The sequence below is a fragment of the Lactobacillus amylolyticus genome, assembly GCF_003999355.1.
GTDB classification, from domain to species: domain Bacteria; phylum Bacillota; class Bacilli; order Lactobacillales; family Lactobacillaceae; genus Lactobacillus; species Lactobacillus amylolyticus.
On record NZ_CP031835.1, the window covers coordinates 402,198 to 1,324,943 of the forward strand.

837 protein-coding genes, 41 tRNA genes, 6 rRNA genes, 2 other RNA genes, 71 pseudogenes, 2 CRISPR repeat arrays, 2 riboswitches and 7 other annotated features (2 of these 968 running past the window's edge) are annotated in these 922,746 nt (G+C 38.4%); of the genes and pseudogenes, 381 read left to right on the forward strand and 576 right to left on the reverse strand.

Features of this window, described 5'->3' with window-relative positions:
- Both D0Z64_RS02105 and D0Z64_RS02110 read left to right on the forward strand, forming a co-directional pair.
- Window positions 1-804, forward strand: partial view of an ATP-binding protein gene (locus D0Z64_RS02105; RefSeq protein WP_127345559.1) — the 3' portion only. Its footprint begins 1,686 nt before the window's first position; only the last 804 of its 2,490 coding nucleotides appear in the window; the start codon falls outside the window, past its left edge; its stop codon occupies window positions 802-804.
- Window positions 797-1,774 carry a 3'-5' exoribonuclease YhaM family protein gene (locus D0Z64_RS02110; RefSeq protein ID WP_080881221.1) on the forward strand — a complete coding sequence of 326 codons (978 nt, stop codon included), beginning with the start codon at window positions 797-799 and terminating at the stop codon, window positions 1,772-1,774. Before D0Z64_RS02105 ends, D0Z64_RS02110 begins: the two co-directional genes overlap by 8 nt.
- Before the next feature lie 62 nt (window positions 1,775-1,836).
- Here the strand turns inward: D0Z64_RS02110 and D0Z64_RS02115 are convergent, their stop codons facing one another.
- The 3 genes from D0Z64_RS02115 to D0Z64_RS02125 all read right to left on the reverse strand — a co-directional run bounded on the left by D0Z64_RS02115 (window position 1,837) and on the right by D0Z64_RS02125 (window position 3,643).
- Window positions 1,837-2,745: a peptidylprolyl isomerase PrsA gene (locus D0Z64_RS02115; protein WP_080881222.1), complete on the reverse strand. Its 909-nt coding sequence runs from the start codon at window positions 2,743-2,745 to the stop codon at window positions 1,837-1,839.
- Between the two features lie 112 nt (window positions 2,746-2,857).
- A complete protein-coding gene (locus tag D0Z64_RS02120; RefSeq protein ID WP_006351636.1) occupies window positions 2,858-3,202 on the reverse strand; it encodes a hypothetical protein in 345 nt (114 codons plus the stop codon).
- Window positions 3,203-3,211: 9 nt separating this feature from the next.
- Window positions 3,212-3,643, reverse strand: a complete 432-nt coding sequence (locus D0Z64_RS02125) for an HIT family protein (RefSeq protein ID WP_006351635.1) — start codon at window positions 3,641-3,643, stop codon at window positions 3,212-3,214.
- An 86-nt stretch (window positions 3,644-3,729) separates the two neighbouring features.
- Between D0Z64_RS02125 and D0Z64_RS02130 the strand changes: the two genes are divergently transcribed.
- The 33 genes and pseudogenes from D0Z64_RS02130 to D0Z64_RS02290 all read left to right on the forward strand — a co-directional run bounded on the left by D0Z64_RS02130 (window position 3,730) and on the right by D0Z64_RS02290 (window position 38,854).
- A complete protein-coding gene (locus D0Z64_RS02130; RefSeq protein ID WP_080881223.1) occupies window positions 3,730-4,470 on the forward strand; it encodes an ABC transporter ATP-binding protein in 741 nt (246 codons plus the stop codon).
- Window positions 4,463-5,683: an ABC transporter permease gene (locus D0Z64_RS02135; RefSeq protein ID WP_080881224.1), complete on the forward strand. Its 1,221-nt coding sequence runs from the start codon at window positions 4,463-4,465 to the stop codon at window positions 5,681-5,683. The genes D0Z64_RS02130 and D0Z64_RS02135 overlap by 8 nt, the downstream gene beginning before the upstream one ends.
- Window positions 5,684-5,690: 7 nt before the next feature.
- Entirely contained in the window at window positions 5,691-6,347 is a 657-nt protein-coding gene (trmB, locus tag D0Z64_RS02140; protein WP_080881225.1) for a tRNA (guanosine(46)-N7)-methyltransferase TrmB, read from the forward strand.
- Window positions 6,348-6,400: 53 nt separating this feature from the next.
- Complete coding sequence (locus D0Z64_RS02145; RefSeq protein WP_040456926.1) at window positions 6,401-6,721, forward strand: thioredoxin family protein; 321 nt, start codon at window positions 6,401-6,403, stop codon at window positions 6,719-6,721.
- Window positions 6,722-6,739: 18 nt separating this feature from the next.
- Window positions 6,740-7,384 (forward strand): YtpR family tRNA-binding protein, encoded by a 645-nt coding sequence (gene ytpR / locus D0Z64_RS02150; protein WP_006351630.1) that lies wholly within the window; start codon window positions 6,740-6,742, stop codon window positions 7,382-7,384.
- A 68-nt stretch (window positions 7,385-7,452) separates the two neighbouring features.
- Window positions 7,453-8,034 (forward strand): annotated as a pseudogene (locus D0Z64_RS08670) (C69 family dipeptidase).
- A 25-nt stretch (window positions 8,035-8,059) separates the two neighbouring features.
- A complete protein-coding gene (locus D0Z64_RS08675) occupies window positions 8,060-8,560 on the forward strand; it encodes a C69 family dipeptidase (protein WP_250638379.1) in 501 nt (166 codons plus the stop codon).
- Between the two features lie 173 nt (window positions 8,561-8,733).
- Complete coding sequence (gene murC, locus D0Z64_RS02160; protein WP_080881226.1) at window positions 8,734-10,047, forward strand: UDP-N-acetylmuramate--L-alanine ligase; 1,314 nt, start codon at window positions 8,734-8,736, stop codon at window positions 10,045-10,047.
- Between the two features lie 320 nt (window positions 10,048-10,367).
- Window positions 10,368-11,450 (forward strand): annotated as a pseudogene (purH, locus tag D0Z64_RS02165) (bifunctional phosphoribosylaminoimidazolecarboxamide formyltransferase/IMP cyclohydrolase); the annotation flags it as partial.
- Between the two features lie 12 nt (window positions 11,451-11,462).
- The gene (gene purD / locus D0Z64_RS02170) at window positions 11,463-12,722 is read left to right on the forward strand and encodes a phosphoribosylamine--glycine ligase (RefSeq protein WP_127345560.1); all 1,260 of its coding nucleotides are present in this window, start codon (window positions 11,463-11,465) and stop codon (window positions 12,720-12,722) included.
- 310 nt (window positions 12,723-13,032) lie between these two features.
- Entirely contained in the window at window positions 13,033-13,788 is a 756-nt protein-coding gene (gene cas6, locus D0Z64_RS02175) for a CRISPR-associated endoribonuclease Cas6 (protein WP_080881228.1), read from the forward strand.
- A gap of 17 nt (window positions 13,789-13,805) precedes the next feature.
- Window positions 13,806-15,560, forward strand: coding sequence for a type I-B CRISPR-associated protein Cas8b1/Cst1 (gene cas8a1 / locus D0Z64_RS02180; protein WP_080881229.1), 1,755 nt, complete (start codon window positions 13,806-13,808; stop codon window positions 15,558-15,560).
- An 18-nt stretch (window positions 15,561-15,578) separates the two neighbouring features.
- Window positions 15,579-16,481: a type I-B CRISPR-associated protein Cas7/Cst2/DevR gene (gene cas7i / locus D0Z64_RS02185; protein WP_080881230.1), complete on the forward strand. Its 903-nt coding sequence runs from the start codon at window positions 15,579-15,581 to the stop codon at window positions 16,479-16,481.
- The gene (gene cas5b / locus D0Z64_RS02190) at window positions 16,468-17,181 is read left to right on the forward strand and encodes a type I-B CRISPR-associated protein Cas5b (protein ID WP_080881231.1); all 714 of its coding nucleotides are present in this window, start codon (window positions 16,468-16,470) and stop codon (window positions 17,179-17,181) included. The genes cas7i and cas5b overlap by 14 nt, the downstream gene beginning before the upstream one ends.
- Window positions 17,182-17,541: 360 nt before the next feature.
- On the forward strand, window positions 17,542-19,971 hold the full coding sequence (cas3, locus tag D0Z64_RS02195) for a CRISPR-associated helicase Cas3' (RefSeq protein WP_127345561.1): 2,430 nt from the start codon (window positions 17,542-17,544) through the stop codon (window positions 19,969-19,971).
- Between the two features lie 15 nt (window positions 19,972-19,986).
- Complete coding sequence (cas4, locus tag D0Z64_RS02200; RefSeq protein WP_080881233.1) at window positions 19,987-20,478, forward strand: CRISPR-associated protein Cas4; 492 nt, start codon at window positions 19,987-19,989, stop codon at window positions 20,476-20,478.
- 9 nt (window positions 20,479-20,487) lie between these two features.
- Window positions 20,488-21,477: a type I-B CRISPR-associated endonuclease Cas1b gene (cas1b, locus tag D0Z64_RS02205; RefSeq protein ID WP_080881234.1), complete on the forward strand. Its 990-nt coding sequence runs from the start codon at window positions 20,488-20,490 to the stop codon at window positions 21,475-21,477.
- A gap of 5 nt (window positions 21,478-21,482) precedes the next feature.
- Window positions 21,483-21,764 carry a CRISPR-associated endonuclease Cas2 gene (gene cas2 / locus D0Z64_RS02210; protein WP_023192833.1) on the forward strand — a complete coding sequence of 94 codons (282 nt, stop codon included), beginning with the start codon at window positions 21,483-21,485 and terminating at the stop codon, window positions 21,762-21,764.
- Window positions 21,765-21,947: 183 nt separating this feature from the next.
- A CRISPR array of direct repeats spans window positions 21,948-23,298; the repeat unit is 30 nt; unit sequence GTTTTTATTTAACTTAAGAGAAATGTAAAG.
- A gap of 220 nt (window positions 23,299-23,518) precedes the next feature.
- Complete coding sequence (gene polA / locus D0Z64_RS02215) at window positions 23,519-26,182, forward strand: DNA polymerase I (RefSeq protein WP_080881235.1); 2,664 nt, start codon at window positions 23,519-23,521, stop codon at window positions 26,180-26,182.
- A gap of 9 nt (window positions 26,183-26,191) precedes the next feature.
- Complete coding sequence (mutM, locus tag D0Z64_RS02220; RefSeq protein WP_080881236.1) at window positions 26,192-27,022, forward strand: DNA-formamidopyrimidine glycosylase; 831 nt, start codon at window positions 26,192-26,194, stop codon at window positions 27,020-27,022.
- Window positions 27,019-27,621: a dephospho-CoA kinase gene (coaE, locus tag D0Z64_RS02225; RefSeq protein ID WP_006351605.1), complete on the forward strand. Its 603-nt coding sequence runs from the start codon at window positions 27,019-27,021 to the stop codon at window positions 27,619-27,621. Before mutM ends, coaE begins: the two co-directional genes overlap by 4 nt.
- Before the next feature lie 2 nt (window positions 27,622-27,623).
- Window positions 27,624-28,094, forward strand: coding sequence for a transcriptional regulator NrdR (gene nrdR / locus D0Z64_RS02230; RefSeq protein ID WP_080881237.1), 471 nt, complete (start codon window positions 27,624-27,626; stop codon window positions 28,092-28,094).
- Window positions 28,094-29,437: a DnaD domain protein gene (locus D0Z64_RS02235; protein ID WP_006351603.1), complete on the forward strand. Its 1,344-nt coding sequence runs from the start codon at window positions 28,094-28,096 to the stop codon at window positions 29,435-29,437. Before nrdR ends, D0Z64_RS02235 begins: the two co-directional genes overlap by 1 nt.
- A 10-nt stretch (window positions 29,438-29,447) precedes the next feature.
- A complete protein-coding gene (gene dnaI / locus D0Z64_RS02240) occupies window positions 29,448-30,347 on the forward strand; it encodes a primosomal protein DnaI (protein WP_006351602.1) in 900 nt (299 codons plus the stop codon).
- A gap of 280 nt (window positions 30,348-30,627) precedes the next feature.
- Entirely contained in the window at window positions 30,628-32,562 is a 1,935-nt protein-coding gene (thrS, locus tag D0Z64_RS02245) for a threonine--tRNA ligase (protein WP_080881238.1), read from the forward strand.
- Between the two features lie 91 nt (window positions 32,563-32,653).
- A complete protein-coding gene (locus tag D0Z64_RS02250; RefSeq protein WP_080881239.1) occupies window positions 32,654-33,025 on the forward strand; it encodes an ACT domain-containing protein in 372 nt (123 codons plus the stop codon).
- Window positions 33,026-33,031: 6 nt separating this feature from the next.
- Window positions 33,032-34,282 (forward strand): DUF389 domain-containing protein, encoded by a 1,251-nt coding sequence (locus tag D0Z64_RS02255; protein ID WP_080881240.1) that lies wholly within the window; start codon window positions 33,032-33,034, stop codon window positions 34,280-34,282.
- A gap of 96 nt (window positions 34,283-34,378) precedes the next feature.
- The gene (locus D0Z64_RS08480) at window positions 34,379-34,525 is read left to right on the forward strand and encodes a hypothetical protein (protein ID WP_236943527.1); all 147 of its coding nucleotides are present in this window, start codon (window positions 34,379-34,381) and stop codon (window positions 34,523-34,525) included.
- Window positions 34,526-34,678: 153 nt separating this feature from the next.
- A pseudogene (locus D0Z64_RS08485) lies at window positions 34,679-34,831 on the forward strand (aryl-sulfate sulfotransferase N-terminal domain-containing protein); the annotation flags it as partial.
- Between the two features lie 6 nt (window positions 34,832-34,837).
- Window positions 34,838-35,167 (forward strand): aryl-sulfate sulfotransferase, encoded by a 330-nt coding sequence (locus D0Z64_RS08490; RefSeq protein ID WP_236943534.1) that lies wholly within the window; start codon window positions 34,838-34,840, stop codon window positions 35,165-35,167.
- Window positions 35,168-35,264: 97 nt separating this feature from the next.
- Window positions 35,265-36,002 (forward strand): annotated as a pseudogene (locus D0Z64_RS02270) (IS982 family transposase); the annotation flags it as partial.
- Window positions 36,003-36,744: 742 nt separating this feature from the next.
- A complete protein-coding gene (locus D0Z64_RS02280; RefSeq protein WP_080881242.1) occupies window positions 36,745-37,293 on the forward strand; it encodes an NADPH-dependent FMN reductase in 549 nt (182 codons plus the stop codon).
- Window positions 37,294-37,651: 358 nt separating this feature from the next.
- Window positions 37,652-38,854, forward strand: coding sequence for an IS110 family transposase (locus D0Z64_RS02290; RefSeq protein WP_080881115.1), 1,203 nt, complete (start codon window positions 37,652-37,654; stop codon window positions 38,852-38,854).
- A 140-nt stretch (window positions 38,855-38,994) separates the two neighbouring features.
- Here the strand turns inward: D0Z64_RS02290 and D0Z64_RS02295 are convergent, their stop codons facing one another.
- On the reverse strand, window positions 38,995-40,272 hold the full coding sequence (locus D0Z64_RS02295; RefSeq protein ID WP_127345563.1) for an ISL3 family transposase: 1,278 nt from the start codon (window positions 40,270-40,272) through the stop codon (window positions 38,995-38,997).
- 140 nt (window positions 40,273-40,412) lie between these two features.
- On the opposite strand from D0Z64_RS02295, the pseudogene D0Z64_RS02300 reads away from it, so the two are divergent.
- The 15 genes and pseudogenes from D0Z64_RS02300 to D0Z64_RS02365 form a co-directional block, all read left to right on the forward strand.
- Window positions 40,413-40,850: pseudogene (locus D0Z64_RS02300) on the forward strand (IS982 family transposase); the annotation flags it as partial.
- A gap of 13 nt (window positions 40,851-40,863) precedes the next feature.
- Window positions 40,864-41,349, forward strand: coding sequence for an aryl-sulfate sulfotransferase (locus D0Z64_RS08680; protein WP_250638380.1), 486 nt, complete (start codon window positions 40,864-40,866; stop codon window positions 41,347-41,349).
- A gap of 29 nt (window positions 41,350-41,378) precedes the next feature.
- Window positions 41,379-41,804, forward strand: a pseudogene (locus tag D0Z64_RS08685) (aryl-sulfate sulfotransferase); the annotation flags it as partial.
- A 53-nt stretch (window positions 41,805-41,857) separates the two neighbouring features.
- Window positions 41,858-41,968 (forward strand) — a sequence feature (ribosomal protein L20 leader region).
- Window positions 41,969-41,993: 25 nt separating this feature from the next.
- A complete protein-coding gene (gene infC / locus D0Z64_RS02310) occupies window positions 41,994-42,527 on the forward strand; it encodes a translation initiation factor IF-3 (RefSeq protein ID WP_080881244.1) in 534 nt (177 codons plus the stop codon).
- Between the two features lie 20 nt (window positions 42,528-42,547).
- The gene (gene rpmI / locus D0Z64_RS02315; protein WP_006351599.1) at window positions 42,548-42,748 is read left to right on the forward strand and encodes a 50S ribosomal protein L35; all 201 of its coding nucleotides are present in this window, start codon (window positions 42,548-42,550) and stop codon (window positions 42,746-42,748) included.
- A gap of 43 nt (window positions 42,749-42,791) precedes the next feature.
- Window positions 42,792-43,148 (forward strand): 50S ribosomal protein L20, encoded by a 357-nt coding sequence (gene rplT, locus D0Z64_RS02320; RefSeq protein ID WP_080881245.1) that lies wholly within the window; start codon window positions 42,792-42,794, stop codon window positions 43,146-43,148.
- 111 nt (window positions 43,149-43,259) lie between these two features.
- Window positions 43,260-43,784 (forward strand): YqeG family HAD IIIA-type phosphatase, encoded by a 525-nt coding sequence (locus tag D0Z64_RS02325; RefSeq protein ID WP_040456909.1) that lies wholly within the window; start codon window positions 43,260-43,262, stop codon window positions 43,782-43,784.
- On the forward strand, window positions 43,777-44,886 hold the full coding sequence (yqeH, locus tag D0Z64_RS02330; protein WP_006351596.1) for a ribosome biogenesis GTPase YqeH: 1,110 nt from the start codon (window positions 43,777-43,779) through the stop codon (window positions 44,884-44,886). Before D0Z64_RS02325 ends, yqeH begins: the two co-directional genes overlap by 8 nt.
- 11 nt (window positions 44,887-44,897) lie before the next feature.
- On the forward strand, window positions 44,898-45,536 hold the full coding sequence (locus tag D0Z64_RS02335; RefSeq protein ID WP_080881246.1) for a nicotinate-nucleotide adenylyltransferase: 639 nt from the start codon (window positions 44,898-44,900) through the stop codon (window positions 45,534-45,536).
- Window positions 45,529-46,125 (forward strand): bis(5'-nucleosyl)-tetraphosphatase (symmetrical) YqeK, encoded by a 597-nt coding sequence (gene yqeK / locus D0Z64_RS02340; protein ID WP_006351594.1) that lies wholly within the window; start codon window positions 45,529-45,531, stop codon window positions 46,123-46,125. Before D0Z64_RS02335 ends, yqeK begins: the two co-directional genes overlap by 8 nt.
- Window positions 46,126-46,139: 14 nt before the next feature.
- On the forward strand, window positions 46,140-46,487 hold the full coding sequence (rsfS, locus tag D0Z64_RS02345) for a ribosome silencing factor (protein ID WP_006351593.1): 348 nt from the start codon (window positions 46,140-46,142) through the stop codon (window positions 46,485-46,487).
- A gap of 4 nt (window positions 46,488-46,491) precedes the next feature.
- Window positions 46,492-47,640: a nucleotidyltransferase gene (locus D0Z64_RS02350; protein WP_080881247.1), complete on the forward strand. Its 1,149-nt coding sequence runs from the start codon at window positions 46,492-46,494 to the stop codon at window positions 47,638-47,640.
- A gap of 1 nt (window position 47,641) precedes the next feature.
- A complete protein-coding gene (locus D0Z64_RS02355; protein ID WP_006351591.1) occupies window positions 47,642-48,196 on the forward strand; it encodes a YceD family protein in 555 nt (184 codons plus the stop codon).
- Between the two features lie 148 nt (window positions 48,197-48,344).
- Window positions 48,345-49,061, forward strand: a complete 717-nt coding sequence (locus D0Z64_RS02360) for a response regulator transcription factor (protein ID WP_040456953.1) — start codon at window positions 48,345-48,347, stop codon at window positions 49,059-49,061.
- Window positions 49,039-50,640 (forward strand): HAMP domain-containing sensor histidine kinase, encoded by a 1,602-nt coding sequence (locus D0Z64_RS02365; protein ID WP_006351589.1) that lies wholly within the window; start codon window positions 49,039-49,041, stop codon window positions 50,638-50,640. Before D0Z64_RS02360 ends, D0Z64_RS02365 begins: the two co-directional genes overlap by 23 nt.
- Before the next feature lie 47 nt (window positions 50,641-50,687).
- Here D0Z64_RS02365 and yidC read toward each other — a convergent pair whose 3' ends face one another.
- Together yidC and D0Z64_RS02375 are read right to left on the reverse strand one after the other, a co-directional pair.
- Entirely contained in the window at window positions 50,688-51,653 is a 966-nt protein-coding gene (gene yidC / locus D0Z64_RS02370) for a membrane protein insertase YidC (RefSeq protein WP_006351588.1), read from the reverse strand.
- A 31-nt stretch (window positions 51,654-51,684) separates the two neighbouring features.
- Window positions 51,685-51,960: an acylphosphatase gene (locus D0Z64_RS02375; RefSeq protein ID WP_006351587.1), complete on the reverse strand. Its 276-nt coding sequence runs from the start codon at window positions 51,958-51,960 to the stop codon at window positions 51,685-51,687.
- A gap of 98 nt (window positions 51,961-52,058) precedes the next feature.
- On the opposite strand from D0Z64_RS02375, the gene D0Z64_RS02380 reads away from it, so the two are divergent.
- The 6 genes from D0Z64_RS02380 to D0Z64_RS02405 all read left to right on the forward strand — a co-directional run bounded on the left by D0Z64_RS02380 (window position 52,059) and on the right by D0Z64_RS02405 (window position 58,543).
- The gene (locus D0Z64_RS02380; protein ID WP_080881248.1) at window positions 52,059-52,823 is read left to right on the forward strand and encodes a TrmH family RNA methyltransferase; all 765 of its coding nucleotides are present in this window, start codon (window positions 52,059-52,061) and stop codon (window positions 52,821-52,823) included.
- A gap of 86 nt (window positions 52,824-52,909) precedes the next feature.
- Window positions 52,910-53,269: a winged helix-turn-helix transcriptional regulator gene (locus D0Z64_RS02385; RefSeq protein ID WP_006351585.1), complete on the forward strand. Its 360-nt coding sequence runs from the start codon at window positions 52,910-52,912 to the stop codon at window positions 53,267-53,269.
- Between the two features lie 38 nt (window positions 53,270-53,307).
- Window positions 53,308-53,517: a binding site (T-box leader), on the forward strand.
- A gap of 37 nt (window positions 53,518-53,554) precedes the next feature.
- Complete coding sequence (gene pheS / locus D0Z64_RS02390; RefSeq protein ID WP_080881249.1) at window positions 53,555-54,604, forward strand: phenylalanine--tRNA ligase subunit alpha; 1,050 nt, start codon at window positions 53,555-53,557, stop codon at window positions 54,602-54,604.
- A complete protein-coding gene (pheT, locus tag D0Z64_RS02395; protein WP_080881250.1) occupies window positions 54,604-57,018 on the forward strand; it encodes a phenylalanine--tRNA ligase subunit beta in 2,415 nt (804 codons plus the stop codon). The genes pheS and pheT overlap by 1 nt, the downstream gene beginning before the upstream one ends.
- Window positions 57,019-57,100: 82 nt before the next feature.
- The gene (gene greA / locus D0Z64_RS02400; RefSeq protein WP_006351582.1) at window positions 57,101-57,577 is read left to right on the forward strand and encodes a transcription elongation factor GreA; all 477 of its coding nucleotides are present in this window, start codon (window positions 57,101-57,103) and stop codon (window positions 57,575-57,577) included.
- Window positions 57,578-57,631: 54 nt separating this feature from the next.
- Window positions 57,632-58,543 (forward strand): L-lactate dehydrogenase, encoded by a 912-nt coding sequence (locus tag D0Z64_RS02405; protein WP_006351581.1) that lies wholly within the window; start codon window positions 57,632-57,634, stop codon window positions 58,541-58,543.
- A gap of 66 nt (window positions 58,544-58,609) precedes the next feature.
- On the opposite strand, the gene D0Z64_RS02410 is transcribed toward D0Z64_RS02405, so the two are convergent.
- Together D0Z64_RS02410 and D0Z64_RS02415 are read right to left on the reverse strand one after the other, a co-directional pair.
- Window positions 58,610-59,533, reverse strand: a complete 924-nt coding sequence (locus tag D0Z64_RS02410) for an N-acetylglucosamine kinase (RefSeq protein WP_080881251.1) — start codon at window positions 59,531-59,533, stop codon at window positions 58,610-58,612.
- A 65-nt stretch (window positions 59,534-59,598) separates the two neighbouring features.
- Window positions 59,599-62,163 (reverse strand): YfhO family protein, encoded by a 2,565-nt coding sequence (locus D0Z64_RS02415; protein WP_006351579.1) that lies wholly within the window; start codon window positions 62,161-62,163, stop codon window positions 59,599-59,601.
- A gap of 89 nt (window positions 62,164-62,252) precedes the next feature.
- On the opposite strand from D0Z64_RS02415, the gene D0Z64_RS02420 reads away from it, so the two are divergent.
- The 13 genes from D0Z64_RS02420 to D0Z64_RS02480 all read left to right on the forward strand — a co-directional run bounded on the left by D0Z64_RS02420 (window position 62,253) and on the right by D0Z64_RS02480 (window position 73,729).
- Window positions 62,253-64,343, forward strand: coding sequence for a peptidoglycan D,D-transpeptidase FtsI family protein (locus tag D0Z64_RS02420; RefSeq protein ID WP_080881252.1), 2,091 nt, complete (start codon window positions 62,253-62,255; stop codon window positions 64,341-64,343).
- A 74-nt stretch (window positions 64,344-64,417) separates the two neighbouring features.
- Window positions 64,418-64,567 carry a 50S ribosomal protein L33 gene (gene rpmG / locus D0Z64_RS02425; RefSeq protein WP_006351577.1) on the forward strand — a complete coding sequence of 50 codons (150 nt, stop codon included), beginning with the start codon at window positions 64,418-64,420 and terminating at the stop codon, window positions 64,565-64,567.
- Between the two features lie 57 nt (window positions 64,568-64,624).
- Window positions 64,625-65,182, forward strand: coding sequence for a 5-formyltetrahydrofolate cyclo-ligase (locus D0Z64_RS02430; RefSeq protein ID WP_006351576.1), 558 nt, complete (start codon window positions 64,625-64,627; stop codon window positions 65,180-65,182).
- Between the two features lie 21 nt (window positions 65,183-65,203).
- Window positions 65,204-65,884: a rhomboid family intramembrane serine protease gene (locus tag D0Z64_RS02435; RefSeq protein WP_080881253.1), complete on the forward strand. Its 681-nt coding sequence runs from the start codon at window positions 65,204-65,206 to the stop codon at window positions 65,882-65,884.
- A gap of 2 nt (window positions 65,885-65,886) precedes the next feature.
- The gene (locus tag D0Z64_RS02440) at window positions 65,887-66,108 is read left to right on the forward strand and encodes a YqgQ family protein (RefSeq protein ID WP_080881890.1); all 222 of its coding nucleotides are present in this window, start codon (window positions 65,887-65,889) and stop codon (window positions 66,106-66,108) included.
- A 66-nt stretch (window positions 66,109-66,174) separates the two neighbouring features.
- Window positions 66,175-66,576 carry a rhodanese-like domain-containing protein gene (locus D0Z64_RS02445; protein WP_006351573.1) on the forward strand — a complete coding sequence of 134 codons (402 nt, stop codon included), beginning with the start codon at window positions 66,175-66,177 and terminating at the stop codon, window positions 66,574-66,576.
- A 54-nt stretch (window positions 66,577-66,630) separates the two neighbouring features.
- Entirely contained in the window at window positions 66,631-67,551 is a 921-nt protein-coding gene (gene miaA, locus D0Z64_RS02450) for a tRNA (adenosine(37)-N6)-dimethylallyltransferase MiaA (protein ID WP_040456897.1), read from the forward strand.
- A complete protein-coding gene (locus D0Z64_RS02455; protein ID WP_080881254.1) occupies window positions 67,544-68,791 on the forward strand; it encodes a methionine gamma-lyase family protein in 1,248 nt (415 codons plus the stop codon). Before miaA ends, D0Z64_RS02455 begins: the two co-directional genes overlap by 8 nt.
- Before the next feature lie 207 nt (window positions 68,792-68,998).
- Window positions 68,999-70,336, forward strand: a complete 1,338-nt coding sequence (locus D0Z64_RS02460) for a glutamine synthetase family protein (RefSeq protein ID WP_006351570.1) — start codon at window positions 68,999-69,001, stop codon at window positions 70,334-70,336.
- Window positions 70,337-70,618: 282 nt separating this feature from the next.
- Window positions 70,619-70,756, forward strand: coding sequence for a helix-turn-helix domain-containing protein (locus D0Z64_RS08495; protein WP_236943528.1), 138 nt, complete (start codon window positions 70,619-70,621; stop codon window positions 70,754-70,756).
- A 771-nt stretch (window positions 70,757-71,527) separates the two neighbouring features.
- Window positions 71,528-72,247, forward strand: coding sequence for a hypothetical protein (locus D0Z64_RS02470; protein WP_080881255.1), 720 nt, complete (start codon window positions 71,528-71,530; stop codon window positions 72,245-72,247).
- 129 nt (window positions 72,248-72,376) lie between these two features.
- Window positions 72,377-73,195: a Cof-type HAD-IIB family hydrolase gene (locus D0Z64_RS02475; protein WP_080881256.1), complete on the forward strand. Its 819-nt coding sequence runs from the start codon at window positions 72,377-72,379 to the stop codon at window positions 73,193-73,195.
- A gap of 81 nt (window positions 73,196-73,276) precedes the next feature.
- On the forward strand, window positions 73,277-73,729 hold the full coding sequence (locus D0Z64_RS02480) for a hypothetical protein (protein WP_006351563.1): 453 nt from the start codon (window positions 73,277-73,279) through the stop codon (window positions 73,727-73,729).
- A 100-nt stretch (window positions 73,730-73,829) separates the two neighbouring features.
- Here the strand turns inward: D0Z64_RS02480 and galE are convergent, their stop codons facing one another.
- The gene (gene galE, locus D0Z64_RS02485) at window positions 73,830-74,822 is read right to left on the reverse strand and encodes a UDP-glucose 4-epimerase GalE (RefSeq protein ID WP_080881257.1); all 993 of its coding nucleotides are present in this window, start codon (window positions 74,820-74,822) and stop codon (window positions 73,830-73,832) included.
- A 157-nt stretch (window positions 74,823-74,979) separates the two neighbouring features.
- On the opposite strand from galE, the gene D0Z64_RS02490 reads away from it, so the two are divergent.
- The 6 genes from D0Z64_RS02490 (at window position 74,980) to D0Z64_RS02515 (ending at window position 81,422) form a co-directional block, all read left to right on the forward strand.
- A complete protein-coding gene (locus tag D0Z64_RS02490) occupies window positions 74,980-75,978 on the forward strand; it encodes a LacI family DNA-binding transcriptional regulator (RefSeq protein WP_080881258.1) in 999 nt (332 codons plus the stop codon).
- A 115-nt stretch (window positions 75,979-76,093) separates the two neighbouring features.
- Window positions 76,094-77,263 (forward strand): galactokinase, encoded by a 1,170-nt coding sequence (locus D0Z64_RS02495; RefSeq protein WP_080881259.1) that lies wholly within the window; start codon window positions 76,094-76,096, stop codon window positions 77,261-77,263.
- 20 nt (window positions 77,264-77,283) lie between these two features.
- Entirely contained in the window at window positions 77,284-78,750 is a 1,467-nt protein-coding gene (locus tag D0Z64_RS02500) for a UDP-glucose--hexose-1-phosphate uridylyltransferase (protein ID WP_080881260.1), read from the forward strand.
- Between the two features lies 1 nt (window position 78,751).
- Window positions 78,752-79,738: an aldose epimerase family protein gene (locus tag D0Z64_RS02505; RefSeq protein ID WP_080881261.1), complete on the forward strand. Its 987-nt coding sequence runs from the start codon at window positions 78,752-78,754 to the stop codon at window positions 79,736-79,738.
- Between the two features lie 88 nt (window positions 79,739-79,826).
- Entirely contained in the window at window positions 79,827-81,008 is a 1,182-nt protein-coding gene (locus D0Z64_RS02510) for an MFS transporter (protein WP_006351557.1), read from the forward strand.
- 12 nt (window positions 81,009-81,020) lie between these two features.
- Entirely contained in the window at window positions 81,021-81,422 is a 402-nt protein-coding gene (locus tag D0Z64_RS02515) for an OsmC family protein (RefSeq protein ID WP_080881262.1), read from the forward strand.
- 27 nt (window positions 81,423-81,449) lie between these two features.
- Here D0Z64_RS02515 and D0Z64_RS02520 read toward each other — a convergent pair.
- The 3 genes and pseudogenes from D0Z64_RS02520 to pyrF all read right to left on the reverse strand — a co-directional run bounded on the left by D0Z64_RS02520 (window position 81,450) and on the right by pyrF (window position 84,137).
- Window positions 81,450-82,656: pseudogene (locus D0Z64_RS02520) on the reverse strand (ClC family H(+)/Cl(-) exchange transporter).
- Window positions 82,657-82,801: 145 nt separating this feature from the next.
- The gene (gene pyrE, locus D0Z64_RS02525; RefSeq protein WP_080881263.1) at window positions 82,802-83,428 is read right to left on the reverse strand and encodes an orotate phosphoribosyltransferase; all 627 of its coding nucleotides are present in this window, start codon (window positions 83,426-83,428) and stop codon (window positions 82,802-82,804) included.
- A gap of 1 nt (window position 83,429) precedes the next feature.
- The gene (gene pyrF / locus D0Z64_RS02530) at window positions 83,430-84,137 is read right to left on the reverse strand and encodes an orotidine-5'-phosphate decarboxylase (protein WP_006351552.1); all 708 of its coding nucleotides are present in this window, start codon (window positions 84,135-84,137) and stop codon (window positions 83,430-83,432) included.
- A gap of 264 nt (window positions 84,138-84,401) precedes the next feature.
- Here pyrF and D0Z64_RS02535 point away from each other — a divergent pair, with 264 nt between their 5' ends.
- From D0Z64_RS02535 to carB, 6 genes are all read left to right on the forward strand, one after another.
- Window positions 84,402-85,325: a dihydroorotate dehydrogenase gene (locus tag D0Z64_RS02535; protein WP_127345564.1), complete on the forward strand. Its 924-nt coding sequence runs from the start codon at window positions 84,402-84,404 to the stop codon at window positions 85,323-85,325.
- A gap of 188 nt (window positions 85,326-85,513) precedes the next feature.
- Entirely contained in the window at window positions 85,514-86,056 is a 543-nt protein-coding gene (gene pyrR / locus D0Z64_RS02540; protein WP_080881265.1) for a bifunctional pyr operon transcriptional regulator/uracil phosphoribosyltransferase PyrR, read from the forward strand.
- Between the two features lie 134 nt (window positions 86,057-86,190).
- The gene (locus tag D0Z64_RS02545; RefSeq protein ID WP_080881266.1) at window positions 86,191-87,147 is read left to right on the forward strand and encodes an aspartate carbamoyltransferase catalytic subunit; all 957 of its coding nucleotides are present in this window, start codon (window positions 86,191-86,193) and stop codon (window positions 87,145-87,147) included.
- A complete protein-coding gene (locus tag D0Z64_RS02550) occupies window positions 87,148-88,428 on the forward strand; it encodes a dihydroorotase (protein ID WP_080881267.1) in 1,281 nt (426 codons plus the stop codon). It begins immediately after the preceding gene.
- Complete coding sequence (locus tag D0Z64_RS02555) at window positions 88,421-89,512, forward strand: carbamoyl phosphate synthase small subunit (RefSeq protein WP_080881268.1); 1,092 nt, start codon at window positions 88,421-88,423, stop codon at window positions 89,510-89,512. Before D0Z64_RS02550 ends, D0Z64_RS02555 begins: the two co-directional genes overlap by 8 nt.
- Window positions 89,505-92,687 (forward strand): carbamoyl-phosphate synthase large subunit, encoded by a 3,183-nt coding sequence (gene carB / locus D0Z64_RS02560; protein ID WP_080881269.1) that lies wholly within the window; start codon window positions 89,505-89,507, stop codon window positions 92,685-92,687. Before D0Z64_RS02555 ends, carB begins: the two co-directional genes overlap by 8 nt.
- A gap of 89 nt (window positions 92,688-92,776) precedes the next feature.
- Here the strand turns inward: carB and D0Z64_RS02565 are convergent, their stop codons facing one another.
- Window positions 92,777-95,158, reverse strand: coding sequence for a Xaa-Pro dipeptidyl-peptidase (locus D0Z64_RS02565; protein WP_080881270.1), 2,382 nt, complete (start codon window positions 95,156-95,158; stop codon window positions 92,777-92,779).
- A 45-nt stretch (window positions 95,159-95,203) separates the two neighbouring features.
- Entirely contained in the window at window positions 95,204-95,566 is a 363-nt protein-coding gene (locus D0Z64_RS02570) for an arsenate reductase family protein (RefSeq protein ID WP_006351544.1), read from the reverse strand.
- A 121-nt stretch (window positions 95,567-95,687) separates the two neighbouring features.
- Between D0Z64_RS02570 and D0Z64_RS02575 the strand changes: the two genes are divergently transcribed.
- The 19 genes from D0Z64_RS02575 to recN all read left to right on the forward strand — a co-directional run bounded on the left by D0Z64_RS02575 (window position 95,688) and on the right by recN (window position 109,484).
- Window positions 95,688-95,761 (forward strand) — tRNA-Arg (locus tag D0Z64_RS02575).
- A 222-nt stretch (window positions 95,762-95,983) separates the two neighbouring features.
- Entirely contained in the window at window positions 95,984-96,772 is a 789-nt protein-coding gene (locus D0Z64_RS02580) for a glycosyltransferase family protein (protein ID WP_127345565.1), read from the forward strand.
- An 18-nt stretch (window positions 96,773-96,790) separates the two neighbouring features.
- Entirely contained in the window at window positions 96,791-97,225 is a 435-nt protein-coding gene (locus D0Z64_RS02585; RefSeq protein ID WP_164742117.1) for a glycosyltransferase, read from the forward strand.
- A gap of 118 nt (window positions 97,226-97,343) precedes the next feature.
- Window positions 97,344-97,946: an ECF transporter S component gene (locus D0Z64_RS02590; protein ID WP_006351540.1), complete on the forward strand. Its 603-nt coding sequence runs from the start codon at window positions 97,344-97,346 to the stop codon at window positions 97,944-97,946.
- A gap of 57 nt (window positions 97,947-98,003) precedes the next feature.
- A complete protein-coding gene (locus D0Z64_RS02595; RefSeq protein ID WP_006351539.1) occupies window positions 98,004-98,183 on the forward strand; it encodes a 2-hydroxymuconate tautomerase in 180 nt (59 codons plus the stop codon).
- Window positions 98,184-98,307: 124 nt separating this feature from the next.
- Window positions 98,308-99,645: a DUF2325 domain-containing protein gene (locus D0Z64_RS02600; RefSeq protein WP_080881274.1), complete on the forward strand. Its 1,338-nt coding sequence runs from the start codon at window positions 98,308-98,310 to the stop codon at window positions 99,643-99,645.
- A 113-nt stretch (window positions 99,646-99,758) separates the two neighbouring features.
- Window positions 99,759-100,163: a YitT family protein gene (locus D0Z64_RS02605; RefSeq protein WP_080881275.1), complete on the forward strand. Its 405-nt coding sequence runs from the start codon at window positions 99,759-99,761 to the stop codon at window positions 100,161-100,163.
- Window positions 100,164-100,224: 61 nt separating this feature from the next.
- Window positions 100,225-100,302 (forward strand) — a sequence feature (ribosomal protein L21 leader region).
- 14 nt (window positions 100,303-100,316) lie between these two features.
- Entirely contained in the window at window positions 100,317-100,628 is a 312-nt protein-coding gene (gene rplU / locus D0Z64_RS02610) for a 50S ribosomal protein L21 (protein ID WP_006351536.1), read from the forward strand.
- 20 nt (window positions 100,629-100,648) lie between these two features.
- Window positions 100,649-100,939: a 50S ribosomal protein L27 gene (gene rpmA, locus D0Z64_RS02615; protein WP_006351535.1), complete on the forward strand. Its 291-nt coding sequence runs from the start codon at window positions 100,649-100,651 to the stop codon at window positions 100,937-100,939.
- An 88-nt stretch (window positions 100,940-101,027) separates the two neighbouring features.
- Complete coding sequence (locus tag D0Z64_RS02620) at window positions 101,028-102,140, forward strand: aminopeptidase P family protein (protein ID WP_080881276.1); 1,113 nt, start codon at window positions 101,028-101,030, stop codon at window positions 102,138-102,140.
- Window positions 102,141-102,200: 60 nt separating this feature from the next.
- Window positions 102,201-102,770 (forward strand): elongation factor P, encoded by a 570-nt coding sequence (gene efp / locus D0Z64_RS02625; RefSeq protein ID WP_006351533.1) that lies wholly within the window; start codon window positions 102,201-102,203, stop codon window positions 102,768-102,770.
- 18 nt (window positions 102,771-102,788) lie between these two features.
- A complete protein-coding gene (locus tag D0Z64_RS02630) occupies window positions 102,789-103,226 on the forward strand; it encodes an Asp23/Gls24 family envelope stress response protein (protein ID WP_006351532.1) in 438 nt (145 codons plus the stop codon).
- Window positions 103,227-103,622 carry a transcription antitermination factor NusB gene (gene nusB, locus D0Z64_RS02635; RefSeq protein WP_006351531.1) on the forward strand — a complete coding sequence of 132 codons (396 nt, stop codon included), beginning with the start codon at window positions 103,227-103,229 and terminating at the stop codon, window positions 103,620-103,622. It begins immediately after the preceding gene.
- 50 nt (window positions 103,623-103,672) lie between these two features.
- The gene (locus D0Z64_RS02640) at window positions 103,673-104,524 is read left to right on the forward strand and encodes a bifunctional methylenetetrahydrofolate dehydrogenase/methenyltetrahydrofolate cyclohydrolase (protein ID WP_006351530.1); all 852 of its coding nucleotides are present in this window, start codon (window positions 103,673-103,675) and stop codon (window positions 104,522-104,524) included.
- On the forward strand, window positions 104,511-105,869 hold the full coding sequence (gene xseA, locus D0Z64_RS02645) for an exodeoxyribonuclease VII large subunit (RefSeq protein WP_127345567.1): 1,359 nt from the start codon (window positions 104,511-104,513) through the stop codon (window positions 105,867-105,869). Before D0Z64_RS02640 ends, xseA begins: the two co-directional genes overlap by 14 nt.
- A complete protein-coding gene (locus D0Z64_RS02650) occupies window positions 105,859-106,101 on the forward strand; it encodes an exodeoxyribonuclease VII small subunit (protein ID WP_006351528.1) in 243 nt (80 codons plus the stop codon). The genes xseA and D0Z64_RS02650 overlap by 11 nt, the downstream gene beginning before the upstream one ends.
- Window positions 106,102-106,103: 2 nt before the next feature.
- The gene (locus tag D0Z64_RS02655) at window positions 106,104-106,973 is read left to right on the forward strand and encodes a polyprenyl synthetase family protein (RefSeq protein ID WP_006351527.1); all 870 of its coding nucleotides are present in this window, start codon (window positions 106,104-106,106) and stop codon (window positions 106,971-106,973) included.
- Window positions 106,974-107,786 (forward strand): TlyA family RNA methyltransferase, encoded by an 813-nt coding sequence (locus D0Z64_RS02660; protein ID WP_080881277.1) that lies wholly within the window; start codon window positions 106,974-106,976, stop codon window positions 107,784-107,786.
- A 9-nt stretch (window positions 107,787-107,795) separates the two neighbouring features.
- Window positions 107,796-109,484, forward strand: coding sequence for a DNA repair protein RecN (gene recN / locus D0Z64_RS02665; protein WP_080881278.1), 1,689 nt, complete (start codon window positions 107,796-107,798; stop codon window positions 109,482-109,484).
- Window positions 109,485-109,512: 28 nt separating this feature from the next.
- Here recN and D0Z64_RS02670 read toward each other — a convergent pair whose 3' ends face one another.
- Entirely contained in the window at window positions 109,513-109,809 is a 297-nt protein-coding gene (locus tag D0Z64_RS02670; protein WP_080881891.1) for a hypothetical protein, read from the reverse strand.
- A 172-nt stretch (window positions 109,810-109,981) separates the two neighbouring features.
- Between D0Z64_RS02670 and gmk the strand changes: the two genes are divergently transcribed.
- The 11 genes from gmk to D0Z64_RS02725 are packed head-to-tail and all read left to right on the forward strand — an operon-like array spanning window position 109,982 to window position 120,791.
- The gene (gene gmk / locus D0Z64_RS02675; RefSeq protein WP_080881279.1) at window positions 109,982-110,596 is read left to right on the forward strand and encodes a guanylate kinase; all 615 of its coding nucleotides are present in this window, start codon (window positions 109,982-109,984) and stop codon (window positions 110,594-110,596) included.
- Between the two features lie 2 nt (window positions 110,597-110,598).
- Window positions 110,599-110,823, forward strand: coding sequence for a DNA-directed RNA polymerase subunit omega (gene rpoZ / locus D0Z64_RS02680; RefSeq protein WP_006351522.1), 225 nt, complete (start codon window positions 110,599-110,601; stop codon window positions 110,821-110,823).
- 51 nt (window positions 110,824-110,874) lie between these two features.
- Window positions 110,875-113,271, forward strand: coding sequence for a primosomal protein N' (gene priA / locus D0Z64_RS02685; RefSeq protein WP_080881280.1), 2,397 nt, complete (start codon window positions 110,875-110,877; stop codon window positions 113,269-113,271).
- Window positions 113,272-113,282: 11 nt separating this feature from the next.
- Window positions 113,283-114,227: a methionyl-tRNA formyltransferase gene (fmt, locus tag D0Z64_RS02690; RefSeq protein WP_080881281.1), complete on the forward strand. Its 945-nt coding sequence runs from the start codon at window positions 113,283-113,285 to the stop codon at window positions 114,225-114,227.
- Complete coding sequence (rsmB, locus tag D0Z64_RS02695) at window positions 114,196-115,539, forward strand: 16S rRNA (cytosine(967)-C(5))-methyltransferase RsmB (protein ID WP_127345568.1); 1,344 nt, start codon at window positions 114,196-114,198, stop codon at window positions 115,537-115,539. Before fmt ends, rsmB begins: the two co-directional genes overlap by 32 nt.
- A 3-nt stretch (window positions 115,540-115,542) precedes the next feature.
- Complete coding sequence (locus D0Z64_RS02700; protein WP_006351518.1) at window positions 115,543-116,292, forward strand: Stp1/IreP family PP2C-type Ser/Thr phosphatase; 750 nt, start codon at window positions 115,543-115,545, stop codon at window positions 116,290-116,292.
- Window positions 116,289-118,274 (forward strand): Stk1 family PASTA domain-containing Ser/Thr kinase, encoded by a 1,986-nt coding sequence (pknB, locus tag D0Z64_RS02705; RefSeq protein ID WP_127345569.1) that lies wholly within the window; start codon window positions 116,289-116,291, stop codon window positions 118,272-118,274. The genes D0Z64_RS02700 and pknB overlap by 4 nt, the downstream gene beginning before the upstream one ends.
- Window positions 118,271-119,167, forward strand: a complete 897-nt coding sequence (gene rsgA, locus D0Z64_RS02710; protein WP_080881284.1) for a ribosome small subunit-dependent GTPase A — start codon at window positions 118,271-118,273, stop codon at window positions 119,165-119,167. The genes pknB and rsgA overlap by 4 nt, the downstream gene beginning before the upstream one ends.
- A gap of 11 nt (window positions 119,168-119,178) precedes the next feature.
- Window positions 119,179-119,829 (forward strand): ribulose-phosphate 3-epimerase, encoded by a 651-nt coding sequence (rpe, locus tag D0Z64_RS02715; protein WP_040456941.1) that lies wholly within the window; start codon window positions 119,179-119,181, stop codon window positions 119,827-119,829.
- Window positions 119,826-120,527 carry a thiamine diphosphokinase gene (locus D0Z64_RS02720; protein ID WP_080881285.1) on the forward strand — a complete coding sequence of 234 codons (702 nt, stop codon included), beginning with the start codon at window positions 119,826-119,828 and terminating at the stop codon, window positions 120,525-120,527. Before rpe ends, D0Z64_RS02720 begins: the two co-directional genes overlap by 4 nt.
- A gap of 48 nt (window positions 120,528-120,575) precedes the next feature.
- Window positions 120,576-120,791, forward strand: a complete 216-nt coding sequence (locus tag D0Z64_RS02725; protein ID WP_236943530.1) for a hypothetical protein — start codon at window positions 120,576-120,578, stop codon at window positions 120,789-120,791.
- A gap of 187 nt (window positions 120,792-120,978) precedes the next feature.
- Here the strand turns inward: D0Z64_RS02725 and rpmB are convergent, their stop codons facing one another.
- Window positions 120,979-121,164 (reverse strand): 50S ribosomal protein L28, encoded by a 186-nt coding sequence (rpmB, locus tag D0Z64_RS02730; RefSeq protein ID WP_006351512.1) that lies wholly within the window; start codon window positions 121,162-121,164, stop codon window positions 120,979-120,981.
- Between the two features lie 170 nt (window positions 121,165-121,334).
- On the opposite strand from rpmB, the gene D0Z64_RS02735 reads away from it, so the two are divergent.
- The 24 genes and pseudogenes from D0Z64_RS02735 to D0Z64_RS02850 all read left to right on the forward strand — a co-directional run bounded on the left by D0Z64_RS02735 (window position 121,335) and on the right by D0Z64_RS02850 (window position 146,291).
- Window positions 121,335-121,697: an Asp23/Gls24 family envelope stress response protein gene (locus D0Z64_RS02735; RefSeq protein WP_080881286.1), complete on the forward strand. Its 363-nt coding sequence runs from the start codon at window positions 121,335-121,337 to the stop codon at window positions 121,695-121,697.
- 21 nt (window positions 121,698-121,718) lie between these two features.
- Window positions 121,719-123,377, forward strand: coding sequence for a DAK2 domain-containing protein (locus D0Z64_RS02740; RefSeq protein WP_080881287.1), 1,659 nt, complete (start codon window positions 121,719-121,721; stop codon window positions 123,375-123,377).
- Window positions 123,378-123,382: 5 nt separating this feature from the next.
- Window positions 123,383-125,422, forward strand: coding sequence for an ATP-dependent DNA helicase RecG (gene recG / locus D0Z64_RS02745; protein WP_006351509.1), 2,040 nt, complete (start codon window positions 123,383-123,385; stop codon window positions 125,420-125,422).
- An 18-nt stretch (window positions 125,423-125,440) separates the two neighbouring features.
- Window positions 125,441-126,442 carry a phosphate acyltransferase PlsX gene (gene plsX / locus D0Z64_RS02750; RefSeq protein ID WP_006351508.1) on the forward strand — a complete coding sequence of 334 codons (1,002 nt, stop codon included), beginning with the start codon at window positions 125,441-125,443 and terminating at the stop codon, window positions 126,440-126,442.
- Window positions 126,443-126,481: 39 nt separating this feature from the next.
- Complete coding sequence (acpP, locus tag D0Z64_RS02755) at window positions 126,482-126,724, forward strand: acyl carrier protein (protein ID WP_040456874.1); 243 nt, start codon at window positions 126,482-126,484, stop codon at window positions 126,722-126,724.
- A 135-nt stretch (window positions 126,725-126,859) separates the two neighbouring features.
- Window positions 126,860-127,894: an ABC transporter ATP-binding protein gene (locus tag D0Z64_RS02760; RefSeq protein ID WP_127345570.1), complete on the forward strand. Its 1,035-nt coding sequence runs from the start codon at window positions 126,860-126,862 to the stop codon at window positions 127,892-127,894.
- Between the two features lie 3 nt (window positions 127,895-127,897).
- Complete coding sequence (locus D0Z64_RS02765; protein ID WP_080881291.1) at window positions 127,898-128,863, forward strand: ATP-binding cassette domain-containing protein; 966 nt, start codon at window positions 127,898-127,900, stop codon at window positions 128,861-128,863.
- A 3-nt stretch (window positions 128,864-128,866) separates the two neighbouring features.
- On the forward strand, window positions 128,867-129,826 hold the full coding sequence (gene opp4B, locus D0Z64_RS02770; protein ID WP_080881292.1) for an oligopeptide ABC transporter permease: 960 nt from the start codon (window positions 128,867-128,869) through the stop codon (window positions 129,824-129,826).
- Window positions 129,827-129,838: 12 nt separating this feature from the next.
- Window positions 129,839-130,756 carry an ABC transporter permease gene (locus D0Z64_RS02775; RefSeq protein WP_080881293.1) on the forward strand — a complete coding sequence of 306 codons (918 nt, stop codon included), beginning with the start codon at window positions 129,839-129,841 and terminating at the stop codon, window positions 130,754-130,756.
- 112 nt (window positions 130,757-130,868) lie between these two features.
- Window positions 130,869-132,626, forward strand: a complete 1,758-nt coding sequence (locus D0Z64_RS02780; protein ID WP_080881294.1) for an oligopeptide ABC transporter substrate-binding protein — start codon at window positions 130,869-130,871, stop codon at window positions 132,624-132,626.
- Between the two features lie 130 nt (window positions 132,627-132,756).
- Complete coding sequence (gene rnc, locus D0Z64_RS02785) at window positions 132,757-133,440, forward strand: ribonuclease III (protein WP_006351501.1); 684 nt, start codon at window positions 132,757-132,759, stop codon at window positions 133,438-133,440.
- Between the two features lie 12 nt (window positions 133,441-133,452).
- Window positions 133,453-137,019: a chromosome segregation protein SMC gene (smc, locus tag D0Z64_RS02790; protein ID WP_127345571.1), complete on the forward strand. Its 3,567-nt coding sequence runs from the start codon at window positions 133,453-133,455 to the stop codon at window positions 137,017-137,019.
- Window positions 137,019-138,230 (forward strand): signal recognition particle-docking protein FtsY, encoded by a 1,212-nt coding sequence (ftsY, locus tag D0Z64_RS02795; protein WP_127345572.1) that lies wholly within the window; start codon window positions 137,019-137,021, stop codon window positions 138,228-138,230. The genes smc and ftsY overlap by 1 nt, the downstream gene beginning before the upstream one ends.
- Window positions 138,231-138,274: 44 nt before the next feature.
- Window positions 138,275-139,699, forward strand: a complete 1,425-nt coding sequence (locus D0Z64_RS02800) for a C69 family dipeptidase (protein ID WP_127345573.1) — start codon at window positions 138,275-138,277, stop codon at window positions 139,697-139,699.
- 105 nt (window positions 139,700-139,804) lie between these two features.
- The gene (ylxM, locus tag D0Z64_RS02805) at window positions 139,805-140,146 is read left to right on the forward strand and encodes a YlxM family DNA-binding protein (protein ID WP_080881298.1); all 342 of its coding nucleotides are present in this window, start codon (window positions 139,805-139,807) and stop codon (window positions 140,144-140,146) included.
- Between the two features lie 4 nt (window positions 140,147-140,150).
- Window positions 140,151-141,581, forward strand: a complete 1,431-nt coding sequence (gene ffh / locus D0Z64_RS02810; protein WP_127345574.1) for a signal recognition particle protein — start codon at window positions 140,151-140,153, stop codon at window positions 141,579-141,581.
- 87 nt (window positions 141,582-141,668) lie between these two features.
- Window positions 141,669-141,941: a 30S ribosomal protein S16 gene (gene rpsP / locus D0Z64_RS02815; RefSeq protein WP_127345575.1), complete on the forward strand. Its 273-nt coding sequence runs from the start codon at window positions 141,669-141,671 to the stop codon at window positions 141,939-141,941.
- 76 nt (window positions 141,942-142,017) lie between these two features.
- A complete protein-coding gene (gene rimM / locus D0Z64_RS02820; RefSeq protein WP_127345576.1) occupies window positions 142,018-142,533 on the forward strand; it encodes a ribosome maturation factor RimM in 516 nt (171 codons plus the stop codon).
- Window positions 142,523-143,242, forward strand: coding sequence for a tRNA (guanosine(37)-N1)-methyltransferase TrmD (gene trmD, locus D0Z64_RS02825; RefSeq protein ID WP_080881300.1), 720 nt, complete (start codon window positions 142,523-142,525; stop codon window positions 143,240-143,242). Before rimM ends, trmD begins: the two co-directional genes overlap by 11 nt.
- Window positions 143,243-143,353: 111 nt before the next feature.
- Window positions 143,354-143,701, forward strand: coding sequence for a 50S ribosomal protein L19 (gene rplS, locus D0Z64_RS02830; RefSeq protein ID WP_006351492.1), 348 nt, complete (start codon window positions 143,354-143,356; stop codon window positions 143,699-143,701).
- Window positions 143,702-143,954: 253 nt separating this feature from the next.
- Entirely contained in the window at window positions 143,955-144,371 is a 417-nt protein-coding gene (locus D0Z64_RS02835; protein WP_080881301.1) for a bis(5'-nucleosyl)-tetraphosphatase, read from the forward strand.
- 82 nt (window positions 144,372-144,453) lie between these two features.
- Complete coding sequence (locus D0Z64_RS02840; protein ID WP_006351490.1) at window positions 144,454-144,873, forward strand: bis(5'-nucleosyl)-tetraphosphatase; 420 nt, start codon at window positions 144,454-144,456, stop codon at window positions 144,871-144,873.
- 37 nt (window positions 144,874-144,910) lie between these two features.
- Window positions 144,911-145,493 (forward strand): annotated as a pseudogene (locus D0Z64_RS02845) (uracil-DNA glycosylase).
- Window positions 145,494-146,291, forward strand: coding sequence for an SGNH/GDSL hydrolase family protein (locus D0Z64_RS02850; RefSeq protein ID WP_080881302.1), 798 nt, complete (start codon window positions 145,494-145,496; stop codon window positions 146,289-146,291).
- Window positions 146,292-146,329: 38 nt separating this feature from the next.
- Here the strand turns inward: D0Z64_RS02850 and lexA are convergent, their stop codons facing one another.
- Window positions 146,330-146,953 carry a transcriptional repressor LexA gene (gene lexA, locus D0Z64_RS02855; RefSeq protein ID WP_006351487.1) on the reverse strand — a complete coding sequence of 208 codons (624 nt, stop codon included), beginning with the start codon at window positions 146,951-146,953 and terminating at the stop codon, window positions 146,330-146,332.
- Between the two features lie 145 nt (window positions 146,954-147,098).
- Here lexA and D0Z64_RS02860 point away from each other — a divergent pair, with 145 nt between their 5' ends.
- The 7 genes from D0Z64_RS02860 (at window position 147,099) to D0Z64_RS02890 (ending at window position 155,078) form a co-directional block, all read left to right on the forward strand.
- Window positions 147,099-147,347, forward strand: coding sequence for a DUF896 domain-containing protein (locus D0Z64_RS02860; RefSeq protein WP_006351486.1), 249 nt, complete (start codon window positions 147,099-147,101; stop codon window positions 147,345-147,347).
- 70 nt (window positions 147,348-147,417) lie between these two features.
- Complete coding sequence (locus tag D0Z64_RS02865) at window positions 147,418-147,639, forward strand: YneF family protein (RefSeq protein WP_080881303.1); 222 nt, start codon at window positions 147,418-147,420, stop codon at window positions 147,637-147,639.
- Window positions 147,640-147,720: 81 nt separating this feature from the next.
- On the forward strand, window positions 147,721-149,484 hold the full coding sequence (locus D0Z64_RS02870; RefSeq protein ID WP_127345577.1) for an ABC transporter ATP-binding protein: 1,764 nt from the start codon (window positions 147,721-147,723) through the stop codon (window positions 149,482-149,484).
- Window positions 149,477-151,276 (forward strand): ABC transporter ATP-binding protein, encoded by a 1,800-nt coding sequence (locus tag D0Z64_RS02875; RefSeq protein WP_080881305.1) that lies wholly within the window; start codon window positions 149,477-149,479, stop codon window positions 151,274-151,276. Before D0Z64_RS02870 ends, D0Z64_RS02875 begins: the two co-directional genes overlap by 8 nt.
- Window positions 151,277-151,286: 10 nt before the next feature.
- The gene (locus D0Z64_RS02880; RefSeq protein ID WP_080881306.1) at window positions 151,287-153,227 is read left to right on the forward strand and encodes a M13 family metallopeptidase; all 1,941 of its coding nucleotides are present in this window, start codon (window positions 151,287-151,289) and stop codon (window positions 153,225-153,227) included.
- A gap of 87 nt (window positions 153,228-153,314) precedes the next feature.
- A complete protein-coding gene (locus tag D0Z64_RS02885; RefSeq protein ID WP_080881307.1) occupies window positions 153,315-154,493 on the forward strand; it encodes an SAM-dependent methyltransferase in 1,179 nt (392 codons plus the stop codon).
- A 144-nt stretch (window positions 154,494-154,637) separates the two neighbouring features.
- The gene (locus D0Z64_RS02890) at window positions 154,638-155,078 is read left to right on the forward strand and encodes a hypothetical protein (protein ID WP_080881308.1); all 441 of its coding nucleotides are present in this window, start codon (window positions 154,638-154,640) and stop codon (window positions 155,076-155,078) included.
- Between the two features lie 35 nt (window positions 155,079-155,113).
- Here the strand turns inward: D0Z64_RS02890 and D0Z64_RS08500 are convergent, their stop codons facing one another.
- Window positions 155,114-155,251, reverse strand: coding sequence for a DUF805 domain-containing protein (locus D0Z64_RS08500; RefSeq protein ID WP_418287741.1), 138 nt, complete (start codon window positions 155,249-155,251; stop codon window positions 155,114-155,116).
- A gap of 536 nt (window positions 155,252-155,787) precedes the next feature.
- Here D0Z64_RS08500 and D0Z64_RS02900 point away from each other — a divergent pair.
- From D0Z64_RS02900 to D0Z64_RS02915, 4 genes and pseudogenes are all read left to right on the forward strand, one after another.
- Window positions 155,788-156,531, forward strand: coding sequence for a DUF4097 family beta strand repeat-containing protein (locus D0Z64_RS02900; RefSeq protein WP_080881310.1), 744 nt, complete (start codon window positions 155,788-155,790; stop codon window positions 156,529-156,531).
- Window positions 156,532-156,681: 150 nt separating this feature from the next.
- On the forward strand, window positions 156,682-157,005 hold the full coding sequence (locus D0Z64_RS02905; RefSeq protein WP_040456866.1) for a hypothetical protein: 324 nt from the start codon (window positions 156,682-156,684) through the stop codon (window positions 157,003-157,005).
- Between the two features lie 22 nt (window positions 157,006-157,027).
- Window positions 157,028-157,797 (forward strand): annotated as a pseudogene (locus D0Z64_RS02910) (nucleoside phosphorylase).
- A gap of 151 nt (window positions 157,798-157,948) precedes the next feature.
- On the forward strand, window positions 157,949-158,341 hold the full coding sequence (locus D0Z64_RS02915; protein WP_080881311.1) for a hypothetical protein: 393 nt from the start codon (window positions 157,949-157,951) through the stop codon (window positions 158,339-158,341).
- Here D0Z64_RS02915 and D0Z64_RS02920 read toward each other — a convergent pair.
- Window positions 158,326-158,940 carry a lysophospholipid acyltransferase family protein gene (locus tag D0Z64_RS02920; protein WP_080881312.1) on the reverse strand — a complete coding sequence of 205 codons (615 nt, stop codon included), beginning with the start codon at window positions 158,938-158,940 and terminating at the stop codon, window positions 158,326-158,328. The genes D0Z64_RS02915 and D0Z64_RS02920 overlap by 16 nt on opposite strands.
- Window positions 158,941-159,001: 61 nt before the next feature.
- Here D0Z64_RS02920 and D0Z64_RS02925 point away from each other — a divergent pair, with 61 nt between their 5' ends.
- The 3 genes from D0Z64_RS02925 to tsf all read left to right on the forward strand — a co-directional run bounded on the left by D0Z64_RS02925 (window position 159,002) and on the right by tsf (window position 162,032).
- The gene (locus D0Z64_RS02925) at window positions 159,002-160,033 is read left to right on the forward strand and encodes a GIY-YIG nuclease family protein (RefSeq protein ID WP_080881313.1); all 1,032 of its coding nucleotides are present in this window, start codon (window positions 159,002-159,004) and stop codon (window positions 160,031-160,033) included.
- A 158-nt stretch (window positions 160,034-160,191) separates the two neighbouring features.
- Entirely contained in the window at window positions 160,192-160,968 is a 777-nt protein-coding gene (gene rpsB, locus D0Z64_RS02930) for a 30S ribosomal protein S2 (protein ID WP_080881314.1), read from the forward strand.
- Window positions 160,969-161,006: 38 nt separating this feature from the next.
- Window positions 161,007-162,032 carry a translation elongation factor Ts gene (tsf, locus tag D0Z64_RS02935; RefSeq protein WP_080881315.1) on the forward strand — a complete coding sequence of 342 codons (1,026 nt, stop codon included), beginning with the start codon at window positions 161,007-161,009 and terminating at the stop codon, window positions 162,030-162,032.
- Between the two features lie 156 nt (window positions 162,033-162,188).
- On the opposite strand, the gene D0Z64_RS02940 is transcribed toward tsf, so the two are convergent.
- On the reverse strand, window positions 162,189-163,550 hold the full coding sequence (locus tag D0Z64_RS02940) for an IS4 family transposase (RefSeq protein WP_080881316.1): 1,362 nt from the start codon (window positions 163,548-163,550) through the stop codon (window positions 162,189-162,191).
- A 283-nt stretch (window positions 163,551-163,833) separates the two neighbouring features.
- Here D0Z64_RS02940 and pyrH point away from each other — a divergent pair, with 283 nt between their 5' ends.
- The 30 genes from pyrH to D0Z64_RS08305 all read left to right on the forward strand — a co-directional run bounded on the left by pyrH (window position 163,834) and on the right by D0Z64_RS08305 (window position 197,104).
- Window positions 163,834-164,562, forward strand: coding sequence for a UMP kinase (gene pyrH / locus D0Z64_RS02945; RefSeq protein WP_080881317.1), 729 nt, complete (start codon window positions 163,834-163,836; stop codon window positions 164,560-164,562).
- Complete coding sequence (gene frr, locus D0Z64_RS02950) at window positions 164,562-165,119, forward strand: ribosome recycling factor (protein ID WP_080881318.1); 558 nt, start codon at window positions 164,562-164,564, stop codon at window positions 165,117-165,119. The genes pyrH and frr overlap by 1 nt, the downstream gene beginning before the upstream one ends.
- 3 nt (window positions 165,120-165,122) lie before the next feature.
- Window positions 165,123-165,857, forward strand: a complete 735-nt coding sequence (locus D0Z64_RS02955) for an isoprenyl transferase (RefSeq protein ID WP_080881319.1) — start codon at window positions 165,123-165,125, stop codon at window positions 165,855-165,857.
- A gap of 2 nt (window positions 165,858-165,859) precedes the next feature.
- A complete protein-coding gene (locus tag D0Z64_RS02960) occupies window positions 165,860-166,657 on the forward strand; it encodes a phosphatidate cytidylyltransferase (RefSeq protein ID WP_080881320.1) in 798 nt (265 codons plus the stop codon).
- Window positions 166,658-166,667: 10 nt separating this feature from the next.
- Window positions 166,668-167,924, forward strand: a complete 1,257-nt coding sequence (gene rseP, locus D0Z64_RS02965; RefSeq protein ID WP_080881321.1) for an RIP metalloprotease RseP — start codon at window positions 166,668-166,670, stop codon at window positions 167,922-167,924.
- A 32-nt stretch (window positions 167,925-167,956) separates the two neighbouring features.
- Window positions 167,957-169,657: a proline--tRNA ligase gene (locus D0Z64_RS02970; RefSeq protein WP_080881322.1), complete on the forward strand. Its 1,701-nt coding sequence runs from the start codon at window positions 167,957-167,959 to the stop codon at window positions 169,655-169,657.
- A 6-nt stretch (window positions 169,658-169,663) separates the two neighbouring features.
- A complete protein-coding gene (locus D0Z64_RS02975; protein WP_127345578.1) occupies window positions 169,664-173,971 on the forward strand; it encodes a PolC-type DNA polymerase III in 4,308 nt (1,435 codons plus the stop codon).
- Between the two features lie 113 nt (window positions 173,972-174,084).
- Window positions 174,085-174,564 carry a ribosome maturation factor RimP gene (gene rimP / locus D0Z64_RS02980; protein ID WP_080881323.1) on the forward strand — a complete coding sequence of 160 codons (480 nt, stop codon included), beginning with the start codon at window positions 174,085-174,087 and terminating at the stop codon, window positions 174,562-174,564.
- 18 nt (window positions 174,565-174,582) lie between these two features.
- Window positions 174,583-175,788: a transcription termination factor NusA gene (nusA, locus tag D0Z64_RS02985; protein WP_080881324.1), complete on the forward strand. Its 1,206-nt coding sequence runs from the start codon at window positions 174,583-174,585 to the stop codon at window positions 175,786-175,788.
- A gap of 15 nt (window positions 175,789-175,803) precedes the next feature.
- Window positions 175,804-176,100, forward strand: a complete 297-nt coding sequence (gene rnpM / locus D0Z64_RS02990; protein WP_127345579.1) for an RNase P modulator RnpM — start codon at window positions 175,804-175,806, stop codon at window positions 176,098-176,100.
- 2 nt (window positions 176,101-176,102) lie between these two features.
- Window positions 176,103-176,414, forward strand: a complete 312-nt coding sequence (locus tag D0Z64_RS02995) for a L7Ae/L30e/S12e/Gadd45 family ribosomal protein (RefSeq protein ID WP_006352563.1) — start codon at window positions 176,103-176,105, stop codon at window positions 176,412-176,414.
- Window positions 176,415-176,418: 4 nt separating this feature from the next.
- A complete protein-coding gene (infB, locus tag D0Z64_RS03000) occupies window positions 176,419-179,082 on the forward strand; it encodes a translation initiation factor IF-2 (RefSeq protein ID WP_080881325.1) in 2,664 nt (887 codons plus the stop codon).
- Window positions 179,083-179,099: 17 nt separating this feature from the next.
- Window positions 179,100-179,462 carry a ribosome-binding factor A gene (locus D0Z64_RS03005; RefSeq protein ID WP_080881326.1) on the forward strand — a complete coding sequence of 121 codons (363 nt, stop codon included), beginning with the start codon at window positions 179,100-179,102 and terminating at the stop codon, window positions 179,460-179,462.
- A 47-nt stretch (window positions 179,463-179,509) separates the two neighbouring features.
- Complete coding sequence (gene truB, locus D0Z64_RS03010; protein WP_006352455.1) at window positions 179,510-180,403, forward strand: tRNA pseudouridine(55) synthase TruB; 894 nt, start codon at window positions 179,510-179,512, stop codon at window positions 180,401-180,403.
- 15 nt (window positions 180,404-180,418) lie between these two features.
- Entirely contained in the window at window positions 180,419-181,360 is a 942-nt protein-coding gene (gene ribF, locus D0Z64_RS03015; protein ID WP_080881327.1) for a riboflavin biosynthesis protein RibF, read from the forward strand.
- Window positions 181,361-181,599: 239 nt separating this feature from the next.
- Window positions 181,600-183,126, forward strand: a complete 1,527-nt coding sequence (gene abc-f, locus D0Z64_RS03020; RefSeq protein ID WP_080881328.1) for a ribosomal protection-like ABC-F family protein — start codon at window positions 181,600-181,602, stop codon at window positions 183,124-183,126.
- 98 nt (window positions 183,127-183,224) lie between these two features.
- Window positions 183,225-184,271: a heat-inducible transcriptional repressor HrcA gene (gene hrcA / locus D0Z64_RS03025; RefSeq protein WP_080881329.1), complete on the forward strand. Its 1,047-nt coding sequence runs from the start codon at window positions 183,225-183,227 to the stop codon at window positions 184,269-184,271.
- Window positions 184,272-184,290: 19 nt separating this feature from the next.
- Window positions 184,291-184,872, forward strand: a complete 582-nt coding sequence (gene grpE / locus D0Z64_RS03030; RefSeq protein ID WP_080881330.1) for a nucleotide exchange factor GrpE — start codon at window positions 184,291-184,293, stop codon at window positions 184,870-184,872.
- A gap of 18 nt (window positions 184,873-184,890) precedes the next feature.
- Entirely contained in the window at window positions 184,891-186,753 is a 1,863-nt protein-coding gene (dnaK, locus tag D0Z64_RS03035; RefSeq protein WP_080881331.1) for a molecular chaperone DnaK, read from the forward strand.
- Between the two features lie 84 nt (window positions 186,754-186,837).
- A complete protein-coding gene (gene dnaJ / locus D0Z64_RS03040; protein WP_080881332.1) occupies window positions 186,838-187,992 on the forward strand; it encodes a molecular chaperone DnaJ in 1,155 nt (384 codons plus the stop codon).
- Window positions 187,993-188,111: 119 nt separating this feature from the next.
- Entirely contained in the window at window positions 188,112-189,950 is a 1,839-nt protein-coding gene (gene lepA / locus D0Z64_RS03045) for a translation elongation factor 4 (protein ID WP_080881333.1), read from the forward strand.
- Between the two features lie 2 nt (window positions 189,951-189,952).
- Window positions 189,953-190,642: a class A sortase gene (locus D0Z64_RS03050; RefSeq protein WP_080881334.1), complete on the forward strand. Its 690-nt coding sequence runs from the start codon at window positions 189,953-189,955 to the stop codon at window positions 190,640-190,642.
- Window positions 190,642-192,912, forward strand: a complete 2,271-nt coding sequence (gene recJ / locus D0Z64_RS03055) for a single-stranded-DNA-specific exonuclease RecJ (protein WP_080881335.1) — start codon at window positions 190,642-190,644, stop codon at window positions 192,910-192,912. The genes D0Z64_RS03050 and recJ overlap by 1 nt, the downstream gene beginning before the upstream one ends.
- Before the next feature lie 100 nt (window positions 192,913-193,012).
- Window positions 193,013-193,540: an adenine phosphoribosyltransferase gene (locus D0Z64_RS03060; protein WP_006352427.1), complete on the forward strand. Its 528-nt coding sequence runs from the start codon at window positions 193,013-193,015 to the stop codon at window positions 193,538-193,540.
- 141 nt (window positions 193,541-193,681) lie between these two features.
- The gene (yjeM, locus tag D0Z64_RS03065; protein WP_080881336.1) at window positions 193,682-195,175 is read left to right on the forward strand and encodes a glutamate/gamma-aminobutyrate family transporter YjeM; all 1,494 of its coding nucleotides are present in this window, start codon (window positions 193,682-193,684) and stop codon (window positions 195,173-195,175) included.
- 82 nt (window positions 195,176-195,257) lie between these two features.
- Window positions 195,258-195,401 carry a hypothetical protein gene (locus D0Z64_RS08300; protein WP_155860187.1) on the forward strand — a complete coding sequence of 48 codons (144 nt, stop codon included), beginning with the start codon at window positions 195,258-195,260 and terminating at the stop codon, window positions 195,399-195,401.
- A gap of 6 nt (window positions 195,402-195,407) precedes the next feature.
- Window positions 195,408-195,767 carry a hypothetical protein gene (locus D0Z64_RS03070; protein ID WP_080881337.1) on the forward strand — a complete coding sequence of 120 codons (360 nt, stop codon included), beginning with the start codon at window positions 195,408-195,410 and terminating at the stop codon, window positions 195,765-195,767.
- A gap of 157 nt (window positions 195,768-195,924) precedes the next feature.
- Window positions 195,925-196,458, forward strand: coding sequence for a hypothetical protein (locus D0Z64_RS03075; RefSeq protein WP_080881338.1), 534 nt, complete (start codon window positions 195,925-195,927; stop codon window positions 196,456-196,458).
- A gap of 49 nt (window positions 196,459-196,507) precedes the next feature.
- Window positions 196,508-196,945, forward strand: coding sequence for a hypothetical protein (locus D0Z64_RS03080; RefSeq protein ID WP_080881339.1), 438 nt, complete (start codon window positions 196,508-196,510; stop codon window positions 196,943-196,945).
- 15 nt (window positions 196,946-196,960) lie between these two features.
- Window positions 196,961-197,104 carry a hypothetical protein gene (locus tag D0Z64_RS08305; RefSeq protein ID WP_155860188.1) on the forward strand — a complete coding sequence of 48 codons (144 nt, stop codon included), beginning with the start codon at window positions 196,961-196,963 and terminating at the stop codon, window positions 197,102-197,104.
- Between the two features lie 157 nt (window positions 197,105-197,261).
- Here D0Z64_RS08305 and cls read toward each other — a convergent pair whose 3' ends face one another.
- Both cls and D0Z64_RS03090 read right to left on the reverse strand, forming a co-directional pair.
- Entirely contained in the window at window positions 197,262-198,746 is a 1,485-nt protein-coding gene (cls, locus tag D0Z64_RS03085; RefSeq protein WP_080881340.1) for a cardiolipin synthase, read from the reverse strand.
- Window positions 198,747-198,847: 101 nt separating this feature from the next.
- Window positions 198,848-201,124, reverse strand: a complete 2,277-nt coding sequence (locus D0Z64_RS03090; protein WP_127345580.1) for an HAD-IC family P-type ATPase — start codon at window positions 201,122-201,124, stop codon at window positions 198,848-198,850.
- Window positions 201,125-201,249: 125 nt separating this feature from the next.
- On the opposite strand from D0Z64_RS03090, the gene D0Z64_RS03095 reads away from it, so the two are divergent.
- Window positions 201,250-202,095: a LysR family transcriptional regulator gene (locus D0Z64_RS03095; RefSeq protein ID WP_080881342.1), complete on the forward strand. Its 846-nt coding sequence runs from the start codon at window positions 201,250-201,252 to the stop codon at window positions 202,093-202,095.
- A 62-nt stretch (window positions 202,096-202,157) separates the two neighbouring features.
- Here the strand turns inward: D0Z64_RS03095 and eno are convergent, their stop codons facing one another.
- Window positions 202,158-203,444: a phosphopyruvate hydratase gene (gene eno / locus D0Z64_RS03100; RefSeq protein WP_080881343.1), complete on the reverse strand. Its 1,287-nt coding sequence runs from the start codon at window positions 203,442-203,444 to the stop codon at window positions 202,158-202,160.
- Between the two features lie 235 nt (window positions 203,445-203,679).
- Here eno and D0Z64_RS03105 point away from each other — a divergent pair, with 235 nt between their 5' ends.
- On the forward strand, window positions 203,680-204,516 hold the full coding sequence (locus D0Z64_RS03105) for a DegV family protein (RefSeq protein WP_080881344.1): 837 nt from the start codon (window positions 203,680-203,682) through the stop codon (window positions 204,514-204,516).
- Between the two features lie 62 nt (window positions 204,517-204,578).
- Here the strand turns inward: D0Z64_RS03105 and D0Z64_RS03110 are convergent, their stop codons facing one another.
- From D0Z64_RS03110 to D0Z64_RS03120, 3 genes and pseudogenes are all read right to left on the reverse strand, one after another.
- Window positions 204,579-205,154, reverse strand: a complete 576-nt coding sequence (locus D0Z64_RS03110) for a phosphatase PAP2 family protein (protein WP_006352315.1) — start codon at window positions 205,152-205,154, stop codon at window positions 204,579-204,581.
- Window positions 205,155-205,250: 96 nt separating this feature from the next.
- Window positions 205,251-206,078, reverse strand: a pseudogene (locus tag D0Z64_RS03115) (linear amide C-N hydrolase).
- Window positions 206,079-206,249: 171 nt separating this feature from the next.
- Window positions 206,250-206,342, reverse strand: a tRNA-Ser gene (locus tag D0Z64_RS03120).
- Window positions 206,343-206,559: 217 nt separating this feature from the next.
- Here D0Z64_RS03120 and D0Z64_RS03125 point away from each other — a divergent pair.
- From D0Z64_RS03125 to D0Z64_RS03190, 14 genes and pseudogenes are all read left to right on the forward strand, one after another.
- The gene (locus tag D0Z64_RS03125) at window positions 206,560-207,951 is read left to right on the forward strand and encodes an amino acid permease (protein ID WP_080881892.1); all 1,392 of its coding nucleotides are present in this window, start codon (window positions 206,560-206,562) and stop codon (window positions 207,949-207,951) included.
- A 69-nt stretch (window positions 207,952-208,020) separates the two neighbouring features.
- Complete coding sequence (locus D0Z64_RS03130; RefSeq protein WP_080881345.1) at window positions 208,021-208,980, forward strand: thymidylate synthase; 960 nt, start codon at window positions 208,021-208,023, stop codon at window positions 208,978-208,980.
- A 9-nt stretch (window positions 208,981-208,989) separates the two neighbouring features.
- Window positions 208,990-209,493: a dihydrofolate reductase gene (locus tag D0Z64_RS03135; protein ID WP_006352319.1), complete on the forward strand. Its 504-nt coding sequence runs from the start codon at window positions 208,990-208,992 to the stop codon at window positions 209,491-209,493.
- Window positions 209,494-209,657: 164 nt separating this feature from the next.
- A pseudogene (locus tag D0Z64_RS03140) lies at window positions 209,658-211,280 on the forward strand (HAD-IC family P-type ATPase); the annotation flags it as partial.
- A gap of 53 nt (window positions 211,281-211,333) precedes the next feature.
- Window positions 211,334-211,575, forward strand: a binding site (T-box leader).
- A gap of 43 nt (window positions 211,576-211,618) precedes the next feature.
- On the forward strand, window positions 211,619-212,473 hold the full coding sequence (locus D0Z64_RS03145; protein WP_127345581.1) for a MetQ/NlpA family ABC transporter substrate-binding protein: 855 nt from the start codon (window positions 211,619-211,621) through the stop codon (window positions 212,471-212,473).
- A 12-nt stretch (window positions 212,474-212,485) separates the two neighbouring features.
- A complete protein-coding gene (locus tag D0Z64_RS03150; RefSeq protein WP_080881347.1) occupies window positions 212,486-213,547 on the forward strand; it encodes a methionine ABC transporter ATP-binding protein in 1,062 nt (353 codons plus the stop codon).
- Window positions 213,540-214,241 carry a methionine ABC transporter permease gene (locus D0Z64_RS03155; RefSeq protein ID WP_080881348.1) on the forward strand — a complete coding sequence of 234 codons (702 nt, stop codon included), beginning with the start codon at window positions 213,540-213,542 and terminating at the stop codon, window positions 214,239-214,241. The genes D0Z64_RS03150 and D0Z64_RS03155 overlap by 8 nt, the downstream gene beginning before the upstream one ends.
- 132 nt (window positions 214,242-214,373) lie before the next feature.
- A complete protein-coding gene (locus tag D0Z64_RS03160; RefSeq protein WP_127345582.1) occupies window positions 214,374-215,777 on the forward strand; it encodes a class II fumarate hydratase in 1,404 nt (467 codons plus the stop codon).
- Window positions 215,778-215,785: 8 nt separating this feature from the next.
- On the forward strand, window positions 215,786-217,177 hold the full coding sequence (locus D0Z64_RS03165; protein ID WP_080881350.1) for a flavocytochrome c: 1,392 nt from the start codon (window positions 215,786-215,788) through the stop codon (window positions 217,175-217,177).
- 364 nt (window positions 217,178-217,541) lie between these two features.
- Complete coding sequence (locus D0Z64_RS03170) at window positions 217,542-217,853, forward strand: YSIRK-type signal peptide-containing protein (RefSeq protein ID WP_080881351.1); 312 nt, start codon at window positions 217,542-217,544, stop codon at window positions 217,851-217,853.
- Between the two features lie 46 nt (window positions 217,854-217,899).
- Window positions 217,900-218,190, forward strand: coding sequence for a pectate lyase-like adhesive domain-containing protein (locus tag D0Z64_RS03175; RefSeq protein WP_080881352.1), 291 nt, complete (start codon window positions 217,900-217,902; stop codon window positions 218,188-218,190).
- A gap of 24 nt (window positions 218,191-218,214) precedes the next feature.
- The gene (locus D0Z64_RS03180) at window positions 218,215-218,655 is read left to right on the forward strand and encodes a hypothetical protein (protein WP_127345583.1); all 441 of its coding nucleotides are present in this window, start codon (window positions 218,215-218,217) and stop codon (window positions 218,653-218,655) included.
- A 313-nt stretch (window positions 218,656-218,968) separates the two neighbouring features.
- Window positions 218,969-219,898, forward strand: a complete 930-nt coding sequence (locus D0Z64_RS03185) for an L-lactate dehydrogenase (protein WP_040457293.1) — start codon at window positions 218,969-218,971, stop codon at window positions 219,896-219,898.
- A gap of 5 nt (window positions 219,899-219,903) precedes the next feature.
- The gene (locus tag D0Z64_RS03190; protein ID WP_080881354.1) at window positions 219,904-220,698 is read left to right on the forward strand and encodes an alpha/beta fold hydrolase; all 795 of its coding nucleotides are present in this window, start codon (window positions 219,904-219,906) and stop codon (window positions 220,696-220,698) included.
- Window positions 220,699-220,776: 78 nt separating this feature from the next.
- Here D0Z64_RS03190 and D0Z64_RS03195 read toward each other — a convergent pair whose 3' ends face one another.
- The 4 genes from D0Z64_RS03195 to D0Z64_RS08310 form a co-directional block, all read right to left on the reverse strand.
- Window positions 220,777-222,195, reverse strand: a complete 1,419-nt coding sequence (locus D0Z64_RS03195) for an LPXTG cell wall anchor domain-containing protein (protein ID WP_127345584.1) — start codon at window positions 222,193-222,195, stop codon at window positions 220,777-220,779.
- Window positions 222,195-222,470, reverse strand: coding sequence for a hypothetical protein (locus D0Z64_RS03200; protein WP_127345585.1), 276 nt, complete (start codon window positions 222,468-222,470; stop codon window positions 222,195-222,197). Before D0Z64_RS03200 ends, D0Z64_RS03195 begins: the two co-directional genes overlap by 1 nt.
- Before the next feature lie 130 nt (window positions 222,471-222,600).
- The gene (locus D0Z64_RS03205) at window positions 222,601-223,038 is read right to left on the reverse strand and encodes a hypothetical protein (RefSeq protein ID WP_006352335.1); all 438 of its coding nucleotides are present in this window, start codon (window positions 223,036-223,038) and stop codon (window positions 222,601-222,603) included.
- On the reverse strand, window positions 223,035-223,193 hold the full coding sequence (locus D0Z64_RS08310; protein WP_164742118.1) for a hypothetical protein: 159 nt from the start codon (window positions 223,191-223,193) through the stop codon (window positions 223,035-223,037). The genes D0Z64_RS03205 and D0Z64_RS08310 overlap by 4 nt, the downstream gene beginning before the upstream one ends.
- A 247-nt stretch (window positions 223,194-223,440) precedes the next feature.
- Here D0Z64_RS08310 and D0Z64_RS03210 point away from each other — a divergent pair, with 247 nt between their 5' ends.
- A complete protein-coding gene (locus tag D0Z64_RS03210) occupies window positions 223,441-224,805 on the forward strand; it encodes a threonine/serine exporter family protein (RefSeq protein ID WP_080881357.1) in 1,365 nt (454 codons plus the stop codon).
- Window positions 224,806-225,017: 212 nt separating this feature from the next.
- Here the strand turns inward: D0Z64_RS03210 and D0Z64_RS03215 are convergent, their stop codons facing one another.
- Window positions 225,018-225,524 carry an aminoacyl-tRNA deacylase gene (locus D0Z64_RS03215; protein ID WP_006352342.1) on the reverse strand — a complete coding sequence of 169 codons (507 nt, stop codon included), beginning with the start codon at window positions 225,522-225,524 and terminating at the stop codon, window positions 225,018-225,020.
- A gap of 64 nt (window positions 225,525-225,588) precedes the next feature.
- Here D0Z64_RS03215 and prmA point away from each other — a divergent pair, with 64 nt between their 5' ends.
- The 14 genes from prmA (at window position 225,589) to D0Z64_RS03275 (ending at window position 239,144) form a co-directional block, all read left to right on the forward strand.
- On the forward strand, window positions 225,589-226,533 hold the full coding sequence (gene prmA, locus D0Z64_RS03220) for a 50S ribosomal protein L11 methyltransferase (protein ID WP_080881358.1): 945 nt from the start codon (window positions 225,589-225,591) through the stop codon (window positions 226,531-226,533).
- Window positions 226,534-226,582: 49 nt separating this feature from the next.
- Entirely contained in the window at window positions 226,583-226,945 is a 363-nt protein-coding gene (locus D0Z64_RS03225) for a hypothetical protein (RefSeq protein ID WP_006352344.1), read from the forward strand.
- Window positions 226,946-226,961: 16 nt separating this feature from the next.
- The gene (locus D0Z64_RS03230) at window positions 226,962-229,211 is read left to right on the forward strand and encodes a RelA/SpoT family protein (protein ID WP_127345586.1); all 2,250 of its coding nucleotides are present in this window, start codon (window positions 226,962-226,964) and stop codon (window positions 229,209-229,211) included.
- A complete protein-coding gene (gene dtd, locus D0Z64_RS03235; protein WP_080881360.1) occupies window positions 229,212-229,649 on the forward strand; it encodes a D-aminoacyl-tRNA deacylase in 438 nt (145 codons plus the stop codon).
- A gap of 220 nt (window positions 229,650-229,869) precedes the next feature.
- On the forward strand, window positions 229,870-230,052 hold the full coding sequence (locus D0Z64_RS08315) for a PD-(D/E)XK nuclease family transposase (protein WP_006352347.1): 183 nt from the start codon (window positions 229,870-229,872) through the stop codon (window positions 230,050-230,052).
- 3 nt (window positions 230,053-230,055) lie between these two features.
- The gene (locus D0Z64_RS03240; protein ID WP_127345587.1) at window positions 230,056-230,484 is read left to right on the forward strand and encodes a hypothetical protein; all 429 of its coding nucleotides are present in this window, start codon (window positions 230,056-230,058) and stop codon (window positions 230,482-230,484) included.
- An 18-nt stretch (window positions 230,485-230,502) separates the two neighbouring features.
- The gene (locus tag D0Z64_RS08320; protein ID WP_155860190.1) at window positions 230,503-230,676 is read left to right on the forward strand and encodes a hypothetical protein; all 174 of its coding nucleotides are present in this window, start codon (window positions 230,503-230,505) and stop codon (window positions 230,674-230,676) included.
- Between the two features lie 283 nt (window positions 230,677-230,959).
- A complete protein-coding gene (gene hisS, locus D0Z64_RS03245; RefSeq protein ID WP_127345588.1) occupies window positions 230,960-232,246 on the forward strand; it encodes a histidine--tRNA ligase in 1,287 nt (428 codons plus the stop codon).
- A gap of 3 nt (window positions 232,247-232,249) precedes the next feature.
- Window positions 232,250-234,106 carry an aspartate--tRNA ligase gene (gene aspS / locus D0Z64_RS03250; RefSeq protein WP_164742119.1) on the forward strand — a complete coding sequence of 619 codons (1,857 nt, stop codon included), beginning with the start codon at window positions 232,250-232,252 and terminating at the stop codon, window positions 234,104-234,106.
- 230 nt (window positions 234,107-234,336) lie between these two features.
- Entirely contained in the window at window positions 234,337-235,434 is a 1,098-nt protein-coding gene (locus D0Z64_RS03255; protein WP_133286299.1) for a GH25 family lysozyme, read from the forward strand.
- Between the two features lie 150 nt (window positions 235,435-235,584).
- A complete protein-coding gene (locus tag D0Z64_RS03260; RefSeq protein ID WP_164742120.1) occupies window positions 235,585-236,139 on the forward strand; it encodes a metal-dependent hydrolase in 555 nt (184 codons plus the stop codon).
- Between the two features lie 129 nt (window positions 236,140-236,268).
- Entirely contained in the window at window positions 236,269-237,489 is a 1,221-nt protein-coding gene (locus tag D0Z64_RS03265; RefSeq protein WP_127345591.1) for an SLAP domain-containing protein, read from the forward strand.
- A 167-nt stretch (window positions 237,490-237,656) separates the two neighbouring features.
- On the forward strand, window positions 237,657-238,190 hold the full coding sequence (msrA, locus tag D0Z64_RS03270) for a peptide-methionine (S)-S-oxide reductase MsrA (RefSeq protein ID WP_127345592.1): 534 nt from the start codon (window positions 237,657-237,659) through the stop codon (window positions 238,188-238,190).
- Between the two features lie 75 nt (window positions 238,191-238,265).
- The gene (locus tag D0Z64_RS03275) at window positions 238,266-239,144 is read left to right on the forward strand and encodes a YitT family protein (RefSeq protein WP_127345593.1); all 879 of its coding nucleotides are present in this window, start codon (window positions 238,266-238,268) and stop codon (window positions 239,142-239,144) included.
- A gap of 41 nt (window positions 239,145-239,185) precedes the next feature.
- On the opposite strand, the gene D0Z64_RS03280 is transcribed toward D0Z64_RS03275, so the two are convergent.
- The 3 genes from D0Z64_RS03280 to D0Z64_RS03290 all read right to left on the reverse strand — a co-directional run bounded on the left by D0Z64_RS03280 (window position 239,186) and on the right by D0Z64_RS03290 (window position 240,918).
- The gene (locus tag D0Z64_RS03280) at window positions 239,186-239,482 is read right to left on the reverse strand and encodes a hypothetical protein (RefSeq protein ID WP_127345594.1); all 297 of its coding nucleotides are present in this window, start codon (window positions 239,480-239,482) and stop codon (window positions 239,186-239,188) included.
- A 62-nt stretch (window positions 239,483-239,544) separates the two neighbouring features.
- Window positions 239,545-239,751 carry a hypothetical protein gene (locus D0Z64_RS03285; protein ID WP_127345595.1) on the reverse strand — a complete coding sequence of 69 codons (207 nt, stop codon included), beginning with the start codon at window positions 239,749-239,751 and terminating at the stop codon, window positions 239,545-239,547.
- Window positions 239,752-240,087: 336 nt separating this feature from the next.
- Entirely contained in the window at window positions 240,088-240,918 is an 831-nt protein-coding gene (locus tag D0Z64_RS03290) for a pyruvate, water dikinase regulatory protein (protein WP_127345596.1), read from the reverse strand.
- Window positions 240,919-241,115: 197 nt separating this feature from the next.
- Here D0Z64_RS03290 and rpsU point away from each other — a divergent pair, with 197 nt between their 5' ends.
- The 10 genes from rpsU to rpoD all read left to right on the forward strand — a co-directional run bounded on the left by rpsU (window position 241,116) and on the right by rpoD (window position 251,213).
- Window positions 241,116-241,292, forward strand: a complete 177-nt coding sequence (gene rpsU / locus D0Z64_RS03295; RefSeq protein WP_002880182.1) for a 30S ribosomal protein S21 — start codon at window positions 241,116-241,118, stop codon at window positions 241,290-241,292.
- A 119-nt stretch (window positions 241,293-241,411) separates the two neighbouring features.
- Window positions 241,412-241,855 (forward strand): GatB/YqeY domain-containing protein, encoded by a 444-nt coding sequence (locus tag D0Z64_RS03300; protein ID WP_080881367.1) that lies wholly within the window; start codon window positions 241,412-241,414, stop codon window positions 241,853-241,855.
- 19 nt (window positions 241,856-241,874) lie between these two features.
- Window positions 241,875-242,834 (forward strand): PhoH family protein, encoded by a 960-nt coding sequence (locus D0Z64_RS03305; protein WP_006351200.1) that lies wholly within the window; start codon window positions 241,875-241,877, stop codon window positions 242,832-242,834.
- 1 nt (window position 242,835) lies between these two features.
- Window positions 242,836-243,360 (forward strand): rRNA maturation RNase YbeY, encoded by a 525-nt coding sequence (ybeY, locus tag D0Z64_RS03310; RefSeq protein ID WP_080881368.1) that lies wholly within the window; start codon window positions 242,836-242,838, stop codon window positions 243,358-243,360.
- A complete protein-coding gene (gene era, locus D0Z64_RS03315) occupies window positions 243,360-244,268 on the forward strand; it encodes a GTPase Era (protein ID WP_006351198.1) in 909 nt (302 codons plus the stop codon). The genes ybeY and era overlap by 1 nt, the downstream gene beginning before the upstream one ends.
- Window positions 244,268-245,035 carry a DNA repair protein RecO gene (gene recO, locus D0Z64_RS03320; protein ID WP_127345597.1) on the forward strand — a complete coding sequence of 256 codons (768 nt, stop codon included), beginning with the start codon at window positions 244,268-244,270 and terminating at the stop codon, window positions 245,033-245,035. Before era ends, recO begins: the two co-directional genes overlap by 1 nt.
- Window positions 245,036-245,279: 244 nt before the next feature.
- Window positions 245,280-246,197: a glycine--tRNA ligase subunit alpha gene (gene glyQ, locus D0Z64_RS03325; RefSeq protein ID WP_040456556.1), complete on the forward strand. Its 918-nt coding sequence runs from the start codon at window positions 245,280-245,282 to the stop codon at window positions 246,195-246,197.
- The gene (glyS, locus tag D0Z64_RS03330; RefSeq protein ID WP_080881893.1) at window positions 246,190-248,259 is read left to right on the forward strand and encodes a glycine--tRNA ligase subunit beta; all 2,070 of its coding nucleotides are present in this window, start codon (window positions 246,190-246,192) and stop codon (window positions 248,257-248,259) included. Before glyQ ends, glyS begins: the two co-directional genes overlap by 8 nt.
- Window positions 248,260-248,280: 21 nt before the next feature.
- Window positions 248,281-250,089, forward strand: a complete 1,809-nt coding sequence (gene dnaG, locus D0Z64_RS03335) for a DNA primase (RefSeq protein WP_127345598.1) — start codon at window positions 248,281-248,283, stop codon at window positions 250,087-250,089.
- A 53-nt stretch (window positions 250,090-250,142) separates the two neighbouring features.
- Window positions 250,143-251,213 carry an RNA polymerase sigma factor RpoD gene (gene rpoD / locus D0Z64_RS03340; protein WP_050776625.1) on the forward strand — a complete coding sequence of 357 codons (1,071 nt, stop codon included), beginning with the start codon at window positions 250,143-250,145 and terminating at the stop codon, window positions 251,211-251,213.
- Window positions 251,214-251,285: 72 nt separating this feature from the next.
- Here the strand turns inward: rpoD and D0Z64_RS03345 are convergent, their stop codons facing one another.
- Window positions 251,286-251,948, reverse strand: coding sequence for a M23 family metallopeptidase (locus D0Z64_RS03345; protein ID WP_127345600.1), 663 nt, complete (start codon window positions 251,946-251,948; stop codon window positions 251,286-251,288).
- A complete protein-coding gene (locus D0Z64_RS03350; protein ID WP_127345601.1) occupies window positions 251,948-252,388 on the reverse strand; it encodes an 8-oxo-dGTP diphosphatase in 441 nt (146 codons plus the stop codon). The genes D0Z64_RS03345 and D0Z64_RS03350 overlap by 1 nt, the downstream gene beginning before the upstream one ends.
- 141 nt (window positions 252,389-252,529) lie before the next feature.
- Here D0Z64_RS03350 and D0Z64_RS03355 point away from each other — a divergent pair, with 141 nt between their 5' ends.
- The 9 genes from D0Z64_RS03355 to D0Z64_RS03395 all read left to right on the forward strand — a co-directional run bounded on the left by D0Z64_RS03355 (window position 252,530) and on the right by D0Z64_RS03395 (window position 260,020).
- The gene (locus D0Z64_RS03355) at window positions 252,530-253,213 is read left to right on the forward strand and encodes a tRNA (adenine(22)-N(1))-methyltransferase (RefSeq protein WP_006351189.1); all 684 of its coding nucleotides are present in this window, start codon (window positions 252,530-252,532) and stop codon (window positions 253,211-253,213) included.
- Complete coding sequence (locus tag D0Z64_RS03360; RefSeq protein WP_006351188.1) at window positions 253,206-254,003, forward strand: Nif3-like dinuclear metal center hexameric protein; 798 nt, start codon at window positions 253,206-253,208, stop codon at window positions 254,001-254,003. The genes D0Z64_RS03355 and D0Z64_RS03360 overlap by 8 nt, the downstream gene beginning before the upstream one ends.
- A 12-nt stretch (window positions 254,004-254,015) precedes the next feature.
- On the forward strand, window positions 254,016-255,257 hold the full coding sequence (pepT, locus tag D0Z64_RS03365; RefSeq protein WP_127345602.1) for a peptidase T: 1,242 nt from the start codon (window positions 254,016-254,018) through the stop codon (window positions 255,255-255,257).
- 305 nt (window positions 255,258-255,562) lie between these two features.
- Entirely contained in the window at window positions 255,563-255,946 is a 384-nt protein-coding gene (locus tag D0Z64_RS03370; protein WP_006351185.1) for a GntR family transcriptional regulator, read from the forward strand.
- On the forward strand, window positions 255,924-256,628 hold the full coding sequence (locus tag D0Z64_RS03375) for an ABC transporter ATP-binding protein (RefSeq protein ID WP_080881377.1): 705 nt from the start codon (window positions 255,924-255,926) through the stop codon (window positions 256,626-256,628). Before D0Z64_RS03370 ends, D0Z64_RS03375 begins: the two co-directional genes overlap by 23 nt.
- A 2-nt stretch (window positions 256,629-256,630) precedes the next feature.
- A complete protein-coding gene (locus D0Z64_RS03380) occupies window positions 256,631-257,479 on the forward strand; it encodes a hypothetical protein (RefSeq protein WP_127345603.1) in 849 nt (282 codons plus the stop codon).
- 18 nt (window positions 257,480-257,497) lie between these two features.
- On the forward strand, window positions 257,498-258,007 hold the full coding sequence (locus tag D0Z64_RS03385; RefSeq protein WP_006351182.1) for a hypothetical protein: 510 nt from the start codon (window positions 257,498-257,500) through the stop codon (window positions 258,005-258,007).
- A gap of 2 nt (window positions 258,008-258,009) precedes the next feature.
- Window positions 258,010-258,291 carry a hypothetical protein gene (locus D0Z64_RS03390; RefSeq protein WP_080881379.1) on the forward strand — a complete coding sequence of 94 codons (282 nt, stop codon included), beginning with the start codon at window positions 258,010-258,012 and terminating at the stop codon, window positions 258,289-258,291.
- A 127-nt stretch (window positions 258,292-258,418) separates the two neighbouring features.
- A complete protein-coding gene (locus D0Z64_RS03395; protein ID WP_080881380.1) occupies window positions 258,419-260,020 on the forward strand; it encodes an Nramp family divalent metal transporter in 1,602 nt (533 codons plus the stop codon).
- 44 nt (window positions 260,021-260,064) lie between these two features.
- On the opposite strand, the gene D0Z64_RS03400 is transcribed toward D0Z64_RS03395, so the two are convergent.
- Window positions 260,065-260,253: an LBP_cg2779 family protein gene (locus D0Z64_RS03400; RefSeq protein ID WP_006351179.1), complete on the reverse strand. Its 189-nt coding sequence runs from the start codon at window positions 260,251-260,253 to the stop codon at window positions 260,065-260,067.
- 60 nt (window positions 260,254-260,313) lie between these two features.
- Window positions 260,314-260,892 carry a signal peptidase I gene (gene lepB / locus D0Z64_RS03405; protein ID WP_006351178.1) on the reverse strand — a complete coding sequence of 193 codons (579 nt, stop codon included), beginning with the start codon at window positions 260,890-260,892 and terminating at the stop codon, window positions 260,314-260,316.
- Window positions 260,893-260,976: 84 nt separating this feature from the next.
- On the opposite strand from lepB (D0Z64_RS03405), the gene D0Z64_RS03410 reads away from it, so the two are divergent.
- From D0Z64_RS03410 to D0Z64_RS03425, 4 genes and pseudogenes are all read left to right on the forward strand, one after another.
- Window positions 260,977-261,723 carry an SAM-dependent methyltransferase gene (locus D0Z64_RS03410; protein ID WP_127345604.1) on the forward strand — a complete coding sequence of 249 codons (747 nt, stop codon included), beginning with the start codon at window positions 260,977-260,979 and terminating at the stop codon, window positions 261,721-261,723.
- A gap of 59 nt (window positions 261,724-261,782) precedes the next feature.
- Window positions 261,783-262,688 carry a hypothetical protein gene (locus tag D0Z64_RS03415; protein ID WP_241244179.1) on the forward strand — a complete coding sequence of 302 codons (906 nt, stop codon included), beginning with the start codon at window positions 261,783-261,785 and terminating at the stop codon, window positions 262,686-262,688.
- A complete protein-coding gene (locus tag D0Z64_RS03420) occupies window positions 262,681-264,072 on the forward strand; it encodes an RsmB/NOP family class I SAM-dependent RNA methyltransferase (RefSeq protein WP_127345606.1) in 1,392 nt (463 codons plus the stop codon). The genes D0Z64_RS03415 and D0Z64_RS03420 overlap by 8 nt, the downstream gene beginning before the upstream one ends.
- 4 nt (window positions 264,073-264,076) lie before the next feature.
- Window positions 264,077-264,780 (forward strand): annotated as a pseudogene (locus D0Z64_RS03425) (HAD-IIB family hydrolase).
- Between the two features lie 47 nt (window positions 264,781-264,827).
- Here D0Z64_RS03425 and fni read toward each other — a convergent pair.
- Genes fni through mvk form a run of 4 tightly spaced genes read right to left on the reverse strand, consistent with a single transcriptional unit; the run spans window position 264,828 to window position 268,859 of the window.
- A complete protein-coding gene (fni, locus tag D0Z64_RS03430; protein ID WP_127345607.1) occupies window positions 264,828-265,844 on the reverse strand; it encodes a type 2 isopentenyl-diphosphate Delta-isomerase in 1,017 nt (338 codons plus the stop codon).
- Window positions 265,845-265,855: 11 nt separating this feature from the next.
- Window positions 265,856-266,938 carry a phosphomevalonate kinase gene (locus tag D0Z64_RS03435; protein WP_006351172.1) on the reverse strand — a complete coding sequence of 361 codons (1,083 nt, stop codon included), beginning with the start codon at window positions 266,936-266,938 and terminating at the stop codon, window positions 265,856-265,858.
- A gap of 43 nt (window positions 266,939-266,981) precedes the next feature.
- On the reverse strand, window positions 266,982-267,944 hold the full coding sequence (gene mvaD / locus D0Z64_RS03440) for a diphosphomevalonate decarboxylase (RefSeq protein ID WP_127345608.1): 963 nt from the start codon (window positions 267,942-267,944) through the stop codon (window positions 266,982-266,984).
- A 3-nt stretch (window positions 267,945-267,947) separates the two neighbouring features.
- The gene (gene mvk, locus D0Z64_RS03445) at window positions 267,948-268,859 is read right to left on the reverse strand and encodes a mevalonate kinase (RefSeq protein ID WP_006351170.1); all 912 of its coding nucleotides are present in this window, start codon (window positions 268,857-268,859) and stop codon (window positions 267,948-267,950) included.
- Window positions 268,860-268,940: 81 nt separating this feature from the next.
- On the opposite strand from mvk, the gene D0Z64_RS03450 reads away from it, so the two are divergent.
- The 7 genes from D0Z64_RS03450 to nth all read left to right on the forward strand — a co-directional run bounded on the left by D0Z64_RS03450 (window position 268,941) and on the right by nth (window position 282,035).
- Complete coding sequence (locus tag D0Z64_RS03450) at window positions 268,941-272,426, forward strand: PD-(D/E)XK nuclease family protein (protein WP_127345609.1); 3,486 nt, start codon at window positions 268,941-268,943, stop codon at window positions 272,424-272,426.
- Window positions 272,423-276,025 carry a helicase-exonuclease AddAB subunit AddA gene (addA, locus tag D0Z64_RS03455; RefSeq protein ID WP_164742121.1) on the forward strand — a complete coding sequence of 1,201 codons (3,603 nt, stop codon included), beginning with the start codon at window positions 272,423-272,425 and terminating at the stop codon, window positions 276,023-276,025. The genes D0Z64_RS03450 and addA overlap by 4 nt, the downstream gene beginning before the upstream one ends.
- Before the next feature lie 36 nt (window positions 276,026-276,061).
- A complete protein-coding gene (locus tag D0Z64_RS03460; protein ID WP_127345611.1) occupies window positions 276,062-278,860 on the forward strand; it encodes a helicase C-terminal domain-containing protein in 2,799 nt (932 codons plus the stop codon).
- Window positions 278,841-279,338, forward strand: a complete 498-nt coding sequence (locus D0Z64_RS03465; protein WP_127345612.1) for a hypothetical protein — start codon at window positions 278,841-278,843, stop codon at window positions 279,336-279,338. Before D0Z64_RS03460 ends, D0Z64_RS03465 begins: the two co-directional genes overlap by 20 nt.
- A gap of 50 nt (window positions 279,339-279,388) precedes the next feature.
- The gene (gene asnS / locus D0Z64_RS03470) at window positions 279,389-280,687 is read left to right on the forward strand and encodes an asparagine--tRNA ligase (protein WP_006351165.1); all 1,299 of its coding nucleotides are present in this window, start codon (window positions 279,389-279,391) and stop codon (window positions 280,685-280,687) included.
- Between the two features lie 70 nt (window positions 280,688-280,757).
- Window positions 280,758-281,402: a DnaD domain protein gene (locus D0Z64_RS03475; RefSeq protein ID WP_006351164.1), complete on the forward strand. Its 645-nt coding sequence runs from the start codon at window positions 280,758-280,760 to the stop codon at window positions 281,400-281,402.
- A complete protein-coding gene (gene nth / locus D0Z64_RS03480; protein ID WP_127345613.1) occupies window positions 281,403-282,035 on the forward strand; it encodes an endonuclease III in 633 nt (210 codons plus the stop codon).
- Between the two features lie 43 nt (window positions 282,036-282,078).
- Here nth and D0Z64_RS03485 read toward each other — a convergent pair whose 3' ends face one another.
- On the reverse strand, window positions 282,079-284,397 hold the full coding sequence (locus D0Z64_RS03485; protein ID WP_127345614.1) for a PBP1A family penicillin-binding protein: 2,319 nt from the start codon (window positions 284,395-284,397) through the stop codon (window positions 282,079-282,081).
- On the reverse strand, window positions 284,387-285,019 hold the full coding sequence (gene recU / locus D0Z64_RS03490; RefSeq protein ID WP_127345615.1) for a Holliday junction resolvase RecU: 633 nt from the start codon (window positions 285,017-285,019) through the stop codon (window positions 284,387-284,389). Before recU ends, D0Z64_RS03485 begins: the two co-directional genes overlap by 11 nt.
- A 69-nt stretch (window positions 285,020-285,088) precedes the next feature.
- Between recU and D0Z64_RS03495 the strand changes: the two genes are divergently transcribed.
- The 6 genes from D0Z64_RS03495 to D0Z64_RS03520 all read left to right on the forward strand — a co-directional run bounded on the left by D0Z64_RS03495 (window position 285,089) and on the right by D0Z64_RS03520 (window position 289,358).
- Window positions 285,089-285,658: a DUF1273 domain-containing protein gene (locus D0Z64_RS03495; protein ID WP_006351160.1), complete on the forward strand. Its 570-nt coding sequence runs from the start codon at window positions 285,089-285,091 to the stop codon at window positions 285,656-285,658.
- Between the two features lie 90 nt (window positions 285,659-285,748).
- Complete coding sequence (locus D0Z64_RS03500) at window positions 285,749-286,162, forward strand: cell division regulator GpsB (protein ID WP_006351159.1); 414 nt, start codon at window positions 285,749-285,751, stop codon at window positions 286,160-286,162.
- 43 nt (window positions 286,163-286,205) lie between these two features.
- Window positions 286,206-286,568, forward strand: an RNA gene (gene rnpB / locus D0Z64_RS03505) — RNase P RNA component class B.
- 75 nt (window positions 286,569-286,643) lie between these two features.
- Complete coding sequence (locus tag D0Z64_RS03510) at window positions 286,644-287,777, forward strand: THUMP domain-containing class I SAM-dependent RNA methyltransferase (protein ID WP_127345616.1); 1,134 nt, start codon at window positions 286,644-286,646, stop codon at window positions 287,775-287,777.
- Window positions 287,764-288,996, forward strand: a complete 1,233-nt coding sequence (locus tag D0Z64_RS03515; RefSeq protein ID WP_127345617.1) for a metallophosphoesterase — start codon at window positions 287,764-287,766, stop codon at window positions 288,994-288,996. The genes D0Z64_RS03510 and D0Z64_RS03515 overlap by 14 nt, the downstream gene beginning before the upstream one ends.
- Before the next feature lie 17 nt (window positions 288,997-289,013).
- A complete protein-coding gene (locus D0Z64_RS03520) occupies window positions 289,014-289,358 on the forward strand; it encodes an acyltransferase (RefSeq protein ID WP_127345618.1) in 345 nt (114 codons plus the stop codon).
- Between the two features lie 17 nt (window positions 289,359-289,375).
- On the opposite strand, the gene D0Z64_RS03525 is transcribed toward D0Z64_RS03520, so the two are convergent.
- A complete protein-coding gene (locus tag D0Z64_RS03525; RefSeq protein WP_127345619.1) occupies window positions 289,376-290,299 on the reverse strand; it encodes a DegV family protein in 924 nt (307 codons plus the stop codon).
- A gap of 186 nt (window positions 290,300-290,485) precedes the next feature.
- Here D0Z64_RS03525 and D0Z64_RS03530 point away from each other — a divergent pair, with 186 nt between their 5' ends.
- The 5 genes from D0Z64_RS03530 to D0Z64_RS03550 are packed head-to-tail and all read left to right on the forward strand — an operon-like array spanning window position 290,486 to window position 297,786.
- Window positions 290,486-292,162, forward strand: coding sequence for a formate--tetrahydrofolate ligase (locus D0Z64_RS03530; RefSeq protein WP_006351800.1), 1,677 nt, complete (start codon window positions 290,486-290,488; stop codon window positions 292,160-292,162).
- An 8-nt stretch (window positions 292,163-292,170) separates the two neighbouring features.
- On the forward strand, window positions 292,171-292,635 hold the full coding sequence (gene lspA, locus D0Z64_RS03535) for a signal peptidase II (protein WP_006351799.1): 465 nt from the start codon (window positions 292,171-292,173) through the stop codon (window positions 292,633-292,635).
- Window positions 292,628-293,536 (forward strand): RluA family pseudouridine synthase, encoded by a 909-nt coding sequence (locus D0Z64_RS03540; protein WP_127345620.1) that lies wholly within the window; start codon window positions 292,628-292,630, stop codon window positions 293,534-293,536. The genes lspA and D0Z64_RS03540 overlap by 8 nt, the downstream gene beginning before the upstream one ends.
- 4 nt (window positions 293,537-293,540) lie before the next feature.
- Window positions 293,541-294,596 carry a carbamoyl phosphate synthase small subunit gene (locus D0Z64_RS03545; RefSeq protein ID WP_080881398.1) on the forward strand — a complete coding sequence of 352 codons (1,056 nt, stop codon included), beginning with the start codon at window positions 293,541-293,543 and terminating at the stop codon, window positions 294,594-294,596.
- Window positions 294,597-294,600: 4 nt separating this feature from the next.
- Window positions 294,601-297,786 carry a carbamoyl phosphate synthase large subunit gene (locus D0Z64_RS03550; RefSeq protein WP_127345621.1) on the forward strand — a complete coding sequence of 1,062 codons (3,186 nt, stop codon included), beginning with the start codon at window positions 294,601-294,603 and terminating at the stop codon, window positions 297,784-297,786.
- 57 nt (window positions 297,787-297,843) lie between these two features.
- On the opposite strand, the gene D0Z64_RS03555 is transcribed toward D0Z64_RS03550, so the two are convergent.
- Entirely contained in the window at window positions 297,844-299,535 is a 1,692-nt protein-coding gene (locus D0Z64_RS03555) for an Rqc2 family fibronectin-binding protein (RefSeq protein WP_127345622.1), read from the reverse strand.
- A gap of 341 nt (window positions 299,536-299,876) precedes the next feature.
- Here D0Z64_RS03555 and D0Z64_RS03560 point away from each other — a divergent pair, with 341 nt between their 5' ends.
- Both D0Z64_RS03560 and D0Z64_RS03565 read left to right on the forward strand, forming a co-directional pair.
- Window positions 299,877-300,293, forward strand: a complete 417-nt coding sequence (locus tag D0Z64_RS03560) for a MarR family winged helix-turn-helix transcriptional regulator (protein ID WP_127345623.1) — start codon at window positions 299,877-299,879, stop codon at window positions 300,291-300,293.
- 69 nt (window positions 300,294-300,362) lie between these two features.
- Window positions 300,363-301,241, forward strand: a complete 879-nt coding sequence (locus D0Z64_RS03565) for a DegV family protein (protein ID WP_127345624.1) — start codon at window positions 300,363-300,365, stop codon at window positions 301,239-301,241.
- 53 nt (window positions 301,242-301,294) lie between these two features.
- Here D0Z64_RS03565 and add read toward each other — a convergent pair whose 3' ends face one another.
- On the reverse strand, window positions 301,295-302,302 hold the full coding sequence (add, locus tag D0Z64_RS03570) for an adenosine deaminase (protein WP_127345625.1): 1,008 nt from the start codon (window positions 302,300-302,302) through the stop codon (window positions 301,295-301,297).
- A gap of 152 nt (window positions 302,303-302,454) precedes the next feature.
- A complete protein-coding gene (xerS, locus tag D0Z64_RS03575) occupies window positions 302,455-303,528 on the reverse strand; it encodes a tyrosine recombinase XerS (RefSeq protein ID WP_080881404.1) in 1,074 nt (357 codons plus the stop codon).
- A 1,343-nt stretch (window positions 303,529-304,871) separates the two neighbouring features.
- Between xerS and D0Z64_RS03585 the strand changes: the two genes are divergently transcribed.
- Window positions 304,872-305,237: a helix-turn-helix domain-containing protein gene (locus tag D0Z64_RS03585; RefSeq protein WP_127345626.1), complete on the forward strand. Its 366-nt coding sequence runs from the start codon at window positions 304,872-304,874 to the stop codon at window positions 305,235-305,237.
- Between the two features lie 59 nt (window positions 305,238-305,296).
- Here D0Z64_RS03585 and D0Z64_RS03590 read toward each other — a convergent pair whose 3' ends face one another.
- The 5 genes from D0Z64_RS03590 to parE form a co-directional block, all read right to left on the reverse strand.
- Window positions 305,297-305,881 carry a peptidylprolyl isomerase gene (locus D0Z64_RS03590; protein ID WP_127345627.1) on the reverse strand — a complete coding sequence of 195 codons (585 nt, stop codon included), beginning with the start codon at window positions 305,879-305,881 and terminating at the stop codon, window positions 305,297-305,299.
- Between the two features lie 79 nt (window positions 305,882-305,960).
- Window positions 305,961-306,896, reverse strand: a complete 936-nt coding sequence (locus D0Z64_RS03595; RefSeq protein ID WP_127345628.1) for a manganese-dependent inorganic pyrophosphatase — start codon at window positions 306,894-306,896, stop codon at window positions 305,961-305,963.
- Window positions 306,897-306,923: 27 nt separating this feature from the next.
- On the reverse strand, window positions 306,924-307,871 hold the full coding sequence (locus D0Z64_RS03600; RefSeq protein ID WP_127345629.1) for a LysR family transcriptional regulator: 948 nt from the start codon (window positions 307,869-307,871) through the stop codon (window positions 306,924-306,926).
- A 125-nt stretch (window positions 307,872-307,996) separates the two neighbouring features.
- Window positions 307,997-310,471, reverse strand: a complete 2,475-nt coding sequence (gene parC / locus D0Z64_RS03605) for a DNA topoisomerase IV subunit A (protein WP_127345630.1) — start codon at window positions 310,469-310,471, stop codon at window positions 307,997-307,999.
- Between the two features lie 16 nt (window positions 310,472-310,487).
- Complete coding sequence (parE, locus tag D0Z64_RS03610) at window positions 310,488-312,434, reverse strand: DNA topoisomerase IV subunit B (protein WP_127345631.1); 1,947 nt, start codon at window positions 312,432-312,434, stop codon at window positions 310,488-310,490.
- Window positions 312,435-312,532: 98 nt separating this feature from the next.
- Between parE and plsY the strand changes: the two genes are divergently transcribed.
- Entirely contained in the window at window positions 312,533-313,165 is a 633-nt protein-coding gene (plsY, locus tag D0Z64_RS03615; protein ID WP_127345632.1) for a glycerol-3-phosphate 1-O-acyltransferase PlsY, read from the forward strand.
- Between the two features lie 85 nt (window positions 313,166-313,250).
- Here the strand turns inward: plsY and D0Z64_RS03620 are convergent, their stop codons facing one another.
- The 16 genes from D0Z64_RS03620 to D0Z64_RS03690 form a co-directional block, all read right to left on the reverse strand.
- Entirely contained in the window at window positions 313,251-313,865 is a 615-nt protein-coding gene (locus tag D0Z64_RS03620) for a LysR substrate-binding domain-containing protein (protein WP_006352518.1), read from the reverse strand.
- Between the two features lie 50 nt (window positions 313,866-313,915).
- Complete coding sequence (locus tag D0Z64_RS03625; RefSeq protein ID WP_040457350.1) at window positions 313,916-314,812, reverse strand: aldose 1-epimerase family protein; 897 nt, start codon at window positions 314,810-314,812, stop codon at window positions 313,916-313,918.
- Window positions 314,813-314,956: 144 nt separating this feature from the next.
- Window positions 314,957-316,333 (reverse strand): ATP-dependent protease ATPase subunit HslU, encoded by a 1,377-nt coding sequence (gene hslU, locus D0Z64_RS03630; RefSeq protein ID WP_006352520.1) that lies wholly within the window; start codon window positions 316,331-316,333, stop codon window positions 314,957-314,959.
- 9 nt (window positions 316,334-316,342) lie between these two features.
- Entirely contained in the window at window positions 316,343-316,867 is a 525-nt protein-coding gene (gene hslV, locus D0Z64_RS03635) for an HslVU peptidase proteolytic subunit (RefSeq protein ID WP_006352521.1), read from the reverse strand.
- Entirely contained in the window at window positions 316,864-317,787 is a 924-nt protein-coding gene (gene xerC, locus D0Z64_RS03640) for a tyrosine recombinase XerC (RefSeq protein WP_006352522.1), read from the reverse strand. Before xerC ends, hslV begins: the two co-directional genes overlap by 4 nt.
- Complete coding sequence (gene trmFO / locus D0Z64_RS03645) at window positions 317,787-319,103, reverse strand: methylenetetrahydrofolate--tRNA-(uracil(54)-C(5))-methyltransferase (FADH(2)-oxidizing) TrmFO (RefSeq protein WP_127345633.1); 1,317 nt, start codon at window positions 319,101-319,103, stop codon at window positions 317,787-317,789. Before trmFO ends, xerC begins: the two co-directional genes overlap by 1 nt.
- Before the next feature lie 87 nt (window positions 319,104-319,190).
- Complete coding sequence (topA, locus tag D0Z64_RS03650) at window positions 319,191-321,299, reverse strand: type I DNA topoisomerase (RefSeq protein WP_080881414.1); 2,109 nt, start codon at window positions 321,297-321,299, stop codon at window positions 319,191-319,193.
- Window positions 321,300-321,334: 35 nt separating this feature from the next.
- A complete protein-coding gene (dprA, locus tag D0Z64_RS03655; RefSeq protein WP_127345634.1) occupies window positions 321,335-322,213 on the reverse strand; it encodes a DNA-processing protein DprA in 879 nt (292 codons plus the stop codon).
- A gap of 76 nt (window positions 322,214-322,289) precedes the next feature.
- Complete coding sequence (locus tag D0Z64_RS03660) at window positions 322,290-323,045, reverse strand: ribonuclease HII (RefSeq protein WP_127345635.1); 756 nt, start codon at window positions 323,043-323,045, stop codon at window positions 322,290-322,292.
- Complete coding sequence (gene ylqF / locus D0Z64_RS03665; protein WP_006352527.1) at window positions 323,042-323,881, reverse strand: ribosome biogenesis GTPase YlqF; 840 nt, start codon at window positions 323,879-323,881, stop codon at window positions 323,042-323,044. The genes D0Z64_RS03660 and ylqF overlap by 4 nt, the downstream gene beginning before the upstream one ends.
- A 34-nt stretch (window positions 323,882-323,915) precedes the next feature.
- Complete coding sequence (locus D0Z64_RS08505; RefSeq protein ID WP_241244159.1) at window positions 323,916-324,077, reverse strand: hypothetical protein; 162 nt, start codon at window positions 324,075-324,077, stop codon at window positions 323,916-323,918.
- Window positions 324,078-324,098: 21 nt separating this feature from the next.
- Window positions 324,099-324,440 carry a hypothetical protein gene (locus tag D0Z64_RS03670; RefSeq protein WP_241244163.1) on the reverse strand — a complete coding sequence of 114 codons (342 nt, stop codon included), beginning with the start codon at window positions 324,438-324,440 and terminating at the stop codon, window positions 324,099-324,101.
- 5 nt (window positions 324,441-324,445) lie between these two features.
- On the reverse strand, window positions 324,446-324,682 hold the full coding sequence (locus D0Z64_RS03675; protein ID WP_127345636.1) for a hypothetical protein: 237 nt from the start codon (window positions 324,680-324,682) through the stop codon (window positions 324,446-324,448).
- A 171-nt stretch (window positions 324,683-324,853) separates the two neighbouring features.
- On the reverse strand, window positions 324,854-325,051 hold the full coding sequence (locus tag D0Z64_RS08510) for a hypothetical protein (protein WP_241244165.1): 198 nt from the start codon (window positions 325,049-325,051) through the stop codon (window positions 324,854-324,856).
- A gap of 123 nt (window positions 325,052-325,174) precedes the next feature.
- Complete coding sequence (locus D0Z64_RS03685; RefSeq protein WP_127345637.1) at window positions 325,175-325,405, reverse strand: YozE family protein; 231 nt, start codon at window positions 325,403-325,405, stop codon at window positions 325,175-325,177.
- Between the two features lie 2 nt (window positions 325,406-325,407).
- On the reverse strand, window positions 325,408-326,259 hold the full coding sequence (locus D0Z64_RS03690) for a DegV family protein (RefSeq protein ID WP_127345638.1): 852 nt from the start codon (window positions 326,257-326,259) through the stop codon (window positions 325,408-325,410).
- Between the two features lie 119 nt (window positions 326,260-326,378).
- Between D0Z64_RS03690 and trhA the strand changes: the two genes are divergently transcribed.
- Complete coding sequence (gene trhA / locus D0Z64_RS03695) at window positions 326,379-327,044, forward strand: PAQR family membrane homeostasis protein TrhA (RefSeq protein WP_127345639.1); 666 nt, start codon at window positions 326,379-326,381, stop codon at window positions 327,042-327,044.
- A 39-nt stretch (window positions 327,045-327,083) separates the two neighbouring features.
- Here trhA and D0Z64_RS03700 read toward each other — a convergent pair whose 3' ends face one another.
- Window positions 327,084-328,280 (reverse strand): CCA tRNA nucleotidyltransferase, encoded by a 1,197-nt coding sequence (locus D0Z64_RS03700; protein WP_127345640.1) that lies wholly within the window; start codon window positions 328,278-328,280, stop codon window positions 327,084-327,086.
- 83 nt (window positions 328,281-328,363) lie between these two features.
- On the opposite strand from D0Z64_RS03700, the gene D0Z64_RS03705 reads away from it, so the two are divergent.
- Entirely contained in the window at window positions 328,364-329,251 is an 888-nt protein-coding gene (locus D0Z64_RS03705) for a YitT family protein (RefSeq protein ID WP_127345641.1), read from the forward strand.
- A 24-nt stretch (window positions 329,252-329,275) separates the two neighbouring features.
- Here the strand turns inward: D0Z64_RS03705 and D0Z64_RS03710 are convergent, their stop codons facing one another.
- The 16 genes from D0Z64_RS03710 to D0Z64_RS03785 form a co-directional block, all read right to left on the reverse strand.
- The gene (locus D0Z64_RS03710) at window positions 329,276-330,529 is read right to left on the reverse strand and encodes a tetratricopeptide repeat protein (RefSeq protein ID WP_040457357.1); all 1,254 of its coding nucleotides are present in this window, start codon (window positions 330,527-330,529) and stop codon (window positions 329,276-329,278) included.
- Between the two features lie 91 nt (window positions 330,530-330,620).
- Complete coding sequence (locus tag D0Z64_RS03715) at window positions 330,621-330,896, reverse strand: HU family DNA-binding protein (RefSeq protein ID WP_040457365.1); 276 nt, start codon at window positions 330,894-330,896, stop codon at window positions 330,621-330,623.
- A 142-nt stretch (window positions 330,897-331,038) separates the two neighbouring features.
- Window positions 331,039-332,349 carry a ribosome biogenesis GTPase Der gene (gene der, locus D0Z64_RS03720; protein WP_127345642.1) on the reverse strand — a complete coding sequence of 437 codons (1,311 nt, stop codon included), beginning with the start codon at window positions 332,347-332,349 and terminating at the stop codon, window positions 331,039-331,041.
- A gap of 61 nt (window positions 332,350-332,410) precedes the next feature.
- Complete coding sequence (gene rpsA, locus D0Z64_RS03725) at window positions 332,411-333,616, reverse strand: 30S ribosomal protein S1 (protein WP_127345643.1); 1,206 nt, start codon at window positions 333,614-333,616, stop codon at window positions 332,411-332,413.
- Window positions 333,617-333,669: 53 nt separating this feature from the next.
- Window positions 333,670-334,359, reverse strand: a complete 690-nt coding sequence (cmk, locus tag D0Z64_RS03730; protein ID WP_127345644.1) for a (d)CMP kinase — start codon at window positions 334,357-334,359, stop codon at window positions 333,670-333,672.
- A 49-nt stretch (window positions 334,360-334,408) separates the two neighbouring features.
- Window positions 334,409-334,897, reverse strand: a complete 489-nt coding sequence (locus D0Z64_RS03735) for an SAG1386/EF1546 family surface-associated protein (RefSeq protein ID WP_127345645.1) — start codon at window positions 334,895-334,897, stop codon at window positions 334,409-334,411.
- 102 nt (window positions 334,898-334,999) lie between these two features.
- Window positions 335,000-335,680 (reverse strand): ECF transporter S component, encoded by a 681-nt coding sequence (locus D0Z64_RS03740; RefSeq protein ID WP_080881427.1) that lies wholly within the window; start codon window positions 335,678-335,680, stop codon window positions 335,000-335,002.
- 86 nt (window positions 335,681-335,766) lie between these two features.
- A riboswitch (FMN riboswitch) is annotated at window positions 335,767-335,881 on the reverse strand.
- A 28-nt stretch (window positions 335,882-335,909) separates the two neighbouring features.
- A complete protein-coding gene (locus D0Z64_RS03745) occupies window positions 335,910-336,629 on the reverse strand; it encodes a pseudouridine synthase (RefSeq protein ID WP_127345646.1) in 720 nt (239 codons plus the stop codon).
- Window positions 336,630-337,211 carry an SMC-Scp complex subunit ScpB gene (gene scpB / locus D0Z64_RS03750; RefSeq protein ID WP_127345647.1) on the reverse strand — a complete coding sequence of 194 codons (582 nt, stop codon included), beginning with the start codon at window positions 337,209-337,211 and terminating at the stop codon, window positions 336,630-336,632.
- A gap of 1 nt (window position 337,212) precedes the next feature.
- A complete protein-coding gene (locus tag D0Z64_RS03755) occupies window positions 337,213-337,944 on the reverse strand; it encodes a segregation and condensation protein A (protein ID WP_080881430.1) in 732 nt (243 codons plus the stop codon).
- Entirely contained in the window at window positions 337,937-338,290 is a 354-nt protein-coding gene (locus D0Z64_RS03760) for a hypothetical protein (protein ID WP_006352546.1), read from the reverse strand. The genes D0Z64_RS03755 and D0Z64_RS03760 overlap by 8 nt, the downstream gene beginning before the upstream one ends.
- A gap of 8 nt (window positions 338,291-338,298) precedes the next feature.
- On the reverse strand, window positions 338,299-339,198 hold the full coding sequence (gene xerD / locus D0Z64_RS03765; RefSeq protein WP_127345648.1) for a site-specific tyrosine recombinase XerD: 900 nt from the start codon (window positions 339,196-339,198) through the stop codon (window positions 338,299-338,301).
- Complete coding sequence (locus tag D0Z64_RS03770) at window positions 339,191-340,075, reverse strand: CvfB family protein (protein ID WP_006352548.1); 885 nt, start codon at window positions 340,073-340,075, stop codon at window positions 339,191-339,193. The genes xerD and D0Z64_RS03770 overlap by 8 nt, the downstream gene beginning before the upstream one ends.
- Before the next feature lie 115 nt (window positions 340,076-340,190).
- Window positions 340,191-341,960: a pyruvate kinase gene (pyk, locus tag D0Z64_RS03775; protein ID WP_006352549.1), complete on the reverse strand. Its 1,770-nt coding sequence runs from the start codon at window positions 341,958-341,960 to the stop codon at window positions 340,191-340,193.
- A gap of 29 nt (window positions 341,961-341,989) precedes the next feature.
- A complete protein-coding gene (gene pfkA, locus D0Z64_RS03780) occupies window positions 341,990-342,952 on the reverse strand; it encodes a 6-phosphofructokinase (protein WP_006352550.1) in 963 nt (320 codons plus the stop codon).
- 159 nt (window positions 342,953-343,111) lie between these two features.
- Window positions 343,112-346,234 (reverse strand): DNA polymerase III subunit alpha, encoded by a 3,123-nt coding sequence (locus tag D0Z64_RS03785; protein ID WP_127345649.1) that lies wholly within the window; start codon window positions 346,232-346,234, stop codon window positions 343,112-343,114.
- Between the two features lie 110 nt (window positions 346,235-346,344).
- On the opposite strand from D0Z64_RS03785, the gene D0Z64_RS03790 reads away from it, so the two are divergent.
- Window positions 346,345-346,551 carry a YjzD family protein gene (locus D0Z64_RS03790; protein ID WP_040457360.1) on the forward strand — a complete coding sequence of 69 codons (207 nt, stop codon included), beginning with the start codon at window positions 346,345-346,347 and terminating at the stop codon, window positions 346,549-346,551.
- Window positions 346,552-346,594: 43 nt separating this feature from the next.
- Here D0Z64_RS03790 and D0Z64_RS03795 read toward each other — a convergent pair whose 3' ends face one another.
- From D0Z64_RS03795 to uvrC, 8 genes are all read right to left on the reverse strand, one after another.
- Complete coding sequence (locus D0Z64_RS03795) at window positions 346,595-348,151, reverse strand: bifunctional metallophosphatase/5'-nucleotidase (protein WP_080881433.1); 1,557 nt, start codon at window positions 348,149-348,151, stop codon at window positions 346,595-346,597.
- Between the two features lie 56 nt (window positions 348,152-348,207).
- Complete coding sequence (gene rpmF, locus D0Z64_RS03800) at window positions 348,208-348,399, reverse strand: 50S ribosomal protein L32 (protein WP_006352554.1); 192 nt, start codon at window positions 348,397-348,399, stop codon at window positions 348,208-348,210.
- Between the two features lie 109 nt (window positions 348,400-348,508).
- Window positions 348,509-348,733, reverse strand: a complete 225-nt coding sequence (locus tag D0Z64_RS03805; RefSeq protein WP_006352555.1) for a lipopolysaccharide assembly protein LapA domain-containing protein — start codon at window positions 348,731-348,733, stop codon at window positions 348,509-348,511.
- Window positions 348,734-348,737: 4 nt separating this feature from the next.
- Window positions 348,738-349,532: an SDR family NAD(P)-dependent oxidoreductase gene (locus D0Z64_RS03810; RefSeq protein ID WP_080881434.1), complete on the reverse strand. Its 795-nt coding sequence runs from the start codon at window positions 349,530-349,532 to the stop codon at window positions 348,738-348,740.
- A 1-nt stretch (window position 349,533) separates the two neighbouring features.
- Window positions 349,534-350,469: a ribonuclease Z gene (gene rnz, locus D0Z64_RS03815; RefSeq protein WP_080881435.1), complete on the reverse strand. Its 936-nt coding sequence runs from the start codon at window positions 350,467-350,469 to the stop codon at window positions 349,534-349,536.
- 16 nt (window positions 350,470-350,485) lie between these two features.
- Window positions 350,486-352,402, reverse strand: a complete 1,917-nt coding sequence (locus tag D0Z64_RS03820; protein WP_080881436.1) for an acyltransferase family protein — start codon at window positions 352,400-352,402, stop codon at window positions 350,486-350,488.
- Between the two features lie 26 nt (window positions 352,403-352,428).
- Window positions 352,429-353,739: a GTPase ObgE gene (gene obgE, locus D0Z64_RS03825; protein ID WP_127345650.1), complete on the reverse strand. Its 1,311-nt coding sequence runs from the start codon at window positions 353,737-353,739 to the stop codon at window positions 352,429-352,431.
- Between the two features lie 75 nt (window positions 353,740-353,814).
- Window positions 353,815-355,617, reverse strand: a complete 1,803-nt coding sequence (gene uvrC / locus D0Z64_RS03830) for an excinuclease ABC subunit UvrC (RefSeq protein WP_080881438.1) — start codon at window positions 355,615-355,617, stop codon at window positions 353,815-353,817.
- A gap of 144 nt (window positions 355,618-355,761) precedes the next feature.
- Here uvrC and D0Z64_RS03835 point away from each other — a divergent pair.
- Window positions 355,762-356,372, forward strand: a pseudogene (locus D0Z64_RS03835) (DedA family protein).
- Between the two features lie 16 nt (window positions 356,373-356,388).
- On the forward strand, window positions 356,389-357,774 hold the full coding sequence (locus tag D0Z64_RS03840; RefSeq protein ID WP_080881439.1) for an APC family permease: 1,386 nt from the start codon (window positions 356,389-356,391) through the stop codon (window positions 357,772-357,774).
- Window positions 357,775-357,835: 61 nt separating this feature from the next.
- Here D0Z64_RS03840 and D0Z64_RS03845 read toward each other — a convergent pair.
- The 5 genes and pseudogenes from D0Z64_RS03845 to D0Z64_RS03865 form a co-directional block, all read right to left on the reverse strand.
- Window positions 357,836-358,414, reverse strand: a pseudogene (locus D0Z64_RS03845) (NAD(P)-dependent oxidoreductase); the annotation flags it as partial.
- Window positions 358,415-358,423: 9 nt separating this feature from the next.
- Window positions 358,424-359,254: a sugar-phosphatase gene (gene yidA, locus D0Z64_RS03850; protein ID WP_080881441.1), complete on the reverse strand. Its 831-nt coding sequence runs from the start codon at window positions 359,252-359,254 to the stop codon at window positions 358,424-358,426.
- Between the two features lie 48 nt (window positions 359,255-359,302).
- A pseudogene (locus D0Z64_RS03855) lies at window positions 359,303-360,047 on the reverse strand (aldo/keto reductase family protein).
- A gap of 140 nt (window positions 360,048-360,187) precedes the next feature.
- A complete protein-coding gene (gene coaBC, locus D0Z64_RS03860; RefSeq protein WP_080881442.1) occupies window positions 360,188-361,378 on the reverse strand; it encodes a bifunctional phosphopantothenoylcysteine decarboxylase/phosphopantothenate--cysteine ligase CoaBC in 1,191 nt (396 codons plus the stop codon).
- Window positions 361,379-361,403: 25 nt separating this feature from the next.
- A complete protein-coding gene (locus D0Z64_RS03865) occupies window positions 361,404-361,889 on the reverse strand; it encodes a nitroreductase family protein (protein WP_080881443.1) in 486 nt (161 codons plus the stop codon).
- A 214-nt stretch (window positions 361,890-362,103) separates the two neighbouring features.
- Between D0Z64_RS03865 and D0Z64_RS03870 the strand changes: the two are divergent.
- The 4 genes and pseudogenes from D0Z64_RS03870 (at window position 362,104) to D0Z64_RS03885 (ending at window position 365,798) form a co-directional block, all read left to right on the forward strand.
- A pseudogene (locus D0Z64_RS03870) lies at window positions 362,104-362,818 on the forward strand (GntR family transcriptional regulator).
- 17 nt (window positions 362,819-362,835) lie between these two features.
- The gene (locus D0Z64_RS03875) at window positions 362,836-363,246 is read left to right on the forward strand and encodes a DUF3284 domain-containing protein (RefSeq protein ID WP_080881445.1); all 411 of its coding nucleotides are present in this window, start codon (window positions 362,836-362,838) and stop codon (window positions 363,244-363,246) included.
- A gap of 63 nt (window positions 363,247-363,309) precedes the next feature.
- A complete protein-coding gene (locus D0Z64_RS03880; RefSeq protein ID WP_080881446.1) occupies window positions 363,310-364,758 on the forward strand; it encodes a 6-phospho-beta-glucosidase in 1,449 nt (482 codons plus the stop codon).
- Window positions 364,759-364,862: 104 nt separating this feature from the next.
- Entirely contained in the window at window positions 364,863-365,798 is a 936-nt protein-coding gene (locus tag D0Z64_RS03885; RefSeq protein WP_080881447.1) for a nucleoside hydrolase, read from the forward strand.
- 36 nt (window positions 365,799-365,834) lie between these two features.
- Here the strand turns inward: D0Z64_RS03885 and D0Z64_RS08515 are convergent.
- Window positions 365,835-366,357 (reverse strand): annotated as a pseudogene (locus tag D0Z64_RS08515) (SA1002 family membrane protein).
- 189 nt (window positions 366,358-366,546) lie between these two features.
- Here D0Z64_RS08515 and D0Z64_RS08325 point away from each other — a divergent pair.
- Entirely contained in the window at window positions 366,547-366,693 is a 147-nt protein-coding gene (locus tag D0Z64_RS08325) for an SPJ_0845 family protein (protein WP_164476934.1), read from the forward strand.
- 31 nt (window positions 366,694-366,724) lie between these two features.
- On the opposite strand, the gene D0Z64_RS03895 is transcribed toward D0Z64_RS08325, so the two are convergent.
- The gene (locus D0Z64_RS03895) at window positions 366,725-368,347 is read right to left on the reverse strand and encodes an ABC-F family ATP-binding cassette domain-containing protein (RefSeq protein ID WP_080881448.1); all 1,623 of its coding nucleotides are present in this window, start codon (window positions 368,345-368,347) and stop codon (window positions 366,725-366,727) included.
- A 189-nt stretch (window positions 368,348-368,536) separates the two neighbouring features.
- Here D0Z64_RS03895 and D0Z64_RS03900 point away from each other — a divergent pair.
- A pseudogene (locus tag D0Z64_RS03900) lies at window positions 368,537-369,411 on the forward strand (DUF308 domain-containing protein); the annotation flags it as partial.
- 36 nt (window positions 369,412-369,447) lie between these two features.
- Here D0Z64_RS03900 and yihA read toward each other — a convergent pair.
- The 7 genes and pseudogenes from yihA to rpsO all read right to left on the reverse strand — a co-directional run bounded on the left by yihA (window position 369,448) and on the right by rpsO (window position 377,393).
- Window positions 369,448-370,038, reverse strand: coding sequence for a ribosome biogenesis GTP-binding protein YihA/YsxC (gene yihA / locus D0Z64_RS03905; RefSeq protein ID WP_006351458.1), 591 nt, complete (start codon window positions 370,036-370,038; stop codon window positions 369,448-369,450).
- Window positions 370,028-371,296: pseudogene (clpX, locus tag D0Z64_RS03910) on the reverse strand (ATP-dependent Clp protease ATP-binding subunit ClpX). The gene yihA and the pseudogene clpX overlap by 11 nt, the downstream one beginning before the upstream one ends.
- Before the next feature lie 131 nt (window positions 371,297-371,427).
- Window positions 371,428-372,747, reverse strand: coding sequence for a trigger factor (tig, locus tag D0Z64_RS03915; RefSeq protein WP_080881451.1), 1,320 nt, complete (start codon window positions 372,745-372,747; stop codon window positions 371,428-371,430).
- A 144-nt stretch (window positions 372,748-372,891) separates the two neighbouring features.
- Window positions 372,892-374,082: an elongation factor Tu gene (gene tuf / locus D0Z64_RS03920; RefSeq protein ID WP_080881452.1), complete on the reverse strand. Its 1,191-nt coding sequence runs from the start codon at window positions 374,080-374,082 to the stop codon at window positions 372,892-372,894.
- A gap of 185 nt (window positions 374,083-374,267) precedes the next feature.
- On the reverse strand, window positions 374,268-375,101 hold the full coding sequence (locus D0Z64_RS03925; RefSeq protein WP_006351454.1) for a hypothetical protein: 834 nt from the start codon (window positions 375,099-375,101) through the stop codon (window positions 374,268-374,270).
- Entirely contained in the window at window positions 375,101-376,954 is a 1,854-nt protein-coding gene (locus D0Z64_RS03930) for a ribonuclease J (protein ID WP_127345652.1), read from the reverse strand. The genes D0Z64_RS03925 and D0Z64_RS03930 overlap by 1 nt, the downstream gene beginning before the upstream one ends.
- Window positions 376,955-377,123: 169 nt before the next feature.
- Window positions 377,124-377,393 (reverse strand): 30S ribosomal protein S15, encoded by a 270-nt coding sequence (gene rpsO, locus D0Z64_RS03935; RefSeq protein ID WP_006351452.1) that lies wholly within the window; start codon window positions 377,391-377,393, stop codon window positions 377,124-377,126.
- A 204-nt stretch (window positions 377,394-377,597) separates the two neighbouring features.
- Here rpsO and rpsT point away from each other — a divergent pair, with 204 nt between their 5' ends.
- The gene (gene rpsT, locus D0Z64_RS03940) at window positions 377,598-377,849 is read left to right on the forward strand and encodes a 30S ribosomal protein S20 (protein ID WP_006351451.1); all 252 of its coding nucleotides are present in this window, start codon (window positions 377,598-377,600) and stop codon (window positions 377,847-377,849) included.
- 54 nt (window positions 377,850-377,903) lie between these two features.
- Here rpsT and holA read toward each other — a convergent pair whose 3' ends face one another.
- The 9 genes from holA to typA form a co-directional block, all read right to left on the reverse strand.
- Window positions 377,904-378,890 carry a DNA polymerase III subunit delta gene (gene holA / locus D0Z64_RS03945; RefSeq protein ID WP_127345653.1) on the reverse strand — a complete coding sequence of 329 codons (987 nt, stop codon included), beginning with the start codon at window positions 378,888-378,890 and terminating at the stop codon, window positions 377,904-377,906.
- On the reverse strand, window positions 378,887-381,169 hold the full coding sequence (locus D0Z64_RS03950; protein WP_080881454.1) for a DNA internalization-related competence protein ComEC/Rec2: 2,283 nt from the start codon (window positions 381,167-381,169) through the stop codon (window positions 378,887-378,889). The genes holA and D0Z64_RS03950 overlap by 4 nt, the downstream gene beginning before the upstream one ends.
- Window positions 381,138-381,827, reverse strand: coding sequence for a ComEA family DNA-binding protein (locus tag D0Z64_RS03955; protein ID WP_006351448.1), 690 nt, complete (start codon window positions 381,825-381,827; stop codon window positions 381,138-381,140). The genes D0Z64_RS03950 and D0Z64_RS03955 overlap by 32 nt, the downstream gene beginning before the upstream one ends.
- A gap of 70 nt (window positions 381,828-381,897) precedes the next feature.
- A complete protein-coding gene (locus D0Z64_RS03960) occupies window positions 381,898-382,944 on the reverse strand; it encodes a SepM family pheromone-processing serine protease (RefSeq protein ID WP_080881455.1) in 1,047 nt (348 codons plus the stop codon).
- 4 nt (window positions 382,945-382,948) lie between these two features.
- Window positions 382,949-383,428 carry a pantetheine-phosphate adenylyltransferase gene (coaD, locus tag D0Z64_RS03965; RefSeq protein WP_006351446.1) on the reverse strand — a complete coding sequence of 160 codons (480 nt, stop codon included), beginning with the start codon at window positions 383,426-383,428 and terminating at the stop codon, window positions 382,949-382,951.
- 3 nt (window positions 383,429-383,431) lie between these two features.
- A complete protein-coding gene (rsmD, locus tag D0Z64_RS03970; RefSeq protein ID WP_006351445.1) occupies window positions 383,432-383,980 on the reverse strand; it encodes a 16S rRNA (guanine(966)-N(2))-methyltransferase RsmD in 549 nt (182 codons plus the stop codon).
- On the reverse strand, window positions 383,977-384,312 hold the full coding sequence (locus tag D0Z64_RS03975) for a YlbG family protein (protein ID WP_006351444.1): 336 nt from the start codon (window positions 384,310-384,312) through the stop codon (window positions 383,977-383,979). The genes rsmD and D0Z64_RS03975 overlap by 4 nt, the downstream gene beginning before the upstream one ends.
- Window positions 384,309-385,493: an FtsW/RodA/SpoVE family cell cycle protein gene (locus D0Z64_RS03980; RefSeq protein WP_040456838.1), complete on the reverse strand. Its 1,185-nt coding sequence runs from the start codon at window positions 385,491-385,493 to the stop codon at window positions 384,309-384,311. The genes D0Z64_RS03975 and D0Z64_RS03980 overlap by 4 nt, the downstream gene beginning before the upstream one ends.
- Window positions 385,494-385,589: 96 nt before the next feature.
- Entirely contained in the window at window positions 385,590-387,431 is a 1,842-nt protein-coding gene (gene typA / locus D0Z64_RS03985) for a translational GTPase TypA (protein WP_080881456.1), read from the reverse strand.
- A gap of 249 nt (window positions 387,432-387,680) precedes the next feature.
- Between typA and def the strand changes: the two genes are divergently transcribed.
- The 5 genes from def (at window position 387,681) to D0Z64_RS08715 (ending at window position 391,517) form a co-directional block, all read left to right on the forward strand.
- Complete coding sequence (gene def, locus D0Z64_RS03990) at window positions 387,681-388,235, forward strand: peptide deformylase (protein WP_040456835.1); 555 nt, start codon at window positions 387,681-387,683, stop codon at window positions 388,233-388,235.
- Between the two features lie 379 nt (window positions 388,236-388,614).
- Window positions 388,615-388,836, forward strand: coding sequence for a DNA-dependent RNA polymerase subunit epsilon (locus D0Z64_RS03995; RefSeq protein ID WP_006351440.1), 222 nt, complete (start codon window positions 388,615-388,617; stop codon window positions 388,834-388,836).
- Between the two features lie 5 nt (window positions 388,837-388,841).
- Complete coding sequence (gene rnjA, locus D0Z64_RS04000) at window positions 388,842-390,521, forward strand: ribonuclease J1 (protein ID WP_080881457.1); 1,680 nt, start codon at window positions 388,842-388,844, stop codon at window positions 390,519-390,521.
- 248 nt (window positions 390,522-390,769) lie between these two features.
- Window positions 390,770-391,171 carry a diacylglycerol/lipid kinase family protein gene (locus D0Z64_RS08710; protein WP_320051440.1) on the forward strand — a complete coding sequence of 134 codons (402 nt, stop codon included), beginning with the start codon at window positions 390,770-390,772 and terminating at the stop codon, window positions 391,169-391,171.
- Between the two features lie 85 nt (window positions 391,172-391,256).
- On the forward strand, window positions 391,257-391,517 hold the full coding sequence (locus tag D0Z64_RS08715) for a diacylglycerol kinase family protein (RefSeq protein WP_320051441.1): 261 nt from the start codon (window positions 391,257-391,259) through the stop codon (window positions 391,515-391,517).
- A gap of 31 nt (window positions 391,518-391,548) precedes the next feature.
- Here the strand turns inward: D0Z64_RS08715 and D0Z64_RS04010 are convergent, their stop codons facing one another.
- From D0Z64_RS04010 to D0Z64_RS04150, 29 genes are all read right to left on the reverse strand, one after another.
- Window positions 391,549-391,926: a DUF1828 domain-containing protein gene (locus D0Z64_RS04010; RefSeq protein ID WP_006351436.1), complete on the reverse strand. Its 378-nt coding sequence runs from the start codon at window positions 391,924-391,926 to the stop codon at window positions 391,549-391,551.
- A gap of 32 nt (window positions 391,927-391,958) precedes the next feature.
- On the reverse strand, window positions 391,959-392,573 hold the full coding sequence (locus D0Z64_RS04015) for a hypothetical protein (protein WP_080881458.1): 615 nt from the start codon (window positions 392,571-392,573) through the stop codon (window positions 391,959-391,961).
- 113 nt (window positions 392,574-392,686) lie between these two features.
- Window positions 392,687-395,041, reverse strand: a complete 2,355-nt coding sequence (recD2, locus tag D0Z64_RS04020) for an SF1B family DNA helicase RecD2 (RefSeq protein WP_080881459.1) — start codon at window positions 395,039-395,041, stop codon at window positions 392,687-392,689.
- Window position 395,042: 1 nt separating this feature from the next.
- Window positions 395,043-395,681, reverse strand: coding sequence for a tetratricopeptide repeat protein (locus tag D0Z64_RS04025; RefSeq protein ID WP_080881460.1), 639 nt, complete (start codon window positions 395,679-395,681; stop codon window positions 395,043-395,045).
- 1 nt (window position 395,682) lies between these two features.
- Window positions 395,683-396,342 carry a histidine phosphatase family protein gene (locus D0Z64_RS04030; protein WP_127345655.1) on the reverse strand — a complete coding sequence of 220 codons (660 nt, stop codon included), beginning with the start codon at window positions 396,340-396,342 and terminating at the stop codon, window positions 395,683-395,685.
- Between the two features lie 47 nt (window positions 396,343-396,389).
- A complete protein-coding gene (locus tag D0Z64_RS04035; RefSeq protein WP_080881462.1) occupies window positions 396,390-397,217 on the reverse strand; it encodes a Cof-type HAD-IIB family hydrolase in 828 nt (275 codons plus the stop codon).
- A gap of 115 nt (window positions 397,218-397,332) precedes the next feature.
- Window positions 397,333-398,460, reverse strand: coding sequence for a tRNA 2-thiouridine(34) synthase MnmA (gene mnmA, locus D0Z64_RS04040; RefSeq protein WP_127345656.1), 1,128 nt, complete (start codon window positions 398,458-398,460; stop codon window positions 397,333-397,335).
- A 6-nt stretch (window positions 398,461-398,466) separates the two neighbouring features.
- Window positions 398,467-398,808, reverse strand: a complete 342-nt coding sequence (locus D0Z64_RS04045) for a DUF1831 domain-containing protein (protein WP_127345657.1) — start codon at window positions 398,806-398,808, stop codon at window positions 398,467-398,469.
- A 48-nt stretch (window positions 398,809-398,856) separates the two neighbouring features.
- Entirely contained in the window at window positions 398,857-400,014 is a 1,158-nt protein-coding gene (locus D0Z64_RS04050) for a cysteine desulfurase family protein (protein ID WP_080881463.1), read from the reverse strand.
- On the reverse strand, window positions 400,015-400,710 hold the full coding sequence (locus tag D0Z64_RS04055) for a 5'-methylthioadenosine/adenosylhomocysteine nucleosidase (protein WP_006351427.1): 696 nt from the start codon (window positions 400,708-400,710) through the stop codon (window positions 400,015-400,017).
- Between the two features lie 18 nt (window positions 400,711-400,728).
- Window positions 400,729-401,049, reverse strand: a complete 321-nt coding sequence (locus tag D0Z64_RS04060) for a hypothetical protein (protein WP_080881464.1) — start codon at window positions 401,047-401,049, stop codon at window positions 400,729-400,731.
- Window positions 401,042-401,617: an NUDIX hydrolase gene (locus tag D0Z64_RS04065; RefSeq protein ID WP_006351425.1), complete on the reverse strand. Its 576-nt coding sequence runs from the start codon at window positions 401,615-401,617 to the stop codon at window positions 401,042-401,044. Before D0Z64_RS04065 ends, D0Z64_RS04060 begins: the two co-directional genes overlap by 8 nt.
- Before the next feature lie 21 nt (window positions 401,618-401,638).
- The gene (locus tag D0Z64_RS04070) at window positions 401,639-401,845 is read right to left on the reverse strand and encodes a cold-shock protein (protein WP_006351424.1); all 207 of its coding nucleotides are present in this window, start codon (window positions 401,843-401,845) and stop codon (window positions 401,639-401,641) included.
- Complete coding sequence (ileS, locus tag D0Z64_RS04075; protein ID WP_080881465.1) at window positions 401,845-404,628, reverse strand: isoleucine--tRNA ligase; 2,784 nt, start codon at window positions 404,626-404,628, stop codon at window positions 401,845-401,847. The genes D0Z64_RS04070 and ileS overlap by 1 nt, the downstream gene beginning before the upstream one ends.
- 216 nt (window positions 404,629-404,844) lie before the next feature.
- A complete protein-coding gene (locus D0Z64_RS04080) occupies window positions 404,845-405,594 on the reverse strand; it encodes a DivIVA domain-containing protein (protein ID WP_164742135.1) in 750 nt (249 codons plus the stop codon).
- Between the two features lie 14 nt (window positions 405,595-405,608).
- Window positions 405,609-406,409 (reverse strand): YlmH family RNA-binding protein, encoded by an 801-nt coding sequence (locus tag D0Z64_RS04085; protein WP_040456825.1) that lies wholly within the window; start codon window positions 406,407-406,409, stop codon window positions 405,609-405,611.
- A gap of 10 nt (window positions 406,410-406,419) precedes the next feature.
- A complete protein-coding gene (locus D0Z64_RS04090) occupies window positions 406,420-406,701 on the reverse strand; it encodes a YggT family protein (protein WP_006351420.1) in 282 nt (93 codons plus the stop codon).
- A 3-nt stretch (window positions 406,702-406,704) separates the two neighbouring features.
- Entirely contained in the window at window positions 406,705-407,145 is a 441-nt protein-coding gene (locus D0Z64_RS04095) for a cell division protein SepF (protein ID WP_080881467.1), read from the reverse strand.
- A 15-nt stretch (window positions 407,146-407,160) separates the two neighbouring features.
- A complete protein-coding gene (ftsZ, locus tag D0Z64_RS04100) occupies window positions 407,161-408,492 on the reverse strand; it encodes a cell division protein FtsZ (RefSeq protein WP_080881468.1) in 1,332 nt (443 codons plus the stop codon).
- Window positions 408,493-408,506: 14 nt separating this feature from the next.
- Complete coding sequence (ftsA, locus tag D0Z64_RS04105; RefSeq protein WP_127345658.1) at window positions 408,507-409,856, reverse strand: cell division protein FtsA; 1,350 nt, start codon at window positions 409,854-409,856, stop codon at window positions 408,507-408,509.
- Window positions 409,857-409,918: 62 nt separating this feature from the next.
- The gene (locus D0Z64_RS04110) at window positions 409,919-410,773 is read right to left on the reverse strand and encodes a cell division protein FtsQ/DivIB (protein WP_080881470.1); all 855 of its coding nucleotides are present in this window, start codon (window positions 410,771-410,773) and stop codon (window positions 409,919-409,921) included.
- 16 nt (window positions 410,774-410,789) lie between these two features.
- Window positions 410,790-411,896 (reverse strand): undecaprenyldiphospho-muramoylpentapeptide beta-N-acetylglucosaminyltransferase, encoded by a 1,107-nt coding sequence (gene murG, locus D0Z64_RS04115; protein ID WP_080881471.1) that lies wholly within the window; start codon window positions 411,894-411,896, stop codon window positions 410,790-410,792.
- Window position 411,897: 1 nt separating this feature from the next.
- Entirely contained in the window at window positions 411,898-413,277 is a 1,380-nt protein-coding gene (gene murD / locus D0Z64_RS04120) for a UDP-N-acetylmuramoyl-L-alanine--D-glutamate ligase (RefSeq protein ID WP_080881472.1), read from the reverse strand.
- 8 nt (window positions 413,278-413,285) lie between these two features.
- Entirely contained in the window at window positions 413,286-414,245 is a 960-nt protein-coding gene (mraY, locus tag D0Z64_RS04125; protein ID WP_006351413.1) for a phospho-N-acetylmuramoyl-pentapeptide-transferase, read from the reverse strand.
- A 4-nt stretch (window positions 414,246-414,249) separates the two neighbouring features.
- On the reverse strand, window positions 414,250-416,421 hold the full coding sequence (locus tag D0Z64_RS04130; RefSeq protein ID WP_080881473.1) for a penicillin-binding protein: 2,172 nt from the start codon (window positions 416,419-416,421) through the stop codon (window positions 414,250-414,252).
- Window positions 416,421-416,783 (reverse strand): cell division protein FtsL, encoded by a 363-nt coding sequence (gene ftsL, locus D0Z64_RS04135; protein ID WP_040456819.1) that lies wholly within the window; start codon window positions 416,781-416,783, stop codon window positions 416,421-416,423. The genes D0Z64_RS04130 and ftsL overlap by 1 nt, the downstream gene beginning before the upstream one ends.
- A 13-nt stretch (window positions 416,784-416,796) precedes the next feature.
- A complete protein-coding gene (gene rsmH / locus D0Z64_RS04140; RefSeq protein ID WP_080881894.1) occupies window positions 416,797-417,744 on the reverse strand; it encodes a 16S rRNA (cytosine(1402)-N(4))-methyltransferase RsmH in 948 nt (315 codons plus the stop codon).
- A gap of 1 nt (window position 417,745) precedes the next feature.
- Entirely contained in the window at window positions 417,746-418,177 is a 432-nt protein-coding gene (mraZ, locus tag D0Z64_RS04145) for a division/cell wall cluster transcriptional repressor MraZ (protein WP_006351409.1), read from the reverse strand.
- Window positions 418,178-418,357: 180 nt separating this feature from the next.
- Window positions 418,358-418,687, reverse strand: coding sequence for a DUF3397 domain-containing protein (locus tag D0Z64_RS04150; RefSeq protein ID WP_006351408.1), 330 nt, complete (start codon window positions 418,685-418,687; stop codon window positions 418,358-418,360).
- Between the two features lie 92 nt (window positions 418,688-418,779).
- Here D0Z64_RS04150 and D0Z64_RS04155 point away from each other — a divergent pair, with 92 nt between their 5' ends.
- Window positions 418,780-418,905: a DUF4044 domain-containing protein gene (locus D0Z64_RS04155; RefSeq protein WP_006351407.1), complete on the forward strand. Its 126-nt coding sequence runs from the start codon at window positions 418,780-418,782 to the stop codon at window positions 418,903-418,905.
- A 46-nt stretch (window positions 418,906-418,951) separates the two neighbouring features.
- On the opposite strand, the gene mreD is transcribed toward D0Z64_RS04155, so the two are convergent.
- The 11 genes and pseudogenes from mreD to ezrA all read right to left on the reverse strand — a co-directional run bounded on the left by mreD (window position 418,952) and on the right by ezrA (window position 431,946).
- On the reverse strand, window positions 418,952-419,491 hold the full coding sequence (gene mreD, locus D0Z64_RS04160) for a rod shape-determining protein MreD (RefSeq protein ID WP_006351406.1): 540 nt from the start codon (window positions 419,489-419,491) through the stop codon (window positions 418,952-418,954).
- Complete coding sequence (gene mreC, locus D0Z64_RS04165; RefSeq protein WP_127345659.1) at window positions 419,491-420,342, reverse strand: rod shape-determining protein MreC; 852 nt, start codon at window positions 420,340-420,342, stop codon at window positions 419,491-419,493. Before mreC ends, mreD begins: the two co-directional genes overlap by 1 nt.
- A 49-nt stretch (window positions 420,343-420,391) precedes the next feature.
- Window positions 420,392-421,396: a rod shape-determining protein gene (locus D0Z64_RS04170; RefSeq protein WP_080881475.1), complete on the reverse strand. Its 1,005-nt coding sequence runs from the start codon at window positions 421,394-421,396 to the stop codon at window positions 420,392-420,394.
- 94 nt (window positions 421,397-421,490) lie between these two features.
- Window positions 421,491-422,114: a JAB domain-containing protein gene (locus D0Z64_RS04175; RefSeq protein ID WP_006351403.1), complete on the reverse strand. Its 624-nt coding sequence runs from the start codon at window positions 422,112-422,114 to the stop codon at window positions 421,491-421,493.
- 31 nt (window positions 422,115-422,145) lie between these two features.
- Entirely contained in the window at window positions 422,146-422,826 is a 681-nt protein-coding gene (locus D0Z64_RS04180) for an HAD family hydrolase (protein WP_006351402.1), read from the reverse strand.
- The gene (locus D0Z64_RS04185) at window positions 422,807-424,084 is read right to left on the reverse strand and encodes a bifunctional folylpolyglutamate synthase/dihydrofolate synthase (RefSeq protein WP_080881476.1); all 1,278 of its coding nucleotides are present in this window, start codon (window positions 424,082-424,084) and stop codon (window positions 422,807-422,809) included. The genes D0Z64_RS04180 and D0Z64_RS04185 overlap by 20 nt, the downstream gene beginning before the upstream one ends.
- Window position 424,085: 1 nt before the next feature.
- Complete coding sequence (locus tag D0Z64_RS04190; RefSeq protein ID WP_127345660.1) at window positions 424,086-426,725, reverse strand: valine--tRNA ligase; 2,640 nt, start codon at window positions 426,723-426,725, stop codon at window positions 424,086-424,088.
- A 280-nt stretch (window positions 426,726-427,005) separates the two neighbouring features.
- Window positions 427,006-427,715: pseudogene (locus D0Z64_RS04195) on the reverse strand (pseudouridine synthase).
- Between the two features lie 49 nt (window positions 427,716-427,764).
- A complete protein-coding gene (thiI, locus tag D0Z64_RS04200) occupies window positions 427,765-428,982 on the reverse strand; it encodes a tRNA uracil 4-sulfurtransferase ThiI (protein ID WP_040456843.1) in 1,218 nt (405 codons plus the stop codon).
- Window positions 428,983-428,984: 2 nt separating this feature from the next.
- Entirely contained in the window at window positions 428,985-430,145 is a 1,161-nt protein-coding gene (locus D0Z64_RS04205; RefSeq protein WP_006351396.1) for a cysteine desulfurase family protein, read from the reverse strand.
- Between the two features lie 85 nt (window positions 430,146-430,230).
- On the reverse strand, window positions 430,231-431,946 hold the full coding sequence (gene ezrA, locus D0Z64_RS04210; protein ID WP_080881478.1) for a septation ring formation regulator EzrA: 1,716 nt from the start codon (window positions 431,944-431,946) through the stop codon (window positions 430,231-430,233).
- A 282-nt stretch (window positions 431,947-432,228) separates the two neighbouring features.
- Here ezrA and rpsD point away from each other — a divergent pair, with 282 nt between their 5' ends.
- The 5 genes from rpsD (at window position 432,229) to D0Z64_RS04235 (ending at window position 435,820) form a co-directional block, all read left to right on the forward strand.
- Window positions 432,229-432,840, forward strand: coding sequence for a 30S ribosomal protein S4 (gene rpsD / locus D0Z64_RS04215; RefSeq protein ID WP_006351394.1), 612 nt, complete (start codon window positions 432,229-432,231; stop codon window positions 432,838-432,840).
- Window positions 432,841-432,920: 80 nt separating this feature from the next.
- Window positions 432,921-433,394, forward strand: coding sequence for a YueI family protein (locus D0Z64_RS04220; RefSeq protein ID WP_040456809.1), 474 nt, complete (start codon window positions 432,921-432,923; stop codon window positions 433,392-433,394).
- The gene (locus tag D0Z64_RS04225) at window positions 433,394-434,710 is read left to right on the forward strand and encodes a replication-associated recombination protein A (RefSeq protein WP_006351392.1); all 1,317 of its coding nucleotides are present in this window, start codon (window positions 433,394-433,396) and stop codon (window positions 434,708-434,710) included. The genes D0Z64_RS04220 and D0Z64_RS04225 overlap by 1 nt, the downstream gene beginning before the upstream one ends.
- Before the next feature lie 313 nt (window positions 434,711-435,023).
- Window positions 435,024-435,302, forward strand: a complete 279-nt coding sequence (locus tag D0Z64_RS04230; protein ID WP_080881479.1) for a hypothetical protein — start codon at window positions 435,024-435,026, stop codon at window positions 435,300-435,302.
- Window positions 435,303-435,352: 50 nt separating this feature from the next.
- Window positions 435,353-435,820, forward strand: coding sequence for a universal stress protein (locus D0Z64_RS04235; RefSeq protein WP_080881480.1), 468 nt, complete (start codon window positions 435,353-435,355; stop codon window positions 435,818-435,820).
- 56 nt (window positions 435,821-435,876) lie between these two features.
- Here D0Z64_RS04235 and D0Z64_RS04240 read toward each other — a convergent pair whose 3' ends face one another.
- The 18 genes from D0Z64_RS04240 to D0Z64_RS04325 all read right to left on the reverse strand — a co-directional run bounded on the left by D0Z64_RS04240 (window position 435,877) and on the right by D0Z64_RS04325 (window position 449,838).
- Entirely contained in the window at window positions 435,877-437,070 is a 1,194-nt protein-coding gene (locus D0Z64_RS04240; protein WP_080881481.1) for an FtsW/RodA/SpoVE family cell cycle protein, read from the reverse strand.
- 21 nt (window positions 437,071-437,091) lie between these two features.
- Entirely contained in the window at window positions 437,092-437,319 is a 228-nt protein-coding gene (locus D0Z64_RS04245) for a DUF2969 domain-containing protein (RefSeq protein ID WP_006351758.1), read from the reverse strand.
- Between the two features lie 8 nt (window positions 437,320-437,327).
- A complete protein-coding gene (yidD, locus tag D0Z64_RS04250) occupies window positions 437,328-437,630 on the reverse strand; it encodes a membrane protein insertion efficiency factor YidD (RefSeq protein WP_040457036.1) in 303 nt (100 codons plus the stop codon).
- Between the two features lies 1 nt (window position 437,631).
- On the reverse strand, window positions 437,632-438,621 hold the full coding sequence (gene mreB / locus D0Z64_RS04255; RefSeq protein ID WP_080881482.1) for a rod shape-determining protein: 990 nt from the start codon (window positions 438,619-438,621) through the stop codon (window positions 437,632-437,634).
- Between the two features lie 81 nt (window positions 438,622-438,702).
- Window positions 438,703-438,933: a DUF1146 family protein gene (locus D0Z64_RS04260; RefSeq protein ID WP_080881483.1), complete on the reverse strand. Its 231-nt coding sequence runs from the start codon at window positions 438,931-438,933 to the stop codon at window positions 438,703-438,705.
- Between the two features lie 55 nt (window positions 438,934-438,988).
- Window positions 438,989-439,426, reverse strand: a complete 438-nt coding sequence (locus D0Z64_RS04265; protein ID WP_080881484.1) for a F0F1 ATP synthase subunit epsilon — start codon at window positions 439,424-439,426, stop codon at window positions 438,989-438,991.
- Between the two features lie 11 nt (window positions 439,427-439,437).
- Window positions 439,438-440,877 carry a F0F1 ATP synthase subunit beta gene (gene atpD / locus D0Z64_RS04270; RefSeq protein ID WP_080881485.1) on the reverse strand — a complete coding sequence of 480 codons (1,440 nt, stop codon included), beginning with the start codon at window positions 440,875-440,877 and terminating at the stop codon, window positions 439,438-439,440.
- A 22-nt stretch (window positions 440,878-440,899) separates the two neighbouring features.
- Window positions 440,900-441,862, reverse strand: a complete 963-nt coding sequence (locus D0Z64_RS04275) for a F0F1 ATP synthase subunit gamma (RefSeq protein WP_080881486.1) — start codon at window positions 441,860-441,862, stop codon at window positions 440,900-440,902.
- A 10-nt stretch (window positions 441,863-441,872) separates the two neighbouring features.
- Window positions 441,873-443,384, reverse strand: coding sequence for a F0F1 ATP synthase subunit alpha (gene atpA / locus D0Z64_RS04280; RefSeq protein ID WP_080881487.1), 1,512 nt, complete (start codon window positions 443,382-443,384; stop codon window positions 441,873-441,875).
- Between the two features lie 14 nt (window positions 443,385-443,398).
- Window positions 443,399-443,947: an ATP synthase F1 subunit delta gene (atpH, locus tag D0Z64_RS04285; protein ID WP_080881488.1), complete on the reverse strand. Its 549-nt coding sequence runs from the start codon at window positions 443,945-443,947 to the stop codon at window positions 443,399-443,401.
- Complete coding sequence (atpF, locus tag D0Z64_RS04290) at window positions 443,947-444,453, reverse strand: F0F1 ATP synthase subunit B (protein WP_080881489.1); 507 nt, start codon at window positions 444,451-444,453, stop codon at window positions 443,947-443,949. Before atpF ends, atpH begins: the two co-directional genes overlap by 1 nt.
- Window positions 444,454-444,502: 49 nt before the next feature.
- Window positions 444,503-444,727: a F0F1 ATP synthase subunit C gene (gene atpE, locus D0Z64_RS04295; protein ID WP_080881490.1), complete on the reverse strand. Its 225-nt coding sequence runs from the start codon at window positions 444,725-444,727 to the stop codon at window positions 444,503-444,505.
- Window positions 444,728-444,745: 18 nt separating this feature from the next.
- Window positions 444,746-445,459: a F0F1 ATP synthase subunit A gene (gene atpB, locus D0Z64_RS04300; protein WP_006351769.1), complete on the reverse strand. Its 714-nt coding sequence runs from the start codon at window positions 445,457-445,459 to the stop codon at window positions 444,746-444,748.
- A gap of 122 nt (window positions 445,460-445,581) precedes the next feature.
- Complete coding sequence (upp, locus tag D0Z64_RS04305) at window positions 445,582-446,211, reverse strand: uracil phosphoribosyltransferase (RefSeq protein WP_006351770.1); 630 nt, start codon at window positions 446,209-446,211, stop codon at window positions 445,582-445,584.
- 85 nt (window positions 446,212-446,296) lie between these two features.
- Window positions 446,297-447,298 carry an L-threonylcarbamoyladenylate synthase gene (locus tag D0Z64_RS04310; protein WP_080881492.1) on the reverse strand — a complete coding sequence of 334 codons (1,002 nt, stop codon included), beginning with the start codon at window positions 447,296-447,298 and terminating at the stop codon, window positions 446,297-446,299.
- Complete coding sequence (gene prmC / locus D0Z64_RS04315) at window positions 447,298-448,140, reverse strand: peptide chain release factor N(5)-glutamine methyltransferase (protein ID WP_006351772.1); 843 nt, start codon at window positions 448,138-448,140, stop codon at window positions 447,298-447,300. The genes D0Z64_RS04310 and prmC overlap by 1 nt, the downstream gene beginning before the upstream one ends.
- A complete protein-coding gene (prfA, locus tag D0Z64_RS04320) occupies window positions 448,133-449,221 on the reverse strand; it encodes a peptide chain release factor 1 (RefSeq protein ID WP_080881493.1) in 1,089 nt (362 codons plus the stop codon). Before prfA ends, prmC begins: the two co-directional genes overlap by 8 nt.
- Window positions 449,222-449,235: 14 nt before the next feature.
- Window positions 449,236-449,838 (reverse strand): thymidine kinase, encoded by a 603-nt coding sequence (locus tag D0Z64_RS04325; RefSeq protein ID WP_006351774.1) that lies wholly within the window; start codon window positions 449,836-449,838, stop codon window positions 449,236-449,238.
- A gap of 141 nt (window positions 449,839-449,979) precedes the next feature.
- Here D0Z64_RS04325 and D0Z64_RS04330 point away from each other — a divergent pair, with 141 nt between their 5' ends.
- On the forward strand, window positions 449,980-451,332 hold the full coding sequence (locus D0Z64_RS04330) for a Mur ligase family protein (RefSeq protein WP_006351775.1): 1,353 nt from the start codon (window positions 449,980-449,982) through the stop codon (window positions 451,330-451,332).
- Window positions 451,333-451,441: 109 nt separating this feature from the next.
- Here the strand turns inward: D0Z64_RS04330 and D0Z64_RS04335 are convergent.
- A tRNA-Gln gene (locus tag D0Z64_RS04335) sits at window positions 451,442-451,514 on the reverse strand.
- 7 nt (window positions 451,515-451,521) lie between these two features.
- Window positions 451,522-451,593, reverse strand: a tRNA-Glu gene (locus D0Z64_RS04340).
- An 86-nt stretch (window positions 451,594-451,679) separates the two neighbouring features.
- On the opposite strand from D0Z64_RS04340, the gene D0Z64_RS04345 reads away from it, so the two are divergent.
- On the forward strand, window positions 451,680-452,690 hold the full coding sequence (locus D0Z64_RS04345) for a serine hydrolase domain-containing protein (protein WP_080881494.1): 1,011 nt from the start codon (window positions 451,680-451,682) through the stop codon (window positions 452,688-452,690).
- Window positions 452,691-452,766: 76 nt separating this feature from the next.
- Here the strand turns inward: D0Z64_RS04345 and D0Z64_RS04350 are convergent.
- From D0Z64_RS04350 to D0Z64_RS04360, 3 genes and pseudogenes are all read right to left on the reverse strand, one after another.
- A pseudogene (locus D0Z64_RS04350) lies at window positions 452,767-454,100 on the reverse strand (MFS transporter).
- A gap of 180 nt (window positions 454,101-454,280) precedes the next feature.
- Window positions 454,281-455,618 carry a glucose-6-phosphate isomerase gene (locus D0Z64_RS04355; RefSeq protein ID WP_006351778.1) on the reverse strand — a complete coding sequence of 446 codons (1,338 nt, stop codon included), beginning with the start codon at window positions 455,616-455,618 and terminating at the stop codon, window positions 454,281-454,283.
- 42 nt (window positions 455,619-455,660) lie between these two features.
- Entirely contained in the window at window positions 455,661-456,314 is a 654-nt protein-coding gene (locus tag D0Z64_RS04360) for a VanZ family protein (RefSeq protein WP_080881496.1), read from the reverse strand.
- 149 nt (window positions 456,315-456,463) lie between these two features.
- Between D0Z64_RS04360 and D0Z64_RS04365 the strand changes: the two genes are divergently transcribed.
- A complete protein-coding gene (locus tag D0Z64_RS04365; protein WP_080881497.1) occupies window positions 456,464-458,647 on the forward strand; it encodes an LTA synthase family protein in 2,184 nt (727 codons plus the stop codon).
- 23 nt (window positions 458,648-458,670) lie between these two features.
- On the opposite strand, the gene D0Z64_RS04370 is transcribed toward D0Z64_RS04365, so the two are convergent.
- The 6 genes from D0Z64_RS04370 to D0Z64_RS04395 all read right to left on the reverse strand — a co-directional run bounded on the left by D0Z64_RS04370 (window position 458,671) and on the right by D0Z64_RS04395 (window position 464,684).
- A complete protein-coding gene (locus tag D0Z64_RS04370) occupies window positions 458,671-460,131 on the reverse strand; it encodes a sensor histidine kinase (protein ID WP_080881498.1) in 1,461 nt (486 codons plus the stop codon).
- Window positions 460,131-460,847 (reverse strand): response regulator transcription factor, encoded by a 717-nt coding sequence (locus tag D0Z64_RS04375; protein WP_080881499.1) that lies wholly within the window; start codon window positions 460,845-460,847, stop codon window positions 460,131-460,133. Before D0Z64_RS04375 ends, D0Z64_RS04370 begins: the two co-directional genes overlap by 1 nt.
- A gap of 2 nt (window positions 460,848-460,849) precedes the next feature.
- Window positions 460,850-461,239 carry an SdpI family protein gene (locus D0Z64_RS04380; protein WP_040457047.1) on the reverse strand — a complete coding sequence of 130 codons (390 nt, stop codon included), beginning with the start codon at window positions 461,237-461,239 and terminating at the stop codon, window positions 460,850-460,852.
- Between the two features lie 31 nt (window positions 461,240-461,270).
- Window positions 461,271-462,236 carry a mannose-6-phosphate isomerase, class I gene (gene manA, locus D0Z64_RS04385; RefSeq protein WP_080881500.1) on the reverse strand — a complete coding sequence of 322 codons (966 nt, stop codon included), beginning with the start codon at window positions 462,234-462,236 and terminating at the stop codon, window positions 461,271-461,273.
- A 218-nt stretch (window positions 462,237-462,454) separates the two neighbouring features.
- Window positions 462,455-463,606, reverse strand: a complete 1,152-nt coding sequence (locus D0Z64_RS04390) for a site-specific integrase (RefSeq protein WP_127345661.1) — start codon at window positions 463,604-463,606, stop codon at window positions 462,455-462,457.
- A gap of 253 nt (window positions 463,607-463,859) precedes the next feature.
- On the reverse strand, window positions 463,860-464,684 hold the full coding sequence (locus D0Z64_RS04395; protein ID WP_127345662.1) for a helix-turn-helix domain-containing protein: 825 nt from the start codon (window positions 464,682-464,684) through the stop codon (window positions 463,860-463,862).
- 143 nt (window positions 464,685-464,827) lie between these two features.
- On the opposite strand from D0Z64_RS04395, the gene D0Z64_RS04400 reads away from it, so the two are divergent.
- The 6 genes from D0Z64_RS04400 to D0Z64_RS04425 all read left to right on the forward strand — a co-directional run bounded on the left by D0Z64_RS04400 (window position 464,828) and on the right by D0Z64_RS04425 (window position 467,938).
- Window positions 464,828-465,013 carry a helix-turn-helix domain-containing protein gene (locus D0Z64_RS04400; protein ID WP_080881503.1) on the forward strand — a complete coding sequence of 62 codons (186 nt, stop codon included), beginning with the start codon at window positions 464,828-464,830 and terminating at the stop codon, window positions 465,011-465,013.
- A complete protein-coding gene (locus tag D0Z64_RS04405) occupies window positions 465,014-465,427 on the forward strand; it encodes a hypothetical protein (protein WP_127345663.1) in 414 nt (137 codons plus the stop codon). It begins immediately after the preceding gene.
- 250 nt (window positions 465,428-465,677) lie between these two features.
- The gene (locus D0Z64_RS04410) at window positions 465,678-466,106 is read left to right on the forward strand and encodes a hypothetical protein (protein ID WP_080881505.1); all 429 of its coding nucleotides are present in this window, start codon (window positions 465,678-465,680) and stop codon (window positions 466,104-466,106) included.
- A 35-nt stretch (window positions 466,107-466,141) separates the two neighbouring features.
- Complete coding sequence (locus D0Z64_RS04415) at window positions 466,142-466,465, forward strand: DNA-binding protein (protein WP_127345664.1); 324 nt, start codon at window positions 466,142-466,144, stop codon at window positions 466,463-466,465.
- Between the two features lie 133 nt (window positions 466,466-466,598).
- Entirely contained in the window at window positions 466,599-467,315 is a 717-nt protein-coding gene (locus D0Z64_RS04420) for a helix-turn-helix domain-containing protein (protein ID WP_127345665.1), read from the forward strand.
- A gap of 86 nt (window positions 467,316-467,401) precedes the next feature.
- Complete coding sequence (locus D0Z64_RS04425) at window positions 467,402-467,938, forward strand: hypothetical protein (protein ID WP_127345666.1); 537 nt, start codon at window positions 467,402-467,404, stop codon at window positions 467,936-467,938.
- A gap of 175 nt (window positions 467,939-468,113) precedes the next feature.
- On the opposite strand, the gene D0Z64_RS04430 is transcribed toward D0Z64_RS04425, so the two are convergent.
- The 15 genes and pseudogenes from D0Z64_RS04430 to D0Z64_RS04500 form a co-directional block, all read right to left on the reverse strand.
- Window positions 468,114-468,497: a hypothetical protein gene (locus D0Z64_RS04430; protein WP_127345667.1), complete on the reverse strand. Its 384-nt coding sequence runs from the start codon at window positions 468,495-468,497 to the stop codon at window positions 468,114-468,116.
- 525 nt (window positions 468,498-469,022) lie between these two features.
- The gene (locus D0Z64_RS04435) at window positions 469,023-469,496 is read right to left on the reverse strand and encodes an ArpU family phage packaging/lysis transcriptional regulator (RefSeq protein ID WP_127345668.1); all 474 of its coding nucleotides are present in this window, start codon (window positions 469,494-469,496) and stop codon (window positions 469,023-469,025) included.
- Between the two features lie 816 nt (window positions 469,497-470,312).
- Window positions 470,313-470,680, reverse strand: a transfer-messenger RNA (tmRNA) gene (gene ssrA, locus D0Z64_RS04440).
- A 60-nt stretch (window positions 470,681-470,740) separates the two neighbouring features.
- Window positions 470,741-471,925, reverse strand: a complete 1,185-nt coding sequence (locus D0Z64_RS04445; RefSeq protein WP_040457050.1) for an acetate/propionate family kinase — start codon at window positions 471,923-471,925, stop codon at window positions 470,741-470,743.
- 37 nt (window positions 471,926-471,962) lie between these two features.
- The gene (locus tag D0Z64_RS04450) at window positions 471,963-472,967 is read right to left on the reverse strand and encodes a class I SAM-dependent methyltransferase (protein ID WP_080881512.1); all 1,005 of its coding nucleotides are present in this window, start codon (window positions 472,965-472,967) and stop codon (window positions 471,963-471,965) included.
- A gap of 171 nt (window positions 472,968-473,138) precedes the next feature.
- The gene (gene comGF, locus D0Z64_RS04455) at window positions 473,139-473,627 is read right to left on the reverse strand and encodes a competence type IV pilus minor pilin ComGF (RefSeq protein ID WP_080881513.1); all 489 of its coding nucleotides are present in this window, start codon (window positions 473,625-473,627) and stop codon (window positions 473,139-473,141) included.
- Between the two features lie 3 nt (window positions 473,628-473,630).
- Window positions 473,631-473,843: a type IV pilus modification PilV family protein gene (locus D0Z64_RS04460; RefSeq protein ID WP_006351788.1), complete on the reverse strand. Its 213-nt coding sequence runs from the start codon at window positions 473,841-473,843 to the stop codon at window positions 473,631-473,633.
- Window positions 473,830-474,273: a prepilin-type N-terminal cleavage/methylation domain-containing protein gene (locus D0Z64_RS04465; RefSeq protein WP_164742122.1), complete on the reverse strand. Its 444-nt coding sequence runs from the start codon at window positions 474,271-474,273 to the stop codon at window positions 473,830-473,832. The genes D0Z64_RS04460 and D0Z64_RS04465 overlap by 14 nt, the downstream gene beginning before the upstream one ends.
- Window positions 474,245-474,595 (reverse strand): competence type IV pilus major pilin ComGC, encoded by a 351-nt coding sequence (comGC, locus tag D0Z64_RS04470; RefSeq protein ID WP_080881515.1) that lies wholly within the window; start codon window positions 474,593-474,595, stop codon window positions 474,245-474,247. The genes D0Z64_RS04465 and comGC overlap by 29 nt, the downstream gene beginning before the upstream one ends.
- A 2-nt stretch (window positions 474,596-474,597) precedes the next feature.
- Window positions 474,598-475,257 (reverse strand): annotated as a pseudogene (locus tag D0Z64_RS04475) (type II secretion system F family protein); the annotation flags it as partial.
- A gap of 134 nt (window positions 475,258-475,391) precedes the next feature.
- Window positions 475,392-476,753 (reverse strand): IS4 family transposase, encoded by a 1,362-nt coding sequence (locus tag D0Z64_RS04480; RefSeq protein ID WP_080881954.1) that lies wholly within the window; start codon window positions 476,751-476,753, stop codon window positions 475,392-475,394.
- Between the two features lie 152 nt (window positions 476,754-476,905).
- Window positions 476,906-477,268 (reverse strand): annotated as a pseudogene (locus D0Z64_RS04485) (type II secretion system F family protein); the annotation flags it as partial.
- Window positions 477,234-478,211 carry a competence type IV pilus ATPase ComGA gene (comGA, locus tag D0Z64_RS04490; RefSeq protein WP_080881516.1) on the reverse strand — a complete coding sequence of 326 codons (978 nt, stop codon included), beginning with the start codon at window positions 478,209-478,211 and terminating at the stop codon, window positions 477,234-477,236. The pseudogene D0Z64_RS04485 and the gene comGA, both read right to left, overlap by 35 nt.
- 117 nt (window positions 478,212-478,328) lie before the next feature.
- Window positions 478,329-479,060 carry a YebC/PmpR family DNA-binding transcriptional regulator gene (locus tag D0Z64_RS04495; RefSeq protein ID WP_006352230.1) on the reverse strand — a complete coding sequence of 244 codons (732 nt, stop codon included), beginning with the start codon at window positions 479,058-479,060 and terminating at the stop codon, window positions 478,329-478,331.
- Between the two features lie 91 nt (window positions 479,061-479,151).
- Window positions 479,152-479,664 (reverse strand): VanZ family protein, encoded by a 513-nt coding sequence (locus tag D0Z64_RS04500; protein WP_080881517.1) that lies wholly within the window; start codon window positions 479,662-479,664, stop codon window positions 479,152-479,154.
- Between the two features lie 192 nt (window positions 479,665-479,856).
- On the opposite strand from D0Z64_RS04500, the gene D0Z64_RS04505 reads away from it, so the two are divergent.
- The 5 genes from D0Z64_RS04505 to D0Z64_RS04520 all read left to right on the forward strand — a co-directional run bounded on the left by D0Z64_RS04505 (window position 479,857) and on the right by D0Z64_RS04520 (window position 483,475).
- Window positions 479,857-480,117 carry a hypothetical protein gene (locus tag D0Z64_RS04505; protein WP_080881518.1) on the forward strand — a complete coding sequence of 87 codons (261 nt, stop codon included), beginning with the start codon at window positions 479,857-479,859 and terminating at the stop codon, window positions 480,115-480,117.
- A gap of 86 nt (window positions 480,118-480,203) precedes the next feature.
- On the forward strand, window positions 480,204-480,377 hold the full coding sequence (locus tag D0Z64_RS08330; RefSeq protein ID WP_155860196.1) for a hypothetical protein: 174 nt from the start codon (window positions 480,204-480,206) through the stop codon (window positions 480,375-480,377).
- Window positions 480,378-480,546: 169 nt separating this feature from the next.
- Window positions 480,547-480,744 carry a hypothetical protein gene (locus tag D0Z64_RS04510; RefSeq protein ID WP_080881519.1) on the forward strand — a complete coding sequence of 66 codons (198 nt, stop codon included), beginning with the start codon at window positions 480,547-480,549 and terminating at the stop codon, window positions 480,742-480,744.
- A 169-nt stretch (window positions 480,745-480,913) separates the two neighbouring features.
- Entirely contained in the window at window positions 480,914-482,557 is a 1,644-nt protein-coding gene (locus tag D0Z64_RS04515; RefSeq protein WP_006352236.1) for an APC family permease, read from the forward strand.
- A 102-nt stretch (window positions 482,558-482,659) separates the two neighbouring features.
- Window positions 482,660-483,475 carry a Cof-type HAD-IIB family hydrolase gene (locus D0Z64_RS04520; RefSeq protein ID WP_080881520.1) on the forward strand — a complete coding sequence of 272 codons (816 nt, stop codon included), beginning with the start codon at window positions 482,660-482,662 and terminating at the stop codon, window positions 483,473-483,475.
- Window positions 483,476-483,513: 38 nt separating this feature from the next.
- Here D0Z64_RS04520 and D0Z64_RS04525 read toward each other — a convergent pair whose 3' ends face one another.
- The 4 genes and pseudogenes from D0Z64_RS04525 to D0Z64_RS08785 form a co-directional block, all read right to left on the reverse strand.
- Window positions 483,514-484,524, reverse strand: coding sequence for an asparaginase (locus tag D0Z64_RS04525; RefSeq protein WP_080881521.1), 1,011 nt, complete (start codon window positions 484,522-484,524; stop codon window positions 483,514-483,516).
- Window positions 484,525-484,540: 16 nt separating this feature from the next.
- A complete protein-coding gene (locus D0Z64_RS04530; RefSeq protein ID WP_236943497.1) occupies window positions 484,541-484,714 on the reverse strand; it encodes a hypothetical protein in 174 nt (57 codons plus the stop codon).
- A 224-nt stretch (window positions 484,715-484,938) separates the two neighbouring features.
- Window positions 484,939-485,259: pseudogene (locus tag D0Z64_RS04535) on the reverse strand (nuclear transport factor 2 family protein).
- A 153-nt stretch (window positions 485,260-485,412) separates the two neighbouring features.
- Window positions 485,413-486,147: pseudogene (locus tag D0Z64_RS08785) on the reverse strand (LysR family transcriptional regulator).
- 116 nt (window positions 486,148-486,263) lie between these two features.
- Between D0Z64_RS08785 and D0Z64_RS04545 the strand changes: the two are divergent.
- Complete coding sequence (locus tag D0Z64_RS04545) at window positions 486,264-487,412, forward strand: glycerate kinase family protein (RefSeq protein ID WP_080881523.1); 1,149 nt, start codon at window positions 486,264-486,266, stop codon at window positions 487,410-487,412.
- Between the two features lie 21 nt (window positions 487,413-487,433).
- Here D0Z64_RS04545 and D0Z64_RS04550 read toward each other — a convergent pair whose 3' ends face one another.
- The 16 genes from D0Z64_RS04550 to murB all read right to left on the reverse strand — a co-directional run bounded on the left by D0Z64_RS04550 (window position 487,434) and on the right by murB (window position 505,249).
- Window positions 487,434-487,892 carry a low molecular weight protein-tyrosine-phosphatase gene (locus D0Z64_RS04550; RefSeq protein ID WP_080881524.1) on the reverse strand — a complete coding sequence of 153 codons (459 nt, stop codon included), beginning with the start codon at window positions 487,890-487,892 and terminating at the stop codon, window positions 487,434-487,436.
- Window positions 487,885-488,607 (reverse strand): hypothetical protein, encoded by a 723-nt coding sequence (locus D0Z64_RS04555; protein ID WP_080881525.1) that lies wholly within the window; start codon window positions 488,605-488,607, stop codon window positions 487,885-487,887. Before D0Z64_RS04555 ends, D0Z64_RS04550 begins: the two co-directional genes overlap by 8 nt.
- Before the next feature lie 16 nt (window positions 488,608-488,623).
- The gene (locus tag D0Z64_RS04560) at window positions 488,624-489,439 is read right to left on the reverse strand and encodes a Cof-type HAD-IIB family hydrolase (protein ID WP_080881526.1); all 816 of its coding nucleotides are present in this window, start codon (window positions 489,437-489,439) and stop codon (window positions 488,624-488,626) included.
- Between the two features lie 124 nt (window positions 489,440-489,563).
- Window positions 489,564-490,736, reverse strand: coding sequence for a mannitol-1-phosphate 5-dehydrogenase (locus D0Z64_RS04565; RefSeq protein ID WP_080881527.1), 1,173 nt, complete (start codon window positions 490,734-490,736; stop codon window positions 489,564-489,566).
- 2 nt (window positions 490,737-490,738) lie between these two features.
- A complete protein-coding gene (locus D0Z64_RS04570; protein WP_080881528.1) occupies window positions 490,739-491,185 on the reverse strand; it encodes a PTS sugar transporter subunit IIA in 447 nt (148 codons plus the stop codon).
- 15 nt (window positions 491,186-491,200) lie between these two features.
- The gene (locus D0Z64_RS04575) at window positions 491,201-492,985 is read right to left on the reverse strand and encodes a PTS mannitol transporter subunit IICBA (protein ID WP_080881529.1); all 1,785 of its coding nucleotides are present in this window, start codon (window positions 492,983-492,985) and stop codon (window positions 491,201-491,203) included.
- 126 nt (window positions 492,986-493,111) lie between these two features.
- Window positions 493,112-495,175: an HTH domain-containing protein gene (locus tag D0Z64_RS04580; RefSeq protein WP_080881530.1), complete on the reverse strand. Its 2,064-nt coding sequence runs from the start codon at window positions 495,173-495,175 to the stop codon at window positions 493,112-493,114.
- Between the two features lie 108 nt (window positions 495,176-495,283).
- Window positions 495,284-497,095 (reverse strand): glutamine--fructose-6-phosphate transaminase (isomerizing), encoded by a 1,812-nt coding sequence (gene glmS / locus D0Z64_RS04585; protein WP_080881531.1) that lies wholly within the window; start codon window positions 497,093-497,095, stop codon window positions 495,284-495,286.
- Between the two features lie 184 nt (window positions 497,096-497,279).
- A complete protein-coding gene (gene glmM, locus D0Z64_RS04590; protein ID WP_006352166.1) occupies window positions 497,280-498,632 on the reverse strand; it encodes a phosphoglucosamine mutase in 1,353 nt (450 codons plus the stop codon).
- 26 nt (window positions 498,633-498,658) lie between these two features.
- Window positions 498,659-499,630 (reverse strand): CdaR family protein, encoded by a 972-nt coding sequence (locus D0Z64_RS04595; RefSeq protein ID WP_127345669.1) that lies wholly within the window; start codon window positions 499,628-499,630, stop codon window positions 498,659-498,661.
- Window positions 499,627-500,472 (reverse strand): diadenylate cyclase CdaA, encoded by an 846-nt coding sequence (gene cdaA / locus D0Z64_RS04600; protein ID WP_006352168.1) that lies wholly within the window; start codon window positions 500,470-500,472, stop codon window positions 499,627-499,629. Before cdaA ends, D0Z64_RS04595 begins: the two co-directional genes overlap by 4 nt.
- 40 nt (window positions 500,473-500,512) lie before the next feature.
- On the reverse strand, window positions 500,513-501,586 hold the full coding sequence (locus tag D0Z64_RS04605; protein ID WP_080881533.1) for an ABC transporter substrate-binding protein: 1,074 nt from the start codon (window positions 501,584-501,586) through the stop codon (window positions 500,513-500,515).
- Window positions 501,583-502,395, reverse strand: a complete 813-nt coding sequence (locus D0Z64_RS04610) for an ABC transporter permease (protein WP_080881534.1) — start codon at window positions 502,393-502,395, stop codon at window positions 501,583-501,585. The genes D0Z64_RS04605 and D0Z64_RS04610 overlap by 4 nt, the downstream gene beginning before the upstream one ends.
- A complete protein-coding gene (locus tag D0Z64_RS04615; protein ID WP_080881535.1) occupies window positions 502,392-503,210 on the reverse strand; it encodes an ABC transporter permease in 819 nt (272 codons plus the stop codon). Before D0Z64_RS04615 ends, D0Z64_RS04610 begins: the two co-directional genes overlap by 4 nt.
- On the reverse strand, window positions 503,203-504,303 hold the full coding sequence (locus D0Z64_RS04620) for an ABC transporter ATP-binding protein (RefSeq protein WP_080881536.1): 1,101 nt from the start codon (window positions 504,301-504,303) through the stop codon (window positions 503,203-503,205). Before D0Z64_RS04620 ends, D0Z64_RS04615 begins: the two co-directional genes overlap by 8 nt.
- A 52-nt stretch (window positions 504,304-504,355) precedes the next feature.
- Window positions 504,356-505,249: a UDP-N-acetylmuramate dehydrogenase gene (gene murB / locus D0Z64_RS04625; protein ID WP_080881537.1), complete on the reverse strand. Its 894-nt coding sequence runs from the start codon at window positions 505,247-505,249 to the stop codon at window positions 504,356-504,358.
- Window positions 505,250-505,344: 95 nt separating this feature from the next.
- On the opposite strand from murB, the gene D0Z64_RS04630 reads away from it, so the two are divergent.
- The gene (locus D0Z64_RS04630; protein ID WP_006352174.1) at window positions 505,345-505,878 is read left to right on the forward strand and encodes a 3'-5' exonuclease; all 534 of its coding nucleotides are present in this window, start codon (window positions 505,345-505,347) and stop codon (window positions 505,876-505,878) included.
- Between the two features lie 32 nt (window positions 505,879-505,910).
- Here D0Z64_RS04630 and tsaE read toward each other — a convergent pair whose 3' ends face one another.
- The 3 genes from tsaE to D0Z64_RS04645 are packed head-to-tail and all read right to left on the reverse strand — an operon-like array spanning window position 505,911 to window position 508,089.
- Entirely contained in the window at window positions 505,911-506,387 is a 477-nt protein-coding gene (gene tsaE / locus D0Z64_RS04635; RefSeq protein ID WP_080881538.1) for a tRNA (adenosine(37)-N6)-threonylcarbamoyltransferase complex ATPase subunit type 1 TsaE, read from the reverse strand.
- 1 nt (window position 506,388) lies between these two features.
- Window positions 506,389-507,375 (reverse strand): phosphate acetyltransferase, encoded by a 987-nt coding sequence (gene pta / locus D0Z64_RS04640; RefSeq protein WP_080881539.1) that lies wholly within the window; start codon window positions 507,373-507,375, stop codon window positions 506,389-506,391.
- A gap of 18 nt (window positions 507,376-507,393) precedes the next feature.
- Window positions 507,394-508,089, reverse strand: a complete 696-nt coding sequence (locus D0Z64_RS04645; protein ID WP_080881540.1) for a uracil-DNA glycosylase — start codon at window positions 508,087-508,089, stop codon at window positions 507,394-507,396.
- 69 nt (window positions 508,090-508,158) lie between these two features.
- On the opposite strand from D0Z64_RS04645, the gene D0Z64_RS04650 reads away from it, so the two are divergent.
- Together D0Z64_RS04650 and D0Z64_RS04655 are read left to right on the forward strand one after the other, a co-directional pair.
- Entirely contained in the window at window positions 508,159-509,022 is an 864-nt protein-coding gene (locus D0Z64_RS04650; RefSeq protein WP_080881541.1) for a Cof-type HAD-IIB family hydrolase, read from the forward strand.
- Between the two features lie 11 nt (window positions 509,023-509,033).
- Entirely contained in the window at window positions 509,034-509,552 is a 519-nt protein-coding gene (locus D0Z64_RS04655; RefSeq protein WP_080881542.1) for an LURP-one-related/scramblase family protein, read from the forward strand.
- On the opposite strand, the pseudogene D0Z64_RS04660 reads toward D0Z64_RS04655, so the two are convergent.
- From D0Z64_RS04660 to D0Z64_RS04680, 5 genes and pseudogenes are all read right to left on the reverse strand, one after another.
- A pseudogene (locus tag D0Z64_RS04660) lies at window positions 509,549-510,068 on the reverse strand (GNAT family N-acetyltransferase). The gene D0Z64_RS04655 and the pseudogene D0Z64_RS04660 overlap by 4 nt on opposite strands.
- Window positions 510,069-510,472: 404 nt before the next feature.
- Window positions 510,473-511,228: a triose-phosphate isomerase gene (gene tpiA, locus D0Z64_RS04665; RefSeq protein WP_080881543.1), complete on the reverse strand. Its 756-nt coding sequence runs from the start codon at window positions 511,226-511,228 to the stop codon at window positions 510,473-510,475.
- A 17-nt stretch (window positions 511,229-511,245) separates the two neighbouring features.
- A complete protein-coding gene (locus tag D0Z64_RS04670; RefSeq protein WP_080881544.1) occupies window positions 511,246-512,457 on the reverse strand; it encodes a phosphoglycerate kinase in 1,212 nt (403 codons plus the stop codon).
- 110 nt (window positions 512,458-512,567) lie between these two features.
- Window positions 512,568-513,584: a type I glyceraldehyde-3-phosphate dehydrogenase gene (gene gap, locus D0Z64_RS04675; protein WP_006352183.1), complete on the reverse strand. Its 1,017-nt coding sequence runs from the start codon at window positions 513,582-513,584 to the stop codon at window positions 512,568-512,570.
- Window positions 513,585-513,639: 55 nt separating this feature from the next.
- A complete protein-coding gene (locus tag D0Z64_RS04680) occupies window positions 513,640-514,671 on the reverse strand; it encodes a sugar-binding transcriptional regulator (RefSeq protein ID WP_080881545.1) in 1,032 nt (343 codons plus the stop codon).
- A gap of 250 nt (window positions 514,672-514,921) precedes the next feature.
- Here D0Z64_RS04680 and D0Z64_RS04685 point away from each other — a divergent pair.
- A tRNA-Arg gene (locus D0Z64_RS04685) sits at window positions 514,922-514,993 on the forward strand.
- Window positions 514,994-515,044: 51 nt separating this feature from the next.
- Here D0Z64_RS04685 and D0Z64_RS04690 read toward each other — a convergent pair.
- The 5 genes and pseudogenes from D0Z64_RS04690 to D0Z64_RS04705 form a co-directional block, all read right to left on the reverse strand.
- Window positions 515,045-515,974, reverse strand: a complete 930-nt coding sequence (locus tag D0Z64_RS04690; protein WP_006352185.1) for a glycosyltransferase family 2 protein — start codon at window positions 515,972-515,974, stop codon at window positions 515,045-515,047.
- A complete protein-coding gene (locus tag D0Z64_RS04695; RefSeq protein WP_080881546.1) occupies window positions 515,974-516,204 on the reverse strand; it encodes a hypothetical protein in 231 nt (76 codons plus the stop codon). Before D0Z64_RS04695 ends, D0Z64_RS04690 begins: the two co-directional genes overlap by 1 nt.
- Window positions 516,205-516,229: 25 nt before the next feature.
- A complete protein-coding gene (locus tag D0Z64_RS08335; protein WP_155860197.1) occupies window positions 516,230-516,391 on the reverse strand; it encodes a hypothetical protein in 162 nt (53 codons plus the stop codon).
- A gap of 404 nt (window positions 516,392-516,795) precedes the next feature.
- Window positions 516,796-517,144, reverse strand: a pseudogene (locus D0Z64_RS08530) (GtrA family protein).
- A 264-nt stretch (window positions 517,145-517,408) separates the two neighbouring features.
- A pseudogene (locus D0Z64_RS04705) lies at window positions 517,409-517,629 on the reverse strand (hypothetical protein); the annotation flags it as partial.
- 188 nt (window positions 517,630-517,817) lie between these two features.
- On the opposite strand from D0Z64_RS04705, the gene D0Z64_RS04710 reads away from it, so the two are divergent.
- Window positions 517,818-519,257, forward strand: a complete 1,440-nt coding sequence (locus D0Z64_RS04710; RefSeq protein ID WP_080881548.1) for an APC family permease — start codon at window positions 517,818-517,820, stop codon at window positions 519,255-519,257.
- 94 nt (window positions 519,258-519,351) lie between these two features.
- Complete coding sequence (locus tag D0Z64_RS04715) at window positions 519,352-519,798, forward strand: Fur family transcriptional regulator (RefSeq protein ID WP_241244166.1); 447 nt, start codon at window positions 519,352-519,354, stop codon at window positions 519,796-519,798.
- 32 nt (window positions 519,799-519,830) lie between these two features.
- On the opposite strand, the gene D0Z64_RS04720 is transcribed toward D0Z64_RS04715, so the two are convergent.
- On the reverse strand, window positions 519,831-521,426 hold the full coding sequence (locus D0Z64_RS04720; protein WP_080881550.1) for a GW dipeptide domain-containing protein: 1,596 nt from the start codon (window positions 521,424-521,426) through the stop codon (window positions 519,831-519,833).
- 165 nt (window positions 521,427-521,591) lie between these two features.
- Between D0Z64_RS04720 and clpP the strand changes: the two genes are divergently transcribed.
- The gene (gene clpP, locus D0Z64_RS04725) at window positions 521,592-522,179 is read left to right on the forward strand and encodes an ATP-dependent Clp endopeptidase proteolytic subunit ClpP (RefSeq protein ID WP_006351847.1); all 588 of its coding nucleotides are present in this window, start codon (window positions 521,592-521,594) and stop codon (window positions 522,177-522,179) included.
- 51 nt (window positions 522,180-522,230) lie between these two features.
- Here clpP and whiA read toward each other — a convergent pair whose 3' ends face one another.
- The 16 genes from whiA to D0Z64_RS04805 all read right to left on the reverse strand — a co-directional run bounded on the left by whiA (window position 522,231) and on the right by D0Z64_RS04805 (window position 542,891).
- Window positions 522,231-523,166 carry a DNA-binding protein WhiA gene (gene whiA / locus D0Z64_RS04730; protein WP_080881896.1) on the reverse strand — a complete coding sequence of 312 codons (936 nt, stop codon included), beginning with the start codon at window positions 523,164-523,166 and terminating at the stop codon, window positions 522,231-522,233.
- Window positions 523,159-524,202, reverse strand: coding sequence for a gluconeogenesis factor YvcK family protein (locus D0Z64_RS04735; protein WP_080881551.1), 1,044 nt, complete (start codon window positions 524,200-524,202; stop codon window positions 523,159-523,161). Before D0Z64_RS04735 ends, whiA begins: the two co-directional genes overlap by 8 nt.
- Before the next feature lie 9 nt (window positions 524,203-524,211).
- A complete protein-coding gene (rapZ, locus tag D0Z64_RS04740; protein WP_006351850.1) occupies window positions 524,212-525,087 on the reverse strand; it encodes an RNase adapter RapZ in 876 nt (291 codons plus the stop codon).
- Window positions 525,088-525,189: 102 nt separating this feature from the next.
- Complete coding sequence (locus D0Z64_RS04745; RefSeq protein WP_080881552.1) at window positions 525,190-525,729, reverse strand: HdeD family acid-resistance protein; 540 nt, start codon at window positions 525,727-525,729, stop codon at window positions 525,190-525,192.
- Window positions 525,730-525,791: 62 nt separating this feature from the next.
- Window positions 525,792-528,647, reverse strand: coding sequence for an excinuclease ABC subunit UvrA (uvrA, locus tag D0Z64_RS04750; RefSeq protein ID WP_080881553.1), 2,856 nt, complete (start codon window positions 528,645-528,647; stop codon window positions 525,792-525,794).
- Window positions 528,637-530,682: an excinuclease ABC subunit UvrB gene (gene uvrB / locus D0Z64_RS04755; RefSeq protein WP_127345671.1), complete on the reverse strand. Its 2,046-nt coding sequence runs from the start codon at window positions 530,680-530,682 to the stop codon at window positions 528,637-528,639. Before uvrB ends, uvrA begins: the two co-directional genes overlap by 11 nt.
- Before the next feature lie 104 nt (window positions 530,683-530,786).
- Entirely contained in the window at window positions 530,787-532,511 is a 1,725-nt protein-coding gene (locus tag D0Z64_RS04760; RefSeq protein WP_006351854.1) for a phospho-sugar mutase, read from the reverse strand.
- 98 nt (window positions 532,512-532,609) lie between these two features.
- Window positions 532,610-533,536: a thioredoxin-disulfide reductase gene (gene trxB, locus D0Z64_RS04765; protein WP_006351855.1), complete on the reverse strand. Its 927-nt coding sequence runs from the start codon at window positions 533,534-533,536 to the stop codon at window positions 532,610-532,612.
- 133 nt (window positions 533,537-533,669) lie between these two features.
- Entirely contained in the window at window positions 533,670-534,689 is a 1,020-nt protein-coding gene (locus D0Z64_RS04770) for an NAD(P)H-dependent glycerol-3-phosphate dehydrogenase (RefSeq protein WP_006352625.1), read from the reverse strand.
- A 32-nt stretch (window positions 534,690-534,721) separates the two neighbouring features.
- Window positions 534,722-535,558, reverse strand: coding sequence for a prolipoprotein diacylglyceryl transferase (lgt, locus tag D0Z64_RS04775; RefSeq protein ID WP_127345672.1), 837 nt, complete (start codon window positions 535,556-535,558; stop codon window positions 534,722-534,724).
- Window positions 535,555-536,520: an HPr(Ser) kinase/phosphatase gene (hprK, locus tag D0Z64_RS04780; RefSeq protein WP_127345673.1), complete on the reverse strand. Its 966-nt coding sequence runs from the start codon at window positions 536,518-536,520 to the stop codon at window positions 535,555-535,557. The genes lgt and hprK overlap by 4 nt, the downstream gene beginning before the upstream one ends.
- Before the next feature lie 29 nt (window positions 536,521-536,549).
- A protein-coding gene (prfB, locus tag D0Z64_RS04785; protein WP_127345674.1) for a peptide chain release factor 2 occupies window positions 536,550-537,666 on the reverse strand; the annotation gives its coding sequence in 2 pieces (ribosomal slippage) (window positions 536,550-537,593 and window positions 537,595-537,666; 1,116 coding nt in all).
- Between the two features lie 52 nt (window positions 537,667-537,718).
- Window positions 537,719-540,124 (reverse strand): preprotein translocase subunit SecA, encoded by a 2,406-nt coding sequence (gene secA / locus D0Z64_RS04790; RefSeq protein WP_006352629.1) that lies wholly within the window; start codon window positions 540,122-540,124, stop codon window positions 537,719-537,721.
- A gap of 149 nt (window positions 540,125-540,273) precedes the next feature.
- On the reverse strand, window positions 540,274-540,819 hold the full coding sequence (gene hpf, locus D0Z64_RS04795) for a ribosome hibernation-promoting factor, HPF/YfiA family (protein ID WP_080881562.1): 546 nt from the start codon (window positions 540,817-540,819) through the stop codon (window positions 540,274-540,276).
- Between the two features lie 93 nt (window positions 540,820-540,912).
- The gene (locus D0Z64_RS04800) at window positions 540,913-541,608 is read right to left on the reverse strand and encodes a ComF family protein (protein WP_127345675.1); all 696 of its coding nucleotides are present in this window, start codon (window positions 541,606-541,608) and stop codon (window positions 540,913-540,915) included.
- Complete coding sequence (locus D0Z64_RS04805; RefSeq protein ID WP_127345676.1) at window positions 541,605-542,891, reverse strand: DEAD/DEAH box helicase; 1,287 nt, start codon at window positions 542,889-542,891, stop codon at window positions 541,605-541,607. Before D0Z64_RS04805 ends, D0Z64_RS04800 begins: the two co-directional genes overlap by 4 nt.
- Window positions 542,892-542,935: 44 nt before the next feature.
- Between D0Z64_RS04805 and D0Z64_RS04810 the strand changes: the two genes are divergently transcribed.
- Complete coding sequence (locus D0Z64_RS04810) at window positions 542,936-543,598, forward strand: YigZ family protein (RefSeq protein ID WP_127345677.1); 663 nt, start codon at window positions 542,936-542,938, stop codon at window positions 543,596-543,598.
- Between the two features lie 40 nt (window positions 543,599-543,638).
- Here D0Z64_RS04810 and D0Z64_RS04815 read toward each other — a convergent pair whose 3' ends face one another.
- The 14 genes from D0Z64_RS04815 to D0Z64_RS04880 form a co-directional block, all read right to left on the reverse strand.
- Window positions 543,639-544,823 (reverse strand): MraY family glycosyltransferase, encoded by a 1,185-nt coding sequence (locus D0Z64_RS04815; RefSeq protein WP_127345678.1) that lies wholly within the window; start codon window positions 544,821-544,823, stop codon window positions 543,639-543,641.
- 105 nt (window positions 544,824-544,928) lie between these two features.
- Window positions 544,929-546,563 (reverse strand): ribonuclease Y, encoded by a 1,635-nt coding sequence (rny, locus tag D0Z64_RS04820; RefSeq protein WP_406565670.1) that lies wholly within the window; start codon window positions 546,561-546,563, stop codon window positions 544,929-544,931.
- Between the two features lie 121 nt (window positions 546,564-546,684).
- Window positions 546,685-547,797 carry a recombinase RecA gene (recA, locus tag D0Z64_RS04825; protein ID WP_006352636.1) on the reverse strand — a complete coding sequence of 371 codons (1,113 nt, stop codon included), beginning with the start codon at window positions 547,795-547,797 and terminating at the stop codon, window positions 546,685-546,687.
- A 192-nt stretch (window positions 547,798-547,989) separates the two neighbouring features.
- Entirely contained in the window at window positions 547,990-548,568 is a 579-nt protein-coding gene (gene pgsA, locus D0Z64_RS04830; protein ID WP_127345679.1) for a CDP-diacylglycerol--glycerol-3-phosphate 3-phosphatidyltransferase, read from the reverse strand.
- A gap of 33 nt (window positions 548,569-548,601) precedes the next feature.
- On the reverse strand, window positions 548,602-549,669 hold the full coding sequence (locus D0Z64_RS04835; RefSeq protein WP_127345680.1) for a helix-turn-helix domain-containing protein: 1,068 nt from the start codon (window positions 549,667-549,669) through the stop codon (window positions 548,602-548,604).
- Window positions 549,670-549,742: 73 nt separating this feature from the next.
- The gene (ymfI, locus tag D0Z64_RS04840; RefSeq protein ID WP_006352639.1) at window positions 549,743-550,471 is read right to left on the reverse strand and encodes an elongation factor P 5-aminopentanone reductase; all 729 of its coding nucleotides are present in this window, start codon (window positions 550,469-550,471) and stop codon (window positions 549,743-549,745) included.
- Window positions 550,468-551,718, reverse strand: coding sequence for a M16 family metallopeptidase (locus tag D0Z64_RS04845; RefSeq protein WP_127345681.1), 1,251 nt, complete (start codon window positions 551,716-551,718; stop codon window positions 550,468-550,470). The genes ymfI and D0Z64_RS04845 overlap by 4 nt, the downstream gene beginning before the upstream one ends.
- Window positions 551,715-552,929 (reverse strand): M16 family metallopeptidase, encoded by a 1,215-nt coding sequence (locus D0Z64_RS04850; RefSeq protein ID WP_164742124.1) that lies wholly within the window; start codon window positions 552,927-552,929, stop codon window positions 551,715-551,717. Before D0Z64_RS04850 ends, D0Z64_RS04845 begins: the two co-directional genes overlap by 4 nt.
- On the reverse strand, window positions 552,916-555,411 hold the full coding sequence (locus D0Z64_RS04855; protein WP_127345683.1) for a DNA translocase FtsK: 2,496 nt from the start codon (window positions 555,409-555,411) through the stop codon (window positions 552,916-552,918). The genes D0Z64_RS04850 and D0Z64_RS04855 overlap by 14 nt, the downstream gene beginning before the upstream one ends.
- A gap of 16 nt (window positions 555,412-555,427) precedes the next feature.
- Window positions 555,428-555,820 carry a DUF1149 family protein gene (locus D0Z64_RS04860; protein ID WP_080881575.1) on the reverse strand — a complete coding sequence of 131 codons (393 nt, stop codon included), beginning with the start codon at window positions 555,818-555,820 and terminating at the stop codon, window positions 555,428-555,430.
- Window positions 555,821-555,822: 2 nt separating this feature from the next.
- The gene (locus tag D0Z64_RS04865; RefSeq protein WP_006352645.1) at window positions 555,823-556,383 is read right to left on the reverse strand and encodes a tRNA (cytidine(34)-2'-O)-methyltransferase; all 561 of its coding nucleotides are present in this window, start codon (window positions 556,381-556,383) and stop codon (window positions 555,823-555,825) included.
- Window positions 556,384-556,431: 48 nt separating this feature from the next.
- Complete coding sequence (locus D0Z64_RS04870) at window positions 556,432-557,646, reverse strand: AI-2E family transporter (protein ID WP_080881576.1); 1,215 nt, start codon at window positions 557,644-557,646, stop codon at window positions 556,432-556,434.
- Between the two features lie 12 nt (window positions 557,647-557,658).
- Window positions 557,659-558,039 carry a PTS glucitol/sorbitol transporter subunit IIA gene (locus D0Z64_RS04875; RefSeq protein ID WP_006352647.1) on the reverse strand — a complete coding sequence of 127 codons (381 nt, stop codon included), beginning with the start codon at window positions 558,037-558,039 and terminating at the stop codon, window positions 557,659-557,661.
- Between the two features lie 68 nt (window positions 558,040-558,107).
- Window positions 558,108-560,867 carry a cation-translocating P-type ATPase gene (locus D0Z64_RS04880; RefSeq protein ID WP_127345684.1) on the reverse strand — a complete coding sequence of 920 codons (2,760 nt, stop codon included), beginning with the start codon at window positions 560,865-560,867 and terminating at the stop codon, window positions 558,108-558,110.
- A gap of 148 nt (window positions 560,868-561,015) precedes the next feature.
- On the opposite strand from D0Z64_RS04880, the gene D0Z64_RS04885 reads away from it, so the two are divergent.
- Both D0Z64_RS04885 and D0Z64_RS04890 read left to right on the forward strand, forming a co-directional pair.
- Window positions 561,016-562,047, forward strand: coding sequence for a lactonase family protein (locus D0Z64_RS04885; protein WP_127345685.1), 1,032 nt, complete (start codon window positions 561,016-561,018; stop codon window positions 562,045-562,047).
- Window positions 562,048-562,139: 92 nt separating this feature from the next.
- Window positions 562,140-562,829, forward strand: coding sequence for a TVP38/TMEM64 family protein (locus D0Z64_RS04890; protein WP_127345686.1), 690 nt, complete (start codon window positions 562,140-562,142; stop codon window positions 562,827-562,829).
- Window positions 562,830-562,864: 35 nt separating this feature from the next.
- Here D0Z64_RS04890 and D0Z64_RS04895 read toward each other — a convergent pair whose 3' ends face one another.
- From D0Z64_RS04895 to D0Z64_RS04915, 5 genes are all read right to left on the reverse strand, one after another.
- Entirely contained in the window at window positions 562,865-565,153 is a 2,289-nt protein-coding gene (locus D0Z64_RS04895) for a glycoside hydrolase family 31 protein (RefSeq protein WP_127345687.1), read from the reverse strand.
- Between the two features lie 123 nt (window positions 565,154-565,276).
- Window positions 565,277-567,052, reverse strand: a complete 1,776-nt coding sequence (locus D0Z64_RS04900; protein ID WP_127345688.1) for an oleate hydratase — start codon at window positions 567,050-567,052, stop codon at window positions 565,277-565,279.
- Window positions 567,053-567,193: 141 nt separating this feature from the next.
- Window positions 567,194-568,078, reverse strand: a complete 885-nt coding sequence (locus D0Z64_RS04905; protein ID WP_127345689.1) for an RluA family pseudouridine synthase — start codon at window positions 568,076-568,078, stop codon at window positions 567,194-567,196.
- Window positions 568,071-568,868, reverse strand: coding sequence for an NAD kinase (locus D0Z64_RS04910; RefSeq protein WP_080881584.1), 798 nt, complete (start codon window positions 568,866-568,868; stop codon window positions 568,071-568,073). Before D0Z64_RS04910 ends, D0Z64_RS04905 begins: the two co-directional genes overlap by 8 nt.
- Window positions 568,865-569,497 carry a GTP pyrophosphokinase gene (locus D0Z64_RS04915; RefSeq protein WP_006352655.1) on the reverse strand — a complete coding sequence of 211 codons (633 nt, stop codon included), beginning with the start codon at window positions 569,495-569,497 and terminating at the stop codon, window positions 568,865-568,867. The genes D0Z64_RS04910 and D0Z64_RS04915 overlap by 4 nt, the downstream gene beginning before the upstream one ends.
- Window positions 569,498-569,572: 75 nt before the next feature.
- Here D0Z64_RS04915 and D0Z64_RS04920 point away from each other — a divergent pair, with 75 nt between their 5' ends.
- Both D0Z64_RS04920 and D0Z64_RS04925 read left to right on the forward strand, forming a co-directional pair.
- A complete protein-coding gene (locus tag D0Z64_RS04920; protein ID WP_006352656.1) occupies window positions 569,573-570,193 on the forward strand; it encodes a CYTH domain-containing protein in 621 nt (206 codons plus the stop codon).
- 88 nt (window positions 570,194-570,281) lie between these two features.
- Window positions 570,282-570,911, forward strand: a complete 630-nt coding sequence (locus D0Z64_RS04925; protein WP_127345690.1) for a DsbA family protein — start codon at window positions 570,282-570,284, stop codon at window positions 570,909-570,911.
- Here D0Z64_RS04925 and D0Z64_RS04930 read toward each other — a convergent pair.
- The 6 genes from D0Z64_RS04930 to D0Z64_RS04955 form a co-directional block, all read right to left on the reverse strand.
- Window positions 570,908-571,768, reverse strand: a complete 861-nt coding sequence (locus D0Z64_RS04930) for a competence protein CoiA family protein (protein WP_127345691.1) — start codon at window positions 571,766-571,768, stop codon at window positions 570,908-570,910. The two genes, D0Z64_RS04925 and D0Z64_RS04930, sit on opposite strands and share 4 nt — an antisense overlap.
- Window positions 571,769-571,847: 79 nt before the next feature.
- A complete protein-coding gene (locus D0Z64_RS04935; RefSeq protein ID WP_006352659.1) occupies window positions 571,848-572,585 on the reverse strand; it encodes an adaptor protein MecA in 738 nt (245 codons plus the stop codon).
- 99 nt (window positions 572,586-572,684) lie between these two features.
- Entirely contained in the window at window positions 572,685-573,083 is a 399-nt protein-coding gene (gene spxA / locus D0Z64_RS04940; protein ID WP_040457408.1) for a transcriptional regulator SpxA, read from the reverse strand.
- Between the two features lie 249 nt (window positions 573,084-573,332).
- Window positions 573,333-575,066, reverse strand: coding sequence for a phosphoenolpyruvate--protein phosphotransferase (ptsP, locus tag D0Z64_RS04945; RefSeq protein ID WP_127345692.1), 1,734 nt, complete (start codon window positions 575,064-575,066; stop codon window positions 573,333-573,335).
- Window positions 575,066-575,332 carry a phosphocarrier protein HPr gene (locus tag D0Z64_RS04950; protein ID WP_127345693.1) on the reverse strand — a complete coding sequence of 89 codons (267 nt, stop codon included), beginning with the start codon at window positions 575,330-575,332 and terminating at the stop codon, window positions 575,066-575,068. Before D0Z64_RS04950 ends, ptsP begins: the two co-directional genes overlap by 1 nt.
- A 113-nt stretch (window positions 575,333-575,445) precedes the next feature.
- Window positions 575,446-575,628, reverse strand: a complete 183-nt coding sequence (locus D0Z64_RS04955; protein ID WP_006352663.1) for a hypothetical protein — start codon at window positions 575,626-575,628, stop codon at window positions 575,446-575,448.
- A 224-nt stretch (window positions 575,629-575,852) separates the two neighbouring features.
- On the opposite strand from D0Z64_RS04955, the gene D0Z64_RS04960 reads away from it, so the two are divergent.
- The 3 genes from D0Z64_RS04960 (at window position 575,853) to D0Z64_RS04970 (ending at window position 580,285) form a co-directional block, all read left to right on the forward strand.
- The gene (locus D0Z64_RS04960) at window positions 575,853-578,066 is read left to right on the forward strand and encodes an ATP-dependent Clp protease ATP-binding subunit (protein WP_127345694.1); all 2,214 of its coding nucleotides are present in this window, start codon (window positions 575,853-575,855) and stop codon (window positions 578,064-578,066) included.
- Window positions 578,067-578,229: 163 nt separating this feature from the next.
- Window positions 578,230-579,939 (forward strand): IS1182 family transposase, encoded by a 1,710-nt coding sequence (locus tag D0Z64_RS04965; RefSeq protein WP_127345695.1) that lies wholly within the window; start codon window positions 578,230-578,232, stop codon window positions 579,937-579,939.
- 64 nt (window positions 579,940-580,003) lie between these two features.
- On the forward strand, window positions 580,004-580,285 hold the full coding sequence (locus tag D0Z64_RS04970; RefSeq protein ID WP_080881590.1) for a DUF1827 family protein: 282 nt from the start codon (window positions 580,004-580,006) through the stop codon (window positions 580,283-580,285).
- Between the two features lie 41 nt (window positions 580,286-580,326).
- On the opposite strand, the gene D0Z64_RS04975 is transcribed toward D0Z64_RS04970, so the two are convergent.
- Window positions 580,327-581,898, reverse strand: a complete 1,572-nt coding sequence (locus D0Z64_RS04975; RefSeq protein ID WP_127345696.1) for a peptide chain release factor 3 — start codon at window positions 581,896-581,898, stop codon at window positions 580,327-580,329.
- Window positions 581,898-582,770, reverse strand: coding sequence for a hemolysin family protein (locus D0Z64_RS04980; RefSeq protein WP_127345697.1), 873 nt, complete (start codon window positions 582,768-582,770; stop codon window positions 581,898-581,900). The genes D0Z64_RS04975 and D0Z64_RS04980 overlap by 1 nt, the downstream gene beginning before the upstream one ends.
- Before the next feature lie 102 nt (window positions 582,771-582,872).
- On the opposite strand from D0Z64_RS04980, the gene D0Z64_RS04985 reads away from it, so the two are divergent.
- Window positions 582,873-583,334, forward strand: a complete 462-nt coding sequence (locus tag D0Z64_RS04985) for a hypothetical protein (protein ID WP_127345698.1) — start codon at window positions 582,873-582,875, stop codon at window positions 583,332-583,334.
- A gap of 37 nt (window positions 583,335-583,371) precedes the next feature.
- On the opposite strand, the gene D0Z64_RS04990 is transcribed toward D0Z64_RS04985, so the two are convergent.
- Together D0Z64_RS04990 and recX are read right to left on the reverse strand one after the other, a co-directional pair.
- A complete protein-coding gene (locus D0Z64_RS04990) occupies window positions 583,372-583,848 on the reverse strand; it encodes a hypothetical protein (RefSeq protein ID WP_080881593.1) in 477 nt (158 codons plus the stop codon).
- 9 nt (window positions 583,849-583,857) lie between these two features.
- Complete coding sequence (gene recX, locus D0Z64_RS04995) at window positions 583,858-584,673, reverse strand: recombination regulator RecX (RefSeq protein WP_040457413.1); 816 nt, start codon at window positions 584,671-584,673, stop codon at window positions 583,858-583,860.
- A gap of 134 nt (window positions 584,674-584,807) precedes the next feature.
- On the opposite strand from recX, the gene rlmD (D0Z64_RS05000) reads away from it, so the two are divergent.
- The gene (gene rlmD / locus D0Z64_RS05000; protein ID WP_006352671.1) at window positions 584,808-586,193 is read left to right on the forward strand and encodes a 23S rRNA (uracil(1939)-C(5))-methyltransferase RlmD; all 1,386 of its coding nucleotides are present in this window, start codon (window positions 584,808-584,810) and stop codon (window positions 586,191-586,193) included.
- Window positions 586,194-586,574: 381 nt separating this feature from the next.
- On the opposite strand, the gene D0Z64_RS05005 is transcribed toward rlmD (D0Z64_RS05000), so the two are convergent.
- The gene (locus D0Z64_RS05005) at window positions 586,575-587,525 is read right to left on the reverse strand and encodes an alpha/beta hydrolase (RefSeq protein WP_040457415.1); all 951 of its coding nucleotides are present in this window, start codon (window positions 587,523-587,525) and stop codon (window positions 586,575-586,577) included.
- A gap of 72 nt (window positions 587,526-587,597) precedes the next feature.
- On the opposite strand from D0Z64_RS05005, the gene D0Z64_RS05010 reads away from it, so the two are divergent.
- Window positions 587,598-587,882 carry a hypothetical protein gene (locus D0Z64_RS05010; protein ID WP_127345699.1) on the forward strand — a complete coding sequence of 95 codons (285 nt, stop codon included), beginning with the start codon at window positions 587,598-587,600 and terminating at the stop codon, window positions 587,880-587,882.
- Between the two features lie 111 nt (window positions 587,883-587,993).
- Window positions 587,994-589,360: pseudogene (yjeM, locus tag D0Z64_RS05015) on the forward strand (glutamate/gamma-aminobutyrate family transporter YjeM).
- A gap of 55 nt (window positions 589,361-589,415) precedes the next feature.
- Here yjeM (D0Z64_RS05015) and D0Z64_RS05020 read toward each other — a convergent pair.
- The 6 genes from D0Z64_RS05020 to map form a co-directional block, all read right to left on the reverse strand.
- On the reverse strand, window positions 589,416-590,579 hold the full coding sequence (locus D0Z64_RS05020) for a hydroxymethylglutaryl-CoA synthase (RefSeq protein WP_006352676.1): 1,164 nt from the start codon (window positions 590,577-590,579) through the stop codon (window positions 589,416-589,418).
- Window positions 590,580-590,584: 5 nt separating this feature from the next.
- Window positions 590,585-591,793, reverse strand: a complete 1,209-nt coding sequence (locus tag D0Z64_RS05025) for a hydroxymethylglutaryl-CoA reductase, degradative (RefSeq protein WP_127345700.1) — start codon at window positions 591,791-591,793, stop codon at window positions 590,585-590,587.
- Window positions 591,793-592,953, reverse strand: coding sequence for a thiolase family protein (locus D0Z64_RS05030; protein WP_127345701.1), 1,161 nt, complete (start codon window positions 592,951-592,953; stop codon window positions 591,793-591,795). The genes D0Z64_RS05025 and D0Z64_RS05030 overlap by 1 nt, the downstream gene beginning before the upstream one ends.
- A 106-nt stretch (window positions 592,954-593,059) precedes the next feature.
- The gene (gene galU / locus D0Z64_RS05035) at window positions 593,060-593,953 is read right to left on the reverse strand and encodes a UTP--glucose-1-phosphate uridylyltransferase GalU (RefSeq protein ID WP_127345702.1); all 894 of its coding nucleotides are present in this window, start codon (window positions 593,951-593,953) and stop codon (window positions 593,060-593,062) included.
- 16 nt (window positions 593,954-593,969) lie between these two features.
- On the reverse strand, window positions 593,970-594,887 hold the full coding sequence (locus D0Z64_RS05040) for a YihY/virulence factor BrkB family protein (RefSeq protein ID WP_127345703.1): 918 nt from the start codon (window positions 594,885-594,887) through the stop codon (window positions 593,970-593,972).
- Window positions 594,888-594,896: 9 nt separating this feature from the next.
- Window positions 594,897-595,724, reverse strand: coding sequence for a type I methionyl aminopeptidase (gene map / locus D0Z64_RS05045; protein ID WP_006352681.1), 828 nt, complete (start codon window positions 595,722-595,724; stop codon window positions 594,897-594,899).
- A gap of 134 nt (window positions 595,725-595,858) precedes the next feature.
- Here map and D0Z64_RS05050 point away from each other — a divergent pair, with 134 nt between their 5' ends.
- The gene (locus D0Z64_RS05050; RefSeq protein ID WP_040457417.1) at window positions 595,859-596,305 is read left to right on the forward strand and encodes a flavodoxin; all 447 of its coding nucleotides are present in this window, start codon (window positions 595,859-595,861) and stop codon (window positions 596,303-596,305) included.
- 4 nt (window positions 596,306-596,309) lie between these two features.
- A complete protein-coding gene (locus D0Z64_RS05055; protein WP_127345833.1) occupies window positions 596,310-596,843 on the forward strand; it encodes a GtrA family protein in 534 nt (177 codons plus the stop codon).
- Window positions 596,844-596,864: 21 nt separating this feature from the next.
- Here D0Z64_RS05055 and wecB read toward each other — a convergent pair whose 3' ends face one another.
- The 6 genes from wecB to D0Z64_RS05080 all read right to left on the reverse strand — a co-directional run bounded on the left by wecB (window position 596,865) and on the right by D0Z64_RS05080 (window position 601,604).
- Window positions 596,865-598,007, reverse strand: coding sequence for a non-hydrolyzing UDP-N-acetylglucosamine 2-epimerase (gene wecB, locus D0Z64_RS05060; RefSeq protein WP_006352684.1), 1,143 nt, complete (start codon window positions 598,005-598,007; stop codon window positions 596,865-596,867).
- Between the two features lie 15 nt (window positions 598,008-598,022).
- On the reverse strand, window positions 598,023-598,199 hold the full coding sequence (locus tag D0Z64_RS08340) for a hypothetical protein (protein ID WP_006352685.1): 177 nt from the start codon (window positions 598,197-598,199) through the stop codon (window positions 598,023-598,025).
- A 33-nt stretch (window positions 598,200-598,232) separates the two neighbouring features.
- Window positions 598,233-598,306: transfer RNA gene (locus tag D0Z64_RS05065), tRNA-Arg, on the reverse strand.
- Between the two features lie 51 nt (window positions 598,307-598,357).
- Window positions 598,358-599,686, reverse strand: a complete 1,329-nt coding sequence (locus D0Z64_RS05070; protein ID WP_127345704.1) for a PTS sugar transporter subunit IIC — start codon at window positions 599,684-599,686, stop codon at window positions 598,358-598,360.
- The gene (locus D0Z64_RS05075; RefSeq protein ID WP_127345705.1) at window positions 599,683-600,897 is read right to left on the reverse strand and encodes a DEAD/DEAH box helicase; all 1,215 of its coding nucleotides are present in this window, start codon (window positions 600,895-600,897) and stop codon (window positions 599,683-599,685) included. The genes D0Z64_RS05070 and D0Z64_RS05075 overlap by 4 nt, the downstream gene beginning before the upstream one ends.
- Window positions 600,897-601,604 (reverse strand): GH25 family lysozyme, encoded by a 708-nt coding sequence (locus D0Z64_RS05080; protein WP_006352688.1) that lies wholly within the window; start codon window positions 601,602-601,604, stop codon window positions 600,897-600,899. The genes D0Z64_RS05075 and D0Z64_RS05080 overlap by 1 nt, the downstream gene beginning before the upstream one ends.
- Window positions 601,605-601,719: 115 nt before the next feature.
- Between D0Z64_RS05080 and D0Z64_RS05085 the strand changes: the two genes are divergently transcribed.
- Window positions 601,720-603,042 (forward strand): APC family permease, encoded by a 1,323-nt coding sequence (locus D0Z64_RS05085; protein WP_127345706.1) that lies wholly within the window; start codon window positions 601,720-601,722, stop codon window positions 603,040-603,042.
- A gap of 56 nt (window positions 603,043-603,098) precedes the next feature.
- Here D0Z64_RS05085 and hpt (D0Z64_RS05090) read toward each other — a convergent pair whose 3' ends face one another.
- From hpt (D0Z64_RS05090) to D0Z64_RS05140, 11 genes and pseudogenes are all read right to left on the reverse strand, one after another.
- Window positions 603,099-603,659 carry a hypoxanthine phosphoribosyltransferase gene (gene hpt, locus D0Z64_RS05090; protein ID WP_006352691.1) on the reverse strand — a complete coding sequence of 187 codons (561 nt, stop codon included), beginning with the start codon at window positions 603,657-603,659 and terminating at the stop codon, window positions 603,099-603,101.
- Window positions 603,660-603,780: 121 nt separating this feature from the next.
- Complete coding sequence (locus D0Z64_RS05095; RefSeq protein WP_080881604.1) at window positions 603,781-605,121, reverse strand: hemolysin family protein; 1,341 nt, start codon at window positions 605,119-605,121, stop codon at window positions 603,781-603,783.
- A gap of 72 nt (window positions 605,122-605,193) precedes the next feature.
- Window positions 605,194-605,857, reverse strand: a pseudogene (locus D0Z64_RS05100) (nitroreductase).
- Window positions 605,858-605,914: 57 nt separating this feature from the next.
- Window positions 605,915-606,184: a hypothetical protein gene (locus D0Z64_RS05105; RefSeq protein WP_006352695.1), complete on the reverse strand. Its 270-nt coding sequence runs from the start codon at window positions 606,182-606,184 to the stop codon at window positions 605,915-605,917.
- A 4-nt stretch (window positions 606,185-606,188) separates the two neighbouring features.
- A complete protein-coding gene (locus D0Z64_RS05110; protein ID WP_080881605.1) occupies window positions 606,189-607,034 on the reverse strand; it encodes a patatin-like phospholipase family protein in 846 nt (281 codons plus the stop codon).
- A 143-nt stretch (window positions 607,035-607,177) separates the two neighbouring features.
- A complete protein-coding gene (locus tag D0Z64_RS05115; RefSeq protein ID WP_006352697.1) occupies window positions 607,178-607,666 on the reverse strand; it encodes a PTS sugar transporter subunit IIA in 489 nt (162 codons plus the stop codon).
- An 18-nt stretch (window positions 607,667-607,684) separates the two neighbouring features.
- Window positions 607,685-608,173: a hypothetical protein gene (locus tag D0Z64_RS05120; RefSeq protein WP_040457419.1), complete on the reverse strand. Its 489-nt coding sequence runs from the start codon at window positions 608,171-608,173 to the stop codon at window positions 607,685-607,687.
- A 54-nt stretch (window positions 608,174-608,227) separates the two neighbouring features.
- Window positions 608,228-608,956: a MurR/RpiR family transcriptional regulator gene (locus D0Z64_RS05125; protein WP_241244167.1), complete on the reverse strand. Its 729-nt coding sequence runs from the start codon at window positions 608,954-608,956 to the stop codon at window positions 608,228-608,230.
- Window positions 608,957-609,023: 67 nt separating this feature from the next.
- On the reverse strand, window positions 609,024-610,904 hold the full coding sequence (locus tag D0Z64_RS05130) for an alpha-glucoside-specific PTS transporter subunit IIBC (RefSeq protein ID WP_006352700.1): 1,881 nt from the start codon (window positions 610,902-610,904) through the stop codon (window positions 609,024-609,026).
- Between the two features lie 20 nt (window positions 610,905-610,924).
- Entirely contained in the window at window positions 610,925-612,265 is a 1,341-nt protein-coding gene (locus D0Z64_RS05135; protein WP_080881608.1) for a family 4 glycosyl hydrolase, read from the reverse strand.
- A gap of 430 nt (window positions 612,266-612,695) precedes the next feature.
- Window positions 612,696-615,092, reverse strand: a complete 2,397-nt coding sequence (locus D0Z64_RS05140; RefSeq protein ID WP_080881609.1) for a phosphoketolase family protein — start codon at window positions 615,090-615,092, stop codon at window positions 612,696-612,698.
- A 551-nt stretch (window positions 615,093-615,643) separates the two neighbouring features.
- Here D0Z64_RS05140 and D0Z64_RS08790 point away from each other — a divergent pair.
- The 3 genes from D0Z64_RS08790 (at window position 615,644) to D0Z64_RS05150 (ending at window position 616,219) form a co-directional block, all read left to right on the forward strand.
- Window positions 615,644-615,847, forward strand: coding sequence for a sugar phosphate isomerase family (locus D0Z64_RS08790; RefSeq protein ID WP_406565671.1), 204 nt, complete (start codon window positions 615,644-615,646; stop codon window positions 615,845-615,847).
- A gap of 68 nt (window positions 615,848-615,915) precedes the next feature.
- Complete coding sequence (locus tag D0Z64_RS08795) at window positions 615,916-616,065, forward strand: hypothetical protein (RefSeq protein WP_406565672.1); 150 nt, start codon at window positions 615,916-615,918, stop codon at window positions 616,063-616,065.
- Window positions 616,058-616,219, forward strand: coding sequence for a hypothetical protein (locus D0Z64_RS05150; protein ID WP_236943501.1), 162 nt, complete (start codon window positions 616,058-616,060; stop codon window positions 616,217-616,219). The genes D0Z64_RS08795 and D0Z64_RS05150 overlap by 8 nt, the downstream gene beginning before the upstream one ends.
- 142 nt (window positions 616,220-616,361) lie before the next feature.
- Here the strand turns inward: D0Z64_RS05150 and D0Z64_RS05155 are convergent, their stop codons facing one another.
- From D0Z64_RS05155 to D0Z64_RS05175, 5 genes are all read right to left on the reverse strand, one after another.
- A complete protein-coding gene (locus D0Z64_RS05155; RefSeq protein WP_080881610.1) occupies window positions 616,362-617,087 on the reverse strand; it encodes a GntR family transcriptional regulator in 726 nt (241 codons plus the stop codon).
- Complete coding sequence (locus tag D0Z64_RS05160; protein WP_080881611.1) at window positions 617,088-618,011, reverse strand: nucleoside hydrolase; 924 nt, start codon at window positions 618,009-618,011, stop codon at window positions 617,088-617,090. It lies immediately after the preceding gene.
- Between the two features lie 120 nt (window positions 618,012-618,131).
- Window positions 618,132-618,827, reverse strand: a complete 696-nt coding sequence (rpiA, locus tag D0Z64_RS05165; protein WP_080881612.1) for a ribose-5-phosphate isomerase RpiA — start codon at window positions 618,825-618,827, stop codon at window positions 618,132-618,134.
- 1 nt (window position 618,828) lies between these two features.
- Entirely contained in the window at window positions 618,829-619,749 is a 921-nt protein-coding gene (rbsK, locus tag D0Z64_RS05170; protein ID WP_080881613.1) for a ribokinase, read from the reverse strand.
- Between the two features lie 96 nt (window positions 619,750-619,845).
- On the reverse strand, window positions 619,846-620,649 hold the full coding sequence (locus tag D0Z64_RS05175) for a DUF4931 domain-containing protein (protein WP_080881614.1): 804 nt from the start codon (window positions 620,647-620,649) through the stop codon (window positions 619,846-619,848).
- Between the two features lie 174 nt (window positions 620,650-620,823).
- Between D0Z64_RS05175 and D0Z64_RS05180 the strand changes: the two genes are divergently transcribed.
- On the forward strand, window positions 620,824-622,119 hold the full coding sequence (locus tag D0Z64_RS05180; protein ID WP_006352710.1) for an extracellular solute-binding protein: 1,296 nt from the start codon (window positions 620,824-620,826) through the stop codon (window positions 622,117-622,119).
- Window positions 622,120-622,168: 49 nt separating this feature from the next.
- On the opposite strand, the gene D0Z64_RS05185 is transcribed toward D0Z64_RS05180, so the two are convergent.
- The 5 genes from D0Z64_RS05185 to D0Z64_RS05205 form a co-directional block, all read right to left on the reverse strand.
- Window positions 622,169-623,092, reverse strand: coding sequence for an Mbeg1-like protein (locus D0Z64_RS05185; protein ID WP_080881615.1), 924 nt, complete (start codon window positions 623,090-623,092; stop codon window positions 622,169-622,171).
- A gap of 83 nt (window positions 623,093-623,175) precedes the next feature.
- Window positions 623,176-623,835, reverse strand: a complete 660-nt coding sequence (locus D0Z64_RS05190; RefSeq protein ID WP_006352712.1) for an amino acid ABC transporter permease — start codon at window positions 623,833-623,835, stop codon at window positions 623,176-623,178.
- A gap of 17 nt (window positions 623,836-623,852) precedes the next feature.
- Window positions 623,853-624,494, reverse strand: coding sequence for an amino acid ABC transporter permease (locus D0Z64_RS05195; protein ID WP_080881616.1), 642 nt, complete (start codon window positions 624,492-624,494; stop codon window positions 623,853-623,855).
- Window positions 624,494-625,309 carry a transporter substrate-binding domain-containing protein gene (locus D0Z64_RS05200; protein WP_080881617.1) on the reverse strand — a complete coding sequence of 272 codons (816 nt, stop codon included), beginning with the start codon at window positions 625,307-625,309 and terminating at the stop codon, window positions 624,494-624,496. Before D0Z64_RS05200 ends, D0Z64_RS05195 begins: the two co-directional genes overlap by 1 nt.
- Before the next feature lie 11 nt (window positions 625,310-625,320).
- Window positions 625,321-626,061 carry an amino acid ABC transporter ATP-binding protein gene (locus D0Z64_RS05205; RefSeq protein WP_006352715.1) on the reverse strand — a complete coding sequence of 247 codons (741 nt, stop codon included), beginning with the start codon at window positions 626,059-626,061 and terminating at the stop codon, window positions 625,321-625,323.
- Window positions 626,062-626,318: 257 nt separating this feature from the next.
- Here D0Z64_RS05205 and udk point away from each other — a divergent pair, with 257 nt between their 5' ends.
- Window positions 626,319-626,954: a uridine kinase gene (gene udk / locus D0Z64_RS05210; protein ID WP_080881618.1), complete on the forward strand. Its 636-nt coding sequence runs from the start codon at window positions 626,319-626,321 to the stop codon at window positions 626,952-626,954.
- A gap of 21 nt (window positions 626,955-626,975) precedes the next feature.
- On the opposite strand, the pseudogene D0Z64_RS08535 reads toward udk, so the two are convergent.
- From D0Z64_RS08535 to phnD, 4 genes and pseudogenes are all read right to left on the reverse strand, one after another.
- Window positions 626,976-627,407 (reverse strand): annotated as a pseudogene (locus tag D0Z64_RS08535) (MFS transporter); the annotation flags it as partial.
- A 76-nt stretch (window positions 627,408-627,483) separates the two neighbouring features.
- The gene (locus D0Z64_RS05220) at window positions 627,484-628,062 is read right to left on the reverse strand and encodes an ECF transporter S component (protein ID WP_080881619.1); all 579 of its coding nucleotides are present in this window, start codon (window positions 628,060-628,062) and stop codon (window positions 627,484-627,486) included.
- Window positions 628,063-628,114: 52 nt separating this feature from the next.
- A riboswitch (TPP riboswitch) is annotated at window positions 628,115-628,205 on the reverse strand.
- A 34-nt stretch (window positions 628,206-628,239) separates the two neighbouring features.
- Window positions 628,240-629,203, reverse strand: a pseudogene (locus D0Z64_RS05225) (ATP-binding cassette domain-containing protein); the annotation flags it as partial.
- Between the two features lie 101 nt (window positions 629,204-629,304).
- Window positions 629,305-630,234, reverse strand: coding sequence for a phosphate/phosphite/phosphonate ABC transporter substrate-binding protein (phnD, locus tag D0Z64_RS05230; protein WP_080881620.1), 930 nt, complete (start codon window positions 630,232-630,234; stop codon window positions 629,305-629,307).
- A gap of 213 nt (window positions 630,235-630,447) precedes the next feature.
- Here phnD and D0Z64_RS05235 point away from each other — a divergent pair, with 213 nt between their 5' ends.
- The 3 genes from D0Z64_RS05235 to D0Z64_RS05245 all read left to right on the forward strand — a co-directional run bounded on the left by D0Z64_RS05235 (window position 630,448) and on the right by D0Z64_RS05245 (window position 633,773).
- Window positions 630,448-631,650, forward strand: a complete 1,203-nt coding sequence (locus D0Z64_RS05235; RefSeq protein WP_080881621.1) for an MFS transporter — start codon at window positions 630,448-630,450, stop codon at window positions 631,648-631,650.
- Between the two features lie 236 nt (window positions 631,651-631,886).
- Window positions 631,887-632,414: a bifunctional pyr operon transcriptional regulator/uracil phosphoribosyltransferase PyrR gene (gene pyrR, locus D0Z64_RS05240; protein ID WP_006352721.1), complete on the forward strand. Its 528-nt coding sequence runs from the start codon at window positions 631,887-631,889 to the stop codon at window positions 632,412-632,414.
- A 24-nt stretch (window positions 632,415-632,438) separates the two neighbouring features.
- Complete coding sequence (locus tag D0Z64_RS05245) at window positions 632,439-633,773, forward strand: uracil-xanthine permease family protein (protein WP_080881622.1); 1,335 nt, start codon at window positions 632,439-632,441, stop codon at window positions 633,771-633,773.
- 67 nt (window positions 633,774-633,840) lie between these two features.
- On the opposite strand, the gene D0Z64_RS08725 is transcribed toward D0Z64_RS05245, so the two are convergent.
- The 6 genes and pseudogenes from D0Z64_RS08725 to hpt (D0Z64_RS05270) all read right to left on the reverse strand — a co-directional run bounded on the left by D0Z64_RS08725 (window position 633,841) and on the right by hpt (D0Z64_RS05270) (window position 638,467).
- Window positions 633,841-634,107 (reverse strand): DUF3955 domain-containing protein, encoded by a 267-nt coding sequence (locus D0Z64_RS08725; RefSeq protein WP_320051444.1) that lies wholly within the window; start codon window positions 634,105-634,107, stop codon window positions 633,841-633,843.
- 57 nt (window positions 634,108-634,164) lie between these two features.
- Window positions 634,165-634,236: pseudogene (locus D0Z64_RS08730) on the reverse strand (helix-turn-helix domain-containing protein); the annotation flags it as partial.
- A gap of 178 nt (window positions 634,237-634,414) precedes the next feature.
- Complete coding sequence (locus D0Z64_RS05255) at window positions 634,415-634,807, reverse strand: GNAT family N-acetyltransferase (protein ID WP_080881623.1); 393 nt, start codon at window positions 634,805-634,807, stop codon at window positions 634,415-634,417.
- 11 nt (window positions 634,808-634,818) lie between these two features.
- Window positions 634,819-636,270: an MFS transporter gene (locus D0Z64_RS05260; RefSeq protein WP_080881624.1), complete on the reverse strand. Its 1,452-nt coding sequence runs from the start codon at window positions 636,268-636,270 to the stop codon at window positions 634,819-634,821.
- 98 nt (window positions 636,271-636,368) lie between these two features.
- Window positions 636,369-637,838 carry an MFS transporter gene (locus D0Z64_RS05265; protein WP_080881625.1) on the reverse strand — a complete coding sequence of 490 codons (1,470 nt, stop codon included), beginning with the start codon at window positions 637,836-637,838 and terminating at the stop codon, window positions 636,369-636,371.
- Between the two features lie 92 nt (window positions 637,839-637,930).
- Window positions 637,931-638,467, reverse strand: a complete 537-nt coding sequence (gene hpt, locus D0Z64_RS05270; RefSeq protein WP_080881626.1) for a hypoxanthine phosphoribosyltransferase — start codon at window positions 638,465-638,467, stop codon at window positions 637,931-637,933.
- Between the two features lie 147 nt (window positions 638,468-638,614).
- Here hpt (D0Z64_RS05270) and D0Z64_RS08800 point away from each other — a divergent pair.
- A pseudogene (locus tag D0Z64_RS08800) lies at window positions 638,615-640,059 on the forward strand (DNA polymerase); the annotation flags it as partial.
- A pseudogene (locus D0Z64_RS08350) lies at window positions 640,054-640,362 on the forward strand (DNA modification methylase); the annotation flags it as partial. The pseudogenes D0Z64_RS08800 and D0Z64_RS08350, both read left to right, overlap by 6 nt.
- Before the next feature lie 530 nt (window positions 640,363-640,892).
- Here the strand turns inward: D0Z64_RS08350 and D0Z64_RS05285 are convergent.
- Complete coding sequence (locus D0Z64_RS05285) at window positions 640,893-642,170, reverse strand: MFS transporter (RefSeq protein WP_056985402.1); 1,278 nt, start codon at window positions 642,168-642,170, stop codon at window positions 640,893-640,895.
- A gap of 101 nt (window positions 642,171-642,271) precedes the next feature.
- Here D0Z64_RS05285 and D0Z64_RS05290 point away from each other — a divergent pair, with 101 nt between their 5' ends.
- The 5 genes and pseudogenes from D0Z64_RS05290 to D0Z64_RS05310 form a co-directional block, all read left to right on the forward strand.
- Window positions 642,272-643,129 carry a helix-turn-helix domain-containing protein gene (locus D0Z64_RS05290; RefSeq protein WP_080881627.1) on the forward strand — a complete coding sequence of 286 codons (858 nt, stop codon included), beginning with the start codon at window positions 642,272-642,274 and terminating at the stop codon, window positions 643,127-643,129.
- A gap of 611 nt (window positions 643,130-643,740) precedes the next feature.
- Window positions 643,741-644,363: pseudogene (locus D0Z64_RS05295) on the forward strand (DNA-methyltransferase); the annotation flags it as partial.
- Window positions 644,364-644,429: 66 nt separating this feature from the next.
- Window positions 644,430-644,822, forward strand: a complete 393-nt coding sequence (locus D0Z64_RS05300; protein WP_236943502.1) for a hypothetical protein — start codon at window positions 644,430-644,432, stop codon at window positions 644,820-644,822.
- 2 nt (window positions 644,823-644,824) lie between these two features.
- A complete protein-coding gene (locus D0Z64_RS05305; protein ID WP_006352732.1) occupies window positions 644,825-645,031 on the forward strand; it encodes a DUF5049 domain-containing protein in 207 nt (68 codons plus the stop codon).
- Between the two features lie 67 nt (window positions 645,032-645,098).
- Window positions 645,099-645,374 (forward strand): annotated as a pseudogene (locus D0Z64_RS05310) (terminase large subunit); the annotation flags it as partial.
- Here the strand turns inward: D0Z64_RS05310 and D0Z64_RS05315 are convergent.
- Window positions 645,361-645,516 (reverse strand): annotated as a pseudogene (locus tag D0Z64_RS05315) (NAD(P)H-binding protein); the annotation flags it as partial. The pseudogenes D0Z64_RS05310 and D0Z64_RS05315 overlap by 14 nt on opposite strands.
- Before the next feature lie 321 nt (window positions 645,517-645,837).
- Between D0Z64_RS05315 and D0Z64_RS05320 the strand changes: the two are divergent.
- On the forward strand, window positions 645,838-647,016 hold the full coding sequence (locus D0Z64_RS05320; protein ID WP_127345709.1) for an ammonium transporter: 1,179 nt from the start codon (window positions 645,838-645,840) through the stop codon (window positions 647,014-647,016).
- Between the two features lie 62 nt (window positions 647,017-647,078).
- Here D0Z64_RS05320 and D0Z64_RS08540 read toward each other — a convergent pair.
- Window positions 647,079-647,390: pseudogene (locus tag D0Z64_RS08540) on the reverse strand (FAD-dependent oxidoreductase); the annotation flags it as partial.
- Between D0Z64_RS08540 and D0Z64_RS05330 the strand changes: the two are divergent.
- Together D0Z64_RS05330 and brnQ are read left to right on the forward strand one after the other, a co-directional pair.
- Window positions 647,385-647,870, forward strand: a pseudogene (locus D0Z64_RS05330) (DUF2325 domain-containing protein); the annotation flags it as partial. The pseudogenes D0Z64_RS08540 and D0Z64_RS05330 sit on opposite strands and share 6 nt — an antisense overlap.
- A 68-nt stretch (window positions 647,871-647,938) precedes the next feature.
- Window positions 647,939-648,189, forward strand: a binding site (T-box leader).
- An 83-nt stretch (window positions 648,190-648,272) separates the two neighbouring features.
- A complete protein-coding gene (gene brnQ, locus D0Z64_RS05335) occupies window positions 648,273-649,652 on the forward strand; it encodes a branched-chain amino acid transport system II carrier protein (protein ID WP_080881629.1) in 1,380 nt (459 codons plus the stop codon).
- 499 nt (window positions 649,653-650,151) lie between these two features.
- Here the strand turns inward: brnQ and D0Z64_RS05340 are convergent.
- Window positions 650,152-650,340, reverse strand: a pseudogene (locus D0Z64_RS05340) (transposase); the annotation flags it as partial.
- 335 nt (window positions 650,341-650,675) lie between these two features.
- Between D0Z64_RS05340 and D0Z64_RS05345 the strand changes: the two are divergent.
- Window positions 650,676-650,876, forward strand: a complete 201-nt coding sequence (locus tag D0Z64_RS05345; protein ID WP_006352739.1) for a cold-shock protein — start codon at window positions 650,676-650,678, stop codon at window positions 650,874-650,876.
- A 94-nt stretch (window positions 650,877-650,970) separates the two neighbouring features.
- Here D0Z64_RS05345 and D0Z64_RS08870 read toward each other — a convergent pair.
- Window positions 650,971-651,111 (reverse strand): annotated as a pseudogene (locus D0Z64_RS08870) (ISL3 family transposase); the annotation flags it as partial.
- Between the two features lie 18 nt (window positions 651,112-651,129).
- Here D0Z64_RS08870 and D0Z64_RS08690 point away from each other — a divergent pair.
- A pseudogene (locus D0Z64_RS08690) lies at window positions 651,130-651,303 on the forward strand (recombinase); the annotation flags it as partial.
- Between the two features lie 23 nt (window positions 651,304-651,326).
- Here D0Z64_RS08690 and D0Z64_RS05360 read toward each other — a convergent pair.
- The 9 genes and pseudogenes from D0Z64_RS05360 to D0Z64_RS05400 form a co-directional block, all read right to left on the reverse strand.
- Window positions 651,327-651,965, reverse strand: a pseudogene (locus D0Z64_RS05360) (aspartate/glutamate racemase family protein).
- Between the two features lie 3 nt (window positions 651,966-651,968).
- Window positions 651,969-652,556, reverse strand: a complete 588-nt coding sequence (locus D0Z64_RS05365; protein ID WP_080881631.1) for a uracil-DNA glycosylase family protein — start codon at window positions 652,554-652,556, stop codon at window positions 651,969-651,971.
- 81 nt (window positions 652,557-652,637) lie between these two features.
- On the reverse strand, window positions 652,638-653,273 hold the full coding sequence (locus tag D0Z64_RS05370; RefSeq protein ID WP_040457430.1) for a Crp/Fnr family transcriptional regulator: 636 nt from the start codon (window positions 653,271-653,273) through the stop codon (window positions 652,638-652,640).
- Window positions 653,274-653,292: 19 nt separating this feature from the next.
- On the reverse strand, window positions 653,293-653,838 hold the full coding sequence (locus D0Z64_RS05375) for a DNA-binding protein (RefSeq protein ID WP_080881632.1): 546 nt from the start codon (window positions 653,836-653,838) through the stop codon (window positions 653,293-653,295).
- Window positions 653,838-654,068: a heavy-metal-associated domain-containing protein gene (locus tag D0Z64_RS05380; protein WP_004897838.1), complete on the reverse strand. Its 231-nt coding sequence runs from the start codon at window positions 654,066-654,068 to the stop codon at window positions 653,838-653,840. Before D0Z64_RS05380 ends, D0Z64_RS05375 begins: the two co-directional genes overlap by 1 nt.
- A 33-nt stretch (window positions 654,069-654,101) precedes the next feature.
- Window positions 654,102-655,994 carry a heavy metal translocating P-type ATPase gene (locus tag D0Z64_RS05385; protein WP_080881633.1) on the reverse strand — a complete coding sequence of 631 codons (1,893 nt, stop codon included), beginning with the start codon at window positions 655,992-655,994 and terminating at the stop codon, window positions 654,102-654,104.
- Window positions 655,995-656,217: 223 nt separating this feature from the next.
- Window positions 656,218-656,775, reverse strand: a pseudogene (locus D0Z64_RS08545) (hypothetical protein).
- Window positions 656,776-657,112: 337 nt separating this feature from the next.
- Complete coding sequence (gene rlmD, locus D0Z64_RS05395; RefSeq protein WP_080881634.1) at window positions 657,113-658,465, reverse strand: 23S rRNA (uracil(1939)-C(5))-methyltransferase RlmD; 1,353 nt, start codon at window positions 658,463-658,465, stop codon at window positions 657,113-657,115.
- Between the two features lie 46 nt (window positions 658,466-658,511).
- Window positions 658,512-659,000: a P-loop NTPase family protein gene (locus D0Z64_RS05400; RefSeq protein ID WP_241244168.1), complete on the reverse strand. Its 489-nt coding sequence runs from the start codon at window positions 658,998-659,000 to the stop codon at window positions 658,512-658,514.
- Window positions 659,001-659,357: 357 nt separating this feature from the next.
- Here D0Z64_RS05400 and nhaC point away from each other — a divergent pair, with 357 nt between their 5' ends.
- Both nhaC and D0Z64_RS05410 read left to right on the forward strand, forming a co-directional pair.
- Window positions 659,358-660,734, forward strand: coding sequence for a Na+/H+ antiporter NhaC (nhaC, locus tag D0Z64_RS05405; RefSeq protein ID WP_127345712.1), 1,377 nt, complete (start codon window positions 659,358-659,360; stop codon window positions 660,732-660,734).
- An 87-nt stretch (window positions 660,735-660,821) separates the two neighbouring features.
- Window positions 660,822-661,535 (forward strand): Bax inhibitor-1/YccA family protein, encoded by a 714-nt coding sequence (locus D0Z64_RS05410; protein WP_127345713.1) that lies wholly within the window; start codon window positions 660,822-660,824, stop codon window positions 661,533-661,535.
- A gap of 62 nt (window positions 661,536-661,597) precedes the next feature.
- Here the strand turns inward: D0Z64_RS05410 and D0Z64_RS05415 are convergent, their stop codons facing one another.
- The 18 genes from D0Z64_RS05415 to D0Z64_RS05500 all read right to left on the reverse strand — a co-directional run bounded on the left by D0Z64_RS05415 (window position 661,598) and on the right by D0Z64_RS05500 (window position 683,199).
- Window positions 661,598-662,518, reverse strand: coding sequence for a diacylglycerol kinase family lipid kinase (locus D0Z64_RS05415; protein ID WP_127345714.1), 921 nt, complete (start codon window positions 662,516-662,518; stop codon window positions 661,598-661,600).
- 28 nt (window positions 662,519-662,546) lie between these two features.
- A complete protein-coding gene (gene gatB / locus D0Z64_RS05420; RefSeq protein ID WP_006352754.1) occupies window positions 662,547-663,977 on the reverse strand; it encodes an Asp-tRNA(Asn)/Glu-tRNA(Gln) amidotransferase subunit GatB in 1,431 nt (476 codons plus the stop codon).
- Window positions 663,978-663,981: 4 nt separating this feature from the next.
- A complete protein-coding gene (gene gatA, locus D0Z64_RS05425; RefSeq protein ID WP_080881640.1) occupies window positions 663,982-665,421 on the reverse strand; it encodes an Asp-tRNA(Asn)/Glu-tRNA(Gln) amidotransferase subunit GatA in 1,440 nt (479 codons plus the stop codon).
- Window positions 665,421-665,729, reverse strand: a complete 309-nt coding sequence (gene gatC / locus D0Z64_RS05430) for an Asp-tRNA(Asn)/Glu-tRNA(Gln) amidotransferase subunit GatC (protein ID WP_006352756.1) — start codon at window positions 665,727-665,729, stop codon at window positions 665,421-665,423. Before gatC ends, gatA begins: the two co-directional genes overlap by 1 nt.
- Before the next feature lie 11 nt (window positions 665,730-665,740).
- Entirely contained in the window at window positions 665,741-666,880 is a 1,140-nt protein-coding gene (locus D0Z64_RS05435; RefSeq protein WP_127345715.1) for a CamS family sex pheromone protein, read from the reverse strand.
- A 14-nt stretch (window positions 666,881-666,894) separates the two neighbouring features.
- A complete protein-coding gene (ligA, locus tag D0Z64_RS05440; RefSeq protein ID WP_127345716.1) occupies window positions 666,895-668,904 on the reverse strand; it encodes an NAD-dependent DNA ligase LigA in 2,010 nt (669 codons plus the stop codon).
- Between the two features lie 38 nt (window positions 668,905-668,942).
- The gene (pcrA, locus tag D0Z64_RS05445; protein ID WP_127345717.1) at window positions 668,943-671,192 is read right to left on the reverse strand and encodes a DNA helicase PcrA; all 2,250 of its coding nucleotides are present in this window, start codon (window positions 671,190-671,192) and stop codon (window positions 668,943-668,945) included.
- A 102-nt stretch (window positions 671,193-671,294) separates the two neighbouring features.
- On the reverse strand, window positions 671,295-671,945 hold the full coding sequence (locus tag D0Z64_RS05450; protein ID WP_080881644.1) for a glycoside hydrolase family 73 protein: 651 nt from the start codon (window positions 671,943-671,945) through the stop codon (window positions 671,295-671,297).
- Between the two features lie 120 nt (window positions 671,946-672,065).
- A tRNA-Leu gene (locus D0Z64_RS05455) sits at window positions 672,066-672,153 on the reverse strand.
- Window positions 672,154-672,211: 58 nt separating this feature from the next.
- The gene (locus D0Z64_RS05460; protein ID WP_006352761.1) at window positions 672,212-672,664 is read right to left on the reverse strand and encodes a SprT family protein; all 453 of its coding nucleotides are present in this window, start codon (window positions 672,662-672,664) and stop codon (window positions 672,212-672,214) included.
- Window positions 672,664-673,365, reverse strand: a complete 702-nt coding sequence (locus tag D0Z64_RS05465; RefSeq protein WP_006352762.1) for a glycosyltransferase family 32 protein — start codon at window positions 673,363-673,365, stop codon at window positions 672,664-672,666. Before D0Z64_RS05465 ends, D0Z64_RS05460 begins: the two co-directional genes overlap by 1 nt.
- A 2-nt stretch (window positions 673,366-673,367) precedes the next feature.
- Window positions 673,368-674,798 (reverse strand): oligosaccharide flippase family protein, encoded by a 1,431-nt coding sequence (locus D0Z64_RS05470; protein WP_080881645.1) that lies wholly within the window; start codon window positions 674,796-674,798, stop codon window positions 673,368-673,370.
- A gap of 10 nt (window positions 674,799-674,808) precedes the next feature.
- Window positions 674,809-675,957 (reverse strand): CDP-glycerol glycerophosphotransferase family protein, encoded by a 1,149-nt coding sequence (locus D0Z64_RS05475; RefSeq protein WP_080881646.1) that lies wholly within the window; start codon window positions 675,955-675,957, stop codon window positions 674,809-674,811.
- 174 nt (window positions 675,958-676,131) lie between these two features.
- On the reverse strand, window positions 676,132-678,798 hold the full coding sequence (locus D0Z64_RS05480) for a calcium-translocating P-type ATPase, PMCA-type (protein WP_080881647.1): 2,667 nt from the start codon (window positions 678,796-678,798) through the stop codon (window positions 676,132-676,134).
- 190 nt (window positions 678,799-678,988) lie between these two features.
- Window positions 678,989-679,819 carry an ammonia-dependent NAD(+) synthetase gene (gene nadE / locus D0Z64_RS05485; RefSeq protein ID WP_006352767.1) on the reverse strand — a complete coding sequence of 277 codons (831 nt, stop codon included), beginning with the start codon at window positions 679,817-679,819 and terminating at the stop codon, window positions 678,989-678,991.
- Window positions 679,816-681,294 carry a nicotinate phosphoribosyltransferase gene (locus D0Z64_RS05490; RefSeq protein WP_080881649.1) on the reverse strand — a complete coding sequence of 493 codons (1,479 nt, stop codon included), beginning with the start codon at window positions 681,292-681,294 and terminating at the stop codon, window positions 679,816-679,818. Before D0Z64_RS05490 ends, nadE begins: the two co-directional genes overlap by 4 nt.
- 69 nt (window positions 681,295-681,363) lie before the next feature.
- Window positions 681,364-682,464 carry a glycosyltransferase gene (locus D0Z64_RS05495; RefSeq protein ID WP_127345718.1) on the reverse strand — a complete coding sequence of 367 codons (1,101 nt, stop codon included), beginning with the start codon at window positions 682,462-682,464 and terminating at the stop codon, window positions 681,364-681,366.
- A gap of 3 nt (window positions 682,465-682,467) precedes the next feature.
- Window positions 682,468-683,199 (reverse strand): WecB/TagA/CpsF family glycosyltransferase, encoded by a 732-nt coding sequence (locus tag D0Z64_RS05500; protein WP_127345719.1) that lies wholly within the window; start codon window positions 683,197-683,199, stop codon window positions 682,468-682,470.
- Between the two features lie 123 nt (window positions 683,200-683,322).
- On the opposite strand from D0Z64_RS05500, the gene tagD reads away from it, so the two are divergent.
- On the forward strand, window positions 683,323-683,709 hold the full coding sequence (gene tagD / locus D0Z64_RS05505) for a glycerol-3-phosphate cytidylyltransferase (RefSeq protein WP_127345720.1): 387 nt from the start codon (window positions 683,323-683,325) through the stop codon (window positions 683,707-683,709).
- Window positions 683,710-683,751: 42 nt separating this feature from the next.
- Here tagD and D0Z64_RS05510 read toward each other — a convergent pair whose 3' ends face one another.
- The 15 genes and pseudogenes from D0Z64_RS05510 to D0Z64_RS05590 all read right to left on the reverse strand — a co-directional run.
- On the reverse strand, window positions 683,752-684,450 hold the full coding sequence (locus D0Z64_RS05510; RefSeq protein WP_127345721.1) for a GntR family transcriptional regulator: 699 nt from the start codon (window positions 684,448-684,450) through the stop codon (window positions 683,752-683,754).
- A gap of 80 nt (window positions 684,451-684,530) precedes the next feature.
- Window positions 684,531-685,646, reverse strand: coding sequence for a hypothetical protein (locus D0Z64_RS05515; protein ID WP_127345722.1), 1,116 nt, complete (start codon window positions 685,644-685,646; stop codon window positions 684,531-684,533).
- Between the two features lie 45 nt (window positions 685,647-685,691).
- Window positions 685,692-687,249: pseudogene (locus tag D0Z64_RS05520) on the reverse strand (peptide ABC transporter substrate-binding protein).
- Between the two features lie 163 nt (window positions 687,250-687,412).
- A tRNA-Gln gene (locus tag D0Z64_RS05525) sits at window positions 687,413-687,484 on the reverse strand.
- A gap of 53 nt (window positions 687,485-687,537) precedes the next feature.
- Window positions 687,538-687,619, reverse strand: a tRNA-Tyr gene (locus D0Z64_RS05530).
- Window positions 687,620-687,675: 56 nt separating this feature from the next.
- Window positions 687,676-687,810, reverse strand: a pseudogene (locus tag D0Z64_RS05535) (pyridoxal phosphate-dependent aminotransferase); the annotation flags it as partial.
- Between the two features lie 417 nt (window positions 687,811-688,227).
- Window positions 688,228-688,299 (reverse strand) — tRNA-Gln (locus tag D0Z64_RS05540).
- A 111-nt stretch (window positions 688,300-688,410) separates the two neighbouring features.
- Complete coding sequence (locus D0Z64_RS05545; RefSeq protein ID WP_080881655.1) at window positions 688,411-689,100, reverse strand: glycerophosphodiester phosphodiesterase family protein; 690 nt, start codon at window positions 689,098-689,100, stop codon at window positions 688,411-688,413.
- 4 nt (window positions 689,101-689,104) lie between these two features.
- A complete protein-coding gene (locus tag D0Z64_RS05550; protein WP_006352777.1) occupies window positions 689,105-689,764 on the reverse strand; it encodes a putative quinol monooxygenase in 660 nt (219 codons plus the stop codon).
- 472 nt (window positions 689,765-690,236) lie between these two features.
- The gene (locus D0Z64_RS05560; RefSeq protein WP_040457436.1) at window positions 690,237-690,812 is read right to left on the reverse strand and encodes a histidine phosphatase family protein; all 576 of its coding nucleotides are present in this window, start codon (window positions 690,810-690,812) and stop codon (window positions 690,237-690,239) included.
- 67 nt (window positions 690,813-690,879) lie between these two features.
- On the reverse strand, window positions 690,880-691,740 hold the full coding sequence (locus D0Z64_RS05565; RefSeq protein WP_006352780.1) for an SEC10/PgrA surface exclusion domain-containing protein: 861 nt from the start codon (window positions 691,738-691,740) through the stop codon (window positions 690,880-690,882).
- 154 nt (window positions 691,741-691,894) lie between these two features.
- On the reverse strand, window positions 691,895-692,539 hold the full coding sequence (locus D0Z64_RS05570) for a nitroreductase family protein (RefSeq protein WP_080881658.1): 645 nt from the start codon (window positions 692,537-692,539) through the stop codon (window positions 691,895-691,897).
- A 124-nt stretch (window positions 692,540-692,663) separates the two neighbouring features.
- Window positions 692,664-693,278, reverse strand: a complete 615-nt coding sequence (gene apf / locus D0Z64_RS05575) for an aggregation-promoting factor (protein ID WP_040457440.1) — start codon at window positions 693,276-693,278, stop codon at window positions 692,664-692,666.
- Between the two features lie 562 nt (window positions 693,279-693,840).
- A complete protein-coding gene (locus D0Z64_RS05585; RefSeq protein ID WP_080881659.1) occupies window positions 693,841-694,101 on the reverse strand; it encodes a DUF1828 domain-containing protein in 261 nt (86 codons plus the stop codon).
- Between the two features lie 314 nt (window positions 694,102-694,415).
- Window positions 694,416-694,661: pseudogene (locus D0Z64_RS05590) on the reverse strand (DMT family transporter); the annotation flags it as partial.
- Window positions 694,662-694,886: 225 nt separating this feature from the next.
- On the opposite strand from D0Z64_RS05590, the gene psiE reads away from it, so the two are divergent.
- Window positions 694,887-695,297, forward strand: coding sequence for a phosphate-starvation-inducible protein PsiE (psiE, locus tag D0Z64_RS05595; RefSeq protein WP_080881660.1), 411 nt, complete (start codon window positions 694,887-694,889; stop codon window positions 695,295-695,297).
- 35 nt (window positions 695,298-695,332) lie between these two features.
- Here psiE and D0Z64_RS05600 read toward each other — a convergent pair whose 3' ends face one another.
- From D0Z64_RS05600 to apf (D0Z64_RS05635), 9 genes are all read right to left on the reverse strand, one after another.
- The gene (locus D0Z64_RS05600; protein ID WP_080881661.1) at window positions 695,333-696,202 is read right to left on the reverse strand and encodes an ABC transporter ATP-binding protein; all 870 of its coding nucleotides are present in this window, start codon (window positions 696,200-696,202) and stop codon (window positions 695,333-695,335) included.
- A gap of 10 nt (window positions 696,203-696,212) precedes the next feature.
- Complete coding sequence (locus D0Z64_RS05605) at window positions 696,213-697,448, reverse strand: tellurium resistance protein TerC (protein ID WP_127345725.1); 1,236 nt, start codon at window positions 697,446-697,448, stop codon at window positions 696,213-696,215.
- Window positions 697,445-698,557: an ABC transporter permease gene (locus tag D0Z64_RS05610; RefSeq protein ID WP_080881663.1), complete on the reverse strand. Its 1,113-nt coding sequence runs from the start codon at window positions 698,555-698,557 to the stop codon at window positions 697,445-697,447. Before D0Z64_RS05610 ends, D0Z64_RS05605 begins: the two co-directional genes overlap by 4 nt.
- A gap of 153 nt (window positions 698,558-698,710) precedes the next feature.
- The gene (locus D0Z64_RS05615) at window positions 698,711-699,055 is read right to left on the reverse strand and encodes an LPXTG cell wall anchor domain-containing protein (RefSeq protein ID WP_164742126.1); all 345 of its coding nucleotides are present in this window, start codon (window positions 699,053-699,055) and stop codon (window positions 698,711-698,713) included.
- The gene (locus D0Z64_RS08360) at window positions 699,027-699,257 is read right to left on the reverse strand and encodes a hypothetical protein (protein WP_164742127.1); all 231 of its coding nucleotides are present in this window, start codon (window positions 699,255-699,257) and stop codon (window positions 699,027-699,029) included. The genes D0Z64_RS05615 and D0Z64_RS08360 overlap by 29 nt, the downstream gene beginning before the upstream one ends.
- Window positions 699,251-700,126: a hypothetical protein gene (locus D0Z64_RS05620; protein WP_080881665.1), complete on the reverse strand. Its 876-nt coding sequence runs from the start codon at window positions 700,124-700,126 to the stop codon at window positions 699,251-699,253. The genes D0Z64_RS08360 and D0Z64_RS05620 overlap by 7 nt, the downstream gene beginning before the upstream one ends.
- Window positions 700,127-700,132: 6 nt before the next feature.
- Window positions 700,133-700,861, reverse strand: coding sequence for a YSIRK-type signal peptide-containing protein (locus D0Z64_RS05625; RefSeq protein WP_080881666.1), 729 nt, complete (start codon window positions 700,859-700,861; stop codon window positions 700,133-700,135).
- A gap of 263 nt (window positions 700,862-701,124) precedes the next feature.
- Window positions 701,125-702,840 (reverse strand): glycoside hydrolase family 3 protein, encoded by a 1,716-nt coding sequence (locus D0Z64_RS05630; protein WP_080881667.1) that lies wholly within the window; start codon window positions 702,838-702,840, stop codon window positions 701,125-701,127.
- A 516-nt stretch (window positions 702,841-703,356) separates the two neighbouring features.
- The gene (apf, locus tag D0Z64_RS05635; RefSeq protein WP_080881668.1) at window positions 703,357-703,977 is read right to left on the reverse strand and encodes an aggregation-promoting factor; all 621 of its coding nucleotides are present in this window, start codon (window positions 703,975-703,977) and stop codon (window positions 703,357-703,359) included.
- A gap of 578 nt (window positions 703,978-704,555) precedes the next feature.
- Here apf (D0Z64_RS05635) and D0Z64_RS05645 point away from each other — a divergent pair.
- A pseudogene (locus tag D0Z64_RS05645) lies at window positions 704,556-705,885 on the forward strand (IS3 family transposase).
- 178 nt (window positions 705,886-706,063) lie between these two features.
- Here D0Z64_RS05645 and D0Z64_RS05650 read toward each other — a convergent pair.
- From D0Z64_RS05650 to D0Z64_RS05690, 9 genes and pseudogenes are all read right to left on the reverse strand, one after another.
- Window positions 706,064-706,237, reverse strand: coding sequence for a zinc-ribbon domain-containing protein (locus D0Z64_RS05650; protein WP_006351752.1), 174 nt, complete (start codon window positions 706,235-706,237; stop codon window positions 706,064-706,066).
- Window positions 706,238-706,590: 353 nt separating this feature from the next.
- On the reverse strand, window positions 706,591-706,767 hold the full coding sequence (locus D0Z64_RS08805) for an ATP-binding cassette domain-containing protein (protein ID WP_406565682.1): 177 nt from the start codon (window positions 706,765-706,767) through the stop codon (window positions 706,591-706,593).
- 26 nt (window positions 706,768-706,793) lie between these two features.
- Window positions 706,794-707,198 (reverse strand): adenine-specific methyltransferase EcoRI family protein, encoded by a 405-nt coding sequence (locus D0Z64_RS05660; protein ID WP_080881669.1) that lies wholly within the window; start codon window positions 707,196-707,198, stop codon window positions 706,794-706,796.
- Between the two features lie 274 nt (window positions 707,199-707,472).
- Window positions 707,473-707,545 (reverse strand) — tRNA-Thr (locus tag D0Z64_RS05665).
- Window positions 707,546-707,596: 51 nt separating this feature from the next.
- A pseudogene (locus tag D0Z64_RS05670) lies at window positions 707,597-708,290 on the reverse strand (putative ABC transporter permease).
- A 44-nt stretch (window positions 708,291-708,334) separates the two neighbouring features.
- A complete protein-coding gene (locus D0Z64_RS05675) occupies window positions 708,335-709,093 on the reverse strand; it encodes an NADPH-dependent oxidoreductase (RefSeq protein ID WP_080881670.1) in 759 nt (252 codons plus the stop codon).
- Window positions 709,094-709,300: 207 nt separating this feature from the next.
- On the reverse strand, window positions 709,301-711,532 hold the full coding sequence (locus D0Z64_RS05680; RefSeq protein WP_080881672.1) for a DEAD/DEAH box helicase: 2,232 nt from the start codon (window positions 711,530-711,532) through the stop codon (window positions 709,301-709,303).
- 11 nt (window positions 711,533-711,543) lie between these two features.
- A complete protein-coding gene (locus tag D0Z64_RS05685; protein WP_080881673.1) occupies window positions 711,544-712,875 on the reverse strand; it encodes an ATP-binding protein in 1,332 nt (443 codons plus the stop codon).
- A 14-nt stretch (window positions 712,876-712,889) separates the two neighbouring features.
- Window positions 712,890-714,716, reverse strand: coding sequence for a TerB N-terminal domain-containing protein (locus tag D0Z64_RS05690; protein WP_080881674.1), 1,827 nt, complete (start codon window positions 714,714-714,716; stop codon window positions 712,890-712,892).
- Window positions 714,717-714,867: 151 nt separating this feature from the next.
- Here D0Z64_RS05690 and D0Z64_RS05695 point away from each other — a divergent pair, with 151 nt between their 5' ends.
- Window positions 714,868-716,526: a phosphoenolpyruvate carboxykinase (ATP) gene (locus tag D0Z64_RS05695; RefSeq protein WP_080881675.1), complete on the forward strand. Its 1,659-nt coding sequence runs from the start codon at window positions 714,868-714,870 to the stop codon at window positions 716,524-716,526.
- Window positions 716,527-716,616: 90 nt separating this feature from the next.
- Here the strand turns inward: D0Z64_RS05695 and D0Z64_RS05700 are convergent.
- A pseudogene (locus D0Z64_RS05700) lies at window positions 716,617-717,339 on the reverse strand (carboxymuconolactone decarboxylase family protein).
- Window positions 717,340-717,473: 134 nt separating this feature from the next.
- Between D0Z64_RS05700 and D0Z64_RS05705 the strand changes: the two are divergent.
- Window positions 717,474-718,332: pseudogene (locus D0Z64_RS05705) on the forward strand (IS982 family transposase).
- Window positions 718,333-718,518: 186 nt separating this feature from the next.
- Here the strand turns inward: D0Z64_RS05705 and adhE are convergent.
- Window positions 718,519-721,143: a bifunctional acetaldehyde-CoA/alcohol dehydrogenase gene (adhE, locus tag D0Z64_RS05710; RefSeq protein ID WP_127345728.1), complete on the reverse strand. Its 2,625-nt coding sequence runs from the start codon at window positions 721,141-721,143 to the stop codon at window positions 718,519-718,521.
- Window positions 721,144-721,437: 294 nt separating this feature from the next.
- Here adhE and D0Z64_RS05715 point away from each other — a divergent pair, with 294 nt between their 5' ends.
- Together D0Z64_RS05715 and D0Z64_RS05720 are read left to right on the forward strand one after the other, a co-directional pair.
- Window positions 721,438-722,811, forward strand: a complete 1,374-nt coding sequence (locus D0Z64_RS05715) for an amino acid permease (protein WP_127345729.1) — start codon at window positions 721,438-721,440, stop codon at window positions 722,809-722,811.
- A gap of 92 nt (window positions 722,812-722,903) precedes the next feature.
- Window positions 722,904-723,332, forward strand: a pseudogene (locus tag D0Z64_RS05720) (transposase); the annotation flags it as partial.
- An 85-nt stretch (window positions 723,333-723,417) separates the two neighbouring features.
- Here D0Z64_RS05720 and D0Z64_RS05725 read toward each other — a convergent pair.
- The 51 genes from D0Z64_RS05725 to D0Z64_RS05975 all read right to left on the reverse strand — a co-directional run bounded on the left by D0Z64_RS05725 (window position 723,418) and on the right by D0Z64_RS05975 (window position 753,717).
- Window positions 723,418-724,368 (reverse strand): ROK family protein, encoded by a 951-nt coding sequence (locus D0Z64_RS05725; protein WP_127345730.1) that lies wholly within the window; start codon window positions 724,366-724,368, stop codon window positions 723,418-723,420.
- A gap of 98 nt (window positions 724,369-724,466) precedes the next feature.
- Complete coding sequence (locus D0Z64_RS05730; protein WP_006351858.1) at window positions 724,467-724,835, reverse strand: DUF956 family protein; 369 nt, start codon at window positions 724,833-724,835, stop codon at window positions 724,467-724,469.
- Between the two features lie 6 nt (window positions 724,836-724,841).
- The gene (locus tag D0Z64_RS05735) at window positions 724,842-725,762 is read right to left on the reverse strand and encodes a PTS system mannose/fructose/sorbose family transporter subunit IID (protein ID WP_127345731.1); all 921 of its coding nucleotides are present in this window, start codon (window positions 725,760-725,762) and stop codon (window positions 724,842-724,844) included.
- A 27-nt stretch (window positions 725,763-725,789) separates the two neighbouring features.
- On the reverse strand, window positions 725,790-726,602 hold the full coding sequence (locus tag D0Z64_RS05740) for a PTS mannose/fructose/sorbose transporter subunit IIC (RefSeq protein WP_127345732.1): 813 nt from the start codon (window positions 726,600-726,602) through the stop codon (window positions 725,790-725,792).
- An 18-nt stretch (window positions 726,603-726,620) separates the two neighbouring features.
- Window positions 726,621-727,631: a PTS sugar transporter subunit IIB gene (locus tag D0Z64_RS05745; protein ID WP_127345733.1), complete on the reverse strand. Its 1,011-nt coding sequence runs from the start codon at window positions 727,629-727,631 to the stop codon at window positions 726,621-726,623.
- A 186-nt stretch (window positions 727,632-727,817) separates the two neighbouring features.
- A tRNA-Asn gene (locus D0Z64_RS05750) sits at window positions 727,818-727,890 on the reverse strand.
- 13 nt (window positions 727,891-727,903) lie between these two features.
- Window positions 727,904-728,020 (reverse strand): 5S ribosomal RNA (gene rrf, locus D0Z64_RS05755).
- Between the two features lie 59 nt (window positions 728,021-728,079).
- Window positions 728,080-730,978 (reverse strand): 23S ribosomal RNA (locus D0Z64_RS05760).
- A gap of 201 nt (window positions 730,979-731,179) precedes the next feature.
- Window positions 731,180-732,743, reverse strand: a 16S ribosomal RNA gene (locus tag D0Z64_RS05765).
- Together the 16S, 23S and 5S rRNA genes with 1 tRNA gene alongside form the textbook arrangement of a ribosomal RNA operon.
- Window positions 732,744-733,191: 448 nt before the next feature.
- On the reverse strand, window positions 733,192-733,728 hold the full coding sequence (locus D0Z64_RS05770; RefSeq protein WP_080881682.1) for a hypothetical protein: 537 nt from the start codon (window positions 733,726-733,728) through the stop codon (window positions 733,192-733,194).
- 106 nt (window positions 733,729-733,834) lie between these two features.
- The gene (gene smpB, locus D0Z64_RS05775; RefSeq protein ID WP_080881683.1) at window positions 733,835-734,290 is read right to left on the reverse strand and encodes an SsrA-binding protein SmpB; all 456 of its coding nucleotides are present in this window, start codon (window positions 734,288-734,290) and stop codon (window positions 733,835-733,837) included.
- A gap of 12 nt (window positions 734,291-734,302) precedes the next feature.
- Window positions 734,303-736,627 (reverse strand): ribonuclease R, encoded by a 2,325-nt coding sequence (gene rnr / locus D0Z64_RS05780; protein ID WP_127345734.1) that lies wholly within the window; start codon window positions 736,625-736,627, stop codon window positions 734,303-734,305.
- A gap of 67 nt (window positions 736,628-736,694) precedes the next feature.
- Entirely contained in the window at window positions 736,695-736,928 is a 234-nt protein-coding gene (gene secG, locus D0Z64_RS05785; RefSeq protein WP_006352581.1) for a preprotein translocase subunit SecG, read from the reverse strand.
- A 52-nt stretch (window positions 736,929-736,980) separates the two neighbouring features.
- A complete protein-coding gene (locus D0Z64_RS05790) occupies window positions 736,981-739,059 on the reverse strand; it encodes an LTA synthase family protein (protein WP_127345735.1) in 2,079 nt (692 codons plus the stop codon).
- An 80-nt stretch (window positions 739,060-739,139) separates the two neighbouring features.
- Entirely contained in the window at window positions 739,140-740,165 is a 1,026-nt protein-coding gene (locus D0Z64_RS05795) for a lysylphosphatidylglycerol synthase transmembrane domain-containing protein (RefSeq protein WP_127345736.1), read from the reverse strand.
- Window positions 740,166-741,209 carry a glycosyltransferase family 4 protein gene (locus D0Z64_RS05800; RefSeq protein ID WP_006352578.1) on the reverse strand — a complete coding sequence of 348 codons (1,044 nt, stop codon included), beginning with the start codon at window positions 741,207-741,209 and terminating at the stop codon, window positions 740,166-740,168.
- Window positions 741,202-742,374 carry a glycosyltransferase family 4 protein gene (locus D0Z64_RS05805; protein WP_080881687.1) on the reverse strand — a complete coding sequence of 391 codons (1,173 nt, stop codon included), beginning with the start codon at window positions 742,372-742,374 and terminating at the stop codon, window positions 741,202-741,204. Before D0Z64_RS05805 ends, D0Z64_RS05800 begins: the two co-directional genes overlap by 8 nt.
- A 119-nt stretch (window positions 742,375-742,493) precedes the next feature.
- Window positions 742,494-742,578 (reverse strand) — tRNA-Leu (locus tag D0Z64_RS05810).
- A gap of 37 nt (window positions 742,579-742,615) precedes the next feature.
- Window positions 742,616-742,686: transfer RNA gene (locus D0Z64_RS05815), tRNA-Cys, on the reverse strand.
- A 20-nt stretch (window positions 742,687-742,706) separates the two neighbouring features.
- A tRNA-Gln gene (locus D0Z64_RS05820) sits at window positions 742,707-742,778 on the reverse strand.
- Window positions 742,779-742,785: 7 nt separating this feature from the next.
- Window positions 742,786-742,858, reverse strand: a tRNA-His gene (locus D0Z64_RS05825).
- A 13-nt stretch (window positions 742,859-742,871) separates the two neighbouring features.
- Window positions 742,872-742,942: transfer RNA gene (locus tag D0Z64_RS05830), tRNA-Trp, on the reverse strand.
- 5 nt (window positions 742,943-742,947) lie between these two features.
- A tRNA-Tyr gene (locus tag D0Z64_RS05835) sits at window positions 742,948-743,029 on the reverse strand.
- Window positions 743,030-743,036: 7 nt separating this feature from the next.
- Window positions 743,037-743,109 (reverse strand) — tRNA-Phe (locus D0Z64_RS05840).
- Window positions 743,110-743,115: 6 nt separating this feature from the next.
- Window positions 743,116-743,189: transfer RNA gene (locus tag D0Z64_RS05845), tRNA-Asp, on the reverse strand.
- Window positions 743,190-743,192: 3 nt separating this feature from the next.
- Window positions 743,193-743,266: transfer RNA gene (locus D0Z64_RS05850), tRNA-Met, on the reverse strand.
- A gap of 6 nt (window positions 743,267-743,272) precedes the next feature.
- A tRNA-Ser gene (locus D0Z64_RS05855) sits at window positions 743,273-743,361 on the reverse strand.
- A 32-nt stretch (window positions 743,362-743,393) separates the two neighbouring features.
- Window positions 743,394-743,465: transfer RNA gene (locus D0Z64_RS05860), tRNA-Glu, on the reverse strand.
- A gap of 176 nt (window positions 743,466-743,641) precedes the next feature.
- Window positions 743,642-744,127 carry a YoaK family protein gene (locus tag D0Z64_RS05865; RefSeq protein ID WP_335621973.1) on the reverse strand — a complete coding sequence of 162 codons (486 nt, stop codon included), beginning with the start codon at window positions 744,125-744,127 and terminating at the stop codon, window positions 743,642-743,644.
- A gap of 191 nt (window positions 744,128-744,318) precedes the next feature.
- A tRNA-Ser gene (locus D0Z64_RS05870) sits at window positions 744,319-744,407 on the reverse strand.
- Window positions 744,408-744,409: 2 nt separating this feature from the next.
- Window positions 744,410-744,484: transfer RNA gene (locus tag D0Z64_RS05875), tRNA-Ile, on the reverse strand.
- Window positions 744,485-744,488: 4 nt separating this feature from the next.
- Window positions 744,489-744,559: transfer RNA gene (locus D0Z64_RS05880), tRNA-Gly, on the reverse strand.
- Window positions 744,560-744,582: 23 nt separating this feature from the next.
- A tRNA-Phe gene (locus D0Z64_RS05885) sits at window positions 744,583-744,655 on the reverse strand.
- Between the two features lie 6 nt (window positions 744,656-744,661).
- Window positions 744,662-744,735: transfer RNA gene (locus D0Z64_RS05890), tRNA-Asp, on the reverse strand.
- Window positions 744,736-744,738: 3 nt separating this feature from the next.
- Window positions 744,739-744,812 (reverse strand) — tRNA-Met (locus D0Z64_RS05895).
- Window positions 744,813-744,825: 13 nt separating this feature from the next.
- A tRNA-Ile gene (locus D0Z64_RS05900) sits at window positions 744,826-744,899 on the reverse strand.
- Between the two features lie 12 nt (window positions 744,900-744,911).
- A tRNA-Met gene (locus tag D0Z64_RS05905) sits at window positions 744,912-744,985 on the reverse strand.
- Between the two features lie 28 nt (window positions 744,986-745,013).
- Window positions 745,014-745,087: transfer RNA gene (locus D0Z64_RS05910), tRNA-Pro, on the reverse strand.
- A gap of 6 nt (window positions 745,088-745,093) precedes the next feature.
- Window positions 745,094-745,167: transfer RNA gene (locus D0Z64_RS05915), tRNA-Arg, on the reverse strand.
- 8 nt (window positions 745,168-745,175) lie between these two features.
- Window positions 745,176-745,261, reverse strand: a tRNA-Leu gene (locus D0Z64_RS05920).
- Window positions 745,262-745,270: 9 nt separating this feature from the next.
- Window positions 745,271-745,342 (reverse strand) — tRNA-Gly (locus D0Z64_RS05925).
- An 11-nt stretch (window positions 745,343-745,353) separates the two neighbouring features.
- Window positions 745,354-745,426, reverse strand: a tRNA-Thr gene (locus D0Z64_RS05930).
- Window positions 745,427-745,451: 25 nt separating this feature from the next.
- Window positions 745,452-745,533: transfer RNA gene (locus D0Z64_RS05935), tRNA-Leu, on the reverse strand.
- Between the two features lie 13 nt (window positions 745,534-745,546).
- A tRNA-Lys gene (locus tag D0Z64_RS05940) sits at window positions 745,547-745,619 on the reverse strand.
- 2 nt (window positions 745,620-745,621) lie between these two features.
- Window positions 745,622-745,694 (reverse strand) — tRNA-Val (locus tag D0Z64_RS05945).
- A gap of 4 nt (window positions 745,695-745,698) precedes the next feature.
- A 5S ribosomal RNA gene (rrf, locus tag D0Z64_RS05950) occupies window positions 745,699-745,815 on the reverse strand.
- 59 nt (window positions 745,816-745,874) lie between these two features.
- Window positions 745,875-748,773 (reverse strand): 23S ribosomal RNA (locus tag D0Z64_RS05955).
- 201 nt (window positions 748,774-748,974) lie between these two features.
- Window positions 748,975-750,538 (reverse strand): 16S ribosomal RNA (locus tag D0Z64_RS05960).
- A 497-nt stretch (window positions 750,539-751,035) separates the two neighbouring features.
- Window positions 751,036-752,343, reverse strand: a complete 1,308-nt coding sequence (gene serS / locus D0Z64_RS05965) for a serine--tRNA ligase (RefSeq protein WP_127345737.1) — start codon at window positions 752,341-752,343, stop codon at window positions 751,036-751,038.
- Between the two features lie 220 nt (window positions 752,344-752,563).
- On the reverse strand, window positions 752,564-753,112 hold the full coding sequence (locus D0Z64_RS05970; protein WP_164742128.1) for a GNAT family N-acetyltransferase: 549 nt from the start codon (window positions 753,110-753,112) through the stop codon (window positions 752,564-752,566).
- Window positions 753,112-753,717: a TVP38/TMEM64 family protein gene (locus D0Z64_RS05975; RefSeq protein WP_320051445.1), complete on the reverse strand. Its 606-nt coding sequence runs from the start codon at window positions 753,715-753,717 to the stop codon at window positions 753,112-753,114. The genes D0Z64_RS05970 and D0Z64_RS05975 overlap by 1 nt, the downstream gene beginning before the upstream one ends.
- Window positions 753,718-753,877: 160 nt before the next feature.
- On the opposite strand from D0Z64_RS05975, the gene D0Z64_RS05980 reads away from it, so the two are divergent.
- The 3 genes from D0Z64_RS05980 to D0Z64_RS05990 all read left to right on the forward strand — a co-directional run bounded on the left by D0Z64_RS05980 (window position 753,878) and on the right by D0Z64_RS05990 (window position 756,767).
- The gene (locus D0Z64_RS05980) at window positions 753,878-754,672 is read left to right on the forward strand and encodes an alpha/beta hydrolase (protein ID WP_006352155.1); all 795 of its coding nucleotides are present in this window, start codon (window positions 753,878-753,880) and stop codon (window positions 754,670-754,672) included.
- Window positions 754,673-754,700: 28 nt separating this feature from the next.
- Window positions 754,701-755,177 (forward strand): hypothetical protein, encoded by a 477-nt coding sequence (locus D0Z64_RS05985; RefSeq protein WP_127345739.1) that lies wholly within the window; start codon window positions 754,701-754,703, stop codon window positions 755,175-755,177.
- A gap of 207 nt (window positions 755,178-755,384) precedes the next feature.
- A complete protein-coding gene (locus D0Z64_RS05990; RefSeq protein ID WP_127345740.1) occupies window positions 755,385-756,767 on the forward strand; it encodes an NAD-dependent succinate-semialdehyde dehydrogenase in 1,383 nt (460 codons plus the stop codon).
- Between the two features lie 52 nt (window positions 756,768-756,819).
- Here D0Z64_RS05990 and D0Z64_RS05995 read toward each other — a convergent pair whose 3' ends face one another.
- The 20 genes and pseudogenes from D0Z64_RS05995 to pnuC form a co-directional block, all read right to left on the reverse strand.
- Window positions 756,820-757,869 (reverse strand): zinc ribbon domain-containing protein, encoded by a 1,050-nt coding sequence (locus D0Z64_RS05995; protein ID WP_127345741.1) that lies wholly within the window; start codon window positions 757,867-757,869, stop codon window positions 756,820-756,822.
- A gap of 108 nt (window positions 757,870-757,977) precedes the next feature.
- On the reverse strand, window positions 757,978-761,478 hold the full coding sequence (locus D0Z64_RS06000; protein ID WP_127345742.1) for an MMPL family transporter: 3,501 nt from the start codon (window positions 761,476-761,478) through the stop codon (window positions 757,978-757,980).
- Window positions 761,479-761,501: 23 nt separating this feature from the next.
- On the reverse strand, window positions 761,502-762,062 hold the full coding sequence (locus D0Z64_RS06005; protein WP_127345743.1) for a TetR/AcrR family transcriptional regulator: 561 nt from the start codon (window positions 762,060-762,062) through the stop codon (window positions 761,502-761,504).
- 134 nt (window positions 762,063-762,196) lie between these two features.
- Complete coding sequence (locus D0Z64_RS06010; protein ID WP_127345744.1) at window positions 762,197-763,141, reverse strand: serine hydrolase; 945 nt, start codon at window positions 763,139-763,141, stop codon at window positions 762,197-762,199.
- Window positions 763,142-763,155: 14 nt separating this feature from the next.
- A complete protein-coding gene (locus D0Z64_RS06015) occupies window positions 763,156-764,073 on the reverse strand; it encodes a magnesium transporter CorA family protein (RefSeq protein ID WP_127345836.1) in 918 nt (305 codons plus the stop codon).
- Between the two features lie 119 nt (window positions 764,074-764,192).
- Window positions 764,193-765,488 (reverse strand): extracellular solute-binding protein, encoded by a 1,296-nt coding sequence (locus D0Z64_RS06020; RefSeq protein ID WP_127345745.1) that lies wholly within the window; start codon window positions 765,486-765,488, stop codon window positions 764,193-764,195.
- 52 nt (window positions 765,489-765,540) lie between these two features.
- Window positions 765,541-766,842 (reverse strand): MBL fold metallo-hydrolase, encoded by a 1,302-nt coding sequence (locus D0Z64_RS06025; protein ID WP_080881700.1) that lies wholly within the window; start codon window positions 766,840-766,842, stop codon window positions 765,541-765,543.
- Window positions 766,826-767,650, reverse strand: a complete 825-nt coding sequence (locus D0Z64_RS06030) for a carbohydrate ABC transporter permease (protein ID WP_080881701.1) — start codon at window positions 767,648-767,650, stop codon at window positions 766,826-766,828. The genes D0Z64_RS06025 and D0Z64_RS06030 overlap by 17 nt, the downstream gene beginning before the upstream one ends.
- Before the next feature lie 3 nt (window positions 767,651-767,653).
- On the reverse strand, window positions 767,654-768,520 hold the full coding sequence (locus D0Z64_RS06035) for a carbohydrate ABC transporter permease (protein WP_080881702.1): 867 nt from the start codon (window positions 768,518-768,520) through the stop codon (window positions 767,654-767,656).
- Window positions 768,520-769,605, reverse strand: a complete 1,086-nt coding sequence (locus D0Z64_RS06040) for an ABC transporter ATP-binding protein (RefSeq protein ID WP_080881703.1) — start codon at window positions 769,603-769,605, stop codon at window positions 768,520-768,522. The genes D0Z64_RS06035 and D0Z64_RS06040 overlap by 1 nt, the downstream gene beginning before the upstream one ends.
- Before the next feature lie 333 nt (window positions 769,606-769,938).
- Window positions 769,939-771,366, reverse strand: a complete 1,428-nt coding sequence (locus tag D0Z64_RS06045; RefSeq protein ID WP_080881704.1) for a C69 family dipeptidase — start codon at window positions 771,364-771,366, stop codon at window positions 769,939-769,941.
- Window positions 771,367-771,411: 45 nt separating this feature from the next.
- Window positions 771,412-772,269, reverse strand: coding sequence for a DNA/RNA non-specific endonuclease (locus D0Z64_RS06050; protein ID WP_006352038.1), 858 nt, complete (start codon window positions 772,267-772,269; stop codon window positions 771,412-771,414).
- Between the two features lie 9 nt (window positions 772,270-772,278).
- Window positions 772,279-773,235, reverse strand: a complete 957-nt coding sequence (locus D0Z64_RS06055; protein ID WP_080881705.1) for an exonuclease domain-containing protein — start codon at window positions 773,233-773,235, stop codon at window positions 772,279-772,281.
- A gap of 6 nt (window positions 773,236-773,241) precedes the next feature.
- Window positions 773,242-774,057, reverse strand: a complete 816-nt coding sequence (locus tag D0Z64_RS06060; protein WP_080881706.1) for an SIR2 family NAD-dependent protein deacylase — start codon at window positions 774,055-774,057, stop codon at window positions 773,242-773,244.
- Window positions 774,057-774,245 (reverse strand): annotated as a pseudogene (locus tag D0Z64_RS06065) (YetF domain-containing protein); the annotation flags it as partial. The pseudogene D0Z64_RS06065 and the gene D0Z64_RS06060, both read right to left, overlap by 1 nt.
- Window positions 774,238-774,468 (reverse strand): annotated as a pseudogene (locus tag D0Z64_RS08555) (DUF3290 family protein); the annotation flags it as partial. The pseudogenes D0Z64_RS06065 and D0Z64_RS08555, both read right to left, overlap by 8 nt.
- A gap of 2 nt (window positions 774,469-774,470) precedes the next feature.
- Window positions 774,471-775,739, reverse strand: a complete 1,269-nt coding sequence (gene pepT / locus D0Z64_RS06075) for a peptidase T (protein ID WP_080881901.1) — start codon at window positions 775,737-775,739, stop codon at window positions 774,471-774,473.
- Window positions 775,740-775,873: 134 nt separating this feature from the next.
- On the reverse strand, window positions 775,874-776,356 hold the full coding sequence (locus tag D0Z64_RS06080) for a hypothetical protein (RefSeq protein WP_080881709.1): 483 nt from the start codon (window positions 776,354-776,356) through the stop codon (window positions 775,874-775,876).
- A gap of 62 nt (window positions 776,357-776,418) precedes the next feature.
- On the reverse strand, window positions 776,419-776,568 hold the full coding sequence (locus tag D0Z64_RS06085) for a YSIRK-type signal peptide-containing protein (RefSeq protein ID WP_080881710.1): 150 nt from the start codon (window positions 776,566-776,568) through the stop codon (window positions 776,419-776,421).
- Between the two features lie 292 nt (window positions 776,569-776,860).
- Complete coding sequence (gene pnuC, locus D0Z64_RS06090; RefSeq protein WP_080881711.1) at window positions 776,861-777,604, reverse strand: nicotinamide riboside transporter PnuC; 744 nt, start codon at window positions 777,602-777,604, stop codon at window positions 776,861-776,863.
- A 250-nt stretch (window positions 777,605-777,854) separates the two neighbouring features.
- Between pnuC and D0Z64_RS06095 the strand changes: the two genes are divergently transcribed.
- Window positions 777,855-778,109: a hypothetical protein gene (locus tag D0Z64_RS06095; protein ID WP_080881712.1), complete on the forward strand. Its 255-nt coding sequence runs from the start codon at window positions 777,855-777,857 to the stop codon at window positions 778,107-778,109.
- A 34-nt stretch (window positions 778,110-778,143) separates the two neighbouring features.
- Here D0Z64_RS06095 and D0Z64_RS06100 read toward each other — a convergent pair whose 3' ends face one another.
- On the reverse strand, window positions 778,144-778,881 hold the full coding sequence (locus D0Z64_RS06100) for a PAS domain-containing protein (protein WP_080881713.1): 738 nt from the start codon (window positions 778,879-778,881) through the stop codon (window positions 778,144-778,146).
- A gap of 53 nt (window positions 778,882-778,934) precedes the next feature.
- Window positions 778,935-779,476, reverse strand: a pseudogene (locus tag D0Z64_RS06105) (ABC transporter ATP-binding protein); the annotation flags it as partial.
- A 271-nt stretch (window positions 779,477-779,747) separates the two neighbouring features.
- Here D0Z64_RS06105 and D0Z64_RS06110 point away from each other — a divergent pair.
- From D0Z64_RS06110 to D0Z64_RS06120, 3 genes and pseudogenes are all read left to right on the forward strand, one after another.
- Window positions 779,748-780,845 carry a hypothetical protein gene (locus tag D0Z64_RS06110; RefSeq protein WP_080881714.1) on the forward strand — a complete coding sequence of 366 codons (1,098 nt, stop codon included), beginning with the start codon at window positions 779,748-779,750 and terminating at the stop codon, window positions 780,843-780,845.
- A 43-nt stretch (window positions 780,846-780,888) separates the two neighbouring features.
- Complete coding sequence (locus D0Z64_RS06115) at window positions 780,889-781,806, forward strand: prolyl aminopeptidase (RefSeq protein ID WP_080881715.1); 918 nt, start codon at window positions 780,889-780,891, stop codon at window positions 781,804-781,806.
- Between the two features lie 83 nt (window positions 781,807-781,889).
- A pseudogene (locus tag D0Z64_RS06120) lies at window positions 781,890-782,240 on the forward strand (response regulator transcription factor); the annotation flags it as partial.
- Between the two features lie 77 nt (window positions 782,241-782,317).
- On the opposite strand, the gene D0Z64_RS06125 reads toward D0Z64_RS06120, so the two are convergent.
- Window positions 782,318-782,569: a hypothetical protein gene (locus tag D0Z64_RS06125; RefSeq protein ID WP_236943509.1), complete on the reverse strand. Its 252-nt coding sequence runs from the start codon at window positions 782,567-782,569 to the stop codon at window positions 782,318-782,320.
- 18 nt (window positions 782,570-782,587) lie between these two features.
- On the opposite strand from D0Z64_RS06125, the gene D0Z64_RS06130 reads away from it, so the two are divergent.
- Window positions 782,588-782,779, forward strand: a complete 192-nt coding sequence (locus D0Z64_RS06130) for a hypothetical protein (RefSeq protein ID WP_006352020.1) — start codon at window positions 782,588-782,590, stop codon at window positions 782,777-782,779.
- A 49-nt stretch (window positions 782,780-782,828) separates the two neighbouring features.
- Here the strand turns inward: D0Z64_RS06130 and efp (D0Z64_RS06135) are convergent, their stop codons facing one another.
- Both efp (D0Z64_RS06135) and coaA read right to left on the reverse strand, forming a co-directional pair.
- Complete coding sequence (gene efp / locus D0Z64_RS06135) at window positions 782,829-783,407, reverse strand: elongation factor P (RefSeq protein WP_006352019.1); 579 nt, start codon at window positions 783,405-783,407, stop codon at window positions 782,829-782,831.
- A gap of 120 nt (window positions 783,408-783,527) precedes the next feature.
- On the reverse strand, window positions 783,528-784,442 hold the full coding sequence (gene coaA, locus D0Z64_RS06140; protein ID WP_080881716.1) for a type I pantothenate kinase: 915 nt from the start codon (window positions 784,440-784,442) through the stop codon (window positions 783,528-783,530).
- A gap of 54 nt (window positions 784,443-784,496) precedes the next feature.
- Between coaA and D0Z64_RS06145 the strand changes: the two genes are divergently transcribed.
- The gene (locus D0Z64_RS06145; RefSeq protein ID WP_006352017.1) at window positions 784,497-785,051 is read left to right on the forward strand and encodes an SGNH/GDSL hydrolase family protein; all 555 of its coding nucleotides are present in this window, start codon (window positions 784,497-784,499) and stop codon (window positions 785,049-785,051) included.
- Here the strand turns inward: D0Z64_RS06145 and D0Z64_RS06150 are convergent.
- The 4 genes and pseudogenes from D0Z64_RS06150 to helD all read right to left on the reverse strand — a co-directional run bounded on the left by D0Z64_RS06150 (window position 785,048) and on the right by helD (window position 788,686).
- Complete coding sequence (locus D0Z64_RS06150) at window positions 785,048-785,497, reverse strand: GNAT family N-acetyltransferase (protein ID WP_080881717.1); 450 nt, start codon at window positions 785,495-785,497, stop codon at window positions 785,048-785,050. The genes D0Z64_RS06145 and D0Z64_RS06150 overlap by 4 nt on opposite strands.
- 1 nt (window position 785,498) lies before the next feature.
- Window positions 785,499-785,750, reverse strand: a pseudogene (locus D0Z64_RS06155) (transporter substrate-binding domain-containing protein); the annotation flags it as partial.
- Window positions 785,749-785,934: pseudogene (locus D0Z64_RS06160) on the reverse strand (ABC transporter permease subunit); the annotation flags it as partial. The pseudogenes D0Z64_RS06160 and D0Z64_RS06155, both read right to left, overlap by 2 nt.
- 158 nt (window positions 785,935-786,092) lie before the next feature.
- Window positions 786,093-786,334, reverse strand: a binding site (T-box leader).
- Between the two features lie 45 nt (window positions 786,335-786,379).
- On the reverse strand, window positions 786,380-788,686 hold the full coding sequence (helD, locus tag D0Z64_RS06165) for an RNA polymerase recycling motor HelD (protein WP_406565673.1): 2,307 nt from the start codon (window positions 788,684-788,686) through the stop codon (window positions 786,380-786,382).
- 145 nt (window positions 788,687-788,831) lie between these two features.
- Here helD and D0Z64_RS06170 point away from each other — a divergent pair, with 145 nt between their 5' ends.
- Window positions 788,832-789,527 carry a matrixin family metalloprotease gene (locus tag D0Z64_RS06170; protein WP_080881720.1) on the forward strand — a complete coding sequence of 232 codons (696 nt, stop codon included), beginning with the start codon at window positions 788,832-788,834 and terminating at the stop codon, window positions 789,525-789,527.
- Between the two features lie 69 nt (window positions 789,528-789,596).
- Entirely contained in the window at window positions 789,597-790,247 is a 651-nt protein-coding gene (locus tag D0Z64_RS06175; RefSeq protein ID WP_080881721.1) for a histidine phosphatase family protein, read from the forward strand.
- Window positions 790,248-790,291: 44 nt separating this feature from the next.
- On the opposite strand, the gene D0Z64_RS06180 is transcribed toward D0Z64_RS06175, so the two are convergent.
- Window positions 790,292-790,975 carry an FtsX-like permease family protein gene (locus D0Z64_RS06180; RefSeq protein ID WP_406565674.1) on the reverse strand — a complete coding sequence of 228 codons (684 nt, stop codon included), beginning with the start codon at window positions 790,973-790,975 and terminating at the stop codon, window positions 790,292-790,294.
- Window positions 790,902-791,117: pseudogene (locus D0Z64_RS06185) on the reverse strand (ATP-binding cassette domain-containing protein); the annotation flags it as partial. The gene D0Z64_RS06180 and the pseudogene D0Z64_RS06185, both read right to left, overlap by 74 nt.
- A gap of 63 nt (window positions 791,118-791,180) precedes the next feature.
- Here D0Z64_RS06185 and D0Z64_RS06190 point away from each other — a divergent pair.
- Window positions 791,181-791,789 (forward strand): DUF4145 domain-containing protein, encoded by a 609-nt coding sequence (locus tag D0Z64_RS06190; protein ID WP_080881724.1) that lies wholly within the window; start codon window positions 791,181-791,183, stop codon window positions 791,787-791,789.
- Window positions 791,790-791,814: 25 nt separating this feature from the next.
- On the opposite strand, the gene D0Z64_RS06195 is transcribed toward D0Z64_RS06190, so the two are convergent.
- From D0Z64_RS06195 to D0Z64_RS06230, 9 genes are all read right to left on the reverse strand, one after another.
- Window positions 791,815-793,080 carry a TcaA 3rd/4th domain-containing protein gene (locus D0Z64_RS06195; RefSeq protein ID WP_080881902.1) on the reverse strand — a complete coding sequence of 422 codons (1,266 nt, stop codon included), beginning with the start codon at window positions 793,078-793,080 and terminating at the stop codon, window positions 791,815-791,817.
- Window positions 793,081-793,245: 165 nt separating this feature from the next.
- A complete protein-coding gene (locus D0Z64_RS06200) occupies window positions 793,246-793,869 on the reverse strand; it encodes a hypothetical protein (protein WP_127345746.1) in 624 nt (207 codons plus the stop codon).
- Between the two features lie 163 nt (window positions 793,870-794,032).
- Window positions 794,033-794,914, reverse strand: coding sequence for a UTP--glucose-1-phosphate uridylyltransferase GalU (gene galU, locus D0Z64_RS06205; RefSeq protein WP_127345747.1), 882 nt, complete (start codon window positions 794,912-794,914; stop codon window positions 794,033-794,035).
- 174 nt (window positions 794,915-795,088) lie between these two features.
- Window positions 795,089-795,187 (reverse strand): hypothetical protein, encoded by a 99-nt coding sequence (locus D0Z64_RS08810; RefSeq protein WP_406565683.1) that lies wholly within the window; start codon window positions 795,185-795,187, stop codon window positions 795,089-795,091.
- Window positions 795,188-795,195: 8 nt separating this feature from the next.
- Window positions 795,196-798,400: direct repeats of the CRISPR family, unit length 36 nt; unit sequence GATCTAAACCTTATTGATCTAACAATCATCTAAAAC.
- Between the two features lie 32 nt (window positions 798,401-798,432).
- Window positions 798,433-799,101 (reverse strand): type II-A CRISPR-associated protein Csn2, encoded by a 669-nt coding sequence (csn2, locus tag D0Z64_RS06210; RefSeq protein ID WP_127345748.1) that lies wholly within the window; start codon window positions 799,099-799,101, stop codon window positions 798,433-798,435.
- Window positions 799,098-799,403 carry a CRISPR-associated endonuclease Cas2 gene (cas2, locus tag D0Z64_RS06215; RefSeq protein WP_080881728.1) on the reverse strand — a complete coding sequence of 102 codons (306 nt, stop codon included), beginning with the start codon at window positions 799,401-799,403 and terminating at the stop codon, window positions 799,098-799,100. Before cas2 (D0Z64_RS06215) ends, csn2 begins: the two co-directional genes overlap by 4 nt.
- Window positions 799,381-800,289, reverse strand: coding sequence for a type II CRISPR-associated endonuclease Cas1 (gene cas1, locus D0Z64_RS06220; protein WP_127345749.1), 909 nt, complete (start codon window positions 800,287-800,289; stop codon window positions 799,381-799,383). The genes cas2 (D0Z64_RS06215) and cas1 overlap by 23 nt, the downstream gene beginning before the upstream one ends.
- Window positions 800,290-800,497: 208 nt before the next feature.
- A complete protein-coding gene (gene cas9 / locus D0Z64_RS06225) occupies window positions 800,498-804,661 on the reverse strand; it encodes a type II CRISPR RNA-guided endonuclease Cas9 (RefSeq protein WP_127345750.1) in 4,164 nt (1,387 codons plus the stop codon).
- 131 nt (window positions 804,662-804,792) lie between these two features.
- Complete coding sequence (locus D0Z64_RS06230; RefSeq protein ID WP_080881731.1) at window positions 804,793-806,016, reverse strand: ATP-binding protein; 1,224 nt, start codon at window positions 806,014-806,016, stop codon at window positions 804,793-804,795.
- 72 nt (window positions 806,017-806,088) lie between these two features.
- Here D0Z64_RS06230 and D0Z64_RS06235 point away from each other — a divergent pair.
- Window positions 806,089-807,256: pseudogene (locus D0Z64_RS06235) on the forward strand (IS256 family transposase).
- Window positions 807,257-807,419: 163 nt separating this feature from the next.
- Here the strand turns inward: D0Z64_RS06235 and D0Z64_RS06240 are convergent.
- The 13 genes from D0Z64_RS06240 to D0Z64_RS06300 are packed head-to-tail and all read right to left on the reverse strand — an operon-like array spanning window position 807,420 to window position 820,317.
- On the reverse strand, window positions 807,420-808,883 hold the full coding sequence (locus tag D0Z64_RS06240) for a flippase (RefSeq protein WP_127345752.1): 1,464 nt from the start codon (window positions 808,881-808,883) through the stop codon (window positions 807,420-807,422).
- Window positions 808,884-808,899: 16 nt separating this feature from the next.
- Window positions 808,900-809,907: a glycosyltransferase family 2 protein gene (locus D0Z64_RS06245; RefSeq protein WP_127345753.1), complete on the reverse strand. Its 1,008-nt coding sequence runs from the start codon at window positions 809,905-809,907 to the stop codon at window positions 808,900-808,902.
- Complete coding sequence (gene glf, locus D0Z64_RS06250) at window positions 809,894-810,997, reverse strand: UDP-galactopyranose mutase (protein ID WP_127345754.1); 1,104 nt, start codon at window positions 810,995-810,997, stop codon at window positions 809,894-809,896. Before glf ends, D0Z64_RS06245 begins: the two co-directional genes overlap by 14 nt.
- Before the next feature lie 38 nt (window positions 810,998-811,035).
- Window positions 811,036-812,028 carry a glycosyltransferase family 2 protein gene (locus tag D0Z64_RS06255; protein WP_127345755.1) on the reverse strand — a complete coding sequence of 331 codons (993 nt, stop codon included), beginning with the start codon at window positions 812,026-812,028 and terminating at the stop codon, window positions 811,036-811,038.
- 1 nt (window position 812,029) lies between these two features.
- A complete protein-coding gene (locus D0Z64_RS06260; protein ID WP_127345756.1) occupies window positions 812,030-813,151 on the reverse strand; it encodes a glycosyltransferase in 1,122 nt (373 codons plus the stop codon).
- Window positions 813,144-814,409 carry a hypothetical protein gene (locus D0Z64_RS06265; RefSeq protein ID WP_127345757.1) on the reverse strand — a complete coding sequence of 422 codons (1,266 nt, stop codon included), beginning with the start codon at window positions 814,407-814,409 and terminating at the stop codon, window positions 813,144-813,146. The genes D0Z64_RS06260 and D0Z64_RS06265 overlap by 8 nt, the downstream gene beginning before the upstream one ends.
- A gap of 9 nt (window positions 814,410-814,418) precedes the next feature.
- Entirely contained in the window at window positions 814,419-815,300 is an 882-nt protein-coding gene (locus D0Z64_RS06270; protein ID WP_241244173.1) for a glycosyltransferase family 2 protein, read from the reverse strand.
- 18 nt (window positions 815,301-815,318) lie between these two features.
- The gene (locus D0Z64_RS06275; RefSeq protein WP_127345837.1) at window positions 815,319-816,092 is read right to left on the reverse strand and encodes a DUF4422 domain-containing protein; all 774 of its coding nucleotides are present in this window, start codon (window positions 816,090-816,092) and stop codon (window positions 815,319-815,321) included.
- A 24-nt stretch (window positions 816,093-816,116) separates the two neighbouring features.
- Window positions 816,117-816,770 carry a sugar transferase gene (locus tag D0Z64_RS06280; RefSeq protein WP_241244175.1) on the reverse strand — a complete coding sequence of 218 codons (654 nt, stop codon included), beginning with the start codon at window positions 816,768-816,770 and terminating at the stop codon, window positions 816,117-816,119.
- Between the two features lie 48 nt (window positions 816,771-816,818).
- The gene (locus D0Z64_RS06285; protein ID WP_127345758.1) at window positions 816,819-817,589 is read right to left on the reverse strand and encodes a tyrosine-protein phosphatase; all 771 of its coding nucleotides are present in this window, start codon (window positions 817,587-817,589) and stop codon (window positions 816,819-816,821) included.
- Complete coding sequence (locus tag D0Z64_RS06290; RefSeq protein ID WP_127345759.1) at window positions 817,589-818,365, reverse strand: CpsD/CapB family tyrosine-protein kinase; 777 nt, start codon at window positions 818,363-818,365, stop codon at window positions 817,589-817,591. Before D0Z64_RS06290 ends, D0Z64_RS06285 begins: the two co-directional genes overlap by 1 nt.
- Window positions 818,366-818,380: 15 nt before the next feature.
- Window positions 818,381-819,244, reverse strand: coding sequence for a YveK family protein (locus tag D0Z64_RS06295; RefSeq protein WP_127345760.1), 864 nt, complete (start codon window positions 819,242-819,244; stop codon window positions 818,381-818,383).
- 11 nt (window positions 819,245-819,255) lie between these two features.
- Window positions 819,256-820,317 carry an LCP family protein gene (locus D0Z64_RS06300; RefSeq protein ID WP_127345761.1) on the reverse strand — a complete coding sequence of 354 codons (1,062 nt, stop codon included), beginning with the start codon at window positions 820,315-820,317 and terminating at the stop codon, window positions 819,256-819,258.
- Window positions 820,318-820,509: 192 nt separating this feature from the next.
- Between D0Z64_RS06300 and hflX the strand changes: the two genes are divergently transcribed.
- Together hflX and D0Z64_RS06310 are read left to right on the forward strand one after the other, a co-directional pair.
- On the forward strand, window positions 820,510-821,775 hold the full coding sequence (gene hflX, locus D0Z64_RS06305; protein ID WP_080881757.1) for a GTPase HflX: 1,266 nt from the start codon (window positions 820,510-820,512) through the stop codon (window positions 821,773-821,775).
- A gap of 73 nt (window positions 821,776-821,848) precedes the next feature.
- Window positions 821,849-822,244: a hypothetical protein gene (locus tag D0Z64_RS06310; RefSeq protein WP_080881758.1), complete on the forward strand. Its 396-nt coding sequence runs from the start codon at window positions 821,849-821,851 to the stop codon at window positions 822,242-822,244.
- A 49-nt stretch (window positions 822,245-822,293) separates the two neighbouring features.
- Here the strand turns inward: D0Z64_RS06310 and D0Z64_RS06315 are convergent, their stop codons facing one another.
- The 4 genes from D0Z64_RS06315 to D0Z64_RS06330 form a co-directional block, all read right to left on the reverse strand.
- Window positions 822,294-823,118 carry a C40 family peptidase gene (locus D0Z64_RS06315; RefSeq protein WP_080881759.1) on the reverse strand — a complete coding sequence of 275 codons (825 nt, stop codon included), beginning with the start codon at window positions 823,116-823,118 and terminating at the stop codon, window positions 822,294-822,296.
- An 83-nt stretch (window positions 823,119-823,201) separates the two neighbouring features.
- Entirely contained in the window at window positions 823,202-823,423 is a 222-nt protein-coding gene (locus tag D0Z64_RS06320) for a C40 family peptidase (RefSeq protein WP_241244178.1), read from the reverse strand.
- Window positions 823,424-823,711: 288 nt separating this feature from the next.
- Window positions 823,712-824,191, reverse strand: a complete 480-nt coding sequence (locus tag D0Z64_RS06325; protein WP_080881760.1) for a C40 family peptidase — start codon at window positions 824,189-824,191, stop codon at window positions 823,712-823,714.
- A gap of 162 nt (window positions 824,192-824,353) precedes the next feature.
- Entirely contained in the window at window positions 824,354-824,902 is a 549-nt protein-coding gene (locus tag D0Z64_RS06330) for a guanylate kinase (RefSeq protein WP_080881761.1), read from the reverse strand.
- A gap of 109 nt (window positions 824,903-825,011) precedes the next feature.
- Here D0Z64_RS06330 and D0Z64_RS06335 point away from each other — a divergent pair, with 109 nt between their 5' ends.
- Both D0Z64_RS06335 and D0Z64_RS06340 read left to right on the forward strand, forming a co-directional pair.
- Window positions 825,012-825,317, forward strand: coding sequence for a DUF2187 family protein (locus D0Z64_RS06335; RefSeq protein WP_080881762.1), 306 nt, complete (start codon window positions 825,012-825,014; stop codon window positions 825,315-825,317).
- Window positions 825,318-825,404: 87 nt separating this feature from the next.
- Complete coding sequence (locus D0Z64_RS06340) at window positions 825,405-826,913, forward strand: O-antigen ligase family protein (protein WP_127345763.1); 1,509 nt, start codon at window positions 825,405-825,407, stop codon at window positions 826,911-826,913.
- A gap of 21 nt (window positions 826,914-826,934) precedes the next feature.
- Here D0Z64_RS06340 and D0Z64_RS06345 read toward each other — a convergent pair whose 3' ends face one another.
- Window positions 826,935-827,558, reverse strand: coding sequence for an LVIS_2131 family protein (locus D0Z64_RS06345; RefSeq protein WP_127345764.1), 624 nt, complete (start codon window positions 827,556-827,558; stop codon window positions 826,935-826,937).
- A 248-nt stretch (window positions 827,559-827,806) separates the two neighbouring features.
- On the opposite strand from D0Z64_RS06345, the gene D0Z64_RS08405 reads away from it, so the two are divergent.
- Entirely contained in the window at window positions 827,807-828,064 is a 258-nt protein-coding gene (locus D0Z64_RS08405; RefSeq protein ID WP_206517293.1) for a hypothetical protein, read from the forward strand.
- Between the two features lie 232 nt (window positions 828,065-828,296).
- Here D0Z64_RS08405 and D0Z64_RS06355 read toward each other — a convergent pair.
- From D0Z64_RS06355 to D0Z64_RS06395, 10 genes and pseudogenes are all read right to left on the reverse strand, one after another.
- Window positions 828,297-829,583: pseudogene (locus tag D0Z64_RS06355) on the reverse strand (RNA-guided endonuclease InsQ/TnpB family protein).
- 23 nt (window positions 829,584-829,606) lie between these two features.
- Window positions 829,607-830,017 carry an IS200/IS605 family transposase gene (gene tnpA, locus D0Z64_RS06360; RefSeq protein WP_127345765.1) on the reverse strand — a complete coding sequence of 137 codons (411 nt, stop codon included), beginning with the start codon at window positions 830,015-830,017 and terminating at the stop codon, window positions 829,607-829,609.
- Window positions 830,018-830,244: 227 nt separating this feature from the next.
- A complete protein-coding gene (locus tag D0Z64_RS06365; protein WP_127345766.1) occupies window positions 830,245-830,769 on the reverse strand; it encodes a hypothetical protein in 525 nt (174 codons plus the stop codon).
- A 345-nt stretch (window positions 830,770-831,114) separates the two neighbouring features.
- Complete coding sequence (locus tag D0Z64_RS06370) at window positions 831,115-831,585, reverse strand: threonine/serine exporter family protein (protein WP_127345767.1); 471 nt, start codon at window positions 831,583-831,585, stop codon at window positions 831,115-831,117.
- 2 nt (window positions 831,586-831,587) lie between these two features.
- Window positions 831,588-832,361 (reverse strand): threonine/serine exporter family protein, encoded by a 774-nt coding sequence (locus D0Z64_RS06375; protein ID WP_127345768.1) that lies wholly within the window; start codon window positions 832,359-832,361, stop codon window positions 831,588-831,590.
- A 9-nt stretch (window positions 832,362-832,370) separates the two neighbouring features.
- Complete coding sequence (locus D0Z64_RS06380; protein WP_127345769.1) at window positions 832,371-833,909, reverse strand: ABC-F family ATP-binding cassette domain-containing protein; 1,539 nt, start codon at window positions 833,907-833,909, stop codon at window positions 832,371-832,373.
- Window positions 833,910-834,278 carry a hypothetical protein gene (locus D0Z64_RS06385; RefSeq protein WP_080881771.1) on the reverse strand — a complete coding sequence of 123 codons (369 nt, stop codon included), beginning with the start codon at window positions 834,276-834,278 and terminating at the stop codon, window positions 833,910-833,912.
- A 112-nt stretch (window positions 834,279-834,390) separates the two neighbouring features.
- Window positions 834,391-834,561, reverse strand: coding sequence for a hypothetical protein (locus D0Z64_RS08365; RefSeq protein WP_006352816.1), 171 nt, complete (start codon window positions 834,559-834,561; stop codon window positions 834,391-834,393).
- Window positions 834,562-834,723: 162 nt separating this feature from the next.
- The gene (locus D0Z64_RS06390) at window positions 834,724-835,413 is read right to left on the reverse strand and encodes a DUF554 domain-containing protein (RefSeq protein ID WP_080881772.1); all 690 of its coding nucleotides are present in this window, start codon (window positions 835,411-835,413) and stop codon (window positions 834,724-834,726) included.
- Between the two features lie 93 nt (window positions 835,414-835,506).
- A pseudogene (locus D0Z64_RS06395) lies at window positions 835,507-836,670 on the reverse strand (LCP family glycopolymer transferase); the annotation flags it as partial.
- A 164-nt stretch (window positions 836,671-836,834) separates the two neighbouring features.
- Between D0Z64_RS06395 and pepF the strand changes: the two are divergent.
- Window positions 836,835-838,631: an oligoendopeptidase F gene (pepF, locus tag D0Z64_RS06400; RefSeq protein WP_127345771.1), complete on the forward strand. Its 1,797-nt coding sequence runs from the start codon at window positions 836,835-836,837 to the stop codon at window positions 838,629-838,631.
- A 163-nt stretch (window positions 838,632-838,794) separates the two neighbouring features.
- The gene (locus tag D0Z64_RS06405; RefSeq protein WP_127345772.1) at window positions 838,795-839,361 is read left to right on the forward strand and encodes a hypothetical protein; all 567 of its coding nucleotides are present in this window, start codon (window positions 838,795-838,797) and stop codon (window positions 839,359-839,361) included.
- Between the two features lie 39 nt (window positions 839,362-839,400).
- On the opposite strand, the gene D0Z64_RS06410 is transcribed toward D0Z64_RS06405, so the two are convergent.
- The 19 genes and pseudogenes from D0Z64_RS06410 to rsmG all read right to left on the reverse strand — a co-directional run bounded on the left by D0Z64_RS06410 (window position 839,401) and on the right by rsmG (window position 858,771).
- Complete coding sequence (locus D0Z64_RS06410; RefSeq protein WP_080881777.1) at window positions 839,401-840,198, reverse strand: metal ABC transporter permease; 798 nt, start codon at window positions 840,196-840,198, stop codon at window positions 839,401-839,403.
- A complete protein-coding gene (locus D0Z64_RS06415; RefSeq protein ID WP_080881778.1) occupies window positions 840,198-840,845 on the reverse strand; it encodes a metal ABC transporter ATP-binding protein in 648 nt (215 codons plus the stop codon). The genes D0Z64_RS06410 and D0Z64_RS06415 overlap by 1 nt, the downstream gene beginning before the upstream one ends.
- A gap of 243 nt (window positions 840,846-841,088) precedes the next feature.
- Window positions 841,089-843,071 carry a PTS fructose transporter subunit IIABC gene (locus D0Z64_RS06420; protein WP_127345773.1) on the reverse strand — a complete coding sequence of 661 codons (1,983 nt, stop codon included), beginning with the start codon at window positions 843,069-843,071 and terminating at the stop codon, window positions 841,089-841,091.
- 21 nt (window positions 843,072-843,092) lie between these two features.
- Complete coding sequence (gene pfkB / locus D0Z64_RS06425; RefSeq protein ID WP_006352383.1) at window positions 843,093-844,007, reverse strand: 1-phosphofructokinase; 915 nt, start codon at window positions 844,005-844,007, stop codon at window positions 843,093-843,095.
- Window positions 844,008-844,762: pseudogene (locus D0Z64_RS06430) on the reverse strand (DeoR/GlpR family DNA-binding transcription regulator).
- Window positions 844,763-844,933: 171 nt separating this feature from the next.
- On the reverse strand, window positions 844,934-845,173 hold the full coding sequence (locus tag D0Z64_RS06435; RefSeq protein ID WP_127345774.1) for a bacteriocin immunity protein: 240 nt from the start codon (window positions 845,171-845,173) through the stop codon (window positions 844,934-844,936).
- 8 nt (window positions 845,174-845,181) lie between these two features.
- Window positions 845,182-845,931 carry an aspartate/glutamate racemase family protein gene (locus tag D0Z64_RS06440; RefSeq protein WP_127345775.1) on the reverse strand — a complete coding sequence of 250 codons (750 nt, stop codon included), beginning with the start codon at window positions 845,929-845,931 and terminating at the stop codon, window positions 845,182-845,184.
- A 16-nt stretch (window positions 845,932-845,947) separates the two neighbouring features.
- The gene (locus D0Z64_RS06445; protein ID WP_080881782.1) at window positions 845,948-847,519 is read right to left on the reverse strand and encodes a UDP-N-acetylmuramoyl-L-alanyl-D-glutamate--2,6-diaminopimelate ligase; all 1,572 of its coding nucleotides are present in this window, start codon (window positions 847,517-847,519) and stop codon (window positions 845,948-845,950) included.
- Between the two features lie 52 nt (window positions 847,520-847,571).
- Window positions 847,572-848,726: a sensor histidine kinase gene (locus D0Z64_RS06450; protein WP_127345776.1), complete on the reverse strand. Its 1,155-nt coding sequence runs from the start codon at window positions 848,724-848,726 to the stop codon at window positions 847,572-847,574.
- A gap of 3 nt (window positions 848,727-848,729) precedes the next feature.
- A complete protein-coding gene (locus D0Z64_RS06455) occupies window positions 848,730-849,416 on the reverse strand; it encodes a response regulator transcription factor (RefSeq protein WP_080881784.1) in 687 nt (228 codons plus the stop codon).
- A gap of 177 nt (window positions 849,417-849,593) precedes the next feature.
- On the reverse strand, window positions 849,594-851,435 hold the full coding sequence (locus tag D0Z64_RS06460) for an ABC transporter ATP-binding protein (RefSeq protein WP_127345839.1): 1,842 nt from the start codon (window positions 851,433-851,435) through the stop codon (window positions 849,594-849,596).
- A 39-nt stretch (window positions 851,436-851,474) separates the two neighbouring features.
- Window positions 851,475-853,199 (reverse strand): ABC transporter ATP-binding protein, encoded by a 1,725-nt coding sequence (locus D0Z64_RS06465; protein WP_127345777.1) that lies wholly within the window; start codon window positions 853,197-853,199, stop codon window positions 851,475-851,477.
- Between the two features lie 126 nt (window positions 853,200-853,325).
- Window positions 853,326-854,114, reverse strand: a complete 789-nt coding sequence (locus D0Z64_RS06470; protein ID WP_127345778.1) for a DUF1129 family protein — start codon at window positions 854,112-854,114, stop codon at window positions 853,326-853,328.
- Window positions 854,115-854,122: 8 nt separating this feature from the next.
- The gene (gene ychF / locus D0Z64_RS06475) at window positions 854,123-855,223 is read right to left on the reverse strand and encodes a redox-regulated ATPase YchF (protein ID WP_080881787.1); all 1,101 of its coding nucleotides are present in this window, start codon (window positions 855,221-855,223) and stop codon (window positions 854,123-854,125) included.
- Between the two features lie 70 nt (window positions 855,224-855,293).
- Window positions 855,294-855,554, reverse strand: coding sequence for a DUF951 domain-containing protein (locus tag D0Z64_RS06480; RefSeq protein ID WP_127345779.1), 261 nt, complete (start codon window positions 855,552-855,554; stop codon window positions 855,294-855,296).
- Complete coding sequence (locus tag D0Z64_RS06485) at window positions 855,547-856,431, reverse strand: ParB/RepB/Spo0J family partition protein (RefSeq protein WP_006352394.1); 885 nt, start codon at window positions 856,429-856,431, stop codon at window positions 855,547-855,549. Before D0Z64_RS06485 ends, D0Z64_RS06480 begins: the two co-directional genes overlap by 8 nt.
- Complete coding sequence (locus tag D0Z64_RS06490; RefSeq protein WP_127345780.1) at window positions 856,409-857,188, reverse strand: ParA family protein; 780 nt, start codon at window positions 857,186-857,188, stop codon at window positions 856,409-856,411. Before D0Z64_RS06490 ends, D0Z64_RS06485 begins: the two co-directional genes overlap by 23 nt.
- Before the next feature lie 13 nt (window positions 857,189-857,201).
- Entirely contained in the window at window positions 857,202-858,035 is an 834-nt protein-coding gene (noc, locus tag D0Z64_RS06495; protein ID WP_127345781.1) for a nucleoid occlusion protein, read from the reverse strand.
- A 13-nt stretch (window positions 858,036-858,048) separates the two neighbouring features.
- Window positions 858,049-858,771 carry a 16S rRNA (guanine(527)-N(7))-methyltransferase RsmG gene (gene rsmG, locus D0Z64_RS06500; protein ID WP_127345782.1) on the reverse strand — a complete coding sequence of 241 codons (723 nt, stop codon included), beginning with the start codon at window positions 858,769-858,771 and terminating at the stop codon, window positions 858,049-858,051.
- A gap of 163 nt (window positions 858,772-858,934) precedes the next feature.
- Between rsmG and D0Z64_RS06505 the strand changes: the two genes are divergently transcribed.
- Entirely contained in the window at window positions 858,935-859,471 is a 537-nt protein-coding gene (locus tag D0Z64_RS06505) for a CvpA family protein (protein WP_127345783.1), read from the forward strand.
- Window positions 859,472-859,533: 62 nt separating this feature from the next.
- Here D0Z64_RS06505 and D0Z64_RS06510 read toward each other — a convergent pair whose 3' ends face one another.
- The 7 genes from D0Z64_RS06510 to D0Z64_RS06540 form a co-directional block, all read right to left on the reverse strand.
- A complete protein-coding gene (locus D0Z64_RS06510) occupies window positions 859,534-860,472 on the reverse strand; it encodes an FAD:protein FMN transferase (RefSeq protein ID WP_406565675.1) in 939 nt (312 codons plus the stop codon).
- A 9-nt stretch (window positions 860,473-860,481) separates the two neighbouring features.
- The gene (locus D0Z64_RS06515) at window positions 860,482-861,270 is read right to left on the reverse strand and encodes a tyrosine-protein phosphatase (RefSeq protein ID WP_164742130.1); all 789 of its coding nucleotides are present in this window, start codon (window positions 861,268-861,270) and stop codon (window positions 860,482-860,484) included.
- On the reverse strand, window positions 861,267-862,994 hold the full coding sequence (locus tag D0Z64_RS06520; RefSeq protein WP_127345785.1) for an IS1182 family transposase: 1,728 nt from the start codon (window positions 862,992-862,994) through the stop codon (window positions 861,267-861,269). The genes D0Z64_RS06515 and D0Z64_RS06520 overlap by 4 nt, the downstream gene beginning before the upstream one ends.
- Window positions 862,995-863,169: 175 nt before the next feature.
- Entirely contained in the window at window positions 863,170-863,718 is a 549-nt protein-coding gene (locus D0Z64_RS06525; RefSeq protein ID WP_127345786.1) for an NADPH-dependent FMN reductase, read from the reverse strand.
- 11 nt (window positions 863,719-863,729) lie between these two features.
- A complete protein-coding gene (locus D0Z64_RS06530; protein WP_127345787.1) occupies window positions 863,730-864,269 on the reverse strand; it encodes an NADPH-dependent FMN reductase in 540 nt (179 codons plus the stop codon).
- Between the two features lie 138 nt (window positions 864,270-864,407).
- The gene (locus D0Z64_RS06535; RefSeq protein ID WP_127345788.1) at window positions 864,408-865,034 is read right to left on the reverse strand and encodes a TetR/AcrR family transcriptional regulator; all 627 of its coding nucleotides are present in this window, start codon (window positions 865,032-865,034) and stop codon (window positions 864,408-864,410) included.
- 126 nt (window positions 865,035-865,160) lie between these two features.
- Entirely contained in the window at window positions 865,161-865,391 is a 231-nt protein-coding gene (locus D0Z64_RS06540) for a hypothetical protein (protein ID WP_006352404.1), read from the reverse strand.
- 82 nt (window positions 865,392-865,473) lie between these two features.
- Here D0Z64_RS06540 and D0Z64_RS06545 point away from each other — a divergent pair, with 82 nt between their 5' ends.
- The 4 genes from D0Z64_RS06545 to pulA all read left to right on the forward strand — a co-directional run bounded on the left by D0Z64_RS06545 (window position 865,474) and on the right by pulA (window position 871,369).
- Window positions 865,474-866,886 carry a C69 family dipeptidase gene (locus tag D0Z64_RS06545; protein WP_127345789.1) on the forward strand — a complete coding sequence of 471 codons (1,413 nt, stop codon included), beginning with the start codon at window positions 865,474-865,476 and terminating at the stop codon, window positions 866,884-866,886.
- Window positions 866,887-866,898: 12 nt separating this feature from the next.
- Window positions 866,899-867,126: a hypothetical protein gene (locus tag D0Z64_RS06550; protein WP_127345790.1), complete on the forward strand. Its 228-nt coding sequence runs from the start codon at window positions 866,899-866,901 to the stop codon at window positions 867,124-867,126.
- Window positions 867,127-867,289: 163 nt separating this feature from the next.
- The gene (locus tag D0Z64_RS06555) at window positions 867,290-867,541 is read left to right on the forward strand and encodes a hypothetical protein (RefSeq protein WP_127345791.1); all 252 of its coding nucleotides are present in this window, start codon (window positions 867,290-867,292) and stop codon (window positions 867,539-867,541) included.
- A 246-nt stretch (window positions 867,542-867,787) separates the two neighbouring features.
- Window positions 867,788-871,369, forward strand: coding sequence for a type I pullulanase (pulA, locus tag D0Z64_RS06560; RefSeq protein WP_127345792.1), 3,582 nt, complete (start codon window positions 867,788-867,790; stop codon window positions 871,367-871,369).
- Window positions 871,370-871,581: 212 nt separating this feature from the next.
- Here the strand turns inward: pulA and D0Z64_RS08875 are convergent.
- The 7 genes and pseudogenes from D0Z64_RS08875 to D0Z64_RS06585 form a co-directional block, all read right to left on the reverse strand.
- A pseudogene (locus D0Z64_RS08875) lies at window positions 871,582-871,792 on the reverse strand (transposase); the annotation flags it as partial.
- A gap of 43 nt (window positions 871,793-871,835) precedes the next feature.
- Window positions 871,836-871,997, reverse strand: a pseudogene (locus D0Z64_RS08880) (IS1182-like element IS1182 family transposase); the annotation flags it as partial.
- 166 nt (window positions 871,998-872,163) lie between these two features.
- Window positions 872,164-872,367, reverse strand: coding sequence for a hypothetical protein (locus tag D0Z64_RS08565; RefSeq protein WP_236943515.1), 204 nt, complete (start codon window positions 872,365-872,367; stop codon window positions 872,164-872,166).
- 243 nt (window positions 872,368-872,610) lie between these two features.
- On the reverse strand, window positions 872,611-873,285 hold the full coding sequence (locus tag D0Z64_RS06570; RefSeq protein WP_006352411.1) for an ABC transporter ATP-binding protein: 675 nt from the start codon (window positions 873,283-873,285) through the stop codon (window positions 872,611-872,613).
- Between the two features lie 2 nt (window positions 873,286-873,287).
- Complete coding sequence (locus tag D0Z64_RS06575; protein WP_127345793.1) at window positions 873,288-874,349, reverse strand: ABC transporter permease; 1,062 nt, start codon at window positions 874,347-874,349, stop codon at window positions 873,288-873,290.
- Window positions 874,349-874,879: a TetR/AcrR family transcriptional regulator gene (locus tag D0Z64_RS06580; protein ID WP_127345794.1), complete on the reverse strand. Its 531-nt coding sequence runs from the start codon at window positions 874,877-874,879 to the stop codon at window positions 874,349-874,351. The genes D0Z64_RS06575 and D0Z64_RS06580 overlap by 1 nt, the downstream gene beginning before the upstream one ends.
- 106 nt (window positions 874,880-874,985) lie before the next feature.
- Window positions 874,986-875,588, reverse strand: a complete 603-nt coding sequence (locus D0Z64_RS06585) for a histidine phosphatase family protein (RefSeq protein ID WP_006352414.1) — start codon at window positions 875,586-875,588, stop codon at window positions 874,986-874,988.
- 153 nt (window positions 875,589-875,741) lie between these two features.
- Between D0Z64_RS06585 and D0Z64_RS06590 the strand changes: the two genes are divergently transcribed.
- Complete coding sequence (locus D0Z64_RS06590) at window positions 875,742-876,485, forward strand: alpha/beta hydrolase (RefSeq protein ID WP_040457310.1); 744 nt, start codon at window positions 875,742-875,744, stop codon at window positions 876,483-876,485.
- Here D0Z64_RS06590 and yaaA read toward each other — a convergent pair.
- Window positions 876,482-877,243 (reverse strand): peroxide stress protein YaaA, encoded by a 762-nt coding sequence (yaaA, locus tag D0Z64_RS06595; protein WP_127345795.1) that lies wholly within the window; start codon window positions 877,241-877,243, stop codon window positions 876,482-876,484. The genes D0Z64_RS06590 and yaaA overlap by 4 nt on opposite strands.
- A gap of 61 nt (window positions 877,244-877,304) precedes the next feature.
- Between yaaA and D0Z64_RS06600 the strand changes: the two genes are divergently transcribed.
- Entirely contained in the window at window positions 877,305-877,952 is a 648-nt protein-coding gene (locus tag D0Z64_RS06600; RefSeq protein WP_127345796.1) for a hypothetical protein, read from the forward strand.
- A 23-nt stretch (window positions 877,953-877,975) separates the two neighbouring features.
- Here the strand turns inward: D0Z64_RS06600 and D0Z64_RS06605 are convergent, their stop codons facing one another.
- The gene (locus tag D0Z64_RS06605; RefSeq protein ID WP_127345797.1) at window positions 877,976-878,779 is read right to left on the reverse strand and encodes a DUF4931 domain-containing protein; all 804 of its coding nucleotides are present in this window, start codon (window positions 878,777-878,779) and stop codon (window positions 877,976-877,978) included.
- A 151-nt stretch (window positions 878,780-878,930) separates the two neighbouring features.
- On the opposite strand from D0Z64_RS06605, the gene D0Z64_RS06610 reads away from it, so the two are divergent.
- The gene (locus tag D0Z64_RS06610; protein ID WP_127345798.1) at window positions 878,931-880,139 is read left to right on the forward strand and encodes a L,D-transpeptidase family protein; all 1,209 of its coding nucleotides are present in this window, start codon (window positions 878,931-878,933) and stop codon (window positions 880,137-880,139) included.
- Between the two features lie 48 nt (window positions 880,140-880,187).
- On the opposite strand, the gene D0Z64_RS06615 is transcribed toward D0Z64_RS06610, so the two are convergent.
- Both D0Z64_RS06615 and D0Z64_RS06620 read right to left on the reverse strand, forming a co-directional pair.
- Window positions 880,188-881,681, reverse strand: coding sequence for a peptide MFS transporter (locus D0Z64_RS06615; RefSeq protein WP_006351678.1), 1,494 nt, complete (start codon window positions 881,679-881,681; stop codon window positions 880,188-880,190).
- A gap of 130 nt (window positions 881,682-881,811) precedes the next feature.
- The gene (locus D0Z64_RS06620) at window positions 881,812-884,343 is read right to left on the reverse strand and encodes a M1 family metallopeptidase (RefSeq protein WP_127345799.1); all 2,532 of its coding nucleotides are present in this window, start codon (window positions 884,341-884,343) and stop codon (window positions 881,812-881,814) included.
- Window positions 884,344-884,538: 195 nt separating this feature from the next.
- Between D0Z64_RS06620 and D0Z64_RS06625 the strand changes: the two genes are divergently transcribed.
- Window positions 884,539-884,910, forward strand: a complete 372-nt coding sequence (locus tag D0Z64_RS06625; protein ID WP_127345800.1) for an aggregation-promoting factor C-terminal-like domain-containing protein — start codon at window positions 884,539-884,541, stop codon at window positions 884,908-884,910.
- Between the two features lie 82 nt (window positions 884,911-884,992).
- Here the strand turns inward: D0Z64_RS06625 and D0Z64_RS06630 are convergent, their stop codons facing one another.
- Window positions 884,993-885,943 carry a cytochrome C5 gene (locus tag D0Z64_RS06630; protein ID WP_164742131.1) on the reverse strand — a complete coding sequence of 317 codons (951 nt, stop codon included), beginning with the start codon at window positions 885,941-885,943 and terminating at the stop codon, window positions 884,993-884,995.
- A 173-nt stretch (window positions 885,944-886,116) separates the two neighbouring features.
- On the opposite strand from D0Z64_RS06630, the gene D0Z64_RS06635 reads away from it, so the two are divergent.
- A complete protein-coding gene (locus D0Z64_RS06635; protein ID WP_127345802.1) occupies window positions 886,117-887,352 on the forward strand; it encodes an MFS transporter in 1,236 nt (411 codons plus the stop codon).
- Between the two features lie 32 nt (window positions 887,353-887,384).
- Here the strand turns inward: D0Z64_RS06635 and D0Z64_RS06640 are convergent, their stop codons facing one another.
- The 13 genes and pseudogenes from D0Z64_RS06640 to D0Z64_RS06705 form a co-directional block, all read right to left on the reverse strand.
- Window positions 887,385-887,897, reverse strand: coding sequence for an O-acetyl-ADP-ribose deacetylase (locus D0Z64_RS06640; protein WP_006351673.1), 513 nt, complete (start codon window positions 887,895-887,897; stop codon window positions 887,385-887,387).
- 40 nt (window positions 887,898-887,937) lie between these two features.
- Window positions 887,938-888,307 (reverse strand): annotated as a pseudogene (locus D0Z64_RS08695) (phosphoglycerate mutase family protein).
- A gap of 97 nt (window positions 888,308-888,404) precedes the next feature.
- A pseudogene (locus D0Z64_RS08815) lies at window positions 888,405-888,602 on the reverse strand (HAD hydrolase family protein); the annotation flags it as partial.
- A 22-nt stretch (window positions 888,603-888,624) separates the two neighbouring features.
- Window positions 888,625-888,798, reverse strand: coding sequence for an HAD hydrolase family protein (locus tag D0Z64_RS08820; protein WP_392391082.1), 174 nt, complete (start codon window positions 888,796-888,798; stop codon window positions 888,625-888,627).
- A 68-nt stretch (window positions 888,799-888,866) separates the two neighbouring features.
- Entirely contained in the window at window positions 888,867-889,724 is an 858-nt protein-coding gene (locus D0Z64_RS06665) for a sugar ABC transporter permease (RefSeq protein WP_006351668.1), read from the reverse strand.
- A 5-nt stretch (window positions 889,725-889,729) separates the two neighbouring features.
- Window positions 889,730-891,088 (reverse strand): carbohydrate ABC transporter permease, encoded by a 1,359-nt coding sequence (locus D0Z64_RS06670; RefSeq protein ID WP_127345804.1) that lies wholly within the window; start codon window positions 891,086-891,088, stop codon window positions 889,730-889,732.
- A 73-nt stretch (window positions 891,089-891,161) separates the two neighbouring features.
- Entirely contained in the window at window positions 891,162-892,385 is a 1,224-nt protein-coding gene (locus tag D0Z64_RS06675; RefSeq protein WP_127345805.1) for an extracellular solute-binding protein, read from the reverse strand.
- 103 nt (window positions 892,386-892,488) lie between these two features.
- Complete coding sequence (locus tag D0Z64_RS06680) at window positions 892,489-893,595, reverse strand: ABC transporter ATP-binding protein (protein ID WP_080881814.1); 1,107 nt, start codon at window positions 893,593-893,595, stop codon at window positions 892,489-892,491.
- Between the two features lie 9 nt (window positions 893,596-893,604).
- Entirely contained in the window at window positions 893,605-894,276 is a 672-nt protein-coding gene (gene pgmB, locus D0Z64_RS06685) for a beta-phosphoglucomutase (protein ID WP_080881815.1), read from the reverse strand.
- On the reverse strand, window positions 894,261-896,531 hold the full coding sequence (locus D0Z64_RS06690) for a glycoside hydrolase family 65 protein (RefSeq protein WP_127345806.1): 2,271 nt from the start codon (window positions 896,529-896,531) through the stop codon (window positions 894,261-894,263). The genes pgmB and D0Z64_RS06690 overlap by 16 nt, the downstream gene beginning before the upstream one ends.
- 149 nt (window positions 896,532-896,680) lie before the next feature.
- Entirely contained in the window at window positions 896,681-898,405 is a 1,725-nt protein-coding gene (locus D0Z64_RS06695; RefSeq protein ID WP_080881817.1) for a glycoside hydrolase family 13 protein, read from the reverse strand.
- A gap of 3 nt (window positions 898,406-898,408) precedes the next feature.
- Window positions 898,409-900,076: a glycoside hydrolase family 13 protein gene (locus D0Z64_RS06700; protein ID WP_080881818.1), complete on the reverse strand. Its 1,668-nt coding sequence runs from the start codon at window positions 900,074-900,076 to the stop codon at window positions 898,409-898,411.
- Between the two features lie 108 nt (window positions 900,077-900,184).
- Window positions 900,185-900,853, reverse strand: a pseudogene (locus tag D0Z64_RS06705) (LacI family DNA-binding transcriptional regulator); the annotation flags it as partial.
- Window positions 900,854-901,016: 163 nt separating this feature from the next.
- Between D0Z64_RS06705 and D0Z64_RS06710 the strand changes: the two are divergent.
- Window positions 901,017-902,378 carry an IS4 family transposase gene (locus D0Z64_RS06710; RefSeq protein ID WP_080881954.1) on the forward strand — a complete coding sequence of 454 codons (1,362 nt, stop codon included), beginning with the start codon at window positions 901,017-901,019 and terminating at the stop codon, window positions 902,376-902,378.
- Between the two features lie 132 nt (window positions 902,379-902,510).
- On the opposite strand, the pseudogene D0Z64_RS06715 reads toward D0Z64_RS06710, so the two are convergent.
- From D0Z64_RS06715 to glpK, 4 genes and pseudogenes are all read right to left on the reverse strand, one after another.
- Window positions 902,511-902,801: pseudogene (locus D0Z64_RS06715) on the reverse strand (LacI family DNA-binding transcriptional regulator); the annotation flags it as partial.
- A 12-nt stretch (window positions 902,802-902,813) separates the two neighbouring features.
- Window positions 902,814-903,587, reverse strand: coding sequence for a tyrosine-protein phosphatase (locus tag D0Z64_RS06720; RefSeq protein WP_127345807.1), 774 nt, complete (start codon window positions 903,585-903,587; stop codon window positions 902,814-902,816).
- A 174-nt stretch (window positions 903,588-903,761) separates the two neighbouring features.
- A complete protein-coding gene (locus D0Z64_RS06725) occupies window positions 903,762-905,345 on the reverse strand; it encodes an ATP-binding cassette domain-containing protein (protein WP_080881820.1) in 1,584 nt (527 codons plus the stop codon).
- 119 nt (window positions 905,346-905,464) lie between these two features.
- Window positions 905,465-906,976, reverse strand: a complete 1,512-nt coding sequence (gene glpK, locus D0Z64_RS06730; RefSeq protein WP_080881821.1) for a glycerol kinase GlpK — start codon at window positions 906,974-906,976, stop codon at window positions 905,465-905,467.
- Between the two features lie 134 nt (window positions 906,977-907,110).
- Here glpK and thiD point away from each other — a divergent pair, with 134 nt between their 5' ends.
- Entirely contained in the window at window positions 907,111-907,923 is an 813-nt protein-coding gene (gene thiD, locus D0Z64_RS06735) for a bifunctional hydroxymethylpyrimidine kinase/phosphomethylpyrimidine kinase (RefSeq protein WP_006352214.1), read from the forward strand.
- Window positions 907,924-907,997: 74 nt separating this feature from the next.
- Complete coding sequence (locus D0Z64_RS06740) at window positions 907,998-908,681, forward strand: type 1 glutamine amidotransferase (protein ID WP_040457257.1); 684 nt, start codon at window positions 907,998-908,000, stop codon at window positions 908,679-908,681.
- Between the two features lie 10 nt (window positions 908,682-908,691).
- Here the strand turns inward: D0Z64_RS06740 and D0Z64_RS06745 are convergent.
- The 5 genes and pseudogenes from D0Z64_RS06745 to D0Z64_RS06765 form a co-directional block, all read right to left on the reverse strand.
- Window positions 908,692-909,410 (reverse strand): annotated as a pseudogene (locus D0Z64_RS06745) (EamA family transporter).
- Window positions 909,411-909,422: 12 nt separating this feature from the next.
- Window positions 909,423-910,343, reverse strand: a complete 921-nt coding sequence (locus D0Z64_RS06750) for a DMT family transporter (protein ID WP_080881822.1) — start codon at window positions 910,341-910,343, stop codon at window positions 909,423-909,425.
- A 106-nt stretch (window positions 910,344-910,449) separates the two neighbouring features.
- Entirely contained in the window at window positions 910,450-910,818 is a 369-nt protein-coding gene (locus D0Z64_RS06755; protein ID WP_040457254.1) for a hypothetical protein, read from the reverse strand.
- A gap of 187 nt (window positions 910,819-911,005) precedes the next feature.
- Window positions 911,006-912,301 carry an adenylosuccinate lyase gene (gene purB, locus D0Z64_RS06760; protein ID WP_080881823.1) on the reverse strand — a complete coding sequence of 432 codons (1,296 nt, stop codon included), beginning with the start codon at window positions 912,299-912,301 and terminating at the stop codon, window positions 911,006-911,008.
- Window positions 912,302-912,304: 3 nt separating this feature from the next.
- Entirely contained in the window at window positions 912,305-913,594 is a 1,290-nt protein-coding gene (locus tag D0Z64_RS06765; protein ID WP_080881824.1) for an adenylosuccinate synthase, read from the reverse strand.
- A 200-nt stretch (window positions 913,595-913,794) separates the two neighbouring features.
- Between D0Z64_RS06765 and D0Z64_RS06770 the strand changes: the two genes are divergently transcribed.
- The 4 genes from D0Z64_RS06770 to asnA all read left to right on the forward strand — a co-directional run bounded on the left by D0Z64_RS06770 (window position 913,795) and on the right by asnA (window position 916,525).
- Window positions 913,795-914,787, forward strand: coding sequence for a GMP reductase (locus tag D0Z64_RS06770; RefSeq protein ID WP_080881825.1), 993 nt, complete (start codon window positions 913,795-913,797; stop codon window positions 914,785-914,787).
- Between the two features lie 200 nt (window positions 914,788-914,987).
- Window positions 914,988-915,061: transfer RNA gene (locus tag D0Z64_RS06775), tRNA-Arg, on the forward strand.
- 6 nt (window positions 915,062-915,067) lie between these two features.
- A tRNA-Pro gene (locus tag D0Z64_RS06780) sits at window positions 915,068-915,141 on the forward strand.
- Window positions 915,142-915,208: 67 nt separating this feature from the next.
- Window positions 915,209-915,454: a binding site (T-box leader), on the forward strand.
- Between the two features lie 60 nt (window positions 915,455-915,514).
- A complete protein-coding gene (gene asnA, locus D0Z64_RS06785; protein ID WP_080881826.1) occupies window positions 915,515-916,525 on the forward strand; it encodes an aspartate--ammonia ligase in 1,011 nt (336 codons plus the stop codon).
- Between the two features lie 65 nt (window positions 916,526-916,590).
- Here the strand turns inward: asnA and D0Z64_RS06790 are convergent, their stop codons facing one another.
- The 6 genes from D0Z64_RS06790 to D0Z64_RS06815 all read right to left on the reverse strand — a co-directional run.
- Complete coding sequence (locus tag D0Z64_RS06790) at window positions 916,591-917,991, reverse strand: APC family permease (RefSeq protein ID WP_080881827.1); 1,401 nt, start codon at window positions 917,989-917,991, stop codon at window positions 916,591-916,593.
- Window positions 917,992-918,005: 14 nt separating this feature from the next.
- Entirely contained in the window at window positions 918,006-918,734 is a 729-nt protein-coding gene (locus D0Z64_RS06795; protein ID WP_006352201.1) for a gamma-glutamyl-gamma-aminobutyrate hydrolase family protein, read from the reverse strand.
- Between the two features lie 135 nt (window positions 918,735-918,869).
- Window positions 918,870-920,252, reverse strand: a complete 1,383-nt coding sequence (locus tag D0Z64_RS06800) for an amino acid permease (RefSeq protein WP_080881828.1) — start codon at window positions 920,250-920,252, stop codon at window positions 918,870-918,872.
- A gap of 38 nt (window positions 920,253-920,290) precedes the next feature.
- Window positions 920,291-921,703 carry an APC family permease gene (locus D0Z64_RS06805; RefSeq protein WP_080881829.1) on the reverse strand — a complete coding sequence of 471 codons (1,413 nt, stop codon included), beginning with the start codon at window positions 921,701-921,703 and terminating at the stop codon, window positions 920,291-920,293.
- 114 nt (window positions 921,704-921,817) lie between these two features.
- Window positions 921,818-922,456, reverse strand: a complete 639-nt coding sequence (gene lepB, locus D0Z64_RS06810) for a signal peptidase I (protein ID WP_040457251.1) — start codon at window positions 922,454-922,456, stop codon at window positions 921,818-921,820.
- A gap of 123 nt (window positions 922,457-922,579) precedes the next feature.
- On the reverse strand, window positions 922,580-922,746 hold the 3' portion of the coding sequence (locus tag D0Z64_RS06815; RefSeq protein ID WP_080881830.1) for an ATP-dependent Clp protease ATP-binding subunit. The gene runs 1,936 nt beyond the window's last position; 167 of the gene's 2,103 nt are visible here — the last part of the coding sequence; its start codon lies beyond the right edge, outside the window; the stop codon is at window positions 922,580-922,582.

Consider the following 922,746-nt stretch of genomic DNA (forward strand, 5'->3'; position numbering starts at 1 on the left):
CTAAAAGCAATTTTAGCCAAAGATAATGTCAACAAAATGTCTGAGTATGACGAACGTTATCAAGCTTCACTTAATCAAGTTAAATTGCAGACGCAGATTTCGACTTTGCAGGAAAAGCTGACTGCTCATTTGAATGAATTAAAGCAGGTTGATCGGAATAAGTTGGAAAGCAGGCTTTTGGCTATTCAAAAAGAAATTTCTGATCAGGAAAAAATAGTTGCAGAAAAGCAGCAAAAGGCTGCAGAAACAAAAGTGCAATTGTCCAATTTGGCCGATTCAACTGCTGTCTTTTCTGCAAAGCAAAACTTAGCAAATTCTGAAACTGACTTTTTAAACAGCAGCAAAGAATATTTAGCTAACCTGCTGGCTGCTAAATGGATTGATCGCAGTTTAGATATTGCTTCAAATGAACGTTTTCCTAAGATGCTCGTTAGTGCAAAAGAATATTTGAACTTGCTAACAGGTGGCCGCTATACCGATTTAACGTTAGACAAGAAGATAACCGTTACGCGTTTTGATGGCAAGAAGCGTGAGGTAAAATACTTGTCAAGAGCTACTGCAGAACAACTATACTTTGCATTGAAGCTAGCTTTTGTTGAGCAAGTTAAAGATCAGATTAATTTGCCGATTTTAATCGATGATTCTTTTGTTAACTTTGATGATCGCAGAATTGGATATATTGAAAAATTGCTCAAAAAGATTAGTGAAAATAATCAAGTGCTGATTTTTACGGCACAAGATAAGCTTGCTCAAAAATTATCTGCCAAGCCGTTAACTTTTAGAAAGGATAGAGCAGATGCTTAAAAGATTGCTAGATTATAACGATGGTGAGGAACTAGACTTAATCGTAATGATCAAAAATTCCCAACTTCGTCATACAAAAAAGGATAAGTTGTATTTAGTACTAGAATTTGGTGATGGCTCTGGTGAAGTTCGTGGAAACTATTGGGATGCAGATCAACGAGACGCAGAAATGTTCGCTAGCGGTACCATTGTTGAATTAAACGGTAAAAGAGAAGAGTATCAAGGACGACCACAAATTAAGATTTACTCTTTGAGAACCGTAGGCCCAGAAGAGGGATATGATCTAGAGCAATTCGTCAAATCAGCCCCAGAGAAAGTGGCTGACATGCGAGAAGAAATCAATCAGTATGTTTTTGCAATTCTAAATCCTACTTGGAATAGGATCGTCCGCTATTTGCTTAAAAAGTGGGACAAGCGCTTCTTTGAATTTCCTGCAGGCAAGAGCAACCATCATGCTGTTCGCGGCGGGTTAGCTTTTCATACTTTGTCGATGCTGCGGGATGCCAAAAGCATTGCAGACAATTACCCGCAGGTTAATCGTTCGCTGCTTTATGCTGGCTGTATTCTTCATGATATGGGGAAAGTGCTTGAACTAAGTGGTCCAGCTGCTACGCAATATACTGCGGAAGGAAATTTGGTTGGACACTTGGTTTTAATTGATGAACAAATTATGTTGGCTGCGCAAGCACTTAAGTTGGATTTGGAGTCAGAGGATTTGCTCTTGCTTCGGCATGTGGTACTTTCACACCATGGCAAGTTTGAGTATGGTTCGCCAAAACTGCCTCAGATTCTTGAAGCAGAACTTCTTCATCGGATCGATGATCTTGATGCAGCTGTTTATGCGATTACTAATTCTTTGCAGCATACCAAGCCGGGCACATTTACTGAGCCGTTATTGAGTCAAGATGGTAAGAAATATTATCGGCCTAAAGATGATGCAGCTTTAGATAAAGCGCCACGTTTAGAATAAAAAGACGAAATAGAAAAAGCACTGGAAAAATCCAGTGCTTTTTCTGTTAGTCAACAACTTTATTAGTTGCTGCTTGAGCTTGAAGTAGTTGATACGTATGATGATAATACGTTCTTAAGGTCGTTGTCCTTGATAGAAACATTAGCTCTCTTTAAAACAGTGGCAATAACTCCTCTCATAATAGTTTGGTCTTGAGCCATTGAAGCGTAAATTAAGTTATCAATTGTCTTCTTGTGTTCAGCAAAAGTACCTTTTGATGGGTGCTTGATCATCTTGATTACGTGGTAACCAGATTGTGACTTAACTGGAGTTGAAGTTACTTCACCAGTCTTAAGCTTGAAAGCAGCAGTCTTGAATGATGGATCTAAAGTAGTGTCAGTTGAGTCAAATGCAGGGAGTTTACCAGCGTTATTCTTAGTAGCAGTATCAAGTGAGTACTTCTTAGCTAAGCTTGCAAAGCTCTTGCCGGCCTTTAATTCCTTGATGATCTTTTGTGCAGTTGATTTCTTAGATACCAAAATGTGTTGAACAGTTACTTTAGGTTGGTAAGTCTTCCAAGCCTTCTTTTCTTGAGCCTTAGTTACTTTCTTGATGTCCTTTAAGGCAGCTTCAGAAAGCAAGTTGGTCTTCAAGTTTTGCTTAAAGCTTGAAGGGGTCATACCGTTTTGTTGCAAAACAGCACTGAATTGTGAGCCGTATTGCTTCTTGTAGTTGTTGTATTGCTTGTTAACTTCTGATGAAGATACCTTGCTGCCGTATTGTTCGTTCAATGCACGGTAGATAATCATGTTAGCCAAAGTTGATTGACCAGATTGTGATTTCTTCATTTCATCGTAGTATTGTTGTTGGGTAATTTTACCCCCCTTATAGGAAGCAACAGTACTGCTTGAACCGTTTGAACAAGCAGCCATTGACAATGCAACACCTAATGCAGCTAGAACTGCAGCTGTTTTCTTAACGTAATTCTTCATAAAAATAAAATCTCCACATTCTTAGTAATATAAGTAACTAACCATTAATATAACATAAATTTCCGATCATTTATTTTAAAATGGCAAAATTCATAGAAAAATCAAACTTTCTTTAATCTTTCTTTGAATCCTTTTCCGAATCTTCAAATTTATTTTGGATTCTTTGGGTCGTGTTTTCCATCCGGCTGATGGTATTGGCGGTATGGTTTTGATAATCTTCAACATCAGTAGCGATCCCGTCGATTGCCTTTTTGGCAGCTGGTAAACTAGCATTTAATTCTTGACTAGCTTTTTTTGCTTTGGCAATGCTATGACTTAATGCAGTCGCGTCGGTCTTGAGAGCTGCCACGTTTTCTTTAAGTGGCTTACCTAAGCGATCCCCGTTTTTATCTTTAAAAAGAGACAAAACCAAACCGGCTGAGACACCAAAAATCAGTCCTAAACCAAAATGTTTCATTTTTTCTCCTTAAAATTGTTCCTTAATTTTTTCAGCAATTTCGTTGTATTTAGCTTCATCATACTTGTCAGCGTTGTTGCGTGTCATCAATTTCAGACCGTCGCCTTCAAAGCGGGGAATAAAGTGAATGTGTGAGTGCATAACGACTTGGTTGGCAGCCTTACCATTATTAGTAGTAATATTCATGGCTGTAACATTTGGAAAAGCCTTCTTGATTGCGTTTGCAATTTCAGGAATATATTGCAAATATTGTTGTGCATCTTCTTTAGTGTAGTCAAAGAGGTTGACAATGTGCTTTTTTGGCACCATCAAAGTATGACCAGGATTTACTTGAGAAAGATCAAGAAATGCCTTAACATCATCGTTTTCAAAAACGGTGTAGCTTGGCACTTCACCACGAATAATTTTACAGAATAAGCAATCTTCAACTAATTTTTCCATATTAAAACCTCGCGTTCTAATTTTAGTTTCTTATATTATTCATGCTATCATATTAATGATACTAACAGTAAAGAAAGAACGAAAAAATGACATTAAAAATAGAACATTTAACAGGGGGCTATACTGGAGTTCCTGTTATTAAAGATATTAATTTAGAAATTAAACCAGGTGAGGCTTTAGGCTTAATTGGGTTAAACGGTGCCGGTAAATCAACGACTATTAAACATATTTTGGGTTTGCTGCGACCACAAAAAGGCAGCATTGTCCTGAATGATATTAATTTAACCCAGCAGCCAACCAAGTTTAAGCGACAAGTTGCTTATATTCCTGAAACGCCGGTTTTGTACCCGGAATTAACGCTTAAGGAACATTTAGAATTAACTATGCTCAGTTATAACTTAGATGAAGAAAAGGCTTGGAAGAGAGCACATGAGCTTTTAAAGATGTTCAGACTTGATGACAAGCTTGACTGGCTGCCAATTCATTTTTCAAAAGGGATGCGACAAAAAGTAATGATCGTTTCTGCTTTTTTGGCAAATGCAAGCTTATTAGTGATCGATGAACCCTTCACTGGCCTTGATCCATTAGCTGTTGCCAACCTGATTGATTTAATTAAACAAGCGATCGCTGATGGCAAAATGGTATTAATGACGACGCACGTTTTAGCTGATGCGCAGCAAGCGATCTCAAATTATGCTGTGCTAAACAATGGTACGATTGAAGTAATTGGTTCTTTAACCGATATTCGTCAGCATTATGGTTTGAAGCCGGATGATCCATTTGACAAGCTTTACCAAACATTGAATCAGGTGGATCGTCATGAATAAAATTGCAAAACAAAGACTAAGCGAGAACCTTAAACAATCAGTGAAATATCTGACTTTGGTTTTCAACGATTTCTTCATTTTGGCATTGATTTTTCTCTTTGGGGCATTGATGTTTTGGTATGCCCAAAGTATGAAAACGATGCCGGCCAATCTTTGGTTTTATAAGCCGCTAGTTGGATTTATTATGTGGCTGCCATTATTGACTGGAAAATTGGTTACTTTAATTAAAAAAGCAGACATGCAGTTTTTGTTCACGCAAGATGAGCAGATGGATGACTACTTAAAACCAATGTTTCAGTACAGCTTGGTTCTGCCATATATTTTGATTATTTTGCTTGCCGGAATTTTATTTCCGTTTGCAACGATTAAAGCAGGGATAAACGGCTACAGCTATCTCGTGTTAGTTTTATCAATGTTATCAATTAAGGCAACTGAATTAGAAATTGCCAAAAGAAATTTATATTTTGGTCGCAGAATTAATGTTACAGTTCAAAATATTTCTGCTTTGATCTTGGCAGTTATTGCCACGTATTTACCAATATTAATATTGGCCGTAGTTGTGGTATTAAATATCTGTTTAACTCCTAATTTTCAACCTGTTTTCGGTAAAAAGATGAATGTTAAAACGGTTTTTGATTGGCGTTATGCTGTTGAAAGCGAAAAGGCTAGAAAAGACAGAGTCTATGCAATTTTTAGCATGTTTACCGATGTTGAAGAAAAACAGGTAACAATTCGAAGACGAAAGTATTTAGATTTTCTTCTGCCAAAATCACTTGCTAAAGAAAATCCCAACAGTTTTTTATACCGCAGATCATTGCTCAGAAATCCAGATTATTTGAATTTATTAGTAAGAATGACATTTTTTGCGATTTTAGTATCTTGGCTTGTGCAAGATTGGCGTTGGGCTCTGGGCTTGTCAGCCTTAGTAGTCTTTTTGACAGTTTACCAATTAATGCCACTGGCAACAGAATTTGATTCCAACATCATGTATCGCGTTTATCCGATTCAACGTGGGGGAAGAGGCAAGGACTTGATCAAAGCGATCAATACGGCATTATTATTGCAATGGCTTCTAATTTCAATCTTTTGGTTGATTGTTTTGCCAATTAATCTACATTTAGCTGAAGCAATTGTTGTATTATTAGTCTTTGTTTTATTAGTGACAATTGTTTATTTGCCACAAAAAGTAAAGCATCTAGATCAAAGAAGATAGGGAAAATATGAGATTAAGAAATAAACCTTGGGCAATTAAGCTCGTTAACGAACATCCAGAAAGCGTCTTGCAAAATCCAGATCCAGAAAAGAAAATTGACTGGGCAGCTCGCTTTGGCAATGACCATCCAATTGAGATTGAAGTGGGGTCTGGCAAGGGTCACTTTATTACGACCCTTGCTGAAAAACATCCTGAGAAAAACTATGTTGCGTTAGAATTGCAAACAACAGCTGCGGGCATTATTTTGCGGACCAAGCTTGAAAAGGGTTTGGATAATCTGCAGATTTTGCGCGGGGATGCAGCAAATATTGATCTGTTTTTTGCAGAGAACACAACAGACGTGATTTACTTGAATTTCAGTGATCCATGGCCAAAGACGCGCCATGAAAAGCGGAGATTGACTTATAAGAGCTTTTTAGCAAAATATAAACAAGTGCTGAAAACCGATGGGCAAATTCAATTCAAGACAGATAATGCTGGCTTATTTGCATATTCTGTTCAAAGCATGAATAATTTTGGAATGCATTTTGATTTTGTTTCCGTTGATTTGCACCACGAGAAGCCCGAAATTTTAGAAAAGAACATTGAAACTGAATATGAGCATAAGTTTGCTGCCAAAGGCAATCCAATTTATGCATTATGGGCAAATTTCTTGTCAGAATAGATCTCTTTAAGTAAAATACTTATAAATAGTAAGTTGACTGATGAGGTATGAAAATGGAAGAAATTAAAGAATTGAATCAAACAAAATTAGATGAGATTACTAAATCTGGTAGAGTAGTTTTAGAATTTTCAGCAACTTGGTGCCCAGATTGCCGCTTCTTGGATCCATTTTTACCAGAAATTGAAGAAGATTTTTCAGATAGCAAATTTTACAAGATTGACCGCGATGGCTCAATTGATGTCGCAAAAAAATTAAATATTATGGGAATTCCTTCATTTGTTGTCTACCAAGATGGACAAGAAATTGGTAGACTAGTAAACAAGGACCGTAAAACAAAACAGCAAGTTGAAGATTTCTTGCGGTCACTTGACTAAATAAAGGAGATTTAATAAATGATCACCAGTATTAACAAAGAAGCTTATCCAAATACTTTGATCGTTATCTTGGGTCAAGACAACGGCAGAAGTGAATTTGAAGAAAAAGATGACGTAACCCGTGTTAAGGATAAAGACGGCAATGTTATCGGTTTTAACTTCTTCAATGTTGATAAGTTAATTGATTATGATAAGTTGCCAAACGGCAAGGTTGAATTAAATGACGATGAACTTGCAGCCTTGAACAAGAAGCTTGCTGAAGCTGGCTTTGATGAAAAATTAGCATATGGCAAACCAACTTTGGTTTATGGTTATGTTAAGACTTGTGAAAAGCACCCAGATTCAGACCACCTTCATGTAACAACAGTTGATGTCGGTGGTGAAGAATATCAAATCGTTTGTGGTGCGCCTAACATTGCACAAGGTCAAAAAGTTGTTGTTGCCCTTCCAGGTACTTTAATGCCAAATGGTGCACAAATTTGGCCAGGTGAACTTCGCGGCGTTGATTCATACGGTATGATTTGCTCAGCTAGAGAGCTTGGCTTGCCACATGCTCCACAAAAGCGTGGCATCATGGTTGTTCCAGACGATTTCCAAGTTGGTGCAGCATTTGAACCAACTAAATGCGATGAATTGATCGCTAGCGGTAAGATCACTTTATAGTTTTATAGCAAATAAGCATCAGATTTTTATCTGGTGCATTTTTTGTATCAATATTAGGAGAAAAACAAATGCCATGTACAACAATTTTAGCCGGTAAAAAGGCTACGGCAGATGGTTCAACCTTAGTCGCAAGAAATGAAGACTTTGGTCACGCTTTTAACCCGAAGCGTTTTATCGTTGTAACGCCAGATAAGTAGCTAAAAAACTATCAATCAGTAACAACTAAATGCAAGGTTGACTTGCCAGAAAATCCATTGCGTTATACTGCCATGCCAGAACTTGAAGAAACAATTAAGAAGACTGGCTGGTGGGGTGAAGCAGGAATCAACGCAGCTAATGTAGCGATATCGGCAACTGAGACCAGTACCACCAATTCTTGCATTTTGGGAATTGACCCCATGAATAAAAAGGGCATTGGCGAGGAAGACTTTGTCACCATCGTCTTGCCTTATATTCATTCTGCTCGTGAAGGCGTGCAATTATTGGGTAAATATTTAGAAAAGTATGGTACTTATGAATCAAACGGTGTCGCCTTTTCTGATAGTGATGAGGTTTGGTATATGGAAACAATTGGCGGTCATCACTGGGCTGCCAAAAGAGTACCAGATGATTGTTATGTAGCTGCTCCGAACTGGTTTAATATTACTTAGTTTTGATTTTAAAAGCGACGATACAATGGCCTCAGCTGACTTGGAAGAAATGATCCAAAACTATCATCTTGACCTTGATCAAACTGGCAATCCTTATAACTTGCGGCATATTTTTGGCAGTCATGCCGATTCAGACTACGAATATAACATCCCTTGTCGGTGGTATATTCAAAAACTTTTCAATCCAAGTGAGGAAAAGAAGCCAAATGATCCTGAAATGCCATTTGCAAAAAAGCCAGAATACTTGCTGACGATTGAAGACTTTAAATATGCTTTGTCGTCACGGCATCAAAACACGGTTTATGCTCCTTATGGCAAAGAAGGAACTGAGCAGGATCACCAAGCATTTCGGCCAATTGGTTTCCAACGCAATCAAGAATTATCAATTTTGCAACTCAGAAATGATGTTCCTAAAGATATTGCCGGAGTTCAATGGTTGGCTTTAGGACCAAACGCTTTTAATGGCATCGCGCCATACTACGTAAATATTCTCGATACTCCAGCCGTATACCGAACAAATTGCTAAGCAAAGCTATGATGCGGCAATGAAATGTTTTGGCTCTTGCATTGAAAATGGGGCACTTCAAATTAAATTGAATTATTAATTAATAAGATAGTCGTCAGATGACGACTATTTTTTCTAAAAATGGTAAAATTAATAGCGAATATTTGAACAATTAATTTTGGAGAAGACAAAATATGTTAGATAAAGCAAAACAAATTTGGTTCATTGGTATTAAGGGTACAGGGATGGCATCCCTTGCCTTGGTTTTACATGATTTGGGCTATCAAGTTGCCGGCAGCGACATTGAAAAATATACTTTTACCCAAGTGCCACTTGAAAAGGCTGGCATTGAAGTAAAGAACTTTGACCCAAGCAATATCAAGAGCAATGATGAGCAAGTAATTGTTAAAGGCAATGCGTTTAAAGAAAACAACCCAGAAGTTAAAGCTTGTCTTGATAAAAATGTTAAGTGGCAATCTTACCCAGATACAGTTGAAGAAATTGTCCAAATGCATACGAGTATCGGTGTATCAGGTACTCACGGCAAGACTTCGACTACTAGTTTGTTGTCACATGTTTTAGGCGAAGTTGCTCCAACCTCATACTTAATTGGGGATGGTCGCGGCAAAGGCGTTGCTGATTCACGTTTCTTCGTTTATGAAGCTGACGAATACCGTCGTCACTTCTTGGCATATCATCCAGATTATCAAATTATGACCAATATCGACTTTGATCACCCTGATTACTTCAAGGATCAAGCCGATTATACCAGCGCTTTCCAATCAGCCGCTGATCAAACTAAAAAGGCTCTCTTTGTATGGGGCGATGATAAGCGTCTGCAAAGCTTAAAGACCTCGATTCCAAAATATACATATGGCTTCAGTGATAGTGATGATTTCCAAGCAGTTAATGTTGAAAAATCAACTACTGGTTCTAAATTTAACGTGCTTGCACATGGTGAAGATCTTGGACAATTTGAAATTCACTTGTTTGGTGACCACAGCATTTTGAACTCAACTGCTGTTATTGCCGTTGCTTATACTGAAAAGGTCCCAATGGAAGATATTAAGAAGGGCTTGTTGACCTTCAAGGGTGCCAAGAGAAGATTCAGTGAAAAGGACTTTAATGATATTGCCGTCATTGATGACTATGCTCACCACCCAACAGAAATGCGGGCAACTATCCAAGCTGCTCGTCAAAAGTTCCCAGACAAGAAGTTAGTTGTTGTCTTCCAACCACATACTTTCTCAAGAACTAAGAAATACAAAAAGGACTTTGAAGAAATCTTACGTGGTGTAGATAAGGCTTATGTAACCCCAATCTATGCCTCAGCTCGTGAAAAGAACGGGGATATTTCAAGTGAAGATTTGGTTGCTAAGATTCCAGGTTCAGAAGTAATTGATTTAAACAATATCGCTGATTTAACTAAGAATAGAAATTCAGTGATTGTCTTCATGGGTGCTGGTGATATTCCTAAATATGAAGATGCTTTTGAAAAGTTGCTTTAATTGAAAGATAATATCAAACGGACTGCCCTTTTAAATAAAGAGCAGTTTTTTGATAATGGAATCATAAGCAAGATATGAAAAATATAGGTGAATTTGGCAAGAATTGTCCTTACATTGTTAGTCTTTTTAAAAGTGTAATTATAAAATAAAAAAATTATTTTTTAAGATATGGTCCTACTTAGATGAGCAGTATATTATGATATTGTTTATAAAAGTAGGGCTTTTTGTATATTTTAGTAATCAATAGCAAATTAGATTTGAGGAAAATATAAATGCTGTTTAATCAATTACAAAATGAAACTAATTTGACTAATTCAGAGAAAGAAATTGCGGAAAATGGTAACACCACGCTTGAAACAAGAGCAAAACTAGCAGCTAAGGTGTTTAGAGCAACTGCTGCTTATGACGCCATTATCGCAGATTACTTAACCAAGCAAGTTGGCCTTTAAGACCCTGAAAAGTTGACTTTGACTTATGATCTGAAAGAAAAGATGCGCTACGGTGAAAACTCCCACCAAAAAGCATGGCTTTACGAAGATGCAATTCCAAAGAGCTTCTCAGTTTTGCAAGCACACCAATTGCACGGCAAGAAGCTTTCTTACAACAATATCAAGGATGCCGACGAAGCACTGCGCTGCATTCGTGAATTCCAAGATGAACCAACTGTTGTTGCAATGAAGCACATGAACCCATGTGGCATCGGCCGCGGTGACTGTCTTGAAGAAGCTTGGGACCGTGCGTATGAAGCCGATTCAGTTTCAATTTTTGGTGGGGTGATCGCTTTAAAAAGAAAAGTTGATTTGGCTACTGCCGAAAAGATGCACAAGATTTTCTTAGAAATCATTATTGCACCAGGCTTTGACGACGATGCACTTGCAGTTTTGGAAAAGAAAAAGAATGTCAGATTGCTTGAATTAGACTTCGATAAGGAAAATGAGCCGACTCGCCCAGAAGTAGTATCCGTTATGGGTGGTATTTTGCAGCAAGAACAAGATACTTTAGTTGAAAATACTGACGACTGGAAGGTTGTAACTAAGGCTCAACCTACTGAAGCACAACTTAAGACCATGATGTTTGCCTTGAAAGCAGTAAAACATACTAAATCTAATGCGATTGTGGTTGCTAACGATAAAAGAACTCTTGGCGTAGGTGCTGGTCAACCTAACAGAATCGATTCCGCTAAGATTGCGATTAAACATGCTGGGGATGCCATTGATGACCGCGCAGTCCTTGCGTCAGACGCCTTCTTCCCATTCAATGATTGTGTGGAATATGCGGCAAAGCATGGCATTAAGGCGATCGTTCAACCTGGTGGCTCCATTCGCGACAAAGACTCAATCGAGATGGCAGACAAGTACGGCGTTGCAATGGTATTTACAGGTTACCGTCACTGTAGACGCTAATTGGTGAAAACGATGAAAGATGATTTAGTTTTACTAGTTGTTGGTTCAGGTGGACGCGAGTTTGCAGTAGCGAAGAAGTTAAAAGAGAGTCGGCATGTGAAGACTGTGTATTGCGCGCCGGGTAATGTGGGGATGCAGACGATCGGTGTTAAAACCGTGCCAATTGAAGAAACTGATCTTGATGGTCTGCTGGATTTTGCCAAAAGTAAGCATGTTGATTGGACTTTTGTTGGACCAGAAAATGTCCTTTGTGCTGGCATTACCGATAAATTTGAAAAGGCAGGACAAAAGATTTTTGGTCCTAACCAAAGAGCAGCCCAACTAGAAGGCTCAAAGGATTACGCTCTGCGCTTTATGAACAAATATGATGTTCCAACTGCTCGCCATGAAACTTTCACCAGCGCTGAAACCTGTATTGCCGGGTTAAAGGATTTTGCATATCCGGTGGTGATCAAGGAAGATGGTTTGGCTGGTGGTAAAGGCGTAACTATTACTCAAAATGAGGCTGCTGCTCAAGAAACGATTAAGGAAATGTTTGCTGGTGGTCAAACTGCTGTGGTCCTTGAAGAATGTCTAGTTGGTCCCGAATATTCAATGTTTGTGGTTGTTTCTGAAGATCAGTTCACCATTTTGCCAATGGCGCAAGATCATAAGCGAGTTGGCGATGGCGACAAGGGTCCAAACACTGGTGGCATGGGATCATATTCTCCTTTGCCACAGCTGAAAAAAGAAGATCGGCAAAAAATAATTGACGAGATCGTGAAACCCACGATGAATGGTTTAGTTCAAGGCAATTATCATTATTGCGGTGTTTTGTACATCGGCTTAATGTTAACTGAGGATGGTCCGAAGGTTATTGAATATAACGTGCGCTTGGGCGATCCTGAAACGCAAGTTGTCTTGCCTCGTGTTAAAAACGACTTTGCGCAAGTGATCGACGCAGCGGTAAATCATGAAAAGCTGCCTGAAATTGAAGAAACTGATCGTTCAGTGTTAGGCGTAGTTGTCTGCAGCAAAGGCTATCCAACGCATCCGGCACCTAATGTGAAGATCGGCAAGTTGCCTCACGGCACTAATACTTATATCGATTATGCCAACGTGAAAGGTGATTTGGATAATCTGACAGGTGATGGCGGTCGCCTGTTTATGGTGATTTCGGAAGCCGACAATTTAGTCCAGGCGCAAGATAATGTCTATTCATATTTGAGCAAGCTTGATTTGCCAGATTGCTTCTATCGCCACGATATTGGTAATCGTGCTTTGAGAGATTAGATGTGTGAAGAAAGTCCCGGTTGGAGCTTTTTTAGTTTGGAGTTGAATCTTGAAAAAAGCATTCAAATTTTTAAATGGTATAATAGCTATGACTTATTATTTATCCCAATGGAAATGTAAAGTGTAACTATAGCATTTTTATTTTATTTAACTTATGAGAATAGTTGTGTTGAATGTTGACCTCCTTAAGTTTTTAAGCTTATGGAGATCATATTTTTTGTTCTTTTAAAAATCTAACCTTGTAATTATAGAAAAGGACGATAGACTAAATGTGTAATAAAAAAATAATTACAAATGAAAGGAGCTAAAAATGAGATTTGGCATACCGATTCATCTTCTTCCCAAAAATTCGGAAGAAAAGGAAATCAAAATAAATATCGATTACGATGCCTATATTTTGTCTTTAATTAAAACTGGACTTTCAACTGAAAATCCGGCTTTGTTTAAAGAGCTTTTTGGAAAGCCTACACAAAAGAATTACTCAACTAGTGTATTTTTCCCGAATGCTACTTTTACTAAAGACAACATTGTTTTAGATAAGAATGGAGAAATGAAATTATATTTTTCAACTGCTAATACAAATTTAGCAATTAATTTCTATAATTCGTTTGTTTATTTAGATCATTTAGATGCGGAAAAACTACCCTTTGGACACAGTTATCTGGCTGATGTAAAGAAACTTTACACTGTAGAACTACCTAAAATCACCAAAGACAGAGTTATTCTTAAAACAATGTCTCCAATCGTGATTCGAAATGATGAAGGAAGATTTATCTCGTGTCCTAATGATTCGACTGAAGAAGGACTTGCTGAGTTTAACGATGCTCTACGCAGAAATACCTTCAACAAACTAAGGTATAATGAGTCGCTAGCTTCAACAGTCAAGGGACTGAAATTTAAGCCAATAAAGATGCGAAAAACAGTGCGTAAATCATTTGGCTTGAATATTGAATGTACTAAAGGAATTTTTGAACTAGAAGGTAATTCTACATTATTAAATTTTATTCAAGAGTCTGGCCTAGGCGAAAAGACAGGGACTTTTTCTGGGATGATTAGTTTAGCTTAGAGATAGGCGGTGATAATATGGGTGAAACAAGCACTGTGACTATTGATTTTAGAATAAATAGTTGGCTAGAAAATGCTGGTATAGTTGGTTTAACTAGAATCTTAAAAGCTAATCCAAGGTATCGAAGAAGTTATAAAGAAAAAGAAAATACTTTAGAAGTAGATCCTAAAGTATTCGATAATTTTTCTGACTTGTATTTTAATTTCTTCATCAAAAATTATGGTCAAGCAACCAGATACTGGAGAATTGTCAGTGAAGAAAACTTCCTGAAGTCTCTTAAAGAGAATGGCTTTAAAGACTTTGACAATAAAAAATTAAAAGAACTAACTGATTGGTTTGATAACGTTTTAAAGTACTCAGTTAATTCAGCTAGTTACAAAAAGGTCATTAAATTTATTAATAGTGATTATGATATTAAAGCAGAAGTTAAAGACTGTAATAAAAAAATTCGAACGCTAAATAAAAAGAATTTCTTAACTAAAAGCCCTGAAGAAGCTAAGGAAATATTACAGGAATTAATAAATCAATTGTTAAAAGCAATTGAATACTTTAGTACAGATCAGGCTAGAAAATATTTTCCGGCTAAAACACTGAGCTATACAGTAATTAATAAAGCTTGGAATGGTGTGTCTTTTCTTAATCCTCAAGCTAAAAATCTTGATTTCTATGATGACTATCAAAACTATTTTGTAGCACCAGTTCAGAAATATTTGCAAGAAGATCATTCTAAAGACAAATATATATGTTCAACCTGTGGTCGTCCAATAAAGAGGTTGGAATATTCATACGGTTTTTTGAATGATATGGGTTATGACTTAAACAGAAAAACAAGTAATGCTTGGAACTTCAAAAATGACCTGTATATTTGTCCAGTATGTCAATTCTTGTATTCGTTAGTACCAGCAGGATTTACCTATATGGCTAGTCAAGGAATCTTCATTAACGAAAATTCATCGATTAGAAATTTGCAAGGTAAGAATGATGCTACTTTTAACAGCATGATGAGAGATATTAGAAGTAATACTCAAACTAGTCCATATAGAGCTTTTTCAGCCGCTTTTAGGGATGCTGAAGCTAGCGGTCAAAATGCTGCTTTAGCTAATATTCAATTAATTACATACAATAATGATCATTATAATTTTCAAATTATTCCGATCGTTGCATCTAAAGTACTAATAAAAGCTGTTGAAAAGAAATATACAGTAAAACAAACTGGTGAAGTAAAGAGCTATTTGGCTAATTTATATAATGCCGGAATTAGTAACTTTAGAGGTGCAGGGTATTACAGTATTTTGGACAATGTATTGAACTGTTTATTTAACAATACTAACTTGTTTAGCATTATCCAAGAATTGGAATTGTTAAAAGTTGGAAATACAGCAGGCTGCTATTACAATACTTTTCAAATCATGACAGTGATTCGAATGAATGGTTGGTTCCTAAATGAATTACATAAATATAGAAGGAGTGAAAATGCTATGAAAGTGGAAGAGGATAAATTAACAAAAGCCCGTGGTTGCGGCATGCACGTAAGAATGGGGTATGACAATGAAAACAAAGCTAAAACCTTAGCTTACAAGATGCTTGAAGCAATTCGTGCTAATAGTACTGATAGATTTATGGAACTCTTACTTAATGCATATCTGTATTTAGATAAGACAGTACCTAAGATTTTTATTGAAACTCAATCTAATACTGAAGTATTTAAAGAATATGCTTTTGCATTTATTGCAGGTTTAATTGGTAGTAGTAATGCTGAACAAGATAAGTAGTTAATGGAGGATATAAAGATGACACAAGATAAAATGGGCTTAACAGCAACTATTGTTTTTCAAGCTTCAAGTGCTAACTATGGTGAAAGTTTGGGTAATGTAGCATCCCTTAAGAAAATTACTCGTGGAGATGGTCAACAATATTCTTACATTTCACGTCAAGCTATTCGTTATGATATTGTGCAACAACTCGGTGAGAAAGAAGCAAATTTGGAAGCCGAAGGTAGTGGCGACAAGAAGGTAATTCAATTTGCTAAAGACGCTTCTATTAAGGACTTCCCTGAAATTGATTTCTTTGGTTATATGAAAACCAAAAAGGACAATAACTCATCTATTAGATCTGCCAAGGTACGTCTTTCAAATGCTATCAGTCAAGAGCCATATGAAGGCGATACTGATTTCTTAACTAATATGTCATTAGCTCAAAGAATTCGTAAAGCTACAGGCGACAATAAGATTCGTAACAGTATTGCCCAATCCGAAATTCAACAATCATACTATGTGTACACACTAACAGTTGATTTGGATCAAATTGGTGTTGATGACAATGACGGCACCAATTTAAATGCAAATGAAAAGAATCGCCGTGTTGCTAAATTACTAGATGCAATTCAATACTTGTATCGTGATATTAGAGGCCGCAGGGAAGATTTAAAGCCATTGTTTTCTATAGGCGGAGTATATGATATCAAGAATCCAATTTTTGAGAATGCCGTCAAAGTAAGAAATTCTAATATTGATATTGAATCAATTCAAAGTATTTTAGATGATCCAAGAGTTAAAGAAAACACTAGTGTCGGCTTTGTAGATGGTGCATTTAACAACAGCCAAGAAATTAAAGATAAATTGGATGCAGTAACAGTAGCTAAGTTTATGACTGATTTAAAGAAAAAGGTTGCTGATTATTATGAAGGTAATTAGAGTTAAATTGCATCAAGAAACTGCTAATTATCGCGTCCCAGCTAGTCATGGGTTTCGTGAGAGTTATCCATTACCTCCCATTTCAACGGTAATTGGTATGGTTCACTACTTGTGTGATTTCCATGAGTATCATCCAATGAAAGTCAGTGTTCAAGGCTCATATATATCTACTACTAGTGATTTCTTTACACGATATGAATTCAAAAATGGTTTGAAATTTGATCCTGGTAGGCATCAGTTAAATGCTGAAGGATATGGGATTAGTAGAGGAATCGGACATGTTCAATTATTGTATGATGTCAATCTAATATTGCATATTAAACCTGATGATGAGAATGAACTGGAAGATATATACAATGCTCTAAAATATCCACGTGAGTTTCCAAATCTAGGTCGACGAGAAGATTTGGTAAATTTTGAAGAAGTAAAAATCGTTGATGTAGAAAAAAAGGATGAAGACTTAACTGTAAATCATGGTGCGTATATACCAGTTGAAATGTCTGAAAATATCGGTCTTGAAAATGAAGGTATTGGATATAAAGGAACGCATTATTACTTAAATAAGGACTATAAACTGGTAACGATAAAAAAAGGTCAGACACAACGTCGATGGAATAAAGTTGAAGTTATATATGCTTCTGGGTTTACGGTTTATAAGAGTTACGTTGATGAAGATAATAATGTAGTGTTCTTAGTTTAAAATCTGTCGATGTCCAATAAGCAGTTTTTACCAGTAGATCGACAGATGTGATAAAGCCTTATGTAATAGTTTTTCTAGAGATTCCAATTAATTTAGACTCAAAATGATGATATGTTTTGGGAGGTCGATAGAAATCATATTACAAAGCATTGATGTATAAGACTTGGCAAGTGGAACAGTTTTTATCTAACTTAAGAGAAATGTAAATGCAACGAGCCATGCAGGAGTCGAACCTGTTAATCGGGTTTTTATCTAACTTAAGAGGAATGTAAATCGCTCTCTAATAGGGGGTTGTACATATCCTTTATTTAACTTACGAGAATATACGATATTAACCATAAAGATAGAAAGTGTGAAAGGATGAATGAATATTTAGCTAAATCTTTAGATCAATCTGAAGGAAATCATTGTGAGACGATCGTTGAACATACTAATAATTTGTTAAAGCAATATAGTTTATTAAAGCAAGCTTATCCAGATATATTTCAAAATTTTTGGCTTAGTCAAGATCGATTTAACGATATGACAAAACAGGTAGATATTCGTAGTAAAGACGATTGGCGGCTTTTAGAAATTGCTTGTAGCTATCACGACTTAGGAAAAATGAACCTACGCTTTCAGAAAAAGGTAAAAGCAGGGCAGAGCTTTTGTAAAGGTGAAATTCCGCATGCATTGTTAAGTATTACGATGCTTCCAATTGATGAATTACAGAAGCATTATACTAAAGATCAAATCATAGCATTAATTTTTGCAATAAAGTGGCACCATGAACGTAATTTCTCTGAAATAGACGAGAAGCATTATGAGGATGAAATAGAAGCTTTAAAGAAAGAGTTTGCTAGTTTTGATTATTCAAAATTAAGTTTTCCAATTTCCCCTCAAAAGCCAGCAAAAGTAGATAGTAAGTATTTAACTGGTAATTTAAGTCATAGATTGTCCCCTAATTATGAGCCTAAAATTTATGATGAATTTGTAATACTAAAAGGTTTGCTTAATCGTATTGATTATGCTGCTTCTGGACATTATGAAATAGAGTCGAAATCACGTGTATGTTTGAGTCAAAATATACTTCAAGAATGGCATAAGAAAAATCCAGTCGCTGATTGGAATGAACTGCAAAAATATACATATGATCATAGAAATGAAAGTATCGTTGTAGTCGGTCAGACCGGACTAGGTAAAACTGAGTCAGCGCTCAGATGGCTTGATAATTCTAAGTCATTCTTTGTATTGCCTCTGAAAAGTGCGATCAATTCTATCTATGATCGAATTTCTAGAATTGTTTTTCAAAATAAAAGTCATGAAAATTTGGCACTTCTTCATTCGGATATGATGGCTAAGGCATTATCAGAAAAATTTGATGATGAAGATAATTTTGAAGAATTCGTAAATGAAGAACGGAGTTGGTCTAAGCAACTATCTGTTGCTACCTTGGATCAAATTTTTAATTTTGTTTATCACTATAAAAATTATGAACCTAAACTTGCTACTCTTGCTTATGCAAAGGTGGTAATTGATGAGATTCAAATGTATTCTCCAGATCTTTTAGGATATTTGATTTACGGGTTAGGTGAAATCCAAAAATTTGGCGGCAAATTCGAGATCATGACAGCAACATTACCTCCATTTTTGATAGATTTGTTGGAAAGCAATGGTTTGGAATTTAAGCAAGCACCACACCCATTCTTAGATCCTAAAGTGAATCATCGGCATAAGGTTAAAGTTTTGCACAAACAAATTAATTCGGATGACATAATTAATTTAGATCGTCATCAAAAGACACTTGTAGTATGTAATACCGTTAAATCTGCTACGGAACTATATTCTGAACTAAAGCAAAAAGGGGTCTTAGATGTTCATTTAATTCATAGTAGATTTATTCGAAAAGATCGAAATGAAAGAGAAAAAGAGATACTTGAATTTGGACAAAAAGAAAATCATAGTTCTGGAATTTGGATAGGTACACAAGTCGTTGAAGCATCATTAGATATAGACTTTGACATGTTAATTACAGAACTTTCTGAATTGTGTGGCCTTTTTCAGAGAATGGGAAGATGCTATAGAAAGCGTAACTATGAAGGTAAGGAACCAAATGTTTATGTTTTCGATGGTGGAGATAAGCTAACAAGTGGAATTCATAAAAGCAAGCAGGAATATGACGATAAAAGATATCATTCTGTTGTAGATTATCATCTGTTTGAAATATCTAAGAGAGCTTTAGCTCAAGTTGACGGATATTTAACTGAATCAGATAAATTAAAGCTAATTGATGAGAATTACACTACTGACAAGCTATTAGATGAAAATTGTCAGCTTATTGATAAGGTCAACGATTGTATTGATTATTTAAATGATTTGACTTTTTTAGATAACCTCAAGACAAAAGAAGAAGTTGTAAACACTTTTAGAAATATCAACACAATAGATATTATTCCTGAACAAGTATTTCTAGAAAATGAAGATAAACTCGAGGCAGCTGCTAAAGCACTAAATAATTATATAAGAAGAGAAGATTTTCTTGATCAAACGGAGTACAAAAAGCAGCATCAGATCCTTGTAAAAGAAAAGATTAAAGCAAGAGAGGTAATTAATAATTATTTAGTTGGTATACCCCTATATATAATTAGTAAGGTCTCAAAACAAGATAGATGGATAAAAGATAAAGCATTAAATGAAGTCGGATATAACATCTTACCAGCAGATTTCAATTATGATTCTATGACTGGCCTATCTTATAACGATAGTAAGAATAAAAATGCTGAGATTGACGATGATGATAATATCTTCTAGTTTGGAGAATATAAAATGCGAGTTACTGGTAATATGGTTAACTATTTCTTTGTTTGTAAAAGAAAGCTTTGGCTTTTTCAACATCAAATAAGATTTGAACAAACTAGTGAACGTGTTCAATTAGGGAGCCTATTAGATAGAACTAGTTATCAAGGGCATGGTACACATCATTTAATGATTGATAATTTGATCAATATTGACATGGTTGAAAATTGGCAACTGATTCATGAAGTTAAAAGAAGCGATGCAATCGAACCAGCAGCTATTTGGCAGTTGAAATACTATATTTATTATTTAAGGAAGAAAGGAGTAAATATCTCTAAAGGATTACTAGATTATCCTCGTCTTAAGAAATGTGTAAAGGTTGATTATACGGATGAAGATGAGAAGCAGATGGAGAAGTATATCTCAGAAATTGAACAAATTTGTGAACAAGTAACACCACCTAAGCCTCAATTTAAGCCAATTTGTAAATCATGTGCATTTTATGAGTATTGTTTTTCTTAGGTGATTACGATGGAAGATTATTATTTATTTTCTTCAGGAGAATTAGAACGTAAAGATAATACGGTTAGATTAACAAGGTCAGATGGTAAGTATAAAGATTTAAAGATTGAAGTTACTAGAGATATTTATTTGTTTGGCGAGGTTTCTACTAATACTAAGTGCTTAAATTATCTTGCTCAAATGAAAATACCGGTTCATTTTTTTAATTACTATGGTTTTTATACTGGATCATTTTATCCAAAAGAACAGAATGTTTCTGGTACACTTTTAATTCAACAGGTACAGGCTTATACAGATCCTAAAAGAAGATTATATTATGCTAAAAAATTTGTCTTAGGAGCTGCTAAAAATCTATTAAGAAACCTAAAATATTATCAAAGAAGAGGGAGAAATTTAGATGATAGCATAAAAGAAATTACATCATTAATTCGACAAATAGATCAAGTGCATGATGTTGAAGAACTAATGGGGATCGAAGGTACTATTCATAGGAGATACTATGCATCATGGCAAAGTGTTTTTATTCCCGATGTAGATTTTTCAAAAAGGGTAAGAAGACCGCCTGATAATATGGTAAATACACTTATTTCATTTTTGAATGGATTAATGTATACAACGTGTTTGTCAGAGATTTATGTAACCCAGCTTAATCCGGCTATTAGTTATCTACATAGTCCAATGGATAGAAGATTTTCATTATGTCTTGATATATCTGAAATTTTTAAGCCAATGATAGTTGATAGATTAATTTTCTCACTGATAAATAAAAATATGATTAGTGAGGGAGACTTTAATAAGGAATCAAATTATTGTTACTTATCTGAAAAATCCAAACGGGTAATCGTTAGTGAATACGACAAATATATGAAACAAAAAGTTAGATATAAAACCTTGCATAGGGATGTTTCCTATAGACATTTAATCCGATTAGAATGCTATAAATTAGTAAGATCGTTGGTTGAAGGAGAAACCTATGAGCCTTATGTTATGGGATGGTAATAGATATGTATGTGATTCTGGTTTACGATATCGTAATGGATAAACAAGGTGCTAAAGTAAGTAGACATGTTTTCAAAATATGTAAAAAGTATTTAACTCATGTTCAAAATTCAGTATTCGAAGGTGAACTAACCAAGTCCCAGCTTGAAAGCTTGAAGAATGAGTTGGATAGATGGATTCGACAGAACGTTGATTCAGTGATTATATTCAAAAATAGAAATAAAGATTGGCTTGATAAAGAATTTATGGGTCAGGATTTAACTGATTTAACGTCGGATATATTCTAAAGAAGAATCTGTCGATGTAAGATACGAAGAAAATTCTGGGAGATCGACAGATTTGCAAAATGCCGGTACAATGATATTTGTGCGATTTGTCTAATGATTTTAGTGATTTTTGGATGCGTTTTTGGTTAGGTCGACAGATAGGCCGTTGAATCTATTGATACAGTAGGACTGGTAGTTGCAACTGTTTTTATTTAACTTAAGAGAAATGTAAAGTGAACAGATCGAACTCAACAATGCGCTGAGAGATGCAGTTTTTATTTAACTTAAGAGAAATGTAAAGGTCGTTGTGATTTCAGCAGAGCGTACGAAAGCAAAAGTTTTTATTTAACTTAAGAGAAATGTAAAGAGCGACGTAACTGTTGTAATGGACGTTGCACATCCGTTTTTATTTAACTTAAGAGAAATGTAAAGGAATTGATAGAACTCCACATGCTATTCCAATTCTTGTTTTTATTTAACTTAAGAGAAATGTAAAGGTTGCCAATGCGACTACGATCATGCTAATAATAATGGTTTTTATTTAACTTAAGAGAAATGTAAAGAAAAGCTTTTGATGTTGTTCATAACAAAAATGGCTTAGGTTTTTATTTAACTTAAGAGAAATGTAAAGTGAATAAACTAGCTTAACAATGCGCTTGCGATACGCGTTTTTATTTAACTTAAGAGAAATGTAAAGTTCATTGTGACCAACAAGACTGATGGTGAAATGATTTGTTTTTATTTAACTTAAGAGAAATGTAAAGCATAAGTAATGATGTTCACGTAGCCATTTGAATAAGTTTTTATTTAACTTAAGAGAAATGTAAAGCAGGATCTAATGAACCAAGTGTTTAACACCATGCAGGTTTTTATTTAACTTAAGAGAAATGTAAAGACGCAAAACACTACACCAGCTGAGGGAGGCAACAAGTTTTTATTTAACTTAAGAGAAATGTAAAGACAAATGCCGAGTGGCTTGATGATGTAGAGGATGAGTTTTTATTTAACTTAAGAGAAATGTAAAGACTATCAGTCTGTGGTCAATGAAAATAAAGAATTGCGTTTTTATTTAACTTAAGAGAAATGTAAAGACAGGAATGCCTAGCGCTTTAGCCTTGGCGACTGCGGTTTTTATTTAACTTAAGAGAAATGTAAAGTGGGATTGGAACGTTGTTCAAGACAACAACGATCCGGTTTTTATTTAACCTAAGAGAAATGTAAAGAAACTTCGTCCCCTGCCACTCAAAAGCCTTATTGTCGTTTTTATTTAACTTAAGAGAAATGTAAAGACAAACTGGAATACATAGTTGCTCCCAGCCAAGCGGTTTTTATTTAACTTAAGAGAAATGTAAAGAAGTAAATAGCTTATTTGAAGTTACCAACTTGTTAGCGTTTTTATTTAACTTAAGAGAAATGTAAAGGAAACTACTGAGTTGCCATCGCCAGGCCCCCAATCAGTTTTTATTTAATTTAAGAGAAATGTGAATTTTTGAAAGTTTAATCTAAAAGTTTTAATAGTTGGTAGGTCTTTATTTAATCTAAGGGAAATGTAAATAAAGCCGAATTTTACACCAACTTTACTAAATATGCTGATTTTATCTAACTTAAGAGGAAAATAATTGTGTGATTAAAGTCAATTAAATATAAAACATAAAGATTTATATTTAATTTACGGGAAGGAAACTACAATCAAACATCCTACTAAAATCCTACCAATTAAACTGGTAAAATAGATAAGTAAGTATAGGGAACAATTTTTATAAAAGGGGAATAAAATGGCAGATAAAAAATTACTTCTAATCGATGGTAACTCTGTAGCTTTCAGAGCCTTTTACGCTCTTTATCGTCAACTAGAATCTTTCAAGAGTCCAGACGGCCTGCACACTAATGCCATTTATGCTTTTAAGAATATGCTTGATGTCCTTTTGAAGGACGTTGAGCCAACTCATATTTTGGTAGCTTTTGATGCAGGAAAAGTCACTTTTAGAACAAAAATGTATGGTGAATACAAAGGTGGACGTGCGAAAACTCCAGAAGAGTTGCTCGAACAAATGCCTTACATTCAAGAAATGCTGCATGACTTGGGGATTAAAACTTATGAATTGAAGAATTATGAAGCAGATGACATCATTGGTACTTTTGCTGCGAAGGGTGAAAAGAATGGTTTCACAACAACCGTTGTAACTGGTGACCGCGACTTAACTCAACTTGCTTCGCATTCCACTACTGTTGAAGTGACAAAATTCGGTGTTTCTCAACTTGAAGCCTACACACCTGAACATATGAAGGAAGTTAACGGCGTCACTCCAACTGAATTCATTGATATGAAGGCTTTGATGGGGGATAATTCCGATAATTACCCTGGTGTAACTAAAGTTGGTCCTAAGACTGCATCACGTTTGATTCAAAAATACGGTTCCGTTGAAGGGATTTACGATCATATCGACGAAATGAAGAAGTCCAAGCTGAAAGAAAACTTGATCAACGATAAGGACAAAGCATTTTTAGCTAAAAAGTTAGCAACTATTGACCGTGATTCACCGGTAACTCTGGATATTGATGATATAAAACGTCAGCCAGTTGATTATGAAAAGCTGCGTCAATTCTATGAAAAGATGAACTTCCGTAAGTTCTTAGCTGACCTAAATGCTTCAGGTGCCGGTCAAGATGGTGCCGAAGTTGAAAAAGTAGAATACACTGTTTTAAACGATGACAACGTTAAAGATGTTAAAGCCACTGAAAAAGACACTGTTGAATTTTATCTAGAAATGCTCGGCGCTAATTACCACTTAGCAGATTTTGTCGGCTTTAGCTTGAAGATCAACGACAAGATTTATGTTTCAAGAGACGTGGACTTGCTTGAAGAAGACAATATCAAGCACATCTTAGAAGATGAAAAGATCAAGAAGAACGTCTTTGACTTAAAGAGATCCATGGTTGGGGCCCATCGTTTAGGCATTCATACGCACGGCCTTGATTATGATATGCTTTTAGCCTCATATCTAGTTAATAATGAAAACAACTCTAATGATCTTGGTGAAATTGCCCATCTTTATGGGGATTATTCCGTTAAGACTGACCTTGAAGTCTACGGCAAAGGTAAGAGTGAACACATCCCTGATGACGATGATGAATTATTCAACCACTTAGCTTCTAAGGTCAACGCCATTGAATCACTCAAGAAGACTTTGCTTGAAAAGCTTAAAGACCACGAACAAGATGCCTTGTTTGATACGATCGAAATCCCAACCGCGCGCGTTTTAGCCAGAATGGAAATGAACGGGATGAAGGTCGAAGCAAGTACTTTAATTCAACTGCAAAATGAATTTGCCGTTAAATTGAAAGAACTCGAAGACAAGATTTATGGCCAAGCCGGTGAAAAGTTCAACTTGAACTCACCAAAGCAATTAGGTCACATTTTGTTTGAAAAGCTTGGTTTGCCAGTCATCAAGAAGACCAAGACTGGTTATTCAACTGCAGTTGAAGTACTTGATCAATTGAAGACGCAAAGCCCAATCGTTAGCGAAATTTTGGACTATCGTCAAATTGCCAAGATTCAATCTACCTATGTAAAGGGTCTGCTTGACGTCATTCAACCAGATGGCCGCGTGCACACACGTTACTTGCAGACTTTGACTGCAACTGGTCGACTTTCTAGTGTGGATCCTAACTTGCAAAACATCCCTACCCGCACCGAAGAAGGAAAGCAAATCAGAAAGGCCTTCGTGCCAAGTGAACCAGACGGCTACATCTTCTCTTGCGACTATTCACAAGTTGAGCTTCGTGTCTTGGCCCATGTTTCTGGTGATCAAAACATGCAAGAAGCCTTCAAGACCGGGTATGACATCCACTCACACACCGCGATGAAGATCTTCCACTTGGATTCACCTGATCAGGTAACGCCACTGATGCGTCGTCATGCCAAGGCAGTTAATTTCGGAATTGTTTATGGAATTTCCGATTACGGCCTTTCAAAGAATTTAGGTATTTCAAGAAAACGAGCTAAGGAATTTATTGATAATTACTTTGAACAGTATCCACAGATTCGTGACTACATGGATAAAGCAGTTCAAGAAGCACGTGAAAAAGGCTATGCTGAAACCATCATGCACCGCCGTCGCTATTTGCCTGATATCCATGCTAAGAACTTCAATGTCAGAAGTTTTGCGGAAAGAACAGCAATTAATTCACCAATTCAAGGTTCAGCTGCAGATATCATCAAGATTGCGATGATTAATATGCAAAAGAAGCTTGAAGAAATGCACTTGAAGACCAAGATGGTGTTACAGGTTCACGATGAATTGATTTTTGATGTTCCTAAAGATGAATTAGAGACAGTGAAGAAAATCGTGCCAGAAGTTATGCAATCTGCCGTCAGACTTGATGTGCCACTAATTGCTGACTCTGGTTGGGGTCATAACTGGTACGATGCAAAGTAGGTGATTTAATTGCCAGAAATGCCGGAAGTTGAAACAGTTAGACGAACTTTGATTCCTTTAGTTAAAGGAAAAACGATCAAAAAAGTGACCCTTTGGTATCCCAAAATAGTCGCTACCGATCACCAACAGTTTATTGATGAGCTGCCAGGCAAAAAGATTTTAGATATTGATCGTTATGCCAAATATCTTTTGATCAGATTGAGTGATAATTTGACGATTGTATCGCATCTGCGTATGGAAGGAAAATATCATTTAACTACGCCTGATGCGCCTAACGATAAGCATGACCACGTGCAATTTGAATTTACAGATGGCACGGCGCTTCGCTACAACGACGTCCGCAAATTTGGCCGCATGCAGCTGATTTTAACGGGGACAGAACGGCAAACGACAGGAATTGGCAAATTAGGGTATGAGCCTAATTCTAAAGAATTTACGGAAGCCTATTTTATTGCCAAGTTAAAGCGCAAGCATAAAAATATAAAAAATACTTTGCTTGATCAATCAATCGTTGCTGGTTTAGGCAATATTTATGTTGATGAAGTTTTATGGCAGAGCAAAATTCACCCGCTAAGCATTGCTTCAAAAATTCCAGAAGATAAAGTAAAAGAACTGCACACGAAAATCAATCATGAAATTTCCATTGCTATTAAAATGCGCGGGACTACAGTCCATACTTATCTGGATGCTAACGGTAATGCAGGCGGATTTCAAAAAATGCTGCAGGTTTATGGTCATGTCGGCGAGGCTTGCCCAAACTGCGGCAATAAATTTGAAAAAATCAAAGTTAATGGCCGTGGAACCACATTTTGTCCACATTGTCAGGTGAACTATCAATGACTTTAGTTTTAGGTTTAACCGGTGGAATTGCGACAGGTAAAAGCACCGCGGATAATTTCTTTAAAAAACATCATATTCCAATCGTTGATTCCGATAAAATTGCACATCATATTTATGATCCAGGCAAACAGGGATATAACGAAGTTGTGACAGAGTTCTCGTCTGCAATTCTGGATTCAGACAAAAAGATTAATCGCAAAAGGCTCGGAGAAATTGTTTTTCATAATCCGCAAAAAATGCAGCGGTTGGATGAAATAACACATCCCCTGATTTATCAAGAAGTAGTAAATAAGCTAAACAAGTATCGCGAACAGGCAGAAAAGATTGTCGTTTTTGATGCGCCTTTACTATATGAAACAGGGGGCCAAAGGTTGTGTGACTTCGTATTAGTGATTAGTTTGCCTGAAAGTTTACAGCTAAAGCGATTGATGGAACGCAATAATTTAACTGAAAGTCAAGCGCAAGCCAGAATTGACAGTCAAATGCCATTAGCAAAAAAGATTGCCAAGGCGGACTTTGTAGTGGATAATACTGGTACAATAGATGAATTAGAAGAGAAATTAAAAGAAATCTTATTGAAAGTTGAAGCAGAGGGATAATTATGGAATGTCCAAATTGTCATCATAATTCTTCACGTGTGATTGACTCGCGCCCAAGTGATGAAAATCGTGCAATTAGACGTCGGCGCGAGTGTGAAAATTGCGGTTTTCGTTTTACTACTTTTGAGAGAGTTGAAACCGCACCATTATTAGTTATCAAGAATGATGGTACCCGTGAGCCATTTAACCGGGAAAAGATTTTGCATGGTGTAATGGCTGCAGGACAAAAACGTCCGATTTCCAGTGAACAATTCGAACACTTGACGGACGATGTTGAAAATAAAATCAGAAAGCAAGGCGTAAGCGAAATTTCATCCAAGAAGATTGGACAGTTCGTGATGGATGATTTGGCTAATATTGACGATGTTGCATACATTCGTTTTGCCTCTATTTACCGTGAATTTAAAGATATGTCTAGTTTCATGAAAACAATGGAAGACATGATGGCCAAACGAGAGAAGGATAATAATTAATGTTTGAGACAGCTGATCCCAAGCAGCCCTTTTATGTGCTGAATCAAATTGATCTTTTTCCAGATGATGAGCAAATTCTGATTAAACTTTATCAGCCCTTGGTTGGTTCGACAGCAATTGCTTTATATCAAACCTTAATTCAAAATTTTAATCCATATTCCATTTTGTCAGATGCTCAGGGAATCTATTCTCTACAAGAGCAGCTGGACTGCAATTTAAAGTTGCTTTTCCGCTCTTTGCACAAGTTGGAAGCTGTCGGATTAGTTCAGACTTACTTAGTTGATAATGTTGTTAATCAGGTTTTGGCCTTTAAATTGTTAAAAGTTCCTAGCTCACAAGAATTTTTTTCTACGCAGCTATTGGCTAGTCTGCTGAAAGAAAAGGTTGGCAACACGGCTTTTCACAGTTTAAGTCATTATTTTGCCAAGAAAACCAGAAGTCGACAAAAAAAAGTCAAAAATGCTCGCGATATTTCGGCTTCATTTATTGAAGTCTTTCATCTGCCGGGGGATGAAGCAATTAATCCGTCAACAGAAGTAATCCAAGCAGCTCAAGAAAATACGGCACCAAAGGTAAAAACCGCAGAAGTTAATCAAAACGATCATGTTGACTGGGGCTTTATGAAAGATCAATTTGCCCGTTACAGCATTCCAAGTTCTGAAATTGATCATAAGAAGGCGCAGATCTTGGGCGTAATGCAGACCTATGGCTTAGACGAACAAGAATTTATTGATGAAAGTCTGCCTAGTTTGCACGGTCAACAGGAATTGGACTTGCGGAAAATAGAGAATTTGATCGCCGAAAATTACCGCAGCTCCCATACCCGTAAACAGGTTAATCATGAATTAACACAGGATAGCAATCAGGCAAGACCAGTCAAAGTATCAACTGATAAGCAAAAACTGCTGCAAGACGCAACTCAGATGTCACCGGCTGAATTTTTGTATCAAATTAAAGCTGATAAGGGCGGTTTTGCAAGTCCAGGCGAAAAACGGACTCTGAATGTTTTGCGCAGCCAATATGGCCTGCCAAGCGATTTGATCAACGTTTTGGTCTATGCCTGCTTAACTTACGATTCAATGGTATCGCCCAATTTGGCATATCGGATTGCCAATGATTGGCTGCAGCATGGTATTGCATCGGCACCGCAGGCGTTGCAATATCTGGAGAAAAGACAGGAAAAGCGGAGCAAAAAGCCGCAACGCTATGGCTATAATCAACCTAAGCACGTTGAAAAGGGAACTGATTGGAGCAAGAAAAAAGCCAAGACAGATTCCAATGTCAATTCAGAAGATTTAAAGAATTTCTTCAAGAACTTAGAAGATCAGAATGGATCAAAGTAGGTGAGTAATAATGCAACCGATTGGTGATGTGATCAATAAAATCGTGAAAAAACGCAATTTGGGCGATCAAGGTGAGTTGCAAACAGAGATTCTGCATAATCCTGCAGTACGAGATTTTTTAATTAAAAATAAGAATAAAATTGATAAAAACATGGTCAAAACTTCCATGCCGAATTTATTCGAATTTTATTCACAGCTGCAGGATCCCAATAAGGTGATGGCGGGTTATGAGCCCGAACTCTTCTTAAATGGCAAGGTGATCGACGTTCGCTACCGGCCAACTGCTGAAAAAATTGAAGCAGATATGGAAAAAAACACCAAAGCGCATTTGCAGCTAATCGACTTGCCTGAACGGTTGCATGATGTCCGTCTGAGTGAGATTGAGATTGACAAGGGACGAAAAGAAGCTCTAACTCAGATTGGTGAGTTCTTGAAAAAATATAGCAAGAATCCTCATCAGCAAGGCCTGTATCTCTCTGGCGATTTTGGCCGAGGAAAGACCTATATTTTGGCTGGACTAGCAAATCAAGTTGCCCAAAGCGGCAAAAACGTAATCTTTTTGCATGTACCGACTTTTATTGCAGGCTTATCAAGTCACTTTGAAGATAATAGTTTGCAAGCTGAGATTAAACGCGTTGCGGAATGCGATCTTTTGATTTTAGATGATATTGGAGCAGAAACATTAAGTCCATGGTCTAGAGATGATGTTTTAGGCGTAATTTTGCAGGCAAGAATGGACAATGTTTTGCCTACTTTCTTCTCTTCTAATCTTGATATGGAGGCTTTAGAAGAGCATTTTGCCGAAACAAAAAATAGTTTAGATAAGGTTAAAGCTGCGAGAATTATGCAGCGGATTCGCTTTTTGGCTAGAGAAGTTATTGTTTCTGGTCCAAATCGCAGAAAAATTTAAAATTAGGACTTGATTAGAAAATGGGAGCGCGTATAATATCAGTTAATGAAAGAGATATGACGACTTTCGTCTCAGAGAGAAGAACCTAGTTCTGGAAGTTCTTCATTAGAAAGTCGTCCCGACTCTTTCGCTCCCAAAATACAATAAAATGGGTGAGCTCCTTTATCAGTTCATACGAGAGGCTAGACGTACGCTAGTCTGAATTTTGGGTGGAACCACGCTAATTAACGTCCCAGTGCTGTATGGCACTGGGGCTTTTTTATTTTTCTGGAGGAAAATAATGAGTTTTTCAATTACTTTGCCAGATGGCTCAAAGAAAGATTTTGATGAAAACTTGTCAATCGCTGATTTAGCACATAAGATTGCTACTTCACTTGGAAAAGCTGCTGTAGCAGGTAAGGTTAATGGTCAAATTGAACCACTTGACTACGAACTTGATAGTGATGCTGAAGTTGCAATCATCACTGATAAGGATGAAGAAGGCCTAGATGTTTTGCGTGCTACTGCCGCATTTCTTTTTGAAGCAGTTGCTAAGGCTAAATATCCAAAGCTTCACTTAGGTGAACATGTTACCGATGAAGGTGGCTTCTATGTTGATACTGACAAGGATGACCAAATTAAGATTGGTGAATTGCCAGAACTTGAAAAAGCTATGGAAAAGGCTATTAAGAACGGTGAAAAGATTGAACACGTTCGCGTAAGCAAGTCAGATCTTGAAGATGAATATAAAGACGATCCATACAAGAGTGCACTTCTTGCTAAGATTGACGATGATGTTGTTGATGCATACAAGCTTGGCGACTTTGTTGACTTTGGCTTTGACGCACTTCTTCCAAACACTGGCAAGATCAAGCACTTCAAGCTTTTGTCAGTAGCTGGTGCTTACTGGGGGGGCAAATCTTCAAACCCAATGCTTCAAAGAATATTTGGTACTGCCTTCTTCAAGGAAGCTGACTTAAAGGCTGATCTTAAGCGTCGTCAAGAAATCAAGGAACGTGACCACAGAACTATTGGTCGTGACCTTGACCTCTTCTTCGTTGATCCAAAGGTTGGTGCAGGTCTTCCTTACTGGATGCCAAAGGGGGCTACCATTCGTCGTGTCGTTGAACGTTACATCATCGACCGTGAAGTAGCTGACGGTTACCAACACGTATATACTCCAGTTTTGATGAACCTTGATGCTTATAAGACTTCAGGTCACTGGGCACACTACCGTGACGATATGTTCCCACCAATGGACATGGGTGATGGCGAAATGCTTGAACTTCGTCCAATGAACTGTCCTTCACATATTCAAATCTTTAAGCACCACATTCGTTCATACCGTGACTTGCCACTTCGTGTTGCTGAACTTGGTATGATGCACAGATATGAAAAGTCCGGTGCTTTGTCAGGTCTTCAACGTGTACGTGAAATGACTTTGAACGATGGTCACACCTTTGTTGCCTTGGATCAAGTTCAAGATGAATTTGCTAAGATTTTGAAGTTGATCATGGATGTTTACAAAGACTTTGACATTACTGACTACTACTTCAGACTTTCATACCGTGATCCAAAGAACACTCAAAAGTACTTTGCCAACGATGAAATGTGGGAAAGAAGTCAAAAGATGCTTAAAGGTGCTATGGATGACCTTGGCCTTGACTATGTTGAAGCTGAAGGTGAAGCTGCCTTCTACGGTCCAAAGCTTGATATTCAAACTAAGACTGCTTTAGGTAATGATGAAACCATGTCAACTATTCAACTTGACTTCATGCTTCCAGATCGTTTCGGTTTGACTTATGTTGGTAAAGATGGTGAAGAACACCGTCCAGTTATGATTCACCGTGGTATCGTAGGTACTATGGAAAGATTCATCGCTTACTTGACTGAAATTTACAAGGGTGCCTTCCCAACTTGGCTTGCACCAATTCAAGCTGAAATCATTCCAGTTAACAATGACGCTCACGGCGAATATGCTGAAAAGGTTCGTCAAGAACTTGCTAAGCGCGGCTTCAGAGCAGAAGTTGACAACCGTAATGAAAAGCTTGGCTACAAGATTCGTGAATCACAAACCCAAAAGGTACCATACACTTTGGTATTAGGTGATGAAGAAATGAAGTCAAATAGCGTAAACGTTCGTCGTTATGGTACTGATGAAGAAATCTCAAAGAGTCTTGACGAATTCATTAACGAAATTGATGCTGACGTCAAGTCATACTCACGTAAAAACTAATTAAAGATTTAGATAAGTAAAGGGAACGTATGCATTGGGTATACGTTCCCTTTTGTGTTTTAATAGAAAAATATGATAAAGGAGAGTATATATGAAATTAACTATTAAGCAGTTGCCGTATCAATTAACAGTTTGTCAATTAAGTGATATTAAAAATTTAAATTTAAAAAATGATTTTTATTTTTTTGCCAAGACTGATGAAGAATTATCTTTAGTCTGCGAAACTAAAAATGCTCCAAGCAAAACGATTAATCGGGAAGATGGTTGGCGTGCATTCAAAATAGAAGGACAATTAGATTTTTCATTAATTGGAATTTTAGCTAAAATTGCGCAATTATTAGCTAATAATGGTATTTCTATTTTTGCTGTATCAACTTTTAATACTGATTATATTTTAGTTAAAGATAATAATTTTGATTCCGCTATAAAAATTTTGTCAGAAAATAATTATGAGATTAAATAAGAAAAAATGAGTAGAAAAAACTATTTAAGCCCACAATTTCTTACCAAAATTAGTGAAGATGGTACTTTAAATATAGAAAGTTTAATTATTTTAACTTGTGCGATCTTTATTGCCAGTATTGGGTTAAACGTAAATTCAACGGCAACAATTATTGGGGCGATGCTCATTTCACCTTTAATGGGCCCACTTTTGGCAATTGGTACAGGACTAGCGCTTTATAACACAAATATTTTGCGTAAAGGTGCTATCTCACTGTTAGCAGAAATCGTTATTAGTTTAATTGCATCGACGATTTATTTTCATTTTTTTCCGTTGACTTATGCTAGCCAGAAAATTATTGCCCGTACTTCACCTACTATTTGGGATGTAATGATTGCTTTCTTTGGTGGCAGTGCTGGAATTATCGTTGCTCGTAAAAAAGGTGTAAACAATATTGTTCCTGGTGTAGCAATTGCTACAGCTTTGATGCCACCACTTTGTACAGTGGGATATTCGATTGCAGCGGGCAATCTTAAGTACTTTTTGGGGTCAGGTTATCTATTTTTAATTAACTGCGTATTCATCACCTTAACAGCATTTTTGGGTGTAAAGATTATAAAGTGGCTAAGTCATTCTGCGGGTCAGCCTGGACTTAGTTTCTTTCGCAAAACAACTTTAAAAGAAACTGGAATAGTCTTAGTAGTAATTATCTTGATTATTTCAAGTGTTCTTTCTGCTGGTCACATGGTAAACAAGACTTTAGTCGATCAAAATGTGCAAAATCTAGTTGCTCATGAATTGGGCGATGTTGATCTAATTAAAGAAAATGTTGATTCGCAAGAGAAAACTATTAATTTGACTGTTTCTGGTAAAAAGATTAACGCTAAAAAAATTCAAGCTGCTAAAGCTAATTTGGCAGAATATAATTTAAAAGGATACTCACTTAATATTGTTCAAGTGGCGCAAGTAAATCCTAACGCGGAGAACCAATTAGATAGACAAGTAAATAATATTCTTAATCAGCGTCAATGTGAGCAAGAACAGACGAATGAAGAAAGACAGCAAGAACAAGAAAAGCATAATCAAGAAATTGAAAAATTGTCTCCTGCAATTTCTTCTGTTACAGCAGTTAGTGATAATAAGAATAAGCAAATTACTTTGATTGAGTTAAAGAAAAACATTTCTGCTAAAAAGAAGAAGGCATTAGTAAAGCAAATTAAAGAAAAATATCCAAATATTAATTTAGTGGAGTTTGTGCAAGAAAGCGAGAAAGAATAAGCGTTAATTATTTCTTAAGTCATTTCTCTGTTAATATTTTGTAATATACGAATATTAGAATAAACTTGATAGGTTTATTTTAAAGGAAAAATTTTGGTGAAAAGTAATAAAATTTTACTTGCACTCGCAATGGGCTCGTTAATGCTGACGATGCCTGTTGTGATGTTGCATGAACAATCGAAAACAGTTTTAGCACAGAAGAAAAATAGCAATGCAAAAAAGACTAAGTTAAGTGATAGTTAAATTATTAAAAATTTAGGTATTAAGAAAGTAGTAAATTCAAGTAATGATGCCTTAACTGCCAAATATGCGGGTATTGTACGGAGTCAACAATATTCTTGGGAAAATCCATATATTAAGGTTAATCCTTATGAAAATTCGCCATTAACAGCACTAATGATTTTTCATACAGATCAACCTACCAAGATTAGTTACCGGGTAATTGGAAAAAGTGCCAACACTACCATTAAAAATGAAGTGAAGGGTTATCAAACCAATCACTAAGTACCAATCGTAGGTTTGTATGCTGGTTACGATAATTCTGTTGAAGTAACGATGACGGATGAATCTGGAAATCAACAGACTAAGACTTTTAAAATTAAAACGGCTAATTTACCTAAATGGATTAGAAGCTTTCCAATTAAAGTCACTGTCAAAGATAAGGCTAAGATGAATTTAGGTTCAAATGAGTTGACCGTTTTAAATATAACTACTAAACAAACTTTTGCTGTCGATGGTGATGGCGAAGTACGTTGGTACTATTTGCACTGGAATGAGCATATTTTTGAACAGTTGAATAATGGTCATATTTTATTATTCAATAAGATCAAATCTGGCGATGAAAAATACAATATGTTACGCGTGGTGCTAGTTAAATCATTTTAGTTAATAAAAAAGTCCAATTGGACTAGACTCAAGTTGTAGTATCAAAAAGAAAAGAGTCTGATCTGATTGAACTGCCTTAAGCTTAAGCGTTTTTAGTCAACGGCGAAACATCAACCAGGTAAAAGTTACGGAAAGTTTAATCTTGGCTTTGCTTATCTGGCAGGCCAAGACTGGAATCGAATCACAAAGAAGGTTCTGCGAATGCTTCGGCTGTCTATCGCATTCGCGTTTTAACCGCCGTTCTCGACAGCTGCTCCAGTTGATTTATCAGATACGCCAAAAAATGAATCAAAAAGTTGATTTAAGCGGACAATTCTTGATTATTGACAGTTTTCCCGTTCCAGTTTGTCAGCCGGTTCGCAATTATCGCGTAAGGATTTTTCGCGGTTCTGCGAATATTGGCTATAAGGCAGCCAAAAAGATCTACTATTATGGTTTCAAAGTTCATGCGATTGTCAGCGACAACGGCTATGTTCTTGATTATGCCGTAACCCGCGCCTCAGTCCATGATGCCAAGGAAACGGTGGAACTAATGAAAAATACTCATCCAGCCAATCGCTATCTGCTTGGCGATGAGGACTATTTAGGCAAACGATTGCATGATCAATTAAAGCAAATGGGCTATGAACTGTGGACGCCATATCGGAAAAACATGGCTTGCGCCAAAAAGCACGATGATCGTCAATTGATGGCTATTCGCAGAACAATTGAAAGCGACTTTTCACTTCTAACTTCTTACAACGCCGAGAACAATCGAGCGCGCAGTTTAACTGGCTTTCAAGCACGATTAGAAATTGCTATTCTGACTTATAATCTAGCTTATTGTCTAGAATGATTTAACTAGCACCACGCGTATTCTATATCAAAAAGTTGCCGCAGATCTTAAACGACGGATTCTAGATGGTGACTATGAAGTAGGCGGCTTAATTCCAAGTTAAGGGGAACTTGAACGTTACTATCAAGTCAGCAAGATTACCATTAGCGATTCGGCGCGAACGTAAGGGGTAGGATGGTCACCAGCGGCTAGTTGAATTTTCTATTGCGACTTATCAAATGGATGTTGTCCCGTATCAAATAAATCATGACGTTTTATAAATTGAACCGATACGCGGTCTGATATGCGCTGATGCACTGTGGTGGTCAGCGCATTTTTATCAGGTCGGAAGTTCAGGCGGATGCTATGCAGATAACAGTGGCCGAATATGTTGGGTGAAGTCTGGGGCCTTGCCGTTAATGCTGGGGCAATGGCCTTATTTCAGCGGGATCTTAAAAGGTGTGTTCAGACATTTAGAGATAGGCGAGGGATAAAAATAACGTAAATTCCGATTAGACGTGTATTGAAAATAAAGAAAGGGTCATCGGAATCATTGATACTCCGATGATCTTTTCTGTCGATAATTAGACATAGACTAAAATATTTTTCTGGAGCGTAAGTCTTGATTTAACAACGTTTTTTGGCGATTGAACAAGTGATTTTGAAAATTGATAGGCTAAAATGGTTGCGCTTTTTCAGCAACTTGATATACTTATTATTAGTAAGTGTAACGAGGGAATTAGTTTTGAAAGGATTGTTTGATATGACAAAATATGGTGTAATTGTAGGTTCTATTCGTAAAAATTCTTATTCTAAAGGGGTCGCTGAAGCCATCGTTGCTGGGTTACCAGACGACGCTGAAGTAACGTACTTAAATATCGCTAAGTTGCCACTATATAACCAAGACTACGATGCGGATTCACCCGTAGAATATACAGAATTTCGTCAGGCCGTTGCGGCTCAAGATGCGTTCATCTTTGTCACACCTGAACATAACCGTAGCATCCCAGCAGCCTTGAAGAATGCTTTGGACGTTGCTTCACGTCCATGGGGTCAAAGTGTTTGGGGCGGCAAGCCTGCTTTGGTTGCTTCCCAATCGATCTCTGGTATCTCTGGCGTCTTAGCACACCATGTTTTACGTCAATCCTTGGTCTTCTTAGACATGCCAACGATGCAACAACCAGAATTGTACATCGGTAATATTGATAAGTTGGCTGATGAAAATGGTCATATCACAAATGAAGGCACCCAATCATTCTTAGCTGGTGCTGGTAAGCAATTCAGCGAATTTGCAGCGAAGTTTATTGGCTAAATAAGTCGTTAAATGGTAGATTGTAAAATTAATCCGAACGCTGTTCGGACAAAAAAAGATCAGCTTCCTTTAAAATGGTGTTTACCACAAACCCATCTTTTAGGGCTCTTTGTCAAACACCCTAAAGTATAAAGGTAGATAGAAACATGACGATGTTTTTATCTACCTTTTTTCTTATACTTAGATTGAGGTTGAGGTCGACAACAGAATGGAATATTAAATTCGACTGTCAAACGGGCCCATAAATGTTTATTTTCAATCAAACTAGATTAAGGGTGTGGATCTCAGAGATCGTATAATCAAGAAATGGAGCTGAAAATAAATATTTGCCTCAATTGATTTAAAACGGGGTGATTAGGTGAATATTATTGGTATTGATGTTAGTCAAGGTGAAAGTCATGCCACTTTGATAACAAAAGAAGCGGAAGAAATAGCTTTTAAATTTAAGCATAATAAGAGCGGTTTCCAAATATTAAATTCTTATATTAAACCCGGTACAATAATAATATTTGAAACTACAGGTGTTTATTCGGCTCAGCTTACTACTTATTTAAAAAATAAAAAGGTCAAATTTTATGAGCTAAATCCCCTAGAAGCAAAATTAAGAATGGCTTCTTTGAGAAGAAATAAAACTGACAAGAATGATTCATTTAAATTAGCTTTATTGGGTAAAACTCAATTAGCGGAAATAAAGAATCACTGTAATAAACAATCTAATTCGTTGTATGAATCTTTACGGATTTTATCTTTGAGATATAAGCAGTTAATTAAATGTAGAACCAGAATACTTAATTTCCTTCGTTCTAGCTTAGAGCTTACTTTCCCAGAACTAAATCAGATTTTTAAAAATGCTTATGCAGTTTTAGCCCTTCAAGTATTTAGAATGTATTGTCATCCTGACTTTTTGGTAGGATTAACTCTTAAAGAAATGACCACTAGAGTTTACCAATCTGTTAGCAGGCGAATACATAAAGATGTAATTCAAAGTTATTGTGCTCAAGTTTGGTTAGCAGCTAAAGATTCTTATCCTGCTGTTCCAGCAAATTCTTTAGAAATTGAAATTATTTCAGAATATTGCGATGAGATAGAAAGCTACAATAAAGAAATAGCCTATATTCAAAACAAGTTAATCAAGACGGCTGTTGGCTTGGATGATTTCAAAGTTATTTCCAGTATTCCCGGAGCCGGTCAATTAAATAGCGCTCTATTATTAGGCTTTACTGGTGATATTGCTCGCTTTGATAATTATAAACAACTCAATGCTTTCCTAGGTTTGGATTTAAATAGATATCAGTCTGGTAAATACATTAAAGGCGATACAATTAATCGTAGAGGTAGTAGTCAAGGCAGAGCTGTTGAAACAGACATGATTCGAAGTATGTTAAGAAATCAAGGCAAAATTCAAAATCATTTAATTGATTACTATTACAAATTAAAAAAGCCGCCTTTCAATAAGCATGACAAGGTAGCTTTAATAGCATGCGCCAATCATTTGAATCGCACTATTATAAATTTGGTCCACACACATCAACTTTATAATTATTCTAAGGCGATTAATTAATAGATGTTTAGCACATAATAAGTGAAAAAACTGCCAAAAGACTAGTCTTTTGGGGCTATGTTTAGTATACTCTTTTTTTCTCTGTAGTAATGCTTGACATTCTATAAGAATTCCTGTTGATGAAGAGTAAAGTTTAAGGATTAAGCAATTAATAAATTGCTTGATCCTTTTTCTTTGACTTTGTTTTCTTCCAGTCTGATTCTTGTTAAGAGATTAATAAAATCAGAATAACCAAAGGTAGTTCGTTCAATTTGTTTTATCTTACGGTTGAAGCCTTCAAGACAGCCATTGGAATAAGATAAACTTGCACCATTTAAAACAGCTTTTAGATTATGTCTGAAGGTCAAAAGGGTTTTATGCATTAAAGCTCCGACCCTTTCTTTAGAATAAATAATTTCTTTCATTGATTTGGTATCGTGTTTATCAAGTGCTGTAAAGAAGTCCTGCAATAAATTATAGGAATTGTCTAAAACATCATTGCAACTGATACCTTCCATTACGATTTGTTCCTGAGTAAGTGAGTCTTTATAGTGCCAATTGTATCTCGGGTGGATCTTTTCTAAGTCATCAAATTTCTTAAGATACAATTTCCAAGGTGATTTGAGCAGACTATATTCTCTTGTACCCTTATCAAATTTCTTCATAGTAGCGACCCTTAATGAATTTAAAGACCTGGTGAGCATCTGCACCATGTGGAAACGATCGATAATGATTTGAGCATTAGGAAAACAAGCTCTAACGATATCCTGATAATAGAAATTAAGGTCCATAGTTACAGTTTTGACGTTGGCTCGTGCCTTAAGCGTAAATCTGCCGAAGTATTTCAATAGATTCTTCTTAAATCTGTTTCTAAGAATTTGAATTACTTCATGTGTTTCTCCATTTAAACAGATAAAGTGCAGCTTTCTATCTACGCCCTTGAATTCGTCAAAAGCAAGATGCTCAGGCAAATAATCATACCCGTCAATAAAACGATGAGAACAAGAAGCCAGCACTCGTTGAACTGTGTTAACTGAAGTATTGTGCTCACGGGCAATACTAGTCATTGAACGATCTTCGGTTAAGGCACTGAGGATCTTTAGCTTTGAAGTATTAGAAATACTGCAGTATTTATTTACAAGGCTACTTTGGGCCATTGATCTTTTACTGCAAGCACGGCATTTAACTCTCTGTTTGAACAATCTAATTACGACAGGCGTACTTGCATTGGCAGTAATGTAGCGAATATTTGTCTTAAGATGACCGTTGTGAATAATATCAACAGAGCCGCAGAAGGGGCAAGCTGGTTTAATGAGCTCAGCTTCATAAACTTTATATTTCGAACCAGCTTCGGGAATTTTATAAAAATAATCTTTAAAAATAATGTTGTTGTCTTCAATATCAAGAACAAATTTAATATAATCATTTAAAGAGGACATAGTTATACCTTTGTTTATACAAATAAAATGTTTGTTGGAACGAATTTTTTATTGTAAAGAGGACTATGTCCTCCTTTTTTAATGCAATAGAAAATCCTGTTAACAGCTTATCATAGAGATAAGATATCAACAGGAAAAATTATAGAGCCAAAAAAGTCTACTATTATGGGTTCAAGGTTCACGCAATAGTGAGCGATGATGGCTATCTGCTTGATTACGCAGTCACTAAAGCATCGGTGCATGATGCTAAAGAAACAGTAGAATTGATGAATAATACCCATCCTACTAATCATTATCTTTTAGGCGATGAAGGTTATTTAGGTAAGGATTTAGCCGCTAAACTAAAACACATGGGCTATGTGCTTTGGACACCGTATCGTAAAAATATGCAAGGTGCTAAAAAACATAACAATCATCAACTAATGGCGGTCAGACGGACAATTGAGAGTGATTTTGCTTTGCTTAGTTATTACAATGCCGAAAATAATCGCGCTAGAAGTCTAGCGGGTTTTCAAGAACGCCTAGAGGTTGCAGTGTTAGCTTATAATATGGCATATTGTCTAGAACGATTTAACTAGCACCACGCGTAATATGTTAGTTGAAACCGACTATTTGGGACGCGTATATCGTCAATTTAGTTTTGATAAGACTTTAGGTGGTAGCTATGCCAGATCTGCTGGCTTATCATTAGTTCACCATGACGTGGCAGAAGTGCCTAATGGTAATTGGCTATTAACTATTGATGATGGTAGCAAGTATGTAGAAGACACAATTGCTGAGCTTAATCCTAATACTGGTAAGATCGTTAAAGTAATTGATTTTAAGAAAATTTTTCCAGAATCAATGTACAAAAAGAGTAAGATCAAGGCTAACGATAACACCAGTAGTGGATTAGGACTAATGGATTGGCTCCATATTAATACAATTGATTATGATGCGAAAACAGGCAACATTTTGCTATCTGCACGTAATCAAGATATTATTTGGTCAATGAACTATCAAACTAAGAAAATTAATTGGATTTTTACTAACAAGCCAACTAAAGATGGCCTAGTTCATTCCATAAGTATCTCTTAAAACCAAGCAAGGGAACAAAATACCCAGGTGGTCAACATGGAGTTTACTTATTAAAAGAAACGGGAAGCAAATTAGATATTCTGCTTTATGATAATAATATTGCTGTAACTAATGGTGATAAGAAGCAAAGTGGCAAGTTCTCTGCTGCTACAGAATATCAAATCGATACGAAGAAAAAGACGATCAAACAAGTTTGGAGCTACGGTAAGAATTTGGGTAAACAAAACTTTACCGAAGTTATTGGTTATGCGCAACGCTTGAAGAATGGCAACGCTTTAATCAATTTTGGCTTTAAAAACAAGGGTAAAGAGAGTAACATAATTGAAGTTGATGCACATGGAAATCAAGTATTCAATTTGACAATTACTAATAATGCTAAGGACATGACTTATGTATATCTGGCATATAGAATGCAATTCTATCCTGATAACTATGTTTTTGATGTAACTAAATAATTGCACATCATGTATTGACGCGAGCAGTTTAAACGCGTATAATACACCTAGTTGAGAACAAGAAGAAGCTCCCGCTTCTCGCCTAAGTTAATAAACCTCTGGGCTGATCGATAATTTCTGTTGATTAAAGGTGGGTGTTACTTATCCCGCCTTTTTCTTGTCCTCAAATTAATACGGAGGTGAAGAATCATACCAAGGGATTTAATCTTAAACGATCGAATTCGTGCACGCGAGGTTCGTTTAATCGATGCAAATGGTAAACAATTAGGCGTTGTTTCAAAGAGTGAAGCCATGCGTCAAGCTAGTGACGCTGGACTTGATTTAGCTTTGATTTCGCCCAATGCTAAGCCACCAGTTGCTCGAATCATGGATTATGGTAAGTACCGTTTCCAACAACAAAAGAAGTTGAAGGAATCTCGTAAGAATTCCAAGACGGTTAGTGTCAAGGAAATTCGTTTAAGTCCAACAATTGAAGGAAACGACTTTGATACTAAGTTGAAGCATGCTAAAAAGTTCCTTACTAAAGAAGGAGCCAAGGTTCGTGTTTCTATTCGTTTCAGAGGTCGAGCAATCACTCACAAGGAATTAGGTCAACAAGTACTTGAAAAGATGGCTGAAGCTACTTCAGATATTGCAACAGTTATCAGCAGACCTAAAATGGAAGGTCGTTCAATGTTCTTGATGCTTGCACCTAAGAGTGAAAAAGACAAAAAGAATAACTAATTAATTGGAGGAATTTAACAATGCCAAAAATGAAAACACACCGCGCTTCTGCTAAGCGTTTTAAGAGAACTGCTAATGGTGGTTTAAAGCGTCATCACGCATTTACTGGTCACCGTTTCCACGGTAAGACTAAGAAGCAACGTCGTCATTTGAGAAAAGCTGCTATGGTTTCACGCAGTGATATGAAGCGCATCAAACAGATGCTTTCCCAAATGCGTTAATTATTATTTAAGTACGATATAACGATATTAGGAGGAATTTCTGATGCCAAGAGTTAAAGGTGGAACTGTAACACGTAAACGTCGTAAGAAGATTATGAAGCTTGCCAAGGGTTACCGTGGCGCAAAGCATATGCAATTTAAGGCTGCAAGCACTCAATTGTTTGTTTCCTACAAGTACGCATTCCGTGACCGTAGAAAGCGTAAGAGCGAATACAGAAAGTTATGGATCGCTCGTATTAACGCAGCTGCAAGACAAAACGATATTTCATATTCTAAGTTAATGCACGGCTTGAAGTTGGCCGGTGTTGACATGAACCGTAAGATGCTTGCTGACATTGCTTACAACGATGCTGAAACTTTTGCTAAGTTAGCAAATACTGCTAAAAAAGCTTTAAACTAAAAGAGTTAAAGAAAGCTGGGAATTTCCCAGTTTTTTTTATACCTAAATTTATCAAATCGGGTCCTTTTCTGATAATATTAGAATAGTACATTAATGAAGGGAATTTAGATAATGTTATTTCGCCCGAAATACACAATTGATACAATTTATCATTTAAAAACAGAAAAACTTCAAGCTATGGGAATCAAGGCGGTTTTCTCAGATTTGGATAATACGCTTTTAGCTTGGAACAAATTTGAAACTGCCAAAGAAATGGATAAGTTAAATCAACGCTTGCAAAAAGCTCGCATCAAGCTGGTTGTCATTTCAAATAATAATGCCGAAAGAGTAGGCAAAGTTTTAAATCCATATCACATTGCCTTTGTTGCCAAATCTAAAAAGCCATTGCCTTTTGCAATTAGCAAAGAGAGAGAAGAATTAGGTTTAAATAAAAAGCAAGTCATGATGGTCGGTGACCAATTAATCACCGATATGCAGGCTGGCAATTTGGCCGGTGTCCAAACAGTATTAGTCAAGCCACTGGTTGAAACTGACAAGTGGAATACGCGAATCAATCGCTTTTTCGAAAAAATTATTTTCTTCTTTTTAGCCTTGTCACATCGCGTAACCTTTAAGGAGACATTGAAAAATGGATGATGAAATTATTTGTATTGGTTGTGGTGCTGTTTTGCAATCAGACGACCCAAAAAAGGCCGGCTATTTGCCAGCTGCCGCTTTAAAGAAGGCGGAAGCAGGAGAAACGGACAACGTTTATTGTCAACGCTGTTTTCGTTTGCGTCATTATAATGAAATCATGCCTGTTGATCTGAATAATGATGATTTCTTGGCGTTGCTGAATTCACTGGCAACTAAGAAGGCTTTAGTAGTGAATGTAGTTGATTTGTTTGACTTTTCTAACTCATTGCTAGCCTCGCTTAAACGTTTTGTCGGCGATAACGAATTTATCCTAGTCGGTAATAAGTTTGATCTTTTTCCTTTAAATTCTCGTCAAAGTCGAATTAAAGACTGGATGCGTCAAGAAGCAAATCGCATGGGATTGTATCCCTCAAAAATCTTTTTAATTTCAGCTGCTCGCCAAAAGAACTTGGATGAGCTGATTGAGTATTTAGATCAAGCTTCACAAGACCGTGATATTTACTTTGTTGGAATGACCAATGTCGGCAAGTCAACTTTAATTAATGCCATTATTGATAAAATGGGCGATATAAAGGACGTAATTACTACGTCTCGTTTTCCAGGAACTACGCTTGATCGCATTGAAATTCCACTTGAAAATGGCCACCACCTGATTGATACGCCGGGAATTATGAGTACGAATCAGTTGGCCACTCGTCTTAACGCTGCCGATCTTGAAGTAGTCTCACCTAAAAAACCGATTAAACCTGCTACCTTTCAGTTGCTGCCTGGAAATACCATCTTTTTGGGTGGTTTAGGCCGAATCGACTATCTTAAAGGTCAATCTACCAGCTTTACGGTTTATGCTGCACGAGGCGTTAAACTGCATCGTACTAAGACTGCAAATGCGGATGATTTTTATCAAAAACATGTGGGCGAGTTATTGACTCCGCCAACCGGTGAAAATTATTTGCCGGCGCTCAAAGGACAGGAGTATCACACTGATTACAAGAGTGATTTGCTCTTTGGTGGTGTCGGTTTCGTTACTGTTCCAAAAGACTGTGTTGTGAAGACCTATACACCTGATAAAATAGGATTAGGTATTCGTAGAGCTTTAATTTAGAGGTTTTAATCATGGCAAATGCGAAATGTGTTGAAAAAAAGCCTGTCACAAAAGTAGAATCTAAAATAGATGAAGATAAGCGTGGCCGTCAAATTGGAATAATGGGCGGAACATTCGATCCTGTTCATATTGCTCACTTAGTTGCAGCTGAGCAGGCAATGACGAAGTTGCGCCTTGATGAGGTTTGGTTTATTCCGGACAATATCCCGCCGCATAAAAATGCGCCGCTGACTTCTGCAAAGGATCGGGCTACTATGCTTGAATTGGCAACGCGAGACAATCCAAAGTTTCGAGTAAAACTGTTGGAATTGTTCCGCGGCGGCGTATCTTATGCGATTGATACGATGCGCTATCTTAAGGAAAAAGCACCGCAGAATAATTACTACTTAATTATGGGCAGTGATCAAGTTAACAGTTTCCACACCTGGAAAGAAGCGCCAGAATTGGTAAAATTGGTTACGCTAGTAGGTATTCGTCGTCCAGGCTATCCGCAAGATCCGCAGTATCCAATGATTTGGGTTGATGCACCAGACATTCGTTTGTCTTCGACTGCAATTCGTCGTTCAGTTGCTACTGGTACTTCAATTCGGTATTTGGTACCGGAAAGCGTTCGGCAATATATTGAAGAAAAGGGGCTTTACCGTGACTGATTTGTTTTTTAAGAAAACCTATTCACCGCTTTCTAGTGATGAAATAATTGCTAAAGAAAAATCAAATATGGATAATAAACGCTTCCAGCACTGTGTTAGAGTAAGCGAGACTTCACGCAAATTAGCTAAATTAAATGATTATGATGAGGATAAGGCTGCTCTGGCAGGATTTGTTCATGACTATGCCAAGCAAGTGCCAGTTGAAGAGTATCGCAAAGTAATCAAAAATGAAGGCTTTGATCAAGATTTGCTTAACTGGAATCGTGCAATTTGGCATGGGATTGTCGGAACATATTTTATCAAGCGTGATTTAAAGATTACTGATCCTGAAATTTTAAAAGCTGTTTGGCGCCATACTACTGCTGATAAGGAAATGACTACTTTGGACAAGATTGTCTTTATGGCTGATTTTATTGAACCAGGTCGTGATTTTCCCGGAGTAGAAGAGGCACGCAAAATAACTTATGCCAATTTAGATGCAGGTGTTGGTTATCAATTGGCACATACGCTAGAATTTTTGATTGAACAAAGAAATAAAATTTATCCCCGCAGCTTAGAAGCTTATAACGTGTGGAGTGTTAACAAATAAATAAGGAGAAAGATTTGAAGAATACTGAAGTTTTAGATTTTGTTTTAAAAGCAATTAGTGACCGTCATGGGGAAGATACTGAGGCTTACGATATGCGCGGCATTAGTATTTTATCCGACTTTTTTGTTGTTACCAGTGCCGGCTCAAACAGACAATTGCATGCGATTGCTAACTCAATTGTCGATGAAGCTCACGAAAATAATTACACTGACTATCGAATTGAAGGTACTAGAGATTCAAATTGGCTTTTGCTTGATTTAGGTGACGTTGTAGTCAATATCTTTACTAGAGAAGCTCGTGAATTTTATAACCTTGAAAAACTATGGGCAGATGGTAAAAAGTTAGAGATAAAGGAAGACTAAATTCATGAGTGTAGTTGGGATCATTGCTGAATATAATCCTTTTCATAGCGGTCACGAATTTTTGCTCAATCAGGCACGTTTGGTGGCTGGTAAAGATCCAATTATTGTTTTGATGTCAGGCAATTACGTTCAGCGTGGCGAAATGGCAATTATGAATAAATGGTCGCGTGCTAGAACCGCCCTGCAGTCAGGTGCAGATCTGGTTTTTGAAATGCCTTTTTCCACTTCGGTTGAACCAGCTGATCTTTTTGCTTTGGGCAGCATCGAAGCTTTAGCAAAATTAGGGGTCAAGACATTAGTTTTCGGTGTAGAAGATGCCAACTTGAATTTTGCCTATCTGGGTTCAAAAATTGCTGAAATTCCACCAAATTCGATGAATTTTAAGGATTATAGTCAAACCTATTCTACGCAATATAATCAAATGGTTGCTCGTGAAGTAGGCTACGAGGTTAATGCTCCAAACGCAATTCTTGGGTTAGCTTATGCCGTTGCCAATCATAATTTGGACTCTCCAATGCAGCTGCATCCAATTAATCGGATTGGGGTTAATCACGATGATATTTTGCAAAGAAATGGCGTTGTTCAAAGCGCAAGTGCGATTCGCAACTTGCTTCTGCACGATGAGGATAAAAGTCAGTTAAAGACTTGGCTGCCCAAGGCAGAAGCAATTGAACTTGCTAAACAGAAAGTATATCCAAACTGGAACTTAATGTTTCCATTTTTAAAATATCGCATCGAATCATCTTCTATTTCTGAATTGCAAAGTATTTATCAGATGAGTGAAGGCCTAGAATACAAGATGAAGGCAGAAATTCATCTGGCTAGGGAATTTACTGAATTTTTGCGGCGAATAAAATCTAAGCGCTATACATATTCTCGCTTGCGTCGTCTGTGTCTATATACGCTTTTGAATGTAACGCAAGATGATATGATTGATAGCTTTAATGATGAAAGCTTGACCCTTTTGGGATTCAGCAAGCTAGGACGGCGCTACTTAAAGAATATTCGCAAAGAAAATTTGAATATTGTATCCAAAGTTGATAAACGCAATTCTAAAAATGGCTCACTCAAACTGCAGGTGCGAGTGGATCGGTTATTTGAACAAATAATGCATGTTGATCAGAACTTTGGTCAACGTCCAATCGAGGTATAAAATGCTCTCAATTAATTTTTCAAAAGTTAAAAACAATGCTGCGCCAATGGTTCATATCGAGTGTGAAGTTGAAGTTCGTCCAGAATTTTTGAAGCGCAGTCAAAAACTCTTGTATCAAGCAAAAAATATCAAAGTCAGTGGCGACTTGTTTTATGATGAGCCATACGTCACTGGAAATTTTAAAGTCAGTGCGGATTTAGTGGTTCCATCTAGCAGAAGTCTAGCACCTGTAGATGATCATGAAGAGTTTTCTTTTACAGAGAACTACAGCCAAGATAAGCCAACTAAGGATGAGCTGGATGAAAATCCGGATCCAATTGTCACGATAAACAATGATACGATCGACTTGCAAACTGCTGTCGAAGATAATATTTTGTTAAATATTCCTACCACTATTTTAACAGAGAAAGAAAAAGACGAGCACATTTATCCAGAGGGCAAGGGTTGGGAAGTTGTTTCCGAAAAGGCCTTTGATGAAGGGAAAAAGAATCAAATTAATCCTGCTTTTGCAAAATTAAAGGGCTTATTTGATGATCAAAATAAAAATAAGAAATAAATATTTGTTAGAGTAATCAATTATTTTTTAAGATTGGTTGCTTTTTTTTCTTGTTTTTGGATGTTTTTTAAAGTATCCTTTAATTATGAAACCTTTATTAACAGTTTTGTTAAGTAAAGTTAATTATGGACAGGAACTGAGTAAAATCATGGCAAAAATTCTGATTATTGAAGATGAAAAAAATTTAGCTCGTTTTGTACAATTGGAATTACAACACGAGAACTATGAAACAGTCGTTGAAAATAATGGTCGTAAAGGCTTGGATCGAGCTTTAAATGAAAATTTTGACGCTATTCTGCTCGACTTAATGTTGCCGGATTTAAACGGCTTGGAAATAGCACGTCGGGTTCGTCAATCTAAGACTACGCCTATTATTATGATGACTGCTAGAGATTCAGTTATCGACCGTGTTTCTGGCTTGGACCACGGTGCAGACGATTATATTGTTAAACCATTCGCAATTGAGGAATTATTAGCTCGATTACGTGCTGTTTTACGCCGTGTAAAGATTGAGAAAGAAGCTCAAAACGTAACTGTAGCCAAGCAGCAAACTGTAAAATTTAAAGATTTAACAATTGAAACAGCCAACAGAATTGTTCACCGCGGCGATGGCAAGGCAATTGATCTTACAAAACGTGAATACAACTTGTTAATGACTTTGATTCACAACAAGAACAATGTTGTTAGTCGTGACGAACTTCTTAATAAGATTTGGGGTCCAGAATCAAATATTGAAACCAACGTTGTTGAAGTATACGTTCGTTACTTGCGTAACAAGATTGATGTCCCAGGTCGCCCTTCTTACATTAAAACTGTGCGTGGCACGGGTTATATGGTAAGAGATGAAGATGATGACAAAGAATAAGAAGAGAAATAAGAAAATAAAAGAGACCCAACACTCATCGCTTATTGTTAGATGGGTAAGTATCGTTTCATTGACGATCATGGTCTCTTTTCTTATTTTTTCAATGGTAATTTATTCGACTGTCAACCAGCAGTCTATGAAGCAGCAGGAATCAGTTTCCAACAGAGTGGTTGCCACTTTGAACTCATCGCTGGTTTCTATTCCGAAAGAACTGCAGATTTCAAATGTTATTCCCGCACTTTCACCCAGCACGCAAAGAATTTTAAACGGTGGACCAACGATTAATCATGATTCTTCCTCAAATTCTAGTGCTTTCAGTGATGCACTGATTTCTTCGATTTCCAATCCAGATATTAGTGTTGCTGTGTACAATCTTCATAATGAAGTTGTCTTCGCAAATGGTGAAGATACGCCGAAATTGCACAAATTTAAGGGCAGCTCCTGGCAAAAAGTTATACGAAGAAACAATAAGTCAACCTTAATTACTTCTCAAAAAATTGTCTCTACTAAGACTGGTAAAGTAACAGGCTATATTGTTGTTTCGAACAAAATGACTTATTATAATCACTTAATGAACAATTTGCTGCACCGTATGATTATTATTTCATTAGTGGCAATTGTCTTGTTTAGTGGGATTGCTTTCTTCATTGTGCGCGATGTTGTTAAGCCGATTAAAGAAATGGTTGGTGTTGCACAAAAAGTTAATGATGATCCAAACAGTGATGTCAGAATAAAAGACTTGAATCGAAATGATGAACTGGAAGATTTGGTTAAATCATTCAATAAAATGCTTGACCGAATGCAGCGCTATATTGATCAACAAAAGCAGTTTGTCAGTGATGTTTCGCATGAATTGCGGACTCCGGTTGCCGTTATTGAGGGACATTTGAATATGTTGGAGCGTTGGGGAAAAGATGATCCGGAAATTCTGGATGAATCTATCAAAGCATCCCTGCAAGAGGCAGATCGAATGAAGCATTTGATTCAGGAAATGCTTGATTTGACAAGGGCTGAACAAATCGATGTTCAATATCCTAATGCTTATACAAACGTAAATGAGGTCCTAAGTCGTGTAGTTGATGATTTGGCTCTAGTCCACCAGGACTTTAATTTGCAGCTGGATGTAGACGATTTGCCTGCAAATACGTATATTCAAATGTATCACGGCCATTTAGAACAAATTTTGGTTATTTTGATTGATAATGGCATAAAATATTCAACCGATCGCAAGCAGATTAATGTTTCGGCCGGTGTAACTCAGAATAATGTTCGAATTGTTGTTCAGGACTTCGGTGAAGGAATTTCAAAGGATGATCAAAGCAAGATCTTTAACCGCTTCTATCGAGTTGATAAGGCTAGAACGCGTGAAAAGGGTGGCAATGGCTTAGGTCTTACGATCGCTCAGAAGCTTGTAGAAAGCTATAATGGCAAGATTAGCGTTGAATCAGTCGAAGGTCAAGGAAGTCAATTTAAGATCGCCTTTCCAATTCTAACTCCACAAAAATTAGACAAGCTTAAAAAGATTGAAGCGGAAAAAGAAAAGACTGAAGAGCCAAAAAAGCCGGAAGGAATCTTATAAAAAAAGACAGGATTTTAAATCCTGTCTTTTTTCGTATTCAATGATCTTTATTTACGTTTTTGTTGTTTGCCTTGATTGCGTTTACGCAAATCCTGATGCAATTCTCTTGTTTCGCTAGAAGCATCTGTTGCAGCACCATTAAAGAGATCATCAATGTCCTTCTTAGTAACGACGGTTTGAATAGGATGATCTTTAATTTCAGCTGCAACGCGTTTCTTTTCGCGTGGCGTAATAACAAATGTTACCAGTATCTGTTGAATAATTGTTACAAAGTTGCCAGCTGCCCAGTACAAAGCCAAAGCACCAGAGAAGGATAAACTGAAGAACAAGGTCATAATTGGGTTCATGAACATCATAGACTGCATTGTCTTCTTTTGTTCCTTAGGGATGCCGATTAATGAAATGTAGCCTTGAATAACTGCAAAAACAGTCGCAATAATTGCTAAAACAAGAGACTTGCTGTTCAAGGAAATTCCAAAGAATGAAGCTTCTCTCAAAACTGATGAATAAGCAACGGCTGAGTAAATTCCCATCATGATTGGCATTTGAATCAATAATGGCAGACAGCCGATTCCACCAGTTAAAGAAACGTTATTCTTTTGGTATAATTCACGCTGCCATTTGGATAACTGCATTTGCTGCTCAGGAGTCATCGGCTTGTGTTTCATGCCTTCTTGAATCAGCTTCATTTGTGGCTGCAAGCGAGCCATCTTTTCTTGCTGGGTGACGCTCTTCTTTTGTTGGACTAGCATTAATGGCAAAAGGATTGTTCTTACGACTAAGGTAATAATGACAATGGCCCAGCCTGCGCCATTCGCACCTTTGATTGCATTAGCCGTTTTAAGCATTACGTTTTGCAGTGGAATTCCAATCCATGTGTAGACCCAGCCATAAATTCCACCATGTGGCGGAATGCCTTTTTGCGGGTTCCCGCCAGAGGAACAGCCGGTGACGATCACGGCTACTAATAAGACCAAAACTAAGAGACCTAAATATTTACGATATTTTTTCATTCAATTCACCTGATTTGTTTTCTTTCTGACCTTAATATAATACATGAAAGTCATGCATCTTTTCCACGCCCGGCAGCTCTTCTGCCTGAATATTTTCGATTTTGGCAAAAGGTGAGATATGTTTGGGCAAATTTTGAATAAATGAATTGACTGTTTGCTTGTCAGCTTGCAGAATGATCGTGACAGTGGAATCAGCATTATTTTTAACAGTCCCATTGATTCCTAAGCTTTGAGCATAGTTTAGAACACTCCAGCGAAAGCCTACGCCTTGAACGAGACCGGAGACAACTAATTTCCAAGTTTCCATATGATAATATCCCCTTTATAAAATCAACTATCTTTAATTCTAACATGTTAATTTTAATAAATGTCATTTAAAATAGGGAGATAGAAAAGAGGACAAACATGAAACAAATCAGTTCAGTAAACAATAAGCTTGTCAAAGAATTAGAAAAACTCAATAAAAAGAAATATCGTGAAGAAACCGGTCTTTACTTAATTGAAGGCTTCCATTTGTTTGAAGAAGCATTAAAGGCCAACCGCAAATTTATTTATCTGCTTGGTACCGATGAAGCACTAAATAGGGCGGAAGAAGCTGGGGTTAGTTTAGACGCTAAAAACGTTATCTTGATTAATAAAGCAATTGCGCGGCATTTGAGTTCAACCAAGAATTCGCAAGAAATTTTCGCTGTGTTAAAAATTGCTCAACCAAAAGATTTCTCTTTTAATTATGGCAAATGGGTTTTGCTTGATAATTTAGCTGATCCTGGCAATGTGGGTACGATTATTAGAACTGCAGATGCGGCTGGCTTTAATGGGGTTGTTTTGTCACCAGAGAGTGTTGATTTATATAATCCTAAAACTCAGCGCGCAATGCAGGGAAGTCAATTTCATATCGATATCATCATTAAAGATTTGACTGATGTCATTACCCAATTGGAGGCTAGCGATATTCCAGTTTATGCCAGCATGCTGGATAAAACTGCAAAAAAATTGCCTGATTTTGAAAAAGTAGCACAACTTGGTCTAGTTATTGGCAACGAGGCTCATGGAGTAAGTGATTTTATTGCCAACTTAAGCGATACTAAACTGTATATTCCAATTTTTGGTCAAGCCGAATCACTCAATGCGGCCGTTGCTGCCGGTATTATGATTTATCATTTTGCGTAAGACACTTTGCTTGTTTTTAGTAAGTAGCTTATTTATAATAAAATCAAAGCTAAAAATAACAATTATATTTGCAGGAGGTATTACTTATGGCTCAAGGAGTAAAAGAAAAGAGCATCAAAGATTGTGGCTGTAAAAACCCCGCTGATTACGAATTATGCCAGCATTTTATCCATGCTTTTGAAATTATTGGCAAAAAGTGGAATGGCTTGATTATTAGTTCACTATGCGACACAAAAATGATGCGTTTTAAGGATTTGGCTCGTTGCGTAACTGCTTGTTCAGACAGAATTTTGGTTGAAAGACTCAAGGAGCTTGAAAAGGATGGCATCGTTAAAAGAACTGTCGATAAGGACACTGGTATTATTTCTTATGGCTTAACAGCTAAGGGAGAAGCTTTGAAGCCAGTGTTTGATTCAGTTCACACTTGGGCAGATAAATGGACTTAAAGGCTTGCAAATTAAAACTTAATGAATTATCCTAATAATTAATTACTGAGAACAAGACTAGTAGCAATAAGAACTTGATTAGAGAGGCCTTTTTATTAGCTGAAAGAAAGGCTGAAGTTTAAGTTGTGAATTTCATCTTGCGAGTAGGATCTAATCAATTCCGGTATTTCACCGTTATCGAAAGCAAAAGTGTAGGCATAATCTTCTATGTCTAAACTAGGGTGGTACCGCGAAGCTTCGTCCCTTTTGAGGGATGAAGCTTTTTTATTCGAAAGGAAAAATTAAATGGACTTATTTGATAAGTTAAAAGAGCTCCGTGAAAAGGGACTCGAGGAAATCAAAAAAGCCTCTGATGAAAAGAAGCTTGATGAAGTACGGGTGCAATTGGTTGGCCGTAAGGGTGAATTGACCAAAATTTTACACTCATTAAGAGAAGTGGCGCCAGAAGATCGGCGCGAAGTTGGTCAAAGAGTAAATGAACTGCGTGATTTGTTCAACAAGCAATTAGATGATTCGAAGAAGTCTCTTTTAGCAGCATTTATTGCTAAAAAGATGGAAGATGAACGCGTAGACGTTACCCTTCCAGGCAGAAGAAGCCATGTGGGGTCAAAGCACCCAATCAACATTATTTTGGATGATCTTGAAAAATATTTCATCGGAATGGGCTACACCGTTGTTCAAGGTCCAGAAATTGAAACTGACCACTACTGTTTTGAAATGATGAATTTGCCAAAAGATCACCCAGCTCGTGACATGCAAGCTACTTTCTATATTGATGACGAAAACTTGCTTCGGTCACAGACTTCGGGTGACCAAGCCCGTGTCCTTGAAAAGCATGATTTTTCAAAGGGTCCGTTAAAGATGGTAGGACCTGGTAAGGTTTACCGTCGTGACGATGACGACGCAATGCACTCACACCAATTCATGCAAATGGAAGGTTTGGTTGTTGATAAGCATGTCACTATGAGTGACTTAAAGGGCACGCTTGAAATGATCGCTAAGCATGTCTTTGGTCAGGATCGTGAAACTCGTCTTCGCCCAAGCTACTTTCCATTCACTGAACCTTCAGTTGAGATGGATGTTTCTTGCTTCAATTGTAATGGTAAGGGATGCCCAATTTGTAAATATACTGGTTGGATTGAAGTTCTAGGTGCTGGTATGGTTCAACCTAACGTTTTGGAAAATGCTGGCGTTGATTCAACTGTTTATGGTGGTTTTGCCTTTGGTGTTGGTCTTGATCGTTTTGCTATTTTGAAATACGGCATTGATGATATTCGTGATTTCTACACCAATGATAAACGTTTCTTGGAACAATTCCGTAAGGAGGAAGACTAATGCTAGTTTCATACAATTGGTTACAAGATTTTCTTAATTTAGATCAAGATCCAAAGGATTTAGCAGAAAAAATTACTAGAACAGGCGTTGAAATTGCTTCTGTTAATCACCCTCAAGAAGGCCTGAAAAAGATCGTTGTTGGTCACGTTTTAGATTGTAAGGCTGTTGAAGGCACCCACCTTCATTTAACTCACGTTGATGTCGGTGAAGATGAGCCATTGCAAATCGTTTGTGGTGCTCCAAACGTTTCCGCAGGTGAAAATGTAATTGTTGCTCTTCATGGCGCCAGAATTGCTGGCAATGAAAAGATCAAGAAGGGCAAAATCCGGGGCATGGAAAGCTACGGAATGCTCTGTGCTTTGCAAGAAATTGGCTTCAGTGACAGCACTGTTCCTGAGAAATACGTTAACGGTATTTATGTCTTCCCTGAAGATGCTGAAGTTAAGCCAGGCGATGATGTTTATCAAGCACTTGGCATGGACGACTACATTTTAGACTTTGATATTACGCCTAATCGTGCTGATACTTTATCAATGGAAGGTGCAGCCTACGAAGTTGGGGCAATTGTCAATGAAAAGCCTCAAATTGAAAATGTCGTGTTAAAAGAAGATGGCCCAGATTGGACATCAGAATTGGATGCTGAAGTTGACGAAAAGCTTGCCCCTAAGTATTACTTAAGAAAAGTTTCTGGCGTTAAAATTGGCGATTCACCATTATGGATGCAAAGACGTCTTTGGAATGCCGGCATTCGTCCAATCAACAATGTCGTTGATGTTACTAATTACGTTATGCTTTTGACTGGTCAACCAATGCATGCTTATGATGCTAAGACATTCAAGAGTGGCAAATTGGTTGTCAGAAAAGCCGAAAAGGGAGAAAAGCTGACTTTGCTCAATGACAAAGAGATTGAACTTGATCCAAACGATATTATTATTACCGACGGTGACAAACCAGTTATGATGGCTGGCGTCATGGGCGGCAAGAATTCAGAAGTAGAAAATGATACTACTGATGTTATTTTGGAATCAGCCGTCTTTGATGGAACTTTGGTTCGAAAAGCAGCTCTTCGTCATGCTAACAGAACTGAAGCTTCAAGTCGTTTTGAAAAGGGCATCAACTGGGATAATACCCAAAAAGCAATCGACATAGCAGCTCTTCTTCTTAGAAATGATGCTAGCGCAACTGTTAACGCTGGTGAAATCAAAGCTACTGACCAAACAAGAAAGCCGGCAGTAGTCAAGACCACTGTTTCTTATATTAATAATGTTCTTGGTACTGAATTATCAAGCGATGAAATGGTTAAAATTCTTGATCGTCTTTGCTTTGAAACTCAAGTTGATGGTGATCAATTAACTGTCACTGTTCCTAATAGAAGATGGGATATTGCTATTCCAGCTGATTTGGTTGAAGAAGTTGGCCGAATTTATGGTTATGATAATTTGAAGTCAACGCAACCTTTATTAGCTGAAACACATGGTGGATATTCTGAGGCCGAAACTAAGTTGCGTCGCGCAAAGAAAGTGGTTGAAGGTCAAGGCTTGATGGAAGCTATTTCTTACTCTTTGACTTCACCAGAAAAAGCAGTTCGCTTCACTATGAATCCTAAGCCATTAGCTGAAGTCGAAATGCCATTAAACTCAGCTCGTTCAGCAATGAGACAAAACCTGATGACTGGTTTGGTAGATGCTGCTAGCTACAACTTTGCTCGTAAGGAAAATGACTTGCACTTCTTTGAACAAGGTCGTGTTTATGATCATGACAATGATACTTTCAATGAACATGAACACCTTGCAACTTTGTATTCTGGCAGTATTTTTGAAGACAACTGGCAACACAAGAATGAAAAGGTTGATTTCTTCTATGTAAAGGGTCAATTAGAGGACTTGTTTGAAGCAATTGGCCTTGATGAAAACAAGATTGAGTACAAGGCTGCAGAAATTAACGGCATGCACCCAACCAGAACGGCTGCAATTTACCTTGATGGTCAATATATTGGGATGATCGGTATGATTGCTCATGCTGTAACGATGGCTGATAAGGCTTTAAGAGGTAGCGAACTTTATGGCTATGAATTAGACCTTGATGCCATTGATGCAACTTTAAATAAGGGCATGACTTCTAAGCCAGCACCTAAGTTCCCAGCAATTGAACGTGATCTTTCAATTTTGGTCAAGAAGGATGTAACCAATAGCGAAATTGAAAATGTCATTCTTGCTAATGCCGGCAAGTACTTGAAGAACCTTAAAGTAATTGATGTTTATGAAGGAAGTCATATTGAGCCAGGCAAGAAGAGTTTAGCTTACAATTTGACATTCTTAAATGAACACGATACTTTGACAGATGAAGTTGTTACTAAGGCAATGAACAAGATTACCGAAGCTTTAATGAATGACCTTGAAGTTAAGATACGTTAAAGGTTGACTTTATGGGGATAAATTAATATCATTGATCAATGCATAAAAGATTTATTTCGTCAAAATAAGGAGTATATGTTCAATGGCAGAAAAATCATTTCCAATGACTGCTGAAGGTAAAGAAAAGCTTGAAGCAGAATTAAGAGACTTAAAATTAGTAAAACGTCCAGAAGTTATTAAAAGAATAAAGGTTGCTCGTTCTTACGGTGACTTGTCTGAAAACTCAGAATATGATGCCGCAAAAGATGAGCAAAGTCACGTAGAAGACAGAATTGCACAAGTAGAAGAAATGCTTAAATATGCACAAGTTGTTGATGCAGATTCTGTTGATCCTAATGAAGTAGCTGTTGGTAAGACTGTTACTTATACTGAAGTTGGTGAAGACGATCCTGAAACCTACACTATCGTAGGTAGTGATGAATCAGATCCACTTAACGGCAAGATCTCTAACGATTCACCAATTGCCCAAGCTTTAATTGGCAAGAAGAAGGGCGAAACAGTATCAATTACCACTCCTGGTGGTAAATTTGACGTTGTTATTAACAAAGTTGAAGCTTAATGAAAAGGAATCAGGAGTGAAGCCTGGTCCCTTTTTGCTAGAAAGGTTTTTAAAATGAGAAAAATTGGAATTATCGGAATGGGTCACGTTGGTGCTACTGTAGCTTATACTCTTTTTACCCATGGAATTGCTGATGAATTAATTTTAATCGACAAAAATGAAAAGAAGGCTTCAGCTGAATATAATGACTTGCATGATACTTTGGCACGCAACAACTATTATGTTGATGTCAAAATGCAAGATTGGGATGGCTTGAAGGATGCCGAAATTATTGTTACCTCTTTTGGTGATATTGATGCTTCCGTTAAGACTGGCGATCGTTTTGGCGAATTTAACTTGAACGCAGCCAATGCCAAAGAAGTTGGTGAGAAGATTAAGAAGACCGGCTTCAAAGGTATTATTATTAATATTTCAAATCCTTGTGATGCCGTTTCTCAAATCTTGCAAGAAACCACTGGCTTGAAGAAGAATAGAGTATTTGGTACAGGTACTTTTCTTGATACTGCCAGAATGCAAAGAATTGTTGGTGAAAAGTTGGGGCAAGATCCAAAAAATGTTGAAGGCTTCGTTTTGGGCGAACATGGTTCCTCACAATTTACTGCTTGGTCAACGGTCCGTGTAAACAATAAGATTGCTTCGCAATTATTCAGCGAAGAAGATCAAGATAAGATCAGTGCCCAATCAAATAAGAACTCATTCAAAGTTGCTTTTGGCAAGGGCTATACTTCATATGCGATTGCAACTTGTGCAGTTAGATTGGTTCAAGCAGTCTTCTCAGATGCTAGATTGTTTGCACCAGTTTCAACTTATGACCCAGAATTCAAGACTTATATTGGCTACCCTGCAATTATTGGTCGTGATGGGATCGAAGAATTAATTCAATTGAAGCTTACTGATGAAGAACATACCAAATTAACCGAATCTGCCAACAAGATTAAGGAACATTTGGCAAGCCTTAAGAAATAATAATTTTGAATAAAAGAAAACGGCTAGGACAAACGTCCTAACCGTTTTCTTATTGATTTCTGTTGATTATCTGTCTTCGTGGTTGGTGAAGTAACGGTAATCCTTACTCTTGTCGAAGATAACGCCACGAGCATTTTCACCGTTTGAAACTGAGAAGGTTGCGTCAGGATACTTGGTCTTGACTTCATCTTCAATCAAACCACGCATCATTTCGTTCTTAGCTAAAACTGAACCGGTTAAAGCAATTTTCATTGGCTTTGGATCTTCATAACGATCAAGACCGATGATAATATCGCGAGCTAATAAATGAGCCTGATCCTTAATAACCCTGGTTGCATCTTTGTCACCACTGTCAGCAAGCTTAGCAACGTGGACAGCCATGCTGGCTACTTCAGGGTTAGACATCCGGTAGAATTTAGCGTTGCAATCGTCCATATGTTCAACACCGAATAATTTAGTGAACATTGGAATTAAAGCGTTGTCTTCACGTTTATCCCAGCTGAGAAGGGCTGACTTCATAGCTGCAACTGCGATTGCATAACCGGATCCTTCGTCACCTAAAATATTGCCGTAACCGCCGACAGAGATCAAGTGACCATCTTGCAAACCGTTGAATACTGAACCGGTACCGGCAATAACCACGGCACCATCATCACCTTCAAGTCCATTGTAGAGGGCTAAAAGTGAGTCAGTGATTGCACGAGTTGGCAAGTTGTTGATCTTTGATGAAATTGTTGCTGCGACTTCTGGAGCGTTGCCAACAACTGATAAACCAGCAATTCCGGCTAAAACGCGCATGCAGTCGCCATCAATCTTGTTCATTAAATCATTAACAACATCGGCGATATTGTTAATACCACCTTCGTAGTCAGCGTTAATTTGGCCTGGGCCGCCTTCTGCACGGCCAAGTTCTTTACCATCCATGTCATAAGCGATAGCTGTAGAGTGGGTACCACCAGCGTCTACACCAATTTGGTATTTGAGAGCCATAATTCACTCTTCTTTCTATTTAAAATGTTAACGCATTCATTTTATTACAAAAGGTAAAGGTTAGTCTAGTGGAAAAACAATTTTAAGCAAATTAATGCCAAAATACTCAATAAAATTCCAACTAAAAGCAGCCATGGCACATAGATAAATGTCAGATGATGCTTGCCTTTATTTAATTCAACCTGCATGAAGGCACTAGCAAATTGACTGCTTTTTAGTCGTTCGCCGTTGTCAAAAACAAGCCAATTTTTGCTTGCAGGAATTGTTGTTAACAGTCTTTGCTTTTTCGTGCTGGTGAAAGTTGAAGTTGTTAGCTTTAAACCATTTTGATAAACGCTTGGTGCGTTCAGCTTCAATTTTTTGATAGCATTATTTAGCTTTGTAGTGTTCAATTCGAATAGTTTAATTTGACTCAGATCCAAATCCATTTGATTCATGACCATCGTTACAATTAATTTCGTTCCTTTTTGATTGTGAGCCAAACTAATGAGGTGGCTTTGCTCATCACGAACAGTTAAATCAACTTCTTGATTATTCACGTAAAGCGACATTTGCGTGTTGTCTAAACCTGAAGGCAGCTGCAGATAATAAGCGTCATTATTTTTAAGCGGAATGCTGAAAGTGATCTTGCTCTGTTTTGCATTCTTTTTCTTAGTATATTGCCGTGAAATTTTGGAATAGACTGAGCCGCTTAATGTAGGCTTAGGGAATGGAATCTGTTGGAAGAAAATTGTCTTCTTGCCAATGATATTTTGAAGGAGTTTTTGTTGATTGTAGGCAGGTTCATCACCGTTGAAAGTCAGCTTTTGGTTATTCACTGGCGCCATGAATATGAGGGGCAGTGCGGTTGAATTTTTTGACACCAGTAGCTGCTTGAACTCTTTTTTAACGGCATAAGAATCAATATCAATCCGATGATTGTCATTGTCAAAAGCCATTTTGGCTTGTGAAGAAACATGGTCGCTAGCATAGTTGGGTTGGATGTAATACTTAATGCCAAAGATATCGTCGGTAATCAAACTGCCGCCGTTATTGGTGTAAGAATTGCTGTTATGCAAAAAGCCCAAGTTTGCCAATAATTTTAAGACCCGTTGATCTGTGACGGAGTTGAAGCTGGACAGTCCATTGTAATTAGCTGTAAAAGGATCCTCATCTGAACGAGAGAAGGTTTTCTCAGTTCGATAGAGGGTCGGATCAATTTTTTGCAAATAAGAACTTGCTTGCAATGAATTTTGCGCAAATTTTTGATAAGCGGAATTTTTTTGAAAGGAAAGATTATTCAGTGACAAAATTAGACTTGCAATGGCTTCAATTCCGACGACAGCTGCAAAAAAAGGCTTATCAAGATGGTGTTGTGCAAAGATAAAGAAAAAGAATAGCAAGCCCAGCACGATAAAGGTCGTTGATGTGATCAGATTGGTCTGGGTAAAGAAGGTAAAGCTGTTTTGTGCAAAGTACCAATAACTCACTAAGGAAATGGCGATTACGCCAACGGTAATTCGCTGCCACAATTTAGGATTTTGTTCAGTGTGCAAATAAGCTAATGCCAAATTCAAGCAGAAGAAGATCAGTACAAAGCTGAAGCGACCGGGATACCAAACTGGAAACTGTCCGAGATGCCAGAATAAGACCAATGGCGTAAATGATAATGAGAGCAGCAGGAAGAGCAGCAGCAATCCGTTAGCAAGCTTCTTTTTCCAGCTGAACCGGCGACTCAAAAAGTAGAGGATAGTTGCTAACAAAAAGGGCATGGTATAGAAAAGATTAGGCATGCCGCTTTCCATTTCATGAAAGCTGTAGCTGCCGTCAGCTAATTTTCCAAGTTCTAAAACGGGGTTGAATTGCCAGGAGAAGGTCCAATTTACCTTGGTTGAAGCTTTGTTTGCGAGCAGCTCAAAGAAGCTGGGAAACAGGACAAAAGCTGCTAAGAACGAAGCGACAATGCTTCGTGTGAGATATGTCCAAAAACGTGATAGTCTTTCTGATTTTTTTAACCAAAAGATCTGGGTAAGCAAATAGAGCAGGCCAAAGAATAGCGTCATCACGCCTGTGTAAAAGTTGGTGAACCATAATAAAAAGGTGATTAGAACCAAATGGTTTTTTCCCCCACGCAATACGTGATCAATACTTGCAATTAATAGTGGCAAAAGAATTACTGAATCCAGCCACATCAAGTTGAAGTAGTTGGCGACCATGTAGCCTGATAGCGCATATGCCCAGCTTGCCGCTAAGCTGTAAAAGAAACCGATGCCTTTTTCGCGATGCCAATAATAAAATGAGGCAAGTCCGCTGGCACCGAATTTTAAACTAATGATAGTTAAAATTGCAATTGGCAATTGGCTTTTAGGAAAAAGAAACAGCACAAGGTTGAAAGGGCTAAGCAGGTAATAGGCATCTGTCGCGATCATCGAACCGCCAAGCCCATTTTGAAAACTGTATATCAGTTTAGTGGGATGCGTGAATAAATTGCTGCGCAAAAAGGCAAGCAAATCGACATATTGTTGTCCAAGATCAACTGTTAAAACGTTATAATGATTAACAGCGAAATAAATAAATAAGGTTAGACAGGGAACAATAAAACTGAAAAAGTATCCTGCAGATTTATGATTTATAAATTTTTTGAATGACATTTTAAAATTTATCTAAGCTCCATTAGAATATTAGAATTACAGCGAACTTTTTGTTAAAATAATTGCAGTTTTAGTAAGGGACGATCAACGTGGATTATTTTAGAAAAAATAGTGGGACAGGCTCTAAAAAACAAGCCTCAACCCCAACCAGAATGAAAATCATTCTTGGGATTATTTTTATCCTTTTTGCGCTTTTGATTGGTCAATTAGCCTATTTGCAATTGGCTTATGGATCGCGCTTTAAGTCTGAAGTAGCTCAGAATGACTCAACTGTTGTTTCCAACCAGGTGCCTCGTGGAGTTATGTATGACTCCAAAGGCCGAGTATTGGTAGGTAATAAAGCAAATAACGCGATTACCTATACCAAGGGTGCATCAACTTCTTCCAAGCAGATCTATCAGATTTCCACTGCCTTGAGTGCTTACATCAGCATTACTGATGAAAAGCCAACGCAAGAGCAATTGGCTGAATATTATCTTGCGGATACTGCTAATTCTACTAAAATCGAAGCAAAATTGCCAAAATCTGAAAAAGGCAACAATGTATCCTCAACAGAACTTACCCAGAATTTGATTAAAGAAGTTAAAAAAGAAAAGATCAAATTTACCAAACGGCAAAAAACAGCAGCTTTGATCTTTAACAAGATCTCTGGTGCCTACACTTTATCAACCATTTATATTAAGAATAAGGGCTTAACTGATAAGGAATTGGCCCAAGTGGGTGAACACCTTTCAGATTTGCCTGGTGTTGGTATCGGAACCGACTGGGAACGTTCATATCCAAACGGCTCATCAATTCAAAGTATTATTGGTTCTGTTTCTACCGAAAAATCCGGATTGCCAAGTGACAACTTGCAGTACTACTTGGCGCAAGGTTACTCACGTAACGACCGGGTAGGTACTTCATATCTTGAAAAAGAATATGAACCTTTGTTAAAAGGAACCAAGTCTCAAATTGAAGTTGAAACTAAAAGTAATGGCGGTATTCAGCAAACCAAGACGGTTTATAAAGGTCAAGCCGGAGCAAGCTTGATGCTGTCGATTGATGCCAAGTATCAGAAGCAAGTTCAAGCAGCCTTGAAGACGGTTTATGCTTCCGCACTTTCAGCTGGAGCTGCTAAATATTCTTCTGGTGCTTATGCAGTAGCGATGAATCCAAAAACTGGGGCACTTCTTGCAATTACTGGATTAAGCCATAACGTAAAAACAAACAAAGTTACTGATAATGCCCTTGGCGTAATCAACCAGTCCTTCGTTATGGGTTCTGCTGTTAAGGGTGCGACGGTTGCCGGCGGCTTGCTTAATAATGTAATTACGCCAACAAGCAATACCCTTTCTGATACGCCAATTTATTTGCCAGGATCACCTGTGAAGAAATCCGTTTATCCTGTTGGTACTTTCAGCTCCTTGGATGCTGAAACTGCTCTGGAAGTTTCAAGTAACATTTACATGATGCACTTGGCACTTAAGTGGGTAAAGGCAAAATATGTACCTAAGACTTATATTTCAATGCCGAATGATGCCTTCAATGTTTTGCGGAGGAACTTTGCAATGTTTGGCTTAGGCCAAAAGACCGGTGTTGACCTTCCTGGCGAAGTTTCCGGAATTGAAGGTCAGAGTTTTGACAGTCAGGGCAGAATCCTTTCAGGTTCACTTCTTGACTTGGCCTATGGTAACTATGATGCATATACGCCAATTCAAATGGTGCAATATGTATCAACGATTGCCAATGGTGGCTACCGGATGCAGCCATATATCGTTCAAGGAATTGGTAAAACCAGTTCCAATGGTAAGAAGATCTATATCAACTACAACAAGAAGCCGGTTGTCCAACAGCAAATTCCTTGGAGCAAGGCGGAGCTGAACATCATTCAAACTGGTTTCTACAGAGTTGTTCATGGTACCAATGCCTGGGGTACTGCTCACCCATTGAAGAATGTTAAGCCTTCAATTTCTGGTAAGACTGGTACTGCTCAGACCTTCTACTACGACCCTGATCATCCAAACAAGAAGAATCAACCAGAATTGATTAATGCTACTTTTGTTGGTTATGCACCATCGAAGAATCCTAAACTTGCGATTGCGGTTATTTTCCCAGGACTTGATCCAAACATGGAAGGAACTTACACTTTGCAAGTTGCCAAAGCAATGGTTAAAGACTACTTCGCTGCAAACAAATAAAAAGTACTGGTCAAAGTGGCTAAAAAATGCTATTCTAATACAGTCAGAATAAAAAATTGTAGGTGGTGAAAGAAATGGCAGATAACATCATTTTGGAATGCACCGAATGTGGCGATAGAAGTTACTTATCTAAGAAGAACAAGCGTAAGCATCCGGAACGTTTATCCTTAAAGAAGTATTGCCCAGTTGAAAGACGAGTAACACTTCACCGTGAAACTAAGTAATTAAACCAAAATAGCAGGTTATTTACCTGCTATTTTTTGTTATCACCGGGGAGTAGAATGAAAAAAGAAGAATTAAGAGAAGAGCAAAAACAAATTTTAACCGAGTTTGCAACGAACCCGAAGAAAAAAGAAGAAGATCAAAGGATTTTTAAGAATTTAAGCCAGGTTGATTTAATTCATCAAGCGCAAACGATTGGAATTACGGCTTCCTTGCCAATAGAAATTGATACTTCTAAGATTATTGCCCACTTGTGGGATCTGGGTAAGGATGTGTATTTGGCCAAGGTAGTCCCTGGTCCAGAGCACAAAATGAATTTTGTTCATTATACTTATCGTAGCCCATTAAAAAAGTCAGCCTTCGGAGTAGAAGAGGTTTCTGATCCAGATGCTGAAATCAACAATGAGTTGGATTTAATTCTCGTGCCTGGTTTAGCATTTGCTGAGGATAGCAAGCAACGTTTGGGCTTTGGCGGCGGTTATTATGACCGTTTTATCGCAAGCCATTCAGAAGTAAGAACAATTGCTTTAGCAAATTCTAAAATGCTCTTTAAGACAGCGACCTGGCCAATTGAGGATCACGATCTTCCTGTAGAAAAAATTATTACTGCTGATTAAAAATTTAGAAAAGAGGATATTATGGTAAGAAAACGACAAATTCCACCAGCTTTTTGTACCTTTGTTTTGGTATTTATTTGTATTGCGATGTTTTTAGTCGAAACTTTTATGGGTGGCTCAGAAAACACCGCGACCTTGGTTAAATTAGGTGCAATGAACAATTATGCCGTAGTAGCAGGTCATCAATGGTGGCGTCTTATTACAGCTCAGTTCTTGCATATTGGCATCTGGCACTTGGTTTCCAATATTGTCATGATTTACTACATGGGCTTGATTATTGAACCAATGCTGGGTCATTGGCGCTTCTTGTTGATCTACTTGCTGTCTGGTGTTGGCGGCAATTTGTTAAGCCTAGCTTTTGGTTCCGATAAAAGCATCGGCGCTGGTGCCTCAACTGCTTTGTTCGGTTTATTTGGTGCCGTTATTGCTTTGGGTATTCGTCACCGTGCTAATCCAGCAGTAGCTTATGTTGGTCGTCAAGCATTAGTATTGGCTGTTTTGAACTTGATTATTGATATTTTCTTGCCAAACATTGATATTTACGGTCATATCGGTGGCTTGATTTCTGGATTTTTACTGGCAATGATGAGCGGAGATCGTTTAGGCAAAGGCTACAATACCAAGTTGCGGGTTATCGCTGCAGCTATTGCTATCATTTATATTATATTAACAGTTAGACAAGGAATGGTGATTTCTTTCTGATGATGAAAAACTTATACGATGTTCAACAGCTGCTTGAAAAATATGGCGTTTTGGTCCATGTTGGCAAGCGAATTTGGGATATTGAACTGATGGCCATTGAATTAGATAATATTTACCATACGAATTTGCTGGATCAGCACGACTATCTAATTGCTAAAATGATTCTGCAGCGTGAACATGAATATGAAGAACGCAAAGAGCGAGATGCAAAAGGCAAAAAGTGATAGCAAAGCAAGCGCTTTAGCGTTATTATGAAATATATAAGATTTTTTAGAGGGACGATTTAACTGATGTCGAATTTTTTAATTATTTTAGATGTTATTTTAATCGCAATCATTTTAGTCTTTGTAATTGTTTGGGCTTGGAACAAGTTTCAAGCTAAGAGCATCGGTGGCGAGTTAAATAATGATGAATTTAAGGCCGGGATGCGTAAGGCACAGATTGTTGATTTAAGAGAAAAAGCAGCCTTTAAGCGGAAGCATATTGATGGTGCGCGCAACTTGCCTTATACCATGCTTAAGTATCAATATGAAGAACTTCGTCCTGATTTACCGGTATATTTGTATTCAGATTCATTGTCGATCACTTTGCGTGCCGCTAGATTATTAAAGAAAAAGAAGTTTTCATCAATTCACTGGCTTAAAGATGGCTTTGAACAATGGGATGGCAGAACCAAGAGTTCAAAATATTAATTCAAAAGACTTGAGATAGTGATTCTCAAGCCTTTTTTGCTATTAGGAGAAAATATGAAAAAGGTATTGGCGATCGTTGGTCCAACCGCAATTGGCAAAACAGATCTGGCAATTAAATTGGCTAAAAAATTGAACGCTCAAATCGTCTCTGGCGATTCAATGCAGATATATCAAGAAGTCGCAATTGGTACGGCCAAAGCAACAGAAGATGAACAAGCAGCAGTTAAACACTATTTGGTCGATACTCGTTCCGTTTTTGAAGATTATTCGGTTAAAGATTTTGTTGATCAGGCAACCGCAGCTATTGACGAAATTGCTGCTCAGCATTGTTTACCAATGGTCGTTGGCGGCACAGGTTTTTATGTCAACGCGTTGCTGAATAAGATGCAGCTGGGTGAAAAAACAGCGGAAGAAAGCAGCGTAACTAAAAAGTGGGAAGATTATTTAGCTCGCAATGGTCCGGAAAAGCTGTGGCAGCTGCTGGAGCAAAAAGATCCAGTGGCCGCAGCCAAAATTCCGGTGGCAAATGCCAGACGCACTTTGCGTGCCTTAACGGTTATCGAGCGAACGGGCAAGAAGTTTTCAGAACAACAGACTAGTATTCCGCCGCGATATGACTATTTGATCATTGGCTTAAATTCTAATCGCAGCGAAATTTACGCGCGCATCAACCACCGTGTAGATAAAATGCTGGATGCTGGGATTTTGGATGAAGCTAAATTTATTTATGAGCATCGGGATAAGGAATATCAAGTATTGCAGGCCATTGCTTATAAGGAGTTTTTCCCGTATTTTGAGCATAAGCAAACGCTTGAAGAATGCATTGACCAGTTGAAGACTTCATCACGGCGCTACGCTAAGCGGCAGCTGACGTATTTTAGAAATAAATTGCCTGTTCAGTGGTTCGATCCTTTAAACGATCCCGATTGTGATAAGAAGATTTTAAAAAAAGTGGAGGAATGGTTAAATGTTTGATCTACCAGAAAAATTGCAAAAATTAGTGAATGAAGTTGACAAACAAATTACGCCTAAGCTGGCAGAAATTGATGAGCAAATTGTTTATAACCAGGCCAAGGTGCTTAAAGCTTTTCAGGATCAAGAAGTAGCAGAGGCTGATTTAAACGGGACTACGGGTTACGGCGATGATGATACCGGCAGAGACAAGCTGGATCGAATCTATGCCGAAGTATTTCAAACTGAAGACGCTGTTGTCCGTCCGCAATTTGTTTCCGGTACTCATACTTTGTTTACAGCATTGAATGGAAACTTGAATGCCGGTGAAACGCTGACTTATTTGACCGGGATGCCTTACGATACCATGCAGGAAGTAATTGGTTTAACGCCAAAAAAGCGGGGCACTTTAATGGAACGTGGGGTCAAGTTTTCCTACGTTCCGCTTACTTCGGAAGGTCTGATTGATTATGAGCAAGCAGAAAAAATTTTAACGCGCGATCAGCCTAAAATCGTCGCTATTCAGCGTTCACGTGGCTACGCTACAAGAAAGACCTTCACTGTTGCCCAAATTAAAGAAATGATTGCTTTCGTCAAAAAGGTATCACCAAAGAGTTTGATTTTCATCGATAACTGCTATGGCGAGTTTTCTGAAAAGCATGAACCAACGGAATATGGTGCTGATTTCATGGCTGGTTCTTTGATTAAAAATGCTGGTGGTGGCCTCGCAAAAACAGGTGGCTATATTGTCGGCAAAAAGGATTTGATTGCCAATACCAAAATCGCATTGACTGCACCAGGCTGCACGGATGAAGGAGCTACGCTCGATAATTTGCATGACTTTTATGAAGGCTTCTTTATTTCACCTAATGTCACTGGTATGGCGGAGAAAGGCATGATTTTCGCAGCTGCTTTGTTTGAAAAAATGGGGATGGAGGTTACGCCAAAATGGAATGAAACCCGCAGCGACGTAATTGAAACCATTATTTTTGGTGATCCAAAGAAGATGCAGCAATTCGTTCAGGAGGTTCAGAAGAATTCACCTGTCGATTCTTTTGTAAAACCGGAAGCTTACCACATGCCAGGTTATGAAGACAAAGTTATTATGGCAGCCGGCAATTTCATTTCTGGTTCAACAATTGAGTTTTCTGCCGATGGTCCGGTCCGTCCGCCTTATGCCGTATATATGCAAGGCGGTCTAACCTATGCCCATGATAAAATTGCGGTCATCAATGCTGTTAAAGATACTTTCTTTAATAATTAATGAGAGTCAGCGAAGCCGATGAGACTAACATTTAGTTAGTCTCATTTTTATTTTATTAAGCTTTTATAAAGATCCAAATTTTCTATTAGACCAATTTGACATTTCAAAATTGGTCTGCTATTCTTTTATACAGTTCTAATACGAGAAAAGGAATCGATAATAGGACTGTACAAATTGATAGTTTTTTATATTTTTTAGGTGGAAAAAATGAGTAAAACAGTTACTGCAGATGATATTAGAAAAAGCGTAAAGGAAAACAACGTTCACTTTTTGAGATTATCCTTTACTGATATTAACGGTACTTTAAAGGCTGTTGAAGTGCCAATCAGCCAACTGGACGAAGTCTTAACTAACAATATTCGTTTTGATGGTTCTTCAATTGACGGTTTCGTAAGAATTGAAGAAAGCGACATGGTTTTGTACCCAGACTTTTCAAGCTGGATGGTATTGCCATGGACTGATAAAACTGGCAGCAAGATTGGTCGTTTAACTTGCTCAGTTCACAAGACTAATGGTGAACCATTTGAAGGTGACCCAAGAAACAACTTAAAGCGTGTTCTTAAGCAAATGCACGAAATGGGCTTCTCAGACTTCGATATTGGTTTTGAAGCTGAATTCCACTTGTTTAAGTTAGGTGAAGATGGCAACTGGACTACTCAAGTTCCAGATCATGCTTCATACTTTGATATGACTTCAAGCGATGAAGGTGCTGAATGCCGTCGTGATATTGTTGAAACTTTGGAAAGCATTGGCTTTGAAGTTGAAGCTGCTCACCACGAAGTAGGTGCTGGTCAACAAGAAATCGACTTCAGATTCGATGATGCTTTAACTACTGCTGACCGTGTTCAAACCTTCAAGATGGTTGTAAGACAAGTTGCTAGAAAGCACGGTTTGTTCGCAACCTTCATGGCTAAGCCAATTGAAGGTGAAGCTGGTAACGGAATGCACACCAACATGTCACTCTTTAAAGATGGCAAGAATGCATTCTACTCCAAGGATGGCGAATACCACCTTTCAAACACTGCTTTATACTTCTTGAATGGTATTTTGGAACATGCTCGCGCAATCACTGCTGTTGCCAACCCAACTGTTAACTCATACAAGAGATTGATTCCTGGTTTTGAGGCTCCTGTTTACATTTCATGGGCTACTAAGAACCGTTCACCACTTGTTCGTATTCCAGATGCTGAAGAAATCAACACCCGTTTGGAAATGCGTTCAGCTGACCCAACTGCTAACCCATATCTTCTTCTTGCAGCTTGCCTTACTGCTGGTTTGCAAGGAATCAAGGAACAAAAGATGCCAATGAAGCCTGTAACTTCTAACGTCTTTGAAATGACTGAAGAAGAAAGAGCTAAGCATGGTATCAAGCCATTACCATCAACTTTGCACAATGCTATTAAGGCATTCAAGGCTGATAAGTTGATAGAAGATGCCTTAGGTGAACACTTAACTAAGAGCTTCATTGAATCTAAAGAACTTGAATGGTCAAAATACACTCAATCTGTTTCTGATTGGGAAAGAAACCGTTACATGGGTTACTAATTCTTAATTAATAGAAGAAAAACTTACTTATATATTCTCTAGATTAAAGTCGTCCTTTGTGGACGGCTTTTTCTTTAATAAAAACAACAGTGCAAATGGTCAAGCTACTGGCAAGACTTACTACAAGATTGCAGGTAAGAACCTTTGGATTCCAGCAAGCAAATTGAACTTAAGATAATAATTCTTGAATGAAAAAAGAGTTGTACATGAAGTGAGTGTGCAACTCTATCTTTATACATAAATCCGCTATAATAATCTTGATTAGATTTTGAAGGATAATTTATGACAATTGGGCAAACTTTAAAAACTTACCGCCTGCACGCTGGTATGACACAAAAAGAGATGGCCGGAGAAATCGTAACGCAATTATTTTATTCAAAAGTAGAAATGATAAGCGTGGCATCGACGCCGACCTATTAATTAAGCTGCTCACTGCCCATCATTTTGATGTAGTTGGTTTCTTCAGCCGTCTCAGCAATCAAAGCAAAAATCAATACAATTCCTATTATGAGATTGAAGCAGAAATTACTTTTGCTAAAAATACTAAAAACCTTGCCAAGTTAAAGAAAATTGAAACCAAATTAAATCAAAAAGATAATGATTTACCATCCTGGCTTAAATTTAGATCAGAATTAGCCTACGCCTGGGTAACTCATTCTAATGACCATATTTCTACCGAATTGAAGGCAAAAGTAAAGTCACTAATTGTCGGCAAAGACTGGGACCGAAAACATCCGGCGTCAGATCCCTTCACGCTGCAATTTGTTTCTTGGATTGCCGTAAATTTCTTGATTGCTGCTACCATGAGAAGGCGGATGAATCTTACATGCGGCTCCCAATTAAGTTTTTAAGAGAATTGCCAGTCACTCCAGAGATTGGTTTTAGCGATTTGCTAGCAACATATTATGAATCGTTATTTAAGCATGATGATGAAACGAAAGAAAAATGAAATAATTCATATTTTGAAGAAGGGCAATTATTACCCGTTAATTAAGGACACAGTAGCTTAAAGAGGCATCGACCGAAAAAAGTCGATGCTTTTTATGCAAATATGAATATTTTAGGACTTTATACAGAAAAGAACATATTATTAATCTGAAACTTCGAATAGGGAAAAGAAATAGAGATAGATATGAGAATAGCACAACAATTAAAGAGACCAGAATTTTCCTTGGTCTGACGCAAGCTGAAATGATTGATAATATCATGACAACTTCTTTTTATTCTAGGGTTGAGCATGAAAAGCATGATATTACAATCAATGATCTACTAGATATTTTAAATGATCATCACGTGTCTTTATACGATTTCTTCTCAGGGATAACCAAATTAAGAACCGAAGATCAAATTATTCAAGATCAGCTGACATTGGCTTTTTATGAAGAAAAAGTTGATGAATTAAAAGCGTTAAAGCCGAAAAATCTTCCTTATCAAGAAACAATTGAAGCAGCTTATTCCGAAAAGGATGCGGCCAGTCTGATAGCAATTTTGAATGACCCGAACTTTACAAATCAAAAGTACAGGCAGGTGATTTCACTACTCCTAACAGATTTGGGCGATACCCAATATCGTATTTCCAAATATGATCAGCGCAAACCCAAACATACTATTTTTCAGCTAGGAAAATGGGATCAAGATTCGCTCTGGATCTTCTTCATGTCGATGTCCCTCTATTCCTTTCAAGAATTGGCAGAGCTGATTAACTCAATTTTTAACGATTATAATTATCAAAAAGAAAGGAACGAATATTCACTCTCTTTGCTTGCCAATATCGAAGCCAGGTATGCGCGGTTTTGTTACCAGGATAATCAGCGTGACGAATTCGAAAAAGCACTCAATTATTTGACCCGATTGTCTGATTCAAAGCTGATTTTGCTGCAAAAATTAACGGTCAAGTATTATCAAGCTTGACTGGAGCATCAATCTGAAAAAGCAGAACAAATTAAATATCTTCTGGAAATCTCTGGTTACCAGTTAAATTCATTTTGACCCAAAATAGGCTATAATAAGTTGTTAACTATTTTGAGATTGGGGTAAATTATGGGACTACCATTTAAAGCAATTGCTGTCGATATGGATGGCACCTTTTTAAATGAAAAACACGACTTTGACCATGAGAAATTTCGCGAAATTTTGACTGAACTGCATCAGCGTCAAGTTAAGTTTATTATTTCATCTGGAAGACCATATGTCCGCTTGCGCAAAGACTTCGCCGACTTTTATTCAGAATTGTCTTTTGTGACTTCTAATGGCGCGCGTTTAATCGAGAATGATCAGGAAGTGGCTCTTCAGCAATTGGCAAGAAAAGATGCAATCGGTGTGATTGATTTTGTTAATCAAAGATATGCTGATGCAACCACTTTGGTTTTCCATACCAAACAATCCTACATTAACAGGGATGCCCCCAAGAATGTAAAAGAATTCTTGGAATACTTTGCCGGCTGCTCCTGCATTGAAGTTTCAGATTGGTCTGTCTTGCCGGAAAATGGTATTTTGGAAGTAACTTTCCATGTGCCTGATAGCAGTATTGCTAAAGAAATTGAAGCTGCGTATAACCAAGAATTTGGGCAAAAGATTTCCGCCTTTGCTTCAGCTAAAAACGCGGTCGATGTTAATGCTTACGGCGTCAATAAAGGTGAGGGCCTGAAACTGCTGCTTGAAAAGATGGACTTAACCGGCGATTATTTAATGGCCTTTGGCGATGGCGGCAATGACGTTGAAATGCTGCAGTTTGCCAAATATTCCTACGCGATGAAAAATGGCAGTCAGGAAGCAAAAGACGCGGCTAAATATTTGGCTCCAGCTAATACCGAAGATGGCGTTTTTAAGGTGATTAAAAATTATCTCAGCAATAATTAGAAAAGGCAGTGGCTTTTGAAGTCACTGCTTTTTGTATTACAATTATATTAGCTAAATTTATTAAGAGACGAGGAAATAATAATGGCAGACGAAATTACTGTTAACTTTGAAGCACGCAATCCAAGCGGAATCAAATTATTGAGCCGTTTGTACAACGAACACCTGGTTTTAAATGATATCGGCGTGCGGCTTGACGATCAATTGACTAAGGGTGAAGAAATTACTGTTCCTAACCAAGAAGATATGAAGAATTTGGATGATGTTTTTAAGAAAAATGTTGAAATTTTCACTGAAATTGGGGAAAAGTACGAAAATACTAAGAAATTCGCCAACAACTTTTCTGGCAGTACCAAGGAATTTGCTGAAAAGCTGATGATTGAATTGGCCGACTTTAATGATGGTGTAGCTGACATCGCTGATACTGAAGGCGGCATGGCAGCTTATGATGATGACAAGCTTAATGATTGGATCAATAAGATAATGGGCGAAATTGTCGAAACCAACGAGGCTTTCAGTAAATTAACCCAAGAATAACTTTAGAATAAAAAAGGCGTCTGGCAGTTGCCAGGCGCTTTTTTCGTGAGAATTTAATTTAGATTTTTTAAACAAAATAATTTAACTTCAGAAATATTTTTTACTTGTCTTCGTAACCCTTTGGGTGACTCTTATGCCAATTCCAAGCAGTTCTGATGACGTCATCGACGTTTTCATGTTTTGGTGACCAGCCCAAAATAGTTCTTGCTTTGGTTGAATCGGCAACCAAGCTGTCTGGATCGCCGCCGCGACGTGGACCCATTGTGTAAGGAATGTCGATGCCGGTAACTTTTTTAGCAGATTCCAAAATTTCAAGGTTGGAATAGCCATGAGCAGTACCCAAATTAAAGACATCTGACTTGTTGGTCTTCATTAAGTGCTTAAGAGCCAAAATGTGAGCATCGATTAAGTCTTCAACCTGAACGTAGTCACGGACGTTGGTGCCGTCCTTGGTGTTGTAATCATCACCAAAGATAGTGAACTTGCCATCGCCTGAAATTGCACTCTTTAAAATATTTGGAATAAGGTGAGTTTCTGGGGCGTGGTCTTCACCGATCGTTCCATCTTCAGCTGCACCAGCAACGTTGAAGTAACGAAGGGCAGTGTACTTAATACCGTCAGCTTTATCAGCCCAAGCCATGATCTTCTCCATCATCATCTTGGTTTCGCCATATGGGTTGATTGGATCAAGCGGCGTATCTTCAGTGATAGGCAGCTTCTTAGGAACCCCATAAGTTGCAGCACTGGATGAGAAAATCAAATATTTGGTACCAGCATCGTTCATTGCCCTTAATAGTGAAATCATGCCAGTAACATTGTTGTCGTAATACTTAAGCGGCTTTTTAACTGATTCTGGAACAAGTGAGTAAGCAGCAAAGTGCATGACAGCATCAATTTTTTCATCACGTAAGATCTTGTTTACCAAAAAGGTATCTTCAATATCGCCTTGATAAAACTTGGCCTTTGGGTCAACAGCTTTTCTGTGGCCGGTGTATAAGGCATCAAGGACAACCACATCGTTGCCTTCAGCAACCAACTTCTTAACGGCGTGCGAGCCAATATAGCCTGCACCACCAATAACTAAAACACGCATAGTTTTGCTCCTTTTTTCAATTCAAAAATCGATTATAGTATATCACATGTTTAGCCAAAAAATAAACACATTTACTATTTTAGTAAAATATTTACCATTTGGCGCTTTTCTTTGTATAATAGGATTATCGAAGATTTTCTAAAAAAGAGTGATTTTTATGGCAACAACAATTAAAGCAATCGCTGCTAAAGCAGGCTATTCTCAAGCAACGGTCTCGCGTCTCTTAAATAATGACCAAACTTTATCAGTCACCGCTGAGACGAAAAATAAAATCCTAAAAGTTGCAAATGAGCTGGGATATTGGCAGCAAGAAAAGAAAACGCCGATCAAACTGCCACTTGCTTTGCTTTATCGGGTTAACGGCGCTGAACACATTCAAGATGAATATTTTGCTTATTTGAAAAAGGCACTTGAGAATGTAATTAAAGAGAGAAAGCTGGAGCTGACAACCTTTACCAGCATCAAGGGTTTAATTGCAAAAGCTGATTTGTATCAAGGCTTTCTTGGCGTAGGGACGGCTGAAATTACGGAAAAGGACTTGCAAAATCTGCACCAAGTTTTGGCAAATGGCGTGTTCATTGATATTAATCCTGCTCCGCAATTATTTGATTCCGTACAGCCTAATTTAGGGCTTGCCGTTGAAGATGCACTTGATCGTTTAACTCAAAAAGGCTACCAGAGAATTGCTTTTATTGGGGCTGAAAGTTTTAACTTAGATGGAGCTTCACAAAGGGATATTCGTGAAATCAGATTTCGTGAGACGGCGCGCTTGAAGAATATTAAAGAAGCAAAAGTTTTTGCGCAAGGAATCGTTAGCGTCAAAAATGGCTATCGGTTGTGTCAGAAAATGCTGCAGGAATGCAAGGATAATTTGCCAGAGGCACTGATTGTTTCGTCAGATACTTTGAGCGTTGGAGTATTGCAGGCTTTGAATGAAGCAGATGTTAAAGTACCCCAAGATATTGCGATCATTAGTATTAACAATAACGATGTCAGTCAATACATGTCGCCGCCGTTAACTACTTATAACATTGATCAAACAGAAATGGGCAAATTGGCATTGGATATGCTTTTAGGCAGAATTCGTGATCCGCATCGCCCTAATTTGCACCTAGAGATGAATACCAATTTGATTGTTAGAAAAAGCTTTTCTTAGAAGAGTGAGCAAAAGCTCTTTTTTATTTTAGCCAGTAAAAATATTTACTAATTTAGTAATAAACTTTATACTAAATTTATGAAAACGATTGCAAAAATAAAATGAGGTATCAAAAATGAACAAAGAAGAATTACTAAAAGCTTATCAAGAAAAATTTGGTGAAAAAGGACAAGACATCTTTTTCTCACCAGGTAGAATCAATGTGATCGGCGAACACACCGATTACAATGGCGGTCACGTCTTTCCAGCTGCGATCAGTTTAGGAATCTATGGCGTCTATGGCCCACGCAAGGACAATAAAGTTGCCCTTTATTCAGGCAATGTCCATGGACCAGTAGTTGAATTTGACCTTGATGATGAAACGGTTGAAAAAGACGATTGCTTTTGGGCAAACTACTTTAAAGGGATGCTGACATACCTGCGCCAACGAAAAGATGGCGCAAAAATCAATCATGGTTTTAATCTTTATGTTAAAGCTAATTTGCCATCTGGTTCGGGTCTTTCATCTTCAGCTGCGATTGAAATGCTGATGGGAATCATTCTTAAAGAAGAATTCGACTTAGATATTGGCCGCATTGCTTTAGCCAAATTGGGTCAAAAGACTGAAAACGAATTTGTTGGTTTGAACTCAGGAATTATGGATCAATTTGCCTGCATTATGGGCAAAAAAGACAGTGCTATTTTCCTTGATTGCAACACCATGGAATATGAATATAAGCCACTTAAATTGGACGATTATGAAATCATTATTATGTCCACTAACAAACAGCATACTTTAGCTTCTTCCGCTTATAATGATCGGGTTGCTGAATGTCATGGCGCTTTGGAAAAGCTGCAAACCAAGTTGAAGATTAAGGCTTTGGGCGAACTGGATGATCACACCTTTGATGAATACAGCTACCTGATTAATGATGAGACTGAGTTGAAACGTGCCCGTCATGCTGTCAGTGAAAACGGCAGAACTTTAAGAGCTACCAAGGCCATGGAAGACAATGACTTGGCTAAGCTTGGTCGTTTGATCAATGCTTCTCACATTTCGCTTCATTACGACTACGAAGTAACTGGTAGAGAACTTGATACTTTAGCAGAAACAGCTTGGAAGCAACCTGGCGTACTTGGCGCAAGAATGATCGGTGGCGGCTTTGGCGGCTCTGCAATTGCAATTGTCAAGAAAGACCAAGCCGATGCCTTTAAGAAGAATGTTGGCAAAGTTTACCGCGACCGGATTGGCTATGATGCTAGTTTCTACGATGCAGAAATTGTTGACGGTACTAAAAAGATTTAAGTAAGAAAAGGACAAAGAATATGAAAGTTATTGAAAAATTTGCAGATGAAGTAATAGCTGCAGGTAGTTTTGAGCCACTTGATCGTGTTTATCTAATTAATAAAATCCGGGCTTTGGTTGGCGATCATGAAGAAGATGCAAGCGGCAGCTTGCCAGCCGCAAAACAATTGGTTGACTTAGCCGTTAGAAATAAGAAGATTGCCGATGATCAAACTTCACGGGAAGTTTTAAACGATCAGCTCTATGATTTAATGACACCTGTTCCTTCAAGAGTAAATTATCTTTTCTGGCAAAAAATGCAGGAATCGTCAAAAGAGGCAACTTCCTGGTTCTATGACTTATGCGTCAGAAACAATTACGTAAAAAAAGAGGCTATTGCCAAAAATGTTGTCTTTGACGGAACTGGCAAAAATGGCCACGAATTAGAAATTACGATTAATTTGTCCAAGCCTGAAAAAGATCCAAAGGCCATTGCAGCCGCCGCTCATGACACAGGCAAGAAGTATCCAAAATGTGCGCTTTGTCTTGAAAACGAAGGCTACTTAGGTGGCTACGGCAAGAATGCTCGTTCCAATTTGCGCATTATTCGCATGACGATCGCGGGCAAGCCATGGGGCTTTCAATATTCGCCATACGCTTATTTCAATGAGCACTGCATTTTTCTTGATCAAAAGCATGAACCAATGAAGATTAATGAACAAACTTTGATTAATCTGGTAGATATTGAAAAGCAGCTTCCAGAATATTTCGTTGGTTCAAATGCTGACCTGCCGATTGTGGGCGGTTCAATGCTGGCCCATGAGCACTATCAAGGCGGAAGACATGTCTTTCCAATGATGAAGGCAGCAATTAAGCAAAAAGTTGAATTTGCTTCTTATCCCGATGTTGATGCTGGTATTGTCGATTGGCCGATGAGCGATTTGCGACTCAGTAGCGAAAATATTTCCGCATTAATTAATCTGGGTACGCAAATTATTAAAATTTGGGATCATTATGACGATGAAAAGCGCCAAATAAAAGCTTTCGTTGGTAAAACTCCGCACCATACAGTAACGCCGATCATGCACCGAGAAGGAGAAAAATTCGTACTTGATCTCGTTTTGCGGGACAACAATACAACTGATAAATATCCATTAGGAATTTTTCACCCACATCAAGATCTCTGGCATATTAAGAAAGAAAATATTGGTTTGATCGAAGTAATGGGGCGTGCAATTTTGCCAGGGCGGCTAAAGGCAGAGCTGGAAGAGGTTAAGAAGTATTGGCTTGGCGAGAGCAATGACATGGCAGAGAGTCATTTAGCATGGGCCAAGGCAATTAAAGAAGAGCACAAGATTGATGCTGGAAATGTCGACCAAGTAATGCAACAAGCCGTAGTGGATGTCTTTGAACGGGTTTTGCAAGATGCCGGAGTCTTTAAGAATGATGAAGATGGCGAGCAAGGCTGGGAATTGTTCATTAACGCATTAAAAGAGGATATTGATTAAAATGAAAACAAGCTTTAATAAATATGGCGTTTTGGCAGGTCATGATTTGTGCGAAATCACCTTAAGCAATGATCATAATATGAGCGTTAAAATTTTGAATTATGGCGCAACCTTGGAAAAGGTTTTGCTAAACGGTGAAGATATGATCTTATCGCTAGCTAAGCCAGAAGATTATTCAAAGGAACGCAACTTTTTAGGCGGTACGGTTGGCAGAATCTGTGGTCGTGTTCGTTTAGGCCAATGGCGACATGGTCAACAAATTTGGCAATTGCCGGTAAATGATGGCAAAAATCATATCCATGGTGGACATGGAACTGATATGGAAGTATGGCATTTTAAGCTGAGTGCTACGGAGCAAAGTGCTAGAGCAGATCTAACTTATTTTGATCCTGATGGGCATAACGGCTTTTGTGGCAATTTGAGGCTGCATGTCGTCTATGAACTCGATAATGAAAATAATTTACGCTATGAAATCAATTGCGTCAGTGATCAATTGACGATTTTCAATCCAGCCAATCATACATACTTTAATTTAAGTGAAAGTGCCAAAGAGCTTAACCTGCAAATGAATGCCGATTATTATTTGCCGGTCGGTGCTGATGGTTTGCCAACAAGCGGAATGGCAAAAGTTGCAGGAACTGCGTTTGATTTTACCAAAGGTAAAAGGGTCAAAGAGGCCTTAGACTCTGATGATGAGCAAATCAAGCTGCGTAACGGCCTCGATCATCCGTTTATTTTGAATGGCAATCAGCCGGCTGTTGTTTTACGCGGACAAAAGCATACGATGACAATGACGACCAATGCGCCGGCTGTTGTGATTTATACGGCAAACCACTTTAATCATCAAGGCCTAACTGCTGCCTATGGAGCTTATGATGGCATCACTTTTGAAGCACAATGTCCACCTGCATCAGGTACCGACTTAAGCGAAATTACGCTTTTGCCGTTTGAACATTACCAAAGAAAAATTTGCTGGAATTTTGAGTAATGCAAAAAATAGTTTGAATCGCTTGATTCAAACTATTTTTTCTTTCGTGCTAAAATTGAATTAGTTCGGAGATAAAGAGGCACTTATTTTGACGCAGAAAAAATCAATTTATACTAAAGATGTCATTTTAGTCATGGCAGCTTCGTTCTTTTTCATGTTTGGCACGATGTTTATCAATCCGTTAATCAATGGCTATGCCAAAGATTTGGGTGCTAATTCTGCTTTTGCAGGTCTAATCGTTGGCATTATGAGTATTGCAGCGATGTTTTTGCGACCAATTGCGGGAAATTTAACTGATCATTTTTCTAAATATCGCTTATCGCTAATCGGCGGCATTTTGATTTTCATTGGGATTGTGGGCTACATTCTAACGCCAGCAAGTCAATGGCTGCTTTTGTTTCGTTTAATCAATGGGACCGGCTACGTTCTTTGCACCGTTTGCATGACAACCTGGCTGGCTTTTCTGGTTCCAAGAGAGCATGTCGGTGAAGCGATGGGCTTTTATGGCCTAATGAATGCGTTAGCGATGGCATTAGCACCAGCTATTTCGATCAATCTTTATCAAAAAATCGGTTATCGTGAGGCCATCATTATTGCGGCTGTTTCAGCATTATTAATGATCATTGCGATTCAGTTCGTGGGTGATCATGCTTTGCCAAGAAAAAAGACTAAGCCCCAGACGCAGAAAAAGCATGGCTTTAAAATTATTGAGATGAATGCTTTGCCAGTCGCAATTCTAACTACTTTATTTGCCTTGCCATATTTTTCAACGCAGGCGGACATTGTAACTTATGTCGAGCAAAAACACTTAAACGTAGCAGTGGGATCCTACTTCCTAATTTATGCCGTAGTTTTGTTGGTCATCAGAATCAGTTTAAAAAATCTCTTTGATACCGTTCGTTTTGGCATTTGGTTTTGGATCAGTACAATTGCGACCGTGCTTTATTTGCTTTTATTAACAGTCATGGACAACAACTGGCAAATGGCACTAGCTGCTGCAGGAATGGCAGTTGGCTATGGCGTCATCTATTCAGTGCTTCAGGCCACAGCGCTTTTGCTGGCACCGATCAGCGAACAGGGGCTGGCTAGTTCGACATTTTATCTCGGCCTCGATATCGGCATGGCTTTTGGTCCGATTTTGAGTGGAATAGTTGACAGTCTTTTACCAATTACCTGGTTTTATCCAGTAGAGTTGATCATTATTCCATTGGCAATTCTGATTTACGCTTTTTATCATCAACGTTTGAACAAGGCGATTGAACAACATTAAAAGGAGACAACAATGAGCAAATACCAAGTTAATACGCGTGTAGGCGAGCAAGAATGGCAATTGATCAATCAGGCTCGCAATTATAAATTTATTTGTGATACGGTTAAGAAAAACGCAGGTCCTAATCCTGTGGAATATTTAACAGGTGCGGTTAATTCTTGCATTGCCATGTCAGCTGCGATGATTATCAAGTCCCATAAACTGGATGTAAAAGATTTTCAAGTTAAAACTACGACCGTTACAGAGGACTTAGGCCATGGCAAAAGTGATGTTGCAGCCATGAAAATTAGAATTTCATTTGAAAGCTCAATGAGCAATGAAGAAAAAGAAAAGTTTCTTGATCACGTATTGCATGTTTCAACAGTTTACCAAACTGTTCAAAAAGAAGTGATGATGGACGTCAAATTGTCATAAAAAAAGCTGAGCTTTTGCTCAGCTTTTTTATTTTTGCTTAAAATTCATTTGAATGCGCAAGGCTTCGTAGATCGGCCGACCGCCTAATAAATCAAGAACGTAATAAGCGATAAAGACCGTGATCACCATCGGCAAGACCTGATGCGCCATTGAAATGATGATATGTGGATAATAAGTGCTGGTAATGATCCCATTGTGAATTAACAGATTAGTAAAAATTACTCCTAATAATGCACCCAGAACCAGAATTGGCATGAAAATTCCGCCAGGTACGGAGGAGCCATAAGACAGCATTGAGAAGACAAAGCGAACCAAGAAAATGACAATCGGCACCAAAATAAAAGTTAAGGAACCAGTCGAAAATTTGGCTTCAAATTCTTGATTGAACAAGCTAGTGATCAAAACATGCGAGCCGCCAAGCAGACGTGCATTCCAAAGCCCAATTGGAATAATGAGCAGAAGTGGAATGATGTTTTGATATTTTCTAGGGATGAACTCGATTTTGGCAAAAAGCGGTCTTAATGACAAAATAACGAATTGGTATACATATGCTAGAAATCCAAGCACGATACCAATTAAGGGCAAGGTCCAATATGCGTTTAAAGGCAAGTTGCCATGAACGGGTAAAAATAAACAAGGTTTAGTTCCAAAGAAAAGCAGGGTAACCAAATCAGCAGAGAAGCTTGCAATTAATGCGGAAATGACATTGACCGCTTTAAATTTGAAGGTAATTTCTTCCACTAAGAAGAAAACACCGGCTAGCGGTGCACTAAAAGCAGCAGACAAACCAGCAGCAACGCCGCTTTGCTGAAGACGGCGTTTTTCTTTCAAATCAGATTGAAAAACTGCTTCAGCATAGCCCTGACCAACCTTTGCACCCATTTCGATACATGGGTCTTCGCGCCCAAGCATTAAACCGGGACAGATTGCAAGCAAACCGCCAATAAATTTGCGCCATAGAATTGACCACCATGGCATTTCGTTTTCATTTAAGAAAACGGCTTCGATTTGCGGTACGCCAGAACCAACGAGGTTGCCGATATATGGTCCAATAATTTCGCCAAGAACAAAACTGATTAGCAGCATCAGCAAAATGTAGGGCAAAAGCAAAACATTATTGGCAGCCATTTGGGGATAAATGTGATCTAATAGTGCCATCGTTTGATCGATAATCCAGCGAAAGATGCTGACAATTAATCCGGTCGTAACGCCGACGCACAATCCCCCGCGCCATGATGTTGCTTAACTCTGGATTGAGTGGTTTGTGTAAAATTTCTTGCGCTTTTTAACCATGTCTTACACTTTCTAAATTTGATATAGTTATATCCTAGCATTTTTGCATAAAAAAAAGACAGGGCCGCCCCTGTCCTTTTACACTTCTAATTCTTCCAATGCCATGGATCTTCATGCCAATGGCGCAAAACTTCGTATTGATCAGCACTGATATGACCGGATTCCTTTTCTTTTTTAAGCAGTTCAGGATAAGAAAGAAGTGGTGCGTATTTTACATTTGCTTTGGCAAAATTTTCTTTTGCGTCAGGCAGATAGTAGGTAAAAATTGAAGAAACGCCGCAAACTTGACCGCCATCTTTTTGCGTTGCCTGAACAGCATTGAGAACTGAGCCACCAGTTGTAATCAAGTCATCAATTAAGACAATTTGATCGTCTTTGCTAAAACGACCCTCGATTTGACGACCTTTGCCGTGATCTTTTGGCTTTGGACGAACGTAAATCATTGGCAAATGCAATTTTTCGGCAACTAATGCGGCGTGAGGAATACCTGCAGTTGCTACGCCGCCAATAATGGTTGCTTCTGGAAATTCTTTTTTAATCAAGGTTGCTAAGTCGCTTGCAATCATGTCTCTTAGATCTGGATAGGAGATCGTCAAGCGCAAGTCGGTATAAATTGGCGAGTGCATGCCACTTGCATAGGTAAAAGGCTTATCAGGCGAAATGGTAATAATTTTATTTGCAATTAAGGCAGAAATAATTTGATCTTGATGCATTTTAATTAAACTCCTTTTTAATAGCTTCATAGGCAGCTTGTGGATCACTAGCTAAGGTAATCGGTCGTCCGACTACGATTGCGCTTGAACCGAATTTTCTTGCTTCTTGCGGGGTAGCGGTTCTTGCTTGATCATCGCTGCCGCTGGTTTTTGGTCTGATTCCTGGCGTGACGAAGAGAAAATTCCCTGTAATTTTTTGATGCAGTTCCTTAACTTCAAGCGGTGAACAAATGATGCCATCTGCACCAGCTTTCTGAGCCATGCTTGCTAGTGAGAGCACTTGTTCATTCATTGGCAGTGCACAGTGCTGTTCATTTGTTAAAACTTGGTCTGAAATCGAGGTCAATTCTGTCACGGCAAGCAGTTTCGGTACGCTTCGTCCAGCTGGCGTCCCTTCTATTAAGCCATCTTTGGCAGCCTTGATCATTTGACTGCCACCTAAAGCATGAACGGTAGTATATTCAATTCCTAAATGAGCTAATTGTTTAGCGGCACTATAGACGGTATTGGGAATATCGTGCAGTTTAAGATCAAGAAAAATGTGATAGCCTTTGTCAGCTAGTTCTTTTACAATTGCTGGTCCTTCATGATAAAACAACTCCATTCCAACTTTGATCGTAGTATCTTGCGGCTTGCCTAAGGAAGCAAGCAAGCTGTCAAGTTTAGTTTTGCTGTCAACGTCAAGAGCAACGAATACTGGTTTTGCCATTTTTCCTCCACATAGAAAAAAGCCTATACTGGCACAGAGAAAATGCACAAGTATAGACTTGTTCTAGGTAAATTTAAGTCATTTTGTTAACTTGCGGTCTCTCTGTACCGTTTAAAGTTTGCTTGAAGTGAGTTTACCACCTAGCAAAATAAAAAACAACCGAAAATTTAATTTGAAAAAATAAAAAATCCGTGTAGAATTTTTCTTCGAAAAGTTATCAGAAATAAAAGAATGACAGTGAGCATTCATTTTTGGAGGAAAAATATGACGAATATTCATGTTTCTTTGCCAGGTCTAGCCTTAAAAAATCCATTGATGCCAGCAAGCGGAACTTTCGGTTTTGGGGATGTTCCTGTTGCTAAAAAATTTGATTTGAATGAGTTAGGGGCAATGATTATTAAAACTACTACTCCTAAGGCAACTACTGGCAATCCGCAGCCGCAAATTGCCGTTTTGGATGATGGGGTGCTTAATTCAGTCGGCCTTACCAATCCTGGCGTTGATGCGGTAATTAGCGATAAATTAACTAAATTCAGGCAAAAATATCCTGCTTTGCCAATTATGGCCAGTGTTGGCGGTGACGACGAAGCTGGCTACGTCGAAGTTGCACAAAAATTGGCATCTTCTAAGTTGGTTAATGCTTTGGAAATAAATGTTTCCTGTCCTAACGTTGCTCGCGGCGGAATGAGCTTTGGCGTGCATCCCGATGTAATTGAAGAGTTGACGAGAAAAATCAAAGATGCAGTCGATCTGCCAATTTATGTTAAATTAACGCCAAATGTTACGGATGTTGTTGAAATTGCAAAGGCAGCTGAAGCAGGTGGGGCTGATGGACTTTCAATGATTAATACTTTGCTGGGGATGCATATTGATATCAAGACGCGCAAGCCAGTTCTGGGTCATAATATGGGCGGCTTTTCAGGTCACGCAATCAAGCCAATTGCCGTTCGTATGATAGCGCAAGTTCATCAAGCCACCAATTTGCCGATTATCGGAATGGGCGGTATCGAGTCAGCAGAAGATGTCGTTGAATTTATTCTAGCCGGCGCCAGTGCAGTTGCAGTGGGTACGGCGCATTTCCATGATGCTCTAGCTTGTCCGCATATTGCGCAAGCATTGCCAGATTTGCTTAAAAAATTGCATGTTGACGATATCAATGATTTAGTAGGCCAAGTTGAGTTTAATTAAAGAAAATTATAAAAATAATTGACAAAATGTGCTGGTACAAGTATATTTAAGTCAATCAATGTCCTTTTAAATTAGTCCCGTGAGGCTAGTAAAGTGGCGCGTTTAAAGTTGAATGCAACTTTATCAGTGAAGCTCCTAGTCTAACTAGATTAGGAGCTTTTTTCATGGGCATTTTCAGGGAGGAAAATATGACCAAAAAGATTTGGGATGAACTCGCAATCAAGCGTGCTTTAACAAGAATTACTTATGAAATAATTGAGCGCAATAAAGGAACCGAGGATTTAGTTCTTGTCGGAATTAAAACGCGGGGCATTTATTTGGCACAAAGGATTCATGATCGCATTCAAAAGCTTGAAGGAGTAGATGTTCCTGTTGGTCAGCTTGATATTACTTTATATCGTGATGATCGGCATGATGCTTCTCTTAAGCAGGATCCGGTAGTTAATTCTGATCAAGTTGGCGTTCAAACCAACGATAAGCATGTTGTCTTGATTGATGATGTCATTTATACCGGACGCACGATCCGGGCTGCGATGGATGCTTTGATGGCGAAAGGTCGTCCTAGTTCAATTGCAGTCGCAGTTTTGGTTGACCGTGGTCATCGCGAGCTGCCGATTAGAGCGGATTTTGTCGGTAAAAATATTCCAACTTCTGAAGATGAACAAGTTGCCGTTCACGTTAAGGAAATTGATCAAAATGATGAAGTAGTCTTAAAAGCACTACCTAAATAATCTTAATTTAAAGTAATCAACCATTTAATTGACTCCAGAGAGGGCCAGAACGGTTGTGTCTTTTTAGCACACCGAAAAACTGTAGCCTGGAGTCAATTGACTTCGGGCTTTTTTGTTTTGGTAAAGGTGGAAAAATGGAAAATTTAAATCTTGTTAGTTTAAAGAATTTTGTCAGTGTTGAAAATCTTAAACAAGAAGAAGTTACCAGTTTAATTAAACGGGCTGAATATTTTAAGCAGGGTGGAGCGGTTCCTAATTTAACCAATCCAGTTTACGTAACGAACATGTTTTTTGAGGATTCAAGTCGGACGCATACCAGTTTTGAGATGGCTGAAAGAAAGCTGGGATTGACGGTTATTCCTTTTGATCCAGCTCACTCATCAGTTAATAAAGGTGAAACTCTATATGATACTTCATTAATTATGAATGCTTTGGGTGTCAACTTAGAAGTCATTCGGCACTCGCAAAACGAATACTATGAAGATTTGATTCATCCAAAATCCTATCAACATTTGAACATCGGCGTTGTTAACGCAGGTGACGGCAGCGGTCAGCACCCATCTCAATGCATGCTTGATATGATGACGATTCATGAACATTTCGGCCATATTAAAGGACTTAAGGTTGCTATCGTCGGTGATATCACTAATTCTAGAGTTGCCAAAAGCAATATGGAACTTTTGACCAGACTTGGTGCCAAGGTTTACTTCTCAGGCCCAGATTACTGGTATGACCACGCTTATGACAAGTATGGTGAATTCAAGACAATCGATGAATTGGTCCCTGAAATGGACGTCATGATGTTGCTTAGAGTACAACATGAACGCCACGCTGGTGATCCAAACGAAAAGACTTTCAGTGCAGAAAGCTATCATGAAAAGTATGGCATCAATCAAAAGCGTTATGACGAATTGAAACCAGACACAATCATCATGCACCCAGGTCCAATCAACCATGGTGTTGAGCTTGATGGCAAATTAGTTGAAGCGCCTAAGTGCATGTTCTTCAGACAAATGCAAAATGGCGTCTTCATGAGAATGGCAATGCTTGAAGCGGTAATTCGCGGCCGCAAGTTAGGAGGACTCGAATAAATGACGACAGTAATCAAGAACGGAACGGTTTATCAAAATGGCCGTTTGCTTCAAGCAGATGTTTTAATTGAAAAAAACAAAGTTAAAGCAATCGGGCAAGATTTAACCGGTGACCATGTAATCGATGCTTCAGGCAAACTAGTGAGTCCAGGTCTCGTTGATGTTCACGTTCATTACCGTGATCCTGGTCAAACCTATAAAGAAGATATTCATACCGGTAGTTTAGCTGCTGCTCATGGCGGTTTTACTACTGTGGGGGCCATGCCAAACGTTACACCGGTTCCTAACACTCCCGATCTGATCAAAAAGATGATCGCCGAAAATAAGAAAAAAGGCGTTGTGCATATTTTGCAGTATGCACCGGTCACGGTTGATCAAACCAGTGACGAAATTCCGGACTACTCTGCCTTAAAACAAGCTGGTGCTTTTGCCTTAAGCAATGACGGTCATGGCATTCAAAGCGCGCAGACAATGTATCTGGCAATGCAGAAGGCTAAAGAAAACAATTTGATCATCGCAAGTCACTGCCAAGATAATGCTTTATATCAAAAGGGCGTCATTAATGAAGGCGAAAAAGCCAAAGAATTGAATTTGCCGCCAATTACGGAATTGGCTGAAACTACGCAAATTGCGCGTGATTTGCTTTTAGCACAAAAAACAGGCTGCCACTATCACATCTGCCACGTTTCAACAGCAACTAGCGTTGAGTTGGTTCGCATTGCCAAAGCACGCGGAATCAATGTTACTTGTGAAGTTGCACCGCACTACTTGCTGTTAACGGACAGCGATATTCCAAGCGACAACCCATACTTTAAGATGAATCCGCCATTACGATCCAAAGAGGATCAAGCAGCCTTAGTAGGTGGTCTGCTGGATGGTACGATTGATTTTATTGCCACTGATCATGCCCCACATGCTAAAAGCGAAAAAGAAGGTAGCTTCCGCAACGCTGCTTTTGGTATCACCGGCAGCGAAACAGCATTTTCAACTTTATACACTAAGTACGTTAAGACGGGCATTATTAAATTGGGAAAATTGCTAAGTTTAATGAGCGATGTGCCAGCTGATAAATTTGGTCTCAAGAATTGTGGTCATTTGGAGGCTGGAGCTGAAGCTGATATTGCAATTTTTGACTTAAAGCATGAAGCAGAAATCAAGGAAGAAGATTACTTGTCCAAAGGCGTCAATTCACCATTTACCGGCGAAAAAGTCTATGGTCAAACAGTCATGACAATCGTCAGCGGTAAGGTAGTTTACGAGCGGGGTGAAGAAAATGAGTAAGAAATACTTAATTTTAGAAGATGGCTCAATTTATGAAGGCGAAAGTTTCGGTGCTAATACAGAGACAGTCGGTGAAGTTGTTTTCACAACTGGGATGACCGGCTATCAAGAAGCAATTACCGATCAATCATATGCTGATCAAATTTTGGTATTTACTAATCCATTGATCGGCAACTACGGTATTACTTTAGCCGACTATGAGTCACTTGAACCTGGCATTAAAGGCGTAATCTGTCACCAAGTTGCGCGGCATCCTACCAACTGGAGAATGCAAACAACTTTGCCGAAGTTCTTGGAGCATTTGAATATTCCAGGCATTCAAGGAATTGATACGCGGGAATTGGTTAAAAAGCTGCGGGTCCACGGAACTTTGCGCGGCAAGATCGCCACTTCTAAAAATGATACTGAAAAAATTGCAGCAGACTTAAAGCAAAAGCAGGTTACCAAAGGCGTTATCAGTCGGGTTTCAACCAAAACGCCATATCCTGTTCCCGGTTCTAAGCGCAATATTGTGGTAATTGATTTTGGAATCAAGCACAGTATTTTAAGAGAATTGGCTAAGCGCGACTGCAACTGTATCGTCTTACCGTATACGGCAACGGCTAAGCAGGTTTTAGGTCTTCATCCAGATGGCGTGCTTTTATCTAACGGTCCTGGTGACCCAGAAGAAATGATTGAGGCCACTAAGATGGTTCGGAAAGTAGAAAAGCATGTTCCACTGATGGGAATTTGTATGGGTCACCAAGTATTTGCCTTGGCTAACGGTGCTAAAACATACAAGATGAAATTCGGCCACCGTGGTTTTAACCATCCGGTAAGAGAAATTGCAACAGGCAATATTGGTTTTACTTCGCAAAACCATGGTTATGCAGTAGCCGCTGATTCAGTTGATAAAGACAATTTGATGATTACCCACGTTGAAGTAAACGATGGAACAGTTGAGGGATTGCGTCACAAGAAATATCCTGCATTTTCAGTTCAATTCCACCCAGACGCCACGCCTGGTCCTCACGATGAAGATTCATTGTTTGATGACTTTATGTCAATGATTGATCAAAGAAAGGAAGAAAAGCGTCATGCCTAAGAGAAAAGATATTCATAAAATTATGGTGATCGGTTCTGGTCCAATCATTATTGGTCAAGCCGCTGAATTTGACTATTCAGGTACTCAGGCATGTTTAGCCTTGCGTGAAGAAGGTTATGAAGTAGTTTTGGTAAACTCTAATCCAGCTACAATCATGACTGATACAACCATTGCCGATAAAGTTTATATCGAACCACTGACAGTTGAATCTGTTTCTAGAATTATTCGCCAAGAATATCCAGATGCAATTTTGCCAACTCTTGGTGGCCAAGTTGGATTAAACATGGCTTTGGCTCTTTCAAAAACTGGCATCTTGGATGAGTTGCATATTGAACTTTTGGGAACAAAGCTTGATTCAATTGAACAAGCCGAAGATCGTGAAAAGTTCAAGGAATTGTGTAAGAGTTTAGGCGAACCAGTTCCACCATCATTGACTGTTCACCATGTTCAAGAAGCTTTGGATTTTGCCGATAAGATCGGTTATCCGATTATCGTTCGTCCAGCCTTTACGATGGGTGGTACCGGTGGTGGTATCTGTAAGAATAGAGAAGAATTGGCTCGTATTTGTAAAAATGGGTTGGAACTTTCACCAGTTACTGAATGTTTGATTGAACAATCAATTGCTGGTTATAAAGAAGTCGAGTTCGAAGTAATGCGCGACAGTCACGATAATGCAATGATTGTCTGCTGTATGGAAAACTTTGATCCGGTTGGTATTCACACGGGGGATTCAATTGTCTTCTCACCGTCACAAACTTTATCTGATAAGGAATACCAAATGCTCAGAGACTGTTCATTGCGTTTAATCAGAGCGCTTAAGATCGAGGGTGGCTGCAACGTTCAGCTTGCCTTGGATCCTAACAGTTTCAATTACGACGTAATTGAAGTTAACCCAAGAGTTTCTCGTTCTTCAGCCTTGGCTTCAAAGGCAACTGGTTATCCAATTGCTAAGATGGCAGCTAAGATCGCTGTTGGGATGACTTTGGATGAAATCAAGAATCCAGTTACGGGTACTACTTATGCAGAATTTGAACCAGCTTTGGACTATGTTGTCTGCAAGATTCCACGCTGGCCATTTGATAAATTCCCAAAGGCAGATCGTGTATTGGGTACGCAAATGAAGGCCACTGGAGAAGTAATGGCTATCGGTCGTACTGCTGAAGAAGCCTTTCAAAAGGCAGTCAGATCGCTTGAAATTGATGAAAAAGACTTGTATTCACCTGAAGCACATGCTGCAAGCGATGATCAGCTGGAAACCAAGCTGGTTAAGGCGCAAGATAATCGACTTTTCTACTTGGCTGAAGCATTCAGAAGAGGCTACAGTCTTGAAGATGTTCACGAACTAACTAAGATCAACTTCTACTTCTTGGATATCGTTAGGCATATGGTCGAGATGGAAAAGACCTTGGAACATCATGAAGATGATGTTGAAGTTTTGAGAACCGCTAAGAAGTATGGCTTTTCTGATCAGACAATTGCCAATTTATGGGATGAAGATGTCGATGATGTCAGAAATTTGCGGAAAGAAAATGGCATTATTCCGGTTTATAAGATGGTTGATACCTGTGCTGCCGAATTTGAATCAAAAACGCCATATTTCTACTCAACTTATGATGGTGAAAATGAAAGTCATAAGACAGGCAAAAAGTCAGTTTTGGTTATTGGTTCTGGCCCAATCAGAATTGGTCAGGGTGTTGAATTTGATTACGCCACTGTTCACTGTGTTAAGGCTTTGCAAAAGATGGGCTATGAAGCAATTGTTATTAACTCTAACCCCGAAACGGTTTCTACTGACTTCTCAATTTCTGATAAGCTTTACTTTGAACCATTAACTCTTGAAGATGTATTGAACGTTTGCGACTTGGAAAAGCCAGGAGGCGTAATTGTTCAATTCGGTGGTCAAACTTCAATAAACTTGGCTGCCGGTCTTGAAAAACACGGCATTAAGATTTTGGGTACCAAGGTTAAAGATGTTAACCGTGCTGAAGACCGTGAATTGTTCGATGAAATCATTAAGGATCTTCATTTGAATCAACCAAAAGGCCTTACTGCAACAACGCATGAAGGCGTACTTGAAGCAGCAGATCGCTTAGGCTACCCAGTTTTGGTTCGTCCATCCTATGTTTTAGGTGGGAAGGCAATGGAAATTGTCTACAGCAAGGACGAACTTGAAGAATACTTGCATGACCACGTTGATATCGCAGCCGACCACCCAATTTTGGTTGACGATTATCTTGATGGTCGCGAATGTGATGTTGATGCCATCTGTGACGGCAAGACGGTTCTTTTGCCAGGAATTATGGAACATATTGAACATGCCGGCGTTCACTCAGGTGACTCAATGGCCGTTTACCCACCACAAACCTTTACTGATGAAGTGAAAGAAAAGATTACCGATGTCACTAGAAAGTTGGCTTTGAAACTCAACTGTATCGGTATTATGAATATTCAGTTTATCGTCCGTGACGGTCAAGTTTATGTCATCGAAGTTAACCCAAGAGCTTCAAGAACGGTACCATTCTTAAGCAAGATTACGGGGATTGAAATGGCCCAAGTTGCTTCACGCGTAATTATGGGTGAAAATTTGACCGAGCAAGGCTATAAAGATGGTTTGGCACCGGAGCCTGAAATGATCAGTGTTAAGGCCCCAGTCTTCAGCTTCAGCAAATTAGCCGATATTGATTCTTACCTTGGACCTGAAATGAAATCTACTGGTGAAGTTATGGGCTCTGACCATACCTTTGCGAAAGCTTTGTTCAAGGCCTTTGCAGGAGCTAAAATGAAATTGCCTGAATATGGCAACGTGCTTTTAACCATTGAAGATCGTGACAAACAAGCTATTTTGCCTATTGCTAAGAGATTTGCTCGAATCGGCTATAGAATTTTCGCAACCAAAGGTACGGCAGAATTCTTACGTGACAAAGGTTTGCATGTGGAATTAGTTTCTAAGGTTCATGAAAATGGCGATAACAACATTTTGAGCGAACTCAAGCAAGAGAAGATTGATTTGGTGATCAACACGATGGGCCATGATTTGGAAAAGAATTCTGATGGTTTCATCATTCGGCAAACTGCAATTCAACAAAACATTCCATTGCTGACGGCATTAGATACTGCTGATGCGCTTTTGACAGCACTTGAAAATCGTTCATTTGCGACTGAAAGTTTGGATTAATAATTAAATATTTGAAATAAAAAAAGTGTTAGTTTATGACTAACACTTTTTGCTTTTATTCTAAAAGAAACCCAAAGAGAAAATTCTAGTTATTTCTGATAAAACTTAATCTCAGTACCGGCCAAATCAACCGTATAAGTTTCTTCTTCAAGTGGTCGCTTGGTCATTCCTTCGTCTGTAGAGTAAATGATCAAAGCAACTTTGGCGCCAATCGGAAGTTGGTAATAAGTTGGCTGCAGCTTGAAATCAAGGTCAACAAATTGACCAGCTTCAATCTTCCTTGGCTTCTTCATATCCTTGTAATTTTGCAAGTTCATATGAGCTTTGGTAATCAATTTAGCATGCGTTAATTTATCAGGAACAAATTCTTGCAGCGTATCTGTACCAAAGCGGTAGCCGAGTTCTTGTCCACCACGCATTAAGAACTTTGGCGTAGGAGTCAAACGTTTGCGATCGCCAAGTTCAACAAGAGCTACTGAAAGCTGCCCTTTAGGCAATGAGCCACTCACTCTGATTTTAACTTCTGGTCGACCAACGATTGTTACTGGATGGATAAATTCATCTGTCACAAAACGCAGGCTGCGTTTAGCCCATTTTTCATCACCACAAATAAATTTGTATTGCCATTCGCTTTCTGAAATTTTAGCTTCTTTGAAGTCTTTACCGCCCACATCGACAAAACTCTTCTTCTCTTTGCCATTGCCGTTTTTATGAAGCTCACCATCATCAGTTGGGTAGTAGGTAGCTGCTTGACCAATTTCATTAGACCAGTCATCTTCTTCATGCCAGGTATCTGCATGAAGATTGTCCTGAATCATGACCGTTGACCATTGCTTGTAGGCATTGTTTTCGATGCCAAGAAGCTCATGACAGAACCAAAGGTTCATTAGGTCGGTAAAATCGATCGAAACGAAATTGTTCATATTGTAGTGCGGACCTTGATGCAAGAACAAGTGGTGTTTCATTGGCATCTTTTTAACCAGTTGCCAAATCTTGTAAACATTCTTTGGCTTAACGTTCCAGTCATTTAAGCCATGGACGCTGATCCATGAACATTTAATGCCATCAGCGTTGTGGCGGTAGTTTCTAGCTTCCCAGAAGTCTGAGTATTGACCAGTAGTGCGATCTTCACGACTCAGCAAATGCTTTTGCATTGCGTCATATTTTGGCTTGATCTTTAAATATGAACCGGCATCCCACAAATTTGATTGACATGTTTCTGCCAACAAGTCCAAATCTTCGCCTTGGCAAGCTTCAGGAGCGATTACTAAACCATGTTCACGATAATAATCATACCAGGATGAAATCGCAGCTTCGGAAACAACAGTCTTAAGACCAGCAACACCAGTAGTAGCAACAGCAATTTGCAAAGTACCAAGGTAAGAGCGGCCAGTCATTCCGATATTGCCATTGCACCAGGAAGCCTTGATTTCATGCTTTTTAGTGCGATCAGTATAGGCGATGCGGTCGCCATGCAGCCATTCAATTACTTCTTTAGCTGATTCAGTTTCTTCAGGAGCACCAGTAATACGCAAGCCATCGCTGCCGCGCGTGCCGATTCCACCAGCAAAGACACTGGCAAATCCGCGTGCCAGCAAGTATTCGTTCAGTGGGTAAGAAGACTTGTGAACGGCTTCTTCGGTTGCCACATGATCTTCACTGCCAGGCTTGTTTGCTTCAACTGTTGGAGTTGCTTCATATTTAGGATCTTGCCATTCAGTTGCATCAGACAAGTTTTCGTCGACATTGTGATTGCGTTTTTCATTTTCAATAATGCCGCCAAAATATGGACTAGCAGTGTATAAAGCTGGTACTTTCAAACCGCCGTTTGACTCGTTGGGACGAAAGATTGTTACTTGAATCAAATCGCTTTTGCCATCGCGGTCAGTATCAAGATCAGTTTCAACATAGACAACTTCACGGATAACTTTGTCAGTATTAAAGACAGGAAGTGATTTGCCATTGAAGTACATGAACTTGTTTTGTCCCCAGAATTGGGTGAAGTAGCCTCGTCCAGCCATCACATCGATAAGGAGCTGACCGTTTTTGGCACGGGTATTAAGCAAACGATAAAAAGCAGTCACCAACTTGGAAATAGAATCGATATCTTGAACGATAGGCAAGGCTTGCTTTTGCATAAAACCGGTCGGATCGGACAATTGGTAGTCGTAATGAACGTGGTATCCTAGCAGCTGCAAAGCGACATTGTAGAATTGATTGGTGCCGATTTCTTCAGGCTTTTGCTTTAAAAAGTCAGCGAAAGTCTGCGTTTCGGAGACTGCGAATTCATTTAGCTTTGCTTCTTTGGCCTCGTCGCTTTTTGCTTCAGCAATGCTCATCTTAACTAATTTGGCAAGCAGATCGCTGAAGGACCAGTTTTGAAAATTCTTGGGCAAAAAGTTGATCGCCGTTAATTCTTTGACTTGTTCTTCATATTGCGTTTGAACGTAAGCATATTGATTATATTTCATAAGAAAACTCCTTTAATTGTGGTGAAATTTGTTATGTCTAGTTTACTATTTTTGAAGCCAAGTTTCCTTGTAAATATCTTCTTTAAAGCCACAAGTTAAGTGCTTTTCATCAACAACTAGAGGACGCTTGATTAATTTGCCGTCGTTTGCCATCAATTCGGCGGCTTGAGCGATGGTCATCGTTGGAATTTTTTCTTTTAGATTTTGAGCACGGTAATGTTGACCGCTGGTGTTGAAAAAGTAGCGTAAGCCGCGATTTTGGTAGGCAGTCAGCCATTTTATCAGGTCTTCTTTTTTAGGCGGGACAGCAACCAGGTCTTGAAATTCATACTTAATGTGATGGTCGTCAAACCATTTTTGTGCTTTTCTTGATGTTGAACAACGTTTATAGCCGTAAAATTTGATCATTTTGAGAATCCTCCTTAATTCTATTTTAGAATGAACTGATAATTTTTAAAATAAGGCTTGAATTTTAAAGCAGATTTCCATATAATAGTTTGTGTTCTGTTGAGGACATACAAACATACATGGTCTGGTAGCTCAGCTGGATAGAGCAACAGTCTTCTAAACTGTGGGTCGTGGGTTCGAATCTCACCCAGATCATTAATATAGCAACGCTGAGAGGCGTTGCTTTTTTTGTCTCTAGGGAAAACATATGCATTATTTCATTTCAACACGAGAAGATTATAATACGTCAGCAATTGAACTGGCACAGGTAAAGAGGATGCAGATCTTTGATGCCCTTGACGTGCCTTGCAAAATTGTCGAGTTGCAAAAAATGACTTTATTCAGGAATATCGAAATAAACTGAAAACAAGTGGCAGAGTGATCAATATTTTTCAGTATTTTCAACAGCTGCCCGATACTCAACAAGTAAATACTGAAAAAGCCCTTGACCAGATTTTTAATCAGCCTGGTTTAATCAGAAAAGAAAATAACGCTTATCTGAACGAACGCGCGGTTATTCAAGCTCACCTTTATGGCTCGCGGATCTATTACGTCGATCATCTGGATCAATATGGCTTCACAGTTAAACGGGAATTCTATCGCTATAATCACTTGGATTATACTGAATTCTTTGATGATAAGGCTCAGCTTAAAATGCGCGAATTCGTGGATCAAAATAACAATCCGCTTATCCGTGAATATTTCTGTCAAAGCAACCAGAACAAGCCGATGCTCACGCTGATTGAAATGAAAAAGGGCTTTAAAACAGTGCGGTTTGAAAAGGAAGCTTCCTTTCAGGCCTATTTCCTTGACTGCTTAGCAGAAAGGAATGCGCAAGCAGTCTTCTACTGCGATCGCTGTACGCAGGTTCTGCCCGCTTTTGAAAAAATGAAGCACATCGTTCCCAGCTACGTCATTTTCCATTCAGCTTTAACCCCCTCAGGCTACTTGAATGATCAAGTATATTCAGTATTTAAACCGGTGACCGAGCTAGCAAAAGCAGGCAAAATTCGCGGCTTAATTTCTTCAACCAAACGTGAGTCTAAAGATGCAGCGGAAGTATTGCAGGTTTCGCATTCATATGATATCCCTGTTACCTTTACCTCTAGCGAAGACAAAATTCCATTTTCTTCTCGCACACCAGGGAAAATTATTGCCGTAGCTTGAATTGATGTCATTAAGCAATTGAGCCATCTGATTCAAGCCGTGATAGATCTGCATATCAAATATCCGCAAATTGCTTTATCGATCTACGGCAACAATACGGATGAAGCGGAAAATAAACGCTTAACAACTTTAGTCGCAGAAAATCACGCAGCTTCTTATATTAACTTTTGCGGCTTTGCACAAAATTTGGATCAAGTATATAACTCAGCCCAGCTAGAAGTGTTAACCAGTAAAAATGAGGGCTTTGCCATGGCACTTCTTGAAGCACAGGCTCACGGCTGTCCTGCCGTTTCTTATGATATTAATTATGGCCCAGCCGAAATAATCGAAGATGGTATTAGCGGAAAGCTGGTTCCGATGAATAATCAGGTTGTTAAAGCAAAACATCAAGGCTCTGCTGACCAACCCAAATTTGATGACGCAATATTCTGCTTGTGCCTATCAGTCGGCTAAGCGCTTTGATTTTTCGCACTTGAAGGCTAAATGGTTCAACTTTTTGAAAGAAGAAGGGCTTTGCTAAAAATTATTTTTTAGGTAAAATAAGTAATTATTTAACAAGGAAAAGGGACAGATGAGAAAAACAGAAACAACGCGTTTAACAATCACCGCTATTTTTGTTGCCATTTTATTATTGCAAACTTTGGTACCAAATATTGGCTATATCCGACTTTTACCGGCTCTGCCGACAATTACGACGATCCCATTGACTGTAGCCTTATACAGCTGCCTAATGGGATCAAAAGCAGGAGTTGGCTTCGGTATTTTCTGGGGCTTGACTCGCTTGTTTGTTGCTTACACGCAACCAGGCGATATGGTAAGTCTTATACTCTTTCAAAATCCGATAATTTCACTGGTACCAAGCATAATTGCCGGTTGGCTTCCCGGTTTAATCGTCAAACTGATGAAGGGCGAAAAAATAAGCTTCCTGGTTGCCGGAGTGACTGCTTCTTTGACCAATACCTTTTTGGTAATTGGCCTAAGCAGCCTGCTTTTTATGAATCATGCTGCTAGTTTGATGAAGTATCTCGGCAATACCAGCAACAGTCAATCGCTTTTTTTAGTGCTAGTTGCAGCTTTGGGAATGAATGGAATCGTTGAAGCCAGCTTTACCGGTTTGCTTACCCCGGTGATTGGCTTACCGCTTGAGAAAGTTTTCCGCAAATATAAGCTTTAAACGTGGTATATTTTTATTTGAATATTACTTATCAAAATTAAATAAAGGAGGAAAACAATGCCATTTGTACATATTGAATTAATTAAGGGCAGAACCGACGAGCAATTGACTAATTTGATGAAGGACGTAACCGAAGCCGTCCATAAAGATACCGGTGCACCGAAGGAACATATTCATGTGATTATCGATGAATTAGGCAAACATTCTTATGGCAATAACGGCGAATGGCGTGCTTAAACGATTTGACTTCTAGCGATCCTAGAAGTCTTTTTTTATTGGTATTGATAAGCAAATAAATTTTAATTATTAAAAGTAAGCAGGATATAATAAAATAGTTCAAGTAAGAAAGCAGGTGAAGAATTTGTTAGATTATCGCAATCATCTTAAGCGAATTCTGCAAAAAACAAGTGGAGATGACCAAAGTCTAAAAAATGGCTTAACTGCAATCAAAGCTATTATTCAAATGGCAGATGATGGTCAAGAGTCGACTCCTATCAAAACAAAAAAGCCGAGCATTTCAGATCAAAATGAGCAAAATAAGGATATAAAACGTTTATTAACGGGAATCACACAGCTGATTAAGACACCTGGCGATCCTGCCGCTAAAAAGCAAGCACTGACGGCTCTGCATAAATTAACTTTTGTTCCTGGAGTGGGCAAAAATTTTGGCACTGAAATTGGAGCATTGGATCAAGCTATTCAGCATTCGATTCAAACAGAAGAAGCAGTCAATGCCAAAGTTTTTGAAGAGGCAATGAAACCAAAAGAAAAGCCGAAGCGCGATTATCGCAAAGGACAACGCTACACCGTTATTCGGCTGGTATCGGGAGCAGATTTGATCAATGATAATGGTCAAACCGTTTATACGGTTAAAGAATCTCAGGTACATCCGCTTAATTTGAAGACCGGCGATATCGTTGAGGCACTGGAAGATAAAACCAATCCCAACTATGAAGCTGAAATACTGCGCGTTGTTGGTTTTCAAAAACTGCGCAAACGTGATTATGATCAGATCGAGGACTTTAAGTATGCGGTCGTTCAGGGTCGGCAAGGACACCTGGCAATTTCCCGCAATATTCATGGTGAGAAGCTGAGAATTCGAGGCAAAGAAGTCGTAATTCCCGTAGATTCAAGCTATTATCAGGGCGACAATATTTCTCTTGAAGATGGTTCAATTGTTGATTTGGCCTGGTATGCGGGGGATGTCCGCTTGAAGAAGAATCCCGCAGATGCAGTTCAGATCAGATGGATTTATCAAGTAGATCAGCCTGAACATTCAGCTCCTGCTAAAAAGGAGAAAAAGAAGAGCAGCAATAGCGAACAAGTTGCCAAGCTGGACTTGGATCTGCACTACCAGCGAGTAGGGATTGCAGTTGGCGACAATCAAAATGAAGCTATTTTGGACAGTATCGTTTCGCGCTATAATGGGATTCCGATTCCAATTGATGCCTTTGAAGGAAAGAAAAAAGTTATCGAAAATCAGATAAAGGATTTAGATATCGTAATTTTGGTTACGGCATTTGCGGCTCATGATTCTACTTGGAATATTCGTGAATTTGCCAGCAAATATGGCGTCAAGTTTGCTGTCAGCTCCAGCAAGGGATATCAGTCTTTTGAACGTGCGCTTTATCGAGCCGCTAATGGTCTTCCAGCCTACGAGGGAAACCAAACAATTGAATATAAAGAAAAAGATAAATAATTTCTTATATTTGGGTAATTTTCTTGTCATAATCATGCTTTTTTATGTAAAATTATATTACTAACTAAAAGAAAGGATGCCTGTATGACAAAAAATTAACTAATCACAAGTGGATGCGTTGGGTAGTTTTCCTAATCGGATTGGAAATTGTTGCGATCTCGATTAACTTTTTCTATGTCCCAATTAACGTTGCAGCTGGTGGTACGACTGTTTTTCCAATGATCTTTAAAAAATACTTCTATATCGACCCAGCAATTGGCTTGCTTGCGGTTGATATGATCGTTATTTTCATGAATATTTTCGTTGATGGCTGGAATACCTTCTTAGCTGCATTTTCTCAAGTAGTTACAGTAGTGATGATGAATTACACCGAAACTGGTTTTGACAAAAAATACCAGGTACGGGTAATGAGTAATGACCATCTTGAAGAAATTCGCGATCTGCTGCAAAAAGAATACCAGGGTCTGACGATTTACAATGTTGTCGGTGGCTACAGCGAAGACCGCTGGGCTTTTTAATTTTTTATTGCAGAATAAACAGTCTGGTAGTAGAATATAGTAGTTGTATTTGTGGAGACCTCCACATCTGCAACCGCACGTCTTGGGTTAGAAGTTCTTGAAGACAAGACACCTAAGTTCGGCGAGTCTAAGTATTTTTTTGGAGGTGTACAAATGTACGCAATTATTAAGACCGGTGGTAAGCAATACAAAGTTGCTGAAGGCGATAGTGTATTTGTAGAAAAGCTTGATGCAGAAGAAGGTAAGGAAGTTACCTTTGACGAAGTTATTCTTGTTGCTGATGGCAAGGATGTTAAAGTTGGTGCTCCATTAGTTAAGGGTGCTAAGGTTACTGCTAAAGTTGAAAAGCAAGGTAAGGAAAAGAAAGTTGTAACTTTCAAGTACAAGCCAAAGAAGCACTCACACAGCAAGTACGGTCACCGTCAACCTTACACTAAGGTTACTGTTGAAAAGATTGAAGCTTAATTTTCAGAGGTGAAAAGATAATGAATATTTTAGGTTTGAAATTATTTGCCCACCACAAGGGTGGCGGTTCTACTGCCAACGGTCGTAACTCTGCTGGTCGTCGTTTAGGCGCTAAGGTCGGCGATGGTCAAGAAATCCACGCAGGTTCAATTATTTACCGTCAACGTGGTACTAAGATTCACCCAGGCAAGAACGTAGGTCAAGGTGGAGACGACACTTTATTTGCATTAGTAAACGGTGTTGTTAAATTTGAACGTCTTGGCAAGTTCAAGAAGCAAGTTTCAGTTATTCCAGCTGAAGAAGCTAAGTAATTTAGTAAAAAACGAAGGCGAGAAGCAACCTGCTTCGCGTCTTTTTTGTATAATAAACTAAATCAACTAGCGAAAAGAGGAAATACACATGGATAAACAAGAAGAATTATTAAGCTTGCTCAATCAAAGAATTAGTAAAGTAACTGATTTGATAAAAGAAAAAGATGCTGATGCGATGATTATCATCAATCAAGCAAATTATCGCTACTTAACCAATTTTACCGGTGAAGAAGCAGAATTGATTTTGGGTAAGGATGGCTCACGCATTCTTCTGTCTGATTCGCGTTTTGCAGATCAAATTAAAGCACAAGCTCCTGGACAAATGGATGTCATTATGCAGCAATCCAGTGATGTTGCCGGCGAATTGACGAAAGCATTGAAGAAAACTAATTACCGTAAAGTATTAGTTGAAGCTGACGTCATGACTGCTGCTGTTTTTGATCAGCTAAAACGACAAAATCCGGATATTTCCTTTGAATTCTCAGAACAACTTGTTGAACGAGTTCGCAACGTTAAAGATGAATTAGAGATTGCAACTTTGCGTAAAGCAATTGAAATCTCAATGACTAGTTTTAAACAAATTTTGCCGTTAATTAAGCCTGGCGTTACCGAAAGATCCGTTGCCGCAAAACTCGATTATTACTTTAAAGAAAATGGCGGCGATGGTCCTGACTTTGATACGATCGTTGCTTCAGGTGTTCGATCTGCTTGGGCTCACGGCGTTGCAAGCGATAAAAAGATGGAAAATGGCGATATGATCGTGATTGACTTTGGCAGTTTCTACAATGGCTATGCTGCTGACATTACACGGACAGTCTGCTTGGGCAAAGTTGATCCCGAATTAGAAAAAATCTATCAAATCGTTCATGAAGCTCAAAGAAGAGGAATCGAAGCTGCAACTGTTGGTCACACTGGTCGCGATGTTGATAGAGCAGCACGTGACTATATTACTGAGCAAGGTTATGGTCAATACTTTGGACATGGGATTGGTCACGGAATTGGGCTAGAAATTCATGAATTGTGTCAACCTGCTTTGCCTTTCGGCAAGCAAAAGTTGGTCAACAACATGGTTCATACGGTTGAACCAGGAATTTATTTGCCTGAAAAAGGCGGCGTTAGAATCGAAGATGACATTTTGATTAATGGTCAAAATCCAGAAACTTTATCCAACTTGCCAAAAGATGAGCTCCTTTCTCTTTAAAAAGATAGCCAAATCGCTTGCAAATTGGTAACATATATATGTAGAAATGAGGGAATTATTATGACAATGATATCAGTTAACGAATTCAAGAACGGTTTAACTATCCAATATAATAATGATTTATGGAGAATCGTTGAATTCCAACACGTAAAACCAGGTAAAGGTAGTGCTTTCGTTCGTTCAAAGCTTAAGAGCTTGAGAACCGGCGCTGTTCAGGAATATACTTTCCGTTCAACTGCTAAGGTTGAAACAGCCGATATTCAAACCAAGTCTATGCAATATTTGTACAATGATGGCTCAAGCTATGTATTTATGGATACTACTACTTATGATCAATTAGCCATTCCAAACGAACAAATTCAAGATGAAAGCAAGTACTTGCTTGAAAACATGACTGTTAACGTAATTATGCACGATGGTGAAACTTTAGGTATTCAATTGCCTAACACCGTTGATTTGAAGGTTGCTAAGACTGAACCTAACATCAAGGGTGATACTTCATCAGGTGGTGGTAAACCAGCTACTATGGAAACTGGTTTGGTAGTTAACGTTCCATTCTTTATTAACGAAGGCGACGTTTTGACTATCAACACTGCTGATGGTACTTACGTATCACGTGCTAACAAGTAGTTTTTTTGAGGTAAGAAAATGGCAGATAGTTCAAAAATTCTCTTAAGTGGCGAAGAAAATGGTGAGCAAATTAAGATTGATCCTAGTGTACTTGAAGTCATTTTAGGAATTGCTGCTGAAAAAGTTGATGGCATTGTAGGCATGCGTGGCAACTTGAAATCAGGCATTAAGCATGTTTTAGGCCGTGAAGACCGCGGAAAAGGCGTCAGCGTTAGCGTTGATCAAGCTGGCAAGTTGAGTGCAGATGTTTATGTTTACCTTGAGGCCGGCGTAAATGTTCCTTCAGTTGCCATCAAATTACAAAAGAATTTGAAGCAACAATTGATCCAAATGACGGATTTGGAACTTAAAGAGATCAATATTCACGTTGTTGGTCTGGTATTCCCAGAAGATGACGAAAATAAGGCTCCTGAGAACACAACGACCGAACTGTTTCCGGAGGACAATCAAGAGTAAATGAATCAACATGAAAGTCGTAAGGTTGCAATGCAAGCAATCTTTTTGGCCAACCAAGATCCTGAGTTGACCACAGCAGAAGTTGAAGTAAAAACCGTGGAAATGCTTGATCTTGAGCAGCTTTCTGCCTATTCAAAAACTTTAATTGAAGGCGTAATGTTAAAGCGCGATGAATTAAAAGAAGCAATTGCTGCACACCTGAAAAAGGGCTGGCGGATTGAGCGTGTTAATCCAATTACTATTGCAATTCTTGAAATCGCTTTGTACGAAATCAAAGATAGCGCCGAGATTGAGCCAAAAGCAGCAGTGAATGAAGCATTGAATTTGTGTGATGATTTCACCGATCCAGATGCAAAACCATTCATTAATGGTATTTTGGCTAACTTCGTCAAATAATATCAATAGCCGGCTTATGCCGGCTATTTTTATAGAAAAGGAATGACTTTATGGGACAAATTCTTGACGGCAAAGCATTTGCAAACTTAAAGGCAGATAAACTTAAAGAAAAGGTTAAGAAATTAAAAGCTGACGGAATTCAGCCTCTTTTTTGCGTGATTAATATTGGGGACGATTCAGCCAGCAAAATCTACGTCCGCACTAAAAAGCGGCGCGCTAAAAAGATTGGTATTGAGCAAAAAATATATCAGTTGCCTGCAAATGAGCAAGAATCTGATGTCATAAAGTTAATTGACCAGTTAAATGTGGATCCGAAAGTTAATGGCATCATGGTTCAATTGCCAGTGCCTGATCAGATTGATGAGAATCACCTGCTTAGCAGAATTGATCCAGAAAAGGACGTTGATGGCTTAACGCCGGCTAGTGCAGGCCGCTTGTGGCAGGGAACGCACTTTGTAGAACCAGCTACGGCTGCTGGAATTATTGGCCTACTCGAGCACTATCAGATTGATTTAGATGGTAAAAATATGGTGATAATCGGCCGGTCTAACATTGTTGGCAAGCCGCTAGCTGCTCTAGCACTTGAAAAAAATGCTACTGTGTCTCTGCTTCATCACCACACGCAAAACTTAAAGGAATACACGCAAAAAGCAGATATCATTGTCTCAGCGGCAGGCCAGGCTAATCTGATTACTGCCGATATGATTAAACCTGGTGCAGTTGTCATCGATGTTGGCATTAATCACGTCAATGGTCACTTGGTAGGCGATGTTGCTTTTGATGAAGTAAAAGACAAAGCAAGCTGGATTACTCCGGTACCAGGTGGCGTAGGGCCGCTAACTGTAGAATATTTAATGGAACAAGTCGTTAAATTGACAAGGAGAGCAAATGGCAGACAATAAATATCTAACTGTCACGGATCTGAATTACTATATTACGCAAAAGTTTAAGAATGATCCTTATTTGCATAAAGTTTTTTTACAAGGGGAATTATCTAACTTTCGTTATCGCCGCAATTCGCACCAGTATTTTTCATTAAAAGATGAAAAATCCAAGATCAATGTGGTCATGTTTCGTTCCTACTTCGATAAGGTTAAATTTAAACCGGAAGAGGGAATGAAAGTTTATGTTACTGGATATGTAAGTGTTTATGGACCGCAGGGTTCTTATCAATTTTATGCCGAGTCAATGGGGCCAGCTGGTCTGGGCGCTTTATACGAGCAGCTAAAGCAACTCCAAGCAAAATTGGCAAAAGAAGGTTTATTCAATCCAGAGCATAAAAAGCAGTTGCCCCATTTTCCGGATAAAATTGCGGTTGTAACCAGTGCTTCGGGTGCTGTTATCCATGATATTATGGTCACGGCAAATCGGCGCTTCCCTCATGCCGAGATTGATTTATTCCCAGCTCAAGTGCAAGGCGATACGGCGGCTGATTCATTGGTTGTTGCTATGCAACAGATTTTGCAGCATGCCGATGATTATGATGTCATGATTATTGGTCGTGGTGGTGGTTCGCTTGAAGATTTGTGGCCTTTTAATGAAGAAAAAGTCGTTAGACAGGTTTATGCAATGCCGATGCCGGTTATTTCTTCTGTAGGGCATGAGACCGATACAACTTTGTGTGATCTTGTAGCCGATGTGAGAGCCGCAACGCCAACTGCTGCTGCGGAGTATGCAACGCCTAATTTAACTGATGAAATTGCCAATATTCATCAATTGCAGGGTAGACTTTTAGCTAGCGTTCAAGCAATTATCCGAGAAAAAAGAGATATTTTGCAACGCATCAATAATTCTGTAATCATGCGTGAGCCAACGCGTTTATATGATCAGCAAATTCAAACTGTTGATATGCTAAAGCAGCGCTTGGCAAACAGTATGAATAATAAGCTGGAACGTGCTCGGCAGCAATTTAATTTAGCCGCACAAAGATTACAGTCCAATAGCCCTGATAAGCAAATCATTCAAATGCAGCAGCAACGTATTTTTTTGGCTAAACGGTTGATTGACAATATGAAGAAGCAGCTTTTATTAAAACGCGATGCTTTCAAGCAAACGGTGCAGCAATTAAATGATTACAGTCCATTGAAGACGCTGGAACGGGGTTTTACTTATACAACAAATGAAAGTGGTCAAACCGTTAGTTCTGTTGATCAAATTCGAAACAATGATCATTTAAAATTGCACTTTAAAGATGGAATAGCGGAAGCAATCGTGACAGCGATTAGAGGAGATAAAGATGGCAACTAAAAAGAATAATTTTGAAGAACAATTAAATAGCTTACAAGAGATTGTTACCAATCTGGAAAATGGCAATGTACCTTTGGATGATGCATTAAAGCAATTCCAAGAAGGGGTCAAAATCAGCCGTGATCTTGATAAAAAGTTAACGCAGGCTGAAGAAACTGTTGCTAAATTAATTGATAGCGACGGCACGGAACATAAATTGGATCCAACAAACGCATCAGCACCCGAGGAATAAAAATGACAGCTTTTAAATATTTTCAAAAACAATGGACTCCGGTAATTAATGAATATTTGAACAAGCATTTAGCCAATGAAGTCGATGATCAAAAAATCAGTCAAATTATGGCCTACTCTGTAATGGCAGGCGGCAAGCGTCTTAGACCACTGCTTTTTTTAGCAACTCTTAATACATTGGGAAAAGAAATTACAGAGGATGAAATTCGAATTGCTTGTGGTATTGAGCTAATTCATACATATTCTTTAATTCATGACGATTTGCCAGCAATGGATAACGATGATTATCGTCGCGGCAAATTAACCAGCCATAAAAAATGGGGCGAAGCAGAGTCAATTTTAGCTGGCGATGCCTTGCTGCCAATGGGGATTCAATGGATTGCTGAAGGCAGCAAATCGGCTGAACTGGTTCAGATCATTACGCAGGCGGTTGGCCCTAATGGAATGGTTGGCGGACAATATTTGGATATTGATTCAACTAATAACCAATCTGTTGCTGGCGATGCTAAGTTTATTAATCGCATGGAATGGCTAAAGACTGGCTGTCTAATCGAAGCCAGCGTTAAAATGGCGGCTGTTTTGGTTGGTGCCAGTCAAATTGAAGAAGTTAAATTGGTTGATTTTGCCAAAGTATTTGGCCGCTCTTACCAAATTTATGATGATTTGGTTGATGTTGTTGAAAGTAGTCAAGAAGCTGGAAAAGCAACGCATAAGGATCAAGAAAAAGGTAAGAATAATACTTTGACCCTTTTGGGCATCGATAAGAGTCGCAAAGAATTGACTGATTTGATCAAGCAAGCTAAAGACGATTTAAATGGATTAAATGGTGAAGTATTAGCAGGTTTTTTGGATCTGTATCAAAAGGTGCTTTAAATGGCAAAAAAAAGAGCAGATGTTTTATTAGCAGAACAAGGAATTTTTCATTCACGCAGTCAAGCACAACGTGCAATTATGGCTGGCTTGGTTTTTGACCACAATCATCAACGAATTGATAAAAGCGGAACCAAGTTTTCTGATGGTGAAAAATTTTATGTCAAAGATGATGGCAAAAAATACGTATCAAGAGGCGGTTTTAAGCTGGAAAAAGCTTTAAAGGTTTTTAATATTGACTTGCAAGACAAAATTTGCTTGGATATTGGTGCCTCTACTGGCGGTTTTACGGATGTTGCACTGCAAAATGGGGCTAAGATGGTCTATGCCTTAGATGTTGGCTACAATCAACTGGCTTGGCAGCTGCGTGATGATCCTCGAGTAGTAGTAATGGAAAAGCAAAACTTCCGCTACAGCAAACCCGTTGATTTTGATCAAGGATTGCCAGATTTTGCAATGACAGATGTTTCCTTCATTTCATTAGATTTAATCATGCCACCGATGTATCAAATTTTAAAAGATAATTGTGATGCCGTGTGCCTGATTAAGCCGCAGTTTGAAGCCGGCCCAGAGAATGTGGGAAAACATGGCATAGTTCATGATCACGAAGTTCATCGGCAAGTAATTCAGCATACCATGGACGAAGCGATGAAGATTGGCTTCAATGTTTTAGGAGTTGACTATTCGCCTATTAAAGGTGGAAAGGGCAATATTGAATTTTTAATTCATTTGCAGAAACAGTTGGAGAACGGTGGACAAAATCTTTGGTCAGGTACACCAGCAGAGTTGGTTGAACGTGCTGTAAACGAATTATAGAGGTAGTTTATGTTAGTTGAACTTGATATTAAAAACTTTGCAATTATAAAAGCTTTGAAAGTTCGCTTTCAAGAACATATGACTGTTTTGATTGGAGAAACAGGAGCCGGGAAATCAATCTTAATTGATGCAGTTTCACTTTTAATGGGTGGCCGCGGTCAAAAAGAAATGATTCGTACGGGCGAAAAAAAGGCTGTTGTTACTGGCTTATTTGAATTAGATGATCAAAAAGAAAAAATAGCCGCTTTATGCGATCAGTATGGTTTGCCGCATGATGATGATCAATTGGTAATTAGTCGAGAATTGGCAGCTAAGGGTCGCAATGTAGTCAGAATCAACGGTCAATTAACGACCATCAATGTTTTACGCGAAATCGGCAACTATTTAGTTGATATTCATGGTCAAAATGATCAGCAAATTTTGATGGATCAAGATCGTCAGATTGATCTTGTCGATAATTATGCTTCTAAGGAATTTCATGAAAAATTAGCACAGTATCAAACTAATTTTCATGAATGGCAAAAATTGAGCGGTCAGTTGCGGCATTTGCGGCAGGATGCACAAGAACTAGCCCAGAAGCAAGATATATTGCAGTTCCAGCATGATGAGCTCGAAGCAGCTAATCTGGAAGATCCGAAAGAAGATGAGAAGCTCGAAGAAGAATTCAATGAGTTGAATAATTATCAAAAGATCGCTGACACGGCCAATTACTTCATGCAGCTTTATGATGATGACGAACATGGAATTGCTACGCTGTTAGGGGATGCGCAAAACGCGGCAACTGATTTAACAGAATTTGGCAATAAGTTTAAGGATTTTGCCAAAACGGTTGATGATGGCGTTTATGCCTTAAATGATGCGCGCAGCGAACTATCAAATTTAATGGATGCCATGGACTTTGATGAGGAAAGATTCCAATATGTTACTAACCGCTTGGATACTTTAAATTCACTTAAGAAAAAATATGGTCCTACTTTGGCTGATGTTTTCAAATTCTATCAAAAAGTTGACCAAGAGTTGGGTCAATTTGAAACGGGTGGTCTGGATGAGGAAAAGCTTCAAAATAAGGTCACTGCAATTGAAGAAAAGCTGAGTCAGCAGGCACGTGAAATGCATCAAATGCGTGAAAAAGTTGCACAAAATTTGGAAGCTAAAATCAAACAGGAACTAGCTGACTTATACATGGAAAAGGCTCGGTTTTCTGTCAATTTTGATGAAACCAATACTTTTACAGCTAAAGGAACGGATGATGTAGTTTTCTTAATTGCGCCAAATCCAGGTGAAGATCTGATGCCATTGGTTAAAATCGTTTCTGGCGGTGAACAATCAAGATTGATTTTGGCTCTAAAAGCTATTTTTAGTCAGGTTGAGCCAGTTGGCACGATGATCTTTGATGAAATCGATACAGGGGTTTCCGGTCGAGTATCAGCTGCTATTGGACGCAAAATGCATTCAATTGGTCAGAAAAAACAGGTTATTGCTATTACACACTCACCCCAAGTTGCTGCTGCCGGCGATCAACGCTATCTTGTAGCTAAACAGGTAAAGGATGGTGCTACCTTTACTCAAGTTGGTCCATTAACTAAAGAAGAAACCATCACTGCCATTGCACAAATGATGGCGGGCAGTGATGTAACCGATGCGGCTAAGCAAAATGCTGTTGATTTGATGAAATCATTTAAAGAAGATAAAAAATAGGAGTTTGGAGAGAATCCAAATTCCTTTTTTATGTTAAATCAACTCGAAAAATATCATCTAGGTCAACAATTTTGAGGATCTTATTATCACTGCAGAGAAAGACAAAACGACCAGCTGAAAGGCGACGACTAATCTGTCCGATATCGGTATGACCATCATAATAGGTAATCATGACAAATGCATGATGCAGAATAGCATAGCTGAGATAAGCCAAAATTTTGCCGGCGATTTGTCCGTCAATGCTCATGCGATCAAAGTCGTATTCAAATAAGTAATGGTAAGCTCGTTTAATTGGGCTCTTTATTTTAGCAACTAAGTTATTCATATTTTTCACTCTATCTAAAAACCCGAACTGCTGTTTGCATAAGTGATTATACAAACACTTGTTTCCAAAAACAAGCGTTTGGGTAAAAATAATTTGCTGGAAAGGAATACTTGAAAATAAGAGCTTCTTAGTGCAAAATAAACTTAGTAAGTTTTGCAAAAGGGAGTTTGGCATGGCACAAAAAGGTTTATTACTTGTTCTTTCTGGACCTTCTGGAGTAGGCAAAGGGACTGTTAAAAATGCAATTGTTAAAAATAAAGTATTTCCATTTGAATATTCCGTTTCAATGACTACTCGTAAGCCTCGCCCCGGCGAAGTTGATGGTAAAGACTATTTCTTTGTGAGTGAGCAGCGTTTTCAAGAAGCTATTAACCAAGGCGAACTTCTGGAATATAATGAATACGTTGGACATTATTATGGAACGCCTGTTGGTCCTGTAAAGAAAATGCTGGCAGAAGGCAAAGATGTTTTAATAGAAACCGATGTAAATGGTGCTCGCACGGTTCGTGAAAAGATGCCGGACGGTGTTTTCATCTTTCTGACGCCACCGGATTTGCATACTTTGCATCTGCGCCTAGAGCATCGTGGTACAGAATCTGAAGATGTAATTATGGGTCGAATTCGTGAGGCTCGAAAAGAAATTTTAGTCATGCAAGATTACGATTATGCTGTTGTCAATGATACGGTTGCTAATGCTGTTGATCACATCAAGGCAATCGTGGATGCAGAACACGTTAGTGTTAAGCGAGTAATTGATAACTACCGTAAAATGGTCGAGGAGGAATAATCATGAGAATTACATACCCATCAATTGATAAGTTGCTTTCACGCGTTGATTCACGCTACTCTTTATCAGTTTTGGCTGCAAAGAGAGCACATGAACTTGAAGCTGGTGATCCACCAACATTAAAGAGTTTTAAATGTGATAAGGCAGTTGGTAAGGCACTTGAGGAAATCGTAGCTGGCAAGGTTACAGTTGATCCTGCTCATGCAGAAGTAAACCTTGAAGATTAATTAATTGACCTCCATCTCAAGATGGGGGTCTTTTTTTTGTAAGGTGATAGAATGATAGCCCAAGTAATTGTAGATATAGCTGCAAAGCAGACAGATCACATTTTTGAATATCATGTACCAGATCAGCTAAAAGATGTTGAAATTGGTTCTCGCGTGTTTGTACCCTTTGGGCCCCGCAAGTTGCAAGGCTTTGTTGTGGGCTTAAGTGAAAAAAGCGAGTATCAAGGCGAATTGAAGGATCTGCTTCTTGTTGTAGATGAGATGCCGCCATTGACGCCAGAACTTGTTTCTTTATCAGCGGCATTGGCTAATAAAGTCTTTTCGTATCGAATTACTATTTTAAAAGCAATGCTGCCGAGAGTAATGCGGGCTAATTACCGCAAACTTTTGACGCCAATTTCTGCTGACGCAAAAAAACTGCCGCTCTTTCAAGGCGATCCAGTTGATTTAAACGAGATGACAGATGTTAAACAGATTGCTTTAGCGCGTAATTTATTGCGGAATAATGAAGCAAAAATTGAATATGTAGTTGAAAATAGGGCAAAGAAAAAGACGGAGAATCAGTATTCTTTAACTTTAGCAGCTGCAGAATACCAAAAGATTTACGATTCTTTGCGCTCAAACGCTGTTAATCAGAGAAAACTAATTCAAGATTTGCTTCAACATGCAGAAGATTATCCCAAAAAGCAGTCTGTTTTAGAAAAGAAATTAACGATTTCAACAGCAACGCTTAACGCAGCAGTAAAAAAGGGCTGGCTTAAGAAAAGCAGCGTTGAAGTTTATCGTAATCCATTGGCTGGTTTTGATGAAAAAAGCAGCAAAAAAATCATTTTAAACGATGAACAGGAAAATGCTTTAGCGCAAATTTATTCCTCGATTGATAAAAAAGAGGCCAAAAAATTTTTGCTTGAAGGTATTACTGGTAGCGGGAAAACCGAAGTTTATTTGTATGCTATCAGTAAGGCTTTAGCAAAAGGCAGAAACGCATTGATGCTGGTGCCGGAAATTTCTTTGACCCCGCAGATGGTGCGGCAGGTTAAAACGCGTTTTGGCGAAAAAATTGCCGTTTTGCATAGTGGTTTATCTAATGGTGAATTTTATGATGAATGGCGCAAAATTCGGCGTGGTGAAGTAAGAGTCGTTGTTGGTGCCAGAAGTGCCGTTTTTGCACCTTTGAAAAATATCGGTTTGATCGTAATTGATGAAGAGCATGAGACTACTTATAAACAAGAGGATAAAAATCCGCGCTATCAAGCTAGAGATGTGGCTATTTATCGCAGTCAGTTCAATAATTGTCCTTTAGTTTTGGGTAGTGCGACACCATCTCTATATAGTCGTGCTCGAGCACAAAAAGGCGTCTATCAATTGCTTAGACTGACTAAAAGAGCAAATCAAAAGAAACTGCCAGAAGTTAATTTAATTGATCTAAAGCATGTTGAATTTGCTGGAGGACAGTTTGACTTATCGGTTGAATTAGTAGACGCGATAAAAAAGAAATTAGAAAACAAAGAGCAAATTATTCTTATGCTTAACAGGCGTGGTTTTGCCAATTTCATGCTTTGCCGAGAATGTGGTTATGTCATGAAATGTCCTAATTGTGATTTATCTTTGACTATGCATAAAGATACCGGTATGATGCAGTGCCACTACTGCGGCTATACGGAAAAAATTCCGCAACGTTGCCCCAACTGTCAAAGTTCACAAATTCGTTTTTTAGGAACAGGCACACAAAAAGTTCAGGAAGAATTGACAGAATTGTTGCCAGGTGCGCGAATTTTGCGAATGGATGTTGATACCACTAGACGCAAGGGTAGTTATAAGCGTATTTTGGATGCCTTTGGCGATCATGAAGCTGATATTTTGTTGGGAACACAGATGATTGCAAAGGGACTGGATTTTCCAAATGTTACTCTTGTTGGCGTCATCAATGCTGATACAGGGCTTTGGCTGCCGGACTATAATGCTTCGGAAAGGACGTTTGAATTATTGACGCAAGTAGCGGGGCGTGCTGGTCGAGCAGAGAAAAGAGGAGAAGTAATTATTCAGACCTATAATCCGGATCATTATGCAATCAAGCTTGCACAAACTCAGGACTATGAACGTTTTTATACTTATGAAATGCGCATGCGTCATGCTGGAAATTATCCGCCATATTTCTATACCGTTTTAATTTCAGTAGCTTCAAAAAAGGAGCAAAATGCGGCTAGAGAAGCTTTTAATATAAAACGTCAATTGCAAGGACGACTTCATCCAGAAACAATTATCTTGGGACCAACACCAAGCGCAATTTCTCGTCTAAAAAATCAATATTATTATCAAATACTGGTAAAATATAAAAAAGAAACAGAACTTAATGCGATATTGCACCATATTCAGGATTCCGCACAAGAAGTTAAAAAGTATGGTTTGAATGTATATATTGATAACGAACCAGAACGAATTATTTAAGGAGGATGCAAATGCAGTCAATTATTTTCATGGGCACACCCCAATTTTCAGTTCCTGTGTTAGAAGGGTTAATTAATAAAGGCTATGAGATTAAAGCGGTAGTGACTCAACCTGATAAGAAGGTAGGCCGTAAGCAAAAGATTACTAAGACACCAGCCAAAATTGCCGCTGAAGCTCACGATATTCCTGTTTATCAACCAATTAAGCTTTCCGGCTCACCAGAGATGGCAGAATTAATTGGCATGCATGCTGACTTCATCGTAACGGCTGCTTATGGTCAGTTTTTACCAACGAAATTTTTGAATTCTGTAAAGATTGCGGCTGTTAACGTTCATGGCTCTTTATTGCCAAAATATCGCGGTGGTGCACCAATTCAATATGCGCTATTAAATGGCGATAAAGAAACAGGCATTACAATCATGGAAATGGTTAAAAAGATGGATGCCGGCGATATATATGCGCAAAAGGCTCTTAAGATTGAACCTGATGATAATGCGGGTACTGTTTTTGAAAAATTATCCTATTTAGGACGCGATTTATTGCTGGAAACTTTGCCAAAAATTGCTGATGGTACGGTAGTAAAGACGCCACAAGATCCTGAAAAAGTAGTTTTTTCACCGAATATTAAGAAAGAGCAAGAAAAAATTACTACCGAAATGTCAGCTTCAGAGGCCAACAACCTTATTCGTGCCCTTAATCCAGATCCTGGTGCTTATTTGATGGTCAAAGGAAAAAGATTAAAGGTCTGGAAGTCTGAAGTAGCAGAAGATTCCAGCAGTTTAGAAGCAGGCTGCGTTGTTGACAATAAAAAGCGGTTTGCACTTAGTTTCGCTGATAATTCCGTTTTGAATTTATTGGAATTGCAGCCAGCTGGCAAGAAGAAAATGGAAGTTAAGAATTTCTTGAACGGTCAAGGAAAGAAGTATGCTCCGGGAGAAAAAATTGTCGACGACTAAGAGTGCACGTGCTATCGCATTAGAAACTTTAATTCGAGTTTTAGAGAATGGTTCGTATTCAAATATTAGTTTGAACAATAATTTAAAACACAGCAATCTGTCTGTGGCTGATCAGAATCTTGCAACTAAGATAGTTTATGGAACAATTCAATATAAAATCTATCTTGAATATCAGCTTCATGATTTGATTAAAAGCAAAATTACAGAAAAATATTTAAAACCTTTGCTTTTAATGTCGGCATACCAAATTCTTTTTTTGGATAAAGTGCCAAATCGTGCAGTTCTGGATGAAGCTAATAAGTTGGCGAAGCAATTTGGCAAAAAGCATTCATCCGGTTTTCGTCTAGTCAACGGAATTTTGCGTTCTCTGACACGTCGCGGACCGATTCTTCCTGATAAAAACGACCTGGTTAATTATTTGAGCGTTAAGGAGAGTTTCCCTCGCTGGCTTGTTAAATATTTTATTTCACTCTGGGGAGAAGCACGAACAGAGAAAATTCTAGCAAGCTATAATGAAACGGCTAAAAATAGCGTTCGCTTATCTATTCTGCAAGATGAAGAAAAAACTGTAGCTGCTTTAAAACAGGCAGGCTATGAACCAACGCCTTCTAAATTAGCAGCTAATGTTGCAATTCTGGTTCGTGGTGGAATTGCATCTTCTTCTTTGTTCAAACAAGGAAAGTTGACCATCCAGGATGAAGCAGCTAGTCTTGTAGTAGACGCATTTGATTTTAAGGGCAATGAGAAAGTTTTGGATGCTTGCAGCGCTCCAGGAGGAAAAACAGTACAGATTGCGGAACACCTTCAAACGGGCGAAGTGACTGCCTTAGATATCCATGATAAAAAATTGCGCTTAGTGCAGCAGAATACTAAAAGAATGAATGTTGCCGATAAAGTAAAAACTGTGGCAATTGACGCACGAAAGGCTGATGATTACTTTTCTAAGCAGCAATTTGCTAAAATATTAGTAGATGCACCCTGTTCAGGTTTAGGGTTATTGCGCCGCAAACCTGAGATTAGGTATACTAAGAGTAAAAATGATTTATTTAGTTTAGCCAAAATTCAGTTGGCGATTCTTAATCATGTAAGTTGTCTTCTTGAGAATGACGGAGAGCTGATTTATTCAACCTGCACGATTTCTAAAGAAGAAGATGAGGATGTAATACGCAAGTTCTTGGCAGCGCATCCTGATTTTGCGTTACAGCCTTTTAAGTTAGAAAAAATTAGTAGTAAAACAGGAATGCTGAAAATTCTGCCTGATGAATATGGCAGTGATGGTTTCTTTATTGCTAAGTTAAAATTACGAGGTTAGATTTTGATTCAGACAGCTTATGCTTCAAGTATTGGTAGAATACGAAAAAGCAATCAAGATTTTGTACGAGTTTTTAAGAATAAAAGTGATATTACTTTAGCGATCGTTTGCGATGGCATGGGTGGTCATCAAGGTGGGGATGTAGCCTCGACGATGGCCGTTAGTCATTTGGGACATAATTTTCAGATGACTGATTTTACTACGCCCGCAATCGCCCATAAATGGCTTGAAGTTCAATTAAATTCAGAAAATGAAACGATTTTAAAGACCGCTGAGCGTTTTCCAGATTTAAATGGGATGGGTACTACTATTGTTTTGGCTTTTGCGTTTGCTGATAGTGCTTTAATCGCTCACTTGGGTGATTCACGGGCATACAGCTATGCTGATGGCAAGTTTATTCAATTGACCGAAGATCATTCCTTGGTCAACGAACTCGTTAAAATGGGTCAAATTACGAAGGAACAAGCTAAGCATCATCCGCAAAAGAATATTATTACTCAGGCTTTAGGCGTATCCAGCACGATTGATCCAGAATTTGACACGATTGAGCTGAATGAAAACGACACAATTTTGCTTTGCACGGATGGCTTGACCAATTCGTTGAGTGACCCTCAAATTCAGCAAATTTTGGCTACTAGGGATCTTTCTCTTAAAGATCGCTGCAATAAATTAGTCAATGAAGCAAATCGATTAGGCGGTGGTGACAATATCACTGTCTGTCTGGTTTGCAACAAGGAGGATGATAGCAAATGATCGATAAAGGTTATTTGCTAGGTGAACGTTACCGGATCATCGATACTCTTGGCGAAGGCGGAATGGCTAATGTATATTTAGCCAAAGATATTATTTTGCAACGCAAGGTCGCCGTTAAAGTTTTGCGTTTGGATTTGCAAAAAGAACCACAAACTGAAGCACGTTTTCAACGTGAAGCTTTAGCCACTAGTGAATTAAGCCATCCAAATATTGTATCTGTTCTCGATGTTGGCAATGATCAGGGTTTGCCATACATGGTCATGGAATATGTCGACGGCCCTGATTTAAAAGAATACATTCAAAAAAATTCCCCGCTGGATCTGCATGAAGTTATTAGAATCATGGATCAGATTTTGAGTGCAGTTGCTTTGGCTCACAAGCATAATATCATTCACCGTGATTTAAAGCCGCAAAATATCTTGATGGATAAACGCGGCAACGTGAAAATCGCAGACTTCGGAATTGCTGTAGCTTTGAATCAAAGTTCAGTTACTCAAACCAATTCGGTGATGGGATCAGTTCATTACACGTCTCCAGAGCAAACGCGCGGTGGATGGGTTACCAAGCAGTCAGATATTTATTCCTTAGGAATTATTTTATATGAATTAATTACCGGACATGTGCCGTTTAATGGTGATATGCCGGTTGCGGTGGCGTTAAAGCATGCACAAGAACCGATTCCATCAATCAGAAAAAAGAATCCCGCTGTGCCGCAAGCCTTAGAAAATGTTGTCTTGAAAGCAACTGCAAAAGATCCACGCGACCGTTATGCATCTGCTCAAGAAATGAAAGCTGATCTTGATACAAGTTTAGACTTCAGTCGTAAAGACGAACCAATCTTTGTCCCTAATCATGGGATGAGCGATGATGAAACGATTATCCTTCCTGGCTTTAAGCCTCAAATTGATAAACAGCAGGATGAGGATAAAAAGACCGATGACCAAAAGCAAAAGGCAGAAACAAAACCTGGCTTTTTGCAAACGGTCAAAAAACACAAATGGTGGTTTATTTTTATTGGAATCGCCTCCTTTTTAATTATTTTTATCATGATTTTTGCACTTAGTGGCAAGAATGCTCAACAAAAAATTTATGTGCCTGATGTGACAAATGTCGCTGAAGGCAAAGCAAAAATCAAAATTGAAAATGCTGGCCTACGCGTTGGAACAGTGAAGAGACAACATTCTGACAGCATTGATGCTGGTAAAGTGATTGAAACAACTCCATCAGCAGGTGATTCAGTTGCTAAAGGCAAGAGCATCGACTTAATTGTTTCTAGTGGTGCAGGGATGGTCAAAGTACCTAATGTTGTAAATATGGATTACGACAGGGCTGCACAAAAACTAGAAAAATTGGGCTTTGATGTGATTCGAGAAAATCAATACTCTTCTGACGTAGACAGTGGCAATGTGATTTCACAGAGTGTTGCTGCAGGAGTTCAAGTAAAGCCAAAACAAACAACAATTACTTTATTTGTTTCTCAAGGAAAACTGCAAAAGCCGAAGAGCACGATGATTACGCTTAAGAATTTAAAGAACTATTCATTAACAAGTGCTCAGGATTATGCAAAGGATAATGGTCTTACCCTGCAAATAAATGAAGAATACTCCGATACTATTGATAAGGGCATGGTTATTTCTACGCAACCTGCTGCTGGAACTAAGGTGGAACGAGGTTCAACAGTCACAATCAAAGTATCAAAGGGTGCCAAAGAAAGTGAAGAAAAGACTGTAAATATTACTAAGAACTTCACGGTTGACTATGTTGCTCCGCAATCAAGCGATAGCAAAAGTCAAGAAAGCGAAGGCAACCATGTCCAGATTTATATTAAAGATGATGATCATTCGCTAGGCAATATTTATCGTGATCTTTACATTAAACATGATATGAGCTTTTCAATACCATTCTCACTTAAAGATGGTTCAGGCCAATTAAAAGTAATTCGGGATGGTAAAACAATTTTGAACGAAAAGGTAACTAAATGACACGATTAGCTAAAGGAACTGTAATTGGGCTAATTGCCGGTTATTACGACGTTGAAACAGATGAGGGCCTTATTAGAACACGTGCTCGTGGCGTTTTTCGTCAAAAAAAGCAAAAGCCCGCAGTAGGCGATCACGTTGAAATTCAAATAGATGATCAAGGTACCAGCTATTTGGTGAAAATTTTTCCAAGAATGAATCGAATTGGTCGCCCTGCAGTTGCCAATGTTAGTCACGTCTTGCTGGTTATTTCTGCTGTTCAACCAGATTTTTCCTTGCAGCTTTTAGATCGTTTTCTGACATTTTTTGCATGGCAAAAAGTTGCGGTTACGATCTATTTGTCAAAGGCCGATTTATTAAAAAATAGTGCAAAATTAGATCAAATTAAACTGGATTTAGCTTATTATCAAAAGATAGGCTATCCTGTCTATTTTGATGCGGAAACTTTGGCGAAAGAATTAAATCAAAAAATTGGCAAAGATCAAATTTGGACTTTGGCCGGTCAGTCCGGTGCAGGTAAGTCGACGCTGCTTAACAAATTAAAAAAGGATGCCAATCAAGAGACAGGCCAAATTTCGATGGTTTTAAATCGCGGAAAACATACGACAAGAAAAGTACAATTGTTTAAGCTGGGCAAAGGCTTTTTAGCTGATACGCCTGGTTTTTCGTCAATTGATTTAACGCCTATTAAGTTGGATCAACTAAAAAACTATTTTTTGGAATTTAAGAAGGCTAGTGCTCATTGCAAATTCAGAGGTTGTCTGCACTTAAAAGAGCCAAAATGCGAAGTTAAACGTCTGTTGGCCGAAAGTGAGATCATTCAAAGCCGTTATGACGATTATTTGGCAATGAGAAATGAAATTGAAGAAGGAAGAATACCAGAGTATTTGAAGTAATGGGAGATAAGATGTTGATTGCACCGTCAATTCTGAATGCAAATAATTTAACGCTAAAAGATGAGATCAAAAGAGCGACGAATGCAGGGATTACCCGTTTTCATATTGATATCATGGATGGTCATTTTGTCCCGAATCTGTCTTTTGGCCCGCAATTAGTTAGTGATTTTAAAACTGAATTTCCGATTACTGAAGCTGAAATTCACTTGATGAGTAATAACCCAAAGGTCTTGATTCCAGCTTTCGTAAAGGCCGGTGCAGATCTGCTTGAGTTTCATTATGAAGCAATGCAGCCAAATGAAGTGAAGTATTGGCTGGATTATCTCAAATCAAATGGGGTTAAAGCTGGTTTAGTTTTAAATCCTGATACGCCAATTCCAGTTGTAGAACAATTTAAGAATCAAATTGATCAGCTTTTGTTAATGACGGTTCATCCTGGCTTTGGCGGACAGAAGTTTTTGGAAAATTCAGCTTCCCGTATTAAAGAGGCAAGAGAATTGGTGGGCAAGGACATTGCAATTGAAGTCGATGGTGGCATTAATCAGCAAACTGCTAGAATTGCCAAGGACGCTGGTGCCAATGTCTTTGTAGCGGGCTCTTATCTTTTTGAAAAAGGTGATATTGCCAGTCAGATTGCCAAATTAACGCAAAGTCTATCATGAGAGCATACGCACTTTTAGGTGGCCCTGAAAATGTATGGCCTGCTGATATTCAAAAGCGATTAAATAAAGAAAAAAAGGTAGGCTCTTTGCTCATCGGTGTTGATCGGGGCAGTTTACTGCTGGAAGAGATGGGATTGGTTCCAGATTTGGCAATCGGTGATTTTGACTCTTTAAGACCCGAAGAATTATCAAAAATTGAAACAAACGTACATGATATTCGCTATTCAAATCCTATAAAAGATTGGACAGATTCGGAATTGATGATCAGGGCGGCTTTTATTGATTATCACGTCGATCAGTTGACAATTTTAGGAGCAACGGGAGGCCGCATTGATCATTTCTTGGTCAATTTATTTATGCTGCTCAACCCAGCAGTCAGGTGTTATGCTGAAAAAATTTCTCTAGTTGATTGTCAGAACAAAATTATCTTTCTGGATCATGGTCAGCATCTTGTTCAGCAGCAAGGTGAGTACCCATATTTTGGCGTCGCTTGTTTAGAAAAAACAGAAAATTTGAATATTTTGGATGCCCGCTATGAATTGCATGGATTTTCGACAGCATATCCCCGCATTTTTGCCTCAAACGAATTTAAAAAAGGAAACAATCGGTTTCACCTGAATTTATCTTCTGGAATGGCTGCAGTAATTTTTTCAAAAGATATTAATCGATTTCATAACATTTATGACGAGAACGTGTAAAATATAGCTAACTACTATTTTCTAATTCAAGAAAGTATTATTTAGGTTATGAAATACAATGATTTTGAAAAGCAAGTAGCAAGTTTTGAAAATGACCGTTACGAAGCTCGTCTTGACCGTGCAAAGAGAAATGTTGAAGATTACATGCACAAGAATCGTGTTCACATTTTCGATAAAAAGAAAAAGAAGGATGTTGCAGCAGTGCACGGTAGTGCAAGAGGGGTTGTTTTCCAGGATTTGGGATTACCAATCAAATTAAGTTAAATGATCAATGCCTATGCTTACACTCCACTTGATGAAAGAATGGCTAATGAAATTCCTGATGATGACAAGCATCACAATATTGCTCGTTAATGAAAAAAGAGATGCATAAAAATGCATCTCTTTTTAATTTGCTTCAAAATAAAAAATAAGCTTATCAGATCACTGATCCAATAGGCTTGAATGGTTATTAGGCACGAGTTACTTTACCAGACTTCAAAGTCTTAGTTGAAACCCAAACGCGCTTTGGTTTACCGTCAACAAGAATACGAACTCTTTGAAGGTTTGGCTTCCATGCACGACGAGCTGATCTCTTTGAGTGGGAACGTTTGTTACCAAAAGTAGTCTTCTTACCTGTTACAAAATCTTTTGCCATTTGCTAAACCTCCTTTAGCTGTGTTTTCATACTTAAATAAGATAGCATATTGTGAGCGTCAATTCAACTCCAAAAGTATTTTTTAATAAATTGATTTACTAAGCGTTTAACGTTTTACTATGATAAAATAAATACGTATATTAAGACAATAATAAAGATGGGGGAAGAAAATGGCTGTTAAGATCAAAACAAAAGATGGTTTGATTGATATTTCAAACGGAGTGATTGCAACTGTTGTTGGTAGTGCAGCTACCTCTAATTACGGTGTTGTAGGAATGGCTTCAAAGAACGCCATTCGTGACGGCTTTGACGGTATTCTTAATCGGGCTAACTATAAACGCGGTGTTGTTGTCAAGTCAGAAGATAATGAAATCACCGTTGATGTTTACATTATTGTTGGCTATGGCTTGAAGATTTCAGAAGTTAGTCGCAATGTTCAAGATAGTGTTAAATATAATTTGAAGAATCAACTTGGTTTTGACACTAAAGCAGTTAATGTCATCGTGCAAAGCGTTAAGGTACTTGACGAGTAACGCAAGCGGAGGTTATGAATTTTGGTTTTAAAAGAAATAGATAGTACACAATTTAGAGATATGGTTCGCGTGGCCACTCATCGAATGGGTAAAAATGCGGAATTTGTTAACTCATTGAACGTATTCCCAGTTCCAGATGGTGACACGGGTACCAACATGAATTTGACTATTGCAAGTGGAGCAAAAGCTGTCAGCGAAAATCCAAGTACCAATGTTAGTGATTTAACCGAAAGCTTAGCCAAAGGGATGCTGATGGGAGCTCGTGGCAATAGTGGAGTTATTATTTCACAACTATTTAGAGGCTTCTATAAAGCTACTCAAGGCATGAAAACCCTTAATGCGCAAGAATTATCCAATGCTTTCACCAATGGTGTTACAACCGCTTATAAAGCAGTTATGAAGCCAGTAGAAGGTACTATTTTGACAGTTGCTCGCGTAGCAGCAGAAGAAGGTGCCACTAAGGCTAACGATACCGATGATGTTGAAGAAGTAATGAAGGCAGTTGTAGAAGGTGCTAAAAAGGCACTAAAGACTACCCCAGATTTGCTTCCAATTTTGAAACAAGTTGGCGTTGTCGATTCAGGTGGTCAAGGGTTGCTCTTTATTTATGAAGGATTCCTTGAAGGAATTTTGGGCGAAAACTTTGCCGACCAATATCAACCAGATGCAGGTGAAATGGACGAAATGATTAATGCCATGCACCATCAATCTGTTCAAAGTCAATTGGCTACGCAAGATATCAAGAATGGCTATTGTACAGAAATCATGGTTGATTTAACTGCTGATGTTCCTAATAAGAAGCCATTTAACTTAGACGAATTCAGAAAGCATTTATCAGGTATTGGTGATTCCTTACTGGCTGTTTCTGATGGTGACGTTGCCAAGGTTCACGTTCATACTGAACATCCAGGTGAAGTTTTCCAATATGGAAGTCAATTCGGTCAACTCGGCAAAATCAAGATTGATAACATGAGAATTCAACATGAAACCATTGTTGAAGGCGATGAAGATAAGCAAGAAAGCGTAGACTTTGCTGTTATTGCCGTAGCTTCTGGTAATGGTATTCGCAAGCTCTTTGAAAGTGAAGGCGTTAACCGGATTATCTCTGGTGGACAAACAATGAATCCATCAACAGCTGATATTATCGATGCCATTAAGAAATCCGGCGCTAAGAAAGCAATCGTTCTGCCAAACAACGGCAATATTATTATGGCTGCTAAGCAAGCTGCAGAAGTTAGCGATATTCCAGTTGGCATTGTTCCAACTAAAACGATTTCACAAGGTTTAACTGCCATGCTTTCATTTGATCCTGATGCTTCAGTTGATGATAATGTTGAAGCAATGACTGAAGATTTGGATACAGTTGTTTCCGGTGAAGTAACCCAAGCAAACCGTGATACTACTATTAATGGTGTAGAAATTCATAAGAATGATTACTTAGGTATCGTTGATGGCGACATTAAGATCGATAATGCCGATTTAATCAAGGCAACTACTGAAACGGTCGAAAAGATGCTTGATGACGACACTGAAATTATCACAATTATGTACGGTCGTGATGCTAACAAGGAACAAGCTGAAAAAGTAGTATCAGCTTTGAAGGCCGAACATGATGATCTTGAATTTGAAATTCACGATGGTGGTCAACCAGTTTATAATTTCTTGATTTCAGCTGAATAATTAATATGAATGAAAATGCATTATTTGCTCCAGTAACAGATATAAAGGGTGTTGGAACAAAGACTGCAGCAAATTTAGGGAGCTTAGGTATCTATAGCATTTATGATTTGCTATTTTACTTTCCTTTTCGCTATGACGAATTGCAGACTTTACCGCTTGATCAAATCATGGATGGTCAGAAGGTATTGTTAAAAGGAATTGTAGCAACTGAGCCTTTTTTGACCCGCTTTGGCTACAAAAAGAGCCGTCTAAGCTTCAAATTAAGGATTGACCATGATATTGTCATGGTCAATTTTTTTAACCAGCCATGGCTTAAAAACAAGGTCGAGATTGGCAAAGAAGTTGCTGTATATGGCAAATATAATGTTGCTCGGCAGTCTTTATCAGCTTTCAAGTTTGTTGCTGAAAAGGAAAATGATAGTGGAATGGCGCCGATTTATCCTGTTAACAAGCATGTTAAGCAGAAAAAATTGGTAGGACTGATTAATTTTGCAATTGATAATTATCTTGATCAGGTTAAAGATATCATACCTGCAAAAGTAAGAGAAAAATATCGCTTGCTAACCGATCAAGAAATTATCAGTAAAATGCACCATCCTAAGAATGGTAATGAGGCACAACTTGCTAAACGTAGTGCAATTTTCCGTGAATTCTTTATTTTTCAGATGCAGCTGGCACTTTTGACCAGCCAAAGCAACGAACATAATACCGGTGAAGCCAAGAAGTATGATTTAAAGGCAATTGCCAAGTTAACGGCTTCCTTACCATTTGAGTTGTCGGCTGATCAAAAGCAGGCAGTGAATGAAATCTATGCTGATCTGTTTCAAAAACGTCAGATGCGGCGTCTTTTGCAAGGGGATGTTGGCTCAGGCAAAACGGTCGTCGCTGTTTATGCTATTTTTGCCGCAATTACGGCTGGTTATCAGGCAGCATTGATGGTACCGACTGAAATTTTAGCAACGCAGCACTTTAATAAAATCGATCAGCTGCTCAGACCATTAGGCGTAAGAGTTGCACTTTTAACGGGCAACACTAAAACATTGGAGCGACGTGAAATTTACCGTGAACTGACTGATGGCACAATTAACGTTGTCATTGGTACTCACGCCTTAATTCAGAAAAACGTCATTTTTAAGAATTTAGGGTTAGTCATTATCGATGAACAGCACCGCTTTGGCGTTGGGCAGCGGCAAGCTTTGATTAACAAAGGCGAATGTCCTGATATTTTGGCAATGACGGCAACGCCAATTCCGCGCACGCTTGCTCTAACTGTTTATGGGGAAATGTCCGTTTCCGAAATACGTCACTTGCCAGCTGGGCGGAAACCAATAATCTCTAGTTGGCAAACAAGCAGTCAAATGGATAGCGTTTATCGCTTGATGCGCGAGCAATTAGCGGCCGGTTTTCAAATTTATGCAGTAACGCCGCTGATCTCTGAATCTGAGACCTTGGATTTAAAAAATGCTGAAGAATTGCACCAAAAGCTCAGTCATGATTTTCCAGATCAAAACGTCGTCTTACTGCATGGTCAGATGCCAGGACCGAAAAAAGATGAAATTATGGCTGACTTTGCTGCGGGTGAAATTGATATTCTTGTTACAACTAGTGTCATTGAAGTTGGTGTCGATGTGGCTAATGCCAATATGATGGTAATTTATAATGCCGATCGTTTCGGCTTAAGTCAGCTTCACCAATTAAGAGGCCGAATTGGCCGTGGTCAGACGCAGAGCTATTGCGTTTTTGTGGCAGATCCAAAGACTGATTCTGGCAAAGCTAGAATGAAAATCATTGCTTCAACTAATGATGGCTTTAAACTAGCTGAAGAAGACCTTAAAATGCGCGGCGAAGGAGATCTGTTTGGCAAGGCTCAATCTGGTTTGCCGGAATTTAGAGTCGGCAATGTTGTTAATAACTACCAAACTTTAGTCGTCGCGCAAAAAGAAGCTAAAGCGCTAGTTCAAGCAGATCCAAAATTGACGGCCGCGGATCATCAAACATTAAAAGAAATTTTGCATTATAAAGACTTAGAACAAAATCGAGTTTAGGAAAGACGTGATTAATTAATGAAGAGAATCGCAATCGATGCTATGGGCGGCGAGAATGCGCCTAAGGCGATTATTGATGCCATTATTAAAGTTATACCTGAAATGCCTGATACTAAATTTATTTTATTTGGTGATAAGGAAAAGATTCGGCAGACTCTGCCAGCTGATCAAATTAATGATCAATTAGAAGTTGTGCCGACTAGTCAAATGATTAACGATGAAGATGAACCAGTTAAGGCCATCCGTACCAAAAAAGACTCTTCAATGGTTGTTGCTGCTAGATATGTTAAAGAAGGAAAAGCTGATGCATTGTTCTCAATGGGCAACACTGGTGCGCTTTTAGCTTGCGGCATCTTTATCATTGGCCGAATTAAAGGTATTGCTCGTCCAGGTCTTATGCCAACCTTGCCAGTACAAAATTCTGATAAGGGCTATAACTTAATCGATGTTGGTGCCAATGCCCAAACTAAGCCTGAATATATTTTGCAATGGGCTGAAATGGCAGCTTTTTATGCTGAAAAAATTCGCGGCATTGTACATCCTCGCGTTGCTTTGCTCAATAATGGTGCTGAAAGCGATAAGGGCGATAGCGTCCACCAAGAGGCCTATAAGTTGCTGCAGGATAGTGATTTGAACTTCATTGGCAATATTGAAGGCAACGAATTAATGACCGGCAAGACGGACGTTGCCGCGATGGACGGCTTTTCCGGCAATATTGCTTTAAAGAGTATTGAAGGCATGGCAAGCGTTCTGCTTCATTCATTAAAGGATAGTTTGCTAAATAATGGCTTAGTCACTAAGCTCGGTGCTTTAATGATTAAAAATGCCGTTTATGATTTAAAGAATAAATATGATACGGCGCGCTACGGTGGAGCAGTTTTGATGGGCGTAAACGCTCCAGTAGTCAAAACGCATGGTCGGTCAAATGAGCGTCCCATCTATTATACTTTGAAGCAAATTGGTAAGATATTAGATGAAAATTTAATTGGCGAAATTAAAGAAAAGTTTAGTCAAAAATAATTGTAAAAAATAAGCAAAAAATTAGAAAGCGTGTTAAAAATGACAGAAGAAGAAATTTTTAATAAGATTAAAGACTTAATTACCGACAATTTTGAAATTGATCCGGCTAAGATCACGAAAAATACTAGTTTTACTGAAGATTTAGACGCCGACTCAATTGATTTGGTTGAATTTATCTTACAGCTTGAAGATGAATTTGGCTCTGAAATTCCTGATGAAGATGCAGAAAAAATTAAAACTGTGGGTGACGCTGTAGCCTACATAAAAGCGCATCAAGCTTAATATTTTGAAAATATTTTTTGAAAAAAGGCCGTTCTGGATTTGCATCAGAATGGCTTTGCGTTTATAATTAAAAAATAAATCAAAGAATTTAAGTACCTTTTAATAAAAGTACCGATTGAGATGGAGGAATGACCTTTGGAGAAGCAGAGCGATCTCTTATTAGATATTCAGCACCTGCACACGGCATACCGTCTGCAAGGTAAGTTTTATGATGCGGCTGACGATATCAACTTAACTTTAAAACGTAATGAAATTTTGGCCATTGTTGGTGAATCAGGCTGCGGTAAAAGCACAATTGCTTCAAGTATTATTGGCTTGTATGACCATAAGAATACACGAGTAACCGGGGACATTCTTTATAATGAATTAAACTTGGTTGGCTTGAACGAGCAGCTTTTTAATAAAATTCGTGGTGACAAGATCGGTATTATCTTCCAGGACCCATTAGCCAGTTTGAATCCGTTAATGCGTGTTGGTGACCAAGTTGCTGAAACTCTTTACTACCATACTGATATGGATCAAAAAGCTCGTCATGCACGGGTTATTGAATTGTTTAATCAAGTAGGAATGCCAAAACCTGAAGAAATGTACACAATGTACCCACATGAATTATCAGGTGGTTTGCGTCAGCGTGTAGTTATTGCAATGGCAATTGCATGTAAGCCAGAAATCATTATTGCAGATGAACCAACTACTGCTTTGGATGTTACTATTCAGGCTCAAATTTTGGATCTACTAGAAAAGATTCAAAAACAATCACAATCAGGCATTATCTTGATTACGCACGACTTGGGTGTTGTTGCTGAAACTGCTGATGAAGTTGCAGTTATGTATGCTGGTCAAATCGTTGAAAAATCCGATGTTAAGACAATTTTTGAACATCCACTTCATCCATATACGCGTTCACTCTTGAACTCAATTCCGCAATCAGATGATGATCGTGCTGATTTACATGTTATTCATGGTATTGTTCCTTCATTAAAGGACATGCCAAGAACTGGTGACCGGTTTGCTTCAAGAATTCCTTGGATTCCTGCAAGTGCTCATGAAAAGAATCCAGAAGTTCATGAAGTAGAACCAGGGCACTGGGTAAGATGTACCTGCTGGAAGACATTCCACTTCGAAGATGAAGATGCTAAAGATCAAGAAAAGACAGTAAGCGGGGAGTAATCTATGTCAAAAGAAATTATTCAAATTAAGGATTTAAAAGTTCACTACCCAGTTCGGTCGGGGTTCTGGAATCGGATTACCGATTATGTAAGAGCCGTTGATGGCATTAACTTAACCATTAATGAAGGTGAAACTTACGGCTTGATTGGTGAATCAGGTTCAGGCAAATCGACGACTGGTAAAGCAATTGTTGGGGTTGAAAAAGTTACGGCTGGTTCAATTATTTACAAAGGTAAAGACATTACCAAAGCTTCCAACCGTCGCCGGCTTAACTATAACAAGGATGTCCAAATGATCTTCCAGGATTCAATGTCAAGTTTGAACCCAAGAAAGAGAATTGAAGACATAATTGCTGAGCCGATCAGAAACTTTGAAAACTTAACAACTGATCAAGAACGTGACCGTGTTCAGGAACTGCTTGATATCGTAGGAATGCCTGGTGATGCGATTTATAAATATCCACACGAATTCTCTGGTGGTCAGCGGCAAAGAATCGGCGTTGCCCGTGCCGTTGCTACGAATCCGAAGTTGATTGTTGCCGACGAGCCAACCTCTGCGCTTGACTTGTCAGTTCAAGCTCAGGTTTTGAACTTCATGAAGCACATTCAACAACAATATGACATTGCTTATTTGTTTATTTCTCACGACTTAGGTGTTATTCGCCATATGTCCGAAAACATTGCGATCATGAACCGTGGTCGTTTGGTTGAAGTCGGTGCTAAACAAGACATTTATAATAATCCAGTTCACATTTACACCAAGCGGTTATTAGCAGCTATTCCTAGAGTAGATGTTGAACACCGTGAAGAACACAAGAAACACCGTTTGGCCGTTGAAGCTGAATATCAAAACGACCAGAAGAAATGGTATGACAAAGATGGACGGGTATTCCCATTACAAAAGGTTTCCCCAACGCACTACGTTGCTTTGCCTGCCTCAGAAGTTGCTAATTTGAAGGAGAGTAATTAAAAAATGTGGAAGACAGTTTTAAGACGTTTATTGATCATGATCCCCCAACTGATTGTTTTGAGTATTATCGTTTTCGCATTGGCTAAGATGATGCCTGGGGATCCTTTCACTGGTTTGATTAATCCAAACACTGACCCAAAGGAAATTATTCGTTTAAAGCGTGAAGCCGGTTTGTATGATCCATTATGGGTTCAATACGGCAGATGGGTTAACAATTTGTTCCACGGTAACCTTGGGACGAGTTACATTCAGCAAGTTCCTGTAACTTCTTTAATTGCTGACCGTGCCGTTAATACTTTTTGGCTTTCATTATTAACAGTTATCCTGACTTACCTTATTGCCGTACCAATGGGTATTGCCGCTGGTCGTTACGAAGGCAAATGGAAAGATACAGTTATTTCAGCCTTTAACTACATTACTTTTGCCATCCCAGGCTTCGTAATTTATATTTTAGGTTTATGGCTGTTTGGTTATATTCTTGGCTGGTTCCCAATTTCAGGCTCAGTTTCCGGGAGTGCCTCGGGTTTCTGGGGCGTTTTAGGAAGTCGAATTTATCACATGATTTTACCAGCGGTTTTGGTTGCCATTATTTCAACGACTGGTATTGTTCAGTATTTGAAGATCGGAATTAGTGACAACAAAGTTGAGGATTATGTTAAAACTGCCCGTGCTAAAGGTGTTCCTGAAAAAGTCGTCTTCAACAAGCACATTTTAAGAAACTCATTATTGCCAATCGCTGCCTTTTTTGGTAACACCATTACTGGACTTCTGAGTGGATCTGTTATTATTGAAACGATCTTCAGTTATCCTGGTATGGGACAACTGTTTATGAACTCAGTCCAACAACGTGACTATACGACGTTAACTGCCTTAATTTTGATTTATGGTATTTTAACTTTGGTTGGTAACTTGTTGTCCGATATCATCATGAGTATTGTTGACCCTAGAATTAGAGTTCAGTAGAGGAGGAGAAAAATGGCTAAAAATAAATCTTTAAAAGATAAAAAGCAAAAAAAGCCTCAAAAAGAGACTCCTCCATCTGGTTTTAAGATCATTTGGCAGGAAATTTGGCGGATTCCTTCTGCCAGAATCGCATTCTTTATTGTTGTTGCTTGTTTGTTGTTCACTTTTGTTGGTTCATTATTCTTAAACAAGAGTCAAATTACTGCAACTGACATTATGTCTTCTTACGATAGCTGGGGCGTTGATGGTCACATCTTCGGTGCTGACCAAGGTGGACGTGATATTTTCAAACTGCTTATCATGGGTGGTCGTAACTCAATCATGATTGGTGTATCAGTTACCATCATTTCTTTGATTGTTGGTTTGTTTATCGGTTTACTGTCAGGTTATTATGGCGGTGTGATTGATAATATTGTCATGAGAATTGTTGATTTCATTCAGATCATGCCAGATTTCCCAATTTTAATTGTTTTGGCTAGTGTTATTCCTAACTACAACGCCTTTACTTTAGTAGCCATGATTTCAATCTTTGGTTGGACCGGAGAAGCTAGATACTACAGAAGCTTTGTCTTGTCTCAAAGAGAGAGAGATTACGTTCTGGCTTCCAAGACATCGGGATCAAGCGATTGGAAAATTATGTATCGTGAAATCTTGCCCAATATTAGTTCTATGGTGATCATTGATGCTGTTTTAGGGGTTGCTGGTAACATTGGTATTGAAACCGGACTTTCCTTCATCGGTTACGGTTTGCCGACAACAACACCATCACTTGGTACTCTGATTGGTTTTGCTAACGACCCAGTTAACGTAACTACGCGTCCATGGCTTTGGCTGCCAGCCGCTATCTTCTTGCTAGTAATCTCATTAAGTATTAACTATGTTGGTGTTGCTTTACGTAAAGCTGCTGATGCTCGTCAAAGAGAAAACTAATCAAAGAATTAATTAAAAAATCAAAAAAATATTTTAATTTTAGCTTAACATTTTGTTCATTTCATGCTACTATTTAATCATCAACTTGATCCAAATATGGAGGTTATATCAAATGAGAATTATGAAATTTTTAGGCTCAATCGGTTTGGTAGCCAGTGCTGCTTTAGCATTATCTGCTTGTGGCAACAAGAGCAATAATGCAAGTAACCAAAATGCTGCTAAAGTAAAGTTTCCAGAAGCTGTACCAACTAAAGCAAAGAAGAACGGTGGTACATTAAAAGTAGCTATTGAAACTGATACTCCATTTAAGGGTATCTTTGAAGACGCTTTATCAACTGATGCAGTTGACTCAACAGTTGCTCAGTACGGTGATGAATCTTTGTTCCACGCAGACAAGAACTATAACATCGATAATAAAGGTGCATGTACTTTCAAGATTAACTATAAAGCTAAGACTATCACTATTAAAATTAAAAAAGGTGTTAAATGGTCCGATGGTAAGAATGTTGTAGCTAAGGATATTGAATATCCATACGAAATCTTGGCTTCACCACAGAGTGGGACACAACGTTACACTTCTGACCTTGCTGACATTAAAGGTATGGCAGCTTTCCATGCTGGCAAGGCTAAGACTATTTCTGGTATTGAAATGCCTAATGGTGCAAATGGTAATACTGTAATTATTCACTTTTACCAAATGCACCCAGGTATGAACATGATTGGTACCGGTTACTTCTGGATGGAAGCTGATCCATATCACTACTTAAAGAATGTTCCGATGAGCAAGCTTGAATCTTCAGATCAAGTACGTAAGAGTCCTTTGTTCTTTGGCCCATACAAGATTTCTAAGATTGTTCGTGGTCAATCTGTAACTTGGGTTCCAAACAAGTACTACTGGAAGGGTAAGCCACACATCAGCAAGATTGTCGAATCAGTTATTTCAACTGACTCTGCTGCTCAAGCTATTAAATCACACAAGTTTGATATCATCGATGTTCCAAATACTCAATGGTCACAAGTTAAGAATACCAAGGGTTACCACTTTATTGCTACTATTCCTTTGTCATACGACTACCTTGCCTTCAAGGTTGGTAAATGGGACAAGAAGGCTGGCAAGTGTGTCATGAACAAGAACTCCAAGATGAATAACAAGGCTTTGCGTCAAGCTATTGCTTATGCAATGAACATTGACCAAGTTGAAAAGAAGTACACCAATGGCTTGACCTTCAGAGTTAATACTTTGATTCCTAAATCATTTGGTAAATACTACGACGGCAGTATTAAAGGTTACAACTACAACTTGAAGAAAGCTAACCAACTTCTTGACAAGGCTGGTTACAAGAAGAAGGGCACTTACCGTGTACAACCTAACGGCAAGCCATTGACTATTTACTTAGCAGCTATGAGTGGTTCTTCAGAACAAGAAGCTATCACTCAAAACTACATTCAACAATGGAAGAAGATTGGTTTGAATGTAAAGCTTACTACTGGTCGTTTGATTGAATTTAACTCATTCTACGACAAGATTGAAAACGATGCCCCAGGTGTTGATATGTTCTTAGGTGCCTGGTCATTATCTGCTGAACTATCTCAAGCTGACCTCTACGGTGAGCGTGCTCCATTTAACTTCAGTCGTTTCGTAACTAAGCGTAATACCCAACTTATTAACGAAATAGATAGCGCTAAAGCTTTCAATGATAACTACCGTCGTAAGGTATTGTACGAATGGCAAAAGTACATGTTCAATGAAGCTTACGTTGTACCAACTACTAACTCCTACTCAATTACTGCTGTTAATAGTAAACTTACTGGTCTCTCAGAAAAGAATGGTACTACTCTTGGCTGGAACGATGTTGCCTTCGTTAAATAAGCAAGTTTTTAAAAAAGTATTTTGCAATACTTTGCAAAATACTTTTTTTATAGCCTGGACTTTGATCCAGGCTATTTTTGTCTCTTCTTAAAACTGGTATAATCAATTAGTATGAAAGGGCACAAAAATCATGGTTAGCACAAAATTTCTTAAACAATTAAATGAAAAATATGGTATTAAATTTCACAATGAAAAGTTATTAGAAGAAGCATTTACCCATTCTTCTTACGCTAATGAACATCCAGAAGGCGTTCGGGATTATGAAAAGCTAGAGTTTTTAGGGGATGCGGTTCTTGAATTAGCCGTTTCAGATTATCTTTACCGTCATTACCCAAATTTAAATGAAGGTGAATTAACCAGAATGAGATCCAATATCGTGCGAACGGAAGGATTCTCAGAATTTGCGATCGAATGTGGTTTTCAAGATGAAATCAACTTGGGCAAAGGTGAAGAAAAGGCAGGAGCCCGTCATCGTAAAACCTTGCTTGAAGATGTCTTTGAGGCTTTCAACGGTGCACTTTATCTTGACCAAGGGATGAAGGCTGTTACGCATTTCCTTCATTTGACGGTTTATCCTTTAATCGATAAAGGTGAATTCGATGCATCACGTGACTACAAGACTGATTTGCAGGAATTATTGCAAAAAGATGGTCCAGTAAATATCGAATACGTTACTTTGAGTGAAAGTCAATTGCCATCGCATTTTGTTGTTGAATTAAAAATCAATGATCATGTTCAATCTCAAGGTGAGGGACATAATAAGAAGGCAGCTGAACAGCAGGCTGCCAAAAAAGCTTTGGATGAACTTGAATAGGAGGTAGAGGGCGTGCCATTAACAGAATTAGTTATTGATGGTTTTAAATCCTTTGCAGAAAAAACAACTATTCATTTCGGTAGTGGAATTACAGGAATTGTAGGTCCAAACGGTTCCGGTAAGAGCAATATTACTGAAGCAATTAGATGGGCGATGGGAGAATCTCGCGCAAAGACGCTTCGTGGGGACAACATGAAGGATGTTATCTTTGCAGGAAGCGAGTTTCGCAAGCCATTAAACAGTGCAGAAGTAACACTTGTTTTTGACAACAAGAATAGACAGTTAAACTTTGAGAGCGACAAAGTTTCAGTAACAAGAAGGATTTTGCGTTCTGGCGATAGCCAATATTTAATTAATAATCAAAGCGTTCGTTTAAAAGATGTGCGTGAACTGTTCCTGGATTCAGGTATTTCACAAAATAGTTTGGCAATTATTTCTCAGGGACGAGTAGATCAAATCCTAAATTCGCGTCCTGAAGATCGGCGAGATATTTTTGAAGAAGCTGCCGGCGTGCTTCATTTTAAGAAGCAAAAAGAGATCGCTAATGCACAGCTAGATAAGACTAATCAAAACTTGGTTAGAATTAATGATTTGGTCAAAGAACTTGAACAGAGAATTGAACCTTTGCATGAACAGAGCTCACTTGCAAAAGAATACAAGTTTCAAAAGGCAGGTTTGGATTCGAAATTAAAGACATTGCTTGCTTTTGAAGTTCAAGATTTGAATCAGCAGAAGCAAAAAATCAAGCAGGCGGCCGACAAGAATCAAGTGCTTTTAACCAAGCTTGATACTGAAGTAAAAGAATCTCAAGCAGCAGTAATGCAAAAGCGCAATGAATATAAGCAATTGCAAGATAAGCGCGATCAAATTCAAAAAAAGCTGCTCGACTTTACCAAACAAGCGTCTGATTTAAATACTAATTTGCAGGTTGCAGAGCAATCAAAGCAATTCAATGAAGCTACTAAAAATGAATATCAAAATCAGATTGCAGATCTAAAAAAGTCAATTGCTGCTTTACAAATGGATTTGACTAATTTAGGACAAGAATCCAAAAAGATTCATCTTGAGCGGGAAAAACTTCAGCAGCAAAGAGATCAATTAGTTAAGAGACTAAAAGAAGATCCTAATCAGTTAAATAAGCAACTGGAAGATCAGCGTAATAACTATATTGATCTGCTGCAAGAACAAACTTCAGTTAACAATCAACTTGTTTATTTAAAGACCGAGCTTCAGCGTGACAATGACGACAGCAGTTACAATAATAACAACATCGAAGGTCAATTGAAAAAGGCACAAGATGAGCTTGAGCGTTTAAGAATTGAGGGGCAAAAACTGACTAAAAAGCGCCAACAGACTAAGAATCGTCTGGAGCAGCTAACGACTAACGCTCACGATTTAGAGAATCGGCAAGATGCTTTACGACAGATTGTGGCTAGTGAACGCAATGAACTGCAGAAAGTAAATGCCCGCAAAGAAGCCTTAAGCAATATTCAAAAACGGCATGAAGGCTATTACTATGGCGTGCGTAATGTGCTGAATCATTTGTCCCAATATCCTGGCGTAGTGGGGGCAATTGGAGAATTAATTTCGTTTCCAACAGAACTTGAAGCAGCAATGACCACCGCTCTGGGTGGTGGAGTCCAGGACTTGGTTACTGAATCTCGCAGCCGGGCCAAAGATGCAATTAATACTTTAAAGAAAAATCATGCAGGCCGGGCAACCTTTCTTCCTTTGGATGGCTTAAGACAGTATCATATTCCTGCTTCCACTGTTACAACTCTAAAATCATTCTCTGGCTTTAAGGGGATTGCCAGCGATTTAGTTACTAGTAATAGTAAAGTTGCTCTTTCACCGGCAATCAATTACTTATTAGGCAGCGTAATTATTGTTGATACGATCGAATCGGCATTAGCAATTTCCAATCGAATTGGACGTTATAGAGTAGTCACTCTTGATGGAGATGTTATTTCTCCAGGTGGTTCAATGACAGGTGGGGTTAAAAACCAGCGCAATAATTCACCATTGCAGACAACTGCCGAGATTAATGCTTTAACTAATAAATTGCAGCAGTTGCAGAAAAATTTTGACTCTGATCAGGCAGATTTAAATAAATTGCTAGAACAAACAGAGCAATCTAATGATGAATTGAAGACGATTCAGAGTGAATACCAACAGATAAACCAAGAGTTAAACGAAGTCGCTTTAAGTTTTCAAAATCAGGAAAAAGAAGTTAAACGTTTAAATGATGCTAATGAGCTTTTTGTTTCAAGAGTGCGCGAACGGGATGCACGAATTAAAGAAATTAAAGATAAAATTGCAATCGCTAAACAGAAGCAGGCTGATTTAGCAAAAGAGGCCAAAGATGAAAAAGCAAAAATGGCCGAAATTCAGGATCGAATCAAAAACTTTACGGCATTAAATGAAAAAGTTCAAAGTCAGTTAAATCAACTGGATCCACAAATTGCGGTTTATTCAAATAAATTGGAAAATTTGCAAAGTCAGTATAAAGAAAAGAGCCTCGATTTAAAACAAAAGCAAGAGCAGTTAACGTCGATTAGTGAAAAATTGCATTCACTAATTGAAAATCGAAAGCTTTCTAGTCAAAAGAAAATTCAGCTTCAAAAAGAACAAGAAGAAATTGCTGCTAAACGTGATCACTTGCAGGCGGAATTAAACGACTTGGCTGCCAAATTGGGTCAATTTGATGCTCAGATTGACCAGCTTGATCAAGTGGCTAGTCGAAACTATGATTTGCGTAAAGATGCGGCAACTGAACAAAAAGATTTTTCTGTCAAAATTGCTAAGCTGAATTCTTTGATGAATCAAAAATTGGACACGTTGAATGAAGAATACTCACTGACTTATGAAGCGGCAATTGCTCAGGCAAAAGGTGAAAATACTGAGCAAAACCGTGCGCAACTTAAGCGTGATGTTAAATTGCACCAAATGGCGCTTGACGATATTGGACCGGTTAATTTGGATTCGATCGAAGAATATGAGAACGTTAAGAAGCGGTACGATTTTTTGAATGAACAGCAAGAGGACCTATTGTCAGCTCGTTCAGATTTGGAACAATCAATGACAGAACTGGATCAAGAAGTTCAATCACGATTCAATGATACCTTCAACAAGATTTCAACGAGTTTTACCAAGATTTTCCCAATTGTCTTTGGTGGAGGAAATGCACGCTTAGTATTAACTGAACCTGATAATTTGCTTGAAACAGGTATTGAAATTATTGCTCAGCCACCTGGTAAAAAGCTGCAACGCTTAAGTCTGCTTTCTGGTGGTGAACGGGCATTGACGGCCATTACCTTGCTCTTTTCCATGCTGCAGGTAAATCCAGTACCGTTCTGTGTCCTGGATGAAGTTGAAGCTGCTTTAGACGATGCCAATGTCGCTCGTTTTGCTCAATTTTTGCAAAAATACGATATGCATACGCAGTTTATTGTCATCACCCACCGTCGTGGTACAATGCAGCAGGCAGATCAATTATTCGGAGTAGTGATGCAAGAACTTGGTGTTTCCAAAGTCGTTTCTGTATCATTAAAAGATATCAAAGATGAGGTGAAAGAATAGTGGGCTTATTTGATAAGATAAAGAAATCTCTTTTTGGCAAAAAAGAGGATGAAGGAGAAAAGCAAGAGCAAAAACCAGAAAAAAAGGATGAAACTCAAGAAGCCGAACAAGCAACTGAACTTTCTGATACTAACCCTGAAGTAAAGTCAGTTGAAGAAGCTGAAGAAAAATTTGAGCATCCAAAAGAACCAGAACAAGAAGAAGCTGCAACTGAACCGAAACAAGCTGAGTCTGAGACTGAACCAGAAGTTGAGGAAGAAAAAGATGAACTGGAAAAGACGCAGCAGGAATTGTATGAAAAAGGGTTAGCGAAGACCAATCAAGGTTTTGGCGCAAAACTGAATGCTTTTTTTGCAAAATTTAGAACGGTTGATGAAGATTTCTTCGATGATTTGGAAGACCTGCTCATTGAATCAGATGCTGGCTACGAGACAGCTGAAGAACTGACTGATGAATTGCGTGATGAGGCCAAGCTGCAAAAGGCAAAGACGCGTGACCAGCTGAAAGAGGTTATTGTTCAAAAATTAGTAGAACTTTATGATCAAAACGGCAATGCTGATGATGAAAAACTCAACTATAATCCAGATCATAAGCCAAATATTTATCTATTTGTTGGCGTAAACGGTGCCGGTAAAACTACAACGATCGGTAAATTGGCTAAAAGATTCAAGGATCAAGGCAAGAAGGTTATTTTGGCTGCTGCTGATACTTTTAGAGCTGGTGCGGTTGAACAGCTCGAAGAATGGGGCAGACGCGTTGATGTGCCAGTAGTGACTGGTGCAGAAAAAGCTGATCCGGCCTCTGTAGTCTACGATGCAACTAAGCAGGCAATCGATGGGCAAGCAGATTATTTGTTGGTTGATACTGCTGGTCGTTTGCAAAACAAGAAAAACTTGATGAGCGAGCTAGAAAAGATTCAACGAACGATTAAGAAGCTGGCTCCAGAACAACCTACTGAAACTTTGCTTGTCTTAGATGGCTCAACGGGACAAAATGCATTGCTTCAAGCAAAGGATTTTGATAAAACAACCAAGCTTACAGGCCTTGTTTTGACTAAACTAGATGGTTCATCAAAAGGCGGTGTCGTTTTGGCAATCAGAAACGAAATGAAGCTGCCGGTTAAGTTAGTAGGCTTGGGTGAAAAGCCAGAAGATTTAGCTGATTTTGATGCGGCTAATTATGCAATTGGTCTTTTCCATGGCCTTGTATAGTGTTAAAGTTAAAGAATAAACTATTATATTAAGGAGAATTGATTATGAGAGAACCTAGTGCATGTACTACCATTCTTGTTGGTAAAAAAGCCTCTGTTGATGGCACTACCATGATTGCTCGTAACGATGATACTTTTATACCAATTACGCCACAAAAGTTTATCATTGAACCTGCAGCTCATGGAGAAAAGGGCCGTCACATTAAGTCATGGCTTAATAAATTTGAAATGGATTTGCCAGAAGATGCTCAACGTGTGCCAGCTGTACCCAACGTTGATTACAAGCACCGTGGCTATTACGATGAATCTGGTATTAACCAAGAAAACGTATGTATGTCATGTACTGAATCAACTTATGGCAATGAAAGAACTTTAGCATTTGATCCACTTGTTAAGGATGGTTTGGATGAAGATTGTATGCAAACTTCAGTATTGCCATACATTTATTCAGCTAGAGATGGTGTTAAATATTTAGGCAGCTTAATTGCAAAATATGGCTCACCTGCCGGCAACTCTGTTTTATTCAGTGATAAAGATGAAATCTGGTACATGGAAATTGTTACTGGTCACCACTGGGTAGCTCAAAGAATTCCTGATGACTGCTATGCTGCTACTGGCAACAGAGTTGCAATTGAACAAGTTAACTTCGACGATCCAGACAATTTCATGTGGAGTGAAGGCATTCAAGAATTTGTTGAAGAGCATCATTTAAATGTTGATCATGAAGGTTGGAATTTCCGCCATATCTTCGGTACATATACTGAACAAGACCGTCACTACAACACCAGCCGTCAATGGTACATTCAAAAATTGTTCAACCCATCAATTGAACAAGATCCGCAAGATCCAGATCTGCCATTTATCCGTAAGGCAGAAAAGAAGATTACTCGTGAAGATATTCAATTCGCACTTGGTTCACACTACCAAGACACACCTTATGATCCATTTGGCAAGGGTACTGATGAAGAAAAGCACCGTTACCGTCCAATTGGTTTGAACAGAACTCAAAACGCTCATATTTTGCAAATTAGAAGCGATGTTCCAGAAGATCGTGCCGCAATTATGTGGTTATGTATTGGTGGACCAACATTCACTCCATTTGTTCCATTCTTTGCCAACATGAGTGATACTGATCCCTCATACAACAACACTTCTATGGATTACAACATGAACGATGCATGGTGGTACTACAAGTCATTGGCTGCACTTGTTGAAAGTCATTACCCACAATTTGTTCAACTTGACACTGATTACTTAACTGAACTTAACCGTTACTACAGAGGTCGCGTTGAAGAAATTATCAAGGGTGCTGAAGGCAAGTCTGGTGAAGAATTGACTGAATACCTTACTAAAGCTAACCAAGCTACTGTTGCTCACACTAAGAAGGACAGCGAAAAGCTTTGGGGTCAAATGATGATTCAATCAATCAACATGTCTAAGCTTACTTTCCACATGGATGAAAACTTATAAGCATTAATTGCTTTTATCTATAAAGAGAACCGGATTTAACCGGTTCTCTTTTCTTTTAATTCTAAAAGGGCTGCTTTTTTGCTATACTATTAGACGGTGAATCATATGGATGAACTCACAAAGAATGAAAAATTAGGCGATTTATATGCCTATTACGGCCCGTTATTAACAGCCGGGCAGCAAAGTTATTTTGAAGATTATTACTATAATGACCTATCTCTAGGTGAAATTGCAGATAATCACGGTGTTTCAAGACAAGCTGTATATGATAATTTGCGTCGCTCAAGCAAAGCTCTTGAAAATTATGAGGCAAAACTTCATATGCAAAAAGACTACAATCAAATTGAAGACGTCATTGCTGATGCTTTATTTGCAATCGATAATGATCATAATTCGACCGCTAAGAAAGAATTAACTAATTTATTAAATCAAATGAGGGGAGAATAACCCAATGGCTTTTGAAAATTTAAGCGAAAGAATTCAAAAAGCATTAAAGAACCTGACGGGCAAAGGCAAAATTTCAGAAGAAGACATTAACAAAGCCAGCCGTGAAATTCGACTTGCTTTGCTTGAAGCCGATGTAAACTTCAAAGTTGTCAAAGACTTTATCAAGAAAATTAAGAAAGAAGCCCTTGGCAAAGAAGTTCAAGAAAGTCTTAACCCTGGCCAACAAGTAATCAAAATCGTTAATGAAGAATTAACCAAAATGATGGGGGAAACAGCTGTTGGCCTCAATAAGTCAAAGCATATCCCAACAATTATTATGATGGTTGGTCTGCAAGGTACTGGTAAGACTACTACCGTTGGCAAGTTAGCCTATCATTTGCAAAAAACAGAAAAGGCACGTCCATTGTTAATTGCTGGCGATATTTATCGTCCAGCCGCAGTCGACCAGTTGAAGCAAATCGGTGACCAATTGAAGGTGCCAGTATATAGCGAGGCTGATGAAAAAGATGTCGCTAAGATTGTTCAAGATGGTTTGGCAGAGGCTGATAAAAACAAGAACGACTATGTCATCATCGATACGGCCGGTCGTCTTGAAATTGATGAGCCATTAATGGAAGAGCTTGAACGAATTAAGAAAGTCGCACAGCCTGACAATATTTTGCTGGTTGTAGATGCAATGACCGGTCAGGCCGCAACTGATGTTGCTAAAGGCTTCGATGAACGTCTTGATGTGACCGGCATTATCTTGACTAAACTTGATGGCGATACCCGTGGTGGTGCTGCACTTTCAATTCGTGCCGTAACAGGCAAGCCAATTATTTACACTGGACAAGGTGAAAAGTTAACTGATTTGGAAGACTTCCACCCGGACCGGATGGCTTCAAGAATTTTGGGCATGGGCGATATGCTGACGCTGATTGAAAAAGCACAGCAGGATTATGACCAAAAAGAGGCCGAAAAAGTAGCCATGAAGATGAAGGAAAACACCTTCGACTTTAATGACTTCATTGATCAACTGGAACAGGTGCAAAAAATGGGACCTCTTGACCAAATCATGAAGATGATTCCGGGTATGGCCAACAATCCGCAACTAAAGAATTTAAGCATTGATGATAAGCAAATTGCCCATACCAAAGCAATTGTTTATTCAATGACAGAAGAGGAACGGGAAGACCCAGACATTTTAAATCCAAGTCGTCGCCGCAGAATTGCTGCCGGATCAGGTCGACCAGTAGTTGAAGTCAACCGAATGATCAAACAATTTAAACAAGCACGGGACATGATGTCTAAGATTACTAAAGGCAACATGAAGGGCTTAAGCAACTTGCCAGGCATGAATTCACCGATGGCCAAGATGGCTATGAGAAAGATGAATAAGAGCTTTAAGAAGAACAAACGCAAGCGGATGAAGAAGATGAAGAGATTTCATTCTTAAAAAATTAACTGTTAAGTAAAAACCCTTTACACCACTTCTTTTTAATGGTATATTATTAATCGTTAAGTTTTAGGAGGAAATTAATTTATGTCAGTTAAAATTCGTATGCACCGCATGGGTGCCAAGAGAAAGCCATTTTACAGAATCGTTGTTGCCGACTCACGTATGCCACGTGATGGTCGTTTCATCGAAGAAGTAGGTTACTACAACCCAGTTTCAACTCCAAAGGAATTGAAGCTTGACGAAGACAGGATTTTTGCTTGGCTTCAAAAAGGTGCTCAACCTTCAGATACTGTAAGATCACTTCTTTCAGGTGCAGGTCTTATGCAAAAGTTGCACGATGCAAAGTACAACAAGTAATTAAATAATTACTTAAAAGAAAGTTTGGAGCTGCGTGCTTCAAACTTTTTTTATACTTGGTTTTTGGAGAAAAAGTATGCAATTTTATAACGTAGCAAAAATTTTAACGACTCATGGCTTAGATGGTGAAGTCAAAGTAGCACTAATTACAGATTTTCCTGAGCAACGTTTTAGTTCGGGCTCAAAATTAGCTCTAAAGGATGATCATGAGCGGAAATTGACCGTGAAAAGTGGTCGTCCATTCAAACAATTTTGGCTGGTAAAATTTAATGAAATAACTGACATTGATCAAGCGGAAAGATTACGCGGAAAAATACTGGTTGTTAGTGAAGAAAATCAGCAGGAACTTCCTGAAGGAGTCTATTATTACCGCGATATTTTAAATTGCGATGTGATTGATAATCAAAACGGCGAATTCTTAGGCAAGATCGTAGATATTCAATCACCTGGGGCTAACGATGTTTGGCTGGTACAGGAAGATAGCGGCAACGAATACTGGATTCCTTATATTAAAGACGTTGTGAAAAAGGTAGATGTTGACCAAAAGAAGGTTTATGTAGAGCTGATGGAAGGTTTACACGATGAAGATTAATGTATTAACGCTGTTTCCTGATATGTTTACTCCTTTGCAAACTTCAATGCTGGGCAGAGGATTAGAGGACAAAAAGTGGAACCTAAATTTAGTTAACTTTCGCGATTTTACGACTGACGTTCACCACCATGTAGACGATACGCCATATGGCGGTGGAGCAGGGATGGTTTTACAAATCATGCCAATTAAAAAGGCACTCAATTCTTTGTCTTCGACGGGTAAAATTATTATCACGGCGCCGCAAGGGAAAACTTTTAATGAAAAAATGGCCCAAGAATGGGCCAAAGAAGATGAATTAACCTTTATTTGCGGGCACTATGAAGGCTTTGATCAAAGAGTGTATGATTTAGCTGATGAGATAGTCTCAATTGGTGACTATGTTTTAACTGGTGGCGAATTGCCGACGATGAGCATGATTGATGCCACCGTGCGTCTTATTCCCGGAATTTTGGGCAATGCTGCTTCTCCGGTTGAGGAGAGTTTTTCTCATGGCTTGTTAGAGTATCCGCAGTATACGCGTCCCGCTGATTATGAGGGGCAAAAGGTGCCAGATGTATTAATGAGCGGAAATCATCAAAAAATTGATGAGTGGCGTCATTATCAAGCTTTAAAGGCGACATATCTTCATCGGCCTGACATGCTTGAAGGAAGAAAATTTACAAGCGAAGAAAAGAAAATGCTTGCTCAAATTAAGGCGGAACTTGATTAAGCTGGCCTAATCTGTTAAACTAATGATCGTGACAAATGTCACTAAATAAGTTATGGGTATTCCGCTGGGCGCGAGGCGTGATATGAATGCCGAAGAAGGAGAAAATATATTATGGATCCATTAATTGCAGAATTAACTAAAGAACAAATTCGTGACGATATTCCTGAATTCCGTGCAGGTGACACTGTTCGTGTTCACGTACGTGTTGTTGAAGGTACTCACGAACGTATTCAGTTATTTGAAGGTGTTGTAATTAAGAAGAAGGGTACTGGTATCGGTGCAACTTACACTGTTCGTAAGATTGCTTCAGGTGTTGGTGTTGAACGTACCTTCCCAGTAAACGACCCACGTGTTGCAAAACTTGAAGTTGTTCGTCATGGTCGTGTACGTCGTGCTAAGCTTTACTACTTACGTGACCGTAAAGGTAAGGCAGCAAGAATTGCTGAAGCTCGTCGTTAATTACAATCAAAGAAGCAGTTCCAAACGGAACTGCTTTTTTATTTCGAAAATTGTTTGACACCAAGGCAATCAATTGATATATTAAAATTACTAAAAAGAAAAATGAGATCTTTTAGATCTTGTTTTTGATCGTGTCAAACTAGGTAGAGGTAGACTAGTTAACAACGCGATAATCACTATTTTGCTTTGCAAGATAGTGATTTTTTTATATTTATTGGTATAATAGGCCCATCGCAATGAGGGGGAATAATTTATGATTCATGAGCACTCAGCTGGCAGCGTTATATACCGCCTGGAAGAGCAAGAACCAAAGTTTTTAATCGTTGAAAACGTCTTGCATCATACTTGGGGATTTCCTAAGGGCCATTTGGAACCTGGGGAAACAGAAGAAGATGCGGCAAAACGTGAAGTTGCTGAAGAAGTTGGCTTGCATCCGAAGTTTGATTTTGATTTTCGACGTGAAATCGAATATGAAACCGAAGAAAATACGATTAAAAAAGTTGGCTTCTTTCTGAGTGAGTTTGTTTCCGCACAGAAAGTAGTTGATCAAAAAGAAGAGATTCTCAATTCAAAGTGGGTAAGCTTATCTGAATCAAAAAAATATTTACCTGCTGAACGTCATTTATACGAAATATTGGTTGAAGCAATTTCTTATCTAAAAAATAAATGAAATTATTAAGTGGTTTTGACGCATGTTGGAATCACTTTTGTTTTATAATGAATTCATATTAGACAAGGAGGACTGATAATCAATGCTGAAGGAACATTCTGCTGGAGCGGTAATTTACCGCAAGCATGAGGGCGAATTGCAATTTTTAATTGTTCAAAGTATTAAAAATGATAATTGGGGCTTTCCTAAAGGACATTTGGAAGGCGATGAAACGCCGAAACAAGCAGCAAAACGCGAAGTTCATGAAGAAGTTAATTTGAAGCCAAAGTTTGATTTTAATTTTGTGCAAAAAATTCAATACCAAATGTTCAATAAGCATTGGAAAGAGGTTACCTTCTATTTAGCAAAATACTTGCAAGATCAAACGGTCAAAATTCAAACAGAAGAAATTAAAAATTACCTGTGGGTCAATTTAACAGATGCAGAAAAATATCTGGTTGAGCATGGCAAAATGGGCGTTTTGAGAAAGGCTGTCTCTTATCTGAAAGATGAATTATCCTGAAAGTTTAAAACAGCTGGTTAAGTAGCGTTCAAAAGACCTGCGACTAGAAGGACTTAATGCGGGTGCAGGTTCTAAACATCCGGCTTTGATGATTGTAGGTGAAGCACCAGGCCATGAAGAACTCGCTTCACAAATTCCGTTTCATGGGGATTCCCGCAAGGAATTGATGAAATCTATTGCCTCAATCGGATTAAAGCGCGAGGATGTTTATATTACGAGTGTCGTTCGAAGCTGCCCTTATGCGGTTAAAAAAGTTTTTAGCAAACGAGAAAACAAGGAAGTAGTGAAATATCCCAACCGCAAACCTACTAAAAAAGAAGTTTTGGCTCATGCTCCTTTTTCAGACTATGAGATCAAAGAAATTGAACCAACTTTGATTGTAGCGGTAGGCAATACAGCTTTAGAGCGCCTGCTTGGCCCTGGTCATAGGATCTCTGAAGAACATGGCAAAATAATAAAAAATACGCCGATATTGCAGCTAAATGATGCTAAAGATGCTTATGTTTGGTCAAAAAAGCGGTATACAATTTTTCCGCAGTGTTTTTTATAATCGTAAGTTGACTGAGCAAATAGCTAGAGACTGGCTGGCAGTTATGCCGTTTTTAAGGAAAGGAGATTAAATGAGCAACGAAACCTTTTTAATTTCGATTAAGCAAAACAATGATTTATCTACTCCTGCTGTCTGGGAATTAAGAGAGAGCATTGAAAAGCATCCCTTGAGTCAGCGCAAATATATCGAGTTGGCTGCTCTGCCTGGCAACAGCCGCAAATACAGCGTTAACAATGTGAAGACCATTAAAGGACCTCTTTTTGATAAACAAGTTCTGTTTCTGGGTTCATCTGTGACGTTAGGCTATGGAGCATTAGGAGAATCATTTGTTGATTATCTTTGGAAAAGGGATGGGATTCAGGCAGTGAAAGATGCCGAAAATGGTACGACTTTATGTGGCAATACAGATCCTAACAGCAGCGATTATGATCCAGATTCATATATTAATCGCTTCTACACCAACTTCTTAGCGGCTAATAGACCAGACGCGTTCGTTTTGCAATTGTCGACCAATGATGCGACAAAGGATAAGCCTTTAGGACAAATTGTCGAGAATGAGAATTTTGATACTAAGACTATTACTGGCGCACTAGAATTTATCATTGCTAATGCACAGAAAAAATGGCATTGTCCGTTACTGCTTTATACCAATCCTCCCTTTGATAATCCGCTTTATCAAAAAATGGTCGATCGTGCTTTAACTCTGCAGAAGAAATATCATTTTGAACTGTTAGATTTGTATCATGATCCTGCTTTTCAAAAACAAGATGCGCTTTATAAGGCTGATCCGATTCACCCTACGCGGGCAGGTTATCAACTAAAATGGCTGCCAAAATTTGAAGAAAGACTTACCAAAATGTTGGCATAAAAAAGACTAGGAACTAACTTCCTAGTCTCTTGCTTTATTTAATCAATATTGCTACGGTAAAGGCCAACAACCTTGCCTAAAATGCTGACCTTAGATAAGATAATCGGTGCCATTGTATCATTTTCCGGTTGCAAACGGTAATGGCCTTTTTCTTTGTAAAAGCGCTTAACCGTTGCTTCGTTATCTTCTGTCATGGCGACTACAATTTCACCATTAGAAGCAGAAGATTGCTTTCTGACAATTACATTATCACCATTTAAAATTCCCGCGTTGATCATACTCTCACCATGAACCTTAAGCATGAACAGATCGCCGGCGTCTGCCTTTAAATCAGGTGGAAGTGGGAAATAATCATCAATATCTTCAACTGCTAAAATTGGCTGCCCTGCAGTAACAACACCGACAACCGGTATTTCTTTAGGCTTAATGCCTAGTTCTTCGCGTCCTTTTTTCGTAATTTCGATTGCACGGGGCTTAGTTGCATCTTTAATTAAAAGTCCTTTGCGTTCAAGCCGTGATAAATGGCCGTGAACCGTTGAAGTTGAAGATAAATTAACTGCTGAGCAGATTTCACGAACAGTTGGCGGAAAACCGCGATCCTCAACGGTATCGTAGATGTATTGCAAAATTTCGAGTTGTTTTGATTCGTGGTTGTTAGTCATAATGTAACCCCATTTGTGTCTAATATTCTTTAAGTATTAGTTTAGCAAAAAACAAAACGATATACAAACGAACGTTCTTAAATTTATTACTTTTTTTATCTGCACAAATACGGTAAACTATCATTATATATAGAGGTGTTAAATCATGGACAAAGATGAAATTAAAAAGGTAACAGACCGAATCAACGAGCTTTATCACAAGAAAGAAAATGAAGGTCTGACACCTGAAGAAGAAGCTGAAAGAAAAGAACTTCACAAAAAGTTTTTAGCCAATTTTAGAGCTGGTTTCAAACAACAATTGGAAGATACTGTTATTATAGATAAAGATGGTAATGAAGTAACTTCTGAACGTGCAAAACGTGCCCAAAGAAAAAAGGGCTTGAGAAAAGATTAAATTAGGCTTTAAAAAAGTCTTATTTTTTTGTAAGATATATTCTGTTAGTTAATTGGAGGGTTTTTAAATTATGAATTTAGGTTTAGCAATTGTTTTAATTATTGTTGCTCTTGGTATCGGATTAATTGGTGGCTTTTACGGTGCTAGAGCTTATATGAAGAAGTATTTCCAAGATAATCCTCCAATCAATGAAGATATGATCGTTGCAATGATGTCACAAATGGGACAAAAGCCTTCTACTAAAAAGGTTAAAAAAGTGATGAATATGATGAAGCATCAACAACGTAAATAATATATATCTTTATAGAAGAAGTTTACAAAAGACGAAGGATTACCTTTGTCTTTTTCTTTTTGTTTAAGAAAGGGTGAAATAATGGGAGTTTTTAAGAAATTGGGCTGGTTCTTCAAAAAGGAGAAGAAACGATACATTTTAGGGATCATTTTTCTAGCCTTGACTTCTTTTGCCAACTTGGTTCCGCCAAGAGTTTTAGGTTTGATGGCCGATCAGCTGGATAAAGGTCATATTACTTGGAAACAATATGGCGTCCTGGTTTTAGCAGTTTTGGCCGGGGCCGTTGTCTTGTACTTGCTGCGGTATTTCTGGCGCAAGCAAATTTGGGGTGGTGCCGCAGAACTGGAACGGCAAATGCGCTCAAGACTGTTTCGCCATTTTATGATCATGGACAGAACATTTTACCAACGTCACCGAATTGGTGATTTGATGGCCCACGCGACCAACGACGTATCTGCGATCCAAAACGTTGCCGGCGATGGCGTTTTGACTTTGGTTGATTCACTGATGATGGGCTTGTCGACGATGATTGCCATGATTATTTTCGTTGACTTTCGTTTGACGATTGTAGCTATGCTGCCACTGCCGTTCTTGGCCTGGGGTGCGCAAAAATTAGGTCAGCATTTGCATGCGGCTTTCGATCAGTCTCAGGCTGCCTTTTCAAAATTAAATAATAAAACTCAGGAGTCAGTCACCGGGATTAAGGTTTTGAAAACGTTCAATCAAGGTAAAGAGGATACGGCTGCTTTTGATAAAATGGTCGATCAAACTATTAAAATCAATCGCAGAGTCTTTATTTGGGATTCGCTGTTTGATCCATTAGGTACGATAATTATCGGTTTAACATATACAATCACGATCATTTATGGCGGGTTGCTTGTTAAAAACAAAATTTTGTCAGTAGGGCAACTAGTTTCATTTATTGCCTACATCAGCAATATGGTCTGGCCGATGTTTGCGATCGGCTACTTGTTCAACATTCTTGAACGGGGAAGCGCAAGCTATGATCGTGTTGAAAAATTGCTAAAAGAAAAGCCGCTCATTACCGACCAAAAGGCCGATGATTCATTGACGGCAGAAGATATCCATGGTGATTTGCAATATGACGTTAGATCTTTTGCTTATCCTGATGAAAAAGATGTCGAAGTTTTACATAATATCAAGTTTACGCTGAAAACCGGTCAAACTTTGGGACTGGTTGGCCGCGTTGGTTCCGGCAAGACGACGATTATTCAATTGCTGTTGCGTGAATTCGATAATTATGATGGCAAAATTACGCTTAATGGTCACGATATTCGTGAGATTCCGCTCAACGTTCTGCTCAGACAGATTTCTTACGTACCGCAAAATAACTATCTCTTTTCTACCAGTATTCAAAACAATATTGCTTTTGCAGAAAAGAATGCCGAAGACAATCAAATTATTGAAGCAGCAAAAAAGAGCGACCTGCATAACGACATTTTGCAAATGCCGCGTTCTTACAACACTTTAGTTGGTGAAAACGGCGTGTCGCTCTCTGGTGGACAAAAACAGAGAATGTCGATCGCGCGGGCACTTTTAAAGCAGAGCCAGATTTTGATCATGGATGACGCCTTGTCAGCGGTTGATGCCAAAACTGAAACAGAGATTTTGCATGCATTGCGCAAGGAGCGTAACGGCAAGACAACTTTAATTGCAGCTCACCGTTTGACTTCAGTCATGAACGCAGATCTTATTTTGGTCTTAAAAGATGGAAAGATTGTTGAACGCGGAACCCATGACCAGTTGCTGGCTAATAACGGCTGGTATGCTGAGATGTGGCGCAGACAGGAATTAGAAGAGAAAGTGGGTGAAAAGCATGAATAATGAAGATGAGTTCAAATCAGTCTGGTCAGAAGCCATCCCAGTCAAAGAACAGATCGTTATTTTTAAACGTTTAATGAAATTCGTTATGATTTTCAAACGGGAAATGCTGGTAGCTGTTATCGGTGCGTTTTTGGTTAGTGTCATCAATATGGCGTTGCCATTTGGTCTGCAATACTTTTTGGATCACTTTTTGTTAAAACAAACTGAAACCGTGCAAATTATTTTATTTGCGGGATTCTTGTATGCTTTAGGTTCATTATTAAAAGCGTTTTTGCAGTTTGCTTATGAATTTTGTTTTTCTTTAGGTTCTGAAAAGTCGCTGGAACAAATTCGGAAGGTACTTTATCGCAAGCTTCATAGTTTGGGGATGCGTTACTTTGATCAAACGCCAGCAGGCTCAATTGTTTCGCGGGTTACCAATGATACGATGACTTTGAGCAACTTCTTGACGGTGCTGTCAAGCGTCGTGATTTCCTTCTTCTCAGTTGTTTCAGCTTTAGTGGCCATGTTTTTAACCAATAAAACCGCTGGCTTCTTAATGTTGGCGTTCTTGCCGATTTTGCTGTTGATTATTTGGCTTTATGCTTATCAAAGTTCCAAACTTTACCGCAATTATCGTGAACGATTGAGCCGCATCAACACGAACCTGAATGAATCGCTTGAAGGCGTATCTTTGATTCAGCAGTTTAAGCAAGAAAAAAGAATGACAAATGAGTTCGAGGATGAAAATGGCGGCTTGATGAATACCCGTTTCAACATGATCCGGATGAATTCACTGCTTTTGTCACCTCTGACTTCCATGCTTTATTCATTAGCTTTGGCTGTATCATTAATGTACTTTGGCTTTCCGCTTCACGATACCTTCGTGCCAGCCGGTGTTGTTTACGCTTTTTCACAATATATTTCACAATTCTTTAACCCTATTTCAACCATGATGGATCAAATGACGCTGTTCCAGGATGGGATTGTTGCGGGTAAAAGAATTTTCAGAATCCTTGATGATACGCAATATGAACCACAGCAGCAGACTCAGGAAGGTTTAACAATTGCAAAAGGAAAAATTGAATTCAAGCACGTTTCATTCTCTTATGATGGCAAAAACGAGATTTTGCATGATATTACCTTTACCGTCAATCCCGGAGAAACGCTTGGAATCGTCGGTCATACGGGTTCAGGCAAAAGTTCCATCATCAATGTTATGATGCGCTTTTATGAATTTTATAAGGGACAAATTTTAATCGACGGCGTGGATATTAAAAAATATCCTAAAGAAGAGCTGCGCAAAAAGCTTGGACTTGTTTTGCAAGAACCATTTATGTTCTATGGCGATATCAATTCTAATATTCGCTTGTACAATCAAAAGATCACAGATGAACAAATCAAAGAGGCTGCTAAGGCTGTTCAAGCCGACCGTTTTATTGAAAAAATGCCGGGCAAGTATCATGCTAAGGTTATTGAAGGCGGCTCTGAATTAAGTCAAGGCGAGCGGCAACTGATTTCATTTGCTCGTACTTTGGTCACCGATCCAAAAGTTTTGGTTTTAGACGAAGCGACAGCTAACGTTGATACTGAAACGGAAACAATGATTCAGGAAGGACTTAAGCGTCTGCGTAAAGGCAGAACTACTTTGGCTATTGCTCACCGTTTGTCGACGATTGCAGATGCCGATCAAATTATTGTTTTGGATAAAGGTCGTATCATTGAAAAAGGTACGCATGAAGAACTGTTAGCCAAAAAGGGCTACTACTACAATTTGTACAATTTGCAAAATGGTGCGCATAGGGAAAAATAGGAGGTTTTGAATGAAAACTATTGCAAAAATACGTGGCGGTGTCGGTGATTTGACTAAGCCCGACATTTCAGCTCGTCCGCAAGACAATCTATATTTGGCGGTAAATTCTAAGTGGCAAAAAGATGCCAAGATTCCAGCCGACCGAACTGAAATTGGTGTTAACACTGATATCGATATGAAGATCGAAAAGAAATTGATGCATGATTTTGATCAAATTGCCTCTGGAAAAGAAAAAATGCCAGACGTTAAGGATTTTGACAAAGCAATTAAGCTGTATCAGATTGCCAAGAACTTTAAGAAACGCGATCAAGACGGGGCAGAACCAATTAAGACTGATTTAAACAAACTAATTGCACTTAAAGATTTTGCTGAGTTTAACAAAGAAGCAGTCAAAATTGACGAATTTGCTGGATTGCCATTTGGCTTTGACGTGGAAGCCGATATGAAAAACACCAAGGTTCATGTTTTGGAATTTGGTGGTCCAGGCACTTTTTTACCAGACACAACAAGCTATCAACAAGATGATGCCAAAAAGCTTTTGGAAATTTTGAAGAAGCAAACCATCAAACTGTTGACAATGGCCGGAGTTGATGAGGCAAAAGCTGAAAATTATGTCGATCAGGCTTTAAAATTCGATGCTAAACTTGCCAAAGTTGTTAAATCTACTGAAGAGTGGGCGGATTATCCAGCTGCATATAATCCATATTCAATGTCCGACTTTTTGGCTAAGTTAAAATCATTTGATATGAAGGGATTTTTGGAAGAACTTATCCCTCAGCTGCCAGATCGTGTAATTGTTTTAGAGCCAAGATTTTTAGATCATGCAGAAGAATTGATCAATGCTGATAATTTTGAAGAGATTAAAGGCTGGATGATCACCAAGTTTATCAATGGTGCGGCTGGTTCACTTTCACAAGAATTTCGTGAAGCGGCATTTCCGTTTAGTCAAGCCTTGAGTGGACAAGGAGAATTGACACCGCAAGATCGTCATGCTTATTACACGGCTAATGGAAGCTTTGATGAAGTTATCGGTATTTACTACGGCAAGAAGTATTTTGGTGAAAAAGCCAAGGCTGATGTTACCGATATGATTCACCGGATGATCAAAGTTTATGAAGAGCGAATTCAAGATAACGATTGGCTGTCTGATGAAACTAAGAAGAAAGCTATCGTCAAGCTTCGTGCATTGGTTTTTAAGATTGGCTATCCGGATAAGATTGAAAAAATTTATGATTTGCTGCAAGTTGATCCCCAAAAGAGCCTTTATGAAAATGAAAAGGCAATGGGAAAAACGCTTGAAAAGTACAGTTTAAGCAAATTAACTGAACCGGTTGATCGTTCCGTATGGCTAATGCCAGGTAACTTGAACAACGCTTGTTACGACCCACAAAGAAACGATATTACATTCCCAGCCGCAATTTTGCAGAAGCCGTTTTATGACTTGCACCAGTCCCGTAGTCAAAATTATGGTGGGATCGGTGCAACGATTGCTCATGAAATTTCTCATGCTTTTGACAACAATGGGGCAAAATTCGATGAGTTCGGCAATATGAAGAATTGGTGGACTGACGCAGATTTCAAGGAATTCAATAAACGGACTCAGGCAGCAATTGACATTTATGACGGCTTGCAATATGGCCCTGCTAAGCTAAACGGAAAGCAAATCGTTTCAGAAAATATTGCTGATTTAGGTGGCCTTACTTGCGCAATCCAAGCTAATAAGGCAGAAGGCGGCAACATGAAGGAACTATTTGAGAATTACGCTCGTTCTTGGGCACAAAAGCAGCGTCCTGAAGCAATCAAGACCGAAATTGCGACCGACGTTCATGCACCGCAACCTACCAGAGTGAATATTCCTTCACAATGTCAGGATGAATTTTATGAAGCTTTCGATGTTAAGAAAACTGATGGAATGTGGCTTGATCCGGATAAACGCGTAACGATTTGGTAAGCCATACTAAGAAACTCATGTCAATCATGAGTTTCTTTTTATTTAGTGTTAAAATAACCCTAAGGTTTATTTATGGAGGGAACTTAATTGTTAGAAAAAACTTTTTACAAGATGATGCTCAGTAAATCCTTCCCGTTCCCAGTTAAAGTCACTTATTGGGATGGTAAGAGTGAAGTATACGGCAATGGCACACCAGAAATTGAGATTGTCTTTAATGAAAAAATTCCAATTTCAGCAATTACCAAAAACGCTTCACTTGCGTTAGGTGAAGGCTACATGGACAAGAAGATCGAAATTCATGGTGACATCCAAAAGTTGATCATGGGTGCTTATGAAAGTGCCGATTCATTCATGCGTTCTTCAAAATTCCGCAAGTTTATTCCAAAAACAAAGCATACGGAAAAGCAAAGTGAAGAGGATGTTCAAAGCCACTATGACATTGGTAATGACTTCTACAAGTTATGGCTTGATCCAACCATGACTTATTCATGTGCTTACTTTGAAGATGGCAATACTGACGATCTTGAAAAAGCACAAATTGCAAAAGTTCACCATATTTTGAACAAGCTTCATCCGGAAAAGGGCAAGACCTTGCTTGATATTGGTTGTGGCTGGGGTACTTTGATGCTCACAGCGGCTAAAGAATATGGCTTGAAGGTAACCGGTGTTACTTTGAGTGAAGAACAATATAAGCTGGTTCAAAAACGTATTTATGATGATGGCTTAGAAGATGTTGCTGAAGTCAAACTCGAAGACTACCGTGAATTAGGTGATCAAAAGTGGGATTATATCACTTCAGTAGGGATGTTCGAACACGTAGGTTCAGAAAACTTACCTGAATACTTTGCCGACGTATACAAGCACTTGAACCGAGATGGTGTTGCGCTGATTCACGGAATCACCCGTCAACAAGGTGGTGTCACCAACGCTTGGATTAACAAGTACATCTTCCCAGGTGGTTATATTCCAGGTTTGCAAGAGATTGTCGGCGACATTGTTGGCAGTGGTTTGCAAATTGCTGATATGGAAACTCTTCGTCGTCACTACCAAAGAACTTTGGAAATTTGGGACAAGAACTTCAATAATGCTCGTGAACAAATTCAAGATAAGATGGGCGAAAGATTTACTCGGATGTGGGACATGTATTTGAATGCTTGTGCTGCTTCATTTGAATCAGGCAATATTGATGTTATTCAGTATTTGTTGACTAAGGGCCCATCTGGTAAGAACTTGCCAATGACTAGAAATTACATGCTTGAAAAATAGTATTTTGATTAAAATGAAAAAACGTTGAATGCAATATTCAACGTTTTTTGTTGCTTGCTTATTATTTTTCTATGTTGGTTGTATAATTGGAAGATAATTAGGCAAAGAGCGATAAACGAGTTTTGAAAAAATAAAGGAGATCTAATGTTAAAAGACCAACGTAAATTTGATGAACTAGGACAAAAATTATTTATGAAGGGTGTCTTGCAAGATTTTGAACAAAAACACGGTCCAATCAAAGGAAGAATGATGGTTACGGAGGGCAAGATTCCACCAGAAATGTTGACTAAGCTTCAACCAGAATTAGTTAAAAATCCTAACTGGATCGTTGTGGAAGGCAGCTTCGACTTCTCTAATTATATGATTGGAATGGTAATTGGCTTGAATCCAGTTCAGTCATTGGCAAATGGCTGGTTGATCCCTCAGTTGAATCATTCCGGAGTTAAACTAAGTCAAAATTGGCAGGAATTCTTTATGGAAAAAGTAATGGACAAGATTGATGATAATGGTCATATTGATTTGCCAATTTATAGTTGGATTTCAGACAAGAGCGGTCTTACTTTAACTGATAAAGAAGATAAATAAAAAACGAAAGAGCTTAAATATGCTCTTTCGTTTTTTTATTCAGTATATAAATATGATCCCCATCTTACTGGTTCTTCAACTGTTGGCAAGATTAAAAAGTATAAAATGAACAGCCAACCAAGCGGAATAAGATCAAGCCAAAGCCACCAGCCTGAATGATTAGTTTCATGCAATCTTCTTACTGCAGATCCAAGTAAACCTAAATTTACCCAAATTCCAATAAAAAAAGAATAATCAAAATCAAGAAAAGCAAAGCACTTGACGAACTGAATGAATAGCCATTGTTAAAGCTGCTGAAAGGAGCGACAGTAAAGATCGCGATGATCGTTAAGATAATGTCTAGAATTGCAGTTGCCGCATAGCTGACCCAAAATTCTTTACGTGTTCTGCGTGCGCTCCAATTAAAAGGATTTAAAAACAGATTTGTAAGGATTTGTGATACTGCGGGAGTAGGATGCTGCTCTCTGATTCTTGATATGGTTTTTCGTAATAATTTGCCATTTTTTACTCTCTTTTTTTATTTACTTAGCATTATAGAATAAAACTTATGATAAAATACGAAATTTAAAATAAATTTTGTAGCAAATATGTTTATTTTTTGTCTTTAAATTATAAAGGAAAATGTGTTGAAAATTAAAATAATGGGAGTAAAATTAAAATAAAATAAAAGTAGCCTATTATTTGTTTAAGAATGTAGGAGTGAAGCCTTATGTTTTTCACAAAAGCTAAAAAGGATGACGACGATATCAAAACTATCGACCAAGTGCTGTCTAATGATAGTTTTGACGCCTTAAGAGTCGATTTTAAAAGCTTAAATTTGGAAGTAAAAGCAGGTAATAAATTTGAAATTAAATATCATGGATCAGAATATAAAAAGCCGGAAATTGACGAAGATGACGGCGTAATGAACGTTAAGGAACCTGACGTCCGTGACAAAGAAATTAAGCGTTGGGAGAAGGCCTTTTTCAAAATTGAAGTTCATAGCAGTCATGATGGGGAGGTAACCATTACTTTGCCCCAGGAAACTGAATTGGAGCAGTTTGACCTGCACATGATGAGTGGAAATGTGCGCATGAGACAATTTGCAATCAATGATCTGCAAGTGGAGTCGATGAGCGGTAATTTGGATGGAAAAACTTTGAAACTGGGAACAATCGATATTTCTGTTACTTCCGGCAATATCAACCTTGATGAGGTCAGAGCAAAAGCTGGTGAAATTAGCCTAACCAGTGGCGATTTTAGACTAGAAAACAGCCGAGTATCTGACAAGTTGGAAGTGTCAACGGTTTCCGGCGATAACTTAGTTAAAAACATTCAAGTAGGACGCTGTCATCTGTCCACTGTTTCAGGCAATAACCGTATTTTCGGCAAAAAGTCTAAAGAAGCTGAGATTAGCGGCAATGCCAGTTTGCTAAAAATGGCGACAGTCTCAGGTGATAATACGGTAGAATAGAAACTAAAGCTAGAAAGAATTATTTAATGTTAACTTTGGTTTCTATTCAAGGAGGGCACTGGTTTTTACCGGTTCTGATTTTAATTTTTTGACTATTTTTTGAATCAGTATGCTGCCAAAAAAGAATTAACGTCCTTAAGAAAAATAATAATGCTGGTTCAAGCAGTGCTTTTCCTAGCGATTGTCGTTTTAATTTGGATAATTTACTGCAAAGGCAGGACAAGCCTGACAACTGCAATTTTTGTTACTGCTATCATTGCGTTAGGGATGTTTAATAGTTGCCTTTTTGAACTAAAACAGCTTTTAGGAGCAAAATATTTTGGAATAAAAATAGCCTTTGACATCCTGATCATGCTTATCATTGCCGGCGTTATTTTGACCTGGTGGAATTTCAGCCTAGTATCATGGATTATCGCTATTCTTTTGTTAGCAGTAACTGTCTTGATCGATTACGCTTGTCAAAAAAGCAGATAGTTTTTAAAAAAGGAGTGAGCTTATGTCAGAGGAACCTTTTATTTTAGACTTTGATGCTAATCTGCATGCGGTACTTGAACCGGATCGTGATCAACTGCCATATCACTTTCATTCAAGACTGCTGTATGCTTTTGTTCCTAAAAAAATATTGATCGTTTTCTTGATGAAGTGCCTCATAAAGTACTTGGAACTTTTGACACCATTTCTTTTCAACCGTCAATTTATGAAATCAATCTTAATGGTCAACTGCTGACCCTGTGTCAAGCTCCTTTAGGAGCGCCCGCTGCTACGCAGCTGCTTGATTGGCTGATTTCATATGGTGTTAAGCAAGCTCTCGCTTTTGGCAATGCCGGTGCACTAGTTGATTTGCCTGAAAACGCTTTGCTTATTCCAACTCGCGCAATTCGCGACGAAGGCACGTCTTTCCATTATGCTGCGACTGGCAATATAATTAATCTGCAGCTGGATTTTATTAAAAAGATTGAAAAAGGCGTGCACAAGCTGAATTTTAAATTTGATGAGATTACTACTTGGACTACTGATGGTTTTTTCAGAGAAACGCCTAAGAAAGTAGCTCAGTTTAAGCAGTTAGGTGCGGCTACAGTCGAAATGGAATGTTCAGCTCTAGCAGCATGTGCGGAGTTTAGAAAGGTGGACTTTGCCCAATTGCTTTTTACAGCTGACTTTTTAGCTAAGATTGATGATTATGACGAACGCAATTGGGGCGATCAATCGCATAATTTAGGCCTAGAAATTGGTTCCAGAGTCCTAGCGATGATTGCAGAAAAATAAAAGACTGGCATTAGCTTTAAATTTTTGATAGATTTTTGATAGAATAGTTTAGTAACATTTTAATAAAAGCGCGTATAAGTGAATCAGCACGTCCATTAATTTGGACGTGCTGTTTTTGCATCTAAGGAGGAATTTTTTAATGTAGTTTTACATGAAGTTACCAAGAAATTTAACTGAGAAAGCAATTTTTATGGCGATCGTTTCGCTCATTTCAGTGAACATTCTCGGGCCGGTTATTTCAATGATGGAAATCGGCTTTAACTTCAAAAACTACATCTTAATTTTGCATATTTTGCCATTTATTTGGCTGGCAGTTATTGCTTCTGTTTTGATTGCTGAAAAGCCTGCTGCCTTCTTGAAGAATCAGCTGGTTGATAAAGATGACAGTTTTAGTTCTCAAATCATGGTTAAGGTTATTTTTGACGTTTTGATCATTTCATTTTTAATGACAATTGTTGGTTCATGGATTGGCAATGACCACATCAGCATGTATCCGATCGTTAATTTGCCGAAAATCTGGCCACGGAATTATTTAGCAACATAATGGAAATCAGGATTTTGTTCTTTGTCTAGCTTATTCCAAGCATCCTGCATGATCTGATCATATTTGGCTTCATTTTCATGAGTCATCTTAGTTCTGCGATCGATGTAGATTGGATCGCCAAAGCAGATTTCCATCGGTTTTCTCTTAAGCACACCCTTAAAAGTAAGCGGACCTTGATAGACGACAGGTACCAATGGCTTTTTAGAAAGCTTGGCAATTACTAATGCACCGCTCTTAAGTTCTGAAGAATGTCTTGTTCCTGATGGAAAAATGATTAATGAAAGTTTGCCTGCTTTTAATCCCTTAACCGGAATTTTGAGGACTGATGGTCCGGGATGTTTACGGTCTACAGGAAAAGCATGTGCGTGATTTAAGATAAAACGCAGGACAGGGTTTTTAAACAGTTCAATTTTGGCCATAAACATAAATTCCATAGGACTGGCTGCTAGTGCGAACATGATTGGCTCCCACCAAGTGCGGTGCGGCGCAACCAAAATGTAGTTGCCACTTGGAATCCGTTCTTTATGATGAACATGCAGGTGACCATTCAATACCCAAACGATGAAACGAACAATGAGTCTAACGAAACGATAAAACATAAATTTCCTCCAATTTGTTGTAAGATATTATAGCAAGAAAAAGCGAGAGGTTAAAATTTTTATGGTAAAACTTGGCAAAAACGAACGCATCGACTATATGTACAGTGAAAATTTAAGAATTGTTCAGGATAAAACGGCTTTTAGCTTTTCATCGGATACGCTTTTTCTAGCTTATTGGGCTAAAAATGCAATATATGATAGATATAAAGTCGCAGACTTATGTTCTGGCAATTGCGCGGCAACGATGTATATGGCCTATTTTAATCGGGCAAAATATGATGCAATCGAGATTCAGGATGAAGCATATTCACAGGCTGTTCGCTCGATTGAACTGAATAAAATGGAAAACAGAATTACCGTTCACAAAGATAATGTATTGAATGCGCCTAAATTTTTACGCAAAGATTCTTATGATGTTGTCACCGTCAATCCGCCATATTTTAAGGTGCCAAAAGGACATGAAGTTAATCCTGATCGCAAAAAGGCAATTGCCCGCCATGAGATTTTGATCAATCTGGAACAAATTATTGAAGTTGCAAGCGGTCTTCTGAAAATGAAGGGCAAGATGTTCATGGTGCACAGACCAGAGCGTCTGGGTGAAATCTGCTATTACTGCATGAAGCATGATATGAGTGTTAAAATGGTACAGCCTTTTGTCTCTCATCGCGGAGAAGATGCAAACCTGATCATCGTTGAAGCAGTTAAGCACACGGCAACAGACGGAACTGTGATTAAAGATGCGATTGAAGTTCATGATCAAAATGGAGAGTATAAGCCAGCCTTGCAGAGAATATTGCTAGAAACAAAAGAAAATCGCGAAAAGCATGATAATGCAGGCAAGTATTTCTTTTATGTTTTAAAATGCAATGATGGCAGTTTTTATGGTGGTTTTACCAATGACTTGGCTCATCGTCTAAAAATGCATAATAGTGGCAAAGGCGCAAAGTATACAAAGTCACGCCGGCCAGTTAAAATTATTTATCATGAGCAATTTGATGATAAGCGTTTAGCTTTGAAAAGAGAGCATTGGTTTAAGCATCATACGAGAAACTGGAAAGAACAGTTTTTAAAAGAGCATAATGTTAAATATTAACCTTGCATTGACGCTAAAACTTTAGTATGATGTTCAAGTATGCTGTGTTGGCATGCATAAAACACATCAAGAGCGATCGATATTATGGTGCCCAGAGGTAGTGGTCGAATATCGAATTGAACGCTTGAGAGGATTAAAACCACAGGAGGAATTATAATATGTCAGTTGTTACAATGAAGCAATTGCTTGAAGCTGGTGTCCACTTCGGTCACCAAACTCGTCGTTGGAACCCAAAGATGGCTCCTTACATTTTCACTCAAAGAAATGGTATCTATATCATTGACTTGCAAAAGACTATCAAGATGTTAGACGATGCCTACAACTTTGTTAAGAGCGTAGCTCAAGAAGGCGGCGTATTCTTATTCGTAGGTACTAAGAAGCAAGCTCAAGATTCGATTGCTGAAGAAGCAACCCGTTGTGGTCAATACTACGTTAACCAGCGTTGGTTAGGTGGTACTTTAACTAACTGGACTACTATTCAAAGCCGTGTTAAGAGATTAAAGCAATTGAAGGAAATGTCACAAGACGGTACCTTTGATGTACTTCCAAAGAAGGAAGCTGCACTTTTGACTAAGGAAATGAACAAGCTTGAAAGATTCTTAGGTGGTATCGAAGATATGCCAAGAATCCCAGATGTATTGTTCGTAGTAGATCCTAAGAAGGAAAAGATCGCTGTTCACGAAGCTAACATTTTGGGTATCCCAGTTGTAGCTATGGTTGACACCAACACTGATCCAACTCCAATTGATGTAATCATTCCGTCAAATGACGACGCTATTCGTGCTATCCGTTTGATCGTCGGTGCAATGGCAGATGCTATTGTTGAAGGTCAACAAGGCCAAGACGACGACAAGGACTCCGTTGAAGTAGGCTTCAAGGAAGACGCTGACGGTAAAGACGAAGTCGTTGGTGCTGAAGAACACAAAGAAGACTAGTTTTTACTGTTATTAGTTCTATTTAGGAGGACTTTTCAATGGCACAAATTACTGCAAAGCAAGTTAAAGAATTACGTGAACGTACCGGTGCCGGCGTTATGGACGCCAAGAAAGCATTGGTAGAAGTTGACGGTGACATGGACAGGGCAATTGAATACCTTCATGACAAGGGCATGGCTAAGGCTGAAAAGAAGGCTGACCGTGTTGCTGCTGAAGGGTTGACTGGTATTTATGTTGCTGGCAATGTAGCAGCTTTGACCGAGATTAACTCAGAAACTGACTTCGTTTCTCAAAACGCTAAGTTTGTTAACTTGGTAAAAGATGTTACTAAGACAATTGCAGAAGGTGATCCTGCAAATGTTGAAGAAGCTTATAACTTAAAGATGGCTGATGGCAAGACTTTGTCACAAGCATTTGTAGATGCTACTGCTACTATTGGTGAAAAGATTGTTTTACGTCGTTTTGCCTTAGAAAAAAAGAATGATGACCAAGAATTTGGTACTTACCAACACAACGGTGGCCAAATCGGTGTTATCACTGTTTTGGAAGGCGCAGATGCTGCTACTGCTAAGCACTTGGCTATGCACATCGCTGCTATGAATCCTAAGGTTATTTCACCAGATGAATTAGATGATGATTTCATTACTGAACAATTAGCCTTGATGAACCACAAGATTGATCAAGACAATGAAAGTCGTGCTTTAGTTCATAAGAAGCCATTGCCACATCTTGTTTATGGTTCAGAAAAGCAATTAACTGATGATGTTTTAGCTAAGGCTAAGGAAGACATCAAGGCTGAACTTAAAGAAGAAGGCAAGCCAGAAAAGATTTGGGACAGAATCATTCCTGGTAAGATGCAACGCTTTATTGATGACAATACTCAAGTTGATAAGCAATTCGCAGTTTTGTCACAAGATTACATCATGGACGACAGCAAGACTGTTGGCGAATTCTTGAAGGATAAGGGTGCTAAGTTAGTTGCCTTTACTCGTTACGAAGTCGGCGAAGGTATCGAAAAGAAACAAGAAGACTTTGCTGAAGAAGTTCGCGAACAAATGAAGTAATAAAATACAAAAGGGAGGACGATGTCAATGTCATTAAGTTAAGACATTGACAAAGCTGATGATACTTTTTAAGACATTTATCGAATTGTTTTATTCGTTAAATGTCTTTTTTGATAGCACAAATAAGCCATCATAAGATAGCCATTTCGGATTAGTTTAAGCTGCTAAACGATAAGGGAAGCCAATCACTAATTTAGCTCTTAAATTTCGCTTATCCTTTCTTCCCGGTCTGATCGGAGTTAAATAAAATGCCATATCCAGCAATAATTGCGTGAAGGCTTTATCTGAATTATCGCTTATACCAAAATACCGTCGCCAAACACAGCAGGCCATTTTAAAGTCTATTCGATATTGATATTTTCCCTGAGAATAAGGTTTTGAGCTAGAAGCAGCTGATAAACTCACGGCGTTATACATTGCAAAGTGAGCGTATATTTCCATGTAAACAAACTGATCTTTTTTAGAATGAAACTGCACTCCGCTTAAATCATATTTAAGCTCTCTAAAAGACGTTTCTATTCCCCAGCGAAGATGATAGATCTCTTTCATTCTGGCTAAAGGAAATTCGTCACGGTCCAAGTTAGTGATAAGAACTTCCCACTCATCAGCTGAACCTGGCGGATTAATTCTAAACTTGCAAACCCGGAACTTAACTTTGCATAGGCCTTCGAAATCCCAGCGCCAGTCTTTGGTATTTTTTGAACGGATAGCTTTATAGTGATGTTTTTTGTGTAGAATCAGGTGCAGAAATTTTTCCCTGTCTTTATGAGTAACGTAATAATGATGTGACGAGGTTACTCTGCAAGACAGGTCAATATCATATTCTTGTTCTGACATACCAGCAATTTCTTTAATAGCGCCATATCCAGCTTTAGTTCTGATCACATAGTGACAATGCTTTAGCCGATTGCAGTTTTCAATTAGATTAAAGCTGCTGTAGCCACGATCCATTAGAACTATAAAATCTTTTTCTCGTTGCGCTAAGTTTTTTAACATTGCAAGAGCCGCGTCACGTTCATTCATTTTTTGTCGCGGCTGAAAAACTAAATCCAAATATAACTTGTTTAACACATCATAGAGAGCATTTACATGAATCTGACAATATCTTCGACCATCTTTGCCTTGAAAAATATTTTCCGACTTAGGATTAAAGGGCTGATCAAAATCGGAACCATCAAGCGCTACAACCAAATACTTATCATCCAGTAATTGCAATGCATCGCTTGCCTGACTAGGCTTAGCCATAATTTCTTTAATACACTCGGGCTTTAATTTAGCCTTTTGTTGTTCGAAAGCTGAGACTGTCATTCTAGAATTCACATCGGGAAAAGCATGAAAAATTTCCGAGTTTAAGCTGCCCGCTCCCATGTTGAGAATCAGTTTAATCAAATCAGTCGGATTAAGCTTGCGACAGCGGGTAAAAGCCTGATCTGAAACAGAAAAATCATGAATGTTGGCAGCGATTTTATTGATAATACTATCCATCAGTTTTAAAATATTTGAGTGAAGGGATTTCATGAGAGACGCAACCTTTCTATGAAAGACCGAACAATATGACGAAAGTGAGCAGAAGGGCAAATAAACTCTGCTCACTTTTTATTTTAAAAAGAAAAAGAACCGAATCAAAATGATTCGGTTCATAAAGCTAAACTTTCGTCAATGCCTTAACTTAATGACATTGAGGACGATGTCCTCTTTTTTTTGCAAAAAATTCCTAAAATTAATTTTTGTAGGCTTCACATACTCTACAATCGTACCATTATATATGGTAGAATAATTAGAGCTATTATAGGAGGTTAATATGAGTCAAGTAAAATATAAACGCATCATTTTAAAAATTTCTGGCGAAGCTTTAGCTGGAGACGAAGGTACAGGTATTAATCCTACTGTTATTGCCCATTTGGCAAAGGAAATCAAATCAGTTCACGATTTAGGCGTTGAAATTGGTATCGTCTGTGGTGGCGGTAACATGTGGCGTGGTGAAACTGGTGCCAAATTAGGTATGGAAAGAGCACAGGCAGACTACATGGGTATGCTTGCAACTATTATGAATGGTTTGGCATTGCAAGATGGTTTGGAACATGTTGGTGTCCCTACTAGATTGCAAACTTCAATCGAAATGAGACAAATTGCTGAACCTTACATCAGAAGAAGGGCTATGCGTCACCTTGAAAAAGGCAGAGTAGTTATCTTTGGTGGTGGTACAGGTAACCCATACTTCTCAACTGATACTACTGCCGCTCTGCGTGCTGCTGAAATTGGTGCAGATGTTATCTTAATGGCCAAAAATGGCGTTGACGGTGTTTACACTGCCGATCCAAAACTTGATCCTAAAGCCAAGAAGTATTCAGAACTTACACAACTTGATGTAATCGCAAAGAACTTAAAGGTTATGGATAGAACTGCAAGTTCATTGTCAATGGATACCAATATCCCATTAGTAGTCTTCAATGTAAACACACCAGGCAATATTAAGAAGGTTGTCTTAGGCGAAAACATTGGTACCCTTATTGAAGGTGGTAAGAAATAATGAATAACGAAACAATTCAAAAAGCAAAAGAAAACATGGAAAAGTCAATTAAGGTTTTCCGCAAAAACTTAGCTTCAATCCGTGCAGGTGTTGCAAACGCAAGTATTTTAGATGGTATTCAAGTTGAATATTATGGTGCACCAACACCATTAAAACAAATTTCCAGTGTAAGTATTCCAGAACCACGTGTTCTTTTAATTACGCCATACGATATTAATAGTCTAGACGATATTGAACATGCTTTGCTTGCTTCAAATCTTGGCTTAAACCCAGCAAATGACGGTAAAGTAATCCGTTTGGTCATTCCACAACTTACTGGTGAGAGAAGACAAGAAATTGCCAAAGAAGTTGGCAAGGAAGCTGAAGAAGCTAAAATTGCGGTTAGAAATGTTCGTCGTGACGCCATGAATTCATTGAAGCGTCAATTAAAAGATGACGAAATCACTGAAGATGAACAACGCAATCTTGAAAAAGAAGTTCAAAAAGTAACTGACGATTCCATTAAAGAAATTGATAAAATCGCTGATGATAAGCGTAAGGAGATTACTCAAGGCTAATCAATGAGTAAAAAGAAAAATCAGTTGAATCATCTTGCCATTATTATGGATGGTAACGGCCGCTGGGCTAAAAAGCGTCATCAGCCAAGAGTCTTTGGTCACCGTGAGGGTATGGACAATGTTGAACGAATTACTTTAGCTGCTGATAAGCTAGGTATTAAAGTTTTAACTCTGTATGCTTTTTCTACGGAAAACTGGGCTCGTCCCAAAGAAGAAGTGGCTTATTTGATGAATTTGCCAGTCCGCTTTTTCGATAAATACATGCCAACTTTGATGGAAAACAACGTTAAAGTCAACATTATGGGCTATTTAGATGAATTGCCGCCGAAGACATACGACATCGTTCAAAGATCAATGGCTGAGACAGCCAATAATACTGGCCTTGTTTTGAATTTTGCCTTTAATTACGGCTCTAGACGTGAAATTACTTCAGTAATGAAGGAGTTGGGCGGATTAATTGAGGCTGGTGCTCTATCAAGTGAAGATATTACGGAAGATCTGATTTCTAAGCACTTGATGACCGCTCGGTTTGGTCCTTACAGTGATCCAGACCTGCTTATTAGAACATCAGGTGAGCAAAGAATTTCAAACTTTTTGCTTTGGCAGATTGCTTATTCTGAACTTGCTTTTAGTCCGAAAGCATGGCCTGACTTTAATGAAGATGATTTAAAAATGTTTGTAGAGAATTACCAAACGCGTAATCGGCGCTTTGGTAAAGTGGATGAATCGGATAGTTAAAAATGAAACAACGTACAATCACGGCGGTAGTCGCCTTAATTTTATTTATTCCAATCGTAATCCTTGGCGGATTATGGATGGACTGGTTAACTGTAATTTTTGCAGCTGTAGGTATCAGTGAAATCTTCTTGATGAAGAAGCAAATTTTAGTGTCAGTTGATTTTGTATTGGCATTATTGGCAACACTAACTTGGACCGTACCTGATGCATTCTTTAAAGGAATGCCATTCCATTGGTCAAAATTTGGTGTTTATTTTGCTTTAATCATGTTAATGCTTGTCTGGACGGTTTTGTCAAAGAACAAAACTACTTTTGATGATGTAGGTGTCTACACGATTGCGTCACTCTATATCGGAACAGGCTTCCATTACATGGCAGCAATTAGAAGTGATACAAATGGTTTGGCATTGCTATGCTACGTCTTTGTAGTCGTTTGGAGTACTGATATTGGTGCCTACATGATTGGCCGCAAGATTGGTAAACATAAGTTATGGCCTGTTATTAGTCCTAATAAGACTTGGGAAGGTTCTATTGGGGCAGCTATTTGTGCTTTGATTTGTTCTGCCATTTATGTTGCACTTGTAAATGTTGGTCAACCTGAATTATCAATGATTGGTTTAGCATTTATTCTTTCAATTGTTGGTCAAATGGGTGATCTGGTTGAATCAGCCTATAAACGTTTTTATGGTGTAAAAGATTCAGGCAAGATTTTGCCTGGACATGGTGGTATCTTAGACAGATTCGATAGCATGCTTTTTGTTTTACCAGTTATGGCTGCTGTATTAGGTATTGTACACTAGGAGATAGCTATTGAAAGGTATACTAATCTTTATAGTAGTCTTTGGTTTGCTCGTATTCGTTCATGAATTCGGGCATTTTATCGTTGCCAAGAAGAGCGGAATTCTGGTTAGAGAATTTTCAATCGGAATGGGACCAAAACTCTTTCAAATAAGAAGAAATCCAACTACATATACTATACGTTGGTTGCCTCTTGGCGGTTATGTACGCTTGGCAAATTCTGATGACGAAAGCAAACTTGATCCAGGTATGACTGTTGTTCTGAAACTGAATGATCAAAATGAAGTTGTTAGGATTGATGCCTCAGAATCGGAACTGCCAATTGAAGGGATCCCAGTTCAAGTAACTAAAGCTGATTTAGTTGATGCGCTCGAAATCAGTGGTTACGAAAATGGTGACGAAGATAAGACAGTAACTTATCATGTTAATCATGATGCTACTATTATTGACAAAAATAAGACTGAATTGGTAATCGCACCGCGCGATACGCAATTTGGGCAAGCTAATGTTTGGCAAAAATTAGCTACTAATATTGCTGGTCCTTTGATGAATATTTTACTTGGCTTTGTTGTATTTTTAATTTGGACTTTTACAATTCCAGGACCAGCAACTACGACGGTAGCAAAAACAACTGCTAATTCACCAGCTCGCATTGCAAAAATTCAAGCTGGTGATAAGATTCTTGCTATTAATAGTCAAAAGATGAACAGCTTTGCTGATGTATCTCAAGCGATTAGCGAAAGCAAGGGTCAAACTTTAGCCATTAAAATAGAAAGAAATGGTAAAGTAGAAACGGTAAAAGTTAAACCAGAAACAAAAACCGTCCAAAAACAAAAGGTTTATCAGATCGGAATTGAAGCAAAAAGCGATGAAAGCTTTACTGCTAAATTAGCACGGGGTTGGAATACTGCAATATCAACAACCGGACTAATCTTTCAAGCCGTTGGCAACCTCTTCCAACACTTCAGTTTGAATAAATTATCTGGTCCTGTAGGAATTTATTCTGAGACTTCACAAGTTTCACAAATGGGCTTTACTTACGTTTTGGCCTTTTTAGGAATGATCTCAATTAACTTGGGGATCGTTAACTTAATTCCAATTCCTGGTCTTGATGGTGGAAAAGTTTTGCTTAACTTAATTGAATTAGTTCGTGGCAAGTCAATTTCAGAAGAACATGAAGCTGTTGTCGAATTAATTGGTTTTGGTTTATTGTTACTACTGATCATTGCAGTAACTGGTAATGATATTTACCGTTACTTCATAAAATAATTGAAAATTTAGAATTTACTTAGGAGATAAGAATGCGTCAATCAAAATTCTTCATGCCAACTTTGAAGGAAGCTCCAGCAGATGCTGTAGCTGAAAGTCACAAGTTAATGCTTAGAGGTGGATATATTCGTCAGGTTACAGCCGGTGTATATTCATACTTGCCATTAGGCTTCCGTGTTTTGCGTAAAGCAGAAAATATTATGGAAGACGAAATGGAAAAGATTAATGTGCCTGAAATGATGATGCCTCACTTTTTGCCAGCAACTTTATGGCAAGAATCTGGTCGTTATAAGAAATACGGTGCGGAAATGTTTAAGCTTAAGGACCGTCACGGCCGTGAAAGTTTGCTGGGACCAACTCATGAAGAAACTTTCACTGAAATTATTGCTAAGAATTTAAAGAGTTACAAGCAAATGCCAATTGCTCTTTACCAAATTCAAACTAAGTTCCGTGATGAAAACCGTCCTCGTTTTGGCCTTCTTCGTGGTAGAGAATTTGTGATGCTTGATGCATACAGTTTTGCTGCAACTCGTGAACAACTTGATGAGCAATTTGACGACGAAAAGAGAGCATTCGAAAATGTCTATCGTCGTTGTGGTGTAACTGTTCACCCCGTAATTGCTGATTCAGGAACAATGGGTGGTAAGAACTCAACTGAATTCCAAGCTCCAGCTGCTATTGGTGAAGATACGATTGCTACTAATGAAAGTGGTACGTATGCTGCTAACCTTGAAATGGCTAAGAGTATTGATACTTTCAAGCAAGATCCTGAAGATGCAAAAGAATTAACCAAGGTTTCAACTCCAGGATGCGACACAATTGAAAAGCTTGCTAAGTTTCTTGATGTGCCAAAGACTAGAATCGTTAAAGGCATCCTTTATATCGCAGATGATCAAAAAGTTTTAGTCTTGATTCGTGGCGATAAGCAAATCAATGAAGTAAAATTGAGACATTTGCTTGATGCTGACGAAATGCGCGAAGCTACTGCCAGTGAGTTGAAAGAAATTACTGGTAGTGAAAAGGGTGGCGTTGGACCGGTCAATGCAGATTGGGCTGACAAGATCGTTGCAGATGATACAGTTAAGAACTTGTACAACGTTGTTGTTGGTGCTGGCGAAACTGATTATCAATTTGAAAATGCAAACTTGGATCGCGACTTTAAGGTTGATGAATTTGCTGACATTAGAACTGCAAATGAAGGCGAACCAGATCCAGTTGATCATGAACCACTTAAGTTCACTACTTCAATTGAAGTAGGACATATTTTCAAGTTGGGTACTTACTACACTAAAACTATGGGTGCAGATTTCTTAGACAATAATGGTAAAGCCAAGCCAGTTATCATGGGTTCATACGGAATCGGTGTAACTAGAATGCTTTCAGCTGTAGTTGAACAACACTTAACTAACCATGGTGGTATTGCATGGCCTAAGGAAATTGCTCCATTCAGCATTCACTTGATTCAAATGAAGATGAATAATTATGAGCAAACTCAATTAGCTGAAAAACTTGAAAAAGAACTTTCAGCTAAGTATGATGTGTTGTATGACGATCGTAAGGAACGTCCAGGCGTTAAATTTAACGATGCTGATTTAGTTGGTGCCCCAGTGAGAGTCACAATTGGTCGTAAGGCTGCTGATGGTATCGTTGAAGTAAAACGTCCAAACGATGACAAAGCTACTGAAATTTCAGTAGATCAATTAAATGACTATTTAACTAAAGAGTTAGGATAATTTTTCGTGGCTGATAAAAACGATTTATTCTTAAAACTTTTAAAACAAATCAAATTTCCTGATAAGTTTGAAGACAATGATCTTCTGCAAAAGGGAAAGATTGAGAACGTGGATGTATACGCTAAAGAACATAAGTGGGATATCCACGTTCTTTTTGATACGCCATTAAAGTTTGAAACATATGATGCCTTAAATAAAGCTGTTACGGCAAGCTTTAAGGATTTTGTAAATGTAAGATTATTTGTTAGAACTGAAGATGGTTCTGACCAATATTTGCCCGACTACTGGCATTATGCGGTTCATAATTCAAATGTGCTCAAGCAAGTTGCGCGTGAATTTTTAGCTTCTCAAAAGCCAAGAAAGGCTGATGGTCGCTGGATTATTCCGCTTGATAATAAAGTGATCGACGCCTTAATTGAGCAGCAGGCTCTGGATGATTTAGCCGAAGAATTTAGAAATTATGGCTTTTTCAACTTGAAGTTTGTAACCGAGGTTGATGAAAAGAACTCAGAGAACAACTTGCAAAGCTTGCAAGAATTGCAACAAGAGCATGAAAAGAGCATGCAGAAGCAATATGATGAAACTCCTGAAAAGCCTAAGCCTCAACCAAAACAATACGCGACTAAGCGTAGAAGCTACGGCAATAAAAAGATTGTTGCAGATGCTGAAATCACCCAAATCAAAGAAGTTGAAGATGGTACAAGAAATGTTGTTATCGAAGGTAAAATTTTCAATGTTGAGGCCCGTGAATTAAAGTCAGGTTCAGTTGTCTTTACTGGTGAAATTACCGATTATACTGATTCAATCATGTTTAAGAAGTTTGCTTCTCAAAAGGAAGAGATTGAAAGCTTATCAGCAATTAAACCAGGAACCTGGGCAAAGATGCAGGGCTCAGCTGCAGATGATCAGTGGGAACACGATGTTGTTTTCAATATCTACAATTTTGAGACTGTTGAACACGTTGGTCGTACTGAAAAATACGAGGGCGATCAAAAGCGGGTTGAATTACACTTGCATACGAATATGAGCCAACTGGACGCAACCAGCACGCCAACTGATTTTATTAAAACGGCTAAGAAGTTTGGGCAAAAGGCGATCGCTATCACTGATCATGGTGACGTACAATCCTTCCCAGAAGCTTATCACACTGGTGCTAGTGAAAAAATCAAGATTTTGTATGGTGTCGAAGCGAATATGATCGATGACCATGCGCTTCTTGTATTAAATCCTGCCGATATGACTTACGAAGATCGTGAATTTGTCATCTTCGATGTCGAAACTACAGGCCTTTCTTCTGTTTACGATACAATCATCGAAATCGGTGCCGTTAAAATGAAGAATGGCAAAGTGCTCGAGCGTTTTGATAAATTTATCAATCCCCACCATCCTTTAAGTGATCAAACCATTAATTTAACATCAATCACTGATGAAATGGTCGGTGCAGCTGATGATGAAGATGTAGTTATTAGGCAGTTTAAGGACTTTTATGGCGATATGCCGCTTTGTGGGCATAATGTTCAATTTGACGTAGGCTTTGTTAATGCTGCCTTAAGAAGAGCCGGTCTTGAAGAAATCAAGCAACCAGTAGTTGATACTCTTGAAGTTTCCCGTCTTTTACACCCAGAACAAACGCGGCATACATTGGATTCATTGGTTAAAAAGTATGATGTCGTTTTGGAACACCACCACCGTGCCAACCAAGATGCCGAAGCTACGGGCTATTTAATGTACAAGTTGCTCGATGCTTTCAAGAAAAAATTCGGTGAAGATAATTTAGGCAAGCTGAATGATTTTGCCAAGCATGGTGAAACCTTCAAGCGTGCTCGGCCTATGCATATGACAATTTTGGCAAAGAATCAAGCTGGATTGAAGAATATGTATAAACTGGTTTCAATTGCCAACACGAAGGACTTTTACCGTGAGCCTCGGACGCCTAAATCTGCTTTGCGCAAATACCATGAGGGTCTGCTATATGGTTCAGGCTGCTGGCGCGGCGATGTCTTTATTGCGATGATGCAAAAGGGCTATGATACCGCTCGTGAAAAGGCCAAGTTCTATGATTATCTTGAATTGCAGCCACCGGCAACTTATTCGCAATTGATTGCTGACGGTTTAATTAAAGACAAAGACGAATTAGAAGAAATTCTGACTAATATTTATAAGTTGGGCAAGGAACTAAAGAAACCGGTTGTTGCGGATAGTGATGCCCATTATGTTGATCCGCATGAAAAAATCTATCGAACCATTTTAATTTCAGCGCAGCGAAGCAATCCAAACCGTAATAAACCGCAGCCTGATTTGCATTTTTACTCGACGCAGGAAATGCTAGATGCCTTTGCGTTTTTGGGTGAAGATGCGGCTAAAGAAATTGTTATTGACAACACCAACAAGATTGCAGATGAATTAGAAGAAATTGCGCCAATCAAGGATGGCCTGTATCCACCTCATATTGATAATGCCGACCAGGAAATGAAGGATTTGACCTACAATAAGGCTTATGAGCTTTATGGCAAACCGCTGCCAAAAATTGTTAAGGACCGAATCGATCTGGAACTTAATTCCATTATTTCAAACGGATACGCGGTTATTTACTTAATTTCACAGCGTTTGGTAGCCAAATCAAATAAGGATGGATACTTGGTAGGTTCCCGTGGTTCCGTTGGTTCAAGTCTGGTTGCGACAATGTCAGGAATTACGGAAGTTAATCCTTTGGCTCCGCACTATCGCTGTCCAAAATGCAAGTATTCACACTTCTATACTAATGGGGAATATGGTTCTGGTTTTGACTTGCCGGATAAAAATTGTCCTAAGTGTGGTACTCCACTTGTTAAGGACGGACAAGATATTCCATTTGCCACATTCTTAGGCTTCCACGGTGATAAAGTACCAGATATCGATTTAAACTTCTCTGGTGACTATCAACCAGTTGCCCATAACTTTATTCGAGTAATGTTTGGCCCTGACAATTCTTACAGAGCTGGAACGATCGCTACGGTTGCTGATAAAACTGCATACGGCTACGCCAAGCACTTTGACGAAGAACGCGATTTGAAGCTGAGAAATGCTGAACTTGATCGTCTGGCAACTGGCGTTTCTGGAGTTAAGCGGACAACAGGTCAGCACCCAGCCGGAATCGTTGTTGTTCCAAATAACATGGATATTTATGACTTCACGCCAGTGCAGTATCCGGCTGATGATGTAAATGCAGCTTGGCTGACAACCCACTTCGACTTCCACTCAATTCACGATAATATTTTGAAATTCGATATTCTGGGCCACGATGACCCAACCATGATCAGAATGCTGCAGGATTTGTCCGGAATTGATCCATTGACTATTCCGCCAGATGATCCTGGGGTTATGTCATTGTTCTCTAGTCCTAAGATTTTGGGTGTTACTCCAGAACAGATCCAATCGCAAACCGGTACTTTAGGTATTCCGGAATTCGGGACACGATTTGTAAGAGGAATGCTTGAAGAAACCAAGCCAACTACTTTTGCGGAATTGTTGCAGATTTCAGGTTTGTCTCACGGGACTGACGTATGGCTAGGCAATGCCGAAGATTTGATTAACAATGGCACTTGCAAGCTGAAAGATGTTATTGGTTGTCGTGACAACATTATGATGGACTTGATTCACTGGGGTGTAAAACCAGAAGTAGCCTTTTCAACTATGGAGTCTGTTCGTCACGGTAAAGGAATTAGCGATGAGAATATGGCTGTTCTTAAGAAAAACAAGAATATTCCTGACTGGTACATTCCTTCTTGTTTAAAGATCAAGTACATGTTCCCAAAGGCGCACGCAACTGCTTATGTTTTAATGGCCTTGCGGATTGCCTGGTTTAAGGTTTACTATCCAGAAATTTACTACACGGCCTACTTCTCAGTTAGAGCAGACCTATTTGACTTAGTAGCAATGAGTCATGGCAAAAATACGGTTAAAGCCGCAATGAAGACAATTCAAGATAAGGGAATGGATGCTTCTGCAAAAGATAAGAGTCTGTTAACTGTTCTCGAAATTGCTAATGAATGTTTGGAACGCGGAATAAAGATTAAGATGGTTGACGTTGATAAATCAGAGGCCATGAACTTCAAGATTCTTGACAAGCATACTATTTTGGCACCATTCAACGCGGTACCTGGCTTAGGGGATAACGCAGCTAAGCAAATCGTAGCAGCTCGTGCTGAACAAAAATTCTTATCAAAAGAAGATTTAGCTAAACGAGGCAAGGTTTCTCAGACGATTATGGATTACTTTGAAGACAATGGCGTTTTGGAAGGGATGCCAGATCAGAACCAATTGTCCTTGTTCTAATATCTTTTCATTTTGAAAAAAGTCGCTAAATATGGTATACTTCTAATTGAAGTTCGGATATGTAAATTCGAGTGAGCAGTAATGCTCACTCTTTTTATTACGGAGGATAGTTTTTGTCTAAGATTACAGATCTTATTCGCTCAGAAATTGAACCTATCATTGATCAACGTGGTGATGAGTTCGTTGATATTGAATATGTGAAAGAAAAGGGTCAGAATTACCTCAGAATTTATGTTGATAAAGATCAGCTAGGTGGCATCGATATCAACGAAATTGCTTATCTAAGTGAACTGGTTTCTGAAAAGCTTGACAGCTTGGATCCAGATCCGCTTCCTGATCCTTATGTTTTGGAACTGTCCTCACCTGGCGCTGAACGTCCAATCAAGTCTGCGAAAGACTGGACTAAAGCAAGGGGTGAATATGTTCACGTTGGTCTTTACCAAAAGATTGACGGAAAGAAGATTTACGAAGGTACGCTCAAATCCTACAGTGATGAGGAAATCGAGCTGGAAATTAAAATTAAAACCAGAAGAAAAACTTTAAATATTCCCCGTAAGTTGATTGCAAATATCCGTTTTGCAATTGAATTCTAGAAAGGCTGATTAAAACTTATGTCTAAAGAAATGCTAGAAGCGTTTGCCACACTTGAAGAAAAGAAAGGTATCAAGCAAGAAGTTATTGTTGATGCTATTAAGGCCGCTTTGGTAGCTGCATATAAAAAGAATTACAATCAAGCACAAAACGTTGAAGTTGATTTTGACGAAAGAAAGGGCAACTTCAAAGTTATGGCAGTTAAAACTGTTGTCGATGATGATCAACTTCAAGATGATCGACTTGAAGTATCTTTATCAGATGCATTAGCTATCAACCGTGCCTATGAAGTCGGTGATGAAATTCGCTTTGAAGTAACGCCTAAGAACTTTGGCAGAATTGCTGCTCAAACCGCTAAGCAAGTTATCATGCAAAGACTTCGCGAGGCTGAAAGAAATCATATTGTTGACGAATATTCTCAATATGAAGATGAATTGATCACTGGTACTGTTGAAAGACGTGACAACCGTTTTGTTTATGTCAAAATTGGCAATGTTGAAGCAGTTATGCCTCGTAGTGATCAAATGCCTAATGAAACCTACAACCCACAAGACAAGATTAGAGTGCTTGTAACTCGTGTAGGTTCTGATTCTAAAGGCGCTCAAATCGTTGTTTCAAGAACTGCTCCTGACCTGGTAAAGCGTTTATTTGAACAAGAAGTTCCAGAAATTTATGATGGAACTGTTGAAATTGTTTCAATTGCGCGTGAAGCTGGAGACAGAACTAAGATTGCTGTTAAATCAAGTGATCCTAACATTGATCCCGTTGGTACTTGTGTTGGTCAACGTGGTGCCCGTGTTCAAAACGTTGTTAACGAACTTGGCGGTGAAAACATCGACATTGTTAGGTATGAAGATGATCCATCAGATTACATTGCTAATGCCTTGAGTCCAGCAGAAGTTATTGCGGTTCAATTTGGTGATGATGATGAAGAAAAGAGTGCTTTGGTTATTGTTCCTGACTATCAATTGTCATTGGCAATCGGTAAGAAGGGCCAAAGCGTTCGTTTAGCAGCACGCTTAACTGGCTACAAGATCAATATTCGTCCTGAATCAGAAGTTGAATTTGTTGACGAAGACAAAGATGAAAATTCTGATACAAACGATAACGATAATGCCAATAATACTGCAGCTAAGAATGAAGAAGCAAGTTCAGATTCTGCTGAAGAAGCAATAAGTGATGAAGCAGAAGATGCTGCTGACGACACATACGATACTAAAGAATAAGGATTGGTGATTTTTTTGAAAAAAAGAAAAATTCCAATGCGGAAGGATCTGCTGACAAACACAATGCAGCCTAAAAAGGAATTAGTCCGCGTTGTTATTGATAAAGAAAAGAATATTTCTGTCGATCCAACTGGTAAAAAGCCAGGTCGTGGTGCATATGTTTCACTTGATCCAGAAAAAATTGAAGCAGCTAAAGAAAAGGGCGTTCTAGAACGCAGTCTTGGTACAAAGGTACCAGCTGAATTCTACGATGAGCTTTATTCTTATGTTGACCACCAAAAGGCAAGAAAAGAATTATTTGGTGATAAATAATTTTGCAAAATAAAGAAAAAGCTTTAAATCTTTTAGGATTAGCAATGCGTGCCGGAAAAATAGTTTCGGGAACTGAAACCGTAATTGCTGATTTACGAAAGAATAAAATCAACGTAATAGTTTTAGCTAGTGATTTGCATGAAAATTCAGTTGAAAAGGTTACGCGTGCAGCTAAAAAAGCCAATGTGAAAATAATCGACTTATTTTCTGCGGCAGAATTAGAGCATGCAATTGGCAAGAAGAGAAAAGTTCTTGGCCTAACCGATGCTGGTTTTTATAAAGCACTGACTAAACAGATTAATGAAGGAGTGTGATTGGATGGCTAAAAAAAGAATTTACGAAGTCGCAAAAGAATTAGACATCGATAGCAAAGTTGTGGTCCAAAAAGCAAAGGAACTTGGCTTTGATGTTACAAACCATATGTCATCGCTAGAGGATGCACAAGTTAAGCAATTAAAGGGTAGTTTCCAAAACTCCGCTCCAGCTAAGAAAGCAGAAAAACAAACGAAGAAGAGCAACAAGATTAAAATTTCAGTATCTTCAATTCGTAAGAACGAAAAGAAGTCTGAAGGTAAGCATAATGCGGACAACAATAGACACAATAATCGGCGCAATCATAATAACAAGAATAATAATCGTCGCCGCAATAATGAGCAACATGCTGAAAATGCTCAAAAGCAAACTGCACGTCCAAAGGCTGTAGCTCGTGACTTGCTGAAGCAATTTAAGCAGAAGCAACGTGCCGAAGAAAGCAGCTTAAATAAAGAAATCCAAAAAACTAAAAAAGAATATCACGAACAATTGAATAATCCTAAGAAAGAACAAAATAAGAAAGAAACTCCAAAGTCAGAAAAGCAAGAAAAGAAGACTCAAAATAAGCAAAAAGCTGAACCAAAAACCATTGGTCCAAAGATTTTGAAGCCATCTCCAGCTCGCTTTAAGAAGAATAATTCTTCCGAAAACAGAGAAAATGCTTCTGAAAGAAGAAGCAAGCCAATGCCAAAAGTTGCATTGACTGAAACTTCAAATGAAGAACACAGAAATGATAATGGTCATGGCCGTAACATGGGTAAGCCTGGTCATAAAGGCAAGAATCAATTCTTCAATAATTACAGCGATCACTCTGACCGTCAAGAAAGAAAACATCGCAAGAATAAGAAGCGTCAACATGTAGAACAAAAGAAGGTACCTACTAAGCGTAAGGAAAAGCCATTACCAGAAGTACTTGTTTACGATGAAGGCATGAATGCGCAAGACTTAGGTAAGCTTCTCCACCGTGAACCAGCTGAAATCGTTAAGAAATTGTTCATGCTTGGTATTATGGCCAACCAGAACCAATCCTTGGATAAGGATACGATTGAGCTTTTGGCTGCAGAATACAATATTGATGCCAAAGAAAAAGTTCATGAAGATATTTCTGATATTGACAAGCTTTACGATAAGCAAATGGAAGCAACTAAGAAGTCAAAGAACTTAGTTAAGCGTCCACCAGTAATTACTATCATGGGTCACGTTGACCATGGTAAAACTACTTTGCTTGACCGTTTGCGTCATACTCATGTTTCTGCTCACGAAGCTGGTGGTATTACTCAGAAGATCGGTGCTTATCAAGTTCGTCTTGATGACCGTTTAATCACTTTCTTGGATACTCCAGGACACGCAGCCTTCTCTAACATGCGTGCACGTGGTGCTGAAATTACTGATATCGTTGTTTTGGTTGTTGCTGCCGATGACGGGGTAATGCCACAGACCATTGAAGCGATCGACCACGCTAAGAGTGCCAATGTTCCAATTATTGTTGCTATTAACAAGATGGATGTTCCAGGTGCCAACCCACAACACGTAACTGAACAATTGATGAAGTATGGTTTAATTCCAGAAGATTACGGTGGTGACACAATCTTCGTTGATATTTCAGCTAAGACTGGTCAAAACGTTGATGACTTGCTTCAAATGATTTTGCTTCAATCAGATGTGATGGAACTTAAGGCTGATCCAAAGCAAAAGGCAATCGGGACTGTTATTGAAGCTCGTTTGGACCGTGGACGCGGTCCAGTTGCCGACATTCTTGTTCAAGAAGGTACGCTTCATGTTGGTGATCCAATCGTTGTTGGTAACACCTTTGGTCGTGTAAGAACAATGACTAATGATCGTGGTCGCCAAGTTAAGAAGGCAACTCCATCTATGCCTGTTGAAATTACTGGCTTGAACGATGTACCTGAATCCGCTGATAAGATGGTTGTCTTCGATGATGAAAAGACTGCTCGTCAAGTTGGTGAAGAAAGAGCTCAACAAGCTTTGCAAAAGCAACGGGAAAATGTTACTCACGTTACTCTTGACAACCTCTTCGATACGATGAAGAAGGAGAACATGAAGGAAGTTGACATCGTTCTTAAGGCCGATGCTCAAGGTTCAGTAGAAGCATTGCAACAATCCTTTGAAAAGATTAACGTTGAAGGCGTAAGAGTAAATGTCATTCACTCAGGCGTAGGAGCCATTAATGAATCTGATGTAACTTTAGCCAGTGCTTCAAATGCCTTTATCATTGGTTTCAACGTTCGTTCAACTCCAACGGCAAAATCACAAGCTGATACTGATGGCGTTGACATTCGCTTGTACAGTGTAATTTACAAGGCAATTGATGACGTAACTGCCGCTATGAAGGGTATGCTTGAACCAACTTACGAAGAAAAGGTCATTGGTAACCTTACTGTTCGTGAAACTTGGAAAGTTTCTAAAGTTGGTACAATTGCTGGTTCCTTCGTTGATAAGGGTGTTGTCAAGAATGATTCAAAGATTAGAGTTATTCGTGATGGCATTGTTAAGTATGATGGTGAAATTGCTTCACTTAAGCGTTACAAAGATGACGCCAAGGAAGTTAAGCAAGGAAACGATTGTGGTTTAACAATCAAGGACTACAACGATATTAAAGTCGGCGACGAATTCGAAGTTTACGAAATGCAACAAGTTGAACCTAAGTAATTTTTAGGGAGGACAAAATGAAACATAGAATTGGTCGAGTTGAAGGAGAAATACTTCGCGAACTAACTAAGATCTTGCAAAAGAACATTCGTGATCCCCGTCTTAGTGAAGTTACAATCACTGCGGTTGAGTGTACGAATGATTTATCATATGCAACTGTCTACTACAGCCTTTTGACTGAAGATCCAGAAAAAGAGCAAGAAGTTGCTGAAGGCTTAGAGAAAGCTAAGGGCATGATGCGTCATTTACTTGGACAAGTACTGACTGTCTACAAAGTGCCTGAACTTATCTTTAAACGTGATAATTCAGTCAAATACGGTTCAAAGATTGACCGTTTGATTGCTGAAGTTAAAAAGCAAGATGCTGAGCGGAACAAATAATAAAGAAGCGCCGTTAGGCGCTTTTTTTTCTTGGAAAAGGGTAAACAATGTTAAACGGAATTTTAGTAATCGATAAAGATCAGGGGATGACCAGTGCCGATGTTGTCTATCATTTGCGCAAGGCCCTGCACATTAAAAAGATCGGTCATGCGGGAACTTTAGATCCAGAAGTAACCGGCGTTTTGCCAATTGCCATTGGACAGGCCACCAAGTTGATCGAGTTGATGCATACCAGACCAAAAACTTATCAAGGAACAGGCCTGTTTGGCTACTGTACTGATTCATATGATACCGATGGTAAGATTTTGCAAGAAAAGAAGTTGGAAAGACCATTTAGCAAAGAGCAAATTCAAGCTGCAATGAATAGCTTTTTAGGTGAAATCGAGCAAGTGCCACCAATTTATTCAGCTGTCAAAGTTAACGGTAAACACTTATATGAATATGCTCGCGAAGGCATAGAAGTTGAAAGACCGAAAAGAACCGTTAAGATAGACAGATATCAATTGCTGAATCAGCCGCTGTTTGATCAAGAAAAAGGCCAGGAAAGCTTCGATTTTGAAGTCAAATGCAGCAAAGGCACTTATGTCAGAAGCTTGGTTAATGATTTAGGCGCAAAATTAGAGGAACCAGCTGTTATGACTTATCTTAGAAGGACAGGCAGTTCTGGTTTTGATCTCAGTCAGGCGGTAAAATTATCTAAGATTGAGTCCGACCCCGAAAACGCAAGCAAGCTGATTCAGCCGATTGACGCCTTTTTTAAAGATTACGAGACAATTGACTTATCTTTTGGCAAATGGCTTAAAGTCAAAAATGGGGCAACAATTGAATTAAAGACTGATGCAAAAAAAGTGGCTTTACGCTACAATGGAAAAGTTAAGGCAATATATCAACAAACTACGCATGGTTATCGACCTGATTTAATGTTATTGGCAAATGAATAAAAGTAGGAGGCCATCTTGAAAGTTGTAAATTTAACTTATCCGGTAGAAGACAAGATTGCTAAAAGTAAAATCGTGCTTGCGCTGGGCTTTTTTGATGGCGTGCATTTAGGACATCAGCATCTGATTAACGTTGCTAAAAATATTGCGGAAGAAAAACACTTGCCATTAGCGGTAATGACTTTTGACCGTCATCCGGTGGAAGTGTATGCTGATGATCATGCTTTTCAATACATCGATACCGTTGATGAAAAAGCAGAAAAGATGGCCAAGTTAGGTGTTGACTACTTTTTAGTCATGAAATTTACGAAGCAATTTTCTCAAATTTCAGGACAAGACTTTGTCGATCATGTATTGGTAGCGTTAAATGCTGAAACGGTTGTTGCCGGTTTTGATTATACTTATGGTCCTAAAGACGTTGCTAATATGGATAATTTGCCTGTTTTTGCTAAAAAGCGCTTTGAAATCGTAAAGGTGCCAAAACAAACTTTTGATGGCAAAAAGATCGGCTCAACTGAAATCCGCAAGGCCATTAATGAAGGCAAAATGGAATTGGCCTATGATCTATTGGGTCACCATTACGTGATGAGTGGAATTATTGGTCATGGTAAACGCAATGGTCATAAGTTGGGCTTTCCAACTGCAAATTTAGTCTGGCAGAATAAAAAGGCAATTCCCAAAATTGGAGTTTATGCTACCAGAACAAAAGTTAACGGACAATGGTACGAATCAATGACGAGTGTTGGCTATAATGTGACAATCGGACAAGAAAAGCGCATCTATATTGAATCGAATATTTTTGACTTTGATGAAGATGTGTATGGCAAACCGATGGAAATCAAATGGTATAAATACACTCGGGGTGAAATCAAATTCGATAGTTTGGCCGCTTTGAAGGAGCAGCTCAAGAAGGATCAAACCGAAATTAAAGCTTATTTTGCAAATCATCTTGATAAATAATTGATAAGTTGGTATATTTAACACATCAATTGAAATTTAATTTTAGAAAGAAGGATCGCCGTTGCGTCTTTAATCTTGCAATCAAAGCATAGTTGAATTTAATTCTTTTAATTAAGGAGATACTATGCACTTTTGGCAAGGTTAAACGTAGACGGGATGCTTCTTTATTTTATACGAAAAGAATGAGAGAGTCTATGCTTGCTGGAGGTGCAGACTCTCTTTTTGCGTGAGATGATTTGATGAGCACAATAAAGATTACAAAACTTTCTTTTAGATATGAAGATTCCAGTGACAATATTTTTAATGACTTAAATTTGAATTTGGATAGCAGTTGGAAATTAGGTTTAGTAGGTCGAAATGGGAGAGGCAAGACTACTTTTTTGAATTTGCTGAGAGGTAAACTGAAAGGTTTAGGTCAGATTCAAAGCAAGCTCAGTTTTTCATATTTTCCTGTTGAAATAAATAATCCTGACAATATTACTTTGTATGAATTACAAGATCAAGCCTCTTTTGAACAGTGGGAACTTGAACGTGAATTAAAATTGATGGATGCTGATCCCAATCTGCTTTGGCAACCTTTTGATACTTTAAGCGGTGGTGAACAGACCAAGGTATTACTCGCTTTGTCATTTACTAATAAGGATGCTTTTCCATTGATCGATGAGCCAACTGATCATTTGGATGAGGATAGCCGCGAGTATGTTGCCCAATATCTTAAGAAGCATGATAAGGGTTATATCGTTGTTAGCCACGACCGTGATTTCTTGAATCAGGTGACCGACCATATCTTGGCTATTGAAAATACCGAAATTCATTTATATCAGGGTAATTATGCTGCTTATGAGGATACGAAAAATAAGCGCGATGAATTTAACCGTGAAAAGAATGCCAAGCTGAAAGGCGAAATCAAATCTTTAAATAATAAGAGCGTTCAGTTTAATAATTGGTCAGATAGTATCGAAGCCCAAAAGTACTGTGGAATGAAAACACAACACATTCTTAATAGAAGAACAAGACTGAACAAAGGAGCAATTGGTCATGCTGCAGAAAAAATGATGCGTAAAGCTAAAAATGTTGAGCACCGAATGGACAAAGCACTTAATGAGAAAAAAGGCCTCATGACCAACATCGAAGATGTGCCAGACTTAACAATGAATTTTTATCCGAATTATCATAAAACTTTGTTAGAAACGCAGCATCTAAATTTAGAAATCCAAGGAAAGAAGCTTTTCCAGGATTTAAACTTGGTAGTCCAAAATCATTGTGTAGTTTCGCTTGAAGGCAAAAATGGCTCAGGTAAATCAACGTTTTTAAAACTGCTACTGGGACAGGCAAGGGACGTCAGTTATCAAGGCAAGTTTGAGCTTACAAACGGCCTATCGATTTCGTATTTGCCACAGGATTTTACTGAGTATACTGGGGCTTTGAAAGAATTTGCGAATAAGCAAAAAATTTCTTATGAAGAGCTGCTAAATAATCTCAAGAAGATGGGTTTTCCAAGAGAAAGTTTTTCTACCAAGATTGAAGAGATGAGCATGGGTCAGCAAAAGCGTGTTGCGATAGCTAAATCATTAGTTGAACCAGCTGACTTATATTTATGGGATGAACCGGCAAATTATCTTGACGTTTTTAATCAGGATCAATTGATTAAACTGCTTAAGGAAAATAAGCCAGCTATGCTATTGGTTGAACACGACCAGTACTTTATTCAGCAGGTGACAAGACGTCGGATTCATCTTAAAACTTTAACTTATAAAAAAGTCTAAAGAAAATTAGCACTCGTGTTGCAATACTGCTAGTTTTTAGTATAATATAATTTGTTAGCACCTGAGAGATACGAGTGCTAAAAGTGAGGGCGATGTTTATGTTGACCGAGCGTCAAGAATTAATACTAAAAACAATCATTCAGGACTTCACGCGTACTAACGAACCTGTCGGTTCAAAAACCGTGATGACACAGCTACCAATCAAAGTATCAAGTGCCACGATTAGAAACGAAATGGCAGTACTGGAAGCCCAAGACTTAATTGAAAAAACGCACTCTTCCAGCGGCCGGATTCCTTCTAGCGATGGTTATCGTTATTATCTTGATAATTTGGTTGAACCGTTGCAGCTTTCTGAATCAGTTTACAATCAAATAGTTGATCAATTAGATCGACCATTTCATCAAGTCAATGAAATTATGCAGGAAGCAGCAAAAATCCTTTCAGATCTGACCAATTACACTGCTTTTGCAGAAGGACCGGAAAGTTACGATGTAACGATTACGGGCTTTAGAATAGTGCCTCTTTCTAATCGCCAAATTATGGCGATCTTGGTCACCAGCGATGGCAATGTACAAAATCAGATTTATGCTTTACCGCACAATGTTCATGGCGATGAAATTGAAAAAGCAGTCAGAATGATCAATGATCAGCTAGTTGGCAAAAGATTGGAAGAAGTAACGCCAAGCTTGCTGAAGGCTTTGTCTTCAAAGAGCGTTGGTGGTGAGCATGCCGGCGAACTATTATCATTAGTTGAAGATGTGATCAAAGATGCAGCCAGCGAGCAAATGTATGTCGATGGCCGAATTAATCTTTTGAATAATGCTTCTGAAAATGATGTTAAAGATTTGCGTTCGCTATATGAATTAGTTGATCACAATGATCTGATCTCTGAATTATTAAATTGCAGTCCAGAAAAGGACAGCAAATATCCGGTTCAAGTAAGACTGGGTTCAGAACTTCCAAATGAATTGATTAAAAATTATAGTTTGTTGACTGCAGAATACAGCGTTGGTGATCACGGCAAAGGCACAATCGCTTTGCTGGGACCAACCAATATGCCATATTCACAAATGATCGGTTTGCTTGAATACTTTAGAAACGAGCTAGCCAAAAAATTGCTCGATTATTATGGAAAATTTCAATAGACAATAAAGGAGGTTAGCCGTGAGTAAAGAAGAATTTCCAAGTGAAAAGAACTTGGATAAGGATAAAGAAGTTCCTAAAAAAGCTAAGCCTGAAGATAAGAAGAAAAAGGGCGAAGCAAAGAAGGCCTATGATAATGTTAAAAAGCTAGAAGCTGAAATTGCTGCCTTGAAAGAAAAGAATAAGGAACTTGAAGATAAATACCTGCGTAGCGTAGCTGAGATTCAAAATGCTCAAAACCGCTATTCAAAGGAAAGAGCTCAACTTATCAAGTATGAATCACAAAGCTTGGCAAAAGATGTTTTGCCAGCCATGGACAATTTGGAAAGAGCATTAAGCGTAAAAGCTGACGATGATGCTTCTAAGCAACTCCAAAAGGGTGTTCAAATGACTTTGGATTCACTTGTAAAAGCCATGAAATCCCATGGCATCGTTGAGATCGATGCTGAAGGCGTAGAATTTGATCCGACATTGCATCAAGCTGTTCAAACAGTTGTTGCTAAAGATGATGATCAAAAGGGCCATGTTGTTCAGGTTTTACAAAAAGGATATCAATATAAAGACCGTACACTTAGACCAGCAATGGTTGTAGTTGCACAATAGAAGAGAGGGATTTAACTTATGTCAAAAGTTATTGGTATTGACTTAGGTACTACCAACTCAGCAGTTGCAGTACTTGAAGGTAAAGAACCAAAAATTATCACTAATCCAGAAGGTAATCGTACTACTCCTTCTGTAGTTGCATTTAAGAATGGCGATATTCAAGTTGGTGACGTTGCAAAGCGTCAAGCAATTACCAACCCAAACACTATTGTTTCAATTAAGCGTCACATGGGTGAAGCTGATTACAAAGTTAAGGTTGGCGACAAGGAATACACTCCACAAGAAATCTCAGCCTTTATTTTGCAATACATCAAGAAGTTCTCAGAAGACTACTTGGGTGAAAAAGTAACAGACGCTGTTATTACTGTTCCTGCTTACTTTAACGATGCACAACGTCAAGCTACTAAGGATGCTGGTAAGATCGCTGGCTTGAACGTTAAGAGAATTATCAACGAACCAACTGCTTCAGCTTTAGCCTTTGGCCTTAACAAAGACCAAGATGAAAAAGTTTTGGTTTACGACCTTGGTGGTGGTACTTTCGATGTTTCCATCCTTCAATTAGGTGACGGTGTCTTCCAAGTATTGTCAACTAACGGTGATACTCACCTTGGTGGTGATGACTTTGATAAAGCCATCATGGATTGGTTGATCCAAAACTTTAAGGATGAAAATGGCGTTGACTTGTCTAAGGATAAGATGGCAATGCAACGTTTAAAGGATGCCGCAGAAAAGGCTAAGAAGGACTTGTCAGGCGTATCATCAACTCACATTTCTCTTCCATTCATTTCTGCCGGTGAATCAGGTCCACTTCACCTTGAAACTGATTTAACTCGTGCTAAGTTTGATGAATTGACTGATGACTTGGTACAAAAGACCAAGATCCCATTTGACAACGCTTTAAAGGATGCCGGCTTGACTGTAAATGACATCGACAAGGTTATCTTAAACGGTGGTTCAACTCGTATTCCAGCCGTTCAAAAAGCTGTTAAGGAATGGTCTGGCAAGGAACCTGACCACTCAATCAACCCTGACGAAGCTGTTGCTTTGGGTGCAGCTATTCAAGGTGGTGTTATCTCAGGTGACGTTAAGGACATCGTTTTGCTTGATGTTACTCCATTGTCACTTGGTATTGAAACCATGGGTGGCGTCTTTACTAAGTTAATTGATAGAAACACTACTATTCCAACTTCAAAGAGTCAAATCTTCTCAACTGCAGCAGATAACCAACAAGCCGTAGATATTCACGTACTTCAAGGTGAACGTCCAATGGCAGCAGATGACAAGACGCTTGGCCGCTTTGAATTAACTGACATTCCACCTGCACCACGTGGTGTTCCTCAAATTCAAGTTACCTTCGATATCGACAAGAACGGTATCGTAAATGTATCTGCTAAGGATATGGGTACTGGTAAGGAACAAAAGATTACCATTAAGAGTTCATCCGGTTTGTCTGAAGAAGAAATCAAGAAGATGCAAAAGGATGCTGAAGAACACGCTGAGGAAGATAAGAAGCGTAAGGAAGAAGCAGACCTTAGAAATGAAGTTGATCAATTGATCTTCACTACTGACAAGACTTTGAAAGAAACTAAAGGCAAGTTGTCAGACAGCGACCGCAAACCAGTTGAAGATGCACTTGAAGCATTGAAGAAGGCTCAAAAGGACAACAACTTAGATGAAATGAAAGAAAAGAAAGATGCTTTGTCTAAGGCTGCCCAAGATTTAGCCGTTAAGCTTTACCAACAAAATGGTGGAGCTCAAGGTGCTCAAGGTCAAGCAGGGCCACAAGCAGGTCCTCAAGGCCCACAAGGTGGCAATCCAAATGGTGGCAACAATGGCGGTGCTCAAGATGGTAGTTTCCACAAAGTAGACCCAAATAAGTAAAAGGGTTTATAATTTAAATAGCCTATTAGGAAAAGAACTGCTTAAGGGTAGTTCTTTTCTTTTCAATAGTGAGGAGTTTAAATTTTGGCACAAGAAGATTACTACAAAGTTCTCGGTGTTGATCGAAATGCCAGTGAACAGGAAATTAATAAAGCATATCGTAGATTAGCCAAAAAGTATCACCCAGACCTAAACCATGAACCAGGCGCTGAAGAAAAGTATAAGCAGGTCAATGAAGCCTATGAAGTTTTGCATGATAAGCAAAAGCGGGCACAATATGATCAATTTGGTTCTGCTGGCGTTAACGGTCAAGGTGGCTTTGGCGGTGGCACTCAAGGTGCTTATAGTGGCCATGGCTTCGGTGGCTTTAGCGACTTCGAAGATATCTTTAACGATGTCTTCGGTGGTGGTGCTGGCCAGCGTCAACAAGTAGATCCAACTGCACCGCAACGTGGTGAAGATTTGAATTACACTTTAACCATTGACTTTATGGATGCCATTAATGGTAAAAAGACGCAAGTTTCATACAATCGCAGCGAAACTTGTCAAGCCTGTCATGGTACTGGTGCTGAAAAAGGAACCCATCCAATTATCTGTGATAAATGTCATGGTACTGGCTATATGACTATTACTCAGAGATCAGTTTTTGGAATGTTGCAACGACAAACTGTTTGTGACAAGTGTCAAGGCAAGGGTGTTATTATTGAACATCCATGCAAGACCTGTCATGGTAAAGGAACAGTTGAAGCAAAGAATACTCTTGAAGTTGATATTCCAGCTGGCATTGATAATGGTCAGCAATTGCGCTATGAAGGTCAGGGTGAAGCTGGCAAGAACGGCGGCCCTTACGGTGACTTGTACATTAGCTACCGGATTAAGCCTTCTAAGGACTTTGAAAGACGTGGCAATACAATTTACACAACCGTTCCAATCTCCTTTGCGCAAGCAACTTTAGGCGACGAAATCAAAATTAAGACCGTGCATGGTGAAAAGAATTTAAAGATTCCAGCTGGAACACAGCCAAACCAAAAGTTTACCCTTCGCGGTGAAGGCGTGCCTTACATTCGTGGCGGTGGCAATGGTGATCAAGTCACTACTGTGGAAGTTAAGATTCCAAAGAAAGTTAATGAAGCTCAAAAACAAGCTTTGGTTGACTTTGTTAAGGCTAGTGGCGAATCAATCACTCCGCAAGGCAAGGGATTCTTTGAACGACTTAAAGACAAGCTGAACGGTGATTAAAAAGAATATAATCAAAGAAATACTCATTCTTGCGAATGAGTATTTTTTTGATGCAGAAGTTTTATCTACACTGCTAGCTTTGCTATAATAAGTAAGATAGTAAAGGGTGAACACGTTTTATGGATTTAGAAAAATTAAAAGACTACCAAAAACATATTCGAAATTTCGCAATTGTAGCTCATATTGACCACGGTAAGTCTACAATTGCCGATAGAATTCTTGAATTAACAGATACAGTAAGTGAAAGACAACTCAAGAATCAGATGCTGGATGATATGCCGCTTGAACGTCAACGCGGTATTACTATTAAAATGAACTCAGTTGAAGTCAAGTACCATGCTGAAGATGACGAAGACTACATTTTCCACCTGATCGATACACCAGGGCACGTGGACTTTTCTTATGAAGTCTCACGTTCTTTGGCTGCCTGTGAAGGGGCATTAATGGTCGTTGATGCTTCACAGGGTGTGCAAGCTCAGACTTTGGCCAACACTTATTTAGCTATCGATGATGATTTAGCCATTTTGCCTGTAATCAATAAAATCGATTTGCCTTCTGCTGACATTCCTAAGACTAAGGAAGAAATCCAAGAGATGCTCGGTCTGGATGCTTCAGAAGCTGCTGAAGTTTCTGGTAAAACCGGACAAGGCATCAAGGACATGCTTGAAAAAGTAGTAAAAGATATTCCAGCTCCATCTGGTGATATTACTGCACCGCTTAAGGCCTTGATTTTTGACTCTAAATACGATGACTATCGCGGCGTTGTCATGTCAGTCAAAATCGAAGATGGTGCGGTCAAGCCTGGTGACAAGATTCAGATTATGAATACAGGCAAGGAATACGAAGTTACCGAAGTTGGTGTTTCAAGTCCACATCCTATTAAAAAAGACATTTTGATTGCTGGGGATGTAGGCTACATTACTGCCAATATTAAATCGGTTCGTGAAACTCGTGTGGGTGATACTATCACTCAAGCGGATAATCCTACTGCAGAACCACTTCCGGGCTACCGGCAAATTCCACCAATGGTTTATTCTGGTATGTATCCAGTAGATAACCGTGACTATGAAGATTTAAAAGAAGCTCTGCAAAAGCTGCAGTTAAATGATGCAGCACTCGAATTTGAGCCTGAAACTTCTACGGCTTTAGGCTTTGGTTTTCGTTGCGGATTCTTAGGTCTGTTACACATGGACGTTATTCAGGAACGATTAGAACAAGAGTTCGACTTAGATCTGATCATGACCGCACCATCAGTTGACTATCATGCAATTATGAATGATGGTTCAACCAAGGTTATTGATAACCCATCAGATTTGCCAGATGCTGGTGAATACAAAGAAGTGCAAGAACCTTATGTTAAGGCTGAAATAATGGTACCAAACGACTTTGTTGGTCCAGTCATGGAACTTTGCCAAAGAAAACGTGGCGAATTTGTCACCATGGATTATCTTGACAAGTACAGAGTCAATGTCATCTACAACATGCCATTAGCCGAAATCATTTTTGACTTCTTTGACGATTTAAAGTCATCTACTAAAGGCTATGCTTCACTTGATTACGAAATTACGGGCTACCGTTCAACTGATCTGGTTAAGATTGATATTTTACTTAATAAAGAGCCAATTGATGCCCTTAGCTTTATCGCTCACAGATCAGAGGCTCAAGATCGTGCACGGCAAATGACTTCAATGCTTAAGAAATTAATTCCAAGACAAAACTTTGAAGTCGATATTCAAGGTGCGATCGGTGCTAAGATTATTTCACGGGCTACGATTAAGCCATACCGTAAGGACGTTACCTGGAAGATTCACACCGGTGACCCAGATAGACGTGCTAAGCTGCTAGAAAAGCAGAAGCGTGGTAAGAAGAGAATGAAGGCTGTAGGTAAAGTAGAGGTACCGCAAGATGCCTTCATGGCAGTCCTGAAGATGAATGACGATGATATAAAAGAAAAGTAAACATGGCAGATAAAAAGAAAAAACGAAATGTTAGAGTCATTGTTACGCGAGTGATTGCGATCATCTTGCTGCTGGTTGGTTTGGTTTTAATTTTTAATAAACAAATCCGCAACGTCATGATCAGCCAAAATCAAAACAAGGCAATGACTTCGTTAACTAGCAAAAAAGTTGCTCAAAATGAAAAAAAGAAGGGCATGTTTGATTTCAAAAAGGTTAAAGAAGTCAGCTTTGGCCAGGTAGTAAAATCAAGCGCAAAAAGCGGTGCTCATGTTATTGGTGCTCTTGCAATTCCTGATGTTAAAATGCATCTTCCCATTTGCTTGGGAATATCTGACGCGGCAATGACCACCGGTGGCGGAACCATGCGAGCCGATCAAGTCATGGGTAAAGGGAATTATCCGCTTGCTGGTCACTATATGACCGCAAAGGGGATTCTCTTTTCACCGCTTGAGGATGTCAAAAAGGGTGAACTTGTATATTTAACCAATATGAAAAAGGTTTATGTGTACAAGATTTACATGAAGAAAAAGGTAAATTCGTATGCTGTCTATATGGTTAATAACACTAAGAAAGCGATTGTCACTTTGATCACCTGTGCTGATGGTGGCGTTAACCGTTGGGCAGTTCGCGGCAGTTTAGTGAAAACAGAGACAGCAAGCAAGAGTAATCTAAAGGTGTTTAACTTAAAATAATGAAATGGAATAAACGACAAGCCGAAGCGCTTGATCCAGCTTTAATTGAGAAGTATCAACTTAGTCCGATTGCGGCTAAGTTGTTTTCTTTGCGGAAAATAAATACGGATGACAAACTGAACTTTTGGTTTAACGCTACAGAAAATGACCTGGCTGATCCTTCTTTAATGCATGACATGGACAAAGCTGTTGACCGCATTAATCAAGCAATTGATAATGGCGAAAAAATCACGATTTATGGCGATTATGATGCCGATGGCATTACAGCGACGACCATTATGACGGATGCCTTGGGGATTTTAGGAGCCGATGTGCACTATTTTATTCCCGACCGCTTTAAAGATGGCTATGGACCGAATATGGAACGCTATCATGATATTGTTGCTGATGGTACTAAGTTGATCATTACAGTCGATAACGGCGTTACCGGGGTAGATGAGGTCCAATATGCTCAACAGCATGACGTTGATGTCATTTTAACTGATCACCATACTTTTCAAGAAAATGTGCCCAAACCTTATGCTCTGGTTCATTGCAATTATCCCGGACAAAAGTATCCCTTTGATGACTACTGCGGTGCTGGTGTTGCTTATACCATCTGCCGCAAGCTGATGGAAGATCCAATGCCGGAATTGCTTGATTTAGTAATGATTGGAACCATTGGTGACATGGTTAAAGTGACGGGTGAAGGGCATGTCATCGTCAAGCGCGGGTTAGAAATACTGAACCAAACCGAGCGTCCGGGCTTAAGGGCTTTAATTAAAAATGCTGGTTTGACTATGGGCAGTATTAACGAAACCGATGTTGGCTTCAATATTGCTCCGCGTCTGAATGCCGTCGGCCGTTTAGCCAATGCCAATATGGCGGTTGAACTTTTGCTAAGTGATGATGAGGCCGAGGCAAAAAAGCTAGCTGACAAGGTTGAAGAGCTGAATGATGAGCGCAAGGAATTAACCGCGGAAGTTTATCACCGCTGCATGAGCCAGATTAAGGAAAACAGTTGGCAAAAGCAGAATACGCTGGTTTTATATGATCCTGAATTTCATGAAGGCGTACTTGGTTTAGTAGCAAACAAGATCGTTGAAAAAACTCATAAGCCAACCATTGTTTTGACTAAAAATAAAACAGGCGAAATCAAGGGATCTGGCCGTTCTATTCCTGGCTTTAATCTCTTTGATGCGTTAAATCCATTAAAAGATTCATTATTGACGAAATTTGGTGGGCATGATTTTGCCTGTGGTCTTTCTTTAACGGAAGATAAAATAAATCTGCTTCGGGATAAATTCGAAAAGGACTTTCACGTTGAAGGCACTTTGGAAGAAAAAGACTATGACTTTGAACTGCCATTAAAGAATTTGACACCTCAAACAATGGCTGAAATAAATCAAGTGGGGCCATTTGGCACAGGCGATCCCAATCCTATTTTTAGTATTGATGCGCCACAGATTACTCATTTCTTCAAGATGGGCAAGGAGAAAAATCACGTTAAGTTTACCGCTGAAAAGGGTGGCGGCAAGCTAGACATCGTTGGTTTCAACAAGGAATTTTTGAATAATAATCTCTTGCCATTTATTTCGGAAGTCTTTTTCCAACTTGCAGTCAATACTTACCGCAATCGCGTGCAATTGCAGGGAATCATGGAAGGAATTCAGTTCGCTTCGCCAAAATTGGCGGTGCCAGCGCCTGTAATTGATCTTAGAACGGAAAATTATGTCATGGGCTTTGCCGATCGGTATTTGCTCTTTGATGAGAAAAACGTCAATTACGCTCAAAATAGTTTAGGCATCCAACCAAATAAGATTAGTTTGGTTAAAGACTATCAAACTGATGGCGAGGTAGCGGTTTTACTTGATACCCCGCACAGTCAAGCGGAGTTAAATCAGGCTTTAGCCAATAATTATCAGCAGTTGTATTTGCGCTTCCTGCTTGATCAATTGCCAGTCGAAAATTTGCCCAACAAAGGCTATTTTGCTAAAGTTCTTAAGTATATTTATGCCCATCCAAGCCTGAAACTGGAGGATTATCGTTCAGTAGCGCCGTTTCTTGGTCTGGATTATGACAGCGTACTGTTTATTTTGCGGGTATTCTTTGAATTAGGATTTGTAAGTTTGGATCAGGGTCGACTTGTAGGGACGAGCACCCCTGAGAAAAAGCCGCTTTCCACTTCAAAGTATTTGATGGCGACAAAATCGCAAATTGATTTCGTACAACAGTTGCGCAATATGCCTAGTCAGCAATTAATTACGTATATTAAGAATTTCATGAAATAAATTGTTTAGTTTTTAATGCTTTATTAGCCGATGTTTGGTAAAATGTAAAGGTCAAAAGTGTTTATAGCCAAACACACGGATTTTTGGAGGTTTTTCTTCTATGGCAGTTGATTTTAGTAAATATATTGCAAATATTCCTGATTTTCCAAACAAGGGCATTATTTTCCGCGATATTACGCCTATCTTGCAAGACGGCAAATTATATCGCGCTGCAACTCATGAGCTTGCTGAATACGCAAAGAAACGTGGTGCTGATGTCATTGTTGGCCCAGAAGCTAGAGGATTCATCGTTGGTTGTCCTGTAGCCACTGAATTGGGAATTGGCTTTGTGCCTGCACGTAAGCCGCACAAGTTGCCAAGAGAAACTGAAAGTGCTTCTTATGATTTGGAATACGGTTCAAATGTTTTGGAAATGCACAAGGATGCAATTAAACCAGGTCAAAAAGTAGTTATCTGCGATGACTTAATGGCTACTGCTGGTACCTTGCATGCTACTAAGGAATTGGTCGAAAACCTTGGCGGTAAAGTTGTGGGAGCTGCTTTCTACATTGAATTGGTTGATTTAAAGGGTCGCGAAAAGTTCCCAGATACTAATATTTACTCACTTGTTCAATATCATGGCTCATAATTAAAAAGTTTAAAACGAAGGTATTAGGTTGCAGGAATGCAGCTTAATGCTTTTTTCTTTTTCAAGTCTCTCTTTGAGTTCTCTGCTAGAAAAGTGCATAATAGGAATGTTTGATTATGAAAGAGGGATTTTTAGTAGTTTATGGATAATAGTAATTCGACCAATATTAAACTAGGCAGTTTAGTCCTGATGATTTTTTCTGCCATTTTTGGCTTTTCAAACTCCATCAGTGCCTTCTATCAGATGGGGTACGCAAGTATCATTTGGTACGTCGTGACGGCGATTTTGTTCTTCTTGCCTTCAGCTCTGATTTTCGCTGAATATGGGGCAAGTTTTAAGGGCATCAAAGGCGGTATTTATTCTTGGCTTGAAGGTTCAACTAATGAAAAAGTTGCCTTTGTCGGTACTTTTATTTGGCTGGCAGCTTGGGTTATCTGGTTGGTATCTTCAACTCAATTCTTTTTAGTATCTGTTTCAACCGCGGTCTGGGGTCATGATACGACTCAAAGCTGGAATTTCTTGAATCTGAATTCAACACAGCTCTTAGGTATCCTTGAAGTTGTTTTCTTGGTAATCGTCACTTTTTGTGCGGCTAAAGGAATTGACAAGATTAAAGTAGTTTCCAACATCGGCGGCTTCTTTACTTTGGCTATTGCCATCGGCTTTACGGTTGTTTCATTGCTGGTCTTTTTGCTTAATAAAGGACATCTGGCTCAACCAATAACCGCACAAAATTTGGTTCATTCACCAAACTCAGCTTTCCAGTCGCCAATTGCAGTTGTTTCATTCATCGTTTATGCCTTGTTTGCTTACGGCGGTCTAGAAACAACTTCTGGTGTCATTGATTCGGTTGACAAGCCTGAAAAAACTTATCCCAAGGGCTTGATCATTGCCATGGTTATCATGACCTTTCTTTACGTCTTCAACATCTTGATGTGTGGGGTTGCGGTCAACTGGAAAGCACAACTTGGCGGTAAAGAAGTTGATTTGGCTAATGTTGAATATATTCTGATCAATAATTTGGGTATCGTGCTGGGGCACAGCCTGGGTTTATCCAATTCGGTTTCGGCTACAATTGGTTCAGTCTTTTCACACTGTGCCGGTTGGGCTGACGTTTTGTCCGGCATTTCAGCAGCTTTTTTGATGGTTTACTCACCAATCAAGTCATTCATTGAAGGCTGTGATAATCGACTTTTGCCACGCAAATTGGTAAAGCTTAACAAGCACAATATGCCAGAGCGCTCAATGTGGCTGCAAGCGGTCATTGTTTCAGTTATCATCCTGTTCATTTCATTTGGTGGCAATGCAGCGGGCAAGTTCTACACGATTTTAATGGATATGATGAATGTTTCCTCATCTGCGCCATACTTGTTCTTGATTGCAGCTTATCCATTCTTTAAAGAAAAGAAAAACTTGGATCGACCATTTGTCTTTATTGAAGGCAAGAAAAAGGTCTGGGCTACTACCATCGTTGTTTGGTTAGTGGTTGCAATTGGGATTATCTTCACTTGTATCGAGCCATTATTTCGCGGTGACTACCAAACTTCCTTCTGGACTGCAATTGGTCCAGTAGCCTTTGGTGTGATTGCATATCTTTACTACACAATATGTGAACATAAGGAAAATCAGCTTTAAAATGATTAGTGCTTTTCTTTTTACAAGAAAAGTGCTTTTTTTATACAATTAAATGCGCAAGAAAGTTAAAGGAGATGAAAAGATGCAGTTATTTGGTCAAATCTATTTAGATGAAAATGAACTTTTAGTCGGTCACTTGTCCTTGACCAAACCAGCGCGTTTTCATCTTTTCTCTTATGGCAAACATCATCAGACTGATTTCCAAGAGCTTTTTTCGTTTATTTAAAAATTGATGAATGATCAAAGCCATGACTATCTATATTTTGCCAGTCGTTTTTATGAAATGCCGATCCTGGTTTTGGATCAAAAGCGCAGAGAGCAAACACAAGAGCAGCTGTTGCAGCTTTTTAGTATGAGAAGAGCATTGCTGACTTCGCTGGATTCACCTTTTAACATAATGAAAAAATATCCTGGCTTATGGAGCAAGCATGAGACGCAAATGCTATCAACTTGGCAGCATAATCCTCATTTTTTGGATATTCGGACGCTTGATGGTCGAATCGATCATGGCGAATTGACCAGATTGGAACGCTACTGGCTTGAAATGGGCTTGCCTATTAATAATCCGCGACAAAGCGCATTACGCAGTTAAGGCAAAGGCTGTTGAATTTGGCCACTTTATCTGAAACGACACGCTTCCAACAATCGCGGAAACAATCGAAGCAATTTTGTACCGCGACCATTACATTCAAGATCGGCCTTCTGCCCAGTTTTATCTGCCTGTTTTGAAAAGCAATTGAGGTCAGAAATTGCTGCAATTTTACGGTCGTTATCAAGGAATTAATCTAACGCAAGTGGGCAGTTTGAAGCATGTTCATCAAGATTTGAAAAATTATCGGCCGCCATTGCTTCAAAATCCAGATGGGACTTTTTTGGCTTTGCTCCCAAGTGAAAATGGTCTGCATGGCATTACGGTTAATCCAGCACTTTATGAGGGAACTAGGAACTGGAAGAATGCGGCTGCTTTTGCGAGAACGGATTATAGCAAAAAGATTTACAAGGTTGAAACTCCCATGCTTTTTCAAAAGACCTTGCTCAAAATGAAGGTCTTTGACGCTCATGCTGCTAAAATCGTCAAGCAGATGATTGCCAATGTTGAGAAAAATGGCAAAAATACCCCAGAAAGCTTAGCCGACTATCGTTTGCTGTACGCATTAAAAGGAGCAGGCGAAACCAGTTTTGATAATCATCTAAAGCAGCCGAACAATATCTTGGCGATGTATTTGACAGTACAATTGCAGATCCTTGAATTGGTCGAAGAATTGCAGGAGAGAGGAATTTAATATCTATTCGGTTAATTCATTAATTCTGTATTTAAACCTCCCTGAGGGAATGTCGGAGACTGAATTAGATCGATTGCTAGCAAAGACTGATTTCAAAGTGACTGATCGCGGCCGTGATTTTTATGCTAAAAGTGCCAACAAACATCTTTATTATTCAGAAGAAAATGGCATTCAAGCAGCGGGAGACGGCGTTAATCACTATGATGGTCCAAACGTCTTTACGGATCAGCGGCGGCCGACTATTGTGGAAACCGTGCTGGATGAATTGTTGCTGGAAGCTCATGGCAAGCTGCAACAGATTACCGATGCAGCAATTAAGGAAAAACTCGAACAGCACATGCAAAGTCTTAAGAAAACGGAATGGATGCAGCCTGTTTTGAGTTCACCTTTAAAAGAAATCTTTGCCACTGATCTTAAAACCAAGCGTTTGGCAGAACCGGCTTTGCGTGGTTTTTACGTCAAAAGCGGAACTGAGAAATGGCACTGAAGTCGAACGAATTTATTGATCTATTATACAAATCGTGGCAATGGGGATGCCCGTCTTTCTGAACTTGCTGATGAGATCAATTTGCGTGAGCGTTATCAGACAAACAAGAAGAATGTTTATCGAGAAAAAAGTATTTTTATCAAAATCGAATTTTCCTAATTATCGACGATTTAAGAAAAATTGCAATTAATGAACTAAAAGAAAGGCTGGATTTGAATTCATATGCAGATTTGGTTCGCCAACTGTTAAATACCTGGAAAAATAAAGACTAAGTACAAATTTTGTACTTAGTCTTTTCTATTGCAATATTCGATTTTTATAAAATTGGTGAAAGCAATCTTGAGAAGTATTGTTTGAACTTGCGCCAAGCTGATTGCTGATTGAAGTATTCGTTCGTCATCAAAGTTGATTTCTTCAAATCTTCTTCAAAAATTGCTTTTAGTTTAGCAGATAATTCAGGTGAGTAGTTAAAACTGTTAACTTCGAAGTTCAAGCTGTAGCTTCTGAAATCTTGGTTAGCCGAACCAACTGAAGAAATATTAGAATCAGACACCATTGTTTTGGCATGAATAAAACCATTATCGTACTTGTAAACTTTAACGCCGTTCTCAGTTAAGTACTTAGCGTAATATTCCGTTGCTCGATAAACAAATGTGTGATCGGCCATGCAAGGAACCATAATGCGAACATCTATACCGCTTTTGGCAGCAATGATCAAAGATTCAAGCATTGGTGCTTCAGGAATAAGGTAAGGCGTTTGGATATAAACGTAGTCAAGGGAACTAGCAATAATTTCTTGGTAGGAGCGCCGGATAGCTGCATTTTCAGAATCAGGACCGGAAGAAACGATTTGCATCGGTACTTGCTCGTCATTATCTGCTGTTTGAATTTTAAAATCTTTCAGCCAGCCCAGATTATATTTCGGCAAGCGTGTTTTACGGCAGGAAGTATTCCAATCCATTGCAAAGCGAATTTCCATAAGATCAGCCGCTTGTCCGACAACGCGCAAGTGAGTATCGCGCCAATGACCAAACTTTTGCGAGCGGTCAACGTATTGATCACCAATATTGAAACCGCCGATATAGCCAATTCGGTGGTCGATCACGACCACTTTGCGGTGCAGGTGATAATTCATTCTTGGTGTTATGAACCAATATTTACTGGAAGTAGAAATAAAAGGTTGTGCTTGTCCACCTAAATCGCGCAATTTGTTGAAAAAAGAAGGCTTGGTGCCGCGTGAACCACTGGCATCGTAAATCACCCGCACTTTAACTCCACGCTTCTGTGCCTCTTCTAAAGCGGCTAAGACGCTATTGCCTAAATGATCATCATAAAAAGTATAAAATTCGACATCGATCATTTCTTTAGCCTGGTTGATATTTTCAACCAGATTATCAAACAAGGTGGGACCGTCGGTAAAAACTTCAACTTGATTATTGTAGGTTAAAATTGCGTCATCGTTATTAAGATTAAGTTCTACCAGTCGGCGAGCACGTGGCTTACGGTCTTTTTCTGGCAGCAGGTCATGTTTGCGCAGCTCATCACGTTGTTTGCTTAAAAATTGGTCACGAATCTTTTTCTGCTCATCTTGAATAGCAAAGATTTTATCGTGTGACAAATGTCTTCCCAAAAAGAGATAGAGGATAAAACCAATGTAGGGAAAGACTGATAAAACAAGCAGCCATGCCCAGGTTGAAGCAATATTTCTCCGACTGCGGAAAACTGTCCAAATTGCAAAAGCAATGTTGATTAGCCACAAGACTTCAATTATTCGTCTGATTACATCCCAAGTCCAAATCATTCTGATACCAAACTTCCTTTTAAAAGATTATTAAACTAATTTTATCAAAAATATCAAAAAAAGCCATTGAGTATATCAACTCAATGACTTTTGGGTATAAATTATTTGTTTTCCATAATTGGCTTGTATAAGAGGTCAATGACAACGGCTACGATCAGGGCAACCACAATAGTAATCAATAGGTTTTGAATCGAAATTTTGGTCATTGCTAAACCAAACAAGGCCAAGATGAAAGTTAAGAGCACATCGCAAATTTGAACGATTCCGACCAATTTAGATGGGTAATCCTGCCAGAAGTACTTCTTGGTTCTGGTGATTAAAACAATCAGCATCGCGCTTAGTACCAAGTAAACATAAACCATGGTTGAAATGGTGCCGTGACTCCAGCCATGCATGGTCAGATAGGAGACAAAGGCAATGCCCAGAACAGTCCAACCGGCAGCCAGCGAGAAGGCGATTTTGGCTAAACGGCCCATGTCCCAGTTTTCTGGCTCATAAGTAATGTGAGTCCGGTCGGTACCAATCATCATCGTTACCATGTTGTTCATGACAGTGTAGATAACCATGGCATTTAAGGCTAATGGGATGTAGTTGAAGAAGAGGTAGCCAAAGGTCATGATCATCGTCAATTCAGCAGTTCTGGCTAATTTAGTTAAAGACCACGTAGTCATTCTTTGGTAAACGCGGTGACCAGCGTCCAAAATTTTAACGATTGAAGTTAAACCATCGTCAAGAAGCACCATCTTGCTGGAACGTTTAGCAACGTCGGCAGCGTTAGAAACAGCAATCCCGACTTCAGCTTGCTTCAATGCAGGTGAGTCATTAACGCCGTCACCGGTCATACCGATGATGTAGCCTTTCTTTTGGAAAAACTTGACCATTTTCAGTTTATCTTCTGGCAAAACATCAGCAATCCCGGCCAAATGTTCAACATCGGTTTCTTCATTGAAGTCATGAATAGAGATGACATTACCAGCTAAATCAACTTCTTTGGCAACGGCAGCCGCTGTTCTTTGGTTGTCACCAGTCAACATAATTGTACGAATGCCGCGCTTTTTGAGTTCTTGCAGGGCCTGTTTTGAATCGTGGCGAACTTTGTCTTTCAAAATAAAGACGCCGGCTAATTTATCATCAATTAAGAGAGCAACTGAACGACCGGCTTCGAAGTCAACGTCTTTTATAACATTTTCAGCATTTTGATCGATTAGTGACAATTGCTTGAAGGATCCCAGTTTAATGTTATGACCATTGATTTCGGCCATTGAGTAACCGGTATTGGAGGTAAATGGAGTAAAGTCTTCTGCTTCTTCTACCTTAAGGCCCTTGCTTAAAATAAATTCGTTCAGGGCAGCGTCGATGATGCTTTGATTTCTTTGATTAGTTGCGGCAGCAGTTAGTTCTAAGAGCTGGCTATCGTCAAGATCGCTAAAATTCTTCCAGCTGGCAACAGCTGTCTTGTTTTCAGTGATCGTTCCCGTTTTATCAAGCAAAAGCAAATTCAAGTTGGCAGCATCCTGAATACCAGTCAAATCAGCTGTCAAGACGCCTTCTTTGCTCAAACGGGTTGCTTCAAAAGAGTTGGATAAAGCAAAGGTAGATGGCATGGCAACTGGGATAGATGCGATGAACATCATTGCCAAAAAGGCTAGTTTATCATTAATGAAGCCAATGACCGTTCCGCCTTTGATGAAGTAGGCGATAACGATAATAGCAGTTAAAACGCCATCGAGAAGGCAGAGATAATAGATGATCTTAGTCAGCAGCTGCTGCAAGTGACCAGGAGCCGCAGAATTGTTGATCAGGTTGATCGTCTTGCCTGAGCGTGAATTTTTGCCAGTCGCGGTAACTAGGGCAAGCCCGTGGCCTTCCATGACTGTTGTGCCGGCATAGGCGGTTTCATTGATCTTCTTTTTGACTGCTTCGGATTCACCGGTAATCGAAGATTCATCAAATGACATTTGTCCTTCAAGAATTTTGACATCGGCAGAAACGACATCCCCGCGTTGCAGTGAGATCAAATCGCCAACAACTAATTGCTTGGAACTAATTTTGATCCACTTGCCATCGCGTTCAACGGCAACCGTTGGCGTTAATTTATGTGAAATGCTGTCCAACACTTTTCTGGATTGCTTCTTTTTCGAAGCACCATTCCAAGCAGCAAACAGTAGCGTTCCTAAAACAAAGAGTGCTTGGACGCGTTTGCCTAAAGCAAACTCCAAAATTAAGGCACCTTCAAGAATCCATGCGGAAAGATTCCAGAGTTTACTGGCAAATTCTTTCCAGAAATTGTATTTAGGTTCAGGCACTTCATTCAATCCATCTCTTTTAAGTCGTTTTTCGGCTTCAGCCTGGCTTAGGCCATGAATGTTTTCAGCCATTGAATTTCTCCCTCCAGATTAAATCTACCTATTAAGTTAGCACAGATGTTGCTTTGAATAAAATATCGTCTTAAGATAAGAGATATCTAAAAATTTAATATCTGCTTTGGAGGTACTTTAAAATTATGAATTTGAAACAATTACGCTATTTTTTGGCAGTTGCCGAAGAAAAACAGATTACGGCGGCTGCTAAGCGTCTTTTTATCGCACAACCGCCTTTATCTTACCAGTTAAAGCAGCTGGAAAAGGAGTTGGGCGTCGCACTTTTTACCAGAACAGCCTATGGCATTGAACTGACTGATGCGGGTAAGGAACTGCAAAACTATGCTGAAAGAATTCTAACTTTAGCGCAAACTGCAAAAGATCAGGTCAATAAAACGGCTAAAGGGGAGTTGGGTACTATCAAAATTGGTTCTGCTTCTTCGTCCGTTGGTGAATTGCCTTCAGATAAGTTTAAACAATTAACGCGATTTTATCCTGATATTTCTTTTGACGTCTATGAAAAAAATACTTTTGGCGTTTTGGATGAATTGCGCAGTGGCACGATTGACTTAGGGATTGTGCGGACGCCGTTTAACCGTAATGGCATTCAGAGTAAGACTTTGACTAATGAAAGAATGACCTTGGTAACAACAGAGCAAAAATTATTAGAAAAGCAGACAGTTAATCTGAAGGAACTTAGCAAACAACCGCTGATCATTTATCGCCGCTTTGAAAATATTTTTAATGAAAGTTTTGCTCATCAGGGCCTTAAGCCTTATTATGCTGTAAAATGCGATGACTCAAGAACAGCAATTTTGTGGGCTCAGCAGGAGATGGGAGCAGCACTTGTTCCAGAATCGATTGCTAATTTATACGCGCCAAAACAATTCGTTTTGGTAAAGCATGCAAGTTGGGAAACTCATTTGCAACTGGTTTGGCTAAAAGAAAAAGTTTCGCCTTTGATGAAACGGATCATTGACATTTTTTAGGGCAAAAAAAGAGGCTTGCGATTGCAAGTCTCTTTTTCTTATTATCTCAAACTAATGATAATTTAGTCCTTGTCAACGTCGTCTGGGAAGAATGCCAAACGTTCGCCTTCACCGAGTTCTTCTTCGATTTCAAGTAAACGATTGTACTTTTCAACACGTTCTGAACGAGCTGGAGCACCAGTCTTCAATTGACCACCGTTTACAGCAACGGCTAAGTCAGCGATGAAGGTGTCACCAGTTTCACCTGAACGGTGAGAAATCATAGTGTTGTAACCATTCTTACGTGAAAGACGTACAGTTTCAAGAGTTTCAGTTACAGTACCGATTTGGTTCAACTTGATCAATGAAGCGTTACCAGCACCTTCGTGAATAGCCTTGTTCAAAAGCTTAGGGTTAGTACAAATGAAGTCGTCAAGAACGATTTGGATACGGTCTTTGTGGCTCTTAGTGAACTTAACCATACCGTCAATATCGTTTTCGTCGTATGGGTCTTCCATAGAAATTAATTCTGGGAATTCGTCAAGCAACTTGTCGTAGTAGTTTGCCAATTCTTCATCGTCAAGAACCTTGCCTTCAAGGTGGTACTTGTGATCATCCTTGTTGTAGAAGTATGAAGCAGCACAGTCACATGCAATAGCGATGTCTTCACCTGGCTTGTAACCAGCCTTGATGATTGATTCGTGCAAAGCCTTCAAAGCTTCTTCTGAGTTCTTCATGTTAGGAGCGAAACCACCTTCGTCACCTAAGCCAGTTTCGTAACCCATGTCTTCCAAAACCTTCTTCAAGGTGTGGTAAGTGTTAACGATCTTTTCGAAACCGTCACGGAATGAAGTCTTGTTAACTGGAGTGATCATGAATTCTTGGATGTCGATACCGTTGTCAGCATGTTCACCACCGTTGATAACATTGTGGAAAGTTTGTGGCATTTCAAGATCAATACCGCCAAGGTAACGGTACAAAGGTTGACCTGCATCCTTAGCTGCAGCACAAGCAGTAGCCATAGATACACCCAAGATAGCGTTGGCACCGAGACGACCCTTGTTTGGAGTACCGTCTAAGTCGATCATAGTCTTGTCGATCTTTGGTTGATCGTATGGGTCCATACCCTTTAATGCATCGTTGATTTCAGTGTTAACGTTGTTAACTGCCTTTGAAACACCTTTACCACCAAGACGTGAACCACCGTCACGTAATTCAACGGCTTCGTTTTCACCAGTTGAAGCACCAGATGGAACTTCAGCCTTACCTACGACACCGTTTGAAAGGGTAACGTGAACTTCAACAGTTGGGTTACCACGTGAGTCAAAAATTTCAAGTGCATGAACATTTTCAATGACTGATTTTAACATCAAAAAAACCTCCTAAAAATATCTGGTGTGATACCGGTTTAAAAGTATCATCGCCACCTGAAGAGCTATTTGCTCTTCGTCCACACCTCAAATTTTAGCTTAACTTTGTGATTGTGTAAACATATGAAAGCGCTTTACATTTTAATTTTTCCTAAAGGGAGATTAAATCTTTTTAAGCTTTACGATATAATTAAAAATATAGAAGAAAAAGATATTTACGAGGAAAAAACAAAATATGAGTGAAATTAGATTAATCATCGATTCTAGCTCAAATGACTTAACGGATTCAAAACGCAATTTAATTGTGGTGCCGTTGACTATTTCATTTGGCGGAAAAGACTATTTAGATAATGAAGACTTGGATATGCAAGACTACTTGCAAAAAATGGATGAAAACAATGTCGCTGGCAAAACTTCATGTCCTAGCATTAAAGAATGGCTTGAAGCTTTAGAAGGTAGTGAAAAAGCAATCATTGTTACCATGACCAGTCAGTTGAGCGGCACTTATTCTTCTGCTTTGCAGGCAAAAGACATGTACTTGGAAAAAAATCCCAAGAGTGAAATTATTGTCGTTGATACGCGTAGTGCCGGACCAGAAATGGAAATTGTTTTGCAGGGAATCGAAAAAATCCTTAAAAACAATGTTCGCTGGGTAGATGTCGATGCGGCCATTGCCAAAATGCGGACGCAGACACACCTATTGTTTGCTTTGCAGTCGCTGCACAACTTGTCTTTGAATGGACGGGTTTCTCCAGCCTTAGCAAAAGTTGCCAAAATGCTTCATATTAAGTTGATTGGAACTGCCAGCAAGGAAGGCAAGCTTGAACCATTGGCAAAATTGCGTGGCATGAAGCGGGTCAACTTGGAAATGGTCAAGGAAATGAAAAAGCTGAATTATCAAGGCGGACAAGTCATCATCGACTACTGTCAAAATGAAGACGAGGCAGAAAAATTGAAAGACGAGATTTTGGCCGCATTTCCGGATGCAGACATTACTTTGAGACCAATGCACGGACTGTGCAGCTTTTATGCTGAAAAGGGCGGCTTGATGGTCGGCTTTAATGAAAAATAAAATTACTAACAAAAAAGGATTAGCAATTTGTTTGCTAATCCTTTTTTGTTTTTTCTAGATATTTAAATAATGGCAAAAATCTGTTGAGCAATTCCAAAGCAAAAGACCGCCAGGCTAGTTGCTCCTAAAATATCGGAAGGGTAGTGCGCTTTTAAACTCAACCGAGAGATGACGACCATCACCCAAATCCCCAATAAAATCAGGGCAAATCCTAAACCAAAATCTTTGCCAAACAGCTGCAGCAAAATCAACACCATGGTTGTTGCTCCAAGCACGTGCCCGCTTGGAAAGCTGTAGCCATCATCCAAATCGGATGCCATAATTGGTCGCCGACGCTTGATGGAATGCTTTAACAAAATTCCGAGCAAATCAGTAATGCCAAGGGTACCTAAAACCCAAAGGGCAGTTGTATAGTGATTTTCGTTAATTAAAGCGCTGGCCAATAGGACAGCCCAGACCACCATTAATTTTGGATCGTTCAAAAACGCAATGATCTGCCATTTAAAACCATCTCGCTGCTTCACTAATTTGTGGTGAAGCCAGTGGTCAAAAAGATTGAAGCGTCGTGAGGTTTTAATATTGAAAATTAATATCAGCAAGATAAGTGCTGATACCAATGAAACAATAATTTTATCCATTCTTTCTTTTCGTTCCCTAATTTAAGCAAAATTCATTCAACTGTTATTCTAACAGGAATTTAAAATAAGTCGCGGAATTTGAATAAAACTTAAGAATTAATTTTCCTCATCGAAGACAATTTTATCGTTGATTGGGTAAGTGATTAACTTATCGCTATCCAAGTTTTCTTTGTGCAGATCAACCTTGGTGATGCGCTTGTTGTTGTAGCTGGTGTAGTAGAAGGCACCGGTATCCAAGTTGGTATCATCTGAATAAATAGTGTATTCAAATTGGTTTGGTGCTACTTCATCCAAGCCTTTTTGTTGTTCAACAGAATGCAAAATATGGAAGTAGGTATCAACATTTTCTTCTTCGCTGTTATGTTTAGGAGCGTTGAATTTATTGAAGGCTACTCTGACGAAGCGAGATTCTGAGTCCATGCCGCCTGGCAAGTTGTGTGAGCTAAGACCACGGCTGTAGCCATTGAAGTTGACTTCTTTTGAAAAAGTATTGACTGGCATAGCTGGTGAAAGACTAGCGTAATTGTCAAGGTTGGTCAGTTGCTTAAGGAATTGTGGGTTGTTGGTCAAAAGCTTTTTAGCTTCATCAACGCTGGCACATTGACCTAAAACCCATGGAATAAATTCAAATGGGGTAACGTTGTCTTTTCCTTCTTGAACATCAAAGGCTTTGAAGTTGTCAGGATAGTTCAGGCCGGCCATGCCCAAGCCTTTTTCATTGGCGGCGTCGAAGTAGAGTGGATATTCATCAGCTACTAAGGCGATTCCGATTAAGGCATAATGCTGCTTCATATCAGGCATTTTGCGGTATTTGAAATTGTAATTGCGTGGGGTAATTACAACTTCTTGACCAAATGAAATTTCAAGGTCGAGGTTGCGACCAAATTAGTGATCCTTAGGACTAAAAACGATTGATGTGCACATATGCTATATCTCTTTTCATGTACACTAAATCATTATAATTTCTAATAATAGTGAAAGTTTACCTTTTTGGATATAGGGAATCAAGACGTGCAGCCAGATTTATGGAATTTTAAGAAATTTCTTTCTAACGCAAAAATGACCATCCCTTGTGGGACGGTCATTTCACTTAATTGGAGGAGAGTACAGGATTTGAACCTGCGCGCCAGGGATAAACCTGGTTCGCCGGATTTCGAGTCCGGTGCATTACCACTCTGCCAACTCTCCAAAACAAAATTATTATAGCAATCTTTTCAAAATAGGTAAAATAAAATCCTAAAATAATTGCTTATAAATATTTACCAATCAATATAGAAGAAAAAATTGTGATTGCCATATATAAAACAATGTCATAAAATTAAAACGAAATGAGAGATTGGAGCGTGTGTTCCAACCCCTTTTGGTATATTCACTTCTGTTGAATTAGAGAATAACGGTGAAAATTATGACTCATGAAAAGCATAATGCTCCCCAGCTGAAAAGAACTATGTCTGCGGGACAAATGGAAATGATCTCTCTTGGCGGTGCCATCGGGGTTGGTTTGTTTATGGGGTCAAGCTCAACGATTAAATGGACTGGGCCTTCGGTTTTGCTGGCTTACATGTTTGTCGGCCTCATTTTGTACATCGTCATGCGTGCTCTGGGTGAAATGCTGTACGTCAATCCCGGTACTGGCTCCTTTGCCGATTATGCAACCGAATACGTGCATCCCTTGGCCGGCTATCTAGCGGAATGGGCGAATGTCTTCGAATATATCGTGGTTGGCATGTCCGAAGTCGTTGCCGCGACTGAATATTTGAAATACTGGTGGCCACACATCAGCGTTCTGTGGTCAGGCATTATCATCATTGCTTTTTTGCTTTTAGCCAACCTGGCATCCGCCAAAGCCTATGCCTCACTTGAATTTTGGTTTGCCATGATCAAAGTCATCACCATTATTTTGATGATCATCCTCGGCTTTATCGTTATCTTCTTCGGTGTGGGCAACAGCGGTCATCCAACTGGCTTTTCCAACTTGTGGGCTCACGGTGGCTTCTTTACCGGCGGAGTGAAAGGCTTCTTCTTCTCCATGTCGATCATTGTCGGTTCATATGAAGGAATCGAATTGCTCGGAATTTCTGCAGGGGAAGTAGCCAACCCGAAAGAAGCGATTGCTAAAAGCGTTAAATCAGTACTTCTAAGAATTTTGATTTTCTACGTTGGTGCGATTTTCGTAATTGTCACTATCTATCCATGGAATAAGTTGGATTCGCTGGGTTCACCGTTTGTTACGACCTTTGCTAAGGTGGGCATTACAGCAGCAGCCAGCATCATCAATTTCGTTGTTTTAACCGCGGCGTTGTCAGGAGCCAATTCCGGCATCTATTCATCGAGTCGGATGCTGTTCAAGCTTTCGCATGACGGGGATGCGCCAAAGATGTTCAAGCATATTTCCAAGAGAATCGTGCCTGACCGTGCAATCATGGGTATCTCAACTGGAATTTTCGTCGGTTTTATCCTCAACGTGATTGCTTCTAACTTTAATCACTCCGCGTCCGATCTGTTCGTGGTTGTCTTCAGTTCCTCAGTTCTGCCGGGAATGATCCCATGGTTCGTGATTTTGCTGGCGGAATTGCGTTTTCGGAAAAACAATCCGGATATTCTTAAAAAGCATCCCTTTAAGCTGCCGCTTTATCCATTCTCTAATTATTTTGCCTTTGTCATGCTTTTGGTAATCGTCATTTTCATGTTCATTAATCCTGACACTAGAATTTCGGTTATCGTTGGCGCCTTGGTTTTGATTGCGGCTACGATTGCCTATTTAGTTCGCCATAATAGAAAAACCACAAAATATTGAGTTTATCTTTGTAAAAAATCATATATATGGTAGTCTAAACATGATTGTTTTTTTAAAAGGGGAATAAAAATGGCAATTTTGGAACAACCATATTTGGATCTGCTACAAAAAATCATGACAGAAGGCCATGATAAGAGTGACCGGACTGGTACCGGCACCAAGAGTCTTTTTGGTGCACAAATGCGTTTTGATCTCTCAAAGGGCTTTCCTTTATTAACAACCAAGAGAGTTCCTTTTGGCCTGATTAAAAGCGAGCTTTTGTGGTTCTTAAGAGGAGACACCAACATTCGCTTCTTGCTGCAGCATAAAAACCATATTTGGGATGAATGGGCCTTTAAGAACTGGGTTAACTCAGATGAATATCAAGGTCCTGATATGGCTGATTTTGGTTTGCGCTGCCAGAGCGATCCTGACTTCAACAAGATTTATCAAGAAGAGATGAAAAGATTCGATCAGCGCATCCTCGATGACGAAGATTTTGCCAAAAAATACGGCAACTTGGGCGACGTTTACGGTGCACAATGGCGTCACTGGGAGAAGCGCGATGGCAATGGCTTTATCGATCAAATTCATAATGTCATTGAACAAATTAAGCATACGCCGGATTCACGCCGCATGATTGTAACGGCATGGAATCCAGAAGACGTGCCAAACAGTGCGCTTCCACCTTGCCACGTAATGTTTCAATTTTATATTGCTGACGGCAAGTTGAGCGTGCAGCTTTATCAACGAAGCGGCGACATGTTTTTAGGCGTTCCGTTCAACATTGCCAGCTATTCGCTGCTTTTGAATATGATTGCCCGCGAAACTGGCTTAGAGGTCGGCGAATTCATTCATACTTTGGGGGATGCGCATATTTACCGCAACCACTTCAAGCAAGTTGAAGAATTGCTAAGCAGAAAGCCTTATGATTCGCCGCAATTGTGGCTCAATCCTGACAAAAAGAAGATCGAAGATTTCGAGATGTCTGATATCAAGGTCTTAGACTACAAGCACCACGGCACCATTAAGGCGCCAGTCGCAGTATAGAGGTAAATTATGATTACGTTTGTATGGGCTGAAGATGAGCAGCATGGCATCGGCTATCAAGGACATTTGCCTTGGCATCTGCCGGCTGACATGAAGCATTTTAAAGAAAAAACACTGGGTCATCCCGTTTTAATGGGAAGAAAGACTTTTGCCAGCTTGCCGCACCTATTGCCTAAAAGGCAGCATTTGGTGTTAACGCATAATATCGATTTTCAAAAAAAGTACGTGGACAATCCGCAAGTTTCAGTCTTCTTGAATGAGCAAGACCTATTAAAATATCTGGCTGCTCATCAGGCAGATGATATTAAAGCCATCGGTGGCGTCTCAATTTTTAAACTGCTGGAGAAACAGGTCGATGTGCTTGAAAAAACTGTCATTCATCACAGGTTTGAGGTTGATACCTACATGCCCGAGATCGATTATTCAGACTTTAAAATTATTAAAAAAGAGCAGCATGAGCCAGATGAACGCAACAAGTTTGCCTATGATTTTCTGACTTATAAAAGAAAGTAAAGAATCCTGCATTTTTGCAGGATTCTTTTAGTATAAGTTATAATATATGCATAGATTTTTAGGTGAGGGAAAATTTATGGACGAAAAGCAAACTAGTTTAAATGGTCTGACGCACGAAGAGGTCAAGCAGCGCGTCCAGTCTGGCAAAGTCAACAGGGCGGTGGACGATCAGATTGGCTCTTTCCGCAACCGTGCTTGCCCGCCAGCAGGTCATGCTGCACGATATGAAGAGCATCGAAGCTTTGGCGCATGTCAATGTCCTTTGCGTCGATAAAACCGGGACCATTACCGAGCCGAAGATGGGCGTTGAAAAAGCCATCGTTTCAAAGGCCAGTCCTGCATTGAGTTAAGACTAGCTCCACCAAGAGATTGCTGATTTTGCCAAAAACATGCCCGCAGATAATTCCACGATGAAGGCTATCCATGACTTTTTCAAAATGGCGTGTGCGAGGCGACGCAAATTGTTCCCTTCACCTCAGTTAACAAGTTTTCGGCTGTAGTTTTTGATAGTAAAACTTTAATTATTGGCGCGCCGGAAATGGTACTGCGCGATCAGTTCGCCGAATACAAAGATGAATTTGAAAACTTTGCCAATGAAGGCTACCGGGTTTTGATCGTAGCGGAATATCCAAAAGTCTTGAGCGAGGACAATTCTGCCCTAACTGAAGCGGTGACGCCTTTGGGCTATATTCTACTGACCAATCCGATTAGAAAAGAAGCCAAATCCACCTTCCAGTATTTTGCCAAGCAGGGCGTGGATATCAAGGTTATTTCCGGTGACAACCCAATCACGGTAGCCCGCGTCGCTAATCAAGCCGAAATTAGCGGGGCAGATAAATATCTTGACGCGCAGACGATTCAAGAAGGCGGCTATGAGGAAGTGGTTAAAAACTACAATGTCTTTGGCCGTGTTAAACCTGCGCAAAAGCGAAAATTCGTTGAGGCACTGCAAAAGCAGGGCAATACTGTTGCCATGACGGGTGATGGGGTCAACGATATTTTGGCAATGAAAAAAGCTGATTGTTCCATTGCCATGGCTTCAGGCAATTCCGCTGCGGTTCAAGCTTCGCAAGTGGTTCTGCTGGATTCAAATTTTGCCAGAATGCCAGAAGTGGTCAATGAAGGACGCCGCGTGGTCAACAATGTCCAGCGTTCAGCCAGTCTGTTTTTGGTTAAAAATATTTTCTCATTTCTGATGGCAATTTTTGCTTTGGTCATGACCATCAACTATCCGCTTCAGCCTTCACAAATTACGATGATTTCCGCTTTTACGATCGGTCTGCCTTCATTCCTGCTTGCACTTGAAGAAAATGAGCAGCGCATCCGCGGCAAATTCATTCCCAATCTGCTGGCAAAAGCCTTTTCAGGTGGTCTAACCGATTGGCTGGCCGTAGGCATTTTGGTAATTGCCGGTTCCTTCATCAATTTAGATCATGATCAAGTAGGGACCACGGCAACTATGCTGCTGATATTGGTCGGCATCATGGTTATGTATCACATTTCCGCACCATTGAAAAAAATTCCGAGCAGCCGTCATGGCAGTCTCAATCATCGGCGTGATTTTATCCATCATTTTCTTGCATGGCTTGTTCTCATTAACCATACTGCGGACAAGATCAATCTTTGTTTTGCTCGTTTTGTTCTTTGCTGCGGTCACGGTCTTTAGATGGATGTCGCATATTTCAGATGGGATTGCCGAAGTGCTGGTCGTGTTTGATCAAAAAGGCAAAAACATGACTTTTGCTGACCTGCACGAAGCTTATCAGCGTGGCAGAAAAAATAATTAAAAAATTATTTGACAATCTGAAAATCAGATGATAGATTATTAACAACGAATTAAAAAAACATCTTGAAAAGCAGAGTAGCTATCGTTTTTATTGTTAAAGAGAACTGACAGTTGGTGAGAGTCAGTCAATAAGGCATAGTGAACATGGGCTTGGAATGATGATTATCAGTGATATTTAGCTGATAACGGGTTTGCATCCGTTAACATTGCAAGCTGTTTCTTGACAGCTAATGAGGTTTATCCGCGTGAGCGGGTAGACGAATTAAAGGTGGTAAAACGAAGCACTCGTCCTTTTCAATGGGATGAGTGCTTTTTTCATTGCCAAAAGGGGGAATACAAATGAGAAGAAGACGCAGAAATACGATTGTTTGGTCAATTATTGTCCTGGTAATTTTAGTAGCCGGCTGGTTTAGTTTTGGACCAGGCCTCAACTTCGGAAGCAATAATTCCAAAGTTGTTACCGTCGGGGTTGTCGGCGAAAGCAAAGGTGATGAAGCAATTTGGAAGAGCATTGCTAAGACCGCCAAAGAAAAATATGGCATTACGATTAAAACCAAGAACTTTACTGACTACAACCAGCCAAACAAAGCTTTGAAGTCAGGCGATATTGACTTGAATGCCTTTCAGCACTACGCATTTTTGAAGTCTTGGAATAAGTCAAATGGCGGCGGCATTGTAGCAATCGGTAGAACCTACATTGCTCCAATTCGTCTTTACTCAAAGAAGTACAAGAAGCTGAGTGATTTGCCTGATGGTGCCACAATTGCTATTCCAAATGACGCAACTAATGAATCAAGAGCGCTCTTCGTATTAAAGAATGCCGGTTTGATTAAATTGCGTTCTGGCAAGACTTTGGTAACTGTAGCCGATATCACTGACAATCCTAACAACTACAAGATTAAGGAAGTAGCTGCCGAACAAACCGGCCGTGTTCTTTCTTCGGTAGACGCAGCCGTTGTCAACAACGACTATGCTAGCGCGGCTGGTTTGACTGATAAGCAAGCAATCTATATCGAACCAATCAACAAGGATTCTAAGCAATGGATCAACATCATCTGCTGCAAGAAGGGTCAACAGAACAAGAAGATTTACCAAGAAGTTGTTAAGGCTTACCAAACCGCAGAAACTAAGAAGTTAATCAAGAAGTACTACGGCAACACTGAAATTGCAGCTTGGGACGTTAAGTTGAAGTAGGAGGACAGACGAATGGGCATTATTGAATTAGAACATATTAATGTAGATTTTCCGCAAAAAAAGGGTAAAACCGTTCGGGCAGTTCATGACGTCAGTCTGAATGTCGAAAAGGGCGATATCTACGGCATCGTCGGTTTCTCCGGTGCTGGTAAATCAACCTTAGTGAGAACGATCAATTTATTGCAAAAACCAACGGCTGGGAACATTAAGGTCGATGGCAAGGACTTCATTAAGGATGGCAAGCAGGTTATTTCCAACAAGGATTTGCAACTGGCTCGCAGAAAGATCGGCATGATCTTCCAGAATTTCAACCTATTAAATGAAACAACTGTCCTTGAAAATGTCGCTTTTGCTTTGAAACACTCTAAGCTGTCCGATGAAGAATTAGAGAAAAAATCCCTTGAATTGCTTGATTTGGTTGACTTAAAGGACAAGGCCAACTTCTATCCGGTTGAGCTTTCCGGTGGTCAGCAGCAGCGTGTCGCCATCGCCCGTGCTTTGGCCAATGAACCTGACATTTTGATTTCTGATGAAGCAACGAGTGCTTTGGACCCGCAAAATACGCAGCAAATTTTGGACTTGTTGAAGAGGTTGAACAAGAAATTGGGCTTGACGGTTATTTTGATCACGCACGAAATGGATGCCGTTAAGAAAATCGCTACCAAGGTTGCTGTCATGGAGAATGGTCAAGTAATTGAAAATGGCAATTTGAAGCAAGTCTTCTTGCACCCAAAGAAGGAGCTTACCAAACGCTTTGTTGGTGGTTCACTTGAAGCCATTTCAACTTTGTCTTCACTTAGCTTAGGCAAGCTTGGGCCTGATGAAGCAGTTTACCAACTGGTCTACAGCGTTGCCAACGTTACCAAATCGATTATCGTTGAACTTTATCGCGAAACCGGCGCAGAAGCTTCTATGCTTTACGGCAACGTGGAATTATTGAATGATGAGCCAATCGGAACCTTGGTTGTTTCAGTAAAAGGCGATCCAGAAAAGCAGAAGCAAGCTAGAGAATTCTTGGAGAAGCAAGACGTAACTTTGACAAGATTGGATGAAAAGGGGAATTTATATGATTAATTGGATAGCAAAAGTTTTACCAAATGTCTACCAACTTGGCTGGGTCGGAGACGCCGGCTGGGGTACCAGTATTTTTCAAACTTTGTTTATGACCTTCTGGTCAGCCATTTTTGGCGGAATCCTCGGAATTATCTTTGGCGTTCTGCTCGTTTTAACCAAAGAAGACGGCATCCATCCCAACAGGTTCTGGTACAACGTCTGTGACAAGATCGTTTCCATCTTCAGAGCCATTCCGTTCATTATTTTATTGGCCTTTATCGCTCCGGTGACGCAAAAAATCGTTGGTACGCAAATCGGAATGAAGGCAGCTTTGGTACCATTGACTTTAGGTGTTTTTCCATTCTACGCCCGTCAAGTGCAAGTTGCTTTGGAAAGTGTCGACTCAGGCAAGATTGAGGCTGCGCAAAGTTTGGGCGCAACCACCCGTGATATCATCTTCGATGTCTACTTGCGTGAATCTCGTTCTGAATTGATCCGCGTTTCTACCGTAACTGTCATTTCGCTAATCGGCTTGACTGCAATGGCTGGTGCCATCGGTGCCGGCGGTTTGGGTAATACCGCTATTTCATACGGTTATAACCGTTTCAACAATGATGTAACTTGGGTAGCCACTATTTTTGTTATCATCTTGATCTTTATCGTTCAAGTGGTCGGCGACTTCTTCGCTAAGAAATTAAATCATCAAAATCGCTAATAAGTTAATTTAGCAGCAGTTGAGTAAAAACTGCTGCTTTTTTATTGCAAAAAGAATGGAAATTAAAGCCCTTTACAGGTACTATAACAATGAAGATAAATTCTTATTTATTGCATAGTAAGGAGACTCAATATGACTGAAGAAAATTATCGTATTGAAAGTGACACAATTGGCCCAGTAAAGATTCCTAAAGATGCTTTGTGGGGCCCACAAACAGAACGCAGCCGCAACAATTTCCCTAGTGGCGAGTTAATGCCATTGGCAATTATCCGTGCATTCTTGCACTTGAAGAAGGCAGCTGCTGAATCCAACGTTGAAGTTGGGGATGAAACTCAAGAAAAGGGTGCTGCTATCGAGGACGCAATTGATCATCTTTTAGCATTAAGCGATGAAGATTTGCGCAAGGACTTCCCATTGCACGTGCTCCAAACCGGATCAGGAACGCAAAGCAACATGAACGTTAACGAAGTCGTTGCCAATTTAGCTAATAAATTGCATCCAGGCTTGGGCATTTTGCCAAATGATGACGTTAACCGTGGCCAATCTTCCAACGATACTTATCCAACAGTCATGAATATCGTAGCCATCGAGGCACTTGATCAATTGGAGCCTGCGATTCAGCACTTAATTGATGAATTGGTCGTTAAGGAAAAGAAGTACTGGAAGACGGTTAAAATTGGCCGGACTCACTTGCAAGATGCTACGCCTTTAACTTTTGGCCAAGAGCTTTCCGGCTACATTTCAGCTTTAAAGCATGATTTGTCCTACATCCAAAGCTTGAAGCCTACCTTATATGAATTGGCAATTGGTGGTACCGCTGTTGGTACTGGCCTTAATGCTGCACCAGGGATGACTGAAAAGATTGCGGGCAAATTATCTGAAGTTTATGGTCATAAGTTTATCGTGGAAACGAACAAATTCTGGGGTCTAGCTCACCACTCCGGCTTGAACGTGGTTCATGGTGCCCTTAAGACATTAGCTTCTGACATGTTCAAGATTGCCCAAGATATTAGAATGCTCGCTTCTGGTCCGCGGGCTGGCTATGGCGAGCTCAATATTCCGGCTAATGAACCCGGCTCATCGATTATGCCGGGCAAGGTAAATCCAACTCAGGCTGAAGCAGTGACGATGGCTTGTGCCAAAGTATTCGGCAACGATACCACCATTACTTTCGCATCTTCTCAAGGAAACTTTGAATTGAATGTCTTTAAGACGGTGATGATCGCTAGCTTCCTTGACTCATGCAATATTTTAACGGGTGTTATTACCGGCTTTGCCGACAGAATGATTCATGGCTTGACTGTCAACAAAGACAGAATGAACGAATTGCTTGATAATTCACTCATGACGGTTACCGCGCTTTCACCACATATTGGCTACCATGCAGCCGCTAAAATTGCGCAAGCAGCTCAAAGAGAAGGTACGACTTTGCGTGAGGCTGCGCTTAAGAGCGGCAAGGTTACGGAAGAACAATATGATAAATGGATGGACTACATGCAAATGACGAATGTCGACAAGCATGAACCGGAAGAATAGGTTAGAAAATGGACAAATATATTTTTACTCCCAATCAAACAAGTGAATTAGCAGATGAATATGATGCTGTTATCGTAGGTGCGGGCGGTACCGGCTTAACCGCGGCTTTGCAGGCACACGAATTAGGTCTTAAGGTTGCCGTCCTTGAAAAAAATAAGGGCTTGGGCGGCAACACCAACCGGGCTTCTAGCGGGATGAATGCCGCAGAAAGTTTGGTTCAATTGCAGCATGGCATTATCGATAATAAGGAAGACTTTTATCGGGAAACCTTAAAAGGCGGCGGTCTGCTCAATGACCGCGACATGCTGCGCTACTTCGTGGATCATGCTGCTATTGCTATTTCTTGGTTGAAAGAACACGGTATTGATTTGTCAGATTTAACCATTACCGGTGGGATGAGCAAAAAACGGGCTCACCGGCCAGCTTCGATGGCTCCGGTTGGCGGCTATCTGGTAACCGGCTTGCTTAAGCAATGCGAACAAGAACAGATTCCTGTTTTTAACCAAACTAAGGTAGAAAAATTGCTCAAAGAAGATGGCAAGATCACGGGCGTGGAAGCTGCAACTGCTGAAGGCAAGAAGACGATTCACGCTAAGGCAGTATTGCTTGCTTCCGGCGGCTTCGGTGCTTCAAAAGGAATCATCAAGAAATATCGGCCAGATTTGGCAGGCTACAAGACCACCAACCAACCTGGCGCAACAGGTGATGGTTTGAAATTGGCTGAAGCTATTGGTGCCCAACTCATACAGATGAACTTCATACAGGTTCACCCAACCGCGCAGACTGATCATGATCATACTTTCTTGATTGGTGAAGGTGTCCGCGGCGAAGGTGCGATTTTGGTTAACAAGGCGGGCAAGCGTTTTGTCAATGAATTGAATACCCGTAAGATTGTGTCAAATGCCATTACTGGTCTTAATGAAGACGGAGCCTACTTGATTTTGGATCAAGGAATTCGCGATCACTTCAAGGCAATTGAATTCTATGATTCAGTAGGCCTGGTTGAACATGGAGCCAGCTTGAAGGAATTAGCTGAAAAGATTGGCGTTAATGCTGAGAACCTAGCAGAAACTATCGCTCAATGGAATAAGGCAGTAGCTGACCAAGAAGACAGTGAATACGGCAGAACAACCGGGATGGAACGCGGCATTGAAAAAGCGCCATACTTTGCTATTCACATTCATCCAGCTATTCACTATACGATGGGCGGCATTCATATCACGCCTGAGACTGAAGTCTTGGACGGTAACGGCAATGTGATCCCAGGCTTGTACGCTGCTGGCGAAGTATCCGGCGGCCTGCACGGCAATAACCGGATCGGCGGCAACTCGATTGCGGAAACGGTGATTTTTGGTCGGCAAGCGGGGATGCAGATTGCGAAGAAAATCAAAGATAAGTAAGAACTAACAGAATAAAAACAAAAAGAAGTGTTATCAGAAATGGTAGTGCTTCTTTTCTTTATTTACAGATTATCGTGCATTTGCAATATGAAAGTATATATGAGGGATGCCTATAATAAAATAGCCCAAAAAATATTAAATTTTTTAAAATTAATTTTTTTGCAAAATCTTTAAAAGCTTGCTAGATAAGGCATGGATTCGGATTAATAACAAAGGCCTAGAATTTGATAATGGGCCAAAAAGCAAGTTACAAATTAAAAAACAGATGTTATATTTATCAGTGTAAACAAACAATTGAAGTTTTGTAGAGATTAATTTCAATTGCGAAAACAGAGTATCTTAATAAGAGAGAGGTTGTAGACGTATGTCAAAGAATAATTTTAAGGAACGGGTTCGGAAGATGGAACCTAAGCAAGAACGTTTCTCTATTCGTAAATTTACAGTAGGTGCTGCATCAGTTTTGATCGGTTTCACCTTCTTTATGAATGGTGGACAGAAGGCTCAAGCTGCCGAACAAAATGCTTCTTCTGACAATACCAATCAAGAAAGTGAAAAAGCTGCTAGCGATGAGTTCAGTAGCGAAACTGTACAAGCAATAAGTGATCAACAATCACAAAACAAAGTTAACGGCATTAGTGATTCAATTGATCAATTGAAAGCAACTGGTATCAACTAAGTCACTTACTGCAGCTACTTCTGCTAATACTTTGGCAGCAAGTGCTGTGAAGGCTGCAACAACCACTTCAACTGCAACTCAAACTTCAAATGTTAGTGATTGGGCTGGATTTGTTAGTGCTTTGGAAGATGTTAACGTTGGTACTATTAATGTAACTAGTGACATTACTGTTACTGGTAACTTGGGTGGTCAATCACTTGGTTATAACGGTTGCCTTACTTTAAGTGATAAGAATATCGCTCGTACTGTTACGATTAATGGTAACGGCAACACCATTGACTTCGGGCACTACTCGTTAATGTTTGAAGATGCTAACCAAAAGAATGGATCAGCTTGAAACATTACCTTTGAAGATGTAAAGATGAAGGGTGTTTCTAAGGACGGCACAGGTTCAACAAGTACAACTGAAGCTGGTACATTTGGTTTAATCAGTTTTGCTGACGTAGATTCTGATAACCAAAAGAACGATGTAGTTACCTTTAATGGTGTGACTGCTGATGCTTCAGGCCGTCCAGTAATTTCCGACGCCAAAAACATTATTGCTGCTGGTTTAAGTCAAAAGTTGGGCGAATATTATACTCTTAACTTTGAAGGTACTAACGTCATCACTGACGCTGGTGCAACTTCATATCCATCAGGCAGACAAGACAGTGGTAACGCTGTAGAAGCAGGTTACATTAACTTCTTGAATGGTACTGACACTACTATTAACATGACTCAAACTAGTGATGGTACTCAAAACTACACTGAAGCTGCACAACCAGTTTTACCAACAAATTCAAACGATGATCAAAATGATTAAAACAAGCAAAATGATAATGACAATACCGAAACTGTAGCCCCTCACGCAGCATCTGCTAAAGCTGGCAAGAGCGCAGCAGGATTTCAGCATGATTGCTCGGACTTGCAAGTGACAGAAAACGTAATTAAAATAATTAGTAAGTTTTCAAAATTCCTATATTTTTAGCTCAAAACGGCGCGATGTAAATCGCGCTGTTTTTTTGTTCCTAAAATAAAAAACTATTTAGCCTTAATCTAGCAATAATGTAAGCGCTTGTAGTATAATAAAAATGTAGGTATTGGAAAGATATTATTTTTTAATGAGAGAACAAATTATGACTAGAAAAGTATTGCTTGTTGGTGACGGTGCCGTTGGTTCAACTTTTGCTAACGACTTATTGCAAAACTGTGATGTTAAAGAATTGATTATCTGCGATGTTGCTAAACAACGTCCAGTAGGTGACTCAATGGACCTTGAAGACATTACGCCATTCATGGGTCAAACTGACATCCACCCAGGTGAATACAGCGATGCTAAAGATGCAGATGTTTGTGTTATCACCGCCGGTGTTCCAAGAAAGCCAGGCGAGACTCGTCTTGACCTTGTTGCCAAAAACGTCAAGATCTTGAAGAGTATCGTTAAGCCAGTTGTTGACTCAGGCTTCCACGGCATCTTCGTTGTTTCCGCTAACCCAGTTGATATCTTGACTACTTTGACGCAGAAATTGTCAGGCTTCCCTAAGAACAAGGTTATCGGCACCGGTTCCTCACTTGATTCAATGAGATTGAGAGTTGAATTGGCTAAGAAGGTTGGCGTTCCTGTTGCAAAAGTAAACTCAATGGTTCTTGGTGAACACGGCGACACTTCTTTTGAAAACTTTGACGAATCAACTATTAATGGCAAGCCACTTAAGTCATATGATGAACTTAGCGATGATGTATTGGCACAAGTTGAAACCGACATTCGCAAGAAGGGCGGCAAGATCATTGCCAACAAAGGTGCAACCTTCTATGGTGTTGCAATGATGCTTACTCAAATTGTGTCAGCTATCCTGGATAACCGTTCAATTGTTTTGCCACTTTCAGCACCTGTAAAAGGCAAGTATGGCATTAACCATGAACTTTACTTAGGTACTCCAGCAGCAATTGACGGCTCCGGCATTAGCTACGTCATCGAGACGGAATTGTCAGATGATGAAAAGAAGAAGATGCTTAACTCAGCTGACAAGATGCAAGAAGTTTTAAACACTGTTGATTTGGACTAAGGTAAATGAGATTTGTTACAACTGATCATGTAGCTTTGCATTATAGTGATACAGGCGAAAAGGACAAGAAGGTCATTTTAGGGATTCCCGGCATTGGCGGGACGAGCCAGTTCTGGCATAAAATGATCTCGCTTTTTAATCCCATATATAGGATCATTTTGCTTGATCCGCGCAACCAGGGGCAATCAGAGCGGACAGACAAGGGTCAACGCATTGCGCGGCACGCCGCAGATGTTGAAGAATTGTTGGCATCTTTGAACCTGCATGATGTCATTGGCATCGGCAATTCAATGGGTGCGGCCAACTTGTGGTCCTATTTGGATCTTTACGGCAAAGGCAGACTTTGCGCGATGGTTGATCTGGATCAATCGCCTAAGATGATTGCCGATATTGATTGGCAGTATGGGTTTAGAGATCTGTCGTGGATGAATTATCCCGACTATCTGAAACGGCCTTTTGGCAAAGCCTTCTATGCTCATATTGCTGACGAAATGTTTGAGGCGGCAAAAGAAGAGCAAGAGGTTTTCCCTTATGATGCAAGAGACAATTATAAATGCCTAATTGATCATGCTGAACAGGATTGGCGCGATATTTTGAAAGAAATGCCTGTACCAATGCTGGTTTTGGCAGGGAAGAATTCACCATTCTTTGACTATCACTTCACGGACGCCGTTAAGGAGATTAATCCGGACATTGAAACTGAAGTCATTGATAACTGTGGTCACTTGATTCAGGCGGAACAGCCGGAAGCAATGCATGACGCGGTGATGCGTTTCCTGCATAAGAAGAAATTGGTTTAAAAATCAAAGTACAAAAAAGCTCACTAGAAATTCATCTAGTGGGCTTTTTGTATAGCTATAGTTTAATGATGTTAATGATTAATTTTTACGATTGCGCGTACCTGCCAATCCAATCAGACCAGCAAGTGATACAAATGCCAAACCGATCAGTGCAAGCTTGTTTTGTTTAGCGCCGGTTTGTGGCAATTCTTCAGCCTTGGTAAAAGAATTATTGCTGTTTGCTGAAGTATTGGTAATATTAGAAGAAATATTCTTTTCATTATTGTGCTTGCTGCTTAAGACAATTGTCGTTGCTTTAGGTCTAGTTGTTGTAGTTGTTGCAGCAGTCTTAGTAGACTTAGTTTGCTTTGCATTTTCAGATTCACCATGAGGAGCAACGTCTTGATCATTTGAAGCAGCTGGAGCTGAAGTCTTCGGTGTAGGTACCTGTGATGGTTGATTTGGCTGTTGTTGTGAAGGTTGTGGTGGAGTAGATGGCTGATCATCAGGTTCATTTGTAGGTTGACTAGTTGGATTTGAACCTTGATCAGTTGGCTTATTTGGTGCAGCTGCCTTCTTCTTGAAAGTAACCGTTACAACCTGATCTGCAGAAGATGGATCAACGCTAATGGCCTTGACTTGCTTCGTACCGTCGGCAAGCGTTGTTAATTCATCGGTTCCATCGCTGAGAAGAGCTGAAATTAAATCATAGCCATCTTCACTAGCGATGATTTGAGCGGCAAAGCTGCCTGATTCAGGCGTCCAAGTGTAGTCACCAGTTGAACCGGCAGGTATAGTGCCATTGAAGGTCAATTCAGCGCTCGTAGATTGGCGACTCGCTTCGTTAGTTGGATTACCGTTTTCATCTTCAAAAAAGTAGTTGATGGTTTCAGTGACTTTCTTAGTAGTAGTTTCAGGCTCAGTTGGTTCACTGGATTTTTGCTTAAAGTAAACTACTAATTCCATTGGAGCCGTATCTGAACTTGCTTTGGTTTGATCAAGCTTGCCATATGCGTAGCTGGAAAGCTTATCAATGTCTTCATCCTTGTCTGGTGAAAGGGCAGTTTCACTGCCATCTTTGTTAACAGAAACAAACTTGTCCAGGTCGTACTTGCCGAGCAATGAACTCAAATAAGTATCAGCATCAGTACTGAATTTGATGTCGGTACCAGTTGGCTGTTGGAAGTAGAAGTCATTTACTGGCGTAATTTCCGTAATGTTGTTTGGATCAGTGTCATCCTTGAAGGTCAGGTGTGCAGTGACCAGGTAGCTAACTTGACCGTCGTTTAAAGCAGTGCCGCTGTTGTAGTACAAAACGCCAATGCCAGCCCCCCAGCTAAGCGCGCCGCTGGCAACTTCTTGATTGGTTTCATTGTTAACAACTGAATCATAAGCGATGCCCGTGTTTTGCAATGAATCCCAAAGAGTTTTGTTGTCAGTAACCGCACTATAGCCAGGTTGACCGTATGGGCCATAATTGCCACCAGTTGCAGCTAGCTGCCCAATCTTCATTTGCATTAGTAATGTCCTGGCAGAGTGAAGCCATCATGACTGACAACTAAGAAGGTCAGGCCGCCTTTGAGCAAAACGTTGTGGTTTGGAATGACGATGTAGTAGCTTGCCAAGTATGAAGGAGTATCAGGACGGTTAGGATCAGTCCAGTTATCGTTGATTGTACGAGTAACTTGAACGTTGCCTGGATCTGGCTTATTGCCGGTTTGTGTTTTAGTAAATGCATAAACACCGCTGACGCCGTTAACGCTGTTGGTTACCACTTGGTTTTGTGGAGCCACGACTTGATTTTTAATTGCGTTGATAAGATCTTGTTCTGAAGTCCAGCCATAGTTCCAATAGTGGTTGTTTGGAACTTTGATGGTAACAATGAAGTCATAGCCAGTCTTGTCTAATTGGGCGGTTAAGAATTCACTGTTGAACCAGTTGAGCAGTTAAGTCGCTGCTGTAGGTTGAATCACCAATTTTTACATCATTTGGAATAGTTGTCGTGAGGTCTTGACCGTCTTCGTCTTTATCTGAAGTAGCTTGGTAGACGAGGGCAGAGTTAGCGCCTGCCTTATCAGTTGCATTGGCCCATTGCAAGTCAAGGTTGACGTTAACGGGAGTACCGAAGTCATGCAAATTACTGTTAAAGGTAATGCGATAGCCACTTGAACCGTTTTGGGTAATTTTACCGATATTTTTATTTTGGTAAGTCAGATCGACATCGTTAGACAAGATAGGATCAAGACTCTTGTATTGAGTTTGACCTAAGTTGACATTCAAGTCTTCATGGCTGGAAGCATCATTGGTCTTATCTGTGTCGGAAGCAGAAACATTATTGACTTGGTATGTGTCGGAAGTCAATTCTTTGGCTTCTGTGCTGCTTGCTTCTTCAGATTGAACAGCTGGTTGATTTTGCTGATCAGTGGTTTGGCCATTTGATTGGTCATCTGCTGATTGAGCAGCAGATTGGTCAACTGCTTGACTTTGAGAAGAACCTGCTTGTTCAGATTGATCATCTAAAAATATTTAGCTTGTAAATATATTATTTAATTTCAAAATGCAAAATGCTAAAGATGCTTGATAAATAGACTTTATGGAGAGTAAACACTAGGCAATAACAATAAGCAATGTTATTTTAAAATCTATATGTAGCCGTATTAAATAACAATTGCTTATCACTTGAAAACAAAATAAATATTTTTATCTTAATATGGTAGAATTGTAAAAGCTAACTAATTAGATAGAAGTTGATTCAGAGGCATTATGAACGAAGAAAAGGAAAGAGAAAAAGTAAGCAAACGAAAGTTATCACATCACCATCACATGCGAGTTCGCTGGGAAGAATTTTTCAAAAGTGATGACGACACCTTGGCTCGTGACGCAACCTTAGTTGAAAAAGGCTCACTGGTTGGCCGGGTTGGTATCATGATGCTGGGATGCGGTACTGGTGCCTGGCGTGTCCGCGATTCGATGGATACCATTGCACGAACGCTCGGAATTACCTGTTCGGCCGATATTGGTTTGGTCTCAATTGAGTACACCTGCTTTGATGTGGATAATCAATCATATTCACAAACCTTGTCCTTGCCGGCAACTAGCGTGAACATGACCAAGCTAAACCAAATGGAAAAATTCGTCCGGCAGTTCAGAGCCGGTCACGGTCACTGGACTCTTGGGCAAATCAAAACCCGTTTGAATGAAATTAACCAATATAAGAGTACCTATCCAACCTGGATTTCAGGTCTAGCTGCCGGTTTAGCCTGTGGCGGCTTCATCTTTTTACTAGGTGGAGGATCGCCTGAAGTGATCTGTGCTTTTTGCGGCGCGGGGATGGGCAACTATGTCAGAAGCGAGATGGGTAAGCGAAAAATTACGCTCGTTGCCAAAATTGCCGTTGGCGTTGCCATTGCCTGCCTCTTTTACTGGATTGCATTCTCGCTTTTGCGACTTTTCTTCCATATTAATTACGATCATGCATATGGCTATATTGGTTCAATGCTCTTCGTTATTCCCGGTTTCCCATTTATTACGTCAGGACTGGACATGTCAAAACTGGACATGAGGTCTGGCCTTGAGCGAATGACCTATGCCGTCTTGATAATTTTGATTGCGACCATGGCCGGATGGGGGATGGCGATGATCTTGCAGCTTAAGCCAGGGAACATGCCAGATCTTAACTTGAGTATTCCTGTTTTAACCGGTCTGCGACTAATCGCCAGCATGTGCGGAGTCTTCGGCTTCTCAATTATGTTTAATTCCAAATCGTCAATGGCACTGACCGCTGCATTTATCGGAGCTATCGCTAATACCACTAGATTAAGCCTTGTCGATTACGCACATTTTCCAGCAGCCCTAGCTGCCTTCATCGGTGCGCTAATTGCAGGACTCTTAGCCAGCATCGTTAGAAATAAGGTTGGTTTCCCACGAATTGCCTTAACCGTTCCTTCAATCGTTATTATGGTTCCAGGACTTTACATGTATCGGGGAATCTTCAATTTTGGGATCACCAATATCAATATCGGTGCCTTCTGGCTTGTTGAAGCATTGATGATCGTTGCTGCTTTGCCACTAGGCCTTCTTGGAGCACGTATTTTAACGGATAAGAAATGGCGCCATGTAGACCTGTAAGTTGCTAATAAGCTACTCGAAAAAGTCCGAGATAACGAAGAAAAAAAGAGATTGGAAATCAATTCCAACCTCTTTTTCTTTCTATTAAATTTGTCTTATTTAACGAATGCTGTTCGCATTACTAATACAACTGCGACCATGGCAACTGCAAAGCCGGCCAAACCTAATAAAATATTCATTCTAATCATCTTCTCCTATGTTTTCTAAACGCTTTATTCTTTCAGATCGGTTACTTTAGCATGGCAAAAAGCTGCTAAATCCTTAGGATTAAGCCAAACGCTGCGACCAACTTCACCACTGGAAACAGCCACTTCTTCTTCGTCATTCATGGAATCATCTAAAAAGATTGGCAGGTGATGGTTGAAGTAGATGCCGATTGGGGTATTGGCGCCATGAACGTAGCCGGTTGTTTTTTGCAATTTCTTTAGTGGCAGCATTTCGCACTTCTTATTGCCAGAAATCTTAGCCAATTTTTTCATTGATAAGTGTTCAGTCACTGGAACAACGCCGACCAATGGACCAGTTTTATTTCCTTCACATACCAGAGTCTTGTAGACTAGATGTTCTTTGTCTTTTAAAATAGATGTGTCCATTTGAGCAACGCCGCCGCTATCTTCATGAGTGGCGAATGAAGCTTGACTATATTTAATTTTATTTTGGTCTAAAATCTTTTCGACCAAAGTCTTTTCAAGTTTATCTTTTTTCTTTTTCTTTGACATGATCTTTCCTCCGAAAATTATGATAGCATTGACAAGAAAAATTCTAAAGGAGCAAGTACTATTAATGAAGCTATTAGTTATTAAAATTGAAACCAGTCACGAAGTAGAAGATGCATTAACTATTTATGCCCAAGATAATTTAAATGCCTTAGGAACAGAAGCCAGAAAACGCAGTGATTTTGAACAAGCAGGCTGGCTGCATGATTCAACCGTCGTTGAGATGGACGACATCAAGGATTTGCCTAAGGATATGCAATTTATGGCTTACTTTGATGAAGAAGCAGATAAGGATGCTTTAGTGAAAAAGTTCAACGATAAATTGCAGGAATTGAAAGGATACGGCCTGAATATCGGGGATGGCAAGATCTCAACCAGCTATATTGCTGATCAAGACTGGAATACAGCTTGGCAAAAGTACTACCACGTTATTGATTTTTCACGTCACCTGGCAATTGTACCTGAATGGGAAGACTACAAGCCTGCTTTTAAAGATCAGCAACTGATCAAGCTGGATCCAGGTTTGGCTTTTGGTACAGGCAATCACAAGACGACTCAACTTGCCATGATGGGACTTGAGCGGGCAATGATCAAGCCTATGAGCGTGGTTGATGTCGGTACTGGTTCCGGTATTTTGGCAATTGCTGCTTCCAAACTTGGTGCCACTGACGTTATGGCTACTGATATTTCAGATGAATCAATGACTGCCGCTAAGCAAAACTTTGCTTTGAATGATTTAAATAATATTCGCGTGCAAAAGACCAGCTTACTTGCCAACGTTGACGGCAAATTTGATATCATTGTTGCCAATATTTTGGCTGAAATTTTGCTTGATCTGATTCCGCAAATGGATGCGCACTTGAATCAAGGCGGCCAAATCATCTTTTCTGGAATTGATTATTTGCAATTGCCTAAGATTAAAAAGGCACTGGATGACAACAACTTCAAGATTGATCTTACGATGCGTCAAGAAAGATGGATTGGGCTTTCTATTACTAGAAAAGATCAATAATCGTGCTAGAATATACTAAATTAAACTTTTGTGAGAGGAAAAATCTCTAATGCAAAAAATCTGGTCCAAGTTTCAAACAATACCGCTGATTAAGCGCCTTAATAACTATCCATTTATGCCAGTCATTTGGTGGTCCTTATTAGTAGCAATCGTGCCTTATATTTTGAGTTTATTAAAAATTCCGATTGTGCTGCGTGAGGGAATTGTTTTTTTAATCATTAACAGCGTCATCTGTTACTTCCTGGGGAAGCTGATTAAGAAAAGATCCTTGTCGCGTTGGTGGCTGCTTTGCTTACCGATTGTTTTTGATTTAGCCATGATTCCCAGATTTGCCAAATATAATTACGTTTTTGGCGTGATTTATTTGATTTTTGAGGTTTTTGGTTTAATTAGTGACCGAATCTATCGTTAGAAGGGAATGAAGATCGATGTCAAAATACGTTGAAATGACTCATGATCAGGTAATTGATGCCTGCAAAAAATATATGAACGATGAGCAAATTGCTTTTGTCGAAAAAGCTTACGAATTTGCCAATAAAGCTCATGCTGGTCAAAAGCGAGCTTCAGGTCAACCGTATATCATGCACCCAACGCAAGTTGCTGGTACTTTGGCAGCATTGGGTCTTGATCCGGATACGATTGCCGCAGGATTTTTGCATGATACTGTCGAAGACACTCCCGTAACTAACGATGACATTAAAAAAGAGTTTGGCGAAGATGTTGCCTTTATCGTTGATGGAGTAACCAAGCTGAACAAGTATCAATACAAGTCTCACCAAGAATTTTTAGCTGAAAATCACCGGAAGATGCTGATTGCTATGGCTAAGGATTTGCGGGTCATCATGGTCAAATTAGCCGATCGACTTCACAATATGCATACTTTGCAGCATTTGCGTCCTGATAAGCAACGCCGGATTGCCTCAGAAACGATGGATATTTATGCACCACTTGCTGACCGTCTTGGTATCGGAACGATCAAGTGGGAATTGGAAGATATGTCCTTCCACTATTTGAATCCGGAAGCCTATTACCGAATCGTTAACTTAATGGCTGTTAAGCGGAGCGAACGGGAAAAGTATATTTCTGATGCGATCTCAGTTTTGAAAAAGACGCTGGACAACTTAGGCATCAAGTACGAAATTTATGGTCGACCAAAGCATATTTACTCTATCTATAAGAAGATGGTCAATAAGCATAAGGATTTTGATGAAATCTACGATTTATTGGCAGTTAGAGTAATCGTTAAAACAGTACGTGATTGTTATGCCGTTTTAGGGGCAGTTCATACGGAATGGAAGCCAATGCCAGGACGGTTTAAGGATTATATTGCCGTTCCAAAGGTCAATGGTTACCAATCTTTGCACACGACTATTATTGGGCCTGGCGGGCGGCCACTTGAGATTCAGATCAGAACTCAACAAATGCATGAAGTTGCTGAATACGGTGTTGCGGCTCACTGGGCATACAAACGCGGCAACTTTAGTGGTGTTCAAGAAACGTCCTCTGGCGATAAGCTTGACATGTTTCGCGAAATTTTGGAATTAAAAGACGAAACCAAAGATGCCGATGAATTCATGAAGAGCGTGAAGAGCGATATTTTCTCTGATCGCGTTTATGTTTTCACACCAAAAGGAGAAGTATATGAATTGCCTAAAGGTTCAGTTACTTTGGACTTTGCTTATGCAATTCACACCCAAGTTGGTAGTCATGCAGTCGGTGCTAAAGTAAACAACAAGCTGGTGCCGCTAGATTATAAGCTTAAAAATGGTGACGTGATTGACATTATGACGCAATCCAACGCGGCTCCTTCACGCGACTGGGTTGATATGGTTAAAACTTCACGTGCTCGCAACAAGATTCGTCGCTACTTCAGATCACAGGATCGTGAAAACAGCGTTGAACATGGTAAGCAGGAAGTTGCTGATTTATTGCGAGAAAATGGTTTGAATGCCAAAGAATTCATGGATAAAGAGCATATTGAGAAGATTCTCGATCACTTTAACTACCATGATGCTGACGAGCTTTTTGCTGCAATTGGCTTTGGCGATCAGTCAGCAATGGGCGTTTACAACCGTTTGACCGAAGACATCAGACGAAAAGACCAACAAGAAAAGCAGAAGAAGCGGGAAGAGGCCATTCTTAACGCGGGTCAGCAGTCAGTTGATAATACGCAAAAGGCGAAAAAGAAGAACGGCAACTCTTCGGTCATGAAAATCAAGCACAAGAATGGCGTCATGATTCAAGGCGTCAGCGATTTGATGCTTCATTTGGCTAAATGCTGCAACCCTGTTCCTGGGGATAAAATTATCGGTTATGTTACTAAAGGCCGCGGAGTAACTATTCACAGAAGCGACTGCCGGAACATAACCAAAGAGGCTCAGCAGCAAGGGCGGTTAATCGACGTTGAATGGGAGAATGTTGAAGAAAATTCTGCTCAAGCATTTAATGCCAATATTGAAGTCTTTGGCTACAATCGCGGTAACTTGCTAAGCGATGTCGTTAACAAATTGAATTCATTGACTAAAAACATCAACAATATTTCTGGTAAGGTCAATGATGAAAATATCGCTCATATTTATGTCACTGTTTCTGTTTCCAACAGTGAGCAATTGAATGATATTTTGAGCAAACTGCGTGATATTCCAGATGTATATGAAACAAAGAGGTCAGATAATTAGATGCGTGTTGTAATCCAAAGAGTCAATCATGCTCAAGTTGATATAGCTGGCAAGACAGTTGGCAAAATTCAAAAAGGTTTTCTTTTATTAGTTGGCTTAAGAAACGGTGATGAATTGCCCGTTGTCAAAAAAGCCGCTGACAAAATTGCCAAAATGAGAATTTTTGAGGATGAGAATGGCAAAACCAACTTATCTTTGAAAGATGTTGGCGGAGAAATCTTGAGCGTCAGCCAGTTTACTTTGTTAGCTAATACCAAAAAGGGCAATCGTCCAAGCTTTGTTGATGCAATGCGTCCGCCAAAGTCTAAGGAATTGTGGGAAGATTTTAACAAAGAACTAGAAAATGATGGCTTTCATGTTGAAACCGGCGAATTTGGAGCAGACATGCAAGTTAGTTTAGAAAATGATGGTCCTTTTACCATTGTTCTTGATCTTTAATAATTGACGAATAAAAATCAGTTCATTAATTTGAACTGATTTTTTATTTTTCGGTAAAATCCCGTTTTTTACGAATATATAAGTGGGGAGAAAATTCCTTACATTGATAAGAAAGTTGAACCATATGCAAGAACAAAAATGGTTTGGGTTTACCGAGGATAAGGTATTTGGCTGGGTGATGTAAAACAAAGCGTTTTGCAAATATCTTCTGCAGATTATTTTGCCAGAGATAAAGATTGAAAGTATTGACTGGCTTGAGAAGCAGAAAGAACTTAATGACTATCATCGCAAGCAAAAAGGCGTTAGGTTGGATATTTTAGTTAAAGACGAGGATCAGCGACTATATGATGTTGAGATGCAGATTGCGAATAATCATGACATTGGCTCGAGAATGCGATACTAAAAATTGAATAGTGAATACAGTTTAGGCAAAGGAAAGACTTATCATGATTTGAAAGAAGCATACATCATTTTCTTATGTCCTTTTGATCCTGAAGGAGATGGCCTTTTAAAATATTTGGCCCATACTTATTTGAACCAAAATCGGGCAAAAAGGTTGAACGACGGAGCGCAAAAAGTTATTATTAATTCAAAAAGTTCATTTAAAGGGGTTAGTCCAGATTTGCAAGGACTAGCTAGGTTAATGAACGATGAGCTGGTAAAGCTAAATCGTCATTTTGATTATGCTAAAAATAAAATCAAAGAAATAAATCGAGATCCGGAAAAGAGGTCGATTATTATGGAATACGAGACAAAGATGCTCGAACGCGAACGGGATGCAGAAGAAGCGGGTATGAAGCGTGGTATGCAGCGAGACATTGAACGTGGCATGTAGCAAGGTATTGAACAAGGTATGGGCAAGGGCTTAAATCAAGGCCTTACCCAGGGCATAGTCGAAGCAATCAAAAATGACATAAAAAGCTACCGTAAGTTTGGTATTTCAGATGAGCAAATTTTAGAAGAATTGATTACCAACTTTGCCGACCAGATTCCTGTCGAAAAATTAAAACGATTGATGAAAGATTAAACTAAATCGCTTACATTGATTGACTTTAAGACCTAAAAACAATAAACTAAAAAGGAATTATCGATGACAAAGATTGAGGATTAGCATGATCTATTTAAGAGACTGTTCGTATTGGTGCGAGAACAGATAGATCTTAATCTGTGACCCTTTTAGCAGATAATGGTTCGTTTCGCGAGCGTTAACCGCAGCAAGCAAAAGGTGGTACCGTGCTAATCTGAAGCGCCCATGATTAAATTCAAGGACGCTTTTTATTTTTTTGTCAAATATAAAAAAGGATGATTAAATGAGAGTTCAAAGACCAAAAGGTACAGTCGATATTTTGCCTGGCACCTCGGATTCATGGGAAAAGGTAGAACAGACTGCAAGCAACTTCTTCAAACGCGCAAATTATCGAGAAATTAGAACTCCAATGTTCGAAAACTATGAAGTATTTGCACGTTCAAGTGGTGAAAGTTCTGATATTGTTGAAAAGGAAATGTACGATTTCGACGACAAGGGTGGACGTCATATTGCCCTTCGTCCTGAAGGTACAGCTGGCGTGGTTCGTGCTTATGTTGAAAATAAGCTTTATGGACCGGAAATCGTTAAGCCATTTAATGTTTTCTACATTGATCCAACTTTTAGATATGAGAGACCACAAGCTGGTCGTCAACGTGAATTCCATCAAATTGGTGTTGAAAGCTTTGGTTCAAGCAGTCCACTTGCTGATGTTGAGACAATTATGATGGGTCATGATTTGTTAGCTGAATTAGGTGTTAAAAATTACGAATTACATATCAATTCTTTAGGTAATGCAGCTGTTCGTAAAGCATACCATGACGCCCTGGTTGACTACTTCACACCACTAAAAGATCAACTTTCTGAAGATTCACAAAGACGTTTAAGCATGAATCCACTTAGAATTTTGGACTCAAAGGCTGAAGAAGATCAAAAATTCTTGCCAGATGCACCGAAAATTCGTGAATTTCTCGATGATGATGCCAAGAAGAATTTTGAAACTATCACTAATACGCTTACCCAATTAGGAATTGACTATGTAATCGATGATGATCTGGTTCGCGGACTTGATTACTACACTGGCGTTATTTTCGAATTTATGGTTGCTGACAAGAAATTATGGGAATCAGCAACTACCATTCTCGGTGGTGGACGCTATGATCACCTTGTTGAAGAATTCGGCGGTCCTGCAACTCCTGCTGTTGGTTTTGGTATCGGTGAAGAAAGACTGATGCTTGTTTTGAAAGAACAAAATCCTGCTTTGTTTGAGGATAATGGCATTGATTTCTTTATTACCAATATTGGTGAAGGTACTGAAATGAAAACGATCGAAATTGCACGCTTACTTAGAAAGCAAGGCTTCAAGACTCAATATGATGTAGATCAAAAGAAATTGAAGCAACAATTTAGAAAAGCCGATCGTGTTCATGCCAAATACGTTATTACCTTAGGTGCTAAGGAGCTTGAAAATGGTACCTTAAACATCAAACGTTTGGCTGACGGAAAGACGATTGATCTTAGTCTTGATGATTTAAATGATATGCAAACTGTAATGGAAAAATTGAAGGACTAAAAAATGGAACATATGGACAAAAGAACAGATTATTGTGGCAATATTACGACCAAATATGAAGGCCAAGAAGTAACTTTGTATGGTTGGGTACAACGCGTACGTAACCTTGGGAATTTGGTATTTATTGACTTGCGTGACCGTGAAGGCATCGTGCAAATCGTTGTTAACAAGGATTCCGGTAAGGAATTGATGGATATTGCTGACAGCTTGGGCAATGAATATTGTATTGAAGTTAAGGGCAAAGTTGTAAAGCGTTCTGACGTCAACCCTGATATGAAGACCGGTGAAGTTGAAGTTTACGCAACTGAAATCGATATTTTGAACAAATCAAAGGTTCCACCATTTGAAATCAAAGATGATATCAATGCTGCCGAACAAACTCGTTTGAAGTACCGTTATCTTGATCTTCGTCGTCCAACTTTGCAAAGAGCAATTATTTTGCGTGCCAAGATTTTGAAGGCGGTTCATGAATTCTTTGACGAGAATGGCTTCATCGACATTGAAACCCCAATCTTGGGTAAGTCATCCCCAGAGGGTGCTCGTGACTACTTGGTACCTTCAAGAATTTACCCAGGTTCTTTCTACGCTTTGCCACAATCACCACAATTGTTCAAACAACTTTTGATGGGTGCCGGCTTCGACAAGTATTACCAGCTTGCACGTTGTTTTCGTGACGAAGACTTGCGTGGTGACCGTCAACCAGAATTTACGCAAATTGATATGGAAACTTCCTTTCTTGATGAAAAGGGTGTTGAAGACTATACTGAAGGCCTTTTGAAGAAAGTAATGAAGGATGTTATGGGTATCGACCTTAAGACTCCTATTAAGAGAATTACTTGGACTGAATCAATGAACAAATATGGTTGTGACAAGCCAGATACTCGTTACGAAATGTTCATCCACGATTTGAGTCCAATCTTTAAGGATTCAGACTTCAAAGTCTTCTCTGGTGCAATTGCTGATGGCGGCTATGTAAAGGGTCTTGCCGTTAAGAATGGTGCTAAGGCATATTCACGTAAGAAGATTGATGAAAAAGCTGACTACATCAAGCGTTACCACGCAAAAGGTCTTGCTTGGGTTAAATATGAAGATGGTGAATTTTCAGGTCCTGTAGCTCGTTTCTTGACTGATGAAAACAAAGAAGCTTTGAAGAAAGAATTCGGTCTTGAAGGCGGAGAATTGGTTGTCTTTGTTGCTGACAAGTGGAAGGTATGTTGTGATGCCTTGAACCACTTACGTCGCGAATTTGCTCATGAAACTGACATTATTCCTAAAGGCGTGTTTGACTTTGTTTGGGTTGTTGACTGGCCATTGTTTGAATACGATGAAGGTCTTGGCCGCTGGATCGCAGCTCACCACCCATTCACTATGCCAGATGATGAAGGAATTAAATTATTAGATACTGACCCACACAAGGCCCACGCTCGTTCATACGATATTGTTATGAATGGTGACGAAATGGGTGGTGGATCAATCCGTATTCACAAGCGTTCAATCCAAGAAAAGATGTTTAAGGCTTTGGGCTTCACTAAGAAGAGAGCTTACGAACAATTTGGCTACTTGATGGATGCTTTGGACATGGGCTTCCCACCTCACGCAGGTTTGGCTATTGGTTTGGATCGTTTCGCTATGATGCTTGCTCAAAAGGACAACATTCGTGACGTTACCGCATTCCCTAAGAATGCATCAGCATCAGAACCAATGATGCACGCTCCAGCTCCTGTTACTGATCAACAGCTTGAGGACATCGGTATTCAAGTTGATCCATCATTTGAAAAGAGCGTTAAGGAAACTGAAGCTCGTCTTGAAAAGATGGCTCAAGAAGACGCTGATCAAAATTCTACTTGGGATGAAGATTAGTTTTAACCTTAAAAGAATGCAAAGAAACAGCTTAAAATGGCTGTTTCTTTTTTTATTTATTACAAAAGTCCTAAGATTTGTTATCGTATTGTAAATTCTTTCTACTACAAATCTGTTATTATGGTTAGCGTGATAGGTATGAATAAGTACTGAATTTAAGTTTTAAAAATGAGGGAATTTAATTGTAACAGAGTAGTAAAAAGATTTTAAGCATTTTAACTTGCGCAAGCATGTTAGTTACTGCAAGCGTAACAATTACAAACAATAGTTTTTCAGCAAAGCAAACGCAAACCGTTAAGGCAGCGACAGTTGCTCCACGTTCATATGGTGTGGACGTTTCTGCTTATCAATCATCAAGTGTCTCAAGCAGTGCAAAGTTTGCTATTGTTAAAGTAAGTGAAGGTACCAGTTACCGTAACCCAAAAGCTAAGGCACAAATTGCTTCAGCTAAGGCTAATGGTATGATGCCAATGGCATATCACTTTGCTTTGTTTGGTGCTAATTCTACTCAAGCCGTTGCAGAAGCAAAATACGCCGTTGCTAGTGCAAAGGCCTATGGTTTAACTTCTGGTTCATACATTGCTTGTGACTGGGAAACTGGTGATGGCAATAATGTAAATGGTGGCAAATCAGCAAGTGCCAAAGCAATTATCGCATTCATGAAACAAATCAAGGCAAGCGGCTACAAGCCATTGCTTTACTCAGGCGCTTCATTATTAAACAATAACATCAATACTAGTGCAGTTACTGCTGCATTTCCAAATTCACTTTGGGTATCATCTTACGCAACGATGGGTAGAATTGATACCCCTAACTTTAATTACTTCCCATCAATGAATGGTGTTATTATTTGGCAATTTACTGATAATTGGCGTGGTTTGAACATTGACGGTAACATTTCACTTTTACCATTGACTACTTCAAGTTCAAGCACAGCAGCTTCAAGCCAGGCTCCATCAGCAGGCAGCGTAACCGCTAAGAAGACGGTTATGACCAAGTCTAAGATTTACAACAGCGAAGGCGTCTTCACAGGCAGATATGCTACTACTTACAAGACCTACAACATATACGGTGGTGCTGTCATGATTAATTACACCAGTTACTATCGTGTCGGCAGCAATTCTTACATTAAGTTGGCTAACATTGATGGTGTAAAGCGGGTATTGAAGAGTTCAACTACGATCTTTAATAATAAAGGCGTTACAACTTCAACTTCACCAGTAGCTAGTGGTACAACTGTTGTAACTTATGGTGGTCAAAGAACAATTAACGGTGTGAAAGCTTATAGAGTAAACAAGAACCGTTACATGGCCGCTAGTGCTTTTTAAGACAAATGATTTTAAAAATAAGAGGAAAGTAGCTTGATTGAGCTACTTTTTCTTTTGTGCCCAATGATATAAGCATAATTATGTAAAGTATAAAAATGATATGGCTTTGTATGCTACAATGAGAACAGCTGTTTTGAAGAGGTGAAAGAAGTGTTAACTCGTTCCCATAGAATTTTTAGTATTGCCCTCATCGAATTCGGCCTGGCTGCAACCAACAATTTGCAGATAAATCCTGGATCATCATTTATCATGCTACTGGGAACTGGAGTCGGTGCTTCCTTGCCAGATATTGATGAATATAATAGTTCGGTGAGTCGCAAGTCTATCATCAATTTCAGTCTTTTTTTGCGGCACAGGGGAATCACTCATTCACTGATTGGCTTCCTGATTTTTAGTGGCGGAATCTATTTTTTGATGAGTCTATTAATGCCGATCAAATTTACCTCATGGAATTTGCCAGATTATTGGAGCAGCTTATGGCTGGGACTAACGATCGGTTACTTTTTGCATTTATTGGAAGATAGTTTTAGCAAGCGGGGCGTAAATTGGTTGACGCCTTTTAGAAAAAAGTGCCATGGGCCAAAACTTCACTATAAAGTTGGTGGTCCTTTTGAAAAATTAATTGTTTTTATTGCAATAATTTTAATTATTATTTTAACGATTTACTGGCTTTGGCTCTTATCTTTGCCAGACCTCAAAGTGTAGCGCTTGCAATGTTCAAAGCCTTTATTTTGTTTAACTGAATGTCATGCTAATTTAGGGTTGTAAAATACAAATCATGATAGAATGTAAATTGAAAATAAAAGAATAAAAATAGAAGATCGGGGTAATTAGATGCAAAGTAAGAAAAAGATTTTGGCGGTACTCGCATGTGGGACTGCTTTGGCGACCGGATTTGTTTTAAACAATGATCACGTTTTGCCAACGGTAGTTAAAGTTAAAGCTTCAACTACTAGCGTTGCCGCAAGATCATATGGTGTAGATGTTTCAAGTTACCAAAGCAGTGATGTAAGCAGTTTGGCAAAAGCTGGAGGCCAATTTGCCATTGTAAAGGTTTCTGAAGGAACAAGCTATCAAAACCCAAACGGTGCAAGCCAAATCAATAGTGCAATTGCTAACAATATGTTGCCAATGGCTTATCATTTTGCTACTTTCAGTTCTAATTCTTCAGCCGCAGCTGCTGAAGGTAAGTACGCTGTCTCTGTAGCTAAATCAATGGGTTTGCCATCAGGTGCTTATCTTGCTTGTGACTATGAAACAGGGGATGGCAACGTCGTTACTGGTTCAGCAAGCGCAAATGCAACTGCAATTTTGGCATTTATGGACCAAGTAGAAGCTGCAGGTTACCAACCTTTGCTTTATTCTTCAGCTTCAATTTTGAACAACAACATTAGTACAAGTTCTGTATTAGCCAAATATCCTAATTCACTGTGGGTAGCTTCATATGCTACGATGGGCCGAATTGATACAGCTGACTTCAATTACTTCCCATCCATGGACGGAGTCATTATTTGGCAATTCACTGATAATTGGCGCGGTCTGAGTGTTGACGGCAATATCTCATTGTTGCCTTTAACGATGAACTCCAGCTCTACTGCTACAAGCAGCGCTAGCTCACAAGCTGCTACTACCAATATTAATCAGCAGGCTTCAGCTAGTGTTTCAAGAAGTACATCAACTACCAGGACTGTCAAAACCACTAAGACGGTTATGCACCGTGCAGCTGTTTATGATTCAACTGGCAAGCGTTCAGGCAGCTATGTTTACCCAACTTATAGCAAAGTAACAGTTCTTGGTGGTATTGTTCGGATTAATGGTCGCAACTTCTATAAGATTGGCAGCAACCAACACCTTGTTGCCAGCAACATTGATGGTACACGCAAGACGTTAAGTCATAATGCTTACGTATATACCAGCAAGGGCACACGCGTTTACGTTCCAACTCTTAAGAAGGGAACTAGTCTAACTGTTTATGGTGCGAAAGTTAAATTAAACGGTAAGTACTACTACAGAATTAATGTCGCTCGCTACATTAAAGCAGGCAATGTCGGATAAATATAATAAAGATAAAAATAAAGCTTCAGGTTTGGACCGTAATTAAAGCAGAAAGAAGCAGCGCATTTATCAAACATTTGCAGCTTTAAGGCTTAGATGGTCGATTAGTTCACCTGAAGCCTGATCTGCATGGTGCACAAGTTATCAAGTAGGAAAGGAACATCTATATGGCAGATAAAAAATTAGATACAGCAATCTTTTCAGGGGGATGCTTCTGGTGCATGGTAGAGCCATTTGATACTTTGCCCGGGATTGAAAAAGTAGTCAGTGGCTACACTGGCGGTCATGTGGCTAATCCAACTTATGAAGAAGTTTGTACCGGTAAAACAGGTCATACTGAAGCTGTCAAAATCACTTTCGATCCAGAGAAATTTCCTTATCGAAAATTGGTTGACCTTTATTGGCAAGTTGCGGATCCAACTGATGCAATGGGCCAGTTTCAAGACCGCGGTGATCAGTATCGTCCAGTAATTTACTATAATTCTGAAGAACAAAAGAAAATTGCTGAAGAATCCAAGAAAGAGTTAGCCGAAAGTGGTATTTTCGACAAACCAATTGTGACGCAGATCTTGAAAGCATCTGCCTTTTATCCAGCAGAGGAATATCACCAAGATTTTTATAAGAAGAATCCAGAACGATATGCTCTGGAAGAATCCGCAGGAAGGGCAGCTTATCAAGCACGGTTCAAAAATAAACATTAGAGTTGGTTCAATCAAGTATTTTTGTTAAACTTATCTATGTATTGTTTTTTATGAAATCTAAGGACTAATAAATAGATGGACCAACTTGATAGGTTTAATCGAAGATATAATTTCTTCTCTAAATTGTCAGCAGCCTTGTTTTATTCAATAGCTGTTGCGATTGCCCTGAATTTTTTCTGGACGCCGGGGCATATGTACTCATCCGGAATTACCGGTTTTGCTCAGCTGATTAACTCAGTGAGTGAACGCTTTTTCCCGTTCACGATTTCGACGTCTTTGATGTATTTTGTTTTGAATGTACCATTATTCATTTTAGGTTGGACTAAGATCGGACATAAATTTACTTTCTTTACGATTATTGCTGTTGTTTTAGGCTCAATCATGATGAGAGTAATTCAACCTTTGGAAGTTCAGTGGGATCCACTTCTTTGTGCGATTTTCGGGGGTACGATTAACGGGATTGGTACAGGCTTTGCGCTGAAGAACGGTATTTCTACCGGTGGTTTGGATATTATCGGAATAGTTTTTCGAATGAAGACGGGAACTAGCTATGGCAAGTTTAATATTCTCGTAAATTTAGTAATCATTGCGGCAGCTGGTTTTGTATTCGGCTGGACCAGAGCTTTGTATTCTGCTTTGACTATCTTTATCAATGGACGAGTAATCGATGCGATTTACACGCAGCATAAGAAGATGCAGGTGATAATCATCACGGAGCATCCGCAAAGTATTATTGACGGTATTCAAAATAAAATGCACCGTGGTATTACTATTATCCACGATGCTGAAGGTGCGTACAGCCATACTGAAAAGACAGTGTTGATTACGATTATTGACCGTTATGACATGTATGATATTCGTCAAATTATTGAACATGCTGATCCGTATGCTTTCGTAAGTGTCAGTGAAGTAGAAAAGGTATATGGCAGATTCAAGGAACAGGAAATAGTTTAAACAAAATTAAAAGGAAGCGAGATAATTCGCTTCCTTTTTTGTTAAAAAAGATTAGTCATGTATTCATTAACGGCGGCTTGCTGCATTTCATCCCAACTAGTGAAGTGAGAGTTGTTTTTAACAAAGTCATTCAGATGATCTTTTTTTAGATCAGCAATTTGATTGAAATCCTTTATCTTTAGGCCTTGCATGAAAAAGCTAAAACTGGCAAAGTCAGTATACTTTTGCATAAAAGCAGGAGAGAAAAGGTCTTGATAAGAGACCTCTTTTTGAGGACTTTCTGCTGCTAATGCTTGCAATTTTTGTTTTAATGCATTTTTTTCTTGTTCGTCGTTCATCTTAATCCTTCTTTCAAATAGTTTGATTATAGCATGAAAAAAGCCGCGCTCAGGCGACTTGTTTATTTATTTAAATTCTTTTCGATCATAGCTACCGGATTCATCCAGGTACCTACATTGCGGTACCAGTTATTGCAAGGGTAGCCATGCTTGTTAATGTATTTGTGAGTGGTTTTGGTCAAACCAGGGTCCCAACCGTCATGGAAGTAGCTTAATGGATTGAGGCAGCGAGCATAGTCGGTAATGCCAAAAACTTGCGAATTATACATTAGTTTAACGCCATTTTTAGCGAGGCTGGCAAAAGGATAGCCCCAGGTATATTTACTGTTATTAGTGGTATTTGCGCTGCTTGTGGTTTCAGCTTTGACTTGTGCAGCAGGTGCACTAAAAGAAACGGCAGAAAAAGCTGCCGCAACTACAGAAATAAATAGTACTTTTTTAATCTCATTAAAAACGAATGGTTCAAAATATTTGAACCGAAATTCTTATCTCCCTTATTTAATTTAAATCTATTTTAGCGAAGAAATATAACAAAGCCGTTACTAACAAATTAAATGTAAGAAAAAAGGACATGAAAATGTCCTTTTAGAAGCAATTATTTAACTTTAATCTTCAATACCAAGGTGATCCATAATTAAAGCAGCTGTTTCTTCAATTGAACGGTGAGCAACATTAATCACGTAGCAACCCAACTTCTTGTACAGCTTTTGCGCTGATTCAAGCTCTTTGTTGATTGAATCCATGTTAGAATATGAAGTATCTGGGTTCAAACCATAAGAAATCATTCTTTGACGGCGAATTTCATTCAAAACGGAAGGATCATTTGTTAATCCGATGATCTTCTTTGGATTAATTTCGTAGATTTCTTTAGGAATATGCGTTTCAGGTACAAGAGGCAAGTTAGCAACCTTTAAGTTCTTGTTGTAAGCTAAGTACAGTGATAATGGTGTCTTGGAAGTTCTTGAAACACCAAGCAAAACTACATCAGCTTCTAGGAAGCCCTTAGGATCTTTACCATCGTCGTACATAACAGCAAATTCCATTGCGGAAATACGATCAAAGTATTTAGCATTCAGTTTGTGCTGAGCACCGGTTTGCTCAACTGGACGCATACCAGTGGTTTGGGCCAAGGCTTCAACGACTGGAGACAAAATATCTACGCTTTGAATTTTATGTTCGCGAGCAAAGCGAATTACTGTCAATTGCATGTCATCTTTAACTAGACTATAGATAAGAACTAAGTTTGGATATTTTTCAATTTCTTTAAAAGTATCTTCAAGTTTCTTCTTATCAGTAATAAATGGGTAACGCCGGTAATTGATTTTTGCATCTGGGAATTGTGCAGCAGCAGCTGTTGCGTTGTTAAAAGCAGTATCGCCAGCCGCATCGGAAATAATAATAATATTTACTTCTATTTTCTTATCTTTTTCTGGCATTCTTTGCACCTCTTTCTGACTAAATTATACCGAACATCGCCATGAAATGAAATCGCTTAACCCGTTTTAAGATGGCTTTTTAAATAAATTACAAAAATATCAAAAAATTAACGGATACTATTGACCGAAAAATATCGTTTGCTATAATTTAATTAAACGTATGGCGCAACGCCAAGAAATGGAAGGGGGGATCACACATGGCTAAGACAATCGTTCATGAAAACGAGTCTATTGATGATGCTCTTCGTCGTTTCAAGCGTTCCGTCTCAAGAAGTGGTACCTTACAAGAATACCGCAAGCGCGAATTCTATGAAAAACCAAGTGTACGTAGAAAGCTTAAGTCTGAAGCTGCACGTAAGCGTAGACATTATTAATAAATAAGAAAAAGATCTGGTTTTGCCAGATCTTTTTTCTATCTGCATTTTATGCAGAAAAAAATAGGCAAGTTTGTTATAATTTTGGTGTAGGTTTATTTGAGAAAGAGGGAACTACATTGAGTTTATCTGACAAAATCATGGCTGATATGAAACAAGCTATGAAGGATAAAGATAAAGTGAAGTTAAACACAGTGCGGATGATCAAATCTGCATTAATGAATGAAAAGATTAAGTTAGGTCACGAATTAAACGCTGACGAAGAATTAACAGTACTTAACCGCGAAAAGAAGCAAAGAGAAGAATCTATTGCTGAATTCGCAAAGGCTAAGAGAGACGATTTAGTCGAGGAAACCAAGAAGGAACTTGCTGTGGTTGAAGGTTACATGCCAAAGCAATTATCCAAGGATGAATTAGATAAAATCGTTAAAGAAACAATTGAAGAAGTTGGTGCTAAAGGCAAATCTGACTTTGGCAAGGTTATGAAAGCTGTTATGCCTAAAGTTAAGGGACGCGCTGACGGTAAACAAACTTCAGCTTTAGTTCGCGATCATCTTAATTAATAAAGAGGGAGCGGGTCTTTTGGCTCAAACAAGTTTTATTCCTGAAAAACCAGAAAATATTCAAAATTTAGTTGGCATTAACGATGGTAATTTGAAGTTGCTATCTGAAGGCTATGATGTATCCGTCACAGATACCGGTAATGAAATTGTCATTGACGGTAGCAATGAAGATGGCATCAAAAAAGTCCTAGCTGTTTTAAAAGCATTAGACAATGTTGTGAATACCGGTGTTAACATTGGTGCGCCCGACGTTGTTAGTACAATGAAAATGGCAGACAAAGGTACAACGGAATACTTTGCTGATCTGTATAAAAAGATTTTAATTCGGGATGCTAAAGGTCGCCCGATTAGAGTTAAAAATATGGGGCAAAAGCGTTACGTTGAAGCCATTCAAAAAAGTGATGTCGTTTTCGGAATCGGACCGGCCGGAACAGGTAAAACCTTCTTAGCCGTTGTTTGTGCAATCGCTGCTTTTAAAAAGGGTGAAGTATCGCGAATTGTTTTAACCAGACCTGCTGTTGAAGCAGGTGAATCACTCGGATTTTTGCCAGGAGATTTAAAAGAAAAAGTAGATCCATATTTAAGACCAATATATGATTCCCTTTATGCGATTTTGGGTACTAATACTACCGATCGGTTGATGGAGAGAGGAACAATCGAAGTCGCACCGCTTGCGTATATGCGTGGCCGGACCTTGGATGATGCCTTCGTAATTTTGGACGAAGCCCAAAATACAACCGATTCCCAAATGAAGATGTTTTTAACTCGGCTTGGCTTTAATTCAAGAATGATCGTCAATGGTGACATGACTCAGGTTGATTTACCTGGTCGCCAACATAGTGGATTAATTGATGCTCAGCATATTTTGAAGGGAATTGATCAAATCAAATTTATTAATTTCTCCGCAAATGATGTTGTTCGTCACCCAGTTGTTACCAAAATTATTAATGCTTACGAAAAAAAGGACGCAAAACGCTAAAATGGATCCAATTGAGATTACCTATAATGATGAAGTCGGTTTTTTAAACGATGATAAGAGATATTGGAAAGACTGGATAGAAAAATTATTGTTGCTTACTAAAACTAAAATTGGCAAAAAAAACAACTTAGAGATGAGTATTAACTTTGTCAATGAGGATCGCAGTCACGAAATCAATCTGAAATATCGCGATAAGGATCGTCCAACTGATGTGATTTCTTTTGCTATCGAAGATGGCGAAGATGATCTGGATATGGCCGCTTTTGCTGATGATCCAGATTTTCAAGAAGATATCGGTGATCTCTTTATGTGTCCTAGTGTCATTAAGCGCCATAGTGTTGAGTATGGTACGGGCTTTGACCGGGAATTTGGTTATACTGTTGTCCACGGCTTTTTGCATCTAAATGGTTATGACCACATTAAACCTGAAGAGGCAAAAGAAATGTTTGGCATTCAAGGCAAAGTTTTAGAAGAATATGGTTTGCCTTTATATCCTGATCAGTTAGATGTTGGCAGAGGAAAGTAATGAAAAAAGAAACAAAGTTTAAATCTGGTTTTGTTGCAATTGTTGGTCGTCCTAATGTGGGCAAATCAACTTTAATGAATCGGTTGGTCGGTGAAAAGGTTGCGATTACGTCAAATAAACCACAAACTACGCGCAATCGAATTTCCGGAATTTATACAAGTGATGACATGCAGGTTGTCTTTGTTGATACACCAGGAATATTTAAGCCGCATTCTAAACTAGACGAATATATGGACAAAGCCAGCTATTCAAGTTTGAATGACGTTGACTTAGTAATGTTTATGGTTGAACCAGATGAAGCAGGAAAAGATGACAAGTTTGTTGCTGACTTGCTCCAAAAAGTAAAAGTACCTGTTTTTCTGATTATTAACAAAGTTGATGAAATTCATCCTGATAAGCTTTTGCCAATTATTGATTCTTATCGCAAATTAGGCGATTTTGCAGAATTTCTACCGGTTTCTGCAACTGAAGGTATTGGCATTCCAGACTTATTAACTGCCCTAAATAAATACCTTCCTGAAGGTCCGCAATATTATGGCTCGGACCAAATTACTGATCGACCTGAATATTTTGTTGTCGCAGAGTTAATTCGTGAGCAAATTTTACAACTAACTGCTCAAGAAGTCCCTCATGCTACCGCTGTGGCAGTGGACCGAATGAATCAGCGCATTAAAGGAAAATTGCAAATCGAAGCAACGATTTATGTCGAACGTGATGGTCAAAAAGGCATTATCATTGGCAAAGGCGGAAAGATGCTAAAACAAATTGGTATTAATTCGCGTAGAGCAATTGAAAACTTGCTTGGTGAAAAAGTAAACCTTCGCCTTTGGGTAAAAGTCCAACATAATTGGCGTTCAGATCCAAGTTTCTTGAAACTAATTGGATATGACAAAAAGGAATTAAATTAATGACGCGTGAACTTAAAGAAGTTCAAGGGATCATTTTTAAAAGGCAAAAATATAAAGAAGCAGATTTGCTGGCGAAAATCATAACTAAAGAAGATGGCATAATTACCTTAGTTGTACGCGGAGCCTTACGGCCAAAATCGCAGTTGAATGCGGCGACATTGAACTTTTCATATGGTCGTTATGTCATTTATACCAATGGTCGTGGTTTAAGCAATCTGCGTACCTATAAAGAAGTAAAGCAGTATGATGGTTTATATAATGATTTAACCAAAAATGCTTATGCTTCTTTTATTTTGGATTTAATTGATCATGCCTTTGTAGAATATCAGCCTTTAGGCAAATACTATGAGCTTGCGAAGTTTGCCCTTGAACGAATAAATGAAAATACTGATCCAGAGATGATAACGCAAATTGTGCAGATGCAGATGCTGAAAGCATATGGAGTGGAACCAGAATTAAGGCATTGTCTAATTTGTGGTAAGGAAACAGGTATTTTTGATTATTCGATCAAATTGGGTGGCGTGATTTGCAGCGATCATTTTGCAACTGAAAATAGCAGATTGCATCTAAAGCCTAAAGAGACAGCCATTTTGCGGACGATAGGTTTATTACCATTTGAAAGGCTAGGCTCAATCAAACTATCTTCCGATACAAAAAAGGCTACTAGAAAAGCAATTGATCGAATTTATAGAGGGACAATTGACTTGAATTTAAAAACTAAGAAATTTCTTGATGAATTAAAACTGTTTAACCCTTCAAATAACTAGTTTTACTTGCTTTCATGTGGTAAAATCAACTATGTATTTGATGAAGATGAGGGATTTAGAAAAGTACTAGTTTTAGCGAATGTCGTATGGTGGAAGGACATCTAGGAAAAGGCGCCTCTAGTCAAATTAATTAAGAGCAGGAAGAATACTTCCTGAATTAGGGTGGAACCGCGATAATATTCGTCCCTATGCAAAATTTTGCATAGGCTTTTTTTATGGCCTAGCGCAGGAAGGAAATGGAAAAATGGCAGATAAGAAATTAAATATTCAAAATATGATCTTTAAGCTGGAACAATTCTGGTCTTCAAAAGGTTGTATGATTATGCCTTCATATGACGTTGAAAAAGGTGCAGGTACGATGAGTCCTTACACTTTTCTTCGTGCTGTTAGTCCAGAACCATGGGCAGCATGTTATGTAGAACCTTCAAGAAGACCTGCAGATGGTCGTTATGGTGAAAACCCAAACCGTTTATTCCAACACCACCAGTTCCAGGTAGTTATTAAACCAGCTCCAAAGGATATTCAACAATACTATTTGGACTCTTTGAAAGTTTTAGGAATTGATCCACTGGAACACGATATTCGTTTCGTTGAAGACAACTGGGCTAACCCATCAATGGGTTGTGCCGGTGTTGGTTGGGAAGTTTGGCTTGACGGCATGGAAGTTAGTCAGTTTACTTATTTCCAAGTTGTCGGTGAACTTGATGTCAAACCAACTATGAGTGAAATTACATACGGTGTTGAAAGATTGGCTTCATACATTCAAGATGTAAATTCAGTATTTGATCTTGAATGGGGCAATGGCGTGCTTTATCGTGATATCTTTAAGCAACCTGAATATGAACACTCAAAATATGCTTTTGAAGAATCAAACCAAGAACAATTGCTTAAATTCTTTGATATTTACGAAGCAACTGCTAAACGTCTTCTTGATCAAAACTTGGTTCACCCTGCATATGATTACATTTTGAAATGTTCACACACCTTCAATTTGCTGGATGCACGTGGTGCCGTTTCAGTAACTGAACGTGCTGGCTACTTATCCAGAATCAGAAACTTAGCTCACGAAGTAGCAGTTAAGTTTGTTGAAGAACGTGAAAAGCGTGGCTTCCCACTTCTCAAGAATGCACAAGACAAGAAGGCAGGCGTTGAAAATGGCTAAAGATTATTTATTTGAAATTGGTACTGAAGAAATGCCAGCTCACGTTGTTTCTCGCAGTGTGAAGCAATTGGCTGACAGAACCAAGAAATTTTTAAAAGAAAATGGCTTAAAATTCAAAGATATCAAGACTTATTCAACTCCTCGTCGTTTAACAATTTTGGTTGAAGACTTGGCCGAAAAGCAAGACGATATCGATGAAGTTAAAAAAGGCCCTGCAAAGAAGATTGCACAAGATGCAGACGGCAACTGGACCAAGGCTGCTCAAGGTTTTGCTCGCGGTCAAGGCATAACTACTGATGATATTTACTTTGAAGAACTTAAAGGAACTGAATATGCTTATGTTCATGTTCAAAAAGAGGGTAAAAAAGCAAGCGATATCTTGCTTGGCATGAGCGATATCATCAAGGACATGACCTTCCCAACCAAGATGCGCTGGGATTCAAATGACTTTGAATTTGTTCGTCCAATCCACTGGCTCGTTTCTCTTTATGACAGTGATGTCATTCCAGTTAAGATTTTGGATATTACCGCAGGCCGTAAAACCGAGGGCCATCGTTTCTTAGGTGACTCAGTTGTTTTGGCCAATGCTGATGATTATGTTGAAGCATTGAAAGACCAATTTGTGATTGTCGATGCTAAAGAACGTAAAGACATGATTGTCAACCAAATGAATGATTTGGTTAAGAAAAACAACTGGAAGGTTAAAGAAGATAAGAACTTGCTTGAAGAAGTTACCAACTTGGTAGAATATCCAACTGTTTTTGTTGGTAGCTTTGATGAAAAATATTTGAATATTCCAGATGAAGTTTTAATTACTTCAATGAAGGATAATCAACGTTATTTTGAAGTCTATGATCAAAACGGCAAGCTGATCAATCACTTTATTGCTGTCAGAAATGGTAATAAGGATTACTTGGATAATGTTATTTCAGGTAATGAAAAGGTTTTGGTTGCACGTTTGGATGACGCTCAATTCTTCTATGACGAAGACCGCAAGTATCCATTAAGTCATTTCGTTGATAAGATGAAGAATGTTTCCTTCCACGACAAGATTGGTTCAATGGCTGAAAAGATGAAGCGTGTTCGCTTAATCGGTGATTATCTTGCCAAGCGTTGGAATTTAGATGAAAACGTAGTTAAGGACTTTGATAGAGCTTCAGAACTTTACAAATTTGACCTTGTTACCCAAATGGTTGGTGAATTTGCTGAACTTCAAGGTGTAATGGGAATGCACTACGCTCGTTTAGCAGGCGAAAATGAAGAAGTAGCTGTTGCTATTAAAGAACACTACATGCCAACTACTGCTGAAGGCGAACTTCCAGAAACTACTGTTGGTTCATTATTGTCTGTTGCTGATAAGATTGATACCATTCTTACTTTCTTTGGCGCAGGTATGATTCCAAGTTCTTCAAACGACCCATATGCACTGCGTCGTAATGCTTACGGAATTGTAAGAATTTTATTGAATCAAAAATGGTCATTGCCATTTAACCAAGTTTTGCCTGAAATTGTAGAATTGGTAGATGGTAAGACACCAGCTAAATTGCCAAAGACCAATGAAGAAGACGAACAAATTGCGCTCTTCATTCGTGACAGAATTAAGCAATACTTGCAAAAGAACAACTTTAAGTATGATGTTATCGATGCTGTTCTTGCTTCAAGTCAACAAGATCCAAGCGAAATCTTATCAGCTGCCAAGGTACTTGGCTTACACCACGATGATGCCGAATTTAAGCCAGTTGTTGAAAGCTTGACTAGAATTGACAATATTTTGAAGAAGGCTAAGTTCAATAACAAACAAGCCGAAGTTGATGAAAACTTGTTCGAGGATGCTAGTGAAAATGAATTATTTGCAGGTATTCAAAACTTGCAAGAAATTCAAAACTTGGCTGATTTGTACCAAGGTTTCGTTCAATTGCAGCCAGTAATTGATCGTTACTTCGATACTAATATGATTATGGCTAAAGACAAAAAAGTTAGGAACAATCGTTTAGCTCAACTTAGTCAAGTTAGTGTCTTAGCAGATCGTTTGGGTGACTTAAGCAAATTAGTTATCAAATAATAAAAGAATAGGTGATTCTCAATGGCTGGTCGAATTCCAGAAGATTTTATTAATGAAGTTCGAAACAACGTAAATATTGTTGATGTCATCAGCCAATATGTTTCGCTTGAAAAGAAAGGCAAAGACTATATTGGTCTTTGCCCTTTTCATCAAGAAAAAACACCTTCGTTCACGGTTAATGAAGAAAAGCAATTTTTTAAATGTTTTGGCTGTGGTAAGGTCGGAAACGTATTTAAATTCTTGATGTATAAGGATAATCTCACTTTTCCAGAGAGCGTAGAACAAGTCGCCAATTTTGCTCACATTCCAATGCCGAGCAGCTATGGTCAAACACCGGTACAAATGAGTCCGTTGCTGAAAATTCATCAGGATGCTACCAGCTTTTATCATCATGTCTTGCTGACTACGCAGGCTGGTGAGCGGGGGATGAAATACGCCCGTGAGCGTGAGCTTTCTGAAGAATTGTTGGATCATTTTCAAATTGGTTATGCTCCAAATTCTGAGAATGTCCTGCTAACTTATTTGCGAGGCAAAGGCTATAGCGACGATAATTTGGCAAAAAGTGGCTTGTTTATCCAAAGCAAAGATGGCCGTTTGTTTGATCGTTTCCGTGATCGTTTAATGTTTCCATTAGGCGATGAAAGTGGTAAGGTTATTGGCTTTTCTGGTCGACGAATTTCTCAGGACAAAACTGAAGCCAAATATATGAACAGTCCTGAAACTGAAATCTTCACTAAGTCAAAGGCACTTTTTCATTTCTCAGAGGCCAAAAAGGCGGCTCGGCGTGAAGGGCACCTTGTCTTATATGAAGGCTATATGGACGTAATTTCAGCATATAAAGCAGGCGTTCATTCTGGAATTGCTTCTATGGGGACAAGTTTGACTGATCAGCAAGTTTATATGCTAAAAAGAACTTCACGCAATATTATCGTTAATTATGATGGTGATGATCCTGGCGTTCATGCTGAAGAACGTGCAGCAAAAATGTTCCAACAAGCTGGCGGCTTTAATTTGGGGATTGTCGTTCTACCGGAAAAACTCGATCCTGACGAATATGTCAAAAAATACGGGGCAGAAAAGTATTTGGAAGAAGTCAAAGGTGCATTGTCTCCGACCGACTTTTTCTTAAAACGCTTAGCGAAAAAGTATAACTTAAAAAATGACCGAGAACGAATTACATTCTTAAGTGAAGCCGTTAAGCAGATTGCTCAGTTAAGCAATCCAGTTGAGCAGGATTTATACATTGATAAGCTTGCTAAGCAGCAGGGCGTTTCAAAAGATTCACTGAAGATTAACTTAATGCGCGAACGCCGCCGTTTGTTTCGCGCGAATCGCAATAAAGGACGCTATCAACCAAATAATAGGAAAGAAACTACTAATCCTGTAGAATTTGAAGATAATCAAGATACGGTACAACCAAAATATGACTCAGCACAGACGCGGTTGCTTTATCTATTTATGCATTCTGAACAAGCACGAGATTATATTTTGGAGCAGCATTTTCTGTTTCCTGATCAAGATTATGCGCAAATCGCAGAATTATGGCTAAAATTTATTCAAACTCATGAAGAAACCACAATTAATAGTTTCTTAGATTTTATTCCTGAGCAACTTCAAGGTATAATAGTAAATGCTGAAATGAGAGAGATGCCCCAAGATTTTTCTGGTCGTGAAATCGATGAGATCATTAGTTCACTTAAAAAGCGCGATATCAATTCACAACTGAATAAGTTAAAAAATAAAATTGAGGATGCCGAACGTCGAAATGACAATCAAGAAATCTTGAATTTGACGCAAAAGATTTTGCAATTAAAGAGAATCAAGGGCTAATAGAGGAGGCTTTTTTAGTGGCAGAACAAACAAACAAACTACCTTTAGATAAGATGGTTAAAAAAGTCGTTAAAGATGTTAAGAAGAGCAAGGAAATCATAGAGCAAGACTTTACTGACCGTTTAATTGAGCCTTATAACTTACAAGGCAAGGCTGTTGATCAACTTGTCCAAGAGTTCGAAGATAATGGGATCAGTATTGTTGATAAGAATGGTGATCCATCTAAATTAGCTTTAAAGAAGCAAAAAGATATTGAAAAGAAAGAATTAGAGGATATGTCAGCTCCTTCCAGCGTTCGAATGAATGACCCTGTTCGGATGTATTTGAAGGAAATCGGTCGTGTTCCACTTCTTAATGCTGATAAAGAAATTGCTTTGGCCAAAAGAATTGAAAATGGCGATGAAGAAGCTAAGCAAGAATTGGCTGAAGCTAACTTACGTTTGGTTGTTTCGATAGCTAAACGTTATGTTGGTCGTGGAATGTCCTTCCTAGATTTAATTCAAGAGGGTAACATGGGTCTTATGAAGGCCGTAGATAAATTTGACTACCGTTTAGGATTCAAGTTCTCAACTTATGCTACTTGGTGGATCAGACAGGCCATTACTCGTGCGATTGCCGACCAAGCTAGAACTATCAGAATTCCGGTTCACATGGTTGAAACAATCAATAAATTGATTAGAATTCAACGTCAATTGCTGCAAGACTTGGGTCGTGAACCAACTCCAGAAGAAATTGGTGCCGAAATGGATATGCCAACTAACAAGGTTCGTGATATTCTAAAAATTGCTCAAGAACCTGTATCTTTGGAAACGCCAATTGGTGAAGAAGACGATTCACACTTAGGTGACTTTATTGAAGATAAGGAAGCTACTAGTCCTGAACAACATGCTTCTTACGAAATGTTGAAGGAACAATTGGAGGAAACGCTTGATACATTGACTGATCGTGAGGAAAACGTTTTGCGTTTACGGTTTGGTCTAGATGATGGTCGTACTCGTACTTTAGAAGAAGTAGGTAGAGTCTTTGGCGTTACTCGTGAACGGATTCGTCAGATTGAAGCTAAAGCATTGCGCAAACTGCGTCACCCAAGTCGCTCAAACCAATTAAAGGATTTCTTGGACTAAGATAGTTTAGAAATAATAAGAAAATAAAAGCATCATAACTATTGCCGTTAAGGCATAGCTATGATGCTTTTTTTATTGATAATGTTTGCCCGCTTTAGCTAAATCATCGTTAATAATCTTCATTGGATTTAGCCAAGTGCCATTATTTTTCCACCAATTGCCACATGGATCTCCATGTTTATCAATATAATGTTTATCAGTCTTAGTAATTCCTAAGTGAATATGCGATCCGGTAAGTTTGCCGATTTTTTGTCCTAATTTAACATGCTGACCTTTTTTGACGTAAATATCGTAGTTATTTAAGAAACCTTCCTGATAAATTTCTACATATCCATCTTTACTGATGATCCAAACGTAAAGTCCCATCCCTGCACGATAATGAACGCGGTGAACAGTACCCGCATGTACCGCAAGAACAGCCTTATGTCCTACTTCAGAAAAACCAAAATCATAACCATCATGAAAATAGCTTTTTGGACTTGTTCGTCTTAAGACATCGGTTTCACCATATTTTTGTCCACTCTTAAATTTGATTTTCTTTTTATATAAACGTTTAAAGGGATAACCCCAGGTTGGGACATATTTTTTCTTTTTCTTGGTTACACTTTTTTTCCTAACTTGACTAGTATGATGGACTGGATTAAAGAAACTATTTGACCGCCACAGGGGCTGCGCAGCAAAAATAACGATTGCAATAATTCCAATTGCTAGCAAAATGCGCGAGATCTTTTTCATTAGAACAATTCATCTCGTTTTCCGTCAAGAATGTGTTCACTGATTTCAGAATCGAAGTAAACAGGTAAATCACGATCAAAATTATAAGCTAATTTGTGTTGCATCAATTCTTGCTTTGTCATCCATTTTAAGCTTCCTTCATTAGAAGCTTTTACTGTCCCTGAAAATTGATCACAAATATAGAAGAATACTAAATAACGGTGATCGTCATGATCGTAGAATTGCTTTACGCCAACCATTTTTGGATTTTTAATTGTTAAACCCGTTTCTTCTTTTAATTCTCGGACGACAGAATCATGAAAAGATTCATGGCTTTCAACATGACCGCCAGGAAAGGTGAGGCCTGGCCACACGCGATCATTGCGATCTAAAACTAATATTTTGTCTTTATTTTTAACCATACACATGTTGGTTAAAGTAACAGGTTCTGTTCTACTCATAATTACCCGCTTTCTGAATTAATTGTAACAAAAGCGCTTGGCAAATTTTAGCATTATTCTTATTTTTCTTATTAAAAGTGAGGCCGTGAAAATGGTATAATTTGCATAAAACAAATAAAAATTAATTAAATTAGAGGAATTATGAATTTACGTCTAAAAAGCTTAGCGAACATGGTTGATCCTGGAAGCCGAGTGGCTGATATTGGGACGGATCATGCTTATTTACCAATTGAATTAGTTAAAACTGGAAAAATTAACTATGCCATTGCCAGTGACATTGGACAAGGACCAATAAAAAATGCCCAAGAGGATATTAGGAAAGCCGGTTTTGAAAATCAGATTGAAACTAGGCTGGGTAATGGGTTGGATACTGTTTCAGCAGCTGATCAAATTGATACAGTGGTAATTGCCGGGATGGGTGGCAAACTCATGACGGAGATATTAAATACTGCTTGGTTGCGCAGTTTGAAGTTTCCAACATTGGTTCTTGAAGCTAATATTGGTGAACCTGAAGTCAGAGGCTGGATTATGATTCACGGCTATCAAATTGTCCAAGAACGGCTAATAGCGGAAGCTGGTCATACTTATGAATTGATTAAAGCAAAAAAAATTAATCAAATTGTGCCATTAACCGAAAAAGAATTATTATTTGGTCCATTGATTTTAAAGGCGAAAGAACCAATTTTTAAGCAAAAATGGCAAAGACAATTATCATATTATCAGCAACTGCTGGTCAGTTTAAATAAAGCTAAAAACAAAAATGTTGAACGAATTAATCATATTAATCATTTAACTGAGTTAATTAAAGAGGAATTAAATGACTAAAGTTAAAGATATCGTTGCCCGCTTACGTCAAGATTTTCCCGAAGAGATAGCTAGTCAGGGTGATCCCGTCGGAATGCAGATTGGATCAATGGAGGCTCCTGTAACCAAAGTTATGACTACCTTAGATGTCCGGCCACAAGTGGTTGAAGAAGCGGTTGATAAGGGCGTTGATTTTATCGTCAGTCACCATCCAGTAATGTTTAGGCCAGCAAGAAATTTGGATTTTGCAGACCCTCAGAATGCAATGTATGGCAATATTATCAAGAACGGTATTACCGTTTATTCAATTCATACCAACTCCGATAAGGCGCAAGACGGATCTGCCGATTGGCAAGCTGAAGAACTCGGTTTAAAAAATCTCGAACCATTTGCGCCTGATGAAGACGGAATCGCAATTGGACGTAAAGGTGAACTCCCTAAAGAAATGACAGCTAAGGAATTTGCTTATTATGTAAAGGAAAAAATGAATATCAAAATGGCTCGACTCATTACTGCTAGTGATGATAAAAAGGTGAAAACCGTAGCCTTTATTTGTGGTGATGGCGGCAAATTTTGGCACCGTGCTGTTGATGAAGGCTTAGATGCCTTTATTACTGGGGATGTTTATTACCACGTTGGTCATGATATGATCTCTTCTGGTTTAACCGTAGTAGACCCAGGACATTACACCGAAAAACTGTTTAAATACAAGGTCTATGATCGTTTGAAAAAATGGAATCAAGAGAACAACTGGCAGGTTGGCGTTGAACTTTCTGAAGTATCAACCAACCCGTTTGAAGATTTATTTTAAAAGGAGATAATTATGGAATATCCAAACTTGCTGCCCAGATTTTTAAAATATGTTAAGGTCAATTCACGTTCTGACGAACATGCTGATCGTTTTCCATCAACTGAAAGAGAAGAGAACTTTCAAAAGAATGTTGTGATGAAAGACCTTGAAAAATTAGGTTTAAGCGATATTCATTACAACCAGAAGGCTGGCTGCGTGATTGCAGAAATCCCATCAAATGTTGATTATGATGTGCCTGTTATGGGATTTTTAGCACACTGTGATACTGCTGATTTTGAATCGGAAAATGTCAAACCACAGATTCATGAAAACTATGATGGCGAAAGCAAAATTCAATTAGGCGATTCTGAATTTTACCTTGATCCAGAAGTCTTTCCAAATTTGAAGAAATACAAAGGACAAACAATTATTACTGCTTCAGGTGATACTTTGCTTGGTGGGGATGACAAATGTGGAATTTCTGAATTAATGACCTTCGCCGAATATTTAATGAACCATCCTGAAATTAAACACGGTAAGATTCGTTTGGCCTTCACACCGGATGAAGAAATCGGTACTGGAGCAGAACATTTTGATGTAAAGGACTTTGGAGCTGATTTTGCTTTCACGGTCGATGGTGAAGCACCGGGCAAACTTGATTGGGGCACATTCTCAGCTGCACAATTTAGTTTGGATATTCAAGGCGTTAACGTTCACCCAGCTGTAGCTAAGGGCCAGATGATCAATTCGGTTCAAGTAGCAATTGATTTTCATAACCAGCTTCCTGAACATGATCGTCCTGAAAACACCGAAGGCAGAGAAGGCTTTTATCACTTATTAGATTTAAAGGGCACTGTTGATAATGCGCATATGGATTACATCATCCGTGACTTTGAACGTGAAGGCCTTGAAAAGCGCAAGAATTTAGTCAAAGAAATCGTTAAAAAGATGAACGATGAATTTGGCACAGAACGCATCAAGCTAAAGATGAATGATCAGTATTACAATATGGCCGATGAGTTGAAAAAACATATGGATATCGTAGATTTGGCTCGTGATGCATACAAGGCCGAAGGATTGGAAATTAACGAAGATCCAGTACGTGGCGGTACAGATGGTTCACAGTTAACTTATATGGGTCTGCCATGTCCAAATATTTTTGCAGGCGAAGAAAACATGCATGGTCGATATGAATACACTGTCTTGGAGTCAATGTACAAGACAGTCGATGTTATGCTGAAAATGGCTGAATTAAATGCTGAACGTGCAAAATAATGAAACATTTTTAGTAAAAAAGCAGCTTTTGCAAGCAATATTGCTTGTCAGCTAAGAAGACTATTATGTCAGGCTAAAACAGCTGATTTAAGTTTGCTTAAAAGTTATGCACTGAAATTGTAATAGTAAAATAAACCACCAACAAATACTTTAATAGCAGTGTTTGCTGGTGGCTTTTATTTTTGGATTGTAAAAAATCACACTCGTGGAACATTTGGCTAAGCTTAAGGACTTGCAAAGACAAAATATTTTTTGTACTATAATAGTGTGATAGATATATAATACAGTAAGCAAGAGGTGAGAATATGGAATTTAAGGATAACATCCCAATTTACTTACAAATTGAACAGTATTTGTACCGCCAAATTGCAATGGGAAAACTTAAAGCCGGCGAAAAAATTCCATCAGTGCGAAAACTGGCCGTTGAGTTAACTGTCAATGTTAATACGGTTCAACGCGCTTTGCAGCAAATGAATGATCAAGGCATTCTTTATACGAAACGTGGTGAAGGAAATTTCGTCACGGAAGATACGGATTTATTGAAACAGACTAAGCAGTCACTGATAGATGGTCAGTTAGAGCAATTCGTGCAAAACATGATGCGTTTAGGACTTAAAAAAGAGGAATTAGTACCAGCATTAAGTAAGTACTTGGAGGGGAATAAAAATGAAAGACCTACTAACAATTAAGGATTTAAGTTATAAAAAGAATCAAAAGTTAATTTTGCGAGATGTTAATTTAAGTTTAAAACCTGGAAAAATTGTGGCCCTGCTAGGAGAAAATGGGGCAGGCAAAACTACTTTGATGCGAATTATTGCCGGCGTAGCCAAGAATTATAAGGGAAGTGTTACCTTAAAAGACACTAATGATGTGGCAAAAAGAAAGTCTTTTTTGTCATTTACCGATGGCCTGACTGGTTTCTCAGAATCAACCAAAATTGGCGATGTCGTAAACTTCTACGTTAATATCTTTAATGATTTTGATGAGAACGAATTTGATGAACTACGCAAATTTATGAAATTGGATCCTGATATGAAGTTAAGTCAATTATCGCGCGGGATGCGAGAGAAACTTATTATTGCTTTAAATTTTGCCAGGCAAGCAGACTTATATCTTTTGGATGAACCATTCGCAGGGATTGACCCAATGGCTCGTAAGCGAATTATCAACTCGATTATTCTTTGGAAGAGCGAACAGTCAACTATTTTAATTTCGGATCACTTTGTAGATCAAATTGCTGCCTTGCTTGATGAAGTTGTCGTAATCAAGAATAATACCGTTTTTGCTCATAAAACGGCTGATGAGATTCGTGAAGAACATAAGAGTATTGAGGGATACTATGAAGGTTTATACGAAGGCGAGGATGAGTAATTATGACTAAGTTTTGGACTTTATTCAGAGAATTATTTAAACAAAAGAGCAAGCCAGCCTATATAGTATTTTTAATTCAAGTTGCAGTGGCTTTAGTAACTTTGTTTATTACGGCAACTACGACGCCTAACTTTAAAAGTGCACAAATGTTTGGCAACAAAATTCCTTGGCTTCCAGCTTGGATTTTAATGTATATTGTGATTTTTCTGATGTACAGTTTCATAGCCGACTTTGCTTACTTGCTTTTAACTGCTTGGAAAAATGAAAAGATTAACTGCAGTCAAACTTGGCGTTTGGTGCCAATGAGTTATGGTAAGATCTATCTCTGCAACACTTTGAGTTCATTTTGTAGTTTCATTTACTTAGTTATTATGCAATCAATTGTTGGTTTAATTGGCTGTTTGATTGCTTATGCCTCAAGTAATGGAATTAGAAAAGCAATTGCTTATGCTCTGCATCAGGAGGCCGTTGTTGATCATTGGGCTGACGTTAATATTGGTGATTTCTTAGTCTTAATTTTATTCATGATTTTGCTGGGTCTTTTCTGGTATGTCATTATTTCATTCTTGCATTTCACTAGTCGCGCCATCGTCGACTTTTTGCCAATGATGTCAAACAAATTTATTGTTTTCGTCATTAGAGCAATCGTATTGATTGTCATCGTTTACTCGGTGATCTGGGCAATGAACATGTTCGGTGAAATTTACAGCAATCCATGGTTCTTCAAAGATAGTTCATTTGCATCCAGCTTTATGCCAGAGACTATTGAATTGTTGATTTTTGATCTGATCTTTGGTGCTGCCAACTATGCCTTGATTGATAAATTCGTTGAAGCAAAGCAAAATAATTAGAAAAGTAGGGGGATAGATATGACTACTTTTAAACAAGCTTGCACGGAGTTGTTCCATCGCAGAAACCGATATGTAAAATTCTTTTTGTCTGTGCAAGCTTTAGTTGTGATTTTTTACTCACTTTTCATTATCGTCTCTCATAACAAATACAGCCTACTGGGATATGAGCATTTCACAGGCTGGCTGATCCCATACGCCATTGTCATTCAAACAACAATGATCTTTGATCTTGTCTTTTTAGGATGGGTTATCTTCAAAAATGAAAAATGGCAATTCAGTCAAACTTGGCGGCTAATTCCAATTTCTGATAGCAAATTGTTTTTAGCTAATATTACTAGCACTCTTTTGAACTGTATCGTGATTTTTATTTCACAAATTTTAGTACTTTCTTTACTTAATGGTGCCACGTCATTTGTCACTTCCAATAGTTTCTCAACACAGAATTTTTGGAAGGGCGTAACAGCTTTTTGGATTAACAGCGGTGACCCAAAAGGATTGGAGATGTGTCTCAATCTGGTGGCGTGTTAATTATGACTTTTATTTCTTTCGTTAATTTTTCTTCTCAAACTATCGCTGATGTTTTGCCATCACATAATAAAAAACTAATTCGCTGGCTATCTACGGTAATTATAGTTGTCGCCGGAGTATACTTAGCAAATTTAATTAATGGTGTAATTAATGCATATTGGGAAAGAGCAGAAAGACGTTTTATGGCAGTCCCAAGTCAAATGACTGAGGCTAATACTATTTATTTAAACGTGATTCAATTTATATATCCATTTGTCATCATGCTTTTTGCTGCATTGTTTTAGGAGTCCGGCTTTATAACAAATATGTTGAGTCTAAAGCTAACAATAATTAACGGATAGATCATTTTCTTTTCACAAAGAGAATGATCTTTTTTATATGAAAAGTCTACAATAGAATACAGAAACATTTATTTGTTCTAGGAAGGTCTTATTAACGAAGCAAAAAGGAAAACATTATTTAATTAGATATGCGAATGGAAAATCACTGTCAGAAATTAATGGCACTATTGAAATTCCCAAAAAGCGTACCTTTTGGCGCATGCTGTGGGCCTATACCGGCCCTGGTGCACTTGTGGCTGTTGGCTATATGGATCCGGGTAATTGGGCAACTTCAATTACCGGCGGTCAAAGTTTTCAATATATTCTAATGTCGACGATTCTAATTTCAAGTTTGATGGCCATGCTTCTTCAATACATGGCTGCCAAATTAGGAATCGTTACGCAAATGGATTTGGCACAGGCAATTCGACTGCGTACAGGAAAAGCTCTCGGCATCGTCTTATGGCTAATGACTGAATTGGCAATTATGGCAACTGACATTGCTGAAGTTATTGGTGCCGCGATTGCGCTAAATCTTTTATTTGATATTCCTTTGGTACCGGCTGTTTTTATTACGGTACTTGATGTCTTATTGTTGCTGCTATTAGCTAGAATTGGCTTTAGAAAAATCGAAGCAGTTGTTTCCTGTTTGATCTTGGTTATTTTGCTCGTTTTTGTATATGAGGTTTTGCTGTCAAATCCTGATTGGAGCAAGGCATTTGTCGGTTTAGTTCCAAGCGCAAAAATTATTCAAACGCATCCCGTAGTCGGCGGTATTTCGCCCTTAACTGGAACGCTAGGGATTATTGGTGCAACTGTTATGCCGCATAATCTGTATCTTCACTCTGCGATTTCACAGACGAGAAAAATTAATCACCATAATTTGCAGCTCATTCGCGATGCCGTAAAATATACAGCTCTGGATTCAAATATCCAATTATCCTTGGCTTTTTTAGTAAATGCCTTACTTCTCATTATGGGAGCTGCTGTCTTCAAGAGTGGAGCTGTTCGCGATTCTTCATTCTTTGGTCTTTATCAGGCTTTGGACAATGCCAAAATGCTGAGCGATCCGTTGCTGGTTCATGTTGCACGAACTGGTATCCTTTCGACGCTGTTCGCCGTTGCTCTCTTGGCTTCTGGACAGAATTCAACTATCACCGGTACACTTACAGGACAGGTCATTATGGAAGGCTATATTCACTTAAAAATGCCACTCTGGGCAAGAAGATTAGTCACCCGTCTGTTATCAGTTATTCCGGTGCTCCTATGTGTTTCATTTACAATGAATGATTCCGTAATGCAACAACACTTTGCATTAAATATGCTGATGGAAAATTCACAGGTTTTCTTAGCCTTCGCGTTACCATTCTCAGTTTTACCACTGCTGATAATGACTAATAATAAAGCTGAAATGGGCGAGTTTAAAAATAAGCCCTTATGGCATTATCTTGGTTGGGCTTGTGCACTAGTTTTAACTTTCTTAAATTTATACAATTTACCAAGTCAATTTGTCAATTTTAAATTTGCTTCCAAAGAAGTGTCAACGATTATTGCTTACTTTGTAATTGTTGTGATCGCTGCATTGCTGTTATGGACCTGTATTGAAATTTATATTGGTGATCGTAAAGTAAAAATTCATCACTCTGGCTTTGATGCAAAAGAGAAGGAATTAAAAGAAGAAGGACAAAAATAGACAAAAAAAGTTTCCAAGGCATTTGCCTTGGGAACTTTTTTTACTTAAGCATTAGCTGACATGTAATCATATAACTGGTTGACTTCTTCATCGGTAAATTCGCCATCGCCGGTCTTCATTGCATGAACTTTCTCAACTGAAAGGTGACTAGCAAAAGCCAAATCAGTATCATTTACATGATGCTTAACTTGGTAATCAATAATTGCATCAGATAATTCTTCTTGTTCGTTCATAATGAATCTCCTTACAGTTCAATTTTAACATAAAGTGAAAGATCACATTGAATAATGTTTTTAGAAAATTTTCAACTGATTAAGTGGCCAATATCTCAGTTTAACTTTGCCAACGATTGCACTGCGCTTTACAAAGCCAAAATAGCGTGAATCTTTAGAAACATTTCGATGATCACCCATGACAAAATAGCAGTTTTTAGGAACTCGTTTTTTCAAAGTAAAGTTATTTGTATAAAGCGTGCCATTCTTATTAGCGGCTTTCTTTAGACTATTATTTAAATACGCTTCAGAAACCTGTTTACCATTAATATAGAGCTTATCATTTTTGCTGGTAACCATATCTCCGGGGAGGCCAATTATCCGCTTAATATATAAAGCGTTTTTTTCGTCCGGAGCTTTTAAAATGACAATATCATTCCGCTTCAATGTAAAATGTCTAACCGCGATCACTCGATCATTACTTTCAAATGTTGGCTGCATTGATGGTCCCGAAACAGTTTCATTAGACAGAACGAAACTAAAAATCAGATAATAAATGCCTATCAAAACAGCCATCATGATAATAATTTCAAGAACAAAGCGTCCTAAACTTTCATTGTCATTGCTATTTTGTTTAAGATCTTTAGCATTTTTTGCCATTTAATCTCTCCTTTTATATACTCTTACTATTATAACTGATTTAAATATGATTGAATGGTAAAATCATTATTAAGGAATTCGATCATGACAAAGTATTTAGAAAAATTAAACCACTTAGACAGGCAATTAAATAGTCCGATGGTTCACCAACAGGTAGAAGAGGTTAATCAAATTATTGTCACTGTCTCTGCGAAAAAGATATTGGCTCAGGCTCCTCAAAAATTAGGATTAGAACCTGATGAATTTGAAAATATTTTAGATTCCGTGGGAGAAGTAAAACGCGAGCAATTGACTGTAATCAACCATTTATTAAATGGACTGCGGCAATATTTATCGCTGCAATATGGGATATGGAGTTTGCCTAATCTGAAAACTGCCCATTTGATAAAAGAAAAATTGCACGCCAAAACGGCACTGGAAATTATGGCTGGCAATGCTTATTGGTCAAAAGCATTAAACAGTGTAGGTGTTAAAACCACTGCTACGGATAATTTGGAATGGGCAAAGACCTCAAATACTGGCAGCCAAATTTTTGAAAAGGTTGAAGATTTGGACGCTGTCCGCGCAATTAAAAAATATCCCAAAACAGATGTGATTATTTGTTCCTGGTCGCCTAATTTTGGTCAAAGCGATTTAGCGGTAGTAAAGACCTGGAAAAACTGCAGCGATGCTCATTTGCTTTTTATTGGCGAAAAAGATGGAGCAACTAATTCACCAGAATTTTGGCAAAAGATGAATTTTATTAACGATCAGAATTTGAAAACAATAAATCGTTCATTTGTCAGCTATGATTTTATTGATGAAAAAATATACGAGATAAAAAGAATATGAATTGGGAAAAAATATCATTTATTTTAATCGTTTTTCTAACCTTTTTGGGAGCAGGCTTTATGTTGTCCAATGTTCAATCTCGTGAAGCAGATCAGTTGCTTGAAGCTCACGGGCTGGATAATAATACGCGCTATTTTTACACGAACAAAAATGAAAAAATAAGTGCTTTTCTAAAGTACCTCAAAAAGAAATATCCTAAAGAGCATATTCAACTTCATTTGGATAATCGAATTGATAAGCAGCAAATTTTGGTTTGGTCAAATCATTCTTTGCGGTCTTTACCAACGCAAAGTGGATGCTACTTTCAGGCTGATGACTTTGAAGGTCAAGTCTCTTTCGCAGTTTTGGGTCCAGATACCAAGAAAAATGTGATTGAGCGACAAGGTAATCGCTATATTCTCTATCATAAACGCTATTATTCAGTAATTGGCGAGCTTAAGAATTATCATCAAAGTCAGCAAACGCAATATTATTTAACAACTGGCGTTAATCAGCCAACAGCTAATGCAAACTTAAAGAATTATCGTATTGTCATTGATGCAGCGCATTTATCGGCTGTTAAAAAGATTGCTAAACAGTATAATGGAAAAATTACAATGCCCACTTTTGTTAAAAAGCACCAATTATATCGCTTCTCAGTTATCAGAGAAATCATTTTGATTATTTTGCTATGGCTGGTGGCAATGGGTGCCAATTTGTTAATTGCATTAATGCAGCGCAAGCAGGTAAAACTAACACATTTGAAAGGCAGTCTGTATAAAAACTGGCTGGTTAATCACGGACTGCGGCTCATTTTAATTGAAAGTTTGCTAGCAATTGTTGCCTATATTCTGCTTCGATATTTAGGCTTCTTTAGCAAAGTAAATCACTTGATTCTACTTTTGTTCTTAAATTGGCTGGCTGCAATTTTTGCATATGTAGTCACTTGGTTATTCTTGCATTGGAAGGAGCATCATCATGCTTAACTTACCTGATTCATTTATTGAAAAATATCAAAAACTGCTAGGAAAAGAAAAGGCAGCTGCTCTCTTTGAAAGTATGAATCAAGAAACGAAGAAGGCTTACCGAATTAATTCGTTGAAAGCTCATCAAAAAGTTTCTTATTCAAATGCACAGGCAGTTCCTTTTATTCCCAATGCTTATTATGGTGAAGTCAAAGGTGAAGACCCCGAATGGGTAAGTGGGACAGTTTATTCTCAGGATCCAGCAGCAATGTTTCCTGCTTATTTAGCACAAATCGAGCCGGGACAAAAAGTCTTGGATTTGTGTGCTGCACCTGGCGGGAAAACAACGGCATTAGGTGAAGCATTGCAAAATGCCGGTTTATTGGTCGCAAATGAAATCTCCAGCGTTAGAGTAAAAGCATTACGTGAAAATCTTGAACGTTGGGGCATTAGCAATGCTTTAATCACAAATGATGATTCTTTTGCTTTGGCTAAAGTTTTTCCTGAATTTTTTGACGTTATTTTAGTGGATGCACCATGCAGCGGGGAGGGGATGTTTCGTAAAAATCCAGATGCAGTTTCTTATTGGTCACCTGACTATGTTTTAACTTGCCAAAAAAAACAACAAGAAATTCTGACCGAAGCGGTTAAAACGCTTAGACCAGGAGGTAAACTAGTTTATTCAACTTGTACTTTTTCACCTGAAGAAGATGAAGAAATCGTTGCTTGGTTAGTAAAGACCTTTCAAATGACGATTGAACCAACGCAGGTTGAATCAGAAAAAATAAGTCACGGACAAGCCAGATTTGTTGATGACAATTTACCGGAGCTCGATCGTACTCTTCGGTTTTGGCCACAAGATGACCTAGGTGAAGGACAGTTTGTTGCAGTTTTGCGTATGCCTGGTGAGAGTTCACCAATTGATTCAAAAAAAGAAAAGAAAAAGAAGAAGAAAAAACGTTCCGCTATTTTAAACAAAGATGAACGCGACTGGGTTGAAAAGGTCCTCAGCAATTTTAACCTGCCAGACTTTTTAACTGATTGGCCATCGAAGGCTCTCGTCAGTCATGATCATGTGTTCATTCCAGCTTATAAGCAGAGTACTAAAGGACTCAAGGTTATCAATAATGGCGTTGAATTAGGTTTACTGAAAAAAAAACGGTTTGAGCCGGGTCATCAGCTAGCTGAAGTATTGGCACAAGTTGACCAAACACAGGTTGTCGAACTGCAAAGCAATGAAGAATACCGGAAATATTTGCATGGTGAGACACTACGCGTAAAGTCAGAATTGCGTGGCTTCGTATTAGTTGCCTATCATGACTTTATTTTTAGTTTTGGTAAAATTACGGGAAATGGCGTGCTAAAGAATTTTTATCCTAAAGGCTTAAGAACAATGAAAGGTTAATAAGATGATTAAACTAATTGCAACCGACATGGATGGAACATGGCTTAATGATCATCAGGATTATGATCGTGAACTATATCAAATAAGACTGCTGATGACTTGTATTATGTTGCTGAAAATGGAGCATTAGTAGTTAAAGGCAGACAAGTTCTGCATGTTGAATCATTGAGCGATCAAGAAGTTCAGAAAATGTTCAAAATAGCTAGCAGTTACTCTTATCCTGTTGTTGTAGCTGGCTTAGCGAGTGCATATATTCGTGAACAGGACGGTACAAAATATTACAACGAAATGAAGAAATATTTTGAAAAATTGACCGTTGTAAAATCTTTATCTGAAATCAAAGATAAGATTTTCAAAATTTCTTTAACTGTTCCAGTAGATGTGATGCCTGAATTATTGGCTAAATTGGTTAAAAAATATCCTGAACTTACGATTGTTTCTGGAGCTGCAGATTCAATTGATATGCAACAAAAAGGCATGAATAAGGCAAAAGGGTTAGAGTATTTAGCGCAGCGATTAGGAATAAAGCCAAATGAGATGATTGCTTTTGGCGACAGTGGCAATGATGTAGGGATGCTTGAATACGTTGGTCATAGCTACGTTACTAGATATGCTTTGCCTGAAGCAAAAAGAGCTTCTGATCAAATTATTGGTTCAAATAATGAGAGCGCAGTTCAAAAAGAAATTTTGAAGTTATTGCAAAATTAAAAAGAGTGCTAGTCAATAGCACTCTTTTTGTAATATCAAATTTTATGTTAAATTATTTGATCAATTTGATTTTTTAAAGGTAAATCATAATAGCGTTTGAGGGAAGACAAGGAATTTACATCATTTTTGCCAAATACCGCTAGCAAGATGGCTAATTCCTTTTTCCATTCTTGTATTTCTTCAATTAAGCCCTCTGTATCATGCTGCATTAACTGTTGCAAAAAGGTATTGGCAATGCCAACTAATTTTCCTCCTAAAGCAAGTCCCTTTAAAACATCCAGAGGATTGCGTACACCGCCAGAAACAAAAAAATCCAATTGCATTTTTTCCGCAATTAAGCTGGTAATAACGGTTGGCAATCCTAAAGATGACAAATAGGACAGATTGTATTGATTACGGCTATTTTCGATTTGGGCAAAATTTGTACCACCCATTCCACCAATATCGAAAAGATCAAAACCAACATCTTTTAATTTTTTCAAGGAAGCTTGATCAAAGCCAAACCCAACCTCCTTAATGATAATTGGAACGGTAACTGCTTGTCTAATTTCAAGCATATTATTTAGCCAGCAAAAGTCGCGTTCGCCTTCAGGCATTGCTGCTTCCTGGACTACATTCAAATGAATCTGCAAAGCGTCAGCTTGCAATTCTTGAACGATTTTCGCAGCGTCCGATGCTGGGGTGAGGGGATTGACATTGGCAAATAAAAGACCATCTGGATCCTGCTCACGTGCAACCGTAAAGCTGGACAATTGCTCATTTTCTTTAACCAAGATACTGGCTGACCCTAGAGCCAAAGCAATATTTTCTTTTGCAGCAACGCTGCCTAATTGCCGATTTATTTTTTTGGATTTCTCAGAACCACCTGTCATTGCTTCAATGAAAAAGGGGGCAGAAACTTCTTTGCCCAAGAAACTGGTTCTAATTGAAGCTTGATCAACTTTGCTTTCTGGTAAAGTTGGACGAAGCAGGTGCATTTGATCAAAACTATTTTCTTTTTGTTTATTAAAAAACATCTGGGCCAATGCCAGATGTTCTTCTTTTCTTTCAGATCTTTTTGACATATTAACCTCAATTAATGAGAAAGAATAATGTTGTGAACATGGAAATTCAATGGCAAAATGCCATTCTTGCGCCATTCATTTTCTAAGGCATCAACGTCGCTGCTTTTATCGGTGATAACAATACCGCAATCGCCATTGCCTGCGCCTGAAGTCTTAGCCGCACTACCATATTTTTCTGCAATATTAATCAATTTCGTCAATCTAGGAATTTCAATTGCAATATGGTTAACGTGTGCGAAGTGCTGCAAAATTGCACGATTAACCCGAATTTGCTGCTTGATTAAATCAATATTGTTTTCTTCAAAGCCTTGAACCATTTTCAAAACACATTCTCTTGAGGCTTGCAAAAACTTTTTATATTCAGCAGGGGCATCCATTTTTTTTGCATTGGTTTCATCAACCAAACGTGATGTCGAAGCTGGCTTCTGACTCCAGCCAATCATCAATTTCATCCCTTCAGGAGGGGTTAAGAGTTCAATTTTAAGTCCTGGCCAAGCTTCTTTTACCACTTTAGATAAAGATTTATGGGCTAATTCATTCTTCAGCCACTTTTTATCAAAAGTTTGGTAAGCTAACCAGCCACCATAAACACTAGCAGCAATGTCACCGGCAGAGCCGTTGCCTTGAACAGAGTAGTGGGAAATAGCTGATAGTTTGTAAACCAGTTCATTATTAAGTTTAACGCCATAGAAACGCAAAATAGCTTTCACAGTGGCAACCGTAATGGCTGCACTTGAACCTAAGCCATACTTCTTACCATCTGCAGAATCAAGATCGGAATTAACGTGCAGGTCATAAACATTCATCTTGATATTTTGCTCTAGACAATAACGCTCAGTAAAGGAAATTGCAGATAAGATGTATTCAAAAGGATTGTCTCGATTGTCAATGACCATTCTCGAGCCTTGACGAATCCAATGAATTGAATCTTGAGAATACTGTTTAGAGTGAATTAAACCGGTACCTGTTTTACTTTTAGAAATGCTTACACGTACAAACTGATTGACAGCTACTAAAAGAGCAGGGCAGTCTTGTTCCAATACGGCATATTCACCAGCTATATACAATTTTCCAGGTGCTTTTTCTGTTATCAAAGAAGTTAATCCTCTAATCTATTTCTATCTAATCTCAGGCAGTTCAATCTAAAATTGAAACTCCTGGACCAAAACTTGCATTAATTATCTTAACATTACTAAATTCCGACAAAAAGAGTTTTTTTATTTCTTTTATATTTTTTAAAGGTGTAATAATTTTAACATTTGGTCCCGCATCGATTGTGTAGTAGCATTCAATCCCTTGCTGGCGCAATTCTTCAACTAATTTAATTGCTTTGATCGTGTTAGGTTCAAAATAAGTAAATTCTGGTTGAGCAGTCAAATTAACGGCATGCATCTCATTCGCATTTAATTCTGCCAGCGAACCTAATTTAGTAAAATCATTATTTTTAATAGCAGCGATCATATCATTTAATTCTGCATCATTACGGGCAAGCCATGGCTGAAAAAAGGGTGAATTCTGTGCGGCTTGCATGCCTTTAGTAGAAGATAATTTTTTAGGTTTTTGATCAAGCTCAACCGCTAGAAGATGCAGATCCATCGCTGGTTTTTCGTCTAAAGGATATGCATAAGAGCTTTTGTCATCATGACCTTTTTGCCAAATCGCAAAGCCACCGTAGATTGACCGACTTGCCGAACCTGAACCTATTCGGGCGAGGCGAGATAACATTTTGCGATCAACATCTAAGTCATAATATGCGCAAAAACTAGCAGCTAGAGCCGCAAAAGCAGAACTAGAAGAGGCTAATCCAGCGGCAGTAGGAACATGGTTAATAGATGAAACTTTTAGCGCATCATACGGCAGCCCAAAACGATCTTGAAGTTTGTGAAGATACTGGAACACTCTTTGAGCCGACTGATCAGATTGTTTTTGATTGTTTAAATAAAATTCGTTTTGCTGACCGGTCTCAAGACTGGTTTCTGAATAAAAAGCATCTAGTGTCATTGATAGACTAGACATAAGAGGCAAACGCAATTCCGCGTTCTTTTTGCCCCAATATTTGATAAGTGCAATATTTGTATGTGCACGGGCAGTTTTTTTCATAATCTAAATTTCCTCAACCCAATAGTGATCAATCAAATCTTTGCTTGCTTGCGCAATTTTTTCGGCAGTTTCTGAATTAAGACACAAAGCAATAACAATTCCGCCTAGACCTCCACCGGAAAGTTTAAATCCTAGACATCCTTTTTGATGTGCAATTTGGTTAAGCTGATCTATTCTGTCAGTAGACAGGCCCAATGATGATAAAATCGTTTGTGCTTCATCAAAGATTTTGCCCACTTGTTCTTGATTTTGTTTTATCCAAGCCTTTTTGGTTTGGTCAGCTAGTACGCCCAAACGTTCAATGCCTTTATTTGCTTGGATAGAATTTTCCATTTCTTGGCGCACTTTAGTAACGGCTTCTTTGGTATTTCCTAATTGTCCTGTGTCCATAATCAGCAAAGTAGAATTTAACTTTGCCGTTAGTTTTTTAGGACCGGCTTGTTTGTTGAAGAAAACCAGATAATCTGAATGAACAGTAGCCGCATCAAGTCCCGAAGCCTTGCCGTGGTTGATCATTTCAGCATGATTGGTGATAGCCATAATCTCGTTTTCCGTCATTTGCAAATTGAAAAACTGGTTCATAGCTTTAGTTGTGCCCAGGGCAACGGTAGCGCTGGATCCTAAACCACGTTCCATTGGAATCTCACCAGTGTAAGTGATTTTTAATTTTGCATCGGGTTGACCAGCTTTTTTTAAAATCGTTTTTACTACATACTTGAGACCGTTATATTCATCCGGCGCTTCAAAATAGGGACCATGGTAGCGAGCTGTGTCCATCCACATTTGCGAACCATCTTCGACAGTTGTGCGAATATTCAATGCTTTGATTGGAAGTGCCAGTGCGTCATAGCCGTAAACGACCGAGTGTTCACCAATTAAAATAACTTTTCCATGTGCTAAATAAGAGCTTTTCATTATCTTCTTAGTCTCCAAGTTTGATTTTTAATGAAGAAAATATTTCCTATGCTAAAATAATAAGCAAGGAGTTGCGAACAAATGATCAAAATTTTAACAGGTCGTCAAACCGATCCATTACAAGAAAAAATTCTGGAAGAAGCAATTAACAATTATCAAAAGCATCCAGAATATGAAACTTTCATCATCGTTCCTAATCATATCAAGTTTACCACAGAAGTTAAGGCGATTAACAAACTTGCAGCAAGTCAGCATAAAACTGAAACTACAGTTAAAAACTTGCAAGTTTTATCATTTTCACGTCTTGCTTGGTACTTTTTAAAAGATGCTGAAGTTGGTCTGCCAACTCAACTTGATGATGCTGCAGCAGCTATGCTTTTAAGCAAAATCATTCAGGACAAGCAAAATGACTTAATGCTTATTAAAGAAGACAAGCCAAATTCAGGAACGGTAAAACAACTTTACGATACTATTTTACAGGTTCACGATGGAAATCTCGACTTAGATGATTTTAGTGACGAAAATTTAAATGAAGAAACACGTAAAAAACTGCATGATTTAAGAATTATCTATGATGCTTTTATTGAAAAGACAGCTGGAAGATTTTCAACCAAAAACGAAGTGCAGTTGCAGCTGAATCAAGTTTTAGCTAAGAATCAAAATTTAAAGACAGCTAGCTTTTACTTTACTGATTTCTCACATTTTTCTTTACAGGAACAACTGACAATCAAATTGCTCTTCAGAAAAGCTAAAAACGTTTCTTTAGCCTTCAAAACTCAACTCGGAGATATTAATCCCAAGGCTGAAGAAGGCGATTATGATTATGTCATTCAGCAAACGATTCATAAGCTTGTATCTTTTTTGGATGAAAGAAGAATCTCTTATCAAACAGAGGCTTATCCGCTTCAACCTAAGCAAAGCGGCCGCGAGCTTTTGAATGGCATTTGGACACAAACTATTCCAGCAAATGATGAATTAAAACAGGTTCAGCTTGTGCGTGCGGATTCACGTTATGCAGAAGCCTACTTTGTTGCGCGTACGATTTACCAGCAAGTTGCATTAAATAATTATCGTTATCGCGATTTTTTGATTTTGGCACCAAATCTTCATGAATATGAAACTTATTTAACGCCTATTCTACGGCAAAATCAGATTCCTTATTTTGATGACTTGCAGCAAGAGATGAAATATCATCCGCTTGTGGTTTTAATTGAAAATTTAGCTAAACTAGATGAGCGTCTTTCTACGCAAAACATTTTGACCATTCTGAAAACAAGACTTTTAATTCCTTCCTGGTATCAAGATGAAGCTAGCTATTTGCACGATGTTGATGAACTAGAAAACTTCGTTTTGGCTCATGGGATAAATTATGATCTTTGGAAAAAGAGCTTTTCGGATTTTGTCAAGGCTGAGGTAATTCGCCTGGATAAGCAACCTGAAGAGATCGGTCGAATTGATAAATTGCGCAGCTATATTATTGATAAAGTTACGCAGCTGTTTACTGATTTAAATGCAGAAAATAATAAAGAGGGCAGTCGAAAGGCAATTACTATTTTCTTCAATTTCTTAGCTGACAACGGCGCAATTTCACAGTTGGAAAAGTGGCGTTCTGAGGCAAATGATAAAGGCGATTTGCAACAAGCAGAGCAACCAGAGCAATTGTGGAGTTTGCTTATGCAGCTTTTGCGCGATTATCTTTTAATTAGCCCTGATCATTTTGATCAGGACGAATTTTTTAAGATGCTGATCAGCGGCTTTAAAGAGGCCAACTTTTCACAAATTCCATCAACTTTGGATGCTGTGAATATTTCTGAAATCGGAATGGTTCAAAACAATGGCTATAAGCAGGTTTTTATTATTGGTGCTACCAGCGGCAACCTGCCAAAAATTCAAAAAACACCAGGATTTTTGAGTTCGGAGAACTTAGCGCAAATGGCCGCCGATTTTGATGAGGATTCATACCTGGAAGATCGCCAGGATTTAAACAATTTGGATCAAGATTATCAGTTTGGTCTAGCTCTTGCTTTAGCCGAAGACCGCGTATATCTTTCTTATCCGGTATTGAATGCTGCCAATGAGGAATTGAAGCCATCGCTTTTTTATGAGCGTTTAAAGCAAGATAATGCCCCAGAAATGAGCCAGCATGATCTGCCAGATAATCTGCAGGAATTGCTGTCATTTATTACTAATCCCGATGCTAGTTTGGGATATTTGACATATCTAAAATCAATTTCAAATAGTAAAGCCATTGAGCAACTATTGGATTTGGCAAAGCAAAAGCTTCCACAAAAAACAAATGCCGTTTTGAAGGCAAGCATTTACGATAATCAGCCTGTCAATATTGGAGAAGGACTAGCACAAGAATTATATGGACAAAATTTGAATGCCTCTGTATCACAGTTAGAGACATTTTATGAAAATTCATATGAATATTTCTTAAACTACGGTTTACGTTTGCGGAAACGGTTTGAAAATGAACTTGACGTTATTCAAGCCGGAAATTATTTCCATGAAACTTTTGACAGATTAGTAAAAGAATTGAATCGTAAAAAACTCGATTTAGGCAATATTGATCAGTCTGAACTGGAAAAATTATTAAATGAAGCTCGTCTTCAGATGCAGCAAGAAGGACAATATGCTCAGCTAATGAATGATCCTTTTAACAAGTACTTATTTACTTGCTTGGATCGAACTACTTCAAAAGTTGCAAGAAACTGGCGCAAGTCCCTCATTCAAACACCATTAAGGGCAAAATATTCTGAACTTAGTTTTGGATTAGGAGAAAAAGTTAACGGTTTATCCTTGCCACTCTCTGATTTGTCAGGGCAGCATAAAGCTCAATTGCGCGGAAAAATGGATCGAGTAGATTTAGCTCCTGTCAGTGGTAAAAATCAGGTTCTAGCTCAAATAATTGATTACAAATCATCTGCTAAAAAATTTGATCTTAGTCTTTTCTACAGTGGTATTAGTTTGCAGATGGTGTCATACCTAGATGTTTTAAGCAAGAACCAGCAATTTTTTGCTGGTGAAGAAAAGCTCTCCCTTTTAGGTGCTTTTTATCAGACAGCGACCCAGCAGCTAGAACGACTAAACAGTTCAAATCTGATCGGCAGTGATTTGACAATTAAAACTAATGCTTTAGACAGCAAGCCTAAGTTAATGTATACCGGATTAATTTCAAATGATCCCGAAATCTTGACGGAGGCACAACCACTTTTGTCAAAGAGCCAACCAGTTTCTGAGCTTTATACTGATTTAAGAATTAAAAGAAATGGCGACTTTCATTTGCCTGCTAACCGCAACTTTAGCAAAGAAGAAATCAATTTGCTCTTACAGTATGATGAATACTTAATTAAGCAGGCATCCCAACAGATTCTATCTGGAAAAATAAAACTAAATCCATATAAATATGGAAAAAGCAGCAATGCTTTAACTTACTCTGATTATCGTGATATTTTCTTCTTTGATGCCATGTTGCGACAAAACCAGTATCACGAAATTACTAAAATCGACAAAAAAGACTTATTGAGCAAGATTAGAGAAACACTAGGAAAGGATGCAGGTTGATGCTTTTTACTAAAGAACAGCAACAAGCTATTGATGATCGTGGCAAGGATATTTTGGTATCCGCTTCTGCAGGTTCAGGAAAAACCACGGTTTTGGTTCAACGGGTATTAGATGAAATTTTAAGTGGTACTGATGTTGATCAGTTGCTGATTGTTACTTTTACCAAAGCCGCTGCTGAAGAGATGAAGGAACGAATCAAAAATGCATTGACGCAGGCCTTGCAATCTAGCAATCAAAAAAGATACTTGCGTCGCCAATTGAATAAAATCGATACGGCCAATATTTCAACCATCGATGCTTTTTGTTTGGAAGTAATTCATCGTTTTTATTATGTTATCAATCTTGATCCCAGCTTCAGCATCTTAACTGATGAAACACAGGCAGCTTTGCTTAGAGAACGAGCTCTAAAAGATATTGAAAGCAGTTTTTTGACAGCAGAAGACAATCAAGATTTCATTGATTTCTACAATAATTTTGCTGGTGATCGGGATGTAGAAGCTGCGCATGATCTTTTGCTCGATCTGTATAACTTTGCAATGACCAAACCCAATTATATTGATTGGTTGAGGAGTTTGCCTGATTCTTATGCAATTGAAGACTGCATTGTTAAAAGTGATTTATGGCAAGAGCAAATCAAACCTTACCTGCAAGAAAACATCAAAGATTTGGTCGAAAAAATTGAGCGAATTCTGACGGATCCGGCTATGCAAAGTAAGGAATTGCAAAAAGTAAATCAAAACTTCAGTTTATTCCTTCAAAAAGTCAAGCTCTTCTCAAAGGGACTAAACGATGATTTAGACTATAACGAATTAAGAGAACGACTGCGCAGCTGCATTTTTGAATTAAAACCACGAAAATCAAGCAAATGGGATGAAGATTTGCAAGAATTTTATCAAACCACGCAGGATTTGAAGGCAGAAGCAAAAAATCAAATTTTTGATATTTTTACAGCTTTCTTTGCGAGCGATGAAGATGAACAAATTAAAGTTATGCATCACGGCCAGAAAATCATGAAAACGATCGTCAAGGCAGAAGAGGCTTTGATTAAGCATTTTGGTGAGCTTAAGGCAGCTGAGAACTTGCTTGATTATAGTGATATGGAACAGTTTGCATATCAAATTCTTTCTTCAGACACTTCCAATGCTTCTTTGGCACGCGATTTTTATCGTGACAAGTTTAAAGAAATTTTAGTTGATGAATATCAGGACATTAACCCGCTGCAGGAAAACATAATTCAGACTATTAAAGACAAGGATAAAAACACTGTCTTCATGGTAGGGGATGTAAAGCAGTCCATTTACGGTTTTAGACAGGCTGAACCTAGTCTGTTTTTAAAAAAATATCACGATTTTGGTCAAAAAAGTGATTCTTCACAAGAGCGAATTTTGTTGTCCGATAATTTCCGTTCGACAAGACCTGTCACCAAAATAGTCAATCATTTATTTAAACCGCTTTTAAGTCGAAATTTTGGCGGAATTGACTACAAATCTGAAGGCCAGTTGGTATTTGGGGCCAATTATTATCCAGCTCATTTGGATCAAGCCAGCGAAGTAATTTTTCATGAAAAGAGCAGTGCTAATAGCGATGATGATCAAGACATTGATTTTTCAGAAATTCAGATGGTAATTAACCGGATTAAACATTTTGAAAAAGAAAAACTGCAAGTCTTCGATTCACATATGGGAAAATTGCGACCTTTCCGCTATAGCGATATCGCTATTTTAACCAGAAGTCGTAGTGATAATCTGCAAATCATGCAGGAATTTGTTAAAAATGATCTGCCACTTTTTGTAACTGACGCCCAAAACTATTTCCAAACTTTTGAACTAACGATTATGATGAATTATCTCAAAATAATCGACAATCCGGACCAGGATATTCCCTTGGTAACAGTTTTGCGTTCCCCTTTGTTTGGTTTTGATGAAAAAGATTTAGCAAAAATCAGAATCAAAAACAAGCAGACCAGTTTTTACAGTGCACTTTTAGCTTATGTTGCAAGTAATGATTCATTAAGCCAGCGAATTAAAGACTTCTTAAATAAATTGGATAGTTTGCGTGATTTTGCTGCAACGCACCGAATTTCAGAATTGATCTGGAGTATTTATGAGCGAACCAATCTATTGGAAATTATGACGGCTCTGCCTAATGGACAACAGCGTCGAGTAAATTTGGAAGCTTTGTATGAGCGAGCTAATTCTTATGAAAGTTCCGGTTTCAAAGGTCTGTATCAATTTATTAACTTTATTAACCGCATGCGCCGCTCACAAAAAGACTTGGCACAACCACTTCTTACTAAGGAAGCTGGTAATGCAGTAAGATTAATGACAATTCATGGCTCGAAGGGACTAGAATTTCCGATTGTTTTTTATGTTGGAATGGAACACCATTATCAGATGCGTGATTTAACTCGCAATTATGTTATTACTGGAAGTTCTTTGGGATTAACAATCAAAGAAAGCAAATATTGTCTGGACTCATTGGTTAAAGCAATCGATAACGTCAATAAAAAAAAGCAGCTCCTTGAAGAAGAGGCTAGAATTCTTTATGTTGCTTTGACGCGGGCTAAGCAAAAACTAGTTATGGTAGGAGATATTGCCAATTTTGATAAAAAAGTACAGAGCTGGAAAAATAAACTTAATCTCAAGGATAAATTGTCATTAGCTGATAAGCTTTCATCAAATAGTGCTCTTAGCTTCATTGGACCAGCGCTTGCTTTTGATCGTCATATTGCACAAAAAATGAACGATATCAGTCCTGCAATTGATCAGACTGAGGATCTGATTTATATCAAATACGATGATCAATTGAAGCCAGTTCCAAATGAACAAGAAGACAAAACTAATAATGACGAATATGATTTATTAAATGAGACAACCAAAAAACTGTTTAATTTTACTTATCCTTTCAATGATGCCAGCAAAACGACAGCATATCAAGCTGTTTCCGAAATTAAGAAAGCATTCAACGATCCACTTGATACTGATTTGGAGAATAGTCATCTAATTGCATCTACCAATCGCTATTTGCAGCCGATCGATGATAAGCCTAATTTCCTTTTTGAGACTAAATTTACAGGAGCTGAAATAGGTACTGCAACTCACCTTATTCTGCAGTATTATGATTACTGTGATCGCCAGGAGGGTCAGCTGGCTGATGAAATTAAAACTTTAATCACCCAGAAAAAACTCAATCCGGATATTGTACCAAGTATTCATCAGGACCAAATTAATTGGTTTGTAAACAGTGATTTTGCTCAAGAATTTTGGAAACATCCCGATCGACTAAAACGAGAAGTAGATTTTTCAAGCTTATTGTCCGCTAAAACATTATTTAAGGATTTTTCCGATCCGAATGCCAAAATACTGGTTCACGGTACTATTGACGGTTATTATGAAGATCACGATGGCATTATTCTATTTGACTATAAAACTGACCACGTTGATCAGACGCATCTTGAACGGGCTATTGCAGCAATTAAAGCAAAGTATGCAGGGCAATTAAGACTATATGAAAAAGCGCTGACAGAATTCAGCGGTAAAAATGTTAAGAGTAAGTATTTAATTTTGTTAGATGCTAAAAAAGTTGTAAAAGTAGATTAAAATAAAACTGAATTACACAATGAAAGGAGGGCAAAGATGGCTAATATCTTCGCAAAAGATACTTTTGCGGTAGTAGATTTGGAGACAACAGGAACGCAGAGAGAAAATAATAATCATATCATTCAGTTTGGCTGTGCGATTATTAAAAATATGAAAGTCGTTAAGACTTACTCCTTTATGATCAATCCCCATCGCGAAATTCCTTTATCAGTTCAGAATTTAACGCGGATTCATAATGAAGACGTCGAAAAGGCTCCCGACTTTTCACACTATGCCGAGAAAATTATTGCTATATTGGAGGATACAGTTTTTGTTGCTCATAACGTTAATTTCGATCTGCCTTTTTTGAATTACGAGTTAATGCAGCATGGATATCCAGCCTTAACCAATAAAGCAATTGATACTGTTGAACTTGCAAAAATAGCTTTTCCAACTTTACCATCATACAAGCTAAGTGATTTAACTTCGCGTTTAGCTATTAAGCATTTGAACCCACATAAGGCTGACTCAGATGCATATGGAACAGCGATCTTATTAATTGATATCATTCACCGCTTGGAAAAACTGCCACAGGCTACCTTAAATACTTTAGGTTCTTTATCGTCTGGGTTGGTTAGAGACACATCATGGGTCTTGAATAAAATTGCTGACTACTATCGCAAGCAAAAACGACCACTTGCCAAAGAATTTATTCAAGTCAGAAATATAATTTTACAAAAACAGACTGACCCATCTGAACGTTTTGCAGGTGAAAATAATAAGTTCCCTCAGGACAATAAAACTAAGAAAGAAATGTTCAAGGGAAAACTGAATTATCGCAAAGCACAGGTGGATTTAATCAATCACTTGCATCAATTTATTAAAGATCCTAATGAACGAGCAATGATGGTAGAAGCACCTAATGGCACGGGAAAGACATTTTCGTATCTTTTCAGTTACGCATATGAATTATATTCAGGCAGAAAATTAGTAATTGCTGCACCTACAAAAGTATTGCAGGATCAAATTATTGATCGTGAAATTCCGCAAATGCTTGAAATCACCAAATTGGATTTGAAAGCGGAAGTAGTAAAATCGAGCAGTCATTATATTGATTTGGATGGCTTTGTACAGAGTTTATTTAAAGGAACTCCTAATAAGCCTACCTTAGTGTTGCAAATGCAAATTCTAGTTTGGCTTACCGAAACCAAAACTGGGGATTTGGATGAGCTGCAATTGACTAATTATAACGCTCCTTTATTTACACAGATTTCTCATCCAGGGGATGCTAGAGTTGGCAGTCGTTTTGCTGAAGTAGATTTTTGGAATTTGGCCCGCAAGCGGCAAGAAGAGGCGGATATTTTAGTAACTAACCATGCTTATTTGGCCAATCATTACATGGACACAATTTGGGGGCAGAATCCATATTTAGTAATTGATGAGGCTCACCGCTTTAAAGAAAATGCTATCTCCTCACGAAATGATTCTTTGCAGTTTGAATCTTTATGGGGCGTTTTAAGTCACTTGCGCAATTTGCTTTATTACGCGGAGGACAGTGTACAAAATCAGTTTTCTGAAGACGTTGAATTAAACTTTTTGTTGAAAAAACTTGATCCTGAGATTTTAGAGTTAATTTATCAAATTAATGATTTACAAAAAGCACTCTACGAACAAAAGGATTTGGCAATCAGTCAATCTTTGCTTCCAAACGGAAATTTGCAGCTAAGTTTTCAAGGCAAGACTTTGTTTCCTGATGATGGAGCTTTTCGGTCTCAACTTCCAGCCTTCCAGCAAAAGCTTGAACAGGTCAGACAAGGAACCAATCAGATTTTGTTTCAGCTTTATCAAGAACAAACAAGCTTGCTTGCTAACGAAGAAAGTCTTTTAAGTGAAATAACTGAGCAAATTGATCGATTGGATTACTACAGCGAAAAAAGCTATCAGCTTGCTGATTTGATCAATAATAAGAATAATTTGCAAGAAGAGGGCTTTATCCTGGTTGCCACTAACCCAGAAGATCCATTAAGTTCCAATTTGCAGTGGTTAATGCTGGATGCAGATAAAGAATTAAAGCAAATTTACAATCGTTTTGATCATCTGCTTTTTGTCAGTGCTACTTTGACTGTTGATCATGACTTTTCTTATGCAATTGGACAGTTATCAGTTGAAAAACTGATGCCAATTACTTATATTGGGAAAAGCACCTTTAATTTAAATAAACATTTAGAAGTTTTAGCAGTTAAAGACATGCCAAAGCCGAATAGTGAAGAATATGAAAAAGCAATTGAAGAAATTATTACGTCTGATTTGCTTCAAAAGAATCACGTTCTAATTTTAATGACGAATTTGGACACCATCCGTGAGACTTTTTCTAAAATCATCAACAATCCGAAACTAAAGGACTTTGAAATCTTAGCTCAAGGCATAACCGGTTCAAATAATCGAATTGCTAAACGTTTTAGTATTGCTAAAAAGGCAATTATTATTGGTGCGGACAGTTTTTGGGAAGGAATAGACTTTCATGACTGTGGCGTTGATCTCGTCATTGCTACAAAATTGCCATTTGAATCTCCTGATCAGCCTGAAGTTCGCTTAAGACAAAAACGCTTAGAGGATCTTGGAGTTAATGTCTTTGAAGAAGACAGCTTGCCGCGTGCGATTGTTCGCTTGCGACAAGGAATTGGGAGATTAATACGTGGTGAAAAAGATCATGGTCAGTTCGTAATTTTAGATTCACGACTATGGACTGAAAACTACGGTCAAGAATTTATTAAGGCAATTCCAGTCAAAACTGAGCAAATTACAAGAAAAGAATTGAAGACAAAGTTAGATAATTATGATCAGAGACGACACTAGACAAACAATTAAGTTTATTATTTGGGTTATTGTAATCGCAATTTTGTTATATATTGCCAGCATTTTCGTATTTTTCAGAGCGGGCAGTATTGGCAGAGACAATGATCGACAGATTGCTCAAATTGCTAGACAAAAAGCGGCAATAACTAACGTACAGACTTACTATCATTTAGATCGTGGCGTTAGCAGCTATGCTTTAAAAGGAACTGATAGCAAAGGGAAGACTTACTATTTTGTTTATTTGCCTAAAACCAAGAAGGCTTATCTTTACCAAGCAAGCAAAGGTACCAGTCAAAGCAAAATCAAAAGTACTTTCACTGCTGCACATAAAGGAGCTACAATTAAAGGCATTAATTTAGGCTGGTATCAAAATAATCCAGTTTGGGAAGTTGCCTATCAAAATAGCAAAGGCAATCTCGGCTACACGCTTTATGATTTTAAGACAGGAAAAGCAATAAACGAAGTCGATAATCTGTAAGTTTATGGTATGATATAACAGAAAAAGATAAAAAGGTGGATAGGAATTTTATGACAGAATTGATTTCAATTAAAGATTGTTCTAAACATGTTGATGAAGAAGTCAAAATGCATGTTTGGTTAACAGACAAACGCTCAAGTGGTAAGATCATCTTCTTGCAATTGCGTGATGGTACCGCATTTTTCCAAGGTGTTGTTCGTAATAATGATGTTTCTGATGAAGTTTTTGAAGCAGCTAAAACTTTACGTCAAGAAGCAAGTTTTTATATTACAGGAACAGTTCACAAAGATGAACGTTCACACTTTGGTTTCGAAATTCAAATTTCAGATTTGAAGATTGTAAGCAACAATGAAGGTTACCCAATTGGTAACAAGGAACATGGTATTGACTTTTTGCTTGATCACCGTCATTTATGGTTAAGATCAAAGAAGCCATTTGCAATTATGCAAATTAGAAATACTATGTTCAAGGCTACTGTTGACTTCTTTGAAAAAGAAGGTTTCATCAAGTTTGATGCACCTATTTTCATGCATTCAGCTCCAGAAGGTACTACTCAATTATTCCACGTTAATTACTTTGATCATGACGCTTACTTGTCACAATCAGGTCAACTTTATGGTGAAGCTGGTGCCATGGCTTATGGTAAAATCTTTACTTTTGGGCCAACATTTAGAGCAGAAGAATCAAAGGGTCGTCGTCACATGACTGAATTTTGGATGATGGAACCTGAAATGGCTTGGATGCACCAAGATGAATCATTAGACCTCCAAGAAAGATACTTGGCTTATATGGTTAAGCAAGTTTTGGACAACAATGAATACGAACTTCGCATTTTAGGTCGTGATCCTGAAAAACTTCGTCCAACCACCGAAGGCAATTTTGTACGTCTTCCATATGATGATGCAGTTAAAATGCTTCAAGACGCTGGACGAGACTTTAAGTGGGGCGATGACTTTGGTGCTCCAGATGAAGGTTACATTTCTGAACAATACGATCGTCCAGTCTTTATTGTCAACTATCCAACCTCAATTAAGCCATTCTACATGAAGAAAAATCCAGAAAATCCAAAGGAATACTTATGTGCTGATGTAATTGCACCTGAAGGCTACGGTGAAATCTTTGGTGGTTCTGAGCGTGAAGGAAACTACGAAATTTTAAAGCAACAAATTGAAGATGCTGGACTTAATCTTGAAGACTATCAATGGTATCTTGATTTACGTAAATTCGGCGGTGTTCCTCACTCAGGCTTTGGTATGGGCTTTGAAAGAACAATTGCTTGGGTTTGTCACCTTGATCACATTCGTGAAGCAATTCCATTTCCAAGATTGATCAATAGAATGCAACCATAAAAAACAAATAATAATTTAAAAAGTTGGACTAATATTAATTAGTTCAACTTTTTTTAAAGGGGGAATTTTTATGCATTTTAATGATTACCGAAACTTAGGTTTTACTACTTTACCTAACGGCTTAATCGCATATTATCCGCAACTTCATATTTCTGATGCAGAATTACTGCTAATAATTCAATTGGAAGCCTTTGCTCAACATGGCGAACAATTTCCATCAAATGAAAAAATAGCGGCCAATACAAATCTCTCAGTTAGTGAAGTAGCCAACCTAATTCAACAATTGATTGACCAAAATTATTTGGCAATTGAACAAACTACGGATTCTCAAAACAGGATAGCGGACAATTATAGTCTAAAACCCTTATATGATAAATTGGATGAATATCTTAACGAGCATGTTTTGGTAAAAGATCAACGTCAACAAAATAGTACTAAGATCAGTGATAGTTTGGAAAATAATCCGTTAAATCGAATCGCACGTCAGTTTGAAATTGAATTTGGTCGATATCTTAGTCCGATTGAGCGTGAAGAAATTGCTTCTTGGTTGAATGTTGATCATTATTCGCCTGAGATCATCAATTTAGCTCTTAGAGAGGCTGTTTTATCACAAGCGTATAGTTTGAAGTACGTTGATCGAATCCTCTTAAATTGGCAAAGACACAATTTAAAAACAAGTTCAGAAGTTAAACAATTTTTGCAAAGGAATCGTTAAATGAGAGAAAAGTTATTAAGCGATCAGGAAGCCCTAGCTGTTTTAAAAAGAATTGACAGTTTATACCCGGGCGCAAAAAGCGAATTGCAATGGGATAGTAAATTTCATTTGCTATGTGCCGTTTTAATGAGTGCACAGACGACTGATAAGATGGTAAATCGTGTTATGCCACAATTTAGTGAAGATTTTCCAACACCGCAAGCACTAGTAAAGGCTCCAATCGCAAAAATTGAACACGATATTAAGAAGATTGGATTATATCATTCAAAAGCTAAACATTTAAAGGCGACAGCGCAAATTTTGGTTGATAAATATGATAGTCAAATTCCGGCTGATAAAAAGAAATTGATGCAATTGCCGGGAGTAGGAGAGAAAACTGCCAATGTCGTTCTAGCCGAAGGATTCGGAGTTCCGGCAATTGCGGTTGATACGCACGTTTCGAGAATATCGAAAAAATTTCATATTGTTCCTGCAAAGGCTACCCCGCATGAAGTTGAAAAAAGATTGGAAGAGCTTTTGCCAAAAGAAGAATGGATTCATACTCATCACGCGATGATTCGTTTTGGCAGATATACAATGCCGGCTCGTGCAAAAAATCCTGATCCATATTCTTATTTACCACCAGAAAAATAGAGCAAAGAAAAACAAGTTTGGAAAAACCAAACTTGTTTTTTGTTTAACGATTATCTCGATCGTTGTTATTATTGTTATCTGTATTTTTTTCTTTCTTTCGACTCGATTGGGAACTCGAACTAGAAGATGCTGAGCTTGAATTATTCTGTGATGAACGTTCAGTACTGCTTGACTGAGTTGTACTGCCATTTTCAGAACTGCTGCTTTGCTGGCTTTGACTGTCTTGAGCATTTGATGAAGACTGTTCATTCGTGTTCGATTCTTCATCTTCTTCGTCATAACTTGAAGAGTTATCAGTTACTCCAGCAGGAGCATGACCCTTAACAAATAATTGCCATTCACCTGACTGCCCGGCAGAAGCAACTTCAGGTGGATTAGAGTTTTTAACAATTTTAACCCTAATAACTGATGAAGGCTTTACCCAATCAGTATTGGCCTTATTCTGCATCAGATATTTCATCATGCTCTTATAAATCAATTGAGCCGATTGCTGACCTGCACCTGAAATAGTTCCGTCCTTTAAATTGTCATAGCCTGTCCAAACACCCATGACGTAACTCTTAGTATAACCAATAAACCAAGAATCCTTTGGTGTTGACGAGTAACTAGGGTACTTAGCGAGTTCAGCATCAGAATACTTAACAGTACCAGTTTTACCAGCCTGGTAGAGACCTGAAATTTTTGCGGATGTACCTGTTCCTTTCTTAATAACACCTTTAAGCATATCGGTAATCATATAAGCAGTTGAACGCTTCATAACCCGTACACCGCTTGAATCATAATTTCTGGTTAAACCATCTGGAGTTTCAATCTTAGATACAAATTGTGGTTTATGATAAATACCTTCAGTAGCAAAGGCGCTGTAAGCTCCAGCCATTTGCAAACTAGAGGCGTTAGCACCGATCGCAACTGACAGACCTGAACTTGCTGGGACATTAATGCCCATTCTCTTCGCAAAGACAGATGCACGCTTCACACCAACTTTAGCCAATGTTTTAACAGCCGGCACGTTACGTGATTGTTCCAAAGCATACCGCATTGTCATTGCACCCATATACTTATTATCCCAGTCATAAAGCTGAATATTAGTACCAGGATATACGTACTTGGTATCTTCCAAAATTTTTGCAGTTGACCAATTCAAATATTCAATAGCAGGAGCATAATCCAAAACCGGCTTAATCGAAGAACCAGTTGATCTTCCTGTTTGAACGGCACGGTCAAGTCCTAATTGAACTGATGGCAAATGGCGACCACCTAGAATTGCGATAACGTGACCATTTGTTGGATCAACGACAGTGGCACCAATTTGCATTGCGTTGTTGGTAAATGGAATTGAACCATTGTTGGCTAATTCATACAATTTGTTCTGTGCTTTTTGATTGATGTTAACTGTAATCTTTAAGTTATCGTTATAAGGATCAAAGCCCTTTTTCTTAACTTCAGAAATAACTTCCTTAATATATGGATCATCAATCTTGCGTAACTTAGATTCGCTGCTTGATTTATGCTTTACCAAGCCCTTAGTTATGCTTTCATTAACGGCTTTCGTATATTGCGATTTGGTAATTTTATTGTTATTAAGCATAGCCTTTAACACAATATCGCGCCGATACTTGGCCTTGGCAGGATAGAGGTACGGATCATAAGCAACTGGAGCGTTAGGCATTCCAGCTATTAAAGCAATTTGGGCTAAATCAAGTTGACTAAGCGACTTGTTGTAATAGTAATTTGCCGCGGTGCCCATTCCATAATTACCGTAATTCATGTATACCTTATTAATATAGAATTCCAGAATTTGATCTTTGCTGAACTCGCGTTGAACTTTCATCGCAAGCCATGCTTCTTGAGCCTTACGCTTTAAAGTTCTTTGCGAAGCTGCAGTTGAAAAGACGGTCAATTTTACTAATTGCTGAGTAATCGTAGAACCACCTGCCGCAATACTATTGCTTTTTGCATTAGTTATCATTGAGCCGATAATTCTGACTGGATCAATTCCAAGCTTATCTGAGTAAAATCGCTTATCTTCGACAGAAACAACAGCATCTTTTAGTTGTTGCGGAATCTTACTGTTTTTAACATAAATTCTTTTTTCTGAACCAAGAGATAGCAAAAATTTACCATCTGTTGTATAAAGACTTGAAGTACCGCCGCTTTGCAACTGGTCTTGACTAATATTTGGAGCATCTTTTGCATAATATGCAAATAATCCAATACCGGATACAACTACCAATAAGATCAACAAGAAAATCCATTTGATAATTTGTACCCATATGCGGTTGTTTTTCCGCTTCTTATTGTTAGCTCTGCGAGATTCTCGTGACGCGTTTGCGCGGCTAGAGTCATTACTTCTACTTGTCATTGTTCACTTTCCTAACTGAAATAAAATGATCAACAGCCATTAGGTATGGTAGAGTAGGACGAAAGCCAGATTTGATTTCAATTGAATGATCTTCAATTTCTTTTAAAGTCATTGAGCTCTTATCTTTGGTCCGCCACGCTTTAATGACGAAACTAGCAGGCGTAACAAAATAGCGCTGCAAGCTTGTGAATCCAATAATTGTAAAGCAAATTCCATCTTGTTTCAAACATTTAGCTAAATGAAAAATTTGGTGTTCATGGAAGTTTTTCAAAGGGAAATTGGTCTTATTTCTTGTTTCTTTTGCTTCAAAATCAAGGTAATATCCTTGATATACACCATTATAGTCAGTAGTTGAGGCTTGTCTAAAATAAGCTTCACGAATTACGGCCTTTGACCGTTTCGGGTAATCTACCTTGACAATTTGAATAGGAGTAGGCTTTTTATGAATTACTGCAATTTCTTCTTCAAGGTAGTACTTATTCGATTCATTGATTTGCTGTTCCAGCGTCATCCCACGATCAGAAAAATTTACACCTTTTTTATGATGGTAGGCACGCCTTAATTTTGGTTTATTTGCTGGTTTTCTAAAAGCGGCCATGCTACCGCTAGGATATTTGACCATTGACTTCACTCCTGTTAGCATTATAGCAATAAAGAGATGGTTTTTGAATAAAAGGAAGCTTCTTGTATTATGCAACGTTTGTGGGTAACTGGATATCGCAGTTATGAATTAAATGTTTTTGGTGATAAGGACCCAAAAATTACGGTAATTAAATATGCTTTAAGCAATTACTTCAAAGCAAGATTAGATGACGGAGAATTAGATTGGATCATTACTGGTGCTAATCTTGGTGTTGAGCAATGGGCAGCACAGGCCGGAATCGAACTTAGAAAGGATTATCCAGTAAGAGTTTCGATCATGACGCCATATGAGGAGTTTGCAAACCGCTGGAACGAAAACAATCAAGCTGCTTTTTTAAATTTGAAAAACCAAGTTGATTTTTTTGCATCAACTTCTAATACTCCCTATCAAAGGCCCATGCAACTGCGAAACTATCAAAATTTTATGTTGCGTCACACTGATCGGGCTTTAATGATTTATGATGAAGAACATCCAGGAAAACCAAAATACGATTTTAATAGTATAAGAAGGTATCAAAAAGATCATGAATATCAACTTGATTTAATTGATTTTTATGATTTGCAAGATGCAGCTGAGGAATATCAGGAGAATCACGAAAGCAATAATTTTAGTCAATAAAGTTTAAAGTTTTACTAAAGTGCGTTTAGTTATTTAATGCTTTCTTGCTTTTTGCTAAAATAAAAGAGAATGAAAGGGAGTTGTCAGTCGATGGCAAATTTAAACGATATCAAATTATCATCAGAAGATATTTTAAAGAAACAATTTAGAAATAAAGTAAAAGGCTATGATCCAGATGAAGTTGATGCTTATCTTGATCAAATCATCTCAGATTACGAAACTTTTTCTTCTATTATTGAAGATTTATACGGACAAATCGGTAAGTTGCAACGCGAATTGATGGAAGCAAAAGAAACACAAAAGCATGTTCAAACCTCTGTTGCTGTTACTGAGCCTGAAGATGTCAGAACATACACACCAACCAATCATCGCAGCAATACCAGCTTTGAAGAAATTGATACGCAAGGTGAGATCTCAACGAATATGGCTATCATTCAAAGAATTTCTACCCTAGAACGCAAAGTTTACAATTTGGAACAACGAGTATACGGATTACAAAAGTAAACTTGCAAAAATAGTATATTTTGTTATAATGAGTAATAATGTGAATTTTGAGCAGTCGCGGTTAGCTTTATGCTAGCTGAGGAAAGTCCACGCACGCACGAGCTGCGATGCTCGTAGTGATCGTATTCAGCCTAATAAGCTGGAGGATTTTTAATCACGGCGGAAAAAATGCTAAATCTTCGGACATGCATAAGTATCCTGAAAAGTGCCACAGTGACGAAGCAAAATCGGAAACGATTTTGGTGGAACGAGGTAAACCCTGCGAGCGTGTAACCCAAATTTGGTGGGGGCGTCTCGATCTAAGAAATTGAACTAAAGGTCGGATTATTGCTTAAAGCAATAAAGATAGATGGCTGCTGAAGGTAATCTCGCCAAGGATTGCTGGAACAGAACGTGGCTTATAGAAATTCACATGGCAGAGTTGAGCTTCTTTTTGGGGTTCAACTCTTTTTTTAATCAAAAAGAAACGAAAGAGCATTGTATGAAAGAATATCAACTTTATGCAACAATGGGTGCTGGTTTTGAAAGTGTTGTTGCTAAAGAACTAAATAATTTAGGTTATCAAACGCAAACTGAAAATGGACGCGTTTTTTTCAAGGGAACGCAAGCTGATATTGTCAAAACCAATCTGTGGCTTCGTTCAGCAGACAGAATCAAAATTCTGCTTAAAGAATTTAAAGCTTTAGATTTTGACACTTTGTATAACGAAGTCTACGACTATGACTGGGCAGAGTTATTACCAGTTGATGCTAAATTTCCGGTCCAAGGAAGGGCAGTTAAATCTAAGCTTCATTCAGAGCCGGACGTTCAGTCAATTGTAAAAAAAGCAATTGTTGATAAAATGACGTCTGAATATCATCGTCGTGGTTTTCTTCCCGAAAGTGGCAACGAATATCCGCTAGATGTTCATATTTATAAGAATAAGGCACGAATTTCATTAGATACAACTGGTGCTAGTTTATTTAAACGCGGCTATCGAATTGAACATGGTGGTGCACCTTTGAAGGAAAACTTCGCTGCAGGCTTGCTTCTTTTAACGCCATATAATGGAACTCATCCATTGATTGATCCAATGACCGGTTCTGGAACTCTGGCAATTGAAGCAGCTTTAATTGCCAAGAATGTAGCTCCTGGCACTTGGCGTAAATTCGCTTTTGATGGCTTTGACTGGTTTGATCCACAATTGCATAAAGATGCAGTTGAAGAAGCAAAAAGTCAAGTAAAAGAGTTAGAGGCACCAATTTGGGCTAGCGATATCGACCAATCTATTTTGGAAGTTGCAAAGCTTAATGCTCACAATGCAGGAGTATTGCAAGATATTCGCTTTAAGCAGGTAGCAGTCAAAGATTTTGCGACTGATTTAGAGAACGGAATTATTATTGCAAACCCTCCTTATGGTAAAAGATTGAAAGATCGTAAATCAGCTGAAGTTTTATATCAGCAGATGGGTGAGATTTTTAAACCTTTATCCAGCTTCAGTCAATATTATTTGACAGCAGATCCTAACTTTGAAAAATGCTTCGGCAAGAAAGCAACGAGGAAGCGTAAGTTGTTCAACGGTAACTTAAGAGTAGATTTCTATCAATACTGGGCTGATAAAAATGATCACAAATGATCTCAAAACAGAAATTTGGGTAATCTCTGATACACATTTAATCGCTGATGTTTTGCATGATAATGGTCAAGCCTTTTCCAGAATGCAAAAGACAAGCCAAGGAAAAGATTTATATTATCAAGAAACAGTGCTTAAGTCTTTTGTCAAAATGGCTAACGAAAAGCAGCCTGCGGCAATCGTCGTTACTGGCGACATTACATTTAATGGCGAAAGAACTTCTGCTGAAAGGTTTGCTCAAATTTTCAAAGGATTAACTAAAACAAAATTATTAGTTGTACCTGGCAATCATGATATTTTTGATGGCTGGGCAAGAGAATTCCGTGGCAAAAAGCAATTTTATGCAGGTCAAATCAGTCCGATGTTTTGGAAGTCTATTTTTGATAAAAGCTATCGGGCCTCTGAAGATGAAGATAGCAATTCTTTAGCTTATAGCGTCCAGCTTAATCCTAATTACTTGCTTGTTTTGGCTGATTCAAACTATTATGGCAAAGAAGAAACGACAACTGCGCCTTTTACAAAGGGTGCTATCAATAAAAATGAATTGAAATGGTTGGAAAAGCAATTTAAGAAGGCTTCCCAGCAGCATTTGCGGCCAATTTTATTCATGCATCACAATTTGTATGCTCATAATCCTGTAGTCAACCAAAATTATGTTTTGGATAATGCTGCAGAAGTTAGAAGATTGTGCGCTCGCTATAATGTTAAGTTGGCTTTTTCCGGTCATATTCATGCTCAAAATATCTTGGGACCGCAAGAAATGACACCAACTACAGAAGTAGTTACTTCGAGTTTTTGCTCAACCGATCAAGGATATGGCGTAGTTCGTCTTCACCAAAAACACATTACTTATGTTCGAAAATCATTTGATATGCGCAAATATCTTGATGATCATGAGAGTCAGAACTACACATTGATGCATTTTCATGATTATCTAAAAAACCTTCAGCTTGGTACTTTAGCAGCAAATTTGATGCAAACCGACTTGAAGAAGAACAGGGATTCACTGGATCTTATTCGTAAAATGGGACGTTTGTTTGCAGAAATGAATTATAATTTTTACACTGGTCAGAATCACTTAAAGAACAATCAATTAGCTAAAATTCATGCTTCTGAAGCTTATAAAACTTTAATCAATGAACATCCTGAATATGAGCTGTATCTCAAGACGCTGTATGATACTTCTAGTCATAGCAATTTACAGGTAAAAATTCGCTATTAATGTAATGAGGGATCTAAGTGAAAAAACATTTTATTCAACTTGGAAGAATCGGGTTAATTTATTATTGCTGGTTATTTATCATTCTATTTATAGGCTTGGTTTTTGCCTATGAAGGCACAGAAAAGGTTAATTGGATTTCAATTATTATTACGGTTGTTTTCTTTTTAATCTTGGGCTATATCTTATGTAATTCCTATTATGAAAAAGATTTGCTTAAATTGCCTTACCGTTCAAAAATAAAACAACCAATTTCAGTGATTACGGTTTGGACTTGGAAAGCTATGCGAATTGAAAAAATCAAAGTAAACAAAATGCAAATAATTTATCTTTTTAGAATTGAGCGAAAGAAAAAGCGAGGCTAAACACCTCGCTTTTTTAATTAATCTTGAACTTCTTTTGAATTGATCTCAGCAATCGGCTTGCCGTTTTCATCAAAATAACTATCAACATCGCGACACCAAATTAACGCCATTGTGTGTTGACCAACATGGACTCCAACTACTGGACCAATAATTGCTGTATTAAATTTAATTTCTGGAAATTTTTCACGGTAGTCAGCAAGCCATTCTTTTTCCCGCACTGGATCAAGCGAATCAAAGACAGTGCACTGAATTGGATATGGCATTTCAGACGTTAATTTTGCAAAATCATTTTGAACATGTTTATAAGCACGTTTGTATTGTCTTTCCTTAGCAATTGCTGAGATCTTGCCTTCGCCTTGAACGTCCATTGATAAAATAGGTTTAATATGCAGAAGAGTTCCCATAAAACTGGTTGCGTTTGATAAACGTCCCGTTCTCTTCAAGTGATTCAAATCATCAACCATGAAGCGGATATCCATTGTTTTACGCAAGTCTTCAAGATCATGCATTATCAGATCAGGACTTGCACCGGCTTGCACCAATTTTCCAGCTAATAAAGCAGCATCAGCTTCACCAGCACAAGTAATTTTTGGATCAAACAAATGAATCTTGATTCTTTTTTCTTCTTTGGCAATATTGACTAAAGAACTATAAAAACTAGATAAGCCGCTTGAAATAGGAATAATAAAAACATCCGTATAGCCCTCATCAACATAACGATCCAAATATTTTTGAACCTCACCGGTTGAGGGTTGAGAGGTAGTTGGTAACGTTTCAGCATGTTCAAGTTTTTGATAAAACTCCTCATAGCCGATATCAATTAAGTCCTTATAAGTTTTATCACCCCAAATAATTGGGATAGGAATGACATCAATGTGGTATTTTTCTTGATCCTCTTTTGATAAATATGCGGAACTATCTGTTAAGACAGCAATTTTCATAATTGGTCCCTCCATTAATTTTCTCTGTATCTATTTTAATGTATTAAGACTTAATACATTAAAATTTTGGTATAATTAAATTATAATTTTTTAGAAATAAGGGGACTAAATTCTAAAACGCTAAATCAATTTCAACAATTTCAAAAATAATCAAATCGAATATATTAGAAAAAGAGGTCTGCAAATATGAAATCAGATATTCAAATTGCACAAAATTCTCACGCATTAGATATTACAGAAATTTCCAAGAAGGTTGGTTTAACAGAAAGCGATTTGGAACTTTATGGTCACGATAAAGCAAAAATAAACTGGACTGCAATTAATCGCAACAAGAAAAACGGTCATCTGGGCAAATTGATCTTGGTTACTTCTATTTCACCAACTCCAGCTGGTGAAGGGAAGTCAACAATCACAATTGGATTAGGTGATGCCATCAATAATCAGCTCCATAAAAAAACGATGATTACCTTAAGAGAACCATCAATGGGGCCTGTTTTTGGACTAAAGGGTGGTGCTACCGGTGGTGGAATGGCCCAAATCATTCCGATGGAAGATATTAATCTTCATTTTACTGGCGACATGCATGCTTTAACCAGTGCAATCGATACTTTAGCAGCTCTAGTTGACAACTATATTTATCAAGACAACAGTTTAAATATTGATCCCGAAAAGATCCTGATCAAACGCGGTTTAGATGTTAATGATCGTGCTTTGCGGAAAGTAACTGTAGGACAAGGGTCAAAATTTAATGGAATTGAACATACTGCAAGTTTTGCAATTACTGTTGCCAATGAATTGATGGCTATTCTTTGTCTAGCAAATGATATTGATGATTTAAAGGCAAGAATTGGTGATATTCTCGTCGCTTATACAACAGATGACAAGCCAGTTTATGTTAAAGATTTAGGCTTCCATGGCGCTATCGCTGCTCTTTTATCTAATGCATTAAAGCCAAACTTAGTTCAAACAATCGAACATACTCCGGCCTTAGTTCATGGCGGACCTTTTGCTAATATTGCTCACGGGGCTAATTCAGTTATGGCTACCAACCTTGCGTTGCACCTTAGTGATTACACGCTTACTGAAGCTGGCTTTGGCAGTGATTTGGGCGGTCAAAAATTTATGGACTTTGTTTCCAAGCACTTGGACAAGAAACCTGATGCAAGTGTCGTCGTTGCAACTGTTCGTGCATTAAAATACCAGGCCGAAGGCTCAACAGACAATTTGGGCCAAGAAAACTTGGAAGCATTGAGAAAAGGATTCAAAAACTTGGAACGTCATATGAACAACATGCGTAGTTATAACGTTCCGGTAATTGTTTTAATTAATCGTTTCGATACAGATACACAGGTCGAACTGGATTTGCTGAAGCAATTAATTCAAGAACAAGGCATTCAAGCGGAAGTTGTTAATTATCATGATGTTGGTTCAAAGGGTGGCATTGAAGCCGCTCAAGCCGTAGTTGATCTTGCAAACTCTGGCAAGGCAGATTTAAAGACAACTTATAATGACAATGATGACGTCAAAACAAAAATTAAAAAGGTTGCCCAAAAAATTTATCATGCCAGCCAAGTAGAATACAGTGAAAAGGCTGAAAAAGAGATTAGTCACCTCAAACAATTAGGTAAAGAAAAACTACCTGTAATTATTGCCAAAACACAGTATTCATTTACTGATAATAAGAAGTTGTTAGGCGCACCTGAAGATTTCACCCTTCATGTGAAGGGAATCAGTCTTAAAAATGGTGCAAGATTTATCGTTGTCACCACTGGACACGTTCTTGATATGCCAGGCTTGCCAAAACATCCGGCAGCTCTTGACATTGACGTTGACAATAACGGAAAAATTAGTGGGTTATTCTAAAAAAATTTATGCAGTTTCTATATTTACTTATTTCATTATTTATCGTTCTTGCCGATCAAGGCTTAAAGTTTTATATTGCAACCAACTTTCATTTAGGTGAAGTTCAACAAGTTATTCCGGGGATCTTATCCTTTACATATTTACAAAACAATGGAGCAGCCTGGAATGTTCTTCCTGGTCAAATGTGGCTGTTCTATGCAATAAGTATTGTTACTATTGGCGTTTGTTTATACTTTTTATTTAACAAAAAATATAAAAATACTTGGTTTGATGCTGGCATTGCATTAGTTCTTGGCGGGATTATTGGTAATTTTATCGATCGTTTGCATTTGAAATACGTAGTTGATATGCTGCAACTGGATTTTATTCATTTCAATATCTTTAATATTGCTGATTCTGCAATCACAGTAGGTGTGATCTTAATTTTCATTTACTTAGTATTTTTTGACGAAAAAGAAAATAAGCATGACTAAAAAATACGAATTAACTGTAGAGAACGAAAAAGGCCGGCTAGACAAATACCTAGCAGATAAAATTGATGATCTTTCTCGTACTAGAGTGAAAGAATTAATTGATGACGGTTTGATTCTCGTCAACCAGAAAGTTGAAAAAGCTTCATATAAAGTAAAAGATGGCGATGCAATTGAAGTAACTGTGCCAGCGGTTAAGCCGCTAGACGTTATTCCTGAAAATATCCCACTTGATATTATTTATGAAGATAATGATGTGATTGTTGTCAATAAACCTCAAGGAATGGTGGTCCATCCAGCCGCTGGACATCCCGATCATACATTAGTCAATGCTTTGCTTTATCATACAAAGGATCTGGCTTCTAGTCCTGAAGGTTTTAGACCTGGGATTGTTCACCGAATTGATAAAGATACTTCTGGCTTATTGATGATTGCAAAAAATAGCCAAGCCCGTGAATCTTTAGAAGACCAATTGGCTCATAAGACTAATAAACGTTTATACCTGGCAATAGTCCATGGCAATTTTGCAGAAGAAGAAGGTACCATCGATGCTCCAATTGCGCGCAATCCTCATGATCGCAAAAAGATGGGAGTTGTCGCCGGTGGTAAGCATGCGGTAACTCATTTTAAAGTAATTGAACAATTTAAAGGTTATAGCTTAATCCAATGCAAGCTAGAAACTGGCCGTACTCATCAAATCAGAGTTCATTTATCCTACATAGGTCATCCAGTTGCTGGTGATCCTTTATATGGATCACGAAAGACTTTGAAGGGAAATGGGCAGTTTTTGCATGCACAAGTTCTTGGCTTTAAGCATCCCAAAACAGGAAAATGGCTTGAATTTAAAGTAGATCCGCCTAAAATATTTCAAGAAACCTTAAATAAACTTAGAAGAAACAAGTGATTTAATGAAACGCTACTTAATTCTAGAAGATGGCAGTTCATTCTCAGGTGAGGGGATTGGTGCTAACATCATTTCAACTGGTGAATTAGCAATTCAAACTGCCAATTTTGGTTATCAGGAAGCTTTGACTGATCCGACTAATGCCGGAAAAATTTTGGTCTTTACTTCACCAATGATTGGAAATAGCGGAATCAATGCAATCGACTATGAAAGTATTGACCCCACTGTTAAAGGAATTATCGCTAACGATGTAGCATTGAATATTTCCGATAGCGAAAATTTCCAAGATCTAGATTTATTTTTAAAAGAAAAAAATATTCCGGCAATTTTTAATGTTGATACTCGCGCCTTGGTTCACCGTTTAATGCGTGAAGAAACAATTAAGGCTTCTATCATGGATACAGATGATGAGCATGCTTTTGATCAAATTAAAGCCTTGGTTTTGCCCAAAAACAAATCAGCTTCTGTTTCGACAAAAAATGCTTATGCAGCACCCAATGTTGGAAAGACGGTTGCAGTTTTAGACTTAGGATTAAAGCACTCGATGTTGCGTGAATTATCTTTAAGACAAGTAAATGTAACTGTATTGCCATACAATGCAACTCCGGTTGATATTGAAAATCTGAGACCAGATGGCATTATTATTTCCAACGGTCCTGGTCAGCCGGACGAAATTTTAAAAGCAATAAAACCTGCACTAGACCATTTCTACCAAAAATGTCCGATTCTTGGTATTGGTCTGGGCTTTTTGGCTTTAAGCGATTATTTAAAGCTGGAATTGGTTAACTTGCCACAAGAGTTTGATGGTATCAATTATCCCGTAATTGAACAGAATTCAAACACAATTTGGCAAACGGCCATGGATATAAATCAGTTAGTTTTGCCTGATAGTGTTCAGCTAAATATGAATCAAGAATTTTTTGATCTTCATACTGAACTGTTAGCTGGATTTACAATGGAAAAAGAAAAGGTCATTGCAACTGCCTTTAATCCAGAAGGAGCACCAGGCAGTTTAGATGCAATTGAAATTTTTGACCATTTTTTAAAAATGATGGAGTAAAAATATGCCTTTAGAGAATGATTTGGATAAAGTTTTAATCATTGGTTCAGGTCCAACTTTAATTGGCAGTGTTGCCGAAATGGACCTGCTAGCCTGCGACGCAATTAATGCTCTAGTTGAAGAGGGAATTCAAGTAGTTTTGGTAAATCCTAATCCAGCGACAGTTTCAACTGATAGAAGAGAAGGCGTGACAGTTTACCTAGAACCTATGACGCTAGATTTCCTTAAACGAATCTTGCGGATGGAAGAACCTGACGCAATCATGACCGCCTATGGCTCAACTACTGGTTTGAAGGTCGCAAATAAATTAATTCAAGATGGTATTTTGCAACAAATGCATATTAAATTGCTGACCTTAAATCCAAGAACTCTTTCGTTAGGCAATCAGCAAAAAAGAACGGAACTGCTAAACAAATTAAAAATTAACGTCAATCAATCCTGGCAACTGGCTAATTTATCGACTGATGATCTTTTATCTCATATCGATCAAATTAAAGAAACTGTTTCATTTCCAGTTTTAGTTACAAAATATCATCGATATGTACATAACGAACACTTAGGCTTCAAGACTTTAGATGATTTAATTAATTACTTCAAAAAAGAAAGCCAAAGCGAAACTTTTTCTTGGAAGCACTATCGTTTAACCGAAGACTTGTCTACCTGGGAAGAGGTTATTGTCAATGTCATTCGCGACCGTGACGGTAACATTGTCTTCAGTAATTTCGCTGGATCAATTGAACCAGTTGGTATTAATTCAGGTGATTCGGCTGTTGTCATGCCTGTTTTAACTTTAAATAATGATCAGATTCAGGAACTGCGCAGCACGAGTAAAAAGATTGCAGACAATCTTAACTTATTGGGAATTATGAGCATCCATTTTGCAATTCGCCATCATGGTACTCAAATTGAATATAAAGTCCTAACCATTAAGCCTCGTTTAACAAGAAGTGCTGTTTGGATTCAAAGAGCTGGCTTATATAGTGTTGGTTACATCGTAGCCAAGGTAGCGATTGGCTACAATTTGAATGAAATAACTGACCCTGTTTCTGGCTTAAATGCTTCAATTGAGCCAACTTTAGATGCACTCTCCGTAAAAATGCCATATTGGTCACTGTCAGAATCTGGTTATAACCATTATCTTTTAGGCAATCGGATGCAAGCCAGTGGCGAAGCAATGGGAATTGGGCAAAACTTTGAAGCTGCTTTTTTAAAGGCAATTTCTTCTACAATTGATATTGATTTAGCCTGGAAAACGTTTATTCATGAATATCGAAAAGATGAACAGACAATTTTGCAGGATTTATTGCATCCTGATGAGTTGCATTTGATCAGACTTTTAGCAGCCATTGCAAAGGGCATGTCTTATAGTGATCTGCAAGATATCGTATACCTGCATCCCGTTTATTACCAAAAATTGCAAAACATTATTTTGATTGCGCAAAAAGTTCACGATGCAGAAAAACTAAACGTCGATCTTTTAATCGAAGCAAAAAGACGAGGATTTTCAAATCACTTATTAGCACTTTTGCGCAATACAAAAATAGATGAAATAGAGCAGAAATTGCAGCAATTCAATCTTAAACCAGCTTATCTTCAGATTGATGGCTCAGCTGGTATCTACAAACCAAATATTCAAAGCTATTACAGCGCCTATGATGTTCAAAACGAAGTACAACCATTATCTTCTAAGAAGAAAGTTTTAATCATTGGCATGCTGCCATTGCAGGTTTCAGTAACTAGTGAATTTGACTATATGCTTTCACATGCTACTGAGACTTTACATAATATTGGTTATGAAACCGTTCTGCTATCTAACAATGATGAATCAATAGCTGAGCGCTTTAAGAACGTTGACCGTATTTATTTTGATCCAATCACTGTCGAGAATATTGTAAAAGTGGCCCACAAAGAGGGAATTAAAGATGTTTTATTGCAATTTTCTGGTAAGAAAGTTAGTTCTTTAAGTCAAAAACTGATCGAAAGCGGTTTGAATATCCTTGGTCGCTCAAACGGAAATCTATATGATAAAATTAAGAATCTTTTGCTAAAACCAGTTACTGGACTTAAAAGAGTGCCATCTTTGACTACTCATGACCAGAAAGAAGTTGTCAAATTCGTAAATAACTACGGCTTCCCAATTTTGATCGGAGGATTCAGTAAAGAAATCAAGCAAAAATCAGCTGTTGTTTACGATGTTCCTGCTGTTAAAAAGTATCTAGATGAAAATCAGTTAGATCAAATTACTGTTTCAAGGTTTATCGAAGGCAATAAATATGAAGTAACTGCAATCTCTGATGGCCAACAAACTACTATTCCTGGAATAATTGAACATTTGGAACAAACAGGATCACATGCCTCAGATTCAATCGCCGTTTTTAAAGCACAAAACTTAAAAACGGATGGTCAAATAAGGCTAGCACATTATTCGATTAACTTAATTAATCAGTTATCAACTAGGGGAATTTATAACTTACACTTCCTAATGGTGAATGGTGAATTATACTTATTGCAAATTAAGCCTTATGCTGGTCACAATGTTGCTTTCTTGTCCAAGTCACTAGGTAAGGATTTAGCTGCTTGTGCTACTCAAGTAATCGCTGGTAAGAATTTGGCTGATCTTGGCTATCACGAAGAATTATGGACGACTAATGATTTTATTCATGTAAAGATGCCTGTCTTTTCTTACATCAATTACAACAGCGATAATACTTTTGATTCAAAAATGAAGTCATCTGGCTCAGTTATGGGACGAGATACTCAGCTTGCCAAAGCACTGTATAAGGGATATGAAGCCAGTGATTTACATATTCCAAGTTATGGAACGATCTTCATCTCTGTTCGTGACGAAGATAAGGAAAGAGTAACCAGTTTAGCCCGTCGATTTGATCGACTTGGGTTTAAACTGGTGGCCACTGAAGGTACTGCAACAATGTTTGCGGAAGCGGGAATCACTACTGGGATTGTTGACAAGGTACACAAGAATCCCAAGAATTTGCTTGATAAAATTCGGCAACATAAAATTGTAATGGTCGTTAATGTTACTAATTTATCTGATGCCGCCAGTGCTGATGCAATTAGAATCAGGGATCAAGCTTTATACACTCACATCCCAGTTTTTTCAAGCATAGAAACAGCCGAATTAATTTTAGATGTTCTAGAATCTTTGGCTTTAACTACTCAACCAATTTAACAAATAAAAAAAGACATTCGGCTTTTTCCGAATGTCTTTTTTTATATTTAAATTTCATTAATCAATTCTCTTGGACATAACGCTTTTTTCTTTAGGGGTAACTTCAATCGAATTTTGCCCTGTGTAGATTACAAATCCTGGTTTCGCACCATTTGGCTTTTTAACCCGCTTGTCTTGAACATAATCCACTTGAACATGGGCAGAAAGCTTTCCTTTTGAAAAGAAGGCGGCAATTTCGGCTGCTTCTTTAATATCTTCAGGAGTAGGTTGATCATCACGAAGAATAACGTGAGAGCCTGGCATATTTTTAACATGGAACCAATAATCATTCTTATTTGCTTTCTTTAAAGTCAACCAATCGTTTTGATAATTATTCTTTCCAACAAAAACGGTTTTACCTGATGAAAGTTTGAATTTGTTTAAATTACTTTCAGTAATCTTTTTACGGCGAACATGTTTCTGTGGTTTGCGAATATAACCCTGATTTTGTAATTCTTCATTGATCTGATCAATATCCTGAGGATCAGCATTATCAATAGCTGTTTGAATTGAATCAAAATAGGCCAAATTAGCTTGTGCAATCTTTATTTGTTCATGCACGTGTTTAATTGAATCTCGCAGTTTCTTATATCTGGTGAAATACTTTTGTGCATTTCGTGCTGGAGAAAGGGCCGGATCCAATTTTACCTTTAACGGGCGATTATTATCATAATAATTTGGCAAATCTACTTCCGTCATTCCAGGTTTAACCTGATACAAATTTGCATTTAAAATTTCACCACGAATACGATAGCCTTCTGAATTTTCAGCTAAATCAAGATGTTTTTGCAATTTTGCAATTTTCTTAGTTAATTTTTTCTGCTCGTTTTTAACAACTCGTTCAACCTTTGCAGCTCGCTGTTTAACCCAATCTCGATTTGCTTGATATTCATAAAACTCATCAAGTGCATGGTTCAAATCTGGATCACTGCTTTCTTTTTCCAGATCCAAATGATAGGGAAGGTAAGGAAATATCTTTCGTTTATTTCTCGGAGTTTTAAGAACAAAAGCCTTTGGATGATTAAATTGTTCGAAAAAAGTTTGAAAAGAAGCAAATGAAAATTCATCTTCAAGATAGCCCTCTAGTTCCATCCGATCATCACGATCTAGACCATCCATTTTTCTAACAAAATCACTAGGAAGAGGATTTTGCCTTTTTAGTTCTTCAAATTCTTTTTCCGTTAAATTTAAACCATTTATTCCTGGTTTTAACGGTGGCAATTCATATTTTGCTCTTGGGAGAAGTATTCTTGCACGATTTTCATCAGGATTAATTCTCTTTAGCAAATCAATAATTTTTCCGCTTTCTTGATCATAAAAAATTACGTTGCTGTGTCGGCCCATTAATTCGACAGATAAAACAAGTTGTACTTGATCGCCAAGTTCATTTCGATTGCTGAAATGGAAGTTTACAATTCGATCCAACCCAATTTGTTCAATCGATTTTAAAACTGACCCTTCCAAATATTTGCGCAGCACCATTACAAACGTTGGTGCCTTATCTGGATTGGCAATAGTCTGTTTGGTCAAATACATTCTTGGATATTGAGCATTTGCCGAAATCAGCAACTGTTGATTTTTTCTTTCTTTTCGAAATACTAGGACCAAGTCTTGATCAAATGGTTGATAAATTTTGGATAACCGTCCACTCACTAGAGTAGGGGTCAAAGTAGTTAATAGGCTATGAATAAATAAACCATCAAAAGCCATCTGGTATCACCTCTAAACATAAACACGTTATCTATTATATCAATTATTTTCTTATTGCTTAAGTAACTTGATTCTAGTAATTTCGCTAATCTTAAAATAGTGTACTTCTGGTTATATAATAATATTTTTAGAATTTCACAAAGACTTATTTGTGAAAAATGGTATACTATAGTTATAAAAGAGTAATATTAGTTTTAGCTAATGCATAAGTCAAAGCCAATATATTATGTTTCACATAGTAAATATCCTAGATGGGTCAGTATAAAGTTTCACAACATTAGTGTTGGTTTCTGACTACATATCTCTGGGATTTACTCACAAACTTTGGAGAAGAGTAGTATATGGATGTTTTATTTTTTAATTCCATCGCGGAGCACGTCAAAAAAGAAATAAATCACAAATGCAAGTTAAGTCTTTCACAAACAAGAATATTGCTATTTTTCGATGGAAATAATAATCAGACTTTACCGATGGAAAAATTGGCAAAAGGTCTCTCAATTTCTTTGTCTACTTTAAGCAGACAGCTTCAGCAAAAGAAAACACAAGATTATATTGAGATAACCAGATCAGATAAAGATTCAAGTAAAATAGTTTGCCTAAGTGAAGTGGGGCTAAGTAAAGTTGCCGAATTAAAAAAGGCACTTAGTGAGATCGAAAAAGATCTATTTTCAAAAATTGATACAAATGAGTTAACTAAATTTACTCAAGAACTAAAAAATCTAAGCATGGGATATGACGACTTCTCAGAAATGGCATAGGTATTCGAACTTGAGCTCAATTTATGCTATAATTCATCTATAAATTCTTATAGATGAAAGGGTTATATAATGAAGATTGCATTAGTGACCGATAGCACCAGCGTATTAACTAAAGAAGAAGTTAAAGAAAATAATGTGATCGTAATGCCAATTCCTGTTATTATTGGCGACAAGGAATATTTGGAAGACATTAACATCACTGCAGAGCAACTATTTGAATCTCAAAGACAAGGTGCTGCTTTTCCTAAGACTTCACAGCCAAGCATGGGTAAGATGATTGAACTTTACAATAAGCTCCATGCAGAAGGCTATGAGGCCATTATTGATATTACTTTATCGGGCGGGATTTCTGGATATAATGAGACATTGCAAAACATCGCTCGCAATAATCCTGAATATCATTTATATCCTTATGATTCAAAGATAACTGTGCGTTTGCAAGGATACTTAGTTCTTGCAGCTGCTAGGATGATCAAAAACGGCTTAACACCTGAACAGATTATTAAGCATCTTGATGAAATTAGAGCAACAATTGATGAATTGTTTGTCGTAGATAATTTAAAGAATTTAAGTCGTGGTGGTCGTTTAAGTAATGCGAGTGCATTTATCGGTACAATGCTTAATATTAAGCCGCTGTTAACTTTTAAAGATGGTAAAATCGTTGCGTTTGATAAAATTCGTTCTATGAAGCGTGCAGTCAGCAAGATTGAAAGTATTGCGTTAGAACGAACTAGTAAGCTTGATTATAAAGATAAATTACGTTTGTTTGTCTTTCATTCTAACGATGCCAAGCAGGCCGCAGGAATTAAAGACTTTATTTCTGAAAATTTCCCTGGTTTGCCTATTGATGTTGCAGAATTCAGTCCTGTTATTGCTACTCACTTAGGTGAAAAATCAATCGCTATTGCTTGGATGATTGATATTGATAAAATCGATTTAACTAAATAAAAAGCAAAAAAGAACTAGTAGTAAAAAGATACTACTTGTTCTTCTTTTTTTATTTAACCTAAAAGAGCAGTCAAACGTTGTTTTTCTTTTGGACTGGCAAATGAAGCTTGGATTGAATTCTTCATCATTTCTTTTTCTTCACTTGCTAAAAGACCTGTTTTTACTTCAAGACGTCGATACTCAGTTGGTAAATTAGTATGAGAAACTGTCATATTATCAGTATTCAAAGTTACATGAACACCTTCATGGAGCAATTCTCTAACTGGATATTTAGTCAGGCGATCAAAAACTTTAGTATTTAAATTGGAAGTAGCGCAGCATTCAAGAGTTATCTTATCCTTTGCCAATTTATTTACTAGATTCTGATCTTCAATACATCTAATTCCATGTCCAATTCTTTTAGCTCCTAATGCCAGGGCTTCACGAATGGAATTAGGCCCCATTGCTTCCCCTGCATGAATAGTGTAGGGAACACCAAGTTCTTTTGCCTTGGCAAAAAGTTTACTATATTTGTGAATAGCAAATTCGGGGGTTTCTGCGCCGGCTAGGTCAATTCCAACAACATGAGTAATCGGCATCAATTTATGAGCCAACTCAACAGTTTCAAAGTTTTCTTTTTCATTACCACGCAGCCGCATACAGCAAAGAATAAAGTTAGCATGCAAGGCTGGTTTGCCATCACGCAAAACCGCTTGCCAATTAAGAAAGTTTTTATAACCAATCTCACAGGCCCTAATAGCTTCCTCCTGCGTCAATTCTTTTTGCGTGTGTAATTGTGGGGCAAAGCGCATTTCTACATAGATACAGCCTTGTTTGCGCAAATCACGCAACAATTCATAAACAATCAATTCTAAATCTGTTTTTGTTTGCATTAATTTTAATGGAAAGGCGAATTTTTCTAAATATTCATTTAAGTTATGGCAATTATCTGAAACAGATAATTTCTGATGCAATTTATCATCACTTATTAACGGAAAATGATGCAGTTTGCTTAATTTCTTAACGGTATTAAAAGGTACTGAACCATCCAAATGTAAGTGCAGATCAATTAAATCTTCCATAAATATCTCCTTAATCAAATTAATTTATCAAACAAGTGAAGATTAAATTGTTAATATTCTAGCACTTAAAAGTCAGATTGTTTAATATAAAAGCAGATTTTTTAGATTAATTAATGATATTATATATAAGAATACATTTTTTGTACGTGTTTTTAGTACTTATGCTGATCAAGATCAGGTATTTCATTAAGAGCTGCACGTTGCTTTTCTTGATTAACATGCGTATATAAATCCGTTGCCGAAGTACTTTTTTGACCCAATTGTTGCGCTACTAAAACTTGATCCTTAGTTACTTCATACAATTCTGAAGCTAAAGTGTGGCGTAATTTATGTGGAGTAAGTGGGTGACCGAATGCTGCCGAATATTTATTGACCATTTTTTCAATTGCATTGCTTGTAATACGACGTGTTTGATCATGCCAACGAGTTAGAAAGAATGCAGTTTGTGTTTTATCGGCCAAATACCGCTGCTGACGGATCTTTTTATATTCAATCAGATAGTTGACCGTCCATTCAGCAATCGGCACACTGTCCCTCTGACCGCCTTTACGCGTTACATCTAAAACTGCATCTTTTAAATTAAGATCTTTTAAATTGACATTAGCACATTCAGACACACGAATTCCCGTTCCCAGAATTAGGGCAATAATTGCAAGATCTCGCTGCTTATTCTTTTTGAAAGCTGGTAGAGCCTGTTTATTACAATGTTGCTCATAATTTTTTGCAATAAAATCAAGAAATTCATATTTTAAATTGCCAGTATACATATGAGATTCTAAAATATGAGCACGATAATTAAGCGTTTTTGTGCTGTTTAAAGAATCTATTTTGAGCATTACATTACGTTCAAAATATGGTTGGCCATGATTATTGTCAGCCGTAATTGTCAAAAATTTGAATAGGGAACGTAAAGCATTAATTGAACGATTAACTGTTGTTGGCGAATTGAGGTGTCCCTGTTGATTCTTAGAATGGCGTAAATAATCAATATATAGCATGATATCGTTACGTCGTAAATGGGCGAGGGTAGAAGTGGAAACTTGACGATTGTTATCAGCCTTCGAAATTCCTTCTTTTCTTAGCCATTCGAAAAAACGTCTAATTTCAGTTAAATATTGATAACTCGTAGCTAGAGAGTGATTGGTTCCTAGATTATATTGCTTTACATAATCTGGCATTTTATTTAATTCAAGTTGAATTAAGGCTAAATATTTTTTTGTTTCCATGCCATGTCTACCTCTAATTATGATTTTCATTATACAACTGCTTAAATTATAGCAATTTTAGGGCACTTTTGCAAACACATGTTCTTTAATGTCATAGAAAAACTCCCCTAGCCAAAATAAAGAGCGGGGAGCAATAAAAGATTAAAGAAGACAGCACAACATTGATATATCAAGCTTATTTGTTGCTGCAAATATTGATTCAAATTAATTATTGATTCAGCAAAACAAAAATAGAAATTCTTTTTAAATAAATTCACTAAATAATTCAGTAATAAGATAAATATCAAACCGTATTTAATTGAGAGTATGAGATCTACCTATCATTAAAATTATAGTTTTAATGATAGCTTAGCAAAAAAACTGAACTCATAAACTTTATTCTTACTTTTGGACTAAAATAGATGAACTTAATAAAACAAACTAATGATCATTTTGGATTTTAAACGTCTCAGAATCTCTCTCAGCATTAATTATGATAAGTAGAAATTTCAACAAGATTACCATCTGGATTTCTAACATATACAGACATCATTTTTCCTTTAAAACCATGCTTAACAACTGGACCTAATTCTATTTGAATATTATTTGTTTCAAAATTCTTTATAGTCTAGTCTCTTGAACATTATTTGAGCTCTCTAAACAAAAATCAAAACTACCAGTCGATAGATGCTTCGCCACAATTGCATTACTTCATTAGTTGACTTTCTTAAGCGAAGAAGTGAATGACCACCACACATCATCGTCACAAAATCTTGGTTGCTTCGCTGATTTACTATTTTTAATCCAATAATTCGATGATAGAATCTTTTGCTTTGTCCAGATTATTTACTGTGATAACAAAATGATCCATATTTAGTATCTTCATTTAGTCTACCTCCAATTTTGAGAATTTACTTTACATAATATATATTATACGAAGTGATTATTCAACTCTTATCCATTACTCTATTATCGTTTTTCACTATTAATTAACATTAAACTTCATTAAATTCAAAATTATTTACTAACTAATGACCAATAAACGGCGTTTGCTTGACAAAACAATAAATATTATGTTTCTATGTTACTTGTAGTAAATATTATATAAATTTCTTGTTTTTTGTATAATATTTTAGGGATTTATCAATTTATTTGCTGAAATTCTTAAAGAATTCATATTTTATTCAAATTATTGTTTTATCATAATTTAATGAGATGATGTTTTTATAAGAATTTTTCAAGTATTTATTGTTAATATAGTGTAATTTAATAATATTAAAATAATCTATTTCATTTTATTACGTTTTTATGGTCTATAGCTAATAGCTATAGTTTTATAAGTAATTGAAAGGGTCGAGTGCTTCATGAGTATTAATCTAGGGGATGAAATTTCACGTCGTAGACGCGATCAAAAATTGACTCAAGAAGATTTAGCCGAGTTAAGTGGTCTCTCTGTCAACTTTATTTCTCGTTTGGAAAGAACAAAAAATCAAAATATCAGTATTCAAAAGTTAGATTCTATTGCATGTGCATTGAACACTACTACACCTGATATTATTAATAATGCTTATCGTCTTAAAAAGGTAAAGGCGGATGAAAACCAAGATAACACTCCTGCTTTTATCCAAAAAGTCACTAATGAATTGCGTAAGTTGCCAAAGAATCAGGCTGAACATGTCAGCAAATCTTTCATTGGTTTACTAAAGGAAATCAACAGTAGTAACAACTAATAAAATACACGCTTCTGAATTGAAATTTTTAACTCGTTTCAATTCAGAAGCGTGTATTTTTATTCATTAATATTAATACTATTAATTACCACTGCTTCAAGTGGTTTGTCAGCTTTATCTTTTTTCGCTTTGGCAATTTTATCAACAACATCCATCCCATCAATTACTTGACCAAAAACAGTATGTCTTCCATCTAGCCAAGGGGTACCACCCTGTTTATAAGCATGAATTATTTCTTTAGGATAGCCAGCTGGTTCCATTTCGCGAATATACCGCTTAGGCATGTTTTTATTTTGAACAATAAAGAATTGACTTCCGTTTGTATTTGGACCTGAATTAGCCATTGAAAGTGCTCCGCGTAAATTGAATAGTTGATCAGTAAACTCATCTTCGAACGGATGACCCCAGATGCTTTCACCGCCTGTACCATTTCCTTCTGGATCACCACCCTGAATCATAAAGTCACTAATTACTCGATGAAAAGTAGTTCCATCATAATAGCCCTTTTTAGCTAAACGAGTGAAATTTTCAACAGTCATTGGTGCTAATTTATCGAATAATTGAATTGTAATTTGACCATGCTTGGTATCTATTGTAGCTTTTGGCCCTTTGTAATTCTTTAAATCAAGTTGAGGATATGTCATTTTCTTTTTCCTTTGCTTTTAACAAAAAATGGTCAAGTTTTTCAACTCGGCCATTTTTATTTTCTCTTTAATAATGAAATTAGCCTTCAAAAGCTTTTGTTAATGGTGGTACAACTTGCTTCTTACGAGAAACAACGCCTGGTAATTTAACCTCTGAATCACTTAACTTCTTACCAAATGCTTTTTCAAACAAAGCCTTAGTTTCATCAGAACCTACAACCAAAGCTTCTGAATCTGAATCAAGAATGTTAGTAATCAAAAGCATGAACATATCATAATTGTTATCGCTAGCTGATGCACTCATAGCTTTTAAAAATGCTTCTTTACGTTCCAAAGCTTCTGGCAAATCAACAACATTAATTTGAGCAATACGAACGTTCTTGCCATTTAAGCTGAAACTCTTAGCATCTAAATCAATCAATTCTTCTTCTGATTTATCAGAAATATTAGTACCAGCTTTAAGCATGGCCAAACCATATTCTTGATAATCCACGCCAGCGATTTTAGCCAAGGCTTCAACTGCCTTCTTGTCATAATCGGTTGTAGTTGGTGACTTCAAAAGCAAAGTATCTGAAATAATTGCTGAAAGCATCAATCCCGCTAATTTTTCAGGAATTTCAATACCCTTTTCATTGAATATCTTCCAAACAATAGTTGAAGTACAACCCATTGGTTCTGCACGGTAGTATAAAGGATCAGCCGTGTTGAAGTTCATAATTCTGTGGTGATCAACAACATGAGTAACCTTAACTTTATCAATGTCAGAAACACTTTGTTGAGGCTCGTTATGGTCAACAAGCATAACTGCTTTAACTTCATCTGCAGCCTTAGTAATAACACGTGGTGCTTTAAAACCAAATTTCTTTAAAGCATAAGCAGTTTCGTCATTAGGCTCACCTAAAGCAACAGCTTCAGTATTGTAACCCAATTTATTTTGTAAATATGAAAATGCAATTGCAGTGCCAATTGCATCAGTATCTGGATTTTGGTGACCAAAAACTAATTCTTTTTCCATTAAAAATTCCTCTCTTTTTTCTAGCGTCTACTCTAGTCTACTAGAATAATCCTTTTTATCCAAGAATTTCTTCCATTCTTCTAACAAGTTTTTTATTCTTGGAATTTCTACCTTTCCTTTGCGATATACCATCGCAATCTCAAAATCCTTATCATCTTTCACATAAACCGGAGTAAGATTAATATCTTTCTTATGTGCTAAATAATATGATTTGCTAATGTAAGTATCATACTCGGTAGTTTGTGCGGTTTCAATCAAGTACTTTGCCTTTGAAAAAGTCAAAGAAACAATCGGCTTGTTCTTATCGCCGAAATAGTCTTTCATTAATTGCGTTAAGTAAGAACCTTCAGGGTAAGAAACCCATTTTCTTCTAGTAAATCTAGAAATTGAATATGCTTGCTTAGCTTCGACTGTATCTTTATGCGTCAAAATCATTAAACGATCTTTGAACAATTCCATATGATCATATTGATGCTGCAAATTGATTTCGTCCCGCTTAGTATTATCCGGCAAGTACATGATCGCCAAATCGATCGTGTTGTTATCCAGTCTGCGCCATAATTCTTGACGATTATAAGTAAGAATATTCAATTGGATTCTTGGATAATTTTTATTAAATTCAACAACAAATTGTCTGAAAATTTCAATATCAATTGTATCTAAGACACCCACTGAAATACTACCTTTATCAGCTTGAGTAAATTCTTGAATATCATCGACTACAGAATTTATTGTATCTAGTAATTCAACTGCGGCTGACTGCATTTCCTTACCAGCTTCAGTAAGGTAAAGCTTCTTCCCCATTTGTCCAAATAAAGGCGCACCAATTGCATGCTCTAACTTTTTAATTTGTTGAGTCAATGCTGGCTGTGTAATACCAAGTATTTGTGCAGCTTGGGTATAATTCATTGTATCAATTAATTGTAAAAAATATCGAAGTGACTTTGCTGAAAGTATTGTATCTGTTTTTGGCATTTTGATTAGCTTCCTTTCTTGATAAAACAATAATCTTTACCCTATACCTAGATACATTGTCTACCCAAAAATACGGAGTGTCAAAACATTTTTCTTAACACTCCGTAAGCGATTTTATTATTTATTTAGAATAGATCAGAAACCTGTTTGTTTTCGTTGCTCAAAGGTGCCCCTAATTCAAGGCTTACAGGAGTTCCATCTACAGTTGGATCAACTACAAATGAACCATTAGAATATCTATCCCCTAATGGAAATTTATTTGTATTAATATCCATATGCCGGTCACTTGACGTTGTCATCTTTAGAACGTGATTTTGACCATAGGCAGCTATTGCAGCTATTCTATGTGGTTTAGTCTTCAATTCTCTTAGAACCATTACCCCACGTTTAGCTCTAGATACTTTATTAACTAAGCTTAACTTAAACTGCTTAAAGGCTCCACGTTGGGTAATTAAACCGACTTTGATCAAATCAGCAAATTCTGGTTGTACCAAGACGTAGCCTACTACATAATCATCATCTTTTAAGTTAACCGACTTTACACCCAAAGCTTTACCACCAAATTCAGATATTTCGGAAACATCATATTTAACAGCATATGCACGATGAGTAAATAAAGTTATCTCTCCGCTGTTTGTTTTAATTAAATCAATCCGAATCATCTTACTATCTTCAGATTTCATCTTCATTGCTGTAATTGCACGTGATCGATAAGTTCTGGTAGGTTGCAAATCACTCAATTTTACTTGTTTGATGTAGCCATCATTAGTGGCCATCAAAAAATCAACATTCTTATCAAGCTTATCAAAGTCAAATACGCGAATAATTTGTTCGTCAGTAGCCAACCCAACTTCCTGTGATAGGTGCTGACCTGTTTCTTTCCACTTGGTTTCAGTTAACTCGTGAACAGGTCGATAAATAAGATTCCCACGATTAGTAAACAAATATAAGTTATCTAAAGTAGATAAAGTTTTTTCATAAACAACCTTATCATTTTCAGGCAATCCATTATCTGCCTCGTCAGATGACTGGTAAGAACGCAATGATGAACGCTTTAAATAGCCATCACGACTTACCAAAACTCTTACTTGTTCATCAGCAACCAATGCTTTTTCATCGATTTCGACTTTAGCACTTTCGTGTGAAATTTGAGTTCTTCTTGGACTAGCAAAATTCTTTTTAACTGCTGTTAGTTCTTTAATAATTTCTTTTTCAAGAGTAGCACGATCTGATAAAAGCTTTTGGTAAACAGCTACTTTCTTATTCAGATCATTTTGTTCTGCAATCAAAGCATCAACATCAGTGTTCGTCAACCGATATAATTGTAATGATACGATTGCTTCGGCTTGCCGCTCAGTAAACTTAAATTCCTTAATCAAGTTCTTTTTAGCATCTGCTTTGTTTTTTGATGCCCGAATTGTTTTGATAACTTGATCAAGAATGTCCATCGCATGGATTAAGCCCTGAATGATTTCTAAACGAGCTTCAGATTTGTCTAGATCATACTTAGTTCGCTTAGTGATCACATCTTCATCATGTTCAAGATAGGAAGATAAAATTCTCTTCAAACCTACTTGAACAGGTGTCATATGGTCAATTGCAACCATATTGAAGTTATAAGAGACCTGCAAATCTGTATTCTTGAATAAATAATTCAAGATATTTTCTGCGTCTGCATTCTTCTTTAATTCAATAACTATTGAGAGTCCATGACGATCAGTCTCATCACGAACTTCAGCAATACCATCAATTTCTTTATTGAGTCTTATCTCATCAATTTTCTTAACTAATAAAGCTTTATTGACATCAAAAGGAATTTCAGTAGCAACAATTTCTTGCCGATGTCCCCTAATTTCTTGAATGCTTGTTTTTGCACGAACTTGAATTCTTCCACGTCCGGTTTGATAGGCTTCCTTAATTCCCTTTGTACCCATAATAACAGCACCTGTAGGAAAATCCGGTCCCTTAACAAACTGCATTAAATCCTCCAGGCTAGCTTCGGGATGCTTTAACAAATAAATTGTTGCATCAATTACTTCAGCTAAATTATGTGGTGGAATTTCAGTAGCATAACCTGCGGAAATTCCTGTTGAACCATTAACTAGCAAATTGGGGAATTGAGCTGGCAAAACAGTTGGTTCATATTCAGTATCATCGAAGTTTAATACCATTTTTACGGTATTCTTATCAATGTCCTGCAACAATAAATTGGATATTTTGCTCAAACGTGACTCAGTATAACGCATGGCAGCTGGGCCATCACCATCCATAGAACCATTGTTTCCGTGCATTTCTACCAATGGCTCACGCATTTTCCAGTCTTGAGATAAGTGAACTAAAGCACCATAGATAGAGCTATCTCCGTGAGGGTGGAAATTACCCATAATGTTACCTACTGCTTTGGCAGCCTTTTTAAAGGGCTTATCAAAGGTATTTCCATCCTGATACATTGCATATAAAATACGGCGTTGAACAGGTTTTAATCCATCTCTGATATCAGGCAAGGCACGTTCCTGGATAATATACTTTGAATATCGTCCAAAACGTTCTCCCATTACCTGTTCTAACGGCATTTCCCGAATTCTTTCTTTATTCGCCATTAAATTCTATACCTTCTTAATCATTATCTGCATCCAGAAGTGAGCCATCTTCGCCCATTCTAAATTTAACGTTTTCTTCAATCCATTTTCTTCTTGCTGCTACTTTCTCACCCATTAGTGTAGTAACTCTTCGTTCAGCTAATGCAGCATCATCAATTCGAACACGAATTAGCATTCTTGATTCTGGATTCATAGTTGTTTGCCACAACTGCTCGGCATTCATTTCACCTAATCCCTTGAATCGTTGAAGAGAATAGCCTCTGCCCATTTTCTTTTCATCTTCAGCTAATTCTTCATCAGTCCAGTCGTACTTAATTTCTGCCTTCTTGCCGCGTCCTTTTTGAAGACGATACAGAGGTGGCAAAGCAATATAAACTTTGCCTTTTTCGATCATTGGCCGCATATAACGATAGAAGAAAGTTAAAAGCAGAATCTGAATGTGTGCACCATCGTCATCGGCATCAGTCATAATAATGACTTTATCGTAGTTGGAATCATCAACTTTAAACTCTGTTCCAACTCCTGCACCAATGGTGTAAATCATTGTATTAATTTCTTCATTTTTGAAAATGTCCTGCAACTTTGCTTTTTGTGTATTCAAAACCTTTCCACGCAAAGGCAAAATTGCTTGAAAACGTCTGTCTCTGCCTTGTTTTGCGGAACCACCAGCTGAATCCCCTTCGACTAAGAACAATTCATTCTTCTTTGGATTTTTCGATTGTGCTGGTGTTAGTTTCCCGGAAAGTACTTCTTTCTTGCGCCGCTTTTTACCATTTCGACTTTCGTCACGTGCCTTTTTGGCCGCTTCACGAGCATCTCTGGCCCGTTGAGCTTTTTTAACTAATTCTTGGGCTAACTCACCATTTTCCATGAGATAATAAGACATCTTCTCGTAAACAAGCGCATCAACAGCGGAACGAGCTTGAGGTGTTCCTAATTTACCTTTAGTCTGACCTTCAAATTCAAGCAGTTCTTCAGGAATTTTAACTGATAAAACAGCACTCAAACCTTCACGATAATCTGAACCATCAATGTTTTTATCTTTCTTGGTAAACAAGCCTTGCTTTTTAGCATAATCATTGAATGCTCTAGTAAAGCCACTGCGTGCACCCACTTCATGAGTACCACCATCAGCAGTTCTAACATTGTTTACAAATGAAACGAGATTTTCAGAATAGCCATCACTATATTGACCACTGAATTCAATTTCCATTCCATCTTGCTTGCCTTCAAAGTAAAAGACATCACTGATTGTACCTTTACCTTCATTCAAGTATTTAACAAAGGATTTAATACCATCATCATATTGAAAAACATCATGATGTTCTGGATCACGTTCATCCGTTAATGTGAATTTGACGCCCTTCAGCAAGAAAGCTGATTCGCGAATTCTTTCTTGAATTGTTTCGTACTTGTACTTAGTAGTTGAAAAAATTGTGGCATCTGGTTTAAAGGTAATCGTAGTACCTGTTTTGTCATTGGTCTCACCGACACATTTTAAAGTACCGATTGGATGACCACCATTTTGAAATTCTTCTTCATATGCTTTACCTCCACGAACCACTCTAACTTTTAAATAGCTCGATAAAGCATTAACTACTGATGAACCTACCCCATGAAGGCCGCCCGAGGTCTTATAGTTTTGTTCAGTAAATTTGCCACCAGCGTGCAAGACTGTCAAAATAACTTCAATCGTTGGTTTTCCGGATTTATGCATTCCAGTTGGCATTCCACGTCCAAAGTCCCTAACAGTTACACTGTTGTCTTTATGAATAATTACATTAATCTCTTTGCCATAACCGGCCATCGCTTCGTCAACTGAGTTATCAACGATTTCGTAAACCAATTGGTTTAGACCGTGAATATCAGTTGAACCGATGTACATGCCAGGGCGTTTTCTGACAGCTTCTAGTCCATGTAATATTTGAATTGAAGAATCATCATAAGTATTAGCTTTAGCCACTAAAATTCCTCCACTTTTATTACTTAATTTTGGCAACTCCATATATTTACAAGTCAAACTTTGCTAAAATAGCTTTAGATTAAATGGAGTTGTTAATTATGTCTATCTTAAAAATAGCATTGTTACTTATTTTAGCATACTTAATCGGCTCATTTCCGACTGGTGTGATTATTGGAAAAACTTTTTTCCATAAAGATATCCGTCAATACGGATCGGGAAATATTGGCACAACTAACACCTTTAGGGTTTTAGGTCCGAAAGCAGGAATTGCCGTTTTTCTAATCGATTTCTTTAAAGGAACGCTTGCGACAATTTTACCAGTAATATTTAACCTGGGTCCACATTATTCATGCTTAATTTTTGGTTTAGCGGCAATATTAGGCCATGCTTTTTCAATCTTCTTGAAGTTCAAAGGTGGTAAAGCAGTTGCAACCTCTGCCGGCTTTTTGCTGGGTTATAATTTGAACTTTTTCTTGATTTGCGCAGTAATATTTTTCCCAATATTATTTATAACTAGTATGGTTTCGCTAACGAGCCTAATCTCAATCGTATTGATCTTCATTGCCTCATTCTTTTTCCACGACCTTGCCTTAAGCATTATCAGTGGATTATTGGTGGTTTTGATTTACTGGAGCCACAGAAGCAATATTGTTCGTCTAGAACATCATGAAGAGAACATGATTCCCTTTGGTTTATATTACTGGTACAAAAAATCTCATCAGAATAAGTAAACTAAAAATAAAGAGAGCCAACAAGGATAAAGCCTTGTTGGTTTTTTACTCTTTTATTATATCGATACAAACTTTTGTTCGCAAGTTAAAAGTCTAAATTCTTTTTTAAGGCTTGAGCAACTTGCTTAACCTCGTTTGTTGGCTCTTTTTTCATAACGACTACGTATTCTTGCTTAAGCTGTATTCCGTCTTTCAATAAAAACATTTTCTGCAATTTGGGGCTTTCAAAGAATTTAGCAGTATCTTCATTAAGCAAGAAATAACCTGATCCTGATTCAGCCATTAATGCTGCCTCATTAAAATTATCAACGGCAAGAAATGGACTTTTTATTCCTAATAAATCACGATGATAATGCAATTCTCCTTGCTCTTCATTCTTTTGCGTAACAAGCAGATTAGGAATTTTATCTAATTCACTTATTTCTATTGTTTGTTGTCCAGACATAAAATTCCCTGCTTGTAGTACAGCTTCTAAGCCAAACTCACTGACCTTAATTACCTGATAATTTGAGTAACCATGATCGCGAGGATCTGTTAAAGCAAGATCAATTTTATTTTCTTCAAAAGAATCCTCTATTTGATCCTGATACAGAGGAATTAATCTGATTTCTAATTGCAGATTTTTTTGCAAATATCTTTTTAATTTTTCAAGACGTGCCGTTCCAAAATTCTTGAAATATCCTAAGTTAATTGTTTTCATGACTTACCTCAAAATAAAAAGAAGCTTTGGCATTTCACCAAGACTTCTTTTTATTTTTCACTATGGAAAGTGATGCTAAAGCCAGCATTAAAGGTTTCACCCTTTGCTAGGTGATTCATGCCATACTTATCTTCCAATTTGCCATCCGCATCAGAACGATCGGCAATTCCCCACCATGGCTCAATGCAGACATAATTAGCTGTCTTTGGATATTGTGACCAAATTCCAACGAATGGGGCATTTCTAGTCCATACATTAATATGGAATTTACTGTTCTCGGTTCTAACTGAAATTTTATTATCGTGACCACTCAATTGATAAATCAGCGCATCATTCTTAAATAAATCATCGCTTAAGCCAATTAAACTATCAGTTGATGCCAATGAACGATTTGCCCAATCTAGCAAGCCTGTTTGTTTACTGATTGGAATCTTTACTCTTGCTTCTGATGGCTGCGTTGCAAAGTAAAAGTCTTCTTTTTTAACTTGAAGATCATCAACTGGTAAATTGAAACCAGGGTGTCCGCCGATGCCAAAAATCATTTCACCATCAGTCTTGTTGGTCACAATGAAGTTTTCTTCCAACAAATTATTCATTAAATTATAGTTTACTCTTAATTCAAATTTGAATGGATAAACCTTACGCGTTTCTTCGCTATCTTTAAGCAAAAATGTAATACTTTCATCACTTTGCTTTTCAACTATAAATTCACAATCTCTTGCAAATCCATGTTGACCTAAATGATAAGTTTTCCCTTGATAAGTATATTGATCATTCTTTAAACGACCAACAATTGGAAAAAGAACTGGTGCATGCCGATCCCAAATTGCGGGATCTGCTTGCCACATATATTCATAATCACTATGGACGCCCTTAACGCTTTGAATTTCTGCGCCTTTGCTTGAAATAGTGACCTTCAACATATTATTTTTAATTGTGTAATTCATTTTATTACCTTTATCCATATAAAAACAATAACAATGTGATCCCTTAGCGTTGATTGTATCATAATAGCGCTTTTATTGATATAGACCAAGCCTCACAAAAAATAAAAGAGGCAACAAAAATATTGTCTCTTTCATTTGTATTTTCTACAAAATAAACTTAGTAAGGTCTTTATTGATGATTACATCCTTAAGTTTTTCTTCAACGTAAGCTTCCGTTACAGTGATTTCGCCCATTTCCATATCAGGACCTTCATAAAGAACATCTTCAAGCAATTTTTCAAGAATGGTAGACAATCTACGAGCCCCAATATTATCTGTCCCTTGGTTGACTTCATAAGCAATCTCTGCGATTCGATCAACCGCTTCTTGAGTGAAAATCAATTTGATGCCATCAGCCTTCATCAAAGCTACATATTGCTTTAATAATGAGTTTTCTGGATCCTTTAAAATATGAACAAAGTCATCTTTCGTAAGTGCGTCTAATTGAACTCTAATTGGAAAACGTCCTTGCAATTCCGGAATAAGATCACTTGGCTTTGATTCAGCAAAAGCTCCAGCACCAATAAACAGGACATGATCAGTTGATAAAGGACCAAATTTTGTTTGGACTGTTGAACCTTCAACAATTGGCAAAATATCACGTTGAACACCTTCACGAGAAACTTCACCAGAAGTCTTTTTGTTACCAGCAATTACTTTATCAATTTCATCAATGAAAATAATTCCGTTATTTTGAGCACGTTCAATTGCTCGCTGATAAAGACTGTCATAATCAACCATTTTACGTGATTCTTCGTTAATCAATAATTCACGTGCATCTTTGACTGGCAAAGTTCGCTTTATCTTTCTCTTCGGTATCATATTGCTAAGCATTGAGCCTATGTCCATGCCCATTTGACCCATCATGTCACTCATTGGACTAGCTTTAGGCTTTTCTTCAACTTCAATCGTTACATCGCGATCTTCAAGCAATCCCTTATTCAGTTGCTCTGCAATAGTCATTCGCTTATTACGAATATCATCGTTTACTTCTTCATCGTCAAACTCTTCGTCATCTAAATTATTTAAGAAACTGAAAACAGAATCATAATGGTGTTCGTGCTTGATGCCTGGAACCAAAGCCTTAACTAATTCTTTATTAGCCTCTTTGGCTGCTTCTGGTCGAATTTCTTCAAATTCTTTCTTTTCTTCCATTTGAACAGACTTAGCTGCCAAGTCTCTAACCATTGATTCAACATTTCGACCAACATAACCTACTTCGGTAAATTTAGTTGCTTCAACTTTAACGAAAGGAGCTTCAACAATATCAGCCAAGCGACGAGCAATTTCTGTTTTACCTACACCAGTTGGTCCAGCCATCAATAAATTTTTAGGTGTGATATCTTTCTGCATTTGCTTAGGAAGCTGCATCCGACGGTAACGATTATATAAAGCAATAGCTACTGATTTTTTAGCTTCATCTTGACCAATAATATATTGATTTAATAACTCTACAATCTTTTTTGGAGTCTTAATAGCCATAACTACCTCCTATAGTTCATCAGTTGTAATCTGATCATCAGTAAAGACATCAATTCCTGAAGCAATTTTAACCGCCTCATGAGCAATATCGCTTGCACTCATTTCTTTCGCATGACGAGTCATCGCAATCGCTGCTGCTTGAGCATAATTGCCACCGGAACCAATTGCTACTACATTTTCATCAGGTTCAAGTACTTCCCCATTGCCAGAAATTAATAAAAGGTCTTTATCATCAAAAGCAATCAGCATTGCATTCAATTTTTGCAAAGTAGGATCTTTACGCCATGATCGTGCCATTTCAACAGCCGCTCTTCTCAAGTCGCCACTGTAGCTTTCAAGCTTGCCTTCAAGCATTTCTTGCAAACTTACTGCATCGGCAACACCGCCGGCGAAGCCAATTACTACACGATCATGGAAAATTCGACGAATCTTTTTAGCACTTGCCTTGGCAATAACTTTTTCACCTAAAGTTACTTGACCATCCCCAGCAATTGCAGTCTTACCATTAAATTTTACGGAACATATTGTTGTCATTTTGTCTTTTTATCCTTTCGTGAATTTCTTGGGAAAAATTTTTGATATTCATCTTGCAAGTGTGCCATTGTCACATGAGTATAGATTTGAGTCGTTGATAAATTTTCATGGCCCAATAGCTCCTGAACTGTTCTCAAATCAGCACCATTGTTCAGCATTGCAGTCGCAAAAGTATGGCGCAATTCATGCGGATGCACTTTGCCGCTTATTCCGGCCTTATTAAATGTCCTTTGCATGATATATTCAATCCCGCGATCTGTCAAAGGCTGACCCTGATTGTTTAAAAAGATAAAATCTTGATCAGCCTTGGATCCTAGCAGCTTTGGCCTTGCGTTTTCAAGATAATTTTGCAAAGCACTTTTCGTCTTATCATCAAATGCCACATAACGATCTTTATTGCCCTTTCCATGAACAAGTATCATTTGCAGATCAAAATCTACTTGATTTATTTTCAAGCTGCTAACTTCACTCACTCGCATCCCGGTTGTATAAAACAATTCGAATAATGCAAGATTTCGCTCAGTTAAAGCTGTATTGCCCTGTAAAGAAGAAATTACTTGCTTCATTTCAGGTGCATAAAAAAATTGAGGCAATTTGCGCTCTTCCGTGCGTAAAACAATCGTTTGCGTTGGATCAACCTTGATTAATTTTCTCTTCGCTAGAAAGCGATAAAACGATCGCAGACTGGACATTTTTCTCATTTGCGAATTTCTGGATAATTTTCGTTCAGCCATTGATTGAAGATAAACTTCGATATCACGTGTCTGAATCTTATCCCAATCAACAAAACCACCATTTTCTCGCCAAAAAGATTTTGCCTCTAGCAAATCCGTTTGATAAGAAAGAATTGTATTTTTGCTGTACTGTCGTTCATTTTTTAAATACGAAATAAACAAGGCTAATTTATCATTTTTAGGCATTAATCCAACACTTTATCTTTGAAAGCCGCTAAGCTGTTTAATCCGCGTTCACTAATCTTAAGATGTCTTTCTTTTTTATTGCGAATCTTTTTGCCTTCCAAGCTTGGCAAAAGTGCAAAACTTGCATTCATAGGTTGAAAATGCTTAGCGTCAGTTGTAGTTACATAATTTGCCATTGAACCTAAAGCAGTGTCAACCGGAAAGACAGCGGTATCTTTTCCTAAAGCTTCACGCGCTGCATTAATGCCCGCAACTAATCCAGAACCTGCACTTTCGACATAGCCTTCCACGCCAGTCATTTGGCCAGCAAAAAAGAGACCCTTTTGCTGCTTTGCTTCATAACTTGCATTTAATACTTCTGGTGAAGCCATGTAAGTATTTCGGTGCATTTTGCCATAACGAACGAATCTGGCATTTTCCAAACCAGGAATAAGTGAAAAGACTCGTTTTTGTTCACCGTATTTTAAGTGAGTTTGAAAACCAACAATATTGTACATTGAAGCTGCTGCATTATCCTGACGCAATTGGACTACTGCATAAGGCGTTTTTCCTGTTTTGGGATCTTCCAATCCTACTGGTTTTAACGGTCCAAATAGCATTGTTTTGGCGCCACGTGCAGCCATTACTTCAATTGGCATGCATCCATCAAAAACATCATTGTTCTCAAAGCCATGCATTTCAGCCGTTTCTGCATGAACTAGTTCTTGAGCAAACTTCTCATATTGTTCTTTATCCATTGGACAGTTAAGATAAGCCGCTTCACCACGATCATAGCGAGATTTCTTATAGACAATATTCATATCGATAGAATCTGCTGCAACGATTGGTGCTGCCGCATCGAAGAAATGCAGACTGTCAGTCCCTGAGAACTTTTGAATTTGACTTGCTAAAGCATCACTCGTGAGTGGACCTGTGGCAATTACCACAATTCCTTCTTTGGGAATTTCGGTAATTTCTTCATCATGAACTGTTACATTATCAAAACTCCGCAATTTTTTAGTAACATAATCGCTAAAAAGATCACGATCTACAGCAAGCGCTCCTCCGGCTGGTACCTGAGTTTTATCTGCAGCTTGCATAATTAATGAATCTAATTGTCGCATTTCTTCTTTTAGAAGGCCAACGGCGTTAGATAATTGATTTGAGCGCATTGAATTCGTACAAACTAGTTCCGCGAATTCACCAGTATGATGCGCTGGCGTCATTTTTCTAGGGCGCATTTCGTAAAGATCTACAGGAATACCACGTTTGGCAATTTGCCAAGTTGCTTCGCTTCCTGCCAGTCCCCCGCCAATCACTGTAACTTTTTCGGGCATTTAATCATCCTTTTTTAAAAAAATATTCTTATATAAATATATCATCAAACCGAAAAAGTTTGATGATATTAACACAATTTTTTTGTTTTATTTATCTTCGCGAGGCTCTTCACGATAATCGCCATTTGGACAAAGAACTGTAAGTCCCTTCTTTGATTTCTTCTGAACTAAAAAGTGACCATCATTTGGACAGTTTCTGCCAATTGGTTGATCCCAGGATACGAAATCACATTCAGGGTAACGAGAACAACCATAAAACTTACGGTTTCTCTTTGACTTTTTCTCGACAACATCGCCTTTGCCGCATTTTGGACAAATAACGCCAACCTTTTTAACAATTGGCTTAGTATTGCGACAATCTGGAAAACGAGAACAAGCATAAAATTTGCCATAACGGCCCATTTTTATAACCATTGGCGCACCACAAATGTCACAATTAAATCCAGCTGGCTCATCTTTTATCTGAACCTTTTCAATTTGCGTATCAGCCTTATCTAATTCTTTCTTGAATGGGTGGTAATATTCATCAACTACCTTAACCCAGTTTTTATTTCCGTCTTCAACGCTATCAAGGTCGCTTTCAAGCCGAGCCGTGTAATCAACATCCGTAATGTCAGGGAAAAATTCTTCAATCAAGCCATCAACAATTTCACCTAATTCTGTAGGCACGATTGAACGTCCCTCAAGTTTTACATAATAACGACGTTGAAGAGTATCAATTGTCGGTGCATAAGTAGATGGACGACCAACGCCATTTTCTTCAAGCGCATGAACCAAACTAGCTTCAGTATATCTTGCAGGAGGCAATGTAAAGTGCTGCTTATTATCAGACTTTTTCATTTTTACTTGATCGCCCTCATTTAAGTCAGGCAATTCAATATTCTTCTCCTGCTGGTTATCATAAACTTTGGTAAAACCGGCGAACTTCATCTTTGAACCAGTAGTCCGGAATACAACACCATTTTGGACAATATCTGCTCTAACCGTATCATAAACGGCAGGCGTCATTTCGCTAGCAACAAAGCGTGACCAAATAAGTTTATATAAGCGATATTGCTCAGTCGTTAAAACTTTCTTTAATGACTCTGGTGTACGATAAACACTAGTAGGACGAATAGCTTCATGGGCGTCTTGAGCATCTTCCTGATTCTTGAAGTGTCGTTGACTCTTAGCCGCATATTGTGCACCGTATTTTTCATGCAAAAACTTTGAAGCTTCTGCTTGAGCAACTGGTGAGGTTCTCTTAGAGTCGGTTCTCATATAAGTAATTAAACCAACAGTCCCTTGTCTGCCTAAACTGATTCCTTCATACAATTGCTGAGCAATGCTCATAGTTTTTCTTGTTCGGTACCCTAGGCGTTTATTAGCTTCTTGTTGCATAGTTGAAGTGGTAAAAGGAGCAGCTGGTTGTCTGCGTTTTTCACGGGTAACTACTTTTTCAACTGAAAATGCCTTTTTCTTATCGATTTTGGCTAAAATTTCTTTGACGGCATCTATATTAGGCAATTCTTTCTTTTTGCCATCAACACCATAAAAACTGGATTTAAATGTTTCTTTATCTTTATTGAATTCCGCATCAATCGTCCAGTATTCTTTTGGTTTAAAGTTTTTGATCTCTTTTTCGCGATCAATTACCAATTTAAGAGCTACTGACTGAACACGTCCAGCACTAAGGCCCTTCTTAACCTTAGCCCACAAAATTGGCGATAAAGAGTAACCCACAATTCTGTCTAAAACTCGCCGCGCCTGCTGAGCATTAACTGTATCCATATCAATAGTACGAGGATGCTTAAAACTTTCCTTGACGGCATCTTTAGTAACTTCGTTAAAAGTTACTCGATTCTTAGCCTTTTCGTCAAGATTTAGTGCGTGTGCTATGTGCCAAGCAATCGCTTCCCCTTCACGATCGGGATCGGATGCTAAATAGACATCTTTAGCCTTTTTAGCTTCACTCTTCAATTCCTTGATTGTGTCGCCTTTACCACGAATTGAAATATACTTTGGCTTGTAATTATTATCAAAATCGATCCCCATTTGTGATTTTGGCAAATCACGAATATGACCTTTTGAGGCAATTACATGGTAGTTGCGTCCTAAGTACTTTTCGATTGTCTTTGCTTTAGCAGGTGATTCCACGATTACTAAAGTTTTCTTGTTTTTGCTTCTGCCTTTTTTAGGTTTTGTTTTAGTAGGCATTGAATGCCTCCTTATTTTTTATTTTAAAATGTACGCTATTCAGAGAATAAAATACTACTCTCTAAGTTGTCAAATCTTTCTTTTTTCAATTCATAATCAATAATCGGTGTTGCACCGGCTTCAATTAACCGGTTAGGCCCTTCCGATAAAACACTTGTAACAGGTCCAGGCACAGCGTAGACATCTCGATTTTCTTGCAAAGCCAGATTGGCCGTGATAAGTGAACCGGATTTTTCTTTTGCCTCTGTTACTATGACGATCTCACTGATGCCTGCCAATAGTCGATTCCGCTGTGGAAACCTAAAAGGCCGTGGCGGTGTATCGGGAAGATATTCACTCAGCAAAAGTCCAGAAGAGGCAATTTGTTCTTGCAAGAAATGATTTTGCATTGGATAAAAATGATTAAGCCCATTACCCAGGACAGCAATCGTTCTGCCATTATTACCTAAGGCAGCCTGGTGAGCCATAGTATCTACTCCCTTGGCAAGACCGCTGGCAATAACGATTTTCTGCTTAACTAACCCCGGTACCATTTTGTTGATTACTTCTTGACTATAAGCAGTCGCAAGCCGAGAACCAACGATCGTTGCGATCTTCTGATTCAGTAATTCCAAATTGCCACGAGCAAACAAAATTAACGGTGGCTGATAAATTTGACGCAGTCTTTCAGGATATTCATTGTCGAAAAAGCTAATTACTTTGCACTGCTGACTAATTCTTGAAACTGCTAACCCGGCCCGATCATCCCGATATGCTTTTAAACAAGTCTCTCTTAAAGCAAGCGGCAAATCCAAAGCATTCAATTGAATTGGATCGATCTCTTCGGTATCCAGTTGCGTCGCAATTTGCAACATTTTTACATAGCCAATACCTTTTTGCAATTTTAATCTAAGTAAAAAATCTGATTTATTCATGAAATAAAAACCCTCCATTACTAATTACGCAAAATAGAGAATTTTTACCGAAAAAAGTTCAATTTTTATAAAATTTTTACTTAAAAAAATCGCTAACCGGTGCAAAAGTCTTACGGTGAATTGGGGTCGGCCCATATTTTTTTAGTGCAGCCAAGTGCTTTGCTGTCCCATATCCAGCATTATCTGGAAAATCATATTGATGATAAATTTTAGCATAATCATCCATCAATTTATCTCTAAATACTTTAGCCACAATTGAAGCAGCGGCAATAGAATTAGACTTGGCATCCCCCTTAATGAGCTTTACTTGTGGCAAGTCGACAGGTACGTTCATCGCATCGACCAAAAGCGCATCAGGTTTCTGATCTAAATCAAGCACGGCTTCTGCCATTGCTTGTCGATCAGCCTCATAAATGTTAATTTGATCGATTACTTGCGGGCTTTTTACACCCACAGCTACACTAATTGCCTCAGATAAAATTTTCGGATAAAGAGCCAATCGTTTTTGTGGACTCAACTTTTTAGAATCATTAACATCAAGCAAATCGAAGTGATCGTCAATAATTACTGCTGCAGTTACTACTGGGCCAGCAAGAGGACCACGACCAACTTCATCTACACCAGCTACAATCTGACCCTTTTGCCAAAATTTTTTCTCATAAGTAAAACGCTCAAGAAAGGCTGACTTCTTTTTTGCCAGCTTCTCTTGTTTTTGCTGATAAGATGCCAATAATTTCTGTACGCCACTTCTAGAGTCACCTTTTAATTGCTCAAGCTCATCAGAGGAAACCTGTCCACTATTAAGAAGTGCTTTTATTTCTTTAATTGTCATAACCGATCTAGAGTAATCCTTCCAATTTTACCTTTGCGCAAACGTTGAAGCATATAGAGACTAAATCGATCATAATCATCCCGCATGCCGTATACCTCTGTCATTGCCAATAAGAGATCTTGATCTCCAATTTTCTCGATCTCTTCTTTTGGACAGCGTGCAAATTTTATTAGATCCTTGAGATAATATTTTCGCAAACTCTTAAGTACGAACAAAGCAACATCATCTGCATGAAAAATTGTATCTTTAATTGCACCAAACGCAGCCAGTTTGTAGCCAACAGCTTGATCTTCAAACTTTGGCCATAAAATCCCTGGTGTATCCAAAATCTGAATATTATATTTTGTTTTCAGCCAGCTTTGACCCTTAGTAACTCCTGGCCGATTGCCAACTTCAGCAACATTGCGCCCTACCAAACGATTTATAATCGTTGATTTGCCACAATTCGGAACACCAGCTAGTGAAATACGAATGGTTGGATTAGATGCGCCCTTTGCTTCAAGTTTTTTGGTTTTTGCCATCGCTGCCTTTTTGATCATATTGATCAAAAATTTCATATTCGTATTATGCAGCGAATCCATTGCAATCACAAATTTTCCAGGTTGTTGCAGCTTTTTTTGCCAAAGCTTGGTCATGACAGGATCTGCTAAGTCCGCCTTGTTTAAAATAATCAGATGTGGTTTCTTGCCCACTAGTTCTTCAATCATAGGATTTCTTGATGATTCTGGAATTCTAGCATCAAGAACTTCAACAAAGACATCAATTAAGCCCAACTTATCTTCAAGTTGATTACGGGCCTTATTCATATGCCCCGGATACCATTGAATTTTTGCCATTTTACTTCTCCTTTTATCTATACCATTTTATAACTTATTCATCTTCAGAATGCAAAAATAAAACTTCAGCTAGCAGAATCTCACGATACAATGACAGAAAACCTTCACGGTATTCTTGCTTTTGCTGAGCAATTTGTCCTAGATAATTTCTCTCAAGGCGAGAAGCATAACGATATATTTCATCCCTAAACTCCAATTCATCCGCAGATGGCTCTTTTTACTTAATTAATTTACGCAATTCTCTCAAAAAATCACGCATTGAAGTATTATCAATTTGTGCATGCAAATCGAACTTAAGCTGTTTACGGATCTTCTTTGGCAGATACAGTTTTTTCAGTTCACTTAGAGCATAATTGACCATTTCTACTTTAACCTGATCAATGGCGGCCTCTTGTTCTTCATCAGATTTTTGTCTTGGCAAAATAAAACGAAAAATGACGGTAGGAATCAATAAACTAAAAATAATCAGTGCTGCTTCACTAAATAAAATCAAATGAAAGCGTCCACTGCTGATTAGATCCAGCGTGTAAGCAAGAGCAAAAGTAACTGCACCATGCACCCCACCTAAAGCAAAAGAATGGCTGTAGTAGAATGAAAAGTACTTTGGACGAACTTTAAATTACGCCGTGAAAGCCCCTGTCTAAATAAAACCAAAATCGCGGAAGCGATTAAGCCAAAAATAATACCTCTCAGCATTGAATACGGAAAATCGACAACTGTATGCGCAATTTCCAGCTGTCTGGATAAATACCAGCTAATTGCCATGTTAAGCAAAATAATGCCGGAAGCATCATTAAACAAAGATTCATTTTTCAGATGATGCTCAACAATTTAAGCCATGAGTGACGGATTCGGCTGCCGTCGCATCTGTTGGAGCAGATATTGAAGCCAAAATAAGGCCAAGCGGAAGTGAAAGACCTAACAGCCACTTTAAACTGAAAGAAGCAGCGACAGCAATTAATAAGATCATAATTACAGTGATACTAATAATTGACTTCCAACTACGCGAGATATTGTAAAGACGATTTTTTGACCTTCAAAAAACAGCAAAGGTGCAATGATCAATCCCATAAACAGTTCTGGCTTAAACGATATTAATTCGTTGCCAAAAACTAAGGCCAAGATCATTCCTAATACTAGAGCAATATAATTAACAGAAATCTTTCTCAAAAAACAATTCTGAATAATTCATTGCCGCACTTGCCACTAGGCACATACCGATTGCAAGAAGTATTGCATGCATAAAATTTCCTTCTTAAATAAAAAAGTCCCTTGGAGGGACTTAAATTTGCATTAATAACTCATTTTTTCGCGATACATTTCATAAGCACGATCGAAAATTGTCATGCTTGACAAATAACCAGCATTCAATTCCAAATAGTCCGACAACTTTTCATAATCCTGTTCTTGTTTTGGAAAAGTTTGATCATGCTGAGCATCATTAGCGAATTGCGCAACTTCGTCAGTTGAATCAGGATCTCTCTGAGTCATTAAAAAACGATAAAAACTTTCTCGATATGCCATTTTTACTCCGTATAATAAAGAATCGCATAAGCACCATTACCTGCATGAGTTGCAATAATTGGGCTTGTTTCTCGAACTAGAACATTGATTTCTGGATTTATCTCTTTAATTTTTTGAGCCAATTTTTCCATCACTTCGGGAGTGTCAACGTATGAAATGCCTACTTCATGAATTTTATCTTTATTTACGGCAATATCATCCAATACACGTTGGTCAAAAGCTTTAGAAAATTTCTTGCCACGTCCCTTTTTAGCCACTTCTAGATTGCCACCAGGCATGTGCAATTCAATTCGAATATTAAGAAGAGTGGCTATTTTACCGGCTAATGGGCCTAAACGTCCACCCTTGATCAAATTATTCAGATTAACAACCATCATCCGCAATTTTTGATTTTTCTTAATGTGGTCGACATGAGCCAAAATTTCATCAAGCGTTTTACCTGCTTGACTGTCTTTAGCAGCTGCCAAAACTTGAAAGCCTTCTGCTCGATCAGTCAATTCAGAATCAACAATGTGAACTTCATCTGATTTTCCAGCAATTTCAGCTGCTTGTCTTGCCGCATCAATCGTCCCACTCAAAGTCTTGGATAAGAAAATTCCAATGACTTCGCTTCCGTCGGAAGTTAAATCTTTAATTACATCTACAAAACGACCGATTGAAGGTTGACTGGTTTTGGGCAATTCTTCAGATTCATTCATCTTTTTGACAAAATCGCGTCTGGAAATGTCAACACCATCAACATAATTCTTGCCATCAATTGTAATCGTTAATGGTACAACAGTAATATTATATTTTTTAATTTCTTCTTGAGTTAATTGGACGGAAGAATCCGTCATAATCTTAAATTTTGACAACGTATTCGCCCTCAATTCTAAGTTGCTCACTTTTTATGATAAAATATGAGCAAGTAACAATACAGTTAGTATATCAAAAAAATTAGTTAAGAAAAAAGATTGATTGGAATTGTTTTATCATGAAATTAAAAGAACTTTGGCAGGAGCCTAAACAAAGATCAAAAACTTATTACATCCTTGACAACATTTTCAGCGCAATTACCCATGGAGTTGGCTTTGGATTAGCAGTCGCTGGACTAGTGGTTTTAATCGTTAAAGCCGCTTCAACTGGGGATGCAATGAGAATTGTGACCTTTACGATCTATGGTTCATGCCTCGTTTTACTATATTTATTTTCTACTTTATATCATAGTTTAATTTTTACCAGAGCCAAGAATGTTTTTCAAATTTTTGATCATTCATCGATTTTTCTTTTAATTGCTGGTTCCTATACCCCTTATTCCTTGGTGGCCATCGGCGGGGCCTGGGGGTGGACTCTTTTCGGCCTAATTTGGGGACTGACAATTATTGGCATCATTTATTACATTTTCAATCGCGGCAAGCATGTCATTTTTGACACAATTTTATATGTTGCAATGGGTTGGCTTGTAATCCTATCGGGCAGTTATCTCTATGTACGATTGACACCTGTTGGCTTCTGGCTGCTTGTTGGCGGTGGAATTGCTTACACCGTTGGTGCCATTCTCTACAGTATGAGAAATATTCCGTTTATTCATGTTATTTGGCACTTGTTCGTAATGTTAGGTTCAATTTTGATGTACTTTTCAGTTTTGCTTTATGTTTAATATTTAATAAAAAAAGTTTGGTCTTGCTAACCAAACTTTTTATTTGCTTTCTAAAAATTCACCAATTGCTGCTTCACTATTCTCCAAATTTCCAGCAACAACTTCTTGTTTAATTTCTTCCAGGAGCTGCCCTAATTTAGGTCCAGGACGAATACCATTTTCAATTAAAAAGCGCCCATCTACAGCCAATTCTGAAGTATCTTTAATTGGCAAAGCTAAATAACGATCTACTAAGGCTTCTGAATCAACCGGCTGACCTAAAATATGCGCAACATCAATTGTATTGAGCAAATTTTTTTTGCCGATTTCAAACAATTCATAATCGCCAGGCACATGATCAGAAAGCGCATCAAAAAATGAAACAATTTGTTCAACTTCATTCGTCATTGCATTAGAATTTTTCCAATCGCGCATAAAGGTCCCAATTTTGTCATTTTGAATTTTAAGCAGAATAATAATTATTGACCATAAACTGGTTTCCAAGGCAGGACTAAATTGCAATTGAGGAAAAACAGATAGCAACTCGCTTTTACCAGCAAAATCAGGTACATCCTCACTTAGTTTGGTATCAAGAAAGACCTGAAAAGCTTCTCTTGCATTTGGCCCTAAGCCCATTTTGACAAATTCATCCCGAATTCTTTCAACCGAGATCTTTTTTAGCAATTGATGGTGATCTTCGATTGCTTTTTGGGTATTTTCTTCTAAGTCAAATTTGAGTTGACTCATAAATCTAACTGCTCGCATCATGCGAAGAGCATCTTCATGAAATCTCTTCTCTGGGTCGCCTACAGCTCTGATGACCTTCTTTTTTAAATCACTCAAACCATCAAAAAGATCCAGAATTTGACCATCGGTATTCATTGCCAATGCATTGATCGTAAAGTCACGTCTTTTAAGATCTTCATCTAAATTCTGTACAAAAGTAACATGATCCGGTCGACGAAAGTCTTGATAGCCGGATTCAGTTCTAAAAGTTGTAATTTCATAGCTGTTGCCGTTATAAAGTACAGTGACTGTGCCATGCTTAATTCCAGTATCAATCGTTTTAGCGAATTGTTCTTTAACTTCTTCAGGGTAAGCACTTGTGGCAATATCAACATCATGAATATGTCGGCCCAATAAAACATCTCTAACTGAACCACCAACAAAATATGCTTCATAACCTGCTTGTTCTAATATCTTCAAAACCGGCATCGCATCTTGAAAAATATTAGGTAATTTTTTTAATTTCATCATCAATTTTTTATTTCACCGTTTTATTATGTAATTTAGATAATTATATGTTAATTTTAGGATAGAGAATTTAGGAGGGACAAGCGATGAAAAAAATACTAAATAAAAATACTTTTTTCGAATTATTTATGATCGCTTTGGGATGCGCCATTTATGCCCTAAGTTTGGATATGATTTCGGTGCCAAATAAACTGGCCGACGGAGGTTTGAGCGGAATCGCTCTGCTTCTTCGGCACTTTTGGGGCATTAACATGGGACTTACCACTTTGGTATTAAATATTCCTCTAATTATTTTAGGGTACCGTTTTATGGGCAAACGACTGCTCGCCTATACAATTTGGGGTACCGTTGCTCTTTCTTTCTTCTTATCATTTTGGCGCCTAGTACCAATTATAACGCAACTAAATCTCGAACACGACCTCTTCCTTTCCGCCGCTTTAGCTGGGACTCTCTCTGGCTTAGGACTCGGATTGGTCTTTCGTGATAATGGAACTTCTGGAGGAACCGATATAATCGCTAGGATCTGTCAGATGAAGTATGGTATTTCATCTGGAAAAATGCTGCTGTTTTGCGATGCTGTAGTTTTATTCGTATCCTTATCATATCTTGATATCAAGCACATGATGTATACTCTTCTTGCTTCATTTATTCTCTCAAGAGTTATGGATGCAGTTCAACAAGGCGCATACACTGCGAGAGGCTTGTTAATTATTTCTGATAAGTATCAACAGATCGGTGAAATGATTGATCTTAAACTTAATCGTGGTTTTACCTATCTAAAAGCTTTAGGCGGCTACAAGCAAGATAACAAACGAATCATTTATTTAGTCGTTTCTCCACGTGAAATTCCAACTGTTAAACAACTGATCTTTAATGAAGATCCTAATGCCTTTGTTACGATTATCGAAGTGCATGAGGCCTTAGGAGAAGGTTTTACATATAAAAAGCCACATCGAAAATTCATTAGAAAATAAAAAAGCCGCAAATTTGCGATTTTTTTATTGTAATCGATTAGCCAAATCTTGCATCTCTTCATCAGAGGGAACTATGGCTAGATATTTATCAAGCAGCTGCTTAACAATTTCACTGCTATTAGGTTCAGTATTAAAGAAATAGATCATTTGTTTCAAGAAATCAGGATTCTTTTGAAACTCAGGATAAGCCAATAGGAATTCGCTTTTTGCCTTATCACTTTCATCCAGATTTTCGTAAGAAACTGCCAAATTCCAGTGCGCCTGTGGCTCAATACTGTCATCATCGAGTTTTTCAAATAAAGCATTGTTTTCCTTATATTTGCGTTCATGCAGATACAAGTTGGATAATTGCAAGCGCAAATCACTATTATCAGGAGCAATTTCTAAACCTTTCTGAAGCAAATCTTCTGCAGTCTTGAAATCTTGCAGATTAGCTGCGGCCATAGCCCCCATCGAATACAGTGTTTCATCTAATTCATTATAAGCTAAACCAGCTTGAGCCGAACGCAATACCTGATCGTCGTCATGCTTATGCTGGTAAGCTTGAGCAAGAAGCGGATAGGCATTAACATAATCCGGGCTCTGGTCAATGACTTCATCTAAGTATTTAATTGCTTGATCATCATCTCCAACACTAAGCATAACTAAGCCAGCTTGATATTTGCTATCAATATCCAAAATCGCATTACTGTGTTTTTTAATAACTTGACTAGCTTCTTCATATTGACCAAGCTTTGCCTCTGTCTGAAACAGCCTTTGAATCAAGTTAACCTCACCAAAAGTATCCTGACGTTTGATTAGGTCCTTATAGTGGGCTAAAGCTTCCTCATACTGGCCACTATTAAACTCGAGTTCAGCTAGTCCAAACTTAACTGCATCCTCCTCAGGGGCCAATTTGAGTGCTTGCAATAGCTTATCTTTTGCCGTTTCAAATAGACCATTGGTTTGATAATAATCAGCCTGAACAAGCAAAGATTCCAAATAAGCATCAGAATTTGGTGAAATATTGTAAAGCAAACTTAATCCATCATCATCCTGACCATCGTTTAACAAAATTTCTGCTAAATATACTTTAAATAAGTCTTCATTGGGAAACTTGGCAATCAAAGCACGATAGACATCCTTGGATAAATCGGTAAATCCATAATCAGTTAAATTTTCTGCTAGTGAAGCCAAAATTTCTGGTTGATCATGATCTAATGCCTTTTTTAACAAAATCTTATCTTGCGAAAAATCATGCTTCTCAATCGCGTCTAATAATTGTTCTGAGTATGTCATAGTATCCTCCATTCAGACTTCTATTTTTACATAAAAATAAAGCGTTGGTCAAAGAAAAGACCAACGCTTTATTCTTTTTATGAGCTATTAATTACTTAACAGCATACTTAAGTGCCTTACCTGGTTTAAATGCAGGAACTTCACTTGCTGGAATTTGGATTTCAGCACCGGTTTGAGGGTTACGGCCCTTACGTGCAGCACGATGACGTACTTCGAAAGTACCAAAACCGATTAATTGTACCTTGTTGCCCTTTGAAAGATTTTCTTGAATTGAACTAAAGAGTGCTTCAACAGCAGCAGCAACCTCCTTCTTAGTTAAGTCAGTCTTTGAAGCTACTTCAGAAACTAATTCAGCCTTATTTGCCATTTGAAATTCACCTCCTGAAATTGAATCGAAATTCAATATTATTCCTTTATAAAAGAATAAGGAATCATGATCGTTCAAAATCAATTTTTCCTAAAAACTAAAATATCACAAACAGCTTGTCACAACAAGCTTTCTTATGATTTTATTTACGTTTTCGTGGAATTATTTTAATTGGGGTGCCTTCAAAATTGAAATTCTCACGTAATTGATTTACTAAAAATCTTTGATATGAAAAGTGCATTAATTCCGGATCATTTACAAAGACTACAAATGTTGGCGGATTAGTTTTAACTTGCGTCATGTAGTAGACCCGAAGTCGTTTGCCTTTTACTAAAGGCGTTGGTACAAGCTTGCTTGCTTCCAACAATAAATCATTTAAGACGCTAGACTGAATTCGCTGATTTTCATTTTTATAGACTTCTTTTACTATTTCTGGAATTTGATCAAGTCTTTGACCTGTTTTTGCAGAAACAAATAAAATTGGAGCGTAGTCCAGATACTGAAATTCTTGTCTAATTACTTGTTCAAAATTTTTGCCGCTGCCACTATCTTTTTTAGGAATATCCCATTTATTTACAACGATAATGATACCACGTCCCGCATCATGTGCATATCCGGCCACGTGCTTGTCTTGCTCCCTGATGCCTGTACTTGCATCAAGAACTAATAAAACCACGTCAGATCGATCAATAGCGCTCAATGCACGCATTACAGAATACTTTTCAGTCTTTTCGTAAACTTTTCCGCGTCTTCTTATGCCCGCAGTATCAATTAATCTAAACTTTGTTCCATCTTTACCAATAAAAGGCGTATCGATTGCATCTCGAGTCGTGCCTTCTTGATTGGCAACGATCACTCTTTTTTCGCCTAAAAGCTTGTTAACGATCGAAGATTTACCAACATTAGGACGTCCAATAACACTAAAGGAAATTGTATCTTTATCTTTTTTATCAAGTTCGCGTGGAAACTTGCTAACAATTTCATCAAGTAAATCGCCAATCCCAGTTCCGTGACTTCCAGAAACTGGAATTGGATCTCCCAATCCTAAACTGTAGAAGTCATAGACTTCCGCTCTTAGTTCAGGATTATCAGCCTTGTTAATTGCTAAAATAATTGGCTTTTTAGTGCGATAAAGCAGCTGTGCAACTCGTTCATCAAGATCAGTTACACCATTTACAACGCTGCAAAGCATTACAATGACATCCGCTTCATCAATGGCAATCTCTGCTTGAGCACGAATCTCCTCTTCGATTTTTCCGTCTTCCCAAGTAATACCGCCAGTATCGATTAGATCGAAATTATGTCCCATCCATTCAGCTTGAGCATAATTTCGGTCACGAGTTACACCAGGTTCATCTTCAACAATAGCCAAACGTTCTTTGATAATCCGGTTGAAAAGTGTTGATTTACCCACATTGGGGCGGCCAACAATTGCTACCACTGGTAAAACCATTTTTTCAGCCTCCTTTTAAGAATAAAAAAAGCCGACAGAAGTCGGCTTTTCTTAAATACGATTATTTACGGTCTTTTAATTGGTCACCAATAATGTCACCTAAAGCAAAGCCGTTATCATCGTTACCCATGTACTTCTTATTTACTGAGTTTTCGTTACGTGAACGACGTGGACGAGAACTTTCGTTTGAAGAAGCATTTGAATCTGCAGCTTTAATAGAAAGTGAGATTCTTCTATCACTCGGGTCAATGTTCAAAACTTTAACTTTAACAGTTTGACCAACCTTCAAAACATCACTTGGCTTGTCAACGTGCTTGTTTGAAATTTCTGAAACGTGTACTAAGCCTTGGATACCATCAGCAACTTCAACAAAGGCACCAAAGTTAGTTAATGACTTAACTTCACCTTCAAAAATATCGCCTTCATGTAAGTTTGCAGTAGCTTGTTCAAATGGTGAAGGTTCAGTTTGCTTAATTGACAAGGAGATACGATTTCTGTCATTGTCAATACCAATGACCTTAACCTTAACATCTTGACCAACCTTCAAAACATCACTTGGCTTGTCAACATGCTTGTAAGAAATTTCGGAGATGTGGACTAAACCGTCAACACCACCAACATCAATGAATGCACCGAAGTTAATTAAGCGAGATACTTTACCTTCGATAACATCACCAACAACTAATTGTGAAGCAACCTTATCAAATGCTTCTTCACGTTCTTCTTCAATTAAATCCTTGTGTGAAAGAATCAAACGGTTCTTGTTAGGATCAATTTCAGTAATCTTAAGCTTCATAGTCTTACCCATGTATGGCTTAAGATCTGAAACATAGTGGTTTGAAATTAATGAAGCTGGTAAGAAACCTCTAGTACCAACGTCAACAAGCAAACCACCACGAACTGATGAAGTTACAGTACCTTCAATTGGAGTACCTGCTTCATAGTCCTTTTGCAACTTGTTGTAAGCTTCTCTTTCCTTTAAGCGAGTTAATGAGAAGAAGAATTCACCGTTTTCCTTATCTCCACCAGCTCTTCTTAAAACTAAAGCCTTGAACTTGTCGCCTGTTTTTACTAAATCGCGCAAATCAGCGTTGCGATCTGAAGTGAATTCACGACGGGTAATAACACCTTCGACACCAGCGTTTTCTACACCAACATCAATTTGGCCGTCTTCAATGTCTAATACTTCGACATCAACAATATCTCCGACCTCAACTCCTTGCATTTGCTTTAATGCGTCTAAAAATTGATTACTGTTTTCTGACATATGTACCTCCCAATATCATGTCCCATTTTAAAGGAAACTGAGATATTTTTCTACTATTTTGTGCTATTTTCTTCAATTTTTTTTGATTTTTTTATTTCACTTAAAATTCGATCGACAACTTGGTCAATTGTCATGCTAGTTGTATCAACTTCAATTGCATCATCTGCCTTTTTTAATGGCGAAACTTTACGGTGAGAATCTTTATAATCTCTAGCTGCAATATCCTTCTCAATTTGATCAACGGTCTGATCAGATTTAATTCCTCGTTGTTTTAAATCAAGCAAACGACGTTCTGCTCTTGAACGAGCCGAAGCAACTAAAAAGATTTTGACTTCAGCATCTGGCAAAACCGTAGTTCCAATATCACGGCCATCCATGATTACATCAGTCTTGCCTGCCATTTGTCTTTGCAAAGTCGTCATCTTTTCACGTACTTTAGGCAAAGCAGAAACTTGTGAGACATTGGCAGAGATCTCAGGAGTTCTAATTTCGAATGAAATGTCCTTTCCTGCAGAATAAACTTTTTGTTCGCCGTTTTCTGATTTTAATTCAATGCCATCTTGATCAATTGCCTTTAAAATACCACTTTCATCACCATAATCTAAGCCATGATTGCGTGCAATTACAGTGCATGCTCTATACATGGCACCTGTATCTATATATAAAAAAGACAATTTCTTGGCAATAATTTTTGCTACTGTACTTTTTCCTGCTGAAGCAGGACCATCAATTGCTACTTGCATTCTATCTAAAAAAGAGACTTTACGGTCTCCTTCAATCCTTTCCTAATTTTTATTTCAACTTAAGAGTATCACCGGCTGCAATATTAGAAGTATCGGATAAATTATTCAATTTTGCTAACTCATCAACACTCATGCCATATTTTTCAGCAATGCTAGTTAATGAATCGCCATCTTGTACAACATAGGTAGCTGGCGTACTATCGCTTGAGTTGCTTGAACTGCTTTGTTTAGTCGTTTCGGAGCTCTTTTTAGCTGATTGCTTGGCTTTAGATTTAACAGAAGAACTGCTGCTTTTCTTTGAAGTCTTATTTTCAGAACTAGATTCAGTCTTCTTTACTTTTTGAACTTCAGTTGGCTGTTCAGTCTGTTGAATATGCTGTGATGCAACTTTATGCACTACAGGCACCAAAACTGCCAAGATAATAATTAAAACACTGATTACTATGCCCCAGTGTCCGCCCGACTTTTCATCTTCATTGGCTCTGCTCTCAGTGGGTCGCTCATAATGTTTATAAGGACCTTTTGGATTGTTATCCATTTGGCTTTCCTCCTATTTGTTGACTAAACAAATTTTAGCATAGAATAGGTCTCAGTGAAGCCAAATAAAATAAAAAGACGCATTAGATTGCGTCTTTGATAGCTATAGGTTAAATTTCTTTTGTACAAACGGTTTAATATTTTTTAAAGTTGCTTCAAACAAAATATATACAACCACCGAGTTAACTGCACCTTTGAGCAAATTGAACGGAACAATAATTCCAAAAATATAAGCCTGCATTGATGGCAAATGAAGCAATCCTCCCAAATAATTCTTTACAGTAAAGTTGTATAAGGCCTGATAACTTGAAATTGCGGGGATTTTTGCCATCGATGTCAATGCATATACAGGAGTTAAAATGAATGCATTCGTTAAAGCCAGAACAAGCGTCATCATTAAAATTCCAAGTATTAAGCCCAAAATGGGTTTGAGCCGATTCGAAAGTGAGTGCCGATTCTCTTCTGATACTTTTTTTGATAAAAAATAAAATGGCAATGCAAACGATAAACTTGCCAAAAAGGCAGCTATTTGTCCCACAATTGTCGGTAACGCGAAACCACCGAAAATTAAACTACATAAAGTCCTAATCAGTGTAATGAGCACTCCTGCCCAGGCACCAAACAAAAAGGTTCCAATTGTAATAACCACATCTGAAAAATCAAATTTTAGAAATCCTACGCCAGGAATAATTGGAAACTCAAATTTTTGAACAACGAATGCAATTGCACCAATTAAAGCAAATGCAATCAAATTGGTTAGATTGCTAGAATGCTTACGCTTCATATTTACTTTCCTCCTAAGACAAAAACAAAAAGTCTGTTGCTGAAGCAACAGACTTTTAAAAGCAAGTATAAATTTCTTTTAAGTTGGTCTGTCTTCTTCCATCTAGACTTTAACTATCGGTATTCTTTCGAAATTCAACCACTCTCGTGGGTCGCGGACTTTACCGCCGGTCGGGACTTTCACCCTACCCTGAAGACAACACACTAATATTTAATTGTTCAATCTAAGTTTAGTCAACCTGTTTTAATCTGTCAACTTCTTCACGCGTTAATTCGCGATATTGTCCAGAAGTAAGCGCATGCAAATCCAAAAAAGCGTAGCGCTCTCTGGAGAGTTTTTCTACAGGATGACCAACGGCTTTAAACATTCTTTTGACTTGATGGTAATGACCTTCGTGAATGGTTAATTGAACAATTTGATTGTTCTTCTTTTGATTTGTCTTTAAAATCTTCACCTTGGCTGGTGCACATTTTCTTCCATCCACTTTGACACCCTTTTTAAGCGTCATAATTTGATCTGGTTCCAAAATTCCCTCTATTTTTGCCACATATACTTTAGGAACTTCGTTTTTGGGATGCATTAACAGGTTGGCTAATTTGCCATCATTTGTCATCAACAGCAAGCCAGAAGTATCGTAATCGAGACGACCTACTGGATATAAACGATATGGCAAATCCTCAAAGTAATCGACTACTGTTTTTCTTCCCTTATCGTCATGAGCTGTCGAAACGACACCACGTGGTTTATAAAAAAGATAAGTGTGCAGACTTTCACGTTCAATTGGTTCATCATCCACGGTGATCGTACTAAATGTATCGACTTTGGTACCTAATTTAGTCACTAATTTGCCATCAACTCTTACACGTCCAGCTACAATCATTTTTTCTGCTTTACGTCTAGAAGCGATCCCAGCCTCTGCAATAACTTTTTGCAATCTTTCTAAAGTCATCTATTCTTCTCCTTTTTGATCAGAATCATTCTGTTCGAAATCTAGTCTTTCATTTTCAAAATTCTCATCTTCAAAATCTTCAATTAAAGGCAAATCAGCCAAACTCTTGAAATTAAAATACTGTAAGAAATAATCTGTCGTTACATATAAATTTGGATGTCCTGGTGCATCTTTTTTGCCATTTGCTTTAATTAATCCCCGCCAGACCAAAGTTTGCAAAGCACCTGACGAGTTTACACCGCGAATATCATCAATTTCTACTCTCGTAATTGGCTGACGATATGCCACAATTGAAAGAATTTCAAGTGCGGATTGGCTCAATGTTTTAGTCAAATCTTTTGAAAAGTACTTTTCGATTATTTCGCCCGTATCGGGGTTAGTAGTCATTTTGAATAAATCATTAATTTGAATTACCTGCAAGCCAGAATCAGGATCATTTTCGTATTTTCGTTTAAGCTTAACCGTTAAATTATTAAGCTCTGTCTCAGTTACATGCAGCAATTCACATAGATTATTAATGCTTAAACCATTATCACCTGCTATATAGAGCAATGATTCAAGTTTTCCTAATTTTGTTGACATGCTAATTTTTTCTTTCTATCTCTAAATCACCAAAAGTACGGTTTTGTTTTAATACAACTAAGTGCTTTTTACATAATTCAAGGCTTGCTAAAAAGAGCCCGATTACATCGGACAAATTATTCATTCGCGGCACACAGGAAAAGAAACTTACTTTGCCTTCTTTATCAATTCTGTCTTTTAAGTAAGAAATCATTTCACCGATTGGCGTTTCCTGCACTTTAATTGCTACTGAACTGGGTTGTTTAAGTTTCATTTTGTGGATGATCATCGCAAAAGTTGCGCCCAATTCTTTTTCAGTAATTTGTCCTAACGGTAATGGTTGAATTTTTTGATCTTTAGAAATACTTGGTTCCTTTGCAACAACAACTGGGGCTTCTTCATTTTTTTCTTTAAAAAAGCTTGATATCTTTTTAAAAACAGAATACTGCACCAGTTGTTGAACCAGTTCATCTCGCGGGTCTTCCGCTTGTTCATCATCGTCAACAAAATCATTTTGAGGTAAAAGATATTGCGATTTAATCCGTAAAAGAGTGGATGACATTACAAAATATTCTCCAGCAATTTGTAAATTTAATTGCTGCATCTTTTTTAAATAATCCAGATACTGACTGGTAATTTGGGCAATTGGAATATCATAGATATCAATTTTCTGTGATCTGATCAAATGAAGCAAAAGATCTAATGGTCCTTCAAAGTTAGGCAGTTCTAATGTTAAATTATCTTTTTTAGTCATTATTCTTGTCCAGCTTCAATAAATAAGTAAATTCGGGCAAAGCCGTGATTTTTTTATTTGGATAATTATCCTTTAAATCAGACAGAATTTTTCGTTCATGCTCTTCATCACGATATCCTGGTGCTAGCGAAAGATAGCGAATTACAATAAAATGATCATCATTTTGCGTACCAATCACACCAATAATGTTCGATTCATCATTACGATACAGAAAAAGCTGAAAATCATTCTTGGCCTGATTTAATCTCATTTCATCTTTTAAATTGTCAAGATTTTTAAAGTCCGGTAAATAAGACAACAACCCCATTGTTGTTTTTTCAAAATCTTTTTTATATTGAATTAGCATCTAATCACCTAAGCCCTTGGATGTGTTTCTCTGTACACCTCAAGAATATGTTTTTGTGTCAAATTAGTATATATCTGAGTCGTACTGATATCGGAGTGACCTAATATTTCTTGAACAACCCTTAAATCCGCACCATTTTCTAATAAGTGCGTAGCAAAAGTATGTCTTAAAGTATGAGGAGTAACGTCCTTATTGATATTTGCAAGCTGGCAGTAGTGTTTAATAATTTGCCATACAGCTTGACGGGTTAAAGAACCACCTCGATTATTTAAAAAGACAAATTCTGTATTTCTTCCTTGTTTTAGAACTAAAGATTCACGAACTTCTTTTTCATATTTTGCAAGCCAATCCAAAGCAATGTTGCTTACAGGAACCAGACGTTCTTTTGACCCCTTGCCAAACACCTTGATCAATTTCAAATCTGGATGAACATCTTCTAGCTGTAAATTGATTACTTCGCTAACCCGCATTCCAGTTGCATACATCATTTCTAATAATGCGCGGTCACGCAGACCCAACTTTTTCTCAACGTTTGGGGCAGCTAACAGCCGATCCATTTCATCTTGTGTTAAAGCAACTGGCAAACGCCGCTGCTTTTTAGGAGAATCAATTTCAATCATTGGATTTAATTTTTGAATATTTTGTCTAGCAAGCCACTGATAAAACTTGCGTAAACTAGAAATCATACGACTGATCGAACTTGAAGCTTTATTTAAATCTTTTTGCCTTGCTAAAAAAGCATCTATTTCGACTGCCTCAGTCGGCCAAGAATCTATTTTTTCCTGTTGCAAGAAATTTAAAAACTCTGTCAGATCCTGTCTGTACGCAGTTATCGTATTTTCGCTTAATCCACGTTCAATTTGTCCAAAACGCAGATAATCTTCAATTTGATCATTTAATTTAGTCATCTTTTTGTTCAGGATCTTTAATTAAAGTAATAGTTCCGTTCTCTTTATCTTCAACAACCAATTTTGCCTTTAATAAGTGGCCCAATGCACGTTTAAATGCTGATTTTGAAATGCCAAAATAGTTCTTAATTTCTTGAGCGTCTGACTTATCATAAAACGGTAAAGTTTTGGTCTCTTTACGACGCAAACTCATCAAAATCATTTGTGCATCATCATCGATTTCTTCAAAGGCACGCGGCAAATTGCTTAAATTAAGTCGACCGTACTGACTAATGCCAATTACCCGACCTTTAAATTGCTCACCTAAGTGCAAAGTCCTACCCATTTGTGATTCAGGAACAAATCCAAGATAATATTCATTCGTTAAAACGAATGCACCTATTTCTCTACTTGAGTAAACAGTCGCAAATACATTTTTGTTGTTCATATTGTTTGGAAAACTTGCAGACAATTGTTCGAAAATATTTTCATCTGCTAGTTTTGCCCAAATTCGTTCTTTTTTGTCAGTTTCAAGACGAACTAAAAGACGATCGTCTTTTCGAGGCCACCTTTCTTTATCCAGTGGCAAATCATCCATAGAAACAACGATGTCTTTATCTGGTAAGCCTACATCAACGAAAACTCCTAAACCATAACGAACTTCGGTTACCTTGCCCCAGCCATATTGATCTGGACCAGCGAAAGGCAAAAATTGCGTCATTTCACGTTCATGATTCTTATTATCATAAATAAAACCTGTGACTTGATCGCCAACTTTAGGAATTTCATCCTGAGTTAGCTCATGTTTTTTTAATTCATAAGTAATTCCATCAATTTGGACAAAAAATGCATTTTCATTTTGGTCGGTTACTTTTCCAGTTTGAATAGTTCCAAGCATATTAATCTCCTACTTTACATATTCCTTTTACCAGTATACCCAAAATTTGGGCAAAATAAAATAGCCAGCCGCGCTAGCTGACTATTTTATTTACTTTTTAATTAATCTTAATTGATTAAAGGTTTGAGATTTCACCTTGGTAAATAGCACCACGACGTGCATCAACAGTGATAGTAGTACCATCAGAAATCTTATCAGTTGCATCAGTAGTACCAACAACAACTGGGATACCTAATGACAAACCAACAACTGCGGCATGTGAAGTCAAACCAGAAGCTTCAACAACTAAGCCTGAAGCCTTCTTAATAGCTGGCATGTAGTCAGGGTCAGTTACCTTAGAAACTAAGATGTCGCCTTCCTTAACTTTGCTGTTAGCTTCTTCAGCTGAGTTAGCAACTACAGCCTTACCAACAACTGAGCCATTACCTACACCTAAACCTTGTGCAAGCTTGTTACCAATGATTTGTAACTTCATTACGTTAGTAGTACCAGATTCACCAACTGGAACACCAGCAACGATAATTACAAGGTCGCCATTCTTAACTAGGCCCTTTTCCTTAGCAACTTTAGCAGCCATTTCGAACATGTCATCAGTTGACTTAGGTTTTCTAGTCAATACAGGAATTACGCCCCAAACGATACCCAATGAGTGTTGGATCTTTTCATCAAAGGTCATAGCAATAATGTCTGCATTTGGACGGTACTTAGAAATCATACGAGCAGTGTAACCTGACTTAGTTGCTGCGATGATAGTCTTAACGCCCAATTCTTGAGCAGTACGTACAACTGATTCACCAATAGCTTCAGTAACGTTTGAGCCCTTGTATTCTTCGAATCTTTGAAGAGCTAAAGTGTTACGCTTAAGCAATTCCTTTTCAGTACGTTCGTCAATTTCAGCCATAGCCTTAACAGCTTTAACTGGGTACAAACCATTTGCTGATTCACCTGAAAGCATAGTTGCGTCAGTACCATCAAGAACAGCGTTAGCAACGTCAGAAACTTCGGCACGAGTTGGACGTGGATTTTCTTGCATTGAGTCAAGCATTTGAGTAGCAGTGATAACTGGCTTACCAAGCGCATTAGCTTTCTTGATCAGGTCCTTTTGTACAAATGGAACTTCCATGAATGGAATTTCAACACCCATGTCACCACGAGCAACCATCAAACCATCTGAAACTTGTAAGATTTCGTCTGCGTTGTCAATACCTTCTTGAGATTCAATCTTAGGGAAGATCTTAACGTAGTCAGCACCTGCTTCTTCACAAAGCTTACGAATATCTAAGATATCTTGAGCCTTACGTGCAAATGAAGCAGTAATGAAGTTAATACCGTGTTGTAAACCAAACTTAATATCGTTAGTATCCTTTTCAGTGATACCTGGAAGGCGGATTTCAACACCTGGTGCGTTAACACCCTTCTTTGAACCGATGACACCGGTGTTTTGAGCTTCACAAACAAGTTCTCTCTTAGCATCATCCTTTTCCTTGATCAAAAGGTCAACCAAACCATCATCGATCAATACGTGACCACCAACATGGGTATCATCGTACAAACCTTCGTAGGTAACGTGGATCATGTCCTTGTTACCTTTCTTGGTATCATCCATAGAAATACGGATCTTGTCACCAGTGTTAATAGTGAACTTGCCGCCTTCTTGTTCGGTGGTTCTGATTTCAGCACCCTTAGTATCAAGGTCGATACCAAGAAGCATGCCAGTATCCTTTTCCACTTGACGAACCATCTTCATACGTGCCAAGTGTTCTGCGTGATCACCGTGTGAGAAGTTGAAACGGAATACGTTTGCACCAGCTTTTGCTAAAGCAGTAATAGTTTCAATATCGTTTGAAGCTGGCCCTAAAGTACTAACAATCTTAGTTTTCTTCATTATTTAAAAAATCCTCTCCAAAAAATCGACTAATCTTTAGTCATTTCTTCATTAACATCCAACAGTGAGTAGTCGCCTTCATGTTTACCATCAAACAGATCAAGAATGTCGTGGGTATTTAACTTACCATTCTCCATGCCGACAGCTAACCCGCCTTTACCATCAAGAAGTAAGTTAACAGCATAATTACCCATCTTAGTAGCATTTACTCTATCTGCGACAGTTGGTGAACCACCACGTTGCATATGGCCAAGTACATTAGCACGAGCGTCAAAGTCACCGTACTTCAAAAGTTCTTTTCTGAAGTCATCAGCACTCATAACACCTTCAGCTAATACAACAAGACCATGGTCTTTGCCATCAGCAAAGCCTTGCTTAAGAGTCTTAGCAATCTTCTTGATATCATAGTCACGTTCAGGAACAACGATTGCATCAGCTCCACTAGCTACACCAACACGCATTGCAATGTCGCCGCATTCACGGCCCATTACATTAACAATGAACACGCGGTGGTGACTGCTTGCTGTGTCACGAATCTTATCGATTGCGTCCATAGCAGTACGACAAGCAGAATCATAACCGATAGTATATTCAGTATAAGGAATGTCATTATCAATAGTTCCTGGCAAACCAACTGAATTAATACCAAGACGTGTTAAAGCTAAAGCACCGTGGTAAGATCCGTCACCGCCAATAACGATAACAGCATCAATACCGTGCTTTCTTAATTGCTCTGCACCCTTCTTTTGCACATTTTCTTGTGCAAATTCAGGATAACGTGCAGAATACAAGAAAGTACCACCTTGGTTGATCGTATGGTCAACGTCTTCCGCAGTAAGCGGAACGAAGTCACCTGCAACCAAGCCAGCAAAACCATAACGAATACCCATTACTTCAAGTCCGTGATGGATTGCAGTCTTAGTAACCGCTCTGATTGCTGCATTCATACCAGGGGCGTCGCCACCACTAGTTAAAATACCAATCCGTTTCATGAATTCACCTCATCATGATTATTTGTGTAATTTCTCACATCAACTAAATCTTACCATTTTTCGAGCTAAAAATCTCATAAAAAATCCTTTTATTTGTTGAATTAATGGTAAATTTAAATAATAGCGCTTACACCACTGACAATAGGGTAAAAATTTTATTTATTCTTTAAAGTTCACGCGTTTCAAGTTAGTTAACAAATATTGCTTTTTGCTAGAATTGTAACGATCGCCCTGACACTTTACACCCAGCAAATAAATGTCGCCCTCTTTAAGTACTGAATGTATTTGATCATAAATTCGCGGAAAAATCGTAACTTCCTGCTGACTGCTTGAATCTGCAAAGCTGGCAAAAGCCATTGTTTGTCCTTTCTTGGTTCTAATTAATTTTAATTTCATTAACTTTCCAACACAGACACTGTTTTCATTGATATCAACTTGATTCAAGGCCTTAGCGTTAAATTTTTGCGCATACTTTTGAACGACGATCAATGGTGTAGTTGTGGTAGAAAATCCCAACACTTTTTCTTCCATATCAGCGCGTTGACTGCTTGTTGGAGCCGCTGCTTTCTTGATCGGTGCATCCCCAAGAATCTCGGACAATGAAAGATTTTGCCCCGTTAATTGCACATTTTCAATCATTTCTTTGCAATTTACCAGCAATTCATTGCGATTATCATTTAAATGATCAAAACAGCCTGCCATGATCAGCGCTTTAATTGGATCTAACTGCAAATATTTCAGCTCAATCTTACGTAAAAAATCATCAAGTGATTTTATCGGCTTTTTTAGCTGAACAATGCTTTTCGTAAAATCATTTCGCAGTCCCTTGATTGCCTTTAACCCCACTAAAATTTGTCCTTTTAGCAGTTTAAAATCTAAACCGCTTTGATTGATGTCTGGTGGCAAAATTCTAATTCCTGCTTCTTGCGCCTGCATGATATAATTTTGGGCCTTTAATTTGCTTGCCCCTGAAGAATTCAGCAATGCAGTATAAAAAGCAGCTGGATAATGAACCTTTAAATAGGCTAACCAATAAGCAATTTTGGTATAAGCGACAGCATGCGACCTGTTAAAGCCATAGTTGGCAAATTGCTCAATATATTGATAAACGCGTTCACCTACTTGCTTAGAGTGACCTTTTTGAATTGTCCCTTCAATGAACTTCGCTTTTTCTTGTTCAATCAATGCTTGATTTTTCTTAGACATGGCTCTGCGAAGAAGGTCAGCCTCGCCTAAACTAAAGCCTGCTAAAATTTGAGCAGTCTGCATGACCTGTTCCTGATAAACCAAGATGCCATAAGTAGGAGCTAGAATTTGCTTCAAGCTTGGATCCGGATAAACAATAGCTTGCTCCCCTTTTTTACGTGCAATAAAAGTATCTATGTTCTGCATTGGACCTGGACGGTAAAGGGCATTAACCGCAACTAAATCCTCAAAATTATCAGGTGACAGCTTTCGAAGAACTTTTCTAATGCCTTCAGATTCAAATTGAAAGACAGCATCAGTTTTACCTGCACGAAACAATTCTAAAGTCTTTGCATCGTTTAACGGAATTTTGTTGGGATCGATATTTATTCCCTGACTTTTAATTAAAGCTAAGGTATTGCCTAAAATGGTTAGATTGCGTAAACCCAAAAAGTCAATTTTTAACAAACCTAATGATTCAACATATTTTTTGGTTTGCTGTGTTACAGGAATCCCCAATTGACCGGCTTGCAAGCCTGAAATGCTGGCAATCGAATTATCACTGATTACTAATCCGGCCGCATGAATCGAATAATGGCGCGGCAACCCTTCCAAAGCGCGTGCCGTTTGGAAAAGAAGCTTATTCTCAGATGTTGAATCAACAATCAAGCGCGTCTGGCGAGACTCCTGATAGGCTTCATTCAATGTGATTTTTCCTTTTGAATATGGAACAGCGTCAGCCCATTTATTAAGTTCAACCACACTTAATCCAAAAACGCGACCAGTATCCCGCAGCGCTTGTTTTGCCGCCAAGGTACCAAAAGTTAAAATTTGAGCTGCATGATCCATCCCATATTTACGATACATATATTTTATGACATCGTCTCTCCTAGTATCGGGGATATCCAAGTCAATATCAGGCATTTCATGTCGAGCTGGATTTAAAAATCTTTCAAAAAGAAGATGATATTCTAGCGGATCGACTTCGGTAATTCTTAAGGCATAGGAAACTAAAGAACCACATGCTGACCCACGTCCGGGACCAGTAGTAATGCCAGCTCTATGGCAATAATTGATTACATCCCAAACGATTAGAAAATAATCATCAAAACCCATGCGATTTATTACATCTAGCTCATAACGCAACCGTTTTTGATAAGCTTCTGGGACGTTTTTACCCTTAAAACGTGCCTTTAAGCCGTTCTGAGCCAAATAAAGCAAATACTCTTTCGAACTAGCGAATTTATCTTGATGATATTTTGGCAGAACTGGCTTTTGAAAAATCACTTCAGCATTACATTCTTCTGCGATTTTCCAAGTATTATTCAAGGCTTGATCTAGGTAGAAATCGTGATAGCGAGAAAAAAGCTCTTCTCCCTCTGCCAAATAATGCGATCCTGTTTGTTTAGAAAGGGGAACGATATCTTGCAGCTTATCCCCTTGTTTTATTGCCTGCAAAGTTTTACGCAAAAAGTGATCTTGCGGATTTAAATACTGACAATCTTCAGTCGCAACAAGAGGTAAAGCAAATTGCTTTGCTAAAGACTGAATATAATCAATGTAATTATTTTGATTCTTGCTTGCGTAAACGCCTAAATATAGCTGACTTGTGGCAGGAACAATCTCTTTTAATTCACGAACAAAATCGGCTCCCAACTGATCATTACGCTGCGAAAGCATTACCAGCTCACCATGCTGATTAGCCGGGACAATTATAACCATTTCATCTAAATACTTAGTCAATTCTTTTAGAGTAAGAATTTTATTATTGTTACCATTATCTGTCAGCAAATTGATTGCACTAGAAAGGCGTAACAAATTATGGTAGCCAGCATTGCTTTTGGCGATTGCAATCAAATCATATTTTGAAGTAGGATCGATCAAACCATTGATTCTGATTTGCATCCCCAGCAGAGCTTTAATGCCGACCTCTTTAGCCAACTCAAAAAAATTGACCAATCCATAAGTCACATTGATATCTGTTAAAGCAACGGCACCATAATTTCTTTTTTTGGCAGTCGTAAGCAAATCTTTAACTCTAGTTGGACTTTCCAGCAAAGAAAAAGCACTTAGATTTTGCAATGCTGCAATTTTCATTGTTTGGCCTCCTGTTCTTTTATAAATAGTATAACAAATCACCTTTAAATTAATGGATTGAAAACATTCTTTATTTTTGATAAAATCGTGAGATGAAAGAAGGAATGATTATGGGTCGCTATATCGTAACTATTGTATGGAGCGTTATTTACATGATGGTTATTGGCTTTATTGCTGCTCCTTTAACCCAAAGTGCTTTTAATCCAAAAGAAGCTCTTATTATTGGAGTTGTCTTTGGTATCCTCTTTGCAGCAATTATTCCAACCATCACTGCTCATTCACATAAAGACAAAAGCAAGTTTTCAAATCTTAAGTAGAATAAAAAATAAACCGTTAGTCATCTGACTAACGGTTTATTTTTTAGTAAAAACGATAATTATGTGTTGTATCTACTTTAATCGGCCCATGAGTTAAATATTCCGAAAACATTTGAACATAATCTTTATCCAGCGTAAATTCAATTTTATCCATGCTGTATTCTGGATAGAAACCGCCACCCATTGCACGATAATTGTTGACTGCTAAATGATAAATCTTATCATCTTCGATCGGCTTGCCATTTAAAACAAGCTTAGTTAAACGTTCACCGGCTGGTTTAGAAATATCTGCTTCGTATTCGATTGGATAAAAGACATCAAAATGATACAGCAATGGCTTAGGTTTGATCCAGCGATCAAGGAATTTGATTTTGCCATCAGTATCCTTTTTTAGAAAACTTGCACTATGTTCAATAATATGACGCAGCTGTTTACCGGTTAGTTTTACGCGACAAAGCTGATTGGCATAAGGATAATTGAGCAAAACATCACGCATTGTAACTTCTTTGCCGAATCCCTTAGCCTTCTCACTCATAACAGCAGTAGCAGACACATCTGCCTTGGTAAACCAAAGCTGCATTTGCTGCAGCAAATTAATAAATGGGGCTCCTTGCAAACGCCCTTTCATTGCATCTTCAATTGGTGCAGGTTCACTCAAATTAGCAATTGGCTGGTCTAACCATTTTTGAGTTCGTTCGTCTAAATTATGAACAAGCTTTACAATTTCTGGATCAGGTTCATAATCTTTAGTATCAATTAATTTAGTAGACATGCTATTGATCTTTTTTGTTCTTTCATCAATATCAAGCATAACTTCCGCAATAGCTTCTCCACGATAACCTGGTTGAACAATTGCGGTATTTTTTGATACCACATTTAACCGGCGGTGTTGGTGTCCTGTCAAAAAGACATCTACTTCCGGGATTTCGGTTAAAATCTTATAGCCTTCGTTCTCTCCACGATGTGGTTCTGTCACTTCACCAGTTACAGGATCGCTCTCAAAGCCGCCATGATATATTACTGCCAAAATATCTACTTTTGGTTTTAAGATTTTTGTATAATGCTTTATCTGTTCATAAGCAGAAATAAATTTTAACCCAGCAATGTTTTCTTTAGGTTCCCAGTGCGGAATATATTGAGTTGTAATTCCTAAAATACCGATCTTAATTCCACTTTTTTCAATAATTTGATATTCTTTGCCAAAAGCTGGTACATTGGTTTCTGCATCCAAAATATTGTCATTGATGATTGGTGCTTTATTGTTATCGATATAATAGGTTAAATAATCTTGTCCAAAATTAAAGTCGTGGTTTCCTAGACAACGTGCATCGTAGCCTACTTTATTGTAGGCTTCGGTAAAAATTGCCAAGTCCCGGTAATCACCAGTAGAATGTGCATACGAAGCAAGTGGAGATCCTTGCAAGCAATCTCCGGCATCTGTCACCACAACATGATCTGCGCCGAATTTATTTTTTTCAGTCTTAATAGCAGTACTTACTCGACTCAAACTAAAAGGCGCTTCATAATTGTTTTTATTCTGATAGTCTGTCGGCAATAAAAAGCCATGGGTATCACTTGAATGTAAAAACACTAATTTCATAATTTTCCCTTCGAATTTAGGCATAAAAAAAGACACCACAAACCGGTGTCCTTTAATTACTTATTGTCGCTTTCGCTGTTCTTGTTAACAACTTGACGACCCTTGTAATAACCCTTAGGTGAAACGCGGTGGCTTAAACGGTATTCACCAGTAGTTGCATCATAGTGCATTGCTGGGACAGTTAACTTAATATGACCACGACGAGAACGTTTCTTTTGTTTAGAAGTATGTCTTGCTGGAACTGCCATTGATTTTGATCTCCTTTATTGTAGACTTAAGCTTCGACCACACTAAAAAGTGAGCCTAATCACTCATATGCTTCAATGATACTATTGAATCACTGATAAATCAAGATTATTAATTTTTCTTCTTAGTAATTTGCTGATCATGTCCTAAAAAATAACCTAGCAAAACACCGATGATAATCATCACCACTAAGACAATAATCAACGGTAATTTAAATGAAAACAATCCAAAATTGATTTCTACTAGCTTTGTATTTAAAACAACGAAAATTACTGCTAATAAAGCTAAAATTAAACTAATAATCAAATTTATCTGTCGTTTATTCTTCAATTTCATTTTCTTACTTTCTAGAAGCCACTTTGAGTGAAATAATATCACCTATCGTTGGGAACAAATTATAGAATTTTGCTGCAATTGCCAAGCTAATCGGCAAATTCAATTCCCGCTTATCGCTACCGAAGTAGTGAACAACTTGCCAAGCAACATCATTAGGATCAAGCATGAATGCTTGAACATTTTTGACGTAATTACCGGTCTTGTCAGCAATATTAAAGAAATTGGTATAAACAGGGCCTGGGTTGACCGTCATAACTTTAACGCCAAATGGCTTCAATTCTAAGCGCAATACATTTGAAAATTGAATCACTGCAGCCTTGGATGCACTATAAGCTGCAGATTTGGTTGTTGGAATTTTACCGGCAATTGAACCAAAGTTAATAATTTGACCAGTCTTTTCTTCCATCATTACCCGACCTACCAAACGAGTAAAGTACATCAGTCCGAGAACATTTACTTGGAACATATCGGTGGCATCTTGCATATCACTGTCCATAAAGGTTTCAAACTTGCCAAAACCGGCACAATTTACCAAGAAATCAATATGTTGGACGCTGGCAATAATTTTCTTAAAGGTTTCTTTGATTTCATCTGCCTTACCCATATCAGTTGGGAAAACATATGCATCAGTTCCTGATAATTCTTTAGCTTCAGAAGCAATTTCATTTAGTTTGCCTTCGTTTCGTGCAATTAAAATAACTGTTGCACCCCGTCCGGCACTCTCTAGCACAATTGAACGTCCAATGCCGCTAGAAGCACCTGTGACTACGACTACCTTATTTCTTAAAGAATTACTCATCTCAATTTGTTCCTTTCATTTGAATATTAATTTGATCCAAATCATTAACTAATATTGTATTAGGAAAAACTTTCTTGGCTTGTTTTTCTAAACGCTTAGCCTTATTGCCCAAATATCTGGCTGAAATATGGTCTAAACACAATTTCTTTACGCCATTATCACGGGCAACTTGCGCTGCTTCAACAGAAGTCGAATGGTAATATGAATGAGCCAACTTGGCTTCATTGCCAGCAAATGTTGATTCATGAACCAATACATCCGCATTTTTCGCCAATTTGGCAATATTAGGGGTTGAACGAGTATCGTATATGATTGTTACAATTCTTCCGGGTCTTGCTGGTCCCAAGAAGTCTTTTCCATTCAAAATAGTACCGTCTGCCAAAGCGATTTGCTCGCCCGCCTTTAATTTACCATATAAAGGTCCATTTGGAATATGATATTTCGCAAGTTTATCCATCAAAAGCTCACCAGGCCGAGAGTTTTCGACAATACGATAACCAAAACTCGGAACTCGGTGATCTAATTTTTCTGTATAAACTCTAAAATCTTTTCCTTGATAAATCAGTCCGCCCTCAGTTAACTCAACGAATTTTATTGGATAAGAAACTTTAGTACGTGAAACGCGCAATGAGGTTTTAACGAATTGCTCTAAACCTGGTGGTCCATAAATTGTTAACGGTCCTACATCCCCTTGAAAAGAACGCGTGGCTAGCAAGCCGGGCAACCCAAAGATATGATCTCCATGATTATGTGAAATAAATATTTTGGTTACCTTTCTTAAACGAATATTTGTCTTTAAAATTTGATGCTGTGTAGCCTCACCAATATCAAACAACCAAATTTCATTGAGTTCGTCTAATAGCTTTAAAGCCAGTCCAGCAACATTGCGCTGCTTTGAAGGCTGACCAGCCCCAGTTCCTAAAAATTGTAATTCCATGAACTACTTTCCTATTCTAAAATTTTGCATTCTTCACAATTGTTTTTACAATGTATGCACTATAATATTTCGATCCTTTTGGCGTAGGGTGAGTTTTATCTTGATAGAACCAATTTGGATGGTTCTTTGAATATCCATACCAATTAATAACCGTAAGATTGTCATAACGTTTTTGGGCTTGGTCAAGCAAGCTATTAACTTGATCTTGCCATTGTCTAGTTGGTACATGAGTATTAATCCAGAACACATGCCGCTTTTTTCCAACCTGATTCATCAATCGATCTAAATCACCCATTGAGAAAGGTCCGTTGGTTCCTAAACCAATTAAGACATTATCAGCAAGTGCACCTTGATTTTGATAGCTGCTTAGCAATCCAAAAGCAACATTCATTTGCCTTGACACAGCAGCGTCAATGATTGCCTTAGGCATTAACTGCTTTAAGTCATTGCTTGAGCCGGCCATTACGGAATCGCCGATTGCCGTTACTGGCATTTGTTGAGCCAACTGTAAATCAACTTGAGAAATACCATATTTAACGTAGCTCTTGTTCACTGGATGCTTTTTGGCTTCTTTTTTGGCCTTTTGAACAACCTTGCTTGTCTTTTGTTTCTTAGGTGTCTTTTTAAATTTTTTAATTAGTGCTTGATTATCTTTTTGCTGTTTTGCGCAATTGGCTTTAATTCTCTTAGCTAATTGCGTTTTATTGAAGTCAACGCTTTTAGCTGTTGGTGAAATTGCTATTCCAATGCTGCCAATTATTAAAACAAAAGCGACAAAAGCGGCCATAACTTTTTTAGACCAATTATTATTTCTCATATCAAATAAATGACTGAAATAATTTTTGGTGCCTTGCCACGTAATTCGTCCCATTGGTCGTTCAATCAAACGATAAGTTGCTTCGCTGATTAACAATATCAAGATTATTTCAATAATATGATAAAGAGTAGCGTGATCGCCAATATCAGTCATCTTATCTTCAAAGAAGATCATAACCGGAAATTGATACAGATATATTCCATAGCTGCGAGAACCTATCCAACTGAAGACAGGATTAGTAAGGATTCGATTCCAATGACTGCCTGGATGCGCAATAATTGCAATCATAATTGTCGTCAAAATGGAGAAGATGAGCATTCCACCACAATATGTAAATGCTGTTTGTGGGTTCATTGTACTGCTGAAGAACATGAGCAGCATGCCAACAAAAGCAATCAACCCTGTCAGATCCAATATTCGACTATTACGCTTTGCAATCGATGACCGCAAATCTTCAACTGGCCAGATCACTGCCATTGCAGCACCTAGTCCAAGTGAGAAAAAGCGAGTATCAGTACCATAATAGATTCGGTTAATATCGGTCCCTCTAAGGTAAAGAATTGCCATTTCTAACGCAGAAAGCAGTGAAAAGGCAAATATGATCCAAAAAATATGTTTACGAGAATGAGCAAATTTTACTAATAAAAAGATGACAATTGGCCACAGAATATAAAATTGCCCTTCTATGGACATCGTCCATAAATGCGTAAATGGTGATTCATTACTGACAAATCTTTCAAAATAGCTTTGACCATTTAAAATTTGCCAAAAATTATAAACATTCAGCAAATTGCTGATAACAATTTGATTTAATTTTGCCAGTAAATTTCTTTGAAAAAGTACTATCCAGGCAGAGGAAAGCCACAATACAGCAATTAACTGCGGGTATAAGCGTTTAATCCGATGCAGGTAAAATCGTTTATTATCATAACTACCTTTTTCCTGATATGACCGCAGCATATGGTCAGTAACCAGATATCCTGAAAGCACAAAAAAGATCAGTACGCCAAGATAGCCACCACCAAACGTATTCGGATCAAGATGATATAGAATAACGCCAATTACCGCTAATGCTCTGAGCCCCGAATATCCTGTAATAAACCGATTCTTTTTCATTATTAAATTCTCAAATACTCTCCAAGTTATTGTACAAATTCAAAGTTAAAGTCACCAATTGCAACATCATCGCCATTCTCTGCGCCAGCTTTTCTTAAGGCCTCATCAACGCCAAGATTGTTCAATTTACGTGCAAGTAGCATAATTCCATCTTGGTGATCCAAATTGATTCTTTGCACCAATCGTTCAAGTCCCTCACCTTTAACGATAAATGCATGTTCATCCACTTTTTCAACTGTAAACTCATTAGTCTTTGGTGCTTTGAATTTATATTCTTTATTCTTCTGAACAGACACTGGTTTTTCTTCAGTTTGGCTGCGTTCTTCTTCAACTTTTTCTACTAAGTTAGCTGCATCGCGCATTAATTCATTGATGCCTTGATGAGTTACGCTGGAAATCGCATAAACCGGTTCACCAATCTTCTCTTGTGCTAATGCATCCTTAAATTCTTGATACTTCTGATCAGCACCAGGAATATCCATTTGCGTTGCAACGATCAATTCGCGTTTTTTAGTTAAGTCAGTGGTGTAATTAGCCAATTCCTTCTTAATAGCATGATAGTCTTCGATTGCTTCACGACCATTGTTTGGATCCATTGACACTAAATGCAAAATAACCTTGGTACGTTCAATATGCCGTAAAAACTGCATCCCTAAGCCAACGCCTTGACTCGCACCTTCAATTAATCCTGGCAAATCTGCCATTGAAAAGTCGCGACCATCAGGCAAGATTACCATGCCCAAGTTTGGCGTTAACGTAGTAAATTGATATGCCGCAATTTTTGGTTTGGCTTTGGTTACTACTGACAGCAAAGTTGATTTGCCCACTGAAGGAAAGCCGACCAAACCGACATCAGCCAACATTTTCAGCTCTAAACGCAGAACGCGATCTTCACCAGGCTCACCATTTTCAGCAATTTCTGGTGCAGTATTAACACTATTAGCAAAATGGATGTTTCCTCTTCCGCCGCGGCCACCTTTAGCAACCACAAGCTCTTGACCATTCTCAACCAAATCACCAATAACTTCGTTAGTATCAAAATCATATACTGTCGTACCAACAGGAACTTTCAAATAAAGATCCTTGGCAGCACGACCATATTGTGCCTTGATTCTACCGTTTTCACCATTATCAGCCTTGAACTTTCGCCGATATCTAAAGTCCATCAATGTTCTTAAGCCGCTATCAGCCACAAAAATTATGCTGCCGCCACGACCGCCATCACCACCAGCTGGACCGCCGTTAGGGACGAATTTTTCATGGCGGAAAGCAACCATGCCATCTCCGCCTTTTCCGGCTTGAACTTCAATTTTTGTTTGATCTACAAATGTTGGCATGTGAAAACTCCTTCCGTCTTTCTAACTTTAATATAATAACACAGAAATGGCTATAATAAGCTATTCTTTCAGAGATTACAAACTTAATTTAACAGATTGTGCCTGGGTTAGGGTCAAACCAGCATTTCTTAATTCATCAATTGAAGCCTCTTTGATTTTCTTCATTGAGCCAAATTGACGCAAAAGCTTGTTGCGACTCTTTGGGCCGATACCCTTAATTGAATCCAGTCGACTAGATAAAGCATTCTTAGCATGAGTTCTTCTATGAAAAGTGATCGCAAACCGGTGCACTTCGTCCTGTATTCTGGTCATTAAATAAAAGCCCTGCGATTTTGGATCCATTGGAATTAGTTTAAACGGTTGCCCATTAATCGGATCGCCGAATAATAAGTGATTGGTTCTATGCTTATCATCTTTAACCATACCGGCAACTGGAATGTTCAGATTAAGCTCATTGCGCAAAACGTCTTCACAAGCCTCGACCTGAATCTGACCACCATCCATCAAAATTAAATCAGGCATCTTTTTATGCTCTCTTAGTAAGCGGCCATAACGTCTGCGCACTACCTCACGAGTATTGCGCAATTCATCGCCACCGTTCTGATGTTCAACTTCACCTTTTAATTTATATTTACGATATGAAGTCTTGTCAGTTTCACCATCTTTGAACACTACTAATGCCGATACCGGATCCGCTCCCTGAATATGCGAGTGGTCAAAACTTTCAATAATGTGACCGTAAGGCAAACCTAAAGCTGCAAAAATTTCTTTTTGCGCGCCTTTGGTTTTACGATTGCCTAATTCTAGCAGACGGAATTTATCATCGAGTTTTAGCTTAGCGTTGTCTTTAGCCATCTCAAGCAGAGCACGCTTTTGGCCTCGTTGCGGAGTTCTCACCGGCACGTGCAAGACTTCGGATAAATCTTCATTGTCAATTCCTTTGGGAACTAAAACTTCTTTTGGCAATACACGATTTCTTTGATTGTAGAACTGAACGATAAACGAAACAAATTCATCTTCCGGTTCACCAGCATCAGTCAAGGGAAACATTCTTGTTTCTCGTCTTAATAGTTTAGCCTGCCGTAAAAAGAAGATTTGAACTGACAGCCAAGATTTATCAACATAGAAATTAAAAATATCGCGTTGAGTGTTGTCATTAGAAATAATTTTTTGCTTTTCGACTGTTTCCTCAATATATTTTAACTGATCACGAATTTCCGCTGCTCGTTCAAATTCTAATTGTTGCGAAGCTGTTTCCATCTTTTGCGTTAAGTCTTGTTTAACCCAGCCAATATCACCATTTAGAAAGCTTTTTATTTTCTTGATCTGCTCTGCATATTCTTTTTCAGGCACTTTTTTAAAACAAGCTCCCAGACATTGTCCCATATGGTAGTAAAGACACGGTCTGCCTTGATAGCCATTGCAACGGCGCAATGGAAATACTTTTTGAATAAACTTAAGCGTTGCCTGTGCCGCATAGACATTAGGATACGGTCCAAAATAATAGCCTTTATCCTTATGAACCACACTGGTCAGCTTGGTTTGCGGATCACGTTCGTTAGTAATTTCAATATAAGGATAGCCTGTTCCCTGCTTTAATTGCACATTATAATAAGGTTGATATTTTTTAATGAGAGTAATTTCAAGCAGAAAGGCCTCTTTATCAGTAGAAACAGTAATGATATCGTAGTCATGAATTTCACGAACTAATTCAGCTCTTCTGCCAACTTGCTTGCTTTTAAAATATGAACGAACACGATTTTTTAAATTTTTCGACTTGCCAACATAAATCACCGTACCGTTAATATCTTTCATCAAATAGCATCCCGGTTTGGCCGGTAAGAATTTCAATTTGTTTTCAATTAGTTCAGTTGCCAAAAAATCACCCCTCTATTTTGCATTCAAATTTTAACATATTTATAAATTTTTCCATTATTTTACACATTTGCCAAAAGAAAGATCGCTTTGAAACTGATTGTTTGATATATTTTTATTAATATAACTTTTAAGGAGCTAATATGTCTGCCTGGATTTTTTTCATTAATTGATCATTTTGGATACTTGGCGATCGCTTTGCTGATTGCCATCGAAAACGTCTTTCCGCCAATTCCTTCAGAAGTAATTCTTTCATTTGGCGGCTTTATGACTGGCAAAACGCAGATGAATATTGTTGGTCTAGTAATTGCTTCTACGATTGGCTCTTTAAATTGGAGCAATCATTCTTTATTGGATTGGCAGTTTGCTAACTGAAGAAAGATTAACCAAATTATTTGCGCATCCTCTTTTTAAAAAATTAGGCTTCAAAAAGGACGATGTTAAGCGTTCTATCGTGTGGTTTGACAAGCACGGCATCAAAACGATCTTTTTTGGTCGTTTTGTCCTGGTTATTCGCAGCCTAATCTCTCTATCCCAGCCGGAATTGCTAAGTAAATAAAACTTAGTTTCTCGTTTTAACCACGCTAGGCAGTTTAATTTGGAATACCGTCCTAATTTGCTTAGGTGCATATATGGGCAGCAAATGGCAGATAATTGTTACTATTTTTGAAGATTATTCATTAATCGTCGTCGCCGTTTTAGCAACACTAGTTTTCTTTGGTGCTTATCGCTGGTACCAAAAACGTTTAAAAAAATAATGAAAGTACGATAAACATGAAACTGCATATTTTCCGAAAGCAAAAAATCACAACTTATTTAGGAGAGGATATTAATTTTTCAAGAACGTTGACTGCTTTTGATCTAATGGCCATGGGTATCGGAGCTGTAATTGGCACCGGTATTTTTATTTTGCCTGCTACTGTGGCAGCAACTACTGCCGGTCCTGGCGTCAGCCTTTCCTTTTTGGTAGCTGCTGTAATCTGTGTTTTAGCAGGAATGTGCTACGCTGAATTTGCCTCATCAATTCCTGTAGCTGGTTCAGCTTATTCTTACGGCAATATCATCTATGGTGAATTCATTGGCTGGTTAATGGGATGGGCGCTGATTCTTGAATACATGCTCGCCGTGGCCACAGTAGCAGCTGGTTGGTCATCATATTTTACAGCCTTTATTAAACCATTCGGAATAAAGTTGCCTAAAGCAGTGCCTGGTCCTTTTAATCCAAAACAAGGCGTGTATTTTGACCTTATCGCGGTAGTAGCTATCTTCTTAATTGCATTGCTGCTGGCGCAAGGAATGAAAAGTTCAATTAAAATCAATAACACGGCAGTCATTATTAAAATTACGATTATTTTGATTTTCATTTTTGTTGGCTTGAATTTTATTAAACCTAGCAATTATCATCCCTTTTTGCCATACAAAATGGCGGGGGTCTTCAAAGGAGCAACTACAGTTTTCTTTGCCTTCCTAGGCTTTGATGTTGTATCCAGTTCTGCTGCCGAAGTCAAAAAGCCACAAAAAAACATGCCATTAGGAATCATTGGAACGCTAGCTGTGGCAGTAATTTTATACATGGGAGTATCTCTGGTTTTAACAGGGATGGTTAATTACACCAAACTTGATATCGCTAATCCAGTTGCTTTTGCATTGCAGTATGTTCATCAGGACTGGCTGGCTGAACTTTTGTCATTAGGAGCAATAGTCGGAATGGCGTCAATGATGTTGACGATGATCTACTCTAGCTCACGCTTAATCTACGCGATGGCAAGAGATGGATTATTACCACACGTTTTTAGTAAAATCGATGCCAAACACCATACACCACAGTTAGCACTTTTGGTAGTAACAATTGTAATCGCATTAGGTGCTGCGTTCTTTTCTGTCGATCAGCTAACCAATTTGGTCAGCTTCGGTACCTTGTTTGCATTTACTCTTGTCTCATTTGGCATTATCAGATTGCGTTCGCGCACAGATATTAAAAATGTTGGCTTTAAAGTTCCAGGCTATCCTTATGTTCCCGTTGTCTCGGGCTTATGCTGCATCTTTATGATTTTTCAGTTAAACACCGATGTTTTCATCATGGCTGGTATTTGGCTGATCATCGGAATTATTATCTATTTTGTTTATGGCTATCACCATAGTCAGCTGGAAAGTAAATAACTTTACATAATTTAAAATATATTAATAAAAAATACTAGTCGATCAAGACTAGTATTTTTTATTATGCATTTACTTGATTCAAGGCTTGACCATCGATCAAATAAGAAATAATATTTTTACTTGCTTCTTTAGACAAATTGTATCTTGCCATATGAGTTGCACTACCAACATGTGGTGTCATGATTACATTATCAAGACCTGCTAATTCTTCATCGACTTCATTTTCATTCTCAAAGACATCCAAACCAGCACCGGCAATTTCATCAGATTTAAGGGCATCAACTAAGGCTGCTTGATCAACCAATCTGCCCCAAGCTACGTTAATCAAGAAAGCAGTATCTTTCATCTTAGATAAAGCCGCAGCATCAATAATATGACGTGTTTCTTCAGTTAAAGGAGCATTCAAAGATAAAAAGTTACTTTCTTTTAAAAGCGTATCTAAATCAACATATTTAGCATCAATGTCATTTTCTGTTTGATGGCGATTATGATAAATAATCTTCATTCCAAGCATCTTACCGAATTTTGCTACTTGAGAACCAATTCTGCCTAAACCTAAAATGCCTAGAGTTTTGCTTTCAATACTATATCCTTGGTTATCATACTCACTCATGTTAAGGAAAACGCCCTCGCGCATACTTTCAGCAATTTACTTATTGAGAATTGCATTAATTGCTTTTGCTACTCCATCATGATTACAATCTGTCGTAATTTGATCAGCATTTTTCTTGGTAATTGCTACAGCATTGCCCATCGCAACCCCTAGGCCAGCATACTTGATCATTGGCATGTCATTAGCTTGATCTCCCAAGGCCATAACATTTTCTGCCTTAATTTCCAAGTGCTCGCACAAAACCTTTAGCCCAGTTGCCTTATCTGTATTAGCGGCAGTTGCTTCGTAATAGAATGGTTCTGTTTTAGAAAAAGTTACTCTCTTCTTCATCTGGTCAAAAAGCGGGTCCTTGATCTTTTCATCCAGATATTCTGGATTATCAATATACATGCATTTGATTATTGGAATTTGCCGCATTTCTTCAGCAGTTCGATAGGAAACTTCCAGTCTGACGATTCTCGAGTTATAAATCGTATAATGTCCTATATCACGGTTATCTGTATATATTCTATTTAAACCCACTGCATGAAAATGCAACCTAAGCTTTCTTGCGATTGCCTCAAGATCAATATACTCTGAATAATTAAGTCCTCGTTTAAACAGAACTTTGCCATTTGTTGATTCAGTCACTGCGCCATTGAAGCTTACGACAAATTGATCATCTTGATTGTTTAGCCCCAGTTCATCTAAATAGCGCTGTGCACCAGACAAAGGGCGTCCAGTACAAATCACAATTTTCTTTCCCCGCTTTTTTGCACTTAAAATAGCTTCCTTTACTGCAGGGGTAATCTCTTTTTTAGAATTGACCAGAGTGCCATCAATATCAATTGCAATTAGCTTAATGTTTTTTAGCTTAATGTTTTTCATAACAATTTTCCTTATACACAAAAAAACATTATTTTCTCAAATAGTGCTCTAAAATCTTAGTTTTTTAAGTTCTTCCATATCGCTATCGTCAATTTCAAAATCCAATTGTCGATCTTGCTTCATATCGTTAATCTTATCAGTTTTTGGTAAAACAACGCACCCTCATTGACAATCATATTTAAGCATTAATTGTGCCGGACTGACATGATATTTGTCAGCATACTTCTTAATCTTCAAATTAGTCAATGCGCGACCATGGGCAAGAGGCGAATATGCTTCAACGATAATTCCTTGTTCTTGACAACATTTCATCAACGTTAAAGGAGTATTGCCAATATTTACTTCGATTTGGTTAACAGCTGGTTTAATCGTTCCAGTATCAATAATGTTATCAAGGTCTTCCTTTAAGAAATTAGAAACTCCAATAGCTCTAACTTTGCCAGCCTTGACAGCTTCTTCCATTGCTCGCCAATTCTCTAGATTTCCTTTAAAATGTCGGTCAGGAGTACGATTAACTTCAACCCATGGTTGCGGAGAGTGAATTAATAAAAGATCAATATAATCTAGACTAAACTTTTCCAAAGCTTCATCAATTGACTTTTTGGTTCCTTCATAATCCTTGACTGCAGTTGGAACTTTGGTTGTCAGGAAAAATATAAGAATTCCAGATTCCCTTGCCAACTCCAACTTCATTACCGTAATCTCTTGCAGTATCAAACGCTTTATAGACACAAGAATGGCCTGACGAACGACTTTTTTGGGCCTCGTCATTATTAAGCAGCCACGTTCCCATTTGAACTTGTGTTATTGCTTGGCAAACAAAATAGGTAAAAAGAAAGGGCTGACCGCTTTATCTGTCAACTCTTTCTCCTCAGTATCTTAATTCCTACAACTACAATGATAGCTTAATTTTGATTAATAGCAAGGGGTGTTTTACCTAATAAATAAAGATTTTTGCAGCAAATTTACTATTTTGTCAGCCACTTTTGTCTTTTTCATTCTAGGTAGTTCAAATACCGGCTTTCCCTGGCCTAAGATAGAAATTTTGTCTTCATCACTGCCAAAACTGTCCGTGGACACATTATTGGCAATAATGTAATCTGTTCCCTTTTCTTTTAATTTACGTTGGGCATTTTTCAGTAAATCATTCGTTTCGGCCGCAAAGCCAATTACCAGTTGATCTTTACGTTTATTTTTGCTGACCGTTTTAAGAATATCTGGTGTCTTAACCAGGCTTAAATCTAAATTGGCTTGATCCATACTCTTTTTTATTTTTTGATCAGCAACTTTCTTAAGACGCCAATCTGCTACTGCGGCCGCCATAATTAGTGCATCTGCTTTAGGAAATTCTTCTTGAACAGCGGATAACATTTTTTCAGTTGTTTCCGCATGAATCAGCCTTATTCCCTTAGGCAGCGCCACGCTAATTGAGCCATAAATCAAACAAACGTCTGCTCCTGCTCTTTTTGCAGCCCGGGCAATTGCAATTCCCATTTTCCCGCTGGAACGATTGCCAATAAAACGGACTGGATCGATTGGTTCCCTAGTTCCACCGGCAGTTACAATAATTTTTTTACCGGTTAAAGGCAGAGTCTCACGTAAATTTTGTTCAATCCAAGAGGCAATTGCTTCTGGTTCGGGCATCCTTCCTTTAGCCTTATAACCTTCAGCCAAAACGCCAATTACTGGATCAAGGATCTTAACATCATTTTCCTTCAAGAAAGCTAAATTTCGTTGGGTCGCCGGATTAGCTAGCATTTGATCATTCATCGCTGGAACGACGTATTTAGGTGCTTGAGTTGCCAAAATAGTCGTACTGGCAGCGTCATCTGCAATCCCATTCGCCATTTTCGCAATAAAATTGGCTGTGGCTGGCACTACTAAGGCTAATTCAGTCCAGCGGGCCAATGAAACATGTGGAATTTGAGCTTCATTTTCTTTTAACCAAAGATCATCTAAAACCGGATATTTAGTCAAAGAAGCTAATGTTGCAGAAGTAACAAATTTTTCAGCATTCTTGGTCATTACTACTCTGACTTCATGACCCTTTTTTTCGAGCAAGCGCACGACATTGATCGCTTTATAGCAAGCAATCCCACCTGTTAAGTAAACCGCGATTCTCATTTTTACCTACTTTACATAAATATTATTATTTAATAGTTACTTTGTAACGGTTAGAGCGGTCCTCAGCTTCCGGTTTTTCTTTTGGATATCCGACACTGACGATAACTTGAATCTTGTAGCCTTCGTCAATTCCCAGTTCTTTCTTTAAAGCAACATCTTTATCAATAGAAAAAGCTGCGCCCATTACATAAACAGAACCTAATCCGATACTGTTTGCTTCGACCATAATATTTTCAGCAGCAACTGATGCGTCCCGCTCACCAAATTGACTATCAGCCTTGGTAGCAATAACAAAAAGCAGTGGTGCATCATAGCATGCATGATCGCAAGCATCTTCAATTTTATTTAAATATGCATCATCCTTTATAACGCTAGCTTGCATGACATCGGTTTGGTGCATCCCACATGGTGCAGCATTAAAAGCCGCAATTAATTGAGTGACTTCTGGTTCAGTCAGTTTATCAGGTCTAAATTTACGTACAGATTGTCTGGTTAAAATTGCATCAGTCATAATAAAAATCTCCTTTGCACAATATCTTTTACTTCTATTTTAATCCTTTATTCTAAAAATACCTATAATTCGTTCAGCATTTGACAGCGCTTCCTAAAATAGATAGGATTAGGCTTAATTTCTCTGAAGAGATGCTACATAAATGCTAGAATTAATAGTAAATTATGTAGCATCTCTTTTTATAAACTCAAACCTAAACAAAGATGGTGAAATAATGGCAAAAGCAAAATACTTGGAAATTGCGAAAATAATTAATGATAGAATCAACGATGGAACCTATCAGGCTCGTCAGCCTCTTCCCGACCAGGAAAGTTTGGCCAAGGAATTAGGCGTCAGTCGTTTGACGGTAAAAAAAGCATTAGATGGCTTGGAAAGAAAAGGCTTGGTCTACAAGCAATCAGGATTGGGCACTTACGTCTCAGGTACCATTCCAATTCAAACTAGATATGATTCACCTGCTAACATGTTCACGGGCTTACGCAATTTGCTAGGCTGCGATAATGTTAAAAGCCAGATAATCAAGTTTAATGTTGAATTTCCAAATGAAAACATTCAAAAATACTTGTGTCTTAAACATTCAGAACCAGTTTACAATATTGTTCGTTTAAGAATTGTCGATGACTCGCCTTTAATTATCGAACATACTTATATGCCTGTTAAGCTTGTACCAAATCTTGACGAAAACATTCTTCATAAATCAATCTATCAATATATCCATAAAGAATTAAAGCTGAAATTTGGTCATGCTTATCGTAAAATTCGTGCGTGCAAAGCGGATCAGTACGATCAGAAGTACTTAAACGCTAAAAAGAGTGATCCAATGTTGGAATTGGAGCAAATCGTTTGGCTTACTAACGGTGATCCGATCAACTAGTCGAAACCGCTATGATCAGCGTGACTACACAATCGTCGAAAACAATAGGTTTTAGACGACAAAGGAGTTTTTATGATTACAATAATTAAAGAATTTAATTTTACTGCTAATGATTTTTTTAACTACCTAGATAAGCAATTGATCTATAGCATAAAAAAATCCCGCAATAACGATATGCCAGTTAAATTGGTTTCTGGCATTCGCTATCAGCAGGATGATATTGAAACTGTTATCACAACTTATAAACGTGGCGAGGCCTATGAAGCAAGTTTCAAAAATTCACGCATGGATGTCTTCATCTCCTACCACACACAAGACACCGAAAACGGCGTCAAGATAACTTTCTCTGAAGAAATTAAAAACTATGATCCAGCTAGTCATGGCAAGTTCAATAACTGGCTCTACAATGTTCAGCTCAAGCATGGCGCCAAGAAAGAACTAAAACAGATGGCTGATAATGTAAAAGAGAGTTTATTAGTATAAAGCAAATAAGAAAAAGATTGTTAATTATTTTATTTTGATTTATGAATGTGAGGTTTTATTCATATGTATTCAGCAAAAATGCCAAAGAACTTTTTATGGGGTGGAGCTGTAGCTGCTCACCAACTCGAAGGTGCTTGGAATGAAGATGGTAAAGGCATGTCTGTTGCCGACGTCATGACAGTTGGTTCAGCAACCAAACCACGTGAAATTACCGATGGCGTCATCCCTGGCAAGAACTACCCTAACCATTCAGCAATTGATTTTTACCATCACTATAAAGAAGATATTAAATTGATGGCTGAAATGGGCTTCAAAGCTTTTAGAACTTCAATTGCTTGGACCAGAATCTTCCCTAAGGGTGATGAAAAAGAGCCAAATGAAGCAGGCTTGAAGTTTTACGACGATCTCTTTGATACCTGTCATCAATATGGAATCGAACCAGTGATTACCCTCTCTCACTTCGAAATTCCGTTCCATTTGATTAAGGAATACGGCGGTTTTACCAACCGAAAGATGATTGACTTCTTTGTTCGTTTTGCCACTGTTTGTTTCAAACGTTATAAGAACAAAGTTAAGTATTGGATGACCTTCAATGAAATTAATAACCAAACCAGTTTCAACAATGATTTCTTGATGGCTACCAACTCTGGTATTTTATTTAAAGATGGCATGACTGATGAAGAAAAAGAAGCAGCAATGTATCAAGCTGGTCACTATGAATTAGTGGCTTCTGCTTTGGCAGTCAAAGTTGGACACAAGATCAATCCTAACTTCAAGATTGGTTGTATGATCAACTATTCACCTGTTCGTCCACTTACCCCATCATCCGATGACGTTTTATTGGCTGATAAGTTTGAACAACGTCGGGATTGGTTCTCAGATGTTCATGTCTTTGGTGAATATCCAAATGCTGTTGAAGCTTATATTGAAAGAAATGGCTATCGTCCAGATATTACCGATGAAGACAGAATTGTCTTAAAGGAAGGAACAGTTGATTATGTTGCCTTTTCTTACTACCAGACAACAACCGTTTCTTCAGAAAAGGTAAAGCCAGACGACTTAACCGATTTAGCTCAAGCTATTGCTAAGAACCCAACTTTAAAGCGTAGCGATTGGGGCTGGGAAATTGACCCAGAAGGTTTAAGAATTGCCTTGAATCAATTGCAAGATCGTTACCACAAGCCTTTATTCATCGTTGAAAATGGTTTGGGTGCCTACGACAAGGTTGAAGCTGATGGTTCAGTTCACGATGATTACCGGATTGATTACTTAAGAAATCACATTTCAGAAATGGAAAAGGCTGTTGAACTCGATGGCGTTGACTTAATGGGTTACCTTACATGGGGCTGCATCGACCTTGTTTCTGCCGGAACTGGCCAAATGGATAAACGCTACGGCTTTATTTATGTTGATAAAAATGATGCCGGTGAAGGTACTCTTGGTCGTTCACGTAAGGACTCCTTCTTCTGGTACAAGAAAGTTATCCAATCGAACGGTAAAGATTTAGATTAATAATCGTTTTAAAAAACATCCCTGCGGGGATGTTTTTTTATGCTATTTTCGGATTTTCATTATGCTGTTAAAATAAACAAAAAAGACTTTGAAAGGTTTTAGCGATGAAAGAAATATATTTTAATCACGATGGCAATATCGACGATTTAGTCTCTTACCTTTTGCTGCTGCAAGCTCCTAAAATCAAATTGCTTGGTGTTGGGGCGATTGATGCTGACGGTTACATCGATCCATCAGTCGAAGCTTGTCGCAAGTTGACGGATCGTTTTAACTTAAGAAATGATCATCTAGAAATTGCCAAATCCAATTCTAGAGCGGTCAACCAATTTCCACATGAATGGCGTATGGCTACCTATTCGTTCAACTATTTACCAATGTTAAATGAAAAAGGCACAATCCAGACAAAGCAAGCAAAGTTGCCAGCGCATCTTGATTTAGCTGAAAAGATTAAAAATGCTGATAAAAAAATCACATTAATCATGACCGGCCCTTTAACTGATTTAGCAAGAGCACTTGATTATGATCCAAGTATTGAAGAAAAAATTGCTAAACTATATTGGATGGGTGGCTCACTTAATCGACACGGAAACGTAGCACAAGTTAACGCTGATGGTACACAGGAATGGAATTCATTCTGGGATCCTTATGCGGTAAAAAGAGTTTTCGCTTCTAATATTCCAATTCAAATGGTTGGATTAGAAAGCACGGAAGAACTTCCACTAAGCGATAAATTGCGTCAGCATTGGGCTAGTTTAAGAAAATATCCTGCCATGGATTTAGTTGGGCAGGCCTACAGTTTAATCGTGTCAGTGCCCAGCGCCAGATTGTTTCTTTGGGACGTGCTAACAACAATGAGTGCCCTTTATCCGGAAATTGTCGAAACGCGGACGGCAAAGGCGAAGGTAATCACTGATGGTCTTAGTGCCGGCAGTTTTGATGAAACTCCATCAGGACGTGAAGTAACTTTAGTTACCAAAGCAAATAAGAAACTATTCTATCAAAAAATGAACGAACTGCTTAAAAGTGCAAAATTGAAATAGAAAAATTAAAAGGATTGGAAAAACTCCAATCCTTTTTTATATTAATTTGCTATGCTTTTTATATAAAATAATACCAATCCAGGCCGAAATGAATGACAGTAAAACAATTACAACAATCAGATTCGGATCCAGAAAATTCCCTACTTTTATGAATTGAGCAATCGTAGAAATCCTTTTGATATTGGAAAATATTGCCTGATACACTGTCACATAAATCAAGCACCACTGAATATAATATTCAATTAAGGTCAATGTCGTTGCCGAAAACTTGAAGAAACGACTAGCTAGCCTCATCCCCCAGTAAAGCAAGATTTCTGATAGAATGACGAATAAAGCCGGCAGCAAAAACAAATTTCCTAAATAAACATGCAAATTGTCATGATCATTGATCAGCAAATAGCTGATTAGAAAAAAAGAGCAAAAAATTGATAGTACTAAACAAAATCAAAAAGGCAAAAAGCAATCCAGCCTTCACCCACTGAAACTTATTTTCTGAGCGAAAAAGAATAAAAATTAACGCAATTACGGCAACTGCAATAAAGAAATACGTGACTCTCATTTTTACCTCAAAAAAAGATAGGCCGAAGCCTATTTTAGATTTATTTTTATAGATCTATCTGTAATATCTATATCACGATTTAATTGTAAGATATTTATGTATATAAGTAAATCAATTATGGTAAATTTAGTCTTTTCCTGGTATAAATCAGCAAAATTTTTTATAATAATTGCAGAAAGGATGATACCCATGGGCTTAACTTTTGATAATCCAAACAACTTGAATAAGATGCTTGATAAATTTGCAGTTGTTCCAGATCCTAAAAAGTCACCAATGAACAAGCGCAAAAAAGAAGAAAAAGACGAAAAGAAATCAGATAAAGCTGATAAAAAGTAAAAAAGAGTTCTCTGGCGAGACCTCTTTTTTACTAATAAATTTTATCTACTTGTTCCTGAATTTCAGGTCGATTAATAAATTCATCGTAAGTTGTTTCTGCTTGATTTACCAAGCTCTTCGGTCCCACTTCGATAATATGATCAGCAATCGTTTGAATAAACTCATGATCATGTGAAGTAAAGAGAATTGAACCTGGATAAGTCTTTAGCGCATCGTTCAGTGAAGTGATGGATTCAAGATCCAAATGATTGGTTGGATCGTCCATAATCAAGACATTAGCTGGTTGAAGCATCATTCTGGATAATTGACAACGAACTTTTTCTCCTCCAGAAAGGATCCTAATCTTTTTCTCGATTTCATCTCCGCTAAAAAGCATTCTTCCTAAGAAGCCACGCAAAAAAGTATTATCATTTTGTTCTTTATTTGCATATTGTCGTAGCCAATCAAGAATTGTTAACTCATCGTTATTAAAGTTGGCATTTAAATCACGTGCCATGTAATTAAATGATGTCGTTTGACCCCAATTCACAGTTCCTGTATCGGGTTTAACCTTGCCAGCAATAATCTCCATTAATGCTGTTATAGCCAAAGTATTGCGTGAAAGAAATGCCACTTTGTCACCTGGACGAATGATAAAAGAAACATGATCTAAAATTTCCTTACCATCTACACTGTAAGAAACATCTTCTACTTTTAATAAATCATTGCCCAAATCACGATGCAGTTCAAACTTAACAAACGGGTATTTACGAGAAGATGGACGAATATCATCTAATGTTATCTTCTCTAATTGCTTTTTTCGTGAAGTGGCCTGCCGTGACTTAGAAGCATTAGCTGAAAAACGGGCAACGAATTCTTGCAGTTCCTTGATCTTTTCTTCTTTTTTGGCATTTTGATTCGCTGCAAGTTCTGCCGCTAATTTGCTTGATTCATACCAAAAATCATAATTGCCCACATACAACTGAATTTTGCCAAAATCAACATCACAAATTTCGGTACAAACCTGATTTAAGAAATGACGATCGTGCGACACGACAATCACAATATTAGGATAATCCGCTAAAAAGTTTTCTAGCCATTCGACGGTATGCACGTCCAGCCCATTAGTCGGTTCATCTAAAAGCAAAATATCCGGGTTGCCAAATAATGCTTGTGCTAGCAGAACTTTAACTTTTTCTGCTTCAGGAAGATCCTTCATCAGACTTTGATAATCTTTTTCGGGAATATTCATCGATTGCAATAATTTTGCAGCATCAGCTTCCGCATTCCAACCGTCTAGTTCCGCAAATTTGCTTTCCAATTCAGCAGCCTTAACCCCATCCTCATCGCTAAAATCAGGTTTGCTGTATAAAGCATCTTTTTCCTTCATTACTCGGTATAATTCTTGGTGGCCTTGGATAACCGTATCCAGAACAGTAAAGTTATCAAAAGCAAAGTGATCCTGGTTGAGGCTGGACATTCTTTCATTGGCATCAATCGTGATTGCCCCTGTTGAAGGTTCGATCTTGCCTTCCAGCAGCTTTAAAAAAGTTGATTTACCGGCACCATTAGCACCAATTACTCCGTAGCAGTTGCCTGGCGTAAATTTCAAATTAACGTCTTCATATAAAGTCTTGCCTGATAAAATCAGGCTCAAGTCGGTAACTGTAATCAAATATTCTTCCTCCCAAAAATGTTTGTTGCAGTCATTATATCAATTTTTTGTCCTAAAAAAATAGTAAAAATCTATTATGTTATTAATTTATAAATTTTCTTCAGCTGGTTCGTTTTTATGAACTTATTTTTCTAATTAAGTTAAAATTGAAATAGATTATTTAGATTGGAGAAGATGTAATGTTCCCTAAAAACTTTAAGTCAGCATGATGCTTTTAGTTGGGAGATTACCGGTTCACATTTTGTAACCAAAAATCACCGCAATCCGCAATCACGGATTTACAATCAACTAATTAACGACTGGATTGGTGACGCAACTCTGCCTGAAAGAGAATCGTTGACCAATGATTTGTTCGCTGCACTAGGTGCCAGCGGTGCTACTAAAATCAATCAATTGAGCAAGAATGGCTTTGGCGGTTTTGGTGCTATTTTATTGTCATTTACCAATTCATCAAGACGAACTCGGTTTGTTTTTGGCAATTTATTCTCAGCTATTTGGCAATCACTTAAAAGTCGCGGTATTCCTAGAATTTTATTTACTGTTGACTCAATCATTGGTTGGATCATACTGATTTTGGGAATTATTACGATAACTGCACCACAGTATTCACTCCAAGCATTTGGGTCTTTAGTGGCTGTGGCCGGAATCGGTTTTAGTGCGTATCAAATTTTATCAACTGCAAATTCTAATTTAAAACAAAAACAGAAGCGTTTTTTCATTATTAGTTGGCTTTTTGTTTTTGCATTGTCCATTGCCCTAATTTCCAATAATCAAGTAATGCTGTTTTTAGCACACTACTTCCTTGGAACATTTTTAGTCATCTATTCTTACGTACGTTTACGGCAAATAATTTTACACCGAATCACTGGAATTTTTAGAAAAATTATCGTCGCAATCGAATCCGTAGTTGCTTTTGCAATCGGTATTATCATTATCGTTAGTCCCCGCTACTTTACGCGCCAATCAGTCATTATATTAGGAATATTGCTCATTGCTTACGGTTTCTTCAAATTAATCGGCGAACTCCTTGCTCAACGTAAAAAATGCCTAAGAATCATCGTTAAAAAAACACTTGAAACTTTAACAGTCTCAAGTGTTCTTTATTCTGCAATTTTTTCTTGTATCCAATCGCCTAATTCAGTTACATGAGTTTTTGTGACCGAACTGAAAGTTAGAACCGATACATTATCATAAGAAAGATCAAAAACTTTCTTTAAATTAGCTTTTACCTTAGTAAGTTGACTCTTTTTAAGTTTATCGATTTTCGTACAAACAACCAAAATCGGTAAATTTAAATATTGCGCGTATTCATACATCGATTGGTCATCTTTGCTAGGTACATGCCTACTATCAACTAAAATGATCAATCCCTTTAAATTAGCTCTAGTCTCCAAATAATCTTGAATCATTTCGCCAAATTCTTGACGCTTTTTTTGCGAAACTTTTGCATAACCATAGCCAGGCACATCTACAAGGTAAAACGATTTGTTAACCAGATAGAAGTTCAAAGTTTGCGTTTTACCAGGTTGAGAAGAGGTTCTAGCCAAGTTTTTGCGATTTACTAGAGTATTGATCAAGCTGGACTTTCCTACGTTAGAACGGCCAGCTAAGGCAATTTCAGGCAAATCATCTTTAGGGTATTGGTCTTCTCTTACTGCACTAACAGCATATTCACTACTATTAATTTTCATTTGTACTTGCCTTTTGTTCCTGCTCTTCATCTTTTCTGCGGGTGATTCGCGGTTGCGCATTACGAGTAATGACATCCTTTGTTACTTCAACCTTTTCAATGTCATTTTCACTTGGAGTCCGATACATGATATCTATTAAGGCATTTTCAATAATCGTTCTTAATCCACGGGCCCCCATATTACGTTCAATTGCAAGGTCAGCAATTGCATGCAAAGCACCATCAGTGAAAGTAAGTTGAACATCATCAAGTGAAAGGAGTTTTTGGTATTGTTTAACTAAAGCGTTCTTAGGCTCAGTTAGGATCCTTACCAAATCATCACTATCCAACTTATCTAAAGTGGAAATCACTGGAATACGTCCAATAAATTCTGGAATCATGCCGAATTTTACCAAGTCACCGGTAGTTAAATAATGGGTCCAATCATCTGCGTCAATTTTGTTAACTTCGTTTTCTGCGCCAAAACCGATTGTCTTTTTACCCAAACGATTTTTAACGATCTGTTCAATACCATCAAAAGCTCCACCGACGATGAATAGAATATTGGTAGTATCCATTCTAATCATTTCTTGCTGTGGGTGTTTTCTGCCACCTTGTGGCGGAACAGAAGCAATAGTACCTTCCAAAATCTTCAATAAAGACTGTTGAACCCCTTCGCCAGATACATCACGAGTAATTGAGACATTTTCAGCCTTTTTAGAGATCTTATCAATTTCGTCGATATAAATAATTCCTCTTTGGGCACTTTCAATGTCGTAATCCGCATTTTGCAATAATTTAAGCAAGATATTTTCAACATCTTCACCAACATAACCAGCTTCAGTCAAGGTAGTTGCATCTGCAATAGCAAAAGGAACATTCAATATTTTAGCTAAAGTTTGAGCCAAATATGTTTTCCCTGAACCAGTTGGCCCAATAAGGGCAATATTAGACTTCTGGAGCTGTGTTGATGAATCAATATCCATTTACCCTATTCGCTTGTAATGGTTGTACACAGCGACTGATAAGACCCTTTTAGTGCGATCTTGTCCAATAACATAATCATCCAGTTGTTTTTTGATATCCATTGGTTTAGGAAGCTCTTTTGCTTCTTTAACCACATCAGCTTTTAATTCATCGTCAATAATTTTCTTTGACAAAGCAACACATTCATTACAAATATAAACGCCGTTGCCAGCAATCATTTTTTTAACTTGATCTTGAGTTTTACCACAAAAAGAACATTTGACTTCTTCTTGATCAGTAAACTGAGTTGCCATAAAATTCCATCCTCCTATTATCTACAGATTCAAGGTTATCATAAATACTGAGATAATAAAGAATTTTTGCTCATTGAAAATAAAAAGACGACTGTCTAGCAGCCGCCTTTTTATTATTGAAAAATCAATAATTATTTATCAGACTTTTTTTCTTCATTAAATTTTGACTTTGCAACTTGCTTTGCGCTGTCAGTAACTAAGTCCATAGCCTTGCGAACAGTAATATCATGGCTTAACATATCGTCACTTAAAGTGTTGCGAACAGTCTTTTCATCCATGTTGTATTCCTTAGCAAGATCCTTGATTTCTTTATCAATTTCTTCCTTCGTAGCCTTAAAGTTTTCCTTATCAGCAATAGCTTCTAAGACTAAGTTGATCTTAACTCTTTCAGCAGCATCCTTAGCAAATTGTGCACGCAATTGTGATTCGTTGGTATTAGTCAACTTGTAGTAAGTTTGTGGATCAATACCTTGACGTTGCATGTTGCCCAAGTATTGTCTCAATTGAGTATCAATGTCTTCTTGGATCATTGCATCAGGAATTTCGTCAATTTCAGCATTCTTTACAGCTGCTTCAATAGCAGCTTGTTGGATAGCATTCTTAGCTTCTTTTTCTTTTTGATCCTTTAAGTTCTTCTTGATCTTAGCCTTCAAATCATCAAGAGTATCTACAGAATCATCAACGTCTTTTGCAAACTCATCATCCAACTTAGGAAGTTGCTTTGACTTAACTTCGTGTAACTTAGTAGCAAAGTGTGCTTCTTTACCTGCTAAATCCTTAGCACCGTAATCCTTAGGGAAAGTTACAACAACATCAACTTCATCACCTGCTTTGTGACCAATAAGTTGATCTTCAAAGCCAGGAATAAATGCACCTGAACCTAATTCAAGTGAGTAGTTTTGTGCTGAGCCACCTTCAAAGGCCTTACCATCGATAGTACCTTTGTAGTCGATAGTTACAGTATCACCCTTAGCTGCTTTGTCTTTCTTAAGAACAAGTTCAGCATTTTGTTCACGACGCTTGTTGAGTTCGGCATCGATATCTTTTGCATAAACACGGGTGTTTTGCTTAGGAACTTCAAGACCCTCGTAGTCACCTAATTTAACTTCTGGTTGAACTGAAACGATAGCTTTCATAGTCCAATCCTTACCTTTATCCATTGATACGGCTTGAATTTGTGGTTGACCAACTGCTTTAATCTTAGCTTCTTTTACAGCAGCAGCATAAGCATTTGGCAAAACAATGTTTAAAGCGTCTTCGTATAAAGCTTCTTCACCATAGTATTGATCAAAGATTACACGTGATACGTGACCTTTTCTAAAACCAGGAACACGCAAATTCTTTTTAACTCTTCTAAATGCTTGGTCTAAACCTAATTTAATTTCATCTTGTGAAATATCAAAAGTAAGTTCGCCGGTTGTCTTACCGGTTTTTTCCCATTTTACAGACATTAATTAAATACCTCCAATGTCAAGTTTGAGTTTGCTACTTGCATACTAAGTTATCTTACCTTAAAAGGAAACAAAAAACAAATTTTGAGCAAAAAAAGATGCACTTCTTTCCAGAAGTACATCTTTTTGCTATATCGTTAGAAATTAGTCAAGGATTTCAGTAACCTGACCAGCACCAACGGTACGACCACCTTCACGAATAGTGAACTTAGTACCCTTTTCGATGGCAGCTGGCTTGATTAACTTAACAGTAAATTCTGTGTTATCACCAGGCATAACCATTTCAGTACCTTCTGGCAATTCGATTTCACCAGTGATATCAGTGGTGTGGAAGTAGAATTGTGGACGGTAATCTGAGAAGAATGGGGTGTGACGTCCACCTTCTTCTTTCTTCAAGATATAAACTTGACCCTTGAATTCCTTGTGGGTTTTAATTGAGCCAGGTGCAGCCAATACTTGACCACGAACAACTTGGTCACGGTTAATACCACGAAGTAAGATACCAACGTTATCGCCGGCTTCACCCACGTCCAAAGTCTTGTGGAACATTTCCAAACCAGTAACAACTGACTTAAGAACCTTGTCTACCAAACCAACGATTTCAACTTCGTCACCGATCTTAACAGTACCACGGTCGATACGACCAGAAGCAACAGTACCACGACCAGTAATAGTAAATACGTCTTCAACTGGCATCAAGAATGGCTTATCAGTTTGACGTTCTGGAGTTGGGATGTATTCATCAACAACTTCCATCAACTTCAAGATTTGATCTTGAGCTTCCTTGTCACCTTGTAAAGCCTTCAAAGCTGAACCACGAACAACTGGAATGTCGTCACCAGGGTAATCGTACTCAGTTAACAAGTCACGAACTTCCATTTCCACCAAGTCGATAAGTTCTGGATCGTCAACCAAATCACACTTGTTCAAGAATACAACAATGTATTGAACACCAACCTGACGAGCAAGCAAGATGTGCTCACGAGTCTGTGGCATTGGACCATCAGTTGCGGCAACAACCAAGATGGCACCATCCATTTGTGCAGCACCAGTAATCATGTTCTTGATGTAGTCGGCGTGACCTGGAGCGTCCATGTGAGCGTAGTGACGATGTTCAGTTTCGTATTCTACGTGGGCGGTGTTAATAGTAATACCACGTTCCTTTTCTTCTGGAGCAGCATCGATTTGGTGATAGTCTTCAGCTTTTGCCAAACCTTTTTTTGCCAAAACAGTAGTGATAGCTGCTGTCAAAGTAGTCTTACCGTGGTCAACGTGACCGATAGTACCAATGTTTACGTGTGGCTTAGTTCTAACATAATGTTCTTTTTCTGCCATTAAAATGACCCTCCTGTAAATTTGCAAGAAGTCCGTTGAGATAAGTTAACGGATAATTCTCTGTTGAATATTGTACTACTTTCATCGGCAAATGCCTAGTAAAAAATGCTAGTGCTATGCCCTAATGAAAATAACCTTAGCTAATTATACTAAATAGATTTAAAAAGTAAACCTTTTTGCAAAAATTATTTTGGTAAATTTGCATAAACGCGGTCAAGAAGTTTCTGATGTGTTCGACCGTCCTTAGTTTCAAGATACGAAATCAAATCGCTAGTAAAGCTATCCGTATCTTTAATATATTTGTTCAGTTTAGGGTAAAGACTGCCTAACACGATGTTTGTTTCGCCTAACATTAATGGCAGTTGACTTGGATTGTTTCTAAAGCGATCCCCGATTCCGCCGATAACTTCACGATAAACCGTTGTTTTTTCTAAAAGCTCTGTTTCTTTGGGAATGAATTCTTCGACTTGTCCAAGGGCCCAAACTTGAATTCTATCGCTTATTCCTAATCTAACAAAATCTTCGCATAAACAAAGTCTAACAGCGAAATTCTGCGTTGGGTCTAGTAAAAGACTTTGAGCAAAATTTTTATAATTAACCAAATCCAGTTTAAGCAAGCTTTGGTAATCAAACTGACTGACTTCTTTTTTACTTTTGAATTTCTGCATCAAATTATTCTGAGCATCTAACTTTTCCGGAAAAACTTTGATTGGCATTTTTTTGCCTAAAAGATTCTCAATTTGTAATGCTTCAATCAAATAATGGTTGGCTGCTAAGATTTTATTGTATTCTTCAAATATTTCTGGCTCAGAAAAAAGATCAGGTTCTTCCTTTATTAGGGTGTATGCCTGATCTTCTTGGTTATTTTTGCGATACAGCCGACATAGCGACATCACAATTTCTGACGAACGACCATAAGACAATGCTTCTTCCAAAAGTTGAATAGCATTAGAAATCTGGCCCTTTTCTTCATCTTCCTGAGCTAACTTTAACAAGTTTTTTTGGCTCAACGTCGTCATTAATTATCCTTCGTTTCCTTTGTTGGCTTAGAATTCTTTTTAACTATTTTCCATTTTCTTGGTTTAACGGCTTTATGATTTTGTGAACTACGAGAATTCTTACGCTTATTTGGTGTGCCATTCTCACCTTGCGTATTGTTATCCGTCTTATTTTCTTTAAGCTTCTGCATAGCACGGTGGCGATTTTGGTTGACTTCCATCACAACCGGCAAAACTACAGGGCGTAGATTTGTTTGCTTGTACAAGAACTTTTCAAGATCATTTCTTACATCTTGCTTTAATTCAGTCCAATCAAACTTCTTATGTTCAAAGTTATTGTTGATTGCTTTCTCAATAACTTCAATTGAATCGTGCATTAACTTATGATTTGCCTTGATATAAACAAATCCGCGACTGGTTACTTGAGGTCTAGCCACAATCTTTTCCTTCTTGCGGTCAATTGTTACAACCGCAAGAAAAATACCATCGTCTGATAAGATTTCACGATCACGTAAAACAATATTACCTACGTCACCTACTCCGGAACCATCAATCATAGTATCCTCACCAGGAACCGGATCAGTTAAATAGAAGCGCTTTTTCTTGAAATCATAATTATAGCAATCGCCGTTCTTAGAAATAAAGACGTCTTCTTTCTTCATTCCTGTCTTAATTGCCAAGTTCTTATGAATTTCCATTAAACGATATTCACCAATAACTGGGAATAAGAAATCAGGCTTAAGAATATCGATTAGCAGTTGCAAATCTCTTCCAGTTGCGTGGCCGCTAGTATGCTTATCACGACCAAGCTGAATTACTGTTCCGCCTGCACGGTAAACCATATCGCTAGTTTCAGCCACCATTGTCTCAACGGCGTGTGATGGTGTCGTAGCAATAAAGACCAAATCTCCTTTATGAATTCGAATCATACTGTGGCGCTTATTTGCCATTTTTTGCAATGAATTCAAAGGATCACCCATCCGACCGGTTTCCAAAATAACTGTCTTATCATCAGGTGTTGTCTTAAGGTCTTTTACTCTCATTAAAAGGCCATCAGGAACATCGAGATAACCTAATTTCATAGCTGTCCGAACGATTTTAGCAAAATCACAGCCAGTTAAAAGCACTCTTCGACCTGTAGCAGCTGCCGCATTGAGTACTTCTTGCACTCTATTAAGGTTTGAAGCCTTAGCTGCAACAATAATTCGACCTTTAGCTTTTCTAAAGACATCGGTTACGTATTTTTCCAAATCCTGTTCCGATGCACTTGGGAACCAAGCTTCTGCATTAGAGGAATCGCTTAATAATGCCAAAACATGTTTAGTTTCAATTTCAGCCAAGCGATCCATATCGGTCCGATAATTTGGTGCTGCGGATGGATCAAATTTAAAGTCACCTGTATAAACCACTTCACCGGCAGGAGTATGAACAACAATTCCCAATGAGTCAGCAATTGAGTGCGTTGTATGGAAAAATGAGATGCTGGCATTTTTGAAATCAATTTCAGTATGAGCATCAATGACATGAAACAGACTATTTTTAAGCTTTTTATTCTCGCGCTTAACGTCGATTTTTGCTAATTCAATCGTCAATTGTGAACCGAAGACAGGAATATCATATTTGCGCAAAATATAAGGCAGTGCTCCAATTGAATCAGCATGACCGTGAGTTAAGAAAATTCCTGCAACCCGGTCACCATATTGCTCAAAGAAGTCTAAATCAGGAATTACAACATCAATCCCGAATAAAGAACTATCTGGGTACTTTAATCCCGCATCTAAAACAAATATTTCATCGTTGACTTGAACAGCGAACATATCCTTTCCTTGTTCACGTACGCCACTCAAAATCATAATTTTAATTTGATCAGCCATTTTACTTCCTTTTCTCTTTATTTAATTTGTGATTTTTCATTTTTAAGGATCTTACGATCAAAACGAACTTATAGTATTTATTAATTTTAGCATAAAAGATATATAGATGACAAAAACAAGAAAGCTAGTCCCAAAAGGACTAGCTTTCTATGATTTTCTAAAGTTAAGATTAACGACGCAAACCTAACTTCTTGATCAATGCACGGTAACGGTCAAGATCGTTATCTTGTAAGTAACGAAGCAAGTTACGACGGTGACCAATCTTCTTAAGCAAACCAACGTATGAGTGGTGGTCATGCTTGTGACTCTTCATGTGATCAGTCAAGTTATTGATATCTTCAGTTAAAAGTGCAACTTGTACTTCAACAGAACCAGTGTCACCTTCGTGGGTTGCGTATTCTTTAATAAGTTGGTCTTTCTTTTCTTTTGAAATTGCCATAAATTTTCACCTTTCAAAAATTAAAAATAATTGCCATTGACAACGTTAATCGTCAGGTGTGAGCAAAAAAACAGCGTCAATGGTTCACAACATTTACTATGATACAATTATTTTTTTAAAAAGCAAGTATAATTTACCTTGCATCGAGCTTTATTCTTAAGTATAATCAATTAAGTAAAAAGTCATTATCCGGAGGTGAATTTGATGCCACAAATTAAATCAGCTATTAAGCGTGTTAAAACTCAAAACGCTGCTAACAAACGTAATGCTGCTCAATTAAACAAGTTAAGAACTGCTGTTAAGAAGTTCAAGGCTGCCGCAGAAGCTGGCGAAGAAGACGCCTCCAAGTTACGCATAGAAGCAGAAAAGGCTTTGGACAAGGCCGTTTCAAAGGGTTTGATCCACAAGAACAAAGCTTCTCGTGATAAGAGTCGTTTGAGCAAATTAGCTAAGTAATTAAAAACCAAAAGAAGGTCAGAGGTTAACGCCCCTGGCCTTCTTTTTTTATTTCTAAACATTCAAAATATACATTTTAATAAAGTTATCGTCATGATAATTTCCATTTTTATAGTTATATTCCAGCTTAATTGCCTCTGCTAAAAGATTTTCTAATTTGTTAATTTGAATCCGGCTTCTAAGTGCGAGCTTAACTCGATATGGATGTACGCCTAATTCTTTAACTATTTGCGGTTCGCTTCTTCCTCGTTTTGCCAAAATTTTTACAACCAGTAGAAGTTCGATTTGATTTTCAAAAACAGCCAGCAATTGAATTGCATTCGTACCTTCGCGCAACTGATCATTTAATCTGATAATTGCTTCTTGATAGTTCTGATTTAAAGCTGCCTCTAGAATTGCAAAAATATTTTGAGCTAGCGATAGATCAACATTCGTTTTAACGGCTTCTTCTGTGATTTTTTTGTCCACACAAGCCATTTTCAGCTTTTCATAATTACTTAAGATCGTGTCCATCACTTGATCGCTGCGCTCTACTAAAATCTGCAACGCAGACTGAGAAATTGTATATCCCTCCGCTTTTATGAGCGCCTTCGCAATTGCTGCTACCTCATATGGTCTAACAAGGGGGTCAACTACATTAAATGATCCCATGATTGTTTTGGTTAATTTTTTACGCCGGTCAATTTTTTCATATGAAGCAACAATTACAACAACATCTTCCAATTCTTTCAAATGAGAAAAAATATCCTGCAGCTGTTTTAGCTGCTTTTGATATTTTTTGGCAACCTTAGTTGTTAAAAAGAATGGCTGTTTAACCGTAATAATTTTTTGATTGGAAAAAAGGCTTGATTCGGTCAAAGCAGCAATCAGTTCGTCAAGGCCATCATTTTCACAATCAACAATTACATGATCTAAAGAAGCAAAACGCTCATCTTTTACATATGAACGAGCCAAATAATCATTCAGGAAATCATCGTCTCCCCATATTAGCGTATGCGGATTATTGTTATTCGTATTCTTAAATAAAGAAAGTAAATTCATTCCATTTTCTCCATGACAAAACGTTCAAAGTGAGGCTTTTTAAAGCCATAGTACCAGCTAATCATACCACAGTCTTGTGTTGAAGCCCACGGAATACGCAAACTGCGCAATGTGCTCAAGGTTTCCTGATGCGGATGACCAAAGCGATTGTTTCTGCCTGCCGAAATAAAAACCATGCTCGGCGAAATTGCTTTCAAAAAATCCGGATTAGAAGAAGTTTTGCTCCCATGATGGCCCAGTTTGAAATAATCAACTTTTAATGGATAATTTGCTGCAATTTCCTTTTCACCATCTTGACCCAAATCTCCGGTAAAAAGCCAGCGTTTATGGGCAAGTTCAAAAGTCAGCGATAATGAATCTTCATTTTTCCCCTCACCGGGCTTAAAAGGATATACTACCTGAAAATTAATCTTGGGTTCTTTGATCTGCATCCCCGCCAGCAATTCAACCAACTTGGTTTGACTGGTTTTACCGGCAATTCGTTTACAAAAAGATGGATTATTAAGCAATCCTTTTGCCATATACAGTTTTTTCACTTTAATTTGCTCCAGCAATGGACCTACATCCCCAACGTGATCGGCATCCTGATGGGAAACAAACAAGCCATCAATTTGATTAATTCCCTGTGCTTTCAATAAAGGCAAAGTTATGCGGTTCACTTGCGGGGTGATTTTTTTGCCTGAAAAATTAAGCTTTCCCCCGGTATCGATCAAATATACCTTTCTAGGAAATGGCGTCGTGATTAAAATGCTATCGCCCTGTCCAACATCGATGAAAGTAACCTGACCTTCTAATGGAAAATGAATTAAGCAAAAACCCATTCCATAAGTAGCCATTAATCCGGCAGCTAAACTCAGCTTCCACTTTCTTTTTGCGTTCTTCTTCGATAAATAAGCTATCAAAACAATTGCAATCAGCACAGTTATTAAGCATTCCCACCAATTAATTTTGCCAAAAACAATTAATCCTAATTTTGTTTGCGAAATTTTTCCAATAATTTCTTCCGTACTCTTTAGCAACAGTTCAATTTTCAAGCTTAAACTTGGGTTTAGCTTAAAAATTACCAAGTTTAAAAACGAGGCCGGCATCACCACAAAATTAAAATATGGTATTGCCAAACTATTAAAAATAATTGTTAACACATTTACTTGAAAAAAGAAAAAGAGCAGAAATGGCGTCAATAAAAGATTCATTAAAAAGGATTGCATCAGTCCCTGCTTATCTTGGGTTAATTGCAAACCAAAAGCTAATATATAACTTAAAATAGCTCCACTGCTCATAAATAAACGTGGCAAAAACAACAAATGTATAAGACAGGTTAATCCTAAGAGATCAAATCCTGTAATCTTCCATTTGCGCAAAGAAAAGATTTCTTCCAGCAAATAAGTCAAACTAGCGCGCACAAAGCCTGCCTGTCCAGCACTTAAGAAAATTCCAATGAATAAAAATAGCACACAGACAAAAAAGACTTGTCGATCAGTGAATTTCAGTAAATAAAGAATCGTACTGATCACTAAGGTATAAATGCCAACATGCAATCCTGAAATGCTAAGCAAATGGATGATACCAAGATCACGATAATTATTCATAATAGTTTTATCAGAAGATGGATTTTCTGCCAAAAGCAACTCGCTAGTAAAAAAGCTCAACAATGGTGGCATCTGGCTAAAATATTGTTGCAAATTAAACCTTAAATGATGCAACTTTTCCTTGAAGCCGAAGCTGACCGGCTGCATCTGACAATTTTTGAATTCTATTTTTTGAGTAATTCTCTTTTCGGCATAGTATTTGCGATAATCTACCTCTCCTAAATTTGTTGCCGGCAATATTTGAGATACTTCACCATTTAAATGATTTATTTGTACTGTTTTGCCTGATGTTAGCAAGCGCTTTTGTTCCGCGGCAATTTTTCCACTAATTAAAATTGAAGTTTTGCCAACTCTACCAGTTGCAGACATCCAGTCATCACTAATCTTAACTTGATCAGGATACACTTTAACTACGGTATCTTCATTTAAAGAAACTTCATTAATTTGACTATTTTTGAATGCAAATAAGAAAAATATCGCTAAAAAAGCCACTGAGACTAATAAATTCTGTCCATATTTTTTAAATAACAGATAACCAAAATATATGAGCAACAAACAGACAATTATTCGCTGACACTTGCTTTTAGCTATAAAAAATAGCATTGAAACCGAGACGGTCAAAAAACAAAAAAGCAGCAAATATCCTGGCTGAAGCAAATTAAATAGCCAATTGGTCTTTGAGTGCTGCAAAAGTCTTTTCCCCAATTCCTGAGACCTGCATTAGATCTTCAATCTTCTTAAAATCGCCATTTTGTTCACGATAAGCAATTATTTGTTCTGCTCTTTTTTCTCCAATTCCATTTAATTTTTGCAGATCGGCCGCACTTGCAGTATTAATGTTTATTTTTTCGCCATCACTAGAACTGCTGCTTGAAGCATCATTTTTTTCACTAGTGCTGTTCCCAGAAACGGTCGTTGCCGGATCTACTTTTTCACCCTTATAGGGAATATGAATCTTATCTTGATCCTTTAAAGTCATGGCCCTGTTTATTGCTTTTAGCTGCGCATTGCTTTTTAACCCCCCTGCTGCTTCAATCAATTCTTGCAGTCTGGCACCATTTTTTAAGGTATAAACGCCTTGATGCTTTACAGCACCAGAAATATCACAAGTAACTTCTTTATTTTGTGATGAAGAATAGCTGCTTGCCTGAGAAACGGATGAACTGCTTGAAGCCGCACTGCTAAAACTGCTCGAACTTTTTTCTTGTTCAGACATTAGGGTATTAGCTTCGCTGCTATTTGATTGATCATTTTTCTGTAAAAAGAAAATGACGCCTACAATTGCACCAACAATCAATAGAATATTTTTCTTTTCGATAATCCAATTTTTAATTTTTTCAAAACTCATAAACTACCTCCCATTATTTAAATACGAAAAAAAGGCTCAGAATTTTTTTCTGAGCCTAATTTTTTTGTTTTTATTTATAATTTTTCTTCAGATAGTTTAATGCGTCTGAAAAAGTAGCAACTGGAACAATCTTCATCTTACTGTGAATTCGCTTAGCCGTTCTTTTGGCTACTTCATAATTAGTATTTGATTTTTTGACCCCTGTTGAATCTGTTGGCGCAAAGAATACTTCTGCCCCCGCTCTATCGGCAGCAACTACTTTCTTATCAACCCCACCGATAATTCCGACTTTTCCAATAGTATCAATGGTACCAGTACCTGCTATTTTATGATTCTTAGCCAGATTTTGATGAGTAAAAATTTCGTAACTTTCAAGCGTGAACATTAATCCAGCACTTGGACCGCCGATCGCACCTGCATTAATTTCAATTTTCGGATTGGTTGTTACCGTTAAATGCTCTACTAATTGAATGCCGATACCTTTACGCGTACTATTCTTTAATTTGACAATCTTCCCACTGTAATTCTTTTTTACTTTGTTTCTTAAAACAGTGATTGTAACTTTAGAGCCAACTTTCTGTTTATTTAAATAAGTCATCATTTGTTTGGTCGAATGGAAGCGATGACCGTTAGCACCTAAAACCGTATCGCCGATTTGCAATTTGCCTTTGAAGCTTGAATTATTTTGAATCGCCATTACATAAACGCCAATATAATGCAATTTTGGTTTTAAACCTGCTTTTTTAGCAGCATAATAAATTGCGTTCTGCTGAGACGTTTCCATATACCAATTTTGCAATTCTTCATATTGACTATTCGTCTGTCCTCCAAGAAGTTCTTTACTTGGAACGCGAGTATCGTATTGCTGAGTAAAACTCCATAAATATTGAAAAACATTAACCGGTTGCGCACTGATGCTTACCGTTACCATGTTTAAATTATTTACTTTTTTCTTATTTGTTTTAATAAATTCACTAACTGGGAAAACTTCTCCGGGACTTTCAATGTAATAGTTAGTTGGCAAACAGCCGATAATTGCTAAAAGAATGACAACAATGATAGCAATCAGCCAATTGTGTCTTACTTTTTTTGTCTTATCATTCTTGGATTGACTCATAAAATCATCTCAATTTCTTTTTAAGTGCATCCGCAACATTAGCGGGCAAAAATTGTTCAATATCACCATTAAATCGCGCTACTTCTTTAATCATGCTTGAAGCAACAAAACTATTCTCAGGATCTGTAAACAGCAGTACTGTGTGAACTTGATCGTTAAGTCGTTCATTGATCCCTGCTATTTGCTGCTCATATAAAAAATCCTCAGTGTTTCTGACTCCCCTAATGATAGCCGAAGCCTTTAAATGCCTGGCAACATCAACCGTTAATTGGTCAGGCTTTGCTAAAACTTCGATATTGGGGATGTCTTTAAGAGTTTCCTGAGCCATTTGAGTACGTTCTTGCGAATTAAAAAGATAATGTTTATTGGTATTGGTCATAATTACTACATAGACTTTATCAAACATTGTCGCTGCCTTCTTAGCGACATCCAAATGTCCATTAGTAATTGGATCAAAACTTCCTGGAAATAAAGCAATCGTCATAATTTAATCCTTTCGGTAAATTCTGACAATGGTTTTGCCCAAATGATGGTCTTTAATCAAAGTAAAACCAGCGATTTCTGGCAAAATAGTTTGATCATCAGTTTCGGCAACAACAATTGCGCGCTCATTTAAAAGATTATTATTCAGCATCTCAATCATATCGGACTTCATTTTCTGTTTAGCATATGGCGGATCCAAAAAGACCAAATCAAATTTTTTACCGCTTTCAGCGAATTTTTTTAATGCCACTTTGCTTGGCATTTTAAAAACAGAGAACTTATCTTCTTCTTTCGTTAAAGCAACGTTCTTCTTGATTATCTCAACAGCAGCGTAATTAATATCAACTAAAGTTGCATGACTATACCCGCGAGAAACAGCTTCAATTCCTAATGCTCCACTGCCCGCATACAAATCCAGTACTTCACCGCCGTTAAAAAATTGACCTAAAGAATTAAAAAGTGATTCCTTAACTTTATCACTAGTAGGTCTGGTTTTTCGACTTTTTAAAGTAAATAAATTACGCTTTGCATATTTGCCTGATATGATTCTCACTTCAACAAATCCTCATTTTTTGATTGTAATTTTATCTCAGCTTCTTTGGCCATATCTGCAATCTGCTGTTCGATATGACTGCTGCTTAAATCAACGTCTTCTTCATCAGAAAATTCAACTCGCTCAACAAAATCTAAATGAGCCAATTCATTTTTTACTTTATTTGCTTCTTCACTATCTAGGTAAAGCACGCAATATTTCATCTTCTTAGAAAAATAGACAATATCGCCATATTTTCTCAGCTTATATTGATCGCCAACATTGTACAAGTAGATCAATAAGCAAGTACGCTGCTGCAAACCGGCTCCTTTCAATTCTTCATCGATGCTCATGCGACTGTCTCATCTTCCTCCTTCTTAATTTTTTCATTGGTTGAAATATTCAGTACTAATGCAATACAGCAAGTCAAAACAATCATAGATGAACCACCATAAGAAATAAACGGCAGCGTAACCCCCGTGATCGGCAATAAACCAACTACAGCACCGATATTAAAGAGTGATTCAGTGAAAATAATTGTCGTGACACCGAAGCAAACTAGAGCGTTGAACTGCGAGGTAGCATGGATACCAACCTCCATAATATTCCACATTAAGTAAAATAATAATCCAATTATAAGAATAGCTCCAATTACTCCAAGTTCTTCTGCGGTAATCGATAAAATGAAATCAGTATATGGTTCTGGCAAATATCCCCGTTTTTCCATACTGTTTCCTAACCCTACGCCAAAGAGTCCGCCATTATGAATTGCATAATAAGAGTTTACCAACTGGGCACCGCCCTTACGTTCCAATTCAAAGGGATGCAAAAAGGAAAGTAGTCTTTGAAATTGATAACTGGTTTGCAAAAATTTAGGATTCCAGAAAATAACTAGGAAAAAGACTGCAAAAACAGCGATTACGATTGCAATCAACCAGCGAATAGCTAGAGAAGTTGGAATACCAGAAACAGAAAACATTACCAATGCAATCACGAATAAAATTGCTGTTCCCCCAAAATCTGGTTCAACGATGACCAAAGCCATCATAATTGCAGTCATTAAAGCAGGGTGAACTAAATTTGACCAAATATGTCCTTTCACTAATTTGCCATCGCGTCGATCTAAGACATAGGCTAAATAAAGAACAAGCGAAAGCTTAGCTACTTCAAGCGGCTGCAAGTTAATGAAACCTAAATTTATCCATCCAACAGCCCCATTAACGGCAGCGCTTGAGCCTTTAACAATTTTTAATCCAACCAAGAAGGCCAGCATAGCCAAACTAATCAAAAGGAAGTACATAACAAACTTTTTATTCTTGAAAACTTCCAATTTTAAAGCAAAAAATGGAATTCCAAATATGAAAAAGGCTACGGCAGCGTAAATTGCTTGTTTAATTCCATATGTTGAAGGTTTAAAACCATTTTGCAACAAAATGTCAGAACTAGCTGAGTAAACTAAGATCACACCCATAATCACTAAAAGCAAATATGGAATAAAAATATTGTAATTCAGATAATGTATTTTTCGACGCACCGCTGCCGTCTCCTTTTTAAATAAATATGCTTGTTTAATTATAAAACAAAAAAGCCAACACCGCATAACAGTGATGGCTTTTGTTCAAATCTTTAATTAAGCGCGGTTACGTCTCTTGTCTGCCTTTTGACGCTCTGAAGTGTTCAAAATCTTCTTACGAAGACGAATTGACTTAGGAGTTACTTCACAGTATTCATCATCGTTCAAGAATTCGATAGCTTCTTCCAAAGTCATCTTCTTTGGAGTCTTAATGGCAGCTGCGTGGTCTTTACCTGCAGCACGGGTGTTAGTTAAGTTCTTACCCTTAGTTACGTTAACTGCGATATCACGTTCACGAGAAGATTGACCTACGATCATACCTTCGTAAACTTCAACACCGGCACCAATGAACAATACACCACGTTGTTCAACTGATTGAAGTGCGTAAGTAGTTGATTGACCTTGGTTGATTGAAACCAAAGCACCGTTACGACGGCCTGGTTCCCAGTTCTTAATCATTGGTTTGTATGAGTCAAAGCTGTGGTTCAAAATACCATAACCACCAGTTTGTGACATAAATTCGTTATTGTAACCAATTAAACCACGTGAAGGAACAAGAAATTCCAAACGAGTTTGCCCATTTCCTATTGCTTCCATGTTTTGCATGGTACCTTTTCTTTGTGAAAGTGAGTCAATAACGCCACCCACGTATTCATCTGGAGTATCAACTTGAACAGCTTCAAATGGTTCACACTTGACGCCGTCGATTTCACGATAAATTACCTTAGGACGTGAAAGTTGTAATTCAAAGCCTTCACGACGTAATTCTTCAACCAAAATTGAAAGGTGAAGTTCACCACGACCAGAAACAGTCCAAGCGTTTAATTGGTCAGTTGGTTCAACCTTTAATGAAACATCAGTACGAGTTTGGCGAATCAAACGATCTTCAAGCTTTTTAGGAGTTACTTGGTCACCTTCACGACCAGCAAATGGTGAATCATTAGCAACAAAGTCCATTTGAAGTGTTGGTGGATCAATCTTAAGAAGAGGCAAAGCTTCTGGGTGATCAGCTGAAGCAATCGTTTCACCAACATAGATATCGTTAATACCACTAATAGCGATAATGTCGCCTGCTTTAGCTTCTTTAATTTCATTACGCTTTAAACCGAAGAAACCAAACAACTTAGTAACACGGAAGTTTTGCGTTGAGCCATCACGCTTCATAACAGTGATGTTGTCGCCAACCTTTACCTTACCACGGTAAATACGACCAACACCGATACGACCTACGTAGTCATCCCAATCAAGCATAGTAATTTGGAATTGAAGAGGTTCGTCTGAATTATCAACTGGGGCTGGAATATTCTTGATAACAGTATCAAAAATAGGATCCATAGTATGTTCTTGCTTTGCTGGATCTGGATCATAAGATGAAGTACCGTTCAAAGCTGAAGCATATACTACTGGGAAGTCAATCTGTTCATCATTAGCTCCTAATTCAATAAAAAGTTCAAGAACTTCATCCAAAACTTCCTTAGGACGTGCACCTGGACGGTCAATCTTGTTTAAGACAACGATTGGCTTAACACCAGCTTCGAGAGCCTTTTTCAAAACGAAACGAGTCTGTGGCATTGGACCTTCGTATGCATCAACAAGCAAAAGAGCTCCGTCAACCATGTGCATGATACGTTCTACTTCACCACCGAAGTCGGCGTGTCCTGGCGTATCCAAAATGTTGATAGTAGTATCCTTGTACTTAACAGCAGTATTCTTTGACAAAATAGTAATACCACGTTCACGTTCAATAGCATTTGAGTCCATTGCACGATCTTCCAGATTCATGTGTTCTGGCAAAGTATCGGATTGCTTCAATAATTGGTTAACCAAAGTAGTTTTACCGTGGTCAACGTGGGCAATAATAGCGATATTTCTAAGATCGTCTCTTCTTTTTTCTGACAAAAGTATTCCTCCCCATCTTCAATAAAAAAACTGTGACCCGGTCACAGTTTCGGTAGCGCATTACGCTTTATCGAAGTGCATTTCTATCTGTATAGTTACGTCTTGTAATTTTACCACCTAAGCTTATGGTGGTCAACGTTTAAGACTAATTTTGCATTTTATCTTTTTTATTGGCAAAAATTAGCCATTGCTTATTAATTTATGGTAAAAATAATATTGAGACAAAATGATTATAAAGGAGATATCAAATTGATTTTAATGAAAGATATTACGCGTGACGGAAATCCCGTTTTACGTAAAGTTGCGCAACCACTTACTTTTCCACTTAGCGATCATTACAAGCAATTAGCAAAAGATATGATGGAATATTTAATTAATTCACAAGATCCTAAAATTGCTGAAAAACATCAACTTCGTGCCGGCGTTGGTTTGGCCGCTCCTCAAGTCGATGAAAGCGTGCAAATGGCTTCCTTGCTTGTTCCAGATGACAAGGGAAACATTCTTTTTAAAGAAACGTTTGTAAATCCAGAAATTATTTCTGAGTCTGTCAGAAAAGTTTGTTTAAGTGAAGGTGAAGGCTGCTTAAGTGTTGATAAAGAAATTGATGGTTACGTTCCTCGTCCAGATAAATTAACTATTCACTATTTCACTGTAGATGGTGAAGAAAAAACAATTCGCTTAAAAGACTATCCTGCAATTGTTGCCAGTCACGAAATTGACCACCTTAACGGTCACCTTTTTTACGATCGGATCAACAAGCAAGACCCATTCCATTTGGACGAAAACACCATCGTCATTTCTTAATATGTTATTTTTAAGACAATAAAATAACAAGGCACTAACCAATGATTTAGGTCAGTGCTCTTTTAGATTAAAAATTTCATAAAGAAAAAAGCCGCTGGATGACTGAGCCAACAGCTTTTTTGCTTATGTAGGAATTAAGAAGATCGAAGAGGCTTCTTTGTTTCAAGTAAATGAGTTATAAAAGGCAATTACCATGTCTTATGGTAGTCCTTTTGTTATTTATAGTCAACATATTCTCTGTTTTAAAAAAAGTCATAACACTTAGCTTGTTTCTATACTTACCTTATTAATTATGATAAAATTTTTATTAGCTATGGAATATTTTTTATAAATATTCATTTTGAGAACGTTTTTTACAATAAATTAAGGAGATTATAATATGATCTACAAAGTTTTGTATCAAAAAGACAAGATTGTTAACCCACGTAGAGAAACAACACAAACTCTTTACATGGAGGCAGACAACCAAGTCGAAGCAAGAACATTGGTTGAGGATAATACCCCCTACAACATTGAACTCATCCAAGAATTAACTGGAAACTCTTTAAAGTACGAAAAAGAACACGCTGATTTTAAATTAACGTCGTTCGATAAGAAGTAATAAGAGTGCGAATAAAAAATAATGAAGTTGCCGTTTTCGCCATCGGGGGTCTGCACGAAATCGGTAGAAATATGTACTGTGTCCAATACCAAGATGAAATTATTATCATGGATTGTGGCATTAAGTTTCCCGAAGACAATTTACTAGGTATCAATTATGTTATTTCTGATTATTCCTACCTGGTTAAAAATCGTAAAAAGATTAAAGCACTAGTTGTTAGTCACGGACATGAAGACCACATCGGAGGCATTCCATTTTTATTGGAAAAAATTCCTGAAATTCCTGTTTACGCAACTCCATTTGCTTTAGCTTTAATCAAAGGCAAGTTAGAAGAACACGGTATTTTGAATACAACTGAGCTTCATGAAGAACATGAAGATACAGTTTTAAAATTCAATAAATTAAGTGTTTCCTTCTTTAGAACTACTCACTCTATTCCTGACACTTTGGGAATTGCTGTTCATACTCCACTTGGAGTAGTAGTCTTTACTGGTGACTTTAAGTTTGACTTAACACCAGTAATGGATCAGCCGGCTCCAGACTTTCAAAAAATGGCCAAGCTTGGCGATGAAGGCGTCCTAGCTTTATTGTCTGATTCAACCAACGCCGAAGTACAGCAATTTACTAAGTCTGAAAGATTTGTTGCTAAATCTTTACATGACATGATCACTGGAATTAAAGGCAGAATCATTTTTGCTACCTTTGCTTCAAATCTTTACCGTGTATCAACAGCTATTCAAGCTGCAATTGATACTGGCAGAAAAGTTGCCATCTTTGGTCGAAGCATGGAAAATGGCGTACAAAATGGGATTGATTTAGGCTATCTTAATTTGCCTGAAGGTTTGATTGTCGATGCGGATGAAATTAATCATACGCCACCTGAAAAGGTAATGATTTTATGTACTGGATCACAGGGTGAACCATTAGCTGCCCTATCCAGAATTGCTAATGGTACTCACCGTCAAATCAGTTTACAGCCTGATGACACAGTTATCTTTTCATCTAACCCAATTCCAGGAAACACATTAAGCGTTAACCACTTAATTAACAAGTTAATGGAAGGTGGCGCACATGTAATTCATGGTCGTGTAAACAACGTCCACACTTCTGGACATGGTGGTCAAGAAGAATTAAAGATGATGGTTCGGTTAACTAAACCTAAGTACATGATTCCTGTTCACGGTGAATACAGAATGCAGGTTATTCATACCGAACTTGCACAAGAAGCTGGCGTTCCAGCTGACAACACATTTGTTTTATCAAATGGTGAAGTAGTCTGCTTTGGGCCTGAAGGAGCAAGAATTGCCGGTTATATTCCAGCTGGTGATGTCTATGTTGATACTTCAGGTAAAGCAGATGTAGGCAACGTAGTTGTTCATGATCGACAAATTCTATCTGAAGAAGGATTAGTTGTAGCTGTTGCTACTGTCGATTATAAACATAAGCGCGTTTTAGCTGGACCTGATATTTTAAGTCGTGGATTTGTTTATATGCGCGAATCTACTGAATTAATTAGTCAGGCACAAAAACATGTTTACCACGTTCTCAGAAATGAAATGGCTAAAACGGATAAGCCTAAAGATAGCGATATTCGTAAGGCAATTATTGAAAACCTTTCTGACTTTTTATATTCCAAGACAGAAAGAAGACCGATGATTTTACCAATGATTGTTGAAAAGAAATAAATTTAAAAGAAGCCCGCAAGGGTTTTCTTTTTTTTAGAAAAACAAGTCAAAAATGCAAAATATTAAAAAATACATTTACTTTTGAATCCCGTGGCGGGCAATGGCCAAGCTTGTGATACTTTTTCCGAGCTTAGCAAAGTTTTGCAGGAGAAGCTCCTACCCTTTGATTACCAATAAGCAATTATTCTGGAGAATTAATCAGCTTAGCTAAAAACTATGGCAACCTCGCCCATCTAGAAAATGAAATTTTGATTGTTATTGGCGGAGATGGATCTTTAAACGAAATTCTCAATGGAATTAAAACTTCAAATCATCCCGAAACGCCAATTACCTATCTCCCTGCTGGTTCTGGCAATGATTTTGCACGTGCTGCTCATTTATCAAAAAAGCCGGAAGAATTGGTAAATCGACTTTTACAAAATTTAGATTATCATCCAGTTGACTGTGGCAAGTTTATTTCTTCGTTAAAAAACAACCGACCATATTATTTTGTAAATAATTTTGGGATTGGGTTTGATGCTTTTGTCATATACAGCAGCAATCATCAAAAAATGAAGGAAAAATTGAATAAGCTTCATCTCGGCAATTTAATTTACGCGTCTAATATTATTATGTACTTTGCCGACAGGACACTTTCTCTGTCAAAGTAACAAAGGACAATCATATATTGCAATACGATGATGTCTACTTTGTCACTACCACAAATCATCCATATTTTGGCGGTGGATTTGCATTTTGCCTTCAGCTAACATTCACAGCCATCATTTAGATGTGGTCGTTGTTCAAAAGCCGAGTTTGCATAAGTTTATTCGCCTTTTTGCTAAATTGTTAAAGGACGGCTCTCATGTTTATGATCCGCATTTTCATGACATTGCCGGCAGTAAAATTGATATTGTCACTTCTAAGCTAGAATATGACCAAATTGACGGCGAAGATCAAAAAAAGCAAAAATTCAAAGTTGCATTTCAAATTGACTCATTTAATCTAAGACAATAAAAAGCTTGGTTATTTTATAACCAAGCTTTTTTTAACCCAAATATGATATTGCCAATTGAAGCTGTGATAATTTAACAATCGCTTGCGCTAAATTATCTTGATCGGTTGTTACCGAGATTTCACAATGCTTTTCATCATAATCAAAACCGGCCCCTATCGCAATTGCTTCTGCTGTTTCATAAAGTTCTTGATCGCTTGCACCTGGATCCAGTTTAAAAAGCATTCGGCCCTCATCGCTAATTTGATACAAATTATCAACCTGTTTAACAAAGCAATAAATCGTGTCACCATAAGAATCAATTTCAGTTGTCGCCACTTCAAAGATATCTGAACTAACCGGAATAACAGCGGTATTTCTTGCAACCCAATTGCCAAGTTCACTTTGAATAAATTCTGCTTTAAGCTTCACCTTTTGTTCGCACTCCTTAAAAATATTTTGCTCTAACCTGCTTCTTCCAAAATATGTTTTAACTCAACCGCATCATAATATGGAATAATGATTTCGCCATTTTTGTCTTCTTCAAGCTCAATTTGCTGGCGTAATTTTCGATATTGTTCTTGATGCGCTTTACCTATTAGTTGTAAAAACTTCTTTTCGGCAATTCCATATTTTTTAAAACCACTCTTTAAGTAATTATTCGGAAAGACATCCCTAAAATCTGTCAATTCATAATAAGGTTCACCATCACTACCAAAGTATTTTATTTCGATATTTTCTAATTCAATAAAAGCCCCTAATTGCTTCGAAATTTCTGGCAGCATCTGCGCTAATTCGGAGATGGTTTTCCCTGTTCTTTCTTTTTTAGCTTGCGGATGCAACTTCAACCAAGCTTTACGTAATTCATTTCTATCTGTCCGCAAAGAAATAATCTCTTTAATTTTGGCTAAAGTATTCGTTTGCTTCTTCTTAGCTTGACGCCACTTTAATTCTCCTAGCATTTGTCGATATTCAGGGCGAAGCGGCTGCTTAACTACATTCCAAATAAAGTAGAGCTTATCTGTTGAATATTTAGATAAATCTTCATCGTGCCATTTTAATTCATAATATGAACTCATTGCAATTCTTCTTTTCCCAAAACAAAAGCCCCAAGCTAAACTTAGGGCGAATAACATTGGACTTTGACTCTAACATCTAATATTTAACTTATTTTACTGGCTTTTAGAATCGATTAACGAGCTTTTAAGCTAATATCCTGCATCCCAATCATTGGATCAATTTCACCTGAATAGATTTTTTCTTTAGTTAAAATATAATCTTCTTGTTCTGCTGATTTTGGTGGCAGCTTTTTTGCAGTTTTTGCAGCATCATCATTTGACTGATCAACTTTCAGTTCTTTTTGCAACTTTGCAGTTAAGCCGGTCTTTCGATCATTGCCAGGAGTATTTAAAGCCGTAATATATGCTCGCGGCTCACCTACTAGCACGAGATTCTTCTCCGCTCGCGTAATTGCTGTATAAAGAAGATTTCTTTTTAGCATGACGTAATTTTGCATAGTTAAATTCAAAACTACCAGCGGAAACTCAGACCCTTGTGATTTATGAATAGTAATTGCGTAAGCCCGTGTCAAATCAGACAGGTCTTTTTTATTAAATTCAACCTCACGTTCATCAAAATTGGCAATCAAACATTTATCGGAACTGTGATCATCAATGCCAACGACTTTACCAATCTGTCCGTTGTAAATGTCTTTTTCAGGATTGTTCTGCAGCTGCAAAACTCGATCACCAATACGGAAATTTTCGTTATGAGCCTCAACCTGTTTGCTTTTGGCTTTTGGTGGATTCATAATTTCCTGCAAAATATCATTCAAATTAATAATGCCACCATTGCCGTGATACATTGCACCGAGGACTTGAATATCATCTTTAGAAAACCCCCGTTTTAACGCCAATTTGACAATTTGTCCGACAGCATCTCCGACTAATTGCGGCTGACAAGGGATAAATGAATAGTTTTTGGTTTTCTTGAACAGCTCATCCTGATTTTTGCCGTCATTTACGTCATGGGCTAAGGTAATAATCGTCGAATCATCGCCTTGACGGTGAATTTGTTTCAAAATCGTTGTTGGAAAAGCATGTGATTTGATCAGATCACTAAAAACATTCCCAGCTCCGACTGATGGCAGCTGATCCTTATCTCCAACAAAGACGATATGCCGAGTTTGATTGATGCTAGAGACCAATTGCTTAAACAGGAACATGTCAACCATTGACATCTCATCAATAATTAAAATTTCTCCATTCAATTCGTTGAGTTCGGCTTCATCAGTTTCGCCAATTCCTAGACCAAGCAACCGGTGAATAGTTTTTGCAGCAATGCCGGTGATTTCACCCATTCTTTTAGCTGCTCTGCCTGTTGGTGCAGCTAGTAAAAACGGTGGGTCTTCACTGTATAATGCAGAAGCTGGAATATCGGCCAACTGCCGTAAAGACAGCAAGATACCGTTAATAATCGTTGTTTTTCCAGTTCCGGGACCACCTGTCAAAATCGAAACTGGATTATTCAAAGCATTTTTGATTGCAGCCTTTTGTGTATCATCATACTTGATTTTTAACTTTTTTTCGGCTTCTTCAATAGCATCTTCCATCTCGCTATCAGAGTATGTTTCGTCATGCTGGTCTTGCCGGCGTTGTACTAAATTTTTTAGCGTTCGGGCAATATTTACTTCAGTTTCATAAATATTAGATATAGCTGCATTTTCACCATCAACGACAACTTTACCGTTCTTTTGCAGCGTATTTACTTCTTTAGCAATTGGATCAAAGGCCGAAATATCAAGCATTTTACTGCTTTCAGTTAACAATTCAGCTAATCCAACATAAGTATCGCCACTGCTGGTTAAAGCATCAATTAAAACTTGATAAACTGCCCCTTGGATTCTCTTAGGATCATCGGCCTTAATATTTAATTCACGACCAATGATATCTGCCGTTTTAAAGCCATAGCCTTGCACTTCAGCAATCGCTGCATAGGGATTTTGCTGCAGCTTTTTTAAGGCCTCGCCATGATAGAACTGATATAGACGAGTGGCAACCTTCTTCTTAACGCCATATTGGGCTAATTTTAAAATTATCTCTGAAAAGGAGTCCATTGAATTAATTCCTGATAAAAGACTGTCCTTCTGCTTTTGCGTTAAGGCCAAAGTATCGATCTTAGCAGGATTATTTTTCAAAACATCCAAGGCATTAATTCCAAGTTCATCAATAATTTTTCCTGCAGCTTTTAAGCCGATGCCAGGAAATTTGTTTGAACTTAAATATTTGGTCAAACTGCCTTCCTCATGTGGCATCACTTGTTGATAGCTATCTGAACGAAATTGCAGGCCGAATTTGTCATGCATAATCAGGCGACCATCAAATTGATAGCGTCCTGCAATCTGGATTTCGCCAAAGCTGCCAGTGACCTTTATTTCATCACGAGGATAGCCTTCAAGTTTGCCAAGTATTTCTACATCAAGGATTTTGAACATATCCTGATCATTTTCAAAGACAATGCCGTTGACTTTTCCTGTAAATTTAACCATTTTAATTGTCCTTGCCGCTTATTAAGCCTAGTAAATTACCATATTGCTGCTGCGCTTCTTGATAATATTTTGGATCCATTTGTTTTGCCTGAGCAAAATACTTTTCTGCTTGATCACGATTATCAGCGAATAAACTAACTCCCAAAAGAAAATAAACTTTTGCTGTTCTTTTTTCTTCTGGAATTTTTAGATAGCTTGTCTCAGCCTGTTTTAAATTGCCTAGACTAAGCCAAATATCGCCAATCAGTTCTAAAACTCGCTCGTCAATTTTTTTGATGGTTAATGCATATGCAAGTGCCTTTTGACCCTGTCCCAGTTTTAAATAAACTAGTGCTTTTTGATATAAAGTCAAATCATCATTTTCAATTTGATCAAGCAAAGCCAAAGCTTTATCAAAATCACCTTGACTGTAATAACAAACAGCCAGATTATAGTAGAGCTCTTGAGGCTTTTTTACCAAATGTTCAGCCTGTTCAAGCAGCTTTTGTGCTTGATCGCTGCTGCCCTGCTCAAGCAAGTATGTCGATAACTGCAAATAGTTTTCAACATTTTGCGGGTGATCATCAATTTTTTGAATTAATAAGTGAATGGCGCGGTCAACTTTGCCCGCGTCATATAAGTCTGCTATTTTTTTATCCATTTTAAAGTGAATCAGTTTTTGAAAGTTTTCTTCCTAAATAATCCGTCTCATTCCAGATTACCGGATGGAAAGTTTTGCCACCATCTTTAGTCTCCAGAACCGTCAAACTAGTGTTGCTCAAGCCGCCACGTTTACGTACGTCTTTTAAAGGATAGCCTAATAAACCACCCATGATTGCTGATAAAGCAGCACCATGACTAACTGCCAGGATTTTATCGTCATCTTCTGGAAAACGCTGAGCCATTTCTGTAGCAAAATCTTTGCCGCGTGCAATAACATGTTCGTAGGTTTCGCCATGCAATTCTCGTGGATCGTATTGATCAGGATGATGCCAAAAGTTATCAATTTGTTTAGGATACTTTTTGGCAGCATCGTCGAACTTCATGCCTTCCATATCGCCCAAATTGAACTCACGCAAGCGTTCATCAATCACTACTGGCAACTTAGCGTTCATTGCATCATCTATGCCCTGAGCCGTATTAAAAGCTCTTTGAAGAGGACTAGCAAAAATACCACGAAACTTGGTGCCTTTTAAATACTTTCCAAGTTTTTGGATATCTTTTAGACTTTGGGGCAATAGGGGTGAATCTCCGTGACCACCTTGAAAGCGACTGGCTAAATTCCATTCAGTTTTTCCATGACGAACAAAATAAATTTGCATAATTTTTATCTCCTTAGAGACCATTGTAGCAAAAATATGACTTAAGTTTAATCCTTAGCTGGCTTTAAAATAAACCGTTCAATTGCTTCGCCAACCCCGCCTTGATTGTTATTAGCTGCAGTAATAAAATCACAGTCCTTTTTCATATCAGGAACGGCATTTTGCATCCCAATTCCTAAACCAGCAGCTTGAATCATTGACAGATCATTCCAGTTATCACCAAGCGCCATTGTTTCTTCAGGCTTAATGCCAAGCTTATCAGCTAACCAGATTAAACCGATACCCTTATTGATGCCAGCATGATTTAATTCCAAAAATCTGTTAGATGAATATGAAACATCTAAATCAGCGGTTTCGTTTTTGATCTTATCTGCTACTTCATGAAGATAGTTCATATTTTGATTGCCATAAATCATCTTGGCAATTTTTTCACCTTTTAAGAAGCTAAGATCAGTTTGATCATCAATCTTTTCAACAGGATGACGTACTTTCATATAATCAAATTCATCATCGCTAGCATGGTACAAGTATACTTTTTTCTTAGTATAAACGTGAATGCAGACGTCAAAGTTCTTGCCAATATTAAATAACTCTTCTGCCTTCTTAAAAGGGATGCCAGTAAATTTTAAAATCTGATTATCCTTGTTTTCACTAATGCAGCCACCATTAAAAGAAATCACGTATTCATCCGCCTTATTGTACAAGTTCAGCTCTTTTAAAATATTAGCAATTGCAACATAGCCTCTGCCCGTTGCCGGAACAAATTTTACTCCTAGTGACAGTGCCTTTTTGATTGACTCGCGGTTGCGTTCACAAATTGTTGAATCATCACTGATTAAGGTTTCATCAAGGTCACAGGCAATAAGTTTATACATCATTGATTTCCTTTCTAACATATTGGTCTATACAATATTAGTTTACCATCAAAATTTTTCTTTCAAAATAAAAACAGAGATAAAACTTTGCTCGTTTTATCTCTGTTTGTTCTAATTAAATTAATTGCAGCTGCTTTTCATGTTGGTAAGCCGCGTCAATAAAGCCGCCACCCAAGCACTCCTCGCCATTATAAAGCACAAGTGCTTGACCAGGCGTTACTGCACGCGCTGGTTCATCAAAAAAAACATCAACTCTATTTTCTACCGCGTGATATTTTACAGTAACGCCAACATCACATTGACGATAGCGAAACTTTGCAGAACAATGAAATTCAACATCATGATCAGGCTTGCCAGTGAAGAATGACATGTCACTTGCCTTAAGTTCAGTAGCATAAAGCAATTTGCTGTCATAGCCTTGCTCAACGATCAATTCATTCTTCTTCAAATCTTTACCGACAACAAACCATGGATCTGTTGATTGTTTGGTAGACCCCAGTCCTAAACCTTGTCTTTGACCAATTGTGTAATACATTAATCCAGCGTGCTCACCGACTACGTGACCATCTGGCGTCACCATTTTTCCAGATTTTGCTGGCAAAAATTCACTCAAGAACTTTCTAAAGTTTCTTTCACCAATGAAACAAATTCCAGTTGAATCTTTTTTCTTGGCCGTAGCTAAACCATTGGCAAGTGCAATTTCACGTACTTGTGGCTTAGTTAAATCAGCTAAAGGAAAGATAACTTTTTTAATTTGCTCTTGACTCAACTGACTTAAGAAATATGTTTGATCCTTATTGCCATCTTTAGGGCGCATCATATGCACGATTCCATTTTCATCTTTGACAGTCTTAGCATAGTGTCCCATTGCAATATAGTCAGCATCCAGATCCATAGCGAATTCTAGGAACGATTTAAACTTGATTTGGCTATTGCACATAACATCGGGGTTAGGCGTTCTGCCCTTTTTGTATTCGTTTAAGAAATACTCAAAAACCCGGTGCCAATATTCTTTTTCAAAATTGATTGAATAATAAGGAATGCCGATTTTATCAGCAACTTTTTTGACATCTTCATAATCTTCAGTTGCGGTACAAACACCAGCATCATCGGTGTCGTCCCAATTTTTCATGAAGACGCCAATTACGTCATAGCCTTGTTGTTTAAGAAGAAGTGCAGAAACAGAAGAATCCACGCCTCCACTCATGCCGACAACGACTCTTTTTTTCTTATTATCTACCATCAAAAATCAATCCTTTACTGGAACAATAATTTTATGCTCCTCCAAATCTTTCAAAATATAATTTAAAAGATCGACAGTTGGGGCCAATTGCTTGTTCTTAAAAATATTAACCTTTTGCAAACCATTGCGATCAGTAACAACCATGGTCAGATGTGACAATTCCTTGTTGATTGTAATCTTGAGCTTAGTTGGCGCATTATAAGGTGAATCATTATACAAGGGATGTTCATAGTTAAAATTGCCTTTAGCAGTCTTCATAAAGCCTGCATCAATTAAAGCATATAACTTAATATCCGGACTCAAAGTGAATTTTCGTTTATCACCATTAATCACAACTGTATTTGCCATTTTAATTCCTCGCTTATTAATAATAAGTTACTTTCTTTTTGAAAGCAACTATTTTTCACTGGATTGTTTTTCTTGAGCAATTTCTGTCAATTTCTTTGCAAACCGGCTGACTTCTTCATCTGTATTGTAACGACCAAAAGAAATCCGGATAGATTCCTTGATTCTAGGAGAATCAGCTCCAAAACAAGCAATCAAAACATGTGAAGGCTCTAGTGAACCTGCTGTACATGCTGATCCGCCAGACACCGCATAGCCATTTAAATCAAGCATCGTTTGCAAAACAGTAGTGGAGACACCATCAATCTGCAAATTCAAGACGTGATGAGAGACATTTTCTCCTCGTCCACCATTAATATGATACTTGATCCCTGCTTTATCAAGCGTATTCAAAATAATATCTTGAAAATGCTTATATTTCTTTTGCAGAGAGGCATGGCCAATCGTCATTAACTCTTTAACAGCTTCGCCAAAGCCGGCAATACCAGGAACGTTTTCCGTTCCGGCTCTTCGCTTCATCTCCTGCTCCCCACCAAGTACCAGGTCAGGAATCGTTATCTTGCTATTTTCATATAAAAAGCCTAAGAATTTAGGTCCATTAATTTTATGCGCAGAAACGGATAAGAAATCAATCTTCATCTTCTTAACGTCTAAATCAATTGAGCCCATCCCTTGAACGGCATCTACATGAAAATAAGCATTGCTATCAGCCACTAGCTCACCAATTTTTTGAATTGGCATAATTGAGCCTACTTCATTATTGACAGCCATGATTGAAACCAAAATCGTGTCCGGAGTTAGTTCCTTTTTCAACTGATCAAGAGAAATATGTCCGCTTTCGTCGACATCAAGATAAACCACTTCGTAGCCTTGTTTCTCTAATCTCTTCATCGGATTTAAAACGGAAGGGTGTTCAATTTTAGTGGTAATTATTTTTTTGCCGATATCTTTGCGACTGTAAGCTGTACCAAAAATAGCTGTATTATTGCTTTCTGAGCCGCCAGAAGTAAAGATGATCTCACCATCTTGAGCATTAATCGCCTGCGCAATCTGATGACGTGCCTGATCGATAACATGTCTTGCCTGTCTGCCCAGTTGATACGTACTAGAAGCATTGCCAAAATCATTTTTCATTTGGTCAGTGATCACATCGATTACTTTTGGCGACATTGGCGTCGTAGCAGCGTTATCTAAGTAAATCTCACTCATTTAATCAATCTCCTCTACATAATCACAGATTAATTTTGCAGCCTTAGCTCCAACTTTTTTAACAAAAGCGTCAAAGTCTTCATTGGCGTCTTCATCACCGTTATCAGAGATTGCTCGCATCGCAATCAAAGGCTTATTGAAGTGATATGCGACTTGTGCGAAAGCTGCTCCTTCCATTTCTACGCCAAGTGCATCTGGAAAATTCTTCTTAATTGTCTTCTTTTGTGCATCAGACGCAATAAATGAGTCACCAGTTACAACTAAGCCTTCCTTATAATCAACGCCCTTAGACTTTAAATATTGGCCAAATTTTGCTCTTTCAGGTGAATCAAGCTTAAAGCGTGCAGGTTCTTGTGGAATCTGTCCTTCAACATAATCACCCGCCATCGTATTATGCGCATCATGGTATGCAAATTCGCTAGGAAGAATCAAATCTTCTTTATGAACGTCGGGATTCATTGAACCAGCTGAACCTGTCATAAAAATCATGTCAATATCAACGTTGCTCAATAAACTAGCCAAATTCATAGCTGCTTGCACTTTGCCAATTCCACTCAAGCCAAGGTAAACATCGTTACCATTAACAGAAAAATGTTCGAATACAGTTGATCCGAACATTTCCTTATCTTCTGAGTGAAAGTATTTGCGGTAATAAGCAGCCTCAATTTCCATTGGGGCAATAATCGCAATCTTCATACTTTTCCTCTATTCTTTTTATAAATGAAACAGTGCCAAAAGCACCAATATGATCAGAACGAACACTATCAGAATAGCACGATTCAATCTCTTTTTCAGTCTTAAACTCTTATCTTTTCGCGACAAGCCAGTATCAATTGGTTCAGAATTATTTGCAAATTCTTGACAATCATCAGTAAAGGATCGTCTCTCCGTTTGAGTTCTTTGAAATTCCGGATTGACGTCTACTTTCTCTTCGGTGCTATCTTGATCAGCAAAAGCCGATCTGATATGATGTAAAAGTTTTTTACCTTTTTTTCTTGATTGTTGTCTGCGATAATCAGAACGTTTTTCAGCCATCTTTTTCCTTCGTATCTTGGGCACTAGTTAATAACATATTCTCCCAAAATGTAATGGCATAAACCGTTTTAGCATCAACAATTTTGCCTTCAGACATTAACTTTTTTAAATCATCCAAACTATACCAGTCTGCAGTCAAAAACTCGTCTGCATCAAGCGAACGCTTTTCTTGCAGCTTGGTTAAAGTATCACAATAGAAAAGATACAGCTTTTCATCGGTAAAACCAACAGAAGAATAAAATTCTGCTACTTTTTCCCAATAATCAGCTTCATAGCCGCCTTCTTCATTAAGCTCACGCTTAATTGCATCTAGCGGACTATTATCTGTTTCGTCAATTAAACCAGCCGGAATTTCAAGAGTTAAGGCTTTAATTGGCTCACGCCATTGCTTAACCAGCAGCATCTGCTTTTTATCATTAATTGCAATTGCTGCCGCTGCAGGCTGGTGCTTAACTACTTCTCGCGTTGAAGTTTCTCCGTTTGGGAGCTTAATTGTTCTAACATATAACTCAACAATTCTACCCTTAAAGATGGGTTGAGAAGAAATTTCTGTTTCTTTTAAATCCATTCAAACTTCCACCTATCTTAATTAGTCAGCCAAATATACATTCACGCATTGCAAACCATTTTTGCCTTGTGCTAATTGATATTTCACTCTTTGGCCAACCTCTAATCGTTTATATCCTTCTTCTTTAATAGCAGTATAAAAGACAAAGTAAGACTTATGGTTCTGCTCATCGGTGATAAAACCATAGCTGCTTCCTTCATCAAACTGTTTTACTGTTCCTAAACGCATTATTTTTCAAGTCCCTCTTCGGCAGCTTCTGGGAAATTAGCCTCAACAATTTCAGCACAACGACCACAAAGCATTGGCAATTTTGGATCCTTGCCGATGTCGTTTCTGATCATTCGACAACGTGGACAAACTTCGCCTTCTGCGTGTTCAACAACAATTGCAGCATTATTAAGCTTTTCAGCATTTGCTGGAGCTTCACCATAAACAATTGTTAGCTTAGAAACAATCAAGATTTCTCTGAAGTTTGCCTTCAAATCATCGAGCATTGACTTAGTTTCTTTATCAGGATAGATCGTAACAGCTGCTTCAAATGATTTACCAATCAGTTTATTATTTCTTGCGTCTTCCAATGCCTTCAAAACATCATCACGAAGATTCATGAATTTATGCCAGTTTTCAAGCAATTCTTCACGATTTTCGTAAGTTACAACTTCTGGCATGTTAGCAAGTTGGACATAGTTTTCTTTTTCTTTCAAAAAGCTCCATACTTCTTCCATCGTGTGTGGCAAGATTGGTGTCAAAATTTTAGCTAATTTAACTGCTGCATCGTAAATTACAGTTTGCATTGAACGACGTGCATGACTGTCTTTAGCTTCAATATAAAGAACATCCTTAGCAAAGTCTAAGTAGAATGATGAAAGATCATTTGAAATAAAGTTAAAGACCTTCTTGAAGACAGTTGAGAAGTCATATTTATCGTAAGCAGCAAGACAGTCTCTAATCAAATCATTGAGCTTTACTTCCATGTATTGGTCGACAGAACGCAAATCTTCATAAGCAATCCGATTTTCTTCCGGATCAAAATCGCTTGTGTTGGCCAACATGTAACGGAAGGTATTTCTAATCTTACGGTAGCTTTCTGCAGATTGACTCAAAATATCATAAGATACGGCAACGTCAGAAGAAGTATCTGCTTGAGCTACCCAGAGACGAATAATTTCGGCACCCATCTTCTTGATAACGTCATTTGGTGAAATAACATTGCCAAGTGATTTAGACATCTTGTGGCCCTTGTCATCCAACACAAAGCCTTGTGATAAAACTTGTTTGTAAGGTGCCAAGCCAGTGGTAGCAACTGAAGTAATTAAACTAGAGTTGAACCAGCCACGGTATTGGTCAGAGCCTTCAAGATAGAGATCAGCTGGGAAATGAAGCCCATCGCGTTTTCTCATGACACCAGCCCATGATGTCCCAGAGTCAAACCAAACATCCAAGATATCTTTTTCTTTAGTATATTCGCCATTTGGTGAATGTTCTGAAGTAAAGCCTTCTGGAAGCAATTCTTTAGCAGTGTGCTTGTACCAAGCAATTGTTCCTTCTTTTTCAACTATCTTAGCTACATGTTCAATAGTTTCAGGAGCAACAATTGGAGTGCCATCTTCTGCGTAGAAAATTGGAAGTGGAACACCCCAAGCACGTTGACGGGAAATTACCCAGTCGCCACGATCTTTAATCATGTTGTAAAGACGAGTTTTACCCCATGAAGGAATGAAGCTGGCCTTGTCAATTTGATCAAGAATTTGTTTTCTGAATGGTTCAATTGAAGCAAACCATTGCGTAGTAGCCCTGAAAATAACTGGTTTCTTAGTACGCCAATCATGTGGGTATGAGTGGGTAAAGACTTTGAGCTTAAGCAAAGCTCCACAGTCCTTAAGCTTTTGCACCATTAACTTATCGACATCCTGATAAAACATGCCGGCTAATTCAGGTACTTCATCAGTATATTTTCCTTGTGCATCAACTGGACTAAAAATTGGCAAGTGGTACTTTTGACCAACATTAAAGTCATCTTCACCAAAGCCAGGTGCAGTATGAACCAAACCAGTACCATCATCCAAAGTTACATGGAAGCCTTCAATAACCAAGCTTTCTTTATCGTAAAGAGGATGCTTAGCAGTCATGTATTCCATGTCTGCACCCTTGATAGTCTTGATTACTTTATAATCTTTCCAACCAATTTGTTCAGCAACGCTATCAAGCAAGCCTGCAGCTACAACGTAGTTCTTGTCGCCAACGTTTACTACTACGTAATCAAACTTAGGGTTTACACAAATTGCTTCATTAGCTGGAATAGTCCAAGGAGTAGTAGTCCAGATTACAAAATAGGCATTTTCTGGATCGATAATTCCTTTGCCATCTTTAACTGGGAAGGCAACGAAAATTGAATTTGCTTTAACGTCTTTATATTCAACTTCGGCCTCTGCTAAAGTTGATTCACTTGACCATGACCAGTAAACAGGCTTCTTACCCTTATAGATGTAGCCCTTCTTATACATTTCGCCAAAAATCCTGATTTCTTCAGCTTCGAATTCAGGTTGTAAAGTAATGTAAGGATGATCCCAGTCAGCCATTACACCTAAGCGCTTGAAGTCGGTCATTTGCTTTTTAATTTGCTTTTCAGCGTATTCACGACAAAGTTCACGATACTTTGCACGATCCATTGTCTTACGATCTACGCCCTTTTTAGCAAGTTGTTGTTCAACAGGAAGGCCGTGAGTATCCCATCCAGGAACATAAGGTGCGTAATAGCCATCCATGTTCTTGTAACGAACAATGATATCCTTGGAAATCTTGTTTAAGGCATGGCCCATATGAATGTTGCCGTTAGCAAATGGAGGGCCATCATGCAAGTCAAAACGAGGCTTGCCTTCGTTTAACTTTAATCTTTGTTCATATAATTTATTTTCTTCCCATTGTTTTTGCCATTGAGCTTCACGGACAGGAAGATTGCCGCGCATCTTAAATTTAGTTTTGCCTAAATTCAAAGTATCCTTGATTCTCATTCAAAATTCCTTTCTAGCAAAAAAGCCTCGTCCCTAATTTAGGACGAGGTTAACCGTGGTACCACCTAATTTGAGCCAAAAGCTCCACTTATCGTTGCGTATCATGCAACTAAACGCTTAGACCCAATCGGCAGCTGATCAACTTTTAGGCTCTTTTGTTAGCCTTCCACCATCGCTAACTCGCTGAATTGCCCTTAAGTTTTACTGTCAGTCTAATTAATTCTTTCGATCTTTATAGTCGTCGGGAAAGATAATTGTAGGACCAGAGTTTAATCTGGTTCTTCTCTGTGGTTTAACATCAATTGTCTCTTCACTTGGACTATCGCCCACAATTGGTTTTGTATCGTCATTAGTAGGCTTATGAGAAGATTCTAAAGCATCTTCAGCAGATTTGTCAACTTTCTTTGACTCATCATTAGCAGTTGGAATAGGTTCAGAACCATCCTCTGGGTAATAACGATCAGTATCAAAATATTTGTCTAAAGCCTTTTGCCATTGATCATCATTTAAAATAGTAATCTGCTTTTTGAGCATCTCTTGTAATTGTGCTCTAAAAGAACCTACTTCTTCTTTAAGACGATCGTAATCTTCAGCTAGAGTATCTTTCTGTTGCTGCTCAAATTTAGTATCTGTAGCAATTTGATTTTTGGCATCGTTAATAATACTGTCTGCTTTTTCTTGAGCTTCTTTTTTAATTCGCGTAGCTGATTCTTGTGCTGAAACCAATACCTCGTTTACTTCTTGTTCACGTTGACGATATTGTTGCAATTCATTCTTAAGATTTTCATTTTCATCTTCAAATTGATCCAGTTTCTTGTTGAGATCAACTTCTTTATTCTTAAGATCAACCACTTGATCAAGAGCGTCACCATAATCGTCAACAATCTCATCTAAGAATTTGTCGACTTCATAACGATCATACCCATTTCTGCCCCGACGTTTGAACTCTTTGTTATGAATATCCATCGGAGTAATTTGACTTACCTTTTTTTCTTCGTTTGCCAAAGCTTCAACACCACCCTAAATTTTCCTTTTCTTGTAGAAGCAATGCTCGTAATTTGTAACCGACCAAAATGGCGCAAACTGATCACATCATTTTCTTTAATCATTATATTAGAATTTACAATATCATGCCAATTTAATTTGACTGTTCCGTCTTCAATTTGCGTTTTTAATTGCGTTCTGCTTTGCTTACTGATGCCAGCCAAAATTGCATCTAATCTTAATGAAGAAACAATTTCAACCTTTTCAATTGAATCATCTTCAGGAACAAGTACTTCTTTAAAAGAAATTGGCTGCAATTTTACCTTGCTTTTACCAATTCTAACGATTTGCTCTTCAAAATAGCTTTGCAATTCCTTTTTTGCAAAAAATTGCCATTTGCCATGTCCATCTGTAATAATATCGCCAAAAGTATCAGTTTTAATCCCAGAATTAGCTAATGTTCCTAAAATTGAGCTATGTGTCAACTTATAAAATTTGGTTGGATATTGTATTTCAAAAGCTTGGACTTGAAAGTCAGTTGTTCTAAAATTTTCCCACTCTTCACTTAGATAAACTCTTCTTTTCTCAGAATTTAGATAACCGCCAAAATCTTGCAAAAAAGCCTCATTACCAACAATTATTTTTAATATTTCCCGTTGTCCGGGATCTAAGAAATCTGTTAATAAGCTTTCATGCTTAAATACTAAGTTATTAAAAAGACCAACAAGTTTATCAACTGTTGGTCTTTCATCTAATTGAAAATGTGGGTAAAAACTACTCGCTTGTCTTTTTTCCATTAACCCACCATTAAATAAATCTGTATGCAATATTTTGGATTAATCCTTGAATCAAATAAAGAATGAAAATACCAATTACAGGCGAAATATCAATTCCTGTACTAAAAGCTAATTTAGCAACTGGTCCTCTTCTAAACAGATTCAGATATGGATTCACAATTCTATTAAGCAATCTGCCAACAAATGAATTGGCTAAAAAAGGAAGCCAGCTCATAATTGCATCAATTACCAAAATAATGCTATAAATCCAAATAATATAGGATATTCCAATAAAAATGTAGTAACCAATCATTAACTAGTCCAAATTATCTTTCTTATCAACTAATTCACTGATCTTGCCATCAGTAACGAATTTTGGAGGTGTAGCTAAGAAGATCTTGTCGCCAATTCTTTGAATTTTACCATTTAGAGCATAAACAGTACCGGTAATAAAATCAACGATTCTTCTAGCTGAGCTATCTTCCATTCTGCTAAAGTTAATTACAACAGCCTTATTTTGCAATAAGTTTTGTGCAACATCTTTAGCATCAGAATATACACGAGGTTCATATAAAACGATTTGACTCTTGCTTGAATTCATTCCAGATTTAATAGAAACCACATTATCGCGGTTAACTGTATTCAGTGGAATTTGAGTATCATCGTTTTCTTGATCTTGAGTATATTCTTCTTCATCCACTACATTATCATCATCGTCGGAAATTCCGAAGAATCTACCTAATTTATCAAAAGCCATCTTTCTTTCCCCCTATTAGTTTTCACCGCGGTGCTTGAAAAATGGGATGTCATTATTATCATCGTCATCATCTTGTGCACTGGTTTCAATTTGTGAAATACTATTTTGATCTTCGCTGCTGAAATAGTCAAAGCTGTCATCTTGACTAGCGTTTGTGTTAGTTGGTGTAGTTCTTCTAGTAGTTTGGTCATCGTTATTTAAGCCCCAAACACTAGTTGGATCAACCATACTCTCGTGTTTAGCAGTCGTATTATTGGTACTTTGATTTACTGTTGGTTGAACAGTTTGACCAATCGTTGGCTTAGTAGCTTGAGCTTCTTCAGTCTTCTTAGGTTGAGACTTGATTTGGTGGCTTCTGCCTGGCAATTGTTTTGAAGCAGCTTCTTCTGTAGCCGAATCAATTCCTGTAGCAATAACTGTGACAACTACTTCGTCACCCAAGTTAGGATTAATTGAAGTACCAAAGATAATGTTAACATCGTCACCAGCTGCCTTAGAAACAATTTCAGATGCATCTTGAGCTTCAAATAATGTCAAATCTGGTCCACCAGTAATGTTAAGCAACACTTGTTTAGCACCATCGATTGAGACTTCAAGCAATGGTGATGAAATAGCCAATTTAGTAGCTTCAACAGTTCTGTTTTCACCACTAGCACGACCAATACCCATCAAGGCAGCACCCTGGTTTTCCATAACTGTCTTAACATCAGCAAAGTCCAAGTTAACGTAGTCTGTAGAAGTAATCAAGTCTGAAATACCTTGAACACCTTGCTTTAAGACATTGTCTGCTTCTTTAAAGGCATCCATCATTGGAGTCTTCTTATCAACCATTTCAAGTAAGCGGTTGTTGGCAATAATAACTAAAGTATCAACATATTGCTTTAATTGAGTGATACCTTCAGCGGCATTTCTGGAACGCTTCGGGCCTTCAAAACTAAATGGTCTAGTAACAACACCAACAGTTAAAGCACCAGTTTCTCTTGCAATCTTAGCAACAACTGGAGCAGCCCCGGTACCAGTACCACCACCCATTCCGGCAGTGATAAAGATCATATCTGCACCTTTTAAGGCATCTTCAATCGTTTGCTCACTTTCTTCAGCGGCTTTTTGACCAACCTCAGGATGTGAACCAGCACCTAAACCTCTTGTCAATTTAGGCCCTAATTGAATTTTTTCCTCTGCTTTATTACTATTAAGTGCTTGTACATCTGTATTAGCTGCAATAAATGAAACACCTTGAACACCATCATCAATCATTCGGTTAACAGCATTACCACCGGCGCCACCAACACCGATTACTTTAATGACAGCATTTTTATTGTCGTCTGAATCGAATGTAAAATCCATCTAATTAACCACCTTTAGCCAAAGAACTTTTTGAAGAAGTCTTTTATTCTTCCTGTTCTGTTTTTATTTTCTTTTTTCTCAGAAGAATGATCTCTTCTTGGCATTTTATCTTTATTATAAGCTTCTTTTGCTTCAGTTTCACTATAAGTAACCGTTCTTTTCAAATTATTACTCTCTTTTTCTGAAGAACGACTTGGTTCAGCACTGACCGGTCCACCATAAATAGCGGTATTTACCAAAAAGTCAATATCAGACATTTTATAAACATAATTTACAATGCCGTATGCAGCAGTATAAATTGGACTTCTCATTCCCATTTGTTCTGGTTGATAGATCCGCGTCTTGATATTTAAGGTATTAGCAACCAAACTATCAATGCCTTGAAGCAAACTGCCTCCACCGGTGATAATTATGCCGCCTGGCAATTTAAGAGCATTGGTTTTGACTAATCCTTTACCAATTCTCTTAATAATTTGCATTAACCGAGCATTAATAATTTCGCTTAAGTAAACCTCATCTACCATTTGTTGTCCATTCGAACCAACACTATTAACGGCAAACTTGTCATTCTTTGAAGCTAAACTTGGTTCAGCAAAGCCATAATCTAATTTGATTTGCTCTGCATCTTTCTTGGAGGTACTTAATACAACGGAAATATCATTGCTGATGTCGCTACCACCTTCAAGATCAGTCTTAGCGTATTTGATTTGACCTTCATGAATACTTGTTGCAGTGGAAGTACCGCCACCTAAGTCAAGGATAATAGAGCCAAAGGTTCTTTCACCTTCATCTAAGGCAACGCTAGCTATAGCTAATGGAGTTGGAACGAAGAAATTGTTCTTATAGCCTGCTCTTTCAATTGCCTTTCTAATATTGTGCAATGAACCCGATGGTGCAGTTAAAATAATGCCACGAACAGCCAAGCTGTGTGCAATCATCTTACGTGGGTCGTCAACATCCGTTTTACCATCAATCATAAATCTGCTTGGCAAGAAAGCAATTGGATCGTAGCCGTCTTTAACGGCTGACTTAATTGCAGATTGCAAAACACGTTTAACATCTTCATTGCCAACTTCTTGACCGTTATCGCTGACAGTTGTAATTCCGGTAGCTGTCTCTAATTGCAATAAGCCTACAGGTATGCCAGTTACTACTCGATAAATATTAGAATTGGTCTTCTCTGCCACTTCTTTAAGCGTTTGACTGATTGCAGCTGCGGTTTGATCAATATCAACTATTTTACCGTGCCGCATCCCTGTGTTTGGTGTTGCTACTGCACCAATTACTTTACCGTCATCGGCAATAACTGCTTTTATACTGGTGGTACCAATATCTAAGCCGACCAAAAGATTTGAATAATCCAAAATTAAGCCCCCATTAATAATTGCATTGCAAAAATTTTAACATAAAAGTGGATTCAATACAGCTATGATATGCCATAAGCCTTCATTTCACTCTTTGTTAAAGGTCTACTAAAAGCACCGACTTCAAGATCAATTAAACTGTTTTTGCCAGCTTTCTTCTTGATCGCATTATAATATTTGATTTTTTGCTTAAAGGTAGAGATATCGCCGATAACGACATTGCCATCTTTCATCACTAGAATAATCTGTGATTTTCTAATGGCACTCCCACTCAGCAGCTTGACTTGATTACGAAAAGAAGCAGGTAAACTGTTAAAGAGCTCCAAATCATCTGTCAAAGATGTCTTCTTGCTATAGCCAATAAAAAGCGGTTTGCTCTGATCAATTTTTGACCAGGCAAGAGCATTGCTGCAAATCTTTCCATTAGATAAAAGCTTGCGATAGCCATCTTTAACTTTGATATAAGCTATTGTCGGGTATTCTTTAACATTTAATACTAACCGATTAATATGACTTATTTCAACACTGACATGCTGAATTTCTGGATATTTCTTTTTCAAATTGCTATTCAATTTTTTAGAATTGAGCCGATAATCGATTAATTTATCTGAGGCTTTTATCCCTGAACTGGACACAACTTTCTTCGAGGATAAGTCATCAGCTCCTACCACTTGAACATTATTAACATTAGCTAGTGGAGAAACATAATAGCCTAAGATGAGGACAGCTATAAGTGAAGTACCAACAATGATACCTAAGTTTTTAAAAAGCGATTTCCGACGATAACTTTTTAGTTTAGATAATGAGGCAGAAACCTTGCTCTTTTTTTTATGATTGCGATTTTGATTTTCTTGGTGATTAAGATATGGTGATAATTCTTTTCGTGGATCTATCTTTGTCACTCTTTTTTTAGGCATCTGCCTCACCTTCTTTCTAACGAGAAATCTCTTTCATTACTTTAATAACTTGATCTGAAGCATCAGGAACACCTAAAGCCTTTGAAGCCTCAGACATCTTCTTAGCATATTTTTCATCGAGTAAAATATGATCGACAGAAGAAACGAAATTATTAGGGTTCAAATCATCTTCTGGCAATACTAAAGCAGCACCTGCTTTTTCAAGATCCAAAGCATTCTTCATTTGGTGATTATGAGTAACATTTGGACTTGGAATTAAAATTGCAGGAACACCTAGGGCAGTAAACTCAGCAATACTAGTAGCTCCGGATCTGGCAACTACACAGGTTATCTCTGGCAAAAGTGCTGGCATATCTTTAATATATGGCAAAATTTTAATGTTGCTGCCAATGTCGATCCCATCTATTTTCTTTTGAACTGCATCGAAATAATAAGTACCAGTTGCCCAAATTACTTGATATGGTTTTTTCTTCAATTCCATCAGTGATTTCAACATGATGCGGTTAATTGCAAGAGCACCACGTGAACCACCAAAGACTAAAACAGTTGGAATATTTGCACTTAAATTCCATTTTTCGACTAAATCAATTTTTTTATTATTAAGACCTAAAACTTGTTGAGAACGAGGGTTGCCTGTTTTAACCAATTTCTTCTTTTCAGAAAATTGTTTAGCAGCGTCATCGAAAGTGTAGCAGATTTTATCTACATAGTGACCTAAAAACTTATTTGCTAAACCAACAACAGAGTTAGATTCATGGATCATCGTTGGAATATGCATTTTGGCTGCTTCATAAACAAGAGCACCTGAAACGTAGCCACCGGTTCCTAAAACAACATCAGGCTTAAAATCATCTAAAATTTCTTTAGCACGTTTGGTTGCTTTGAAAAACAATTCGATTGTTTCAAAATTCTTCAAAGGATGCTTACGGTTAAATCCTTGAATTTTTATTGTTTTAAAGTTAACACCCGCTGCTGGAACAATCTTTGATTCCAATCCCTTTTGTGTTCCGACAAAAAGAATTTCATCATTAGTACAAATTCCGCGTTCTTTCAAACGTTCGATAATTGCCATAATTGGATAAATGTGACCGCCAGTACCGCCACCAGTAAAAATAACTCTCATTTTATTTAGTCTTTAATTCCTTTACAAAACTTACGAAATAGTCTCCACGTTCTTCGAATGTTCTAAATTGGTCCCATGATGCACATGCTGGTGAGAACAATAAAACATCACCAGGTTCGGTTAATTCATATGCCTTTGGTACTGCCTCTTGTAAAGTATTTTCGATTACAATATCTTTAATGCCAGCTTTTCTTGCTGCATCAGCCAACAAATACTTGGTTTCACCATACAAGACAATGGCCTTAACATGCTCTTTAAAAAGCGGAACCAATGAATCAAAAGTAAAGCCACGATCAAGTCCACCTGCAATCAAAACCTCTGGCTGCTTAAATGATGGAATAGCCACAGTGGCTGCTTCAATATTGGTTGATTTTGAATCATTATAAATTTTTCTGCCATCCAAAGTCATGACATATTGCAGACGGTGCTTAGCACCAGCAAAAGTGCTTAAAACAGCTTGAATATCATCATTTTCGGCACCCATTAATTTGGAAATAGCAATGGCAACTAAACAGTTTTGTTGGTTATGAATACCTGGCAATTTAATGTCATCGATCTTCATAATCTTTTCGCTTTGACTTTCAAGGTATTCATCACCAATAAAGTAGTCCGCTGAATTATCTTTTTCAGAGAAGGTTTGAATTTTTGCTTTAGTAGTTTCTTTTTCCTTCTTCAAAATATCTTTTTGATCAAAGTTTGCAATGAAATAATCTGCTGAATTTTGGAAACGAGTAACATTCAATTTAGCATTTACATAATTTTCGAAAGTCTTGTGATAATCCAAGTGAACATTATGATAAATATCTATAATTGCTGCCACTTTAGGATCGATATCAGTGACACCCAATAATTGGAAACTTGAAATTTCAACCACCAAGATGTCATCCTTTGTGGCTTTAGGAACTACCTCAGAAATTGGGACACCAATGTTGCCAACAGCATATGCATGATGCCCAGACTTTTGCAAATGATGATCCAAAATTCTTTGCGTCAGCATAACTGTAGTAGTTTTACCATTTGAACCAGTTACGCAAACATAAGGTGCTTCACTGCAGCTTAAAGCAATCTCAGGTTCTGTGATAATGGGAACTTTCTTTTCTTCAGCTTTTTGCACCATTGGATTTTCATAAGGAATTCCTGGGTTTTTAACCATGTAGTCAAAATGCTCTTGATCGAATAATTCAACGGGATGATGTCCGCCAATTACTCTTACGCCTAACTTTTTGAGTTCTTGTGCTTTATCATTTTTGTCCAGATCAGCCTTATCATTTAAAGTCAACTTGGCGCCTAATTGAAGAAGCACTTTGCTAACTGCAAAGCCACTTTTTCCTAAACCTAAAACTAGAATATTTTTACCTTTATATGTATCGATCTGTTTCATTTATTGTTTTATCCCCAAATACATAAGTAAATAATACTGCCAATCAAACCTATGATCCAAAAGACAATATCGACTTTCCATTCTGACCAGCCTAACATTTCAAAGTGGTGGTGGATTGGCGTCATCTTAAAAATTCTCTTCCCTGTAGTTTGGAAAGAAATAACCTGCAGAATTACACTTGCAGTTTCACAAACAAAGACAATACCAACTAAAAGCAAGGACCATGGTCGGTTAAGAAAGATACTTACAGCTGCTAAACCACCACCAAGGGCCAATGAACCAGCATCTCCCATAAAGATTTTAGCAGGTTTATGGTTGAAGATGAAGAATGCAATTAAACCACCAATTACACTCATACAAAAGATTAAGATAGCTGAATTGTGTTGCTTAAAGGCAAGATAAGCATACGTACCATAAGCTACGATTGATAAACCTGTTGCTAAACCATCCAATCCATCTGAAAGGTTAACAGCATTTGAGAAGCCAACCAACCAGAAAATGATAAAAATAGTGAACAATACAGCACTCTTAACAATGCCAGCAAATGGAATGTATAAGCCAAAGCTGAAATTGTCACTAGCAGCAATTAAAACAATTGCAATTGCAGTCACAATTTGCAAAGCTAATTTTTGCCATGCACGTAAGCCAAGATTACGCTTGTAATAAAGTTTAATACCATCATCCAGGAAGCCGATAATACCGTACCCCAATAATGAAATAATCAAAATCCAAACTGTTTTATTAATTTGATGTTGCCAAGCCGAAACCCAAATAGTGGAAATAACTGCGGCAATTACAAAAATCGTACCTCCCATTGTTGGAGTGCCGGATTTCTTTTTGTGCCATTTAGGTCCTTCATCACGAACTTCTTGTCCTTCATGATGAGAATGCATAAACATAATTAACCATGGCAAGAAAATAGCCGTTAATACCAGTGAACTCACTAGTGCAATAAAGCTTATTACCATCTTATTACTCCTTTAAATTAATACTAATCTTTTGCCCTGTTTTTATCTTGGTACCAACTTTTAGACTCTGTTTATTAACGGTACCTGAGCCTTTAATCGTTAATTTAACTCCAGTCAAGTTTGCAAACTGATTCAGCTCTTCTAGGCTCCAACCATTCATGTTTGGACATTTAGCTGTACCATCACCTAGAAGAAGGATAGTTGAACCGGAAGATACTTTTTGTCCTTTTTTGACACCCTGTTTAACAATTTTGTAGCCACTAGAAATCTTTAAAACGTTTAATCCAGCAGCAGTTGCCTTTTTCTTGGCTTTAGCATAAGACATCTGCGTTAAGCTAGGTGTTTTAACTACTGAAGAACTAGAAGCCAAACTTTCACTCTTAGACATAATGACAACCCGACGCATAACTGGCTTGAAAATTGATGCAAGAATCTTTTCAGCAGATACTGTCATCTTTCTTGGTTGCTTTAATGTCAAATAAACGCAATAACGTGGATTCTTAGTTGGCGTAACACCGACTACTGAGAAGATATAGTTGCTGTCACCAGTTAAATAGCCGCCACCATTTGGTTTAGCAATTTGCGCCGTACCGGTTTTTACTCCCAAACTAATACCTGACATCTTGTATGCATAACCGGTACCAATTTGTTTGTTTAAAACTCGCTTCATATTCTTAATCAACAATTTACGAGTAGCTTTGCTATAAACAGGTTTTCCAACTTTTTTAACTTGGTAGGATTTAATCGTTTTGCCATTTGCATCAGTAATCTTATCAACAAATTGTGGTTTAACCATTTGACCATTATTGCCCAAACTACTGAATGCTTGCATCATTTGCATGACATTGACATTAACACCCTGACCAAAACTCGTTACGGCTTGGTCGGTAACTCCTTTAAAGGAAATCAGTCCTGCTTGTTCGCCTGGCAATGTTACGTCCGTCTTTTTACCAATTCTAAAACGATTCAAATATTTGCGCCAAGTTTTGGCACCCATTGCCTGCTCAATATGAACGAAGCCAACGTTACTTGAACGTGGGAATGCTTGAGACAAAGGAATACTTCCCCAACCAGAAGTGAGCCAGTCATGGATTGTCGAGCCACCAACATTTACAGATCCTGAATTGTAGTACTGGTTAGGGTGATAATTGCCACTATTAATAGCCGCAGCCAAAGTCAAGATTTTGAAGACCGAACCAGGTTCATAGGTATCTTGAACCAAGATATCTCGATATGATTTAGTTAATCCTTTTTTGGTTTGCGGATTAAAAGTCGGTCTTTGAGAAGCGGCCATTACTTTCCCAGTTTTCATGTCTTCAACGACTGCCGTCATACTTACTGGATCATAAGCTTTTTGAACTTCACTAAGTTTTTCTTCCAATAGACTCTGAAGTTGCGAATCAAGCGTCAAATATAAATTGTTTCCGTTTTTTGCAGCTTTAAAGGTCTGAGTTGAATTAGGCGTTTGATTCTCTGAAGCATAAAATGAAGAGATTTTATAACCGTCTGTTCCAGTCAAAGTTTTATTGAACCACGCTTCTAGTCCCATTGTTCCGACAATTGTCTGCGAATTAGTCTTCTTGTTGTATTCTGGTTGAGCTAAACCAACAACGTGCGATGCAAAAACACCATTCGGGTAAAGCCGTGAAGGAGTTTCGATAAACTTAATTCCTGGCAATTTCATCGCTTCAATTTTTTCTTTTTGATCTTTAGTTAAGCCGCTACCGGCAGAACCAAATTGAACTTGAAAGGCTTTAGACTTGGGTGAAAGATACTGTAGAATCTTCTTTTCCGAAATCGGCAAAACCTTTGCCAATTGCTTCGCTGTTTTTTGTTTGTTAACAACGTATTCTGGTTTATTTTTATAATTAATCGAAGACTTGTCCAATATCGCGTAAATTGTATAAAGATGCGAGTCCTCTGCAATTACCAAACCATTGCGATCATAAATCGTGCCTCGATTAGCTTTAAGCACTTGATTGCGCATATAAAGCTGTTTTGTCCGAGTCGACAAATTTTGACCTTGGACTGTTTTTGAAATACCGATATATAAAAATCTTCCCACAAACACAAGAAAAACCAAAGCCACGACTAGTTGGAGAATTCTCCCCATCGTAAAGCGGTAGCCGTGGGCTTTGGATTTTTGTAGTTTTAAACTATTATTTTTCTTTTTCATTAGCGAACTGTCCTAATGTTTTTTTCAATTAACGTTAGACCTTTACTGCGAGCAATCTTCTTCAAGCGCGAAATGGAAGTCAATTCACCAATCTCTTGATTGAGACTAGTGATATTGTTTTGTTTATTGGTAATGGATTGTTCAACACCTGAGAGCTTTTGCTGCGCTGAGGTCGCAGAAATACTTGAAGAAACTAGGAAAACCATCATTCCTAAGGTAATGGCGCTTCCCAATACAACTAAAGTTCTTTCTAGACCAGTCCAACGCACTTGATGTGGATTCGGAGCAATCCGCCTAACTTTAACAGATTTTGGTTCTCTGTTTGGTTCAAATTCAATTCTTCTTGCAGAACTATCAGCCATAAACATTTCCTCTTTATATCTTCTCTGCAACCCGTAGTTTTGCACTGTGTGAGCGGTTGTTGTTTTCCAATTCCAAAGCAGAAGCAGTAATAGGTTTGCGATTCACCAAACGAAGTGTTGGTTTCATTCCATCTGGAATCATCGGCATCCCTCTGGGTACTTCTACTTCAGAGTATTTCTTAAATATTTTTTTAACGATTTTGTCTTCATCAGACTGGAACGTTATTACGCTGATCCGCCCTTTCGGACGTAAAAGCTTAACTGCTTCCTCAAGAGAAGTTTGCAAGACTTCTAATTCATGGTTAACCGCCACTCTTAGAGCCTGAAAACTTTTCTTTGCTGGATGCCCGCCAGTCCTTCGTGCATAAGCAGGAATTGCTTCTTTGATGATATCTACCAGTTCGAAGGTAGTTTCAATTGGCTTTTCTCTGCGTTTTTCAACGATTCGATGAGCAATTTGACGTGAAAATTTTTCATCGCCATATTTGTACAAAATATTTGCCAAATCTCGTTGACTGCTTTGATTTACTAATTGATATGCATCAAGCTCTTTGCTTTGATCCATTCTCATATCTAATCTTGCATTATATCGATACGAAAAACCCCGCTCAGCTTGATCAAATTGTGGTGAAGATACACCTAGGTCATAATAAATGCCATCAATGCCATCTGGATAGCCCAGCTTTACTAGGTCCTGCTCCAAATGACTAAAGTTGTCATGTACGAGTTGTAACCTAGGATTACTATCCTCTTGTAATAAATCAGTAAAGTTCAACTTTGCTGCCTTTATTGCATATTCATCTTGATCAAAACCAATTAGTGTCCCCGTATTCAACTTGCTTAGCAGATATTTCGCATGTCCACCACCGCCGAAAGTTGCATCGACGTAAAGACCACCGTCTTTTGGTTTTAAACTATCTATAGTTTCGTGTAAGAGTACACTGGTGTGTTTGAATTTCATATTATAGTCCAATGTCGTCCAAATCTTCTGCGATGTCATCATAGTTTTCATTAGCAGACTGTGAAAAGTCTTCCCAACGTTCCTTAGACCAAATTTCGATTCGGTTAGAAACACCTACGATAACACATTCTTTTTCAAGCCCGGCGTGTTGTTTTAATGTCTTGGTCAGATTAACACGACCTTGCTTGTCAAATTCGCTTTCCATCGCACCAGAATAAAATAAACGCATAAAATTACGTACATTTCTCTTAGTCAACGGAAGTTGCGCTAATTTGGCTTCAATTTCATGCCATACATCTAATGTATAGCCGAAAATGCAGCCTTCCATTCCTCTGGTAAATACCATTTTGTCACCAATTTGATTACGCAGTTTCGCTGGTATAATCAAGCGACCTTTACTGTCCAAATTATGATGGTATTCACCCATGAACATGGTCTAGCCCCCTCCCACAGAATAATTTACCACAATTCACCACTTCCTACCACACAATGACCTAAAAAGGTCAAATTTTTAAATATTTTTATTTTGATTTAGCTTTTTTGAATAAATAAAAAAAACCTTGAAGCTTGATACTTCAAGGTTAATGATCATTCTAATCTAAATGTGGGGATTTTAAGCCATCATCATGCAAATTAAGCCCAAATACCACATCACTGAGCAAAGACTTAAGTAGCCCCATAATTTATGGATAGTCTTGCCTAAAGCAATATTTTTCTCCTTTACTGCAGCTCCAATTGTTAAGACAATTGCCAACAAAAAGAAAAGCAAAAAGCCATACGGCAAAAATGATGGTCTGTTTTGTAAATTAGTAATTAAATTGCAACTTGGGATAAAGAAAAAAGGTAAAACATCGTATCCTTTAAATTGAGCTTTTGGGAAAATCTTCGTAACTAACCCGGCCGCTAAAATTCCTATTACTGGTATCAAAATTATCAAAAGCATTATTTTTCCTCCATCTTTTCTATTCTACCTTTTTACTTCATTGAAAAAAACTGGTAAGAAGAATAAAATGTAACAAATAGGAGGTTTAGTTCATGGCACGTAGAAAGAAAAAGAAGTCCTTTTTTCAAAAGTTAACTATTGTAATGGCACTCTTAATGGCCTTTATTACGCTAGCCGCAATTATCGCGCAAGCTTTAGCTTCTCTTGGAGCTTTTTAAAAACAAAACAAAAAAGACGTAGGAAATAATTTCCTGCGTCTTTTTCTTATTGCCGATAAGCATTCAAATCAACCATAAATGGGTAGTTAGTTGCTAAATTTCCCCAAATCCAGTAAGTCAAAACGAAAAAGATGATAGACCAACCTAGATTTAGCAATAAGCTCATTAACATCATATGAACTGAAACTGTAATTATGCCAACAAGACTTAAAACAACCCAACTATAAAGATCAAGCAAGGTTAAACCCAATAAGACAACCAAAAGACGTGACCAAAATACCTCTGGCAAAAAACGTGCAACTCTTTGGCAAGCCCAACAAGCAAGTGGCAAGAAAACTGTATAAATACCAATAATTCCTAATGTAGAAATATCAGCCACAATGCCTGCTCCAAGAGCTAACCAGATTTCCTTGCTATTGACATCATCAAACAGTCCAATCAGCATAATTCCAATCGGCATGATCCAGCAACTAGCACCGTATGTATTCCAAGTCATAAACTGATGTAAGTATAGTGAGATGCTGCCATCTAAAGTTAAGGCCACAAATAAAGCAATGGCTAATACCCACTCACGAAAAATGCGCATTACTTTGCCACCTTTCTGACAATAATTGAAACAACAGATGGATCATTGATTTCTCCAGCTGGTTTAATATTAATCATGTTTGACAGGCCAAAGGAGTCTCTCGTAGTTGCCTCAACTGTTCCAATTAATAATCCTTTAGGTGAATTGCCACCCATACCGCTGGTATATACTTTTGTACCCTTTTTCAGCTTGTTGCTATCAACTACTTGGGTAAAGGCTAAACCGCCATTGGTATTAACGGTAATAAGTCCGTGGACAGTCTTGCCATTGGTAGCAGTAGCTTGTACGGCAAAACGGTTGGCAGACTTATCCGTTGTTGTAATCAGTTCGATTTTTGATGAAGCTGCACTAACCTCAATTACACGGCCAATGACTCCTCCACCACACATGACGGCTTGATTCTTAGCAATACCGCTTGATGATCCTTTATTAATCACTAACAGATCAGACCAAGTATCAGGAGAGCGAGAAATAACAGATGCATTGATTAAACTGTATCCAGTTAACGTATCCTTCAATTTTAAGGCTGCTTTTAACTGCTTATTCTCTGCAGCTAAAGCTTGGTTTCTTGCCTTAGTTTGTCCTAAATCAGTGACTTTGCTCTTTAAATAATCGTTCTCCTGTTGAGTATTTAGAAGACTATTTACATTATTTAAACCACCAGAAATTAAACCTAACGGAACATCGACAATCCTCGAACCAACTGCGACAATATCATTACCGAAGCTTTGAATAAATAAAGGACTATTTCTCTTATTTCTTAAGCTCACGCTTCCGCCTAAAACGGCAATAATAACAATGACAATGATAAATGCAGATAATAACTTTTTGTTTTGTAGAAATTTCTTCATACAGAAATGATCCTATAGAAAAACCGGCTTCAGCCGGATTTTTTAACTTTTATTTACGACTTCTACGCATTACTTCAATATTCTTAAGTGATTCACCAGTACCGATGGCTACACAGTCAAGTGGATCTTGAGCAATAAATACTGGAACTTTGGTAGCTTCTGAAATAACTTCTGGCAAGTTCTTTAACAAAGCACCACCACCAGTTAACACAATACCATGATCGATAACATCAGCTGCAATTTCAGGAGATGTTTGTTCAAGAGTTTCCTTAATTGCAACAATAATGTCTTGAACAACGTCTTGAATTGCTTTAGCAACATCAACTGCTTCAATATCAATTGATTTTGGCAAACCAGTTACTAAATCACGTCCACGAATATTCATTGATTCAATTTCTTCTGCTTTCTTTACGGAAGCTGAACCAATTTGAATCTTAATATCTTCTGCAGTTCTTTCACCAATCAATAAATTGAATTTTGAGTGGATAAAGTTAATGATTGCACTATTAAATTTATCACCAGCTTGACGAATTGAAGTTGATGAAACAATACCACCTAAAGAAATAGTAGCAACATCAGTAGTACCACCACCAATGTCAACAACCATTGAACCAGTTGGATCCATAACTGGAAGACCGGCACCAATAGCGGCAGCAAATGGCTCTTCAATTACGAAAGCTTCACGGGCACCAGCAACACGGGCTGCATCAATAACAGCACGCTTTTCAACTTCAGTGACGCCTGATGGAACACAAATCATTACTGAAGGCTTTGACTTGCCAACAGTTTTTTCCATGAAGTATTTAAGCATAGCAGCAGTTGTATCGTAATCGGCAATTACCCCATCCTTCATTGGACGAATTGCACGAATAGTACCTGGGGTTCTACCAATCATTTCCTTGGCTTCTGAACCAATTGCAATAACTTCACCAGTTTGCGTATTTTTAGCAACAACGGAAGGCTCTCTTAAAACAATCCCTTTGCCTTCCATATAAACTAAAGTATTTGCGGTACCTAAATCAATACCAATATTTTTTGAACCTAATCCAAACACGAAAATCTCTCCTTAATACTTGCGGTCTCTGAATCTTGAATAATTATAGCATAAAGTTTACTTAAAGCTGATTTTCGTTCAAATTTTAAAGAATTTAAAACAATTCATTCTCTTTCATGCTTAAGTAATGGCCTTTGCCCAAAATAAAATGATCTAAAAAATTAATTTTCATCAAACCCGCTATTTTAATAAGATCATCCGTCAATTTAAGATCACTTTGTGAAGGCATCAGCTTTCCGCTCGGATGATTGTGAGCAACTATGATACTAGCACAATTAAACAGAACAGCCCACCTAAAAACATCACGCGGATGAACTAAAGAACGATCTAAAGTTCCCTGCGAAATTTTCTTTTCCGCGACAATATGATTGCCGTTATCAATATATAAAACCCAAAACTCTTCCTGCTTATGACCAACTAGTTTATTGGCTAAATAATTTCCAACTTCTCGACTAGAAGTGAAAACTGTATTCCTTTTTGGCTCAGACAGACGCAAACGATCTGCTACTTCTTCAATAGCAACCGCAATCTCCTGATCGCAAGCAGGACCTGAAATATAATTAAACAAATCAGAGAAAGAATACAGTTTTAGCTGCAAAATTTTTTCTTCTAGCTCCGGTAAAGTTTGATATCCTGCATCTTCCAATTGATGAAAAAGGTGAAGCAAGAGTTCTTGATCCGTATTTACAATATAATGATTTGGTTTTGTTTTTTCCATAGAAACCCCCTCATTATTAAATACGGGAAAATCATCTAATTTTTTCTAAAAATTCAAAAAAGTTTTTGCAAATCATCGTGGCATTTGCACGGTCTTTTGCCGAAGGTGCCTTTAAATCGGGAATCATAACCACTTTGATGTCCGCATTTTTAGCAGCTTGCACACCAGTTGATGAATCTTCAAAAACAAGCAAATTTTCTTTAGGTAAATTAATTCTTTTCGCAGCAGCTAGATAAATATCCGGTGCCGGTTTAGCTTTAATATTACCCTTTTGGACATCCAAATAGCTCAAATGAAAATCAAAATAGTTGCGAATTCCTGTTGCCCATAATGCATGTTCAAGTACATCCTCATAATTGCTTGAGGCAATTGCCATTTTCAGGCCTAAAGCTTGAAAACGATCCAAGGCTGCTTGGACACCCGGCTGCAATTTCAATTTTCCTTCATCAGTCCATTGCCAGACTAACTCATCAGTCCTTTTGATAAAACGATCACGCTCAGCAGTCGTTTTAAAATACTTATGATAAAAATCTTGCATTTCCTGAACAGTCGCACCTGTCAATTTTAGATAGCTGTCTTCGGGAATATCAAGCTTTGCCTCTTTTGCAGCTTGAATATTTGAATCCCAGTATAATTTTTCGGAATTAACCAATAATCCGTCTAAATCAAACAGAATGCCTTTAATTTCATCATTAATCCCTTGCACTTGCATTGATTGGATCCTCCACTTGCAATATTGCACTTACTAAATAAAAAGAACCAGTTACTAACAGAATATCATTTTTAGACAATTTATTTTTTAAATTTTGGTAAGCATGGCAATAATTTGCATCGTAGGCATATTTTTCTCTTACTTCAGCGGGAAAATCGTTAAGTTTTGCTGCTCGAGAATATGGAACAGTAGTTAAAGTAACTTTATCCTGGTCTTCAAACAAATCAAAAACTTGTTTTAGATCCTTATCTTTCATCATTGTTACCAGGCAATAAAGGCGACCATCTTTATTTTTAACTTGATGCAAAAACGACAGCAAATTATTCATCGCTTGGATATTATGAGCACCATCTAAAACTATTTTCGGCGCCTTACTAATGATCTGATACCGTCCTGGAATATTGGTTTGATCAATTGCCTTTTCAATCATCTTTTCTTCCAGCGGGAGATGCAATAAATAAAAAGCGGTAACAGCAATAGCGATGTCATAGCTTTCAACTAATGGTCGCTTGGCAAAAACTATTTGATGATTTTTAAAACAGTACTGAATATTTTTGGTTGTCTCAACTGTATAATCCCGGCCTAACAGATAAACTGAAGACTTTGTTTCGTTGGCTTTTTTTAGCAAAATAGGTAAAACTGTTTGCGGAACATTACCTAAAACTACAGGCTTTTTCGACTTAATAATGCCGCTTTTTTCATGAGCAATGTCTTCAATCGTTGGCCCAATAATTTTTTCATGGTCAAGTCCAATGGTTGTAATTACACTAACTTCAGGACAAATAACATTGGTCTTGTCATGTTGGCCGCCAATTCCCACTTCAATCACGGCATAATCACATCTGTTTAAGTAAAAATATTCAAAAGCAAGTGCTGTTTCATATTCAAAAGTAACTAATGCAAAGTTAGGATCGTCTTTTTGCAAAAGTTCGATTTTGCTCTCGACAATATTGGCAACCTTCACTAAATCCGAATTTGGAATGTCTTGACCATTCAGCTGGATTCGCTCATTAAATTCACGAACATAAGGTGAGACAAAAAGACCAGTCTTTTGACCTGCCTTTTGCAGTAAATTGCTTAGATAGTAAGACGTAGAGCCCTTCCCATTAGTTCCTGTCACATGAATTGTCTTCACCTTGTTTTGCGGATCACCTAAAGATGACAAAATCCGTTTAATAAAAGATAAGTCATTTTTCGGATGAAGATGCGGCAAAGAATAAAGATGTTTAATTACATCATGAGCAGTTAAAAACTTCACGCTATTTACTTTCTTTCAATTCTTTAATTCTTTCACGTACACCTGCTAATTGACTTTCGTAATCAGCTTTCTTTTCCTTTTCTTTATTAACAACAGCTTCAGGAGCATGAGCAATAAAGCCTTGGTTAGAAAGTTTCTTAGTTGAACGTTCAACTTCGCCAACTAATCTTGTTTCTTCTTTTTCCATCTTCTTTAATTCGTCGTCAACATTGACCAATTCAGTTAATGGAACAAAGACTTGTGCTCCTGGAATAACAGCCGTCTTAGCAAGTTTTGGTGCTTCAATCTTTTCAGCAACATCAAGCTTCTTTGGGTGTAAGAAGTTTTCAACATATTCGACGTTGTCATCCAAAATATGCTTGTCCTTTTCATCATCCAATTGAATCATAATATCAATTTGTGATGACATTGGAGCATTAACTTCCATTCTAATATTACGAACAGCCTTAATTACTTCAATTAAGAAGGCCATATCTTCATCTGCTTGCTTATTTTCAAATTCCTTATGAGTTTCAGGGAATTTAGCAATCATGATTGATTTGCCTTCATGAGGCATTGATAACCACAATTTTTCAGTTACGAATGGCATAATTGGGTGCATCAAACGCAAGATTTGGTCAAGAATCCAAATTAAGTTTTCTTGCTTTCTAGCCTTTAATTCTTGATCATCACCATTTAAAGCAACCTTAGAAATTTCGATGTACCAGTCACAGAAATCATTCCAGATAAAGTTGTAAAGCTCACGACCAGCTTCACCGAATTTATATTCATCAAACAAACGAATTACTTCGCCGACAACATGGTTAAGGCGATCAAAGATCCAACTGTCAGCCAAATCAAATTTTGAAGTATCTGGCATATGGGCTGGCTTAGCATCTGCTGGCAAGTTCATAATTACGAAACGTGATGCATTCCAAATCTTATTAATAAAGTTCCAAGCAGCAGAAAGCTTCTTTGGATCATAACGAGTATCCTGTCCTGGAGCAGTACCGTTAAGAAGGAACCATCTAAGAGCGTCACAACCGTATTTGTTAACAACGTCCATTGGATCAACACCGTTACCTAATGACTTACTCATTTTGCGGCCTTGTGGATCACGCATTAAACCGTGAAGAACGACATCCTTAAATGGACGCTCATGAGTAAAGTGCAAGCTTTGGAAAATCATTCTTGATACCCAAAAGAAAATGATATCATAGCCAGTTACCAAAGCATTGGTTGGGAAGTAACGCTTAAAGTCATCAGCATTAGTGTCTGGCCAACCCAAAGTAGAAAATGGCCATAAAGCACTTGAGAACCAAGTATCAAGAACATCAGGATCTTGATCCCAATTTTCAATATCTTTAGGTGCTTCCTCACCTACATAGGTTTCACCGGTTTTCTTGTTGTACCAAGCTGGAATTCGGTGACCCCACCATAATTGACGTGAAATACACCAATCATGAACATCACCCATCCATTGTTCCAAAGTATGTTCAAATCTTTCAGGGACAAAGTTAACCTTGCCTTCAGTCTTTTGATTTTCTAGAACTTTTTCAGCAAGGGGCTTCATCTTTACAAACCATTGTTTTGAAAGACGAGGTTCTACTTGAACGCCCGAACGTTCTGAGTGACCAACTGAGTGGACAATTGGGTCAACCTTAATTAAGTAGCCTTGCTTTTTAAGGTCTTCAACTAATTGTTTACGGCAGTCAAAACGATCCATGCCGGCATATTTGCCACATTCTTCATTCATTGTACCGTCATCATTCATAACGTTGATTCTCCTCAAGTTATGACGATTACCTACTTGGAAGTCGTTAGGGTCATGAGCTGGAGTAATCTTTACAAGACCAGTACCAAATTCAGGATCTACGTGTTGATCTTCGATAATTGGAATATGACGACCAACTAAAGGCAAAATCAACTCTTTGCCCACAATATCTTTATATCTTTCATCCCCTGGAGCAACGGCTACTGCCGTATCACCAAACATAGTTTCAGGACGAGTAGTAGCGATTTCTACATAGCCGGAACCATCAACAAATGGATACTTAATATGGTAAAAGTCACCCTTGTCATCCTTGTGAATAACCTCAATATCACTCAAAGCAGTTTCAAGCTTTGGATCCCAGTTAATGATATATTCACCACGATAAATCAGGCCTTCATTATAAAGCTGCACGAAAACCTTTCTAACAGCTTTTGATAAACCTTTATCAAGAGTGAATCTTTCACGTGAATAATCAAGTGAAAGACCCATTTTGGCCCATTGACCTTTAATAATATTTGCGTATTCGTCTTTCCATTCCCAGACCTGCTTTAAGAACTTTTCTCGACCTAATTGGTGCCGATCAATTCCTTGTTCACGCAAACGTGCCTCAACCTTAGCTTGAGTGGCAATGCCGGCATGGTCCATGCCAGGAAGGTAAAGAGTATCATAGCCTTGCATTCTCTTAAATCTAATTAAAGTATCTTGAATTGCCGTATCCCAAGCGTGACCCAAGTGCAACTTGCCAGTTACATTTGGTGGTGGAATAACAATCGAATATGGGTGAGCTTTTTTGTCACCAGATGGCTTAAATAAATCTTCATCAAGCCATTTTTGATATCTGCCTTTTTCAACCTCATTTGGGTTGTATTTAGGTGCTAAATCTGTCATTAATTTTTCCTCCAATAAAAAAGTCCTAGACATAATGTCTAGGACGATTTACTAACCGCGGTACCACCTACGTTAAGCATTTAAAATGCTTCTCTTAAAGCGATAACGGCGCTGAAGTGTCCGGATCAGCCTACTGAATTTCAACTGATCAGCTAATCAAGCTACAAATCAACTTTCGGCCTCTCAGCTGTATGGCTTTTCTCTGTTAATAAAGTTGATACCTCTTGATCATTGCTGTTGCATTTGATTATAGCATGAATCTTTTTAAGAAAAAAGTTTATTATCTAATCTGCTGAATCCTTTCTGGACTTAAAGTACAATACTCACCACGTTTTAAATCAGGTGGCAAACGCAAATTACCCATCGCAATTCGATCTAATTCTATAGCCTTCATCCCCACTGCAGCAAATATGCGCTTAATTTGATGGTATTTTCCTTCCTGAATTTTGATTTCAATCTGTGAAGTATCTTCTTTTTCATCTTGACTTAAAATCTTTAATGTAGCTGGCTTTAGTTTTGTATCATCACCCAAAGTCATTCCGGAAGCAAAGGTTTTGACTGTTTCTTCATTAATCGGACCGGCTATTTTGGCGCGATAAATTTTATCGACATGCTTGCCTGGAGCTAGCAATTCATGATTTAGCTGTCCATCATTAGTGAGTAAAAGCAGACCAGTTGTATCTTTATCAAGGCATCCTACCGGACTAATTCCTTGATAGCGGTCTGTATTTTTAGTAAGGAAATCACAGTCCGCTGACTTCGATCTTCTGTCGCAGATAAAACGTCTTTGGGTTTATTCATTAAGAATAATGGAACTTTTGATAGGCAATCTCTTCTTCACCAACCAAGACCTGATCGTTTTCGTTTACTTTTTTCTTTTGGCGTTGTTACCGGGTGCCCATTTACACTCACAATCACGGATTTAATTAATTTATGCACGTCCTTGCGTGAACCAACATTCATATTGGCCAAATACTTATCAATTCGCATTCGTCTTCACCTAACAAAAAAGCTAGAAGTTGTCCTTCTAGCCTTATCTTTATAATAGATCTTTATCTTCTTGAGCCTTGTCATCCAAAAACTTTTGATTTGGATAAATTGGGGTAACCTCAATGCTATCCATTGCTCGTTGAATCATGCCTTCAGCATCTAAACGATCTTCATAGGCACGAGCCTTATCCAACTTTGGCTTAGTCTTAGGACGAGGTGGAGCAAAAATCGTACAACAATCTTCAAATGGTTGAATTGAAAGATCAAAAGTACCAATTTTTTCCGCCCTGTCAATGATTTCAGTCTTGTCCATTGTAGCTACTGGACGAATAACTGGTGTTGTAGTGACATCATTAATTGCTACCATAGATTGCAAAGTCTGAGAAGCAACTTGGCCCACGGATTCACCATTGAAGATTGCCAATCCGCCTCTTTTGGCTCTAATTCGATCTGCCAATTGAAGCATGAAGCGGCGCTGAACTGTCATTAAGTAGCCTTCAGGAATCTTCTCTTTGATGGTTTCCTGAATTTCAGCAAACGGCACAGCAATAAAGTTGATCTTGCCACAGTAATTGGCCAAAATCCCTGTCAATTCCTTTGCCTTAGCCAATGCCTTTTCAGTTGTGTAAGGTGGACTGAAGAAGTGAACCATTTCGATTTCTACTCCACGTTTCATAGCAAGGTATGATGCTACAGGAGAGTCAATTCCGCCAGACAGCATCATAACTGCTTTACCTGCAGTTCCTACTGGCATTCCGCCAATTCCGTGCAGCATTTGGTTAGAAATATAGATTGCATCAGATCTGACTTCGATTCTTAAAACCAAATCTGGATGCTTCATTTCAGCCTTCAAATTATCCATATGGTCATACAGATAGTCGCCAACCAAGTTGTTTAGCTGATTGGTATCATATTCAAAGCGGTGATCAGCCCGTTTGGTATTGATTTTGAAAGTCATGCCATCCTTAAAAGTTTCCTGCATCAAAGCCAAAGATGTTTCTTCAATATCTTTTAAAGTTCTGGGTACCTTAATAGCTGGCGAATATGTTTGAATTCCGAAAACCTTTTTTAATCGCTTATCAATTTGCTCAAAAGGTGCACCGTTTAAAACAATATGCATCCGATCATGGCGTGGATGAATTTCAATTTCAGGAAAATCACGCAAAACTTTAGTAACATTGCCGGCTAAACGGCCAATGAAATCTTTGCGGTTTTTACCCTTAGTTGATAATTCTCCATACCGAATCATAACTTCAGTATACTTAATCATTAATTCTCTCCTAAGTGGTTTATTTTAGCAAAATGATGATATATCTTATCAAATACTTCAATAAATTGATCAGCTTCTGCTAAAGTATTTGTTTCATCAAAACTAAGACGAATTGCACTTGTTGCTATTTTATCATCAACTCGCATTGCAACCAAGGTGCTAGCTTCATCTGCAGTCTTGGATGCACAAGCAGATGTAGTTGAAACATATATATCCTGATCTTCCAAGGTATGGACTAGAGTTTCTCCTCTAATTCCTTCTAATGAAAAACAAAGAATATGTGGTGCAAAAACCGCATTGGCTGGTGAGAAAATTTTAATTCCTGGTTTATCTTGCAAGTAGTCAATGATCTTTTCCTTAATTGCTTCCTCTTTGGCAGCCTTTTCTGGCTCATTTTCTAACAAAAGACGAATTGCTTTTGCCATGCCCGCGATCGCAGGTAAATTTTCAGTTCCTGAACGCAGACCTTTTTCTTGACCGCCGCCATCGTGAAGCGGAGTCAGCATTTTGCCCTCTTTTTTATACAGAACTCCAATGCCTCGTGGAGCATGAAACTTATGTGCAGATAAACTCGTTAAATCAACTCTAGGCGTAAAAACTTTATCCCAAATATTTTTACCTAACGCCTGAACATTATCAACATGAAATTGAATTGTCGGGTAATTGCTTAATAAATCGCTAATTTCTTCAATCGGTTGAATCGTTCCGATTTCATTATTAACACCCATAATTGAAACAAGCGTTGTGTCTGAATCAATGGCATTGCGTAAATCATTAACATTAACGCGGCCATCTTTATCAACCGGCAGACGAGTTACACGGTAGCCCAAATTTTGCAAACTAGTGAAAGCATTAGCCACTGAAGCATGTTCTACACTGGAAGTAATAATGTGTTTACCAAATTCGCGTTTCTGAAAAGCTGTTCCCTTAATTGCTGTGTTATTGGACTCAGTTCCACCGGAAGTAAAGAAAATTTCGTGTTGCTTAACGCCCAACAAATCAGCAATTTGCTTGCGTGAAGCTTCCAAAAGCTGATGGGCACGATCTCCCATCTTATGCAAACTTGATGGATTGCCCCAAATTTCAGTTGCAACTTTATCATAAGTAGCTAAAACACTAGGATCAATTTTAGTCGTTGCACTATTATCAAAATAAATCAAAATTAGTCACTCCTCTAAAAAAGCGGTCAAAAAATTGACCGTTTAATGACTTATAAAGTGTAACTTAAATAAAAGTAAGCTTCAATTATTTGTTATTCTTTTCTGAATAATATGAATTTTCCAATCTTTGGTAAGCACCTGGCTCAGCTTTTTCAAGCGCAGTTGCGATAGTATCAAGAGCGTTCTTATAATCATAGTTTCTTTGATATAGCTTCATTGCCTTATCTTGTGCCTTTTGAATTGCATCCCGATCAGAATACTTGTTGGAATATTGCATCGTCAGTTCAACTAGATTAGCGGAATTAATAATATCATCAGCTTCGCGTTTTAACCGTTCAACGTCATCAGAAATTTGAATCAATTCATTTGAAATTTTTTCCATATTAATACGAACTTCGCTTAATTGTTCACTGACATGACCAATTTCATTAACCACTAAAGTATACATTTGAACAAAGCTATCTGGATTTCCAGGTAGTTTGCGCCGTTGCAAACGACGATATACTAATGAAACTTCTTGCTTAAAATGCTTGATTGAATCATTAGCGACGTTTTCTGAATCATATAAGCCATCGACATCTTGTGACATTTGCTTTTGTTTGGCATCAATCTGACGCAGACGATCCAGCATAGCCAACCATGAATTTTGAATTTCTGAGTAAACGCCCTTACCATCAGCAATATTTTGCGTATCAACGGTATATTGCCGATTCATATCATTGACTTCTTGTTCTAGGTGTTTGCTTTCATCTAACTCACCGTGAGTTAATTCATAGCTTTCATCAATATGACGCAATTTTTCAACTAATTTTTTAGAAGCAATTTGTTGATGTGAGATCAGCGTGAACATCTTGCTTTGGTTTTCTTCGACAAATGGCCGTGCTTTATATTCTGTTGCTAAAACATTGTATAAATCATCGATTTGAGAAGCAATCTTCTTATTTTCCTTATCAAGTTCATCAATCTTCAATCCAGCAAGCAGGTTGCGTGCTGAATCAATTTCTTCATGAATCTTTTTAATTTCATCAAGCACATTAACCTTATTAATGTAAAACTTTTCTGAAATCATCTTTTTGTAGGCATCTGAAAGCTCACTTAATTGATCTTGAAAGACGGTTTCAAGCTGGTGCTCTGCTTCTTTGATTTTTGGCAATTGCTCTTTCAACTCGTTTAAGGCTACTTTGATCTTGGTTAAAACCCGCTTAGCTTCGACGTGATCGCCTTGAGAAGACAGGTTTTTAGCTTCATCAAAATCGCTTTCCATTGAACTTAACTCATTTTCAAGTTGATTAAGTGCGCTACCGTAATTAAAAGAATCAGCAAGAATATTCTTTCGCATTGAACGGTAGGTTTTAATTAAAGCATCATATTGCAGCTGATTTTCCCGATTAGATTCAAGTAGATCATTAAAGACGTCGTGCGTATTTTTCATATCATCAAGCGTACTATTAATAATTTCTTGAGCTTTTTTAATATTTTTGCGTGCCTTAAACAAGTGATAAGAAGCATTCTCGTCAGCAGCTAGTTCAAGTAAATGCTGTACTTCCGGTATTTTAGCAGTTGCGGCATCTTGATAGCACTTGCGCCAAGTGTTGAGCGTAGTTAAACTCTCACCTGCTAAGTCCATCTTATCCAGTCGTTTAATATCACGTTCCAAATGCATTTTGGCAATTTTGTCAACTGAATTGTCAATAGCTTCAATTTCATGCAAATGCTTGCGATTTTGAATAATAATAAATCCAACAATCAAGATTATTAAAATAATGATCGCAATTATAATTAAGGTTTGAACTGATGACATTGTATATCCTCCAAAACTACCATAATTATACCAAAACACAGAAAAAACGGGATAAAAGCGAGCCTTTTCTTGATTTATTCTTATCTGCCTTTTATAATAGTATTCGTGTAAAATATTTGCAGCTATAAGTGACAAGAACGTCAACATCTCAATACGCTATCTAGTGAACGAGTAACCCACGCTGCAACGGGCGAAAATGAAAATTGAGATGCACGAATGTTGAACTTATTTGTGATATTTTACTCCAAAAATTATTATTAGATTTTATTGGAGGATTTATTTATGTCAAGATATACAGGTCCAAGTTGGAAACGTTCAAGAAGATTAGGTGTTTCACTTTCTGGTACTGGTAAGGAAATTGCTCGTCGTAACTACGCTCCAGGTCAACATGGTACTAACAGCCGTGGTCGTTTATCAGAATATGGTGAACAATTACACGAAAAGCAAAAGTTACGTTGGGCATACGGCTTGAACGAACGCCAATTTAGAGCTTTGTTCGCTCGTGCTGGTAAGATTCGTGAAGGTCAACACGGTACTAACTTCATGATTTTGCTTGAACGTCGTTTGGACAACATCGTTTACCGTCTTGGCTTGGCAACTACTAGAGAACAAGCAAGACAATTGGTAAACCACGGTCACATCACAGTTGATGGCAAGCGTGTTGATATTCCTTCATACGAAGTTAAGGTTGGTCAAACAATCGGCTTGAAGGAAAAGTCAAAGAACTTGCAACAAGTTAAGGATGCCCTTGATGCGGTTACTGCACGTCCATCATACGTTGCCTTTGATGATAACAAGATGGAAGGGAGCCTTGTTCGTTTACCAGAACGTGACGAAATGGATCCTAACGTTAACGAAGCTCTTGTTGTTGAATGGTACAACAAGTTACTTTAATTTTTACGTTACATTCAAAGAAAACCTTTCCCCTATGGGAAAGGTTTTTTCTTGCTATAATTTTAATCGAGGTGAAAAAAATGACGCAAGATTTAAGTAAGCGTGTTGAGCAAGCTGCTCAAGGAATTACTCCCCAAACTAAACCCGATGAGCGAAGAAGATATTTAGGTTCTTTACGCGAACGAGTTTTAGTAAGAATGAATAATACTGAAATTAAAGATCCAAATTTAACAGCTTTGTTTTTAGAACATATTGATGACTATCAAGGCTATACCGTTTTAATCAATGGCAATATCGAAGATAATTCATTTTTAGGAAAAATCGAAGGTCTTTGCAGCCAAAAAAATATTCCATTCACATTAATTAATGATGATTCAGCTAAAACAGGTCCACAGGATACAGCTGTGTTGGTTGTCGCCAAGACGGCAATTAATAAAATGCGCGTTGAAATCAATCAGGTTTACCCTTCCGAACTACCTAAAGAAGAACTGACCTCATCAAGTACACAAAAGAAAGGCAGCTTTTGGCATCGTCTTTTCCACGGTAATAAATAATGAAACCATTAGCTTACAGAATGCGACCACAAAATCTTGATGAAGTTGTTGGACAGCAACATTTAATTGGACCAGGCAAAATCATTCGCCGGATGGTCGAAGCCAAATTACTATCATCCATGATCTTGTATGGTCCTCCTGGAATTGGAAAAACCAGCATTGCCAGTGCAATTGCCGGTTCAACCAAATATGCCTTTAGAAAACTAAACGCGGCCACAGATAGCAAGAAGCAGTTGCAACAAGTAGCAGAAGAAGGCAAAATGAGCGGTACAGTAATTTTGCTGCTCGATGAAATTCACCGTCTCGACAAAACAAAACAGGATTTTTTATTGCCATTGCTAGAATCCGGACAAATTATCCTTATTGGTGCAACAACTGAGAATCCATATATTGCTATCTCTCCCGCTATTCGTTCACGCTGTCAAATTTTTGAATTAAAGCCTCTGTCAGAAGATGATGCAGACAAGGCAATTCAACGCGCGTTGCATGATCAGGAAAACGGCTTGGGCAAATATAATGTTACCTTAACCAAGGATGCTGAAAAATTATTGATAGAAAAAGGAAACGGTGATCTGCGTACTACCTTAAATGGCCTGGAATTGGCTGTTTTATCAACTAAACAAGAACTCCAGGAAGCTGGAAAAGAAAATCAGTATTTTACGATTAATCAACAAGAAATGGCTAATTCAATTCAAATGAAGAGCCAAAATTTTGACGCTAGTGGAGATGGTCATTACGATCTGGTTTCTGCTTTTCAAAAATCAATTCGTGGATCCGACGTCGATGCTTCCTTGCATTATCTAGCACGTTTGATCGATTCTGGAGATTTAATCTCAATTTGTCGCCGTCTTTCAGTAATTGCTTATGAAGATATTGGCTTAGCCAATCCTGCAGCGTGTCAACATGCTGTAATCGCTATTCAAGCTGCTCAACAATTAGGTTTTCCTGAAGCGAGAATTCCATTAGCAAACGCAGTGATTGAATTGGCTCTTTCGCCAAAAAGCAATAGCGCTATTTCTGCTATTGATGAAGCAATTGCTGACGTACAAAATAAAAATGTCGGTTCTATTCCAGCCAGTCTAAAGGATGCTCATTATAAAGGAGCAAAAAAGTTAAATCATGGTGTCGATTATATTTATCCGCATGACTTTCCTAATGATTGGATTGCGCAACAATATTTGCCAGATAATTTATTAAATACACATTATTTTAAGCCAAAGGGCAATTCAAAAATTGAAAAAGGTCTACTCACCACTTACAAAACATTGAAAAAGATGCAAGCGGATGGACTTATGAAAAAGACTAAGAATCAATAATGGAAAGGCTTTCTATTTTCTTGACAAGCGACATAAACTTTCGTAACATAATAAGTGATCTGAGTTGATCGACAAGCTTAAATGTATAAAGTTGACCGATCAAACTATAAGACGTGGGAGCTAGTAAATAACTACCGAATCGGAATACTGACTTGTTTCAGGATCCATATTCGCTGTGATACTAGTTCAGAAATTGAACATTGCGGGTTCAACAAGCGTCATTATGCTATGTTCAGTCAGCTCAGATTTCCTTAGATAATTAAGAGGACGGTCGTGATGACCGCCCTTTTTTATATATTGGAGTGAATTTTTAATGATCATTAAAATCGCAATGATAATCTTTATTATATTGCTGCTTTTGACTGCATGGTACATGTGGCACCGTCGCAGCGGTCAATTTTTAATCTACGATGTAGGAAGTCATCCAGAACTGGCAAAAGCCTTAACCTGGACTTCCATTGCCTTAATGTGCGAAAGTGTGCTGGGTCTGATTATCGTCTTTTTTGGCAACAAATATATGAATTTGATTACCATTGCATTGGCCTGCTTGACTATTTTAATTTTTGGCTTATTATTTAATCAAAACAATTAATAACATGTTAGTAAATTTGGTAAAATAGATGTAGGAAGAGGTGCTTATAAATGCTTACACAATATCAACACATTCAAGTTTCTGTTGATGGCTCAAAAGAGGCTGATCTCGCTTTCAGTAAAGCCGTTGCTATCGCTAAACGTAATGGTGCTAAACTAGAAATTCTGCACGTAATTGATACTAGATCATTCCAAAATGTTTCTAGTTTTGATTCAGCTATGGTTGAACAAGTTTCTGAAGATGCCAAAAAGTACATGGAAGAATATTACCAACGTGCACAAAAAGCTGGAGTAAAGGATGTTCATTATTCAATAGAATTTGGTTCACCCAAGACCATTATTGCTCATGATTTTCCTAAAAAGCACAATATTGATTTAATCGTTGTCGGAGCAACTGGTCTAAATGCGATTGAACGTTTATTGATCGGTAGTGTCACTGAATATGTCACTAGAACTGCAAATTGCGATGTCTTGGTTTGTCGTACTAAGGAAATCGAAGACGCTTTGGCTACTGATTAGTTTCAGAGTAAAAAAATACGGATCTGATTTATTGTCAGATCCGTATTTTCTATACTTTAGAAATCGCCAGCCGTACTGAACATATAATCTTTATTATGGAATTTCATCGAAAGAATCATTCCAATACCGATCATATTACCAATTAAAGCTGACCCACCTTGAGAGATAAACGGTAGCGGAATACCAGTCAACGGCAAAAGATCGATGCTCATTCCGATGTTTTCAAAAACGTGGAATAAAATCATCATAATAACACCGGTAGAAATGTATGAGTAAAAGGCATTTCTAGTATCAAAAGTGATTTTTACCATTTGAATAATCAAGTAAAGATAAATCAAGATTACGGCAACACTACCAACAAAACCAAAGGTTTCACCAATTACTGAGTAAATCATATCAGAGCCACGTACTGGTACGTAAACACTTATTTTACCAAAGCCATTACCAAAGATTTGCCCTGATCCAATAGCTTGCATACTCTGCCATAACTGATATGCACTATCAGAGGTCCCAGTTGATGGACTTAACCACGAATCAATTCTGGCAAACTGATAGGCCTGAAAGAAATGACTGAGTAATTGTCTACCGGCCGTAGTCGTAACCAAGATAATAACTCCGGTAGCTAAAACCGCTACAATACTGAAAGCAGGAATAATAATTTTCCAAGTAATGCCTGAAACTAAAATTACACCACCAACAATTGCAAAGAAGACTAGCATGGTACCAAAGTCATTTTGCAATTTCAGCAGAATAGCTACCGGCAATAGCCACAAAAATATTTTTCCAATTAAGATCCAGTCGTTACGCAAAGTATGCGCAAATTGCTGATTATGTTTATGTACTACTCTAGCCAGCATTAAAATAAAAGCTGGCTTCATAATTTCTGATGGCTGAAAAGTAAGTGGCCCTAATTTAAACCAACTTTTAGCACCAGTCGTTGCAGCTACCTGTCTGTTATATAGAAACAGAACAGCGATTAAAAGAAAAATACCTAAACCAAAAACATATGGAGCTATCTTATACAATTGTTCCGCATCAAATTGCATAACAAAGGCCACAATTCCAATGGAAATAAGGTACCAAGCAGCCTGCATTAACACCCCTTTTACGGGTGAACCTAAGTTTGACGTATCATTAGCATATGCAACATAGATAGCATATAGACCAATTAAAGCCAAAAGAACAACCGGAATTACGATATTCCAAGCTATACGGTCAATTAAACTAGTTTTATTTTCTACTTTAACCATTTAAAGAATCACTACTTAATATTATTTTTCATGTAAAGCGAAGTATGAAAGTAAATCATTAATACTGCTTTCCAAACTCTTAGCAAAAAGAATTTTGCTTGTTTTGGCAGTAGTTGCACGGTAACGACCATCAACTTTTTCAATTAAACCAATGGCCTTTTTGTTAGGAATTACAACTTCCCAAGTAGGTACACTCTTTCCTTTGAGTTCATTAACTTCGATATCAATATTCTGAGTTTTTTTAGACATAATTTCTCCTATTTTTTATTTGGATGAAACTTTTTTGCAATTATTGGATCTTCATATTTTTCTGGATGAGGATTCCTAAAAATTGTAAAATTGTCCGGCACTGGATCTACTCCACCGCGAACAAAGGGATTACAACGCAAAATGCGACAAATCCCCATAATTAGTCCTAAAATTGGACCGTGTTTTTTTAAAGCATCAATCATATAGTTCGAACAAGTTGGGTAATAACGACAACTTGGCGGAAATAAAGGTGAAATAAATTTCTGATAAAATCGAACCAAAGAAATCATTGCTTTTTTAAGCAAACGCATTCTAGTAACGTTTGTGCTTTTCAATATTTTTAAGTAAAGTACCTGTTCCTAAAGCAACAGCTTCCAATGGATGATCAGCCGTTAATACAGGAACTTGTAAATGGTAAGAAATTAATTTATCAATATTTCTAAGCAAAGCTCCACCACCAGTAAGCATAATACCGCGATCGATGATATCTGCTGATAATTCAGGTGGCGTAGTTTCAAGAACATCCTTAGTTGAGGCTACAATTGACATCAAGCCATCATGCAAAGCTTCTTGAATTTCCTCAGCAGTGACAGTAGTTTGTTTTGGCAAACCGTCAACTACATCACGACCACGAACTGTGATTGAAGCATCAGGATCTGGTTCAAAAGCGCTGCCGATTTGAATTTTAATATTTTCAGCAGTCCTTGAACCAATCAAAAGATTATGCTTGTTCTTAATGTAACTTACAACGGCTTGATTCATGCTATCACCAGCATAGCGAAGCGACTTGGAAGTTACAATTTCGCCCATTGACAAAACCGCAATATCAGTCGTTCCTCCACCAATATCGATTACCATGTTTCCTTGTGGTTTAAAAATATCCAAACCTGCACCAACAGCAGCAACTTTTGGTTCAAAATCAAGATATACTTTACCGCCACCGGACTTTTCTGCAGCCTCAATAATAGCTTTTTGTTCAATTGAAGTAACACCAGTAGGTGCACAAATCAAAATATTAGGCTTTGACATAAAGCCTTTAACATCAAGCTTTTCAATAAAGTATGACAACATTTCTTCAGTAATATCGAAGTCAGCAATGACACCATTTTTCAATGGACGAATGACTCTAATATTACCTGGGGTACGACCCACCATTTTATATGCTTCAGTTCCGACAGCTACTACTTTGTTAGTAGAAGTATTTACAGCCACAACTGAAGGTTCATTTAAAACAATACCTTTGCCAGAGACATTAATAAGTACGTTTGCAGTCCCTAGATCAATTCCAATATCTCGTGCCACAATAACCCTCCCTAGTATTCAAGTTACATTTTACCATAAAATACGGTACCTTGTCCTAACTGTCAATGTTTTAAGCATTCCTTAAAACAAATTACTTAATTGCATCGATGTATCGATAAAATTGATAACGAAACTAGCAACTAAATATCCTAAAGCGATCGCAATGAAGATAAATAGCAGCTGCGTTTCAAAAACTCTGCCTTTACGTGTAAATTCTTCAATTTGCAGGGCTTTAACAGCTTGAAAAGATAAGCCAATGCTTACTAGATAAATAAAAATACTAATGATCGCGTGAACGCCTAATTGAAACATTTTTTCTCCTAATAAAAAAAGGCAGATGCAATCCGCATCCACCTTTTCATTTGCTTTACTTTTTAGTATTGTAAACACTAATTCTATTCACGGCACGTTTCAAAGCAATCTGTGCTCTTTCAAGTGAGCGTTGATCATGCTTTTCACGAGCTTCTTTCATCCGCTTTTCAGCACGTTCCTTAGCTGCTTCAGCACGAGAAACATCAATATTACGAGCTCTTTCGGCACTATCGGCAATTATAGTAGCTATATTGTTTGAAAATTCAATATAGCCACCATTAACTGCAATATGATCAACCTTACGGGACATTTCACGACTTCTTCTAACCTTTAAATCGCCAATGGCTAATGGAGTTAATAAAGGCGTGTGTCCATACATGATTGAACGTTGACCATCAATCGCACGCATATCAATAATGCTGCTACGGTGTGAATAAATTAATCCATCTGGAGTTACAACATCTACTCTAAAAAGCTTTTCTGGATCTGCCATTTGACATCACCCTACTTTTCTAGTAATGCTTTAGCTTCTGGATCACTAGGTGTAACACCCATCTTTTGTGCTTTCTTCAAAACATCCTCAATTGGGCCAACACCACGGAAGGCATCTTCTGGTAAGTCATCAAGGTGACCATCCAAGATCATCTTAAAGCCTTTGATGGTTTCCTTAATTGGAACATATGAACCAGGTACACCAGTAAATTGTTCAGCAACGAAGAAGTTTTGTGATAAGAAGAATTGAACCTTACGTGCACGGGCAACGATCAATTTTTCTTCATCAGACAATTCATCCATACCTAAAACAGAAATAATGTCTTGCAATTCGTGATAACGTTGCAAAACGTGTTGCACACGAGTAGCGACTTCATAGTGTTCTTTACCAACAACTTCTGGATCCAATGCACTTGATGAAGACTCAAGTGGGTCAACGGCTGGATAAATACCTTGCTCAACCAAATTACGTTCCAAGTTGGTAGTAGCATCCAAGTGAGCAAAAGTAGTAGCTGGAGCTGGGTCGGTATAGTCATCGGCTGGCACATAAACGGCTTGAATTGAAGTAATAGAGCCCTTCTTGGTAGAAGTAATTCTTTCCTGCAATTGACCCATTTCAGTAGCCAAAGTTGGCTGATAACCAACGGCACTTGGCATACGACCTAACAAAGCTGATACTTCTGAACCAGCCTGAGTAAATCTGAAGATGTTGTCAATGAAGAGCAAAACATCTTGACCTTCAACATCTCTGAAGTATTCAGCGATTGTCAAACCAGTTAAAGCAACACGCATTCTGGCACCAGGCGGCTCATTCATCTGACCAAATACCATGGCAGTCTTGCTTAAAACCCCTGAAGCCTTCATTTCAAAGTAAAGGTCGTTACCTTCACGAGTTCTTTCACCAACACCAGTAAATACGGAAATACCACCGTGTTCTTGAGCGATGTTGTGAATCAATTCCTGAATGATAGTGGTCTTACCAACACCGGCACCACCGAACAAACCAACCTTACCACCACGAACATAAGGTTCGAGCAAGTCGATAACCTTGATACCAGTTTCAAGGATTTCACGACTAGTGGTTAATTCATCGTATTTTGGAGCTTCCTTATGAATTCCTTCACGTGGATGATCTTTTGGAAATTCTGGACCGTTATCGATTGGTTGACCCAAGACGTTGAACACACGACCTAAAGTGTCTTCACCAACTGGAACTGAAATTGGGCCACCAGTATCCTCGACTTTCATACCGCGTCGAAGACTATCGGTAGATTCCATGGAAATAGTTCTTAAAATCCCATCTCCAAGCTCAAGAGTAACTTCCAAGACAATTGATTCATCTTCTGATTTAATTACTCGAAGAGCGTTATTAATATCAGGTAGGTTTTTATCAAGTGGGAATTTAACATCGACAACTGGGCCGATTACTTGAACAATTTCACCTTCACTCAAACCATCTACCCCCTTTTCTTTTTTACTCTAAGGCATTCGCACCACTGATAATTTCAGTAATTTCAGTAGTAATTTGCGCCTGTCTTGCACGATTTAACTTAGTAGTTAAATTATCAACCAAATCATTAGCATTATCTGTCGCACTCTGCATGGCAGTCATTGAACTAGCATGTTCAGCAGTTTTTGCATCCAAAATAGCCCCGTAAATTGTCGAACGAGCATACTGCGGAAGCAAACTTGTCAATACAGAATTAATGTCTGGTTCGATATCATATTCTAATTTTTGATGAGCTTCAGCTTCTTTAACGCCGATATCCAAATCAATAATTGGAAGCATCTTTTCAACTCTGAATGCAGATGACAAGGAGTTAACATGATGAGTGTAGCAAACATACAATTCATCATAAACACCATTCAAATACATCTTAATAGCGGTTGAAACGATTGGTAAAACTTCATCAAAGGTTGGAACATCAGAAATACCTGTCTTTTCGTAAACAACATTTACATTGTTTTTCTTAAAGAACTGTACTCCGACAGAACCCACAGCTAAAACCTTGATGTTTTTGTTTTCAGCCTTGGAATCTTCAAATAATTCCATCATGTTCTTCAAAACTTGACTGTTATAAGAACCTACTAATCCACGGTCCCCAGTGATTACCAAATAACCAGTAGTATTAGTCTTTTTACGTTCTTGAATCAAATCTGAAGTAATACCTAATTCAAAAACATCAGCATAGTCAATGTTAGCAATATTCTTTTCGTCAATTGTAACATTCTCGTTTCCTAAGTATTCTACAATTTGTGAACTCATAACATTTGAAAGTGTCTTACGAACGTGATCATTATAAACGGTATAACCTTTATCACGTTTTTCGGTTTGACTAAGCTTTGATGCAGAAACCATTCTCATGGCCTCAGTGATTTTACTAGTTTGTTTTACTGAAGCGATTTTCTTCTTCAACTCAAGTAAAGATGCAGGCATAATTTACCTCCTAATTCTTACTTGGTGAAAAACTGTCATTAAATTCCTCAATAGCTGCTTGTATTTTCTTCTCATCTGGCAATTCCCCAGTCTCACGAATTTGCTTAAGCAAATCTGCATGACTGTTATCAAAATTGTCATAGATTTCACTCTCATAACGAGCAATATCTTCTACTGGAATTGAATCCAAGTAGCCGTGAGTTAATGCATAAAGAATTACAACTTGTTTTTCAACTGGTATTGGATCATGTAAAGGTTGTTTCAAAACTTCTACAGTACGGCGACCACGGTTTAATTTAGCTTGGGTTGCTTGATCCAAATCACTACCAAATTTTGCGAAACTTTCAAGTTCACGATATGCAGCAAGGTCAGTACGTAAAGTACCAGCAACCTTCTTCATAGCCTTAATCTGTGCATTACCACCAACACGAGAAACTGAGTTACCAGCATCAATGGCTGGACGAGTTCCTGCAAAGAACAAATCACTAAGTAAGAAAATCTGTCCATCGGTAATTGAAATTACGTTAGTAGGAATATATGCGGAAATATCTCCGGCTTCAGTTTGAATGAATGGCAATGCAGTCATTGATCCGCCACCTAGTTTGTCACTCAACTTAGCACTACGTTCAAGTAAACGTGAGTGTAAGTAGAAGACATCACCTGGGTAGGCTTCACGACCAGGCGGACGACGGAGAAGCAAGGAAAGTTCACGATAAGCGACGGCCTGTTTGGATAGGTCATCAAATACGATTAATACATCCTTGCCATTGTACATAAATTCCTCACCCATAGCAGTACCAGCATATGGTGCAATGTAAAGCATTGGTGCCGGTTCAGATGGGCCCGCTTCAACAACAATAGTGTAATCCATTGCTCCGAAACGTTTTAAAGTTTCAACTTGAGTTCTAACGGTTGATTCCTTTTGACCAACGGAAACGTAAATACAAATTACGTCTTTGCCCTTTTGGTTCAAAATAGTATCAATTGCCAAACTAGTCTTACCAGTCTTACGGTCACCGATAATTAATTCACGCTGACCTTTACCAATTGGTACCAAAGCGTCAATGGCTTTAATACCAGTTTGCAATGGTTCATCAACTGATTGACGATCCATAACACCTGGAGCTTTAGACTCAATTGGACGAGTTTTATCTGTCTTAATTTCGCCTAAGCCATCAACTGGTTGACCCAAAGGATTAACAACCCTACCGATAAGAGCGTCACCAACAGGAACTCGCATGATTTGACCGGTTCTCTTAACACGGTCACCTTCACGAATATCGTCAAAATTACCCAAAATAATGATACCTACATCATTAGCTTCAAGGTTTTGAGCGATACCGTAAGAGCCATTTTCAAATTCCAACAGCTCATTAGACAAAACATTGTTAAGTCCGTGAGCCCGGGCGATACCATCACCTACGTAAGTTACAACACCAACTTCGTTGACGTCGAGCTTATCATCGTAGTGTTCAAGTTGTTGCTTGATCAAAGAGCTAATTTCTTCCGCTTTAATGCTCAATGGTTTCACCTCTTTTAATTTTCATCAATTAATTGCGCACGGATCTTCTTCAGTTTATTTTTAACCGATCCATCGATCACGCGATCCTTTACTTGTAAAATCACGCCGCCTAAAATACTTGGATCAACTTGATTCTCAAGACGCACAGCATTTAAGTGATACTTTTTAGCATAGCTATCACCCAAACGCTTAAGTTGATCATCATCTAACTTAACTGCCGTAGTTGCAGTGCCGGATGCGATTAACTTTTCTTGATCATAAAAGTCATCAAAGCGATCAATAATTGGAATGATATATTCAAACCGATCATATTCAAGTAAAAGATTCAGAAATCCTTGGATTTCATCGGAAAAATCTTTTTCGATGGCTTCCAAAATCTTCTTTTTCTCATCTTTGTTTAAAATTGGATCGCTTAAAATTCCGACAATTGCGGGATTTTCTTCAATTGCTTTTTTCAGTTCTTGCAATTGAGAAAACATCGGATCTAAGACTTTCATGTCTTGCGCATAGCCAAACAAAGCAGCACCGTAACGCGCAGCTATTTCTTCTCTACTTAAAGCCATTAACCATTCAGCCCCTTAATAAATTGGTCGACTAAATCTTTTTGGTCTTCAGCAGATAAATTCTTTGCAATTATCTTTTCAGCAATCGCAACTGAAATATCTGCAACTTCTCTGCGAGCATCATTAATCGCATCAGCCTTAGCCTTTTTAGCATCAGCTTCAGCCTTCTTACGAATTGATGCTGCGTCATTGTTAGCGTCAGCTACAATTTGACTGCCTATCTTTTGCGCATTTGTTTTGGCGTCAGAGAGAATTTGAGTTGCTTCTTGTCTTGAATTCTTTAAAGCAGCTTCTCGTTCGTTAGCCAAAATTTCGGCTTTCTTACGATTGCTTTCAGCTGAATCCAAGTCTTCAATAACTTTTTGCCGCCGTTTTTCCATCATGTCTGAGACAGGGCCCCAAGCATAATGCTTAACTAAAAGCATTAAGATGGCAAAAACAACAAGATACCAGATAGTGTTACCTATGTATACATGTGAGGCTGCAAATAATGTTTCAAAAGTCATTTACTGCCCTTCTCTCTTTAATACCTGAATCTTCTCGATTGACAAATTATTAAAGGAAAAGAATCAAGAAGGCAACAACGATAGCTATAATAGGAACGGCTTCGATCAAACCAACACCAATAAACATAGTAGCTCTTAAGTTGCCGGCACTTTCAGGTTGGCGAGCCATACATTCAATGGTCTTTGAAATAACCTTTCCGTTACCGAAGGCAGCAGCTAAGGCTGCTAAACCAGCTGCAATTGATGCAGCAAGATATTTAAATGCTTCTGACATAAAATAAACCTCCAAAAATTATTCTTTTGCAACTTTCTTACCAATGTAAACCATTGATAAAGTTACAAATACATATGCCTGGATAGAGCCAATGAAGACAGAGAAACCTTGCCAAATCATGGCCAATGGAGCCGCTAAAATTATAGTTGGGATACCGCCGCTCATTGCAAGTCGGTCTCCTAGCAAAGTTAGCAAAACTTCACCAGCATAGATGTTCCCATACAAACGTAATGACAGAGTCAAAAAGTTAGTAAACTCTTCAATCAAATTGATTGGAAGTAAGAATCCAACTGGGGCAGTGTAATTTCGCAAGTATCCACCTACACCGAATTTTTGCACCCCAAATGTAAATGATAAAAGCAAGGTCATCATTGCAAACGACATTGTCGCTACAGGATCAGCGGTTGGTGATTTAATAACCATCCAATCACCTACTTTAACTTCCAAGAACATACCCAGTTGGTTCATAAACCAAATGAATAAGAAAAGAACAAAAGCATAAAGTGATAAGTGTTTTTGTGCATCGGGATCACTAACATTGTCTTTAACGATTCCGTTAGTAAAATTGAGCAGATATTCAATCACATTTTGCTTTTTGTTTGGTCTTAATTCAACTTTTCTTGAAAGCCAAATGCAGATAAACAAAACCGCTAGTGCCATTAGCGTTGAGCCAATAATCCCTACGAGATCGAATTTTAAGCCCAAGAACTCAAAAACAAGTGGTTTCTCCATTACTTCGTGACCTCCCTTCTTCGTGCTGAATAAACTCGAACACGTTTATAATATTAACACCAAAAGCTAGCTTTGTGAAAAATGAAAGCGCATTTAAGTCTTTTTTCAGATTAAATAACGAATTATTTAGTACCGAAGATACGGTCACCGGCATCCCCTAAGCCTGGGAAAATATAGCCGTTATCAAGCAATTTTTCGTCTTCAGCTGCTGCATAAATATCAACATCAGGATATTTTTCACGAATAGCTTTAACACCTTCTGGTGCAGCAACCAAAACTGCTAACTTGATTTCCTTAACGCCACGCTTCTTTAATGCGCCAATAGCATCAATAGCTGAACCACCAGTAGCAAGCATTGGGTCAACAATTAAGCATTCACGTTCTGAAACGTCCTTTGGCATCTTGCAGAAGTATTCATGTGGTTTAAGAGTCTTTTCATCACGGTACATTCCGATTACGCCAACTTTAGCAGTAGGTACCATTTCAAGAACACCATTAAGCATTCCCATACCTGCACGCAAAATTGGAACAATCGTTAATTTCTTGCCCGCAATTTCTTTTTGTGTGGTTTTACCAATTGGAGTTTCGATTTCGACATCCTTTAATGGTAAATCTCTGGTAATTTCATATGTCATTAAACCACCAATTTCACCGACGATCCGGCGAAATTCATTTGAACCAGTTTCTTTACGACGAATGATCGTCAATTTATGTTGGATCAATGGGTGATCTAAAACTACAAATTTTCCCATGTTGTGACTGCCTCCTAATTTAAAACAAATTAACGTCAACATTATTTTATCAAAAAAGCAAAGGGTTTAAAGCCCTTTGCTATGTTTATTTATTAAAATGATGACCAGCTGATGCTTTGTTAAGTCGATTCATGTAAGCTAAACTAGCTTCTCCTTCATCAAAACCTTCAACATAAATTTGATGAATATTTTTCTTATCATCGAAATAACGCAAGCCGCCAAACAAATTATGATCAGCTTGAATTAAATCATCACCCAAGTTGAATTTATTTTCTTGTGGCAAGTCAATTTTAGCTAATACATTTTTTGTTGCCATAACGCCAGTATTTTCATTCAAATCGATTTTAGCAAAATCCTCTGGGTGATCAATGACCATGACTGGCGCGCTTGGAGCATAATGCCGGTATTTCATTCCTGGTGCCTTAGGGATTTCTTTGTCTGACACCTTGCCCGTGTTGATTAAAACTTTTTCACCTAAAACTTCAGAAAGTTCTTCCGGAGTAATTTCACCCGGACGCAATACAATCGGTGTTTTTACGGACAAATCAATAATTGTTGATTCAAGACCTACCCGAGTTGGACCGCCATCAATAATACCAGCAATTTTGCCCTTAAGATCGTGATAGACATGTTGTGCAGTAGTTGGACTTGGCTTAGTAGAAGTATTGGCTGATGGGCCAACGATTGGATATCCGAGCTTTTTAATTAAAGTATGAGTAAGCTTATCATCAGGGCATCTAAAGGCAACTGTATCCAAGCCGCCAGTAACAGCATCTGGCAAGGAACCAGGTTTAACAAACAAAAGAATAGTCAAAGGGCCTGGCCAAAAATGCTTGATCAGCTTTTCTGCTCTTTCAGGAACTTCTTTGGCATAACGGCGCATCATATCTTCATCGGAGACGGTTACAATCAAAGGATTATCGCTGGGACGCCCTTTGGCAGCATAAACGCCCTTAACAGATTTTTCATTAGTGGCAATTGCCCCTAAGCCATAAACCGTTTCGGTTGGAAAAGCTACTAATTCACCCTTTGCCAGCAACTTCACTGCATCATCAATTTGTTCTTCAGAAAAAATCTTAGTTTCCATTATTTCTTCCACCTTCCATGAATCATACGTGGTTTACCAGCCATGTCTTTTCTAAACTCAATTTCAAAATCCGGAAGTTCTGCACTAAAAAGTTCACGCAATTGCTGTTCTTCACTGAAACCAAATTCCATGAAAAACTCACCGTGACTATTGAGATGATCACGGACCTCTTTAGCGAATTTACGATAAAAATCAAGCCCATCATCGCCACCAAATAGAGCTGTATCAGGTTCGTTCTGCAAAACGTTTTGATCCATATCTTTTACTTCGGATTTTTTAATATACGGCGGATTAGAAATAATTTTGTCGAATTTAGCCAAGCCGATTAAGCAGTTAGCCTTACGAACCAAGGCATCAACACTGTAAGTGAGCAAATTTTCTTCCGCAATTCTTAAAGCAGTATCAGTAACGTCTGAGATTGTCAGGTGCAAATCAGCAATATGTTTTTTCTCAGCTTCTTTAGCTAATGCAATTGCAATACAACCTGAACCTGTCCCTAAATCAAGCACTTGATCTCCGTTATGCAAGGATTTTAGTGCCCATTCGACTAATTCCTCAGTTTCAAAACGAGGGATTAAAACGCCGCGTTGAACCATAATTTTGTAGCCCAAAAACCAGGCATAACCCAAAATATATTGTGGGGAAATGCCCTTAGCTAATTTTTTAATGTCCTTGTTTGCTTGCTTAACTTGTGCATCGCTAAGCTCTAGATCCTGCTTTAATTCAAATTCGCTAGGAGTAAGTCCTAATCTTTCACCCAGAACGTAATCAATATCTTCCGGTCGAGCTTGATCTGCCGTTTCTCCTGCTTTAATGCGAATATCTTTTAATGTTTTAGGCATTCTTATCAGCAAGCTCCTCTAACTGCTTAGTTTGATTATAAAGGATCAAAGCGTCAATAATCTCATCAAGTTCACCGTTCATTACCCGGTCTAGCTTGTTAATAGTTAAACCAATCCGGTGATCAGTAACTCTGTTCTGAGGATAGTTGTAAGTTCTAATTCTTTCAGAACGATCCCCCGTACCTACGGCATTTTTACGCTTAGCATCATATTTGTCACGATTTTGCGTTTCATAATAATCGTAAACACGAGATTTCAAAATCTGCATCGCTTTCTCACGGTTTTGCTGCTGACTACGTTGATCCTGCATAGCTACAACAATACCAGTTGGCAAGTGAGTCATTCTAACGGCACTTGATGTTTTGTTAATGTGCTGACCACCGGCACCACTGGAACGATAAACATCCACTCTGATGTCTTTTGGATCCAAATCAATATCAACTTGCTCATATTCTGGCATTACAGCAACAGTAGCAGTTGAAGTATGAACACGACCTTGAGATTCGGTTACTGGAATTCTTTGAACACGGTGCGCACCATTTTCATACTTTAATTTGGAGTAGACCTTATCGCCAGTAATCATAATGGCAACCCGCTTATAGCCACCAACCTCAGTTGGCTCTGAATCAACCATGGAGACTTTCCATCCTTGACGTTCAGCGTATTTTTCATACATTCTCAATAAATCGCCAGCAAATAATGATGCTTCATCACCACCAGCTGCTCCTCTAATTTCCATAATGATATCTTTGTCATCGTTTGGATCCTTAGGAAGCATTAAAATTTTGATTTGCTCTTCTAGTTCAGGAAGCTCTTTTTCTAATTCAGAATTTTCTTCCTTTGCCATTTCTACTAAATCTGCATCGCTTTCGTCGGAAATAATCTTTTTATTATCAGCGATTTCTTTTTGATATGCTTTATATTTCTTGTATTTTTGAACAACTTCACGCAAGTCAGCTTCTTCTTTTGAAACTTCCATGTAGCGCTTAGTATCATTGATTACTTCTGGATCGGCCATCATTTCTTGGAGTTCTTCATAGTGAGCAGCCAAGCCTTCCAGTTGTGCCATAACCTTATCCATAAACTCGTCTCCTTTTATTTTCTATTTTGTCCTGGGTGGAAATAATGAAAGCGACAAACAGGGTAATAGCTTTCATCGCCACCAATTTGAACTTGTTCGCCTTCATAAACAGGTTTACCATCGTTTACACGCAAATTCATTGTAGCCTTGTGACCGCAATAGTGACAAATTGTTTTCATTTCGTCAATCTTATCAGCATAAATCAGCAGATTTTCACTGCCTTCAAATAAATGATTCTGAAAATCTTGTTTTAAACCGAAAGTCATCACCGGAATTTTTAGTTCATCAACAATTTTAGTACATTCTATGACATGATGTTTTTTTAAAAATTGTGCTTCATCAATCAAGACGCAAGCAACTTTTCCTGCTCCAGAGGCAACATCCTTTTCATTTTTATTTTTTACATAGTCAAAAATATTCATTTCTGAGGTAACTGGAATTGCCTTCCGATGCAAGCCGATCCTTGAAGAAACCGTACCTACTCCGGCACGATCATCCAAACCACTTGTCATTAAAACGATTTTTCTGCCTTGAGCTTCATAATTATGGGCAACTTTAAGAAATTCAATTGTTTTGCCACTTCTCATTGCACCATAACGGAAAAATAACTGCGCCATTGTGACTCCCCTTTATCAAAATATCCGTTTTATAGTATAGATGAAAATTAAATTTTATGCATTGAAACTAACGTAAAAATCTACTTTTAACTTCTGCTATATGCTATAGTAAAAACTAGTTTTATTAGTGAGGAAAATTATATGAGTTTTAAATCAGGAATTGCAAAAGTTGCTGGAAAGGCATCTTATTGGTTCTTACATAATGTTCTTAAAGGCGGAACCAGTTTTCCTGGCAAGCTAGCTATGAAAATTGATCCGCAAGTTTTAAATTCATTAGCCAAAGGCTACGAAACAATCATCGTAACCGGGACCAATGGAAAAACTATGACCACCGCGTTAATTGTGGAATCTTTAAAGAAAAAATACGGTGATATTCTTACCAATCCTTCTGGTTCAAATATGCAGCAAGGAATCGTAACAGCATTTTTAGCTCACAAGCATAAACGTGTGCAACGCAAAATAGCTGTGCTTGAAGTAGACGAAGCCAATGTCAAAATGGTAACTAAACTGCTTCATCCATCCGCATTTGTTTTGACCAATATTTTCCGTGACCAAATGGATCGTTATGGTGAAATCTACACCACCTACGATAAAATCGTCAACGGGATTAAGTTGGCACCCAAGGCAAAGATAATCGCCAACGGGGATGCAAGCATTTTTTCTTCTGTTGACTTGCCTAATCCAAAAATCTACTTCGGTTTTAAATTGGCAGATGATCTTGAAACAAATGATTTTAAAGCACCTGTTAATACAGATGGTGTCTTATGCCCTAAATGCGATCACATCTTGCACTATCATGAACGCATTTACGCCAACTTAGGTGATTTCTTCTGTCCTAACTGCGGCTATCATCGACCAAAACTAACTTACACAGTCAACGAAATTATCGATCAAACGCCAAACTCATTAAAATTCAAAATGGGTGAAAAAGAGTACGCTATTAATATTGGTGGCACATACAATATTTACAACGCACTAGCTGCCTACTCCGTAGCTCGTGAATTTGGTTTAAGCGATGAAGAAGTTGCTGCTGCTTTTGCCGAAAACAAACGAATCTTTGGTCGTCAAGAATTGATAAAATATGGCAATAAAGAAATCGATTTGATTCTGGTTAAAAACCCGGTTGGACTTGATGAAGTTCTCCATATGTTGAATACAGAAAAAGATGATTATTCGTTGGTAACTTTATTAAATGCCAACCATGCCGATGGAATTGATACTTCTTGGATTTGGGATGCTGACTACGAAGGCTTGGACAAGAAGAAAATCAAGCGAGTTCTAGTTGGTGGTCAACGCTGGCATGATATGGGCTTCAGATTGGAAGTTTCAGGCTTTGAACCTGGCACCATGCTTACCAATCCGGATGATGATAGTTTAATTGAAGAAATTACTAAATTGCCAACCAAAAAGGTTTATATCTTATCAACTTACACAGCAATGCTTGCCCTGCGTAAGGCAATGGCGGAAAAGAAAATTATCAAGGCTGGAATGTAACAGCTACAAAATTAAAAGAGCTGACCAAATGATCAGCTCTTTTTTTATAAACAAAAATGCCTTAATATCAAGCTTTGTAATAACTCAATACTAAGACATTTACTAAATATTGGGATGTTGGGGCTCGAACCCAAACGTCCAGGAACCAGAATCCTGTGCCTTACCAATTTGGCTACATCCCAGTGCTAATCACCCGTACGAGAATTGAACTCGTAACTCCACCTTGAGAGGGTGGCGTCTTAACCATTTGACCAACGGGCAAACTTAACAGTTGTTATTATCCTTTTTTCTGCTAGCCTTGTCAAGCTATTTTCTCTATAATAATTGTTAATGAGGTAGAAAATTTTATGATCGATTACTTCGCAACGCAAAATTTAATTGAATCGATGGTTACGGAACGAGTTGTCCCAGGCGTTAATTACGCTTTTATCAAGGACAAACAAGTCTTTACTTCGACTATCGGCTTTGCAAGCATTTATCCGACAGTGACCCAACTTAGTCCTTTTGCTGAATACGATTTGGCTAGTTTGACTAAAGTAATTGCCACTGAAAATGTTTTGCTCAAACTATATGATCAGGGAAAAATTAATTTTTCTGAGCCATTGCATCAATTTATTCCAGAATTTAGCGATCAACGCATTCGTTTATTTCATTTATTAACTCACACGAGCGGTATTCGCGGCTGGATCCCCAACCGTGATCAACTAGATCATGATCAGTTGCTAGATGCGATTATCCATTTGCCCGTAACAGATGAATTCAAAGCTAAAATGCGCTACGCAGACACCAATTTTATTCTATTAGGCTTGGTCATTAAAAAAATTTTTGGTGCCCCGGTTCAAGATGTAGCAATGCAAGAGGTGATTAAACCTATGGGGCTTACGCACACTACATTTCATCCGATAAAAAAGTACTGTGTTCCAACGGCAATTGTTAATGGTGATGTTCTGCAAGGCATTTCCCATGATCCTAAAGCCAGACAACTAGGCAGCGACTGCGGATCAGCTGGTTTATTCTCCAGCATGGGCGATTTAATTAAGCTGGCACGCGGCTATTTAGGACTGGATAAAACTATCCTGCCATATAGTCAACAAACTGTCAGCCTGTTATTTGACAATAAAAATGCTGTAAATGTAAAGCCTAGATCCTGGGGATGGGATTTACGCTTTGATCCCAAGCTTCATTATCCGATTATTTTGCATACTGGTTTTACTGGTACGTTGATTATTCTTGATCGATTGAAACGTTCTGGATTGATTTTATTGACTAATCGCGTTCACCCGTCAGGACACAATACTATTTTTTTAGCAATGCGCGAAAAAATCATTCAAAGTTTCCTAAAAGAAAATTCCAAATGAAAAAGAGCGGCTGGTGTCCAGCCGCTCTTTTTTATTCTCACAATTCTTTTTCATTCGTTTTAATTATAAACCTATTTTAGTCTTTTGGCTTATTTTCTAGACTAAACATTTTCCAATAGCAGAAAAGAATGACAATTGACAAAATTGCAATAAAACAAAATGCAGCTTCACTACCTTGATTAGTTAAAACGCGGTAGTTGCCAGCACGATTTTGCCAAATAGAAATTATTGCCGCCGTTACAGCTGTTCCCATTGAACCTGCATATTGCTGCGTGGTTTCAAAAACGGCTGTCGCATCTGTTCTCATTTGATTGGTTTGAACTTTCATCGCTTCAGCCATCGTATTGTTGAAACACATTCTGTGTCCTAACATCAAAACAGTATAGAAGATCATCAGCATTATCGTTGTTAAGTTTAAGCCAAAAATCATAAACAAAACACTGGCAATAATAAACATGATAGAACCTGTATATAAAGCTACTTTAGCACCATGAGTATCATAAAATCTACCAAAGATTGGATTGAAAATTGAAGAAATAATACTGCCAGGAAGCAAAATTAAACCACCGATTAATGAAGTTGAACCGCCGACAATTTGCGCATAGTTTGGAAGTACAAAACTAATTCCGATATTAATAAACTGTAAGCTAAAATATGCGATTAATACATAAATAAATGCTTTGCATTTAAATACTGCCAAATTTACTAATTTCTTAGTACTGGTCTTTGATAAATGAATGAAAAGCCACACTAAAAATGCAGTTGCAATCATCCCTAGCCAGAACCAAATATCAGTCAACCCATTTTCAATTTGGTTAAAGCCAAGATTAAATACGACCAGGGCTAAAACAATAACGACGTATCTGCCCCAGTCAAAAGAAATATTTTTCTTTGGGTGATACTTTTCAACAGCAAATGCGCCAGGATTAAAACAATAACACCAATGCCAATTACAATATGGAAGATTAAGCGCCAGTTCCAGTAATAAATTACTGTCCCACCAAAGGTTGGTCCTAAGGCTGGTGCTAAGGCAATTACCAGACCGGCAATCCCCATCCAGAAGCCCCATCTTGATCTTGGCATTAATTCAACGACTAAATTGAATAAAAGCGGAATCGAAAGTCCCGCTCCAAAAGATGAAATTAGACGTCCAATCAATAAAACTGGGAAACTATTTGCTAGACCACAAATTAATGAACCAAGAATAAATGTAATTGCGGCAGTCAAGAATAATTGACGTGCTAAAAAACGTTCATTTAAATAGGACGAAGCAATAATAATAACTGCGATCATCAAGAGATAACCGGTTGTCGTCCATTGAATTGTTCCTAAACTAACCTTAAAAATCTTCATTAAAGTTGGAAAAGTTACATTCAAACTGGTTTCTGTCAAAATACTAATAAAGCCCATTAAGGCACAAGAAATAATTGCTAAAACATGTTTTGCGGTAACTTTTTTTCCTTCACTTTATCATTTCCTCTCTAAATCAAAAAAGAGTAGAAGCTGAATGCTTCTACCCTTTCTTTGATCACACAAGTGTAATCACATTAATCGTACAACAGTTAATGGTTGTACTGAGTATACGCGATATTAAAGACGCTTAGCTAAGTCATCGTGTAAGTTTTCGTAGCCTGGCTTGTTAAGAAGACCAAACATGTTACGCTTGTATGCTTCAACACCTGGTTGGTTGAATGGGTTAATACCGTTCAAGTAACCTGAAATACCAATTGCTAATTCGAAGAAGTAAATCATGTAACCCAAAGTATGTGCTGATTGGTCTGGAATGTTAACAGTCATTACAGGAACACCACCATCAGTGTGGGCCAAAACAACACCTTCGTAAGCACGGTCGTTTACGTAGTTCAAGCTCTTGCCTTCCAAGAAGTTAAGTTGATCCAAATTCTTGTCATCGCCAGGAATCTTAACGTCGTGACGTGGGTTTTCAACACGAATAACAGTTTCGAATAAGTTACGAAGACCTTCTTGGATGTATTGACCAAGTGAGTGTAAGTCAGTAGTGAAGTTGGCACTAGATGGGTAAATACCCTTTTGGTCCTTACCTTCTGATTCACCCATCAATTGCTTGCACCATTCACCAAACATTCTAAGGTTTGGTTCATAGTTTTCAACAATTTCAGTAGTGTAACCCTTACGGTAAAGAATGTTACGAAGTGCAGCATATTGATATGGTGAGTTCTTGCTTAAGTCAGTGTCAGTGTAATCAGCACGTGCATCAGCAGCACCCTTCATCAATTCATCAATATCAGCACCTGAAGCAGCGATTGGAAGCAAACCAACAGCTGAAAGAACACTGTAACGACCACCAACATCATCTGGAACTACGAATTCTTCGTAACCTTCTGCGTCAGCTTCGGTCTTAAGAGCACCCTTCTTACGGTCAGTAGTAGCGTAAATTCTCTTTGAAGCTTCTTCCTTACCGTACTTCTTGATCAACTTGTCTTTGAAAATTCTGAATGCTACTGAAGGTTCAGTAGTAGTACCAGATTTAGAAATTACGTTAATGCTGAAGTCCTTGTCGCCTAACCATTTAATAAGGTCGTAAAGGTATGAACCTGAAAGTGAGTTACCACAGAAGACAACGATTGGGTTATCGTTCTTTTCCTTGCCGTAGAAGTTGCTGTTCAAGAATTCAATTGCAGCTTGAGCACCAAGGTAAGAACCACCAATACCGATACAAATCAAAACATCTGAATCGTTTTGAATCTTCTTGGCAGCCTTCTTGATACGGGCAAATTCATCCTTGTCATAATCAACTGGCAAATCAAGCCAGCCACGGAAATCGTTACCTGCACCAGTACCTTCACGGAGTTCAGTGTTAGCAGCATTAACCATAGCTTGCATTTCGCCTAATTCATTTTCATGAACAAATGGTGTTAATTTACTACTATCAAATTTAATTAAACTCATAAATCTGCTTCCTAACTAGATAAAATTATTTATTTCACAAGACTATTTTAGCAATCTTATTTCTCGAATACCAGTCAAACAATTGATTATTTGATAAGTTTTTTCCCCTAACAGATAAATCAAGTAACCGATTACCATGCCACAAGTATTAAAGAAAACATCATCGATATCTGAAACTCCTGTTTCAAGCAAGAATTGCAAAGTTTCAATCATAATTGAAAAAAGAATTCCGGCGCCAATAACTTTAATAAAACTTTGCTTCTTTGAAAAAACGATTGGCGTTAAAATTCCAAGGGGCAAGAAACATAAAATATTACCGAAGCAGTTATAAATAAAATCTACTTTGCTTTGAGCATAAACCATTTTCCATGTTTCTTTTAAAAAGACGAAGTTGATATCGCTAAGTGGCCGATTGAAATAAAAGTTCAGCTGCCAAGGGAAATAGGATTCTCTAAATGTAGTAAACATTAAGACCAAAATAATATAAAAAGCAAGAAGCCATACGCTGGCCTCCGAAGGAATTGATCTTCTGCGTCTAACGCATAAAAGCCAGATCAATCTGATAACTGCAAAAATCAAAAAATAAAAAATCGTTTTGTCTAATGCGAGCAATGTCAGTTTGATTAAAGCAAAATGATTTATTCTAGTGGCATATAAAGCTGATAAAAAATTATAAAATGATCCCAAAAACAGCATGCTTTGCTTTTCCTCTGCAATTAATTTCTAAAATAAATTATACTCATTTTTAGGGACTTTAATTATTAAGAAAAAACTAACTCTGACCAAAAGATTGTTTTAAACGAATTGAACCTTTAAAATTAACATATTCAAAGGAGAACTTCATTTTGAAAAAACAAAGCTTAATCAAGTTTATTCAAACCAGAACAGGTTTCTTGACGCTGCTTGTCTTCCTGTTTTGGCTCAAATATATCTTCGTTGCCTACTGTGATTTCAGCTTAGGTTTAGGAGATCCTTATCAACATATCATCATGTGGCTGAGTCCAATCGGTACGGCAGTACTGCTTACCAGCATTGGATTTTATTTTCCAAAGCCAATTGTTTCCTATATCATGATGCTGGTTATGGACTGTCTAAATACGATTCTTTTATTCGCAAATGTTCTATATTACCGGCAGTTTACAGACTTTTTGACAGTCAAAACCATCACCAATGCAAGCAAAGTGGCTCCAGGTTTGGGTAAAAGCTCTGTCGCACTTTTACAACCAAGCGATATCATCATCTGGATTGATTTGATTGTCGTCATTCTGCTTCTGATTTTTAAAAAGATTAAGATTGATCAAAAATCCTATGGTTTGCTCACACCATTTGCAATTACCTCGGTAGGAGCATTTCTGGTGGGTTTTAATATGTTTTTAGCAGAATCGTCTCGTCCAAGACTTTTGCGCAATACTTTTGATCGCTCTTACGTAGTTAAATACTTAGGAATTGATACTTATACGACCTATGACGGAATCAAGAGTGTGCAGACGGTACAAGATACTAAAAATGCCAGTGCATCTGATCTGAACAGCATCATTTCATACACTCAGCAAAACTACGCCAAGCCAAATTCAAGCATGTTCGGTATTGAAAAGGGCAAGAATGTTATTATCATTCACCTTGAGAGCTTCCAGCAATTTTTAATTAATTTAAAAGTTAACGGCAAAGAAGTAACACCATTCTTAAATTCTCTCTATTCAGGCAAGCACACGATTAGTTTCAGCAACTTCTACCACCAAGTTGGTCTAGGTCGAACCAGTGATGCGGAAAACTTGCTCGAAACCAGTACTTATGGTATTTCTGATGGTTCTTTATTTACGTCATTGGGATCAGAAAAAACATTTCAGGCTGCACCGCAGATATTAAAACAGAAAAATTACACTTCCGCTGTTTTCCACGGAAATGTCGGAACTTTCTGGAATCGCAGCAGTGTTTACAAGAACATGGGCTACAACTATTTCTTTGACCAAAGTTATTTCAGCTCGGCTAGAACTGATAAAATCGGCTATGGTCTAAAGGACAAGCTGCTTTTTGCTGAAAGCATTAAGTACCTTGAGCAAATTCAGCAGCCTTTCTATTGCAAATACATCACTGTCACCAACCATATTCCATTCACGATGGATGCTGAGGATTTGGACCCTAACTTCAAGACCACCTCAACTAGAGACACAACGATCAACAACTATTTCCAGACAGCTCATTATCTGGATCAGGCAGTCCATGAATTCTTTAATTATTTGAAAAAATCAGGCCTGTACAAAAATACAATGGTTGTCATCTATGGTGACCACTACGCTTTGAGCAATTCTGAAAATCAAACGCTGGCTCCAATTATTGGCGAAAGTGCTGATACTTGGAATGAATTTAACAATGTTCAAATGCAGCGTGTCCCGTTCATGATTATTGCGCCAAACTTGAAAGGATACCGCAATAATGAGATTTCAGGCGAAATTGACGTTTTGCCAACCTTACTTCACCTGTTAGGCGTAAATACAAAGAACTATATCCAATTTGGTAGTGATCTCTTCTCCTCAGATTACAAAAAATGGGTTGTCTTTCGTAACGGAACCATTGTTAGTGAAAAATACGTAATCATCGGTGGTAAAGGCATCAAAGGCACTGTTTACGATCGCAAGAGTGGCAAGCAAATTTTGCATTACACCGCCCAAGAAAAGAAAGAGATCGCCTATTTGGCAGCACAAGCGAAGGAATCACTTAAATATTCAGATCAGCTGAACACCCATAATTTACTTCGCTTTTACACGCCTGCTGGTTTTGTGCCAGTAAATCCAAATCAATACGATTACTTCACCAATTATCAGCAAATGATTCAAATCAGAAATCAATTAGCTGGAAAATCAACTTCACTCTACAGTCAACATCACGGCTCAACAACAAAGCTTTATTCAACTGATGCAATTCAATTGAAGAATCGGCAAGATGAAATAAATAAGATACCGTCATCCGTTCTCAACAACCATTTGAATTCTAGCAAGAGCAGTTCAAGCTCAAGCAAAAATAAAAAATAGCAAGAAAAAAACGGCTAGTAATACTAGTCGTTTTCTTTTGCAACAAATTGCTCATAACCTTTGTCATAAATGATGACTGTAAAGGTTGATCCTTCTTTGGGATTGGATTTAACCGAAATTTTCCCGCCGTGCTGCTTAATCAGGGATGAAACAATTGATAATCCTAAGCCAGATTCACCTTTCCCCAAACGTGCTCTTGATGGGTCTGCTTTGAAGAAGCGCTCAAAAATATATTTAGTCTGTTCTGGGCTCATCCCGATCCCATTATCAGTTACCTGCAATTCACAGGCATGTAGCAAACGACGACCCTTGATCGTAATTTTACCATCATGGGTAAATTGAATTGCATTTTGAATCAGATTAACCATAATTTGAGTAAAACGATCATGATCTGCATAAATCGGCAATTTAGCTGGAACATCTAAAATCAATTGATCATTAGCCTTTTTAGCATTTTGTTCCAATTGAGTTTGCAAATCATGCAACACTTTGCAGGCATCAAAGTTAGTCTTGATCAACATAATTTGGTTATTGCGAATCTTCTCATAATCCAAATTTTTATTGACCAGTCTAATCAATCTTTTAGTTTCTCGGCGCATTAAAGCAATGGATTTAGGCTTAGATTCTTCAGGAATTGCATCATATTGCAAACCTTCCAAAATTCCATTAATCGTAGTTAGCGGTGTTCTCATCTCATGAGCCGCATCGGCCATAAATTGGTCACGTCGTTCTTCCTGCGCTTTGACCTCTTCATTCGACTTCTTTAATTTTCGAACCATGCGGTTAAAATTGGCTGCCAACTGATCGATTTCATCATGATCCTTATGTTCAATTTGAACATCAAAATCTCCGGCGGCAACTTTTTCCGTTGCCCTTGAAAGGCGTTTGATTTTGCTGGTTGAGTAGTATGCCAAAATTAAACTTAAGATTAATCCTACTACCAAAGTAATAATTAAGGCATTGATCAAGTTTTTCTTTGCCATAGTGATTGGTCGTTCAACATTGCGAACTGTCGAACCGATCCAAATGATCCCAATCAGTTTTTGCTTGCTAAACCAAGGCATCAAGACACCGGTATAAGCGTATTTGGTTTGCCCCATATACGCGCTTTCCTGATTATTGTTGCGAATTCGAATTTCCTGACCTTTTTTCAAAGAATCATAAACGTTATTGGGCAACTTAAAAGTGGTTGTGGTTTGAGGATAGATCTGTTTATTTTTCGTGTTAAAAATTCGAAAGTGAACATGCTCAGCACTAAGAATAAACTGCAATTGATTTAAAAAAGTCGTATCCAGCGTTTCTTTTTTGCCACTGCCTTCTGTTACAGCCAATTTACCAATCGCATTACCATAGCTTTCCATTCGCCCAAAATTTTGCTCATAAGCTTGATTGCGAACGTAATCAATTTCAGTGAAGCCAATAATTGAAACTGAAGTAATGATAATCAATAAGAAACTGAGCATGTGCTGATAAATAAGTTTCATTATTCAACTTGCGAATCATCAAATTTATAGCCGACACCCCAGACAGTTTGAATAACTTGAGGACCGACTTTTTCAAGTTTTTGCCGCAATTTCTTAATATGAGCATCAACCGTTCTCTCTTCACCGTAATACTCATATCCCCATACCAGTTCCAATAATTGGTCCCGTGAAAAGACCTGCTTAGGCTTTTGTGCCATCGTAAATAACAGATCAAATTCCTTAGGCGTCAATGTTGTCACTGATTTGCCATCAAACAGAACTTCTCTTCTTGATTTTGAAATTTTAAGATGCTGCGTTTGAATATCATAATCATTGTTAACAGCATTATTGGTAGGCTCATCCATCATTACGCGTCGATGAAGCGCCTTAATACGAGCAATTAATGCAATTGGACTAAATGGCTTTGATACATAGTCGTCAGCACCAACGCCCAAGCCTAGAACTTGATCAGCTTCGCTTCCCCGTGCCGTCAGCATAATAATTGGTACTGTAGGTGAAATTTGTCTAACTTCTTTAGCAACTTGAATGCCATCTTTTTTAGGCAGATTCAAGTCTAGAGTAATCAAATCGTATTCTGAGGCGTGCTCTTTAAACATCTCAACTGCTTGCACGCCATCAACGGCAACATCTTGCTGCCATCCTTCTTTTTTGAAAAACATCTCCATCATCTCAGCAACAGAGGTGTCATCTTCAACCATCAAAATTTTTAAACTCATTCTTAATCTTTAAATCCCTTTGTCCGATGATGTTTAACTTTGTCTGGCTCAACATAATCAGGTGGCAACTCATTTCTTGCTTTTAAAAATTTTTGAAGACTCTTCTCAGTCCAGACTATCGGCAAAATAATGAAAATGTAGAAAGTCAACAGCCATATAAGAAAAAAGCGATCCGCATTAAGCAAGTGGATAATCAGCCCGATTACAAATTGAATAAAGCCAAAGAGCAAACAATATAAACTTGCTCGTCTCTGTGCAAATTTAAAACTTGCCTTATTCACTTGAGCTAAATATGATAAATAGCCATAAATTTGGTTCGGTCGTTTGGCTGGTGAAATCAGCCAAATTAAACCAACTGCCATCATTACGCTACCACAAGCTATGTAGATCACTATTAATTCGCTTCCCTAATAAAATTGTTGTCTATTCTTCACCTGGAGCAGACATTATAATTCTCATTTTACCAGTGAGAGCAAAATTTTTCATCTGATCTGGAATAATTAAATTCGTTCCGAGCTTTAGATCCCAACTTTGACCATCAGCTTCAAGCTTGCCAGAACCTTTAATTACAGAAACCAACAAATATGGATGATTCTTGAGACTGGACTTCCAAGTACCGTCCAAATCAATTTGCCATAAGTAAAAATGCGGCGAAATTGGTGGCTCAACAAGAGTCTTGATTGAAGCATCTTGATCCTTATCAGTATGAACATTAAGTTTAGGATCAACGTGCGGAACTGTTGTTACGTCAATTGACTTTTGCGTATGAAGTTCACGTTTTTTGCCAGTCTTTTTATCAACTCGATCATAATCATAAAGACGATAAGTTACGTCACTGGATTGCTGTGTTTCAATTACCAAACTGCCCTTTGTCAAAGCATGAATGGTACCAGCTGGAACGTAGAAGAAATCGCCAGCTTTGATTGGGACTTTACGCAAAAGCTTGTCCCATTCGCCTTTATGAATCATATCAGCCAGCTCTTCTCTGGTTTTGGCATGGTGACCATAAATAAGATATGCGCCTGGGTCAGCCTGCATAACGTACCAGCTTTCAGTTTTGCCTGAATCATGTTCTACTTTGGCTGCATAATCATCATCTGGGTGCACTTGCACTGATAAGTTATCATTGGCATCCAAGAATTTTACTAATAATGGAAATTCTTTTGCTTTAGGATTGCCAAAAAGTTCAGGATGCTCATGGTAAACATCTCTCAATGATTTACCTTTAAGTGGTCCTGCAGTTACAGTTGAAGCATCATCTTTGTATCCAGAAATAATCCAGGCTTCGCCAACTTTGCCTTCTGGAATATCATAATGAAAAATTGTATCTAGTTTGCGTCCACCCCAAATTTTGGGTCTAAAATATGGTGTTAAAAAAATTGGTTCCATCAAAATTCGCCTCACATAAAGTATATACTTTCTATAAACAAAAATGAAACCCCTTTCGCTTTTCATTTAATAATTTTAACATAAGAAAAAATCGCATTAGAAATTAATCTAATGCGATTTTGTATCTAGTGGAGATGAGGGGGATTAGAAATAATCCCTCTCAATGCTTTAATATCAACGTTCTACAAATATATGAAGTACAATATGAAGTATTTTGCCTATGATTCCATGTAATTTGCAAAGTTGACCGCCGTCTTTTTCGCTTCTTTTTTAGTTACGTGAGTATAAATATTCATGGTAGTGGTTATGTCGGAATGTCCTAGCCGTTCCTTAACGTCCTTCATAGATACGCCCGCATCAAACAACAAAGAAGCGTGAGTGTGTCGAAAGCCGTGAACTTTAATATGTCTTAAACCATAGTATTTGCAAATTGCATCATTCCATCGTTGTGGTTTTGATAAGACCGTATAAGTTCCCTTAGTATTAGCAAACAGTAAGTTATCATCACTAAGGAAGTTCATCCCTAGCTTGAACATCTCTTTTTGTTGTTTCATCCGCCACTCTTTCAAGTAGTCCATTGTTTTAGAATCCATATCTAAAACACGTACACTGCTCTTATTCTTACATGGTGACAGATACAAGCGATTATTTTCGCCTGATGCAAGTGACTTGTTAATATTGATAGTCTTATTCTTAAAGTCAATATCCGACCATTTGAGAGCCAAGCACTCACCTTTTCGCATCCCTGAATAAGCAAGCAATCTAAAAAACATGAAATATCTAAAATTATATTTCTTTGCATCGGTCAGATAGCTATTAAGCTCTTCCTTAGAATAAAAATTAGTAAATTTGCTATTATCTCTTTCAACTTTTGGCAAGATCACTTTCTTCATAGGATTTCTCTTCATTAGCTCCATAGTAATACCGTAATTGATAAGCTTTGAAGCGTAAAAGACGAACCGCTTGAATGTTTTAGGAGCTTCAACAAACCAAGCATTTACGGCTTGTTGGCACTCATACACGTTCAATTTATCTAGGTAAATGTTACCGAGTTGTTTAAGAATGTGGTTCTTGAATATCTTCTTAGTTGAAACAAAAGTGCTTTCTTGAACCGTGGTTTTATAGAGCTTAATCCATCGATCATAAAGATCACTTAACCGCATTTTTTGTTTGCTTATAGGAACATACTCACCTTTTACCACCTTTAATTGATATTTAAGATAGCTTTCTAGTGCTTCTTTTTTTGTTTTAAAGCCTTGTTTCTTAATCTGTATTGTATGCCCTGTTATTTCATCAACGCCGACATACAACAAGAATTTATACCTAGTTTGTCCACTTGGTGTCGTGTATTTCTTAATATCATTATTCATAGTTAAAACCTCTTTTACTCATACGGCGCAAGCGAGCTAATCAAAGGCTTCTAATGAGTAATTGATATATCACGGTTTGTGATAAGTTGTGAAAAATAAAGACATGCAAAGGCGGTTCATCCCTAACGAGACGGGACAATAAAGCACGTATACAGAACGACCACTCACAAGGACAACTTAAATTAAGGCGGTTCAATGCCTAGCTTTTGAAACAATCCAATACGTGCGCAATTTTGCACATATCACAATTAATTTAAAAAATCTCTTTATTAGGCTTACAGGTCTTAGCTTTGTTCTTTGCATAATTCAACATTTCATCATAATTATTAAAATAAAATTCATTCAAAAAGGATTTAGGGCGAACTTTTACATTACTATCTGGTAAATTCTTAATGTCCTTTTTGAATTTCTTGGCTTCTTTAATTAGAGCATCTGTAAGACTAATAATGTCTTGCTTATTGCCGAACCTAGTTTCATACATCATATAAGAATCAAATGTATCTATGAAGTCTTGTAAATTATCTTCATACCTTTTACTTAAAGTAGTTTCTGTAATTAAAATCACATGTTCTTCAAGAAGATTAAATATACATTCTTTAAGCAAAATATCTCTTTGTGGCGATATTGGCGAATTATAAAAATCCTGAATTAATACATGATTTGCCAAAAATGAAAAATACTTTTGCCAATACTTTTGTACATTAGTTGTAAATTTCTTTATTTCATCCCTAGAAAATAAACTATCAAGTCTAGGAATATCGGGTGAAAAAGTAAACACCTCTTCAAGTATTTCATGAATGTCATATAGATTATTATCAGAATTAAAATAATTATTATTCAATATTCTAAAAACGTCTCTTTGCGTATAATTCGATTGTATTCCTTGCAAGTATGAAACAGAAACACCGAAAAAGTTTGCTAATTTCTTCCATGTTTCAAGTTTCGGTTCTCTGTCTCCTCTTTCATATTTTGATAAAGTATCCGCCGTGATTGGTAGTCCATATTCTTTTAAAGCGGAACTTGCTTCCTTCAACGTCAATTTTTTATTTTTACGTAACTCTCTAATTCTATTACCCAATATACTTCACCACCTCTACTTATTAATATAATATCATTAATTCACACATAATTATACGAATTGTATTGAATTTTTAAAATACAAAATGTATAATCAGTATCGAAAGCAAAATAATACATTATGTATAAAAATGAGGTGAAAAAATGACAAAACAATTACTTTCATTTAAAGAAGCTCAACAATATTTAGGATTTAAATCCCCCGCTTCTTTACGAGAATACATTGAACAAGGATTAACAGTCGTTCAAGTCGGCAAATCAAAGCGTATTGATCTAGACGATTTAAAACAATTTGTTAATGAACATAAAGTCTCTAAGAAGGTGAACTAAATGGAATACGGTCAAACCTGTCTTGATCTTGATGATGTATTTTCGCAAGATGCATCCCAAATGAAAGACAAACCTTTATCAGATAATTCAAAAAGACTATTGAAGATTCTTCAATTTCATATTGGTAAAGCTAATGCTATCCATAGTAAAGACTTAGTGAGGCTAATTGGGATTCAATCAAGAGCGATCACGGATTGTGTGGCATCTTTGCAAGATCACAATTATCCCGTTTGTTCCACTAAGGATGATGGTTATTGGATGTCTAATGACCCTATTGAATTTAATCAGTATCTCAATAAGCGTGAGAAAGAAAATGAAGCAAGTAGACAGCGCATTAAGCGGCTGCGAGCCTCTAAACTTGGTCAGTATCTGATAATTCATCCTGATCAAAAGAAAGACGGTGAAAAGGGATGAAACACTTATATCAAGCATTTTGCGAGTGGTTCTTGTTGCCTGATGATGCATCAGATATGAAGTTTAATTTGATGCTCTTTATCTCAATAGCCACCACCTTGTTACTGTCATTAGCAAATATTATTAGTTCTATTTTTTAGAAAGCGTGAAGATTATGGAAAATCAAAAAGACAAAACTACCGATTTAAGTGACGATCACAATTATTGCTGTGGTATCAAGAATCAAGATTAAAGAAAGGAAAAGACAAAAATGAACACTCCCATAGTAAAGCAAGCTCAACTCATGCTAAACAAAATAGGCATGAATGTGACACTTGAAGAAACCTATCATGAGTTGCTTAGACAAAATTTTATTAATATTGACGGCTCACCTACTCAATGGGCAATAGATAACGGCTTAGTAAGTGAAGGCTATATTTACAACTTCCCTCACGGCTTGAAAGAACCCAAAATGACAGAGAAAGAAAAAGAAGATCATGATCTAGATGAAGTATTTTCACTGATGCCAAAAAGTGCATTCATGAAAAATGAACAAGATGATGACTATTTAATAAACGCTCATGAGTTGATTAAAGCCATCAAAAAAGCATTATCAGAGGGCAATATATCCTCTGATAATCGTAAAAAATTTGAAGACGTACTTCATGAGCTTGAAAATCAAATTTCAAATATGAATTAGTATTTTAAAAGAATTTCTGAAAGATGGTGAATAGCATGGAGTTCAATTTAGATCAGCAAGATCAAGCCAAAATTAAGAACACTGTCGTATCAATCGTACAAGATGCCATTAGTCAAATTGGTTCAAATTCCCGTCCCTACTTGAACAGAAAAGAGATTGCAAAGTATTTCGGCGTTGCAGATTCAACGATTAGCTATTGGGCAAGTCTAGGGATGCCCGTTGCTGTCATTGACGGTCGAAAACTTTACGGCAAGCAGTCAATCACTCAATGGCTCAAATCTCATGAGAGGCAAGAAAAGGAGCCGAATATGAAGACAAAAAAGCCCACAACTATTGGAGTAGTTGTGAGCCATAAGTAAAAATTTTCCGAAAGATTTTTACACGTAAATTATAACAGACTTGTTGGCGCAAGCGAGTTAATCAAAGACTTCTAATTGAAGCAAGTGTAAGACATCCCTATTGGATGTCTTTTTTTATCAAAGGTGGTGAATTATGACAGCAACAGCATATAACTTGAAGATACCACTTGCCATAGTTTCCAACTACAATCTTTCACCACTATCAATCATAATTTTTGGCGAGATTTATGACATATATGCCAAAAAAGGGACTTGCTATATTACCAATAAGACTTTGGCAAAACGGCATCATTCTAACAATACGTCAATTCAAAAGGCTATCCTGAGCTTAAAACAAGCTAAACTCATTAAGCGCTTGCCGACTGATAAGAAAGAAGTTCGCAAGCTGAAAGTTTTACCAGTATCAGAAACAAGCAAAGCATCTACAGGATTTATATTGATTCCTGATTATCTTCTTCAAGATTTGTCTTTAAGAAGAATAGATGAATTGATTTTCGGCTATCTGGTAAGCGAAAGCAAAAAACAAGAAAAGATTAATCAAGACAAGAAGCTTAAAAATGCTATCCCAACTGTTATAACTACCAAGACGGATATAGCCATAATATTCAAATGCAGTCCTATAACAGTTAAGAGAAGTATTGATCGACTAAAACAAGCACAATATCTCACTTATGACAGCATCAAGGGAAAACATCTAGAAATCAGAGCCTTTTATAGTTACGCCACTTTTCCTCAAAAAATATCTTTGCCTGATCGGTTTTTCATTGATTCTCCACTGGTCACTAATTGGAACCTATATCAAAATCGGGTATCGACCTATATCAAAATCGGGCAACTAATAGAGTATTAAATAGAGTTATTAATAAAGAGGAAAAATCCTCCTCTAATAAAGATCATCCGCGGGCTCCAACTTATCCACAAGATAAAAATGAGACTATGGACGATATCCCCTTCTATGATTTGCCTAGTGTTGAAGATATGCCTCCTGAAATAGATTATGGAACTACAAAAGACATAGAAGATTTGAATATGATCAGTCAGCAGATAGCCTCTTCTATTCAACCAACTACAAGAACTTCTAGAACTGCAAAAAGTGGTTCAGAGGGGGCTAAGGATAAACAGATATCTTTTGAGACCAAGAAAGATCAAGATAAAAACAAATCTGAGAAGAGTATTTCTTGTACTAAAAGACCAGCCTCCAAGATCAAAGCAAAGCATTATCAACCATACAACGGTTTTAATTTAGATTATCAATGCAATGCTCTTCAAAGTATGCTAAGAAGCATCACTAATAAGCATTACGTAATAACTAAACAAAACTATTCGCAATTAGAGCAAAGGCTCAAAGGTGGTTACTCATTAGAAGACTTTGAATTTGCCATAACTAGCTTACACAATAAACATGAACCAATTAGCATCAAGAACTTAATTACTCACATTGGTGACTATATAAGTAAAACTAATTTGAATTAATCTTACTACAACAACCGTATTCAAGCGTACGGTTGTTTTTTTGTTCTGAAAGAGAGCCAAAATGGCATGATATAAGCCGATTCCATGCCTTTTCAGCGTCAGCGCCTAAATGGTTAGGACGGTTCCACTACCCTAGTATGATGGACGCCACAAGGGTAACTAGCTTGCCGAAATACTACTCATGCTTCATAGCTCTTAGATCGAGAACTGGTTCTATTTTATGAAATTCTTGGAGCGCCACTAAGTTGGTGGCAAATTGACAGATAGCCTCAATTCTTAATCGGCATATCGAATTATGGCTTATATGTAATTCCTGTTCTATTTGCCATACCAGCTCACCATCAAGATAATACTTTTCAATTAACGTCCTATACAACGGCTTGCACGTCCTGAGAGCTTGATAGATGATAGATGCTTCATTGATCGGCTCTTTTGGAATACCATCAACAAGATCATGGAGCGAATAGCCATAGCGTAAAAGATAATACTGTAAATCATTCTTGAAGAAGCGGTCTACTCTGCTTCTAGTTGCCTTCCTGTCTATATTCATTAATTCCATAAGTCTAGCCTCCCTCAGATACTATTTATTTTCATGCCATCAGTCGGGATGCAATATATATCCCTATATTTACCCTGTACTTTGTTCGGCTTTGAAGTTCAACTGCCCTAAGAAAACCCTTAGTTTAAATTGTAAATTCTGCTTAGAATCCGAACTTTGAACCTCAGAAAACCTCAATCAACCTGTTAAAACCTGTTCTCAGATTAGGAAATCTTAGTATTCAGCCTAACAAAAACAGACATAAACCTAACAAAACCTAACTTGAAGTTAAATTAATCAGAATTAAGCGTTACAAAGCGTTACATATTTCAGAGCAAGAATGCTATTTTATCAACGTTTTCTGCTGAAAAAATGCAACACTTTTAAAAATAAAATTCGAGCAGACTTGCTAATTATTGGTCATATTTGTCGGGAACTAAAAAAGGGCATATTTATTTTCGAGCCTGTTAACCATAACAAAACCTAACATTTGTCGTTAACGTAATCGTGTCGATGCAAAGTGAAGAAAGTTCATTCAGGAGTACCCTAGTAAATCCCCGTATCGACATACGCAATCAATTTGATCGGCGGTTCAATCTGTTTCGCTTGCTGAATGCCTTCAAATCTTTCGGCAAATTCAAGCAATGCCTCATTCTTCAAGTTGCTTAGCTTTGACTGCTGTCGGCTTGTATATCCAATTTGCTTGCCTATTTGAACTAGGGACAAATGGTCAAAATAGCAACCGACCAAGATTGCTTTGTACGGCTTGGAGGAATCGTTGTTGCAAGAATTAACGGCATCAGAAACACAATCTACAATCTTTTCAGCATAGAAAATCCGCATCATCGCTCTATCTTGGTTATTAACGTTGCTCTTAGTTTTGGGCATCCCCGTAATAATTGGACTACTGAGGTCAAAACGTCTCTTACTGCTTAAATTTAAGTAGCGATCAAGTGTCTTGTTGAAGAAGTGTCTTGTTTGACGACAAGTTTCATCTTCGTCAATTTCAGCAAAGAACATATACAAACCTCATTCATGAAAAATCTTAATCATAGCATTTTAATTATAACGTCAAATATTAAGATAATTCTTTCTAATCGAGCAGATTTTGAAGTATGAGTGGTTTTAAAATGAACTATGCATAGTTACACGTAAGCAAAAATAAATGGCTTAAAACGCAAAAATAAGCCGATTTAATATATCGAACTTGACCGTTGGCAAAAGTTGGCAATTTTTGGAGTTTTTGAAGATTTACCAATTCACTAGAAAGCTTATTATATCAAGGGATGTACATTCTTTTTCAGCAAAATAAATAAATAAAAAGTCCAATTCTATAAATCAAGTCATTAATGCAGAACCTGATAAAACCTGAATCTCAATGCTGAAAATTGTGTAGTGAAAAACATGTTTTCCGATTGTGAAAACTTGTTAAATATTTGAAGTCAAAGTAAAGCTAGAATCGTCCTGAGACTTTTCACGTCAAGGGGATGCCCGATTTTTATTGGACGTACCACTCACAATCTCAAATTCTGATCTAATTTCAGCACAAAAAAGAGATCAGTCCAAAAATGGGCTGATCTTTTTTAACTATGTTTATTGATATTAAGAACTCTTATATTATAACATGCCATGCATCGCATCGAGGAATAATGCATAAGTTAAAAGCTTTTGATTAACTCGCTTGCACCAAAATAAATTAAATACTAAAAGCTCAAAAATATGAAGTAGAATATGAAGTATTTTTTTACAATTTCAATTAATTTCAGAAAGTTTCAAAAAGCAAAAATGCTTTAATATCAACGTTTTCAAGGCATTGAAATTAAAGCATTATTTTATCTATGGAGATGAGGGGAGTTGAACCCCTGTCCAGACGCAGCTCATCACTGACCTCTACAATCATAGTTATATTACTTGAACTTCACTAGCTCAAAACGCCATATAACAGGGCTAGAATGAACTAGCTAACCTGCTCAGACTCTTTCTAACTATTCAGGTGGGGTAGTTAAACGTAACTCGCTAATGTTGATACCTAGAACCGGCCACGAGTAAGCTGGTTAAAGGCAACACATGCGCCTAATTAGGCAGCTAATGCGTAAGAATTACTGTTTTTTGCAGTTAAATTTAAATTAACGTTTTTACGTAGACGTAACCTACGAATTGCAGTCAATGCAAGTCTACGCCTGTCGAATCCCAAAAACATCCCCATAAAGAGAACATTATCTATTATACAAATTAATTGCTATGTTCTCAAATATTTGGCTTAATTAGTCTAATTTGGCCAATCTTGCAACATCACGTTCAATCATTAACTCTTCATCAGTAGGTACAATCATGACCTTAATCTTAGAATCAGGCTTGGTGATGAACTTTTCACCATTTGTTTCGTTAGCCTCAAGATCTGGATCAATGCCCATGAATGCAAGTTGTTCCATCACAGCTTGACGAACGCCTTTATCATGTTCACCTACACCAGCCGTGAAGATAATTGCATCGGCTCCACCCATTTCAGCATAATATGCACCAATGTAACGAATAATTCTGTTAATGAAAATTTTTCTAGCAAGTTTAGCACGTGGCTTATCGCTTGTGTTGATATCGCGCATGTCTGGAGAAATACCAGAAATACCGAGCAAACCTGACTTTTTGTTTAACACGGCAATGATCTGGTCAATGTCCAAATGTTCCTTGTTCATAATGTATTCAAGAAGTGATGGGTCAACATCACCGGAACGAGTAGACATCGTGATACCAGCTAATGGACTGAAGCCCATTGAAGTATCATAAGATTTGCCATTCTTAACAGCCGTAATTGATGCGCCTGAGCCTAAGTGACAAACAATTAGTTTCAAATCCTTAGGATCTTTGTGCAATAATTCACTGCTTCTTTGAACTATATAGCGGACTGAAGTTCCGTGAGCACCGTATTTACGTACTTTATATTTTTCATAATATTCATAGGGAATTGAATACAAATAATGCACAGGATCCAAAGATTGGTGGAAGGAAGTATCAAAGACACCAACCTGAGGAACATCTGGCAAAATATTCATAAAAGCTTCGATTCCCATTGCTTCTGGCATATTGTGAAGCGGTGCGTATTGCGTTAAATCGAATACTTTCTGAATATTGTCCTTGGTGATAATAGTAGATTCTTTAAAATCTTCTCCACCAGCAACAATTCTGTGTCCTACCCCAATAATTTCATGAATATTATCTATTACTTTATACTTTTTCAAGTTTTCAATTAAAAGCTTTACAGCAGTTTCTTGATCTGGGATCTTCACGTGTTCAACATGCTTAGTACCATCGGCAAGTTTAATTTCAAAGGTTGAGCCATCAAGCCCTACTCGATCAGCCATTCCCGATGCCAGTACCTTTTCATCAGATACTGAAAAAAGCTTGTATTTAAATGTAGAACTACCTGAGTTGATTGCTAATACTTTCTTCATAAGAAAATCCTCCACAACTAATGATTTTTTTCACAAACTAATCACTAGATTTAGTATACCACTCGTTAAGTTTAATATTAAATGCGATTAGGGAATCTTCTTTCTTAAGTGAGTCTAATTTAGTTAATAAGACATCTTTAGCCTTAGCATTATCACCATGATTCTGGAAAACTAAAATAGATTTTTGGTTAAATTTATTTCTGAACATGTCATCCGGCAAATCAATAATTGCATTGAGGAAAACTTTCTTAGTCAACCATGGCATAAATTGATTACGATCTTTTCCTTGCAGCATCCCTGTTGGAACAAGCAAGAATGCGAAACCGCCAGCTTTTAGATTTTTAACGATTTGCTCTACAAATAAAAAGTGAGCGTAAGAATGTCCTTTTTTATTCTTTAATTCAAAGTACTCAGCATTATTGTCTAGTGGATAATAACCAATCGGCAAATCAGACACAATAGCATCGGCCGGCTCTGTCATCCAAGGCATCATCGCATCTTGACAATAAAGATCAATCTTTAGTTCATTCAAATGAGCTGCAATATCAGCAAAATCTAGCATTTGCTCATCATTATCGATCCCAGCCAACTGGTAAAAATTCTTGGAATGATTCTCTGTCTTTAATTGATTAATGACCGAATAAAGAAGTGAACCAGTACCCAGGGCAGGATCAACTACTTCCAGCTGTTGATGTGCTGGCAAAAGTCGCTGCATTAAGAGAGCAATGACCGTTGCCAAAACTGGTGGCGTCGGCATTTGATTGCTGTTGCGGCCATCGTCATTGATCGCTTTTAAAGTCAAATAGTTAAAAATCAAGACTTTGCTGCGTTTTGGCAACTGCTCATAATTCAATTTGGCATACATTTTGCTTAATTGGGCAACTGTTTCTGTATCAGGAGCGCCCATCTCAACCTTGATCTTGCCATTTTCCAAGTTATCAAAGGTTTCAGTCAATGCTTCGCCAAAAGAAACATTAAGTGCGTCTTGCAAGATTGTTACGCAAGCTAAAAATTGGTTAAAAAGTTTTTCGAAATTTTCCATATTCACCCTTCTTCTAATCCTTATTTATTTTAATAAAAAGAATCAAAGGGTGGCAAGTAAAGTTAATTATCTCGCAAATATTCAATTATCATTTGATTGCTTTCCACAGTATCATGCAAAATCTGCTGATAAAAAGTCAAATACAATAGACAAGTACTTAAAACTAAAATGCTACTCAGAAGTGCGCTTCCCTTTGACCGCTTTCTTTTCTTCTTTTGCTTCATCCGGTTTCTCCCGCAACTTAAAATACAATTCTGATTTTCGTCCATCTTCTTCAGTAATAAAAATTTTGATTCTGTTTTTGCTCGTTTCAAATTCTGCTTGATCAACATTTAACAATAAAGGCATATGTCCACTTGCATTAGTAGTTACCCTGATCATGTTTTTATATTTTCCTAAAACATATACTTTATTATTGTCTTTCAATCCGGAAAAATCCGCTTTTCTGCTATTTGATAATTCAGGCAGTGCATAAGACTCGTGCTCTTTTAAAAAATTGTTCAACTGAATGTAGGAAAAGGCTACCTCATTAACCGGATGCTTTAAATGACGTGCTGTTTTTAAACTAACCAGCAAATTCTGCAGCGCGATCACAATTAGCAGAGTGATAAACACTGAGAAAATTGCTTCAATCAGCAAAAATCCCTTTTTAGCTTTCATATGCTACTCCCTAAAAACATGATCATGAACAACGACTTCCTTAAGCTTAAATTCATTCAACATATAATTCGCCAATGCCCGATCGCTGCGATACTCAATTTTCTTTTCAAACTGTCTGCTATCAAGAATCATTGTTGTAAAAGCAGTCAGTGCAATCAACGTGATCATCAATGCTATCAAGCTTTCAATCATTAAAAAGCCTTTATTCTTCATCATAGATTATCTTTCCCCAAGTCATTTGAATTCGCAGTTTCTTAGAATATTTGCCATAAGCAAATCGCAAAGTAGTAGGACTAACTGAACCATTTCTTTGAATTTCATAATTATGAAGGTTGGCATTCCTGTTGAATATAGTGAGGTTGGCTGGCATATCTATTCTCTCTTCACCATTCTTGCTTTTAATTATTAAACAACGGTCATATTCACTGTAATCAATACACACATTTTGATTCTTTAACACTGCCATTCGACTTGCTCGTTCAAAGCTGTTCCTAAATTTTTCTACAGCGGCATAAAATACTAGCTGTGTGCGATATTCTTTTAACTGCAAACTGCCAACAGTTGCTAATAGACATACGATGAACAAAGTAATCAGTGCTTCGAGCAAAGTGAAGCCCTTACTCTTGCTTTTGTCTAACTTTGCCATCTTTATCAATCTCATATTTTCCAAGTTTGCTCTCTTGGTCCTTAGTCAAGTAATCACCATCTTTTAATACGTCCAAACTGGTAACTTTTTTGCCTGGATGATTGTCCTGGTAAAGTTCAACCTGTGTTTGCAAAGTCGAAACAAACGCTTCATCCGTTTTCTTTTGCGCGTGATTTCTTTGGTTAACCAAATTTGGCGCGATAATGATTAAAAGCATAACGATAATCGCAATAACAATTACCATTTCAATCAGGGTAAAGCCTGATTGTTTGCGACTCTTTTTCATTAAATTAATTAAATAGTTTTTAACTCTCTTTTTCATCGTTATATCCCCTGCATCATGCTGTACATTGGCAGCAATAATTTCAAATACATTCCAACAATACATAACCCTAAAATGATGAAACAAAATGGCTGCACGCTAACAACGAGCTTTTCAATTCTGCCTGTTAATTCTGTAAACAAACTGTGACCCAAAAGCAGACACCGTTTGCTGAGGCTGTCTCTTTTTGATCCGCTCTGCAACAATAGCAGTAAATTATCAGGCAAAAAATCTTCTTCCTTGATAATTTTTTCTAGACTTATTCCTTGATTCAATCTTTCACCGATTTTTTTGCCTAAATATTGCTGTAACGAACCAGCATACTGCTTAGCAGCGTATTCACACATTTTCTGCAACGAAAAACCACTCGCAAGCAGCATTCCAATATCGTAGACCACTAAATAGTTGACATAAGTTCTAATAGTTTTGCCAATAAAAGCATATTTGCTTAATTTTTTCAGAGAAGCATAATCTTGTTTAGCTAGTAGCGTCAGCATTTTGGCAAAATAAAATACTCCGCCACCAATGATAACAACCAAAGATAATAAAATAATGTCACCGGTATAATTGCTGCTTTCCTGAAATTGCTTAGAAACAAAAGTCTGCATAAAAAGCAGCAAGACGATCATCATCCCTGCCAAAACAAAAGGATATGATAGTTCTACCAATGTCATTAAGTTAAGACATTGACAAAGCTGATGATACTTTTTAAGACATTTATCGAATTGTTTTATTCGGTAAATGTCTTTTTTGATAGCACAAATAAGCCATCACAAGATAGCCATTTCGAATTAGTTTAAGCTGCTAAACGATAAGGGAAGCCAATCACTAATTTAGCTCTTAAATTTCGCTTATCCTTTCTTCCCGGTCTGATCGGAGTTAAATAAAATGCCATATCCAGCAATAATTGCGTGAAGGCTTTATCTGAATTATCGCTTATACCAAAATACCGCCGCCAAACACAGCAGGCCATTTTAAAGTCTATTCGATATTGATATTTTCCCTGAGAATAAGGTTTTGAGCTAGAAGCAGCTGATAAACTCACGGCGTTATACATTGCAAAGTGAGCGTATATTTCCATGTAAACAAACTGATCTTTTTTAGAATGAAACTGCACTCCGCTTAAATCATATTTAAGCTCTCTAAAAGACGTTTCTATTCCCCAGCGAAGATGATAGATCTCTTTCATTCTGGCTAAAGGAAATTCGTCACGGTCCAAGTTAGTGATAAGAACTTCCCACTCATCAGCTGAACCTGGCGGATTAATTCTAAACTTGCAAACCCGAAACTTGACATTGCATAGGCCTTCGAAATCCCAGCGCCAGTCTTTGGTATTTTTTGAACGGATAGCTTTATAGTGATGTTTTTTGTGTAGAATCAGGTGCAGAAATTTTTCCCTGTCTTTATGAGTAACGTAATAATGATGTGACGAGGTTACTCTGCAAGACAGGTCAATATCATATTCTTGTTCTGACATACCAGCAATTTCTTTAATAGCGCCATATCCAGCTTTAGTTCTGATCACATAGTGACAATGCTTTAGCCGATTGCAGTTTTCAATTAGATTAAAGCTGCTGTAGCCACGATCCATTAGAACTATAAAATCTTTTTCTCGTTGCGCTAAGTTTTTTAACATTGCAAGAGCCGCGTCACGTTCATTCATTTTTTGTCGCGGCTGAAAAACTAAATCCAAATATAACTTGTTTAGAACATCATAGAGAGCATTTACGTGAATCTGACAATATCTTCGACCATCTTTGCCTTGAAAAATATTTTCCGATTTAGGATTAAAGGGCTGATCAAAATCAGAACCATCAAGCGCTACAACTAAGTATTTGTCATCCAGTAATTGCAATGCATCGCTTGCCTGACTAAGCTTAGCCATAATTTCTTTAAAACACTCGGGCTTTAATTTAGCCTTTTGTTGTTCGAAAGCTGAGACTGTCATTCTAGAATTCACATCGGGAAAAGCATGAAAAATTTCCGAGTTTAAGCTGCCCGCTCCCATGTTGAGAATCAGCTTAATCAAATCAGTCGGATTAAGCTTGCGACAGCGGGTAAAAGCCTGATCTGAAACAGAAAAATCATGAATGTTGGCAGCGATCTTATTGATAATACTATCCATCAGTTTTAAAATATTTGAGTGAAGGGATTTCATGAGAGACGCAACCTTTCTATGAAAGACCGAATAAGAGATAAAGAGTGAGCAGAAGGGCGAATAAACTCTGCTCACTTTTTATTTTAAAAAGAAAAAGAACCGAATCAAAATGATTCGGTTCATAAAGCTAAACTTTCGTCAATGCCTTAACTTAATGACATTGATAGTTCTACCCACAACTTTTTAATCTGCTGATTCTTTAGGCGGTTAATTATTGTCAACTGCGACAAGCATTCAACCAAATTTCCCTGACTCAATGCCAAGTTAATCTGCGTAACCGTAGTTTTTGAAAAACCTAAACGCAAAAGCTCGGTTGTAAGCGACCCACCATTTTGCATTCGCTGATTTAAAGTAATTAATAGTTGTCTTTTTTTGGGCCACATAACAGCCATTAATTCCAAACTGCTATTCAAAGAAAAGCCGTTTTTTAAACTGCTCTTTAGATAATCTAAGAATTCGAGCTGTTCTTCTCCATTTAATTTATCCTTCTTTGAAGAAACTGTAAGCATATTCATCAATGGCTCCCTCCTCTTTAAGTTTGATAATATTCTCTTGCCATAAAACGAATTCGTCACGAACATCGCGCATCAAATTATCTTGAAGTACTTGTCCACCAGCGATATCCATCAAGCATGAAAAGCCGCTGCCATTTTTGGGCAGCAAGCGCTGATAAGAAACCGCCGTTAAACAGTTAGCTAATTCATCATTGCGAATTCCTAATCCTTCAAGTCGGGTAATTGTCTGTAAGGTACTCTTCGCGTGCACCGTTGCTAAGACCAAATGCCCACTTAATGCAGCATCAATGGCTAGTCTCGCTGTTCCTGAATCACGAATTTCACCGATAATTAAAATATCAGGTCGATGCCGTAATGCCGCTTTTAACAGGCTCTGATAATTAATGCCGGCCTCATTATTGATCTGCGCTTGCAAAAAACTGCTCTCATGTACTTCAACAGGATCTTCAATCGTCATTACGATTTTTCCTGCTCCAATTTTTTTGGCAATTTCATACATCGTTGTTGTTTTGCCTGAACCCGTGGGACCACTAGTTACAATTAATCCTCGCTTACGACTAAACTGCACAATTTGCTGCAACTGTTCTGGAAAAAAATAGCTGCTCTGATCAGTTTGATAAATAATTCGAATGACTAGCGATTCTTGATCATCAAAATCACCCAAACTGGATAAACGCAAGTAATATTCAGTTTCATCATTGCAATAATTCATCGCGCCTACTTGAGGTCTGCGATGTTCAGCAATATCCATTTGCGCGGCGTATTTAAAATAATTGATCAATCCTATTCCCATCTGCCGCTTGAAATCTCGAACAACTTTCACGCCGCTATCTTCACGAAAAGCGAGCTGATAACAATCACTCTTTGGCAAAAAGAAAATATCGCTTATTCTTTTCTGAACTGCCTGCTGCAAAATTTCTTCAATTAATTCTTTTATTTGCAAAAAAATCCTCCTTTTTAGCCCTCTATATATTAAGTACGTAAAAAAGGAGAATTTTACCGAAAAAATTTAAAAATTAAAAAATCGTCTAGCCTTTCGACTAGACGATTCTATTAAGAATTATTCATCATCATCTGCTGCAGCAGTGTAAACATTTTGAACATCGTCGTTATCTTCAAGAGCATCAACTAAGTGTTCAAATTGTTCCTTCTTATCTGCTGGAACTGGAGTGGTGTTTTTTGGAATCATGGTCAATTCTGCGTTAGCAAGTTTGTAACCATCCTTTTCAAGAGCATCACGAACTTGTGCGAATTGCTTAGGATCAGTATAGATTTCAAAAGCATCATCACTAGTTTGCAAATCGTCACCACCAGCGTCCATAACATCAAGCAAAACTTGATCTTCGTCAGCATCAGTAGTTGAACGATCAATTACAATGTAGCCCTTACGGTCAAACATGTAGCTAACTGAACCAGTAGCACCAAGAGAACCACCGTTACGAGTAAAGGCAACACGAACATCTGAAGCAGTTCTGTTCTTGTTATCAGTTAAAGCTTCGACAAAAACAGCAACACCACCTGGGGCGTAGCCTTCATAAGTAATTTCGTCGTAGTGTTCGTCTGAGTTACCTTCAGCCTTCTTAATTGCACGTTCGATATTGTTCTTTGGCATGTTGTTAGCACGTGCCTTATCAATTACCATCCGCAAATTAGGATTCCCTGAAGGGTCAGGACCACCACTCTTTGCAGCCATATAAATTTCACGAGATAACTTTTGGAAAATCTTACCTCTTTTTGCGTCTTGCGCATTCTTGCGGCCTTGAATATTGTGCCATTTTGAATGTCCTGACATTAGAATCCTTCTTTCTTTTATTTATATTATTAACGTTAATTATCTTAACTCACACACTATTAAAATTCAATATTATCAGTGGTTTATCGCTTTATTTTTCCCGATTTTCATAGTAACAGCCAAGCAAACTAATTAAAATAATAATTCCACATAAACTGCCAGCTCCATCCAGCATTACATCATGAACGCTAGGAGTACGATCACCTGTTAAATATTGGTGATATTCATCAAAAGCAGCAAATGCAATAGTCATAAACCAAACAAAGAATGGTCCCGTCCATTTAAAAACAAAAACTCTTTTTAAACCAAAATAAGAAAAAATTCCTAATAAGAAATATGTGCCGAAATGGGCCAATTTTCTAACAAAAAATTGTGTAAATCCAGCTATTCCACCATCTGAAACTCGGTTATGCCAGGCACCGGCGTATTTGATATTCCAGTTTTTGATTACCGGTTCAATAAAACCAAACCGGCGTTTAATTTCTGCTGGATCCATTTCCTGCTGCTTATAGGTCATTGAACTTGAGATAAAAAGTACGACTAACACAAGCAATGCCAATGTCAAAGAGATCTTTTCGGTTTTAGTAAATTTAAAGTTCTTCATCAATTTCTCCTCAAAATTTGCGACTTAATAGCCAATTTATTGCCAACTGTCAATTATCTGTCAGCCATCAATTATTTGACTATTGTGCATTATTTTATTCGCCAGCTGATATAATAGTGACTATAATAGTGACTGTAAATAAAATTTTACTAAATATTCTAAAACATATTGATTATCAAAGGAGATATCAAAATGTTTAACTTTGTTTTTTGGGTTTTAGCTATTTGGTTTTTAATTAACGTGATTTGGATGTGGTTCAAACTTGATAACCAATCTTTACAAAAGACCTTTGCTTGGATTAATGTTGCCGCTGTTGTAATTGGCTTCTGGGTCTTTTACGGCGTAAGTCATCCAGCTGGTGCTCTTAGCAATTGTTTCTTAGCAATCAACTGTCTAAACGTTGTATTAGCAATAGTACAATTCTACTTCGGCTACCGCAAATTAAACAAGTAATTGGATAGCTACAATTGTGAATTATTATTAGCTTATGCCCTACAATATTGTTTATTGTAGGGTTTTTTATATAAAATTGAACTATTATGAAAAAAGATTTACGAACTATTAGAACAACCACTGCCGTTAAAACGGCATTCATTGATATTCTGCAAGAAAAAAGCTTTAACAAAGTAACAGTCAGTGAAATTGCTAAAAGAGCATATATATTGACCAGCAAACTTTCTAACTGCATTACACCGATAAATACGATCTTTTAGCCCAACTAGTAGATGATGTAATAAAAAACATTAAAGAGATTTTGGACGAGCGATTGCATGAAGGTCCAGCGCTAAAGAAGCTTGAAAGCATCTATCGTATACATGGCGATTATCTGCGTACAAACAAGCCGCTAATTACTACTTTGCTAAAAATCGAAACTGACAATATTTGCTAAAAAAAGAACTGCAAAAGGTTTTCATTGAAAAATATCAGTCTGACACCCAGCACCAGCTCATGCCATTTCAAGCTGACATAATGTCGATGCTCTATATTCAAACTTTACAGCTGTTTCTTAATGATGAACAAGAATTGAATATCGAAGAAGCCAATGATCTGCTCAAAATGATCAAGGAATTCATCAGTTAAAACAAGAAAGCGGTTAACTCTAGTCTTTCATCCCTTTTCTATGTAAAATTAAATAGAAGAAATTATAAGGGGTTAGAGTTATTGAATGAATATCAGATTCAAGAATAAATCGCCAGGAATTTTCTAGCAAAAATAAAATATTTTACTAGAAAAGGGCGAAAAATTTAAAGTGGATGAAATTAAAGAATTGAATCCTGAAAAAAAGTTTATTTCTTGGCAAACCTTGTTTTTGATGGACTTGTGTACAGTAATCGGCATCGACGATATCATGTACAACTTTCAAAACCAAGGCATGTCAGTTATTTTTTCTTGGGTAGTAATGGTATTGTTTTACGTTATTCCTTATTCCCTGATGGTAGGACAATTGGGTTCTGTCTTCAATAAAGAAGGCGGTGGCCTTTCATCATGGGTTCGCAGAACTGATGGCGAATTCTTAGGCTACTTTACTGCATGGACCTACTGGGCAGCTTCAATTCCCTATGCTGTTGACTCAGCTAATGAAATCATAGTTGACCTGGGTTGGGCCTTGACCGGTTCAGAAAAATTCCAAAGCAAAATTTCTAATAGTACTTTTGCTATTTTGACTTTCTTGATGTTTATCATTTTCATTATTGTCGAACATCACTTTTCACGGTCAATGGAGCTTTTGTCAACAATTGGTGGCGGCTTGATGGTTGTCATGACTATTTTGCTGGTATTGCTTGCTTTTGTAGGTTTGGCAAAATCCGGTGGTCACATGGCAACTCAGCCATTTACTTGGAAGATGATGCTGCCTAACTTCAACTGGCACTATTTCTCAACTATTGCAATGCTGATCTATGCGATGAATGGCTGTGAATTAGTAGCACCATATGTCACCCAAATGAAGAAGCCTCAATATGACTTCCCTAAAGCGATGATTGCTTTGGCTGCGATGACTGCTTTCTTAACCATCTTCGGTTCCTTCTCACTAGGAATTTACTTCAATGCCTACCATATTCCTAATGACTTGAAGATGAACGGTGCCTACTACGTATTCGATATGATCGGTCAACAATATGGCTTGGGCAAGGGCCTGCTCTTCTTCTGGGCTTGGACTTCAGTCTTCTTCAACTGCGCATTGCTTGCAGTTTTGCTCGATGCGATGACTAGAATGCTGATTTCCGATACTGGTGAAAAATACATGCCAAAATTCTTACGCAAGAAAGACAAGAACGGCTTGCCTATTAACGGCTATATCTTAACCGTCTCATTATCAGCCTTCATTATGATTTTGGGTATCTTCCTGCCTAACATGAATGATATCTTTAACTGGCTTTTGAACTTGAATGGAATTGTTTCTCCTGGCGTTACCTGCTGGATTTTCTACTCCTTCATGTGTGTCAGAAAGAATTCAAAGACATTCTCTTCAAAATATGTTTACATTAAAAATGACAAGCTGGCATACACAGTTGGCTTAATCTTGCTTGTCGTTACTGCAGTTGCCACAATCATGGGCATTACGCCACAAGACGTAGCGCAATATAGCGGCACTTGGTGGTACGAATTAATTATCAACATTGTTTCCGTTGTTGTCCTGATTGGATTAGGTGCCATCTTGCCAGGTATTCGCAGACGTGAGGTCAAATACGGCATTGCTTTTGATAAACCGCAATGGATTTCAATGATTGCCCTGATTTTAATCGCAATCATTGCTGGTATTTCATTAGGCGCTACTAAATTACCACTGCGAGGACTTTACATTTTCATCGAAGAAATTGCAGTCCTAATCATCGTTTGGCTAATTGGACGACGTAAACCGGATATTAACAATAGCTTTAAAGCTGAAGAATAACGTCAAAGACCACAGACAATTTGCCTGTGGTCTTTTTTAGTTTTATGAATAAAGCGCTTACTGTATAATGGAAGTAACAGTTATAGAAAGGAATTAATAATCATGACAGAAATTCCATTCAAAGCCGTTGCAGTTGATGTTGATGGCACCTTTGTTAGAGATAATCTAACTTTTGATCAAAATCGTTTTGAGCGTATTTTGGCCCAATTGAAGGCCAATCATATCCATTTCATTGTGTCCAGTGGTCGGCCACTTTCACGTCTAAAAGTAGACTTCGCCAATTTTTTAGATCGAATCGACTTAATCGCAGATAATAGTGCGGTGCTGGTGCAAGATAACAATATTATTTCGACCCACTATTTGACACCACAAACTGGGCAAAAACTTTTAGCTTTCATTCAAGAAAAATTTTCAAGCGTTGATATTTGCGTTAGTGGCAAGGATTACGCTTATTATTTACAAAGTGCACCTAGTCATTTTAAAAATACGATGAATTATTACTATCCTAACAGTATTGCTTTGCGCGATTTCACTGAAATTCCTGCTGATGATCGCATTATAAAACTAACGCTAAACTGCCCAGCAGATTTGGCAAGCACGATTGAAGACAGTTTTAACAGCGGTTATACTGAACGAATTCACTGTACAACAAGTGGTTATAAAGATATTGATATCGTTCCATACGGCATCAATAAAGCACAAGGATTGAAATACTTTCTGCGTTACTTCAAACTGACTTCCGATCAATTAATTGCCTTTGGCGATGGCATGAATGACAAGGAAATGTTAGAACTAGCCGGTTACAGCTATGCGATGGCTAATGCCAATCCAAAATTATTCCAAATTGCTAAATATAAAGCACCAAGCAATAATGACAGTGGCGTGCTTAAAGTGCTGGAAGATTATTTAAATAAGTAAAAAGAAGCAAAAAGGGCCTAGAAAATCTAAGTCCTTTTTTACTCTCGTTTTTCATCTTCGCTATCTAAAGTAACTTCACCGACAACATTCGTATTAAAGAACTGTGCTACCTGATGCACGTCCATACTTTGTCCTAAAGCCCACATTAACTTGGTAATTGCACATTCAGAAGTCATATCATGAGCACTGATCGCACCTTCAAGCAAAGCCAAACGGCCAACTTCATATTTGGTTAGATCGCTTCTTTCATACAAACACTGACTGCTGGCAATGACAGGTATTCCTTGCCGAATCAACTTGCCTACTGCACCTACCATATTGCGCCGGATATAGTTCATTCCGCCCATGCCATAAGCTTCAATAACAATCCCATGACAGCCGCTTTTTGCCATCGCAAAAAGAAGATTTGGATCAAAGCCAGGGAATAATTTGACCAGCGAAACATGGGAGTCAATATTGGTATTTAATTTGCAAGGTCCGCTTACTGCTTTTACCTTTTTTTCAAATACCATTCCATCAGACGTAATTTTAGCCACTGGCGGTACATTGACGCTTTCAAAAGCATTAAAGTTAGTCGTTCTTACCTTAACTGTTCGACATCCTAGCATTATTTTGCGGTCAAAGGCTAAATAAATGCCCGGTGCACACTTTGTTGCAGCGGTAAAAGCTAAACGCAAGTTGTCAGGTGCATCACTCAAAACAACGTTAATTGGGACCTGGCTGCCAGTTAAGACAACAGGTATCTCTATTCCCTGCAGCATAAATGAGAGCATTGAAGCCGTATATGCCATCGTATCCGTCCCATGGGAAACGACGATGCCATCATAATCGTTTCGATACTTAAAGATTTCTTCAGCGATAAACTTCCACTCTTCAGGCTGAATATTAGACGAATCAAGCTGTAAAATATCTTTTACTTCAATCTCAAACGGCAATTTTCCCAAAAGCTTGATTAGCTGCTCACCTGATTTTTTAGGAACTAATCCAGAATCAGAAATTACTGAAGCAATCGTGCCTCCTGTAGACAAAAGCAATATCTTATTTGCCATGTTTATACCTGCTTTTCTAATCTTCTCTAGCCTCTGCTAAAGCTTCACCAACCGCGGTTTTTACTGCCTCGGTCAAAATACTTGCACTTGAAATACCATCGATATTGACAGATTGTGCATTGATAATTTGTCCTTTAAATTCTTCTTCAAGGGAAGGTTCAATCGGCTGTTCGCCCTTCAAACTGTGCAATTTTACATCCACAATTTTGTTTTGAGCGATTTCTACCTCAGCTTTTACCCTTGCTGTTTGCTCTAGTTCAGCCTCAAATACTCCGGATTAAAATGCACTTTATTCCTATCATTTTCAAGCAATTTTATTCTTCTTTCGTCCTTATCCAATCCCCATTTTATCTTTATTATTCTAACAAAAGAAGACAAAAAAGACTGGTTTTTTCCAATTTTTTATAAAATCTTTTAATAAGTGCTTGCCACTTGCCTAACAATAACCCAGTGATTATTATTTTTAGCAAAATACATTTTCACTTGCAGCGGCCAAGTATTAATGCTGCCACCCCAAATTCTGGCTTTAACTTTGTTTTGACCAATAAGAGAAGCATGATCTTCATCAATTTTAATATCTGAAACATTTTCCTCAACCGAAGAGTAATATTTCATTTCTTCATTTTGAATTTGATCAATCCATTACATTTTAGGCTGAACAAAACCGGTCATATGAACTAATTCCATGCTTGGAGCAAGAATCTTATTCATAACAGTGATATCATGCTTGACCATTGCTTCATTTTCTTGCCGATATAATTCGATTATTTCCTGTTCATCTTTTTTGTCATTTTCATTTCACCTGACTTTTTTAATATGGTTCAATGTTAATGCCAAAATTGAAAATAACCAATTTGAAAATCAATACTTAAAAATAATTTATGCTTATTATTTTTGAAATTGCTTCTTCAAAAGATCGGCAAACGTTTCAATGTAGAAGCCGAAATTATCTGCCTTCCAAAATGCATAATACTTTTGCTTAATTTCTTCATGATTGTTGAACCAAGTCAAGGTTTGCAACGCCTGGGTTCTTGCTGGTCCGGTTATTCATCAGCAAATAACCCTGTCTTGAAGCAACCATCATTGCAGCTTCATTAGCACCAACAATTAAAATGCATGGCAAATCTTCCAGTTCAGTGCTTTCAACCTTTTCTTTATCAGCAGCAAACGTTCCTTGACTAATAATTACTTTATAATCGCTGCTGGTTAAAAAGTCATTCATATATAAATTAGAAGGCGTTCTCCTTAAATCACTGAAAGCAAAATCAATTTTGTTATCTTTTAGAGCCTGATAAAGTTGTTCATGACCACCGCTCGTGATCTTGATTCTTACATCTGGATAAGTCTTAGAAAACTCAGCAACTGCCTGTAAAAATTCAGTGGTACCGAAGTTGCGCAAATAAAATTATCAATAACGTCCTGTCCATGATGATAAAAATATTGGCCAGCCTTTGTAACTGTGAAGCTGCGTCCCTTTCGATGCAAAAGCTCCACGCCTAAATTTGCTTCTAATTCTTTAATTTGCTGTGATATTGCGGGCTGTGAAATATGACATTCTTCAGCTGCTTTAGTGAAATTTTTATTCTTAACAACAGCGATAAAGTATTGAATTTGATTAAACATAAGATTCCCCCGCTTCTCTTTAAAAACTCGTTATAATTATTATAAGGATTGCTTTTATTAAATAAAAATAATTAAAAATAATAGTAGTATACGGAAACTGTATAGTAGGAGAAAAGATGAAATTCGTTTTAGCACCTGATTCTTTTAAAGAGAGCATGCCGGCAAATGAAGTGTGTCAAGCAATGGAAAGTGGCATTCGTCAAGTCATGCCTGACGCAAAAATCATTTCTGTTCCGATGGCCGACGGCGGTGAAGGTACAACTAGCTCTTTAGTTGATTCTAGGAAAGGACAATATATTAAAAAACAAGTCACTGGTCCCCTCGGAAAAAAAGTAACCGCCTATTATGGGCTAATTGATCATGGGAAAACAGCAATTATCGAAATGGCACAAGCCAGTGGCTTGAATTATGTGCCTTTTGAAAAAAGAAACCCGATAAGTATCAAAAGAGCAACAACCTACGGTGTAGGTGAATTAATTATTGATGCTCTGGATCACGGCGTCAAGAAAATCATCCTCGGTTTGGGCGGCAGCGGCACCAATGATGGCGGCAGCGGTATGGCACAAGCAATTGGGGTAGACTTTTTTGACCAAAAACAGCAAAAGATCCAGAAAAAGTTGGGCGGCGGTCAACTAAATGACATAGAACGCATTGATTTGTCGCACATTGATCCACGCATTCAAAATACAGAATTCATTTTGGCAAGTGACGTCACAAGTCCATTAATTGGCGCAGATGGCGCGAGCTATACTTTTGGCCAGCAAAAAGGAGCTGATGCACCTACACAAAAGCAGCTCGATTGTAACTTGCAGCATTATGCTGAGGTCATTCAAAAATGTTTTAAAAAAAATATTGCGCATATTCCAGGAAGCGGGGCTGCAGGTGGTTTGGGCGCAGGTCTTCTTGCCTTTACTCCCGCAAAAATAATGCCGGGCGTTCAAGTCGTAGCTAAAGAAAATAAACTTGAAGCAAAAATCAAAGATGCAGATTATGTCTTCACCGGTGAAGGTGGAACCGATTTTCAAACTAAATTTGGCAAAACACCCTATGGGGTCGCCCAAATTGCGCAGAAAAACAATGTACCAGTAATTTCCTTAGCTGGCTATTTAGGTGATGGTATTGATCAGCTATATGGATGCGGCTTTACGGCCATCTTTGGTATTTTGGCAAAAGCATCCTCTTTGGATGAAGCATTAAAGGATGGTCCGACCAATGTTGCTCGCACTACTGAAAACATCGTCAGATTAATTGCAATAAAAAAATAAAATGCCTGCAAAACAGACATTTTATTTTTTTGACTGAATATAAGTCAACAAGGCTGCACAGGCTTTTTTTATTTGTCTAAAAGCGGCATCAAAATCATTAGTGTACCATGGATCATCGATATCACCATAATCGTCGGCAAAATAAAGCAATTTATATTCTTTATGATCAGGATCGCCACCAGTAATTTGATTCATATCCATAAAGTTTTCTTCATCCATACAGATTAGATAATCATACTTTTGATAATCATCCCTGACCATTTTCCTTGCAATATGCTCACCATAAGGAACACCTTGTTTTTCTAATTCACGCTTTGCTCTTATGTCCATTGCATGTCCTACAGCATCGTTAGTAGCAGCAGCGGAATCAATCAAATATTGATCACCTAATTTATTCTGATGAACCAAATCCTTCATGACAAACTCAGCCATGGGTGAACGACATATATTACCATGACAAACAAACAATATTTTATGCATGTGAAGCATCATTCCTTTTTATCCATTTTAACAAAAACAGCCAAGCAATAGCTAAAACAATGCCTATGATTAACCCTGTCCAAATACCGGCCTCAAGCTGAATTGAAATACCCTTGTAAACCGTGCTCTGCAACTCATTATTTGCCTCGTTGCAGAAATACCACAATGCTCCAAAAGAAATTATGGAACCCAGCAGAAGCGGAATCGAAGCAGTATACCGTTTGAGCCACATTAAAACTGTACTCAGAATATAAAGCAAAATAATGACAAAAATTGAGTAACGATAAATGCTAATCAAATGGTGAACCTGCCTAGATTCTTCACGTAATTTAGCATTGATTGCTTCAACAATAAAACGATTGATTACATCTTCCAAACGATTTTTGGCCTTAAGGCCCAAATCTCCTGTACTTACCTTCCCCTTATCATCATAAACGCTAGTTAAATGATAAACATCTGCATAAGAAAATTTTAAATTGACGTGCTTAGGCAAGCCACTAATCAGCAAATCCTCCAAACCAGATTCTTTGACAATTTCGACGCCGCTTTTAATCTCGGCATCTTCAGATTTAGAAACAGAGCGATTAATAACCGTTCTTGCCATCTCATGCGTATTATCAATTTTGATAGTAGCCGAACTTAAAAGTAAAAAATACAAAGACAAGCCAGCCAATAAAATCGCAACTAATCTAATTATTCTAGAACCATATTTCATTTACAACAAACTTCCACTAAATTACAAACTTCTTTAACGCCTTGGCAATTCCATTATGATTATTATCATCAGTAACAAAATCAGCTTTTTCTTTAATTGAACTAATTGCGTTTCCCATTGCAATCTTTTTAAAATCAGGATTCTCAAACATCGATAAATCATTGCCCTGATCGCCAAAAATCATGACATCTTTAGGATTGATTTTTAATCTAGAAGCTAAGTCCATAACCGCATTGCCTTTTGAAGCACCAATTGCATTAATCTCAATACAATTGTCCAGACTGCGAACAATATCATAGGATTCAAAAGTCCATTCTGGCAAAGATCCCCATAATTTAGCAATTTGATCACTATCTTTGGCACAAGTAAAGCCAACTTTATTGAAGGTAAAATTTTTAGGGATTTCATCACGATTTCTTACGCGCAATTCATTATTAGTTAAAGCCGCGTTAATTTGCATTTGTACTGAAAGATTACGATCTAGCGTCCAAAAACATTTGGTTGTTTCAAAATGCAAATTAACATGACTTAGCCTTTGCAGACGAAGCATGGTATTAAAATCGTGATAATCCATTTCTTGACTCATTAAGACATCGCCTGCCAAATTTTGAACTACCGCACCATTGAAGACGATCGCATATTGTTTTTCACCTTTTAAGCCAAGGATATCTTCATAAGGCATTACACCAGATAATGGCCTGCCAGACACAAGGACAATTTTTATTCCTTGATTTTTAGCTTCTTGCAAAGTTCTCTGTGTTTCTGCTGATATTGTATTTGAAGTTGTTAATAATGTTCCATCCAGATCAACCGCGATTAATTTGATAGCCATCCATTCTTCCTCCTTTACCAAAATTTAATCTTCTTTTTTATTATACAAAAAGCCGTGAGTTTCCTCACGACTTTTTAAAGTTTATTTGAATGGATATTTATTGCTTAAAACTTTTATTTTTTAATTAGGCTTTCTTTTCGTCTTTTTCAGCGTTGTGGTAAGACTTAACGATTTCGTCAACCAATTCTGGATCGTCCTTCAAGCCGGTGGTTTCAACAATGACGTCCTTAAGATCTTCATCTTTAAGCATTTGCATCAATTTAACGCTTTCCTTGTCCTTAGGTTCGTCAAAGTGGTAAATTCTACCAACAGTTTCCATCAAAGCGCTATAGTCCAAGTTTCTTTCCTTCAATTCACGAATTGGACGAATAAATCTTTCGTTGTAACCCAACTTACGGATTGGAGTTCTACCTACACGAGCAATATCATCTGAAATGTATGGGTTTTGGAATCTGCTCAAAATCTTGTTGTGGTATTCTTCCAAACTTTCTTCAGTAAATTCCTTGTTCCACTTGTGGTACAAAAGTGAACGGGTTTCGCTCAAAACTCTCTTAACTTGCTTCAAAACAAATGGATCTTTAATTGCATCACCAATTGTTGAGTAGCCCAAGTTCTTGCCAGTGTAGGCAACAGTTGCGTGACCAGTATTAACTGAGAACAATTTTCTTTCAATGTAAGGTTCAAGGTCTGGAGCGTAATCAACACCCTTTAATTTAATATCCTTGTTCTTCATTTGACTTTCGTCAATGACCCATTCCTTAAAGTCTTCAACTGAAACAAATAATGGATCATCATTGTGTTGAATTGGAACAATTCTATCAACGGCTGCGTTAGGGAATCCGATGTACTTGTCAATTTCTGGCTTTACATTATCATCTAAGTGCTTGTAGACTTCTTCTTTTAAGTGTTGTGAACCACCAATCATGTTTTCACATGCAATGACATCAAGTGGCTTAGTATTGCCTGATTTAACTCTTTCAGTCAAACCTTGAGCGATCAATGGAGCGATAATTGCCAAAATCTTAGGACCAATGGCCGTAGTAACCATATCAGTTGACTTAATTGCTTCAACAACTTTTTCTGGATTCTTGGCATTGTTAATACCATCGACATTTGAAACATGAATTCTCTTCTTGCCAGGTGCGGCCAATTCAATGTCATATTCACCGCGCTTGTTTAGTTCATCAATAATCGTTTCATTGACATCAACAAAGTCAATGCCGAAGCCATTATCTGCTAAAGTTTCACCAATAAATCCACGACCGATATTACCTGCACCAAAATGTACTGCTCTCATTATTATTCTCCTACTTCTTTCAATAAATCAATAACTTCTTGTGGAGTTTGTGCATCAGCTAATTTACCAACGTTGGAAACATCACTGCAAAAAATAGCAATTTGTGATAAAAGGTTTAAGTGCTCATTATTCAATCCGGCTATTCCGAAGACAACCGTTACCAGTTGCTCAGTATCATCACCTGGGTTGCTAAAATCAACACCCATTGGAATTTGAACGATTGAAATTCCTGTTTTCTTAATATACTTTTTACCTTCATCAGTTCCATGAGGGATAGCGATAAAGTTGCCCATGTAGGTTGAAACATCATTGTTTCTTGCAATCATTGAATCAATATATCCAGGCTCTACACAGCCACCATCGACTAGCAATTGACCAGCCATTCTGATTGCTTGATCACGAGTAGGAACATCTTGATTTAACTTAATCATATTTGGTTCTAGTTTCATTTATCTCATCCCTTTCTAGTTCAACTTGTCGATCAAATCTTTAAGTTTCTTATCTTGAAGAAGGTCATCAACAACTACCGTTTGAATATCGCTGTAACGAACAGCCAAATTCTTCTTGGCAGCTGGAGTTACAATTACCAAATGCTTTGGATCATCGTCCAATTCATCGATTCTAATTGCCTTAACTGGTGTCTTCTTGCCAGCCTTCTTCATGGCAGTTGCAAACAAGTTAGTAGCCATTGTAGCTGAACCAACGTGTTGGTCGTGACGAATAAAGTTAACTTCTTGAACTTTGCTAAAGTCGACACCTTCAATACTGCCTTCTGGATGAGTTGCTTGTGGCTCAGTCTTTGGCTTTTCTTCGATTTGAGTCAAAGCTTTTAAGTTAGCAACAATTTGATCATATTTTGGACTGCTTAAGAAGTTGCCAACTGAAATATGCATTGCATTTGGAGTATTTTGTAAAGCACGATCTGCTAATTCTTCTTGAGTTACAACAAGCAAACCAGCATCATCTTTCAAGTTTCTAACAGCAGTGTTGATTACTGGGATCTTAATTCCAGCCTTCTTGAATTTGTCACGCAATAATGAAGCACCCATTGCTGATGAACCCATACCAGCATCACATGCAAAGATGACTTTCTTAATGTCAGCGTAAGATTTTACTGAATCATGAACAGATTGTCCACTTGGCATTTCTTTGCCTTTAGATTCTGCCTTCATAGATTCCATTTGTTGTTGCTTAGCGGCTAAATCATCGCCACTGCTCTTATCATTTTTAAGAATGATAGCAGCAACGACGAATGATACAATCGCAGCACCAAGCACACCGATGATATTACCGAAGTATGAACCCTTAGCTGATACTAAGAGAATAGCTAAAATTGAACCAGGTGAAGCAGCGGCCTTCAAACCACCACCAAGCATGCTGAACAAAGCAGTACCAGTAACACCACCACAGATAGCAGCGATGATCAAGGATGGCTTCATCAAAACGTATGGGAAGTAAATTTCATGAACGCCACCGAAGAATTCAATAATAGCTGCACCAGGAGCTGAACTCTTTGAAGTACCTTTGCCAAATAACATAAAGGCAAGCAAGATACCAAGACCTGGACCTGGGTTGGATTCCATTAAGAACAAAACTGACTTACCAGCCGATGCAGCTTGTTGAATACCTAATGGAACCAAGATACCATTACCAATTGCGTTGTTTAAGAACAAAACCTTAGCGGGTTCAATAATGATATTAGCAAGTGGTAACAAGTGAACTCTAATAATAGCGTTAACGCCAACACTTGCCCAGTAGCTTCCCCAGGCCATTACTGGTCCAATGATAAAGTAGGCAAAGATCGCAGCGATCATACCCAAAATACCAAGTGAGAAGTTGTTATAAATCATTTCAAAACCAGATTTAACTTTGTCTCGAAATGCTTGGTCAAATTTCTTTAAAACCCATGCACTCAAAGGTCCCATAATCATGGCTCCTAAGAACATTGGTTCCGTAGTACCAACAATGACACCTAAAGTACCAATTGCACCAACTACTGATCCACGTTCATCGTAAACCATGCGTCCACCAGTATAACCAATTAAGAGTGGCAACAAGTAACGCAGCATTGGTGTAACTAATGAGTTAATTTCTTTGTTAGGGAACCAACCGTTTGGTGTCATAAAGATCGAAGCAGTTAATCCCCAAGCAATAATGGCACCGATGTTTGGCATGATCATACCAGACAAAGCAGTACCAAATTTTTGGACTTTCACTTTAGTTGAAGTCAATTTATTCGCTTGAGCCATTGATTTTTCTCCCCTCTATCAACTTACATTTTTATCATAAGATATGCGGTAAGCGTTTACAACACAATCAAAATAGAACTCTGGCACAAAAGATTGTGCCAGAGCTTGTTAATTTTTTCACTTGTACTATAGTTTGCGTTTCAATTCACCCAAGAATTGGCTTGCAATCGCGTTTTTCACCTGTTCCTGAGAACCGTTGGCAAACAAACGCAAATTAGAATCATTCATAATAATCATGCTTGAAATTGAGCTCATTACTCCCTGCTCAACCTCAGAAAGGTCCTTAGGCCCAAGCATTAGCAGAATGCGTTTTACCTGAATTTCATTATGGTCCATTGCTGCCAGAGTAATTTCATTATCTAAATCAAAAATTGTAAATGAACACCGCGTAATATCAGGACTGCTTGTATGGAGCAAGGCAAGGTGACTGTTTGGAATACCAACTGGAGCAAGCCTGATTCTCTTTAATAGTCTTTTGGCTACTGAGAGTTGGTTCTTAATTAGACTCCGATCTGAATGAGCCAAGCACTCCTGCACAATTGCAATTAGATCCTCAGCATTATATTCCAGACGCTGAACCTTGATGCCATTGACCAAGTCCGAGCAAAATAAAGTACTGATTGAAAATTGTGAGAGCTTTTCAACAGCATGGCTTCCACCATTTTGAGCAGGCTGCTGATTCACTGAAGCTTCTGCAGGGAATTTTTGCTCATATTCCTTGATATAAGAATGAATGTGGTTGATCTCATCATCAAGAAGCAAAGGACTGACTAATAAATAATCGCGTGAAAAACCTTTTAACTCCAGTGTTGAAAGAATAAGATCATATTTTTGCAAATCAAGTTCGGCCAAATTTGAAACACGACTTAATTTAATATGCTTAATTTCTGGGAATTTCTGCTTTAATCTTGCCCCTAAAATTGCTGAAGTACCTATCCCATTTTCACAGATTACCAAAGCACTTAAGGATTGACTGTTTTTTCTGCTGGTATATTCATTGGCAAAATAGAGCAATACAAGCTGCATTTCAGAATTTGTAAGCTGCGATTGCGGAAATTCTTTAATCCAGCTTTCTTTGACCACCTGATATAAATCGCTAAAGCGATTGCTAAGTCCTGCCAGCATTTCTATTCGCGTATTGGGCAATGGCGTGACGCGATGCTCGCTCAAACTAAGAATGTGCTGAGTTAGCCGATTGACAAAATTAGGATTTTTTTGGAAGTTCCAGTGCATTTGTTCTGAAACATTTTTAACATAGTTTTTTACTTTAACGGAAACTTCCAATTCATGGTCACTATCATATGACAAAACTGATTGGCGATGATCGCAATTCATGACCTTATTGGCTAAATAAGTAATGTCATTAGGTGAGACTGCTACGCTCTTAATTTTTGAATACAGTGACATAAATTTGAAAACATAGCCCTGATATCTTAAAGAATCATGAGCAGGCTTCACTAGCTCAGCAGAATAGCCTTCGTCAATACGCATGATTGAGACGGTAAATGCCAAAATCACTTCAATAATTTGATAATCGGAATCTAATTTAATATTGCTAAAAACGCTTTTATCTAAGCATTCCTTAACGTCAACTAATGTATCTCGATTTAGCAGCCGTAAAAAATAGTTAGGATCATCTTGTTCATGATGCAAGTAACGAAAGAAATCATAGTCATTGATTTCACTTAATAAAATTCCAATTAAAACCTGACGCCGTTCACTTTCCGGACTTGCAACCGAAATTCCTACTCCCTTTTTTCTAATCAAACTGATTTTATACTCGGCCAAGGATTTTTCAACTACATCCAGGTCATTTTGAATAGTGGCTTCACTGACATTTAAATCAAGCGCTAATTGAATTATTTTGCATGGCTCATTTGCCAATAACAAACTCGCCGCAATGGCATTTTCTCGTTCAGCCACTGTCATAGTCATTTGTCCCTGTACTTTTTGTACCGAGACATTTAATTTTTTAAGAGCGGGCTGGTCGCCTTGTAAACTATATTTTTTCTTCTCATTGCTTATTTCTAGGCCTTCTTGGGCTAAAGCTGAACGCAAATTTTCAAATTCGCGATAGATAGTTCGCCGACTTACCCCAACACGTTCTTCTAATTCTTTAATTGTCAAACCCACAGGACTTGCAGCTAGAACAGCCAAAATCTGCTTTTGTCTATCTGTTAAAAAATTCATCCTAATCAACCTTTATTTTTCACTACCACTTCTTATCTATGATTATACCCAAGAACAAAAAAGAGAACAGATTCAAAATCCGTTCTCTTGATTTTATTGATTTAATGACTATTCAACAGTAACACTCTTAGCCAAGTTACGTGGCTTATCAACATCCAAGCCCTTGTTCTTAGATGCATAGTAAGCAAGAAGTTGGGTTGGAACAACTGTTAACAAAGCTGACATGTAGTAATTGATGTCTGGCAAAACAATTGTATCTTCGTCATTTGCAAACTTCTTACCAACAATAGTGATAATGCTTGCACCACGAGAAACTACTTCTTGAATATTGCCACGAGTCAAGTCTGCCGTAACTGGATCATTAATCAAAGCGATAACTGGCGTACCTTTTTCAATCAATGAAATAGTTCCGTGCTTAAGTTCAGCGGCAGCAAAACCTTCAGTTTGAATGTAGGAAACTTCCTTTAACTTCAAAGCACCTTCCAGAGCAACTGCATGATCAATACCACGACCGATGTAGAAGGCATTTCTTGATGGTACCAAGTATTTCTTAGCTAACTTTTCAAGTTTTTCTTTACCATCAACAATTTGTTGAATACCTTCAGCAGCAATAGCTAAATCATGTTGCAAATCCCAATCTTTAGCTTCTTTGACGCCTAATTTTTCACCCAATGCCTTAGCTAAAACAGCTTGTAAGGCAACTTGAGCGGTATAAGCCTTAGTTGAAGCAACGGCAATTTCAGGACCGGCTCCTAAAAGCATAGTGTAGTTGGCTTCACGTGACAAGGTTGAACCTTCAACGTTTGTCATTGTTAAGCTTGGAATACCACGTTTATTTGCTTCCTTCAATACAACACGTGAGTCGGCGGTTTCACCTGATTGAGTTAAGAAGATGAAGAATGGGTGCTTGCTCATCATTGGGAAGTGGTACCCAGCTTCTGAAGCATAGCCAACTTCTGTTGGAATGCCAGTGTAATGTTCAAAAATTGACTTACCAACTAAACCTGCATGGTAACTAGTACCGGCAGCGAAAATATAAAGGCGATCAGCTTGAGAAACAGCATCAATGATCTTTTGATCAACCTTTGGTTCACCATTTTCATCAAGGTAATGTTGAGACATGTGACGCATTACGCCTGGTTGTTCATCAATTTCCTTTAACATGTAGAATTCGTAAGTGCCCTTAGAAACTGCGTTTGGATCAATGTTCAAAACGTGTGGTTCACGGGTTACCTTCTTGCCATCAATAGTTTCAATCGTGTAACTATCCTTGGTGATGTCACCAACATCACCATCTTGCAAGTCAACGAAAGTCTTGGTTTGATCCAATACAGAAATAGCATCTGAAGCAATAATGTTAAAGCCATCTCCTAAACCAAGCATCATTGGTGATTTGTTTTTAGCGATGAAAACATGATTTGGTTCAGTATTATCAACAAGTAAGAATGCGTAAGAACCTTTAACAAGCTTCAAAGCCTTCTTGAATGCAGTGAAAGCATCTAAGTTTTCATCACGAGCAATCTTGCTAATTAATTGAACAACTACTTCAGTATCAGTATCTGAATGGAATTTAACACCTTGTAAGTATTTTTCCTTCAATTCCATGTAGTTTTCGATCACACCATTGTGAACCAAGTAGAAACGTTTAGTTTCATCATAATGTGGGTGAGCGTTGTCAACAGTTGGCTTGCCGTGAGTTGCCCAACGAGTATGACCAATTCCAACTAATCCTTGTTCATCTGGAGTTAACTTTTCTTTTAAATTGGAAATACGACCAACTGCTTTAGTTAAGTATTCATTACCATTTAAATCATTTAAGTAAATACCAGCTGAATCATAGCCACGGTATTCAAGATTTGTTAATCCATTTAAGATAATATCTCTGGCTGGTTTACCAACAACACCAACAATTCCGCACATATTTTTTCTCCTTTGGTCTAGTTCAATATTTTTGAATGGACTAGTTAATATTTATTGTTACAGATGCAATAATAGCCCTTTTTATAAAATTGGTCAAGGATATTATTTTAAAATTGGTATATTCTTTATATAAAAAAGAAACCCAGATTTCTCTAGGTTTCTCTTCTTGTTGTCACTCAACTGGTTAAGCACCCATTTCGCTCTTAACCACGTCAGCAACTTGTTGACAATACTTATCAGCTAATTCTTGAGTTGGAGCTTCAGTCATTACTCTAAGCAAAGCTTGAGTACCTGAAGGTCTTACAAAAATTCTGCCTTCGCCATTCAAGTTCTTTTCTACTTCAGCGATTGCATCCAAAATTGGTTGGTGTTCCTTCCAAGTCTTCTTATCCTTCACTGGAACATTGATCAATTGTTGTGGATATTCTTTAAAGTCAGTTAACAATTCGGAAAGTGACTTGCCTGTCTTCTTCATGACTAACATTAAATGAAGACCAGTTAACATACCATCACCAGTATTATGATAATCGCTCATAATAACGTGACCTGATTGTTCACCACCAAGGTTATAACCATGGGCACGCATTTCTTCTGAAACATAGCGGTCACCAACTTGAGTACGGACATTCTTCAAGCCCTTTCTTTCAAGAGCCTTGGTAAAGCCTAAGTTACTCATAACAGTAGTAACAATGGTATCCTTCTTTAAACGTCCATGTTCAGCTAAGTAGGTACCGATTACGTACATAATGTGGTCACCGTCAACTTCATTACCATTTTCATCAACAGCAATACAACGGTCGGCATCACCATCAAAGGCTAAACCAAGTTGTGCACCTTGTTTAACGACTTCTTTTTGAAGCTTTTCAGTATGGGTTGCACCAACATGATCATTAATGTTTAACCCATCTGGATGAGTAGCAATGGTAGTAAAATCAACGCCACAATCAGCAAACAATCTAGAAATCAAAGCACTTGAAGCACCATTGGCACCGTCGATTACAACTTTGATACCACCCAAGTCTTCAGGAATAGTATTTTCAATAAATTGTAAGTACTTGCTGCTGCCTTCGTGGAAATCAGTAACAGTCCCTAAGCCTTTAGCAGATGGACGAGGTAAAGTATCTTCCTTAGCATCGATTAATTTCTCGATATCTTCTTCCATTGCATCTGAAAGCTTTAAACCATCGCTACCAAAGAACTTAATCCCATTGTCTTCTACTGGGTTATGTGAAGCAGAAATTTGAACACCTGCATCTGCACCTTGTGCACGAACCAAGTAAGAAAGTCCTGGGGTAGTAATGACACCAACTTCCAAAACTTCAATTCCGACAGAAAGCAAACCAGAAATCAGTGCGTATTCAAGCATTTGACCAGAAATACGTGTATCACGAGAAACAAGAACGCGAGCTTGCTTGCCATCTTCTTTTTCTTTAGTCAAAACATAGCCACCATCACGGCCAAGCTTAAAAGCCATTTCTGGAGTTAAGCTTTGATTAGCAACACCACGTACACCATCTGTTCCAAAATATTTCAACATTTAAAAAACAACCTCTCCCAAGTATTTTAATTTTGCTTTGAACTACTTGTCTCTTTAACTTTTATTTGAATTTGAACAGAACTTGGCTCTGCTCTAACTACACCCTTCGGTAATTTTATCTGATATGTTTTGCTGGTTGAAGAAGTAATATTTTTCAAATTGACAATTAATTTGATTTTACTCAACTTCTTCAAAACAGATTCATTTCCGTACAAAACAATGTTGTTTTGCTTAGCAGTAACTGAATATACCCGATTGCTTTCTTCATTCTTTGAACTCAGACTCAACTTAACGGTTTTCTTAGCAATCGAAATTGGGATCGAGACCCGCGCAGTGGCTGGCTGAATGATGACATTCAATTGGCGACCCTTTTTATCTTCAGCAACTAGCATTACCTCCCGCTCATAATTGTGATTAATATTATTCGGCAAAGTAACCTTGGCAACTATCTGGTCAATCTGATTTACCTCTCCTTTAGCACCGGTTACTTCGACTTGACTTGGACTGACACTCGTCTTGCCAACATGATAACCGGCGGCCACAGCATTTTTATTATACTCTATTCGCACTGGCATGGTGGTAGATTTTCGCCTTTGAATATTAACTTTTATAGTTTTGGGATTAATCGAATACGACAGCTGCTTATTCAAGCCAGTGATTTGAACCTTAACAGTATGTACACCAACTTTTTTCTTGGTTAAATCAATGTACGCACGGAAATTTTGCGTATTAACGGTTGAAGTCACCAAAGCATTTGAACCTTCAAGAGTAACTTTAACTTTTTCGGGATAGCCCACAACATAATACTTATCAGTATCAACTAATACCTGCAATGGAACTTTGATCGTTTGCGTCTCGGTTGCCGTCTGTCTTGTTTTGCTGCTTTCGCCCTGAGTTAAAAAACCAGTTTGGGTGGAATCAATATAAATAACGATTAATACAGCCAGCAATAAAGAAACAATGCGAATAAACCATGGTTTATTCCAAAAATTCTTCATCGATCGGCACCCCATTTCCAAATTTTATCCAAAAGTTTTTGATACCATTTGCGCTTTTTTTCTTCTTTTGGCACTAATTCAGCATTCAAATATTTCAGATATTCGTCTCTGGTTAAATCTAAAAGGAAACGACCATTTCTTGTAATCGTTACTCCACCGGTCTCTTCAGAAACAACGATTGTAATAGCATCCGTTACTTCAGAAATTCCGACGGCGGCACGGTGACGGGTACCCAAACGTTTAGGAATCATGTTGCTGTCTGACAAAGGCAGATAAGCAGCAGCAACAGCAATTCGATTATTGTTGATAATTACGGCACCATCATGAAGCGGAGTATTTGGAATAAAGATGTTGATTAACAATTCGCCCGTTACGTCGGCATCCAACTTAATTCCCGTTTCAATATAGTCCTCAAGACCGGTCTCTTGTTGAATCGTAATCAATGCACCAATTCTTCTTTTAGACATGTATTGAATGGCTTTATCTAGTTCTTGTACTAAACGTACGGACCGATCATGAGCACTATTTTCTCTGCCATTGAACATCGGCATACGGCCTAAATTTTCAAGACCACGCCGAATTTCGGGCTGGAAAATAACAATAATTCCAACAACTGCCCAAGATACAATCTGATCAACAATATAGGTCAGAGCACGCAAGTTTAAAAAGCCAGCGATGATTCTGATAATAAAGATTAACACAATCCCTTTGGCTAATTGAACCGCTTTGGTACCTCTAATCAGCATAATTAAGCGGTATACAAGATACCAGATGATTAGCACATCCAGGGCAATTGAAAAATTATTCCAAGTCCATAGATCAGCTATGTTGAAATTGTTCATTGCTGCTCCTTTCTTTTCACACTTTTAATTATAACTAAAATTAGCGTGCATACATTTTAAATTCCAGGAATAAATCATTATATTCCTGCGTTACTTTGTTGCCTAAATCTTGATAGACTTGCAAATGACTTAAGGTTTTAGCAGAAGGATAAAATTGACGGTCGTTTCTTGTTTTTTTTGGCAATAATTTTTGCGCCGCAGTGTTTGGCGTTGCATAACCAATGTATTTAGCATTTTGAGCAGCGTTTTCGGGTTCAAGCATGAAATTAATAAATTCATAGGCGGCCTTCTTGTTTTTAGCCGTTTTGGGAATAACCAGATTGTCAAACCAAAGGTTGGATGCTGGTTTAGGAATAACATAGTGCAAGTGCGAATTGCTCTCCATCATTTCATGAGCTTCGCCTGACCAGGTTACCCCAATCGCTGCTTCATTTTGAATCATATACATTTTCATTTCATCAGCAATAATTGCCTTGATGTTATTTCCTAACCCATTCAGCTTAGTCTGGGCCAGCTTTAATTTCAGATTATTCGTGCTGTTCATTGAATAACCCATTGAGGCTAATGAAAGCCCCATTGCATCTCTGGCCGAATCAACGAGCAATATCTGCCGACGGTATTTTTTGCGCCAAAGATCGTTCCAAGAAGTAATTGACCCCTTCTTGATGTATTTATCATTATAAACAATCCCAAGCGTCCCCCAGAAATACGGAATTGAATAATCATTATTGGGATCAAATGATTTCTTTAAAAAACTAGTACCAATATATTTAAGATTAGGAATCTTATTGCGGTCAATTTTATCCAGCAGATGGGCTTTCTTCATCTTCGAAACCATATAATCCGAAGGAACAGTAATATCATAAGCAGTTCCGCCTTGCTTGATCTTAGTATACATTGCTTCATTTGAATCAAAAGTCTCATAGACAACATGATAACCCGTCTGTTTTTCAAATTTCGTAATCAAATTGGGATCAAGGTAATCACCCCAATTATAAATGATCAGATTTTTTTTTTTCGCTTCAACGCTTGGCTTTTGAAGACGATAAGATAAATAGCCTAAGCCTGCACAAGCCAGCAGAACACAGATGATTGACCAAATAATCTTCTTCATTTAATCAGTCCTCCCACCATTTTGCGTCCTTTGCGACCTTTTCTAGTAGTGATGAAGTAATAAATTCCTACCAAAAGCAAAACAAATAAAAACATTACCGTGCTTAACGCGTTTATTTCCAAATCTATTCCTTGACGAGCCCGCGAATAAATTTCAACAGATAGGGTTGAAAAACCGTTGCCCGTAACAAAGAATGTCACCCCAAAATCATCCAGCGAATAAGTTAGAGCCATGAACATCCCCGCAAAAATTCCTGGCATCAATGCCGGAATCATGACATTGCTGAAAACTTGGTAGTTGTTTGCACCTAAATCTCGAGCAGCGTCGATTAGTGAGTAATCTAGTTCTTTCAGTCGCGGCAAAACCATTAAAACTACGATCGGAATCGAGAAGGCAATATGACTGAGTAAAACTGAACCGAAATTTAATCCTATTCCCAAGGCGGTAAAGAAAATCAGAAAACTGGCACCAATGATTACATCTGGTGAAACTATCAAGACATTGTTTAAAGCCAGCAAAGTCTTCTGCTGCCATTTTTTCCGCAAACCGGCAATTGCAATTGCTCCTAGCGTGCCAACAATCGTAGCAATCAAACTAGACAACAAAGCCAACAAAATCGTTTCCAAAAAAATAGCTAGCAGACGGTTATCCTGAAACAAAGTTTGGTAGTGCATCCACGTGAAATGTTCAAACTTGTTCATATTTCGACCACTGGAAAAAGAAAAGTAAATTAAATAAAAAATAGGCACATATAAAACAACCAGTACAAAAATCAGATAAAACTTGGCCACAAAGTGTTTGCTTTTCATAAATTTACCTTCTTTCTCCGTCTTTTTCTACCCGTAATAAGCATCACTACAACCATTAAGAAAATTAATACTACTCCAATAGTTGCACCCATATTCCAATTCATAGTCGTCATAAAATACTCTTCAATTGCGGTCCCTAACGTAATCACGCGATTTCCGCCGATTAATCTTGTCAGCATAAAGAGTGAAAGAGATGGAATAAAAATTGCTTGAATACCACTTTCAACGCCAGGCCATGACAAAGGCCACAAAATATATTTGAACGTTTGCCATCTGCTTGCTCCTAAATCTTCAGAGGCTTGAACAACAGCCGGGTTGATATCTTTGATCGCACTATAGATTGGCAGAATCATGAACGGAATTTCAATATAGGTAGCTACAAAAATAAAAGCAAAATCTGTAAACAAAAAGTTTACTGGCCCAATACCAAATAAATGCAGAAATTGATTAAACAAACCACCATTGCTGAAAATTCCAATAAAAGCATATGTCTTTAAAAGCAAGTTGATCCAGGTAGGCAGGATAATTAGCAGCAGCCAGATTTGGCTGTTTTTAACCCTGGTTAAAAAATAAGCAGCCGGATATGAAATAAGTAGAGTCACTAAAGTGATTAAAAACGCATACCAAAATGAATTGAGCATCATTCTTAAAAAAATACCGTTGCGAAAGAACTGGACAAAATTGTTTAAGGTAAAGTGGTGACTGCTATCAGTTAGCGAATACCACAAAATGAGCAACATTGGCAAAATCACGAACAAGATAATCCAGAGCAAATACGGCACTATAAACAACGTGCGTGTCTTTTTATCAGTCATTGTCGTGCTCCTCATCTTCATAGCTCTCTAATCGAGCGTTGAAATCTTTTTGACTCTCATGCAAACGCATAACGTGAATATCTTCTGGATCAAAATAGAGGCCAATGCGCTGGTTAAGCTTGCAGCCATTGGTTGAATGAATGAGCCATTCATTTTCATCTGCATCTACTGCCTTAATCTCGAAGTGATCACCCAGGAAAAGCTGGGTTTGAGCCGTCACTACCAGTTTTCCCTTCTCAGGACTAGTGATATCCAAATCCTCTGGACGAATAACTATTTCTACTTTTTCATTGGCCTTCATCCCCGCATCAGCACATTTAAAGCGTTGGTTGGCAAACTCAACTTCATAATCTTTAATCATACGGCCAGGCAAGATATTGGAATTGCCGATGAAACGAGCGACAAAATCATTGATCGGTTCATCATAAATATCGATTGGCGAACCATTTTGCTCAATGCGACCATTATTCAGAACAAAAATCTCGTCGCTCATTGATAAGGCTTCTTCCTGATCATGAGTAACAAAAATAAATGTAATTCCTAATTTCTTTTGAATAGCACGCAGTTCAAATTGCATTTCCTTACGAAGTCTTTTATCAAGAGCTGACAAAGATTCATCAAGTAGCAAAACCTTGGGCTCATTCACAATAGCTCGAGCAATTGCCACTCTTTGCTGCTGACCGCCGCTTAGTTCAGATATTTCACGATTGGCGTAACCTTCAAGACGCACCATTTTTAAAGCATCTTTGACAATTGGTTTGATTTCGCGCAATGGCCTTTTTTTAATTTTCAGTCCAAATGCAACATTATCAAAAACATTTAAATGTGAAAAAAGCGCATAATTTTGAAAAACGGTATTAATTTGTCTCTTAGCTGGATCAATATCTGTAATATCTTTGCCTGCAAAAAAGACCCTTCCTTCAGTCGGCTGACTAAAACCAGCAATAATTCTCAAAATTGTTGATTTTCCTGAACCACTAGGACCCAACAGCGAATAAAATTTCCCTGATTCAATTTTAAGATTGATATCTTTTAAAGCCACAAAGCCATTATCATAGCGTTTGTTTACATGCTTAAGTTCAATTATGTTCATTATTCTCACCTAAAAAAGAGCCACAAGCTTTTTCAGCCTGTAGCTGCATTTTTTATTTATTTCCGATAATTCTTACCTCAGTATGAAGATCGATATTATATTTTTCTTTGATTACTTTTTGAATCAAATGAATTAAATCAAGATAATCGGTTGCTGTAGCGCCACCTTTATTAACAATGAAACCAGCATGTTTCGTTGAATCCTGCGCGCCACCAATCTGCTTGCCCTGCAGCCCAGCTTTAATAATCATTGGTCCTACAAAATGTCCCTTTGGACGTTTGAAGACGCTGCCGCAAGACGGATATTCAAGTGGTTGCTTAAAGCGGCGCAAGGCATTCAAATAATGCATTTCATCAAGTATTTGACTCTTATTGCCCTTTTTAAGTTTAAAACTGGCCTTGACCACAATATCGCCTGTATCTTGAACCTTGGAATGACGATATGAAAAATTCATCTCTGAATTAGAATAGGTCTTCAGTTCGCCATCACGGGTCAAAACTGTTACTTGGTCAACTACTTCTTGCGTTTCACCACCATAAGCACCAGCATTCATGAAAATTGCACCACCAATGCTACCGGGAATTCCAGCTGCAAATTCCATTCCGCTCAAGCCGTGATTAGCAGCTGTAAAAGCCGTATCAATGATTTTTGCCCCTGCATAAGCTGTAACAATGTTACCATCGACGCTAATCTCATTCATTGCAGTTAAAATGATGACCAAACCAGTAATTCCGCCATCGCGAATAATTAAATTAGATGCATTGCCGATAATTGTCAGGGCTATGTTTTCATCCTTGGCTGCTTTTACCAGACGCTTAAGTTCATCTAAATTTTTGGGAAAAGCTAAATACTCCGCATCCCCACCGGTTTTGGTAAAAGTATACCGACTAAGTGGAATATTCTCCTGCAGGTTAATTCCTTCTTTTTTCAAATCAAGCAGTTTCACTAATAGTGCCCCTCTCTCTATTGTTCTGCTAATATTTTACCGCATTCCGGCATTAGCTTCACCATATGATATACTCTTTTTAAAGGAGAAAAAAGATGAATTTTATTGCAATGGACTTTGAAACCGCGAATCATTATCCAGAAAGTGCCTGCTCTCTGGCCTTAGTTATGGTCAGAAATAATGAGATCGTCGATCGTTTTTACACCGTTATTAATCCCCAAATGCCCTTTGACGCCCGTAACATTGAGGTCCATCAAATTACTGCAGATGATGTGCGAGATGCACCGACGATGGCAGAGGTATGGCCCAAAATAAAAGATTTATACCAACCGGGGATGTTAGTAGCGGCCCATAACGCACGCTTTGATACAAACGTTATGCGTCAATCTCTTGCCCGCTATAGTATTAGCGAACCGCACTATTTGGTGATCGATACTTTGGCGACCAGCAAACTGCTCGAACCAGATTTACCAGACCATAAGCTTGATACGGTTTCGGAAGCTTTAAATGTTAATCTCTGGCATCATCATAATGCATTAAGCGACAGTGAGGCCTGTGCCGAAATCTTGATCAATCAGGATAAAGAATTTGGTGATGAGCCAATTAAAAATTTAGTTTATCAGATATAAAAAAGATGGGATTTAGGATCCTATCTTTTTTGTTAACGATTATATTCTGCTAGCACTGCCTTAACCCATTCTTCATTGTGCTTGCCATGAGGCTGGAAGTCGACAACTCGTTTGGTTGAATTCCAACTATTATCGACCCGGGTAATAATTAATTGCAAATATTCATCTGGCAAATCCTTCATGATTAATTGGGGCCACTCAATTACTACTAATCCTGGCTCAGCTAAATAACCATTAAGATCAATTGATGACAAGTCATCGCTTTCCAAACGATAAAAATCCATATGAAATAAGGGCAATTTGGCTTCACGGTACTCACGCACAATTGTGAAGGTGGGGCTTTTAACCGGTCTTCTAACTCCCAGTGCTCGACCTAAGCCTTGCGTCATCGTTGTTTTTCCTGCTCCTAAATCTCCATTTAGAAGAAGCAAATCATGTGCTTGAGCATTATTAGCCAGAACTGCACCTAAGCGCTGCATATCATCAGCTGAATTGACTTCAAGTTTCATTCTATTCATCCTTTGCCAAAGTTTGAGCGGCGGTCAAAATACCCATGTAATAAACATCTTCACTGCTTGCACCACGTGACAAATCATTGATTGGAGCAGCCAAACCTTCAAGAATTGGACCAACTGCAGTGAATTTGCCTAACCTTTGCGCAATCTTGTAACCGATATTGCCTGATTGAAGTTCTGGAAAAACAAAGACATTAGCATGACCAGCAACTTTTGAACCAGGTGCTTTTCTTTCACCAACGCTTGGAACAAAAGCAGCATCAAATTGCAATTCACCATCAGCTGGAATATCTGGATGTGCTTCTTTAAATTTAGCAACAGCATCTTGCACTTTGGTAACCATATCGCCTTTAGCTGAACCCTTGCTTGAGAAGCTTAAGAAGGCAACCTTTGGATCAATTTCGGCCATCTTGGCAATTTTAGCTGCTTCATAACCAATTTCAGCTAAAGTATCACTATCAGGATCAATGTTCATCGCACAATCAGCAAAGATATAGCGTTCATCATCACGTTCCATAATCATCACACCAGATACGCGGTGCATGCCTGGAGCTGTTTTAACAATTTGCAAAGCTGGACGAACCGTATCTGCAGTTGAATGTGCTGCACCAGAAACCATTCCATCCGCCAGGTCCATTTTAACTAGCATGGTACCAAAGTAGCTACCTGCTTCAAGCATCTTATGTGCATCATCAAGCGTGTTCTTGCCTTTACGAACCTCGATGAATTTTTGACACATTTTTTCAAAATCAGCATATTGGTCTGGGTCAATAATGTTAATATCGGTTAAATCTAAATTATTATCAGAAGCCAATTTTTCAATTTCTGACTTTCTTCCAAGTAAAGTAACTTCAATCAGCTTCTCTGCTTCTAGTTTAGTTGCTGCCTTTAAAACTCTTAAATCAGTTCCTTCTGGAAAAACCAATCTTGGCTTCTTAGCTGCATTTTTAACTTTAGTCTTAAATAAATCAAATACGCTCATATTTATTCCTCTCTAGCGCTATGCTATATCATCTTGACTAACTGTTTCTGGCAATTGCCAATCAATTGGCGTTTCGCCAAAATCTTTCAACGCATTATTACAACGGGAAAATGGTCGTGAGCCAAAAAATCCTCGATCTGCAGAAAAAGGACTTGGGTGCGCAGACTTAATAACAAAGTTCTTATCCTGATCAATTAATGGAATCTTGTTTTGTGCAAAGCGGCCCCACAAAATGAAGACCACCTTGCCACGCTGACTCAATGCTTTAATCGCTGCATCAGTAACTTTTTCCCAGCCTTTGCCCTGATGGCCATTAGCATGACCGTAAGGGACCGTTAAGACAGCATTCAATAACAATACGCCTTGATCTGCCCATTTCTTAAGATAGCCATGATTGACCGGGCGAGCTCCAACGTCATCATATAGTTCTTTATAAATATTTTTTAGTGATGGCGGTAAAGTGGTCCCAGGCATGACTGAAAAGCTCATTCCATTTGCTTGTCCCGGATTGTGATAAGGATCCTGCCCCAGAATGACAACCTTTGTTTTTGAAAAAGGCGTTAACTTAAAAGCAGTAAAAATGTGATACATATCCGGGTAAACTTTCTTTGTAGAATATTCTTCTTTCAGAAAATCATGCAGATGGTGATACTCTTCACTTGCAAAAACCGGATCAAGCACCTGATCCCAATCATTGCCAATTAGCTCTTTCATTAATAGCTCCAACCTCTTTTCTAGTCACCTTTATGGTATCATGAAACTAGAAATTTATGGAGGGAAGCTATGATTAAATTAGTTGCTTGTGATTTAGATGGTACTCTCTTTAACAGTGATATGATCGTATCTAAGGAGAATGCTGAGGCCATTCATGAAGCTCAAAAAAGTGGAATTGAATTTTTGGTAGCAACTGGACGGGCACCAAAAGAATCGAAGGTTTTGCTCAAAGATGCACACATTCATACCGGCTTTATCAATCTGAATGGAGCTTTGGTTTATAACACAGATGGTGAATTAATTATCAAGCATGCAATCGAAAATGAAAAGGCAATGCAAGTTATTAATTTGCTGCATCAAGAGCATTTTTATTTTGAAATTCTAACTGCTGAACATGTCTATACCGAAAATCTCGATGCACGAATCTCAAATATCGCTCATTTGATGGTCGACTTAAACCCTGGTATCACCTTTAAACAGGCCGTAGCTATCTCAGCTGGTAACAAGTCGATTATGAATATGACTGAAGTTTCTAGCTTCAAGGAATTATTTGCTCATTCAGACGAAGAAATTATGAAGATCATTGCTTTTGACTCACGTGGTCATGAGGCCTTCAGCGATGTTATCAATAAAATGAACAAGATGGGTGGTTTGGCAATTTCATCCAGTTCTTCTGCCAACATTGAAATTAATGCCAAGCAGGCACAAAAAGGCATCGCCTTATTAGATTATGCCAAAACTCGTTCTATTAAACGCGAAGAAATTGCAGCAATTGGCGACAATCTTAATGATGAGAGCATGATCCGTGAGGCTGGCGTTGGCGTAGCCATGGGAAACGCGATTCCTGCAATTAAAAAGCTGGCACAATTAGAAACAAAGACGAATAATGAAAATGGCGTTGCAGCGATTTTAAAAGTTTTTATCAAAAAATAGAGGTGACCAATATGCAGTATTTATTGCACCTAAACCAAGAAAAAGCCTATGGTCAAATTCCTGTAACCGGTCCAAATGGCAAAGTTCAATACATTGTTCGCGGAAACCTAGACAATCCTAACCACACCGTTTACTTATACAATATTCAAAATCAGGAAATCGGTCGCCTATTCTTTGATGGCGCAGGCTTAATTGAGTCTTTTTCAATCGATGTGGTTAATCACTCTTTGGTAAGCGTTAAAAAGGTCAATAGTCAGTTAACCAACCTTTTCTTCGTGACCCGCCTTAATTATTTAGTTACTGGAAGCATAAAAAAAGGCACTTACACATTTCGCTCAGGACTTAAAAATGTTGCAAGTGTCAAAACAATTATCGGACATTCTGGCGTTGATTTGGTTTGTGAAATTTTACGTCCAGAAGATATTCCGTTTATTTTATTAATTTCAGTTTTATTTACTCAGTGGCACGTGACGCCACTCAGATTACCAACTTTCCCACCGATTGGTCGTTTTTCAACTGAGCCTAACTAAATTTCTTTAATCATGTGATCATAAGTCCGATCACCGATAGTCATTGAATTAGTGGTTTTAAAGCCCTTGTGTTCATATAAACTTTGAGCACGAGGGTTTTCTTTGTCAACATTTAGGCTCAGTTTATGATAACCCCGCTTTTTTGCTACTTTTTCGGCTAGATCCAATAAACGCGTGCCTACACCTTCACCCCAATGGTCGGGATGAGTAGCTAAGGCATCAATATACCATTCATGCGGCCAGGCCTCTTGGTCAGAAAAAATGACAGTTGAGCTGGACAATCCAGCTTTGGGATATTCTGATTTCAAAACGAAATTAATAATTTTTTGGTCACAGTAAGGATACATGTCAATCATGCCTCCTACTCGCCCTTTTCATCGGCATCAACCCAAATGCGACGATAAGAATAACGATAATGCTCCGAAATAAAACCCAGTCTCATCAAATCGTAAAAAGTTGATCAGGTAATTTTTTAATGCTTTCCATATCCATTTCCTCAAAAATTCGTTGCAAAATCGGGAAAACAAATGGAAAATCAGATTTTTCAGCTTTTCTAAATCATAGTTTTTACACCTCACTATAATAAGGGTAACGAAGAAGTATCCTTTATGCAAGAAAAGGCAGCTATGACTGATTGTCATAACTACCTTACAAGAAAGTGATATAGATATAGATGTATCTGCCATAATTTTTTGAGTAATAAGGAACTGGCAGAGATTGAACTTTTGAAAGTAGAACTAATGTGTAGTTCTGCTTTCATTTCTCATTATACTTCTTCGATCTAAATTAGCAAGTTATTTTTAGAATTAATATTTGCTTTATTATTAGTCTTTCTTATCGCTAATAATAACATTTATATGTTGTTTAATAGATATAAAAAAAGCCTCTGCATTTGCAGAGACTTTTTATGACAGTTTTAATTAGTCTTGGTAGTTTACCAAAGCTAAGTATGAGTCAGGCTTAAGTGAAGCACCGCCGACTAAACCACCATCGATATCTGGCTTAGCCATTAATTCCTTAATGTTGGCTGGATTTACAGAACCACCGTATTGGATACGAATGTTTTCAGCAGTTTCTTCATTGTACAAGTCCTTGATAGTTTCACGGATAGTCTTGCACATTTCTTCAGCTTGATCAGATGAAGCAGTCTTGCCAGTACCAATAGCCCAGATTGGTTCATAAGCAATAACAAGTGAAGAAACTTGGTCAGCAGTTAAACCATCAAGAGCAGCCTTGATTTGGTTAACAACCCATTCTTCTTGCTTGTTTGCTTCACGGGTTTCAAGCGATTCGCCACAGCAAATAATTGGCTTCAAACCATTAGCAAAAATAGCCTTAGCTTTCTTGTTAATGTCTTCATCAGTTTCGTGGAAGTAGATACGACGTTCTGAGTGACCAATAATTACGTAGTCCATGCCCATTTCCTTCAAAACCTTTGGAGAGGTTTCACCGGTGAAGGCACCTTCATCTTCGAAGTAGCAGTTTTCTGCACCGATGCGCAAGTTTGAACCCTTAGCTGCTCTTCTCAAAGCATCAAGGTCAACTGCTGGAGCACAAATAAGTGATTCAACTTTTGCAGGATCTGGCAACTTGTCCTTAACTGCTTCAACGAATTCAGTAGTTTCTTCTGGGTTCATGTGAAGTTTCCAGTTACCAGCAATAATTGGTGTACGCATTAATTAATCGTCCTTTCTTACTTATCTGAGATGCAAGCAATACCAGGTAATTCCTTACCTTCAAGGTAGTTAAGTGAAGCACCACCACCGGTTGAAATGTGGGTAATCTTAGGTGCGATACCTAATTGCTTAGCAGCAGCAGTTGAGTCACCACCACCGATAATAGTAGTAGCGTCAGTTAAGTCAGCTAAAGCACGACCAACTTCCAAAGTGCCTTTAGCAAAGTTTGGCATTTCGAATGCGCCCATTGGTCCATTCCAAACAACAGTCTTAGCATCCTTCAAGATTTCCTTGAACTTTTCAACAGTCTTAGGACCGATGTCAAGACCCATCATGTTGTCAGGAATATCGTCACCAACAACTTCACGTGAAGCATCGTTAGAAAATTCAGTAGCAGCAACGTTGTCTACTGGAAGAACGATCTTGTCGCCAGCTTCTTTCAAAAGCTTCTTAGCAAGGTCAACCTTGTCTTTTTCAAACAATGATTTACCAATCTTGTGGCCTTGAGCTGCTAAGAAGGTGTAAGCCATACCACCGCCGATTAGAATGTGGTCTGACTTAGGAATCAAGTTAGTAATAACACCAATCTTGTCTGAAACCTTAGCACCACCCAAGATAGTTACGAATGGGTGTACTGGGTTAGCAACAGCGTTACCCAAGAATTTGATTTCCTTTTCCATCAAGAAACCACCAGCAACTGGCTTGCCATCTTTCTTCATAGCAGTGGCAATACCAACGTTTGAAGCGTGGCTTCTGTGTGCAGTACCAAAGGCATCGTTTACAAACATGTCACCAAGGCTTGCCCAGTATTCGCCAAGCTTAGGATCGTTGCCTGATTCCCGTTTGCCGAAGTCATTGTCGATATCTTGGAATCTAGTGTTTTCAAGAACAACAACGTCGCCATCTTTCATGTTGTTGATAGCATCTTCAACTTCCTTGCCTTCGTTTGAAGGTACGAAAGTTACAGGCTTCTTAAGCAATTCGCTCAAGCGTTTAGCAACGGGCTTCAATGACAATTCTTTCTTGTCAGCATCAGACTTTACACGGCCCAAGTGACTCAAAAGAATAGCCTTGCCACCATGTTCAATGATGTACTTAATAGTTGGCAAAGCAGCAACAATTCTGTTGTCATCACCAATAACACCATTCTTAATTGGAACGTTGAAATCAACACGCATTAAAACTTTCTTACCTTTAACGTCAAGGTCAGAAATGATTAATTTAGCCATTAATATTCCTCCGAACTTAATTTATTTTCTCTTCAAAAAAAGGCGGAAGGAAGAATCTCCCTCCGCCTTCTCAATTACCGCTTATCTATAATCGATTATTAAACTAATGATTAAAGAGTAGCAAAGTGTAACAAAGTACGAACCATTTGGCAAGTGAATGAGTATTCGTTGTCGTACCAAGCAACAGTCTTAACTAATTGCTTGTCACCTGCAGTAGTTACCATAGTTTGAGTTGGGTCAAAGATTGAACCAGCAGTCATGTTGATTACATCGCTTGATACCATGTGGTCTGCGTTGTAAGCAAATGAAGGACTTTCGTACTTCTTCATAGCTGCGTTAACTTCGTCAGCAGTAACCTTCTTCTTCAAGATTGATACCAATTCAGTTTCTGAACCATCTGGAACTGGAACACGTTGTGCGTGACCGTTCATCTTGCCGTTCAAGTTTGGCAATACCAAACCAATAGCCTTAGCTGAACCAGTAGTATGTGGAATAATGTTTTCGGCAGCTGCACGAGCATCTTGTTCCTTACCACTACGTGCAGGACCATCCAAGGTCATTTGTGTACCAGTGTAAGCGTGGATAGTAGTCATAGTAGCAACTTCGATACCAAATTCCTTGTCCAAAGCGTTAGCCATTGGTGCAAGTGAGTTAGTAGTACATGAAGCAGCTGAAACAATCTTGTCGTCAGCAGTTAAAGTATCTTCGTTTACTGAGTAAACAATAGTCTTCAAGTCGTTGCCGGCTGGAGCTGAGATCAATACACGCTTTGCACCTGCGTCAAGGTGTGCTTGAGACTTAGCTTTGCTAGTGTAGAAACCAGTACATTCAAGTACGAAGTCAACACCATCGTTCTTTACCCAAGGAATGTTTTGTGCTTGTGGTTCTGCGTAAACACGGTACTTCTTGCCATCAACAACGATTGAGTCATCAGTTGATGAAACTTCGTGGTTGAAAGTGCCATGAGTAGTGTCGTACTTAAGCAAGTAAGCTAACATTGCTGGAGTAGTCAAGTCGTTGATAGCAACAACTTCGATGTCCTTAGTCTTTTCGCCTAAGTCCATAATACGACGGAATGCTAAACGACCGATACGGCCGAAACCGTTAATACCAATTTTAACTGTCATAATCTAAAAGTCCTCCTTAAGAACTATAAACAACAATTTATTTTAAACAGGAATATTACTTCCTCTTTAAAATCATATTTGAGGCACCCTCATCAGTAATCAACCAGGTTTGACGAGGTGCATTTGGCATATAAGCTTTAATCGCAGCAGCTTTCTTGCTGCCACAAGCAAAGGCAAATATGTAAGGTATTTTCTTTAGATTCTCAAACTGCAATCCAACCTGGGTGATGCGGTCGACAATCTTACCCTGGTCATCGAAGAAACACCCGAAACATTCGGTGACCGCTTTTTTCTCACGCAATTCAGAAAGCTTGATTGAATCATAGCCTCTTCTTTTAGCCATTTCTTGGGCTAAACCAATACCATGAATTACGGCATCGCTTTGTGAGATATCTTGCAACACATCAGAAATAGATGATTCACGAATCAATGAGCGATAAGATGCTGCAGAAACCTGCTCGGGCAAATACAAAGCTTTATAAGTACCATGTGTTTGCGCAGCCATCTCTTGGACGATTGTGTTGCTTTGTGTTGCAACATTCTCGCCTAGCGCTCCTCGTCCAGGCACAAACTCAAGCTGACGATTATTGCCTAAACTTGCAGACAAATACTTTGCCGAGTTAGCTAAAGCCTGACCACCTAAAACGGTAATGATTGAATGCCCTAATGGAAGAAGCAAATCAAGTGCTGAACTCAATGCTTCACCCATTTCCTGATAAACACGATCTTGCAAATCGGCATCTCCCGGAACTATTATCGTCCGGTCGATTCCCAACCTCTTTGCAAGTTTCACTTCGTTTTCACCAGCATTGAACAAACGATCAATAAATGGTGCTGCATCTCTTAATGTCTTCTTGCCCTTCTCTGTTAAAAACATGCCAAAGCTTTTAATTTCAATTAGGCCAAGCTCTTTTAAATACTCGGTCTCGGTACGAACATTCCGCTCTGACAAGCCCAAATGCTGAGCGACATTTCTTCTCCCAATTGGAGCATTTAGTGAAATTTGCTCAAGAACAAGATATCTTTGTCGAAATACTTTTAAGATATCGGGAACGAGAGCTTCAAGCAAGGAAAAATCCGAGTTCATTGCTTCTCCTTCCCATGGGACACCTTTCGTCCATTAATGTGACACTTAGTGTCCCAGATTGCTTAAAAATATAAGAGAAACGCGGAGTCACGATTTATTAATCACTCTTACATTTCCCATCGACACTGTTAGTATAACAATGAATTTTTTACAATTCAAGAAAAAACTCACTGATTTTAAAAATACACTAACTTAAGTAAAAAGGTTTTTATTTAGACTGATATTTTGATATAATAATGTTTGTGTATTCGGGTCCTTAGTGTAATGGATCGCACGTAAGATTCCGGTTCTTGAAATCTGGGTTCGACTCCCAGGGGACCCATCAAAAAAGCTCATAATCGTACAACCGCGATTATGAGCTTTTTGTTTTTGACTATTTTTTCTCCTGCACAATGTAAATTGGTCGTTCTTTAACCTGCAAGAAGATTTTGCCAATATATCTTCCAATAATACCAATGCACAATAATTGTAAGCCACCAATTAATAAAATACTGCTTACCAGTGATGCCCAGCCTAATACTGCAGCATCTGGATTGAAAGCATGACGAATGATAACAGCTATAAAGCCAATGATCGACACTAATGAAGCAAAACTGCCAATCCAGACCGCAATATTTAAGGGAGCAAGCGAGAAGTCGGCAATTCCATCTGAAGCATATTTGAATAATTTCCATGCGCTCCAATCACTTGTACCGGCCACTCTTTCGACATTATGATAATCAAGATATTTTATTCTAAATCCGACCCAAGAAAAAATTCCTTTAGAAAAACGACTATATTCACGCATTTCTAACACAGCATCAACCACCTGTCTCGTCATCATTCGATAATCACGCGCACCGGAAACAATCTGGGTATTAGAAATACGATTAATAAACTTATAAAATTGATCGCTCAAGAAAGACTTAATCTTGGCCTCACCAGTTCGATCTACCCTTCTTGTTCCAATACAGTCCCATTCTCCTGACTCCAAAAGCTTATACATTTTAGGCAAGAACTCTGGCGGATCCTGCAAATCGACGTCCATGTCAACGATATAATCGCCAGTAGCATTTTTAAGACCAGCATATAAGGCTGCTTCTTTGCCAAAATTGCGCGAAAAGGACAAATAATGAACTTCTTCCGGATGTGCTTTATGCAGCTTGCGCAATTCATTTAAAGTATTATCTGTTGAACCATCATTGACGAAAATATACTCAATTTCCACCGGCATCTTTTTGACAACCTTTTCAACTGCCGGATAAAACAGCGGAACAGTTTCTTCTTCTTCATAGCAAGGAACAACAATTGATAACTTCTTCATTAATTTGCCTTCTTTATATACTTAAAAATACCAAAAGCCAATAAACTTAACCAAGCTAGAATGCTTAGACATAATAAAAGCAAAAACCAAATTGGCGTCTTGAAGTGCAATGTAGCAACATTTTCGCCAGCTTTCTGTGTAATAATCGAACTGCCGATTCTGCTTAATTGCGTTTTGATTTTTTTACCATTTACAGTTAGTTCAGATTGTTTATAAAGCACTACTGGCAATTTTATCTTGCCTGCTTTTTTTATTTTACCATTTGAGCTGCAAGACACCGCCACTCAACACTTGATAATGAAACTTGCCGCTCAAATCCAGCTCGACAATCTCACGCACATAAGCATTATCAACCTTTTTAGCAGATATTTTGCCATGGTATGTCGGCAGATAATCTGGATTTACTTTGATGATCAAATCAAGCCACGCGCGGCCGTTTGAACGAAGACTTGACCATGCTCAGTATTGCTGACGCCGAAGGTTCGATATTTATTTTTGAGACCTTGGACATAATTATAATGGCTGGCGTGCAAAGCTTGACTATTCTCGCCAGACTTTGCGTTTTTTACCGTATAAACCCGGCTCTGATTAAGAGCTGTATGCTGAATGATCCGGGAATAATTTGCACCAAAATTTTCAAAAATTACAAAAGCAAGACCGGCGTAAGCGACCTTCTACCAAGCCCGATATTTGCTTAATTCCGTCAAGCTTAAAGCAATTCCCAATCCTAATAACGAATAGGCAATGATTAAAAGTCGATGCGGAAATTGCAAATACGATTTTAAAAATGGCATTTGCTTTGCTCAGAGCCTGCCAATTGATTAAACAAGTAGAAAGAATATGGTTGAGACGATCTTTACCACTAATGCGTTTTGACCTAACAGCGTTACAAAAATGAAGATGCATGCTGTTGTAAACAGTGTCGTGATTTGTCCTACTAGCTAGTATTCAACAAACCGCCGCCACATATGATCATTCACTTTGAAGTTGGTATAAAGTTCCAGAAAAAATTATTGATTAAGCCGCAACTTGAAGAAATAAAATTTGCCAGTTCAGGATTGATTTTTTAGACAAATCGCTAATAGCCAATATATGCCGAAATCAACGACCAAGCCTAAAAACTCCAATCAAGCCATATTTAATTAGTTCAATAAAGCTTTCACTTCTTATTAGTGAAGCAACTTGTTGTTTCTCATCACTATATCCTACTTGCTATTCTTGTTAGTTTTTACGTTAGTATTTATGATAACGTATTTTAGTCAAAATTTGCATTACATTTAAAAAGCAAAACTTTTTTATGCATTTTAAATATGGAAACAAAAAAGCTGTCCCAAATAGGAAAGATCATTTAATTAAAAAAACTAATTTGCAGTACCTGAAGTTAATTGCGTCTCTAGTTGGGAATGAATAGCTTGATCCACTGACTAAATCAATGGTAGAAATGTATTTCTTAGATTGAATTTGGCCATTCTTAAAATATTTAGTGGAAGTAAATTTCCCAGATGGACCATTTTTAGTTACGCGATGATAAATTGTATAGTTGCCTGTACCTGCAATTTTAGTCACAGCTTTGCTGTAGCTTTTAGCAGAAACTGTTTCATTGCTTGCGATACCTACTGAACTTATGAACTTGTTAACAAAATACCTGCTGCTATGGCAGCAAATTTCCATTTACTTTTTATTCATATTCCTCCAAAACAAAAGAAACTAATACTCTAGTATTTTAGTTTCGTTTATTAATTACTAGTTTTTTATTAGAAGAATATTAATGCAGAAGTATTTTATATATATGTAGAGTATAATATAAAAAGTTCACAATTGTTTTTAGATATAGGAGATATTTATGGTAGAAACGGAAAATAATCCAAAAAAAATGATGTGGACTACCTTAGCAATGATGGCCTTCTCAACTGTCTGGGGCTTTGGTAACGTTGTTAATGGTTATGTCTACTTCGACGGAACAAGAGTTATTTTCAGCTGGATCGTCATGTTCCTGCTTTATTTTGTTCCTTATGCACTAATGGTTGGTGAACTTGGTGCTACTTTTAAAAACTCCGAAGGTGGTGTTTCCTCATGGGTTAACGCCACAATGGGTGCCAAATGGGCCTACTATGCAGGTTGGACCTATTGGGCTTGTCACGTTGTTTATATTTCAAGTAAAGGTACCGGTGGTTTGAGAGCCATGGCTTGGGGCATTTTTGGCAATACTAATTGGTATGATGCCTTGCCAACCTTTACCACACAATTAGCCACCTTAGCTGTCTTCTTATTCTTCTGCTGGGTTGCCAGTCGTGGTATTCCTGTTCTTAAAGGTTTAGCCACAGTTGCCGGAACTTCAATGTTTATCATGTCAATTCTATTCATCATCATGATGTTTGCAGCTCCTGCACTTAATCCACATGCTTCTTATTACAGCATTAACTGGAATTGGAAGAATTTGATGCCAACTTTCAATGCTAAATACCTAACCTCACTATCCATCTTGGTATTCGGGGTTGGTGGCTGTGAAAAGATTTCTCCTTATGTAAATAAGGTTAAAAATCCATCAAAGAACTTCCCTAAGGCAATGATGGCCTTAGCGATTATGGTTATGGTATCCGCTATTTTAGGAACATTTGCTATGGCTTTGATGTTTGATCCTAAAGTTGTTAACAACAACTTGAACGAATACATTTCTAACGGCGCATATATGGCCTTTGATAAATTGGGACAATACTACCATGTTGGCGGCTTATTCATGTACATCTATTCTTGGTGCAACGTTATTGGTCAGTTCTCTACTTTGGTAATCAGTATCGATGCGCCACTTAGAATGCTTTTGGGAAGCAAGGAAGCAAAAGAGTATATTCCTAAGCGCTTGTTGAAACTTAACAAACATGGTGCATATATCAATGGTATCTGGATGGTTATCATCCTTTCTGGTGGCTTAATCGTAGCCCAAGCTTTGCTTCCAAATGCTCAAGCAGTTATGGCTCAACTGGTTAAATTGAACTCAACTACAATGCCAATGCGTTACCTTTGGGTATTTGCAGCCTACATTGCGTTAAGAAAGAAACAACAAAAATTTGCTAAAAACACTACTTATCAGATGACTAAGCATCAAGGCTTAGCCTACACAGCTGGAATTTGGTGTTTCTTTGTTACTGCAGCCTGCTGTATCATGGGAATTTACTCACCAGATCCATTTACCTTGTTCTTAAATATCATTACGCCAATTATCTTGATCGCTTTGGGTATTATCTTGCCTGCTATCAAAAAGCATCAAGACGCCAAATTAAGTTAATCATATTTAGAATAATTATAAATAAAACCGTCCCTTTTCGGGCGGTTTTATTTTTTTAATGCTAAACTAAGCTTAGAAATATGAGGTGAGAAAATTGACTAGTGCTAAAGATATTCTTCATAATCATCATTTAAAGGCCACTAGGCCTAGACAAAAGATACTGGAATATCTGATGGAACATCACAATCATCCTACTGTGGATACAATATATACCGATCTGGCCCATAATCAGCAGCTTAACAAGGCAACGATATATAATACTTTAAACACTCTGATCAGTGTTGGCATTATAATTGAAATTAAAAATGGTGATAATTCGACTCACTATGACTTTTTCATGAAGCCCCATTTTCATATCATTTGTAAAAATTGCGGCAAAATTTCTGATGTTTTTTACCCAAATTTTTATCAGATTGAAAATAAAATGCGAGTTGAGGCTGAGAAACAAACCGGATTTAATGCCTTTTCCGGTCACCTGGAAATCTACGGTCTGTGTCCAGAATGTCAAAAATTAGAAAAGAAAGCACAAAAAAACAGCTAAAGCCAAGATTGCTTTAGCTGTTTTTATTTGTCTTACTTGAGACTATTGCTTTCAAGCAATTCAGCACGTTGAGCCAAGTTAGCGTATAACTTGTTGTCGCTGACTGAGATGCCTTCAATTTCACGTCCAGTAGTAAATGTGTATGACTTCTTGATAGTACCATCAGTGCCTAAACGAACGATCAAATCGTTAAAAGCAATGTAGAAGTTATTGTTAGTAGAATCATAAGTAAAGCCTTGAACTGGTTCGTTATTGCCTACAAAAGTGCTACTGGTTGCACCAACAATAGTTGGGTTCCAGTTATCACCGGTACGGTCAAATCTCCAGTATTCATAACGATCTTTAGTTGAATCGTAGTAAAGGCCATACATCAAGTAATCATTAACGATAACGGCATTCTTGAAGTAGCGTGGTGATGCGCTGCTGCCATTCCAGCATTTAATGGTCCAGATCTTGTGGATAGTTAAATCAGTCTTGTTAAGTTGAATGATTTCTTCAGAAGCAGCGGAGCCAACTTTAGTATTGTCATTAGCCAATAAGTAAACATACTTAGAACTTGAACCCATTGATTGACCGTGGCCAATTGGAACATATGGACTTACCTTAATGTTCTTAACGTAAGTATTAAATTTGCTTTGTGACATGGTTAATAAATATTGTGGGTTGTATGGATTTACAAGTTTGTTCAAGTTGTAGCCAACGACGTGACCAGAAGTCAAGTTGATGTGACTTAATAAACTAGTGTATGCCCAGCCATCTGAAACAGTAACCCCTTCTGGAATATGACCTACACGGTTGATATTACCATCACGAGTAGTATCAGTCTTAACGCTTAAGAAGACGGGTTGATATAATCTAGTAGTTAAAGTCATATCATCACTGGTCCAGCTGTGGGTCTTAGTTTCTGCGGTGAAATCTGTTGGACTTAAGTAGTTCAAAGATGCACCATAGTGGCTAACCCAACTGGGTAACTTGTTGGTACCTGTCTTAGCTGTAACCTTATCAGCATCAGCAATACCTTCAGAAGTAGTCTTTCTAACTGTTACAGTTGAAGTTGCTGAACCTGATCCATAAGAATATGTAACTTTGGTAGTACCAGCAGTACCACAATCAATGGTATCTTTTGAAACTGTTACTTCAGTATTGTCAACAACAGTACCAGTGCTATCGGTTGCATAGCTAATTGCGTCTCTAGTATTGAAACTATAATTTGGATTGTTTACCAAAGAAACTGTCTTAGGAACAGAAATCTTGTTTCGAGCAAAGTAACGTTGGTTTACCCAACCTACACGACGACCATCGACATAAATCAACCAATAAGTATACTTGCTGGTTTTAATACTTTGGTTTGATTGAATGTGGTTATAACGGAAATTAATTGCGTCTGCCACTTTGGTAGAAACCTTACCGTTACGAACATTTTTCCACACCGTGTAGTTTTTGCTACCGGCAACCTTGGTCATTAATTGATAACTAGTTACTGTTTGAGCGGCCTTTTTGGTCGTATCTGTTTTTTTGCTAATAGTGGCTTCATCAGTAGAAGCAGCATTTACACCATTGGCAAAACCAAATAAGCCAACGCCAAACAACGCAACTGAACCTACGGCTAAAAATTTCTTATAGTTCAAATTGTTTCCTCCATTACCTAAATACTCAGATAATGCTATTGTAATATAAAAGTGCTGAAATAAAAAATACAAAATCAATACGCTTTGTTTGACAGTCATGTGCATAAGTGATTTAATTAGCACTGTACTTGAAAGAGTGCTAATGATTTTTGAGGAGGCAAATATATGCTTGTACCTACAGTTATTGAGCAAACTGCGCGTGGTGAACGTGCTTATGACATTTACTCACGCCTATTAAAAGACAGAATTATTATGCTTCATGGCGAAATCAATGACCAAATGGCTAATTCAATTATCGCCCAATTATTATTTCTTGACGCACAAGACAATACAAAAGATATTTCACTTTACATCAATTCTCCAGGTGGTGTTATCACTTCTGGTCTTGCAATTATGGATACAATGAACTTTATTAAGTCGGATGTTTCAACAATTGCAATTGGGCTGGCTGCTTCAATGGCTTCAATCCTTTTGACCAGCGGTACTAAAGGCAAGCGTTTTGCTTTACCTAACTCTACTGTTTTGATTCACCAACCATTGGGTGGTGCTCAAGGTCAACAGACTGATATTCAAATCGCAGCTAATGAAATTTTGAAGAGCCGTAAGAAGATCAACAAAATTTTGCACGAAACTACTGGTCAACCTTTGGACAAGATTCAAAAGGATACCGAACGTGACAACTACTTAACTGCTGAAGAAGCTAAGGAATATGGCTTGATCGATGAGATTATGGTCAACAAGAAGAAGAAGTAATAGTTCTGCTAGTTAAAGCAAAAGACGAAGGAAAAATTTCCTTCGTCTTTTTTAGTCTCTTAAATTATCAGCAATTTCATGCAAACGTTTAAAGCGATGGTTAACGCCTGATTTTGAAATTGGGCCATCCGGTACTTGTTCAGCTACCTCTTTTAAGGAAAGTTCTGGATGTGTTAAACGGAATCTAGCCAAATTCTGCAACTTTTCAGGAAGGATATTAATGCCCTTTTTCTCATCGATCAGTTGAATATCTTCTACCTGCTTTGCAGCTGCTGTTGCTGTTTTTTTCAAATTAGCGGTATCGCAATTTACCAATCGATTAACTGAATTGCGCATATCACGCATAATTCTCAAATCTTCAAAAGACAGCATTGCATTCAATGCCCCAACAATATGCAAAAAGTCTCCGATCTTTTCAGCTTCCTTTAAATAAACAATGTAGCCACTGCGCCGCTTGGTTGTCTTTGCATTTAAGTAAAAATACTTATTCATCAGCTTAGCCAGATCTTCGTTATGGTCTTCATAAGTAGAATAAATTTCCAAATGATAACGACTGGTTTCCGGATTGTTTACGCTGCCACCGGCCAAAAAGGCACCTCGCAAATAAGACATTGCTCCTTCATGGGAATTCATAATTCGTTCGGGTACACGGGTAATCAAGCCCTTTTCTGGATCCCAAATCTGCAATGCTCCCAAAATATCGTTTACTTTTTGCTGCAGCCGAACCAGATATTGATTATTCTTCTTTAATTTCATCTTACGGGAAACGATCAATAGCGGCTCAACACCAAAAGCAACTTTAATTAAAGTAAAAACTCTTCTAGCAATGGCTGGATTTTCAGTTGTAATATCTAGACTAAATTGGTGATCGTGAAGATTTAAAACCCCGTTCATTCGCAAAAAAGCAGCTAACTCGGCTTTAGCGTGTTCCGGATGCACCTCCAAAGAAGTTAGCTCTTTTTTCACATCGCTAGCATAACTAGCCATTATCTTCATCCATACGCTTTCTTGACATCGCTTCGAAAGCTAAATTGATAATTTCTTTACCAACCTTATGTCCGTCATGGAAGACCAACCCATGGCGCTGATCAATAAAGTCGTCCGTAATTACTCGGCATTCTTGTTCTCTTAAACCTTTAAAATCATTTCTTACAGGTTCAAGGTATTCATCATAATCTTCTGGGTGGAATTTGCTCATATCGATTTTAGCGCCATTAACCAATGCCGTATTGATATAATGTCCGCCCAAATGCTCATTAATAACGCGTACGTGGTCGGCATCACTAAAGTGATCAGTTTCACCACGCTGAGTCATAATGTTGCAAATATAAATTACTTCAGCTTTGGTTTCGCGAACTGCTTGACCTAAGTTTGAAATCATCAAGTTAGGCAAAATCGAAGTAAATAAGCTTCCTGGGCCAAGTACAACGGCATCAGCCTGCATAATAGCTGCTAAAACAGGTAGCACCGCCGTTGGCTGTTCATCATCATCGGTGTCAGTTACCCAAACTCTTTTGATTCTTTTATCTTTTGAAGTAATTTCCGTTTCACCAGATTCTTTAGTCCCGTCAACAAATTCCGCATTTAAAGTCAACGGTTCATTCGAAGCCGGGAAAACGTGCCCATCGACATGCATCATCTTTGATAAACTTTGAACAGCATCGAAGATATTTCCATACATCTCATTCAAAGCAGCAATAATCAAATTACCGATAGCATGACCTGAGAAGAATGAATCCGATGAATCAAATCGATACTGGAAAACATCCTTTTCTTCTTGAGAAATATCACTTAAAGAAACCAAAACGTTTCTAATATCACCAGGTGGAACAACGTTAATAAAGTTGCGGATCGTACCTGAAGAGCCACCATCATCTGATACAGTGACAATCGCGGTGATTTCAGCATTTTGATCTTTTAGAGCATTGAGAATAACTGGCAAGCCTGTACCACCGCCAATAACTACAACACGTGGCCGTCTGCCTTTAATAACTCTAATGATTCTGTTTTCTGCATATGACACTTATGCCACCTACTTTCTTAGATAACGACTTACTTCACGGTGAGTAATATCAACAGGATACTTTTTAGCTAAATCGCGGGCCAATTGTTGAGCAATCGAAACGCTGCGGTGCTGGCCACCAGTACAGCCGATTGCAATTGTCAGCTTTTCCTTGCCTTCTTTAATATAGCCCGGAATCGCAGTATTCAGCAAATCAAGCAGCTTTTTATAAAAGGCCTGTGTTTCTTCCTTATTCATGACGTAATCAAATACGCGCTTATCAAGACCCGTAAATGGTCTTAATTCAGGAATATAGAATGGATTTGGCAAGAACCTGACATCCATCACAATATCAGCATCAATCGGCATCCCATATTTGAAACCAAATGACATAACTTCAATAGAGAATGGCTGACGTTTGCGATCGCTAAATTCACTCAAAAGCTTCTGTTTTAATTCTTTAGTAGAAATTTTGGACGTATCAATAATGTAATTTGATCTATTCTTGATTGGCGTCAAAATTCGTCTTTCTTCTTGAATTCCATCAAGAAGGCGGCCATTGGTGGCTAAAGGTGGAAGCCGTCTTGTTTCTTTATATCTTGCTACCAGAGTATCATCGGAGCAATCTAGAAAGACAATCGTTGCTTGCACATTGCCGTTATCTTCCAGGGAATTGACTTCATTAAGCAAATCATTGTAAAAATCCTTAACACGCAGGTCGATTACAACAGCAACTTTTTTGAAATCATTGGAATTGATAATCAAATCCCAAAAACTGCCCAGCAAAGTCGGTGGCAAATTATCGACGACAAAATATCCCATATCTTCAAGGGCATGGGCAGCAACCGTTTTTCCGGCCCCACTCATCCCGGTCACAATTAATAATTGTTTTTTCTCATCAGCCATAGTGCTTTCTCCTATCCAATTAATTATAGCATGCCGGGTGTTTCTTTTAAATCTTTTCAATAACAAAAAGAGCCTCTCGGCTCCTTTTGTTATTTCTTTAAATTAACGGTGCATCCAAGCAGTTATAATTTCGTTAATACCGAATACCAAAAGCCAAAACGCAACCAACCAGATCAAGCTAAGAGCAGCTAAAACTGGATTCAAAATTAAGACAACAGCGATAATCAAACTTAAAATGTTCATAATTAAGTTGAAAATGAAGTAGCCTGTTGAAAAGTCCTTCAAGTGCCATGAAAAACTGATTCCGACAATTGAATCAACGAAGAACCAAATAGAAAACAGGTAGGCAATTGTTAAGCCGCCGATATCGTATGAACATAAGAATAAAATACCCACGACGATATCAAGAATACCTGAGACTAAAGTTACCCAGCTGCGTGAGAAGAATTGACGGAAGCGTGAGTAGCCAGCCAGCCAAACAAGACCTTGTAAAATTGAAACAATCCCGAATACTAAAACAAAGGCATGCAAACCTTTTTCAGGGTTACGAATAAGCAAAAATGCAACTACGACCATCAAAATACCGGCAATAAATGCACCCCAGTCGAAGCCACGATTATTATCTCTAGAAAAACTATCCATGTTTTATCCTCCTTGTTCTTCATTCTACATCATTCTACACTAATTAGAAAATAATAAAATAATTATTTTGTTTTATTTGACTTCTTAGCTTCTTTTGTCAATTCAGTGTCTCTCTTTAAAACAGGAGCAAGATATTGGCCGGTATAGCTTTCTTTAACTTCTGCTATTTCTTCTGGCGTTCCGGTAGCTACGACCATGCCGCCGCCATCGCCGCCTTCTGGTCCAAGATCAATCAGCCAGTCCGCACACTTAATCACATCTAAGTTGTGTTCAATAATTAAAACGGTGTTTCCTTCATCAACCAAACGTTGGAGAACATTCATCAGGCGTTTTATATCATCTGTATGCAGACCAGTCGTTGGTTCATCCAGAATATAGAAGTTTTTGCCTGTCGACAGTTTTTGCAATTCGGCAGCCAGTTTCATTCTTTGAGCTTCACCACCGGAAAGAGTAGTTGCAGACTGACCAAGTTTTACATAGCCCAGACCTACATCGACAATAGTTTGCAGCTTGCGTTCAATTTTTGGAATGTTCTTGAAAAACTCCGTTGCTTCGTTGATTGTCATGTCTAACACTTGGGCAATATTCTTTTCACGGTAAGTTACTTCGAGCGTTTCAGAGTTATAACGCGTACCATGGCAGACCTCGCAAGGCACATAAACATCCGGTAAAAAGTTCATCTCAATCTTGATAATTCCATCACCATGACAGGCTTCACATCTACCACCTTTAACATTGAATGAAAAGCGAGCCTTGGTATAGCCGCGCATTTTTGCTTCATTGGTTTGCGCAAACAGCGCTCTAATATCATCGAATACGCTAGTATAAGTTGCTGGATTGCTGCGTGGCGTTCTGCCAATTGGGCTCTGGTCAATATCAATAATTTTTTCGATATTTTTATATCCAGTAATACTCTTAAATTTACCTGGTTTAGTTGAATTATGATTTAGCTTTTGTGCTAGAGCCCGTTTCAAAATCATATTAACCAGAGTTGATTTGCCTGAACCAGAAACACCTGTCACCACGATCAGTTTTCCAAGTGGAAAATCAACATTGATATTTTTTAAATTGTTTTCAGCTGCACTCTTGATTGTGATCTTTTTGCCATTGCCTTTACGGCGTTTAAGCGGAACAGGTACGAACTTTTTGCCAGAAAGATATTGGCCGGTTAAAGAATTAGGATTTTTTTCAACTTCTTGCGGGGTACCAGCAGCCATCACCTTGCCGCCATATATACCAGCACCAGGACCCATATCAACCAAATAATCGGCCTGCCGCATAGTTTCATCATCGTGTTCAACAACAATCAGCGAATTGCCCAAATCCCGCATGCGTTTCAAAGACTTGATCAAACGATCATTGTCACGCTGGTGCAAACCAATTGAAGGTTCATCTAGCACATACATAACGCCGGACAAGTTAGACCCAATTTGGGTGGCTAACCTGATTCGCTGTGCCTCACCACCAGACAAAGTATCAGCAGAACGTGACAAAGTCAGATAATCAAGTCCAACGCTCACCAAGAAGGAAAGACGATCTCTAACCTCTTTCAAGATCGGTCGTGCAATCGTGGTCTTTTGCTCATTTAACTTTAGCTGCTTAAAGAATTTAAGTGCTTTATCGATTGATAAATCTGAGGCTTCAGCAATGTCCTTGCCATCAATCTTTACAGCCAAAGCTTTTTCATTCAAACGCTTGCCATGACAGGTCGCACAGGTTAATTCCGTCATGTATTTGCCCATCGCATCCCGCATGAATTTTGACATTGGGTGGCGATAGCGTCGATCAATATTGACCATGATTCCTTCAAATGGCTGTGTGGTATCATTAACGCCAAAATCGCCTGTTAAATGGAATTTAATGGCCTTTTTTGAACCAAATAAAATTGTTTCTTTTTGGTGTTGGGTTAATTTATTAAACGGCTTATCCATTGGAATTTTCAAAGCTGCACAGGCTTGTTCCAACATGCCGCTATAATATTTGGAATTCTTCCAGGGAATAAGTGCACCCTCTGCCAAAGTTTTGCTTTTATCGGGGATAACTAAATCTTCATCAACTGAAAGTTTCATCCCTAAACCATCACAGGCCGGACAAGCACCGAATGGGGCATTAAATGAAAATAATCGTGGTTCCATTTCACCCACTGTAAAGCCACATTTTGGACAAGCATAGTACTCAGAAAAGTTAAGCATCTTGCCACCAATCACATCAACGTTCATATAGCCATCAGACAAACGCAATGCAGCTTCAACTGAATCAAACAGGCGTGAACGAATGCTTGGCTTAACGATTAAACGATCAACTACGATATCGATTGAGTGGCGCTTGTTTTTTTTAAGAGAAAAATCTTCGCCTATTTCATGCATTTCTCCATCGACAACCACGCGCACATAACCAGCACGTTGAACCCGTTTGAAAACTTCCTTATGCTCACCGCGCTTGTCACGAATGACTGGTGCAAACAATTGAATTTTGCTGCGTTCAGGCAAAGCCATGATGCGGTCGACCATTTGATCCACACTCTGACGCTCGATCACAGTACCATCATTTGGACAAATTGGCGTGCCAACTCTTGCCCACAACAAGCGAAGGTAATCATTGATTTCTGTAACCGTACCAACTGTTGAACGAGGATTATGCGATGTCGTCTTTTGGTTGATGGAAATTGCAGGATTTAAACCATCGATTGAATCAACATCTGGCTTATCCATTTGTCCTAAAAATTGCCGCGCATAGCTCGAAAGAGACTGAACATAACGCCGTCTTCCTTCTGCATATAAGGTATCAAAAGCTAAAGAACTTTTGCCTGAACCAGATAAGCCCGTTACCACAACTAGCTTATTCTTGGGAATTGTTAAATTCACATCTTTAAGATTGTGCTCGCGAGCACCACGAATTACGATTTGATCATTTGCCATTGAATGTCTTCCCTTTTCTCTTAATCGGCTTCTTGACTGATTTTTGCAATTCCATCATTGCGTCCCGCAAATTGGCTGCTTCTTCAAAATCGAGTTTTTTGGCAGCTTCTTGCATTTGTGCTTTGAGACTGTCGATCATCTTTTCTTTTTGCTTCTTTGTTAATTCATCGAAGTTCAAATCAGCAAAGCTATCCGACTTTTTATCCTTGTCATCAACTTGCTTGGTCGCTGAAATTGCTTGCCGAATTGGCTTGATAATTGTTTTTGGCGTTATGCCATGTTCTTTATTGAATTCCATCTGAATCTTGCGCCGACGGTTAGTTGCATCGATCGCTTCGCGCATTGAGTCGGTAATTGAATCAGCATACATGATTACTTCACCGTGAGCATTACGAGCAGCCCGACCCATGGTCTGAACTAATGGCCGATATGCTCTTAAGAACCCCTCTTTATCCGCATCCAGAATTGCAACCAACGAAACTTCAGGAACGTCAATTCCTTCACGCAAAAGGTTAATTCCAATCAAAACGTCAAACTTGCCCAGTCGCAAATCGCGTAAAATTTGCATTCGTTCCAGCGTTTTAATATCGGAGTGAAGATAGCGAACCTTTATCCCAAGATCCTTCAAATAATCGGTTAAATCTTCAGCCATCTTTTTAGTAAGCGTAGTTACAAAAACACGCTCATTTCGTTCAATGCGTTTGTTGATTTCACCAACCAAATCATCGATCTGCCCTTCAATTGGGCGAACTTCTACTTTAGGATCCAGCAATCCGGTTGGTCGGATAATTTGTTCAACCTTATGATTGGTCCGTTCTAATTCATAATCTCCGGGTGTAGCGGAGACATATAAAATCTGGTTGACATGTTTTTCAAATTCAGAAAGCTTAAGTGGACGATTATCCAAAGCAGATGGCAAACGGAAACCATAATCAATCAACGTTTTCTTACGATTACGGTCACCATTGTACATCGCTCTTAATTCCGGCATTGTAGCATGGGATTCGTCGATTAAAATCAAAAAGTCATCTGGGAAGAAATCAAGCAAAGTATATGGTGGTTCACCGGCCTTCCGCCCTTCCATATGGCGAGAATAGTTTTCAATACCGTTAGTGTAGCCAACTTCACTCATCATTTCCATATCATAAGTCGTTCGCTGCTTAATCCTTTGCGCTTCAAGCAGCTTGCCTTCGCCTTCAAATTTTTTGACTTGAACGTTCATTTCCTGCGAAATAGCTTGCAATGCACGCCGCATCTGTTCATCGTTGGTCATGAAGTGCGTAGCTGGGAATAATGAAATACTTTCCCGTTCACCAAAAATTTCACCAGTCAGAGAGTCGATTTCGACAATACGATCAATTTCATCACCAAAAAATTCAATCCGATAAGCATGTTTGGAATTACCGGCTGGGAAGACTTCAACAACATCGCCTCGAACGCGGAAACGACCACGTCCAAAGTCGATATCGTTACGATCATATTGAATGTTGACGAGATCCCGCAATAAGACGTTTCGCTCAATCTCATCACCTTCATGCAAAGTCAAAACACTTCTTGCGTATTCCCGTGGATCACCTAATCCATAAATACATGAAACAGAAGCCACGACAATAACATCGTTTCTTTCCATCAAGGCTGAGGTGGCAGCGTGACGAAGCTGATCAATTTCATCATTGATCGCAGAATCTTTTTCAATGTAAGTATCTGACTGCGGAACATAAGCTTCCGGCTGATAATAGTCATAGTAGGATACAAAATATTCAACAGCATTATGCGGAAAAAAGCTCTTAAATTCGCCATATAGTTGTCCAACCAAAGTTTTATTGTGCGATATTACCAAAGTTGGCTTATTTAATTTAGCAATGATATTGGCCATTGTGAAAGTTTTACCCGTTCCCGTGGCACCTTCAAGAATCTGTTCTTTATATCCTTTTTTAAAACCAGCGGTAAGTTTATCAATTGCTTGTTGCTGGTCACCAGCGGGACTGTATTTAGAAACTAGTTCGAATTTGCGATTTTCTTGTCGTTTAATCATTTGCCAAAGACTCCTCGTAAAAAAAGTTGGACTAAAAGCCCAACTTTCTTATTTTAACGTCTTCAATTTTACTACATCGAACGTGTTTTCGCACTAAATTTGCATTATTTTAATAGTCTTGACAAAGCATCTTGATAATCTTCAGCAGCTTTTTCTGCAGTTTCAATATCCTTCCGGTTAACGCCAACATATGCCTTAATAACAGGCTCGGTACCGGATGGACGTAAAGCCACCCAGGTTTCATCATCTAAGAAGTATTTCAAAACATTTGATTTTGGAAAACCGGTTAAGGCTTCTGAATTGCCATTCTCAGTCGTTATTTGTTCTTCGAAGTCTTGAATTTTAACTACTTTGGCACCATTAATTTCAGACAAATGCTCTTGACGAAGACGACTCATTAATTCTGCCATCTTCTTTTGGCCACCGATTCCTGGCATTTCAATTGCTTTAGTAATTTCATAAGCAACGCCGTATTTCTTCCAGATTTCTTGCAAGCCATCAAAAACGGTCATGTTCTTAGAAGCATAATAGCTAGCTACTTCTGCAAACATTAAAGCTCCCTGCATAGCATCCTTATCACGAGCAAACGGCTTAAATAAGTAGCCATAGCTTTCTTCAAAGCCCATCAAGAATTTAGCATCCTGCGCTTTGTTCATACGATCGACTTCTTCGCCGATGTACTTGAATCCAGTTAAAACATGTTTGGTTTTAATTCCGAAATCCTTAGCAATCTTAAATGGCAAAGCACTTGAAACTACTGAAGTGACAATTTCATAATTTGCATCCAGCTTGCCGCTTTCTTTCAAGTGAACCAATAAGTAATATGCCATTAAGGTGGCAATTTGATTGCCAGTCAATACTTGGAAGTCGCCATTGTCTTTTCTAACTGCGGCACCCATACGATCGGCATCTGGGTCAGTAGCAATAATGACGTTGGCATTAACTTTATCGGCCAATTTGAAGCCTGGTTTGAAAACGTCACGGTATTCAGGATTAGGTTTGATTGTTGTCGGAAATTCTGGGTCAATAATTGATTGACTCGGAACAGGAATAATATTATCAAAGCCGCTTTGTCTAAATGCACGATCATACAGCATCTTGCCTGTACCATGAAGCGGAGTATAAATAATTTTTAGCTTATCGGCGTTTTGCTTGATCATTTCTGTATCAATGTTGACTTGTTTCAAGTGTTCAAGATAGGCTTCATCAACATCTTCACCAATTAATTGCAAAAGACCATCTGCACGGAGTTGTGGTACCGGAGCAGCCTTAACAGAAAAGATATCCTTTACCTTTTGTGCATATGCAAATAAACGATTAGCATGTTCTGGCGCCATCTGTGCACCATCTTCGCCATATGCCTTATAACCGTTGTATTGCTTGGCATTATGTGAAGCCGTGATATTAATACCTGCAAAAGTATGCAAATAACGAACGGCAAATGACAATTCTGGCGTTGGGCGCAAGTCATCAAACAAGTAGACGTGAATGCCATGGGCACCCAAAATTCTTGCAGCATGTTCTGCGAATTCTCTTGAGTGGTAACGTGAATCAAAAGAAATAGCAACACCACGCTTTTTAGCTTCTTCACCATTTTCGTCGATTAAGCGGGCCCAACCCTCAGTCACGCGACCAATTGTAAACAAATTAATTCGATTAGTTCCAGGTTCTAGACGTCCACGCATTCCAGCCGTTCCGAAATTGATATCCTGACCAAATGCATCTTCAATCCATTTTTCATCTTTACCTAAAGTATTTAATTGATCTTGTAAATAATCTGGCAAATTAGTAGCAGCTTGCCATTGTTCATAAATTTCTTTTGCTAACATGAATGCCTCAATTCTTATCTAAAATTAAATTCTCAGTTAATATTGTACCATTTTTTGTAAAAAAAAGAGACCCACTTAAGTTAAGTGAGTCTATAATGTTAGTCATCTAAATTTTGAAGATAATTATATGCTTCTTGACCTGCGATACTGCCGTCTCCAACCGCATTTGCAATTTGACGCAAATCTTTGGCACGAACATCCCCTAAAGCTAAAATGCCAGGAACTTTTGTCCGCATATGATCATCCGTCTTAACCCAGCCATATTCATCCAAAATATCGAGATTCTTGAATGGAGCCGTTTGCGGAATTACACCAACATAGATGAAAACGCCGGCAACTTGCAATTTCTTTTCTTCACCGGTCTTCTTATCTTTATAAGCAATATCGGTAATTTTATTGCCATCACCTTCAATTGCTTGTGTTTGTGCGTTCCAGATAAATTTCATTTTTTTATTGGCAAAAGCCTTCTTTTGCAAATCAGGTTGGGCACGCAATTGATCTCTGCGGTGAATAACCGTCACGGATTTAGCTAATTGTGAAAGATAAATTCCTTCTTCAATTGCGGAATCTCCACCACCAATTACGGCAACGTCTTCATCCTTAAAGAAGGCTGCATCACAGACGGCACAATAGGAAACTCCTCTGCCAGAATATTCTTCTTCACCAGGAACATTAAGCTTTTTATGATCAGCACCCGAAGCAATGATGACAACCTTGGCCGTATATTCAGCTGTATCTGTCTTAACAATTTTATTCTCACCATCAAGACTCACAGCTTGTACATCACCGTATTCGAAATCAGGCTTGAATTTCATTGCTGACTGATACATTTTTTCTGCAAGTTCTGGTCCTTTAACTTCGGTAAAACCAGGATAATTATCAATTGCGTCAGTATTATTCATTTGTCCGCCATAAGGTCCACGGTCTAAAATTAGCACATTTAAATTTGCTCGAGCTGCATAAAGTGCTGCAGTTAATCCACCGGGGCCGGCACCAATAATAATTACATCATATTCTTTTGCCATTTGTTATGCCCTTTCCTTACTTTTCATAAGTGTATTTTACTATGATTAAAACGTTCTGACAACAAATTTGATTATAAACAACTTTAAGATATAAAAAAAGTGCCTGCATTAACAGACACTTCTTTCTCTTTTATTAAAGACGAATTTCAGGTTTAGGACTTCTGCCCATCATCTTTTTAATTTCTTCATCAACATCAGCATCTTCGTAAAGAACACGGTAAACTGCTTCACTAATTGGCATATCGATGTTCTTTTCTTGAGCTAATTCATGGACAGCTTTAACTGTAGTAGCACCTTCAACAACTTGGCCCATGTTCTTCAATACATAATCTAAGCTCTTGCCTTCACCAATTTGCTTACCAGCACGCCAGTTTCTTGAGTTAACTGAAGTACAAGTTACAATCAAATCACCAATACCTGCTAAACCACTGAAGGTCATTGGCTTAGCACCAAAATAGTTAACACCCAAACGGGTAATTTCTGCAAGACCACGAGTCATTAAGGCAGCCTTAGCATCATCGCCGTATTTTTTACCAACTAAAATACCGGCAGCAATTGCAATTACGTTCTTCACGGCACCGCCAACTTCAACACCGATCAAATCATCATTGGTGTAGAAACGAACGTAGTTGTTAGAAAACTTCTTTTGCACAAACTTGGCATTTTCTTCATTTTCTGAAGCACAAGCAATCGCTGTCAAATCTTTTTGAGCAACGTTTTCTGCATGACTTGGGCCTGAAATAGCAACAATCTTGTCACTGTCGTTTGGATAAACCTCTTCAGTTAAAATTTCTGAAATCAGCTTCTTGCTTCCTGGTTCAATCCCTTTGGTAGCAGTCACAAGCAATGGCTTAGCACCCGTTTTATCAAAAACTTTGCGTACATTTTTAGCAACAATTCTAACAGCTTTGGTTGGTAATACGAATAAGACGATCTCTGCACCATCCAAAGCTTTTTCAAGGTCTCCAGTTGCTGAAGTGGTTGGGTTTAGCTTCCAATCCTTCATGTAATGGCTGTTAGTATGAGTAGCATTGATTTCTTCATTTACTTTATCTATGTTACCGTAAAGAATTACGTCATTACCATTATCAGCGAGCATGGAACCCAACACCGAGCCCCATGAACCATTACCTAAAACTGCAATTTTTGTCATTTTATCTCTCAATCTTTCTAACTGAATTTCTTCTATCTCGTATATGGATATTTTAAACCACTACCATCAAGATACCACTTTGGCTTAACTTTGACACGACGATAGATCAATAAAATCAATGTCACTATAAATACAATTAAGCTCAAGGCCTGTGATACTCGAATTATACCGAAAATATACAAACTATCCGTTCGCAATCTTTCAACAAAGAATCTGACTATCGAATACCATAATAAGTATGACATAAAAACTTCGCCCTGTTTATAAAAATATTTTTTATGGCGCAAACTTAAGATAATTATTAATCCTATTAGATTAAAAAAGGATTCATAAAGAAACGTTGGCTGATAATAGACTCCACCGATTTTCATTTGTTGAATAATAAATTCTGGCAAGTGCAAGCTTTGTAGAAAATGCAAGGTAGTCGGTCCACCATGGGCCTCTTGATTAACAAAATTGCCCCAGCGACCCAAAATTTGAGCAGCCATGACTCCGGGAGCAATTATGTCCAACATCAAAAATGGCGGCAGCATTCTTTTATAGCAGAAGACAAGCAAAACGATCAGGCCGGCAATTAAACCGCCATAAATAGCTATTCCACCATTCCAGATCGCAATAATCTGATCAGGATGCTGTGAATAATAGCCCCATTCAAAAATAACATAATAAATCCGGGCACCGACATAGCCTAAAGGTACCGCCCATAGCAATAAGTCAACAAAGTCATCACTCATGATATGTCGCTTTTTGCCTTCGCTAATTGACATCCAAGTAGCCAGGACAATTGCTGCTGCCATGATAACGCCATACCATTTGACGCTAAAATTGCCAATTTGGATGGCATTACGGTTTAGTGCACAGAAAATCATTTTTGATTATTTTCTCTTTTCGTATCTTTTCTAGAATTGTTAGAAATCAAATTTGCTAAATTATCATCAAAGACTTGGGTGGCATCATAGCCCATTTTCTTAGCTCTGAAGTTCATTGCTGCAACTTCAATAATGATTTCAATATTGCGTCCAACCTTAACTGGAATCGTTACTTGTGGAATTGCAACATTGCATATTTCACGCGTGTCTTCATCAAAGCCCAGTCGGTCGTAATTGGCATTCTTATCCCAGTTGACCAAGTTGATCACTAATTGAATTTCCGTTCTGTCTTTTACAGCACCGGCACCAAAGAGGTTCATAACATCAATAATACCAATTCCACGAATTTCCATTAGGTGCTTCAAAATCTTAGGGGCTTCACCCATGACAGTTTCATGGTCTTTTTGATAAACGTCAACCCGATCGTCTGCGATTAAACGGTGGCCACGTTGAACCAGACCTAAGGCAGTTTCAGACTTACCAACACCAGATACACCTGTCAAAAGCACACCCATACCTTTGATTTCAACCAAAACACCGTGGATGCTGGTTCTAGCTGCCAATCTTTGCCGCAAATAATCCGTCAAAATACTTGATAAGTAGGTTGTGGAATCAGACGATTGCAAAATAGGAATTTTAGCTTCATCGGCTGCTTGCTTTAATTCTTCAGGAATTGGCAAAGAACGTGAAATTAAAAAGCAAGGGGTATTAGGCGTACACATTTTTTTAAAAACATGCGTCCGAATATCATGATCAAGCCGAGCCGCATAAGAGATTTCAGTACGACCCAACAATTGAATTCGCTGCTTTGGATAAAAGTCAAAATAGCCGGTTAATTCAAGGCCAGGCCGATAAATATCTGAAACTTTAATCTCCTTATCGGCAACGTAGCTTTCTCCTTCATAGATATGAAGAATGCTGATATCACGAATTAATTTAGTTAATTTTACCGATTCTACCATTTTTTGCCTCATCTAATAATGGACTAATTCTAATCTGGGTTTTCTTGACTTAAGCGCCACTGCAAATAGGCATAAATAAACGGCTGCAATTTGCCATCCATTACCCCCTTAACATCAGCTGTTTCATAGTTGGTGCGCAGATCTTTAACCAGATTATAAGGATGGAAAACATATGAACGAATCTGTGAACCCCAGCCGATTTCTTTTTGATCGCCCTTAAGTGCCTGCTTTTGCTTTCTCTTCTTTTCTTCTTCCAAATGGAAAAGCTTAGCTCGCAATTCATTCATCGCTGTCTCGCGGTTTTGCAATTGAGAACGCTGAGCCTGAGAAGTCGTTACAATTCCAGTAGGCAAGTGGGTAATTCTTACCGCACTTGAAGTTTTATTAATGTGCTGACCGCCAGCACCACTAGAACGATAAACATCAATTCGTAAATCTTTGGGATCAATATCAATTTTAATACTATCGTCTATTTCTGGAATAACTTCTACAGAGGCAAATGAAGTGTGCCTTCTTTTAGCAGAGTCGAATGGCGAAATTCTAACCAAACGGTGCACGCCATTTTCAGACTTCAGCATCCCATAGGCATTCTTGCCACTTACTCGAATGCTAACGCTCTTTACACCAGCTTCTTCACCTGGCTCATAGTCATTGATCTCAAACTTAAAGCCAACACTCTCGCAGTATCGCTGATACATTCTCAGTAGCATGCTAGCCCAATCCATTGCTTCCGTTCCACCTGCACCAGGATGAATTTCAACCAAGGCATTATGACTGTCATATTTGCCCGACATAAGCAAGTCTAGCTCATAATTATGAAAAGCAGACTGCAGATGAGTTAAATTGTTTTCAACTTCTTCCTGCAGCTCCTTATCTGGCTCTTCTTTGATTAATTCAAGAGCTGTCGTTTCATCTTCATATTCCTTTTTCAATTCAAGAAAGGAATCTCTTTTTTCTTTTAAAAGATTGGTTTCACTAATTAATTTTTGAGCCTGATCCTGATCATTCCAAAAGTTCGGCTCTGCCATTTTTTGTTCATTGATTCCGATGCTTTCATCAATTGCATCTAAGTCAAAGAGACCCCCTAAAGTGATCTAAACGCTTCTTCAAATCGTCTAGCACACTTTGAATTTCACTAATTTCCATTGCTTCCCTTTTCAAAAAAGAGGAGAAAACTCATTGCTTTCTCCCTCTCTCATTATCTACTTAAGTTTTGTCTGATTTCTGCTTTCATGAACAAACGAGTTACATCAAATTCAATGTTTGAAATCATTTCTTCAAACATTCTGTAACCAGAATCTTGGTATTCAACCAATGGGTTCAATTGACCATAACCACGAAGACCAATTGATTGCCGCAATTGATCCATTGCATCAATATGGTCAGTCCAACGATCGTCAACCACCCGTAAGATGACTACCTTTTCAAACTCAAGCATTTGTGATGGATCGCCAAGAGCTTTTTCTTTTTCTTCGAAGTTCTTTTCTACGATATCATAAAGTTTTTGCTTTAAATCCTTAACGCTAATCGTCTTGTAATCAATTGAATCAGCAACTTCTTCATTGGTTAAACTTGAAACGATAAAATCACGCAGTGAGTCAACACGCCAATCTTTATGATCACCTTGAGCAAACATGTTGATTTGGTGGTCAATTGTTCGGTGAATCATTGGAATAAGAACATCTTTCAATGATTTGTCAGCTTCAATGACTTGCATTCTTTCACCGTAAATGATTTCACGCTGAATTCTCATAACATCATCGTATTGCAGTGTTTGTTTACGAGTATCGTAGTTGTTACCTTCAACACGTTTTTGAGCTGATTCAACTTGACGCGTGATCAAACGACTTTCAATAACTTTATCATCATCATTATCAGATAGACGGTCCAAGAAGTCCTTTACTCTATCTCCACCAAAACGCTTCATCAAATCGTCTTCAAGTGAAAGGTAGAACCGAGTATAACCAGGGTCACCTTGACGACCAGAACGTCCACGAAGCTGGTTATCGATACGACGCGACTCGTGTCTTTCAGTACCAATAACAGCTAAACCGCCAAGTTCTTTAACACCAGGCCCTAATTTAATATCAGTACCACGACCAGCCATGTTAGTGGCAATCGTAACTGCTCCACGTTGACCAGCATTCATAATAATTGCGGCTTCCTTAGCGTGGTTTTTAGCGTTCAAAACTGCGTGAGGAATACCTGCTTGATCAAGCATCTTGCTCAAACGCTCTGAGCTTTCAATTGAAACCGTACCAACCAAAACAGGTTGTCCCTTAGCGTGACGCTTTTTAATTTCTTCAACAACAGCACGGAATTTTGAATCCAAAGTTGGGTAAAGAATATCAGGCATATCTTTTCTGACAATTGGCCGGTTTGTAGGAATAGTGATTACCTGCATGTTGTAAATTTCACGGAATTCTTCTTCTTCAGTTTTTGCAGTACCAGTCATCCCTGACAATTTCTTATACATTCTGAAGAAGTTCTGGTAGGTAATCGTTGCTTGAGTCTTAGATTCCTCTTGAATCTTAACTCCTTCTTTTGCTTCAATAGCTTGGTGCAAACCGTCTGAATAACGACGGCCTTCCATTACACGTCCAGTAAATGAATCAACGATCATTACTTCGCCGTTTTGAACAACGTAGTCAATATCCTTCTGCATAATGTAATTTGCACGCAAAGCTTGATCAATGTGGTGAACAAGTTTTTGGTTTTCAACATCGTACAGGTTCTTCAAGCCAAAGTGCTTGCAGGCCTTTTCAATTCCAGTTCTTGTCAATGAAATGGTCTTAGTTGGCCAGTCGATCTTGTAATCGCCTTGATCTACATCTGAAGCTTCATCTTCTTCATCATCGCTCTTGTCTTCACGCAAAGTCTTAACAAAGCGGTCAGCACGAATATAGTCACGATTAGCTTGTTCAGCTTGACCAGAAATAATCAATGGCGTTCTCGCTTCATCAATCAAAATTGAGTCAACCTCATCGATGATGGCATAGTTTAAAGGACGTTGAACCATTTGTTCCTTATAAACAACCATGTTATCACGCAAGTAATCAAAACCAAGTTCTGAGTTGGTTGAATAAGTAACATCACAGTTATATGCTTCACGCTTTTCATCAGGTGACATTGAGTTTAAATTTAAGCCAACAGTTAAGCCAAGCCACTTGTAAAGCTGACCCATTTCGCTTTCGTCACGGCTTGCTAAATATTCGTTAACCGTAACAACGTGAACCCCTTTACCTTCAAGGGCATTCAAATAAACTGGCATTGTGGCAGTCAAAGTCTTACCTTCACCAGTCATCATTTCAGCAATATTACCAAAGTGTAAAGCAATCCCACCTAAGATTTGAACATGGAATGGATATAAGCCTAAAACACGCTTTGCTCCTTCACGAGAAACAGCAAAAGCTTCTGGCAAAATGTCATCCAAAGTTTCACCGTTCTTTAAACGTTTACGAAATTCTGGTGTTTTTGCTTTTAATTCTTCATCGGAAAGCTTGCTCATTTCGTCAGCATAGCTTTCAACTTTTTTTGCAATCTTTTCAAATTTTTTCAATTCACGCTTATCAGCGTTATAAAGTTTCTTTAAAATATTTGCCATTAAATCGGCCCCTTATATGTCGAAAGTCTAAAAATACATTTTAATTCTACCATAATTGCGATCAAATTAAAAATATTCGCTTCATTAAATATCAAAGCAATAAAAAAGTCTGGAAAAACCAGACTCAAAAAACTATTACTAAGTTTTTGTTATTCATTAGTTTCGATTAAGCCGTAACGGCCATCGTTTCTGCGGTAAACAACGCTTGTACCATTAGTTTCAGCGTCTTGGAATACAAAGAAGTCATGTCCCAACATATCCATTTGCAAAATAGCTTCTTCTGGATCCATTGGTTTCAAGCTAACACGCTTGTTACGAACGATATCAAATTTAGCTGGCTTCTTTTCTTCTTCTTCAGGAGCTTCAACAAAGAAGTCGTGCAAACCTTTTTCACGGCTCTTTCTGTTTACACGGGTCTTGTACTTTTTGATTTGACGTTCCAATTTTTCTGAAACGAAGTCAATACTGCGATACATATCGTCCGTGGTTTCTTCAGCTCTCAAAACTAAGTAAGGTAATGGAATAGTTACCTCTACTTTTGCTGAGTGATCACGGTAAACCTTTAAGTTAACGTGGGCAATCACATCTTGAGATAATTCAAAGTATTTCTCCAATTTATTCAAACGTTTTTCAACGTAGCTTCTTAAGGCATCAGTAACTTCAATATTTTCGCCACGAACATTGTATTTTAACATATAAGATTCTCCTTTCACCGTTATGCGTTTTTTCTTTACAATTTCATTATACCAGAAAATGTAAGCGTTTAGCATTAATTTAATAACAATTGATTAATGACAAATTGCAAAGCTTTCAATTTTTGCTTGTGGAAACACTTCTAAGAGCTTGTCTCGCGCATTATATAGGGTTCTTCCCGTGGTATAAATGTCATCTAATAATAAGAATCTGTCATTACTAATATTATCTTTGATTGGGGCATCTTTAGCAACAAAAAAGCCTTGTGGCGTTAGCAGCCGTTGACGCTTATTCTTTTCACCCTGTGCTCCTGTGCCTTCTTTCTTTTTTAGAAAATAGCTAAGCGACAGCAAATCTGCAAAGATTGCACTAACTGTATCAAATTGTCTTCGTTTTTGATGCTCCGGTGATGTAGGTACTGGTACGTAATAATCAAAATGGTATTCTTGAATTTCTTTTCGAATCAACTCTTGCAAAATTTCTCGAAGACAGTAATCGCCGTAACGTTTATAATTCACCATTAAGTCATGAAAAGCATCACTGTAACGGTAAACAGCATGATTTTTAAGCAAATTATTGGGATAAATCTTTTGCCAATCTTGACAGTCCAAACATAGTCCGCTTTTTTCCACATTTTTATCACAATTTGGACAGCGTGTTTTGCCTAATCTTGGAAAACGTTTAAGACATTGCCGACAAAGACGGCCTTGTCTCTTTTTTTGCGTTGATAAAAGATCCAGCAAGTTGAAATCAGCAGCGAAATACTGACCACAGAACAGACATTCAATCATCGATTCATCTCCTTAATTTGCTTGATTGCTAAATCAATCTTGGCCGTATATTTGTGATAGCAATAAAGCACTAGCCCATCTTGATCGTTTTTATCTCTACCAACTCTGCCGGCAATTTGAACTAAACTCGCTGTAGTATAAATTGGATCATCAGCCGCAACAATAATAACCCACACATGTTTGAAAGTTACGCCTCGTTCTAAGATAGTCGTTGTGATCAATAAATCTAGTTGTCCTTCACGAAACTGTTGGACTTTCTTAATTCTTTCGCTATCTGCAGCATGGACGCCGGCAATGTGCACTTTTTTCAAAGCAGGGTCGGTCCTTAGTGCCTGCAAATAAATATTAACTTCATCTATTCGTGGAACAAATAAAAGCAAAGGATGGCCCGTCGCTAAAACTTTTTTTACTTCCCGCAATAGATTTGGATTAATTTTATTCTTTTTCAGAAATGGTCGTAAAAACAATTTTTCTTTAGGTACAGGCAACAATCCACCATGAAACCGGCGATTTAATTTGACGATTTCTAATTCGCCGCTTTTTGCCTCTAAGAGCAGGTCTTCCGTTGGCGTAGCTGTTAAATAAACACGAATTCCCGTCTTTTTTACTGCATTCTTAGCCGCAAAGTGCAACTGACTGTTTCCTACATAAGGAAATGAGTCAACTTCATCAATAACTAAAAGGTCAAATGCCTGATAAAACTTTAGCAATTGGTGCGTTGTGCAAATCGTCAATTGATCGTTTCCCGGATCATGATATTCACGGCCATGATATTTGCCAATTTTAATTTTGGCAAAGGCTGCTTCAAAACGAGGATAGAGCTCATTTACAACGTCAATTCGCGGCGTCGCTATACAAGCTCGTTTTCCCTCTTTCATGCAAGCAGCAATCAATTCAAACAACATTTCTGTTTTACCGGCCCCTGTAACAGCGTGAACCAAAGTATTCTTCTTTTTGTTAAAATTTTCCAGCAAGGCCGTTGACACTTTTTGCTGCTGCGATGTTAATTCTCCTTGCCAAGTCATTCCGCCATTTTTTAATTTTGGAAAAAGCCGATTATCTGCTGGCAGGCGAATCAAACTGTCTCCTTCACAGATTCGTCCCAGCCCAATGCAGGCACGACAATATTTTTTACCTGATGGCAATTCTCCTGAAACACGGCTGCCACAACGATTGCAATAAAAGTTTTCAATTGCTGGAATTTTATTAGTATCTGCACTTATGCTAAAATTCTGTTGATTGCTCGTCCATTGTCGACCAGCTAATTGGGGTGAATTTTCCATTTTTTGCCCTCCTAAAATATATATACGTAAAAAGAGGCGATTTTTTGTCAAAAAATGAAAATTTCTTAACTATCAAAGAAAATGGCACTAACGAGATTATTATTAAAAAAAGCAGATTCATTGCCAGCATAGCACGCAGCAATACGGTTGAAGAAGCAATGGCATTTATTAAAAAAATAAGCAAAAAGTACCATGATGCAAATCACAATACTTATGCTTACACAATTGGTCTCAATGATGATCAAGTAAAGGCTAGCGACAACGGTGAGCCTTCAGGTACGGCTGGCATCCCTGAATTGAGAGCACTCCAACTGATGAAGCTTAAAAACGTGACTGTGGTCGTTACCAGATATTTTGGCGGCATTAAGCTGGGGGCCGGCGGATTAATCAGAGCCTATTCAAACAGCGTAACCCAAGCTGCCGAAAAGATTGGCGTCATTAAACGGGGTCTACAGCAAGAACTGATCTTTTCTGTTGCCTATAATCGCTTCGATGAAGTTAACCACTACCTTAAAGAAAAACAAATTTTCATTGCAGATACCAATTATGCAACTGATGTTCAAATTAAAGTTTTTCTGGATGAAGAAAACCAAAAGCAATTTGAAGATGATTTAACTAATTTGTTGGCTGGCAAAGTAAAGTTCACGTTAGGCGAAAAGCGCTACAATGAAATGCCCGTGACGCAAAACAATTTTCATGAACAATAAAAATGAGCTTGAGAAAAATTATCTCAAACTCATTTTTGTTTTACTTATTTTTCTTATCGTCTTGAACTTTAAATTGCTTATCCGGACGTTTTAATTGATTTGGCTTTTCCTCACCCAAATGCCAAACCTCAACTTTTGGATCCCTCGTACTTCGAGAACTGATAACTTTCTGCATCAAATGCATGAGCGGTTTGTATTTTTCACCTAAAAGTCCAATTGATTCAACAAATAATTCAAGGGCAAACAACAATGACAGAATTAATGGCCAAATTCCCCAAGTTGGTGAAAGCAGGAACAACAATGAAATAAAAGAAAAAATTAAAGATAAAGCATAAATTGTCAAAACTGTTTGTCGATGAGTCAATCCCATCTTCATTAATTGGTGGTGCAAGTGATGCTTATCGGCCTGCGAAACTGGGTGCTTGTTCAGCTTCCGCCGAATCATCGCATAAACGGTATCAGTAATTGGAACCCCTAAAATGATAATTGGGACCAGCAATGAAATGAAAGTAACGTTTTTCAAGCCTTTAAGCGAGAAAATCGAAATCATGAACCCAATATACAATGCTCCCGTATCACCCAAGAAAATTTTGGCTGGATGAAAATTGTACGGTAAAAAGCCCAATAAACAGGCCGCCAGCATAAAGCAAGCAATTGGAACATACAGTTCATGGGTATGTAAAAAGAAGTAGCCGACGATTCCCATCGTAGTTAGAGAAATCATCGATACGCCATCAGCTAAACCATCAAGCCCGTCAATCAGATTGACGGCATTAGTCAAAGCCAGAATCCAAAAAATGGTGATTGGCAGGCTCCACCAGCCTAAAGTTATTTCATGGTGAATGAACGGCAGATTAATAACATCCATTCGGATGCCTGCCAAGAAATAAACCACCAGGGATGCGATAAAGATGCCAAACATCTTCTGTCGAGGCTTTAATTCAAGAATATCATCAATCATACCGGTCAAGACAATAACGCTTGAGGCAAGCAAAATTGAGAATAATTCATGGGTTGGAAATTGCTCACGCAAAAGAATAAAGCAACCGATATTAAAAGTCACGAAAATACCCAAGCCACCAATTGTAGGCATGGGCTTTTTGTTAACTCTTCTTGCATTAGGATTATCTACGGCTCCTAAAACAAAGGCCAATCTTCGAATAAACGGCGTGATGGCCGCCTGGATAATGACCAGAAAGAATAAATCAACAATAATTTTAAACATTTTTGACTGCTTTCTTTAAGAAGTTTTCCTCTCATTATACAAGGACTTTGAGATAACAATCAAGTTTAAGTAAAGCAAAAAGCGCTCAGCTCTTATGCCGAACGCTTATTTAGCAATTGCAAACACTCGTTTTTCACGAATAACCGTAATCTTAATATTACCTGGGTAATCAAGTTCTTTTTCAACTTGGTTCTTAATGTCCCGTGCCAATACAGTGATACGATCGTCTGAAATTTCATCAGGCTCAACCATAACCCGGACTTCACGTCCTGCTTGAATCGCATAAGCCTGCTTTACTCCTTGGTAGCTCTTGGCTATGTCTTCAAGTTCAGTCAGCCGTCTAATGTAGTTTTCAAGACTTTCGCTTCTTGCACCCGGACGAGCTGAAGAAATCGTATCTGCCGCTACTACAAGTTCAGCAATAAACGATAACTTCGGTACATCTCCGTGGTGAGCCGCAATCGCATTAACTACTATATCTGATTCATGATATTTACGAGTCAATTCAACCCCAATCTCAACGTGTGAGCCTTCAATATCATGATCAATTGCTTTACCAATATCGTGTAATAATCCCGCGCGAACTGCTAGTTTTTCATCTAGACCAAGTTCTGCAGCCATTGTACCTGCTAATTTTGCAACTTCAATTGAGTGTGCTAAAACATTTTGACCATAAGAAGTACGATATTTAAGTCGGCCTAAAGTCTTCACTAATTCAGGATTCATCCGGTGAATTCCCAAATCCATCAAAGCACTTTCACCTGCTTCATAGATATCGTCATTTACTTCTTTACGGGCCTTATCAACCATCTCTTCAATGCGAGCTGGATGAATTCGACCATCCTTAATCAAACGCTGCATTGCTCTTTTGGCAATTTCTCGTCTGATTGGATCAAAGCCGCTCAAAGTAACGACCTTTGGCGTGTCATCAATAATTAAGTCGATTCCTGTCAAAGCTTCAAAGGAACGAATATTGCGTCCCTCACGGCCAATAATTCTGCCCTTCATTTCTTCATTTGGCAAATCAACTACAGAAACCGTGGTTTCTGCAACTGTATCAGCTGCCGAGCTTTGAATCGCATCAACCAATATTTGATTAGCAAAACGATCAGCTTTAGCTTGAACTTCTTCATTGCTATTTCTAATCATTTCAGCTCGTTCTTTAACCAATTCATCTGAGAGCTGACTCAAAACAAGCTTCTTAGCTTGTTCCTTATCCAGATCAGCCACCTCATAAAGTTTTTGTCGACGTTTTTCGACTAACTCATTGGCATATTCTAGCTTTTTGTTTAAATTAGCTTCTTGCTGCTTTAATTGATCTTCTTTTCGTGAGAGGCCAGATTCTTTTTCCTCCAATAAAGATTTTTGATGATCAAGAGTATCTTCACGCTGTCCTAGACGATTCTGCAAACGTAAAATTTCATCACGTTTTTGATTCAAACTGTCTTCGATTTTTTGTCGATATTCTTGAATTTCTTCTTGTGCTTCAAGAATTTTTTCTTTTTTGGTGTTTTCTGCACTTTGTTTAACTGCTTCCGCAGCCTGTTTTTGTGCATTTACTTCAGCTTCAGCAGCAGTAACCTGTGCCTTGGCATCAGCAAGAATGTGGTCAGCATCATTCTGTGCATTTTGGGCTTTCTTTTCCCAAGAATTTTTTCGAATTGCATAGCCTGCGCCTAATCCCACTAAAAGTGAAACAATAGCAACCACGGCGGGAATTAAAATTTCATTTACCATCATTACTATCGCCTTTTTTAGAATTATTCACACAGTTTTATGATAAAGAACTGGAATGCACATGTCAATCAACAAGAAAAAACCTTGGAATTAAAATCCAAGGTCAAGGTTGATTTCTCCAACTTTATTTGCTTTTACTGGCTGCTTCTTTTTTCTCGGCAGTTTCTTTTGCTTCTTCGCTCTTTTCAGCGGTTTCACGTTTTTCTTTTATCTTTTCAGGATTTTCACGGTCGGCAATGGATTTTTCATCAATACCATAAGCTTGACGAACTTGAGTTTCAATCTCTTGATAAATATCTGGGTGATCTTCCAAGTATTTCTTAGCATTTTCACGTCCTTGTCCAATTCGATCAGACTTATATGAATACCATGATCCAGCTTTATCGATAATATCCTTATCAGCTGCCATATCCAAAAGCTCACCACTTTGTGAGATGCCTTTGCCATACATAATATCTACTTCGGCAACCTTAAATGGTGGGGCAACTTTGTTCTTAACAACCTTAATCTTAACGCGGTTACCTAAAACATCACCAGACTGCTTAATTTGTTCAGCTCTTCTTACTTCAAGTCTAATCGTTGAGTAGAACTTCAAAGCACGACCACCTGGCGTAGTTTCAGGGTTACCAAACATGACACCGACCTTTTCACGAATCTGGTTAATGAAGATTGCAATGGTTTTTGTCTTAGAAATTGTTCCTGAAAGCTTTCTAAGAGCCTGGCTCATAAGACGAGCCTGCAAACCAACATGGGCATCACCCATTTCACCTTCAATTTCTGCTCGTGGAACCAAGGCAGCAACTGAATCGACAACTAAAATGTCGATAGCACCACTGGAAATTAAAGTATCAGCGATCTGCAGACCTTCTTCACCAGTATTTGGTTGTGACAAAATCAAAGAATCAATATCAACGCCTAAAGCTTCCGCATAAGCTGGATCCATAGCGTTTTCGGCATCGATATAAGCAGCCGTACCACCGCGCTTTTGTACTTCAGCTACGGCATGCAAAGCAACCGTTGTCTTACCTGAAGATTCAGGACCATATACTTCAATAATTCTCCCACGTGGATAGCCACCAACACCAAGGGCTGCATCCAATGCAATTGAGCCGGTTGGGACAGTTGAAATTTGCGTATCGGCTTTTTCACCCATCCGCATAACAGCGCCCTTACCAAAGTTCTTTTCAATCTTTTTGAGGGCCGCATCTAAGGCAGCCTTTTTTTCATCTTTGGCCAAACTATTTACCTCCTATGGACATTACATATTAATTATACTTTGACTCTTTAGCAGATTGCAAGGAAAAAGCGAACGAGCGTTCAAGAATTTTATCCTCTATATTATAAATACGAAAAAAATTGCTATTTTACCGTAGAAAATAAAAAAGATTGGATAAATCCAATCTTTTTTATGAATTATTTGATTATCAAACTACATTGAGCCCTTGAATACGCCCCATGATGAATGGAAATAATCGTAACCGGAGTAAACGGCAAAGATTAAAGCGATGTAAAGCAAAACAGTTCCGAGATAGAATGGATCACCTAAAAGCAAGAAAATAATTGAAAGCATTTGTGCTGTGGTCTTGATCTTGCCTGGCATTTTAGCAGCGATAACTTCACCATCATTTTCAACAACGATTAAACGTAAACCAGTTACTGCAAGTTCACGACAAACAATAATTGCAACTACCCATGCTGGAGCTAAATTAAGTGAAACCAAGAAAATGAAGGCAGTCATTGTCAACATCTTATCAGCAAGTGGGTCAGCAAACTTACCGAAGTTGGTAACCAAATTGCGTGAACGAGCAATATGACCATCAAGCCAGTCAGTAGCAGAAGCTACTGCAAATACTACAACAGCAATCACTTGAAGCCAAGAAATTACCGTTCCGTGTGCTACACCGACTGTAGCAGTATAGCCGCCTGTTGCTCCTCTAAAAATAATAAGCAACATAAATACTGGAATCATAAAGATTCTAAACATTGTTAATTTATTAGGTAAATTCATTTTTATCTCCTCTAAAATACCACTCTAATCAAACTAACGGTTACCAGCGTCATTGCCTTTATCGTTATTGTTTTGACTGCTTTGTTGGCCTTTACTGCTTTGTTGGCCTTTACCGCTTTGACCTTGGTTGTTTTGGTCATTTTTAGTCTGGTTTCTCTGCGTAGTTGAAGATTGCGTTTGACTTGATTGAGTCTGACTCTGATGACTGCTGCTTTGTTGCTTGTTGTATGAGTTAGTAGTTGAACTGCTCTGTGTACTGCTTTGCGTGCTTGAGCTAGAAGAACTGCTTTGTGAACTTGCTTTACCAATCAGCAAGGTAATTGTTCTAGATTGACCAGTGGTAGTATATGGGACTTTTTTACCGGCAATCTTAATTGAAGTATCAGTATCATTACTCAAAGTAATAGCAACAGTTTTGGCACCGCTTGACAAGTTCAAGCTATCTTTGCTGTTTGCAGCAATGGCCTTACGTTGCACTGTAGCCCCATTAACAGTAACTGTAGCAGTTACGGCTTGAGAACCAGCTTTAATAGTCAACTTGCGGTTATTTTTAAGCCCGGTAACACGATATTGGTTGTTGCCCAAAGAAGTTACCTTAACATTGCTCTTCTTAACAGCCGAAGATGAGCTTGACTTAGAAGAAGTTTGTGAAGAAACAGCCACATTGTTGTCATTATTACTGCTTTGTCCACTTGAAGAAAGACGCGCATATAAGAAGTAGACTACTAAGACGACGATGATTACGCCTAAACAAATAGCAATCCGTGGCAAATAGTTCTTCCACATATTTTTCTTATTATCTGTGGTCTCACGAACTTCCTCACTCTTGTTGTCAATTGAATTTTCAACATATTCATCTGGATCAGACTCCGGTACATCTTGTTTATAATCACTCAACAATTCCTTACCATCTAATCCGACGATTTGAGCATATTGTCTAATAAATGCTCTGACATAAAAATCACCAGGAAGCTTATCAAAATCGTTCTGTTCGATTGCCTCCAAATATCTGCTTTGAATCTTTGTTGCCTTTTCAATATCCGCAATCGAAAGACCTTTAGCTTCTCTAGCACTGCGTAATTTATCTCCGATATCAGCCATATTTACCTCTTCAAATTTTAGATTAACAAATTGAGTATACCATAAATTTAAATTTTTATGACAAACTTGGATATTATAAAAGCCAGCCTCCGCTAATATAAATTGTTTGCCCAGTACAATAAGAACTATTTTTATCTAGCAAGCATTTTACCCAATAAGAAATATCCTTTCCTTGAGCCAAACGTCCTGCCGGAATCTCACTTTCAACTTCTTGCATTGTTTCTTTGCAAAACATTGCATTCATCGGTGTGTTTACGGCGCCCGGTGCAACCACATTAACCGTCAGGTTTGTCGAAGCCACTTCACGCGCATAGGCTTGACTAAAACGGCTAAGTCCCGCTTTGGTCGCACTATAGACAGATTCCAGCGCACTTCCCTGACCACCGTAAACTGATCCTAAGTAGACGATGCGACTATATTCTTGTTTAATTAAAATTGGTTCAAGCAATTTAGTTAATTCAATGGGAACAGTCAGATTGACTTGAATAATTTTTTCAATATCAGCAATTTTTTGTTTGGTCAAAAAATCATATTTAGTGATTCCCTGTGCAAAAACCGCTGCATTAACTGGTAAGAGTGAATTAACAAACTTGGAAAGCTGCTCTTTTTCAGATAAAAAATCAAATTTTATCGGCATAAAATCCTGCTGTGGATAAATTGTCATCAGCTTTTGCGCCTGCTCACTAGCTCCATCCACATTGTTATTGCAATGCAAATAAAGTGACCAGCCATCGGCTGCCAAAGTCTGACAGATTGCTTGTCCAATTCCGCCAGTTGCGCCAAAAACAATTACACGTTTCACTGCTCTGCCTCTCCCTTCTCAAGTCTAACAGCACAAAATTGATAGTCTTTCATCAAACTTGCACAATAGCTTGCAAAATCATCAAAACTAAGCAGCTGCAGCTTCTGGATATTTTCAAACGAGTTCTCGCCATCAAGGCTTTCCTCGGCACACTCCACAGCTAAGTAGGGTAAATCATCTAAACTGCGAATTGTCTGTGCAAGCCATTCTTTTTTCTTCAGATTATAGAACTTATGCAGATAAACTCTATCCAAAGCCTGCAATGGTTTGTTTAACTCATCCTTAATTTCTTGAATGACCATCTTGCTTTGCCCACTAATTCCAAAAATAGTCGCAAAATTTCCTTCTCGTGTGTAATTAACCGAAATTTGGAGCGAATTGCTTAACAAATTGTGTTTTCTCATTCTTTCAAACCACGGACTTGTTACACTTAATTTTGATTCTAACATTATTTCAAGCATAATTTGAGACAAATCACGACTTGATAATACTTTCTTAAAATTTGGCAAGCGTAGGCCGATTCCAAAAAGGTTGGATTCACTTTTATTGACTAGGACTTTGCTTTGCAATTGCCCTTTAGCACAAACAATCTTGCACTTATTAGCTGCTTGTTTCTTAAAATATTGTTCGGATAATTTACCCACTAAGCGCAAGAGCGTTTTTACCTGATAATCTGAAAAATCTCCGCAGGCAATAAAATGCATTTTTGATGCAACATAATTTTGCTGATAGCATTCCAATAGATCCTGAGCGGTAATTGCTGCAATTGTTTCTTTGGTACCAGCAACATCAATTCCTAGATTTGAATCGCCGAACATTTGCTTCATCAAAGTATTATTGACGGCCCAATTAGGCTCATCTTGATACATAGCTAATTCCTGCTGAATAATTGGCTCTTCTTGGGCAACATTTTTTTCGGTAAAATACGGCTCGCCAACCAGTCTGAATAAAAGCTTGATCAAAGTTTGGTTATTACTGATGCCACTGCAGTAAAACATCGTCTCATTAAAAGAAGTAAAAGCATTAACATCAGCACCAATTTTTTCAAATTCATGCGATAAATCTCCGCTCTCTTTAGCGAATAATTTATGCTCTAAAAAGTGCGCCGTTCCTGCATGTCTTTGGGGATCACTGCTGCCAAAATCAACGATTATCCCAAAAAAACGTTGATTAAAATTCGGTCTCAATACAAATTCCGCCTCAAAGCCGGAATCATACTTTCGTTTAATGATTTGTGGTACTCTCATTTTAAAATATAGCTTTCATTTAAAAATAGATTTTGAACAAATTTTTGCAATTGATGAGCTGTAACTTTTTTAAGCGCAGCCAGACGATCAAAATTCTCGTATTCAGGGAAAAGATTTTCTCTGAGCATTTGAGACAGTTGCCAATTAGGTTGATCCTGGCCAATTTTTTGAACGGTTACTAACGCTCTTTTTGCCTTTTTCAGCAAGTCATCATCAATCTTGCCCTCACCAATTTGGGCCATCTCATTTCGAATGATCTTTTCTGCCTGACTGCTTTTATCAGGAGCGACGCCAGCATTAATTAAAAACAATGAATTATTAGCAAAGTTATTTGCTTCAACATCATATGCTGCACCTAATTCTTCACGAATTCCCGTAAATAATTTTGAAGAAGGGTCACCAGCAAGATATTGTGCTAAAACCATTCCAATAACTTGCTCATAATAATCAATCTTTTGCCGGTAACCATATCCCAGCATTAATTGGGCTTGCAAATTGCCTTTTTCTTCTGTTTTATTAACTAAACGCTTAGGCGTAATAATCGTTGCATCTTCTGTCATGAATTTTTTTAAAAGACCAGCTTGTTTAAACTCTTCTCTAATCAATCTATTCATTGATTTAGGGTCTCGAGCCAAGCCAATAATCGTCGTTGGCACGCTGCGCAAACTATCACTGAAACGCTGAATTTGTCCAGAAGTGGCAGCCGTAATTTCTTCAATCGGCCCCATAAAGTTTTCTGCATAATCAGGCTCATCTTGATACCAGATATTGAAAAAACGATCCAGAGCATAATTGGATGGCTCTGCGACAATTTCTTTATAATCAGCCAACAATTGTTTTTGACTAACTGAAACCAGGGCTGGATCAAAACTTGGATGCTGAACAATTAAAGCCAGATCTTCAACAATTTTGGCATAACTATAATCTGGATCCAGCAGCTCAAGCGGCTCGACGAAATTAGCAACATATGAAAGAAGCAGCTCTTTACCAAACAACTGCGGCATAATTTCTAATTGCAGATCATACAACTGCGATAATTCCTCTTGTTGAGCTCTAATTGAAGGAAAATAAAGACTTGCGTTCGTCTGCATTCTTGAAAGCAAGCTAGCATACGCTAAATTATGCTTAGTCAGCGGCAAGCGTAAAAAACAGCCTAGAGAGGCTGTTGTAAATTTTTCGTTTGATTTAATTGAAGTATTAACCGTTAGCATTTTGACTATCATCTTTCTTTGGTGGAATTAATACTTGACGAGGTTTTGATCCTTCTGATGGACCAACAATTCCTTTTGCTTCCATCTCATCAATAATTCTTGCGGCACGATTGTAGCCAATTCTAAAACGTCTTTGCAACATGGAAACACTGGCAGTTTGTTGTTTTCTTACCAAGTCAACTGCTGGAGCATAAAACTCATCATCAGGATCATCATTCGCGTTTTCAGCTGAACTGCTTGCACCCTTTTGTGGGATCATCGTTTGATCATATTCAGCCTTCTGCTGCTTTTTGACCCAGTCGATAATTCTTTCAACTTCATCACTCGCAATGTAAGCTCCTTGAATTCTTTCGGGTTTAGAAGCTCCGATGGGCATATAAAGCATATCACCGCGACCCAGCAACTTTTCAGCACCAGTCTGATCCAAAATAGTTCTGGAATCGACACCACTTGAAACAGCAAAGGAAATTCGCGATGGAACGTTGGCTTTGATTAAACCAGTAATAACATCAACACTCGGACGCTGAGTTGCCAAAATCATATGAATTCCGGCAGCACGTGCCATTTGACCCAAACGAACAATTGCTCCTTCCACATCATGGCCACCGACCATCATTAAGTCACTCAATTCATCAACTACGACTAAAATATATGGTAAAGACTGCATAACTGGCTTAGTCTTATCTTGATTGTTTTCCACAACTTTTTGATTGTATTCTTTCATATTGCGGCAGCCACTAGAAGCAAATAGCTTATAGCGGCGCTCCATTTCTTTAACAACTTTGTGAAGCGCGTTGGAGGCCAATTTTGCATCGGTTACCACTGGAATCAGCAGATGTGGTACATCATTATAAACTGACAGTTCTACCATTTTAGGATCAATCAGCACCAGCTTAATTTCTTCTGGACGTGCCTTCATTAAGATGCTGCTCAAAATCGTGTTAATCGCAACTGATTTACCAGAACCAGTTGAACCGGCAATCAGGAGGTGCGGCATTTTACTCAAATTAGCAGAGATAATTTTACCAGCGACATCTTTGCCTAATGGTACCTCCATTGGATTCTTTTTCGCTTTAGGATCTTGGTGCTCCATCACATCCTTAAAGGATACAGTTGAGGTCGTCCGATTTGGAACTTCAATTCCAATAAACGGCTTGCCCGGAATTGGTGCTTCAATTCTGATATCCTTAGCAGCAAGTGCCAAAGCAAGATCATCAGCCAAATTGACAATCCGACTAACCTTCACGCCGACTGCGGGTTGCACTTCATAGCGCGTAATCGTTGGTCCTAAAATTGCTTTTTTAATGATTACTTTAACGCCAAAACTCTTAAACGTGGACTGCAAAATTTGCGTGTTCTTTTGAATCAACTGCTTATCAGTGCTCTGATCGGCATTTTTTATTGGATCAAGCAGAGACAATGGTGGCTTCTTGTAGCTTGGATTAATTTTAGTATCTGTCTTTAACTCGCCGTGATCCACGCTGCCTAATTCTTGCATCATCTTTTGATCGTCATCGGCAAAAGAATGAGATTTAGGAAAATTATCTTCACTATGATTTACGCTAGGATTAGCAATATTTTGTGGATGATCATCAGAATAGAAACTTGGCTTGTGTTCATCAGTCTCATCTTCTGCTGGCGTATCTGGCGTAATGACTTCCGGCATTGGTGTTTCAACTTCTTCTGGTTGGCTGCTTGTGCTGCTTGCTGGTTCTGAGTCTTGCTTTTGTTCTTGCTCATCAAAATCTTCAACATCAGGAAAAACAGAGCTTTCCTTTTGTAATGGATCAGTTAATTTATCGCGATTGGATTTCTTTTGCTGGCGACGTTCTTCTTGTTTTTCGCGAATTTCCGCATATTTGTCTTTTAGTTTGTCGCTGGCTTCTTTATTTTTCTTAATAAGACCTTGGCTGAGAGCTTGAAATTTTTCAACAATTGTCCGGTACTTAACGTCAAAGAACATCAAAACGCCAATCGGGATCAATAAAACAGCAATAACTCTTAAACCAATCTGACCTAAAAGCGGATAAAAAAACTGAAAACCTAAAGTACCGAATAAACCGCCACCAACGTCTTCAGTTACAGCAGCTCGACCGAATTCAGCACCCATTTCATGCCAAAAAGAATTCATGAAACCGCTGTTAACCAGTTCACGTCCAAAAAACAATCCACTCTGAATAAGCAAGATGCCAAAAATGGATAAACACAGACCAATACTGCGTTTAACCTTTAAATGAGCTGGCTGACCATAAATTACCATGATTAAGCCGAATAAAGCTAATAAACCACTAGCCAACAAATATGAATTACCGAAGAAAAGTCGAACTAAGTTAGCAGTTTGATTGCCAAGCCATCCTACTTTTGCAAATGACAAAATTGCAATCAAAATCTGTACAATTCCAGCTGTTACCCAGTATAAAGATACCTTTTGTTTATTCTTATTTACTTTTTTACTTGTTTTTCTTTTCTTGCGTTTAGGCATGTTTTCACCTAATTAACTAGAAATTGGCTTGGAAGTTCAAGTTAACCGGCTTATCAAGGGTTACTTGAGTAACTTCATAAGTTAAAGTTTCAATATATTCGACCAAAGGTCTGCTTAAAAGGCGGTAGTCATCTTTTGACAAGTCCTGACCATCACCGTAGTAATCCTTCAATTTTATAATTTGACTAATGCGGCCGCTAACAGAAAAATCACCAGGTTCTGGAGCGACATCAAAAACAACAACTACTTCAAAATAGCTTCCGCCTTGTCCTTCATCTGTCGTTCCGTCTTCATTTTGACGAGCAGCTTTTCTAAAAGCAACATTGACCTCGTTTTTTACTCTTGGTTCTTCATTTAAATCATAGTGAAATGAGTGTACTAAAATTGGTGTTTCTTTTTCAAATTCCATAATTATTTTTTATCTCCTAAATTACGTTCATAGCGTTCTGGACGATTATAATCATCCTTCAATTTATCATTTTCATAATGGTGACTTGTTTCCATATTAGGAAATCCTTGTTGACGCAATGCTTCTAGCAAAACCATAGCTACTGAGTTAGCCAAATTGTAGCAACGAATGTTGTTAGACATCGGAATCCGCAAATTACGATCATAATATTCGCGCATAAAGGTTTCTGGCAAACCAGTTGTTTCTTTTCCAAATACAAAATAATAATTCTTGTTTGGATCTGTGTAATCCACCTGGGCATAATTTTTGGATGAAAACTTGGAAATTAGATACATTTCATCATTTGGCCCCAACGTCTTCAAAAAGGCCTCAAGATCATCATGCATATGAATTTCAACTTTATCCCAGTAATCCAAGCCTGCTCGTTTCATTTTTTTATTATCGATTTGAAAACCAAGTGGTTCAATTAAGTCCAAAACCGTATTGGTACCGGCACAAGTACGGGCAATGTTACCGGTATTGGCAGGCATTAATGGTTCATACAATACAACGTGATTTGTCATTTTTACCTCCAAATCAGCAAAAAACGTGGCTATAACACCACGTTTTGCTTAGTTATCATTTGAGTTTGTTTTTACTTGCTTATTTTTATCCGAAGATGCATCTTCCGTGGCTGAATCTGCATCATCATCAAAAACATCGGATACTTTTCGATAATAATTGTAAACACGAGACACAATAATCTTCAAGACGGCGTAAATCGGAATTCCGAAAACAACGCCCCATAAGCCCCACACTGCACTGGCTCCAATTAACAGCAAAATAGTCGTAATTGGGTGCATTTCAAGCTTATTCCCCATTACCAATGGACTGATTACACGCCCTTCAATCGTCTGCTCGATTGCAAAAACAATTAAGACTTTAATCAGCATCGGCACTGAGGTCATAATTCCAATTACTAAAGCTGGAATAAATGCAATGAACGTTCCGAAATATGGAATCAAATTCAAGAATCCAGCAAGAATTGCTAGAGTATAACCATAAGGCAAACCAACAACAGTATAGCCAATAGCGAACATCACGCCAACCCAGAAGGCAACGGTAATTTGTCCTCTGATGTAAGAAGAAATCGCATTGTTGATATCCCAAAGCAATTTGCCAAAACTCTTTTGCCAACGCTGTGGAGCGAACTTAGTAATGTAAGGACGCAAATTGTGTCCATCTTTTAACATGAAGAAAAGCAAGAAAGGTGCTGTCATTAACGTCATTATGATCATAGTAATGATACTTACAGCTGAAGAAATATTGGTCAAAGCTACATTGACAGTTGTCTGTCCTGACTTGAACAGGGTCTTTTGCGTATTATCAATTATTTTGTCAATATTGCTGCGAACGCTGTTAAGTCTTGGATCACGCAAAGCATTTTGCGTAGCATTAACAGCATCGTCCCAAATTTTTGGCCAATTCTTGACCAATGAATTGATTTGTTCTTGTACAATTGGAATAATCGTATTAATTATCCAGATTAAAGCTACAACTACAATTAAGAATAAAACAATAATCGTTAATACCCGTGGAACGCGCCACTTTTTTTCAAGCCAATCAACTACCGGATTCATAACATAAAACTGAATTGTGGCTAATAAAACCGGCGGTAAGATTGCACTGAAAAACATCCATGCTGGATTCAGGACAAATGAAATCTTATTGAAAACCCAAATAATTAGGAAAAACAGTAAGAGATTAAATAATATTACACTAAAACGATTATCTAAAAACCATTTTTCAAAGAAATTGGCTTTTTTACGACTCTTTTTTTGCTCCATCAATAATTCCCGTTAAATGTGTTCATAAACAATGTCATCATCTAGCTTGAATTGTGGCAAAGCTTGACTTTCATCAGGGTCAAAATAAATAGCGTTAGCTAATGGTGCCTTAGGTACTTTACGGTTAAAGAATAAAGTAGCGTGACCTAAAGCCTTCATATTGCTTTCAACCATTGGGCCAACATAATCAGCAATATAGGTCGTGCCATCAACTGTGATTGTATCGCCTTTCTTGAAAACAAAGCCACTTACTGGTGTTTCAGAATCAAATTTTTGAATAACTGAAACATCTTCCAAATCTTGGTTAGTGCCCTCGCCAAAAAGAATAACCATTTGGTCGCGAGCATCAACCGCCTTTTTACCTATTTTTTCAATCGTTGCTGTCCATTTCATAATTATTAACTCCTTGTATTTAATTTTAGCATAAGAAAACCGCTTAAGGACTTAAGCGGTTCACATTTTTAATTATTTTTCCGATGAAACATCAGCCATTTTCTAGCCTCATCAATTAAGACTAGTGGTATTGGCAATAAGAACAAGAAAATCCAGTCGCTAGCATTTAAAATTGTCGTGTGGAACAATTGCTGAATTCCTGGTGTCACAGTTAAGAATAAGAATAGCAAAATTTCAAAAATAATTCCGAACCAAATATTCTTATTGCTAAACAGGCCTTTCTTGAAGATCGAAATCTTATTTGTCCGGCAATTCAGAACGTTGGCAATCTGAGCAAAGACAATTGCTCCCAAAAACATCGTCGTTGCTCTCATATAAACGGGACCACTCGCAGCCAATGCTTGAATTGGCCAACCATTTTGGTGGTTGACAAAGAAATAAGCTCCGGTTGAAATGATGCTTTCTAGCAAGCCATACCAAACAAAGGCACGTAAAATAACCTGCTTGTTCAATAAGTGATCACTGCGCTTTCTTGGCGGTTGATTCATAACATCTGGATCAGCTGCTTCAGCACCTAAACCCAAAGCTGGCAGCATATCAGTCCCCAAGTCAACGGTCAAAATCTGCATGACCGTCATTGGCAATGGGATAAGTCCACCTGAAAACAGGAAGAGAATAGGTGGAAAAGCTTCTGGTACATTGGAAGTCAAAATATAAGTCAAAAACTTGCGGATATTGCTGTACGCTGCACGACCTTCCTCAATCGCAGCCACAATTGAAGCAAAGTTATCGTCAGTCAAAATCATATTGGCAGCATCTTTAGCAACATCCGTTCCGCTTAAGCCCATCGCAATACCAATATCAGCTTGCTTTAAGGCAGGGGCATCATTGACGCCATCACCAGTTGCGGCAACAATTTCGCCATTTGCCTGACAGTTTTTAACGATACGATATTTTTGTTCAGGAGCAACCCGGGCAAAAATAACTTCCTCTTTCAGTGCCTTACGGAGCTCTTCATCACTCATCTGATCAAGTTCATTGCCGGAAATCACCCTGGCTTTATCTGAAGTTAAGCCAATTTGAACAGCAACAGACTTAGCGGTTAATTTTGAGTCACCGGTAACCATGATAATTCTGATTTTTGCTTGGTGACATTTTTTGACGGCGTTATAAACTTCAGGCCGTGGTGGATCGCTCATCGAAACCAATCCAACGAAAATCAAATGATTTTCAGCATCATCAACAGTCAAATTATTTATTTGTTCATTCTTAGGAATAATTCGATAAGCAAGTGCCATGCTTCTTAAGCCGCGAGCAGCATAATCGGCATTCACCTTTTTAACGCGAAGACGATCATCATCAGTCATCGCTCTGACTTGTCCATTAACTTGAATTTGATCACATCGACCAATCGTATCGCTGAATGACCCTTTGGTAAGAACAATCGCCTGTGTATCGTTCCAGCGATTGATCGTGGACATCCGTTTACGATCCGAATCAAAAGGCAATTCCTTTAAGCGAGGATATTTTACTAAAACCCGTTGCTTATCAAAACCGGCCTTTTCAGCCATGATGATTAATGAAGCTTCTGTCGGCGTTCCTAAAATCTTAGGCCTGCCGCCCTTTTTCTTGCTTGGTTCAACGCTAGTATCATTATCCAAAGCAGCAATTTGCACCAACTTGTGCAAATCTGGGTTTTCATCGTACCAAAGCTGCTTATTATTTAATTCAATTTGACCATTGTTAACATAGCCATTACCAGTGACATGATATTCATTGGCTGGTGTCCAAATATAATGGATCGTCATCTGGTTTTGCGTTAATGTTCCTGTTTTATCAGAACAAATAACCGTAGTTTCACCTAGAGTTTCAACAGAGTTAAGCTCTTTAACCAAAGCATGCTTTTTAGCCATTCGCCGTACACCTTGAGCCAAACTCAAAGTCACCGTTGGCAAAAGTCCTTCAGGAATAAAGGCGACAATCATCCCTAAACCAAAAATGAAGGCTTTGGCAAAAGGATATTTTACAACGAAAATAGCTGCAATCAAGAAAATAACCCCAATTGTAACCGCGATGATTGAAATTTGCTTAGTCAAGCGACTAAGTTCATTGGTCAATGGACTTTCAGTCTTTTCTTCTTTTTGGGTCAACTGGGCAATTCGGCCAAATTCTGTTTGCATCCCTGTGGCAAACGCAATTGCACGTCCATTTCCTCCGACCACGGTAGTACCAGAATAAATCAAATTGCTTTCCGCATAGCTGCCTTCACCAGGTTGATATTTTGTAGTCTTTGATTCAGGTACGGATTCGCCGTTTAGCGCACTTTGATCTACCTGCATTGAAGTAGCTGTAATAATTCTGGCATCAGCTGGAACTCTATTGCCTGCCTGTAAAACAAACACATCGCCTGGAACCAGCTGTTTGCTATCAATTTGCTTTTTCTTGCCATCTCTAATTACTTGGACATAGGTAGGCAGCATGCTATTCAAAGCATCTGTTGCTTTCTTAGCTGCCCGCTCTTGCCAAAAGCTGAATAAACCGTTAATGATGTTAACGAGCCAAATCGCAATTCCTAGTTCTAGCGTTCCTGAAAAAATCGCAATGACGCCTGAAATCCAAAGCAAAATCGCCATCATGCTGGTAAAGTTTTTAAAAAAGTTCTTCCACATTGATTCGGCTTCTGCTTTTTTAATTTCATTTGGGCCATACTTTTGCAATCTTTTTTCAGCTTCTGCTTCACTTAAGCCATTTGCTGAAGATTTAAGATTGGCAAAAACTTCTGAAATATCATTCTGAGCATACTGGGCTCGAATTTTCTTTTCATCCATCTTAATTTCCTCTTTATTTTTCCTATCGTCCTTTTGTAGTTAATGTAGCACACTTTAAATTCTTTTACAATTCAGTTAATATTTTAATCCTATTTAAAAACTTAGGTATAAAATACTACTTGAGACTAATTTTATACGGAGATATTCTATGAAAGTTCTGATTGGCGGTTATACAAAAAAAAGTTCTAAAGGTATTTATGAATTGCCTTTTACCGGCACTGATCAAACGGCTCGTCTTGGCGAAGCTGAAAACATTATCCAAGTCAGTGACCCTACTTATTTTCAAAAAGACGGTGCTTTAATTTTTACCATCAATAAACCAAATAATGATGAAGGTGGTATCAGCGTCTTTAAACTTGAAGATGGACAATACCATGAAGTCGACACTTATTTAACCCCTGGCTCTTCTCCAGCATACGTGGGAATTAACCGCGATAAGCATCTGCTTTACACAGCTAACTACCATACCGGCATTATTTCCGTCTTCAAGTATGATGAAAACGGTGAATTGACTTTACTTGATAAAGACAAACATGAAGCTCGGACTTTGGGACCTCGTCCTGAACAAGACAGCGCTCACCCCCACTTCTTTGATGAAACACCTGCAGGTAATTTAGTTTGCTGCGACTTAGGAAACGATACTGTTGAGTTTTATCATCTAAATAAGCAAAACAAATTGGAACACTTGGCAACCTTTAAGAGTGAAGCAGGTTTTGGCGATCGTCACATTGTCTTTAATAAAAAAGGCGATTGCTTCTACGTAGCCGGTGAATTATCAAGCAAAATTACGGCGGTCAAATTTAATGAAGATGACTGGAAGTTTGAAGAAATTGCTACTTATTCAACTATTCCAGCCGACTGGACCGAACATAACGGAGCTGCAGCAATCAGAATTTCCAAAGACGGCAAATTCATTTACGTCTCCAACCGTGGAAATGACTCAATCGCTGTTTTCGCCGTTAACGATGATGACACCTTAAAACTGGTCCAACGTATTTCAGTTGAAGGTTCCTTCCCACGCGATTTCAACTGGGACGAAAGTGAAAAATATGTTGTTGTTGCCAATCAAAATACTGACAATGCCACCCTTTATTTGCGCAATGCTGAGACAGGTGCATTGACCACTATTCAAAAAGACATCAAAGTTCCTGAAGGAACCAGAGTCGAATTTGAAGAGTAACAATATAAATATTGTGAAAAAAAGCTATGACAGTTGGTCATAGCTTTTTTCTTAAGGTAAAATAGAATACAGGAAACAAAAGGGAGGTCAAAATGAAAAGAAAAACCTTTCGAATAATGCTATTTATTCTGGGCGGCTTACTTGGCCTCCTTGTTCTATATCACTTATACTTGAGTTATTTGCCAGAAATCAAATTACTCCTTCATTTTGACAGCCACAATGAAGAATTGTTAATTAAGATTGTTCGCAGTCATGGCTGGGAAGATTTGATTTTCTTATTCATCCTCAATGCTTTGTGTGTAGCAATTCCTGGTCTATCAAATGGTATCTTCTGTGTCTTGAACGGTATTTTATATGGACCGGCGACAGGTTTTATCATCAATTGGATCAGTGACATCTTGGGACAAATTGTCTTACTGTTTCTTTTGCAGCGTTTGTATAATCCAAAAAAGCTTGAAAACAGCAAGTTATACAAATTGATGATGAACCAGACTTATCCCCAAATAAGTTTAACCATTGGTTATATGATCCCATTTATCCCCCGTGCAACCATTACTTATGCTAATGTGCTGATTAATAAAGATTTTAAAAAGCGAATTATTCCTATTTCTCTCGGTTCAATTCCAATGGCCTATATATACGCTTATGGTGGCGACTCCATCCTGCACTTAGATGAGCAAAGAATTATCAAGGCAGTCGTTGGCTTTATCATCATCGCTGCTATTGCACTTTTACTTTTATTAGTAATGCGCCAAATTAAAAAGTACACAAAAAAAGCTTAGTCTTTTGACTAAGCTTTTTCTTTGATTTTGCTTGTCTATTTCTTTAACTGATAGCTTTCGCTTTCAGGATCAAAGAAGTAGACTTCTTTTTTATCCTCATATTCCAAATTAATTTGTGCATAAGGCTTTTCATAACCGAAATGACTTAATCTAATTTCGGAATGATCCGCACCCATTCTTACTTCGTACAAATTGTATTGACCATTTTCATATTCAAAGTCTGTCCCATTATCTTGATAATGAACATAATCTCCGCGATCGCCAAATAATCTGAAAGTCATTAAAGCATTGCTTTCAACTGCAACATGATCCCGGCTTTGATCCCATGGCAAAATCGTATTCTTCTTAATGAATAATGGCAATTTATCAAGAGGAGCATCTGCCAATATGGTAGTCTTGCCGCAATATTCTGCGCCAGTCCAGAAGTCGAGCCATTCACCTTCTGGCAAGTAAACTTGACGGCTGGTTTGACCTTCCATAACAATTGGTGCTACCAACAAATCAGTTCCGACCATGTATTCATCGTTCATCTTTTGCACCTTGTGATCGGCAGGATAGTTCAAAACAAGTGGCCGCATTACTGGCAAGCCTGTTTTGCTTTCATAATAGAAGCGATCATAAAGGTAAGAAATCAAATGATACCGCAATTTCAAATACTTGCGATAAATTGAAAGAGTTGGTTCGCCAAATGTCCAAGGTTCCTGTGCTCGTGTTCCAGCTGCTGCATGGTTTCTAAACAGTGGGCTAAAGACAGCTGCTTCAATCCAACGAGTCAAAAGCTCAGCAGTACAATCAGCACCGAATCCGCCGATATCGGTACCAGCAAAACTGAAGCCGCTCATACCTAAATTGCAGAGTTGTGGAATCATCATTTGCAAGTGAGGCCATAAGCTTTGATTATCACCGGTCCAAATAGTGGAATACTTTTGTGTTCCGGCATAACAAGCACGAGTAATTACGTATGGGCGTTTGCCCGTATCCTTCTTTAAGCCTTCATAAGTTGCTTTTGCCATGCAATGACCATAAACATTGTGAATCTTTGCATGGGTTGATTCCTTTTTGCCATCTGAAAAGACAACATCATTTGGAAGCGGACCGTTAAATGATGCAGGTTCATTCATGTCATCCCAGATGCCGCAAGCGCCGAGATCAACCAGGTATTTAATATTCTTACCCCACCAGTCGCGTACTTCTTTGCGTGCAAAATCTGGAAAGACTGCATCCCCTGGCCAAACCTTGTTGACATAGATCGTACCATCTGGACTCTTGACAAAATAACCGTTCTTGACGCCTTCTTGATATACCCAGTAATTTTCGTCTACCTTAACGCCGGGATCAATAATCGTCATTACTCTAAAGCCTTTTTTACGCAGATCTGCAATAAACTTTTTAGGATCATCATAGCTATCTTTACGCCAAGTGAAGACTCTAAAGCCATCCATATAATCAATGTCAAAGTGGATGACATCACAAGGCAAGTCATTAGCCCGCAATTTTTCGGCAATTTTTGCAACATCTTTTTGACTGACTGAATAGCCCCAACGTGATTGTTGATAACCCAGCATCCACTTTTGTGGCAATGGAACGCGACCAGTTAAATAAGTGTAGTTGGTGATGACCTCTTTTAAAGTTTTGCCTCCGATAATGTAGTAGTCCAAATTACCATTAGATGCTGAATAATAGTAATAGTCTTGACTTTCTTTGCCTAAATCAAAGTGGCTTTTATAAGTATTGTCAAAGAAGAGGCCGTATGGATGTCCTTGCTTAACCCCAATTAAAAATGGAATTGACTTATACAAAGCCTTCATGCTCTCAACATGCGGTTCAGGAACATCGCTGTTCCAGTTGTCATATTCATAACCGCGTTTATCAAGATAACCGGTTTTATCGCCTAAACCATAAAATTGTTCGTCACTGGCTAATTTCTTAATAACTAAAACTCTATTATCAGCTTCATTGGTTAAAACATCATGTCCTTCTGAAGCAGCCAGCTTTTCCTGTTCAGGGTTAACGCTGCGATCAAGGGGTGTTCGTTTCCCAGCATAATCCAGTACAAGCGGATGCTGATGATTGTCATAAACGTTTAACCGTAAATCAGAATTAACGGTCAATGTTAATGAAGCAGTTTTTAATTCAATCTGATCATTATTTTGAGTGACATTGACACTGGTTTGAATTTGTTTATTACCTTCAATTGCAAATGAGTCACCGCTTTCGCCGTGATCTTCAAAAACTCGAATGATTTCCGGCGTTAAAACGGTCAACACGATTTTGCGCTGATCATTGCTAAAAGTAAAAGTTTGCTCATTTTGTTTAAAATCCATTTTATTTATCCTTGAAATCGTTTTATTACAATCACTATGGTAAAACATGTCAGTACAAATTTCTAGGCGAACAAAAAAGCAATTTGGAAAAATCCAAATTGTTTTTCAATAATTGCCTATTCTTTAAATCAGGTTGGCTTCTTTCAGCAATTGAGCAACCCATGTCTTTTTAATCTTCTTCATCCCTGTCTTTAAAGCAAGCTTTTCTGGCAATGGCATTTCTTGATCAAGCAGTTTCTTCTTATCTGACATGTAGTACATTGCTCTAAGAAGCTGACGCAAATCATAAATTGAATCATAAACTTCAGGCACGCCACGATCAACATTCAGCATTGTGTAAACTGCCTCCATCGCAGTTCTGACTGAATATTCAGTTGTGAAGACCGTATCTCTTGTTGGACTTTCAGCAAAGTTGCCGATAAAGGCTAAGTTGACAGAACCTTCAGGAACAACTGCTGGACGGTCACCGTCATGACGAGGCATGAAGTAACTAGTAATATATGGCATGTAAACAGGAACAGTGTTCATGTTTTCTTCACTTGCATCCTGTTCAATTTCGTTTTCAGGTACGCCTAAGTGGTAAAGCAACTCTTCACAAATTTCCTTACCAGTACATTCAGTGACCCTCTTCTTAATGTAATTGCCTTCAGTATCAGAGTACAAAGCATAGATCCAAATTACAATTTCATTTGGTTTTTGGCTCTTAAAGTGTGGTTGACGGTGAATGGTAAAGCTTAAGCCCCAGTTTGAATCAGTAACGGTAATAATACCACCGGTGTTAACACGACCGTCGTAAAGGCTACGCTTGGTTAGTCTTTCAAAATATGGGGCAAGCTTCTTAGTCTTCATTGTTGTAGTTGCAGAAACAAACCAGCTGCGTTCTGGAATGTTTTCACAGAAGACATCAGGATGGCCAAAAGCAGGATCCTGTGCTGCCAAGTTTTCCCATAATTTCCATGAACCGCCTTTTGCGTGACTAATTGGAGCTGGCGTGTTTTGATCACCATAAGTTGATGATTCGGTAATTGAACCATTAGTTACGAAGACAAGATCATCTTGGGTTAAATCAATAACGCTTTGTTCACCATCTTTGGTCATTACGATCTTCTTGGCAATCTTTTTATCACCTTCATGATCAACTAAAATATTTTGAACATGCACATCATATTGAATATCAACTTTATGTTCTTTAAGGTAAGCTAAAACAGGTTTAACCATTGATTCATACTGGTTGTATTTGTTGAACTTCAAAGCGGTAAAGTTTGGCAAACCATCAATATGGTGAATAAAGCGCATTGCGTAACGGCGCATTTCAGCTAATGAGTGCCATTTTTCAAAGGCAAACATCGTTGACCAGTATGCCCAGAAATTAGTCTTGAAGAAGTCATCAGAGAAGTAATCTTCGATAGTTTCACCTTCAATTTCACTTTCTGGCGTCATAATCAATTTCACGATTTCATTAGCACATTTGCCCAATCCATATTGACCATCACTTGGCAAACGCTCGCCGCGCTTATGAATTAACCGGCAGTTAGAAGAGTTTGGATCCTTCTTATCGAGCCAGTAGTATTCGTCCAAATAAGAAGCACCAGGAATTTCCAAACTAGGAATTGAACGATACATATCCCATAAGCATTCAAAGTGGTTTTCCATTTCACGTCCGCCACGAACAACAAAGCCGGCATTAGGACGCTCCGTACCATCAAGTGAACCACCGGCAACTGGCAATTCCTCTAAAATATGAATCTTTTCGCCCTTCATCTTAGCATCACGAATCAAGAAGACGGCGGCAGCAAGGCCAGCTAAGCCGCTACCGATAACATAAGCAGATTTGTTATCAACGCCTGCTGGTTTTTGTGCGTCAGCAAAGGCCTCATAATTACCATTAGAATAATACATGTTTGTCCTCTTTTCTGTATTAGAATAGTTCAAGATCTCATTTTTTATTGTATTAAAAGCGGTTTCAAATGGCAATGATTTTGCAAAATTATTAAGGAAATTAAATAATTGGATAACACAGACATAATAAAAAGCAGTCCTTTAAAGACTGTTCCATAACTTCTGCATATCTGCAGGATCAGAGATTTTTTCCTCTACTTGTTCTTGATCAAAGGGATCTGTAAAAGCCAAATAAAAGCAATTTAACGCCTGTCTAAAAAAAATATTGCTGCCACCGTATAATTTATCACCTAGCAAAGGATGACCGATATAAGCCATATGAACCCGAATTTGGTGCGTTCGTCCAGTCAACAAACGAAGCTCAACTAAACTAGCATTATTTTTTTGTGCTAAAACCTGATACTCAGTTTGTGCTTTTTGTCCGGTTGACATTACTTGTCTCTTAACCCCGCCGCCTTCTTTACCAATCGGTTGATCAATCAATCCTTTTAATTCATTTGAAGAAAAATTGCCGGCAACGATAGCATGATATTTTTTGACAAAATTTTCTTTATCCATCTTGCTAAAACGCGCATGTGCCACCGCATTTTTACCAATTAAAACCAAACCAGAGGTATCTCTATCTAAGCGAGTAACGACATGTGGCTTTAGACCTGCTTCATTTTGTTTTTCAAAATAACACATTGCACGATTAACCAAAGCATCGGAGTCTTCATAGCGCGATGGAATCGATAAAACCCCAGCTTCTTTGTTCACAATCAGGTAATTTGGAGTCTCTTTGACGATTTTTATTGGCTCCTCGGAAGGCCTCAGCCAATGATTTTCTTTTTCATGACCAGGAATAAAAATCACTTCATCCCCTGCCTTTAGATGAAAACTATTGTAGCGTCGTTTATGATTAACCAGCACTAATCCGCCATGATGTCGCGCTTTAATCAAAGCCTGATGAGAAAAGCCGTTTTTAAGCAAAAAAGAACCCAGCTTTTTAGGGTCTTTTTCTTGAACGAATAATTTAAAACTAGTCATTGTTATCACTGATAAAGGCTGTTTTAACTCTCGACCAAAAATGGTGGTGACCAAAACGATCAAACTGAATTGAGTGTTTGGAAATGCGGTAAACGATCTTTTTGGCATTGCGAACAGCCTTGCACTCACCATCAATTGTCATAACAAAATGGTCTGTATTAGGAATAATCGTAATCCACTGCCTGGGTGCAATAACGATTGGTGACGACAAAGTTCTGAAGACTCGATTGTTGATCGAAGCAATTTCCGTCATCTGCAAAGCTTTTAATTCAGGGTGAATAACCGCTCCACCCAATGATTTGCTATAAGCCGTCGACCCAGTGGGCGTTGAAACACAGAGACCGTCGCCACGGAAATTTTCAAAAGGCTGATCATCGATGTAAATATCAGCTTCCAAAGTATGAGAAACTCGTTTAATCGCCGATTCATTCAAGGCCAAATAGTGGCTCTTTTCACCAGCCTCGGTGATCATTTCAATATCAAGCAAGGGATACTTGGCAGCTTCTGCCTTTTGCAAAGTCAAAGCTTCTACCATTTTATCCACGTCATAATTGCGCCAGTCGGTATAAAAGCCCAGGTGCCCAGTATGCACACCGATAAAACGAATCGAATCAACTTGATTAGCATAACGGTGAAAAGCATTGATCAGCGTTCCATCACCGCCGACAGTAATAACAATATCTGGATATTTAGCGTCATATATCAAATTGCGATCTTTTAGTTTTTCTTTTAAATGAGCTACAACCTTTAAAGTTTCCGGATTATTATTGTGGGCAATCGCTACTTTCATGATTTTTCCTTGCCTTTATTTTTCGTAAAAATCTTCTGTGCTTCTTGTACTTCATCCTTAATCGAAGACATTTCCTGATCAAGTTTGTAAGCAGCTTCTGCTGTTGACTTTAGTCGCTCTGAAACGTCATCCGGATATTCGCCCTGATATTTGTAGTTAAGCGTATGCTCGACCGTAGCCCAAAAGTTCATTGCCAAAGTTCTGATCTGAATTTCGGCAATCAGTTTTTTTGGACCTTCAGGCAAGTAAACAGTATATGAAATGACCATATGATATGAACGGTAGCCAGACGGCTTCGCATTTTGAATATAATCGCGTTCTTCAACAACTTCCATATCATCACGAGCATGAATCAAATCGACAACATTATAAATATCATCCACGAATTGCGTTACGATTCTGATGCCTGCAATGTCCTGCATATCGGTTTCAATTACTTCGGGACTGATAACTCGGCGGGTCATCTTTTCTTTAATTGAATCGATCGTTTTTACTCTTCCAATTACAAATTCAATTGGTGAATGTTCTCCCTTGGTTAAAAAACTTTGTCTTAAGGAACGAAACTTAACTTTTAATTCACGTACTGCCTCATCATAAGGCCATAAGAAGTTATCCCAATCTATGTCCATGAAAAATTTCCTTTCTTACAACAAACATCTAAATTTTAACATATAATCGTATAAGAGAGATTGGAGTGAACTTATTTGAGTAAAAATCGTGAAATCGAAGCAAAAACCATTTTAAAACGTGAAGTCTACGATGATTTAGTTAAAAATTTCGACCACAAAGCTGATTTTAAACAGGAAAACTATTATTTTGACACCCCTGATTGGTTATTAAAAACGCACAACATCGGTCTCAGAATTCGCATATTTAGCGATCACGCCGAACAGACAATGAAAGTGCCTGATCCTCGTCCTGTTCAAACAGACTTTCATGAAGTAATTGAAATTAACGATGATTTGTCTGTTCAAAAAGCAAAAAAGATGGTACAGCAAGCTAAAGATGGGCAAATGTTTACTTTTGCCGGCAATGTTGGCATCTATCTTCAAGAGCATTTTGCCAAAGAAAGCAGCAAATTAGTCTTATTTACCTGGAGCAAAACGCGGCGTATTTTAGCAAATGGTCCACAAAATTGTGAATTAACGCTTGATTCTACCAGTTATCCAGATAGCTTTTGTGACTATGAATTAGAGATTGAAAATACTAATCCTGCTTTAATCAAAAAAGTCCAAGAAAAGTTGGAAAGAAAATATCACTTTAAACAAACAGCAGCCAGTACCAATCAAAATAAAATTGCGCGTGCAACCGCTCACCGAAAATAACATATAGAAAATAAGGCGTATTTTTTGTATGAGTTTTTATTTCTTGTTAAAGTAAATACTGAGAATTTTAGCAAGAGGGGTTAAAGCTATGTTTGAGATTTTTCTCTTCATAAATCCAATTGGCTTGTATTGTTACGATATTGAGAATAAAGTCAAAAAAGTAATTGATAATTTAGAAATAGATGACTGCTGCCACTTCATTCCACTTGCAAATGTGAATGTCATTCAGGACGATATGATTCGCCGTCGTATGATGGCACAAAAACTTGGCAGTTTTTCTTATTGCACTGTGGCTACCAACCGTGCATTAGAGGAATATCATGCAATCAAAATCGCATATGGCAATAAGAAAGCTCGTCGTTTTCTGCGGGAATTGCAGCAGAAGTTGAATGAAGAAGTAGCTTTTTGTCCGCTTGAATTGTCAGAAAAAGTAATTCAAAAGCTAAATTTAAATGTTGAAAAGATCAATCAATTGCGTTCTAGTGACTACGTCAAGGATTCAATTATACAAGATCGTAATTTGGCAGCTCAATGGAATATTAAGAAAACCCCGACAACGGTCATTTTTAATGAAAATGATGCTTCAGAAAGCGGAATCTTATTAGAAGGATTAATTAACGAAGATGAATTAGCTAATATCTTCAGACCTCAGCCTTATATTCAACCCAAAAATTCATTTACAGAATTATTTTCAGCCAACCATTTGCGTTTAATCTAGCGCGGTTGGCTTTTTTGTAGATAAAAACTGACAGCATCAATCTGTCCTGGTTTGCGCCATTTTTGAAAAATCTTTGCTGGCAAGTCTTCTAGAGTAAAATGATGATCATATAACTGGGCCGCAATTCTTAAGCCAAATTCAGTTTTGGTACGCATCTGCTGTCTCAAATATTCCTCCTGTTTTTGAGAATTAACAGTAAATTTTTTAAAAACAGGTTTAAAATGCCAAAATTTTTTGACGCCAAATTCATCTAAACTAAATCTAGCTTGTTGATAACGAAGTTTCCTAGTAACTGGTTCTTGCCAGATATTATATTTCAGGCACAATTGATTTTTCTGCGGGTCAACTTCCAAATAGTAGCAACCCCAGCGTTGACTTTCACGGAAAAAGATCAATTGCGTCTTTTTTATTCGCTGCTTCAAATAATGTCGGCTGCCAACAATCCACAAATCCAGTACATTAATTTTTTGATATAGTCGATGCCGCTTGTTAAATTCGGCATCAGACAGAGGCGCACACTGAACTTCAAGTGCGATTTTGCTTGACACAAGCACATCAGCTCTAAGCTGCCCATCAGCGAGCGGAATTTCTGTTTGCGCAGGAAAGCCTGCTGCTGTAAAGGCTGCTTTTAACAGCATTTTGGAATTATGATGCTCTTCTTTTTCACCTTGCCCGTCCTGATAGTGAATCCAATGTTTAAAAAATGCCGCCTTCGATTGGGAGACAATCAGTATCACCCTTTTTTGACAATGCGGACAACGATATTCGTCACTATTTAATTTTTTTATTTTCAGACGAACCAGCCCCTCCTCTTCTATGGCTAAAACAAGTTTTTCATTCAGCAATGCTGCATACAAATTAATCACCCATTTATTAAATACGAAAAAAAGAGCCAGAATTTTTCTGCTCTTTTTCTTCTTTAATAATTCTTAATTTTTAACGACTTTGTTGTTTAAAATAATGACGCAAATTGCCTAACGCATCTCGTTCAATAATGCATTTGCCTTCATCCTGCACCATTTTCATTTGATCATCAGTGATTTTAATGCCATATTCATTCGCAATTGCCCAAGCATCTGCTGGATTTAATTCAGTATAATCTTCATTTAAAAATAATAATTTGATGAAATAAGATCCTTTGAAGAAATAAAGGCTTGAAGCCAGATCACTGGCATGTAAACTGTCAGCCAATTCAACGGCTTCGCCTAAATCCTTGAATTGGTAGCAATGACTGCTTTGAAACTTCCAGTAGGCGTTTTTGGCCTGTGGTGAGACAAAACTGTCATTTTCAACGCTTACGGGATCAACTTCTGTTTTCGCATCATCATCAGGATTTAAATCAAAGAAGCTTCTTCTAAGCTCATCATGATTTTCACTTGTTTCAGGTTGCAGATTATTGTCCCCGAGCATTTTTTGTAAATTGTTGTTATTTGCGTTTTTGACTTTGCTGATTAACAAATCTAATCCACTATTATTAGGCATTATTTGAAAAGAAACAGGCGTATCTTTAGCAAAAGTGTGATCGGTATCAACTTCTGACAAAATTGAATAGAAGAAATGCTGAATTATTTCTTTATTGCCTAGCAAATCTAAAACTTTTAAACCGCGTGCGGCAAGTTCTTCCTTATCAATTCGAACACGAATTGTATTTTCATCAATATGTTCAACTTGCATTTAATTCACCTCCGGTTCTTCGTTAGTTATATAGTACTATACTACAATATTTTTTAAATAAAACAAAAGCGTTAGTTAATCAAAACTAGCGCTTAAAAATTATAAATCAGCAATTTTTTGGGCTTCAGCTAGTTCTAAACGACGAACCTTACGAGGCAAGAAACGACGAATTTCATCTTCATTGTAACCAACTTGAAGTCGACGATCATCCATAATAATTGGTCTTCTTAATAAACTTGGATTCTTTTCTACCAAGTCAAGCAACTTATCAATAGATAAATCATCCAGATTAATTTTCAATTGTTGAAAGGCTCTTGAGCGAGTCGAAATAATTTCTTCAGTTCCATTTTCAGTCATGCGCAAGATTTGAAGAAGCTCACGTTTGGTTAATGGTTCAGAAAAAATATTTCTTTCCTTGTATGGAATGTTGTGCTTCTCAAGCCAAGCCTTTGCTTTACGACATGAAGTACAGCTAGGAGATACATATAAATCTACCATTTTTTTCACGCTCCTCAGAACAAATAATCGTATACGCTTTTTCGTGTTTTATTAAGTATAACACATTACTTTCTTTTTGTAAGTCACAATTAATTTATTTTTAACAAATTATGTTTAATCAATTGTATGTTCTAAGAATACCTGGATTTCGTGAAGAAAGTGTGAATTTTTATATAAGAGCAGCTTAAAAAAGGCTTAAAAAGGCTTAAAAAAGCATTCGAGTTTTATACTCGAATGCTTTTCGCTTTTTTATTTGTTAAGCTTTGCCATAAAGTCATTAACCAACTTTTCGTTATCTTCAGCAGTTTCTGAAACATAACATGCTTGGTTAGCTAATTCCTTAAGATCAGCAGTACTTAACTTTTTCATTAAGCTTCTGATTCTCAAGATTGAAGTTGCACTCATTGAATATTCATCAAGTCCCATTGAAAGCAAAATTGGGAACATGGTGTTATCACCAGCAGCTTCACCACACATACCACACCAAATACCATTTTCGTGGGCACTATCAATAGTGTGCTTAATCAAGCGTAATACTGATGGGTTGTATGGTTGGTACAAGTAAGAAACGTTATCGTTACCACGATCAGCAGCCATAGTGTATTGGATAAGGTCGTTAGTACCAATTGAGAAGAAATCAACTTCTTTAGCAAATTGATCAGCCAAAATAGCAGCAGCAGGAACTTCGATCATCATACCAACTTGTAAGTCGTCTCCGATCTTAACGCCCTTCTTGATCAATTTGTCCTTTTCTTCATTCAAAATACCTTTAGCTTGACGTAATTCTGCTAAGGTACCAATCATTGGGAACATAATACCCAACTTGCCGTAAGCAGATGCACGAAGCAAAGCTCTTAATTGCGTACGGAAAATGTTCTCGTTCTTAAGTGAAAGTCTAATAGCACGAACGCCTAAGAATGGGTTCATTTCTTGTGGCAAATCCCAGTAATCAAGGTGCTTGTCACCACCAATATCCATAGTTCTGATGATAACTTGCTTGCCCTTCATACCTTCGATAACAGCCTTGTAAGCTTCAAATTGGTTATCTTCGGTTGGGAAGTCCGAAGAATCCATGTACAAGAATTCAGTTCTGTACAAACCAACAGCTTCAGCGCCGTTTTCATGAACGCCAGGCATATCATTTGGAGTACCAATGTTGGCTGCAATAGTAAATTTCTTACCATCAGCAGTAACTGAAGGTTTATCCTTCAATTTAGCCCATTCAGCCTTTTGTTTAAGGAAGTCTTCACCTTTTTGCTTGTATTCAGCAACTTGGTCATCGCTTGGTTCAACGATTGCAACACCGTCTAAGCCATCAACGATCATGTTTTGACCATCCTTAATATCTTTGGTAATTGAACCAGTACCAACTACGGCTGGCAATTCCAATGAACGAGCCATGATTGCTGAGTGAGCGGTACGACCACCAACATCAGTAACAAAGCCCTTAACGTATTTCTTGTTAAGTTGTGCAGTATCACTTGGAGTCAAGTCATGAGCAACAACGATTACTTCGTGATCAATTGAAGCAGGGTTTGGTAACTTCTTACCAAGAAGGTGTGCCATGATACGCTTTGAAACATCACGTACATCGGCAGCACGTTCTTGCATATAAGGGTTATCAGTCATGCCCTCAAAAATCTTGATAAATTTTTGAGCAGTTTTGTCCAATGCAGCTTCAGCATTAATGCTGGAGTTCTTAATTTCAGTTTCAATAGCACCAGTGAATTCTGGGTCATTCAAAATCATTAAGTGAGCTTCAAAAACTTGAGCTCCTTCTTCACCCAAACTCTTCTTAGCTACATCACGGATTTTTTCCACTTCAGCAGTTGAATCAGAAACAGCCTTCTTGTAACGACTTATTTCTGAATCAACATCATTAATTGAATGTTTAGCGAATGAAAGATCAGGCTCAACAAGAAGATAAGCTGGAGCAACAGCAATACCGTCACTTGCAGCAATTCCTTTTAAAGTCTTGGTCATTATTCAGCTAAACCTTCCTTTTTCATAGTATCTGCAATTGCGTCTAATGCGTCTTTTTCATCGTTACCTTCAGCAGTGATAGTAACATCAGCGTTTTGACCAACACCAAGTGACATAACACCCATGATTGACTTTAAGTTTACAGACTTGCCGTTGTATTCCAAGTTAATGTCTGAACCAAACTTTGAAGCAGTTTGTACCAACAAAGTAGCTGGACGTGCGTGAATACCAGTTTCTGCAATAATGTGAAAATCGCGTTTTTCCATTTTGAATATCTCCTTTAATTTTAAACAAATTAATCGGTAATAAATACCCATCCGCATAATAGGTTATCATTTTTTCGCCGTTGACACAACAATTATGTAACAGTTTACATTATTTAGTCATCGCTCTTGTTGGCGGTATATATAATTGTACCGCCTCTTTCAGCACGACCAGTAATATTTTGTCTTTTTCCATAGTTGCGCAATGCTTCTTGAAAGTCGAAAGCATCTTTTGGCTCTACTTTATATTCTTTCAATTCGCCACTGACTATTTGATCAAGAATCTTTTGATAATCCATTTACATCACCGCTCTCAATCTTGAGTTTATAATTTCCGCCCTTTTTATTCTACTTCATTCAAAATGACTAATGCAATAATCCTATTTTCAGGTAAAAATCACTTTCTTCATTAATAAGGTATATTTATCTTTTTTTAATATTCGATTGCAATGCTTAGCACTTGACTTTAAAGAGTGCTAATTTTAAAATTTGTGTATGTTTAAAGCGAAAGGCGGTAATATTATTGATTTGTCAAAACTGTCACAAGCGGCCAGCCTCCATCCATCTTTATGCAAAGGTAAATGGACAGAGCCGTGAAATTGATTTATGTCAACACTGTTATCAAGAATTAAGAAATGAACAAAGAAATTTAAGTAATTTAGGTAATATCAATATGAATAACTATAATAATGGATTCTTTGGCGACTTTGATGACCTATTCAATGCCATTAATGGCAATAACTCAAATGCCGCAAACAATAATAATATGAATAATCAAGGGCCCGAAATGCAAATGGGCGGTGGAAATGGCGGAAACGGTGGTCGTTCTCTGCTTGATCAATATGGTACTGATCTTACTGCCCTTGCTAAAAAAGGAAAAATTGACCCAGTAATCGGACGTGATCAAGAAATTTCACGTGTTATTGAGATTTTAAACAGAAGAACCAAAAACAACCCTGTTTTAATTGGTGAAGCCGGTGTCGGTAAGACCGCTGTTGTTGAAGGATTAGCTCAACAAATTGTTGATGGTTCCGTCCCTGCTAAATTGCAAGATAAGAAAATTATTTCATTAAATGTTGTTTCATTGGTACAAGGAACTGGCTTTCGTGGCCAATTCGAACAAAGAATGGAACAATTAATTAAAGAATTGCAATCTAGAAAAGATGTTATTCTCTTCATTGATGAAATTCATGAAATCGTTGGTGCAGGTAATGCTGAAGGCGGAATGGATGCCGGCAACATTATTAAGCCAGCTTTAGCTCGTGGCGAGCTACAATTAGTTGGTGCAACTACGATTAAAGAATACCGTGAAATTGAAAAGGATTCTGCTTTGGCACGTCGTTTCCAACCTGTAGAAGTTAAAGAGCCTTCAATTGATGAAACGATCAGAATCTTAAAAGGCATTCAAAAGCGCTACGAAGATTATCACCACGTTAAATATACCGATAAGGCCATTGAAGCAGCTACCAAGCTTTCTGCTCGCTACATTCAAGACCGTTTCTTGCCAGACAAAGCCATTGACCTTCTTGATGAAGCTGGTTCAAGAATGAATTTGACTATTCCTTACATTGATCAAGATAAGATGAAGGAAAGAATTAAAGTAGCAGAAGAATTAAAGCAAGAAGCTTTAAAGAATGAAGATTATGAAAAGGCTGCCTACTACCGCGATCAAATCGAAAAGTATGACAAGATGAAGGATCAAAAGGTTGACCCTGATAAAGCTCCTATCATTACTGATAAGATCATGGACAAGATTGTTGAGGAAAAGACTAACATTCCAGTTGGCGATATTCAAAAGCAAGAAGAAAACCAATTGAAAAACTTGGCCAGTGATTTGAAGAGTAAAGTTATCGGACAAGACGAGGCCGTTGATCAAGTTGCTCGGGCAATTCGTCGTAACAGAATTGGTTTCAACAAGTCCGGCAGACCAATCGGATCCTTCCTCTTCGTAGGGCCTACTGGTGTTGGGAAGACTGAACTTGCCAAACAACTTGCTAAGCAAATGTTTGGTTCTGAAGATGCGATGATTCGTTTCGACATGTCCGAATACATGGAACAATATTCAGTTTCTAAATTGATCGGTTCAGCTCCTGGTTATGTAGGCTACGAAGAAGCTGGTCAATTAACTGAACAAGTTCGACACAATCCATATAGCTTGATTTTGCTTGATGAAATTGAAAAGGCAAATCCTGATGTCATGAACCTCTTCTTGCAAATTCTTGACGATGGTCGTTTAACCGACTCACAAGGCAGAACTGTTTCCTTTAAAGATACAATCATCATCATGACCTCTAATGCTGGTCAAGGAATCAGTAATGCCAGTGTTGGTTTTGCTGCTGAAAACAGTGATGAAGATCAAGATTCTGCGAGAAGCGCAATGACGCAATACTTCAAGCCAGAGTTTTTGAACCGGCTTGATGATGTCATTGAATTTAATAAATTAACTAAGAAGGACTTGATTAAAATCGTCAACTTGATGCTCAACAACACCAACAACATGGTTAAGGATCAAGGCTTGCATATCGATGTCACTGACAAGGCAAAGGAAAAGCTTGTTGACGATGGCTTCAATCCTGCTATGGGTGCTCGTCCGCTTCGCAGAACCATCCAAGAAGAAATCGAAGATAATGTCGCCGACTTCAAGCTTGATCATCCAAGCAGCAAGAATCTTTTGGCAGATGTCAAAGACAACAAGATTGTTATCAGTGATGAAGATCAAGCTGCCGAAGATAAGTAAAAAGGCACTTTAACGCGTAAAAAGTGTCTGGGAAAAAACTAATTTCCAGGCCATGAAAAAAGCGATGAACTTCATAAGAAGTCATCGCTCTTTTTGTATACTTTAAACCCATTCCTTGATATTATTTAATCACCACAAAAAACAATAGAAAGTGGGCTTAAACATGTACCAAAATTATATCACAGGACAAACTACTTTATCATTAAATTTAGATTTTTCTATCCCTGCAAATCACATTGCCAGTGTTATCAGTGAATTCGTTGATTCTATTCCTAACGAAGTTATCTTAGAAACCGCTTCTAATACAGGCAGACCTGCATATCACCCGGCAATGATGCTTAAGATTTTACTCTTTGCTTATTCTAGAAGAGTTTTTTCAGGCAGAAAAATTGAAAGAATGCTAGAAGAGAATCTGCCCATGATGATTTTGGCTGACAATAGAAAGATTTCTTATCACACGATCAATAATTTCAGATCAAGCGACCATGCCAATAAGGTAATTAAGCAGTGCTTTGTCTACTTTACTTCATTATTAGAAGATGAGGGATTAATCCGTGAAAATGCAGTTTTTATCGATGGCACTAAGATTGAAGCAGACGCCAACAGGTACACTTTTGTCTGGCGAAAAGCTATTGAGAAGTATCATGCCAAGTTAAAGGAAGACGTGTCTGCTTTATATGAAGAACTGATCAATAAAGAAGTAGTCAAAGCCATGGCCGAAGAAGAAGCCCAAACTAGTCAAGGCTTAGAGATTCTGGCTCAAGAAACGGAAAAAGAAGTTGAGAAACTGACCGAGAAAATTGATCGAGAACCTAAAGCCATTCCAGGCGGATCAAAAAATAAGGCCAAGCGCCGTGAATTAAAGAAGATCGCACATAAACTCAGAAAAGATTTTATTCCGCGTGCTAAAAAGTACGAAGAAGCTGAAGAGATCTTTGCTGGCCGTAACAGCTACTCTAAAACAGATCATGATGCCACCTTCATGCATATGAAAGAAGATCATATGAAAAACGGGCAGCTAAAGCCAGGCTACAATATTCAGGCAGCGACTACTAATCAATATGTAGTTGATTTTGCCCTGTTTCCTAATCCGACTGACTTTAGAACATTCGAACCATTTCTAGACCAGATGAAGTCCAGAGGAATTCTCGATAAGTTTCAAAATATTGTGGCCGATGCGGGCTATGGCAGTGAATACAATTACTCGATTCTGGAAGAGAATTATTCAGATAAGAACTATCAGATTCCGTATACCCAATACGAAAAAGAACAAACGCGAAAATATAAGAAAGATCCATCAAAGGTCGACAACTGGTACTATAACGAAGAAGAAGACTATTACGTAGATAAATCAGGCGTCCGCTTCAACTTCAAATATTATAGTCAAAGAAAAGATCGATCTACTGGCATGGTCAGAAACTTCAAAATTTATGAAGCTGATGAGTTCCAGCTAACTGAAGAACTGACCCAATTGGCTAAAACCAAAACAGGCCGGCAAAGACAGATTCACTACAATCCTAACTGGCAGTATTTAAAAGAAAAAGCAAAAGAGACTCTTCAAAGCGAAGAAGGCAAACGCATCTATGGCTGTCGCAAGTCAGATGTGGAGCCAATTTTTGGGCACATGAAGAGTGTATTTGGTATGCGCAGAACGCATTTAAGAGGCAAAAAGAAAGTCGAAACGGATGTCGGTATCATGTTCATGACGATGAATCTGAAAAAATATGGAGCCAAGAAGAAGGTAAAGCCTTCGAATTTTCATTTCAAAAACAAAAAACACAGGAATTCACTAAAAATAATGAATTTCTGTGTTTTTATATCCGGGCTAAAAATCGAGTTTCTTCCCAGACACTTTTTTCATGTATTTTTGTAAATAAAGTATCAAAATTAGTTTATACTATAAATGATGAAAGTTTGAACAGAAACGGGTGAAATCCATGCATTTAATAGATGTAACCAACAGTTATGCAGAATTAGTTCACAGTCAGCTTAATACTACTGATGCAATTTATGTAAAGGTTTACTCTTTAGGAAATACTTTGGTTATCTACACAGAGAGCCAAGATTCAATCGGTATTGCTTTGGAAAACCACGATCGTCGCATCCTTGAAAAAGAAGTTGAATTTGTGATCAATCGGTTAGTTAAAGACCCAAACGTCAGTTATACATTAACCGTAGACAACAGTCGGCATGTTATCGAAATTCATATCGATAAATAAATGCAAAAACCTGGAAGCTGAGCTTCCAGGTTTTTTCTTTCCTATAATTTTTCTGTTAGTTTAACATCTGGATATTTATCCTTAAAGAATCTTTCGGCAAATTCATTTTCAAACAGGAATAAAGGATTGCCATATCGGTCCTTAACTAGCAAATTACGCGTGTTAGACATTGATGGATCCAATTGATCCGGATCAATCCAACGAGCAACACGGTGACCAATACTTGTCATTTCAACTTCAGAATTATATTCATTTTGCATTCTGAATTTAAAAACTTCAAATTGCAATTGACCAACTGCCCCAAGAATATATTCATCCGTCTGATAATTACGATAAAGCTGAATTGTTCCTTCTTGAACCAGTTGATTCATCCCTTTGTGGAAAGATTTTTGCTTCATCACGTTTTTGGCAGTTACACGCATGAATAATTCAGGTGTAAATTCCGGCAATGGTGGATAAACAATTTTACGCTTTCCAGAATAAATACTATCGCCAATCTGGAAATTGCCAGTGTCATATAAACCAACAATATCACCAGCTACCGCATCACTAACTTGTACTCGTTCACTGGACATGAATTCAGTTGCGTTATTTAAGCGAATTGGCTTACCTGTTCTAGCTAAAGTTACATCCAAGCCCTTCTTAAACTCGCCGCTGCCGACACGAACAAAAGCAATTCGATCGCGGTGATGCGGATTCATATTAGCCTGTATCTTAAAGACGAAACCTGAAAACTGTGGATCATCAGGTTCTAATTCTTCATCCTCGTTTACCGTATGGCTCTCTGGAGCTGGAGCTAAGTTTACGAAACTGTTTAAGAAAGTTTCAACCCCAAAGTTAGTTAAAGCTGAGCCGAAGAAGACTGGCGTTTGATCGCCTAATGCAATCTTTTCACGATCGAACTTATTGCCAGCTTCCTTAATCAAATCAATTTCATCTAAAGTTTCTTGGAATTGCTGATCTTGACTTAATGGTTCGCTATCTGGCAATTTTCCATCTTTATCTAGGGCAATAAAACGATCGGCACCGTCCTTGTGATACAGCTCTACTCGGTTATTAGCGATATCATAAAGGCCCTTAAGTGTTTGTCCTGAGCCGATTGGCCAGTTCATTGCTACTCCTTCGATGCCAAGCAGATCTTCAAGTTCAGCGATCAAATCCAAAGGTGGTCGGCCATCACGATCGAGCTTGTTCATAAAGGTAAAAATTGGAATACCACGCTGTTTAACAACTTTAAACAGTTTTTTAGTCTGTGGCTCGATACCCTTAGCTGAGTCAATTACCATAACGGCAGCATCAACTGCCATCAAGGTCCGGTAGGTATCTTCAGAGAAGTCCTGGTGTCCTGGCGTATCCAAAATATTGATCCGCTTGCCTTGGTATTCAAATTGCATTACTGAACTAGTAACGGAAATCCCACGCTTCTTTTCAATTTCCATCCAGTCACTAGTAGCATAATTACCGGTCTTACGTGCCTTAACAGTACCGGCCTTTCTAATTACACCACCAAAGAGCAGCATTTGTTCGGTAATTGTTGTTTTACCGGCATCCGGGTGGGAAATAATCGCAAAAGTTCTTCTCTTCTTAACTTTATCTTCTAACTCTTTATCCATTAATCCTTATTGTCTTCTTCCTTTTGTTCACTCTGATCTGGAATAGTTAATAAAATCGTTAACAATCTTGAGCCCTTCATGCGCCCAGTTGTCAAAATCATTCCATTCTCCAATGTAATACTGAGCTTCTCACCTTTTGCAGGAATGACTCCTAGACGAGTAATTAAATAGCCTGCTACAGTGTCAACGTCAGTCATCTCAAGCTTAGTATCAAACTGCTCATTAAAATCATCCAGCGGCATCTTGCCATAAATGACGTACTTGTTAGTGCTTAATTTGTTAAACAAAATTTCAGCGTGATCAACTTCATCGTCAATGTCACCCACAATTTCTTCAATTAGGTCTTCGATCGTGGCTAAGCCCACTACCCCGCCATATTCATCCAGCAAAATTGCCAATTGGCGCTGGGTTTGCTGCATTTCGACCAGCAACTCGCCTAGCTCCGTAGTTTCAGGCGCAAACAACGGCTCATACATGACGTCTTGATAATCCAAATGATCAAAGCCTTTTCTTCTTGCTTCACGCAGCACCGTTCTAATATGAATTATCCCAATAACCTTATCTTTATCCTGTTGATAAACTGGGATTCGAGAGTACGGCTGTCGCAGAATTTCATCCAAGTTATCCCTAAAAGGAATCGTGGCATCAACCATAAATGCATCAGGACGAGGAACCATCACTTCACGAGCTGTTTTTGATTGGAAATTCATAATTCCTTCAAGCATTGAAAATTCAGTATCATTAATTTGATGATGATCATGCAGCTGCTCTACTTCTTTGGTTAAATGATCTTTATTATTTTCTCCCTTGTCACTAGAAAATTTACTCTTTAAGCGATCGAATAAATTTTCCGCTGCGGGGTCGCTACTCATAGTTTGCTCTCCTTCTTTAAAACTTGTCTTTAAATAATCATATTATAGCATAGCACAACCGTTAATATGCTAAAATAGCAATTAAGAAGCGAGGTTTATATTATGAAGAAAAGTCATGTTTTATTAGTATTCTTCTTTTTGCTGCTAATTCCATATATCTGCAGTCTGACAATCATCGGAATCGGCTACAACGCACTGGTTTTGCACTCAGGCGATTTATTCAGAAGTTTGATCGGTGCTTTTGTCGGTTCATTAGTTATGTTTGGGATTAAAGCCACGATTCAAAGACCGGTTGACTTATTAGCAATGCAAACCAACGATGGTTTGTTAAAACAGCTTTTACGTTTCTTCAGTATCCTCCGGCGCTACTTTTTACTAACTGCAAATGTCATTTTGGATTTTGTTCTCTGCTTTGGTGCAATGTCATTAGTAAGATATTACCTCACGCTTGATGATATCGTAGGCAATGCTACTGGCGTTGTTTTGCTAGTAATGTTTGTCTCCACCTGCTTAGGAGCCTACATTGAATACGACAATTTATCGATTGATCCGCAACAACATTAAAGATAATAAAAAGGTCTAGCCCGCAAGAGCTAGACTTTTATTTTGCGGATAAATACCAGAATTGCTTTAATTTTTTGCTATCTAAATTAAGATCTTGAACAAGATATGGCGTATCGCTGTCGCCAGGGTTTTGGAAAACGGAAATATTTTCTTTCATCAGCTTCTTAAAGAAAGTTTCTACAAGATAGTGTGCTGGCAAACTGAAATAATTCAGTTGGGCATCGCTTTCTTCCTCTGCAATTTCACCTTTAGGCAAAACATACTTCATCATGCTTTTTGGAGTTTCAATGTCTTTATTGGTGACGATTCCATACCAATACATGAAGCTTTCCGGTCCAAAAACAAACATGCTGGAGCGCTGATTTTCAAAGCCATTCTCTTTTAGAAACTTTTGAAAATCCTCATCGTTTTCCATTTGCATGTTAACTTTGCCAAAAGTTTTTTGATCATCCATCATTGTATAAGGAAAAGGACGACCAATAAAAGTTAAACTCTCAATCTCTTTTTTTGCCATTTTTTCTCCTTAATATTCTGCTAATTCGTCTAAATCAATAACTTCACCATTTAAGAAGGCATCGATTTCGCCACTACAAAAGCCATGACTGAACAGATAACGTTTTATCTTAAACTTGCGTTCTTGCTCATCAAAACGACGGAATTTTTTATAGGCCTTAATCCCTTGCTTCTTTAATGCTTCATCTTGCTCTTCTTCACTAGGCTTCAAATCCAATCGATCAATCACGCCTGCTGCCAAATCAGCATTAAAGCCATGACTAATTAGCTTAGTTTTAATTTTAAGCTCTAATTCTCGCTCAGACAATTTTCCCACCTGATGTCGCATTGATTTCACAACACGCTCAGCTATTTCAAGCCAATCTTCTTCAGCAACCTTATCAAGCTGGTTTTGAACTATTTCTGGATCCACGCCTTTTTGTGCCAATTTTCGTTTTAAAGATTTTGGCCCATCTGAACCAACCTGCAGATTATTTTTCAAAAACAAAGCTACATACTGCTGATCATCCAAATAGCCCAATTCAGTTAATTCTGCAACTGCATTGGAAGCAGCTTCATTTGAAATTTCGTGTTTGGCTAAATACTGCAGAACTTCATAAACGGTTCGCGGCTCATAGCTCAAAAAACGAACCGCCAGATCACTGGCCTTGGCATCAGCATCAAACTGCTTTACTTTTTCAACTTGTGAATCGCTCAGTTCCTTGCCCTTGAGTAAAACAAACTCGGCTAATGTCTTCTCACTAGCTGAAAAAGCATACTTGCCATCTAAAAAAATATTATAGCGTCCCGGTCTTCTTTGAACGCTAACTTTAGTGATTATCGCCATTTTGTCAGCCTTTCTACTTCTTTTTCCGCCTTTAATCTTAGCAGAAAACAATATTTCTTGCTAAGAACTTTTTTCAGGGAGTAAAATAGTAGTCAAACCAAATTATTAATAATTTATTGTAGAAAGAATTAGCAATGCGCAAAAATTTCAGAAAAAATAAAAAACAAGAAAAAGAAAAAGACGTTATCATTACCATAAAACGCCTAGGAATCAATGGTGAAGGAATTGGGTACTACCGCAAGAAAATTATCTTTATTCCCGGAGCCTTGCCAAACGAAGTTGTTGTAGCAAAAATCGTTAAAGAATATCCTCATTATATCCAAGGCGAACTCGTACGGGTCAAAGAGAAAAGTCCAGATCGGGTTGACTTTCCTAAAGACGTTGATCCAGAAATCGGTGGCCTAGAATTAGCTCATCTTAGTTATGCCAAGCAATTAGAGTTCAAAAAAGCGAATGTAATTGAGGCTTTGCGAAAATTTCACCCTCGCAATTACGACAAGTATAAGGTTAAGAACACGATTCCAGCTCCTGATCAATGGCATTATCGTGCTAAAGCTTCATATCAAATTGAACGCGACCATGGCAAGAACAAATTGGGCTTATACGCTCCCAACTCACATCGTTTAATCGATTTGCCCGTTATGCCTACCCAAAGTGAGGGTACGCAAAAAACGGAACGCGACATTAAGCATTTGATTGAGAAAAACCACGTCTTCATAGCTGACCGACGCAAGCATTTAGATGGCATCAAGACAATTGTCGTCCGTCAATCCGAAGCTACTAAAGAAATTCAAGTAACTTTAATTACAGTTGGCCATAAGATCAAGAATCTAATGAACTTAGCAAAAGAGATTATGAATCTGCCTAATGTGGTCAGTGTCTATCAAAATGAAACCGATTGGCGCAATCCACAAGTGTGGGGTAATAAAACGGAGAAGCTTTTGGGCAAAAATCAAATTACTGAAGTCATTTTAGGTAAAAAATTCGAATTGTCACCAAGAGCATTTTTCCAATTAAATCCTGTGCAAACAGAAACTCTTTATTCCGAAGCATTAAAATTCTTGGATCTCACTCCTGATCAAACTTTAATTGATGCTTATAGTGGAGTCGGTACATTGGGAATCTTGGCTGCTGATCAGGTCAAACAAGTAGTTGGCATCGAAACTATCCCAGAGGCTGTAGAAGATGCTAAGCACAACGTGCAAATCAACCACATCAAAAATGCTGATTATTTCCAAGGCAGCGTTGAAAAAGTTCTGCCTGAACTGCAAAAAGGTGGTTTGCCAATCGATGCTTTGATCGTGGATCCACCAAGAACTGGCCTGGCTAAAAGCTTAATCAAGACTTTATTACGCGTTAAGCCACAAACTTTCGTCTACATTTCCTGCAACCCATCAACTTTAGCGCAAGATTTAATTCTTTTGACTGAATCTTATGATGTTCGCTTAATCGAAAACGTAGACATGCTGCCACAAACGCCTCGCTGCGAATGTGTTGTTAAATTGGTTCTTAGAAAATAAAACAAATAAAAAAACGATTGTCGGGCTTTTCGTCTTTTGGCAATCGTTTTTTTAATGCAGTGGACGAGGTAAACTCATCAATTGATAGTCACGATTTTTCTAATGTTTATTAAGCGTATAAACATTGGCTGGTCGCGACCTACATTAACGTTCACTTGTTCGGGTCATTACGTAAAACACGTAACTTTTATAAATTGGAATCATCGCGTCTCACCATTGAACAGATCTGTAAATCTATAATAGCTTGACTCCTCTCTATAATTAGAGATTTTTCCAACAATAATACAATTCTTTCTGGAGATAAAAACTTACTTATATTGTTAAACTTTATTTCTACCTCTTCCACGCTTTTATTATACCGCAAATGTAAACGTTTACAAGCTATTTAACATATTTAGCAAGAAACTTTTTAACGTGTTCATAATAGGCCTTAGGATGCGTAACAAAAGATTTTGCATGCTTAGCTCCTGGAACCACCCATAATTCTTTAGGGCCGTTGCTTGCTTTGTAATTTGCATAAACCATTTTCGTCGGTACAAAAGTATCTTTATTTCCGTGGATAAATAAAGTCGGAAGCTTATTTTTCTTCAACTGATTGACTGAGGAAGCATCCCCCATAAAGTAGCCAACTTTTATTCGGTTGATCCCACTCAGAATTTCAACTAATGGAAAACGCGGAACTGCCGGCATGCTATATAAGTCCTGAGCTTCGTGCTCAATCTCAGCCTTAACATTGCTGTAGCCACAGTCTTCAATAATTGCTTTTACTTGATGCGGCAGTTTTTCACCAGCAGTCATCATTGCAGTAGCACCACCCATGCTGACGCCAAAAATTACAATTTGCTTGGCTCTCGTCTTTTTGATGATCTTCTTAATCCACTTTTTAACGTCCGCCTTTTCAACCCAGCCATAGCCGATATACTTGCCTTGACTCTGACCATGTGCACGAGCATCTGGCTGCAATGTATTATAGCCTAACTTATGAAAAAGAGCAGCGTAAGAGCCGACTGTATCCTTATTATTCATATAGCCATGCAAAATAATTACTGTCTTTTTTGACTTGCCATCGGGAATATAATTAGCATCCAAACGATAATTGCCACCAGCCGACTGCATATACCATTTTTGCTTTTTAGCTGCGGCATACCATTTCTTCTCTTTATATAATGGATCTGTCTTTTTAATCTGGGTCGTATTCGCAGCAATAAAACTTTTTTGACCAGGAACACAGGCAACCTTGAAAAAATAAAAACCTGCCCCAACTAGTGCAAGACAAATTACTGTTATAATAGTAGCAATTGAAAGCCAAATCTTTTTGTGCTTCATAACTATCCTCTTTAATTCTATTCAATACTTAATATCAACAAGTATAGCACTTAGCATTTCGTATAGAAAAGAACAATTATGACCTTTAGCAACTTTCTAGAATTAATTGATAATTTGAATGAAAATCTCCATTTTTATATAAGAATCGAGCAACAAACTTTTCCTTTAAGCAAAATAACTGTCGCTCATAATGAATTCTTGGCAAATCCAGGCAAACGTAGCATGACCAAGAAGCAAATCGTGCAGCTCTTTTGTAAGATGCATCAACGCGGACTCACTTTACGAATTGACAATGACGGACAAAAACTACCCGTTTATGGCTTGCAAATTTCAATTGAAAAAGGAACTGCTACTTTAATGTGAAACCGCTTTTATAGAATGATACAATGAACATGCTAGAACTATTTAGAAAGTAGGCATGTTTTGGAAAATAATAAACAACAGAAAAATATAACGATCTTTAGTTTAGTTCTAATGATCATTACGACCGTTTACGGTTTCGGAAATGTTTCTGTTTCTTATGAGCAGATGACCTATGCCGGAATTATTTGGTTTGTCTTAGCTGGCATTTGCTTCTTCTTCCCGGCTGGTTTAATGATGGCGGAATATGGTTCTGCTTTTCACGACGCTCAAGGTGGCATTTATTCATGGTTAGCCGGTTCAATCGGAGAAAAATGGGCCTTTATCGGTATGGAAAAGACACTACACAAAGCTGGAGCATTTTTGGATTGCATGGAACTCAATTAATTGGCTTGCTAGCTATTTTATTCATGCTTTTATCTACCTATCTCTGCTCTCGCGGAATGACAGGTATTAAAATCATGTCTTCGATCGGTGGAATCTTTATGATCCTGATGAATGTCATTTTTATTCTGACCAGTATCTTGATCCTATGCCTTAATCGCGGACAATTAGCTGAACCGATTCACGGCATTCTAGTTTCATTGTTTCTCCTAACAAGAGTTTTCAAACACCGATTACAATTATCTCGTTCATCGTTTATGCTGTCTTTGCTTATGGCGGAATGGAAACGGTCGGCGGTGTGATCAACAATATGAAAAAACCAGAGAAAGAATTCCCACGTGGATTAGTCATCGGTCCATTGTTCACCATTATTTCTTATGTCTTGATGATCTTTATGACCGGCTTTTCAGTCAATTATCAACAAGATATTCTTCATGGAAATGCAAATACTGGTAACATCACCTATATTGTGTATGGTACTTTAGGTCGCAAATTAGGTCATGCGTTGAACCTTGACCCGCACGCATCATTAATCATCGGTCAAGTTTTCACCAGAGCTATTGCTTTATCCGGATTGATGGGCATGATGGGAGCCTTCTTCGTCTTGCTCTACTCACCTGTTAAGTCCTTCATCATGGGCTCAAACCCTAAATTGTGGCCTAAAGCCACAACCAAATTGAACAAACATGGCGTACCTGCAAATGCAATGTGGGCTCAAAGCATTTTCGTTTGTTTATTAATTGGTGTCGTCTCCTTTGGTGGCTCTGCTGCAGCCAGCTTCTATCAAGTTTTAACTGATATGGGCAATGTCGCAGCTACTGCACCTTATATTTTCTTGATTGGTGCTTTCCCATTCTTCTTAAAGAAGGACTACCCACGCAAATTCAGAAGTCTTCACCAATTACAAGTGGACTGTTGCGTTAGTTGTCTTTGTTGAAATTATTGTATGTACGGGAATTGTCTTCACGATCGTAGAGCCAATCCTTGAAGGAAATTACGCTACTGCATTCTGGACCGGCTTTGGTCCTGTCTTCTTTGCACTAATTGCTTGGATCTTCTATGAAGTTTCCAGAAGAAGAAATCATATTGATGAATAAAATAAAAAATTGCAGCTGCTTTAATTAGCAACTGCAATTTTTTGTCTTATTTTTTCTATTTCTGCTTGTAAATTCGAACATGGTTCTGCGTACGAGCAAAATACCAGTATCCAGCTTCATCATCGCTTACTAATTCTTGGCCATCTGCGGGCAATTCCAAGGCTTCATTGAAAATCTTTTCATATTCAGCGATGCTCAACTTGCTTCTGCGATCAAGCAAAGCCTGATCGCCTTCTGGATCCAATTGTCTTTGATAATTATCAATTACATTGCCAGAATAGAATTCAGCCATCGCACCAGACCCATATGAGAATAATCCAATTAATGCGTTGTGAGACAATTCAGCATTTTCAAGCAAACTAAGCAAACTCATATAAAGAGATGCTGTATAAATATTCCCCACTTGCATGCTAAATTGCTTAGAAGCATCAAAATTGGTCATTAATCTTTCAGCCGTTCTTTCATCTTGATCTTCAATGGCAATTCGGTTAGCTTTCAATCCCTGCTTAGTAAAAGGCAAATGATAAATAATAGCGGAAAAGTCTTGCGTATTCCAGCCCTTTTCTTCTTTATAAGCATCAAACGTCTTTTTAAAGAAATCCAAATAAACTTGCGTCGAATATTTGCCTTCAACTAAGGCGGTAGAATGATCATTTGGCCGCCAGAAGTCGTTAATATCTTGACTATATGCACTATGACCATCGTTTAAGGCTAAAATCTTAGGTTCACTCTTAATCAGCATCGAAATTGCACCGGCACCTTGGGTTACTTCTCCTGGAGTTTTAATCCCATAACGGGCAATATCACTGCCGATCACGATCGCAGTCTGCTCAGGGTGAACACGAACAAAGTCGCGCGCAATCATCAAGGCTGCTGTTAGACCAAAACAAGCTTCCTTAACTTCAAAAGTTCTTACTTCTGGCTTCATTTTAAGAGCAGTTTTAACAAATAAAGAAGCAGATTTTGATTGATCAACACTGCTTTCCGTTCCAAAAACAAGCAAACCAACTTTATCCTGCTCGATCTTGTTCCAATAACGCAAGGTGGCGTTAATTCCCATTGACACAGCATCTTGAGTTTGGTCGGCAACGCTCATTTTTCTTTGGCCAATTCCAATTAGATATTTATTGGGATCTTCATTTCTGGCATTTGCCAAATCTACCATGTCCACATACTTATTCGGCGTAAAAAAGCCAATTTTATCAATTCCTACTTGCATAAAACTTATTTTTCTCCTCTTACTTCTTTTAAAAAAACCTCTGCATCTTTCATTGAATATTTTTTTGCTTTGCGCATCAATTTCAGAACCTGCTTTTTTTCTTCGTCATTCGCCTTTAAAGTGGCAACAAGGTTACGTGCTTGCAATTTCATATGTCCCGCTTGAATACCACTGGTCGAAATTGCCAAAATTGCCGCCAAATTGTTCGCTAAACCAACACTGGCAATAATTTCGGCTAGAGTCTTAGTATCAACTTTACCCAAAATTCGATAAACCTGCTGAACATCTTCACGAGCCGAAATGGAGCCGCCTACCGTGCCAATTGCTAAAGGCAGAGTTACTTCTCCGCAGAGCTTGTTATCTGCAACGGTCCACTTTGACAAGCTGCGATATTGTCCATCCTGATTAGCTAGAACACCACAAGCCGCTTCAACGGCGCGATAGTCGTTGCCTGTTGCCAGCAGGACCGCATCAACGCCATTCATAATTCCTTTATTATTGGTCACAGCCCGATAAGGATTATCATGAGCAATCTGACTGAGCAAAGCAATTCTTTGGGCAACTTCAAGTCCACCAACGCTGGCTGGATCTAATGCGATTTTAGCCGTTGTCAATTGACTTGGATAATTGGATAAGATTGCAAACATTTTTTCATCAATGCCAGCATAGTTTTCTAGTTCAGCCGCCAAATATTCTAAAATCGAATTTGTTTTATTGGCACCCATCGCCTCTGCAGGATCAACCAATACTTTTAGATAAAGAAGGTCCTGCTTGACTTCGGCCTGGATTTTCTTTAGACCGCCGCCATGCTTAACCAAGGAGTTGAATTGCTGATTGGCTTTTTTAATCAAATCGGGGAAGGTTGTTTTTAGCATTTCTAAACTAAAGTGTTTATTAATCTTTAGAACGATTTGACCAAAAATCCCGTTCCGTTTGCTATCAGCTATGACGCCACCATTTTTAGCAAAAATACTCATGCCATGATTGGCAGCTGCAACCACAGATGGCTCCTCTGTTGCCATTGGTACCACATATTTTTGCTGATTGACAATTGCCTTTTGAACAAGGCCAACCGGCAAACGCAACTGGCCAATGACATTTTCACTTAATTTATCCAGCCGCGACAATACTGCATGATCAATTGCATCTAACTTGATGCCAGCAGCAAGCAGTTTTTCTCTTCTTTGTTCAGGACTAAGTTGATAAAATTTCATTATACGCGCTCGATTTCATAGGCAATTGCCTGTCCACCACCGATACATAGAGTGGCTAATGCCTTTTGCCCGTTTACCTTTTTTAAGTCGCTGATTGCCGTTGTAATTAGACGGGTTCCCGTTGCTCCCAAGGGATGGCCTAAGGCAATTGCTCCACCTAAGATATTCAGCTTATCAGCCGGGATATGCAAGTCGCGTTTAAGAGCGACAGCTTGTGCCGCAAAAGCCTCATTAACTTCAAAGGCATCATAGTCATTAATTTGTGTTTTAGCCTTTTTTAGCAATTTTTTAACGGCGAAATATGGCGTATAGCCCATTAAACTTGGATCAAATCCAGCTTCTGCGAAGTCTCCAAGTTTAGCAAGTGGCTTTAGACCTAATTGGTCGCATTTTTCTTTAGTAGCTAAAATCAACATGCTTGCGCCATCATTTAAAGGTGAAGCGTTGCCCGCTGTCACTTTGCCGCCTTCTTTAAATACGGTTTTCAGCTTAGCTAAGGCAGACATACTTGTATCCGGACGAATGCTCTCATCTTGAGCTAAAGTCTCGCCATTAAGCGTAATTGGCAATATTTCATCCGCAAACGCATTTTCTTCAACCGCCTTGACGGCTTTTCTATGAGATTCAACACTAAAACGGTCCATTTCTTCTTTAGAAATATGATACTTCTCAGCAACGTTTTCCGCCGTGACACCCATGTGTTGCCCGGAAAAAGCATCAATCAAAGCATCGGTAAACAGAGTATTTCTTAAATGACCGCTTGGATTTTCTTTATCTTTTTTGTCAAGTACATACGGTGCATTGGTCATGCTTTCAGCACCACCAACGGCTACCAAATCCAGATCGCCCATCATCATCTGTCCTTGAGCTAGACGAACTGCTTTTAAACTCGAGCCACAGACGTCATTAACAGTTGTTGCAACCGTAGATTCAGGCAAACCTGAATTAAGTGCTACTTGCCGCGCCATATTTTCGCCTAAACCGGCTGCTATGACGTTTCCCATGAAGACAGCTTCAACTTCAGCCGGATCCAGATCAATCGCTTTTAAAGTCCCTTTTAGGGCCATTACGCCGAGATCAACGGCAGTTTGATCTTTAAAAAAGCCCTTATAACGACCAAAAGGCGTTCTTTTGGCTGCAACAATATAAATATCTCTCATCTAAAATTATTTCCCCTTTAGCTGTTTTTATATATACCTCATATATTATAAATAAAACCAAGAAAAAACTCAGGCATGATTGTCTGAGTTTTATTAATTCTTCAAATTATTTCTTTTCAGCAGCCAATTTCTTGCCTAAATTGATAATGTATTCGCGCAATTCATCTTTTGTCCTAGGATGATGCAAACCATATTCAATTGAAGTTTCAAGGTAACCTTCCTTGTTACCAACATCATGACGCTCACCCTTAAAGACGTGAGCAAATACTCTTTGGGTTTTGTTCATAGTATCGATCGCATCAGTTAATTGGATTTCGCCGCCACGACCTGGTTTTTGATGAGCTAAAATATCAAAAATCTCTGGCGTCAGCAAATAACGGCCGATAATTGCATAATCGCTTGGCGCTTTATCCACATCTGGCTTTTCCACAAATGCTTTAACGTTGATTAAGCCTGGTTCAATTTCATCAGAAGGTTCAATGACACCATATTTAGACACTTCTTCATGCGGCACTTTCATAACGGCAATTGTTGATGCGTGGGTTTTATCATAACGATCAATCAATTGTTTGGTTAATGGTTCTTTGTCATCCATTAAGTCGTCGCCAAGCATAACAACAGCAAAAGGCTCATCCCCAACGAAGCTGCGGGCCTTTAAAATAGCATCTCCTAAGCCATTTGGATGTGGTTGCCGAGTAAAGTACAAATTAACACCCAAATCGGTAATATCTTGCGTTAACTTAAGGAGTTTATTTTTACCTGTTTTGGCTAAGTCCTGCTCAAGTTCTGGGTTGGAATCAAAATGATCCTCAATTGAACGCTTATTTTTGCCAGTTACGATTAAAATATCTTCGATACCTGATTTTTTGGCTTCCTCAACGATAAATTGAATCGTAGGCTTATCAACAATTGGCAGCATTTCTTTTGGCATTGCCTTAGTTGCTGGTAAAAAACGGGTGCCAAGACCTGCAGCTGGAATAACTGCTTTTCTAACTTTCATAAATACACACTTTCTATTATTGATGACGTTTTTGCTGAATGTAAGAAGCAATTCGACCTGATGAATATTCTAAATCACCATATTTGATTCTAGTGATTGTCGCGTTAATGCTTGTTCCAAATAAGAAAAGCAAAGAAATAATGTTCAGCCACAACATGAAAATAATAAAGGTTCCAATAATGCCATAGTTTTCCCAACTGATAGGAAAATGATGCAAATAAAAGCCAAACAAATAAGACAGTGCTGACCAGCTAAGAACCGTAAAAATTACGCCAGGCCAAATAATTCTTTTCCGCAGCTTAATATTCGGCAAAACATAATTAAGATAAGCTACCGCAACTACCATCATCAGAATGATGACCGGATAGCGATAACTAAATATCTTTTTAATCTCTCCAACTGAAATGGACATAATTGGACGCAAGAACTCCAATACTTGCTGACCAAAAATCATTACTAAAGCAATTGCCGTAAAGACAATAATCATGAGCGCCGTCAAAAGAATAGTAAATGACCTTGTCCACAAAAAATTCAGAAAGGATAATTTTAACTCAACTGCATGAACGCCATAGAGTCGGTTCATTCCAACTCTAATTGCATTTACCATGTTCGAGAAAGACCAAATGGCCAAAATAATACCGAATGAAATATATCCGGTCGAATTATTTTTCAGTAAAGTGTTAATAATTGGCATGATATATTTGGAAACCTGATCCGGAAAAATAAGGTCCAAATAGTCTGCAATTGGCTCTGTATTGATATGAAATAGTGGCAGAACATTCCCAACAATAATTATGATTGGAAAGATTGAAAACAAAATATAATAGGCAATTACAATTGAACTTTGAAAAATTTCACCTTCAGCAAGCACTGAAGACAACTTTTTATAAAAAGAACCTGCTTGCTCTCTAAAGCGCCTGACAGAAGTATTCATCCATCTACCTTAGTCATCCATCTCATCAAAATGAGGCAAGTATTTTTCATAACCATCATATGGCTTTTGCAAAGTCAAAATCTTAGGACCATCTTTGGTAATTGCAAAAGTGTGTTCAAATTGGGCAGCTTTTGAACCATCTGAAGTAGCATAGTAAACCCAATCATCATTTGGATCATCAACAGTTCTTTGATCAATATGCCAATCGCCGCCTGCTTCAACCATTGGTTCACATGTAATAGTCATGCCCTCACGCAGGCGAAGACCATGACCGGCTTTCCCCCAGTGTGGAACTTCAGGATCTTCATGAATAGATGGTTGAATGCCATGACCAACTAATTCGCGAACGTCACCATAATGATGCTCATCTTCAACAAAAGTTTGAATAGCATGGCCGATATCACCAATTCTGTTGCCAAGAACAGCTTGATCAATCCCGAGATACATTGCTTTTCTGGTAGTTTCGATCAAATCTTGATCTTCTTTTGAAATTTTGCCTACAGGATAAGTAGTACATGAATCAGTTTCATAGCCATTAAGGTTGCAAGTTACGTCAACCTTAACAATGTCGCCTTCATTTAAAATGCGATCTTTTCTTGGAGTTTGGTGTGCAACTTCATCATTAACTGAGATGCAGGTACCATATTTATAGCCTTCGAAACCTTGTTCTGAAAGACGGCCACCCTTTGATTTAACGTATTTTTGGCACCATTCTTCAATATCCCAAGTTGAAATACCTGGTTTAATTACATCACGCAAGCCTTCAAACATTGATGCAAGAAGTCGGCCGGACTTTTGCATTCCTTGCAATTCACGAACAGATTTTATCGTTATCAAAATATTCTCTCCTCATCAAAAAATAGTTATTTTTATTATAGCGTTTTTTAAAAGTTTGCTAAAGGATTACGATAATTATCAGAAATTATGTATAATAAAGGTTATATATGAGACGCATGAAAGGTAGAGTTATCATGAAAGCCAAAATTGTTTATGCCAGCCTGACTGGTAATGACGAAGATATAGCTGACATGCTTGAAGAAGATTTACAAGACTATGGCTTTGAAACAGACTCAAGCGACGTCAGTTTTGCGGATGCAAGTGAATATGAGGATGCAGATTTATGCATTTTCATTACCTACACTTACGGCGAAGGCACGATGACCGATGATTTGGCTGACTTTTACGACCAACTGAAAGATATTGATTTAAACGGCAAAGCTTTTGCGGTGATGGGTTCAGGAGACAAAACCTATGGTGAACACTTCTGTGAAAATGTTTTTGACTTCGAAAAAGCATTTAAAAAGTGCGGCGCCAAAGAAATCACAGCACCGGTAACCATTGAAAATGCTCCAGATGATGACGATATTGCGTTAATCGATCAAGCCGCAAAGGAAATGAATGAAAAACTAAATGGATAAAAATATGCAGCAAAATAAACGGGCTGTGGTTAGCGACGAAAAAAATATTCGTCATTTGGGGCAAAAGCTAATGAGACGTCATAGAAATTTATGTGTTTACATGCTTTTCGGTTTTGTCGCGGCTCTAATCAATACTGTGGCCTTCATGATCTTGCATCAGTGGTGGCACAGTGCCGTGGTGATTTCCAACACGATTGCTTTCATCGTTTCTAATTTGGCTTCTTTTTACTTTAATCAAAAAGCTGTCTTTATCAACAATGTCGACCATGAACATTCAACTTGGCATAAACTAGTAGCCTTTTTTACTTATAGAATCATTTCACTGATTCCAGATACATTGATTATGTTGGTTGGTCTTTCATGGCTCCATCTTAATGCCTTGCTTGTCAAAATTATTGATCAAATTTTAGTCGGAATTTTCAACTATCTGACGACCAGATCAGTCTTCCAAAAGCAAGAACATAAAATGATTGAACGAGCAAAAATTCGGCTGGAACAACAAAAAGAAAAACATGAACACAAAAAAAGCAATGAGTAATCAAAACTCATTGCTTTTCTTTTATTCAAAATCCTTTGGTCTTGGACCTGTCTTGTCTGAGAAGTAGTATGCAATATCATCCATGATCCGATCAGCCGCATGACCATCCCCATATGGATTCTTTGCATTGGCCATCTTGTCATAGGCATCCTTGTTTTCCAAAAGCTCAAGCATGTTCTCTCTGACTTTATCCACTTCTGTACCCACAAGTCTTAAGGTTCCGGCTTTGACTCCTTCTGGGCGCTCAGTGGTATCTCTTAAAACAAGAACGGGCTTGCCAAGGCTTGGTGCTTCTTCTTGTACACCGCCGGAATCGGTCATGATGAAGTATGAACGTTTAGCCAAATTGTGGAAATCGACCACATCCAATGGTTCAATCAAGTGAATTCTCGGGTCACCGCCAAGAACTTCGTTGGCAACTTTTTGCACTCTTGGGGATAAGTGGACTGGATAAATGATTTCCACATCATCATGGCTGTCGATAACCTGCTTTATGACTTTGAAGACGCGGCGCATTGGTTCACCCTGATTTTCGCGACGGTGCATGGTTACCAAAATCACTTTGCTCCCAGGCGTAATTTCATCCATCACAGCGTGATGATAATCTTTTTGCACAGTTTCATGAAGAGCATCGATTGCAGTATTACCGGTCACAAAAATGCCATCTGGTTTGTGATTTTCTTTTAACAAATTAGACTTAGACAATTCAGTTGGTGCAAAGTAAAGATCAGCCATGTCATCAGTCATTTGCCGGTTCATCTCTTCAGGAAACGGTGAATACTTGTTCCAAGTACGAAGTCCGGCCTCAACGTGGCCCAAAGTTGTTTGTTCATAAAAAGTGGCTAAGCTGGCAGCAAAACTTGTTGTGGTGTCGCCGTGAACTAGAACGATGTCTGGCTTTTCTTCTTGGATGACTTTAGCTAAATCATTCAAAACTTTTGAAGTAATATCCTCCAAAGTCTGGTTCTTGTGCATAATGTTAAAGTCATAGTCAGGCTTAATTTTAAAAATATCCAAAACCTGATCCAGCATTTCACGGTGCTGCGCACTAACAACCGTTACTTCATCAAAACGCTCATCTTTTTTCAGTTTTAAAACAAGCGGTGCCATTTTGATTGCTTCTGGACGCGTACCGAAAACCGTCATTACTTTTATTTTTTTCATTACGCTTTTTTTCCTTTATTTCATTGGATTAAGCATGATCACTGTCACTAAGCCCCAAACAAGAAATACACAAATTAATGCTGTGTATAACAAATATTTTCTTGTCTTTGGTGGCCGATTTTTATCCAAACCAAAAACCAGGCAAAAACAACCAATAATAATTGCGGCAGCTGCTAATAATAAATAAAGCATAAGTCTCTTTCTTATCCTAACTATTAAAAAATATGATCCTGGTGAGATTTGAACCCACGACACACGGTTTAGGAAACCGATGCTCTATCCAGCTGAGCTACAGGACCAGCACAAATTAACTTTATCATAAAATGACAGTTAATTCACTATGTAATAGATTAATATTTCCGACTAAAGAACGTCCGCGGATGATTCGTATCAGCGATTTTATCAGCAGCAAAAACAAACGGTGCCCAAATCGCCAATGCAATTAACATGTTGATTATTGCCAAGATAATTGCTCGCCAGTCATAATTGCAGGCCAAAAAGGAATTAAAAATCGGCGGCACAACCGATGGAACGGCAACTTGAACCGGATTGACCAAGCCCATAACGGTTATCCAATAAGAGAAAGCGACATTAACCAAGGGTGCCAGTATAAATGGAATAAAGTAAATTGGATTCAGAACAATGGGTAAACCAAAAACAACCGGTTCATTTATATTGAAAATTCCTGGAGCAAGTGCAACTTTGGCAATCGTGCGGTAATCACTACGTTTTGAAAATAGCAGAATCGCAATAATCAGCATCAATGTACCGCCCGTTCCGCCAAACCAGGCAAAAGAATCAAATGATCCTCTTACCCAAATAAATTTCGGAACTTGAGCATTTCGAGCAGCCGTGACATTGACATTTTGCGCAGTTAACCAAATTGAATCCAAAATTGGCGATAAAACAGCCAGACCATTTAGGCCGAAAAAGCCAAAGACTTGCACTAGCAGCGTGACAAGCATGACCACACCAAAGCCTTGACCTAATTTGACTAAAGGAATTTGAATTGCTTCCAAGAGCCAGTTGCCAAAATAAGTGCCCACAAATGTCTGAAAAAGATAATTGATTGCACCTACACCAAAGATTGCAAGAATTCCTGGAATCAAGGAATCAAATGCAGCTTGTTCAGCATGCGGCAAATTGGCCTGCAAATGAATCATGATCCGTGCTTTATAACATAATACATAAATGCCAAAGCCGAGTGAGCCGAACAAAATGGCAGTGAATATTCCCGTGGTTGAAAATTGCTCAATGCCAAAAGCTTGTTTGACCGTAACGGTTTCACCATGAAGCTTAATCTGTGCATAATTGGCAACGCTGATCATAAAACTGGACAATGAAGTAATTGCTCCAGCCAAACGATTTGCTTCAAATGTCTTTGCCAACTGATAACCCAAGGAAACCGATAAGAATAACGCAAACAAGGCAAAACTGCCGCGCCAAACGATATTGCTGATTCTGGTCAACGGCTGCATGGCAAAAGCAAAGGTATCCCAACCCAATTGTGTTCTAGCAGCATCAATCAAGCTTTTAATCAGGACCGCTACTGATCCAGCAATTGTAATCGGCATTACTGAAATAAAAGCATTCCTCAAGGCTACCAACCAACGAATTTGAGCGATTCGGTTAGCAATTGGCAACAGATTATTCTCCATCCAATAAACTAATCGATTCATTTTTTCACCTTCAAATAATGTGGATGATAACCTTTATTCTTGTTCTTTCTCTTCTTATGCTTTTTAACTTTGGCAGTGACCACTGCCGTTGCCTCTTTTTTCTTTAGTTTTGGCTTCTTTTGCGTCAAATGATAGCCCGCAAAATAAACTCGCTTAACTTCAATTTCTCCAGCCAATAGCTTTTTCAGATCACGAAAATCATGATCATCGCCTAAAGTAACAACATAGCCTTCTTTATTCATCCGACCCGTTCGTCCAGCCCGGTGAAGGTAGGTATTAACCTCACTTGGAATCTCATAGTTAATTACATAAGTTAAACCTGGAATATCCAAACCTCTCGCCGCTAAATCCGTTGCCAGCAGCAATTTGGTTTTGCCATTTGCTAAATCATGCAAGGCTTCTTCGCGACGCTGCTTGCTAAATTCATTAGCCAGCAATTCAAATTTGGTTTTGGTGTGGCCGAAAATTCCAGCAAATCGGACCATAGTTTGATTTGAATCAAAAAAGAGAATCCCCTTAAATTGATCAAGTTTGGTCATTCTTTGCAAGAATTCTATTTTATGAGCATTATCGACTTGCAAGAAGTAGTGTTTGGTTGTCGTCTTTTGCTCTGGACGCACATCAATTAGTAAAAAGCGGCGGGCAAAAACATCTTCGGCATCCTGCGTTATTTCGGAATCAGTTGCGCCAAACAGCAAAATCTGTGCCTCACTTGCAAGATTCTGCCCTAATGAACTAAGCAATTCCATCTTAGTAAATTCCAATATGTCATCAGCCTCATCGATAACCAATGACTTAATCTGGGCTACTTTTATGCGTCCGCTAGAAAAGAAGTCAAAAAAACGTCCTGGAGTGGCAACAACTACCTCTGGATGCTTTTTCTTCAGTTTATCTTCTTGACGCCCGCGATTACCAGCACCTACCAAGGACACTCCGCTTAAGCCTAGGGCATGCAAATAAGGATTAATTGCATGTCTGATTTGAACGGCTAATTCAGTAGTCGGCGCAATAATTACAGCGCTATTTGCTTCGCCCTTTTTGATTCTTTCCAAAACCGGCAACGCATAAGCTAATGTTTTACCAGTTCCTGTTTTAGCCAGGCAAACACAGCTGGCACCATTCAAAATGGCGTCATAGCTTTCTTTTTGAATTAAGGTTGGTGTTTCTTTATGTTCTTTTGCGAGAACTGCTTTAATTTTTTCTTGATACATTATTGTGTTAATTGTCCATATTTCTGTTTATATTGAGTAACCGAACCGTTATAAGAAAACATCGTTACTCCCTTTTCCAAGCCACTAACATCCTTGACTCGACCATTAGTAGTATAACGCCAAAATGCATATTTCATTTTATTTGGCTGCTTGCTGCCAGACGTGATAAATTGCGTTTTTGCCGGGAAAAATTTTGCATAATGATAATCGACCGCTACAATCACTTTCTTACCTGATTGCATTAATTTTTCTGCAAGCTGCCCCATTTTGCTTAGGTAGCTGCTCTTTGTACTGGCAACAGCCGGAATAAGCATAATTGGCAAACTGCCAGAATTATTGCCGACTTTTTTAACAAAATATTGATACTGCTGCTGAGGTGTTGACTGATTGCTAAAGTAAATCTCCGTGCCAAAAGCCAGCTTCGTTCCTTGAATCTGATCACGATAGGACAGATAGTTATCATCAAAATAAGATTGTCCTTGTGTGCCGCGCAAATAAACAAAAGAAATTCCGTTTGCCTGCAATTTATGCAAATCAATGTAATCAAAATCCTGCGTCAATTCTACGCCGATGACACTGGTATTCGAATTGCTGGGCAAGGTTGTTTGCCGGCGAAAATTAAGAAAACCGATGAAAAGACCTGCCACTGCTAAAACAAGCAACGTTAAAATCAACGGCAAAGTAAATTTATGATGAAACCTCTTCATCGCTTTTTCCTCCCTAACTAACTATTTTAACCAATCTTTTCTTCTATACCAAGCCCTTAATATTTTGTATAATAAAAAGAGTTTGATTTATGTTCTTTTCTGAAAGGTTGATACAATGAAAAGACAGATTTCCTTCACCCAGGCTCTGGCGACCGTAGTCGGATCAGTCATTGGTGCTGGAGTTTTTTTCAAAATAGGTACAATTACGGCCCAGACAGGCAGTACTTCAATGACCTTGTTTGTCTGGATATTAGCCGGAGTAATTTCAATTGCTTCCGGCTTAACCGTTTCTGAAATTGCGGCCAGTTTGAAAGTCAACGGGGCAATTAAATATTTAGACTATACATATGGCAGAGTGTGGGGCTTTCTCTTCGGTTGGGCACAAATGATCGTCTACTTTCCCGCCCAAATCGGAGCCTTAAGTTCTATCTTTGGCGTTCAATTTGTTTCTTTGTTTGGCATCTCCAATAAATTTTCCAATCTAATTGCGATTTTACTGGTTCTATTCTTATTTGGAATTAACCTAATTGGAACGAAAGTTTCCAGTAAAATGCAATCAGTAATTACGGTATTAAAAATTATTCCAATTGTTTTAATCATTATCTGGGGAATTTTCAATCAAAATCGAATCAATATTCAAATTTTGCCACTTACAGTTGGTGCCGGCAAATCAATGGCTGGTGGCCTAAGTCAAGGTCTTCTTTCAGCACTTTTTGCCTTTGAAGGCTGGATTGTAGTTACTAATCTCGCCAACGAAGTAAAGAATCCTGAAAAGGACCTTTCAAGAGCCATTATTGCTGGATTGTCCATTATCACTTTGATCTACGTACTGATCAATTATACCTTTTTGACTGTTCTGCCAATTCATCAATTAGTCAATAACAACAACGCTGCTTTTGAAGCATCGAGTAAATTATTTGGTCAATTTGGCGGCAAATTGGTAACTGTCGGCATTTTGATTTCGGTCTATGGTGCAGTTAACGCCTTTATGCTAACAGGGATGAGAACGCCGTATATTCTTGCTCAGGACAATTTGCTCCCTTATTCTAATAAGATTGGTAAAACTAATATCCATACTGGTGTACCAATTATTGGCGCCGTAATCGTCAATTTGATTGCAATCATTATGATTTTGCTAGGCAACTTTAATGTTCTAACTGACATGCTGGTCTTTGTCATGTGGACCTTCAATACAATGCTTTCAATTGCAGTTCTTGTTTTGCGCAAGCGGGAACCTGAATTAAAGAGACCATTCTCGGTTCCTTGGTATCCATTGATTCCACTAATTTCAATTATCGGTGGTGTTTTCATTGTTGTTTCCACAATTATCAACCAATTCATTCTTTCAATGATTGGAATTGGCTTAACCTTGCTAGGAATGCCAATTTATTATTACAAGCAAAAACAAAATAAGGCCAACAATAATTTAAAGAATTAATTTTTGTAAAAAAACCTTGCCGCTTTTGGGCAAGGTTTTTTATTTACCTTTTTTAATTACTTGGCATATTTATCAATAATTTCTGGCTTTAATACACCGATATAAGGAATATTACGATACATGTTTAAAAAGTCTAAACCGTAGCCAACAACAAATTCGTTGCCAACTTTTGAACCATAATAATCGACTGTGACGTCAGTTGTTCTGCGAGCGTCCTTATTCAAAAGAGCACAGCACTTAACGCTCTTAGCTCCGCGACCCTTAATTAGGTCCCTCATAAACTTCAACGTTAAGCCAGTATCAACAATATCTTCGATAATCAACACATCGCGATCTTTGACATCGGCACTAAGATCTGTCACTACTTTAATTTTTCCAGTAGATTCAAAACCATTGCCATAACTGGAAACATCAAGGAAATCTAATTGATGGGCAACATCCATTTGCCGGGTAACATCAGTTAAGAAATAAATTGCGCCTTTTAAAGCACCAACAACCAATGGTTTTTTGCCAGCATAATCTTCAGTTAATTGCTTGCCCAAGCGGACGCACATTTCATGAATGTCATCTTCAGTGAATAACTTATGATCAATAATTTGATTAATATTATCTGCCATTTTGTTTAAATATTCCTTTACTAATAATCATTAATAAATACTCGATAAAAGTGATTATAACATCTTTATATAAAAAAGCGCTAGTCTCAGCGCTTTCTCTTAACCTTTTTAAAAATTATGCTTATTCTTGATCAGCATTTTTTTCACTTTCAGGTTTAACAATAAACCATCTCATAAAACCTTGCTCAATACTATCAAGTTTGAAATTGTAACCTTCAATTGTGATGGAATCACCCTTTTTAAGATCAGGATAATGTTCCATCATATAACCACCAATAGTAATAATATCGCTATCTTGAAAGCTCTTCAAATTAGTATGGAAGTAGCGTTCAAAATCATACAGGGTAGTTTTACCAGAAACGTGAACATTGCCTTCTTTATCCTTAATGATGTAATCATCAGAAACATCATCAATTTCATCTTTAACGGAACCAAAGAGCTCTTCATAAATATCTTTATCAGTTACAATTCCGCTCGTACCACCGTATTCATCAACTACCAAAACAATTGGTGTATGTTTTTGAATCATCAAATGCAAAATATCTTGAATTGGCATTGATTCAGGTACAGTAATAATTGTCCGAATAATTCTGGTTACAGGGACGTTGTTGTCCACTTGGTTTTGCTGAACTATGTCATAAGCATAAACATAACCAACGACGTCGTCTTTATCATTATCACGAACAACTGGAAAACGACTGAATCCTTCATCCAAATACATTTTAAGGGCTTGTTTAATTGTGTCAGTTGAATCAAGAACCGTTAAGCGTGTCCGGTCAGTCATAATGTCCTTTGCAACTTTATCATTAAGCTCAAAGGCACGTTCCATGTAAGTTAAATCATATTTATCAAGTGATCCGCCATGAACGGCATTTTGCGATAACTTAATAATTTCAGACTGTGAATAAATTTCGTTTTCTTCGTCAGCCGGCTGGAATCCCATTAACTTTAATAGTCCATTGGAACTCTTGTTTAAAAGCCAAACAAACGGATAAACCAAGGTATGGAACCATTGCAGCGGCGTAATGATACCCATTAAAATTTTGACCGGCATATCAATTGCAATATTCTTAGGCACGATTTCGGTAACGACAACTTCCAAGTAAGTTAACAAAATCAAAGCTAAAATAGTACTGACTGATTTTACCAATGAAAGATTCATTGGCGTCAACTTAAATAGTTTTTCAAGAATGGCAGCAATTGTATCACCCGAGAACCAACCTAAAATAGCACCAACTAAAGTAGTACCAACCTGGGTAGTTGACAAATACTCATTCAGATTGCGAACCATATGCAATCCCCGTTTTACTTTTTTCTTGTTGCCCTGACCATTACTAAGCATATCTTCAAGTTGACTGGCACGAGTCTGCACTAACGCAAATTCGGCAGCAACGAAAAAGGAAGCAAAGATAAAAATAATCAGTGTTGCAATCAAATTTTTAATTATTTCAGGATCACTCAAAATTTTGTCACCTTTTTAATAAGAATTTATAAAATCTTCCGTTTACTTTCATTCTACCATTCTTATAAAAACTTATTTACTCAACTTATAAATCCTTTCAAATGGTACTCTGTCTGGGTAGAACTTTGGATCATTTACTTCTGCACCATTGTCGCGATAGCCAAGTGCAAGTGCAATTGCCATTCCGACCATTTCATTTTCAGAAATGCCGGCATATTTGCGAACCAGGTCAGGATAAGAAACCAATGAGTGCGCGGGCATTACTGAAATACCGTTATTAATTGCTGAAAGCATCAAGCTTTGTGCAAAGATTCCCAAGTCAAAAACAGACCAAGCTGGGGAAATCTTAGGAATGGTCAAAAATGCAATTGCTGGTGCATTAAACATTTCCTTATTTGCTTCATTAAACAAATTAAGCTTATTTCTAAAAAAAGTATGTCTGCGAAGCACCCATTGTTGCCATGTTGCGACTTGGAAAAGTATCCCAATCAAGCGAAAGCATTGATGCAAAGTCTTCGCTTGGCTCTTTGCCAGAATCAGCGTTTTCCATTTGTGCCTGCTTTAACTTAGCTAAACTGTCACCCGTTACCATGTAGACGTGCCATGGTTGAGAATTAAGCAAGGATGGTGAATGCTGCGCATCTTTAACAATTTTAGCCAGCAATCTTTCATTTACTTTCCGGTTAGTAAATTTACGGGTTACTCTTTCCTTTTTAAAAACTTCATCAAAATCCATTTAGAAGGCCCTCCTTATTTCTTAGTTTAAATTATATTAAAACCAGAATAATTTTTCTTACTTTTGCTCTTCTTTCTTTGCTTTTTTTTCGGCCTCTCGCTTTTTAATTGCTTCTCGCATCGCCAAGTCATTCTTGTGAACAGTATTAAGAGCCGTTATTGTCAATTCTAAACCACCAATACAAATTAATATTAGACCTAATGGAAACAAAAAGAAGAAATGCGGATTATTTTTTAATGGCGCAACAATTCCCCAACAGAGAATTCCTGCAATCATAATTACAATTCCTATAACAACACTTTTGGTACTTGGTCTATATCTTTTCATAAAATCACTCTTTCAAATATTTCTTTAAGGCTGTTACCTGCTTCTGCCCTTCATTAATTCCAATCTGGTAAATGCGCTTTAATTCATCCTTATTAGTCTCAACCGTACCAATTTCAAGCGGATATGGCGGACGAATCACAAAAATCTTCTTTTCCTTTTCTTGCCGTTCAATTTCATCAAGACAGCGATTATAATCTTGTGATCGTGTTTTTATTTTCTTTAAAATGGCTGGATATTGCCGTAAAACCATTTTCTCAATTGGCCACAATTTATCTTTGCCTTTGCGATATTCTCTAGGCTGAGTAGTTATCACGACGTTTAAATCATAATGCTTTTCTGCAAAGGTCAATGGTATTGAGTCGGAAACCCCACCATCAAAATAGTAATGTCCTTTAATGGCGACAGGATGTGCAAAAAATGGAATAGAAGCCGAAGCTCTAACCCATTCAAGGTCCGTATAACTGCCATCCCTTAAAAGATGATAGTCAGCTTCACCAGTCTCAACATCAGTGGATACGCTCCAAAATTCCATTGGATTTTCTCTAAAAGTTTTTTTATCAAACGGATCGTACTCTTCAGGAATCAAATGGTAGCAAAAATTTGCCGCATATAAATTGCCCGATTGAAACCAAGACTTCCAACTGGCATAACGTGGATTGCCAGCAAAACGTAAATTATAACGCAATACTCGTCCAGGCTGTTTAGATTTCAGATTAACACCAAAAGCCGTACCAGCTGATACGCCAACTGCTCCGTCAAAAGTTACATTGTTTTTCATCAAGACATCAAGAACGCCAGCGGTAAACATTCCACGCATTGCACCGCCTTCAAGAACTAGTCCCTTTTTCACCTGAACACCTCCATATTTACTCTACTTATTATTTTATAACAAAAAAGTCCCGACTAAACGTCGGAACTTCAAAACTATCAAATTACCTATTATCAAATTGAGGTTAATTTAACTCTCGGGGGGAAAAATATTTAACAAAACAATTAGTTAAAATGAATAGTTTGTGCTTTTTCGGAATGCTGAATGCTTCGCTTTTCAATTGGATCAACAGCCTTAAGCAGATCCATATTAGTGTAAACAACAATTACACTGTCATCATAACCGGCATCAGTAATTTGTTTCAGGTCCATTGTGGCTAACTGATCACCTGCTGAAACTTGATCGCCTTGTTTAACATTAGTAGTGAAAGGAGCACCTTTTAACTCTACTGTATCAAGACCTAAGTGAATTAAAAGCTCAAGACCCTCTTTAGTTTTAATTCCAATTGCATGCTTAGTTGGGAAAACAGTAGAAATTTCACCGCTTACAGGAGCATAAACATTGCCATCATTTGGCTTAATTGCAAAGCCATCACCTAACATCTTTGTTGAAAAGACGTCATCTTTAACATCAGTAATTGGCATCAATTCACCACTTACTGCTGCTAAAACTTCAGTACCAGTAGCTTTCTTTTTCTTAAAGAAATTGAACATAATTATAACCTCAACTTTTTATAAACTCATTAAAAGGATAAATCCGAAACAAATTACTAAAAACAAACCGGAAACAATGCTGACAACTGTTACTGTTGCATCACGCTGCCCATTCTTAAGACTTTTTGCTTCGTGAATTCCAATTAAAGCCATCACAAAACAAAGGAAATTGCCAACAAGAATTTGACTTATAGCTTGCCACATCATGAAGAAACGATAATTCTCATAAGTTTCAAGCACTTCTTGTTCCTTCAGTAATAAATAGTATCCTGTCATCAAATCAACGAATGCGATGATCACACCCACTGCAACCGCTGGTTGTTTGAACATTACTGTCCATGATTGCTTGCTAGCGAGAATGCGCATTTCAATCATTAACCAAAGAGCAATTGGGATTAAAAACAAGATGTAAGAATACCATTCAATGGTTCGATTTGCATCTAAATGTACCGTTCTTGCAATTCGGTCAAGTAGATTCGAAAATTTGCGTTTACTTACTGCCCACATCACGGTTCCTCTTTTCATTATGAAAGGCTGAATAATCACTAACCAATAGATCAACTAAACAATAGGCTGGAGTAAAGGCAACCTCTTGGTTATCTTCAGGTCCTTCCAAAAAACTACAGTTGGAAAATACATATTGTATTGCGTTAAAGATGCTAATTTATTTTGCTTCATGTTGGTTAATGAAACCAAAACAAACTTATCCGTCCGCAACTTCAATTTTGCAATTTCTTCATTGATGATCTTATTGTCACCCGAAAATGAAATAATGAATAGTACATCACCTTTTTTAGCATTTCGACTTGCAGCCTTAAGCTCATCGACAGCAGAAGGCAAAATTGTCGTATGTAAACCAACCATGAATAACTCATGTGAAATGTATTGTGCAATTAGCTGCTGTTCCCATCCAGTTGAAAAAAGATAGACCATGCTTGCATTATCAAAAGCTTGATATAGATTTTTCAAATTCAAGCTATGAAAATACTTTACAACATCAGCTGTTGCCTTTAACAAATCATGAGCAAAATCACTATGGGCTCTAATTGCTCGATTCTCAGACGAAGCAAGTTCATGGAGATCAAACTTTAATTCACTATAACCACTAAGTCCTAATTTCTTGCAGAGTCTGAAAATAGCGGATTCTGAAACATACAGTTTTTTTGCTAATTTAGACAAACTGAGTTTGCTGCAAGATTCTGGGTTATTTACAACAAATTGAATGATCTTTTTTTCAGAATCATTCAATTTATCGTTATTATTTAAAATCATTGTTTTTAGATTTGCCATAACTCGTGCCTTTAAATACATTACAAAATGTAAATATATTTTAGCACAAGTTAACAATCGCTTACAATTACATTAAACTCTTCATGTTATCGACAATTTGATCTGCGTCTAAGCCAACTACAATGTCAACTTCTTTTTCATTATCTTTACGTTCGACTTCTTTAGCATCGTACTTCTTGAAGTCAACATCGTTAGCAACTTTGCTCATATCAACAACATGAGCTCTTACTCTAGTTGAGCAGCTGATCAAATCATTAATATTGGATTCGCCACCAAGCAAGTCGAGGTAAGCAGTAGCTCTTTCAATATATGGATTATCTTGAGCAGTTGATACTTGAGCAGCGCTTCCGCTTTGTTTTATCAAGTCGTTCATTTTATCAAGAACTTGAGGAACATCAAGACCTACGATAACTTGAATAGCTTTACCATGGTGAACAACGTTAACAGCCTTGTTTGCCTTGAATTCTGAGTCAGGAGCAACCTTGCTTGGATCTGCAACAGATACACGTAATCTAGTAGCGCATGAGCTCAATTCGGTAATGTTTGAAGCACCACCTAATAAGTCAAGGTAAGCAGTAGCTCTGGCAATGTAAGGATCGCTAGCATCTTTGCCAGCTTCCTTAGCAGCCATCTTTTGTTTGTATTCTTTCTTGTTAATAAGTTTAACATCTTGATCATCAGCTTCACGACCTGGAGTGATGTAGTTAAACTTTTCAATCATAATCTTGAAGACGAAGTAAGTAATAATACCGAAGATAATACCAACGATAAATTGCATTACATAAATCTTCCAGTGGTGTTCCCACAATGGCAACCAGTTCTGGGATGCGATACCAATAGCACCGTCTGACATGAAACCTCTTAAACCAAATGCGTACATCACAGTGTTCATCGTAGCTGACATTACTGAGTAAACAACCCAAAGAACTGGAGCTGCGAACAAATAGGTAAAGTCAATAGGTTCAGTAATACCTGCTAAAACTGAAGTTAAAGCAGCTGGGATAAGCAAAGCTGAAGTTTGCTTCTTCTTGTTCTTCTTAGCAGTTGCGTAGAAGGCAAGACAAATAAATGGAACTAAGAATACTTTTTCGTTACCGTAAAGCTGGAATCCTTCCATTGGTGCTAATTGAGCCAAAGGACGAGAACTTGCGGCATATTCTGCCAAGTGCTTCAACCAGTATGGTTGCAAACCACCGGCAACAACGGCTGGACCGAACTGGAATGGAATGTATACCAAGTGGTGAAGTCCAGTAGGAATCAAAATACGGTTTAAGAAGTTGTAAACCCAAATACCGATAAATCCACTGCTTACAATGAAGTTTTGCATAGCAGCAATACCGCTTTGGACTTTTGGCCAGCCCCAGCAAGTAAGAAGTGCTAATGGAATCATTGCAAAGAATGCAAGGAAGTAAACATAAACTGAACCTTGGAAAATACCTAACCAATCAGGCAACTTCTTATCGAAGTATTTGTTGTGAAGCCATCCAACGATCAAGGCAACTACCAAGGCACCCAAGATACTGGTATCAAGAGTCTTAATACCGGCAATGGTAGTCAAACCGTTGTTAGTAGCGTTTGAGACAATTTGAATCTTGTCAAAGTTTGGAATACCAAATGCGCTGCCCCAGTGTGACAACATAGCACCGATAAAGTAGTTATAAGTCAAGTAAGTGATTACTGACTCCATGGCAGCTCTACCTCTAGCTTTGTTAGCTAAACCAATAGGTAAACCTACCGTGAACAAAATTCCTTCTTGGTTGAAGACTGTCCAACCACCGGCTGAAATTGTATCCCAGATGTTGTACCAAGTGGTACCTGGGTTTGCAAGTGAACCGAACAACGTTGCGTTATTGAACAAGCTACCAAGAGCTACGACAATACCCGCAAATGAGAACAGCATAACTGGGACGAACATCGCAGCCCCAAAACGCTGTATTTTCTGCATCATAATTATTTCACCTCTAAAAACTATTTAAGTTCTGGCCAATATGGTTTATTAACAACCATCATGTCATCAAGAATCTTCTTAGCAACGCTTGCATCTGGAACAGTCTTGTTCAAAGTGAAGGCTTGAAGCATCTTGTTGTATGAATGTTCAACATATGCATCAACAACTAATTTTTCACAAGTTTGTTGTTCCATCATCAAGCCGCGTTGGAATCTACCAGCCTTACCAGTAGCAAGTGGTTGAATACCATCTGCGCCGTAGAGGCAAGGAACTTCGACAATTGAATCTGGATCCATATTGGAGATAGCACCATCGTTAGGACAGTTGGCTAAGAACTTTTCATGAGTGTTGTAAGCAATTGCGTGGCAAATATCTACAATATATTCTGAGTGAAGTCCTGAAATGTCCCAAATGTTATCTTTAGCAGTACCAGCTTCAACAATTCTCTTGCATTCGCCAAAGACAATCTTTTGACGGTGTTCAAGAATTTCATCAGTACGAGTGTGCTTTGGATTTGCATTAGCAACTTCGTATTGTGGGAAGTAGTAGTATTGCATGTAAGTGTTTGGCAAAGTGGTTGGATCTAATGAGTAGCAGTCTTTAGCTTTCTTAAAGGTTGCTTCCCAACTAGCTTCAGTATCTTTATCGTAGTCGCCGCCAACCCAGTAGCCATTTTTAGAAACGTAGTCCTTAAGCTTAGGCATTAAGTCTTCGCCAGTCTTCTTATTGCGAACTGACTTCCACCAGCCGAAGTGGTTTAAACCATAGTAAGTGAAGTCTAAGTCGTGGAATGAATCCAAACCACAGATCTTAGCCATTCTGTTCATAATGTCGATAGGCATGTCACAAATGTTGATAACCTTTGCATTTGGACGAAGACGACGACAAGCTTCAGCAACAATGGCAATTGTGTTTGAATAATTAATCATCCAAGCATTTGGTGAATACTTTTCCATCCAGTCAATAATTTGAATAATTGCTGGAATAGAACGTAAACCATAGGCCATTCCTCCGGGTCCGGTCGTTTCTTGACCATTAACACCGTACTTCAAAGGAATCTTTTCGTCTAAGCTTCTCATATGATACTTACCAACACGAATTGAACCCATTACGAAGTCAACATCAGTAAAGGCTTCCTTTGGATCGGTGGTGTATGAGAACTTAATTTGTGGCGCTCTTTCTTTAATGATGATTTCTACGGCTTTTGCAATTTTTTCTTGACGTTCTGCATCGTTGTCATAGAACTTTAATTGTCTAAGTGGAAACATGTCTTGACTTTTGATCAAGTCAAGCACGAAGCCTGGTGTAAACGTGCTACCGCCACCGGCGATAACTACCGAATACTTCTTATCATTAGCCATTTAAAATTACCTCTCAATATATCTAAAACCTAAGACTAAATCGAATGATATCAACTTTTGAAAAGCCTTATTAAGCAGTCAGCTAACTTACAGTTTTCTTTATACCATAATTTTAAAGTTATGTAATCGCTTTCTCTAACTATTGAAGATTTATTTCAGCGTTTGAATGATTTGTTTCATTTTATGAAATATATTTCAAAGCTAAAGAAAATTATTAAGCCTTTATTTTAAGACTAAAATAAACTGATGTATAAGTGCTTTCTTTTGGTACAAATGTTATTTTATTTGAGTTATAACTTGACCGTCAATCTTGATGCTTGGAATTCGTTTCAGTATTTACGAAACTCTTACATGCTCTAATAAATAAAGACAAAATAAAAATCACAGCCTTTCAACTGTGATTTCTATTAATCTATTCTATTGTTTTGTCCTAATTAAGACCTTCCCATTTCCATCCGGTAACTTCAGGAATATCCTTACCATTATCACGAATGTATTGATGGTGCTTAGCAAGCAAGTTATCCATTTCATTTACAAAGTCCGCATTCTTGCCAGCCAAACTTGGAATGCTTTCAACAGCATCTTTAGCCAAATCGAAACGATCAAGGTGGTTCAAGACACGCATATCAAATGGAGTAGTGATATCACCATTTTCTTCATAGCAGTGAATATGAACATTGTAACGTTTACGGCCGAACCAGATTGATTGCATCATGCTCTTGTAGCCGTGCCATGCAAAAATAACTGGAACATCGCTTGGGAATAGACGATCAAATTCTTCTTGTGAAATAGCGTTAGGATTATCCGTCGTGTTCATCAATTTCATGACATCCACAACATTGATGTAGCGAATCTTAAGTTCTGGGAACTTCTTGTGCAAAATATCAATCGCTGCTAAAGTTTCCAAAGTGGGTTCAGTTTCAGTTGAAGCAAAGACAACATCTGGTTTTGCACCCTTGTCAGTTGAAGCCCAATCAATGTAGCTTAAGCCTTTGTCAGCAAGTTTTTCAGCTTCTTCAATTGAGAACCATTGTGGACGAGGTTGTTTAGAAGTTACCAAGACGTTGATACATTCACGATCTTGAAATGCCTTATTAGATACAGCAAGCAAGGTATTTGTATCTGATGGCAAATATTCATGAATCAAGTCTGGACGATTCTTTTCATATAAGTGAGTCAAAATACCTGGATCTTGGTGAGTGTACCCATTATGGTCTTGTTGGAATGCTGTTGAAGTTGCCACGAAGTTAAGAGCTGGGTAATCGTGACGCCAATATTGTTCCTTAGCTTTACGAAGCCATTTCATGTGTTGCGTAAGCATTGAATCAACTACGCGACCGAATGCTTCATAAGTTGCAAAGAAGCCATGACGACCAGTCAAAACATATCCTTCAAGGAAGCCTTCATCTTGGTGTTCTGATAATTGTGAGTCAATGATGCGGCCGCTTGGAGCCAAGTTTTCATCATTTGGTTCATGAATTTCTGGTTCCCATTGACGCTTTTGATCATCAAGTAAGCTGAACAACCGGTTGGACTTAGATTCATCAGGTCCAAAGCCTCTGAATGTATCAGGGTTAAGTTTAGCAATTTCATCCAGATACTTAGCCCATTCAACCATGTCTTGTGCTTCCATTTGACCTGGCTTAAATTTCAAAGCATACTGGCGGTAATCTGGCAAATTCAAGCGCTTAGGGTTCTTACCCCCATTAGTGATTGGGTTCATAGCCATTCTGTGATCGCCCTTAGCAGTGTTTTCGGTAACGATTTCTTTAGGAGAGCCGTCTTCATTGAACAACTCTTCAGGCTTGTAGCTCTTAAGCCAATTAACAAGCATATCCTTGTGTGTCATATCGCCTTGTGCGACTGGAATTGGAATTTGGTGAGCACGGAATGAGTTTTCAATTGGGTTGCCATCCAAGTCCTTCTTTGGGCCAGTCCATCCCTTTGGGCATTGGAAGATAATCATTGGCCAATGTGGCAAACTTGCGTCATTGTTTTCACGAGCATGCTTTTGAATAGCTTTGATTTCTTCAATGACTTCATCCATGGTCTTAGCCATTTCTTCATGAACTTGCATTGGATCCTTTTCACCGTCAAAACGGCCACCCTTAAAGACAGAAACAAAGTGTGGATCCCAACCCATACCACGGAAGTATTCAGTTAATTCTTCATCGCTCATGCGTGAAACGATAGTCGGGTTAGAAATCTTGAAGCCATTGATTTGAAGGATCGGTAAAACAGCACCATCTTTAATTGGGTTGATGAACTTGTCACTGAACCAACTTGCTGCAAGTGGGCCAGTTTCAGCTTCACCGTCACCGATTTCAACAGCGGCAATTACATCAGGATTATCCAAAATTGCACCGATACCATGTGAAAGTGAGTAGCCCAATTCCCCACCTTCGTGGATTGATCCTGGAGTTTCTGGAGCAGCGTGAGAGGCAACACCACCTGGGAAACTGAAGCGCTTGAATAATTTTGCCATACCCTTTTCATCTTGAGTAATTTCTGGGTAGCGTTCAGTGTATGAGCCGTCAAGGTATGAGTTAGAAACCATTACTTGGCCACCGTGACCGGAACCTTCAATATAGAACATATCTAAATTATATTTCTTAAGTACACGGTTTAAGTGAGCGTAAATAAAGTTTTGTGGAGCAATTGTTCCCCAGTGACCGATTGGCTTTGGCTTTACATCTTCAGCAACTAAAGGGGTCTTAAGAAGAGGATTCTTCATTAAGAAAAGCTGCCCAACTGACAGATAGTTGGCTGCACGCCAGTACGCGTCAACACTCTTTAAGTATTCTTTTGAATCGTAATCGACTGACATTTTCTTCTCCTTTTAAATAATTTTGAAAAGCTGATACATTTATATTTGATATTTTGACTACGACTATATAATACCAATTTCTAGCAAAAGTTCAACTATTTTTTAAATTGGTACCTCCCAATTATGATAAGTGCTTTATTTCTGCTGTCACGCTTAAAAGATTGTTATAAAAGCATTTATCATTTTTGGGCTAAGTGTTTGCTTTGCGATATGCTTAATAATGCTTATTTAATACTGCTAAAATGCTTACTAAACTAAATAACTTTTTGAAAAGCTGTTAGCCTTTGAGATGGAGGAAGAAAAATGACTCAAAAAGAACGTTTGCTAGAAATTAAAGAAATGCTAAAAAGCAGCATCGGCTTTCTAGACGAAAACTAGCTGAACATTTTAGCGTCGCCTTTGATACAGCAAGACGCGATGTATTGTGATTAACTTCAAGCGGTCAAGCGGTCAAGCCGTTCGTATTCACGGCGGTTTGATGGAGCTTGAACATAATACTGTTCCAGACTTCTTAGTCAGAAGTCAAATTCAATCCCCCGCTTAAAGAAAAAATGGCTAGAAAAGCCAAGCGTTTTATTCATCCTGGGCAGTTAGACTTTATCGCTCCTTCGACAACCTTGGAGCAGCTTTGCCATATGATTGCTGGCATTGATTTGCAAGTTGTCACTAATTCAGTTGATAATGCTTTTGCTTTGATGAATTCTCCGCTTCCTGGTGTAACGATTTTAGGTGGCAAGCTTTATTGCTTCATCTGATGCTCTAGAGCAAATAAAAAAGCTGCGTTGAAGCGCAGCTTTTATCGGAACATCCAAAGTTTGTCAAGATGGTATCTAATTCTTCCCCTTACTTATCAGCTCCATTGAGCAAAATTGATGTCGTCATTACTGACACGCCAATTCCTACTGAATTTAGAAATGCGTTTACTGAACGGACGCAAATTATTCCGGTGATGAGGAAGGATAGTTATGCTTAGTCTCTTTAACAAATTTAATTCTAATCAGCAAAAAGAAACCGATGAAGTTTATCAATTATTGCCAAAATTTTATGATAGCTTTTTTGGCAATATGTATGGCCATGAAGCATTTGCCGTTAACGAGTCAGCAGCAAAAGCTGATGAACGAATTTAATTTAAAAACAAAGCGGGTAAGCTTGAGCTATGTTTACACCAGTCCCCTAAATGATGCCAAACAGTTCATGCCTTTCTAAAGACCTGTTCTAATTACGATAAATCTAAAAAGAATGCAAGCCGCACATGGTTTGCACTCTTTTTTAACGATTTAAATTGACGAAAGTATTAAACCGCATGTAATGATAATGAACGCGCATATTAGAAACTTCAAATGGCGTCCCATCATCCAAGAAGAAAATCCCTTCCATTACCCCTACAGGTTCTGTTGACTTCAACTTCATTTTTTCTTGATCTTCTTTGTTTGATGGCTCAACAGTAATATTCAAAAAGGATTTCGTTACTGTTTTATTCTGTTCATCTTCCAAATAATTAAACAAAGACTGCTGCAAGGTTTCTGGTTTTAGTTCCGGCATAATCTTGATCGGCAAATAGCCGCGCTCAATTAGGAAAGGCTGCTCATCTAGCAAACGCAGACGTTTAAATTCATAGACAAAATCATTTTCATTCAGAAACAGGTCCTGGGCAATCTCCTTGGGAGCCTTAATAACATGAAAATCCAGCAATTTAATTTGCTGCTTTTTGCCTGGAACTTTAAAACTATCTGTCAGTCCCAAGTTTGATCCTTCATAGCGAAATAATGCTTGGTTTTTCAAATACAGCGGATTGATAAATGTGCCGCTGCCGCGTTTTTTAAAAACAATTCCCTGATCAGCCAGCAGCGCTAACGCCCGCTTCATTGAAGAACGACTTACTTGATAAGTCTGAGCCAAAGTCCGTTCATCAGGAAGGCGCATTCCATTAAAACTATTACTCAAAATTTTGTGCTTTAAATCGTGCATCACGCTGCGATAAACATAATCTGCCATTTATTTTATTCCTTGATCTGCTTGGTTAATACTATTAGTAAACCAGCGATTAAATTTCTCAAGATCAACATCAACTGCCACTTCGGCATTCGGCTGACCACTCATAAAATCAATTACGCTTGCTCCATAAGTAAAACGACCGGCAAGTTCAATCTCTACTCTCGCCTTTTTTATCACAAAAGCCTCAGGACAAAGAATCAGTGCTACTGCGGTTGGATCGAAAATCTTAATTCTTGGATCGCCATCTGGTTCTTTAATATGCGAAAACAAGCCGTACAGCATCTTGCCAACCTCACCGCAATTTTTAATTTCTTCCATTTGTTGCGGCGTAATGTGAGTTTTATTGCCAATTTCCAAAGGAGCTACCTTAATTTCAACCCCGCTGTGGAAAACCACTTGAGCGGCTTCCGGGTCGCCAGCAATATTATATTCTGCAAGTGGACTGTGATTGCCGCGTCCAATATTGCCACCCATGATTACGATTTGAGCAATATTTTCTACAACGTTTGGATATTGTTTTATTAAAAGCGCAAAATCTGTTAACGGTCCAATGCCGAGCAAAGTTACCTTTTTAGGACTATCCATAATGGCATTGTACATAAGGGTTGCAGCCAGACCTGGGACAAGCAACTGCTCATTTGCCTCAGGAAAATCATAACCTGCGACCCCAGTCTTGCCGTGAACCGAAGCGGCAGAAATCATTGGTGCGACTAGTGGTTGATTTGCACCTGCAACTACCGGAACTTTTGTATGTAAAAATTCTTCTAAATTTAAAGTATTCTGCAGAGTATATTCTAGTGCAACATTGCCCCAAGTTGGCACCAGCATTTTGACATCAAACTCAGAAGCAAACAAGCTGATAGTCATGGCAGCAATATCGTCAATTCCGGGATCTGTAGAAATAATTAATGGCTGTTTTGTCATTTAAATCGTCCTTTCAGCATTTATTCGTGTAAGTTAATCATACCAAAACTCGACTGAACTTGTTGTTTTTATTCAAATAAAAAAAGGAATGGGCAACCATTCCTTTTCAATCTTTATAATTCATTTTCTCTTGTCTTCGATGCTGCCATCACTGTGAGCAATGATCACTTCATCGCACATGTCCAAGAACAAGCCGTGTTCAACTACGCCCACCGTATGATCCAAATAGTCAGCCAATCCATGTGGTGCTGGTACCGGATCAGCGGCCAAATCAATGATGTAGTTGCCATAGTGCGTTACGTAGCGCTTGCCGTGTTCATCCTTGCGCCATTGCGGCTTTAATCCTTCCTGCTCGAACTTTCTGAAGTTTTGTTCACAGGAAATTGGCAATACTTCCACTGGAAGCGGGAAGCCGCCCAAACGATGAACTAATTTTGATTCATCGACAATCCAGATAATCTTCTTGGAATTGATGGCGACGTTTTTCTCCAAAGTCAATGCACCACCGCCGCCTTTGATGCCGTCCAAATTATCAGCCACTCTGTCGGCACCGTCTACCGTCAAATCGACTTGATCAATATCGGCCAGTTCGTCTACTTTGAAGCCAAGCCCTTCAAGCTGCTTCTTGCTACGGTTGGAAGTGGTGACGATATGCTTTAAAGTGAAGCCCTCTTTTTCTTTTCTCTGTCCCAAGGCATCGATAAAGAAGGCAACGGTTGAACCGGTTCCAACGCCTAAAACCGAACCCAGCTTAACCATTTCGGCTGCCTTTGTGGCTGCTTCTTTTTTTAACTGATCTTGTTGCTTTTTGTCCATTTTATTTCTCCATTAAATCTTTAACTTCTTTTGCTGTTGGAATTGAAGGCTGAGCTCCCAAACGCTGAACGGCAATTGAGGATGCTCGACTGGCGATTACTGCAGCCTGTTCAATATTGGTTAAATCCTTATTTAAATTGCCAGCCAAAAATCCAAGGAAGGTATCACCAGCAGCAGTCGTGTCAACGGCGCTTACTTTAAATGCTGGCACTAATTTTTCAGCAACGGCAGTAGAAATATAAGCACCTTTGTCACCATAGGTGATTACTACATTGCTGACGCCCATTTCATGCAACTTGGCAGCACTAAGCTTTAAATCATTCTCTTCATTGATTTCAATCCCAGTAATTGCGGCACTTTCAGTCTCATTGGGTGTGATAACATCGGTTAACTGCAGCAATTCCTGTGGAATATTTTTAATTGCTGGAGCTGGGTTTAAGATTGTGACTGCACCTTGCCGCTTTGCCAATTTAAAAGCCTCAATCGTTGCCTCAAGCGGAGTTTCAAACTGAGCAATGACGCAATCTACTTCACCAAGCAAATTGCTTGCAGCATCAATATCTGAAACGCTCAAACTATAATTGGCGCCATGATCAATAATAATGTCATTTTGACCATTGTCATTTAAGGTAATGTAAGCATGACCTGTATTTTGTCCAGCAGTTGTTTGTACATATTCAAGGCTAACACCATAATTTTTCAACTGCTTAAGCATGAATTCACCGGTACTGTCTTCACCAACACGCGAAATAAATTGTGTTTCGGCACCGCTTTTTGCGGCAGCTACAGCTTGATTAGCTCCTTTTCCACCAGCAGCCATCGTTACCTCAGAAGCATTGATGGTTTCGCCTGGTTTAGGAAAATCCTTTACATGCAAAGTTGTATCCACATTGCTTGATCCAACAACAACAATTTTTTTCATCTTATGCAATCCTCTTAATTAAGCATTTTTATCAAGTCAATTATAACAAAAAAAGCACTTTCATCGGTGCCTTTTCCATTCTTTTACCATTTATCTTTAAAGCAAAATGCCACCATTTACAAACCCATGCAGGCGTTTAGCCTCCCACTTGAGAGTATTGGAATCATCAACTTGAGAAATCTTATAGCCAACAAAATATGGGGAAGCGTAAAAACGTGGAATAATCTTGCAGCATGTGCCTTGACCATCATTGATTGGATAGAAAAACAAGTTATAAGAATCCACACCATGTGATAAAACTGAGCGGACATACTGCGTTCCTTTTTGAATTAAATCTGCCCAGATATTCAAATCTTGATTATGGTGCGTCAAAATATTAACTTCTTGATAGCCTTGCACCGGATAGGCCGACAAATTCATTTCAACATCCCCGGACTTGCCTACTTCAAACCCTGTAAAGTTTCCAGCTTCAATATCCTGGTAGCCATCTTTGTGATATAAGCCAACGATCTGCATATGCGGATGAGTCAAAGAACCATCTGACTTAGGACCGAAGTTCTTATACCAAAGAACGCTCTCATATTTGCCAGAATTATTCATTTTTTGAAAACATTTGAGTGCAAAAGCCATTAATTCTTCGTTTTCTTCACGGGTATAAGTGGAAACATCCCCTTGGTGGTCGCTAGACTCAATTAAAATGGTTTGGTCAGTATCCTGTAGAGTTGGATACTTGTTCTTGAGCCAGATCATGTCGCCCTTTTTCTCATAAATATTTTCCAAATGAGCTACATCACAGAAAGGACAGCCTGCACTCTTATTGCCCTGCCGGTTGCCATAATCATAATCGTAAGGCTTACGTTTACCAATTGAATAATTATATACTAAGGGATTTTTGTCCATATTCTCACCTAAAAAATAAAATTTATCTACACAATATTTATATTCTTAATTTTAATTTTATTTTGTCAACTGTCAATTAGGAACATTAATTTAAATAGTCACTTCAAAAGTACGTTTTTTATGCTAAAATGAACGCTGTAAGGTTTTAAAAAGAAGGGAGAATAAGTTATTATCATGAAACTTATTCATAAAGCAGCTGCAGTTGCAGCATTAGCAGCAGCTGCATTAGGCTTGAGTGCATGCTCAAATAGCCAAAGCAGTTCATCATCTACTAAAATTCCAACCAAAATTACTAAGAAGACAACTGTTACTTTTTGGTATTCATTAACAGGTTCCTCACAAAGTGCCTTAAAGAAATTAACGAAAGAATTTGAAAAAAAGAATCCGAATATTACTATTAAGTTGCAGAGCCAGGGTGGAAACTATTCTGACTTGCAAGCCAAGTTAACTTCTGGTCTGCAATCGCCAAAAGATTTGCCAACCATTGCTCAAGCTTATCCAGATTGGCTATATAATGCAGCCAAAAATAAGATGCTGGTCAACCTCACTCCTTATGTTAAAAATAAGAAAATTGGTTGGGGTTCATATAAGAACAGCAAGATCCAAAGTGGACTGTGGAACGGTGCAAAAATCGGTGGAACTCAATACGGCGTTCCGTTTAACAAGTCCGTTGAAGTGCTTTTCTACAACAAGACTTTGCTTGACAAATATGGTGTCAAAGTTCCAACCACAATGGCAGAATTAAAGACAGCATCACAAAAGATCTATGAAAAGAGCAATCACAAGGTTCGGGGCATGGGCTTCGATGCTTTGAACAACTACTACATGCTTTCAATGAAGGAAAACGGCGTTAGCTTCAACAAGAATCTTAACTTTGCTAGTTCCACTTCCAAAAAAGTCATTAATTACTATGCCGATGGCGTTAAAGCTGGCTACTTCATGCAAGCCGGAACTGAAAAATACATGTCTACCCCATTCAGCAACGCTCAAGTTGCGATGTTTATCGGTTCAACTGCTAACGAAGCTTACGTTAAGCAAGGTCTTTCAAAGAAATACACTTACGGCATTGCACCACGTCCAAGCAAATTGAACGTTCAACAAGGTACTGATATTTACATGTTTAGTCACGCTACTGCTACTCAAAAGGCAGCCGCCTTCATGTATATGAAATTCTTAACCAGCAAATCTTCTCAACTTTACTGGGCTCAACAAACCGGTTATATGCCTGTTAACTCAGACGTTTTAAATTCATCAACTTATAAAGCCGATAAAAGCAGCAAGGTACCTGCAATTTTAGCAAAAACTACCAAGAACCTATACTTCTTGCCTGTAACTAAGAACGCTACCTCTGCTTATGACCAAGTAAATGCCAATATGCAATTTATCCTCGCTTTAGCTGCTAAAAAGCAAAGCTGGAACAGTGCAATTACTACTGGCAAGAGCAAACTGGACAGTTCTTGGAATCAATAGAATATTAAAGTAAACAAAAAGGACTTAGCTTTTCAAGGCTAAGCCTTTTTTAGTCATTTTTATCTTTTAAAAGGCCTGACTTGTTCAAAAAATCATTAATTTTTGACCAGCCACGCTTGTCTGGCCAACGCTGCTGCAACTCTTTAAATTTGCGATTGGCAAGCTGCCGTATTTCTCCAGCCTGGCCCATTTTTTCAACGGAGTGTGCCAAATCATTTGAACGGGACAACAATTTATGCTCACTCATGCTTTCCTGCAAAAAGGCGTCATCAACTTCCCGCAGCTTCACATTGCCATTTTCATCAAATTGATAACCACCCCATAAGTGCTGTTTGATTGGTGGCATCTTTTCACTATCGACATAGCACAATTTGCCAATCATATGGTGACTGGCAGTAATTCCTAAAGTTACCGGATCATAGATATCAACATAATTATAAATCTTCTGTCTCATCTCATTCACGCGGTGGCGCTGCCTCTGATCCAGCAGAAGCCAGATATTGGTTCCTTCATAAAGATATGCCCCGGCAATTCGATCTGGGTGGCGACAATTAGCTAGAGCATACTGCGCATTGATAGCGCCTAAAGAATGACCATAAACGTAGAAGTGCTCACCCTTATATTCATGAATAGTCTGATTAAGCAGATGAGCCGCACTTTTTAGTTGACTAGGAATCTTTCTTTCATTGACCAGTAATGCGACCAAAATCGGTAAGTTGGTTCGCAGCCATTCATCCCTCCAAGTGGTAGGATTGCCTTTTGCGATACCATATGAGCCCTTAAAAAGAATAGTAATTTCTCTTGTATTAGCAATTACAAAAGCTCGCAAACCATCTTCTTCATAAACTGAATTAGTGACAATTCCGATAAAATGATGATCGATTTCAACTTTTTGTCCCAATTTCAGTTCTTCGTAAGACTTCTTGGTTAATTCAATTCGCTGTCGATCAGTTAATTGTTTATTAATATCCATCTTTTTTCCTGCAAAAAAATACTAGTTACCTACTTAATCTTAGCATGCAACTAGTATTTTCTTTTGGATTTATTTGTATTTTTTTAGTCCATCTTAAAACGTTTTTGCAAGTAGCTGGCAAACATCGACAAACAGAAGCAAACGATGAAGTACATTACCGCAATAATCACGTACATTGGAATAATATACGTAGTGTTTTGACTATAAATAATTTGTGCGTGGTAAAGAAGTTCAGGCAAAACAATAATCGTTGCCAAAGAAGTATCCTTAACTAAGGAAACAAACTGCGACAATAAAGCTGGAATCATGTTATGCAAAGCCTGTGGCATCACAACGTGATACATTGCCTGACCAAAGGTCATTCCGTTGGAACGGGCTCCTTCCATTTGTCCAGGATCAATTGATGAAATACCACTACGAACAATCTCAGCCAGCATTGCGCCTTCAAAAATAACCAAGGCAATAATCGAAGCCGCCGTTTGATTGGTAACAATTCCCAATTCTGGCAGACCGAAGTATGTAAAGAAAATAATCAGCAGCAAAGGCAAGTTACGAATAATATCAATAACAAAACCTACAATTGCTGAAACATATTTGATCTTCATATAACGCAAGAGACCGAAAATCAATCCCAGGACAAAACTTAAAATAATCGAAATCAGCGAAACATAAATTGTTACCCACAAACCTTGTAATAAGAAGTGGATATCAACCCATGAATAAGCATGAATAAAAGTTTCCATTTTTCTTCCTTCCTATCCTAGTTTGCGAGTTTCTTCTCTAAGTGGCGCAAATAGTAGCTTAATGGCAAGGTCAAAACCAAATAGAACAAGCCAACTACAATATAAGTGTCAATTGTTTGAAAAGACGCAAAGGCAATCAACTGAGCCTGATACATTAAATCAAAACCGGCAACAAAGGCTAAAACTGAAGAGTTTTTGATTAAGTTAACAAATTGGTTGCCCAATGGCGGAATAACAATTTTCATTGCCTGTGGCAAAATAACATAGCGCATTGCTTGTATATAAGTCATTCCGTTTGAACGGGCACCTTCCATTTGGCCCTCACCGATTGAATTAATACCTGAGCGAACCGTTTCAGCAATAAATGCGGAAGTATACAAGGTTAAGCCAATCGTACCTGATTGAAAACCAGAGAGCTTAAAGAAAAAGCGCGGAACAATCAAATAGAAGATCATCACAATGACCAACAAAGGAATATTTCTGAAAACTTCGATATAGATGTGTGCAATAATGCGTACAAATTTTGGTGGGGCAACTTCAAGCAGAGCAAAGAAAATTCCCAAAATTAAACTAAAAATTAGGGCAATCACACTACACAAAATCGTATTCCAAAAACCTGTTAGAAAACTAGACCAGTTGTTTGTAAGAATCGACCACATTACTTCAACAACTCCTTCACATCAAAACCTGGAATACCTTTGAACCATTTATTGATTAAACGATTGTAGGTACCATTTTTCTTAAGTTCAGCTAACGCAGTATTCAAATGATTTACCATTTGTGTCTGGCCCTTGTTAACGGCAATTCCATATGGAGCATTTGTATAAACGCCACCAACCAATTTATAGCCAGGATTTTCTTGAGCAATACCGGCAAGCAAACCATTATCAGTAGTCAAAGCAACACCTTGTCCAGCTTTCAAAGCCGACATTGCCTGACCATAATCATCATATTGAAGCACTTTAGCTTTAGGTGCATATTTATGGACGTCGTCAACCGCCGTCGTCCCTTTAACGGCTAAAACGGTCTTGCCATTCAACTGTTTAACATTAGTAATTTTGCTGCTGTTTGAAACCAATAATGAAGAACCAGCTGGGAAGTATGGATTAGTAAAATCAACTTGCTTGGCTCTTTCTTTAGTAATAGTCATCGTTGCCAAAACAGCATCAACGTTATGATTCTTAAGCAAAGGAATTCTAGTGTTGGCAGTTGTCGTTAAGAATTCAGCATGAGCAGAACTGCCTAACATTTGTTTAGTAAGTGCTTTGGCCAAATCAATTTCAAAACCTTCGATTTTTCCGGTTTTAATATTAGTCAAGCCGAACAACCGAGTATCTGCTCTAATTCCCCAAACAATCGTCTTGCTTTGCTTTACATGTTCGTATGTATTATCGTTTTTCTTCGTACAACCTGCCAAGGCAAAAACCATCATGAATCCTAGCATCAGCAGGATAATCTTTTTTAATTTTTTCATGGTTTACACCCTTAATCTTTGGAAATGACTTTGCTTAAGAATTCACGTGCACGTTCGGTATTTGGATGTGCGAAAAATTCTTCTGGCTTCCGATCTTCCAAAACATGACCTGCATCAAAGAAAATCAAACGATTGCTTACTTCACGAGCAAAGCCCATTTCGTGAGTTACAACAACCATTGTAATTCCCTGTTCAGCAACATATCTCATAACATCAAGCACATCCTGAATCATTTCAGGGTCAAGGGCACTAGTTGGTTCATCAAACAAAATTACCTTTGGCTTCATTGCAAGTGAACGCGCAATTGCAACACGCTGCTTCTGACCACCAGATAATTGTCTTGGATAAGAGTTAATTTTATCGACCATACCAACTTTTTCCAAATATTGCATCGCGATCTTTTTATTTTCATCATCAGGACGCTTTAAAACAATCTTTGGGGCTAAAGTAACATTTTCAAGGACGGTGTGATTATCGTATAAATTAAAGTGCTGGAAAACCATGCCCACATTTTTACGAATTTTATTGATATCGGTCTTTTTATCAGCCAAATCATAGCCAGTAACCAGCAATTGACCTTTATTGATCTTTTCCAGACCATTCATCGTACGAATAAGCGTACTTTTGCCTGAACCAGAAGGTCCAATAATAGAAACAACTTCACCTTCATTAATTTTTAAATTAATATCCTTCAAAGCGTGAAACTTGCCGTAATATTTATCAACATGTTTAAATTCAATGATTGGTGTCATGGGTCCTTATCCCTTCCTTTAAATTCATATAACTATTATTCTACCTTTTTTTCAGAAAATGTAAAAGAAATCTTAATTTATTTCCAAACATTTTGATGATGCGTTCTATTTATTGTTCACTATTTACTAATCATTTTTAAATTTGTACACTCAATTATCCGGCCTTCAATTGCTTGCAGTCGATTCTTTTGCACAAAGTATTGTCATGATCAGTCTTTATCGTTAAGATGATATTGAAATGAAAAAAGGAGAATAACATGACACAACTTGATAAACCTGTAATTATCGGCATTGCCGGTGGTTCAGGGAGTGGTAAAACAACGATCGCACATGAAATTGCTGATGAAATTAATGCTGATGACCATATCACCATTATGACGCAGGATTCTTACTATAAAGATAATACTGGCGTTCCAATGGCTGAAAGAAAGAAGATCAATTATGATCATCCAGATGCTTTTGACATGCCGCTTCTTGAAGATCAGCTCAATCAGCTGCTTCATCGCAAGCCAATTGAAATGCCAACTTATGACTTTACCGCCCATACTCGCAGTAAAAAGACCATCCATGTTGAACCATCCGATATCATTATTTTGGAAGGGATTCTGGTTTTATTCAATGAAGCTATCCGCAATCTGATGGACATTAAAGTATATGTCGACACTGATGACGACATTCGCTTTATCAGACGATTGGAGCGGGACATAAAGGAGCGCGGCCGTTCTCTTGACTCCGTTATCAATCAATACTTAAGCACAGTTAAGCCGATGTATCATCAATTCATTGAGCCTACCAAGCGCTATGCTGACATCATCGTGCCTGAAGGTGGAGAAAACGATGTGGCAATTGACATGCTGACAACGAAAGTCAGATCTGTTCTTTCCCACAAATAATGAATACAAAAAAAGCCTATTAGTTCTGATTTTGCCAGGCACATAAGAAGTCCACATTAACGGGTATATTAAGTCATAAACCCCGATTGCCGCCCATGAGATGGTATAAGCAAACATAATCACAATTTCATTGCTGGTAACACACGTTAAAGCCATGAAAATTGCCGTCATTGGTGGCAAAATCAACAAAATTTTGCGGTAACCCAATTTGTGAACAGTGGCAATCATCAAAGACATCAAGATTGCCGTTGCGGCATTAAAAATATTCAAACTTGAAATTAATTGTGGTGCAACAATTTTGTAGTAAGAAAGAGCTGCATCATTGGTAATTCCAGCGACTGCACCTAAAATGCCATATATCAAAAGGTAAATGATGACATTTCGTTTATAACGCGGATTCCAGTTCTTTATAGCCTCCGCTCCCTCTTGTTTTTCCTTACTGGTCAAAAAAATCCTCTCCCTTTCGCACCTGTAAGCGCTTATCTCTACCTATATTATCGTAGCACTAAAAGAGAAAAGTAAAAAACGCTTATGCAAGTTCAGGCTTCAAAATTCGATCAAACAAATTAGTAATCAACTTAACTAGGACACCATCAAACAGTAAGGCAGAAACAATTCCAGCAATAAACATTGCAACTTGTAAATTGAAGCTGTATTTATACCAGTCATACAAGAAATATTGTGGAATATAAGCACCAAGATTGGCAAAAAAGGCACCAGTTAAGACGCTTGCCCATGAAAAGTTGATATAACGCTTTTTCTTAGGGAAAAAACCTATTTCATTAGCAGCACCCTGAATCAGTCCTTCCAAAACCGTCAGCGCGCCCCATTGCCCGCCAATTGTCATTTCAACAATAGATGCCAATACTTCGCCAATTGTGCCCGATCCGGCCGTGGGAACAAAATACATTGCAAGCGGTGCTGCCATAAACCACAGACCAGAAAATATCATATCCATCACTGGTGCATAACCTGTGGGCAAAAGCGCTAATTTAGACAGATTATACAAATTGTTGAATCCATAAGTATAGACTACGCCCATGATTATTCCAATCAGTGCTACCAAAATAACTGCTTTAACATCCCATTTCGATGATCTTTTAAACATAAAAAATACTCCTAACTAGCTAATATTAATAAGCCAAATAGGAGTACAAGTTATTTGCATTATTTCACTTCCCTTGCGCAAGTATTATCTTGTTCAGGTTCAAAGGGTATCATCTCAGCTTAACAGCACCCCTAGCGACTTACTATTCATTAATTCATTTCTTTTATTATAACATATTTAATCAAAAGCAGTTTGATCAGTATACAACTTATAATAGAAACCATGTTCTTTTAGCAATTTTTCATGGCTGCCTTCTTCAATTACCGTACCGTTTTTCAGTACTTCAATTTTATCTGAATTCAGGATCGTCTTTAAGCGGTGGGCAATAACAAAACTCGTTTGACCAGCAATCACTGTATCCATTGAAGCATCAGGTTTGCCATAACGAATATTGTCAGCAATTGTCCCAGTAAATAAAACGGAGTCCTGCAAGACGATGCCAATCTTATCTCGCAGCGCCCTCAGCTGAATTTGCCACAAATCCGTTCCATCATAAGTAATTCTGTCCGAATCAACATCAATAAAAACGATTCAGCAGGTTCATAATTGTCGTCTTTCCAGAACCGGTTGGTCCAACTAAGGCGACCGACTTGCCTTTATGCACAGTAATATTAACGCCGTGCAAGATTTCCTTATCTTTATTGTAGCCAAAATGAACATTTTCCAGTTTTAATGCCGTCTGCAAACTGCCAATCTTTTTACCATTTGGCACTGCATCTTCATCAGACTGCTCTTCAACCTCAGCTAATCTTCTGGCACCGGTCAAAGCTAATTGAATCATTGAATAAATTGAAGTTACTTGCGTGATTAATTCGAAGTATGTTTGCGAATATTCAACGAAAGTTACAATCAAGCCCAAACCAATAGCTGCAGAAACTTGACCTGAAATAATCATCCAGGCACCCATTGCAATCACGATCGCTAAATTGAGCAAATTCAATCTATTCATTAATGGAAACAAAATTCCTGAATAAAATAATTGATTGCTTTTCTGGTAGCACCCATTACTTATCACCTCTCTTTTCTTTTGCACGCTGCGTTCAGAATAATATTGACTGCCGCGACTGAGTGAAATATTCAACTTTTCAGTGATATTGATGTTCATATTAGTCTCCTTGTGTACTATAGTTGATAAATATATTAGTACACGCAGGGACTACTGCCAACTAAGATAAAAATAAAGCTGCACTTCAAAAAGAAGTACAGCTTTTCAAATGTATGAACAAATTATCTTAGACTAAATTACTTTTGAATTTTGGCCAAAATCTTGTCATATTGCCTAATAATATCGAAATTTGAATCCTTAGAACTTACATAGCCGTAGTGTGAATAGATGCTTTCAATAATCTTTCTGCCCTTCTTAGACTTTGCAATTGCTTTGAAGGCTTTGGCAAGCTTTTTTCTGAATTTATAGCTCATATCATGACGAACCGAAATCGTATCATTAGGAATTGGCTTGGTAAAGTAAATAGGCACAACATCCTTCATTACTTTAGGATCATCTTGAGCAGCTATTGGACGAGCATCCGCGAAAGTGAAGGCAGCATCGACATCTCCATTTTCAACAGAAATAATTGCTTGGTCATCACCTTTAATTTGAACGAGCTTGCAAGATTTAAGAACGTTCAAACCTTTTTTATACAGCTCTACAATTGGGAAAATATAACCAGAAGATGAAACTGCATCTTGAACACCAATCGTCTTGCCTTTCAAATCTTTCCAGGACTTGATCTTAGAACCTTTTTTAACATAAATTCCGGCACGGTATGAGTGGACTAAAGTGTGATTTACAGTACCACTTGGTTCATTATAGCCATAACGCTCAGCTTGCAGAAGAACATCGGCAATTTTCTTCTTGTGCGCTAAAACGTAAGTAGCTGGCGGCATGAAACCGACATCAACTTTTTTAGAAGCCATTCCTTCAATCATTCCGTCATCATCAGTTGAAACGGTAACACGAACAGGAATGCCCAATTGTTTCTTAAGCAAAGCTGCCAGCGGTTTTGCTTTTGCCCCTATCTTATTTGCTTGAACAGACGGAACAAATTCAACAGTTAATTCTTTTGGCGTATAGGTCTTTTTGCTGCTTGAACTTTTGCTACCCGAACAAGCAGTTGCCATTAAAGCCGCGCCGACGGCGACGATCCCAACAATAAATCTCTTAAATTTCATTTTTATTCTCCCTAAAATTCGTATTATTTGAATTTATGCATCGAGTATAGCAAAGCTCATCATAGCTTTCAACACATTTTATTAACATTTTAGGTTTTTATTTATTTAATATTCGTTTTTATTAAAAAGAAGCAAGTAGCTTTTAATTTTCATTAAATTTTCTTAGAAATTATGTAGTAAGATAAATGCATTATCAAATAAGGAGGGGTTTACGTGAACAACAAAAAGCCAATTTGGAAACGAAACTTACTAGTGCTCTCAATTGCGGTTTTTATCGCTGGAATCGCCTTTTCGGAAGTTATGCCGTTTTTGCCGCTCTATATTGACACTTTAGGGACTTTTACTCATCAGCAATTAAACTTCTGGTCCGGCTTTGTCTTTTCTGGCATTTATTTTGTTTCGGCAGTTGTATCACCTTGGTGGGGCAAGCTTGCAGATAAAAAAGGACGCAAGCTGATGACTTTGCGTGCTTCACTGGGAATGGCGATTGTTCTTGCTGCAATGGGATTAGTGACAAATGTTTGGCAACTGTTCTTCTTGAGAATGCTGCAGGGATTTTTTGCTGGCTTTGTTTCCAACTCCAATGCCTTGATTGCCACTGAAACGCCTAAACAAAATTCCGGACAAGCCTTAGGGACAATGGCATCTTCCTTTACGGCAGGCAACTTGCTCGGGCCTTTTGTTGGTGGAGCCTTAGCCTCAATGTTTAGCTATCGGATTACATTCTTTGTCACTGGTGGTCTTTTACTAATCTGTTTCTTGCTTTCCCTCTTCTTTGTCCATGAAGAGGGCTTCAAACCAGTAACAGAGAAGAAATTGGACAAAGCAAGCGGCGTTATTCATGAACTTAAGAGTCCTGCCCTTATTTCTGGACTGTTGCTTACTACATTGATTATTCAAGCAGCAAACAACTCTATTAATCCAATTGTTTCCCTTTATGTCAGACAATTAATGAACAATCATGGCAATGTCGTCCTCATTTCAGGCATTATTGCCGCATTACCGGGAATTGCAACCTTCTTAGCTGCTTCACGTTTTGGCGCATTAGGCGATAAAATCGGAACGCAAAAGATAATCGTTGCTGGATTTATTGGTGCTACAATTCTCTTCTTTTTAACAGCCTTTGTGCAAAATACTTTGGAATTGGGTATCCTGCGTTTTTTGGTTGGCTTTACCGATGCTTGCCTGTTCCCTCAAGTGCAAACTATGCTAACCAAAAATTCACCAAGCAAAGTTACAGGAAGAATTTTTTCATGGAATCAGTCTGCAATGTATATCGGTAATATCGTTGGACCGCTTCTGGGATCGACGATTTCCGGCTTTTCAAGCTACAGCATGGTCTTCATCGTAACTGCCGGAATCGTGGTTTTGAATTTAATCTTGTTTAGAATCAACGTTATTAGAAATATGGGATAAATTTTTACTACAAATGATCCTGCAGGCAAAAGTTAAAATAGTAATTGACAAATTTATTAAAAGCTAGTTAAATAAGAGGCAAATAGGAATGATGACCTTTAAATTTAGTCCCGTGAGGCTAAGAAGGAAATCTGCGTTAGTCATGCTTTTTGTGCATGCTCCAGAAAGACCATCTTAGACTCAGTGTCCAGAATGGTCTTTTTCTTTTCCGGTCATCATCATGAAAGGAAGATGTTATGTCAAAACAAATAGTTGACGCAATCGGAATTAAGCGTGCTTTGATGCGAATGACATATGAAATTGTCGAACGCAACAAAGGAACCAAAAACTTGGTTTTGATTGGAATTAAAACTCGTGGTTTATATCTGGCCCAAAGAATTGCCGGAAATTTGAAACGCTTGGAAGACGTCGACATTCCTGTAGGTGCACTCGATATTTCCAAGTATCGTGATGATTTGCCAGAAGATGAAAAAAAGAGCATGATTCATAATCAACAGCTTGATTTCGATATTACCGACAAAAACGTAATTTTAGTTGACGACGTCCTGTTCACCGGTCGGACAATCAGAGCTGCACTTGATGCTTTAATGGATCAAGGTCGCCCTGCCAAAATCAACCTGGCAATTTTAGTTGATCGTGGTCACCGCGAATTGCCAATCAGACCTGATTTTATTGGAAAAAACATTCCAACTGCTGTCGATGAACAAGTTAAGGTTTCGCTAACCGAAGTTGACGATCAGGATGCAATTTCTTTAATCAAGTAATGATTAACAAAATTGGGAGTAAAAATGGACAAGAATAATATGAAAAACTTTCGCAATCCGGATGCGATTTTAGATGTTTATGAAAAGCCGGAATTTGCGCAAGGTGTCCTGCTTTCATTGCAGCACATGTTTGCCATGTTCGGCTCAACGGTTTTAGTACCGATTTTAATCGGAATTAGTCCAAGTATCGCTCTTTTATCTTCAGGTGTTGGTACTCTGGTGCACATGCTTTGCACTCGCTTCAAGATTCCTGCATACTTAGGTTCAAGTTTTGCCTTTGTAGCTACAATGCAAGCTTTAATGAAAACAGATGGCTATCCAGCCGTAGCCCAAGGTGCGATTGCTGCTGGTTTGGTTTACGTAGTCGTTTCAATCATCATCAGCCAAATTGGTTCAGCTTGGGTAAATAAAGTTTTGCCACCAATCGTTGTTGGTCCAATCATCATCGTTATCGGACTTTCATTGGCTACAACTGCTGCTAACGATGCCATGCTTAAGAATCAAAAATACGATTTAACCTACTTCGGCATCGCAATCTTCACTTTGGTAATGACTTTGATCTTCCAAATGTGCTTTAAAGGCTTCACTAGTTTGATTTCAATCATGCTCGGTATCATCTGCGGCTACTTGCTCTCCTGCGCTCTGGGAATCGTTGATTTCTCTGGCGTACAAAAAGCTGCCTGGTTCTCACTGCCAGCACTTGATATGCCTGGTATTTCCTACCACTTCAAGTGGTATCCAGCTGCTATTTTAGCAATGGCTCCAATTGCCTTTGTTACTATGACTGAACACATGGGCCACATTATGGTTTTGAATTCCTTGACCAAGCGTGACTTCTTCAAAGACCCAGGTCTTCACCGGACAATGCTGGGTGATGGTCTGTCAACGATTATTGCTGGTTTCATTGGTGGTCCTCCTACAACTTCTTATGGTGAAAACATTGGTGTCTTGGCAATGACCAAGGTTCACTCAGTTTACGTTTTAGCTGGTGCCGCTGTTTGTGCCATCATCTTCAGTTTCGTAGGCAAGCTTGCCGCTGTCATTGAATCAATTCCAATGTCAGTAATCGGTGGGATTTCATTCCTGCTTTTCGGAACAATTGCTTCTAACGGTTTGAAGATCCTAGTTGATAACAAGATTGATTTTGGTGAAAAACGCAACATGCTGATTGCTTCAGTTATCTTAGTAATCGGTATCGGTGGTGCCTACTTGCAACTTGGCAACTTCCAATTGACTTCTGTTGCTCTTTCAACCATTATCGGTATGATACTTAACTGGATTTTGCCAAAACAATCTGCCAGTGAAAAAGCCTTGGAAGAAAAGAACAAGGAAAAACAAGAAGGTAAAATTTACCAATAAAATTACCCATTTTGAATATCCAAAAAAGGGAGGCAATCAACTTGCCTCTCTTTTTTTCTTATTTCTTTTAATGTTTATGGTGCAGATAAATAATTTCCCCGGTAATAATTACAATTAAGCCCGCTAAAGCAAACAGATAATCCATGGGTATCAGGGAAAAGTTCTCGTGCGGAAATCCTTGTTTATCAACATATTCCACTGAAATGGATTTAATAAAAAGGCACAACGCACCCATTAGCATAATGGCAAAACCAATAATCATGGTAACCATATTGAACTTTGCCTTGCGATTTTCATCCGTATCTTTGATCAGCTTTTCTGTCATCTTGTTCATATTATCGTCTCCTAAAATCAATTTATCTAGAGAGATATGAAAAATAGAACTAATCTCAATCAGCATTTCAAGATCAGGCAAATTACGGTCATTCTCCCAATTAGAAACGGCTTGTCTAGAAACACGCAGCTTGCTGGCAAACTGACTTTGCGATAATCCTTTTCTTAGCGCAGCTGCTTAATTTGATCACTAAATTCCATTTTTTCACCTCTCATTTAGAATCTTAGGTCGACTCTTTTTGTCAAACAAGAAAGCGTCACTGGCATAGACGACAGCGACGCTTGACAATTTATTTTTCCACTTTAAATTAATAAAAGCCAAAGCTCATCTGCTTTAAAGCTTTAACAAATCCAGATTTATTAAATTTTTTGCCTGTAGTCAAAGCTTCAAACTCTCCATCTTGATCTTTTAATTTTTGATCGGTACGATGGAAGCCATTACGCTCATAAAATTTGAGACGACTCACTCTCTGCTGATAATTTTTGGCAGTTGGCACAACCGGCTCAATATCAATCACAATTGCCTGGTCCGGATATTGCTTCTCCAAAAGAGATAATATTATCGTACCATAGCCTTGACCTCGCAAATCCTTGTTGACGGCTAAGTAAGTCAAATAAACGGTTGAATCGCTAATGACATAATAGGCAATACCACAAAACTTGTCTTCATCATAAAGCACATTCTTGTCCGTAAACAGAATATGCTTTTTAACTAATTCTTCTTTTGGTTATAGTGGAAATTTAAAAACAGCGCAATAATCAATAAAATAGTTGAGCACAACATAATGTCTCGCAATCCAGTATAGAAAATATTGCGCATGATTGGCAGCAGTTCAATTGGCAAGTGAACCGCTGCCTTGGCATCACTCAACTTATTCATCATGCCCATCGTTACTTCATGATTCGTTGACACGCCTCTAGCTAAGGCTAAATTCATGATTATGCCATAAATCGCAGCCATAACCGTTTGAGCCAAAATTCTAATTAAATAGGACAAGGAAGTTGCAGGTGCCATATTTTCCTCACCCGCATCAACTTGAACCTTTACCTGCAATAAAACAAAGATAAAACCTACACCAAAGCCAGAAAAAGTAGCTAAAGCCGTAATTATCCAGAAGCTTGTATCGCTCGGTATTAGGACCATTGAGAGGCTAGAAATCAGCATACAGATAATTGCCATGAAGATTAATGTTTGGTCGTTAAAGCGCTCTTTAAGCGGGTTAACGACCAAAGTACCAACTGTATCTGCGATTGAGTTGGGGATCAGAGTCATCCCACCAATTAAAGCTGTGGTTCCCAACAGCCCCTGTGCCCACATTGGCAGGTAAGTATTTACCGCTAAAAAGGCGCCCCAAGTAAAAGTAAAAAGAAGCAGATCGCCGACCAAAGCCCTATTTTTAAACATGCTAATTGGAATTACCGGATTCTTTTCATGAATTTCGTATTTGAAGAAGAAAATCAGAATGACAATTCCTAAAATAATCAAGCCAAGAATAATCGGCAGACTAGCCATCCCCAGCAACTGAATTCCTAGTAAAAATGATACTAAACCGCAAACTACCAAGAGTGAACCCAAAAGATCAAAGTGGGATTTTTCTCTAACTGCAGTATCTCGATAGTAGCAAACAGACAACAGTGCCGCAATTAAGCCAATTGGAATATTGATATAGAAAACCCAATGCCATGAAAAGGAGTCAACCAGATACCCGCCAACTAATGGACCAACAATTGCTGCAACACTGAAGCTGGCACCAATATAGCCCAAGATCTTCGTTCTCTTTTTAATATTGGTAAAAATCTGCCCCGCCATAATATACGGAATCGATCCCATACCACCGGCTCCGATTCCCATGACCGTCCGGGCAGCTAAAAAGAAATACATATTTTGAGCAAGTCCTTGAAAGAGTAAACCTAAGACAAATAAAAGCAGAGATAATTCAAAGGCAGCCTTATTGCCAATTTTTTCACCCACTTTGCTCCAAATCGGCGTTGAAACCGACATCCCGAGCAACATAAGTGCAATAATCCAACCCATAAATTTAATACCATGCAAATCAGCAATAATAGCCGGAATAGCCGTGTTGATTATCGTACTATCTAATCCAGCCATGACATTCGCCAAAATCATCGCATAAGTTACCATGGTAACCTGCTTCTTAGTCATAACCTTACCCTTTTCTAAAAAATGCTAAAAATAAAAAGATTGAGACATTTTTCTCAACCTCTTTATGCTCTATCAATAATTATGCTTGCTAATTCTAATTATGACAAGTATTTTTGGGAAGATTTCTTCCAGTTGTAATAAAAATTAAGCGCTGTGGCAATAAAAAGCAGAATGCAGGATACAAGCATGATTTCTTTAATTCCTGAATGAAAAATCACTCTCATTTCTGGAAGCAAATGCTGTGGCAATGTTTTTGCAGTTGTCGCGTCACTCAATTTGTTCATCGTGCTCATCGTAATATCTCGATGGTTGGCAATTCCGTGCTCAAGCGAAAGATTCATGATGACCCCATAAATTGCGGCCATCATTGTTTGTGCCAAGATTCTGATCAAATATGAAGTAGACGTTGCTGTTGGCATATCTTTCATTCCCGCATCAACCTGTACTTTAACTTGCAGGGCAACGAAAATAAAGCCAACTCCGATTCCGGAAAAGGCAGCTAAAACTGTTAACAGCCACAGAGGCGTCTGCAACGTTGCTAAAAACATCCCGCCTGAAGAAATCAGCATCGTGATAATCCCGATCATCACCAAGGTAAAAGTACGCACATGCTCCTGAATGGTTGCAACAGTCTGCGATGCGGTAATTTCTACAATTGAATTAGGTATCAGCGTCATCCCACCAGCTAGAGCCGACATTCCTAGCAATGCCTGGGCCCACATTGGCAAATAAGCATTGATGGTAATGTATGCTCCCCATGTAAAGGCAAAGAGCATGAAATCACCGTTTAGATCATGCTTTTTAAAAATTGTTAACGGAATAATTGGATTTTGTGCTCTTTTTTCTCTCTTAAAGAACGCAAAGGCCGCTGCAATACTAATCAAAATCAACAAGGCAACAATCCAGTTAGAAGTGATCCCCAACAATTGAATACCTAGCAAAAACAAAATTAGGCTACTAACCAATAAACCAGCACCTGGCAAATCAAAGACTGGTGAAGTCTTAGGCGAAACCGGCTTATAAAAGATTAAACAAATCAGTAAAGCGATAACCCCAATTGGAATATTGATGTAGAAGACCCAGCGCCAAGATAAGGCATCAATCAAGTATCCGCCCACTAATGGGCCGAGAATTGCAGCACCGTTAAAACTAGCAGTCAGCAAGCCTAAAATTTGTGTCCTGCGTTTAATATTTTTAAAGACATAGCCAGCAATAATGTATGGCAGCGAACCCATACCGCCGCCACCAATTCCCATGATCATTCTTGATACCAAGAAGAAGTAGATATTTGGTGCAATGCCTTCAAGCGCCGAACCAAGAACAAACAACAACAAAGAAATTTGAAAGGCTGCTTTATTCGTAATTTTTTCGCCAATTTTGGTCCAGATTGGAATCGACACCGACATCCCTAACAAGTAAACGGCAACGATCCACCCCATGAATTGTATCCCATGCAAATTTGAGACAATTGCTGGAATAGCCGTGTTGGTTATCGTTCCATCTAGACCGGCCATCACATTTCCCAGCATCAGTGCGATGGTTACCATTTTGATCTGCTTTTGAGTCATTATTTGCCCCGCTTTTTGAAAAAAGAAAACACATGTATTACACATGTGTTTTAATGAATCATTTTTATTATAAGCTAAATTCTTCTTTTATCCTACTTGCTGTATACTTCTTTTTTCAAAACACCAATATAAGGCAAATTGCGATAAAGACCATTATAATCCAAGCCATAGCCAACTAAAAATGCGTTTGGTGCCGTAAAGCCAAAATAATCAGCGTGAAAATCGACTACTCTGGTTTCTGGCTTGTCGAGCATGCAGCAAGTTTCGACGCTCTTAGCACCACGCTTTTTCATTAAATCGGACAAATACTTCAAGGTTCTGCCCGTATCAATAATATCTTCCATGAACAAAACCGGGCGTCCTTTAACATCTGACTTAATATCTTGAGTGACAGTAACCTTGCCAGTTGAACTAGTTCCAGCATAGCTTGAAGCTTTGATCGGATCAACGGTTAATTTAAAATCGAGGCGTTTAACCATGTCCGCAGCAAAAATCATTGCTCCGTTCATAACTGGGATAACGATTGGCTGTTGGTCCTTGTATTTCTTATCCAGTTGCTGAGCCAGCTCGTCCATTCTCTTATTTAATTGCTCTTGATTAAATAAAATTTTTTCAATATCGTTGTTCATTGTTTTTTTCCTCTCGATTAATTAATGATCAGATTTTACCACATAAATTGACTTTTTTCATAACTTTTAGATAAATTATTCATATTTTTACAGATTTATTAGAATAATATCCATTTAATTGTTCGTCTTTTTAAAAATAAAAAGGACATTATTAAGAGTGCTTTTAACGCTCAATTTGAACGAGTTTGCCTATCACGCTTTGTGGGACATCGCCTAAAGCCGGTCGGTTGGCACTGCTCACGAGTCTGGTCCGCTACCCTTGGTCTACCCTTATCATTACGCGACGTGGGTACTGTTTTAGGGCTTTCTCGTTAGAAAATTACGGCTGGGAAAGAACTCATACACTACTTTTGTACTCCCTGCAAGCCAACCAAATCTAAGCAAAAGCGCACACGTAACTTTCCTTATCATGCACCTAACAAATGGCAGCAATTCAAACAGTACAACCAACGTGACGTTGAAGTTGAAATGGAAATCACCCAGAAGCTCGAACGCTTTCCCGTTCCAAAAAATGAATGGGAAACTACTGGATGGATCAGGATATCAATGATCGTGGTATTCGGATGATCAACAACTGGTTAACAACGCCATCAGATGCCAGAAAAATTTCCACGATCAATACTTGCAAGTTTCGCAGAAACTAACTGGCCCAGCCAATCCCAACTCACCATTACAGTTGAAGGATTGGCTTCATCAACAGGGAGTAAAAACTAATTCGCTCTCGAAGGCTGCAGTAACTCAGCTTTTACATACTACTACTGGTACGGTCCATCAAGTTCTAAGTCTGCGTCAGCTGTTATCAAAATCTAGTGTAAAGAAGTATCAGGCAATGTAAAAAGCAATGTGCCAAGATGGTCGTGTCCATGGATTCCTGCAATTTTATGGTGCCAAATCGGACTGGCCGGTGGGCTGGGCACTTAGTACAAGTACAAAACCTTCCTCGAAATTCAATGCCTGACTTAGAGGACATCTACTGTGCATCCGCTAGTCAGATGTTCGGGTTCCCGTTGTTAAACATGGGGTTAATGGTGGACTCCGGCAAAAGGGTAAGATTGCTGAGCTTGCACTAGGCTATGGTGGTTCCATCGGTGCACTCAAAGCGATGGGTGCCACTAAATTGGGTTTAACCGAGGAAGAATTACCCCCGTTAGTACAAAATGTGGCGTAATGCCAGTCCTCATATAGCGCAGTTTTGGTGGGATATCGACAGAGCAGCAAAAGAATGCATTAAAACACATCTACCGCAAACCACTCACGGAATGAAGTTTATTTATCGTAGTGGCTGTATGTTCTTACGATTACGGTCAGGTCGCAACCTTTGCTACCCCCAACCCAAGATTGGTACTAACCGTTTTGGTAGCGAATCAATTACCTTTATGGGTATTAACACTGTTAAAAAGTGGTCCCGTATTGAAACCTATGGGGCAAAGCTCGTTGAAAACATTGTCAAAGCAGCCAGTCGTGACTTGTTAGCTGAAGCAATGCGACGCTTAGAAGCTACTAGTAACTCTATTGTCATGCACATTCATGATGAAGCCGTGATTGATGCTCCAGCTGATCGTTCATTAGAAAAAATAGTCAAGATTATGACCGATGACTACAATCCACGTAAGGATCTGCAGCCGGGTGATCTCGACTACGAAAAGTTAAAACGTTCAATGAAAGAGTTCGGCTACGTTGATCCAATAATCTGGAACCAACAAACTGGTCACGTAGTCGGTGGACACCAGCGATTAAAGATTCTCCAGGATGAAGGAATCAAAGAAGCTGAGTGTGTAGTCGTCAACTTAGGCGAAGAGAAAGAAAAAGCGCTGAACATTGCGCTCAACAAGATCAGCGGTGATTGGGATAAGGATAAGTTAGCTTTGTTGATGACTGACTTGCTTGCTGCCGAAGATGAGAGTTATGAATCTAAGACCTCTGTAGAGGTAGTAAAACATGTTCGCAAATATGTAGAGAAACATACTAACTCTAATCCATGGAAATACTATGAGTCTACAATGGAAAGCATCATTGCTAACCATGTTGAAAATATGACAGACTTAGAAAATTATAATTATCGTTTGGCTGGCAAGAAGCATAAGCCTGTTCAACAGCAACTCCCACTTCTGTCTGTAGTAAACAATAATGGGAAGAAGTATAAGACTAAATACTACCATGGAAAACTAGTAGAACAAGGCACTGATTGGTCAAAGAAAAAAGCAAAAACGTATACTGCTGAAGAATTAGATGCCCAAGCGCGTAATAGTCTTCACATGAAGCCTGATGAGCCGTTTACTGGAAAATGGGCTACTATGACACCTGCTGAACGTAGTGCTGAAGCTTTACATGAATGTTTTGTTGCACTAGAAAAAGGGGTAGATTTGTAAAAGAATTGATACTAATGGAAAAAATAATATAAGGCTAAATATTACCACTTATTAAATTATTTAGTTCGTGTAAACATAGCTTTTTTAGTAGTCTGTAAGTTTCTTTTACTTTGAATATATATTTTAACAGTGATTATCAAAACTAAAGCTTCTATAATTAACAAACCTAATAAGGCATATTGAATGTTGCTAAAACCAGAAATACTAGTTAAAAAAGTCGTCATAATTGGTGCCGTTATCATTAAAATTGTATTCAATAACCCGACGCTGGAAGCTAAAATTTTATGATCGACAGTTGTTACTAGCCATTGAGTTAGTTTAATAGAGCCTAAACTAGCAGTTACTGCTAACGAGAAATAGAAAGGCAAAATTACATAAAGATTAGCAATTAAAGCACCACTAGTAACTCCAAAACCAAAGATCAAAGCTAGAATAATAACAGTAAAAATAGAAACTTTTTTAAACAATTGTGGACCAAACATACTACCTAAGGCGGCACCAATACTGATAATTACCCCAATAATAGCAATTGTGAAACTATAAGTAGAAATAATCATCGTAGAGCGATGACCAGCCATGACAATTGGGATTAAAGCTTCCATGGCATCCAAAATGCCATTTAAAATAGCTATGATCAGTACGACACTCAATAAGCTATGCTGTTTTCTAACCTGTTTATAAGAAGTTTTCATAGTTTCCCAGAAATTTTTCTTATTTATTTCCTGATGTTCAAGTGATTCCCCCTTCTTCTGATGTATATAGCCGACTCTTAAATAAAGAAAACCGGCAATTAAAAAGGTTAAAGCATTGAAGTAGGCTAAGCTAGAGTAAGACATAAACAGTAACAAACCGGCACCAGCAAATTGAGCCACTGTATTAATTACTTCAGCAACACCACTAGTAAAGCCTTCAGCAATACCAAAATCTTCTTTACCAACAATATCGGCCACCAAGGGAGAAACTAAACCACTTGAATATGAGCCAAATGTATCAGAGATAAGGTTAATCAAAATAACGGCTAATACCAAGATCCAGTCATTTAAATGACTAGCAAAGAGCAAACCAACGACAAAATACAGAATAAAACGAATCATACACATTAAGAAGATATTTTTAAATTTGTGATGAGTCCGATCAGCTAAATAACCGCCGAAAATATCAAAAAATCTTGGAATTGCTTCTGAAATGGCAATTAGTGATAAAGCAAGCGAGTAGTTTTGTAATTTACTAGCATAAGTCATTAATGCTAAATAAAAGAGAATATCACCAGCACTGGATAGAAAACTGGCAATAGAAAATTGACGATAGTCTTTGTTTTTTAGGAAAATATTCATAATAGTTGACTCTTTCTTACTTAGTTTTCACAGATTATAATAGAAGTCCTATAATAAAAATACGAAAAATGTCGTATTCGAAAGCTTTAAGGAGATACAAAATGACCATTGGAGAACTTTTAAAAGAATATCGACTTAGCCAAAATAAAAAACAAAAAGATTTTATTGGACAAATTATAAGTCCATCTTATTATTCTAAAGTAGAAAAAAACATTCATCGAATTACCGCAAGTGACCTATTAGCATTATTGCGCTATAATGACATTTCACCGTGGGACTTTTTTAACCGGTTGGATCAAGATGACCAATTCAAATATCAACAGTTGCGAGACTTTAATGATTTAATGTTAGATGCTTATTATAATAATGATAAACGAGAACTTGAACACATTAAAAAGTTAATTGATCAAAGTAGTTTAGCTAAGAAAGACAAGCAAGAACAAAAATTACTAGTTGATGGTTGGCTGGAGTCAATGAAAGGATCAGATGAACGACCCAACAATGAAGTCAGAAGAAAAATAAAGGAACAAATTTTTAATATCCCTAATCTTAATGAGGCTAAGATAACCTTATTTTGTAATTTTATGCGATTCTTTGACTTAAATACTGATAAGATGATAGCTACACAAATCATTAATCAATATCAAAAGGAAAATGATATTGATATTCAAGAGAAAATTCTTGCGGTTATTATTAATATACTTGTTTTTACTATTGAGCAACATAAACTAAACGATGTAAACTTTTTTATTCAAAGCGCGACGCAAATTAAAACTAATCCTGATCTCTTCTTTTATAAGAATGATTTATTATTTTTTGAAAATTTCATTGAATATCTAAAAACTAATAATAAGAAGGCATTAGACAAATGCAAGATTGCGATAAATAATTTTAATCTTCTAGGTATGCCAGAATATGGACAACAAATTCAGCTATTTTTTGACAAATACGAGAAATAGTTACTTAAAAATTTAAAATGTTAAAAATGTCATATTTGAAAAATAATTTCGAATATGACATTTTTATTTTGCTTTGGTTTTTATAGGTATATTAGAACCGTAATCAAGAAAGGAAGAGTTAAAAAATGAAAATTAATCCTTTGGATGTCACGGTTAAAGTGATTATGAAGCATTGAATTTAATCTCAAGGAGATGAATAAATAATGTGTTTTATGAGCGGAATTCATATTGGTCCACCACCATACATTGGAACTTGGTAAACCGAATGAAGAAAAAGAAAAAAGCAATTAATCCATCTTCTGTTGGTAAGCAAAAAAGTAAAAAATTGCATCCAACAACAGATGGGGTTTTAATCAAATTTAAATAATTAAAGAAGGTGAGATAATGAGAAACTTAGTTTTAGGTCATATTAAGATTATTATCAAATGGTAATTATTGAGAAAACAAAGTATCTGGAAAAAAACTCTGAAATTGAAGAATCCTATTAAATCTTGGCATTGATAAACCTTGATTTAATAGGATTTTTCTTTTGAGTATTTATAAATTTACTAAATAAGGAATTTTATATCAAAAAACGTAGTTTTAAGCTACGTTTTTTGTATTCATAAGTTGATACTCATGACGACAATTTCGATGTGGGCAGCGAATTGAATAAGCCAACTTTCTCTAAGGTAGGCGATCTCTGGCACTTGGGACGACATGCCCTACTGTGCGGTGATGCCACGAAAAAAGAGAGTTATCAAAAGTTACTTGATGATCATCAATTTAATCTTGTCCTTACCGATCCACCTTATAATGTCGATTATCAAGGCAAAGCCGGCAAGATTAAGAACGACCATCAAGATGATGATAAGTTTTACCAATTTTTACTAGCCGCTTTTCAAAATATGAATACTGCAATGGCCAATGATGCCAGCATCTATATTTTCCATGCCGATACTGAGGGATTAAACTTTCGGCGAGCATTTCAAGATGCTGGTTTTTATTTATCTGGTTGTTGTATCTGGAAGAAACGATCCCTAGTCCTAGGACGTTCGCCCTATCAATGGCAACACGAACCAGTTCTTTATGGCTGGAAACAAAATGGCAAACACGAATGGTACACCGGTCGGAAAGAATCCACTATCTGGGAATTTGACCGGCAAAAGCAAAGTAAAGAACATCTGGTGGCTCTGGATCTACTCTCATTGCTTGCGAACAGATTGGCAAGGATGGCAATCTTTTATCCCTAGATGAGATTCCTGCTGGATTAGTAACACATCTTAAGCAACAGGTATTCACACCCAGCGAGACAGTCAAGTTGAACATAACATATCGCCGCAATGAGTTTACTGACCAAGATCTAGATAACCTACGCCATTTAATCTGGGCAAAAGGACAATTAATCAAAGACGCTTGCCAACTGAACTCGTTGCCTCTCACAATCGATGACCAACAAGTAACCTTCGATTGGTTCACCGAAGTTAACACCGATGACGCTCCAGCTTATCAACAATTGGTCGATAAGTTAGTGCGATACGCAAAGAGTCACCAGCGAATTATGTCAACGCGCCGTGATGAAAGTAATGAAAAATATGCTTTCCGCTGCTTTTTACTGCGTTTGGGTTTTATTGGTCCCCAATACAAGGCACAACGGAAAGTGCTACTCAAAAATTTAACTGGATCGGCTGCTTTTAAGAACCAGGAGACTTAGTCATGAACAGAATAAAAGATGAATTAGCCAAACGTGATCGTATTCGCCAACAGGTTTTACAAATTCGCAATACCGGTGAAGTAAATATGTTTGATGTCGAAAACGTAAAACGACTCGCTTACTACTATAATTGCCACGATCTGATCGACTATTTGACCACTGACCGTGCCGGGTACGTAAATTTGATATTAACTGGCAAGTTTAATTAATCATCAGCCAAGCATTGAGTTAATTCTCAGTGCTTTTTTAGTACAACTGAAAGGATGTGATGCCCTCTTGCGAAAACTAAAAGATTATAAACCCACTCAGTTCATGGCTAAGAATTCGGTCTACAACAAAGACGCTGCCGATTTTGCAGTTTCATTTATCGAATGCCTATGCCATACCAAGGGAACCTGGGCTGGTAAGCCTTTTGACCTCATCGACTGGCAAGAAAAAATTATTCGTGATGTCTTTGGAATCCTAAAACCAGATGGCTATCGTCAATTCAATACTGCCTATGCAGAAATCCCAAAGAAGCAAGGTAAATCAGAACTAGCTGCCGCCATCTCGTCGGCTCAAGTGAAAACAGGGCGCTCAACATTACGAAACGCTTGATCCCATTTTTAGCGGCCGCCTGCATCAGTTTCACCGCCCCGAAGGCATCCGTCTGTAGCAAGTCCTTGGCGCCCGATCCAGCGGTAAAGTAAATCACTCGTTAATTTAGTTTCAACGTGACCGGATGCACCGGCAATAAAGATCTTCATTTTAATTTCACCTACTCATCGCAAAGATTATTTCACTTACAAGTGTAGGTGCGATCCTATAATTACGGTATTACTTAATTGTAATACTGCTATACAGCGAACGCATGGCAGGCGGCTAATACATTCTTAAACAAATTGCCCCAGATACTAATCATTTTTCAGAGTGAAAGCACTTCACACAAATGATTCCACGGTATTTCGCACAAGCCATTGTGACTGCTGTGCAAAGGTGGTATTATTATTCCCAATAATACGAGGAGATGGTCTACATGTCACAAACAAACACATTATTCGTCATGATTGCTAGTATTCTGGTGTTACTGATGACGCCAGGGTTAGCATTTTTCTACGGTGGTCTAATCAATCACCGGCATGCCAATAATATGCTGCTCACTATTTTTATGATGTGTGGATTGGCCGTCATTCTGTGGATTACGGTCGGTTACTCCCTCTCGTTCTCCGGCAACCACTGGGGGATAATCGGCAACCTGCATAACATACTGATGATTAACGTCTCCATTAACGCAGTCACGAAAACCGGAATCCCGATCGGTGACTACGCCATGTTTTTGATGATGTTTGCAATCATTACCCCAGCAATCTTTTGTGGGTCGGTGGTTGGTCACGGACGGTTTCACTTCCTAATCATCTTCACGATCTGCTGGTCGATCTTCGTCTACTACCCGCTGGTCCACATGGTTTGGGCACCGCACGGCTTTCTCGCCAGCCTCGGGGCGGTTGACTTTGCCGGTGGCTTGGTCGTCCACGTCAATTCCGGGATCACCGCCTTGATCCTTTCCGCATGGGTCGGCCGCCGCAAGGAAGTCTACGCCCACCACAACAACCTTTCCTGGGTCCTAATCGGGACAGCGCTATTGTGGATCGGCTGGTATGGCTTTAACGCCGGATCCGCCTTGGCCGTGGATGATACCGCGGTTCAGGCCATGTTAACGACCACCATTGCCTGCTCAACGGCAATGGTTACCTGGATGCTGCTGGACCGCTACCGGTTGAACCACGTTACCCTTGCCGGTGTTTGCAACGGGGCCGTCACCGGGCTCGTCGCCATTACTCCCAGCGCCGGCTATGTTACACTAGGTGGTTCGATGATCATCGGCATGGTCGGGGCCATGATCAGCCAATCGTTTATTACCCAGGTTAAGCCACACTTAGCGATCGATGATGTTATTGACGCATTTGGCTGTCACGGAATCAGCGGCATCTGGGGAAGCATTGCGACCGGTATTTTTGCGAGTCACCAGATCAGTGGCCAGGTACCCAACGGCCTACTATTCGGCGGTGGCTTCCACCTGTTAATCATTCAAACGGCGGTTACATTGTTAACGATCACCTTTATCACTATCATGGATATAATTCTGATCAAGACCCTGACGATTGCGCTCCCCGTCTCGATTGACAGCAGGAAAATTATCCGCGGTTCAGAGTAAGAATGCATAGAAAGCCAAATTCATTAAGCTAGTGCCTTATCTTTATTTCACCGGCTTCTTCAATAAATCATTGAAGCCTTCCCCGCCGCCTGGGCCTGCTTTTCGGTTAAGCCCACCTGTGACAGTGGCGGCTCGATGAAGACGCTAGTCGGAACCACACCCCGGTTGGTCGTCTGGCGCGTCCCGTCACCAAAGAGTTCGTCCTTGATGATCCGGAAGTCGTCTAACGAAATGTAGGTAAACTGGGGACCGCCCTTTACGTCGCCGATGGCCCAAACATTTGGAACGGTAGTATGAAGATGAGGATCAACCTTGATTGCGCCCTGGTCCGTCAACTGGATGTCGGTATTTTCGAGGCCCAGGTTTTCGGTTCCATCCGCTGGATCCATGAAAAGCAAGACTTTGACACCACTAAGCAGCCTGAAAAGCCAAAGCAAGTTAAGAAGGCTACTCACCCTCGTCATGACTACGAAAAGAAACTTGATTATGATTTGAAGCAACGAATCGTCCTTGTCATTACTGGCGATCGGGAACATTCACAAGAATTAAAGACAGTGATTGACAAGCACCACGGTGTTTACCACGCCCTCGATGCTTCAATGGAAGACAAAGTATCGAGCAGCAAGATGAAGCGTGAAATCCGTGAAGCCGACTTTGTAGTTGTCTGCATCGATAAAATCCATCACCGAATTAGTCAACTTGCTAACCACCACGCTAAGCGGTACGACAAGCCATTAGCTATTGCCAACACTACAACCAATACTGCAGTTGAACGGGCAGTGGCGCGTGCTTTAAACGGTGATCCAGCCTACGCACAAACTAGCGAAGACATGGCTAATTACCAGGAAAAATAAAAAAATTCTAAAAAAGTTGTTGACAACTATTAAAAAATAGTTATAATAATAAACAACAATTTAATTATTCGATCGCAATGAGAAAGAAGAGTAAATTATCGATAGCCTTCAGCGAGTCTCGGTAGGTGGAAGGAGACAGGTTCAACTTTAATTGAAAATCACTTTCGAGCTTAAGTCTTAAGAGATAATAGTAAGACTTAATGGTAGCACCCATTATAGTGCTAGCGTATCGCCCATGTAGTCCCGGGCCGTACGTATAAGGTATTGTCAGCAATGATAATACGAAGATAGGGTGGTGCCACGCTCGAGCGTCCCTTAACCAAAGTAATTTTGGTTAAGGGACTTTTTTGTTGGGATCAAAGCAATTATTTTATGCTTTTATATCCTAGGAGGGAATTATTTATGCAGGATTTAACAACAAAAAAGCTAACATTTAAGCAATATTTAGTTGTTGCATCATTACTATTCGGGTTATTCTTTGGTGCCGGGAACTTGATTTTCCCCTTACACCTTGGTCAACTAGCTGGTGCGAATTGGGACCCAGCTGCTTTAGGTTTCCTAGTTACAGGGGTTCTTCTCCCATTACTTTCCGTTCTCGCCATCGCTGTTACTCGTGCTGAAGGGGTTTACGATGTTGGTCGTCCGCTCGGTGCAGTATTCGCCCTTGTCTTCATGGTTTTGATTCACGCAACCATCGGTCCATTATTTGGTACACCACGGACTGCTACTGTTTCATTCACCGTTGGGGTTGCGCCTTTCGTTCCTAAGGACGCTCAAGGTTGGGCATTACTCCTTTTCTCAGCTGTCTTCTTCTGTTTAGCATTTGCCTTTTCTTACAAAGAAAACAGCATTCTTTCTAATGTTGGTAAGGTATTAAACCCTGTTTTCCTTGCCCTCTTGTTCTTAGTATTCGTTGTTGCATTTGCTAATCCTTTAGGTAATCCTGGTTCTGCTCCAGTAACAAGTGCCTACGTTCACAGTGCTGTTACAAATGGTTTCCTTGAAGGTTACAATACCATGGATGCCCTTGCTGGTTTAGCATTCGGGGTCACTGTTGTCACTGCTGTTAGAGGGATGGGCGTTCGCCGTCCTGGTGCTGTTTCTAAGGTTGTTGCTAAGTCAGGTGTCCTTGCAGAAAGTGCCATCGGTTTCATCTACCTTCTCCTAATCGTTTTAGGTGCAATGTCACTTGGTCGGTTCAAGGTTTCTGCTGATGGTGGGGTTGCCTTCAACCAATTAGTTAATGCCTACGCTGGTGTCTTTGGTCAAGTTGTTCTAGCATTCTTATTAACTGTTACTTGTTTAACTACTGCCGTTGGTTTAGTTGCTGCCTTTGCTCAAGACTTCCACAAGCACTTTCCAAAAGTTAGCTACCATACTTGGTTAGCACTTAGCTGTCTTGCTTCATTCTTGACTGCTAACTTCGGATTGGATCAAATCATCGCTTGGTCAACTCCGATGTTGATGTTCCTATACCCATTATCAATGGTTCTTATCTTCTTATCCGTAACATCTCCATTATTCAACCGTGACGGTGTAGTTTACTTCTTTGTGGTTCTCCTAACCGTTGTTCCAGCGTTTGGTGATATGGTTGTTGCCTTCCCTGCTGTTGTTAGTCAAAGTTCATTTGGCCTTTGGGTAGCCGGTGTACGGAAGATGATGCCACTTGCTTCAATGGGACTCTCATGGGTTGTCCCAGCACTTGTCGGTTTAGTAGTTGGTCTCCTCGTTCACTTCTTCCGTCGCAGCCAAGTTAATGTTCACCAAACTGAAGTTAACTAACTTCCAATACAATTGATTTTAGCCAAATAGAAAAAGCGCCTGAAATGCATTGTTGATTGCACTTCAGGCGCTTTTTGATCACAAACTGAAACTTGAAAGCACGAAAATAGACTGGAGCTCTGATGAGCTCTGGGCTTTTCGTACCTAAATTAGTTTTACAACACTCTTGAAATGATATTTTGTACGTTTGATGGGATGGTGTGCATGAATTGGTCAATTTTATCTTCGATAAACTCATTACCAGAGCATTTAAGAACGGAAATTAGGTATACCAATGCGCAAATGAACGTAATATCAGGTAATTAATTCGTGAAGGAATAGAACAAATCGCCTAATGTTCTATCGTCGGTATTCAATCTTTCTTGCCATGCCAACAAGATATATGCTAGCTCTGTTATTGCAATGTAACATTTGTAAAAATACTAATAAAAATTGTTAATCCTTTTATTTTTAGGCTCTTTGTCAATCGGTAAGGATGAAGAGAATTTGGAGAACTATACTAAGCCACCTTGGCTATTGGTCTAGTTCTCCTTTTTGGTAATTCACGAATCATGAGATTAGAAGCCTTCAACGAAATGAGAATCATAATCCGAAAATGGAAGAAGTTGCGATAGCCATATGCGGTTCGTTTGATTATCTTGATTTTATTATTAGCGCCTTCGATCGGCCCGTTGGTTAGTCGGGGGTAAAAGCTTGCAATAATCTCCTGGCGGTGCTTGGTTAGTGTTCGCTTAACTCATCTAATAACGTTTTGTAGATTATTCCGCTTAATTAACTGATCTAACAAAGTCTAACTACTAACGATGACCAGCAGACAGCTTTTAAAGAGTACGAAAGTGCCAAGGCTTATGAAAAATTGTGCGCTTGAATTATTTAGGGTTGCATACAGCGAATTAAAGTGTTATAGTTAGTTAAATTGACATGTACGGAAGTTATAAGTATCATTCATCTTTGCTATCTATTATCTTCTTAGATGTTAATTCAATTTGGTTACTTTGGTTTGATTCCTAGGAGGATATATATATGCAAAATGGTACTGTAAAATGGTTTAATGCTGATAGGGGCTTTGGGTTTATCACTGGTTCAGATGGTAAAGATGTATTCGTACACTTTTCATCAATTAAAACTAACGGTTTTAAGAGTCTTGAGGAAGGGCAAAAAGTTAGTTACGATGTTGAACAAGAAGATCGAGGACCTCAAGCGACTAATGTTGTTCCACAATAATTTGTCTAATATTATGAAGAACTGCTTTTGATGGAGCAGTTCTTTTTTATGGCTCTTCGTCAAGAAGTACTGATAGAAAAATTTGAATAACTTTTCAAACAGCTTGTGTCTGAGATTGGACATGAGCTGTTCTTTTATTCTTCCAGTTGATGGCAAAGTATGAGTTAGGAAGGGCAAGCAGGATTCGAGCCCGAAAATTAAAGAAGTTACGAAAGCCATAAGCAGTTCGTTTAACGTACAATACCCCTTTTACGAAGCCAAACTACACGGCCTTGATGAAATCAACAAATTAGTCGAATTGCACAAGTATGGCGTAGTTGACTTTGATAAACAATTGGTTCGTCGCTTGGTAGAAAAAATCACCATCTTCCAACGCTACATGGAGTTCACGTTCAAAGATGGTGAAGTAATTAGAGTTAATATGTGAAATTTATGGTGTACGGCACTCAGCTATTTTAGCTTTTTTAGAAGTTGATCCACAGCAGCCTTGATTTGAACCTGAGCAATATCAAACACTTGAATATTCTTGAAATCTTCCTGCCCTAAGATTAACGGCAATTCGGTACAACCCAAGACTACACCATCAAGGTGATCTTTTTGAACCATCTTATTGATAATTGTCATTAACTGCTGCTTAGTCTCTTTCTTAACAATACCGTTTTCGAGTTCGTCTACAATTTTTTGATGAATTATGGATTGATTATTTTCACTGGGACGGCAAACTTCAATTTCGGCCTCTCAAAATGGTTTGATGAAAAAGTCATTTTGCATTGCAAATTTGGTGCCTAGTAAAGCCAATCGTTGAAGGTGCAACTGTTGGGCAGCCGCTACCGCTGTCTCGACAATGCTTAACAATGGCAAATCAGTGCGCGCTTGAATCTGATCAAATAATAGATGGGGCGTATTGCCACACATCAATCCAAAGTCACACCCGGCTTTCAATAAATTATTGGCCGCAGCTCCTACATAACCGTCGACTTTATCAGTCGCGATCCGCTCCTGATACCGCTTAATGATTGCAGAATAATAATTCATTGTTGCTTCTGGGCCTATACCACCGATAATGCCTAGTTTCTGCATCTGGATCATCCCCTAATTATTTAGAATTATTTGAATTCTTCTTTGCAGGTCTGGAATTACCTGCTCCTCGAACCATGGATTTTTTGCCTCCCAAATTTTATTTCGTGGTGACGGATGAACGATTGGAAAATAGTCTGGCAGGTATTGCTGATAATTCCTGACAATATCAGTCAACCGATCTTTATATCCTAGGTGAAGGTAGCTTCTCGTCGCATAAGCGCCCACTAAAATGGTTAACTGAATATCAGGCATTAATTTCAATAGCTGTGGATGCCAATTTTGAGCAAATCCTTTACGCGGTGGGAGATCACCAGACTTGCCTTTTCCGGGATAATAAAAATCCATTGGTAAAATTGCAATCATTCCAGAATTATAGAAAACGTCTCTCGAAACCCCTAACCAGATCCGAAGACGATCACCACTAGGATCATCCCAGAATTTCATTTTTTCTTGGGCAATTCGTCCTGGTGCTTGACCAATGATATTTATTCTGGCAGATGAAGAAGCATAGTAAAGTGGCTTGATCCCTTGCTTTGTAAAAGATTCATTATCAGGATCTGCTTGAATTTCTTGAAAAATTTTTTGAAATTCACTTTGCATATAATATGACCCGCCTTTCTCTTATTTTCTAAACTGATATAACGTGTATATTATCAACTAAGCAATAATTGCCTAATTAAACTAATTTTCTAATAATTCAATTCGACGTAATTGACGTTTCAGTTGACCTTGCTTTTCTAATAAAGCAAATTTACGAGACAGGGTCTCAGGTGTTGTTCCAAGGTATAAGGCTAAGTCCTTCATTTTTAAGGGTAAGGTAAAATTATTTTTACCAATTTCATCTGCATATGTTTGTAAATACTTTAATAACCGGTCTTCAACCTTCGGCAAAGCCAACAAGTGAATTTGTTTTTGCATTTCCGAAACTTTAACAATATTTAGTTCCAATAATCGAATACTTAATTCTGGTTGTTTATGCATCAGCTTCAGTAGATCCTGCCGTTTTAATAAACAAATTTCACTGTGTTCCGTAGCCTCGACGTAATTATTGACATTTTTTTGACCAAAAAGCCAATTCTCACCAATATAATCACCTGTATGCAAGATTTGCAAAACATTCTCATAGCCGTCTTCATCTAAGGTGTACTGCTTAGCGTTACCATCAGCGACAATTACTAAATTATCATTTATCGTTGGATCAATTATCACTTCACCCTTTTCATAGTTTTTATGCTGAACTAATTTTTCGATTTGCATCTTCTCATCCTGAGGTAAAGCATTAAATAGTGGTACTAAGTTAACACATAAATCAGCCATTAAATTCATCGTCCTTTAATTAAAAGTCATCATCGTCGTCTTCGACATACAATCCTTCTTTTAGTTCATGACCTAAGAAGTCTTGAGTTACCCGAATTTGCTCCTTAATCCAAGCCATTAAATTAGTTAAATTAGCAGATAATTCTAGCCAACTTTCATTGTTAGCTAAGGCAATTGCCTTAGTAATGAAGAGCGTTTGCGTATCAAAATCTTTTACCAAGGCAAACAATTGCTTATCACCTGCTAAATATTTACTACTACCATCTTCTTCTAGCATAGTATATTCCTTAAATTGAGCTGTAATTGTTGGAATACTTTCACCATTATTAACCAATAAGTGACTCAATTGGTCAAATTCCTGACGTTCATAAGCAATCCAATCAGCAGCTTTTTCGGCTAAAAAAAGACTAGCAGATCCTTTAGCAAATAAGTTAGCTTGGTTAATCTTTAAAGAATGGATTAACAAGTTAGAAATAATGTGACCAGTCATGGCAGCTGCAGTTGGCCGATGGTGATCAAGGTCGCTTTGCTTCAATTCCGCCTGGTATTTTTCTTCTGCATTCATCAGTTAAGCTCCTTTTCCTTAATTTCTTGTACTTCATAACCCATTTTTTCAATAGCTGTCTTGACGTCAACAGTTTTAGTCTTATCAGGATCCAACGTAAATTTTAGCTTTCCTGCATTGAATAAAACTTTGATTTGGTCGGTTCCATCCAAACTACCAACCGCCCTTTCAATTTTGCTTAAGCATGAAGGACAGGTCATGCCAGATAATTTCATCATTACTTTTTCCATGATTAAATTCCCCTTCCTTATTAATTTACATATCTAATGATACTTTGTTTTGTTGATTATAAACTTGATGATCGTCAATTTTTGTTGAAATTTGATTAATCTCATCCCGTTCAAGATAACAATTAAGATGCTAAATTCATGAATAAACATCCCACTTGCCATTTCAACATAACCCGCAAACAAACCGATGAACAACAATAAGACTGTCAGTAAAGCCATCACGATATTTTCATTCATGTTCAAAATTGTCTTCTTGGATAATCCAAGGGCATAAGCGATCTTTCGCAAGTCATTTTTAACTAAAACTATGTCTGAAACTTCAATGGCAACATCCGCTCCACTACCAACGGCAATTGCAACATTAGCATTAGCTAAGGCCGGACTATCATTGATCCCATCACCAATAAAAGCAATATGGTGTCCCTTAGCTCTTTCTTTTTTAACAAAAGCAGCCTTGTCTTGTGGCAACATTTGACCATGAACTTCATCGATTGGCAACTTCGCCGCAATTCGTTCAGCAGTTTCTTGATTGTCTCCAGAAAGCATCACTAGCTTCTTAACCCCTAATTCTTTTAAGTGGGTTAAAGCATCATTAGCTTCTGAGCGCAATTGGTCTTTAATGCCAAAAACAGCTAATTGACTTTGGTCCTCATTGGCAAAAGTGACAATTGAATTACCTAATTGACTCAAATGATCAATTGTTTCACCCAATTTTGCATTGGCACGAGTATTTTCAACAATTAATTTTTGGTTACCTAAATAATATTTTTGATTATTTAAAGTGGCGATGATTCCCTTGCCCTTAACAGTTTCCACTTTAATTGAAGCTGGCTTTTGTTTATTTAATTTGGCAATTGCCTGAGCTAAGGGGTGGTTACTTTGACGCTCAATTTGAGCAGCTAATTTAATAATTTCATCTTTGGGCCCATTTAATACCTCAATTGCACTAACTTCTGGATGTCCAACAGTCAAAGTGCCGGTTTTATCAAAAGCAATTTCATCAATCCGATGAGTTTGGTCCATCACTTGCGGCCCTTTAAACATAATGCCATTTTTAGCACCATTACCGATACCAGCAACTGTAGATACTGGCACACCAATAACTAAAGCACCTGGGCAACCCAGCACCATAACTGTAATAGCCAGCCTAAGGTCTTTAGTAATTAAACCTACAACGATTGCAATTATAAGTACGGCGGGAGTGTAATATTTGGAAAACCGGTTAATTAACTTTTCTGTATGTGACTTTGTATCTTGTGCTTCTTCAACTATTTCGATAATTTTACCGAAAGTCGTACCTTCACCGACTGCGGTAGTTTCGACAGTCAATGTACCGTTTTCAAGGATAGTTCCTGCATATACTTCATTACCGGCTTTTTTATTAACTAATTTAGATTCACCGTTAACACTGGCTTCATTAAGATAACCAGAACCTGAAATAACCTTGCCATCGACTGGAACCTGATCACCAGTTTTAACTAAAATCTTCTCACCAGGATCAATGAAATCGACGTCTTCTTTCTCAGTTGAGCCATCATCTTGAACAACTAACGCAGTCTGTGGTGCCATTTTGGTTAAATCAGCGACGGCTGAACGCGTTTTCTTTAGGGTTAATTCTTCCAGTACATCTCCTAACATGAATAGCCAAGTAACAATGGCTGCTTCATTAAATTCACCAATAATGAAGGCACCGATTACCGCCAGCGATACTAAAACATCAATAGAAATTAATTTAACCCTTAAAGATGAAATAGCCGTCAAAACAATTGGAAGCACTCCGACAATCCCCACGATAAGCATTAAAGCCTGGTATGGTAAATTCATGTGCAATAGCCATTTAGATCCTTCAGCAAGCAACAGCAAAATAGTATTAACAAGCAAAAGCTGCTTTTTGTACCTCATAAAAAATTGTTGTAACTTAATCATTTTTCACCTCTTCCTTTCTTGACACTACACATTATAGGTAAAAAACAATTTAGGTGACTTGACTGTTATCAAGATACTAGTGTCTTTTTATATTTATCTTTTAAGCAAAAAATCACAGTTTTATTGTGTAAATTTCGTTTAATAAAAGAGAGAATATACAAAAAAGACTAGAAACCATGCAAAAAGCATAGACTCTGGCTTTCAAATTTCAGTTCTATAAAAATTAATGTGCCAATTTAATCTCTCCAGCAGCAATTGGCAAAGTTGTATGTGCATCATAACTCATAACATTACCAGCAACGCTAGATGGCAATTTAAGATCCGCTGGTACGCCGTGAACATAAACTACTCGTTTGTCTAATTGAAGATCGTCACTACCAAATGCTTGCTTAAATTTTGCTTGTAAATCTTTTAATGGGACATCCTTATCATATTCATAATGACCGTATTTATCTGCCAACCGGGTAGCCATCATGGGGAATGTTCATTTCTTGTGGTGCATCATCAAAAGGAACCATCGTTGTCCCAGATACTGCCTCTGTTTCAGGTAAATCAATAAAGCCATCATGATTCACGTCCTGCATTAGCGTCGGAACATGAGCTTGTTTCCCATCTGGAAATCTATGGAAATGTTCCCAATGTTCAATATTGGCAGGCTTATCAAACATTTCCACATGAATATGAAGACTATTACCATTTTCACTGAATGTTGCTATTCATGCGCCTGTGTTTCAATTTTATCCGCATTTATTGGTTTAATTTTTGCAATATAGTCAACCATATTTCTCATCCTTCCATTTGATTATTGCGATATAAATCTAGCATAAAAGCATTTTACAAAATTGATTAGAATCAATAAATTAAATCTTTGATTATAAATATCTTTAATAATTAACATCCATCATCTTATCGTCATGTCAACCATTACTGCTTCTCTCATCAACTTAACCAACTCAGCTCCCCAAAACGGACACTTATCTACACAACCTAAAAATCCAGCACGTTGTCCACTTGACCCTCTAGCTCAACAAGCAAAAAGTGTACTAATTCCAATCACCAAAAGAGGAATTAGTACACTTTTCATCTATCACAAACACCGTCACACCGGCGTTTGTGAGCTATTCTTCTGTGCGTTCAAGGACCGTAACAGATTCCACATGCGGAGTCTGCGGGAACATATCTACCGGACTTATTTCATCAAAATGATAGCCCTTTTCTTGGAGCAACTGCAGATCACGGATTTGTGTGGCAGGATTGCATGAAATATAGACAATCCTCTTCGGCTTAGTAGCGGCAGCCGCATTAATAAATTCAGGCGTTAATCCTTTTCGTGGCGGATCAACAAAAATCACGTCTGTCTTAAGTCCTTCACTAGCCCAGCGTGGCATTACATCTTCTGCCTTGCCAGTGACATATTGGGCATTTTCAATGCCATTCAATTTTGCATTGGCATTTGCATCTTCTACCGCTTCACGAATCGTTTCCATTCCACGAACCGCCTTAACATGCTTAGCTACGCTTAAGCCAATAGTTCCGATACCAGAATAAGCATCAATAACAACGTCATTTGCCTTTAAATCTGCCTTTTTAATTGCCAAATCATATAAACGCGGCGTCTGTAAAGAATTGATTTGGAAGAAGCTCTTTGGTGAAATCCGGAATTCAACATCCCCGATTTTATCAATCAAATGATCTTCGCCCAAAACAACATAGTCATTTCTGCCCAAAATTACATTCGTCTTCTTGGGATTGTAGTTCAAAATGACGCTGCTTATTTCTGGAATTTGACTGATTTCAGCGGCTACTTTTGGCAATTGTGGAAAATCTTTATGCAGGCAAACCAGAATCACCATTAGTTTGCCATTAGCCTTGCTGCGTCGAACATCTAGGTAACGCACTTCACCTTTGTGATGAATTTCATCGTAAGCCGGAACTTCATATTTCCGCAAAATATCACGTGTAGCAACTAAAACGCGATCAATTTCAGGATCAGTTGTAAAGAAATTGGTCAGAGGAACCAGATCATGAGAATGCCGTCTGAAGAAGCCAATTTCAAGCTGACCATTAACTTCTCTAACTGGTACTTGTGCCTTATTGCGGTAGCCGGTTTGTTCAGGACTAGGCAAAGTTTCATTAACTTTAACTCCGTCTAAGTGAGCCTTCTTAAGCAGATTAACAACTTGATTGCGTTTAAATTCAAGCTGCTTATCGTACTTAATATGCGCTAAAGAGGCCAAACCAGTTTGTACCCACTGATTCAATTTGACATTGATTCGATCAGGACTTTCTTTAAGAATCTTTTCAATTTTGGCAAAAGCAAAACGCTTTTTAACTTTCAAAATTTTTGCCTTAACCGTTTCGCCTGGCAAAGCATTATTTACAAAAACGGTTAGGCCCTCATAATGAGCCACTCCCATGGCTTCATAAGAAAGGTCAGTAATTTCTAGTTCAACAATTTGATTTTTTTCCATTTGACTCGCTCAATTCCTTCACAAAACTTTTACCGATAAAATGCTGTTAAAGCCTATCTAAAAATTTATTTGCTTCATCTCGAGAATGAAAAACAAACTGATTTTTATTCGGAAAACGATTAAGAGTAGCCCGCAGCTTGGGTAACTTATCGGTCTTAAAAGTTTGGATATAATTCATAAATTCAGGATCCTCTTTTTCTTCGATCCAAGGCATATCAGGACGTTTCTTGCCTATTCTGGCTCGCACGCCGTTTAAACAAACTTCAGTTGGATAATCTAACAAAAAGATGGTATCACATCGCAATAAGCGCATCGGTAAAGAAAAACTATAATTGCCATCCATAATCCAAGTTGGTTTTTGCAATTCTTTAGCTAGACGTTGATTAAAAACATCTCTTGAAACAGTTGTTTTATCGCTATTCCATAGCAAGCGATCAAGATAGCAGATCGGCAAGGCAGTTTTCTGATTTAGTTTTCGACTAAAAGTGCTTTTGCCACTACCCGGACAGCCTAATACCAGGACTCTTTTCATCATATCACCCCTAAATCGTTCTATTACTAGTATAACTTATTTTTATTTTCGAATTGAGTGCGAAAGAAAATTATTTTGATGAGAAGTATTGACAGCTTTTTTTAATCTTGCTATCATAATGCACAACAATAAATAAACAAGTAGTTGCTTCGTTCAGCGTTCAGAGAACTGGTGGTAGATGCAAACCAGACAGGCGAAATTAGCGAAATACATCGTAAAGCGAGTTGTTCGGAAATATTCAGAGCCGTTATCATCTGATAGAGTTTGAGGTCTATTCCTTAAAATATGGGTGGTACCGCGGTTGTTTAATCGTCCCGTTGACATTATTGTCAGCGGGATTTTTTGTTTGGAGGGAAAAATATGAAAAAGAAGGTTTCTTTTGGTGAATCAATTATCATCCTTGTAATCTTGCTTTTAATCCTGGGAACTGCCGTTATCAAATTTGGGCTTTCCCCAGAAGTACCAGTTTTATTCACAGTCTTGCTATTAACTTTCTGGGCCAAAATTCGCGGCTTTTCTTGGCAAGATATTCAAAACGGAATTAAAGAAGGGATTAGCGTTGCGATTATCCCTATCTTTATCTTTATTTTAATCGGAGCTTTGATCGGGCTTTGGATTCAAGCCGGAATTATTCCATCAATCATGGTTTTAGGTTTCCATTTGATTAACGGCGAATTCTTCCTGCCATCAGTCTTTGTGGTTTGCTCCATCGTTGGGGTCGCAATCGGAAGTGGCTTTACCACTATTTCAACGGTTGGAATTGCCCTCTTTGGTATTGGTGCCAGCATGAATGCCAATCCTGCTTTGGTAGCTGGTGCAATTATTTCCGGTGCGGTCTTTGGCGATAAAATGTCACCCCTTTCTGATTCAACCAACCTTTCATCAGCAGTCGCTGAAAGTGAATTGTTTGCTCACATTAAGAATATGATGTGGTCCACTATTCCATCTTTCGTTGTTTCCTTCATTCTCTTCTGGATTCTAGGCAGCAGTGGTCAAATGGACTTAACTAAGATTGAACGTACATCCAGCATTTTGCAGCAACACTTTGTAATTAGTTGGTGGGCAATTGTACCAATTATCTTAATGCTGATCTGTGCTTGGAGAAAAATCCCTGCAATTCCTACTTTATTTATTAATATTGCAGCCACTGTAATTATGATTTTTATCATTAATCCTCATTTTTCAATTACAGCGCTAAATAATTTAATTATGAACGGCTTTGTTGCTAAAACAAGCGACAGCTCCGTCAACAGTCTATTAACCCGTGGTGGTATTTCCAGCATGATGGGCACTGTAGCTTTGATTATCTCAACTCTTTCTTTGGGCGGAATGCTGATGAAGTTCAACATCGTTCAAAGTGCGATGGAACCTCTTGTTAAGCATTTGAAGAAACCTGGTCGTTTAATCACAGTTACTATTCTTTCTGGTATCTGCATCAATCTTTTCGTTGGTGAACAATACTTGTCTGTAATTTTGCCAGGACGTGCTTTCAAATCTGCCTACGATAAAATTGGTCTTGCGCCTTTAGCTTTAAGTCGTGTGCTTGAAGACGGTGGTAGTGTAATCAACTACTTGATTCCTTGGGGTGTTGCTGGTTCATTTGCCGCTTCAACCTTGGGCGTACCAGTTTTAGCATTCTTGCCATTTACCTTCTTCAGTTTACTGTCACCAGTTTTCTCCATTATCAGTGGTGTAACTGGAATCGGCTTAAAGTGGTCAAAGAAGCCTACTAAATAATAATTAAATTTTAAGATTATCCTTTAATCCTTTCTATTTTTGTGATAGCTTATTAATGAGTATCTCTATAATAGAAAGGATCTTTTTATGGATAACTTTTCAAACAATCCTGGACGTCGTCAAGTTCAGGACATCTCAGCTGTTAATAGTTTTTTGACTAAAACTTACAGCATTATGGCTTTAGCTGTTTTAGTCTCAGCTTTAACTGCATTTTTATCAACTACCGTATTTAAGGCAGCCTTTGTCGCACTTTTCAGCAACAAAGCTTCCGCATGGATTATTTTGTTCTTGCCTTTGATTCTTAGTTTTGCAATCAGCTTTAGAGCAACACGCAATCCAGTTGCAAGTTTTGTAATGCTGATGATCATGGCTGTAGCCTACGGTTTGACTTTTGCGATCATCTGCGCCGCTTACACTGATGCTACAGTTGCAACTGCCTTTGTATCAGCCGCTGCAGTCTTTATCACAATGGCAGTTTACGGTACGGTCACTAAACGTGACTTGGACAACATCGGCTCTTATGTCACCGCTGCTTTGATTGGTTTCATCGTAGCAACTATTGTTAACATATTCCTCAGAAACCCAATGATCACTTACATTTTCGCCTACATCGGTGTTTTGATCTTTGTTGGTTTAACTGCTTGGAATGCTCAACAAATGAAGACAATTTACGCTAAGTATGCTGATCAAACCAATTCTTTAGGTTTGGCTACTGCTGGAGCTTTGCAACTATACCTTGATTTCGTGAACTTATTCATGTTCTTCCTTCAAATCTTTGGTATGGGCGGCGACCGTCGTTAATCAGCTTTAATTTAAGCAAAAAAATAAGTCTAGTTTTTCAACTAGGCTTATTTTTTTAACTCTTAGCGACCAACATAAAATTCAATGTGCTGCTTTAAGTTATCAAAGCTTACTGGACAATAGCCGCCAATTTCTCCATCAAGGTTAACCGGCAAATCTTTTCCTTCACTCTTGCCAATTAATTCAGCTTTAAGACTTCTGGTCTTAGTGTAGATAATATTCGGATCATCTACATGCTTGCCATTTAACGCAAGGGCCATCAATTTCAGCAAATTGCCAGGATCTGATGGCTTGACAACGATTAATTGGAATAAACCATCACTTAGCTGTGCATCTGGCATAATTTGTTCAAAACCACCAATTGAATTGGTCATTCCAAGCAAGAACATTGATAATTTACCTTCATAAACTCCATCATCATAAGTTAAGCGCATTTCATTTTCGGTTAAATGTGGCAGCATTTCTGCCCCTTTAATCAAATATGCAGCGTAACCTAAAGCTGATTTAATCTCATGAGGAACACCATAGGTTAACTCGGTTAAAGAACCACTAGCGGCAATATTGACAAAGTATTGCGTTTTTTTGTTAAAACATGCCTTGCCAATGTCCATTTTGCGCGTTTTATTTTTCAAAATGATCTTAGCAGCATCCGGGATATTATCACGCGGAATGCCCAGTGCTCGAGCGTAGTCATTAGTAGTGCCGGCCGGAATAATTGCCATCTTTGGTCTATCTTCCAAAAAAGCGATTCCGTTTACTACTTCATTAATTGTACCGTCGCCACCAGCAGCCACAATCAGGTCAAAACCTTCTTTGGCAGCACGTGTAGCTTCATTTTGGGCACTCATTTTTTCTGGCGTGGTTCTAAAAGCACTAGCTTCATAACCAGCCTGTTCGAGAACATCCAAAATATCGGCCACATTTTTTGGCATTTGCTCGCGACCGGAGACAGGATTATAAATTAATCTTGCTTTACTAGTCATAATTACTACCTTTTTTTCTAGAATTAAATTAACGACTTGCTAATTCTTTGTTCAAAAGCTTGTTAACAACCTTTGGGTTAGCCTTACCACGAGTTTGCTTCATGATCTGACCAACTAAGAATCCAATTGCACGGTCCTTACCATTCTTGAAGTCTTCAACAGATTGTGGGTTATCATCAACAACCTTCTTAACCATTGGTTCCAAAACCGAAAGGTCTGATAATTGAACCATGCCTTTTTCTTCAACATACTTCTTAGGATCAGTACCGTTCTTAACAGTTTCAGCAAAGACTTTCTTGGCAATCTTGGATGAAATAGTACCATCTTTGATCAATTTGATCATTGCTGCCAAGTTTTCTGGCGTCAACTTAATATCAGCCAAAGTTACGCGGTTATCATTCAAATAACCGTTAACTTGCGTGTTCATCCAGTTTGCAGCCATAGTTGGATCTGCGCCAGCAGCTACAGCAGCATCGAAGAAGTCTGAGCTTTCCTTGGTTTGAAGCAAAACGTGAGCATCATAAGGCTTAATGCCAAACTTGTTAACGTAGTCATCGTAGCGTTCAAAGGCTGACTTAGGCAATTCTTTAGCGATTTCGTCAATCCAGTCTTGACTAATATGATCAGGAGCAATATCAGGTTCTGGGAAGTAACGGTAATCAGAAGCACCTTCCTTAACACGTTCCAAAACAGTCTTGCCTGTTGCTTCATCAAAACGACGAGTTGAAAGTTGAACGTGACCACCTGACAGAAGAACTTGTTCTTGACGCTTTTCTTCGTATGCAAGAGAACGACGAACGTGATCAAATGAGTTCAAGTTCTTCATTTCGACCTTGGTACCAAGTTCCTTTTGTCCAGCTGGACGAATAGAAATGTTGGTGTCGACACGCATTGAACCTTCTTCCATCTTAACGTCAGATGCACCAGTAAACTGGACAATCTTACGTAATTTTTTAAGGTATGCATATGCTTCATCTGGATCAGTCATGTCTGGTTCAGAAACAACTTCAAGAAGTGGAACACCTTGACGGTTCAAGTCAACATATGAAAATCCATTAGTACCGTGAGTGATCTTACCGGCATCCTCTTCGATGTGCATTTCGTGAATACCGATCCGCTTCTTCTTTCCGTGAACTTCTACGTCAATGTAGCCGTCACGAGCAAGTGGTTGGAAGAACTGAGTAATCTGGTAAGCCTTTGGGTTATCTGGGTAGAAGTAGTTCTTACGGTCAAAGTGAGTAGTTGGCAAAATGTGAGCGTGAGTTGCCAATGCTACCATAATTCCTAACCGGTAAACATTCTTGTTAACCATTGGTAAGACACCAGGCATAGCCCAATCGATAACGTTAGTTTCGGTGTTAGGCTTGGCACCATAAGTTACTGGTGAAGGTGAGAAAATCTTACTCTTGGTCTTTAATTCGAAGTGGACTTCTAGTCCGATAGTCGATTTAAAATTCATTCAATTAATCCTCCATTCCAGTTGGTCTTTTTTCATAAAACTTGTTGTTGCGTTCAACAAAGTCAGCAGTCTTGAAGACATTGCCTTCATCAAAACGCTTAGCCATAATTTGTAAGCCGACAGGCATACCATCAACTAAACCAGCCGGAACACTAGCTGCAGGAATACCTGCTAAGTTTGCAGAAATAGTCAAGATATCATTGTTGTACATCTTAACTGGGTCTGAAACTTCTTCACCAATACCAAATGCTGGAGTAGTGGTTACAGGCCCTACAATGACATCATTGTTTTCAAAAATCTTATCAAAGTCGTTGCAGATCAAAGTTCTAACCTTAGCAGCTTGTCTGAAGAACTTATCGTATGAACCAGCTGAAAGAGCAAATGAACCTAACATGATCCGGCGCTTAACTTCTGTACCGAAACCTTCTGAACGTGATTTTACATAAACGTCAAGCAAGTTCTTAGTGTCCTTAGCACGGTAGCCATAACGAATACCATCATATCTTTGAAGGTTTGAAGAAGCTTCACTTGAAGCAATGATGTAGTAGGTTGGAACTACATACTTAGTATGTGGCAATGAAACTTCGGTGATGATTGCACCATTTTCCTTTAAAAGATCGATTTGCTTTTGAATAGCTTCACGCATATCACCATCAACAGCATCCATGTATTCCTTTGGTACAGCAACGCGAAGGCCTTTGACATCTTGACCGATAAACTTGGTAAAGTCAGGTACTTCACGAGTAGAAACAGTAGAATCATGTTCGTCAGCACCAGCAATGACATTAAGAACTTCAGCTGAGTCTTTTACACGCTTGCTCATAACACCGATTTGATCAAGTGATGAACTGAAGGCAATCAAGCCCCAACGTGATACACGACCATAAGTTGGCTTAATTCCGAAAATACCATTAAATGCGGATGGTTGACGAATTGAACCACCAGTATCTGAACCAAGAGCAGCAACAACTTGACCACTAGCAACTGCAGCTGCAGAACCACCGGATGAACCACCAGGAACCTTGTCCAAGTTCCATGGGTTATGGGTAGCACCAAAGTATGAATGTTCAGTTGATGAACCCATCGCAAATTCATCCATGTTGGTCTTACCGACAAAGGTTGCTTGTGCAGCCTTTAATTTGCTGATAACAGTTGCATCATACATTGGCATAAAGTTATCCAAAATATGACTTGCTGCAGTGGTTTTCACACCATTGGTAACAATATTGTCCTTAATTCCGATTGGAATACCAGCTAACTTGCTCTTTGAAAAATCAAGATTTTCAGCTGGCTTGGCATCATCTTCAACAGTGATCCAAGCATTTAACTTCTTGTCAGTATCTTTAATGTTTGCAACAGTATCTTTTGCTAATTGATCTGCTGAAATTTCACCACTGGCAAGTTTTTTGTTTAATGAGTCAATAGTTTCGTTTAAGTAATTCATTACTCGTTATCGTCCTTCTCAATAATTACAGGAACCTTAATGAAGCCATTAGCTTTTTCAGGAACATTTTTCATTAAAGTTTCGCGATCTTCACCTTGCCAATGTTCAGGTTTGTCTTCTCTAAAGACAGTATCACGATCAACAACTTGAACAGTTTCATCAACACCTTCAGTATCAACTTCTTGAAGTTGACTGGCCATGTTAATGATCGAACCCATTTGTTCAGTAAATTTACCGATTTCATCGTCGCCAAATTCAAGTCTTGAAAGTGTAGCAACGTGTTTAACCGTATCTTCTGTGATTTTCACTCAAATGCCTCCTATTCGCCGCCATAAATGTGGACTTGATAACTACTATCTGCTGTTTCTTTTGCAATCAATGCTTGAACATCATTGACAGAACCAATCTGAATTTCGATGGCCGTGTCATTAGACAAATATTTCTTGGCTTGTGACAAAACCAAACGTGTAAAGCTTTGAATTTGTTCATAGCCATAAAACTGAGTAGTAATTGAAATATTTTCTTGCGTCAACTTGCCATTTTCATAACGCAAAGTTGCCGTTACCCCACTAATATTAGGGAAGTAATTTTGAACTGATGTCTTAAAACTACTGAAGCTTGAAGCATCGCTGCTACTTACAGCTTTAGCACCACCAACTGTCGGTAAAACTTGTGTTTTTTCCGAAATTGATTTCCATTTAGTTATTTTACTACTATTAGCGCTAGCTGTCCCGTAAGCAAAATAACTTCCTCCAACTAAAGAGTCTTTTGAGGTACTGGAGAACAAGCCAATCGTAATTGGAACATTCTTCAACGCCTTCTTCTTGCGCAAACGGCTAATTATTTCATTAGCCATTTTGATACCTTCGCTTCTTTGTTTGCTGCGCGAAATAGTCACTGAATATTCTGCGCCGTTTTTGGTCTTGGTGTAATAATCAACGGAATTCATCGCAAGGCCAAGGCTGATTCCACCCAAGCTGTATTTTGAGCCAGAACCAGTTAAATAATCCTGCTCGACTATTTCTTCAAGGTAATACGGATTATAGTGTTTCTTCGTACCAGCTGTCGGATTTAAACCAGCTGGATTGTTCTTGGATTTACGTGCCAGCCAGTCGGTGACAGTGGAAGCGTCCAAGTATTGACCTTCTTGGAAAGTATATGAACTAGTTGGGTAAGTCGTTTTAGAAATATTAACCAATCCCCGTTCCAGTTCGCGCGTATCAACGGAATTATCGTTATCAGTTGCCGTTAAACCGTCAATTGGTGACACTTGGTAGGTACCATTTTTCAGCAATACCGTATAACCGTTTTTACCTGTATTGGTCGTTTGATTTGTCTTCTTTTTTGTATTACTAGTAGTTGTTGCATTATTGGCTAAACTTGAATTCTTTAAATTGCCACAACCGCTTAAGGTAACTATCGCCCCTGCAAGGGCTAAAACTTGCAAATATCTTTTCACAATTAGTGTTTCCTTTACTTAATTTGTGCAATTGCTTCTTCTTCGGTCAAGGTTGGTACGCCTAAACTTTGAGCTTTGGTAAACTTGGAACCAGCATCCTTGCCATAAATGACATAGTCAGTTTTATGAGAAACAGATCCAGTTACTTTGGCTCCTAAAGATTGCAGCCGCTTGGTAAATTCACTTCGTGTATAATGCGCTAATTTACCTGTTAATACAACCGTTTTATTCTTAAAGAAATTGTCGGCTATTTCGGCTTCCGTCTCATCTTGACCGAGATAATCCATGTTCAGGCCACTCTCTTCAAGCTCTTCAATTAATTTTTGAACAGCTGGCTGAGCAAAATAGGTTGTTAAACTTTCGGCAATCGTCGGTCCTATTGTATCGATTGCTGCAACTTCTTGCACGTCTGCGGCCATAATCTTAGGAAGATTTTTAAACTTTTGCGAAATTAAGCGAGCAGCCTTTGCTCCAACATGGTCAATCCCCAATCCGGTCAACAATAATTCAACTGAATTTTGCTTTGACTTATCAATCGCTGTCAAAAGATTATTAATCGATTTTTCCTTAAAGTGATCGAGCTGCATTAAATCATCTGGAGTCAAATGATACAAGTCAGCAACATTATGAACCAAATCTTTGGCAATCAGTTGCTTGACGATTTTAGGTCCTAGACCGGCAATGTTCATCGCCTGTCTTGACGCAAAGTGGATAATGCCCTCTTCTAATTGAGCTGGACAAGATGGATTTATGCACCGCAAGGCTACTTCACCCTTTAAGTGAACCAATTTTTGCCCACAAGAAGGACAAGTTGTTGGAATTTCATACGGCTTAGAGTCGGCCGGGCGCTTGGACAAAACAACTTCGGAAATTTCAGGAATAATGTCACCAGCCTTGTGCAACTTAACGGTATCGCCAATTCTGACATCTTTTTCTTTTAATAAATCAGGATTGTGCAAAACCGCACGCGCAACCGTTGTTCCCGCTAGTTGAACTGGATCCATCACCGCTGTCGGCGTCACTACACCGGTGCGGCCCACGGTCCATTCGATATCACGCACTACTGTTTCTTGTTCTTCAGGTGGAAACTTATAAGCAATTTCCCAACGTGGAACTTTAACGGTGCTGCCTAATTCCTGCTCAATGCCAAGATCATCAACCTTAAGAACGATCCCATCAATACAATAGGGTAGGCTATCACGCTTGGCCGTGTATTCATCAATAAAGTCAAAGATTTCATCTAATGTTTCTAGCTTGCGACCAGTTTGATTGGTGTGAAAACCCAATTTATGCATTTCTTCGATCGCCTGATGCTGACTAGTAATGCCCTCAGGCGGATTTACCCAAGTATAAATAAAGGTGCTTAAATCCCGCTTTTTTGTAACTTCGGCATCTAATTGCCGAAGTGAGCCAGCCGCTGCATTCCGCGGATTGGCAAAAACTTCTTTGCCGTTTTCATCCCGCTCTGCATTTAATTTGGCAAAAGCTTCTTTACTCATGTAGCATTCGCCACGCACTTCAATTGTTAACGGCTTTGGCAAAGTTTGAGGAATATCGCGAATAAAGCGCGCATTAGCAGTAACATCCTCACCGACTTGACCATTTCCTCTGGTTGATGCCCGCATCAAACGCCCATTTTGATATTCAAGCGACAATGACAAGCCATCGATTTTTAATTCAACATTGTAAGCTACCGGATGACCTACTTGCTTTTGAATTCGCTGATCAAATTCTCTTAACTCTTCTTTTGAAAAAACATCACCCATTGAAAGCATTGGAATCGGGTGTACTACTTTAGTAAATTTCGTGTCAATTTTTCCGCCGACTCTTTGAGTAATTGAGTCCGGGGTTACCAATTCAGGAAAATCTTTTTCTAGTTCAAGCAGACGATTGTATTTTTGATCGTAAACGTTGTCTTCAACTTCAGGCGCGTCTTTTGAGTAGTAAGCCTCAGCCCATTCGTCCAGCTGCTTACGCAAAGCCGCAGCTTCGGTTTTAGCTTGATCAAGAGTTATATCAGCCATTATTTTTCCTCCCTATAAAAAATCAACCTTAGCTTTTATTATACCTTTTTGATTGGTGCAAAAGCCGCTAGCAGCCGTTTAACGCCCTTGTTTGCAAAAGCAATATCAAGTTCCATGTCTTCGCCTTCGCCGTTGACCTTCATAACAACTCCGCGGCCCCAAGCTTTATGTTCTACCTGATCGCCAACATGCCAGCCTTTCTTTTCAGCTCCAACTGCTCCTGAAGCCTTTTTAGCAGTTGTGTACACCTGTGCCCGTGCACGTTCATCATTGCGAGCAAATGGTGCAGTTTGTGCTTGAAAGTAGCTTTGACCAATAAAGGTATTGCCAGCATTAGGATTTTCAACATTCAGATCTTTAGCGTCGATTTCAGCTAAAAATCTTGAAGGCGGATTGTTCTGAATTCGGCCATACATCATCCTAGAGTAAGCATTAGTCAGATACAGTTCTTGCTTTGCTCTAGTGATTCCAACGTAAGCCAACCGGCGTTCTTCTTCCAATTGACTTTCATCCATCATTGATCGTGATAATGGGAAAAGTCCATCTTCCATTCCAATTAAAAAGACAACCGGAAATTCCAAACCTTTGGCAGCATGCAAAGTCATCAATGCAACTTGATTATCATCATCGTCTAAGTCATCTTGATCACTCAATAATGATACTTCTGCTAAAAAGTCGCTTAATTGATCGGAATCATCATCTTCAGCTTCATAATGATCATCAAATCTCTTGGTTACTGACAAGAATTCATCCAAGTTTTCCAAACGCGTATCAGCATCAATATTATGTTCGGCCTTTAACGCGCTGGTGTAATCGAAATCATCCAAAATCTTTTCAGTCAAGCCAGTAACACTGTGATCTTTGGCAAAATTAATGGCATCATGCAATTTAGCAGCAAAGTCACTCAATTTTTGCGCAGCTCGATTTGAAATAGTGGACGTCCCCACTTGATCCATTGCTTGCAGGGCATTCAAATTGTTTTCATTTGCAAAAGCCAATAACTTATCAACTGTTGCCGCACCAATTCCACGCTTAGGGGTATTGATAATGCGGTTTAAACTCATGGTATCAGCCGGATTAGAAACTAATTTCAAATAGCTCATAACATCTTTGATTTCTTTTCGATCATAGAATTTATGACCGCCGACAATTTGATACGGTACATTTGACTTCACGAAAGCTTCTTCGACCGTACGCGATTGAGCATTGGTCCGGTAAAGAACGGCAAAATCTTTGTAGCTGCGCTTTTGATCTTTAACTTCTTCTTGAATTTTAGAAATAATGTAGTGAGCTTCATCATCACCGCTTTGAGCTTTATAGTAGGTTACCTTTTTGCCTTCACCGCGATCAGTCCATAAATTTTTGGACTTGCGGTTTTGATTGTTTTTGATGACAGAATTGGCAGCTGACAAAATGTGACCGGTTGAGCGGTAATTTTGTTCCAACTTGACCGTACGCACGCCATCGTTTTTATAGTCGGACTCAAAGTTCATGATGTTTTCCATATTGGCACCACGCCAGCCATAAATTGACTGATCGGCATCCCCAACAACGCAAATATTTTTATATTGAGCAGCCAAGGCATGGGTCAACTCATATTGTGCTTGGTTCGTATCCTGGTACTCATCCACCAAAATGTAGCGAAACTTGTTTTGATAATAATGCAAAGTTTCCTTATCTTTTTTAAACAAAACCAGCGTCTGCATGATCAAATCGTCAAAGTCCATAATTTGATCGCGTCTGAGCCGTTTTTGGTATTCTTGATAGATCTTGGCAACCATTTTTTCAAAGGGAGAAGAAGCACTCATTGCAAAAGCTTCTGGCGTCAATAAATCATTCTTGCCATTGGAAATCGCGGATAAAATTCTACGCGGATCATACATCTTGGGGTTGATGTTGAGATCCTTTTCAATATGCTTAACCAGCGTAAGCTGTTCGGCTGAATCTGCAATTGAAAAATTATGACTGTAGTTGATCTTATCAGCATCTCGCCGCAAAATCCGAACGCATAAAGCGTGGAAAGTAGACATCCAAATACTCTCAGCTGCTGGGCCAAGCAGTTTTTGTTCACGTTCGCGCATTTCATTGGCTGCCTTGTTGGTAAAAGTAATCGCCAAAATATTCCAGGGATTAACATTGTTTTTTTCAACTAAATACGCAATCCGGCGCGTCAAAACCGAAGTCTTTCCCGATCCGGCACCAGCAACTACTAGTAATGGACCTTCCGTGGTTTCAACAGCTTGCTTTTGTTGCGGATTTAATCCAGCTAAAATTGATTCTTCGCTCATCCTGATTCCCTTCACAAAAATTATTTAAGAAAATATAGCCCTAATATTATAACAAAGAAAAAGAGCTTGAAACAAATGTTCCAGACTCAATCATTAACGCTTTTACTTATCATATTTTTGCAAGTTATACTGCTCAATCAGGCTCACCAATTTAGCAGCATAATTTGGATCTGTAGCGTAGCCATCAGTAACCAGTTCCTTGGCCTGCTGCTTGTAATTTTTAGCAGCTAAAACATGCTTGTACTGCTTGTGATTCCAAGTGGTCCCATTCTGGAATAAACGCGCATGAGCTCGAATTGAAGCCTCGCAGGAATCATAAATTTGAAAGCGCGCTTTAACGTTCACCCACTTGCCTTTGACGTATTCTTTTGTAACCAAAACAACAGAAGTATTAGGATTGGTTCCTTTAATGCCAAACAGATTGTTGTATTTCTGCGATAAATCGCTTTGACCGTAATTGCTTTCTAGACAAGCCTGAGCAATCGTAATGCTTGGAAGCAAATCATATGATTTATCGACTTCTTTAGCAATTGGCCCTATTTTTTTGATAAAAGCTTTTCGCTGACGCAAAAGCCTTGCTTGTTCCTGCTGCTTTTGCACCTGCTCTTGTCTTATTTGTTGAGACTGCAAAACTTGCCGCCGATAATATCTAAAGCAGACGAAGGCGACCAGTAAAACAACCAGAATTAAAAATGTTCTTAAAATAATTCCCATGCTTTTGGAAATTCGATGTTTTTTGCGTTTTTTTGCCATATAATTTCCTGTCTTTTCTTCAGATCTGTTATTAAATAAAGTATAAACTCTTCAAAATAAAAGAAAATATTTGTTAATTATTAATATAAAAAAAGAAGCCGCTCATCAGCGACTTCTTATTGGTGCGGGCGAGAAGACTCGAACTTCCACGATCTAAAGCGATCACAAGATCCTTAGTCTTGCGCGTCTGCCATTCCGCCACGCCCGCGGTACTTAATTATATTAACCCAAAAAGCAGAATCACGCAAGGAAATATTAAAATTTATTCATTTTTTTACCAGCTTCAATTTACCGTGGCAACGACCGCAGCGATACCTGCGCGTATTAAGACGGCGCACGCGCGGATATTGCAAACCGCAGTTTTGACAAACATACAGATAATGGCGTTTTCTGGTCTTTCTTAAACCAATGTCAGGCGCATAGCGACTGCCACCTACCCGTTTAAGCAAAACTTTAAAATCATGATCACGATGCTGATAGCCCAGACCTAATAAATGCAAATGATAGTGACATAACTCATGCTTGATAATGCCAACTAAATTAGAATAATGGTCTGGCGTTAAAAAGTGAGCATTAAATTCAAGATGATGATCGTCCAAATGGTAGCGGCCACCGGTTGTAGTCATACGCCGATTAATTTTTATTAGGTGTAAAAATGGCCGGCCGAAGGATTGCAGCGATATTTGTTCAACTAATTTTTGCAGTTCTTCTTCATTCATTAGCTTCGAATATATTTAGCATACAAAGCGGCCTGACGTTTGGTCTTGATTCTAACCTTCAAAGCCGTCACAATTTTGCGTTTCAGCGGCTTTTCTCCTTCCATCCAGGTTCCAGTAAAGACGTGAATAGTCTTTGAATCCTCTGAAGGATTGCATAAAACGCCATCTGGATATACATGGATGCCGGTTTCCAGCATTTGTTCTTGATTGTTCGGCTTGGCACCGTATTTTTCTTTCAAAATATCAGAGACTGAAACGGTGTTGACGCCAGCCATTTGATCCTTGCTGTCAAATTCGAAATTGCGATCATCATAATAAGCCAGCATGTCCTTGAGCAATGGATGATGTTTTTCAGCACCAAAAACAGCCGTGAACGGATTCTCTTTATTTTCAAAGCCGACAAAAGCATGATTATCAAGCAAGCTTTCCAAATTGTCGAGCACCAGAACATCGGTATCCAGATATATTCCGCCTTGTTCATAAATTGCTTTTGCCCGAATATAGTCAGATACAAAAGCCCATTTTTTTGCTTTATAGGCTTGTTCGACATATTTATTTTCATGAATATCAAAATTGTCTTCATTCCATTCAACAATCTTGTAATCCTGCAAATGATTTTGCCAGGTCTTCATGCAGCGCTGAATGTTCTTGGGCTTAGGATTGCCACCTACCCAAACGTAATGAATGATTTTTGGAATCATCGTTATCCTCGCTTCAAAAATTTCTTAACTAGTGCGATCAAATCTTGATTAAAGTCTAATTTCATAATAAACATCAATGCCAAATAGATAGCAAACATGATGATCGATTTAACTGCCATATTGATAAAGGCAGAGTTAATCAGATTTGGCATCAATAAGCCAATTGCCAAAGTAACAATGGCAATTAAAAAGTACTTCGGAATGTCCTTGAACGAATACTTAAAGTCATAGCCATCGCGAACAATCCACAAGCGAAGCAATAACACAATAAACTCGGTGATTAAAATTGCCACCATAGCACCTGCCGCACCATATGGCCGGTCCAGCAAAAAGCTCAGAACCACTTCTAAAATAGCACCAATAATTACTGGCAGTGCATAATCTTTATCGCGATGGTTGGCTAAGGCAAATTGGTTGGCAAAAACCCCACCAGTTGGAATCATAATAATCGTCAACGTAAAGAAAAACATCAGCGGCGTCATTGGAGTATATTTTTGACCAAAGAAAAATGGTACAAATTGCTTGGTATTAGCCATGATAATTACTGAAAACAAAGTTCCCAGCATGACCGTAGCCTCTAACGACTTTTTCAAAACAACCTGCTGCGTTTTTTTGCCTTCACTTGCCATTTTAGGCATGATAACCAACGAAATACTGGTAATTACTCCCAAAATCATATTCGAAATTCGTTGTGAATTATCATAATAGGCAACTTGCGTTGAATTCTGAAAGATACCCAAAATTGGCTTATCTAGCGAAGTATAGATCTGCGTAGCAATTTGAGGAATCAGCAGCGTGATAATTGATCTGATAGTTGTCCGATATTTATAAAAATGAGCCACAGGTTTACCCACATATTTGTGGATATCAAACCAAAAAACAAAGGAGCCCAACATTGTGGAAACAGACATAATCAACAAATATTTCCACAAGTCGCCTGGTGATTTTACCCAAAGCAAAATCAAAACAACGCTAACCAGCTTAACAGCAGTATTTTTAAGAACGACGCGCCCGAAATCTGCTAAACCTTGGAAGAACCAAGAGATATCCACTTGTGCAGAAATCAAATATGGTGCCATCAAAATAATGTAGTTCCAATATTGAATGTGGAAAAGATTAGTGATTGCCAAAACAATGATAATCGTCACTAAACCAGCAATGCCTTGAAAATACCATAAGCCCCAAAAGGCATCAGTCAAGTCCTGTGGCGTACCATAAACCCACGTCCGTGAGATCGTCCGCATACCAATATAGGACACTGACAAGGTACAAAAGACCATCAAAAATTGCATCGTATTATTAACGCTGCTATAAATACCATAGGTTTTAGGCCCTAAAACCCGTGACAAATAAGGTACCGTGATTAATGGTACCAAAACCAAAAAGATTTGATAAACTGCGTTGTAAACGATATTTAAAAATGTTCTTTTCAAAACGTTTCACCTAGTTAACTTTTGTCATGCAGGCAAATAATTTTTCACAGTAGTTTTCGCCCTTAACCTCTTGTGTTAAATGCAGCCAATACAAACGACGATCCCTAATCTGCTGATTATCTGGTTCCTTCAGAGCTTCAAGCAGCTGAGCTTGTGAATTAACTTTAATTCCTGGCGTTATTTCCTCATATGGGCTGAGCAATAAACCACGTGTTTTTTCATATTGTTTAAGAAAATTAGTGACAAAGATAATCGGATTGTTCAAAAGAAGATAATCAAAATAGATTGATGAAAAATCCGTTAGCAAAAAGTCCGTATCGCCCAATAATTCATACAGATCATAGTTGTGATCAAATAAATAATCATTATTTAAAAAGGCAATGTTGGAGTACTTGCTTGAAAAGTCAGCAAACATGCGCATTTCATACGGATGCAATTTAACGATCAAATATTGGTGCCTTTCCTTTAATGCCGCGTTTAACTGTGCGACATCAAAATCAGCGAATGCAAAAAAGTTACCCGCCTTAATTTGCGCCATAATCTTGGGATCATCTAATTCGTACCTAAAAGTTGGCATATAGATGCCGATCTGCGCCTCAGCATCTGTTTGATGAAACAGGTCTTGCAGCAATTCTTCTTTAGTAATAATGGGCTTTTGCAAATAATCAAGTCTTGGGAAACCAACCTTATGATATTTCTTGCCCTCAACAGCGATGCAAGCACTCATCAAAGTTTCATACAAATCAGAATTAGAAGCCACAATATCGGCATATTTATGCCACAATTTTTCATTGCGACAGTTGTCTTTTCTTCTCGTATTATTGGCCATAATACCCATGCGCTTCAATGGAACACCGTGCCACAATTGAATATTCAGCTGCCCCTTTTTCACTTTAAAAGGCTGGTGGGTCGTAACGATATAGCGAGCAGAGCCAATCTTTTTCCAGGTCATACGATCTAGATGAGAAGAAGGCCAAGGCTCAACCAGAGTTACCTGATACTCTGGATGGTTGAGCTGCAAATATTTGTAGAACAAATAGCCATTAGAACCTGATCGCCCAGCACCATTCAAGATGACCACTTCATTCGGCTGAATCGGATTAAAATAAGCGAAAATCTTCATTAAGCAAAGATAGACGCGAAAAAGCAAACTTTTCATAATCTCACTAATTTTCTTTTACTTTATTGGTATATTTTAGCAGACATTAATAAATTAACTATCTCAAATAAGAATCTTTACTGATTCTTCAGACCTATTTACCATCATACTATTTTATCAGTAAAAAAATAAGAGGCAGACAAATTATCCACCTCTTATTTACTTGCAACTAAATTAACGCTGCTCTCTTCTTTGGAAGAACTTTACGATTTCTACAATCACGATCATGCACAAACCGGCACCGAGAACTACACACCATTGAGCTGCATCTAATTCGGTAACATCAAAGAATCCAGTCATAAACGGCAATTCAACAGCAGCCATAATCACGGCAGCAATCAAAATTGCCCAGTTAAACCATTTGTTTGAGAAAGTATGCTTTCTAAAAATTGATTCATGAATGTACTTAGAATTAATGGCATGGAACAACTGAATCAAGCCTAAAGTCAAGAAGGCCATCGTCAATGCATCCCCATGCTGCAATGCAGCATTACCAACATGCGGACCAACGTGAAGTCCTAGTTGGTAGGCACCAAGCACCAAAATACCTTCAAGAATTCCTTGGTAGATAATGGAGCTGGCAACACCGCCGCTAAAGAAGTTGGACTTACGGCCACGTGGCTTGCGCTTCATAATGCCATCTTCAACTGGCTCAACCCCAAGGGCAATTGCTGGCAAAGTATCAGTTACCAGGTTGATCCAAAGAAGTTGAACTGGTGTCAAAATATCCCAACCAAGCATCGTCATCATAAAGACTGTCAAAACTTCACCAACATTACAGCTCATCAAGTAAAGAATTGCCTTTTGAATATTGCTGAAGACTTTACGCCCTTGCTTAACCGCTTTAACGATTGTGGCGAAATTATCATCAGCTAAAATCATGTCACTGGCACCTTTAGAAACTTCGGTACCGGTAATCCCCATGCCGATACCAATATCAGCCTGTTTCAGACTTGGTGCATCGTTAACACCATCACCGGTCATGGCAACAATCTTACCATTGGCTTGCCATGCCTTAACAATTCTTACTTTATGTTCAGGCGATACTCTTGCATAAACGCTGTAGTCACCGACGTGCTTGACGAAGTAATCATCGCTCAATTCATCCAGCTGGGCACCAGTTAAGACGCGCTTGTCTTGACCAGGCTCTAGAATGCCTAATCTTTCGGCAATGGCCTGAGCCGTAACTTGATGGTCACCAGTAATCATAATGGTTCTGATACCAGCACTGTGAGCTTCTGCAACGGCAGCCTTTGCTTCTGGACGTTCTGGGTCGATCATGCCGACCAAACCTGCAAAGATTAAGTCTTGTTCAACATTGTTGGTTGATGGATCATCGTATGGCTTGTCGATTTGCTTATATGCCAAGCCCAAAACACGAAGGGCTTCCTTCGCCATATCCTGGTTGGTTTGCAAAATGTCTTTTCTTTGCTGTTCAGAAATTGGTGTAACTTCACCGTTGATTGCAACCGAAGTTACCCGCTTCAATAACTCATCTGGCGCACCTTTAACAGCGACAAAATATTGATCACCATCTTTATTAACGGTACTCATCAGTTTACGTTCAGAATCAAATGGCACTTCTTGGATTCGCTTGTATTTTTCAAGCATTTGATCAACATCAATATTTTGATCAAATGCATATTGAATCAATGAGGTTTCAGTTGGGTCCCCTAAAAGATCGCCACCATTTTCAATCTTAGTATCATTGGCAAGTACCATTGCAAATAGTGCCGGATTATCTTCATATATTTCGTCATCAGCGCTGTGAATCTCGCCACGATAGTAGATTTTTTCTACCGTCATACGATTTTGAGTCAAAGTACCAGTCTTATCTGAACAAATGATGTCAGTAGCACCTAATGTTTCAATGGCCGGCAATTTTCTTACGATCGCCTTATGCTTAGCCATCGTTTGCGTTCCTAGGGCCAAAATAATAGTAATAATTGCTGGCAAACCTTCTGGAATTGCGGCAACAGCAAGTGAAACGGCAACTAAAAACATGTCAATCATCAGCTTGTTGGTTGGTTCAGTTCCTTGCTTAGTGAACATTCCCACTACGAAGACAACCACGCAGATTGCTAAAATCATGATGGTTAAAGTCTTGCTAAGCTGATTTAAGTTTTCTTTCAAAGGAGTATCAGTTTCATCGGCATTATTTAACATCGTAGCAATCTTACCAACTTCAGTGTTCATTCCAGTGTGAACAACTACACCTTCACCACGTCCGTAGGTAACATTGGTATTTGAATAAGCCATGTTGATTCGATCGCCTAAAGCAACATATTTTCCTTGCAAGGTCTCGTCGCTCTTTTCAACAGGAACAGATTCACCAGTCAAGGCAGATTCTTCAATCTTCAGGCTATGTGCTTTTACCAAACGCAGATCGGCTGGAACCACGTCACCGGCTTCTAATAAAACCAGGTCGCCAGGTACCAAATCTGTACTTGGGATTTCAACAATAGCACCGCCACGCCGTACATGCGCATTTTGCGTTGCCATTTCTTTCAAAGCTTCAATTGCTGCTTCAGAACGTGCTTCTTGGAAGACGCCCAAAATCGCGTTCAAAATAACAACAATCATAATAATAGCAGCATCGGCCCATTCTTTAGCAACTACTCCAGATAAAATAGCCGCAATGATCAAGACGATGATCATAAAATCTTTAAACTGGTCAAGAAAACGCATCAACATGCTCTTTTTCTTTTTGGCAGCCAAAGCATTCGTACCATATTCAGCTAATCGTTGCTTAGCCTGCTCATTAGTTAAACCATCAGCAAGAGACGTTTTCATTTCTTGCTCCACATCGGGAATTGACTCGGTGTAATAGTTTTTAGCCAATTATTTTTCCTCCTTCTTAACAAAAAAGAGACTTATATGCTCTAAGCATATAAGTCTCACAAATTAAGATAAGTCCAGAAGATTTTCTTCGGGTGTTGGGCTTATCGCAATTACTTGCTGTTACTCCCTTATAACAAGTTAATTATAAGTAAATTTTCACGGTTTCACAAGAAAAATCGTATAATTTAACTTATTTTTTGTAGAAGTCATCGAAAACAGTTACTGGCAAATGACGCTTATGCTTGCTCTTGTTCCAGAGCTTTTCAATTTGCTCAGCTGATTTTTCTGGTACTTCTTTGCCTTCCAAATAATCATCAATATCCCGGTAAGTTACGCCTAAGGCAACTTCATCTGGCAAGTCTGGTTTGTCTTCTTCAAGATCAGCAGTTGGTGCCTTTTCGTAAAGGTGAGCTGGGCAGCCCAATTCTTTCAAAAGCATCTTGCCTTGACGCTTATCCAAACGGAACAATGGCGCTAAGTCAGCCGCACCATCACCATACTTGGTGTAAAAACCACAGATGTTTTCAGCAGCATGGTCGGTACCAACAACGGCACCTTTATTAGCACCAGCGATTGCGTATTGAACAACCATTCTTTGACGAGCCTTGATATTGCCTTTATTAAAATCTGTAATCTTTTGTCCAGCAGCTTCCAGCACTTTAACCATAGCGTCGACTGGTTCCTTGATATTAACAATCAAGTCTTGGTCTGGCTTTTGAAAAGCAACTGCATCGGCAGCATCATCGGCATCAGCTTGAACGCCATAAGGCAAACGGACAGCGATAAATTGATATGAATCATCGCCGGTTTCTTGGCGCATTTCTTCAATGGCCATCTGGCACAATTTGCCAGTCAAAGTTGAATCTTGACCGCCTGAAATACCCAAAACGTATGATTTTAAAAATGGATTTGCTTTTAAATAGTCCTTCAAGAAATCAATTGAACGTCTGATTTCCTTTTTTGGATCAATTTCGGGCAAAACATGTTCATATGCAATAATTTCTTTTTGTAATTTTCTCATCGACCAAAGCTTCTTTCTCTAATCTTACGACGAATATCTTGGATTAGGTTCATCTTACTCTCGTACAAGTTTTTTGACAAATCGACCGGATATTCCTGCGGATTCAAGCTACGCTTATATTCATCCCATAATCCGTCCAAATTATCGGCAACAAACTTTTTAATTTCTTTAAGTTTTGGCTGCTTGTAAACCAGTTGCCCATCCTTAAAAATATCATGCAAAAGCGGAATTGCAGTATAATCGGTTACCACTTTATTGATATAAGTATATTGTGGATGGAACATGAACAAAGCGTTAAATTTGCGCGGATCTTCATTTGCTCGACTGACCCAGTCGCCTTCATTCTTTTTTGCAGTATTGGCGCTGATCCGCCAAACTTGCTTCTTTCCTGGGGTTGAAGCCTTGATTGCATTAGAGGAAATCTTCATCGTATCCCGCATAGCATGAAATTCATCTTCGATGGCTACAAGTTTATAAACTGCACCCAAAGCTGGCTGATCATAGGCGGTAATATATTTTGTCCCAATGCCCCAAGCGTCGATTTTTGCACCTTGCATCTTCAAGTTGGTAATTGTGTATTCATCAAGGTCGTTAGAAGCAAAAATTTTAGCATTTGGATAACCGGCATCATCTAATTCCTTGCGTACTTGTTTAGAAATATAAGCCATATCGCCGGAATCAATTCTAACGCCTAAAAAGTTGATCTTATCGCCCATTTCGTTAGCAACTTTAATTGCATTCGGCACACCGCTTCTAACGGTGTCGTAAGTATCAACTAAAAAGACGCAATTCTTATGAGTTTCAGCATAAGCCTTAAAGGCTTCATATTCGCTGCCAAAAGCCTCGACCAAGGAATGAGCCTGGGTTCCTGAAATCGGAATGCCAAAAAGCTTGCCGGCACGAACATTGCTAGTTGAGTCAAAGCCGCCAATATATGCAGCTCTAGCACCCCAAATGGCAGCATCAGTTTCTTGTGCACGCCGTGAGCCAAATTCCATCAGGCCATCATTTTGAACAGCGAGCCTGATTCTTGCCGCCTTAGTAGCAAGCAAAGTTTGAAAATTGATCACATTCAGGATCATCGTTTCAACCAGCTGACATTGAGCAAGTGGCCCTTCAACCTGCAGAATTGGTTCGTTGGCAAAAACCAATTCTCCTTCTTTCATTGAACGGATCGTCAATTTTAGCTTCAGATTACGCAAATAATCGATAAAATCATCATCGTAGTCTTCAGTTTCCTTTAAATATTGCAAATCGCTTTCTTTGAAATGCAAGTTTTGCAAATATTGAATAATGTGTTCAAGTCCTGCATAAACAGCATAGCCATTGCCAAAAGGCTCTTTACGATAAAATACTTCAAAAACGGCATTACGCTCAGCAATCCCCTTTTTGAAGTAGGTGTACATCATATTAATTTCATACAAATCAGTGTGTAAAGCTAAAGAATCATCTTTGTCTATTTCTTGATAAAGCATTTTTTCCTCTCAAATAAATCATGATAGCTTGCCTTAATTATACCTGTTATTCGATTTAGGGGCAATTGATTAGTGTTTGGCTAACTTGTCATATACTTTTTGAATCGAAGCCAGCTGTTTTTCAACTGAAAAGTTGGCTGCTACATACTTCTTTTCCCGCAAAGCGACAGCCTTCAAAGCAGCTGGATCCATATTGACTGCACGTTTTATTTCTGCAGCAATGGAGTCAACATCGCCAATTTTGGCAATAAAACCATGTTCCTGATCCGGAATCATCATTTTTATATCACCGATTGCAGTTGACAAAATTGGAAGCTGATTGTCGCTGGCCTCAAGCAGTACCAGTGGAAAACTCTCTGAATAAGAAGTCAGAACGGCTAAATTCATCCGCCGGTATAAGTTGCGTAATTGCTTCTGCGTCATAAAACCGTGAAAGGTTACTTGCGGCGATAATTCTAGTTGCCTGGTTAGAGCTTTCAAATTTTCTAATTGGCTGCCATCACCGGCGATGTGCAAACGAACATGCGAATCGTCCAGCTTTTTAATCGCCTTCAGCAGCAATTCCTGGCCCTTCACTTTTTCCGTTCTGGCAACATTAACGATATTGAAGTAAACCTGATCATCATATTTGGCTGGAATTTCGCTATCATCATGGAAGAAAATGCCGTTGTAGATAACATGCACTTTAGCGGGATTAATTTTTGCTTTTTGTTCAAGCAAATCGGCAAAGCGTTTAGTAACTGCGAAGATGCAGTCGGCCTTGTGAAGGGCACGCAAATTCAATTTGGTGAAAATTTTACCCATTAAACCGCGACCTTCAAAATCCAAATAAGGATCTGAATGGACAGTAATGCACCAAGCAGCCTTAATTTTGGTATGAATCAAGGACAAAAAGAGGTTGGCCCGTGCACCATGAGTATGAACGATCTGATAATGCCCATCATTAATAAAAGTCCGCAATCTTTTAAGCGCAGCCAGGTCATAGCGGCTTCCTGCACCTAGGACATGGGTTGTAATTCCTGCCTTTCTTGCTGCCGTTGCGACTGGTCCTTCAGCCAGCGTTAAGAGTTCAAAATCTTTTCCCTCATTTTTTGCTTCTTTTAACAAATTCACAATGTGGGTTAGGCCACCGCCGTTTTCTAGGCCGGCATTCACATGCAGAACTTTCATTAATTATTTGTTTCCTCTCTTAAACTGATGCACTCGTACAACAAATTTAGGCAAAACCATCATTCGCTTAAATCTGGTTGGATTAGTAATCAAACGGTAGAACCATTCCAAATGCGTCTTTTGGAAAATCTCCGGTGCCCGTTTTACTTGACCACTGAAAACATCGAAACTGCCGCCAACTCCCATCATTATGGCAGGAGTCAAATTGCGACGCAAAATCGCCAGCAGCTTTTCTTGCTTAGGAAAACCTAATGCTGCAAAGACCATATCAGGTTGGGTTTTAGCGATGCGGTGAGCGACGAGATCCAAATCTTGGCGGAAGTAGCCGTCTTCTGCACCAACCAAATTGATATTTTTATAGTTTTTGGCAATTTTGGCTTGAACAGCATGAATAACTTCTGGCTTCGCACCAATTAAATAAACTCTGAGTCCACGCTCGTTGGCAATTTTCATAAACCATAAAAACAAGTCGTAGCCCGTTACCCGTTCTGGCAGCGGCTCGCCTAGCATTTTAGCAGCTTTGACAATGCCAATTCCGTCAGCTGTGATATAGTCTGCATCCTGCTGTAAAATTTTCATAAATTTCGGATTTTCATTCGCAGCCATCACAATTTCCGGATTGGCAGTAACGATAAAAGTCGACTCGTGATCATTGAGCCGCTTCACAAATTCATTTTGAAACTGATCAAACGTCTTATTATCAAAGTTAACGCCTAATACATTTACTTTATCCATGACAAATCCCTCATTGTTCCTTTTTCTTTTATTTTATCAAAAGCCACAGCCAACTGCTCTAAGTTTTACCTTTTCTTCAATTATGTTATTATTAATTCGTTTAATAAAGTAGGAGCCAGAACTATGAAGAAAGTTATAACATACGGAACCTTTGATTTATTGCATTATGGCCATGTGCGTTTATTAAAACGGGCTAGAGAATTAGGCGATTACCTTATCGTCGGTTTGTCCACTGATGAATTCAATGAGTTCAAAAAGCATAAAGAAGCTTACAATACTTATCCTGAACGCAAATATATTTTAGAAGCAATTCGCTATGTTGATAAGGTCATCCCCGAAAAAGATTGGGATCAAAAAATTGCTGATGTAAAAAAGTACGATATCGATACTTTTGTGATGGGCGACGACTGGAAAGGTAAATTCGATTTTTTGAAGCCTTACTGCAAGGTAGTTTACCTGCCAAGAACGCCAGGTATTTCTACAACTAAAATTAAAGAAGATTTGAAATAAAAAGAGCCCCGTTTCACTGATTTGTGAAGCGGAGCTTTCTTTTTATTTTGAAAAAGTAAATTCAAATCTTTCGGCTACATAGCGAGCACGCGTGTACTCAAACGGACGACCGTCGGCTAGTTCAGTTACCTGCCGTCTAGTGATCAGAGCCTCGCCCTTTTTTGCCTTCAATAAACGGGCATCATTTTCATTGGCAATAGCCGCAGAAATATGTTCCGTAACTCGGCCGATCTGCAAATTGTTTTTTTCTAAAGTCTCATACAAGTGCGTTGAAATGTTTTCTTTCGAATCATTTTTAACCAAATCATATGGAACCGTAACCACCTCGTGACAAATTGGCGTTTGATCTGCATATCTGATTCTTTCCATCCGCAGAACGTTCATATTTGTTTTCAACTTTAAACGTTCTTTTTCAGAAAGAGATGGCTGGCCAACTTGATAAGAGATCAACTTGCTGGAAGGAACCTGCCCGTTAGCCTCAGTAATTTCAGTAAAAGACATAATCCCTGACATCTTTTCTTGTACTTTTTGGCTAGCAACATAAGTACCACTGCCCAGACGTCGTTCCAAAATTCCTTCGTCTTCCAAGGTCTTAATTGCTTGACGCAAAGTCATTCTCGATACGCCAAACTTGACTGCCAATTGTCTTTCGGCAGGGATTCGGTCTCCTACTTTATAAACATGATTTTCAATGTCGCGCTTGATTTGATTATGTATTTTGATATACATCGGCTCTTCCATGGCACGCACCTCCAAACTCATTATCAATTATAAGCTAAATTGGTCTATATTGCATTGGATAATGATATTTGTTTTCAGCGCTATTTCTTTTTAGCGGTCCAGTGCATCCCAAAAATTCGCACATTTGGCTCTTTATTGCATTCAATTTCAATATTGCTGCGATCGCTGGCCAGAACATTGATATTGAATTCGGCATTGTCTTGAACGGCCAGATCTGCGTCATTCGCATTTAAAACCACGTCATGACCTGCTAATTTTGCCTGATCGCTCAATGCTAAAAAGTATTCATAATCCATATTTCCTGAAAAGCTGACTCGGGTTGCATCGGCCACAACATTATCCTGAAAGTCAGCATGCGCCAAAATTTGCGACGTCATCATTGTGATTTTTGCTTCATTAATTGCCACCAACCGGTTCAAAGTTGAATTTTGAATAATCGTCCGCGTTTTCTTATCAAGATAAACGCCGCCGGCAAAAGTAGAATTAACGATATTGCACCAGCAATCATCACTGATATACAAACATGAATCGTCTTCAGCCAACACCTTAGTATTAAGCATGTTCATCCATGTCTGACCATGAAGAAGAACGCAATCAAGCTGAGAATTATTGATGTCTAATTCGCAGTTGGTTTTAGTAAAAGTATTAGTTGAACCGTGAATTTTAGAATTATTAATAATCGCGGTCCCTTTGCCTTCTAAAGCTAAAGCACAGTACTCAGTTGAAGCGTAATCGATAATGGCGTCGTTCATTTCTAAACGAAAATCGGCATCGGCAAACATGGACAAGGATCCATTTATAATTTTAGTTGAATATAGTTCAAGCGTAACCTTGCCGTTGCAAGCCACAGCAGCAGTATCAGTACCTACGCCTTTAACAATGCAATTGCGCAAAGTCAAATAGCTATTGGCTTCTGGTGGCACAAACAGACTGTTGTGATCAGTATTGGTGTTAATGCACAGATTTTCCAATGTTACATAGCGGCTATCTGCAGAAACAGACACATAGCCCAAGATCGTTGTATCTTCAGGAGTTGCGCCCATCCCTTTAACCGTAATATCAGTTAAGGTAATTCCTTGTGGTAGCTGATAGAATCCTGGCTCAAGAAGTAGAACATCATCTGCTCTTAAATCTTTTAAGGCTTCATGCCAGTCGGTTTCGCTGCCACCGGCACCGACTTTAACTATTCTTGCCATTCAGTCAATCTCTCCTATTACTATTTTGTTAATTATTTTTTACTTCTATTTAATTTCAACATTCCAGTAGTAAGCAACATTGCCATATGGTGAAAGTTTAAATCCTTTAACTTTTGACTTCAACAAGTATGAAGCACCAGCTTGGTATAAAGGAGCAGCAAAGGCATCCTTTTTAATCAATTGGTTTTCGGCAGCGATTAAAGCTTGCAATCTTTGCTTAGGTCGAGCAGCATAAGTTGAGCGTGCAAGCTCGATTTGATGCCAGAAATTCTTGTTCTTGTAATCCTGCTCCAAATTGAATAAACCACCGACAGTTAAGAAATCAAGCGGATCTTCATAACTTGGCTGCCAAGTACCATAAACGAAATCATAAGTGTGGCAGATTCTTCATCAAATTACTTTGGATAAATTCACCAACACGTTTAGCATCATCAACATCTGAAGTTAACAATTCAAGACTGATCTTCTTTTTGCCTAATTGCTTTTGAGCAATCTTCCATTCCTTACGAGCTGCAGCAACATTATAAGTTACCATATCACCAGCATCTTTACGATAGTCCTTGCCAGTGGATGGATCGGTAATAAAGTTGGAAGCAACAATTCCGTTAGATGGACGACCAGCATGCAAAATAGTGTTAACCAGTTGTTTCTTATTGATTGCTTCGCTAATGGCTCTTCTGACGTGGACATTACCAGTTGTCTTACGTTTAATGTTGAAAGTCAAATAGCCATTGGTTGGCGTAACTTTGGAATGATATTCCTTGTTGTTTTGATATTGCTTAACAAAATCTGAACTTAATGGAACATAGTCTAGGCTACCACTTCTGAATAAGTTAACGCCAGTAGAAGTTATTTGTACTACTTGTACGTTGACACGCTTAAGTTGAACAGACTTCTTGTTCCAGTAATTCTTGTTCTTTACAAAAGACCACTTTAAGTTGGAACCAGTCCAGCCCTTAACAACGAATGGTCCATTGTAAACTAGGTTACTGCTGCTGGTACCATATTTGCTGCCAAGTTTTTTAACGACTTTGGTGTCTTGAGGATAAAATTGAGCACCTTCAAGAATTTCTGGCAAATATGGAATAGGATCAGCTAAAGTAACTTGCAGCTTGTACTTGCCAAGAGCTTTAATTCCAAGAGAGTTGACTTTGGCCTTTCCTTGAGTAATTTTGGTCCCGTTCTTAATAATGGCGTAGCTGTCACTGTCAAGAGAAGAGTTTTTAGGATCAACGGTTCTGCGCCAAGCTGTTACATAATCTTGGGCAGTAACCGGATCGCCGTTTGACCACTTGGCGTTTTTACGCAAGGTGAAAATATAAACCTTTTGATCCTTGGAACGGGTAACTTTAGTGGCACCGGCTAATTGCGCCTTATTGTTTTTGTCAAAACGGTACAACCCTTCCATGGAATTCTGCAAAACTTCGGAACTAGTAGTATCCCCGTACTTGCTAGAATCCAAGGTTGAAATTTCATTGGAAGCAGCAGTATTCATTGTTTGTGAATTACTGCTGGAAGAGTTGCTGGAATTAGAGCAGGCAGACAAAACCCCAGCAGCTAACATAACGACAATGCTCAATAGAAATTTTCTCTTAGTTTTCATAATTTTCTTACTTTCTTCTTACTTACAATTTTAAAGTATAGTTAAAAAGCTTCCAATTTTGAAATATTTAGATTCAATAAATAAAATAATTTTTAATTATGAAGGTAAAAAAAGACAAGCCATAAGCTTGTCTTTAATCGGGTTGGGTGTTCGTTTCGAACAATTGGGTTAGCTGGATTCGAACCAGCGCATGATGGTACCAAAAACCATTGCCTTACCACTTGGCTATAACCCATTCGATTGAACTTTTACTTGTTGTTCAATGTACCAGCTGAATAAATTCAGCAATGGAGGCCAGTGGATTCGAACCACCGAACTCAGAGAGAGCGGTTTTACAGACCGCCGCGTTTAGCCACTTCGCTAGGCCTCCGTAACAGCACGTTTATTATAATAACTAAAACGTGCTGAAAATGCAAGTATTTTTTAGGATAAACGAATATAGCCTTCTCCGCCTTTAGCAAAGAATGAGCCGGCAACTACAGCAACATGTGCTTTTTCTGCCAATTCATAAATGAATTTAGTATCATCTTGTTCAAAGCCAGCTGGAATTTTGGCGAAGATGTTGATGGTACTGTAGGCATTGTAAGTGTTGCCTAAGAATTTACCATTGCAGATAAATATCTTATCGTTCAAGGAAAAGAGAATTTGCACCACAGCGGCACATACTTTCCCTTACAACACATATTATATCTTGCATCACATTTTTATTCCATAAATCGGCTTTCATTACTCTTATCTGTGATGCACATCTACTATAACCAATGAACTTTACGAAGCAATTAACAAAGTATTACAGAAATTGCACAAAAGCATAGTATTTTTCTAAAGATAAGACACAATTATAGTCAAATAGATTAATATACAGCACCATTTTGCATCTCTACAATTGTGAAATACTAATCAAAAGCCACAAAATTTAAGCACAAAAAAAGCTTTAACATCGATATTTCCACGTATCGACGTCAAAGCTTAGCCCTATTGGGTTAGCTGGATTCGAACCAGCGCATGATGGTACCAAAAACCATTGCCTTACCACTTGGCTATAACCCAATCTTCAAACCTTTTACTTGAATTGGTTCTATTTGGATGATCACTCAATCACCCAACAGGTATAAGTATAGGTGAAACGGGGTAATGAGTCAAGGAAAAATTTAAAAAATATTATTTTTGTACTTCATCACGAATCCGCATGATCTTCTTGTAATCATTGGTAAATAAACCGGCCACGCCTAACTTGCAGTAGTGTTTGGCAAGCCAAGAATTATCTACTGTCCAGATTCGTTCAGTCACCGGCTGGGAACTGCGCAAATAATGCTCTGGATGAATCCCAGCAAAATGATTCTTCTTTGCGATCTCAGCTGGGTGCTTCAATCCTTTAACCAAATAGCAATATTCTTCATCAGCATCTAGTTTCTGTGCAATCTTCAAAGTCTCATAATTAAATGAAGAAAAAATAATTGGATGCACAAAATGATACTTCTTAGCTAAATCCAGTACCGTCTTTTCAATGCCCTGATCATGAACCTTATTGGTTTTAAATTCCAAATTGATATAAAGGTCCTTATCTTGCAAAACATCAAATAGCTCACTCAACTTGGGAACTGGTTCGCCATTAGCCAAATGAAACTTTCTGATTTCAGCTAAAGTGTAATCTTTGATATAGCCCTTGCCATCAGTTGTTCGATCAATCTTTTCATCATGCATGACAACAGGAACGCCATCTCTAGTCAAATGTACGTCGAATTCGACGCCCTCACCGCCATGACTGACAACATAACGAAAACCTTCCAAAGAATTTTCCGCAAATTTAACCGGATAACCACGGTGGGCAAAAATAATCGTCTTTTTCATTTTGTTAGTCCATTACGATTGGTCCTTGAACGGCCATCACATCACGAGTTAATTCATGAAGCTGCTTGTCCATAACAATGTCTTCGCTGCCCTTGATATAGTCAACGAACCACTTGCTCTTAACGTGCTTGTCATAAGCTTCGTCATTTGCATAAACTTCGAAGAACAACCATTCATTTTCGTTTTCTTTATTTGAACCAGCCATCAAAATTTCAACGCCTGGTTCTTGGGCAATTGCACGACGCATTTCTTTCTTCACAGTTGCTGCGAATTCATCATGTTTGCCGTCAGCAATTTCAACCTTGGCAACACGGATGACGAACTTGTCTGCGTAAGCATCAAGTGCTTCCTTAGGCTTAGTAGTGATCCATTCGCCGTTTAAATCATAAACCTTCTTGCTGGTTGCCATGTTGCTAATGGTCTTGTCGTAGTGGTCGAAATAGTTAGCCATGCTGTGAATTTCATAAGCCTTTGGGTTTCTGTAAAGTTCAACAATGTAGTTGTCTTCGCCTTCAGTGTCTTCATGACCGCTAGCTAAGAGCAAAGTGCCTTCTTCAGCTGGAATTGAGTTTTCAAGTTCTGCTTCTTGCTCTTTTCTAAAGCCGGCTCGGTCTTCTTTTTTGATTTTTACTTCACTGATTTTAAAAATAGGTTTGTTGTCCATTTTTACGCCTTCTAATAAATAAATTAATCTCCGAGTTCTATTCTAATGTTATTTAGCAAAAATGGAGAAAAATTTTTCACTACTGTTTATTGTTTAACTGTCACTCTTCTTATTGCGTCAAAATCTGATTTATTTTTCATTAGGACATTTCTTAAGTCTAATTCATTTTGAATTTTGAAAAAGTAATCATCAGAAATTCCGAAATATCTGCCTAATCTAATCGATGTATTCAGCAGTAATTTTTCTACGATCATGCAAAATATCCTGAATTCTAGAAACTGGCACATTTATTATCCCCCCTAATGACAATCAACTATTTCAACATTGTAGAAATCACCGTTACTGTAATTAAAGCAAATTCAATATTGTTTTTGACCTAATTTGGTTAAAGCTGAATCACAACTACCTTGCATGCAGTGACGTGCTTCAAAATAAATTTGTCCAGGTTAAACTAAATAAATCGTAACTGCCATTATTCAACCTTCTCTGCAGGCCAAACATAATAATCAAAATGCGGCTGGTCGTTTTCAAACGTCAATTTAACAATGCTGGCATTAGCGAACCAGTTAAATTCTTGCCGGTTGGTAAAAGTGCGCACGTATTGTGCCAAAATATCCCCGTGCCCAGTAACTAAGGCTGTTTGACCATCCTTCATTTGACTAAGGATTGTTTTGACAGCGCGTTTCATGCGTAGCAAAACATGTTCATCAGTTTCCATGGTCGGATCAATATTTTTATTGTTATAGTTCCAAGGAAGCAGGAACTCATCGCGCCCTTCAAAAATGCCGTAGCTTTTTTCGCGCAAATCTTTCAAACGCGTGTAGTCCATTTGGTGGTCCATAATAATTTCCAGCGTATCACTGGCTCTTTCTTGCGTCGACGAAAAAGCTATATCGAACTTGATGCCTTTTTCTTTAAAATAATCCCGCGCTGCTTCAACTTGGCGAATTCCCTTGCCATTAAGGGGTGAATCGCAGCGGCCTTGTACTTTATGATAATAATTGAAATATGTCTGCCCGTGGCGAACTAAATAAACTGTCTTGGTCATCTTTTCCTCCATGATGCAGCTATTATAACAAAAAAAGCACGCTGAAGTCAGCGTACTAAATAAGCTATTAATTTACTTTGAAATTAAGGTTGTATTTTGGATCATTAACGGCAAAATGCGGCACGCCAATAAAGTGCAAACTGTAAACTTTGCCGACCTTGGAAATGCTAAAGCCGTAGTAATCATAGTCGCCATCATGAGGTGAGCCTTGCGTATTAAAGAGGTCACCAGCGTGTTCCCATTCGCGGTAGTAGGACTTTTTGCTAATAGCTTTTTCATTTGGACCAGTATAACCGAAGATCATTTGCTTTAAGGCAAAATAAATATTTTTCTTCATCTTGGTCATCGTAATTTTAGTCCGTGGTTCGTAGTAGCCTGCCATATCTTCAACGTAGTTATCATCAAAGTTTAAGCCATTCTTCTTGCAGGCACGGACGATTCCGGCAACATAGTGGTCGCCATTGTTAATGCCGCGCTTATTGGCAACGTATTCTTTAGCAATGTCTTTAGCTAGTTTTTGCGCGCCGGAGCTGTAAACCCATTTAGGCAGGCCAAGCTGGGTGCGTGCTTGATTGATTAAGCGCAAAGAAAAACTTGTCAGCTCTTGCAACTGCGCCTTTGTCAACTTATTAGGATTAATCTTGGTCCGATTATCCTTTGCACTTTCACTAGCGTTAGTGCGGCTAAAAGTATTTTCTTTCATGCCCTTCATTGAGGCTTTGATAAATTTAGCACTAGGCTTGCCTTGATATGCTTTAAGCAGTGCTGATTTAGTATAACCAGCCGGCAGTTTGATTTTGGCTTTGGCATATTTGGTCTTAGCCTGAACCGTTGGTACTGGCAGGAGGCTATCTTTAACGCTGACCCCGCCGAAAAAGAGCAAACTAGCTAAACTAATTACGGTTAAAAATTTTTTCATCTTCACCATTTTCCCTATTTATCAGAATATAAATCGTATTTTAACACGGAAGGCTCCTGTTTCACTATACATCCGCTAGTTTTATTGGAAAAGAAAAAAGCCTGGGTTAAACCTAGACTTAATTGAGCAAAATTTGTTTATTCTTCTGATAGGGTTAAATTTTCTACTCAAAATCAACTAAATCATCAAGTGGATATCTCGTCGTCGTAATCTCGGCATCAGCCTTTGGATCATGCTTGCCAATTGCAATTGCCATCACCGGCACATATTGCTTCGGATCAAGTCCCATTACAATAGCAGCCTTTCCTGCATCATAGCCAGCCATTGCATTAGTTTCGTAGCCATGTTCGCGGGCAACCAGCATAAATTGCATTGCCGCAAGCGAAGAATCGACCATTGAATCAGCAACCAGCATTTCTTTAGGTGCTTTTTCATAAAGCGGCATAAAAGTATTCAAGGCCGCCTCCATTGCTTCTTTAGTTACCTTCTTTGCTTTATACATGCTGTGCCACAACTGACTGTACTTCTTAAAGGCAAGCGTATTGCCAAAGAATAAAACGACGGCAGAACTATTGTCAATTTGCGGGAAATTGAACTTCATAAAATATTGATGCAGTTTTTTTCTGCCTTCGTCAGTATCGACAACAATGAATTTCCAAGCTTGCAGATTGCAGGCAGATGGTGCAGTAATCGTTTCTTGCAGCATTTCTTTGATTTCAGCGCGACTAATTTTTACAGTCGGATCAAATCTGCGAACAGAATGTCTTTCCGTCAGAATTTGGTGAAAATCGTTATTAACTATAGCCATAATTATTCTCCTATTGTCAAAATTGTTATCGCTTACATAGTTTAATAATATCATGTTTTAGATTCCATTACATTAAAAAAGTCTAGGCAAAACCTAGACTTAAAATTATTCTTCTGTTTAAAAATTAATACCAGCCATTAGCTTCCCAAAAAGCTTTAGCTGCAGTCCATGAACCATAACGGCTTTGAACATAATTATCAGCGGCCTTTTCTTGGTTAGCGGCAGAATAGTCACCATTTAAGTATGCAGATGAGAGTTGATATTTACCAATGTAAGAACCGTTTTGAGCGGTGTATGAACCACCAGATTCTTGGTTAGCGATCCAAGCCTTAGCTTCTGCTTCTGAACCAGAAACAGTTGAGGTATTTTGACTTGAAGCAGTGTAGTTTTGCGTTGGTGCTTGAGAAGAAGCGGTATTTTCAGTTTGAACTGGTTTTTCCTTAACAACCTTAACCCATTGGTTCTTGCCCAAGTCGTACCACTTGTCGCCTTTTTTGTCATAAGCAGTTTTGATAACTTTCCAAGAAGTACCAGCATCCAAAACTTGTTTTCTAGCCTTCTTGCCCTTCTTGTATGAGTTATAAACTTTAGTGTCCTTGTGAACTGTGTATACTGAAGCATCGTTTTCAACGATTGCAGCTTGTGCTTCATTATTTTTAGTGTTGCCGATGGCAGCAATGCCGGCGATTGATAAAGCGGCAACAGCAATTGATTCTGTAAAGATAGATTTAAGTTTCAAAAAATATCTCCTTAGTAATAAGTACTTTCTTTTTTCATTCTGTCTCACATCTGACAGTCCTTATCATACTGGTTGAAAGTTTCAAAACTATAACAGAACCATCACTTCCAGATTAAGAAATTATTACTCAAAATAATACATTCGTAATATTGTAACAATAAATGTAGCAAAGCACTTTTTAAAAAGAATATGATAGTACCAAGACTTGTGAATTATTTTGCATAATAAAAGTACATGTGTTTGCTAGTAGCAAGTTGATCTTCTTTTACAAAATATTGCAATACTCTTGAAAAAATGTTCTTTGCTAAATAGTTGTCATATAATAAGTGTGAGATTCTGAATAAAGCGAGGTAAGAATAATGACTAAGTACGTTGTTAAGTTAAGCGAAGAAGACTTACAAATTATCAAGGATTGTCACTCAAAGAACCCTTCAATCATGAAGGCAATGAATGACGCTAAAAAAGTTGAAGACTAATTAAGTTAATTAGTTACCTAAAAAAGAGCTAGGCAAGATGCCTAGCTCTTTTAGTTTGTATTTAAAAGCGTAATTTCTAAAATCATTTATCCAAAATCTCGAATTTTCGGACTTAATTCCGTAAGAGAAATATCAGTCATTTCCAAGATATTTCGTTTAAATTTGACCGGATATTTAGCACTTATTTTAGCAATAATATCTTGAGGATCATTATTAAAAGAAGTATTCTCTTGAATATTTTGGTACGTCTCTCCTAAATCAGTCAGAGTGAAAGAATTTGAATCTTCGTCAAGATAAAAAACAATATTATTTGAAAAAGCATCTAAAATTGTCGTATAAATTTCCATACGATGTAAATCAATTCGATCAAAAGTTATTTGATTATTATTCCAGTCTTGCCAATTTTTTCGATCCCCATCGTAGTTAGGTCTGTCATATCAATCATGGTTCACATCTCCTTTAATCTTAATTGTAAATCTGATCCATATTTAGTATTTGTAAATTATAAAGTTTTAATTAGTGATTCAACACAGTCAATCGAATTATCAAAAATTAAATAAGGCAAAGAATAACATTTCATATAACTAAAATGTCTCTTACTGGGTGAAAACTCATTTATATCATAAATATTGACACGCGGTCCTTTTACAATAGTTCCATTTAAATTTTTATGAAAAAGAAAAATTCCCACCAAAACCGAACCTACTGCACCAATTCCTATCCAAACCGGATATGCAATACTAATAGGCAAATGTTTCGTTGCAAAAACTAATCCCGCGAAACTAAGAATCATCCCAACTATTGTTAAAAAAGAATAGAATAAATTGCTAAATCCCTGACTCAATTTCATCATTGTTGACCAAAAAACTTCAAACAATCCTGCAATAATCAAACAAATCAAAGACATTGATTATACCTTTCGCACAAAAAAAGATAGTAACTACTTTCTTCAAAGACCTAATGAAAGCAGTCGCTATCTCGCTTAATTTTCCTCGGGGGGGAATATTTACTTTTTACGACAACATCTTAACAAATTATTTTTGTTTCAGCAAATTTCTTTGGAGTTAACTCCAAAATTTTTAGAAGACAATCTTTGCTATAATAAAAGAAATTGATGACAAAGGATCTTTTTATGAAAAAATTTACGCAAATAATGCGCCACTACGCCTACTTCTTGCAGGCCCTGCTTGTAGTTGCACTTGGACTATTAGGCCTATTATTAATCGCCCTCTTATTTAGAGAATTATTGCCACTCTTCCAAGCCCTGTTTTCGACTTCGATTTCCAAGAGTAACGCGCAAATCATGGATGAAATCATCGTCTTTTTCCTGTTCTTCGAATTTACGGCGATGATTATTTCAGCACTGCTTCATCACGGTCACACTAGTCTTGAATTCTTGCTGGACCTTGGCGCCACCGCTTTAGTGCGAGGACTAATTACTCATCACAGCAATATTGAAGAAACGATTGGCATTGCGGTTGCAATCTTAATTTTAATTGTCAGCATGGCTATTTTTCATAAATATATCAAAGATGAAATGTAAGAAAAACGATCAGAATTTTGTTCTGACCGCTTTTTTTAATTATAAAATTTATCAAACAAGTCCTCGACACTCACCGAAGCAAAGGAATACGGAATCTGCTTCTTAGTTAAAGTACTGAGCATCTCGCCTAATTCTTCTTTAGTTAATTTATTGCTATCAATTAAGAGCATCTTGTCGGGTAGCTCTTGATAAGCAATTTTTCCTAAAATGTCTTTTACTTCTTGATCGGCGCGAATCTTCAAATACAAGTCGCGCTTTTCTTTTACCCGATAATCTTCAATGACGTGCCCATGACCCAAAAATAAAATGCGGTCTGCATAGCTTTGCAAATTGTTGAGCAGATGTGAAGCAATGATAATCAGCTTGTTTTCTTGGCGCAATTGCTCCAAAACTTTCGAAATCAGTTCGACGTTCTGCGGATCAAGCCCGTTCATTACTTCGTCTAGGAGCATCACCGGTGTATCGGCGGCTACAACCATGGCAAAGCAAAGCCGCTGCTTCATGCCTAAAGAATAGGTCTGCACTTTTTGATCGACATAATTTCCCATTTGCAATAATTTGATAATGTCATCAACCTTCTTTTGTTGGTTGTGCCATAAGTCAGCATATAAGCGCAAATGGTCGCGTCCCGTCATAAAACCAAACAGATCGCTTTGCTCAGGAAAGGCACAGATTCTTTGATGTAGCTGCATGGTCATTTTTTGATTTTGATATTTTAGGCCATCATACTCAACCTCGCCTTCTTGCGGCGTTAAGTTGTGCAGAATTACATTCATTAAAGTTGATTTCCCAGTACCATTTGGCGCAACTAGGCCAATAATTTCACCTTGCTTAAATTCCAGATTTAAGTGGTCGAGTACCCTTTTCTTGCCAAAAGACAAGACAACATCATTTAGTTTCAACATTCTTTTCACCTTACCTTACAACTGGAATATGACGGGATTTACTACTGAGCAACAAACAAATTTCAATAATCACTAGGCAAATAAGAAGCGACAAAATTCCTGCTTCAAAGCCCCAATTAGGCGAACTCATCAGATATGCCAGGTTGCCCGTTAAACTGTCACCAATCGTGAAATAGGTCATTGGCAGTTTTTTCAAAAATGGATAGACATAGCCCATCCCGCTTGAGAAATAGAGAACTTTAGCGCTAACTACAAGCAGACTGCTTAAACTGCCAGCAACATAATCATTGCGGAAAATCAGCGACAAAAGAATTGTTAAGCGAATGGCAATTAAGACGATGATTAAGGCAAACATTAAAAATTCGCAGAAATATTGTCCTAAAGTCAGCGTGACAAATGGGACTTTGGTTTGTCCAGTATAATAGGTCGTTTGTAAGTTAAGCGATCCAAGACCGTAACGCGGAGATAGACACAAAATAGTGACTAAGAAGGCCAAGACAAAGTCAAAGAACACAACCACCTCAACCACGGCTGTTTTCAGCCATAAGATCGTGCCTTTGCTCAACGGAATATTTTTCAAAACCGTCCGATATTTTTGATCGTTGGTCACCACGTCAGCCGCAAAAAAACAGACAGTTATTAATAAAACTAGCACCGTCCAGCCTTGTAGCGATTGCTGCAGCCGCTGCAAAGCAGTGCGCTCTTCAATGACATTTTGATTCAAATTGGCTTTACTCTTGAGTAAACCGCGGTAAAAGTAAACTGTTCTTGAATACCCATGGTGGCCGTCAAGAATATAATTTAGACCGCTGCTGTATTCACGCGGATACAAAAAGTTTTTGTCAGCATTATAAAAAATCTGATAATCGATAAATTGGTGCCACCTCATCGAATACTTGACATATTGCCGCCAATTCTGCGTTTTGATGGACTTTAAACACATCCGGTCGTCTTTTAAAACCTGCGGATAAGTTTTCACAGCGGCAACGGCGCCGTCACTTGGCGTATAGTGCATACCAGGTTGGCGCGCCTGCTCAATTTCTTTTTCTGAATGCTTCAAAAAGGCGCTGTAATTGCGATATTCGGATCTAATCTTGTAGTAATCGACGCTTTCAATGACATGGTGATTAGGCGCACTGATAAGGCCAAAGTAAAGCGCCAGAATTATGGTTAGGATAATTAAACCAATGTTTTTGGGATTGAGCAAAAAGGCCTTTAATTCAAAAGTGAAATATTTGCGCTTCATTTTGCAGCCCTCCCTACACTCCATCTAAACAGCAAGGCAAAAGTCCCGGCCCAAAGGAGCAAAATTACGATGGCACTAACAGCATTTAAGTAGGAAAGTCCTGTTTGCTTGGCAATCGTGCCTGAAAGAACATTGCCGATATTGACGTAAGCTGAAGGCAAGAAGCACAAATAGCGCAAGAGTTTACCTGGCAAAAACGATAAAACATAGACTACGCTGCCTGCTAAGATCGTTAAATAAACGTTTTTTAGAAGCTGATTGAGAAACATTGCTAAACAAGTGATAAAGATGCCAAAGGCGATCGTATACAGCAAGAAGATGAGAAAGTATTGCCATAAGGCAATGGCACTGATTTTATTTAAATAAAAAACTACCGGATAACTAAGACTGCTGAAACTGTTGCGCAAACCCGCAAATAAATAAGCTAGAATGACGGCAACTATTAAAGGAACAAGCGTTAGCACCAAATTGATCGCAATTTTTCCGCGGATTTCGTCGTGAATCAGATATGGAATATTCTTTAAAAGCGTTGGGTGGTTCAAATTCATCATCCAAGAATCTGCTGCTAATAAAAGCAGGTAAAAGAACATAAAGATACCGAAAATAGAAAGCAAATAAATGACATAAGTAGCCGAACTCTTGTCGTTCATGACAATCGGAATTTTGTGCCTAGATAAATAGCGGTAGGTTACTAGCCGCTGCTGCAATTCAAATTTAGGCGGAACGACCAATGAATAAGCACCGCGATAATGAGTACGGTAGCCCTTGAGCATTTCTTCATTTAAGTTGGTCATGCTTTGCAAATAATCTTTCGGGCTGTTAAAGACCTCACTATTTTGAATCAAAGCAATGCTAGCCTTTTGCGCTGAAAGATTATTATAGGTTGCGCGATAGTTTTTCTTTCTGAGACTGCTATTATCAAAATAATCCATGTTGATATCAAGCGATTGGTTGTAGGCTTGCCATTCAACGACTCCGTCTCCGATGCGCTGCAACTCAACAACAAATAGGAACAATACTGAGAATATAATTAGAAAACTAACTAACAAAATATTTTTCTTTGCTTTATGTGCAATTGTAAAATTGGCCTTAAAGTAAGTTAAATTCATACTTCAGCATCCTTTTAAAGAAAAGACTATATTAATTTTTTCTTAAATAGTTGCTTTTATTATGAAAGTTGGACGCCCTTTCGTCAAGGGCAGATTAAGGCATATAGTTTTACTGCTATTTCAAATTCTACGGCTAGAACAAAAAATAGTGAATCAGCTATCCCGTCGGATAGTCAATTCACTATTTAGCTTAGAATGTTTTTTATTATTTAAGTGACTTAATTTTTTTCTGCTTGCACCGGCAAGGCAAATGAGACCAATCAAGCCAAGCGTAGCACTGATAATTGCTGCAGCTGACTTCTTTTCACCAGTTTGTGGCAAGGTCTTAGCATCTTTTTTAGCAGCTAAGACTTCTGCAGCTGGAGCTTTCTTGCCAACTTTTGCATTGGCAAGTGCTACTGGAGCCATTTGACCGCCGCACTTAGCAACCTTGGTTGCCTTAGGCTTAACATTCTTTGCACCATTGTTCTTAGATAACTTTTTCAGCCTTTGGAGCAACGGTTTTGGTGCTATCGTTATTAGCTGAATTGTTGTTATTGTCTGCAGCTGTTGGAGCAGTTTCTGGAAGTGGTGCAACATTAGTATCACTAGTATTACCAGCATCAGTTGGTTCAGCTGGAGCTACTGGTTGATCTGGAGTGGTGTTGCCTGAATCAGGTCTTGCAGTAATCGTAACTGTTACAGTCTTGGTGATCAGCATTCTTGAATCGTTAGAACCCCATTCAGCTTGTAGCCAACAGTTATAGTGTAAGTACCAGCTGGAGTGTTAGCATCAATAGATGAAACACTTTGGCCTTGAGCGTTTGTAATGCTTACGATTTGAGCATCACTAACATTGCCAGCAACATTATCAAAGCAGTAACCGATGTTAGTGCCTTGAGGGTTTTCAACATTAGTTACGCCGTTTACAAGATCAGAAGCATTAAAGTTAGCTGCCTCATTTGAACCTTGTTCAAAGGTTTGATCTTGAGTATCCAAAAACTTGTGAACTTCAACATAGAAGAAGTGTGAACTTTGACCATTTTGATTTGCTTGACCAGGGTTGGCGAGTTTTAAACCACCCTTAGTGTCATATGAGTAGTAGGCAACTGGAACTTGGTCGTTAGTGTTATCTGGGTTTACTGAGTAACCGTATTTTTGCAAAACTGCTTGAATTGCGGCTAAGTTAAGATGGTAAGTACCGCCTTGGTATAAAGTATTGTTATTGCCGAATTCATAACCAGAATTATTAATTTCCATGACATCGCCAATCTTTGGCAATTCGTTTGCAAAAGCTGAGTCATCGATTAAGGTGTATGAACCGTCATTGTTACGAACAGTCAAATTGTAACTGCCGTTAGCAACTTGATCTTCGGTCAAAACTGTCTTTGGTTCGTTGATTGTATGAACAAGAGTCCTAGTATTATAATTATTCCAATTAGCTGGATCAATAACGTTTATATTGTCCGTACCCTTTTCATTAACAACAAGTGGCACATTTAATCTTGCAGTTACACCAACAGGAATTACACCTTTAAAACCAATTTGATGTGCAACTGAAAGAGCATCTTTAACATGTTGACTAACCATTTCATCTTAAGTAAGCCATTTATTATTTTGATCAACATAGTAAACAGTCAAAGCATTGTCTTTATTAAATTCAACGTTAGCGGCTTTGTCAGTGTCAACTTGCAAAGTCTTGTTTTGACGTCCAGCATCATTTGTCCATGAATTGATCATCAAACTAGCAATATCTTGCCAACTATTAGGATTGTTGTCACCTTTAGTACCAATTTGAATATCTTTCTCACTAACATTCTTAAGAGTTAAATGAGCTTCAATGTCTTCATCATCTTTGGCATTTAAATCAGCAGTGTTAATCTTGCCAGCAACTGCTGAATGAACTTCTTCAGTTTGGTTGCTATTCTTATTCTTCGCACTAATAGAATAATCATATTCAACTGAATTCTTATCATTAACACCTACAATTGAAGCATTGTCTTTACCTTGACCACCAGCCTTGTTAGCTTGTGCATCAGTATTTGAAGCCTTAGTAGTTTCAGCTTGAGCATTTGCACTTTCTTCTGCCCCAGTCTTTGCAGAAGAAGTGTTATCTACATCTTTGTTATTTGGATTGGAATTTGATTCAACTACTGCAGCCTGACCTCCTTTGCCTTCAGCAGCATGAACCTGATTACCATTTACACTTAAGAATGCAAGTCCTAATAAAACAGAAGCAGCACCAACAGTTAACTTTCTAATTGAAAAGCGTTGTCTCTCATTTGCTTGGTTTAAGGACAATTGTTTTTTATTTCTCCCTAACATATCTTCAGTCTCTCCTTATTACTCTGCTATATTTATCTCTTCATTCCTTACACTGCTTATAATAACTTGTGTTATTTATAATACAAGCAAAAAAGTGTCGAGAACGTTGATCTAAAGATAACTGCGGGCACTTTTTCATCATCAAAAAGTACCGCTGTTTTTGTCATTAAATGTGACTAGTGCCTACTAATATTGAGCTTTTAATAAAAAACAGTTTAGAAGAAAAATTCCTCTAAACTGCCGATTTTCATTGAAAAATTTTTTTATTTTCTTTTTACAATAACGCTCTTAGGACTATAATCTCCGTTATTTTGGGCGTCGACCATGACCTTTTGTTCCCTTTTAGAAGTCAAAACAGTGGCCGAGAATTTGCCATCTTTACCCACAACAACGGAATTTAATGTCTTATTGGTTTTGGCATCCCACATCACAATCGTTAATGAACCTTCTTCGCCAGGATCAGAAACCTTGCCTGAAATTGTAGCTACGGTGTGTTTCTTATTATATTTAACCTTATTCAAAGTAATGGTCTTCTTCACCGTCGTCTTCTTTGCAGCTTTCATATGAACGTTCACGCTAAGGTATCCATCGCTACTTAAAATAAAGTTTTGTGCTTTTGCTTGAAGCGGCACGTTAATCTTGAATTGACCCTTCTTATTAGCATTGGTGTTCTTGCCCTTCTTGGTATCCGTACTAATCAAGCTAACTTTGGCATCTTTTTTGGCCGTTCCTGAAACAGTTGCCAGACCGTTTTTGTAAGTCACTGAATTTAATTTAAAGAAGCGTTTATTGTTCTTTTTGACCTGCAAATCGCTTGCTGAAAGAATTCCCAGCCTGTTCTTCATTGTCAAGATACGTTTGACTGAACGATCGATTTGCTTTTTGGAAATTTTGCCCTTCTTAACAGCCTTTTCAATTGCTGGAATTGCCTTAGCATAATCAGCTGACATCAGCATATCGTTGCCAGCTTTGACGGCTAAAACTTCAACGCTTTCATTGCCATGTTTTTTAGCAAAATCTTGAATTGCTCCCATTTCCAGCGCATCAGTGACAATGACGCCTTTAAAATTGCAGTCCTTGCGCAGCATTGTAATGATTTTTTTAGAAAGAGAAGCTAGATAAACCGGATCAATCTTGTCATAAATGACGTGGGTCACCATCACAGAATCAGCCCCAGCTTTAATTCCAGCCTTGAATGGCAAAATATCGCTTTTCATCAACTGCGACTTAGTTTTAGTCACATAAGCAAAACCAGTATGCGTATCAGCCGCATCCCCATAGCCTGGGAAGTGCTTCAAAGTGGCGGCTACCAAATGATTATGCTGCCAAGCTGGTACCACTTGCTTGATGTAGTTAGCGACAGCACGATAACTATTTTTACCCATTACACCGCCAAAACCACGCTGATAAATAAAAGAACTGGGATCATCACTGTAATCTGCGTCAGGTGCATAATTCCAATTGATCCCTAATTTATGAAGAAGCGTCGCATTTTCACGCGCATATTGCACAACTGCTTTCATGCCGCTTCCCTTTTGAGCATTTTCAGCATCTTCATATTGATCACGCGGGAACTTGAATTCATCACCATTTTGTTTAGCCAAACCGCCGTGGGTTAATCTTGAAACTGAGCCGCCTTCTTGATCAATGCCAATTAAAAGTGGCAATTGAGCAGCCTTTTGATAATTAGCAATTTTGCTCTTAAATTGGGCATCGGTATAATTCTGCATATCTGCATCGTAAACGATGTAGCCGCCTAAATTGTATTGATAGGCATCACGTTCAGCCTGACCAAGCTTTTGCGGGGTACGAGCAATGAACATTTGTCCAATTTTTTGGTGCAAGCTAGCTTTTTTAATATAATTATCGATCTGCTTAGTCGACGCTGCTTGAACAGTGTTAGCACTAGCCCCGCCTAAACAAGCGGCCAGCGTCATCCCTGCTATAGCAGCAGTAACTGCTTTTTTGAAAAATTTCATTCTAATGTCCTCTTAGCATTATCACGAAAGCGTTCTTTGTTGCTTTCAGTTTATCTGCTCGGGCAGCTTTTGTTAATAACAGGAAGATTACAAAAAATGACCCCAAAGCAACTTGCTCTGGAGTCATTTCTTGTAAGGTATATTGTTTCGGATTTATAAATGAGCTAGAGAAGAATCAAAATATTTTTGATTCAAGTTAATCATAGTTCAGGTTATTTTTTAGTCAATTAATATGCTCAAACCTTTTCCTAACGTAACGCATAATCTTAGCTTATTAGAGCATACCATTTATATAAGTTTATTATTTTTTCATTTTAAATAAAATAGTGAAATAACCAAAATTATCGCTTTGCTATCTTTTTTACTGAATCTCTTAAAATAAACTTGCTTTTGCAAACTATCATCAGCTCTCAAACAAAACATATACAAATGAAAAAAGCATCTTTGCTCATGTTGAGTAAAGATGCCTTTTTTATTCTGAATTTTTAGCAGAATTAATTAACTGAGAGCTTTTAATTAGTACCAGCCATGTGCTTGCCAGAAGCTCTTAGCATTAACCCATGAACCGTAACGGCTGTAAACATATTGATCAGCAACCTTTTCTTGGTTAGCAGCTGAGTAGTCACCACCAAGGTATGAAGCTGATAATTGATACTTACCTATGTATTGACCATTTCTTGCTGAGTAAGAACCACCTGATTCTTGGTTAGCAATCCAAGCTTTAGCACTAGCTTCTGAACCAGTTGCAGTTGAAGTGTATGAACTGGTAGTTGAAGTTGCGTAGCTAGTAGTAGAAGTTTGGTTTGATTGAGTAGTTGAAGCAGTAGTTGTTGAAGTAGTAGTTTCAACCTTTACCCATTGGTTCTTGCCAAGATCGTACCACTTATTGCCTTGATTGTCGTAAGCAGTCTTGATAACCTTCCAGTTAGTATTTGCTGCTAAAACTTGACCGGTAGCAACACCGTTTTCGTAGTTGTTGTATACAATAGTTGATTTAGTAACGCGGTAAGTAGCAGCGTCATTTTGAACAATGGCAGCTTGTGCCTTGTTTGAGTTAGTGCTGTTGATCGTAACGATACCTGCAACAGATAATGCAGCAACAGCAATAGTTTTTGTCAAGATAGATTTAAGTTTCAAAAAATTTCCTCCTTAAAAATAAAAGTTTTTGATTTTTTCTAAATTGAAATACTTCGTCTGTCTTTCAATTGACATGCTATATATTACAGGGAAAAAGTTTCAGAACGATAACAGAATTATCACTCGCAGATTAAGAAAATTTTACCTTAAATAATGTATTGTAATATTTGTAACATAAATGTAGCAATTGCTTTTTGGCTAGAAATCCGATTATATCAAGCTTTTCCCATTCTTTTGTATAATGAAAGCACGTACGTTTGCATCTAGCAACTGAATCAGCTTTTGCAATATTTGGCAACATTCTTGCAAAGAAAATCCGTGACTTTTAAGAATTCTTTGTTGTTTCTAGCCGATTTGACCTATAATATAAATGAAATTCTAAAAAGCAAGGTAAATTCTATGGCTAAATATGAAGTTAAATTGTCTGAAGAAGATTTACAAATCATCAAGGATTGTCATTCAAAGAACCCTTCAATCATGAAGGCTATGAATGATGCTAAAAAAGTAGAAGATTAATTAAAAAAGTCCTGCATTGTGATATGAGACCTAAAAGTTAGACAACTTTTGGGTCTTTTATTATGTCTAAATTATCTAAACAACAAAAACTAGAGTTATATCGTAAATGGAAACATGAAGGATATTCTTTTAATGAATTATCATGTCAAGAGAATTTGAGTCGTTCTACTCTCACGTATCTTTTAAAACTAATTGATAAGTATGGTGCTAAAATATTAGATCAGCCAAATAAAAAATATTCAAAAGAGTTTAAAGAAGCGGCCATTGCCAGAGTATTGAAACATCAAGAATCAGGCATTCAGATATCATTAGAACTTGGTTTAAGAAGTCGAGGTATGTTAGTTAATTGGGTGCGAGAATACAAAGAAAATGAGTATAATGTCGTTATCAGAAAGAAAGGACGGCCTTCTGCCCATGACAAAGAGCAAAAAGAAGTCGCACAAGAAACTGGAAGCCGAGATCAAGCAGCTGAAGCAGGAAAACTTCGAGCTGCGTATCAGAAACTCTTATATAAAAAAACTAAGCGCCTTGGATCAGAAACATCAGAAGAAATAGCCCAGGCAATCACTGAACTAAGGCAGGAAGAACATTTAAGCTATGATCAGCTGGCCAAAATTATTACCAAAGACCAATCATTGCCCTGGATTGCTCGCAGCACTTATTACTACACTTTGTCCAAGAAAACAGTTAAGTGCAAACGTCCTGCACTGCTGGCAAAGATTAATCACATTTTCGAACACCATAAAGGGCGCTATGGCTACCGCAGAATTGCACTGCAAATGCGGCGCGAGAGCTCAAAAGTAACTGACCGGACGGTTAGATACTGGATGCATAAAGTTGGGCTTAAAGGAATTAGACGCAACAAGCGCAAATATTCCAGCTACAAAGGAACTATTGGCAAGATTGCGCCCAATTTGATCAAACACAACTTCTTTGCTATTCGGCCTAACATGAAGTGGCATACGGATATTACTGAATTTCACTTCTTGACGGCTGCGCAGGCGATATCGTTGCTTATTCAATTTCTCGTCATCCAGACATTCAATGCTTCATAAAGCCTTTAAGAAGCATCCAGCTTTAAATGCACTAACTTTTCATTCTGATCAGGGCTGCCAGTATCAAAGCCCGATGTATCAGCACGAGCTAAAGCTTCATGGCATTACCCAAAGCATGTCCAGAAAAGGCAATTCTCCTGATGATGGGCTGATGGAGAACTTCTTTGGCCTTCTAAAAACAGAGCTGTTTTACGGCCAAGAATACAAATATCACAGCTTAAAACAGCTCAAGGAAGCTATTGAAAAATATATCAAATACTATAACGAAGAAAGGATAAAGAGCAGACTAAAAGGCCTGACTCCGAATGAATATCGGAATCAAGCCTTAATGAATTAGTCTATAAATGTCCAACTTTTACGTCTCAGTTCATAAAAGATGAAGTTTTTAAAAGTTACTAAAAACAAGTAATAGTCGTCTTCGGACGGCTATTTTTTAGAAATTTGTAAACATAGTTAAAATAATAAAAATTAAATTAAGGCAAATAAAAAAGGAGACCCTGAGGCCTCCCCGAAAACTATCTATAATTATTGTTGCTGAAGTTTCTTCTTTTCTGTTTTCTTGCTTTTCTGCATTCAGGACATCTCTGAGGTTCGTTTTCGAAACCTTTTTCCTTGTAGAATTCCTGTTCACCCTCAGTGAATACGAATTCCTTGTGACAATCTTTACATACTATAGTTTTATCTGACATTTAAATACTTCCTCTTCATTATGGATTAAACTAATTAAGGTTCATATCATATCTCCAAAAATGAAGAGTGAAATGCACAAAAATTGATTAAACCATCGATTTACTAACACAACAGTTACTATATCATATGATTTAAAAAAATGCAAGAAACATAAAAAATTTTTTATTATATGATTTTTCCATCTTGAACTAATATGGTTCGAGTGCTGTATTCAGCAGATTTTTTTGAATGAGTTACCATTATTATAGTTTTTTTCTTTTCTAAATTTATTTTTTGCAACAGTTCCATTATTTCTGTTCCGGTTTTTGAATCAAGATTTCCGATTGGTTCATCTGCAAGGATTACTTCAGGGTTATTTATAAGGGCACGAGCTTATTGCAACACGCTGTTGTTGACCTCCTGAAAGTTCATGCGGAGTATATTTACGCCTGTTTGAAAGCCCAACAATGTCAATAATTTCATCAAGCTCTTTTTTACCATCGAGAAGAATCGGAAGAAGTATATTTTCCTCAACATTAAGATTGGGGATGAGATTATAAAATTGAAATACGAAACCTACATTTTTACTTGGTTGAGCATTTTTTCAACATCTTCAATGTTGAATCTACCATCATGATTAAAATCTACTACATGAGTTAGATCAATTTTATATGCTTTACTCGAAGTATTAGTAACTTGATTTTCATCATCAAATAAAGATAGCTGAGTATTTACTACAGGACTTGAATCATAACTTGTAGCAATTAATCTTTTTAAACCAAAGTCATTAAAATGAACTGCAAAGAATTTGAAAAAGTTACTTTCAAAAGGATCGTCAGCAGGCAATAAAATAGTTTTATCCCTAAACATATTTTTGTTGTATTCAAGGTATGCATTTACTTCTTTTTCTATTTCTTCCCATCTTGTATAAAATTCATCTTTTTTAGCTCTTTTTGCTTCAGTCAAATTTTTATTTGCCATTAAAATACCTCATATAATCTTTATAAATATATTTTACAGCAAATCCTTATAATTTTTATATTGATACACAAAAAGACCCTGACCTACTTTCATAGATAAGAGTCTTTATTCATTATTCCACTCTCAAAAAACCGCGTGCAAAAATTGCACTTTAACAAAAGAACAGAGTGCACTTATTGTGCATCATTTACCTTTACGCAAAAAAATTAACCTTAACTTATCTTCGCAAAACGTTAAAAAATCAAGGTTAATCAAGTAAAATTATACTTTTTTATGCCGAATGGCAGAATCGAACTGCCGACCTCTTCTTTACGAGGGAAGCGCTCTACCGACTGAGCTAATTCGGCATCACTCGTAACAAGAGAATTATACCAAAAATGTCAGTCAATGTACAAATCCTATTTTAATAATCCTCGCTTGATCAAATCCTGTTTCAAATTCTCAAAGCGCTCTGCATCATCAAACTTCATCTTCGCAAAACTATTGATCAAACGCCGCTGGTTCCAACTCAATCTGCGTTTTGGCCGAATCTCATCAATATGTTTAATCATATCTTCATGCCAATTAGCCAAATTCTTTCCGAGCTTCCAATCATCAGTAGTCTGTTCAACACGTGCGTGCAACTTATCAAGTCGCGCATTGATCCTTTCATTCCACATCTGTGTCGTAGCATGAAATCTTCTAACACTGATAATCGTAAGAACAAGGTCGGTCCCCATCCCTACAACAATCATCGCTGCCAAGGCACCATGCGTCTTCATTTCTTCCCAATTGATCACTTTTTGAATAAAAGGCTGCATGAATTTTACCAAAATAACGACGCCAAAGCCCCAGAATAGCGAAATCACAGGCGCAACTCTGCCTTGAATGTTGCCCCACAAATTTGAATAATCCCATAAGATCATGTGGAAAACTTTTTCCAAAAATAAACTAGCAACAAATTCAAACAAGCTCGCAACAATACGACCCAAATAAGAAGCCACGGTAATCATAATGACCATCTTTTAATGAACGATAGACCATTTCCCAGAGCCAGCCAACAACTGAATAAGTAAAAAATAAGACAATAATCTCAGAAAGTGAATATGGCATACCATTCCTCCTGAAATTATTGTCTCATACAATCTTTTATTTGCCTATTTCCAATCTAAGCAAAGTCCTTGCTCGTGCAGAAGCTCCGGCAATTCATCCCGGTCAGTCTTATGATTATTAAGTTTGGCACCTGTGATTTGTTTAGTAAAAGAATCAATTCTTCTATTGGCATCCCGTAAATCATAATAAGTAGTAACTACTTGATCGTAGTCAGCTAAATCTTTGACATCAAAGTCCTTGTTATACTTGTCTTCAAAACAGGTAAATTTAAGCGGCAGACGCGGCTTTAATTGTGGTTTCTGATCAGGCACGCCAACTTGCATCCCCAAAACTGGGAAAGTAAGCTTAGGCAAATCAAGCGTTGCCAGCATCTTCTTTGGATGATCATTAACTGTCCCAAGAGGAACGTAGCCCAAATCCATGCTTTCCACAGCATTAGCCACATTCTGAAAAGCTAAGATAGTATCTTCCATTGCCTGAAAGAAAATATCAGTAGTGTGAACGCGACCATCATCTTTGCCCAATTGCTGGCGAATTTGCTGATTACGGTACAAATCAACGACAAAAATAAACAAGTCGCCTTCAGCACCAACATATTTTTGATTGCACAACTCTTGGATCTTTTGTCTTTTAGCAGGATCAGTAATGTGGAGCAAGGAAGCATTTTGCATGAACATGCTGGTTGCTGTATGTTGAAAAACTGTGTACAAAGTTTTGAGCTGTTCTGGCGATAAAAGCTGATCTTTAAATTTTCTGATTGAACGGTGATTGATTTGCTTATCGATAGTTGAATTGTGAATCATAAAAATGCCTCTCTTCTTTACTTACTTATTGTTAGTTTACTATTTTTGATAAATTTTGTATTGGTGCGCATCAATTTTATCCACTTTTCATATAATTCTTGATTCATTTTAACCACCATATTAGTTAGGTGCCTTATCAATTTAGCATCATCACTGAATCTTTTCAAAGAAAAAAGATGATAAAAGCAAGTTTTATCATCTTTATGATCAATTATTTTCTTTAAACATTGCATTAACGCATTTTTTCATTTCTTTAATATCTAATACGCTGTATGCAAATTCTTTTCTAATTAATTTATCTGGCAAATATTCGTCATATTTGTCAAAAACTGGAACTTCTTTGGGATAAACCAAATCCATGGGATCAAAATCCTTTTCCGCTTCTTCGTGCAATATTTTGTAGAATTCATCAGCATCTGCGTCCATCGCAAACTCCATAAAATATGGTCTCGAAGAATTGAAGCCACGCAAATTTAGGCGGTCTGCGCATTTGATTCTAAGCAGTCTTTCCAATGCCAAAAAAGCATAAGAACCAGTCCAAGGGAAAAAGACCCACATATTGCCACCTAAACTAATCAGTTGCTTTTCAGGCAAGCCCGCAATATTGCAAGTATCGCGCATTTGTGTCAATCGTGCCTTGGCATTGTTAAGCAAATATGGATACATCGTTTTTTCAGCTAAAACTTTCCGCATCCTGTGCAAAATATGGGGATGAATATCTCCTGGCACATCGCCAAAGTAGGCCGGAATTCGCCCATCAACGCCATGGCAATATACCTGATGGCGCTTGCGATCGATATCTTCAACTACCCAAACGCGTCCGGCAATTGCGATCTTGTCACCGACTGGAGGCGGCTTAACAATGGTACCTAATTCTTCGCTTCCGGCATGAACGCTGAATTCTTCATTCTCTTGGAAAACTGCGTAAAATTTGAAGTTATTCACAACTTTTTCACCGGCTAAGCCCAGAATCAAACCACCATTTGCAGTGCGCTCGATTTGGTTTGTTTTCAATAAATGCCACAGCAAAATTTTGTAATCATCTTGACTAACATTATGAAAATAAGCCAGCGATAAAACACGTGAAGCCAGTTCAGCAGGACTCATTTCACCGCTAGATGCCAAAGTGCTCATCGTTTGGTGATAGAGCAAACTATATGGCAACCGATTCGGCTCAGGGGGTTCGACCCATTTTTCTTCTAAATATAGCTGCACAAGCGCGATTCCTTGAAGTAAAGACCAGGGAATCAAATCCGGCAGCATTGCCCGTGACTCTGGGTGCTCTTCGCGCATAACAAAGTGCATCTCCGGTGGATTGCCTCTTCTGCCCGTTCGTCCCATTCTTTGCAAAAAACCAGAAACGGTGAACGGCGCATCGATCTGAAAAGCCGATTCTAGTTGTCCAATATCGATCCCTAATTCTAGAGTAGCCGTTGCACAGGTAGTCATGTAAGAATCCTCGTCCTTCATTGCCTGTTCGGCTGTTTCTCTTAATGCTGGCGACAAGTTTCCGTGGTGAATTAAAAAGCGATCTGGCTCATGATTATATTGACAATATTCTCTGAGCTGCTGACAAACCGCCTCACATTCTTCACGACTATTGGTGAAGACCAAACATTTTTTGCCACGAGTATGTTCAAAAATATAGCCAATTCCAGGATCAGCCAGTGCCGGTGCTTGATCGGCTTTCGGAGCACCCACTTCACTAGGATCAAAATCTTTATCCCCAGCTTGTGGATTAGTTTGGTAAAAATGCTCCATCGAAAGCCGCCAAACCTGTTTTTGATTTTGCACCTTTGGTGCAACGGTTTGATGTTGGCTGCTGGCGCCAAGGAATTCTGCTGCTGCCTTTAAATTGCCGATTGTTGCTGACAGGCCAATTCTTCTGGGGTTTACGCCTGCCAACTTGGACAGCCGTTCTATTAGGCAAAAAGTTTGCCCACCACGATCGCTGCGCAAAAAAGAATGAAGTTCATCAATGACGATAAATTGCAATCCATGAAAGAGATGCGGAATGTCCATATGTTTATTAATCATAAAGCTTTCTAATGATTCCGGCGTAATTTGCAAAATACCGGAAGGCTTTTTTAACATTTTCCGCTTTTGCGATTGAGCTACATCCCCGTGCCAGCGCCAAACTTTAATATTTGTATCCTGACACAAGTCAGTTAAACGATCATATTGATCATTAATCAATGCCTTGAGTGGTGCAATATACAGTACTTGAATTGAATCTGCTGGTTGCTGCGCTATTTTGGACAGAATCGGGAAAAATGCAGCTTCAGTTTTTCCTGATGCTGTTGAAGCAGAAAGCAAGACATTGTGATCAGTGGTAAAAATCTCTTCCGCCGCTGCTACCTGAATCGGACGCAAAGTTTGCCAACCATGCTCGTAGATATAGTCCTGGATAAATGGTGCATAATGATCAAAAACGTCCATGATTCATTCCTTTAAATAGTAAATTCAGTATAATCATCATCTTTATTATCAGAAACTGCTTCTGATTTTGCATAAGAGAACTGCTCTGAATTGAGCAGATCTTCAATTTTGGTCTTTGGATTCTGCCAAACAATATCAAGCAATTCGATAAAGTCTCTGATAATCTCTCGCGGAGTGATATTCGTATCTGCACCGATTCTAGCATATTCGATTTTAATAAATTTAGCCAAATCGTCATCCGTAATCGTACGCTCATAGCCGTAAAGTCCCGCATGCATATCTGCCAATTTTTCCGTCAAAACCAGCATTTCTTCCGCAGTTAACGGCTCAAGCTTGATAACCGGAGCGTACATGTCCCGGGCACCATCTTGTGCAAATTTTCCTTCGGCTAGTCTAGAACGCAAAGCTTCATACGAATAAACGCCCCGCCGCCGATCTTCTACAGCTTGCGGCGTACCAGCCATAATAATTCCCAGATATTTTGCCTTGCCCTGCAAAGTATCGTTGTACATCGTCAAAATTTTTTCATAGTTATATTGGCGACTGATTGAGTTGGGGATCTTAAAAATATTTATCAATTCATCAATCATCACCATTAAGCCGCTATAACCAGCCTGTCTAAAGAAAGATGCAAACAGCTTCAAGTATTCGTACCAATCATCATCGGAAATAATTACGCTAACTCCCAGCTCCTTTTTGGCTTCGGTTTTATGCGTATATTCACCTCTAAACCACTTGATCACTTTTGACTTGGTTTTATCATCATCGGCCATATAAGCGTGGTAATACATATTCAATAGTTTGGCAAAGTCAAAACCATGTACTAATTCATTTAAATTAGAAATAACCGCATAAATTTTTTTATCGACTTCCTGCTCAAACTTAGGATCAGCATCATTTAGCCCGGTCTCCTGTGCTACTTGAGTTTGCACAGAATTTATCCACCGATCCAAAATCAAAGTTAGCGCACCACCTTCGGGACGAGTCTTTGTGGACAAGTTTTGAATTAATTCTCGATAAGTAGCCAAGCCTTGTCCCTTCGTTCCCTGCAAGCGTCTTTCTGGTGACAAGTCGCCATCAACAACGACGAAATTTTTATCCATGACATAATTGCGAATCGTTTGCAGCAGGAAGCTTTTTCCGGAGCCATAACGTCCAACGATAAAACGAAAAGAAGCTCCACCTTCTGCAATAATATCCACATCATGCAGCAATGCAGCAACTTCATCCTTGCGGCCTACAGTGATATAAGGCAGACCAATTCGCGGCACTACTCCACCTTTAAGCGAGTTTAAAACTGTTTGTGCAATTCTTTTGGGAACGCGCCGTTTTTTCTCTGGCATTAATTATTTACCCCCTAAAAAATTTCTTTTAAATCTGGAAGATAGTCTTCAATAATTTCTGGTTGATTATTTTCGTTAAAATCAATGACAGCATCCCCGATCTCATCGAACAACTTATCATTAATTCCGTCAGCTAAAATTGAAACCATTAGGTGATGCTGTTTAATGTAGCTTTGCCAATCTTCATTATTAAGAAGGCCCATTAACAGATGCATTTCATCTTTAGTTAAACCATAATTGTTTTCCGTCTTCAAAGTTTCTGATTTCTTTGGCAAAACAGGCTGCTGACTTTCTTCTTTTTCAAGCTGCTTTTCTTCATCTATCAGTAAACTATCACGTGTCTCTGATGCATCAGCTCTGATTTGATCAAGATTAGCAAAATTGATTTTGATATGGGGTCTCTTAGCTTCCTCAACCTGCTTTTGATATTCAGCAATGCCATCAGCAATTGCTTGTAAAAACTCTTTTTCGAGTTTTCGCGGTTTTAATTTTTGACCAAAATGCATTTTTTCTCGAAGCAGACGATCCGTTTCATGCAAAAAGGCGTTCAGTTCACTTTTTTGTCTTTTTATAGGAAACAAACTGCTGCAATACCATTCCTGATTTTGATAAAAGTACTTTCTTTCTGAATCAACAACAAGTGGTTCAAAGTCATGATTTCGCCAATAAAAAACTGCTCCGGCAAATAAGTTCTCAACCAGCAGATGTCGCTGAGCGATATATTTACTAAAGAAATCTTGACCGTTTTTCAGCTTGGCTTGCAATACAACCTGCCAAATTTCTTTAAATACTTGTTCAAACTGCGGACCCATTTTTTTAGCAGTGACATTTTTATCCAAATAAGTCGAAAAATGCTTCACTGCAGCAAGCAATTCATGAGCAGAATAATCCTCTGGATGAAGCAAGATATGATATTGCAAGTCTTGCTTCAATTCATCTGCAAAAACCAACTGGTTCTTTTGCGGCAAATGATAGTACAAAACATAGTCTTTAAGCCATTGCTTGAGGTAGGACTCAAGTTCTAAGCCAAATTTCTGCACATAATTTTTCTGAAAAATACGCAGCTGCTTAAACCCTTCCGCCGGATCATCGATTCCAACATTGTTCAGCAATTCAAAGACATAGACAAAGGCATACGAAGTGCTGGTCTTTTCATACTCTCCGCTTCTAATTTTTTGCCGCCAAGTAAAATATGTACGCAATTGTGGCACCGTCATATCATGAAAGGCTGGATAGTAGCGTTTAAACACAACAGGATTTGGGTAATTGTCTTGATAATTTTTCATCAACTGTGCTTGATGGTAAAAATTTTTGGCCTTCCCTTTTGCAGGCAAAATACTGTAATCGTAACTGGCCCGCATTTTTTGAATTGCCGCCGGGACATCTTGCTCATGTTTTTTTGCCAGGGTCTTGTCTCGTGATTTAATCGCCTGTGCCTGATATTTTTCATCGGCTGCTTCACCAGGAACGTAAATAAACGGCTGCCGATCAATTGCCTTGTCCTCTTCTCCATTCATCGCCAATCTAAAGGCATAATCAAATGCATTTTCAATTGCATCCCGATGAACTTGATTCAACCACACACCAACCCAATCGCTGATTTTTAATCTAAATGGCGTTGAAAATCCTGGCAGATCCCGAATCATATCAGAAAAACTGCCGCAACGTAAATCCAGCGTCGCAATGAAATGGTCACCTTGTCGAATACGCGACATCATTGCAAAATATGATCCATCAACTGGTGATTTTAAGAGGTATAACTCGGTTGATCCGGGAACTGCCGGAAAAAATTTTAAGCCATATTTTTTAAAAACAAACTTGCTTAAATCGTTGAAATTCAAAGCTACCGACCCTCTTTTCCGTACGTATGTTCTATTATTATAACAGGTTATTTTATTTTTTGAATTAATGTTATCAAAATATGTTATTATAGATGTGTTGATAAATAAAACCGCTTTCATATAGATAGATAGAAGGAGGAAATACGGTAATATGAGTACAAAGGAACGTTATTCTCAAGACGAATTAAGAAAAGCAAATCCAATGTTTAGTCGCGTTCGCGCTACCATTGAAAGTGCTTTTTATGGTAACAATGTTCACGAAGTAACTAGTGTTGCTGAAGCTTACAATTTAGCTAAAAAACAATCAGGTGTTATTGTAACTGACTTGCCAATTTTACATACTAAAGAATTAGGCTTGCCACAAGGTGCAACCCAATTAGTTTACAACCACGGCAAGATTTTGGGCAGAACTGCCAGTGCTCGTCACTTCACTGACGATCCTAAGGAAGATGCAGAAGCATTAGCTGGCAACTTGCGTGAAGATATTTATGCCGGTCATGAGCAAAAGTATTTAAAAGCTACTGTTTTGGTAGGTCTTGACCCAACATTTGCTGTTAAGGCTCACGTTATGATGCCTGAAGATCAAGCCTTCAACCTGCTTTCATACATTTTGAACTTCCACTTCTTCGATGATGAAGTTGCTGAAATGTACAAGAAGTCAAAGGTTTATAACGAACCAGACATCTACTTCTACTTCGATCCAAATGTAACTGATCCAGACTACCCAAAGGGCTTAGGCGTCTTTGACGCTCCACATAACTGTGCTGCTGTCTTCAACCTTCGTTACTTCGGTGAATTGAAGAAAGGTACTTTGACTTTAGCTTGGGCTATCGCTCACCGTCACGGCTACACTGCTTGCCACGGTGGTGAAAAGTCATTCCACTTCACTGATAAAGACGATAAAGTATTCGCATTCTATGGCTTGTCTGGTTCAGGTAAATCAACTTTGACCCACGAAATGTACGATGGCAAGTATGACATTACTGTTTTGCACGACGATGCCTTCATTATTTCACGTGAAGATGGTTCATCTGTAGCTCTTGAGCCTTCATACTTCGATAAGACTCACGACTACCCAGCAGGTCACCACGAAACCAAGTACTACACCACAATTATGAACTGTGCCGTAACTCAAGACGAAGACGGCAAGAAAGTAATCGTAACCGAAGACTTGCGGAACAACAACGGTCGTGTTATCAAGACTCGTTACACTAGTCCTCACCGTGTTGACTTCGAAAAAGCTCCAATCACTGCTTTGTTCTGGATTATGAAAGACGGTTCATTACCACCACTTTTGAAGATTGACGACCCAGTTTTAGCAACAACTATGGGTTGTACTTTAGCTACTAAGAGAACTTCAGCAGAAAACTTGCCTAAGGGCTTCGATATGAACACTTTGGTTATCGAACCATTCGCAGACCCATTCCGTGCTTATCCAGTATCTGGCGACTACACAGACTTCAAGGAATTGTTCACTAAACGTGGCGCAAGCTGCTACATCTTGAACACTGATGCATTCATGGGCAAGGACGTACCAAAAGAAGTTACTAAGAAGATTATTGAAGACTTAGCTAACGGCTCAATCACTGATAGCGACCTTAAGCCATTCGGCAACTTCAAAGGCGTTTCATACTTGCCAATTGATGGCTACGAAGTTCACTTAGACGATCCTGAATACCAAAAGACTTTAGCAAGAAGAATGCAAGATCGTCTTGATTGGCTCAACAACTACGATAAGGAACACCCAGCAACTCCTATCCAAGATGAAGCCAAGGAAACTTTGGAGAACATTATTAAAGAATTAAGCTAATAAAAATGCTAGTTTAAAATATTTTCTTAATGATTACGAAAAAAATCGACTAAGTAATTGAACTTAGCCGATTTTTTATTTGCCTAAAATTTAACCATTGATTGCTTTATCCGCTTCATTAATAATTCTAATTGCATTTAAGCTTCTTGGATACCCAATAAATGGTTCATTTTGCAAAACAACCTTGGTTAAGAATTCCTTGTCATTTCCCAACCCAATATTTGCCTTAGAGTGAGCTAAAAGCTGTGGCTCTACTCCACCTTGAGCAGCTAAATAGCAAAATGTGATCATTTCACGATCGTTATCGTTTAAGCTCTTTCTGGTGTAGTAATCGCCGAAACAATTATCAACCAACTATTTATGAATGGTATCAATCTTAGAAAAGCCCTTCATTTGAGGCCCAAATAAGCGAATCTGCGTCTCTTCACCTTTTTCAAGACCGATTCATTGTAGTCGTTGCTTACCCTTCTAATGGCAATTTTACGCCTCGTGCAGTCAAGATATCATTGTTTGCCTTGAAGAATGGCAAAACTCTGCTTAAACCCAAATAGTCAGGAGCTTGATACAAAACTTCTTTTGCCTCAACTGGACTAACACTGTTGTCTAAGGCACCTGGCAGAATAATTTTGTATTCATCTAATCCTTGACAGCCTAACAATTAAGCCAACGTACTCAACATTTTGGTTCTGTCTGGCAAATCTACATCGTTTGTACTTCATCAAAGGCAAAGTGATTAATTCTTTCGAGAGCTTCTGGATCTGTTTTTGCAAGCAAATTAGCATGTGCTGCTTGAGCTTCATCTTTAATTGACATTTTATACCCCACCTTTGCTAAAAAATATTTTCACTTTAAGCGTGGTGCTAGTTAAATCGTTTTAGTTAACAAAAAAAGTCCAATCTTGTTAGACTCGACTTGTAAACATATTAATAGAAAAGAGTCTGACTAGATTGAACTACCCTAAGCTTAAGCGTTTTTCTCATCCTAACACAAGTTAGTTTTAGTCGTTTAAATATAATTTGTCGCTGTTTGTACAAACTTTATGCACCAGATGCATTAAAGCAAAGACGGAATATCAATCGATGTAAAATATCTGACAGTTCTATTCTGGCCTTGCTTATTTGGCAGGCTTCATTGGGCGTTGAATCTCAAAGAAGATTTTGTGAAAAGCTTGTTAATTTATCTCACTCTCGCTTTAATCGCAGAGCACGCATGCTTTTGCCATTGATCTATTTAATTCGACACGGCCTTAATGAGGAAGTAGATCTGTCAGGCGACATTTTGATTATTGATAGCTTTCCTGTGCCAGTCTGTCAGCCAATTCGCAATCGTCGAGCAAAGATCTTTCGCGGCTATGCCGATATTGGCTATAAGGCAACCAAAAAAATCTATTATTATGGTTTTAAGGTTCACGCTATTGTTAGCGACGACGGCTACTTGCTAGATTATATCGTAACCAAGGCCTCAGTTCATGATGCTAAGGAAACAGTAGAACTGATTACTAACGCTCATCCTGACAATCGTTACCTTTTAGGCGATGAAGGATATTTGGGCAAAAACCTGCATCAGCGCTTAGAGCAAATGGGCTATACGCTTTGGACACCATATCGTAAAAATATGAAGAATGCTCCAAAGCACAATAAGCACTATTTAATGGCACTCAGAAGGACCATCGAGAGTGATTTTTCGCTTTTGTCTTACTACAACGCTGAAAATAATCGAGCTAGAAGTTTAGCAGGTTTTCAAGAGAGACTCGAAGTTGCCATTTTAGCTTATAATATGGCATATTGTCTAGAACGATTTAACTAGCACCACGCGTTTTCACTTTATATTAAAGCCCATTTTGTAGCACTTGAGAAATAATTGTTTTTGATTTCTAATCATAATTTTTATTTATAAAAAAAGAAACCATGACACTGAGCCATGATTTCTTTTTTTATAAGTTTTTTAAACTTCAGAATTGGAATTCAGGTATTTATTAAGTATTACGCGATTTTACTTATTAGAAATTCCCTTACCGTCGTAACAATCCTTCATCAAGTCAACGATTTGGTTGATCAGTGGTGCAACTGGGTTAGTAACAGTGTTTTGATCACCGTAAGCCTTAACAGCCAATTCATCAACCTTGTCTTCGAATTGCTTCTTGTCAACGCCGTAATCCTTGAAGGCCAACTTAATGTCAACTGAGTGAGCCAATTCGATGATCTTGTCTACCAATTTTTCAACTAATTCGTGATCAGTTGTACCAGTTAAGCCAAGAGCTCTAGCAATATCAGCATAGTCTTTTTCAGCACGGTAAACTGAGTAATTAGGCCACATAGCAAGCTTTTCTGGGCGCTTTGCATTGAAGCGAATTACTTGTGGCAATACAATTGCGTCACTTACACCACTTGGAATGTCAAAGGTTGAACCAACTGTGTGGGCAATTGAGTGTTCCAAACCAAGGAAGGCGTTTGAGTAAGCCATACCAGCAATAGTTGCGGCATCGTGCATTCTCTTACGTGCATCCAAGTCGCCATCGTATGAAGCCTTCAAGTTGCCAAAGATGATCTTGATAGCTTCTAATGACCAGCCACGAGTGAAGTCAGTAGCCATAGTTGAAACATAGCTTTCAATTGCGTGACCCAATGCTTCGAAGCCGGACCATGCAATCAAGCGTTTTGGCAAAGTTTGAACAAATTGATCATCAACGATTGATACATCTGGAGTTAAAGCGTAGTCACACAAGGTGTGCTTAATGCCACTCTTAGCATCGCTGATAACGGCAATTGGTGAAACTTCTGAACCAGTACCTGAAGTAGTTGGGATACATACAAGTTGGACGCCGTTAATTTTTGGGAAGCGAACTACTCTTTTTCTGATATCCAAAAATTTTTGGTAAGCTTCTTCAAAAGTCATGTCTGGGTTTTCGTAGAACAAACGCATAGCCTTAGCTGCGTCCATTACTGAACCACCACCGATGGCAATGACAACATCTGGCTTGAAGATGTTCATTCTGTGAACACCGTCTTTAATTACGTCAGTATTTGGATCAAGAGTTACAGCCTTGAATACTTCGTATTCCTTAGCACCTCTACGCTTAGAAATAATATCAGTAATTTCATCAGCAAAGCCTTGATCTGCAACACCTTCATCAGTAACGATGAAGAAGCGGTTTACATTTGGCATGTGACGTAAGTAGTTAGCAGCGTTGTGTTCGAAGTAGGTCTTAGCTGGAACTTTTACCCATTGCATGTTGTCACGACGCATAGCAACTGTCTTGATGTTCAAGAGGTCTCTAGCACCGATGTTGTGTGAGAAGGTGTTGGCACCGTATGAACCAGTACCTAAAGTCAATGATGGGAGCATGTTGTTGTAAAGGTCGCCGATACCACCTAAGGCAGCTGGTGAGTTAACCAAGATACGACAAGCATCCATCTTCATTGCAAATTCATCAATGATCTTCTTATCACTTGAGTGAAGACCAGCGGTGTGACCACGACCACCATAGTTAATCAGGTCAGTACAAATCTTGAAGGCATCATCATGGTTCTTAGCACGATATAAAGTGAAGACTGGTGAAAGTTTTTCCGCTGAAAGTGGGAATTCTCTACCAACACCATGGTATTCAGCGATGATAACCTTAGTGTCTTTTGGAACATCAACACCACAAAGCTTAGCAATTTCATAAGCTGACTTACCAGCTACAGGACCTGCAACAGTACCACGTCTTGGGTCAATGAAGTGTTGTTCAAACTTCTTAATTTCTTCCTTTTTTAAGAAGTAGCAGTTCCACTTCTTGAATTCTTCCTTAACTCTGTCGTAGATTTCTGTATCAACAACAACTGAGTTTTCAGAAGCACAAACCATACCATTATCGAATGTCTTTGATAAAACGATATCGTAAACGGCACGTTCAATATTAGCGGACTTTTCAATATATGAAGGACCGTTACCAGGACCAACACCGATAGCTGGTTTACCAGATGAGTAAGCAGCCTTAACCATGCCTGGACCACCAGTAGCTAAAATAGTTTGAACTCCTGGGTTAGTCATCAAGTCAGTAGTTGCTTGCAAACTTGGTTCTTCAATCCATTGAATTGCGTTCTTTGGTGCACCTGCAGCTTCAGCAGCCTTTTGAAGGATTTTACCAGTTGCTACACAACATTTTTGAGCTTGTGGGTGGAAGCCGAAGATAATTGTGTTTCTAGTCTTTAAAGCAAGCATTGCTTTGAAGATAACGGTTGAAGTTGGGTTGGTTACAGGGGTAACACCAGCTATAACACCCTTAGGTTCAGCAATCTTTACCAAACCTTGTTCTTTATCTTCATCAATGACGCCAACAGTCTTTTCGTGACGTAAGCTGTTCCAAATGTTTTCACTAGCATACATGTTCTTGGTGGTTTTATCTTCAAGAACACCACGACGAGTTTCTTCTACAGCCATTTTTGCTAATGGGTAGGCATTTTGTTCACCGGCAGTAGCAATTGCTTCACAGATTTTATCAACTTGTTCTTGAGTGAAGTTGGCCATTTGATCCAAAGCAACATGTGATTTCTTTACTAAGTCATCAACCATGTCGTAAATTTGTTTATTCTTTTCTTCTTCAGACATTGTCTCTTTTTGTTGTGTCTTAGCCATTTACAATTACCTCTAAGATTTACTAATTTTGTGAACTAATTTACAATATTGACTATATCACTTTCACCAAAAAAGTAAATGCTAAAAGCACATCTTTCAGGGATGCACAAGCAAAGCCAATCTTAAGGCTATTTTAGGGAATTAAGCATGGAAGCGCTTACTAAATATCTTTGTTTGTGAATTAACAAACTTATATTTTTTAAATTTTTTTAAATCATGATTGAAAACTACTATCACAAAACAGAGATGATAAAATAATACTATATTGTTTTAAATTATAATTGGAGCGATTAAATGAAAAACGATGATGTGCAAACTAACGCAGGCTATAAACGAACCCTTAGCAACGCCCATATTCAGTTGATTGCCCTGGGTGGCACAATTGGTACTGGCTTGTTCTTAGGAGTTGGTGATAGTATTCACCGGGCCGGACCTAGCGTAATCTTGATTTATATTATTGTCGGTATTTTTCTTTTCTTTCTAATGCGTGCTTTAGGTGAATTGATCATGTCCGATTTAAGCAAGCATACCTATATTGATTTCATTGAAAAATATTTAGGAAAAAACATCGGCTTTATCACCGGCTATTTATACTGGATAAGTTGGATCACCTTAGGAATGGCCGAAACCACAGCTTTGGGAGTTTACTTTAAATATTGGTTTCCGAGTTTAAAACCCTGGCTTCCGGGACTCATCACGATTGCTGTTTTATTAGTAATCAATTTGATTTCAGCAAGAGTATTTGGCAATTTGGAATTTAGCTTTGCTATTATCAAAATCATTACCGTCATAGCCTTCGTGCTTTTGATTTTTTGGCTTTTATTATCCGGTGGCAAAACTAGTTTTGGTCCTGTTGCTTTTTCTAATCTTGATAGTAACGGTGGATTTTTTGCCCGTGGCGGAAAAGGATTTTTGCAAGGTTTTCAAATGGTAATTTTCAGCTTTATCGGGGTTGAATTAATCGGTTTGACGGCAGCAGAAACTCAAAATCCACGCGTTACTCTGAGAAATGCGATTAATCAATTGCCAGTAAGAATTATTTTGTTCTATGTTTTGGCTATCTTGGCAATCCTGTTGGCAATTCCTTGGAATAAAATTTCAACTAATTCTAGTCCCTTCGTTCAAGCTCTTGGGGCCACTGGGATTAGAAATACCAGTTCGATTATCAATTTCGTAGTTATTTCCGCTGCTATTTCTTCAACAAACAGTATTTTATACGGTGCAGGACGACTCTTATTCTCAGTAACTTTCCATGGCAAAGGAAAATGGAATCAAACTTTCGGTCACTTATCACACAGGCAGCTGCCGCAAAATGGTTTAATTCTGTCAGCAATTTTGATTGGTTTGGCGCCATTACTTACTTTGATAATCGGCGATCAAGCCTTCAATTTCATCTCTTCTACTTCCACTAGCATGTTCTTAATCATTTGGTGTCTTATGGTTTTAACGCATATGTCCTACCGCAAGCAGACGCCAGAAGATCAATTGAATGATTTTAAAATGCCCGGTTTTCCATATTTGGATTGGGTCATCTTATTGTTCTTCGTAGCAATGATTATCTTGCTGTTGATCTTACCAAGCTACCGTATTCCAATGATTGCTGCAATTTTAACTTTTGTGATCCTTTACATCATCAGCAAAATTTGGAATAAAGAGAAAGAAATATAATAAAAAGGCTCTATCAATATCGGAATCAAACCTTAATGAATTAGTCTATAAATGTCCAATTTTTACGTCTCAGTTCATCATTGACCGCTTCCGATGATTTGGACAAGATTCATCCGCGCTACAATTGGCACTACAAGGATTCGCTTACTCAGGAGCAGATTGTTATGCAAGAAATTAGTCCTAATACGACGCTGGAAAATGCATACAATCTAATGCAGGATTTCTTTACAGCCTTAGAAGACAATGACAGTCAGAAGCTTAAAAGAATCATCTGCTCAAAAGAACCGGTGGGCGGTCTAATGCATAAAACGCTTTTAACGTTCAAGCATAATTTAAAGGCCGTATTAAACGGAGCACAGTCAGGCTATTCCAATGGCTGCCTAGAAGGCTTCAACCGCAAGATTAAACAAATTGAACGAACTGCCTTTGGTTATTCTGATTTTATTAATCTCTTAACAAGAATCAGACTGGAAGAAAACAAAGTCAAAGAAAAAGGATCAAGCAATTTATTAATTGCTTAATCCTTAAACTTTGCTCTTCATCAACAGGAATTTACAAAGAGCCATAATAAAAAAGACGATGATTATTTTTAAGTCATCGCCTTTTTTATCTGATTAAGTTAAGTTCTTCATCAACCTGATTATGCTTTTTATCATACTGTGTCAACAACGCATATAATGCACCATAAAGATTGGCACTATTTCTGAACTTTGCTTGCACAACCTTAGGCCGGGTAAATGTTTTGCTCAAGACTGGATTGGCCAACATCAATTTATCATATTGGCGATTTATCTCACGAATTAAAATCATCTCAGCACTTACCCCACCGCCAATTGCTACCTTTTCAACATCAATCACGGCTTGCAAATCCATGATTAACTGTGCAACTTGATAGCAATAATTTTCAAAAATTTCTACAGCTTGAGGATTTCCATGAATGATTTCTTCAAAAACGCGTTTGCCATCTTTTTTATCAGGTAAATCAAGGGTGGTAGCGATTTGCTCAATCATTTTTACAGCAGAACAGGTATTGCCAATAATAGTGTTTTGCCCGCTTCCACTGCTTCTGAAATGATCTAAAACAAAACTAATCTCTCCGGCTTGGAAATGACTGCCACGAATCAAATGATGATCTAAAATAATTCCACCGCCTACCATCGTTCCTAAAACGATCACAGCACTGTTTGAAACATCATTTAGCGATCCTAACCATAGTTCCGCCAAAGCTGCTGATTTGCCGTCATTTTCCACTCCTACAAGGATATGATATTTATCTTCAAGTGTTTTCTTAATAGTTGCGCCATTGAGAAAAGGAAGAGCGCCACCAAAATAGACCGTCCCAGTTCGTACATCTACTTTTCCTGGTACACTGACTGCTATTCCCTTAATTCTTTTTAAATTAGGCTGAATTATTTTGTCTAGAATCTGATAAAATTCATCCAAGCAATGACAATTTGATGGCACTTTATCATTGAACAGCAGGATGCCAGAATGATCTAAAATACCATACTTTATATTGGTCCCACCAACATCAATTGCTAAATAATCCGTTTTCATGAAAATCACGATCATTTCTTTTACTATCTAATGACTGTTTCAGCTTCATTATATTATAAAAAATAAGCTCCAACTGCTTTTGCAGAAGGAGCTTATTTTTATTTTTTCCTACGAGTGAAACGCTGTTTTAATCCCTGCCATAAAGAAAGAGATTTTCGCATATGACTTGCCGGAACGTACTTTCTAATTGCACGTAGAGACTTTTTAGGATCTTTTGTAGCAAAAATAAAGTTTCCATTCTGTCTCGTTCTGATCTCAAATCTTGGAATATATTTACCATGGAAATGGACATCAGCAACTACATACGTTACTTCATCCCAAGGAATTTGAACGAAGTCACCAACATTACGCTCATTATAAAATTCAAAAGCTTTATCGCCGATCATAACTTTTCCGTAAGACGGAATACCTCTAAACCAGGTAGCTTCGACAGCTAGATCGACTTTCGTATTGATCGATTTAACCATTTTAGATTAAAGAATTCCCCATACGTGGAAGAGAACACCGATAACGAAGATACCAATGATGATCCAGATTGGTGAAACTTTCTTCTTTAACAACCACATGCAGAGGAAGGTTAAAAGAAGACCAGCTAAACCAGGAATCAATGAATCCAAGTTATTTTGCAAAGTAGTAGTCTTAGTCTTAGTTAATGACATACCATTGCCCATGTTCCATTGAAGCAAAGCTTGTTGGATACCTTTACCACCGGCAGGAAGCTTGTCCCATTCGATGTAACCACCCTTTTGAATAGGGGTTTGAGAAATGATTGGAGTAAATTTAATATTTACCCAACGTTCAATTAAAGCACCCAAAACGAACATACCCATCATGGAAGCTCCACGAGTTACCTTTTGAAGCAAACCACCTGACATGTCGCTGGTAATAGCAGAACCAGCCTTGTAACCAAATTCTTGTGTGTACCATAAGAATGCAAGTCTGATTAAGTTCCAAAGTAAGAAGAACAAGATAGGACCAAGGACATTACCATTCACGGCCATTGATGCACCTAAAGCACCAAGAATTGGACGAACAGTGTACCAGAATACAGGGTCACCAACACCGGCTAAAGGTCCCATCATACCAACCTTAACACCTTGAATAGCTTCATCTTCAACTGGAGCACCATTGGCTTTATCCTCTTCCAAAGCCAAGGTAACACCAATAACTGGTGATGCTAAATATGGGTGAGTGTTAAAGAATACCAAGTGTCTTTGCAAAGCAGCAACTAAATCCTTCTTATTTGGATATAACTTTCTAAGTGCTGGGATCATTGAGTAGACCCAACCACCGTTCTGCATTCTTTCATAGTTCCATGAACCTTGAAGGAACTGTGAGTGCAACATAACGTTAAAGCGATCACGCTTAGTTAATTTAATTTTCTTATCAGCCATTATAAAAATCCTCCTCTAAGCGTCTTTTTAATAGTCATCAATAATATCGCCGAGTGGATCACCGGTGTCATCGCTGCCAGAGTTAGAACCACATTTGCCACCCTTTGATTCAAGTGCTAAGTACATCAAAGCAAGTGACAAGCCGATAACACCAAGGGCAATCAAAGTTAAGTCTTTAACTGCGGCTAATGCAAAACCGATAGCGAAGAATGGCCATACTTCTTTAGAAGCCATCATGTTAATAACCATTGCATAACCAACGGCTACAACCATACCACCACCGATAGACATACCTTCATTCAACCATTGTGGCATCATTGCAAGCCATGATCTTACGACACTTGAAGGAATAGCTAAAAGAAGTGCAGCTGGGATAGCAATTCTCAAACCTTGCAAACATATAGCAATCCATTGCCATAAGTTGATCATACGCCAGTTGCCTTTCTTAGCTTGTGCGTCCATAATGTGAACGATAGCAGTAGAAATAGTACGTACAATCATAGTTAAGAACAAACCAGCTACGGCCAAAGGAATGGCGATACCTGTAGCAGTACCGATACCCTTTGTTCCTTGTCCACCTTCAACCAAAATGATAGCTGAAGCAACTGAAGCCAAAGCAGCATCTGGTGCAACAGCGGCACCAATGTTTGCCCAACCCAAGGCGATCATTTGTAATGTACCGCCTAACATAACACCTAAAGTTAAGTTACCGGTTACTAAACCGATTAAAGTACATGCAACCAATGGTTGGTGGAATTGCCATTCATCCAAGATACCTTCCATACCAGCAAGAAAGGCAACAACCACTACCAAAATCATTTGTATAGCGTTTAATTCCATTTGTTTTTCTCCTAAATATTATTTCTTTTGTTCATCAAGTAAACTTTGTGCTTTGTTCAAAATAGCGTCCATGTTACCTGGATTATCAGATGGAACCTTACGTACATCGAATTTAACGCCTAACTTTTCAAGTTCGCGGAAAGTATCAACGTCCTTTTGGTTCATTGATAATACGTTGTTGGCGTTTACGTCGCCTTCCTTGTATGCCATTGAACCAACATTAATAGTCTTAAGATCAATGCCACCCTTGATAGCACGTAAAACGTCTTCTGGATTTTCAAACAACAGAAGTGCGTGAGTATTACCAAATCTAGGGTCTTTTGCGATTTCTACCATCTTCTTTAATGGAACAACGTGAGCTTTAACACCTGCAGGTGCAGCTTCACGAATCATACTCTTACGCAACTCATCTTTAGAAACGCTGTCAGAAACAACAATTACACGATCAGGGTGCAATTGTGGAATCCAACCGGTAGCTACTTGTCCGTGAAGTAAACGTGAGTCAATTCTAGCCAATACAATTTTAATATGACCATCACCGATCACAGTTCCTTCTGGAATAGCTTTCTTTGGAGCTGAGCTCTTGCCTTCCGCCTTTGCTGGTGCAGCTGAACTCTTAGGCATTAAATCACTTGGTTTAGTCTTAATACCATCTTTAGCTGGATCAACAATAGCAGTAGCAATATCATGCGCAGTTGCATTAGCATTGGTCATTCTTTCGGTCAATGCTTGTACTACCATTGGTAAATTCATACCACTTACAATAGCCCATTTGTCGGCATGCTTTTCAAGAAGTCCGTTGGCTTGGTTGAATGGCGTACCGCCCCATAGGTCGACAAGAAACAATACTTCATCTTGGTTATCGAATGAAGCAATTGCTTTTTCCATTTTGCCACGAATGTCATCTGGACCTTCATCAGGTTTCAAAATGACATGAGCAAAATCGCTTTGTTCACCGAAAAGCATTTGTGCAGATTGTGCAATACCATCGGCGAAACCACCATGGCTGGCTAAAACAATTCCTACCATGTTATTTCCTCCTCTAGATCAATCTAATGAATCCGCTTTATATTATACAAGATTTACAAGGGGGTATTACAACGCTTTCATGAAAATTATTTAGTTTTTATAAAATTTATTAATGTTTTGTTATTTTAAAAAAGAGCACAAAAAAGAGACGCTCTCGCGTCCCTCTTCCCTTCTTATTCCGCTTAGCTCCGGCTGTCAGACTCGAACTGACGACATCTTGATTAACAGTCAAGCGCTCTACCAACTGAGCTAAGCCGGAATATTAAAAAAGAGCACGGCAGCTGCCTACCCTCGCAGGCAGTTTCCCACCAACTACTCTCGGCGTTAAGAAGCTTAACTTCTGTGTTCGGCATGGGAACAGGTGTATCCTTCTTGCTATCGCCACCGTACTCTTTCTTGAGCTTCCACGCTCAAAACTAAATACATTCCAAGCTCCAACCTCTGAGCTTTGGTCAAGTTCTCGACTGATTAGTACTGGTCCGCTCCATTCTTCGCAGAACTTCCACTCCCAGCCTATCTACCTCATCGTCTCTGAGGTGTCTTACTGCTTTCGCATTGGAAATCTCATCTTGAGGGGGGCTTCGCACTTAGATGCTTTCAGCGCTTATCCCTTCCGCACATAGCTACCCAGCGATGCCTTTGGCAAGACAACTGGTACACCAGCGGTGCGTCCATCCCGGTCCTCTCGTACTAAGGACAGCTCCTCTCAAATTTCCTGCGCCCACGACGGATAGGGACCGAACTGTCTCACGACGTTCTGAACCCAGCTCGCGTGCCGCTTTAATGGGCGAACAGCCCAACCCTTGGGACCAACTTCAGCCCCAGGATGCGACGAGCCGACATCGAGGTGCCAAACCTCCCCGTCGATGTGAACTCTTGGGGGAGATAAGCCTGTTATCCCCAGGGTAGCTTTTATCCGTTGAGTGATGGCCCTTCCATACGGTACCACCAGATCACTAAGTCCGACTTTCGTCCCTGCTCGAGCTGTCTCTCTCGCAGTCAAGCTCCCTTATACCTTTACACTCTGCGAATGATTTCCAACCATTCTGAGGGAACCTTTGAGCGCCTCCGTTACACTTTAGGAGGCGACCGCCCCAGTCAAACTGCCTACCTGACACTGTCCCTGGCCCGGCTTACGGGCCTAGGTTAGAGCATCCATCAAACAAGGGTAGTATCCCAACATCGCCTCCAGTAAGACTAGCGTCCTACCTTCTCTGGCTCCTACCTATCCTGTACATGTTTAACAGATACTCAATATCAAGCTACAGTGAAGCTCCATGGGGTCTTTCCGTCCTGTCGCGGGTAACCCGCATCTTCACGGGTATTATAATTTCACCGAGTCTCTCGTTGAGACAGTGCCCAAATCATTACACCTTTCGTGCAGGTCGGAACTTACCCGACAAGGAATTTCGCTACCTTAGGACCGTTATAGTTACGGCCGCCGTTTACTGGGGCTTAAATTCGTACCTTCGCCGAAGCTAAGCACTCCTCTTAACCTTCCAGCACCGGGCAGGTGTCAGCCCCTATACGTCGTCTTACGACTTTGCAGAGACCTGTGTTTTTGATAAACAGTTGTTTGGGCCTATTCTCTGCGGCTGATCTCTCGATCAGCACCCCTTCTCCCGAAGTTACGGGGTCATTTTGCCGAGTTCCTTAACGAGAGTTCTCTCGCTCACCTTAGTGTTCTCCACTTGACTACCTGTGTCGGTTTGCGGTACGGGTACGTTCTCTCTGGCTAGAAGCTTTTCTTGGCAGTGTGACTCTTGCACCTTCGCTACTTTAACTTCGCTCCTCCTCACGACTTGCCCTTAGAAGCAAGCATTTTACTCGCTCCCAGGCTTATCGCTTGAACATGGCATTCCAGCGCCATGCGTGCTTCGCCTCCTGCGTCCCTCCTTCGCTCTTAACGATTAAACGCAGTACAGGAATCTCTACCTGTTATCCATCGGTTACGCCTCTCGGCCTTGCCTTAGGTCCCGACTTACCCTGGGCGGACGAGCCTGCCCCAGGAAACCTTAGTCTTCCGGCGGATAGGATTCTTACCTATCTTTCGCTACTCATACCGGCATTCTCACTTCTAAGCGCTCCATCTGTCCTCTCGATCAGACTTCTCCGCTCTTAGAACGCTCTCCTACCACGTGCTCTTTAAAACACGTCCACAGTTTCGGTACTATGCTTAGCCCCGGTAAATTTTCGGCGCAGAGCCACTCGACTAGTGAGCTATTACGCACTCTTTGAATGATGGCTGCTTCTGAGCCAACGTCCTAGTTGTCTACGCAACTCCACATCCTTTTCCACTTAGCATAGATTTGGGGACCTTAACTGGTGATCTGGGCTGTTTCCCTTTCGACTACGGATCTTATCACTCGCAGTCTGACTCCCGTGTATGGATATCTGGAATTCGCAGTTTATCTGGATTTAGTAACCCCTGACGGGCCCCTTGTCCAAACAGAGCTCTACCTCCATTATCCTCTCCACGAGGCTAGCCCTAAAGCTATTTCGGAGAGAACCAGCTATCTCCAAGTTCGTTTGGAATTTCACCGCTACCCACAACTCATCCCCGCAATTTTTAACTTACGTGGGTTCGGTCCTCCAGTGCGTTTTACCGCACCTTCAACCTGGTCATGGGTAGGTCACTTGGTTTCGGGTCTACACCGCACAACTTCTCGCCCTCTTCAGACTCGCTTTCGCTCCGGCTCCGTCTTTTCTGACTTAACCTCGCTGCACAGCATAACTCGCCGGTTCATTCTACAAAAGGCACGCCATTACACTTTAATGTGCTCTGACTACTTGTAGGCACACGGTTTCAGGTTCTCTTTCACTCCCCTTCCGGGGTTCTTTTCACCTTTCCCTCACGGTACTGGTTCACTATCGGTCACTAGCTAGTATTTAGCCTTGCGAGATGGTCCTCGCGGATTCAAACGGAATTCCTCGTGTTCCGCCCTACTCAGGATCCTGCCGGCGCTCGCTGGATTTCGCTTACGGGGCTCTCACCCTCTCTGGCCTACCTTCCCAGGTAGTTCTGCTATCCTTTGAGCTGCCTTGCGCAGTCCTACAACCCCCGCTGATAAATCAACGGGTTTAGGCTCTTTCCTCTTCGCTCGCCGCTACTAAGGAAATCGATTTTTCTTTCTCTTCCTGCAGCTACTTAGATGTTTCAGTTCGCTGCGTCTTCCCTTACATGCCTTAACAGCATGCAATGATGCATCTCCTGCACCGGGTTCCCCCATTCGGACATCTCCGGATCTTAGCTTACTTACAGCTCCCCGAAGCTTTTCGCAGTTCGTTACGTCCTTCATCGGCTTCTAGTGCCTAGGCATTCACCGTGCGCCCTTTTCTACTTGACCTTACTCAAGAATCTCTCTTCTCGGTCGCTCTTCAATCTCTTCTTTGATTGTCTCGGTTTTTGCTTGGATTGTATTCAGTTTTCAATGTGCTAACTCTGAGAGCTAATGCCCTCAAAACTAAACAAAGTTTCTCAGTGTGCTTCCGCTTGCTTTGGATACTTCTCTTAGTATTTCTACTCTCCATATCCGCTGCTTCCTTAGAAAGGAGGTGATCCAGCCGCAGGTTCTCCTACGGCTACCTTGTTACGACTTCACCCCAGTCATCTGCCCTGCCTTAGACGGCTCCTTCCCGAAGGTTAGGCCACCGGCTTCGGGCATTGCAGACTCCCATGGTGTGACGGGCGGTGTGTACAAGGCCCGGGAACGTATTCACCGCGGCGTGCTGATCCGCGATTACTAGCGATTCCAGCTTCGTGCAGTCGAGTTGCAGACTGCAGTCCGAACTGAGAACAGCTTTCAGAGATTCGCTTGCCTTCGCAGGCTTGCTTCTCGTTGTACTGCCCATTGTAGCACGTGTGTAGCCCAGGTCATAAGGGGCATGATGACTTGACGTCGTCCCCACCTTCCTCCGGTTTGTCACCGGCAGTCTCATTAGAGTGCCCAACTTAATGCTGGCAACTAATGACAAGGGTTGCGCTCGTTGCGGGACTTAACCCAACATCTCACGACACGAGCTGACGACAGCCATGCACCACCTGTCTTAGCGTCCCCGAAGGGAACTCCGTATCTCTACGGATTGCGCTAGATGTCAAGACCTGGTAAGGTTCTTCGCGTTGCTTCGAATTAAACCACATGCTCCACCGCTTGTGCGGGCCCCCGTCAATTCCTTTGAGTTTCAACCTTGCGGTCGTACTCCCCAGGCGGAGTGCTTAATGCGTTAGCTGCAGCACTGAGAGGCGGAAACCTCCCAACACTTAGCACTCATCGTTTACGGCATGGACTACCAGGGTATCTAATCCTGTTCGCTACCCATGCTTTCGAGCCTCAGCGTCAGTTACAGACCAGAGAGCCGCCTTCGCCACTGGTGTTCCTCCATATATCTACGCATTCCACCGCTACACATGGAGTTCCACTCTCCTCTTCTGCACTCAAGAAAAACAGTTTCCGATGCAATTCCCCGGTTAAGCCGAGGGCTTTCACATCAGACTTATTTCTCCGCCTGCGCTCGCTTTACGCCCAATAAATCCGGACAACGCTTGCCACCTACGTATTACCGCGGCTGCTGGCACGTAGTTAGCCGTGACTTTCTGGTTGATTACCGTCAAATAAAGGCCAGTTACTACCTCTATCCTTCTTCACCAACAACAGAGCTTTACGATCCGAAAACCTTCTTCACTCACGCGGCGTTGCTCCATCAGGCTTTCGCCCATTGTGGAAGATTCCCTACTGCTGCCTCCCGTAGGAGTTTGGGCCGTGTCTCAGTCCCAATGTGGCCGATCAGTCTCTCAACTCGGCTATGCATCGTTGCCTTGGTAAGCCGTTACCTTACCAACTAGCTAATGCACCGCGGGTCCATCCTTTAGCGACAGCTTGCGCCGCCTTTCAAGCAAGTGCCATGCAGCACTTGTTGTTATCCGGTATTAGCACCTGTTTCCAAGTGGTATCCCAGACTTAAGGGCAGGTTACCCACGTGTTACTCACCCATCCGCCGCTCGCTTCCGAAACGTCACTACCGAAGTAGATCTGTTAGTTCTGCTCGCTCGACTTGCATGTATTAGGCACGCCGCCAGCGTTCGTCCTGAGCCAGGATCAAACTCTCATTTTTTAAATAATCGTTTTTAAGATCTTTGTCTCAAAATTTATTGCTTGCGAATTGACTTCGCTTTTTGTTTGGGTTTTTACACCCGCACACTTTTAGCGAAACTTTGTTCAGTTTTCAAAGTACTAGCTCCGTCTGCTTTGTGCAGACGACTTTTTTTACTTTAGCAGATGTCCTGTTCTCTGTCAAGAACTTTTTCACCCGCGCCGTCGTGCTTTTGCCCGACGACAGTTTTATATATTACCCGCACTTCCTCGTTTCGTCAAATCCTCCTTTTAGTTCGTCTTATCCATGAAACACTTGGCTGTGTTGTAATTGCTTAAAGGCCTAAAAAGATCACAAAGCTAAGTATCTTAAATTAAGATACTTAAAAAGTTCGTAATAGTCGAACTTTATTTTTGATTTATACACAAAATTTTTTCAAAAAATTTTTTAAAAAATAAAAAGCGAGGTTTTAACCTCGTTTTTGATAGCCTACACATGGACATCTCAAGCCTTTAATAGCCAAAACATGTCTTTTCAATTCATTGGAAATTTCCAAAAAATCTCTATCGCAGCCATGAATAACCTGACAAAATAGCTTTTCATATATTTCTTCGGCTACACGATTGAGCTCAACCGTCGAAATTCCATCATTATCCATCGCAAATCTATGAATTATTTCTTTTAAGTCTTTAATTAAACGATGCTTTATTATCAAACGTTCGCTATGTTTTCGCTGATTATAGAGCCACAAATAGAACTGATGGTTCTTATACAGCATCCGCAAACAATTCTCTAATGCACGATCAATTAGTCCATTATCCGCATGTGACATTCCAATCATCATATCATTGCGCAAAATCAAATATATTATATCCGTAATCGAATTATACATACTGTAAAAACTATTACGACCAATCTTTTGACTTTTGCAATAATCACTAACAGTGATCCTAACTTTTCCCATTTGCCAAAATTCTAAAGCAATTTCTTTCTCACGATTTCTCATTTCTTTTCCTCCTTATCGTGGGAAGTATTTAAATGTATCAATTATTTTAGGTTTTGACAAGTATTTATAGTAAAAATCTATAAAAAAGCATGTGCTAAACTCATGCTTAAACACGATATTTTCTGCGAATTTCACGTTCTTGATCACGCTTTTTAATCGTTTCGCGCTTATCGTACTGTTTCTTACCTTGCGCTACCCCAATTAACACTTTAGCAAAACCATGCTTCAGATATACCTTTAGCGGAATGATAGTTATTCCTCTTTCTTCTGCAGCCTTGGCTAAACGTCTGATTTCATTTTTATGCAAAAGAAGACGGCGACTCCTTAACGGATCATGATTGTAACGATTTCCTTGCTTATATTCACTGATATGAACATTTTCGAGAAAAGCGGAACCATCAATAATTTGTACATATCCATCTTTCAAAGTAATTCGCCGTGCCCGAACAGATTTAATCTCAGTTCCAGTCAAAGCAATTCCAGCTTCTAGTGTTTCCTTAATAAAATAATCATGTCGTGCTTTTCGATTTTGCGCAAGTAAATTTTCGTTTTTTTCTTTCATCAAAAATCAGTCCTAACGTCTTCCTGAACGACTGCGTCCGTTTCGATTGTGGCCGCGACTATTGTGAAAATTTCTGCCGCCACGATGACCATGATTATTGTTAAAGCCACGATTTCCACGTTGCTTATTACTTATCCCTCGATCATTATGTTTATGCTTTGGTGCATTTGGATCATAGACCTCAAAATCAAGCTGGTGCTGCTCAACATTTGCATTAATAAGCGTAACTTTAATTGGCATACCGATCTTATATTGCTTATGGGTCCCGCGACCAGTCAAAGTTAATGATTTTTCATCAAAACTATAGAAATCATCAGTTAAGTTGGAAATATGGATTATTCCTTCAACCGTATTTGGCAATTGAATAAACATCCCAAAACTAGTCACTGATGAAACTACAGCATCAAAATGTTGACCGACCTTATCTTTCATGTATTCAGTCATTTTAAGATCATCAACTTCACGCTCTGTATCAATTGAGACTCTTTCCTGCGTTGAAGTCTGATCAGCAACATCTGGCAAATAGCTAGCAAAATGCTTCTGTACGTCTTCGCCCATGCCTTGATCTGCATAAGCATGAATCATACGGTGTACCATCAAATCTGAGTAACGCCGAATTGGTGAAGTAAAGTGGGTGTAATATTGTGCGGCCAAACCAAAGTGACCCAAATCTTGTTCAGCATAATGTGCCTGCTTTAAACTACGCAGCATCATCGTCTGAACAACTGCTTCTTCAGGAGTTCCCTCAGTCTTAGTTACGACTTTTTGCAAATCAATTGGTTTAACATTGTTGGGATCAGCCTTGATGTTCAAACCAAAGGCACTGCAAAACTCGAAAAAGCTTTTAATTCTTTCGCCATCTGGAGTTTCATGAACACGATATAAAAATGGCACGTGCTTACGATAATAATCTTCAGCTACGGTTTCATTTGCCATTAACATAAACGATTCGATCATCTTTTCGGCAGTACCGCGTTGATGAAGGGCGATATCAATTGGCTTGCCTTGATCATCAACAATAATTTTTGCTTCTGGTTCTTCAAAATCAATAGCACCACGAGCATGACGCTGTTTGTACAAAACTTTATGCAATTCGGCCATTTCTTGAAGCATCGGACGCAATTTGACATATTTATCTTCTAAACCATCCATTTCCCCAGCCAAAGTCTTATTAACTTTGTTATAGGTCATTCGACCATGTGAGCGCATGACAGATGGATAAATCTTATAGCCTACACGTTTACCTTCTGGGGTAATTTCCATGTCACAGGACAAAGCAAGACGGTCTACGCCTTCATTTAACGAACAAATTCCATTTGATAAACGAAATGGCAGCATTGGAATAACTCGGTCAACTAAATATGTACTGTTGCCGCGAGCAAATGCCTCTCTATTTAAAGGTGAATTTTCTGTTACATAATGAGAAACATCGGCAATGTGGACACCCAAGTGATAGTTGCCATTAGGCAATTTCCACAAAACGACAGCGTCATCAAAGTCTTTGGAATCATCCCCGTCAATTGTGACAGCAGGTTGATCGGTAATATCTACTCTACCCTTTCTTTCCTCATCAGTAACATGATCAGGAATTTCATTTGCCTGTTTCATTGCATCTTCAGGCCATTCAACGCGTACGTCATGGGCAGCAACAATAGACATGATATCAACGCCTGGATCATTTTTATTACCAATAATGTTGATAATGGCACCAGTCATAGAATCCGGATTATCTTTGTCAGGATAGTTTTTGATTGAAACCTTAACCATGTCGCCCATTTGGGGTATCAATCCATTTTCACTGACGTAAACTCGATAATTATGCAGTTTCTTATTGCTGCTTAAAACGTAGCCAATAAAATGACTGGTTTTTACTTGCTCATCAGTTAGAGGATGGAATTCACCCACCAAACTTTCGAGACCATGTTCAATAATCTTAGTTACTTGTCCTTCTGGTCCCTTGCCGTTCCATGGATTGCCACCTGCTGTAATCTTTACTTCAACGCGGTCTCCATCCACAGCATAATCAGTAAAGTCTTTTTGAATGAAAATATCATCAGCATCTTCATCATCTAATCTAACAAAACCAAATCCTTTATCGTTGGCTCTGAATTCACCTTCAACAATAGTGTTTTCTTGTGCTAATTGATATTGTCCTTTTCCGTCAGTAATAATTTTCTTTTCATGTTCTAAGTAAGACAAAGCTTTGATCAGTTCAGTAAAATTGCCTAACCGATCCCTTCTTGCCATTTTTTCAATTTGATCTACTCGAAATTGTTTTTGCGGATTATGGCGAAAAATTTCTAAAACGCCGGCCAAAATTCGTTCGTTTTGTGCCATTCTTTTCTCCGTTTCTAAAAAATATTAAAAAAAGCCTCCCAACTTCTGTGATCGGGAGGTACAAACTTTATTTTGAAGACATATATGCCAATACAATAGCTAAGGCGAAAAATAAAACCAACAAAACTGCAGTTACTTTTTCCATAAATGCTTCAAAACCACGTTTTTTGGTTTGACCACTAAAGACTGCACCGCCAGATAAAGCGTTCAATGCATCTTGTTGTTTCTGTGGCTGCATCATTGTAGCGATAATGATAAGAATCGAAACAATGATAATAAGTGTCATAAATAGATTATACACAACGATGCCTCCATTACTCGGTTAGGATTACTGATCAATTTTATCATAAAAATCATTTCTTTGCAGATTTATTTTTCAATTCTGGTGCATCAGTCTTAAATTCTGATTGAGTAGATTTCTTATGATTCTTATACCAAAGCGACGTTTTAATCTTTGAAGAGAAAAGTTTCTTCAAGCTTTCAGTCTTGTTATAGTTATAATCTTTTGTTTTTACTTTAGTAAACCATGATGGCTTATAGAAGCGCAGTAAATTACCGGTGATAACACGGTCTGACAAGGATAGCTGGGTAGTTACCTTGTTAGAAATTGCTGTCAATTTTGCTTTTAATTTTTTGCTTGGATGCTTAATTTCAACGCCGGTCTTAGTGTAGTAATAATTGCCTGTTACTTTTGCATACTCTGGCGTAATGAAATCGCCGTTTCTTTGTGCAACTATCTGTGGCGCATCTTTGCTCAACAAGTCATGTCCGAATTGAATGGTTCCTTTGTCATTTACTCCTAATAAGTTTAACAGTGTTGGCAAAACATCGATTTCACCACCATAAGTGTGATCGATTTTACCTTTAAGCCCCTTCATATGGAACATCAACGGAACACGCTGGAAGTTTAAATTGTCAAAATCATTGAAACTATCTTTACCAAGAAGCTGTGCTGAAGCCTTATGGTGATTGCCTGAAATTCCGTAGTGATCACCATAAAACATGATTAAAGTATTTTTATCCAGTCCAGTCTTCTTCATCCATTTCATTAATTGACCAATAGCTTGATCTAAATAGTGAGCAGTTTGAATATAGCCATCGACGGTTTCATCCCCAGTGTTGGTCTTGGAAATGGTTTGATTTTGTTTGTCCAAGTTATAAGGATAGTGGTTGGTAACAGTAATCATCTTTAAATAAAATGGCTGCGGTAAACGTTCAATATATTTAATTGATTGCTGGAAGAAAATTTTATCTTTTAGTCCATATCCTAAATAATAGCCAGATTTATTGTTGTAATAGCTAAGTGGCATAAAGTATTGATAACCAAAAGATTTGTATGCATTATTTCGATTCCAGAATGATCCTTCACCACCATGCATTACGGCAGTAGTATATCCTGCTTCTTGATGCAAAATTGCCGGGGCACTTTCAAATGTATTTGAAGTACCATAACTGGACATAGCTGAACCAGATTGTAAGCCGTAGAGTGAATTTTCAAGCATCATTTCCGCATCAGAAGTTTTACCTTGACCAACCTGATTAAAGAAATTATCGAAGCTAATTGTATCTTTAGCATGATAAATCCTATTCAAGTTAGGAGTAACTTCCTTGCCTTTCCACTTGAAGCCGATTAAAAATTGCTGGAAACTCTCCAAGTGAATTACCAAGACATTTTTTCCTTTAGCAACGCCTGTATACTCAGGATTTGGTTTGACGTAATTTGCTTTCAAATAGCGTTGAACGGATTTTAAATCGTTAACGTTGGCTTTTGCCATTTGAGCACTGGCTTGGGCGGTCTTAAAACCGTCATAAACTGCATATTCATTGATGCCAAGATATTTGACAATATAGTTGTTATCAAAGGTTCTTGTTAATAGTCCTGAACGATCATGCTGTGCCATCATTAAGTTCAGCCCCATTAATGATAAAGCCAAAAATTCAATTAAAAAGTTGATTCTAAGCTTTAAAGGTCGAATATCAATTCTAATTACTTTAGTCAAAAGCAGAATAATTACTAAAGCCACATCGGCAAAGGCCAAGAAATCGCTGCCTAAAGTTATGCCAACGATACTTTTGCCTAAATTATCTGAAGTTGACCCCGATGTTTTAATAATCGAGAAAGATAGAAAATTAGAAAATTCACGATAATACAAAATATTGGCGAACAACCAAAGACTGAGCAAAAAATCAATCGTCAAAATTATCCAATATGATTTTCGTCCTTTAAAAAACAGTCCAATTCCTAAAAGCAGCATTCCCGCAGGAATTGGATTTAAGAGAAGCAGGAAGTTTTGCATTGAACCCACTGCACCTAAACTAAATTTTGTTAAATAGATAAAGTAGGTTTTCAGCCAAAACAAAACTAAAACGATGGTAAAAAAGCCGAGCTTTTCATGAGTTAGCCATCGCAAAAAAGATTTTGTACGTGCCATTTTTCTCCTCCTATTTGCTATCTAATTTTACTACGCTTAATTTGACTAAAAACAAACCAGATAGTGAATTTCGGTAAAATTTAATTATCTTCAGCACTTTTTATTTTTTCAGGTTTAAAAATCCAACCGAAGATACCTAAGATCATGCCAAAGAAATAAGTTGCAAAGCGCCATAAAAACATCCCTAAAACAAGAGAACCACTGCTGGCAACAAATGTTGAGAATAGAGTTTGAAAACTATATTCCGCACCACCTGAAGCCCCTGGAATGGGGATAATTGCCATAAACATGATGATCATGATATTCATTTGCGTTACAGCAAACCATGAAGCATGAACGTTTAAGGAAACTAACACCATAAAGGGAATTGAATAGAAACACAAAAGTTGAAGGATTGTTAACAAAGTTGCTAAAATTAACTTCTTTTTTTCATGTTTTAGTTTCTGGCTTTCGGCATAAAACGTTTCAATTTTTTCCATTGTAGCCTGGCGCCATTTTTCCACCTTTTCAGCATTTATAAATCTAGCTAACAGATTCATTAGCCAATTAGTTGCCTTTTTTGTCCAATTGTAAGCAAACATAATTGCCAATAAAAAAAGCGTTGAGCATACATGGAGCAATAGGCCAATGACTATAAAAATTGCCAGACCTGCAAACTTGGTAGCGACCATGTGAAAACCAAAGACAATTGTAACAATATAAGACAAAAAAACTATAACCTGATAGATGATAAACTTCATCAATAATAGCGAAGTTGCTCGTCCACCTTCAATTCCCATTTGAACCATCGCGGCCAATTGTGAAGGCTGGCCCCCTGTAGATAATGGCGTTATGGCATTGAACAATGCCTGAATAATTGGAATTCTGAAAAATGACCATTTTGATCTTTTAGGTTCATTTTTTCTCTTAGCTAGGGTTGCTAAAATTCCAGCTTCAAAAACATATGATAAAAGCATCAGCAGAAAAATCCCGGCAAAAGCCCACCAGTTCATTCCTTGTACTGCTTTAGCAATCTGGTCAACGGGAGTTGATTTTAAATCCGTATAAAGTACAAGGGCGCTGATCATTAAAACAATCAGTATGCCCCATAAATGCTTTTTATTCATTTAGTGAATTTGTCCTAACTTTTTTCCAAGTTCATATTGCTCGTGATAAAAATCATTCCAAATCTTAGCTAGATGTTCTTCTGAATATTGCGCACTCGCCTGTTCAGATAAAGCCTGATATTTCTTCAACAGACTTTTATCCTTGATTGCTTGTCTTAATTGGGCATTCATTTCATCAAAATCCTGCCCCTTCATGTAATAGCCATCAATAATCGCTTTATATAAATCCAAATCCCGCAATAAAACTGGCGTACCACAACTAAAGGCTTCTAAAACCGACATTGGGAATAATTCATCAAAAGATGGCAATAAAAATAAATCAGCAATATTCAGGTAATCGACCAACTTTGCTCGATCAACAATCCCCGTAAACTTTAAATTCTTAGGAGGATTATCAACCAATTCCTTGTAATGATTATAGCCATCCGTAATCTTGCCAAATGAAAAGCCACCTGCCCAAATAAATTGTACGTCTGGGTTGGCTTCTGCCATTTTGGCAAAGTCATCCACGCCTTTTCTTTGCTGCACTTGACCATCGCCAAATACGACGAATTTATCTAACGGAATGCCCAATTGATGACGAAATGCATTTTTCTTGGTTAAGGGCTCAGTATAAAATTCTTCTCTTGAAACAAAGTTAGGAATATATTTTACTTTATCGCGTTTAATTCCGTATTTAACTAATTTATCAATAAAAATTGGATTAACTACGACAATCTGATCCATTCTTTTATAAAAATCAATGACGTAATTATAGAATACTTTTTTAGCAAAACCTGGTAGTTTAATTGAGCCTTCCAATGTGTCAGGCAAGAAATGAACATAGCCAATTTTTCGTCCACGAGCAGGAGAAAAACTGTTTGCATAATATGTCGGATTGATCGTGTGATAGTGAGTTAAATCACTATTGCCATATTTATTAATCGTTACATAAAATTCATCAGTTAAATCTTTTCTCAGCAAGTTAATTAGCTCGTTATAGGCAGAACCAACACCCTGCCCTTTAACTGTATCAGCTTGAGAAAACATATTAATTCTAATCATTTAGTTCCTTTTCCTGCTTTTCCTGATAGTTTGCAATAGCATAATCATAAAAATCGTGAACTTCTGTTGCAAAATGATCGGCAGAAATTTGATTTAATTTTTCTTCTAATTCAGTTTCAGGAATATCTTGATGTCCCTGTTTAAGATAATTCAAAATATCTGTCAGCATCTCTTCACGCGTTGTAAATACTTTACCTAAAGTGCTGTTATCAAAAACATGCTCTGTATAATCGGTATCATAAACAACACATTTTGTACCAGACGCTAAAGCTTCAATATAAGTTAACCCTTGCGTTTCCGTATCACTTGCTGAAACAAACAAGTCAGCCATCCGATAAAAATTGCCAACATCTCCATGTTCGACATTGCCAGCAAAAATAACGGAATCTTCTAAAGTTAATCGTTCAACCTGTTCTTTTAAAATATCAACATCAGGACCATCACCAGCGATCACTAGCTTTACATCTGGGATCTGTTCTACGATATCGGGCATGACATTTAAAATTCGATCAATTTTCTTTTCTGCAGCTATTCGACTTAACGTCAAAATCACAGGTGCTGTAGCAGAAATGCCTAAATCCTTTCGTACATCCCGTTTAGCGTTGGCATTCATGGCTGCAATATCTACTCCGGTTGGAATAACCCTCATCGGAATTTTAACGCCATAGCGGGTTAAAAGGTCCTTTACGCGAACACTGGGTGCAATCACACCATCCATATTTTTTAAATAGCCTTTAGTAAATTGCTTAACATGGTAAGGTCTCAGTAAGTGCCCATTTAAAACATAATGGAGATAATCCTCATACATCGTATGATAAGTATGAATTGCGGGAATTTTTAGTTGATGTGCTACATATTTCCCAATCATCCCCAAAGCAAATTCAGTTTGAGTGTGAACTACATCTAGCTTAACTTCTTTAGCAACTTTTACGGCTTCAAAAAAACCCCGAAAAGCAATTCTTCTTTCTTTAAAAGAAACAAAGGGGATGCTGCTAAAACGAAAGATGTTTGGCTCCACTGTTCCCTTTTTAAGATTCGGGTCAGTTGTAGTAAAAATAAAAACATTGTGCCCCTGTTTTTCCAGAGCATCTTTTAAAGTTTTAATCGATGTAGCTACTCCGCTAATTTGCGGATAATATGTATCGGTGAAAAGACCAATATTCATCTAAATACCTCCGTATATAGGTATTATAGAGATTATAAGCAATATTAGCAATTTATATTAAAAAATATAAATATTTTATCAACAAAAAAAGATCTAGCTATGGCTAGATCTTATAAAGATAGCGGTGATCGGGGTCGAACCGATACGTCCTAAACGGACACCAGATTTTGAGTCTGACGCGTCTGCCAATTCCGCCACACCGCCATGATATTAATTTATTCAGCTTATAACAGCTGGTTAAAGGCGGGGGTCGGACTCGAACCGACGATTAAGGTTTTGCAGACCTCTGCCTTACCACTTGGCTACACCGCCATGAGCTTATTATTAACAAATTGGGATAACTGGATTCGAACCAGTGCATGTTAGAGTCAAAGTCTAATGCCTTACCGCTTGGCTATATCCCAATATTAGGGCGGAATGTGGGATTCGAACCCACGCATGCCGGATCCACAAACCGGTGTGTTAACCCCTTCACCAATTCCGCCATGAAGGTTAAACAGGGATAGTAGGAATTGAACCCACATCAGCGGTTTTGGAGACCGCTGTACTACCATTATACGATATCCCTATTAATGGAGGAGGGTGGATTCGAACCGCCGAACTCAGAGAGAGCGGTTTTACAGACCGCCGCGTTTAGCCACTTCGCTACTCCTCCGGGCTGATGGCGCGGGACGGAATCGAACCGCCGACACAAGGAGCTTCAATCCTTTGCTCTACCAACTGAGCTACCGAGCCATCTTACGGTCCATGTCGGATTTGAACCGACGATCTTCTCCGTGACAGGGAGACGAGATAAACCACTGCTCCAATGGACCAAATTGCGGGAGCTGGATTTGAACCAACGACCTTCGGGTTATGAGCCCGACGAGCTACCAGACTGCTCCATCCCGCGATATTAAGGAGGATGTGGGATTTGAACCCACGCGCGAGCATAACCCGCCTGACGGTTTTCAAAACCGTTCCCTTAAGCCACTTGGGTAATCCTCCATAGCTTATGAATGCCTGTATTAAACTGGCAATGACCCGTACGGGATTTGAACCCATGTTACGGCCGTGAAAGGGCCGTGTCTTAACCACTTGACTAACGGGTCATTAAGTCTTGCTTAATTAACGCAGAGTACTTAATTATAATAACTGATTGCGGGTCAATTGTCAAATGTTTTTTTTGAAATCTTTTAACAAATGATCAAATTATTCATTGCCCCTCGACAACGATAACTATATTACAGGATATTTTTAGTTTATGCAAGCCTTTTTTGCAACTTTTTTATTTTTCTGACCTATACTTCTGTTTAACTAATACTCCATATGCAATATTTGCCATAATCAAAATCATATTTGCAATCCAAATAGTTCTAATGCCTAAACATTTTTGCATTAATGCTGAAATTAACGCTCCGAATGTGAATGAAAGAACAATAATTAAATAGTCTTTACCACTTGCTCTTTGACTCTCATCATCAAGTATATAAAATTGACTCCAAGATAAAACCGTCTTACGTAAATTTCCAGATGTAAATACATTACTGTACCCTAACCCATCTATTTTTCTAAAAGTCCCACTCTGCATAGCCATACATAAAGCAAGCAAAGGCACTATGTAATAATTAGGTACGCTAACGGGAATAAAGCCTACTATGGTTGAAATAACCAGAAGCGGCACCATTTCGATTATTCGCCAATAAGGACTTCTAGTCTTCGAATGAATTAAAACTACAAAAAAAGGCCCAAAATAAATCCTAGGATAGTTAATCCTCTATTTAATATACCTGATACGTTTCCATTTGCTAGAGATTTATTGAATCCCCCAAAAGGTTAAAGCGGTTGCTATTTGGATCTTTTGAGCAATCTTGTTCTCAGGTTTAATATCCATTTTCAATTTCCAATCTTTCTTAACCAGCAAAAAAAGAACCTTGCCTAAGCAAGATTCTTTATTCAACAATACGGAGTAGGAGAGATTCGAACCCTCGCGCCGGGAAACCCGACCTACGCCCTTAGCAGGGGCGCCTCTTCAGCCACTTGAGTACTACTCCAATGGGCCTAAATGGACTTGAACCATCGACCTCACGCTTATCAGGCGTGCGCTCTAAACCAGCTGAGCTATAGGCCCAAAAAGCGGGTAACGAGAATCGGACTCGCGACTAAAGCTTGGAAGGCTTTCGTTTTACCACTAAACTATACCCGCAACTTATCAAAGTACAAAACGAATGGCGCGGGACGGAATCGAACCGCCGACACAAGGAGCTTCAATCCTTTGCTCTACCAACTGAGCTACCGAGCCATCTTACGGTCCATGTCGGATTTGAACCGACGATCTTCTCCGTGACAGGGAGACGAGATAAACCACTGCTCCAATGGACCAAATTGCGGGAGCTGGATTTGAACCAACGACCTTCGGGTTATGAGCCCGACGAGCTACCAGACTGCTCCATCCCGCGATAATATTCACTATGGACCTTGTAGGACTCGAACCTACGACAGGACGGTTATGAGCCGTCTGCTCTAACCAATTGAGCTAAAGGTCCAAGCTTACAAAATAGCGGCGGGGGGGATCGAACCCTCGACCTCCCGGGTATGAACCGGACGCTCTAGCCAGCTGAGCTACACCGCCAAAACCTTTTGTAACCTGTAGATTACAATCGGGAAAACAGGATTCGAACCTGCGACCCCCTGGTCCCAAACCAGGTGCTCTACCAAACTGAGCCATTTCCCGTAAACATGCGCCCTGAAGGATTTGAACCTTCAACCTTCTGATTCGTAGTCAGACACTCTATCCAGTTGCGCTAAGGGCGCATCACTAGTGCCGAGGACGAGAGTCGAACTCGTACGGTTGAAACCAACCGCGGGATTTTAAGTCCCGTGCGTCTGCCAATTCCGCCACCCCGGCATAAGTGAAAGCGGAAGACGGGATTCGAACCCGCGACCCCCACCATGGCAAGGTGATGTTCTACCACTGAACTACTTCCGCAAAATATAAAATGCCGATTATACGACTTGAACGTACGACCCTCTGTTTACAAGACAGATGCTCTACCAACTGAGCTAAATCGGCATAAATGTCAATATGTGGTTGGCAATACGGGTGGTGGGGCTTGAACCCACACGTCCGAAAACACTAGAACCTAAATCTAGCGCGTCTGCCAATTCCGCCACACCCGCAAAATTAGGGTCATGAGCCGTGAGGGACTTGAACCCTCGACCCACGGATTAAAAGTCCGTTGCTCTACCAACTGAGCTAACGACTCGATGGAGGATACAGGGCTCGAACCTGTGACCTCCTGCTTGTAAGGCAGATGCTCTCCCAGCTGAGCTAATCCTCCATAAGCACGGCAGCTGCCTACCCTCGCAGGCAGTTTCCCACCAACTACTCTCGGCGTTAAGAAGCTTAACTTCTGTGTTCGGCATGGGAACAGGTGTATCCTTCTTGCTATCGCCACCGTACTCTTTCTTGAGCTTCCACGCTCAAAACTAAATACATTCCAAGCTCCAACCTCTGAGCTTTGGTCAAGTTCTCGACTGATTAGTACTGGTCCGCTCCATTCTTCGCAGAACTTCCACTCCCAGCCTATCTACCTCATCGTCTCTGAGGTGTCTTACTGCTTTCGCATTGGAAATCTCATCTTGAGGGGGGCTTCGCACTTAGATGCTTTCAGCGCTTATCCCTTCCGCACATAGCTACCCAGCGATGCCTTTGGCAAGACAACTGGTACACCAGCGGTGCGTCCATCCCGGTCCTCTCGTACTAAGGACAGCTCCTCTCAAATTTCCTGCGCCCACGACGGATAGGGACCGAACTGTCTCACGACGTTCTGAACCCAGCTCGCGTGCCGCTTTAATGGGCGAACAGCCCAACCCTTGGGACCAACTTCAGCCCCAGGATGCGACGAGCCGACATCGAGGTGCCAAACCTCCCCGTCGATGTGAACTCTTGGGGGAGATAAGCCTGTTATCCCCAGGGTAGCTTTTATCCGTTGAGTGATGGCCCTTCCATACGGTACCACCAGATCACTAAGTCCGACTTTCGTCCCTGCTCGAGCTGTCTCTCTCGCAGTCAAGCTCCCTTATACCTTTACACTCTGCGAATGATTTCCAACCATTCTGAGGGAACCTTTGAGCGCCTCCGTTACACTTTAGGAGGCGACCGCCCCAGTCAAACTGCCTACCTGACACTGTCCCTGGCCCGGCTTACGGGCCTAGGTTAGAGCATCCATCAAACAAGGGTAGTATCCCAACATCGCCTCCAGTAAGACTAGCGTCCTACCTTCTCTGGCTCCTACCTATCCTGTACATGTTTAACAGATACTCAATATCAAGCTACAGTGAAGCTCCATGGGGTCTTTCCGTCCTGTCGCGGGTAACCCGCATCTTCACGGGTATTATAATTTCACCGAGTCTCTCGTTGAGACAGTGCCCAAATCATTACACCTTTCGTGCAGGTCGGAACTTACCCGACAAGGAATTTCGCTACCTTAGGACCGTTATAGTTACGGCCGCCGTTTACTGGGGCTTAAATTCGTACCTTCGCCGAAGCTAAGCACTCCTCTTAACCTTCCAGCACCGGGCAGGTGTCAGCCCCTATACGTCGTCTTACGACTTTGCAGAGACCTGTGTTTTTGATAAACAGTTGTTTGGGCCTATTCTCTGCGGCTGATCTCTCGATCAGCACCCCTTCTCCCGAAGTTACGGGGTCATTTTGCCGAGTTCCTTAACGAGAGTTCTCTCGCTCACCTTAGTGTTCTCCACTTGACTACCTGTGTCGGTTTGCGGTACGGGTACGTTCTCTCTGGCTAGAAGCTTTTCTTGGCAGTGTGACTCTTGCACCTTCGCTACTTTAACTTCGCTCCTCCTCACGACTTGCCCTTAGAAGCAAGCATTTTACTCGCTCCCAGGCTTATCGCTTGAACATGGCATTCCAGCGCCATGCGTGCTTCGCCTCCTGCGTCCCTCCTTCGCTCTTAACGATTAAACGCAGTACAGGAATCTCTACCTGTTATCCATCGGTTACGCCTCTCGGCCTTGCCTTAGGTCCCGACTTACCCTGGGCGGACGAGCCTGCCCCAGGAAACCTTAGTCTTCCGGCGGATAGGATTCTTACCTATCTTTCGCTACTCATACCGGCATTCTCACTTCTAAGCGCTCCATCTGTCCTCTCGATCAGACTTCTCCGCTCTTAGAACGCTCTCCTACCACGTGCTCTTTAAAACACGTCCACAGTTTCGGTACTATGCTTAGCCCCGGTAAATTTTCGGCGCAGAGCCACTCGACTAGTGAGCTATTACGCACTCTTTGAATGATGGCTGCTTCTGAGCCAACGTCCTAGTTGTCTACGCAACTCCACATCCTTTTCCACTTAGCATAGATTTGGGGACCTTAACTGGTGATCTGGGCTGTTTCCCTTTCGACTACGGATCTTATCACTCGCAGTCTGACTCCCGTGTATGGATATCTGGAATTCGCAGTTTATCTGGATTTAGTAACCCCTGACGGGCCCCTTGTCCAAACAGAGCTCTACCTCCATTATCCTCTCCACGAGGCTAGCCCTAAAGCTATTTCGGAGAGAACCAGCTATCTCCAAGTTCGTTTGGAATTTCACCGCTACCCACAACTCATCCCCGCAATTTTTAACTTACGTGGGTTCGGTCCTCCAGTGCGTTTTACCGCACCTTCAACCTGGTCATGGGTAGGTCACTTGGTTTCGGGTCTACACCGCACAACTTCTCGCCCTCTTCAGACTCGCTTTCGCTCCGGCTCCGTCTTTTCTGACTTAACCTCGCTGCACAGCATAACTCGCCGGTTCATTCTACAAAAGGCACGCCATTACACTTTAATGTGCTCTGACTACTTGTAGGCACACGGTTTCAGGTTCTCTTTCACTCCCCTTCCGGGGTTCTTTTCACCTTTCCCTCACGGTACTGGTTCACTATCGGTCACTAGCTAGTATTTAGCCTTGCGAGATGGTCCTCGCGGATTCAAACGGAATTCCTCGTGTTCCGCCCTACTCAGGATCCTGCCGGCGCTCGCTGGATTTCGCTTACGGGGCTCTCACCCTCTCTGGCCTACCTTCCCAGGTAGTTCTGCTATCCTTTGAGCTGCCTTGCGCAGTCCTACAACCCCCGCTGATAAATCAACGGGTTTAGGCTCTTTCCTCTTCGCTCGCCGCTACTAAGGAAATCGATTTTTCTTTCTCTTCCTGCAGCTACTTAGATGTTTCAGTTCGCTGCGTCTTCCCTTACATGCCTTAACAGCATGCAATGATGCATCTCCTGCACCGGGTTCCCCCATTCGGACATCTCCGGATCTTAGCTTACTTACAGCTCCCCGAAGCTTTTCGCAGTTCGTTACGTCCTTCATCGGCTTCTAGTGCCTAGGCATTCACCGTGCGCCCTTTTCTACTTGACCTTACTCAAGAATCTCTCTTCTCGGTCGCTCTTCAATCTCTTCTTTGATTGTCTCGGTTTTTGCTTGGATTGTATTCAGTTTTCAATGTGCTAACTCTGAGAGCTAATGCCCTCAAAACTAAACAAAGTTTCTCAGTGTGCTTCCGCTTGCTTTGGATACTTCTCTTAGTATTTCTACTCTCCATATCCGCTGCTTCCTTAGAAAGGAGGTGATCCAGCCGCAGGTTCTCCTACGGCTACCTTGTTACGACTTCACCCCAGTCATCTGCCCTGCCTTAGACGGCTCCTTCCCGAAGGTTAGGCCACCGGCTTCGGGCATTGCAGACTCCCATGGTGTGACGGGCGGTGTGTACAAGGCCCGGGAACGTATTCACCGCGGCGTGCTGATCCGCGATTACTAGCGATTCCAGCTTCGTGCAGTCGAGTTGCAGACTGCAGTCCGAACTGAGAACAGCTTTCAGAGATTCGCTTGCCTTCGCAGGCTTGCTTCTCGTTGTACTGCCCATTGTAGCACGTGTGTAGCCCAGGTCATAAGGGGCATGATGACTTGACGTCGTCCCCACCTTCCTCCGGTTTGTCACCGGCAGTCTCATTAGAGTGCCCAACTTAATGCTGGCAACTAATGACAAGGGTTGCGCTCGTTGCGGGACTTAACCCAACATCTCACGACACGAGCTGACGACAGCCATGCACCACCTGTCTTAGCGTCCCCGAAGGGAACTCCGTATCTCTACGGATTGCGCTAGATGTCAAGACCTGGTAAGGTTCTTCGCGTTGCTTCGAATTAAACCACATGCTCCACCGCTTGTGCGGGCCCCCGTCAATTCCTTTGAGTTTCAACCTTGCGGTCGTACTCCCCAGGCGGAGTGCTTAATGCGTTAGCTGCAGCACTGAGAGGCGGAAACCTCCCAACACTTAGCACTCATCGTTTACGGCATGGACTACCAGGGTATCTAATCCTGTTCGCTACCCATGCTTTCGAGCCTCAGCGTCAGTTACAGACCAGAGAGCCGCCTTCGCCACTGGTGTTCCTCCATATATCTACGCATTCCACCGCTACACATGGAGTTCCACTCTCCTCTTCTGCACTCAAGAAAAACAGTTTCCGATGCAATTCCCCGGTTAAGCCGAGGGCTTTCACATCAGACTTATTTCTCCGCCTGCGCTCGCTTTACGCCCAATAAATCCGGACAACGCTTGCCACCTACGTATTACCGCGGCTGCTGGCACGTAGTTAGCCGTGACTTTCTGGTTGATTACCGTCAAATAAAGGCCAGTTACTACCTCTATCCTTCTTCACCAACAACAGAGCTTTACGATCCGAAAACCTTCTTCACTCACGCGGCGTTGCTCCATCAGGCTTTCGCCCATTGTGGAAGATTCCCTACTGCTGCCTCCCGTAGGAGTTTGGGCCGTGTCTCAGTCCCAATGTGGCCGATCAGTCTCTCAACTCGGCTATGCATCGTTGCCTTGGTAAGCCGTTACCTTACCAACTAGCTAATGCACCGCGGGTCCATCCTTTAGCGACAGCTTGCGCCGCCTTTCAAGCAAGTGCCATGCAGCACTTGTTGTTATCCGGTATTAGCACCTGTTTCCAAGTGGTATCCCAGACTTAAGGGCAGGTTACCCACGTGTTACTCACCCATCCGCCGCTCGCTTCCGAAACGTCACTACCGAAGTAGATCTGTTAGTTCTGCTCGCTCGACTTGCATGTATTAGGCACGCCGCCAGCGTTCGTCCTGAGCCAGGATCAAACTCTCATTTTTTAAATAATCGTTTTTAAGATCTTTGTCTCAAAATTTATTGCTTGCGAATTGACTTCGCTTTTTGTTTGGGTTTTTACACCCGCACACTTTTAGCGAAACTTTGTTCAGTTTTCAAAGTACTAGCTCCGTCTGCTTTGTGCAGACGACTTTTTTTACTTTAGCAGATGTCCTGTTCTCTGTCAAGAACTTTTTCACCCGCGCCGTCGTGCTTTTGCCCGACGACAGTTTTATATATTACCCGCACTTCCTCGTTTCGTCAAATCCTCCTTTTAGTTCGACTTATCCATGAAACACTTGGCTGTGTTGTAATTGAATTCCTTCTTGTTTGTCCGGATTTTGATTATTATTTTTGTCATATGAAAAAAGCGTAATCAAAAAGTTCGGAATTTGCTCTTTTTTCAATCATAAATTGACTCAAAATTTTTCAAAAAATTTTTTAGGACAAAAAAAGACCGAACTCGACTTAAATTTGCCGAATTTGGTCTCTTTTATTTGTTTTAGATTAAACTATCTTCTTTAGTAATCTTCTTCATACCATTCATGTAAGGTACAAGAACATCTGGAACAGTTACTGAACCATCTTCATTTTGGTAGTTTTCCAAAATAGCAGCAACACAACGACCAACTGCCAAACCTGAACCGTTCAAAGTGTGTACTAAATGAAGCTTGCCGTTTTCATCACGGTAACGAATATGTGCACGACGAGCTTGGAAGTCAGTACAGTTAGAACAGCTTGAGATTTCACGGTACTTGTCTTGGTATGGCATCCAAACTTCAAGGTCGTAAGTCTTAGCACTAGTAAAGCTGGCATCCCCAGTTGACAAAGCAACAACGTGGTATGGCAAGCCTAACTTTTGCAACAGGTGTTCAGCATTATGAGTCAGCTTTTCAAGTTGGTCCCATGAATCTTCTGGCTTACATACCTTAACCATTTCGACTTTTCTAAATTCGTGCATCCTGATCAAACCACGAGTATCACGTCCAGCTGAACCTGCTTCACTTCTAAATGCTGGTGACAAAGCAGTTACATTGATTGGCAACTTTTCGCCATGAATAATTTCGTCACGGAAGTAGTTAACCAAAGGAACTTCAGCAGTTGGAATCAAAGTCAAGTCACGTGGCTTGTCTGGATCGTCGTTATCCACGATGGTATAAACATCTTCATGGAACTTAGGGAATTGACCAGTTCCTTGCATTGAAGCATCGTTTACCAAGTAAGGTGGAATAATTTCAGTGTAGCCTTCCTTAGTATTTTCATCTAAGAAGAAGTTGAATACAGCACGTTCAAGCAATGCACCTGCACCTTTGTAGAAAACAAAACGTGCACCTGAGACTTTAGAAGCGCGATCCCAGTCCAAAATGTTAAGATCAGTTCCGATGTCCCAGTGAGCCTTTGGCTTGAAGTTGAACTTAGTAGGCTCATTCCATTTACGAACTTCTTCATTGTAGCTGTCATCAGGACCAATAGGATCTGAATCAGCTGGGAAGTTAGGCAAGCGAAGCAAAATGTATTCTTGCTTTTCGCTTAAATCACGAATTTCATTATCCAAATCCTTGATCTTGCTGCTTACTTCCTTCATATACTTAATGGCATCGCTAGCATCTTCCTTGTTACGCTTAGCTTCACCAATTTTCTTAGAAACTTCGTTACGTTCTGCCTTAAGTTGTTCACTTTGCTTCAAAGCATCACGACGCTTGGCATCGATTGCAACAACTTCATCCAATTCTTCAGGCTTAATTCCACGCGTAGCGAGTTTATCCTTAGCCCAATCGAGATTCTCACGAATCACTTTAATATCTAACATAGAAAAACCTCCGAAAAAAGAGCCGACTCATCCCTAATACTGGGACGAATCGACTCACACGGCTTCGCGGTACCACCCATTTTCAGTTTTTTTTAAAAAACTGCTCTCATTGATTGGCGATAACGGCGCCTAAACCGTGCAACTGTTAATTGCCCACATTTATGAAATCCGGAAACGACATCCATTCACTCGCACCAACCGTGAACTCTCTGAAGCAGTCTTAAGATTTCGTGTTTGAAACCATTTTAAGCCATTCTTCTTTTTTGAGCAAATAATATTTTTCCTTATATGAAAAAAGGTTGGAAATTTGAGCATAATCGGTTGTATAAACATATTTAAAACCTATTCGCTCCAGCAATTCTTGTGAATGAAAGTTTGTATCAAAGGTCCCCGCCCAAATTTCGGTTTGTCCCATCTGTTCAAAAGCGTCATGCAAAACCAGCTTCAAAGCTTCCGTCATATAGCCGTGTCCTTCAAAATCTTGTTCCAGCATGAAGCCAATCTCTTTTGTCTTAAGGAGGCTCGCCTCATCTAGACCGCGTTCATACAATTCTACCAAACCGATCAGCTGATTATTTTCTTTTAAACAAAGGGCAAAACTGTTTTTCCGGTTAGCATACTCCTGGGCCCCTTTTTTGGCTTCTTGCAAATTATTGAAAACCTCAAAACCAGCCAATCTATGATAACGATGATTTTGACCCCACTTTAGCAAAACAGGCGCATCCGTGACTTGGAAACGCCGTAAATAAATTCTTTTTCCGTCTAACATTATTTTCCTATAAGTTTCAATAACCATCTTGCACCATAGACCAAGCCTAAACTGTAGGCTGCAATTGTCCATGGCTTGCATAAAATAATAATCCAAAAATAAGTCCAAAATTTCATTTCAGTTAGTCCTGCTAATAAGCACAGAACATCATCAGGTGCAGCTGGAGCGAGAATGCACAAAGCGAAGAACCAATTGAAACGCTTTTGATTTTTGGTCCATTTCATATATTTGTTTAGCGTTTCTTCAGAAACTATATGCAAGATAAAACTTCTGCCGTAATAACGTGCTAAAAAGAAATTAATCAGTGAGCCAATACAAATGCCGATGTAGTTATAAATAAAGCCCCAGATCGGCCCGAAGAAAACCACCCCGCCAAGCAGCGATATTCCACCTGGAATAATTGGAATTACTACTTGCACAATTTGAATCAAAACAAAAACTACTGGACCAATTATCTTTTTATTAGCAAGGTAGGCCCGCATTTTATCTTGATCGGTAAAAATCCCCAATCGGTACCAATAAATGACTAGCAGAACAATAATGATACTAGAAACAATTGTGGCATAATTAATTAATTTGCGACTTTTTTCTTCTGATAAATGCACGCTCTCATCTCCATCAATCATCTACTTATTAGCAGTTCAATTTTAACAAAAATATCTTTATCTGACTCATTTTTCAACAATACTTAAATAATTTTCCAACTGCGAACCACTTTTTTAAAGCTATAATAAAAGCGTAGATTTCACAAAAGGATGGATTACTATGGCTATTATTAAAAATGATATTGTTTATGATCAAGACAAAAATTTAAGTACAGATATCTACTTTCCAAATGATACAACTTCTAATACGAAAATTTTGATCTTTTGGCACGGTGGTGGCTGGTTCCGCGGCAATAAAAATAGCGTCAAGCCACTAGCCGTAAACTTGGCCAATGCCGGATTCGTAACTTTCGTACCTGAATACAGTTTGGCACCGGCTCACCTTTTCCCAGCTGCTCATCAAGATGCAATACATTTTGTTAACTGGCTGCTTAATTCTGAATACACTGATCCTGATGATCAAAAAAATATCGTTCAAATCGGTGCAAGCGTTGGCGGTACAATGGCATTGCAAGTGGCAGGACAATATGGCTTCCCAACAGTAACCTGGTCTGCTCCAGTTGATTTTTCTCATTGGATTAAAAACCATGAAACTGTAAAAGCTTCACCAGATGCTAAAAATGATTTTGCTTATACTGATCCTGCTCAAATTCATAATAGTTTCTACAAATATTTCGTTACTACTTATGCCGGTGGTAAGCAAGAAGCTATTTTGCAAAAAATGGACGCTGCTGCCTACGACTTCAGTAATTTATCTAGCTTAATGATGATCAATTCCGCTGATGAATTAACGCCGCTTGACAGTGTTCTCAATTTCATTAAATTCTTGGCAAAACATGATCATGAAGTCGAACTTTTGGTTATCAAAGGTCAAAGACATGCGATGGATTATGGCAAAGATTATCTTGATGAATCCCTAGATTATTTACGACAAAGAATTAAAAGACAAAAATAAAATTTTATGATTGATCTAGAAAAATTTATTGCGATCCGCAAAAAGAAGAAGATCTCACAGGCAGAACTGTCAAAGACTGGATATTGAAGTTGGCGATATTGTCGTCAACCAGCATCAAACCAAGGCTTGGCGCAATTTAAGCCAAGCTGAAAATGCTTATTTGCGTTTTGATTATTCTGAAATACACAGTTTATTGAAAGAATTGCAGCCCGGTGATCTTCGGCTTCCCTACGATCGGGTTCACTACAATTATTTGAATGGTATTTATGCCTTGGAAAATGAACAAGATCAGGTCAAGTCGCTTGCATATTTTCAAGAAATCATAGATGAAGACTGGCTAGCCCTGATAATCTTTATTATTTGTTGGCTTTATGGACGCCATAATTACATGAAGGATTCAGATCACTTGTTGCACCATGCATATAAGATTGGTTCTCGTTTTCATGAGGTTTATTATATGGGGAGAATTCTTTATCGTTTAGGATTGAATGCAAATGCCAAATGATCTTAAAAAATGGCTATGCAGCATTTCCATGATGCTCGTGCTTTTGCGCGGTTTTAACCATGACCAATATATCTTAACCAAAGCAAAATTGGCCTTGGATAAAATTAAGCTTTAGTTTCGATAAGTTTAAATACTACCATCCTTTTTGTAAACGCTTTATAATAGTAAGTGAACTTATTTTAGCTTTGAACAAAGTGAGGTAAAAACATGTCGAGATATCAATCAATCAACCCCTATAACAATGAAAACTTTGCTAATTTCGATAATCCAACAGCTGAACGAATTGACGAAACAATTAATTTGGCTTATTCACTATATAAAAAATGGCGGCATGAAGAGCCAGCCAGCCGAGCAGCAATTTTGAGCAAAATCGCTGCTGCCTTTCGCGAACACGAAGACGAAATGGCAAAAATGATGACGCTGGAAATGGGCAAGCTTCTTTCCGAATCCAGGGAAGAAGTAGAATTATGTGCCAACATTTGTGACTATTATTCTAAAAATGGCGCTAACATGCTCAAACCTGAACCTTTAAAAACTGACCTTGGCAATGCTTATTATTTAAAACAAGCAACCGGCGTTGTTTTAGCATGTGAACCATGGAACTTCCCACTTTATCAAGTTATTCGAGTTTTTGCACCTAACTTTGTCGTTGGTAATCCAATTATTTTAAAACATGCACATAACGTACCTAGTTCTGCTAAGCTGATTGAGCGCATTATTAAGCGCGCTGGGGCTCCTGAAGGCAGTCTGCTTAATCTCTATCCAAGCTATGATCAATTGGCTCAAATCATTCAAGATCCACGAATTCAAGGCGTAGCTCTGACTGGATCAGAACGCGGTGGTGTGGCTGTAGCTGAAGAAGCTGGTAAAAACTTGAAGAAATCAACGATGGAACTTGGCGGCAACGATGCCTTAATCGTTTTAGATGATGCTGATCCACAAGTTTTACGCAACGTGCTGCGTGATGCAAGAACTTATAATGATGGTCAAGTATGTACTTCATCCAAGAGAATCATTGTAGTTAAATCACGCTATGATGAAGTATTGCATGAACTTAAGAACGTCTTCTCTAGCTTAAAGGCCGGGGATCCACTCGAAACAGACACAACTTTGCCACCAATGAATTCTCAAAGAGCAAAAGAAAAACTAGCTGCTCAAGTACAAAAAGGTATTGATGCGGGTGCAAAAGTCTTCTACCAATATCCGGAAATTGATTCTAAGGGTGCCTTCTTCAGACCAATGATTTTAACAAATATTGATCAAAAGAATCCTATCTACAATAAAGAATTATTTGGCCCAGTGGCTGAAGTCTACTGCGTCGATGATGAAGATCAAGCAATCGCATTAGCTAATGATTCAAGCTATGGCTTAGGTTCATCTGTCATTAGCAGTGACATTAAGCATGCACAAGAAGTTGCTGCCAAAATTGAAACTGGCATGACAGTAATTAATGGCCGCTGGATTACTTCAGGCGAATTGCCATTTGGCGGTGTTAAGAAATCGGGTTATGGTCGTGAATTAGGCAAGCTCGGAATGATGGCCTTCGTTAATGAGCATTTGGTAATTGACGTAACTGAAAACAACAAATAGTTGATCTAAAAAAATAAATAGCACTGAGGATAGTAAATCTTCAGTGCTATTTTTATAATTGCTTATTTCTATGAAATAGATTGTACAGCGACAAAACAGTTGTCATTAAACTTGAAATAATTAAAAAGTAAGTTGAAGCTCCAATTGATACAGCATATGTCAACAGCTGACTGGTTAACTGACTAAGAACGCCTGTACTTGCGCGACTGCTGCTTGACAGCCGAAAGACAAGATAAACTAAGAAGACCGTTTCAATTAGCGATAAAACAAATGCTATGGTCTGACTCTTTTTCGTATTTTTGAAAATATTATAAATAATGAAAATTGGAAATAAAATCAGCAGCAACCATACGAGGTAAACGATTAAAGAATAAAGTGCGGTATTGCCTGAGGTTAAAAGACGACCACCAAAGCTGAGCAATACTTCGGAAATTGACATTTTTTCGTCGTAAACCGAGCTAACTACTGATGCACCTGAACTAGAAAATAAAACGACCAAGCTCATGAAAGCCATCAAGATAACTGAAAGTTGGCTGTAGTTAAAATGCAGACGCTTGCGGTTTTTAACTTTTTCGATTTTGCCTTCAACTTTTGGATGATGCTCTTCAAACTTTTTATTCCGTGAACGCAGCTTTTCTCCACGATCAGCGATGGAATTAAAAGTATCTGATCCAATCTGATTGATCTTTTCAGTCAATCGTTTGTCAGCTGTATACTGATTAATCTTTGCACTGCGGTCACAGACAATGTACAGCCAAATCATGAGAGCAAAAAAGCAAATCCAGCCCAATGATACTGAAAAACTAGTGATAATCAGCAGTAAGAAACCTAGTAAAAAGACGATTGTGGCATTTGAACGAATCCAAGCGATCATCTTTTGGACTGTTGAATTCTGTTTTTGCGGTTGAAATTCTTTGCGATAGGCAGCACGACTAGTAGTTGCTTCTTCTTTTTGTTTTGCTTCTGAATCAGTCGCGTTTTTTTCCTTTATCCCTTGTTTAGTAAAAAAATCTTCACGATATTTCTTTAAATTAAAACCACATTTTGGACAAACATCATCATTAGCGGTGATTGCTTGCCCACAATTTGGACAAGTTGTCATATTGTTCCTCCTCAATTTGTTTACGTACTAAAGATTATAGCACAGGCATAAAAAAGTCGTGCAACTTTAACAGTTGTACGACTTTTTCATTTATTAAAATCTTAGAGTTTATTTTGTATTTTTATCTTTATTATTCTTACCCCAACTGAAGTTGACTCCTTCGTAAGTCAATTTAGTTGCAGCAGTCAAAGTAATTGGCATGATTGAGACTAAGATCAGTAAACCAACAATCACGGTCAAAGCAACTTCGATTAATGTTGGAATACCAGATGGAATCAAAGCTGCGAAAGTACCACCTAAGATGACGGCTGCAGAAATAACAACCGTTCCGATGATGCCACAAGCCTTTAAAATTCTTTGACTCGGTCTGTTCAAACCTTCCTGTTCTAATTGGTAACGCGTCATTAAGAAGATACTGTAGTCAACACCCAAAGCAATCAACATAATAAAGCTGAAGAATGGCGTGTTCCAAGTAAGCATGTCTCTATTCAAAATACCCTTAACAATCCATTGGTTAATTGATAATGAGCAAAGGTAAGCGATAAGCAAAGTACCCAAGATGTAAACAGGTTGAAGGAGTGAACGAGTTATGAACATCAAGGCGATTCCGACACCGATAAGCATAATAGCTGCCGTTCTGACGAAGTCTTGACTAGCAACATTCTTGGTATCTTCAATCTTAGAACTTTGACCACCCATTGCAACCGTTGCGTCATTCAAAGCAGTACCTTGAAGTGACTTCTTAGCCATAGCTGAAAGTTCTTGTGATCTCTTAGTAGCTTCAGTTGCACTTGGGTTTGAATTGAAGACAACGATCAGCATTGCAGACTTCTTATCTGGACTAAGGTAAACATTAATCGACTTTTGGAACATTGCGCTCTTAATGTATTCCTTAGGAATGTAGAAGGTCTTAGCAGCTGCTGAAGATTGCAAACCTTGTAAGTAGGTTTGACCTTGACCTAAACCACTGTTGGCCTCATCAAGACCACTGGTAATTTTTGGCATGCTTGAAGCAAGCTTGCCGGCACCGGTGCTAAGCTGACCTGCACCAGTATTCAATCGTCCGATGCCAGAACTTAATTGAGCAGCACCAGATGCACCTTGTTGAAGTCCACTGTAAAGTTGACCTGCACCTGAGTTAAGACGACTTGCACCTGCGGCACCTTGTTGAGCAGCAGCTTGTACTTGAGACAAACCTGAACTTAATTGCATTAAAGCAGTTGTAGCACCAGGCAATGCCTTGTTTGAAGCAGTAGCCAATGCTTGTACTTGTGTTTGCAATTGTTGGACTTGTGTCAAAATATTGCTTTGCTGCATTGAAGACATTGATGATTTCAAGCCTTGGGCAGCAGTAATTGCAGATTGAAGAGCTGACTTCAATTCACTTGATGAAGAGCTGCTTGATTGTGCTTGTACAGCTGCAGCTGCAGCTGCAGCTGCAGCAGCCTTGGCTACTGAAGTTTTCTCTGAAGTAGACAAGCTATTATTGCTTGACAATGATCGCTCAACAACTGGTTCAATCGCTTGAGCCAATCGGTTAACCAACTGATTTGATGAAGTGGATGATGAACTGCCAGCTAGGCTTTCCAATTTGGTTAAACTGCTTTCCAAAGTTGCAGCGTTTTGTTGAGCTGATTGCAAGTTCTTAGTCAAAGCAGAAGTATCAACTGAACCGCCAAGTGCTGAATTCAATTGCTGAATGCCACTGTTAATTTGTGGCAAAGCACTTTCAAGTTGAGCAATTTGAGCTTTATTTGAACTGCTTAATTGAGTTGATAATTGTGAGCTCAATTGGTTCAAACCATTGACCAGACTTTGAGTACCGCTCTTAAGTGAGCCTGCACCGCTTTGCAATCTATTAGCACCGCTTACCAAGCTGCTGGTTCCGCTTTGCAAAGCATGAGTACCACTAGATAAACGCCCAGCACCAGTAGTTAAGCTGCCAACACCGCTAGCTAATTTAGCCGTACCATTTTGTAAAGTTTGAGCACCATTTTCAAGACGAACAGTACCTGAGTGTAATTGATCAGCACCGTTTTGAAGTTGACCAGTGCCTGATTGCAACTGTTCTGCACCGCTTTGAAGCTTTTGCGCACCTGTAGTTGCTTTTTGACTACCCTTGCTCAACTTGTTTAAGCCGGTACGAACTTGATCAACACCATTATCAACAGTACCCAATTGATTATTTACATATAATTGTGAAATTGCTTCACCATAAGGTTCCGTTACAGAAGTTGCAAATGAAACATCCTTTGATGATTGCAATTGCCTAGTCAATTGATCAATCAGCTTTAAATTGGTTTCATTATCCAAACGGTGATTACTCTTAATGTACAAGTATGATGGTTCAGCCATCCCCTTAGAGAAGTGCTTTTGTACGACCAATAAACCTTGCTTAGCAGGAACACTGTCTGCAATTTCATCGGTATCATCATAATTCAAATGACCGTTGTACATTAACATGAATGGAATGGTAACAACTGCTAAAACAATTAAGTAAAGAATTGGGTGCTCTAAAGTTGAAGCAGAAATGCCATGCCACAACTTGTTTTCTGATTCACCAGTAAATTTAGTTACTGGCCAGAACATTCTTTTACCAAGTACAGCCATAAAGAATGGGTTCAAGGTTAAAAGAACAATTAACAAGACAGCAACACCAACAGCAACACCAACGGCTGATTGGTAAATTGAGAATTTAGCTAAACTTAATGCAGTAAAACCAATTAAAACTGAAGAACCTGAATAAAGAATAGTCTTGCCAGCACTACGCAAAGCATCATGTATAGCTTCGTACTTGCCCATATTCTTACTCAGATTTTCTTTAAACTTGTCATACAGCAGGATGTTATAGTCCGTTCCGATACCGAACAGAACGATCACCATAAACACTTGCGTAAAGTTTGAAAATGGGAAATTGCATCTCTGAACTAAATTAGTAACAATTGAGAATGAAGTTAAGAATGATACCCCAACTGTTAATAAAGAAATCAAAGGAACAATTGGTGATCTGAAGACAATAATTAAAACAATAAAGATAAAGACAACTGTAATTGCTTCAGTCTTCTTGATTCCTTTCTGAACTGAAGTTGAGAATGCATTTTGCAAGACGTCTGCACCGGTTACATAAGTTCTAACTCCTGAGGTCTTTACGGCCTTAGTAAGTTGACTTTCAACATCCCCGATTCGGCGATATTCGTTTCCCTTCTTCTTTGAAATATTTAATTGCATTACCCAAGTCGTGCCGTCTTTTGACTGCAGCTTCTTACGGGTAGCAATATTTGAATCTGGAGCCAGCACATCAGTGATACCGTACTTGGATTTATTATTTTCAAGCTTAGAAACGGTCGCATTGATTGCTGCCTTATCAGTTTCAGTTAATTTGCCCTTCTTTTTGTTGAAAACAATTGCAACTTCATAGGTATTTTTCTTCTTTTTACCCCAGTTGTTTTGAATTGTTTGCGCAACTTCACTTTGAACATTGCTTGGCAAAGAAATGTTCGAGTGATCATTAGTCAACTGACTAACATTAGGCAGAGCAATAACTGAAATGAGCAAAATTAAAATCCATGCAATTAAAGAAAAGACATGATTCTTTAAAAACTTTTGCACTTTTCTTCTTCCTCCTGTATTCATTACTGCACAATAGCTACCGGTTCAACTAACCGTAGGATCATCTTATGGTAGTCCTCATTTGCCTTTTCATCGCTTTCGTTTGCAAAGGCTGTTGATTTATCTAGAAAGACATATCCCAAAACTGCTCCAACAAGAGCGTGAAAAGAAATGGTCTCATCTTTTTTCAAATTGAACTTCTCGCCAAGAGCAAAAAGAGCCATAATTTCCTGCGTGATTGCATCTTCTTTGCTGTATTCATTCAAGTGATACAAAATACTTGCCAAAGATGGATCATGCAAAATAAAATTGCGCGTAACATCAGCAAATTTTAACAAAGCATCCTTGCCGGATAAACCCATTAGACTATCAACCAGCCGATGATGCAAAAGTTTAATTCTGCTAGCTCCCACTAATGAAAGCAACTGCTTTCTCCCTGAAACATAATGATAAAGCGATTGTGATCTAACGCCTAAAGCCTCGGCCAAATTAGGCATTGTTGTTTCCGACAAGCCTTTTTGACAAATCAATTCGTTAGCTTTTTCAATCACTTTATTCAAATCAAGAGTTCTTTTTTGGACCATTCTTTTTTCCTCCTCTCTTACAGCATGAGAATAATATATCACTACAAAGCGTAGAATACAATCTACAACTTGTAAATTATTCAAAAAAAGAGATATCCACTTTATAGTAAATATCTCTCTTGCCAGATTTTTCCTTATGAACGATTCTTATTAAACCAAGTATTAACAGCCTTGCCTAGAGCCTTAAAGTTTTTCTGTGAATTGGACCACGCAGAGATGCAATAGGAATGACCTGACGTTTGAACAATCGCAGCAGCAAAGTGACTATCACCAGCACTGTAAATAGTCCCACTAATACCACTAGTCAGCTTGGTTCTAGAGCCATACAATCCTAATAAAACAAGCTGTGCATGACTTTGATTCAAAACTTTGCCTTGATAAAGTCCCTTCAAAACCAAATCTAAATCTTTGCTGGTCGTTTTGCCAACCGGTGGGTTAGTAAAGGTGCCGCTGATAGTTGTACTTGTAGCACCAAACTTTTTGGCAACTGCAGCGACATTCTTGCTGCCAGCCTTCCGCAATAATGCATTGCCTGCAGTCTTATTGCCTTTCATCATAGCTTGACGCAAATATGCGATACTATAGCCCATATTGGTTTGCAGAAGCTTTTCACCTTTGACGCGATCTGACTTTTTAATCTTAATCGCAGTTTTGGTACTCAACTTTCCTTTTTGTTCTTGGTAGTAAATAGTCGCCAAAATCAAAATTTTCAAGACGCCACTGGCATTATGAGCTTCAGATGTTGTAGCCAAACGAGCATAGCGTGCAGAATTGTTCAGATCCTGTACGGCTACTTGATAGGAGGCAGTGCTGCCCATTGCCTTTTTGATTGCTGAAGCCAATGAAGTTTTGCTGCCCTTTTCAACAGTAACTTTGGAAGATGCAGAAGTTTGACTGCTGCTTGAACTCGCAGTTGGCATTTTAACCTTTGGTTCTTTAATTTGTTTCTTATTGACTTTGCTATTTTTAGGTTCAATGATATTGATTTTGGCACTATTCATTTCGCGCAAACCAGCCGAATAAAGCATAAACGCAAAAATAGTAGCCAAAAGTGCCCGGATAAATACTTTTTTTTTCATTGAAAATCCTCAACTTAGAAGAAATGATGTTTTCGCATCAAAACGATTAACCAAATCATTAACGCAATAGTAACGATGGTTACAACGACCCAATCAAAAGGATTATGGAACATTGGCAGTGAAACGTTCATCCCATAAAATCCCGTCATAATTGTTGGAATCGTCAAAACCAAAGACCACACAGTTAAGAATTTCATCGTATCGTTCAGGTTATTGTTCATCATATTGTTCGATGTAGCCGACAGCGTTTTGGTTACTTGCTGTGAAATCTGAATCATTTCTGCTGACTGATTTGATTCAATTAACACGTCGTCTAGACGTTCACGTGCGGTTTTAGTGAAATCTAATTTAGAATGATCCAAGCTGTGAAGCATGATTAAGTCAGTTTGAATGGAACTGGACAAATAAACCAAACTTTTTTCAATATTTGATAATTCAACTAAATCCTTATTGTCGATATCATCCGACAATTTTTGATCCAAACTGTCTCTTTCTGCATCCAGTTGAGTAACTGCACGCTGGAAATATTGTGATGAATAAAGCAGAAAGGCTATCAATAATTCCGTAACATCATTAGCTCGCGACAAGCGCTCACGTATCTGAACATCGTTAAATTCATCAAACACGTAGCTAGTTGACTCAGTATGGAAAGTAAAAATATTTTCTCCAACTACCAAGAAAGTAATTGGGTGCGAGGCGAAGTGCTTAATTGAATTAGTTGGCCAAATTGGTACATCATAAACAAGCAAGTGACTATGGGTATGCAAGTCATAGTCATAGTGCGGACGTTCATGCCGGTCAGAAATATAAGAGATGATGTCTGGCGTGAATTTAAAATCGTCTTGCAGCTTGTTGCTATCCTGCTCACTTAAATTGCTGATATCGTACCATTTATATTTGGTCTCTACGGGAAAATTTTGTTGCCGTATCAACACTCTCACCTCTCATTTACGCAATTAAATCTTATTTCAACTCTATTATTCTACCATTTTCGAAGTAAAGAAAAAACAGACCAGTTACGGTCTGTTTTTCATTAAATCGCTATTTAGTTTTATTGTTTCCAAGCAGCATCAAACTTTTGCTTACCTTCGTTAATTGCGTTATTAACATTTTGGTGCTTTTGAGCTGCAGAAAGAATAGTTTGCATAATACTGTTCAATTGAGCATAGGCTGCGTTTGAGTTCTTTTCTACAGGAACGCTGTACAAGTGCTTCATAACAGTTGAAAGCTTAGCTGGAAGCTTAAGTGAAGTGTTGGACTTGTATGCTGCAGAATTAATTACTGAGTTGTTAACTGGAATGTAGCCAGTTGCGTTAGCCCACTTAAGTTGGCTTGACTTAGATACCAAGAACTTAATGTACTTAAATGCAGCCGCCTTTTGTTCAGCAGTTGCGTGGTTGAACATGTAAATGTCTGTACCTTGTTGCATGTTGTATTTGCCTGGACGAGCAGCAACATCATAAGTAAACTTCTTGCCTACACCCTGCTTAACGAAGCCTTCACCTGCGGAAGTACCAATAAACATGGCAACTTTTTCGTTAGCAAATGGGCCTGATAAGTATTGTGCTGAACCGGCAACTCTGAAGTAGTCCTTCTTGATACCATCTGCGTAGTAGTTGATAACACTCTTTGAAGTTGAACCACTGAAGTTGATTTTGCTTGAGAAGTCAACGCCGGCATTCTTCATACCTAAAACGTAGTAGTTGGAAAGTGAATCAAAACCAGCACCTACTACCTTGTGGTGACTCTTCTTGTAAATAGTTTCAGAAACAGATTTAAGTTCGGCCATAGTGGTTGGAACCTTCTTAATGCCATATTTCTTAAACATGTCTTTGTTGTAAGTTAAAGTTTCAATGGACTTGTTAAATGGAATACCATATTGAGTTCCTTGAATTTGAGCGCCCTTCAACAATTCGGATCTAATGTCTGAAGCCTTAGCACTGCCCCAACCAACATTCTTGTTGTTAATGTAAGGTGTCAAGTTTACAAGCATCTTATTCTTAGCGGCATTCCAAAGCCAACCTGGGTAAGCTTGCGTAATTGTAGGCAAATTGTTTGGTGATTGCAAAGTTGAGTTGATCTTGGCTTGCAAGTCGATGTAAGTACCTTGACTTTCAAGCTTAACGGTAATATTTGGATTCTTCTTTTCGAATTCCTTAGTCAACTTTTGCAAAGTTGATTGTTGTACTCCTACCATACCATGCCAAAAAACAACTGTTGTCTTCTTGGTAATCTTTGATGGAATCTTGCTTGAGCTAGATGAGCTATTGCCATTAGAACAAGCAGCTGTTCCCATTAATGCCAAGCCGGCAGCAGCCAACACAGCAAGTTTCTTACTAAACTTCATTTGGATTAATCCTCCCAAAAAATAAAACTAAACAACAAATTTTATTGATTCACTAAAGCGTGATGCTTTGACCACGCTTAGGTAAAATCCGTTTTCCATATGGGTTCTCGACCAGCTCCGGATGCAATGTGTGCACTGGTACTAAAATAGCTGGTTGAACCTCGCTGATGATTTCTTGTAACTCCCCCTCATCTGCGTGGCCAGAACAACGCAGAGCTTTATATTCCACATTATGTTTAGCAAAATTTTCGACAAAAGGCTTGTATGCTGGGTCGAAATCACCAAGTGGCTCAGCATTAGAATGGATATACAATCCGCCTTCCATCAACTGATCAAAGTCAGCAACAGCTTGCCAAAGGAATTCGTGATCATCGTTAAGAAGATCTTGATAAGAAACTTCCGGTTCTGGATTCAGATCAGCGAACTTCGGCTCCTCTGGCAAGTAATAGTACGGAAATTCTTTGCCCAGACTCTTATGCAACAAATGAGCCCGTTTTGCATGCAAAACAACTTTCCGTGGTGAATCAGAAATGATTCTAAGCAATCTTTCAACATTGGTTGGGTAGGTGTTAAAAGTAATTTGCCGTTTTGGATTAGCTTTTTGAAGACGAACAACTTCTTGTGTCAATTCATCTTCATTGTTAATCCCGGTAAATTCCTCACTTTGCTTTTCATTCTTTCTTTCAGGCCATGAACTGCCAGTTGCTTCAGTAATGAAAAGATCTGCACCCTTTGAAGCAGCTAAGAATTCATGTACCCAATCCGGATGATAGCCATGCAAACGAATATCACCAGTGAATGAAATTTTTTTATCCGGGGTTTTAACAATTAGACCGGTAGCACCATATGCATCGTGATCGCTTGGCCAAATTTCCATTGTGATCTCGCCAACCTTAATCGGCTTTTTATATTCAGCAGCGATGATTGGACGAGTGTAGCCTTTTTCATGACCGGCTGCTGGCAAAAGAAAATCGCCTTTTTCATTTAATGCCGGCAGCAAGTGAGCCGTAATTGGGCCGGCATACAATGGAATCGTTGGTGAAAGCAGATTTAAAGCCTTGCTATGATCCAGATGCAGGTGAGAAATATAAGCTGCACTATGTTTCCAACGCTTGGTATCAATTGCTTTACCCGTGATTTTTTCATCATAAAAATCAGGAGCTTCACCAATCAATTGGTACTTAATCAAAGTCTGATAATCTTCATCGTCCATACTCAAACCGAGTTCAGGACGATATACCTCGCCTAAATCAAACAAAACATGTGAATCATTATAGGCGACTTCAATCATTGGCCCGCCAATTGTGGTCAAGCCATTATAAAAAGTAACGGTTGTTTTATCCCTTAAGGTCATTACGAACTACTCCGCAAATAATTTGTTTTCTAAAAATGAAGTAAAGAACTAAAATTGGCAAAACTGTCAAAGTAGCAGCAGCTAATTGCAATTGGGTTTCACTACCGGCATCAGAAGCGAAATTAGTTAATCCGTTGTTAAGAAGCCGCATACTGTCTTCATTAGTTACCAACAATGGCCATAGGAATGAATTCCAGCCAGAAATAAAGCTTAACAAACCAACAGTGAATAAACCACCCCGTGACATTGGGACTAAAATTTTCCAAATATATTCCCAGTCAGATGCACCGTCAATTTTGGCAGCCTTATAAATTGTTCTTGAAATAGCGCCAAAATAGCTCTGCAAGTAGTACATGTAGAAAATTGAAGTAAGGAATGGCAATACCAAACCGAGGTAAGTGTTAAGAAGGCCCATCTTTGCAACAGTATTGTAGTTGGTGAAAATTATTGCTTCACCAGGAACCATCAGCAATGACAGCAAAACGATTTGAACGAAGTTCTTGCCTTTAAAACGAAGGTTAACCATTGCAAAGGCACCTAATATCGCGTTGAACAAACTAACAATTGTCGTTACACTCGCAGTAATGAAGGTGTTTAAGAAATAGCGTGCAAATGGAGCCTGCGCAAAAACCTTAGCATAGTTGCCCCATTGTGGATTTTTTGGAATGATTGTTGGCGGAATCGTTGTTGTTTCTTGGAAACTCATTAATCCACCCAAAATCATATAAATGAAAGGAAAGACAGTAATAATTGCAAAGAAAGTCAAAATCAAGTAGGCAAATAATCTGCCCCAGCGAATCTTTTTCATCTTTTACTGCTCTCCAATCTTTTTCATCATCTTGCGCTGCAAGAAAGTAATAAACAAAATGGTCAAGAATAACACAACAGTGGCAGCCATCGCTACACCTGGCGTACCAACAATCTGGAATTTGTTATAGATGTAGAACACTGCAGTCGTCGCAGAGTTGCCGACGCCGGCTTGCCCATTGAACAAGGCATATACTGAAGTATAAACTTTGAAGGCTGCGATAATATTCATCGTTAATAAGAAAGCGATCGTTGGAATCAACTGCGGCATAGTAATCCGCCAAAACTTTTCGGTACCGCTTGCCCCATACATATCAGCAATCGTGTAATAATTAGGATCAATATTTCTCAAGGCACCCATCAAGATAACAATGTTAAAAGCCAAGCTTGTCCAAACACCAAAAATAATGATCGTCGTTAATGACATTGAAGGATCATCAATCCAGTTAGGTGCAGGCAAATGCAATGCTTTCAAAACGAAGTTGAGCAAACCATAGTCACCATTGAAAATATAGCGAAAGACAATACCGATCGCAATCGTACTTGTAACATATGGCATGAAGAAAGTAGTTTCAAAGAAAGACTTTCTCTTCACCTTGCTGAAAATCAACCAAGCCAGCATAATCGAGATCGCTAAAGCTACTGGTACAGAAACCAAAGCATAAATAATAGTGTTCTTGATTGCCGTCCAGAACTCGGGATCTTTGAAAATATACTGATAATTGCTAAAGCCCGTCCAATCCAAGGCAATTAACGGTCCACCTTGAAAACTCATAACAAAGGCTCGCAAAATTGGAAAAATACTAAAGCCCGTTACAAAAATAATGGTTGGAGCCAGAAAGAGCCAAGCCCGCTTTTGATTTTGCTTCATTAGTAAACACGCTCCCCTTCTGGGGTAAAGATGAAGATGCGATCAAGTCGCATTTTAAGGTTGATATTGTCTCCTGCCTTAATTGGAGTTTCCAAATCAACCAAAGAACGAGCTTGAATGCCATCATGATTGAATTTCAAAATACGTTCACGACCTATCAATTCAATATCTTGAATTGTGACCTTAACGTTTCCACTTTCATCTGGCAAAATATTTTCAGGTCTAACTGACAAAACATATTTGCCATCTTTTAATTCATGCTTAAAACGGTCTTGTTTCAAATCACTGACTGCAATTTCAAAATCTGAGCCAGTAACTTTACCATCTTTGACTTCAACCGAGAAGTTGTCAATTACTGGATTGCCAACAAAGTTAGCAACAAAGTAATTATTTGGTTCCAAGTAGAAGTTTTGAACCAAATCATCTTGTTGAATCACGCCGTCATTGAACAGAATGATCTTATCACCGATCGACAAAGCTTCTTCTTGATCATGTGTAACAAATAAAGTCGTAATGCCAACTTTTTTGACTAATGAACGAATTTCTTCACGAATCTTTAACCGCAAACGAGCATCCAAATTGCTCAATGGTTCATCCATAAGCAAGATCTTAGGTTCTTGCACCAAGGCACGGGCAATCGCTACACGCTGCTGTTGACCACCGGAAAGCTGACCAGGTTTTTGATCCGCAAATTCATCAATCTGCGTTAAATTCATGTACTTTCTAGCAACCTTTTCAGCTTCAGCCTTAGGACGCTTATTCTTGCCGACCGTTAATGGAAACATAACGTTTTGCAAAACAGTCATATGCGGATATAGGGCATAGTTCTGGAAAACATAACCGATTTGCCGATCCTTAGGCGCGGTTTTAACTACCGACTTGCCATCAAATAAAATGTCACCGCTAGTTGGTGTAAGAAGACCAGCCAGCATATTCAAAATGGTCGTCTTTCCACAGCCGGAAGGGCCTAATAAGCAGACCAGATCGCCTTTTTTAACGGAAAAACTAACGTCTTTGATTGCTTCATGGCCGTTTTCATAAACCTTGCGTAGGTTCTTTACTTGAACAAAATTTTCATCATTCATTAGTTACACACCACAATATCTTGATAATTTTCTATAAATTCTTAATTAATTCTATTATATTCCGATCAAAATCACAAATTTATTTTCATAATGATTCGTACTTTACAGAAGTTTCTTTCTGTTTGTTTGTGAAATGTTCTGCTTTTTTAGGCTATATATTAACTATTTAGCAAAGCTGCAAGTTATTATTTGCTTTTACAAGATATTGTGTCTTATTTATCGTTAAGCACAAAAAAAGATCATTGCTTTTACAATGGTCTTTTTACTTAATTTCAAAATAAATCAAAATATTTTTTCCGAACGATCAATTTAACAATCTTAAATAAGATTCTTTTATAAATTATCGCCACGTTCAAATTGGTACTTGGAAGAATTCAAAGCCTGACGAACCAAGGCGCTCATTAACTTTTTGGTCTTTTCCGTAATTTCAGCGGCTGTCTTTTCATTGGCGGCAGTTAAAAACTTAGTCAATTCTTCACCCTTGAGTTCTTTAGCCTTAGGGTCAGTCTCATCAATATGAGCTAAAGCACAAGCTTGGCAATCATCACGGTAGGCATTTACTTGATAAATATATTGATGGTAGCGTGGCTCAACTAATACTTGCAAAGTCTTGTACATCCAGTAAGCACTCTTATCAGGATCAACCATATGATCAGCAACCTTGTAATTGGCTGGCGTGTCGTTGATGTTGGCATAGAAAGGTACGTAAGGTGAGTAGCAGTAAAAGCCCATATTTACCCATTGAATGGCAGCCATTTCTTTTGGAACATCATTTCTGATTTGCAAGATGCTGGATTCTTGATTACGGTCCAAGGCAATTGAGCGGAACATCTTTTGCTGCTTTTCATCCCCGGATGAGAAAGTATCCATTGGATCATAAGGGGTACCGTTGTAGTGGCTGGTCAAGAACTTTTGCACGTCTTCTACGCCAATTTTCTTTTCAGGAACGCGAGTAAATGGCATTTCTTGACTGGTTGGATCTTGCTCAATGCTTGGGTTGAACAATTTTTGACCATACCAAGTACGTGGAGTGTTGTAGAAAGCATCAGCTTCGTCTTTTGTGCCAAAAATATCACGGAAGTTAAAGCCGCCATCTTGAGCAGGATTCAAATGATGCTTTTCAACAAAATCACGAATCGTTGAAGCATACATAAAGTTATCTGGATCATCAAAATCAACGTTTTGAATCACCATAATATTAGGACAAATTGCGTATGAATCATCAGGTACGCGAGCAGCCACCCATTGGTGACCTGCAGCTGTTTCAAGGTACCAAACTTCATCATGATCAGAAAAAGCGATGCCGTTGGTTTCACCAGTACCATACTTTTCGATCAATTGACCCAAACGCTTTACCCCTTCACGAGCCGTCTTAACAAATGGCAAAACCAGATAAAGCATTGAATCTTCATCAATCCCGTTTTCAACAAGAGGATCATGGCCAAGGCAGCGAGCATTGGTTGCTTCAGTTTCAGTTGAAGACATAGCAACATTATATTCATTAATGCCTTGTTCATCCCAGCGGCCTTCTGAATCATCGGCAGTTGGCGCTGCAGTATAGCGACAGCCATCGCCAATCAAATGCATCTTAAAGCCATTGTATTTGGAAACATAGTCTTCATCATAATGACGGGCCTTGTTTACAACAAAAAGCTTTTCATTAATGCCACCGTAACCGTCCTCGTCACGAGCAATCATGGTTGACCCATCGATTGAAGCATCCTTACCGACTAACATTGCCGTACAATTATCTTTTTTCATAAAACTTCCTCTTTTTTTATAAATCTTTATGTCTATTTTACTCTACTATTCCTTTACCTGCATCGACCGATCAACTTTGGCACGGCCATTTGCATAATTGAAAACATAATCCGGCTGAACGTTGTACAGATAAACATTAAAATCTAGACTGCCATCTGTTGAAATAGCCTGTAAGTTAATGCCGCGAGCCATTAATTCATTGCCTCTGAAAATTGGCGTTGCTTGATAGATCACCTTTTTGTTTTCACGCAAAGCTTTCCTGACCTTGCTTTCAAAAATTGTCTGAATCTTTTGGTTGGAAAAGGCCGTTTGAGTAAACAAATTCTTTGGATTGTTCTGATCACCGGATTGATTATTTGGATTATAGTTACCGTTTTGATCGATTCCAGCAGAGACAGAATAGGCAATCAGGTGACCTCGATTGTATATTTGTGTGCCATTGCGACTGTTGTAGTGCCAGCCCGTAGGATCAATGTACTGCCGCACGCGCAAAGAATCATTGGCAACGTTTCTTTTTTCCAGAAAACCCGTATTTGAATGCGATGTTCGATTAAGCGAATCCAAATTAGCATAAATAACCCTGTTAACTTTCCAGGCATTTTTAATCAAAGTCGAATGATCATTGTTGACCGTAATATAGGCCTTCGAACCGCTTTTAAAATTCAATTTAGCCAATTTCTGATAATCCGTCTTCGATAAACCGCCATAAGAGGTTTGAGCCTTTTGTGCATTGTTGATTTTATTGCTGGTTTTTGAACTCGTGCTCGAAGTAGTTGAAGTTAAATTAACGCCATTGGGAACACTGCCGCCCTTGGTATAAATGCCCCATATTGCAGCAACAATTACGATCAAAGCAGTGAGCAGCGAACTGTTCTTGCGTCTTCTCTTTCTGCGTCGTGCCATTTTTTGCTCCTAACTTCTTGCCCAATTATCAAGCATATTTAAGAAAAAGCTTTCTGATAAGTGCTTAATATCCGCACCTTCGTGATTCAATTCTTGAGCCTTATTCAAATCATTATTATCACGACTAAAGAAGTCATGATCGCCTAAAATCAGGTAATTGGTTTCCATTGCTAGCCGTCCTTGAGCTTGTCCGCCCAAGTTATCAATCATCTTATTGGCATCTTCCAAATTCATCTTTAAATGATCAGTTAAAACGATCTTTTTGTTATTAACCGGATTGCGAAAACCAATCTGCCACGGAGATAGTTTTTCATCAGTTAAAGAAAAGTTTTTGATTTTCTTTTGTGCCTGTACAAGCAAATTTGGCGTGAAATGAGCGTGAAAATCATCATAGACTTTTTTCGTATCAATTGAATCATCTAATCCACGGTGCTGCTCTACCTGTGCAATTCCGGCCCGCTGCATGCAATCAATCAAGCGATTATGCCGCTCTTTAGGATAATATGCTCGCGCTAAACGCAAGACATCTACATAATTATTATTTAACTCTGGCAAGTGATATTTTTTGGCCAAATCATAAATAAAGTTCAAATCAAAATTTACGTTGTAGCCAATAATGACATCATCGCCAATAAATTGCCGAAAATCATGAATCGCTTCAGCTACTGGAATGCCTTCATTAATGATTTTCTCTTCAGTAATGCCATTTAATTTGGTAATAAATGCTGGTACGCAGTTTGATTTGTCATAAGCAACCAAATGGCTGTATTCATCGACAATTTCACCATTTCTAACTTTGATCGCACCTAATTCAGTAACGCGATCGCGGTATGGACTCAAACCGGTTGTTTCAATATCGAGCAAGGTATAGTCCTGCAAGAAGGCGGGCGTTTCCATCCCCTTTTGGCGGAGTTTATCTTCTGCACCAGGAATATGCAAAACCCCATTTTTTACTTCAATACTCATAAAATCCTACTTTGCTAAATTCATTAATAAATCATGGCTGTTGCTATCAAAGGCAAGACTTCGCTTTTGCAAATCGTCCGGCAAATCATCTTGTCTTAAATCAGCAGCAAGATAATGCCAATCACCGAATTGCTCAACCAATTTGACCATTGGATCCAGCAATTGCGGACTGGTTTCATCTACGCCTAATTCCAAAATTGCGACTTTTTTATCTTCATTGCCAGTTAAGAACCAACGCATACGCGCATTCGCATCAGTATCTGGGTAAAAATGCGCATTTAGTGGCATGTGCAATTCCATCTCGCTGTTGCAGACCTCACATTTTGGTACCAAATCTTCTGTCGCATTTTTTCCGGCAGCGATAAACTGTCTAACTACTTCGCGATCATCCTTCAATCCATGATTAATGCCGCTTGAGCATTGCATTTTTGTCCAATCACCAAAAGCATTGAAGATGCGATTTTCATTAAATCCCGCATTTTCAAAAAAGTGTGCGAAAGTACTGGTGGCAATAAAATATTCCTTACCCTTAAGTAGCTTCTTTAATGCCAGCATGCTTTCACTCGGCTCATAATTCAAAGAGTAATTATTAATCAATTGACTCCAAAAAGTCCATTGCTCTGTCCAAGAAGCAAATTTTTTATCAAGTGCATCCCCAATCGTATGGACATCATACTTTTCAGCAACATCACCGTATAAGTCATCGAAGTTTTCCTCGCTTAAAATATCGAGTCCTTCTTCACGAGCCATGCCATTACCGGCAGTGACAATTACCGCATCGGCATCATTGAGCCACTTTTTTGCTTTAGTAAAATCCGTCATTATTTGCTCCCTTTCTGATGGTTAGAATAGCCAGTCAAACGAAGTTGACCACTAATATACTCGCCTAAAAAGATATCACTCACATTATTATAACCCGCCTGTTTAACTTCTTGCGTTAACCAAGATTCATCTTTATGGATTAGTTCCAAAACATCCTGATTAATCTGCCCATCGCTAATTAAAGGGAATGATCTGCGTCGCTTGCGATTTTTGAGTATTGATTTGAACGTATTTTTCATATTGCGCAGCGGCAAACAAGAGCAAAAAGAGCAAAGCGATAATTCCGAGATCGCGAACATATAAAATAGTAAAAATAATCATTGCTGCGGCCGCAACCAGCATCAAAATATACAAAATAGTTTGATTGTTGTTTTGATTATTTTCAATGTATTTTAAAGTATAAAAAGTCATTTTTACCTCTTAAGTGGCGTTTCATCACGATTGCCGTCCATTTCTAGATGCGTAGTTGCAATCGCTGTTAGCGTTTTTGCCAATAAAAGCATGTTCTCAACCGTGACATATTCATAGCGCCCGTGGAAATTAGCTCCGCCATTAAACAAATTTGGCGTAGGGATGCCTTTTTCACTGATAAAATCGCCATCTGTTCCACCACGGAAAGGAATGTGATGAACAGGCAGCCCCATCTTGGCATAGGCATGATGAACCAAATTGACCACATATGGATTATTTTTAATCAAATCGCCAGGTGAACAATATTGATCATGCATTTCGAGGTTTACACGATTTGCGCCATATTTTTCATTCAATTTCCCTGTTAAATCTTTAACCAACTTTTTCATCTTGAGATAGTGATCCGTATCGAAGTCGCGGATGATTAAATTGATCTCTGCATGATCAACATTGCCATTATTATTTAAGACTAGGATGTAGCCTTGATAGTCCTTGCTTTTTTCTGGGACAAAATCTTGCGGCAAACCATCCATAAATTCATTTGCCATCAAGGCCGCATTAACCATTAAACCGTATGCTTCTCCAGGATGAACAACGGTACCTCTGAAAGTAATTTTGGCAGCGGCTGCGTTAAAAGTTTCATAGGCAATATCGCCAGGATTGCCGTTATCAAGGGTATAAGCAAATTCAACTGGAAAACGACTTACGTCAAAGCGGGCCGCACCCATGCCGATTTCTTCATCAGGACCAAAGGCAAGCCAAATATCGCCATGCTTAACTGCAGGATTTTCATGCAAGTATTTTGCCATGCCAAGAAGGCCAGCGATTCCAGCCTTGTCATCAGCACCCAGAAGGGTATCACCGGAAGCCGTGATCAGAGTTTGCCCGATCACTTTCTTTAATGATGGAAATTCTTTGGCCGACAGAGTTACGACGTGACCCAAATCGATGTCTTTTCCGTCATAGTTTTCATGAATCTGTGGCTGAATATTTTCGGCATTAAAGTCGGCAGTATCTACGTGAGCGACGAAGCCAATTGCGGCAACTTTTTTATCGCTGTTTGCGGGAATTTTGCCGACTACATACGCATCTTTGTCTGAATAAGAAACATCTGTAAGCCCTAATTTTTTAATTTCATTTGCGAGTTCTTTAAGCAAAACCACCTGGCCAGGGGTTGTAGGTACGGCCTTGCTGTTTTCATTTGAGCGCGTGTTCATTTTGGCATATTGAATAAACTTTTCTTCAATATATTTTGCATCGTAATCTGACATTTTGTTGCCACCTTTCATTTTTAATCTTATTTTAACATACAAAAAAGCCACCAGCTTTTGTGCTAGTGACCTTCTTGATTAGATAAATCTAACTTATTTTTTCTTGTGCTTTTGGCGTTACCGTTTCACTATTGTCATTTGAATCTGTTTGTTCTGGCAGAGGCATAGTTGGCACTTTCCCAGTCCCACAATTCATTTTCATAATTATCGCCAATTGCCAAGTGAGTGAGACTTTGCAGTTGATCAGTCAATTCAAAACCATGGTCTGGATTAAAGTCTGTCACGCCATTTTTAGCTTCTTCATGAACGTCGAAGTAGTGAACATGAACGTTGGAATTCTTATTCAATACCAATTCACCTGGCTGCCAAGTAATCGTAATCCCTTCTGGCTTAGTAGTCTCAACCGACTTTTCACCTTCGAAGGTCAACTTAGGAACAGTTGTTGAAAATGTTTCCCAAGCTGAGCCCAATTCATTGCTAAAGCGAATCTTATCGCCCCAAAGGCTGATTACTAATTGTTTTTCAACATCATTTTCAAATTTACCATCATAAAGCAATTCGTTGTCCTTATCGGCATAAAGAATATCACCATTAAAATTGCCATTCTTGTCGTACATCTTTAACTCTTTGATCATCTGAATTATACAGTGCTTTGGCTTTCAACCAAAACAATTTCAGATTAATTCTTTTTTGTTTTTGAAGATTTTACAGGACGACTGTTTGAACCCATAAAAGTCAAACCAATCAAAACGGAGGCCGCACCCATTGCGAATTTGCGAATTGAATGATGTTCATTTTTTTCTTCAATTTTGCGGATTTTTTCTAACAAATTTTTCTTGAAACCATAAAATTATACCTCATTTTCTGTTAAAAACATTTATTAACATGGAGTGTGACATTATGTCACTTATTAGCACTTATAGTATATAATATTCATTTAATATATGTTATCTCTTTGAACCCGCTTTTAAATATTCTTAATATATTATTTTCCATTAATTTATCCATTAATATTTTTACAGCTATCAAAAAAGCAAATGAGAACAAATCCCATTTGCTTCAATGATCGAATAAATATTACTATCGTTAACTATTTATTTAATCCGTTTTTATTTTAAAAATTATTTTTTGATTTCTTTCAATCCTTCACGACGTCGACCCATATTGAACCACGGCGAAACTGTAAAGGCTAAAATATCGTTAATTACATAAATCAATGAGTTAACAGCCATGGCTAAAGTTGAATCGCCTTGAGCAAAGGTTACGCTCCAAAGAATCAATTGGAAAATGCCGCTGGCTGTCCACCAGAAGTATTGGTTGTTATAACGCATAAAGCACATAATGCCAGCAGTAAGAGAAATTGCAAAACTGATTGCATCAATCCAGGGACGAGGATCATTGGTAAATTTGCCAATCAAGAAACCAGAAACCAAGTAAACGGCAAGCGTACCAACGATGGCAATTACCCATTCCTTAGCGCCAAATTTCCGCAAGTGGTTCTTGGTATCATTATTCCAGGACTTAACAGCCAAGATAACTGGCAAGTCCAAGGTAGCAATATAAGCAATTTGCTCAAAAATTGATAAGTAGTTCTTAGCTGACCAACCTGCATAAATAAAGCAGGCAGCTGAGATCAAACCTAACCAGCCGTTAATTGCCTTGGTAGCATTAATTGCCAAAACACAAAGAGTACCTAATAAAGTACCGATAAAAGTAATCACAGTAACACTGGTCATCTTAGTTTGCAATAAAATTGCCAATTGGAAACCAAAAGCAAAGAACCACAAGCAGTAGTTCTGAATTGGCCAACCCTTAAGCTGGTTCCATAGCCAGACAAAATAATTCTCATTCTTATTAGTTTGCATAAAATCTCTCCTCAATACTTTAGGTTCACAAGGTGTGAACTAATATACAACATCTTGTGCCTTTTCCGCTTTTTTCCAGAAAAAGCCTCGACATCTAGTTTAGTATTGTGTGAAATAAAAATAAAGACTTGTATTCTGATGACATTTTTGCTACCCTTGGCAGCAGTTTTATTTTTTGACAGGAGATCCAAATATCATATAATGTTAGTTAAAAGTGACACGATGTCATATTTCACAGAAAGGTTTGCTTATGAAAAAAGAACATCCCCTGCAAATCAACCTTATTTACTATGATCTCTACGGCAATCATGTCGGCAAATATTCAACGAGAATCAAAAACAAATGCAATTTGCCAACTCACCACTTAAAAAGACTGATCCATTATCACATGCCATATGGCTATCAAGCGATCCACAATTCCGTTTATCCCCAACTATCTAATTTTAGAAATGATCAAATGGCTGATCTTTACATTGCAGTGCAAGAGCAGCCAATCTATAACTAAAAAAGGCAGCCTCATAAGAGACTGCCTTTTTCAATTATTCATGTTGGGAAGCTCCAGTTGAAGTATCTGGCTTTTCCTCAGTTTTCTTTTCAGTTTCTTTGCTTGATGCGCCACTGACTGCATCAGTATCTGAATTCCTACGATAAGTTGCACCGGTGGTTGCATCCGGATCGATCACTAATTTTTGACCGGTCGTTTCGCAGAAGTATTTTACTAATGGATAAATATCTTGAACCCATTCATAAGTACCAGCGTAATTGCCTTCGTCATCTTCAACTCGCTTGTAGCGGTGGTAAATCAATTTTTTCAGATTGCCGTTAGGCACTGGCATTTCAACCTCATCGTGACCATCTGGCTGCGTTCTCAAAGCATGCGTAACTTTCTTAGCAGTTGCAGTTGCTTGCTTTGGATGACACTTACCGATTCCGTTGCCGATATCAGATGGCTTTCTGCTTGCCAGCATCTTATAGTTGGGATCAATTGGACGATTGTACCAAAGAAGCTGGTTATTATCGTCAACAAACGTCATTTCACCAATCGTATTTCTAAGCATCCAATTCAATTGGTTAACTGTCATCAGACCAGCATCTAATTTTACATAGTCATTGCCTTCTGCGGCATTAACCTTCTTGGCAGCCTTATCTAACCAATCAGGATCATCTTTATCAATGCCATGAATGGTCGTGCCTGCTTTAGCCTCGCCGTTTGCTTCATAGTCTTCTTTTAAATATTCATCAGGATTCATATCCTTCAACCATTTAGGTTCTGCCATTTTAAATATCTCCCTTAAAAAACTAATCTTTACACCTATAATTTACTACATTTTTATCTTAATGTCTCAATGCTGCGTTTATCTAAATGAACGATTTTATCAAACATCGCTTTTTCTTCTGGAGAAATTTTATGCGCTACTTCAATCACGGCTACTCGCGGATTCTTCAATAAAGTCTTATGAATTGCCAAAGACAAGTTAGGATCAAGCGCACTCGTGGCTTCATCTGCTAATAGAATTGGTCGAGCTGATAAAAGCACACGTGCAATTTCAACTCGCTGAATCTGACCACCAGATAAATTATTGCCGTCTTCACCGACCAAGCCATCTAAGCCGTGTTCTTTAACCAGTTGATCAAGCCCTGCTTCATGAATTTCCAATTGCCGCTAACATTTTTGTGGTTCAAAATGATTTGTCCTTCTTTCGGCTTTTTAAGTCCAAGCATTAGCCGCAACAAAGTAGTTTTGCCTCAACCGCTCGGTGCCATCAGAAAAACCTTTTCACCTGGTTTTACTTCTAAAGACACATCATTAAAAATCTCTTTGTGATCCGAACTAGTCACATAGGCCAGCTGCTTAATCTGCATCCCGTCAAAAGGGCTAAACGAACTAAATGCCAGTAATCATGTGACCCAGAAGAAGCCGCATTCAGCATGATCTGAATCATATAAGCAACGAATACAATATTGCAGGCCTTAATTGCTGCTAAAAGCGTGAAGCAGATAACCTGACTTTTTTGGCATATTTTAAACTCATAGATTCCTCCTTAAGCCGCTGTCTATTGTCATCATTATACACGCAAATAGTGTCTTTTCTCAAACTGTTCCTATATAATAGATACAATTTATAAAATCGTGGGAGGTTAACATGGCACTTAAACTTGTTGAAATATATCAGCACTCTGAAGACGAAAATTCATTTTTATTGGGCTATATCTTAAACAAAACCGAAAACTGGCTGACCTTCCTTGCACTTGATCCAGCCGGCAATCAGGACGGTGTGCGTTTCTTAAAAATCGACGATATCGCTGAAATAAATGAAGACAGCGACTACTTGCGCCTCTTCTCCTTTTTGCTGGCAAACGGTGAAATCAATGATCCCTACCAGTTAACCCAAGCCAACCATGACCTGCTGGCTCAACATTTTAAGAATCTGGATAAAATTTTGGATTTTGCTTGCAGCAAGCAGATCTTAATCAAACTTGGGCTTAAAAATGGCGGTAGCATTGGTGGCTTCATCGTTGGACTAGACAAGGAAGAAGTACAGCTGACTACTTATGAGGAAAAAAGCAAAACTTTTGATGATGTAATTCGCAGCGCAGTCGATATTGATGATATCGTTGAAGTCGTCATCAATGACGTGGGGCTTAAGCTGCTGGAAAAATACATCAACTTTTTAAACGATGGCGGCGATGTCAATAATGACCTTGATCTGGCTCAAATCTATTTCAGCTATGATAGTCCCATCCGTTTTCAACATGACTTCGTTCGCGGCTGGCTTGTCAATGAAAGCCCGCACTATTTTTTGATCGATCGACTGGACAATGCCGGTCAAGTTGCAGCCGTATCCCTGCTTAATAAAGACCTGATTGCCAACATTACAACTCAATCCAGCTATTTGAATTATCTAAATTACGCGGCAATGTATAATCAGCAGCATAATATTTTTGACAGCTATCATCTCAGCGATTTCGCCAGCAAATTTGACCAGCTGCCTACTTTTGCGCAAATTGCCCAGACTGCCAAAAGCGATCACTTATTGACAGTTGACAGCTTTGAATACGATGGCATCAATATCGGCAAGGTCGCTAACGCCAGCCAGGAAGAAATGACCTTGCAGCTGCTGGACGGAACGCATTTTTCCGGCACCGAAACCTTCGGATATGAAAATCTATGCATGATCGATTTGATCAGCTACGACAGCATTCATTTGCAACACTATCTGCAAACAATTAATCAGCGATAACGTGGTAAAATTGATTTAACACTATTTAACAAAGGAGAATTCTATGAAAACTGGTACTAAAATCATCACTTTAGACAACGGCTATCACCTTTGGACCAACACTCAAGGTCACGGCGATATCCACTTGTTGGCACTTCACGGCGGCCCTGGCGGCAACCACGAATATTGGGAAGACACTGCTGAGCAATTGAAAAAGCAAGGCTTGGACGTTCAAGTTACAATGTACGATCAATTGGGTTCCCTTTACTCAGATCAACCTGATTACTCTGATCCTGAAATTGCTAAAAAATATTTGACTTACGAATACTTCTTGGATGAAGTTGATGAAGTTCGTGAAAAATTGGGCTTGGACAACTTCTATCTTATTGGTCAAAGCTGGGGCGGTCTTTTAGTCCAAGAATACGCCGTTAAATATGGTCAACACTTAAAGGGCGCCATTATTTCTTCAATGGTTGATGAAATTGACGAATACGTTGCTTCAGTTAACCGTCGCCGGCAAGAAGTTCTTCCACAAACCGAAATCGACTTCATGCACGAATGCGAAAAGAATAATGACTACGACAACCAACGCTACCAAGACGACGTTCAAATTTTGAACATCAACTTCGTTGACCGCAAGCAGCCTTCTAAGCTTTACCACTTGAAGGATATCGGTGGCACCGCTGTTTACAACGCCTTCCAGGGCGACAATGAATTCGTCATCACTGGTAAATTGAAGGATTGGCACTTCCGTGATCAACTTCATAAGATCAAGGTACCTACTTTGCTTACTTTTGGTGAAATTGAAACAATGCCAATTGCTACTGCTAAAATTATGCAAAAGAAGATTCCTAATTCACGTTTGGTAACTACCCCTAACGGTGGTCACCACCACATGGTCGATAATCCAGACGTTTACTACAAGCATTTGGCTGACTTCATTCGTGACGTTGAAAACGGCACTTTTAAGAATCAAGAATAATTAAAACAATTGAAGTGGCTGGAAACTTTTTCCAACCACTTTTTTATGGAATAAAAAGAGACTGAAAATAAGGAAAAATCTGTATGGCTGATGAAAAAGTAAAAATTCTCCTAGTTGAAGATGAGGAAAGTGTTGCTAGTTTTGTCAAAACCGAATTGGAATTTGAAGGCTATTAAGTTGTCTGGGCTCAAGATGGCAAAGAAGCACTCGAGCAATTTGAACAAGAAAAGCCAACTCTGATTCTGCTTGACTGGATGCTGCCGATTTATGATGGGATCACGGTTTTAAGAAGAATTCGCAAACAAAGCGATGTGCCAATCATTATGCTAACGGCAAAGAATTCTACATCCGATATCAGTTCGGCACTTGATCAAGGTCTTGACGACTACATTACCAAGCCTTTTGACATCGAAGTTTTATTTGCTAGAATCCGCTAAACTCTATCTAATTTTAGTTTTTAAATAGCATTTTCTCGATAAAATTATGTTCGTAGACGCCCAGCCACATATAATCATAGTTCCACTTCAAAAGCATTGGGTTTGACCTGTTCTGTTTGCGCATCCCCTACATTTACTTTTAAGTAGCCCGCCGCTTCGCCAGCCACCATTAAGAAAAAGAAGTGACTGTTCGGATTGTTGATCTCCGCCAGTAATTTATCGGTTTCGTAATTTTCTTGCAAAAACTTAGCCATGTCATCAGTCGCAGTGTACTCATCAAAAGTAGTTTTAAAGGTCTCACGCGACGGCATGAATATATCGGCCAAGAAATCGATGCTCTTAATTTGAAAAAAACTATTTCACGTTCTGCTGCCAGTCAAACCGCAGTTAAGCACATTGGAACGGGAAAAGCCATCAGCTGGTCTATCGCCCAAACTTCCAAATACGATTTTCCTGTCTGGACCGTGATGGTTTCGACAGGGACAGAAATTCACGAAGTAAAAGTTGATGCCGAAAAGAACGAAGTTATTGACTAAAAAAGCGCTACTCGATTGAGTAACGTTTTTTCTTTTAAAATTAAATCAATTAGTTAAACTTGGCGTTGTTATCGGCACGGCCCTTGTAATCCCCTTCTTCGGTTCCGATGACCAATTTTTCACCTTCATTGATGAAGTCAGGAACAGTAACGACCAAGCCGGTTTCCATTGTTGCTGGCTTGCCACCGCCGGCAACAGTTGCGCCCTTGATGCCTGGTTGCGTTTCTTTGACAGTTAAAACAACCGTTGATGGCAATTCGATCCCGATTAATTTGCCTTCATCAGTGAATTCCAAAGAAACTTCGATGTTAGGAATCAAATATTGCACGTCATCACCCAATTGATCCTTGGAAATTTCGTATTGATCATAGGTTTCGGTGTCCATAAAAGTGTAGACGCCATCTTCGCCGTACAAATATTGTGCGTTTTTCTTGGTTAATTCAACCAAATCGATCTTTTCAGTAGGACGCATTGTCTTGTGGACAACTGCACCACTCTTTACATCGCGCAAATCCATTTGCATAACGGTGTTGCCCTTGCCCGGCTTGTGGTGGTTTGCCTTCAAAACTCTAATCAACTTGCCTTCTTGCTTGAAGACCATACCCTTTTTTAAACTAATTGCTTGCATCTCTTATTTCCTCCTGTGTAAAACTTTCTTCTATTGCTTACTCAACTAACACGCTGGAGGTAATGCAAATTTTTTAATTAATAAAATATAGATCGTATTCATACCTTCTAGTATACCAAATTAGAAGCGGCGCAGTAATATTTGATCGATCACATGACCCGTCGTTTTGTGCAGAATCAAGCTTGCTCTGGTCTTAGTTGGAGCAATGTACTCGCGCAAGTTAACCAGGTTGACCATCTGCCAGGTTTCTTCAGCCAGCTGCAATGCCGCTGTTCTCGGACCGTTAGCCAATTCATAGTAAAAATTATCCGGCTTATTTTTATTCATTTCCATAATCTTGGTAAAACGCTGCATATACCAGCTTTCGATCAAATCCTCTTTCGCATCGATATAAATTGAAAAATCGAAAAAGTCGCTGGTCACCATTTGCCCGCTTTCCGGCAGCTGCAAAGTATTGATCCCTTCCATGATCAAAATATCGGGACGCTTGACATGACCGTATTTACCCGGCACAATATCACTTAATTCCTGAGAATAAAGTGGATAAACAATATCTTCCTTGCCTGCCAAAACATCGGACAGGAAATCACTCAGCAGCTGCATATTGTAGCTTTCGGGAAAGCCTTTGCGGGGCATAAGATTGCGCTGGGCTAGTTCGGCATTATTGTACAAAAAACCGTCCGTGGTCATTAAGTGAATTTTCAAATCCGGATAGGTCCGGCTCAGCAGCAATTGCAATAGCCGGGCTGTTGTCGACTTGCCGACGGCCACTGATCCGGAAATGCCAATGATGAACGGCGCTGTTTTTATAGTTTTATGCAAAAAACGCATCGAATCTGCCTGGGCGTGGCGCTTATTTTCAAACATCAGATGCAAATAGCCTACCAATGTCGTGTAAATTTCATGCACGTCGGTCAGGTCAATTACATCCCCCAACGACTTGACCTTGGCTAGTTCTTCTTTACTAACCTGAACTCGATTGGCCGGAGCCAAAGCTGCCCACTCATTTCGATTAAAAGAAAGATAGTTTTTCATCTGCAACTCTCCTCAAATTGATACCATTATATTATAAGGGAAGGATGTAAAAATATGAAAAAGATTGTACTTTTTGGCGATTCACTTTTCAACGGTTTTCGCCACCATCGCGATACCGACTTGATCACTACTGCTTTACAAGAAAAATTAGGCAAAAATGCACAGGTGAAAAACTTTTCCAAAAGTGGTGCAACAACGGTCGAAGGCCTAGACTTCTTAACGCAAATTCCACAGGACACTGACCTGGTTTTAATCGAATACGGCACCAACGATTCTTCCATTGTCGGCATTTCTTCGCAAAATTATGAAAAAAATCTGGAGCAAATGATCAGATTTTGCGCTCCTAGCAAGGTTATTCTAGTTGGACCCTGGCAAGATAAAAATGGCAATGAATATACTATTCCTGACCATTTAGCACAAAATCGCAAGATTGTTGACAAGCTTGCGCATAAGTATCATTTGCCACAAATTGATTTGTTGACAATGCGCACAGGGGAAAAGAATGTGGATAAATTATATCAAGCCGATAATTTGCACCTAACTGATTACGGCAATCAAAAACTGGTCGAGCTGCTTTATCATGCAATCAAAAAAGAACTGGAAATCTAATCCAGTTCTTTTTTCATCATGATATGTTTTACGCCACCTTCATCAAAAGGCGCACCAAATTCTTGGTAGCCCAATGACTGATAAAATGCTTCTGCACTTATTTGCGCGTGGCAAACTACTGCTTTTGCACCTTTTTCTCGCAAAAAATTATGCACAGCCTGCATCATCTTCGTTCCCAAGTGCTGTCCGCGCATCTCTTTATCCACAGCTACCCGGCCGAACATCCAGCCAAGATTTTCATCTTTAAAAACGCGGCAGGTAGCTAAGGCGTTATTCCGCGCATCATTTAACAAAAAGACTTGGGTCGCCGTCAGATCAGTATCATCAAGTTCAGGCAAGGTGATTTTTTGCTCGGTTACGAATGTATTAGTGCGCAGTCTTTCCACGCAATACATTTCTCTGCCTGACATCTCATCAACTTTTTTAAAAAGAAACTTTTCTGCCATCTTATTTTCCTAAATAATTGCTCTTTCTGCCAAAACATTTTTCATTTAACTGTTCAAGTTTGCCATTTTTCTGCAATTTTTTCAATCCGGCATTAATCTTCTGGCGCAAAGTTTTATCTTCTTTGCGCATACCAACGGCAAATAAGTCGGCGGGCACCTTATGATTTTCGATAATGCGATACTCATTCTTATTGGCCATGTGAGCAACATAGTAGTTAGCATAGACTTCATCAAGCAATATGCCTTGAATGCGGCGTCCCCCGCATAATCCAAACGTAAAATTCCACCAGCCACTTTAGCGGCTTGATCTTGCTCATTTATCCTAAAGCTACCAAAATACCGAGGGGCAATGAAATCAATAATGTCCAAAAGAAAATTCTCAATGTCAGCCATGTTCCTGCCATCAAAGCTGGCATGATTTGTCTTACGTAATGCATGTAGTTCACCTGCTTAGTAATAAAAAAGTCCTCTTGAGCAAATGCCCAAGAGGACGAATCAACGTGTTTCCACCTCAACTTCGCAGTTGTTTCCTCAGCAGTTTTATTATCAACTTAATTTTTGCTAACAAAAAAAGCCCACCTAGATCTGATTGATCTAAGAGGGCGAATTTTAAGTCCGCGGTTCCACCTCATGTTCGCAGCTAACTCACACTAGCTACCTCACTAAGTTTGATAATAAACCTTTAGCTGTAATGGGCTAACCCGGACTTCTCTACTAGTTTCAATTTCAAGGAATCGACTCACAGATGTGAATTCATCTAAGCGGCTATCTCCTTTTCACCAACGGAGACTCTCTAATAACCACTCTTAGATTACTGTTTCTGTTCTTTGTCTTTAAACTGTTATTGAATATTAAACGATTCTTAATCTTTTGTCAATAATTTTACTTGACAAGATAAGTATCAGCTTTCACATCCAAGAGTGGGCTCTTTTCACCTGTATAAATGAGATCCAGCTTGTACATTGCCCGTGACGTAATCGTATAAACCAATTGGGTTTCATCGAGTTCATGGTATGCCTTTTTGGAAGCATCCCACATCACAACAGCATCAAATTCCAATCCTTTAGCCAAATATGATGGCAGAATCAAGTTGCCGGAAACCAGCCGCTGGTTGGCTGTCGCAATCAAGGTTGTCTTTTTGCCTTCTGCTTGCAACTGCTTATGAAGGTGCTCAGCGCTGGCCAGATCCTTGGTAATGATTGCCGTAGTGAACTTTTGCTGATCATTTTCTCGCAAAAGCTTTGTTAAAACAGCAACAGCTTCTTTCTCTGTCTTGCGACCGTAAATCGCTGGAACAGGGCCTTGTCGGTTGAAGGCTTCGATCTTTTCACCCTGACGCAAGATCTGCTTGGTAAAGTCGGTAATCTGTTTGGTTGACCGATATGATTTGGTCAGTTGCACGACATCGGTTTTCTTCGGATCAAACAATCCTGAGATTTGTTTGAGCAAGCTTCTACTTTCGTCTTTAGTGAAAATAGCCTGATTCAAATCACCCAACATCGTAAATTTGGCTCGTGGGAAATTGTACTTTAGATAAGCCAACTGGAATGGCGTATAATCCTGAATTTCATCAATAAAGGCATAGCGCATTTCATAATCAGTCTGCCGACCAGTGATCAAGTCGTACAAATAAAGGTAGGCTGAAACATCATTCATGTGAATGGTGTGCTTTCTAAAACCATCCTTCACTTCTTCAACGTGTTCAGTCCAATCATCAACACTGATGTTCCACTTGGAAAGATCAACCATCTTAGGAACAGCCCGCAAAAAGCTTAAATACTGAGCCCGCATATTGATGAAGTTGTTGTGGCGAATCCGCTGGAAGACAGGCTGCAAAGCCTTAACCACGATCTTGCGTCCCAAAAACTTCTCTTCTTCAGCTTCAGAACTGAATTCCTGATCAGGACGATCATACAAATTATTCAGCTCTTCTTTGCTTAAGCTTTCAATCGTCTTGCTTACCCAAGCTTTGCGTACTTCCGGAGCGATCTTGCGGTTCAGCATCTTGATTAATTCTTCGCGCGTTGCATCGATTCGGTTGGCCAAATTGTAGTTTTGATTGAAGGAGTAGTAGATTTCCTTGATTTTTTCTTTAGCAAAATATGGCTTCTGTGGATCGCGAAAGTTGATGTTCTTAAAAATAACTCCGCGCTCATTCAGCTTCTTAGCATAACGCGTCAGCAAATTAAAGAAGTGGACTGAATCTTTAAAGTTGCCGATGGCTGTGTTTGCACTTTGATCCTCAAACTGATCAAACAGATTTTCAACCTGCATCCCCGGCAAACGCCGCGCAACAAACTGCCAGTAAGTCATTTGCACCATGTTTTGCTCGCCCATTTCTGGCAAAACATTCTTGATGTAGTCGTTGAACAGTTGGTTCGGACTAAACATGATAACATCGCTGGAAGTCAAATTACCCCGGTAACGATAGAGCAAATATGCAATTCTCTGCAAAATTGCACTGGTCTTGCCAGAACCGGCAGCCCCTTGCACAAAGAGCAGATCAGCGCTGGTGTTACGAATAATCTTATTCTGCTCGCGTTGAATCGTCGTTACGATTGACTTCATTTGCGTGCTGGACTTTTCTGACAAAACAGACAGCAGCATTTGGTCACCAATTGATTCATTGGTATCAAACATATTGACGATCTTGCCATCTTTAATTTGGAATTGCCGCTTCTTGGTCATGTCAACGGTAATTTCACCTTCTGGTGAGTTGTAGGAAACCTGCCCTAATTTTCCATCATAGTAAATTGAAGAAATTGGTGCCCGCCAGTCGTAAACCAAAAAATGATCATTATCATCGGCAAAAGAACCCAAACCAATATAAATGGTTTCTGTTTCATCGGAATCTTTTTCCTTAAAATCTACTCGCGCAAAATATGGGCTCTTCTCTAACCGTTTCACTGTCGCTAACTGCTTAGCTGAATGCTGCCAATCATGTTCACGTTCAGCGAGCAGTTGCTGCTGCTGGTGAATTGACAGAGCCGTTTCCATTGAAGTCGAGTAGCCATCGTAATCCAATTTAACATCATCGAAGAAGTGCGAATTAAGATCTCTGGCTTCGCCTTCAACAGTCTTAATTGACTTGCGTAGCTCTTTTTCTTTAGCCTTGATCAATCCTAAGACATGATCAAGATGCTGTTGTTCGACTTGTTTTTCGTTGCTTACTTCAGTCACATTTATCACCTATCTCTTAAAAAACTGTATTCTATTTTATCATGAATGACGCACAGGTTATACTTTATCGATCTCGCAATAAAAACATAAACAAATTTCACCAAAATTAAATAAACTGAGTATATAATACTTAAGCAAACGGAGTTGATGAAAAATGCGTGGATTTTTTCGATTTTTACGTAATTTAGTTTTTCTCGGAATCCTGGCATTCGGTGTTTGGACTTATCAAAACAACAGTCAAATCCGAACAGCAACCAATGATTCGCTGTTTACCTTAAAGCAACGCGTAACTCAGCTGATTGCTACTGGCAATTTTGCTCCACCTACGCTAAGTGATTCTGGCAATAATACTCAGATCTCTTCGACGACTAAAACCAGTACGTCCAAAAGCAAGAGCAGCAATCCCATCTGGCCTAAGAATACCGCAACGGTTTATATCGATATTCCTAATGATGCCCAATTGCGCAGTGCTACTCTTGATGCAATGAGCGCTTGGAACAGAACTGGTGCCTTTTTATTTAAGCAGACTTCGAATAAAGCTAAGGCCAATATCGTGGTCAGCACCGTTAGCAACAGTGATACCGAGGCTGCAGGTCAAACGTCAATCAGCTATAATCCACTGACTAATCATTTGACCAAAGCCAAAGTTGAACTGAATCGCTACTACTTGCAAAATGCATGGTATGGCTACAGCAATAGCCGAATCGTTAACACCGCCGAACATGAATTAGGTCATGCCATCGGACTGAAACATTGCAAAACCGTTTCCGTCATGTATCCAGCAGGATCCTACTATACCATCCAGCCACGTGATATTGCGGCAGTTAAAAAATTATATAGCGCAAGATAAAGACAGTTAAAAAATCATCCTTTTTTGTTTAAAATAAAGGTGATTGTTTTTTAGTTAGGGAGAAAAAGGATGAAAAGAATTTATATTGTGCGTCACGGTCAAACTTATATCAACCGTTACAACAAGATGCAGGGCTGGTGCGATACCCCGCTAACTAAGGCCGGCATTGCCGGAGCTGATGAAGCTGGAGAAGCATTAAAGGATGTACCTTTTGATATTGCCTTGTCCAGTGATTTAAAGCGGGCCAGCGACACCTGCGATATTATTATCAAGCACAACGTCAATCGCGATGAATTGCAGCACATTGCCAGTCCATTTTTCCGTGAGCAATTTTATGGCTTCTTCGAAGGGATGGATTCTGAAATGGCTTGGCGCATGATCGGCGGTGCTCATGGCTATGCCACTAGACAGGAAATGTTCCAGCACGAAAGAATTGACACGATCAAAGATTGGATCAAGCAAGCAGATCCTTACCACGATGCTGAAAATTCTGAGGAATATTGGAAGCGACTTGATAAAGGTTTTAAATTGATCAGAGAATTGGATGGAGCTGAGAATATTCTGCTGGTAACTCATGGCTTTACCATTCGGAGCTTGTGGTACCGTTATGGTGATGACATTCCATTGGTTCCAGGTCCAAAGAATGCTTCAATTACGACAATGACGATGAGCGACAAGGGTGAAATTAAAATTCCATCTTGGAATAAAATGCATTTATAATGCATTTATAAATAGAAAAACTTCTCCAAATGGAGAAGTTTTTCTTATTTATTCTTCAAAACGATTCCTTCATAGAGCTTAACCGTAATCAAGTAATAAATTACTAAGAAAATCGTAAACGGAATCCAAATCTTGTCATACGGATTCTGTAGCATTGATTTAAAGAACTGCAGACCAAACAATACATCAACGATGCCCAGCACAGCCGGCAATGCAAACAAAGTCCCAATCTTGCTTCTAATTGATGACTTTAATAATTTTTCTTGGGCACCAATCTTCCACAGCATCTTGTACCGCGGACGGTCACTATTGGCGCCTGACAAAACCTTAAACATCAATGTTGAAGCCAGCATTGCCGGCACGTAGAAGCCAAAGAAACGATGAATCTGCAGGCCTAATTGTGAAAACAATAATTCTGAAACTACTTGCGTTAACCCAGTCCCAACAATGATTCCTAAAACAGCAGCCAAGAGACCAACTACAATCGTTTCAGTAAAAATCAGTCTGCCGATTTTGCTATTACGTGCACCTAACATCATGTAAGTTCCATAGTCTTTTTTTCGCATGCTGAATAAAAAACTATTGGCATAAACGATATAAACCAGCGTGATCGTCATAAACATATAAAAGATGGCACTAGCCAAAGTCAAACCAGAAAATATAACCAATCTCCTTGCCGCGAAAGTCGGCCATCTCATTTTTGCGCAGCTTGGTAATGTCTTGACCATTAACGTAAACACTGCCCGTGGTCGGCTTATCCAATGTGGATAAAATGTTGAGCATAGTGGTTTTTCCTGAGCCAGACGCACCCATGATGCCCACAAATTCGCCTTTTTCCACAGAAAAATCAACGCCCTTTAATGCCTGGATTTTGTCAACGGTATTTCGTAAAAAAGTTTATAATCAGTAATAAGAAAAGTGAGGGAAAAGCCTATGGTAGAAGCAAATTTTGCTTATTTAAAAAATAGCAAACTCTTAAAAAAAGAATTCTCTACAGCCGACAAAATTCGCAAGCTGTACGAGATTGATGATTACCGCGACGTCATGATCAACGCCCGGAGATTGCTCGAAAGCGTAACGCGTAAGATTATCGACTGGGAAAATTTGAACCCATATTATCCGATCCCTTCCGGTCAGCAGCGAAATCTGCGCAGCAACATCCAATATTTGCGAGAAAATCTGACTTATCCACTGAGTATCTACAACTTGTTCGACGAAGTGCGACGTATCGGCAATGAAGCCGTTCATGCCAGCAATTTTAAGACCAGCAAAGACCAGGCCTGGCACGTAATTTGCGACATCAACGATATTCTGGTCTTTCTTCTGAATTCCTATGAAGAAGAAAGGCTCAGCTACATGCGACCCGATATCATGCTGGAAGCAATTGATCATCCCGAAAAATTCAAGCCGCGCAAAGTTATCAACAACTTCACCCAGCAGCCTGTTAAAAACGAAAACGTTGTTCAAGCACAAGAATTTTTAAAAACAAAAAAGAAAAAACGCCGCCGTTTTGGTCGGCTGCGTCATTTTCTCAAACACTAAAAAACAAGACCTGAAGGTCTTGTTTTTATTTTGTCTGTTTTCCGAGGGATTTAATTACCTGCGTTTGTGAACTGTTGTGGAAAATTGCACCCTCATAGTTGATAACTTTCTTGTGTTTTTTGCCTTTTTCACGATACGTATACACAAGTTGATAAGAGACATCGCTGTAATTGCTACCAGCAGGCATAATCTTAGTGATCGTTACTGTTAGCTTAAGGTTCTTCTTGCCCTTCTTAAAGACCTTCACCTGCTTCTTCAAATCTTTGTAAGCTTGATTGTCCTTGCCATTCTCAAAAGTAGTCTCATCAGGCTTAGTGTAGTTATTGTAGAGCAGCTGTCCAGCCTCGGTTTGATCAATCAACCCCGGCCAGATTGGATTAACAATGTAGTCGCCTTCTACATCCTGATAAACGTCCTGCTTTTGATTACCAGCGTAATTGCTTGGCGTACCATAGTCTTCATCATCGTCGTCACTATTAGAAAATTCAGTCTCAATCGATGAAGACAAGTCTTTTACCTTTTCGGACTTAATGGTTTTGCCATTATAGGTTGATTTGATGTAAAGCTCCATGTTTTTGGCCAACGGATAATTCTTGAAGGTGGCCCGCCCATATTTGTCAAGCGTCTTTACCTTGCGATCGTTAATATAGACGACGCCGTATGGAACGCTACGGATTTGGAAAGTTCCTGTCTTAATAATCATGTTGATCGTCTTATTTGACCAAATGTTGACGATCGCATCGGCCTTGAGCTTGCGGCCAGAAACCTTGGTTTTAACTAGCAAGTGATAGCGCCCTGGGAAAATCAGCCCCAAATCAGAGTAGAAGTTCTGATCGGCACCTTCCATTTTGCCAAAACTTTCTTTATCCACAATTAAAGTAGAGCCTGCATGGTTGGTTTCCACTTGCGGGTGGTAAACTTGGATACGCAGACTATATTTTGGAAACAGGAAGAAATACGTCCCGGATTCGATCAGCTTAATCTGATCGCTGTATTTGCCCTTGCGCAAGTTAGCGCTAAGCTGTTTGGCTGCTTGTTTATTTTCCTTAAAATACTGCTGCAGCGGCTTCAATTTAGCGTCAGTTACTGTAATATCAGGATCTGAAGCCACGACATATTTAGCCATTTTCTTGCTAGGATCGTTGATGCAGCTGACGATGCGATCAATTTGTCTGCCCTTTTGGTAATAAATTGAACCCCAGCCGTAAAAGACACCGAAAGCAATCAGTAGGATAATGAAGGCCACCAATTTTGGATGTCGTTTATGCAGCTTTTTCTTATTTTTTGTCATGTTTCTCACCTATAACCCTCATGTATTTAGCCTATCAATTTTAAAATAAATAGCAAAGATTTTTTTCTTAAATAAATTGGTCCTCAAATACTAAAAGATAAAAATCAGGAAAAACAAAGCCAAATACCTTATGGTACTTGACTTTACGTAGAAAAAATGCTGGTATTAAATCCAACATTCGATCTTTTCTTTAGGTACGATAATGCACCAGATTAATGTGATTAAGCTGACAACAATAATTAAAACAGAAACAAAGTCCAAGATCCGCTCAATGGCAGCGGTACTACGGTAAGCCATCTCATCGCGGCTCGAATATTTTTGCGTTAGTAAGGCAATGTACTGTGACATGTTGTAGCCGTAATGGTCAAAATTATCAGTATTCTTCGCCGTGATGCCTACTTGCTTAAGCGAAAGCTTGCTGTTCTGCAGCTGCTGCACGACATATTTTGCACTGCTGTCCATGCTGCTGGCAAAATCACGTGCGTTATCGGCTGGCGTGATCACAAGACGCAAATAGCGCTTATCCGATTGTGACCAACTCTTCTTATCAGTCGGTGCGATTTGAATTACCGTTTTATTGCCACGATATTTTTTTAAATCTTCATTCGTAAAGCTTGCTTGAATTTGCGGCTGGCTATTGCTGCTTAAGTGGCTGCTATTGATGTAAGTATTGATGTTGGGGATAATTTCGAAGTTAACCAGAGCCACAACTAAAATCAGTAGCATGTTGATGAAGAGCCGCAGTCGATCATTCGCAAGCCTTTTCTTTCTTAAAAGTCTATTTTGCATCTCATCCTTCTCTTTTGCTTTGGGATAAATTCCATAATAAGTATAGTACAAGGGATTCAGTTTGAAGGCAAATAAGGTTATTCTTATTTAAATGTTTGGAATTTGTTTTTACAAAAAATGAGAACACACCGTATTAGATGCGTTCTCATTTTTTATATCTAAATTATTTACTCAACTTCTTACCCAGCTCAATGATGTACTTCTTCAGAGCATCGCGAGTTTCAGGGTGGCGCAAACCATATTGGATAGAGGTTTCAAGGTAGCCTTCCTTGTTGCCAACATCGAAGCGTTGACCCTTGAAGACATGAGCAAAGACGCGTTGAGTCTTGTTCATAGTATCGATGGCGTCAGTCAACTGAACTTCGCCACCGCGTCCTGGCTTGGTGTGTTCCAAAATGTCGAAAATTTCTGGCGTTAACAAGTAACGGCCAATAATTGCGTAATCACTTGGCGCATCTTCAACCGCCGGCTTTTCCACAAAACTTTTGACATTAATCAAACCAGGCTCAATCTCATCTTCAGGTGCGATCACACCATACTTGGAAACTTCTTCATGTGGCACCTTCATCACGGCAATGGTTGAGGCGTGAGTCTTGTCATAATCGTTCATCAACTGCTTGGTTAGCGGCACCTTGTCGCGCATCAAATCATCGCCCAGCATAACAACGAATGGTTCATTGCCGACGAAACTGCGAGCGCGGTAAATTGCATCGCCAAGGCCAGCTGGATATGGCTGACGAGTGTAGTACAAGTTGACACCCAAATCCGTAACTTCTTGGGTCAAATTCAGCAGTTCAATCTTGCCAGTACTCTTCAAATCTTGCTCCAATTCAGGGTTTGAATCGAAGTGGTTTTCGATTGACCGCTTGTTTTTGCCATTAACGATTAAAATATCTTCGATGCCGGCCTTCTTTGCTTCTTCAACGATGAATTGAATGGTTGGCTTATCAACAATCGGCAGCATTTCCTTAGGCATGGCCTTGGTAGCTGGTAAAAAGCGGGTCCCCAGTCCCGCAGCGGGAATAACAGCTTTTCTTACTTTCATAATTTACTCCTTCGAAAAAGTAAATACACTTTTAATTGTAGCAAAAATTCGCACGTTTTTGTTTAAAGGTCGATTAGATCTTAGCTGAATTCGTGCAAATTTGCAATAAAAGAAAAAGACCACATCAAATTTATGATGTGATCGTTCGTAGTAAGCCTATTTTTCAGATTTTAATTACACCAAAACAAGCTTGATTTGCCGATGAGCGGCTTCAGCAATATCTGATAATAAGCCAACAGATACATTCATCGATCCTGATTCGATTCTTGCTATCGTAGATTGATCTAAACCTTATTGATCTAACAATCATCTAAAACTGTGAGCCTTTTCAATATCGTATTGATGGGGATCTAAACCTTATTGATCTAACAATCATCTAAAACTGATTACTCTACTAAATACAATAATTTATCGATCTAAACCTTATTGATCTAACAATCATCTAAAACGATTCAGGCTTAACTTCTTTATGAGTCGCCGATCTAAACCTTATTGATCTAACAATCATCTAAAACCGGCAAAATTGGCTTGCTCTTTGCCTATTTGATCTAAACCTTATTGATCTAACAATCATCTAAAACCCTCTTCGGGTTTCGCTGGCAAGACAATCAGATCTAAACCTTATTGATCTAACAATCATCTAAAACCTATTTAGAGAAGTTTGGAAGGTTGATGATGATCTAAACCTTATTGATCTAACAATCATCTAAAACCTATTTAGAGAAGTTTGGAAGGTTGATGATGATCTAAACCTTATTGATCTAACAATCATCTAAAACGTCTTGGGACGCTGGTTGGGAACAAATCCGGATCTAAACCTTATTGATCTAACAATCATCTAAAACTCTATTTTGCGTAAATTGCTATATTAGTGTGATCTAAACCTTATTGATCTAACAATCATCTAAAACTACCTCGATAGCATTCTTAACTTCATCTGTGATCTAAACCTTATTGATCTAACAATCATCTAAAACCAGTCATTGAGTTAGCTTCTTCTGCATTCTGATCTAAACCTTATTGATCTAACAATCATCTAAAACTACTCCAAGAACCAATTTTCCACCTAGCTCGATCTAAACCTTATTGATCTAACAATCATCTAAAACTTTTAACTCTTGAAGTAATTCAAGCTCTTCGATCTAAACCTTATTGATCTAACAATCATCTAAAACCTTGCTTAAGACCATGTATCCAACTCCGCAGATCTAAACCTTATTGATCTAACAATCATCTAAAACGATTAAAGCAAGTTGGCGGCTTGGCTGCAAGATCTAAACCTTATTGATCTAACAATCATCTAAAACAAAAGAAATTATTGGTTAAGCCGCTTTTTCGATCTAAACCTTATTGATCTAACAATCATCTAAAACCCGCGTATATTAGGTTTGGATTTTTGATCTGATCTAAACCTTATTGATCTAACAATCATCTAAAACGAGCATGTTGCCATAAACCAGCTACGGTTAGATCTAAACCTTATTGATCTAACAATCATCTAAAACGATTCAGGCTTAACTTCTTTATGAGTCGCCGATCTAAACCTTATTGATCTAACAATCATCTAAAACCTGGAATCAGAGTGGCAAATATGGCAAAGGGATCTAAACCTTATTGATCTAACAATCATCTAAAACGTTCTGGCAGGTTTCAGCTTCTTTGATAGAGATCTAAACCTTATTGATCTAACAATCATCTAAAACCTAAGTGGAGGTATTTATTATGAATTGGATGATCTAAACCTTATTGATCTAACAATCATCTAAAACTGTGCAATCAATAAGCGGTAATCATCCTTCGATCTAAACCTTATTGATCTAACAATCATCTAAAACCTCATACGAGCCAGCACCGCGTTCTCTGTCGATCTAAACCTTATTGATCTAACAATCATCTAAAACCAGTTCCGTGAACAGTAACGGTGTGAATTGGATCTAAACCTTATTGATCTAACAATCATCTAAAACAAGCAAATACGTTTGGTATTTCATGTCTTTGATCTAAACCTTATTGATCTAACAATCATCTAAAACATTGCCTACATCAATTTGAGGAGGAACAGTGATCTAAACCTTATTGATCTAACAATCATCTAAAACCAAGCGTTCTAATAATTCTGTTCTTGCTAAGATCTAAACCTTATTGATCTAACAATCATCTAAAACTGAACTATTTAATAGCATGTTTAATAGTGAGATCTAAACCTTATTGATCTAACAATCATCTAAAACATTTGGCCACTAATTGTTCAGCTTCCCATTGATCTAAACCTTATTGATCTAACAATCATCTAAAACTTTGCTTGTTTAATGAACTTTTCGTCAGTCGATCTAAACCTTATTGATCTAACAATCATCTAAAACTGTAGTGTTTGTTCGTCCGTGCATCTTTGAGATCTAAACCTTATTGATCTAACAATCATCTAAAACCTTCATTTTGAGCTTTTTCAATGAAGTGCAGATCTAAACCTTATTGATCTAACAATCATCTAAAACTTGGTTCACGCTTATCGGTAGCAAATATTTGATCTAAACCTTATTGATCTAACAATCATCTAAAACTTAATTCTGTCATATTATTTTTCTTTCTAAGATCTAAACCTTATTGATCTAACAATCATCTAAAACTAGTTCTTTGATCAATTTTCTTCTGTAGTAGATCTAAACCTTATTGATCTAACAATCATCTAAAACAACCTCTCTTGTTTAATACTTCTTATCTCTGATCTAAACCTTATTGATCTAACAATCATCTAAAACGGGTCTATGTATGGGAGCTCTCTCAGAATGGATCTAAACCTTATTGATCTAACAATCATCTAAAACATCCCTCATACTCTCCATAATCGGTTTCAGGGATCTAAACCTTATTGATCTAACAATCATCTAAAACAAGCAATCATGTAGTTACCGACCTTTTCATGATCTAAACCTTATTGATCTAACAATCATCTAAAACGCAATGAAGGTGGGAATAAATATCCTGCTGGATCTAAACCTTATTGATCTAACAATCATCTAAAACGTGCTTAACTGATACCATGGTAGCCAATTGGATCTAAACCTTATTGATCTAACAATCATCTAAAACGATACTGTTAATGGTACTGTTGATACTAGTGATCTAAACCTTATTGATCTAACAATCATCTAAAACAGAGGTGCACGGTCAGCCATGCTATGAGCAGATCTAAACCTTATTGATCTAACAATCATCTAAAACAAAGGAACAATGCATTGATTGGAAGTCTTTGATCTAAACCTTATTGATCTAACAATCATCTAAAACGAAATTTTTATGTGACTTATAAGCCAACGGGATCTAAACCTTATTGATCTAACAATCATCTAAAACATGTTAAGTATGATAAATACAATCTATCTGGATCTAAACCTTATTGATCTAACAATCATCTAAAACGCTCAAAACGTTGGGGACGGCTACGAAGATGATCTAAACCTTATTGATCTAACAATCATCTAAAACCGATTTTTTATAATCTAGTTTTCATTCAAAGATTAATACCAATCAACAAGGTCCTCATCAATATAGTAGAATTCAGCATTCTTAGGAACAATCAGAAAATCCTTATCTGTGAATTCTATTAAAAGCAATTTCATATTAAGCTGATTCACCAATTCAGATAACTCATCAAGTTGCTGTGAATTTAAGTAATTAGCGACGTTACAGATCACAGGAATCGAACCCAGCTTACATAACTGATGAATCTTTAAGATCGATTCAATTATAGCATATGGTTCCTCCATCAGTTTTGAATCTAAGTGTAGATTCTCTAATTTCAGCAACTTTTCCAAATCTTCATTAAAATCGATTTCTAACGGAAGATCCTCTAATAACAATGAATCCTGTAATAGTGCTTCTAATTTATGATAAGCTACCATAATTTTGTTACGATTCTCTTCATCTAAATTTTCAATAAAACTCTTAAAAATATGAGATGAATATTTATTAATAACATCTTTTGTTAATAAAACATCCCCAACAAAATCAAAAGCTTTTCCAATTTCTAGCTCATTATAATGATCATCACTACAAATAATTGTCGGTCTTACTTGTTGAAAACCTTGAACCAAATCACGATAAGCAATTGAACTCTTTGTTGCAATAATTTTTAAACCCGGATCTTCAAGTTTAACTTGCTTATGTGTCAAATAAGAAAGAATCACAAAATCACCGTCCTATCAGAAGTATTTCTGACATCCTCTACTGGTTTACCAACTAAAAAGTGCATATCATTATATTGCTTTTCCGTCACCATTAATGATTGGACCACGCCACCACTTGGTAAAAATTTTCGTACTCGATTTTCTAAGAAAGTAGCTGTTTTTCTTGTAACACATACTCTTTCATAAACAGAAAATTGAATCATCAAGAATCCCTCATTGATTAATTTTCGTCTAAACTGACGATATTCTTTTCTTTCTGTCGCTGTCTCCATTGGCAAATCAAACATTATCATTAAGCGCATTGTTCGGTACCTCATTTGTTAGTTTCATCTCAATCCCAATATCAGCAATTTCTCCACTTAAATATTTCAAACAATTTCGCACATAATCTGCGATTGCGTTAGCAAGTAATGTTTTCTTTCCATTAAAAATAATTTCTAAACTTAATAATTCTACAAGTCCGTATTTGATATCCGGTGTAAAATTTTGAATCTTTTCATGAGCCTTAACCCAATAATCAACAAAAGGTCTAAATGGCTCCATTAGATCACTTCCAAGATTAAATTGATTTTCTGTTGAATGATGGTGAATTCCTAAGTATGTCAAATAACCATTAACAGCAATCTCTCGATCAAAACTCGAAAGTAAAATAGCATAGCCATAATCTAAAGCAGCATTGATCACACCAGAATTTCTTCTCACAAAGTCTTTACCAAACATATCCATAAAGTATTTTCTAGCAGCCGCTGCTTCTCGATTCGTTGGATCATTTATCTCTAATTGATCTAATTCATTTTGTAAATCTGCAGCGTTAATTTGATAATTACGCAAAACTTGAATTTGATTCTGTATCTTTGCCGTCACAATTTTAGTCCACAGTAATGATTGTCGTCTTTCATCCCAGTTAAATTGCTTATCTAATTTTTTAATATTCCTACTCCCAGGATAATAATCAACAGTTTCAGTTACTGGTTGATATTTTTCATCAACAAAAATTACCTTTGTCTGATTTTCAGCTAATTTACTAATTAAAGCACTCGTTATTACTGCTTGTGATGTAGAAACTAACAATAAATTAATATCACTAATCGGTATTTGATTAATACCGTCACGAGTTTGGACAATCATCATTTGCATTGAATACGTTAATTTAGCATGTTGTGTAATTACAACAGATCTCCATCCCATTCTCACTTTCTCCTTGTCTAATTATTTAGTAAATGATATTATTATCTTGTCGGGTAGCTCCCGACGCTAAACCTTATTGATCTAACAATCAGAGTTAAAATCAAGCAATGCATCGTTAGATGCAAAGTTTCAACACTTGTCCCGAGCTATCGAGGGACTTTTTTTATGCACAAAAATAGGGAACCACAAAGGTGGTTCCTATTTTCATTTATAGATCAGCTATTTTTACTCGTTTTTCAAATAAACCAGTTGGAGATTGATAAATTAAAACCGCATTTGAAGACAAAGTAATACCTGATGGCATCTGTAGTTGACCAAGAGGTGTTGTGAAACCTATATTTTTAAGGTTTCCCATAACCGGATTATCATGCAAACCATTCAAAATCTGAAGCAGAGTTTCTCTTTGTTCATCAACAGTTAATTGAACAAACTTATCTCTTCCTTGATGGAGCTTTTCTCTGAACTTATTAATATCAAACAAAGGCAAATACTTATCCACTTTTTCAAGAATTTCATCATAAGTAGAAATTTGGGCTTGCCTAATCTCATCCTCAGTATGTGTTTTAGAATTTAAATTACCAGTAACGACCTTCATCGCATCCCAACTTAAGGTTAATTGCTTAGCATTATAAGCATAAGTAGAACTACCTAACATAAATTTCTTGTCACCATCAAGAATTACCTGTTTATAAGGAATCTTGTCCTTAACAATTTCAAATGATAAAATGGCAGATTTTCTCTTACCTTTTTTATTAAATAAGATATTAGGTTCAAGAATTTGCTTTAAATTTTCATCAGCATTTTTAGCGCTTTTAAGTTCAACTAAAGCTCGCATTGGGACCCCAACTACACGATATTCCGAACCCTTCTTTTTATTAATCTTGACGATTGCCATATATGCATCAGCATTATTACTGTAGCCACCGTAGATTTCTGTTGATAATCCTTTAGCTTTAGGAATCAAATTACGAGACTTGGCTGTATCACGACCACTTCTAGGGTAGAGCGTCATTTTGAACATCTCTTGATCATGAGTCGAAGTATCTCTAGAAACAAGCATATATTTAAAGTTATACGCTTGCTGAAGCTGTTGCTTGATTCTATCTCGGTCTAAAACTACAGGACCATTTTTACCAGCACGAATCTCATTTTCATCCCGTTCGAATAATCTAGAAATAAAGTCAAATCGACGAGTATGTTGTAAAATCATATCTTCTTTTTCTGGATCTGAACTAAACTTCTTATATTGCCCATATACAAAAAATGGCCGCAAGTTAGGATATGCTTGATAAAGTACATTTCCACAAACTGTTGATAAGTAGGCATCAATGGCATGATGGTAGTCATTGACTTCTCTACTCTTATACAAGTTAAGATGTTCACGTAAATAATGATTTGAACTTGCTTTGACAACAATAATCTCAGATTCAGGATATTGCGCTTGTAAAATAGTCGAAACCAATTTAATAATTTGACTTGTTTCAACTAATTGCCGTTGAATAAATCCAGAAGCTTGATATTTATTAATACTCTTAGGATCTAATTTAAGATTCTTATACTTTCTCTCACTAATAAGTCCTAAATCAAGCCACTTTTTCCACATTGCGGAGATTGTTATACCTAAGTTAGCAGCTTGGCGATTTCCAAACATTTTGACTGGTACATTATCAGACTTGCCATTATTAACTGGACTAGCTACTAAGACACGGTTATCAAGCGAATCGTCTTTAATAAAGCTTTGTGGCAAAATATGGTCTATTTGATATCCAGTGGTAATTTCATCAATTGGGATTGGTTTACCAGTATATGCATCTCGACCGGCTTGCATAAAGTAAAGATAAAACTTATCATAAACAAATTTATTGTCTTTTCTTGCCTTACGAAGATTTTCTCGTAAAATAGTAGAAATTAATTCATCAGCAATATTCTCATAAATGCTTTGCAAACGTGCTCCTCTAGCTCTTGTTCTTTCACGTTTATCAGCATCCCTAGCAAATTCAATGGCAATCTGTTTAGGTGCTTTACCTGAAGCAGCTTTAACAATATCGTTAACTACCTTCATAACCTGGCGAATTGCCTTTTTATTTGCAGGAGAAGTATAAGCATCTGCTAAAATCTCTTCGGTTGAAGTTGCTTTGACAATTTTTTGATTTTCCTTAGTAATAGCCGCTTTAAAATCAGGTTCATTGACAATCTGCATGAAGTTCTTCTGACTATCCCACAATTGTTCCATAATTGTTTGACCATTACTATCATGTAAACCAGTAAGGATTTTTTGAGATAAACGTCCCCAACCTTGAAATCTAAGATTAGTTAAAGCCTGAATTTGTTTTTGATTAAGCCAGTCCAAACTTTGTAATTTTTTTCGATAAATTGACTTATCTTCAAAGATGGTAGACCACTCAATAATTTTTTCAAAATCATTGCGATATGCAGGATCATCAATTACTTCATCAAAAAGATGTTTATTTTTTAACTTGTTATAAGTAGCCAAGCCAGAATTAAATTTCTTAGGATCTGCTAAGCCTTTAATTTCAACGGACGGTAAACGATATTTTTCTTTTAAATGTGTAATTAATTTGTGGCTGCTAACAGTGGTATTATGCTTAAATAATTGCTCATAAACTTCTTGCTTAGTTTCAACCGAGATGCGATGACCATTGATACGAATATTATTTAACTCATTCAATACCGTAAATTTCTGGTACAGCAAAGAATTTGCTGGCAGAACGTCTTCGCCTAACAAATAAGTATCCTTAGTAGTCATTCGTTTAATAAAGCGGTTAGCTGATTCCATTCGATCAACTTTTTGATCAAAGTTCCAAGGCGTGATTCGCCCAGATCCTTTTCGAACCATCCAAGCAAAGTTTTGGTTTTGTTGTGTTTGCTTATCCTTAGCTTTTTCATTCGGCTGAATCATTGGACCAACATAATAAGGCACTCTGAACCGAACCAATTCATCCAATTTATATGGTGCTTGCGAGCGATGGGCCTCAATTGGATTTTCTTCTCCTAAAAATGGATAATATTTGCTTTGGTTGGCAATGATTTTATCCAATTCGATTTGATGAAGCTGAAACGGAATTACCCCATTTTCATCAGTTCTTTGTTTTGGCATAAATGAATCTAAAGCTATTTCATCGAGAATCTTTTTGACTGCAGCTGAGGCGTCAAGGTTTTTCTTGATTTCAGCGTAGAAATCTTGCTTTGATAAGACTCCATTCTTTTTCAAACCTTTCTTAGCTTCTAGCAAATGTCCATGTCGATTATTAACGTAAAGATCATAGGCCAAAGCCAATTTCTTAGCCTTTTCCTTATCCGCGTGATTATCAATTACTTTCTTTAGCAATTTAAGATCGTTTCGATGATCCTCATATTTGCGTATCATTGACTCAGACAAAGTCTTGCCTTCATCTACAATACCGCTAAGAGTAATTGCACTAAACAATTTACGAACTTCAGCTAAGATAGTTTGCTTATTTTCATCTAGGGTGGCAATTATCTGCTCTAATTTTTCATCAGCATCAGCATCGTTTAATTTAAACTCCCAATTTGACTTCTCATCTTTGTCGACTTCTGTCATCAAAATGGTTTCTAGCTTGGCTTTATATCCTAAAATTACATTTGCTATTTGCTTGGCAACATCCTTGCGTAATTCACTTTCATCTTTATTTTCCGAAGGAACAAACAATAACTTACTAATCTGTTTGGACTTGTCCAATTTAAAAATTGTCTTGTCTCTAAGAATATCTTCAATTTGATGAGCATTCTCAGTCGCAAATTCAATGCTGTATTCTTCCGTGAGTTTCGAATATGCTTCATTTAGATTTTCTAAAGTTGTCTGCACATCAATTTTGGAAGCATTAAAGTCCTTCACAGGCGTATCTTGTAGAAAGTTTCCTCGATATTTCACTATATGATGAATTGCAATGAAAATTTCTCGTAAATCAAATTTGCGGTCTTTCGTCATTAAAGCATTACGCAAATGATAAATGGTTGGATACTTATCATAAAATTCTTTGTCTTCCTTTGCACTAGGAAAAACGATCGAAGATGTTTTCTTTCGGCTATCCTTTGGCGAAAGTCCTGATTCTTTTAATCGGGCAAAAAAGTATGGATCTATTTTTGCCATTTCAGAATCAAAAATTTCTTCTAGTAATCTCAGCCGCCATTTTCTTCTCTTAATCCGGCGTCTGGTTGTACGAAAACCACGCCGGTCAGCTGCTGGTATGCCTTCTTCAAATAAATGCGAACCAATTGCACGTTTCCCATGCATTTTCAAAATATTATTTTGAAAGTCGGTAGCTACCCACCCACATGAATCTGTACCTATATCAAGACCAATCATATAATCTTCTTTAATTTTAGTCATAACTTTCTGCCTTCTTTTTTTAGAACGTTCCTTACTAATTCTAAGCCTTATTGATCTAACAATCATCTAAAACTACAGACTAAAAGTAGTGTAATACTTCATCAAATATTATCTACTTAGCACTATTATTTTTAAATTACAAAAAAATAAACTCCTCTTTTTTCTTTTCGCATTATATTAATTTGACAACATTTTCTTATTATTCTAGAAGCATACGAAGACTTTATATTAAATGAATTAGCAACTGCCTCACGATTAAATGAATATTGCGTTCCATATTTTTTATAAAAATCCATTATTTTAGAAATTGTTTTTTCTTGAAAAATTTTGTTTATCCCTTTGTTATCCCACGCTTCTAAAATTAAATGATAATCTATTTCATTAGAGAGTCGTATTTTATTATATTGAAGTGTACTATTTTGAACTTGAAGTGTACTATTTTGAACTTGAAGTGTACTATCTTTGCTCTGAAGTGTACTATCTTTGCTCTGAAGTGTACTATTTTGTTCATTCAACTCTTTATTTTCTACTAAAGTAGCTACACTACGATTAGGTAAAGTAACTAAAAACACAGTACTATCTGAATAAAAATCTGGTTGTTCAATAAGTCCTTTATAAGAATTTAGAATTCTTTGAATTCCACTGCCTCTGCGGTCCATATAATGTAAACGTCCAAAAATATCTGAAATAATTTCATTTCGTCTCATAGAAGGGACATGTTGCAAATTAAGATCTTGAATTCGACTTCCATTCATCATGCCACCTGGAGAAACTATTTCCATTCGATCATCAAACATATCGATATGAACTTCTGAACCTTGTATTTGATAATCACGGTGGATTAAAGCGTTAACTAAAACTTCACGAACAGCTTTAAATGGATAATCACTATTTTCTTCTCGACGCATTCCACGAATAGTCCAAGGATTTTTTGAATTAGTTCTAATAAAGGCTTCTGCATTAGATAATAAAGTAATTAAGCTAGCATCTTCAAATTCTTCATCATCTAAAGCATCGCCTTCAATACTCCCTTTTTCTATTCCTTTCCATCTAGTACATACTATTTTAGACTGTGGTAAATATCCCTGATCACACAATAGTAAACCAGCATTTGTTACAATATTTTTTTCTGTAATAAAACCCATAGATATTAAATCACGTGAAAGATCAAAGTCATCACCAGTTTCTTTCTTAAAAGTAGCTGCTAATAAAGTAAAACTAACATCTGACAACTTGTAACTTGTAGGTAGCGCATCAAAAGTTTTATTTACTTCAAGTAAATTAATAAATAAAACGAAACTGTCAAATAGTTTGTGTAAGGATGAATGATTCCTTAAATTAATTTCTGAAAACATTAGAAAAAGGAGTTCCTTTCTCGTATGATTGGATTGAACAAAAAAACAACATACAGAAAGAAGAACTCCTTCATGAATGATTTTACCAAAAATATGGCTCAAGCACTCCAATAATCAAGACAAAGTTAATGATTTTTTGCGCAAGGAAATTCAAACTGCAGTTAATCAATTGCTTGAAGCTGAATTAACTGCCTTTTTAGGCTATGATCCTTATGCAAAAAGCGGATGGAACTCTGGCAACTCCAGAAACGGCATCTATTATCGCAAGGTTGATACACGGTTTGGCCAGATCGAAATTCAGGTTCCCAGAGACAGAAACGGCGAACTTCATCAGCACACTCTGCCTGACTACAAGCAGCATGCAGATGTGTTGGAAAACATGATCATCAAGCTTTACTCTAAAGGCGTAACTACCAGAGAGATAGCTGACTTGATTGAAAAAATGTATGGCAGCCATTACAGTCCGGCTCAGGTATCAAATATTTCCAAGCAAATGATTCCAAAGGTTGAAGCCTATCACAAACGCAAGCTTAGCGACAGGTTCTTTTGCGTTTATCTTGACGCAACGTATCTTCCGCTGTGCCGAGAAACGTTTGAGCGTGAAGCCGTCTATATTGCCATCGGCATCAGGCCCAATGGCCATAAAGAAGTAATCGACTACTGCATAGCACCCAGCGAAAACGTCGAAGTTTGGACTGAAATGCTTCAAAACATGAGATCGCGGGGGTTGAAGCAAGTCGAGCTTTTCTTGTCCGACGGTGTAACAGCTCTGGCAAAGACTTATCCCAAAGCACATTTTCAGCGCTGCCTGGTTCATGTCATGCGCAATATTTGCAATAAAGTGCGTGTTGACGATCATGAGACAATCATGAACGATTTCAAGCAGATTCATAAGCAGCCTAACAAGACAGCCGCCGTACAAACTCTTCATGCATTCTATGACAAATGGAACAAGGCATACAATCATGTCATTAGAAATCTAAAAGACATTGAGCCTGATCTATTGGTCTTTTACAACTATCCCAAACAGATCAGACCCTCAATCTATTCCACCAACATGATTGAATCCTTTAACAATGTCGTTAAACGCAAGGCAAAGCCCAAAGCAGAGTTTCCAAGCGAGCAGTCGCTTGATACTTTCATTGGCATTCAGGCAATGAGCTACAATGATCGCTACTTCGACCGAATCCATAAGGGCTTTGGCCAAGTGCAGGATACATTGGAATCCTATTTTGAATAAAAGATAAATTAAAAAATCTATTTACGAGAAAGATTTATTTACACAAACTATTTGACAGTTTCCAATTTCCATATAAAGAAAAATGCGAGCTAATAATCATAACCATCGAAATTATTCTTAATAGCTCAAATTTTGAATCTCTTCTTCTCATTCTACTCCTCTATTAAAATTTACTCTTAACAATCATCCTTACTCGCTTCAACATATTCATAGCAATTTCATTACGCAACAGTACAAGAATTGCTCCATACACAATAACTGAAAAAATTACTGAAAAGACCATTCTCAAAACTAAAGCTTCCCAGCTCCATGCACACAATAAACAAACTGCAACAATACCGATGCAACCTATAATAGATGAAATTATATTCTTAAAATTATTCTTAGAAAGAATAACCGGTTTAATGATATCCCAACAAGCCCAGCCATTCATAACCATAACCATAAATTCAGCAATAACAGTACTAAGTGAAGTACCATCATATGACATAAACGGAATCAAAATAAAATTCAATGCAACATTAGTTATTCCTGTTATAATAGTGTTTCTTAATACTTTAGATTCACGTTTAGCAGGAATCAATACACAGTCTGAGAAAATCCAAGCAAAAATCGAGAAAATTATTGCCCAAGTAATAATTCTAAGTGAATTTACAGAAGGTAGGTATTTATGACCAGCAATAATTAAAACCACATCTTCGCTAAGCATTATTAAGCCAATCGATGCTGGTAAAACCAATATATTCAGTGTTTCAATCACACCAGAAAGAACTTGATTATATTCTTTAAGTCTTCTTTGTCCTAACAACATCGCCAATCGTGGAATAGCAACTGTTAATAATGCTGATAATACTCCCTCTGCCATTTGATAAATTTTTACAGAAACACCATAAATACCAACAGCATAATCATTTTTCAATAGTCCCAAAATTGTAGTATCAGATGATACATACAATGTAACAGCTACTGAAGAAGCAAAAATTATCAATATTGGTTTTAAATGATATTGCCAATTTACATCTTTTACTAATCTAATATCACAAAAACTCTTAGCATGAATATAATTTAAAATATTAGATCCAACACTAGCAAATACAGTTATAGCTGCATACCAAAGATAATCTTCAGGTTTTCTAACTAGAATAAAAAGTAAAATTATTGAAAATATTTTGAAGACAATACTTCTTATAGTGATGTAGCTATAATCTTCATAAATAGTGTATATCCATTCTGTTCCTATGGTTGTAAAGATTATTTGCAATCCAAATATTAGAGTACAAGATATATAATTATTAAGATTTTTAAATACTAATAAACTTCCTAATAACAAAACATAAGCAACAACTGTTGAGTAAATATTAATAGTAAAAACTTGACTCGCAAACTCACTTATTTTCTTTTTATTATCTCTATATTTCGCGCCTTCACGAACTGCATAAGTTGCCACACCTAAGCCAGCAATAAGAAGAAAGTAATTTACATATATATTAGAGAAATTATAAATTCCCATTCCATTTACGGATAAAACTCTAGATACGTATGGAAATGTTATTAACGGGAATATAAGATTTAATATACTTCTTATACTATTTAAAAAGGCATTTAATCCTAACGATTTTTTTTTCATTATTTATTAAAAAATTCTACTTAACTTTATTTTTTAATGACCGTACTAATCTATCGATTATTAATAGGCAAGTATATTTTCTATATTTTATTACTTTTAAATTGTATTCTTCCTTTATGCTATTCGGTGTATAATTCAAAATATTTATATCTTTAAGAGAAAACACTTTATCTATCAATTTCTTTTTTTCAACTATAGACAACGAACTACTCAAAATATATTGAGCCGTTCTATATCCTAGCCAATTTTTAAAAGAAATAAAATTTAAATCTTCTTTCTTTTGCCATACATTATTAATTATATCCACTATTATTTTATCTTCCTCAATTTGATAATTTATATTTTTTCTCCATGAAGCATGCATAGCAGAATTAGGTCTATCAATCAAATAGTGATAATAACTTTTAGGATTGCAATATACTTTAGATAACTTTTTACTATAATTTAAGTTGAATCTAAGATCTTCACCTATATCAACATTTTCAAACTTTAAATTAGATAATGAATCTTTTAAATAAAACTTATTCCAAACATAACTTATAAATCCATTCTCACATAATTGTGGAAATTTTTTTTGAAATTGATGATTTGATTCTAAAAATTCCTTTTTAGGTACATTAATATTTATCATATTACGGTGCATATCATAACTATCATAACCAAAAATAACCACATTAGCTTTATATTTTTCGGCTATTTCATAATTTTCTTCCAATAAATTAGAATTAAGAATATCATCTGGATCACAAAAATATATATATTTTCCCCGTGCCCGTTCTAATCCTATATTTCTCGCACTACTTACACCAGAATTTTTTTTATTTATCAATATTACATTTTGATGTTTATTTTTATAATCTAAACAATATGAATAAGAATTATCCGTTGACCCGTCATTTATTAAAATCAATTCATAATCTTTAAAATTTTGTGATTCAACTGATTTAAAAAATGCAGATAAATATTTTCCCACATTATATATTGGTACAATAATAGATATTTTCACCATATCATCTTTTTTCATCTACTGCCTTTAATGCAGCTTCAATAACTTGATCCATATTGTAGTACTTGTATTGACCAAGACGTCCACCAAAGATAACTTTATCTTGATCCTTAGCTAATTCAGCATATTTAGCATACAAGTCATTATTACGCTTATTATTTACTGGGTAATAAGGTTCATCCCCACGATGCCAATCAGCCGGGTATTCACGCGTAATGATTGTCTTATTTGGATCACCTTTACCAAACTCGAAATGCTTATGTTCAATGATGCGAGTGTAAGGAATTTCAGCTTCAGTGTAGTTGATTACAGCGTTGCCTTGGTAATTGCCAACATCCTTTTCTTCAGTTTCAAAACGAAGTGAACGATATTCTAGTTCGCCCAATTGATAGTCAAAGAAACGATCAATCATGCCTGTGTAAACTACCTTATCATAGTTCTTAAGGTGTTCATCCTTTTTATCAAAGAAATCAGTATTTAACTTAACAGTAATGTTAGGATCATCCAACATCTTCTCTACCATCTTAGTGTAACCGCCAATTGGAATCCCTTGATAGTTATCATTGAAATAGTTATTATCATAAATTAATCGAACTGGAAGACGTTTAATAATGAAAGTAGGAAGTTCGGTACATGGTCGACCCCATTGCTTCTCAGTATAGCCTTTGATCAACTTCTCATAGATATCTCTACCAATCAGAGAAATGGCCTGTTCTTCCAAGTTTTTCGGCTCTTTGCCAGCCATCTCTTGACGTTGTTCATTGATCTTATCCATAGCTTCCTGAGGAGTTCTAACTCCCCACATTTCGCTAAAAGTATTCATATTGAACGGCAAGTTATACATATGTCCTTTGTAATTAGCTACAGGGCTGTTGGTATAACGATTGAAGTCAGCAAATTGATGAACATAATCCCACACTTTCTTATTAGAGGTATGGAAAATATGAGCACCATATTCATGAACTTGAATACCATCTACTTCTTTAGTATAGATATTACCAGCAATATGTTTTCTTTTTTCAATAACTGTAACTTTATTGCCTCGTTTTGCAGCTTCATGGGCAAATACTGCACCAAAAAGGCCTGCACCTACTATTAAATAATTCATAAACAGACTTCCTTATCTAAATTTCCTTTAACCCAATATCACTTTGCTTTTACATATAATTTTGAAAATGACTTATAAAGTAAGGGATTCATCATTCCTTTGAAAAAAATTTGCTTTAAAAATGTGTTTTCAAAATCAGGTATTGACATATTATTTTTTTCAATTTGAATAGTCCTAATGGCTTTTAGTAATTCTAGCCAATATTTGTCTTTAAATTTTATTTCATTTACTCTTCCATACTCAGATAAAATAAGTCTTAATTGAACATAAAGCCTATACATCAAAATATTATTGTGAGTATCTTTAATTTGATTAAGTGTAGATAACCATACAACCAAATAATCATTAATAATCGATTTTCTAACATCAGTAGCAGTATTACCAGGACGATCACGCAGATAATATGCTAATGGTTTATCATAGTACATAATTCTTTTAGTTTTTGATAAAGCTAAAATATAAAGTAAAAAATCAGTGTAACTAACGTGTTGAGGAAAATTTACTTCTTTTAATAAACTTGTTTTATATAATTTGGCATGTGGAGAAACTTCAAAAAAGGAAAATTCTTGAATTTCTTTTCTAGTTGTATAAACTTGTTCCGGTTTAATTTGTTTTAATGATGATGGTTTAACATTTCTACTTATGGCTTCAGAATTGTCTGAATAAACATCATATCTATCAGCAACTGTAACGTCCAAATTATTTTTCTGTGCTAATTTATGCAAAACCTCTAGGCAGTCTTCCCGAAGCCAATCATCAGGATCACAAATTATAAAATAATCAGAATCAATTAATTTTATTGCATATTCTAGAACTGAGCCATAACCGCCATTGGGTTTACTAATCACTCTAATTCTTTTATCTTTTTTTTCAAACTCCTTTGCTATTTCGACAGAATTATCTGGTGAACCATCATTTATTGCTAGAACTTCAAAGTTTTTAAAAGTTTGTTTCTGTAATTTGCTCAAACAATTAGTGACATATTTTTCTACTTTATACATTGGAACTATTACACTAATATCTGGTTTCATTTTATCCCTTCAAATAAATATCTCGTAAATATATAGCAGTTTCTTTAATATCGTAACCTCTTTGCGTTATACAAGTATTCTGCTCTTTCCTATCTATTTCTTTACATTCTTCTTTTTGAATTCTATCTTTCCATTTTTTTAATGGTGCACCTAGGTCAAGAAAATAAACTTCATTTGTTAACTTAATATCTCTAGGAACAGTAGAAGATGCTAGGACTGGTAGCCCAGCAGCCTGCGCTTCAATACTTGCTATCCCTAATCCCTCATATTTGGAAGGAAACATAAAAATATCCATTGCTTGTAAATAGTCTTCAACATTCATCACATTTCCTATAAATTTAACATTGTCTAATAATGAATATTTTTCAACTAAGTCGATCAAATTCTTCCTTTCGGAACCATCCCCAATGAGTAATAATTTATATTTCTTATTTTTATTAACCAAATACTTCATTAATTTAATCAAAAATGCTTGATTTTTTTCTGGTGCTAATCTGCCAACTGTTCCCAATACCATATCATCAGAGGAATATTTCAATTTTTTTCGATATTTTTCTCTTATTTTGTCATTAAAAATATACTTACTTGTTTTAATACCATTTTTTATAATTTTTCCTTTTTTAGAAAAAATATTGTTAGAAAATTGCCATTCAGCAGCTTCATAAGAAGGCGCTAGCAAAACATCTGCATAATTACTAAAAATAAAAGAATATATTTTTTTAATAATTTCATGTTTTATATTCTTTTTTCCACCTGACATATGTGAATGAACTATAACTTTGTTTACATGGTTTACTTTAGCAAGCAGAGCAAAAATGGCTAAAATAGATATACTTCCACTATTTATGTGAACTACATCATACTTATTTTCCTTTAACAACTTGTTATACTTTTTAATTACATTAAATCTATTTTTTCCAATTTTAAATGGTAAATTAAATACATATAATTTTGAATTTAACGAATCAATGAAATTTTTATAATAAGAATTATTTATAAAGTATGGCGTTAAGAAATCAAAACATAGTCCTTTTTGATTCATATTTTGTAATGTTTTAAATACAAACGATTCTTGTCCGCCATATGAAATTGGCTCTCCGAAGGCTATTAATATTTTAGTCATTTATTATCTCTTTCTTCTTGCATGCATCCCAAAAATAATCATCCAAAAGCAATGCCCAAATAAAGAAATTTATATAGCTAGTGTAAAACAGAACTAATATAAGCAATAAAAAATAAATTAAACTAAATTCTACTTGCATGTGATTTCTTTTTTTTCGCCATAAAGCATGAAAGATAGGAAATAAGTATAATGAACCGAAAAGTAAACCGCCACTATTTAATATTGCAAATATTGAATTTGAAAATCCTGCATTAGCTGCATTTTCTCTAAAGGAATTAATAACTGAAAGATTGTTATACCCCCATCCCAAAATTGGACTCCTGATCCAAGCTTGTAATCCGGCTATATAGTCATCATATCTTATTCCAAAAGATGAAGTTGAACTAAAACTACCCGCTTTTGTAGAAATAATCTCAATTAACAAAAATACAATAATAATCATTATGGGGAGAATTATAATATTTTTTGATTTTTTAGCGAAACTTGTATCTCTAAACATAAAGAAAGTTAATATTATTCCTATTATAATAGCCGTAGTAGAATTACTGGTTATTATCCCTATCATCAAAATGGAAAAAGCTGTTTTAAAAAACTTAAAATCATTTTTCAAAATATATAAAAAGAACAAAGCTAAATCTAAAACGGCTGCATACATAGGTCCTTCTACAAAAATGGCAGTATTTCTATATAAACCCACATTTAATATGCCACCATCAGCATACTGTACCCCTCCAAAATATAAATTGTAATACGATTGAGCATTAAGTATGTTTCCCCAGTCATACCGAAAAGTTCCTGTAGGAGATATTAAATTTAAATTTGTACCTAAAATAAAGAAAAACAAAGATACTAATGTAATCAAAACTGTCCAAAAAACAAAATACCGCATTAATCGCACTTTATTTTTTAAATTATTCATTGGTAAAAAATAAAATAAAATAATTGGTGCGATTAAGAATCTAGCTGAATAACTTAGCCAATCAGAGGTAGACACATCAACGATTAAAATAAAAACCGCAATAAAAAAATAAATCAAACTATACATTGCAGTATGATTTGCTTTTTCTTTAGAAATCAAAGGATTTTGTATTCCATGAAATAACATTGATATTAAAATTAATATCAATGTTATTTCATATATATGATAATTACTGGTAGCACTGTTTTGATACAATGATTGACAATTTAAAATCAAAAATAAGGCCAATAATATATCAATTACTTTTGAAATGTTACATACAACACTAGATTTGTGCATTCTACTTTCCTACATATTCAATATTCGGATAAAAACTTTTTCCTTTTTTAAAGCCGTAAACATAACATCAAATTTTTGTTTTTTATTTTTGGCTTTAAATAGAATTTTAAGAATATACTTAGCAGTTCTAAGATCCAAATAAACCTTTCCTTCTAATCCATCTAATCGATACAAAACTACATCATTTCTAAATAAGTAACTAAATCTATTTATACGTTCAACCGGAGCATCCACTATATCTGCACCGACATTTGAACTACTAAAATGATTTACAACGCTAGTTGGTACATACTTACATTGGTATTGTTTAGAAATTCTTCTAGAATATTCCCAATCATCAGACCAAATGAAAAATTCTTTGTAAGGTAATCCGACTTTCTTTACTACCTTTGTTGGAATAAAAAATGATACAAAAGAGGCATATTGAATATTTTGAATGTTTTCAAAATTATGCAATCTCCTCCATTTAGATTTTTTCTGTATATTCATTTTGCAAATACTATTATCTTTCCACAACACTTTGCTGGAAAGGAAACCGTAATTACCATTTAATTTTTTATCTTCTTTAATTAAAGCTTCAAGAGCTGTTGGAGTAGGAATAGTGTCATCGTCCATTATCCACATATATTTATAATCAAGTTCTGCTGCTTTACGCATTCCAAAATTAAAGCCTCCAGCACCTCCTAAGTTTCTGCCTGTATTGATATATATGATATCTTTATTATTTATATATTGTTGTATTGATTCTTTAGTAGAATCTGTACTTGCATTATCAATAACTAAAATATCCAAAATATTCTTGTAAGTTTGTGCAAGTAAGGCCTTTATATTTTTTCGCAATAGTTTCTTTCTATTATAAGTTACAACCACAACTGCTACTTTATTATTCATTCCAAATTCTCTTTTCGTCTAGAAATGTGTTTTCGTTTTAATCCCTATTTTTCTTTCAATAAGTGAAACAGCTTTTTGAAAATTTTTCTTTCCACCAAGCTGTTCCCACTTAACTTCAGTGGCTTTAAAATTGTTTGTTTCAAGCCATACATCCATTAAAAGTTCAGATATATAACCGAATACTCTTGCCTCTTGAACTGAATAATCAGAGATATCTATTTTATCTTCTAATCTTTTCAATACACTAAAAACAAACTGACAATATGAATCAAAAGCTTCCTTATTCATAATAAACATGTTAAACATGTGTGCTTTCGTTCTATGCATTACTTTGTCATAATTTGAAAGATATCTTCTATAATATTGCGCAATTATCTCTCTAGTTTTATCTAATGGCTCTTTATGATGAGCATGGACATAATGCGAATAATTAGTTTCAATATAATAGTTTCTCTTTTTAGGAAGAATAACATCATACTTTGAAAGTAGTTTTTCTATTTTTGGTTTACTTAAAACATTGTTTAATGAATAAGGCTTAGTATCAAAAAAGAGCCGACGATAGTGAACAAGACCAATTGCGTCTACATCCCTCAAATTTTTCCAAGCCCAATAAACTGCCGTCAATTCATTATAGTTTGGATTTTTAGAAGAAATATTTTTCCCTTCGTCGTCTCTTTGATATTTAATGCCGGGCTTATAATTTTTAGCCGCACCTACTAAAACTGGTAAATATCCCTCTGCGTGTGGCATAGGAAACTTCTTATGAGCAGCAACCATAATTACAGTTTTAATTTTAAACACGCAACCTTTCTTATTTTAAAAAGCTCCATCTTTCTTTAAAATACTTATACAACAAGCACAGAAAATTTTTATATCGTACCAATACGAAGCATTTTCAACATATTGCAACTCAACATCACAACGCTCAGGATAACCAATATTTGATCTACCAGTAGCTTGCCATAAACCTAGAGCACCTGGTTTTACTGATAAGAATTCTTCTAACCGATCACCATATTCCACCAATTCTTTTTTTACTATTGGTCGTGGTCCTACCAAGCTCATTTCACCAATTAAAATATTCAAAAACTGTGGAATTTCATCCAAAGAAGTTTTTCTTAAGAAGGCCCCAATCTTAGTAATTCTAGGATCTTCACCTTCTGGAAGTTTAAATCCATTATCAACGTATTTTTTGTATAATTTAGGATCTTTTTCTAAAATTTTATCTGCATTGTAGATCATTGAGCGAAATTTATACATTCTGAATGGTTTACCATGCAGCCCAATTCTAACTTGTCGATAAAACGGACTATGCCCATCTTGTGCAAAAACGATAATTGCTAAAATTAAGATTAACGGAGATAGCACTATCAAAGCAATTGCACTTATCACTATATCTGTCACTCTCTTGAAAAAATGATAAACATGATGGTTAGCAATTTCTTTTGCATTTTCTTCTGTTTCATTCATTCTACTCTCCATCATAAGAATAATGCTTCTACTCAAATCTATATCAGTTTAAAACAACCAAAACTTTCTCTTTTTCTTCAATGGTCGCCAGTCGAGCTGCACGTCATCGCCATTGACAATCGCTTGCGCGTTATCACGAAATTCTTGAGCTTTTTCACTCCCAAATTCGTTGCTCAATTTTTCCAGTGCTTCGCTATATTCATATTGTCTCTTTGGCAAATCATGTGCATCCGAAGCAAAACAAGCACATTGTCCTGCTTCAATGAATTTTCGACTCATTTCTTCTATATCTTTACCAAAGGTTCCAACATAAGAACTTGCAGTGATCTGAACTAAGCATCCCTGCTTAATTAAATTCTGCAAGATCGTCGGTCTCTTCAAGATCCGATTATTTCTTTCCGGGTGAACAATAATCGGCGTAATCCCTCTTTGCATCACCTTGAAGATCATATCTTGCGAATAAGCCGGAACATCATCACTTGGAAATTCCAATAACATGTATCTGCCATCTTCATCTAAGAAGAGGATATCATCATCTTCTAGAGCTTGGGGCAAATCACCAGAAATTCTAACTTCTTGTCCCGGAAAGACGGTTAACGGAATTCTCGCTTCCTTAAGTCGCTGCTGATATTCGTCAGTTAACTTAATGACATCTTCTTTGTGATTTAAATATCTACCATTTAAGGTATGTGGCGTACATACCGCGTGGGTGACGCCATCTTTAACTGCATCCCTTGCCAACTTCAATGAGGTCTTCCAATCTTTGGAACCATCATCAATTCCTGGCAAGATATGACAGTGAATATCAACTAAAGTCATTATGATCTGAATCTATCCCAGAAACTCTTCTTTTTTTCTTCACCGTAACCATAGCCATAGCCGTAGCCGTAACCATAGCCATAACCAGCGTTGGACGAAGAAATATCATTCATCACATAGCCTAAAATACGTACCTTGGCAAACTTAAGCATTTCAACAGAACGTTTAATAGCTGCTTTTTTAGTGACACCTTGGCGAACAACCAAGACAACGCCATCAAGGTGACTAGCAAGTTCTTGTGTATCGGAAACTGCCAATACCGGAGACAAGTCAATGATGACAACATCATAGTGATCACGGACCAATTCAATGAAGGTTTGCATCCGCTTGGACCCAATTAATTCAGCTGGGTTAGGTGGAATCGGACCTGAAGTAAGAATTGACAGGTTATCAACGCCGCTGTCTTGAATCACATCATCCAGATCAATTTCTTTGGCATCAGAAGTCAAAACTGAAGTCAAACCACGTTGATTGCTCATATTAAAAGTTGAGTGCAAAGTTGGCCGACGAAGGTCTCCATCGATTAACAAGGTTTTGCGTCCAGCTTGAGCATAAGTAACAGCAACATTAGCAGTTACCGTTGACTTACCTTCGCTGATGTTGGCTGAAGTAAAAGCCATTGTTTTAATATCATGGTCAACCGCCATGAAGTTGATGTTAGTTCTAACGATTCTAAATTGTTCTGACACCGGACTCTTAGGATCCGCGACAGTGATCAATTGAGCACCTTTTTTCATGGTCTCATTAGTACCACGTTTTTTTCTAAATAAAGCCATTTGCGTTTCCTTTCATTAAACCCGACGTCTCTTATTGCTCTTTCTGCCGCTGTTAATCTTGAATGATGAAGCAACGTGGAAGTGGGCAATTTGACCTAAGTTAGTTAAGCCTAATGTCTCAGTTAAGTAGTCATCATCCCGAACAGTGGTATTAGACATTTCCTTGATCAAGACAATGGCAAAACTCAAAATTAATCCAATAACAAAGCCAGCTAAGGTAAAGAGTTTAACGTTAGGTGAAGTTTGTTCACCATTAGTAGCTGGGGCAACAATCGTAACATTATTGACGTTCATAATCTTAGGAATTTGTGCCTTGAAAGCCTCAGCTACCGCGTTAGCTTCTACCTTTGCCTTTTCAGGCGTATTAGCGGTTGCATTAATAGCAAAGACCTGTGATTGTTGTTGGGTTGTTACAGAAATACTGCCGGCCAATTCACCAGCTGAAATGCTGTAAGACTTGCCTGATCTTTCGATGACAGCCGGTTGGGCCTTCTTAACTAAAACTCTTGTGCCATTTGCTTTAGTTTTATATTTAGCTGGTTGCGCTTTTTTAACAACCTTGACTGGGTTGGCCAAGCGTTTTGACGCATCAGTCAAGACAACAGGACTCGTAGCAATATCCTTATAGGTAGTAACTAATTGCATGTTTGCCTGCTGGGTCACATAAGCGGTATTGGGATCTGTTTTATTTTTTTGGTTAACCAGCAGCTGAGCACTAGCTGAATACTTAGGTGAAATAATAAAGCTAGAAACGGCCCAGCCCAAGAAGGCCAAACCAACGCTCCAAAGAATCAAAGCCCAAATATGCTTGCGGCAAATTTGAAGCAAATGCGTTAAATCAATTGTTTGTGAATCTGTATTTTTGTTTTGATTGTCCATCCATCTAATCCTTAATTATTTCTCATTACATAGCTTGCGCTGTTCTTCTTAACAGTTACGGTTGGCAAGCCAAGCGCCTTTCTCAACTTATTAGATACGCGTTGGCGTTCGGCTCGACTGATAACCTCAATTTCCATTGGACCAAATTTCGGATTATTAGTCATCTTGCTTGTACCTTGTGCGTGATCTTGAACCAAATTATCGGTAGCCTTACGGTAATCCCTCCCGATCTTGTACATTTGGCTCATCGTCAAGTCAGTTTGCATTTCACTTGAAATTGAATTCAAGAACTTCGTATTAAGCAAAGTTGAAGGGGAAATTGACTTCTTAAGAAGGGCCATCACTACCAACCGGTCACGTTGCTGACGACCATAGTCTTGGTTAGGGTCACCATGACGCAACTGACAAAAGGCTAATGCCTTCTTACCATTCATATGGTAAGTCTTACCCTTAACGAAGGAATAGCCCATATTGTTGAATGTTAGTGGTGAAGTAACATCAATACCGCCAATTTGATCAATGGCCTTCACCAAGCCACCCATGTTAATCATGATATAGCCATCAATTGGCACGCTGTAGTATTTGTCTAGCGTCTTGATAGTTTCGCTAACGCCGCCAAGCGTGTAAGCGGAGTTGATCTTGGTTACGCCATATTGTGGGTAATCAGGGAAGATCGCGTTGGAGTCACGCGGAATACTCATAATCGTGGTTGATTCAGTCTTAGGATTAATGGCCATCATCATAATGGTATCGGTCCGACCTTTCCACTTACGTCCCATCGCACCGGTATCGGTACCCAAGAGCAAAATATTAATTGGCTGCTTCTTGGCAAGCAGATTGTCCAAAGTTCTACCCTTGTTGCTTGCCGTGTTCTTATCGACCGGCGTATACATGTTGTTAGTCGCGTCACGAACATTTTTGTATGCCATTCCGGCAACAAAAAGTCCAACAACGACCACAAGGCCGATCACGATCCAGAACACGCGCCAAAACTTGCGGTGGTGATGTCTGTGATGGTGGTAATGATACTTATGCTGTTGTTGGATATCTTCTCGTTTTTTCTCTTCTGCCATATTTATTCTATTATCCCTTTTATAAAACTTTGTTTTTCAATTTTCTTAATTATATAACAATCCCTGTCAATTGACCATCTATTGAAGCCCTTTCACAGGATTTTTAATAAAAAAAGAAGTCTTTTTCTTCTTATTATATAGCCTATGTAATAGAATATAATTACAATTTAGATAAAAAGGGTGGGTGACTAAATGATTGATAATCAACCCAAAAAGACAAAAGCATTTATCGCTGGGGTAAACCTCAATGACCCTAACTTCGAGTATTACATGACGGAATTGGCCAACCTAACGGAAGCCAACAATATGGAAGTCGTGGGGCAAGCAAGACAAAACGCGGAGAACATCGTCGCCGGAACTTACTTCGGTCTCGGCAAGATCAATGAGATTAAGGCAATGGCACACGGCTTGAAAGCCAAAGTGCTGGTCTTAAACGACGAGCTCACGCCCGTCCAGATCCGGAATCTGGAGAAGCTCACAAAGCTGCGTGTGGTCGACCGAACAGAACTTATTCTTGAGATCTTCTCAAACCGTGCCCGCACCAAGCAAGCTAAATTGCAGGTGCAACTTGCACGCTTGCAATATGAATTGCCGCGCTTGCACCCTTCAGAGAACAACTTGGACCAGCAGCGTGGCGGTGGCTTCGCCAACCGTGGTGCCGGTGAATCAAAACTTGAAATGAATCGCCGGACAATCGGCCAACAAATTTCCGCAATCAAGAAGGAACTAAAGGCGGTCGCTAGTCAAGAAGAGATCAAAGCTGCGCGCCGCAACCAGAGCCGCATCCCTAAAGTAGCCTTAGTCGGCTACACCAACGCCGGCAAATCCACCACGATGAACGGACTGCTGAAGGCGTTCAGCGACGAAGGTGCCAACAAGCAGGTTTTCGTAAAGAATATGCTCTTTGCGACGCTTGACACCAGCGTGCGCCGGATCGACATGAAGGATAATTTCAGTTTTATTCTGTCGGACACGGTTGGCTTTATTTCGAAATTGCCGCATAACTTAGTCGAATCATTCAAGGCAACCTTGCAAGAAGCTAAAGACGCCGACCTGTTGGTCAATGTGGTTGATGCATCCGACCCGAACATAATTCAAATGGTGCGGACAACGCAACAAGTTTTAGGGGAAATAGGCGTTAAAGATATTCCAACCATCACCGCCTACAACAAAGCTGATAAGACGGACCACAATTATCCGCAAATCGAAGGCGATGACATTCTTTATTCCGCAATTGATGAACGCTCAATCAAACTATTGGCAAATCTAATCGTCAAGCGCGTCTTCAGCAATTACGATAAATTTAATTTAAAGTTGCCGCTCGCAGATGGCAAGCTTCTTGCGTATTTGCATGAGCATGCGCAGGTGCAAGATGAAGATTATCGCGACGATGGTGTGTATGTGACGGCGAATATTGCTCCGGCGGATCAGAATCGCTTTAAGAAATTTTTAGTTTAATAAATCAAAGCTTTCCAAACTGCCTACCATCAGCTGGACACCACCAACTATACGCACACCTGTGAAAAACACGGTGACTTATCCAAGCAGCACCGTCTTTCCGTACGAGTTATTAACAAGCGACACCCCATGGAGTGCATATTTCGCCAACGAGCGAATTTCCCGCACGCCAAAAGTCTACATCACTGATTTGACCACCGGCAAAAAGTACAAAGCTACAAGCGTCCGCAACTATGGGACCGACTACTATGGTGCCGGCTACAGCGCCACAATTACCTTCAAGCCGAGTGCGTCCATGAAGATCGTCAACACGCATAAGTACAAAGTACAAATCGGCAGCATTTACACTTACAGCTTCAGATTGTTCAGAGAAAAGAGCACGCTGACGACGACTTCAAAGAAGTCCACGAAGAAAACCAGCAAAAAGGTGACTAAAAAGACGAAGAAAGCTGCAAGCAAGAAAAAATAAACGCAAAAAAATAATCCACAAGCTAATGCCTGTGGATTTATTTTTATCTCTACAATACCCGCTTAGCAATCGATGGGTAATAGTATGAACTAAGCGTCTGCAGCACTACCCCTTGATCTGGCGTAGCCGCATCAACGTATTGGTTATTGCCAATATAAATAGCGACGTGGTATGGAGCTGTTGTTGAACCCCAGAAGATCAAGTCGCCGGCCTGCAAATTGCTCATTGAAACCGTTGTTCCCACTTTGACCTGATCATAAGTCGTTCTCGGCAAGTTCACGCCAGCTTTCGCATAAACATATTGGACAAGGCCGGAACAGTCAAAGCTGTCAGGACCAACTCCGCCCCAAACATAAGCCTTGCCAACTTCTTGATTAGCCAAACTGACAATTGTCGAAGCAGCGCTGGTTGGTACCTGGCTGCTGGCTTTTGCAGTTTTTGTAGTCTTAGTCGTTTTGCTAGTCTTCTTTGCAGTCTTAGAAACAATCGCCGCTGCCTTCTTAACAGAAGCGGCCTTATTTCTGCTCTTTTTCGTCGTCTTCTTGCTGGTCGTAGTGGTGCTATCCACGTCGACTGTGTAACGAGCCTGGATCCATTCGTCATCGCCCACCATATACCAAAGATTGCCCTTCTTATCAACGGCAGTCTTAACAACATTCCATTCAGTACCGTCCTTAGCTTGGTAGCCTAAGAAGCAGCCTGAATTGTAGGAGGTCCAGATCTTAACGCCTTTACCCGGTAAATAAGAGATCTTGACCCGCTTAATCGCTGTTTTGAAAGTAGAAGCAGCGACCGGTTTCAATGAGGAAAATGTCCCAAGACCAGTAACAGAAATTGCTGTTGCTGCTCCCAGCTTTAATAATCTATGCTTCATTTTTTGTCCCCTTTGGTAGCGAAAAATGACATCACTGCCATTTTATATATGGATACAATACCAATTGTAGCTACTTCGACCTTTTATTTCAAATGCAAAAAAAGAACTTGAGAAATTATCTCAAGCTCTTTTCCTTTATATTTCTGTTGATTAATTAAGGATACGTCTAGTGGTTGATGGGTAGTACGGGTAATGTTGATGCCTGCTGCTTTTTCATAAACGTATTGGGTTAAACCAGAACAATCAAAGCTGTTAGAACCAGTTGCGCCCCAAACGTAGCTCTTGCCTGCTTCAGAATTGGCCAAAGCAATAACAGCTGCGGCATTGCCAGTAACTTGAGATAACTTCTTAGTAGTCTTCTTCTTGGCAGTTACGGTAGCAGTCTTAGTTGATGAAGCACTGCTTGCTTTAACAGTGTACTTAGCTAGCCAAAATCCATTGACCTTGAGTCTCCCTTTTTATCCTCTGTATGTGGTTTATTCAATACGTAAAAAATGTTTCAAAAGTGATACCGGAGCGTAAAAAAAGAGCCCTGAAGCCTATTGCTTCATGGTTCTTTTTTACATGATGAGATAATTAATTTTTTAACATTATTATTTCAAAACACGCTTTGCAGCTGATGGGTAGAAGTATGGACTCAAGGTAGCCTTGATAACGCCTTGACCTGGAGCTGCTGCGTGAATATATTGACCGTTACCGATGTAAATACCTACGTGGTAAGGTGCTGAAGCTGAGCCCCAGAATAACAAGTCGCCTGGTTCAAGGTTGCTCAAAGATACGCGAGTACCCTTGGTTACTTGACCGTAAGTAGTTCTTGGTAAAGTTACATTAACAGCATTCTTGTAAACGTATAATGCCAAACCTGAGCAGTCAAAGCTGTAAGGACCGGTTGCACCGTAAACGTAAGCTTTGCCGACTTGCTTCTTAGCAAGAGAAACAACTGCCTTACGCTCTTGGGTAACAGTAGCGGCTTGAACTTCTTGAGCGTGGCTAACTGATGGGACATTGATGAATGAGGTACCCGCGAAAAATACTGATAAAACTGCTGCGAACTTTACTAAACTACGTTTCAAAATTAATTTTCTCCTTAACGAATTGATAAATTTGATCTTTTTAGATCTTAATTACTCGACGGTTTATATATTACATGGTGAATGTTACATGAATATGTCAAAAAAAATACCAACGCGTTAAGAAAAAATTTAAATGCTTTTATTTTGTGTAATGTTTTGTAACTAAGAATGCATAAAGCTTGCTATTAAGCCATCGAGCTGCTCTGCTGTTTTGGCCCAAGTATCGTTTATTAAGATGTGGGCATATGGTTTTAAATCATCCGGCAATTCATTCAACTCTTCGCCGCTCAAGCGCTCTTTAACGCTCTCAAGGCTGTCGCCGCGCCGAATGAGCCGCTCTTTCAACTCATCTTTTGACGAGGTTGTAACATATAAGAAATAAACATGATTTTTCAGCTGCGTAACATAAGACTTGACGCCATTTATTTCAACGATTAAAGACACCAAATCATTGCTCTGCCAAGCTTTGTGCAATGCTTCTTTGCTTGAGCCATACTGATATTTGCCATATTTTACATGTTCAAAAAAGTGCAACTGGGCAAAGCTGGCATCATCTTCAAAGTAATAATCCACCTTATTTTCTTCGCCTGGACGCTTGGGCCGGGTGGTATGGGTGACAACGCGAGGAATGCCAAATTTTCGCTTCAGATAGTTGGAAATCGTGGTCTTGCCCGCGCCGGACGGACCCGCAATTAAAATAATTTTCTTCATTTGTTTCTTTTCCTTGTAAACTTTGTCTTTTTATAATAACATTCTACTATTGTAAAAAAGAAGAGTATTATTCTTATGTAAGAATATGTATAGGAAGGAAGTCTCTTAAATGAAAAAAGCCAATGTGAAGATTGGAGCTATCGTTACTGGCAAGTCCGAAGAAGAACTTAAGAAGCCTTTCCAAGGTAAGGTTGAAAAGATTTACGAAAATTCCGCTCTTTTAGCTATCACTTCTTATGATCCCATTGATGAAACTGCAGTCAGCGATTTGAACAATAAGATCGTCGTTAACTTTAAGAACTTAAAAGCTGCTCGTGCTGTTAAGAACAGCAAAACTGCTTTAATTAATGAAGTCAAGGTTGAAAAAGTAGCCAAGAAGGATACTAAGAAGCCTGCTTCAAAGGACAAAAAATAATTATTAGCAAAAACAGTGGCAGGGGTCTTGCATCCCTGTTCTTTTTTTGCCTAAAATGAGCCTAGTATTTTTACGAGGAGTTCATTAATGAAAGAAAAAACGAAAAAAATTATCTTCTACTTCATCCTGATCCAGCCGTTTTTGGATCTGTACTGGTTCTACCACGGCAAGCTGGCCGACCTTCTGCCCTTCACCTTGCCGACGATCATCAGAATCCTGGCCGTTTTCGCCATCTTCTGCATGTTTTTCAGTCAAAAGCAAAACTGGCAAAAATTGGGCCGCGATAAATGGCTGATCGCCTACCTGGTGCTGCTGATTATCTATTCCGTGCTGCATCTGTGGCACGTGCGCACTTTTACCAGCGTCAACCCAAATGACTACGGCTACTCCATGTTCGGCGAAATCTTCTATTTAATCAGAATGATCTTGCCCCTAATGATCATTTACTTCACGCGGCAGGTTGAATTCGACAAGCACGACCTGTGCCTGGTCATTGAATGGCTGTCCGGGCTTTTTTCCGGCACGATCGTGATCAGCAACCTGTTCGTAATCTCGCTGCGGTCATATGAGACGGGCTTCATCTCCGCCAACATTTTTGAATGGTTCGTCAACCCCAACATCGGCTACTCCCACATGGCCTCAAAGGGTTTCTTCAACTTCACCAACATGGTTGCTGCAGTCTTGTTCATGCTTCTGCCGCTGATGCTCTACTACCTTTTCAGCAATTTCAATTGGAAAACGGCGGGCTTGACCAGTGTCCAAGCCTTGGCCATGATCGAACTCGGGGCCAAGGTCGCAGCCATCGGGCTTTTATGCGGAATCGGCATTGGAATTCTGCTTTATCTGCTTCACCGCTATGCTTTTAAAAATATCAAGTCCAGCGGCAAGGCTTTGATCACCGCGATTCTGATCGAAATCGTCTCCCTGGTCATTCTGCCTTTTGGCCCAGCGATCCAGCGCTACAATTATGAAATCCAATTAGCGCAGCAGTCCGACCATGATTTAACTCAAGAAAAGGCCGAATTAAAGGCGGGCTTGGCAAAATACCCAACCGGTGCCAAACGCGAGGCCTTCCTGCGTAGTTTCATCAAAAAGAATTACAAAGCCTATGCCCTAAACAAAAAGTTCGTCTTCAAGAGCTATCCTTATCAATATGATCCGGAATTCTGGCTCGGCATTATGCGCGAAAACGGCGAATTGCGGATGCAGAACCGACACCTGGAACAGATGATGCTCAACCAGGTTGTTAAAACCAACAACAACCGGCTAGACAAAGTCTTCGGCATCTCCTACATGCGGCAAAACAACATCTTCAACCTAGAGCGGGACTTCATCTCCCAAGTTTATTCACTAGGTTGGGCCGGCATGCTGCTGTTTGTGGGACCATACGTCGTTATCCTGCTCTATGGCGCCTTCAAATGGCTGACGGATAAGCGCGTGCGCAGCTACCTGATTTCTTCATTATTAGCTGCCATTGTCTTCATGCTGGCGGCTGCATATTCATCCGGCAACGTGATGGACTTCTTAACAGCGAGCCTGATTCTAGGCTTTGTTGAAGGAAATTTATTGGTTCAAATCAAAAAAGGCGAGGAATAATCCTTGCTTTTTTGTGCTAATTTATTTTTGCTTGATAAAACTCGCATCCGGAATTCTGACCAAATAATATTGCGTAGCAATCCTGCCGGCATGGAGGCCAATTCCGTTCTGCCAGTTTTTCTTGTAACGGGCCGTGTAGATGGCAACGTAAGCACGCTGATACTTTTTGTCCATCTCAGACAATTCCTTCTTCACATATGGAATTCGCTCCGAGCTAACTCTGACTGGCTGCTTGCCGTAAGAGACGGAGGCGTAGTCGCTTGAGACCGTCGTCTTCGTGCCTGACCGGTAAAAAGTATAAGTTTGCGAACCAACTTTTTTCTTAGCCGAATTAATCGTAACATAGCTGGAATTTCCGGTTCCGCCCGTACTCATAATCAGCGGTTCATACTTCACCGTGCTGGTGATCCGGCTCTTGTCTTCCAAATTCGGATTATCAAAAAAGCACTCACTGAGTATCCAGGTACCGGCGGCCAGGAAAATGATGATTTCAACTGCGTCCAGCAAGATGTTCGGCCAGCTGAAGCGCTTATGCTCTTTAATAATCATCTTGATGCGGCGCTGCCTGATGTTTTGAATAATGAAAACCAAATATAAAATGATGATGACCCAAATAAGGATTCCAAGTAAGTTCCAGCTAATCATTAATAGTTCCTCCTAGTTAAGACTATTATATTGTAAAAAAATTTTTTTGAATAGGGTTACATATTTGAAAGTACTTAACGATTATACCAAAATAGTGATGAAATATAGGAATAATTAAGGAAAACCATGGTAGCAATAGCATTTTATTCAATAACCGACCAAATGAAAAAATTTGTCGTCAAGACAGGCTTGGTCGCACATGAAATCAGCGACGTTTTCCGCAACATGAAATGAAAGAGAAGTATATTTTGATTACTCCTTCTTACCAAGATTTAAAGATTTCGCTTTCCTTCATGGAAATGGCGATTTACCACTCTGGCTTCTATGCTCCGCTGCATTTGTTCGGCGAAGGCAAGCTGGTCAGAACGACCGAATTAACCAAGCTGGCAATCCGGGCTACTTCTTTCAACGCAATGTATCCTGGGCTTCCCTACGCCATATCCAGAAGACGAGGACAGCATCAGCAGCATCATGCAGCAAGGCTTGATCAAGAGTGCCGACTTTGAAGACTTCTTCTACTACGCCGACCGCAACGCTTTAACTAAATACAATGACCTTCCACCCATCAATAGATGGGTGGTCTCTTTACACAAGAGATTCTGCGAACAGCTATGACTTGCTTTCTCCGTTTCTAAAAACGTGGGCAACTTGGTTGCACGACAACAGTTTTTCAATGCCTGCACGAAAGTAGCGGTCTGCCTATTTTAGCAAGGTACGGTCCATACCTGTATTTTATTTTTATGCTAGGGCACGTTTGAGAATGTTTCTTGAAGCGTTAACGTCTCTGTCATGCTGTGCGTGACAAAACGGACACTCCCACTGGCGCACTGCCAGCCAGTCCCTTGTTTTAATATGATTGAACGCTGGATTCTTTTTACCTCATTCACAGCAGATACGGCTGGTATACTGCGGTGCTACGACAATCAGCTTTTTACCGTACCACTCACACTTGTATTCAAGCATCTGTCTGAACATTCTCCAGCCTGCATTGGCTATGTTGTGAGCAAGCTTGTGATTGCGCATGAGGTTCTTGGTTTTCAAATCCTCAATGGCAATGACATCGTAATGCTTAACCAGCCAAGTAGTAACTTTTTGCAGGTAATCATAGCGTTTATTGGCTATTTTTAGCTGATACTTGCTCTTAGTCTTGCGGAGCTTCTGCCAATTCTGAAAATCATACTTTTCAATCTTGGTTTCTTTATGCTCATGGTTGAAACGTGCTACTCGTTTTTCAATCGCACTGCGGTTGCGGTCAAAGTGGCTCTGTACCTTGTTCTTTTGTCTCTCAAGAGCAAAAGTATCGGGCACGCTCCAACAGTGCTTATCGCTGGTGACCAGCCATTCCTTGCCTAAGCCCACATCAATGCCGACCGCCTTGCCGGTTTTCTTTATCTTTTCCGCATACTTAGGCAGGTCTTTTTTCTGCTTAACCACGGTAAAGCTTAAATAGAAACGGTCTAAGTCTTGGCGATACTTAATCATCATCCGCTTAATCGTACAGCCCTTTAAGCATTTCAAAGAGCTGGTATGCAGCGAAAGCTTCTTGCCAACCTGCAAAGTGTGCGGATCAACTACATGAATCTGATCGCCTTCGTGCAACGTATTATCCTTCTTAAGCTTATAGCGGTAATGCACGTTTTTAATCGTAGCGCTTTGCATGTAATAGTGACGTGATTTGAATTTAGGCGGTTTCCTGCCTTTAGGCTTCTGCTTAAAGAAGGCTTCCTGCGCATTGCAGTAGTATTCTGCCGTAGCCTGCAAAGAAGTCGAGTCGATTTCTTTGAGCCATTCCTGTTCCTGCTTTAGACGGGGCAAGAGGCGCTTTAATGAAGAAACGGAAGGAAAAGAAAGCTGGGGATTATTTTTATAGCGCTTATCCGTCATGTCTTTAATCTGATTCCAGAACCAGCGGTTAGCACCAAAAAGATTGATAAAATAGACCTTCTGCTCATCCGTAGGATAAACACGGACACTGTTAATGCCAAATTTGACTTCATTTTCCTTCTGCTGGCTTTGCTGGCGCATTGCTTTCACTTCCTTTGCCTTAGCTACTTATACGGACGCTCCCATTGCGTTTCTACGTAGTGCTTGATTGTTTCTTCCGAACAGTTGCCTACGGTGCGTGCAAAATAGGATGGCGACCATAGGTGATGATGATAGAACTGCTCTCTTAGCTCCGGATTTTGCTTGAACAGCCAGCGAGCGGTCGTTCCTTTCAGCTTTTTGATTAAAACTGTAACCGACATCCACGGTGGCATGGCCACTTCCAAATGAACGTGATTTGGCATGACCGTTAAGGCTTCCGCCTTGCAGGAGTTTTCTTCAAGTATTTCTCTGATCTTCCGATCCAGCATTCGTCTGGTTTCGTGATCTAAGGCTTTATTGCGGTATTTGGTTACCCAAACCAAGTGATAGATCAAGATAGAAACGCTGGAAGAAGTATGATATTCTTTAACCATTGATTATCGTCCCAACTGTTGATATATTTGTCTGTATCGACATTTATACCATTAAATTGAAGAAATAAAAAAGAAGGAGCAAGACCGAACGCATCCCCTCATCAATAGATGGGGAGGTATTGTTCGTTCTTTCTCCTTGCTTTTTGTTCATTTTGCATAAAAAGCAAGATTAGTTAATTTTGCCAAACAAAAAGGGCTGACCAAATGATCAGCCCTTTTTGTATCGTCTATTTGCTGCTCTTTTTCTTCTTAGTCGTGGTCTTAGCCGTGCTCTTTTTAACTGGAGCCGGCTTTTCGTATTCGCGTACTTGCTTTAGTTTTTCTGTCATGGCATCAACCAATTTTGCAATCACGGCATCCGCATCCCCGTTAATCTCCTCTTCTGTAGCCAATTGGTCGATTCTGAAGCCGGAAACGTTGATGTATTCCGAACGGGTTTCGAAGTAAACATAGAGCGGATATTCTTGATCTTCTTCAAAGAAGCTGGAAATCTTCTTGTAATTGCTGTAAGGCAAGTTGATGATGTTAGTTTCCAAAGCAAAAGTAACTGGCCGCTGACCATCGATGGCCAGCTGCGTTTGCACCAAAGAATTATGCTTTAATGCGGCAGCAACTTCTTTCACCATCTTAGTGGCATATTCTGTCAGCTTTTTCTTGGATTTGCTTACTTGGGCGTATTTTACGGTTTCAAAATCTTGAATATAGTCTTGATTTTCGATTTTTTCAGTTAAGTCTTTTAAATTGATTTTCAAAACAAATTTTCCTTCGCTTTAAAATTTATCGTTCTCTCTGTTTATTACAATACATAAAAATTGGCGCAAATACAATTGCTATTATATGATCTTAAAATAATGAATTAATTTTCTGGTTTATCTTGAGCGTCCATGTTTAAATATGTGGCATAACACAAAAAAGCGAACCCTTTCGGGTTCGCTTTTTTCACTCAAGGCCCATAGCTAAAACGCTATGTGTGGGACGTTCCGTTCACATCAGAAGTTGCCCAACATCAGCACTTCCCGTGCCTCGATATTCAAATCAGATGTCCTCTATCTCAAAATATACGCATCTCGCGTTGTTTTATCGACTCGTCACAAGTATTATAGCTTATTCTGCTTTTGTTTGTAAAATCTTTTTGTTCGATAAAACATTTCGGTAATCATCGTCGACAGCAAAATCCCTAGCGCGATGGCACAGGTAACGATAGCGACGCGCAAAATGGCCGTCTCCGCTTTGAAAGTCTGACCATCGACAAGTGAACGGACAGCTTGGTAAGCCGGCACACCGGGCACAAGAGGCACCAATGCGGGAATGTTGAAGACGGTGACGGGGCACTTTTTAACCCGGGCAAAAAACAGACCCAAAATGCCAATGATAAAGGCCCCGGCCAAGTTGGACAGCATGCGGCCCATCCCGACCCGATTAGAGAACCAATAGACCATCCAGCCCACAACGCCGCTAATGCCGGACAAGTTAAGCGCTCGGTGCGGCACGTTGATCGTCAAGGCGAAGCCGACCGAAGCAATATATGAAAAAGCGATATTAATAATAATTTCTAACCAAAAAGGCATCTTTATGCTCCTAAAAACTTAATCACAATTGCCACGCCCCCGCCTAATGCGACCGCGGTTAAGGCCGCTTCAAACAGGCGCACGATGCCGGAAAGCAGGTCGCCCATGAAGAGGTCCCGCAAGGCGTTGGTCAGAGCAAGTCCCGGCACCAATGTCATCAAGGCACCAACCAGAATGCTGTCCGTAATCATTTTTGGAAAAAGATGAGTAATTCCCACCGTAATCACGCCCATGACCATCGCCGCGATCAGTTCAGACAGAAAGCGCACCTTCGTGAAGCGCTTGAAATAGACGTAAGCCAAATAGCCGATCGCGCCAACAACGGCAGCAGCCGGGAAATCAACCCAGTCATAGTCATCCATGAATAAGACCATTAAGGTCGCACTCAAGGCAGCGGCACCAACAACTTGTAGCCACAATGGAAAAGTTGGCGTTGAACTGGCAGTTGCCAAAATCTTCCGCCGCAGTTCAGACAGCGTAATTTTTTTCACGGCAAATTCTCGCGACAGCTCATTCACGCGGTCCACTAATTCAAGGTTGATATTCCGATCGCGAATCTGCTTCATCTGCGACATATCGCCGCCAGCCAGGCTCATAAAGACACAAGTGGGCGTGGCAAAAACCCGCGGGTCGGCCACTCCGGCATTGCGGGCAATCCGCATCATCGTGTCTTCAACGCGGTACATTTCGCTTCCGCCTTCAATCATCAAGCAGCCAGCCGTCAAACAAACGTCTAATATTTCTTGATAAAATTTGGAATTTTGCTCATCAGACATCGTATTTTCCTACATTTTTTCTAGGTCGACAACCTTGTCGATCCAATCACCCCGGAAGAAATCTCGTTCGTGGGAGACCACGATTACTCCACCTGGGAAATTGATGATCGCTTTTCGAAGCGAATCTTTTGTTTCATTATCCAAGTGGTTGGTTGGTTCATCGAGGAAAAGCAGGTTGGCTGGTTCAAACTGCATCTTAGCCAGCTTTACCTTTTCTTGCTCGCCACCGGATAATTCTTTAAGCGGGCTCATCGCCTGCTGCGCGGTTAAGCCCATCCGCGCTAATGCCTGCCGCAATTCACGCGGCTTTTTGCGTTCAAATTCTTCCTGCAAATACTGCAGCGGCGTCATATTGTTGTTGGGCCAAGCCAGATCCTGCTTAAAGTAAGCGAGTTTGGCAGTGACTGACAATTCGTATGAACCATAGATGGGCTTAATTTGTCCCAGCAAAGTCTTCAGCAAAGTAGTCTTACCGATTCCGTTGAAACCGGTGATGGCCACTTTTTCATCCCTGCCAACTGAAAAGTTGAACGCACTCTTCACCAAGGCATGATCATAGCCGATGACCAAGTCCTGCGTTTGCAGCAGCAAGTTCGACGCTGTCGCTACGTAAGGAAAGTCGAATTTGGCCTTGCGGTTGCCCTTAGGTGGCGTCAAAACATCCATCTTCGCCAATTGCTTTTCCCGTGACTTAGCACTCTTGGCACGCGTACCTGCCTTATTTTTGCGAATATATGCCTGAGTCTTGGCAATCTTGCGCTGCTGGTTGGCATAAGCCTTCAAATAAGTCTCGCGGTTAGCTTCTTTTTGCCGCATTGCCTGCTTTAAAGTCCCAGTGTAGCGCGTGATGGTGCCAAAATCGATGTCGATCACGCAGTTGGTAATTCGACCCAAAAAGTCATAGTCGTGGCTGACAACGATAAAGGCCCCTTTGAAGTTGTTCAGATAATCAACCAGCCAGTCGATGTGCGACACATCCAGGTAGTTGGTCGGTTCGTCCAAAACCAGGACGTCCGGGTTTTGCAGCAACAGTTTGGCTAAAATAATTTTTGACCGCTGACCACCAGATAATTTTGACACATCATGATCATAGCCCAGTTCTGCCAGACCCAAACCGGAGGCAACGCGCTCAATTTCGGTATCGATATCGTAAAAATTGTTCTCTTCCAAACATGTCTGCACTCTGCCGGCTTTCTCCAGCAAAGTATCGTCGCCGTTTTCCGCATATTTGGCATACAAGTCATTTAATTCTTTTTCTTTTTTAAACAGATGATCGTAAGCCGTCTTTAAAAAGCCCTTGATCGTCACGCCTGGCGCTAATTTGGCATACTGATCCAAATAGCCGACGTCAATCTTGTTCTGCCACTTGACCTGACCTGAATCGGGAATGATTTCACCGGTCAAGATCTTGATCAGCGTTGACTTGCCGACCCCATTTTGCCCGGTAACGCCCATGTGGTCTTCTTTGTTTAAAACAAAGCTGGCATCTTCATACAAGGTTTTATCAATAAAGCTTTGACTTAAATCTTCGACTGTTAATAAACTCAATTAGTTCAGATCCTCGTGTTCTTGTTCGTACTTCTGCAATGCATCTAAAATCCGAGGCCAATAACGCTTTGGCAAAATCAATTGCAGCTGGTCGTGATAAATAGGAAAATCGCTTGCCTTCAACCCCGTGATTTGCGCAAGTTCCTGGTCAGTCAATTGATATTTGTAAACAATCCGCTTGATTTCCATGCTGGCATGACCTCTAAAGTAAGAAATGACGTAGAAAAAGAGCGCAAAGACGCCCGCTAGAGCAATTGACAGCTGCAGGTTCAAACGGAAGCTGCGCATGCAAATAAAGAAGACAGCAATGAAAGAAATGATTGCTGAAATGACGCCGTAAGCAACAGGAAAAATTTTGCCTTTGTTCATAATGATTTTTTCCTTTCTGTCGAAAAATACTTACCTTATATCATAAAACAAAAATGACAAAAAATAAGTGATGAAATTCGCATTCACCACTTATTTTTATCGTTTTTATATTTTAACCGAAGAAGTCAAAGCGGCCAACAGATAATGTCTCTTTGATTCCGCCGGTTTCCATAATTGACTTGTCAATAATCATTCGCTTCATCGCACGGGCAACCCAGCCGTTGATCTTGACGCCCATAGCAATGCCGACAGCGGACTTGCCTAAGTCGACAACGACGCCCAAGTCATGGAAGGCACTTTCAGTAATGTTATCTTATTTAATCTTAATTTTTTGATTTTGGCCCTAATAAATAACGGGTGTTGCTCTTTGCTGCAAAAAAATAGCCGCGAAATGCGACTAAAAATTTTTAAAATATTTTTTGATGTTATTTGTAATTACTGTTTTTTAAAAAATGCCGGTTAAATCATGAATGATAAAAAAGACGATCGGAATCATCAAGGATGGCAAAAAGTTCAGCGCCTTCAAATCCTTGATCTTTAACAAAGCCAAGCCAGTGGATGCGATCAAGAAGCCGCCGACAATTGAAATTTCGGTAATGAGCGGACCACTGAAGAAGCTGGCGGACAAAAATTTAGCAATGACGTAGATCATCCCCTGCCAGCAAAATAAAACCGGTGCAACTAGCAGCATGATCCAGCCAAAGCTGGCACCAAAGACCATTGAAGTAACAAAATCTAATGTAGCATTGGTATAAAGCATGGTGTAATCGCCTTTAACAGCGGCCATCACCGGCCCGACAATCGATAAAGCTCCAATGCAGCAAAGCAGAATTTCAGTTGCCAACCCCTTGCCGATTTCAGACTGACCAAATTTGCAGACCAATTGGTTGAAATGACCGTCAATATCCAGCCAAGTTCCAATGATTACGCCTAAAGCTAAACTGACAATGAACAAAACCGGATACTTGCTCTTCGGCATATTGCTAATCACGTTTTCAAGACCAATTCCTAGCGCTGACAGGCCCATCGCCAAGTACAGCATTTCAGTATATTTGTCTTTGATTCCTTTTTTCAGCAGGCAGCCAATGCTGGTTCCTACTAGCAAAGCACAGGTATTAACAATTGTTCCGATCATTTTTCCACTTTTTATTTTCTATTTAAAAATCTTGCTAAACCAATTATCGCTTGAGCTTAAAGACGAAGATGACTGCGTTGAGCTCGAAGTTTAAGACGAGCCATTGCTTGAGCCGCTTTCTGGCGTATCAGAGTTCTGGTCAAAGATCTGATAGTTGGTAAAGGCATTTGGATCCTTCCACTTCACCTTGTTAATCGTCGTATTCAAACGATTCTGTCTGGTTTCTTCATTATTCAAAGTTTCGGTTGGCAAGTTAAGGTTCTTGCGGATCAAGTTAGACTTGCTTTGCAATTCAGCCGTTGAAGCAACCTGAATTGATGAGCCATTGATCCAAGCATCATGACCTTGGATGTAGTTGCTCTTAAAATTCTTCATGCAGCCGCGGTAGTTCAAAGCCAAGGCCAACATGTCGTTGAAGGTTAAGTTGGTCCTGATGTATTTGTTGAAAATTGTGACCAATTTACGGTAGTTGGTAATCGTGTTCACTGACATTGCCTTTTTGGCAATAGCTTGGATAACCTGACGCTGACGCAACTGACGGCCATAGTCGCCTCGTGGATCTTCTTTTCTCATTCTGACATAAGCAACCGCGTGCCGGCCGTTAAGGTGTTGTTTGCCTTTATGGAAATCACACCAGTCATAGCTGAAGCTAAACGGCACGTTGACGTCAACCCCGCCAACAGCGTCTACCAAGCTCTTCAATCCCTTCATATTAACTTCAATATAGTAGTTGATTGGCACGTTGAGCAGGCTGGAAACGGTCTTCACAGCGGCTTTATTGCCGCCAACTTCATAAGCAGAGTTAATTCTAAACATGAAATATTTGTTGCCGGGATCACCTTTAATGTCAGCCAAGGTATCACGTGGAATTGAAGTCATCGTGGCCGTTTGCTTGCTTGGATTGGCCGTTGCCAAAATCAAAGTATCAGAATTTCCTTGATCATGTCGCCCTTCAATCCCCTGATCGACCCCAAGAATCAAAATCGAGATCGGCTTCTTGCTAGCAATCTTGGTTGAGGTTGCGGAATTGCCGCCGCTGGCGGTATTAACTGCGCTGTGGAAAGTAAAGTACATATGTGCAAAATAAGCAACGCCAAAACTAATTGCCAGCACAAAAACCATGCCCACAATCTTTTTCAATAAACTCGCATTTTTCATTGGCTGATCAGGCGCAGCAAAAGCTTCATTGCGTGATAAATTTAATGAAGATCGCTTTGCACGATAATCTTCTCTTCTTCTATTAGAGTTTGGATCCATGCTTCTATTTCTCGTTTCCCTTCGCATAAATATTCATAGATATTTGTATCACTTTTTTTAGATCAAAAAAAGAATGCAGCTAAATTTTAATAATAACTTAGTTTTTGTTTTTTGGGTAGTTATCCTTTATTATAAAGTTAAAAAAACAAAAAGGAGAAATATTAATGGCAATTCCAACAAGAAGCGAAATCCCTGAAGAATTAACCTGGGATTTGACCCGTGTATTCAAAAGCGACGCGGATTGGGAAAAAGAATATCAAGCTGTTAAAGATGAAACAGCGAAGTTAAGCCAGTATAAAGGTACTTTTACCTCTGGCAAAAATTTGTATCAGGCCTTAACCCAAATTTTTGCAGTTAAGCGCCGGCTGGAAAACGTTTATGTCTACGCTACGATGTCCAGCGATGTTGATACTGCCAACAGCCACTACTTAAGCTATTCTGCTCAGGCTCAAAGTTTAGCCAGTCAGTTCGAAGCCGTTACTTCATTTATCAATCCTGAAATTTTGAGCATCCCCGAAGCTGATTTAGCCAAATACAAGCAAGAAGAGCCTCGGCTGCATGATTACGATCATTGGCTTGATCAAGTAACCAGCAAAAGACCGCATACTTTGCCAGCTGAACAAGAACGACTGGTGGCAGATGCTGGCGATGCCCTGAGTACTTCCGAAAATACTTTTAACGTTTTAACCAATTCAGACATGGAATATGGCTACGTCCAGGACGAAAATGGCGAAATGGTGCAATTATCCGACGGCTTGTACTCAATTTTGATTCAATCACAAGACCGCAATGTCCGTAAAAATGCCTTTGACGTTTTATACGCCAGCTATGGTCAATTTGAAAACTCCCTGGCTTCCACCCTGTCAGGCGTGGTCAAGGCGCACAACTACAACGCACGCGTCCACAAGTATCACTCTGCTCGTGAAGCTGCATTAGCTGAAAACAACGTGCCAACCTCTGTTTATGATACTTTGATCAAAGAAGTCGACAGCCATCTTGACCTTTTGCACCGCTATGTTGCTTTGCGTAAAAAGATTCTGGGTCTTGATGACCTGCAAATGTGGGACATGTATGTGCCTCTTACAGGCAAGCCTGCGCTTAGCTATAATTTTGAACAAGCAAAAGAAGAAGCCAAGAAGGCTTTGGCACCATTGGGCAGCGATTACTTAAGCCACGTTGATTATATTTTTAACAACCGTGTCATTGACGTTGTAGAAAATAAAAACAAGGTTACTGGGGCCTACTCCGGTGGAGCTTACGACACTGATCCATATGAATTATTGAACTGGGAAGACAACGTTGATTCGCTCTATACTTTGGTTCATGAAACAGGCCACTCGGTTCACTCATGGTATACCCGCCACAATCAGCCTTACGTTTATGGCGATTACCCAATTTTTGTCGCTGAAATTGCTTCAACCACTAATGAAAATATTTTAACAGAATATTTCTTGGACCACATCACTGATCCTAAGACCCGTGCTTTCATCCTCAACTACTACCTTGACTCCTTCAAGGGAACATTATTCAGACAGACTCAATTCGCAGAATTTGAACAATTTATTCATGAAGCTGACGCTAAGGGCGAACCACTTACTGCTGATACTTTAGACGATGTTTATGCTCAGTTAAACCAGCGCTACTACGGCGACAGCGTTGAACCTGGCGGCGATATTGCCAAAGAATGGTCACGCATTCCGCATTTCTATTACAACTTCTATGTTTACCAATATGCAACCGGCTTTGCAGCAGCAACTGCTCTTGCCAATAAAGTAGTGCAGGGAACCCAGCAGAACCGCGATGCCTACATCGGTTATCTCAAGTCTGGTTCCAGCGCATATCCAATCGATATTATGAAGGGTGCCGGCGTTGATATGACTAAGCCAGACTATTTGGAAGATGCCTTTAAGACCTTTGCTCGTCGCCTTGATGAATTCGAAAGTTTAATTGGGCAATTTTAAAAATTTAGTTTGACTTAATCAGCAAGTAAATATATAACATTAAAGGAAAGTAAATTTCTCACATCATACAAGAGTTCAGGAGATCCCTGAACTCTTTTTGTCTTCCCTTTAGGCACTATTCATGCTTTAATGAAAGCAAGAGGGCAAATATTGGAGGGATAGAATGATGAATAAAAAATTTTTGTCTTTGCCCGGCATCTTAGTTGCCGCTTTTAGTCTTGCCGTATTCGGCAGCCAGCCTGTCAAGGCTGCTTCTTATGGCCGAATCGGTGAGGTCACACCGCCATTAAGGATGCGCGGCAAATGGTACTACAAGGGCTCAAAAGCATTGGGACAGGATCCTAACAAGCTGTATAAGATTAAAATCGGCAAACACCACATCAATGGCGTTAAACTTTATCAAGCCGATCCACGCAAAACAGAAAAGTACGCATTGCACTTTAAGAAATACCGCTTCATTGTTAACCAGACAATGAATTGGGGCAAAACCTCAATTTACAACATCGACAATGTTCAATGGCTGAACGTTACTGGATGGACTGCTGGTGGCGGCGACGGAACTTCATACAGTTTAACAACGCAAAAATTGCATCACAAGCTTCTTCCGGCTTTGGCAATTGGCGTTGGCTATAAGCCATTTATCGCGGCCTATGCCTATCGGATTTCTGGTCACCATCAATTGACCCATGAACAAAAGCAGGCCATTAAGCGTGAAATTTTGAATAATTAAGAGCAAAGAAAAAGAGCTAGCAATTGCTAGCTCTATTTTTTATAAGCGATGGCGAATAACGTGGACAAAGTATGCCGTTAAGTAAATAACCACTTCAATTACTGAGATGAAGAAGGTTACCGGCCAATCTGTGATAAAGCCAAGATACAAACCAGCCCACACGCCAATCAGCGCGATGCTGATTGACCAGGCAATCATTGAAGAAATCGTTTTTCCTAAATACCGGGCGGTGGAAGATGGCAACGTCAGCAAAATGAAGACCAAAAGCGAACCAACAATTTGCGAACCGATTGAAACAGCCATTGCTAAAGCGATTAAAAAGATAACGCCGATCAAACCGGTTTTAATGCCATGAGCCAAAGCCCCAATGTGGTCAAAGGAGTCAAAGTTCAATTGTCGCTGCACGATAAAAATCAAAAGCAGGACGATGATCGACAAGATCACTAATTGAATGACGCCTTCCTCGTCAACACCGATGATGCTGCCAAACAAAATGTTGGTCGCATAACGGCTGTTTGATCCCGAAATCGCCAAAAACAGGACACCTAAACCGATAAACAATGCCGAAATCGCACTAATTGAGCCTTCTTTTTGATCACTGTGCATCGACAATTCACCAACGCTAATTGAACCCAGCAGCGTAAAAAGCAACATCCCCCAAAGCGGTGCAATTCCAATGAAGACAGCAAAGGCTGCTCCGGCAAAGCCGATTTCTGACAATGTGTGAGCCAAAAAGCTAAAGCTGCGCGCCACAACGTAGACGCCAACTACCCCACAGGTAATTGCAATGAAAGTACTTGCTAAGAAGGCATAACCCATAAATTGATATTGAAACATTATTCGTAATCCCCGTCAAATTCACTCATTTTTCCTTGCTTTATTGTTCCATGATTCAAGTACAAATATTCATCCATATATTTGCGAGCCAGTGGCACATCATGAGTTACAAACAGTACAGTCATGCCATGTTTTTGGTTCAAATGTTTAATTAATTTCATCAATTCTTCTTTAGCTACCGGATCCAGGCTGGCTGTTGCTTCATCCAAAATGATCATATTAGGCTGATCAAGCAAAGCCTGAGCCAAATATGCCCGCTGCTTTTGTCCACCGGAAGCCTCGCCCATGCGCGTATTTTGAATACTGGTTAAATGAGTTTCTTCCAGTTCATGCTGGATCTGCTGCTTCACTTTGCCTTTTTTAATCAAAGGAGCATTGAGTCCAACGAAAGCTTTAATCGATAACGGATACTCCGCATCGATATTTCTAAATTGCGGAACATAGCCCAACTTCACGTTATTTTTAAACTGAAAACTGCCGCTAGTTGGTGACAAAAGTTTCATTAAAATATTGATCAGCGTCGTCTTACCGGTTCCGTTTGGTCCCAATAAGGCGGTCATTGATCCTTCTTTAAGGTCAAAGTTTAAATCTTCAAAAACAGTTTTTGTGTCAAACTTCATCGTCAAATTTTTAACTGTTAAGATCAATTTGACACCTCCCTAATCATTTTTGACAGTTACTTACTTATTATTCTTTAGTCAATTGTACCAGATTTAAAAAAAGGCACAAAAAAACGTCACCTTTCGGTGACGCAAAACATAACAGAGTATCTTGATTTAAGTAGAGATCATCAAGATGATTTTATAATAATGCAATTATGCTGGCTTGTAAAGAGCTTTTGGATAATGACAATGATTATTTAATTTTTCTCTGTTGTTTTAAAATCTTGCTTATTTATCTTCTTCAATTGGTTCATCATCTTTAACTGGTTTCTTCCAGAAGCCTAAGATAAGACCGGCAGTGATTGAACCGATAATTGTTGCTAAGAAGTAAAGCAAAATGTGGTTAGCAAGTGGTGATACCCAAAGACCACCGTGAGGAGCTGGAACTTGAATATGCCATAAACCAACAAGCAAACCACCAACTGCAGAACCGATCACACATGAAGGAATAACGTGACCTGGGTCAGATGCAGCAAATGGAATGGCACCTTCAGTGATAAATGAGAAGCCAAGGATCCAGTTAGAAATACCGGCACGACGTTCACCAGCAGTGAACTTGTTCTTGAAGAATGCAGTACCAATAGCAGTAGCAAATGGTGGAACCATACCACCAACCATAACTGCGGCCATCATAACAGCAGCAGTAGCTGACTTAGGATCGTTAGCAAAGGCACCTGAAGCAAAGACGTAAGCAGCCTTGTTGAAAGGACCACCCATATCGATAGCCATCATTCCGGCTAAGATAGCAGTTAAGACTACTAAGTTGCCTGTACCCATACCGTTCAAGAAGTGAGTAATTGCGAAATTGATTGAACTGAAGATTGGGTTGATGATGTAGTACATGATCAAAGCAATGAACAGCAAACCTAAGATTGGGTACAAAAGCATTGGTTTCATACCTTCAACTGACTTAGGCAATTTAGCAAAGAGTTTCTTTAAACCGACAATTAAGTAACCGGCAATGAAGCCAGCAGCGATACCACCTAAGAAGCCGGCTGGAGAAGTAGCATGAGCTTGGACGTTAACTTGTAAACCATTGGTTCCGTTGACGATTGCGGCCATATAACCACCAACCAAACCTGGCATTAAGGCTGGCAAATCACCGATTGATTCAGCGATGTAAGCTGACAAAATTGGAACCATGAAGGCGAAGGCCAAGTTACCAGCTGAGTTCAAGAAGATGAAGGCTGGGCTCTTAGCACCACCAGCATAGTTTTCAACGATGAAGGAAATGGCCATCAAGATACCACCACCGATAACGAATGGAAGCATGTGGCTGACACCGTTCATCAAGTTACGGTAAATTGAGCTCCAAACGCCGCCGCTTGATTTTTCTGATTTAGCTTCTGACTTATCAGCTGCACTTGCGTGGTAAACTTCAGCTTTGCCATTCATAATGTCATCGATTAATTCGTCTGGCTTGTTGATACCATCAACAACTGGGCGGTTAACCAACTTCTTGCCATCGAAACGTAGCATGTCAACTTTCTTATCGGATGCGATAATAACACCCTTGGCACGCTTAATTTCGTCAGGAGTCAATTGATCCTTAACACCTTCAGAACCGTTAGTTTCAATTCTAACTTCGATTCCGCGCTTCTTACCGGCTTTGATTAAAGCTTCTTGAGCCATGTAAGTGTGGGCAATACCGTTGATGCATGCAGTAACACCGACGATTAATGGCTTGTTAGCATCAGCTGTCTTTGCAGCTTCTGCCTTCTTCTTTTCAGCAGCAGCTTTATCCTCTGCATCTTTCTTAGCTTCAGCCTTTTCAAATAAGTCGATAACTTCTTCTGGCTTTTCTGCCTTCTTCAAAGCTTCAACTAAGTCTGGGTTGATCAATAAACCAGAAAGTTTTGCCAAAGCTTGAAGGTGGGTGTTATCAGCACCTGCTGGAGCAGTAATCATGAAGAATAAGTGAACAGGTTGACCATCTAATGAGTTGTAGTCAATCCCTTTCTTACTCTTGGCAAACAAAACGCGTGCCTTGTTGATGTACTTGTTACGTGCGTGAGGCATCGCAATTCCGCCACCGATACCAGTGGTTGATTCATTTTCACGAGCCCAAATAGACTTGATGAATTCGTCTTCGTTGTTGACGATACCAGTCTTAACTTCAAGGTCGGCCATTTCTTTAATGGCGTCTTCTTTATTAGTAGCCTTGAGGTCCATAATCATGGACTCAGTACTTAAAATATCCTTGATTCTCATGGATCGATTCCTTTCTAGCTATTAGGAGATTTGTTCTACTTTGATTTGTGGAAGAACAGCATCAATTTGGCTCTTAACAGCAATATCCATAGTAAAGGCAGTTGCAGCACCACAAGCCATTCCGATTCTAAAGCTTTCAGCTGCGTCACCAGTTTCAAAGTAAGTGCCAACAAACCCTGCAATCATTGAGTCACCAGCACCAACTGAGTTAACAGCAGTACCAACAGCACCATTAGCATGGTAAACATGGTCCTTAGTTAAGAGGTAGCCACCATCGCCAGCCATTGAAACCATTACGTTTTGTGCACCCTTTTGCAAAAGCTTTTGTGCATATTCAAGCATTACATCGCTTGAGTCAAAAGTAGTGTTGAACAAGTCTGCTAATTCGTGGTGATTTGGCTTGATTACCAATGGCTTGTATTCCAAAGTATCAAGCAATGCTTGACCAGTAGTATCAACAACAAATTCAGCACCAGCTTCTTTAATAGTTGGAAGAAGTTGTTGATAGAAGTCTGCACCGAGGCTTGGAGTAAGTGAACCGCTCATTACAACGATATCGCCTTTCTTCAAGTCGTTTAAACGATATTTAAATGCAGCAATTTCTTGACTGTCGATTTCTGGACCAGCAGCATTAATTTCGGTTTCCTTTTCGCCGTGGATCTTAACGTTTACACGAGTATTACCAGAAATAGTAACAAAATCACTGACGATTCTCTTTTGGTTAAGTTGACGAATCAATTCCTTACCAGTAAAGCCGCCAACAAAGCCCCAAGCAGTGTTGTCAACATTTAATTGGTTAAGAATTTGGGAAACATTAATTCCCTTGCCTCCAGCTAAAAATGAACAATTACTGGTTCTGTTAACTTCACCAGCATTGACTTTGTCTAATTGCAAAACGTAGTCCAAAGCTGGATTAACAGTAACGGTATAAATCAATTATTTTGCCTCCTCTAGGTTTATTTTGGCAGGTAGTGCCTTTTTTGACTTGATTTAAGTAAATTAGTAACCACAGTTACATCTTTTGCATTAGCAAACACTGCAAAGCTTCGCTTGCCGATTTTTGAAGCATCTGCGAGAACAAAAACTTTTTGTGCTTGCTTCATTTCAGCCATTTTGACTGCTGCTTCTTCGGGATCTGGCGTAGTTAAATTGCCATTTTTTTCAATTCCGTTGGCACCAACAAAACTAGCTGAAAAGTTCATTGCTTTAATCTGCGTTAAAGCTGTTTGCCCTATAGCAGCATGGGTGTCATCCTTCACTCTGCCACCGATCATGATCGTATTAATGCCATGATTCAGGCTGCACAGTGCAGTTTCAACACCGTTGGTAACGATCTTAACATCAGGAATATCAGCAAGAAATGGAACCATTTCATAAGTTGTCGTTCCCGCATCAATGAAAATATTGTCACCTGAATGAACAAAATGCTTCACTGCGTATCTGGCAATTTCAGTCTTAACATCGTGATTAAGATTGAAGCGGATGTTCTGTGAAATGTCACGAGAGAAATTTTTAACTGATTGAGCGCCACCATGAACTCGCTTAAGGAGCCCATCCTTCTCCATTTGAATCAAATCTCGACGAATAGTTGATTCTGAAGCAGCGGTCAATTTACATAGCTCGGCAACACGGCATAATTCGTACTGGTTGACGTAGTTTTCAATTAAACTTTGGCGTTCTTGCGTCAGCATCTTTTTTCACCTCGGCCATTATTGTATACGCTTTCTCATTCAAAAGCAATCATTTTTAGTCAATATAATTCATTATTATTAATAAGTAATCAAAATAATTCATCTTAGGGCATCAAAAAAGCTGATCTTCTCGATCAGCTTTTTACTTTTTATTAATCTTCAGTGTACCAACTAAGCAGATAATTCATCATCGAGCATCTTAGCAATTTCAGCAACAGGCTCACCTGCATTTGCTCTAAACAATGCTAATTCTAAGGACTTCATAATCGTTAGCTTAGCCACAACTTCAGGATTTGCATCAATTAGGCTTCTAATTCCGATGACAAAATTATTGTTTTTGGGAGCTAAATCATTCAGCGCACCAACGCCTAACATTGGCTTGCCTTTTGGAAATTTCTTTTTTCTAACCATTTTTGTCCTTATTTATACATATATTTTGCACATGCTTCTTTAGGATCCATTCCATTGCGGATCTTCAAAGCAAGTTCAATTGAGACATCGGCAATAATCGATTGCGGATCAATCACGTTATAAGGATGATCAGGTGCCTTCTCTTGTGCCAAAGACAATTCAGTACAGCCTAACAAAATTACATTGCAGCCGTAGTCATCATGCATCTTTTGAAGGATTTGATGATAAAGCTTGCCGTCGACAATGCCCTTTTCCTTAATATCACGATAGATCAATTTGGTAACCATCGGCTGAATTTCCGGGCCACCAAATTCTACTTCACGACGAACACGATGAATTTCATCTTCATACAAGTGATCATAAATTGAGCCTTCAGTTGCAATCAGGCCAATTTTGCTTTCTTTAGGATATTCTTCAATAAATTTATGAACGGCAATCCGCATCATATGCAAAAACGGAATATCGGTTAAAGCAGCCAAATCATTGTAGAAATAGTGCGCGGTATTGCATGGCATTACAAAGAAATCAGGATTAAGTTTTGCTTGCCCTAAAACATCATCTTTTAAATCAGGGAAGAAATTAGTCTTGCTATGATCCTTAATATAAGCAGTTCGATCGGGAATTTGCGCATCGTTGACCAAAATATAATTTAAATAGTCCTGGTCACGGGCTATCTTTACTCGATGGTTAATCAGCCGAACGTAGCTTTCTGTCGCAATCGTTCCCATTCCGCCGATTATGCTAAAAAAATGTTTCATTAATAATTCACCTTAATTAAGCTCTAAAGTGTTCCTTATCGCCTTCGAGCTCATTGATAACGTTTTGTGCAACAACAATATCAGATGGATATGGCGTATCTACACCGCGAATCTTTTGGAAGGCATCTGCACCTTTACCACAGATCAAGACAACGTCGTCTTTGCCGGCCATTGCAATCGCATCGTGGATTGCCTTTTTACGGTCAAGCTCAATTGTTACATCACACTTAGAGTGGTCGATGCCAGAATCAATTTCTTCAGCGATTGACTTAGGATCTTCAAAGCCTGGGTCATCAGTTGTCAAAAAGGCCTTATCAGCATAAGCCGTCAAACTTTCACTGAATCCTGGACGACGAGAAACGCCCTTGTCACCAGGAGCACCAACAACCACGATAATCTTTGGATTGTTGAACTCTCTTTTCACGAAGCTCATTAAAGCCATCATTGAAGCCTTATTGTGGGCATAGTCAACAATAACCATTCCATGATCCTTGGTCATTTCAGTTTGCATTCTGCCTGGAATAGTAACGTGGCGAATTCCCTTAGCACAAGCATCATGACTCATACCTGCAAGACCTGCCCCAATAATTGCGGCAGTAGCGTTGGATTCATTAAAGTCACCGATCATTTGCAAAGTGTATTCGCCATTGATTGGCAATTGCTTAGCCTTGTCGCTAACGCAGAACAATTTGAAGCGAGTTTCCCGCATATCAGTTTCTTGAGAAGCATATCTAAAGTCAATTGGAACGTTCAACTTTGGATTTTCGAAGTTTTCACTGGCAAATAAGTAAATGCTGTCTGGATTAGTAGTCGTTGTTGCTGCAGCATAAATTTCGTCAAAGTGATCACTTTCTGCATTGATGATACATTTACGTGAGTTCACCATTAATTGCAACTTGCAGTGCAGATAATCCGCAAAGTTAGGGTGTTCATTTGGTCCAATATGGTCTGGGGTAATGTTTAAGAAAAAGCCCAGGTCATAAGTCAAACCGAATACACGATTCTTCTTGTAAGCTTGACTGGAAACTTCCATTACCAAGTGGGTCATGCCATTATCAACAGCACGGCGCATATCGCGGAACAAGTCCAAACTTTCTGGCGTGGTCAAACTTGACTTAAAGCTGTCTTCTGGTCTTCTGCCGACAATATCGTTAACTGAAGAAATAAGAGCGGTGCGGCCACCATTCATTTGGTCAAGCATCCCTTTTAAGAAGTAAGCAGAAGTTGTTTTACCCTTAGTTCCAGTAAAGGCAACAACATACAAATCATCTTGTGGGAAACGGAAGAAAGCAGCTGACAAAAGTGCCATTGCCTTGGAAACATCACGCACAATTAAGGCATGCATGCCTTTTCCTTCTGGATATGGTTGTTCAGCAACGTAGCAAATAGCACCGTTGTCTTTAGCCATTGATAAATACGTTGGTCTGAAACCAGCACCTTTACAGAAAAATAAAGTGTTAGTTTGAATGTCGCGAGAATCGTATGATACGTATTCCATTTTAGTTACGACTGCATCTTGAACTGCACTTGATTTTAAAAGGTGGTGTTCCTTCAAAATCAAAATACAGGTGTTTAGAGAAATACTCATTTCTTTATCTCCTCGAATAGATCTTATTGTTTCAGTCAAAATTATAACACAGCTAGTGCTTACTTTTTGCTTTCTCTGGATCAAGCGGCAAACGAATAATAAAACTGGTCCAATTATCATCGGATACACATCTGATGGTTCCGCGGTGCAGATCAACTACACTTTTAGTAATTGAAAGCCCCAGACCGGTTCCGCCTGTTTTGGTATTACGCGAGGTCTCTACACGGTAAAAACGCTCAAAAATTTTCTTAAGCGAAGCCTTCGGAATCTTGGCTCCATTATTTTCAACTCGCAATTCAACGGTCTGCTTGTTGATCAAATTAGCGATCAGCTTGATTTTGGTAGCACCGGTTCCATATTTAAAAGCATTGTTAATTAAATTGTTGTACACCCGGACCAGTTTTTCCGGATCAGCCTTAATGGTTAAATCCTTGGGCCGAGATGCAATTTCAAAAGTGATTCCTTTTTTCTCGGCTTCTAGTTCAAAACCCGCTTCAACTTGCTCAAGCATTGAATAAATCGGCAATGAAACCAAATTAAGTTTCGTATTGTTGGACTTCAAAGTCGTATATTCAAGCAGATCATTAGCCAAAGACTTCATTTGTTCAGCCTTGGTAAAAGCAATATTGATGTATTTTTGCTGGTCTTCCTGACTAACATTGCCGCTTTTAAGCAAACCCAAGTATCCAATAATTGAAGTCAATGGCGTCCGAATATCATGCGAAACGTTAGTAATCAATTCATCTTTAGATTGTTCAATCGCTTTTTCTTCATTAATCGAATTGACGGTACTGTCAACCAAAGAGTTAATCGAGTCAATTACTCGCTGCAAGTCGGTTCTAACTGCAAAAGGGATCCGATGATCGAAATGACCATCCGCAATATAATGCAGTTCTAAAATGACATGCCGCAGCTGCATTTGGTGATAGCGTCGGATTAAGCGCCAGTACAAAACGATTAAATCAGCAATCCCCATTAAAATAATGAAAAGTCGCTGCCAGGACCAAAGATGATAATTTCCGGCAAAAGTCATAGTTTTCTTCAGAAAATAAATGCCGTTGACTAAATTTTCATCTTGCAAAATTGCCAAATGAATCAAAATGATGATTGATAGATTCAGCAGCAGCAACAAAACAATAGTAACTACCCCTTCGGCGAAAAGCTCGCTTTTTTCAGCAGCAGTAAGCTTTACACGCTCTTTTTTCATTAACTAGGCCTCTACTTTGTAACCTACACCCCAAACAGTTTGAATAACGTCTTCGCCGCCTGTTGCTTTTTGAATCTTGTCACGCAAGTGGGAAACGTGGACCATAACGGTTTTAGCAGAAACAATTGATTCTTGTTGCCAAACACGTTCGAAAATTTCATCAGCTGAAAATACGCGGTTAGGATGGCTGGCAAGCAAATATAAAATGCCGAATTCCAAAGCAGTCAATTGAATTGCCTTGCCATCAATCGTTTTAACTTCGTGTGAATCGCGGTTGATAACTAGTGGTCCAACTTCAAGCACATCCGGTTTTTCATCTTTAACTTGCTTTTGACTTCTGCGCAGCAATGAACGAACACGCGCCATAACTTCCAGCGGATTGAATGGCTTTGAAACATAATCGTCGGCCCCAGTGATCAAGCCTTGAATCTTGTCCATGTCGCTTGTCTTAGCAGAAACGACAATAATTGGAATATCGGAATCTTTTCTAACTTCCTTGATAACTTCAATTCCTGACATATTTGGCATCATAATATCCAAAATCATCAAAGCAATATCAGGGGTTGTGGTCAACTTAGTAATTGCTTCTTTGCCACTATAAGCTGCAATTGGCTCATAGCCTTCGTTTTTTAAATAAATACTCAATAATTCAACGATTTCCTTATCGTCATCTACAACTAAGATTTTCACAAAGAAAACCCCTCTCTTTTTAAACTTAGTTTGTTCTTAAAAAATAATAAAAATAATCCATGTATAGTTTAGCAGACTTGCTTTATTATATTTTACCTATTTTCTAAATAACTAGTTAAACAACAGCTTAGTTTTAAAGAAAAATAAAAAGAATCCTCATGGATTCTTCTTAAATCTCTATTTAATTTCTTTCTTGCCAGTGTAGAGCTCGTAGTAGTAACCCTTTTGCTTAAGAAGCTGTTCATGGTTGCCGGATTCAATGATATGACCGTGATCAAGAACCAAAATCAAATCAGAGTTAACAATTGTCGACAATCTGTGGGCAATAACGAAACTGGTTCTGCCGGCAAGCAAGTTATCCATCCCGGCTTGAACCATCTTTTCTGTTCGCGTATCAATGCTTGACGTTGCTTCATCAAGGATCATTACTGGATCATCAGCGATCATCGCTCTAGCAATACTTAACAGCTGCATCTGTCCTTGTGACAAGTCACCGCCGTTACCGTCAATGACCGTTTCATAACCATCATCAAGTTCATGAATAAATTCATCGGCGTGCGACAAACGTGCTGCTTGGTAAACTTCATCATCACTGGCATCAGGATTGCCGAAGCGGATATTATCCATAATCGTACCAGTAAACATGTGCGTTTCCTGCAAAACGACTGAAAGTGATTGACGCAAGTCATCCTTTTTAATTTTCTTAATTGGAATCCCGTCATAAGTAATCTTGCCGGAATCAATTTCGTAGAAACGATTAAGTATGTTGGAAATCGTAGTCTTGCCGGCCCCGGTTTCACCAACTAAAGCAACTTTCATCCCTGGCTTGGCATCGATATTGATATCATGCAAAATCTGCTTTTCAGGTACATATGAGAAGTTCACATGATCAAAGACAATGTGACCGCGAACTGGCACTTTCTTCGTTGTGCCATCTGCTTGTGGAACATTCCAATTCCAGGCGCCTTCAACGTTATCATCTTTAGAAATAGTAACAACGCCATCGTCTTCTTCAACCGGTTCATCTTCCAACTGGAAAATTCTTCTGGCACCGGCCAAAGCCATGACGATTGAGTTCAACTGCTGTGAAATCTGCGCAATTGGCTGAGTAAATTGTCTTGATAATTGCAAGAAGGAAGCAATTGCACCCAGTGTTAATGGAGCCCAATTGTTAATAGCAGCTGCCCCACCAAAGATTGCGATTAAAACATAGAGCAAGTTACCCATGTTACCCATGATTGGGAACAAAACTGTGGCATAGGTGTTAGCCTTGCCTGAAGCCTGACGCAATTCTTCGTTATAAACGTCAAAGCCTTCCCTGGTTTCTGGCTCATGAGAAAAGACCTTGATAACCTTTAACCCATTAAGCATTTCTTCGCTATAACCATTGATTTGACCCAACTTGTTCTGCTGTACTTGGAAGTAGTGGCTGGATTTTTTAGTTAAGAAACGAACGATTCCGATAGAGAGGGCGAAGATGATCATTGAGAAGATGGTCAATTGCCAACTCAAACTAAACATGGCTGCGATAACGAAGATTAAAATCAAAATCGAATTGGTAAATTGCGGAATTGACTGTGAAATCATCTGCATCAAGGTATCAATATCGTTGGTGTAACGAGACATGATATCGCCGTAATCATTTTGGTCGAAATAAGAAATCGGCAAATGCTCCATGTGAGTGAACATGTTGTTACGAACCCGGAATTGAACCTTCTGCCCTAAAATCCCCATCAAAACGGTAAAGAGATAGTTTGAAATAAAACCAATTGCATAAATTCCAAACATTACCGCGATCGCATATGCAAGGGGACCATAATTAGGAGCTTGATCCTGCTGCACTTTTTTTAATAAAGGCGTGATGTAGTCGTTAATCAAACGCTCAATAAAAAGCGTCCCGATAACATTGGCTCCGGCCGCCAAAATAATTGTGACCAGCGCGGTGAAGAACATCCATGGACTAGTAGTAACGACTAATTTAAGCAAACGGGCTAAAGTCTTGGAACGATATCCCTTCATTTCATTTTTGCTGATAGTTTGATCCAAAATTAGTCACCCCTACTTTCCAGTTTCTTCTTGGAACTTGGCAATTGAACTGTACAATTGGTTGCGTTTGAGCAATTCCTCGTGAGTTCCGATATCTTCAATCTTACCGTGATTCATAACGATGATTCTGTCAGCATCCTTAATTGAAACAATTCTTTGAGAAATGATAATCTTAGTCGTTTCTGGCATATCTTTAGCTAATGACTCTCTGATTTCACGTTCAGTATTTGTATCAACAGCTGAAGTTGAATCATCCAAGATCAAAATCTTTGGTTTCTTCAAAAGCGCACGAGCAATGGTAATTCTTTGCTTCTGACCACCAGAAACGTTGTTACCGCCCTGTTCAACCATTGTGTCATAACCGTCAGGCATTTCACGAATGAAGCCATCAGCATGCGCAATCTTTGCGGCTGCAACTACTTCTTCATCAGTTGCGTTTTCGTTACCCCACTTCAGGTTTTCCTTTACCGTGCCAGAGAACAAAACATTGTTTTGCAAAACCATCGCAACATTGTCACGCAAAGCTTTCAAATCATAGGACTTAACATTATGACCTGCAACTCTAACGGCACCTGAAGTTACATCATACAATCTTGGAATCATTGAAACCAAGGTTGATTTTGATGAACCAGTTTCACCAATAATTCCGATCGTTTCACCAGGACTAATTCGTAAATTGATATCATTTAATGCTAAGGCCTTATCATCAGGATTATATTTGAAGTTTACATGATCAAAAACAATTTCGCCGTTAGTTACGTTCTCAACTGGTTTTCTTGGATTTTCAATTGCTGGTTTTTCTTCAATTACGTTAGCAATTCTGCGACCACTAGCTCCAGAAATAATCAACTGGGTAGCAATCATGGCTAAGATATTCAAACTGAACAAAACTGAATTTGAGTAAGAGAACATTGAAACCAATTGACCGGTTTGCAAAGTTCCACCAACAATTTCCTTAGCGCCAAACCAACAAATGGCTAATGTAGCAATGTTTAAGACCGCTGCAACGACCAAGGAGTTTAATGAAATAATTTTTTGTGCAGTTGAGAATAGCTTGTAAATGAAGCCGGAAGACTTTTCAAATTTCGCAATTTGTGATTCTTCTTGAACATAGGTCTTAACTTCACGAATACCACGAACATTTTCACGAACAACTTGGTTCATCTTGTCGTAACCCTTGAAGATCCGTGGGAAGTATGGGTATGCACCACGAATAATTAAGGCCAAAATAATGACGAAGATTGGCGCAATTACTAAGAAAATTAACGACAATCTCGGACTGATGATGACTGACATGACTACTGAAACAATAAGCATCATTGGTGCTCTAACGGCAATTCTGATAATAATCTGATATGCCAGCTGCACGTTGTTAACGTCAGTCGTCAAACGGGTTACCAAACTTGAACTTGAAAATTTGTCAATATTTTCAAAAGCGTAATCTAGTATGTGATAAAACATGTCTTTACGCAAATTAGCAGCAAAACCAGCAGCAGCATGTGCTGCAACATAACTGGCACTTGCCCCGAGAAACAAGGAAACAATTGTAATACCTAATAAGATCAACCCCCACTTAGTGATATAAGGCATGTTTCCTTTCATAATTCCTTTATCAATCAAAATCCCTACCAAATATGGAATCAGCATTTCAATGATAACTTCACCGATAACACATAACGGTGACAGCAAGGAAAGTTTTTTATACTGCCGAATCGATTTACTCAGCGTTTTAATCAATTAAAGCCCTCCTTTACGTGAAAACGATCGCAAATACAACTTTAAAAAAGGATAAATGAGGAAACTCATTTATCCTTTTTTAAAAGACATATGTTTAGTTTATACCTATTTTTAATAAATTTCACATTATTTGCTTTTACCACTTTGTGGATTTGGCATAAAAACAGAACCTGTAATGTGATAGTACTTTCTAAAGTAGCAACGGCCAGCGAAGGCAATTACGGCAATAATCAAGTATGCAATTCCTGGCAAGACCGGATTAATTACTTTAAAGATTGGCAACATGAAGATGCCCATCAGAACGAATAAACCAACAACAAAGAGTGCGGAAATACCCAATAATTTTGGCCAGGACATCTTTGGACGGCGGTTGTCCTTAGATTTTGGCATCGTCCATTCATTGTATTTAGCCCAGAATACACCAAGCAAAATACAAAATACCAAAATAGTTAAGACACCATTTTGCGTACTTTGAATCTTGGTATTAAAAATTCCCATCAAACCATAAAAGGCAGTGAAAGTTCCTAACCAAAGCAAAGTAGAGTCTGTTGCTCTTTGCCAAAATGGAATATCCATCAATGTTTTTGGCTTTTTTTCAGGGTGAAGAATTTGTTCAGCCTTAATAGATGGTGAAGCCATATAAAGGTCATTAGCTGGCTGACCGCGACGCTGAGCAATAATGATTTCTGGCAATAATTGGTCAACGCGTGCGGCAGCATCGTCAGCATTCATATTGCCTTGTTTTTCCAACTCTTTTTGCAAACGGAAAACGTAATCTGAATTTTTATTGCTGAGCTTGGTTCTTAATTCTGCAGATGACATGTTCTTGATTTCGTCAGCCTCAGTTTTTGCCTTTAATTTTGCTTGTTTTTCTTGATCGATTCTTGCAGTATTTTCTTTTTTCTCTTCTGCCATTTTATCTCCTAGACATTGAATCTAAATTCAATAATGTCACCGTCTTGAACCACGTAATCCTTACCTTCAAGACGAAGCTTACCTGCTTCCTTAACCTTTTGCATTGTTTCAAGCTTATCTAAGTCATCGAATGAAACAACTTCGGCACGAATAAATCCACGTTCAAAGTCAGAGTGAATAATTCCGGCAACTTGTGGTGCCTTCATTCCTTGATGGAAAGTCCAAGCACGGGTTTCTGGACCACCAGCAGTAAAGAATGTTCTAAGGCCTAAAATATGGTAAGCAGCACGAATCAAACGGTTCAAGCCTGGTTCTTTAACGCCTTCCATTTCAAGCATTTCTTGCTTTTCATCACCATCAAGACCAGCGATTTGTTCTTCAGCAGATGCGGAAATACCTAAAGCTTCAGCACCTTCACTTTCAGCATGCTTCTTAACGATTTGGAAGTATTTGTCGCTTTCTGGATCAGCCATTGAACTTTCAGCAATATTTGCAACATAGATAACTGGCTTAGCAGTAAGCAAGAACAAGCCTTTAACAATCTTTTGTTCATCCTTGTTGAAGTCGATTGAACGAGCAGCCTTGCCTTCTTCCAAAACTGGCTTTAATTTTTCAAGCACAGCCATTTCAGCCTTAGCTTCCCTATCGCCTTGTTGAGCAATTTTCTTAACCTTGCCGATTCTGCGGTTAACAGCATCAAGGTCGGCAATTGCTAATTCCAAGTTAATGGTATTGATATCTTCCTCTGGATCAACCTTGCCAGTTACAGAAGTGATGTTGTCATCGTCAAAGGCACGAACAACGTGAATAATCGCATCTGTTTGACGAATGTTTTCAAGGAACTTGTTACCAAGACCTTCACCCTTTGAAGCGCCTTTTACCAAACCAGCAATATCAGTAAATTCAAAAGTAGTGTGTACGATCTTCTTAGCAGGAATCAATTCTTGAATTCTAGCTAAACGTTCATCAGGAACTTCAACCATCCCAACATTTGGCTCAATAGTAGCGAATGGATAGTTGGCCATTTCAGCTCCAGCTTTAGTGATTGCGTTAAACAAAGTTGACTTACCAACGTTTGGCAAACCAACAATACCAGCAGTTAATGCCATTTTTATCCTCGTTTTCTTTATCTAAAATTTTCTTATATCTATACTTTATAACAATTATTGCCTTTTTGTCTTAAAAGTTTGGCCGACGCAGGTTTTCTTTTGGCAAATAAAATTCTTTCTTTTTATTCACCGGATCATTTGCCTTTGTCAAAACTTTTTTAAGCTTGTGGTTAAACTCTGCGCGTGGCATCATAATCGTCCGTCCACAGCCTAAACATTTGAGCCGGATATCTGCACCTAAACGCATGATTTCCCAATTATTTTTTTGACAAGCATGTGGCTTTTTCATTTGAACCGTGTCAGCCAAAGCATATTCTTCATTTTTAATCATCGAGATCAACGCCTAAAATATCCAAAATCCGATTCAATTCATCAGTTGAGGCAAAGTCGATTGATAAATGACCTTTACCTTTTTTGGACTCAGAAATATTTACATTTAAGCCAAATTTATTAGCCAATTGACTTTCGCTTGCCCGAATAAAAGCAGATTTGCGAACTGTTTTCTTTCTTGGCTTCTTGGAATTGATTTGGGCAACCAATGCTTCAACCTTCCGCACTGGCATCCCTTGTTTGACAACTCTTTTGGCTACTTCATCAATCTTGTCTTTATCCTTCAAGCCAAGCAAAGTTCTTGCTTGACCCATTGATAACTCGCCATGTTGCAGCAAACGCTTGGTTTTGCTAGGCAAAGTAAGCAAACGCAAATAATTGGCAATATATGGACGAGATTTGCCCATGCGCTTGGAAACTTCTTCTTGAGTCAGACCCAGGTTCTTTTGCAGCATTTCATAAGCCTGTGCTTCTTCAAGTGGCGTCAAGTCTTCACGCTGCAGATTTTCCAACACGGCAACTTCCATCATTTGGCTTTCGTCAAAATTGCGGATAATTGCTGGGATAGTCTTCTTCTTGGCTAATTTAGAAGCACGGCAGCGTCTTTCACCAGCGATAATTTCATAACCATTAATTGACTTGCGAACGATAATTGGCTGAAAAACGCCGTTTTCTTTAATTGAATCAGCAAGTTCCTTTAAACTCTTATTGTCAAAGTTTTTTCTTGGTTGGTAAGGGTTGGGACGAATCTCATCTAAAGAAAGATCTTGTACTTCTTCGGTCGTATCGATTTGCGGTTCATCTTCAAAAAGAGCTTCAATTCCGCGACCTAAACCGCCCTTTTTTCTATGTTCTTTACTTTTTGAGTCTCTTGCCATGAGCTTTTAGCACCTCTCTTGCTAAATCATCATAAACCTTAGCTCCACGAGAACGTGGTGCATATTCCGTAATCGGTTGACCGTAACTTGGAGCTTCCGCCAATTTCGTGATTCTCGGAATGATTGTCTTATAAACTTTTTTATTAAAGTAGGATTGAACTTCCTTAACGACTTCCCCACCCAGATTAGTACGTGCATCAAGCATTGTCAGCAAAACGCCTTCCACGCCAAGATCCTTATTGAAATGCTTTTGAACCAAACGAATGGTATTCAGCAATTGGCTCAAACCTTCCATAGCGTAATATTCACTCTGCACTGGGATCAAGATTGAGTCGGATGCAGTGAAGGCATTGATTGAAAGCTGACCTAGAGATGGCGGACAATCGATGAAGACAAAATCATAGTCATCATCTACAGCATCAAGGGCTGACTTTAGCCGCGTTTCACGGGCCATCATGCTAATCAATTCTGTTTCAGCCCCTGACAGATTAATCGTTGCTGGCACGATATCCAGTCTCTTGGTAGAAGTATGGTGAATCGTTTCTTTTAAAGGAATTTCATCAATCAAAACATTGTAGATATCTTGATCAATTGATGATTTTTCAATTCCTAAACCAGAAGTAGCATTTCCCTGAGGATCGATATCAACAATCAAAACTCGATATCCACGTTCCGCAATTGAGGCTGCTAAATTGATGGTAGTAGTGGTTTTGCCAACTCCACCTTTTTGATTGGCAACCGAAATTACGCTTACCATATGTTCATGCCCCCTACTTTCTCTTTAATTCAATAGTAATGCGATAATCGTCAGGATCATTGTTTTCTTGGACTTTAACCTTGATTCCTGAATCCTTGGCCAATTTAACCGCCTGCTTAATCGTGTTGATTTGAACCTTTAAATCTTTTGGCATCCGGCGTGCAACCCGCGTTCTCTTCTCAGACTTGACCTGATCCTTCTTCTTAAAGTAGCCATCGACGTCTTTGGCAATTTCTTCGGTTTCTTTAACATTCAGATTATTATCCAAAATTTCGTCAACCATTCGGCTCTGATCTCTTTCGCTTAAGCCAACCAATACTCGACCATGACGGGCAGAAATCTCACCGCTGGCTAAATAGCTCTGCACCTTTGGCGTTAATTTCAAAAGACGCAATTTATTTGCCACATAAGATTGGGACTTGCCCATATTCTTAGCAAGCTGCGTTTGGGTCAAATTGTTGAGCTTCATCAAATTTTTATAAGCCTTAGCTTCATCGATTGGATTTAAATTTTCCCGTTGCAGGTTTTCGATCAAAGCTAGCGATGCTGCTTGATCATCATTCATGTTATTGACGATTGCAGGGATCTTTTCCCAGCCTAAGCTTTGGGCAGCCCGGAAACGTCGCTCACCAGCAATAATTTCGTAGCCGTATTCATTTTCACGAACAACGATTGGCTGAAGCAGTCCCTCTTTATCAAGAGTTTGAGCCAATTCTTTAATTGATTCTTCTGAGAATTGACGCCGTGGTTGAAACTTATTAGGCGTGATTTTGCTTAATTCAATATCCTGAATTTGTTTGTTTTTTGGAATTTCATCACGGTGTTTGTTAAAAGAAAAAAGTGACATGCTACTTCCTCCATTACTTTATTGGTTTGCGCCGTGGAGTCCCTGCCTGGCGTGGGTATTTTTTCGGCGTTTGTTTAATCTTTTTAATTAAAATCAGGGTCCGTTCCTCGTCACTATTTGGCAAAGTTAATTCGGTTTCGCTAACTTTTTCTCCGCCTAAAACTTGGATCGCCTTGCTGCTTTCCTCCAGTTCGCCTTCAACCTTTGGACCCTTCAAGGCTACAAAATAGCCGCCTTTTTTAACTAAGGGCAAGCAATATTCGCTTAAAACCGTCATGTTGGCAACGGCTCTTGCAGTCACAAGATCAAAATGCTCGCGGTAAAGCTTATTCTGACCAACATCTTCGGCCCGGCCGTGAACCAATTCGACTTCACTTAAGCCTAGTTTGGCAATTAATTCTTTTAAGAAAGTCAGTCTTTTGGCAAGTGAGTCAACGATTGTAATCTTTAAATCTGGCAGCAAAATTTTTAACGGAATTGATGGAAAACCTGCACCAGCACCAACATCACAGAGATTTGCCCCTTTAGTAAAGACATCCTTAAAAGTAAAAAGTGGCGTAATGCTATCAAAGAAGTGTTTTAAATAAACATCTTCTTTGTCAGTGATTCTGGTCAAATTAACATGTTCGTTAGTTTCTACCAAATCTTTAAAATATTGTTCAAATTGTGTTTTTTGCTTGTCTGTTAAATCAAAATTATGTTTTGCTAGTTCTTGGACAAATTGCTCAGGATTCATATTTCACCCGTGAAACCGTGTTTCACACTCTATCAATTTAACGCCAAAAATGGCGATTAGTAAAGCTAAATCATCCTTACAATTATGAAGTATTTTAGCCTAATCGTCAAAGTCTATCCTCTAGTAATAGGTTATAATATACGGCAAAGGAGAAAATAACGATATGATTGTCACATTAATTGTTTTAGCTTATCTGGCTTGGCAAGCTTATAAAGGCTATAAAACTGGCTTCATGCACTATATCATCAGTTTGATTTTTGGGGCCATCGTCTTTATGATTGCGATTTTCCTTCAAAATCCATTTGGAAATTGGCTGTACACTCAATTTAGCGGACACCAAATTGCGACGAACACGACGACGGAAATTAATTTGATGATTGCCCGTTTTGCAGCTTTCTTTATCATCCTCTTCGTTGGACGGATGGTAGTTAAGCTGTTCAAGAGTTGGATTCCAAGCAAAAATCCGCATGCAACCAACTTAGGAAGCTTATTAGACAGCGTCTTAGGAGCCCTTTCTTCATTAATCGCAGGCTACTTCTTCGTTTATGTTGGTTTATCAATGTTAAACGCCGTACAACTGCCATGGTTTACGCAACAAACCATTGATTCCAGCTTCCTGCGTTTCATTATTTACAACACGCCGGGACTTTCAAATGGCGTCTTCAACAGCGTCTTCAGTATCGGAAAAGCAGTCGGATAAATTAGAAGATAAAAATAAACCCTCGGATTGGATCATGAGTTCAATTCGGGGGTTATTTTTTATCAAAAATTATCGTAAACGACACGCTCATCGTTATAAACAAATACCGCGCCAAGTCGATCTGGATTATCGTGCCAGCCTGCAATTGGTTTTCCGGCAAAGAAAAGTCGCTTGCATTCGATTTCAGCTTCGACAGAATCTCTCGTAAAGGTCGTTACTCCAGCCAAATCGGTCTTAACCGGATAGCCAGTCCGCGGATCAATTATGTGGTGGTATTTTTTGCCATTAACAACCAAATAGCGTTCGTAGGTACCACTGGTTACTGCCGAACATTCTGGCACCATCACGGAAGCAATATTTTCGCCGCGCGGTTCTTTAGGATCTTGCACGCCAATCGTCCATTGACCATTTGGTCTCTTCGGCGAAGCGCCAACTAATAAAATATTGCCGCCTAAGTTAATAATGCCGCATGCTCCATATGCACGCCACAAATCGCGGATTCGGTCAGCTATCCAGCCCTTTGCAATGCCGCCTAAATCCAGTTCCATTCCTGCTTTGGTCAAAAAGACGGTCTGATCCTCGTCGTTTAATTCAACATTGAATGAATCCGTCAGCTTCATTCTTTCTTTAATTTGAGCATCGGTTGGCACATGTGCGCCTTTAAAGCCAATATGCCACAGTTTAACCACCGGTCCGATTAAAGCATTAAAGCCAAAATTTTGCCGGCTCTCTTTTACAGCCAATTTAATTAAAGAATAAGTACCGCTTGAAACTTGAACTCGCTCTTTTCCCGCAGCATGATTGACATCCATTACTTCGGAAACATCCCGATTTACCGTCAACAGATCTTCATAATGATCAATCAGGTCAAAAGACTTTTGCAATAAATCATCAAAATCATGATCTCTGCCGAAAATCTGCAAAGTGATGGAGGTGCCTAAAGCATGATGATGACCAACAACTTGTTTTTTAGCTAAATTTTCAACAATTTCTTTTTCCATAACTCTGCCTTACTTTTCTAAATAAAGCTCACGCAAAGCATCACGCATCTCGGGCGTTACTCCGATTTGATTTTGCAAAAAGCTATCTAGACCGCCATACTCTTTTTCAATCGTAATTAATGACGTATCTAAAAAAGCATCACTCACGGAACCTAAAATTCTCATATTTGCACGGAATTCCAAGTTTTCGCCCTTTTGTTTAAAAATTTTGTCTCGTTTTGCCCGGTAATGGTTAAGCATGTAATTTGAGTACAGGTAATCCTGCCGAATTGTTTCTAAATCAACGCCCAATAAGTATAAGATAATTACCGCGATGATTCCCGTCCGGTCCTTTCCTTCAGAGCAGTGGAACAAAACCGCGCCATCAGGCGTATTGACGAGCAACTCCAAAATTTGACGAATCGTATTCTGCGCATGCTTTTTTGAAACATAACCATGATAATGATCGCACATCATTCTAAAACCAGCATATTGATCATGACGGTATTCTTCAAATACTTTCGCAATGTCCTTCTCACCACCATTAGTATTGTCTTCATCCGACAGTGGCATGGCAAAATGCTGAACGCCAGGAATTGGACGGTCTGGACATTTTTTATATTCTAAAGGCGAGCGCAAATCGATAATTTTGCTTAAGCCATATTCCTGCAAAAATTTTTCATCTTTAGCCGAAATCTTGTTGATTTTTCCAGTCCTTAGCAAGCGATGACTCTTCACTTTGCGTCCTTCAAAGCCAATATAGCCGCCTAAATCACGCGGATTACAGATTGAACTTACTGGCAATACATTTGGCTTCACTGCGTGCACTCCTCTCTTAGTCCCATAAGTAAAAAGTGTCTGGGAAGAAACTCGATTTTTAGCCCGGATATAAAAACACAGAAATTCATTATTTTTAGTGAATTCCTGTGTTTTTTGTTTTTGAAATGAAAATTCGAAGGCTTTACCTTCTTCTTGGCTCCATATTTTTTCAGATTCATCGTCATGAACATGATACCGACATCCGTTTCGACTTTCTTTTTGCCTCTTAAATGCGTTCTGCGCATACCAAATACACTCTTCATGTGCCCAAAAATTGGCTCCACATCTGACTTGCGACAGCCATAGATGCGTTTGCCTTCTTCGCTTTGAAGAGTCTCTTTTGCTTTTTCTTTTAAATACTGCCAGTTAGGATTGTAGTGAATCTGTCTTTGCCGGCCTGTTTTGGTTTTAGCCAATTGGGTCAGTTCTTCAGTTAGCTGGAACTCATCAGCTTCATAAATTTTGAAGTTTCTGACCATGCCAGTAGATCGATCTTTTCTTTGACTATAATATTTGAAGTTGAAGCGGACGCCTGATTTATCTACGTAATAGTCTTCTTCTTCGTTATAGTACCAGTTGTCGACCTTTGATGGATCTTTCTTATATTTTCGCGTTTGTTCTTTTTCGTATTGGGTATACGGAATCTGATAGTTCTTATCTGAATAATTCTCTTCCAGAATCGAGTAATTGTATTCACTGCCATAGCCCGCATCGGCCACAATATTTTGAAACTTATCGAGAATTCCTCTGGACTTCATCTGGTCTAGAAATGGTTCGAATGTTCTAAAGTCAGTCGGATTAGGAAACAGGGCAAAATCAACTACATATTGATTAGTAGTCGCTGCCTGAATATTGTAGCCTGGCTTTAGCTGCCCGTTTTTCATATGATCTTCTTTCATATGCATGAAGGTGGCATCATGATCTGTTTTAGAGTAGCTGTTACGGCCAGCAAAGATCTCTTCAGCTTCTTCGTACTTTTTAGCACGCGGAATAAAATCTTTTCTGAGTTTATGTGCGATCTTCTTTAATTCACGGCGCTTGGCCTTATTTTTTGATCCGCCTGGAATGGCTTTAGGTTCTCGATCAATTTTCTCGGTCAGTTTCTCAACTTCTTTTTCCGTTTCTTGAGCCAGAATCTCTAAGCCTTGACTAGTTTGGGCTTCTTCTTCGGCCATGGCTTTGACTACTTCTTTATTGATCAGTTCTTCATATAAAGCAGACACGTCTTCCTTTAACTTGGCATGATACTTCTCAATAGCTTTTCGCCAGACAAAAGTGTACCTGTTGGCGTCTGCTTCAATCTTAGTGCCATCGATAAAAACTGCATTTTCACGGATTAATCCCTCATCTTCTAATAATGAAGTAAAGTAGACAAAGCACTGCTTAATTACCTTATTGGCATGGTCGCTTGATCTGAAATTATTGATCGTGTGATAAGAAATCTTTCTATTGTCAGCCAAAATCATCATGGGCAGATTCTCTTCTAGCATTCTTTCAATTTTTCTGCCTGAAAAAACTCTTCTAGAATAAGCAAAGAGTAAAATCTTAAGCATCATTGCCGGGTGATATGCAGGTCTGCCTGTATTAGAAGCGGTTTCTAAGATAACTTCGTTAGGAATAGAATCAACGAATTCACTGATAACACTGGCAATGTGATTTGCAGGGATAGAAAAATCTAAATTTAATGATAAAGTAGTTTGTCCTGTGATATAATTTTGGTACATGTTTAAGCCCACTTTCTATTGTTTTTTGTGGTGATTAAATAATATCAAGGAATGGGTTTAAAGTATACAAAAAGAGCGATGACTTCTTATGAAGTTCATCGCTTTTTTCATGGCCTGGAAATTAGTTTTTTCCCAGACACTTAATTTTACAACTAGACCAGATTTTCTGGCAAAATTATTTGTTTGCTTGTTCAACGAACTTAATGAAGTTAGCCATCATGCTATCCAATTGCTTAATATAAGTTTCGTTGGTTAAGTCGCCGGTTTCTTTATCAAAATTATTGGCAGCTCTGCCGATCAAAACTTCATTGCCTGGCAAAACATTTGCGCTCATATCTGGTGAATGCAAAATTTCACGTGCATCTTCTTGAGCACGGCTAGCACCTTGAGCACCATAAGAGGTACCCACAACTGCAGCAGGCTTCATCTTCATCGCATTTGAACCAGCATGTGCACCTAACCATTCCATTGCACTCTTCAGTGAAGAGGGAATAGCGTGGTCGTATTCAGGAGTAGTGAAAATTACACCATCAGCGTTTTTAACATCTTCAATCCATTGCTTGGTTACAGCATCTGGTTCATCAGTTCTACAAAATGGTTTAAGTTGATCAATTTCTTTAACTTCAATGTCGGCTTGATCGCTATAACGTTTGGCAATAAAGTTTGCTAAAAAGCGGTTATATGAAAAAGGAGCATTCGTACCAACAATTGCTAATAATTTCATTTCACAGCCTCCTACTTAGTAATTTGAGCATACCAACTGTCAATTTCATCGAAGAAGTGGTTCAAGAACTTGATTGTACCTTCATCGACCAAGTTGCCATTTTCATCAAATTGTTTTGGTGTAAGGCCCATCATGAATTCATCACCATTAAAGACTTGAGCGCCAAATCCCGGTGAAAGCAAAATTGTCTTTAACCGAAGTTGTGAACGGGCAGCACCTTGGGCAAATGGTGAAGTTGAAACAACTACAACTGGCTTGCCACTAAATGGGTGAACTGCACTTGATAACCATTCCAAGGCACTCTTTAATGCACTCGTTACTGAGTGTTGTTGTTCAGGTGATGCGATCAAGACCATATCTGCCTCTTCGATTTTTTTGCCTAAATCTAAAATAGCAGCTGGAGCATCAACGCCTTCTTTGAATAAAGGCAAACCTTTCACTGAAGCCACTTCAAAATCATATTTGTCTGCGAAATGCTTAGCGATAAATTTTAACAAAGCTAAGTTGTATGATCCATCAGCATTTGAACCAGATAATGCTAGAATTTTCATAAAAACCACCTTTCAATTTTTCTTAATCTATGCTCTTATTACAACTTACAGTTTAGAAGAAATGTAAGCCTTATCCTTTTAACAACAAGGGCTCGAAAAAAATAAAAAGGATATTTTATGCACCTTTATTGGATAGAATTAGGCCAAGTTGTCTTTCAAAGAAGCATCTTCGTCGGCAACAAACAATTGATTCTCTTGAGCACTGATATCAAGCCGATCGTTAAGCATAGCGTCGTGAATTTGAGCGTTCAAAACATTGATAATTTGGTTTTGATTGAAGGTTGCAATCTTGTTAATAACCAAGGCTGTAATACCTATAGTTGAGATCCAGTTTGCAATAACAATGTCAGAAATTTTTTCATCACTGTAGTGTGTATCTGGATATTGCTCTTTAAATTTTTCAATTCCAAGATCCATTAATGCGTCAGAAATGATCTTGCTGCCAAATTTCCCATCAACAAACATTGCACGGAAAAGCTTTACATGATTTTTTGAGAATTTGATGTAGGCTAAATCCAAGTCGATCAATGGATCACCAGTAAAGTTTTGTTGCAAGATATTGCTTCTCAACTTGTCAGAAATTCGTTCCAAAACTAAAGAACGAATTTCGTCCATATTACTAAATTCTAAATATAAAGGTTGCGTAGAAAAATGTCCTTTCTTAGCAATTGCACGTGCAGTTAAGCTGTCAAGGCCATTTGAAACTGCCATTTTGTACGCAACATCGAGAATTTTATCTCTACTAATTTCTTTTTTTCTTGCCATTTTCATTTACCTCAATAACGTAAATCAGTGCACCCTTTTTAAAACGCTTGTTATTTTTAGCTCATATCTATAATATAACCATTAAATAACAATTGCAAGTGGCAAGATAACATTAATTGAAGTTTTTTATAATCTCTTAAATAGCGATGAGCCGTCGTTTGAAGTGAATTTATCGTAGTTTGAATTAACCATTTCAATAACTTCTTGTTTATCTAATCCTTGAGAAGCAGCAAAAGAGAAAAAGGCTGCAGATAAGATGTAGCCACGTTCACGATCGTCGGTTAAGTTATCTGTAAATTCCATATTAATAGCGTGGTCAGCGTAGTCAGTACTGATCTTGATTGATTTGTTTTCCATAATATTACCTCGTCTTAATAAAAATTAATTTCGTTTTAAGTTACAATTATTTTATACCTAACTATAGAAAGAGTGAAACTGAATGACAACAAAAATCGAACGTTCTTCATGTACTTCCATCTTAATCGGTAAAAATGCATCCCTATCTGGCAGCGTTATTATTGGACGCAACGAAGATGCTAAAACTGCTTGGCCTAAGCACTTGGCTTTTAATCAGCACGAAACAGGATTAAAAAACAATATCTTCAAATCTAAGGATAACAAATTCGAAATTAAATTACCTAATGAAAAATACTCATATTCATCAACGCCTGAATGGACAGACAAATATGGCGTTTTTGAAGAAGATGGCATCAACGAATACCATGTGGCAATGAGTGCAACCGAAAGTGCTTATGCCAATAGCCGCGTTTTAGCCGTTGATCCTTTTGATGAAGAAAAAGGAATTTTGGAAGAAGCAATGGTTACCGTTGTCTTGCCATATATCAAAAGCGCACGTGAAGGCGTAAAGCGTCTGGGCGAAATCGTTGAAAAACATGGCGCCGCCGAAGCTGACGGAATTTTATTCGGCGATCGCGATGAGGCCTGGTACATGGAAATCGGTTCCGGCCACCATTGGGTTGCTCAAAGAATTCCCGATGATTCTTACACGGTTGTCGCCAACCAGTTGGCAATTCAGGAGATCAATTTCTTCAGTGACGACTTTATGTATTCCAAAAATATTAAGAAATTTGTTGCTGAAAATCACTTGTGGCCAGAAGATGTTCCTTTCAATTTTAGAGAAATTTTTGGAACCCACGACGACAGCGACTTACATTACAACACGCCAAGAGTATGGATTGGTCAAAAGCTTTTGACCCCATCGGTTAAGCAAGAGCCGCAAAATTTTGACTTGCCTTTTATCAGAAAACCGGACAAGCCAATTTCTATTCAAGACGCACAAGCTGTTTTAAGCAATCATTATCAAAACACGCCTTATGATTTGACCAATCCTAAGAACAAAGACAACGCTACTTTCCGTCCTATATCAGTTGCTACAACGCAAGAGTCGCATTTGCTGGAATTAAACGGCGATAAAATGGTGCACTGGCTTGCCATGGGTGTAGCTGCACAAAGCGTTTACGTTCCATTCTACCCGCAAGGCACCAAGGTTCCTAGTTCATATAAATATGGCAAAGAAACCTACACGACGAATTCTGCCTATTGGGTCTTTAAGCTTGCCAGCACCTTGGTTGACCGCGACTGGAGCAAGTATGGAACGGCATTGGGCAACGCGCAGACTGAGGCACGTGATCAAGTAATGCGAATTCGCGCGCAATATGATCAAAAACTAGCAAAGGAAAAAGCTCAGGATAAACGTATCAACTTAATTAATAAAGCTAACGAAAAGATGGCCAAAACGGCAACAGACATCTTCAGAAAATTATCAGCCAAATTGATTACTGAACAAACTGGCGATTCACCACTGCGCTTTAAAATGGATCCTAACTTATAAGCAGTGATGGATTTGGCTGAGGACGAACAACAGCTTATTTCCAAGTTGTTAACTAATGTTGGAAAAAAGAATAATAATATTATTACTGATCCTGTTAGATTTTTAATTCAAATCCATCTTGATCATATTAATAATAAAGCTCAGGAATTAAACATCATTGAAGATAGGCATACTTTGTTTGTAATGCACAATAAGGCCAATTCTGATTATGATAGTTTGCTTTTCTTACTACTGATTTAAGCACGAAGGCATGGAAATCAGTGGCCTTGAATAATACTGATAAATTTGTCCAGTCCGCAAACAGTGAATCTTATAAGCTATTTTTGTCGTTTGTTAATGCGAAAAATAATGACGTACTGAAGAACATCTCTTTTGGTCAGATGATAAGTTGAAAAGAATATCAATGAGTAACGGTGAAGTTGAAACTAATGAGTTAGAATTTGATAATTCTGGAAGTAAAATTGACGAAAAAGAAATGCTATTGGAATCAATATCAAATAAACTTGATAACTTAACTCAAAAGCTTGAAATTGAAGAAAATACAAGTGAAGACGATGATGATAATGATTTAAGCTTTTGGCGTGGTACAGGTGATTTGGACTCACAAACATATAGAGATAGCATGATCTCTGAACTTGAAAATGCAAAAAATTAATAATAACCTAATCAAATTTTTTAGATTGTTAAATTAAAAAGGTTGATAACCAACATTTTTTAGATGCTGATAAATCAACCTTTTTCTTTTTGAAATATAAAAACGATTAAAATAAATCCGGTTTTTCATATGCACAAATACAGATTAACATACAAATTGTTAGCGGTAACATACACATTCGCTATTGTTTATGAAAGCGCTTTAATATACACTTATTCCGGAATATTCAAACAGGAGGAAACTATAATGAATAAAAATAAAAACCGTTACAGTGGAAGTAAATGCGTATTTGTTTGTGCATCAGCCATTTTGAGCCTTTGGCTTGGTGCAACTTGGACTAACAATGTTAAAGCCGCTGAAGTTGACGCAAATCAAGCAGCAAACAAAACCGAACAAACACAGCAAATACAACATCCTGCAACGGCTAATAACCAAGATAAAACAAAAGATGCAGGTAATCAAGCTACACCTACTGCAGCTGAGCAAAATAATGCGCAACCAGCAGCAAATGCAGAAAGTAGTGCTTCAGCTCCTGCAACACCTCAATCTGATACAGAAACGGTAAAGGACACAACTAAAGTTGTTATTCACTATAAAGGTGATGGTACTAAATGGGTACCTTATGTATGGGGCAAGAATCCAAGCAGTACTGGTGTTCAATATAAGTGGGACGGCAAGGATGATTATGGTTATTATGCCAACATTACACTCGATAATGATGAACAAGAAGTAGGAGTTTTGATTAAAGGTACAGACTCCTGGGATAAAGATGGTACAGGTGCCGACCGTTCATTGACTGTTGACGATAATGGTAAGGCTGAAGTTTGGTACAAAGCAGGTTTTGATGCTAGTCAGGATGTAACTCCAAGCTATAATTCAGCTAAAATAAAAGTTCATTATCATGGTAATCCTGATGCAACAAGTCTTAATTACTGGACTGATACTGATCAAAGTAAAAAGACGGTCTCATTATCGAAGGAAGACGATGATGATGAAATTGGTAGCTTTGACTTGTCAGGCCAAACATTTAGCAAGATTTATGTTTCACCAATTGGTAGTGACAATGAGACTAGAAAATTTACTCCGCTTCCAGGCGATGGAACTACTGATATTTATTTAGTAAATAAAGATACAACGGCTTACTACACACCAAGCTTTGCTTTAGCACCAGAAAGCTTAGCTTCAGCTTCAATGGAATCAAGCAATATAGTAGATATAAAGACTGCTAAAAAGATGACTGCAAATGAAGCTAAAGCTATCTTAAAAATGAACAATAACGAAGTTGTTGATGTATCCGCAGTTGACGCTGATCAAGATGGCAAGAGTAAAGAATTTAAGATTACCACAGCCAAAGATCTTAATATTTTAGATAATAATCAAATTGGAATTTACAACAACCTTAAGTATATCGATATTGGCAAATACGTCAGATCCGATGCATTCGATGCCAAATATTACTATGACGGCGATGATTTAGGTGCAACTTACACTCAAAAACAAACCCAAATTAAACTTTGGGCACCAACAGCTAAGACTGTTGTTTTGAACTTATATAATTCATTGGATAATGCCTCACCTGCAACTAAGACATTGGCCATGAAACGCGGTGATAAGGGTGTTTGGTCAGCAACTGTTACAGGTGATTACAAGAATTGGGCATATGATTACAGCTTAACCTTCGGTGATGGTAGCAAGACTGAAAGTAATGATCCATACTCAAAGGCAGTAACCATCAATGGTGTTCGTTCAGTTATTGAAGATTATGATGCAATTAAACCAGATGACTTTAATAGAATGCCTTCATTCTCAAGCCCAACTGATGCAATTATCTATGAAACCAGCATTCGTGACTTTACGAGTGATCCAAACTCAGGTATTAAAGATAGAGGTAAATATTTAGGCATGATTGAATCAGGCGTAACTCCTGATGGCCAGGTCACTGGTTTGGATTACTTGAAGTCATTAGGCATTACTCATGTTCAAATTATGCCAATGTTTGACTTCGCAAGTATTGATGAAACTAAAAATGAGGGAACTTATAATTGGGGCTATGATCCTAAGAACTATGATGTTCCAGAAGGAAGTTATTCAAGCAACGCAGCTGATCCAACCACAAGAATCATGGAAATGAAAGAAATGATCAACGGTTTGCACAAGGCCGGTATTAGAGTAATCATGGATGTTGTTTACAACCACGTATATTCACCAAATGACCAAGCCTTGCAAAAGACAGTTCCAGGTTATTACTTCGAATACGATGATGATAACAATATGGTAACTGATAGTGGTTGTGGTAATGATACTGCCAGTGAACGCCTGATGATGAGAAAGTATATCTTGGATTCAGTTAAATACTGGGCTGAAAACTACAACATTGACGGCTTCCGCTTTGATATTATGTCATTGCTTGATACTACTACCATGAATGATATTCGGACTGAATTAAATCAGATTGATCCTGGTATGCTTCTTTATGGTGAAGGCTGGGATATGAGAACCACCAAGCGTGATATCGGTGCTGGTCAATACAACGCAGATAAAATTCCTTCAATTGGCTTCTTCAGTGATGATATTAGAAACTCAGTAAGATCTAATGAACCAACTTACGCTCCAGGTTTGGTTATCGGTGATGGAAAAGAACAAACGTATGAAGCTGATGCTAAGAAGTTTATTGCCAGCTACTTGGGTGGTAAGGACTTAGCAACTCCTGGTGTTAGTTGGCAGATTCACCCATATCAATCACCAAGTCAAACTATCAACTATGTTGAATGTCACGATGGTCGTACTTTGTATGACTTATTGAAGTCGGCTTTACCAGATGAATCTGAAGCTAATATTATTAAGCGTGATAAATTAGCAACGTCAATGATCATGTTGGCCGAAGGTGTGCCATTCGTTGATAGTGGCCAAGAAGCTTTAAGAACTAAAGACGGTAACAGTAATAGTTTCAATGCTCCAATTTCAGTCAACGAAATTAATTGGGAACGTGTCAAAGAAAATCAAGATCTTGTTAACTACTTCAAAGAATTGGTTAATGTACGTAAGAGTCAACCTGCCTTAGGATTGAACAATTATGATGAAATCGCTAAGACAGTAAAGACAGTCAATGCTGGTGAAGGTGGTATCTTTACTTTCGCTTACAAAGAAGATGGCAAGACACTTTATGTAGTATTTAATGTTAACGATAGTAATGCCGAATTGAATGATGTTGATTTGTCTAAAGCTGATAAGTTGCTAGACAGCGATGGAAATGTTGTCTTAGGCAAGACTACAACATTGATGCCACTTAGCACTTTGATTGCTGTAGTTCCAGATGAAACTCCAGTAACCCCTATTGATACTGGTAATACTGGCTCCATCACTAATACTGGTTCAGCTGATTCATCACAAATTCAAAGCAATGGTGATACTGATAAGCTTTTACCAGCTCTTGATATTGTCTTAACTCATAATGCTTATATCTATCAAAATGATGGAATTACTACTCTTAAAGAAAATGGTAAGAACATTGTCCTTAAATTGGGTAAAACTATTCATGCTATGAACAATGGTCAAATCTTTACCTTCAACGGTAAGAAATTCTACCAAATTGGAGAAAATAAATACGTCAAAGTTAACAATACTTTGAAACGCAAAGTCTTGATCCATAACGCTTTTGTTTACACAAAGAGTGGTAAGGCCATTAAGAAAGGCTACAAGCATATTATTCTGAAGAAGGGCACAATCTTGACACTGGATAATGATAAGATTGTTACTATCAAAGGTAAAAAGTTCTATCGCATTGGTAACAATAAATATGTCAAAGTTGCTAATGTTAAAAAGGATTAATTGCTATTCATAATCTTTTCTCCACATAATTACAAAGCTCTGAATCTAATTAACCATTTACTTAATGCCTAAAATTATTTTGGAACAAAAAGTGTCTGGAAAAACTAACTGATTTCCGGGCATATTCAAAAAATCGAAATTGCTTTTTAGCAGTTTCGATTTTTTCTTTTCTTTATTTTTATCCGATTATTAAAAAAGCCCATTTATTGAGCTCTTCTTTGCCAATATTTGCTTAAGTTCATGGTCATAAACATCAACCCCTACATCTGTTACCGCTTTATTTTTGCCTCACAGATGAGTTCGGCGTATGCCAAAACAGTTCTTCATGTGCCTGAAGATTGGCTCTACGTCTGTCTTTCTGCAGCCGTAGATTCGTCTGCCTTCTTCGCTTTGAAGAGCTTTCTTTGCTTTTTCTTTTAAATACTTCTTGCCAGTCAGTGTAGCAGTCATCGCATTGAATAATTATACTCGCTGCCTGAATATTGTAGTCCGGCTTGAGCTGGCCGTTTTTCATGTGATCTTCTTTCATATGCATAAAGATAGCGTCATGATCGGTTTTGGAATAACTGTTGCGGCCATCAAAAATCTGCTTGGCTTGTTCATACTTTTGTGCACGAGGAATATAATCCTTGCGCAGACGATGCAGGCTCTTTCTCAATTTCATCGCTAAGTCTTGCAATTTCTTGCTCGGTTTCTTCTGCCAATATCTCCATGCCGGTACTGGTTTGAATTTCTTCTTCCCGCATTGCCCGGGCCATATTCTTGGCAATTAATTCATCGTAAAAAGCCATTGCCTAAGTTTTGAGCTTGATTCCGTCAATAAAAATTGCCTCTTCGCGGATTAATTCTTCTTCTTGAAGCATATTAACGAAGTAAACAAAGCTTTTTTTAATCAACCGATTGGCATGCTCGCTTGAACGGAAGTTGTTAATTGTGTGGTAGGAAATGCTTCTTTGTTCGGCTAAAGCCATCAGCTGGAATCGAATCAACGAAATCATTAATGACGTTGACGAGATGATTTTTAGGAATGGAAAAATCCAAGTTGAGTGTTAAAGCAGTCAGGCCTGTGATATAATTTTGATACATGATTAAGTCCACTTTTTTGTTTTTATTTTGTGGTGATTTAATAATATCAAGGCTTGGACTGAAAGTACACAAAAAATGCGCTAAGAGAGAAATCTCTTAGCGCATTTTTGTTTAGGTCAGGGAATTAGTTTTTCCCAGACACTTTTTATATTCAACTACTTTTTCTTGGTCATTTGTCCGTCCATCATCTCATAAATATGATCCGCATATTTTTCAAGACGAGGATCGTGCGTAACTAACATGATTGCTTTGTTGCGTTCTTTGGCCAGTTTTTTGAACAGCTTGCCAACTTCTTCTACATTTTGCGTATCCAATGAAGCTGTAGGCTCATCTGCCAAAAGAATTTCAGGATTGGCATATAGTGCCCGCGCAATTGCTACTCTTTGCTGCTGACCACCGGATAATTCATTAGGATATTTTTTTACCAATTTTTCAATTCCTAAATCCTTAAGTAATTTTGCCAGATCATCCTTAGACAGATTGTTTTGCTTTTTGACCTTATCAACCAAAATAAATTGTTCGGCCACGCTCAAATATGGTACCAAGTTGTAGGCTTGCAAAACAAAGCCGATTTTGTTCAAGCGCAATTTATTGCTTTCCTTGGCTGAAAACTTGGTAATATCTTCGTTATTAATTAACACTTGGCCAGAAGTTGGCTTTTGAAGAGAACCAGCAATGGTTAAAAACGTACTTTTACCAGCGCCGGATGGTCCCATAATTAAGACCACTTCTCCTTTATCAGCTTCAAAGTTGACATCCTTCAAGGCTTCAACTTGAGCGTCGCCTTTACCATAGACTTTTTTTACATCTTTTAATTCAATTACTGCCATTTTTATGCTCCAATCGCTTGTGCCGGATCAACTTTCAAAATTGATCTTACTGGAATCAAACTGCCGATAATGCCCATCAAAAGCATGCCGACCGTACCAACAACCATGATTGCCGGACTAAAGTTCATTGGAACAGTAGCTGGCAATAAGACTGCCGTCAGCCACATTGCAAGAAGAGCAATGATTACGCCGCTAGCCATCAAAATAATTGATTGACTGATTGTAGCATTAACCAAAGTCTTTGATGGAATACCTTGTGCACGCATAACTGCGAAGTTGTGCAATTTTTGCATCGTCAAAATGTACAAGAAGACTGCTACGATGATTAATGAAATAACGAATAAGAAACCAATCATCAATTCAAAAGTCATGTTTTGAGCTGAATAGCCTGGCAACTTGTTAATGACAGTCTTAATGTCATATGTCTTCGCATTCTTGTGATTGAACTTATAATTGCTGTTTTGTGAGATGATTGCTGAAGTTTTGACATTAGGCATGGTTACCTTTAATTTCTTCCAGGTAGCCATTGAACCATAAACAATTGGGCTAATGTTGATCTTGGCATTTTTAAGAAAGCCAACGATCTTGTATTTCTTCTTCGAATCATTCAAAGAAATTTTGTCGCCTAATTTATAGCCCTTTTGTTCGAAGGCCTGGTCAACCGTAACTCCATTATTTTTCTTAGCCTTGCGACCAGAAACTACTTCTTGGTCTTTATAAATGAACTGATCCTTATCGATCCCCAAGAATTGTGCAGACATTGACGGACGATTCTTGGCCTTAGCTACAAAAGGCGTTAAGCCAACGTATGCCTCTTTTTTGCCTACTTTAGCATTTTTAAGATCAGTCTTGGTTAATACCGACTGACTCATGCTAATATTGGAATTTTTATTCAAAACAACTTTTTGTGCTTTCCAAGATTCAATCGCCTGGGTATTTTCATCAGCCAATCCTAGAGCCAATGAAGAAAGCATGAAAATTAAGTAGCTGATCAAAAAAATCACCAAAATAATCAAGCCGTAACGCATTTTTTCACGCTTTATTTCCTTAAAAGCTAAAAACATTACCTTTTACTCCCTCTATCTATCAAATACAGACTTTCTTTGAATCGTTTCAGATTCTTTTCTCTATTTTCGGGATCAGCGAAAACAGAATTGATAACTTCATGACTCAGAACCATTGCGCTCCACATTTCAGGGCTCATTTTCAGCAGCTGCTCAGAGTTGGTCTTCATCGCACCGGGAAGAGCAGCCTCATTGCGCAGCATATGCAGCTTCATCATTGCCTCATACTTGCTGTGCTGCGTTTTTGAAATAAACTCACAGACTCGATCATAGAAAAATGCTGGGTCAAATTTTTCCAATGGCTGCATATTCATATGAATCTCTTGAATTGCGATTCTGTACAAATAAGTATATGCATCGGTCAAATCATCGAAGTATTTATAAAACGCGCCTCTGGCAATATTGGCATCCTTAACAATTCTAGCTACCTGTGCATCATTTAAAGCATGATTGTTAAATTCATGCAGCAAAGCCGCAGTTATACGCTTTTTCTTCTCATCCGGCAAATTTAAAAAAGTTTGCTTAACCATCAAACAAGCCTCCCTTAAATGACACTCCGTCATCAACTATCATTATGATAGGAATAAGATGACACGATGTCAATATTTAATTACAAAAAAGCCGGAAAATTCCAGCTTAAGCGAGTAACCGATTGTAGTAAAATAATCTGGCAATACCATCGCGCACTTCAAACTTAGTTAATCCACAGTTATCCATCGTATCGATTTTGTCCATGTCACCATTAGTCAAATAATGAGCAGCCATCATTCTAATTAATCTGCCGTGGGCAACTACTAAAACATTTTTATCAGAATACTTACGATACATTTCGTCTAAAAATTCGCTGCAGCGCTTGTCAAATTCTTCGTAAGTTTCGCCATTTTTAGCGTATTTAACGTAATCGCGGTTAACCTTGCCCCAAGGATCGACAACATCGGGATATTTGTCTCCGATCTCTTCCATCTTCATGCCATCCCAGTCGCCAAAGTCAAACTCAAGCAGGCGCTTATCAAGTTTAATTTCTTTACGGCCTTTAGTAAAAATCTTGGCAGTTTCTACAGCGCGCTTCATTGGACTTGAATAAACCACGTCGAATTCATTTTCATCAAAGTTAGCGGCAGCCTTTTTGGCATAATTGCGTCCGTCAGTCTCATTAAGTTCCGCATCAACAAGGGATCCTTGCAAGCGGTTGTCTTTATTAACATCAGTTTGACCGTGTCTGATAAATACTATTTCCATCTTTTCAACTCCCGTTCTTAACTAGAATTATCTTACTATCTTGTGTACTTTCTTTCCATTTTTTTAACTATTTTAAATATAAAATTTGCTTATTTAACATTTAAAAAGTATACAATACTATTAGAAAGATAAATGTTAAAGGAGCTGATGACAATGGGACGCATTACAATTCAACGCGATGGTTTAACCTTGGTAGGCGATCGTGAAGAACCATTTGGCGAAATCTATGATATGGCAATTTTGATGCATGGCTTTACTTCCAGCCGCAATACTGACTTGCTTAAGCAAATTGCCGATAATTTGCGCAATGAAAATGTTGCCAGTGTCCGCTTTGATTTCAACGGTCACGGCGAAAGCGATGGCAAGTTCGAAGATATGACCGTGGTAAATGAAATTGAAGATGGCAAAGCTATTTTGGATTACGTCCGAACTGATCCGCATGTTCGCAACATTTTTTTGATCGGCCATTCTCAAGGCGGAGTAGTTGCTTCAATGCTTGCTGGTCTTTACCCTGATGTAATTAAAAAAGTCGTCTTATTAGCACCTGCGGCTCAATTAAAAGATGATGCATTAAAAGGCAGCACTCGCGGGGCTACCTACAACCCTGATCGCATCCCTGCCAACGTACCTTTTGGCAATAAAAAATTGGGCGGCTTCTACTTAAGAACTGCTCAAGTATTGCCAATTTATGAAATTGCTCAGCGTTATACCGGCCCTGCTTCAATTATTGTTGGTTCCAAGGATGAAGTAGTTGATCCTAAATACAGCAAGAAGTACGACGAAGTTTACGCTAACAGTGAATTGCATCTAATTGAAAATGCTGATCACAGCTTTACTAATGAATACAAAGATCAAGCTGCTCAACTAGCCGCTGACTTTGTCAAACCATTATTTTAATGCCGCTTAAAGTCAAAATTGGTACGAAAGACAAAATGATCCTTTGTACTGTTTTCCGGTGAAAATTGAAAATCGAAATCATGAAACTCCTGCAAGTGCGCGGGAGTTTTTATTTGCTCTTCGGCAATAAAGCGCACCATTTCCCCACGCGCCATCTTAGCGTGAGTAGCAATCGTCCGCCAGCTATCGTTTTTCTTTTCTTGAAAATCAATGCTGATCATCCTTCTGGTATCGTTTAAATAAGACGAAACCATACGTGAATATTCTTTTGAAGCAAGATTAATTACCAGATCATCATCCTTAAACAAGGAATCAGCAATCTGATGATTCCAAAAGTGGTACAAACTGTAATCCTTGAACCCCACCATCTTGGTTTTCATCTCCAAGCGATATGGACAAACTCCGTCAAACGGCCGCAAGCTGCCGTAAAAACCGGAAAGGATTCGCAGATTTTTTTGAATATAATCAAGTGCTGGCTGCGTGAACAAATCAGGTGCCATATATTGATACTGAATACCTGAAAAGGCAACGATTGCCGGCGTTAACCGCTCATTCAAATTCATTTCCGCTAACTGCCTTTCGGCCTGCTGAACCACACGGTCGCTAGCCTGCCATAGCTCTTTTAGTTGCGCAGCGGATCTTGTTTTTAAAAAAGCAGCCAGCGTCTGCGCTTGCGCAAGAAATTCCGGCTCAGTTTGAACGGGAAAGGCGTCCAAATCACGTCTCATCTTTTTAGCAGGAGCAATAATAATTTTCATCTTTTCCTTTCCTCGCTTTTTAAGTTAAAATAGCTAAGTATTAAATAAAGGAGTATTTTTCATGAATCCTGATTTTGCAATTGTCTTAAATTTCAAATTAGAGTCTGAACAAAACGCTGATGCGGATTTTTTAGTCAAAACCGCACGCAATGTCGGTGCACGAGCAGTTAGTGGTGGCGATTTTCTAAAAGAAGCCTGCGCTAAATATACTATTTTTTTAGCTGATGAACAAAATGGCGTCGAACTTACTAAGGACAATGTCATTGATACCTTAGTTCAAAACCGCAAAAACGGAAAAACGACTGTCATTAATCTTACAGTTAATGCTGATGGCAAGTTTAATGCAAATGATCAAGCTGTTTTAGACCAAATCAACAAATGGATGCACATGTTTGGTCATGCTTTCAACGAAGGCAAGCTCTCGGACTTAACTGTTGATCAAGATGGCCTTGTATTAGAAAATCGCCATGCAAATTACCAAAAATACGTCTTTTTAAAGAGCCCTTTGCCTGAAAAGATCGTTGTTTCAGGCCTTGAAAAGGCACCTAATCGCGTAGAATGGATTGAAAATCGAATTGATCTTGATTTCTCTTTTGCACAAAACAAATTGAGCATTAATTTGGTGAAACCCGATGATGAATTTGAATGGCAAGTTTTACGAATTCAAGCCCATCGACCAGAAGATGATCTTGCCGAAACTAAATTTTAAAGCAAAAAGCCTAGGATTTTTTCCTAGGCTTTTATTATTGAACCATGATCAAAAAATTGTTTAAACCGTTTCGCTTCATTATCAAGCGTAACTTCATCATTAACTTGCGATAATTTATAACCGACGAAGTAAGGCGGCGCATCGAAGCGAGTAATTAATTTGGCACACACTCCGCCGTCTTCGCGCGGATAAAAGAAGAGGTTATAAGAATCGCAGCGGCCGTTGTACATAATATTAAGCATGTATTTGACGCCGCTTTGAATCCAGTCGGCCCATAAGGCCAGATCTTTTTTAGTTAAAGAATTAATATTTAGTTCTGTATAGCCTTGAACGGGATGCTGGGCAATATTGACTTCCACATCTTGATTTTTAAACAAGCTTTCTCCCTCAAAGTTGTTAGGACGAATATACTTGTAGCCATTTTCGTGCTCTAGACCAACTATTTGCATATGCGGATGAATTAGAGAACCGCCAGAATGCGGGCCATAATTTTTGTACCATAGAACAGATTCATATTTGTCGCTATTTTGCATCTCCTCTGCACAGCTCAAAGCAAATTTGATCATCTTCCGATTGTGCTCCTTAGAGTAAGTAGCAATATCGCCATTATGGTCGTGGCTTTCAATCAACACGGTTTGCATCGTATCACGCAAAGTAGGAAATTTATTATGCAGCCAAATCAAGTCGCCATTACGCTTATAAATATCAGTTAAGTGAGCAACATCGCAAAACGGACATTGTTTTTGCTTGAACGTAGTTTTTTTCCGGTAAGATTGCGGCTTGTTTTTAGCGATTCCCATTTGAAAAACAAGTGGATCATTCGTCATTTTTAACCCTCTTCGTTTAAATTGCCTTTCTTTAATATTATAATAAAAACGTTAATTTAATTGTACTTTCTTTACTAACCGCTTGGTAGATGATACACTGTTGGCTAGCAAACGTTCATTCGATGTTTGAAAAGAAATAAGTTGGGTAATTATGCAATCTAGAAAAGATCTAAGAAAACGTAACAATCGCAATAATATCATTCTGATTATTGGCGCGATAATTATCGTGCTCGCGATTATCTTTGGGGTCGTTATACACAATAATCGGGTTGCAAGCGAAGCACGTGAGAGAAAATTCGCTACAACTCATTTTAACCCAAACGTTACTATTTACGGCGTGAAGGTTGGAAACTTAACGGTAGCAAAAGCAACTGCCAAGATTAACCAAAAGGCCAAGAATGTTGTTGAGCTGAAGAACCATAAAGTAATCTTGAGCCGTGATAGCTCAATTAAGACGATTACTAAAGCAAAAGTGCAAAAATACTTTACGAAGCAGCATACCGACGTACCAAGCAATACCAATTACAATTACAGTTCAAGTGAAATGGCTACTGCTAAAAAGAAGCTGAACCAAATGAATAAAGCCGTTGTTTCTTATAAAATTGCTGGCAAAACTTACCAACTTAAAGCAACAGACTTGATTGATGATGTTACTTACAGCAATGGCAAATATGATTTTAAAGATGTCAGCAAGCTAACTGCCAAGTTAACGCAAATGAACAAGGACGTCGGTACTCTGAAGAAGAGCTACAAGTTCACCGTTCCTTCTGGCTCTAGCGTTAAAGGCAAAACCATTACCGTTACAAATAAGAGCTATGGCTGGGGCATTTATGAGCAAAAGGCTCAAGCAGCAATCGAAAAAGCCTTTATGAATGGTACCAAGACAATCAATGGTGCTGATTATATCTATGGCTTAGGTTACAGTACTTATGCTCATGGCTACGGCAAGAGCAATCATGGAATCGGCAATAACTACGTTGTTGTTTCTATCAAGAAACAGGAATTATGGGTTGTCAGAAAAGGCAAAGTTGCTGTTCACTTAACCGATGTCGTTACTGGTACTTACACTGGTAAGGGCAACCGGACTCCTACTGGTGTTTGGTATATTCAATACAAGGAATCACCAAGTACCCTTCGCGGCTACAACGATGATGGAACTAAATATGCTTCCAAGGTTAAATACTGGATGCCATTTACTTTAACTGGCTGTGGTTTGCATGATGCTAGTTGGAGAACCGATTGGAGCAAGACAGCCTACCTTAAGGGTGGTTCACACGGATGTGTTAACATTCGTCCATCTGAGATCCACAGGGTTTGGAAAAACGTCATCAAGGATGAAGCTGTAATTGTTTACAACTAAACAAAATAAAAAATAGAGCTCGTTGGAGCTCTATTTTTTACGCTTTTTTTATCTAACGCCTTCCATGAAGCCATTAATTCGCTTAACCATGAAGAACATCAAGACACCGAAAATGACGCTTACCAAGCCAACGGCCCAGAAATAGGCCACTTCAGTATTTGTTGAATATAATTTAACAATCTGCGCGTTAACGGCCTGTCCAGTGGCATCTGCTAGGAACCACAAACTCATCATCTGTGACCGGTAAGCATTAGGCGCAAGCTTAGTAGTAATTGAAAGACCAATTGGTGAAATCAGCATTTCCGCGATTTCAACAATAAACCAGGAACCGACTAACCATAATGGAGAAACTCTTCCCTGTGTACCAAAGAGCATTCCAGGAATGGCCATCCAAATATATGAAAAACCTGCAAAAATCAGACCACTGGCAAACTTTCCTGGTGCACTTGGTTGATTTTTCCAGTGTTCCCAAAGCCAAACGAAGAATGGCGTGAGAATCATAATAAAAATTGGATTCAGCGTTTGGAAGTTGGCTGCTGAGAAATGCCAGCTGCCAATATGCAAAATAGTTCTTTGTTCAGCAAACAGAGCCAAAACAACTGAACCTGATTCTTCAATTCCCCAGAAAATAGCAGCAGCGATGAACAATGGGATATATGCTTTAACCCGTGAATGTTCAATTTCATTAACTTTCGGACTGCGCAGCATTGCAACGAAATAGTAAACCGGCAAGGCAATCGCAACAATTGTCAACAAAGTAATAACATTATCGACATTCAATTGACCCATTGAAGCCATAACGCCTAGAATTGCAGCAATAATGGCAATGCAAATTACGATCCATTTTACAATCCGCAATAAATCGGCTTTATCAATTGGATCATTAGGTAATAAGCCGTCAGTTGATAGATACTTTTTCCCGCCAAAGTAATATTGCACTAGACCAAAGAACATCCCTATCGCTGCCAACGAAAAACCAGCATGAAAGTTGGTCTCATTACCAAATAAGTGAAAGCCAAAACCGTTAGCGGCCCAAGGAACCAAAATAGGTGCAATGGCACTGCCCAAGTTGATTCCGAAAACAAACATACTAAAGCCGGCATCCCGTCTTCGATCTTCTTCTGAATACAGGCCACCAACCATATTAGATACATTTGGTTTAAGCAAGCCAGTCCCAACTACAATTAAAGCAATTGAAATATAAAGCGCAGCTGTACCTGCTGGCAATGCTAGTACAATATGACCCAGCATAATGAAGACACCGCCAATAAACAAAGTTCGGCGTGATCCCCAAAGATGATCTGACAACCAGCCTCCGGCAACAGTAGCTAGATAAACTAATGAGCCGTAGATTGACATGATCGATGCCGCTGTCGTTTGGTTCATACCTAATCCGCCTTGAGTCACGGCATAGTACATGTAGAACAGGAGAATTGCTCGCATGCCGTAATAGCTAAATCGTTCCCACATTTCTGTAAAGAACAAAGTAGATAAGCCTCGAGGTTGACCAAAAAAGGCAGTATCCATATTCTTGTTATTCATTTGATTACAATAAAACTCCTTTAATCAAAGTTTACACAAGTCATTATTATACAGGCTAAATTCTTTATTCGTCAAAAAAAAGCCCTATCCTAACGGATAGAGCTTTTATCATAATGCTTTTTAATTCAAATTAGTTCAAAGCCTTAGCAACAGCGTCGTTAACAGCTTTTCCTTCAGCTTGAATCAAATCTACTCTGGTTTCAATAACCTTAGTATCCATTTGAATTTCACGCTTCAACAATTGAACGTTAAGCTTTGGTTCAAAGAATTCTTTGAACTCCTTCAATCTTGCAGGAGTTCTGAAGACTCTTGAGATAACTTGAACGAAGGTAGCAAATTCCATGTCGCCACCAACAGTCTTATCAAGCCAATCCCAATCTTTTCTAATCCAATCCCAAGCAGCTTGTTCACCCTTGTGATTGGAAAGTACGCCAGCAAACCAGCCACGCAAGTCTTGTGGCTTAATCACATCAGCGTCTTCGAAGTATTCAATCAACTTATTAATTTCAGCTGGATCAGTTGTATTAGTAGCAGCGTTACGCAAGTCAGCTTTATATGAAGCATCAGCAGTTCTTTGATATTCCTTGATCAATTTAGCCATCAAGTTGTGACTGCCAAAGTTCTTAACTTCATTAATTAAAACGTATGGACGAACATCAGCATTCAAAGCTTCCAGGTTGTCTTCATTTTCTTCAAACAACTTATGTGCAGCCTTGATTGAATCACTGTTGCCAGCGTAAATGCTTGCACTTAATTCATATGGACGAATTTGAATATCGTCATCGCTTTCGCCCTTCTTTGGCATCCAACCTAAGCGAGCAACTTGCTCTTTAGATAATTTGTCATAAAGCTTCTTCAAGTTCTTTTCTTCATCAGAATCAGGATCTACAAATTGACGAAGCTTAGCAGCAGTTGTGTACAAAGCGTTGATGACTAAACCAGACTTAGAGTCAGCGAATTTTGTCAAAAGTGGCACAATTTCAGCATAAGAAATTTGCTTGCCTTCTGCCAAAAGACGAAGATCTTGCAATAATTGCAACTTAGCAATTGGATCCAAATCATCAAGGTCTGACATAATATCCTTCATCAAAGTATCGTCATACTTAACGATGAAGTGGGAATTGTTGCCAACATTGACACGTAATGGATGACCAGCTTTTTCACGCAAAGTCTTGTAATCGCCGAGATCAAGTTCTTTTTCAGACATAATCTTAGGTGCGTCAAAGTTTGCATTCAAAGGAATTTGCCAAGTTCTGTCGACATCTTTTCCTTCGCCGATAAAGAATTGCTTTTGACTTAAAACAAGGTGACCATTTTCAGCAACTTTAGCTGTTACAACTGGATAACCAGGTTGTTCAAGCCATGATTGCATGATTTTACCAATATCCAAATCAGTTGCAGTTGAAAGTGCATCCCAAAGGTCATCACCAGTTGCATTGCCATACTTGTGGTGATCGAAGTAGTACTTAAGTCCCTTGCGCAAAGCATCGTCGCCAAGAAGTGCTCGAACCATTACAAGCATTCTTGATCCCTTGGCATAAACAATCGCTGCATCAAAGGCAGAGTCGATATCAGCCGGATCATTAATCTTCATTTGAATTGGTTGAACACCATCAGTAGCATCCCGACCAAGAGCAGCAGGTGCTTCGCTGGCTTGGAACATTTCCCAGATGTGCCATTCTGGCTTCAAAGCATCAACGGACAAATATTCCATCATGTTAGCAAAACTTTCGTTCAACCATAAGTTGTCCCACCATTTCATCGTTACTAAGTCACCGAACCATTGGTGAGCCAACTCGTGCGTAATAACGGTAGCAACCAATTTCTTCATTTCAAGTGAAGTATTGTCAGGATCAAGAAGAAGATATGCTTCACGGTATGTTACAAGACCCCAGTTTTCCATCGCACCAGCACTAAAGTCTGGCAAAGCCAATTGCCATGAATTTGGAAGTGGGTACTTAGTTTGATAAAAGTCTTCATAAAATTCAATTGCTTCTTTAGCAATTTCAAGAGCAAAGTCTAATTCCTTAGCCTTGTGTGCCTTAGTTGCAAAGACACCGATCTTAACGCCATCTTTGGTTTCAGTTATCTTAGATTGCAAATCACCAAAGGCAAATGCAACCAAGTAGCTAGACATGCGAACTGTTTCTTTAAAGTAGTGAACTCCATCTTCCACTTTTTCTTCAGGCATGTTAGCAAGAGCAATTTCGCCAGGTTGTTCATCCCACTTAAGTGCCAAACTAAAAGTTGCTTTAGCTTCTGGTTCGTCAACACATGGAAAGGCTTGACGTGCAAATGTTGTTTCAAATTGGGTACCGATAATTTGCTTCTTTTCACCATTTAGTTCGTAATATGATGGATAAATGCCCATCATTGTATCAGTCAATGGTGCGGTATAAGCGATTGCAATCGTAGTCTTACCGGTTTTGCCTAATTCAATTTTAATTGCTTCATCTTCATCGCTAACTGTGAATGGTACATCTTGACCATCAGCCTTAACTGATGAGACTTTCATAAACTTTTGACTAATTAAAACAGTCTTTTCTTGAGCATCCCCAGTTACAGTTGAAGTACCTGAAATCTTCTTATTTTTACGGTTAACGTCAATAAAAAGATTGTAATGTTCAGGATGAAAAGTTTCATAAACACGTTTAACTGCCATATTTTTCCTCCTAAAATATCATTTGTCTCCTTAAATTCTACCAAAAAAGCGTCTCTAACCGTTAAAAAATGTGATTATTTATCGATTGTAAGAGCTCCGTCTTCGTTTTGTAACATTGCTGTCACATTATGCTTGTAGTATATAAAGCGTAGTCATTAAGAAAACGTTAAGTTTTAAATTTTTAGGGAATGAACTATGAATAATAACGTAAAATCAAACTTCAAATCAAATTTATTTAAATTATTCGCAGCTTTAGTACTTGCCTTCACAGCAATCGTAGCTGTACAAACTTTTACTACTAATACTTCTACTAACCAAACCGTTCAAGCTGCTACTCTTTCCAGAAGGGAAAGGGCAGCTAAGAAGTGGATTGCAATGCACGAATCAGGCGGTAGCTACACCGCTAGAAACGGTGTTTGTTACGGTAAGTACCAATTAAACATTGCTTACTTACACGGCAATTTATCAGCTAGGAACCAAGAAAGGGTTGCTGATCAATATGTTTACCGCCGTTACGGTTCATGGGTTAATGCTAAGAGGTTTTGGTTAGCTCACCACTGGTACTAATTAAAAGCTCTCAGTTAATTAATTTCGCTAAAAATTCAGAATAAAAGACAGGTTAGAAACAATTTTTCTAGCCTGTCTTTTTTTACTTAAAATTATCTTTTTTGATCGAACGATAACACGCGATCAGCATTACTCCAATCGAACATGCCATTGCAATATAAGCCATCGGACCAATTGTCACAGCATTAGAAGCCGCTGTTTGCGACATTTGATTTTCCATTGCATAAGCAACAATCCAGCGCCGCATCAAAGATGGCGTCAAGATAAAACTGATCATTGCAATAATTGAAGTAATCAAAGTAACATTTCTAGCGTATGGCTCCTTAAAGAATTGTGCCAAAACGCAGAGAGCTGGAGCAATCATCAACAGCAAGATCCACATTACGATCATTCGACCGGAACTGGAACTCATCATCTGCGCACTATTTATCGCATAACGATAAGAACTCCACAGCTGCCCGCCAGTGAACGTATTCAACAGATTAAGGAAGTACGTTCCCTGTTGACCATAGGCGCCACCTTGATTTGATAAAAAGCCTTCGACAATATTCAAACTATCCGTTGACCCGGCCGAAGTAAAGTTTACGGTGACAACCTGCTTCATATACGTCGCAAGAAACATTGTTACAGAACCACCCAATTGCAGGGCTCGCAGCATGCTGAGTTTTCTTGAAGCCTTCATCTTAAATTCAAGGCTAAGCACTCGATTAGGATGATGCGACCGTGCAATAAAGTAGATGCCAATTACTGTTAAAATCAGCAGAACAACCAAGCCCCACCAGATTTTTGCCATGATTAGGAACAGAGCAATTACAATCAGCAAAACTGAAACATAAGGCCGATCAGAAAATATTTCCCAAAAATTCAACCTAACATGGGTATATTCTTTCCGCGTGCTGTTGACATTGAAATTAGGAATCGTACTTTTACGTGGTTTTACATTCTCGCGATATACGCGCCGATCATTGGCTCTGGATCTGGCGTATTGACTTTTTGCCTTAGTGGCATGTGCCTCCTGATTTTCGTTCTTCATGCGATACTCTCTTCGCGACATATGCGCCATCAAGATCTCTCCCTTCCGAAAAACCAATCTTAGCACAATTTCAATAATTCAAACTTATTTTTTTGAATTATTTTGAAAAAATATTAACGTTTGCAATAGATGTTAAAATAATCATTATTGATTAACGAAAGAGATGAACCTTTTTGAATTCTGAAAAACTACCTGCTGATTGGCATAAAGCCTTATATACACTATGGCTCGGCTGTTTTATTACGGGGATGGGCTATTCGATGACGATGCCGTTTATTTCCCTCTTTATTTCTGATTTGGGCAATTACAGCAAACTGCAAATCAACTTATATTCCGGTTTAGCCTTTGCCATGACCTTTATCGCTCAAGCGATTGTCTCGCCATATTGGGGAAGCCTAGCCGACAGAAAAGGTCGTAAATTAATGTGCATGCGCGCTTCAGGCGTAATGGCACTAACAATTACCTTAACGGGATTGGCTCCTAATGCAATCTACATTGTTGTCATGCGTTTTATTCAGGGATCATTCTCTGGCTATATTAACAACGCAACTGCCTTAATGGCCGGGGAAACTCCACATAAACGCAGCGGTTGGGTTATGAGTCAAATGATGACGGCTGGTACTGCCGGCAACTTGGTTGGACCACTTCTCGGTGGTGCCCTTTCAAGCTTTTTTGGTAATTGGCTTGGTGGCGCCTGGGGCTATCGGATTCCATTCTTTATTACCGGTGTATTGATGTTTCTTGTATTTTTAGGCACAAGCTTTTTAGTTCATGAAGACTTCACACCGGTTTCTCGTGAAAAGATGAAGCCAATGAATGAAATCATGAAGAGCCTGCCTAGCATTAAACTAATCGTTGTCATGTTCATCACAACCATGCTGGTTCAGTCCTCAACAATGTCTATTGATCCAATCGTTTCACTGTATGTTAAATCAATGATGCATGGCGGCGATGTTGCATTTGTAGCCGGCGTAGTCGCAGCAACGCCAGGTCTGGGAACGTTAATCGCTGCCTCTAAAATTGGACACAAAATGGATGAAATCGGGCCTTTACGTGTCTTAAGAGTTGGACTGATTATTGGCGCCGTCTTGTTCATTCCGATGGCGCTAACCAATAGTCCTTGGGTACTGGCTGTTTTAAGATTCTTCCTGGGAATTGCCAGTGCTGCCATGTTACCAGCTGCTCAAACCGTTTTAACCCTGAATACCCCACCTGAAAGTTTCGGTCGAATATTCTCATACAATCAGTCCTTCCAGGCAGTTGGTGCCGTTCTGGGTTCAATGATGGGGTCAACTATTTCCGGACTTTCCAATTATGCTACAGTCTTTTGGGTAACGGGCTTCACGCTTTTGCTCAATTTCTTATTAGTTTTAATCTTTGCCTGGGGAATTTCTTACCGCAATAAATAAAAAATCCATGACCTTTTACAGTCATGGATTTTTTATGAATTCATTTCTTTTTTAAAAATATCTGCCATCCTTTGATCAAATGCACACATGGAAATTTTCATTTCATAATCAGGATGATCAGCCAGCCAGTTTTTCGCGGTGGCAAAAGCAATCTTGGCAGCATCTTCAGCAGGATAGCCATAGACGCCAGTTGAAATAGAAGAAAAGATAATACTATGCAAATTATTTTTCTTAGCTAAATCAAGACTGTTTTGATAGCAGGCTGCCAAAAGTTTTGCATCTTCTTCCGGACTATGAAAACGGTAAATAGGACCGACCGTATGAATTACATGTTTAGCAGGCAAATTATAACCCTTGGTAATTTTGGCTTCACCGGTGTCACAACCATGCAAAGTACGACATTCGGCTAAAAGCTGTGGACCAGCTGCGGCATGAATTGCACCATCAACGCCGCCTCCACCAAGAAGAGATTTATTGGCCGCATTGACGATTGCATCGGCCTTCATTTTGGTAATATCGCCCTGAACGATTTCTATTTCTGACATTTTATTGCACTTCCTAAAGTTGAAATTAGCTCAGTTACAATTACTTTTTACCATAAAACAGCGGATATTTGCTATTAAAACTCATCATCCGCGGCGCGTAATTTTTCTGAGGATCAAAAAGAAATTCGCTAAACGCCACATTGTTGACGTTCATCACTTTATCCATATCCACATTAAGGATAACAGAAATTAATGCTCTAATTGCAATTCCGTGACTTGCGACCAAAATCGTTTTATCCATCTTTTCACTTGCCCATTCTAAGCTCGACGATTCTAGAATCGCGATGAATTTTCTTTTTATTCTTGGTCAGAATTTTGACAGTTTTTATTGCCCTAGTTAAAGTACTGGCATAAACATAATCAAATTGCTTCTCATCAATATATGGTGCAATTTTTTCTACGCCTTTTATGCCTTCTGCGCTTAGATCAGGATCATTATCGCCGTCAACAACTCGATCTCAAGTATCTGCACTAATGCCATGTCTAACAATTACTAATTTCATGCTGCTACTCCTTTTCTAAATAAGCGGCAATCACTTGCAAAACGCCTTGTTTATCATTGCTTGGTGCGATAAATTTAGCAGCTTTTTTGGCACAGTCCAGTCCATTTGCCATCACATAGCTCAGGCCAGCAAGCTGCAGCATTTCAATATCATTGCCGCCATCACCAAAGGCCATTAGTTGTGACCGCGGAATGTTCAAATATTAAAATTAGGATCTGCATCTTTTAAAATATACGACTGCGTTTCAATTCGTTACCGCTGGCCACGATAAAATGAATATTGTTTTGTTTTAATTTTTTCAGAATCCGAGCAAATTTTACCCTATTAAAATCACTTTTGCTGTTAAGAAAAGTGCCGTCCATATCAACAGCAATTGCTTTAAATGGTAATTTTGTCATTATTCTCTCCAAACAAAAACGCCTTATCCCAAAAGATAAGACGTTTTTTAGCATAAGCAAATTCTTGATTAACCTTTATCAGCACCAGCAGCAATTCCGTTAACGTAGAACTTCTGCATTAAGACAAACAAGATAGTAATTGGGATAGCGATAATTACACATCCTGCAACAAATTGAGCAAAGTATGCAGTTGCATTACCTTTTGATGTATGGACCATGTTGTAAAGCCCATAAGCAATAGTGTAATCCTTGGCATTTCCTGAAGTTGAAAGGATAATACCGGAGAAGATGAAGTCTGTCCATGGTGCGATGAATGCTGTTAAAGCAGTATAAACGATCATTGGCTTTGAAAGTGGCAAACCAATGTGGGTAAATACTTGCCATCTAGTAGCACCATCAATTTCAGCAGCTTCGTCGATTGACCGTGGAATAGTATCAAAGAATCCTTTAGCAACGTAGAATCCTAATCCGGCACCACCTACATATACAAGGAACAAACCGAAGAGGTTCAACATGTTAAGACCCTTCAAAATGTAGTACAAAGCGATCATTGACATGAAGCCTGGGAACATTCCTAAAACTAAGGCAATTTGTAAGAATGGTTTTCTAAATGCGAAGCGAAGTCTCGATAATACGTAAGCTACAGAGATTGTTAAGAAAGTGGAGACAATCATTGAAGCAATTGAAACTACCAACGTATTAATAATCCAGTTTGCATACGGATATTGTGGGTTCGTGAAAATCCCAATATAGTTTTGCAATGTGAATTGATCAGGCCAGAAGGTCGAAACAAATCCAGTATCATTGTATGAAAAACTAGCTAAGATGATCCAAACAATTGGTAAAATCCAAATAATCGCTAAGATGGTTAAAAGGATATACCGCAAGACCAATGAGAGCTGTCTCTGGTGTGTATAAGACTTCATGTTTATTAGCCCTCCTTATAAGCATTAGTGTGTCTGTAGGCAATTAAGGATACGGTTGCACTAAGAATAAAGATCAAGATACCCAATACGGCTGAAGCGTTGTAACGTTGCTCCTGACCGAAGGTCAAGTTATATAGCCACGTTACCAGCAAGTCGGTGGATCCGGCACCGTTGTATTTACTGTTCATTGGGGCACCACCAGTTAACAGGAAGATAACGTTGAAGTTATTGATATTTCCGATAAATTGTTGAATCAGTGATGGAGCCATGACAAACAAGATTTGTGGGAAAGTAATATATCTAAAAATTTGAACAACATTAGCACCATCGATCTTGGCAGCTTCAATTTGATCTTGCGGCAAGTTTTGAATAATCGCGGTTGAAATCAGCATTGAAACTGGGATACCAACCCACATGTTAACGATAATAACCGTAATTCTAGCTATAATTGGTGAAGCCTGGTTGTCAATAAAGTGAATTGGGGAACTAATCAAGTGCAAGTTCATTAAAATGTTGTTTAAAGCACCCTGGTAGTCCAAGAATTGAGCCATCATCAACAGTGAAACGAATTGAGGAACAGCCCAAACAATTACGAAGATCGTTCTCCAGAAGCCTTTATGTTTAATACCTTTTGATTCAATCAATAAGGCAAGCAAAACGCCAAAGAAGAAAGTCGTAACTGTTGCTAAAACGGCCCAAATTAAGGTCCAACCCAATACTGGGAAGAAAGTACCAGCTAAATCACCGTTAAGCACACTGCCAAATGCTTGAAAACCAGTCCAAGAGAAGGCAATTGGGTGCTCACGGTCATAGTTAGTAAAGGCCATTGAAATCATGAAGACCGTTGGCAAAATAGTAAAGAACAAAATTCCAAGTAATGGAAGAGTCATCAATGTTGCGTGTAAACGTACGTCAAGTAAACTCTTCAATTCTTCAATATTAGTTGGAATATGTCTGCCATCACGCTTCAAAATATAATTGTGTTTAGTAGATCTTAAGTTTACGCAGTAAAGGTAAATCATTACGATACATAAGATAATTGCCAAAACACCAAACAACAGAATCAAAACTGAGTTCGAAGGCTGTTTAGTAATATAAACTCCTTGTGAAGCATCATAAACAACCTTTTTGGTTTTATCGGAACCTAATGTAACCAGCATGCTTAATGCTGAGATACCGCTAAAAATAAACCAAACAACAAAGATTACTTCTGATAACAGGAAAGCTAAACCTTTTACCCATTGCTTATTAGCAAGAGCATTGCTACCCATTATGAAGAAAGATAATTTGGTAGCTATATCCCCTTTAGTCCATACCTCTCGATAAGTTGCTTCAGGAGCTACATGCTTTTTTCTCTTAAACATAACTTCTCCTCTTCTCAAGCAAAAAGGTTGGACTATTTAGTCGACCAACCTTTGCTTATGCTTTAAAAGTTAATTACTTCTTTTCAATTTCCTTAGCAAGTTTAGCAAGTTGTGCCTTGTATTGTGATGGCTTGATCTTGCCGTCGTAAGTACCACTGATTAATGGAGCTGAATCGTTCCAGAAAATAGCCATTTGTGGAAGCATTGGTTGCAATACTGAGTAACCTGGCTTAGCCATTTGCATTACGGCCTTAGCAACTGGATCGTTTTGAACAGCGCTTGAGTTTACAGCAGACTTCAATACAGGAATTTGACCAGCTTCCTTGTGAGCAATTAATTGTGCCTTCTTGTTAGTGATGTAAGCAGCTAATTCTGAAGCAGCCTTAGCGTTCTTGGTGTGTGAGTTAATAGCAAAGCCTTCAATACCAAGGAATGCTTCCATTTGTACAGTCTTGCCGCCAACTTCAATCTTAGGATATGGAGCAACTGCGAAGTTCTTACCCAAGATATTCTTGATGTTAGCAGCGTCCCAAGGACCGTCCAAGATAGCTTGAGCATTGCCCTTCTTTAATTGGTTCAAAGCGTTTGAAGTTTGCATTACGCCTTTGTTGTTCTTTTGAGCTGCGTACCACTTCAAAGCGTTAACACCTTGTTGTGAGTTAAAGGTTGAACCCTTAAGGTCTTGTCCGTTGTCACCAAACAACTTAGTGCCTGCTGAGAACATTACTGGCCACATTACGTATGCGTTAGTAAAGTCAGTAGCAACTACACCCTTAGAGGTTAAAGTCTTCCAGTCCTTAACATCGCTAGCTGAAAGCTTTGACTTGTTGTAGTAAAGGGTTTGAGCTTGTTCTGCGTATGGGAATGCGTAAAGCTTGCCCTTCCAAGTTACACCCTTTGAAGCTACGCTTACGTAGTTGGCTTTAATATCTTTAGTAGCTGATGGTGAAAGTGGGTTAATGTAACCAGCTTCAGCCATTTGACCTAATTGATCGTTTGGAGCTTCAAATACGTCGGCAGCCTTTGATGGGTCCTTACCAACATCAGTCTTAGCGTTAGCTGAACCGTTTGGACTTTGAACAACACGAACCTTAATGTTCTTGTACTTCTTAGTAAAGTCCTTAGCAATCTTCTTGTAGTAAGGAACTTGTTGGGTATCAACCCAGAGAGTCAAGCTAGCGCTCTTGTTACTGCTGCTTGATGATGAACTATTTGAAGAGCCTTTTGAGCAAGCTGCAAGTGACATTGCAGCTAAAACAGCTGTACTACCTAATGCCAATTTCTTCCAAAACTTCATGACTTTATCCTCCTAAATAAAACAAAATAATATATGCAATATCTCAACAAAAGCAGTTCAGTCTGCAAATTGTAAACATTAATTAAATTAATTTTTACTAAAACTAGTTAACGATAGCCTTAGTAGTGTCCTTGTCAAAGAAGTGAGCCTTGTTAACATCGAAGCCCATTCTTACCACATCTCCCGGCTTATGATAGTCACGAGCGTTAACGATGGCTACAAATTCAGTGCCGTCAACTTTTTGGTAAAGCTGAATTGTTGAACCTAAAAGCTCAGAAACAACAACTTGTGATTTCACAACGTCATTCGGCCAAGTTTCCAAGAAGGCTTCTTCTGAGTGGATGTCCTCTGGACGAATGCCAAAGACAACATCCTTGTCCGCATAGCCCTTTTCTTCAAGCATCTTTGCCTTGCCTTCTGGAACCTCGATGTCAAGACCCTTGCCATCTGAAATTCTTTGGTCCTTGTAGTGAACGTTGAAGAAGTTCATTTGCGGTGAACCAATGAATCCGGCTACGAATTGGTTGACTGGGTGGTTGTATACCTCCAGCGGCGTGCCGATCTGTTCTACCTTGCCGACTGACATAACGACAACTCTGTCGGCCAAAGTCATGGCTTCAGTCTGGTCGTGCGTTACGTAGATGGTGGTAGTGCCAAGTCTTTGGTGCAGCTTGGCAATTTCAGCACGCATGGACACACGAAGCTTGGCATCCAGGTTTGACAGTGGCTCGTCCATCAGGAAGATCGGCGCATCACGCACGATCGCACGTCCTAAGGCTACACGCTGACGCTGACCACCTGAAAGGGCTGACGGCTTCTTGTCAAGATAGTCGTTCAAGCCCAGGATGTCGGCTGCGTGGTGAACACGCTTGTCGATGTCTTCCTTCTTGTAGTGGCGCAGCTTCAAGCTGAAGGCCATGTTGTCGTAAATGCTCATGTGCGGGTACAAAGCGTAGTTCTGGAAAACCATGGCAATGCGACGGTCCTTTGGGGCAACGTCATTCATTACCTTGTGGTCAATTTCCAAAGTACCCTTTGAAATGTCTTCCAAGCCGGCAATCATTCTCAAAGTAGTGGACTTACCACAACCTGATGGACCTACGAAAACGATGAATTCCTTATCTTTGATATGTAAATCAAAGTCGTTTACTGAATAGAAATCATTGCCTTCATATTTTTTATAAATATGGTTTAAATCAACCTCAACCATACTTTCCTCCTACTTCCCTTGTTTTTCCTCAAATACTTTCTCAATTTCGCTTAACTTCAAATCTGCAGTTGAAGGAACAATGTAATCAGCTTCTTTAAGAAGTTCCTTGTCACCGATTCCAACTGCAAATTGACCTGCAGCTTTGATTGATTCAACACCGGCCTTTGCATCTTCAAAACTGATAACTTCATCAGCCTTGAAACCAGTAAGTTCTTGAGCCTTTTCATAAATTTCTGGGTCTGGTTTGCCGTGATGCAAGGTTGCTGGATCAACAATGCCATCAAATTCATCCATAATGCCTAAACGATTTAAAATCTTTGGTGCATTTTTGGAAGCTGAAGCAATTACCATCTTCAGGTTTTGTGCCTTAGCATCTTTAAGCAATTGTGGGATACCAGGCAAAATATCCTTTGGTGTTATTGTTTCAACTTGTTCAACAAACTTAGCATTCTTTTCAGCAGCAAATTTTTCTTTTTCTGCTTCTGAATATTTATTTTCTTGGCCACCATATTTCAAAATGAGTTCTAATGAATCCATTCTTGAAATACCACGTAGAGAATCAAGTTGATCTTGATTTAAAGAGATTCCTAATTCTTTAGCGAGGTTGTTCCAAGCACTTAAGTGGTAGCGAGCTGTGTCAGTTAAAACGCCATCTAAGTCAAAAATTAATCCTTTAAGCATTCGGTTTTACCTTCTTTAAGTACTACTTTCTTACCTTTTACTAATACTTCTAGGTCTTCGCCTTTAAGTAAAGTAATCTTTGTTTCTTCATGATCAACATAAACTTCAATCAAACGATCACGGTAGTTGATCTTGAAGCTGTAGTGATCCCAATCATCCGGAACAAATGGGTTGAACTTCAATTGGTTGTGATCGTAACGCATACCTGCGAAACCTTGAACAATTGCAAGCCATGAACCACTCATTGAAGTGATGTGCAAACCATCAACCGTATCGTTGTTGTAGTTATCAAGGTCAAGACGAGCAGTTCTTTCATAAAGCTCAACAGCCTTCTTTTGCTTGCCAAGTTCAGCAGCCAAAATAGAGTGAATACATGGAGAAAGTGAACTTTCATGAACTGTTAATGGTTCATAGAAGTCAAAGTTCTTTTCTTTTTGCTCCATAGTATATTCGTCGTTTAAGAAGTAGATTCCTTGTAAAACATCAGCTTGTTTGATAAATGGTGATCTTAAGATCTTGTCCCATGACCAGTGTTGGTTAATTGGACGTTGATCTTCGATTTCACTAACTGGACGAATATCTTTGTCTAAGAAGTCATCTTGTTGTAAGAAGATGCCGCGTTCTTTATCTTCTGGTAAATAAATCTTGTCTACGATGTCCTGCCATTTAGCTTTTTCTTCTTCAGTTACGTGAACTCTTTCTTGAGCTTCCTTTGTAGCAAGTGGCAAACGTTGCAAGGTGTACTTGAGTAGCCATCTTGCCATAGTATTGGTAAACCAGTTGTTGTTAACGTTGTTTTCGTATTCGTTAGGACCTGTTACACCGTGTATTACATACTTGTTACGCCACTTAGACCAGTGAACTCTAGCTGCCCAGAATCTTGCGGTACCAACTAAAACATCCATACCTTCGTTCTTAACGTAGCTATCATCGCCAGTGTAATCAGTGTACATAGCGATTGCGTGAGGAATATCCGCATTTCTGTGGATTTCTTCAAAAGTGATTTCCCATTCGTTGTGGCATTCAATACCATTGAAGGTAACCATTGGGAATAATGCACCTGGAAGGCCTTGTTCCTTAGCGTTATGGTAAGCACCTGGCAATTGATCGTGACGATATTGAAGAAGTGCTCTTGTAACGCTTGGCTTAGTTACGGCTAAGTACATTGGAACGATGTAAGCTTCAGTGTCCCAGTAAGTAGCACCACCGTATTTTTCTCCGGTGAAACCTTTAGGTCCAACATTCAAGCGCTTGTCTTCACCATAGTAAGTCATGAACAATTGACAAATATTAAAACGAATACCTTGTTGAGCTGCGTCATTGCCAGCGATTTCAACATCACTTGTTTCCCAGCGCTTCTTCCAAGCTTCTGTATGATCTGCTAAGTTATCTTCAAAACTCTTTTCTTGAAGCTTGGTCATTAAGTTGTTAGCAACAGCTTTTTGATCTTTGTCTTCAACGTCACGGCTAGTTACAACAATGACATCTTTTTCAAGTTCATAGCTTTCGTTTTCGTTTAAGTCTACTGAGAATTTTTCGCTTAATTTTGCATCTTCAGTAGTAACTTCGCCGTTAACTGCTTCACCGTTATGACGCAAGCTTTCTTTAAGCAAAACAGTGAATTGTGGAACACCATAAGGATTTGACTTAGTTTTTACTTGAATAGTCTTAGCTTCTTTATCTTCGCCAAGTGGAATCCAGAAACGGGTGCCATAGTTACTATCCTCGTTAACTACAGTTCCATCTAAAGTTGAGTCAAAGTAAATCTTTGCATGACCTTCAAGTACAGTTGCCTTAACTTTAATTAGAGCAGCTTCTTTTTGAATAATATGAAGGAAACGTTCAAATTCAAATTTTACTTTGACGTCCTTGCCTTCATAAATAAAGCTTCTTGTAAGAAGACCTTGGTGCATATCGAGTGCTAATTCAAAATCATCAAATTTTACTTTAGCTAAGTCGATCTTTTCACCATTTACTGTAATTCCGATTCCGATAAAGCTGGGCGCGTTAGGAGTTTTACCAAAGTATTTTGGATAACCATTTTTCCACCAACCTACTACAGTTTTGTCTGGAAACCAAACCCCAGCCAAGTAGGTACCTTGAAGACTGTCACCTGAATAGCCTTCTTCAAAGTTTCCTCTCATACCCATGTAATCATTACCAATTGCAGTCATACTTTCTTGCAATCTTTTATCTTCAGGATTAAAAGTATGAGTTACAACTTTCCAAGGATCGATTTCAAAAATTCGTTTCATAATCATTCTCCCTAAAGTGCTTTTTTGTTTACGTTTACATTATTACGGATATGAAAGCGGTTTACAATATCAAAATCGATGTTAACGGTATCAGAATTAAGATAAAAAATAAAAGACTAGTGATGCACTAGCCTTTTATTCATCATTTTTTATGCTTTAATAACTACAAATCCCTTTGGAGCAAGCTTTCCGCCATCATAGTTTTGTTTCAGCAATTCATTGTCAGCGGCAAGTCGAATATCATGATCGGTTGTATTGAAGTAAGCAATTATGTGTTCCTCACCTGTTCGATCGACCTTGATTAAGCCATCTTCAGTTACAGATAACAAAACTTTTCCTTTACCAAAGGTTTGTGCATGCTTTAAGCGCATTTCAACTAAAGCATGAACTCTCTTCCAGATTGGGCTGTCTTCTTTGTTCCAATTCATTGGCTTACGAGAATCGGGATCATTGTCGCCCTCCATTCCCATTTCATCACCGTAGTAAATACATGGGCTTCCAGTTTGCGTAAAGATAAAGGCCATTGCCTGCAATGCGAGATCTTCATCCCCGTTAGCCACGGTTCTAATTCTTGCAGTATCATGACTGTCCAAAGTATTAAGCATTGCCTGGTTGGTGCTGTCACGATACAACATCATTTGATCGTTCAAGTGCTCAACCATAGCTTTAGCTGACATTGCATGGTGGAAGAAGTGATCTTCAACCTGCAAAGTGAATGGATAGTTCATAACGCCTGAGAATTCATCACCATTGAGCCATGGACGAGCTGAGTGCCAAATTTCACCAACGATATAAAAATCAGGTTTAATTGCAACCAAAGCTTGGTGGAATCTCTTCCAGAAGTGGTGATCAACTTCATTGGCAACGTCCAAACGCCAAGCATCAATATCAAAGTATTTAACCCAGTAAGTAGCAATTTCAAGCAAATAATCTTGAACTTCAGGGTTGGCAGTATTCAGCTTAGGCATTGTTGGTTCAAAGGCAAAAGTTTCATATGGTGGTTGGCCTTCACCCTTAGCTGGATTGCGATATGGTTCAACTGGGAAGGAGTTAATGTGGAACCAATCGGCAAAGCGTGATTTTGCACCATTTTCAACTACATCTTGCCATTGCATTGAGTCCTTGCCGATATGGTTGAATACGGCATCAAGCATAACTTTCATGCCACGTTTATGAGCTTCATTAACAACCTTTGCAAACAAGTCCTTATCACCAAAAGCAGGATCGATTTCAAAATAGTCGACAGTATCGTACTTGTGGTTGGAGCTTGCTTTAAAGATAGGGCAGAAGTAAAGGCCATTAACGCCTAGCTTTTGCAAATAATCCAAGTGGTCAAGTACACCTTGCAGGTCACCACCATAGAAGTCTTCGCGGCCAGGGTGATCGTCTGGATTCCAAGGTTTAGTACCTTTAGGATCATTTGACTTATCGCCATTAGCAAAACGTTCCGGGAAAATTTGGTACCAAACTGTATGTTTTACCCAATCTGGCGTTTTATCCATATCAATTTCATGTAAATATGGAACTCTAAAGTAGGAACCATCGGCTAGTAAGCTTTTCTTACTGTAGTCATAAATGCCACGGTCCCCAAAAATCTTGCGATCGCCATCTTTGCCAGTTACTTCAAAAGTATACTTGATTCGGTGGTATGGCACTTCAAGTGTAGCTCCCCAATGATCTTCTACCTCACCTGAACCAATTTTTTCCATTTCAACTTGTTTAGCAGATAAAGGTGGCATGTAATTGTCAACATAGTGCACAATAATTTTTTCAACATCATTTTTTGCAGTGTGAAAACGAACGCGTACACGGTTGCGATCAAGAACAAAACAATCTTCGCTTTCTGATCTATGACGTAATGCAGCTACTTGCATCTTTTAATTCTCCTTTTTTCTCATCAAAACAACGCCAGCATATGGCATCAAGGTTAATTTTTGCTTATTTAATTGATACTGACCTGCACTTAATACTTCAGTTTCATATTCGGCTGGAATTTCCACAGTCGTTTTTTCCGGACTAAGTGAAACCGCAACAATGGCACTTTCATCTCCGAGATCACGCTCATAAACATAAGAGTTTTTATCCGTTGACAATAGATAGTAGCTACCATCTTGGAAAAGATCTGTTTGTTTCAGAGCTAGCATCTTTTTATAAAAACTAAGAATTGAAGTATCATCATCAACTTCATCTGCTACACTGGCAGCATCAACTTTTTCTCCGTCAATCCATGGCTTTACTTTTGAAAAGCCGTTAAACTTATCATTATTCCATGGCATTGGGCCACGTGCAGGCAGCTTATGCGTTGCACTAACCATTGCTATGGCTTCTTCTTCACTCTTGCCTGCTTTTTCAGCGGATTCAATAAATGGCTTAACCGTCATATCTTCAAACTGTTCGGCATGATCAAATTTCAAATTTTGCAAGCCTAATTCTTCACCGTAATAAATCACAGGAATTCCGTGTTGCAAATACATTAGCATTGCCAAACTGCGTGCTTCAGTGTCATTGTTGGCAACCCGCGTTCTAAGACGAGCCATATCATGGTTGCCCCAATACAAAGTTGGTTCTGAAATGCCATTCAAGGTCTGCTGCCAAACTGCTTGATTTTGCTTAAAAGCAGTCATATCAAGCGGTTTAGGCTGATATTGAGCTGAGAAGCTTGGATCAACGTGACTATCATCTTCACTGAAATAACGGAAGGTAATTACGCTATCCATCAAGTGATTGCGCTTGCTAGTGTAGTCAACTGCTAAGTTAACGCTGGCACTAGCTGCTTCACCTAATAATAGAGTTTCTGGATAGTCCTGCTTAATCTTTTCGCAGAATGGCCGCATCCACTCTTGCACTTGTGGCAAGTTAGCGAAAAACGGTTCTGCAACAACCGGCTTGTCACTATTATCAACAGTTGGAAAACTCTGACGCAAATCAGCTTTGCCAATATGAATAAAGGCATCCAATCTTAAACCATCGATCCCCTTATCCAGCCAATATTCCGCAATTTCCAGCATCGCATGTCGTACTTCAGGATTTTTCCAATTCAAATCAGGCATTCGCTTGTCGAACAAGTGGAAGTAAAATTCACCGGTTCCAGCTGGGTCGGGCTCCCAAACACTGCCGCCAAAGAAGCTGCCCCAATTGTTGGGACGCTTATTATTTTCGCCGGCAAAAATATAATAATCACGGTAAATGCTATTTGGATTCTTAATTGCATCTTGGAACCATGGATGCTGGTCCGAAGTATGATTTAAGACAAAGTCCATAATGACGTGAATCCCTGCTTCATGGAAAGCCTTAATCAAGTTTTCCATGTCCTCCATCGTCCCCATATGTGGATCAATGGCAAAATAATTTGAAACATCATAGCCATTGTCAACTTGTGGCGATACAAAAACAGGATTCAGCCAAACAGCGTTAATACCTAGGTTTTTTAAGTACGGAATTCTCTTTTTTATTCCATTAAGATCCCCAATTCCATCATCATTCGAGTCTTGGAAGGACTTGGGGTATATTTGATAAATAATTGCGTGATTATACCAATGTGCCATAATCTTTTCCTCCAAGTCACAGTCTAGTCGATTACCGTAATCGCTTTCAACTCAAAATATGATGTTATCGGTATCAAAAAAAGGAACGAGAAAAGGATCTCGTTCCCTTTATCTAGTTGATCCTCTTCGAATCAAAGTTGGTTTTATCATTACTTCTCCTTGCGGTGAACCCGACTGCTCAATCTTTTTCAGCAGCATGTTTGCCAGCATTTCACCCATTTCCATAATTGGCTGTTTAATCGTTGTTAATTTTGGATTAGCAACTTGATCCAAAAAGACGCCATCATAGCCAATTACGCCAAAGTCTTCTGGCACTTTGCCGTTTTCAATCAGCAGCTGTCGTTCAACGCCAATTGCAATTCGGTCGCTTGCGCAAATGAAGCAAGTATCCTTTTTGAATTCACTAAAATGTTCATGAATCAAATCCTGAGCAGAATGGCTGTGATTTGGCACACGATAAATTTGCGGAATAATTTGATTCTTTTGCAAAGTATTGATATAACCGGCCTCACGCGAATATTCAAACGGTTCTTTAATATCAATTCCGATAAAAATTATTTGCTTATAAAATCGATTCATTGCATATTCGGTCGCAATTTTTTCACCTAATTGATTATCGTTATCAACGAAGTCATAGCCACGGTGATTTTCACCGAATAAAACAAAAGGCTTATCTAATTGATCGAACAATTCATAATCTTTGTTGCGTGCTCCAGTAATCAAATAACCATCTGCACGTCCGGTTTCGATTTTCGTCGGATCGGCCACTAGCTGCATCAATGTCATTAAGTTAAGGCATTGACGAAAGTTTAGCTTTATGAACCGAATCATTTTGATTCGGTTCTTTTTCTTTTTAAAATAAAAAGTGAGCAGAGTTTATTCGCCCTTCTGCTCACTCTTTATCTCTTATTCGGTCTTTCATAGAAAGGTTGCGTCTCTCATGAAATCCCTTCACTCAAATATTTTAAAACTGATGGATAGTATTATCAATAAGATCGCTGCCAACATTCATGATTTTTCTGTTTCAGATCAGGCTTTTACCCGCTGTCGCAAGCTTAATCCGACTGATTTGATTAAGCTGATTCTCAACATGGGAGCGGGCAGCTTAAACTCGGAAATTTTTCATGCTTTTCCCGATGTGAATTCTAGAATGACAGTCTCAGCTTTCGAACAACAAAAGGCTAAATTAAAGCCCGAGTGTTTTAAAGAAATTATGGCTAAGCTTAGTCAGGCAAGCGATGCATTGCAATTACTGGATGACAAATACTTAGTTGTAGCGCTTGATGGTTCTGATTTTGATCAGCCCTTTAATCCTAAATCGGAAAATATTTTTCAAGGCAAAGATGGTCGAAGATATTGTCAGATTCACGTAAATGCTCTCTATGATGTTCTAAACAAGTTATATTTGGATTTAGTTTTTCAGCCGCGACAAAAAATGAATGAACGTGACGCGGCTCTTGCAATGTTAAAAAACTTAGCGCAACGAGAAAAAGATTTTATAGTTCTAATGGATCGTGGCTACAGCAGCTTTAATCTAATTGAAAACTGCAATCGGCTAAAGCATTGTCACTATGTGATCAGAACTAAAGCTGGATATGGCGCTATTAAAGAAATTGCTGGTATGTCAGAACAAGAATATGATATTGACCTGTCTTGCAGAGTAACCTCGTCACATCATTATTACGTTACTCATAAAGACAGGGAAAAATTTCTGCACCTGATTCTACACAAAAAACATCACTATAAAGCTATCCGTTCAAAAAATACCAAAGACTGGCGCTGGGATTTCGAAGGCCTATGCAATGTCAAGTTTCGGGTTTGCAAGTTTAGAATTAATCCGCCAGGTTCAGCTGATGAGTGGGAAGTTCTTATCACTAACTTGGACCGTGACGAATTTCCTTTAGCCAGAATGAAAGAGATCTATCATCTTCGCTGGGGAATAGAAACGTCTTTTAGAGAGCTTAAATATGATTTAAGCGGAGTGCAGTTTCATTCTAAAAAAGATCAGTTTGTTTACATGGAAATATACGCTCACTTTGCAATGTATAACGCCGTGAGTTTATCAGCTGCTTCTAGCTCAAAACCTTATTCTCAGGGAAAATATCAATATCGAATAGACTTTAAAATGGCCTGCTGTGTTTGGCGGCGGTATTTTGGTATAAGCGATAATTCAGATAAAGCCTTCACGCAATTATTGCTGGATATGGCATTTTATTTAACTCCGATCAGACCGGGAAGAAAGGATAAGCGAAATTTAAGAGCTAAATTAGTGATTGGCTTCCCTTATCGTTTAGCAGCTTAAACTAATTCGAAATGGCTATCTTGTGATGGCTTATTTGTGCTATCAAAAAAGACATTTACCGAATAAAACAATTCGATAAATGTCTTAAAAAGTATCATCAGCTTTGTCAATGTCTTAACTTAATGACATTGCTAGCTGCATCGCATATTGCTTTTCATTAAGACCGCGAGCAAAGCCGAACAACAAGTTAATATAATAAGGCTCAGTCGAATCAATGTCTTCCAAAGTAACAAACTTTACAACATTAGAACGATTATTAACTAATGCTTGCGCAATAGAATTCGGATGATAATCCAGCTTAGCAATTGCTTGTTCAACTAAATTCCTCAATTCTGGCGTAACTTGTTCAGGGTGGTTGATCACCCGTGAAACTGTCATCTTTGAAACATTAGCTTCTTTAGCTACATCTGATAAAGTTACCATAGTTTTATTTACCTATTCTAAATACATTTGTCTAAACTGGTTTAAGTCTGATTGGCTAAAGCCAAGTTCTTTTTTGAAAAATGAATCAAAATTGCCCCAACCTGCACGAATAGTATCGGTAATGCCATGAATTGCTGTTCCTTCGCCTTTTGTAACGTTCATTTTAGCAATCATGCTCGAAATTTCATCAGTGCTTGGAAAGTTTTTAGCAAGTGCAAAATCATACAAGGTATTGGTTAGCAAATAATCACGGGCAATCGTGTCATCATCAACGCCGAGTGCCATCAAAATAAGCGCCGATATCATTCCTGTTCGGTCCTTTCCTGCACTGCAGTGATAAACAAGTGCCTCATCTTCTGGAAGTTCGAGCAGTTCGGCAAAAATTTTTGCAAACTCTTCTTGGCTGTGCGTGTTAAGAATCGCTCGCTGATAGATTTGTCCAATAAAATTGTCCTTCAAATCAGGTAAATGATGGAAAAATCTGAATAATTTATTATTAGCTTTATCCTCATTTAAATCATTTGAATATAGTGGTGCATCAACATATTTCACATGATCCCAAAGAACATCGGGAGCAGAATTTTTCTCATAATTTGAACGTAAATCGCAGTCGACAGTGATCCGCAATTTGGTCAACGTGATCTTATCTTTGTAAGATAAAGAACTGAGTGAATCAGAACGGTAGATTTTATTCCATTTCACGCTTTGCCCTTGATTATTTTTATAACCACCAATATCGCGGAAATTAAGCGGCCCATCAAGTGCGACAATTCTATCATGTGTCATTTGTTATCACCTCAATCATGTAATCATTTTCATTCTACTTTCGATTATAGAATTATAACGAAAGTTGCTATCTTTAAGCAATTATAACTCTAACTAATATATCTTAATCTCACCTAATACTCAATCAATCATTAGTTGTATATTAAAAAAGAGTTGGTTATAGCCAACTCAGATTTACCTATTTATTACTAAATGATGATTATCAATTGTCCATGATTCAAAGCCGTACTTCTTTGCCAGGTCAAAATTAATATGGTGTGCACTTTCAATAATCGTCTTATGAGTATTGTACAGAATCTCTCTAATATCATCCGAATTCTTTTCATCAAGTGCTGCAGTGATTTCATCCAGCAGAATAATTGGACGATCACGTAACAATGCTCTAGCAATAACTAAGCGCTGTCTTTGACCACCTGATAAGTCTTCTTGTTCAGGGTGAATTACTCGATTCAGCGGATCTTTACCTAATTCATCAGTTAAGCCTACTTCACTTAAAACTTTTAGTAGTTGCTGATCAGTAAACGATTCACCTAAACATAGATTATCTTTAATCGTCCCTTGGAATAACCATGGCGTTTGAGCAATATAAACAGATTGTGCAGGATTAGGATCTTCACCACCAATTTTTATCGTACCATGTGATGGTTTAAGCAGACCTGAAACCATATTAAGTAGCGTACTCTTGCCTGATCCGGATGGACCTTGCAACAATACCTTTTTGCCATAAGCTAAATCAAAGTTCAAATTCTGATAAATTGGATGATCCTTGTAAGTTAAGCCAACATCATCAAATTTGATATCTGGCTTTTCATTTTCCGTTTTAGCATCTTCAAAAATATCATTTTTAGCAAGTTTAAATTTTCTAATCTCAGTCGTGCTGGCAACTTGTGCCCAATATTGCATTAACCCACGGAAATTTTGTACAACGCTATTTGCTGATAAAGTTAACGAAAGCAGTGCACTAATCGTTACGCCAAATTGATGAGTAGTGATGAAGTAAAAACCAATTGCCCATGGTGCAATAATAGCTAAAACTGTGAATAACAAGTTAGCATATTGAATCCACCATTGTAGATTTTCTTGCTTTAATAAAGTATTTTCACTAGTTTCAACATCTTGGCTAACTCGCTTAAAGAACGGCTTTTGAGCTTGATATTGCAAAATATCGCGTAAACCTTTAAACCAGTCACTAGCCGAACGCATCATTTGGCTGTTTTCATTACTCCATTGCTCGCCCAGTTTTCCTAATTTATTCTTTCCAAACAACATTGGGATCAAACTTAAGCATGAGAAAGCAACGAAGATGATTCCCATGAGCAAATTTACTCTTAGAACATAAATTGTAGAAATGATCGCAGCTGTACCTGTTGATAGAATTCCGGCAATCACGGCGAAATATTGATCATCAATCTTAGTTGCATCATTACTAATATGGTTAAGACCGCTTGCTGCATCTTCCTTTAAAGCGAAGCTATTGATCAACATAGTTTTCTTTAACTTAACTCTCAGACGCTTACGAGCCATATTAAGAAAGATATTTTGTAAAACAATTGCAGTGTATGTAGCAACAAAAATTATCGTACTTTTAATCAAAAATAGAATTAAATCTGTACCACTTTTACCAACTAAGTTAGGAAATTCACCTAAGATTATACCGTTGATAACTCCTTCAAAACCACCAGCAATTAAAGTGATCACAATGAGTAAAAGGAGCCAGAACGGCAAATTTTTAACAATCCATTTGAAGTTTATGTTCATAGTTTTTACTACTTTTTTCGTTAAATATAAAAATATGTATTTTCTATTTCTTTTATAAAATCCAATAAACTAATATTAGATCTTTTCGCTCTTTTTTAAAGCCTCACCAATTGTCATATTTATTCACCGTGTGCAAAAACTTCTGTAGCTTTAACGGCTCGCTTCCAGCCATCATATAATTGCTGGCGCCCTTTTTCTTCTAATTGTGGAACAAAAGATTGTCCGATCTGAGCAATTTGTTTTAACTCGTCAGTGTCTTTCCAAAAGCCTACTGCCAACCCAGCTAAAAATGTGACACCCATGCCAGTTGTTTCCAAGATTTTTGCTCGCTCAATCTTGGTTCCTAAAATATCGGCTTGGAATTGCATTAAGTAGTTATTGTTCGATGCACCGCCATCAACGCGCAAGGTTGGGATTGCAATGCCAGAGTCCTTTTTCATCGTATCGACAACATCCCTTGTTTGATAAGCTATCGACTGCAGTGTAGCTTTAATCAAATCGTTGTTGCTCGTTCCTCTCGTCAGGCCAAAAATCGCACCGCGGGCTTCCGCATCCCAATATGGTGCACCTAAACCTGTAAAGGCAGGAACAACGTATATTTCATTATGCGTTTTTGACTTTAAAGCAGCCTCTTCAGATTCAGAAGCTGTTTTAATCATTTTCATAGAATCACGCAGCCATTGAATAGCTGAACCGGCGACGAAAACGGACCCCTCTAATGCATAATTTACCTTGCCATTAATGCCATAAGCAATTGTCGTTAACAAATTATTATTGGACTGCGTTGGCTTTTCACCGGTATTCATAACAATGAATGAACCCGTGCCATAAGTGTTTTTGACCATCCCTGGCTTTAAAGCCAGTTGACCAAATAAAGCAGCTTGTTGGTCACCGGCCATTCCGGCAATTGGAACTTTTCCACCAAAAAAGGCATAAGGAGCTGTATAACCATAAATTTCGGAATTGGAATGAACTTCCGGTAGCATCTTTTTAGGAATATTGAGCAATTTCAAAATATCGTCATCCCATTGAAGAGTATGGATATTGAACAGCATTGTTCTAGAAGCATTGGTGTAGTCGGTCATATGAATTTCGCCATCGGTTAATTTCCACAACAGCCAACTATCAATCGTACCAAATAATAGCTCGCCTTTTTCCGCCCGTTCTTGTGCACCAGGAACTTGATCAAGAATAAAGCGAATTTTGGTGGCACTAAAATAAGGGTCAATAATTAAACCAGTTTTCTTTCGAATTAATTCACTGTAGCCATCGTTTTTCAGCTTTTCAGCTAACGGCGTCGTCTGCCGTGATTGCCAAACTATCGCGTGATAGATCGAACGACCGGTTTCCTTATCCCAGATAACCGTCGTTTCACGCTGATTGGTAATCCCGATTCCAGCAATTTGATCAGGCCGAATACCAGAAGTAATGAAAGCTGTCGCAATCGTTGTTTGAACAGTTTGCCAAATTTCTTCTGCATTATGCTCAACCCAGCCTGGTTGCGGAAAATATTGCGGAAATTCACGCTGACTTGAGACAATTTCTTTGCCTTCATGGTTAATAATCATTGCTCTCGTCGAAGTGGTTCCCTCATCGATCGCCATAATATATTGTTCTGCGTTTTTTGCCATAATTTTTCTCCGTAACCGCTTTCTCATCTTAGTTTACTGTTTTCTTCCTTATTTAAAAAGCATTTTTTCTACAACTGCATTATTATTCAGTTATACTTTATATAAATAATGGAGATAAAACTGGAGGCTAAAATATGAAAAAAGAACCAATTGCTGTCACAATCGCTGGTAATGATAGTGACGGAAGTGCAGGCATGCCAGCTGATTTGCACTCTTTTTACGCACGCGGCGTTTATGGAATGGGCTTAATGACAGCGGCAGTTGCCGGCAACACAACCGGAATCTACGCGCAAGAAGTGATGCCGCTTGATTTTATTCAAAAACAATTCGATGTTTTGGCCGATGACTTCGACATTAATGCCGCAAAGACCGGAATGGTGGCCGATTCAAAAGTCATGAATGTTGTCGCTGATAATTTGGAAAAATATGATTTTGGCAAGATTGTCATCGATCCAGTCATCTCTACCAAACACGGCAATACTTTAATGGATGATAGGTCTTATGATACTTTTATCAAGCGCCTAGTTCCACTGGCCGACGTTATCACGCCTAACTATTATGAACAAAAGAAATTGACTGGTCTTGAATTGAACGATATTGATGAAGTTAAAAAAGGTGCCCATATTTTGCAGAAGATGGGTGCTAAAAATGTTCTAATGAAGGGGCGCCATGACGGCAGCGAAGATGAAGTTACCGATATTCTTTTAACCGAAAATGGCGAATTCCACACTTTTACCAAGCCATACTTTAAGACCAACCGGGTTAACGGAACTGGCGACACTTTATCCGCAGTCATTGCAGCTGAATTAGCCAAGGGAACCGACTTATTAAAGGCTGTCAAAATAGCCAAGGACTTTACCTACGATGCAATTTCACACCCGATTGAAGTTGGCTCAAAGTTTGGTCCAATCAATCATTTAGCAGCACAACAGGGTGAACATGAATAATATTCTTTTTTGCTCCAACAGCAACTTTTAGGCTATACTAAACAAGTAAAATTGGACAAATAAGGGACGATAATATGAGCGATAAATTAATTAAAATTGCATACTTGTATGAAGATCTGATGAACACTTACGGTGATTCGGGTGATGTCAAAATCCTGCGTTTTTTATTAAAACGGGAAGGCTATGACACACAAGTTGACAATATCTCTTTAGGTGATGATTTTAACGCTGAAGATTACGACTTTGTTTTCTTTGGTGGTGGACAGGACTTTGAACAAACTGTCGTTGCTAAGGACTTAACACGTCATAAAGAAACATTAGAAAAATACATTGGCGAAGGAAATCCGATGCTTTGCATTTGTGGCGGTTACCAATTGATGGGCAGCTACTACAAAACAAATTCAGGCGTAACCATTAAAGGGTTGGATATTCTGCCTTTGCACACAGTCTTCAAGGCAGATAAGAGAATGATCGGCGATACGCGTTATATGACTGAATGGGGCGAAGTTAAGGCATTTGAAAATCATTCGGGTCAAACCTACTTTGACAATACTGACAAGCTTCATCCATTGGGAGATATGATTGAAGGATATGGCAATAACCCGCAAGATAAAAAAGAAGGCGTGCGCTATCGCAATTTTATTGGTTCATATTCACATGGTCCATTGCTTAAAAATGTTAATGTCGCTAATGCAATTATGGAAATGATTATTGCTCGTCATGATCAACGTGTTGGTAAAAAAGAAGTTAATGAATAAAAAATAAAGCTTAACCGTTTTGGTTAAGCTTTATTTTTTTACTCGGTACAATATTTAACGCCATCACCGCTAATACTACTAAAATCGAACCGAACCGACCCAATCCATTCCAGCCATTGATAAGCCAAATACCAGAACAGAACCAATTGTCGCCGATAATGGTTCAAAAGCATCTAGCAGGCTGACAGTTGCTGGCTTAACATAGCGCAAGGCATTCGCCATCAATCGAAATGGAATAATCGTTCCAATAATAATTACTGCTGCCGTCCACATTTTTCCATGCGTAGATAATAAAAAAAGCCGCCAAACGCGAGAATAGCTGCAATTATATCCAATCTGCGCATAACTTGCTTATTGCGTTACAGTCAAATATCCAATGACAAAAAATGGACCAATAAATTGTAAAATCGTAGCCACTGAAGCATTGGCCTGTTGAACAACGATAAAATAAAACGATTGTACTGGCAGCAAGCCAAAGATCGCATAAGCAAAAATAATCCAAGCATCATGCTTATTTTTTAAAGTTTTAATCGGTTTCTGCTTAAATACTGCCGCAAAAACGAGCAGAACAATTCCTTAAACGATTAATCTAATTTGGGTCAGCCAAATTGGCGTAACCTCTGAACTGACATTAAACAAAGCCTTTGCGAATAAACTAGAAATGCCCCACATAACTGCTGACAAGGCGGCTAAAAAGGTCCAAAAGCGCCGCTGTTTTTGCGTTACCATTTTTATCCTCAATTATTGATGAATTTTATTTTTATCTTTTTTCTTAGGAGAAATATTAAGTGCCATCGCTGACAAAACAACTAAAATAGATCCTACCCAATCCATTGGCATCATGACCAAACCAAAGACTAAAACGGAACCTACAGTTGCGGAAAATGGCTCAAAAGCATCAAGCAAACTAGCAGTTGAGGCCTTAATAAAGCGCAATGAATTAGTCATTAATTGGAAAGGAATAATTGTTCCGATAATAATTACAGCCGCAGTATAAAACCAAACTCTAGGATCGCTTGAAATTTTCGGCATTTGCGGATGCACAATCATTAAGCAAATTCCAGCTGAAAGAAGGCCCCAGCCAGTAACTACCAAACTGGATACCCTCTTTAAAACACTGATTGGAATTAAGGTGTTGGTTGCAACTCCGACAGCTGAGAGAAGACCCCAAAACAGGACGTCCGGCGTAATTGCAAAATGATTAAAATTGCCGTGAGTTGCGAGCAAAACGACGCCGATAAAGGCACAAATTGCCGCAACCACATCTAATTTCCGCATGACCTGTTTATGAGTAATGGCTAAATATCCCATAACAAAAAATGGACCAACAAACTGTAAAATCGTAGCAATCGATGCATTAGCCTTTTGTACAACAATAAAATAAAACAGCTGTACCGGCAAGAGGCCAAAAATACCATAAGCAATTATCACCCAGGCATCATGCTTGTTTTTCATAGTCCCAAATGGTTTTTGACCAACTATTCCTGCCAAAATGATCAAAACTATTCCTGATGTAACCATCCGAATTTGCGATAGCCACATCGGCGTAATTTCCGGACTAATATTGAACAAGGCTTTAGCAAATAATCCTGAAATGCCCCACATCACACAAGCTAGAGCTGCTAAAAATGCCCAAAGACGACGCTGCTTTTGCGTTACCATACAATTCCTCCCCTGTTTTTCGACAATAATTATCATAACACAAGAAAAAGCATAGCCATGTTACTTTATCAACATGATTATGCTTTTCAAATATTTTTAATCTTACTTATTGTTTACTATTATGATCCAAAACAAATGGACTTAACAAACCGACCAGTAAGCCATAGATAAAGTACAAACGGTAAATATCAGCCTGTTCGGGATGGCGAATCCATAAGATTAATGCCATCATTGCTAGCACACCACCGAGATAAATTGTTGACGAAAAGTGTTGATTGGCAAAAAAGCTAAATGCTGTTCCCAAAGTTAACAAAAGCAAAATACCAAATACAACCACGATTACCGGACCTTGTGTTTGCACATCGAAATCCAACATGCGTGTTCCAGTAAACAATTGCCAAATCATAAAGCCGGCAAGTCCTAAACCTAAAAGTAAAATAATTATCCGGGTAATCAGGGAAATAGTTTTCTTCAAAAGTACTCTTCCTTTCAATCTAATTGCTAGGATAATTATAGTAAAGTTTTTGTTAGGGCTAAACATATTTGAATATTTCTAATTTAAATAAAATCTGATTTTAAATTTATGTCAGCAACTTTTTTAATAGGGTCCCTGCATCATTCAAATCAAAATAAAAAATCCCGGAATCCTCCGAGATTTTCCATTAGTCTAAACCACAATTCTTAAAGATTTCATCAACATGACGCAAATGATAATGATAATCAAAGGCATCATTCAAATCATCTTCAGACAAGTAATTCATAACTTCACTATTTTCAATTAATTTTCTAAATGACGTTTGGGTATCCCAAGACTCGTTGGCCAATTTTTGAACCATATCATAAGCCTTTTCACGTGAAAGTCCTGCTTCATCAATCAATTTAAGCAAAACTCTTTGTGAATAAATCAAGCCGTAAGTCCGGTCCATGTTCTTAAGCATAGTTTCTGGGAACACATCCAAGTTGCTCAAAATGCGGTTAAAGCGGTGAAGCATATAATCAATGCCAATTGTCGTATCTGGCAAAATCACTCTTTCGGCACTGGAGTGAGAAATATCACGTTCATGCCACAAGGCAACATCTTCATATGCAGTTACAACATTTCCACGTAAAACTCTTGCCATTCCGCACAAATTCTCTGAACCAATTGGATTATGCTTGTGAGGCATTGCAGAAGAACCTTTTTGTCCTTTACGGAAGTGTTCCTCAACTTCATGAATTTCACTACGCTGCAAACCGCGAATCTCAGTTGCCCAATTTTCAATACTCGTCGCAATAAGAGCAAGCATTGCAATGTATTCAGCGTGCAAATCACGTGGCAAAACTTGACTGGTGATTGGCTGCTGCGTTAAACCTAATTGCTTCATCACACTAGTTTCAACAGCAGGTGGAACATTAGCAAACGTACCAACCGCACCTGAAATTTTACCTGATTCAACGCCTTGAGCAGCATGTTCAAAACGATCGATATCACGGTTGATTTCTGCATACCAACGTGCAAGCTTTAAACCAAAAGTCGTAGGCTCGGCTTGAACACCATGGGTTCTGCCCATTTCAACGGTATACTTATATTTCTTTGCCTTCTCAGCAATCGTCTTCTTCAACTCATCCAAATCTTGGCGAATAATTTCATCAGCCTGCTTTAAAATGTAGCCTTGTGCCGTATCAACAACATCAGTTGAAGTTAAGCCAAAGTGAACCCATTTCTTTTCATCGCCCAGACTTTCAGAAACAGTTCGCGTGAAAGCAACAACATCGTGATGAGTAATTGCTTCAAGCTCGCCTACGCGTTCAACAGTAAAATAAGCATTCTTCGCAATTTTTTCAGCATCTTCTTTTGGCACTTCACCTAGTTCAGCCCAGGCATTAGTAGCAGCAATTTCTACCTTAAGCCAAGAAGCATACTTATTTTGTAAAGACCAAATTTTGCCCATTTCCGGGCGTGTGTAACGTTCAAGCATAAATTACATTTCCCATGGATTCTTCAAAACGATAGTTTGTTCACGATCAGGACCAACAGAAACTGTTACAAGTGGAACACCAACCAATTCTGAAACGCGGTTCAAGAACTTCTTAGCATTTTCTGGCAATTCATCCCAAGTCTTAACTTGAGTAATATCTTCATCCCATGCTGGAAGTTCTTCATAAACAGGTTTGCATCTGTACAATTCCTTCAAGCTTGCTGGGTAGTAATCGATCTTCTTGCCATCAAGTTCATAGGCAGTAGCAATTTTAATCTTGTCAAAACCAGAGAAGACATCAAGCAAGTTAAGACTCAAACCATTAATACCAGAAACACGCTTAGCATGACGAAGTGCAACTGAGTCAAACCAACCAACACGACGTGGACGACCAGTAACAGTACCATATTCATGAGCAGTATCACGAATCCGATCGCCGATTGCATCTGTTAATTCAGTTGGGAATGGGCCCTCACCTACACGAGTGGTATAAGCCTTGCAGACACCGATAACAGTGTTCAAACGGTTGGCACCCATACCGATGCCTGAGCAGATTCCGCCTGAAATAGTGTTGGATGAAGTTACGTATGGGTAAGTACCTTCATCAATATCAAGCATGGTACCTTGCGCACCTTCAAAAAGCACCTTTTCACCATTATCTAAGGCATCGTTAACTAAAACAGAAGTATCAGTAACGTACTTCTTCATCTTTTGACCGTATGCATAGTATTTTTCAAAAATATCTTCAAATTTAAGAGCAGGCTTGCCATAAATCTTAGTGAAAAGTTCATTCTTAATCTTTAAGTTCAAGCGTAATTTTTCTTCAAAAGTATCTTTTTCAAGCAAATCACATACACGAATACCAATTCTTGAAGCCTTATCCATGTAAGTTGGCCCAATTCCGTTCTTGGTAGTACCGATCTTCTTGTCACCTTTTGCTTCTTCTTGGTATTCATCTTGCTTAACGTCGTAAGGCATGATGATGTTGGCACGGTTAGAAATTCTAAGTTTGCTAATATCGATGCCGTTCTTTTCAAGATTATCAAGTTCGCCAAACATAACTTCTGGGTTGATAACTACACCGTTACCAATTACAGCACCCTTAGAAGCAGCGAAAATTCCTGATGGAATCAAACGCATCTTAAATTCCTTACCATTAATATCAATTGTGTGCCCAGCGTTGTTACCACCGTTAGAACGCACAGCCATGGTAGCTTCTTTACTTAAAAAGTCGGTAATTTTTCCTTTACCTTCATCGCCCCATTGACTACCTACAACTGCAACTGCTGTCATTATTTTCACCTCATAAAAATTTCTCTATCAATGTTACCGTCAGATATTCTAGCAATTAAGAAATTAATAGTCAATGCAAAACACGAATTATTTTAATTTTATCCAAAATAATAGTTCGATTTTTATCTTGACAACTTACTTTTATTAACTTATAGTAGTTTTCGTTTGATAAAACAAAGACCCAAAGAGGAGTAAATATAATGAGCAATTATTTTAGTATGGAAGCCTTTGATTATGATGACATTCAACTTGTTCCCAATAAAGGGATCATCAAAAGCCGCCGTGAAGCAGATACAAGTGTTAAGTTTGGAAACCGAACATTCAAAATACCAGTTGTACCTGCCAACATGGAAAGCGTAATCGATGATAAATTAGCCGTTTGGCTAGCTCAAAATGACTATTATTACGTTATGCATCGTTTCCAACCCGAAAAGAGAATTGATTTTATTAAAATGATGCATGAAAAAGGTCTATTTGCTTCTATTTCTGTAGGAATTAAAGACAGTGAATACAATTTCATTGACCAATTGGTTGCAGAAGACGTTAAGCCGGAATACATCACAATTGATGTTGCGCACGGTCACTCCGTTTACGTTATTAAAATGATTCATTATATTAAAGAAAAATTGCCAGATGCTTTTTTAACCGTTGGCAACGTTGCTACACCAGAAGCTGTTCGTGAATTGGAAAATGAAGGTGCAGATGCTACTAAAGTCGGCATCGGTCCTGGTCGAGCATGTATTACGAAGTTAAAAACTGGTTTTGGCACTGGTGGCTGGCAACTGGCTGCCTTAAGAATGTGCTCCAAAGTTGCCAGCAAACCTTTGATTGCTGATGGTGGTATTCGGCACAACGGCGATATTGCCAAATCTATTCGCTTCGGCGCAACAATGGTAATGATCGGTTCAATGCTTGCTGGTCACAAGGAATCTCCAGGTAATGTTATTAAAATCGACGGCAAGACTTACAAGCAATATTGGGGTTCTGCTTCTGAAGTGCAAAAAGGCGCTTACCGCAATGTTGAAGGCAAGCAAATGTTGGTACCATACCGTGGATCAATCAAGGATACGCTTGATGAAATGAAACAGGACCTACAGTCTTCTATTTCTTATGCCGGCGGTCGTGATTTGAATGCGATTAAGTTGGTCGATTACGTTATCGTAAAGAATACTATTATGGATGGCGATAAGTAGCAAAATACTAATTATGTTAAAATTTTATTTCATCTTAGTTATTTTCTAGTTAAAAACTCGCATTAAGGATAGTATCTCTAGGGATTTTTCGCTAAAATTAGAATGGACTTAGTGTTGTTGGGTAGTCAGCACTAAGTCTTTTTTTCAAAAAATTACTATTAACCTTTAGCTATTTTATGTTATACTATGAGAGTTGAGACGCGCCCTTAGCGCAACTGGATAGAGTGTCTGACTACGAATCAGAAGGTTGAAGGTTCAAATCCTTCAGGGCGCATGTTTGCGGGAAATGGCTCAGTTTGGTAGAGCACCTGGTTTGGGACCAGGGGGTCGCAGGTTCGAATCCTGTTTTCCCGATAATTTTTAAGCAAGTACAAAAAGTACTTGCTTTTTTTATAATCTGTATTTAGAATATAGAATAAATTAAAAAGCTATGAGAAAGACGAGTAAATTTGTCATGCCTAACAGTAAACTAGCGACAGTGTGAAGCTAGTGCCCTCTGACTTATTGAAAAACACTTTTGAGCATGCTCGCTGAAATAAAATATTAGAGTAAGTTGAGACGTTTCCGGTACGTTACCTCGCCGGTAGAATATGCTAGTATTCTATAGAGTCGGTCTATTTATTAGGCAATTTGGGTGGTACCGCGGAAAAAGCCTTTCGTCCCTTGCAACTGGGGAGCGAAGGGCTTTTTCTTTACTCTCAAATCTTTTATTTGAAGGAGAAACACTATGACTTTGATTTTACCTAAGGACTATCGCCCTACTTTAACTATTCGTGATACTGAAGCTGCAATTGTTTTTATCAGAGAAACTTTTCAAGATGAACTTGCTTCAATTATGGGTTTGCAAAGAATGTCAGCTCCAATGTTCGTCGAAAAAGCCAGTGGTTTAAACGACAACCTTAACGGTGTTGAACGCCCAGTTGCTTTTGACATGAAGGCAATGCCAGACAATACAATCGAAGTGGTCCATTCATTAGCGAAGTGGAAACGACTCGCACTTAAGAAGTACGGCTTTGGTATGCACGAAGGGCTCTATACCAACATGAACGCCATTCGCCGCGATGAGGACCTGGACAACTTCCACTCAATCTATGTTGATCAATGGGATTGGGAAAAAGTCATCGCTAAAGAGGAGAGAAATACCGACACTTTGGAAGTTACGGTAATGAAGATTTTTAAAGCAATTAAGGCAACCGAAAAATTGGTAGCGGCCCGCTATCCTGGCTCTACTTACCGTTTGGCCGATCACGTATCATTTATTACCACTCAAGAGCTTGAAGACCGTTGGCCTGAACTCACTCCTGAAGAACGAGAGAACAAAATTGCCAAAGAAGAAAAGGCCGTCTTTATTATGAAAATCGGTGATAAATTGAAGCGCAGCGGCAAGCCTCACGATGGTCGTGCTCCCGATTATGATGACTGGCAATTAAACGGCGATCTGGTCTTCTGGTATGAACCACTTAAACAAAAGATCGAACTTTCATCAATGGGAATTCGCGTTAGTGAAGAAAGTTTGCGCGAACAATTAAAGAAGGCTCATTGTGAAGACAGAGCCAAGCTACCATTCCACCAAATGCTGCTCAAAGGCGAATTGCCTTACACTATTGGCGGCGGAATCGGTCAGTCACGTCTTTGCATGATGCTTTTAGCCAAAGCGCATATTGGTGAAGTACAAGCCTCTATTTGGCCTAAAGAAATGGTTGAAAAATGTACCGCTGATCACATTGCATTATTGTAATCAACTTCTAAAACACAAAAAAGGATTCAGATACTTTCTGAATCCTTTTTTCTTCAAATGAATAATTAATTCTTACGTTCTAAGCGTGAAATCCATGACATAAGCAAAGGCAAAATAATGAAACCAAAGATCATCATTGCAATTGCATACCAATTAATGCCGACAAACTGACCTTGCGTATTGATGATTCCGAATTGAGTCTTCCAATCATATTCAATCAATAAGAAGACAACCAAAGCGATTGATAAAACCGGCATTACAATATCAGTCAATACATTCTTATCAGCATCCAAAATGTTTTCTTTATCAATGCCCTTGCCACGATAAAAGCGAATTACAGCTAATGGAACAACGATAAAGCCTAAGAAGCGAACCATCGCACTCAAAGTAATCAAATTAACCATGTTGTATTGGAATGCCATTGGAATCAAGATTGCCAAGACAACGGAAATAAAGAAAGTTCTAATTGGGAAATTGTTCTTGGTTCTCTTAGTAAGAGCCTTTGACATCTGATTTTCACGAGCCATTGCTTCCAAAATTCTTGGGGCATTGAAACTAGATGCTACGTTAATTCCGAACATGGAAACAAGTGCACCAACCAAGATGACGTCACGCAAAATTTCATTCTTAAAAATTGCGGCGACGGCAACTACTTGTTTAGTTGTCATTAAAGCCTTCGGATCAAGCACCATTGCAACGGCAACTACACCAATATATACCAAAGCGATGACTAAAATTGCTAATGGAATAGCACGAGGCAAATTCTTTTCTGGGTCTTTCATATCTTCTGAACCAGAAGCAACTGATTCAAAACCAGTAAAGGCATAAAAGGCTGAAACAATCGCCATTACAAAACTGGTGGTGGTTAAAGTAGGAACAATTTTTTGACCATTTTGAGTAATTTGATCAACTTCATTCAAATGACTTGAAGCACCAGTTGAAATCAGCAATACAACCCCAGCAACGATAATTAAAATCAAGGCTGCCAGCTTACCGATCGTGGCCAAATTCATGACCCACTTAACTACTCTTTGACCAAATAAATTAATAATTGTGATCAAAGCCATCAAGACAATGAAGCCGATCGTAACCGTGCCAAAATCTTCTGAGTTGCCACCAAAAATTGAAATCGTGGAACGAACAACCCCAACAGCCATAACGCCCCAAGCTACACTAGCTGAGAAGTAGCGCAATACTCCCATATAAAAACCGATTTTATCGCCAAAGGCTGCTTTTGAATACGCATAAGCCGCACCAGATTTGGTTACATACTTAGCAGCGGCGGCGAAAGTAACAGCTAAAATTGCGGCAAAAATCGCTGCAATAAAGTAAGCAATTAAAGCTTTAGAACCAGCCTGTTGAACAACACTACCAGGAGTTAGGAAGATTCCTGATCCAATAATCGCATTAATGGCCAAAAAGACGATTGACCAAAAACCTAATTTATCGCTTTCTCTATTATTCATTTAAGTTTTCTCCCTTATTTTGCATTATCAATAACCCATCTGAACAAGTTATTCATAAATGAAACTTTAGTGTTCCGGTGCAGCATTTCCGGATGCCATTGAACGCCAATTACAGTTCCAGCCTTGTTTTCAATTCCTTCCGGAACTCCATCGGGAGCAGTAGCTGATTCAATTAAGTCAGGAGCCACTTCTTTAATAATTTGATGGTGGAAAGAATTAACTTGGAACTCTGTTTTGCCTAAAATCTCAGCAAGCTTGCTGCCTTGTATCACTTTCATCCCATGTGTTGGCAAGGATGGCGTATGACCCTGCATGTGTTTCAAAGTCTTTTGCTTACGGTAAGAAAGATCTTGATATAAGCTTCCGCCATGGGCAACATTGATAATTTGCGCACCACGACAGATTCCCAAAACTGGTATACCTTTTTCTTCGGCAAATTTTAAGAGCAAACGATCAAAATGATCACGAGCTGGCCAAGTTGCACCAATCTTTTGCTCAGGTTCTTCACCATAACTATGAGGATCAACATCGTGTCCGCCTGATAAAATCAGTCCTTGGACATGTTCAAGTTGACTTTTGATCACTTCATCATTTTCAGTAAATGGAATAATGAAAGGAACTCCTCCGTTTTGAACAACGGAATCAACATAATCTTCATTCACATAGCTGCGGTGATAACCTGGAAAAATGCCGCCGTTATCAATAATTACTGAACCTGAAATTCCAATAATTGGCTTTGTCATAATTTATCTCTCCCTTACTTTTAATACGTGAACTTATTATACAAAAGTAAGTAAAGTCTGTACAATACAATGACTCATTGCTTGTAGATAAGTTTTAGTTATCAAAAAAGTGACTATTAAAATAGTCACTTTCACTTATTGTTTATCTTTGCGATGCTTTAATAAATAGGCAATGGTAGCTACGATTAAAACAAGAGCCCCAACAGAAACCGAAATTCGCGTTTCTGGATTAATAAACATAAAAATCACAATTAAGGTTAACATGAATAAGGCAAAATAGTTGGAGTATGGATAAAGCGGCAACTTAAACGGATGTTTTTCCATTAAATGAGGATTCTTTTTTCTAAAACGAAGCTCGGCTAATAAGATGACGAACCATGCGACCATCCCTGGCAAAACTGAAGAACTATACACAATGACAAAGATATTTGCCAAAGACTTATTAAAGAACTGAATGAAGACATTGATCATAAAACCAATGAAAATTCCGCCAGTAATTCCGATAATCGCATGACTTGGGACAATTCTCTTTGAAACGTAACCAAAAGTCTTGGGTGCTTCATCCTCATGAGCTAGTTTATACAGCATCCTGCTGGAAGAATAAATTCCCGAATTTGCTCCTGATAATGCGGCCGTCAAAACAACAAAGTTAATCACTGAGGCCGCTGCCGTAATACCGACTTTAGCGAAAGTATTAACAAAAGGTGAGCCAATGCTGCCTAATTTATTCCAAGGATAAATCGTGACAATGACAAAAATCGCGCCGACGTAGAAAATTAATATTCGCCATAGAACTGATCTAATGCTTTTTACAATCACTTCTTGCGGGTGAGCAACTTCTCCGGCAGAAATACCAATTAATTCAATTCCTTCATATGAACCAACGATAATCGCCATCGAGAACAAAAATCCTTTAAAGCCGCCGGTGAAGAAACCGCCATGTGCCCATAAATTAGAAAAGCCAATCGGCTGACCATGATTGCCGAAGCCAAATAAAATGACGCAGAAGCCCAAAATGATCATTGAAATAATCGTGACTACTTTGATCATGGCAAGCCAAAATTCCAATGTGGCATAAGCTCTAGCACTAGCCAAATTCGCCGCCAATAAAAAAATAATAATCACTATGCCGGCGATCCAATCTTCACTGCTAGGCCACCAGTAGTGAAGATACTCTGTTGTCGCTACGACTTCTGAGATACCAACAACGATATATTGAAAGACATTCGCCCATTCAGCCAAATAACCCGCGATTGGATGAACATGCACAGTAGCATAATCAGCAAAAGATCCTGTTCCGGGATCAATGTAGAGCATTTCGCCCAATGCCCGCATAACAATATATAAAATAAGGCCAACAAACATATAGGCGAGCAAAACAGATGGTCCAGTCCACTTAATTGTTGAGGCAGACCCCATAAACAGACCAACCCCGATCGCACCACCAAGCGAGATCATTTCCATCTGTCCTGCTGTCATTGATCTTTTTAATTTTGGAGCTTTTTTGCGTTCTTGCATCTTCAACTTCCCTTCCTATCGCGCAAGCAAATTACTGGCTATCCCTTTTTCTCTCCATTTTGCAATTTGGAATGTTTCAAGCCAAAAGTAAAGTATATTACTAATCCTACAACAATCCAAAGGGATACCATAATTTTTGTTTCTTTAGGAAGCATAATAATAAAGTAAACGCTAAGCAAACCCGCTAATATTGGTAAACATGGGTAAAGCGGCATCTTAAAGCCATGATTAGGGATATCCTTGCGGTGGCGCAGAGGAATAACCCCAAATGAAATTAAGGCAAATGCTAACAAAGTTCCCGCATTAATCAACGATGCCAACTGCATCAATGGAACCAGGCCGGCAAAAATTGCGGCTACAATTGTTGAAACGATAATCGCATGATCTGGGATCATCTTTTTAGCATCAACCTGACCCATTGTTTTAGGTAAAAGACCGTCTCTTCCCAAAGCGTAAAGCAGACGCGATCCACCTAAAAGCATTGTAATCATCGACGTAAAAATTCCGATCAAAGCTCCTAAAGTTATCAGTTTGTTCCAACTGTTTAACCCAACAAGCTTCAAAGCATATGCGGCAGGATCATCAACATTTAATAATTTATAGTTGACCATCCCAGTTAAAACTAAAGAAAAGCTGACGTATAAAACTACGGCTACCAGTACCGTTCCCAAAATTCCTTTAACTACGTTTTTGCCTGGATTAACAGTCTCGGCGGAGTTAGAGGCCAAGGCATCAAAGCCGATGAAGGCAAAAAAGACAGTAGCGGCAGCAGTGGAAATACCACCAAAGCCAGCTGGCGCGGTATGGAATTCTTTTGGATAGAAAGGTACGTAGTTTTCAGTTTTGATATAAACCAATCCCACCACAACGAAGAGAATAATAATGGCAACCTTGAGGATTACCATGATATCTTCAACTCGTTTAGACAAATTATCACCTTGATAAAGAATAAAGGCAACAATTAAAACGATCAAAACAGCGGACAGATTAACAATTCCACCCTCCATCGGTCCTGCTTGCAATGCCTTAGGCAGATGAAGTCCGATTGCTTCAAGAATATTATCGTTAAAGTAGGACGCAAAACCGGTTGCCTCTGCGGAAACCGCTAAGAAATATTCCAGTAAAAGTGCCCATCCAAGCACCCAACCAACTACTTCACCATAGATAACTGAACCAAACGAATATGCAGAACCAGCGACAGGCATTGCCGAAGAAAATTCAGCGTAAGCCATACCAACAATGCCGGAAACAATGGCTGCTAATAGGAATGCCACCGCAACTGCAGGCCCAGCATGCAAGGCTGCTTCATGTCCTGGAAGAATAAAAATTCCCGTTCCAATAACAGCACCGATCCCTAATGCAACTAAATCTTTGGCATGCAGACTGCGAACTAACCGAGAATCTGCCTGCAGGTAATTCGCGACTGGCACCTTTTTAAAAATATTTCTCATATGTCTCACCCTCTTAATGTTTAGGCTATTATACATGAAATGAGAAAAGATTTCATAATATTTTAAGAGAAAAGGTTAATAAAAAAGAGCATCTTGCTCGATGCTCTTTAATCTTTAATAGACTTGAATCTTATTAAGTGGCCAGTAGCGCAGCTTTACAACGCCGATAATATTCTTTTTGGCAATCGTTCCGATGTAGCGGCTGTCCTTTGAAACGCTACGGTGATCTCCCATAACGAAGTAGGTTCCTTTAGGAACGCGGTTGGTCTTCTGCATTTCCTTCAGTTGTGCACTTGTATAGTATTTCTTATAATTTGCCGTTTTTGCTAGCGAGGAAATAGTGAAATTCTGCGTTTGCGAATATTTTGTTCCTGTGAAGCCATCTTCATTGTCAGTCAATTTAAATCCTTTGGTCAACCAAGGCTGACTGATCTTTTTGCCATTGATATAAATCTGATTGTTCTTGCTGACAATCTTATCGCCCGGCATCCCAATTACACGCTTGATGTATTCAGCTCCTGGCTCATCCGGTGCATTAACAATCACCACATCGCCACGCTCAATCTTGGCGTGACGAACAGCGATTACACGCTCACCATTTTCAAAATTAGGCTGCATTGAAATACCTGAAACCGTATCATTGCTGAGCACAAATGTGAACAAAGCATAATAAATGCCCATTGCAATTAAAAATATAACGGCGATTTGCAAAAAGTCTTTTAATCCAAACTTATTGTTATCTTTTTCTGCCATGATAACTAAATTTCCTTTTCTAAAATCGTGTACGTTAACATTATACACTTTGAGCAAAAAAAGAAGCACCCTTTCGGATGCTTCTTAATAAAAGATATATTTTAAGCTTATTTAATTAACAACTTAGTCTTCTTTTGACTTAGTTTCACCATCTTTTTCTGCTTTTGGCTTGCTTAAGTCCAGAATGGACTTGCCATTCATGTACAAGTGCTTGTCGTCAGCAGTGAATTCAACCTTCTTTGTGTCAGGGTGGCTCATAACAAGCTTAGCAATTGGAGTTTCAAGGTTTT

Excerpts from the sequence above, each read along its gene's own strand:
- D0Z64_RS04520 (WP_080881520.1), top strand. The coding sequence starts at position 482,660 with ATGACAGAAATTCCATTCAAAGCCGTTGCAGTTGATGTTGATGGCACC.
- frr (WP_080881318.1), top strand. The coding sequence starts at position 164,562 with ATGAATAACGAAACAATTCAAAAAGCAAAAGAAAACATGGAAAAGTCA.
- D0Z64_RS05745 (WP_127345733.1), bottom strand. The coding sequence starts at position 727,631 with ATGGTAGGAATTGTTTTAGCCAGCCATGGTGGTTTCGCCGATGGTATT.
- dtd (WP_080881360.1), top strand. The coding sequence starts at position 229,212 with ATGCGTGTTGTAATCCAAAGAGTCAATCATGCTCAAGTTGATATAGCT.
- D0Z64_RS03515 (WP_127345617.1), top strand. The coding sequence starts at position 287,764 with ATGATCACAAATGATCTCAAAACAGAAATTTGGGTAATCTCTGATACA.
- D0Z64_RS05040 (WP_127345703.1), bottom strand. The coding sequence starts at position 594,887 with ATGAATACTTCTGTCAGGCGCTTTAGAGAGCAAGCAGGTTCTTTTTAT.
- D0Z64_RS05500 (WP_127345719.1), bottom strand. The coding sequence starts at position 683,199 with ATGGATAAAGTAAATGTATTAGGCGTTAACTTTGATAATAAGACGTTT.
- brnQ (WP_080881629.1), top strand. The coding sequence starts at position 648,273 with ATGCAGGATTTAACAACAAAAAAGCTAACATTTAAGCAATATTTAGTT.
- D0Z64_RS04435 (WP_127345668.1), bottom strand. The coding sequence starts at position 469,496 with ATGTTCTTTGCTGAAATTGACGAAGATGAAACTTGTCGTCAAACAAGA.
- D0Z64_RS05680 (WP_080881672.1), bottom strand. The coding sequence starts at position 711,532 with ATGGACGTTTTTGATCATTATGCACCATTTATCCAGGACTATATCTAC.
- murC (WP_080881226.1), top strand. The coding sequence starts at position 8,734 with ATGTTAGATAAAGCAAAACAAATTTGGTTCATTGGTATTAAGGGTACA.
- pepF (WP_127345771.1), top strand. The coding sequence starts at position 836,835 with ATGGCAATTCCAACAAGAAGCGAAATCCCTGAAGAATTAACCTGGGAT.
- D0Z64_RS05545 (WP_080881655.1), bottom strand. The coding sequence starts at position 689,100 with ATGAAAAAGACGATTATTTTTGCCCACCGTGGTTATCCGGTTAAATTT.
- carB (WP_080881269.1), top strand. The coding sequence starts at position 89,505 with ATGCCTAAGAGAAAAGATATTCATAAAATTATGGTGATCGGTTCTGGT.
- D0Z64_RS05770 (WP_080881682.1), bottom strand. The coding sequence starts at position 733,728 with ATGAGAAATCGTGAGAAAGAAATTGCTTTAGAATTTTGGCAAATGGGA.
- D0Z64_RS06390 (WP_080881772.1), bottom strand. The coding sequence starts at position 835,413 with ATGATCGGAACAATTGTTAATACCTGTGCTTTGCTAGTAGGAACCAGC.
- rpiA (WP_080881612.1), bottom strand. The coding sequence starts at position 618,827 with ATGGACAAAAAGCAACAAGATCAGTTAAAAAAAGAAGCAGCCACAAAG.
- pheS (WP_080881249.1), top strand. The coding sequence starts at position 53,555 with ATGGACTTATTTGATAAGTTAAAAGAGCTCCGTGAAAAGGGACTCGAG.
- acpP (WP_040456874.1), top strand. The coding sequence starts at position 126,482 with ATGACAGAAGAAGAAATTTTTAATAAGATTAAAGACTTAATTACCGAC.
- coaA (WP_080881716.1), bottom strand. The coding sequence starts at position 784,442 with ATGAAAAACTATCTTTCTTTTAATCGAAATGAGTGGGCAGCTTTGGCT.
- D0Z64_RS04150 (WP_006351408.1), bottom strand. The coding sequence starts at position 418,687 with ATGCTTTTGATAATTTTGATACCAGTAATAGGAATTTTAGCGGCCGGG.
- D0Z64_RS04035 (WP_080881462.1), bottom strand. The coding sequence starts at position 397,217 with ATGTATAAACTTATTGCCTGTGACCTTGATGAAACCTTAATCAGTGAT.
- D0Z64_RS06580 (WP_127345794.1), bottom strand. The coding sequence starts at position 874,879 with ATGGTTAAGCAAACTTTTTTAAATTTGCCGGATGAGAAGAAAAAGCGT.
- D0Z64_RS03715 (WP_040457365.1), bottom strand. The coding sequence starts at position 330,896 with ATGGCAAATAAGGCTGAATTAGTTTCTGAAGTAGCTTCAAAGACTGAC.
- rpsT (WP_006351451.1), top strand. The coding sequence starts at position 377,598 with ATGCCACAAATTAAATCAGCTATTAAGCGTGTTAAAACTCAAAACGCT.
- D0Z64_RS04595 (WP_127345669.1), bottom strand. The coding sequence starts at position 499,630 with ATGAAGAATTTTTGGAATAAACCATGGTTTATTCGCATTGTTTCTTTA.
- D0Z64_RS04850 (WP_164742124.1), bottom strand. The coding sequence starts at position 552,929 with ATGCTAACGGTTAATACTTCAATTAAATCAAACGAAAAATTTACAACA.
- glpK (WP_080881821.1), bottom strand. The coding sequence starts at position 906,976 with ATGGCAAAAAACGCAGAACAATATATTATGGCGATCGATGAGGGAACC.
- phnD (WP_080881620.1), bottom strand. The coding sequence starts at position 630,234 with ATGAAATTTAAGAGATTTATTGTTGGGATCGTCGCCGTCGGCGCGGCT.
- D0Z64_RS03865 (WP_080881443.1), bottom strand. The coding sequence starts at position 361,889 with ATGACTGATGCAATTTTAACCAGACAATCTGTACGTAAATTTAGACCT.
- D0Z64_RS06625 (WP_127345800.1), top strand. The coding sequence starts at position 884,539 with ATGAATAATAACGTAAAATCAAACTTCAAATCAAATTTATTTAAATTA.
- D0Z64_RS04875 (WP_006352647.1), bottom strand. The coding sequence starts at position 558,039 with ATGAAATGGACAGCAACGATTGAAAAAATAGGTAAAAAGGCGGTTGAT.
- D0Z64_RS03530 (WP_006351800.1), top strand. The coding sequence starts at position 290,486 with ATGAAATCAGATATTCAAATTGCACAAAATTCTCACGCATTAGATATT.
- D0Z64_RS02660 (WP_080881277.1), top strand. The coding sequence starts at position 106,974 with ATGGCAAAAAAAAGAGCAGATGTTTTATTAGCAGAACAAGGAATTTTT.
- galU (WP_127345702.1), bottom strand. The coding sequence starts at position 593,953 with ATGAAAGTTAGAAAAGCAGTTATTCCAGCTGCAGGTCTTGGCACCCGT.
- D0Z64_RS06480 (WP_127345779.1), bottom strand. The coding sequence starts at position 855,554 with ATGATTAAAAATGAAGAATATGCTTTGGCTGACACGGTTCAAATGAAA.
- D0Z64_RS03500 (WP_006351159.1), top strand. The coding sequence starts at position 285,749 with ATGGCAAATTTAAACGATATCAAATTATCATCAGAAGATATTTTAAAG.
- D0Z64_RS04745 (WP_080881552.1), bottom strand. The coding sequence starts at position 525,729 with ATGGATAGTTTTTCTAGAGATAATAATCGTGGCTTCGACTGGGGTGCA.
- era (WP_006351198.1), top strand. The coding sequence starts at position 243,360 with ATGAAAAAAGAAACAAAGTTTAAATCTGGTTTTGTTGCAATTGTTGGT.
- D0Z64_RS03410 (WP_127345604.1), top strand. The coding sequence starts at position 260,977 with ATGACAAAGTATTTAGAAAAATTAAACCACTTAGACAGGCAATTAAAT.
- D0Z64_RS04935 (WP_006352659.1), bottom strand. The coding sequence starts at position 572,585 with ATGCAAGTTGAACATATTGATGAAAATACAATTCGTGTTCGAATTGAT.
- D0Z64_RS04500 (WP_080881517.1), bottom strand. The coding sequence starts at position 479,664 with ATGAAGAACTTTAAATTTACTAAAACCGAAAAGATCTCTTTGACATTG.
- D0Z64_RS02565 (WP_080881270.1), bottom strand. The coding sequence starts at position 95,158 with ATGAAATATAATCAATATGCTTACGTTCAAACGCAATATGAAGAACAA.
- D0Z64_RS03230 (WP_127345586.1), top strand. The coding sequence starts at position 226,962 with ATGTCAAAATACGTTGAAATGACTCATGATCAGGTAATTGATGCCTGC.
- D0Z64_RS05085 (WP_127345706.1), top strand. The coding sequence starts at position 601,720 with ATGAAAAGACAGATTTCCTTCACCCAGGCTCTGGCGACCGTAGTCGGA.
- D0Z64_RS06570 (WP_006352411.1), bottom strand. The coding sequence starts at position 873,285 with ATGGCAGTAATTGAATTAAAAGATGTAAAAAAAGTCTATGGTAAAGGC.
- D0Z64_RS08330 (WP_155860196.1), top strand. The coding sequence starts at position 480,204 with ATGAAAAAAGATTTACGAACTATTAGAACAACCACTGCCGTTAAAACG.
- rapZ (WP_006351850.1), bottom strand. The coding sequence starts at position 525,087 with ATGGCTGATGAGAAAAAACAATTATTAATTGTGACCGGGATGAGTGGG.
- cdaA (WP_006352168.1), bottom strand. The coding sequence starts at position 500,472 with ATGAACAATTTCAACATAGCTGATCTATGGACTTGGAATAATTTTTCA.
- D0Z64_RS04055 (WP_006351427.1), bottom strand. The coding sequence starts at position 400,710 with ATGAAGATTGCGATTATTGCCCCAATGGAAATTGAGGCTGCTTATTAC.
- D0Z64_RS06005 (WP_127345743.1), bottom strand. The coding sequence starts at position 762,062 with ATGGTCCAAAAAAGAACTCTTGATTTGAATAAAGTGATTGAAAAAGCT.
- smpB (WP_080881683.1), bottom strand. The coding sequence starts at position 734,290 with ATGAAAGAAAAAAACGAAAATTTACTTGCGCAAAATCGAAAAGCACGA.
- D0Z64_RS04480 (WP_080881954.1), bottom strand. The coding sequence starts at position 476,753 with ATGAAATCCCTTCACTCAAATATTTTAAAACTGATGGATAGTATTATC.
- D0Z64_RS05970 (WP_164742128.1), bottom strand. The coding sequence starts at position 753,112 with ATGTTAGACGGAAAAAGAATTTATTTACGGCGTTTCCAAGTCACGGAT.
- D0Z64_RS04175 (WP_006351403.1), bottom strand. The coding sequence starts at position 422,114 with ATGGAAAAAACAAAACCAAATCATTATATTGTAAATACGGATCAAGAA.
- D0Z64_RS04990 (WP_080881593.1), bottom strand. The coding sequence starts at position 583,848 with ATGGCAAAAAAAGAGATTGAGAGTTTAACTTTTATTGGTCGTCCTTTT.
- D0Z64_RS06180 (WP_406565674.1), bottom strand. The coding sequence starts at position 790,975 with ATGGTCAAGACATTACCAAGCTGCGCAAAAATGAGATGGCCGACTTTC.
- D0Z64_RS04430 (WP_127345667.1), bottom strand. The coding sequence starts at position 468,497 with ATGGAATTAATGAATATAGACAGGAAGGCAACTAGAAGCAGAGTAGAC.
- D0Z64_RS06020 (WP_127345745.1), bottom strand. The coding sequence starts at position 765,488 with ATGAAGTTTAGTAAGAAACTTGCTGTGTTGGCTGCTGCCGGCTTGGCA.
- D0Z64_RS06790 (WP_080881827.1), bottom strand. The coding sequence starts at position 917,991 with ATGAATAATAGAGAAAGCGATAAATTAGGTTTTTGGTCAATCGTCTTT.
- rlmD (WP_006352671.1), top strand. The coding sequence starts at position 584,808 with ATGCGCAAAAATTTCAGAAAAAATAAAAAACAAGAAAAAGAAAAAGAC.
- D0Z64_RS06045 (WP_080881704.1), bottom strand. The coding sequence starts at position 771,366 with ATGAAAAAAGATAATTGTACGGCAATGTTAGTCGGTAAGGATGCTTCA.
- trhA (WP_127345639.1), top strand. The coding sequence starts at position 326,379 with ATGAAATTAAAAGAACTTTGGCAGGAGCCTAAACAAAGATCAAAAACT.
- D0Z64_RS05550 (WP_006352777.1), bottom strand. The coding sequence starts at position 689,764 with ATGGACAACAAACCTATTTTTAAAATCAGTGAAGTAAAAATCAAAAAA.
- D0Z64_RS04905 (WP_127345689.1), bottom strand. The coding sequence starts at position 568,078 with ATGACTAGTTTTAAATTATTCGTTCAAGAAAAAGACCCTAAAAAGCTG.
- D0Z64_RS02765 (WP_080881291.1), top strand. The coding sequence starts at position 127,898 with ATGTCAAAAGAAATTATTCAAATTAAGGATTTAAAAGTTCACTACCCA.
- uvrB (WP_127345671.1), bottom strand. The coding sequence starts at position 530,682 with ATGATTAAACGACAAGAAAATCGCAAATTCGAACTAGTTTCTAAATAC.
- D0Z64_RS06490 (WP_127345780.1), bottom strand. The coding sequence starts at position 857,188 with ATGGTAAGCGTAATTTCGGTTGCCAATCAAAAAGGTGGAGTTGGCAAA.
- D0Z64_RS06630 (WP_164742131.1), bottom strand. The coding sequence starts at position 885,943 with ATGAAGAACGAAAATCAGGAGGCACATGCCACTAAGGCAAAAAGTCAA.
- rsmB (WP_127345568.1), top strand. The coding sequence starts at position 114,196 with ATGCTCCGGGAGAAAAAATTGTCGACGACTAAGAGTGCACGTGCTATC.
- D0Z64_RS03135 (WP_006352319.1), top strand. The coding sequence starts at position 208,990 with ATGATTACGTTTGTATGGGCTGAAGATGAGCAGCATGGCATCGGCTAT.
- rpsU (WP_002880182.1), top strand. The coding sequence starts at position 241,116 with ATGGCTAAGACAATCGTTCATGAAAACGAGTCTATTGATGATGCTCTT.
- trmB (WP_080881225.1), top strand. The coding sequence starts at position 5,691 with ATGAGATTAAGAAATAAACCTTGGGCAATTAAGCTCGTTAACGAACAT.
- D0Z64_RS03050 (WP_080881334.1), top strand. The coding sequence starts at position 189,953 with ATGGCAGATAAAAAGAAAAAACGAAATGTTAGAGTCATTGTTACGCGA.
- D0Z64_RS02145 (WP_040456926.1), top strand. The coding sequence starts at position 6,401 with ATGGAAGAAATTAAAGAATTGAATCAAACAAAATTAGATGAGATTACT.
- D0Z64_RS05130 (WP_006352700.1), bottom strand. The coding sequence starts at position 610,904 with ATGATGCAGAAAATACAGCGTTTTGGGGCTGCGATGTTCGTCCCAGTT.
- D0Z64_RS03705 (WP_127345641.1), top strand. The coding sequence starts at position 328,364 with ATGAAAAAAATACTAAATAAAAATACTTTTTTCGAATTATTTATGATC.
- D0Z64_RS05030 (WP_127345701.1), bottom strand. The coding sequence starts at position 592,953 with ATGAGAGATATTTATATTGTTGCAGCCAAAAGAACGCCTTTTGGTCGT.
- D0Z64_RS05305 (WP_006352732.1), top strand. The coding sequence starts at position 644,825 with ATGAACAGAATAAAAGATGAATTAGCCAAACGTGATCGTATTCGCCAA.
- D0Z64_RS04375 (WP_080881499.1), bottom strand. The coding sequence starts at position 460,847 with ATGAGTTTAAAAATTTTGATGGTTGAAGATGACACCTCTGTTGCTGAG.
- recJ (WP_080881335.1), top strand. The coding sequence starts at position 190,642 with ATGAAATGGAATAAACGACAAGCCGAAGCGCTTGATCCAGCTTTAATT.
- rimM (WP_127345576.1), top strand. The coding sequence starts at position 142,018 with ATGCAATTTTATAACGTAGCAAAAATTTTAACGACTCATGGCTTAGAT.
- noc (WP_127345781.1), bottom strand. The coding sequence starts at position 858,035 with ATGTCACTTTTTTCTTTTAACAAACACCGTGATGAAATTCCAAAAAAC.
- D0Z64_RS03380 (WP_127345603.1), top strand. The coding sequence starts at position 256,631 with ATGACTAAGTTTTGGACTTTATTCAGAGAATTATTTAAACAAAAGAGC.
- D0Z64_RS02970 (WP_080881322.1), top strand. The coding sequence starts at position 167,957 with ATGCGTCAATCAAAATTCTTCATGCCAACTTTGAAGGAAGCTCCAGCA.
- dnaG (WP_127345598.1), top strand. The coding sequence starts at position 248,281 with ATGGCTGGTCGAATTCCAGAAGATTTTATTAATGAAGTTCGAAACAAC.
- D0Z64_RS02775 (WP_080881293.1), top strand. The coding sequence starts at position 129,839 with ATGGCTAAAAATAAATCTTTAAAAGATAAAAAGCAAAAAAAGCCTCAA.
- rpmA (WP_006351535.1), top strand. The coding sequence starts at position 100,649 with ATGAATATTTTAGGTTTGAAATTATTTGCCCACCACAAGGGTGGCGGT.
- D0Z64_RS04690 (WP_006352185.1), bottom strand. The coding sequence starts at position 515,974 with ATGAAGAAGTTATCAATTGTTGTTCCTTGCTATGAAGAAGAAGAAACT.
- D0Z64_RS02620 (WP_080881276.1), top strand. The coding sequence starts at position 101,028 with ATGGATAAACAAGAAGAATTATTAAGCTTGCTCAATCAAAGAATTAGT.
- D0Z64_RS05200 (WP_080881617.1), bottom strand. The coding sequence starts at position 625,309 with ATGAAAAAATTAAAAAAGATTATCCTGCTGATGCTAGGATTCATGATG.
- D0Z64_RS03415 (WP_241244179.1), top strand. The coding sequence starts at position 261,783 with ATGTTGTCCAATGTTCAATCTCGTGAAGCAGATCAGTTGCTTGAAGCT.
- D0Z64_RS02870 (WP_127345577.1), top strand. The coding sequence starts at position 147,721 with ATGGGAGTTTTTAAGAAATTGGGCTGGTTCTTCAAAAAGGAGAAGAAA.
- D0Z64_RS06440 (WP_127345775.1), bottom strand. The coding sequence starts at position 845,931 with ATGAAACATTTTTTTAGCATAATCGGCGGAATGGGAACGATTGCGACA.
- D0Z64_RS03105 (WP_080881344.1), top strand. The coding sequence starts at position 203,680 with ATGAGTGAAATTAGATTAATCATCGATTCTAGCTCAAATGACTTAACG.
- D0Z64_RS02555 (WP_080881268.1), top strand. The coding sequence starts at position 88,421 with ATGAGTAAGAAATACTTAATTTTAGAAGATGGCTCAATTTATGAAGGC.
- glyQ (WP_040456556.1), top strand. The coding sequence starts at position 245,280 with ATGGCAGATAAGAAATTAAATATTCAAAATATGATCTTTAAGCTGGAA.
- atpB (WP_006351769.1), bottom strand. The coding sequence starts at position 445,459 with ATGGAGAAACCACTTGTTTTTGAGTTCTTGGGCTTAAAATTCGATCTC.
- lepB (WP_006351178.1), bottom strand. The coding sequence starts at position 260,892 with ATGGCAAAAAATGCTAAAGATCTTAAACAAAATAGCAATGACAATGAA.
- D0Z64_RS03755 (WP_080881430.1), bottom strand. The coding sequence starts at position 337,944 with ATGACTAAAAAAGATAATTTAACATTAGAACTGCCTAACTTTGAAGGA.
- D0Z64_RS06340 (WP_127345763.1), top strand. The coding sequence starts at position 825,405 with ATGAAAGAAAAAACGAAAAAAATTATCTTCTACTTCATCCTGATCCAG.
- mraZ (WP_006351409.1), bottom strand. The coding sequence starts at position 418,177 with ATGTTCATGGGTGAATACCATCATAATTTGGACAGTAAAGGTCGCTTG.
- D0Z64_RS03210 (WP_080881357.1), top strand. The coding sequence starts at position 223,441 with ATGAACGAAGAAAAGGAAAGAGAAAAAGTAAGCAAACGAAAGTTATCA.
- D0Z64_RS02125 (WP_006351635.1), bottom strand. The coding sequence starts at position 3,643 with ATGGAAAAATTAGTTGAAGATTGCTTATTCTGTAAAATTATTCGTGGT.
- adhE (WP_127345728.1), bottom strand. The coding sequence starts at position 721,143 with ATGGCTAAGACACAACAAAAAGAGACAATGTCTGAAGAAGAAAAGAAT.
- recN (WP_080881278.1), top strand. The coding sequence starts at position 107,796 with ATGTTAGTTGAACTTGATATTAAAAACTTTGCAATTATAAAAGCTTTG.
- D0Z64_RS06270 (WP_241244173.1), bottom strand. The coding sequence starts at position 815,300 with ATGAATAATAAAGTAGCAGTTGTGGTTGTAACTTATAATAGAAAGAAA.
- D0Z64_RS06190 (WP_080881724.1), top strand. The coding sequence starts at position 791,181 with ATGGTAGAAGCAAATTTTGCTTATTTAAAAAATAGCAAACTCTTAAAA.
- pnuC (WP_080881711.1), bottom strand. The coding sequence starts at position 777,604 with ATGCAAACTAATAAGAATGAGAATTATTTTGTCTGGCTATGGAACCAG.
- hrcA (WP_080881329.1), top strand. The coding sequence starts at position 183,225 with ATGTTGACCGAGCGTCAAGAATTAATACTAAAAACAATCATTCAGGAC.
- ffh (WP_127345574.1), top strand. The coding sequence starts at position 140,151 with ATGGCTTTTGAAAATTTAAGCGAAAGAATTCAAAAAGCATTAAAGAAC.
- aspS (WP_164742119.1), top strand. The coding sequence starts at position 232,250 with ATGGAACATATGGACAAAAGAACAGATTATTGTGGCAATATTACGACC.
- D0Z64_RS03785 (WP_127345649.1), bottom strand. The coding sequence starts at position 346,234 with ATGAAAATTGCAGCATTGCAAAATCTAAGTGCTTTTTCTTTGCTGGAA.
- D0Z64_RS03145 (WP_127345581.1), top strand. The coding sequence starts at position 211,619 with ATGAGAAGAAGACGCAGAAATACGATTGTTTGGTCAATTATTGTCCTG.
- D0Z64_RS08495 (WP_236943528.1), top strand. The coding sequence starts at position 70,619 with ATGACAATTGGGCAAACTTTAAAAACTTACCGCCTGCACGCTGGTATG.
- D0Z64_RS05265 (WP_080881625.1), bottom strand. The coding sequence starts at position 637,838 with ATGACTCAAAAGCAGATCAAAATGGTAACCATCGCACTGATGCTGGGA.
- D0Z64_RS04045 (WP_127345657.1), bottom strand. The coding sequence starts at position 398,808 with ATGGCAAATACAGTTGTGATTAATGGTGATAAACGAAAATTCACTTTG.
- D0Z64_RS04450 (WP_080881512.1), bottom strand. The coding sequence starts at position 472,967 with ATGGAAAATTTCGAAAAACTTTTTAACCAATTTTTAGCTTGCGTAACA.
- add (WP_127345625.1), bottom strand. The coding sequence starts at position 302,302 with ATGGAAGATTTAATTGATCTGCACTTACATTTGGATGGTTCAGTACCT.
- D0Z64_RS02800 (WP_127345573.1), top strand. The coding sequence starts at position 138,275 with ATGAGAGAACCTAGTGCATGTACTACCATTCTTGTTGGTAAAAAAGCC.
- D0Z64_RS04870 (WP_080881576.1), bottom strand. The coding sequence starts at position 557,646 with ATGGAGCAAAAAAAGAGTCGTAAAAAAGCCAATTTCTTTGAAAAATGG.
- D0Z64_RS03930 (WP_127345652.1), bottom strand. The coding sequence starts at position 376,954 with ATGGCTGATCAAATTAAAATTATGATTTTGAGTGGCGTACGTGAACAA.
- D0Z64_RS06765 (WP_080881824.1), bottom strand. The coding sequence starts at position 913,594 with ATGACAGCAGTTGCAGTTGTAGGTAGTCAATGGGGCGATGAAGGTAAA.
- D0Z64_RS06405 (WP_127345772.1), top strand. The coding sequence starts at position 838,795 with ATGATGAATAAAAAATTTTTGTCTTTGCCCGGCATCTTAGTTGCCGCT.
- D0Z64_RS04225 (WP_006351392.1), top strand. The coding sequence starts at position 433,394 with ATGAAACCATTAGCTTACAGAATGCGACCACAAAATCTTGATGAAGTT.
- D0Z64_RS04015 (WP_080881458.1), bottom strand. The coding sequence starts at position 392,573 with ATGAGTTCATATTATGAATTAAAATGGCACGATGAAGATTTATCTAAA.
- D0Z64_RS03125 (WP_080881892.1), top strand. The coding sequence starts at position 206,560 with ATGACTCATGAAAAGCATAATGCTCCCCAGCTGAAAAGAACTATGTCT.
- D0Z64_RS04445 (WP_040457050.1), bottom strand. The coding sequence starts at position 471,925 with ATGAAGAAAGTATTAGCAATCAACTCAGGTAGTTCTACATTTAAATAC.
- D0Z64_RS03600 (WP_127345629.1), bottom strand. The coding sequence starts at position 307,871 with ATGCCAAAAACAGATACAATACTTTCAGCAAAGTCACTTCGATATTTT.
- D0Z64_RS06530 (WP_127345787.1), bottom strand. The coding sequence starts at position 864,269 with ATGAAAATTCTAGCATTATCTGGTTCAAATGCTGATGGATCATACAAC.
- D0Z64_RS02110 (WP_080881221.1), top strand. The coding sequence starts at position 797 with ATGCTTAAAAGATTGCTAGATTATAACGATGGTGAGGAACTAGACTTA.
- D0Z64_RS02535 (WP_127345564.1), top strand. The coding sequence starts at position 84,402 with ATGACGAATATTCATGTTTCTTTGCCAGGTCTAGCCTTAAAAAATCCA.
- ftsZ (WP_080881468.1), bottom strand. The coding sequence starts at position 408,492 with ATGGATTTTACATTCGATTCAGACGACAATAAAAATGCTGTCATTAAA.
- pcrA (WP_127345717.1), bottom strand. The coding sequence starts at position 671,192 with ATGAGCGAAGAATCAATTTTAGCTGGATTAAATCCGCAACAAAAGCAA.
- D0Z64_RS06520 (WP_127345785.1), bottom strand. The coding sequence starts at position 862,994 with ATGTACCAAAATTATATCACAGGACAAACTACTTTATCATTAAATTTA.
- D0Z64_RS02905 (WP_040456866.1), top strand. The coding sequence starts at position 156,682 with ATGCTGGTTCAAGCAGTGCTTTTCCTAGCGATTGTCGTTTTAATTTGG.
- D0Z64_RS02415 (WP_006351579.1), bottom strand. The coding sequence starts at position 62,163 with ATGTCATTCAAAAAATTTATAAATCATAAATCTGCAGGATACTTTTTC.
- pyrE (WP_080881263.1), bottom strand. The coding sequence starts at position 83,428 with ATGCATCAAGATCAAATTATTTCTGCCTTAATTGCAAATAAAATTATT.
- D0Z64_RS04605 (WP_080881533.1), bottom strand. The coding sequence starts at position 501,586 with ATGAAGAAGATTATTTGGTCAATCATCTGTGTTCTGCTGGCTTGTGCA.
- D0Z64_RS05140 (WP_080881609.1), bottom strand. The coding sequence starts at position 615,092 with ATGTCAGTCGATTACGATTCAAAAGAATACTTAAAGAGTGTTGACGCG.
- D0Z64_RS04405 (WP_127345663.1), top strand. The coding sequence starts at position 465,014 with ATGGAATACGGTCAAACCTGTCTTGATCTTGATGATGTATTTTCGCAA.
- D0Z64_RS06145 (WP_006352017.1), top strand. The coding sequence starts at position 784,497 with ATGAAAAAGATTGTACTTTTTGGCGATTCACTTTTCAACGGTTTTCGC.
- D0Z64_RS06095 (WP_080881712.1), top strand. The coding sequence starts at position 777,855 with ATGAAAAAAGAACATCCCCTGCAAATCAACCTTATTTACTATGATCTC.
- D0Z64_RS08565 (WP_236943515.1), bottom strand. The coding sequence starts at position 872,367 with ATGATTTCGTTGATTCGATTCCAGCTGATGGCTTTAGCCGAACAAAGA.
- D0Z64_RS03170 (WP_080881351.1), top strand. The coding sequence starts at position 217,542 with ATGTCAAAGAATAATTTTAAGGAACGGGTTCGGAAGATGGAACCTAAG.
- rpsB (WP_080881314.1), top strand. The coding sequence starts at position 160,192 with ATGTCAGTTGTTACAATGAAGCAATTGCTTGAAGCTGGTGTCCACTTC.
- coaE (WP_006351605.1), top strand. The coding sequence starts at position 27,019 with ATGACTTTAGTTTTAGGTTTAACCGGTGGAATTGCGACAGGTAAAAGC.
- D0Z64_RS02460 (WP_006351570.1), top strand. The coding sequence starts at position 68,999 with ATGAGTAAAACAGTTACTGCAGATGATATTAGAAAAAGCGTAAAGGAA.
- D0Z64_RS04180 (WP_006351402.1), bottom strand. The coding sequence starts at position 422,826 with ATGCAAGTGCAAGGGATTAATGATGAAATTAAAGGCATTCTGTTTGAT.
- D0Z64_RS02480 (WP_006351563.1), top strand. The coding sequence starts at position 73,277 with ATGGCAGACGAAATTACTGTTAACTTTGAAGCACGCAATCCAAGCGGA.
- priA (WP_080881280.1), top strand. The coding sequence starts at position 110,875 with ATGATAGCCCAAGTAATTGTAGATATAGCTGCAAAGCAGACAGATCAC.
- D0Z64_RS05725 (WP_127345730.1), bottom strand. The coding sequence starts at position 724,368 with ATGAAAACGGATTATTTAGCAATTGATGTTGGTGGGACCAATATAAAG.
- ytpR (WP_006351630.1), top strand. The coding sequence starts at position 6,740 with ATGATCACCAGTATTAACAAAGAAGCTTATCCAAATACTTTGATCGTT.
- D0Z64_RS02550 (WP_080881267.1), top strand. The coding sequence starts at position 87,148 with ATGACGACAGTAATCAAGAACGGAACGGTTTATCAAAATGGCCGTTTG.
- D0Z64_RS05495 (WP_127345718.1), bottom strand. The coding sequence starts at position 682,464 with ATGAAAGTTCTGCATGTGAATGCCGGCCTAGAAAACGGCGGTGGCCTA.
- D0Z64_RS06675 (WP_127345805.1), bottom strand. The coding sequence starts at position 892,385 with ATGAAGTTTTGGAAGAAATTGGCATTAGGTAGTACAGCTGTTTTAGCT.
- D0Z64_RS02940 (WP_080881316.1), bottom strand. The coding sequence starts at position 163,550 with ATGAAATCCCTTCACTCAAATATTTTAAAACTGATGGATAGTATTATC.
- yidD (WP_040457036.1), bottom strand. The coding sequence starts at position 437,630 with ATGCGTTTGCTTAAAAAAGCAATGATTTCTTTGGTTCGATTTTATCAG.
- D0Z64_RS02490 (WP_080881258.1), top strand. The coding sequence starts at position 74,980 with ATGGCAACAACAATTAAAGCAATCGCTGCTAAAGCAGGCTATTCTCAA.
- galU (WP_127345747.1), bottom strand. The coding sequence starts at position 794,914 with ATGAAAGTAAGAAAAGCTGTTATTCCCGCTGCGGGACTGGGGACCCGC.
- D0Z64_RS03620 (WP_006352518.1), bottom strand. The coding sequence starts at position 313,865 with ATGAAAACAATTAACTTAGGATATTTCAAGAATTTTGGAACGGCACGT.
- D0Z64_RS04525 (WP_080881521.1), bottom strand. The coding sequence starts at position 484,524 with ATGGCAAATAAGATATTGCTTTTGTCTACAGGAGGCACGATTGCTTCA.
- recU (WP_127345615.1), bottom strand. The coding sequence starts at position 285,019 with ATGGTCAAATATCCTAGCGGTAGCATGGCCGCTTTTAGAAAACCAGCA.
- D0Z64_RS03005 (WP_080881326.1), top strand. The coding sequence starts at position 179,100 with ATGAAACATAGAATTGGTCGAGTTGAAGGAGAAATACTTCGCGAACTA.
- D0Z64_RS04915 (WP_006352655.1), bottom strand. The coding sequence starts at position 569,497 with ATGGACATAGATTGGGATAACTTCTTATGGCCTTATGATGAGGCAGTA.
- D0Z64_RS06700 (WP_080881818.1), bottom strand. The coding sequence starts at position 900,076 with ATGGCACATTGGTATAATCACGCAATTATTTATCAAATATACCCCAAG.
- D0Z64_RS06695 (WP_080881817.1), bottom strand. The coding sequence starts at position 898,405 with ATGCAAGTAGCTGCATTACGTCATAGATCAGAAAGCGAAGATTGTTTT.
- D0Z64_RS04460 (WP_006351788.1), bottom strand. The coding sequence starts at position 473,843 with ATGATGAAGAATAAAGGCTTTTTAATGATTGAAAGCTTGATAGCATTG.
- cas2 (WP_023192833.1), top strand. The coding sequence starts at position 21,483 with ATGTATGTGATTCTGGTTTACGATATCGTAATGGATAAACAAGGTGCT.
- cas1b (WP_080881234.1), top strand. The coding sequence starts at position 20,488 with ATGGAAGATTATTATTTATTTTCTTCAGGAGAATTAGAACGTAAAGAT.
- D0Z64_RS02355 (WP_006351591.1), top strand. The coding sequence starts at position 47,642 with ATGCTCTCAATTAATTTTTCAAAAGTTAAAAACAATGCTGCGCCAATG.
- D0Z64_RS02360 (WP_040456953.1), top strand. The coding sequence starts at position 48,345 with ATGGCAAAAATTCTGATTATTGAAGATGAAAAAAATTTAGCTCGTTTT.
- D0Z64_RS04630 (WP_006352174.1), top strand. The coding sequence starts at position 505,345 with ATGAATTTTATTGCAATGGACTTTGAAACCGCGAATCATTATCCAGAA.
- D0Z64_RS06800 (WP_080881828.1), bottom strand. The coding sequence starts at position 920,252 with ATGCAAGAACGCAAAAAAGCTCCAAAATTAAAAAGATCAATGACAGCA.
- tuf (WP_080881452.1), bottom strand. The coding sequence starts at position 374,082 with ATGGCAGAAAAAGAACATTATGTTAGAACTAAGCCACACGTAAACATT.
- D0Z64_RS06420 (WP_127345773.1), bottom strand. The coding sequence starts at position 843,071 with ATGAGAATCAAGGATATTTTAAGTACTGAGTCCATGATTATGGACCTC.
- D0Z64_RS02115 (WP_080881222.1), bottom strand. The coding sequence starts at position 2,745 with ATGAAGAATTACGTTAAGAAAACAGCTGCAGTTCTAGCTGCATTAGGT.
- D0Z64_RS06195 (WP_080881902.1), bottom strand. The coding sequence starts at position 793,080 with ATGACAAAAAATAAGAAAAAGCTGCATAAACGACATCCAAAATTGGTG.
- D0Z64_RS05050 (WP_040457417.1), top strand. The coding sequence starts at position 595,859 with ATGAAAGCCAAAATTGTTTATGCCAGCCTGACTGGTAATGACGAAGAT.
- gmk (WP_080881279.1), top strand. The coding sequence starts at position 109,982 with ATGGCACAAAAAGGTTTATTACTTGTTCTTTCTGGACCTTCTGGAGTA.
- D0Z64_RS06255 (WP_127345755.1), bottom strand. The coding sequence starts at position 812,028 with ATGAAACCAGATATTAGTGTAATAGTTCCAATGTATAAAGTAGAAAAA.
- D0Z64_RS06620 (WP_127345799.1), bottom strand. The coding sequence starts at position 884,343 with ATGGCAGTTAAACGTGTTTATGAAACTTTTCATCCTGAACATTACAAT.
- D0Z64_RS02865 (WP_080881303.1), top strand. The coding sequence starts at position 147,418 with ATGAATTTAGGTTTAGCAATTGTTTTAATTATTGTTGCTCTTGGTATC.
- D0Z64_RS06375 (WP_127345768.1), bottom strand. The coding sequence starts at position 832,361 with ATGTCTGATGAGCAAAATTCCAAATTTTATCAAGAAATATTAGACGTT.
- D0Z64_RS05685 (WP_080881673.1), bottom strand. The coding sequence starts at position 712,875 with ATGCCAGAGAAAAAACGGCGCGTTCCCAAAAGAATTGCACAAACAGTT.
- trxB (WP_006351855.1), bottom strand. The coding sequence starts at position 533,536 with ATGGCAAAAGAATATGATGTAATTATTATTGGTGCCGGCCCCGGTGGA.
- D0Z64_RS08790 (WP_406565671.1), top strand. The coding sequence starts at position 615,644 with ATGGCTAGAAAAGCCAAGCGTTTTATTCATCCTGGGCAGTTAGACTTT.
- cas5b (WP_080881231.1), top strand. The coding sequence starts at position 16,468 with ATGAAGGTAATTAGAGTTAAATTGCATCAAGAAACTGCTAATTATCGC.
- D0Z64_RS03955 (WP_006351448.1), bottom strand. The coding sequence starts at position 381,827 with ATGAGTTTTGAAAAAATTAAAAATTGGATTATCGAAAAGAAAAATATT.
- purD (WP_127345560.1), top strand. The coding sequence starts at position 11,463 with ATGAAAGATGATTTAGTTTTACTAGTTGTTGGTTCAGGTGGACGCGAG.
- D0Z64_RS03555 (WP_127345622.1), bottom strand. The coding sequence starts at position 299,535 with ATGGCTTTTGATGGTTTATTTATTCATAGCCTATTAACTACTTTGACC.
- hprK (WP_127345673.1), bottom strand. The coding sequence starts at position 536,520 with ATGGTAGAATCGGTAAAATTAACTAAATTAATTCGTGATATCAGCATT.
- comGF (WP_080881513.1), bottom strand. The coding sequence starts at position 473,627 with ATGAAAGCTAAAAAGGGATTTTTGCTGATTGAAGCAATTTTCTCAGTG.
- atpF (WP_080881489.1), bottom strand. The coding sequence starts at position 444,453 with ATGACTTTTGAAACATTATTTGCAGCCTCACATGTATACATAGGTAAC.
- D0Z64_RS06740 (WP_040457257.1), top strand. The coding sequence starts at position 907,998 with ATGAGCGATAAATTAATTAAAATTGCATACTTGTATGAAGATCTGATG.
- hisS (WP_127345588.1), top strand. The coding sequence starts at position 230,960 with ATGAGAGTTCAAAGACCAAAAGGTACAGTCGATATTTTGCCTGGCACC.
- D0Z64_RS06080 (WP_080881709.1), bottom strand. The coding sequence starts at position 776,356 with ATGTACGACAAGAATGGCAATTTTAATGGTGATATTCTTTATGCCGAT.
- D0Z64_RS06370 (WP_127345767.1), bottom strand. The coding sequence starts at position 831,585 with ATGCCTTTTTGGTTAGAAATTATTATTAATATCGCTTTTTCATATATT.
- D0Z64_RS04655 (WP_080881542.1), top strand. The coding sequence starts at position 509,034 with ATGCAGTATTTATTGCACCTAAACCAAGAAAAAGCCTATGGTCAAATT.
- hpt (WP_006352691.1), bottom strand. The coding sequence starts at position 603,659 with ATGGCAGATAATATTAATCAAATTATTGATCATAAGTTATTCACTGAA.
- D0Z64_RS05345 (WP_006352739.1), top strand. The coding sequence starts at position 650,676 with ATGCAAAATGGTACTGTAAAATGGTTTAATGCTGATAGGGGCTTTGGG.
- nrdR (WP_080881237.1), top strand. The coding sequence starts at position 27,624 with ATGGAATGTCCAAATTGTCATCATAATTCTTCACGTGTGATTGACTCG.
- D0Z64_RS06435 (WP_127345774.1), bottom strand. The coding sequence starts at position 845,173 with ATGGTTAGAAAAAAGAAATTTCCAAAAGGCAAGCCAATGTTAGGCGTT.
- D0Z64_RS03180 (WP_127345583.1), top strand. The coding sequence starts at position 218,215 with ATGAAGGGTGTTTCTAAGGACGGCACAGGTTCAACAAGTACAACTGAA.
- trmFO (WP_127345633.1), bottom strand. The coding sequence starts at position 319,103 with ATGCCCGAAAAAGTTACAGTGATTGGCGGGGGACTGGCAGGAAGCGAA.
- D0Z64_RS03700 (WP_127345640.1), bottom strand. The coding sequence starts at position 328,280 with ATGATGAAATTAAAAAAATTACCTAATATTTTTCAAGATGCGATGCCG.
- D0Z64_RS05570 (WP_080881658.1), bottom strand. The coding sequence starts at position 692,539 with ATGGCTATAGTTAATAACGATTTTCACCAAATTCTGACGGAAAGACAT.
- D0Z64_RS04495 (WP_006352230.1), bottom strand. The coding sequence starts at position 479,060 with ATGTCAGGACATTCAAAATGGCACAATATTCAAGGCCGCAAGAATGCG.
- recG (WP_006351509.1), top strand. The coding sequence starts at position 123,383 with ATGAATGAAAATGCATTATTTGCTCCAGTAACAGATATAAAGGGTGTT.
- D0Z64_RS03390 (WP_080881379.1), top strand. The coding sequence starts at position 258,010 with ATGACTTTTATTTCTTTCGTTAATTTTTCTTCTCAAACTATCGCTGAT.
- D0Z64_RS08320 (WP_155860190.1), top strand. The coding sequence starts at position 230,503 with ATGGGCAAGGGCTTAAATCAAGGCCTTACCCAGGGCATAGTCGAAGCA.
- D0Z64_RS02130 (WP_080881223.1), top strand. The coding sequence starts at position 3,730 with ATGACATTAAAAATAGAACATTTAACAGGGGGCTATACTGGAGTTCCT.
- holA (WP_127345653.1), bottom strand. The coding sequence starts at position 378,890 with ATGAATTTACTTTCTTTATTTAAGAATACGAATAACAATAATCCGCAT.
- trmD (WP_080881300.1), top strand. The coding sequence starts at position 142,523 with ATGAAGATTAATGTATTAACGCTGTTTCCTGATATGTTTACTCCTTTG.
- D0Z64_RS05105 (WP_006352695.1), bottom strand. The coding sequence starts at position 606,184 with ATGAAAAGATATAGACCAAGTACCAAAAGTGTTGTTATAGGAATTGTA.
- D0Z64_RS05490 (WP_080881649.1), bottom strand. The coding sequence starts at position 681,294 with ATGCTTTATCAAGAAATAGACAAAGATGATTCTTTAGCTTTACACACT.
- D0Z64_RS02120 (WP_006351636.1), bottom strand. The coding sequence starts at position 3,202 with ATGAAACATTTTGGTTTAGGACTGATTTTTGGTGTCTCAGCCGGTTTG.
- D0Z64_RS05740 (WP_127345732.1), bottom strand. The coding sequence starts at position 726,602 with ATGGAATTAAACGCTATACAAATGATTTTGGTAGTGGTTGTTGCCTTT.
- D0Z64_RS04065 (WP_006351425.1), bottom strand. The coding sequence starts at position 401,617 with ATGGATTTAAAAGAAACAGAAATTTCTTCTCAACCCATCTTTAAGGGT.
- pheT (WP_080881250.1), top strand. The coding sequence starts at position 54,604 with ATGCTAGTTTCATACAATTGGTTACAAGATTTTCTTAATTTAGATCAA.
- D0Z64_RS06795 (WP_006352201.1), bottom strand. The coding sequence starts at position 918,734 with ATGACAAAGCCAATTATTGGAATTTCAGGTTCAGTAATTATTGATAAC.
- D0Z64_RS08325 (WP_164476934.1), top strand. The coding sequence starts at position 366,547 with ATGGGCTTAACTTTTGATAATCCAAACAACTTGAATAAGATGCTTGAT.
- D0Z64_RS03485 (WP_127345614.1), bottom strand. The coding sequence starts at position 284,397 with ATGACAAGTAGAAGTAATGACTCTAGCCGCGCAAACGCGTCACGAGAA.
- D0Z64_RS05980 (WP_006352155.1), top strand. The coding sequence starts at position 753,878 with ATGGCTATTATTAAAAATGATATTGTTTATGATCAAGACAAAAATTTA.
- D0Z64_RS03460 (WP_127345611.1), top strand. The coding sequence starts at position 276,062 with ATGGCTAATATCTTCGCAAAAGATACTTTTGCGGTAGTAGATTTGGAG.
- recX (WP_040457413.1), bottom strand. The coding sequence starts at position 584,673 with ATGGCGATAATCACTAAAGTTAGCGTTCAAAGAAGACCGGGACGCTAT.
- D0Z64_RS05010 (WP_127345699.1), top strand. The coding sequence starts at position 587,598 with ATGACCTTTAGCAACTTTCTAGAATTAATTGATAATTTGAATGAAAAT.
- D0Z64_RS02410 (WP_080881251.1), bottom strand. The coding sequence starts at position 59,533 with ATGGCTCTCAAATACCAAATTGGTGTAGACGCTGGTGGTACCCACTCT.
- D0Z64_RS02235 (WP_006351603.1), top strand. The coding sequence starts at position 28,094 with ATGTTTGAGACAGCTGATCCCAAGCAGCCCTTTTATGTGCTGAATCAA.
- D0Z64_RS04900 (WP_127345688.1), bottom strand. The coding sequence starts at position 567,052 with ATGTATTATTCTAATGGTAATTATGAGGCCTTTGCTGACGCACAAAAA.
- D0Z64_RS06100 (WP_080881713.1), bottom strand. The coding sequence starts at position 778,881 with ATGGCAGAACCTAAATGGTTGAAGGATATGAATCCTGATGAATATTTA.
- cas6 (WP_080881228.1), top strand. The coding sequence starts at position 13,033 with ATGAGATTTGGCATACCGATTCATCTTCTTCCCAAAAATTCGGAAGAA.
- cas8a1 (WP_080881229.1), top strand. The coding sequence starts at position 13,806 with ATGGGTGAAACAAGCACTGTGACTATTGATTTTAGAATAAATAGTTGG.
- D0Z64_RS02375 (WP_006351587.1), bottom strand. The coding sequence starts at position 51,960 with ATGGAAACTTGGAAATTAGTTGTCTCCGGTCTCGTTCAAGGCGTAGGC.
- D0Z64_RS02590 (WP_006351540.1), top strand. The coding sequence starts at position 97,344 with ATGAGAAAAACAGAAACAACGCGTTTAACAATCACCGCTATTTTTGTT.
- D0Z64_RS04050 (WP_080881463.1), bottom strand. The coding sequence starts at position 400,014 with ATGAGTGAGATTTACTTAGATAACGCTGCTACGACGCCAATGTCGCCA.
- pfkA (WP_006352550.1), bottom strand. The coding sequence starts at position 342,952 with ATGAAACGGATTGGTATTTTAACTAGTGGTGGCGACGCCCCTGGTATG.
- wecB (WP_006352684.1), bottom strand. The coding sequence starts at position 598,007 with ATGAAAAAAATAAAAGTAATGACGGTTTTCGGTACGCGTCCAGAAGCA.
- D0Z64_RS04770 (WP_006352625.1), bottom strand. The coding sequence starts at position 534,689 with ATGACAAAAATTGCAGTTTTAGGTAATGGTTCATGGGGCTCGGTGTTG.
- D0Z64_RS03290 (WP_127345596.1), bottom strand. The coding sequence starts at position 240,918 with ATGCCAGAAAAAGATAAGAAAATAGAAGTAAATATTATTATTATTTCC.
- ylqF (WP_006352527.1), bottom strand. The coding sequence starts at position 323,881 with ATGGCAAAAATTCAATGGTATCCGGGGCATATGAATAAGGCCCGTAAT.
- hslV (WP_006352521.1), bottom strand. The coding sequence starts at position 316,867 with ATGACAACAATATGTTCCGTAAAATTTAATGGTAAGACTGCAATTGCT.
- D0Z64_RS03565 (WP_127345624.1), top strand. The coding sequence starts at position 300,363 with ATGAAGATTGCATTAGTGACCGATAGCACCAGCGTATTAACTAAAGAA.
- pgmB (WP_080881815.1), bottom strand. The coding sequence starts at position 894,276 with ATGCTTAAAGGATTAATTTTTGACTTAGATGGCGTTTTAACTGACACA.
- D0Z64_RS02280 (WP_080881242.1), top strand. The coding sequence starts at position 36,745 with ATGACAAAATATGGTGTAATTGTAGGTTCTATTCGTAAAAATTCTTAT.
- rnz (WP_080881435.1), bottom strand. The coding sequence starts at position 350,469 with ATGGAATTACAATTTTTAGGAACTGGGGCTGGTCAGCCTTCAAAGCAG.
- D0Z64_RS05080 (WP_006352688.1), bottom strand. The coding sequence starts at position 601,604 with ATGAAGAGGTTTCATCATAAATTTACTTTGCCGTTGATTTTAACGTTG.
- D0Z64_RS08310 (WP_164742118.1), bottom strand. The coding sequence starts at position 223,193 with ATGATCAATCTGAACAAGCAGGTTCTTCTCAAAGTCAAGCAGTTGACC.
- dnaK (WP_080881331.1), top strand. The coding sequence starts at position 184,891 with ATGTCAAAAGTTATTGGTATTGACTTAGGTACTACCAACTCAGCAGTT.
- D0Z64_RS03960 (WP_080881455.1), bottom strand. The coding sequence starts at position 382,944 with ATGAGTCAATCCAAGAATGATAAGACAAAAAAAGTAAGACACAATTGG.
- D0Z64_RS06385 (WP_080881771.1), bottom strand. The coding sequence starts at position 834,278 with ATGAACAAAGGCAAAATTTTTCCTGTTGCTTACGGCGTCATTTCAGCA.
- D0Z64_RS05195 (WP_080881616.1), bottom strand. The coding sequence starts at position 624,494 with ATGTGGTCGATTCTTACAAACAACTGGTCTAGTTTTCTAACAGGTTTT.
- D0Z64_RS04230 (WP_080881479.1), top strand. The coding sequence starts at position 435,024 with ATGATCATTAAAATCGCAATGATAATCTTTATTATATTGCTGCTTTTG.
- galE (WP_080881257.1), bottom strand. The coding sequence starts at position 74,822 with ATGCGTGTTTTAGTTATTGGTGGTGCAGGCTATATTGGCTCGCACGCC.
- D0Z64_RS05610 (WP_080881663.1), bottom strand. The coding sequence starts at position 698,557 with ATGAATTTAACTTACTTTAAGGCCAATTTTACAATTGCACATAAAGCA.
- D0Z64_RS04815 (WP_127345678.1), bottom strand. The coding sequence starts at position 544,823 with ATGTTTAAAATTATTGTTGATTTATTCTTTCTGGTCATTATCCAGGCG.
- recD2 (WP_080881459.1), bottom strand. The coding sequence starts at position 395,041 with ATGGTTAAATTTACAGGAAAAGTCAACGGCATTGTCTTTGAAAATGAT.
- recO (WP_127345597.1), top strand. The coding sequence starts at position 244,268 with ATGACGCGTGAACTTAAAGAAGTTCAAGGGATCATTTTTAAAAGGCAA.
- abc-f (WP_080881328.1), top strand. The coding sequence starts at position 181,600 with ATGAGCACAATAAAGATTACAAAACTTTCTTTTAGATATGAAGATTCC.
- D0Z64_RS04070 (WP_006351424.1), bottom strand. The coding sequence starts at position 401,845 with ATGCGTTTAGGAACAGTAAAACAGTTTGATGAAGGAAGCAGCTATGGT.
- D0Z64_RS02670 (WP_080881891.1), bottom strand. The coding sequence starts at position 109,809 with ATGAATAACTTAGTTGCTAAAATAAAGAGCCCAATTAAACGAGCTTAC.
- D0Z64_RS04865 (WP_006352645.1), bottom strand. The coding sequence starts at position 556,383 with ATGACAAATCACGTTGTATTGTATGAACCATTAATGCCTGCCAATACC.
- plsX (WP_006351508.1), top strand. The coding sequence starts at position 125,441 with ATGAAGAGAATCGCAATCGATGCTATGGGCGGCGAGAATGCGCCTAAG.
- D0Z64_RS04860 (WP_080881575.1), bottom strand. The coding sequence starts at position 555,820 with ATGGAATTTGAAAAAGAAACACCAATTTTAGTACACTCATTTCACTAT.
- D0Z64_RS02850 (WP_080881302.1), top strand. The coding sequence starts at position 145,494 with ATGAGCAACGAAACCTTTTTAATTTCGATTAAGCAAAACAATGATTTA.
- D0Z64_RS04360 (WP_080881496.1), bottom strand. The coding sequence starts at position 456,314 with ATGCTGTTTTTGGGATCATTTTATAATTTTTTATCAGCTTTATATGCC.
- D0Z64_RS06615 (WP_006351678.1), bottom strand. The coding sequence starts at position 881,681 with ATGAATAACAAGAATATGGATACTGCCTTTTTTGGTCAACCTCGAGGC.
- D0Z64_RS06055 (WP_080881705.1), bottom strand. The coding sequence starts at position 773,235 with ATGAGTATTGAAGTAAAAAATGGGGTTTTGCATATTCCTGGTGCAGAA.
- D0Z64_RS02325 (WP_040456909.1), top strand. The coding sequence starts at position 43,260 with ATGTTATTTCGCCCGAAATACACAATTGATACAATTTATCATTTAAAA.
- D0Z64_RS04275 (WP_080881486.1), bottom strand. The coding sequence starts at position 441,862 with ATGCCTGCATCTTTACTTGAGTTGAAGAAGAAAATCGCTTCAGTAAAA.
- D0Z64_RS02925 (WP_080881313.1), top strand. The coding sequence starts at position 159,002 with ATGGTAAAACTTGGCAAAAACGAACGCATCGACTATATGTACAGTGAA.
- D0Z64_RS04545 (WP_080881523.1), top strand. The coding sequence starts at position 486,264 with ATGAAATTCGTTTTAGCACCTGATTCTTTTAAAGAGAGCATGCCGGCA.
- D0Z64_RS05320 (WP_127345709.1), top strand. The coding sequence starts at position 645,838 with ATGTCACAAACAAACACATTATTCGTCATGATTGCTAGTATTCTGGTG.
- D0Z64_RS03770 (WP_006352548.1), bottom strand. The coding sequence starts at position 340,075 with ATGCTTGGAACTATTCAAACTGGAAAAGTAACCGACCAAAATGAAAAT.
- rpoD (WP_050776625.1), top strand. The coding sequence starts at position 250,143 with ATGGTTAAAAAAGTCGTTAAAGATGTTAAGAAGAGCAAGGAAATCATA.
- D0Z64_RS05370 (WP_040457430.1), bottom strand. The coding sequence starts at position 653,273 with ATGGCTGATTTATGTGTTAACTTAGTACCACTATTTAATGCTTTACCT.
- D0Z64_RS02875 (WP_080881305.1), top strand. The coding sequence starts at position 149,477 with ATGAATAATGAAGATGAGTTCAAATCAGTCTGGTCAGAAGCCATCCCA.
- D0Z64_RS02335 (WP_080881246.1), top strand. The coding sequence starts at position 44,898 with ATGGCAAATGCGAAATGTGTTGAAAAAAAGCCTGTCACAAAAGTAGAA.
- mnmA (WP_127345656.1), bottom strand. The coding sequence starts at position 398,460 with ATGGTAGATAATAAGAAAAAAAGAGTCGTTGTCGGCATGAGTGGAGGC.
- D0Z64_RS05155 (WP_080881610.1), bottom strand. The coding sequence starts at position 617,087 with ATGGCAGATTATGTTTATCGCAGCGTGATGCACGATTTAAAGCACAAA.
- D0Z64_RS04390 (WP_127345661.1), bottom strand. The coding sequence starts at position 463,606 with ATGAATAATGATATTAAGAAATACACGACACCAAGTGGACAAACTAGG.
- D0Z64_RS06525 (WP_127345786.1), bottom strand. The coding sequence starts at position 863,718 with ATGAAATTATTAGCAATTGTTGGTACGAATGCTCCTTTTTCATATAAC.
- prfA (WP_080881493.1), bottom strand. The coding sequence starts at position 449,221 with ATGGATAAGGTTATGGCACAACTGGAAGGCTTGGCTGCTCACTATGAA.
- D0Z64_RS06290 (WP_127345759.1), bottom strand. The coding sequence starts at position 818,365 with ATGGCTTTATTTAGAAAAAAACGTGGTACTAATGAGACCATGAAAAAA.
- D0Z64_RS03875 (WP_080881445.1), top strand. The coding sequence starts at position 362,836 with ATGATTACAATAATTAAAGAATTTAATTTTACTGCTAATGATTTTTTT.
- yaaA (WP_127345795.1), bottom strand. The coding sequence starts at position 877,243 with ATGAAAATTATTATTGCTCCTGCTAAAAAGATGAGACGTGATTTGGAC.
- D0Z64_RS04310 (WP_080881492.1), bottom strand. The coding sequence starts at position 447,298 with ATGGAAACTAAGATTTTTTCTGAAGAACAAATTGATGATGCAGTGAAG.
- D0Z64_RS06555 (WP_127345791.1), top strand. The coding sequence starts at position 867,290 with ATGAGTAACGGTGAAGTTGAAACTAATGAGTTAGAATTTGATAATTCT.
- D0Z64_RS02405 (WP_006351581.1), top strand. The coding sequence starts at position 57,632 with ATGAGAAAAATTGGAATTATCGGAATGGGTCACGTTGGTGCTACTGTA.
- D0Z64_RS06230 (WP_080881731.1), bottom strand. The coding sequence starts at position 806,016 with ATGTTTTCAGAAATTAATTTAAGGAATCATTCATCCTTACACAAACTA.
- D0Z64_RS04575 (WP_080881529.1), bottom strand. The coding sequence starts at position 492,985 with ATGGCTCAAGCGAATAAATTGACTTCAACTAAAGTGAAAGTCCAAAAA.
- D0Z64_RS06030 (WP_080881701.1), bottom strand. The coding sequence starts at position 767,650 with ATGAAAAAGATTCGCTGGGGCAGATTATTTGCCTACTTGATTTTGACT.
- D0Z64_RS06050 (WP_006352038.1), bottom strand. The coding sequence starts at position 772,269 with ATGGCACGACGCAGAAAGAGAAGACGCAAGAACAGTTCGCTGCTCACT.
- D0Z64_RS04925 (WP_127345690.1), top strand. The coding sequence starts at position 570,282 with ATGTTTGAGATTTTTCTCTTCATAAATCCAATTGGCTTGTATTGTTAC.
- cas9 (WP_127345750.1), bottom strand. The coding sequence starts at position 804,661 with ATGACTAAAATTAAAGAAGATTATATGATTGGTCTTGATATAGGTACA.
- D0Z64_RS05730 (WP_006351858.1), bottom strand. The coding sequence starts at position 724,835 with ATGGTTAAATCGATCAATACGAAAGTCGATCTAGCTGTCGAAGCTACC.
- atpE (WP_080881490.1), bottom strand. The coding sequence starts at position 444,727 with ATGTCAGAAGCATTTAAATATCTTGCTGCATCAATTGCAGCTGGTTTA.
- D0Z64_RS03710 (WP_040457357.1), bottom strand. The coding sequence starts at position 330,529 with ATGACATACTCAGAACAATTATTAGACGCGATTGAGAAGCATGATTTT.
- D0Z64_RS04110 (WP_080881470.1), bottom strand. The coding sequence starts at position 410,773 with ATGCCTAAAAAAAGAGTGACAAAGATAGATCCACGAAAAGAATTATCA.
- D0Z64_RS06450 (WP_127345776.1), bottom strand. The coding sequence starts at position 848,726 with ATGAAAAAAGAGCGTGTAAAGCTTACTGCTGCTGAAAAAAGCGAGCTT.
- D0Z64_RS03355 (WP_006351189.1), top strand. The coding sequence starts at position 252,530 with ATGAATTTACGTCTAAAAAGCTTAGCGAACATGGTTGATCCTGGAAGC.
- lepA (WP_080881333.1), top strand. The coding sequence starts at position 188,112 with ATGGATTTAGAAAAATTAAAAGACTACCAAAAACATATTCGAAATTTC.
- D0Z64_RS05185 (WP_080881615.1), bottom strand. The coding sequence starts at position 623,092 with ATGGATATTAATAAACAATTAACTGATCGACAGCGAATTGAATTAACC.
- D0Z64_RS06410 (WP_080881777.1), bottom strand. The coding sequence starts at position 840,198 with ATGTTTCAATATCAATTTATGGGTTATGCCTTCTTAGCAAGTACTTTC.
- der (WP_127345642.1), bottom strand. The coding sequence starts at position 332,349 with ATGGTTTTACCAGTGGTAGCAATTGTTGGCCGCCCCAATGTGGGTAAA.
- opp4B (WP_080881292.1), top strand. The coding sequence starts at position 128,867 with ATGTGGAAGACAGTTTTAAGACGTTTATTGATCATGATCCCCCAACTG.
- rbsK (WP_080881613.1), bottom strand. The coding sequence starts at position 619,749 with ATGAAAAAAATTGTTGTTGTTGGATCAAGCAATGTGGATACAACTTTG.
- secA (WP_006352629.1), bottom strand. The coding sequence starts at position 540,124 with ATGGCAAATATTTTAAAGAAACTTTATAACGCTGATAAGCGTGAATTG.
- parC (WP_127345630.1), bottom strand. The coding sequence starts at position 310,471 with ATGGCGAATAAAGAAAGAATTCGGGAAATGCCGTTAGAACAGGTAATG.
- D0Z64_RS04240 (WP_080881481.1), bottom strand. The coding sequence starts at position 437,070 with ATGGTTAAAGTAGAAAATAAAACTAGTTTAATTGACCGTATAGCTTGG.
- D0Z64_RS05285 (WP_056985402.1), bottom strand. The coding sequence starts at position 642,170 with ATGAATATTTTCCTAAAAAACAAAGACTATCGTCAATTTTCTATTGCC.
- D0Z64_RS03185 (WP_040457293.1), top strand. The coding sequence starts at position 218,969 with ATGACTAGAAAAGTATTGCTTGTTGGTGACGGTGCCGTTGGTTCAACT.
- coaD (WP_006351446.1), bottom strand. The coding sequence starts at position 383,428 with ATGACGATTGCTTTATTTCCAGGAAGTTTTGATCCAATTACTAATGGA.
- ezrA (WP_080881478.1), bottom strand. The coding sequence starts at position 431,946 with ATGTCATCAGTTCAAACCTTAATTATAATTGCGATCATTATTTTAATA.
- D0Z64_RS04615 (WP_080881535.1), bottom strand. The coding sequence starts at position 503,210 with ATGACTGATAAAAAGACACGCACGTTGTTTATAGTGCCGTATTTGCTC.
- D0Z64_RS06115 (WP_080881715.1), top strand. The coding sequence starts at position 780,889 with ATGAAAACTGGTACTAAAATCATCACTTTAGACAACGGCTATCACCTT.
- D0Z64_RS02640 (WP_006351530.1), top strand. The coding sequence starts at position 103,673 with ATGGGACAAATTCTTGACGGCAAAGCATTTGCAAACTTAAAGGCAGAT.
- D0Z64_RS02570 (WP_006351544.1), bottom strand. The coding sequence starts at position 95,566 with ATGATCAAATTTTACGGCTATAAACGTTGTTCAACATCAAGAAAAGCA.
- ylxM (WP_080881298.1), top strand. The coding sequence starts at position 139,805 with ATGGATGAACTCACAAAGAATGAAAAATTAGGCGATTTATATGCCTAT.
- D0Z64_RS04245 (WP_006351758.1), bottom strand. The coding sequence starts at position 437,319 with ATGTCTAAAAAAACTCAGAATATTGATATCGAAGTTAATGAACTCAAA.
- D0Z64_RS05715 (WP_127345729.1), top strand. The coding sequence starts at position 721,438 with ATGAAAAACGATGATGTGCAAACTAACGCAGGCTATAAACGAACCCTT.
- D0Z64_RS04670 (WP_080881544.1), bottom strand. The coding sequence starts at position 512,457 with ATGGCTAAATTAATCATTTCTGACCTTGACGTTAAAGGTAAGAAAGTT.
- D0Z64_RS06485 (WP_006352394.1), bottom strand. The coding sequence starts at position 856,431 with ATGGCAAGAGACTCAAAAAGTAAAGAACATAGAAAAAAGGGCGGTTTA.
- D0Z64_RS06590 (WP_040457310.1), top strand. The coding sequence starts at position 875,742 with ATGGGACGCATTACAATTCAACGCGATGGTTTAACCTTGGTAGGCGAT.
- psiE (WP_080881660.1), top strand. The coding sequence starts at position 694,887 with ATGAAAAAATTTACGCAAATAATGCGCCACTACGCCTACTTCTTGCAG.
- D0Z64_RS04805 (WP_127345676.1), bottom strand. The coding sequence starts at position 542,891 with ATGGAAAATTCACCCCAATTAGCTGGTCGACAATGGACGAGCAATCAA.
- D0Z64_RS03090 (WP_127345580.1), bottom strand. The coding sequence starts at position 201,124 with ATGGCTGAAAACATTCATGGCCTAAGCCAGGCTGAAGCCGAAAAACGA.
- D0Z64_RS05220 (WP_080881619.1), bottom strand. The coding sequence starts at position 628,062 with ATGTTTAAAAGATCATCGAAATGGGATGTTAAAGCAGTTATTTTGGTA.
- D0Z64_RS02595 (WP_006351539.1), top strand. The coding sequence starts at position 98,004 with ATGCCATTTGTACATATTGAATTAATTAAGGGCAGAACCGACGAGCAA.
- msrA (WP_127345592.1), top strand. The coding sequence starts at position 237,657 with ATGGCAGATAAAAAATTAGATACAGCAATCTTTTCAGGGGGATGCTTC.
- greA (WP_006351582.1), top strand. The coding sequence starts at position 57,101 with ATGGCAGAAAAATCATTTCCAATGACTGCTGAAGGTAAAGAAAAGCTT.
- D0Z64_RS06035 (WP_080881702.1), bottom strand. The coding sequence starts at position 768,520 with ATGAAGCAAAATCAAAAGCGGGCTTGGCTCTTTCTGGCTCCAACCATT.
- D0Z64_RS04550 (WP_080881524.1), bottom strand. The coding sequence starts at position 487,892 with ATGCATAAAATATTGTTTGTTTGTCATGGTAATATATGTCGTTCACCC.
- D0Z64_RS05025 (WP_127345700.1), bottom strand. The coding sequence starts at position 591,793 with ATGAAATTTTATCAACTTAGTCCTGAACAAAGAAGAGAAAAACTGCTT.
- pyrR (WP_080881265.1), top strand. The coding sequence starts at position 85,514 with ATGACCAAAAAGATTTGGGATGAACTCGCAATCAAGCGTGCTTTAACA.
- D0Z64_RS06040 (WP_080881703.1), bottom strand. The coding sequence starts at position 769,605 with ATGAATGATGAAAATTTTGTTCAAGTAAAGAACCTACGCAAGGTTTAT.
- D0Z64_RS05415 (WP_127345714.1), bottom strand. The coding sequence starts at position 662,518 with ATGACTAGTAAAGCAAGATTAATTTATAATCCTGTCTCCGGTCGCGAG.
- D0Z64_RS04555 (WP_080881525.1), bottom strand. The coding sequence starts at position 488,607 with ATGAAATATGGTTCTAGAATAATTAGATTAGTTGCGATTTTATTGGCT.
- D0Z64_RS03195 (WP_127345584.1), bottom strand. The coding sequence starts at position 222,195 with ATGCAAATGAAGATTGGGCAGCTAGCTGCAACTGGTGGCAATTATGGC.
- efp (WP_006351533.1), top strand. The coding sequence starts at position 102,201 with ATGACAATGATATCAGTTAACGAATTCAAGAACGGTTTAACTATCCAA.
- D0Z64_RS04970 (WP_080881590.1), top strand. The coding sequence starts at position 580,004 with ATGCATTTAATAGATGTAACCAACAGTTATGCAGAATTAGTTCACAGT.
- lgt (WP_127345672.1), bottom strand. The coding sequence starts at position 535,558 with ATGATTTTCTGTGCACTAAACCGTAATGCCATCCAAATTGGCAATTTT.
- D0Z64_RS04235 (WP_080881480.1), top strand. The coding sequence starts at position 435,353 with ATGCTTACACAATATCAACACATTCAAGTTTCTGTTGATGGCTCAAAA.
- D0Z64_RS04835 (WP_127345680.1), bottom strand. The coding sequence starts at position 549,669 with ATGGCTGATATCGGAGATAAATTACGCAGTGCTAGAGAAGCTAAAGGT.
- dprA (WP_127345634.1), bottom strand. The coding sequence starts at position 322,213 with ATGAATAAATCAGATTTTTTACTTAGATTAAAATTGCAAAAAGGTATT.
- xerS (WP_080881404.1), bottom strand. The coding sequence starts at position 303,528 with ATGGAAACAAAAAAATATTTAGCCTTAATTCAACTTGAATTAAATAAA.
- D0Z64_RS03805 (WP_006352555.1), bottom strand. The coding sequence starts at position 348,733 with ATGAAATTGAAGAATAAACGACAGATAAATTTGATTATTAGTTTAATT.
- D0Z64_RS06060 (WP_080881706.1), bottom strand. The coding sequence starts at position 774,057 with ATGACGGATTTTACTAAAGCAAAAAAGTGGCTCAATGATGCCGATGCG.
- D0Z64_RS04845 (WP_127345681.1), bottom strand. The coding sequence starts at position 551,718 with ATGAGAGTACCACAAATCATTAAACGAAAGTATGATTCCGGCTTTGAG.
- fni (WP_127345607.1), bottom strand. The coding sequence starts at position 265,844 with ATGTCAAAAAGATCTGAAAGAAAAGAAGAACATCTGGCATTGGCCCAG.
- D0Z64_RS03595 (WP_127345628.1), bottom strand. The coding sequence starts at position 306,896 with ATGGAAAAAGAATTAGTTTTTGGTCACCAAAATCCAGATACTGATGCA.
- D0Z64_RS05515 (WP_127345722.1), bottom strand. The coding sequence starts at position 685,646 with ATGGCAAGAATAGTTAAAGTCGGTGCCGGTGGCAGCGAAACCGACTGG.
- D0Z64_RS04910 (WP_080881584.1), bottom strand. The coding sequence starts at position 568,868 with ATGAAAGTAGCGATTGCCCACAATAATAATCCGGAAACTTTAAAGGTT.
- rsmG (WP_127345782.1), bottom strand. The coding sequence starts at position 858,771 with ATGAATCCTGAGCAATTTGTCCAAGAACTAGCAAAACATAATTTTGAT.
- lexA (WP_006351487.1), bottom strand. The coding sequence starts at position 146,953 with ATGACTAACAACCACGAATCAAAACAACTCGAAATTTTGCAATACATC.
- D0Z64_RS06445 (WP_080881782.1), bottom strand. The coding sequence starts at position 847,519 with ATGAGTATTTCTCTAAACACCTGTATTTTGATTTTGAAGGAACACCAC.
- clpP (WP_006351847.1), top strand. The coding sequence starts at position 521,592 with ATGCTTGTACCTACAGTTATTGAGCAAACTGCGCGTGGTGAACGTGCT.
- D0Z64_RS04370 (WP_080881498.1), bottom strand. The coding sequence starts at position 460,131 with ATGAAACTTATTTATCAGCACATGCTCAGTTTCTTATTGATTATCATT.
- D0Z64_RS03735 (WP_127345645.1), bottom strand. The coding sequence starts at position 334,897 with ATGGATAACAATCCAAAAGGTCCTTATAAACATTATGAGCGACCCACT.
- D0Z64_RS03385 (WP_006351182.1), top strand. The coding sequence starts at position 257,498 with ATGACTACTTTTAAACAAGCTTGCACGGAGTTGTTCCATCGCAGAAAC.
- cmk (WP_127345644.1), bottom strand. The coding sequence starts at position 334,359 with ATGCAAGTAGCAATTGATGGTCCTGCTTCAGCAGGAAAAAGTACAGTA.
- nhaC (WP_127345712.1), top strand. The coding sequence starts at position 659,358 with ATGAAAAAGAAGGTTTCTTTTGGTGAATCAATTATCATCCTTGTAATC.
- obgE (WP_127345650.1), bottom strand. The coding sequence starts at position 353,739 with ATGCCAACATTTGTAGATCAAACAAAAATTGAAGTTCAAGCCGGAAAA.
- rplU (WP_006351536.1), top strand. The coding sequence starts at position 100,317 with ATGTACGCAATTATTAAGACCGGTGGTAAGCAATACAAAGTTGCTGAA.
- D0Z64_RS02365 (WP_006351589.1), top strand. The coding sequence starts at position 49,039 with ATGAAGATGATGACAAAGAATAAGAAGAGAAATAAGAAAATAAAAGAG.
- D0Z64_RS02385 (WP_006351585.1), top strand. The coding sequence starts at position 52,910 with ATGGCTCAAGGAGTAAAAGAAAAGAGCATCAAAGATTGTGGCTGTAAA.
- D0Z64_RS03110 (WP_006352315.1), bottom strand. The coding sequence starts at position 205,154 with ATGGATAAAATTATTGTTTCATTGGTATCAGCACTTATCTTGCTGATA.
- D0Z64_RS03265 (WP_127345591.1), top strand. The coding sequence starts at position 236,269 with ATGCAAAGTAAGAAAAAGATTTTGGCGGTACTCGCATGTGGGACTGCT.
- D0Z64_RS03925 (WP_006351454.1), bottom strand. The coding sequence starts at position 375,101 with ATGACGACGTTGAGCCAAAAAAACTTGTTAAAGTTAGCTCAGGAAGAT.
- pyrR (WP_006352721.1), top strand. The coding sequence starts at position 631,887 with ATGTCAAAACAAATAGTTGACGCAATCGGAATTAAGCGTGCTTTGATG.
- D0Z64_RS08725 (WP_320051444.1), bottom strand. The coding sequence starts at position 634,107 with ATGAACAAGATGACAGAAAAGCTGATCAAAGATACGGATGAAAATCGC.
- D0Z64_RS02655 (WP_006351527.1), top strand. The coding sequence starts at position 106,104 with ATGACAGCTTTTAAATATTTTCAAAAACAATGGACTCCGGTAATTAAT.
- D0Z64_RS06335 (WP_080881762.1), top strand. The coding sequence starts at position 825,012 with ATGAAAAAAGCCAATGTGAAGATTGGAGCTATCGTTACTGGCAAGTCC.
- glmM (WP_006352166.1), bottom strand. The coding sequence starts at position 498,632 with ATGTTGAAATATTTTGGAACAGATGGTGTACGTGGTGTTGCTAATCAA.
- xerD (WP_127345648.1), bottom strand. The coding sequence starts at position 339,198 with ATGACTAAATTAAATGATCAAATTGAAGATTATCTGCGTTTTGGACAA.
- D0Z64_RS06200 (WP_127345746.1), bottom strand. The coding sequence starts at position 793,869 with ATGCAAAATAGACTTTTAAGAAAGAAAAGGCTTGCGAATGATCGACTG.
- D0Z64_RS04570 (WP_080881528.1), bottom strand. The coding sequence starts at position 491,185 with ATGAAACTAGAACCAAATATGATTAAGTTAAATCAAGATGTTCCTACT.
- D0Z64_RS05375 (WP_080881632.1), bottom strand. The coding sequence starts at position 653,838 with ATGAATGCAGAAGAAAAATACCAGGCGGAATTGAAGCAAAGCGACCTT.
- whiA (WP_080881896.1), bottom strand. The coding sequence starts at position 523,166 with ATGGCTAGTTATGCTAGCGATGTGAAAAAAGAGCTAACTTCTTTGGAG.
- D0Z64_RS04265 (WP_080881484.1), bottom strand. The coding sequence starts at position 439,426 with ATGGCAGATCCAGAAAAGCTTTTTAGAGTAGATGTTGTAACTCCAGAT.
- D0Z64_RS06330 (WP_080881761.1), bottom strand. The coding sequence starts at position 824,902 with ATGAAGAAAATTATTTTAATTGCGGGTCCGTCCGGCGCGGGCAAGACC.
- cas7i (WP_080881230.1), top strand. The coding sequence starts at position 15,579 with ATGACACAAGATAAAATGGGCTTAACAGCAACTATTGTTTTTCAAGCT.
- D0Z64_RS04950 (WP_127345693.1), bottom strand. The coding sequence starts at position 575,332 with ATGGAAAAACGCGATTTTCACATTATTGCAGAAACTGGTATTCACGCA.
- D0Z64_RS04880 (WP_127345684.1), bottom strand. The coding sequence starts at position 560,867 with ATGGATGAAAAGAAAATTCGAGCCCAGTATGCTCAGAATGATATTTCA.
- D0Z64_RS02890 (WP_080881308.1), top strand. The coding sequence starts at position 154,638 with ATGTTAAAAGACCAACGTAAATTTGATGAACTAGGACAAAAATTATTT.
- D0Z64_RS05245 (WP_080881622.1), top strand. The coding sequence starts at position 632,439 with ATGGACAAGAATAATATGAAAAACTTTCGCAATCCGGATGCGATTTTA.
- mreC (WP_127345659.1), bottom strand. The coding sequence starts at position 420,342 with ATGAAGAAATTTCTACAAAACAAAAAGTTATTATCTGCATTTATCATT.
- D0Z64_RS03095 (WP_080881342.1), top strand. The coding sequence starts at position 201,250 with ATGAATTTGAAACAATTACGCTATTTTTTGGCAGTTGCCGAAGAAAAA.
- xerC (WP_006352522.1), bottom strand. The coding sequence starts at position 317,787 with ATGCCTAAAAATGATAAATTAGCCTTGTTTATTTCGTATTTAAAAAAT.
- D0Z64_RS04645 (WP_080881540.1), bottom strand. The coding sequence starts at position 508,089 with ATGAAAGAGCTAATTGGCAATGATTGGGATCAGGTGCTTGATCCGGTT.
- D0Z64_RS05650 (WP_006351752.1), bottom strand. The coding sequence starts at position 706,237 with ATGTCAGATAAAACTATAGTATGTAAAGATTGTCACAAGGAATTCGTA.
- D0Z64_RS05995 (WP_127345741.1), bottom strand. The coding sequence starts at position 757,869 with ATGACAACTTGTCCAAATTGTGGGCAAGCAATCACCGCTAATGATGAT.
- D0Z64_RS05180 (WP_006352710.1), top strand. The coding sequence starts at position 620,824 with ATGAAACTTATTCATAAAGCAGCTGCAGTTGCAGCATTAGCAGCAGCT.
- D0Z64_RS03160 (WP_127345582.1), top strand. The coding sequence starts at position 214,374 with ATGACTGAAGAAAATTATCGTATTGAAAGTGACACAATTGGCCCAGTA.
- D0Z64_RS03370 (WP_006351185.1), top strand. The coding sequence starts at position 255,563 with ATGGAATTTAAGGATAACATCCCAATTTACTTACAAATTGAACAGTAT.
- D0Z64_RS02880 (WP_080881306.1), top strand. The coding sequence starts at position 151,287 with ATGAAAACTATTGCAAAAATACGTGGCGGTGTCGGTGATTTGACTAAG.
- D0Z64_RS02915 (WP_080881311.1), top strand. The coding sequence starts at position 157,949 with ATGAAGTTACCAAGAAATTTAACTGAGAAAGCAATTTTTATGGCGATC.
- D0Z64_RS05190 (WP_006352712.1), bottom strand. The coding sequence starts at position 623,835 with ATGGAAACTTTTATTCATGCTTATTCATGGGTTGATATCCACTTCTTA.
- D0Z64_RS03795 (WP_080881433.1), bottom strand. The coding sequence starts at position 348,151 with ATGAAATTAGTGTTTTTACATTCAAGTGATACCCATGGCTTTTTATTG.
- D0Z64_RS06510 (WP_406565675.1), bottom strand. The coding sequence starts at position 860,472 with ATGGAAAAAGAAATTGTTGAAAATTTAGCTAAAAAACAAGTTGTTGGT.
- gatB (WP_006352754.1), bottom strand. The coding sequence starts at position 663,977 with ATGAATTTTAAATCGACTATCGGACTAGAAGTCCACTTCGAATTAAAG.
- D0Z64_RS05695 (WP_080881675.1), top strand. The coding sequence starts at position 714,868 with ATGAGTACAAAGGAACGTTATTCTCAAGACGAATTAAGAAAAGCAAAT.
- D0Z64_RS03625 (WP_040457350.1), bottom strand. The coding sequence starts at position 314,812 with ATGAATTACACAATTAAAAATAATATGTTGAAGGTCACTATTTCAAGC.
- D0Z64_RS03525 (WP_127345619.1), bottom strand. The coding sequence starts at position 290,299 with ATGAAAATTGCTGTCTTAACAGATAGTTCCGCATATTTATCAAAAGAG.
- D0Z64_RS02350 (WP_080881247.1), top strand. The coding sequence starts at position 46,492 with ATGAGTGTAGTTGGGATCATTGCTGAATATAATCCTTTTCATAGCGGT.
- asnA (WP_080881826.1), top strand. The coding sequence starts at position 915,515 with ATGACTTTGATTTTACCTAAGGACTATCGCCCTACTTTAACTATTCGT.
- D0Z64_RS06690 (WP_127345806.1), bottom strand. The coding sequence starts at position 896,531 with ATGAAACGAATTTTTGAAATCGATCCTTGGAAAGTTGTAACTCATACT.
- rpmB (WP_006351512.1), bottom strand. The coding sequence starts at position 121,164 with ATGGCAAAAGATTTTGTAACAGGTAAGAAGACTACTTTTGGTAACAAA.
- uvrA (WP_080881553.1), bottom strand. The coding sequence starts at position 528,647 with ATGGCAAATGATCAAATCGTAATTCGTGGTGCTCGCGAGCACAATCTT.
- D0Z64_RS03375 (WP_080881377.1), top strand. The coding sequence starts at position 255,924 with ATGAAAGACCTACTAACAATTAAGGATTTAAGTTATAAAAAGAATCAA.
- D0Z64_RS04060 (WP_080881464.1), bottom strand. The coding sequence starts at position 401,049 with ATGGCTGAAAAACGTTCTGATTATCGCAGACAACAATCAAGAAAAAAA.
- D0Z64_RS06640 (WP_006351673.1), bottom strand. The coding sequence starts at position 887,897 with ATGTCAGAAATAGAAATCGTTCAGGGCGATATTACCAAAATGAAGGCC.
- D0Z64_RS06665 (WP_006351668.1), bottom strand. The coding sequence starts at position 889,724 with ATGAAGTCTTATACACACCAGAGACAGCTCTCATTGGTCTTGCGGTAT.
- D0Z64_RS06680 (WP_080881814.1), bottom strand. The coding sequence starts at position 893,595 with ATGGTTGAGGTTGATTTAAACCATATTTATAAAAAATATGAAGGCAAT.
- D0Z64_RS03745 (WP_127345646.1), bottom strand. The coding sequence starts at position 336,629 with ATGACTTTAGAAAGATTGCAAAAAGTTATTGCAGAGGCTGGGATCGCT.
- ybeY (WP_080881368.1), top strand. The coding sequence starts at position 242,836 with ATGGATCCAATTGAGATTACCTATAATGATGAAGTCGGTTTTTTAAAC.
- D0Z64_RS06240 (WP_127345752.1), bottom strand. The coding sequence starts at position 808,883 with ATGAAAAAAAAATCGTTAGGATTAAATGCCTTTTTAAATAGTATAAGA.
- D0Z64_RS02435 (WP_080881253.1), top strand. The coding sequence starts at position 65,204 with ATGGTAAGAAAACGACAAATTCCACCAGCTTTTTGTACCTTTGTTTTG.
- mraY (WP_006351413.1), bottom strand. The coding sequence starts at position 414,245 with ATGGTAATAAGCTTTATTGCACTAGTGAGTTCACTGGTATTAACGGCT.
- D0Z64_RS05790 (WP_127345735.1), bottom strand. The coding sequence starts at position 739,059 with ATGGCACGTACAAAATCTTTTTTGCGATGGCTAACTCATGAAAAGCTC.
- scpB (WP_127345647.1), bottom strand. The coding sequence starts at position 337,211 with ATGTCAACAAAATTAGGAAAACTTGAATCATTGCTCTATATAGCAGGT.
- purB (WP_080881823.1), bottom strand. The coding sequence starts at position 912,301 with ATGCTTGAACGTTACACACGCCCGGAAATGGGCAAAATTTGGTCTTTA.
- D0Z64_RS02445 (WP_006351573.1), top strand. The coding sequence starts at position 66,175 with ATGTCGAATTTTTTAATTATTTTAGATGTTATTTTAATCGCAATCATT.
- glyS (WP_080881893.1), top strand. The coding sequence starts at position 246,190 with ATGGCTAAAGATTATTTATTTGAAATTGGTACTGAAGAAATGCCAGCT.
- D0Z64_RS04130 (WP_080881473.1), bottom strand. The coding sequence starts at position 416,421 with ATGAAAAAGAAAAATAATAGTTTAAAACTACAAAAATCCAAAGCCCAC.
- D0Z64_RS03510 (WP_127345616.1), top strand. The coding sequence starts at position 286,644 with ATGAAAGAATATCAACTTTATGCAACAATGGGTGCTGGTTTTGAAAGT.
- D0Z64_RS05800 (WP_006352578.1), bottom strand. The coding sequence starts at position 741,209 with ATGATTAGAATTAATATGTTTTCTCAAGCTGATACAGTTAAAGGGCAG.
- D0Z64_RS02920 (WP_080881312.1), bottom strand. The coding sequence starts at position 158,940 with ATGTTTTATCGTTTCGTTAGACTCATTGTTCGTTTCATCGTTTGGGTA.
- D0Z64_RS02505 (WP_080881261.1), top strand. The coding sequence starts at position 78,752 with ATGAAAACAAGCTTTAATAAATATGGCGTTTTGGCAGGTCATGATTTG.
- cls (WP_080881340.1), bottom strand. The coding sequence starts at position 198,746 with ATGATTTGGACTTGGGATGTAATCAGACGAATAATTGAAGTCTTGTGG.
- D0Z64_RS05675 (WP_080881670.1), bottom strand. The coding sequence starts at position 709,093 with ATGATTCACAATTCAACTATCGATAAGCAAATCAATCACCGTTCAATC.
- udk (WP_080881618.1), top strand. The coding sequence starts at position 626,319 with ATGACACAACTTGATAAACCTGTAATTATCGGCATTGCCGGTGGTTCA.
- D0Z64_RS03820 (WP_080881436.1), bottom strand. The coding sequence starts at position 352,402 with ATGAAAAAGAATCGGTTTATTACAGGATATTCGGGGCTCAGAGCATTA.
- D0Z64_RS05990 (WP_127345740.1), top strand. The coding sequence starts at position 755,385 with ATGTCGAGATATCAATCAATCAACCCCTATAACAATGAAAACTTTGCT.
- rplS (WP_006351492.1), top strand. The coding sequence starts at position 143,354 with ATGGATCCATTAATTGCAGAATTAACTAAAGAACAAATTCGTGACGAT.
- D0Z64_RS03360 (WP_006351188.1), top strand. The coding sequence starts at position 253,206 with ATGACTAAAGTTAAAGATATCGTTGCCCGCTTACGTCAAGATTTTCCC.
- D0Z64_RS05735 (WP_127345731.1), bottom strand. The coding sequence starts at position 725,762 with ATGGCTGATAAGAAAATTAAATTAACTAAGCGTGATCGCTTTAACGTT.
- D0Z64_RS08795 (WP_406565672.1), top strand. The coding sequence starts at position 615,916 with ATGGTATCTAATTCTTCCCCTTACTTATCAGCTCCATTGAGCAAAATT.
- D0Z64_RS05450 (WP_080881644.1), bottom strand. The coding sequence starts at position 671,945 with ATGGCAAAAAAACGCAAAAAACATCGAATTTCCAAAAGCATGGGAATT.
- upp (WP_006351770.1), bottom strand. The coding sequence starts at position 446,211 with ATGGGAAAATTTGTAGTTTTAGATCACCCATTGATCCAACATAAATTG.
- D0Z64_RS05560 (WP_040457436.1), bottom strand. The coding sequence starts at position 690,812 with ATGACCAAGACAGTTTATTTAGTTCGCCACGGGCAGACATATTTCAAT.
- D0Z64_RS04650 (WP_080881541.1), top strand. The coding sequence starts at position 508,159 with ATGATTAAATTAGTTGCTTGTGATTTAGATGGTACTCTCTTTAACAGT.
- D0Z64_RS04505 (WP_080881518.1), top strand. The coding sequence starts at position 479,857 with ATGTTTAACTTTGTTTTTTGGGTTTTAGCTATTTGGTTTTTAATTAAC.
- cas2 (WP_080881728.1), bottom strand. The coding sequence starts at position 799,403 with ATGCGCTTAATGATAATGTTTGATTTGCCAATGGAGACAGCGACAGAA.
- pta (WP_080881539.1), bottom strand. The coding sequence starts at position 507,375 with ATGAGCGTATTTGATTTATTTAAGACTAAAGTTAAAAATGCAGCTAAG.
- D0Z64_RS03345 (WP_127345600.1), bottom strand. The coding sequence starts at position 251,948 with ATGAAAAAGATCTCGCGCATTTTGCTAGCAATTGGAATTATTGCAATC.
- D0Z64_RS05625 (WP_080881666.1), bottom strand. The coding sequence starts at position 700,861 with ATGTTAGGGAGAAATAAAAAACAATTGTCCTTAAACCAAGCAAATGAG.
- rnr (WP_127345734.1), bottom strand. The coding sequence starts at position 736,627 with ATGGCACAAAACGAACGAATTTTGGCCGGCGTTTTAGAAATTTTTCGC.
- D0Z64_RS06260 (WP_127345756.1), bottom strand. The coding sequence starts at position 813,151 with ATGACTAAAATATTAATAGCCTTCGGAGAGCCAATTTCATATGGCGGA.
- D0Z64_RS03080 (WP_080881339.1), top strand. The coding sequence starts at position 196,508 with ATGTCGGAGACTGAATTAGATCGATTGCTAGCAAAGACTGATTTCAAA.
- D0Z64_RS05125 (WP_241244167.1), bottom strand. The coding sequence starts at position 608,956 with ATGGCAAATCTAAAAACAATGATTTTAAATAATAACGATAAATTGAAT.
- D0Z64_RS05795 (WP_127345736.1), bottom strand. The coding sequence starts at position 740,165 with ATGAATAAAAAGCATTTATGGGGCATACTGATTGTTTTAATGATCAGC.
- D0Z64_RS02380 (WP_080881248.1), top strand. The coding sequence starts at position 52,059 with ATGAAACAAATCAGTTCAGTAAACAATAAGCTTGTCAAAGAATTAGAA.
- D0Z64_RS04710 (WP_080881548.1), top strand. The coding sequence starts at position 517,818 with ATGGTAGAAACGGAAAATAATCCAAAAAAAATGATGTGGACTACCTTA.
- asnS (WP_006351165.1), top strand. The coding sequence starts at position 279,389 with ATGACAGAATTGATTTCAATTAAAGATTGTTCTAAACATGTTGATGAA.
- D0Z64_RS02255 (WP_080881240.1), top strand. The coding sequence starts at position 33,032 with ATGAGTAGAAAAAACTATTTAAGCCCACAATTTCTTACCAAAATTAGT.
- D0Z64_RS02735 (WP_080881286.1), top strand. The coding sequence starts at position 121,335 with ATGGCTGTTAAGATCAAAACAAAAGATGGTTTGATTGATATTTCAAAC.
- D0Z64_RS04975 (WP_127345696.1), bottom strand. The coding sequence starts at position 581,898 with ATGGATAAAGAGTTAGAAGATAAAGTTAAGAAGAGAAGAACTTTTGCG.
- D0Z64_RS04190 (WP_127345660.1), bottom strand. The coding sequence starts at position 426,725 with ATGACAGATTTAGCACCTAAATACAACCCAAATGAGGTTGAAAAAGGC.
- D0Z64_RS02720 (WP_080881285.1), top strand. The coding sequence starts at position 119,826 with ATGAGAGCATACGCACTTTTAGGTGGCCCTGAAAATGTATGGCCTGCT.
- D0Z64_RS05260 (WP_080881624.1), bottom strand. The coding sequence starts at position 636,270 with ATGACTAAGAAGCAGGTTACCATGGTAACTTATGCGATGATTTTGGCG.
- rlmD (WP_080881634.1), bottom strand. The coding sequence starts at position 658,465 with ATGGAAAAAAATCAAATTGTTGAACTAGAAATTACTGACCTTTCTTAT.
- ligA (WP_127345716.1), bottom strand. The coding sequence starts at position 668,904 with ATGGCTGATATAACTCTTGATCAAGCTAAAACCGAAGCTGCGGCTTTG.
- cas4 (WP_080881233.1), top strand. The coding sequence starts at position 19,987 with ATGCGAGTTACTGGTAATATGGTTAACTATTTCTTTGTTTGTAAAAGA.
- hslU (WP_006352520.1), bottom strand. The coding sequence starts at position 316,333 with ATGGCTATTAAGACTCCAAAAAAGATTGTAGAGTTATTAAATCAATAT.
- D0Z64_RS05150 (WP_236943501.1), top strand. The coding sequence starts at position 616,058 with ATGCTTAGTCTCTTTAACAAATTTAATTCTAATCAGCAAAAAGAAACC.
- D0Z64_RS02725 (WP_236943530.1), top strand. The coding sequence starts at position 120,576 with ATGAAATACAATGATTTTGAAAAGCAAGTAGCAAGTTTTGAAAATGAC.
- D0Z64_RS06710 (WP_080881954.1), top strand. The coding sequence starts at position 901,017 with ATGAAATCCCTTCACTCAAATATTTTAAAACTGATGGATAGTATTATC.
- D0Z64_RS04890 (WP_127345686.1), top strand. The coding sequence starts at position 562,140 with ATGAAAAGAAAAACCTTTCGAATAATGCTATTTATTCTGGGCGGCTTA.
- D0Z64_RS03060 (WP_006352427.1), top strand. The coding sequence starts at position 193,013 with ATGGCAGTTGATTTTAGTAAATATATTGCAAATATTCCTGATTTTCCA.
- nth (WP_127345613.1), top strand. The coding sequence starts at position 281,403 with ATGAGAGAAAAGTTATTAAGCGATCAGGAAGCCCTAGCTGTTTTAAAA.
- D0Z64_RS06670 (WP_127345804.1), bottom strand. The coding sequence starts at position 891,088 with ATGTTTAAGAGAAAAAAGCATGTAGCTCCTGAAGCAACTTATCGAGAG.
- D0Z64_RS03280 (WP_127345594.1), bottom strand. The coding sequence starts at position 239,482 with ATGAACGACGAACAAGAAAAAAATGCATTAAAACAAAAATTGCAAGCA.
- D0Z64_RS06345 (WP_127345764.1), bottom strand. The coding sequence starts at position 827,558 with ATGATTAGCTGGAACTTACTTGGAATCCTTATTTGGGTCATCATCATT.
- D0Z64_RS06535 (WP_127345788.1), bottom strand. The coding sequence starts at position 865,034 with ATGGCAAGAAAAAAAGAAATTAGTAGAGATAAAATTCTCGATGTTGCG.
- D0Z64_RS02835 (WP_080881301.1), top strand. The coding sequence starts at position 143,955 with ATGATTCATGAGCACTCAGCTGGCAGCGTTATATACCGCCTGGAAGAG.
- D0Z64_RS03275 (WP_127345593.1), top strand. The coding sequence starts at position 238,266 with ATGGACCAACTTGATAGGTTTAATCGAAGATATAATTTCTTCTCTAAA.
- D0Z64_RS06295 (WP_127345760.1), bottom strand. The coding sequence starts at position 819,244 with ATGGACAATCAAAACAAAAATACAGATTCACAAACAATTGATTTAACG.
- nusB (WP_006351531.1), top strand. The coding sequence starts at position 103,227 with ATGAATCAACATGAAAGTCGTAAGGTTGCAATGCAAGCAATCTTTTTG.
- xseA (WP_127345567.1), top strand. The coding sequence starts at position 104,511 with ATGGCAGACAATAAATATCTAACTGTCACGGATCTGAATTACTATATT.
- D0Z64_RS04895 (WP_127345687.1), bottom strand. The coding sequence starts at position 565,153 with ATGGATTTTAAACAAAATGAGCAAACTTTTACTTTTAGCAATGATCAG.
- D0Z64_RS04085 (WP_040456825.1), bottom strand. The coding sequence starts at position 406,409 with ATGGAAAAAAGACAAGCGAGTAGTTTTTACCCACATTTTCAATTAGAT.
- D0Z64_RS05630 (WP_080881667.1), bottom strand. The coding sequence starts at position 702,840 with ATGAAATTTTTCAAAAAAGCAGTTACTGCTGCTATAGCAGGGATGACG.
- D0Z64_RS06545 (WP_127345789.1), top strand. The coding sequence starts at position 865,474 with ATGACAACAAAAATCGAACGTTCTTCATGTACTTCCATCTTAATCGGT.
- D0Z64_RS08675 (WP_250638379.1), top strand. The coding sequence starts at position 8,060 with ATGGCCTCAGCTGACTTGGAAGAAATGATCCAAAACTATCATCTTGAC.
- D0Z64_RS06300 (WP_127345761.1), bottom strand. The coding sequence starts at position 820,317 with ATGGCAGAAGAGAAAAAACGAGAAGATATCCAACAACAGCATAAGTAT.
- D0Z64_RS05565 (WP_006352780.1), bottom strand. The coding sequence starts at position 691,740 with ATGGTGAAGATGAAAAAATTTTTAACCGTAATTAGTTTAGCTAGTTTG.
- D0Z64_RS02455 (WP_080881254.1), top strand. The coding sequence starts at position 67,544 with ATGTTTGATCTACCAGAAAAATTGCAAAAATTAGTGAATGAAGTTGAC.
- rpsP (WP_127345575.1), top strand. The coding sequence starts at position 141,669 with ATGTCAGTTAAAATTCGTATGCACCGCATGGGTGCCAAGAGAAAGCCA.
- prmA (WP_080881358.1), top strand. The coding sequence starts at position 225,589 with ATGAAGCTATTAGTTATTAAAATTGAAACCAGTCACGAAGTAGAAGAT.
- D0Z64_RS02515 (WP_080881262.1), top strand. The coding sequence starts at position 81,021 with ATGAGCAAATACCAAGTTAATACGCGTGTAGGCGAGCAAGAATGGCAA.
- gatA (WP_080881640.1), bottom strand. The coding sequence starts at position 665,421 with ATGAATTACTTAAACGAAACTATTGACTCATTAAACAAAAAACTTGCC.
- D0Z64_RS03760 (WP_006352546.1), bottom strand. The coding sequence starts at position 338,290 with ATGCTAATTCAATATAAAAAAGATTTTGAAAAAACAACAATGGGGTTG.
- truB (WP_006352455.1), top strand. The coding sequence starts at position 179,510 with ATGTTAAACGGAATTTTAGTAATCGATAAAGATCAGGGGATGACCAGT.
- D0Z64_RS03995 (WP_006351440.1), top strand. The coding sequence starts at position 388,615 with ATGATCTACAAAGTTTTGTATCAAAAAGACAAGATTGTTAACCCACGT.
- D0Z64_RS03975 (WP_006351444.1), bottom strand. The coding sequence starts at position 384,312 with ATGAGCATCGATGAAGAATTGAAAGGAGCCGGTTTGCAGCAGCGTACT.
- D0Z64_RS04355 (WP_006351778.1), bottom strand. The coding sequence starts at position 455,618 with ATGAGTTTAATTAAATTTGATAGTAGTAAATTAACACCATTTGTTCAT.
- rnc (WP_006351501.1), top strand. The coding sequence starts at position 132,757 with ATGGTTAGCACAAAATTTCTTAAACAATTAAATGAAAAATATGGTATT.
- tsaE (WP_080881538.1), bottom strand. The coding sequence starts at position 506,387 with ATGAAACTTGAAGTCAATTCAGCTGATGATATGCAGCGCTTAGGTGCA.
- polA (WP_080881235.1), top strand. The coding sequence starts at position 23,519 with ATGGCAGATAAAAAATTACTTCTAATCGATGGTAACTCTGTAGCTTTC.
- serS (WP_127345737.1), bottom strand. The coding sequence starts at position 752,343 with ATGTTAGATATTAAAGTGATTCGTGAGAATCTCGATTGGGCTAAGGAT.
- D0Z64_RS03540 (WP_127345620.1), top strand. The coding sequence starts at position 292,628 with ATGACTAAAAAATACGAATTAACTGTAGAGAACGAAAAAGGCCGGCTA.
- D0Z64_RS04410 (WP_080881505.1), top strand. The coding sequence starts at position 465,678 with ATGAACACTCCCATAGTAAAGCAAGCTCAACTCATGCTAAACAAAATA.
- dnaI (WP_006351602.1), top strand. The coding sequence starts at position 29,448 with ATGCAACCGATTGGTGATGTGATCAATAAAATCGTGAAAAAACGCAAT.
- gap (WP_006352183.1), bottom strand. The coding sequence starts at position 513,584 with ATGACAGTTAAAATTGGTATTAACGGTTTCGGCCGTATCGGTCGTTTA.
- D0Z64_RS03155 (WP_080881348.1), top strand. The coding sequence starts at position 213,540 with ATGATTAATTGGATAGCAAAAGTTTTACCAAATGTCTACCAACTTGGC.
- D0Z64_RS03215 (WP_006352342.1), bottom strand. The coding sequence starts at position 225,524 with ATGTCAAAGAAAAAGAAAAAAGATAAACTTGAAAAGACTTTGGTCGAA.
- D0Z64_RS05380 (WP_004897838.1), bottom strand. The coding sequence starts at position 654,068 with ATGGAAAAAGTAATGATGAAATTATCTGGCATGACCTGTCCTTCATGC.
- D0Z64_RS05805 (WP_080881687.1), bottom strand. The coding sequence starts at position 742,374 with ATGAATATTGGTCTTTTCACCGATACATATTATCCGCAAATTAGCGGA.
- D0Z64_RS02470 (WP_080881255.1), top strand. The coding sequence starts at position 71,528 with ATGATTGATAATATCATGACAACTTCTTTTTATTCTAGGGTTGAGCAT.
- D0Z64_RS02960 (WP_080881320.1), top strand. The coding sequence starts at position 165,860 with ATGAAACAACGTACAATCACGGCGGTAGTCGCCTTAATTTTATTTATT.
- D0Z64_RS06150 (WP_080881717.1), bottom strand. The coding sequence starts at position 785,497 with ATGGCAGAAAAGTTTCTTTTTAAAAAAGTTGATGAGATGTCAGGCAGA.
- D0Z64_RS04965 (WP_127345695.1), top strand. The coding sequence starts at position 578,230 with ATGTACCAAAATTATATCACAGGACAAACTACTTTATCATTAAATTTA.
- murG (WP_080881471.1), bottom strand. The coding sequence starts at position 411,896 with ATGAGAGTTATTTTTACTGGTGGCGGTACTGGCGGTCACATTTATCCA.
- D0Z64_RS04560 (WP_080881526.1), bottom strand. The coding sequence starts at position 489,439 with ATGGCTATCAAATTAATCGCGGTTGATCTGGATGGAACATTATTAACA.
- lspA (WP_006351799.1), top strand. The coding sequence starts at position 292,171 with ATGCAGTTTCTATATTTACTTATTTCATTATTTATCGTTCTTGCCGAT.
- D0Z64_RS02860 (WP_006351486.1), top strand. The coding sequence starts at position 147,099 with ATGGACAAAGATGAAATTAAAAAGGTAACAGACCGAATCAACGAGCTT.
- D0Z64_RS06175 (WP_080881721.1), top strand. The coding sequence starts at position 789,597 with ATGAAAAGAATTTATATTGTGCGTCACGGTCAAACTTATATCAACCGT.
- D0Z64_RS08680 (WP_250638380.1), top strand. The coding sequence starts at position 40,864 with ATGTTAGTTGAAACCGACTATTTGGGACGCGTATATCGTCAATTTAGT.
- coaBC (WP_080881442.1), bottom strand. The coding sequence starts at position 361,378 with ATGAGAATCGCGGTTTACTTAACAGGTGGGATTGCTTGCTATAAAGCG.
- D0Z64_RS03790 (WP_040457360.1), top strand. The coding sequence starts at position 346,345 with ATGGGTCGCTATATCGTAACTATTGTATGGAGCGTTATTTACATGATG.
- D0Z64_RS06460 (WP_127345839.1), bottom strand. The coding sequence starts at position 851,435 with ATGAAGGGATATCGTTCCAAGACTTTAGCCCGTTTGCTTAAATTAGTC.
- D0Z64_RS04980 (WP_127345697.1), bottom strand. The coding sequence starts at position 582,770 with ATGAGTAGCGACCCCGCAGCGGAAAATTTATTCGATCGCTTAAAGAGT.
- D0Z64_RS03550 (WP_127345621.1), top strand. The coding sequence starts at position 294,601 with ATGCCTTTAGAGAATGATTTGGATAAAGTTTTAATCATTGGTTCAGGT.
- hpt (WP_080881626.1), bottom strand. The coding sequence starts at position 638,467 with ATGAACAACGATATTGAAAAAATTTTATTTAATCAAGAGCAATTAAAT.
- D0Z64_RS03225 (WP_006352344.1), top strand. The coding sequence starts at position 226,583 with ATGCAAAAAATCTGGTCCAAGTTTCAAACAATACCGCTGATTAAGCGC.
- rpmG (WP_006351577.1), top strand. The coding sequence starts at position 64,418 with ATGGCAGATAACATCATTTTGGAATGCACCGAATGTGGCGATAGAAGT.
- D0Z64_RS02900 (WP_080881310.1), top strand. The coding sequence starts at position 155,788 with ATGTTTTTCACAAAAGCTAAAAAGGATGACGACGATATCAAAACTATC.
- D0Z64_RS03190 (WP_080881354.1), top strand. The coding sequence starts at position 219,904 with ATGAGATTTGTTACAACTGATCATGTAGCTTTGCATTATAGTGATACA.
- pknB (WP_127345569.1), top strand. The coding sequence starts at position 116,289 with ATGATCGATAAAGGTTATTTGCTAGGTGAACGTTACCGGATCATCGAT.
- nadE (WP_006352767.1), bottom strand. The coding sequence starts at position 679,819 with ATGAGAAAATTACAAAAAGAAATTATTGCATATGAACATGTTTTGCCC.
- nusA (WP_080881324.1), top strand. The coding sequence starts at position 174,583 with ATGTCTAAAGAAATGCTAGAAGCGTTTGCCACACTTGAAGAAAAGAAA.
- D0Z64_RS06725 (WP_080881820.1), bottom strand. The coding sequence starts at position 905,345 with ATGAACATAAACTTCAAATGGATTGTTAAAAATTTGCCGTTCTGGCTC.
- D0Z64_RS04095 (WP_080881467.1), bottom strand. The coding sequence starts at position 407,145 with ATGGCTTTTGATAAATTAGGTAGATTCTTCGGAATTTCCGACGATGAT.
- D0Z64_RS04425 (WP_127345666.1), top strand. The coding sequence starts at position 467,402 with ATGGACGATATCCCCTTCTATGATTTGCCTAGTGTTGAAGATATGCCT.
- eno (WP_080881343.1), bottom strand. The coding sequence starts at position 203,444 with ATGTTAAAATCAGTCATTGAAAATGTTCATGCACTTGAAATTTTTGAC.
- D0Z64_RS04565 (WP_080881527.1), bottom strand. The coding sequence starts at position 490,736 with ATGAGAGCAGTACATTTTGGTGCAGGTAATATCGGTCGTGGATTTATT.
- D0Z64_RS06720 (WP_127345807.1), bottom strand. The coding sequence starts at position 903,587 with ATGACACATGATAGAATTGTCGCACTTGATGGGCCGCTTAATTTCCGC.
- D0Z64_RS06280 (WP_241244175.1), bottom strand. The coding sequence starts at position 816,770 with ATGAATGAAACAGAAGAAAATGCAAAAGAAATTGCTAACCATCATGTT.
- ychF (WP_080881787.1), bottom strand. The coding sequence starts at position 855,223 with ATGGCATTAACTGCTGGTATTGTTGGTTTGCCAAACGTTGGTAAGTCA.
- D0Z64_RS04620 (WP_080881536.1), bottom strand. The coding sequence starts at position 504,303 with ATGAACATAATTGAACTTAAGCATGTAAACAAACGCTATGATAATGGC.
- D0Z64_RS03150 (WP_080881347.1), top strand. The coding sequence starts at position 212,486 with ATGGGCATTATTGAATTAGAACATATTAATGTAGATTTTCCGCAAAAA.
- D0Z64_RS03165 (WP_080881350.1), top strand. The coding sequence starts at position 215,786 with ATGGACAAATATATTTTTACTCCCAATCAAACAAGTGAATTAGCAGAT.
- tagD (WP_127345720.1), top strand. The coding sequence starts at position 683,323 with ATGAAGAAAGTTATAACATACGGAACCTTTGATTTATTGCATTATGGC.
- D0Z64_RS03740 (WP_080881427.1), bottom strand. The coding sequence starts at position 335,680 with ATGAAGCGTAAGCATTCTAGCAATCTAACCAATTTGATTGCATTTGCT.
- D0Z64_RS05585 (WP_080881659.1), bottom strand. The coding sequence starts at position 694,101 with ATGGAAATTTATACGACAATTTTAGATGCTTTTTCAAATAATATTGTT.
- D0Z64_RS06585 (WP_006352414.1), bottom strand. The coding sequence starts at position 875,588 with ATGGAAATAGTATTTATCAGACACGGTCAAACTGATGTTAATAAAGAC.
- D0Z64_RS06605 (WP_127345797.1), bottom strand. The coding sequence starts at position 878,779 with ATGACGAATGATCCACTTGTTTTTCAAATGGGAATCGCTAAAAACAAG.
- D0Z64_RS06010 (WP_127345744.1), bottom strand. The coding sequence starts at position 763,141 with ATGAAAAAAAAAGTATTTATCCGGGCACTTTTGGCTACTATTTTTGCG.
- D0Z64_RS04855 (WP_127345683.1), bottom strand. The coding sequence starts at position 555,411 with ATGCCTAAACGCAAGAAAAGAAAAACAAGTAAAAAAGTAAATAAGAAT.
- D0Z64_RS08360 (WP_164742127.1), bottom strand. The coding sequence starts at position 699,257 with ATGCTGATCACCAAGACTGTAACAGTTACGATTACTGCAAGACCTGAT.
- D0Z64_RS03450 (WP_127345609.1), top strand. The coding sequence starts at position 268,941 with ATGATCAAAATTTTAACAGGTCGTCAAACCGATCCATTACAAGAAAAA.
- pepT (WP_127345602.1), top strand. The coding sequence starts at position 254,016 with ATGGAATATCCAAACTTGCTGCCCAGATTTTTAAAATATGTTAAGGTC.
- D0Z64_RS03350 (WP_127345601.1), bottom strand. The coding sequence starts at position 252,388 with ATGAGTAGAACAGAACCTGTTACTTTAACCAACATGTGTATGGTTAAA.
- D0Z64_RS04580 (WP_080881530.1), bottom strand. The coding sequence starts at position 495,175 with ATGAATTTTTTAACAGATAGACAAAAGCAGATTTTGGCTGTTCTAGCT.
- D0Z64_RS05600 (WP_080881661.1), bottom strand. The coding sequence starts at position 696,202 with ATGTTGAAACTAAATGATGTTGTCTTGTCTTTTGGCAAGAAAAGGGTA.
- D0Z64_RS03585 (WP_127345626.1), top strand. The coding sequence starts at position 304,872 with ATGAGTATTAATCTAGGGGATGAAATTTCACGTCGTAGACGCGATCAA.
- D0Z64_RS06265 (WP_127345757.1), bottom strand. The coding sequence starts at position 814,409 with ATGCACAAATCTAGTGTTGTATGTAACATTTCAAAAGTAATTGATATA.
- D0Z64_RS08490 (WP_236943534.1), top strand. The coding sequence starts at position 34,838 with ATGACGGATGAATCTGGAAATCAACAGACTAAGACTTTTAAAATTAAA.
- tpiA (WP_080881543.1), bottom strand. The coding sequence starts at position 511,228 with ATGCGTACACCAATTATTGCTGGTAACTGGAAACTTCACATGAACCCA.
- D0Z64_RS06610 (WP_127345798.1), top strand. The coding sequence starts at position 878,931 with ATGCAATCTAGAAAAGATCTAAGAAAACGTAACAATCGCAATAATATC.
- D0Z64_RS06025 (WP_080881700.1), bottom strand. The coding sequence starts at position 766,842 with ATGACCTTAAGGGATAAAACAACCGTTACTTTTTATAATGGCTTGACC.
- D0Z64_RS05120 (WP_040457419.1), bottom strand. The coding sequence starts at position 608,173 with ATGTGGGCAGTAAGTAAACGCAAATTTTCGAATCTACTTGACCGAATT.
- D0Z64_RS04985 (WP_127345698.1), top strand. The coding sequence starts at position 582,873 with ATGAAGAAAAGTCATGTTTTATTAGTATTCTTCTTTTTGCTGCTAATT.
- pgsA (WP_127345679.1), bottom strand. The coding sequence starts at position 548,568 with ATGAATTTACCTAATAAATTAACAATGTTTAGAATCTTTATGATTCCA.
- D0Z64_RS04760 (WP_006351854.1), bottom strand. The coding sequence starts at position 532,511 with ATGTTAGCAAAAGAAATTTATGAACAATGGCAAGCTGCTACTAATTTG.
- D0Z64_RS03545 (WP_080881398.1), top strand. The coding sequence starts at position 293,541 with ATGAAACGCTACTTAATTCTAGAAGATGGCAGTTCATTCTCAGGTGAG.
- yjeM (WP_080881336.1), top strand. The coding sequence starts at position 193,682 with ATGGATAATAGTAATTCGACCAATATTAAACTAGGCAGTTTAGTCCTG.
- ftsL (WP_040456819.1), bottom strand. The coding sequence starts at position 416,783 with ATGGCTGATAGTTCTGCAAGAAGAATTGAATTTGAACCAAACAGAGAA.
- lepB (WP_040457251.1), bottom strand. The coding sequence starts at position 922,456 with ATGGCAGAAAAAGATAACAATAAGTTTGGATTAAAAGACTTTTTGCAA.
- D0Z64_RS06540 (WP_006352404.1), bottom strand. The coding sequence starts at position 865,391 with ATGGAAAACAAATCAATCAAGATCAGTACTGACTACGCTGACCACGCT.
- D0Z64_RS03130 (WP_080881345.1), top strand. The coding sequence starts at position 208,021 with ATGGCAATTTTGGAACAACCATATTTGGATCTGCTACAAAAAATCATG.
- miaA (WP_040456897.1), top strand. The coding sequence starts at position 66,631 with ATGAAAAAGGTATTGGCGATCGTTGGTCCAACCGCAATTGGCAAAACA.
- D0Z64_RS08340 (WP_006352685.1), bottom strand. The coding sequence starts at position 598,199 with ATGCTTTATTTATTATTAGCAGCTGCCGCAATTATTATTGGTTGTTTT.
- ptsP (WP_127345692.1), bottom strand. The coding sequence starts at position 575,066 with ATGACCAAGACTTTAAAAGGAATTGCTGCAAGTGACGGTATTGCTGTT.
- pyrH (WP_080881317.1), top strand. The coding sequence starts at position 163,834 with ATGAGTCAAGTAAAATATAAACGCATCATTTTAAAAATTTCTGGCGAA.
- D0Z64_RS06750 (WP_080881822.1), bottom strand. The coding sequence starts at position 910,343 with ATGGTAACGCAAAAGCAGCGTCGTCTTTGGGCATTTTTAGCAGCTCTA.
- yqeH (WP_006351596.1), top strand. The coding sequence starts at position 43,777 with ATGGATGATGAAATTATTTGTATTGGTTGTGGTGCTGTTTTGCAATCA.
- yidA (WP_080881441.1), bottom strand. The coding sequence starts at position 359,254 with ATGAAAAACATTAAGCTAAAAAACATTAAGCTAATTGCAATTGATATT.
- thiD (WP_006352214.1), top strand. The coding sequence starts at position 907,111 with ATGAAAAAAGAACCAATTGCTGTCACAATCGCTGGTAATGATAGTGAC.
- D0Z64_RS05510 (WP_127345721.1), bottom strand. The coding sequence starts at position 684,450 with ATGGAAGAGCCGATGTATATCAAAATACATAATCAAATCAAGCGCGAC.
- manA (WP_080881500.1), bottom strand. The coding sequence starts at position 462,236 with ATGGAACCAATTTTTTTAACACCATATTTTAGACCCAAAATTTGGGGT.
- D0Z64_RS03685 (WP_127345637.1), bottom strand. The coding sequence starts at position 325,405 with ATGGCATATCGAGAAAGTTTTTATCGTTTTTTAATGACTCAGAGAGAT.
- rpmI (WP_006351599.1), top strand. The coding sequence starts at position 42,548 with ATGCCAAAAATGAAAACACACCGCGCTTCTGCTAAGCGTTTTAAGAGA.
- D0Z64_RS05075 (WP_127345705.1), bottom strand. The coding sequence starts at position 600,897 with ATGTATCAAGAAAAAATTAAAGCAGTTCTCGCAAAAGAACATAAAGAA.
- D0Z64_RS02780 (WP_080881294.1), top strand. The coding sequence starts at position 130,869 with ATGAGAATTATGAAATTTTTAGGCTCAATCGGTTTGGTAGCCAGTGCT.
- D0Z64_RS04030 (WP_127345655.1), bottom strand. The coding sequence starts at position 396,342 with ATGCAAATTTATTTTGTTCGTCATGGAAAAACTGAATGGAATTTAGCC.
- pulA (WP_127345792.1), top strand. The coding sequence starts at position 867,788 with ATGAATAAAAATAAAAACCGTTACAGTGGAAGTAAATGCGTATTTGTT.
- D0Z64_RS02630 (WP_006351532.1), top strand. The coding sequence starts at position 102,789 with ATGGCAGATAGTTCAAAAATTCTCTTAAGTGGCGAAGAAAATGGTGAG.
- D0Z64_RS08300 (WP_155860187.1), top strand. The coding sequence starts at position 195,258 with ATGCAGTTATTTGGTCAAATCTATTTAGATGAAAATGAACTTTTAGTC.
- D0Z64_RS05620 (WP_080881665.1), bottom strand. The coding sequence starts at position 700,126 with ATGGTTAGTCAACATGTTAAAGATGCTCTTTCAGTTGCACATCAAATT.
- D0Z64_RS02135 (WP_080881224.1), top strand. The coding sequence starts at position 4,463 with ATGAATAAAATTGCAAAACAAAGACTAAGCGAGAACCTTAAACAATCA.
- D0Z64_RS03465 (WP_127345612.1), top strand. The coding sequence starts at position 278,841 with ATGATCAGAGACGACACTAGACAAACAATTAAGTTTATTATTTGGGTT.
- D0Z64_RS03660 (WP_127345635.1), bottom strand. The coding sequence starts at position 323,045 with ATGACAATTAAAGAAATAAAAGCACTTCTTAATAGTGGACAGGTTTCC.
- comGC (WP_080881515.1), bottom strand. The coding sequence starts at position 474,595 with ATGAAAAAGAGAGTTAAAAACTATTTAATTAATTTAATGAAAAAGAGT.
- D0Z64_RS05385 (WP_080881633.1), bottom strand. The coding sequence starts at position 655,994 with ATGATTAAGTTACAACAATTTTTTATGAGGTACAAAAAGCAGCTTTTG.
- D0Z64_RS05135 (WP_080881608.1), bottom strand. The coding sequence starts at position 612,265 with ATGGCTAATGATAAGAAGTATTCGGTAGTTATCGCCGGTGGCGGTAGC.
- glf (WP_127345754.1), bottom strand. The coding sequence starts at position 810,997 with ATGAATTATTTAATAGTAGGTGCAGGCCTTTTTGGTGCAGTATTTGCC.
- D0Z64_RS02430 (WP_006351576.1), top strand. The coding sequence starts at position 64,625 with ATGAAAAAAGAAGAATTAAGAGAAGAGCAAAAACAAATTTTAACCGAG.
- D0Z64_RS05160 (WP_080881611.1), bottom strand. The coding sequence starts at position 618,011 with ATGACAAAACAGCCATTAATTATTTCTACAGATCCCGGAATTGACGAT.
- rpsO (WP_006351452.1), bottom strand. The coding sequence starts at position 377,393 with ATGGCAATTTCAAAAGAAAAGAAAGACCAACTTATTAAAGAATACGCA.
- tnpA (WP_127345765.1), bottom strand. The coding sequence starts at position 830,017 with ATGGTTAAAGAATATCATACTTCTTCCAGCGTTTCTATCTTGATCTAT.
- cas3 (WP_127345561.1), top strand. The coding sequence starts at position 17,542 with ATGAATGAATATTTAGCTAAATCTTTAGATCAATCTGAAGGAAATCAT.
- D0Z64_RS08820 (WP_392391082.1), bottom strand. The coding sequence starts at position 888,798 with ATGACAAAATTACCATTTAAAGCAATTGCTGTTGATATGGACGGCACT.
- D0Z64_RS05175 (WP_080881614.1), bottom strand. The coding sequence starts at position 620,649 with ATGGACAAAAATCCCTTAGTATATAATTATTCAATTGGTAAACGTAAG.
- mvaD (WP_127345608.1), bottom strand. The coding sequence starts at position 267,944 with ATGAAAAAAACTGCCCGTGCACATACAAATATTGCACTTATCAAATAT.
- D0Z64_RS06315 (WP_080881759.1), bottom strand. The coding sequence starts at position 823,118 with ATGAAGCATAGATTATTAAAGCTGGGAGCAGCAACAGCAATTTCTGTT.
- rpe (WP_040456941.1), top strand. The coding sequence starts at position 119,179 with ATGTTGATTGCACCGTCAATTCTGAATGCAAATAATTTAACGCTAAAA.
- D0Z64_RS04025 (WP_080881460.1), bottom strand. The coding sequence starts at position 395,681 with ATGGATAAAAAAATAGCAGACTTATATGACGCGGGCAAAGTTGACCGC.
- D0Z64_RS03885 (WP_080881447.1), top strand. The coding sequence starts at position 364,863 with ATGAAAGAAATATATTTTAATCACGATGGCAATATCGACGATTTAGTC.
- glmS (WP_080881531.1), bottom strand. The coding sequence starts at position 497,095 with ATGTGCGGAATTGTTGGTGTTGTTGGTAAACCAGCCAGAGATATTATC.
- D0Z64_RS06770 (WP_080881825.1), top strand. The coding sequence starts at position 913,795 with ATGAGCAATTATTTTAGTATGGAAGCCTTTGATTATGATGACATTCAA.
- pyk (WP_006352549.1), bottom strand. The coding sequence starts at position 341,960 with ATGAAGAAAACTAAGATTGTTAGTACTTTAGGGCCAGCTTCAAACGAT.
- D0Z64_RS05365 (WP_080881631.1), bottom strand. The coding sequence starts at position 652,556 with ATGCAAAGTGAATTTCAAAAAATTTTTCAAGAAATTCAAGCAGATCCT.
- plsY (WP_127345632.1), top strand. The coding sequence starts at position 312,533 with ATGTCTATCTTAAAAATAGCATTGTTACTTATTTTAGCATACTTAATC.
- D0Z64_RS04325 (WP_006351774.1), bottom strand. The coding sequence starts at position 449,838 with ATGGCGCAGTTATTTTTCCGTTATGGTGCAATGAGAAGTGGCAAAACA.
- D0Z64_RS02250 (WP_080881239.1), top strand. The coding sequence starts at position 32,654 with ATGAAATTAACTATTAAGCAGTTGCCGTATCAATTAACAGTTTGTCAA.
- D0Z64_RS04680 (WP_080881545.1), bottom strand. The coding sequence starts at position 514,671 with ATGAACTCGGATTTTTCCTTGCTTGAAGCTCTCGTTCCCGATATCTTA.
- D0Z64_RS05660 (WP_080881669.1), bottom strand. The coding sequence starts at position 707,198 with ATGGCAAATAAAAATTTGACTGAAGCAAAAAGAGCTAAAAAAGATGAA.
- D0Z64_RS05410 (WP_127345713.1), top strand. The coding sequence starts at position 660,822 with ATGGATAACTTTTCAAACAATCCTGGACGTCGTCAAGTTCAGGACATC.
- yihA (WP_006351458.1), bottom strand. The coding sequence starts at position 370,038 with ATGAAAATTAATAGTAGTGAATATGCTGTTAGTGCAGTAAGAGAAGAC.
- rny (WP_406565670.1), bottom strand. The coding sequence starts at position 546,563 with ATGATGGTAAATGAAATTTTAATTCCCGCCGTGGTTGCTATTGTTTCA.
- D0Z64_RS06470 (WP_127345778.1), bottom strand. The coding sequence starts at position 854,114 with ATGGCAGAAGAGAAAAAAGAAAATACTGCAAGAATCGATCAAGAAAAA.
- tig (WP_080881451.1), bottom strand. The coding sequence starts at position 372,747 with ATGTCTGTAAAATGGGAAAAAACCGGTAAGACAACCGGCGAACTTACT.
- D0Z64_RS04345 (WP_080881494.1), top strand. The coding sequence starts at position 451,680 with ATGATCGATTACTTCGCAACGCAAAATTTAATTGAATCGATGGTTACG.
- D0Z64_RS02840 (WP_006351490.1), top strand. The coding sequence starts at position 144,454 with ATGCTGAAGGAACATTCTGCTGGAGCGGTAATTTACCGCAAGCATGAG.
- D0Z64_RS05290 (WP_080881627.1), top strand. The coding sequence starts at position 642,272 with ATGACCATTGGAGAACTTTTAAAAGAATATCGACTTAGCCAAAATAAA.
- D0Z64_RS04465 (WP_164742122.1), bottom strand. The coding sequence starts at position 474,273 with ATGGCAAAGTTAGACAAAAGCAAGAGTAAGGGCTTCACTTTGCTCGAA.
- D0Z64_RS03400 (WP_006351179.1), bottom strand. The coding sequence starts at position 260,253 with ATGAACGAACAAGAAGAATTATCTGATGCAATTATTGATTACCAAGTT.
- tsf (WP_080881315.1), top strand. The coding sequence starts at position 161,007 with ATGGCACAAATTACTGCAAAGCAAGTTAAAGAATTACGTGAACGTACC.
- D0Z64_RS04415 (WP_127345664.1), top strand. The coding sequence starts at position 466,142 with ATGGAGTTCAATTTAGATCAGCAAGATCAAGCCAAAATTAAGAACACT.
- D0Z64_RS04260 (WP_080881483.1), bottom strand. The coding sequence starts at position 438,933 with ATGTTTCAATTAGGCGTTCACGCGATCATTAGTATTTTTATTTATCTA.
- atpH (WP_080881488.1), bottom strand. The coding sequence starts at position 443,947 with ATGGCTTTAAGTAGAGAAGAAATAGCTGCGCGTTACGGTGCTGCTTTG.
- D0Z64_RS04090 (WP_006351420.1), bottom strand. The coding sequence starts at position 406,701 with ATGATTGGTTACTACATTTTTATTGGAATATCCTATATTATTTGGATT.
- hflX (WP_080881757.1), top strand. The coding sequence starts at position 820,510 with ATGATTGATAATCAACCCAAAAAGACAAAAGCATTTATCGCTGGGGTA.
- D0Z64_RS02295 (WP_127345563.1), bottom strand. The coding sequence starts at position 40,272 with ATGTCCTCTTTAAATGATTATATTAAATTTGTTCTTGATATTGAAGAC.
- pepT (WP_080881901.1), bottom strand. The coding sequence starts at position 775,739 with ATGTCAGATTACGATGCAAAATATATTGAAGAAAAGTTTATTCAATAT.
- D0Z64_RS04400 (WP_080881503.1), top strand. The coding sequence starts at position 464,828 with ATGACAAAACAATTACTTTCATTTAAAGAAGCTCAACAATATTTAGGA.
- D0Z64_RS03420 (WP_127345606.1), top strand. The coding sequence starts at position 262,681 with ATGCTTAACTTACCTGATTCATTTATTGAAAAATATCAAAAACTGCTA.
- D0Z64_RS05605 (WP_127345725.1), bottom strand. The coding sequence starts at position 697,448 with ATGAAGCGCAAATATTTCACTTTTGAATTAAAGGCCTTTTTGCTCAAT.
- D0Z64_RS05070 (WP_127345704.1), bottom strand. The coding sequence starts at position 599,686 with ATGAATCGATTAGTTTATTGGATGGAGAATAATCTGTTGCCAATTGCT.
- D0Z64_RS06170 (WP_080881720.1), top strand. The coding sequence starts at position 788,832 with ATGCGTGGATTTTTTCGATTTTTACGTAATTTAGTTTTTCTCGGAATC.
- rsgA (WP_080881284.1), top strand. The coding sequence starts at position 118,271 with ATGACACGATTAGCTAAAGGAACTGTAATTGGGCTAATTGCCGGTTAT.
- rpoZ (WP_006351522.1), top strand. The coding sequence starts at position 110,599 with ATGAGAATTACATACCCATCAATTGATAAGTTGCTTTCACGCGTTGAT.
- D0Z64_RS02545 (WP_080881266.1), top strand. The coding sequence starts at position 86,191 with ATGGAAAATTTAAATCTTGTTAGTTTAAAGAATTTTGTCAGTGTTGAA.
- murD (WP_080881472.1), bottom strand. The coding sequence starts at position 413,277 with ATGAAACAGATCGATACATATAAAGGTAAAAATATTCTAGTTTTAGGT.
- D0Z64_RS03285 (WP_127345595.1), bottom strand. The coding sequence starts at position 239,751 with ATGTATAATTCGCAAGTTTTTGGCATTACCGACTATGCTCGCTGCCTC.
- D0Z64_RS03880 (WP_080881446.1), top strand. The coding sequence starts at position 363,310 with ATGTATTCAGCAAAAATGCCAAAGAACTTTTTATGGGGTGGAGCTGTA.
- D0Z64_RS05465 (WP_006352762.1), bottom strand. The coding sequence starts at position 673,365 with ATGATTCCAAAAATCATTCATTACGTTTGGGTAGGTGGCAATCCTAAG.
- D0Z64_RS05055 (WP_127345833.1), top strand. The coding sequence starts at position 596,310 with ATGCAGCAAAATAAACGGGCTGTGGTTAGCGACGAAAAAAATATTCGT.
- ileS (WP_080881465.1), bottom strand. The coding sequence starts at position 404,628 with ATGAGAATCAAGGATACTTTGAATTTAGGCAAAACTAAATTTAAGATG.
- mvk (WP_006351170.1), bottom strand. The coding sequence starts at position 268,859 with ATGAAAAGCTCTTATTTAGCACATGGAAAAGTTATTTTAATTGGTGAA.
- D0Z64_RS04220 (WP_040456809.1), top strand. The coding sequence starts at position 432,921 with ATGACGCAAGATTTAAGTAAGCGTGTTGAGCAAGCTGCTCAAGGAATT.
- D0Z64_RS06805 (WP_080881829.1), bottom strand. The coding sequence starts at position 921,703 with ATGAGAAATATTTTTAAAAAGGTGCCAGTCGCGAATTACCTGCAGGCA.
- D0Z64_RS03475 (WP_006351164.1), top strand. The coding sequence starts at position 280,758 with ATGCATTTTAATGATTACCGAAACTTAGGTTTTACTACTTTACCTAAC.
- D0Z64_RS04800 (WP_127345675.1), bottom strand. The coding sequence starts at position 541,608 with ATGATTGAATGTCTGTTCTGTGGTCAGTATTTCGCTGCTGATTTCAAC.
- D0Z64_RS03810 (WP_080881434.1), bottom strand. The coding sequence starts at position 349,532 with ATGAGTAATTCTTTAAGAAATAAGGTAGTCGTAGTCACAGGTGCTTCT.
- D0Z64_RS05115 (WP_006352697.1), bottom strand. The coding sequence starts at position 607,666 with ATGTTCAATTTCTTTAAGAAAAAGAAAGCTACTGGTACTGAAGTTTTA.
- D0Z64_RS03070 (WP_080881337.1), top strand. The coding sequence starts at position 195,408 with ATGAATGATCAAAGCCATGACTATCTATATTTTGCCAGTCGTTTTTAT.
- D0Z64_RS05205 (WP_006352715.1), bottom strand. The coding sequence starts at position 626,061 with ATGACACCAATCATTGAATTTAAACATGTTGATAAATATTACGGCAAG.
- rpsD (WP_006351394.1), top strand. The coding sequence starts at position 432,229 with ATGTCAAGATATACAGGTCCAAGTTGGAAACGTTCAAGAAGATTAGGT.
- D0Z64_RS05400 (WP_241244168.1), bottom strand. The coding sequence starts at position 659,000 with ATGATGAAAAGAGTCCTGGTATTAGGCTGTCCGGGTAGTGGCAAAAGC.
- D0Z64_RS06285 (WP_127345758.1), bottom strand. The coding sequence starts at position 817,589 with ATGACTTTAGTTGATATTCACTGTCATATCTTGCCAGGAATTGATGAT.
- D0Z64_RS02475 (WP_080881256.1), top strand. The coding sequence starts at position 72,377 with ATGGGACTACCATTTAAAGCAATTGCTGTCGATATGGATGGCACCTTT.
- thrS (WP_080881238.1), top strand. The coding sequence starts at position 30,628 with ATGAGTTTTTCAATTACTTTGCCAGATGGCTCAAAGAAAGATTTTGAT.
- rpmF (WP_006352554.1), bottom strand. The coding sequence starts at position 348,399 with ATGGCAGTTCCAGCAAGACATACTTCTAAACAAAAGAAACGTTCTCGT.
- D0Z64_RS06575 (WP_127345793.1), bottom strand. The coding sequence starts at position 874,349 with ATGTTTTTAGCTTTTAAGGAAATAAAGCGTGAAAAAATGCGTTACGGC.
- D0Z64_RS04885 (WP_127345685.1), top strand. The coding sequence starts at position 561,016 with ATGAAAGTTCTGATTGGCGGTTATACAAAAAAAAGTTCTAAAGGTATT.
- D0Z64_RS02605 (WP_080881275.1), top strand. The coding sequence starts at position 99,759 with ATGCGTTGGGTAGTTTTCCTAATCGGATTGGAAATTGTTGCGATCTCG.
- D0Z64_RS03590 (WP_127345627.1), bottom strand. The coding sequence starts at position 305,881 with ATGACATATCCTCAACTTGATTTAAAGAATTACAAAGGGCCAAAAGCT.
- D0Z64_RS04610 (WP_080881534.1), bottom strand. The coding sequence starts at position 502,395 with ATGAAAAGCAAACACTTTGTGGCCAAGTTTTATCTGATTTTTGTACTG.
- D0Z64_RS06505 (WP_127345783.1), top strand. The coding sequence starts at position 858,935 with ATGATTGTCACATTAATTGTTTTAGCTTATCTGGCTTGGCAAGCTTAT.
- D0Z64_RS02650 (WP_006351528.1), top strand. The coding sequence starts at position 105,859 with ATGGCAACTAAAAAGAATAATTTTGAAGAACAATTAAATAGCTTACAA.
- D0Z64_RS03560 (WP_127345623.1), top strand. The coding sequence starts at position 299,877 with ATGGATGTTTTATTTTTTAATTCCATCGCGGAGCACGTCAAAAAAGAA.
- D0Z64_RS04955 (WP_006352663.1), bottom strand. The coding sequence starts at position 575,628 with ATGGATTATCAAAAGATTCTTGATCAAATAGTCAGTGGCGAATTGAAA.
- D0Z64_RS05460 (WP_006352761.1), bottom strand. The coding sequence starts at position 672,664 with ATGAATGAAGAAGAACTGCAAAAATTAGTTGAACAAATATCGCTGCAA.
- D0Z64_RS06600 (WP_127345796.1), top strand. The coding sequence starts at position 877,305 with ATGAATCCTGATTTTGCAATTGTCTTAAATTTCAAATTAGAGTCTGAA.
- fmt (WP_080881281.1), top strand. The coding sequence starts at position 113,283 with ATGCAGTCAATTATTTTCATGGGCACACCCCAATTTTCAGTTCCTGTG.
- D0Z64_RS03840 (WP_080881439.1), top strand. The coding sequence starts at position 356,389 with ATGAAACTGCATATTTTCCGAAAGCAAAAAATCACAACTTATTTAGGA.
- topA (WP_080881414.1), bottom strand. The coding sequence starts at position 321,299 with ATGCCTACTAAAACAAAACCTAAAAAAGGCAGAAGCAAAAACAAGAAA.
- cas1 (WP_127345749.1), bottom strand. The coding sequence starts at position 800,289 with ATGGGATGGAGATCTGTTGTAATTACACAACATGCTAAATTAACGTAT.
- D0Z64_RS05020 (WP_006352676.1), bottom strand. The coding sequence starts at position 590,579 with ATGCAAGTAGGAATTGATAAAATTGGCTTTTTTACGCCGAATAAGTAT.
- D0Z64_RS02500 (WP_080881260.1), top strand. The coding sequence starts at position 77,284 with ATGAAAGTTATTGAAAAATTTGCAGATGAAGTAATAGCTGCAGGTAGT.
- spxA (WP_040457408.1), bottom strand. The coding sequence starts at position 573,083 with ATGGTAGATTTATATGTATCTCCTAGCTGTACTTCATGTCGTAAAGCA.
- D0Z64_RS02440 (WP_080881890.1), top strand. The coding sequence starts at position 65,887 with ATGAAAAACTTATACGATGTTCAACAGCTGCTTGAAAAATATGGCGTT.
- D0Z64_RS02955 (WP_080881319.1), top strand. The coding sequence starts at position 165,123 with ATGAGTAAAAAGAAAAATCAGTTGAATCATCTTGCCATTATTATGGAT.
- rsmH (WP_080881894.1), bottom strand. The coding sequence starts at position 417,744 with ATGAAATTCAAACACACCAGTGTACTCTTACACGAAACTATAGATAGT.
- D0Z64_RS03495 (WP_006351160.1), top strand. The coding sequence starts at position 285,089 with ATGCAACGTTTGTGGGTAACTGGATATCGCAGTTATGAATTAAATGTT.
- D0Z64_RS06245 (WP_127345753.1), bottom strand. The coding sequence starts at position 809,907 with ATGAAAAAAGATGATATGGTGAAAATATCTATTATTGTACCAATATAT.
- D0Z64_RS04330 (WP_006351775.1), top strand. The coding sequence starts at position 449,980 with ATGAGTTTTAAATCAGGAATTGCAAAAGTTGCTGGAAAGGCATCTTAT.
- prmC (WP_006351772.1), bottom strand. The coding sequence starts at position 448,140 with ATGCCTAAAACATTAAAAGATATTCGCATTAAAGCAGGAGAAACGGCA.
- hpf (WP_080881562.1), bottom strand. The coding sequence starts at position 540,819 with ATGTTAAAATACAATGTTCGTGGCGAAAATATTGAAGTTACTGATGCC.
- D0Z64_RS03255 (WP_133286299.1), top strand. The coding sequence starts at position 234,337 with ATGTTAGTTACTGCAAGCGTAACAATTACAAACAATAGTTTTTCAGCA.
- infB (WP_080881325.1), top strand. The coding sequence starts at position 176,419 with ATGGCTAAAAAAAGAATTTACGAAGTCGCAAAAGAATTAGACATCGAT.
- D0Z64_RS04420 (WP_127345665.1), top strand. The coding sequence starts at position 466,599 with ATGACAGCAACAGCATATAACTTGAAGATACCACTTGCCATAGTTTCC.
- efp (WP_006352019.1), bottom strand. The coding sequence starts at position 783,407 with ATGCAAGCAATTAGTTTAAAAAAGGGTATGGTCTTCAAGCAAGAAGGC.
- D0Z64_RS05475 (WP_080881646.1), bottom strand. The coding sequence starts at position 675,957 with ATGAAAAGTTTGCTTTTTCGCGTCTATCTTTGCTTAATGAAGATTTTC.
- rplT (WP_080881245.1), top strand. The coding sequence starts at position 42,792 with ATGCCAAGAGTTAAAGGTGGAACTGTAACACGTAAACGTCGTAAGAAG.
- D0Z64_RS06110 (WP_080881714.1), top strand. The coding sequence starts at position 779,748 with ATGGCACTTAAACTTGTTGAAATATATCAGCACTCTGAAGACGAAAAT.
- pyrF (WP_006351552.1), bottom strand. The coding sequence starts at position 84,137 with ATGGCAAAACCAGTATTCGTTGCTCTTGACGTTGACAGCAAAACTAAA.
- D0Z64_RS02495 (WP_080881259.1), top strand. The coding sequence starts at position 76,094 with ATGAACAAAGAAGAATTACTAAAAGCTTATCAAGAAAAATTTGGTGAA.
- rpsA (WP_127345643.1), bottom strand. The coding sequence starts at position 333,616 with ATGTCAGAAAACAGTAATCAATTTTTAGACGCATTAAAGCAAATGCAA.
- D0Z64_RS04155 (WP_006351407.1), top strand. The coding sequence starts at position 418,780 with ATGGCACGTAGAAAGAAAAAGAAGTCCTTTTTTCAAAAGTTAACTATT.
- yidC (WP_006351588.1), bottom strand. The coding sequence starts at position 51,653 with ATGAAAAAATATCGTAAATATTTAGGTCTCTTAGTTTTGGTCTTATTA.
- D0Z64_RS04080 (WP_164742135.1), bottom strand. The coding sequence starts at position 405,594 with ATGGATATTCATAACAAAGAGTTCAAACGTCGGGGCAGAAATGGGTAT.
- mreD (WP_006351406.1), bottom strand. The coding sequence starts at position 419,491 with ATGCGCATTTTTCGTGAGTGGGTATTAGCCATTGCTTTATTTGTGGCC.